At 60.6% G+C, this 905,074-nt stretch carries 866 protein-coding genes, 6 tRNA genes, 8 pseudogenes and 1 riboswitch (2 of these 881 cut by a window edge); of the genes and pseudogenes, 450 read left to right on the top strand and 430 right to left on the bottom strand.

From position 1 onward, the window contains the following. A protein-coding gene (locus tag ACYVHK_RS10880; RefSeq protein WP_460531234.1) for a carbohydrate ABC transporter permease crosses the window boundary here: on the bottom strand, positions 1 to 647 show its 5' portion. The gene continues 286 nt to the left of window position 1, outside the view; only the first 647 of its 933 coding nucleotides appear in the window; its start codon is at positions 645 to 647; the stop codon falls past the left edge of the window. A 121-nt stretch (positions 648 to 768) separates the two neighbouring features. Further along, on the bottom strand, positions 769 to 2,079 hold the full coding sequence (locus ACYVHK_RS10875) for an ABC transporter substrate-binding protein (protein WP_460531231.1): 1,311 nt from the start codon (positions 2,077 to 2,079) through the stop codon (positions 769 to 771). On the opposite strand from ACYVHK_RS10875, the gene ACYVHK_RS10870 reads away from it, so the two are divergent. Continuing rightward, positions 2,078 to 2,311 (top strand): hypothetical protein, encoded by a 234-nt coding sequence (locus ACYVHK_RS10870; protein ID WP_460531228.1) that lies wholly within the window; start codon positions 2,078 to 2,080, stop codon positions 2,309 to 2,311. The two genes, ACYVHK_RS10875 and ACYVHK_RS10870, sit on opposite strands and share 2 nt — an antisense overlap. A 182-nt stretch (positions 2,312 to 2,493) precedes the next feature. Next, positions 2,494 to 3,438, top strand: a complete 945-nt coding sequence (locus tag ACYVHK_RS10865) for a sugar-binding transcriptional regulator (RefSeq protein ID WP_460531225.1) — start codon at positions 2,494 to 2,496, stop codon at positions 3,436 to 3,438. 117 nt (positions 3,439 to 3,555) lie between these two features. Here ACYVHK_RS10865 and ACYVHK_RS10860 read toward each other — a convergent pair whose 3' ends face one another. Next, on the bottom strand, positions 3,556 to 4,173 hold the full coding sequence (locus ACYVHK_RS10860; protein WP_460531222.1) for a hypothetical protein: 618 nt from the start codon (positions 4,171 to 4,173) through the stop codon (positions 3,556 to 3,558). A gap of 352 nt (positions 4,174 to 4,525) precedes the next feature. Between ACYVHK_RS10860 and ACYVHK_RS10855 the strand changes: the two genes are divergently transcribed. The 5 genes from ACYVHK_RS10855 to ACYVHK_RS10835 all read left to right on the top strand — a co-directional run bounded on the left by ACYVHK_RS10855 (position 4,526) and on the right by ACYVHK_RS10835 (position 11,144). Further along, entirely contained in the window at positions 4,526 to 4,708 is a 183-nt protein-coding gene (locus tag ACYVHK_RS10855) for a VOC family protein (protein ID WP_460531219.1), read from the top strand. Between the two features lie 110 nt (positions 4,709 to 4,818). After that, a complete protein-coding gene (locus ACYVHK_RS10850; protein WP_460531216.1) occupies positions 4,819 to 6,930 on the top strand; it encodes a hypothetical protein in 2,112 nt (703 codons plus the stop codon). A gap of 177 nt (positions 6,931 to 7,107) precedes the next feature. After that, positions 7,108 to 9,174 carry a hypothetical protein gene (locus ACYVHK_RS10845; protein ID WP_460531213.1) on the top strand — a complete coding sequence of 689 codons (2,067 nt, stop codon included), beginning with the start codon at positions 7,108 to 7,110 and terminating at the stop codon, positions 9,172 to 9,174. Continuing rightward, positions 9,167 to 9,679 carry a hypothetical protein gene (locus ACYVHK_RS10840; protein WP_460531210.1) on the top strand — a complete coding sequence of 171 codons (513 nt, stop codon included), beginning with the start codon at positions 9,167 to 9,169 and terminating at the stop codon, positions 9,677 to 9,679. The genes ACYVHK_RS10845 and ACYVHK_RS10840 overlap by 8 nt, the downstream gene beginning before the upstream one ends. Further along, the gene (locus ACYVHK_RS10835) at positions 9,672 to 11,144 is read left to right on the top strand and encodes a tyrosine-type recombinase/integrase (protein ID WP_460531207.1); all 1,473 of its coding nucleotides are present in this window, start codon (positions 9,672 to 9,674) and stop codon (positions 11,142 to 11,144) included. The genes ACYVHK_RS10840 and ACYVHK_RS10835 overlap by 8 nt, the downstream gene beginning before the upstream one ends. Before the next feature lie 169 nt (positions 11,145 to 11,313). Here ACYVHK_RS10835 and ACYVHK_RS10830 read toward each other — a convergent pair whose 3' ends face one another. Next, complete coding sequence (locus ACYVHK_RS10830; protein WP_460531204.1) at positions 11,314 to 11,685, bottom strand: H-NS histone family protein; 372 nt, start codon at positions 11,683 to 11,685, stop codon at positions 11,314 to 11,316. 753 nt (positions 11,686 to 12,438) lie between these two features. Then, positions 12,439 to 12,765, bottom strand: a complete 327-nt coding sequence (locus ACYVHK_RS10825; RefSeq protein ID WP_460531201.1) for a hypothetical protein — start codon at positions 12,763 to 12,765, stop codon at positions 12,439 to 12,441. A gap of 350 nt (positions 12,766 to 13,115) precedes the next feature. Between ACYVHK_RS10825 and ACYVHK_RS10820 the strand changes: the two genes are divergently transcribed. Further along, the gene (locus tag ACYVHK_RS10820; RefSeq protein ID WP_460534070.1) at positions 13,116 to 13,256 is read left to right on the top strand and encodes a hypothetical protein; all 141 of its coding nucleotides are present in this window, start codon (positions 13,116 to 13,118) and stop codon (positions 13,254 to 13,256) included. A 52-nt stretch (positions 13,257 to 13,308) separates the two neighbouring features. Here ACYVHK_RS10820 and ACYVHK_RS10815 read toward each other — a convergent pair. The 4 genes and pseudogenes from ACYVHK_RS10815 to ACYVHK_RS10800 form a co-directional block, all read right to left on the bottom strand. After that, positions 13,309 to 13,512 (bottom strand): annotated as a pseudogene (locus ACYVHK_RS10815) (helix-turn-helix transcriptional regulator); the annotation flags it as partial. A gap of 38 nt (positions 13,513 to 13,550) precedes the next feature. Further along, positions 13,551 to 14,174, bottom strand: coding sequence for an HAD family hydrolase (locus ACYVHK_RS10810; protein WP_460531198.1), 624 nt, complete (start codon positions 14,172 to 14,174; stop codon positions 13,551 to 13,553). Positions 14,175 to 14,284: 110 nt separating this feature from the next. Further along, positions 14,285 to 14,749: a hypothetical protein gene (locus tag ACYVHK_RS10805; protein WP_460531195.1), complete on the bottom strand. Its 465-nt coding sequence runs from the start codon at positions 14,747 to 14,749 to the stop codon at positions 14,285 to 14,287. Positions 14,750 to 14,889: 140 nt separating this feature from the next. After that, complete coding sequence (locus tag ACYVHK_RS10800) at positions 14,890 to 15,510, bottom strand: hypothetical protein (protein ID WP_460531192.1); 621 nt, start codon at positions 15,508 to 15,510, stop codon at positions 14,890 to 14,892. Between the two features lie 327 nt (positions 15,511 to 15,837). On the opposite strand from ACYVHK_RS10800, the gene ACYVHK_RS10795 reads away from it, so the two are divergent. The 3 genes from ACYVHK_RS10795 (at position 15,838) to ACYVHK_RS10785 (ending at position 18,752) form a co-directional block, all read left to right on the top strand. Next, complete coding sequence (locus ACYVHK_RS10795) at positions 15,838 to 16,224, top strand: helix-turn-helix domain-containing protein (protein ID WP_460531189.1); 387 nt, start codon at positions 15,838 to 15,840, stop codon at positions 16,222 to 16,224. Between the two features lie 714 nt (positions 16,225 to 16,938). Then, the gene (locus tag ACYVHK_RS10790) at positions 16,939 to 17,403 is read left to right on the top strand and encodes a helix-turn-helix domain-containing protein (protein ID WP_460531186.1); all 465 of its coding nucleotides are present in this window, start codon (positions 16,939 to 16,941) and stop codon (positions 17,401 to 17,403) included. Beyond that, on the top strand, positions 17,400 to 18,752 hold the full coding sequence (locus tag ACYVHK_RS10785; RefSeq protein ID WP_460531183.1) for a HipA domain-containing protein: 1,353 nt from the start codon (positions 17,400 to 17,402) through the stop codon (positions 18,750 to 18,752). Before ACYVHK_RS10790 ends, ACYVHK_RS10785 begins: the two co-directional genes overlap by 4 nt. A 124-nt stretch (positions 18,753 to 18,876) precedes the next feature. On the opposite strand, the gene ACYVHK_RS10780 is transcribed toward ACYVHK_RS10785, so the two are convergent. After that, complete coding sequence (locus ACYVHK_RS10780; RefSeq protein ID WP_460531181.1) at positions 18,877 to 19,098, bottom strand: hypothetical protein; 222 nt, start codon at positions 19,096 to 19,098, stop codon at positions 18,877 to 18,879. 323 nt (positions 19,099 to 19,421) lie between these two features. Continuing rightward, positions 19,422 to 19,724, bottom strand: coding sequence for a helix-turn-helix transcriptional regulator (locus ACYVHK_RS10775; RefSeq protein WP_460534047.1), 303 nt, complete (start codon positions 19,722 to 19,724; stop codon positions 19,422 to 19,424). A gap of 436 nt (positions 19,725 to 20,160) precedes the next feature. Here ACYVHK_RS10775 and ACYVHK_RS10770 point away from each other — a divergent pair, with 436 nt between their 5' ends. After that, positions 20,161 to 21,339: a hypothetical protein gene (locus tag ACYVHK_RS10770; RefSeq protein ID WP_460531178.1), complete on the top strand. Its 1,179-nt coding sequence runs from the start codon at positions 20,161 to 20,163 to the stop codon at positions 21,337 to 21,339. Between the two features lie 96 nt (positions 21,340 to 21,435). Next, a complete protein-coding gene (locus tag ACYVHK_RS10765) occupies positions 21,436 to 21,873 on the top strand; it encodes a YybH family protein (RefSeq protein WP_460531175.1) in 438 nt (145 codons plus the stop codon). A 5-nt stretch (positions 21,874 to 21,878) separates the two neighbouring features. Here the strand turns inward: ACYVHK_RS10765 and ACYVHK_RS10760 are convergent, their stop codons facing one another. The 3 genes from ACYVHK_RS10760 to ACYVHK_RS10750 form a co-directional block, all read right to left on the bottom strand. Next, positions 21,879 to 24,269 carry a copper-transporting P-type ATPase gene (locus tag ACYVHK_RS10760; RefSeq protein ID WP_460531172.1) on the bottom strand — a complete coding sequence of 797 codons (2,391 nt, stop codon included), beginning with the start codon at positions 24,267 to 24,269 and terminating at the stop codon, positions 21,879 to 21,881. Between the two features lie 164 nt (positions 24,270 to 24,433). Further along, positions 24,434 to 24,952 carry a hypothetical protein gene (locus tag ACYVHK_RS10755; protein ID WP_460531169.1) on the bottom strand — a complete coding sequence of 173 codons (519 nt, stop codon included), beginning with the start codon at positions 24,950 to 24,952 and terminating at the stop codon, positions 24,434 to 24,436. Between the two features lie 300 nt (positions 24,953 to 25,252). Then, on the bottom strand, positions 25,253 to 25,780 hold the full coding sequence (locus ACYVHK_RS10750) for a hypothetical protein (protein ID WP_460531166.1): 528 nt from the start codon (positions 25,778 to 25,780) through the stop codon (positions 25,253 to 25,255). 366 nt (positions 25,781 to 26,146) lie between these two features. Between ACYVHK_RS10750 and ACYVHK_RS10745 the strand changes: the two genes are divergently transcribed. Then, positions 26,147 to 27,166 carry a porin gene (locus tag ACYVHK_RS10745; protein WP_460531163.1) on the top strand — a complete coding sequence of 340 codons (1,020 nt, stop codon included), beginning with the start codon at positions 26,147 to 26,149 and terminating at the stop codon, positions 27,164 to 27,166. A gap of 83 nt (positions 27,167 to 27,249) precedes the next feature. Here the strand turns inward: ACYVHK_RS10745 and ACYVHK_RS10740 are convergent, their stop codons facing one another. Together ACYVHK_RS10740 and ACYVHK_RS10735 are read right to left on the bottom strand one after the other, a co-directional pair. Beyond that, positions 27,250 to 28,653 (bottom strand): heavy metal sensor histidine kinase, encoded by a 1,404-nt coding sequence (locus ACYVHK_RS10740; RefSeq protein ID WP_460531160.1) that lies wholly within the window; start codon positions 28,651 to 28,653, stop codon positions 27,250 to 27,252. Continuing rightward, a complete protein-coding gene (locus tag ACYVHK_RS10735) occupies positions 28,650 to 29,321 on the bottom strand; it encodes a heavy metal response regulator transcription factor (RefSeq protein WP_460531157.1) in 672 nt (223 codons plus the stop codon). The genes ACYVHK_RS10740 and ACYVHK_RS10735 overlap by 4 nt, the downstream gene beginning before the upstream one ends. A 139-nt stretch (positions 29,322 to 29,460) precedes the next feature. Between ACYVHK_RS10735 and ACYVHK_RS10730 the strand changes: the two genes are divergently transcribed. The 10 genes from ACYVHK_RS10730 (at position 29,461) to ACYVHK_RS10685 (ending at position 37,279) form a co-directional block, all read left to right on the top strand. Next, positions 29,461 to 29,802: a hypothetical protein gene (locus ACYVHK_RS10730; protein WP_460531154.1), complete on the top strand. Its 342-nt coding sequence runs from the start codon at positions 29,461 to 29,463 to the stop codon at positions 29,800 to 29,802. Next, a complete protein-coding gene (locus ACYVHK_RS10725) occupies positions 29,799 to 31,226 on the top strand; it encodes a TolC family protein (protein ID WP_460531151.1) in 1,428 nt (475 codons plus the stop codon). The genes ACYVHK_RS10730 and ACYVHK_RS10725 overlap by 4 nt, the downstream gene beginning before the upstream one ends. A gap of 22 nt (positions 31,227 to 31,248) precedes the next feature. Beyond that, entirely contained in the window at positions 31,249 to 32,622 is a 1,374-nt protein-coding gene (locus ACYVHK_RS10720) for a multicopper oxidase family protein (RefSeq protein ID WP_460531148.1), read from the top strand. Between the two features lie 22 nt (positions 32,623 to 32,644). Beyond that, complete coding sequence (locus ACYVHK_RS10715) at positions 32,645 to 33,145, top strand: cupredoxin domain-containing protein (RefSeq protein ID WP_460531144.1); 501 nt, start codon at positions 32,645 to 32,647, stop codon at positions 33,143 to 33,145. A gap of 27 nt (positions 33,146 to 33,172) precedes the next feature. After that, positions 33,173 to 33,511 (top strand): copper-binding protein, encoded by a 339-nt coding sequence (locus ACYVHK_RS10710; protein WP_460531141.1) that lies wholly within the window; start codon positions 33,173 to 33,175, stop codon positions 33,509 to 33,511. A 957-nt stretch (positions 33,512 to 34,468) separates the two neighbouring features. Then, positions 34,469 to 34,810 (top strand): Y-family DNA polymerase, encoded by a 342-nt coding sequence (locus ACYVHK_RS10705; protein ID WP_460534045.1) that lies wholly within the window; start codon positions 34,469 to 34,471, stop codon positions 34,808 to 34,810. Further along, complete coding sequence (locus ACYVHK_RS10700) at positions 34,746 to 35,000, top strand: DUF4113 domain-containing protein (protein WP_460531138.1); 255 nt, start codon at positions 34,746 to 34,748, stop codon at positions 34,998 to 35,000. Before ACYVHK_RS10705 ends, ACYVHK_RS10700 begins: the two co-directional genes overlap by 65 nt. Positions 35,001 to 35,062: 62 nt before the next feature. Next, the gene (locus ACYVHK_RS10695; RefSeq protein ID WP_460531135.1) at positions 35,063 to 35,386 is read left to right on the top strand and encodes an H-NS histone family protein; all 324 of its coding nucleotides are present in this window, start codon (positions 35,063 to 35,065) and stop codon (positions 35,384 to 35,386) included. A 192-nt stretch (positions 35,387 to 35,578) separates the two neighbouring features. Then, on the top strand, positions 35,579 to 36,424 hold the full coding sequence (locus tag ACYVHK_RS10690) for an S-4TM family putative pore-forming effector (RefSeq protein ID WP_460531132.1): 846 nt from the start codon (positions 35,579 to 35,581) through the stop codon (positions 36,422 to 36,424). Between the two features lie 60 nt (positions 36,425 to 36,484). Beyond that, a complete protein-coding gene (locus tag ACYVHK_RS10685) occupies positions 36,485 to 37,279 on the top strand; it encodes a nickel/cobalt efflux transporter (protein ID WP_460531129.1) in 795 nt (264 codons plus the stop codon). A 48-nt stretch (positions 37,280 to 37,327) separates the two neighbouring features. Here the strand turns inward: ACYVHK_RS10685 and ACYVHK_RS10680 are convergent, their stop codons facing one another. The 3 genes and pseudogenes from ACYVHK_RS10680 to ACYVHK_RS10670 form a co-directional block, all read right to left on the bottom strand. Then, entirely contained in the window at positions 37,328 to 38,026 is a 699-nt protein-coding gene (locus ACYVHK_RS10680; RefSeq protein ID WP_460531126.1) for a Rossmann-fold NAD(P)-binding domain-containing protein, read from the bottom strand. 21 nt (positions 38,027 to 38,047) lie between these two features. Beyond that, entirely contained in the window at positions 38,048 to 38,233 is a 186-nt protein-coding gene (locus ACYVHK_RS10675) for a hypothetical protein (protein WP_460531123.1), read from the bottom strand. 386 nt (positions 38,234 to 38,619) lie between these two features. After that, positions 38,620 to 39,429: pseudogene (locus ACYVHK_RS10670) on the bottom strand (cryptochrome/photolyase family protein). Between the two features lie 72 nt (positions 39,430 to 39,501). Here ACYVHK_RS10670 and ACYVHK_RS10665 point away from each other — a divergent pair. Continuing rightward, positions 39,502 to 39,885: a VOC family protein gene (locus ACYVHK_RS10665; RefSeq protein ID WP_460531120.1), complete on the top strand. Its 384-nt coding sequence runs from the start codon at positions 39,502 to 39,504 to the stop codon at positions 39,883 to 39,885. 142 nt (positions 39,886 to 40,027) lie between these two features. Here ACYVHK_RS10665 and ACYVHK_RS10660 read toward each other — a convergent pair whose 3' ends face one another. Continuing rightward, positions 40,028 to 41,026, bottom strand: a complete 999-nt coding sequence (locus ACYVHK_RS10660; protein WP_460531117.1) for a sodium-dependent bicarbonate transport family permease — start codon at positions 41,024 to 41,026, stop codon at positions 40,028 to 40,030. Positions 41,027 to 41,120: 94 nt separating this feature from the next. Here ACYVHK_RS10660 and ACYVHK_RS10655 point away from each other — a divergent pair, with 94 nt between their 5' ends. Then, positions 41,121 to 42,104: a LysR family transcriptional regulator gene (locus ACYVHK_RS10655; RefSeq protein WP_460531114.1), complete on the top strand. Its 984-nt coding sequence runs from the start codon at positions 41,121 to 41,123 to the stop codon at positions 42,102 to 42,104. A 254-nt stretch (positions 42,105 to 42,358) separates the two neighbouring features. Here ACYVHK_RS10655 and ACYVHK_RS10650 read toward each other — a convergent pair whose 3' ends face one another. Further along, positions 42,359 to 43,030, bottom strand: a complete 672-nt coding sequence (locus ACYVHK_RS10650) for a TetR/AcrR family transcriptional regulator (RefSeq protein ID WP_460531111.1) — start codon at positions 43,028 to 43,030, stop codon at positions 42,359 to 42,361. 105 nt (positions 43,031 to 43,135) lie between these two features. Here ACYVHK_RS10650 and ACYVHK_RS10645 point away from each other — a divergent pair, with 105 nt between their 5' ends. Continuing rightward, positions 43,136 to 44,266 (top strand): FAD-dependent oxidoreductase, encoded by a 1,131-nt coding sequence (locus ACYVHK_RS10645; RefSeq protein ID WP_460531108.1) that lies wholly within the window; start codon positions 43,136 to 43,138, stop codon positions 44,264 to 44,266. A 42-nt stretch (positions 44,267 to 44,308) separates the two neighbouring features. Here the strand turns inward: ACYVHK_RS10645 and ACYVHK_RS10640 are convergent, their stop codons facing one another. The 3 genes from ACYVHK_RS10640 to ACYVHK_RS10630 form a co-directional block, all read right to left on the bottom strand. Continuing rightward, complete coding sequence (locus tag ACYVHK_RS10640; protein WP_460531105.1) at positions 44,309 to 44,875, bottom strand: phospholipase D family nuclease; 567 nt, start codon at positions 44,873 to 44,875, stop codon at positions 44,309 to 44,311. 80 nt (positions 44,876 to 44,955) lie between these two features. Beyond that, positions 44,956 to 45,720, bottom strand: coding sequence for a hypothetical protein (locus ACYVHK_RS10635; protein WP_460531102.1), 765 nt, complete (start codon positions 45,718 to 45,720; stop codon positions 44,956 to 44,958). A gap of 189 nt (positions 45,721 to 45,909) precedes the next feature. Continuing rightward, positions 45,910 to 46,788 (bottom strand): LysR family transcriptional regulator, encoded by an 879-nt coding sequence (locus tag ACYVHK_RS10630; protein WP_460531099.1) that lies wholly within the window; start codon positions 46,786 to 46,788, stop codon positions 45,910 to 45,912. Positions 46,789 to 46,903: 115 nt separating this feature from the next. Between ACYVHK_RS10630 and ACYVHK_RS10625 the strand changes: the two genes are divergently transcribed. Further along, entirely contained in the window at positions 46,904 to 47,836 is a 933-nt protein-coding gene (locus ACYVHK_RS10625; protein WP_460531096.1) for an NADP-dependent oxidoreductase, read from the top strand. Positions 47,837 to 47,877: 41 nt separating this feature from the next. Further along, positions 47,878 to 48,747 carry an SDR family oxidoreductase gene (locus ACYVHK_RS10620; protein ID WP_460531093.1) on the top strand — a complete coding sequence of 290 codons (870 nt, stop codon included), beginning with the start codon at positions 47,878 to 47,880 and terminating at the stop codon, positions 48,745 to 48,747. Between the two features lie 470 nt (positions 48,748 to 49,217). Here ACYVHK_RS10620 and ACYVHK_RS10615 read toward each other — a convergent pair whose 3' ends face one another. Continuing rightward, positions 49,218 to 49,850: a TetR family transcriptional regulator gene (locus tag ACYVHK_RS10615; RefSeq protein ID WP_460531090.1), complete on the bottom strand. Its 633-nt coding sequence runs from the start codon at positions 49,848 to 49,850 to the stop codon at positions 49,218 to 49,220. A gap of 78 nt (positions 49,851 to 49,928) precedes the next feature. Between ACYVHK_RS10615 and ACYVHK_RS10610 the strand changes: the two genes are divergently transcribed. The 3 genes from ACYVHK_RS10610 to ACYVHK_RS10600 all read left to right on the top strand — a co-directional run bounded on the left by ACYVHK_RS10610 (position 49,929) and on the right by ACYVHK_RS10600 (position 53,775). Then, on the top strand, positions 49,929 to 50,594 hold the full coding sequence (locus tag ACYVHK_RS10610) for an O-methyltransferase (RefSeq protein ID WP_460531087.1): 666 nt from the start codon (positions 49,929 to 49,931) through the stop codon (positions 50,592 to 50,594). 103 nt (positions 50,595 to 50,697) lie between these two features. Continuing rightward, positions 50,698 to 51,570, top strand: coding sequence for an SDR family oxidoreductase (locus tag ACYVHK_RS10605; protein WP_460531084.1), 873 nt, complete (start codon positions 50,698 to 50,700; stop codon positions 51,568 to 51,570). Positions 51,571 to 51,753: 183 nt separating this feature from the next. After that, positions 51,754 to 53,775, top strand: coding sequence for a HEAT repeat domain-containing protein (locus tag ACYVHK_RS10600; protein WP_460531081.1), 2,022 nt, complete (start codon positions 51,754 to 51,756; stop codon positions 53,773 to 53,775). A gap of 56 nt (positions 53,776 to 53,831) precedes the next feature. Here ACYVHK_RS10600 and ACYVHK_RS10595 read toward each other — a convergent pair whose 3' ends face one another. Beyond that, positions 53,832 to 54,362, bottom strand: a complete 531-nt coding sequence (locus tag ACYVHK_RS10595) for a GNAT family N-acetyltransferase (RefSeq protein ID WP_460531078.1) — start codon at positions 54,360 to 54,362, stop codon at positions 53,832 to 53,834. Between the two features lie 301 nt (positions 54,363 to 54,663). Further along, the gene (locus ACYVHK_RS10590) at positions 54,664 to 55,467 is read right to left on the bottom strand and encodes a carboxymuconolactone decarboxylase family protein (RefSeq protein WP_460531075.1); all 804 of its coding nucleotides are present in this window, start codon (positions 55,465 to 55,467) and stop codon (positions 54,664 to 54,666) included. Between the two features lie 118 nt (positions 55,468 to 55,585). Here ACYVHK_RS10590 and ACYVHK_RS10585 point away from each other — a divergent pair, with 118 nt between their 5' ends. Further along, a complete protein-coding gene (locus ACYVHK_RS10585; RefSeq protein ID WP_460531072.1) occupies positions 55,586 to 56,509 on the top strand; it encodes a LysR family transcriptional regulator in 924 nt (307 codons plus the stop codon). Positions 56,510 to 56,698: 189 nt separating this feature from the next. On the opposite strand, the gene ACYVHK_RS10580 is transcribed toward ACYVHK_RS10585, so the two are convergent. Together ACYVHK_RS10580 and ACYVHK_RS10575 are read right to left on the bottom strand one after the other, a co-directional pair. Then, positions 56,699 to 57,463 (bottom strand): SDR family oxidoreductase, encoded by a 765-nt coding sequence (locus tag ACYVHK_RS10580; RefSeq protein WP_460531069.1) that lies wholly within the window; start codon positions 57,461 to 57,463, stop codon positions 56,699 to 56,701. A gap of 32 nt (positions 57,464 to 57,495) precedes the next feature. Then, positions 57,496 to 58,293 carry an SDR family NAD(P)-dependent oxidoreductase gene (locus tag ACYVHK_RS10575; protein WP_460531065.1) on the bottom strand — a complete coding sequence of 266 codons (798 nt, stop codon included), beginning with the start codon at positions 58,291 to 58,293 and terminating at the stop codon, positions 57,496 to 57,498. Positions 58,294 to 58,411: 118 nt separating this feature from the next. Here ACYVHK_RS10575 and ACYVHK_RS10570 point away from each other — a divergent pair, with 118 nt between their 5' ends. Further along, the gene (locus tag ACYVHK_RS10570) at positions 58,412 to 59,350 is read left to right on the top strand and encodes a GlxA family transcriptional regulator (protein WP_460531062.1); all 939 of its coding nucleotides are present in this window, start codon (positions 58,412 to 58,414) and stop codon (positions 59,348 to 59,350) included. 107 nt (positions 59,351 to 59,457) lie between these two features. On the opposite strand, the gene ACYVHK_RS10565 is transcribed toward ACYVHK_RS10570, so the two are convergent. Both ACYVHK_RS10565 and ACYVHK_RS10560 read right to left on the bottom strand, forming a co-directional pair. Beyond that, positions 59,458 to 62,550, bottom strand: a complete 3,093-nt coding sequence (locus ACYVHK_RS10565; protein ID WP_460531059.1) for a sensor histidine kinase — start codon at positions 62,548 to 62,550, stop codon at positions 59,458 to 59,460. Positions 62,551 to 62,848: 298 nt separating this feature from the next. Further along, complete coding sequence (locus ACYVHK_RS10560) at positions 62,849 to 63,484, bottom strand: cysteine hydrolase family protein (protein ID WP_460531056.1); 636 nt, start codon at positions 63,482 to 63,484, stop codon at positions 62,849 to 62,851. A gap of 395 nt (positions 63,485 to 63,879) precedes the next feature. Here ACYVHK_RS10560 and ACYVHK_RS10555 point away from each other — a divergent pair, with 395 nt between their 5' ends. Next, on the top strand, positions 63,880 to 64,596 hold the full coding sequence (locus tag ACYVHK_RS10555; RefSeq protein WP_460531053.1) for a substrate-binding periplasmic protein: 717 nt from the start codon (positions 63,880 to 63,882) through the stop codon (positions 64,594 to 64,596). Between the two features lie 225 nt (positions 64,597 to 64,821). After that, on the top strand, positions 64,822 to 65,361 hold the full coding sequence (locus ACYVHK_RS10550; RefSeq protein ID WP_460531050.1) for a GNAT family N-acetyltransferase: 540 nt from the start codon (positions 64,822 to 64,824) through the stop codon (positions 65,359 to 65,361). A gap of 106 nt (positions 65,362 to 65,467) precedes the next feature. On the opposite strand, the gene ACYVHK_RS10545 is transcribed toward ACYVHK_RS10550, so the two are convergent. Next, positions 65,468 to 66,202, bottom strand: a complete 735-nt coding sequence (locus tag ACYVHK_RS10545) for a hypothetical protein (RefSeq protein WP_460531047.1) — start codon at positions 66,200 to 66,202, stop codon at positions 65,468 to 65,470. A 283-nt stretch (positions 66,203 to 66,485) separates the two neighbouring features. Here ACYVHK_RS10545 and ACYVHK_RS10540 point away from each other — a divergent pair, with 283 nt between their 5' ends. Both ACYVHK_RS10540 and ACYVHK_RS10535 read left to right on the top strand, forming a co-directional pair. After that, complete coding sequence (locus ACYVHK_RS10540; protein WP_460534043.1) at positions 66,486 to 67,625, top strand: serine hydrolase domain-containing protein; 1,140 nt, start codon at positions 66,486 to 66,488, stop codon at positions 67,623 to 67,625. Positions 67,626 to 67,681: 56 nt separating this feature from the next. Further along, positions 67,682 to 68,182, top strand: coding sequence for a cupin domain-containing protein (locus ACYVHK_RS10535; RefSeq protein ID WP_460531044.1), 501 nt, complete (start codon positions 67,682 to 67,684; stop codon positions 68,180 to 68,182). On the opposite strand, the gene ACYVHK_RS10530 is transcribed toward ACYVHK_RS10535, so the two are convergent. The 5 genes from ACYVHK_RS10530 to ACYVHK_RS10510 form a co-directional block, all read right to left on the bottom strand. Then, complete coding sequence (locus tag ACYVHK_RS10530) at positions 68,152 to 69,507, bottom strand: sensor histidine kinase (RefSeq protein ID WP_460531041.1); 1,356 nt, start codon at positions 69,505 to 69,507, stop codon at positions 68,152 to 68,154. The two genes, ACYVHK_RS10535 and ACYVHK_RS10530, sit on opposite strands and share 31 nt — an antisense overlap. After that, positions 69,497 to 70,879 carry a sigma-54-dependent transcriptional regulator gene (locus ACYVHK_RS10525; protein ID WP_460531038.1) on the bottom strand — a complete coding sequence of 461 codons (1,383 nt, stop codon included), beginning with the start codon at positions 70,877 to 70,879 and terminating at the stop codon, positions 69,497 to 69,499. The genes ACYVHK_RS10530 and ACYVHK_RS10525 overlap by 11 nt, the downstream gene beginning before the upstream one ends. A gap of 116 nt (positions 70,880 to 70,995) precedes the next feature. Continuing rightward, positions 70,996 to 73,416, bottom strand: coding sequence for an ADOP family protein (locus ACYVHK_RS10520; RefSeq protein ID WP_460531035.1), 2,421 nt, complete (start codon positions 73,414 to 73,416; stop codon positions 70,996 to 70,998). Next, entirely contained in the window at positions 73,416 to 74,150 is a 735-nt protein-coding gene (locus ACYVHK_RS10515) for an ABC transporter ATP-binding protein (protein ID WP_460531032.1), read from the bottom strand. The genes ACYVHK_RS10520 and ACYVHK_RS10515 overlap by 1 nt, the downstream gene beginning before the upstream one ends. A 121-nt stretch (positions 74,151 to 74,271) precedes the next feature. After that, a complete protein-coding gene (locus ACYVHK_RS10510) occupies positions 74,272 to 75,522 on the bottom strand; it encodes an efflux RND transporter periplasmic adaptor subunit (protein ID WP_460531029.1) in 1,251 nt (416 codons plus the stop codon). Positions 75,523 to 75,901: 379 nt separating this feature from the next. Between ACYVHK_RS10510 and yjjJ the strand changes: the two genes are divergently transcribed. Then, positions 75,902 to 77,263: a type II toxin-antitoxin system HipA family toxin YjjJ gene (gene yjjJ, locus ACYVHK_RS10505; RefSeq protein ID WP_460531026.1), complete on the top strand. Its 1,362-nt coding sequence runs from the start codon at positions 75,902 to 75,904 to the stop codon at positions 77,261 to 77,263. Between the two features lie 36 nt (positions 77,264 to 77,299). On the opposite strand, the gene ACYVHK_RS10500 is transcribed toward yjjJ, so the two are convergent. The 3 genes from ACYVHK_RS10500 to ACYVHK_RS10490 all read right to left on the bottom strand — a co-directional run bounded on the left by ACYVHK_RS10500 (position 77,300) and on the right by ACYVHK_RS10490 (position 78,964). Continuing rightward, on the bottom strand, positions 77,300 to 77,776 hold the full coding sequence (locus tag ACYVHK_RS10500) for a hypothetical protein (protein ID WP_460531023.1): 477 nt from the start codon (positions 77,774 to 77,776) through the stop codon (positions 77,300 to 77,302). Positions 77,777 to 77,882: 106 nt separating this feature from the next. Continuing rightward, positions 77,883 to 78,740 carry a polyphosphate kinase 2 gene (gene ppk2, locus ACYVHK_RS10495; protein WP_460531020.1) on the bottom strand — a complete coding sequence of 286 codons (858 nt, stop codon included), beginning with the start codon at positions 78,738 to 78,740 and terminating at the stop codon, positions 77,883 to 77,885. Further along, entirely contained in the window at positions 78,737 to 78,964 is a 228-nt protein-coding gene (locus ACYVHK_RS10490; protein ID WP_460531017.1) for a hypothetical protein, read from the bottom strand. The genes ppk2 and ACYVHK_RS10490 overlap by 4 nt, the downstream gene beginning before the upstream one ends. 279 nt (positions 78,965 to 79,243) lie before the next feature. Here ACYVHK_RS10490 and ACYVHK_RS10485 point away from each other — a divergent pair, with 279 nt between their 5' ends. Further along, the gene (locus tag ACYVHK_RS10485; RefSeq protein WP_460531014.1) at positions 79,244 to 79,897 is read left to right on the top strand and encodes a BON domain-containing protein; all 654 of its coding nucleotides are present in this window, start codon (positions 79,244 to 79,246) and stop codon (positions 79,895 to 79,897) included. Between the two features lie 140 nt (positions 79,898 to 80,037). Here the strand turns inward: ACYVHK_RS10485 and ACYVHK_RS10480 are convergent, their stop codons facing one another. The 9 genes from ACYVHK_RS10480 to ACYVHK_RS10440 all read right to left on the bottom strand — a co-directional run bounded on the left by ACYVHK_RS10480 (position 80,038) and on the right by ACYVHK_RS10440 (position 85,032). After that, positions 80,038 to 80,196, bottom strand: coding sequence for a DUF3309 family protein (locus tag ACYVHK_RS10480; protein WP_460531011.1), 159 nt, complete (start codon positions 80,194 to 80,196; stop codon positions 80,038 to 80,040). A gap of 26 nt (positions 80,197 to 80,222) precedes the next feature. Beyond that, positions 80,223 to 80,468, bottom strand: a complete 246-nt coding sequence (locus tag ACYVHK_RS10475; protein WP_460531008.1) for a hypothetical protein — start codon at positions 80,466 to 80,468, stop codon at positions 80,223 to 80,225. Positions 80,469 to 80,666: 198 nt separating this feature from the next. Then, a complete protein-coding gene (locus ACYVHK_RS10470; RefSeq protein WP_460531005.1) occupies positions 80,667 to 81,050 on the bottom strand; it encodes a PRC-barrel domain-containing protein in 384 nt (127 codons plus the stop codon). A gap of 212 nt (positions 81,051 to 81,262) precedes the next feature. Beyond that, a complete protein-coding gene (locus ACYVHK_RS10465; RefSeq protein ID WP_460531002.1) occupies positions 81,263 to 81,571 on the bottom strand; it encodes a CsbD family protein in 309 nt (102 codons plus the stop codon). A gap of 144 nt (positions 81,572 to 81,715) precedes the next feature. Next, the gene (locus tag ACYVHK_RS10460; protein ID WP_460530999.1) at positions 81,716 to 82,177 is read right to left on the bottom strand and encodes an outer membrane lipoprotein; all 462 of its coding nucleotides are present in this window, start codon (positions 82,175 to 82,177) and stop codon (positions 81,716 to 81,718) included. A gap of 229 nt (positions 82,178 to 82,406) precedes the next feature. Then, positions 82,407 to 83,735, bottom strand: a complete 1,329-nt coding sequence (locus tag ACYVHK_RS10455; protein WP_460530996.1) for a PQQ-dependent sugar dehydrogenase — start codon at positions 83,733 to 83,735, stop codon at positions 82,407 to 82,409. Beyond that, complete coding sequence (locus ACYVHK_RS10450) at positions 83,732 to 83,890, bottom strand: DUF3309 domain-containing protein (protein WP_460530993.1); 159 nt, start codon at positions 83,888 to 83,890, stop codon at positions 83,732 to 83,734. The genes ACYVHK_RS10455 and ACYVHK_RS10450 overlap by 4 nt, the downstream gene beginning before the upstream one ends. A gap of 32 nt (positions 83,891 to 83,922) precedes the next feature. Beyond that, positions 83,923 to 84,210, bottom strand: coding sequence for a hypothetical protein (locus tag ACYVHK_RS10445; RefSeq protein WP_460530990.1), 288 nt, complete (start codon positions 84,208 to 84,210; stop codon positions 83,923 to 83,925). A gap of 12 nt (positions 84,211 to 84,222) precedes the next feature. Continuing rightward, positions 84,223 to 85,032, bottom strand: coding sequence for a sterol desaturase family protein (locus ACYVHK_RS10440; protein ID WP_460530987.1), 810 nt, complete (start codon positions 85,030 to 85,032; stop codon positions 84,223 to 84,225). Positions 85,033 to 85,280: 248 nt separating this feature from the next. Here ACYVHK_RS10440 and ACYVHK_RS10435 point away from each other — a divergent pair, with 248 nt between their 5' ends. The 3 genes from ACYVHK_RS10435 (at position 85,281) to ACYVHK_RS10425 (ending at position 87,941) form a co-directional block, all read left to right on the top strand. Beyond that, a complete protein-coding gene (locus ACYVHK_RS10435; protein WP_460530983.1) occupies positions 85,281 to 86,000 on the top strand; it encodes a Crp/Fnr family transcriptional regulator in 720 nt (239 codons plus the stop codon). Positions 86,001 to 86,259: 259 nt separating this feature from the next. Further along, positions 86,260 to 86,805, top strand: coding sequence for a hypothetical protein (locus ACYVHK_RS10430; protein WP_460530980.1), 546 nt, complete (start codon positions 86,260 to 86,262; stop codon positions 86,803 to 86,805). 68 nt (positions 86,806 to 86,873) lie between these two features. Continuing rightward, on the top strand, positions 86,874 to 87,941 hold the full coding sequence (locus ACYVHK_RS10425; protein ID WP_460530977.1) for an OmpA family protein: 1,068 nt from the start codon (positions 86,874 to 86,876) through the stop codon (positions 87,939 to 87,941). Positions 87,942 to 88,010: 69 nt separating this feature from the next. Here the strand turns inward: ACYVHK_RS10425 and ACYVHK_RS10420 are convergent, their stop codons facing one another. From ACYVHK_RS10420 to ACYVHK_RS10375, 10 genes are all read right to left on the bottom strand, one after another. Beyond that, positions 88,011 to 88,844, bottom strand: a complete 834-nt coding sequence (locus tag ACYVHK_RS10420; RefSeq protein ID WP_460530974.1) for a BON domain-containing protein — start codon at positions 88,842 to 88,844, stop codon at positions 88,011 to 88,013. A gap of 109 nt (positions 88,845 to 88,953) precedes the next feature. Next, on the bottom strand, positions 88,954 to 89,466 hold the full coding sequence (locus ACYVHK_RS10415; RefSeq protein ID WP_460530971.1) for a CsbD family protein: 513 nt from the start codon (positions 89,464 to 89,466) through the stop codon (positions 88,954 to 88,956). A 171-nt stretch (positions 89,467 to 89,637) separates the two neighbouring features. Next, positions 89,638 to 90,792, bottom strand: coding sequence for a CE1 family esterase (locus ACYVHK_RS10410; protein ID WP_460530968.1), 1,155 nt, complete (start codon positions 90,790 to 90,792; stop codon positions 89,638 to 89,640). Between the two features lie 60 nt (positions 90,793 to 90,852). Next, positions 90,853 to 91,251 (bottom strand): hypothetical protein, encoded by a 399-nt coding sequence (locus ACYVHK_RS10405; protein ID WP_460530965.1) that lies wholly within the window; start codon positions 91,249 to 91,251, stop codon positions 90,853 to 90,855. A gap of 346 nt (positions 91,252 to 91,597) precedes the next feature. Further along, positions 91,598 to 92,527: a hypothetical protein gene (locus ACYVHK_RS10400; RefSeq protein ID WP_460530962.1), complete on the bottom strand. Its 930-nt coding sequence runs from the start codon at positions 92,525 to 92,527 to the stop codon at positions 91,598 to 91,600. A 350-nt stretch (positions 92,528 to 92,877) separates the two neighbouring features. Further along, on the bottom strand, positions 92,878 to 93,285 hold the full coding sequence (locus ACYVHK_RS10395; RefSeq protein WP_460530959.1) for a hypothetical protein: 408 nt from the start codon (positions 93,283 to 93,285) through the stop codon (positions 92,878 to 92,880). A 202-nt stretch (positions 93,286 to 93,487) separates the two neighbouring features. Beyond that, entirely contained in the window at positions 93,488 to 93,802 is a 315-nt protein-coding gene (locus ACYVHK_RS10390) for a BON domain-containing protein (RefSeq protein WP_460530956.1), read from the bottom strand. 72 nt (positions 93,803 to 93,874) lie between these two features. Next, positions 93,875 to 94,129 (bottom strand): GlsB/YeaQ/YmgE family stress response membrane protein, encoded by a 255-nt coding sequence (locus tag ACYVHK_RS10385; RefSeq protein ID WP_460530953.1) that lies wholly within the window; start codon positions 94,127 to 94,129, stop codon positions 93,875 to 93,877. Positions 94,130 to 94,178: 49 nt separating this feature from the next. Next, positions 94,179 to 94,403, bottom strand: a complete 225-nt coding sequence (locus ACYVHK_RS10380) for a CsbD family protein (protein WP_460530950.1) — start codon at positions 94,401 to 94,403, stop codon at positions 94,179 to 94,181. 211 nt (positions 94,404 to 94,614) lie between these two features. Then, positions 94,615 to 95,325: a Crp/Fnr family transcriptional regulator gene (locus ACYVHK_RS10375; protein ID WP_460530947.1), complete on the bottom strand. Its 711-nt coding sequence runs from the start codon at positions 95,323 to 95,325 to the stop codon at positions 94,615 to 94,617. Between the two features lie 249 nt (positions 95,326 to 95,574). Between ACYVHK_RS10375 and ACYVHK_RS10370 the strand changes: the two genes are divergently transcribed. From ACYVHK_RS10370 to ACYVHK_RS10330, 9 genes are all read left to right on the top strand, one after another. After that, positions 95,575 to 95,952 carry a DUF4398 domain-containing protein gene (locus ACYVHK_RS10370; RefSeq protein WP_460530944.1) on the top strand — a complete coding sequence of 126 codons (378 nt, stop codon included), beginning with the start codon at positions 95,575 to 95,577 and terminating at the stop codon, positions 95,950 to 95,952. Between the two features lie 86 nt (positions 95,953 to 96,038). Then, on the top strand, positions 96,039 to 96,971 hold the full coding sequence (locus tag ACYVHK_RS10365; RefSeq protein WP_460530941.1) for an OmpA family protein: 933 nt from the start codon (positions 96,039 to 96,041) through the stop codon (positions 96,969 to 96,971). 32 nt (positions 96,972 to 97,003) lie between these two features. Next, positions 97,004 to 97,540, top strand: coding sequence for a ferritin-like domain-containing protein (locus tag ACYVHK_RS10360; RefSeq protein ID WP_460530938.1), 537 nt, complete (start codon positions 97,004 to 97,006; stop codon positions 97,538 to 97,540). Positions 97,541 to 97,609: 69 nt separating this feature from the next. Further along, positions 97,610 to 97,912: an ElaB/YgaM/YqjD family protein gene (locus tag ACYVHK_RS10355; protein WP_460530935.1), complete on the top strand. Its 303-nt coding sequence runs from the start codon at positions 97,610 to 97,612 to the stop codon at positions 97,910 to 97,912. A gap of 20 nt (positions 97,913 to 97,932) precedes the next feature. Further along, positions 97,933 to 98,316, top strand: coding sequence for a phage holin family protein (locus tag ACYVHK_RS10350; RefSeq protein WP_460530932.1), 384 nt, complete (start codon positions 97,933 to 97,935; stop codon positions 98,314 to 98,316). Positions 98,317 to 98,361: 45 nt separating this feature from the next. Continuing rightward, positions 98,362 to 98,697, top strand: a complete 336-nt coding sequence (locus ACYVHK_RS10345) for a hypothetical protein (RefSeq protein WP_460530929.1) — start codon at positions 98,362 to 98,364, stop codon at positions 98,695 to 98,697. Positions 98,698 to 98,797: 100 nt separating this feature from the next. After that, positions 98,798 to 99,193: a DUF2946 domain-containing protein gene (locus tag ACYVHK_RS10340; protein WP_460530926.1), complete on the top strand. Its 396-nt coding sequence runs from the start codon at positions 98,798 to 98,800 to the stop codon at positions 99,191 to 99,193. A gap of 118 nt (positions 99,194 to 99,311) precedes the next feature. After that, positions 99,312 to 101,588: a TonB-dependent receptor gene (locus ACYVHK_RS10335; protein WP_460530923.1), complete on the top strand. Its 2,277-nt coding sequence runs from the start codon at positions 99,312 to 99,314 to the stop codon at positions 101,586 to 101,588. 61 nt (positions 101,589 to 101,649) lie between these two features. Then, positions 101,650 to 102,129 (top strand): copper chaperone PCu(A)C, encoded by a 480-nt coding sequence (locus ACYVHK_RS10330; protein WP_460530920.1) that lies wholly within the window; start codon positions 101,650 to 101,652, stop codon positions 102,127 to 102,129. Positions 102,130 to 102,439: 310 nt separating this feature from the next. On the opposite strand, the gene ACYVHK_RS10325 is transcribed toward ACYVHK_RS10330, so the two are convergent. From ACYVHK_RS10325 to ACYVHK_RS10315, 3 genes are all read right to left on the bottom strand, one after another. Then, entirely contained in the window at positions 102,440 to 103,783 is a 1,344-nt protein-coding gene (locus ACYVHK_RS10325; protein ID WP_460530917.1) for a pectate lyase family protein, read from the bottom strand. Positions 103,784 to 104,446: 663 nt separating this feature from the next. Beyond that, complete coding sequence (locus tag ACYVHK_RS10320) at positions 104,447 to 105,436, bottom strand: alpha/beta fold hydrolase (protein WP_460530914.1); 990 nt, start codon at positions 105,434 to 105,436, stop codon at positions 104,447 to 104,449. An 86-nt stretch (positions 105,437 to 105,522) separates the two neighbouring features. Further along, positions 105,523 to 106,233: a dienelactone hydrolase family protein gene (locus tag ACYVHK_RS10315; protein ID WP_460530911.1), complete on the bottom strand. Its 711-nt coding sequence runs from the start codon at positions 106,231 to 106,233 to the stop codon at positions 105,523 to 105,525. A 563-nt stretch (positions 106,234 to 106,796) separates the two neighbouring features. On the opposite strand from ACYVHK_RS10315, the gene ACYVHK_RS10310 reads away from it, so the two are divergent. The 4 genes from ACYVHK_RS10310 to ACYVHK_RS10295 all read left to right on the top strand — a co-directional run bounded on the left by ACYVHK_RS10310 (position 106,797) and on the right by ACYVHK_RS10295 (position 108,350). After that, positions 106,797 to 107,015: a hypothetical protein gene (locus ACYVHK_RS10310; RefSeq protein ID WP_460530908.1), complete on the top strand. Its 219-nt coding sequence runs from the start codon at positions 106,797 to 106,799 to the stop codon at positions 107,013 to 107,015. Further along, entirely contained in the window at positions 107,012 to 107,380 is a 369-nt protein-coding gene (locus ACYVHK_RS10305) for an HNH endonuclease signature motif containing protein (RefSeq protein ID WP_460530905.1), read from the top strand. The genes ACYVHK_RS10310 and ACYVHK_RS10305 overlap by 4 nt, the downstream gene beginning before the upstream one ends. Beyond that, positions 107,328 to 107,783, top strand: a complete 456-nt coding sequence (locus ACYVHK_RS10300; protein ID WP_460530902.1) for a YrhA family protein — start codon at positions 107,328 to 107,330, stop codon at positions 107,781 to 107,783. Before ACYVHK_RS10305 ends, ACYVHK_RS10300 begins: the two co-directional genes overlap by 53 nt. Before the next feature lie 201 nt (positions 107,784 to 107,984). Next, on the top strand, positions 107,985 to 108,350 hold the full coding sequence (locus ACYVHK_RS10295; protein WP_460530899.1) for a hypothetical protein: 366 nt from the start codon (positions 107,985 to 107,987) through the stop codon (positions 108,348 to 108,350). Here the strand turns inward: ACYVHK_RS10295 and ACYVHK_RS10290 are convergent. From ACYVHK_RS10290 to ACYVHK_RS10245, 10 genes are all read right to left on the bottom strand, one after another. Then, positions 108,347 to 108,562, bottom strand: coding sequence for a hypothetical protein (locus ACYVHK_RS10290; RefSeq protein WP_460530896.1), 216 nt, complete (start codon positions 108,560 to 108,562; stop codon positions 108,347 to 108,349). The genes ACYVHK_RS10295 and ACYVHK_RS10290 overlap by 4 nt on opposite strands. Then, positions 108,559 to 108,942 (bottom strand): hypothetical protein, encoded by a 384-nt coding sequence (locus ACYVHK_RS10285; RefSeq protein WP_460530893.1) that lies wholly within the window; start codon positions 108,940 to 108,942, stop codon positions 108,559 to 108,561. The genes ACYVHK_RS10290 and ACYVHK_RS10285 overlap by 4 nt, the downstream gene beginning before the upstream one ends. Before the next feature lie 53 nt (positions 108,943 to 108,995). Beyond that, complete coding sequence (locus ACYVHK_RS10280; RefSeq protein WP_460530890.1) at positions 108,996 to 109,880, bottom strand: HNH endonuclease family protein; 885 nt, start codon at positions 109,878 to 109,880, stop codon at positions 108,996 to 108,998. Positions 109,881 to 109,953: 73 nt separating this feature from the next. Beyond that, a complete protein-coding gene (locus tag ACYVHK_RS10275; RefSeq protein ID WP_460530887.1) occupies positions 109,954 to 111,279 on the bottom strand; it encodes an AMP-binding protein in 1,326 nt (441 codons plus the stop codon). Positions 111,280 to 111,441: 162 nt separating this feature from the next. Continuing rightward, a complete protein-coding gene (locus ACYVHK_RS10270; protein ID WP_460530884.1) occupies positions 111,442 to 112,641 on the bottom strand; it encodes an MBOAT family O-acyltransferase in 1,200 nt (399 codons plus the stop codon). Beyond that, positions 112,638 to 113,759 (bottom strand): hypothetical protein, encoded by a 1,122-nt coding sequence (locus ACYVHK_RS10265; protein ID WP_460530881.1) that lies wholly within the window; start codon positions 113,757 to 113,759, stop codon positions 112,638 to 112,640. Before ACYVHK_RS10265 ends, ACYVHK_RS10270 begins: the two co-directional genes overlap by 4 nt. Continuing rightward, positions 113,737 to 113,982 (bottom strand): acyl carrier protein, encoded by a 246-nt coding sequence (locus ACYVHK_RS10260; RefSeq protein WP_460530878.1) that lies wholly within the window; start codon positions 113,980 to 113,982, stop codon positions 113,737 to 113,739. The genes ACYVHK_RS10265 and ACYVHK_RS10260 overlap by 23 nt, the downstream gene beginning before the upstream one ends. A 131-nt stretch (positions 113,983 to 114,113) precedes the next feature. Beyond that, positions 114,114 to 115,697 carry a methyl-accepting chemotaxis protein gene (locus tag ACYVHK_RS10255; RefSeq protein ID WP_460530875.1) on the bottom strand — a complete coding sequence of 528 codons (1,584 nt, stop codon included), beginning with the start codon at positions 115,695 to 115,697 and terminating at the stop codon, positions 114,114 to 114,116. Positions 115,698 to 116,026: 329 nt separating this feature from the next. Continuing rightward, positions 116,027 to 116,533 (bottom strand): WD40/YVTN/BNR-like repeat-containing protein, encoded by a 507-nt coding sequence (locus ACYVHK_RS10250; protein ID WP_460530872.1) that lies wholly within the window; start codon positions 116,531 to 116,533, stop codon positions 116,027 to 116,029. 87 nt (positions 116,534 to 116,620) lie between these two features. Continuing rightward, the gene (locus ACYVHK_RS10245; RefSeq protein WP_460530870.1) at positions 116,621 to 118,429 is read right to left on the bottom strand and encodes a DUF885 domain-containing protein; all 1,809 of its coding nucleotides are present in this window, start codon (positions 118,427 to 118,429) and stop codon (positions 116,621 to 116,623) included. Positions 118,430 to 118,720: 291 nt separating this feature from the next. On the opposite strand from ACYVHK_RS10245, the gene ACYVHK_RS10240 reads away from it, so the two are divergent. The 6 genes from ACYVHK_RS10240 to ACYVHK_RS10215 all read left to right on the top strand — a co-directional run bounded on the left by ACYVHK_RS10240 (position 118,721) and on the right by ACYVHK_RS10215 (position 122,650). Beyond that, positions 118,721 to 119,299, top strand: a complete 579-nt coding sequence (locus ACYVHK_RS10240) for a YceI family protein (RefSeq protein ID WP_460530866.1) — start codon at positions 118,721 to 118,723, stop codon at positions 119,297 to 119,299. Between the two features lie 145 nt (positions 119,300 to 119,444). Beyond that, a complete protein-coding gene (locus ACYVHK_RS10235; protein WP_460530862.1) occupies positions 119,445 to 119,858 on the top strand; it encodes a VOC family protein in 414 nt (137 codons plus the stop codon). A gap of 202 nt (positions 119,859 to 120,060) precedes the next feature. Then, positions 120,061 to 120,954, top strand: a complete 894-nt coding sequence (locus ACYVHK_RS10230) for an alpha/beta hydrolase (protein ID WP_460530859.1) — start codon at positions 120,061 to 120,063, stop codon at positions 120,952 to 120,954. Continuing rightward, entirely contained in the window at positions 120,951 to 121,409 is a 459-nt protein-coding gene (locus ACYVHK_RS10225; RefSeq protein ID WP_460530856.1) for a GNAT family N-acetyltransferase, read from the top strand. The genes ACYVHK_RS10230 and ACYVHK_RS10225 overlap by 4 nt, the downstream gene beginning before the upstream one ends. Next, complete coding sequence (locus ACYVHK_RS10220) at positions 121,396 to 121,920, top strand: DinB family protein (protein WP_460530853.1); 525 nt, start codon at positions 121,396 to 121,398, stop codon at positions 121,918 to 121,920. The genes ACYVHK_RS10225 and ACYVHK_RS10220 overlap by 14 nt, the downstream gene beginning before the upstream one ends. A 49-nt stretch (positions 121,921 to 121,969) precedes the next feature. Further along, positions 121,970 to 122,650 (top strand): DUF4253 domain-containing protein, encoded by a 681-nt coding sequence (locus tag ACYVHK_RS10215; protein WP_460530850.1) that lies wholly within the window; start codon positions 121,970 to 121,972, stop codon positions 122,648 to 122,650. Between the two features lie 110 nt (positions 122,651 to 122,760). On the opposite strand, the gene ACYVHK_RS10210 is transcribed toward ACYVHK_RS10215, so the two are convergent. Continuing rightward, on the bottom strand, positions 122,761 to 123,183 hold the full coding sequence (locus ACYVHK_RS10210; RefSeq protein ID WP_460530846.1) for a hypothetical protein: 423 nt from the start codon (positions 123,181 to 123,183) through the stop codon (positions 122,761 to 122,763). Between the two features lie 94 nt (positions 123,184 to 123,277). Here ACYVHK_RS10210 and ACYVHK_RS10205 point away from each other — a divergent pair, with 94 nt between their 5' ends. From ACYVHK_RS10205 to ACYVHK_RS10190, 4 genes are all read left to right on the top strand, one after another. After that, positions 123,278 to 123,781, top strand: a complete 504-nt coding sequence (locus ACYVHK_RS10205) for a GNAT family N-acetyltransferase (protein ID WP_460530843.1) — start codon at positions 123,278 to 123,280, stop codon at positions 123,779 to 123,781. A gap of 44 nt (positions 123,782 to 123,825) precedes the next feature. Continuing rightward, positions 123,826 to 125,001, top strand: coding sequence for an acyltransferase family protein (locus tag ACYVHK_RS10200; protein ID WP_460530840.1), 1,176 nt, complete (start codon positions 123,826 to 123,828; stop codon positions 124,999 to 125,001). A 69-nt stretch (positions 125,002 to 125,070) separates the two neighbouring features. Continuing rightward, a complete protein-coding gene (locus ACYVHK_RS10195; protein ID WP_460530837.1) occupies positions 125,071 to 125,703 on the top strand; it encodes a DUF2238 domain-containing protein in 633 nt (210 codons plus the stop codon). 150 nt (positions 125,704 to 125,853) lie between these two features. After that, positions 125,854 to 126,333 carry a GNAT family N-acetyltransferase gene (locus tag ACYVHK_RS10190; protein WP_460530834.1) on the top strand — a complete coding sequence of 160 codons (480 nt, stop codon included), beginning with the start codon at positions 125,854 to 125,856 and terminating at the stop codon, positions 126,331 to 126,333. Positions 126,334 to 126,344: 11 nt separating this feature from the next. On the opposite strand, the gene ACYVHK_RS10185 is transcribed toward ACYVHK_RS10190, so the two are convergent. Next, the gene (locus ACYVHK_RS10185) at positions 126,345 to 128,150 is read right to left on the bottom strand and encodes a sigma-54-dependent Fis family transcriptional regulator (RefSeq protein ID WP_460530831.1); all 1,806 of its coding nucleotides are present in this window, start codon (positions 128,148 to 128,150) and stop codon (positions 126,345 to 126,347) included. Between the two features lie 262 nt (positions 128,151 to 128,412). Between ACYVHK_RS10185 and adh the strand changes: the two genes are divergently transcribed. Further along, complete coding sequence (gene adh, locus ACYVHK_RS10180; protein ID WP_460530828.1) at positions 128,413 to 129,930, top strand: aldehyde dehydrogenase family protein; 1,518 nt, start codon at positions 128,413 to 128,415, stop codon at positions 129,928 to 129,930. A gap of 115 nt (positions 129,931 to 130,045) precedes the next feature. After that, on the top strand, positions 130,046 to 130,486 hold the full coding sequence (locus ACYVHK_RS10175; RefSeq protein WP_460530825.1) for a potassium channel family protein: 441 nt from the start codon (positions 130,046 to 130,048) through the stop codon (positions 130,484 to 130,486). 44 nt (positions 130,487 to 130,530) lie between these two features. Here ACYVHK_RS10175 and ACYVHK_RS10170 read toward each other — a convergent pair whose 3' ends face one another. Continuing rightward, a complete protein-coding gene (locus ACYVHK_RS10170; protein WP_460530822.1) occupies positions 130,531 to 131,325 on the bottom strand; it encodes a type 2 periplasmic-binding domain-containing protein in 795 nt (264 codons plus the stop codon). A gap of 266 nt (positions 131,326 to 131,591) precedes the next feature. Here ACYVHK_RS10170 and ACYVHK_RS10165 point away from each other — a divergent pair, with 266 nt between their 5' ends. After that, entirely contained in the window at positions 131,592 to 132,053 is a 462-nt protein-coding gene (locus ACYVHK_RS10165; protein WP_460530819.1) for a GNAT family N-acetyltransferase, read from the top strand. Positions 132,054 to 132,058: 5 nt separating this feature from the next. On the opposite strand, the gene ACYVHK_RS10160 is transcribed toward ACYVHK_RS10165, so the two are convergent. From ACYVHK_RS10160 to ACYVHK_RS10150, 3 genes are all read right to left on the bottom strand, one after another. Further along, positions 132,059 to 132,496 (bottom strand): YybH family protein, encoded by a 438-nt coding sequence (locus ACYVHK_RS10160; RefSeq protein ID WP_460530816.1) that lies wholly within the window; start codon positions 132,494 to 132,496, stop codon positions 132,059 to 132,061. Between the two features lie 147 nt (positions 132,497 to 132,643). After that, complete coding sequence (locus ACYVHK_RS10155) at positions 132,644 to 132,892, bottom strand: TIGR02450 family Trp-rich protein (protein WP_460530813.1); 249 nt, start codon at positions 132,890 to 132,892, stop codon at positions 132,644 to 132,646. Then, positions 132,870 to 133,178, bottom strand: coding sequence for a high-potential iron-sulfur protein (locus ACYVHK_RS10150; RefSeq protein WP_460530810.1), 309 nt, complete (start codon positions 133,176 to 133,178; stop codon positions 132,870 to 132,872). Before ACYVHK_RS10150 ends, ACYVHK_RS10155 begins: the two co-directional genes overlap by 23 nt. A 134-nt stretch (positions 133,179 to 133,312) precedes the next feature. Here ACYVHK_RS10150 and ACYVHK_RS10145 point away from each other — a divergent pair, with 134 nt between their 5' ends. Further along, on the top strand, positions 133,313 to 134,299 hold the full coding sequence (locus ACYVHK_RS10145; RefSeq protein ID WP_460530807.1) for an NAD(P)/FAD-dependent oxidoreductase: 987 nt from the start codon (positions 133,313 to 133,315) through the stop codon (positions 134,297 to 134,299). 54 nt (positions 134,300 to 134,353) lie between these two features. Here the strand turns inward: ACYVHK_RS10145 and ACYVHK_RS10140 are convergent, their stop codons facing one another. Then, positions 134,354 to 135,478 (bottom strand): ABC transporter substrate-binding protein, encoded by a 1,125-nt coding sequence (locus ACYVHK_RS10140; protein WP_460530804.1) that lies wholly within the window; start codon positions 135,476 to 135,478, stop codon positions 134,354 to 134,356. A 309-nt stretch (positions 135,479 to 135,787) separates the two neighbouring features. Then, entirely contained in the window at positions 135,788 to 136,237 is a 450-nt protein-coding gene (locus ACYVHK_RS10135) for a ferritin family protein (RefSeq protein WP_460530801.1), read from the bottom strand. Between the two features lie 296 nt (positions 136,238 to 136,533). On the opposite strand from ACYVHK_RS10135, the gene ACYVHK_RS10130 reads away from it, so the two are divergent. After that, positions 136,534 to 137,064, top strand: coding sequence for a DUF4142 domain-containing protein (locus ACYVHK_RS10130; protein WP_460530798.1), 531 nt, complete (start codon positions 136,534 to 136,536; stop codon positions 137,062 to 137,064). A 12-nt stretch (positions 137,065 to 137,076) separates the two neighbouring features. On the opposite strand, the gene ACYVHK_RS10125 is transcribed toward ACYVHK_RS10130, so the two are convergent. After that, a complete protein-coding gene (locus tag ACYVHK_RS10125; protein ID WP_460530795.1) occupies positions 137,077 to 137,850 on the bottom strand; it encodes a substrate-binding periplasmic protein in 774 nt (257 codons plus the stop codon). Between the two features lie 125 nt (positions 137,851 to 137,975). Next, positions 137,976 to 138,500 (bottom strand): thioredoxin family protein, encoded by a 525-nt coding sequence (locus ACYVHK_RS10120; protein WP_460530792.1) that lies wholly within the window; start codon positions 138,498 to 138,500, stop codon positions 137,976 to 137,978. Positions 138,501 to 138,697: 197 nt separating this feature from the next. On the opposite strand from ACYVHK_RS10120, the gene ACYVHK_RS10115 reads away from it, so the two are divergent. Genes ACYVHK_RS10115 through ACYVHK_RS10095 form a run of 5 tightly spaced genes read left to right on the top strand, consistent with a single transcriptional unit; the run spans position 138,698 to position 142,838 of the window. Beyond that, a complete protein-coding gene (locus tag ACYVHK_RS10115) occupies positions 138,698 to 139,069 on the top strand; it encodes a GFA family protein (RefSeq protein ID WP_460530789.1) in 372 nt (123 codons plus the stop codon). Positions 139,070 to 139,120: 51 nt separating this feature from the next. Further along, positions 139,121 to 139,879, top strand: coding sequence for a response regulator transcription factor family protein (locus ACYVHK_RS10110; RefSeq protein ID WP_460530786.1), 759 nt, complete (start codon positions 139,121 to 139,123; stop codon positions 139,877 to 139,879). After that, on the top strand, positions 139,876 to 141,207 hold the full coding sequence (locus ACYVHK_RS10105; RefSeq protein ID WP_460530783.1) for a sensor histidine kinase: 1,332 nt from the start codon (positions 139,876 to 139,878) through the stop codon (positions 141,205 to 141,207). Before ACYVHK_RS10110 ends, ACYVHK_RS10105 begins: the two co-directional genes overlap by 4 nt. Positions 141,208 to 141,248: 41 nt before the next feature. Then, positions 141,249 to 141,767, top strand: a complete 519-nt coding sequence (locus ACYVHK_RS10100) for a LexA family protein (protein ID WP_460530780.1) — start codon at positions 141,249 to 141,251, stop codon at positions 141,765 to 141,767. 57 nt (positions 141,768 to 141,824) lie between these two features. After that, positions 141,825 to 142,838 (top strand): GNAT family N-acetyltransferase, encoded by a 1,014-nt coding sequence (locus ACYVHK_RS10095; RefSeq protein ID WP_460530777.1) that lies wholly within the window; start codon positions 141,825 to 141,827, stop codon positions 142,836 to 142,838. Positions 142,839 to 142,878: 40 nt separating this feature from the next. Here the strand turns inward: ACYVHK_RS10095 and ACYVHK_RS10090 are convergent, their stop codons facing one another. Further along, complete coding sequence (locus ACYVHK_RS10090; RefSeq protein ID WP_460530774.1) at positions 142,879 to 143,322, bottom strand: VOC family protein; 444 nt, start codon at positions 143,320 to 143,322, stop codon at positions 142,879 to 142,881. A gap of 115 nt (positions 143,323 to 143,437) precedes the next feature. After that, a complete protein-coding gene (locus tag ACYVHK_RS10085; RefSeq protein ID WP_460530771.1) occupies positions 143,438 to 144,076 on the bottom strand; it encodes a YdeI/OmpD-associated family protein in 639 nt (212 codons plus the stop codon). 134 nt (positions 144,077 to 144,210) lie between these two features. On the opposite strand from ACYVHK_RS10085, the gene ACYVHK_RS10080 reads away from it, so the two are divergent. Beyond that, on the top strand, positions 144,211 to 145,710 hold the full coding sequence (locus ACYVHK_RS10080) for a peptide MFS transporter (RefSeq protein ID WP_460530769.1): 1,500 nt from the start codon (positions 144,211 to 144,213) through the stop codon (positions 145,708 to 145,710). 84 nt (positions 145,711 to 145,794) lie between these two features. On the opposite strand, the gene ACYVHK_RS10075 is transcribed toward ACYVHK_RS10080, so the two are convergent. The 5 genes from ACYVHK_RS10075 to ACYVHK_RS10055 all read right to left on the bottom strand — a co-directional run bounded on the left by ACYVHK_RS10075 (position 145,795) and on the right by ACYVHK_RS10055 (position 148,765). Beyond that, a complete protein-coding gene (locus ACYVHK_RS10075) occupies positions 145,795 to 146,667 on the bottom strand; it encodes a sigma-70 family RNA polymerase sigma factor family protein (protein ID WP_460530766.1) in 873 nt (290 codons plus the stop codon). 116 nt (positions 146,668 to 146,783) lie between these two features. After that, positions 146,784 to 147,212, bottom strand: a complete 429-nt coding sequence (locus tag ACYVHK_RS10070; protein ID WP_460530763.1) for a DUF1801 domain-containing protein — start codon at positions 147,210 to 147,212, stop codon at positions 146,784 to 146,786. Beyond that, entirely contained in the window at positions 147,209 to 147,706 is a 498-nt protein-coding gene (locus ACYVHK_RS10065) for a BON domain-containing protein (protein WP_460530760.1), read from the bottom strand. Before ACYVHK_RS10065 ends, ACYVHK_RS10070 begins: the two co-directional genes overlap by 4 nt. A 32-nt stretch (positions 147,707 to 147,738) precedes the next feature. Then, positions 147,739 to 148,167, bottom strand: a complete 429-nt coding sequence (locus ACYVHK_RS10060) for a hypothetical protein (RefSeq protein WP_460530757.1) — start codon at positions 148,165 to 148,167, stop codon at positions 147,739 to 147,741. A gap of 49 nt (positions 148,168 to 148,216) precedes the next feature. Beyond that, positions 148,217 to 148,765: a hypothetical protein gene (locus ACYVHK_RS10055; protein ID WP_460530754.1), complete on the bottom strand. Its 549-nt coding sequence runs from the start codon at positions 148,763 to 148,765 to the stop codon at positions 148,217 to 148,219. A 351-nt stretch (positions 148,766 to 149,116) separates the two neighbouring features. On the opposite strand from ACYVHK_RS10055, the gene ACYVHK_RS10050 reads away from it, so the two are divergent. From ACYVHK_RS10050 to ACYVHK_RS10040, 3 genes are all read left to right on the top strand, one after another. After that, positions 149,117 to 149,611 (top strand): P-loop NTPase family protein, encoded by a 495-nt coding sequence (locus ACYVHK_RS10050; protein ID WP_460530751.1) that lies wholly within the window; start codon positions 149,117 to 149,119, stop codon positions 149,609 to 149,611. Beyond that, a complete protein-coding gene (locus ACYVHK_RS10045) occupies positions 149,608 to 149,958 on the top strand; it encodes a hypothetical protein (RefSeq protein ID WP_460530748.1) in 351 nt (116 codons plus the stop codon). The genes ACYVHK_RS10050 and ACYVHK_RS10045 overlap by 4 nt, the downstream gene beginning before the upstream one ends. Positions 149,959 to 150,185: 227 nt before the next feature. Next, the gene (locus tag ACYVHK_RS10040; RefSeq protein ID WP_460530745.1) at positions 150,186 to 152,216 is read left to right on the top strand and encodes a GYF domain-containing protein; all 2,031 of its coding nucleotides are present in this window, start codon (positions 150,186 to 150,188) and stop codon (positions 152,214 to 152,216) included. Positions 152,217 to 152,278: 62 nt separating this feature from the next. Here ACYVHK_RS10040 and ACYVHK_RS10035 read toward each other — a convergent pair whose 3' ends face one another. Genes ACYVHK_RS10035 through ACYVHK_RS10010 form a run of 6 tightly spaced genes read right to left on the bottom strand, consistent with a single transcriptional unit; the run spans position 152,279 to position 158,973 of the window. Further along, positions 152,279 to 153,583 carry a DUF58 domain-containing protein gene (locus tag ACYVHK_RS10035; protein WP_460530742.1) on the bottom strand — a complete coding sequence of 435 codons (1,305 nt, stop codon included), beginning with the start codon at positions 153,581 to 153,583 and terminating at the stop codon, positions 152,279 to 152,281. Next, complete coding sequence (locus ACYVHK_RS10030) at positions 153,580 to 154,563, bottom strand: AAA family ATPase (RefSeq protein ID WP_460530739.1); 984 nt, start codon at positions 154,561 to 154,563, stop codon at positions 153,580 to 153,582. The genes ACYVHK_RS10035 and ACYVHK_RS10030 overlap by 4 nt, the downstream gene beginning before the upstream one ends. Beyond that, positions 154,553 to 155,728, bottom strand: coding sequence for a DUF4350 domain-containing protein (locus ACYVHK_RS10025; protein ID WP_460530736.1), 1,176 nt, complete (start codon positions 155,726 to 155,728; stop codon positions 154,553 to 154,555). The genes ACYVHK_RS10030 and ACYVHK_RS10025 overlap by 11 nt, the downstream gene beginning before the upstream one ends. Beyond that, positions 155,725 to 157,341 carry a hypothetical protein gene (locus ACYVHK_RS10020; protein ID WP_460530732.1) on the bottom strand — a complete coding sequence of 539 codons (1,617 nt, stop codon included), beginning with the start codon at positions 157,339 to 157,341 and terminating at the stop codon, positions 155,725 to 155,727. The genes ACYVHK_RS10025 and ACYVHK_RS10020 overlap by 4 nt, the downstream gene beginning before the upstream one ends. Next, a complete protein-coding gene (locus ACYVHK_RS10015; RefSeq protein WP_460530729.1) occupies positions 157,328 to 158,284 on the bottom strand; it encodes a stage II sporulation protein M in 957 nt (318 codons plus the stop codon). The genes ACYVHK_RS10020 and ACYVHK_RS10015 overlap by 14 nt, the downstream gene beginning before the upstream one ends. A gap of 5 nt (positions 158,285 to 158,289) precedes the next feature. Then, positions 158,290 to 158,973, bottom strand: coding sequence for an RDD family protein (locus ACYVHK_RS10010; protein ID WP_460530726.1), 684 nt, complete (start codon positions 158,971 to 158,973; stop codon positions 158,290 to 158,292). A gap of 323 nt (positions 158,974 to 159,296) precedes the next feature. Here ACYVHK_RS10010 and ACYVHK_RS10005 point away from each other — a divergent pair, with 323 nt between their 5' ends. From ACYVHK_RS10005 to ACYVHK_RS09995, 3 genes are all read left to right on the top strand, one after another. Beyond that, positions 159,297 to 159,797 (top strand): RDD family protein, encoded by a 501-nt coding sequence (locus ACYVHK_RS10005; RefSeq protein ID WP_460530723.1) that lies wholly within the window; start codon positions 159,297 to 159,299, stop codon positions 159,795 to 159,797. Between the two features lie 183 nt (positions 159,798 to 159,980). Further along, positions 159,981 to 160,481, top strand: coding sequence for an RDD family protein (locus tag ACYVHK_RS10000; protein WP_460530720.1), 501 nt, complete (start codon positions 159,981 to 159,983; stop codon positions 160,479 to 160,481). Between the two features lie 72 nt (positions 160,482 to 160,553). Continuing rightward, entirely contained in the window at positions 160,554 to 161,075 is a 522-nt protein-coding gene (locus ACYVHK_RS09995) for an RDD family protein (RefSeq protein WP_460530717.1), read from the top strand. 125 nt (positions 161,076 to 161,200) lie between these two features. Here the strand turns inward: ACYVHK_RS09995 and ACYVHK_RS09990 are convergent, their stop codons facing one another. Next, positions 161,201 to 161,710: a hypothetical protein gene (locus tag ACYVHK_RS09990; protein WP_460530714.1), complete on the bottom strand. Its 510-nt coding sequence runs from the start codon at positions 161,708 to 161,710 to the stop codon at positions 161,201 to 161,203. 201 nt (positions 161,711 to 161,911) lie between these two features. Between ACYVHK_RS09990 and ACYVHK_RS09985 the strand changes: the two genes are divergently transcribed. Further along, positions 161,912 to 162,385 (top strand): GNAT family N-acetyltransferase, encoded by a 474-nt coding sequence (locus ACYVHK_RS09985; protein ID WP_460530711.1) that lies wholly within the window; start codon positions 161,912 to 161,914, stop codon positions 162,383 to 162,385. Positions 162,386 to 162,437: 52 nt separating this feature from the next. Here ACYVHK_RS09985 and ACYVHK_RS09980 read toward each other — a convergent pair whose 3' ends face one another. The 8 genes and pseudogenes from ACYVHK_RS09980 to ACYVHK_RS09945 form a co-directional block, all read right to left on the bottom strand. Further along, positions 162,438 to 162,752: a hypothetical protein gene (locus ACYVHK_RS09980; RefSeq protein WP_460534068.1), complete on the bottom strand. Its 315-nt coding sequence runs from the start codon at positions 162,750 to 162,752 to the stop codon at positions 162,438 to 162,440. Positions 162,753 to 162,903: 151 nt separating this feature from the next. Continuing rightward, positions 162,904 to 163,119: pseudogene (locus ACYVHK_RS09975) on the bottom strand (AAA family ATPase); the annotation flags it as partial. A 46-nt stretch (positions 163,120 to 163,165) separates the two neighbouring features. Next, a complete protein-coding gene (locus ACYVHK_RS09970) occupies positions 163,166 to 166,507 on the bottom strand; it encodes a PAS domain-containing hybrid sensor histidine kinase/response regulator (RefSeq protein WP_460530708.1) in 3,342 nt (1,113 codons plus the stop codon). 12 nt (positions 166,508 to 166,519) lie between these two features. Next, positions 166,520 to 167,626: an HD-GYP domain-containing protein gene (locus ACYVHK_RS09965; protein WP_460530705.1), complete on the bottom strand. Its 1,107-nt coding sequence runs from the start codon at positions 167,624 to 167,626 to the stop codon at positions 166,520 to 166,522. A gap of 206 nt (positions 167,627 to 167,832) precedes the next feature. After that, positions 167,833 to 167,961: pseudogene (locus tag ACYVHK_RS09960) on the bottom strand (ASCH domain-containing protein); the annotation flags it as partial. A 29-nt stretch (positions 167,962 to 167,990) separates the two neighbouring features. Then, positions 167,991 to 168,131: pseudogene (locus ACYVHK_RS09955) on the bottom strand (hypothetical protein); the annotation flags it as partial. Between the two features lie 180 nt (positions 168,132 to 168,311). Beyond that, positions 168,312 to 170,402, bottom strand: a complete 2,091-nt coding sequence (locus ACYVHK_RS09950) for a hypothetical protein (RefSeq protein ID WP_460530702.1) — start codon at positions 170,400 to 170,402, stop codon at positions 168,312 to 168,314. 172 nt (positions 170,403 to 170,574) lie between these two features. Next, complete coding sequence (locus ACYVHK_RS09945) at positions 170,575 to 171,444, bottom strand: hypothetical protein (protein WP_460530699.1); 870 nt, start codon at positions 171,442 to 171,444, stop codon at positions 170,575 to 170,577. 203 nt (positions 171,445 to 171,647) lie between these two features. Between ACYVHK_RS09945 and ACYVHK_RS09940 the strand changes: the two genes are divergently transcribed. Beyond that, a complete protein-coding gene (locus ACYVHK_RS09940) occupies positions 171,648 to 172,268 on the top strand; it encodes an esterase/lipase family protein (RefSeq protein WP_460530696.1) in 621 nt (206 codons plus the stop codon). A 245-nt stretch (positions 172,269 to 172,513) separates the two neighbouring features. Here the strand turns inward: ACYVHK_RS09940 and ACYVHK_RS09935 are convergent, their stop codons facing one another. After that, on the bottom strand, positions 172,514 to 172,663 hold the full coding sequence (locus ACYVHK_RS09935; RefSeq protein WP_460530693.1) for a hypothetical protein: 150 nt from the start codon (positions 172,661 to 172,663) through the stop codon (positions 172,514 to 172,516). Between the two features lie 333 nt (positions 172,664 to 172,996). On the opposite strand from ACYVHK_RS09935, the gene ACYVHK_RS09930 reads away from it, so the two are divergent. The 9 genes from ACYVHK_RS09930 (at position 172,997) to ACYVHK_RS09890 (ending at position 182,872) form a co-directional block, all read left to right on the top strand. After that, positions 172,997 to 173,788 carry a PEP-CTERM sorting domain-containing protein gene (locus tag ACYVHK_RS09930; RefSeq protein WP_460530691.1) on the top strand — a complete coding sequence of 264 codons (792 nt, stop codon included), beginning with the start codon at positions 172,997 to 172,999 and terminating at the stop codon, positions 173,786 to 173,788. A gap of 218 nt (positions 173,789 to 174,006) precedes the next feature. Beyond that, complete coding sequence (gene sodC, locus ACYVHK_RS09925; protein WP_460530688.1) at positions 174,007 to 174,531, top strand: superoxide dismutase family protein; 525 nt, start codon at positions 174,007 to 174,009, stop codon at positions 174,529 to 174,531. A 122-nt stretch (positions 174,532 to 174,653) separates the two neighbouring features. Then, on the top strand, positions 174,654 to 174,965 hold the full coding sequence (locus ACYVHK_RS09920) for a high-potential iron-sulfur protein (RefSeq protein WP_460530685.1): 312 nt from the start codon (positions 174,654 to 174,656) through the stop codon (positions 174,963 to 174,965). Between the two features lie 288 nt (positions 174,966 to 175,253). Continuing rightward, positions 175,254 to 176,069 carry a hypothetical protein gene (locus ACYVHK_RS09915; RefSeq protein ID WP_460530682.1) on the top strand — a complete coding sequence of 272 codons (816 nt, stop codon included), beginning with the start codon at positions 175,254 to 175,256 and terminating at the stop codon, positions 176,067 to 176,069. Between the two features lie 45 nt (positions 176,070 to 176,114). Continuing rightward, positions 176,115 to 176,912, top strand: coding sequence for a hypothetical protein (locus ACYVHK_RS09910; protein WP_460530679.1), 798 nt, complete (start codon positions 176,115 to 176,117; stop codon positions 176,910 to 176,912). Between the two features lie 75 nt (positions 176,913 to 176,987). Then, entirely contained in the window at positions 176,988 to 177,761 is a 774-nt protein-coding gene (locus ACYVHK_RS09905) for a hypothetical protein (RefSeq protein ID WP_460530676.1), read from the top strand. A 233-nt stretch (positions 177,762 to 177,994) separates the two neighbouring features. After that, entirely contained in the window at positions 177,995 to 180,004 is a 2,010-nt protein-coding gene (locus tag ACYVHK_RS09900; protein WP_460530673.1) for a M13 family metallopeptidase, read from the top strand. Between the two features lie 441 nt (positions 180,005 to 180,445). Next, entirely contained in the window at positions 180,446 to 181,618 is a 1,173-nt protein-coding gene (locus ACYVHK_RS09895; RefSeq protein WP_460530670.1) for an MFS transporter, read from the top strand. Positions 181,619 to 181,663: 45 nt separating this feature from the next. Beyond that, positions 181,664 to 182,872: an MFS transporter gene (locus tag ACYVHK_RS09890; RefSeq protein ID WP_460530667.1), complete on the top strand. Its 1,209-nt coding sequence runs from the start codon at positions 181,664 to 181,666 to the stop codon at positions 182,870 to 182,872. Between the two features lie 19 nt (positions 182,873 to 182,891). Here ACYVHK_RS09890 and ACYVHK_RS09885 read toward each other — a convergent pair whose 3' ends face one another. The 7 genes from ACYVHK_RS09885 to gcvA (ACYVHK_RS09855) form a co-directional block, all read right to left on the bottom strand. Next, complete coding sequence (locus tag ACYVHK_RS09885; protein ID WP_460530664.1) at positions 182,892 to 183,533, bottom strand: YbhB/YbcL family Raf kinase inhibitor-like protein; 642 nt, start codon at positions 183,531 to 183,533, stop codon at positions 182,892 to 182,894. Positions 183,534 to 183,615: 82 nt separating this feature from the next. Further along, positions 183,616 to 184,566, bottom strand: coding sequence for an AraC family transcriptional regulator (locus ACYVHK_RS09880; RefSeq protein ID WP_460530661.1), 951 nt, complete (start codon positions 184,564 to 184,566; stop codon positions 183,616 to 183,618). A gap of 131 nt (positions 184,567 to 184,697) precedes the next feature. Beyond that, on the bottom strand, positions 184,698 to 185,144 hold the full coding sequence (locus tag ACYVHK_RS09875; RefSeq protein ID WP_460530658.1) for a universal stress protein: 447 nt from the start codon (positions 185,142 to 185,144) through the stop codon (positions 184,698 to 184,700). An 18-nt stretch (positions 185,145 to 185,162) separates the two neighbouring features. Next, a complete protein-coding gene (locus ACYVHK_RS09870) occupies positions 185,163 to 185,612 on the bottom strand; it encodes a universal stress protein (protein WP_460530655.1) in 450 nt (149 codons plus the stop codon). A 121-nt stretch (positions 185,613 to 185,733) separates the two neighbouring features. Beyond that, entirely contained in the window at positions 185,734 to 186,669 is a 936-nt protein-coding gene (locus ACYVHK_RS09865) for a diguanylate cyclase domain-containing protein (protein WP_460530652.1), read from the bottom strand. Positions 186,670 to 186,680: 11 nt separating this feature from the next. Further along, complete coding sequence (locus ACYVHK_RS09860; RefSeq protein WP_460530649.1) at positions 186,681 to 187,724, bottom strand: NAD(P)H-dependent flavin oxidoreductase; 1,044 nt, start codon at positions 187,722 to 187,724, stop codon at positions 186,681 to 186,683. A gap of 75 nt (positions 187,725 to 187,799) precedes the next feature. Then, the gene (gcvA, locus tag ACYVHK_RS09855; RefSeq protein ID WP_460530646.1) at positions 187,800 to 188,765 is read right to left on the bottom strand and encodes a LysR family transcriptional regulator; all 966 of its coding nucleotides are present in this window, start codon (positions 188,763 to 188,765) and stop codon (positions 187,800 to 187,802) included. Between the two features lie 162 nt (positions 188,766 to 188,927). Here gcvA (ACYVHK_RS09855) and ACYVHK_RS09850 point away from each other — a divergent pair, with 162 nt between their 5' ends. Further along, the gene (locus tag ACYVHK_RS09850; RefSeq protein ID WP_460530643.1) at positions 188,928 to 189,173 is read left to right on the top strand and encodes a hypothetical protein; all 246 of its coding nucleotides are present in this window, start codon (positions 188,928 to 188,930) and stop codon (positions 189,171 to 189,173) included. Beyond that, a complete protein-coding gene (locus ACYVHK_RS09845) occupies positions 189,166 to 189,354 on the top strand; it encodes a DUF3563 family protein (RefSeq protein ID WP_460530640.1) in 189 nt (62 codons plus the stop codon). The genes ACYVHK_RS09850 and ACYVHK_RS09845 overlap by 8 nt, the downstream gene beginning before the upstream one ends. A gap of 106 nt (positions 189,355 to 189,460) precedes the next feature. Here ACYVHK_RS09845 and ACYVHK_RS09840 read toward each other — a convergent pair whose 3' ends face one another. Beyond that, positions 189,461 to 189,730: a hypothetical protein gene (locus tag ACYVHK_RS09840; RefSeq protein WP_460530637.1), complete on the bottom strand. Its 270-nt coding sequence runs from the start codon at positions 189,728 to 189,730 to the stop codon at positions 189,461 to 189,463. An 86-nt stretch (positions 189,731 to 189,816) separates the two neighbouring features. Beyond that, positions 189,817 to 190,269 (bottom strand): excalibur calcium-binding domain-containing protein, encoded by a 453-nt coding sequence (locus ACYVHK_RS09835; protein WP_460530634.1) that lies wholly within the window; start codon positions 190,267 to 190,269, stop codon positions 189,817 to 189,819. 336 nt (positions 190,270 to 190,605) lie between these two features. Here ACYVHK_RS09835 and ACYVHK_RS09830 point away from each other — a divergent pair, with 336 nt between their 5' ends. Beyond that, complete coding sequence (locus tag ACYVHK_RS09830; RefSeq protein WP_460530631.1) at positions 190,606 to 190,938, top strand: ankyrin repeat domain-containing protein; 333 nt, start codon at positions 190,606 to 190,608, stop codon at positions 190,936 to 190,938. 498 nt (positions 190,939 to 191,436) lie between these two features. Then, positions 191,437 to 192,264: an alpha/beta hydrolase gene (locus ACYVHK_RS09825; protein ID WP_460530628.1), complete on the top strand. Its 828-nt coding sequence runs from the start codon at positions 191,437 to 191,439 to the stop codon at positions 192,262 to 192,264. Between the two features lie 64 nt (positions 192,265 to 192,328). On the opposite strand, the gene ACYVHK_RS09820 is transcribed toward ACYVHK_RS09825, so the two are convergent. Together ACYVHK_RS09820 and ACYVHK_RS09815 are read right to left on the bottom strand one after the other, a co-directional pair. Next, positions 192,329 to 192,970, bottom strand: a complete 642-nt coding sequence (locus tag ACYVHK_RS09820) for a transcriptional regulator (protein WP_460530625.1) — start codon at positions 192,968 to 192,970, stop codon at positions 192,329 to 192,331. Between the two features lie 179 nt (positions 192,971 to 193,149). Next, positions 193,150 to 193,599, bottom strand: coding sequence for a hypothetical protein (locus ACYVHK_RS09815; protein ID WP_460530622.1), 450 nt, complete (start codon positions 193,597 to 193,599; stop codon positions 193,150 to 193,152). Positions 193,600 to 194,062: 463 nt separating this feature from the next. Between ACYVHK_RS09815 and ACYVHK_RS09810 the strand changes: the two genes are divergently transcribed. The 14 genes from ACYVHK_RS09810 (at position 194,063) to ACYVHK_RS09745 (ending at position 204,446) form a co-directional block, all read left to right on the top strand. Beyond that, positions 194,063 to 194,446: a hypothetical protein gene (locus ACYVHK_RS09810; RefSeq protein WP_460530619.1), complete on the top strand. Its 384-nt coding sequence runs from the start codon at positions 194,063 to 194,065 to the stop codon at positions 194,444 to 194,446. Between the two features lie 108 nt (positions 194,447 to 194,554). Continuing rightward, the gene (locus ACYVHK_RS09805) at positions 194,555 to 195,070 is read left to right on the top strand and encodes a hypothetical protein (RefSeq protein ID WP_460530616.1); all 516 of its coding nucleotides are present in this window, start codon (positions 194,555 to 194,557) and stop codon (positions 195,068 to 195,070) included. Between the two features lie 381 nt (positions 195,071 to 195,451). After that, a complete protein-coding gene (locus tag ACYVHK_RS09800; protein WP_460530613.1) occupies positions 195,452 to 196,360 on the top strand; it encodes an alpha/beta fold hydrolase in 909 nt (302 codons plus the stop codon). Positions 196,361 to 196,444: 84 nt separating this feature from the next. Then, positions 196,445 to 197,131 carry a hydrolase gene (locus ACYVHK_RS09795; RefSeq protein WP_460530610.1) on the top strand — a complete coding sequence of 229 codons (687 nt, stop codon included), beginning with the start codon at positions 196,445 to 196,447 and terminating at the stop codon, positions 197,129 to 197,131. Positions 197,132 to 197,269: 138 nt separating this feature from the next. Then, positions 197,270 to 199,237 (top strand): amidohydrolase, encoded by a 1,968-nt coding sequence (locus ACYVHK_RS09790; RefSeq protein ID WP_460530607.1) that lies wholly within the window; start codon positions 197,270 to 197,272, stop codon positions 199,235 to 199,237. A 9-nt stretch (positions 199,238 to 199,246) separates the two neighbouring features. After that, positions 199,247 to 199,474: a DUF1427 family protein gene (locus ACYVHK_RS09785; protein ID WP_460530604.1), complete on the top strand. Its 228-nt coding sequence runs from the start codon at positions 199,247 to 199,249 to the stop codon at positions 199,472 to 199,474. Continuing rightward, positions 199,471 to 199,629, top strand: a complete 159-nt coding sequence (locus ACYVHK_RS09780) for a XapX domain-containing protein (protein ID WP_460530601.1) — start codon at positions 199,471 to 199,473, stop codon at positions 199,627 to 199,629. The genes ACYVHK_RS09785 and ACYVHK_RS09780 overlap by 4 nt, the downstream gene beginning before the upstream one ends. 69 nt (positions 199,630 to 199,698) lie before the next feature. Then, on the top strand, positions 199,699 to 200,109 hold the full coding sequence (locus ACYVHK_RS09775) for a DoxX family protein (protein WP_460530598.1): 411 nt from the start codon (positions 199,699 to 199,701) through the stop codon (positions 200,107 to 200,109). A 9-nt stretch (positions 200,110 to 200,118) separates the two neighbouring features. Beyond that, a complete protein-coding gene (locus tag ACYVHK_RS09770) occupies positions 200,119 to 200,784 on the top strand; it encodes a YoaK family protein (protein ID WP_460530595.1) in 666 nt (221 codons plus the stop codon). Further along, entirely contained in the window at positions 200,781 to 201,887 is a 1,107-nt protein-coding gene (locus ACYVHK_RS09765) for a porin (RefSeq protein ID WP_460530592.1), read from the top strand. The genes ACYVHK_RS09770 and ACYVHK_RS09765 overlap by 4 nt, the downstream gene beginning before the upstream one ends. Positions 201,888 to 202,056: 169 nt before the next feature. Next, positions 202,057 to 203,016, top strand: a complete 960-nt coding sequence (locus tag ACYVHK_RS09760; RefSeq protein ID WP_460530588.1) for an MBL fold metallo-hydrolase — start codon at positions 202,057 to 202,059, stop codon at positions 203,014 to 203,016. Positions 203,017 to 203,119: 103 nt separating this feature from the next. After that, complete coding sequence (locus ACYVHK_RS09755) at positions 203,120 to 203,323, top strand: hypothetical protein (protein WP_460530584.1); 204 nt, start codon at positions 203,120 to 203,122, stop codon at positions 203,321 to 203,323. A gap of 41 nt (positions 203,324 to 203,364) precedes the next feature. Next, positions 203,365 to 203,811, top strand: coding sequence for a DoxX family protein (locus ACYVHK_RS09750; RefSeq protein ID WP_460530581.1), 447 nt, complete (start codon positions 203,365 to 203,367; stop codon positions 203,809 to 203,811). Positions 203,812 to 204,035: 224 nt separating this feature from the next. Continuing rightward, complete coding sequence (locus ACYVHK_RS09745) at positions 204,036 to 204,446, top strand: DoxX family protein (RefSeq protein ID WP_460530578.1); 411 nt, start codon at positions 204,036 to 204,038, stop codon at positions 204,444 to 204,446. Positions 204,447 to 204,538: 92 nt separating this feature from the next. On the opposite strand, the gene ACYVHK_RS09740 is transcribed toward ACYVHK_RS09745, so the two are convergent. Further along, positions 204,539 to 204,754, bottom strand: a complete 216-nt coding sequence (locus ACYVHK_RS09740) for a hypothetical protein (protein ID WP_460530575.1) — start codon at positions 204,752 to 204,754, stop codon at positions 204,539 to 204,541. A 427-nt stretch (positions 204,755 to 205,181) separates the two neighbouring features. Here ACYVHK_RS09740 and ACYVHK_RS09735 point away from each other — a divergent pair, with 427 nt between their 5' ends. Then, entirely contained in the window at positions 205,182 to 205,352 is a 171-nt protein-coding gene (locus tag ACYVHK_RS09735; RefSeq protein WP_460530572.1) for a hypothetical protein, read from the top strand. Between the two features lie 6 nt (positions 205,353 to 205,358). Here the strand turns inward: ACYVHK_RS09735 and ACYVHK_RS09730 are convergent, their stop codons facing one another. Together ACYVHK_RS09730 and ACYVHK_RS09725 are read right to left on the bottom strand one after the other, a co-directional pair. Beyond that, positions 205,359 to 205,715, bottom strand: coding sequence for a hypothetical protein (locus ACYVHK_RS09730; RefSeq protein ID WP_460530568.1), 357 nt, complete (start codon positions 205,713 to 205,715; stop codon positions 205,359 to 205,361). 212 nt (positions 205,716 to 205,927) lie between these two features. Beyond that, positions 205,928 to 207,115, bottom strand: a complete 1,188-nt coding sequence (locus tag ACYVHK_RS09725) for an MFS transporter (RefSeq protein ID WP_460530565.1) — start codon at positions 207,113 to 207,115, stop codon at positions 205,928 to 205,930. Between the two features lie 283 nt (positions 207,116 to 207,398). Here ACYVHK_RS09725 and ACYVHK_RS09720 point away from each other — a divergent pair, with 283 nt between their 5' ends. Both ACYVHK_RS09720 and ACYVHK_RS09715 read left to right on the top strand, forming a co-directional pair. Further along, a complete protein-coding gene (locus ACYVHK_RS09720) occupies positions 207,399 to 207,935 on the top strand; it encodes a cysteine hydrolase family protein (RefSeq protein WP_460530562.1) in 537 nt (178 codons plus the stop codon). A gap of 53 nt (positions 207,936 to 207,988) precedes the next feature. Then, on the top strand, positions 207,989 to 208,435 hold the full coding sequence (locus ACYVHK_RS09715; RefSeq protein WP_460530559.1) for a hypothetical protein: 447 nt from the start codon (positions 207,989 to 207,991) through the stop codon (positions 208,433 to 208,435). Between the two features lie 31 nt (positions 208,436 to 208,466). On the opposite strand, the gene ACYVHK_RS09710 is transcribed toward ACYVHK_RS09715, so the two are convergent. The 6 genes from ACYVHK_RS09710 to ACYVHK_RS09685 form a co-directional block, all read right to left on the bottom strand. Continuing rightward, entirely contained in the window at positions 208,467 to 208,973 is a 507-nt protein-coding gene (locus ACYVHK_RS09710; RefSeq protein ID WP_460530557.1) for a hypothetical protein, read from the bottom strand. A 247-nt stretch (positions 208,974 to 209,220) separates the two neighbouring features. Continuing rightward, a complete protein-coding gene (locus tag ACYVHK_RS09705; RefSeq protein ID WP_460530554.1) occupies positions 209,221 to 209,532 on the bottom strand; it encodes a hypothetical protein in 312 nt (103 codons plus the stop codon). A gap of 119 nt (positions 209,533 to 209,651) precedes the next feature. After that, the gene (locus ACYVHK_RS09700; protein ID WP_460530551.1) at positions 209,652 to 211,133 is read right to left on the bottom strand and encodes a hypothetical protein; all 1,482 of its coding nucleotides are present in this window, start codon (positions 211,131 to 211,133) and stop codon (positions 209,652 to 209,654) included. Between the two features lie 143 nt (positions 211,134 to 211,276). Then, positions 211,277 to 212,542 (bottom strand): ArnT family glycosyltransferase, encoded by a 1,266-nt coding sequence (locus ACYVHK_RS09695; RefSeq protein WP_460530549.1) that lies wholly within the window; start codon positions 212,540 to 212,542, stop codon positions 211,277 to 211,279. 1 nt (position 212,543) lies between these two features. Then, on the bottom strand, positions 212,544 to 212,909 hold the full coding sequence (locus ACYVHK_RS09690; protein ID WP_460530547.1) for a DMT family transporter: 366 nt from the start codon (positions 212,907 to 212,909) through the stop codon (positions 212,544 to 212,546). Continuing rightward, positions 212,906 to 214,414 carry a UbiA family prenyltransferase gene (locus tag ACYVHK_RS09685; RefSeq protein WP_460530545.1) on the bottom strand — a complete coding sequence of 503 codons (1,509 nt, stop codon included), beginning with the start codon at positions 214,412 to 214,414 and terminating at the stop codon, positions 212,906 to 212,908. Before ACYVHK_RS09685 ends, ACYVHK_RS09690 begins: the two co-directional genes overlap by 4 nt. A gap of 763 nt (positions 214,415 to 215,177) precedes the next feature. Between ACYVHK_RS09685 and ACYVHK_RS09680 the strand changes: the two genes are divergently transcribed. The 3 genes from ACYVHK_RS09680 (at position 215,178) to ACYVHK_RS09670 (ending at position 216,700) form a co-directional block, all read left to right on the top strand. Next, the gene (locus tag ACYVHK_RS09680) at positions 215,178 to 215,465 is read left to right on the top strand and encodes a hypothetical protein (RefSeq protein WP_460530543.1); all 288 of its coding nucleotides are present in this window, start codon (positions 215,178 to 215,180) and stop codon (positions 215,463 to 215,465) included. A gap of 86 nt (positions 215,466 to 215,551) precedes the next feature. After that, complete coding sequence (locus ACYVHK_RS09675) at positions 215,552 to 216,325, top strand: Crp/Fnr family transcriptional regulator (RefSeq protein WP_460530542.1); 774 nt, start codon at positions 215,552 to 215,554, stop codon at positions 216,323 to 216,325. Between the two features lie 123 nt (positions 216,326 to 216,448). Next, a complete protein-coding gene (locus ACYVHK_RS09670; protein WP_460530540.1) occupies positions 216,449 to 216,700 on the top strand; it encodes a hypothetical protein in 252 nt (83 codons plus the stop codon). Between the two features lie 15 nt (positions 216,701 to 216,715). Here ACYVHK_RS09670 and ACYVHK_RS09665 read toward each other — a convergent pair whose 3' ends face one another. After that, entirely contained in the window at positions 216,716 to 217,072 is a 357-nt protein-coding gene (locus ACYVHK_RS09665) for a VOC family protein (RefSeq protein WP_460530537.1), read from the bottom strand. Between the two features lie 304 nt (positions 217,073 to 217,376). Between ACYVHK_RS09665 and ACYVHK_RS09660 the strand changes: the two genes are divergently transcribed. Together ACYVHK_RS09660 and ACYVHK_RS09655 are read left to right on the top strand one after the other, a co-directional pair. Beyond that, on the top strand, positions 217,377 to 217,928 hold the full coding sequence (locus ACYVHK_RS09660) for an STAS domain-containing protein (RefSeq protein ID WP_460530534.1): 552 nt from the start codon (positions 217,377 to 217,379) through the stop codon (positions 217,926 to 217,928). Positions 217,929 to 218,024: 96 nt separating this feature from the next. Further along, on the top strand, positions 218,025 to 219,179 hold the full coding sequence (locus ACYVHK_RS09655; protein WP_460530531.1) for an acyltransferase family protein: 1,155 nt from the start codon (positions 218,025 to 218,027) through the stop codon (positions 219,177 to 219,179). On the opposite strand, the gene ACYVHK_RS09650 is transcribed toward ACYVHK_RS09655, so the two are convergent. Further along, positions 219,155 to 220,240: an alpha/beta fold hydrolase gene (locus ACYVHK_RS09650; protein ID WP_460530528.1), complete on the bottom strand. Its 1,086-nt coding sequence runs from the start codon at positions 220,238 to 220,240 to the stop codon at positions 219,155 to 219,157. The two genes, ACYVHK_RS09655 and ACYVHK_RS09650, sit on opposite strands and share 25 nt — an antisense overlap. 192 nt (positions 220,241 to 220,432) lie before the next feature. Between ACYVHK_RS09650 and ACYVHK_RS09645 the strand changes: the two genes are divergently transcribed. Further along, the gene (locus tag ACYVHK_RS09645) at positions 220,433 to 221,206 is read left to right on the top strand and encodes a substrate-binding periplasmic protein (protein WP_460530525.1); all 774 of its coding nucleotides are present in this window, start codon (positions 220,433 to 220,435) and stop codon (positions 221,204 to 221,206) included. A 46-nt stretch (positions 221,207 to 221,252) separates the two neighbouring features. Here ACYVHK_RS09645 and ACYVHK_RS09640 read toward each other — a convergent pair whose 3' ends face one another. Beyond that, entirely contained in the window at positions 221,253 to 222,164 is a 912-nt protein-coding gene (locus tag ACYVHK_RS09640) for a LysR family transcriptional regulator (protein ID WP_460530522.1), read from the bottom strand. A 150-nt stretch (positions 222,165 to 222,314) separates the two neighbouring features. Between ACYVHK_RS09640 and ACYVHK_RS09635 the strand changes: the two genes are divergently transcribed. After that, positions 222,315 to 223,061 (top strand): SDR family oxidoreductase, encoded by a 747-nt coding sequence (locus ACYVHK_RS09635; RefSeq protein WP_460530519.1) that lies wholly within the window; start codon positions 222,315 to 222,317, stop codon positions 223,059 to 223,061. A 72-nt stretch (positions 223,062 to 223,133) separates the two neighbouring features. Here the strand turns inward: ACYVHK_RS09635 and ACYVHK_RS09630 are convergent, their stop codons facing one another. Continuing rightward, positions 223,134 to 224,420, bottom strand: coding sequence for an adenylosuccinate synthetase (locus tag ACYVHK_RS09630; RefSeq protein ID WP_460530516.1), 1,287 nt, complete (start codon positions 224,418 to 224,420; stop codon positions 223,134 to 223,136). 175 nt (positions 224,421 to 224,595) lie between these two features. On the opposite strand from ACYVHK_RS09630, the gene gcvA (ACYVHK_RS09625) reads away from it, so the two are divergent. From gcvA (ACYVHK_RS09625) to ACYVHK_RS09615, 3 genes are all read left to right on the top strand, one after another. Next, entirely contained in the window at positions 224,596 to 225,507 is a 912-nt protein-coding gene (gene gcvA / locus ACYVHK_RS09625) for a transcriptional regulator GcvA (protein ID WP_460530513.1), read from the top strand. A gap of 81 nt (positions 225,508 to 225,588) precedes the next feature. Beyond that, entirely contained in the window at positions 225,589 to 226,281 is a 693-nt protein-coding gene (locus ACYVHK_RS09620; protein WP_460530510.1) for a DUF1345 domain-containing protein, read from the top strand. Between the two features lie 58 nt (positions 226,282 to 226,339). Continuing rightward, positions 226,340 to 226,681, top strand: a complete 342-nt coding sequence (locus tag ACYVHK_RS09615) for a hypothetical protein (protein WP_460530507.1) — start codon at positions 226,340 to 226,342, stop codon at positions 226,679 to 226,681. 14 nt (positions 226,682 to 226,695) lie between these two features. Here ACYVHK_RS09615 and ACYVHK_RS09610 read toward each other — a convergent pair whose 3' ends face one another. Further along, positions 226,696 to 227,163 carry an Lrp/AsnC family transcriptional regulator gene (locus tag ACYVHK_RS09610; protein WP_460530504.1) on the bottom strand — a complete coding sequence of 156 codons (468 nt, stop codon included), beginning with the start codon at positions 227,161 to 227,163 and terminating at the stop codon, positions 226,696 to 226,698. 189 nt (positions 227,164 to 227,352) lie between these two features. Here ACYVHK_RS09610 and ACYVHK_RS09605 point away from each other — a divergent pair, with 189 nt between their 5' ends. Continuing rightward, positions 227,353 to 228,267, top strand: a complete 915-nt coding sequence (locus ACYVHK_RS09605) for a periplasmic substrate-binding domain-containing protein (protein ID WP_460530501.1) — start codon at positions 227,353 to 227,355, stop codon at positions 228,265 to 228,267. Positions 228,268 to 228,276: 9 nt separating this feature from the next. Here the strand turns inward: ACYVHK_RS09605 and ACYVHK_RS09600 are convergent, their stop codons facing one another. The 3 genes from ACYVHK_RS09600 to ACYVHK_RS09590 form a co-directional block, all read right to left on the bottom strand. Continuing rightward, a complete protein-coding gene (locus tag ACYVHK_RS09600; RefSeq protein WP_460530498.1) occupies positions 228,277 to 230,409 on the bottom strand; it encodes a DUF6351 family protein in 2,133 nt (710 codons plus the stop codon). 305 nt (positions 230,410 to 230,714) lie between these two features. Then, a complete protein-coding gene (locus tag ACYVHK_RS09595) occupies positions 230,715 to 231,149 on the bottom strand; it encodes a DUF6210 family protein (protein WP_460530495.1) in 435 nt (144 codons plus the stop codon). 23 nt (positions 231,150 to 231,172) lie between these two features. Next, positions 231,173 to 231,922, bottom strand: coding sequence for a class I SAM-dependent methyltransferase (locus ACYVHK_RS09590; protein WP_460530492.1), 750 nt, complete (start codon positions 231,920 to 231,922; stop codon positions 231,173 to 231,175). 240 nt (positions 231,923 to 232,162) lie between these two features. Between ACYVHK_RS09590 and ACYVHK_RS09585 the strand changes: the two genes are divergently transcribed. The 6 genes from ACYVHK_RS09585 (at position 232,163) to ACYVHK_RS09560 (ending at position 235,682) form a co-directional block, all read left to right on the top strand. Beyond that, positions 232,163 to 232,321: a hypothetical protein gene (locus ACYVHK_RS09585; RefSeq protein ID WP_460530489.1), complete on the top strand. Its 159-nt coding sequence runs from the start codon at positions 232,163 to 232,165 to the stop codon at positions 232,319 to 232,321. Positions 232,322 to 232,364: 43 nt separating this feature from the next. Then, positions 232,365 to 232,895 (top strand): DUF4337 domain-containing protein, encoded by a 531-nt coding sequence (locus ACYVHK_RS09580; RefSeq protein WP_460530486.1) that lies wholly within the window; start codon positions 232,365 to 232,367, stop codon positions 232,893 to 232,895. 150 nt (positions 232,896 to 233,045) lie between these two features. Next, on the top strand, positions 233,046 to 233,435 hold the full coding sequence (locus ACYVHK_RS09575) for a hypothetical protein (RefSeq protein WP_460530483.1): 390 nt from the start codon (positions 233,046 to 233,048) through the stop codon (positions 233,433 to 233,435). A gap of 40 nt (positions 233,436 to 233,475) precedes the next feature. Beyond that, positions 233,476 to 234,414 carry a LysR family transcriptional regulator gene (locus ACYVHK_RS09570; protein WP_460530480.1) on the top strand — a complete coding sequence of 313 codons (939 nt, stop codon included), beginning with the start codon at positions 233,476 to 233,478 and terminating at the stop codon, positions 234,412 to 234,414. Between the two features lie 118 nt (positions 234,415 to 234,532). Beyond that, entirely contained in the window at positions 234,533 to 235,306 is a 774-nt protein-coding gene (locus tag ACYVHK_RS09565) for an SDR family oxidoreductase (protein WP_460530476.1), read from the top strand. A gap of 223 nt (positions 235,307 to 235,529) precedes the next feature. After that, positions 235,530 to 235,682, top strand: a complete 153-nt coding sequence (locus ACYVHK_RS09560; RefSeq protein WP_460530473.1) for a hypothetical protein — start codon at positions 235,530 to 235,532, stop codon at positions 235,680 to 235,682. Between the two features lie 103 nt (positions 235,683 to 235,785). Here the strand turns inward: ACYVHK_RS09560 and ACYVHK_RS09555 are convergent, their stop codons facing one another. Then, the gene (locus ACYVHK_RS09555) at positions 235,786 to 236,793 is read right to left on the bottom strand and encodes a sensor domain-containing diguanylate cyclase (RefSeq protein ID WP_460530470.1); all 1,008 of its coding nucleotides are present in this window, start codon (positions 236,791 to 236,793) and stop codon (positions 235,786 to 235,788) included. 277 nt (positions 236,794 to 237,070) lie between these two features. Between ACYVHK_RS09555 and ACYVHK_RS09550 the strand changes: the two genes are divergently transcribed. Then, positions 237,071 to 237,223, top strand: a complete 153-nt coding sequence (locus ACYVHK_RS09550) for a hypothetical protein (RefSeq protein ID WP_460530467.1) — start codon at positions 237,071 to 237,073, stop codon at positions 237,221 to 237,223. A gap of 94 nt (positions 237,224 to 237,317) precedes the next feature. Here the strand turns inward: ACYVHK_RS09550 and ACYVHK_RS09545 are convergent, their stop codons facing one another. The 4 genes from ACYVHK_RS09545 to ACYVHK_RS09530 all read right to left on the bottom strand — a co-directional run bounded on the left by ACYVHK_RS09545 (position 237,318) and on the right by ACYVHK_RS09530 (position 239,275). Next, positions 237,318 to 237,725 carry a GFA family protein gene (locus tag ACYVHK_RS09545; protein WP_460530464.1) on the bottom strand — a complete coding sequence of 136 codons (408 nt, stop codon included), beginning with the start codon at positions 237,723 to 237,725 and terminating at the stop codon, positions 237,318 to 237,320. Between the two features lie 50 nt (positions 237,726 to 237,775). Continuing rightward, the gene (locus ACYVHK_RS09540) at positions 237,776 to 237,979 is read right to left on the bottom strand and encodes a hypothetical protein (protein WP_460530461.1); all 204 of its coding nucleotides are present in this window, start codon (positions 237,977 to 237,979) and stop codon (positions 237,776 to 237,778) included. A 306-nt stretch (positions 237,980 to 238,285) separates the two neighbouring features. Continuing rightward, entirely contained in the window at positions 238,286 to 238,804 is a 519-nt protein-coding gene (locus ACYVHK_RS09535) for a carboxymuconolactone decarboxylase family protein (RefSeq protein ID WP_460530458.1), read from the bottom strand. 117 nt (positions 238,805 to 238,921) lie between these two features. Continuing rightward, on the bottom strand, positions 238,922 to 239,275 hold the full coding sequence (locus tag ACYVHK_RS09530) for a hypothetical protein (protein ID WP_460530455.1): 354 nt from the start codon (positions 239,273 to 239,275) through the stop codon (positions 238,922 to 238,924). 188 nt (positions 239,276 to 239,463) lie between these two features. Here ACYVHK_RS09530 and ACYVHK_RS09525 point away from each other — a divergent pair, with 188 nt between their 5' ends. The 3 genes from ACYVHK_RS09525 (at position 239,464) to ACYVHK_RS09515 (ending at position 242,977) form a co-directional block, all read left to right on the top strand. Beyond that, positions 239,464 to 240,903 carry an aminotransferase-like domain-containing protein gene (locus ACYVHK_RS09525; protein WP_460530452.1) on the top strand — a complete coding sequence of 480 codons (1,440 nt, stop codon included), beginning with the start codon at positions 239,464 to 239,466 and terminating at the stop codon, positions 240,901 to 240,903. A 60-nt stretch (positions 240,904 to 240,963) separates the two neighbouring features. Beyond that, a complete protein-coding gene (locus ACYVHK_RS09520; RefSeq protein WP_460530448.1) occupies positions 240,964 to 241,170 on the top strand; it encodes a hypothetical protein in 207 nt (68 codons plus the stop codon). Positions 241,171 to 241,561: 391 nt separating this feature from the next. Continuing rightward, positions 241,562 to 242,977: an OmpP1/FadL family transporter gene (locus tag ACYVHK_RS09515; RefSeq protein WP_460530445.1), complete on the top strand. Its 1,416-nt coding sequence runs from the start codon at positions 241,562 to 241,564 to the stop codon at positions 242,975 to 242,977. 634 nt (positions 242,978 to 243,611) lie between these two features. Here the strand turns inward: ACYVHK_RS09515 and ACYVHK_RS09510 are convergent. Then, positions 243,612 to 244,991, bottom strand: coding sequence for an MFS transporter (locus ACYVHK_RS09510; protein ID WP_460530442.1), 1,380 nt, complete (start codon positions 244,989 to 244,991; stop codon positions 243,612 to 243,614). Between the two features lie 215 nt (positions 244,992 to 245,206). Here ACYVHK_RS09510 and ACYVHK_RS09505 point away from each other — a divergent pair, with 215 nt between their 5' ends. After that, positions 245,207 to 246,859: an acyl-CoA synthetase family protein gene (locus tag ACYVHK_RS09505; RefSeq protein ID WP_460530439.1), complete on the top strand. Its 1,653-nt coding sequence runs from the start codon at positions 245,207 to 245,209 to the stop codon at positions 246,857 to 246,859. Between the two features lie 17 nt (positions 246,860 to 246,876). On the opposite strand, the gene ACYVHK_RS09500 is transcribed toward ACYVHK_RS09505, so the two are convergent. After that, positions 246,877 to 247,155: a hypothetical protein gene (locus ACYVHK_RS09500; protein WP_460530436.1), complete on the bottom strand. Its 279-nt coding sequence runs from the start codon at positions 247,153 to 247,155 to the stop codon at positions 246,877 to 246,879. A 101-nt stretch (positions 247,156 to 247,256) separates the two neighbouring features. Then, positions 247,257 to 248,525: a DUF418 domain-containing protein gene (locus tag ACYVHK_RS09495; RefSeq protein ID WP_460530433.1), complete on the bottom strand. Its 1,269-nt coding sequence runs from the start codon at positions 248,523 to 248,525 to the stop codon at positions 247,257 to 247,259. 428 nt (positions 248,526 to 248,953) lie between these two features. On the opposite strand from ACYVHK_RS09495, the gene ACYVHK_RS09490 reads away from it, so the two are divergent. From ACYVHK_RS09490 to phnF, 8 genes are all read left to right on the top strand, one after another. Next, on the top strand, positions 248,954 to 249,976 hold the full coding sequence (locus tag ACYVHK_RS09490; protein WP_460530430.1) for a type 2 periplasmic-binding domain-containing protein: 1,023 nt from the start codon (positions 248,954 to 248,956) through the stop codon (positions 249,974 to 249,976). Positions 249,977 to 250,037: 61 nt separating this feature from the next. Then, a complete protein-coding gene (locus ACYVHK_RS09485) occupies positions 250,038 to 250,583 on the top strand; it encodes an HD domain-containing protein (protein ID WP_460530428.1) in 546 nt (181 codons plus the stop codon). A 6-nt stretch (positions 250,584 to 250,589) separates the two neighbouring features. Next, positions 250,590 to 251,705 (top strand): P-loop NTPase family protein, encoded by a 1,116-nt coding sequence (locus tag ACYVHK_RS09480; protein ID WP_460530425.1) that lies wholly within the window; start codon positions 250,590 to 250,592, stop codon positions 251,703 to 251,705. After that, entirely contained in the window at positions 251,702 to 253,408 is a 1,707-nt protein-coding gene (locus ACYVHK_RS09475; RefSeq protein WP_460530422.1) for an ABC transporter permease family protein, read from the top strand. The genes ACYVHK_RS09480 and ACYVHK_RS09475 overlap by 4 nt, the downstream gene beginning before the upstream one ends. A 40-nt stretch (positions 253,409 to 253,448) precedes the next feature. Then, positions 253,449 to 254,546: a 2-aminoethylphosphonate--pyruvate transaminase gene (locus ACYVHK_RS09470; protein WP_460530418.1), complete on the top strand. Its 1,098-nt coding sequence runs from the start codon at positions 253,449 to 253,451 to the stop codon at positions 254,544 to 254,546. Positions 254,547 to 254,572: 26 nt separating this feature from the next. Further along, on the top strand, positions 254,573 to 255,415 hold the full coding sequence (phnX, locus tag ACYVHK_RS09465; RefSeq protein ID WP_460530415.1) for a phosphonoacetaldehyde hydrolase: 843 nt from the start codon (positions 254,573 to 254,575) through the stop codon (positions 255,413 to 255,415). Then, positions 255,412 to 256,518, top strand: a complete 1,107-nt coding sequence (locus tag ACYVHK_RS09460; RefSeq protein WP_460530412.1) for a TIGR03364 family FAD-dependent oxidoreductase — start codon at positions 255,412 to 255,414, stop codon at positions 256,516 to 256,518. The genes phnX and ACYVHK_RS09460 overlap by 4 nt, the downstream gene beginning before the upstream one ends. Before the next feature lie 13 nt (positions 256,519 to 256,531). Continuing rightward, positions 256,532 to 257,257 carry a phosphonate metabolism transcriptional regulator PhnF gene (gene phnF, locus ACYVHK_RS09455; RefSeq protein WP_460530409.1) on the top strand — a complete coding sequence of 242 codons (726 nt, stop codon included), beginning with the start codon at positions 256,532 to 256,534 and terminating at the stop codon, positions 257,255 to 257,257. A 7-nt stretch (positions 257,258 to 257,264) separates the two neighbouring features. On the opposite strand, the gene ACYVHK_RS09450 is transcribed toward phnF, so the two are convergent. Then, positions 257,265 to 258,284, bottom strand: coding sequence for a type 2 periplasmic-binding domain-containing protein (locus ACYVHK_RS09450; protein ID WP_460530406.1), 1,020 nt, complete (start codon positions 258,282 to 258,284; stop codon positions 257,265 to 257,267). 148 nt (positions 258,285 to 258,432) lie between these two features. After that, positions 258,433 to 258,660, bottom strand: coding sequence for a hypothetical protein (locus tag ACYVHK_RS09445; protein WP_460530404.1), 228 nt, complete (start codon positions 258,658 to 258,660; stop codon positions 258,433 to 258,435). A 277-nt stretch (positions 258,661 to 258,937) separates the two neighbouring features. On the opposite strand from ACYVHK_RS09445, the gene ACYVHK_RS09440 reads away from it, so the two are divergent. From ACYVHK_RS09440 to ACYVHK_RS09425, 4 genes are all read left to right on the top strand, one after another. Further along, on the top strand, positions 258,938 to 259,504 hold the full coding sequence (locus ACYVHK_RS09440) for a diguanylate cyclase domain-containing protein (protein WP_460530401.1): 567 nt from the start codon (positions 258,938 to 258,940) through the stop codon (positions 259,502 to 259,504). 27 nt (positions 259,505 to 259,531) lie between these two features. Then, on the top strand, positions 259,532 to 259,948 hold the full coding sequence (locus ACYVHK_RS09435) for a hypothetical protein (protein ID WP_460530398.1): 417 nt from the start codon (positions 259,532 to 259,534) through the stop codon (positions 259,946 to 259,948). A gap of 36 nt (positions 259,949 to 259,984) precedes the next feature. Continuing rightward, positions 259,985 to 260,161 (top strand): hypothetical protein, encoded by a 177-nt coding sequence (locus tag ACYVHK_RS09430; RefSeq protein ID WP_460530395.1) that lies wholly within the window; start codon positions 259,985 to 259,987, stop codon positions 260,159 to 260,161. A gap of 301 nt (positions 260,162 to 260,462) precedes the next feature. Further along, positions 260,463 to 262,850, top strand: coding sequence for a DUF1631 family protein (locus ACYVHK_RS09425; protein WP_460530392.1), 2,388 nt, complete (start codon positions 260,463 to 260,465; stop codon positions 262,848 to 262,850). A 7-nt stretch (positions 262,851 to 262,857) separates the two neighbouring features. Here ACYVHK_RS09425 and ACYVHK_RS09420 read toward each other — a convergent pair whose 3' ends face one another. From ACYVHK_RS09420 to ACYVHK_RS09410, 3 genes are read right to left on the bottom strand one after another with little or no spacing between them, the layout of a single operon-like run. After that, the gene (locus ACYVHK_RS09420; RefSeq protein ID WP_460530389.1) at positions 262,858 to 263,937 is read right to left on the bottom strand and encodes a lipocalin-like domain-containing protein; all 1,080 of its coding nucleotides are present in this window, start codon (positions 263,935 to 263,937) and stop codon (positions 262,858 to 262,860) included. Beyond that, complete coding sequence (locus ACYVHK_RS09415) at positions 263,937 to 266,474, bottom strand: ABC transporter permease (protein WP_460530386.1); 2,538 nt, start codon at positions 266,472 to 266,474, stop codon at positions 263,937 to 263,939. Before ACYVHK_RS09415 ends, ACYVHK_RS09420 begins: the two co-directional genes overlap by 1 nt. Further along, positions 266,471 to 267,142, bottom strand: a complete 672-nt coding sequence (locus ACYVHK_RS09410; protein ID WP_460530383.1) for an ABC transporter ATP-binding protein — start codon at positions 267,140 to 267,142, stop codon at positions 266,471 to 266,473. The genes ACYVHK_RS09415 and ACYVHK_RS09410 overlap by 4 nt, the downstream gene beginning before the upstream one ends. Positions 267,143 to 267,317: 175 nt before the next feature. On the opposite strand from ACYVHK_RS09410, the gene ACYVHK_RS09405 reads away from it, so the two are divergent. Beyond that, a complete protein-coding gene (locus ACYVHK_RS09405; protein ID WP_460530380.1) occupies positions 267,318 to 268,304 on the top strand; it encodes a hypothetical protein in 987 nt (328 codons plus the stop codon). Here ACYVHK_RS09405 and ACYVHK_RS09400 read toward each other — a convergent pair. Further along, positions 268,301 to 269,203 carry a hypothetical protein gene (locus tag ACYVHK_RS09400; protein WP_460530377.1) on the bottom strand — a complete coding sequence of 301 codons (903 nt, stop codon included), beginning with the start codon at positions 269,201 to 269,203 and terminating at the stop codon, positions 268,301 to 268,303. The genes ACYVHK_RS09405 and ACYVHK_RS09400 overlap by 4 nt on opposite strands. A 1,126-nt stretch (positions 269,204 to 270,329) precedes the next feature. Here ACYVHK_RS09400 and ACYVHK_RS09395 point away from each other — a divergent pair. Then, positions 270,330 to 271,082 (top strand): alpha/beta fold hydrolase, encoded by a 753-nt coding sequence (locus tag ACYVHK_RS09395; RefSeq protein ID WP_460530375.1) that lies wholly within the window; start codon positions 270,330 to 270,332, stop codon positions 271,080 to 271,082. A gap of 30 nt (positions 271,083 to 271,112) precedes the next feature. Here ACYVHK_RS09395 and ACYVHK_RS09390 read toward each other — a convergent pair whose 3' ends face one another. After that, the gene (locus tag ACYVHK_RS09390) at positions 271,113 to 273,092 is read right to left on the bottom strand and encodes a methyl-accepting chemotaxis protein (protein WP_460530372.1); all 1,980 of its coding nucleotides are present in this window, start codon (positions 273,090 to 273,092) and stop codon (positions 271,113 to 271,115) included. A 210-nt stretch (positions 273,093 to 273,302) separates the two neighbouring features. Here ACYVHK_RS09390 and ACYVHK_RS09385 point away from each other — a divergent pair, with 210 nt between their 5' ends. Next, complete coding sequence (locus tag ACYVHK_RS09385) at positions 273,303 to 274,556, top strand: AGE family epimerase/isomerase (RefSeq protein ID WP_460530369.1); 1,254 nt, start codon at positions 273,303 to 273,305, stop codon at positions 274,554 to 274,556. Here the strand turns inward: ACYVHK_RS09385 and ACYVHK_RS09380 are convergent. Further along, the gene (locus tag ACYVHK_RS09380; RefSeq protein ID WP_460530365.1) at positions 274,553 to 275,578 is read right to left on the bottom strand and encodes a sensor domain-containing diguanylate cyclase; all 1,026 of its coding nucleotides are present in this window, start codon (positions 275,576 to 275,578) and stop codon (positions 274,553 to 274,555) included. The genes ACYVHK_RS09385 and ACYVHK_RS09380 overlap by 4 nt on opposite strands. A 221-nt stretch (positions 275,579 to 275,799) precedes the next feature. Here ACYVHK_RS09380 and ACYVHK_RS09375 point away from each other — a divergent pair, with 221 nt between their 5' ends. The 7 genes from ACYVHK_RS09375 to ACYVHK_RS09345 all read left to right on the top strand — a co-directional run bounded on the left by ACYVHK_RS09375 (position 275,800) and on the right by ACYVHK_RS09345 (position 284,918). Beyond that, positions 275,800 to 277,434, top strand: coding sequence for a methyl-accepting chemotaxis protein (locus ACYVHK_RS09375; protein ID WP_460530363.1), 1,635 nt, complete (start codon positions 275,800 to 275,802; stop codon positions 277,432 to 277,434). 323 nt (positions 277,435 to 277,757) lie between these two features. Beyond that, positions 277,758 to 279,764 (top strand): S9 family peptidase, encoded by a 2,007-nt coding sequence (locus ACYVHK_RS09370; protein ID WP_460530360.1) that lies wholly within the window; start codon positions 277,758 to 277,760, stop codon positions 279,762 to 279,764. A gap of 91 nt (positions 279,765 to 279,855) precedes the next feature. After that, complete coding sequence (locus ACYVHK_RS09365; RefSeq protein ID WP_460530357.1) at positions 279,856 to 281,862, top strand: alpha/beta hydrolase family protein; 2,007 nt, start codon at positions 279,856 to 279,858, stop codon at positions 281,860 to 281,862. 166 nt (positions 281,863 to 282,028) lie between these two features. Continuing rightward, positions 282,029 to 282,574, top strand: coding sequence for an ester cyclase (locus tag ACYVHK_RS09360; protein WP_460530354.1), 546 nt, complete (start codon positions 282,029 to 282,031; stop codon positions 282,572 to 282,574). A 27-nt stretch (positions 282,575 to 282,601) separates the two neighbouring features. Continuing rightward, entirely contained in the window at positions 282,602 to 283,306 is a 705-nt protein-coding gene (locus tag ACYVHK_RS09355; RefSeq protein WP_460530351.1) for an SDR family oxidoreductase, read from the top strand. Continuing rightward, complete coding sequence (locus ACYVHK_RS09350) at positions 283,303 to 283,734, top strand: VOC family protein (RefSeq protein ID WP_460530348.1); 432 nt, start codon at positions 283,303 to 283,305, stop codon at positions 283,732 to 283,734. Before ACYVHK_RS09355 ends, ACYVHK_RS09350 begins: the two co-directional genes overlap by 4 nt. A 77-nt stretch (positions 283,735 to 283,811) precedes the next feature. Then, complete coding sequence (locus tag ACYVHK_RS09345; RefSeq protein ID WP_460530345.1) at positions 283,812 to 284,918, top strand: alkene reductase; 1,107 nt, start codon at positions 283,812 to 283,814, stop codon at positions 284,916 to 284,918. On the opposite strand, the gene ACYVHK_RS09340 is transcribed toward ACYVHK_RS09345, so the two are convergent. Further along, positions 284,915 to 285,832 carry a LysR family transcriptional regulator gene (locus tag ACYVHK_RS09340; RefSeq protein WP_460530342.1) on the bottom strand — a complete coding sequence of 306 codons (918 nt, stop codon included), beginning with the start codon at positions 285,830 to 285,832 and terminating at the stop codon, positions 284,915 to 284,917. The two genes, ACYVHK_RS09345 and ACYVHK_RS09340, sit on opposite strands and share 4 nt — an antisense overlap. A gap of 181 nt (positions 285,833 to 286,013) precedes the next feature. Between ACYVHK_RS09340 and ACYVHK_RS09335 the strand changes: the two genes are divergently transcribed. After that, positions 286,014 to 287,192 carry an MFS transporter gene (locus tag ACYVHK_RS09335; protein ID WP_460530339.1) on the top strand — a complete coding sequence of 393 codons (1,179 nt, stop codon included), beginning with the start codon at positions 286,014 to 286,016 and terminating at the stop codon, positions 287,190 to 287,192. Between the two features lie 10 nt (positions 287,193 to 287,202). Here the strand turns inward: ACYVHK_RS09335 and ACYVHK_RS09330 are convergent, their stop codons facing one another. Then, the gene (locus ACYVHK_RS09330) at positions 287,203 to 288,651 is read right to left on the bottom strand and encodes an HD domain-containing phosphohydrolase (RefSeq protein ID WP_460530335.1); all 1,449 of its coding nucleotides are present in this window, start codon (positions 288,649 to 288,651) and stop codon (positions 287,203 to 287,205) included. A gap of 170 nt (positions 288,652 to 288,821) precedes the next feature. On the opposite strand from ACYVHK_RS09330, the gene ACYVHK_RS09325 reads away from it, so the two are divergent. Further along, entirely contained in the window at positions 288,822 to 289,595 is a 774-nt protein-coding gene (locus tag ACYVHK_RS09325) for an alpha/beta fold hydrolase (RefSeq protein WP_460530332.1), read from the top strand. Between the two features lie 207 nt (positions 289,596 to 289,802). Here ACYVHK_RS09325 and ACYVHK_RS09320 read toward each other — a convergent pair whose 3' ends face one another. Together ACYVHK_RS09320 and ACYVHK_RS09315 are read right to left on the bottom strand one after the other, a co-directional pair. Then, positions 289,803 to 291,080 (bottom strand): helix-hairpin-helix domain-containing protein, encoded by a 1,278-nt coding sequence (locus tag ACYVHK_RS09320; RefSeq protein WP_460530329.1) that lies wholly within the window; start codon positions 291,078 to 291,080, stop codon positions 289,803 to 289,805. A gap of 159 nt (positions 291,081 to 291,239) precedes the next feature. Continuing rightward, positions 291,240 to 292,208, bottom strand: coding sequence for a LysR family transcriptional regulator (locus tag ACYVHK_RS09315; RefSeq protein WP_460530326.1), 969 nt, complete (start codon positions 292,206 to 292,208; stop codon positions 291,240 to 291,242). 107 nt (positions 292,209 to 292,315) lie between these two features. On the opposite strand from ACYVHK_RS09315, the gene ACYVHK_RS09310 reads away from it, so the two are divergent. Further along, a complete protein-coding gene (locus ACYVHK_RS09310) occupies positions 292,316 to 292,885 on the top strand; it encodes a flavodoxin family protein (RefSeq protein ID WP_460530323.1) in 570 nt (189 codons plus the stop codon). Positions 292,886 to 292,926: 41 nt separating this feature from the next. Here ACYVHK_RS09310 and ACYVHK_RS09305 read toward each other — a convergent pair whose 3' ends face one another. Further along, complete coding sequence (locus ACYVHK_RS09305; RefSeq protein ID WP_460530320.1) at positions 292,927 to 294,558, bottom strand: methyl-accepting chemotaxis protein; 1,632 nt, start codon at positions 294,556 to 294,558, stop codon at positions 292,927 to 292,929. A gap of 352 nt (positions 294,559 to 294,910) precedes the next feature. Here ACYVHK_RS09305 and ACYVHK_RS09300 point away from each other — a divergent pair, with 352 nt between their 5' ends. The 6 genes from ACYVHK_RS09300 to ACYVHK_RS09275 all read left to right on the top strand — a co-directional run bounded on the left by ACYVHK_RS09300 (position 294,911) and on the right by ACYVHK_RS09275 (position 301,913). Then, entirely contained in the window at positions 294,911 to 296,632 is a 1,722-nt protein-coding gene (locus tag ACYVHK_RS09300) for a diguanylate cyclase domain-containing protein (protein WP_460530317.1), read from the top strand. 21 nt (positions 296,633 to 296,653) lie between these two features. Continuing rightward, a complete protein-coding gene (locus tag ACYVHK_RS09295) occupies positions 296,654 to 298,687 on the top strand; it encodes a putative bifunctional diguanylate cyclase/phosphodiesterase (protein WP_460530314.1) in 2,034 nt (677 codons plus the stop codon). 16 nt (positions 298,688 to 298,703) lie between these two features. Further along, positions 298,704 to 299,483, top strand: coding sequence for a substrate-binding periplasmic protein (locus tag ACYVHK_RS09290; RefSeq protein ID WP_460530311.1), 780 nt, complete (start codon positions 298,704 to 298,706; stop codon positions 299,481 to 299,483). Positions 299,484 to 299,729: 246 nt separating this feature from the next. Next, the gene (locus tag ACYVHK_RS09285; protein ID WP_460530308.1) at positions 299,730 to 299,906 is read left to right on the top strand and encodes a hypothetical protein; all 177 of its coding nucleotides are present in this window, start codon (positions 299,730 to 299,732) and stop codon (positions 299,904 to 299,906) included. A 155-nt stretch (positions 299,907 to 300,061) separates the two neighbouring features. Next, positions 300,062 to 301,363, top strand: coding sequence for an N-acyl amino acid synthase FeeM domain-containing protein (locus tag ACYVHK_RS09280; RefSeq protein WP_460530305.1), 1,302 nt, complete (start codon positions 300,062 to 300,064; stop codon positions 301,361 to 301,363). Positions 301,364 to 301,394: 31 nt separating this feature from the next. Continuing rightward, positions 301,395 to 301,913: a hypothetical protein gene (locus ACYVHK_RS09275; RefSeq protein WP_460530303.1), complete on the top strand. Its 519-nt coding sequence runs from the start codon at positions 301,395 to 301,397 to the stop codon at positions 301,911 to 301,913. A 23-nt stretch (positions 301,914 to 301,936) separates the two neighbouring features. Here the strand turns inward: ACYVHK_RS09275 and ACYVHK_RS09270 are convergent, their stop codons facing one another. Further along, the gene (locus tag ACYVHK_RS09270; RefSeq protein WP_460530300.1) at positions 301,937 to 303,610 is read right to left on the bottom strand and encodes a SulP family inorganic anion transporter; all 1,674 of its coding nucleotides are present in this window, start codon (positions 303,608 to 303,610) and stop codon (positions 301,937 to 301,939) included. Between the two features lie 86 nt (positions 303,611 to 303,696). Here ACYVHK_RS09270 and ACYVHK_RS09265 point away from each other — a divergent pair, with 86 nt between their 5' ends. The 5 genes and pseudogenes from ACYVHK_RS09265 to ACYVHK_RS09245 all read left to right on the top strand — a co-directional run bounded on the left by ACYVHK_RS09265 (position 303,697) and on the right by ACYVHK_RS09245 (position 306,128). Beyond that, a complete protein-coding gene (locus ACYVHK_RS09265; protein WP_460530297.1) occupies positions 303,697 to 303,900 on the top strand; it encodes a hypothetical protein in 204 nt (67 codons plus the stop codon). Positions 303,901 to 303,970: 70 nt separating this feature from the next. Beyond that, a complete protein-coding gene (locus ACYVHK_RS09260) occupies positions 303,971 to 304,759 on the top strand; it encodes a class I SAM-dependent methyltransferase (RefSeq protein ID WP_460530294.1) in 789 nt (262 codons plus the stop codon). A gap of 34 nt (positions 304,760 to 304,793) precedes the next feature. Further along, positions 304,794 to 305,525 (top strand): annotated as a pseudogene (locus tag ACYVHK_RS09255) (YoaK family protein); the annotation flags it as partial. 43 nt (positions 305,526 to 305,568) lie between these two features. After that, entirely contained in the window at positions 305,569 to 305,772 is a 204-nt protein-coding gene (locus ACYVHK_RS09250; RefSeq protein WP_460530291.1) for a DUF2970 domain-containing protein, read from the top strand. Between the two features lie 2 nt (positions 305,773 to 305,774). Beyond that, positions 305,775 to 306,128 (top strand): YkgJ family cysteine cluster protein, encoded by a 354-nt coding sequence (locus ACYVHK_RS09245; RefSeq protein ID WP_460530288.1) that lies wholly within the window; start codon positions 305,775 to 305,777, stop codon positions 306,126 to 306,128. A 77-nt stretch (positions 306,129 to 306,205) separates the two neighbouring features. Here the strand turns inward: ACYVHK_RS09245 and ACYVHK_RS09240 are convergent, their stop codons facing one another. Continuing rightward, on the bottom strand, positions 306,206 to 307,198 hold the full coding sequence (locus tag ACYVHK_RS09240; protein WP_460530285.1) for a zinc-dependent alcohol dehydrogenase family protein: 993 nt from the start codon (positions 307,196 to 307,198) through the stop codon (positions 306,206 to 306,208). Positions 307,199 to 307,353: 155 nt separating this feature from the next. Between ACYVHK_RS09240 and ACYVHK_RS09235 the strand changes: the two genes are divergently transcribed. Together ACYVHK_RS09235 and ACYVHK_RS09230 are read left to right on the top strand one after the other, a co-directional pair. Beyond that, positions 307,354 to 308,262 carry a LysR family transcriptional regulator gene (locus ACYVHK_RS09235; protein ID WP_460530282.1) on the top strand — a complete coding sequence of 303 codons (909 nt, stop codon included), beginning with the start codon at positions 307,354 to 307,356 and terminating at the stop codon, positions 308,260 to 308,262. A 77-nt stretch (positions 308,263 to 308,339) separates the two neighbouring features. Further along, entirely contained in the window at positions 308,340 to 309,497 is a 1,158-nt protein-coding gene (locus ACYVHK_RS09230; RefSeq protein ID WP_460530279.1) for a hypothetical protein, read from the top strand. On the opposite strand, the gene ACYVHK_RS09225 is transcribed toward ACYVHK_RS09230, so the two are convergent. The 5 genes from ACYVHK_RS09225 to ACYVHK_RS09205 form a co-directional block, all read right to left on the bottom strand. Then, positions 309,481 to 310,338 carry an AraC family transcriptional regulator gene (locus ACYVHK_RS09225; protein WP_460530276.1) on the bottom strand — a complete coding sequence of 286 codons (858 nt, stop codon included), beginning with the start codon at positions 310,336 to 310,338 and terminating at the stop codon, positions 309,481 to 309,483. The two genes, ACYVHK_RS09230 and ACYVHK_RS09225, sit on opposite strands and share 17 nt — an antisense overlap. An 18-nt stretch (positions 310,339 to 310,356) precedes the next feature. Continuing rightward, entirely contained in the window at positions 310,357 to 311,049 is a 693-nt protein-coding gene (locus ACYVHK_RS09220; RefSeq protein ID WP_460530272.1) for a substrate-binding periplasmic protein, read from the bottom strand. Between the two features lie 245 nt (positions 311,050 to 311,294). After that, positions 311,295 to 311,852 (bottom strand): TetR/AcrR family transcriptional regulator, encoded by a 558-nt coding sequence (locus tag ACYVHK_RS09215; RefSeq protein WP_460530269.1) that lies wholly within the window; start codon positions 311,850 to 311,852, stop codon positions 311,295 to 311,297. Between the two features lie 4 nt (positions 311,853 to 311,856). After that, entirely contained in the window at positions 311,857 to 312,279 is a 423-nt protein-coding gene (locus ACYVHK_RS09210) for a DUF695 domain-containing protein (RefSeq protein ID WP_460530266.1), read from the bottom strand. 192 nt (positions 312,280 to 312,471) lie between these two features. Next, positions 312,472 to 313,371, bottom strand: a complete 900-nt coding sequence (locus ACYVHK_RS09205) for a LysR family transcriptional regulator (protein ID WP_460530263.1) — start codon at positions 313,369 to 313,371, stop codon at positions 312,472 to 312,474. A gap of 122 nt (positions 313,372 to 313,493) precedes the next feature. Here ACYVHK_RS09205 and ACYVHK_RS09200 point away from each other — a divergent pair, with 122 nt between their 5' ends. Continuing rightward, complete coding sequence (locus tag ACYVHK_RS09200) at positions 313,494 to 313,967, top strand: nuclear transport factor 2 family protein (protein WP_460530260.1); 474 nt, start codon at positions 313,494 to 313,496, stop codon at positions 313,965 to 313,967. Between the two features lie 170 nt (positions 313,968 to 314,137). On the opposite strand, the gene ACYVHK_RS09195 is transcribed toward ACYVHK_RS09200, so the two are convergent. After that, positions 314,138 to 314,575, bottom strand: coding sequence for a CBS domain-containing protein (locus ACYVHK_RS09195; protein ID WP_460530257.1), 438 nt, complete (start codon positions 314,573 to 314,575; stop codon positions 314,138 to 314,140). A 146-nt stretch (positions 314,576 to 314,721) separates the two neighbouring features. Continuing rightward, positions 314,722 to 318,687, bottom strand: a complete 3,966-nt coding sequence (locus ACYVHK_RS09190) for a PAS domain S-box protein (protein ID WP_460530254.1) — start codon at positions 318,685 to 318,687, stop codon at positions 314,722 to 314,724. Between the two features lie 352 nt (positions 318,688 to 319,039). Between ACYVHK_RS09190 and ACYVHK_RS09185 the strand changes: the two genes are divergently transcribed. The 4 genes from ACYVHK_RS09185 (at position 319,040) to galU (ending at position 326,477) form a co-directional block, all read left to right on the top strand. After that, on the top strand, positions 319,040 to 321,493 hold the full coding sequence (locus ACYVHK_RS09185; protein WP_460530251.1) for a two-component system response regulator: 2,454 nt from the start codon (positions 319,040 to 319,042) through the stop codon (positions 321,491 to 321,493). 183 nt (positions 321,494 to 321,676) lie between these two features. Next, on the top strand, positions 321,677 to 323,011 hold the full coding sequence (gene adiC / locus ACYVHK_RS09180; protein WP_460530248.1) for an arginine/agmatine antiporter: 1,335 nt from the start codon (positions 321,677 to 321,679) through the stop codon (positions 323,009 to 323,011). Positions 323,012 to 323,023: 12 nt separating this feature from the next. Further along, positions 323,024 to 325,330 (top strand): Orn/Lys/Arg family decarboxylase, encoded by a 2,307-nt coding sequence (locus ACYVHK_RS09175; RefSeq protein ID WP_460530244.1) that lies wholly within the window; start codon positions 323,024 to 323,026, stop codon positions 325,328 to 325,330. 283 nt (positions 325,331 to 325,613) lie between these two features. Continuing rightward, positions 325,614 to 326,477 carry a UTP--glucose-1-phosphate uridylyltransferase gene (gene galU / locus ACYVHK_RS09170; protein WP_460530241.1) on the top strand — a complete coding sequence of 288 codons (864 nt, stop codon included), beginning with the start codon at positions 325,614 to 325,616 and terminating at the stop codon, positions 326,475 to 326,477. Positions 326,478 to 326,506: 29 nt separating this feature from the next. On the opposite strand, the gene ACYVHK_RS09165 is transcribed toward galU, so the two are convergent. From ACYVHK_RS09165 to ACYVHK_RS09120, 10 genes are all read right to left on the bottom strand, one after another. Beyond that, on the bottom strand, positions 326,507 to 335,149 hold the full coding sequence (locus ACYVHK_RS09165) for a GH36-type glycosyl hydrolase domain-containing protein (RefSeq protein ID WP_460530238.1): 8,643 nt from the start codon (positions 335,147 to 335,149) through the stop codon (positions 326,507 to 326,509). Between the two features lie 511 nt (positions 335,150 to 335,660). Beyond that, complete coding sequence (locus ACYVHK_RS09160) at positions 335,661 to 336,128, bottom strand: EVE domain-containing protein (RefSeq protein ID WP_460530234.1); 468 nt, start codon at positions 336,126 to 336,128, stop codon at positions 335,661 to 335,663. Positions 336,129 to 336,139: 11 nt separating this feature from the next. Next, entirely contained in the window at positions 336,140 to 336,508 is a 369-nt protein-coding gene (locus tag ACYVHK_RS09155) for a VOC family protein (protein WP_460530231.1), read from the bottom strand. Between the two features lie 143 nt (positions 336,509 to 336,651). Continuing rightward, entirely contained in the window at positions 336,652 to 337,344 is a 693-nt protein-coding gene (locus ACYVHK_RS09150) for a helix-turn-helix transcriptional regulator (RefSeq protein ID WP_460530228.1), read from the bottom strand. A 62-nt stretch (positions 337,345 to 337,406) separates the two neighbouring features. Beyond that, positions 337,407 to 338,564 carry an FIST signal transduction protein gene (locus ACYVHK_RS09145; protein WP_460530225.1) on the bottom strand — a complete coding sequence of 386 codons (1,158 nt, stop codon included), beginning with the start codon at positions 338,562 to 338,564 and terminating at the stop codon, positions 337,407 to 337,409. Beyond that, positions 338,561 to 339,604, bottom strand: a complete 1,044-nt coding sequence (locus ACYVHK_RS09140) for an HD domain-containing phosphohydrolase (protein ID WP_460530222.1) — start codon at positions 339,602 to 339,604, stop codon at positions 338,561 to 338,563. The genes ACYVHK_RS09145 and ACYVHK_RS09140 overlap by 4 nt, the downstream gene beginning before the upstream one ends. After that, on the bottom strand, positions 339,601 to 342,714 hold the full coding sequence (locus tag ACYVHK_RS09135; protein ID WP_460530219.1) for an ATP-binding protein: 3,114 nt from the start codon (positions 342,712 to 342,714) through the stop codon (positions 339,601 to 339,603). Before ACYVHK_RS09135 ends, ACYVHK_RS09140 begins: the two co-directional genes overlap by 4 nt. Next, positions 342,707 to 343,096 carry a response regulator gene (locus ACYVHK_RS09130; protein ID WP_460530217.1) on the bottom strand — a complete coding sequence of 130 codons (390 nt, stop codon included), beginning with the start codon at positions 343,094 to 343,096 and terminating at the stop codon, positions 342,707 to 342,709. Before ACYVHK_RS09130 ends, ACYVHK_RS09135 begins: the two co-directional genes overlap by 8 nt. Continuing rightward, complete coding sequence (locus ACYVHK_RS09125) at positions 343,093 to 343,482, bottom strand: Hpt domain-containing protein (protein WP_460530214.1); 390 nt, start codon at positions 343,480 to 343,482, stop codon at positions 343,093 to 343,095. The genes ACYVHK_RS09130 and ACYVHK_RS09125 overlap by 4 nt, the downstream gene beginning before the upstream one ends. A 92-nt stretch (positions 343,483 to 343,574) precedes the next feature. Next, positions 343,575 to 344,348 carry a response regulator gene (locus ACYVHK_RS09120; protein WP_460530211.1) on the bottom strand — a complete coding sequence of 258 codons (774 nt, stop codon included), beginning with the start codon at positions 344,346 to 344,348 and terminating at the stop codon, positions 343,575 to 343,577. A gap of 96 nt (positions 344,349 to 344,444) precedes the next feature. Between ACYVHK_RS09120 and ACYVHK_RS09115 the strand changes: the two genes are divergently transcribed. Beyond that, a complete protein-coding gene (locus ACYVHK_RS09115; protein WP_460530208.1) occupies positions 344,445 to 345,134 on the top strand; it encodes a response regulator in 690 nt (229 codons plus the stop codon). Between the two features lie 228 nt (positions 345,135 to 345,362). Beyond that, positions 345,363 to 347,399 (top strand): methyl-accepting chemotaxis protein, encoded by a 2,037-nt coding sequence (locus tag ACYVHK_RS09110; protein ID WP_460530205.1) that lies wholly within the window; start codon positions 345,363 to 345,365, stop codon positions 347,397 to 347,399. A gap of 77 nt (positions 347,400 to 347,476) precedes the next feature. On the opposite strand, the gene crcB is transcribed toward ACYVHK_RS09110, so the two are convergent. Then, entirely contained in the window at positions 347,477 to 347,860 is a 384-nt protein-coding gene (gene crcB, locus ACYVHK_RS09105) for a fluoride efflux transporter CrcB (RefSeq protein WP_460530202.1), read from the bottom strand. Between the two features lie 177 nt (positions 347,861 to 348,037). Continuing rightward, positions 348,038 to 348,101: riboswitch (Fluoride riboswitch) on the bottom strand. Positions 348,102 to 348,248: 147 nt separating this feature from the next. After that, entirely contained in the window at positions 348,249 to 348,446 is a 198-nt protein-coding gene (locus tag ACYVHK_RS09100; RefSeq protein ID WP_460530199.1) for a hypothetical protein, read from the bottom strand. Positions 348,447 to 348,848: 402 nt separating this feature from the next. On the opposite strand from ACYVHK_RS09100, the gene ACYVHK_RS09095 reads away from it, so the two are divergent. The 6 genes from ACYVHK_RS09095 (at position 348,849) to ACYVHK_RS09070 (ending at position 353,114) form a co-directional block, all read left to right on the top strand. Further along, positions 348,849 to 349,010: a hypothetical protein gene (locus ACYVHK_RS09095; protein ID WP_460530196.1), complete on the top strand. Its 162-nt coding sequence runs from the start codon at positions 348,849 to 348,851 to the stop codon at positions 349,008 to 349,010. Between the two features lie 299 nt (positions 349,011 to 349,309). Next, positions 349,310 to 349,474: a hypothetical protein gene (locus ACYVHK_RS09090; RefSeq protein WP_460530193.1), complete on the top strand. Its 165-nt coding sequence runs from the start codon at positions 349,310 to 349,312 to the stop codon at positions 349,472 to 349,474. A 184-nt stretch (positions 349,475 to 349,658) separates the two neighbouring features. After that, positions 349,659 to 349,859 (top strand): heavy-metal-associated domain-containing protein, encoded by a 201-nt coding sequence (locus ACYVHK_RS09085; RefSeq protein ID WP_460530190.1) that lies wholly within the window; start codon positions 349,659 to 349,661, stop codon positions 349,857 to 349,859. A 93-nt stretch (positions 349,860 to 349,952) separates the two neighbouring features. Continuing rightward, positions 349,953 to 352,358 (top strand): heavy metal translocating P-type ATPase, encoded by a 2,406-nt coding sequence (locus ACYVHK_RS09080; RefSeq protein ID WP_460530187.1) that lies wholly within the window; start codon positions 349,953 to 349,955, stop codon positions 352,356 to 352,358. A gap of 19 nt (positions 352,359 to 352,377) precedes the next feature. Beyond that, positions 352,378 to 352,785 carry a Cu(I)-responsive transcriptional regulator gene (gene cueR / locus ACYVHK_RS09075; RefSeq protein ID WP_460530184.1) on the top strand — a complete coding sequence of 136 codons (408 nt, stop codon included), beginning with the start codon at positions 352,378 to 352,380 and terminating at the stop codon, positions 352,783 to 352,785. Between the two features lie 173 nt (positions 352,786 to 352,958). Then, on the top strand, positions 352,959 to 353,114 hold the full coding sequence (locus ACYVHK_RS09070; RefSeq protein WP_460530180.1) for a hypothetical protein: 156 nt from the start codon (positions 352,959 to 352,961) through the stop codon (positions 353,112 to 353,114). Positions 353,115 to 353,196: 82 nt separating this feature from the next. Here the strand turns inward: ACYVHK_RS09070 and ACYVHK_RS09065 are convergent, their stop codons facing one another. Then, positions 353,197 to 353,694 (bottom strand): DUF3291 domain-containing protein, encoded by a 498-nt coding sequence (locus ACYVHK_RS09065; protein ID WP_460530177.1) that lies wholly within the window; start codon positions 353,692 to 353,694, stop codon positions 353,197 to 353,199. A gap of 239 nt (positions 353,695 to 353,933) precedes the next feature. Here ACYVHK_RS09065 and ACYVHK_RS09060 point away from each other — a divergent pair, with 239 nt between their 5' ends. Then, the gene (locus tag ACYVHK_RS09060) at positions 353,934 to 354,086 is read left to right on the top strand and encodes a hypothetical protein (protein WP_460530174.1); all 153 of its coding nucleotides are present in this window, start codon (positions 353,934 to 353,936) and stop codon (positions 354,084 to 354,086) included. A 106-nt stretch (positions 354,087 to 354,192) separates the two neighbouring features. Here the strand turns inward: ACYVHK_RS09060 and ACYVHK_RS09055 are convergent, their stop codons facing one another. Then, positions 354,193 to 355,236, bottom strand: a complete 1,044-nt coding sequence (locus ACYVHK_RS09055) for a dienelactone hydrolase family protein (protein ID WP_460530171.1) — start codon at positions 355,234 to 355,236, stop codon at positions 354,193 to 354,195. Between the two features lie 324 nt (positions 355,237 to 355,560). Between ACYVHK_RS09055 and ACYVHK_RS09050 the strand changes: the two genes are divergently transcribed. Continuing rightward, positions 355,561 to 355,716, top strand: coding sequence for a hypothetical protein (locus tag ACYVHK_RS09050; protein ID WP_460530168.1), 156 nt, complete (start codon positions 355,561 to 355,563; stop codon positions 355,714 to 355,716). A gap of 105 nt (positions 355,717 to 355,821) precedes the next feature. Here the strand turns inward: ACYVHK_RS09050 and lepB (ACYVHK_RS09045) are convergent, their stop codons facing one another. Then, complete coding sequence (lepB, locus tag ACYVHK_RS09045) at positions 355,822 to 356,478, bottom strand: signal peptidase I (protein ID WP_460530165.1); 657 nt, start codon at positions 356,476 to 356,478, stop codon at positions 355,822 to 355,824. 257 nt (positions 356,479 to 356,735) lie between these two features. Between lepB (ACYVHK_RS09045) and ACYVHK_RS09040 the strand changes: the two genes are divergently transcribed. Then, positions 356,736 to 356,891, top strand: a complete 156-nt coding sequence (locus ACYVHK_RS09040; RefSeq protein WP_460530162.1) for a hypothetical protein — start codon at positions 356,736 to 356,738, stop codon at positions 356,889 to 356,891. A 73-nt stretch (positions 356,892 to 356,964) separates the two neighbouring features. On the opposite strand, the gene ACYVHK_RS09035 is transcribed toward ACYVHK_RS09040, so the two are convergent. Next, the gene (locus ACYVHK_RS09035) at positions 356,965 to 358,284 is read right to left on the bottom strand and encodes an MFS transporter (protein WP_460530159.1); all 1,320 of its coding nucleotides are present in this window, start codon (positions 358,282 to 358,284) and stop codon (positions 356,965 to 356,967) included. Positions 358,285 to 358,491: 207 nt separating this feature from the next. On the opposite strand from ACYVHK_RS09035, the gene ACYVHK_RS09030 reads away from it, so the two are divergent. Next, a complete protein-coding gene (locus ACYVHK_RS09030; protein WP_460530156.1) occupies positions 358,492 to 358,827 on the top strand; it encodes a hypothetical protein in 336 nt (111 codons plus the stop codon). Between the two features lie 6 nt (positions 358,828 to 358,833). On the opposite strand, the gene ACYVHK_RS09025 is transcribed toward ACYVHK_RS09030, so the two are convergent. Next, positions 358,834 to 359,709, bottom strand: coding sequence for a LysR family transcription regulator (locus ACYVHK_RS09025; protein ID WP_460530153.1), 876 nt, complete (start codon positions 359,707 to 359,709; stop codon positions 358,834 to 358,836). A gap of 125 nt (positions 359,710 to 359,834) precedes the next feature. On the opposite strand from ACYVHK_RS09025, the gene ACYVHK_RS09020 reads away from it, so the two are divergent. Together ACYVHK_RS09020 and ACYVHK_RS09015 are read left to right on the top strand one after the other, a co-directional pair. After that, the gene (locus ACYVHK_RS09020; protein ID WP_460530150.1) at positions 359,835 to 360,848 is read left to right on the top strand and encodes a zinc-binding alcohol dehydrogenase family protein; all 1,014 of its coding nucleotides are present in this window, start codon (positions 359,835 to 359,837) and stop codon (positions 360,846 to 360,848) included. An 82-nt stretch (positions 360,849 to 360,930) separates the two neighbouring features. Next, the gene (locus ACYVHK_RS09015; RefSeq protein ID WP_460530147.1) at positions 360,931 to 361,239 is read left to right on the top strand and encodes a putative quinol monooxygenase; all 309 of its coding nucleotides are present in this window, start codon (positions 360,931 to 360,933) and stop codon (positions 361,237 to 361,239) included. Positions 361,240 to 361,367: 128 nt separating this feature from the next. Here ACYVHK_RS09015 and ACYVHK_RS09010 read toward each other — a convergent pair whose 3' ends face one another. Continuing rightward, a complete protein-coding gene (locus ACYVHK_RS09010; RefSeq protein WP_460530144.1) occupies positions 361,368 to 362,714 on the bottom strand; it encodes a chloride channel protein in 1,347 nt (448 codons plus the stop codon). Between the two features lie 129 nt (positions 362,715 to 362,843). On the opposite strand from ACYVHK_RS09010, the gene ACYVHK_RS09005 reads away from it, so the two are divergent. Both ACYVHK_RS09005 and ACYVHK_RS09000 read left to right on the top strand, forming a co-directional pair. Next, positions 362,844 to 363,494, top strand: a complete 651-nt coding sequence (locus tag ACYVHK_RS09005) for an SNARE-associated domain-containing protein (protein WP_460530141.1) — start codon at positions 362,844 to 362,846, stop codon at positions 363,492 to 363,494. Positions 363,495 to 363,575: 81 nt separating this feature from the next. Beyond that, positions 363,576 to 363,893: a hypothetical protein gene (locus ACYVHK_RS09000; RefSeq protein ID WP_460530138.1), complete on the top strand. Its 318-nt coding sequence runs from the start codon at positions 363,576 to 363,578 to the stop codon at positions 363,891 to 363,893. Here ACYVHK_RS09000 and ACYVHK_RS08995 read toward each other — a convergent pair. After that, positions 363,890 to 364,849, bottom strand: coding sequence for a GlxA family transcriptional regulator (locus ACYVHK_RS08995; protein WP_460530135.1), 960 nt, complete (start codon positions 364,847 to 364,849; stop codon positions 363,890 to 363,892). The two genes, ACYVHK_RS09000 and ACYVHK_RS08995, sit on opposite strands and share 4 nt — an antisense overlap. A gap of 125 nt (positions 364,850 to 364,974) precedes the next feature. Between ACYVHK_RS08995 and ACYVHK_RS08990 the strand changes: the two genes are divergently transcribed. The 3 genes from ACYVHK_RS08990 to ACYVHK_RS08980 are packed head-to-tail and all read left to right on the top strand — an operon-like array spanning position 364,975 to position 367,062. Next, positions 364,975 to 365,283 carry a putative quinol monooxygenase gene (locus ACYVHK_RS08990; protein ID WP_460530132.1) on the top strand — a complete coding sequence of 103 codons (309 nt, stop codon included), beginning with the start codon at positions 364,975 to 364,977 and terminating at the stop codon, positions 365,281 to 365,283. 35 nt (positions 365,284 to 365,318) lie between these two features. Further along, on the top strand, positions 365,319 to 366,224 hold the full coding sequence (locus ACYVHK_RS08985) for a MipA/OmpV family protein (protein WP_460530129.1): 906 nt from the start codon (positions 365,319 to 365,321) through the stop codon (positions 366,222 to 366,224). Positions 366,225 to 366,282: 58 nt separating this feature from the next. Beyond that, on the top strand, positions 366,283 to 367,062 hold the full coding sequence (locus ACYVHK_RS08980; RefSeq protein WP_460530126.1) for a hypothetical protein: 780 nt from the start codon (positions 366,283 to 366,285) through the stop codon (positions 367,060 to 367,062). Positions 367,063 to 367,098: 36 nt separating this feature from the next. On the opposite strand, the gene ACYVHK_RS08975 is transcribed toward ACYVHK_RS08980, so the two are convergent. From ACYVHK_RS08975 to ACYVHK_RS08965, 3 genes are all read right to left on the bottom strand, one after another. After that, positions 367,099 to 367,431: a putative periplasmic lipoprotein gene (locus ACYVHK_RS08975; RefSeq protein WP_460530123.1), complete on the bottom strand. Its 333-nt coding sequence runs from the start codon at positions 367,429 to 367,431 to the stop codon at positions 367,099 to 367,101. A gap of 61 nt (positions 367,432 to 367,492) precedes the next feature. Then, positions 367,493 to 367,759, bottom strand: a complete 267-nt coding sequence (locus ACYVHK_RS08970; RefSeq protein ID WP_460530120.1) for a hypothetical protein — start codon at positions 367,757 to 367,759, stop codon at positions 367,493 to 367,495. A gap of 37 nt (positions 367,760 to 367,796) precedes the next feature. After that, positions 367,797 to 368,021: a hypothetical protein gene (locus tag ACYVHK_RS08965; protein ID WP_460530116.1), complete on the bottom strand. Its 225-nt coding sequence runs from the start codon at positions 368,019 to 368,021 to the stop codon at positions 367,797 to 367,799. Between the two features lie 132 nt (positions 368,022 to 368,153). On the opposite strand from ACYVHK_RS08965, the gene ACYVHK_RS08960 reads away from it, so the two are divergent. The 3 genes from ACYVHK_RS08960 (at position 368,154) to ACYVHK_RS08950 (ending at position 371,462) form a co-directional block, all read left to right on the top strand. Beyond that, positions 368,154 to 369,047, top strand: coding sequence for an HTH-type transcriptional regulator ArgP (locus ACYVHK_RS08960; RefSeq protein ID WP_460530113.1), 894 nt, complete (start codon positions 368,154 to 368,156; stop codon positions 369,045 to 369,047). A 212-nt stretch (positions 369,048 to 369,259) separates the two neighbouring features. Then, the gene (locus tag ACYVHK_RS08955) at positions 369,260 to 370,156 is read left to right on the top strand and encodes a hypothetical protein (protein WP_460530111.1); all 897 of its coding nucleotides are present in this window, start codon (positions 369,260 to 369,262) and stop codon (positions 370,154 to 370,156) included. Positions 370,157 to 370,322: 166 nt separating this feature from the next. Further along, positions 370,323 to 371,462 (top strand): CE1 family esterase, encoded by a 1,140-nt coding sequence (locus ACYVHK_RS08950; RefSeq protein WP_460530108.1) that lies wholly within the window; start codon positions 370,323 to 370,325, stop codon positions 371,460 to 371,462. A gap of 19 nt (positions 371,463 to 371,481) precedes the next feature. Here the strand turns inward: ACYVHK_RS08950 and ACYVHK_RS08945 are convergent, their stop codons facing one another. The 4 genes from ACYVHK_RS08945 to ACYVHK_RS08930 form a co-directional block, all read right to left on the bottom strand. Continuing rightward, positions 371,482 to 372,645 (bottom strand): AI-2E family transporter, encoded by a 1,164-nt coding sequence (locus ACYVHK_RS08945; RefSeq protein ID WP_460530105.1) that lies wholly within the window; start codon positions 372,643 to 372,645, stop codon positions 371,482 to 371,484. Positions 372,646 to 372,768: 123 nt separating this feature from the next. Then, on the bottom strand, positions 372,769 to 373,827 hold the full coding sequence (locus tag ACYVHK_RS08940; protein ID WP_460530102.1) for a DNA topoisomerase IB: 1,059 nt from the start codon (positions 373,825 to 373,827) through the stop codon (positions 372,769 to 372,771). Next, positions 373,814 to 373,942 (bottom strand): hypothetical protein, encoded by a 129-nt coding sequence (locus ACYVHK_RS08935; protein ID WP_460530100.1) that lies wholly within the window; start codon positions 373,940 to 373,942, stop codon positions 373,814 to 373,816. Before ACYVHK_RS08935 ends, ACYVHK_RS08940 begins: the two co-directional genes overlap by 14 nt. Before the next feature lie 155 nt (positions 373,943 to 374,097). After that, complete coding sequence (locus ACYVHK_RS08930; RefSeq protein WP_460530097.1) at positions 374,098 to 374,877, bottom strand: TOBE domain-containing protein; 780 nt, start codon at positions 374,875 to 374,877, stop codon at positions 374,098 to 374,100. A 238-nt stretch (positions 374,878 to 375,115) separates the two neighbouring features. Here ACYVHK_RS08930 and modA point away from each other — a divergent pair, with 238 nt between their 5' ends. The 5 genes from modA (at position 375,116) to fabI (ending at position 378,965) form a co-directional block, all read left to right on the top strand. Continuing rightward, positions 375,116 to 375,871: a molybdate ABC transporter substrate-binding protein gene (gene modA / locus ACYVHK_RS08925; protein WP_460530094.1), complete on the top strand. Its 756-nt coding sequence runs from the start codon at positions 375,116 to 375,118 to the stop codon at positions 375,869 to 375,871. 5 nt (positions 375,872 to 375,876) lie between these two features. Further along, positions 375,877 to 376,554 carry a molybdate ABC transporter permease subunit gene (modB, locus tag ACYVHK_RS08920; RefSeq protein WP_460530090.1) on the top strand — a complete coding sequence of 226 codons (678 nt, stop codon included), beginning with the start codon at positions 375,877 to 375,879 and terminating at the stop codon, positions 376,552 to 376,554. After that, on the top strand, positions 376,551 to 377,624 hold the full coding sequence (gene modC, locus ACYVHK_RS08915) for a molybdenum ABC transporter ATP-binding protein (protein ID WP_460530087.1): 1,074 nt from the start codon (positions 376,551 to 376,553) through the stop codon (positions 377,622 to 377,624). The genes modB and modC overlap by 4 nt, the downstream gene beginning before the upstream one ends. Before the next feature lie 72 nt (positions 377,625 to 377,696). After that, positions 377,697 to 378,152 carry a GNAT family N-acetyltransferase gene (locus ACYVHK_RS08910; protein WP_460530084.1) on the top strand — a complete coding sequence of 152 codons (456 nt, stop codon included), beginning with the start codon at positions 377,697 to 377,699 and terminating at the stop codon, positions 378,150 to 378,152. Between the two features lie 39 nt (positions 378,153 to 378,191). Next, a complete protein-coding gene (gene fabI / locus ACYVHK_RS08905) occupies positions 378,192 to 378,965 on the top strand; it encodes an enoyl-ACP reductase (protein WP_460530081.1) in 774 nt (257 codons plus the stop codon). Between the two features lie 40 nt (positions 378,966 to 379,005). On the opposite strand, the gene ACYVHK_RS08900 is transcribed toward fabI, so the two are convergent. Continuing rightward, positions 379,006 to 380,571, bottom strand: coding sequence for an AlkA N-terminal domain-containing protein (locus ACYVHK_RS08900; RefSeq protein ID WP_460530078.1), 1,566 nt, complete (start codon positions 380,569 to 380,571; stop codon positions 379,006 to 379,008). Between the two features lie 76 nt (positions 380,572 to 380,647). Between ACYVHK_RS08900 and ACYVHK_RS08895 the strand changes: the two genes are divergently transcribed. Next, entirely contained in the window at positions 380,648 to 381,508 is an 861-nt protein-coding gene (locus ACYVHK_RS08895; RefSeq protein WP_460530075.1) for an isocitrate lyase/PEP mutase family protein, read from the top strand. A gap of 116 nt (positions 381,509 to 381,624) precedes the next feature. Continuing rightward, the gene (locus ACYVHK_RS08890; RefSeq protein ID WP_460530072.1) at positions 381,625 to 382,104 is read left to right on the top strand and encodes a hypothetical protein; all 480 of its coding nucleotides are present in this window, start codon (positions 381,625 to 381,627) and stop codon (positions 382,102 to 382,104) included. A 4-nt stretch (positions 382,105 to 382,108) separates the two neighbouring features. On the opposite strand, the gene ACYVHK_RS08885 is transcribed toward ACYVHK_RS08890, so the two are convergent. Next, a complete protein-coding gene (locus tag ACYVHK_RS08885; protein WP_460530069.1) occupies positions 382,109 to 382,732 on the bottom strand; it encodes a cation diffusion facilitator family transporter in 624 nt (207 codons plus the stop codon). Between the two features lie 231 nt (positions 382,733 to 382,963). Between ACYVHK_RS08885 and ACYVHK_RS08880 the strand changes: the two genes are divergently transcribed. Continuing rightward, positions 382,964 to 383,896 (top strand): substrate-binding domain-containing protein, encoded by a 933-nt coding sequence (locus ACYVHK_RS08880; protein ID WP_460530066.1) that lies wholly within the window; start codon positions 382,964 to 382,966, stop codon positions 383,894 to 383,896. Continuing rightward, positions 383,893 to 384,684 (top strand): hypothetical protein, encoded by a 792-nt coding sequence (locus tag ACYVHK_RS08875; RefSeq protein ID WP_460530063.1) that lies wholly within the window; start codon positions 383,893 to 383,895, stop codon positions 384,682 to 384,684. Before ACYVHK_RS08880 ends, ACYVHK_RS08875 begins: the two co-directional genes overlap by 4 nt. A gap of 20 nt (positions 384,685 to 384,704) precedes the next feature. On the opposite strand, the gene ACYVHK_RS08870 is transcribed toward ACYVHK_RS08875, so the two are convergent. Genes ACYVHK_RS08870 through ACYVHK_RS08850 form a run of 5 tightly spaced genes read right to left on the bottom strand, consistent with a single transcriptional unit; the run spans position 384,705 to position 388,663 of the window. Next, positions 384,705 to 385,025, bottom strand: coding sequence for a copper-binding protein (locus ACYVHK_RS08870; RefSeq protein ID WP_460530060.1), 321 nt, complete (start codon positions 385,023 to 385,025; stop codon positions 384,705 to 384,707). A gap of 42 nt (positions 385,026 to 385,067) precedes the next feature. Next, on the bottom strand, positions 385,068 to 385,568 hold the full coding sequence (locus ACYVHK_RS08865) for a cupredoxin domain-containing protein (RefSeq protein WP_460530057.1): 501 nt from the start codon (positions 385,566 to 385,568) through the stop codon (positions 385,068 to 385,070). A gap of 11 nt (positions 385,569 to 385,579) precedes the next feature. Beyond that, positions 385,580 to 386,950: a multicopper oxidase family protein gene (locus ACYVHK_RS08860; protein WP_460530054.1), complete on the bottom strand. Its 1,371-nt coding sequence runs from the start codon at positions 386,948 to 386,950 to the stop codon at positions 385,580 to 385,582. Positions 386,951 to 386,960: 10 nt separating this feature from the next. Next, entirely contained in the window at positions 386,961 to 388,373 is a 1,413-nt protein-coding gene (locus ACYVHK_RS08855; RefSeq protein ID WP_460530051.1) for a TolC family protein, read from the bottom strand. Next, the gene (locus tag ACYVHK_RS08850; protein WP_460530048.1) at positions 388,370 to 388,663 is read right to left on the bottom strand and encodes a hypothetical protein; all 294 of its coding nucleotides are present in this window, start codon (positions 388,661 to 388,663) and stop codon (positions 388,370 to 388,372) included. The genes ACYVHK_RS08855 and ACYVHK_RS08850 overlap by 4 nt, the downstream gene beginning before the upstream one ends. A 158-nt stretch (positions 388,664 to 388,821) precedes the next feature. On the opposite strand from ACYVHK_RS08850, the gene ACYVHK_RS08845 reads away from it, so the two are divergent. From ACYVHK_RS08845 to ACYVHK_RS08820, 6 genes are all read left to right on the top strand, one after another. Then, positions 388,822 to 389,493, top strand: a complete 672-nt coding sequence (locus ACYVHK_RS08845) for a response regulator transcription factor (protein WP_460530045.1) — start codon at positions 388,822 to 388,824, stop codon at positions 389,491 to 389,493. Next, positions 389,490 to 390,899 carry a sensor histidine kinase gene (locus tag ACYVHK_RS08840; RefSeq protein ID WP_460530042.1) on the top strand — a complete coding sequence of 470 codons (1,410 nt, stop codon included), beginning with the start codon at positions 389,490 to 389,492 and terminating at the stop codon, positions 390,897 to 390,899. The genes ACYVHK_RS08845 and ACYVHK_RS08840 overlap by 4 nt, the downstream gene beginning before the upstream one ends. Positions 390,900 to 391,014: 115 nt before the next feature. Next, positions 391,015 to 393,000, top strand: a complete 1,986-nt coding sequence (locus tag ACYVHK_RS08835; RefSeq protein WP_460530039.1) for a diguanylate cyclase domain-containing protein — start codon at positions 391,015 to 391,017, stop codon at positions 392,998 to 393,000. Between the two features lie 132 nt (positions 393,001 to 393,132). Continuing rightward, positions 393,133 to 395,202 carry a bifunctional 2',3'-cyclic-nucleotide 2'-phosphodiesterase/3'-nucleotidase gene (locus ACYVHK_RS08830; RefSeq protein WP_460530036.1) on the top strand — a complete coding sequence of 690 codons (2,070 nt, stop codon included), beginning with the start codon at positions 393,133 to 393,135 and terminating at the stop codon, positions 395,200 to 395,202. Positions 395,203 to 395,264: 62 nt separating this feature from the next. Further along, a complete protein-coding gene (locus ACYVHK_RS08825) occupies positions 395,265 to 396,002 on the top strand; it encodes a tetratricopeptide repeat protein (protein WP_460530033.1) in 738 nt (245 codons plus the stop codon). Between the two features lie 112 nt (positions 396,003 to 396,114). Then, positions 396,115 to 397,191, top strand: coding sequence for a calcium:cation antiporter (locus ACYVHK_RS08820; RefSeq protein WP_460530030.1), 1,077 nt, complete (start codon positions 396,115 to 396,117; stop codon positions 397,189 to 397,191). 77 nt (positions 397,192 to 397,268) lie between these two features. Here the strand turns inward: ACYVHK_RS08820 and ACYVHK_RS08815 are convergent, their stop codons facing one another. From ACYVHK_RS08815 to ACYVHK_RS08780, 8 genes are all read right to left on the bottom strand, one after another. Beyond that, the gene (locus tag ACYVHK_RS08815) at positions 397,269 to 397,973 is read right to left on the bottom strand and encodes an anti-sigma factor (protein ID WP_460530027.1); all 705 of its coding nucleotides are present in this window, start codon (positions 397,971 to 397,973) and stop codon (positions 397,269 to 397,271) included. Then, complete coding sequence (locus ACYVHK_RS08810; RefSeq protein ID WP_460530026.1) at positions 397,970 to 398,521, bottom strand: RNA polymerase sigma factor; 552 nt, start codon at positions 398,519 to 398,521, stop codon at positions 397,970 to 397,972. Before ACYVHK_RS08810 ends, ACYVHK_RS08815 begins: the two co-directional genes overlap by 4 nt. A gap of 123 nt (positions 398,522 to 398,644) precedes the next feature. Further along, a complete protein-coding gene (locus ACYVHK_RS08805) occupies positions 398,645 to 399,772 on the bottom strand; it encodes a HupE/UreJ family protein (protein ID WP_460530023.1) in 1,128 nt (375 codons plus the stop codon). Next, a complete protein-coding gene (locus ACYVHK_RS08800; protein WP_460530020.1) occupies positions 399,769 to 400,947 on the bottom strand; it encodes a tetratricopeptide repeat protein in 1,179 nt (392 codons plus the stop codon). Before ACYVHK_RS08800 ends, ACYVHK_RS08805 begins: the two co-directional genes overlap by 4 nt. 90 nt (positions 400,948 to 401,037) lie before the next feature. Continuing rightward, the gene (locus ACYVHK_RS08795; RefSeq protein ID WP_460530017.1) at positions 401,038 to 401,286 is read right to left on the bottom strand and encodes a hypothetical protein; all 249 of its coding nucleotides are present in this window, start codon (positions 401,284 to 401,286) and stop codon (positions 401,038 to 401,040) included. Between the two features lie 10 nt (positions 401,287 to 401,296). Further along, the gene (locus tag ACYVHK_RS08790; RefSeq protein WP_460530014.1) at positions 401,297 to 402,781 is read right to left on the bottom strand and encodes a DUF4331 domain-containing protein; all 1,485 of its coding nucleotides are present in this window, start codon (positions 402,779 to 402,781) and stop codon (positions 401,297 to 401,299) included. A 158-nt stretch (positions 402,782 to 402,939) separates the two neighbouring features. After that, complete coding sequence (locus ACYVHK_RS08785) at positions 402,940 to 403,356, bottom strand: hypothetical protein (protein ID WP_460530010.1); 417 nt, start codon at positions 403,354 to 403,356, stop codon at positions 402,940 to 402,942. Positions 403,357 to 403,397: 41 nt separating this feature from the next. Next, positions 403,398 to 403,892 carry a GNAT family N-acetyltransferase gene (locus ACYVHK_RS08780; protein WP_460530007.1) on the bottom strand — a complete coding sequence of 165 codons (495 nt, stop codon included), beginning with the start codon at positions 403,890 to 403,892 and terminating at the stop codon, positions 403,398 to 403,400. A gap of 124 nt (positions 403,893 to 404,016) precedes the next feature. Here ACYVHK_RS08780 and ACYVHK_RS08775 point away from each other — a divergent pair, with 124 nt between their 5' ends. Next, complete coding sequence (locus ACYVHK_RS08775; RefSeq protein WP_460530004.1) at positions 404,017 to 404,781, top strand: 2-keto-4-pentenoate hydratase; 765 nt, start codon at positions 404,017 to 404,019, stop codon at positions 404,779 to 404,781. Positions 404,782 to 404,856: 75 nt separating this feature from the next. Further along, positions 404,857 to 405,375: a hypothetical protein gene (locus ACYVHK_RS08770; protein ID WP_460530001.1), complete on the top strand. Its 519-nt coding sequence runs from the start codon at positions 404,857 to 404,859 to the stop codon at positions 405,373 to 405,375. 350 nt (positions 405,376 to 405,725) lie between these two features. Here the strand turns inward: ACYVHK_RS08770 and ACYVHK_RS08765 are convergent, their stop codons facing one another. The 3 genes from ACYVHK_RS08765 to ACYVHK_RS08755 all read right to left on the bottom strand — a co-directional run bounded on the left by ACYVHK_RS08765 (position 405,726) and on the right by ACYVHK_RS08755 (position 408,581). Continuing rightward, a complete protein-coding gene (locus ACYVHK_RS08765) occupies positions 405,726 to 407,219 on the bottom strand; it encodes an AMP nucleosidase (RefSeq protein WP_460529998.1) in 1,494 nt (497 codons plus the stop codon). Positions 407,220 to 407,368: 149 nt separating this feature from the next. After that, a complete protein-coding gene (locus ACYVHK_RS08760) occupies positions 407,369 to 407,626 on the bottom strand; it encodes a hypothetical protein (protein WP_460529995.1) in 258 nt (85 codons plus the stop codon). Between the two features lie 70 nt (positions 407,627 to 407,696). Beyond that, positions 407,697 to 408,581: a LysR family transcriptional regulator gene (locus tag ACYVHK_RS08755; protein ID WP_460529992.1), complete on the bottom strand. Its 885-nt coding sequence runs from the start codon at positions 408,579 to 408,581 to the stop codon at positions 407,697 to 407,699. Between the two features lie 108 nt (positions 408,582 to 408,689). Between ACYVHK_RS08755 and ACYVHK_RS08750 the strand changes: the two genes are divergently transcribed. Continuing rightward, a complete protein-coding gene (locus tag ACYVHK_RS08750; protein ID WP_460529989.1) occupies positions 408,690 to 409,694 on the top strand; it encodes a zinc-dependent alcohol dehydrogenase family protein in 1,005 nt (334 codons plus the stop codon). 298 nt (positions 409,695 to 409,992) lie between these two features. Here ACYVHK_RS08750 and ACYVHK_RS08745 read toward each other — a convergent pair whose 3' ends face one another. Further along, positions 409,993 to 410,703: an ArsR/SmtB family transcription factor gene (locus tag ACYVHK_RS08745; RefSeq protein ID WP_460529986.1), complete on the bottom strand. Its 711-nt coding sequence runs from the start codon at positions 410,701 to 410,703 to the stop codon at positions 409,993 to 409,995. Between the two features lie 73 nt (positions 410,704 to 410,776). On the opposite strand from ACYVHK_RS08745, the gene ACYVHK_RS08740 reads away from it, so the two are divergent. Together ACYVHK_RS08740 and ACYVHK_RS08735 are read left to right on the top strand one after the other, a co-directional pair. Further along, positions 410,777 to 411,130, top strand: a complete 354-nt coding sequence (locus ACYVHK_RS08740; RefSeq protein WP_460529983.1) for an NIPSNAP family protein — start codon at positions 410,777 to 410,779, stop codon at positions 411,128 to 411,130. After that, entirely contained in the window at positions 411,127 to 411,471 is a 345-nt protein-coding gene (locus ACYVHK_RS08735; protein ID WP_460529980.1) for an antibiotic biosynthesis monooxygenase family protein, read from the top strand. Before ACYVHK_RS08740 ends, ACYVHK_RS08735 begins: the two co-directional genes overlap by 4 nt. A gap of 210 nt (positions 411,472 to 411,681) precedes the next feature. On the opposite strand, the gene ACYVHK_RS08730 is transcribed toward ACYVHK_RS08735, so the two are convergent. The 8 genes from ACYVHK_RS08730 to ACYVHK_RS08695 all read right to left on the bottom strand — a co-directional run bounded on the left by ACYVHK_RS08730 (position 411,682) and on the right by ACYVHK_RS08695 (position 418,109). Further along, entirely contained in the window at positions 411,682 to 411,966 is a 285-nt protein-coding gene (locus ACYVHK_RS08730) for a DUF3144 domain-containing protein (RefSeq protein ID WP_460529973.1), read from the bottom strand. A gap of 74 nt (positions 411,967 to 412,040) precedes the next feature. Then, positions 412,041 to 412,544, bottom strand: coding sequence for a heme-degrading domain-containing protein (locus ACYVHK_RS08725; protein ID WP_460529970.1), 504 nt, complete (start codon positions 412,542 to 412,544; stop codon positions 412,041 to 412,043). Positions 412,545 to 412,673: 129 nt separating this feature from the next. Continuing rightward, positions 412,674 to 413,810, bottom strand: a complete 1,137-nt coding sequence (locus tag ACYVHK_RS08720) for an ABC transporter permease (protein ID WP_460529968.1) — start codon at positions 413,808 to 413,810, stop codon at positions 412,674 to 412,676. Then, on the bottom strand, positions 413,807 to 415,063 hold the full coding sequence (locus ACYVHK_RS08715) for a glycosyltransferase (protein ID WP_460529965.1): 1,257 nt from the start codon (positions 415,061 to 415,063) through the stop codon (positions 413,807 to 413,809). Before ACYVHK_RS08715 ends, ACYVHK_RS08720 begins: the two co-directional genes overlap by 4 nt. Further along, a complete protein-coding gene (locus ACYVHK_RS08710) occupies positions 415,063 to 415,992 on the bottom strand; it encodes an ABC transporter ATP-binding protein (RefSeq protein ID WP_460529962.1) in 930 nt (309 codons plus the stop codon). Before ACYVHK_RS08710 ends, ACYVHK_RS08715 begins: the two co-directional genes overlap by 1 nt. Continuing rightward, positions 415,989 to 416,945, bottom strand: coding sequence for an HlyD family secretion protein (locus ACYVHK_RS08705; RefSeq protein ID WP_460529959.1), 957 nt, complete (start codon positions 416,943 to 416,945; stop codon positions 415,989 to 415,991). Before ACYVHK_RS08705 ends, ACYVHK_RS08710 begins: the two co-directional genes overlap by 4 nt. Further along, positions 416,935 to 417,606 (bottom strand): CerR family C-terminal domain-containing protein, encoded by a 672-nt coding sequence (locus tag ACYVHK_RS08700; protein ID WP_460529956.1) that lies wholly within the window; start codon positions 417,604 to 417,606, stop codon positions 416,935 to 416,937. Before ACYVHK_RS08700 ends, ACYVHK_RS08705 begins: the two co-directional genes overlap by 11 nt. Before the next feature lie 125 nt (positions 417,607 to 417,731). Beyond that, a complete protein-coding gene (locus tag ACYVHK_RS08695; protein ID WP_460529953.1) occupies positions 417,732 to 418,109 on the bottom strand; it encodes a hypothetical protein in 378 nt (125 codons plus the stop codon). Between the two features lie 154 nt (positions 418,110 to 418,263). On the opposite strand from ACYVHK_RS08695, the gene ACYVHK_RS08690 reads away from it, so the two are divergent. Further along, on the top strand, positions 418,264 to 418,851 hold the full coding sequence (locus ACYVHK_RS08690; RefSeq protein WP_460529950.1) for a TetR/AcrR family transcriptional regulator: 588 nt from the start codon (positions 418,264 to 418,266) through the stop codon (positions 418,849 to 418,851). 25 nt (positions 418,852 to 418,876) lie between these two features. Here ACYVHK_RS08690 and fghA read toward each other — a convergent pair whose 3' ends face one another. Then, positions 418,877 to 419,731 (bottom strand): alpha/beta hydrolase family protein, encoded by an 855-nt coding sequence (fghA, locus tag ACYVHK_RS08685; RefSeq protein WP_460529947.1) that lies wholly within the window; start codon positions 419,729 to 419,731, stop codon positions 418,877 to 418,879. A gap of 139 nt (positions 419,732 to 419,870) precedes the next feature. Then, positions 419,871 to 421,319 carry an AGE family epimerase/isomerase gene (locus tag ACYVHK_RS08680; RefSeq protein ID WP_460529944.1) on the bottom strand — a complete coding sequence of 483 codons (1,449 nt, stop codon included), beginning with the start codon at positions 421,317 to 421,319 and terminating at the stop codon, positions 419,871 to 419,873. A 148-nt stretch (positions 421,320 to 421,467) separates the two neighbouring features. Between ACYVHK_RS08680 and ACYVHK_RS08675 the strand changes: the two genes are divergently transcribed. After that, a complete protein-coding gene (locus ACYVHK_RS08675; protein WP_460529941.1) occupies positions 421,468 to 422,250 on the top strand; it encodes an MOSC domain-containing protein in 783 nt (260 codons plus the stop codon). Between the two features lie 19 nt (positions 422,251 to 422,269). On the opposite strand, the gene ACYVHK_RS08670 is transcribed toward ACYVHK_RS08675, so the two are convergent. From ACYVHK_RS08670 to dapC, 6 genes are all read right to left on the bottom strand, one after another. Beyond that, positions 422,270 to 422,491 (bottom strand): hypothetical protein, encoded by a 222-nt coding sequence (locus ACYVHK_RS08670; protein WP_460529938.1) that lies wholly within the window; start codon positions 422,489 to 422,491, stop codon positions 422,270 to 422,272. Positions 422,492 to 422,518: 27 nt separating this feature from the next. After that, positions 422,519 to 424,126, bottom strand: a complete 1,608-nt coding sequence (locus ACYVHK_RS08665) for a GGDEF domain-containing response regulator (RefSeq protein ID WP_460529935.1) — start codon at positions 424,124 to 424,126, stop codon at positions 422,519 to 422,521. Positions 424,127 to 424,332: 206 nt separating this feature from the next. Then, the gene (locus tag ACYVHK_RS08660) at positions 424,333 to 426,918 is read right to left on the bottom strand and encodes a TonB-dependent receptor (RefSeq protein ID WP_460529931.1); all 2,586 of its coding nucleotides are present in this window, start codon (positions 426,916 to 426,918) and stop codon (positions 424,333 to 424,335) included. A gap of 235 nt (positions 426,919 to 427,153) precedes the next feature. Continuing rightward, a complete protein-coding gene (gene dapD / locus ACYVHK_RS08655) occupies positions 427,154 to 427,981 on the bottom strand; it encodes a 2,3,4,5-tetrahydropyridine-2,6-dicarboxylate N-succinyltransferase (protein ID WP_460529928.1) in 828 nt (275 codons plus the stop codon). Between the two features lie 63 nt (positions 427,982 to 428,044). Further along, positions 428,045 to 428,371 carry an antibiotic biosynthesis monooxygenase gene (locus tag ACYVHK_RS08650; protein ID WP_460529925.1) on the bottom strand — a complete coding sequence of 109 codons (327 nt, stop codon included), beginning with the start codon at positions 428,369 to 428,371 and terminating at the stop codon, positions 428,045 to 428,047. Positions 428,372 to 428,385: 14 nt separating this feature from the next. Next, a complete protein-coding gene (gene dapC, locus ACYVHK_RS08645; protein ID WP_460529923.1) occupies positions 428,386 to 429,582 on the bottom strand; it encodes a pyridoxal phosphate-dependent aminotransferase in 1,197 nt (398 codons plus the stop codon). Positions 429,583 to 429,758: 176 nt separating this feature from the next. On the opposite strand from dapC, the gene ACYVHK_RS08640 reads away from it, so the two are divergent. From ACYVHK_RS08640 to ACYVHK_RS08565, 16 genes are all read left to right on the top strand, one after another. Beyond that, positions 429,759 to 430,127, top strand: a complete 369-nt coding sequence (locus tag ACYVHK_RS08640) for a hypothetical protein (protein WP_460529921.1) — start codon at positions 429,759 to 429,761, stop codon at positions 430,125 to 430,127. Between the two features lie 81 nt (positions 430,128 to 430,208). Further along, complete coding sequence (locus ACYVHK_RS08635) at positions 430,209 to 430,400, top strand: YjfB family protein (RefSeq protein WP_460529918.1); 192 nt, start codon at positions 430,209 to 430,211, stop codon at positions 430,398 to 430,400. 156 nt (positions 430,401 to 430,556) lie between these two features. Next, complete coding sequence (locus tag ACYVHK_RS08630; protein ID WP_460529915.1) at positions 430,557 to 432,581, top strand: ATP-dependent DNA helicase; 2,025 nt, start codon at positions 430,557 to 430,559, stop codon at positions 432,579 to 432,581. A 33-nt stretch (positions 432,582 to 432,614) separates the two neighbouring features. Next, positions 432,615 to 433,652 (top strand): endolytic transglycosylase MltG, encoded by a 1,038-nt coding sequence (gene mltG, locus ACYVHK_RS08625; RefSeq protein ID WP_460529912.1) that lies wholly within the window; start codon positions 432,615 to 432,617, stop codon positions 433,650 to 433,652. A 144-nt stretch (positions 433,653 to 433,796) separates the two neighbouring features. After that, entirely contained in the window at positions 433,797 to 434,435 is a 639-nt protein-coding gene (gene tmk, locus ACYVHK_RS08620) for a dTMP kinase (RefSeq protein ID WP_460529909.1), read from the top strand. Then, complete coding sequence (holB, locus tag ACYVHK_RS08615) at positions 434,435 to 435,442, top strand: DNA polymerase III subunit delta' (protein WP_460529906.1); 1,008 nt, start codon at positions 434,435 to 434,437, stop codon at positions 435,440 to 435,442. The genes tmk and holB overlap by 1 nt, the downstream gene beginning before the upstream one ends. Positions 435,443 to 435,451: 9 nt before the next feature. Continuing rightward, positions 435,452 to 435,829, top strand: a complete 378-nt coding sequence (locus ACYVHK_RS08610) for a PilZ domain-containing protein (protein ID WP_460529903.1) — start codon at positions 435,452 to 435,454, stop codon at positions 435,827 to 435,829. 184 nt (positions 435,830 to 436,013) lie between these two features. Continuing rightward, entirely contained in the window at positions 436,014 to 438,413 is a 2,400-nt protein-coding gene (locus ACYVHK_RS08605; protein ID WP_460529900.1) for a penicillin acylase family protein, read from the top strand. Positions 438,414 to 438,499: 86 nt separating this feature from the next. Then, positions 438,500 to 439,276, top strand: a complete 777-nt coding sequence (locus ACYVHK_RS08600; protein WP_460529897.1) for a TatD family hydrolase — start codon at positions 438,500 to 438,502, stop codon at positions 439,274 to 439,276. Then, a complete protein-coding gene (locus ACYVHK_RS08595; RefSeq protein WP_460529894.1) occupies positions 439,273 to 440,037 on the top strand; it encodes an MBL fold metallo-hydrolase in 765 nt (254 codons plus the stop codon). The genes ACYVHK_RS08600 and ACYVHK_RS08595 overlap by 4 nt, the downstream gene beginning before the upstream one ends. Before the next feature lie 122 nt (positions 440,038 to 440,159). After that, a complete protein-coding gene (locus ACYVHK_RS08590) occupies positions 440,160 to 441,479 on the top strand; it encodes an NAD(P)/FAD-dependent oxidoreductase (protein ID WP_460529891.1) in 1,320 nt (439 codons plus the stop codon). 218 nt (positions 441,480 to 441,697) lie between these two features. Continuing rightward, positions 441,698 to 442,069 carry a 30S ribosomal protein S6 gene (gene rpsF, locus ACYVHK_RS08585; RefSeq protein ID WP_460529888.1) on the top strand — a complete coding sequence of 124 codons (372 nt, stop codon included), beginning with the start codon at positions 441,698 to 441,700 and terminating at the stop codon, positions 442,067 to 442,069. A 13-nt stretch (positions 442,070 to 442,082) separates the two neighbouring features. Beyond that, a complete protein-coding gene (gene priB / locus ACYVHK_RS08580) occupies positions 442,083 to 442,385 on the top strand; it encodes a primosomal replication protein N (protein WP_460529885.1) in 303 nt (100 codons plus the stop codon). Positions 442,386 to 442,423: 38 nt separating this feature from the next. Next, entirely contained in the window at positions 442,424 to 442,651 is a 228-nt protein-coding gene (gene rpsR, locus ACYVHK_RS08575; protein ID WP_284196645.1) for a 30S ribosomal protein S18, read from the top strand. Positions 442,652 to 442,666: 15 nt separating this feature from the next. Further along, positions 442,667 to 443,113: a bL9 family ribosomal protein gene (gene rplI, locus ACYVHK_RS08570; protein WP_460529880.1), complete on the top strand. Its 447-nt coding sequence runs from the start codon at positions 442,667 to 442,669 to the stop codon at positions 443,111 to 443,113. Positions 443,114 to 443,308: 195 nt separating this feature from the next. Next, the gene (locus ACYVHK_RS08565) at positions 443,309 to 445,147 is read left to right on the top strand and encodes a GGDEF domain-containing protein (RefSeq protein ID WP_460529877.1); all 1,839 of its coding nucleotides are present in this window, start codon (positions 443,309 to 443,311) and stop codon (positions 445,145 to 445,147) included. A gap of 60 nt (positions 445,148 to 445,207) precedes the next feature. Here ACYVHK_RS08565 and ACYVHK_RS08560 read toward each other — a convergent pair whose 3' ends face one another. The 4 genes from ACYVHK_RS08560 to ACYVHK_RS08545 all read right to left on the bottom strand — a co-directional run bounded on the left by ACYVHK_RS08560 (position 445,208) and on the right by ACYVHK_RS08545 (position 448,048). Next, on the bottom strand, positions 445,208 to 445,675 hold the full coding sequence (locus tag ACYVHK_RS08560; RefSeq protein ID WP_460529874.1) for a tRNA (cytidine(34)-2'-O)-methyltransferase: 468 nt from the start codon (positions 445,673 to 445,675) through the stop codon (positions 445,208 to 445,210). A 126-nt stretch (positions 445,676 to 445,801) separates the two neighbouring features. Beyond that, entirely contained in the window at positions 445,802 to 446,302 is a 501-nt protein-coding gene (locus tag ACYVHK_RS08555; RefSeq protein ID WP_460529871.1) for a cupin domain-containing protein, read from the bottom strand. Between the two features lie 44 nt (positions 446,303 to 446,346). After that, on the bottom strand, positions 446,347 to 447,033 hold the full coding sequence (locus ACYVHK_RS08550) for a ComF family protein (protein ID WP_460529868.1): 687 nt from the start codon (positions 447,031 to 447,033) through the stop codon (positions 446,347 to 446,349). A gap of 112 nt (positions 447,034 to 447,145) precedes the next feature. After that, positions 447,146 to 448,048 carry a LysR family transcriptional regulator gene (locus ACYVHK_RS08545; RefSeq protein ID WP_460529865.1) on the bottom strand — a complete coding sequence of 301 codons (903 nt, stop codon included), beginning with the start codon at positions 448,046 to 448,048 and terminating at the stop codon, positions 447,146 to 447,148. A 132-nt stretch (positions 448,049 to 448,180) separates the two neighbouring features. Between ACYVHK_RS08545 and ACYVHK_RS08540 the strand changes: the two genes are divergently transcribed. From ACYVHK_RS08540 to ACYVHK_RS08515, 6 genes are all read left to right on the top strand, one after another. Then, entirely contained in the window at positions 448,181 to 449,176 is a 996-nt protein-coding gene (locus ACYVHK_RS08540) for an NADPH:quinone reductase (protein ID WP_460529862.1), read from the top strand. Between the two features lie 250 nt (positions 449,177 to 449,426). Continuing rightward, positions 449,427 to 449,807: a DUF4398 domain-containing protein gene (locus ACYVHK_RS08535; RefSeq protein ID WP_460529859.1), complete on the top strand. Its 381-nt coding sequence runs from the start codon at positions 449,427 to 449,429 to the stop codon at positions 449,805 to 449,807. An 18-nt stretch (positions 449,808 to 449,825) separates the two neighbouring features. Further along, a complete protein-coding gene (locus ACYVHK_RS08530) occupies positions 449,826 to 450,716 on the top strand; it encodes an OmpA family protein (protein WP_460529856.1) in 891 nt (296 codons plus the stop codon). Positions 450,717 to 450,821: 105 nt separating this feature from the next. Beyond that, positions 450,822 to 451,133 (top strand): hypothetical protein, encoded by a 312-nt coding sequence (locus tag ACYVHK_RS08525; protein ID WP_460529853.1) that lies wholly within the window; start codon positions 450,822 to 450,824, stop codon positions 451,131 to 451,133. Positions 451,134 to 451,150: 17 nt separating this feature from the next. Then, positions 451,151 to 451,723: a nucleotidyltransferase family protein gene (locus ACYVHK_RS08520; protein WP_460529850.1), complete on the top strand. Its 573-nt coding sequence runs from the start codon at positions 451,151 to 451,153 to the stop codon at positions 451,721 to 451,723. A gap of 234 nt (positions 451,724 to 451,957) precedes the next feature. Continuing rightward, the gene (locus ACYVHK_RS08515) at positions 451,958 to 452,665 is read left to right on the top strand and encodes a hypothetical protein (protein ID WP_460529847.1); all 708 of its coding nucleotides are present in this window, start codon (positions 451,958 to 451,960) and stop codon (positions 452,663 to 452,665) included. 96 nt (positions 452,666 to 452,761) lie between these two features. On the opposite strand, the gene pepA is transcribed toward ACYVHK_RS08515, so the two are convergent. Together pepA and ACYVHK_RS08505 are read right to left on the bottom strand one after the other, a co-directional pair. Further along, positions 452,762 to 453,586 (bottom strand): flocculation-associated PEP-CTERM protein PepA, encoded by an 825-nt coding sequence (gene pepA / locus ACYVHK_RS08510; RefSeq protein ID WP_460529844.1) that lies wholly within the window; start codon positions 453,584 to 453,586, stop codon positions 452,762 to 452,764. A 388-nt stretch (positions 453,587 to 453,974) separates the two neighbouring features. Beyond that, the gene (locus ACYVHK_RS08505; protein ID WP_460529841.1) at positions 453,975 to 455,792 is read right to left on the bottom strand and encodes a DUF3857 domain-containing protein; all 1,818 of its coding nucleotides are present in this window, start codon (positions 455,790 to 455,792) and stop codon (positions 453,975 to 453,977) included. Between the two features lie 446 nt (positions 455,793 to 456,238). Here ACYVHK_RS08505 and bioB point away from each other — a divergent pair, with 446 nt between their 5' ends. Both bioB and ACYVHK_RS08495 read left to right on the top strand, forming a co-directional pair. Then, positions 456,239 to 457,234 carry a biotin synthase BioB gene (gene bioB, locus ACYVHK_RS08500; protein ID WP_460529838.1) on the top strand — a complete coding sequence of 332 codons (996 nt, stop codon included), beginning with the start codon at positions 456,239 to 456,241 and terminating at the stop codon, positions 457,232 to 457,234. A gap of 307 nt (positions 457,235 to 457,541) precedes the next feature. After that, complete coding sequence (locus tag ACYVHK_RS08495; protein ID WP_460529835.1) at positions 457,542 to 461,135, top strand: alpha-1,6-glucosidase domain-containing protein; 3,594 nt, start codon at positions 457,542 to 457,544, stop codon at positions 461,133 to 461,135. Between the two features lie 225 nt (positions 461,136 to 461,360). Here the strand turns inward: ACYVHK_RS08495 and ACYVHK_RS08490 are convergent, their stop codons facing one another. Beyond that, positions 461,361 to 462,566 carry an MFS transporter gene (locus ACYVHK_RS08490; protein WP_460529832.1) on the bottom strand — a complete coding sequence of 402 codons (1,206 nt, stop codon included), beginning with the start codon at positions 462,564 to 462,566 and terminating at the stop codon, positions 461,361 to 461,363. 195 nt (positions 462,567 to 462,761) lie between these two features. Between ACYVHK_RS08490 and ACYVHK_RS08485 the strand changes: the two genes are divergently transcribed. Then, on the top strand, positions 462,762 to 463,205 hold the full coding sequence (locus ACYVHK_RS08485) for a hypothetical protein (protein WP_460529829.1): 444 nt from the start codon (positions 462,762 to 462,764) through the stop codon (positions 463,203 to 463,205). A gap of 54 nt (positions 463,206 to 463,259) precedes the next feature. Here ACYVHK_RS08485 and ACYVHK_RS08480 read toward each other — a convergent pair whose 3' ends face one another. Continuing rightward, positions 463,260 to 465,335, bottom strand: coding sequence for a S9 family peptidase (locus ACYVHK_RS08480; protein WP_460529826.1), 2,076 nt, complete (start codon positions 465,333 to 465,335; stop codon positions 463,260 to 463,262). Between the two features lie 556 nt (positions 465,336 to 465,891). On the opposite strand from ACYVHK_RS08480, the gene ACYVHK_RS08475 reads away from it, so the two are divergent. The 3 genes from ACYVHK_RS08475 to ACYVHK_RS08465 all read left to right on the top strand — a co-directional run bounded on the left by ACYVHK_RS08475 (position 465,892) and on the right by ACYVHK_RS08465 (position 468,221). Next, entirely contained in the window at positions 465,892 to 466,668 is a 777-nt protein-coding gene (locus ACYVHK_RS08475) for a 3-hydroxybutyrate dehydrogenase (protein WP_460529823.1), read from the top strand. Between the two features lie 171 nt (positions 466,669 to 466,839). Further along, the gene (locus ACYVHK_RS08470) at positions 466,840 to 467,547 is read left to right on the top strand and encodes a CoA transferase subunit A (protein ID WP_460529820.1); all 708 of its coding nucleotides are present in this window, start codon (positions 466,840 to 466,842) and stop codon (positions 467,545 to 467,547) included. An 11-nt stretch (positions 467,548 to 467,558) separates the two neighbouring features. After that, complete coding sequence (locus ACYVHK_RS08465; protein ID WP_460529817.1) at positions 467,559 to 468,221, top strand: sugar phosphate isomerase family; 663 nt, start codon at positions 467,559 to 467,561, stop codon at positions 468,219 to 468,221. Positions 468,222 to 468,323: 102 nt separating this feature from the next. On the opposite strand, the gene ACYVHK_RS08460 is transcribed toward ACYVHK_RS08465, so the two are convergent. From ACYVHK_RS08460 to ACYVHK_RS08420, 9 genes are all read right to left on the bottom strand, one after another. Next, the gene (locus ACYVHK_RS08460; protein WP_460529814.1) at positions 468,324 to 469,184 is read right to left on the bottom strand and encodes a DMT family transporter; all 861 of its coding nucleotides are present in this window, start codon (positions 469,182 to 469,184) and stop codon (positions 468,324 to 468,326) included. Between the two features lie 75 nt (positions 469,185 to 469,259). Beyond that, positions 469,260 to 470,324, bottom strand: a complete 1,065-nt coding sequence (locus ACYVHK_RS08455) for an MBL fold metallo-hydrolase (protein ID WP_460529811.1) — start codon at positions 470,322 to 470,324, stop codon at positions 469,260 to 469,262. Between the two features lie 28 nt (positions 470,325 to 470,352). Continuing rightward, on the bottom strand, positions 470,353 to 470,730 hold the full coding sequence (locus ACYVHK_RS08450) for an EF-hand domain-containing protein (protein WP_460529808.1): 378 nt from the start codon (positions 470,728 to 470,730) through the stop codon (positions 470,353 to 470,355). Positions 470,731 to 470,745: 15 nt separating this feature from the next. Next, complete coding sequence (locus ACYVHK_RS08445) at positions 470,746 to 472,290, bottom strand: S10 family peptidase (protein ID WP_460529805.1); 1,545 nt, start codon at positions 472,288 to 472,290, stop codon at positions 470,746 to 470,748. Positions 472,291 to 472,324: 34 nt separating this feature from the next. Further along, positions 472,325 to 472,945 (bottom strand): DUF5655 domain-containing protein, encoded by a 621-nt coding sequence (locus ACYVHK_RS08440; RefSeq protein ID WP_460529802.1) that lies wholly within the window; start codon positions 472,943 to 472,945, stop codon positions 472,325 to 472,327. A 59-nt stretch (positions 472,946 to 473,004) separates the two neighbouring features. Next, on the bottom strand, positions 473,005 to 473,475 hold the full coding sequence (locus ACYVHK_RS08435) for a GNAT family N-acetyltransferase (protein ID WP_460529799.1): 471 nt from the start codon (positions 473,473 to 473,475) through the stop codon (positions 473,005 to 473,007). Further along, complete coding sequence (locus ACYVHK_RS08430) at positions 473,472 to 473,837, bottom strand: DUF1294 domain-containing protein (RefSeq protein ID WP_460529796.1); 366 nt, start codon at positions 473,835 to 473,837, stop codon at positions 473,472 to 473,474. The genes ACYVHK_RS08435 and ACYVHK_RS08430 overlap by 4 nt, the downstream gene beginning before the upstream one ends. Positions 473,838 to 473,844: 7 nt before the next feature. Beyond that, a complete protein-coding gene (ggt, locus tag ACYVHK_RS08425) occupies positions 473,845 to 475,554 on the bottom strand; it encodes a gamma-glutamyltransferase family protein (RefSeq protein WP_460529793.1) in 1,710 nt (569 codons plus the stop codon). A 130-nt stretch (positions 475,555 to 475,684) separates the two neighbouring features. Then, complete coding sequence (locus tag ACYVHK_RS08420) at positions 475,685 to 476,686, bottom strand: recombination-associated protein RdgC (protein ID WP_460529790.1); 1,002 nt, start codon at positions 476,684 to 476,686, stop codon at positions 475,685 to 475,687. A gap of 162 nt (positions 476,687 to 476,848) precedes the next feature. On the opposite strand from ACYVHK_RS08420, the gene ACYVHK_RS08415 reads away from it, so the two are divergent. The 3 genes from ACYVHK_RS08415 (at position 476,849) to ACYVHK_RS08405 (ending at position 480,600) form a co-directional block, all read left to right on the top strand. Then, positions 476,849 to 477,841: a Fe(3+) ABC transporter substrate-binding protein gene (locus tag ACYVHK_RS08415; RefSeq protein WP_460529787.1), complete on the top strand. Its 993-nt coding sequence runs from the start codon at positions 476,849 to 476,851 to the stop codon at positions 477,839 to 477,841. A gap of 84 nt (positions 477,842 to 477,925) precedes the next feature. Beyond that, entirely contained in the window at positions 477,926 to 479,560 is a 1,635-nt protein-coding gene (locus tag ACYVHK_RS08410; RefSeq protein WP_460529784.1) for an ABC transporter permease, read from the top strand. After that, the gene (locus ACYVHK_RS08405) at positions 479,557 to 480,600 is read left to right on the top strand and encodes an ABC transporter ATP-binding protein (protein WP_460529781.1); all 1,044 of its coding nucleotides are present in this window, start codon (positions 479,557 to 479,559) and stop codon (positions 480,598 to 480,600) included. Before ACYVHK_RS08410 ends, ACYVHK_RS08405 begins: the two co-directional genes overlap by 4 nt. 582 nt (positions 480,601 to 481,182) lie before the next feature. Here the strand turns inward: ACYVHK_RS08405 and bfr are convergent. The 3 genes from bfr to ACYVHK_RS08390 form a co-directional block, all read right to left on the bottom strand. Continuing rightward, positions 481,183 to 481,662, bottom strand: a complete 480-nt coding sequence (bfr, locus tag ACYVHK_RS08400) for a ferritin-like domain-containing protein (protein WP_460529778.1) — start codon at positions 481,660 to 481,662, stop codon at positions 481,183 to 481,185. Between the two features lie 106 nt (positions 481,663 to 481,768). Continuing rightward, entirely contained in the window at positions 481,769 to 481,981 is a 213-nt protein-coding gene (locus ACYVHK_RS08395) for a bacterioferritin-associated ferredoxin (protein ID WP_460529775.1), read from the bottom strand. 145 nt (positions 481,982 to 482,126) lie between these two features. Then, the gene (locus tag ACYVHK_RS08390) at positions 482,127 to 483,185 is read right to left on the bottom strand and encodes a D-alanyl-D-alanine carboxypeptidase family protein (RefSeq protein ID WP_460529772.1); all 1,059 of its coding nucleotides are present in this window, start codon (positions 483,183 to 483,185) and stop codon (positions 482,127 to 482,129) included. 337 nt (positions 483,186 to 483,522) lie between these two features. Here ACYVHK_RS08390 and ACYVHK_RS08385 point away from each other — a divergent pair, with 337 nt between their 5' ends. The 3 genes from ACYVHK_RS08385 (at position 483,523) to ACYVHK_RS08375 (ending at position 487,763) form a co-directional block, all read left to right on the top strand. After that, the gene (locus tag ACYVHK_RS08385) at positions 483,523 to 485,286 is read left to right on the top strand and encodes a PHA/PHB synthase family protein (RefSeq protein WP_460529769.1); all 1,764 of its coding nucleotides are present in this window, start codon (positions 483,523 to 483,525) and stop codon (positions 485,284 to 485,286) included. Positions 485,287 to 485,426: 140 nt separating this feature from the next. Beyond that, positions 485,427 to 486,608, top strand: coding sequence for an acetyl-CoA C-acetyltransferase (locus tag ACYVHK_RS08380; protein ID WP_460529766.1), 1,182 nt, complete (start codon positions 485,427 to 485,429; stop codon positions 486,606 to 486,608). Between the two features lie 237 nt (positions 486,609 to 486,845). Then, complete coding sequence (locus ACYVHK_RS08375) at positions 486,846 to 487,763, top strand: LysR family transcriptional regulator (protein ID WP_460529763.1); 918 nt, start codon at positions 486,846 to 486,848, stop codon at positions 487,761 to 487,763. A 37-nt stretch (positions 487,764 to 487,800) separates the two neighbouring features. Here ACYVHK_RS08375 and ACYVHK_RS08370 read toward each other — a convergent pair whose 3' ends face one another. The 16 genes from ACYVHK_RS08370 to ACYVHK_RS08295 all read right to left on the bottom strand — a co-directional run bounded on the left by ACYVHK_RS08370 (position 487,801) and on the right by ACYVHK_RS08295 (position 506,055). After that, complete coding sequence (locus tag ACYVHK_RS08370) at positions 487,801 to 488,268, bottom strand: hypothetical protein (protein WP_460529760.1); 468 nt, start codon at positions 488,266 to 488,268, stop codon at positions 487,801 to 487,803. Continuing rightward, the gene (locus ACYVHK_RS08365; protein WP_460529757.1) at positions 488,255 to 488,644 is read right to left on the bottom strand and encodes a type II secretion system protein; all 390 of its coding nucleotides are present in this window, start codon (positions 488,642 to 488,644) and stop codon (positions 488,255 to 488,257) included. The genes ACYVHK_RS08370 and ACYVHK_RS08365 overlap by 14 nt, the downstream gene beginning before the upstream one ends. Further along, entirely contained in the window at positions 488,638 to 489,120 is a 483-nt protein-coding gene (locus ACYVHK_RS08360) for a type II secretion system protein (protein ID WP_460529754.1), read from the bottom strand. Before ACYVHK_RS08360 ends, ACYVHK_RS08365 begins: the two co-directional genes overlap by 7 nt. After that, positions 489,117 to 490,994 carry a secretin N-terminal domain-containing protein gene (locus ACYVHK_RS08355; RefSeq protein WP_460529751.1) on the bottom strand — a complete coding sequence of 626 codons (1,878 nt, stop codon included), beginning with the start codon at positions 490,992 to 490,994 and terminating at the stop codon, positions 489,117 to 489,119. The genes ACYVHK_RS08360 and ACYVHK_RS08355 overlap by 4 nt, the downstream gene beginning before the upstream one ends. Then, positions 490,991 to 491,536 (bottom strand): hypothetical protein, encoded by a 546-nt coding sequence (locus tag ACYVHK_RS08350; protein ID WP_460529748.1) that lies wholly within the window; start codon positions 491,534 to 491,536, stop codon positions 490,991 to 490,993. Before ACYVHK_RS08350 ends, ACYVHK_RS08355 begins: the two co-directional genes overlap by 4 nt. After that, the gene (locus ACYVHK_RS08345; RefSeq protein WP_460529745.1) at positions 491,533 to 492,069 is read right to left on the bottom strand and encodes a hypothetical protein; all 537 of its coding nucleotides are present in this window, start codon (positions 492,067 to 492,069) and stop codon (positions 491,533 to 491,535) included. Before ACYVHK_RS08345 ends, ACYVHK_RS08350 begins: the two co-directional genes overlap by 4 nt. Continuing rightward, positions 492,066 to 492,587, bottom strand: a complete 522-nt coding sequence (locus tag ACYVHK_RS08340) for a hypothetical protein (RefSeq protein ID WP_460529742.1) — start codon at positions 492,585 to 492,587, stop codon at positions 492,066 to 492,068. The genes ACYVHK_RS08345 and ACYVHK_RS08340 overlap by 4 nt, the downstream gene beginning before the upstream one ends. A 1-nt stretch (position 492,588) precedes the next feature. Then, positions 492,589 to 493,392, bottom strand: coding sequence for a hypothetical protein (locus ACYVHK_RS08335; RefSeq protein ID WP_460529739.1), 804 nt, complete (start codon positions 493,390 to 493,392; stop codon positions 492,589 to 492,591). Beyond that, the gene (locus tag ACYVHK_RS08330; RefSeq protein ID WP_460529736.1) at positions 493,373 to 495,064 is read right to left on the bottom strand and encodes a GspE/PulE family protein; all 1,692 of its coding nucleotides are present in this window, start codon (positions 495,062 to 495,064) and stop codon (positions 493,373 to 493,375) included. Before ACYVHK_RS08330 ends, ACYVHK_RS08335 begins: the two co-directional genes overlap by 20 nt. Then, the gene (locus ACYVHK_RS08325; protein ID WP_460529733.1) at positions 495,061 to 496,254 is read right to left on the bottom strand and encodes a type II secretion system F family protein; all 1,194 of its coding nucleotides are present in this window, start codon (positions 496,252 to 496,254) and stop codon (positions 495,061 to 495,063) included. The genes ACYVHK_RS08330 and ACYVHK_RS08325 overlap by 4 nt, the downstream gene beginning before the upstream one ends. Before the next feature lie 13 nt (positions 496,255 to 496,267). Next, complete coding sequence (gspG, locus tag ACYVHK_RS08320; RefSeq protein WP_460529730.1) at positions 496,268 to 496,684, bottom strand: type II secretion system major pseudopilin GspG; 417 nt, start codon at positions 496,682 to 496,684, stop codon at positions 496,268 to 496,270. A gap of 105 nt (positions 496,685 to 496,789) precedes the next feature. Then, positions 496,790 to 497,308, bottom strand: a complete 519-nt coding sequence (locus ACYVHK_RS08315) for a hypothetical protein (protein ID WP_460529727.1) — start codon at positions 497,306 to 497,308, stop codon at positions 496,790 to 496,792. 104 nt (positions 497,309 to 497,412) lie between these two features. Next, on the bottom strand, positions 497,413 to 499,293 hold the full coding sequence (locus ACYVHK_RS08310; protein WP_460529724.1) for a M12 family metallopeptidase: 1,881 nt from the start codon (positions 499,291 to 499,293) through the stop codon (positions 497,413 to 497,415). A 31-nt stretch (positions 499,294 to 499,324) separates the two neighbouring features. Next, positions 499,325 to 501,757 carry a M9 family metallopeptidase gene (locus ACYVHK_RS08305; protein WP_460529721.1) on the bottom strand — a complete coding sequence of 811 codons (2,433 nt, stop codon included), beginning with the start codon at positions 501,755 to 501,757 and terminating at the stop codon, positions 499,325 to 499,327. Positions 501,758 to 502,274: 517 nt separating this feature from the next. Beyond that, entirely contained in the window at positions 502,275 to 504,167 is a 1,893-nt protein-coding gene (locus tag ACYVHK_RS08300; RefSeq protein ID WP_460529718.1) for a M12 family metallopeptidase, read from the bottom strand. A 34-nt stretch (positions 504,168 to 504,201) separates the two neighbouring features. Next, positions 504,202 to 506,055: a M4 family metallopeptidase gene (locus tag ACYVHK_RS08295; protein WP_460529715.1), complete on the bottom strand. Its 1,854-nt coding sequence runs from the start codon at positions 506,053 to 506,055 to the stop codon at positions 504,202 to 504,204. A gap of 349 nt (positions 506,056 to 506,404) precedes the next feature. Here ACYVHK_RS08295 and ACYVHK_RS08290 point away from each other — a divergent pair, with 349 nt between their 5' ends. Then, complete coding sequence (locus ACYVHK_RS08290; RefSeq protein WP_460529712.1) at positions 506,405 to 506,608, top strand: DUF3460 family protein; 204 nt, start codon at positions 506,405 to 506,407, stop codon at positions 506,606 to 506,608. Positions 506,609 to 506,669: 61 nt separating this feature from the next. On the opposite strand, the gene serS is transcribed toward ACYVHK_RS08290, so the two are convergent. From serS to ACYVHK_RS08270, 4 genes are all read right to left on the bottom strand, one after another. Further along, entirely contained in the window at positions 506,670 to 507,950 is a 1,281-nt protein-coding gene (gene serS / locus ACYVHK_RS08285; protein ID WP_460529709.1) for a serine--tRNA ligase, read from the bottom strand. Positions 507,951 to 508,096: 146 nt separating this feature from the next. Continuing rightward, positions 508,097 to 509,425 (bottom strand): replication-associated recombination protein A, encoded by a 1,329-nt coding sequence (locus ACYVHK_RS08280; RefSeq protein WP_460529706.1) that lies wholly within the window; start codon positions 509,423 to 509,425, stop codon positions 508,097 to 508,099. Positions 509,426 to 509,646: 221 nt separating this feature from the next. Further along, entirely contained in the window at positions 509,647 to 510,246 is a 600-nt protein-coding gene (gene lolA, locus ACYVHK_RS08275; RefSeq protein WP_460529703.1) for an outer membrane lipoprotein carrier protein LolA, read from the bottom strand. 228 nt (positions 510,247 to 510,474) lie between these two features. Then, complete coding sequence (locus ACYVHK_RS08270; RefSeq protein ID WP_460529700.1) at positions 510,475 to 511,155, bottom strand: OmpA family protein; 681 nt, start codon at positions 511,153 to 511,155, stop codon at positions 510,475 to 510,477. Positions 511,156 to 511,343: 188 nt separating this feature from the next. On the opposite strand from ACYVHK_RS08270, the gene gyrA reads away from it, so the two are divergent. From gyrA to ACYVHK_RS08215, 11 genes are all read left to right on the top strand, one after another. Then, positions 511,344 to 514,004 (top strand): DNA gyrase subunit A, encoded by a 2,661-nt coding sequence (gene gyrA, locus ACYVHK_RS08265; RefSeq protein WP_460529697.1) that lies wholly within the window; start codon positions 511,344 to 511,346, stop codon positions 514,002 to 514,004. 371 nt (positions 514,005 to 514,375) lie between these two features. Next, entirely contained in the window at positions 514,376 to 514,855 is a 480-nt protein-coding gene (locus ACYVHK_RS08260; protein WP_460529694.1) for a PaaI family thioesterase, read from the top strand. A 2-nt stretch (positions 514,856 to 514,857) separates the two neighbouring features. Continuing rightward, the gene (locus ACYVHK_RS08255; RefSeq protein ID WP_460529691.1) at positions 514,858 to 515,289 is read left to right on the top strand and encodes a PaaI family thioesterase; all 432 of its coding nucleotides are present in this window, start codon (positions 514,858 to 514,860) and stop codon (positions 515,287 to 515,289) included. A gap of 154 nt (positions 515,290 to 515,443) precedes the next feature. Then, positions 515,444 to 516,532, top strand: coding sequence for a 3-phosphoserine/phosphohydroxythreonine transaminase (gene serC / locus ACYVHK_RS08250; protein WP_460529688.1), 1,089 nt, complete (start codon positions 515,444 to 515,446; stop codon positions 516,530 to 516,532). Between the two features lie 145 nt (positions 516,533 to 516,677). Beyond that, positions 516,678 to 517,877: an MFS transporter gene (locus ACYVHK_RS08245; protein WP_460529685.1), complete on the top strand. Its 1,200-nt coding sequence runs from the start codon at positions 516,678 to 516,680 to the stop codon at positions 517,875 to 517,877. Positions 517,878 to 518,154: 277 nt separating this feature from the next. Continuing rightward, positions 518,155 to 519,228: a bifunctional chorismate mutase/prephenate dehydratase gene (pheA, locus tag ACYVHK_RS08240; RefSeq protein WP_460529682.1), complete on the top strand. Its 1,074-nt coding sequence runs from the start codon at positions 518,155 to 518,157 to the stop codon at positions 519,226 to 519,228. Then, positions 519,228 to 519,617, top strand: a complete 390-nt coding sequence (locus tag ACYVHK_RS08235; RefSeq protein ID WP_460529679.1) for a nuclear transport factor 2 family protein — start codon at positions 519,228 to 519,230, stop codon at positions 519,615 to 519,617. The genes pheA and ACYVHK_RS08235 overlap by 1 nt, the downstream gene beginning before the upstream one ends. A 68-nt stretch (positions 519,618 to 519,685) precedes the next feature. Then, on the top strand, positions 519,686 to 520,273 hold the full coding sequence (locus ACYVHK_RS08230) for an LOG family protein (RefSeq protein WP_460529676.1): 588 nt from the start codon (positions 519,686 to 519,688) through the stop codon (positions 520,271 to 520,273). A 1-nt stretch (position 520,274) separates the two neighbouring features. Then, positions 520,275 to 520,856: a nucleotidyltransferase family protein gene (locus ACYVHK_RS08225; protein WP_460529673.1), complete on the top strand. Its 582-nt coding sequence runs from the start codon at positions 520,275 to 520,277 to the stop codon at positions 520,854 to 520,856. A gap of 24 nt (positions 520,857 to 520,880) precedes the next feature. Further along, entirely contained in the window at positions 520,881 to 521,981 is a 1,101-nt protein-coding gene (gene hisC / locus ACYVHK_RS08220; RefSeq protein WP_460529669.1) for a pyridoxal phosphate-dependent aminotransferase, read from the top strand. 28 nt (positions 521,982 to 522,009) lie between these two features. Beyond that, entirely contained in the window at positions 522,010 to 522,267 is a 258-nt protein-coding gene (locus tag ACYVHK_RS08215; protein ID WP_460529664.1) for a hypothetical protein, read from the top strand. Between the two features lie 27 nt (positions 522,268 to 522,294). Here the strand turns inward: ACYVHK_RS08215 and ACYVHK_RS08210 are convergent, their stop codons facing one another. Both ACYVHK_RS08210 and rimI read right to left on the bottom strand, forming a co-directional pair. Beyond that, on the bottom strand, positions 522,295 to 523,218 hold the full coding sequence (locus tag ACYVHK_RS08210) for a uracil-DNA glycosylase (RefSeq protein WP_460529661.1): 924 nt from the start codon (positions 523,216 to 523,218) through the stop codon (positions 522,295 to 522,297). Positions 523,219 to 523,220: 2 nt separating this feature from the next. Next, on the bottom strand, positions 523,221 to 523,691 hold the full coding sequence (rimI, locus tag ACYVHK_RS08205) for a GNAT family protein (protein WP_460529658.1): 471 nt from the start codon (positions 523,689 to 523,691) through the stop codon (positions 523,221 to 523,223). Between the two features lie 108 nt (positions 523,692 to 523,799). Between rimI and ACYVHK_RS08200 the strand changes: the two genes are divergently transcribed. Further along, positions 523,800 to 524,135, top strand: a complete 336-nt coding sequence (locus ACYVHK_RS08200; protein ID WP_460529655.1) for a hypothetical protein — start codon at positions 523,800 to 523,802, stop codon at positions 524,133 to 524,135. Positions 524,136 to 524,142: 7 nt separating this feature from the next. Here ACYVHK_RS08200 and tsaB read toward each other — a convergent pair whose 3' ends face one another. After that, positions 524,143 to 524,823 (bottom strand): tRNA (adenosine(37)-N6)-threonylcarbamoyltransferase complex dimerization subunit type 1 TsaB, encoded by a 681-nt coding sequence (tsaB, locus tag ACYVHK_RS08195; protein ID WP_460529653.1) that lies wholly within the window; start codon positions 524,821 to 524,823, stop codon positions 524,143 to 524,145. Positions 524,824 to 525,096: 273 nt separating this feature from the next. Here tsaB and ACYVHK_RS08190 point away from each other — a divergent pair, with 273 nt between their 5' ends. From ACYVHK_RS08190 to ACYVHK_RS08170, 5 genes are all read left to right on the top strand, one after another. Next, positions 525,097 to 527,724 carry a DUF1631 family protein gene (locus tag ACYVHK_RS08190; protein ID WP_460529650.1) on the top strand — a complete coding sequence of 876 codons (2,628 nt, stop codon included), beginning with the start codon at positions 525,097 to 525,099 and terminating at the stop codon, positions 527,722 to 527,724. A gap of 176 nt (positions 527,725 to 527,900) precedes the next feature. After that, positions 527,901 to 528,761 (top strand): pirin family protein, encoded by an 861-nt coding sequence (locus tag ACYVHK_RS08185; protein ID WP_460529647.1) that lies wholly within the window; start codon positions 527,901 to 527,903, stop codon positions 528,759 to 528,761. A 196-nt stretch (positions 528,762 to 528,957) separates the two neighbouring features. Continuing rightward, the gene (locus ACYVHK_RS08180) at positions 528,958 to 529,830 is read left to right on the top strand and encodes a pirin family protein (RefSeq protein WP_460529644.1); all 873 of its coding nucleotides are present in this window, start codon (positions 528,958 to 528,960) and stop codon (positions 529,828 to 529,830) included. Positions 529,831 to 529,842: 12 nt separating this feature from the next. After that, positions 529,843 to 530,031: a hypothetical protein gene (locus tag ACYVHK_RS08175; protein ID WP_460529641.1), complete on the top strand. Its 189-nt coding sequence runs from the start codon at positions 529,843 to 529,845 to the stop codon at positions 530,029 to 530,031. A 159-nt stretch (positions 530,032 to 530,190) separates the two neighbouring features. Further along, entirely contained in the window at positions 530,191 to 530,844 is a 654-nt protein-coding gene (locus tag ACYVHK_RS08170) for a bactofilin family protein (protein WP_460529638.1), read from the top strand. 124 nt (positions 530,845 to 530,968) lie between these two features. On the opposite strand, the gene ACYVHK_RS08165 is transcribed toward ACYVHK_RS08170, so the two are convergent. From ACYVHK_RS08165 to ACYVHK_RS08155, 3 genes are all read right to left on the bottom strand, one after another. Next, the gene (locus tag ACYVHK_RS08165; RefSeq protein ID WP_460529634.1) at positions 530,969 to 531,757 is read right to left on the bottom strand and encodes a LytR/AlgR family response regulator transcription factor; all 789 of its coding nucleotides are present in this window, start codon (positions 531,755 to 531,757) and stop codon (positions 530,969 to 530,971) included. A 51-nt stretch (positions 531,758 to 531,808) separates the two neighbouring features. Beyond that, positions 531,809 to 532,834 carry a sensor histidine kinase gene (locus ACYVHK_RS08160; protein WP_460529631.1) on the bottom strand — a complete coding sequence of 342 codons (1,026 nt, stop codon included), beginning with the start codon at positions 532,832 to 532,834 and terminating at the stop codon, positions 531,809 to 531,811. Between the two features lie 394 nt (positions 532,835 to 533,228). Further along, a complete protein-coding gene (locus tag ACYVHK_RS08155) occupies positions 533,229 to 535,700 on the bottom strand; it encodes a DNA translocase FtsK (RefSeq protein WP_460529628.1) in 2,472 nt (823 codons plus the stop codon). 276 nt (positions 535,701 to 535,976) lie between these two features. On the opposite strand from ACYVHK_RS08155, the gene ACYVHK_RS08150 reads away from it, so the two are divergent. Together ACYVHK_RS08150 and ACYVHK_RS08145 are read left to right on the top strand one after the other, a co-directional pair. Beyond that, on the top strand, positions 535,977 to 536,810 hold the full coding sequence (locus tag ACYVHK_RS08150; protein WP_460529625.1) for an ABC transporter ATP-binding protein: 834 nt from the start codon (positions 535,977 to 535,979) through the stop codon (positions 536,808 to 536,810). A gap of 5 nt (positions 536,811 to 536,815) precedes the next feature. Beyond that, complete coding sequence (locus ACYVHK_RS08145; RefSeq protein WP_460529622.1) at positions 536,816 to 538,021, top strand: ABC transporter permease; 1,206 nt, start codon at positions 536,816 to 536,818, stop codon at positions 538,019 to 538,021. Positions 538,022 to 538,095: 74 nt separating this feature from the next. Here the strand turns inward: ACYVHK_RS08145 and ACYVHK_RS08140 are convergent, their stop codons facing one another. From ACYVHK_RS08140 to flhA, 7 genes are all read right to left on the bottom strand, one after another. Beyond that, positions 538,096 to 539,022 carry an isoaspartyl peptidase/L-asparaginase family protein gene (locus ACYVHK_RS08140; RefSeq protein WP_460529619.1) on the bottom strand — a complete coding sequence of 309 codons (927 nt, stop codon included), beginning with the start codon at positions 539,020 to 539,022 and terminating at the stop codon, positions 538,096 to 538,098. Positions 539,023 to 539,031: 9 nt separating this feature from the next. After that, positions 539,032 to 539,775, bottom strand: coding sequence for a lysophospholipid acyltransferase family protein (locus tag ACYVHK_RS08135; RefSeq protein WP_460529616.1), 744 nt, complete (start codon positions 539,773 to 539,775; stop codon positions 539,032 to 539,034). Positions 539,776 to 539,788: 13 nt separating this feature from the next. Next, positions 539,789 to 540,529: a MotA/TolQ/ExbB proton channel family protein gene (locus tag ACYVHK_RS08130; RefSeq protein ID WP_460529613.1), complete on the bottom strand. Its 741-nt coding sequence runs from the start codon at positions 540,527 to 540,529 to the stop codon at positions 539,789 to 539,791. Between the two features lie 66 nt (positions 540,530 to 540,595). Continuing rightward, entirely contained in the window at positions 540,596 to 541,342 is a 747-nt protein-coding gene (locus tag ACYVHK_RS08125) for an RNA polymerase sigma factor FliA (protein WP_460529610.1), read from the bottom strand. Positions 541,343 to 541,459: 117 nt separating this feature from the next. Beyond that, positions 541,460 to 542,350: a MinD/ParA family ATP-binding protein gene (locus ACYVHK_RS08120; protein WP_460529607.1), complete on the bottom strand. Its 891-nt coding sequence runs from the start codon at positions 542,348 to 542,350 to the stop codon at positions 541,460 to 541,462. An 8-nt stretch (positions 542,351 to 542,358) separates the two neighbouring features. After that, positions 542,359 to 544,026, bottom strand: coding sequence for a flagellar biosynthesis protein FlhF (flhF, locus tag ACYVHK_RS08115; RefSeq protein ID WP_460529603.1), 1,668 nt, complete (start codon positions 544,024 to 544,026; stop codon positions 542,359 to 542,361). Between the two features lie 86 nt (positions 544,027 to 544,112). Further along, complete coding sequence (gene flhA / locus ACYVHK_RS08110) at positions 544,113 to 546,191, bottom strand: flagellar biosynthesis protein FlhA (RefSeq protein WP_460529600.1); 2,079 nt, start codon at positions 546,189 to 546,191, stop codon at positions 544,113 to 544,115. A 395-nt stretch (positions 546,192 to 546,586) separates the two neighbouring features. Between flhA and ACYVHK_RS08105 the strand changes: the two genes are divergently transcribed. The 6 genes from ACYVHK_RS08105 to ACYVHK_RS08080 all read left to right on the top strand — a co-directional run bounded on the left by ACYVHK_RS08105 (position 546,587) and on the right by ACYVHK_RS08080 (position 556,195). Beyond that, positions 546,587 to 547,255, top strand: a complete 669-nt coding sequence (locus ACYVHK_RS08105; protein WP_460529597.1) for a TetR/AcrR family transcriptional regulator — start codon at positions 546,587 to 546,589, stop codon at positions 547,253 to 547,255. A 20-nt stretch (positions 547,256 to 547,275) separates the two neighbouring features. Further along, positions 547,276 to 549,726, top strand: a complete 2,451-nt coding sequence (locus ACYVHK_RS08100; protein WP_460529594.1) for an acyl-CoA dehydrogenase — start codon at positions 547,276 to 547,278, stop codon at positions 549,724 to 549,726. Positions 549,727 to 549,983: 257 nt separating this feature from the next. Then, complete coding sequence (locus tag ACYVHK_RS08095; protein WP_460529591.1) at positions 549,984 to 551,450, top strand: OmpP1/FadL family transporter; 1,467 nt, start codon at positions 549,984 to 549,986, stop codon at positions 551,448 to 551,450. A 335-nt stretch (positions 551,451 to 551,785) separates the two neighbouring features. Continuing rightward, positions 551,786 to 554,155 (top strand): 3-hydroxyacyl-CoA dehydrogenase/enoyl-CoA hydratase family protein, encoded by a 2,370-nt coding sequence (locus ACYVHK_RS08090; protein ID WP_460529588.1) that lies wholly within the window; start codon positions 551,786 to 551,788, stop codon positions 554,153 to 554,155. A 143-nt stretch (positions 554,156 to 554,298) separates the two neighbouring features. After that, the gene (locus ACYVHK_RS08085) at positions 554,299 to 555,504 is read left to right on the top strand and encodes an acetyl-CoA C-acetyltransferase (protein ID WP_460529585.1); all 1,206 of its coding nucleotides are present in this window, start codon (positions 554,299 to 554,301) and stop codon (positions 555,502 to 555,504) included. A 124-nt stretch (positions 555,505 to 555,628) separates the two neighbouring features. Further along, entirely contained in the window at positions 555,629 to 556,195 is a 567-nt protein-coding gene (locus tag ACYVHK_RS08080; protein WP_460529583.1) for a chalcone isomerase family protein, read from the top strand. A 66-nt stretch (positions 556,196 to 556,261) separates the two neighbouring features. Here ACYVHK_RS08080 and ACYVHK_RS08075 read toward each other — a convergent pair whose 3' ends face one another. Continuing rightward, positions 556,262 to 556,927, bottom strand: coding sequence for a DUF4124 domain-containing protein (locus tag ACYVHK_RS08075; RefSeq protein WP_460529580.1), 666 nt, complete (start codon positions 556,925 to 556,927; stop codon positions 556,262 to 556,264). A 237-nt stretch (positions 556,928 to 557,164) separates the two neighbouring features. On the opposite strand from ACYVHK_RS08075, the gene ACYVHK_RS08070 reads away from it, so the two are divergent. From ACYVHK_RS08070 to ACYVHK_RS08060, 3 genes are all read left to right on the top strand, one after another. Continuing rightward, on the top strand, positions 557,165 to 557,641 hold the full coding sequence (locus tag ACYVHK_RS08070; RefSeq protein WP_460534041.1) for a low molecular weight protein-tyrosine-phosphatase: 477 nt from the start codon (positions 557,165 to 557,167) through the stop codon (positions 557,639 to 557,641). Positions 557,642 to 557,761: 120 nt separating this feature from the next. Further along, positions 557,762 to 559,051 (top strand): NCS2 family permease, encoded by a 1,290-nt coding sequence (locus tag ACYVHK_RS08065; RefSeq protein ID WP_460529577.1) that lies wholly within the window; start codon positions 557,762 to 557,764, stop codon positions 559,049 to 559,051. Between the two features lie 91 nt (positions 559,052 to 559,142). After that, on the top strand, positions 559,143 to 559,685 hold the full coding sequence (locus ACYVHK_RS08060) for a purine phosphoribosyltransferase family protein (RefSeq protein WP_460529574.1): 543 nt from the start codon (positions 559,143 to 559,145) through the stop codon (positions 559,683 to 559,685). 69 nt (positions 559,686 to 559,754) lie between these two features. Here ACYVHK_RS08060 and ACYVHK_RS08055 read toward each other — a convergent pair whose 3' ends face one another. After that, positions 559,755 to 560,279, bottom strand: coding sequence for a cysteine hydrolase family protein (locus ACYVHK_RS08055; protein ID WP_460529571.1), 525 nt, complete (start codon positions 560,277 to 560,279; stop codon positions 559,755 to 559,757). Positions 560,280 to 560,484: 205 nt separating this feature from the next. Between ACYVHK_RS08055 and ACYVHK_RS08050 the strand changes: the two genes are divergently transcribed. Continuing rightward, a complete protein-coding gene (locus ACYVHK_RS08050) occupies positions 560,485 to 561,090 on the top strand; it encodes a TetR/AcrR family transcriptional regulator (protein ID WP_460529568.1) in 606 nt (201 codons plus the stop codon). Positions 561,091 to 561,157: 67 nt separating this feature from the next. On the opposite strand, the gene prmB is transcribed toward ACYVHK_RS08050, so the two are convergent. Then, positions 561,158 to 562,063, bottom strand: a complete 906-nt coding sequence (prmB, locus tag ACYVHK_RS08045) for a ribosomal protein L3 N(5)-glutamine methyltransferase (RefSeq protein WP_460529565.1) — start codon at positions 562,061 to 562,063, stop codon at positions 561,158 to 561,160. A 370-nt stretch (positions 562,064 to 562,433) separates the two neighbouring features. Here prmB and ACYVHK_RS08040 point away from each other — a divergent pair, with 370 nt between their 5' ends. The 3 genes from ACYVHK_RS08040 to ACYVHK_RS08030 all read left to right on the top strand — a co-directional run bounded on the left by ACYVHK_RS08040 (position 562,434) and on the right by ACYVHK_RS08030 (position 565,415). Beyond that, entirely contained in the window at positions 562,434 to 563,843 is a 1,410-nt protein-coding gene (locus ACYVHK_RS08040; protein WP_460529562.1) for a DEAD/DEAH box helicase, read from the top strand. Positions 563,844 to 563,993: 150 nt separating this feature from the next. After that, positions 563,994 to 564,440: a YiiD C-terminal domain-containing protein gene (locus ACYVHK_RS08035; protein WP_460529559.1), complete on the top strand. Its 447-nt coding sequence runs from the start codon at positions 563,994 to 563,996 to the stop codon at positions 564,438 to 564,440. Between the two features lie 63 nt (positions 564,441 to 564,503). Beyond that, on the top strand, positions 564,504 to 565,415 hold the full coding sequence (locus ACYVHK_RS08030) for a hypothetical protein (RefSeq protein ID WP_460529556.1): 912 nt from the start codon (positions 564,504 to 564,506) through the stop codon (positions 565,413 to 565,415). Between the two features lie 2 nt (positions 565,416 to 565,417). Here the strand turns inward: ACYVHK_RS08030 and ACYVHK_RS08025 are convergent, their stop codons facing one another. Further along, positions 565,418 to 566,587 (bottom strand): HD-GYP domain-containing protein, encoded by a 1,170-nt coding sequence (locus ACYVHK_RS08025; RefSeq protein ID WP_460529553.1) that lies wholly within the window; start codon positions 566,585 to 566,587, stop codon positions 565,418 to 565,420. Positions 566,588 to 566,730: 143 nt separating this feature from the next. Between ACYVHK_RS08025 and ACYVHK_RS08020 the strand changes: the two genes are divergently transcribed. Together ACYVHK_RS08020 and ccoS are read left to right on the top strand one after the other, a co-directional pair. Then, entirely contained in the window at positions 566,731 to 569,187 is a 2,457-nt protein-coding gene (locus ACYVHK_RS08020) for a heavy metal translocating P-type ATPase (protein ID WP_460529550.1), read from the top strand. Positions 569,188 to 569,191: 4 nt separating this feature from the next. Then, positions 569,192 to 569,353, top strand: coding sequence for a cbb3-type cytochrome oxidase assembly protein CcoS (ccoS, locus tag ACYVHK_RS08015; RefSeq protein WP_460529547.1), 162 nt, complete (start codon positions 569,192 to 569,194; stop codon positions 569,351 to 569,353). Between the two features lies 1 nt (position 569,354). Here the strand turns inward: ccoS and ACYVHK_RS08010 are convergent, their stop codons facing one another. Both ACYVHK_RS08010 and ACYVHK_RS08005 read right to left on the bottom strand, forming a co-directional pair. Beyond that, positions 569,355 to 569,519 carry a DUF3149 domain-containing protein gene (locus ACYVHK_RS08010; RefSeq protein WP_460529544.1) on the bottom strand — a complete coding sequence of 55 codons (165 nt, stop codon included), beginning with the start codon at positions 569,517 to 569,519 and terminating at the stop codon, positions 569,355 to 569,357. Between the two features lie 91 nt (positions 569,520 to 569,610). After that, entirely contained in the window at positions 569,611 to 571,044 is a 1,434-nt protein-coding gene (locus ACYVHK_RS08005; protein ID WP_460529542.1) for an aminotransferase-like domain-containing protein, read from the bottom strand. A 199-nt stretch (positions 571,045 to 571,243) separates the two neighbouring features. On the opposite strand from ACYVHK_RS08005, the gene ACYVHK_RS08000 reads away from it, so the two are divergent. Further along, positions 571,244 to 571,423, top strand: a complete 180-nt coding sequence (locus tag ACYVHK_RS08000) for a hypothetical protein (protein ID WP_460529539.1) — start codon at positions 571,244 to 571,246, stop codon at positions 571,421 to 571,423. A 159-nt stretch (positions 571,424 to 571,582) separates the two neighbouring features. On the opposite strand, the gene ACYVHK_RS07995 is transcribed toward ACYVHK_RS08000, so the two are convergent. The 4 genes from ACYVHK_RS07995 to ACYVHK_RS07980 form a co-directional block, all read right to left on the bottom strand. Continuing rightward, on the bottom strand, positions 571,583 to 572,332 hold the full coding sequence (locus ACYVHK_RS07995; protein ID WP_460529536.1) for an SDR family oxidoreductase: 750 nt from the start codon (positions 572,330 to 572,332) through the stop codon (positions 571,583 to 571,585). A gap of 214 nt (positions 572,333 to 572,546) precedes the next feature. After that, positions 572,547 to 572,978: a VOC family protein gene (locus ACYVHK_RS07990; RefSeq protein WP_460529533.1), complete on the bottom strand. Its 432-nt coding sequence runs from the start codon at positions 572,976 to 572,978 to the stop codon at positions 572,547 to 572,549. A gap of 69 nt (positions 572,979 to 573,047) precedes the next feature. Then, on the bottom strand, positions 573,048 to 573,716 hold the full coding sequence (locus ACYVHK_RS07985; protein ID WP_460529530.1) for a glutathione S-transferase family protein: 669 nt from the start codon (positions 573,714 to 573,716) through the stop codon (positions 573,048 to 573,050). 76 nt (positions 573,717 to 573,792) lie between these two features. Beyond that, positions 573,793 to 574,782: a glutathione S-transferase family protein gene (locus ACYVHK_RS07980; RefSeq protein WP_460529527.1), complete on the bottom strand. Its 990-nt coding sequence runs from the start codon at positions 574,780 to 574,782 to the stop codon at positions 573,793 to 573,795. 185 nt (positions 574,783 to 574,967) lie between these two features. Between ACYVHK_RS07980 and ACYVHK_RS07975 the strand changes: the two genes are divergently transcribed. Then, complete coding sequence (locus ACYVHK_RS07975; protein WP_460529524.1) at positions 574,968 to 575,885, top strand: LysR family transcriptional regulator; 918 nt, start codon at positions 574,968 to 574,970, stop codon at positions 575,883 to 575,885. Here ACYVHK_RS07975 and ACYVHK_RS07970 read toward each other — a convergent pair. The 7 genes from ACYVHK_RS07970 to ACYVHK_RS07940 all read right to left on the bottom strand — a co-directional run bounded on the left by ACYVHK_RS07970 (position 575,869) and on the right by ACYVHK_RS07940 (position 581,875). Then, entirely contained in the window at positions 575,869 to 576,369 is a 501-nt protein-coding gene (locus tag ACYVHK_RS07970; protein ID WP_460529521.1) for a uracil-DNA glycosylase family protein, read from the bottom strand. The genes ACYVHK_RS07975 and ACYVHK_RS07970 overlap by 17 nt on opposite strands. Next, entirely contained in the window at positions 576,366 to 577,463 is a 1,098-nt protein-coding gene (gene dinB, locus ACYVHK_RS07965) for a DNA polymerase IV (protein ID WP_460529518.1), read from the bottom strand. The genes ACYVHK_RS07970 and dinB overlap by 4 nt, the downstream gene beginning before the upstream one ends. Before the next feature lie 2 nt (positions 577,464 to 577,465). After that, a complete protein-coding gene (locus tag ACYVHK_RS07960) occupies positions 577,466 to 578,194 on the bottom strand; it encodes a substrate-binding periplasmic protein (RefSeq protein WP_460529515.1) in 729 nt (242 codons plus the stop codon). Continuing rightward, complete coding sequence (locus tag ACYVHK_RS07955) at positions 578,187 to 579,038, bottom strand: AAA family ATPase (protein ID WP_460529512.1); 852 nt, start codon at positions 579,036 to 579,038, stop codon at positions 578,187 to 578,189. Before ACYVHK_RS07955 ends, ACYVHK_RS07960 begins: the two co-directional genes overlap by 8 nt. Positions 579,039 to 579,123: 85 nt before the next feature. Then, a complete protein-coding gene (locus ACYVHK_RS07950; protein ID WP_460529509.1) occupies positions 579,124 to 580,926 on the bottom strand; it encodes a methyl-accepting chemotaxis protein in 1,803 nt (600 codons plus the stop codon). Positions 580,927 to 581,012: 86 nt separating this feature from the next. Then, positions 581,013 to 581,429 carry a tellurite resistance TerB family protein gene (locus tag ACYVHK_RS07945; RefSeq protein WP_460529506.1) on the bottom strand — a complete coding sequence of 139 codons (417 nt, stop codon included), beginning with the start codon at positions 581,427 to 581,429 and terminating at the stop codon, positions 581,013 to 581,015. Then, the gene (locus ACYVHK_RS07940) at positions 581,426 to 581,875 is read right to left on the bottom strand and encodes an acyl-CoA thioesterase (RefSeq protein ID WP_460529503.1); all 450 of its coding nucleotides are present in this window, start codon (positions 581,873 to 581,875) and stop codon (positions 581,426 to 581,428) included. Before ACYVHK_RS07940 ends, ACYVHK_RS07945 begins: the two co-directional genes overlap by 4 nt. A gap of 120 nt (positions 581,876 to 581,995) precedes the next feature. Here ACYVHK_RS07940 and ACYVHK_RS07935 point away from each other — a divergent pair, with 120 nt between their 5' ends. Together ACYVHK_RS07935 and ACYVHK_RS07930 are read left to right on the top strand one after the other, a co-directional pair. Then, positions 581,996 to 582,448 (top strand): universal stress protein, encoded by a 453-nt coding sequence (locus ACYVHK_RS07935; RefSeq protein ID WP_460529500.1) that lies wholly within the window; start codon positions 581,996 to 581,998, stop codon positions 582,446 to 582,448. Further along, positions 582,448 to 583,320, top strand: a complete 873-nt coding sequence (locus ACYVHK_RS07930; RefSeq protein ID WP_460529497.1) for a radical SAM protein — start codon at positions 582,448 to 582,450, stop codon at positions 583,318 to 583,320. The genes ACYVHK_RS07935 and ACYVHK_RS07930 overlap by 1 nt, the downstream gene beginning before the upstream one ends. 89 nt (positions 583,321 to 583,409) lie before the next feature. Here the strand turns inward: ACYVHK_RS07930 and ACYVHK_RS07925 are convergent, their stop codons facing one another. Continuing rightward, positions 583,410 to 583,730, bottom strand: a complete 321-nt coding sequence (locus ACYVHK_RS07925) for a helix-turn-helix domain-containing protein (protein ID WP_460529494.1) — start codon at positions 583,728 to 583,730, stop codon at positions 583,410 to 583,412. Positions 583,731 to 583,927: 197 nt separating this feature from the next. Here ACYVHK_RS07925 and ACYVHK_RS07920 point away from each other — a divergent pair, with 197 nt between their 5' ends. Together ACYVHK_RS07920 and ACYVHK_RS07915 are read left to right on the top strand one after the other, a co-directional pair. Beyond that, a complete protein-coding gene (locus tag ACYVHK_RS07920) occupies positions 583,928 to 584,128 on the top strand; it encodes a hypothetical protein (RefSeq protein ID WP_460529491.1) in 201 nt (66 codons plus the stop codon). A gap of 132 nt (positions 584,129 to 584,260) precedes the next feature. After that, positions 584,261 to 584,893: a GntR family transcriptional regulator gene (locus ACYVHK_RS07915; RefSeq protein ID WP_460529488.1), complete on the top strand. Its 633-nt coding sequence runs from the start codon at positions 584,261 to 584,263 to the stop codon at positions 584,891 to 584,893. A gap of 73 nt (positions 584,894 to 584,966) precedes the next feature. Here ACYVHK_RS07915 and ACYVHK_RS07910 read toward each other — a convergent pair whose 3' ends face one another. Next, a complete protein-coding gene (locus ACYVHK_RS07910; protein ID WP_460529485.1) occupies positions 584,967 to 586,205 on the bottom strand; it encodes a patatin-like phospholipase family protein in 1,239 nt (412 codons plus the stop codon). Positions 586,206 to 586,356: 151 nt separating this feature from the next. Then, positions 586,357 to 586,869 (bottom strand): phasin family protein, encoded by a 513-nt coding sequence (locus ACYVHK_RS07905; protein ID WP_460529482.1) that lies wholly within the window; start codon positions 586,867 to 586,869, stop codon positions 586,357 to 586,359. Positions 586,870 to 587,240: 371 nt separating this feature from the next. On the opposite strand from ACYVHK_RS07905, the gene ACYVHK_RS07900 reads away from it, so the two are divergent. Both ACYVHK_RS07900 and ACYVHK_RS07895 read left to right on the top strand, forming a co-directional pair. Next, complete coding sequence (locus tag ACYVHK_RS07900) at positions 587,241 to 587,912, top strand: FFLEELY motif protein (protein WP_460529479.1); 672 nt, start codon at positions 587,241 to 587,243, stop codon at positions 587,910 to 587,912. Between the two features lie 97 nt (positions 587,913 to 588,009). After that, positions 588,010 to 588,282, top strand: coding sequence for a polyhydroxyalkanoic acid system family protein (locus ACYVHK_RS07895; RefSeq protein ID WP_460529476.1), 273 nt, complete (start codon positions 588,010 to 588,012; stop codon positions 588,280 to 588,282). An 82-nt stretch (positions 588,283 to 588,364) separates the two neighbouring features. On the opposite strand, the gene ACYVHK_RS07890 is transcribed toward ACYVHK_RS07895, so the two are convergent. Next, entirely contained in the window at positions 588,365 to 590,356 is a 1,992-nt protein-coding gene (locus tag ACYVHK_RS07890) for an SDR family oxidoreductase (protein WP_460529473.1), read from the bottom strand. Positions 590,357 to 590,570: 214 nt separating this feature from the next. Between ACYVHK_RS07890 and ACYVHK_RS07885 the strand changes: the two genes are divergently transcribed. Both ACYVHK_RS07885 and ACYVHK_RS07880 read left to right on the top strand, forming a co-directional pair. After that, complete coding sequence (locus ACYVHK_RS07885) at positions 590,571 to 592,031, top strand: WS/DGAT/MGAT family O-acyltransferase (protein ID WP_460529470.1); 1,461 nt, start codon at positions 590,571 to 590,573, stop codon at positions 592,029 to 592,031. Positions 592,032 to 592,134: 103 nt separating this feature from the next. Beyond that, positions 592,135 to 593,280 carry an aminotransferase-like domain-containing protein gene (locus ACYVHK_RS07880; protein WP_460529467.1) on the top strand — a complete coding sequence of 382 codons (1,146 nt, stop codon included), beginning with the start codon at positions 592,135 to 592,137 and terminating at the stop codon, positions 593,278 to 593,280. Positions 593,281 to 593,380: 100 nt separating this feature from the next. Here the strand turns inward: ACYVHK_RS07880 and ACYVHK_RS07875 are convergent, their stop codons facing one another. The 10 genes from ACYVHK_RS07875 to ACYVHK_RS07830 form a co-directional block, all read right to left on the bottom strand. Continuing rightward, a complete protein-coding gene (locus ACYVHK_RS07875) occupies positions 593,381 to 594,163 on the bottom strand; it encodes a tetratricopeptide repeat protein (protein ID WP_460529464.1) in 783 nt (260 codons plus the stop codon). Between the two features lie 203 nt (positions 594,164 to 594,366). Next, a complete protein-coding gene (locus ACYVHK_RS07870; protein ID WP_460529461.1) occupies positions 594,367 to 596,298 on the bottom strand; it encodes a methyl-accepting chemotaxis protein in 1,932 nt (643 codons plus the stop codon). 294 nt (positions 596,299 to 596,592) lie between these two features. Then, positions 596,593 to 598,392 carry an ABC transporter ATP-binding protein gene (locus tag ACYVHK_RS07865; RefSeq protein WP_460529458.1) on the bottom strand — a complete coding sequence of 600 codons (1,800 nt, stop codon included), beginning with the start codon at positions 598,390 to 598,392 and terminating at the stop codon, positions 596,593 to 596,595. A gap of 106 nt (positions 598,393 to 598,498) precedes the next feature. Beyond that, positions 598,499 to 599,692, bottom strand: a complete 1,194-nt coding sequence (gene bamC, locus ACYVHK_RS07860; RefSeq protein WP_460529455.1) for an outer membrane protein assembly factor BamC — start codon at positions 599,690 to 599,692, stop codon at positions 598,499 to 598,501. A gap of 13 nt (positions 599,693 to 599,705) precedes the next feature. Next, positions 599,706 to 600,584, bottom strand: coding sequence for a 4-hydroxy-tetrahydrodipicolinate synthase family protein (gene dapA / locus ACYVHK_RS07855; protein WP_460529452.1), 879 nt, complete (start codon positions 600,582 to 600,584; stop codon positions 599,706 to 599,708). A 213-nt stretch (positions 600,585 to 600,797) separates the two neighbouring features. Continuing rightward, positions 600,798 to 601,454, bottom strand: coding sequence for a glycerophosphodiester phosphodiesterase (locus ACYVHK_RS07850; RefSeq protein WP_460529449.1), 657 nt, complete (start codon positions 601,452 to 601,454; stop codon positions 600,798 to 600,800). Positions 601,455 to 601,583: 129 nt separating this feature from the next. Further along, on the bottom strand, positions 601,584 to 602,228 hold the full coding sequence (locus tag ACYVHK_RS07845; RefSeq protein WP_460529447.1) for a glutathione S-transferase family protein: 645 nt from the start codon (positions 602,226 to 602,228) through the stop codon (positions 601,584 to 601,586). 103 nt (positions 602,229 to 602,331) lie between these two features. Beyond that, the gene (locus ACYVHK_RS07840; protein WP_460529444.1) at positions 602,332 to 602,721 is read right to left on the bottom strand and encodes a rhodanese-like domain-containing protein; all 390 of its coding nucleotides are present in this window, start codon (positions 602,719 to 602,721) and stop codon (positions 602,332 to 602,334) included. Between the two features lie 95 nt (positions 602,722 to 602,816). After that, a complete protein-coding gene (locus tag ACYVHK_RS07835; RefSeq protein WP_460529441.1) occupies positions 602,817 to 603,017 on the bottom strand; it encodes a hypothetical protein in 201 nt (66 codons plus the stop codon). A gap of 25 nt (positions 603,018 to 603,042) precedes the next feature. Further along, on the bottom strand, positions 603,043 to 603,438 hold the full coding sequence (locus ACYVHK_RS07830) for a DUF2917 domain-containing protein (protein ID WP_460529438.1): 396 nt from the start codon (positions 603,436 to 603,438) through the stop codon (positions 603,043 to 603,045). A gap of 111 nt (positions 603,439 to 603,549) precedes the next feature. On the opposite strand from ACYVHK_RS07830, the gene gcvA (ACYVHK_RS07825) reads away from it, so the two are divergent. Then, on the top strand, positions 603,550 to 604,458 hold the full coding sequence (gene gcvA / locus ACYVHK_RS07825; protein ID WP_460529435.1) for a transcriptional regulator GcvA: 909 nt from the start codon (positions 603,550 to 603,552) through the stop codon (positions 604,456 to 604,458). 35 nt (positions 604,459 to 604,493) lie between these two features. Then, a complete protein-coding gene (locus ACYVHK_RS07820) occupies positions 604,494 to 606,680 on the top strand; it encodes a patatin-like phospholipase family protein (protein WP_460529432.1) in 2,187 nt (728 codons plus the stop codon). A gap of 23 nt (positions 606,681 to 606,703) precedes the next feature. On the opposite strand, the gene ACYVHK_RS07815 is transcribed toward ACYVHK_RS07820, so the two are convergent. Continuing rightward, a complete protein-coding gene (locus ACYVHK_RS07815; protein ID WP_460529429.1) occupies positions 606,704 to 607,663 on the bottom strand; it encodes a LysR family transcriptional regulator in 960 nt (319 codons plus the stop codon). 165 nt (positions 607,664 to 607,828) lie between these two features. Here ACYVHK_RS07815 and ACYVHK_RS07810 point away from each other — a divergent pair, with 165 nt between their 5' ends. After that, positions 607,829 to 608,320 carry a porin family protein gene (locus ACYVHK_RS07810; RefSeq protein ID WP_460529426.1) on the top strand — a complete coding sequence of 164 codons (492 nt, stop codon included), beginning with the start codon at positions 607,829 to 607,831 and terminating at the stop codon, positions 608,318 to 608,320. Positions 608,321 to 608,428: 108 nt separating this feature from the next. Here the strand turns inward: ACYVHK_RS07810 and mmsB are convergent, their stop codons facing one another. Continuing rightward, a complete protein-coding gene (gene mmsB, locus ACYVHK_RS07805; RefSeq protein ID WP_460529423.1) occupies positions 608,429 to 609,343 on the bottom strand; it encodes an HIBADH family dehydrogenase in 915 nt (304 codons plus the stop codon). An 11-nt stretch (positions 609,344 to 609,354) separates the two neighbouring features. Beyond that, positions 609,355 to 610,851 (bottom strand): CoA-acylating methylmalonate-semialdehyde dehydrogenase, encoded by a 1,497-nt coding sequence (locus tag ACYVHK_RS07800; protein ID WP_460529420.1) that lies wholly within the window; start codon positions 610,849 to 610,851, stop codon positions 609,355 to 609,357. 201 nt (positions 610,852 to 611,052) lie between these two features. On the opposite strand from ACYVHK_RS07800, the gene ACYVHK_RS07795 reads away from it, so the two are divergent. From ACYVHK_RS07795 to ACYVHK_RS07780, 4 genes and pseudogenes are all read left to right on the top strand, one after another. Then, positions 611,053 to 611,847, top strand: a complete 795-nt coding sequence (locus ACYVHK_RS07795; RefSeq protein WP_460529417.1) for an SDR family oxidoreductase — start codon at positions 611,053 to 611,055, stop codon at positions 611,845 to 611,847. Continuing rightward, positions 611,847 to 612,014, top strand: coding sequence for an SDR family NAD(P)-dependent oxidoreductase (locus tag ACYVHK_RS07790; RefSeq protein ID WP_460529414.1), 168 nt, complete (start codon positions 611,847 to 611,849; stop codon positions 612,012 to 612,014). The genes ACYVHK_RS07795 and ACYVHK_RS07790 overlap by 1 nt, the downstream gene beginning before the upstream one ends. Next, positions 611,977 to 612,648: pseudogene (locus tag ACYVHK_RS07785) on the top strand (SDR family NAD(P)-dependent oxidoreductase); the annotation flags it as partial. The gene ACYVHK_RS07790 and the pseudogene ACYVHK_RS07785, both read left to right, overlap by 38 nt. 11 nt (positions 612,649 to 612,659) lie before the next feature. Continuing rightward, the gene (locus ACYVHK_RS07780; protein ID WP_460529411.1) at positions 612,660 to 613,610 is read left to right on the top strand and encodes an alpha/beta hydrolase family protein; all 951 of its coding nucleotides are present in this window, start codon (positions 612,660 to 612,662) and stop codon (positions 613,608 to 613,610) included. 4 nt (positions 613,611 to 613,614) lie between these two features. Here ACYVHK_RS07780 and ACYVHK_RS07775 read toward each other — a convergent pair whose 3' ends face one another. Further along, the gene (locus ACYVHK_RS07775) at positions 613,615 to 614,835 is read right to left on the bottom strand and encodes a hypothetical protein (RefSeq protein ID WP_460529408.1); all 1,221 of its coding nucleotides are present in this window, start codon (positions 614,833 to 614,835) and stop codon (positions 613,615 to 613,617) included. A gap of 154 nt (positions 614,836 to 614,989) precedes the next feature. On the opposite strand from ACYVHK_RS07775, the gene ACYVHK_RS07770 reads away from it, so the two are divergent. After that, complete coding sequence (locus ACYVHK_RS07770) at positions 614,990 to 615,766, top strand: FIG domain-containing protein (RefSeq protein WP_460529405.1); 777 nt, start codon at positions 614,990 to 614,992, stop codon at positions 615,764 to 615,766. A gap of 36 nt (positions 615,767 to 615,802) precedes the next feature. Here the strand turns inward: ACYVHK_RS07770 and hrpA are convergent, their stop codons facing one another. Both hrpA and ACYVHK_RS07760 read right to left on the bottom strand, forming a co-directional pair. Further along, the gene (gene hrpA / locus ACYVHK_RS07765) at positions 615,803 to 619,843 is read right to left on the bottom strand and encodes an ATP-dependent RNA helicase HrpA (protein WP_460534039.1); all 4,041 of its coding nucleotides are present in this window, start codon (positions 619,841 to 619,843) and stop codon (positions 615,803 to 615,805) included. 103 nt (positions 619,844 to 619,946) lie between these two features. Beyond that, positions 619,947 to 624,452, bottom strand: coding sequence for a two-component regulator propeller domain-containing protein (locus ACYVHK_RS07760; protein WP_460534038.1), 4,506 nt, complete (start codon positions 624,450 to 624,452; stop codon positions 619,947 to 619,949). Between the two features lie 204 nt (positions 624,453 to 624,656). On the opposite strand from ACYVHK_RS07760, the gene ACYVHK_RS07755 reads away from it, so the two are divergent. The 4 genes from ACYVHK_RS07755 (at position 624,657) to ACYVHK_RS07740 (ending at position 628,673) form a co-directional block, all read left to right on the top strand. Continuing rightward, complete coding sequence (locus ACYVHK_RS07755; RefSeq protein ID WP_460529402.1) at positions 624,657 to 625,262, top strand: hypothetical protein; 606 nt, start codon at positions 624,657 to 624,659, stop codon at positions 625,260 to 625,262. A gap of 9 nt (positions 625,263 to 625,271) precedes the next feature. Further along, entirely contained in the window at positions 625,272 to 626,288 is a 1,017-nt protein-coding gene (locus tag ACYVHK_RS07750) for a radical SAM protein (RefSeq protein WP_460529399.1), read from the top strand. A gap of 210 nt (positions 626,289 to 626,498) precedes the next feature. Continuing rightward, the gene (locus ACYVHK_RS07745) at positions 626,499 to 626,879 is read left to right on the top strand and encodes a 2OG-Fe(II) oxygenase (protein WP_460534036.1); all 381 of its coding nucleotides are present in this window, start codon (positions 626,499 to 626,501) and stop codon (positions 626,877 to 626,879) included. Between the two features lie 405 nt (positions 626,880 to 627,284). Continuing rightward, complete coding sequence (locus ACYVHK_RS07740) at positions 627,285 to 628,673, top strand: toll/interleukin-1 receptor domain-containing protein (protein ID WP_460529396.1); 1,389 nt, start codon at positions 627,285 to 627,287, stop codon at positions 628,671 to 628,673. A gap of 80 nt (positions 628,674 to 628,753) precedes the next feature. Here ACYVHK_RS07740 and ACYVHK_RS07735 read toward each other — a convergent pair. From ACYVHK_RS07735 to ACYVHK_RS07725, 3 genes are all read right to left on the bottom strand, one after another. Next, positions 628,754 to 628,830, bottom strand: a tRNA-Asp gene (locus ACYVHK_RS07735). Between the two features lie 35 nt (positions 628,831 to 628,865). Then, positions 628,866 to 628,940: transfer RNA gene (locus ACYVHK_RS07730), tRNA-Val, on the bottom strand. 119 nt (positions 628,941 to 629,059) lie between these two features. Continuing rightward, positions 629,060 to 629,136, bottom strand: a tRNA-Asp gene (locus ACYVHK_RS07725). A gap of 530 nt (positions 629,137 to 629,666) precedes the next feature. Here ACYVHK_RS07725 and ACYVHK_RS07720 point away from each other — a divergent pair. Genes ACYVHK_RS07720 through gspE form a run of 3 tightly spaced genes read left to right on the top strand, consistent with a single transcriptional unit; the run spans position 629,667 to position 634,113 of the window. Continuing rightward, the gene (locus ACYVHK_RS07720; RefSeq protein WP_460529393.1) at positions 629,667 to 630,548 is read left to right on the top strand and encodes a type II secretion system protein N; all 882 of its coding nucleotides are present in this window, start codon (positions 629,667 to 629,669) and stop codon (positions 630,546 to 630,548) included. Next, positions 630,545 to 632,644, top strand: coding sequence for a type II secretion system protein D (gspD, locus tag ACYVHK_RS07715; protein ID WP_460529390.1), 2,100 nt, complete (start codon positions 630,545 to 630,547; stop codon positions 632,642 to 632,644). Before ACYVHK_RS07720 ends, gspD begins: the two co-directional genes overlap by 4 nt. Further along, positions 632,641 to 634,113: a GspE/PulE family protein gene (gene gspE, locus ACYVHK_RS07710; RefSeq protein WP_460529387.1), complete on the top strand. Its 1,473-nt coding sequence runs from the start codon at positions 632,641 to 632,643 to the stop codon at positions 634,111 to 634,113. Before gspD ends, gspE begins: the two co-directional genes overlap by 4 nt. 71 nt (positions 634,114 to 634,184) lie before the next feature. On the opposite strand, the gene ACYVHK_RS07705 is transcribed toward gspE, so the two are convergent. Then, positions 634,185 to 635,660 (bottom strand): inorganic phosphate transporter, encoded by a 1,476-nt coding sequence (locus ACYVHK_RS07705; protein ID WP_460529384.1) that lies wholly within the window; start codon positions 635,658 to 635,660, stop codon positions 634,185 to 634,187. A gap of 394 nt (positions 635,661 to 636,054) precedes the next feature. Here ACYVHK_RS07705 and ACYVHK_RS07700 point away from each other — a divergent pair, with 394 nt between their 5' ends. The 3 genes from ACYVHK_RS07700 to ACYVHK_RS07690 all read left to right on the top strand — a co-directional run bounded on the left by ACYVHK_RS07700 (position 636,055) and on the right by ACYVHK_RS07690 (position 637,235). After that, positions 636,055 to 636,387, top strand: coding sequence for a hypothetical protein (locus tag ACYVHK_RS07700; protein WP_460529381.1), 333 nt, complete (start codon positions 636,055 to 636,057; stop codon positions 636,385 to 636,387). A 124-nt stretch (positions 636,388 to 636,511) separates the two neighbouring features. After that, positions 636,512 to 636,832 (top strand): Dabb family protein, encoded by a 321-nt coding sequence (locus tag ACYVHK_RS07695; RefSeq protein WP_460529378.1) that lies wholly within the window; start codon positions 636,512 to 636,514, stop codon positions 636,830 to 636,832. A gap of 73 nt (positions 636,833 to 636,905) precedes the next feature. Further along, positions 636,906 to 637,235 (top strand): DUF2185 domain-containing protein, encoded by a 330-nt coding sequence (locus ACYVHK_RS07690; protein WP_460529375.1) that lies wholly within the window; start codon positions 636,906 to 636,908, stop codon positions 637,233 to 637,235. 61 nt (positions 637,236 to 637,296) lie between these two features. Here ACYVHK_RS07690 and ACYVHK_RS07685 read toward each other — a convergent pair whose 3' ends face one another. The 4 genes from ACYVHK_RS07685 to ACYVHK_RS07670 all read right to left on the bottom strand — a co-directional run bounded on the left by ACYVHK_RS07685 (position 637,297) and on the right by ACYVHK_RS07670 (position 641,323). After that, positions 637,297 to 637,725 carry a BLUF domain-containing protein gene (locus ACYVHK_RS07685; RefSeq protein ID WP_460529372.1) on the bottom strand — a complete coding sequence of 143 codons (429 nt, stop codon included), beginning with the start codon at positions 637,723 to 637,725 and terminating at the stop codon, positions 637,297 to 637,299. Positions 637,726 to 637,738: 13 nt separating this feature from the next. Then, positions 637,739 to 638,464 (bottom strand): GTP cyclohydrolase I, encoded by a 726-nt coding sequence (gene folE / locus ACYVHK_RS07680; protein WP_460529369.1) that lies wholly within the window; start codon positions 638,462 to 638,464, stop codon positions 637,739 to 637,741. A gap of 123 nt (positions 638,465 to 638,587) precedes the next feature. Beyond that, positions 638,588 to 639,232 carry a YceH family protein gene (locus ACYVHK_RS07675; protein ID WP_460529366.1) on the bottom strand — a complete coding sequence of 215 codons (645 nt, stop codon included), beginning with the start codon at positions 639,230 to 639,232 and terminating at the stop codon, positions 638,588 to 638,590. A gap of 111 nt (positions 639,233 to 639,343) precedes the next feature. Further along, positions 639,344 to 641,323 carry an Ig-like domain-containing protein gene (locus ACYVHK_RS07670; protein ID WP_460529363.1) on the bottom strand — a complete coding sequence of 660 codons (1,980 nt, stop codon included), beginning with the start codon at positions 641,321 to 641,323 and terminating at the stop codon, positions 639,344 to 639,346. 271 nt (positions 641,324 to 641,594) lie between these two features. Between ACYVHK_RS07670 and ACYVHK_RS07665 the strand changes: the two genes are divergently transcribed. After that, positions 641,595 to 641,960 carry a hypothetical protein gene (locus ACYVHK_RS07665; protein ID WP_460529360.1) on the top strand — a complete coding sequence of 122 codons (366 nt, stop codon included), beginning with the start codon at positions 641,595 to 641,597 and terminating at the stop codon, positions 641,958 to 641,960. Positions 641,961 to 642,055: 95 nt separating this feature from the next. Here the strand turns inward: ACYVHK_RS07665 and ACYVHK_RS07660 are convergent, their stop codons facing one another. Together ACYVHK_RS07660 and ACYVHK_RS07655 are read right to left on the bottom strand one after the other, a co-directional pair. Beyond that, a complete protein-coding gene (locus tag ACYVHK_RS07660; RefSeq protein ID WP_460529357.1) occupies positions 642,056 to 642,628 on the bottom strand; it encodes a flavodoxin family protein in 573 nt (190 codons plus the stop codon). Between the two features lie 185 nt (positions 642,629 to 642,813). Beyond that, complete coding sequence (locus ACYVHK_RS07655) at positions 642,814 to 644,097, bottom strand: HD-GYP domain-containing protein (protein ID WP_460529354.1); 1,284 nt, start codon at positions 644,095 to 644,097, stop codon at positions 642,814 to 642,816. Positions 644,098 to 644,156: 59 nt separating this feature from the next. On the opposite strand from ACYVHK_RS07655, the gene ACYVHK_RS07650 reads away from it, so the two are divergent. Both ACYVHK_RS07650 and ACYVHK_RS07645 read left to right on the top strand, forming a co-directional pair. Further along, positions 644,157 to 644,717: a DUF1415 domain-containing protein gene (locus ACYVHK_RS07650; RefSeq protein ID WP_460529351.1), complete on the top strand. Its 561-nt coding sequence runs from the start codon at positions 644,157 to 644,159 to the stop codon at positions 644,715 to 644,717. Positions 644,718 to 644,939: 222 nt separating this feature from the next. Next, positions 644,940 to 645,143 carry a cold-shock protein gene (locus tag ACYVHK_RS07645; RefSeq protein WP_331988447.1) on the top strand — a complete coding sequence of 68 codons (204 nt, stop codon included), beginning with the start codon at positions 644,940 to 644,942 and terminating at the stop codon, positions 645,141 to 645,143. 143 nt (positions 645,144 to 645,286) lie between these two features. Here the strand turns inward: ACYVHK_RS07645 and ACYVHK_RS07640 are convergent, their stop codons facing one another. From ACYVHK_RS07640 to ACYVHK_RS07630, 3 genes are all read right to left on the bottom strand, one after another. Next, positions 645,287 to 645,448, bottom strand: coding sequence for a hypothetical protein (locus tag ACYVHK_RS07640; RefSeq protein WP_460529348.1), 162 nt, complete (start codon positions 645,446 to 645,448; stop codon positions 645,287 to 645,289). Positions 645,449 to 645,460: 12 nt separating this feature from the next. Next, positions 645,461 to 646,843 carry a DEAD/DEAH box helicase gene (locus tag ACYVHK_RS07635; RefSeq protein ID WP_460529345.1) on the bottom strand — a complete coding sequence of 461 codons (1,383 nt, stop codon included), beginning with the start codon at positions 646,841 to 646,843 and terminating at the stop codon, positions 645,461 to 645,463. Between the two features lie 593 nt (positions 646,844 to 647,436). Further along, positions 647,437 to 647,922 carry an SRPBCC family protein gene (locus tag ACYVHK_RS07630; RefSeq protein WP_460529342.1) on the bottom strand — a complete coding sequence of 162 codons (486 nt, stop codon included), beginning with the start codon at positions 647,920 to 647,922 and terminating at the stop codon, positions 647,437 to 647,439. A 105-nt stretch (positions 647,923 to 648,027) separates the two neighbouring features. Between ACYVHK_RS07630 and ACYVHK_RS07625 the strand changes: the two genes are divergently transcribed. Then, positions 648,028 to 648,873 (top strand): substrate-binding periplasmic protein, encoded by an 846-nt coding sequence (locus ACYVHK_RS07625; protein WP_460529339.1) that lies wholly within the window; start codon positions 648,028 to 648,030, stop codon positions 648,871 to 648,873. Positions 648,874 to 648,881: 8 nt separating this feature from the next. Here the strand turns inward: ACYVHK_RS07625 and rarD are convergent, their stop codons facing one another. Beyond that, positions 648,882 to 649,766, bottom strand: a complete 885-nt coding sequence (gene rarD, locus ACYVHK_RS07620; RefSeq protein ID WP_460529336.1) for an EamA family transporter RarD — start codon at positions 649,764 to 649,766, stop codon at positions 648,882 to 648,884. 203 nt (positions 649,767 to 649,969) lie between these two features. On the opposite strand from rarD, the gene ACYVHK_RS07615 reads away from it, so the two are divergent. From ACYVHK_RS07615 to ACYVHK_RS07605, 3 genes are all read left to right on the top strand, one after another. Further along, complete coding sequence (locus tag ACYVHK_RS07615; protein ID WP_460529333.1) at positions 649,970 to 651,079, top strand: NADH:flavin oxidoreductase/NADH oxidase; 1,110 nt, start codon at positions 649,970 to 649,972, stop codon at positions 651,077 to 651,079. Positions 651,080 to 651,173: 94 nt separating this feature from the next. After that, complete coding sequence (locus ACYVHK_RS07610) at positions 651,174 to 652,028, top strand: alpha/beta fold hydrolase (RefSeq protein WP_460529331.1); 855 nt, start codon at positions 651,174 to 651,176, stop codon at positions 652,026 to 652,028. A 51-nt stretch (positions 652,029 to 652,079) separates the two neighbouring features. Then, positions 652,080 to 653,546, top strand: coding sequence for a hypothetical protein (locus ACYVHK_RS07605; RefSeq protein WP_460529328.1), 1,467 nt, complete (start codon positions 652,080 to 652,082; stop codon positions 653,544 to 653,546). An 8-nt stretch (positions 653,547 to 653,554) separates the two neighbouring features. Here the strand turns inward: ACYVHK_RS07605 and ACYVHK_RS07600 are convergent, their stop codons facing one another. The 4 genes from ACYVHK_RS07600 to ACYVHK_RS07585 all read right to left on the bottom strand — a co-directional run bounded on the left by ACYVHK_RS07600 (position 653,555) and on the right by ACYVHK_RS07585 (position 659,347). After that, a complete protein-coding gene (locus ACYVHK_RS07600) occupies positions 653,555 to 654,172 on the bottom strand; it encodes a tetratricopeptide repeat protein (RefSeq protein WP_460529325.1) in 618 nt (205 codons plus the stop codon). Positions 654,173 to 654,225: 53 nt separating this feature from the next. Then, complete coding sequence (locus tag ACYVHK_RS07595) at positions 654,226 to 655,752, bottom strand: methyl-accepting chemotaxis protein (protein ID WP_460529322.1); 1,527 nt, start codon at positions 655,750 to 655,752, stop codon at positions 654,226 to 654,228. Between the two features lie 7 nt (positions 655,753 to 655,759). Then, positions 655,760 to 657,373: a methyl-accepting chemotaxis protein gene (locus tag ACYVHK_RS07590; RefSeq protein WP_460529319.1), complete on the bottom strand. Its 1,614-nt coding sequence runs from the start codon at positions 657,371 to 657,373 to the stop codon at positions 655,760 to 655,762. Between the two features lie 198 nt (positions 657,374 to 657,571). Further along, entirely contained in the window at positions 657,572 to 659,347 is a 1,776-nt protein-coding gene (locus ACYVHK_RS07585; RefSeq protein ID WP_460529316.1) for a DEAD/DEAH box helicase, read from the bottom strand. 453 nt (positions 659,348 to 659,800) lie between these two features. On the opposite strand from ACYVHK_RS07585, the gene typA reads away from it, so the two are divergent. Further along, positions 659,801 to 661,618, top strand: a complete 1,818-nt coding sequence (typA, locus tag ACYVHK_RS07580) for a GTP-binding protein TypA/BipA (protein ID WP_460529313.1) — start codon at positions 659,801 to 659,803, stop codon at positions 661,616 to 661,618. A 147-nt stretch (positions 661,619 to 661,765) separates the two neighbouring features. After that, positions 661,766 to 662,827 carry an acyltransferase family protein gene (locus tag ACYVHK_RS07575; RefSeq protein ID WP_460529311.1) on the top strand — a complete coding sequence of 354 codons (1,062 nt, stop codon included), beginning with the start codon at positions 661,766 to 661,768 and terminating at the stop codon, positions 662,825 to 662,827. Between the two features lie 24 nt (positions 662,828 to 662,851). On the opposite strand, the gene flhB is transcribed toward ACYVHK_RS07575, so the two are convergent. The 4 genes from flhB to ACYVHK_RS07555 all read right to left on the bottom strand — a co-directional run bounded on the left by flhB (position 662,852) and on the right by ACYVHK_RS07555 (position 668,171). Further along, entirely contained in the window at positions 662,852 to 663,988 is a 1,137-nt protein-coding gene (flhB, locus tag ACYVHK_RS07570) for a flagellar type III secretion system protein FlhB (RefSeq protein ID WP_460529308.1), read from the bottom strand. 62 nt (positions 663,989 to 664,050) lie between these two features. Continuing rightward, positions 664,051 to 665,079, bottom strand: a complete 1,029-nt coding sequence (locus ACYVHK_RS07565; protein WP_460529305.1) for a hypothetical protein — start codon at positions 665,077 to 665,079, stop codon at positions 664,051 to 664,053. A gap of 243 nt (positions 665,080 to 665,322) precedes the next feature. Next, positions 665,323 to 666,615, bottom strand: a complete 1,293-nt coding sequence (locus ACYVHK_RS07560) for a GGDEF domain-containing protein (RefSeq protein ID WP_460529302.1) — start codon at positions 666,613 to 666,615, stop codon at positions 665,323 to 665,325. A gap of 59 nt (positions 666,616 to 666,674) precedes the next feature. Beyond that, a complete protein-coding gene (locus ACYVHK_RS07555; protein WP_460529299.1) occupies positions 666,675 to 668,171 on the bottom strand; it encodes a glycoside hydrolase family 13 protein in 1,497 nt (498 codons plus the stop codon). Between the two features lie 73 nt (positions 668,172 to 668,244). Between ACYVHK_RS07555 and ACYVHK_RS07550 the strand changes: the two genes are divergently transcribed. Together ACYVHK_RS07550 and ACYVHK_RS07545 are read left to right on the top strand one after the other, a co-directional pair. Further along, positions 668,245 to 668,730, top strand: coding sequence for a YajQ family nucleotide-binding protein (locus tag ACYVHK_RS07550; RefSeq protein ID WP_460529296.1), 486 nt, complete (start codon positions 668,245 to 668,247; stop codon positions 668,728 to 668,730). A 155-nt stretch (positions 668,731 to 668,885) separates the two neighbouring features. Beyond that, positions 668,886 to 671,102, top strand: coding sequence for a carbohydrate binding family 9 domain-containing protein (locus ACYVHK_RS07545; RefSeq protein ID WP_460529293.1), 2,217 nt, complete (start codon positions 668,886 to 668,888; stop codon positions 671,100 to 671,102). Between the two features lie 66 nt (positions 671,103 to 671,168). Here the strand turns inward: ACYVHK_RS07545 and waaF are convergent, their stop codons facing one another. The 3 genes from waaF to ACYVHK_RS07530 all read right to left on the bottom strand — a co-directional run bounded on the left by waaF (position 671,169) and on the right by ACYVHK_RS07530 (position 673,432). After that, positions 671,169 to 672,233, bottom strand: coding sequence for a glycosyltransferase family protein (gene waaF / locus ACYVHK_RS07540; RefSeq protein ID WP_460529290.1), 1,065 nt, complete (start codon positions 672,231 to 672,233; stop codon positions 671,169 to 671,171). A 2-nt stretch (positions 672,234 to 672,235) separates the two neighbouring features. Further along, on the bottom strand, positions 672,236 to 672,439 hold the full coding sequence (locus ACYVHK_RS07535; protein ID WP_331988406.1) for a zinc-finger domain-containing protein: 204 nt from the start codon (positions 672,437 to 672,439) through the stop codon (positions 672,236 to 672,238). A 72-nt stretch (positions 672,440 to 672,511) separates the two neighbouring features. Further along, positions 672,512 to 673,432: a branched-chain amino acid aminotransferase gene (locus ACYVHK_RS07530; protein WP_460529286.1), complete on the bottom strand. Its 921-nt coding sequence runs from the start codon at positions 673,430 to 673,432 to the stop codon at positions 672,512 to 672,514. Between the two features lie 158 nt (positions 673,433 to 673,590). Between ACYVHK_RS07530 and ACYVHK_RS07525 the strand changes: the two genes are divergently transcribed. Continuing rightward, positions 673,591 to 673,995, top strand: a complete 405-nt coding sequence (locus ACYVHK_RS07525; protein WP_460529283.1) for an MAPEG family protein — start codon at positions 673,591 to 673,593, stop codon at positions 673,993 to 673,995. Positions 673,996 to 674,015: 20 nt separating this feature from the next. Here the strand turns inward: ACYVHK_RS07525 and ACYVHK_RS07520 are convergent, their stop codons facing one another. From ACYVHK_RS07520 to ACYVHK_RS07510, 3 genes are all read right to left on the bottom strand, one after another. Continuing rightward, complete coding sequence (locus ACYVHK_RS07520; RefSeq protein WP_460529280.1) at positions 674,016 to 675,245, bottom strand: diguanylate cyclase domain-containing protein; 1,230 nt, start codon at positions 675,243 to 675,245, stop codon at positions 674,016 to 674,018. An 83-nt stretch (positions 675,246 to 675,328) separates the two neighbouring features. Beyond that, positions 675,329 to 675,805, bottom strand: coding sequence for a dihydrofolate reductase (locus tag ACYVHK_RS07515; RefSeq protein WP_460529277.1), 477 nt, complete (start codon positions 675,803 to 675,805; stop codon positions 675,329 to 675,331). A gap of 72 nt (positions 675,806 to 675,877) precedes the next feature. Beyond that, entirely contained in the window at positions 675,878 to 676,672 is a 795-nt protein-coding gene (locus ACYVHK_RS07510) for a thymidylate synthase (RefSeq protein WP_460529274.1), read from the bottom strand. Between the two features lie 233 nt (positions 676,673 to 676,905). Between ACYVHK_RS07510 and ACYVHK_RS07505 the strand changes: the two genes are divergently transcribed. Next, the gene (locus ACYVHK_RS07505) at positions 676,906 to 678,006 is read left to right on the top strand and encodes a type 2 periplasmic-binding domain-containing protein (protein WP_460529271.1); all 1,101 of its coding nucleotides are present in this window, start codon (positions 676,906 to 676,908) and stop codon (positions 678,004 to 678,006) included. Between the two features lie 70 nt (positions 678,007 to 678,076). On the opposite strand, the gene argS is transcribed toward ACYVHK_RS07505, so the two are convergent. Beyond that, positions 678,077 to 679,792, bottom strand: coding sequence for an arginine--tRNA ligase (gene argS, locus ACYVHK_RS07500; protein WP_460529268.1), 1,716 nt, complete (start codon positions 679,790 to 679,792; stop codon positions 678,077 to 678,079). 119 nt (positions 679,793 to 679,911) lie between these two features. Continuing rightward, positions 679,912 to 681,222 carry a 3-phosphoshikimate 1-carboxyvinyltransferase gene (aroA, locus tag ACYVHK_RS07495; protein ID WP_460529265.1) on the bottom strand — a complete coding sequence of 437 codons (1,311 nt, stop codon included), beginning with the start codon at positions 681,220 to 681,222 and terminating at the stop codon, positions 679,912 to 679,914. A 177-nt stretch (positions 681,223 to 681,399) separates the two neighbouring features. Here aroA and cmk point away from each other — a divergent pair, with 177 nt between their 5' ends. From cmk to rfaE1, 8 genes are all read left to right on the top strand, one after another. Further along, entirely contained in the window at positions 681,400 to 682,065 is a 666-nt protein-coding gene (gene cmk / locus ACYVHK_RS07490) for a (d)CMP kinase (protein WP_460529262.1), read from the top strand. A 127-nt stretch (positions 682,066 to 682,192) separates the two neighbouring features. After that, a complete protein-coding gene (gene rpsA, locus ACYVHK_RS07485) occupies positions 682,193 to 683,896 on the top strand; it encodes a 30S ribosomal protein S1 (RefSeq protein ID WP_460529259.1) in 1,704 nt (567 codons plus the stop codon). Positions 683,897 to 683,920: 24 nt separating this feature from the next. Beyond that, positions 683,921 to 684,208: an integration host factor subunit beta gene (locus ACYVHK_RS07480; protein WP_331988384.1), complete on the top strand. Its 288-nt coding sequence runs from the start codon at positions 683,921 to 683,923 to the stop codon at positions 684,206 to 684,208. Between the two features lie 128 nt (positions 684,209 to 684,336). After that, a complete protein-coding gene (locus ACYVHK_RS07475; RefSeq protein WP_460529256.1) occupies positions 684,337 to 684,651 on the top strand; it encodes a LapA family protein in 315 nt (104 codons plus the stop codon). Positions 684,652 to 684,833: 182 nt separating this feature from the next. Further along, positions 684,834 to 685,997: a lipopolysaccharide assembly protein LapB gene (gene lapB, locus ACYVHK_RS07470; RefSeq protein WP_460529254.1), complete on the top strand. Its 1,164-nt coding sequence runs from the start codon at positions 684,834 to 684,836 to the stop codon at positions 685,995 to 685,997. A gap of 76 nt (positions 685,998 to 686,073) precedes the next feature. After that, positions 686,074 to 686,772 (top strand): orotidine 5'-phosphate decarboxylase, encoded by a 699-nt coding sequence (gene pyrF / locus ACYVHK_RS07465; RefSeq protein WP_460529251.1) that lies wholly within the window; start codon positions 686,074 to 686,076, stop codon positions 686,770 to 686,772. Between the two features lie 142 nt (positions 686,773 to 686,914). Continuing rightward, complete coding sequence (locus ACYVHK_RS07460) at positions 686,915 to 688,228, top strand: UDP-glucose dehydrogenase family protein (RefSeq protein ID WP_460529248.1); 1,314 nt, start codon at positions 686,915 to 686,917, stop codon at positions 688,226 to 688,228. A gap of 86 nt (positions 688,229 to 688,314) precedes the next feature. Continuing rightward, positions 688,315 to 689,253, top strand: a complete 939-nt coding sequence (gene rfaE1 / locus ACYVHK_RS07455) for a bifunctional heptose 7-phosphate kinase/heptose 1-phosphate adenyltransferase (protein WP_460529245.1) — start codon at positions 688,315 to 688,317, stop codon at positions 689,251 to 689,253. 27 nt (positions 689,254 to 689,280) lie between these two features. Here the strand turns inward: rfaE1 and ACYVHK_RS07450 are convergent, their stop codons facing one another. The 11 genes from ACYVHK_RS07450 to ACYVHK_RS07400 all read right to left on the bottom strand — a co-directional run bounded on the left by ACYVHK_RS07450 (position 689,281) and on the right by ACYVHK_RS07400 (position 699,655). Continuing rightward, complete coding sequence (locus tag ACYVHK_RS07450; RefSeq protein WP_460529242.1) at positions 689,281 to 690,003, bottom strand: substrate-binding periplasmic protein; 723 nt, start codon at positions 690,001 to 690,003, stop codon at positions 689,281 to 689,283. Between the two features lie 97 nt (positions 690,004 to 690,100). Continuing rightward, on the bottom strand, positions 690,101 to 691,402 hold the full coding sequence (gene hpnE, locus ACYVHK_RS07445) for a hydroxysqualene dehydroxylase HpnE (RefSeq protein WP_460529239.1): 1,302 nt from the start codon (positions 691,400 to 691,402) through the stop codon (positions 690,101 to 690,103). Next, positions 691,389 to 691,838 (bottom strand): hypothetical protein, encoded by a 450-nt coding sequence (locus tag ACYVHK_RS07440; RefSeq protein WP_460529236.1) that lies wholly within the window; start codon positions 691,836 to 691,838, stop codon positions 691,389 to 691,391. Before ACYVHK_RS07440 ends, hpnE begins: the two co-directional genes overlap by 14 nt. 85 nt (positions 691,839 to 691,923) lie before the next feature. Beyond that, entirely contained in the window at positions 691,924 to 692,760 is an 837-nt protein-coding gene (gene hpnD, locus ACYVHK_RS07435; protein ID WP_460529233.1) for a phytoene/squalene synthase family protein, read from the bottom strand. A gap of 106 nt (positions 692,761 to 692,866) precedes the next feature. Further along, positions 692,867 to 693,778, bottom strand: coding sequence for a DMT family transporter (locus tag ACYVHK_RS07430; protein ID WP_460529230.1), 912 nt, complete (start codon positions 693,776 to 693,778; stop codon positions 692,867 to 692,869). After that, entirely contained in the window at positions 693,778 to 694,758 is a 981-nt protein-coding gene (locus tag ACYVHK_RS07425; RefSeq protein WP_460529227.1) for an L-threonylcarbamoyladenylate synthase, read from the bottom strand. Before ACYVHK_RS07425 ends, ACYVHK_RS07430 begins: the two co-directional genes overlap by 1 nt. A gap of 62 nt (positions 694,759 to 694,820) precedes the next feature. Next, a complete protein-coding gene (locus ACYVHK_RS07420) occupies positions 694,821 to 696,410 on the bottom strand; it encodes an efflux MFS transporter permease (RefSeq protein WP_460529224.1) in 1,590 nt (529 codons plus the stop codon). Positions 696,411 to 696,462: 52 nt separating this feature from the next. Next, positions 696,463 to 697,101, bottom strand: coding sequence for a LysE family translocator (locus ACYVHK_RS07415; protein WP_460529221.1), 639 nt, complete (start codon positions 697,099 to 697,101; stop codon positions 696,463 to 696,465). Between the two features lie 31 nt (positions 697,102 to 697,132). Further along, positions 697,133 to 697,891 carry a metallophosphoesterase family protein gene (locus ACYVHK_RS07410; RefSeq protein ID WP_460529218.1) on the bottom strand — a complete coding sequence of 253 codons (759 nt, stop codon included), beginning with the start codon at positions 697,889 to 697,891 and terminating at the stop codon, positions 697,133 to 697,135. A gap of 15 nt (positions 697,892 to 697,906) precedes the next feature. After that, positions 697,907 to 698,965, bottom strand: coding sequence for an HlyD family secretion protein (locus tag ACYVHK_RS07405; protein ID WP_460529215.1), 1,059 nt, complete (start codon positions 698,963 to 698,965; stop codon positions 697,907 to 697,909). Positions 698,966 to 699,031: 66 nt separating this feature from the next. Continuing rightward, on the bottom strand, positions 699,032 to 699,655 hold the full coding sequence (locus ACYVHK_RS07400) for a TetR/AcrR family transcriptional regulator (protein ID WP_460529212.1): 624 nt from the start codon (positions 699,653 to 699,655) through the stop codon (positions 699,032 to 699,034). A gap of 144 nt (positions 699,656 to 699,799) precedes the next feature. On the opposite strand from ACYVHK_RS07400, the gene ACYVHK_RS07395 reads away from it, so the two are divergent. Both ACYVHK_RS07395 and ACYVHK_RS07390 read left to right on the top strand, forming a co-directional pair. Then, positions 699,800 to 700,606, top strand: a complete 807-nt coding sequence (locus tag ACYVHK_RS07395) for an alpha/beta hydrolase (RefSeq protein WP_460529209.1) — start codon at positions 699,800 to 699,802, stop codon at positions 700,604 to 700,606. Further along, complete coding sequence (locus ACYVHK_RS07390) at positions 700,603 to 701,181, top strand: C40 family peptidase (protein WP_460529206.1); 579 nt, start codon at positions 700,603 to 700,605, stop codon at positions 701,179 to 701,181. The genes ACYVHK_RS07395 and ACYVHK_RS07390 overlap by 4 nt, the downstream gene beginning before the upstream one ends. A gap of 88 nt (positions 701,182 to 701,269) precedes the next feature. On the opposite strand, the gene ACYVHK_RS07385 is transcribed toward ACYVHK_RS07390, so the two are convergent. After that, on the bottom strand, positions 701,270 to 704,326 hold the full coding sequence (locus tag ACYVHK_RS07385) for an Rne/Rng family ribonuclease (protein ID WP_460529203.1): 3,057 nt from the start codon (positions 704,324 to 704,326) through the stop codon (positions 701,270 to 701,272). A gap of 566 nt (positions 704,327 to 704,892) precedes the next feature. On the opposite strand from ACYVHK_RS07385, the gene ACYVHK_RS07380 reads away from it, so the two are divergent. The 5 genes from ACYVHK_RS07380 (at position 704,893) to motD (ending at position 708,724) form a co-directional block, all read left to right on the top strand. Further along, positions 704,893 to 705,846, top strand: coding sequence for an RluA family pseudouridine synthase (locus ACYVHK_RS07380; protein ID WP_460534034.1), 954 nt, complete (start codon positions 704,893 to 704,895; stop codon positions 705,844 to 705,846). Beyond that, positions 705,839 to 706,495: an HAD family hydrolase gene (locus ACYVHK_RS07375; RefSeq protein WP_460529200.1), complete on the top strand. Its 657-nt coding sequence runs from the start codon at positions 705,839 to 705,841 to the stop codon at positions 706,493 to 706,495. The genes ACYVHK_RS07380 and ACYVHK_RS07375 overlap by 8 nt, the downstream gene beginning before the upstream one ends. Further along, complete coding sequence (locus tag ACYVHK_RS07370; protein ID WP_460529198.1) at positions 706,488 to 706,859, top strand: Rieske (2Fe-2S) protein; 372 nt, start codon at positions 706,488 to 706,490, stop codon at positions 706,857 to 706,859. Before ACYVHK_RS07375 ends, ACYVHK_RS07370 begins: the two co-directional genes overlap by 8 nt. A 33-nt stretch (positions 706,860 to 706,892) precedes the next feature. Then, a complete protein-coding gene (locus ACYVHK_RS07365; protein ID WP_460529195.1) occupies positions 706,893 to 707,846 on the top strand; it encodes a S49 family peptidase in 954 nt (317 codons plus the stop codon). Between the two features lie 83 nt (positions 707,847 to 707,929). Continuing rightward, positions 707,930 to 708,724, top strand: a complete 795-nt coding sequence (gene motD / locus ACYVHK_RS07360; RefSeq protein ID WP_460529192.1) for a flagellar motor protein MotD — start codon at positions 707,930 to 707,932, stop codon at positions 708,722 to 708,724. Positions 708,725 to 708,782: 58 nt separating this feature from the next. Here motD and sugE read toward each other — a convergent pair whose 3' ends face one another. The 3 genes from sugE to flgM form a co-directional block, all read right to left on the bottom strand. Then, complete coding sequence (gene sugE, locus ACYVHK_RS07355; RefSeq protein ID WP_460529189.1) at positions 708,783 to 709,106, bottom strand: DMT family transporter; 324 nt, start codon at positions 709,104 to 709,106, stop codon at positions 708,783 to 708,785. An 86-nt stretch (positions 709,107 to 709,192) separates the two neighbouring features. Then, a complete protein-coding gene (locus ACYVHK_RS07350) occupies positions 709,193 to 709,675 on the bottom strand; it encodes a flagella synthesis protein FlgN (protein WP_460529186.1) in 483 nt (160 codons plus the stop codon). Positions 709,676 to 709,774: 99 nt separating this feature from the next. After that, the gene (flgM, locus tag ACYVHK_RS07345) at positions 709,775 to 710,080 is read right to left on the bottom strand and encodes a flagellar biosynthesis anti-sigma factor FlgM (RefSeq protein WP_460529183.1); all 306 of its coding nucleotides are present in this window, start codon (positions 710,078 to 710,080) and stop codon (positions 709,775 to 709,777) included. A gap of 204 nt (positions 710,081 to 710,284) precedes the next feature. On the opposite strand from flgM, the gene fliW reads away from it, so the two are divergent. The 7 genes and pseudogenes from fliW to ACYVHK_RS07310 all read left to right on the top strand — a co-directional run bounded on the left by fliW (position 710,285) and on the right by ACYVHK_RS07310 (position 717,743). Continuing rightward, positions 710,285 to 710,701: a flagellar assembly protein FliW gene (gene fliW / locus ACYVHK_RS07340; RefSeq protein ID WP_460529180.1), complete on the top strand. Its 417-nt coding sequence runs from the start codon at positions 710,285 to 710,287 to the stop codon at positions 710,699 to 710,701. Between the two features lie 147 nt (positions 710,702 to 710,848). Continuing rightward, entirely contained in the window at positions 710,849 to 711,817 is a 969-nt protein-coding gene (locus ACYVHK_RS07335; RefSeq protein ID WP_460529177.1) for an acetyl-CoA carboxylase carboxyltransferase subunit alpha, read from the top strand. Continuing rightward, entirely contained in the window at positions 711,786 to 713,132 is a 1,347-nt protein-coding gene (tilS, locus tag ACYVHK_RS07330) for a tRNA lysidine(34) synthetase TilS (RefSeq protein WP_460529174.1), read from the top strand. Before ACYVHK_RS07335 ends, tilS begins: the two co-directional genes overlap by 32 nt. Before the next feature lie 202 nt (positions 713,133 to 713,334). Then, positions 713,335 to 715,113, top strand: a complete 1,779-nt coding sequence (locus ACYVHK_RS07325; RefSeq protein WP_460529172.1) for a zinc ribbon domain-containing protein — start codon at positions 713,335 to 713,337, stop codon at positions 715,111 to 715,113. Between the two features lie 45 nt (positions 715,114 to 715,158). Then, positions 715,159 to 715,434 (top strand): annotated as a pseudogene (locus ACYVHK_RS07320) (zinc ribbon domain-containing protein); the annotation flags it as partial. A gap of 678 nt (positions 715,435 to 716,112) precedes the next feature. Next, complete coding sequence (locus ACYVHK_RS07315) at positions 716,113 to 716,511, top strand: hypothetical protein (RefSeq protein WP_460534066.1); 399 nt, start codon at positions 716,113 to 716,115, stop codon at positions 716,509 to 716,511. Positions 716,512 to 716,561: 50 nt separating this feature from the next. After that, positions 716,562 to 717,743 carry a hypothetical protein gene (locus tag ACYVHK_RS07310; RefSeq protein ID WP_460529169.1) on the top strand — a complete coding sequence of 394 codons (1,182 nt, stop codon included), beginning with the start codon at positions 716,562 to 716,564 and terminating at the stop codon, positions 717,741 to 717,743. 53 nt (positions 717,744 to 717,796) lie between these two features. Here the strand turns inward: ACYVHK_RS07310 and ACYVHK_RS07305 are convergent, their stop codons facing one another. After that, positions 717,797 to 718,744 (bottom strand): SPOR domain-containing protein, encoded by a 948-nt coding sequence (locus ACYVHK_RS07305; protein WP_460529166.1) that lies wholly within the window; start codon positions 718,742 to 718,744, stop codon positions 717,797 to 717,799. Positions 718,745 to 718,943: 199 nt separating this feature from the next. On the opposite strand from ACYVHK_RS07305, the gene ndk reads away from it, so the two are divergent. The 18 genes from ndk to ACYVHK_RS07215 all read left to right on the top strand — a co-directional run bounded on the left by ndk (position 718,944) and on the right by ACYVHK_RS07215 (position 735,551). Then, entirely contained in the window at positions 718,944 to 719,369 is a 426-nt protein-coding gene (gene ndk / locus ACYVHK_RS07300) for a nucleoside-diphosphate kinase (protein ID WP_460529163.1), read from the top strand. Positions 719,370 to 719,385: 16 nt separating this feature from the next. Continuing rightward, positions 719,386 to 720,498 (top strand): 23S rRNA (adenine(2503)-C(2))-methyltransferase RlmN, encoded by a 1,113-nt coding sequence (gene rlmN / locus ACYVHK_RS07295; RefSeq protein ID WP_460529160.1) that lies wholly within the window; start codon positions 719,386 to 719,388, stop codon positions 720,496 to 720,498. A 15-nt stretch (positions 720,499 to 720,513) separates the two neighbouring features. Beyond that, positions 720,514 to 721,248, top strand: coding sequence for a type IV pilus biogenesis/stability protein PilW (pilW, locus tag ACYVHK_RS07290; RefSeq protein ID WP_460529157.1), 735 nt, complete (start codon positions 720,514 to 720,516; stop codon positions 721,246 to 721,248). Then, positions 721,241 to 722,323: a RodZ domain-containing protein gene (locus tag ACYVHK_RS07285; RefSeq protein ID WP_460529154.1), complete on the top strand. Its 1,083-nt coding sequence runs from the start codon at positions 721,241 to 721,243 to the stop codon at positions 722,321 to 722,323. Before pilW ends, ACYVHK_RS07285 begins: the two co-directional genes overlap by 8 nt. Next, positions 722,323 to 723,594, top strand: a complete 1,272-nt coding sequence (gene ispG, locus ACYVHK_RS07280; RefSeq protein WP_460529151.1) for a flavodoxin/ferredoxin-dependent (E)-4-hydroxy-3-methylbut-2-enyl-diphosphate synthase — start codon at positions 722,323 to 722,325, stop codon at positions 723,592 to 723,594. Before ACYVHK_RS07285 ends, ispG begins: the two co-directional genes overlap by 1 nt. After that, positions 723,595 to 724,851: a histidine--tRNA ligase gene (gene hisS / locus ACYVHK_RS07275; RefSeq protein WP_460529148.1), complete on the top strand. Its 1,257-nt coding sequence runs from the start codon at positions 723,595 to 723,597 to the stop codon at positions 724,849 to 724,851. A 4-nt stretch (positions 724,852 to 724,855) separates the two neighbouring features. Then, entirely contained in the window at positions 724,856 to 725,089 is a 234-nt protein-coding gene (locus ACYVHK_RS07270; RefSeq protein ID WP_460529145.1) for a hypothetical protein, read from the top strand. Between the two features lie 36 nt (positions 725,090 to 725,125). After that, complete coding sequence (locus ACYVHK_RS07265) at positions 725,126 to 725,758, top strand: YfgM family protein (protein WP_460529142.1); 633 nt, start codon at positions 725,126 to 725,128, stop codon at positions 725,756 to 725,758. Further along, on the top strand, positions 725,755 to 726,906 hold the full coding sequence (gene bamB / locus ACYVHK_RS07260; protein ID WP_460529139.1) for a PQQ-binding-like beta-propeller repeat protein: 1,152 nt from the start codon (positions 725,755 to 725,757) through the stop codon (positions 726,904 to 726,906). The genes ACYVHK_RS07265 and bamB overlap by 4 nt, the downstream gene beginning before the upstream one ends. A 12-nt stretch (positions 726,907 to 726,918) precedes the next feature. Beyond that, positions 726,919 to 728,316: a ribosome biogenesis GTPase Der gene (gene der, locus ACYVHK_RS07255; RefSeq protein WP_460529136.1), complete on the top strand. Its 1,398-nt coding sequence runs from the start codon at positions 726,919 to 726,921 to the stop codon at positions 728,314 to 728,316. Between the two features lie 128 nt (positions 728,317 to 728,444). After that, positions 728,445 to 728,699 (top strand): RNA chaperone Hfq, encoded by a 255-nt coding sequence (gene hfq, locus ACYVHK_RS07250; protein WP_460529133.1) that lies wholly within the window; start codon positions 728,445 to 728,447, stop codon positions 728,697 to 728,699. An 83-nt stretch (positions 728,700 to 728,782) separates the two neighbouring features. Next, positions 728,783 to 729,937 carry an HflX GTPase family protein gene (gene hflX / locus ACYVHK_RS07245; protein ID WP_460529130.1) on the top strand — a complete coding sequence of 385 codons (1,155 nt, stop codon included), beginning with the start codon at positions 728,783 to 728,785 and terminating at the stop codon, positions 729,935 to 729,937. A gap of 9 nt (positions 729,938 to 729,946) precedes the next feature. Beyond that, entirely contained in the window at positions 729,947 to 731,134 is a 1,188-nt protein-coding gene (gene hflK, locus ACYVHK_RS07240) for a protease modulator HflK (protein ID WP_460529127.1), read from the top strand. Position 731,135: 1 nt separating this feature from the next. Then, positions 731,136 to 732,005, top strand: coding sequence for a protease modulator HflC (gene hflC / locus ACYVHK_RS07235; protein WP_460529124.1), 870 nt, complete (start codon positions 731,136 to 731,138; stop codon positions 732,003 to 732,005). Continuing rightward, a complete protein-coding gene (locus ACYVHK_RS07230) occupies positions 732,002 to 732,190 on the top strand; it encodes a DUF2065 domain-containing protein (protein WP_460529121.1) in 189 nt (62 codons plus the stop codon). Before hflC ends, ACYVHK_RS07230 begins: the two co-directional genes overlap by 4 nt. A gap of 19 nt (positions 732,191 to 732,209) precedes the next feature. Further along, complete coding sequence (locus tag ACYVHK_RS07225) at positions 732,210 to 733,361, top strand: ATP phosphoribosyltransferase regulatory subunit (protein ID WP_460529118.1); 1,152 nt, start codon at positions 732,210 to 732,212, stop codon at positions 733,359 to 733,361. 85 nt (positions 733,362 to 733,446) lie between these two features. Next, positions 733,447 to 734,742 (top strand): adenylosuccinate synthetase, encoded by a 1,296-nt coding sequence (locus ACYVHK_RS07220; protein ID WP_460529115.1) that lies wholly within the window; start codon positions 733,447 to 733,449, stop codon positions 734,740 to 734,742. A 50-nt stretch (positions 734,743 to 734,792) separates the two neighbouring features. Continuing rightward, a complete protein-coding gene (locus tag ACYVHK_RS07215) occupies positions 734,793 to 735,551 on the top strand; it encodes a pyridoxine 5'-phosphate synthase (RefSeq protein ID WP_460529112.1) in 759 nt (252 codons plus the stop codon). A gap of 133 nt (positions 735,552 to 735,684) precedes the next feature. On the opposite strand, the gene ACYVHK_RS07210 is transcribed toward ACYVHK_RS07215, so the two are convergent. The 3 genes from ACYVHK_RS07210 to ACYVHK_RS07200 form a co-directional block, all read right to left on the bottom strand. Beyond that, positions 735,685 to 735,771: transfer RNA gene (locus tag ACYVHK_RS07210), tRNA-Leu, on the bottom strand. 249 nt (positions 735,772 to 736,020) lie between these two features. Continuing rightward, a tRNA-Leu gene (locus ACYVHK_RS07205) sits at positions 736,021 to 736,107 on the bottom strand. A gap of 246 nt (positions 736,108 to 736,353) precedes the next feature. Beyond that, a tRNA-Leu gene (locus ACYVHK_RS07200) sits at positions 736,354 to 736,440 on the bottom strand. Between the two features lie 75 nt (positions 736,441 to 736,515). On the opposite strand from ACYVHK_RS07200, the gene rnr reads away from it, so the two are divergent. Continuing rightward, positions 736,516 to 739,311, top strand: a complete 2,796-nt coding sequence (gene rnr, locus ACYVHK_RS07195) for a ribonuclease R family protein (protein ID WP_460529109.1) — start codon at positions 736,516 to 736,518, stop codon at positions 739,309 to 739,311. An 11-nt stretch (positions 739,312 to 739,322) separates the two neighbouring features. Then, a complete protein-coding gene (locus ACYVHK_RS07190) occupies positions 739,323 to 741,917 on the top strand; it encodes an ATP-binding protein (protein WP_460529106.1) in 2,595 nt (864 codons plus the stop codon). Here ACYVHK_RS07190 and ACYVHK_RS07185 read toward each other — a convergent pair. Next, positions 741,914 to 742,258, bottom strand: a complete 345-nt coding sequence (locus ACYVHK_RS07185; RefSeq protein ID WP_460529103.1) for a hypothetical protein — start codon at positions 742,256 to 742,258, stop codon at positions 741,914 to 741,916. The two genes, ACYVHK_RS07190 and ACYVHK_RS07185, sit on opposite strands and share 4 nt — an antisense overlap. Before the next feature lie 116 nt (positions 742,259 to 742,374). Between ACYVHK_RS07185 and ACYVHK_RS07180 the strand changes: the two genes are divergently transcribed. From ACYVHK_RS07180 to ACYVHK_RS07170, 3 genes are all read left to right on the top strand, one after another. Then, positions 742,375 to 742,737 (top strand): hypothetical protein, encoded by a 363-nt coding sequence (locus tag ACYVHK_RS07180; protein ID WP_460529100.1) that lies wholly within the window; start codon positions 742,375 to 742,377, stop codon positions 742,735 to 742,737. Between the two features lie 74 nt (positions 742,738 to 742,811). Further along, complete coding sequence (locus ACYVHK_RS07175; RefSeq protein ID WP_460529098.1) at positions 742,812 to 743,504, top strand: SIMPL domain-containing protein; 693 nt, start codon at positions 742,812 to 742,814, stop codon at positions 743,502 to 743,504. Positions 743,505 to 743,564: 60 nt separating this feature from the next. Beyond that, entirely contained in the window at positions 743,565 to 744,014 is a 450-nt protein-coding gene (locus ACYVHK_RS07170; RefSeq protein ID WP_460529095.1) for a protein YgfX, read from the top strand. Between the two features lie 6 nt (positions 744,015 to 744,020). Here the strand turns inward: ACYVHK_RS07170 and nadB are convergent, their stop codons facing one another. After that, positions 744,021 to 745,604, bottom strand: coding sequence for an L-aspartate oxidase (gene nadB / locus ACYVHK_RS07165; RefSeq protein WP_460529092.1), 1,584 nt, complete (start codon positions 745,602 to 745,604; stop codon positions 744,021 to 744,023). Between the two features lie 319 nt (positions 745,605 to 745,923). On the opposite strand from nadB, the gene rpoE reads away from it, so the two are divergent. From rpoE to ACYVHK_RS07090, 15 genes are all read left to right on the top strand, one after another. Then, positions 745,924 to 746,529 (top strand): RNA polymerase sigma factor RpoE, encoded by a 606-nt coding sequence (rpoE, locus tag ACYVHK_RS07160; RefSeq protein WP_331986313.1) that lies wholly within the window; start codon positions 745,924 to 745,926, stop codon positions 746,527 to 746,529. A gap of 29 nt (positions 746,530 to 746,558) precedes the next feature. After that, positions 746,559 to 747,086, top strand: a complete 528-nt coding sequence (locus ACYVHK_RS07155; RefSeq protein WP_460529089.1) for a sigma-E factor negative regulatory protein — start codon at positions 746,559 to 746,561, stop codon at positions 747,084 to 747,086. Between the two features lie 45 nt (positions 747,087 to 747,131). Then, positions 747,132 to 748,109: a MucB/RseB C-terminal domain-containing protein gene (locus tag ACYVHK_RS07150; protein ID WP_460529087.1), complete on the top strand. Its 978-nt coding sequence runs from the start codon at positions 747,132 to 747,134 to the stop codon at positions 748,107 to 748,109. A 168-nt stretch (positions 748,110 to 748,277) separates the two neighbouring features. Further along, complete coding sequence (locus tag ACYVHK_RS07145) at positions 748,278 to 749,783, top strand: DegQ family serine endoprotease (protein WP_460529085.1); 1,506 nt, start codon at positions 748,278 to 748,280, stop codon at positions 749,781 to 749,783. Then, positions 749,776 to 750,030 (top strand): glutaredoxin family protein, encoded by a 255-nt coding sequence (locus ACYVHK_RS07140; RefSeq protein ID WP_460529083.1) that lies wholly within the window; start codon positions 749,776 to 749,778, stop codon positions 750,028 to 750,030. Before ACYVHK_RS07145 ends, ACYVHK_RS07140 begins: the two co-directional genes overlap by 8 nt. Before the next feature lie 124 nt (positions 750,031 to 750,154). After that, the gene (lepA, locus tag ACYVHK_RS07135; RefSeq protein ID WP_460529081.1) at positions 750,155 to 751,948 is read left to right on the top strand and encodes an elongation factor 4; all 1,794 of its coding nucleotides are present in this window, start codon (positions 750,155 to 750,157) and stop codon (positions 751,946 to 751,948) included. Positions 751,949 to 752,031: 83 nt separating this feature from the next. Further along, entirely contained in the window at positions 752,032 to 753,027 is a 996-nt protein-coding gene (gene lepB / locus ACYVHK_RS07130) for a S26 family signal peptidase (protein ID WP_460529079.1), read from the top strand. A gap of 89 nt (positions 753,028 to 753,116) precedes the next feature. Then, positions 753,117 to 753,479, top strand: coding sequence for a DUF4845 domain-containing protein (locus tag ACYVHK_RS07125; protein WP_460529077.1), 363 nt, complete (start codon positions 753,117 to 753,119; stop codon positions 753,477 to 753,479). Next, entirely contained in the window at positions 753,476 to 754,174 is a 699-nt protein-coding gene (gene rnc, locus ACYVHK_RS07120) for a ribonuclease III (protein ID WP_460534032.1), read from the top strand. Before ACYVHK_RS07125 ends, rnc begins: the two co-directional genes overlap by 4 nt. Continuing rightward, positions 754,171 to 755,061, top strand: coding sequence for a GTPase Era (era, locus tag ACYVHK_RS07115; protein WP_460529075.1), 891 nt, complete (start codon positions 754,171 to 754,173; stop codon positions 755,059 to 755,061). The genes rnc and era overlap by 4 nt, the downstream gene beginning before the upstream one ends. A 61-nt stretch (positions 755,062 to 755,122) precedes the next feature. Next, entirely contained in the window at positions 755,123 to 755,863 is a 741-nt protein-coding gene (recO, locus tag ACYVHK_RS07110) for a DNA repair protein RecO (RefSeq protein ID WP_460529073.1), read from the top strand. Positions 755,864 to 755,878: 15 nt separating this feature from the next. Then, the gene (acpS, locus tag ACYVHK_RS07105) at positions 755,879 to 756,259 is read left to right on the top strand and encodes a holo-ACP synthase (protein ID WP_460529071.1); all 381 of its coding nucleotides are present in this window, start codon (positions 755,879 to 755,881) and stop codon (positions 756,257 to 756,259) included. A 133-nt stretch (positions 756,260 to 756,392) separates the two neighbouring features. Further along, positions 756,393 to 757,379, top strand: coding sequence for a S26 family signal peptidase (gene lepB, locus ACYVHK_RS07100; RefSeq protein WP_460529069.1), 987 nt, complete (start codon positions 756,393 to 756,395; stop codon positions 757,377 to 757,379). 280 nt (positions 757,380 to 757,659) lie between these two features. Further along, positions 757,660 to 758,022 (top strand): SpoIIAA family protein, encoded by a 363-nt coding sequence (locus ACYVHK_RS07095; RefSeq protein WP_460529067.1) that lies wholly within the window; start codon positions 757,660 to 757,662, stop codon positions 758,020 to 758,022. Next, a complete protein-coding gene (locus tag ACYVHK_RS07090) occupies positions 758,022 to 759,740 on the top strand; it encodes a hypothetical protein (protein ID WP_460529065.1) in 1,719 nt (572 codons plus the stop codon). The genes ACYVHK_RS07095 and ACYVHK_RS07090 overlap by 1 nt, the downstream gene beginning before the upstream one ends. A 55-nt stretch (positions 759,741 to 759,795) precedes the next feature. Here the strand turns inward: ACYVHK_RS07090 and ACYVHK_RS07085 are convergent, their stop codons facing one another. From ACYVHK_RS07085 to yjgA, 9 genes are all read right to left on the bottom strand, one after another. Beyond that, complete coding sequence (locus ACYVHK_RS07085; RefSeq protein ID WP_460529063.1) at positions 759,796 to 760,470, bottom strand: alpha/beta hydrolase; 675 nt, start codon at positions 760,468 to 760,470, stop codon at positions 759,796 to 759,798. Further along, complete coding sequence (locus tag ACYVHK_RS07080) at positions 760,470 to 761,051, bottom strand: DNA-3-methyladenine glycosylase I (protein ID WP_460529061.1); 582 nt, start codon at positions 761,049 to 761,051, stop codon at positions 760,470 to 760,472. The genes ACYVHK_RS07085 and ACYVHK_RS07080 overlap by 1 nt, the downstream gene beginning before the upstream one ends. A 90-nt stretch (positions 761,052 to 761,141) precedes the next feature. Beyond that, positions 761,142 to 764,432 carry a S41 family peptidase gene (locus ACYVHK_RS07075; RefSeq protein ID WP_460529059.1) on the bottom strand — a complete coding sequence of 1,097 codons (3,291 nt, stop codon included), beginning with the start codon at positions 764,430 to 764,432 and terminating at the stop codon, positions 761,142 to 761,144. Positions 764,433 to 764,600: 168 nt separating this feature from the next. Next, entirely contained in the window at positions 764,601 to 765,266 is a 666-nt protein-coding gene (locus ACYVHK_RS07070; RefSeq protein ID WP_460529057.1) for a DUF799 domain-containing protein, read from the bottom strand. Beyond that, positions 765,266 to 765,646, bottom strand: coding sequence for a DUF4810 domain-containing protein (locus tag ACYVHK_RS07065; RefSeq protein WP_460529055.1), 381 nt, complete (start codon positions 765,644 to 765,646; stop codon positions 765,266 to 765,268). The genes ACYVHK_RS07070 and ACYVHK_RS07065 overlap by 1 nt, the downstream gene beginning before the upstream one ends. A 21-nt stretch (positions 765,647 to 765,667) precedes the next feature. After that, positions 765,668 to 766,330 carry a CsgG/HfaB family protein gene (locus ACYVHK_RS07060; RefSeq protein ID WP_460529053.1) on the bottom strand — a complete coding sequence of 221 codons (663 nt, stop codon included), beginning with the start codon at positions 766,328 to 766,330 and terminating at the stop codon, positions 765,668 to 765,670. A 236-nt stretch (positions 766,331 to 766,566) separates the two neighbouring features. Next, positions 766,567 to 768,183, bottom strand: a complete 1,617-nt coding sequence (locus ACYVHK_RS07055; RefSeq protein ID WP_460529051.1) for an acyl-CoA synthetase — start codon at positions 768,181 to 768,183, stop codon at positions 766,567 to 766,569. A gap of 107 nt (positions 768,184 to 768,290) precedes the next feature. After that, positions 768,291 to 768,860 carry a molybdopterin adenylyltransferase gene (gene mog / locus ACYVHK_RS07050; RefSeq protein ID WP_460529049.1) on the bottom strand — a complete coding sequence of 190 codons (570 nt, stop codon included), beginning with the start codon at positions 768,858 to 768,860 and terminating at the stop codon, positions 768,291 to 768,293. Then, positions 768,853 to 769,437: a ribosome biogenesis factor YjgA gene (gene yjgA / locus ACYVHK_RS07045; protein ID WP_460529047.1), complete on the bottom strand. Its 585-nt coding sequence runs from the start codon at positions 769,435 to 769,437 to the stop codon at positions 768,853 to 768,855. The genes mog and yjgA overlap by 8 nt, the downstream gene beginning before the upstream one ends. A 133-nt stretch (positions 769,438 to 769,570) precedes the next feature. Here yjgA and pmbA point away from each other — a divergent pair, with 133 nt between their 5' ends. The 3 genes from pmbA to ACYVHK_RS07030 all read left to right on the top strand — a co-directional run bounded on the left by pmbA (position 769,571) and on the right by ACYVHK_RS07030 (position 774,084). After that, positions 769,571 to 770,920: a metalloprotease PmbA/TldD family protein gene (pmbA, locus tag ACYVHK_RS07040; protein ID WP_460529045.1), complete on the top strand. Its 1,350-nt coding sequence runs from the start codon at positions 769,571 to 769,573 to the stop codon at positions 770,918 to 770,920. 166 nt (positions 770,921 to 771,086) lie between these two features. Further along, a complete protein-coding gene (locus ACYVHK_RS07035; protein ID WP_460529043.1) occupies positions 771,087 to 772,739 on the top strand; it encodes a DUF1800 domain-containing protein in 1,653 nt (550 codons plus the stop codon). Between the two features lie 10 nt (positions 772,740 to 772,749). Next, positions 772,750 to 774,084 carry a DUF1501 domain-containing protein gene (locus tag ACYVHK_RS07030; RefSeq protein WP_460529041.1) on the top strand — a complete coding sequence of 445 codons (1,335 nt, stop codon included), beginning with the start codon at positions 772,750 to 772,752 and terminating at the stop codon, positions 774,082 to 774,084. A gap of 96 nt (positions 774,085 to 774,180) precedes the next feature. On the opposite strand, the gene ACYVHK_RS07025 is transcribed toward ACYVHK_RS07030, so the two are convergent. The 3 genes from ACYVHK_RS07025 to ACYVHK_RS07015 are packed head-to-tail and all read right to left on the bottom strand — an operon-like array spanning position 774,181 to position 779,996. After that, the gene (locus ACYVHK_RS07025) at positions 774,181 to 775,593 is read right to left on the bottom strand and encodes an outer membrane factor lipoprotein domain-containing protein (RefSeq protein ID WP_460529039.1); all 1,413 of its coding nucleotides are present in this window, start codon (positions 775,591 to 775,593) and stop codon (positions 774,181 to 774,183) included. Next, the gene (locus ACYVHK_RS07020; RefSeq protein WP_460529037.1) at positions 775,583 to 778,753 is read right to left on the bottom strand and encodes an efflux RND transporter permease subunit; all 3,171 of its coding nucleotides are present in this window, start codon (positions 778,751 to 778,753) and stop codon (positions 775,583 to 775,585) included. The genes ACYVHK_RS07025 and ACYVHK_RS07020 overlap by 11 nt, the downstream gene beginning before the upstream one ends. Before the next feature lie 13 nt (positions 778,754 to 778,766). Continuing rightward, positions 778,767 to 779,996: an efflux RND transporter periplasmic adaptor subunit gene (locus tag ACYVHK_RS07015; RefSeq protein WP_460529035.1), complete on the bottom strand. Its 1,230-nt coding sequence runs from the start codon at positions 779,994 to 779,996 to the stop codon at positions 778,767 to 778,769. A 266-nt stretch (positions 779,997 to 780,262) separates the two neighbouring features. On the opposite strand from ACYVHK_RS07015, the gene ACYVHK_RS07010 reads away from it, so the two are divergent. Beyond that, entirely contained in the window at positions 780,263 to 780,943 is a 681-nt protein-coding gene (locus ACYVHK_RS07010) for a TetR family transcriptional regulator (RefSeq protein ID WP_460529033.1), read from the top strand. 8 nt (positions 780,944 to 780,951) lie between these two features. Here the strand turns inward: ACYVHK_RS07010 and ACYVHK_RS07005 are convergent, their stop codons facing one another. The 7 genes from ACYVHK_RS07005 to ACYVHK_RS06975 all read right to left on the bottom strand — a co-directional run bounded on the left by ACYVHK_RS07005 (position 780,952) and on the right by ACYVHK_RS06975 (position 787,292). Next, positions 780,952 to 781,899 (bottom strand): D-2-hydroxyacid dehydrogenase, encoded by a 948-nt coding sequence (locus ACYVHK_RS07005; RefSeq protein WP_460534030.1) that lies wholly within the window; start codon positions 781,897 to 781,899, stop codon positions 780,952 to 780,954. 135 nt (positions 781,900 to 782,034) lie between these two features. Then, positions 782,035 to 782,808, bottom strand: a complete 774-nt coding sequence (locus ACYVHK_RS07000; protein ID WP_460529031.1) for a DUF2189 domain-containing protein — start codon at positions 782,806 to 782,808, stop codon at positions 782,035 to 782,037. 81 nt (positions 782,809 to 782,889) lie between these two features. Further along, positions 782,890 to 783,219 carry an FKBP-type peptidyl-prolyl cis-trans isomerase gene (locus ACYVHK_RS06995; RefSeq protein ID WP_460529029.1) on the bottom strand — a complete coding sequence of 110 codons (330 nt, stop codon included), beginning with the start codon at positions 783,217 to 783,219 and terminating at the stop codon, positions 782,890 to 782,892. A gap of 178 nt (positions 783,220 to 783,397) precedes the next feature. After that, complete coding sequence (locus ACYVHK_RS06990; RefSeq protein WP_460529027.1) at positions 783,398 to 785,338, bottom strand: PhoX family protein; 1,941 nt, start codon at positions 785,336 to 785,338, stop codon at positions 783,398 to 783,400. A 361-nt stretch (positions 785,339 to 785,699) separates the two neighbouring features. Continuing rightward, a complete protein-coding gene (locus ACYVHK_RS06985) occupies positions 785,700 to 785,867 on the bottom strand; it encodes a hypothetical protein (protein WP_460529025.1) in 168 nt (55 codons plus the stop codon). A 257-nt stretch (positions 785,868 to 786,124) separates the two neighbouring features. Beyond that, a complete protein-coding gene (locus tag ACYVHK_RS06980) occupies positions 786,125 to 786,805 on the bottom strand; it encodes a DUF4197 domain-containing protein (protein WP_460529023.1) in 681 nt (226 codons plus the stop codon). A 25-nt stretch (positions 786,806 to 786,830) separates the two neighbouring features. Continuing rightward, positions 786,831 to 787,292: a methylglyoxal synthase gene (locus tag ACYVHK_RS06975; protein ID WP_460529021.1), complete on the bottom strand. Its 462-nt coding sequence runs from the start codon at positions 787,290 to 787,292 to the stop codon at positions 786,831 to 786,833. 173 nt (positions 787,293 to 787,465) lie between these two features. On the opposite strand from ACYVHK_RS06975, the gene corA reads away from it, so the two are divergent. Then, positions 787,466 to 788,437: a magnesium and cobalt transport protein CorA gene (corA, locus tag ACYVHK_RS06970; RefSeq protein WP_460529019.1), complete on the top strand. Its 972-nt coding sequence runs from the start codon at positions 787,466 to 787,468 to the stop codon at positions 788,435 to 788,437. 52 nt (positions 788,438 to 788,489) lie between these two features. Here corA and alaS read toward each other — a convergent pair whose 3' ends face one another. The 7 genes from alaS to msrB form a co-directional block, all read right to left on the bottom strand. Further along, entirely contained in the window at positions 788,490 to 791,111 is a 2,622-nt protein-coding gene (gene alaS / locus ACYVHK_RS06965) for an alanine--tRNA ligase (protein ID WP_460529017.1), read from the bottom strand. A gap of 97 nt (positions 791,112 to 791,208) precedes the next feature. Then, complete coding sequence (locus ACYVHK_RS06960) at positions 791,209 to 793,329, bottom strand: response regulator (RefSeq protein ID WP_460529015.1); 2,121 nt, start codon at positions 793,327 to 793,329, stop codon at positions 791,209 to 791,211. 328 nt (positions 793,330 to 793,657) lie between these two features. Continuing rightward, on the bottom strand, positions 793,658 to 795,754 hold the full coding sequence (locus tag ACYVHK_RS06955; protein ID WP_460529013.1) for a prolyl oligopeptidase family serine peptidase: 2,097 nt from the start codon (positions 795,752 to 795,754) through the stop codon (positions 793,658 to 793,660). Positions 795,755 to 795,894: 140 nt separating this feature from the next. Beyond that, positions 795,895 to 796,272: a VanZ family protein gene (locus ACYVHK_RS06950; RefSeq protein ID WP_460529011.1), complete on the bottom strand. Its 378-nt coding sequence runs from the start codon at positions 796,270 to 796,272 to the stop codon at positions 795,895 to 795,897. Continuing rightward, on the bottom strand, positions 796,265 to 796,711 hold the full coding sequence (gene recX, locus ACYVHK_RS06945; protein WP_460529009.1) for a regulatory protein RecX: 447 nt from the start codon (positions 796,709 to 796,711) through the stop codon (positions 796,265 to 796,267). Before recX ends, ACYVHK_RS06950 begins: the two co-directional genes overlap by 8 nt. Then, positions 796,711 to 797,706, bottom strand: a complete 996-nt coding sequence (gene rfaD, locus ACYVHK_RS06940) for an ADP-glyceromanno-heptose 6-epimerase (protein WP_460529007.1) — start codon at positions 797,704 to 797,706, stop codon at positions 796,711 to 796,713. The genes recX and rfaD overlap by 1 nt, the downstream gene beginning before the upstream one ends. A gap of 185 nt (positions 797,707 to 797,891) precedes the next feature. Continuing rightward, the gene (msrB, locus tag ACYVHK_RS06935) at positions 797,892 to 798,281 is read right to left on the bottom strand and encodes a peptide-methionine (R)-S-oxide reductase (RefSeq protein WP_460529005.1); all 390 of its coding nucleotides are present in this window, start codon (positions 798,279 to 798,281) and stop codon (positions 797,892 to 797,894) included. Between the two features lie 137 nt (positions 798,282 to 798,418). Between msrB and ACYVHK_RS06930 the strand changes: the two genes are divergently transcribed. Both ACYVHK_RS06930 and ACYVHK_RS06925 read left to right on the top strand, forming a co-directional pair. Further along, positions 798,419 to 799,201 carry a Rossmann-fold NAD(P)-binding domain-containing protein gene (locus tag ACYVHK_RS06930; protein WP_460529003.1) on the top strand — a complete coding sequence of 261 codons (783 nt, stop codon included), beginning with the start codon at positions 798,419 to 798,421 and terminating at the stop codon, positions 799,199 to 799,201. A gap of 22 nt (positions 799,202 to 799,223) precedes the next feature. Next, complete coding sequence (locus ACYVHK_RS06925; RefSeq protein ID WP_460529001.1) at positions 799,224 to 799,634, top strand: RNA-binding S4 domain-containing protein; 411 nt, start codon at positions 799,224 to 799,226, stop codon at positions 799,632 to 799,634. 47 nt (positions 799,635 to 799,681) lie between these two features. Here the strand turns inward: ACYVHK_RS06925 and ACYVHK_RS06920 are convergent, their stop codons facing one another. Beyond that, the gene (locus ACYVHK_RS06920; protein ID WP_460528999.1) at positions 799,682 to 800,086 is read right to left on the bottom strand and encodes a DUF3718 domain-containing protein; all 405 of its coding nucleotides are present in this window, start codon (positions 800,084 to 800,086) and stop codon (positions 799,682 to 799,684) included. 99 nt (positions 800,087 to 800,185) lie between these two features. Beyond that, the gene (locus ACYVHK_RS06915; protein ID WP_460528997.1) at positions 800,186 to 802,168 is read right to left on the bottom strand and encodes a methyl-accepting chemotaxis protein; all 1,983 of its coding nucleotides are present in this window, start codon (positions 802,166 to 802,168) and stop codon (positions 800,186 to 800,188) included. A 341-nt stretch (positions 802,169 to 802,509) separates the two neighbouring features. Here ACYVHK_RS06915 and ACYVHK_RS06910 point away from each other — a divergent pair, with 341 nt between their 5' ends. Beyond that, the gene (locus tag ACYVHK_RS06910; protein ID WP_460528995.1) at positions 802,510 to 805,029 is read left to right on the top strand and encodes an alkaline phosphatase D family protein; all 2,520 of its coding nucleotides are present in this window, start codon (positions 802,510 to 802,512) and stop codon (positions 805,027 to 805,029) included. A 66-nt stretch (positions 805,030 to 805,095) separates the two neighbouring features. On the opposite strand, the gene ACYVHK_RS06905 is transcribed toward ACYVHK_RS06910, so the two are convergent. Then, entirely contained in the window at positions 805,096 to 806,001 is a 906-nt protein-coding gene (locus ACYVHK_RS06905) for a DMT family transporter (protein WP_460528993.1), read from the bottom strand. A 92-nt stretch (positions 806,002 to 806,093) separates the two neighbouring features. Here ACYVHK_RS06905 and ACYVHK_RS06900 point away from each other — a divergent pair, with 92 nt between their 5' ends. From ACYVHK_RS06900 to zigA, 12 genes are all read left to right on the top strand, one after another. After that, positions 806,094 to 806,879, top strand: coding sequence for an AraC family transcriptional regulator (locus ACYVHK_RS06900; RefSeq protein ID WP_460528991.1), 786 nt, complete (start codon positions 806,094 to 806,096; stop codon positions 806,877 to 806,879). A 224-nt stretch (positions 806,880 to 807,103) separates the two neighbouring features. Then, positions 807,104 to 807,202, top strand: a complete 99-nt coding sequence (kdpF, locus tag ACYVHK_RS06895; protein WP_460528989.1) for a K(+)-transporting ATPase subunit F — start codon at positions 807,104 to 807,106, stop codon at positions 807,200 to 807,202. Further along, positions 807,199 to 808,986 (top strand): potassium-transporting ATPase subunit KdpA, encoded by a 1,788-nt coding sequence (kdpA, locus tag ACYVHK_RS06890; RefSeq protein WP_460528987.1) that lies wholly within the window; start codon positions 807,199 to 807,201, stop codon positions 808,984 to 808,986. Before kdpF ends, kdpA begins: the two co-directional genes overlap by 4 nt. Before the next feature lie 9 nt (positions 808,987 to 808,995). Beyond that, entirely contained in the window at positions 808,996 to 811,146 is a 2,151-nt protein-coding gene (kdpB, locus tag ACYVHK_RS06885; protein ID WP_460528985.1) for a potassium-transporting ATPase subunit KdpB, read from the top strand. Positions 811,147 to 811,212: 66 nt separating this feature from the next. Continuing rightward, the gene (kdpC, locus tag ACYVHK_RS06880; protein ID WP_460528983.1) at positions 811,213 to 811,791 is read left to right on the top strand and encodes a potassium-transporting ATPase subunit C; all 579 of its coding nucleotides are present in this window, start codon (positions 811,213 to 811,215) and stop codon (positions 811,789 to 811,791) included. Between the two features lie 189 nt (positions 811,792 to 811,980). Continuing rightward, positions 811,981 to 812,979, top strand: a complete 999-nt coding sequence (locus tag ACYVHK_RS06875; protein ID WP_460528981.1) for a hypothetical protein — start codon at positions 811,981 to 811,983, stop codon at positions 812,977 to 812,979. A 78-nt stretch (positions 812,980 to 813,057) separates the two neighbouring features. Then, on the top strand, positions 813,058 to 815,742 hold the full coding sequence (locus ACYVHK_RS06870; protein WP_460528979.1) for a DUF4118 domain-containing protein: 2,685 nt from the start codon (positions 813,058 to 813,060) through the stop codon (positions 815,740 to 815,742). Between the two features lie 57 nt (positions 815,743 to 815,799). Further along, the gene (kdpE, locus tag ACYVHK_RS06865) at positions 815,800 to 816,495 is read left to right on the top strand and encodes a response regulator transcription factor KdpE (RefSeq protein ID WP_460528977.1); all 696 of its coding nucleotides are present in this window, start codon (positions 815,800 to 815,802) and stop codon (positions 816,493 to 816,495) included. Between the two features lie 203 nt (positions 816,496 to 816,698). Beyond that, entirely contained in the window at positions 816,699 to 817,157 is a 459-nt protein-coding gene (locus ACYVHK_RS06860; protein ID WP_460528975.1) for a PTS sugar transporter subunit IIA, read from the top strand. Then, positions 817,154 to 818,137 carry an amino acid kinase family protein gene (locus tag ACYVHK_RS06855; RefSeq protein ID WP_460528973.1) on the top strand — a complete coding sequence of 328 codons (984 nt, stop codon included), beginning with the start codon at positions 817,154 to 817,156 and terminating at the stop codon, positions 818,135 to 818,137. Before ACYVHK_RS06860 ends, ACYVHK_RS06855 begins: the two co-directional genes overlap by 4 nt. A gap of 13 nt (positions 818,138 to 818,150) precedes the next feature. After that, complete coding sequence (locus ACYVHK_RS06850) at positions 818,151 to 818,678, top strand: GNAT family N-acetyltransferase (RefSeq protein WP_460528971.1); 528 nt, start codon at positions 818,151 to 818,153, stop codon at positions 818,676 to 818,678. A gap of 109 nt (positions 818,679 to 818,787) precedes the next feature. Further along, positions 818,788 to 819,996, top strand: coding sequence for a GTP-binding protein (zigA, locus tag ACYVHK_RS06845; RefSeq protein WP_460528969.1), 1,209 nt, complete (start codon positions 818,788 to 818,790; stop codon positions 819,994 to 819,996). Here zigA and ACYVHK_RS06840 read toward each other — a convergent pair. Then, on the bottom strand, positions 819,993 to 820,607 hold the full coding sequence (locus tag ACYVHK_RS06840) for a LysE family translocator (RefSeq protein ID WP_460528967.1): 615 nt from the start codon (positions 820,605 to 820,607) through the stop codon (positions 819,993 to 819,995). The two genes, zigA and ACYVHK_RS06840, sit on opposite strands and share 4 nt — an antisense overlap. Positions 820,608 to 820,954: 347 nt before the next feature. On the opposite strand from ACYVHK_RS06840, the gene ACYVHK_RS06835 reads away from it, so the two are divergent. Both ACYVHK_RS06835 and ACYVHK_RS06830 read left to right on the top strand, forming a co-directional pair. Next, a complete protein-coding gene (locus ACYVHK_RS06835; protein WP_460528965.1) occupies positions 820,955 to 821,434 on the top strand; it encodes an Lrp/AsnC family transcriptional regulator in 480 nt (159 codons plus the stop codon). A gap of 153 nt (positions 821,435 to 821,587) precedes the next feature. Continuing rightward, positions 821,588 to 823,408, top strand: coding sequence for a M61 family metallopeptidase (locus ACYVHK_RS06830; RefSeq protein ID WP_460528963.1), 1,821 nt, complete (start codon positions 821,588 to 821,590; stop codon positions 823,406 to 823,408). A 73-nt stretch (positions 823,409 to 823,481) separates the two neighbouring features. Here the strand turns inward: ACYVHK_RS06830 and ACYVHK_RS06825 are convergent, their stop codons facing one another. Then, positions 823,482 to 824,729: a D-amino acid dehydrogenase gene (locus ACYVHK_RS06825; protein ID WP_460534028.1), complete on the bottom strand. Its 1,248-nt coding sequence runs from the start codon at positions 824,727 to 824,729 to the stop codon at positions 823,482 to 823,484. 143 nt (positions 824,730 to 824,872) lie between these two features. Here ACYVHK_RS06825 and ACYVHK_RS06820 point away from each other — a divergent pair, with 143 nt between their 5' ends. The 3 genes from ACYVHK_RS06820 (at position 824,873) to ACYVHK_RS06810 (ending at position 829,130) form a co-directional block, all read left to right on the top strand. Continuing rightward, positions 824,873 to 826,723 (top strand): sensor histidine kinase, encoded by a 1,851-nt coding sequence (locus ACYVHK_RS06820; protein ID WP_460528961.1) that lies wholly within the window; start codon positions 824,873 to 824,875, stop codon positions 826,721 to 826,723. A gap of 364 nt (positions 826,724 to 827,087) precedes the next feature. Next, complete coding sequence (locus ACYVHK_RS06815; RefSeq protein WP_460528959.1) at positions 827,088 to 828,170, top strand: helix-turn-helix transcriptional regulator; 1,083 nt, start codon at positions 827,088 to 827,090, stop codon at positions 828,168 to 828,170. A gap of 102 nt (positions 828,171 to 828,272) precedes the next feature. After that, positions 828,273 to 829,130 carry a DMT family transporter gene (locus tag ACYVHK_RS06810; protein ID WP_460528957.1) on the top strand — a complete coding sequence of 286 codons (858 nt, stop codon included), beginning with the start codon at positions 828,273 to 828,275 and terminating at the stop codon, positions 829,128 to 829,130. Positions 829,131 to 829,140: 10 nt separating this feature from the next. On the opposite strand, the gene hpnC is transcribed toward ACYVHK_RS06810, so the two are convergent. Continuing rightward, the gene (gene hpnC, locus ACYVHK_RS06805) at positions 829,141 to 829,980 is read right to left on the bottom strand and encodes a phytoene/squalene synthase family protein (RefSeq protein ID WP_460528955.1); all 840 of its coding nucleotides are present in this window, start codon (positions 829,978 to 829,980) and stop codon (positions 829,141 to 829,143) included. Between the two features lie 201 nt (positions 829,981 to 830,181). On the opposite strand from hpnC, the gene ACYVHK_RS06800 reads away from it, so the two are divergent. Beyond that, positions 830,182 to 830,649, top strand: coding sequence for a thioredoxin family protein (locus tag ACYVHK_RS06800; protein WP_460528953.1), 468 nt, complete (start codon positions 830,182 to 830,184; stop codon positions 830,647 to 830,649). Positions 830,650 to 830,677: 28 nt separating this feature from the next. Further along, complete coding sequence (locus ACYVHK_RS06795; RefSeq protein WP_460528951.1) at positions 830,678 to 831,019, top strand: HNH endonuclease family protein; 342 nt, start codon at positions 830,678 to 830,680, stop codon at positions 831,017 to 831,019. On the opposite strand, the gene ACYVHK_RS06790 is transcribed toward ACYVHK_RS06795, so the two are convergent. Beyond that, a complete protein-coding gene (locus tag ACYVHK_RS06790) occupies positions 831,016 to 833,004 on the bottom strand; it encodes an O-linked N-acetylglucosamine transferase, SPINDLY family protein (RefSeq protein ID WP_460528949.1) in 1,989 nt (662 codons plus the stop codon). The genes ACYVHK_RS06795 and ACYVHK_RS06790 overlap by 4 nt on opposite strands. Before the next feature lie 120 nt (positions 833,005 to 833,124). Next, a complete protein-coding gene (gene guaB / locus ACYVHK_RS06785; protein WP_460528947.1) occupies positions 833,125 to 834,588 on the bottom strand; it encodes an IMP dehydrogenase in 1,464 nt (487 codons plus the stop codon). Positions 834,589 to 834,841: 253 nt separating this feature from the next. Here guaB and ACYVHK_RS06780 point away from each other — a divergent pair, with 253 nt between their 5' ends. Genes ACYVHK_RS06780 through ACYVHK_RS06765 form a run of 4 tightly spaced genes read left to right on the top strand, consistent with a single transcriptional unit; the run spans position 834,842 to position 837,642 of the window. Further along, on the top strand, positions 834,842 to 836,017 hold the full coding sequence (locus ACYVHK_RS06780) for a patatin-like phospholipase family protein (RefSeq protein WP_460528945.1): 1,176 nt from the start codon (positions 834,842 to 834,844) through the stop codon (positions 836,015 to 836,017). Positions 836,018 to 836,021: 4 nt separating this feature from the next. Then, positions 836,022 to 836,594: a hypothetical protein gene (locus tag ACYVHK_RS06775; RefSeq protein ID WP_460528943.1), complete on the top strand. Its 573-nt coding sequence runs from the start codon at positions 836,022 to 836,024 to the stop codon at positions 836,592 to 836,594. Continuing rightward, a complete protein-coding gene (locus ACYVHK_RS06770) occupies positions 836,594 to 837,115 on the top strand; it encodes a FlgO family outer membrane protein (protein WP_460528941.1) in 522 nt (173 codons plus the stop codon). The genes ACYVHK_RS06775 and ACYVHK_RS06770 overlap by 1 nt, the downstream gene beginning before the upstream one ends. A gap of 29 nt (positions 837,116 to 837,144) precedes the next feature. Further along, positions 837,145 to 837,642 (top strand): disulfide bond formation protein B, encoded by a 498-nt coding sequence (locus ACYVHK_RS06765; protein WP_460528939.1) that lies wholly within the window; start codon positions 837,145 to 837,147, stop codon positions 837,640 to 837,642. Between the two features lie 67 nt (positions 837,643 to 837,709). Here ACYVHK_RS06765 and ACYVHK_RS06760 read toward each other — a convergent pair whose 3' ends face one another. Together ACYVHK_RS06760 and ACYVHK_RS06755 are read right to left on the bottom strand one after the other, a co-directional pair. Beyond that, the gene (locus ACYVHK_RS06760) at positions 837,710 to 838,411 is read right to left on the bottom strand and encodes a hypothetical protein (RefSeq protein WP_460528937.1); all 702 of its coding nucleotides are present in this window, start codon (positions 838,409 to 838,411) and stop codon (positions 837,710 to 837,712) included. A gap of 18 nt (positions 838,412 to 838,429) precedes the next feature. Next, positions 838,430 to 839,107 carry a hypothetical protein gene (locus ACYVHK_RS06755; protein WP_460528935.1) on the bottom strand — a complete coding sequence of 226 codons (678 nt, stop codon included), beginning with the start codon at positions 839,105 to 839,107 and terminating at the stop codon, positions 838,430 to 838,432. Positions 839,108 to 839,191: 84 nt separating this feature from the next. On the opposite strand from ACYVHK_RS06755, the gene ACYVHK_RS06750 reads away from it, so the two are divergent. Then, positions 839,192 to 841,105 carry an ATP-binding cassette domain-containing protein gene (locus ACYVHK_RS06750; RefSeq protein ID WP_460528933.1) on the top strand — a complete coding sequence of 638 codons (1,914 nt, stop codon included), beginning with the start codon at positions 839,192 to 839,194 and terminating at the stop codon, positions 841,103 to 841,105. Between the two features lie 7 nt (positions 841,106 to 841,112). Further along, a complete protein-coding gene (locus tag ACYVHK_RS06745) occupies positions 841,113 to 842,276 on the top strand; it encodes an MFS transporter (protein WP_460528931.1) in 1,164 nt (387 codons plus the stop codon). An 83-nt stretch (positions 842,277 to 842,359) separates the two neighbouring features. Here ACYVHK_RS06745 and ACYVHK_RS06740 read toward each other — a convergent pair whose 3' ends face one another. The 8 genes from ACYVHK_RS06740 to ACYVHK_RS06705 form a co-directional block, all read right to left on the bottom strand. Further along, on the bottom strand, positions 842,360 to 844,300 hold the full coding sequence (locus tag ACYVHK_RS06740; RefSeq protein WP_460528929.1) for a S9 family peptidase: 1,941 nt from the start codon (positions 844,298 to 844,300) through the stop codon (positions 842,360 to 842,362). 60 nt (positions 844,301 to 844,360) lie between these two features. Then, entirely contained in the window at positions 844,361 to 845,584 is a 1,224-nt protein-coding gene (locus ACYVHK_RS06735) for an ABC transporter permease (RefSeq protein WP_460528927.1), read from the bottom strand. After that, positions 845,572 to 846,267: an ABC transporter ATP-binding protein gene (locus ACYVHK_RS06730; protein ID WP_460528925.1), complete on the bottom strand. Its 696-nt coding sequence runs from the start codon at positions 846,265 to 846,267 to the stop codon at positions 845,572 to 845,574. The genes ACYVHK_RS06735 and ACYVHK_RS06730 overlap by 13 nt, the downstream gene beginning before the upstream one ends. Next, positions 846,264 to 847,469: an efflux RND transporter periplasmic adaptor subunit gene (locus ACYVHK_RS06725; protein WP_460528923.1), complete on the bottom strand. Its 1,206-nt coding sequence runs from the start codon at positions 847,467 to 847,469 to the stop codon at positions 846,264 to 846,266. The genes ACYVHK_RS06730 and ACYVHK_RS06725 overlap by 4 nt, the downstream gene beginning before the upstream one ends. Before the next feature lie 55 nt (positions 847,470 to 847,524). Beyond that, positions 847,525 to 848,196: a YIP1 family protein gene (locus ACYVHK_RS06720; protein ID WP_460528921.1), complete on the bottom strand. Its 672-nt coding sequence runs from the start codon at positions 848,194 to 848,196 to the stop codon at positions 847,525 to 847,527. 142 nt (positions 848,197 to 848,338) lie between these two features. Next, positions 848,339 to 851,644 (bottom strand): efflux RND transporter permease subunit, encoded by a 3,306-nt coding sequence (locus ACYVHK_RS06715; RefSeq protein WP_460528919.1) that lies wholly within the window; start codon positions 851,642 to 851,644, stop codon positions 848,339 to 848,341. A gap of 148 nt (positions 851,645 to 851,792) precedes the next feature. After that, entirely contained in the window at positions 851,793 to 852,953 is a 1,161-nt protein-coding gene (locus ACYVHK_RS06710; RefSeq protein WP_460528917.1) for an efflux RND transporter periplasmic adaptor subunit, read from the bottom strand. 4 nt (positions 852,954 to 852,957) lie between these two features. Further along, positions 852,958 to 853,785, bottom strand: a complete 828-nt coding sequence (locus ACYVHK_RS06705; RefSeq protein WP_460528915.1) for a TetR/AcrR family transcriptional regulator — start codon at positions 853,783 to 853,785, stop codon at positions 852,958 to 852,960. Positions 853,786 to 853,946: 161 nt separating this feature from the next. On the opposite strand from ACYVHK_RS06705, the gene ACYVHK_RS06700 reads away from it, so the two are divergent. Next, positions 853,947 to 857,963, top strand: a complete 4,017-nt coding sequence (locus ACYVHK_RS06700; protein WP_460528913.1) for a PAS domain S-box protein — start codon at positions 853,947 to 853,949, stop codon at positions 857,961 to 857,963. 77 nt (positions 857,964 to 858,040) lie between these two features. After that, entirely contained in the window at positions 858,041 to 859,222 is a 1,182-nt protein-coding gene (locus ACYVHK_RS06695; protein WP_460528911.1) for a glycosyltransferase family protein, read from the top strand. Between the two features lie 8 nt (positions 859,223 to 859,230). Here the strand turns inward: ACYVHK_RS06695 and ACYVHK_RS06690 are convergent, their stop codons facing one another. The 7 genes from ACYVHK_RS06690 to prpB all read right to left on the bottom strand — a co-directional run bounded on the left by ACYVHK_RS06690 (position 859,231) and on the right by prpB (position 865,385). Continuing rightward, on the bottom strand, positions 859,231 to 860,187 hold the full coding sequence (locus tag ACYVHK_RS06690; RefSeq protein WP_460528909.1) for a GlxA family transcriptional regulator: 957 nt from the start codon (positions 860,185 to 860,187) through the stop codon (positions 859,231 to 859,233). After that, positions 860,177 to 860,416 carry a DUF1272 domain-containing protein gene (locus tag ACYVHK_RS06685; RefSeq protein WP_460534026.1) on the bottom strand — a complete coding sequence of 80 codons (240 nt, stop codon included), beginning with the start codon at positions 860,414 to 860,416 and terminating at the stop codon, positions 860,177 to 860,179. The genes ACYVHK_RS06690 and ACYVHK_RS06685 overlap by 11 nt, the downstream gene beginning before the upstream one ends. A 25-nt stretch (positions 860,417 to 860,441) precedes the next feature. Beyond that, positions 860,442 to 860,996, bottom strand: a complete 555-nt coding sequence (locus ACYVHK_RS06680) for a cysteine hydrolase family protein (RefSeq protein WP_460528907.1) — start codon at positions 860,994 to 860,996, stop codon at positions 860,442 to 860,444. Between the two features lie 178 nt (positions 860,997 to 861,174). Then, the gene (locus ACYVHK_RS06675; RefSeq protein WP_460528905.1) at positions 861,175 to 862,626 is read right to left on the bottom strand and encodes a bifunctional 2-methylcitrate dehydratase/aconitate hydratase; all 1,452 of its coding nucleotides are present in this window, start codon (positions 862,624 to 862,626) and stop codon (positions 861,175 to 861,177) included. Positions 862,627 to 862,704: 78 nt separating this feature from the next. Then, the gene (gene prpC / locus ACYVHK_RS06670; protein WP_460528903.1) at positions 862,705 to 863,859 is read right to left on the bottom strand and encodes a 2-methylcitrate synthase; all 1,155 of its coding nucleotides are present in this window, start codon (positions 863,857 to 863,859) and stop codon (positions 862,705 to 862,707) included. A 61-nt stretch (positions 863,860 to 863,920) separates the two neighbouring features. Further along, positions 863,921 to 864,496 carry a GNAT family N-acetyltransferase gene (locus ACYVHK_RS06665; RefSeq protein ID WP_460528901.1) on the bottom strand — a complete coding sequence of 192 codons (576 nt, stop codon included), beginning with the start codon at positions 864,494 to 864,496 and terminating at the stop codon, positions 863,921 to 863,923. A 1-nt stretch (position 864,497) separates the two neighbouring features. Continuing rightward, positions 864,498 to 865,385, bottom strand: coding sequence for a methylisocitrate lyase (gene prpB / locus ACYVHK_RS06660; RefSeq protein ID WP_460528899.1), 888 nt, complete (start codon positions 865,383 to 865,385; stop codon positions 864,498 to 864,500). A 218-nt stretch (positions 865,386 to 865,603) separates the two neighbouring features. Between prpB and prpR the strand changes: the two genes are divergently transcribed. Further along, positions 865,604 to 867,508 carry a propionate catabolism operon regulatory protein PrpR gene (gene prpR / locus ACYVHK_RS06655; protein ID WP_460528897.1) on the top strand — a complete coding sequence of 635 codons (1,905 nt, stop codon included), beginning with the start codon at positions 865,604 to 865,606 and terminating at the stop codon, positions 867,506 to 867,508. Between the two features lie 81 nt (positions 867,509 to 867,589). Here the strand turns inward: prpR and ACYVHK_RS06650 are convergent, their stop codons facing one another. Both ACYVHK_RS06650 and fdxA read right to left on the bottom strand, forming a co-directional pair. Next, positions 867,590 to 870,415: a M16 family metallopeptidase gene (locus ACYVHK_RS06650; RefSeq protein WP_460528895.1), complete on the bottom strand. Its 2,826-nt coding sequence runs from the start codon at positions 870,413 to 870,415 to the stop codon at positions 867,590 to 867,592. Between the two features lie 156 nt (positions 870,416 to 870,571). Beyond that, on the bottom strand, positions 870,572 to 870,910 hold the full coding sequence (gene fdxA / locus ACYVHK_RS06645; protein WP_460528893.1) for a ferredoxin family protein: 339 nt from the start codon (positions 870,908 to 870,910) through the stop codon (positions 870,572 to 870,574). A gap of 202 nt (positions 870,911 to 871,112) precedes the next feature. Between fdxA and gluQRS the strand changes: the two genes are divergently transcribed. The 11 genes from gluQRS to purF all read left to right on the top strand — a co-directional run bounded on the left by gluQRS (position 871,113) and on the right by purF (position 883,863). Beyond that, positions 871,113 to 872,039, top strand: coding sequence for a glutamyl-Q tRNA(Asp) synthetase (gluQRS, locus tag ACYVHK_RS06640; protein WP_460528891.1), 927 nt, complete (start codon positions 871,113 to 871,115; stop codon positions 872,037 to 872,039). Positions 872,040 to 872,215: 176 nt separating this feature from the next. Continuing rightward, positions 872,216 to 874,972, top strand: coding sequence for a FimV/HubP family polar landmark protein (locus ACYVHK_RS06635; RefSeq protein WP_460528890.1), 2,757 nt, complete (start codon positions 872,216 to 872,218; stop codon positions 874,970 to 874,972). 77 nt (positions 874,973 to 875,049) lie between these two features. Next, a complete protein-coding gene (gene truA, locus ACYVHK_RS06630) occupies positions 875,050 to 875,832 on the top strand; it encodes a tRNA pseudouridine synthase A (protein WP_460528888.1) in 783 nt (260 codons plus the stop codon). Between the two features lie 160 nt (positions 875,833 to 875,992). Further along, positions 875,993 to 876,613: a phosphoribosylanthranilate isomerase gene (locus ACYVHK_RS06625; protein ID WP_460534024.1), complete on the top strand. Its 621-nt coding sequence runs from the start codon at positions 875,993 to 875,995 to the stop codon at positions 876,611 to 876,613. A gap of 25 nt (positions 876,614 to 876,638) precedes the next feature. After that, complete coding sequence (gene trpB / locus ACYVHK_RS06620) at positions 876,639 to 877,862, top strand: tryptophan synthase subunit beta (RefSeq protein ID WP_460528886.1); 1,224 nt, start codon at positions 876,639 to 876,641, stop codon at positions 877,860 to 877,862. A 51-nt stretch (positions 877,863 to 877,913) separates the two neighbouring features. Then, positions 877,914 to 878,717 (top strand): tryptophan synthase subunit alpha, encoded by an 804-nt coding sequence (gene trpA, locus ACYVHK_RS06615; protein WP_460528884.1) that lies wholly within the window; start codon positions 877,914 to 877,916, stop codon positions 878,715 to 878,717. 78 nt (positions 878,718 to 878,795) lie between these two features. Beyond that, entirely contained in the window at positions 878,796 to 879,665 is an 870-nt protein-coding gene (accD, locus tag ACYVHK_RS06610) for an acetyl-CoA carboxylase carboxyltransferase subunit beta (RefSeq protein WP_460528882.1), read from the top strand. Positions 879,666 to 879,738: 73 nt separating this feature from the next. Next, entirely contained in the window at positions 879,739 to 881,007 is a 1,269-nt protein-coding gene (gene folC, locus ACYVHK_RS06605; protein ID WP_460528880.1) for a bifunctional folylpolyglutamate synthase/dihydrofolate synthase, read from the top strand. 8 nt (positions 881,008 to 881,015) lie between these two features. Further along, on the top strand, positions 881,016 to 881,762 hold the full coding sequence (locus ACYVHK_RS06600) for an SPOR domain-containing protein (protein ID WP_460528878.1): 747 nt from the start codon (positions 881,016 to 881,018) through the stop codon (positions 881,760 to 881,762). After that, a complete protein-coding gene (locus ACYVHK_RS06595; protein WP_460528876.1) occupies positions 881,759 to 882,250 on the top strand; it encodes a CvpA family protein in 492 nt (163 codons plus the stop codon). The genes ACYVHK_RS06600 and ACYVHK_RS06595 overlap by 4 nt, the downstream gene beginning before the upstream one ends. 74 nt (positions 882,251 to 882,324) lie before the next feature. After that, complete coding sequence (gene purF, locus ACYVHK_RS06590; RefSeq protein WP_460528874.1) at positions 882,325 to 883,863, top strand: amidophosphoribosyltransferase; 1,539 nt, start codon at positions 882,325 to 882,327, stop codon at positions 883,861 to 883,863. A gap of 115 nt (positions 883,864 to 883,978) precedes the next feature. Here purF and recA read toward each other — a convergent pair whose 3' ends face one another. The 3 genes from recA to earP form a co-directional block, all read right to left on the bottom strand. Beyond that, positions 883,979 to 885,028 carry a recombinase RecA gene (gene recA, locus ACYVHK_RS06585; protein WP_460528872.1) on the bottom strand — a complete coding sequence of 350 codons (1,050 nt, stop codon included), beginning with the start codon at positions 885,026 to 885,028 and terminating at the stop codon, positions 883,979 to 883,981. Between the two features lie 175 nt (positions 885,029 to 885,203). After that, positions 885,204 to 885,767, bottom strand: a complete 564-nt coding sequence (gene efp / locus ACYVHK_RS06580; protein ID WP_460528870.1) for an elongation factor P — start codon at positions 885,765 to 885,767, stop codon at positions 885,204 to 885,206. Positions 885,768 to 885,852: 85 nt separating this feature from the next. Then, a complete protein-coding gene (earP, locus tag ACYVHK_RS06575; protein ID WP_460528868.1) occupies positions 885,853 to 887,007 on the bottom strand; it encodes an elongation factor P maturation arginine rhamnosyltransferase EarP in 1,155 nt (384 codons plus the stop codon). 114 nt (positions 887,008 to 887,121) lie between these two features. Here earP and ACYVHK_RS06570 point away from each other — a divergent pair, with 114 nt between their 5' ends. From ACYVHK_RS06570 to ACYVHK_RS06530, 9 genes are read left to right on the top strand one after another with little or no spacing between them, the layout of a single operon-like run. Beyond that, positions 887,122 to 888,420: an NAD(P)/FAD-dependent oxidoreductase gene (locus ACYVHK_RS06570; RefSeq protein WP_460528866.1), complete on the top strand. Its 1,299-nt coding sequence runs from the start codon at positions 887,122 to 887,124 to the stop codon at positions 888,418 to 888,420. Beyond that, on the top strand, positions 888,413 to 889,231 hold the full coding sequence (locus ACYVHK_RS06565; protein ID WP_460528864.1) for a DUF1365 domain-containing protein: 819 nt from the start codon (positions 888,413 to 888,415) through the stop codon (positions 889,229 to 889,231). The genes ACYVHK_RS06570 and ACYVHK_RS06565 overlap by 8 nt, the downstream gene beginning before the upstream one ends. Further along, positions 889,228 to 890,439 (top strand): class I SAM-dependent methyltransferase, encoded by a 1,212-nt coding sequence (locus tag ACYVHK_RS06560; RefSeq protein WP_460528862.1) that lies wholly within the window; start codon positions 889,228 to 889,230, stop codon positions 890,437 to 890,439. The genes ACYVHK_RS06565 and ACYVHK_RS06560 overlap by 4 nt, the downstream gene beginning before the upstream one ends. Continuing rightward, positions 890,424 to 890,936 carry a chalcone isomerase family protein gene (locus ACYVHK_RS06555; RefSeq protein WP_460528860.1) on the top strand — a complete coding sequence of 171 codons (513 nt, stop codon included), beginning with the start codon at positions 890,424 to 890,426 and terminating at the stop codon, positions 890,934 to 890,936. The genes ACYVHK_RS06560 and ACYVHK_RS06555 overlap by 16 nt, the downstream gene beginning before the upstream one ends. Beyond that, positions 890,933 to 892,210, top strand: coding sequence for an MFS transporter (locus ACYVHK_RS06550; RefSeq protein ID WP_460528858.1), 1,278 nt, complete (start codon positions 890,933 to 890,935; stop codon positions 892,208 to 892,210). Before ACYVHK_RS06555 ends, ACYVHK_RS06550 begins: the two co-directional genes overlap by 4 nt. Continuing rightward, positions 892,207 to 892,737 carry a DUF3833 domain-containing protein gene (locus tag ACYVHK_RS06545; RefSeq protein WP_460528856.1) on the top strand — a complete coding sequence of 177 codons (531 nt, stop codon included), beginning with the start codon at positions 892,207 to 892,209 and terminating at the stop codon, positions 892,735 to 892,737. The genes ACYVHK_RS06550 and ACYVHK_RS06545 overlap by 4 nt, the downstream gene beginning before the upstream one ends. A gap of 5 nt (positions 892,738 to 892,742) precedes the next feature. Then, on the top strand, positions 892,743 to 893,510 hold the full coding sequence (locus ACYVHK_RS06540; protein WP_460528854.1) for an SDR family NAD(P)-dependent oxidoreductase: 768 nt from the start codon (positions 892,743 to 892,745) through the stop codon (positions 893,508 to 893,510). Further along, entirely contained in the window at positions 893,507 to 893,941 is a 435-nt protein-coding gene (locus tag ACYVHK_RS06535) for a nuclear transport factor 2 family protein (RefSeq protein WP_460528852.1), read from the top strand. Before ACYVHK_RS06540 ends, ACYVHK_RS06535 begins: the two co-directional genes overlap by 4 nt. Next, complete coding sequence (locus ACYVHK_RS06530; RefSeq protein WP_460528851.1) at positions 893,938 to 894,864, top strand: MerR family transcriptional regulator; 927 nt, start codon at positions 893,938 to 893,940, stop codon at positions 894,862 to 894,864. Before ACYVHK_RS06535 ends, ACYVHK_RS06530 begins: the two co-directional genes overlap by 4 nt. On the opposite strand, the gene mltA is transcribed toward ACYVHK_RS06530, so the two are convergent. The 9 genes from mltA to ACYVHK_RS06485 form a co-directional block, all read right to left on the bottom strand. Beyond that, the gene (gene mltA / locus ACYVHK_RS06525) at positions 894,817 to 896,007 is read right to left on the bottom strand and encodes a murein transglycosylase A (protein ID WP_460528849.1); all 1,191 of its coding nucleotides are present in this window, start codon (positions 896,005 to 896,007) and stop codon (positions 894,817 to 894,819) included. The two genes, ACYVHK_RS06530 and mltA, sit on opposite strands and share 48 nt — an antisense overlap. A gap of 170 nt (positions 896,008 to 896,177) precedes the next feature. After that, entirely contained in the window at positions 896,178 to 897,245 is a 1,068-nt protein-coding gene (locus ACYVHK_RS06520; protein ID WP_460528847.1) for a porin, read from the bottom strand. 219 nt (positions 897,246 to 897,464) lie between these two features. Continuing rightward, positions 897,465 to 898,544: a porin gene (locus ACYVHK_RS06515; RefSeq protein ID WP_460528845.1), complete on the bottom strand. Its 1,080-nt coding sequence runs from the start codon at positions 898,542 to 898,544 to the stop codon at positions 897,465 to 897,467. A gap of 262 nt (positions 898,545 to 898,806) precedes the next feature. Continuing rightward, entirely contained in the window at positions 898,807 to 899,595 is a 789-nt protein-coding gene (trpC, locus tag ACYVHK_RS06510; protein WP_460528843.1) for an indole-3-glycerol phosphate synthase TrpC, read from the bottom strand. A gap of 3 nt (positions 899,596 to 899,598) precedes the next feature. Continuing rightward, positions 899,599 to 900,627 (bottom strand): anthranilate phosphoribosyltransferase, encoded by a 1,029-nt coding sequence (trpD, locus tag ACYVHK_RS06505; protein ID WP_460528841.1) that lies wholly within the window; start codon positions 900,625 to 900,627, stop codon positions 899,599 to 899,601. Between the two features lie 243 nt (positions 900,628 to 900,870). Further along, positions 900,871 to 902,556: a 2-isopropylmalate synthase gene (leuA, locus tag ACYVHK_RS06500; protein ID WP_460528839.1), complete on the bottom strand. Its 1,686-nt coding sequence runs from the start codon at positions 902,554 to 902,556 to the stop codon at positions 900,871 to 900,873. Positions 902,557 to 902,953: 397 nt separating this feature from the next. Then, positions 902,954 to 904,252, bottom strand: a complete 1,299-nt coding sequence (locus tag ACYVHK_RS06495; RefSeq protein ID WP_460528837.1) for an NAD(P)/FAD-dependent oxidoreductase — start codon at positions 904,250 to 904,252, stop codon at positions 902,954 to 902,956. 20 nt (positions 904,253 to 904,272) lie between these two features. Then, positions 904,273 to 904,689, bottom strand: a complete 417-nt coding sequence (locus tag ACYVHK_RS06490; protein WP_460528835.1) for a GFA family protein — start codon at positions 904,687 to 904,689, stop codon at positions 904,273 to 904,275. A gap of 40 nt (positions 904,690 to 904,729) precedes the next feature. Then, positions 904,730 to 905,074, bottom strand: partial view of an aminodeoxychorismate/anthranilate synthase component II gene (locus ACYVHK_RS06485; protein ID WP_460528833.1) — the 3' portion only. The gene runs 225 nt beyond the window's last position; only the last 345 of its 570 coding nucleotides appear in the window; its start codon lies beyond the right edge, outside the window; it ends in the stop codon at positions 904,730 to 904,732.

Genomic DNA, 905,074 nt, shown 5'->3' with positions numbered 1-905,074 from the left:
AAAATGCGGATCGGGCCGGCACCGTCGAGCTGGGCTGCCTCGCGCTGGTCCTGGTCGAGCGATTGCAGCGCGGTGAGCAGGATCAGGAAGGCAAACGGTATCCACTGCCAGGCCACGATCACGATGATGGACCACAGCGGGTATTCGGCCAGCCAGTCGATGGGCGTCGCGCCAAAGAACTGGAAGATATGCGCCCACAGGCCATAGACCGGATGCAGGATCATGTTCTTCCAGATCAGCGCGCTCACGGTGGGCATGACAAAGAACGGCGCAATCACGAGCAGCCGTGCCACGCCCCGACCGGGGAATTTCTGGTCGAACAGCACCCCCAGCAACACGCCGGCAATGACCGAGATCAGCAGCACCGAGCCGATCAGCACCACGGTGTGACCGATGGCGGGCCAGAAGGCCGGGTCTTCCAGCAGGTATTGGTAGTTCTCTATGCCCACAAAACCCGTCTGGTCCGGGTTCAGCAGGTTGTAGCGGATGACCGAGAAATAGAGCGTCATCGCCAGCGGCACGATCATCCACAGGCCCAGCAGGGCGACCGATGGGCTGAGCAGCAGCTTGGCGGTGATGGAGGGGCGATCCGGCACGGCGGGCGGACAGTCTTCCCCCGCTGTGACTTCAAGAGCCTGATTGGTCATGGTGTAGCCATCCTGTGCGCACCTGGCAGATGGCCAGGGCTAGACAGTGAGAGGTGGGGCGCCCGGATGAGCGCCCCCGGTCTTGCTTGCGATGACATGAAGCGAGCTTGAGATACGGCGCTTACTTCAGGTAGCCACCTTGCTTCATAGCCCGCTCTGCCTGCGCCTGTGATGTTTTCAAGGCGGCATCAATCGTCGTCTTGCCCGTCAGCGCACCCGCCATGGCCTGGCCAACCACAGTACCGATGGACTGGAACTCCGGAATGGTGGCGAACTGCACGCCGATATACGGCACCTTCTTTACCGTCGCATCGGTCGGGTTGGCGGTTTCGATGGACTGCAGCACAAAGCTCGCGAACGGCGCGGCCTTCTGGTACTCCGGCGAGGCGTAGGTGGACTTGCGCGTACCCGGCGGGACCGAGGCCCAGCCCTTGTCCTTGGCGACCAGCTGGATGTATTCCTTGCTGGTGGCCCAGGCGGCGAACTTCTTGGCGGCATCCTGCGACTTGGACGACTTGGGGATCGCCAGCGACCACATCCACAGCCAATGCGCGCCCTTGGGCGAGGTGGCGATCGGGGCCGGGGCAAACGCTACCTTGTCCGATACCTTGGATTCCGCGCCGTTGTAGAGCATGCCGGCCGCGACGGTCGCGTCGATCCACATACCGCATTTGCCGCTGGCAAACAGCACCAGGTTCTCATTAAAGCCGTTGCCGCTGGCGCCTGGAGGGCCGTACTTGTTCAGGATGTTCACGTACTGGGTGACGGCGGCCTTCCACTCGGGCGTATCGATGGTGGGCTTCCAGTTCTCGTCAAACCAGCGGCCGCCATTGCTGTTCACCATGGTGCCCAGCAGGGCCATGTTCTCGCCCCAGCCGGCGCGGCCGCGCAGGCAGATGCCGTACTGGCCCTTACCGGGGTCATGCAGCTTGGCGGCAAAGCCTTCCAGGTCCTTCCAGGTTGGTTCCGCCGGCATTTTCAGGCCCTTGGCCTCGAACAGGTCCTTGCGGTAGTAGGTCATCGAGCTTTCGGCATAGAAGGGCACGGCGTACAGCTTGCCGTTGTAGGACAGCCCGTCGCGTACGGTCTTGATCACGTCGTCCACATCGTAGCTCGCCGGCATGTCCAGCCCGGCTAGCCAGCCACGCTTGGCCCAGATCGGGGCCTCGTAGGCGCCGATGGTCATCAGGTCGAACTGGCCGCTATTGGTGGCGATATCGGTGGTCACGCGCTGGCGCAGCACGCTTTCTTCCAGCACCACCCACTTGAGGGTGATGTCCGGGTTGGCGCTCTCGAACTGCTTGGAGAGCTTCTGCAGTTCGATCATGTCGGGGTTGTTGATGGTGGCGATCGTCACCGTGGCGGCGCTGGCCAGGCCGCTTGCGCCCATGAGCGCGGTGGTGAGGGTGGCCAGCAGGTGCTTTCTGTTCATGTTGTCTCGTCTCCGGAAGGTGTTGTGCTGCCGCACCGAGCTGGTGCGAGCCGACCTTGCGGCCGGCCGGGTTCGCCTGCTTGTTGTAGACCCGGCCTGCCTGCACGATCTGGCCGGGAAAAGCTGCCTTCTTGTCTCGTTCGTGATCGAAAGTTCATCAAAATCGGCCAATTTCTGCATTGTTTACAGATCATTGGCTTTTGTTGATTTCGATCATATGCTCATCGAGTGAGCAAATATTTGATCCTTGAGATGATGAAGTCAAGCTTTTGCTCTAGGATTGAGCAAGTGTTTTGTTGTGCGTTGCACTAGCCTGGTGCGCAGGAAAAACGCAGGACCATGCCGCCATGCGGCTAAGATCACGCTGCTGCAGCGCAGCATGGCAAGCAGGAAAATGTTCGGGGATAAGTGGGTATGTCGCGACAACAAGAAAAACTGGACCAGGCGGCGAGGGCGGCCTGGCTGTATTACGTAGCCGGCAAGACGCAGCACGAGATTGCCGAGCACCTGGGCATCTCGCGCCAGATCGTGCAACGGCTGGTGGCCTTTGCCAGCGAACAGGGCCTGGTACGGGTGAGGATCGAGCACCCCATCTCGGATTGCCTGACCCTGGCCCAGGACGTTGCCAAGCGTTACGGCCTGAGCCACTGCCATGTGGTCCCCACCGATGGTCACGACCCGGAAGCCCTGCAGCGCATGCTGGCCGTGGCCGGTGCCGAGATCACCGAGCAATACCTGGCGTCCGAAGCCCCCCTGGTCATGAACGTCGGCTCCGGCCGTACCCTCAAGGCGGTGATCGACGAACTACCGCATATCGAACGCCCACAGCACCGCATCGTCTCCATGGTCGGCGCCATTGCTGCAGACGGTGCCTCCAACCGCTACGACGTCGCCCTGCGTGCGGCGGACAAGACCGCCAGCAAATACTTCATGCTGCCTGCCCCGCTGATCGCCGACAGCGCCGACGACCGCCGCCAATGGGCCGGTAATCGCGTCTATCGGGTGGTCAGCGAACTCTCGGCGAATGCCGACCTCACCTTGGTCGGCATCGGCTCGGTTGGCCTCGGCTGCCCGCTGCATGAGGATGGCTTCCTGAACACCGAGGAAATCCAGCAACTGGTCGCCGAAGGTGCCGCCGGCGAAATGATCGGCCACGTCCTGGACGGCCAGGGTCGTCCGCTGACATCACCCATCTGCCAACGCGTGACCAGCCTGCAACTCCCCAAGCCCGCGCAACGCACGGTCATCGCCTTTGCCGGCGGGCCGGGCAAGCACAAGGCGATACAGGCGGTGCTCAATGGAGGCTGGCTGTCAGGGCTGGTGACGGATGAGGCGACGGCGCGGGTGGTGTTGGGTTAGGTGCTCCGGGGGCGAAGGTTGCTCTCTGCATAATCACTTCTTAGATTGTGCGAGTGCCTACCATTTCAGGCTTTAGATAAGCTGATCTTTTGGGTCAAGGTCGGTTCTACTCTATTGCTACGTCATCCATTGGGAAGCATCTAGAGTTACCTGTGGCGTGGGATCAGTTGCAGCAATGGCATCAAAGTCTGCATAGCGTCCCCACCATTCATTGATATAAAGCTTTTCGGTGGTTCCAAATGTAAGGTAGTACCCAACTGGAACATGCTGATCCTGATTAGCTGGCGACATGACGGCAACCGCAAGTAAGCCGAATATGATTCGATCACTGAGCCGTACAGTTCCTTTTGTTATCTCGATTCTGGTGAGTCTTGGTGGACCATTTGCATCGCGGAACAACTCGAAACCTTCAGGTAACGCTTGCCCGTGACCGTGGCTGCATCGATGTATGCCATAGATGATATCTGCAATATCCGGCTTTCCCCCTGGCGCCTTGGGGCGTTCGACGTTTACTGGAAAGCGCGTCTCAATCAAGTTCAATCCTGGCGCTCCCATAGGGCCAAGAATTGGGTAGTGCTCTCGGAGTAGTCTGGTAAATCTGGCATTGCTTCCTTCCTTTGGGTATAGCTTTTTCGCAGTACCGTCTATCGCATTGCATGCATGCAGCATGGCAGAGTCAAGATCGCCGCCACCCCAGTCCTCAATTGACTTGCGTACCGAATTGCCAACGTTCATGTTCGATCCCTCCAGTAGCCAATAGAGTCTAGATAGGGCCTATTGTAGAGGGCTGTTAGCCATCGCAACTCATGCTATCTAGTGCGTAGGGCGCCCTACCACGGCAGCAGTTGTCTTGGCCTTTGTACCTGTAGTCGCCACGCTGGGCCGACCGTCAGACTCCATGGAACTTCCCTTGCCATTCCTCTGACTGAACTGGGGCGTCAATCGGCGCGGCTTACACTACGATTCATGGCGGAGCCTTCGCGCCATAGGGCTGCGCCCGACCATTTCCCAACGGTGCGACGCTCCCATAACGCAGGGCAGGCATTCGGCTTGCTCCACGACTTCCATCCCCCTAGGAGTGATCAACATGGCCAAGAACACGATCTGCCTGTGGTACGAACACGATGCGGAAGCGGCCGCACGCTTCTATGCCGATACTTTTCCCGATAGCAGTGTGGGCGCTGTCCACCGTGCGCCATCCGACTACCCCAACGGCAAGGTGGGGGATGCGCTGACGGTTGAATTTACCGTTGCGGGCATTTTTTCCTAGCTTGGTAAATTGTCAAAACACAGACCGTGGATCCGCTATAACGTAGTACCTACGGGCTTTTCTGACGTAAAAGGTGCTTCTTTGCCCGGGGGTGTTATGACAAGACATGCGTGACAACCTTTGGCGAGAGACTCATGGGGTTAAGCGTTCGACAATTTCATGGCCAGCTGCTTGTGTCTGGTCATGACGAGCTTGGTACGGGGTTCACTACCACTATTTCGGGATTGCTCGTTCTTGGTGAGGACTTAGAGAGATTTCTCAACCCAATCATTGAGGGCATTCGCCTCAAGCGCACATCAACGGCCAGGTCTAACCTCCGTCATTTAAGTACGCTGGGCGAAGCCATGAGTGCGCTACACGTAACTTCTTTACCCGTCAGTGAGTTTGGTTGGCAAGAACTGATCCGAAGCATTCACTATTTCATAATTACCCGGCCTGGTTCAACTGCCACGTTAAAAACTCGTATCTCTTGCGTCTGGCTGGCAATAAGAGGATTCTTGAATAATTTAGTAGAGGCGGGAGTAATTCCGGTTTCAGTATATATGCCACCTGTAAGGGAGGCTTTAGAATGCTTAGATATTTCTTCTTACCAAGAAATGTTGATTGGTCAAAAGTCATCTACCAAAGTAAAAGCAACTGAAAAAATTGAAAAGCTATTATGTTCTGTTTCATTGGCGCGAACGGATGCTGAGTACCTTGATGAAATTCGTGACACGCTTGCTGCTCGCAGACATCTCCTATTCGAAACACTGGTAGGTTATTGGCGACAGATAAAAGCCAATTTCGAGTTTGGGCGAATGCTACGTGAGTCTGTAGTCTGGTGTGACCTAAAGCCACTAGTCGAAAATTATCCCTTAGGTGGACCTAAAAATCATCCAGCTAACCCTGCAATTAGTATCAGAGGCTTGGCGAACTACTTGTCAGTAATTCAAAATGAATATGATGGCTGTCCGCCGTCGGACGATGATTTACGAAAATTCAAACGGAATTTTGAGTGCCTACCTCGTTTATCCAATATCCCCTCAATTTCTACTTGGGCTATTAATCATGACGCACCAGGTGCTCCATACGGTCGCCAAGGCTGGTCTGAAAGAAATGTATTGTGGTGGTGGCAGGGAAGAATTAGTCATTTCGATGTAAGTATAGTAAGTGCACTTTTAATAATGTTACATCCATCTTGGACACCGTCATCAATAATGTTGGCGAGGGTTGAAAATCGTAGGGGAAAGCTTTATCTCGATCTCTCCGACAAGGGGCATGTATATGAAGTAGAGAAGCCTAGAGCGAAAGAGATGAAAGCGGAAGCGCTGACTCCATTGGCCTTCGAGATCATAAATACTCTAGTCCGAGAAGGGGAAGAGCTTCGGCAAACACTCCGAGATAATGGGGACCCTAAATCCTCACTGTTGTTCTTGCCGTACGGAAAAACAAAAGTCGCAGCTCCCTTACCGTCAGGCGCCGCCGCTTTCTTGAGTGGTTCGGTAGCGGCAAGGAGTGATCTTTGCCATGTTTGGATCGGCTCGATTAATCCAGAACTGGTTTCTGGCGGCTTAGATATTGGCACAATCAGCTTTGCAAAGATTCGTAACACCGAAGGCGTCCTAGAGTGGTTTCGAACAAAGAGCTTAAAATCCGTAGCCAGAAAGTTAGGTAACTCAGAAAAGGTAGTTCTACAGCACTACATTCCCAAGCCGATTCTCGATGCTTGGAACACGCGCATGATTAGGCGATTCCAGAATCTATGGATTTCAGTGGCTGCGGCCAATGAGCAGTTCTTATTGGAAGTTACAGACTTTTCAAGCTTGATGGATCTTCATGCTTTCTTAAAAGATATTCTCCAGCTGCACGCACCCACAGATTCTCCCTTGGCAGAAATGCTTCATCAGCGGTTCGATATACAGGTAAATGTTGAGTCTAGTGAAATTAAAAAAGTGGATTGCGACAATGCATTACTTCATGTTGCCATAAGCAGGAGCACGCTTTCTGCGCTGTATTCTTATCAAGCAACAGTGCTGCATCTTGGTTTGTCGGATGCTGTTCTCGATAAGCCAGACTTATTGACGGGACTATCTCCTAGGCAATTCATAACGCTGACTGATCTCTTGCAGTCCCAGTTACCAAAAGATAAAAACCCAGAATACGTAGCTTGCCACGAGGAAGCACTCCGGGTATCAGCTGAGCTATCAAACCGAATTACCTGGCGACAATTATTTATAGTTTGACTTATGCAAAAATTTCCCATGTCATTTTCAACTTTAGAGCGGTGCCAAGCTCTGGCGCTGATCGATGAGGTTCGATCAGCCACCGTTATATATGAGGGAAATTTTACTTCGCCTTGGCTATTGTCCCCACTCCATGATCCAGTTTGGCGGATAAGCAAGGGGGAGGAGACAAGAATTGTGGATGGTAAACTCATTAATTACTATGAGCATAATTGGGCTGCCATGCTTTATGGCGGAACAAATATTATTGATTCAGATAATAGGCAATTGTTGTATGGAATACAGCGATTGGCATTTCTTGCTAGAGAGCTGCCGGGAGGGCCCAAAACCCTAACAACATTTAAAAATTTTCTATGGAGTTTAAATCTCCTTGTTCGTTGGGCTTTTCTAAATGGGGAAGTACTCAATCCCAGGCAGTACATACTAACGAAGTTAACATTGCAGAATTTTGTAGATTTCTTCTCGGGTCTTGGCAATGGAGGCACAGTATTCGCGCTTAGGTATCCGGAACGAATTTTGGGGGCGATCTTCCCAATGGCACTCGGACGAGCACCTTCGATCGAAGAGTTAGAAAACCCACTATGCCTTAATAGGGAGGACTGCGTTGAGGTTGCGAAATGGTTGGAAGAGCAAGGTGCCCTTGTTAGGGTGAAAAGATCCAGTGATGGCAATGTGTTTGTCAAGCGTGGCTTTCTAGCGAAAATGATTGGTGTGGATGCCAATACTCTACGCGGAGGGCCACGCTGGGGCGCCTTCCTCGGGCAGTTTTCGCTGTTTCATGTGCCATTTGAACAGATATTCAACAAAATTGAAGCCCGCGGTCGGCGGGAATATCCATCTCAAAAAGCCATGTCTATGGCTGATGCCAGTGTTGCTGGTGTTTCGGAAAAAACGCTGTCCAAGTATTTTGAAGATATTCGAATTATTGCTTCTTTACATAGACATCTTCCAGACGTGTGTCCCGACCCGGTTCAATTTAGACCAGCATACCTTCGTAAGGTAATTGTTGAAGTTAGCAGCGTATCAAACCATACCCCCTGGATCCCACTTCCGATTGCTATAAATTATACAACCGAGGCGCTCCGGTGGGTCCATGTTTATGGAGATGACCTAGTATCACTCTTCCTTACAACCTATGAGAATTTATACGGCCGGGGTCTTCTTGTGTCGGCTCCAATTCCGAATATGGAAAATCCGACCGCATCTGATTACATCGCTGCACACAGAGCGCTCTCCAAAGCCCGCGAGCAATACGTCTCATTGCTTTCCATTCCCGATTCCTTGATACCACTCGACCTCACTGGTTGGGGGCCCTATATTCACTTGGATGGAAAAAAGGGAGTTGTGAAGCTACAAAAGGCGCCGTCGTACAATGATGCTCTCATGGTTCTTATTGGCGCTATATCAATAGTGATCGCAATGGTAAAGCCGATGCGTGAGTCTGAGCTTCGAGCACTGAAAACTGATTGCCTTACTTTTGTGAGTGGAGATGGCTACTGGCTCTCTCAGGATTTACGAAAGAGGAATATCGGTGATATTCGCCCAATTGACGCACGTCCTATACCTACCGTTGCCGCGAAGGCCATTCAATTACTCAGACGCCTGACGGATGGGCTAAAGAGAATTACTAAAGTTACAGATCCATGGCTGCTAAATAGCCTAATGACATTTCCAAGTTTTGGACGGTACGAAGCCAAGATTGCAGAGGTTATATCCCCTGGCCAGTTTAATGCACTACTCGATGCCTTCTGTGACTATGTGGCTTTACCGCCGGACCATGCGGGACGTCGTTGGTATCTCCGTATTCATGAGATGCGGAAAAGTTTTTTGATCACTTTTTTTTGGACATTTCGATTCGCTAGTCTCGATGCGGCTAGATGGATGGCAGGCCATGCGGACGCATCGCAGGTTTATGCATACATCCAGGCCAATTTCCCTGGAGAGGAACTACCAGGTCTGGAGGCGGACTATGCTGCGCAGGTATTGAGGGACTACGAGCAGAGTGGAACCACGCAGGGGGTAAATCATGTTGCTGAACTTTACCAAGCGGTTTGCGACCATTTCTCTGTCCGTGACGTGTCTTGGATCGATGAAGTTTTGCTCAAGGAGTGGCTCGAGTTGCAATTTGAAGTTAAGGAATTTCAAATCATTCCTTATTCAATTAAAAGTCACGATGGAGGCGTTGTTACGGAAATCGCTTTTAGAGTGACATCGTTAACAGATATGGAAAAAAATCATGAATAATCGAGATAATGTTTATGCTCGCTTTTTAATTTTGAAGAAGGGGTTGCTTGGACAGGAAGCGGTTTCAACCGTACTGCTGAAAGCTTGTAAATCGCAAGGGGCTTTCGCCAAGCTAAATTGGCCAGAGAAAGGAATTGTTCCGATTGCGCTCAATACACTGAAGTCCAAAGCAGATGAGGCGGTAGAAGATGGCGGTTGGCGTAAGCTCGATGAAATGAGAAAGGCGTATCTAGTTGTGGGGCAGGGCAAGGTTTTTCGGAAATCTAATACTAGGAGCCGTATTGCCGAATGGAGATCCCAACTCAGAATCGTGGAGAGCGCTCTCGAGATGGAGCGTCGTTACCGCATACGACTGCAAGTTGCTTATGAGGCGTTGCTTGGCAGAGTGAGAGTTTTGGCGACAGATGATCCGGACTTGGCCCACTTTGTAAATCGACACGTCGAAGGCTTCTCTTTCAAGCGACTGTCAGTTGTATCTACGGTGGACACCAAGACAAATGACTAAGAAACTTTTCCATTTAATGAACAATGTAGATATTAGTCATGATGCTCTTTACAATTCGATTGGGAATGTCTATTCGGTCCGTCGAGAGTTGGTACTTGCCACTTTCGCGGTTAGCTGGCCAGATGGTACTCCGTGTAGTCTAGTTGAGATATATTTGATTTCTCGATTTCGCAGTGGTGCAACTGTTAGAGAAGATGGTGGTAGTTTGAGGGCTATCGTCTCGAAATTGACTCATCTTATTCGTTATTGCTGGGATGCTAAGAGAGATTTTTGGGAATTAGATGATGGTCATATCTACCAATTTGTGGTTAATCTCATGGAGGAGGTAAGGCCTGCGGAGCCCATGATTAGAGTGCGTGACAATAATACTGTCCGTAACATTGTCGCTGCTGCTGTTGAGTTCCTATTGTGGCTTCAGATTGAAATGCTTCCTGGTGTTAATTTGATAGGTGTTGGTTCGAGTTATAGGATCAAGCTCGTAGAACGTAGGGTTTTAAATGCTAGAAATAATAAATACAACATTTCATTGGTGTATCCTCGATTGCCACCCAGGGATACAAAAGAGCCAAAGCATCCTATAAGCAATGAGAGGAGAAATTTACTCTGGCAGGCCGTTGGAAAACTTGCCGGCACAAATTTGGTGATGCCTGGTTGGTCAAAAGGCGTTGATAATTCTAGACTGTTGCTGAGATATTTAAAAGAGCGACGGGAGTTATTGCTTGAGTTGCTTGAGGCGACTGGGGCTAGACCTGGAGAGCTGTCTAGATTGAGCGTTTCAGATAATGAGGATTGCTACAAAAATCAGGAATTAGTTCTTACAACCTTGAAACGACGTAGAGATGTAAAGCGCGTGATTAAGCTGCAATCTGGTGTTGCTATGCGCCTAACCGTTTTCATAAATAAAAATCGGGCAGATCTTCTGGGTGAAATAAAAAAAAGAACAAAAAATTTAGATTCCAAAGATTTCGTTTTTTTAAGCATTTCTGGATCGCCGATGTCAGAGAGGTCGATGGTTTCTGAATTCTGCCGAATTTCAAAACTTGCGGGTTTTTCGGAATACCAAAGTTGCATGTCTATGTTTAGGCATAGGTATATTACTAAGCAGGTGGCTATTCATCTTGGAATATATCTAGGTGAGAATAATAAAGTTAAAGAGTTGATGTCCGATGGTGATTATCGATCTATTTTGAAAAGGGTTGCTGCTACTACCGGACACGGATCCGAATTGAGTTTGTTGAATTATCTGGACTTGGCTTGGGATGAATTGGGGGCCTTAGGTCAGGTAAGCAGTGCGGTTGCAATTGATGCTTCTATTCGGAGCGCAGTTACTCAAGTTATTTCTTTAACGGAGAGTTTGAATGTGCTAGCGGACAAAAAAAGTGGCGATCATGCCATGGAAACATTGGAGGTTTTGAGAAGATTGCAGCTAGAAATTCAATCTGCGCTGAATGAATCAAGGGGCTAGAAATTTAGTCAGTCGGATATTATTCGAGATCGAAGTTATTTATTATGCGTCGATCGATAACATCGAGAATGCTATATAGGTGAAAGTCAACCTAAATTAAAAATTAGGTGCTGGTGACCGTGTTTATGCAGCTTGCTGTACATTCGTTTGTTTTGAAGAGAGATTGCTCTTACTCAAAAACTACACCCTGACGGTTATAGATGTCTGGATGCATGCACGGAGTGGCTAAATCGTTGATGTCACCACCTTGTTCCAGGTGTGCAGCAATCCAAAGTGGCTTGCGGCCACGACCGGACCATGTTGCGCTGCCATCCTTAGAGCGATATTTTCCGGCTACTGGCTGACCCGCTCTGGACCCCTTTAGGGTTGCGTCGGCACCGAGTAGATCTTTGAGATCAAATCCTCGCTCTGCTACCAGGCGCTTCAGAGCTTCAAGGGCCTGGTACTTTTCGGAAGATTGACGCTTGGGTATTTCGGATACAACCTTTTTTGACAGATCGTAGAGTTGCGGAAGAGAAAGTTGAGCCAGGTCGATTGTCATTACGTTCTCTCGGAAATTTTGGACATTTGTTTGTAGCAAGAGATCGGTTGCGTGCCTACGAGTAGCTCTCCATGTGTGACCGAACACCCACTCCCTCGCCCATGGGAACTCCAGGATGTAATCCTTGGGGCATACTAAGTCGCTGACTGACTTCCGAGTGGTCCCCTCCAATACGCAGGTTAGGCTTGATGCGGCCGAAAGAGGCGGTGTAGCGCGCCTTGTTTGGGCATAAAATCCACTCCTTATTCGCCTAAGTGAATCCATCAATAATCAGTCTAGAATTGCTGAATCGCCGAAATGCGAGGGCTCTACGGTGCTGTCTTTGTCAGGTAAGTCGCATATTGAAGTTGGAGTAGGTTATGACGTCGGGAGTGACGTGCTCCGCACAGAGGATCAAGCGGTTCGACCTGCTGAGACAGCTGGTAAGACTTCTTTTAGTTACTTGCATCCGCGGATGTTCCTGTGGATATTTAGCCTGACCTTAATCCAATTAAGCAGGAGGTTGGTCGTTTCGCTCTAGATAACAACCAGAACTCAAATACCTTGATCATCAGCAACGCTCAACGGAGAAGACCAACTCTTTAAATAGCGCCGTGTCCTGCATGGCTGGTTTCGCTGCGACCCGCTTCTGTTCTTGAATGTGAAGAAGCTACGACAGTCGTCTGGCCGCGTTCTGCACTCTGATGGGGAATGGCCGAACTTCCGATCTTTCTCAAAAGTACCAAATCTGCGTTTCGGAGCCAAGCCGTACAATTAGCGTGATCCTTGCGACGCTCCCTTACTCAACAAGGGGGCAGTGAAGTGTTGTAATTCCCACGGCGGGCAGCCCCACTTACGCCATTGATTGCTCAGCCGCTCCTGCCGATAGCTCTCGAAGTCATGTCGATAAGCGCTGAGGCCCCCTTTGCCGGAAGTGGCTTGCACACTCGGCCTAGTGGCCATGTACAACCAGGCGTCGAACTCCGCCCGAAAAGGTTGCGGTAGTTCCTGCAGATAGACATGTGGCCGTTTGCCATCGCTGTCTACATCGAAGCTATCAAAGTCGCGCAAGGGCGTCATATCGATGTTTGCGTAGTCCATATCGGCGTTCTCTTCTCTCGTTATCTAAAATACTTTAGCGTTGAATAAATATGCAGTCGCCGAAAGTCGCCTTGTTGGTCTTATTCATCTTCTAGTTACTTCACGTGATAATGCCCCGAATTTTTCCAATAATTAGCTTGATCTGCGTGGAGGAGACGACAGGTAAACGCGAGAGGCTCGGCTTTTCTACTGCCTGGTGTTGTATTGCGTCTTCCGGCAAAACGGGGTCGTGCAGTCGTGGTACTCCTCGAGCCAGGCTACGCGAGCCTCTCCTCCTGCGGATTTCCCGAATTGCCCCGCATTCTCTAGTTACCTTACGTGCCTCAAACCGAGGCCCACCAGGAGGTGCCATGAACAAGCAGCAGCTCTACGCAATTGAATTTAAGAAAAGCCGCTCTAAGTTTCATCTTTTCGCTTGGAGCCGCGCGCCCTATAGACCTTCTTACGAGCATTTAGTAGCCGTTGATCGCGCCAAATTTGCATTGGACTGATCGTTGCCTGTGGGCTCAAGCGAAAGAGCCAGTCTTCCTGCTTAAGTGCACGTAGCACCTTGATTAAGGTCGACAAGGTGGAGCCTCTACCTGCCTCCAAGCCCTTCACAGCACCTCTGCTTACCGCTGCAAGTTCTGCTAGCTGAACTTGGTCTAGCCCCACCTGAAATCGCAATCGCCGAATTTGTTCGCCGACTTCGCGCTCATAGTCACCAACCGACCTGGCGATTGCCGGTAGAGTCAGATTGTTGGCCATTGTGTAGCTTTTCCTGTTCTAGGGTCAGAAATCTGGCCTTACTGAGATTTCAGCAATGGCAGCAACGCCGTCAGCGAATCTATTTGCTGCGTAGAGCACTGTTGTTCGATTGATCGCGCAATTTGTATCGCATGAAGGCCCGCTTTACTCGGGCCAGTGACGTCAGCTTCTAGAGTGTCGCCAACAAAGAGCACTTCAGAAGCAGCGAGTTGGAGGCGCTCCAGCAGCCATTGATAGACCTTGGGCTCAGGCTTTGCTGCGCCAATCTCAAACGACCAACCGTACAAATCCAGCGCGGGCAACAATGCTCGTATCGGAATGGCATAGGGTGCCGCGAGGTTTGAGCAAAGTCCGACGATCAATCCCATATGTTTCAGTTGCTGGATGACAGGGAGCGCATCTTGATAGAGTTGGATCGAAGTTAGTTCTTCCCAGAGCGACTGTTCCCACTCCGCAAGTAGTTCGGTCGGCGGGCGCATCCCGAATAATTGGGCGGCTCCAGCGATGCCAACTGCGTGCGTAAGTAACTGGAGCGCATCATCAGGTTTCGGGCGACGCCCCTGGGCTCTCATCCATCGCATCAAGCCCAGGTAGGGGGATCTTTGTTCTGAGATTTTGGCTACGGTACCAAATACGTCAAAGATTACGGCTTTAATTGGCAAGATTATTTTATGCCCGTTCGTGATTTCGGACGGCCATGATGCTTCGGCATGAGCATGAGCATGAGCATGAGCATGAGCATGAGCATGAGCATGAGTAGATGTACTGAAACCTACACCATAAATTCTTCTGGTACCTGCCAAATCGCATAACTGGGTTGTTTCGTCAAAAGCTGCAGATAGTCTGTAATGTCGCTATCCGACGGCAGATTCGATGTTGAATAACGTGTGCCGTTATCTAGTTCATAGATTAATTCTGATGTAGTGCTGTAAAAATCATAGGCATAAATGGCCTTTAAGGGGCTGATGCTCCAGTCTTGAGTTAAGTTCAGGTTTGGCGGCGAAAGCAGTTCAATCTTATCTACTTTATATTCCCCCTCCGATTCTCCCTCTATCAAGCGACGTATTTGTGAATAGTGGTTGTACATTCGCTGAGTATATTGATGCTCTGCATCCACCAACCATGTTAGCGTCACAAGGTAGATAGGAAAGTCTGAATCAAAATTAACCCAGTTCCAGCCAGTACCGACTCCTGGCTCGAATGGCGTTGCAATACTGCATACTTCAGTTACAAACATCGGCTTCTTTCAACTTCCTAAAACATTCTTTGTTGGTTGCTTCAGCAACCCTGTTCTTAATATCGGACTGTGTCAGTGCGACTGTGTTTTCCAACGCCCGATTACAAGCAGAAAAAGGAGCTTGGAATTTCGACGGGGCGTCATCCCTCGACTAAGGCTTGCATCCTTGCCACCCACGTTTCGCCTACAGCTCGGTTTGGTAAGACGGCGCCATAACGGGGGGTTTCTGGATTGCGGACATGAAATATCAGTGCGTGCCCCGTTTCATGTTTGCTCACTCTTGCATTGTTATTGATCGGGGTTCTCGTAACGGTAGTTTCATTCTTCCAACGAATCTGGCAACCCGTTACATCAGACAGGTCATATAGATCAACGTAATCATCTTGCAGGTTGAAGAAAGCTATCTTTCTGATTCTGCTATCTACCAAGACGCCAAACAATGCGTAATCCGCCTGGAAGCCCTTCAGTGCCAGGCAAGCTCTGGCTGCTGCATCGCGCTTGGCAAGGCGCTTGTTCTGGTCCACAGAGGCGTAGAAGGCCCCGATGAAGGCGCCGACGACAAATGCTGCGCCGCCATCAAACCCTAGCATCAGGCCAACGACACCCGCTACGGATCCGAGTACCAGGCCATAAATGACAATTTGCACCATCGCCGGCCACCGGCTGGGTACCAGGAAGTTGGGCAAACCAGCGGCAGGTGATAGTTCCATCACGCGGACACCATCCGCAGTTTCATCAAGGTAGACCCGTTGTAGCGCCATGTTCTGATCTCTTTAGCCGTGGTTCGTGATGAGGCATTCACTACTCGCCAGTGGTTGAGTAGTACGAATGTCTTTGCTCGATCGGGATTCACTCCCTTTGACCTTCTTGGGCTACATACCGACGCATTTACCTAAGTACAGCTCACTGTTCTTAGGCCTTCTCTTGAGCACGACTTAGGGCTGCAACGTGCTGATGTCACACCGATTAAGCCGCATTGGGAATGCAAGGGTACGTAATGCGACTACATGATAGTCGTATTGCGACCTCGTGTGAATGCGGTATACCGGCAAAAGTTACGTCTGGCGACTACAACGGGCACGTAAAGCGTGACACGCAAGACGGAATCAGATGATCCGACCAAGGATCGATCGCACGCACTCGCGCTTAAAGTAGGTCGGGCCATCGCTGCTCGACGCACAGCGTTGGGGCCGGGATATAGCCAAGAATGGCTGGGCGAGCGGGTTGGCCTAAGTAAGCAGACGATCAGCCGCATTGAGAGCGGACGGATTCCTTCCACCATCTACCGCATCAGCCAGATCTGTGATGTGCTTGGTTGTAGCTTGGGCGAGCTCTTGGATGACGCCCGACGCGTAGAGGGGGCGGAGGCCTTGGAAGTTCTGGCTCTGTTCAGCAAGCTAGATGGCAAGCAACGAGCAGCGGCACTTCGCATTGTTCGAGAGTTCGTGCGGGCGGCTAGCGATGTTGACGATTGAAGTGACTAACACCACAAAAGTCGGCTATTGATCGATCATTGCTACTGACCAAGGCCAAGCAGGGCTTGCTTCCATCGCTTCAATACGGGCTTCTCGGGGGCCACTACATGGCCCATGATGTTCTGACTTTTAGAAGAGCTCTCGCGTCTCATCTATTCCATCCTCCTTGTCGATCAGGAAGTCTTGAGGCACCTCGGTCCTCTTCAGCATTTCAAAGAACTCGGACCAATCACCAACGTTGTTGCACCGGCCAAGTTCAAGTTGACTTGAATTTTCGGCGAGCGTGGAATCAGCCACACTTAACACAATTTGAGTGTGGCCCGTCGGTGTAGTGGGTTTGTCTGAGTGGAGATGGTGTGGTGGCTTAGGCATTGAGGCACTCTAGAGCTCCTCTACTCATTGTGCCAGCTCACCCGGACGTAGGTGTCGCTACCAAGCAGGAGCGCAGTGGTCCCGCTCTTCGTTGCTTGATGTACTTCCTTCGCAACGTGCACTGGCAGGAACCCACACATCCGGAGATCAGGCGCACCAATTTAGGTGAGAATTTAGATACATCGAACCAACAGCGTTCGCAATATTGCAATATTGCAATCTTGTACCACATGAACGATACTTTGCTTAACAAAGTGGCATTTTTGCAATCTTCATCTAGTTGATTGCTGGGAATTCAATAAATATTGCATTAGTGCAATATTGTTGGTCGGGCTAGCGAGCATGGAAAGGGAGTCAATGGAGCAGATCACTACCGCTGAGGCCATCGGGAGGATGATCCGTCTGACCCGTGACGCTCAGGGTATCACTCAAGAGGACCTTGCCCTCGATCTCGACATAGCCCCAAGTACCTTGGTACGGATAGAAGCGGGTAAGCTCGCCCAGCCCATCCATACTCTACTAAAGGCCATGGACCAGCTAGGAATCAGACTCTACCTGGAGTCCCCATCCGAACTGAGCGAGGGTAAGAGCAACGTCCGTTCCAGAGCAAGAAAGTCAGCGCTTGGGAATTCAGGGCTGCTCCTGGCAATGATCTCCGGACGGCCCAAACCCTCTTCCGCCCAGCTGAAGGCGATGCAGAATGCAGATTCGATGAGTGCTAAGGCTGCAGAGGCCAAGAAACCAAGAGCAGCAAAGAAGGAGGCTCCGCCACCTGTAGCAACTCGGCCAGCAAAGGATAGGCGATGACTGCTGAAGTTGATCATGGAGTGCCCGCCAGGGTACTGGAGGTTTCCGGCGACGAGGGATTAATTGGATATCTGATCGAGCAGAACAACCTGTGGGCTTTCCGGTACACGGAACAATGGTCCGCAAGCGGACACTACGACTTAGCGCCGACGATCCCCCGATCGGTGATTGAACACCGGGATGGTGTAAACGAACGGCCAGTCCAGTTCTTTTTCGACAATCTTTTGCCGGAAGGTGAGGCTCGCACCTACTGGGCGAATAAGGTAGATGTAGCGGACGCTAATACTTTTGGGCTGCTAGCCGCCTATGGTAAAGAGTCGATCGGTGCACTTACTCTACTCAAGCCTGGCGAACAAATTGAGGCGCCCGACGTCCGACCGCTCACCGATGAAATGCTCGCGAGGCGCATAGCTGCACTCCCATCGATGCCTGAGGATGATGCAGCGCCTAAACGAATGTCGATACCGGGGGCGCAGTTTAAGTTTGCCGCCACGATGATCGAGGGCCGCCTATATGACCCAATTGGTAGTTGGCCCTCGACACACATCCTCAAACCCAACATTAAGGGCGACTTTTACGAAAATTCTGCCATCAACGAATGGGCGGTGATGTTGATGGGACTTGGGGCTCTGCAAGGAGTTGCCATGGTCGAATTTAGGCCAGACCCTAGCCCTTACTTGTTGGTAACTCGATTTGATCGGGACTATAGACCACCTGATTTTTCGGACCGTGAGCCTTGTCTTCGTCGGCATGTCGTCGATGGCTGCCAGATGTTAGGCATCGACCGAGAATACAAATACAAGCAGGCTACCATAGAGACGCTCAAGAAGCTAATTTCGCTGTGCCCTAAGAAGTCCGAAACGAGGAATCGTCTCTTCGATTGGCTGGTTTTCAATGCCCTTGTTGGCAATGGGGACAATCACCTTAAGAACATTTCCTTCTTCCCCGCTAAAGGCGGGTACGAGTTGACCCCGTGGTATGACCTAATCTCTACCGGGGTGTATCAGATCACAAAGCCTGGCGCCAATGACATCAACGCAAGGGACTGGAGAGAGAAGGAGGAGTTGGTTTTCCCTATAGGGAAGGCGAAGTACTTTAGAGATGTGACCTTTGAGGACTTCATGCTACTCGCCGACGAAATGGGTATCCCTGCGCGATATGCAGCCAGGCGCCTTGAGATACATTTGGATATGGTTGTCAGGGTTGGAAATATAGTGCTCACATCTGTCGAAAATCAGGAAGGCCCAAAAGTGAACCGCGAGGAGCTGAAGCTGCTAAAGCGGCTTGTAAACCTCGTAGTCAAGCGGATGGTCGACCAGCTTTTGAACAGCAAGCCCACACTTGAGTAAAGAGTGTTTGTCGCTACTTGCGCAACTTGGTGCCCTAACCGCACTTGCAGCCTCATCCAAGGCTAACCCTCAATGAGTTGAGAGCGGCTCATCATATGATAGAGCGAGAATGCTTGGCACTCGCCTACCACTCGGCCTTGCGATAGTGAATTTTGGCTTTCCGTGCGATGCTTGGGTCAAAAAGGCACTGGTCCTCGAACGTCTCCAGGCCCAGCATTACTTTCATACGTGCCGCTGTCTGCGAAAGGCGCTTCTGTGTGATCAGCGTCGAGCGCAAGGCCCCATCCCGCACAATTTGATCGCGCATTGCAGCCTGTAAGCGGAAAACAAGACGGACTTTTGCCATCGCTCTTTCTCTACCAGGGAGATTTATGGCCGCGATAGAGGCTCAGATTGTTGGTGACGTCAGCGACGGTTTGGGTCTCGTACCCTGAGGCGGGTGCGTCAAATACCTCAAGTCCCCAGGTGGGTCTCCCTATTTACGCCAGCGATTGCTCAGCCGCTCCTGAAGATAGCCTTCGAAGTCATGCCGATGGGCTTCGGAGACTTGCACTAGCGGTCGTGTGGCCATGTGCAACCGTTACCAATTTGCTGGAAACGGGCCCCTGCAGATATTTATGTTAAATACGCTTCGGCAGTATGCATGGTCACGCCGTAATCGGGAAATTTTTAGAAGTACTCGTCGTCAAACTCACCTAGTTTGGAACGGACGCGCTGGGGCCCACCCTCAAGATCTATCAAGCTGTCATCTGGGATCGGTACTAGAACCCCGAGCAAATCCAACACCTGGAACGTCACTAGGTAAGTCGCAATCCTTACAGTCGGGTCTCCAAGCTCTAGTCGACCGATCGTCTGATGCGTCACGCCGACGCGCGCAGCAAGTTCGGCTTGGGATAAGCGCATCTGACGTCGGCGCTTAGTAACCGCCTTACCCCAGGCGTCAAGGCGATTGAGTACCTTAGGAGCGATCATATCTGCAGTTAGACTCCGCTTCGACATGATGATATGTGCGTATTTACATGCCTTAATGTAATCCATATCATCTGCGGCAGCAATCTGATCGGTTACCCGTTAGAACTTGCAGGTCCTGTATCGCGATCACATCACCTGAGTCAGTAGCAAGCACGTGCATTTTTATAAGGCCTTTCAGGGGTGGATCGGGCCGCGCACTGAAAGCACTGCAACCGTGTGATCGCCGAGTACAGCGTATATTGTGTTTATGGCGAACGATCATTCTCATTGGTCGCCGGTTATCAACCTAGAGACGGCTTGCTGCTAACCCTTAAGTGTCACTTCATGTGAGTAACCTGCGGCCAATTCAATCGGCTCCCGCCCGAACCACCGGTAACTCGTGTTATCTCTATCCTTAAAAACTCCCCATTTCTTTGGCTCTTTTAAAAGGAAAAAAATGACAGTCATTGCCTATCTTGAAGACTTAGGGTTGGTTTTTACCGACGTGATGCTTTCTAACGACAAGCCTGGTACGCATTTTGTACTACCAACAACAGGCAGCACTGAAAACATACCGCAAAACTTAGCGTTATCACCTACCCGGCTGGTTAGAAAATACTTTCGCCAGCGCATTAATGGCAGGGAGGGAATATTTTTTGTGGCCGGAGCTCTAAGCCATATTAAAAAACTGATTGCATGTATAAAGTACGTATGCGCTGCTCCGGGTTCGCTGCATGCCGAATACAAACGCCAGCTAAATTCGGAAGATCCCATTAGCATTCTTGCAGTCGCGTGTCTAAAAAATGAAGATGATGGTTTCTCCGATTTTGAAATAATTGGATTTATTGATTCCCGGGCTTTTGTTCGGAATTATGCAACTTATAAAGTCGGGGGGGATCTCCCATATTACGGAAAAATACATATAGCGGGTAGTGGTGGGCAGGACCTCTACAATTGGTTGGCAATTAGAGCAGAATCGTATGAAAAACTTCCCCTGATCGACGAATCCGTTCGAGACAAAGTTAATAGAACAATGAACACTGTCCCAATGATTTTACTTGAAGAGGATGGCTCCACCCGAGCAAAGACCATTATTAATGGCGTTGGTGGTTATTATGAAACTTTCGTCTTTGAGAGAAATGGCCTTGAAGGATTGGACTCTGTCTTAACCTTACAAGCTACAGTTCAAGGAAAAGGAAAAAACACCTTCATTAACATCGAGCGCCTATATTTCCACAAATATGTAGAGAACTGGTTGGTTGTTGTCTCATTGTTCGGCGTGCCTAGGGCGATTCATCTTGGCGAACAACTTACTATTTCAATGGCAGATCTTCATATCTTCAAAATCCCCCCGGTCTTTGAATCAAATAGACTCCCGAATTGGACGTCCTCCAAAATGGCGAGCATGATGGCTTCGGCAGAGCATTTTCGCCTGACTCTTCGTCGGGGTAATTCTAAATCATTGATTATTAAGAGATTTAGTGAGGGTGCGCGCCCCTGCCGTCGACTGCTTAAAACGGAAGTTAGAAAAAGCCATTTAATTGTTTGTCTGGATGAAGATTCGTTTCGGCATTATTTAAATAGGTTCCCGGCATCCTTGGCCTTGAACGAACAGCCATTGGATATCGCGGATTGACTTGGCTATTTCAATCTGACTTGCCCGGCATGGAGCAATAGAAATTATTTACGGATGGTGCTATCCTGGTTTCTCATTCAACAGAGGCGCCGGGTCATGAAGATTATTGTAAACGTGCTTTTTCTCGCTGCATCGGTATTTGCTCTTGCGGAACATTCGGCTTCGCCTGCCCAGGTGGTCGCTGACTTTCATTCGGCTATGCAAAGTGGTCGTCAGGCGGACGTAGAGGCTCTTATGAATCCGGAGGCGCTGATCTATGAATCCGGATATATTGAACGGACGCGTTCTGATTATGCAGAGCACCATCTGCCGGGTGATATTGCATATGCCAAGAAAATTAAAACCAAATTACTCAAACAGGCCGCAATAGAAGCGGAGAACTTGGCAGTGATCACCAGTGAAACAGAAACTATTGATCAATCTGCCAAGGAGCCTATTAACTACGCTGGGACCGAGACCATGGTTCTAAGGCGGGTCAATGGGGAGTGGCGCATTGCACATATTCATTGGTCTTCGCGCAAGTTAAAGAAATAACGTGGTTAGCGGCTGCTCCGCAGCCGCAGTGCATTGCCCACAACTGAAGCGGAACTTAGACTCATTGCTAATGCTGCGAGCATTGGCGAGAGTAACCAGCCAGTAAATGGGTAAAGAATACCAGCGGCAAGCGGTACGCCTAATGCGTTGTAAATCAAAGCAAACATTAGGTTCTGCCGCATATTTGTCACTGTTGTGGCGGAGATGGCGCGTGCTAAAGCGATGCCTCGCAGATCTCCCTTTACCAAGGTAAGTTGCGCACTGTTCATTGCAACATCGGTACCAGTACCCATTGCTATACCGACATCAGCTTTGGCCAAGGCTGGGGCATCATTGATTCCGTCGCCAACCATCGCTACAACTGCCCCGTCACGCTGCAAGCTCTCTACCAGCGCCAATTTCTCTGCTGGTTTGACCTCCCCGTGCACTTCGTCGATGCCGAGCTTCAAGGCAACTGCTTTGGCGGTAGTAGCGCCGTCACCCGTTGCCATGATGACGCGGATTCCTGCTTCTTTAAGGCTATACAACGCTTCTGGCGTGCTTTTTTTCACGGGGTCAGACACAGCCAAGATACCTGCTAAGCGACCATTTATTGCTAACTGCATAACGCTCGCCCCCCGCCGCCGCAATGCCTCCGACTCGTCACTGAGGGCATCTAGTTTGACATCTGACTGTGCCATGAGCGCACGATTACCCAACATCAAGACATGGCCGTTGACCGTGCCACGAACACCAATCCCACTAGTTGATTCAAAGTCATCAACCTGCAAAAGTTCGATGCCCTTTTCTCTTGTTGCCTTGACGATGGCTTCTGCAAGTGGGTGCTCGCTTCCTTGATCCAGACTCGCCGCTAGCTGCAGGATCGTTTGTTCGCTGAAGCCAGGTACAGCAATAACACGTTCGAAGGTGGGTCTTCCTTCGGTGAGGGTGCCAGTCTTATCGACAACCAAAGTATCAACTGTTCGAAGGCGTTCAATGGCCGCAGCATCTCGATACAAAATACCTTGGCTAGCAGCTCGTCCGGTGGCGACCATGATGGACATCGGGGTGGCGAGGCCTAGAGCGCAGGGGCATGCGATAATCAATACTGCGACTGCGTTTAGAATGCCATAGACCCAACTTGGTTGCGGCCCAAGGAGACCCCAAGCCAGCAACGTGATGATGGCAACGGACACAACAGCAAGGACAAACCAACCTGCTACTTTGTCTGCCATGCGCTGCATGGGCGCTTTGGATCGTTGAGCTGTCGCCACCATCTGGACGATTTGGGCGAGCATGGTCTGACCCCCCACTTGTTCTGCGCGCATGGTGAGCGCGCCGCTGCTATTCAGTGTTGCTCCGATCAGTTTGTCACCGGGTCCCTTGGCTGCAGGCAGTGGCTCACCGGTCAACATGGATTCGTCCACGGCGCTTTTCCCCTCCAGGACCACGCCATCGACAGGTACTTTTTCGCCAGGGCGCACCCTTAGCATGTCGCCGACCTGCACATCCGCCAGGGGTACATCTTCGTCAGTGCCATCGTCGTTCAGCCGCCTCGCAGTTTTTGGGGACAGGCCAAGCAGTGCCTTGATGGCAGAGGAAGTCTGTGAGCGTGCCTTGAGCTCTAACATTTGACCCAGCAAGGTCAGCGAAATGATGACGTCAGCTGCTTCAAAGTAGACGCCTACTCTGCCCATGCTCATAAACGAAGACGGGAAGAGTTGCGGTACGAGTGCAGCAGCGAGGCTGTAAAAGAAAGCTGCTGCCGTGCCCAAGCTGATTAGTGTCCACATATTAGGGCTGCGCAGGATGACCGATTGCCAGCCACGCAGAAAGAATGGCAGTCCTGCCCAGGTTACAACGGGTATAGATAGAACAAGTTCAATCCAGGTTTGGGTTTGCATAGAAACCAAACCAATTTGGTGACCAAGCATCGCAAGTGTCGTTACGACAAAGGTGAACGGCAAGGTCCACCAGAAACGCTGCGTGAAGTCCCGTAATTCCTGGTTTTCGCTCTCATCTACCGTGGGTAGGATCGACTCTAAGGCCATACCGCATTTGGGGCACAGGCCGGGGTGTTCCAGCCGGATCTCTGGATGCATCGGGCAGGTATAGGTCGCCCGCCCACTGTGCTCGGTGACCGCACTGGTAGGCTTGTGCTGCTCGTGATGAGCGTGGTGCTTCTTCTGGAGAGAGGATGCGCTGGCCTCCTTTTCCAGTGACATTCCACATTGAGGACAATTTCCTGGAGCATCGGACTGCACCGCCGGGTGCATTGGACAGGTATAGCGCGCCTCACGTGAATCGAAAGCTAGCTTGCCCAAAGATTCATTGTGGTTCTCTAAATTGTCCATTGATCTTTCCAGGTTTTCTAGTAAATAGGGATAACTAGAGTGTCGGATGAGTACTGTCGCCATTCAATTTATTGGCGAAGCAATGCGAGATTTAACGCACACTTACACATAACCGATTTATCCGGCATTGACGCTGATCAATAACCGGCTTAGAAAATTCATAAACTTGCGTGGCATAGCGATTCCGGCAAGTCCCCCATTGGAAATCTTGCCGGATCGCTCAACATTTACCGGTCACGCACGGGTGTTACGGTAATTCGCATCATTTTGTCCGTATAGCTGCCATCACGAGTGACGTATGCGGCATAGACCGTGTTGGTGGAGAAGGTATCGAACTTCCAGCCAAATTTTTGCTTTTGGCCAGGTGCAAGCACAACTGCGTGGAAGTCATCCTTCAGATTGTTCGGGTCTTCCTTATACAGCGACGCCATCTCTTTGATCGTGTGTTTGTCGCCGATTACGAAGACGGCTTCTTGGCTGGCGTCGTTGGCCAAATCAAAGCTAACCTGGTCACGAATTTCTACGCCAAAGCTGGATCGATTAACGGCGCCGCCGGAGTTCAGCGTGAACGAGACTTTGCGGTTTGCGCTGCGTACGTCCGCGGGATTACCAAAATCCACATCGGTATTCTTCAGGGCCTCTGCGCTACCTTTATGCGAGTGTTCGTACTTGTGATCCTGGGCCTGGGCGGCACCAATAGTGAGAATGCTCAGAGCAACAGCAGTAAAGATCATCGAGGACTTCATGGGAGACTCCTATTCTGGTCGGGTAAGTGACAAGCGCTTTTCCTTACGCGTTGTCTGGTTCCCATTCTGAAGAAGTGACCCCGTCAACAAGCTGACACACCCATGACAGTTTTGCACGTTTATTGTCAGGATTTTGTAATCCTGCACCAATCTTGCTCGTCTATATCCGACCAGGAACGGCGTGCCTAAGTCTACATGCCAAGCGCTTGCTCTTATTGTCTGTATGGCTCAGCACCAGACGGGTACTGCCAAGCAGCGTACATTTGCCTGCATTGGCAGCACCTTAAGTGTTGGCTGTAATCAGCGCTTTCCTCTCAGCGGCAAGAAGTTGAACTGAACAATTTTCCCAGCATAGGTGCCGTCAACACCCACAAAGGCGGCAAACATGCGGGGATTGCCAAAGGTATCAAACTTCCACGCAAAGGATTGAGTGAGGCCTGGCTTCATGACTATCCCATGGAAGTCAGTCATCGCGGACGACGGTGAGTCGCGATACAGGTCCGCATATTCTTGAACAGCCTGCGCGTCCCCGACTACAAACGCCACCGGCGCTTGACTGTCGTTCTTCAACGCAAACTGCAGGCGCTCATTCCTCCTAACTAAGACGGCCCGTTGAGTAAGGTCTCCACTACTGGTGATGGCTAACGTGACTGTCCGGTCAACATCCGTCCCGCTGCCCGGGCTTCCAAAATTGACATCCTGATTGGTCAACTCAGACTGGGTAGTGTGATGTGAATGCTTGTATCGGGTACTGTCTGCTTGCGCCGGCGTCAGGGTCAGGACAGCAATGCTGACCACTAAAGATGGGATGTTCTTTAAGTGCTTCATCGCATTTCTCCTACACAGGTGGATGCTGCCTACGTAAATGGAGCCGGTTCGTGCTCATGGGAGCGTGAGTCATTTTCAGCCGCAAAGCCTGTCAAAGTGCTGACCACCTGGTGACATTTCTGTATGTTTTATGTCAGTTTTTTGTCGGAAATCTTGCTTAGACTACTGCCCTAGGTCGGCGTAACGCCTGCTGCTACGTACAACGCCGTCTTCCTTGCAAATTTGTAATCTGCCAGTCGGCTTCCTGTTATCTTCGAAAATCTACTGTGGTGCTAGACGCCTTTGGGGTGTTTTAGGCGTTGCGCGCTAAGTAATCGTAAGTCGCGCGCGATGCCTATTCGAAGTAGACGTGACAAGGGGAAAAAAATGAAACAAGCACAATGGGTGATCGGGCTGTTATTGGGATCAACCGTTTTTGCAGATGATGGTGTTCATTTGTATGGACGGGCGATTGCTGGCTTTCAAACGTTAAATGCTCCAGCTAGGGCAGAGCGCGCATATTACCCGGGAGATACAAACTCTTCGGGCCAAAGTATGGAAATTAATGACTTGTATAGTCGCTGGGGAATCAAGGGCGAAGAAACCCTGCCAAACGGCGCAAAGGCAATCTTCCTTATTGAATCTGCCATTGCCTTGGATAATACGGATACTCGCTTCTATGTTGGCAGAAATGCATTTGCCTCACGGGAAGGATGGGTCGGTCTCCAAGGGGATTTTGGTACAATTAAACTGGGCCGTGGTAAAACGCCCTATACCCTTGCAGTAGAGTATTACGACAACTTCATCGCAACCCACACGTTCTCGTCCGCCAACTTTGGTACTGGCTATTATGGTCTAGGCTCGAATTACCGTAGCGATAATACTGTCTGGTACAGCACGCCTCTCATGTCGGGTGTGCAAGCCGATGTGACTTATTTTTCTGGCGAGAATAAATCTTCCTCGGGCTTGAACTCCAGGGGTTATTCCGCGCAAGTGCTAGGCACTTTGGGTAATTTCGATGCTCGCTTTGCATGGCAAAAAGCCCGCGACTACGAGGCGGTAAAGGGAACCGATTTGGATCAGTACGCCCTGGGTGGGTCTTACACCTTGGGGTCTATCAATCTTGGCCTGATGCATACGCAAAATAGCTTGCGTACTGGCGGATCAACTGAGAAGGTCAAAGCTAGCAGTCTGTTCGGAACCTATGCTTTTGACGACAGGGGAACCGCGCTGCGGTTCGGCTATGTTCATCAGAGAGCACCCACCCAAACGGCAGATATCTTCAACGTTGGCGGCCAATACAATCTGTCAAAGCGCACTTATGGTCTGGCTGAGGTGTACTGGAAACGGATTAAGGATGGCAACAAGCTCTCGGTTGCAACGATTGGTGTCGGTCACGACTTCTAATTTGTAATCAGGTAACGGCCACGATGACCCCATCGCTGTCTTGATGGGGTCAATCTATTTGTGACGACGTGAAAACCAGGTTGCTAGTCGGTATGCGGGAACAGAAGGCTGAAACATACAAGTTCACCACGGTTCTCTACCGACACACTCCCACCATGCAGTTTCACGATCGAGTCAACAATTGCCAGGCCCAGGCCAACGCCGTCTGTGTCTCGGCTCGTCGCATTTTCGCCCCGTGCAAATCGACGGAATAGTTGCTCAAGCTCCTCTTTGGGGATCGGTCCTCCGGCGTTACAGACGGTTATTTGGTCGGCCGCCCCTTGCTCGGCTATTTCGATTGAGATGGCGGACCCGGGCGGTGCATAGCGAACCGCGTTCGTCAGTAGGTTCGTAATGGCCCGACGGATCATCGGTAGATCCCCCTGAATCGCAGTACTGGCTGAGCCGTGGACAGCAATGCTTTGCCCCTTCTCTGATGCTGCCAATTCATAGAACTCAACTACGCTATCTACTTCTTGGCGTAGGTCGACGGGCAACTTGGCAATGGTCTGGATGCCGTGGTCAATGCGCGCCAGGAACAACATATCTGAGACCATTCGCTGCATGCGTTCCAGTTCCTGATGATTGGAGTGCAATGCCTCCTCGTATGCAGCGGCATCACGCGGACGGCTCAGTGTCACCCCTGTTTGAAGCAGAAGGTTGTTTAGTGGGGTTCTCAACTCATGTGCGATGTCGGCAGAGAACTGTTCCAGGCGACGAAAGCTGGTACTCAAGCCTGCAAGCATTTGATTCAGGCTTTCGACGACGCCCCTTACCTCACTAGGGGCATGCTCAACATTGAGCGGTGCACCCAGATGGTCGGCTGTAAGGCGTTCCGCCTGCTGCCCAAGCTGTCTTAAGGGAGCCAGACTGCGCCGAGAGACGCCATAGGCAAGCAAGGCACTCATGAGCGCACCAATTGCCCCAACCAGGATCGCGACATGCTGATGATGTCTCAGTATGTTCTGCGAGTCGGTCACTTCAACGGCGACATAAACGCTTATTGTCCTTCCCGCGCTGTTCGACCAGCTATGCTCAATGCGTCGCACCCACCATGTTTCGTCATCAGTCTGTATGGTGCTCACTCGCTCCCGAGGAAGACTTCTTGGCAGTGCTTCGATTCTTGCTTTGACTGACTGCCTGGGCGGAAGCAGCCACTGACCTTGGTCTTCAACGCCAATGCTGAGATGAGGATGCCCGACTGAAATCTCTCCGATTCCCGGCAAATGTGCAGGTAGTGAATCCGGGTCGGGTACGTTTGCTAGCTGATGTTTGACTACCTCAGTTTTTCCATTGATCTCTGCCAAATCGCGGGCGTTCAGCTGGGTCCCCAGTGCGTGGTATAGCGTGTAGCCAACGCCTGCGATAATGACGATAGAGCCGGCGGTAAACAGCACGACCAAGCGCAAAGCAAGGCTTGTATGGGCTCCCCAAATCGGCAGCCTCACTCCCGCTCCTCCATCACGTAGCCGAAGCCTCGTACGGTGTGAATTAGGTGCTTATCAAACGGCTCGTCGATTTTTGCTCTCAGACGCCTGACTGCTACTTCGACCACATTCGTATCACTGTCAAAGTTCATATCCCACACCTGTTCTGCAATCAGGGTGCGTGAGAGCACCTCTCCACGGCGGCGCATGAACAGTAGGAGCAATGCATATTCTTTCGCGGTGAGGTCGAGTCGTTTCGTGCCGCGTTCCACACGCCGTCGCAGAAGATGCACCTCAAGATCCGCCATGGTCATGATGTCGAGTTCTTGCTGCTTCCCTCTGCGGAGCAAGACCCTGACCCTGGCCAGCAGTTCGGAGAAAGCGAAGGGTTTTACCAAGTAGTCATCTGCACCGAGCTCAAGCCCTCGAACACGATCTTCTACACGGTCCCGCGCGGTCAAAAACAGCACTGGCAAATTGTCCTTGCGGCGGATGCGCTTCAGCACTTCCCAGCCGTCCATGCCTGGTAGACCCACATCCAGGATGACCGCAGCGTATTCCACCGTTTCCACTTGATGCAGAACATCAAGGCCGTTTCGAACCCAATCTATGACCAGCCCGTTCTCGCTCAGGCCGCGGACCAAGTATTCACCAGCATGAGACTCATCTTCTGCCAATAGAACTCGCATCGCATTTACCTCCACTTTCTCGCATCCTAATCGGGTAGGCGCTCAAAAACCGTAGATTACAAATTTGTAATCTCGCGGTCAGCTTCATGACGAGCTTGCGCTTATAAAGTGGCTTCGAACTCAAAAGGAGGTACTCGTTGTGAGGATCACAAGCATTCAATTTGTATTGGTGGCCACCGGTGCGCTGCTGGCTTCCGCACAGGAAAACAGCGCAGCACCGTCGCAGGCACCCACCTATCGCTCTGCTTTCGCTGGTTACAAGGCATGGGAGGCAGATTTGGCCGCTCCCCAATGGCTAGCCGCAAACAAGGAGATGCAAGAACTAGGTGGTCACGTCGGACAGATGAAAGACGAAGTACCTCCAAGCATGAAGAGTGACAAACCACAGCCAAAGGCGGCAGAGCCAGCAACCAAGGCGCCTGAAACCGGAATGAAGGCCATGGACCATGGGATGAAGCATGGCAAGGGGGACAAGCAATGACGCTAACAAGCCGCCTTTATGCACACAAAGTGCGCTACCTCACCCTTTTGGTTGGCGCAGCCTTCTTGACTGGTTGTGCCAGTGTCTCGCCTGAGGGAGCGATCGCTGATGTCCGTCAACTTGTCGGCAGCGAACGTGCCGCAGGCTTGAAGTCGGTGGTGAGTGACGAGGACGAGCGTACTCGTACCGCTGAAGCGGACCGCCTTTTGACCAAACCGCTGGGAATGAATGATGCGGTTCAGCTGGCAATGATCAACAACCGCTCTGTACAAATCAGCTTGGGAGAGCTGGGTGTATCCCAAGCGGAGCTGGCACAGGCAAGTCGAATCGAGAACCCACGTTTCACTTTCAGCAAAAAGAAAGATGGCGAGGTTTCTGAGTACGAGCGCAGCTACCAGATCGACATCCTGGGTGTCTTCCTGATCCCTTGGCGGATGCAAATCGAATCGCGTCAGATGGAGCAGCAAAAGTTGCGGGTCGCTAGCGATATTACGAGGACAGCGTTGGAGGCCCGCAAGGCCTGGGTAAATGCCGTCGCAGCCAGCCAATCAGCCAAATACATGACTGACGTGAACGAGGCTGCTGAGGCGAGCGCGACGCTGGCGAAGCGGATGGCTGCTGTCGGTAACTTCTCCAAGCTGACCTATGCACGCGAGCAGGCTTTCTACGCAGAGTCGACGGCTCAACTCGCCAGGGCTCAGCAAGCTGCCGTGGAGTCGAAAGAGACCCTGGTTCGCATTCTGGGGCTGTCAGGTAGAGATGTAGAACGTCTTGTTCTACCGGATCGCTTGCCCGAACTGCCTAAGGCGCCACGCGAATTTGATGCTGCTGCGGCCAATGCAGTGGCCAACCGATTCGATATCCAGATGGCCAAACAGGATTTTGAGGCCACGGCGAGATCGTTGGGTCTGACAAGGACCACTCGGTTCGTGAACGCGATCGAGACCTCCTACCTCAGGAACTCTGATAATCAAGGCGGTCGCCCACGCGGTTACGAGCTGTCGCTCGAACTTCCGTTATTTGATTGGGGTGGAGCAAAGGTTGCGCGCGCTGAGTCGACCTATCGGATTGCGATGAACAGGGCGGCTCAGGTTGGCATCAATGCGGAGTCAGAAGTCCGTGCTAGCTACCTCGGCTACCGCAGCGCTTACGACCTGGCTAGGCACTACCGTGACGAGATCGTTCCGCTGCGGAAGGCGATCTCTGACGAAAACCAATTGCGCTACAACGGCATGCTTATCGGTGTGTTCGAGCTCCTGGCCGACGCACGCGAGCAGGTGGCAAGCGTCAATGAATACATGGACGCACTGCGGGCCTACTGGGAGGCCGATGCCAACCTAGAAATGGCGACTACCGCTGGCAGCCCCATGGAGTCTGGCGCATCCAAATTTGAGATGGCAGCTGGCAGCAGCGGCGGTCACTAAACAACACATCAAGGATCTATCAATGAGCAACCGTAGACAGTTCCTGCAGCAAGCGGCCATAGGCGTTATGGGGGCTGCAGCCGTAACCCGTGCTGGGGCCGCATCACTTCCTGAAGCGGCCAGCCAGGAAAGTGCTGCTACCCAGCCACCACTGCTGCCGGCTAACGGAAGACCGTATAACCCGGTGGTGACCCTGAACGGTTGGACCCTGCCTTGGCGTATGAACAAAGGGTGGAAGGAGTTCCACCTGGTAGCCGAGCCGGTTGTGCGAGAAATCGCCCCTGGCATGAAGGCCAACCTGTGGGGGTACAACGGTCAGAGCCCAGGTCCAACAATCGAGTGCGTCGAAGGGGACAAGATTCGGATTTTTGTGACGAATCGCTTGCCTGAGCATACGACGGTTCACTGGCATGGGATCTTGCTGCCCAACGGTATGGATGGTGTGGGTGGCCTGAACCAGCCCCAGATCAAGCCGGGCAAGACGTTTGTCTATGAGTTCGAAATGATCAAGTCGGGCACCTTCATGTATCACCCGCATGCCGATGAGATGACTCAAATGGCGATGGGGATGATGGGGTTCCTCGTTGTTCATCCCAAGAACCCGAATTTCATGCGTGTCGACCGCGACTACGTGTTCTTGCTTAACGCGTACGACATAGACCCGGGTAGCTACACCCCCAAGGTCAACACCATGACCGACTTCAATCTGTGGACTTGGAACAGCCGTGCGTTCCCGGGCATTGATCCTCTGGTTGCCCGCACAGGTGAGCGGGTGCGAATTCGGGCCGGCAACTTAACCATGACGAACCACCCCTTGCATCTTCATGGGGTCGACTTCGAGGTCACGGGTACCGACGGTGGCTGGGTTCCCAAGTCTGCACGTTGGCCGGAGGTGACTACCGACGTCGCAGTTGGCCAGATGCGTGCCATCGAGTTCGATGCCATACGGCCAGGTGACTGGGCATTCCATTGCCACAAGTCGCATCACACGATGAATGCGATGGGCCATGAAGTGCCAACCATGATTGGTGCTGACCATCGCGGCATAGCAAACAAGATCAAGAAGTTGGTCCCTGATTACATGGTGATGGGGGAACGAGGAATGGCCGATATGGGCGAAATGGAAATGCCTATCCCGGACAACACGCTGCCGATGATGACCGGGCAAGGACAGTTTGGTCCCGTCGAAATGGGCGGCATGTTCACGGTCTTTAAGGTGCGGGATGACCTGAAAGCTGGGGACTATAAGGACCCTGGAAATTACAAATACCCGGCAGGAACCGTCGCATATGAATGGACCGGCGATCTCGCCGAGCCGACTCGGGCGAAGGCTCCGCCTGCTGATGACAATACCTTGAAAGTAGTTAAACCCAAAGGCCATGGTGGCCACGAGTAATTTAACCCTGTAGGAGTAATTGATGATGAAGAAACTGCTTTCTCTGTCCGCACTACTGGTTACGATGTTGTCGATGAACCAGGCTTGGGCTCACGGCGACGAAGAGCATGAGGAAAAGGGCAAACACGTTATTTCGACCGATCAAGAAGAGTTTGGTCGCGAGGGTGATCCCAAGAAGGTGACCCGCACGATCAAGGTTGATATGGCCGACACGATGCGTTTCACGCCGGCAGATCTGACGATCAAGCAAGGTGAAGTCGTCCGCATCGTCCTGACCAACAAGGGCAAGATCAACCATGAAATGGTGATGGGTTCGGAGAAGGGCCTTAAGGAACACTCCGAGGCCATGAAGAAATTTCCCGGCATGGAACACAGCGCCCCCTACATGGTGCACGTTGGTGTCGGCAAGTCCAAAGAAGTGGTCTGGGAGTTCAACAAGCCCGGTACTTTCCTTTTCGGTTGCCTGATGCCTGGTCACTATGAAGCAGGTATGGTTGGCCGCATCAAAGTGGCCGCAAAGTAACATCTATTAACCCAAACGGAGGTCCCCATGGTACCTACTTTGAAGCAGACATTGGCCTGCACCTTGCTGTCTCTGGCCGTTCTTGCACCATCCGTGGTGCGGGCTGAGAGCAACACTGCAGCCACCTCTACTGTCGCCGCCGACGCTGTCACCGAAGGTGAAGTGAAGAAGGTCGACAAGGAGCAGAAGAAGATCACCATCAAGCACGGTGAGATCAAGAATCTGGGCATGCCTCCCATGACCATGATCTTCAAGGTCAAAGATCCGGCGATGCTTGATGCGGTCAAGTCCGGCGACAAGGTGAATTTCGTCGTCGAGAAACTGGCCGAGGGCTTGACGGTGGTGATGTTGAAAACGGCGCAATAGGCGGCATCAATACGCTACCTCGCGTGCACAAAGTCCTGGCCTCTTTGCCAGGACTTTGTTTTTAGGCCTAAGGCCGTACCCATGTTTGCGTCCTACCAGGCCTGCCGACAACTGTGAACCTTACAAAAATGTAATCGGATAGTCAGCAATTTGTTCGGTATGCCTCACTATACTGGGTTCCGAGTTTGCGGCCAGATGTATTGAGCAGAGATCGATAAGGCAGTAAAAATCGATCGGGCTAGTGAGTTTTAATATGACTGTTAATGTCTGCGGTGAGTCAAGGTCATCGCAACAAACTTTGCTCTGTGCTTCACTTTGGCGAATTTTGTGACAACAACATACTAATGGCTCATTGCCGCGTCACTCGATATGGGGCTGAGTTATGACCAGCTTCAGTAAGCACATATTGTGGAAACTAATCCCAGCTGAGGGGCTGGGATTTTTTTATTTCCAAATCAGCTAGGGAATAAGTTCCAGCCGAATCCACCGGTGGAGGGAGGCTTGGTGAAAATCCGGCCGCCAAAAAGTCTTCTCTTCCGTTGGCTCCGCGAAGTCAACACGCCTTTTCGCGATCATCCGCATCATCAGGTCAATCGGTCTCTGCCGTCGTTACGGCCTCAGAGCATACCTCCAGCCCCCTCTTGGATCAGGGTGCGCTGGCTTCGGCATAGCGACTCTTCGTCGAAGTTCTTGCCCCCGGGTTCCCGCCGACGTACAGGACATCATCTCTTTTCTCCTGGCGGTCTCCTCTTTGCGGCGCAACAACCGGCCGCCGATTGTCAGCAAGATGACAATTTAGGTGAACGATCGTTCTCTTTGATCTGGAATCCTGGCCATGAAGACCTCTACCGAAGCTCTCTTGGACTTTGCCACGCAGCGTGGGCGAATGCTGTTCCTGCCGCCAGAGGCGGGACCTATCTACGCGCTGGATTTGAGTACCGGGACGCCGGTAGCCAAGTGGCAAAAGACGCAGGCATCACCATGGGTGCCCCCTGGCATCAGTTGCAGGAGATCGCAACCAAGTACCGGGTGCTGTCGTTCTCTTCGAACTACGCCCTTTACGGCGACATCTCGGCCCGCATGATGTCTGTGATCGGCCAGTTCTCGCCTGATCAGGAAATCTATTCGATCGACGAGTGTTTCCTGGATCTCTCAGGGTTCCAGCACTTGAACCTGGTTTCGTATGGTGGACAGATTCGGCAACGCGTCCGCCGATGGGTAGGGATATGCTTTCATGAAGGCAGGCGTTATGTTGATGGACTTGTGCCCACGCACCATGAGGCAAACCACGCTTTTTGAAGTCGAGGCAGAACTCTCCAGGAGAACCCGACTGATGGCCACCGTGGATTCAATAAATCAGGAGTTTGGCCGCGGCACGATACGCTTAGCCAGTAGCGGTACCGGCGAGGCCTGGAAGATGCGGCAAAGTAGAAAGAGTCCTTCTTGGACGACGAATTGGCGGGAATTGCCGCAAGCTAAGGTACTGTAGGTAACAGTGTCAGCTAGGCATCCTTTGATGAATGTAATGAACAACAATAGAAGGGCAAGAAAATGACCATCGATCTCTGCAAACTGTCTCTCCCTGAACTGCAGGCGCTTCAGATACAGGTGTCGAAAGAGATTCCCGCACGCCAGTCCGCCGACAAACAGAGCGCGTTGGAAGAACTGAGGCGCCTGGCGGCAGAGCGCGGCTTCGACCTGGGTGACTTGCTGGGCGGCGGTAAGGTAAAGGGGGCCATCAAGACCACCAAACCGGTTGCCGCCAAGTACCGTTCCCAGGATGGGGCCGAGACATGGTCTGGCCGAGGACGCAAACCGAGTTGGGTCAATGCTCACTTGGCGCAGGGCGGTCAGCTAAGCGATTTGGAGATTTAAGCAAAGGGCACTCTGGTGCCCTTTCCCTTTTCCGGCGTCACTTGGCTTTTATGAATCGACGCCTAGTAGAGACATGCTCTGGCCAGCAAAAACACTAGCTCCCTCCCATTGTATGTGTCCCCAATAGCCCCAATGTCTAGTAGTTGATCATCGTGAAAATAACGCGAAATCGACTTAAGGCAGGGAGGCCACTTGAATACACTTGAGAACGATATTCCGGCGCGGCAGACGCTGGGAGAGAAAAAACGCTTGCTGCGAGCACGAGGCCGGAATTATCAGGCGGCCAAGATGACGCAGGGTATTTTGGTCATTCTCTCAATTCTCTTACCCCTTGGAGGGGTTCTTGTCGGGCCACACGTACCGGAAGTACGTCCCTACATCGCCCTCTCTGGTTTGATACTGCTGCTTCTAGAAACCGCACTGCTCGACCGTATCCAAAAGGATCGACTTAAGCGTGGTGCCAAGTTGCAGGAGCAGTTTGACACCGAGGTGTTTGATCTTCCTTGGAACCGCTTCGTGACCGGCGCCTATGTCGAGCCAGAGGACGTGCGCTCCTTGTCGGCCAAGCCGCTGTCCAAGACTCGGGAAAAACACTTTGATGCCTGGTACGAACCTTGTGTCGGTCGCGCACCGATGCACTTGGCTCGTTTGGTCTGCCAGCGCACAAACATCAGCTATGACGCCCGGTTGAGGCGCAAATACGGCAGTCACCTTCTGGTTTGGACAGTTATTTTCGGGGTCATTCTGTTATTCACTGGCATGGCCTCTGGACTAATGTTCCCTGAGCTCATCATGAGCTTGTTGGTGCCCTTTATGCCATTGCTGACCTGGGCGTTGAAGGAACGTCTGCAACATGCCAACGCCGCTGCTTCGCTGACCAATCTTGGTGCCGAATGGGAAAAAATCTGGACGAGGGCGCTGAGTGGCGAAGCCCCAGATAAAGTTACGCATGACTCACGGGCGCTTCAGGATGCGATCTACCAGCACCGTGAACGCAGCGCTGCCAGCAAACTGATGATGATCGCTGTACTTCGATAGCGTTTGATCGTAAGTCGGGAGCCCTACCTGCAACTACTATCCGCCGCTCTGATCATTGGGGTGGCCGTCTGGATGATCTGGCGGACCTGGAGAGAACAGCACGGCAGGCAGGGCCATGATCATGGCCACGATGAGTCCAAACTCATCGATACCGGCCATGGTGTTGTTAAGCTCGAAGTGTTCGAAGACGGGGTACCTCCTCGTTTTCGCCTTTATCGAGAGGGCAAATCTGGCCATGCCTGGACGCAAGATCAGGTAAGGATAGAGACTGAGCGAGCGGACGGCAGCCGTCAGACGTTTTCATTCGTACAGCGAGAGGGGTTCGTTGAGTCAGTCGATGAGATCCCTGAGCCGCATGCGTTTATTGCCCGCTTGCGTTTGGGTGATGAGCACCATAGCCACGCCTATGACGTAGAGTTTTTAGAGCACAATCACTATGACGGCAAAGGCGATCAGCTGGACTTAGGGGCGCCGGGCTACCAAGACCCCCATGAATTGGCACATGCCAACGATATTCGACGTCGCTTCGCTAATAGAAAAGTAACCACCGGCCAGATCATCCTATTCGGCCTGACGGGCGGGTTAATCCCGTGCCCCGCATCGATCACAGTGCTGCTGTTGTGTCTGCAGCTGAAGAAGATCGCATTGGGCGCCACGCTAGTCTTGAGCTTCAGTATTGGCTTGGCACTAACCATGGTGGCTTCGGGTGCGCTGGCAGCACTGAGCGTAAAGCACGTATCCACGCGCTGGGGAGGATTTGGTGAGTTTGCACGTAAGGCACCCTATTTCTCAGGCGTATTGATCGTGCTCGTCGGCCTATATGTTGGCTATCAAGGTCTGCACGCTTTGATCTAAAAATCCCTGAGGTTGAATCCCTGAGGTTGCTATAGCACGCGGCGTACCTTACCAAGGCAGCCGTTGCCCGTCATAAGACCAAAATCTCCCGCTCTCCTCCGTGGGCAACTGATCCAATACCTTTAGCAAGTAAGTGGCTGCTTGTGTCGCCGAGCGCTTGCTGTACTCGGTATGAAACGGGGCAGACAAAGGGGAATCCACCGTGCCGGGGTGGAGCGATGCCACGACTGCCTGCGGGTGTGTGCGCGCCAGTTCGATCGACGCCGTTTTCACCAACATGTTTAGTGCCGCTTTGGCGGTGCGGTAGCTGTACCAACCACCCAGACGGTTGTCGGCTATGCTGCCGACCTTGGCAGACAGTACGGCAAAGAGACCGCGTTCATGCCGTGCCTGCAGCGGAGTAAAGTGCGCCATCACAGCGGCAGGACCGAATGTGTTGATGGAGAAGCTGGTCATCATATGATCGTAGTTGAGCTGGCTCAGACGTTTTTCTGGCCGTCCGCTTGGACCGTGCAGCATGCCGGTAGCCACGATCAGCAAGTGCAATGGCCCCCGGTCGCGTAAGTGCTCTGCTGCCAGCGCGATAGATGATTCCTTGGTGAAATCTATACTCGGATTACTGCGCCGGCTTAAGGCCAATACTTGCCCGCAACGCGGGTCGGACTGTAATTGGCTAACCATGGCCGCACCGATCGCGCCAGAGCCGCCTATGACAAGGGCGCGATAACCTTGGGGTAGAGATTGCATGGTCGTGCTCCTGGCGGATGCTCACAGCGTTTCAATACGGGCACGGCTTTCGGTGGCTTTGGCACGTAGGGCGACAAGTTGGGGGCCTTGCATTTTTTGCAGTTGCCGGAACACCATGCCCAGACGAATATTGCTGCCCAATAACGTCGAGTGTTGTGCAAAAAAATCCCAATACAAGGCGTTGAAGGGACAGGCTTGTTCACCCATTTTTGCTTGGGGTCGTAGCGGCATCCTCGGCAGTAGTCACTCATGCGGTGGATATAAGCGCCGCTGCTCACGTAGGGTTTCGTGGCTATGAGGCCACCATCTGCCCACTGGCTCATGCCTAACGTATTTGGCAGCTCTACCCACTCAAAGGCATCGATGTAGACGCCCAGGTATCATCGGTGCAATGCCTGCGGGTCCAATCCGACCAGAAGCGAAAAATTGCCAATCACCATGAGGCGCTGGATATGGTGCGCATGGGCTGTCTGTAGCGACCGGCCAATGGATTGCTGCATGCAGCGCATGCGGGTTTCGCCTGTCCAAAACCAGCTTGGCAATGGGTAGCTGTGATTGAGTACATTGCGCTCGTCATACTCCGGCATTTGTGATCAGTAGATGCCACGTACGTATTCGCGCCAACCCACAATCTGTCGAATGTATCCTTCCGCAGCTGCCAGCGGCACATCACCACGTTGATAGGCCGCTTCGACACGCTGCACCACTTCTAGTGGATGGAGCATCTTCACGTTCAGCGCGAATGAGAGTAATGAGTGGAACAAGCGTTGACTCTTGCCGCTCATGGCGTCTTCAAAATCGCCAAAATGTGGCAGCGCAGTTCGAATAAAGGCTTCCAGACAAATTAAAGCTTCATTGCGGTTTAACGGACATCGCTCATTTGCTGCTTGCGGATCGCCAAAACTTTTCACACCGTTGGTCTGCAGCAAATCCCAAAGAGCGCGATGGTCGTGTACGGGGCGCACATCCGTTGGCTCAGGCGGATTGCCGGGCCAGGGCTTGCGGTTGTCATGGTCGAAGTTCCGCTGGCCTCCTTCAGGTTTACCTTGTGCGTCCATTAGTAACCCGAACCGGCGGCGCATTTGGCGGTAGAAATGATCCATCAGCTACTGTTTTCGCCCGGAAAACAGGTGGGCCATTTTATCCCGGGCTGTGAGGAAGTGTTCGCTTTCAACCTCTGCCGTCGCCCATTGCTGCTGTTTTGCCCAGTTGCGCAGCTGTACGTCGAGGTGCCATTCGTCCGGCGATTGCCACTCTATGCGCTCAGCAGAATAGTGCTGCGCCAACGCCTCCAGGTTCCCAGGGATGGACTGTCGGTTGCTTGGGGCGTCCAGCGTTACGTACCTTACCCGGTGGTTGGCCGAGCGTAGATGGCTGGCGAAATCTCGCATAGCAGCAAAGATGGCGAGTATTTTCTATCCGTGATGCAGCACGTTGTCGGTTTCTTGCCTCACCTCCATTAGTAAATAAACCACTTGGGTGGTCGACAGTTCGAAACCAGTTATGTTTGGGGCTCTTCCCGCTTGACAACATTTTATGTTGAAGTTGGAAAAGGCATACCTTGCATCGGCCTCAATGGTGGCCCGATGTTCAAGCATAGCGAAGCGTTTTCCTTCCAGATCGCGACGGATGATCAGGCTGAGACTGACCGGTACTGGAATGCCATCGTCGGCAATGGCGGGCAGGAGAGCCAGTGTGGTTGGTGCAAGGACAAGTGGGGCATCAACTGGCAGATCACACCACGGGTCTTGACCGATGCGATGGCCAAGGGTGGTGCACCGGCCAAGCGTGCGTTTGAGGCGATGATGTCGATGCGGAAGATCGACGTTGCCGTTATCGAAGCGGCGGTGAGAGGCTGATTCAGCGCACGGAGTTTCTGACCGCTTACCTAAGCGATGGCCCTCGCCAAAGGGGTTTCAGTGACTTTGGCGAGTGGTATCCGCTGTCTTTTGCCATGTTCAATGCTGAGGCGTGATCGTATCGCCTTGCAGCTGCCTTTTACTATCCCAGGAGCCAGTGAGATACCTTCACATACAGGGGTATACCGAGCAGGATATTGAACGGGAAGGTAATGCCCAGCGACATTCCGAAGTAGAGCGAGGGTCTGGCTTCCGGAATGGCGAAGCGCAATGCGGCTGGGACGGCAATGTAGGATGCGCTGGCGGCGAGAACCATGAGCAAGGCGGCATTTCCCGCTTGTACGCCCATCATCAAGCAGACAAGCAGCGCAAAGCTGGCATGGGCAAGGGGGGCGAATACGGCATAGGCCAACAGCCAGGCTGAGCTACCACGCAGTTGGGGTAACTGCCTTGCAGCATTCAGGCCCATGTCGAGCAGGAAAAACGCGAGCATGCCCTTGAACAGGTCGCCCGAGAATGGCTGCATGGCGGCTTTGCCGGCGTCACCGGTCGCTAGTCCAACCAGCATTGCACCGATCAGCAGTAGTTGTGCTCCATCGGTCAAAGACTCATGTACTACCTTGCCAATAGATAGGCCGGCGGTAGCGGGCGGCGCAATTGCGCCAACGCTATTTCCTGATACAACCACGCCAGCGGTTTGCCGTAGCTGGTTGGCGAGCAGGACGGCCAGGATGATCGCTGGCGATTCCATCAAGGCCATGGCTGCTGCCATGTGCCCTCCAAAGCCGTAGCCTCGGCTCTCCAGATACTGTGTTGCGGTGATAAAGGTGACGGCGCTGACCGAGCCATAGGTTGCTGCGATCGCAGCAGCATCGAAGCCGCCCACGACGCGGCGCAGGATCGTATAGCCAAATAAGGGGACCAGTACGGCCAGGCCAACCGCAATGGTGAGGGTAATGGCTACCTCTCCGGTCAGGCCTGAATGCGCCAAGGCAAAGCCGCCTTTGAGCCCCAGTGCCATAAGGAGGTATAGGGAGAGAAAGCGGGAGATAGCCGGTGGAATTTCAAGATTGGACTTGAGCAACCCGGCGGCGATGCCGAAAACAAAAAACAGAATGGCGGGATCTAGCAGACTTTGCACGTGACCTGTCCTCAGAAGAATGGGTCGCATGGTAGAGGGGGTAGATAAATACTGTAAAATCGATAATTAGTATTGTTTGTATAGATAAAAATCTATGAATGCTACTTTTCGACAATTGCAGCTTTTTCTTGCTCTGGCCGAGCAGGGCAGCATCAGCGCTGCTGCAAGAGCGTGCCATGTCACCCAGCCGACCGTCTCGATGCAGTTGCGAGAGCTGGCAGAGAGTGTGGGCTTGCCACTCTATGAGGTGATCGGTAAGCGGGTATTCCTGACTGAGGCCGGCCGATTGCTCCAGCAGTCTGCGCAAGCCATGCAGCAGCAATGGGAAGCCTTTGGTCAGCGTATCGATGAAATTCAGGGACTAAAGCGTGGGCGCTTGCGTGTTGCCGTTGTCAGCACTGCAAAGTACTTCGTGCCCAATCTGCTGGGTGGGTACTGCCATCGGTATCCGGGTGTCGACGTGAGCCTCTCCGTGCTTAATCGAGACGGTGTACTGCAACGACTTCGCTCGAACGAGGACGACCTCTACATCATGTCCAGCCCACCCGAAGATATGGATGTCACTACAGAAGCCTTCCTGCCTAACCCCCTGGTTGTGGTGGCACCCATCCATCACCCGCTTGCTTTGCAGCAGCAAATTCCACTGACCACCTTGTTGAGTGAACGGTTCATCTTGAGAGAGCCGGGGTCAGGTACACGCCGTGCGTGTGACCGTCACTTCGCGGCACTGGATACGCAACTGGCCATCCGTATGGAGCTGGGGAGTAACGAAGCGATCAAGCATTCGGTCGCGGCCGACCTTGGCGTCTCGGTGTTATCCCGCCATACCTTGCATGCTGATCCGGCTATTGATGGCCTGGTCATATTGGATGTGGTGGGGTTCCCGATCGAGTCAAACTGGTACATCGTCCAGCCAAGGGGCAAATTGTTGCCGCCGGTGGCGTCCGCATTCCTGGCGCATCTACGTGACTATCTTGGGTCGGTACAGCCAATGTCGGTTGTGGCGGGTAGGAAAACCAGTGCGGCAAGTACAAGGACAAAGGGAGCATCTGCTGGCAGATCACCGCGGAGGTCTTGATTGATACGATATTCAAGAGTGGCGAGCCGGCCAAGCGTGCGTTCCAGACCATGATGTCGATGCGGAAGATCGATGTTGCCGCTATCGAGGCAGCAGTACGAGGGTGACCGTACGGATTGTCCGTAGGGCGCAATCCCCGTAGGGCATTGCGCCGCATGATGGTGCTGCACTCTCTGGTGAGTGAGCGAGAGTCTAAGCGGTATATTGCGTGTTTGCAGTGGATTTAACCGGATGACGCCCCTGAAGGTATGCGACTAAGGTGACCCCAGCCCTTTGAGGATGAGGTCGATCCCTGCCAGAAAATCGCCACGATCATCATGGTCGGGAAACTGTCCGGCCATGCTGTGGGTGAACGGATATTCATTCGGGTCGAGCTGGGACCAGGCCGCCGCGATCGCGGTCAGGAACTGCGATCTATCGGTATCGCGAGCCTGCGCAAGCTGCGAGTTCGCCGCGTTCTGTCCACCCACCCCAAGAATGTAATGCAGCAGGGCAGACGTGCTTGCCCACTGTGCTTCCGCCGGCACACCCAAGGCGCGTACCTGCTGGCCAATGCGCTCAAGCACCCGCACAGTCGGCAACTGCCCGGCGGAATGGATGAGGGCCGATCCTATCCAGGGGTGTGCGTCCATGGCGTCGAACATGCCCAGCGCAAAGGCTCGGAGGTTTTCTCTGGGGGATGCATCGTCTCTGGTCGCATCCAGGGTGTGGGTCACAATCGCATCGCAGGCGGCGGTGAGCAGATCGCTCTTGTTGGCGACGTGCCAATAGATGGCGCCTGCGCCGGTAGCGAGGTGTTCCGACAAGGCGCGGAACGTCAGGCCGGCTTCTCCGCTGCTGTCCAGTAGCGCGATCGATGCGTCGACAATGCGCTCCCGTGAGAGCGACTCATCCCGTCTTTGGGTGCTGGGTTCTTTCTTGACCATGCCGCATCTTGACACATATGGAACGCCGTTCCAAGATAATGGAACGTTGTTCCATTGCTGCCGGCTGCGTGATGCCCGACAGTCTCAGTCAAGAAAGAAGCAGGTATGAACACTTCCATCGCCATCATCGGCGCCGGCCTGGGCGGGCTTGTGCTGGCGCGCATCCTCCATGTGCACGGCATTGCCGCCACGGTTTACGAGGCCGATGCATCGGCCGACGCACGCAAGCAGGGTGGCATGCTCGATATCCACGAGCAGGACGGCCAGCAGGCGCTCAGGGCGGCGGGTCTCCATGCGGCATTCCAGCAGATCATCCATGCCGGTGGGCAGGCCACGCGCATGCTCGACCAGCACGGCCAGTTGCTGCTCGACGAGCCTGACGACGGCACCGGTGGCAGGCCCGAAGTGCGCCGGGGTGACCTGCGCCAGATCCTGCTTGATGCATTGCCCGAAGGTACCGTTCGCTGGGGGCACAAGCTTCAGGCGGTCACGCCGCTTGGCGAAGGGCGGCACCGCCTGGACTTTGCCGATGGCACCGCAGTGGAGGCGGGTCTTCTGGTCGGTGCGGATGGTGCCTGGTCGCGGGTGCGCCCGCTGCTCTCGGCGGCGAAGCCGGCCTATACCGGCATCCTGTTTGTCGAGACCTACCTGCTGGATAGCGATGTTCGCCATAAAGCGAGCGCGGACATGGTGGGTGGCGGTGCGCTCTATGCCACGGCGCCGGGCAAAGGCATCGTCGCGCACCGCGAGCCGGATGGCGTGCTGCACACCTATGTGGCGCTGAACAAGCCGGCCGATTGGGTGGCCGAGCTGGAGCTTGCCAACCCGGCAGCCGCCTTGGCCCGCGTGGCGGCCGAATTCACCGGCTGGGTACCCGCGCTGACCGCGCTGATTACCGATGGCGAGACCACCCCGGTACTGCGGCCCATCCATGCACTGCCGGTCGATCACCGCTGGGCGCGCGTACCAGGGGTGACGCTACTGGGCGATGCCGCACACCTGACGGCACCGTCAGGGGAGGGAGCCAACCTGGCGATGTTCGACGGTGCCGAACTCGCAGCGGCCCTTATCACCCATCCGGGCGATACCGAGGCTGCACTCCATCACTACGAACAGGCGCTCTTCTGCCGCAGCGCGGTGGCGGCAGCAGAGGCCGGTGAGCTGCTGGAACTGTGCTTTGGTGCCAACGCGCCACATGGCTTGCTCGATCTGCTGAGTGGTCATCTGGCGCGCTAGCTGGTCGCCGGCTGCGGCCTGGTCGACGTAGGGCGGTCGGGCTTATTGGGCTGGGATCGCGTAGTCCACACCCTTGCGCCAGCGGTCTTCCCAATGCTGCAGAAAGGCCTGTGCCAGATCCGGGTGTTGCCAGTGCACGATCACGTTCTCGCTATTGAGATGGGCCGCGGTCTGGGTGTAGTTGTAGCTGCCATTCTGCACGGTGCGGTCATCGACGACGATGTACTTGTCGTGGTGCATGGCATAGATCGCGACCGTCCGGGTAGGGATGCCCGCCTTCACGAGCTGGCTCAGCGCCTTGACGCTGGGCTTGCCCAGGTTGCGCTTGTAGTCCGCAATCACCCGCACATCCACCCCGCGTTGCTTGGCCTTGATCAAGGCCTGCGCCATGACGGGCGAGGTAAAGGAATACGCCGCGAGCCGGATCTTCTTGTTGGCACTATCGATCACCTTCAGCACCAGCGCCTCGCCACCGGCATCGGGTGAGAAGGCGCTCTCTATGCGAGGCGATGTCTCCGCTGTTTGAGCGTTCGCAGCATTGTCACCTTCCGGTGCTGCCTGCGTGAGTGGCGATGCCGCCAATGCTAAAGCAAGGATGAGGTTTTTCATGCGCGTGACGACTCCGTGATATCAAGGAAGGCGGGTCAAGGAGGCGCTTGGATGACTGCTTGCATCCAGAGGTGCAAACCTTACATCGCCGGCTCAAGCTCCATGCGCTGCTTCTCTTGCTCCCACCACGTTTTAATCATCCCGGGCACTGGGCGATTCTCGATCATCGAGAAAACCAATCGACAGTATTCTCGTTGCTCACTCTCCGGCAGGCCAGGGGTGCGGACGTGTCGGAGAACCAGGCCGAAATATTCTGTGACCGAAGGTTGCCATTCCTTTTGAACGATTCTTTCACAAAACTCGTCAGACAGCGCGGCATACCAGAACTCGTGGCTGTATAGGCTGAAGTTATACGGATTGACGTATTCATCGCCTCTGAGCCAGCCGATCAGGTCGAGGTAGTAGGGGATATTGAATACTTGCGGGTGAATGATCCGCCGGCCTTCAAAGCTGATGAACTGGCCTGTTGAGCTATCGACACCGAGAAACTCAAACATCCTTCTTTCCAGGCCGCCCATAAAGCCGAGTGGGTAGCCTTCCTTGCCGCAATATTTGGAGCTGCTCAATTCGTCCCGGATGACTTTGTCCGTTTCGTCCAGGCTCAGGTGGGTCTGCCAGGGATGATAGGAAAAAACCTCGTCGACGATTTTGCGCCAGGCCTCGTCACTTTGGTCCGGGCTGAACCAGAGCCGGTAGATGAGTGGAATAGGATCTGCGCCAATTCGGTCTACGTACGGGTCTTTGCCTTTCAGGAAAAAGCGCTCAAAAATCTTGAGATCTTTTTTGGTATGGCGGGATGAACTGATCAGGCGCTGCTGTATGTCTTCCCATTGCGCTGAACGCATTTGGTTTCTACTCCTAGGTTCGAATCGGTGGACTACCCCGCCGGTACTTCGACTTCACACTGTTTTTTTTATCGCTCCGCCCACGCTTGCGCAAGAGTTGGGGGAGCATGGAACGCAACCGTAGCTGCGCTTCCGCCAACAACACGGTCTCTTGTTGGTTGCTTGCCGGTGGACGCCAGCGCTCACATGCTAACCCGGAAGCACCAGCGAGCCATCGGGATAGCGCGAGCACATGAATTCGACAAAGGCCTTTACCTTGGGGCTGGCCAGTCGCCGCGAGAGATGGAGTACCCATAGCTCTACCTCCTTGCCGCCCACCGCACCCCACTGCACCAATTCACCCCGCGTGAGCTGTTGCCAGACGATGGACTGAGGCAGCAGCGCGACCCCCGCCCCGGCCATGGCGGCATCCCTGAGCATGAGCATGGAGGACAGCCGCAGGACGGGGATGGGTTCGATCGTCAGGCTGCCACCGTCAATCACCCAGGTCTCACCGTCCCGGAACGCGCTCACGATGGCGGGTACGCTTACCGGCTGCTCGCCGGATTTGGGCATGGCGATGGCCGGTGCGGCGACGACCACCAGCCTGTCCTTGGCAAAGCAGCGTCCGACCAGCGCTGTGTCCGGTCTCGGGTTGGGGCGTATGGCCACGTCGAAGTGCTCATCCACCAGGTTGACGACCCGGTCCTCGGAGACGACTTCGATCACGACGTCCGGGTACTGCACCCGGAACTCCGCGCACAGCCGCCCCATGGCAAGCTGCGAGAACAGGATAGGGGCGGCGATACGCAAGCGACCGCTGACCTTGCCTGTCCCTTCGCGAGCCGAGGCGAGGGCATCGGTCATCTCGTGCATGGGCCCCTCGGTGCGGCTCAAGAGCAGTTGGCCTGCCTCGGTCAGCTCCAGTCCTTTTCCGCCTCGTTCGATCAGCCGCACGCCAAGCTGTTCTTCCAGCTCGGCCACGCGGCGTGACAAGGTGGCTTTGGAGCGTCGGCTGGCCCGGCTGGCCCGGCCAAAGCCGCCATGCAGTGCTACCAGGTTGAAGTCTGCCAAGGCATTCAGGTCCACGGGCTTTATGTTCCATATTTGAGACGATATGTCTTGATTTTGGCATCTGTGTTTATGAGTTGCAACGGCTTATCGTTCGTCTACCCAATGCAACCCAACCCGAAAGGAACACAGCATGAAAACCATCCGCGCATTGACCCTCGATAGCTACGGCGATGTAAACGCCACCCGTATTGCCACTGTGAACGCACCTGTCGCTGGCCCTGGCCAGGTACTGGTGAGCGTGCGCGCCGCCGGCATCAACGGCCTGGACTGGAAAATCCGCGAGGGCTATGTCCGTGATGCCTTCCCCATCGCCTTGCCAACGGTCCTCGGCATTGAGCTTGCCGGCGTGGTGGAGTCCGTCGGATCTGGCGCCAACCGCTTCAAGCCCGGTGATCGCGTCATGGGCCCCTTGGGCGGCCTCGGTGCCTATGCCGATCTGGTTGCCGTCAACGAGGCGAACCTGGCACCCATACCTGCCGGGCTCGATCACTTCACCGCGGCGGCCTTGCCGGTTGCGGCACTCGCGGCTTGGCAAAGCCTGCACATGGCCGGTCCGGTCCTGCGGGGTCAGCGGGTGCTGGTGCATGGCGCGGCAGGCGGCCTCGGTGCCTTTGCGGTGCAGTTTGCCAAGCAGCAAGGGGCCTTCGTGGTTGCCACGGCCGCCGGTAAGGATATCGACGCAGTCCGCGCCCTGGGTGCCGATCAGGTCATCGACTATCAGACCCAACACTTCGAGACCGAGGTGAAGGAGATCGATCTGGTGCTCGACTACGTCGGCGGTGAGGTGCTCGACCGCAGCTGGCAGGTGCTGTCGCCAACCGGCGTTGTCGTCGGTACCTCGTCGCCAGACATCCTCGCCCGTACCCCGGCGGGCCGCCGAGGGCTGTGGTTCATGATGAAACCGGACGCCGCCTTGCTTGAGCAACTGGCCCAGCAGGTGGCGCAGGGCGAGCTACAGGCCCGCGTGGGTAGCGTCGTGCCGCTATCCGACTTGCCCGCCGCCATCGAGCGCAACCGTTCCGGCGCGGGTCGCGGCAAGGCCGTCGTCGACTTCTCTCTCTGATCCCTCTCTGACCCATTCACCATTTAATCAGGAGCATTACCATGAGCATTCTTGTTACCGGTGCCACAGGCACCATCGGGTCCCTCGTTGTCCAGGGTTTGGCCAAGCAGGGCGCCACCGTCAAAGCCCTGGTCCGCCAGGCGGGCAAGGCAAACCTGCCGGCAGGTGCCAGCGAAGTGGTAGGCGATCTCACCGACGTTGCCGCTATGCGCGTCGCGTTGGGCGGGGTCCGCACGCTCTTCCTGCTCAACGCCGTGACACCGGATGAAGTGACGCAGGCGCTCCTGGCGCTGAGCCTGGCACGTGAGGCGGGTGTCGAACGCATTGTCTACCTCTCAGTCATCCATGCGGACCAATACACCGACGTGCCCCACTTCACCGGCAAGCACACCGTGGAGCGGATGATCCAGAGTCTGGACCTGCCGGCAACCGTGCTGCGGCCTGCGTACTTCATGCAGAACGATAAAACGGTCCAGGCGGTGATCGAAGGTTATGGCGTCTACCCCATGCCCATTGGCACAGCCGGTGTGGCCATGGTGGATACGCGTGACATTGCCGATGTCGCCGTCGCCGAGTTGCTGCGTCGCGACCGGGCTCCGACGCCGCTACCCCAGTTGACCCTGGACGTGGTGGGGCCTGATTCCCTGACCGGCGCGGCGGTGGCTGCCATCTGGAGCAAGGCGCTCAAGCGGGATATTCATTACGGTGGTGATGACCTGCAGGCTTTCGAGATGCAACTGGCCCAGGCCATGCCAAGCTGGATGGCCTACGACATGCGCCTGATGATGGGGCGTATCCAGCAACTCGGTATGAAGCCGGCACCCGGCGCCGTGCAGCACCTGGAACTGCTGCTGGGCCGGCCGCTGCGACGCTATGAGGCGCTGGTCGAGGAGTTGGTGCAGCCAGTTTGACTTGAAGTGCAGTCTAGGGCGGTATCCCTTTTTGGGATAGCGCCCTACATGTTGAGCGGCAGCGGCGGGTTTGCGCGCGCAGGGGTTAAGTGAAAGTGGTGGATAACGCCTTCGGCTCATCCACCCTGCAAGCGCAAAGTTGATCGCTTGGGTAGGTTAGGTTGAGCGTAGCGAAGCCCAACGCGCCGGTGCGGTGAGCCGTCTGTTGGGCTTCACTACGCTCAACCCAACCTACAGGTGAGTTGTCCGCTATTGGCGATGCCTGAAATGGACGAGGGAATTGGTAGTTAGTACGTAGGGCGCAATCCCCGAAGGGCATTGCGCCGCATTCGTGGTTCAGCTTCGGTAAGGCTAGGTTGCGAAAGCAAAGGGTAGGGCCGAATGAGGGGCGTGCATCTGTCTATGTGCGAACAATATGGCGCAATGCCCTACGGGGATTGCGCCCTACATTTTGATGGCACTACCTTAGCTCAACCCTGATTCAAGCTGGTCAGATAAGCACAAAACATATCCGCCATTGCGTCCGAATACGCCTTGATCGCCTTCACCGTACGCGGGTTTTCCGAGAACTGCTTGCCTACGGCGCTGAGCGTGTCCTTGATCAGTTCGCCTGCCAGGGCGCGCTGGGCTTCGCTGGCGTGGGGGAGTGCCTCGGCCATGAAGTTGGCGATGATATGTTCACCCTCGCGCTTGGCCTCGATGGCCTCGGGTGCGTCGCGGTAGAGCGGTGCGGCATCGCTCAGGGCTACGCGCATTTCGGCTTCATCGCATTCGGACCGCACAAAGGCATGGACCAAGGTGCGCAGTCGCTCCTGCGGCGGTTTTTTTCCGTCCGCGAGAATGCCGCTCAGCATGTCCAGGGTCTGCTGCCACTCATCACTCTGCAGCCGGAACAGGATTGCCGCCTTGTTCGGGAAGTACTGGTAGACCGACCCGATGCTCACGCCGGCGCGCTCAGCCACCCGCGCCGTGGTGAATCGTTGGGCACCTTCCTTCGCCAAAACCTGAGTAGCTGCTTGCAGGATGGTCGCGACCAGCTCGGTCGAGCGGGCCTGCTGGGGCTGCTTGCGCGAGGAAATCTGGGCTTTTTGGCGGTCAGTCATGGGGGCGCTCGGAATGCGAATACGAAATGTGAATGATTCGTCGCATTATAGCGCTGTCATTTCAACACGGAGAATTCCATGACAACCCTGACCACCAACCATCTTTCGGCCTTGCTGGGCCGCCTGTTTCAGGAGGCTGCAGAATCCGCCCCCCGGATAGGCCGTGCGGTGGCCGACCTGTCCGACGACGAACAGAACCAGCTGATGCGTAGCAAGACCGATTACCTTGATCTGTATGGACGCCTGAAGGACATCGCACTGCCGGTCTCGGAAGAAACGGGCACCTTGCTCTACATGCTGGCACGCAGCAACCGTGCGCAGAACATTGTCGAGTTCGGCACCTCCTTCGGTATCTCGACCCTGCACCTTGCCGCCGCCCTGCGCGACAACGGCGGTGGCCGGTTGATCACCAGTGAGTTCGAGCCTTCCAAGGTAGCAAGAGCCCGCGACAACCTGGCTGCTGGCGGCCTGCTTGATCTGGTCGAACTACGCGAAGGGGATGCCCTGCAAACCCTTCGTCACGACCTGCCGGACACCATCGATCTCCTGCTGCTCGACGGTGCCAAATCACTGTACTCGGACATTCTGGACCTGCTGGAAAGCCGCTTGCGGCCCGGTGCTTTCGTGATTGCCGACAACACCGACTATTGCCCCGACTATCTGGCACGGGTGCGTTCGCCTGCTGTCGGTTATCTATCCATCCCGCTTGGCGAGGACGTGGAATTGTCCATGCGGCTGGGGTGAAGCAAACCGCACCTGCCGACCTGCAGGTGTACCAACTGATTACCTACATCGATCGCCTGGCCACTCGAACGGGGTGGCAGGCGGACGATAAGGAGAAGCGTAAATGCAAGTATTCGTAACTGGTGCAACCGGCTGGGTTGGCTCTGCCGTCGTTCAGGAACTGATCAACGCGGGCCATCAGGTAGCCGGCCTGGCGCGCACGGATGACAAGGCCGCGTCGCTCGCCGCCAAGGGCGTGCAGGTCATCCGTGCCGACCTGGATGATATGGACGTACTGCGCAATGCAGCCTCGGCGGCAGACGCGGTCATCCACACTGCGTTCAACCATGATTTTTCCCGCTTTGCGCAGAGTGCCGAGCAGGATCGGCGCACCATTGAGACGCTGGGTGAGGTGCTGGTGGGTTCGTCGCGCCCGCTGCTCGTCACTTCGGGCCTTGCCCGGCTGGCATCCGGCCGCGCCGCGACCGAGGCCGATCTGCCCAGCCCGGATTTTCTCCGCAAGTCGGAAGCCGCAGTGCAAGCAGTCGCCAAGCTCGGCGTGCGGGCTGGCGTGGTGCGGCTTGCGCCGTCGGTCCATGGTCAGGGTGACTATGGTTTTGTCCCCATGCTGATTCGTATCGCGCGTGAGAAAGGTGTATCGGCTTATATGGGCGATGGTACGCATCGCTGGGCCGGCGTCTACCGGTCAGACGCCGCACGGGTCTACCGGCTTGCGCTGGAGCAAGGCGTGACCGAACCGGTCTACCACGCGGTGGGCGAGGAGGGCGTGCCCTTCAAGGAGATCGCCGAAGTCATCGGCCGCCGTCTGGGCCTGCCGGTCGAGCAGCGCGATGCGGAGCACTTTGGCTGGTTGGCGCACTTCGCCGGTCTGGATATGTCGGCCAGCAGTGAGCACACCCGCTCGGTACTGGATTGGCAGCCCAAGGGACCGGGCCTGCTCGCCGATATCGACCAGGCCGGGTACTACCAGGCATAGCAAGGAAAGCAGTGGCAGACCGCGATCTCAAGCGAGGTTGCGGCTTGCGACCGTTTGCTTGCGTAAATAAGGCGGCCCGCTTGTGATCGTGGCATGACGAAAGACAATATAGCTGGGTGTCTTTGCCTGGAAAATCCCTTGTGTTGTAATCCCCCGGTTCTCAATCAAGGGATGTAATCGCACATGGATGACCTGAGCCAGACGCTTGCAGCGCAATTGCCGGCCGCCCAGCATGATGTTGATGTGCTCCTCGCGCTTGAAGCGCTATCCCGAGCTAACCCGGAGCTGGCCTGCCACGCCATTCTCGGGTTCATCAGTTCGGCCTCAGTGCTCCAGATACACCTGGCCAGGAAAGCGCTTGTCTCGCTTGCCGAGCAGGTGCCTGCGATCCTGGTTGCCGCCACACTGGATGATCAGCCAGCTGTTGCAGATGCCGCCAAGCATGCGCTCGTCAGCCGTCCGTCAAATGGTGCATTGCCGTTCCTCTTGCGTCTCGGTAAATCCAAGAGCGCAGAGGAGGTCGCAACCGCGGTGAGGCTGATGGGCAGGGTATCGTCACCGGATGTGCGTGCGCCGCTGTTCAAGGCACTGGGCCATCGTAGCGTGACCGTTCGGATTGACGCGGCTGATTCCATTCGCAAGCATGCAGATAGCAGCTGGCTGCCCGAATTGATGGAAGCGATTCGTACACTGCGACTGGAAGAGTTCGAGAAGAAAAAGGACTTCTCGGAGATCATCAACTCGCTTTGCAGCACTTTTGTCGCCAAGGCGAGTACGGCGAACGCCGAACTGCTGCTAACTGCCCTGCAAGACAGCGATGCCGTTGTGCGCAAAGCCTGCATCAATGCCTTGGGAGGCATGAACGAAGCAGCCGCCGTGCTGCCGCTGATTGCACTACTCGAACAGCCAAATCGTGGCGTGCGCTTCAAGACAGGCGATCCTTCGGTACTGAGTCTGCGGCTCGATATCGTCACTGCGTTGGGGCGACTGGGCGATGCCCGTGCGATTGGACCGCTGTTGCAAACCGGTGTGAAGGTCTCGGCACCCGCCCTGGCACAGTTGAATGCCCAGGAGGCGGTGCCCGCGCTGATTGCCGCCCTGGAGGAGGCTACGGTCCCGAGAGATGCCAGCGACCTTGCCGAGGTATTGCGCCAACTGGCCGGGCCCGGTGAGCAGCAATGGCCACGCGTCGCACTGCAATCGGCGTCGCTAACCGTGCGTCGGGCAGCCGCCCTGGCGCTGTATGACACTGCGCCTGCTGAGGCCGCGGAACATCTGCTGGATATTCTCCCGCAACTGGAATCAGGGGCAGCCATTGGCGTTGCGAAAGCACTGGCACAGCTCGGCCTTGCGGAAGGGCTTCAAGGTCTGGCTCGTACACTTGAGGACGATCCTCTCCATTGGAACGCCTCGGCGGTTGCTGCCGCTTGCGAAAGCCTTAGCGGGCCGGAGGTCCGGGCCTTGCTGCTGGGCCTGTTGCCGGGCATCCGGAATGAGTACGTACACGTTGTCTGTAATGCGCTGGTAGCGCAGGGGACGGAGGTGTTGCCTGCACTGATCAGCGCCGCACAGGATGCCAATAGCGACATCCAGCATCGTTATATCCTGGCACTCTCGATGTTTCACGATCCTGACTGTGCCGAGTTTCTGGCTCCCCTGTTGCTAGGTAATAAACCGCTAGGAGATGCCGCCATGCTCGCCCTTGGCCGCACACCCAGTGCTCAAGCCAGCGTGGCATTGGGCGCCGCGCTACAGCGTGCAGACACCCCGAAGGACGAGCGTTGCATTGCCGAGGTCCTGGCGCTAGTGGCCACCCGAGAGGCTATCCCGGATCTCCTGCGCACATTGGCGAGCGGCTACGCGGTGGAGGAAACGCTGGAGGCCCTGGGCCGTATTGCTGATCCTTCGGCAGTGCCTGTGCTGATCGAGCAACTGGGTAACGCCAAGCCTCAGCGGCGCAAAGCCGCGGCCGCTGCACTGGCGCAGATCGGCGACCAGGGGGCGACCCAGGCCCTGCTTGAACTCTTGCTGAAGGAGACAGATCTGGATGTCGTCCTGGTTGCGCTACCGGCTTTGCTGCAGGTGAGCCGCGCGCAAGATGCATGGGTCCGTGACGGGCTGGCTGCGCCTGGCACTCGTACCTACTGGCTGGCGAGCGCCAAGCAACTAGATGAAGCGCATCGAAACACAACGTCCGTTGAGTGACGTCGAGCCTCCGCGGTAGGACGCAATCCCCGCCGGGTATGGCGACCTATCTCTGCTCAAGTACTTGCTGTTCCAACTATCTCGCGCGGATGCGGCAGATGGTAGAGAAAGCGCTCGTTGCCGTCCGGGAACATCTGCCGTCCCACGGTAGTACCACCCAGCCGCTGCACCAGGCCGCGAGCGGGCAGGTTGTCGTCTTTCGTATAGGTCTGCACCGCATCCCAGCCGAACACATCGTAAGCATGGGCAATGGCGGCGCGTGATGCTTCCTGCGCAATGCCGGTTCCCCGTACTTCAGGTAGCAGCCACCAGGTCAGTTCGCGCGGCCATCCCTTGCCCTGCCAGAAGCCACAGGTCCCGACGATATCGCCTTCGGCACGCCGCTGTACCATCCAGATGCCAAAGCCCTGCAGATGCCAGTTACCCAGGTCCGATGCCAACCGCGCCCAGGTCTGCGCTGGCGTGAGCGGGCCGCCATAGAACTGCGATGCTTCCGGATCGGTGTAGAAGCGCTGGTAGGCGTCGTCACCTTCGCCAGCAGGCGGAAGAAGCAGCAGGCGATCAGTATGCAGGGTAGGGATATGCATGGGCGTTTGAGGTTGGCTCGATGTATCGGAGCGTAGCGCAAAGCTGCACCCTGATGGTACCCGTGTGTTCCTCACCCTACCGCAGCCAACTGGCATTTGCTCAGCGGCTTCCGCACTTCAAGTCCCCAACTCCTGCAAGATCAATGCCGCCAGATATCCACACGGCAACTGCCCCGCCTGCTCGCCACGGCCCAGCACCATCTGCAGGTCTTCCATCGCTGCGCTTCGGCAGCAGGCACGCATGCTGGCCGGCCTAGATCGTGGAGATGGTTGTGCAAGCCTTGCGCTCGACCATTCGGGTTCATTGGGAGATGTGTTCACCCCGCTCAGCGAGCACCGCTTGCGCTGCGAGCATGGCATTGATCGCCGCCGGAAAGCCGGCATAGGGGGCGGTGTGGAGGATGGTTTCTACCAATATTTCCTGGGTGCCGCCCACATTGAGCAGGCCGTGTACATGCACCTTGAGCTGCGTCGTGGCCGTACCCATGGCGGCGAGCGCTGCAACGGTCACGATTTCCCGGCTGAGCAGGTCCAGCCCGGGGCGGGTGTAGATATCGCCGAAGGCAAATTCGATCACCAGGCGCCCCAGGTCGGGGGCGATATGGCCCAGGCTTTCAATGACACGCAGTCCTGCGTCGCCATCGATCTCACCCAGGGCAGCCCATCCCTCGCGGTAGCGCTGCCCACTATCCAGAGGTGCTGCCGTCGTGGTGGTATAGGAAGCGGGCGATAGCTGCCGTTCTTCAAAGACTTCCTTCGCCGCGAAGATGCCATTGAGCCCGGCCGGTATGCCAGCGTAGACCACGATATGCATCAGGGTCTCGACCACTTCCGCCGGCGTGCAGCCTACGTTGAGTGCGCCATGAATATGGAACTTGAGCTGGGGCCGTGCATTGCCTAGTGCCGCGAGCATGGCGATGGTGGCCAGTTGCCGATGACGTGGGGCCAGGCCGGGACGTGCATAGACATCGCCATAGCCAAACTCGATAGCCAGCCGGGCGAGGTCCGGCGCAATATCGGCGAGTGCAGACAGGATGCCGGGATGTTCATTGCCTTCTACCTGCTGCAGTTGCGCCAGGCCGCGTGCGTAGCGGGTGTCATTCATGGTGTGGCTCCTTGGTCGGGCGCGTGTACTCGGGGTGAGCACAGCGGTGTTCGTCCGATGCAATCTACGGCGGCACAAGCGTTTGCTACCAATGCCATTTTGCTGATACCTTTTTTGTATGAACCGCCCCCTCAAGCACAAGCAACTGGCGTGTTTTATCGCCGTGGCAGAAGAACTGAACTTCCGGCTCGCGGCGGAACGGCTGCACATGACGCAGCCACCCCTGAGCCGCCAGATCCAGCAATTGGAAGCGGTGCTGGGCGTGGCCCTGTTCGAGCGTAGCCGGCAAGGTGTACGCATTACCGAGGCCGGTGAGCGGTTTCTGCCGGATGCCCGCGCGCTGCTTGAGCAAGCGGACGCCATGCTGGAAAAAGCGCGCGACTATGCGACGGCACCTGGGCAGGCATTGAATATCGGCATCACCACGGTAGTAGATGCCCAGGCGCTACCGGACCTGGCATCCCTGTTCCAGTCGCAGCACCCAGGCATCAAGCTGAACGTCGTACCACAACGCTCGCTAGGCCTGATCAAGGCATTGAAGCGGGGGGAGTTGGATGTCGCCCTGATCGGTCTGCCCTCATTGACCGAAGACCTGCAGGTCGAGCGACTGTTTGACGACCCACTGGTCGTGGCAGTGCCTGCCAGACATCCACTGGCCCGTAAACGGCAGCTTGCGTTAGCAGACCTGCAGGCCGAGACCGTGTTCTGGTTCAGGCGGGCACTCAATCCCGCCTATTACGACCATTGCATGGGCCGCTTCAAGGCGTTCAACTTCTCGCCAGATTTCATCCCGGAGCCAGCCGATCACCATGTGCTGCTCGGCATGATCGCAAACGGCCAGGGTATCGCGCTCATCCCCGGCTCGCTCAAGGCCATCAAGCGCCAGGGTGTGGTCTACAAGCGGCTGCTGGAGGGGGAGCGGCTATCGATCGGTATTGGGGTGGCACTGCGACCGGATGAGGCGTCGGCGCTAGTTCGCGCGTTTGTGGAGAGCGTGCGAGGGTATTACGCACGCCGAAGCGAAGGCACACGCTTACCGTAGTATCGCTATCAGTCAAATTGGCATCAGCTTGCATGCATACCGGTTACGCCAAACGGTGGAAATTGAGCGCTACTACTGAGCCAGGCGCGGGCAGCTCGCAGCCCTGTAATCCGGCACCCACGCAGCATGACGCAAAGAGCAACGACCCGGTCACTGCAAGGGTGACCGGGTTGGCAAACTATCAGGCTATCAAGCTACGGGGATCGGGTTGTCGATCAGTGAGAGATTGAATTGCTCAATCAGTGTGTATTCACCACTGCCGGGGTTGTTCCTCAGGTCGCTGATGCGGTCGACGAAAGCTTCCGGGTTGTTGGTCGCGAGCTTGTCCATGGTCTCGTCAATGAAATCATTGAGTGGCATGGCGCGTGGGTCACCGCTCTTGTAGATCAGGTCGGTATCGACCCAGGGCGGGGCGATTTCCAGGACCTGGACCGTGCTATCGCGCAGGGCAAAGCGCTGCGACAGGGTGTAGGAGTGGATCGCTGCCTTCGTGGCTGAATACAGCGCGGTATTGGCCAATGGCAGGAAAGCCAGGACTGAGCTGTTATTGATCAGGTAGGCCTCCGGCTGCAATTTGAGGTGCTCCACAAAGGCGGCACTGACTCGCACTGGACCGAGTACATTGGTTTCCAGCAACTGCACGGCTTGCGCATCGTCGTGATTGCCGGTTCCTATTTCGTCGAACGGCATGATGCCGGCGTTGTTGATCACCACGTTAAGTGCCGGGTAACGGCTGGTCAGCTGTTCGGCGACGGCCTTGATCTGCGCCGCGTCGCTCACGTCCAGCTCAATCGAATCCATGCCCGGATTGGCGCGTGTCACCTCGTCCAGCAGCGCCTTGCGCCTGCCGGCGATGATCACTTTGTTGCCGCGTTGATGGAAGGCTTCAGCCAGACCACGACCAATGCCCGATGTGCCGCCAGTGATGAAAATAGTATTGCCGCTGAGTTTCATGATGAGGATGCCTCGTGGTGTTGGTCGGCGGATCAGGCTGCGAGATAGCGCGGTGCTGGCGTATTACTGGAGAGCTGGGTAGAGAGGGCGCGGCGTGCGGCCTCGTAGGCGTCCCAGTCTTCGAGCTTGTGCAGGGAGGGGATGGTGATCAGCTCACCACGGTCAAAGCCCACGAGGGCGGCGTCTACCATGTTCTCTGCCGTCATCACGATGGCTTGGTCCAGGTGTTCCACCGGCAGGCCGCCTGTGGCCCAGAAGTCGGTCGCGGTGGCGCCGGGCAGTACGGCCTGTACACGTATGCCTTTGCCGGCCAACTCATGGTGCAGGGAGAGGCTGAAGGCATGGACGTAGGCCTTGCTGCCCCCGTACACGCCGTTGAGGATCTCCGGCGCGATGCTCACGATGGACGAGATATTGATGACCGCCCCCTTGCCGCGTGCCACAAAGCCGGGGATGGCCGCGTAGGTCAGGCGGGTCAGCGCGGTGACGTTCAGGTCGATCATGGCGTGCATCTTGTCGATATCGCTATCGAGCAGCGGGGTGTGGGTGCCGATGCCGGCGTTGTTCACCAGCAGGGTGATGCTGGCGTCTTCCCTTAGTTTGGCTTCTACCGTGGCGAGGTCGGCCTTGTCGTTGAGATCCGCATCCAGGACTTCCACGCTCCGCTGGGTGGCACTGGTGATGCGCTGTGCCAGCTCGGTGAGACGAGCCCGGTTGCGGGCCACCAGGATCAGGTCATAGCCGCGGCGAGCAAGTCGTTCGGCGTAGATGGCGCCAATGCCGCTGGATGCGCCGGTGACCAATGCAGTGCCTTGATGTGCTTGGGACATGGTGTTTCTCCTTGCTGAAAGGTTGTCGGTTGGTGCTTGACGACATCCTAAGGGTCTTGAGTTTGTCTTGAATGACGTTTATGGTCATGATTCAGGACATACGACAAGGCGCAAGGTCATGCATCACATCGGCTATCTGCTGGCAGAAAACTTCCAGGTCATGGCCCTGGCCACGCAGACCGTGTTTGAGTACGCCAACATGGTGGCGGGCGAACCCTTCTACGTTGTGGGCAACTATTCATTGAACGGTGGGGAACTCAGATCGTCACTCGGCATGCATATCGGCACGCTGCCGCTGGCAACCAGTGGGCAGGTCGATACCTGGGTAGTCACTGGTGTGAATGATCCGATTGCGGTCCCGGCGCAGCCGGGCGTGCTTGCTTTTCTGAGCAAGGAGGGGCTGCGAGCACGTCGCATCGCGGCGATCTGTACGGGCGGCTTTGTGCTGGCAGAGGCCGGCTTGCTGGCGGGGCATCGCGCCACCACGCACTGGGCGTTTGCGCAAGCGCTGAAGCGTCGGCACCCGGATATCGTGGTGGAGGAAGACCGTATCTACATTGTTGACGGGCCGATCTGGACATCGGCCGGCATGACGGCAGGCCTCGATCTGGCGCTTGCCATGGTGGAGAAAGACCTGGGTAGCGAAATTGCGCGTTCGGTCGCCCGCAAGCTGGTCATGCACCAGCACCGTGCTGGAGGGCAATCACAGCACTCGGAAATGCTGAACCTCGCACCCAAGACAGACCGTATCCAGAATGTGCTCAACTATGCCCGCCAGAACCTGGCCTCCGCGCTGACGGTGGAAGATCTGGCCGATGCCGCCAACCTGAGTCCCCGACAATTCACCCGCGTTTTTACGGCTGAGACGGGCCAGTCGCCCGCCAAGGCCATAGAAGGGCTGCGCCTGGAGGCTGCCCGTCTGATGATCGAGCAAAGCCGCCATACGCTGGAGGTCATTGCCCGGGAGACCGGCTTCCGGGATCGTCGCCATATGCGGGAGGTGTTTATCCGTGGCTTTGGCATTGCGCCGCAGGCCTTGCGTCGTAGTCCTGATTGATGACTGATGGACCGGCGTTGTCGGTCGCTAGTCGGATGATCAACCCACTTGCTTCAAGGGGCGTGGGTGGGTTGAAAGCGTTAAGGGTCCGTCCCTTTGCAACTGGTTCAGTGTCTTAGCCAAAGTAGCAAGCGGTCCCGCCACCTTCTGCGTCCCCGATCACGGTAGGCGAGCTTACCGGGAACGGTGAGAGTGACTTCGGTGCCGCGCTCCGCTAGTGGATTGATGCGCAGCCGGGCACCGATGCGGTCGGCCCGCTCGCGCATGCCGCTCAGGCCCCAGTGGCCTAGTCGCTGGCCGGCTGTCAGGATCTCGGTATCCATCCCCTTGCCGTCGTCCTGGATATGGATCGCCAGCTGTTCCGGATCAAAGACCAGAAGCAGATGGATATGACTGGCCTGTGCATGGCGGAAGGCATTGCTCAGCGCTTCGCGGGCGACGCTGTAGGCCTCGTCATGGATGGCAGGTTTGAGCGGTATGGGCTCTCCATCCGTCCGCATGGTGAAGGTCGCAGGGTGGTCTGCTGCCATGCAGGCCCCGGCCTCGGCCAAGGCTGATCGCAGATCGCCATGCAGATCGTGGGAGAGGCGCAGCTCCATGACCTGGTCGCGGCCCTCGATCAACATGGCGTCGGCCTGGGCCAGTATCTGCTCTGCCCGCGCTTGTTCGTTCTCGTCCAGTGAGAGTCGGTTCGTCATGTTCTGAAAACGCAGGATTGTCGCCTGCATGCCTTGCAGCAGCGTGTCGTGTAGTGCTCGGGCAATGCGCTCCCGCTCCGTCAGCTTGATACGGGCCTGGCTGGTGAGCTGGCGTATGCGCCATTGGTAAAGCCCGTAACCAGCCAGCAGGATCAGGCAAAGGCACAGGGCCAGGAACAGGTGCGACTGCACAAAGGTGGGCGCGATGCTGAAGTTCAGGCTGTCGCCTACGGTGTTCCAGACACCATCCTCATTGCTGGCGACTACGCGGAAGTGATAATCGCCCGGTGCCAGGTTGGTATAGAAGGCGGCACGTCGCGTTCCTGCATCCTGCCAATCCTTGTCCACGCCTTCGAGCCGGTATTTGAAACGCACACGCTCCGGCATGGTGTAGCCCAGTGCGGTGTAGTCGATACGCAGGCTGCTGCTGCCGGCAGGGAGCTCGATGGGAACCCCGGCCGGGTAGTCCTGCTGGTCTGTATGGACACCAAGCACGTAGACCGGGGGGCTGAGTGGATTGCGGTGCAACCTGCCGGGGTTCAACCAGGCAATGCCGGCGTTGCCAACCACCCACAGCTTTCCGTCGGTGTTGAGCAAGGCAGACGCCATGCGCATCAGGTTCTGTGCGCGGCCAGGATAGCCGTCGAGGGTGTTGAACAATTCATGGCGCAGCATCTGGTCCGGGTTGGCCATGGCCGCCTGCCAATCCCGGGCGGTGACATGCACCAGGCCCTTGGCGCCATTGAGCCACACGTCGCCATCGGGTGTCGTTACGGCACCTGAGACATTCACCAGCAGCTCCGGGTCATCGGTCTTCAGCGTGACAAAGCGCTCGCCCTTGAGGACCACCGAACCGTTGTCACCCGATACCAGCAGGTCTTTGCCCGAATGAATATAGGAGGCCGCGCCGGTGTTCAGGCCATCCTTGGCAGTAAACCGGCGCTGTTTGCCATGCTCATAGCGGATAAGCTCGTTGTTGCGATAGCCCAGCCAGACAACGCCGGCCTCACTACTGGCAAGAAAGACCGGTGACTTGGGTAACCCGAGCGCTTCCGCACTCTCCCAGCGGCCATCGGTATAGCGATAGAGCCCGCGGCTCATGACGATGGTCCAGAGGCTGTGACCATCTTCCACCATGGTCATCACACCCCGGGCGAAATTCGATGACTGCCCTGGGGGAACGGCGCCATCAGGCAACGGTATGCGCTCGCTAACGTCACCGCGCTGCCGCTCGATCGCAGTATCGCTGCCCATCAGTACAGAACCGTGCATTCCGGCGGCGATACGAACGTACGTCGGGTTGGGGGCGGCGATCGGAGGGTGATTCTCCTGCAGCAGCCACCGCTGTCCTTTTTTATTGAGGGACGAAGCCCAAAGGCGGCCATCGGCATCTGCAGCGAGTTCGGTCAGACCAGCCAGCTCAGGCAAAGGGTAGGTGATCAGTTTGTTATGCCGGAATCGCTCCAGCCCCGCCCAGGTCGCTACCCAGATGTTGCCTTCCCGATCCTCCAGCATCGCCACCGTATTGATGCTGCTCAACTGCCAATGCTTATCGAGGCGGTCGGTCGCGTCGGTCTCTGGCTGCAATACTTGTTGGCTATGTAGGGCTGGTCCGGCAATGCGACAGATGCCGTTTGGACAGTTCACCGACCAGTAGCTGCCCTCCCGGTCGAACAGGCCGTAACGGGAGGTGGATTGGTTGATCCAGTCCGGGCGTGCCTGTGACGACGGGACGAGCGGCGCGGGTAAGCGTTGCACTCGCCGCACATCGGTGACCCAGATGCTGCCGTCGGGCGCCGCATCAAAGCTGCCGTTGCTCAGGCTGATGCCGGTGGGCGAAAAGCGCTCTGTCGTGCGGTCAAAGCGAAAAACCGCCTGGCCGTTGGCGGTCCAGAGCTCTCCATGGTGGTCCAGAAAGATGTTCTCGATCCGTGTACCCGGCAGCCCGCTTGCGGCACCCAGTTGCTGCCATTTTCCCTGTCTCAGGCGGTGCAGGCCGTTGTTGCTGGCAACCCAGGGCGTGCCGTCCGTATCGACAGTGATCTCGTAAGGCACGCCGAGAGGGGTTTGCTGCCGCGAGTGGTGCTGTAAACGTCCCTGATGCAGGCGGCTTACGCCACCCGTGATATAGCCGATCCACAAATCACCGTCGGGCGCGGCATAGAGCGTACCAATACGCCTGCCCAGCAGTTGTTCTCCCGGGTAGGGTTTGAAGGGTTCGAAGCGAACCCCGTCAGAGCGGTAGAGGCCGTTGTCGGTTGCCAGCCATAGCCAGCCATCCCGGGTCTGTGCCATGCCGGTAATCCCGCTGGGTGCACCTTGCTTGCTGGACCAGGTCTCGTGGTGGTAGTCCTCAAGGCGCAGGGTATCGTCCAGCGCTCGCGCGGGCAGGCATGCGACGATAAGTAACAGGATCAGGCTGCCGAGGATGCGGGCAAGGCGGGTAGCGCATGCTGGAGTTGTCGGAGTTGTCTCCAGAAAATCATGGGCGTATAGGATCAAGACATTGAATCTCAGGCTGTTATCAAGCAGGTGGTCTGGCGCGCAATACGCACTGAACCCGTTTGATCTCCTCCAGCCATTTTTTATTGGGGCTCGTGCGGGCATCCTACTGTAGTCGGGTATCGGAGCGCTACGGGGTTCGGCGCTTTTATTGCTTCAGTATGACGCAGCGTCAACTTGAACCCGGATTTCATGATCCGTACAAGCCCGGGGCCCTCAAGCGATCGAGTGCATTGACGCTTGATCGGCAACTGGCCAGCCTGCGGAGCGACCGGCCAGCCTGTCTCAATAGGGGGAACTAAGCCTTACGTGCCGCTACCGCACGCTGGTTGGAGGCATAGATGTTGTCGCGCTCCGCCGCCTTGCCGGTGGCGAGATTGTCTATCCACTCCGCCGTGGCCATCACCGCGGCGTAGGCCGACTGCATGACGACGATCACCGCCTTGTGTATCTCTTCTGCCGTCGCGCTACCCGCCTTGTTCGCATAGGGCAGGGAGCCTGATGCATCGTGCAGCAGCTCCACCGCGTACCCCTCGTGCATGGCCTGGCGTATGGTCGAGTCGTTACAGTTGTGGGTCATGTAACCGACGATGGTCAGCGTGTCGATATGGTTATCCCGCAACCAGGCGCCGAAGTCGGTCCCGGCAAAGGTACTGGGCAGGGTCTTTGTGACCAGATGGGCATGTGGGCGCGATGCGATCTCCGGGTGTAGTGCAACCCCGTGGCTTCCCTTGGCAAAGATGGGTGCGGCTTCCGGCAGAACATGCTGAACCAGCACCACCGGTACTGCGTGTGCCTGGGCCGCATCCATTGCCTTGAGGATATTGGGCAGGGAGACGCTCACAGGAGGGTATTCGATCAGGAAATTGCCCGAGATGTACTCGTTCTGGACATCGATGACGATCAGGGCACGGCGGGGCTCGGCGTGGGACATAAGGCTTCCTCTCGGTTTTGCAGACGCCCGGTTGGTGGCTTTGGGGCGATGTTGATCCCCGTCAGGCCGGTAGCCAGGGAGATGAGCGAAAGCGTAGGCCAGCTGAACGTGTTGCGAATCACGTCTATCAGGTATGCGTACCTAACTCCTATGGGGTAGGCGAGCCGCGAATTGCTTTGCAGACGCCGAGGAAGGCGCGCGGAGGCAGGTAAATCAGCGTGTTGTGATCAGATAGCCTCAGGAAACATATGGATGCCAAGGCTTGCTGGGCACTCCCCCATGAGCACGCTAATATACGCGCCAAATCAAGAACCAAGGCGACAGGTATGCGTGTTTCTGGGAGGGTGACAACTTGGGCGACAAGTCTTGCATTGGCGATGGCTTGCGTGCCTGCCATGGCACAACCCTTGTTGCTCAGGACGACGGATGTCGATAACAACCTGTTCCTGTTCAATCGCGGCGATCAGCAACTGCCGGGTGTCTGTGTCGACGTCATGCAGGCGATCGAGCAGGCCGACCCAGCCATCCGTTTCACGACCGAGAGTGCACCGCTCCCACTGGTCCGCCTGCAGATCTATGTCCAGAAGGGTTCGCTCGATGTCCTGTGCGGGCTGCTGAAGACCAGCGACCGTAAAGCCAACTTTATCTTTCCCGCCACCGCCTTGTTCCAGGCCCGTCACCGCCTTGCCGTGCGGGTAGACGAAGATGCGGCGGTCCATGGTTTTGACGACCTGCGTAAGCTCGGCCCCAAGGCGCCCATCATGACCACCCAGGGCAGCGCCTTTGCCAGCTACCTGCGCGAGCAGGAGCTGCTGTGGGTAGACCCGAACAACAAGGACAGCAGCATCATGCTGCGTCGTCTGGCAGAGGGGTATGGGCGGTTCTTCTACGGTGGCGAGGCTGCCATCCGCACCTATATCCGGCGCGAAGGATTGCAGGACAAGCTCAAGCTCCTGCCGACCGTATTTCGCGAAGAACCGGTCTATTTCGTGTTCGGCAAGCATCTACCCGCACAGGATGTGAAGCGGCTGGAGGCTGTCCTGGCCCAGTTGGGCAAACAGGGCGTCCTCAAGCGTATCTACCAGCGCTATACCGACGAGGAAGGCCATTGATTCCCCGGTAGCGCATCGCTACATACCCTGTTAACCGGATTGGCTGGTTTGTTACCAAGTTAACGATTGGCTAACACTTTCTGCGTGGACAGGCGTGCTGGCGCAATCGCACACTTTCAGTACTGCGATCTGTGCGTATCTCCCGCTGTGCCCAGCCTGTCTTCCAGGCCGATACGCCGCGTGATCGCAAAAGCCGATCACCCTACGCGAGCGATTGATGCCAGCATGACGATTGCCCTGAGCTACCCGGTGGAAGCCGTCGTCATCCGTCCGTTGGTACGAGAAGATGCCGAGTCTTTCATGCTGCTGCGACTGGCCCTGGCCGCGGAATCCGAACTGGCCATGGGCTGCACGCTGGAAGAAGAAGTTGCCCGGCCGATGGAGCGCTTCTACGACAACCTCTCCGCCGGCCCGCTCGCCACCATCTTCGGCGCTTTTGTCCATGACCGGCTCGTGGGTACGGCTGCCGTGATGGTGGGCGGGGAGCTGGTTTCCTACGCGCACAAATACCTGCTCTGGGGCGTGATCGTCTCGCCTGCCTACCGCCGCCGCGCTATCGCCCGCCGCTTGATCGAGACCGCGATCGACCATGCGCGTGCACAAGGCGCGTTGCATCTCAATCTATGCGTGTTCGAGCCCAACTATCCTGCTCGCCAGCTCTACGACGCTTTAGGCTTTCAGCCCTATGGCCGGGAACCGGGCGCGCTGTGCCTGCATGGGCAGTACTACGATGCCTGCCTGATGAATCTGAGACTGGCGGCTTGACGGGGTCGATCAAGAAAGGTTGCCCTGCAGGGTGGTAAAGCTGCAGAAGTGGCGATCTGAACAACCGGCCGGCCGTAGCCGTGCCGGTTGCAATGTACCGGGCTTGTTACTGGGCTGCTGGCGCATCCGGAGCAAAGTACAGCACGATGTTATCGATCAAGACGCGACGCTGCGGTGTACCCAGGTCGACAACCGCATAGTTGAAGGACTGCGTGAAGGTTGTGCCCGTCTTCTTCACCACCGCGTTGACGGTATCCACCTTGCCTGCCACAACGGGGCAGGCCGGGTCTTCCACATTGCCGGTGCTGAGCTGGTTGGTGATTTCCGTCGCCTGATCAAGACTGCTGCCACTGTACAAGCGCGGTGCCAGTGCGGCCGCGCAGTAGCTGCTGCTGCGGTTGTAGAGCGTGGCACCGAGCGCCACCAGCGGGCGCTTGCTTTCGATGATCAGGTAGCGCTGTTCATTGCGGCTGTCGCCCTGGCGAAGCAGAAATTGGCCGAACAGAGTGTCACGGGCCGGGGCTACGCCCTGGCGCCAGGGTACAAAGGCGAAATGTGCGTTGGGGCGATAGGTGAGCGGTTCGTTGCTGAAACCGACACGCAGGGCGCCGCGTGGTAATACGGCCTGATCATTCAGCCAAGTATGGCCCGGTGCCCATTGCTCGAAATTGACGGTGGTGGTCTCCAGCGTTTGACCACTGCTGCCGGTAATCAACGACAGCAGCATCTGGGTCAGATCCCAGCGTGCTGAGGCATCCTCGTAATACAGTTGGGCATCAGCGTGGCTCAGGCAACTTGCGGACAGCAGCAGGCCGGCCAATAAGGTTTTGGCTTTTTTCATGCTTGGTTTTCCTCCAGCGGGTTGAGAATTTGTCTTGTTTTAGCTACCGTATATGACATTCAGATATCCGCCAAGTGGCTGGTTGGATTATATTTTTCGTGTTTTTGGCAATCGAATATCAGTATTTCTGCATGGTTACGACAGTCTTGAGACGACAATGAGACAGCCTGAGCCGGACGGGTCGATACCATGCCGTTGGTATTGCCAAGCCTTGCTAAGCTGGCGCCGCTCTGGGTTTGTCCAGGGCCATGTGAGATCGGCTGTGGAGCAACAAGTGGTTGAGATGGTGCTGAGAAAGTCAGGCTGGAACGCGTTTCTTGTCGGCATGGGCTGCATGCTGGCCTGCCAGGTCTACGCTGCCGCGCCGTGCGATGCACCGGCAACCCTGAACGATGGCTGGGCAATCGCGCCGGCAGGGCAGACGGGCTTCGATACTGCGGGCCTGTGCGAAGTGCTCAAGGATTTCGCCGCCAGCCCGGCCAATTTCCACAGCCTAGTCGTGGAACGGCATGGCCAACTGGTGGCCGAGGTCTATCGGACCGGTAAGGACAAATCCATCGCGGATTTCTTCACCCACACCATCACCTTCGATGCCGGTCAGCGCCACGACGTGCGCTCGATCAGTAAATCGGTCGTGAGCCTCTTGTGGGGCATTGCCCAGGCCCAGGGCAAGACACCGCCGCTCGACACGCCGGTTGTCGATCTGCTGCCAGAACTGGCGCCGCTCAAGGGCGAAGGCCGCAGCGCGGTCACGCTGGCCCACCTGCTGACCATGAGCAGTGGCCTCGAGTGGCGCGAATCCGGCAACTACGGTGCGCTCAGCAATGATGAATTCGGCCTCTATTGGCGTTCTTCCCAGGCCCATTACCTGTTCGACCGCCCCATGGCGGCCACGCCGGGCACGCGCTTCAACTACAACGGTGGCGGTACTGCCGTGCTGGCCCAGATACTCAGCGAGCGGGTCGGCATGAGCCTGCCGGAATTCGCCCGCCGCTACCTGTTCGAGCCACTGGGCATTACCGACTGGCGCTGGCTCAGCGACTATCGCGGCCGTCCGCTGGCCTTTGCCGGCCTGCGCCTCAAGCCGCGCGATATCGCCCGCCTGGGCCGTCTGGTGCTGGCACAGGGTGTCTGGCAGGGCAGGCAGGTGGTACCTGCCGCCTGGCTGGCAGAATCGACCCGTGGCCAGATCACGACGGGTGACGGCCTGCGCTATGGCTACCAATGGTGGTCTGGCACCATTGAGGTACAGGACAAGACCCGTGGCTGGATAGGCGGGATCGGCAATGGTGGCCAGCGTCTCTATATGGTGCCGGAGCTGGACATGGTCATGGTGCTGACCGCCGGCGAGTACGATCAGCCGGAGATTGGCCATCTGGGCTACCAGTTCTTCAAGCGCGTGGCCGCAACGGTCACGGAGTAGGCGTCGCCGCCGGCCCGCCGTATGATCAGGTCATCTCACTGACCCGAGTGCTTCCCATGAGCCAACGCACCAACTCCGCCAACGTCGCCGGCGTGTTCGAGCCGTTTCATATCAGCGAAGTACCCTGGCAGCATTTCTCGCGAGGGGAGCGCTTCGGCCTGAGCTTCCAGCACCTCAGTGCATTTGGCGGTGGCACGCAGATCAGCGTGGCCATGGAGATGCTGCCGCCGGGCAAGCAGGCCAACCAGAGTCACTACCACCTGCTGGAAGAAGAGCACGTACTGATACTTGAAGGGAGCTTGACCCTGCAATTGGGTGACGAGCGCCACCTGCTGACGGTAGGTCACTACGTCTGCTTCCCCGCCGGGCAGCGCGTTGGCCACGCCATGGTGAACCACACGGCCGAACCCTGTCGCTACCTGGTCCTCGGCAATCCCAACCCGCATGATGTCGCGGTCCACCCGGAGACGGGCAGGGTAAGCGTCAAGATGATGGGGGAGGGTTATGACCTGTCGGCCAAAAAGGCTTACTGGGACGGCGTGGACGACGGCTCGTAGGCGGAGGGGGCGAGGGAAGGGGCAAACCTCACCACCGCCACGCACCCCACTCCATCTTCCCGATTCTGCAGTGCCAATGTCCCGTGATGCGCCTCCACGATCTGTCGGCACAGGACCAGACCAATACCCGATCCTTCCGGCTTGGTGGTGTAGAAAGGGACAAACAGATTGGTTGGGTTGGCGATGCCGCTGCCGCTGTCCAGTACGCTGATCTGCAGCGGCTGCGCCTGCCAGCGTATGGTGACGGGCGTGCCGCCTGCTTCGACACCGTTCTTGATCAGGTTGATCAGCAGTTGTTCGATCTGGCCCCGGTCGCCGTAGAAGGGGGCGGGTATTGTCGGGCCGTCGATCTGTAGCTGGGCTTCGGGCTGCAGGGCCGGCAGGCTCTGCAGCAGCGCGCCGAGGTCGAACACCTGTTTGTGCGGCTCTGGCAGGCGCGCCAGGGCGGCGTAGCGGCGGATGAATTCACCTAGCCGCTGCGCGCGTTCTTCGATGATCTCCAGTCCGTGCTGCAGGTCCTCGCTGCAATCCTCGGGCAGCGGGTCGGCCTGGGTCAGCTTGCGCAAGGTGGCGCTGACGCTGGCAATGGGGCCGAGCGAGTTGTTTACCTCGTGGCTCAAGACCCGGATCAGTTGCCGCCAGGCCTTGAGCTCTTCGCTGCGCAGTACCTGCTTCAGATCATTCACGAACAGCAAGGTGTGTTGGCGGCCTTCCGCACGGTAGCCACGTCGCCGCAATTGCCACAGCCCGGCGCCACCGGGGAAAACCCGCTCGGTAATCGCCTGCGGGTCCGCTGCCAGCAGATCGCTCAGGCCCATGCTGGCCGCTGGCTGGCCGAGCAACTGTTCGCTGCTTTGTTGCAGCAACTGGCAGGCTGCCGGGTTGGCCAGCCGTAGCAGGCCGTCTTCGTCCACGGCAAAGATGGCAACCTCGATGCCCTCCACCACGCTATCGACCAGGCGCAGGGCTTCTTCGGATTTGAGGCGTTGCTGGTGCAGGCTGCTGGCAAGCTGGTTGATCTCGCTCGCCAGTTCTGCCAGGGCATCATCCGGGCGGTGGCGCAGGCGCATGCTGTAGTCGCCCACACGGATCGCCGCGACCAGATTGCTGATGGTACGGCGCTGGTTCAGCGTCTGGCGGTGAACCGCCGTCACGCTGGCAATGACCGCAATACCGGTCAGGCACAGCAGCAGTATCTTGGGATAGATCAGCCAACCCAGCTGCCACACCAGCACGGCCTGCACCAGCCAGGCGGGCAGGCTGCCGGCCAGCAGAATGGCCAGCAGGCGCCGGTCGTGGCCTGCCGGTGCTGGCTTAGAGCTCATACTTTTGCAGACGACGGTAGAAGGCCGATCGGCTCAGGCCCAGTGCTTCTGCCGCAGCGTTGGCATTGCCGTTGTGACGGCGCAGTGCCGTGCGGATTAGCAGCTTCTCGGCTTCGTCGAGCGAGAGGGTATCGAGGTCGATGGTCGACGCACCTGCGGCTGCTGCGCTGGTCGTGTTGTGCGCCAGGCCCAGGTCATCGGCGGCGATCTCCTTGCCCGTCGCAAGCAGCGTTGCCCGCTCCATGGTGTGGGTCAGCTCCCGCACATTGCCTGGCCAGGGGTAGTTCTGCAGGGCAATGATGGCAGCGGCCGACAATGCCTTCTGTGGCCGGTTATAGCGCGTGGCGTAGCGGGCCAGGCCCTGTTGCGCCAGCGCGAAGATATCGTCCTTCCGTTCGCGCAAGGGCGGCAGGTGGATCTCCACGCTATTGAGGCGGTACAGCAGGTCGCGCCGGAACTGGCCTTGCGCGACCATATCCAGCAGGTTCGCGTTGGTTGCGGCGATCAAGCGCACATCGCTGTGCTGCCGGTGGCTGGAGCCCAGCCGTTCGAACTGGCCGGTTTCGATCACCTGCAAGAGTTTGGCTTGCTGGTTGAGCGGGATGTTGCCCACTTCATCCAGAAACAGCGTGCCCTGGTCGGCCAGTTCGAAGCGGCCGATGCGCGCCTCGCGGGCATCGGTGAACGCACCTTTCTGGTGGCCGAACATCTCGCTCTCGAACAGGCTGTCCGGTATCGCCCCCATATTGACGGTGATCAGGCTGCCTTCGGCCCGCGATGACTGCCGGTGTATCCACTCCGCCAACTGGCTCTTGCCGGTGCCGTTCTCACCGGTGATCAGGATGTTCACATCCGTCCCGGCCACCGACTGTACCTTGCTCATTACCGCCTGCATGGCGAGCGAGCCGCAGACCCAGTCCCGGTCCGGCGCGCCGGCTTTCAGCAGCCTGTTCTCCGCCGCCAGCCGGGCGCTCTGCTGCCGGCTTTGCCGCAGGGTGAGCAGGGTACGCACGATGCTGGCCAGCCGGGCGTTGTCCCAGGGCTTTTCGATAAAATCATTGGCGCCCTGGCGCATGGCATCGACCGCGATGCTCACCGCGCTCCAGGCGGTCATGGCGACCATGGGCAGGTCAGGGTATTGCGCACGGACGGCGGCGATCAGGTCCACGCCCTCCTGGCCGGAGGTCGTGTCGCGGCTGTAGTTGAGATCCAGCAACAGCAGGGCGTAGTCGGTCTCGCGCAGGGCGCTCAGGGCTTCGTCGGGGGAGGCGACGACATCGCAGGGCCAGCCTTCGCTCTTGAAGAAGAGCCGCAGGGCAGCGCGGATGGCGACGTCGTCGTCGCAGACCAGTATCGGCGGTTGGACAGGCACGGGGGTTTTCATGGGTAGCACGGCAGCAGGATACAAAGAAAACGGCCGATGGGCACGGCAAGGTGAAATTGTCGTGCCCATCGGCCTGGTGGGGGCGTCGCTTTGTTGTTTAACGCCTACTCATAGCGCAGCGCCGCGCTCGGAATCATTCGGATCGCCCGCCGGGCGGGGATGAGCGTCGCGATCAGGATCACCGTGATGATGACCGCACTGACCAGCACCATCGCTACGGGAACAGCCAGCCCTGCCTGGTAGAGGAACTCGGACATGGCGATGGTGACGCCCCAGCCCAGCAGCAGGCCCAACGGCAGGCCGATCAGCAATTGCCGTATGCCCCGGCGTAGCAGCAGACGCAGCACCGCCGCATCACTTGCCCCTACGGCACGGCGCACCCCCACTTCATGGGTACGCAGTGCTACCCCTCGGGCGGTGATGCCATAGATGCCGCTCACGGCCAGCAAAAGGCTGATCAGGCCCAGGGCCACACACCAGGCGCCGATCAGATCCAGGCCGCCAGTATTGTCCGCGTGCAATTGGTCAAAACTGTACAGTTCGACCGCCGCCAGGTTGGCATCAGCCCGGCTCACCGCCTGCCGGATCTGATCCAGCGTGGTGGCCATGTTCCCTGATCCAACCAGGGCAATGCGCAGCGACTTGGGCACAGACTGGTACTGGGTGATAGGTACGTAGATATTGGGGTTGGCAGCATCGACATCGCCACTCGGGCTGCCCTGCATGACCGGGCGGCTTACACCGACGATGGTATACCAGGCGGCTTTCGCATCCGGTGCGTCCAGCTTGATACGCTTGCCCAGGACCGACTGGCCACGCCAGAACGCCTGCACGAATGTACTGTCGACCACCGCGACCTTCAGGCTGTCTGCCCTGTCCTGGTCATTCAGCGCTCGGCCACTCAGCATCGGCACCTCCAGCGCCGAGAAATAGCCGTTGTTTACGGCGTAGATGCCCGCGACGGGATAGCGCTTGTCCGTAATCTGCATGCCTTCCGGTTGTATTTCGGTGGCCTCCTGCGTGCCATCACCGGGTAGCGCGGTGGTCAGGGCAAAGCGGGGCTGGCCGGGCAAGCTGCGCAAGGCCGTATCCAGTCGTTGCCAGAGTTGTGCACGACTATTTTCGTCCATCTCCGCGCGGCTGATGAGTTTGGCCGTCCCCACATCCTGCGTCCGACAACCATAGTCCGCCTGCAGGGTCTGGTGCATGGCGTAGGTCAGCACCACCGCTGCAATCAGCAACATGCTGCTGACAGCAATCTGTATGACCACCAGCGCACCGCTGAAGCGACCTGCAGCCCGGCCCTGGCCATGACGCGTGCCATCGCGCAGCACCATCATCAGGTCGGTCTTGGCATTGCGCCAGGCGGGCAGGAGGCCAATGACCAGTGTGGAAACCAGCGTCAGCACCACGGCGGTGATCACCACCGGCGTCGAGATATCGAAATGGATCCAGAACGGGGCTTCGGCTGCGCTGGGCAAGGAAGTAAAGATCTGATTGGTGGCCTCCAATGCCCAGGCCGCAAAGAACAAGCCGAGTACGCAGGCGCTGCTGGACAAGATCAGGCCTTCTGCCAGCATGTGGCGCAGCAGCCGGTGGCGAGGCGCGCCCAGTGCGGAGCGGATGGCCGTCTCCTGTTGTCGCTCGCTGGCCCGCGCCAGCAGCAGATTGCCGGCGTTGATCCAGACTAGCAGCAACAAAAGACCGGCCGCGCTGCCCAGTACCGTGTACATGCCCCGCACGCCCTGCACGCTACCTTGCACAAACGGTACGACCTTGGTGCCTATCACCTTGTTGGTCTTGGGCCAACTGGTTGCCAGCCGCTGGGAGATCAGGCTGATCTCGCCTGTGGCCTGGTCCATGCTCACACCCCGCTTGAGCCAGCCAAGAACGGTGACGCGGTTATCATCACCGGGGGCGTACTTTGCCGGTGGGGTGAAGGGCAGCCACAATTGCTCGCCGACCGGAAAACGAAAGCCGCTGGGCATCACACCCACGATCGTGGTCATGATTCCGTCGATCTTGACCTGGCTACCGACGATGTTGGGCTCGTTGTTAAAGTGTCTACGCCACATGTCGGCGCCGATGACGGCGACCGGTGCCGCACCGGCTGCTTCGTCCGTGGCATCGAGCTTGCGCCCCATCAGCGGTGCGGTGCCATGCAGCCCCCAGCTACCCGCCGAAACGCGCGCTGCCGTAAAGTTCTCCGGGTAGCGTTTGCCACCGACGGCCACCTTGCGCTGCTGGACGACATTGAGTGTCTGGAAGCTGGTCTGGGTCTTGCTGATTTCCAGAAAATCGCTGTAGCGGATGCGCGATCCATTTTCCCTGCCGCTGAATGTTTCCTTGATCACCGCCAGTTGCGAGAAGTTGGGCCAAGGCAGGCTGACAAAACCGATGGTATGGATCGCTGCCGCCATATAGATGGCAAAGGCGAGACCCGATGCCAGCGTCAGCAGCGTCAACAATGAAAAACCGGGCGCCTTCAGCAAGAGGCGCATGGCATAGCGCAGATCGGTCCACATCAGCGTGCTCCCAGTGTCATCGCGCCACGTTGGATCGCCTGGGCTGTATTCGCATGGTCTTCCACCACCCGGCCGTCAAACAACGACACGGTCCGCTTGGCGAGCGACGCCGAGCGCGGATCGTGCGTCACCATGCAGAGCGTGGCGCCGTCGGCATGGATCTGCGCCAGCAGGTTCATCACCAGCTCGGCATTGCGGGAGTCGAGGTTGCCTGTTGGCTCGTCAGCGAGGATCAGCGCCGGCTTGCCCACCAAAGCACGCGCCACGGCTACCCGCTGCTGCTGGCCGCCGGAGAGCTGGGCAGGGAAGTGACGGGCGCGGTGCCCCATGTCCACCCGTGCCAGTGCTTCCTTCACCAGCTCCTGGCAATCGCGCTTGCTCAGGTCCTGGCGATACTGCAGGGGCAGGCCCACGTTCTCTTCCACATTCAGGTCGGAGATCAGGTTGAAAGCCTGGAACACGAAGCCGATCTCGCGGTTACGCAACTGCGCACGGGCCTTGTTGTCCAGCGTCTCGACCGATTTTCCGGCCAGTTCGTACTGGCCGCCACTGGCGGTATCGAGCAGGCCGAGGATACCCAGTAGTGTCGATTTGCCGCAGCCCGATGGGCCGCTGATGGAGACGAACTCGCCGCGCTGTATCTGCAGATGGACGTCATCCAACGCGCGGGTTTCGATCTCGTCGGTCAAGAACGATTTGCTGATGCCTTGCAACTTGATTACGGTCTCTGACATGGTGTCTTCCTCTGGGCTGTCGTTGTTGCGTTCGCCTGATGGGGCAGGATGCTACTCGATTGTCGGGGTCGTGCCGGTTCGGGGCTGAATGGCCGCGCGCAGCCCAGGGCCAGGAGGCCCATCATTTGATCTTCACCCGGTCATGGGTGCGCCAACTGGTGGTGTCGGACACCACGATGGTGTCACCCGCGGCCAGACCCTTGCGGATCACGATGCGGTTGACGGACGCGGTGCCGAATTCCACGCTCAGCCGCTGTGCCACGCCGTCGCTGTCCACGCGGTAGACATTGGCCGGGCTATCGGGCTGGCTGAACACCGGGCGGGTGACCTGCAGTGCGTCGGCCAGGCGGGCGACCTCCACCGTGCCATCCACGCTCAGGTCTGGTCGCGCGCCGCGCGGCAGGGCGCCCTTGAGTCGCAGGTCAACCTTGACCGTGCCATTGCTCACATTGGGTGCCACACGCATGACTTCCGCCGGGATGACCGCAGTGCGGGCATCGATCTGGCCCGGCTGGCCGATGGCCAGGTCGCGCGCCTGGGATTCCTGTATCTGCAGTTCGGCGTACAACTCACCGGGCCGGGCGAGCTTGGCGAGACTTGCCCCCATGGCCACCGCCTGGCCGGGCTGCAGGGTGAGTTCCTGTACCGTGCCGTCCATGGGCGCTCGTACGCTGAGTGCGGCCACCTGGTCCTGGGCGCGCTGCAGGGTCTTGCGCAGGCGGGCGACGATCGCTTCCTTCGCCGCCAACTGCGCGCGGATATTCGATTGCCCCTTCTTGAGCCGTTCGCGCTCCAGCGTCAGTGTCTCGTTCAACTGCTTGAGATTCAGTTCGCTGCGCTGATAGGTCAGCTTGGAGACAATGCCTTCCTTCACGAGGCCGGTCTCCGCTGCCAGCTGCAGGCGTGCGCTCTCCGCGGCGAACTCGGCCTTGGCCACGGTGGCATGCTGGTTGAGCTGCTCGCTATCGAGCTGGGTGCGCAAGGCATTCATTTCCGCCTCGGCCTGCTCCAGGCTCCAGCGGGTTTCCTCCGCCAACTGGTTGAGGGCAGGGTTGATCAGCTGCACCAGCACGGCCCCGGCCTGTACCTGGGTGCCCGGCTGCACCAGCACCCGCTCCACGCGGGCATCGCTCTGTGCGGCAATCAGCCGGATATCCAGCGCCCGCAGTACGCCGCTGCCCTGTACTGTCACCAGCAGCGGGCCGCGCTGTACCACGCCGGTGCTCACGCCCATCGCTTCCACCTTCATGCCGGCCGGCTTGGACTGCCAGGCAGCCAACACCACGCCGGTCGCGAGCAGCGCGGCAAGGCCGATCCAGACCGGGCGACGGCGCCAGAAGGCGGGTGGGGTAAGGGCGCGCTGTATGTCCATGACACTTCCGTTTTGCGATGGGATGACAAAACGGTAAGAGCAGCTTCAGTGCCAGCAGGGAAGGGTGTTGATTGTTAAGGGATTTGTTGCGGATACCAGCACATGGCGCGGCAGGGGAGTCCCAGCGTTGGGACTGACCAGTCCCAAAAGCGGGATGGCTTATTGGTGGATATCGCCTGACGGCCCATGGGCGGAGGTCGGCGATGTCATCGCCAAGTCATGATCCAATTATTCTTCTCATCTTTCCCCGACTCATAGTCAAACGTCCTACAATGTTTATTCATTAAGGTATTGACGTATAAAGATATTTTTGGGTTCTGTGTGCACTTGATGTAAGATATTATCTAGAAATTATTCTTCTAATTTTTCTAGAAAAACCATGACCAAGGCACTGCAGATTGCGGATCAGTTGACACTCGCCCTCCAGGGTGGCGCCCTGAGTGCCGAAGCCTTGGTCGGGCAACTCAACGTCAGCTATCCCACCCTGGTCAAGGCCATACAGTTGCGCGGGGAACAGATACGCGCCGTCGGGAAGACGAAGGGCAGGCGGTTCGCGCTGGTTGACCCTATCCCCGGCGTCGAGGTGGATGTGCCGGTCTTTCGGGTCGATCAACAAGGGCATCCGGTCATGATCGCCCACCTGACGCCACTGGCTGCGGCACAGTTTCTCTGGCGGCCGGCGGATGGCGCGGCAGAGACGATCAGCGATGGTCTACCGTATCAACTCTACGATTTTCGCCCACAAGGCTTTCTTGGCCGGGCATGGACCCGGGCGCATGCCGAGATCGGGCTGAATGCCGATGTATCGAGCTGGACAGATCGCGATGTCATTTTTGCTGCGGCAAAGCGTGGCGAGGATCTGCCCGGACACTACATCATTGGCAGTACGACCAGTATGCGACTGGCGCTGCTCAACCAGCGTCGGCTGCGGCATGCGATTCCCGCTGTCGCAAGGCTGGCGCGATATGGCGAGATGGCCGAGCAGGCGCTGGAATCGGACGAAGCACCGGGCTCCTCGGTGGGGGGAGAACAGCCAAAGTTCACGGCGCATGTTGACGATGGCGCGGGTTCGTACAGCGTGATCGTCAAATTCAGTGGCCGTCTTGATAATCCCGTATCCCAACGGTGGTCAGACCTGTTGCGTGCCGAGCATCACGCGCTTGAGACCTTGGGCCGGTCGGGTTTTCCGGCAGCGAAGACGTCTGTCCTGAATGACGGGAATCGTACCTACCTGGAAGTCAGGCGGTTTGACCGTGTTGGGCGGCTGGGGCGGGTGGGTCTCGTGTCGCTCAAAAGCTTTACGGAGCCTGCCGGCATGGTCCCGATGAGCTGGGAGCAGGCGGTGCCGGCCCTGATTGCGCAGAAGGTACTTCGGCCCGATACCCGGCAGGCCACCGCCTTGCTGGTCGCGTTCAGCATCCTGATCGGGAATGGCGATCGCCACCATGGCAACCTTTCCATTGTCGAAGAAGGGGCGATGCCATGGGAGCTTGCCCCCGCCTATGACATATTGCCCATGCACTACGCACCGCGTGCCAGCGGTGAGATCCGGTCGGAAGGCCTTGTCCTGCTGCCGCCGGATGCATCGGGTGTCGCGGCGCGCCGCCAGATGATGGCCCCCGCACTGGCGTTCTGGGAGGCGGTACGGGCCGATACCGAGATCACCGCACCGTTTCGCACCCTGGCCGAAATCAATCTCGATGCCGTACGTGCACACCAACGACTACTGGGTGCTGCCTAGAGATGGCACGCCGGTAGTGGTACTTGCTGCGATCGCTCATGCCCCCAGCAGATCGATCGCCGAATCGATCAGCATCATCCGCAGGGACTGACCTACATAGGTCACACGGTGCTTGATGTGATGGGTTTGCTGGTCGATGTGCTCGATGGTTACGAGGCCGGCCGCAGCGAGGTTCTGCGCCAGTGAGTTGAGCTGATCCTGGCTCAGCGTCGTGGTATAGGTAAAGCCACCCTCGCTGGAGTAGGACATCATCAGGAAGTAGTTGATCTCGTCGGCCGTCAGCTTGGCCAGTGCGCTCAGTTGCTCGGCGCTCAGACCCTGCTTGCGCAGCCCCTCGGCAAAGCGGAACTCCAGCGAGCCGGATTTCAGAAAACGCAGGCTGCGTAGCAGGGAAATGAGCGGTTCGCGGAACAGATAGAGTGCGATCAGTGCCGCAATGGGCCAGGAGGCATGGGTGATCGCGGTGTTGACCCAGGTGCTGGTGCAGTCGGCCGAGCCTAGCCAGTCAGACATGGTGTATCTCCTTGTCCCTGTACGATGGGCGATTGCCCCGCGCTAGCTGAGTGATAGCCCGCCCTATGCGGGTGGGCAATGCGTTACGAAGAACGGTAAATCGGGCTTAGCGTGCAAGTTGCGTGGTGGCGGTAAATACAAAGGCAATGCGGGGGTCCGGCTGCACCAGCTCTGTTTGCTTGCCGGTGTAGTGCAAACGGGAAAGGATGTCGCGCATCAGGTTCAGCCGCGCCAGGCGCTTGTTGTCAGCCTGGATGATGTGCCAGGGCGCTTTGGCGGTGTGGGTGTGCTGCAGCATTTCGTCACGCGCCATCGAATACGCTTTCCAGCGCTTGACGGCGACGGCATCGATCGGGCTGCGCTTCCACTGCTTGCGTGGGTCGCGTTCCCGCGCGGCAAGGCGCCGCTTTTGTTCGGGTTTGCTGATATCCAGGTAGTACTTCAGGAGCTTGATACCCGCGTTCACCAGCATGGCCTCGAAGCGGGGAACGGACTGCAGGAAGTCGCTATGTTCCCGTTTGGAGCAAAATCCCATGACCTTCTCCACGCCCGCCCGGTTGTACCAACTCCGATTGAACAAGACGAGTTCTTCGGCAGAAGGTAAATGCGCGACATAGCGCTGGAAGTACCAGTTGTGCCGCTCCCGGTTGGACGGTTTGCCCAGTGCCACCACCCGCGTATCGCGTGGGCTCAGGTACGCGATAATGCGCTTGATACTGCCATCCTTGCCGGCTGCGTCCCGCCCCTCCAGCAATACCAGCACACGCTGCCCGCGGCGGATCAGATGCCGCTGCAGTTTGACCAGTTCCACCTGCAGGATATGCAACTGCGCCTCGTAGTCTTCCCGCGATATCGACGCCGCGGTCTTGCCGTCACCAACGATCCCCGGATTGCCCGAGCCACCTTGCCCGGTGGGCGCCTTGCGTGTCGGCCCCTGTTTTTCCGGGCCGCGCTGCTTGCTCATGACCGCCACCACCCGGTGTCCTCGCGGGCGAGTTCCAGCGCGCAGCCATATTGCGCCATCGCCAGGCCCAGCCGTTCAAACAGGTCGTAGGGCGATTCCGCCGTGGCGAGGCCCGGGCAGCGCAAGGTGGCGATAGCGCTTGTAGCGGGGGGCGATATTGACGTGTCGTCGGCGACGTCATCGTCGCCACTCATGCTCCGTATGGTGATGCGGGGAGAGAACATGATGGGTCTTCCTCATCGAATGGCTGGCAGGCCTTGCCTGCCAGCGGGTCTGGCTAGCCATCTATGTATCGGATGGCACATAAGCAGACTAGGCCCATACCGGGGCGTGATCAGTTCGCTAGCGAACAGTGCTGTCCTTCTCCGGTCGCTCAAGACAAGGGCGTGGAAAGCTTGACCCATCGCGCGCAAAGCCCAGCCGGCTAAGTGTCTTGCCGCACAGACCGCCAGGGGCTTAGGGGAGAAACTCGGCGCTCTTTCAATCGAGCCGGAAAGTGCAGCATGAAAACCGACGCGCAATTGCAAGCGGATGTGATGGCGGAACTGCAGCGAGAGCCGTGGATTGCCGGCTCGCAGATCAAGGTGCTGGTCGAGTACGGCATCGTTACCTTGCGGGGCCAGTTGGCCAGCCATGCGGATAGGTGGGATGCCGAGCGGGCTGTCCAGCGGGTTGAGGGCGTGCGTTCCCTGGTGATCGAGCTGCAAGTCACCCTCGCGGCGTCGAGTGTGCAGGGCGATGGCGACATCCTGCTCGCGGCCGAGCGGACCCTCAGGCAGCTGACCTATCTACCCATGAACGGGGTCACTGTAGAAGTGCAGGGCGGCTGGATTACGCTATCTGGCGAAGTAGCCTGGGAGTATCAGCGCAAGGCCGCTGCGAAGGCGGTGCGCTATCTGCAAGGGGTGTGTGGCGTGAGCGACCATATCGCGATCAAGCCGCATTCACGCGTGAGTACGGTGGGCACCGATATCGAGGCCGCATTGCGGCGCCGGATCAAGACCGATGCCCCCAAGCTGCAGGTCGAGCTGGTCGGCACCAAGGTCACGCTTACCGGCACTGTCCGAAGCTGGTACGAAAGAGAGCTGGCTCGACACAGTGCCTGGGGTACCCCCGGCGTGCTGAGCGTGGTGGACAAGATCATCGTCATACGCTGACGGTCGCTGAGCAGATATACCTGTAAAAGCCCCCCGAAATCGGGGGCTTTTGCATACTGGCGGGCTCAGCGTTCCCATCGGAACGCTGAGCCTTAGCGCTGGTCGGTCCGCTGCTCGTCCCTTGTCCGGCGTTGCCGGACTCAGAGGCGCCCCATCAGTACCAGTACGATCAGGATGACGACGACCAGACCCAGGCCACCACTCGGGCCATAGCCCCAACTGCGACTATGCGGCCAGGTGGGAAGGGCGCCGACCAGTATCAGTATCAATACGATCAACAGTATGGTTCCCAAGCTCATGACATTCTCCTTGTAGCGGGGTGGGTTCAATTACCGATCGGTGGTTTGGTCGGCATTTCGGGTTCGTATTCGGGCGGCGGTGGCGCAGGTGGCGGTGGCGCCGCTTCCTTGCTCTCACCTGGCTTGTCTGGCACTACCTTGCTGTTGTCGCTATCGGTGCCGGGGCTGGTTTTCGATTCGGCCGGTACCGGTTGTTGAACAACGACGGTCCGTTCGCAAGCGGCCAGGATCAGTAACCCGAAAAGTGAGCCTATCAATGTGATGTGTCGCATAAGGACCTCCTGCAACAGCATGGCAAATGCCGTGCCACACCCTGAGGTTAAGCGCTGGTCAGCGATTGTTCTGTTCGATTGCGCACATAGTCATCCGGGAGGGCGGCGCGGGTACCGGGGGCTCATTGAAAAGCCCCCGGTGAAGGGGGCTTTCTCAATCAGCGGCCGGCAAAGGCAGGGCGGTTTTCCCCTGGCCGTTTATTGCATACCGGTCGACTCCCAATAGGGCGGACGATCATAGTGCCGGTAGACGTCGCGGTTCCATTTTTCATCGGCCATCGATGGCCATTTATCATCGTCGAAGCCCGGTGCCGATTCCAGACGTTCCTTGGACGCATCCAGCAGGTACTCGTTCTTGCTGACATCGTATTTGAGTGCGCTGAACGGCACGGCGAACAGCTTCTCTCCCATGCCCAGAAAACCACCGAATGAGACCACCGCGTAGGCGACCTTACCGCCGTGTGGATCAATGACGATCTCCTTGATGTCGCCCAGCTTGTCATCCTGCAGGTTGACTACGTCGGTGCCGATGACGCTCGATGCCTTGACGGGTGAGTTGGAAAATGCGGGTAACTGGTTCATTTGCTATTCCTCTGTCTTGTAGGTTGATAACGGCAAGGGTGACGGGAAGGCTCAGCATCGGGTGGCTGGTTCGGGGCAAGCCCCTTGCAACAACCGTTTGCGTCCTTCCCGCGGATACGCCAGATCGGTTAACTCAGCGGGGGCGTGCGATTGCGGCTCCCTCGGTGCTTCTTTTTCAGTGAAGCGACCTCTGAGGCGGTCTGGTAATCCGATCAGGCAGGGTGCTTCTGCAAGAAAGCCTTCACCTGTTTGTTCGCCTCATCGTGACTGAGGGCGTAACGCTCCTTCACCAAGCCGGACAGCTTTTGTTCCTGGCCTTCGGACTTGATCAACTCCGTTTCCGTCAGCTTGTTCCAGGCAACCTTGGCTGCGCTGATCTGTAGCTCCCACCTGCCGGCAATCGGCTTGGGGTCGGATTTGGCCTGGTTATTTGGGCCTTGCTGGCCGCTGGGTTTGGGTACGACCGGGGCGGCGCTCGTGGTACCGCTCTTGCTGGGTGTCGGTGCGTTGGGTTTGTTCATGGAAGACCTCTCGGTATATCCCCTGGCCCGCAGATTGCGGGGTGCGGGGAGGGTCGGACAGTCATACCTTGATCCTTACTGAACAGGCGGTCGGTACGGTAGCGAGCTTATGATCGCGAATAATCTGCTTGGCAGGCATTGCGCTCAAATGTCATCGTGATAAAGCTGTCCATCCTGAATCCTGACCTTGTCACCCACCTGCAGATTGTCGATCCGTTCATAGTCGAATCGCAGGTTGCGGCCATCCTCCGTGCGTACGCTCACGCGATAGATGGCCCGGTCGCTATCATGGCGCTTCTCCATGCTGTTACCGATCACAGCACCGCCCACCAGACCCACGCCAGTTGCCACACTACGGCCGCTACCGCTGCCAATCTGGTGTCCGATGACAGCACCTACGATGGCGCCTAGCGCTGCACCGCCACCGGTGTTGCGGCTGTCTATGGGAACGGATTCGATATTGCTCACCCGTCCATACTGGATGTGACGCTGTTCCAGACTGACATGGCTGGCATAGCGGTCTTCCCTGCGCGTATTGGCGGCGCACGAAGTCACCAGGGCGAGGGAGAGGAAGAAAAGGAGTTGAGTGAGCTTCTGGATAGTCATGGCGCGGCCTCATGGTCTGGCGGTAACACATCGCGCCGGGTCGAGGTTCATCCGCTCAGGCGCCCTGATGCGGCACCGTGCACTACGCCTAACCGGGCCGCCATGTCCTGTCAGGGACATGACCGCAGCTTGGGCTGGTGTAGGCTGGATGTCGGTACGTTTTCGAACACTGTGGCAATCGTCGTGAGTTCAGGCCGCCCATCCCACCAGACCTGGGCGACCGCCCGATTCAATGACTGGCCGTCACCCGCCAGACCACGTTACCCACGTCGTCGGCCACCAGCAGCGCCCCTTGCTTGTCGAGTGCGACGCCGACGGGTCGGCCATAGGCCTTGCCATCCGGACTGAGAAAACCGGTCAGCACATCGACTGGCGACGCGCCTGTTGGTTTGCCCTGCGCAAACGGGACAAAGACGACCTTGTAGCCGCTGTGCGGCCGCCGGTTCCAGGAGCCATGCTGCCCAACGAACATGCCCTCGGCAAAGGCGGAGGGCAAGGAATTCCCTGCAGCGGCCACCAGCCCCAACGAAGCGGTATGCGGGCCCAGTGCGTAGTCTGGCGCAATGGCACTCGCCACCAGCGCAGGTTGCTGCGGCTTGACCCTTTCATCGACATGCTGGCCGTAGTAGCTATAGGGCCAGCCGTAGAAGGCACCGTCCTTTACCGACGTCATATAGTCCGGCACCAGATCGCTGCCGATCTCATCGCGCTCGTTCACCACGGTCCACAACGCACCGCTACTGGGCTCCCAAGCCAAACCGTTCGGGTTGCGCAGGCCAGAGGCGAAGATACGATGCGCACCACTGGCAATATCCACCTCCCAGATCGCCGCGCGCCCGGCTTCCTCTGCCATGCCACGTTCCGCCACATTGCTGTTGGAGCCGACAGTGACATAGAGCTTGAGGCCATCCTGGCTGAGGATCAGGTTCTTGGTCCAGTGATGGTTGATGTTACCGGCGGGTAGCGCGACTACCACGCCGCCCACGCTGTCGATGCGTGTGTCGCCGGGCGAGTAGGGGAATCGCATAACGGCATCAGAATTAGCGATATAGAGATCATGGCCGATCAGCGCCATGCCAAACGGCGAATTCAATCCAGCCAGCAGCACCGAACGTTGATCGGCAATTCCGTCCCCATCGGTATCGCGCAGCAGCATGATGCGATTGGCGCTGGGTACCCCTGCACCCGCGCTTTTCATGAACAAGCCCATCACCCAGCCCTTGAGGCCATTGCCGTCGTCGGGTTTGGGGGGCGCGTTGGTTTCTGCTACCAGTACATCGCCATTGGGTAGCACATACAGCCAGCGTGGGTGGTCCAGACCGCTGGCGAAGAGGGTGACCTGGGTACCCACTGTCCCGTTGGGTATTGCGCCATTGGCCCAGCCTCGGGCCGGCGCAATATTGATCGTGGGGATCAGCGTTGGGTTCGGTGGTGGAAGGACAGGCTGGGGGCCTGTCCCATCGGCCAGCGGTAAGGTGGCGGTCTCTCCACAGGCCGTGAGCAGCCAGGCGGCCAGCAGCGCTACTGGCGCGGCAAGCGGGCGCGCTGCGGTGTTCACAGCCTGCCCGTCAGCATCAATACGGCCAGCACAATCACAACCAAACCCAATCCGCCACTGGGCCCGTAGCCCCAGCCACGGCTATGGGGCCAGCTTGGCAGCACGCTAACCAGTACCAGGACTAGCAATAGCAACAACAGGGTTCCCAAACTCATGATTTTCTCCTTGGCGTCCTGTCAGGGCGCCTTTAATTGGGCGTGGTCGGCTTAGGCGACATTTCCGGCTCATGCTCGGGCGGTGGCGCAGGTGGGGTGACGATCACCGTGGTGGTGTCCACTCCCGGCTTGCCTTTGTCACCCTGGTTGCCGTCGTTTCCTTGATTGCCCTGTGCGCCCTGGCTCCCCGCAACACCTTGTGCGCCGGCCGGGCCTGGGACGGCGACCGGGGTGGGTTGGGTGGTGACGATGACCGGTCGTTCGCAGCCGGTAAGCGCCAGCGTGGACAGAAAGCCGCCAAGTAGTAGGTACTGGGTCATGGTTGATTCCCTTTATGGATGAGTGATGGGGTGGGGTACCGGCAGGGTTCGTTTCGCCGAACGCACGCGGTGGGTGGAAGAGGGTAAGACAGCGCAGGTCGCGTTCCTGGTTGCCTGGCGCCGCGATAGGTAAAGCAGCAGCAAGCCACTGAGTACCGCTGCCAGGCACCACCAGCGGGAAATGAACCACGCCAGGTAGAGGCCATACGCCACGATCAGGGCGAGACAAGCCGCGACGGCGAGATCCCAGGTCGAGCGCTGGTGGGAATGGGGCTGGCCGATATAAGTCCCCAGTAGTTGGTCCCAATAGGTGGTGGTGACGCCGTAGCTGCCCGCTTTGCCGCTACGGTTGTGGTGCACCGCATGCCAATAGCGGCGCCGCACCAGCCAGGGATGGTGGGCGCGCCAGTGGTGGGTGGCGTGATGGGTGATCGCATAGAACAGATAGCCACCCAGCACCCCGAGTGTCAATGCGGCGGCGTGCCACGCCGTACCCAGCAGCAGGGTTGGGAGGAACACCAGCGTGCCGATCAGACTGGCGCTCAACACTGTCGGGGCGCAGATCAATGCATTCGGGCGCTGGTGATGGGCGGTATGCCAGCGACGAAACGGCTCCAGCCCATGCAGCACAAAGCGGTGCAAGGCGTATTCGATTGCGCTCCAGCTCAAGAGGCCCAGCAGCGTCAGCAATTGCAGCTCGGCATGCCATGCAGCCGGGCTGGCAAGCAGCAGATAGCCTGCCAGCAGTAGAACGCTCGCACCATAGGCGGCAAAGTCGGCGTGATAAGCCGCCTTGCTGTGTTCTAGCGCAAACAGGGGCATGGGAATTCTCCGTGGCAGGATCGGGTAGCGGAAGGACTGTGCGGCTGAAGCTAGGCGTGTGGCGACATGCGGTCTGTACGCCAGCGCACAGGCGGCCGAATATCGGAGAAGCGGCAGTCCTCGCGCGTGGGACGGCGCTTATGTGCGGTAGCGTACATAAGCGCTGTCGTTGTCCGCGTAAGCTGCTGAGGTCAAACGACTCCCGGCCAATGTCGCCGGGAGCTTCAATCTGACCAGGGAGGGGCGTAATGAATCTGGTATTTGACCCGAAGAAGAATCGTTTACTGGCGATGTTGCCGCCAGCGGAATGGGAGCGCTGGCGCACGCAGCTCGAACCCGTCGATCTCGCGCTCGGTGATGTGCTGTACGAATCGGGCGGCAAGATGAGCCATGTGTATTTCCCGACCAGCGCGATCGTCTCCCTGCTTTATGTCATGGAGAACGGTGCCTCGGCCGAGATCGCGGTCGTTGGCAATGAAGGGATAGTCGGTATCTCGCTGTTCATGGGCGGCGGCTCCACGCCGAGCCGAGCCGTGGTGCAAAGTGCCGGCAAAGGATTCAGGCTGGGTGCCCATGCCTTGAAGGATGAGTTCAACCGTTCCGGCCCCACCATGCATCTGTTGCTGCGCTACACCCAGGCCTTGATCACGCAGATGGCACAAACGGCCGTCTGTAACCGTCATCATTCGCTGGACCAACAGCTATGCCGTTGGCTGCTCCTGAGCCTGGACCGTCTGCAAGGCAACGAATTGCTGATGACCCAGGAATTGATCGCCAACATGCTGGGTGTTCGCCGAGAGGGAGTGACCGAAGCTGCATTGAAGTTGCAGGCGGTGGGCTTGATCCGATACTCGCGTGGGCATATCTCGATACTTGACCGTCGAGGACTGGAAAAGCGCAGCTGCGAGTGCTACGCGGTGGTCAAGAAAGAATACGACCGTCTGCTGCCAGAAATCCTGGCCTCCTAGCACGCTCATTTCAGCTTCCTCCGGGGGCATCGCCCCAGTCGTGACGCCCACCATGCCGCGCATTCCCGCCCCTTGCAGATACGGCAGCGAGGGCGACGTCGCCCTGACTATCCCATCCTATCCATGTGCGATAACGCACAGACGCTCTCCTGGCACACGTCCACCGTGCTGGCAGGCGTCTGATCATGACCCATGCCCAGCGATGGGCCTGGTATTCATGTTTGCCTCGCTCCCGTCACCTACCAAGAGGAATCACATCATGAATACCCATCAACACGGCAAACTGGCCATGACCGTTGCCGCCTTGTTCGTCGTCTCCAGCGTCTATGCCGCCACCATGAACAAGACCGACTACGGTACCGCCAAGGACCGCATCAGCGCCGATTACAAGCGCGACAAGGCCGCCTGCAGCAGCGATAGCGGCAATGCGAAGGACATTTGCAAGGAGCAAGTCAGCGGTAAGGAAAAGATTGCCAAGGCCGAGCTGGAATATCGCTATTCGAGCAAGCCCGGCGATGGCATCAAGCTCTCTGTCGCCAAGGCCGATGCGACCTTTGCGGTTGCCAAGGAAATGTGCGACGAAAAGGCTGGCAATGCCAAGGACGTCTGCCGGACTGAGGCCAAGGCAGTACACACCAAGGCACTGGCCGACAGCAAGCTGACCGAGAAAGTCGGCGCGGCAGCGAAGGAATCAATCGCTGACAAAAAGGATGCCGACTACAAGGTCGCTGCCGAGAAGTGCGACAGCATGGCAGGCGATGCCAAGAGCGCCTGCGTCAGCATGGCCAAGGCGAAATACCAGTAAGCATGTGACTGGTGCCAATGCGGATTGCATGGGCATCTTCTCCAGGCCGGCCGCCATGGGAGCTTGAAATGAACCAGATCAAAACCAGCCACCGTGCCGTGGCAAGTGCGGTGCTGCTCGGGAGCATTGCCTTATCCTGTAGCTCAGCACACGCCGCTTATGATGGCAATGCATTGCGGGACGACTACAACCCCTCCTGGTACCTGATGCCCAGCATCAATGGTATTGACCCGGATAACCGATTCGGGACCGATCGTCGTGGCGAAGGGGTGGGTATACGCCTGGGCAAGCCGGTTGCCCCGTCATGGGATATCCAGTTCGGCCCCACGTTTTCAAGGGTGCGAGATGGTGAGGGTCGCTATCGGCAGAACACCTTCGGTATTGATGCGCTCTACCTGTTTTCACGTGGGCGCTTCGGCCCCTTCATACTGGTCGGGGCTGGTGCAGAAATGGACAAGGTCAGCCAGTCCGGCGTCCAGGTCGACCGTACTTCGCCGTATGTGAATGCCGGTGTTGGCATGCAGTATGCATTTGGCCATCAATGGGGCATGCAGGCCGATGTCCGCCGTGCGCACAGCTATCTGCGTGGCGATGAATTCAACTTCAACCGTGCCAACACGACGGTGCTGACCGTGGGCCTGACCTATGCCTTCGACAAGGCCGTCCGCCGTACACCGGTGGCGCGTACCGAATATCTACCCGCACCGGCCATACCATCCCCGGTTGCCGTGGTCATACCGCCCCCTGCACCGCGCTTTGAGCGCTACACCCTGTCGTCTACCGAGTTGTTCGGGTTCGATAGCTCGGCACTGAACCTGCCGCAGGCCAAGCTCGATGAGATTGCCGATGTATTGATCCGCAACCCGCAGCTCGGGCCTATCACCATCTCCGGTTACACCGACCGCTTGGGATCGGACAACTACAACCAGAAATTGTCCCAGCAAAGGGCCGATGCGGTGAAGACCTATTTGACCAATAAAGGGGTCGATCCGGCGCGCTTGCTGACCGTGGCCATGGGCGAGCAGCATCCGGAGGTGGATTGTACCGATACCAATCGGGCCGACCTGATCCGCTGCCTGGAACCCAATCGCCGGGTTGAGAGCGAACAGATGGTGATCGAAAGGTTGGTCAGGTAGGGCGCATCGTATACAACAGAACGCCAGGCAGATTGCCTGGCGTTTTACATGGCGTGGAATGGCCCAGGATCAAAATATCAGCCCCGAGGACCGCACCCGCTTTACGCCCCGTACATTCTTGGCCAGCTCCACTGCCAATGCACGTTCTGCGCCGCTATTGAGCTTGCCAGTCAGTGTGACGATGCCACCGTGTGTGTTGACGGTGATGTTGTTCCCGGCAACCTCGTTCGAATACAAAAAGGTGGATTTGACCTTGGTGGTGATCCAGCTGTCGGTAATGCCCATGCCTGCTTCGCTCGCGGCCTGCTGAGCAGTCTCTCCCACCGTCGAGGTGGGTGGTACGATAATCAACTGGTTGTCGACATACTGCACGCCACGGGTATTCTGCGCCAACCGGCTTGCCAGCTCCTTGGCGGCGGCGCTATCGGCCTTGCCTTGCAAAGTGACTTTGCCGCGCCGGGTTTCCACTTCGGTGCTCAGGCCATTGGCGTACTTGCTCCAGAGCAGCTTGGACTTCACGGCCGCCGTAATGGTCGCATCTTCGATCGATTCACCATAGCTGCGGTTGCTGGTTGTCGTCGGTGGCCGGTAGTCCGGCTGTACCTCGATCTGATTGTCGACCTCCTTGATGCCGGCCACACCGAGGGCGATCTGCTTGGCCAGTTCCTTGGTCACGCCTTCCTCTACCTTGCCAGTCAATGTGGCCTTGCCATCCAGTACGGTTACCTTGAGTTCGTTCGCGCGCAGGTGAGGGTTGAGCGCAAAGGTCGTCCAGATCTGGGTCTCCTGCCGCGCATCGATCACATCCTGCGAGGCCAGGGGGGCGGCAAGCGGGGTAGCGCCACCAATGGTTGTGAGGACGAGCCCAAAGGCAAGCCAGGTGTTCTGTGAACGTTGTTGCATGATGATGTCTCCGGTACGGCAGACCTGGGCCGGCCTGGGATTCAGCTACCCGAACCACCAACTTGCCCCTTGGCACTGAGTTTCATTTGCGGGAGGGTAATGGTTTACTTTAGTAGCGCTGCGTAGTCAGAAATGCTCGAACCTGCTGGTTGGCGGCCTCACTGGAGATGCCGTAGCACTGCCGTACCAGGCTGGAAAGACGTTGCTCATGTCCCTCGGTTTTCAGCAGCTCGTCTTCCGACAGCTCCGTCCAGATACTGCGGGCCGCGTCAATTCGGTCCTCCCAGTCGGGCTTGATGCCGCCATCGCTCTTCACGGTACCCATGGTGCTGGGGTCGAATCGCGCGGTATTGAACGCTTGGCGCGGCCTCTCAGAGTCAGAGCCGTCGTTATCCGTATGCATGCCCAACTCGTTGGGTGCGCCCACGGGATCGGCATCCTCGTCTTCGAAGAAGGTCCCGTCTTCCTGCGCCTGTTCCGAAGAGGCCTGTTGCTCGAATACGGCGTCGGCAAGATCCTCCGGGTCGGTAGGCAGGTTGACAAGCCCCTGCTGCTGCATCTGGGGTGGGTAGGCGATCTGTTCGCTCCCCTTGATGTAGACCGGTTCCTTGGCTTTGTTCATGGTGGCCTCTCGGTGTGTCCCACGGCTCGCGGATTGCGGGGTGGTTGGCCCTTGAACTTTGCCTTGGCAGGTGCCTGGTGTCGGTGCGCTACCGATCATTAGCAGGGAGCGATGTAGTACGTCCCCGCCTGGGAATCAACAACGCGATGGCTGCGCCTGGAGTGCGAACCGCTACCCATGCCGCCTGGTCTGTGCCAGAAAGAAACGCAGCATCTCCGCGCTGGCATCCGGTCCCTTGGGGTCGGTATAGCTACCTCGTCGGTTCCCACCGGACCAGGCGTGGCCGGCGCCATGCACCAGCCAGTGCTCCATCACTGCTTGCTGGCGGGCATCGTGGTAACTGGAAACCGTATAGCGATGCCCGGCCGGGACCTGACCTCGCCGGATGTGATCGGGCCTGGAGGGCTGGGCTGCGCCACCGATGTCCGCGGAGGCTGGCCTTGCCTGCGCCACGACGCGGTCGCCGTTGGCCGGGTGGACGGTGGTATCCCGGTCACCATGAAAAACAATGGTCGGCAGTGTGTTCACTCGGGCCGGTTCGGTCTTCTGCAGGCCTGCCATCGCCGCCAGACCCTGCATCGCGGCCAGTGCGGAGGGCAGGTCCTTGGCGGCGGCATAGGGCAGGCCGGAATGCACGCCGACCGCCGCATAGATATCCGGATAGGTCGCACCCATGATCATCGCCATCGCGCCACCGGCCGACAGCCCGGCCACATAGACGCGAGCCGAGTCGATGGCATAACGTGCCAGCATGTCCTGCGTCATGCCGGCGAGGATGGCCGGCTCGCCCTGCCCGCGTTGCTGATCGCTGTCCTTGAACCAGTTCCAGCAGGCGGAGCTGTTGGCCTGGCTGGTCTGCGCCGGGTAGAGTACATAGCAGCGCTGCGCGTCGGCCAAGGCGTTCATTTGCGTGCCGACGGCAAAGTCATCCGGGTTCTGGGTGCAACCATGCAGCATCACGATCAGTGGCAGGGGCTGGTCAAGCGGACCCGACGGTATATAGAGCTTATAGTTGCGGCTACCTGCTGTGCCACTGAAGCGGCCGGCGAGAAAGCGCCCCTCGCCAGTCTTCCCTGCTGGTTCGGTCCGTGGCACGGCATCGGCCATCCTTTCTTTGTCGGGATTGCCGTGTTGTCTTGGCGCGGGCTCGACCACGGTATAGCTGCCGTCCAATGGTGGGCGACTATCCGCCTCTGTAGAGAAGGTTGCAGGCACCGATCCCTTGGCTTGCAGCTTGCGCTGTATCAGTTCGGTCGCATCCATCAGCCTGCCCGCCGTGGTGAGGCGCGTGGCTTCTCGCAGCAGACTTTCCATATTCATGGTCATGACTAGCCTTTCCGGTTGGGCGGCTGCCGGGGACCGGGATGGTCACCAGCGTTGCCCCGTTCAATGTATCCGTTCGCCCAGTGCCCTCCGGACGGCTTCCCCTGCCTGCAATACGCCCAGTACGTAGATGGAAGCGATCGTGGCCAAGGCAAGTTCGGGTGGCACGTCGTCACCTATGCTCGCCAAGCCCACCACATGTATTTGCAGTTGCTCGCCGCGCTGCCGGACTGCTTCCAGCGCCTTCCGGTCGTAGTGCTGCAGACCCAGCACCAGCGTCTTGCGGGCGATGGTCTGCCGGACGACTTCGGCATGCGTGGCCAGCAGGTTGCGGGTGGCCGTCCGCAGAAAATCCGTCCGGTTGGAATAGAACCCTTCCTGCACCAGCAGATCGATCTGCCCGAGGTCGACGACGCCCAGGTTGATCGTCATCTTCTCCGTCTCACCCGCTTTTGCTCGCAAACCAGTCTCTCCTTGGTATTGAAGTTTTACGCCTACGGATTCCATATTCCATCCAAATACCATCCATATGGATGGTGATAATAGGCCGATGCGGGACGGGGTCAAGCGAAATCCTGAGCGGTAGTGGATTGATTTCATTGCCTGTCGGCGACCCAGGAGGCGGCTGGGCGAGGATAGGCGTGCCGAATCCAGGCCAGCCGAGGGTTGTGAGGCGGCAGGAGGAAATTCATTCCTGCTTGATTAGTGCAGGAACATGGCGATCAGGACAAATACGGGAATGGGTACGCCCAGTACATAGAGAAAGACCGCACGCATGTCAGCCGCGTCGGGACGATGAAAGGAGCGATCAGTGATCACGGTGTTGTCCTCCCCAGATAGCCGCCACACAGGCGACAAATGCGCCCATCAGTACCGCGATGAATAGCCATAGCATGGAGTTGGCTGTGTTTTTCTGGTCGCGCTTCAATGCTTCCTGCAAGGTAACGGTCTGCATATTTAGTTTGGCCTGGATGGTCTCGAAGCTATCTTTCACCCGTTGTTCTGCTACCGCTTGCGGCAAGCCGGTATACGGCGCGATCACTTGGCCCACGTAGCGGATATCTCCTTCTGGCAGGCCGTGGCTATCGAGGGCGTTCAGCAGAATGCGAGTGACCTCTGCCGACAAATGGGGAGAGGGGACCTCAGCTGGATACTTCAACGGACCTTGTGGGTAAGCGCGAGTCACGGTGGTGTTTCGGCGAAATAGCAAGTCCACCTCGTAAGCCATGTCCCGGCCGGTGTCTGGCAGGGCATCGGCCGGGATATCCGGCTTGGCCTGCACTGCAGCCGGAGAGCCAGCACGCCCTGCGGGGGTAAGCAGCGATTCGATACTGGGAGTCAGCAGGACTGCCGTGATCAACGCGGCCAATGACCAGGCCAGCAGGCCATGTGCGCTGTCCCGGAAATAGATCTCATCGTCATCCTCGCCGCGCCAGCGACAACAGAGACGGGCTGTGATATAGCCGCCGCAGGCAGCCGCGAACATATGGGAGGTCATGAGCCAGAGAATGGTTGACCAGGCGATGGTGCGGGTCCCGATACTGCTGCGTACCCAGGGAGACATCGTGGAGAGATCCAGCCCCATGCCCAATAGCAGCAACATAAGCGACAGCGCTGCCGCGACCACGGCACCCGCAATGATGGCAGCCCAGGAGACCGCGCTGGTTAACGGCGCGGGGACTGAAGCGGCTTCGCGCTCGCTGGTGGTATAGGTGGTCAGTTCGGTAGCAATATTCATGGCAACCCTCAGCGGGCTGTCCACCGCTAACGTGGCAGGTCTGCACGATGGATAGCCTGCGGGCATGATCACGCAAGGTCGGATAGCATGTCTGTTCGCTAGCGATCATAGGGATGTTGTGCTACGTACAGGACGACGGTTGCTCGCCTGCATCGGCTGCCGTGTGTACTCACGCGCGATCACATGCACGGTGCCCGGTTGCCCATTTGCCTTCTTCAGGCCGCAATAGGGGACAAAAGCCCGTTTCCGGCTACCAATGACGCACCGCCCCGCTCGGTGAGCGGGGCGGTGCAGGTGATACCTGGCTTGCCCGTCCGGAGAGGGGAGCACCAGCGGGCGAATTTTCCAGGTTATTCGTTTGGCTTTCTGGCTAGCGCGAGCCGATAGCTATTAGTACTGGCCTGCCATTCATCCAGCTGCTTTTCCAGTTGTTCCATGGCCGGGGCGCGCAGGGCGGCGAAGAAGCTTTCCAGCGCGGTGAAGTATTGCACCGTGTGGTGTTCCATCATCTCGAAGTACTGCTGTATGCCCCGGCTGAGCGCGGTGCTGTAGGCGAAGGGGTTCGGCAGTTCCACTCCGCCCTGTTCATCCGTCACGCGAGCACCGTGCAAGCCATCCTTGCCTGCGGTATAGGTCACGGACGCCCTGGTCGTATCCTTGGCGCCAGCCTTGTCATCAAGTTCTGTCGTGGCCAGTTTCTGGTCGTGCTCGGCCTTGTTGTTACCGTGGGGTGTGTGCAGTTCTGTGGGTTTGTTCATGGTGACCTCGGGTTGTATCCGCCTTGCTCGCGGTATTGCGCCAGGACGGGGGGAAGGAAGGCGAACGATGCCGGGTCCGGGTTTCTGTGTCCGTGCGCAGGGACGCATAGTGGGCCCCACGTACCTGCAGCCGTCAAAAAAAGAGGCTCGCTACCTAGCAGGTAGCGAGCCCTCATGCCAACAACGTCGTACCGATAAAAGCCTATTTCACCCGCATGTCGTCCTTGACTGATTTCACGCCACCGACCTTGCGGGTGACTTCCACCGCCTTGCTGGCGGCCGCTTGAGAGCTGACAAAGCCGCTGAGCTGTACCACGCCCTTGAAGGTTTCAACATTGATCTCGGCGACCTTCAGCGAGGGTTCATTCAGGACAGCAGCCTTGACCTTGGTAGTGATCAGGCTGTCATCCACATACTCGCCCGTGCCTTCATGCCGGGGTGAGGAGGCGCAGCCGACGACGGATAGCAATGCGGTGGATAGGAAGAGGACGGAAAGCAGTTTGCCAGGGTGTTTCATGAGCTGTACTCCAGTAAGAGATGAGGCGGGATGGATGGCATGTCGCCACCAGTTTGTTCAATGGCCTCGGCACTACTCGCTGCTGCGGGCGATGCCGTGATAGATCATCAGCAGGACTGCGGCGCCGATCACGGCGACCAGCAAGCTGTAGAGATTGAAGCCGGTCACACCTGCCATGCCGAAGCTGGTGAACATCCAGCCGCCAAACACGGCACCGATGACGCCCAGTACGAAATCCAGGACCAGGCCTTGCCCTGAGTGGTTGACGAGTTTGCTGGCGATGAACCCGGCCACAAGGCCGAGGATGATCCAGGCGAGTAGGGACATGATGTACTCCTGTGGGGTGGGTGTTGGCGAGGTTTGCGCCGTACCTGCGTTAATTGATGTTCCTGGGCCAGTTCGCGAGGTTGATTTCTTCGAAGTGACGGATCTCGCGCTCGGCCTCGGCATAGGAGATGCAGTAGGCTTCCTGCAGGCGACGACCGAGTGCTGTCCGTCTGCCGGCGATACTGTCCAGGGCTTCCTCTGTGAGATGCCGCCATTGCGCTCTTACCTTGGGCTTGTAGGATTGCCAGTTGCCTTCCACCATTTCCCAGTCCATCGACCTGCTCCTGGTTGAACTTGCTTGCCATACATGGATCGGGACGGGTCGGCGCTTACGCCATGTTGTGGATATCTGCCCGATGATGGGCAGAGCCTAGGCGCAGGAAATGGCGCAGTCGGTACGCTGGAGCACATAGGGAGAAGTGCGCCGTACTCCGTGGTACGGGACCGGAAAGCTGGCGCCTTGTCAGCGAGCCTGTGCCGACCGTTCACAGGGCAACCATGCCCTCGTAGGCGGTCTCGTCCGCCTCATAGCAGCCACACGCGGCCTGCTCCAGTCCGGAGCGGTCCAGTATCGTGATGTCGCCACGGCTGTAACGGATCAGATGCTGATCCTGCAATGAACTGGCTGCGCGGGTGACGCCGACCCGTCGTACGCCCAGCATGTGCGCCAGGAACTCGTGCGTGACATGAAAATCGTCCGAGTGGGTTTTGTCCTGTGTCATCAGCAGCCAGCGCGCCAGGCGCTCCACCACTACATGAAAGCGGTTGCAGGCCACGGCCTGGGCCTGCTGTCCCATCACCACATAGAGATAGCGTCTCAAGCCACGCTGCAAGGCGGGGCTCTGTTCCAGCTCGCGGCTGAACAGGCTCCGCTCCATTCGTAGTGCGGACCCACTATTCTGGACCAGTGCATGCCATTGTGAGACGGCGACACCCAGCACCAGGGGCAGACCCAGCATGCCTTCGTTCCCGATCAGGCCCAGACCCAGGCTGGTTCTGCCTTCGGCAGGGCTGGCCAGCGAGATCACGCTGCGTGTTGGGAAATAGACCTTGCGTATCCGTTCGCCTGGCTCGGCCAGGACCTCGGCAAAGCGCAGCTCGACCGGCTCGCAGGCGGCCAGCAGGTGGTGCCTGTCCCGTCGGGGCAGGGCGGTGAGCAGACGGTTGGCGACAGGGGCGGACACGATGGGCAGCATGCAGGGTCTCCTCGATGGGTGGATGCCGGTGGTCCGGCTTGTGCGAGAGGAGCCTGAGAGCATTGAATAGGCTTGTCTGCGCGCTAGCGTACAAATGCGCTGGCTCCGCTGGCTGCCGGTGTACGCCACTCCCTGTAAAGAAAGCGCCTGTTATGTGCGCCAACGTACCGAAGCCCGGCCTTGAACGCGTCTATAACTGCTGCCATTGAGGCAATCCCGCATTCAAGTTCTATTTACCGGGGCAAGATCATGAGCAGTAATTCAACACGTTGGTTAAATGTTGTCTGTGGTGGCGCGGTGGTATTGATCGTCGGCTGCGCCAGTCAGAAAGCACCTGCAACGGCTGAGGTAGCAGTTTCCGCCGCCGCGGTGGAAAACGCTGCCGGGGCTGGGGGCACGCAGTACGCCCCGGTCGAGATGAGCCTGGCGCGCGAGAAGATGCAGCGCGCCCAGAAGGCCATGCTGGACAAGGACTACAAGCTTGCGGGGGATCTCGCCAACCAGGCGCAGGCCGATGCCAAGCTTGCGCAGAGCAAGGCGACCTCCGCCAAGGCGCAGATTGCGGCCGATGCCCTGCAGGACGATATCCGCGTACTGCGCGAAGAACTGGACCGTAGCAGCAAGTAAGGCCAGCCAGCTTTTTTCCGGCAACGCGACGCCCATGGCATGTGCCATGCGGAGAGGGGCGGGGCCGTACTTTCAAGGATCAGATCATGAAACGTTTTCCCTTCAAGCCCACTTTATTGTTGACGGCTGTGTTGCTGGCCGCCTGCGGCAGTATGCCCAGGACCACCAGTCTGCTTGATCAGACCCGGACTGACTATGTGATGGCACAGAACAACCCACAGGTTGCAACCTATGCCCAGCTGGAGCTGAAGCAGGCCGGCGACGCCCTGGCAGAGGCCAACGATGCTGCCGACAAGGATCGTGGCACGGAGCGGATAGACAAGCTGGCCTATGTGGCCAAGCAGAAGATCGCCATGACCCAGGAAGTCGCCAAGCGGCGCGCAGCGGAGGCCCTGGTAGCCAGCGCCGGCAAGGAGCGTGACCAGATGCGGCTGGATCAGCGTACCCAGGAGGCTGACCAGGCCAAGTTGAGCGCGGTGCAATCGAAGGCGAATGCGGATCAAGCCCGCGCCAGCGCCGATCAGGCCAATCTGAACGCCCAGCTCGCCATGGGTGAAACCGCCGAGGCACAGCGCAAGGCGCAGGATGCCCAGGCTCGTGGCGTCATGCTGGAGATGCAACTGGCCGAGCTGCAAGCCAGAAAGACCGAGCGTGGCATCGTGATCACGCTGGGTGACGTACTGTTCGGTACCGATGTGGCAAGCCTGAATTCAGATGGTATGCGTACCACTCAGAAACTGGCAGACCTGTTGCAGCAGAACCCCCAGCGCACCGTGCTGGTGGAGGGATATACCGACAGTACCGGTAGCGACGCCCACAATCAGGAGTTGTCGGAGCGTCGTGCGGGCTCGGTACGCAATACGCTGCAATCGATGGGGATTGCGGGAGCCCGAATCACGAGTCGAGGCTATGGCGAGTCCAACCCGGTCGCGGGTAACGACACCAGTGCCAGCCGCCAGTTGAACCGGCGGGTCGAGATCGTTCTGTCGGATGATAACGGCAAGGTCAGCCAGCGTTGAACCCGTCCAATACCAGGCATAAGGAAATCACCATGCAAGCGGTACAGAGAGAGTTGAGCGTCGGCCTGGATACCGGTGCCATTCGTGCTGCAGCCAACGACATTGGCGACGGTGCCGTGACAGTGGGCTACCGGGCCAATTGCGAAGCCGTGGTTACCATGCTCAATGCTGCATTGGCGACCGAACTGGTCTGCATACTGCGTTACAAGCGGCACTACTTTACGGTGACCGGCCTGCAGAACGGGCCGATCAAGTCGGAGTTTCTGCAGCATGCGCTGGATGAACAGGCGCATGCAGATCTGCTGGCCGAACGCATCGTGCAGCTCAATGGCCAGCCGGATTTCAATCCAGCCACCTTGATGCTGCGTAGCCACGCCGAGTACGACGATTCATCCACCATCCAGGCCATGATCAAGGCCAACCTGATCGCCGAGCGCATCGCCATCGAGGCCTATCGCCAGATGATCGAGGCCATTGGTGAGACTGACCCGACCACCCGACACATGCTGGTCGGCATCATGGCCATGGAGGAGGAGCACGCCGACGACATGCGCGACCTGCTGGCCTGATGCATTGAGAACCGTCTGCACTGATGCAGGCGACAAGACATTCGATAACCCTTCCTGAGGATAGCTACCATGACCGAAACCAACACCGTCGCACCCAATGGCGACATGAAATCCCTGGTGACTGATGCCCAGACACTGTTCCATGGTGCTACCGCACTGGCCGGCGAAAAGGCGGTTGAAGTGCGCGACAACGGCATGCACCTGCTTGACACAGCCATCAGCAGCCTGAACGAAGTGCAGCAAGGCGCTGAAACACGGGGTAAGGCCATCGCGGTATCCGCCGACAGCTACGTCAAGGAGAACCCATGGCGCATCATCGCCGCCGCTGCGGGCATCGGGCTGGTAGTCGGTGTGCTGATCGCGCGCAAATAGACGACGAGGCCGAGGTGGATATGGACAAGTCACCGGTCAGACCGGCAGCCGGCCTGAGCGCCGGTTTTGCGGCCCTGGTCAGCAATGGCCTGGGTTTGCTGCTGTCCCGGCTGGAACTGGCCGCGCTGGAATTGGCTGAGGTGCGCAACCAGTTACTGCGTCTGGTCGTCGTATTGGGCCTCGCGCTGATGGCGATCTGGTTCACCATTGCCTACGGCTCGGTCCTGCTCATGTACCTGGCCTGGGAGCGCCTGGGTTGGAAGATATTGCCCATCATCACGCTGCTTTTTGCAGGTATCGCGGTGGGCTTGCTCCACTACGCCCGCAACATGGTCAATCAGGGGTGTTTCTCCTTACCCGCCACCATGGGCGAATTACGCGCAGATCGCGATAGCCTGCTCTAGGCCACGTCGGTCTTGACCACAAGATCGGTAAACAGGAGATCCACCATGACCGACATTGCCCTGCCCACGCCCCTGATTGCTGACCGCAAGGCACAGTTGCTGCGCGAAGGTGCGACCTACCGGCAAGGTATGGTGCTGGCCAAGATCACCGTTGGTGAAAGTCTGCACAAGGCAACGTTACTGCAGCGCACCGTGGGTCAACTGGCAGCGATGGCGGTTAGCGCGCCCGTCGGCGTGGTACTGCCTCTGGCGGGGCGTTGGTTACCGCTGGCGATCAAGACGAGCCTGTTCCTGGCCCGCAAACGGTGGCTATTCCCCCTACTGGGTATAGGCGTCGTTACCGTGGCGACAGTCACCTGGCTACGGCAGCGCCCGGCATAGTTGCGATCCGGACAGGCCAAGTTCCCCTGTCGGCCCTGATACCCTGCGACCAATTGCCGCACTTGGTATGGCCGCAAGCCATGGCTGGTAGAATTTTCGAATGACCCATTCCCGGCCTCGCTATCGCCTCTGCCTCTGGATCGCCGCCTTGGCGATCCTGGCGAGCGCCGTGATGCCGGCACTGGGCCAGATGCGGACTACCGGCAAGTTCGATGCCCTGGTCTGGGCGGAGCTGTGCAGCTCGACGGGTAACAAGCGCGTTGTCGTGTCCGGTGTGCTCCCCACCACGCCCATGGACGACGGTGGGTTGCTGCATACCAAGCACTGCCCCTATTGTCTGGTGCCGGCTGCTACCACGGCCTTGCCGCCGGCCAGCCCGCTCATTCTGCCGCTGGTGCTTGGCGGTGCCGTACGCCCACCCCAGTTTTATGCCGCCCCGCGTCCGCTGTTTGCCTGGGCAGCCGCGCAGCCACGCGGTCCTCCCATCGTTTCCTGACTCACTCGACCGCCGTACGAACCTGCCCTGCCTGATCCTCGTGCATCAAGGCTGTCACCGGTTCGGTTTCGCTGCGCGGGTGATGCCCGCCAGCTTGTGATGTCTTCAGGAATTCGACATGCCGTTCCGTACCACCCCGCTCGCCGCTGCCCTGCTGGCAGCCTTCTGCTGCCACGCCCTTGCCGATGACGATGCCCCGGTCAGGGACTTCGGCTCCATCGCCGTGACCGGCCAACGCGTCAGCTCCTTGCCTACCCAGATACCCACCACCATCGAAGGGATATCCGGCAAGCAGATCGAAGCCACGATCAATGCGACCGACGCCGAAGATGCGCTCAAATACCTGCCCAGCCTGAACGTGCGCAAACGCTATATCGGCGACTACGATCACGCCGTACTGGCCAGCCGGGCCTCCGGTACCGGCAACAGTGCCCGCTCGCTGGTCTACGCCGACGGCATCCTGCTCTCCAACCTGCTGGGTAATGGCGCCACCTATACCCCGCGCTGGGGCCTGGTCTCGCCCGAGGAGATCGAACGCGTGGACGTGCTGTACGGGCCATTCTCGGCCGCCTATCCCGGCAACTCGGTCGGTGCGGTGGTGGACTACGTCACCCGCATGCCCAAGGCTTTCGAGGCCCACGTCAAAGTCGGTGGTTTTCAGCAGGGCTACAAACAGTACGGGACTGACACGCGCTATGCCGGTAGCCAGGGCAGCGCTGCCATCGGCAACCGCAATGGCGCCTGGAGCTGGTGGCTGGATGTCAGCCGGCTCGATAGCGACGGCCAGCCCATCGCCTTCGCCAACCGGCTGGTCGGCGGCACCGTGGTCACCAATGGCAAGCCGGTGACTGGCGCGATCGCTGATCGCAATCCCAAGAATCAGGACTGGTGGATACTGGGTGCCACCAATCAGGTGCATACCGTGCAGGACCATGCCAAGGCCAAGCTGGCCTACGATGTGTCGCCCGGCTTGCGCTTGAACTACACGCTGGGCTGGTGGCAGAACGATGCGGACCGCACGGTCGACAGCTACCTGCGCGACGCGGCGGGTAATCCGGTGTACGGCGGCAATGTGGTCATCGGCGGTCGCCAGTACGCGCTGACTGCGGCCGACTTCGCGCCCAGTAAGGGGAGCCTGACCCACCTGATGCAGGGCCTCTCGCTCAAGCAGAGCACGCGTGGCGTGTTCGATTGGGAGATCGCCGCCAGCCAGTACGACTACCGCAAGGACCTGGTCCGTACGCCCACCGCGCTGCAAGCCAGCGCTAACGGTAGCCTGCCCGGACAGATCACCGATATGGGGGGCACTGGCTGGACCACGCTGGCACTCAAGGGAACCTGGCGACCACATGGGACGGAGGGCGGCCATGTGCTGGACTTTGGCTACCAGGCAGATCGCTACAAGCTGCGCACGCTGGTATCGAACACCGGTGACTGGCTAATCGGCACGGCTGGCGCCCGTGCCTCCGCCTTCAACGGCAATACCACGCTCGATAGTTTCTATCTGCAGGATACCTGGCGCATGGCGCCGGATTGGCGCAGCACCTTGGGTGGTCGTTGGGAGCAATGGCACGGCTATGGCGGTGAGGTGGGTAACGCCACCAATATCGTCCCGCTGGGGGAGCGCAAGGCGCGCTATTTCTCGCCCAAGGCTGCACTGGCGTGGCAGGCGCTGCCGGACTGGACGCTCAAGGCGTCGCTTGGCCGGGCCGTGCGCATGCCTACTGTCGCCGAGCTATACCAGGGCGCGGCAGTCGGTAACGATGTACCCGCCAACGACCCCAATCTCAAGCCGGAACGGTCCTGGACCAGTGAGCTGACGGCGGAACGTACGCTGGAGAACGGCACCTTGCGCGCCACGCTGTTCCATGAGGACACGCGCGACGCACTGTATTCGCAGACCAACGTGACCAACGGCAGCAACATCACCAATATCCAGAACGTGGACCGGATACGCACCCGCGGACTGGAACTGGCTTACCAGGCTGGTGACGTCGGCCTGCATGGGCTGGATCTATCCAGCAGCCTGACCTACGCTCATTCCGAAATTGTCCGTAACGACAAGTTCCCCACCAGCGTAGGCCACTGGCAGCCACGCGTGCCGCAATGGCGCGCCAACTTTGTCGCGAGCTACCGTCTGGACGAGCAATGGACCACCACCCTGGGCCTGCGATACAGCGGCAAGCAATATGGCACGCTGGATAACACCGACCCGAATGGCGAAACCTATACCGGCGTCAGCGATTTCCTCGTTGCCGATATCCGCGCCCGCTATCGCCACGACAAGCACTGGAGCGCCTCAATCGGCGTGGATAACTTCAACAACGCCAGGTATTGGGCCTTCCATCCCTATACCCAGCGCACGGTGTTTGCCGAACTGAAGTACGATTTGTAGGAAACCGGTGCAGCCGAGGCAATACTTGGCTGCGCCTTATAAAACCAATTGGAGTCAGACAATGCACCGTATTACCAAGACCCTCATCGCCCTGGCGGGCTTGACCCTGTTTGCCAGCGCCCATGCCCATGAATTCAAGGCAGGCAATCTGGAAATCCACCACCCCTGGGCGCGCGCCACCCCCGCAGGTAGCACCGCTGGCGCGGTGTATTTCAAGATCAACAATAGCGGTGCGGAAGCCGACGCCCTGGTCAGCGCAACGGCTCCAGACGTCGCCGCCAAGGCTGAATTGCACAACCATGTGAACGACAACGGCGTCATGCGCATGCGCCCAGTCCCCAAGTTGGACATCCCCGCCAAGGGTAGCGCTCTGCTGGAACCTGGCGGCTATCATCTCATGCTGCTCAATCTGAAAAAGCCACTGACCGAAGGCGAGAAGCTGCCGCTGACCTTGCGATTCAAGAAGGCCGGTGAAGTGAAGGTCGAGATCAAGGTGGAAGCCCTGACTGCAGATGCAACGCACATGCATGAGGGGCATTAGGTCTTACACATACAGTGCCCAATATGGGCCGCCACGCACCGGATATAATCCCGAGCCCGATATGGGTCCAGGCTGACGCTGTACGTAGTGGTTCACCAAAAGGTAACTGAACGGCTGCCCTGGTCCCATGTAGGGTGGGTTCGGAGCAACGCGACAACCCACCAATCCGCCCGTCAGGGCTAAAAACAGATCGGGGCCAAAGCCTGCCAGCGAATATAGCCATACCCGCACACAGACTCTGACCCCAATCCTTCAAGCTAGCTTGATGTGATGGACAGAATCAGCCATCACCACCTTATCGCCTGAATACTTACTTACACGACAACACGGCAAGCGACTTGCTGGCACCAGCCACCAAGGGCAGCTTGTCCTTGATGCATTGCAGCGGGTCCAGCGTGTACTTGTAGGAGATACCCACGGGGAAGGTGGCCGTGGTTTTCCATTCGGTCGCATCGCGGGCAGACTTGTCGCCACTCGCTACCCAGTTGATCTTGTAGGTACTGAAATCAGCCGGCGACTTGATGTTGTTGTTACGCAGGTCCCAGTAGCCGATGGTATCGCTGTCGCGCGAGGTGACGGGGTTCTGGGCGTTCTCGAAGTAGTTGCCTTCGATCAGGGCATAGCCACCCATGCGCACGTTGATGCCGGATACCTTCACATCGCTGTACAGGTTGTTGTACATGTGGGTGTAGCCACCGCGCTGCAGCGGCAGTCGGGAACCCAGGTTCTTGTAGTAGTTGTGGTGGAAGGTGATGAAACGATCACTCGAATCACTGTCGCTCGAACCAATCAGCCCCACCTTGTGGTGATCATGCAGGTAGTTGTAGGAGTAGGTGATGTGGTGGGCACCGGCCTTGTTGTCGATCAGTCCGTCAAACTCCAGGTCACCCGCACCCGAGCATTCGGCCAGGGAGCTGTAAAGCGTGTTGTGGTCGACCCAGATATAGCCCGGTGCCTTGCCGCCCTGGCCTTCGATGCCGATGGCGTCGATCGAGCCGGGCAGGAGGCCGATGGTCATGTTGCGGATGATGACGTTGCTGACGTCGCCCTTGATCGCAATGCCGAAGTTGGCGGAAGAGCCATCTACACCTTGAATGGTGATGTCCTTCTTTTCCTTGATCGACACGATGGTGCCGGCAGGCTTCTTCCACTGGTCGCAGGTGTCCTTGATCGAGGTGAAGTCAAACTTGCCGTTGTAGTTGATGACCAGCCCACCGGTGCCCTTGTAGGCGTCGATGGCGCTTTGCATTGCTGCTGCAGTCGACACGGTGATGGGCGTCACGCTGCCGCCACCCTTGACCTGACCGGCAAATCCACCGCTCAGATCACCGGAGGGCGCTGGTGTCGGAGTGGGGGTCGGTGTTGGAGTGGGTGTCGGAGTAGGCGTGGGGGTTGGTGTCGGCGTTGGCGTAACCGGTGGCCAGGTCGCAACGACAGGGCCGATCGCGCACTTGTCCTTCAGGGTGGGGTTCGGGTCGGTACCGAAGGTGGCTGCCGAGCAAACGATATTGCCGATCACGTCCTTCTTGACCCACTTGTCCTTGAGGCCGTAGGACACCGTGTGCGCCTCGGCGCCGACCTTGCAGGTCTCGCCGTCGTCGGCGCATTTGGAGTAGCCGGACGGCCAGTCCGCCGCCATGGCGGTAGCACTCATGCCAAGCGCCAATGCGATGGCGGATGGGTAAAACTTCAGCTTCTTGGTTTTCACTCTATGCCCTTTGATTTTTTGATCGTTCTGGAACAGATATGTAGAAAGCCCACCCACCCGAGTGCCATGTAACAGTCCTTGGTGAACCGCAGGTAAGCTTTGCGTAAGCAATTATGCCATTGGTCTATGCTGAGCATGTATAAGACAATTTGAATGTTGTATATATGACATTGAGCTATCTACTGGAACGAATGTGTGCTGGTGACGGGAGCTGAGGACGGGTAACTGCCCGGGCAGGGTAATCGAGGCTTGTTGCAGGCAGGCCCAGCGATGGCAGATATCGTCTGAAATTATGCGGGGAGAGCCGGTAGGTGGGGGGCTTCTTCGCTCTCCATGATCCGCTTGAGCCCAGTGCCAAGCGCCTTGCCTGACCGCAACATGGTGAGCAGGCTTTGTACTCCACATATCCTTGCTCTGACATCGGGCTATTTTCTTAAAGAGCGTTGTGCGGGTGATAGGCGTCAGGGAGGGTGCTGGTAGCGTCGCGAGCTGATCGTCATCCGTCGAAGACATCGTAAGAACGACAAAGGGAGCCACCGGGATGGTGACTCCCTTTGAAGCCGATGATCAGCGGAGAGCGCCAGTCATCAGGCTCTCAGTCGAGGCAAATCAGGCCTTGATGAACTCCAGCAAGTCGGCGTTGACCTTGTCCTTGTGGGTATCGGTCAGGCCGTGCGGTGCGCCCGGGTAAACGATCAGCTTGGCGTGCTTCACCAGCTTGGCCGATGCACGACCGGCTGCGTCGATCGGGACGATCTGGTCGTCGTCACCGTGGATGATCAGGGTGGGGATGGTGAACTTCTTCAGGTCTTCGGTGAAGTCGGTTTCCGAGAAGGCCTTGATGCTGTCGTAGGTGTTCTTGTGGCCGCCCATCATGCCCTGCATCCACCACGAGTCGATCAGGCCCTGCGATACCTTGGCGCCTGGACGGTTGAAGCCAAAGAACGGACCGGTCGGGATGTCCTTGTACAGTTGCGAGCGGTTGGCGATCTGGCCGGCGCGGATACCGTTGAACACTTCGATCGGCAGGCCGCCAGGGTTGGCGGCGGTCTTGAGCATCAGCGGCGGAACGGCCGAGACGAGAACCGCTTTGGCAACGCGCTTGGTGCCGTGGCGACCGATATAGCGGGCGACTTCGCCGCCGCCGGTGGAGAAGCCGATCAGCACGACGTTCTTCACGTCCAGATGCGAAAGGACAGCTTCCAGGTCGTCGGAGTAGGTGTCCATCTCGTTACCGTTCCAGGGCTGGCTGGAGCGGCCGTGGCCACGGCGGTCATGGGCGATGCAGCGGTAGCCCTTATCGGCCAGGAAGATCATCTGCGATTCCCAGCTGTCCGAGTTCAGCGGCCAGCCGTGGCAGAAGACGATGGCTTGGCCGCTCTTGGGGCCCCAGTCCTTGAAATAGATCTGGGTGCCGTCCTTGGTGGTAACGTAGTTGCTCATGGCGTTGTTTCCTTTGTGGTGGTCCTTGGTAGCAGGCTTGGCGTCTGCTGCAATGGCGGCGGTCGGCAGGCTGGCTGCGGCGACCAGGCCGGCTGCGCCGGTCAGGAGATTGCGGCGCGTGGTACTGACTTCGTTTTCGGTTTTGTCGGCTGACATGGTTGTTGCTCCTTCTAGGCGTGAGTCATGAACGAATGAAAAAGTCGCAGGCGGTCGCTATGCGGTGCCGCCTGAGGGAGTGGGAGTTATTTGAATTGCCCGGAGAGCGCGAGCGAAAGGAACTGCAACGTCCTCCCATGAGCCAGGGCGGAGGCCTGCTGGTTGTACATGGGCCGCTCCCAGCAGTTGAAGCCATGCTCGACACCGGGGTAGTCATCGATCTGGGTCTGCTTGCGGCCCTCGAACGCGGCTTTGGTGGCGGCGATAGCAGCTTGCGGGATGTATTCATCGGCACCGGCGAAGTGGATCAGGATGGGGCAGGGGATCTTGGGGATCTGATCCAGCTTGCTGTCGATGCTGCCGGGGTAGTAGCAGACCGATGCATCGACGCCGGCATTGGCAGCAGTGAAGTAGGATAAGAGGCCGCCCAGGCAGTAGCCGAGTGAGGCGATCTTGCCGTTGCACTCGCTACGGGCGCGCAGCGTGGCGGTGGCCGTGGTGAGGTCCTTGACCGCCAACCCGAAGTCCATCTTGTTCATCAGGTCAAAGGCAGTCTGCCATTCTTCCTCCCGGTAGCTGAGGCTTACACCGGGCTTGATGCGCCAGAACAGATCGGGTGCAAGCACCACATAACCATCCAGCGCGTATTGGTCAGCCACGGCCTGGATGTGATGGTTTACCCCGAATATCTCCTGGATCAGGATGATGCCCGGGCCGGTTCCGGTGGGTGGCAGCGAGAGATAGCCTTTGAAGTCCGGGCCTTCCTCGGCCTTGATCTGTATCCATTGAGATGCCATGACGCCGCTCCTTTACATGGTATGGGATGGCCACGGTGGCCGGGTCACAAGCCTCGGCGGCTGTATCCCCGCGTATTTGGCCAGTGGATATAGATTAGACGTGCACAGCGGCGCATCACACCCCAGTTCGGGTCATATCCGTTCACCCTAAAGGGTTAGCGCGGCCTTGCTATCAGAGGTGGTGCGGGGGGCAGGAAATTTTTTGCAGGGCTGTTGCAATCGATAGGTGAAGCAAGGTAGTATTCGTTTTGCTACTTTCAATAAGTGCGACTAAGCCCTGCGATGCGGGGCTTTTGCTTTTGGGCTTCGCCCTGTCTATCCAGGCCCTACCGGTTTTGCCGGTGGGGCCTTGTTTTTTCCAGCCCCCGCCCGTGTCGATGCACGGCGGGGGCTTTTTGCTTTTGGGCACTTCCCGAAACCGCCCTTTTGTCGTGGTGCTAGCGTTGCTAGAGAAGTATTTCTCCTTACGTATCAAATAGATGCCGGGTAGGGGTTCTTCACTTGCGTTTTGCTTCACTTGGAAAAGCGGTTTCTGGAAGCACCCATTTCGGGGAGTGCGATTGATGGATCAACGCGCGCAGGATGTGGCCACCGAAGTGGCCAAGGCGGCGCCACCGGTCTCGGTAGGTGCCTTGACGCTGGCCGGCATACCCTTGAGCGACTGGGTACTGCTGCTGACATGTACCTATACCTTTATTCAGCTTTATATCCTTTGGCGAGACAAGCTCGGCGGTGCTGCCTGGCTGCACCGGTTGCGGACCTGGCTGGGTGGTGGGCAATGAGCCCTTTGGCCCACACGCTACGCATGCGTTTGCTGGCAGTGGGCGCATCCGGGACCGTTCTGGCAACTGCGCTGTTGATCGCCCCGCTGGAAGGCGAAGTCCGGCAGACCTATAACGTGCATCATAAATTGCCACTTGATGATGGAGGGACCAACGAATTTGAAAATCTTGTCCTGATCAGGAACCCACCTGAGCACTATGCAATTACCAATCATCAAAAAGCTGTAACGCATAATGTCGCTGTTGGGGAGACGGTTGTTGTTGATTTTCCAGTCCCCACCACATCTATTTTTCCACTGAAAGGTAATGGGAATGTCTCTAAAAACCGTGTTCAATCGAATAAAAAAGGCCATAAAGGCCGATGATGGCATCCTCGAGCCGGGTGCGACCTCGACGGAAATCGAGGCGTTCCAGAAGTCGGTGAAGGAGGAGTTCGATGCCGTCTTGCCGGAGGACTACCTGGAGTTCCTGAAGCTGGTTGACGGTGTCGAGCACAACGGCTTGATCATCTATGGTACCAAGAGCTCAGTGAGCAGTGATGAGGGCTCTGAGCTGGACCTGGTGGAGATGAACTATGTGCACCGTGAGAGCGAGCGGGAAGAGCTGGAAACCTGCATTGTTCTGGCGGAAGACAGCAGCTTGCTATTTACCTACAACGTGGGAACGGGGCAGTTTGAAACCCGCGACATGATCGGGCTGGATGTTGAAGACACTTACGCCAGCTTCGTGGAATTGCTGGAAGAGCCGTTAGAGTACACGTTGGATTAAGTGAGTATATCTATTAAATAGCTTGTTGGAATAATGTTGAGATAAGGCTGCCGGCACCTAAGTGCCGGCAGCCTTTTTCTTTGGCGTGCCGGATTCGGCAGGGTGATAGGTAGTCAAAATAGGCAAGGTCTATATGCCACACGTATTTTTCTTTAAAGACGCCGAAATTTTTTTTGGGATTGAATATGTCGAGATCATTTTATGACAGGGCTTGTTGCCGAAATGCTGGCAAGCCGGGAACGGGAAAACAACCGTTACGGTATACCCTCGGACGATATATTGGCGCAAATGTCATGGGATGCTTTGCTGGAATTAAGAAAGCAATATGACGGTGACAAGGAGGCGCAGAATCGGCTTGCACCTTTCGAGCACCGTGCTTATGCACGGGAAGCCGTCATGGCTGAGCCGATCCGGGCAGGTATTGGGCAGTCAATCATGATACCGCTCTATACCCTGGCAAAAGCCGCGGGTATTCAGTCTGGCCGCTCCGATCCATCCCTGAAAGAGATCATCCAGGGTTATGCCGGAGTAGGTGACGGATTGATATCTTTGGGACCTAAACCTTAACCGGCGATGTCGTCCCAATTGGCGGGCTTGGTAACGCGCTGGCCATCCGGGCATGTCCAGGTCCGCTGGTCAACGCTTGTGCAATGTTTGGCCTTCATCCATTTGTGCCACTTGTCATCGCTTTGGGCGGGGATGGCCACCCAGGTTACAAACAACAGCAGCAGGGCGACGGCACCAAGTCCTGCGAAGGCGTAGCCGAAGAGCTCCTTCATGCATGTACCTCCCGGATCGCCTGGTAAAGCTCGGCCAGGTTGCCGCGCCACAGCCATAGGCAACCGCAAAGCAGATACAGGCATAAGGAGGTGGGCCACTGCGCGGACCTCAGCATGGCTTCACTGTTGTCCAGGTGATAAAGCGTATAGACGCCGTCGACCGAGAACCAGCTATAGAACAAGGCCTCAGGAAGACGCAGCCAGTTGCGGGTGAGCAGGATGCGGACCGAGACCGGGGCGGTGAGATAGGTACAGGTGGCCATCAGCACACTGACGCCGACATCCCAGTCGCTGAGCTGGTAGTGGTAGGCGCCCCAGATCAGCCAGGCCAGGCCGGCGATGAGTGTGGCCAATTTCCAGGGGCGTAGGAGTTCGCGCATCAAGCTGGTGTGGTCAGGTTCAGGGAGAGAGGCTTGCCAAGTCGTTATAGCCTTCAGCTACACTTTGCCACGAGTTTTTCCGGTGCAGTGACATAGGGGTTGCCTTCTCCCTGCAAGCGCGCGATGCGCTTGTCCCGTTCACGCTCCCAGGCATCGACCGGATAGGTCTTGGACCAGGCACACATCAGTTGCTTGTCCTGCTTGCTGATCGCCAGCTGATAGCGGTCATGCATGTAGAAATAGACGCGGGCTACCCGACCGCGTACCTCCTCGCGCGGCTGGGCGCGTTTGAGCTTGAAGTCCACGACGGTCTTGCATTGGCCGTAGATGGGTTCCGGATTGCGCTCCCAGGCGCTATAGGGGAAGTTACTGCGATCGCCGTTCACTTCACCGATCGAGGGCACCAGATTGTTCAGGTCTCCCTCTGCCACCTGGTAGACCGGGTCGTTGCGCGAGCAGTTGTCGCGGCCGCCTTTTTGCCAGCATTGGCGCTGATGCCCGATCACCCAGGCTGGCACGACATGTTCCCATTCGATCCGGCTTGCGCGTTCGGCGTTCTTGCGCGGTTCGTAGCCGCAGGAGGCCAGATCGACCTTCTTGCCGCTGTAGTCGCAACCACAGTAGAACTCCTCCTGCAAGGTGCCGGTAAAGATGCCGGGTAGAACCTGCTTGGCACCGTTGAAGTCCCGGTGGCCCACTGCCCGTTTCCCCTGTACCAGCGGACGAGCACCTGCCGTGTTGTCATCAGCAGGTGAGGATGTTGACTCGCCATCGTCCTGATTGGCTTGCCCCTTGGCATTGGGTTGCTTGAGCAGCTTCTCCCCCAGTTTGGCCAATTCCTTGACGCCCTGGCTGTGGGCAAAATGTTCGAGGTCGCGGGCATCCTTGTCGGAGCAGGCAGTGAGGAAAAGGACGGATAGCAGCAGGAGGCGATACATGGGCAGCGAGAAAGGGAGAGGCAGCCCGCTTTGTACCAGTGCCGCGGCGTAAAGGGAATCCGTGATGGCTATCTCAGGCGCGAATTGCCGGCCAGAGCTGCTCGAGGCTACCCGCCGCCATCGCCGTGCGCAGCGCGGGGGCATCCGTCTTCTGGTTGCCGGTAAAGTGCCACTGTCGTGCCAGATGGATGGTTTGCGGCAACAAGGGTCGTGGCAGCAATTGGCGCAGGGCTGGCAGCAGTATCGCCAGTGCGGGTGGCGCATCGAACTGGGCGATCACATGGACGGCCTCGGGCAGGGTGTCGGTGCTCAACCAGACCAGCGTATTGCGAGCACCGAGCTGGCCGAAAGCATGCTCCACCTCGATCAGGCTCAGGCGTTCGCCACCGATTTTCACCACCTGATCGTGCCGGCCCAGAACATGGAGACCTTCTACATCCAGACGGCCCATGTCGCCGCTGCCGATCCAGGCGTCAAATGGACTAAGTTGCCCGTCTGCCTGCAGGGTTCCCAAGGCTGTCGAGCTGCCGTGGAACTGGATCTGCCCACTGGCATCGGTTGCGTCGCCCACGATCCGCAAGGTGATATCGCCTACCGGTTGTCCCACCAGGGTGATGGGTTCGCCGGATGCCTTCACTTCACGGCAGCAAAGGCGTGGCATGGCTTCGGCACAACCATAGTTGTTGTAGAAGCGGGCATTGGGAAACAGGGTGGTCAGCGCGTCGAACTGGGCCATCGGAAATGGCGCGCCTGCGAAATTCACTACCTGTACCATGGGCAATGGCGGCAGGCTATGGGCATGCTGGGTCAGCAGACGGGCTTGGTGACCGACCAGGCAAAGCTTGCTGGCTCCCCACTCCCTCAGGCGAGCGAGGCCCGGCGCCAGATCTGCAACCGGCCCCGGCAGTAGCAGCTCCCGTTGCATGAGTACGGCCCAGAACAGCTGGTTGACGCAGGCAAAGGAGTAGGCGAGCGGCAGCATGACCCCGCTTGATTTGACCGTGTCCAGCGATTGGGCCTGGTGGATCGCCCTGACGCCGGCGGTCAATCGTTCTGCACTGGTAACGATGGCCTTGGGTTCGCCGGTAGAACCGCTGGTCAGCAGGCCGAAGTAGGCCGTCGCCTCCGCCTTGGCAGGCTGGGCCGGCCACTCGATCTCCTGCCCATTGTAAAGCCCAAAGCCCGCATAGCGATTGCGCAGCACGGCCAACCTGGCCGGTGGTATCTGCGGCGGCAGCAGCAAGGGTAGGATACCCCGGTTCAGCGCATGGAGCAGGTTGGTGATGCTGGTGGCCCGGTTTTCCATCGGCCACAGGGCAATGCCACGTTCCGGTCCTTCGACGGTGGCGGTGAGTGGTAGCGTGGTCGACGCGGTGGCATCCGCTTCGCGCAGCTGCATGCCGTTTCCGGCCAATGCGGCCTGTATTGAACCTGGCAAGGTATCAGTAGCCCTGGTAGACAAAGCGTACGACCTCCCCCTGGGTCAGCAGAAGCAGGACAAGGCTGAGCACCAAAAGCAGGATACGGCCCCAGATGGGTGGTTTGCCCGGTGGCGGCGTCATCAGAACATTCCCAGGCTGACGATACGAAGATAAAGGCGCGGCGCGGAAATCCAACCTTCAGGATAGACGGTCAGGGCATAGCCCAAGCCGACATACAGCCAGGTTGCCAAGGTTGCACCGAAACGCCAACTGAGCTGGCGTCGCAGCTGCTGCAAGCCGGGACGGCGTTGCGCCCATTGCTGGTAACGGCTCAGCAGGACCAGGCCTATGCCGTGATGCAGGCCCCACAATACCCAGCCGGCGTTACCGCTGTGCCAGAGACCAATAGACAACATGGTCAGCAGCAAGGCCAAGGCGGGTTTGCGCCATCGACCCAGTGCGGGCAGGTAGACATAGTCGCGGGCAAAGCTCGACAGGCTGATATGCCAGGCGCGCCAGAACTCGGCCAGATTGGGCTTGAGCAGGGGGTAGCGGAAGTTCTCCATCAGACGGATGCCAAACAGGCGGGCAGTGCCGATGGCCATGTCCGAATAGCCGGAAAAATCCAGATAGGTCTGCAGGAAGCGCATGAGACAGCCGAGCAGCAGCAGGTACCAGGGCAGTGCCAGCGCCTGCTCCAGATTGAGCGAGGCCGGGGATAGCGCAAGGCTGCGGAACAGCATGTCGGAGAGCAGCAGCTTCTTGAAGCAACCGATCAGTATGCGTTCCATACCGCGCGAGAGATCGGACGACGACCATTGCAAGGAATCGAATTGCGGGACGAAGCTGCCAAAGCGTTCGATAGGGCCGGCGGCGTACATCGGGAAGAAGCAGATATAGGCGAGGTATTCTCGCCAGGCAGCATCGGCGAACTTTCCCCGGCTTGATTCGATGATGAAATGGATGTGCTTGAACGTGTAGTAGCTGATGCCCAGTGGTATCGCCCACGCCGCCCAACCCTGGTCGCGCAGCAGCGGTGCCAGGTATTTGAAGCCTGCCAGCGGTAGCAGTGTCAAGGCGATGGCGCCCCACATGCCGGGTCGGCTGGGCTTGCGCCGCAGGCGCACACTCCAGAGAAAGACCAGCAGCGTCAATAGCAGCATGCCCAGTACATAGGCCAGGGCGATTCTTGGAGAACTGCTGGTTGCAGCCAGCCAGAGCAGCCAGCCCAGGCTGGCCGTGCCGAGCCAGAGACTACGGGTCTGACCGCTGCTGCACCACCAGTAGATCAGTAGCGTCAACAGCAGGAAGGGCAGATAGGCCCCGGCCTGGTAGATCATGCAGGCTGCTCCGCCGCGATCTGCTGACGCAACCAGGTGGCCAGCGCCTTGGACCATCGCTCCCTGGCGGCAGGCGCCAGGTGCAGCTTGTCGGTGAAGTCATTGGCGGACAGCGCCACCTGGCCGTTGAGATCGATATAGCGATAACCCTGGGTCAGGGCGGACTGGCGCTGGATTTCGAGGTAGCGAGGCCACCAGGGGCCATACAGCACATTGACGTCGCCTCTGGCATGGGGTGTCTCCAGTACGTTCAGGCGTGCGCCTGCCTGACGGCAATGCTCGGCAAGCAGGCGTAGCAAATGTGGCAGGCGAGCGAGATTGTCACCCGCATGCTGTTGCATCTGCTGGCTGATCTGCTGCGCCTGCAGCGATTGTCGTTTGGCGTCACCTGGCGACACGCCATCGTAGTAGTAGCGCAAGGGCTTGATCGGCGGCGCACCGTACAGAACCTGCTGCAGGTGAGCGGGCAGGGCGACACGCAGCAAGCGGGTTGCCAGCTTGCGGCTGCCATCGATACGCAGCCAGGCGCGGGATGTGGCGTGCTGCCAAGTTGGTGGCTTCACCATGTCATCCGACAAGGCGTCGGCAAAGGGCAGGGGGTCGACCAGGAAGTCCCCGTCGTTCAGCCGGGCGGCAAAGTCGGCCTGGCCCAACTGTGACGGGCCGATGAATACCAGCACCCGTTGTCCTGGCCTTATCGGGGCCTGCGCCAGCAGGAACAGGCTCTCCAGTGGATTCTGCCCGCTGCTGGTCATATCCAGCACGGTAACGTGATCAAGCAGATCGCTCAGGGCAAGAGGAGGGAGTAGTGACTCCCGGGCGGCGGAGCTGCCCAGCATCAGTATCCGGGCGTCCTGGCGCTCTGCGCTGCGCGCCTTGTACAAGGCATGGGGGCTTGAATCGCGGGGGTCCAGCATATAGCGGGGCAGCGGTGTAAAGCGGCCGGGGTCGAACCACAGCCAGCCCTGTGCCAAGGGCCAGGCCAGCAGCAGGATTCCCGTAAAGCACCATGCCAGCACGATCTGCCAGTGGCGCCACGTCAGGGCGGGTTGCGCCGCTTCCTGCGGTCCCGCGCCCTTCGGCACGCCGGCTGGCTTAGCCGGTGCGGCGAGCGACATAGCCCACGATACGATCGACGGAGTCCCAGTACTCGAGCGTCAGGTCTTCGGCCGGTACCCGGATGCCGCATTGCTTTTCCACAAACATCACCAACTGGATCAGGTTCAGCGAGTCGATGATGCCGGCACTGAAGAGGGCGGTGTCGGACGATAGCTCGCCCGGTGCCAGGTAGGCCAAGGTTTCGATTTCCTGGCCGATCACCTTGCTGAGGGTAGTGTCCACGTCCCGCCTCTCCCGTCTTCCTGAAATGACATAGCCATTTACTACACCATAGCCGTGGCCTTGTATTGACAGAATATCCTTGCCAACCTTCGTTCTGTTGCAGCGAGGCCACGGTCTTACGGTCTGCTACGCTACAGCGAACGTTCGAACTGATGCAGGAGCTTGTGCAGGTCTTCGGCAACGACGGCCAATTCCTGCGCGCTGGCAGCCACCTGATCGATGCTTGCACCGTTCTGCTCGGTCAAGGCGGACATCCGTTCCATGCTGCCCGCCACCTCATGCGATGCCTGGGATTGCTGGTTCAATACCGATGCCACCTCATGCGCTGCCTGCGCCACCCCGGCTGTTGCCTGATCGATCTCACCCAGGCTATCGCGCGTTCCCGCTATGCGTGATTTGCCTTCCTCAACCGCCGTGGCGGCGTCATCCATCGACCGGAGTGCCGCCACGGTGCGGACTTGCACGTCACTGATCGTGCCCGAGATGGTGCGGGTACTCTCTGCCGTCCGCTCGGATAGCTTGCGGACCTCATCGGCCACTACGGCAAACCCTCTCCCTTGTTCTCCGGCCCGCGCGGCCTCGATGGCCGCATTCAAGGCGAGCAGATTGGTCTGCTCGGCAATGTCCTTGATGGTCTGGGTGACGGCACCGATCTGCGACACGGCCTGCTCCAGTTCCCCTATGGTATTGCGCGCGCCTTGCACCACCTCGAAAACCCGATCTGTTGCCCGTTGTGCTTCATCCATCTGCGCCACGCCCCGGCGCGTCACACTGCGCGCGGCATCCGCATGGGAAGCACCGCGATCGGTTGCGTCCGAAATCTCCCCGACGGCAACCGCCAGTTGTTCTAGGGCCGAGGCAACCGAAGCCACGCCATCCGCCTGCTGGTGCGAACGCTCAGTCAGGCCGGCAGTCTGCTTGCCCAGATCCTGCGCCTGCTTGCCAACCTGATCGGCGGCAGAGACCGCATCTGCCATGATTGCCCGCAAGTTCACGCGCATGGATTCAAGCCCAGTCAGCAGGTGATTGAATTCACGCAATCCCTGCGTGTTGACGTGTTGCTTGAAATTGCCTTCCGAGAGGTGCTGGATGGCCTCCAATGCCTGGGCGATGGGGCGTGCGGTTGCCTGCAGCGTGGCATAGTAAAGTGCGGCGGCGACCATCAGCAGCACCGGTGCGGTCAACCAGAGCGTGACGCTGAAGGCGTTCAAGGCCAGGGCCAGGATGACGGGCAGCGCCACGGCAGCAGCCAGCAGCCAGCCAAAACGCCAACGTGGTGGCGCTGGCGTAGCCGGGAAGGGCGACGTACCCGCATTGATCTGCTGGTAGAGCCGTTCGGCCTCGGCGACCTGGGCGGCGGTGGGTGCGCTCCGGACCGACATGTATCCGACCCGATGGCCATTCTCCGTAATCGGGGTGGCATAGGCCTCGACCCAGTAATGCCCACCGTCCTTGCAGCGGTTCTTGACCACAGCCTGCCAGGGGCGACCCGACTGGATGGTTTGCCACATATCGGCAAAGGCAGCCGATGGCATGCTGGGATGCCGGACAATGTTGTGCGGCTGCCCGATCAGCTCCTGTGCGGTAAAACCGCTGATCTCCACAAAAGCCGGATTGGCGTAGGTGATGTGGCTTTTCAGATCGGTCTTGGTGACAACCGGGCGCTTGGGATCAAGATGCCGCTGCGTATCGGTAATGGGCTGGTTGTTGCGCATGCTGGTTTCCTCCTGGCTGGCAATGTATTGCAGATCTGCATATCAGGTAGTTGCAGTCAAAGTGCCATGCACAGGCAGCACCAAGGTACACCGCTGCGTTGGCGGTGAAGTCTCGATGGTGCTGGTCTGGGTAGGCTTATCATGCCCCCGGATGCTTGTGCCCGGGGATCAATGCCCATCGGGTGGTGGAGCTGCCACCCGATGGGCACATAGAAGAGGTATAGCCGAGGTTGTTGGAAAGTCAGCAGTGATCAGGGAGGTTTTTGATCTGAAACAGACTTTTGCGCTGGATCTGCGTCTTGACGTGGGTGCGTTTCCTCAACGGCATATCAGTCGCCACCCGATGCCGTACGCAGCGAGCCGGAATCCCCAACCACCCAGGCAGTCAGGATATCGACCTGTGAAATGGCTGTCTGATGCATGCCGTCCATGCTGCGTTGCTCGTACCAGGAGAGGCCGCGGTCACGTGAACGATAAATGCCGTTTCCGACTATCCAGCGGTTATTGGCATCTGCAATCGACACACCTTTGAACGAACTGTAGGGGCGCAGTGGGGACGTGGACTGCCAACTGGCTTCGCCATTGGTGGTGCGAAGCAGGGTACCGGTCTCGCGCACAACCCAGATCAGGTTGCGATCCAGTGCGGTAATGCCGCTCAGGTTTGCCCGGGTTGCGACCCCTTGCTGTACCCAGCTTTGACCGCCATCGATGGTCTTGAGTAAGGTGCCATTGTCGCCAGTGATGAATGCCCTATGCCGGTCAATGGCAAGTGCACGCTTTAGATCAGCGGTTGTACCAGCCATCTGCCATAGGTAGTTAACACCACTGTCGATCATGTTGCTTGCGCCACTTGATACTCAGGTGTTGATGCTTAGACCTTTGCGGGCGGTAGCGTGGACGCTCTCTGAGGAGCGGGGGTGAGATCATGCCGGTGTAGTGTTGGTGATCCATCGCTTGATTTTGCCATCCAGCAGGTCCAGCGGCAGTGCGCCGCTGTTGAGGACCTGGTCGTGGAAGTCCGCCAGCGAGAAGCGTTCGCCCAGCTTGTTGCGGGCTTCGTCGCGCAGGGATTCGATCTTCATGCGGCCGACGGCGTAGCCCAGTGCCTGGCCGGGCCAGACCATATAGCGCTCGATCTGGGCGCGGGTGTCGTCCTCGGTGTCGCCGGTCTGGGCCATCCAGTACTCGATGGCCTGTTCGCGTGTCCAGCCCTTGGCGTGCATGCCGGTATCGACGACCAATCTCACTGCCCGCCACATGGCGGCCAGCAGGTGCCCCAGGTGGGCGTCGAGATCCTCGTACAACCCCATCTGGTAACCCAGCGTCTCGGCGTACAGGGCCCAGCCTTCCACATAGGCGTTGTAGCCTAGGTAGTAGCGCTGCAGGCGGCTGAGCGGTGCTTCCATCGTCAGCGCGATCTGGAAGTGGTGACCGGGCTGTCCTTCGTGCAGGAACAGCGACGTCATCTCTGTGGTCGGGTAGTCCTTGGCCGATTGAATCACAGCAAAGAACACGCCCGGTGTACCGGCCCCCTTGGGGCTCTGGTAGTGATCGCTGGCGGTTGCGCGGGTCAGCTCCGGTTCCGGACGGATCTCCAGTGGCGCCTTGGGCAGATGCTTGAACAAGGCCGGTAGTTGTGGCGCGATCTTGCGGTTGAGATCGGCGAAGGCCGCCAGTACGTCCTGTTCGGTCTTGAACGGTTTGATCGCCGCTTTTTGCTTATGCGCCACCACATAGGCCTGCAGGCTGCCGGTATGGCCCTCCTGCTGCTGCAGCCTGGCGATCTCACCCCGCAGCCTGGCCACCTCGCGCAGGCCGACGGCATGGATGTCTGCGGGCTTGAGCCGGGTGGTGGTCTGCAGCGCCACTTTGCTGGCGTACCAGGCCTGTCCGCCGGGGAGCGCACCGTAGCCGGTACTCTTGCGGCAGCGAGGCAGGTAATGGCGGGTGACGTAGTCGCTGAGCGCCAGCAGGGCGGGGCGGAGTTCCTGCTCGATCACCGCCCGGTACTGGGTGGTGAGCGCCGCCTTCTGGTCGGCGGGCCAGCCTGCCGGTAGGCGCAGGATCGGCTTGTAGTAGGGGTTATGGTCCAGGTCGGCCGTGGTCAGTTGCGCCAGCATGGGTTGCAGCCGCTCCATGATGATGGCGGGCTGGACGATGCCGCGTTTCACCCCTTCGCGCATATTGACGATGGCCTGCCTGCACCACGCCGGCAGTCGCTTGAGACGCGTCAGGTGACGGGTGTAGTCCTCGGCTGTCGCGAAGGGTGAGAGACCGTTGTCGGTCGCCAGCGCCAGGGTGAAGATGGGTTCATCGCCCATGTGTGCCAGCGGCAGCAGATGATCGGGAAAGCGGCTGTCCGCCAGTTCCTGCTCCAACGTGAACCGCAATTGCGCATGGCTGATCTGCTCGGCGTCGGTCAGATCCCTGGTATCGATGGTCTGCAGGGCACGATAGGTGGCTTGCCGGATGGCCTGTACCGCCCGGCGCTCGGCCGGGCCGATACTGATGACCAGGCTGGCTGCCTGATCTGGCGTGGCAATACCGAGGTAGCTGGCCCAGGTGGGGTTGGCGTCCATCATGGCGTCGAAATAGCGATCGCCAAGGTCGGCGAGCGCCTTGCCCGCTGTTGAGGACGCGGGTGCGGCATGCAGCGCTGGTGCGACGAGGGTGGCGGCGAGACCCGCCAGGAATTGGCGGCGATTCAGCGCGGCCTGCAAAAGATGGTTCATGGCGAGGGTACCCCGTTGCGTGGCTCGGTATGGCCACGGTCAGGGCGCCGAGCTTAGTCATGCCCTGTACTGCCGACAATCGTCCAAATGGGTGAAAGTGCCTATTTAAGCAAAGAGTGTTGGTTATCTGCCGCAGTAGCGAGGAGGGCGACGGCACGACGGCTGGCAAACCGGGAAGGCCGCTGCGAGCGGACGGATGATCACCTTGTCCCGGGCAAGCTGGAGTGCCATCCTGATCCGGCGGCTTGCCGCAGGATGAAACCCATTGATGCCCCCACGAGGACAGACCGGATGAAGACAAGGCACTTACTTTCCCTTTCGTTCCTGATGGCCGCCGGTGCCGCTTTCTCGGCTCCCGTCGTCTACGAGATAGACCCCGCCCATACCTACCCCAGTTTCGAGGCCGACCATATGGGGATATCGGTCTGGCGCGGCAAGTTCAACGGCAGTCGCGGCAAGGTGGTGCTGGACAAGGCGGCGGGCAGCGGGACGGTCGATATCCAGATCGATCCTGCCAGCGTGGACTTTGGTCACGAACAGATGAACAAGGTGGCAAAGGAAGCGGAGCTGCTCGACGTGGCCAAGTACCCGGAGGCCCGCTATCAGGGCAAGCTGGCGGGCTTTGCCAATGGCGCACCGACGCGTGTCGAGGGCGAGCTCACCCTGCATGGCGTCACCCGACCGGTGAACCTCACGATCCACCAATTCAAGTGCATCCCGCACCCCATGCTCAAGCGCGAGCTGTGCGGTGCCGATGCGACGGCGGTTTTCCAGCGTGACCAGTTTGGCATTGAGGCCGGCAAGCCCTATGGCTTCAAGATGGATGTGAACCTACGCATACAGGTGGAAGCGGTCGCTGCGGCAAATTGATGCGGACGAACGGCGGTGGCGCGAGGGGAACATCCGCCGCCGTCACGTTCTCTGAGCAGTTCCTTGACATCGCCCAGGGACCCGGGCGGCGATGGTCTTGTTCATAGCCATAACCATAATCCCCCCCCAGCCAAAGGAGAAAACCGTGATCCAGCCTTATTTGTTTTTCAGTGGCCGCTGTGAAGAGGCCATTGAGTTCTACCGCAAGGCCCTGAATGCCGACGTGCAGATGATGATGCGAATGGAGGAGAGCCCTGATGGCCCGCCGCCCAATATGCCGCCGGACTCGGGCAAGAAGATCATGCATGCCAGTTTGCTGGTCGGCGGCAGCGTGATCATGTTGTCGGACGGCATGTGTACCGGCGAGCCGGACTTCCAGGGCTTTTCGCTCTCCATCGCGCCTGCCGATGCTGCCGAGGCCAACCGCTACTTCAATGCCCTGACTGAGGGTGGCAAGGTCACCATGCCCTTGGGCGCAACCTTCTGGTCGCCATGCTTTGGCATGTTGACCGATCGTTTTGGTGTGTCCTGGATGGTGAATGTGCCGGGGCCGATGTAATCCGCTTTAAGCAGGTTGCGACGACCGGTTGCTGATGCTGACTCGTGGCTGCAACCGGGCGCACGCGACCCGCTGTGTCACCTGCTGGAACGGCGCACCGTTCCGCCTGGTTGCCTTGCCCTGACCGGGACTGATACACATACTGATCCATATGGTCATCGATACGGGGTGTATTGCCTCTCCGTTGGCCTTTGGAGCCACCATGCAGACCCTCCACCTTCTATCCCGACGGCGCGCTATCTGGCTGCGCCTGATCTCCCTGTTTGTCGCTAGCCTGGCTGCCGCTCAGGCCGCTGACCCGACTCCCGCTGCCAAGCCGGCCGTTCAGCGGGCCGAACTCTGGGGGACTGAGCAATTCGTCCTGCCCTCCAAGGCACTGGGGCGGGACATGCTGATCCAGGTGGCGAGGGCGGCCGCGCCGGACGCCAAACGGGTGCCGGTGGTGTACTTGCTCGACGGCAATATGGCGTTCGGCATTGCGGCCGATGCGGCCCTGATCACCTCTTTCAGCAGCGATACCGGCCCGGCCTATATCGTGGGTATCGGCTACCCGTCCCAGTTGGCCAAGGACTGGTTGATCAAGCGCAGCATGGACCTGGTGCACGTGGTCACGACGCACCCGGAGGCGGGCGGCATGCCGACCGGTGGTGGGGCGCTGTTCGAGCGCTTCCTGCGTGAGGAGCTCAAACCGGCGATCGAGGCCCGCTACCCGGTGGACCCGGCCAATGCCACGCTATTTGGCCACGCCTATGGTGGCCTGTTCGCGGCGCATATCCTGCTCAATGCACCCGCCAGTTTTCGCAACTACGTGATTGGCAGCCCCGCGCTCTGGGCCGAGCCTGCCTTGCTGGCTCAGGCGGGGCGTTTCAAGGGGAGTGGCAAGACCGCCGTGTTCCTGGCAGTGGGCGGGGCCGAGGATGCCGAGATGCTCAAGGATGCCAAGTCCCTGCTGACGGCCCTGACCCGGAAGGAGGCCGGCCTGAAAGTCGAATCCTTGATCATCAAGGGAGAAGGGCAAATGACCATGCTGCCGAGCTTCATTGGCAGGGCCTTACGCTGGGCGGTGCCGCCCGAGGCGGGCAAGGACGCACCGTGACGCTATTACGTATGGCCCAGGTGGCCGATATTCCGGCCATCTTTGATGTCCGCTACGCCGTGACTGAAAATACCCTGCAGCCCGGCCGTATTGACGACGCCGAGGTGGCGGATGCCATCACCCGCACGGGCCGTGGCTGGGTCGTGGAGGTAGACGGGCGTATCGTGGGTTTCTCGATCGGCAATGCGCAGACTGGCAGTATCTGGGCGCTGTTTGTCCATCCCGAGCATGCTGGGCGTGGTTATGGCCGCCAGTTGCATGAAGTGATGATCGAATGGTTATGGGCACAGGGGCTGGAGGCACTTTCGCTGTCGACAGGACCAGGTACGCGTGCCCAGGCCTTTTACGAACAGGCGGGTTGGCGGCAGAATGGGCTGACAGACAGCGGTGAAATACGGTTTGAACTCACCGCCCACCGCTGGTCCTGCCGGAGAAGCTCCTATGAATCTGCATGATCCCCTTGCACTGAACCCGACCACCTTGAGTGCCCTGGCTGCTTTCCCGCAGCAACTGGAGGCGCATTTCGCGGCCATTCCCGTGGCCTACCGTAACTGGGCGCCGGAGAGCTGGGAGGGGGTGCCGAGCGAGCCGTTCACGGCCATCGAGCAGGTCTGCCATGTTCGGGATATTGAGATCGAGGGCTACCATATACGTTTTGCCCGTACCCTCAACGAGGACAGGCCCTTGCTGGTCTCCATCGACAGCGTTGCCGTGACCCGGGAACGGGATTATCCGGCTGCCGACCTGGCGGCGGTCTTTAGCTCGTTCCGCCGTGCCCGTGCCGAGACGGTTACCTTGCTTGCCAGCCTGACACCGGCCCAATTGGCACGACCAGCCGCGTTCGAAGGCTACGGTGCACTGACACTGCGTAGCCTGGCGCACTATCTGTGCAGCCATGACCAGCAGCACCTGGCTGGCTTGCAATGGCTGCTGGGCAAGATCGAAGCGGCGCGAGGCGGGGTTTGAGCACGAATCGAGGTTTTCCCTTACTTTATTTGGGGGATGCGTTAGTCTGATGAATCAGGCAACCTGCGTTCCCGCCATTCCGTTTGCTCGCCATCGTCGTGTCGCAATGAAGCTGTTTTCGCTGCTATTCATGTCGCTCCCGCTCTCCCTTGCCGCCAAAGCGCCGGACGAGGTTCAGAACGGCCGCCTGCTCGAGGCGACGCAAATCCTGGCCAGCGTTACCCGGCAGCCGGTCCGGCCTTACGCCACCCATGATTTTGGCCGGGCTCGCAATCCCCAGGCACGTTCCGTCCTGCTTGCTACCGGCCAGGTGGTGCCCATGCTCAAGGCAGTTCGGGCGCGGCTGCCTGATGGTCTGATCGCCTTTGCCGGAACCAGCAACAGCCTCGCCCAGCCTTCGGTCAACGGTGTGGAACTGGTGGTGGCGGAAGGCAAGGATCAGTTTGACAGCCTGCGCATCGCCAGGACGTCCGCGCCCAACTACGACCAGAGTACCGAGGCGCTGATTGCCCAGCTACGGCATTGGCATGCGAGCTATGGCATAGATATCTGGCATGTGGAAAGCGATACGATCCAGCTCACCTTGCGCGCCTTACCCAAGGATGTGCCGGCCTTTGCCCGTGCGGTGTATGCCTTCTGCCCGGATACGGTGGACCAGGGGGTAGGGTCGGTCGATGCCTTGGCTACTTCTATCCGCCAGACGCGCGCGCTTTACCTTTGGTGGGATTGATTGTCCTGCCGCAGCAAGGGTAGCGGCTCGCCTTTGCGTTTGCAGATGATCAGCAAGGTTGCGACCAGCGCTGAGATATACGCGGTGAAAAACCTCGCATCCCTGCGAGCTCAATGCTGCACATAGGCAAATCGAACCCCCGCCAGCCCCAAGGTGAACCAGAAGGCGGTCCAGGCATGAACCGACGGCGAGATGAATGGATTCGCATCGCGACGGTGTTCCGCAATTGCCTGGGCCAATGCTGCCGACAATAGCGGGGCTACCAGCAGGTTGGCCACGCGCAGCCAGGGCTGGTGCAACAGGGTGCCAGGGAAGAAATACAGGCTGACGCCACCGGCCAAACCCCCGATGAACAGGAACACCATATAGCGCAGCCAGGAGCCTTCTTCCGGCCTGTCCTTACGGCCTTTGCTGAATTCAAACGGCAGTTCGATCAGTACCTGGGCGACGACTTCGATCAGGAACTGGGCGATCAGGATGAGGATTTCTTCCACTTGGGGTGACCGGACAGGCAGACCCACAGAGTGTGCCATGCCGGCCGGTTGCTTGCTGAGCAGGACGCTGACAATTGCGGATGACTGGCGGTATGCTCCTCCCCCATACCAAGAACGAATAGAGAGGAAACGCATGTCCCTCACACCCGTCGACGCCGACCGTGTGGTCGTCCGCCGCGCGAACCTGGACGACCTGACGGCGATCTGCATACTGGCCGATGAGATCAGCGAGCTGCACCACACCCATGCCCCGACGGTGTTTGCCGGCGGCAGCGGCCAGCAGCGCGACCGTGGGTTCTGGCAGGATGCCATCACCAACGAGACGGGCATCGTCCTGTTGGCAGAGACCGGTAGCCAGTTGCAGGGCTTTGTCACCGCCACGCTGAGCGAGAATCACGCGATTCCCTTTATCCTGCCGCGCCGGCTGTGCCGTATTGGCACCATCGTGGTGGCGCGGAGCGCGCAAAGGCAGGGCATAGGCGCGCAGTTGTTCAGCGAGGTGGAGGCCTGGTCCCGCGCCAGGGAGGCGGTCGAGATACGGTTGGAGGTATTCGACTTCAATCAGTCGGCCATCCGCTTCTACCAGGGGCAGCAGTTCGGGTTCCAGTCCCACATCATGTCCAAGCCGCTGGCCTAGTACGCGGCTGGCGGGCGGCAAAAACAAAAAAATACCGGAGGCCCATGCGGCACGAATCCCCCCTTCATACGTCGGCCCGACATGGCCTGATCGATGTGTTGCGCGGCTGGGCGGTCATCGCCGTGGTGCTGCTGCATCTGAATATCCGCGTCCCGTTCAAGGAGGCCGAGATCGCTGCCGGCCTCTCTCGCCGCGCGCTGAATTTTCTGTTCTCCAGCGGCTATCAGGGCGTGATCGTGTTCTTCGTGATCTCGGGCTTTCTAATCACCACGGTATCGCTGCAGCGCTGGGGTAGTCTGGATCGTATCTCGCGCTTTGACTTCTACCTGTTCCGCGTTGCTCGTCTTGCACCCTGCCTGTTGCTGTTCATCGTCGTGCAATCTGTCCTGCAAGGGATGGGTGTGCCGGCATTTTCGGCCGAGCAGGGCGATGGGCACCTGCTGCTGGCGATCGCCTCAGCGCTGACCTTTTGGCTCAACTGGGCCGAGGCGCTAGTGGGTTATCTGCCGGGTGCCTGGGATGTGCTGTGGTCGCTTTCGGTCGAGGAGGCCTTCTACCTGGGCTTTCCGCTCCTCTGCCTGCTGTTGCGCGGCCCCAAGCGGCTGATTGCCGGCTTGCTGGTGTTTGTGGTGCTGGGCCCATTCTCGCGCACGGTATTCAGCAGCAACGAGATCTGGATGGACCATGCCTATCTCTCGGGTATGGGCGAGATTGCCATGGGCTGCATCACGGCGGTGCTGGTCCACCGCTATGGCTATTGTGGCCGGCATGCCGGTTACCTGCTGGCAGTGGGGGCGGCCTTGATGGCCCTGGTGCTGTATTTCCGCGGCTGGGTATTCCAGCTGGGCCTGACCAAGGTGGGGCTCGACGTCACCACGCTGGCGTTGGGTACCGCGCTGGTGCTGGCGGCCTGTTATGGCCGGCCCGGCTGGAGCCGCTACGCCGCCTGGCCGGGGCCGAACCTGCTGCAATGGTTTGGCCGCCATAGCTATGAGATCTACTTGAGCCACATGTTTGTCGTCCTGCTGACTGTCCCTGTCTACCAGCAGGCCCAGTTACCCACGACCTGGCTGCTGCCGTTCTACCTTGCCAATGTGGCTGTCTGTGGCTTGCTGGGTCATGCGCTGGCGCGGTATTTCTCGACCCCGCTCAACCACTGGCTGCGGCAGTGCGTCCCGGCCTGGCGGCGGGGATGGACGCTCACTACTCAAGTGAGATAGAACCTGGACGGATTGAGTGCTACCGAGCACTTGCGATATGTTTGCAAGCCACCCCCAAGGACGCTACGCATGCTGAACAAGACCTTGCTGATGACTGCCGGCCTGCTGTTGTGCCTGGCGCTGCTGTATAGCGGGCTCGCCACGACAGATCGGGCAACCTGGCTGATGGAAGTCGCCCCGGTGCTGGTGGCGCTGCCACTGCTGGCGGCAACCCACCGCCGCTATCCGCTGACCCCCTTGCTGTATGCGCTGATCTTTATCCATGCGCTCATCCTCATCCTGGGCGGGCTCTATACCTATGCCAAGGTGCCGTTGGGCTTCTGGATGCAGGAGTACTTCGACCTGAGCCGCAACCCCTACGACAAGATCGGCCATTTTGCGCAGGGCTTTGTGCCAGCCCTGATCGCCCGCGAGATATTGCTGCACGGCGGGCATGTGGCCGGGCGGCGGATGGCGGGTTTTCTGTCGTTGTGCGTTGCCATGGCGATTAGTGCCTGGTACGAGCTGATCGAATGGGGGGCGGCGATCACGCTGGGGCAGGGTGCGGATGAATTTCTCGGCACCCAGGGCGACCCGTGGGATACCCAATCGGACATGGGCATGGCCATGCTGGGCGCGACGGTCGCGATCATCCTGTTTGCACGCTGGCAGGATAGCCAGATCGAGCGCTTGCCTTTGGCCCATCCGCCGTCGGGGAGATAGCGGACTTCCGGAGGTGTCGACGGGTGATCGCGCTGTACGCGCTGCCGGGCATTGTGCAATATGGCCTGAGGTAAACGGCCTGCGGATAGCGGCTGCCTGCAGGATGCAACCCTCACGCGGTAACGGGTCCCACCAGACTAGAAGAAAACCATGCAGATACGCTCCACCACCGAACAAGACTGGCAAGCCCTCAAGACCATACGCCTCGCCTCCTTGCAGGACGCGCCCCTCGCCTTTGGCATGAGCTACGAGGAGACGCTGCAGTTCAGCGATGCGCTCTGGCGTGAACGCGCGTCGCCACTTACCCAGCCCAACTTCTGGCTCGCCTGGGATGGTGACGAGGCCGTGGGCATTGTTGGTGGTGTCGAGACCCAAGGCGAATACCAGCTTATTTCCCTCTGGGTGGCACCTATGGCCCGCGGCAAGCGCGTGGCCGAACAACTGGTGCAAGCCGTGGCCGACAAGGCCCGTGCGTTGCGGCACCCGGAAGTGGTGTTGTCCGTTGCGCCGGAGAATGTCTCCGCGTGCAAGCTCTATACCCGCTTGGGGTTCCGTTTTCTGGACCATACCGAGGTGCTGGATAGCCACCCGGAGGTAACGGTGCAGAAGATGGTGTTGGTGCTGGTGTAACGTTGCGTTTGCTAGTTCTGGTCACGCCTCGCTAAATGGCGGTAGAGCGTGCTGCGATGGATCCCCAGTTGCTTTGCCGCACTGCTTACACACCCCTCGCAATCATTCAGTGCTGCGTCCATGGCGTCCTGGGTCAGGGTGGCCAGTGGCGCGGTCTGCGTGTCGCGGGCCTGCATCGCCGGTGGCAGGTCGCCCGCCGCTATCGTGGTACCGGGCTCGGCCAGTGCGATCAGGGTGCGCAGGGTGCTGACCAGCTCCCGTACATTACCGGGCCAACCGTAGTGCAGTAGTGCTTGCCGGGTAGTGGGTGCCAGTTGCAGGCGGGTGGCCGTGCCGCCGAGTTCGGCGAACAGGCGGTCGAGCAGGGTGGCCTTGTCTTCGCGGTGACGCAGGGGCGGGAGGATGACTTCGAACTCTCGCAGGCGAAACAGCAGATCGGCGCGGAACTGGCCGGTGGTGACGAGTTCGTTCAGGTCGCAATGGCTGGCACAGATCAGGTCGAAATCTACCTTCACCGTCTTGCCGCCGCCGAGCGGGGTGACGGTCTTGTCCTGTAGCACGCGCAGGAGGCGGGCTTGCAGACCCAGCGGCATGTCGCCGATCTCATCGAGGAACAACACGCCACCGGCCGCTTCTCGTACCCGGCCGGGCATGCCGCGTTTGCGTGCGCCGCTGAAGGCGCCTTCCTCGTAGCCGAACAGTTCGGATTCGATCAGGTTTTCCGGTAGTGCGGCGCAGTTCACCGCCACGAAGGGGCCATCCTGGCGTCGGCTGGCGCTGTGCAGGCGACGGGCGAAGACTTCCTTGCCGACGCCGGTCTCGCCGTGCAGCAGTACACCCAAGCCGGCGTTCAGGACGCGGATGGCCCTGGCCAGCAGCGGTGCCAGGGCGTCGCCCTCATTGGTCTGGCGTTGGGGTGGTGTCTGGCTGGACTGGAGGTTGCCCCAGCGGCCCACCAGCGGCAGGCCGGCGCGTTCGCTGAACGGTAGCAGGGTCTCGCCGCTGCGACGGGCGGGCAGGCTGTCGAACCAGTCTTCCAGCGCCGACCCGATCAGCCGCTCCCGGCTGATGCCCAGCAGGCGAAGGGCGTTGTCGTTGGCGCCGACGATACGGTCCTGATCGACGATCAGTACGGCCTCCCGATGGCTGCCCAGCATGGCGGCCTGGCGATGGAAGTGCAGGCGGGGCAGGGGGCCGGCGCTATCGAGCAGCAGGCGATGTTCGACCAGGGCCGCGGCAAGGCGGACCAGTGCCAGGGATTCGGCCGGGAGGCGGCCGGCCTCGCCCGATACATCGAGCACGCCAGCCAGGCTGCCATCCGGCCCGGTCAACGGGGTGGCGGCGCAACTGATGATGCGATTGTCAGCCAGATAGTGCTCGGCGCCGAACACGGCCACGGCACTACGTTCTGCCAGCGCGGTGCCGATGGCATTGGTGCCGCGGCCGGCTTCGGACCAGCTGCTGCCGGGCTTGAGTGCGAGTCGTTCGGCGCGGCTCAGAAAGGCGAGGTCGCCGGCGGCATCCAGGATCAGGCCGTCCGGGTCGGTCAGGATCACCATGCCACCCAGGCTGCGCATTTCCTCGGCCAGCGACTCCAGCGCGGGCTGGGCGGCGCGGCGTAGCTGCAGGTGTTGCTCGTGTCGTTCGCGCAACTGGTGCGGGGTGATGGCCTGTGCCATGTCGAGGTCGGGCTGCAGCACACGGCTGCGCTGCCAGGAGCGCAGGATCAGCTCGGGCACGACATCGGTCGGCAGGTCGCCCTGTTCGAAAAAGCGTTGGCGAGCCAGCGCCAGCAACTCGGTAGTGGCTTGGGGCACAACTGTCTCCTTTGTCCGCAGTGTCGCCCGCGAACCCGGCGCGACAAGGCTGTGTCGCAAACTGCGACAGCCCGGTCTGTTTATGTGGGTTCATTATGCGACTGCCAGCCGTGCCCAACGCAAGCGGAATATCGAAAGGTGGTGGATTTCCCAGCGGGATCAACGGTTTGGGTGGTCTTCGGTGGGTCGCCAGGGTGGGTGGCACGCTTGCTGCGATGGTGGGGTGGCGCATCCCCGCGCGCACCATAACCAGGAGACCATCATGCACATGGAGCCAGGCAAGTTTGGCCAGGACAATCTGTTCAAGGCGCGCTACGGCAACTACATCAACGGCCAGTGGGTGGAGCCCCTGAGCGGGCAGTATTTCGAGAACGTCACGCCCATTACCGGCAAGCCCTTCTGCGAGATTCCTCGCTCGAACGAGGCGGACATTGAACGCGCACTGGATGCGGCCCATGCCGCCAAGCGCGCCTGGGGCAAGACCTCGACCACCGAGCGCTCGGGCATCCTGCTGAAGATTGCCGATCGCATGGAGGCCAACCTGGAAAAGCTGGCCACGGCGGAGACCTGGGACAACGGCAAGCCGATCCGCGAGACGCTCGCGGCGGATATCCCCCTGGCCATTGACCACTTCCGCTACTTTGCCGGCTGTGTGCGGGCGGAGGAGGGCAGTATCGGCGAGATCGACCACACTACCTACGCCTATCACTACCGTGAGCCGCTGGGTGTGGTCGGGCAGATCATTCCCTGGAATTTCCCCATCCTGATGGCTGCCTGGAAGCTGGCGCCGGCGCTGGCCGCCGGCAATTGCGTGGTATTGAAGCCGGCCGAGCAGACGCCGGCCTCCATCCTGGTGCTGCTGGAACTGATCGGTGACCTGCTGCCGCCGGGCGTGCTCAATGTCGTCAATGGCTTTGGCCTCGAGGCGGGCAAGCCGCTGGCATCCAGCAAGCGCATCGCCAAGATCGCCTTTACCGGCGAGACCAGTACCGGTCGCCTGATCATGCAGTACGCCAGCCAGAACATCATTCCGGTCTCGCTGGAGCTGGGTGGGAAGTCACCCAATATCTTCTTTGGCGATGTCTGTGCCAAGGATGACCGCTACCTCGACAAGGCGATCGAGGGCTTCGTGATGTTTGCGCTCAACCAGGGTGAAGTCTGTACCTGTCCCTCGCGCTCGCTGGTGCATGAGTCCATCTATGACCAGTTCCTGGAAAAGGCCCTCAAGCGGGTGGCCGCGATCAAGCAGGGCAACCCGCTCGAGCGCGACACCATGATTGGCGCGCAGGCCTCGCAGGAGCAATTGGACAAGATCCTGGGCTATATGGATATCGGCAAGGCCGAAGGCGCGGAATGCCTAATTGGTGGGGGGCGGCAGATGCTGCCCGGGCCGCTGGAGGGTGGCTACTACGTGAAGCCCACGGTCTTCGCCGGTCACAACAAGATGCGTATTTTCCAGGAGGAGATTTTCGGGCCGGTGCTGTCGGTGACCAAGTTCCGCAATGAAGAGGAAGCCATCGCCATCGCCAACGATACCAACTTCGGCCTGGGGGCCGGCCTGTGGACCCGCGACATGAATACGGCTTTCCGGGTGGGGCGTGCGGTCGAAGCCGGCCGGGTCTGGACCAATTGCTACCACGCCTATCCGGCCCATGCGGCCTTCGGGGGCTACAAGCAATCGGGCATCGGGCGCGAGAATCACAAGATGATGCTGGATCACTACCAGCAGACCAAGAACCTGCTGGTCAGCTATAGCGATGATCCGCTCGGGTTCTTCTGATCGTCTCTCTGCATGAGGTTGTCTACGTCATTGCCCCGCTTCAGCGGGGCTTTTTTATGGCTGCACCGGCTATCCGCGCGGGCGAACTTCGGCCCCGGGTGGCAGTCCGTGGGAGATGCTCTCCGTCCTCCTTGCCTGCCTGTTGCTGGTCGCGCTGACCACGGTGTTCCACTACGAGATACTGCGCGCGCTGAGCGCAGGCTTGCCGCGCTTGCCCATCCCGAGCCGCAGCAAGTTGCTGGTGGTGTTCTTTGCGGCGTTTGGAGCGCATGCGCTGGAGATGGCGCTGTATGGCACCGCCCTGTTCGGGCTGGTGCACTACGCGGGGGCTGGCATGCTCAATGGCCCGGCGGGGTTCTCGCTGACCAGTTGCCTGTATTTCTCGGCAGAGACCTACACATCCCTGGGCTTTGGCGATCTCACGCCGTCTGGTCCGGTGCGGTTGCTGGCAGGCGCAGAGGCCTTGAACGGCCTGCTGCTGATCGGCTGGTCGGCGTCTTACATCTATATCGCGATGGAGCGGTTCTGGCGCATGGACGGCGCAGACAACCCTTGAGGAAGGAACGCCCTGCCAACGCAGGCTGACAGGGCGGACAGGGCTTAGTAGACGATCTTGAAGGAGCGGACCAACTGGACTGCCGAGCTTGGGCCAAAAGCGTTATTGAAGATACGCACGGCTTCACCGGTGCTCTCGGCATCGACCAGGGCGTCGTTCACGGCTTTCTGCAGGCGCTTTTCACCTTTGCGCATACCCACGGCCAGGACTTCCGAGGCGATGGGGACATCGGCTACTTCATACTCGCCACGAGCCTTGAGCTTGGCGAGGTTGCCCAGCATGGTGGCTTCGGGGCCGGATGCACCATCGCACTTGCCGCCGGTGAGGCCGGCGAGGGTGTCGTCATAGTCATCCATGTTCAGGATGGTGACCTTGGAGGAGACGCCCTGCAGCAGCTTGGCATTGGTGGTGCCCTTGGGTACGCAGATGGTCATGGTGTCGAGCTGGTTCAGGTTCTGGAACTTGCCCTTCTTGGCCAGCATCTTCTGGGTGGAGATGAAGTAGCCGACGCTGAAGTCGATTTCCTTCTCGCGCTCGCTGGTCTTGCTGAGCGAGGCGAACACGAGGTCGACACGGCCGTCCTTGATGGAGGGCAGGCGATCAGCGGGTTCGAGAGTCTTGAAGACCGGCTTGACGCCGAGTTTCTTGGCGACGTAATTGGCAAATTCGATATCGTAGCCAAACACCACGCCACGCTTTTTGTCGAAGTAGCCGAATGGTGGGGAGTTCTCGCGAACGCCGATCACGACCTCGCCTTTTGCCTTGATCTTGTCCAGGTCATCGGCCAGGGCAGGCAGGGCTGCGACGCCGAGCAGGCCAATCAGTAGTAGTCGTTGCATGGGTGGTCCTTTGTAGGATTTATAGGTTTTGGGAGGGTTTGCATTCGATCATAGTCAATCATCGCGGAAACGACGGGTTTTGGTGCCTGACCATGATTGGTATTTCATTGATTGCTTATTGGCGATGCTTATAAGCAGATTTGCTATTTTAATCAATAGCCTGTTGCAGCTTGATGGCTCGGTTCCCCGCCTGGAAATGAACGATCATTTTCTTTGCCGTGCCAGTGCTCCTCCGGTTTTTACTCGCATCTACAGGAGTGCCCAACTTGCCTGCCACCTTGCTGATTCGTCCGGTACAACTCGCCGATCATGCCGCGTGGCTGCCGCTATGGGAGGGTTACAACGCCTTCTATGGCCGCTCCGGTCCGACTGCGCTGGCGGAGGAAGTCACCCGTACCACCTGGAGGCGGTTCTTTGAGGCTACGGAGCCGGTGCATGCGCTGGTGGCGGAGCAGGATGGGATGCTGCTGGGGCTGGCGCACTACCTGTTCCATCGCAGTACCACGGCGCTGCAGATGTCCTGCTATCTGCAGGATCTCTATACGGTGGAGACCGCCCGTGGCGGTGGTATCGGCAGAGCGCTGATCGAGGCGATCTATGCCTGCGCTCGGGAGGCCGGATCACCACGCGTCTATTGGCAGACGCACGAGACCAACCAGACGGCGATGCGGCTATATGACCAGGTGGCCGAGCGATCGGGCTTTCTGGTCTATCGCAAGCTGTTCTGAATGCGTTATGGGCCTTTGCGCTTGTGCGATGACCAGTGCACATGGGCAATGCGCCATTCGCCATTCAGCCGCTTGAGCACGATGGTCTCGGTCCCCGCGTGCTGGGTCGGGGTCTTGCCCCGCGCATCGAGGGTTTCGGTCTCGGCGGTGACAAGGGCCAGGTCGCCTGTCTCCATCATGTTGCGTTTGAGTACGTGAGTTGGGCTGATTTTGGCGTAGGCTATGTCCTCGGGCAGGTGATGGCTGGCGTATTCCTTACGGGATCGCTCTACATAGCCAGATTCGTAGATCAATACATCCGGTAGTAGCAAGGCCTCGACCTCCGCCTGCTTGCCGGCGGCCATGCTGGCATGGAAGGTTTCGACGACTTCCATCGGGCTGAGCGGCGCCGCCAGGGTAAATAGCGGTATGGCGCACAGAAGCAAGCGGATCGTATTCGTCATGGTCTACGGCCTTCAATCGGTAAGTGGGTGCCAGTATCCACGCCTGGCGTGGGGTGTGGCTACCCGGGCAGCCAAAAGATATGAGCGGCGCCCGGACGATGTACCGGATGCCGCTCATGAACAGTGGGATTGTCTGTTGGCCTACAACTACTTCCAACCGGGAACCCAGTGACTGGCGTCACCCAGTTCCCGCCAGGGCAGCCTATAACTGCGGCGGGTGAGTATGGCTTCCAGATGCAGCCATATCACGGCGCCGCCCGGCACGTCTGGTTCTTCTACCTCGGTGACCAGGAAGTGCTTCTCGCGGTGCTGTGGGGTGACGGCGGTCCACTTGCTCAGCAGCAGCTTCTTGGGGTGGACCGCATTGCGTCGATCAGGCTTTCTTGACCCAGGCACTGCACCATCCTTTGCTGGCTACGAGTTTATTGCCCAAGGCCGGGCAGGGTCCCCAGGCGTCACCCGCCTTGCCCTGGAACAGCATGCAGTTACCGCAGTCCTGGTTGGCAGCGTGCTTGGGGTACTTGGCCTTGTCGACCTTGCTGGTATCCATCTTGTAACCGAGGCTGGCGGCGGTAGGGTCAGTTTCGCTGGCTTTCTCCGGGGCGGCTAGTACGCCAGGGGAGAGAGCAATGACGCCGGCAGCGGGGACGAGTTGAAACATAAAGCGACGACGTGGGTTCATGACGTGCTCCTGGTTGCGATCGGGGTTTACGAGTAAACTTTATTTGTATTGTACAAATAGTGTACAAGTATTTTGGCACTTGTTGCGATCCGATTCCTCAAACGGATTCGTACCAAGTTGCAACCGAGGTATAGATGAAGAACTCACGCAAAGTTGCCGTGATTGGCGCCGGAATGGCCGGTTTGTCTTGTGGTACCGCGCTGCAGGCCGCTGGCTGGGACGTGCTTGTGCTGGACAAGAGTCGTGCTACCGGTGGTCGGATGAGTACCCGGCGTGGCGATGATTGGCAGTGTGATCATGGCGCGCAGTATTTTACCGCCCGCGATCCGGCATTCCATGCCGAAGTGGCGCGCTGGCAAACGGCCGGTGCGGCCGGTATATGGCGGCCCCGCTTGATCGCTATCGATGCGGAGGCGCGTCGGCCCGTAGAGGGGCAGGTGACGCGGTTTGTCGGTACGCCGCGTATGACCGCCCCAGCCCGCTTGCTGGCTGCCGGGCTGGATATTGCTACTTTCCAGACGATTCAGCGCATCGCGCCGGTCGCGCGGGGGTGGCAGTTGTACAGCAAGGAGGCGGGGTTGCTGGATGAAGTCTTCGATGCCGTGCTGCTGTCAGTACCCGCGCCGCAAGCAGTTCCCCTGCTGGTTGGCATTGCCCCAGACTTGGCAGATGTCGCCGGCAAGGTCCGCATGCAACCAAGCTGGGCTATGGCCTTGCAGTTTGAGGCTCCGCTGGGCTTGAGCTTCGACGCGGCTTTCGTCAATCAGGGGCCTTTGCGTTGGCTGGCGCGGGATAGCAGCAAACCGGGAAGGGAAGGGCGCGAGACCTGGTTGCTGCATGCGACTGCCGAGTGGAGCGAAGCCCATATCGAGGAGAGCGGCGACACGGTTGCGGCTGCCCTGCTGGCGGCCTTTGTCGAGCTGGGCGGTACTGCGCCGGCAAGCTGGTCTATCCACCGCTGGCGCTACGCGGATACAGACCCACTACCGCCGATCGGGTCAATCTGGAATCCGGCCTTGGGGCTCGGCCTCTGTGGAGACTGGCTCCATGGTGGCAAGGTGGAGGGAGCATGGTTGAGTGGCCAGGCATTGGCCAGGCAGATGACGGTCCAGACCCTGTAGAAACAACAACGCCCGGTCGGACCGGGCGTTGCGTGACCGACGGTGCGGTGAGACTTAGCTGCGGATCTTGCCGCTGCTGTCCAGTACCGTCATGTCGATGAACTGCGAACCGTTGTGATTGCTGGCCGAGTAACGGACGCGGAAGCCGCCCATGTCGTAGTCGCCCATGCTTTCCAGTGCGTTGATCAGCTTGTCGCGGGTCAGGTCACGACCGGCGCGCTTGAGGCCTTCCACCAGGATACGGGCGCCGAGGTAGCCTTCCATGCTGGGGTAATCCACGCTGGCGACGTCTGTGGCTTTCAGCATCTTCTGGTATTCCATCGATACCGGCTTGACGGCGCTATAGGGCGACGGGGTGACTTGCGACACCATGACGCCGCTGCCGTCTTGCTTCAGCTCGCCAACCAGCGCTTCGGTGCCGACAAAGCTCACGTTGTAATACGGGCCCATGAAGTTGCGCGAACGGGCGGAGGCAATGAAGGCGGCGCTCGACTTGTAGGCGGCAACCATGAACACGGCGTTGGCCGGCTTCTTCATGACCAGCTCTTCCACGGCCTTGTTGACGTCCACGCTGTTGCGCTGAACGGTGGCGGTGGCGTTGATGGTGATCTTGTACTTGGCGGCCGCATCCTGCATGGCCTTGAGGCCGGAAGCACCGAAGGCATCGTTCTGGTAGAACACATTGATGCTGCTCATGCCGAGCTTGGCCATGGAGCTGGCGATTTCCTCGGCCTCGTCACGGTAGCTCGCCCGCACGTTGAACACATAGCGGTTGAACGGAGCGCGCAGGCTGTCTGCACCGGTGTACGGCGCAATGAAGGGGATGCGTGCCTGGTTGATCTGCGGCAGGGAGGCGTTCGAGGTCGGGGTACCGACGTAGCCGAACAGGGCGAACGCGTTTTCCGATTCGATCAGCTTCTTGGTGTTGGCGGCAGCACGCTCGGGCTCGTAGCCGTCGTCCAGGGTGACCAGACGGATCTTGCGACCGTTGATGCCACCCTTCTTGTTGATCTGTTCGAAGTAGGCCTTGGCACCGCGTGCCACGCCCTTGCCCAGCTCAGCTGCCGGGCCGGAGGTGGCGGCCGATTGGCCGATGATGATTTCGCTATCGGTAACGCCGGTTTCTGCTTGGGCAAACAGAGAGGTTGCGAGCAGGCTGCTCAGCATGATTGCTTTCATTTTTCTATTCCCTACGTATCAAAATTCGGCCGCATTGCGGTTTGTGGCAATGTCGGAATTCGGCGAGGCAAAGTACAAATGCCACCTGGCTGGAAGCTAGGCGGCGATCGACTGTGGTTAAATCCGAATGTGCTAATTTTCCATGATGAGGGCATAGCCGCGTAAGTGGGGTTAACCACATGCGGGCGGCTAAGTAGTTTCATCAGTGCTACAGGCGATTGAAAATACAGGGAATATTGGCAATATTGCCGTCATGTCGTTGTGCTACAGGAGCCGCCGGTTTGCGCAAATGGTCTTGTCAGCGATACCTCAAGCGGCGCGCCGCATATTGCGCAGGGACTTGATGTGGTCGTGATTGGCGATCACGCCTTCATACTGCCGTATCACCACTTCACGCACCCAGGTCGGTAGTTCCAGGCCCAGTGCCTTGCCGTACTCGGTTTCGGCTCTGTCCTCGCCTCGCTCGCATTCTTCGAGCATCGCCAGGTCGTCATCGCTGCTCAGGCCGCTGCGTACCGTGACCCAGCCACGGTGAACTGCGCCGATCAAGCTGCCGCCTTCCTCCGCCACCCCGCCATGCTGGCGCACCAGTGCCTGCAGCTCATCTGCCGCCAACTGGCATTCGCCTGCACGCTTCAGAAAGATGCTCTTGATCGCATTGGTGCCGGTGTGACGTGCGCATTCGTTGAAGCCGTACTCGCCGTCCTTGCAGACTTCGATCAGGCCATTGAGCGCATCGATGATTTGTTCGCTGTTCATTGTGTGCTCCATTCGCCAAAGAGGAGAGTAAGCGTCCTGCAGCAAACCCTATTCCTGCCGGGATGGCAGTGCTTGTAGTTTGATACGCGTTCGATTGCCCCTCGCTGCCAGATGTAACTATCGCCTTGTCCGATGTAAGTCTTGCATGGGCGATGAGCGGTGAATGGCGGCGTGATGAGGCGGGCATCCGACTTGAGGCGTCTTGCAGTGGATCTGCCGGCAGGCACAGCGTGTGCGGAGTAAGCGGTGTCATCGGTAACTTGTGATGACAGCGAATTCCGCAGAAGGAGCACGTCATGCGTATTCCCCACAGCAGTACCGTGGCCATCCTGGCACTTTCTCTCAGTGTCTTTGCCATCGACGGCACACCCGATGTGCAATCCAATGTCGCGGCGGTGGACCGGGACTTTGTCAGTGCCGCTGCCGTAGCCGGTGCGACCGAGATCGAGGCGAGCAAGCTGGCCTTGCAGCGATCGCGGGACAAGGATGTCCGGCAGTTCGCCAAGCATATGCTTGTCGAGCATCGCCGCATCCAGGCTGGCCTGGTGAAAGTGGTCAGGCAGGTCGGCATGATGATGCCGCCCACCAAGCCGGACGAGGAGGTCATGGCCGACCTCAAGCAGGCTTCAGCCGATACCTTCAACCATCAGTATCTCGATAGCGTTGCGGTTAAGGCCCATATGAAGGCGGTCGAGCTGTTCAGCCATCAGGCCGAGCGGGGGCAGACCCTGATGGTGCGTAAGTGGGCGGCCAGCACCCTGCCGGCGATCCAGCAGCATTTCGAGATGGGCAGGGCACTGGCGGCCAGCAAGCAGATTGCGCAATAAATGGGGCGCGCGCTATTTGGATTCGTAGTCACCGCGATCGGCTGCATCCAGCATGCGCTTTATCGTTCCATCCTGATGCAGCTTGGCCAGGCCGCGGTTGAACGAGGCCATGAGTGCTGTGGCTCCTGGCAGGGCCTTGCCAATGGCGAGCCGTGATTGCTTCTCGGACAGGTATTGGCGTGAATCGACCAGCCTGGCGCGCTCCACCGGGCTGAACTTGCTGGCCAGCAGGTGGTAGCCCACACCACGGTTCAGTGCCACGGCGTCGAGCCGACCGGCAAGCAGCTTGCGAAGGTTGGTTTCGTCATTGCTGGCACTCTCGGTGCTGAGGCTGCCATCTGCTACGGTTTTGTCGAAAGCGTCCCCGTAGGAATAACCCAGCGTAATGCCGATGACCTTGCCCTTCAGATCGGCCAGCGTATTGAACTCGACCGGTTTCTCCTTGCGGAAGAACAATACCTCGCGGGACAGGATGACTGGATCGCTGAACAGCAGCGTCTGGGCGCGCTCGTCGGTCATGACCCAACCGGGCGAACCATCGATCTTGCCATGTTCGGCCAGCAGCAGCGCGCGCTTCCAGGGGTAGAAGTCATACCGGACCGATAGTCCTTCGCGAGCGAAGGCCATTGTGACGATATGCGCAAAGACGCCATTCTCTTTGAGTGCGGCAGAAAAATACGGCGGCCATTCCCCGATACCCAGGACCAGGGCCTTGTCCGCGGCATAAGACGGCAATGGCGCCAGGCAAAGCAGGATAGGCAACAGGAGGAGATGAACAGTTCGCATGGGCTTGCCTGGGTCTCTACTGGGTATTGGCCCGATCTCTGCCTGGTCTGGTTGGCCGGGCAGAGAGCAGATGCATGTCAGCATAGCAGCACAAACGTGCCGAGACGCTGAGGGGCGAGACCTGCTCAGGCAGGCTGTGCGAGCAGGCGGCGGATGGTCGCCTCGGTCTCGGCATAGGCGCCTTCCCCGAAGTGGCGATAGACCACTCGCCCGCCCTTGTCGATCAGGTAGACCGCCGGCCAGAAGCGGTTGTTGTAGGCATCCCAGGTAGCGTACTCGTTGTCCTGGGCGACCGGGTAACGGATGTCGAAGCGCTTTAGCGCATCCTGCACGTTGGCGGTGGAGCGCTCGGCCGGGAATTCCGGCGTATGCACGCCAATCACCACAAGACCCTGGCTCTTGTACTTGTCATGCCATTGCTTCACATAAGGCAGGGTATGAACGCAATTGATGCAGGTGTAGGTCCAGAAGTCGACGAGTACGACCTTGCCGCGCAGTTGCTTGACGGTGAGGGGCGGCGAATTCAACCAGCTGCCGAGGCCGGTGAATTCCGGCGCGGGGGTAGGGTTGCTCAGCGGGGCGGCTTGCGCACCGATCGCAACGGTGGCCAGGGTGGCGGAGACCAGCAGGGTCTTGAGCAGAGAGATCATGGCAACATCCTTGTGAGGGTCGACGAACCGGCAGGCCGGGTATGGGGTGCATTCAAACGCGCCCATGTATCCGGCATGTGTTGCAGACGCTGCCCGGGTGCAATGTTTTGTATCCCCGTCGAGGGCAGATACATAGTGATACACAGTGGGATTCGGCCGGGGCTATAAAGCGGGCATTGCCAACTCTGGAGCCCATCATGTCCCAGCAGCTGTACACCGGTTCTTGCCACTGTGGTGCGGTACGGTTTGAAGTCAGCACCGCCATCACCCCGGCCATGCGTTGCAACTGCAGTCTTTGTCGGCGCAAGGGCGCTTTGATGTCGCCGTCGTTTCCCGCCGCGGACCTGCTTATCGTCAGTGGCGAGGATGCCCTGACCCTCTACCAGTTCAATACCCGCGTAGCCCGGCATTACTTCTGCAAGCATTGCGGTATCTATCCTTTCCACCAGACCCGTACCAACCCCTTGTTGTGGCGCGTCAATCTGGGCTGCCTGGACGAGGTGGATGTCTATGCGCTGGAGACCGGCGTGGGCGATGGTGCCAGCCTGTCGGTGGTGGAGGATGCCTGATGGCCTGGGCACCCTGGATGAGGCCCCGTACGGTACTGGGGGGAGGGCGACGTGAGCTATGATATGGCCATGGATGCCAAGGACCATGTACTGATAGTCGACGACGACCGGGAGATACGGACGTTGCTTGCCGCCTACCTGGAGAAGCACGGGATGCAGGCGTCGCCAGCCGCCAGCGGCCGCCAGATGCGGGCGGTGCTGGAGCAAGGTCCGGTGGACCTGATCATCCTTGATCGCATGCTGCCCGGTGAAGATGGCCTCGCCCTATGCCGAGAGCTGCGTGCGGGCAAATGGCGCACGATACCGGTGCTGATGCTGACCGCCCTGGGGGACGAGACCGAACGGGTGCTCGGGCTGGAGATGGGGGCGGACGACTATATGGCTAAGCCCTTCGCGATCCGCGAGCTGCTGGCCCGTATCCGTGCCGTACTGCGACGGACGCGCATGCTGCCGCCTAACCTGCAGGTCACCGAGGCGGTGCAGTTGCTGGGCTTCGGTGATTGGCAGCTCGATACCACGGCCCGGCATCTGCTCGACGCCGACGGCATGATGGTGGCGCTCAGCGGGGCCGAGTACCGCCTGTTGCGGGTCTTCCTCGATCATCCGCAACGGGTGCTGACCCGTGATCAGTTGCTGAACCTGACCCAGGGGCGCGATGCCGATCCCTTCGATCGCTCGATCGACCTGCTGGTCAGCCGGTTGCGGCAGCGTCTGCGCGACGATGCTCGTGAGCCGCGCTATATCAAGACGCTGCGCAACGAGGGTTATGTGTTCTCGTCCAAGGTGGAGATGCACGAGGCGCAGCCATGACACCAGCCACCTTGCGCTGGTGGCCGCAGACCCTGTTTGCGCGTTTGACGGTGATCCTGGTTGTAGGGCTGGTGCTGGCCCATGCGCTGTCCTTCTACCTGGTCGTGTACGAGCGTAGCCAGGCCAGTTCTACCATGATGCTCGGCTACCTTGAGCAGGACATCGCGAGCTCGGTCGCCTTGCTGGAGCGCTTGCCCAGTGCCGAGCGTGCCGACTGGTTGCCACGGCTGGCACGCAGCAACTATCACTTTCTGCTGGAGCCTGGTCAGACCGGTGCGGCACCGGATACCGCACGGACAAAGCGGGTGTCGGCATCCATCAGCCGTGCGCTGGGACAGCCGTACGCGGTCAGCAGCAATCTGCTGCCAGGGAGTGATGACCGCCTGCAGATGCATCTGCAATTGCGGGACGGCACGCCCCTGACCCTTGAGCTGCGCTTGAACCGCATGATGCTGTCGCCCTGGCTGCTGGCGGTACTGGCCGCGCAGTTGCTGCTGATCTGCGCCTGTACCTGGCTGGCGGTGCGATTGGCGACCCGCCCCCTCGCGCAACTGGCCACGGCTGCCGATACGCTGGGGCTTGATCTGAAGGCCGCGCGCCTGTCCGAGGACGGCCCGACCGAGGTGGCTCGCGCTGCAACGGCGTTCAATGCCATGCAGGATCGCATCGCCGCGTCGGTCAGCGAGCGCATGCAGATCCTGGCGGCGATCTCGCACGATCTGCAGACGCCGATCACCCGCATGCGGTTGCGGGTGGACATGATGGACCCGGATACCCAGAGCACCGCCTTGCAGCGTGACTTGAAGGAAATGGAAGGCCTGGTACGGGAGGGCTTGACCTATGCGCGCACCTTGCACGCCACGGCGGAAGTGCCACTCAGGCTGGACCCGGATGCTTTTCTCGACAGCCTGGTGCTGGACTATCTGGATGCCGGCAAGTCCGTGACCCTGCAGGGCAAGGTCGGTGGCCCGCTGGTGGGGCGGCCGCAAGCCTTGCATCGCATACTCAGCAACCTGGTCGACAACGCGCTGAAGTTCAGCGGCGCGGCAGAGCTGTTTGTGGAGGTGCAGCCTGACGGGCAGGTCTGCATCGCGGTCTGTGACCGGGGCGAGGGCATTCCGGCCGACCAGTTGGAGGCGGTGTTCCAGCCGTTCTACCGGTTGGAGGCTTCGCGTAATCGCGATAGTGGTGGGACGGGGCTGGGACTGGCCATAGCCCGTCAGCTGGCGTTGGCGATGAATGCGACGCTCACCTTGCATCACCGCGATGGCGGCGGCCTGGCGGCGCGGCTGATCCTGCCTGTACGGTCAGTGCAACAGTCCGAATAAAATCTGGTGAACGTTCGTTCTCTTTGGGCTAGACTGCCCGTATGGAAAACTTCACCATCCCCGCCAATACCGTGGTCCACAGCGCCTGGCTCGCTGTGGCAGGCAAACCGCTTCCGCAGACGCTGGGCAAGATCTGCCGGGTCGCCATTCCGGAGCATCCGGTCCAGTTGGGCCTGTTTGACCTGGGCGCTCCTGCGCCAGCGGCAACGGCGGCAGAACGTTCTGAGGTCGATCTTTCCAGCTTGCAGGACATGCTGATCGAAAACCCGGAAGCCGCATTCGTGCTGTTCGTTCGCTCCGGTTGCCTGCCGGAATTGCGGGTCAGCGACAACGATATGCTGCTGATCGACCGGGCCCTGCAGCCATTGAATGAATGCTCGGTACTGGTCAGCCTGGATGGCGTGATGATGGTCAAGAAGCTATTGATCGCCGACGATCAGGTTCACCTGCTGCCGCTGGATGACGAAGGCCCCAAGGTTGCGGTACCCGGTGGACATGAGCTGAAGATCTGGGGCGTGGTGACCAGTGTGATACGCCGACCGGTGCGTGGCTTTGATTGAGGCCAGTTGTCTGGCTGTGGCCCGGCTTGCCTTGATATTCCTGACTTAAGACTTTCTATGCGGCACGCCATTACTTTGATTGCCTGGCAGGATCTGGATGCGTACCAACGCGCCGCTGTCGCGGGCTTGCAGATCAGTACGGTGCAGATTGAGTACGCCGGTAGCGTGGAGCGGGCGATACAGGCTTGTGAATCGGATACCAAGGGCGAGGTGCTGGGCGTCGCCATTCTGTGTGACCAGCACATTGCGGGTTTTCTGACTTGCAAGCGGGGTAGTAGCGCTCCGGGTTGGGTGCCGGCCGATGCGGTGGTGATCAGCGGCTTGCGGATCGACCAAGCTTGGCAAGGTCGCGGCATGGGGGTGAAGGCGCTGCGCTTGTTGCCCGTCTGGTTGCAGCGGCAGTGGCCGGATGCAATGCAGATCGTGCTATCGGTTGATGAGGAAAACGTCGCCGGGATTCGTGCTTATGAAAAAGCAGGCTGGGTGGATACCGGCGTGCGCCTGCAGGGGCGTATTGGTTGGGTCAGGCAGATGCGCCATGTCGGCGTGCAGGCGTCTGCACCTGAAACCCGCGCCGTGATACTCCAGGACTACCAGCCGGATTGGCCGGAGCGCTTTGCGGCGTACCGTAGCCAGTTGGCCGGGATATTCGCGGGGGCTGAGGTGGCGATAGAGCACATCGGCAGTACCTCGGTTCCTGGTCTTGCCGCCAAGCCGATTATCGACATCCTGCTGGGTAGCGACGGGCTGGCGGTTTATGAATCCCGTATTCCGGGTTTGGCCAAAGCGGGCTTTGAATATGTCGACAAATATGAAGACCAGCTTCCGGAGCGACGCTACTTTGTACTCCGGAAGGGGAGTGAGCCGCTTTGCCACGTCCATGCCGTGGTGCTGGGTTCTGCTTTCTGGCGGGAACACCTGGCTTTTCGCGATGCCTTGCGCAGCAGGCCGACCGTGCAGCAGGCCTATCTGGACCTCAAACGTGATCTGGCGCAGATGCATGCGCATGATCGACAAGCCTACGCGGCGGCCAAGTCGCCCTTTATCCGCAGCGTGATTGATGCCTGCTGATCTTCGGTGGGTCTGAGGGCCGACGGGCGTGGGCGGAGTCTCAGCCCGGCCTGAGCAGTTTCCCGCCCCAGCTGGCCGGGTCGATATCGGCGATGGATTGAGAGAAGGTCCAGCAATGTCCACCCGGGTCTTCCACCGAGTATTGACGTTCTCCGTAGGGATAGTCGGCCGGCGCCGAGAGTATGCGTGCTTCGGCGCGCTGGGCTTGCGCATAGTGGCTGGCGACATCCGCTACCCGAACCATCACCGAGTGCCCCGGCCCGCCGGCGGCGCTCATCGGCCCGGCAAGGCGGACCGTCACCACGATGGCCGCGTCGCCCAGGCTGAGCTGGGCGCGATGGTCGCCTATCTGTAACCGTTCCTCGAACCCGAAGGCCTTGCTGAGCCACTGCACGGCATCGCGCACATTGGGGTAGGCGAGGACCGGGGTGATGGTGCTGGTCACCATGGACCGGTTGGGCGGAAGTGGGGAATGCGCGGACATGAGTGAGCTTTCCGGATGGGCCAGGTCTCAATCTAGAACATCGTGAACGCGGCTGCGCGCGGTGCCATGCGCCGTGGATTGCTCCAAGGAAGGCTTGCAGAACGGCTGTTGCCGGCTAGGGATGGATCTTCTCGTGATTTTCCAGCATCGCCACGAACTGCGCGATCTTCCTGGCACGCGTTTCGGCTTTCTTGACGGTCTGTATCCGGTACAGCATCGCGTAGCGGTTGGCACCATCCAGTGTCGTGAAGAACGCCTTGGCGGCGTCGTTGGCATCCAGTGCCGCCTGGAAATCGGCCGGCACGGTCGCCTTGCTGGGCGAGTCGTAGGCAGCATCCCAACGGCCATCCTGCCTGGCTCGTTCGACCTCCGCGAGGCCGGCGGGCTGCATCCGGCCATTGTCGATAAGGGCAGTCGCCTTGTCTCGGTTGATCTTGGACCAGGGGCTCCTGGGCGCACGCCGCGTGAACTTCTGCAGCCAGAATTCTGCATTGTCGGGTTTCTTGTGACCATCTATCCAGCCATGGCATAGGGCGATCTCTACGGCCTCGGCATAGGAAACTGTTGGGGTATTACAACCCTTTTTGGCCAGCCGCAGCCAGATCCCGGCGGCGTCTGCCTGATGCTCGATCAGCCAGGATTCAAAGGCCGTGGCGTCCGCGAACTGGATCACGGGCTGTTCGGCGGGGGCGGGGCGTGTGGCTGGCATGAGGGTATAGGGATGTTCCAGGCGATCGTCGGCACAGCATGCCATGTCCTTCCGGCATAGAATACGGCCCCATGCCAAACCGGCTATGACCACCTGGCCTGACCATGCCCGCTTCTCCGGTACACGATGCCGGACGTAACCGGATGGATACAGGTTGATTCCTCAACTCGGAGAGTGCCTTGTCATCTCTAAAAAACAAACTGCCGGCCATCCCTGATGGCGCTGGCGCGCTGTTCTTCATCCAGACCTTTGCTACCCTCGGCTTTGCCGTGCTGTATTCGACCCTGGTCCTGTATGTGACCCAGCATCTGGGCTTCGCTGCCAAGGATGCCACGGCCATCATGGGCGTGTTCGGCGCCTTCAACTACGGTCTGCACCTGTTTGGTGGTTATCTCGGCGGGCGCTTCCTGAGCAACCGCAATCTGTTCGTGGGTGGGATGGTGCTGCAGGTTATCGGCTGCGCCATCATTGCCGGGGGCACGGCTGCGCTCATGTACTGGGGGCTGGCCCTGTTCCTGACGGGTAGCGGCTTGAACGTGACCTGCCTGAACATGATGCTGACCCAGCGTTTCGCCCCGGAAGACACCCGTCGTGAAGGTGCCTTCCTGTGGAACTATGCGGGCATGAATATCGGCTTCTTCGTCGGCTTCACCGTCGCGGGACACTACCAGCTGACGCAGAGCTACCCCAGCCTGTTCATCTTCGCTACCCTGGGCAACATCGCCGCCATCATCCTGTCCATCCTTAACTGGAAGACACTGGCCGACCGCAATACGCCGCTGCTGGACGCCACGCCCAGCCAGTTCCGTGCCCGTTTCGCCATCGGCATGGCCATCCTGGTAGGCCTCGTGCCCATCATCTGGATCATGCTGCGCAATACCGGCTCGACCGAGACCATGCTCAAGGCTGTGGCGGCCGTGGTTGCACTGTCGTTGATCTACCTGACGATGAAGCATCGTGATCGTCGGGAAAAGAACAACATGTGGGCCTACCTGATTCTGACCTTCGGCTCGCTGGTGTTCTGGTCGCTGTACCAGATGGCACCGAACGGCCTGCAGCTGTTTGCCGTCCACAATGTGGACCGTATGGTTTGGGGCTTTGAAGTGGCACCGCAATGGATCCAGAACATCAATGCGGGCGTGATCGTCATCGGTGGTCCGTTGATGGCGTACCTGTTCAGCCGCTTGCGTAACCGCGGCTGGAATATCGACGTGCCCAAGCAGTTCGCCGTTTCGCTGATCCTCATGGGACTGGGCTTCCTGGCCTTGCCGCTGGGCATCTCGTTGGCGGACAGCAAGGGCATGGTCGCATTCGAATGGCTGTTCCTCAGCTATGTGCTGCAAAGCGTGGGTGAACTGCTGATCTCGCCGGTTGGCTACGCAATGATCGGCAAGCTGGCCCCGCGTCAGTACCAGGGCGTCATGATGGGTAGCTGGATGCTGGTGACCGGTGTGGCTTCGCTGTTTGCGGGTGATTTCTCTGGCATGATCCCCGAGCCGACGGGCACGACGGCGGTCGCCACCAACCCGGTCTATGCCAAGCTGTTTGCCGAACTGGGCTGGGGTAGCGTGATCGTCGGTGTGGTGCTGGTCGTACTGATCCCCTTCCTGCGCAAGCTGATCAAGGACAAGGACGTTGCCGTGGAAGCGCAGCTTCAGCCGGCCGTCGCTGGCGCCTGATTTCCGCAAGGTTGCCTGCCAGGCAAAGGACGGCCACCGGGGTAAGCCCAGTGGCCGTTTTTTTGTTTAATCAGGCATGGTCAGTCAGATATGGGTGGGGATGCCGACCAGTTTGTCAGGGTTGCGCACGGCGTACATCTCAGTGATGTGCTCGCCGTCGGTGACCACCGACAGGGCCATCTCGAGCTGGCCGTTCACATAGCGAAGCAGGCCGGGCTCGCCGTTGATCTGCACCATCTGGTACACCACGCCGTCCTCGTATTTCTTCCAGGCCGCCCAGAACAGGTTGGCGATCCGCTCGGCACCGCGGACGATCCCCATGAAGGAGGTGACCTTGCCACCGCCGTCGCCCACGATCGCGACGTTCTCGTCCAGCAGGGCCTTCACCGCATCGCGCTGGCCACTCTGTGCCGCCAGCATGAACTTCTCCAGGATGCGACGATGTGCATCCAGCGGCACCGTAAAGCGCGGCCGCTCCTGCTGCACCCGCTCGGTTGCCCGGTGCACCATCTGTCGGCAGGCTGCCTCGCTCTTGCCCAGTAGCGTGGCGACTTCGTCATAGTCGTGATCGAACACCTGCCGCAGCAGGTAGGCTGCCCGTTCTTCGGGTGTCAGGCGCTCCAGCACCCACATCAGTGCGACGGAGAGGTCACTGGCGAGTTCGACAGCGGTTTCCGGTGTGTGCTCGTCCATCTCCACCAAGGGCTCCGGTAGCCACCAGCCGACGTAGGATTCCCGCTCGGTCTTGGCCGCGCGCAGTCGGTCTATGGCGATGCGCGTCACGACCGTGACGAGCCAGGCTTCGGCCGATTGCAGTGCCGCCTGATCGGCGCTGTGCCAGCGCAGCCAGGCATCCTGCAGCACATCCTCGGCATCGGCCCGGGTACCCAGCATGCGGTAGGCGATGGCAAAGAGGCGGGGTCGCAGGGTGGCGAAAAGGCTGGCATCGGTGGTCATGGTTCGCTCGATGGGTGAGTAACAATACGGATAAGACGCAGCAGAGCGCCTGTTTGTGACAGACCGGCAAAGAAAAGTGTCTTGCCTTTCGAGTTCCAGGCCAGTCTGGCCCGCCGCTACTGACGCCTCACACTCGCAGATGGTTGGATATGGTAGGTCAGTGCCGCCGCAATGCAGAATCTGAGCGCATCCAAGGAGACGGTATCCTGGTCACCAAAGCGTAGGGCGCGATTGCCTTCGAAGCGGAAGTCCTTGGGGAACAGCGTTCGGAAGGTTTCGACCAGGCGGGTCTGGCAATGAAAGTAGATGGCGTACTCGCTTGGGGCCGATAGCTTCCATCCGAGGCGGATGGTGCTGCCGCTATGCGTCTCCGGGGTGAGGTAGGCCGGTTCACCCCATTTCAGCGTCTCTTCTATCCTGTCGACCTCCGTCTTTGCCTGAGCCGTATCGAATATCAGCTCGCGCAAGGTCAGCAACTGCTGCCGTATGGCAGGAGGATAGGCGGCGAAGACCTGTTCAACGGCGGCCTGATGAAAGGGCGTCATGGGTCGAGGGCCTTTGTGGGCGGCAAGACGCCATAGCCAGGCTTGCCGTAGACACCCGGCATCGTATTGATGCTGACCAGCTCCACATCGGGCGTGCGTTTCACGAATGCTTCGAGCCCACGCAGGGATTGTCTATCCGCCGTGCATCCTTCCACATAGACGAAGTGCCGCTGGACGGTGACCCAGAGCGTGGCATGGCGGAACTGCTTGCTGGCGGCAAAGCGCTGCTTCAGGTCCGCGGCGATCTCCGCATCGTAAAGGTAGGCATTGGCCCGCTTGCACTTGCCGGCGAGCCAGCAACTGGTGCCGCGCTCCGTGCGCCAATGGGCCTGTTGTTTCATCTCGGCCTCGGTCGTGTAGGGGCCTGCGGGAACGGGACATGCTGGCAGTGCGTTGCGAATCTGGAAGTAGGGATCGTTGTACCAGTTCCGCAATGTCGTCTCCGCCTGTGTTGTCAGGCCGATCAGAAGCAACAGGGCTGCGGGTCCGTTCACTTGCTTTCCCTGCGGGCAGTTCGTGCCGGTGCTTATTCCCGTTCGGCTGAGACCCGCTTTACATACACCGGAGTAGGCGTACCGGTGACCAGCGCCACCATCAGGTAGTGCTTTTCGTCCGGGCTGGCCTTGAAGCGATAGCTGCAGAAGGCGAAGGCGTCATTATGCAGACAGGTGGGGTCGATCTGCTGCAAGGTTTTGGCCGGGAAGAAGCGCTGGATATCGGTATCGACCGACTCACGCAGCGCACAGTCCTTTTCGCAGGTGATGTCTTCCCAGCTGCCATCTTCCTTCTTCTGTTCCAGCTTCCATTTGCCCTCAGCCGTCGAGACATGGAAGCGCATTGTCGTTTCGGTCTGGTCGCGCCGCATGACCACATAGGTGCCGGCGTCGGCGGTATCGAATGCCTGGGCCAGCGGAGCCAGCAGGACACAAAACGTAAGAAGGAGAGAGCGCAGCATGGTCTTGTAAGGCGAGAAGCGCAGCCGACGGTGTTCGGCTGCATAAGGATCAAGGATTACGCTTGAGACGAATTGTCTCTATGGCGAGGGCGGCTTGCTGCAACCCCTCGGCCGGGACGCGCTTGAGGTCCTGGGTTTGCAGCAGGAACAGGTTTTGTCCGGAGAGTACCGTATACAGCGTGCCGGTGACTTCCTTGCCTTGCAGTTTGCCGGTCCAGGTGCCACGGGCGGCCGGCAGGCCACTGATCTTCAGCCGCTCGGGTGGCGCCGCCATGAAGCTATCCCGATGCCGCGACATATCAGCCATGTTCTCTGCCAGGTGGCGATTGGCGACCTTGATCAGGTCTTCGTCGCCCATGGTGGCCGGCTTCTTGTCCAGTTTGGTGACGGTGACCTGCAGGACGGTCTTGGTGGGGTCGTCGGGATAGCTTTTGCTGAAGATCAGCGTGTAGCGCTGTTCGTTCTGCTTGCGTACCAGTGGGCCGCTGAAGCCGGCAGGTAGATCAATGCTGATATCGGTGTTCTCGTAGGGAGCGGACATGGCGGGGAGGGCGAGCAGGCTACACAAAAAACCGATCAAGAAACGACGTCGCAACATAGGGCGCATCCTTCAATGGAGTGGGTAAGCCAGTCCGCAGGGGCCGGCCGCTACCTGAGTAGGGGTGATCTTGCCACAGGCTGCCGCTGGCTGGTGTCATGCACTACCTCGCTTGCTTGTTCCGGAACCTATTTGCCGGGTGCGATGGTCGGGCCGTGCGCCGGCGCCAGTGGCTGAGAATACAATAGCAGCTCCATCATGCGCGGGCCTGGGCCTGTGCGACCGGACTGCCGACACTCTAGCGACCCGGTCCGGGAAAAGCATCCTCCATATGGGGGAATGGCGGACGGGAACGACCCGGGCTACCTCGGCTTACCATCCGTCCTTGCTGACAGAATGACAATACCTACGATGCGTATCGCCCTGCTTGGTAACGCCGGGTCCGGAAAATCCACCCTTGCCGGACAACTGGCCGATCGGTACCGGATTCCCGTGCTGGATCTCGATACCCTGGTCTGGGAACCCGGCCAGATCGCCGTGCCGCGTGACGCCGGGTTGGTTCGAGGGGATGTGTTGCGCTACTGCCAAGGGCATGCGGACTGGATCATCGAAGGGTGCTATGCCGATCTGGTGGCCATCGTGCTGGTCCACCAGCCGGAGCTTCTGCTGCTGGACCCCGGCGAGGCTGCCTGCCTGCAACACTGCCGGGCCAGACCCTGGGAGCCACACAAGTATGCAAGCCGCGCCGAGCAGGATGCCAAGCTGGACTTTCTACTGGCGTGGGTGCGCGACTACTATGTACGGGATGGAGATATGTCGCTGGCTGGGCATCTCGCACTCTACCGGGCGTATTCCGGCCCCAAGCGGCATATCACGATGGCTGACAACCAGAACCTGTTCGCATGACGCGCAAACTTCATCACCTCATCTGCTTGCTGCCATGCCTGTTGCTGGCCCCGGTAAGCCAGACCGGTTGTGCCAACCTGGCCATGGCCGACGCCACCGAACGGGTCAAGCTCAGCTATGTCTGCAGCGGCGAGGATCGTGACCGCTGCAACTACCTGCTGTTCAGCGAAGGCCGTCGCGTCAGCCTGATTCTCCGTCTGCGCCAGGGACAGACCCGTACACTGTCGGACCAGCCTGTCACGACCCGCTTTTGCATGTCGGCCAATGAAGAGCCCATCCCCGATCCCCGCACTTGCAGGCAGTTCTATTTCAACGGCAAGCCGGTACCAGAGCACATCACCATCTGAGGCAGCAGGACACTGTGGCTTTCTGCCGACAGCCTGGCGGGATGACATTTGAGGCTGGGCGCGGACAGCCGCTCGTTGTGATGTTGTCGGCTACTGTTGCACCTGTCCTTGCGGTATAAGGCAGGGCGGCTTGCTGCCGTACTAAAACAGATTATGAGAAAGGCATAAAATGCCTGCTGTATGGGAATAGCGGAGAAACAGATGGACCAGCATGAAAAGGCGCCGGCATGAGCGCTGTAGACGCGGACGCCGATTTTTACCTGGCCCGGGGCGATGTGACGCGCGGGCCGTTCACCCGTGCCCAGATCAGGGCTGCGGCGGCGACGGGCAAACTGCTGCCGGATGACCTGATCTGGCGAGGCAAGGACGGCCAGCGCAGTCGGGCCGAGGATATACCCGGCCTGCTGCCGACCGTCGGTACCGCGCCCCCGTCGATGATGTCGCCTACACCCGCACCGGCGCCTGTGGCTAAGCCGGCCCCTACGGAGCCGGCACCCTATCGGCCCGCCTATATGTTGCCGCCGGTCGAACCGGTGGCTGCGCCAGCTCCCCCTCCCGCGCCACGGCCGCCTGTTCCGGCGCCTGCGGTTGCTGCGTCGGGTCAACCATCCCCCCTCGACATCATGTCGCGCACCGTTGACCAAGGGCCGGCCGAAGCCGCACCCAAGCGCAAGCGCGGCTTCTTTGTGTTCCGGCATTGGCGCGGTGAGTTGAGCCTGGTCGCCTCGTTCTGGGGAATCGGCCTGTTCTGCACCTTGCTGGTCTACCCCGGCATCACCACGACGCTGCAACTGGTCGCATCTAACGAAGCGGATATGCGCACCCAGGGGGCCGCGGTGATTACCGCCTTCGTGCTGAGCTTGCTGGTGGCTATCTGGCAATGGGTCGGGGTGTGGCGTTCGGGTAGCAACTACACCCGGCAAGGCAAAGGCACGCACTGGGGACGCGTGGCCCAGGGCATGGTGGTGTTTTCGGTGCTGGCCCGGGTCGGGGTGGGGGTCACCAGCGAGGTGCCCCATCTGCAAGAGGCGGTGGACTGGATGCAGGGTATCGAGAAGGTACCGCAGCCCGAATTCAACCTGTTGCGAGGCGGCACCGAGCTGGAGTTGGCTGGTGGCATCGCCTTCGGTACGGCCAACAAGTTTCGCGCCTACCTGCAGGAGCACCCCGAGATCGCGCTGGTCCACCTTAACAGTTCCGGTGGGCGTATCAGCGAGGCTGTCAGCATCAGCCGCCTGATCCGGGAGCGGCGGATCAATACGTATACCTCCAACACCTGCGTCAGCGCTTGTGCGCTGGCCTTCCTGGGCGGGAACCAGCGCTATATCGGCGCCAAGGGACGCCTGGGCTTTCACAGTGCCTATACCAACCTGAGTAATCCGGTTGCGACCTATGCCGGCAATCTGGAGCAGCAGGAACAGATGCAGCAGGTCGGGGCGTCGGCCGAGTTCATCCGCCATGCCATCAGCACGCCGCCAGCGGAGATGTGGTACCCGACGCGCGAAGAACTGCTGAGCAGCAATGTGATCACCGAAGAAGTCAGTGGCAACCAGTTCGCCATGAGCGGCATGGGCGCCGAGGATCGCAGCGAAGCGTCCATCGAGAAGGAACTGCGTTCGGTACCGTATGCCGATGCGCTGGCTCAGTATTACCCGGAAGACTACGCGCGCTTCCGGGCGATGATGGTGGATGGCATCAAGGGCGGGAAGTCGCTGTCCGAGATCATCCAGAAAACCAGCCCGCTGCTGGCCAAGGAAATACTGCCGCGTGCGCTCAAGCAGGCATCGGATACCGCAGTGGCGAGCTTTTGGCGTGTCCATCTGGCCAAGCTGCAAGCCTTGCAGAAGGTCAGCCCGGAAGCCTGCGTGATGGCGGAATTTCCGAACGTGGAAGTCCGCCGTCCTGCCGGTAACGTGCAGTTGCCAACGCCGAGCAAGGAAGATACGGAACGGGAGCTGGCCGCCTTTGCCGATGTGATCCGTTCGAGCGCGACGGAAGCGACGGATGCCAAGCCGCCTTTTGGCACGGCGCAGCAGGACCTGACCATGGTTATCCGTGATATCTACGACGAGAACCGTGCCCGTGGCGATGCTTTGCGCAAACCCACGCTCTACGCCCGTGAACCGGTGATCCTCTGCGCCAGCGCGGTGGAGCTCTACCGGAACATCTTGGGCCTGGGCGATAAGCGTGCTGCCAACGTGATGCGGCTGATCGGCAACGACGCCAAGGGTAGCGACGGCAAGCCATTGGCCAAGTAGTGCATGTCCGGGCGCCAGGCGGCGCCCGGACATTTCCAGGGTAGATCCCGGCGGCTAGCGTCTTACAGCTGCCCGCTTTCCTTGATTTCCAGATAGCGATCCACCAGTGATGCCGCCAGCCGTTGTGGCGTGACGTCGATCAGTGTGCCGGGGCGCAGACCCAGGTGGCGGATGGCGGTCTGCCGTTCCTGCAGGTAATGCTCGGTGGCGGCCAGGCGCAAGGCGTCCGCAAAACGGCCCACCGGGGCGGCCTGTACGGCATCCAGCGCCGCTTCGCGCAGGCTGGCGCAGAGCACCATGTGCTTGCCGGAGAGCAGGCGATAGGCCTCGCGCATGGCGGTACTGTCTTCGTCACGCAGGTTGGTGATCAGCACGATGAAGGCGCGTTTGCGCAGGTGCTTGAGCAGTGTCTCGGCGGCCAGCACATAGTCGGGTGCGACTTCGGCCGGTTGCAGGTCATAGACCCCAGACAGCAGACGATCCAGCCCGACGCGCCCCTTCTGGGGGGCGAGCCAGCGGGTTTCTCCGGCAAAACTCATCACGCCGACGGCGTCCCCCTGTTTTTGAGCGACCCAGGCAAGGCTCAACATGGCGTTGAGCGCATGGTCGAAGTGCGAGGTGTCGTCGTCGCGCGCCAGCATGCGGCGACCGGCGTCGAGCAGGAACACCACCTGCTGGTCGCGCTCCTCCTGGTATTCCCGGCTGATGGGCTTGAGCTGACGGGCTGTGGCCTTCCAGTCGATGGCGCGCAGGCTGTCGCCCTGCCGGTACTCCCGCAACTGGCGGAAATCCGTTCCCTCGCCACGACGGCGCTTGCGTAGCATGCCCAGCCGCGGCACCCGTTGGTCGGTCGCGGTCAGGGTGTGGCCAAGTAGCTTGGAAAAATCGGGGAACACGCGCACCTGGCTGGGTTCACCCAGGCGCAGCGGTCGCTGCCACAGGCCCAACGGCGAATACAGGCGCAGGTGGGCGGGACCGAATGCATAGTCGCCGCGCTCGATCGGCAACAGCCGGTAGCCGATGCGGACAAACTCGCCCGGCTTGATCCGCGTGCTGGCGGGGAGCCCCACCAGTTCCCACGCGGTCGGATAGTCGTCAAAGATATCCAGCCGCAGCGGACGCCTGGCATCCAGATGCAGCGTCAGGCTGACTTCACTCCAGCACGCTACCGGCCAGACGCCCGCCAGATGCCGCTCCAGGCGCAAGCCGGGTGAGCGGCGTACCAGGACACCATCGACCAGGGTGGCAAGCAGCAGCAGGCCGCCCAGCAGCCACCAGGGTGTCAGCAGCAGGGGCAGGGCGCTGGCGACAAAGCCGAGTGCGGCCCAGATCGCCACCAGTACCAGCAGGGGACGCGCCGGGATCATGCGCGCGGGGCAGCCGTCTGTTCCAGCAGTTCGGCCAGCAACTGGTCGGCCGTAAGGCCTTCCAGCTCGCTTTCCGGTGCCAGGGCGATGCGATGTCGCAGCACGGGCAGCGCAGCGGCCTTGATGTCGTCCGGCGTCACATAGCTGCGGCCGGCCAACAAGGCCGTGGCGCGCGCCATCCGTACCAGGGCGATGCTACCGCGTGGGCCGGCGCCGATGGCGATGCCTGGCCAGTCGCGGCTGCTGCGGACCAGGCGTACCGCGTACTCCGCGACGGCGCCATCGACCGTGACCTGGGCCACCAGTTGCTGCAGGGCGACCACCGTGTCGGGCTTGATCAGGGTGGTCACGCTGCCAATGTCCAGGCTGTCGCCCAGGCGGCCTTCGGTCACCATCTGCAACAGCGCCACTTCTTCTTCGGCGCTCGGATAGTCGATCAGGACCTTGATCAGGAAGCGGTCCAGTTGGGCTTCCGGCAGTGGATAGGTGCCTTCCTGTTCCAGCGGGTTCTGGGTGGCAAGCACCATGAAGGGGGCGCTGAGCTGATGGGACTCACCCTCAATCGTTACCTGCTTTTCCTGCATGACTTCCAGCAGGGACGACTGGGTCTTGGCAGGTGCGCGGTTGATTTCATCGGCTAGCAGCAGGTTGGTGAACACCGGCCCGCGCCGGATGCTGAAGCTCTGGTTCTTGAGATCGAACACCGCATGGCCCATCACGTCGGCCGGCATGAGGTCCGGAGTGAACTGGATGCGCGAGAAATCGCCGGCGAAGGTCTTGGCCAGGGCCCGCACCAGCAGGGTCTTGCCGAGACCGGGCACGCCCTCCAGCAGCACGTGGCCGCCAGCCAGGAAGCTGGCCAGCACCTGGTCGATGATGGCTTGCTGGCCAACCACGGCACGACCGATCTCCTCGCGCAGTCGGCGGACGATTTCGATGGCCTGGTTCAGTCGCTCAGGGGCGATCATGTTATCGCTCATGGTGTTTTCTCAAGGTTTGCAGGGTGTGGATCTGAAGGGTGAAGGCAACTGGCTGGCTGGCAGCCGGCGCATGCAGCGCCTGCTCCAGTTCGGCGGCATCCAGCCGGTAGGTACTGGCCAGCGTCTGTACACGCTCGGCTGGTGTCTTGCGCAATAGCGAGGGCGAGCGGCGCAGCATGCCGGCCAGGACGCTGGCGCGCAGGGCATCGAGCAATTGCTGACGACCCTTGGGGGTGCGCCACAACCAGCGGGACGCTGCATCGATATGTTCGAGCACTGCCCGGCGGGAAGGGGCGAGGTCTGGCAGTCGAGGACCAAAGCGCGGCACGGCTGCCCAGAGCAGCAGTAACAGCACCAGTGGCAGCGCGGCAATGCCATGGCCGAATCGCGCCCACAGCAACTGGTACCAGCGGTGTGTTTCCAGCCGGTCCACGATCAGCATCGAACGCTGGTCGCTGCGTAGCTGGACCAGCCTGAGCAGCAGCTCGGCATGGTCCAGCTCCATCAGTTCCGTGTTGTCGAAGCGATCCCAGGCCAGCAGCACGACCTTGCCCTTGCCGTGTTCATACACACGAACGGCCTTGCCCGCATTGTCGGCCCAGAGTGGTTTGGGTGCGCCCGGAAAGGCGTGCATATCCGTGCCGGCATCTGCCAGCTTGAGTGGATAGGGGCTACCCGGCGGCGTGACTTCAATGTTTTCACGCGCGCGCTTGTTGTAGATCTGGGCGACCTGGAACCGCTCGAAGATCGGGTCGAAATTGAGTGGCTCCGATGGCTCGCTGCTTTTCTTGTCCTCGTCCTCTTCGCTATCGGGTACGTAGCGGCGACCTGCGGTGCTGATCAGTACTCCGCCATCGTGTACCCAGCTCAGCAGTGTTTCGCCTTGTTCCTGGGTTGTCAGGCCGTGGTAGTCGCCAAGCAGCAGCACACCGGCGTCGATCTGGTCTGCCTGTGCCAGGCTCAGGTTGTCGCGCTTTATTACCTCGATACCCTGGCTGCGCAGAAATTGCGCCGCACCCAGGTGTGAATCGGCCAGCGCTTCCTTGGATATGTCGGGTGTCGCGGTCGGGACCCGGACCATATTGACCGACCACCACCAGGCGGCAAGGGCGATCAGTCCGCAGCAGAGAAGGGTGAGGATAATGCTCACTGCCTTGCGCATCATGCCGCTCCCTTGCCGAAGGCGTGTTGCCATTGCTGGCAGGCGCCATCGAGCGTGAGGTCATTCGGCCATTGCCGGGCATAGGCGGCAGCGAGCCAGAGGCCGGTGACCTGCTGCAAGGCAACCAGCACGGTCTGGTCCAGTTGCCCGCGCTGCTCGGCCTGCTGGGCGCTACGCAGGCAGTCTCCTTCGGTCGCACCACGGTTCAGCACCAGGTCATGGCGATGTGCCAGTTGCGACAGGGTGGCACGATAGAGCAGGGCGAGTGCGGCCCGGCGCTGGCCCTGGGTCCACAAGGCGCGCACGGCAGCCGGTACGTCATCCGGCAGGCTCTCCGGCCGGATATCCAATCCTGCGATTTCGGTGGGGGCCGACGGGCGCCGTGGTGCGGGCTGCAGTATTTGCATCAGCCGGTCGCGGTAGCGGTACAGCAGCCAGGCCAGCAGCGCCACGGCGATGGCAATCAAGGCAATCTTGATACTCGTCGTGGTGGTTTCCGGCAGCTTGCCGGTCTTTTGGCCCTGGAACAGCTTCAGCAGCCATTTCAGGAAGTCGCTTTCCCCGCCGGCTTCTTCCTTGGCGGCCTCGCGTGGCTGCCATTGCATCTCGCAGTGGTAGCGGCGCAGATCGGGTTGGGCGTAGACGGTTTCGAGCTGTTGCCGCAACCGGGCCTGGTCGGCATTGTGCGGCGTGCCGCGCTTATCCCGTTGTTCGGTGACCTCCTTGGGGGGCGTGCAGTCCTCGGCCTGCGCCGGCTCGGGGTGCAGCAGGGCAAGACCGAGTGCCAGCGGCAGCAGGCAGGCCGACAGCTTGCCGCGGCCGCTGCCTGTCTTGCCGGTGGGGGCGCCGGCATGGGCCTGCCTGGGTTTGAGCTGGCGAAGGATCAATTCAATATCCCAGGCTTCCAGCTCTGCGCGGCGATTCAGGTAAAGCGTAAAGCAACAGGCAGTGTAGATCGGGCCGATGATGCCCCCCGCCAGCGCATAGGTCAGATAGCTGGCAGCCAGGATCAGGTTGGAGTGCTCCTTCTCGCCTTCGATAAGCAGCAGGAAGGGGTTGACGGCATCAGCCTCGACAAAGAACAGACCCAGCAGGGCCAGCACACCAAATTGCAGCACGACTTCAAAATGCGCGCAGACCAGGCCGAACCAGTAGGCGGTGCTGCCGGCGTTGTCACGGCCGATCACCCGCCGCCGCTCGGAGGCAAACTTGCCACGGGCGTTTTCCAGCTGCCAGATGGGCTGATACAGGCCACGGCCGGGCATGAAAGGCCGCCATAGTGTCAGCAGCCTGATCCAGCCGCCCCCGAGCTGCCGGGGCCAGGCACGCAGGGCGGAACGCCAGCTCACCTGTTCGCCGAACACCGAACGCGAGAGTACATAGATCACGACCCGTTCCAGCAGGGGGCGCAGCCACCAGCTCAGCAGTATCCAGAGGAAGCCCGCTTCGCCGCTCAGCAGGGTCAGTACGTAGCAGCAGGCAACCAGCGGCAGCCACAGGCAGAGCCAGGCTGCGTAGGTGGTGCCGGCCGAGAGGCGCAGCAGCGAGAAGCCAAGGTCGATGGCCTGCCAGCCGGAGCGCGGGTACAGGTCGAGCTGGAGCTTATCGATCCGCATGATGACCTCGTCCGGCAAAGACAAAGAAGCCGATGACGGCCGCCCAGCAGATGCCACCCACGGTGAATTTCAGCGAAGGCGGGACGCTGGCACTGGCGGACCAGAACGCTTCGAAGAAGGCGGCGAGGAAGGTCAGCAAGGCGGCGCCGACCAGCACCGGGTACATGCGCTGGCTGGCGGCCATGAGTGACTGCCGGCGGCTCAGCCGGCCCGGATGGATCAGGGCCAGGCCAAGTCGCAGCCCGGCCAGGCCGGACAGGATGAGCCCGGTTATCTCGAAGCTGCTATGCGTGACGACGAAGGACCAGAAGTTGATCCGGGTACCGTCACTCTGGCTGAGCCAGCTACCGATCACCCCGGCGTGCATGCCGTTGAACACCAGGCTGATCAGGGCGGGTATGCCCAGGAACAGCCCCCCCGCGAAGGTGCGGAAGCAGATCGAGACGTTGTTCCAGATATAAAAGCCGAACATGGCGATATCGTCCGCGCTGCCCTGTCGGCCCAGGCTGGCCTTGTTCGAGTACATCTGCTGGAACTTGTTGAGTTCGGGCGCGGTGGACCAGCTGTAGGCGGATTGCGGGTCCAGCCAGATCTGCAGGCCGACGGCGAGGCCGACGCCCCAGAATGCCAGCAGGGCCAGCAGCAACAGGCGCCATTCCTGCCTGACCCGTTGCGGCAGCTCGCGGCCCAGCCAGTGGCGCAGGGTGAGCGGGCGCTCGGCCGGTACGCCGTAGAGCTGCCGGTGTGCGGCGAGCACGAGGCTGTGCAGGTAGTCGGTCAACGAGGGCGAGTAGCCGCGCTGGCGCGCCAACGCCAGGGATTGGCAAAGCTGCCGGTATTGGGCTGGGAAGCGTGCCGGGTCGGATTCGCCCTTGGCTGCCAGTTGGGCGGTGATCTGTTCCCAGAGCGGGCCGTATTGGGTTTCGAACTGTTTCTGTTTCATGGCGGCTATCGGGTCAGGCCCGCCGCAAAGGCGCGCAGGCGAGCCAGCGAAGCTTCGCCGCGCAAGCCGGTGAGGGGTTCGGCCAGGTCTGCCAGCTCGTTCAGACGCTGTGGCGAGAGACGGTCAGCACGCTCGATCAGGTCGAGCAAGGCACGCTGCTCGCGCGGGCTCAGGGGCCAGGGTAGGGGCTGGGGGACTACGTCGCTCGCGGCGCGGCGCCGTTTGGGTTGGGCGTGGTAGATCACCAGGGTGCCGGCCACCAGATCGCCCAGGCGGCGGAACTGACGGTCACTGATCATGCAGATCAGGCCGGTCGCATACAGCGCCGGCAGGAAGTCGGCCACCATCAGGAGGTTACGCAGGACGGATTCACGCCAGCCGACCGGCAGGCCATCCGCCCGTACCACTTCGAGCCCCATCCAGCGCTTGCCGAGCGTACGGCCACGGGCATAGACCTCGCACAGCACGGGGTAACCCCAGTAGGTAATGAACAGGCCGGCCAGGAACAGGCCCTTGCCGCTGTGGTCGGCGCCGACCAGCAGGCGTATCACGATGCTCAGCAGCAGGACCGCGAGCGACCAGACAGCCAGATCAATTGCCCAGGCGATGGCGCGGCGCCCAGGACCAGCTAGCGTAAGCGAAAGGCTGATGCCTTCCGGCGTGAGAAGGGCGACGCGTCCGTCCTGCATCAGCAGAACCGAACCGAGGTGGGGCAGGCCTCGGCAAGCCAAGGCTGCCGCAAGGCCGCGGGCGCAATGCCGGCGGGGGCGGATGGGTGGGGCACGTTCTTCCTCGAAAGCTGCTTGTTAGTTTTGTGTTGCTGCGTCGCTATGCGCGCTCTCATTCTAATCGGGCTTTGCTCCGACTGCACAGCCGCGCCTGTGGGCCTTGCGTGGTTTGAATGCCGTGACTATTCACGCCGGGGATAGTCAGCCGTCTTCGCTCGCGGCATAGTCCAGTCTGCCCGACCAGTGGGCCGGGCAAGATACATGCACAGGAGAGGGGTAATACCATGTCAGAAAACCATAACCCTTACGCTGCCAGCGAAGGCGTCGCGCTGGATGTCTCGGATAGCGCAGGAGAGCTCGCCAGCCGTGGCGCACGTCTCGGCGCGGCGATCATCGACGGCATCATCCTCAGCGTGCTGATCTGGCCGGTGTTGTTCTTCATCTTCAACTTGACCCCAACCATCATGGCTACCCTTGGTTTTGGCGCCAAGCTGCTGATTTCCTTGGGCGGGGCCGCGCTCTACATCGCGGTGAACGGGTATTTTCTGCAGCAGGGTGGCCAGACCGTCGGCAAGAAGCTGGTTGGTATCCGTGTCGTACGCAGTGATGGCAGCAAGGCCGACCTGGTCCATTTGATCGTCCGCCGCTTCCTGCCGCCACACCTTGCCAACCTGATCCCGATCGTGGGTTCCTTCGCCGCGCTGATCGACGTCCTGTTCATCTTCCGGCAGAACCGGCTGTGCCTGCATGACCAGATCGCCGACACCAAGGTTGTAAACGCCTGATATAGCAATGCCCGCTCTGTTGCTACCCCTGCGCGACCTGCGGGCGGATGCCAAGGGTCGTGCCGGTGCAGGGGCGGTGACTATGCACGCCAGGGATAGCCAGCCGTTGCTGCTCGCGGCATAGTCGAGCCTGCCCGGCTAGTGAGCCGGGCAAAAATACATGTACAGGAGAGAGGTAAGACCATGACGGAAAACCAGAACCCTTATGCCGCCAGTAAAGGTATCGCGCTGGATGTATCGGATAATGCCGGTGAGCTTGCCGGCCGAGGCGCGCGCCTCGGGGCCGCGATGATCGACGGTATCATCCTGCTGGTCCTTATCTGGACCTTCGTTTTCGTCGTTCTTGGTATCTCGCCAACCAATACCGAGGGCATCACGTTTGGCATCACGCTGATCATTACCGCGGTCAATTTCGGTGCATTCTTTTTGGTGAACGGCTATCTGCTGAGCCAGAGTGGCCAGACCGTGGGCAAGAAACTCGTCGGCCTGCGTATAGTCCGTACCGATGGCAGCGCCCCGGAATTCCTGCATCTGGTGGTTCGACGCTATTTGCCGTTCTATCTCGTCGGCCTGATTCCGTTTGTGGGCAGTCTGGCCGGACTGGTGAACGTCTTGTTCGTTTTCCGCGAGAATCGTCGTTGCGTGCATGACCTGATCGCCGACACCAAGGTCGTCATCGCCTGATCTGGCTCATCTCGCTCTGTCGCTACCGGCATGGCTTGCGACAGAGCCATCCCTTTCCCACGCTGGCACGCCATGGAAACCGATACCGACACAGCCTTCAACCCCTACTCGGCCAGCCTTGCCGCTGCGCCGGCCGAGCAGGCCGCGGGCAATGAGTTGGCAAACCGCTGGGTAAGGCTCGGCGCCGCCGTAATCGATGGCGTTATCCTGATGGCGGCCTCCTGGCTGGTGCTGGGGGGCGCGATGTTTGTCCTGATCGCGTACTTCTCTGCGCTACAAGACTATGTCGTACTGTTGGGCATACTGATCCTGCTGACTGGCTGGGGCATGTATCTGGCGATCAACGGCTACCTCCTGCACACACGGGGGCAGACCGTAGGCAAGCGTTTGGTGGGCATACGGGTGGTCAGGAGCAATGGCGAGAGGGCCTCGCTGGCCAACCTGATATTGCGCCGCTACCTGCCGTTCTATCTGCTGGGTCTGCTTCCTTTTCTCGGGATGCTGATCATCCTGGTCGATGTGCTATTCATCTTCGGCAAGGATCAACGCTGTCTGCACGACATGCTGGCCGATACCAAGGTGGTCATGGTCTGACCACTGCCGGAAAGGCGCCGTGTTCGGCGTCTTCTTTCAGCACAACGCCAGCCCTCGGGCTGGCGTTGTGCTTTTGCGTGTGGCCTGCGCGACGCGTGTGGCCGCGCGGGTTTTCAGTCCTGGACCTAGCGCGGTGGTGTATCCGCTTGGGGTGTCGTGGGCGTGCGGCGGCGGTACAGGAAGAAGACGAAGGGCAGGCTGTAGAACACCAGCCAATGGCCGGAGGCACTGCGAATCTCGTTGGCCCGGTAGTGGCGATACTCGGTGGCGGTCATTTCCTTCTCCTCGCCATGGTTGCCCTGCAGCGTGTAGCCGCCACTCGACACGATGAGGGTTCCGTTGGGCGAGCGGGCCTCGCAGATCAGGAAGTTGATGAAGGCGTAGGCCACGATGCAGGCCATGCCCAGCCGTGCTCGCAGGGGGCAGTGTGCCAGCGGGTGGGCGGCCAGGGTGTTGGTGCCGGCGGAGGCCGTCGTCGCCTCGATCAGCGGGACGAATACCGCGAAGATCCCGAATTTCAGTAGCCAGACAAAAGGCAGCTGTGCCGAGATATCGATTCCGCACAGTGCGAGGATATGAACCAGCAGCGCCAGCAGGAAAGCACCCAGCGCGCAGCCTGCGATCAGGCGGTCCATGGCAAACTCCCACTCAGCCAGCAGGGGCGTACCCGGCGAGCCTCGGATAATGCTATTAGCCCTGTTTGCTTTAACCGTAGTCTGTCATGGCACAAAGTGCGAGCGGCTTGATACTTGGGTCAGCTTTTTCAGTCGATCATTTCGACTTACGCCTGCGGGGAGTACCTGTGGATTTGCGGAAAAACCGAGTTGATCCGAATGATGCAAATGCGACCCGCGGTGGCGGCTGATGCAACGGCCATCAGCCAACTGATACGCAGCTTGTCTCCTCTGCTGACGCTGACACCGGATGGTGCCGGGGCCGAGGGATTCTTTGCCACCATCAGCACCGAAGCCATCGCGGGCTATATCGCTGCGCCGAACTTCAGCTACTGGCTGGCGGAAGAGGCGGGCGTGCTGGCCGGCGTCGTTGCCATACGGGACCAGCGTCATCTGTATCACCTGTTTGTCGCGCCGGCCTTCCAGGGCAAGGGACTAGGCCGGCAGATGTGGGAAGCAGCAAGCCATGCGGCCTTGCTGGCTGGCAATCCGGGTGGATTTACGGTCAACGCCAGTCTCAATGCCGTCCCGGTCTACGAACGATTCGGCTTTCGGGTCAACGGCCCCAAGGTTGAAACGCATGGGGTCGCCTTTGTACCCATGCTCCGGATGTTGGAGATAGCCGGATTGGACTAGCCTGCCGACTGGATAATGTCAGCGAGAGTTACGCGGCCTGTTTGTACGGGCGCTAGGCCGCGCCATCGTCTGCAAGCATTTGCGCCAGCCGCCGCGGATAATGATTGAGAAAATCGCGAGTGATGGCGAAGTGCTCGGTGTCTTCGTACTGTACTTCGGATATCCCGTACCCGTGGAACTGCAGGATTTTGGCATTCGGGTAGGCCAGCAGGATGGGAGAGTGGGTCGCGATGATAAATTGCGATTCGTCCTGCACCAGCGCGTGTATCGCCCCTAATGCCGCGAGCTGCCGGCTGGGAGAGAGCGCGGCCTCGGGCTCGTCCAGCAGGTAGAGGCCCTTGCCACGGAACTTGGTCGTCAGGGTCACCAATCTGATCGGTGTCGGTGGTGACGTTGAAGAAGCTTTCCGCGCGCAGTAAGTAGCCATCCGGCGTCTTGCGAAAACTGCGTGCAAGGCACAGGTCCTGATGCAAGGCGGAGACGGTGTCGGCCGTGTTCAGCCGGACGTTGCGCGTGCCGCCCTCCTGGCTGTAACCCAATGCCATGGTTATGGCTTCCAGCACGGTAGATTTGCCCATACTGTTTTCACCGACCAGAAAAGTCACGTCCGGATGAAAACTGAGCTGCCCCAGCTTCCGTACTGCCGGAATGTTGCAGTGATAGCGGTAGAGGTCGATCGCCAAATGTAGCCGGATTGAGACACCATGTAAATAGTGACAGGATGTAATTGCCATCGTTGGCGGATTCGAGAGGTACCTTATCTAATGACTCGGTTATTTTTTACTGTTTGTTTTGAAAATTTTTCAAACTTAGGAATGCTTTCTCGAACTCGAACTGGTCAATCTGACTGGCCATCGTCGACCAAATTGCGCCTAATGTAGCTCGTAAGCCAGAATCATATTGCCTCGCTAAAGCAATGCAGGCAGTGTCATTTTTAGCTAAGAGACGCTCTAGCTCCGCTAATTGACGATTTGTTTCGGATGGAGTTAACGTAGCCAGTTGCTCTTCGGGTAACGATACTGTCAAGTTGTCCATGAGCACACTCAGGGATAAGAGCTGACTGTTTATAGACTCGATGTCTGATTCCATCTCACCACAGAGTGAGGGGTGGAGGATTTGTTGATGCAGGTAGTTTTCCACATTGTGCGCATGTACAGACAATCCCACTACTCCAAGCGCGGCAGCCGAGCCTCGCAATTGGTGTGCAAGATGTCTGGCGGATTCGAAATTCTTTTGCGTAATATGCATAGTAAGCAGCTGCGTATCACCGAGATGAGTTTTTACAAAACGTTTGAGCATCGTCAAGTACTGATTTACATCGCCGTGCATAGCCTTCAGGCTTTTGTCGACTTCCACACCCCGGGAGACAAGTTGATCCAGTAGCAAGGCATACTTTTCTTTACCTTCCCTTAATGATTTTTGGTTTTGACCCCATGCACCATTCACTAAATCGTACACCGAACTTGAGGGTGCCTGGTTTTGCAGCCATACGAGCAGTACTCGATAGAGTTCGTTAATATCCACGGGCTTAGTAACGAAATCGTTCATACCTGCGGCAATGCAGGCCGATTTATCCTGATCGAAAGCGAGTGCAGTCATCGCGATGATCGGGATCGTTTGCCAGCCCGGTAACTGGCGAATTATCCGCGCAGCATTCGTACCGTCCATGTTTGGCATCTGGACGTCCATGAGTACCAATTCAAAATGTCCTTGCTCTGCTGCGACCACAGCTTCAAGACCGTCTTTGGCAACGTCGACAGAAAAATCAATAGCATGAAGCATATGGAGTGCGACTTCTCGGTTAACCGGGCTATCGTCCACCAGCAACACCCTTGTGCCTGCATGGTATTCACGTAGCACGGTCTCAGCTTTACTGGGCGTAAAAATAGCGGTTGAAGCGATTGGCTCGCCTCGTTTCATGCGCACGGTAAACCAGAAGACACTTCCCTTTGGCTTATTGCTGTATGCCCCGGTAGCTCCCCCCATCATGTTCACCAGTCGCCGCGTGATTGCTAGCCCGAGTCCGGTTCCTCCGTACTTTCGGGTCGTTGAGTCATCTGCCTGTTCAAAGGCTTCAAATAGGCGTGTTATGTCTATATTGTCTATGCCTACCCCAGTGTCCTCCACCTCGACGCGGAGCTCTACATGATCATCGCTTGATTCAAACTGTGAGACGCGAATAGTGACGGCTCCCGTCTCGGTATACTTCACTGCATTGCCTGCGTAATTGAGCAATGCTTGCTTCAGGCGTGTAGGGTCTCCACATAGCCAAATAGGTATTCCGGCACAATCGATACTTAGTCTCAGTCCTTTTGCCTCCGCTGCATCACCGATGATCGAATGGACGTTCTCGAGTAGTCCGCCAAGTTCAAAATTTGTGTATTCCAGCTGTAACCGCCCGGCCTCGATTTTGGACAAGTCGAGTATGTCGTTAATTAGTGTCATAAGGTGTCGACCGGCGGTGTCAATCTTGTCGAGCTGCTCTGCCTGTAGAAGGGTGGGCTGATTTCGTCGCAGTATGTGGGTCAAGCCTAGTATTGCGTTCATCGGTGTGCGTATTTCGTGGCTCATGTTGGCAAGAAAAGCACTTTTTGCATGATTGGCAGCTTCCGCTTGTTGCCTTGCCGTTGCCAGTTGTGAAGTACGTTGTACAACTAGTTCTTCTAGATGATGACGATGCTGGTCCAACTCCTCTCTAATGCGTTTACGATCAGTGATATCTTCCTGGACCGCGACATAATGGCTGATCTGGCCGTCGGGCTGGCGTAACGGAGTGATGATCGCAAAGTCGGTGTATTCGCTCCCGTCCTTGCGCTTGTTCTGTATTTCACCCCGCCAAATTTCACCTTTACTGAGCGTATCCCATATAGCAGCAAATCGTTCAGGAGGGTTTCCACCGTAGTTCAGCAGTCCAGGAGTCTTGCCTATGACTTCTCCTCGGTCGTAGCCTGTATTACGGATAAATGCTTCATTCACATACTCCACGTGGGCATCCACGTCGGTGATCAATATACTTACCGGGCTTTGTTCCAGCGCAAGTGAGAGCTTTTGCAGTTCACTCTCTGCGTTCTTTCGGCTGGTAATGTCAATATGAACAACTACCGCACCTCGCAAATCATTCCCGAGAGGCGTCACGTTCATGCTTAACCACCTTTTCCGATCAGTGGAATCATCCGTAAATTCGGTATTAAAACTATTCTCGGCACCACTGAGAACAGCGTTTATTCCGTGACGAACCTTAAGTGATAGCTCCAATCCGAGATCTACCTTTGGGAGGTAAGCCTCCAGATAACTACTACCGACATCGACTCCGAAATGATTATTCGTTGGGGCGCTTCTCGCAGTAAAACGACGCCACGGTTCATTAACGGCAATTATGATGCCGGATTGGTCCAGTACGGCTATTTCAGCACTGACGGAGTCTAGTACTGCGCGCGTAAAAATTTCGCGTTCGCGTAGTGCATGACTCATCTGTTCTCGTTCAGTAATGTCACGTGAGACACCAAACAAGCCAATGATTTGCCCGAATTCGTTACGAAGTGGCCCTTTGGTAGCCAAGTAGATACGATCTCCATCGACCGTGGAGACACGTTCCTCATAGGTATGGACGCGATCTTCTGTAACAACGCGCAGATCATTGTCACGAACAATTTGCGCTTGTGCAGGTGGAAACAAGGCATTGTCGTCACTGCCTAGCGCGTCTTCCGCCTTTTTGCCAAAGACGCGTGCAGTCTCTCGATTGAAGACGATATAACGACCAGCCAGATCTTTGGCGAAGATCGCATCAGTGGAGTGATCTACGATCGACGCGAGCAATTGCAATGCCTGAGCTTTTTCGGTCTGTGCCTTCAATTCACGTTGCGTCAGTGCGATCGTCTGTGTCAGGCTGCGTCTTACTAAGCCGAAGAGCATGAAGGAAGTGATTAGTACAAAGAACCATCCTTTGAGTGTACTAATCCAGTGAATGCTCTCCGGGTCACGCCAAACGCTAGCGACGAGCGCATCTGAGAACAATATCCACAGGCTGGCAAATGCGGCGTAGATTAAGGCTAGTCGCCGTGCTGCTATGCCCGTTTGATGCTGCTCCTGCATGATTCGGCTGCCTGGATGGATGGAGTGCATTGATACTCCTGCTCAAAGGGTGAGAACTGTTGTGTCCCGATGATGCTCCGCTATGCTGGTAAATTCTTCGAATCCGGACAGAAAGGCATCCACGATGTCTGGATCGAAATGTTTCCCTCGACCGGCTGAAATGATCTCCCGGGCTTCCGCATAAGACATAGGAGGCTTGTAGACTCGCTCTGAAATGAGCGCATCAAACACGTCTGCGAGCGCCATAAGTCGCGCAGAAAGGGGAATGGCATCTTGGGCCAGTCCGTCAGGATAGCCGCTGCCGTCCCAACGCTCGTGATGCCAGTGGGCGATTTCTTTCGCAACTGATAGAAAGGGGAGAGGCCTTTCTATATCTTGCTCTGCTTGCTCTATCGCGTCGCTACCCAGTTTGGCGTGCGTTTTCATTATTGCCCACTCCTCTCGCGTCAGTTTGCCTGGCTTGAGAAGGACATGGTCGGGGATACCGACTTTGCCGATATCGTGCAGAGGCGCAGAGAGTGCCAACAACTCGATGTAACGAGCGGTCAGCTTTTGCGCGAATCGTGGATGATCACACAGTCTGTTGGCTAGGCACTGTACGTATCCCTGAGTGCGTAGTATGTGATTACCGGTTTCGGGGTCTCGCGTCTCTGCAAGATGTGCAAGAGCACGAATTGAGACACGCTGAGTGAGATCATTTTCTCGCATGCGCCTGGACACCTCTCGTTCCAATGCATTTTTCTGATCCCGCATCCAGTCTCGAGCAAGCTTGGCTTGCAGTTGGGTGCTGACCCTGGCAAGCACAATGGCCCCTCTTATGGGCTTGGTGATGTAATCGGCGCCGCCTAATGCAAGACCGCGCTCTTCACTTCCCTCATCTGCAAGGGCAGTGAGGAAAATCACTGGGATTTCTTTTGTCTCTGGATTTGCCTGTAGTTGCCTCAGCACTTCATAGCCATCCATGCCAGGCATCATGATATCCAGCAGAATCAAATCTGGTTTTGGTTTGCTGGCGGCAATTCTAAGTCCGCTTTCTCCCGACAAGGCGGCCAATACTCGATGTTTTGGTGAAAGTAGCTCTGTCAAGACCGTCAGGTTTTCGATCGAATCATCAACGACCAGCAAGGTTGATCCACTGTCTGTGCTCATACAAGTCCCCGTACTATTTCCATTGCTTCCTCGCAGTCGTTAGGACGAACGGTTAGGCTTAGATGGGAATATTAGGCTACCAACGCAGCGCTGGATGATCGATTAGATCAAAGGGCTGCTAGAGACTGTTCGCGCATGTCGACGTCAGGGGCGAGGCACTGACCCTTTGTTTCTCGCGGTTTGACCGGGAGAATCGCTACACGATTTCAGTGACGTTCCTGAATCAGCTCGAAGCTCTCGCAGACTACCGGCATCTGCTCGTCGGGCTCTCGCCCCAGGCGCTGACACTCCCTGCCGAGAAAGGCCCAGTGTTCCGTACGCCAGTAGGCGAGTGAGCCGTTGCCTTCCCTCTACGCGCTGCGAATTCGGCGGTGACTCTGACAAAGGGGGCAACGGTTACCTCAGTCACGCGAGTGATCAAGCGAGGCTGCTGCCGAAAATCCAGCACGATGGCGATATCGCCCGGCCTGAGCAGGGCTTCGCCCTCGGCCTCGTAGGTCCACAGCAGGGCGGCGCCGCCGCGTTTCTGCCGCTGATGATCAAGGCCAGCAATTATTCGGACATGGCCGCCGAATCACCAAAGGCATCCAGTCGGATTACCCCCTCGGGCAGGGCGATCTGCCGCTGCTGCTAGTCGGCGATGACACTGTGCAAGGTGGGGGGGCGTGCTCATGCGGATGGATTCCTATTGCAGGGTAATCGCCAGGTCACGGCCGTTGACGGCCACATTGCCGGAATAGTCCCTGGCGGTGATCCGTACGGTGTAATCCCCCGCAGGGAGGCCCTGTGTCTGCCAGTAGCCGGTTGCCAGCTTGCCATCCCGTACCGTATTGGTTGCGACGTAGCGGAAATGGGTTTCCTTGCTGCCGTGCACGGTAATGCCGCTGTCGGCCGCGTAGGCGATCTTTACGGCTTCATCATCGGCCGGCATGCGATTGAATTCGATCTGCGTTTGCGGCTGCTCATAGCCAGGCACCGGCGCGCCATTAGCAGCCAGTATCTGGTAGCCCAGGGAGTACAGGCCCAGTCGTCGACGAGCCAGGTTGTCATCGACCTGGTCCCAGGCATCGACCACGATCTGTACGCCTTGTGCATCGCGCGGAACCAGCAGGCGGCCGGCCAGCTTCTGGGTCAGCCGTTGTTCCTGCGCAGTGAAGATCTGGACCGCATCGATATGCGGGGGCTGGTGATCGGCATAACCCTTGAAGCCCAGCGAGATTGCATTGCGCTCGTAGCCGCTGGCGCCCACGCTCAGATGCACGTGAGCCATGCTGTTGGTGGTGCCCAGCACATCACCGGCCTTGAAGCGGGTGCCACGCAATACGCGTATGCGCTCGGGCTTGCCGGCATCGTCGTGCAGCAACTGGAAGCGCGCGGGGTCGATCAGCTTGCCCTGTGCGGTGCGGCCGACGCGCATGTGAATGTAGCTCAGGCTATCGAGCCCCAGACCTTCACCCTGATCGCCGTAGCCCCAGGTCGGATTGGGACTGCTGACCTTGCCATCAGCAATGGCCAGGACTTCGGCGCCCACATCGTTGCGGATATCCAGCCCGCTGTGCAGGTGGTCTCGGCTCTTGCCCTGGTAGTTGCCACGTACTTCGCCCAGCGTACCGACGACCTCATGCCAGCCATCCTGCGGCTTGACCGGCCAACGCCCTTCAGTCTTCGGTAGCGGGGTGTTGCCGGAGGGGCCGACGATGCTGGCCACTGCGGCGCTCAGGCCCTGGGCCAAGGGGGCGATGCGATGGATGCGATAGCTGGTGGCATCGCTCACCAGTAGCTCGCCCTGCTTGTCGACGGCCAGGCCGGCCGGGCGTGCCAGATGATCCTGCAGGGTGTTCCCGGTCAGCACGTGCATCTGTCCGGTGGGCGAAAACTGCAACACGCTGCCGTGGGCCATCTCACCCACGTACAGGTAGTCGTCATGCGTGACCGCGATGCTGATCGGCCGGCGCAGTTGGGCATCGTAGTCTTTAGGCTCGCTGCGTAGCAGGGTGCTGACCGTCCCGTCCGGCGCAAGCTTGCGGATGGCGTTGTTGCGGGTATCGGCTACCCAGATATTGCCGGCACGGTCGAGTGCGAGAGCCGATGGTGTATCGAAGCGGGCGAGAGTGCCCGGGCCGTCGGCGTAGCCAGGCAATTGGCCACCGGCCAGGGTCGCGACCTGGCCGTCCGGCGTGATCATCCGGATACGGTCGTTGTAGGTATCGGCCACGTAGACCTTGCCGGTCTTGTCCACCGCCACGCCGATCGGGCCATTGAATTGCGCCTGTGCAGCCGGGCCATCCTGAAAACCCGCAATACCCGTCCCCGCCAGGGTGCTGACCAGGCCATCGGGCGTGACCTTGCGGATGGCGTGGTTGCCGGTATCGGCCACATAGAGGTTGCCGGCGACATCGATCGCCAGGCCCGACGGCGTATTGAACGCAGCGGCGCGGCCTGCACCATTCACGAAGCCTTCGTGGCTACCGGCCAATGTGCTGGTGACGCCATCGCGGCCTATCTTGCGTATCAGGTTGTTGTTGCCGGCATCCGCCACATAGAGGTTGCCGCTGGCGTCGACCGCCACGCCGTAGGGGTCGGCGAAGCGCGCCTGCCCAGGTTGGCCATCCTGCATGCCATCGACACCGTCGCCGGCGACCAGGCTCAGTTGGGCTGTCCAGCCAAACGGTGTTGCCGTGTCACGCTTGATCAGGCCGCGGACCAGGTTGCCTGCGGGCGGTTGGAGCAGGAAATAGCTGGCAGCGGCGGCGACGCCGGCGATGATGAGGAGCAAGATCAGGATGCGGCGTATCACGGGAGGAGGGGCTTGTGTCTGAAGGAGGTTGGCATGGTAAAGGCTGGCTCGTGTTCCAGGCGAACCAAATTCAGCGCCATGATCAACCCTGGAGATGACTTGCCCGCGGGGTAGTTGCCCGGATGTTTGCTGGCATCGAAAATGGCAGGGTCTAGCGCGCCACCTGCCACCGGCCACCCACGATATCCAGTGTCACCACCGCCTTGCCCAGGCTCTGCAACCCCAGCACGCCGATCAGTTTTACCGGCGGCTGAAAGGCGAGGTCCGGGATATAGGTGATGCGTAATTTGCCCAGCGGCATCGTGCCGGCCTGCCAGGGGGAGTCGATCTCGGCGGCGGAGGCATCGAGCTGCTTGCCCCAGCTGGGGACCGTGAAGTGCCGGACCTTCGCACGCCGGCGACCGGTGTGGCTGGCCAGTGCCTGTTGCCAGTCTGCCTTGTTGAGCAGGCTGAGGCCGATGGCGGCGCTGCCGGTATCGAACAGCGCCAGGCCAAGCAGCTTGTCGCCCTGTCGGATCTCGACCAGGGGAAAGCCACCCCAGCCGCCTGCACTGGCATAGGTCAGGGGTTGGGTATCGGCGACCTTGCCCAGTTGCGATCCCGCCTCATAGCCCAGCCTGTCCTGCGCCATGTCTACTGTCAGGGTGCCGAGCCCGAAGAAGCCGGTGCCGATATTGCCCATCTTGCCGCCGGTGCTGCAGCCTTCCGGTCCGCGCAGGCGGGCCAGGGTAGCAGGCGAGACCGCGATGCCCCAGCTTGCACCGGCGACCGCCACGTTGATCTGCTCGGTCTGTGCTTCGCCCTGATCCGGGTGCTGCCAATCCACGGCGCCGTTCATGCCAGTATCGAGCTGCATCTGGCAGCGCATCTCACCGACTTCCGCTTCCACGGACATCATCAGCCTTTGTGTACGCCAGACCGACAGATCACCGTGGGTCCAGTACAGCCGAGTCCAGTTGGGCGCGGCAGACACCGGAACGGCCAACAGGCCACAGAACAGGCAGAGCAGGGGTCGAAGCATGGCGCGGAGGTGCAGGGTCTTGAAAGGGGCGGCAGTGTGGCAGAAGGGCTGTGGTCGTGCACCTGCAGCGTGGTGGAAGGGAAAAGGCTGCTATGTGAGGCCCGGTGGCGCCATTCCCTTGCAGAGCCGATACCTGATCACTCCCGTCATCGGCTGTTCTGCTTGCCGGTGACGGCTGTCGGGCGCTGGTGTAGCGTACCGCCATGCATATCCTTTTTGTCCATGGCATGGGGCGATCGCCCCTTTCGGCCTGGCCCAATCTGCGGCATTTGCGTCGGCACGGCCACCTTACCCACACCTTTGGCTATGTGGCCGCGTTGCAGTCCTTCCCCAGTATTTGTCGGCGGTTGCGACAGCGCATCATGGTGTTGGCCGCACAAGGTGAATACGCGGTGATGGGCCACTCGCTGGGCGGCGTGCTGTTGCGTGCCGTACTGGCGGACCTGCCGGCCGGTACCCGCTTGCCATCGCGACTTTTTCTGCTGGCCTCGCCAGTGACAACATCCTGCCTCGCCATGCGCATGCGGCAGCGCTGGCTGTTCCGTCTGGGTTCGGGCGATTGCGGCCAGATGCTGGCCGACGCCGCCCGCATGGCCGCGATACCGCCGAGCGTGGTTCCCTGCACGGCGATCATCGGGATCGGCGGGCCGCAAGGGCGGTTCAGTGTCTTTCCGGGCGAACCGAACGATGGCGTAGTGTCTGAGCGGGAGGTCAGTGCGGCCTGGCAAGAGGAGCAGATCATGCTGCCGCTCATGCACACCTTGATGCCGGCAAGGCGCGTCGTGGCTGAATTGGTGTTGGCGCGCCTGCCGCTGTCAAGTTGATGTTTACCCCGCCGGGCTGCCCGCTTTTTGAGCAGGCTAAGAGAGTTCCAGACAAATCCGGGACTAAGCGCAGCCATACACAGCTATTCACATAGTTATTCACAGAAGCTGTGGGTAGCTGCCGTTGCTAAGTCCTTGTTTGGAGCAAATGCACCAGCTTTCGGGGGGCAATCGCACGGTCCTGGCGCTTTCCGGAAAGCGACCGCTTGGGCTGGTTCGTTCTGTCTGCCTGCCGCTTGCCGGGATCAGGAATTGGCGACCAGCATGCGGCCCTGAGCGGCGCAATGTGGCACGGCGGCCGCTTGCGACAGACTGGCTTGCTGCATGGCGATGGCCGCAACCGTGGCGCCGAGTCCAGTAGTCAGGAGGGCGAGGGTCAGGGGGAGAGTGCGCATGGCGAGAGTCCTTATGGCGATGCGGGTGCATGTCCTGCCTTGATTCACAGGTATCGATGCCCCGCTTATTGCTGTGTAGATAAGGGCGTCAGGCGGTTTTCTCAAGCAGGGTTGATGCGCCTGGTGCATGGAAATTGCGAATGCCGGACAGGGCTAGGGGCGGCGGAAAGCAGGCGTCGAATTGCTGTCGGCTTTTTTTACAGCATATACCTCATATGGATGATGTTTTACTTTTAAGTGTTTGTATATAAATGATAATTAACTTCTGGCATTGTGCTTGCTTTATGGGTGTCGTGCAGTAGGACTAAAGCCAACAACCAGGGATACACAGTCATGAAAAAATATCTAGCCTCCGCCGCGCTCGTCGTTGCTTGCTTTGCACCGGCAATCGCCGCACCTGCCACTTACAATAATGCCCTCAACGCCGGCAAGACCGCGTTTGACGCTACTGTGACTGGTACTGGTGCAACGGTTTCGACCGTGCAACTGAACGTAGGCCAATCTGCCTACAACTACATCGACAAGGATGGCAACAACGCCACCGTGACCGTCACCCGTAGCAATGGCGACCCCATCGCTTGGGATAGCGGCTACACCTCGGGTACCACCAGCCTGACCGGTGCCGTTGTGAACATCAACCCGTCTGCTTCGGGTTCTGATCCGGTCCCCGGCTATGGTTCGGGTCTGACCTTCACCTTCAGCTCGGGCGTGAATGCCTTCGGCTTCGAAATCGGTGACTGGGCAACTTGCTGCCAGAACAATACCCGTCCGGCCAACATCGTATCGACCTACGGCGTACCTGCTGGTGGTACCGGCCTGTGGATCGGCTTCGACGGCGGTGCACTGCGCCTGATCGCCAACTCCACCGATCCTAATGGTCTGGACAACCCGGGCTGGGCCCAAACCCAGAGCTTCACCAACTTCATCGGTTCGATTGATGACACCGGCTTCTTCACCAGCGTGACCTTCTTCGGTGACGGCTTCGGTGAGTTCCTGGTTGCTGGTGGCACCCTGCGCTTCGCCTCCGTACCGCGTGGTTCGGTCTCGGTACCGGAACCTGCTTCGGTTGCACTGATCGGCCTGGGCCTGGTGGCACTGGTTGCTCGTCGCCGCCGCGCAGTCTAAGCGGTCTAGCGATAGTCAGACGCTACGTAATAGTCAGTATCGGAACGGCGGCCTCAGGGCCGCCGTTTTGCTTTTCAAGTCATTGATATTCAATAAGTAAATGCCTTTCCCTCCTCCGTATGGAGGATGCGCGAAAAGGCCCGTTCCGGCATGCTGTGAAGGTTGCCGTATTACCCGTCTTGAGCCGGGTCCTGGCTCTATCTCGCAAGGAGTACACAATGCAAGGTATCGCCTGCGTTATCGCCATCTCGCTCACTGTCGTGCCCTGCCTGGCTCAGGCGGACCGCTTGATCACCATGCATCTGGTCGATGAAAAAGGCCTGGGCGCTGAGGTCGGACAGGTCAGTATCGTCGAGTCGCCCTACGGTCTTGTCTTCACCCCCTCACTCAAGGGCCTGCCGCCTGGCTTGCATGGCTTCCACCTGCACCAGAACCCGAGCTGCCTGCCGGCCGACAAGGATGGCAAGCCGGTTGCTGCGCTGGCAGCCGGTGGCCACTATGACCCCACGCAATCCAACCGGCACGGTACCCCCTGGGGGGATGGTCATCTGGGTGATCTGCCGCCGCTGTATGTGGATGCCACCGGTGGTGCCAGCCAAGCGGTACTGGCACCACGGCTGAAGCTTGCAGACCTCAAGGGGCGGGCGCTCATGATCCATGCCGGCGGCGATAACCACGCCGATCACCCTGCGCCCTTGGGTGGTGGTGGGGCGCGGCTGGTATGCGGGGTCTGGCCAGCCTGAGGCAGTTCCAGCGCTGCAGGCCGGCGTGTCTGCCGAATATCATCCGGCCCGGACTGTATGTCCGGATCGTCATCCTGAATCACCGTTCAAGCCAGCCAAGCGCAAGCCAGATCGGAACCGCCATGCCTACACGTCGTACTTTTGTTTTGCAGCAATTGCCTGCGCTTGCGCTGGTCTGCCTTGTCCCCGCTGTGCTGGCGGCAGAAGAGACCGGCCTGAGCGAGGCCGATCCCGCCGCCAAGGCACTCAACTACCGTGCAGATGCCAGCAAGCTCAAGCCGGGTGAATTGCCCGGTTACCAGGAAGGCCAGACCTGCGGTAACTGTCTGTATTTCAAGCCCAAGGTGGGCAGCAAGCTCGGGCCTTGCTCGGCATTGGCTGAGAAGCTAGTGCATGAAGCCGGTTGGTGTGCTGCCTACGCCATGGCGATCTAAGCAGGGCTCAAGCCTGCGACTGCTTGGTTGTGCTGGCCAAAATATATCCTGCTTTTCTCTCAAGTTTTGTTTTCCCGGGGCCGAAATCGGAGTGTGCGCTTACATTTGCTTACACTTTGATGGCGGCTGCACGCCGGCAGGGACGCCCTGCCACCGTACCTAAAAACATAATCAAGGGTATTCCGGGATGCTGTTCCGAGCCGTCGTCCGTCTAAGGGACGAGGTTTGTCGTCTGCTGCCATGTGGCGGATGAGGTTTGCCCGGCGTTGCCCATAGGAAGAGGAAACCATGGTCATCTCCGTGCAAGCGAACTCCTTGTTCCTGCAATTACCCGTCATGCGCCCGCCTGTCGTGGGGGATACAGGCAAGCAGACCCCGGCGGCCGATAAAACCGGCGCCGTCACTACCGATGCCAAGGGCACGGTGCATGTCGATCTCAAGCAGGTCGTCCAGACCGCCGCGCAGCGTAGCGAGACCTTCAACCGTTTTGTCCGGCAGCCCGGCATCCAGGGCGACCTGGCGCTCTCCTCGCTGGCAGACCATCTTGATCAGCTCCAGAACAGCATTGCCGAGGATAGGCCGGATATCGACCCCAATGCCTGGGACTTCACCATGCAGAACGGCCGGCTGACTGTCATCAGCACCAGGTTGAGCGCCCAGGACAAGGATTGGCTTGAGTCGCGGCTCAATATGGACCAGCAACTGGTGGAGTCCGCCCGGACATACAACCAGGCGGCGATCTCCTACTACCAGGCGACGGATGAGAACCCCAACCTGCGCTCGAGCAAGACCGAGGATGAAAAGGGCCGCCGTGATCCGGCGACGGGCCAGTTTGTGGAGGACGAGCCCACGACCGCGTTTGCCGACGCCAAGGAACAGATCAGCGGCGGGGCCATTCCTTTCAAGGCTCTGCTGCGGGTGGCAGCAGCCCGCACCGAGCAGGGACTGGAGGGCATAGGCGGCATGCTGCTGAGCCGGGAGGATGGTGAGCAGGAATCCAGTATGCGTACTGCGGACGGAAATCCCCCGCGCTTCCTGCGCGGTATGGCCATAGGCAGCGCCATCGTCTTCCTGGTGCGTGACCATATCGATACCTACGCCTGACCGACACGGGCCTTGCCACCCGATACCAGAAGAAAAGAGGACAGGATGTCCATTACACCCATCAACACCACGATACCCGGCTTACTGCCCAATACCACCCGGGTGGGGCTGAACCCCGCCGTAGCGGCAACGGAGAACAAGGATGAGCCATCTCCCTGGCTGACTGCCGCGGATGAGGTCACGCTCGCGCCTCAGCCCGATCCGGAGGCGGTTGCCAAGCTGGAGCGGCAATGGGCGATGGATGCGGCCAACACCTACAAGCCCAGGGAGCGGGCTGGCGACGCGCTGGACCACATGCTGGTGGAGGTGAATCGTGTCCAGAAGGATCTGGGGGCGTTGAGGCCGGATATCGATGCTGCCAGTTGGGATTTCAGCATGAAGAACGGCAAGCTCGTGGTGCAAAGCACCTTGCTGCGCAAGCAGGATGTGGATTGGCTATCCAGCCAGCTGAATGCCGATTCGATCATGGTGGCGGCCGCCAGGCAGTTCAATGCGGCCGCCGCAACCTACTACCAGAAGACCGAGGATCACCCTGAGCTGACCGGCATCGCGGCGGGCACGCGGACCATGTCGGCGTATGAAACGGGGGCGGAACAGGTCAATGGCGGCGCGGTCCCGTTCAAGAAGCTGATGCACAAATGGCTGGATGCCGTGCGGGTCGGCACCAACTATGGCCGGGGCATGGTCTGCAACAAGAAGCAGATCACGTTTCTCGATTCCATGGGGGCGGTCAACATGGAAGGGGAGAAGCTGGCCTACAAGAAGCGTCCGGCGATGGACTATGCGAACCGGTTTACCGGCGAGCTCTTGCTGAGCCTGGGGCGTGCCTTCATGCGCACCTGAGCGGTCTCTGCCCTGGTGATTGACATTGCCGGGGTGGCCCCGCCGTGATGTCCATCCCACCGGAAAGGAATCGAGATGGCCCTGAACGCGATCAACTCTGTCCCGGGTGTGCCCGCACCGATCACGACACCTTTACGGATCGGCGATACCTTGACGACCCTACGCGACGAAACCCAGCCGACGGAAGCACCGATGCTGGATGCACCACAGCCCCGCATCGTCGACCCGATGGAGCGCCAGGCCAAGGCCTTGCTGGAAAAGACGCGCTATGTGAAGCACGCCGCCATTCCCCGCAAGCAGGTAGACCGGGCCATCGAGACGCTGTTCGATGATTTCCAGGGCATCCAGCAGCAGATCGCGGCCATACGGCCCGATATTGATGCGGCTAGCTGGGACTTCAGCTACCGGGATGGGCGGCTGGTGGTGCAGGGCGCAACGCTACGCAAACAGGACAAGGCGTGGATAGAGCAGCAGCTGAATGACAATACTTCGCTGGTAGAGGCCGCCCGTAATTTCAACGAGATGGCGACGCTCTATTTTCAGGAAACACCCGACAACAAGCTGCTGCGTGGTGAGACATCCAATGACGTCACGATCCGACGCTCATTGGGCTGTTTTCATTTTGAGACCACGATCCCTGGCCCCAAGCCGGCGGCGTTTGCTGGGGTGACGCGGCAGATCGAGGATGGCGCCATACCCTTCAAGGCGCTGATCCATCGCGGCCTCGACAAGGTACGCAGACGGAGCGAGGGTGGGATCGGTATTCCCCTGACGGCCGAGCAGGTCGACTTTCTGCAATCCGGGGTGCACACCCGGCTGGAGAAGCAGCGTCGCCATCCTGAGTTGTAGCGGCCTGGTATCCCGGTCTTTGATGGCGGCCTGTCGATGGATATTGCCAAGGAATTCCTGTATCCCACCGGTCTTTCCGAGCAGGTCTGATCGTCGCCATTCGCCCTGGCATTGGCACCGTTCATACACCCCCAGCGCAGTTCGTCGCGTCGGTTTTGCTTACCGTTCCATCCTCTGGCATAAGCCACGCTTCGCCGCCGGTGATCCTGGCGACTTCAGACAGAGGATGATTCATGCAATTCAAGCATCTGGCCCTGGCCATTGCCCTGGCTTTGCCGTTTCCGGCGCTGGCCATTACCTCCGGCATCGACAAGAGTCATTTTGACCCGAGCGTGCGTTTTCAGGACAACCTTTACCTGGCGGTGAACGGTGCCTGGGTGAAGACGGCCGAGATTCCGGCTGATCGCACCTGGTCAGGCGCTTTCTCCGACCTGCGCGATTTGTCCGAAGCCCGCGTGCGCGAGATCATCGAGCAGGCTGCCGGCAAGGCGGCGACCGATCCGGAAGCGCGCCGCATTGCGGATTTTTACCAGAGCTTCATGGACGAAGCTGCCGTCGAGCAGGCCGGCCTTGCTCCGCTGCAGGCCAAGCTTGATCAGCTGGCCAAGATCGCCGATGCTGCGGCCCTGACCGTCGAGCTCGGCAAGCTGCAACGCCTGGGCGTGAGTCTGCCGTTCAATATTGCGGTCAGCGTCGACGCCAAGGATTCGAGCCGCTATCTGCTGGATGTTGGTCAGAATGGCCTGGGCCTGCCCAACCGTGACTACTACCTGCAAAAGGATGCGCGTATGGTCAAGGCCCGCGCAGCCTATGTGGACTATCTGGTCACCCTCTACAAGCTTGCCGGCAACGATGCCGCCGCCGCCAAGAAGAAGGCCGCCGCCGTGATGGCGCTGGAAACCAAGCTGGCCAAGGTGCAGTGGAGCGCGGTACAGAACCGTGACCCCGAAAAGACCTACAACAAGCTCGATATCGCCGGCCTCAACAAGACGGCTGACAAGTTCGACTGGCAGGCCTTCCTGACAGCGACCGAGTCGGGTGCGACCGAGGTCAACCTCAACCAGCCCAGCTACGCCACCGGCGCCGCCAAGCTGATCGCTGCCGAGCCGGTAGCCGTCTGGCGTGATTACCTTGCCGCCCGTACGCTCGACCGCTATGCCCCGGTGTTGCCCAAGGCTTTTGTCGAGGCACACTTCCGTTTCCATGAGCAGGCCATCAGCGGTGCCAAGGAAATCAAGCCCCGCTGGAAGCGCGGCGTGGCGTTGATCGAGAGCAACCTCGGTGAAGATGTGGGCAAGCAGTACGTCGCCCGTTATTTCCCGGCCGAAGCCAAGGCCAAGATGGATACGCTGGTTGGCAACCTGATCAAGGCCTACGCGCAGAGCATCGACAAGCTGGCCTGGATGAGCCCGGCCACCAAGACCCAGGCGCAAGACAAGCTCGCCAAGTACGCCGTGAAGATCGGCTACCCGACCCAGTGGCGCGACTACAGTGGCCTGGAAGTGAAGGCGGGGGATCTGATCGGTAACTTCGGTCGTGGCGCCGAGTTCGCGTATCGTTTCGACATTGGTCACCTTGGCAAGCCGGTGGATCGCAGCGAGTGGGGCATGACGCCACAAACAGTGAATGCCTACTACAACCCGAGCATGAACGAGATCGTGTTCCCGGCCGCGATCCTGCAGCCCCCGTTCTTTGATGCTAACGCCGACGACGCAGTCAACTACGGCGGCATTGGCGCCGTGATTGGCCACGAAATCAGCCATGGCTTTGATGACCAAGGCAGCCGCTTCGACGGCAATGGCAATATGCGCGAATGGTGGCAAGACCCGGATCGCAAGGCCTTCAGCGGCCTGACGGCCCGCCTGGTCAGCCAGTACAACGGCTACTCGCCGATCCAGGGGCGCTTTGTGAACGGCCAGCTCACGCTGGGCGAGAACATTGCTGACCTGTCCGGTCTGCAGATTGCCTACAAGGCCTATCATTTGTCGCTGGAGGGCAAGGATGCCCCGACGCTGGATGGCTTCAGCGGTGATCAGCGCTTCTTCATCGGCTTTGCGCAGGTCTGGCGCGAGAAGGTTCGCGAGCAGGCTCGCCTGCAGTGGCTGGTGGTGGATCCGCACTCGCCGTCCAATTTCCGTGCCGTCGGCGCGGCGGTGAACAGCGATGCCTTCCATGCTGCCTTCGGCACCAAGCAGGGCGACGGCATGTTCAAGCCGGAATCGGAACGGATTCGTATCTGGTAAGGCGGCTGCCTGCTGCAAGGCAGGCTGGTAGGAAGAACGGCGTACTCCTTCGGGGGGCGCCGTTTTCTTTGTGCTGCGATTTTGCCATATAGGCCGGTCACTACCTTGGCTTTGGCCGCCCATGTCCACATGCTGGTCTGACGTCCGGAGGGTAAGCCGTTGTCACCCTTATGGGGGGAGGCGGTCGAGAGAAAATTGGCTACTGTGGATCGCGTAGCCGGAGCGGGTGGACAGCGGTGGGTACGTCGGTCTTCCACTCGGGTAGCGGGTGAGGTTGCCAGGCCTTCAAGGCGGTAAGGCCGCGCTGATGTAGGGAACATGTTCGATCGTTTCGAACGTGTACGCCGCACTCGTGGCACGGCAAACCTGATGCCGTCCCTCACTATGCCCTTGCTTTGAACCGATACACCCGCTTAATGCGGGCTGCCAAGGAGAATGATCATGCCGCTTGCCCTGCTTGCACTTGCCGTGGCGACGTTTGCCATTGGTACTACTGAATTTGTCATCGTGGGTTTGATCCCCGAGATAGGCCGTAGCCTTTCCGTCAGTGTCCCGACTGCCGGCCTGCTGGTCAGCCTGTATGCGCTGGCCATCACCGTCGGCACCCCCATCTTCAGCGCGCTGACTGCCAAGCTGCCACGCCGTGGTTTGATCCTGGGGCTGATGGCGGTGTTCACGCTCAGCAATCTGGCTGCAGCGCTGTCGCCCAATTATCTGAGCCTGCTGGCCTCTCGCCTGATCATGGGTGTTTCGCACGGCGTGTTCTTCGGCATTGCGGCTACCGTGGCAACCCAGCTGGTACCCAAGGCGCGTGCCGGCGGTGCCGTGGCTGTGGTCATGGGTGGCTTGACGCTGGCCATGGTGGTGGGTGTGCCGTTTGGTAGCTGGATCGGTCAACTTTATAGCTGGCGCATTCCTTTCCTCGCCGTTACGGCAATGGGTACGGTCGCGCTGCTGGCCTTGCTGTGGCAGTTGCCCAAGCAGATTGAGCACACCGCGCCTGCGAGCTTTCTGTCGCAGTTGGGCTTGCTGGGCAACCGTCGGCTGGTAGGCATGTATCTGGTGACCGCCCTGGGCTTTGGTAGCACCTTTGTGGTGTTTACCTTCCTTGCGCCGCTGCTCACGGACGTTACCGGCCTGAGCGAAGCGGGGGTGAGTACGGCCTTGATGCTGTTTGGCCTGGCGACGGTGGCTGGTAATCTGGCTGGTGGCCGCCTGGCCGACCGCTCGGGTGCCCGCAATGCGATGGTGATCATCCTGTTGGGGTTAATCGTTACCCTGGCGACCATCCCGCTCACGGTGCATGCACAGTATGCAATGCTGGCCAATGTGCTGGTCTGGGGCGCCTTTGCCTTTGCGATTCCGCCGGTCATGCTGTCGGCTGTCGTGGGGGTGGCGCAGGATGAAGCGCCCGAGGCGGTAGGCACGGCGTCGGGGCTGGCAATTGCCGCTTTCAACCTGGGTATTTCTGGTGGCTCCTTCCTGGGTGGGCGATTGCTGGCCAGCTTCGGGATACTGAGCACGCCTTACGCTGCTATTGTGATGGCGCTGTTTGCCCTCATATTGGTGGGCAGCCTCATGCAGGTGCGCCATGCCGTACCGCAGCCTGCATAAACCTATCTGCGCCGCCCGGTTCCTGGCGCAAACCGGGAGTTTTGTATGACCAGCCCAACCCAAACAGCCAACGCCACGCAAGCTCATATCGGCGGTGCTGCCTGGGTCACGCCTTTGCTTGCCGCCGCCTGCGGCATGATCGTCGCAAATCTGTACTACGCCCAGCCGCTGGTGGGGCCGATCAGCCATGCGCTCGGGCTGAGCCCGGCTGCTGCCGGCATCATTGTCACGCTGATCCAGGTCGGCTACGGCACCGGCCTGTTATTGCTGGTGCCGCTGGCCGATATCGTCGAGAACCGCCGCCTGGTGGTGATGCTGCTGGCGGGCAATACCCTGGCGCTGACTGCAGCGGCCATGGCCACGCATGCCGGTGTTTTTCTGCTGGCTGCGGTCTGCCTTGGGCTAGGGTCAGTGGCGACCCAGGTGCTGGTTCCCTATGCTGCGCATCTTGCCCCCGAGCATGCACGTGGCCGGGTGGTGGGTAATGTCACCAGCGGCCTGCTGCTCGGCATCATGCTGGCGCGACCGGTGGCCAGCCTCGTGGCGGATATCGGTGGCTGGCATGCGATCTTTGCGATCTCTGCCGGCTTGATGGCGATACTGGCCGTGGTGCTGTTCCGGCTGCTGCCCCCAAGGCAGCCGCAGCCCGGCGTGCACTACGGGCAGGTGCTGGCATCGATGTGGACGCTATTGATCGAACAGCCGGTATTGCGGCGTCGTGCTGTGTACCAGGCGGCGCTGTTCGGGGTATTCAGCCTGTTCTGGACGGCTACGCCGCTGTTCCTGGCGGGGCCTGCTTTCCAGATGAGCCAGAAGGGTATTGCCCTGTTTGCGCTGGCGGGTGTGGCGGGTGCGCTTGCCGCGCCCATTGCCGGCCGCCTGGCGGACCGGGGGCATAGTCAGTTCGTGACCCGCATCGCGCTTGCCCTGGCCGCGGCGTCCTTCCTCCTGAGCCGCGTAGGTGCCGAGGGTTCGCTGCTCTCGCTGGCCGCATTGACCGCGTCGGCCATCCTGCTCGACATGGGGGTATCGGCCAATCTGGTGATCGGCCAGCGTGCCATCTTCGCCATCAGCCCGGCACACCGTGGCCGGCTCAACGGCCTGTACATGTCCATCTTCTTTGCCGGTGGTGCTACCGGTTCCGCGCTGGCGGCCTGGTCCTATACCCATGGCGGCTGGCCATTGGCGGCATGGATAGGCTTTGCCTTGCCGGCTGCAGCCCTGGCCTATGCCTTTACGGAGGCCAGGCACTGAGTTTCACCCTGTCCGTGGTTCATGCTGCCAGGCGCTGGTTCAGCGTGTAGTGGCCCGTCAGCGTCGCCTGGTCCAGGACATGGCCTTCCAGCGCTTGCCATACTGCGGGGCCGTTCAGCTTGTCATCCACGGCCAGGCTCGGTACGTCGAGCGCGTAGATCGTAAACACATAGCGGTGGACGATGCTGTCGTTCCAGGGCGGGCAGGGGCCGTCGTAGCCGTAGTAGTCGCCTGCCATGTCTTTGTCTCCGGCAAACCAGCCGGTGTAGTCGTTCTTGCCCTGGCGCAGCACACCGCTTTCATCGCCCGCAACTTCTGGTCCCGGTTTGCCGCGTGCAGTGACGCCGTTGCTGTAGCTGCCGGCAGCAATTTCCCGGAGGTCGGCTGGCAGATTGATCAGGGTCCAGTGGAAGAAGTCCACCCGCGGCAGGGTTTCCGGTACCTCCCGTCCTTCCTGGTTGACGTCGTCACCCTGGCTCGGCACGTCCACGTCGTGACAGATGATCGCAAAGGACTGTGTGCCTGTCGGCACATCGTGCCAGGCGAGGTGCGGATTGCGGTTGGTGGATAGTTTGACGTGGCTCGCCGGATCAATCACGGCGAACGCGAACTCGCCGGGGATGCGGCTGCCGTCGGCAAAGCTCTGGCTGGTCAGCTTCATGGGAATGCTCCTTGTCAGTGCGACTGACTATGATCAGTTGGATCTGATTCCGGTCGACGCAGAAAGTGCCAGCTACGCCAGGCTAGTGTGCGGTCACGAACCGCGCCAGATTTTCCGCCGGCATCTGTACCAGCGTCTGTTTCAAGTACTGGCTCTCTGCCTGCGGGCTGCGGCCAAACAGTCGCTTGAACTCGCGGCTGAACTGGGACGGGCTCTCATAGCCGACACGGCCGCTGGCGGTAGCGGCGCTGAGGCCATCCTGGATCATCAGCAGCCTTGCCTTGTGCAGCCGGGTGGTCTTGAGATACTGGATGGGCGAGGTGAGGGTTACCGCCTTGAAGTGGGCATGAAAGGCTGCCACGCTCATGCCGGCATCGTGCGCCAGGGTCTCGACGTCCAGGTCGCCATTGTATTCGGCATGGATACGACGCAGCGCCTTGCCGATCTTGCCGAATTGCGCCTTTTGGACCAAGGCTGCACGTATGGCGCCGCCTTGTTCGCTACCGAGTGCGCGGTAATAGATCTCGCGCAGGAGGCCGGGACCCAGTATCTGCGCATCTAGCGGCGAGGTGAGTGCTTCCAGCAAGCGCAGTACGGCGTCGCCCAGTTTGTCATCCAGCGGGGTGGAGCAGATGCCCTGCGGTGCTGTGCCCAGGCCGCGCCCACCCTCGTCCAGTTCCATGACCAGCTCGGCGGCCAGTTGCAGGTTCAGACGGATGGCTATGGCCAGCATGGGTTCGTCGGGGCTGGCGATGGTTTCGCACTCGAACGGCAGCGGGACGGACAGGACCAGGAACTGCTGGGCGTTGTAGGGGTAGACCTTGTCGCCCAGGTAGCCGATCTTGCGACCCTGGCACACCACCACGATGCTGGGCTCGTAGAGTACCGGTATGCGTGGGATGGCCCGGTTGGAGCGCAGCAGCTTGATCTCCTCCATGGCGCAGAGGGTAAAGCCTTCGTGCGGCGCGAGCTGACCGATCAGTTCGATCATGCGTGCCTGGCGCAGCAGGGCAGAAGCCGGGGGCGGGTTCATCGAGCGGGCCTATGGCGAAGAGGAGCAGGCTATCATTTGGCCCGATATTCTCCCGCGCCGCCAGATGCCAATAGGATCAGGCAAGAAATCAAGTGTATCCGGCATGCCCGCCCTTGGCGGTCTGAGTGAGATCAGGCCGGGCGACGTATCAGCAGCACGGGGACCGGGCTGGTACGCAAGACCGTTTCGGCCTCGCTGCCCATCAGCAGGTGGCTCAGTCCCTGGCGACCATGGGTGCCCATGACGATCAGGTCGGCCGGCCAGCTGGCCACTTCCTGCAGGATGCTGTTGGCGACTGTGATGTTGACGGCCTCGGCCAGCCGGACATGGGCCTTGGCTTCCATGCGGGTGGCTTGCTCGACGGCGCTGGCCAGGATGGCTTCACCGCCTTCGCGCAGTGTCTGCATCACGTCGGCGACATTGCCAAAGCCGGAGAAGTCGGCCTGGAACACTCGGTTGTCGATGACGTAGAGGATGCGGATTTCGGCATTCAGCGCCCGGGCGAGCTTGCAGGCTTCGGCCAGGCCCTGGCTGGCCGTCGCGCTGCCATCGGTCGGAACGAGGATACGTTGATACATGGTGTCTCCTTGGTGGGCTTAGCGCGGGTGCCTTACCAGCAAGACAGGTACCTTAGCCTGGTGCAGCACGGTTTCAGCGTCACTGCCCATGGTCAGGTGCGCTAGCCCGCGGCGACCATGCGTGCCCATGACGATCAGTGCGGCGGGCCACGCGTTGGCCTCGGACAGGATGATGTCTCCGACCGAGCTGGCCGGCGCTTCCACCGTCTTAGCCCAGGCCGTAACACCGATCTTGGCAGCGTAGGCTTTCGCATCCTCGAGAATCGCCTCGCCGGCCTCGCATAGTGCCTTGACCACATCGCTGCAGTAGGTGGCGCCGGTAAAGTCGGCATAGACGAGGCGCGTGTCCACGATATAGATGAACTGGATCTCGGCCTTGAGTTCGTGGGCGAGCTGGCAGGCTTCCACCATGCCCTGGCGTGCGGTGGCGCTGCCGTCGGTAGGAACGAGTATGCGCGGATACATCATGGTGTCTGCCCCTGTCAGTCCAGGCCACCTGTTGGCCCAGCTTGAAGGGTAGTATCGGCGTGCTGTGGTGGGCGTAGCTTGATATAACGCAAGCTGCCAGCGGATTACCGGTCCTGTGGCGTCAGGTGCATTCGCTGTACTGGCGGGCACAGCCGCGACCGGCGGACTTGGCGGCATACATGGCCATGTCGGCCCGCTGCATCAACAGGGCGGCCTCGTCGCCATCGTCGGGGTAGAAAGCAATGCCGATACTGGCGCCCACATGGATCTCGTGGCCGGCCAGCATGAAAGGCTGTGTCAGCGAGGTGATCAGTTGCTCCGCCAACGGGCGTGCCTTACTCGTGTCGCTCAGGTCGCCTGCCAGGACCAGAAACTCATCTCCGCCCAACCGGGCGACGATATCGCTGGTGCGGATCGCCGCGGTCAGCCGGTGCGCGGCGGCGACCAGCAGCAGGTCGCCGATATGATGACCGAAGGTATCATTGACAGCCTTGAAGCGGTCGAGATCCAGGAACATGAGCGCAAAGCTGGTTTTGCTGGCGGCGTGGCGAGCGATCGCCTGCGTAAGCAGTTCATCCACCTGGTTGCGGTTGGGTAGCTGGGTCAGTGCGTCGTTGAAGGCCAGGTAGCGCTGCCGGGTCTGCTCAAGCTGGCGTGGTGCCAGATCGATCTGCAGCGCCACGTAGTACTCCACCTTGCCGTTCGCATCCAGTAAGGGGGTGATGATTTCCTCGGCGGTGTAGTGGCTGCCGTCCCGGCGGCGGTTGACCACCTCACCGCGCCATGACTCGCCCGCCAGGATGGTGGACCAGAGCTTGGTATAGAACACCTTGTCCTGTTCACCGGAGTGCAGCAGCGCGGGCGTCTGCCCGATCAGCGTCTCCTGATCGTAGCCCGTCAGGTCGCAGAAGGCGGGATTCACCCAGCGGATGTGACCGGAGGGGTCCACCAGGAAGATCGCGCAGGCGAGTTTGTTGAGCATTTGCGCGAACAGGCTGTGCTGATGCCCGTTCAGGGCATCGATTGCCGATTCAGGTTTGCTGTATTGCGTTGACACCTGTGGCTCCTTCAGGCCCAGCCGGCCGCCAGTTCACGGGTCAGTTCCCCTGCCGGAACGGCTTTGCAGCCACCGGCATTCTGGCCTGCCCATAAGGGAGAAAATTCGCCACTGCCCAGGCTTTCTGCCTTGGCGCGCAGCGGTGCAATGGCGCTGGTGGCCAGCGGGAAGGCCGGCACCACGGTGTTCAATGGTCCCATTTCGCGCATCAACCGGTTGACCACACCGCGGGCCGGCCTGCCGGTGAACAGATTGGTCAAGGCGGTATGGCGGGTGGCGTCGCTTTGCAGAATAGCTCGGTGCACCGGGCTGGTGGTGGCCTCGGGGCAGAGCAGGTAGGCCGTGCCGACCTGCACGCCTGCGGCACCGAGGGCCTTCATGGCTGCCACGCCACTGGCGGTCGCTATCCCGCCTGCCGCAATGATGGGCAGCCTTACCGCCGCGGTCAGTTGCGGTACGAGCGCGAGGGTACTGATCTGGGTGCTCAGGTCATCGTTGAGGAAGATTGCGCGATGACCACCGGCTTCCAGGCCCTGCGCGATGATGGCGTCCACGCCATGCGCTTCCAGCCAGCGTGCTTCGTCCACCGTGGTCGCCGAACTGATGACCTTGGCTCCCCAGCTGCGTACTTGTGCCAGCAGCTCGGGCGAGGGCAGGCCGAAATGGAAGCTCACTACCGGTGGTTTGAATTCGCTCAGCAGGTCTGCCATCTCGGCACTGAATGACGGCCGGCCCGGGCCGGTGGCAATGCTGCGCGGGTCGATACCCAGCTCCCGGTAATAGGGGCCGAGCGCATGGCGCCATTGTTCTTCCCGTTCGACACTGGGTTCGGGCGAGACGTGACAGAAGAAATTGACGTTATAAGGCTTGCTGGTCTGCGCCTTGATAGCGCTCAGTTCGCTGCGCATGCCGTCCAAGGTAAGCATGGCGCAGGGCAATGAGCCCAGCCCGCCAGCGTTGCTGACTGCGATCGTCAGTGCACTGCCTTGTACGCCCGCCATGGGCGCCTGAATAAACGGTAGGTCGGTACCCAGCAAGGTGGTGAGCGAAGGCATGGCGGCAGGTCCGTGTTCGGGGCAGGGTTTAGTATTGTAGAGCGTGTCCTGCTGCTTGCACGCGCAAGTCCTGGTTCAGGCCGGCAGCGCGACCGGTTCATGCTCGACTTCGTCGAGCAGCCAGTCATAGAAGGCCACGACCGCGGGGCGCTGCGCGATCTTGTCCGGGCTGACCAGGTAGTAGGCAAAGTGCAGGGGGATAGCCAGTTCGAACGGCAATACAAGGCGGCCCGCTGCCACGTCCTGCATGATCAAGGGCTTGAGTGCCAGAACCACGCCCAGGCCATCCATGGCGGCCTGAAGGGCAAGCCCGCCGTCGGCAAAGCGCGGACCGCGCGTGCCGTCGATCTTGCTCTCGCCGGCTTCTCGCAGCCAGTCTTCCCAGCTTGGGCGCTCGGCGGCGTCGGGGATCGTGTCGTCGTGGATCAGTGTGTAGTGCCGCAGGTCGGCCGGGGTGCGCAGCGGCTTGGGGCCCTTGAGCAGGGCGGGCTGGCAGGCGGGTAGATAGGTCGGGGTGAAGACGTGGGCTACCCGGCAGCCTGGGTAGCGACCCAGCCCGCAGCGTATGGCCACGTCGGCCGTGCCGCCGTCCGCATTGTCCAGCCAGTCGCTGCCGTAGGCGTTGCTCTCGCCGGTATCGATCAGGTTGAGGCCGCTGGAGAGACGCAGTTCGATATCAGGGTGCCGTGCCGTGAAGCGCTGTAGCCGCGGCATCAACCAGCGGGCGGCGAAGGAGGGGGGGGCGCTGACAGTCAGGGTATGGGATTCGGGTTGCGGCTGGGTCAGCGCGACGGCTTCCTGCAAACAGTCGAAAGCCTCCTGCACCTTGGGCAGCATCTGCCGCCCCGCCTCGGTCAGGGCCAGCGAGCGCGTGAGCCGCACGAACAGTTCCAGGCCGAGCTGTTCCTCCAGCGCCTTGATCTGGTGGCTGATGGCGGCAGGGGTCACGTTCAGCTCGGAGGCCGCCTTCTTGAAGCTCAGATGGCGGGCCGCCGCCTCGAAGGCGCGGAAGGTTCCCAGGGCAGGTAATCGGTAGCTCATAAGCCCACCTATCTTATCCGAGTTTAGTTTTTCTAATGCATCGGGCTAGATATATTCGTTTGTTGCACTGCAACAATAACACTACATTACGGCCTGTGAAGTGCGCTAAAGGATTTTCTGTGTAGGCGGCTTCGCACATCGTGACTTTTAGGGGGAATTACCATGGACATGATCTCTGCCGCCCTGGCCACCGGGCTGATCCGTGCGCACTACGCCGGGGATGCTCTGGCACAACACGAAGCGCTCAAGACCGAACAGGAACTCGACCTGGAGGCTGCCGTTGCTCGTGGCCCGCAGGAAGACGCATTTGCACCGCTGAGCCGTGCCGCCCGCAAGTGGCTCAGCAAGCTGGAAGCCTTGCCTGAAGCGCTTGCCGGTACTAACAAGGCTGGAGGCCGACATGCTTAAGTTCATCAATTGGGTACATCAACTGCTCAGCGATTTCGAAACCTATGAAGAACGCCGCCGCGAGGCCTACCTCGCTGAATCGGCCGATATCTATGAACTGGAATATCGCATGCGCAAGCTCGACAAGGCATCCAGCGGTTCGCCGTTCCATGCCAGCCAGACTGCCTATCAGGATTACTGACCCCGGGCCGTACTCGCCTGCCAAAAAAAGCCGATGCTACCCGTGTCGGCTTTTTTTATGCACTCAGTATGGTGCACTGCGGCAAAATTACCAAAAACTGCCAGGTTCAAACCAGGAACGGAAATACCTTACCGACCACGCCCATGTAGATCAGGGCGGCGACGCAGATCACCATGCCTAGCCAAGCCAGCGGCCTGGCCAGCTTATCCACCTTGCCGCTGTTATAGCGGTACAGGCCAAAGCAGCCGATCCCGAACCCGATGAGGGCCAGCATCCATTGCTGATCCGCGAACGCATGCCGCGGCCCATCCAGGCTGCCGTAGGTCGAGATAACGCAGACCAGACCAATCACCACCGAGACAAGCGCCGATAGCATGGGCTTCTCCTTCGCCCGCGGGGGTAGAGCGGGTACGGTCAGTCTAGCCGCTGGCCATGCTGCTTGCTGCAGGCCCGTCGGATGGCCTAGCTACATTGGGTCTTGGCGGGTACCTTGGTGCCGTCGGGCTTGGTGTAGGCCTTGATGGTCGTGCACTTGCCACCGGGCTTGGCCGGCGTCGCATCGTCCAGCTCCTTGGCCTTGTCCGGCCACTCGCAGGGGCGGCCGTCACCGTCCCGATCCAGGTAGGTATGGCCTTGTACGTACAGGCTGCGAGCCTGCTGGATGCTGATCTTGAAGCAGCTGTACTTTGCGCTGGGGCTGGTTGCGGTTGCTTCCGGCTTGCTGGTGGCGGGGGGCGGGGCGGGTGTCGCCGGGACAGGCGCCACCGGAGCGGCAGGTGCCGGGGTACTGGGCGCGGGTGCCGGTTTGGCCGCCTCGCGAGGCGCAGGCTTCTTGGCCGGTGGTGCAGGACGCTGCGTATTGGCGCATGCGGCCAGCGCAAGGATAAGGGTACTGCCAAGCAACAACTTCATCATGATTCTGGACCTGTGACATCGGGTTCGGGGAACTGCCGGAGGCCTGCCTTTCATCGGAAAACCGATGAAGCGTGCAACCCTTTTGTTATGCGTCAGTCCCTCTTCTGCAGCCGATTGTAGGGGCTGATCCTGCCATGCCAAAGCATTGGCATGGTGGGATACCAGCTGCGGCCTGTGCACAACTCTGCCGACGATAGGTGTGGATTAATATATTCCGTTGGCTATGCTCATTGTTAGTTGGCTGTCGCGGCAGAATCAAAGCAGACATGTAAATCTACATGTCATATTAGCCGAGCATTATGCGCGGTATATATTTTTGATGGCAGGTGGTCCAGCATGCATATCGAACTCGATGACGACACGACAGATATCCGGCTTCCCGCCCAGAACCGGTCTGCCCGGTTGGAAAAGCTGGGTAGTGATGCGGATGGCAATGCAGCGCGGCTGCATCGGGCTGTACTGGATGGCGAGTACGCATTGTTGCCGGTACTGCTGAGGGTCTGCCGCGATCTCGATGCCCGAACACCCGATGGCGATACCGCCCTGCATCTGGCTGCCCGGGTCGGTTCCAAGATCAGCTATCGATTGCTGCTGCAAGCAGGGGCCAATCCCGAGCTACGCAATGCGCATGGCGAGACGCCGGACGACATCATGAACCTGGAGCATTGATCCGCTCCGCTTTACCATGTCAAACCGACACCGTCGTTATCTCACGCCCTGGTTCCAGGGCGTTTTCATTGGGTGCACCCACCCTGAAGCCTGTCTGCCTGCAGGTGCCGTTTAACCCGAAAGAGTGAGCCATATTCCACCGTATAGGTGATGTACGCTGGGCCTGGCGGTGCGAAGCTATGCCTCACGAAAGCGTACGACGCTTCGTACTGGGGCACTCGGGCCGGCTAGCCGCCGGACCAGGTAGACGCCGTGTTGCCACAGGGCATCCCCATGGAACCCGGCTAGTCTGCGTAGCCAGACAACTGCGCAGATTGGTTTGGTCAGGTGGACCACGCACCTGCTTGTCTTCTCCATTTGTCTGCACTGTTGCCGGATGGCGCGCCAAGGCCTGCAGCCATCCGGCCTTTTTTGACAGTGGTAGATGACGGGAACTCATATCGGCAAGGCGAATCGACCGACAGGTCACCATTGGCAAACATCGGCCAGGAAGCCACCATGTCCAGGACCATCATGCTTATCCACGGTAGCTGGCTCACCCCGGCTTCCTTCAATGCTTTCTGTAGCCGCTATGAAGCGAGGGGCTATCATTGCATTGCACCTGCCTGGCCGCACATGGGACGGCCACTGTCCGAGTTGCGCAATGCGCCGCACCCCCAACTGTCGCAGCTGACGCTTGGCCGCATTGTCGATCGCTACCAGCAGCTGGTACTGGCCCTGCGCGAACCACCTATCCTGATCGGGCATTCGCTTGGCGGCCTGATCGTCCAGTTGCTGCTGGATCGCGGCCTGGGGGCGGCAGGCGTGGCCATCGCCCCGGCGCCACCCAAGGGGGTGCTGTCCGGCCCGCGCGCCATGCTCAGTACTTTGCCCTTGCTGGGCCGCTGGCGCGGCTGGAGCCGGATCGCCCAACTGTCGCCGCAGGCATTTGCCCGGCGCTACGCCCACACATTATCGCCACAAGAACAGCAGCGTGCCTTCCTGCAGCACGTGGTGCCGGCTCCAGGTCGTCTGTTCTACCAGGTGGCATTGGGCTTGGGGACCGAGTTGGATTTTCGTAATCCAGACCGGGCGCCCTTGTTGATGATCGCCGGCGAACTGGATCGCATTGCCGCGCCACGCTCGGTCAGGGCAGCGTACCAACGGCACTGTCGATCGCCAGCGCTGACCGCCTACCATGCCTTCCCGGATCGTACGCATTGGCTGATTGCCGCACCGGGCTGGGCGGAGGTGGCGGACTATGCCCTGGGCTGGGCTGCTCATCACGCGCTGACCAATACCAAGCGCCATGCAATAGGGCGGGTGCCGTTCAATAGTGCGGCCTGATGTGGGCTTGGCCTGCGCAGATTGAAGTGAACTTCAGATGGTCGGAAACGGCGGCCGCAAAGGCTCATACCTCGATGATGCCGCGCTTGAGCGCGATGGTGACGGCGTGGGTGCGATCGTTGGCAACCAGCTTCGCGAGTATGCTCTTCATGTGTGCTTTAACCGTCTCTTCCGAGATATTGAGCTGGGCACCGATGCGCTTGTTGGAACTGCCGGTGGCGGCCAGGCGCAGGACTTCGACTTCCCGCTCGCTCAGGGCGTCGTCGGCCACATGCTCCGCCAGTTCGACAGCAATCTCGGCCGGAATGCGCCGGCGACCGGAATGGACCACGCGGATGGTTTCGAGCAATTCCTTGCGTAGCATGCTCTTGAGCAGGTAACCGGCAGCCCCCGCTTTGATCGCGCGCAGGGCTTGTACGTCACCCTGATAGGTCGTCAGCACGACGATGCGAGCAGAGGGGAACTCCTCGCGGATGGCGATCATCGCCTCTATGCCGTTCATTTCCGGCATCTGGATATCCATCAGGGTGACATCCGGCCGATGCTCGCGATAGCGTGCGACGGCCTCCTTGCCGTTGGTGGCTTCGGCCACCAGCTGCATATCGGGCTGTCCTTCGATCACGCCGGCAATGCCTTCTCGCAGCAGTGGATGGTCATCCACGGCCAGGATCGTGATCGGTCGGGTCGTCGTGCCCGTATCATCCATTGCAGAACCTCTTTCTATTCAGATCTTTTTATCTTGCGGCATGCCATTATCATGCAAAGTAACAACAAGCAGGCAGCGGCGCTGCACCGCGCTGCTGCCCATGTCCCTACGCTTGCTTGTCGCCGACCTGCGGGCGCCTCCCTCCTACCCATCCCGCAGCGATCGGGAAGGCGGGTGCCTTACCAGTCCTTGCTGAGGTACGCGCTGATGACGGCGTCGATGCGCTTGGTCTGGATAGGCTGACCGAGCAGACCCAGGCGCCAGCCATTGCCCAGATCATTGCTGCGGGCCAACAGGCCTGCCCTGATATTGCCACCACCATGGTTGTTGTAATTGCTGGCGTAACCTGCAAATGCCCCGAAATTATCCGTAAACATATAGGTATACGCGCCGTATACGGACCATCGGTAGTAGGAGTTACGGTAGGTTCCCAGCGTGAGGCCGTTGTCGAAACGGTAGGCGAATCCTGGGTTGACGCTGTTGTAACGCCGCTCGACCACCCGTTCGCCCTGCTGCTCCTCGTAGTGCCTTTTTCCGTGGTAGGTAAAGCCGTGTATCAGGATGCCATCGGCAAGTGTCAGCTGTGCGATCAGGACTGCCGCGCCGTAAGCCAGCCAGCGAGTTTTCATGCGTTTTCCCGTTTGTTATTCGTATGAAGTCACATTGGAACCACGCAACACTTTCCGCCGAGAACAGGTTGGTGGTTCGCTTGGGTACAGCACTGCAAAACAGGTGGGACAGCTACCCACGAAATCAACGACCACTTCTGGTAATCCGGAATGCCTGGCCTTCATGGCGGCCTTGTCTGCTCCAGATTCATGCCCAACAACGATAAGCGTTCAGATCGATTTGCCCAACCCCTGTTCGGTAGGTTGGGTGGCTACCCGATAGAGGGATAGCCAAACGGCCTGCAATCAGGCAGGCAAGCCATACTCTACCTGCTTCGCTGCGCTTTGCTCAGCCTTCGGTGCAATCATTTCCCGCAGCGCGTCCGGGTGTACCTCTCGCGCAGGGAAATAACTCCTTGGAGTGATGCTCATTGCCCCGCGCTGGGGGATTTCCTGCCGCACGGCGGGGGGTAGTCTTGGCGGCATGCAACGACTTTTCTGGATGTTTCCGACCGGTGCGCCCGGCATTGCCTTGATCCTGCTGCGTCTCTCCGCTGCGACGGCCTTGCTGGCTCATGCAGGCGGCCAGAGTACGGCCATGATGCCGCCGTGTTTGTTGCTGGGGCTGTCATTGCTGGCGGTATTCCTGTGCCTGGGCTTGCTGACGCCCATCGTGATCCTGCCTTGCGCACTGCTGGAGCTGGTCAGCCTGCTGCGGGGTCATGCGCAGGCCCGTCCGCTCGATATCCTGCTCTTGCTGAATGCGGTCGCGCTGGCGCTGCTCGGGCCTGGGGCTTATTCGGTCGACGCCCGTTTTTTTGGCCGGCGCCTGATCGTATTGCCACCGAGCCAAGCGGGTAAACCTTGATTGCCAGACCGCTTGCCGCCATGGATGCTGATGCTGTCATATACGCTGGATAGCCTGTGGAGACGATGAGCATGGCGAGGCCTCGGGCTTCGGCTTACGATTATTGATATGTATTTGCATTCAAATAGCCGCTTTCAGAAACAGGACGACGGTGCCGGTAAGCTCTGCCCGTCGCTTCGTCATGAGTGGGGCAGGGCGAGCAGGTCCAAACCCGTGCTGCTGGGGCTGCTGCTGACGGTGCTTGCCCTTGGTCTGGGTCTTGCGCATTGGCAGTATCGGCAGTCTCCCTGGTATCTGCAGGAGCGTGCCATTCTTGGCGCACTGGATGACCCCCCGACGGCGGAGTTCCGCCGTGTCCATCAATCGCCGCACGATGCCGCCATCTACTGTGGTGAGGTCAATCCTGGCGATGCCGGCGTTGGCGCCACAGGCTTTGTCCGCTATCTGGTGCGCATCGTGCCGGGTGTTCCCGCTGGCCGATTTGCCGATCCTGATTTTCTGGCCCAGATGCGCCGTAGTCATGCGCTGCGTATCGAGACACCTTTCGACGCTGAAGGCGATGTCGCGGCTTTCGAGCGCACTTGGCGGCAATCCTGCATGCTCAACGCGTCCGTGGCGTCCTGATCCTTCTCCGGACCGCTGTCCTTATGGGCCCGGCAATCGCCTGGTCCGATCACACCTCCCCCAAGGCACCGCTATCAGACCCGCGACCTGGCGGGCTGTGCCGTGCCCGTCCCGCCCCGTATGCCTTTACGCCTTTGGGTTGATCACCCTTTCGGGTAGTCGCCGGAACCGTCTATGTGGGGATTTGCGTCGAGCCCGAAGCGCCTACAGTACAGCCATGTCTCGACAGGGGGCGCGCCAGACCTTGAGTTACCGCGTTACCGGCGTGGAGCACGGGCTCCTATCAACGATCTCGGCAGTCAGTTGTCCCGCATTCGCTTTTTGCTTTCCCGTTGGGTGGCCTTGCGTCATCCCCTCTGTCTTGAATCAGGAGAACTTGTGATGCTGAAATTACTAGGTGCCTTGTTGCTGGCGTCCGCCACGCTGCTGCCGGCCTATGCCGGCGTACTGCCTTATCCGGCCGGATTCCGGGTGCAGAAGATCCAAACTGAAGGCGCCACCCTGCATGTCCGTATCGGCGGTACGGGTCCCGCCGTGGTGCTGATCCACGGCTTTGGCGACACCGGTGACATGTGGGCACCGCTCGCCGCGGTTCTGGCCAAGGACCACACCGTGATCGTGCCGGACCTGCGCGGCATGGGGCTGTCCTCGCAGCCTGAAGCCGGCTACGACAAGCGAACCCAGGCGGCCGATATCCGCGCCATCCTGACCAAGCTCAATATCGATCAGTCGGACATCGTGGGCCACGACATCGGCACCATGGTGGCCTATGCCTACGCGGCACGCTATCCGGACAAGACCACGCGTCTGGTGGTGATGGATGCACCGGTGCCGGGCGTACCGCCCTGGGATCAGATCGTCCGCCTGCCGGCGCTGTGGCATTTCAACTTCGGCGGGCCGGATGCGCTCCGCCTGGTGAAGGGACGGGAACGGATCTACCTCGACCGTTTCTGGAATGAATTTGCCGGCGATCCGAGCAAGGTTGATGAAGCGACCCGCGTCCACTACACCAAGCTTTACGCCCGGCCGGGCGCCATGAAGGCCGCTTTTGCCCAGTTCCTGTCCATCAACAAGGATGCCGAGGACAACCTCAAGACGCTGGAACCCAAGCTGGCTATGCCGGTGCTGGCCATCGGCGGGGAGAAATCCTTCGGTGCCAACGAGGCTGCCGTCATGCGCAACGCCGCCAGCAACGTCACTGAGCTGGTCGTCCCTCATGCCGGTCACTGGCTGATGGAAGAGGCACCCGAGCCCACGGTACGCGCCATCGTGCAGTTCCTCGCCCAATAGGCCTGACCGCGGCGTGACCGCAGACGCATTCATTTCCTCTGGCGGGGTTCGCCTCGCCGTTCCATCCAACTCAAGGAGATCATCATGACCAATCCGAAGCTCGAAGTCCTGACCCCGCAGAACAGCCAACTGATCATCATCGACCATCAGCCGCAGATGGCGTTCGGCGTACAGTCGATGGATCGCCAGGCGCTGAAGAACAACACCGTGGGTCTGGCCAAGGCCGCCAAGATCTTCAATATCCCGACCACTATCACCACGGTGGAGACCCATGGCTTCTCCGGCTTCACTTATCCGGAACTGCTGGATGTGTTCCCGGACGCACCCTTGCTGGAACGTACCTCGATGAACTCCTGGGATGACCAGAAGGTACGCGATGCCCTGGCTGCCAATGGTCGCAAGAAGGTGATCGTCGCCGGACTGTGGACGGAGGTGTGCAACAACTCCTTCGCCTTGTGCGCCATGCTCGAGGGCGGCTATGAAATCTACATGGTGGCCGATGCCTCGGGCGGCACTTCCAAGGAAGCCCACGACTACGCCATGCAGCGCATGATCCAGGCCGGTGTGGTGCCGGTGACCTGGCAACAGGTATTGCTGGAGTGGCAACGTGACTGGGCTCGCAAGGATAGCTACGACGCCGTGATGAAGCTGGTGAAGGAACACTCCGGCGCCTACGGCATGGGCGTGGACTACGCTTACACCATGGTGCACAAGGCGCCACAACGTACTGCCAACCAGCACGAGATCCTGCCGGCCGTGCCTGCTCGCTAAGCAGCCAGAGGGTCAGGTCACCACGACCTGACCCTTGCCTGCACAGGGCTGCCGGCGCCCGGTGCAACCGGGATATGCACCGGGTTCCAGGCAACCCCTCCGGCCTCTTTGTTCCTTGCCTTCAGGCGGAGACGACTCATGAAGCGACGTACTTTTCTCAATACCCTCAGCGGTGCGATTGTCGGTGCGGCGGCCGCGCCGGTGATCGCTGCCACGGGCAAGCACACTCAACACAAAGGCAGAGCCATGTCCGCAGATATGATCCTCATCAACGGCCATTTCCATACCGTGGACCGCAGCCTGCCGCAGGCCAGCGCGGTTGCGATCAAGGACGGCAAGTTCCTGGCCGTGGGTGAGAAGACCGAGGTGATGGCCCACCATGGTGACGCCACCCAGGTGATCGACCTCAAGGGTCGCACCGTCATCCCCGGTCTGAACGACTCCCACCTGCATCTGATCCGCGGTGGTCTGAACTACAACCTGGAACTGCGCTGGGAAGGCGTGCCTTCGCTGGCTGATGCCTTGCGCATGCTCAAGGACCAGGCCGACCGCACGCCCAGCCCGCAGTGGGTGCGCGTCGTGGGGGGCTGGACAGAGTTCCAGTTTGCCGAGAAGCGCTTGCCGACCCTGGCAGAAATCAATGCCGCAGCACCTGATACGCCGGTGTTTATCCTGCACCTCTATGACCGCGCGTTGCTCAACCGCGCTGCGCTCAAGGCCGTGGGCTACACCAAGGACACACCCAACCCGCCGGGTGGCGAGATCCAGCGCGATGCCGCCGGCAACCCGACCGGCATGCTGATCGCCAAACCCAATGCAATGATCCTGTACGCGACGCTGGCCAAGGGGCCGAAGCTGCCGCTGGACATGCAGGTCAATTCCACGCGCCAATTCATGCGTGAGCTGAACCGACTCGGGGTGACCAGCGCGATCGATGCCGGTGGTGGCTTCCAGAACTACCCCGAGGACTACCAGATCATCGAGCAACTGGCGAAGGAGCAGCAGCTCACCATCCGCATCGCCTACAACCTGTTCACCCAGCGCAAGGGCCAGGAGCTGGAGGATTTCCAGCAGTGGACCGATATGGTCAAGCCAGGACAGGGCGATGATTTCTTCCGCCACAACGGCGCCGGCGAAATGCTGGTGTTCTCGGCGGCCGACTTCGAGGATTTCCTTGAGCCCCGGCCTGACCTTGCCGCCGGCATGGAGGGCGAGCTGGAGAAGGTGGTCCGCCATCTGGTCAGCAACCGCTGGCCGTTCCGTCTGCATGCCACCTACGACGAATCCATCAGCCGCATGCTGGACGTGTTCGAGAAGGTCAACCGCGATATTCCTTTCGACGGCCTGCACTGGCTGTTCGACCATGCCGAGACGATCACCCCGCGCAATATCGATCGGGTCAAGGCCTTGGGTGGCGGCATTGCCATCCAGCATCGCATGGCGTTCCAGGGCGAGTATTTTGTCGACCGTTATGGCATGGATGCGGCCAAGCACACCCCGCCGATCAAACGCATGCTGGAAGCAGGCATCCCGGTCGGCGGCGGCACCGATGCCACGCGTGTCGCCAGCTACAACCCCTGGACCGCGCTGTACTGGCTTTCATCCGGCCGTACCGTGGGCGGGCTGCGTCTGTACGACGCCGGCAGCAAGCTCTCGCGTGAGACCGCATTGCAACTGTGGACCCAGGGCAGTGCCTGGTTCTCCAGCGAGCAGGGTAAGAAGGGCCAGATCAAGGTAGGGCAGTTGGCCGACCTGGCAGCCCTCTCGGCCAACTTCTTCAGTGTGGATGAAGAGGCGATCAAGTCCATCGAATCGGTCCTGACCATCGTGGGCGGCAAGATTGTCTACGGCGCGAACGACTTCAGCCCGTTAGCACCGCCACCGCTGCCGGTCGTGCCGGAATGGTCGCCGGTGACCAAGGTGCCGGGCCACTACCGTAAGTCCGCCACCGCCAAGCAACAGGCCCATGCCGCGATTCCGCACCAGTGCAGCGGACCGTGCGGTGTGCACGCCCATGCCCATGATGCGGCGCGCCGCTCAGACGTGCCGGTATCCGATTACAACGGCTTCTGGGGTGCGTTGGGTTGTTCCTGCTTTGCCTTCTAAGAGAGAACCATGTTGAACCTGAAAGTATTGATGGGCCTGGTGCTCTCCTTCGTGGTCGGTGTGGGCTGCCAGCTGGCCCATATCCCTGTGCCCTCGCCACCCGTGCTGAGCGGCGCGTTGCTGGTCTTCATGATGAGCCTGGGCTACTGGCTGGTGGACCGCTATCTGGCGAGGAAGCCGGCCGAGCAAAAGCGCAACTGTGGCGGCCATGACCTGGGCAAGGGAGCGCAGCCATGATCTCGCTGTTGATCGGCGCCGTGCTGGGGACGGCGGTAGGGGCCTTGTGCCGCTGGCTGGATATCCCGTCGCCGGCACCACCTTCGCCTATCGGTGCATTGCTGGTGGTCGCGATGAGCGCCGGCTTTGTGCTGGCCGGGCACATCGCCCTGTAAGCACCTGCAACACGCAGCGCGCTGGCATTGCCGCCGGCGCGCCTCTCTCTCTGCCAGGAAAGTCTACTCGTGAAAAAACTGCTCGCCACGCTCGTGCCCAAGGCCGACTTCGGCCTCTTGTTCCTGCGGCTGACGGCTGCGCTGCTATTGTTCTATGCACATGGCTTGCCCAAGCTGCAGCATTTCGACAATGAGCTGCAGCATATCGACGATCCCCTGAATGTCGGCCGTGGCCTGACCCTGGGTCTGGCCCTGTTTGCCGAGGTGCTGTGTCCGGTAGCGATTGCTCTGGGTCTGCTGACCCGGCTGGCGACCGTGCCGGTGCTGGTGCTGCTGATCGTCTCCATCCTGCTGGTGCACCCGGAGTGGAGCATTGCGGAGGGGCAGTTTGCATGGTTGCTGATCATCGTCTTTGGCAGCATCGCGCTGGCTGGTCCCGGCCGTTACTCGGTCGATGCCCGTCTTGCTGCCAGAGGGTAGGAGATGACCGTGAATCGAAACACCTTGATGGGCAGCCTGCTCGGCTTTACCGCAGGCTATGTCGATACCGTTGGCTTCGTGGCGATGTTCGGGCTGTTCACCGCCCATGTCACCGGCAACTTCGTGCTGATCGGCGCCGAGCTTGCTCAACCGGGGCGCGGCGTGCTGCTCAAGTTGCTGGCTTTTCCGGCCTTTATCGTGGCTGTCGCCATCACCCGGCTGCTGACCCTCTCGCTGGCGCGTCGCGGCAAACCGATGATGCGGCCGGTGCTGGCGCTGCAGATCGTGTTCCTGACCGGCTTCATGGTGCTGGGCCTGATGGCCTTGCCGATCAAGGATAGCGCGGCGCCACTGGTGCTCCTGGCGGGTGTGCTGGGCGCCGCCGGCATGGGGGTGCAGAACGCTGCCAGCAAGCTGGTGTTCAGCGAGCTGACCCCCACCACGGTCATGACCGGCAATGTCACGCAACTGGTGATTGATCTGGTCGACCTGGTCCGCGGCTCGGCAGATGCAGCGGTGCGCGCGCGGGCCAGCAAGTTCTTCTGGCCCATCCTGGCGTTTGGCTTGGGCGCCATCGGTGGCGCCTTCGCCTATGTCTATCTCTCGTTCTGGGCCATGTTGTTGCCACTGGGTCTCCTGCTGGTCCAGCTGATCGCCTCGTCCGGTGAAGCATGAGTCAACGCAGCCATTATCCGGGTCCGCTGCCAGGCGCGTCCCTGGTCGCCGTTTTGCTGTTCGGTATGGCGCAGGCCGATGACAGCGTGACGATCTACGGCCGTCTCAATCTCGTGGCCGAAGCGATACGCGTGCAGGGTGCGGCAGCCAGCGTCAGCCAGGGGCGGGTCAGCAACAATCGTTCGGTGATCGGCTTGCGGGGTGAGGAGGCGCTGGGGGAGGGGCTGAAACTGGTCTGGCAGATCGAGAATGCCGTTGCGCCGGATGCCGCCGACAGCGCCGGCTTTGCAACCCGCGATAGCCGCCTGGGTTTGAGCGGCAGCCTGGGGACGGCATTCGCGGGTAACTGGACACTCCCCTATACGTTGGCGACGCAAGCCTTCGATCCCTTCTATCCGACCACCGCCGGCTATATGAGCCTGATGGGTAACGGTGCAGCGCCGACCGCGAGCAACACCAGCAATACCGTCGCTTTCGACCGGCGGCAGCAAAATGTGCTGCAGTACTGGACGCCGGCCTGGCAGGGCTGGTCCGGCAAGCTGGCGCATGGCGTGGGAGAGGAAAAGCAGCACAAGCCGGGTAGCGACCCCCGGCTCTGGTCGGCCACGATCAGCTACGAGGACGGTGATCTGGCGCTGGTCCTGGCTCATGAGCGGCACATCGATTATCAATTCGCGGATAGTCACGATATGGCCAGCAAGGCAGGTGTCAGCTATCGCCTCGGGAATACGCGCATCGCGGGTGTGGTGGAACGCCTGCGTTACGAGACCGCCACGGGTTCCCTGGCGAGGAATGCCTGGTATGCCTCGGCGACCCACCAATGGGGGCCGTGGTCTCTGCGCTTTGCCTATACCCGTGCGGGTGAAGGGGAGGGGGAGGCCAAGGGGGCTGTCGGCGGTTTGCGGAGCGGGCCGGATACCGGTGGCAGGCAGATTAGTTTTGGGGCTGAGTATGGCTTGTCCCGGCGTACCTTCTTGCAGGCCTACTATAGCCAGCTGCAGAACGATGCCCGGGCAAGCTACGACATGGCCATCAACCGGCCGGGGGCGTCGCCCGGAAGCCGAACCAGCTTGCTGGCGGCAGGATTGCGACACAATTTCTGACCTCGCCAGTACCTGCTGGATTACGGATTTTGCCTGACTACACTTCATGGAGACTTGGGTTCGTCCCCCTCCGGCTGCATATAGGACCCAGCCAGGTCTTGGCCAACTCGTGGCCAAGACCTGCTGTACACCCTGAATCAATCCAACAACGATCCATCAGGAGAGCGTAATGGCTTTTTCACGACCACTGACCCGCACCCTGGCTGCCGCTGTTCTCGGCGCTTTCATGGCTGGTGCGCACGCCGCAGCCCCCCAGGTCCAGACCCAGGCGCCTGGCTACTACCGCATGGCGCTGGGTGACTTTGAAGTCACCGCCTTGTCCGATGGCACGGTAGAGCTGCCGGTAGACAAGCTGCTGACCAATACGACCACCAGCAAGATCCAGAAGGCACTGGCCTACTACTACCTCAAGACCCCGCTGATGACCTCGGTCAACGGCTACCTGATCAATACCGGCAGCAAGCTGGTACTGATCGATAGCGGTGCCGGCAGCCTGTTTGGCCCCACGCTTGGCAAGCTGGTGACCAGCCTGAAGGCGGCCGGTTATACGCCGGAACAGGTCGACGAAATCTACATTACCCACCTGCACCCGGACCATGTGGGTGGCCTTGCCGCCAATGGTCAACGTGTGTTTCCGAATGCGCTGGTCCGGGCAGAGCAGCAGGATGCCGATTTCTGGCTGAGCCAGGCCAACCTCGACAAGGCGCCCGCCGATAGCAAGGGTTTCTTCCAGGGGGCGATTGCGTCGGTCAAACCCTACCAGGACGCGGGCAAGTTCCAGCCCTTTACCGGGGATGTCGAACTGCAACCCGGCATTCATTCCCTGGTGACGCGCGCCCACACACCGGGCCACAGTACCTATGTGGTGGAGAGCAAGGGACAGAAGCTGGTGTTGTGGGGGGACTTGATCCACGTCGCCTCGGTCCAGATGGCGCAGCCCAAGGTGGCGATCCAGTTCGACAGCGACCCGAAGAACGCCGTCGTGCAGCGCAAGAAGGCGTTCGATGCGGCGGCCAAGGATGGCTACTGGGCGGCCGGTGCACACCTGGCCTTCCCAGGTATCGGCCATCTGCGTACCGAAGGTGCCGGGTACGACTGGCTGCCGGTGAACTACCAGAACGACCGCTGATCAGGCCGGCGGCTGCCAGGTCTGCCGCTTGCAGGCAGACCTGGCAGATTCATTGCCATGCTCGCTGCCGGCACCAGGCAGTCACCCAAGTCCGGGAGGGATCATGAAGCAGCTTGTCGGTGTTTACGGCGTGTTCATCCTGGGGGTGGTGCTGGGGCAACTGCACCTGGATGTCGAGCTGCTGGTACAGCCCCCGGTGCCCGCCGTTGAAGTTGCCAAATCCCGCCAACTCATGCCCGTGCCTGTTGCAGCCGCTGTCTGCGCAAGCGAACGACCAAGCTGCTGGGCGGGCCGCCGGCAGGTTTGACCGGGTCGCCCTCCTTACCCTTTAGCCCATCTTTCACCATCATGCCGACCACGCCCCTCATTGCTCGCTGGCCTAACCTCACACCGCTGAACATCGGCCTGCTGTTCCTGCGCGTGAAGGCGTCGGCGCTGCTATTGGTCGTGCATGGCTTGCCCAAGCTCACGAATTTCCATGCTGAGCTGCAGCGTATCGACGACCCACTGGGCATCGGTCGCGGCCTGACGCTCTGCCTCGCCATCCTGGCCGAGGTCGTCTGCCCCCTCCTGATCATCGCCGGGGGATTCACTCGTCTGGCCTGCCTGCCCATCATCATCCTGTTGCTGGTATCCATGCTGCTGGTTCACCCGCAGTGGTCGCTGCTCGAAGGGCAGTTCGGCTGGCTGCTGCTGATCATCTTCATCGCCCTGGCATTGACGGGCCCCGGCCTGTTGTCGCTGGATGGCCAGGTCATCCATCCCTTGCGCCGCCGTAGCAGCGACAAGACCTGAAGCACCTTCCCACCGATTCCTGCCCGGCTTGGCCGGGCAGGGCAGGGCTCATTGCCGGCTAATTGCTTACATATATGGAGGAATGAAATCCTATTTGGATGGCTAATAAAAGTAATTGCGCCCGCGTAGACTGGTTTCCATGGCAGCACGCATTACCCCGCGACGCCAACGGGTCAATCCGGGCAGCGTCACCAACCGATTTTCAATTCGAATGGAGTTTCATCATGTCGCAATCCCAAGTTCTGAATGGCCCAAGCCGTTTTGCTCCGCTGATTGGCCGTATCCTGATGGCCGCCATCTTCCTGCTCAGCGGCGTCAGCAAGATCGCCGGTCCGGCTGCCACCAAGGGCTATATCGCCTCGGCCGGCCTGCCGTTCCCTGATCTTGCTTACCTGGTTGCCGTGGTCGTGGAAATCGTCGGTGGCATCCTGCTGCTGGTCGGCTACCGTACTCGTATCGTCTCCCTGGTGCTGGCCGCCTTCACCGTGGCAGCGGCATTTGGCTTCCATAGCAACCTGGCCGACCAGAACCAGATGATCCACTTTCTCAAGAACCTGGCCATGGCCGGTGGTCTGCTGCAAGTGGTGGCTTTCGGTGCCGGCTATTTCAGCCTCGATAACCGCAAGCCAGCCTGATCCGGCAAGCCTGGTAGTAAAAGAAAAGCCCCGCCTGGCGCGGGGCTTTTGCATTGGAACGGGCCTGGTCTTCGATCAGGCCCAGTTTTCGATCATGCCATCTGGCGCTTGAATATCCAGTTGCGATTGGCGCTCTGGTCTGGCGCCTGCATCAGCTCCCAACCCTGGGCGCCGAGCTTGTTCAATTCCTTCACCACCACCTCGGAATAGGCCTGTAGCCGCTCTTTCTCCCGGCCACCAAAGCTGCGGGCGACGTTCTCGGCCTCGACGTGAAAGGTGGTACAGACCATGTACTCAAAACGTTGCATAAAACGGTGCTCCAAGGCGTTGCGCCTGATGCTGGGTGTACGACAGGATAGTCGTACACCATGGTCAATCGCGGCATCACGCTGCCAGCTTAGAGTCCATTCGAGGCCCTGGATCAGGCATGGGCTCGAGCCCATCATAGGCGCATGGCCGCTGAAGTCACGCTAATACGCGGCGGCCTGCTAGCCGGCGGGTCGTATCGCTATGTCATCCGCATGGCTGCTGCTTTGTGGTGCGAGATAGGGGCTTGTTGCCATGTGCTGGTGCGGGAGTGTCGGCGATGCTGAAGTGGAACATCCCTGCAACAGGTAGAAAGTTTTCAAATGAAAACAAGGGAGTGGGAAAAAGTTCCGTATGTCGTGCGAACAAGGCCCAAGGATTGCTTAGAGAGGCATGAGTCCGTTCCCTGCAAGTTGAAGTCGAGTCCCCATGCATCCAGCAATGCCCACCGGTTTCTATCTTAGCCGCCTGAACCAGCCCACCCAGAACCCGGCCTGCCGTACTGCGCCATCGGTGACTGAGCGCCTACCGGGTGGCGGCCTGCCGCCCAGCCCGGAACGCACACAACTCGCACGGCGGGCCGTGCTGTTCGCCCGCTGATCCTGCTCAGCTCCGCACTGTGGCCCCCAGCCAGGTTCCGAGCTTCGCTGCCATGATCGACGCATCCACTTCGTCTATCGTCCTGCCCAGGTTCAGCGTACCGCGCCGGCCGGTGATGATTGCGACCGTGTAGGTATCGGGCCAGCCATGGCGTTGCGCATGGCGCCGTATCTGCACCGCCTGTACATCGTTGAACAGGGCCAGCAGCTTGTCGATGCCCGAGATGGTCCGTTTGCGTTTGTCGATGATCAGCACACGGTTGCTGCCGCGCACGATGAGCTCATGCTCGCTCTCGCGCACGACTTCCATATCGCCTTCGTCATCGTCGAATATCGTGAATTCGGCATAGCTCTCGCTCGGCACAGAATCGACCTCCGTCGCCTTGAAGCAGAAGTAGGCGATGGCAAAAGGCAGATCAGCGCGCCGATCCAGGAGTAGAAGGCGACAATCAGCGCCATCGCCACAAAGAAGCTGGCAGCAAGGTAGTTCATGGACAGATCACTTATCAAAAGGCCATAGGCCGCGGTCAACGCCGCGCATGATAGCGTTTGTGATCGTGTCGTGCTGCCCTTGGATCAGAGGGGGTCGTCGCGCTTCGATTGCCGATAGAGGCTCAAGCTCAGGCTTGCACCGGTTGCTGCCGCCAGGGCTGCGATCAGGTAGATCGGGGCGTAGCCCGCGTGGTGTGCCACCAGGCCTGCGACAGGCCCGGTCAGACCTAAAGCGAGGTCGAGGAATAAGGAGTAGGCACCGAGCGCCGAGCCACGATTGGCAACCGGTACGCGCTTGACTGCTTCCATCCCCAACGAGGGGAAGACCAGCGAGAAGCCCAATCCGGTGATGGCCGCACCGGCCAGCGCTTGGGCGGCAGAACCTGCGGTCCAAAGCAGACCCAGACCTAGTACCTCAATGGCGAAGGACGCGATCGCCACCTTATAGCCGCCAAAGCGATTGATGCTATCGGCAAATATCACGCGGGTGAGGATAAAGCAGGCGCCCAGCAGGGTCAGGGCCAAGGCAGGGTTGGCCCAATGCTCGTTGGCAAAATACAGCGTGACGAAGGCGGTGATGGAGCCAAAGCCCATGGAGCCGAGACCAAGGCAGAGGCCGAACGGCAGTACCCGGCTCATGACCTGCGTAAACGGCAGCCGCTTGCCATGCTCGGGCGTGACCGGCAGTTTGCGCCAGACCAGCAGCAAGCTGATGGCGCTCATCGCCAGGGTCAGTACACCCAGTGAGACAAACCCTGCCTGGCCGTTCAGCAAGACGCCCAGCGGTGCGCCCAGCGCAATCGCGCCATAGCTGGTGATGCCGTTCCAGGAAATGACCTTGCCGGTGTGCGCCGCACCGACCCGGCCGATGCCCCAGGTGATCGTTCCTGTCGTCACCAGGCTCTCGCCTGCGCCCAGCAGCAGGCGGCTGGCCAGCAGGAGAACCAGGCTTGGCGCCGGCTGTGCCGGGAACAGCGCGGCAACGATGCCCAGGGCGCCGCTGGCAGCACAGAAACCCAGACCCACGGTTACCGAGCGCTTGGGGCCGTGTACATCGCACAGGCGACCGGCGTGGGGCCGGCTGAGCAGTGTGGCCAGGTACTGCACGCTGATGGCCGCACCCGCCAGTACGGTGCCGTAGCCCAGCTCGTTATGGACATAGCCCGGTACGACGGCCAGCGGCAGACCCACCGCCAGGTAGGCGATGAAGTTGAAGAAGATGATGCCGATAATCGGCCAGGTGATGGATTCCGGCCGGTTGGACTGGCTCATGGGTGGCAGCTCGCTGGTGCTTGTCGCCGGACACTATCCGGGTAACAAGACAGCCTGATGAGGGTGGGGCAGGGCATTGCGGAGTCTGTTCGGCAAGGTGGGGCTGGCAACCGTGATTGTAGGCGGTTTGGCAGGCGGATGAACTTGGGGTATCCCTTGATCCATCGGGTCATTAGCAAGTAGATCTGCCGATGGGTCCCGTGCGGTGCCGGATATCACGCCACTGCCTTGCGCGTCTTCTGCTAACTTCCTATTTCCACATCCGTGCGAGCATCCCCAGACCATGAAATCCGCATTCCTGATCATTGATGTCCAGCAAGCCCTGTGTGCCGGTCCGTACGCCATGTTCGATATCGACCAGGTTGTCGACAGGATCAATGCAGCCGCCGTCCGCGCCAGGCAGGCGGGTATTCCGCTGGTGTATATCCAGCATGAAGAAGCCGATGGCCCCGTGGCGTTTGGTTCCGAGGGCTGGCAGCTTTACTCGCGTCTCGATGTGCGGCCGGAAGACCGGATCGTCCGCAAGACCACCCCCGATTCGTTTTTCCGCACCGAACTCCATGCCTGGCTGCAATCGCAAGGCGTAGAGCACCTCGTCGCCTGCGGACTGCAGAGCGATTACTGCGTGGACTCCACCGTTCGCGGTGCCCTGGGCCATGGTTACTCGGTCACGCTGCTTTCGGATGCGCATTCCACCCTGGACAACGAAGTCCTTACCGCCGCTCAGATATCGGCACATCACAACGCCACCCTGGTGAATATCGGTGGCTATGCGGGGCAGGTCAAAGCCGTCAAGGCGGCGGAATGGCAGATCGCGTGAGGCACTACCGGCAGATGGGCAAGGACCGGGGCGCGGCAGGTACGCACTGAGCCATGGACCCACGCAGGATCGCCCCCCTGAAGCGCAATGCCCTGGCGGCGACGGTGGCCCTTGTCGCTGGCCTGGGCGCGGTTGTCTGGCTGAAATCCGCCCACCGTCCTGCCGAGGCAATCGAGGTGGCGGAATCTTTCCTGGCCCATATCGAGGCCCGGCAATTCCCGCAGGCCTACGCACTGACCCTGCAACGCGGCCCCGTGGGCGCGACGCTCCCGGCGTTTGAAGTGACTTCCCTCAGGGAGACCTGCGGCCCGGTCAGGCTTGTCAGTACTTCGCCTTACCAGTCCAAGGGCAACCGGCTGCGCAGAGGGTTGTCAGGCGCGACGGTCGAAATGCCTGAAGTGCGGGTGGAATTCGAAGGGGCTTGCCTACTGGGCGTGACCGTCAGCCATACCGAGGACTACGGGTGGCGTGTGGCCAAGTTTGCGCGGCATGCGGGGTGACAGGATCACCCCGCTTTGCGCGGTTTATATGTCAATCGTAGAACTTCTCATAAGGCACGGTCTTCACCACCGGCTTCTTGTTGCCGCCCTTGATCACCAACCGGGTCACCACCTGGCCGTTCGTGGCCTGGCAGCCAGTCTCGAAGCTGCGGGGCTCGGATATCACCCTGGCGCCCTGGCTGATCTTGCTCCAGGCGGTCATCCAGTCGCCGCAGCGGGCCTTCTTGTCATAGTTGCCCGGTTCCGGCCCGACGACCACCTGGTAGAGGCCATCGCTCAGCCTGCATTGCCGCTCGACCGTCTGCAGGTCGCCGATATGGGTATTGTCTTTTGCCGTGACCAAAGACCAGGGGTCCCAGGCGCCTTCCGAAGGATTGCCGGTGTCGGCCTTCGGTGGGTCGGGCGAGAGGTAGTAGCTCAGCACCAGTTCGTCCAGGGCGCGGTCGCACTTGTAGCCGACCAGCTTGTACGGTGTGGCGGCTTGGGCGCTGGTGCAGGCCAATAGCAGCGAAAAGGCGATCAGGAAATACAGACGCATGCTGCCCTCGTTTCGGTTCTGTCGCGCAAGGCGCCTGGCACCGCCAACACCTGCGCTTGTCCGTGGTGTTGCGGTGCAGCATATCGCTAGTTGTCGCTGTTTCAGTAACTTACGTGAACGGCAGTCGCAGAAATGTCCAAGCTTTGTTGCGCGGCTTACACAGCGCAATGGTTTGTGCAGGTCCGGTTCGATATGCCTGGACGGCATGGGGTGAGCGAGCGCTTGCCTTGTCGGGGAGGGCGGCGGGCTATGGTGCGGGTGCGGCCTTGGTAAACCCGCTAGGGCGACGTCGGGTGCAGGTCACCTGGTAGTTCTCCTTGCTGCCGGCATTGCTGATGTTCACGTCGCAATCGAAGTCTGCGCCACCATTGGCTGCCTTTGCATCGCGCATGATCTGCATTACGCGCGCCTGTGCCTTGGCGCGGGCGGCTTCCCGTTCTGCCGGGGTATGGCCTTCGACTGTCCAGGATTCGTTCACCACCTGGTTCGATTGCGGCTCGGCAGCAGATACCGGCAGGCAAAGCAGGGCGGGTAGGGCGAGCGCGATAAGACGGCGCATTGAGTCTCCTTCTGGCGGCAGCGGCGGCGGGTCGCCTTGGCCATGTCGTGTGTGTGGGGCGCCGCGCGGAGCCGGATTGTTCGTCATTCGGGCGGGCGCTGGCAACAGCGCCGCCCGCATTATTTCGTTTGTCGGCTCATGGCAGAGACGGTCGCTTCAAATTCGGCAAAGCGCGCATCCAGGCGCTTCAGTTGGGCGGCCTTGTCTGCCGCACTCAGGAATGACAGCCGGATGCTGTTGTAGACCACTTGCTTGAGCACCGGGTAGCTGGGTTTGTAGCGGCTGGCAAACATCAGGTATTCGTTGCTGATGGTGCTGCGCGCCACGCCGGCGTCATCGGTGGAGATCACCACCGGGACCCCCTGCTGCAGGTAGAGGTTCACCGGGTGAGCCTGGTTCAGGATGCCCAGTATCATGGCATTGCTGCTGAGGTTCACCTCCACCGCGATCTGCTTTTGCTTCAGTGTGCGCAGCAGTGCGTACGGCTGGTCCTCGTGGCTGATGTCCACGCCGTGGCCGATGCGCTGGGCGCCGGCTATCACGACCGCCGTGCGGATGTGATCGCGCAGTCCTTCGGGCGGCACCATGCCCAGTGCCAGTTCACCGGCATGCAGCGAGAGGCGGGTGTCTGGATACTTCTGCTTGAGATAACGCAGCATGCGCATATGCAGGCTGTAATCACGCATCGCCACCACGCCGTTTTCGGGGCCGAGGAGATTGACGCCCACAATCAATGGATTGTCCTGCGCCGCGACGAAGGCGCTGTACAGGCCGGAGAAGACCGTGGCCGGCGGGTTGCCCCGGTTGGTATAGCTTTGCAGCCGCAATACGAAATCGGCGTCGTCGATGCCCGCTACATTGGCAACCTGCTCTGCCTTGTAGGTGGCAATCTTCTTCTGGAAGCCCTCATTCTGGCTGAGATAGGCGTAATACTCGTCCAGCACCTTGCCCAGGGTGGCGTCGTCTACGTTCGGGGGCAGGGTATTGAGCTGGTCGATGACCGCGGCTTTGGCGCTCTTGTCGATCTTGGGTGCGCTGGCCAGCATGCTCTCGATGTACTGCAGGTTCTCCGCCTTGGCACGCTGCTTGAGCTGTTGCAAGCCTTGCTGGTAGGCATTGCCCACCCCGCCGAAGTATTCGAAGGTATTGAAGAATTGCAGGTCGGGTGGCGGCTGATCGTGGCTGTGGTTGTCGTAGTCCTTGGTGGACCAGCGCGTCAGCAACTGCCGATAGAAGGGTGTGTCGTTGCGCACCGCGGCGATGCTCAGGCACTCCTTGTCCTTGGGTGCGGATGCCGGGCGTGTCTCGACCAGGAAATCTGCCCGGTAGATGCAATAGCCTTGTTGTTCGGCCCAGTCGAGATAGGTCTCGGCATACACGGCGCCGACGTAGTGGTGGTGCAGGTCGCCGCCCTTGGGCAAGAGGGTCATCAGCAGGTTCAGCTCAGCCAGCTTTGCGCCGGGCCCTGCCAGCAGGCTCTGATAGTAGGCGCGGGTGGCCTGGTAGTTGTGTGTGGCCGTGCCGCGGTTGTCGGCATGTGCCGTTCCCAGCATGCCAACCAGGCATAGCGCCATGCCGAATTGTCGTGCGAGCTTGCTCATAGCTTCCCCGTTTTGTTCTGTCCCTGTCCTGGGCGCGAGAAGACGAGACTACCCGCGCCGGCTGCAAGCGCAGTGTAAGCAAGTTGTCGTGACGTGGGGATGAATAATGGGGATATCTGCTGCTGGATAGGGCCGATGCGGACTCAGGCAGGGGCAGCTTGCTGCCCGGGCTGTTGTCGCCAGCGCAGGGCGAATTGTTCGATCGCCACGCCGGCCAGCACACAGGCCAGGGGCATGATGGGTTCGCGATAGCGGAATATCACGTAGAACAGCATATGCACGGCGGTGTAGCTGGCGATGGCGATCCAGAGCAATGTGATATTGCGGCCATTCGGTACCCCCTGTTCCGCCTTGTGCCGACGCAGGCCGAGGCTGGGGAGACTGCCGATGGCTGCCAGCAGGATCAGCAGGTATTGCGCCAGCCATGCGCCGCGTACCAGCGTCTCGGCGCGCCCGCCGGGCTCGGTACCCTGGTGCCAGGGTGGGGTCCAGAAGTAGGCCGCCTTGCGTACTGCCAGGCTCAGGAAGCGGACAGGATCGGCGGCTATCCAGTCCAGCGCGTCCTGCCGCAACGTGGCCGATGCCTGGACTTCGCCCTGCTGGCGCAGTGCCGCCCAGCTTGTACCGCGCGGTGTATCGGCGATGGACACGAACATGCCGGTCGCTGCCGGATTGTTGCCCAGGTAGAGGTTGAAGCCGCCGTTGGTATTGAGCAACGGCGTACCGAGTACCTCGGCATTGCGCAGCCACCACGGCGTGATCACCAATAGCGCAGCCAGCAGCGCTGTCGCCGCGATACGCAGTGTGTGGCCCAGGCGGGCGGGGGTCAGGATGATGGCGATGCCTGCTGCGCCTGCCAGGGCGAGCCCGGCATTGCCGGTCAGGGCGATGAGGCCGAACAGCAGACCACAGAGGAACGCCCGCGGGTAGCTCGCGCGCCGCCCCAGTTGCAGGGCCAACCAGAGGCCGCCCAGCATCAGGGGCGTGAGCAGGTTTTCCTTTTGCAGGTAGACCACATGGACGGCGGCGGGCAGGTAGAGCGCCCATAGCCCGGCGGCCAGCAAGCGGCCGAGGCGATTGGCACCGGCTTCCCGTGCGATGCCGTAGCAAAGCAGGATGCTGATGCCGCCGAGTGCGACATGCGCAAGGCGGACCCAGAGCAGGTTCTCACCCAGCAGGCCAAACAGTGGCGCCAGGATGAACGCGGGATAGCCCATGTTGTACATGGCCCGGTTGCCCATATGGTCGACCAGGCCTTGGCCATGCACGAGATTGCTGGCCATGCTCTGGTAGGCGATCTCGTCGCCTTCCGGCACGTGGTCATAGGCCAGCATGGCCGCCAGGCGCAGCAGCAGGCCCGTCGCGAGGATCAGCCACAGCCAGTGCTGCTCACGCAGACGATGCAGCATGTCAGCTACGCCCCACCAGCAGGACACCCAGGCTGATCAGGAACACACCGATGGTTCGTGTTGAATTCACATTCTCTCCAGCCGCAAGGCCGATCAGAACGGTCAGCACAAAGCCCAGGCCCACCAGCGGGTAGGCTTTGCTGACATCCCATTTGGACAAGACGCCCAGCCATACGATGGCACCAATACCGTAGAGCATAAAGCCGCTCAGTACAAAGGGATTGGAGAGCACTGTCAGTGCTGTCCGCAGGGTGTAGGGTGCCGCCATCACTTCCCTGACCGCAACGCTGCTCATGCCGGCCTTGAGTGCAAACTGGGCGGCGACTGACAGCGCAATACTCATTAAGGCGACAAATACGGTGCTCACGTCAGCATCCCCAATGCAACAAAATGGGCCAGCAAGGTTGTCAGGACCAATGAGCAGACGGTGATCCGGCTGCCGCGATCCTTCATGGCAAACAGGACCGGGTCATCATGCATTTCCCCGCGGGCGGTCTTGATCCAGAGGCGGCCCAGCCAGTAGACCAGGCCGAAAGCGACCAACCATAGCAGTTGGGGGCTGGCATAGCGCGCCTGTGTTTCCGGCGCGCTGATGAACAGACCGAATACCACCACGGAGGACAGGGCGGCACCGACACCCAGCGGCCACAGTACGGTCAGGTCCGTCACCCGATAGTCACGTCCTTGCGTGGCGTGCTTGCCTCGCTGCTCCAGCAGTACCAGCTCCGAGCAGCGCTTGACCAGTGCCAGGCTCAGGAAGATGAAAGCCGAGAAGGCGAGCAGCCAGGAGCTGGTCGCGATCCCCAGCGCTACCGCTCCGGCCACGATGCGTAGGGTATAGAGCAAGGCCAGCATCAGGACATCCATCAGGACGTATTCCTTCAGCACCCAGGTATAGGTGCTGGTGAGCACCAGGTAGAGCAGCAGCATCGCCACAAAGCCTGGCGATACGGTGGTGGCGAGTACGAACGCGGTGGTCAGTGCCAGCCCGGCGACCGCGACTCCTTGAGGTATCGGAATCGCGCCGCTGGCAAATGGTCGTTGTCGCTTGCGGGGGTGGGCCCGGTCGTTTTCCAGGTCCCACAGATCGTTGGCGATATAGGTGGCTGAAGCCGCCAGCGAGAAAGCCAGGAAGGCCGTTGCCATCGCCACGAGTTTGCCGGGCTGCAGGAAGGAGAACGCGGTCAGCATGGGGACGAACAGCAGCAGGTTCTTTATCCATTGATGTACCCGTAGCGCACGCAGCCACAGGCTGGCGCCCGCCACTTCGCGGGGGAATTCCCGCTCGATATAGGTGTTGTCCTCTCTGACCGACCGCGCCACGCCACGCGAAACGCCCACCAGGATGGCGCCATGCGCCGCCTTCCAGATCGGCAGATCGGCCGCGCTGTCGCCGACATAGATGAAATCATCCCCCACCAGCTCGCGGATGGCATCGAGCTTGGCCGCGCCCTTGAGGTTGCGGTGCTCGTCGCTGCTGATGACATAGTCGAACAGGCCCAGGTGCTGGGCCGCGAGGTCGGCAATATCGTGATGTGCCGCGGTTGCCAGGACGATACGACGGCCCTTGGCTTTTTCCTCCTGCAGATATTCGATCAAGGCCGCTCGCCAGGGGAGGTCGATCACCGGCAGGTGGGTATGGGACGCAATGATCTGCTTGAAGCCGGCTCGGCCCAACATGAGCCACAGTGGCAGGCGGAACAGATCGAGCGGGTGCTGCTTGAGCAGGAGAATGACCGACTCCACCAGGGTGTCGGTCGGTGTCAAAGTACCATCCAGATCAACCACCAGGGTGGTCGGGTTTGCAGGATGGGTTACGGGGCTCGATATCATGCCCTGAGGCGGTTCCACCACCAGCGTATCGACGTCCATGCTTGCGCTCCATCAGGATTGCGGCAACCGCCGCAATCGGCACCCGAACCTCGCACCGGTTAGCGGCCGGCAAGGTTGCAGGTAGTCGAAATGACCATGGCACGAGGATCGACGTGTGTTTTGTCAGATCACCGGCACATCCGGCAGCAAGATTGCTGCCCCCTGGATACGAGCTTGAACCCGTTTTGATTTGACGCCCGGTTGGAGAGACGGGCCTGTTACGCGGAGAATATATACTCTGTTGCGTTACAGCATAGCGCGTTGCCTGCAAGCCGGCATCCTCCATATGGGGGATGGTTTTGCCTTTGGTCGAGAAAATGCGGATTCGCCTCGTCATTGCGAGGGGGGAGGGGCGTGATCGCTGCGTCATCGGCCCCCGTCTTGGCGCTGACGGCGTATCGAGGCTGCTTAAGGCGGGTCATTCGCCCCCTCATTATTTGTGCGCTGCCGCAATAAACCATCAGTGTTGATCACGTTTATTCATGGCCTGCCTGCTCATGGCATCACGGCTCTGGATGCTGGGTCGAGGGTGTTTTGTTTTTCTGGGGCCAGATCATCCCTATGTGGGCCAGCGCACAGACAGCGCCTTGACGGCGGCCGCACTGTGTTTTCTCGCATGGCCGCCGCAGTGGTGGAGCTTACCGCTACGGCCAGCGGAGTTCAGGGTGGCGTGATCGCCATCGATCCTGGAAATCCGTGCCATGTCCTGCGGTCGGCATCTTGGTGCCGGTCGTGTCATGCACTATCCAACTCGAGACCCGTGATGAAAATCAAACCCCACGACAGCACCACGATTGTGACCCGCATGGATGGACCGTCTGAGCCGTCGGTACAGATCGCCAATGGTGTAGAGAAGCTTGTGCCGCAGACCCTGCCGGATCAACCTGTCGTGGCAGAACCTGAGCTAAACGCTCCCGCTGCCGTCACGACGCCATTCAGCCCCTTGGTCGATAATGCGGCCAGCCGCGCCAAGGCAGCCAGTGCCAAGAGTTGGGGTAATCGTTACCTGAAGGGTAGCTACGGTAACGGCGTACCGCATAAGGCTCGCTGATTCAGCCCGTATCCGCCGTCCATGTTCCCGGTATGGGACCGGTCGGCGGCGAGGGTGCACCGTATGTCTGCCAACGTTCGGAAGGAATGGCCTTCAACGTACTCTCTAAGACCTTTCTTCGCTATGGGCTCGCCATGCACGGTACGCCCCATCCCCGCCAGAACCATGTACTGGCCGCTTTGACTGCAGAGGAATACGAGCGACTGCTACCCCACCTTACGCTGGTGGCCCTGACGCTGGGCGAGGCTTTGAGTGAGTCGGGTGGGCATATGCAGTATCTGTATTTTCCGCTCGATACCATCGTCTCCCTGCTGTATGTCATGGAGGATGGTGCTACCGCGGAGATTGCCGTCGTTGGCAACGAAGGGGTGCTCGGTATCTCGCTGTTCATGGGTGGGGAGACTGCCACCAGCCGGGCTGTTGTACAAAGTACCGGTCATGCCTACCGTATCGCCACCCAGCCCTTGATGCAGGAGTTCAACCGGGCTTCCACCTTGCAGCGCTTGCTGTTGCGCTACACCCAGGCCCTGATCGCCCAGATGTCGCAGACGGCAGTCTGCAATCGTCACCACTCGGTGGATCAGCAACTGTGTCGCTGGCTCTTGCTGAGCCTGGATCGCCTCCATACCGACGAACTGGACATGACTCAGGAACTGATCTCCAACATGCTGGGTGTACGCCGGGAGGGTGTGACAGAGGCCGCGGGTAAGTTGCAAGGCGCTGGCTTGATCCAGTACAGCCGTGGACACATCAAGGTGTTGGACCGGGCAGGGCTGGAGGCCAGATCCTGCGAGTGCTACCAGGTGGTCAAAACCGAATATGACCGTTTGTTGCCGGTTGTCATTCCTCAATGGGTGTGAAAGGTTCGTCGGCTATGTGCGGCAGCGCACAGACGAGGCTTGTCGGCACCAACCACCATGCATCGCGATGCCCCGTTGCCCTGCCTCGCAGGTTATCAGGGGGACCACCTACCGGAGCGGACCATGAAGCTGAATGGCATTGAATATCGCAGGATGAAGTTCCAGGCGAAGCTGCGCGAAAGCTGGGTGCGGGTCAGTCGCCGCAAGCTCGATTTCCTGGCGGCCCGCCGTGCGATGCTTGGTGCGCGGGTTCGTGGGTTGCTGATGTCCATCAGTACCGGTGCCTTTCGCGAAGTCAGGGCTTCTTATGGCCCTTCCGTGATACGTGCCAAGCCACCAGGTAGGAATAAACCCACCGGGCACCAACCCGACTGACTCATTATGACGAATTCAAGACCCTGCCTGCATGATCCCGAAGGACATGCCGGTGGGGTCTTTGACTATGGCAACCACCTCGCCGCCCGGCAGGGTCTGCGGTGGAAACAGGATGCTGCCCCCTAGTTCCACGGCCTGGGTCACGTACATCGCGCAGTCCTCTACCTCGATGAACAGCTGCACGAAACTGGGCGCCGCAGGCGGCGCGGGCCAGATGCTGCCCTGTATGCCTTGTTCGCTACCCGTGCCGATGGCATGGAAGGCTTGCGGAGCATGAGGCTCGGCCTGCCAGCCGAACAGGCTGCAATAGAACTGGCTGCTTGCCTCGGGCTGGGGGCTGATGATCTGCCAGCGCATGACGGGATTGGGCATGTCGGTCCACTCCTGTGGTCCTGGATGGGTGTAGCGTTGTTACGCGATCTTAAGCCGTGTTACCAAAAGACTTCAGCCGCACAAAAGTGTCGCTTCATGCATACAACATAATGACCAGACGGCAACTGGTGACAATCAGGATTCCGTTATGTTGTAGCATTCTCAGGCTTTGGAAATTGCTGGCTTATCCCTGCCAGCCATGAGTCAACCATCACAGGCTCTAGGTCATCATGCGGTGGCATTGGGTTCACACGATCTTGCCATCGATAATTTGTGCTTCAAGTACATGAAGGTGGAATATTCCATGGATGCGACGCTGCACATAGAAGGTACGCACGCTCATGTGAGCATCGTAGGTAATTTCGACTTCGCCCTGCACCGAACCTTCCGTGATGTTGCCTCCCAGATCACCAGTCACGCCCAGATTCGCACTGCCGAGATCGACTTCAGCCGCGTAACCCGCATCGACAGTTCCGCCCTCGGCATGATGTTGCTGCTGCGTGAACGGCTCGCTGCCCGCCGCGCCACGCTGACGCTTGTCAACATGTCGCAGCCCATCCGTTCACTGCTGGTTGCCAGCCAGTTCCACCGCCTGTTCAACATGCCGCTGCCCGAGCCCGGCCCCTGGCACGACAGCAATGCCCATACCGCGCTGGAGCGGGCAATCCATGAGCTGGAACAGGCTCGCTCGAAGGGTCTTTCCCGTGCAGCGGCGGAGCTGGTGATCGAGAATATCGCCTGCTCGTTCGGCCCTGGCGGCAGCTCCCCGGCGGCCAAGGATGCGATCCACGCCTTGCTCAACGCCACGCACGCCCGCTTCCCTGCGGATCACACTACCGATAGCTGTACAGCCTGATACCGGTACAGGCGTGACACCCGCCTCTGGCTTCCAAGCACTGCCACTCGCAGTTATGCTGCCGGTCCGAGATTCAAGTCCAGGGCCGGTTTGACGATGCAATCCCTCCGTAATGCCTACATAGACAGCCTGCGTGGCGTTGCCATCCTGCTGGTGCTGTTACTGCACTTCACCCTGGCTTTCGGCCTCAAGAACAGTCCGCTTGGCGATGTCATTCCGGCCGAGTGGTTATCGGCCGTGCTGCTGAACGGCAACTATGGCGTGACCATCTTTTTCGTCATCTCCGGCTTCCTGATCACGGGCAATGCCCTGGGCCGGTTCGGTCATCTGTCCCGTATCGACCTGCGTACCTTTTATAGCCAGCGCTTTGCGCGCCTCCTGCCGTGCCTGCTGCTTGCGCTCGCCATCATCGTGCCGCTGGGTTGCCTGGAAGTGCCGTTCTTCGACAATGCGGACGATGGCAAGCAACTGCCGATCAGCTATTTCCTGGTGGCGGTGGGGTCGATCCTGACCTTCTGGCACAACGTGCTCATGCAATCGGCCGGCTACTTCAACTACTGCCTGAACGTGTACTGGTCGCTATCGGTAGAGATGCTGTTCTACCTGGTCTTCCCGCTGGCCTGCCTGCTGCTGCGCCGGCACGCGCTGTTGGCCTTGCTGGGTCTGGGATTGATTGCGTATGCGCCGTATTACCGCGCCCAGCATGTGGATAACGAGATCTTCTTCATGTATGGCTACCAGGCTTGCTTTGACGCGATCGCACTGGGCTGCCTGAGCGCTATTCTGCTGCAACGCTGGCAGCCTGGTGCCCGGCTTGCCGCCGTCGTCCGTCCGCTGGCGGCACTGGCACTGGCGGTATGCTACCTGCGCGGCATCCATGGCAACGAAGTCTGGGGATTTACGCTGATCGGACTATGCACGGCCGCACTGCTGATCACCACACCCGCGCAGGCGGCGGGCCGCTGGTTGCAGCTGGCCCCCATGCGGGGTCTGCGCTGGTTGGGCGAGCATAGCTATGAGCTCTATCTCTTCCATGTGATCGTCCTGGCCGTCATGCGCAATATCACCGACAGGGCCCACCTCAGCTACACCGCGCGGCTGCCCTGGTTGCTGCTGTTCCTTGTGGCCGCCGTCGCGGTGGCGGGTCTGGTTGCCCGTTACATGGGCAACCCGGCCAACCGCTTCCTGCTACAGCGCCTGGGCGTTGCGCGGGGTGCGCCGCTGGGTCAGCGTTTGCCCGCTGGCGCCTGATCCGCCGCTGCCCCGTTGAGGGCAAACTGGGCTGGCGCGGGTGGCATTAGCAAGCCGGCCAGCAGGGCCTGGTGGAAGGCTGCCGGATCTTGCATCTGCGGTGCGTGGCCCAGTTCGGGGAACTCCACCAGCGTGGCATTCGGGATCGCACCGGCGGCAAAGCGCCCCAGTGCCTTGTAGTTGCCAAGTCTGGCCCGAAGTTCGGCTGGCGCCAGATCCTTGCCGATTGCCGTCGTGTCCTTGTGGCCGATCATCAATAGCGTCGGCACCTTGATGGCGCCAAGTTCGTACACCACCGGCTGGGTGTAGATCATGTCGTAGAGCAGGGCCGAGTTCCAGGCAACCTGTGCCTTGCCCGGCCCGCGATACATGCCGGCCAGCATCTGTACCCAGCGTTCGTATTCCGGCGTCCATTTGCCGGCGTAGTAGGTCGCCTGCTCATAGCTGCGGATGCGCTCGGCGCTGGTCTTGCTCTCGCGCTCGTACCAGTCGTCCACACTCAGCGGCGGCACGCCCTTGGCCTTCCAGTCCTCCAGCCCGATGGGCGCGACCAGGACCAACTGTTCGGTATCCTGCGGATACATCAGTGCATAGCGCATGCCCAGCATGCCGCCGGTCGAATGGCCGATGACAGTGGCTTTCCGTATATCCAGCGACGCCAGTAAAGCATGCGTATTGCGCGCCAATTGCTGGAAGCTGTACTGATAGTGTGTCGGCTTGCTGGATTTGCAGAACCCGATCTGGTCCGGCGCAATCACGCGGTAGCCGGCTTCACTCAGGGCCTTGATCGTTCCCTCCCAGGTGGCGGCACAGAAGTTCTTGCCGTGCAGCAGTACGGCTGTGCGGCCATTGGGCTTGGTGGGCGTAACGTCCATATAGGCCATCTGCAGTGCCTCCCCTTGCGAGTTGAAGGCATACCGCTTAATGGGTGAGGGATAGTCGAAGCCTTCCAGCTCCGCGCCATATGCAGGTTCGTCGGTGCTGCTCGCCAGGCTGGCGGGTGGTGCCAGCAAGGTGGTGCCGGCCAGGGCCAGGGCGGAAAACTGTTTGAGCGTGATCATGACGGGGTTGATCCAGGAATAGGGCGGGCAAATGCGCTTGGAGCGGGTAGGGCGGGCTTTGGTTGCAGTGCGTTGAGGTGTCGGTCTTGCATGGTCATTCGCTTTTCCTCCTGAGCAGCTATGATCAAATCACCTCAATCGGTAGCATCAGGCATGAAGGACATCCCCCCAAAGCACCGCTCAGGAATCGGGTTGCTTACCCGCAGCCTGCCCGGCTTGATCTTGCTGCTCGCCGTGTGCCGCGTGATGGCAAGCGAGCCGCTGGTGCTGCATACCGCCGGTCAGATCAGCACTGCACCCAAGTATGTGCTGCAGGACGGCAAGGTCAAGGGCATCTGCCCATCCTTGCTGGCCGCGATACAGGGGCGGGACGGCAAACTGGATATCCGCGGCGCGGATACGCTGTTGTCCACGCCGCTGATCGAGAAGGGGCTTGAGAGTGGCCGGCTGGACCTGTTTTGCGGTCTGCTCAAGAACCAGTTACGGGAAGCACAGATGCGGTTCCTCAACCCGCCGCTCTATACCATCCAGTTCCGGGTCGTGGTACGTCGCGAAGGCATTGTGCCCGTAAAGGACATGGATGATCTACGCCGGAAAAGCCTGCTGATGCCGGTCATTGCGACCGCAGGCCTGGCCAGTACCCGCGCCCTGCTGGAGCAGGGCGTTCGGGTGGATGCCAGCAGCAGCGACAACCTCAGCAGCTTGCGTCGTTTGCAGGCTGGTCGTGGCATGTACTATTTCAGCAGCGATGAGATCCTGCTGGCGCTGATGGAAAGTGAACATGCCAACGGCTGGGCGACGATGTTGCCCGCGGTGTTCGGCGAGGAACCGATGTATCTGGTGGTCAGCCGCCAGCTTCCCGCCCCCACGCTCAAACGTATCCAGAGCGCGCTGGAGCAACTGGCCGCCGCGGGTGAACTCAAGCAGATCGTGGCCGACGGCAAGAAACAATTCGGCGCCCAGTAGTCTCCCGAGCACATCCCCCTCGTATTGCGTTGCGTGGTGCGCCTTATCAGGCCGCTACCATGTCCGGTATGCCTGAGATCGTCTCTACCAGGTGGTCGAACACCAGCCGGGTCCGTGCCGGCACCGGGCTGCGCTGTGGCCGGTACACATAGAGCCCCCAGGGGGCGGGGGCGTACTCGTCCAGCACGGTGAGCAAGCGGCCGTTCTGCAGATAGGGCAGCAGCGTGGGCGTTGCCACCTGCCCAAAAGCCAGCCCGCCCAGTACCGCCCCCATTTCTGCCTCGGAATCGTCAGTCATGAAGGTGGCTTCGCGTGGCGACCACTGCTGTTCATTGCGGAAATACCAATGCCAGGGGCGCCCGCTCTTGCGGTCCGCCAGGCCGGTCACGGGCAGGTGTTCGAGGTCCTGTATCCGTTTGGGCCTGCCCACGCGTGCGATCAGTTCTGGTGTGGCGACGACCAGCAGGCGGATCTGCCCTGCGCGGCGAGCCACGAAGCGGCTGTCCCGGAAAAAGCCGATCCGTACACCTACGTCGATCTGTTCGTCGACCACGTCCACCACCTGATCACTGAGGCGCAGGTCCAGCCTCAGGCCGGGGTGGGCCACGCCCAGTGCGGCCAGGGCCGGCATCAGGTGGCTGCGGCCGATGGCGCTGGGCGCGGTAATGCGCACGGTGCCAGCCAGCTCGGTGTCCGCAGCCTTGCGTGGCTGCAGGAACAAGGCATCCATGTCCCTGACCGCCATCCTGCTGCGCTCGGCCAACTGTTCACCAAACTCGGTAATGTGATTGCGGCGGGTATTGCGGTGAAATAATAGCTCGCCGGTCAGTTCTTCCAGTTCCCGCACGGCGCGCGTGACCGCCTGGGGTGAGATGCCCAGCCTGGCGGCCGCCTCCTTGAAGCTGGCAGCTTCTGCCGCAGCGCAATAGATGCGCAGCATTTCCAGTCGATTCAGCATGGGCGCTCCGCCAAAGTGGGTTTTTATGATTCCATAAAATGGAATACTGAAATCATATCATTTCCATTTTCTGTGTAAGTCCATATGGCGATACTGGCCTCCATCACAGGTGACCACCTGTCAGATCAACCAGTCAAAAAGGGTTTCGCCATGAGCAATAACATCGCAAACAAAGTTGTCGTCATCACCGGTGCCAGCAGCGGCCTGGGTGAATCCACCGCCCGCCATCTGGTCAGCCTGGGCGCCAAGGTGGTGCTGGGTGCACGTCGCAAGGACAAGCTCGAAGCGCTGGTGGGCGAGCTGCGCAATGCCGGTGGTGAAGCCGAGTTCGTCGTGACCGACGTTACCCGCAAGGCCGATGTAGAGGCCTTGGTGCAGAAGGCGGTCAGCCGTTATGGTCGGGTAGATGTAATCGTGAACAACGCGGGTCTGATGGCGATCGCACCGATCAGCGAGGGCCGTACCGAGGAATGGGACGCCATGATCGACATCAACATCAAGGGCGTGCTGTATGGCATTGCTGCTGCCATGCCAGTGTTCCAGAAGCAGGCCAGCGGCCACTTCATCAATATCGCCTCGGTGGCCGGTATCAAGGTGTTCAGCCCGGGCGGTTCGGTCTATAGCGGCACCAAGTTCGCCGTTCGTGCCATCAGCGAGGGGCTGCGTCATGAGGTGGGTGGTGCCATTCGCACCACCACTATCCTGCCCGGTGCCGTGGATTCTGAGCTGAAGTTCGGCAGCGGTCATGCCGAGAGCGCGGCCTTCGTACAAGGCTTCTATGAACAGAACGCCATCCCGGCGGATTCGGTTGCGCGGGCGATTGCCTATGCCATCGAGCAGCCGGCCGATGTGGACATCAACGAGATCGTACTGCGCCCTACGGTGCAGGAATTCTGATCGCTGATTGGTACCACGGGTACTGAAATGCAAACAGGCTGGCTTATGCCGGCCTGTTTGTCTTGCTACCTGTCAGGCGGCAAATGGGTCGCGCAGGACGATGGTGTCGCTGCGTTCCGGGCCGGTCGTCACGACGGCAACCGGCACACCGGCCAGGGATTCGATGCGCAGGATCAGTGCGGCGGCCTCCGCCGGCAAGGCGGCCAGCGTGCGTATGCCGCGTGTGCTGCCCTGCCAGCCGGGCAATACTTCGAATACCGGCTCCAGCAATGCCTGCTGCGCAGGGCTGGTCGGCAGGTAGTCTATTCGCTCGCCATTGAGCAGGTAGCCGGTACAGAGGCGGATCTCAGCCTGGCCATCAAGGACATCCAACTTGGTCAACGCCAGGGTATTGATACCTGCCACCGTAATGCTCTGTTTCAGTTGCACCAGGTCCAGCCAGCCGCAGCGGCGAGGGCGGCCAGTGTTGACGCCATACTCGCCACCGCGTTCGCGCAACTGTTCGCCGGCAGTGCCGTCGAGTTCAGACGGGAAGGGGCCTTCACCGACGCGAGTCGCATACACCTTGCTGACACCGAGCACCGTCCCCAGCAGGGCCGGTGACACGCCCGTGCCGCTGGCGGCATTGGCGGCGATGGTGTTGGAAGAGGTGACATAGGGGTAGGTCCCCCAGTCGATATCCAGCATCACCGCTTGTGCGCCTTCGAACAGGATGCGTTCGCCCTGCGTACGGGCGGCCTCCAGCCGGCGCCAGACCGGGCCGGCGTAGGCGAGCACCTGCGGAGCCAGCGCCAGCAGCTTGGCGAGTTCGGTCGCGGTATCGAAGGTCGGCTCGCCTATCGCTTGCAGCCAGACATTGTGATGGGCCAGCAGGTCGGCCAACTTGCGCTCGAGGCTGGCAGGATCGGCCAGGTCGCAGATGCGCAGGGCGCGGCGCCCCACCTTGTCTTCGTAGGCCGGGCCGATGCCGCGCAGCGTGGTACCGATAGGTGCGCCACGGCGCGCCTCCTGGGCACGATCGAGTGCACGATGAACTGGCAGCACCAGGATGGCGGTCTCGGCAATCATCAGCGAGGTAGGGGAGATGGTCACGCCCTGTGCCTGCAAGCGGGCGATCTCGGCCAGCAGGTGCTCGGGGTCTACCGCCACGCCGTTGCCGATCACGCCGAACTTGCCGCGTACGAGGCCCGATGGCAGCAGGGCGAGCTTGTAGACCTGCTCGTCCACCACCAGGGTGTGGCCGGCATTGTGACCACCGTTGTAGCGGGCGACGATATCAGCGCGCTCGCTGAGCCAATCCACCAGCCGGCCCTTACCCTCGTCACCCCACTGCGCACCCACCACCACGATATTGCCCATAACTGCCTCTCGAATGAGTTTTCCTGAAGAATCCCGGTTCGAAGGCAGCACTGTCCCTGGGGGTATATCGCCTTCAGCCGGAATTTAGGCTAAGGCTTCGGGGCTGACAAACCATTTAAACTGGTATTGAATATCAGGAAAACTCACACGAAATTGTTATCGAAAGGCTGGGTCTGTGCGCCGACGACTTCCCCCGTTGAACTCCCTGCGCGCCTTCGAGGCGGCTGCCCGCCATGGCAGCTTCAGCTATGCGGCAGATGAACTGGCGGTGACGCACGGTGCGATCAGTCGTCATGTGCAGCAGTTGGAAGGTTGGTTGGGGCAGGCATTGTTCGAGCGCCATAATCGCAAGGTCGTGCTGACCGAGGCTGGTCGTAACTACGTGGGGGAGATCACTGCTGCGCTGGATCGTATCGCCCTGGCGACGGCTCAGCAGCTTGAGCGTGGGCAGCAGCGCGTGCTGCGGGTCAATGCTCCAGCTACCTTCACCCTGCGCTGGTTGCTGCCACGGCTGTCGGCGTTCCAGTTACGGCACCCGAGTATCGAGGTCCGCCTCAATGCCTCCAACGATGCCGTGGCCGATCTGGTCACGCCGCACGATGTCGTGATACGGGGTGGCCCGCAGCAGATTGCCGGCTACGTGGCGCAGGAATTCCTGTGTGAGCAGCGCCTGCCAGTCTGCTCACCGGCCTTGCTCGACAAGCACCCACTGCGTAAACCCGGAGACCTTGAGCAACACACCCTGTTGCATGCCGCGACCTATCCCACCATGTGGTCGGAATGGCTGACCGCGGCCGGCGTGCCGGATCTGCAACCACGACAGTCGCTGACGCTGGAGCACTTCTACCTGACCTTGCAGGCCGCGCTCGATGGTCTGGGGGTGGCGATGGGGCCGGCGGCCCTGGTCGCGCAGGATGTCGCTGACGGCCGTCTGGTGCATCCCTTCCGGCAGGCTGCGCTGACACCCTGGCGCTATTACACCTACGTCCCGGAGAATCGCGCCGAGGATGGCGCGGTCGTGGCTTTTTGCGACTGGCTGCTGGCGACCGGCGCGGAGGCTGAGGTGTCCCTGGACAAAGCCGTGTAGTGCGCTGGCAATGGGTTAGCTTCCCTGTGCGGTGGCGCATCACCTAAGATAGGCCATCGGCCCTTACTGCAAAGACCCCGCATGCCATCCAGCCCGGCCCAACCTTCCCGCCGCCATCCCTACCTGGTACGGGTTGCCATCGGCCGGCCTCGGCTGTTCACCTCGCTGGGCTTCAGCGTCGTGCTGGGCATCCTGTTACCGCACCTGTTTGCCTCGCATGGCATCACCCAGCTCATCATCAGCTGGAATGCGGGTGCCTGGTTGTACCTGCTGCTGGCTACGCACATGATGTTCTCCTCCAGCCATGACAGCATGCGCAAGCGTGCGCAGGTGGAAGATGAGGGCAGTGCCATGGTGCTTACCCTGGTAGTGCTGGCCGCCGTCGTATCGCTCGGCGCCATCGTCGCGGAGCTCGGGGCCGCGCACGATCTGTCGGGCGTGGATCGCTATATCCACATGGGCCTCGCCATCCTTACCATCCTGTCGACCTGGTTCTTTACCCAGGTCATGTTCGCGCTGCACTACGCCCATGACTACTACGTCAATATCGTCGGGGGCAAACCCGGCGGGCTTGATTTTCCTGGCACCCAGCAGCCGGGTTATAGCGACTTCCTGTATTTCTCCTTCATCATCGGCACCTCCGCCCAGACGGCCGATGTCAGCATCACCAGCACATCCTTGCGCCGGACCAACCTGGTCCATTGCGTATTGGCATTTTTCTTCAATACCACGCTGGTGGCGTTGACCATCAATATTGCGTCGGGGTTAATCTGAACTTGAAGTTGATGCTGGAAAGCACATTGAAGATGCGGTCCAAACTGGAGACGATACGATGAAGCTACCTATCCTGATGTTTACCTTTCTGGCCTCGTTGGCCGCGGGTTTCGTACAGGCGGCAGATGCCAATGCCTGGGTGCAGGGAACCTGGCAGTTGGCGGAGGACAAGAAGAATCCCGGCGCTACGGATGACTTCATGGATTTCGCTGCTGACGGAACGGTCAAGCTGCGGGACAGCAAGGCGGTGTATGCCATTTGTACCTATGCGCCATCGGCGCAGGCGGTATTGCTGACCTGTATCGTGCGCGGCAAGGAGAAGCCGCTGCTGTTGAAGGCCTCGGCGGACAAGAAGGCCTTGATTAATCCGCAAGGGGATGTCTACCGGAAGGCGCGCTGATACTCAGGTAGCGCTTACATGGGGATCGGCACCTGCAGGCCTACCTTCACGGACTCCATCACCACGGTAGTGTGGAATTTCTGGATGTTGGGGTTCTCGAAGAACAGCCGGTGCGTCAGTCGCTCGTAATCGGCCATGTCCTCGGCAGTGACGATCACCACGAAATCATGCTCGCCGGTCACGTAGTAGCACTGCTGTACCTCGGGCATGGCCCGCATCTGCTGTTTGAAATCCGCCACGATATCGGCGCGGCCTCGTGTCAGTGTGACCTGGATGACCAGGCTGAGTTTGCGGCCCAGCGCCGCCGGCGCCACGATGGCCTGTTCCGCCTGGATGATGCCGGTCTCGCGCAGCCGCTTGATGCGGCGTTGTACGGCAGTGGCCGACAAGGCGACCACGGTGGCAATCTGCTCGGTACTCTGACGGCAATCGCGCTGCAGCTCGCGCAGGATGGCCCGGTCGTAAGGATCTATTGCATTCATGGCGGTAGTTTATCTGCGTTTTCGTCGTGATCTCGCAGAAAGGCGGCGCCGGTTGTGCCCATGATGCAGAAAACAGCATCGCATCCCCCTCTATCATTTCCTGCCCTGTGTCGAACTATCGCTTGCTTGCAACCCTGTTGGGCACAGTCGGGTCTCGCTGTTGTTCTCCAATGTTCTGATGAGGTATGCATGCTCGACTTTGGTATCGTCGTGGGCTCTTCCGGCCCTGGCAGGGAGGTGTCAGACCTGGCGCCACTATGGGAGGGACACCTCGATCCTGCCCTGTATTCCCGCTTTCGCTTTACCCACTACGATAGTCAGGACGAACTCGAACAGGCTTTCCTGACGGGTGAGGTACAGGCGATGATCGCTGATAGGAATCGCCATTTTCCTGCGCCGGCCGGTACGCGGGCCAAGGCCTTGAAGGAGCGTTGGACCGGCATGCTGGTGCTCAACGGCGCCAGCCCCCTGTTTGCCGATCCGGCGTTGCGACGCGAGTTTGGCCTGATGGTGCAGACCTTGGCGCAATCGTTGTTCCCGCGCCGCTTTGCCTCCTGGACCTGCGCGCGTACCTACTACACGCCGTGCTTTCTACCTGATGGCCTGCTACCCGCCAGCTACTACCGCCGCAACGACATGAGCGTGCTGCCTGCCCGTTTTGCCGCCCGCTGGCGCGAGCAGTTCGCCGCGCATCCGCTGCGGTTGCTCCATACCCCGGCGCGGGGTGCCTTGACCCTGTTGCTGGACCATCTGATCCAGGCGCTGCAACAGGAAGACCTCGCACTGGAGATCATCCCGACCACCGGCGCTGCCGATGTCTACGCGCGGGTCGCGACGGGTGAGTTCGATGTGGTTCCGCGTGGCTGGGCTGAACATGACGATCTGCCAGACGGCTATCTCGGCGCCTTCGAGAAACAGGCACCCGGCGCCGTGGCCAACCAGCCCTATCAGGCGTTCCAGCAGACCATAGACCGTATCAACGATCGCCGCGATGCCTTGCATGGCGCGCGCTATGCCGCTGCACTGCGTGAGCTTGAGGACACCTGGCTGTTCGTCCCGTTCTGTCAGGATCGGACCCGATTGATCCTGCGCAGCGAGCCGTAGGCGCGGGACTCAAAACCCGGCTGGCCTAGTGGCATCCGGCAGGCGGTAATCGCAGACGCCGTCTGGAAATATCGTGCGCAGGCGCTGCAGATGGGGCCGCATGTCGACGGGGTAGTACAGTCCTTGCGTCATGGCGGTCGCTACCGGCTGCAATTGGCATTTGAACACGTCGCCGGTGATGGGGCCGCCGGCAACCCGGCGACTATCGCTATGGATGGGATAGCGCTGCATGCAGCGTCCCTGCGGATGACCGTTCCAGTCGCCATCCCAGACGGTGTCACCGGTTGCGATCAGTTGTCCGTCTGCATCGAAGCAGCGGTCTTCCGCCTGGGCGGGGCGGTTATCGCCCACGCTGCGCTCGGGATGGGCGCGCATGGCGGCCAGCCAGCGATCCATGGCTGCGAAGGCAAGCGGCGTCGGGTCATCCGGCTTGTGCCCCATCCAGATCACCTGATTGCGGGTATCGCCACCCGCTGCCGCTATTCTCGCCCTGCTGGAGAAGGAGGCCGAGGCGTGGTGCATGTCCAGCTCCCTGTCCAGGTAATGGCGCAGGTCGATGACTGGCATCGTCAGTTTGCCGGTGAATACCATGCCGGCTTGATAGGCGGCTGCCATGGCCGCCGTGTCGCCCGCATAGCGCGGTGCCGGTACGGTATCGGACCCCTGCACGATGTTCTGCGCGCTCCAGGGCGAGAAATCCCGCAAGGCGCTATCGCCATTGCCGGACAGATGCCAGAACTGCTCCTGGCGCATCGCGGCCGGCTTGGCCCAGCTGCCGACACGTGCGTTCAGATCGAGAAACTGCGCGATGCTGATCCGCCCTTGCCTGAGCGCCTGCAAGCCATACTGCACCCCGACATTGTCCCACGGGACCCGGGCGAAACCTTGCGCATCGGTGCCGTAGACCACGTTTACGTCGTCGTAATGACTCCAGTGGACCCGCTCCGTGACGGCAGGGGAGAGCTTGGCGGCGAAAGACACAAAGCGCGGGTTGAGCACCTGCGGCGTGAGGCCTCGCCAACTGGCCGTACATTCTGTCTGGCCGTTCGCCAGCTGAGGCCATTCGATACGGGCGGCGTTGGCCAGTCGCCGTACCATGCGGTAGCGGTCGCTCGCCTGGTTGTTGGCACTATGCCCCTCGATAAGGGCCCGGTTCTCCGCGTCTCGCCACAGCGTGTCCTGTTGTGCGGTCACGTCAAAGTAGTACTCAAGCAGCTCGCAATCGAAGATCGGTATGGTCTGGGTCACCATGTCCGGGTAAGCGTACTGGGCGATGCCGGCGTCGAGCAGGCCTGGATGGTTCTGCCCCAGCAGGTACTGCTGCAGCCCACCCCCCGAACCACCAACCCCCACGGTGTAAAGCGGCACGCCATAGCGCGCAACGAATTGCCGCTTTACCCGCAAGGCGGTGTCCTCGGCGAGCCAGATGTTGTAATGGTTGGTCGTGGCATTGCCGGTGGAGTAGGCCACCGCATAACCCAGCGCCAGCTCCTTGGCTCTTTCCTTCAGCAAGCGGCCCGGGCTGACTTCACCCTGCTTGTGGCCGATGCCCACACCGCCCTGGAACTGGTAGATCAACCGCCGGTTCCACCGGTCAGGGGTCGGTTCGGCGATAGTCTCCTGCTCGCCGCGTAGCGCAGCCAGGATGTAGATGAAGCGGTTAATGGTCCCCATCTCGACCCGCACAATGAAGGGCAGGGTGCGCCCTTTGATGACGATACTATCTACATCGTCGGCATCGCGATACCAGGGAACGAACTCGTCCTCATCCACCGGCTTGTAGAAATAGCTCACGCGGGTCCTGGCCAGGCAATCCTTGCTGTAGCCACGCAATACCCTCTCGCCATCCTGGAGGGCATAGACGGCCGTGCCGATGCCCTCCTGATTATCGACCTCGGGCGGCCCTAGCTGGGATTTCTCCGTACCGCAGATGAAGGGATACTGCCTTGGTCCGGCGAACAGCGGCTCGGCGGGGCCGATTTCGCCAATGGCAATGGGAAAGTGCGCGGTGTCGTCGGGCCGGCTGAGGGTGGACGGATGCGGGCCGTCATAAGGCGGCATATCGGACCAGGGTTCGCCATCTGCGGGAACACCGACGACGGGGCCGGGCGCCAGCAAGCGTGCTTGTGCCTGTTCTGGCACGTTGTCTGGCCCTGGGCTGGCTCCGCCTAGAAGTGCCAGCGCGGCTGCACCCAAAACCCATACCTGACGCCTGCCCATATTGGCCTCCAAGGCCTGGGAGCCGACCACCGATTGTGGTTGCTTCAAGTATAGGAAGTCTGGTTTCGGGTGGTGCTCAGTTGGGAGTTTTCACGGCTGGAAACCGGTGCATTAGAGGTTTAACCCGACACACGGTGGAAGTACTCCACTTTATCCCCATCAAGTAGACCGCCATCGCTTGAAGCTGGAGGCGATAGCACGCCTCGACTCCTACATGGAGGGATGTATCAGTCGCGATTGCTCCAGGTCAATATCGCCGGGGTGAGGGAAGGGGAGGTTGTGCATTCTTGAAAGTCTACCGGTATCAGGACATGGACCCAAGCCTCAAGCGATTCATCCGCCCTGTCACTGTTCACACGTATTCCCTTGGTAAAACCGCTGTCGTCCAATACGCCCTGCATTTCTTCCAACAGGTCCTTGCTTAGGGTTCTATGGCCACCTCCCTCAGCAAAGAGACTCATCAGTCTTGCTTCAAGCGATGTTGACGGAGCTGATAAGGCGTTGTCGTTACTGATGGGAATGAGATACCCCTCCTGTTGGGGTTGCAGGCATCCAGTCCCACCTGCTTGCTGCTGGTAAATGATCCCAGTTGGTGCGGGCACGATCAGAGCGCATTGAGTCAGGTCATACAGATGAATAACAGGCATGGCTAAGTGAGACATATTAATGGTCGTGACCCTATATCTCACATCGCCTTGGTCCCCACCAGCACGGGTTGGTAGAAGGCGTCGTCCAGCCGCCTTACTTCCAGAAAACCCGCCTCCTGCATCAGCTCACACAAACGCTGGGTTGATACCGCGTAGTAGCGCGAGCGCATGGCGTGGGTCCGGACTTCGCGGGTCGCCATGTCCTCCTCGACCACGAAGAACGTCAGCGTGTAATGCTCGCCTTCAAAGTCCCAGACCTGCGACAGCAGGTAGCGCTTGTTGCCTTCCATGCGTACGCCGTAGGGCTTGTGCAGGTTGCGGCCGCGCTCCTCCTGCGCATAGTCCCGTACCGTGATCAGGCAGCCACCGCCGTCGGCCAGGCAGTCATGCATATTGCGCAGGGCGTGCAGCAGGTCGCGGTCGTTCAGCAGATGCGGCAGGGAATTGTCGGCACTGATGACCACATCAAAACCGGAGCCGTGATGGGCGTGCGCCTCACGCACATTGCAGACGGAGAAGGGGATATCGACACCCCAGTTGACGGATTCCAGGCAGGCCCGCTCGACCGCCTTGCCGGACAAGTCTGAGCCGATGACCGAATAGCCTTTTTCCGCCAGTGCGATCGCCTGCGTGCCGATGCCGCAGGAGACATCCAGTACGCAGGCACTGCCTGGCCAGGTGGATTCGATGACCGCTGACAATTGTTCGCCCTGGCGGCGCACGCTGGCGGGCCAGTCCTGATAGATCAGATGGTAGTAGGGGGCGAGGTTGTCGTAGAAATCTGCCATGCCGTGCCTCGGGTAGCAATCATCGGTAGACCGAGTCTCGCAGACCATGACGCGGACCGTCATCCTCCAGATGAGGGACAAGGGGCCGCTTTATGACCCGTCTCTCGACGAATGGTTGGCCATATTGGCATGCGGCAATCCCCGCTTGACCGGTGGGACCGCCGCAAAGATCATCCCGTCCCCGACTTGGTACGGTGTTGCTCAGCCTGCTTTAAGCTGAGCCCGCCACAATCCCGCCCCATGCAGAACGACCCAACAAAGAACGGCAACCCGCCGCCCCGCTACCAGTCCGCCGACGATGACGACTATCCCCGATTTGGCCGGTTGCTGTTCATCCTGCTGCTGGTGATGCTGGCCGTTGGCGTCTGCACCTGGGCGGCCATGCGCTACCTCGGCTGACCTTCATCCTTCCCAATCACTGATAACAAACGAGACCACAACGATGGCCGACGACAAGAAAGAACCCTGGCTCAACCACCTGGCCCTGATGACCGTCATCCTGGCAGTCTGCGCGACATTGTCGACCTTCAAGGGCGGTGGTTATTCCACCCGCAGCGTCATTACCCAGTCGCAGGCATCCGACCAGTGGGCCTACTACCAGGCCAAGAGCACCAAGCAGAACCTGTACGAAGTGGAGCTCAGCCAGTTGCAGCTGCAAAGCCTGAGCCTGCCGAACGATCCAGAGATCAAGGCGGCCTACGCCAAAAAGGTGGCCGACTACCAGGCCAAGGTGGCCCGTTACGAGAGCGAGCGCAAGACGATCGAAGCCGAGGCCCGCAAGCTGGAGGAGCAGCGTGACGATGCCCAGAAGCATGGCAAGCCATTCGGCATGGCGGTGATCTTCCTGCAGGTCGCCATCCTGCTCAACTCCATCGCCGGCCTGATGAAGGTCCAGCGTATCTGGCATCTCTCCATCCCGGTCGGCCTGGCGGGGGTGGCGTTCTTCGCCAACGGTTTCTTCCTGTTCTTCTGATCTCCGCGCCGGGGCGCCACGGCGAGGTATCGCTGTGGTTGCCCACAGTGCCTTGGGACGTGATATGCGATCTAGAATGGTCTGGCGGGTGATCGTCCAGATAGCCAGAGACCGGCCAACCTGCAGCAGGCTCAATCCCCAGGAGTCGCCATGCCCTATCTGCAACTGGATGTGAACGGCCATTACCCGATTGGTGTGAAGCAGCGCCTGGCTGGGCAGATGGCGGAGACCTACGCTGCGATGATGAGCGTGGATATCCGCCGCATCAGCATCGCTATCCGCGAGCTGGGGGAGGGCAGCGTCTGGCGTGTGATCGATGGCGAACCCCAGGCGGTCTCTGTCCTGATGTGCGATATCCGTCGTGGCCGCAGTCCGGAATTGCGCATGGAAGTCGCCAAGGCCTTGTGTGGTCTTTGTGTGCAGATACTAGGCCTGAACGAGGATCGCCTGAACGTTGAGTTCACCCAGCATGCCGGCGACGAGATGTACCATCCGGCCTTGGGCGGTTACAGTCCCGAGTGGAGTGAAAACGAGGCCTGATCGTGGGCCGCCCCTTGTACCTTGCCAGGTGGACCAATGAATGGATGAACTGCGTGCCATTTCGATCTTTGTGAAGGCTACCGAACTGGGCAGTTTCAACAAGGTGGCAGAGGTTCAGAACACCACGCCGCAGGCCGTCAGCAAGACCATACGCCAGTTGGAGCAGCATCTGGGCTTGCGGCTGTTCCATCGCACCACGCGCAAGAGTTCGCTGACCGACGAGGGGCTGAGCTTTCTGGAGGCAGTCAGGCCCAGTCTGGAAGGGCTGGTGACCGCAGTCACGCGGGCACGCAGTGCGGTGCAGGATGAAATGGGGCTGGTACGTGTCACCGCCGGTGGTGCAGTGGGGCGCAAGGTGCTGGTGCCCATGCTGGCCGAGTTCCAGGAAAACTATCCCCAGATCCAGCTCGATCTGCTGCTGGAAGACCGTTTCAGCGATATGGTCGGCGAGCGTCTGGATGTCGGGTTTCGTGCCGGCAATGTACCGGATGCGCAAGTCGTGAGCCGGCATCTCTTCCCTATACAGCAGATCGTCTGCGCCGCTCCCGCCTACCTGCAGCGCCACGGTGTGCCGCGGAATATGCAGGAACTGCAGGCTCATCGTTGCACGGGCTACCGCCAGCCGGGTACGGGGCGTCCCATGCCCTGGGAGTTCCAGATCGATGGCAGTACGGTCTACCAGTCCATCCCCGCCGTACTCTGCAGCAACGACCCCGAGGCGGAGATGCACCTGGTGCTGGCCGGTATGGGTATCGGACAGATCGACAGCATCAACGCGGCGGCTGCCATACGGGATGGCCGCCTTGTGCCGCTGCTGGTCGATAGCATCAGCAGCCGGATGGGGCTGTATGTCTACTATCCACAGCGCGCGGACATGCCGGGTCGTGTTCGCCGATTTATCGATTTCTCCGTCGAGCGCCTGCGCAACAGCCCGCTTTTCTCGCTGACGGAGGCCGAGCTGCGAACCAAATCCCCTTGATGGATTGGCAACTTTTCGTTGCTACTGATACGGTTGATTATGGCTTTTTCCGTTGATGACGGATCCATATAGTTTGCTTGTCGCCACTTCTGGCCAACCCAAGACAAGGAAACGCATCATGAACAAGCCACTTTCTAACCAACTCTCCGGCCGTGTTGCGGTCATTACCGGCGCGTCCAGCGGTATCGGCCATGCCACCGCCAAGTTGCTCGCCGCCCAAGGTGCAAAGGTTGCTGTGCTGGCCCGCCGCAAGGGCGCGCTGGATCAACTGGTTGCCGAGATCGAAAGCGCCGGGGGTGCCGCGCTCGCCCTGGCTGCCGACGTGACCGACCAGGCTTCGATCGACGCCGCGGCAGCCGCCGTGCTGGCGGCCTACGGCCCCGCCAACCTGCTCTTCAATAATGCCGGCCTGATGCTGCCCGCCGCCGTTGACGAGGACAAGCTCAAGGGCTGGGAGCCGCAGATCGATGTGAATGTGACAGGCGCCATGCGCGTCATCGATGCCTTCGTGCCGCAACTGAACCAGTCGGCAGCGGCAGGCGGGGTCGTGGATCTGATCAATACCTCCTCCATCGCTGCGCAGAACATCTATCCCTACTTTGCCGCCTACAGCGCGACCAAGGCCTATGTCAGCCATCTGACCCGCCACATGCGTGTCGAGCTGGGCCCCAAGAACATCCGGGTGTCGATGATCGAGCCGGGTATCGTGGCGACGGAACTGCAAAGCCATTGGACGCTCCAGGGCGCCAAGGACTGGATAGCCGAAGCGGCAAAGAACATCGACTTCCTGCAGCCCGGTGATGTCGCCGAGGTGGTGGGCTTTCTGGCCAGCCAGCCCAAGCATGTCAACCTGCAGCAAGTGGTGATCATGCCAACCAAGCAGGGCATCTGACCTGCATACAGGCCCCGGTGTGGTATCGGGGCCTGTTTTTTGCCTGCGGGGGTAGATGGGCCGAGGCCCCTGGCCAGAGTTTCGTCGGCCTCCCCTGCATTTCGCACCGCGTTTCCTGCAATCAGTCTCAAGCCACTCTCATTGCCGGGGCGGGTATTGCATGATGACCTCACTGCAAGCGACAACGGATGTCGCAACCAACTGAAATCAGAGAGGAAATATCATGACCCGCATCAATGAACTGTTCGAAGCCACCCTGGTTGTCGGTCTGGCCGCCTTCTTCGCTGTTGCCCTGATTGGCGAGGTCCAGCCCAAGGCCGAGACTACCCAGGTAGCCGCTCAACTGGCCCAGGTCGATGGTGCCCGCCATGGCTAAATCCGGCAGCAGTACAACAGAATGCGACACGGCGCCCGAGGGCGCCGTGTTTGATTTGGTGCGTACGTGTTGCCAGCCTTCGGTAGGCCGACAGAGCGGGGACTCAGTGCCGCTGTTTGCGTGCCCGCTTGACCTCGTACATCTGCGCATCCGCCAGGCGGACCGCTTCATCGGCATTGCTACCTTCCGGGTCGACCGCAACGGCACCCACGCTGGCCCCGGTATAGTCGAGTACCTGCTCGCCAAGCGAGAATCGTCCCACGGTCGCGGCTGCAATACGCTCCTGTAATATCTGGGCCGCACCCAGTGCCTCGTCATTGCTGGGACCCGGAGCGATCAGGATGAATTCGTCGCCACCCATTCGGCCCAGCATGTCGGATGACCGCAAAGTACTGGACAGCCGACGCGACATTTCCTGCAGGAAACGATCACCGATCTGATGGCCGAGCGTGTCATTGATGCGTTTGAATCCATCCAGGTCGATGACCGCCACCAGCACGCTGGCGTGTTCGCGTCTGGCCTGGGCCAGCATGCGCTGCAGCTCGCCAAACAGGGCGCGACGGTTGGGCAGGCCGGTCAGCGCATCGGTCATCGCGTAAGTTAATAACTGTGCATTGCTGGCCTGCAATTGCTCGACCAGTTTTTCGCGCTCGATAAAGGTGCCGACCAGACTGGAAAAGAGACGGAGTATTGCCTCCGCGCCGGGCGCAAGACCATGTTGTTCGGAGCTTGCCGCGCACAGGGTGCCGAGCAGATTGCCTTCGCCACCCCGTACCGGTGTGCTGACGTAAGTCTGGATGCCCAACAGCCGGGCGGCATCCGAGTCTCCCCAGCAGGAAGCTACATCGTCGGTGAACATCCTGCCTTCATCGAGTGCGCGCTTGCACAGTGTGTCGCCCCACGGCACCGACAAGCCCTCTGGAATGGTCATGCTGCCTGTGTTGCGGGCATAGCGCACATGCTGGACGTCATGCTCAAGGTCGATGACGGTGAGGTAGGTCGATTCCAGGCCGGTGATCCGACCCAGCATTTCCAGTAAGGGGCGGGTCAGTTGTTCCAGGGAATGGGCAGCCGGAACGGCGGAGGAAAGCTGGGCGAGAATAGGGTCCACGGGTGTACCTGAAGGCTAAGGCAGTCGCTGACGACGTTGCAGTGTCGTTAGATGCTTATATTGGCCTAACCGTTCCCTGCTGGGAAGTCACGCATGCGAAAAGCATAAGTCGCCGTAGCACATGCCCTTGCATTTCGTCACCGCTCGCTGCATTTCATGCCTTCCTGCCTGCAAGCCGTCTCAAGTCGCTCTCCTTGTATGAGCGGGTATTGCATGATGACCTCACTGCAAGCGACAAAGAATGTCGCAACTAACTGAAATCAGAGAGGAAATAATCATGACCCGCATCAATGAACTGTTCGAAGCCACCCTGGTTGTTGGTCTGGCCGCTTTTTTCGCCGTTGCCCTGATCGGCGAAGTCCAGCCCAAGGCCGGGACCGCCCAGGTTGCCGCCCAACTGGCTCAAGCTGATGGTGCTCACCATGGCTAAGCGATCAGCGGTAGTGGAAGAAAGCGACACGGCGCCTGAGGGCGCCGTGTTTTGTTATGAGTGCCTGGATGCGTAAGGACGTATCCGTGTTTGATCAGGACGGATCTTTATCAAACGCGATGTTGCCAGGCGGTAACTGGACCCAGGGATGCCGGCGGCAGTCGTAGACCGAAACTTGGGGTGGGGGGAACGCAGGGTCGGCGAAGGCGCCGACCGCGACAGCCACGGAGTCGGCTTCATGGCCCTCTTCCGTATGAAACACCGTGGTGCCACAGATGGGACAGAACCGGAATCTGAAGCGGGAACCCTGGTCGCCGGTGCGGACATATTCGGTTACCGTGCCACTTACCTGATACGGCGGGGAGAAGCTGGCGAGGGTGGCGAAAACACTGCCCGTTCTTTGCTGGCAGGCCAGGCAGTTGCAGATACCGACGCAACGTGGCTCGCCCTGGACTTCAATGCGCAATTGCCCGCAGCTGCAGGCGGCTATTCTGGATGTCATCAGGCAGTGCCTCCATCAACGGGAAGGGGCAGGGCCGGCGATCGCTGGAACTAGGGCAGCAGGCTGAACAGTGCACCTTCCAGGTCATCCGCCAGTTCGATGGCGGTCATGGGATGGTGCAGCAGGTGCATGCCATAGCGGAAATCGATCAGGTCGGCCATCAACAGCGCCTCGAACAGCGCCTTGCTGGCACGGATCACGCTGGGTGGTTGGGGGTGGTATTGCGCGATGGCGAGTTGAAGGTCGGGAATCATCGGGGAAGTGTTCGTTAGTTGCACAAGCGTACTATATATTACATCAAGGCTGCCGGTGCATGTCCACTTTAAGACAACCTTGCCGTTTAGCAAGCCGGGGATATTGCCGGACGGCCTGTAGAAAACGGGTTGACGATGTAGCAACTGGTACGGAAGAGCGGCTTGCTGCAATGAATAGCAGGCTGCTCGGCATCTCGGTCATCTCTGACTGGGGGCGAGCAAAAAAGTGTTTGTGATTAATCACATTGGGGGCTTTCCCCCCGCAGCGCTGATTCGCTGCGGGCGGCTGTTCCCTCTGCTTGGTGATCAGACCGTGATGACCGGAAAGTCGATTTCGGTCTCGGCCACGTGGTTCAGGTAGTTGGTCAGCGTATTGAGCGCGACGGCACCGATCACTTCCACGATCTGCGCGTCACTCAGGCCATTGCTACGTGCCTGGGCCAGTTCGCTATCGCTGATCCGTCCATGACTGCCGACGATCTGCTTGGCCAGTAGCGCTACCGGATTGTCCTCACCCTCCCTCGCCGCCTGGATCTGCGCGGCACTGAGCCCGGCAGCCTTGCCAGCCAACGTGTGGGCAGATAGGCAATATGAACATTCGTTGCTCTGGCCGGTGGCGAGCGCGATGCTTTCACGTTCCGCGGCGCTCAGGCTGCCGGCCGACAGGGCTGCGGAGAGCTGCAGGTAGCCGTTGAGAACGGCTGGGGCATTGGCCAGTGTGCGCATGGCGTTTGGCACCTTGCCCATCTTGGCTTTGACGGCGGCAAGGAGTGGCTGGGCGGCGGCGGGTGCTTGTTCGTTGGTGAGGGCAGGGATGCGGGGCATGATGAGGACTCCGGTAGTGGGTTCGGTGCTTCGGTGCACGGAAGCCATACTAAGGAGTGGAGCGAGTTGATTGGCTGCAAATCGTCTCTTGTTTGCAACTGAACGTCTCGCCTGGTCTTACCCGCTTGTGCGTGCTCGTGTGGTTCGGCGGACACCTTGTCGCAATTGCATCCAGATGACGTGCAAGCCCCGCAGGGTGCGGAAAAGGGGCGAGGGAGGGGTGACGATGGTCAAGCGGACCGGGAAGACCGCGTAGACCACGACCCAGCCACTGCGGCTCAGCCTGTGCGTGCCGCCATTGAGCAGGCGCTGCGGTTCCTCGATACATCGTTCTGCCAGCCATTCCGGTGGTTCGGTGACATAGGCGCGGCCTCCGTCGATATGCAGGCTGCTGCCGCTGCGTCCCCAGATATGCAGGCTTTGACCAGCGGCTACGGCATGCCGGGAGGTAAAGGCTGTGTCGGTGTTCATGCTGTGCTCCTCAAGCCCGTCGTGGGCCATGGCAGGTAGCACAGAGCTTAGGATTCATGTGCACCTGCGGGTAGTCACAGCGACGCCCAAGCAGGAACAGAACAGTGAAGGTATTTTCCGGTTGTTACGGAACAGTTGCGCTCTATCTGTATCTGTTGCGGTTCCTTTTCCGCGCGCAATATCGCGCCATGGAAACCCAGACCCTCTACCGCAAACTGGCCAGCCATTATCTGCATGCGATCGAGGCCGGTACGCTCACGCCCGGTGCACGCATGCCTTCGGTGCGGGTCCTGATGGCGCGCCATGCCGTCAGCCTTTCCACCGCCTTGCAGCTGTGCCGCTATCTGGAAAGTCAGGGCGTGCTGGAAGCGCGACCGCGCTCCGGTTATTTTGTCCTGCCCAAGCGTGCGCCGGCCCTGGCCCTGGCGAATGAGCCGGCCAGTACCTTGCCGGACCCGGCCCGCTATGTCGGGGTCAACCAGAAGGTCTCGAGCTTTCTGGAATTGGGCCAGCAGGCCAAGATCAGCGTCAACCTGTGTGGTGCCTGGGCGGCACCGGAACTGTATCCGAACGAGGCGCTACGGGTGGCGATCAACCGCACCTTGCGCGAGCGACCACTACTGTTGGGGGAGCCGGCACCGCACAACGGCGATCTGCATTTTCGCAGCGTGCTGGCCCGCAACGCGCTGGCATCGGGCATGACCTTGTCGGCCGATGCCATCATCGTCACCCATGGCTGCATCGAGGCACTCAATCTTGCCTTGCGCGCCACGACCCAGCCGGGCGACGTGGTGGCAGTCGAATCGCCGACCTTCTTCGGGCTATTGCAGATACTGGAAAGCCTGGGGCTACAGGCGCTGGAGATTCCGACCAGCCCGCATACCGGCATCTCGCTCGATGCTCTGGATCTGGCGGCACAGGCCTACCCGAATATCAAGGCCGTGGTAGTGGTACCCAATCTGCAAAACCCGCTGGGCAGCGTGATGCCGGACGCCAACAAGGAGCGGCTGGTGGCCTGGTGCGAGGCACAGCAGATTGCCTTGATCGAGGACGACACCTACGCCGCCCTGAGTGATGCCGAGGCGCCGCTGACCGCACTGAAAGCGTGGGACCGCACTGGTAACGTGATCCACTGCGCTTCGCTGCACAAGACCCTCTCGCCCGGCCTGCGTCTGGGCTGGCTTTCGCCGGGGCGGTGGCAGGCGAGGGTGGAGATGCTCAAGTACGCCCAGTCGCGTCCGAGCCCCGCTTTACCACAGGTCGCGGTGGCGGATTTCCTTGCCTCACCAGCCTATGGCCGCCATCTACGCAGGCTAAGGGGCCAGTTGCGGGAGCAACGCCGGCTGGTCGCGACCGCCGTCGCGCGGCATTTTCCTGCCGGCACCCGGCTGAGCTTGCCGAATGGCGGCCTGGCGCTCTGGGTCGAAATGCCGGGTAATCGCTCCTCATCCGCCTTGTTCCATGCGGCGCTCCGGCAAGGTATCCGCCTGGCGCCGGGTGCGCAGTTCTCCAATTCCGGGCGCTTCGAGCACTTTGTGCGGATCAGCTGCGGTGCGCCTTATACCGCCGAGCTGGACCAAGCCTTGCAGACGGTAGGGCAACTGGTGCGGGACCTGCCGAGCAGTTAGAGACTGTCTGGCAAGGGGGCCAGAAGCTACACTGTGCAGCAAATCCCGTCTGTGCCGCTCATGAGTCAACCACCTTCCAGCCACACCCGGTCGCGCGCGCCCAATTGCATGCAGTGCGTGCACCACTATGTCACCTGGGACACCCGTTTCCCCTACGGTTGCCGGGCGCTGGGTTTCAAGAGCCTGCGGCAGCCCAGTTTGGAGGTCTTTGCCTCGTCCGGGCAGCACTGCCTGCAGTTCCAGCCGCGCCCCAAAGTGCAGGGTTAGCCGCGGCCACGACCTCGGCCCAAAGCCAGGCGTCGCCTTGGCTGGCGGTAGCGGGATGCTGTATGCATTTGGCTTATTTAATCTTTTAATAATCGGGTCATTAAATAACTAACCCGGTCAGTTATTTTTAACTGACCGGGTTAGTTATTTTTACGCCGGTATTAAGTGCGGGGGAAAACCCCAATAAGACACACAATTTAACAAGTTATACAGCGTCATCTGCCTATCAACTGCTTGACTGCTGCTGACTTTCTATTCAGTATCCGCGGCTTCTGGGGTAAAGACTCTATTTCATTGAATGCATGGAGTATTTATTCCAAATCCTAGGGGTTTGGAATAAATGTCTATTTATCTCAGGCATTTACGCAATTCATATAAAGCGAGACACCGCGTGAAGTACAAATACCTCCCCCTACTGGTTAGTGCCGCCCTGGGCCTGATGGCCGTTCAAACTCAAGCTGCAGGTTATCGATTCGGTTCGCAAAGCGTCGCCGGTCAAGGCAATGCCGATGCAAACGGTGCCCAGGCCGATGATGCCTCCGCCGTGTTTTATAACCCGGCCGGTCTGTCGCGCCTCAAGGGTACCCAGTTCTCCGCTGGCGCCACCCTGGTACTGCCGGAGTCGAGCTACACCGATAACGGCTCCAAGCGTTTCACCGGTACCCAGACCGGTGGCGGTGCACCAAAAGAGGATTACGTCCCGCATGACGTGACCGCGCCGTCGATGTACTTCAGCACCCCGATCAACGACCAGCTCACCTTTGGTGTCGGCATGTTCGTGCCCTATGGCACCAAGCTGAACTACGGCAATAACTGGGCCGGCCGCTATGCCTTGAGCGACATCAAGCTCGAGTCGGTCGATATCAATCCGTCGATGGCCTTCAAGCTCGATGAGCATCACTCCTTCGGTTTCGGTGTCACCGCCGAGTTCATGAAGGCCTCGCTCGGTCAGGCCGTGGATGTGCCCGGCTCGGTCATGGCGCTGAACGGCACCCCGACCAGCGCCGCGCTGATCAAGCAAATTGTCGCCCTCGGAGGTAATCCGGCTGCGCTGGCCAATGTCCATGACGGTCATGGCGAGAACAACGGCAAGGATTGGGGCTACGGCTTCAACCTGGGCTATATGTACCAGCTGGACAAGGACACCCGTTTTGGCCTGGCCTACCGCTCGGCGATCTCGCACAAGCTCAAGGGCGATACCGTGTGGGACTTCTCCAGCGTGACCTCCGACCAAGTCGTCAACAAGGTGCTGGCCGCCGCATCGCACAAGGTCAACTCGGGCGCGCAGGTGGACCTCAAGACGCCGGAAACTCTGTCTGCCAACGCCTACCATCAGATCAATGATCAGTGGGCTGCCATGGCCGACATCACCTGGACCCGTAACTCGCGCCTGCAGGACCTGCACATCCAGTTCCCAGGCACGACCGAGGGCGACGAAGTGATCCGCCAGCAATGGAAGAACACCTACCGTGTCTCGCTGGGCGCCAACTATCGCTTCAGCGACAGCCTGCTGCTGCGTAGCGGTCTCTCCTTCGACCAGTCGCCAGTGCGTGGCCCTGAGCTGACCCATCCCGCGCTGCCGGATAGCGATCGCGTGTGGTACTCCATCGGTGCCAACTACAAGATCAATGCCCAGTCGTCGGTGGATGTGGCCTATAGCTATGTCGACTTCAAGGACGCCAACATCAGCTACACCAACCAGTGCAACCCGCTGGCTACGACGTGTACCGGTAACGGTGAAACCACCAATGGTACTTACAAGACGCACATCCAGTTCCTGGGTGTGTCTTATAACTACCTGTTTTGAGGATGAGATTCGGCCTTCGGTGAAGGTCTGATGCAGCAACTGAGCGCCCGGCATAGCCGGGCGTTTTGCTTTCAGCGATGTTCGAACGGACTTTCGCTTTTATATCACCTACTCCCTCCGCCCTCGCCGCCGCGAGGGAGCCTCGCTGACGCTCGTTGGGGATGAGGCTCGGCCTTCGGTGAAGGTCTGATGCAGTAATTGAGCGCCCGGCATTCCCCGCAAGGGGGAGGCCGAAGTAGTAAGCCACCTGACGGTGGCAACGACTTCGCTCAGCCGGGCGTTTGTGTTTCAGCGATGCTCTGGCGGACTTTTGCTTTTATATCGTCCTATCCCCCCGCCCTTGCCGCCGCAGGGAGCCTCGCTGACGCTCGTTGGGGATGAGGCTCGGCTTTCAGTAAAGGTCTGCTGCAGCAACTGAGTGTCCGGCATTCCCCGCAAAGGGGAGACCGAAGTCGTAAGCCACCTGATGGTGGCAACGACTTCGCTCCGCCGGGCGTTTTGCTTTCAGCGATGTTCGAGCGGACTTTTGCTTCTAAATCTCCCACACTTCCCGCCCAGCGCTGCACGCACAGGTGCTAGTGAGAGGCCCGCGGGTTCGATTCCCGGCGGGGGGGGGCCGTGCCCGTTTGCTTTTTCAGCCTTGCGCCATTGCCTTGCCTGCGTCGTGCGGCAGTTTGCGGGTGAGGGGGATGGAGGCGATGGAGAAGAGGCCGATGAGGATGAAGACGGGCCAGAAGTCCGAGGCGGTCAGGTGGGGGTGGCCTTGGACGTGGCTGGAGAATTGCAGCGCCATGCCAGCGACGATCACGCCCATGCCCAATGACAGTTGCTGGACCACGCTGGCGAGGCTGGTGGCGCGGCCGGCGTCTTCGTGGCTGATGTCGGCGTAGACGATGGAGTTGAGTGCGGTGAACTGCAGGGAGGGGAAGAAGCCGCCCAGTGCGACGATTGCGACCATCAGCCAGATGGACATGCCGGTGGTGAACAGGCCGTAGGCCATCAGGGCGAGGCCGGCGAACAGGGCGTTGATGATCAGGACCCGGCGGAAGCCCCAGCGCTTGAGCGCGCGCGGGGCGATGGTCTTCATGAAGATGGCGCCGAAAGCGGAGGCGCAGGTGATCGCCCCGGAATGGAAGGGGCTCATGCCCAGGCCCTCCTGCAAGGCCAGCGGCAGGATAAAGGGCGTGGCGCCGAGCCCGATTCGGAACAGGGCGCCGCCGACCACGCTGGCGTGGAAGGTGGGGATACGCAGGAAGCGCAGGTCCAGCAGTGGCTTCTCGCTACCGCGGGCGTAGCTGAAGTAGACCAGTAGCAAGGCAATGCCGCCCAGGCCCATGCCGGCGGCGACCCAGTGCGAGACCAGCGGGCTGCCCAGCATGGCAAAGCCCAGCATGGCGAGCGAGCTGCCAGTCGCGGACAGGATGAAGCCCGGCAGATCCAGCGGGCTGGCGGTGGCTTCGCGCTCGTTGCCGATGTACTTGCGGGCGAGATAGAAGCCCAGCAAGCTGATCGGGATGTTGACCTGGAAGATCCAGCGCCAATGGAAGTAGGTGGTGATAAAGCCGCCAAGCGGCGGGCCGATGATGGGGCCGAGCAGGGCGGGCAGGGTGAGGTAGCCGACCGCCTTCACCAACTCCTCTCGCGGGACGGCGCGGAAAATGATGATGCGCCCCACCGGTACCATCATGGCGCCGCCTATGCCTTGCAGGAAGCGCGCCGCGACGAAGGCGGTGAGCGAGGTTGCGGCCGCACAGAGTAGGGAGCCGGCGATGAACACGCCGATGGCGCTGCAAAATACGCTGCGTGAACCAAAGCGGTCCGCCATCCAGCCGCAGATGGGGATGAAAACACCGAGGCCGACCACATAGGCGGTCAGCGCCAGCTTCAGGGTAATGGGGCTTTGCCCCAGATCACGCGCCATGACGGGCAGCGAGGTGGCAATCACGGTGGCGTCCATGTTCTCCATGAACAGGGCACAGGCCACGATAAGCGGGATGATCAGGGTACGAGGCATGGGTACATCGTGGTAGCGGTACGACAACTGCGAGCAGGAGGGACGGTAGCAAGACCTGAGACTGGCATGATAGACCAGCCGGCACTGCCACCAAACGACTGTCAGGCATATATTCTGGGCAGTGATGGTGGTCGCCGACTTGTGCGCGCGGCCCGGCTGGTCGATAACTCAGCAGGAAGGGTGCACCGATAACGCGCCCTCAACAGGGAGGCTTCATGCAAGCTGGATTGCCGGATGCAGCACCGTTGGACCTGGATCGTTACCCCTCCTTACCCGCCATGCTTGCTGAGAGCTTCCAGCAGCATGCGCTGGAACCGGCATTCAGTTGCATGGGGGCGGAGCTGACCTATGCCGATGTCGATGCCCTGTCTCGTGACTTTGCTGCCTGGTTGCAGGCGCAAGGGGTGGTGCGTGGAACACGCATCGCCGTGATGCTGCCCAACCTGCTGGCATTCCCTGTGGTGTTGGCCGGCATCCTGCGGGCCGGTTGCGTGCAGGTCAGCATCAATCCACTCTACACGCCGCGAGAACTTGCCTATCAGTTGACCGATAGCGGTGCCGAGATGATCGTGGTGCTGGAGAAGTTCGCTACGACGGTCGAGCAGGTGCTGGCGGAAACCGCCATTCGCCAGGTCGTGGTGGTCAGCCTGGGCGATCTGCTGGGCCTGCGTGGCGCGGTGGTCAATTTCGTCGCCCGCAAGGTCAAGAAGCTCATCCCGCCCTATGCACTGCCTCAGGCCAAATGGTTTGCCCAGGTGCTTGCCGAGGGGAGGGCGCTGCATTTCCAGCCAGTCGGCATCGGCCCGGATGACGTCGCCCTGCTGCAGTACAGCGGCGGGACGACCGGCGTGCCCAAGGGGGCGGTGCTGCTGCATCGCAACCTGGTTGCCAATACCTTGCAGGTCGCCACCCGGATTGCGCCGATCTGGGCGCGTATTCCGGCTAGCGAACAACCTGTCGTCATCACCGCCTTACCGCTGTACCACATCACGGCGCTGGTCAGTTGTCTCGTCAATCTCCGCAACGGGGACCTGGGCGTACTGATACCCAACCCGCGCGAGGTGGCTGCGCTGGTACGCCTGCTTGGCAAAACCCGCTTTCATGTACTGCCCGGCATCAATACCTTGTTCAACGCACTGCTGAACCAGCCGGGCTTCGATCAGCTGGATTTCTCCCACCTGCAGCTTTGCCCCAGTGGCGGCATGGCGGTCCAGGATGCCGTCGCGACCCGCTGGTTGGCCACCACGGGTTGCGCGGTGACCGAGGGCTATGGCATGTCCGAGGTCTGTATCGTCAGCCTCAACAACCCGCTCAACCAGACGCACACGCTGACCGCCGGCCCTGCTTTGCCGATGACGGATATCGCCATTCGCGACGATGAGGGCAACGATCTGCCCGCTGGGGCGCTGGGCGAGGTATGCCTGCGTGGCCCGCAGGTTTGCGACGGTTACTGGAAAAAGCCGGAAGAGAGCCGACTGGCCGTCTTCGCCGATGGTTTTTTTCGCTCGGGTGATATCGGCCGAATGACACCGGAGGGCTGCTTGCAGATTGTCGACCGCAAGAAGGACATGATCCTGGTGTCGGGCTTCAATGTATTCCCGAACGAGATAGAGGCTGTGGTTAGTGCGCATCCCGGCGTGTTGGAGTGCGCCGTGGTCGGCGTGCCCGATGCGCATTCCGGCGAGGCGGTTCGCCTGCATGTGGTTCGCAAGGATGCGGCGCTGAGCGAAGCCATGCTGCGAGAGCATTGCCGCACGCAACTGACAGGCTACAAGCAACCCAAGTACATCGTGTTCGAGGAAGCCCTGCCCAAGAGCAATGTGGGCAAGATACTGCGCCGGGAGCTACGTGAACGCCTGCCGGTGTGAGGCCAAGCTGCTGCCCGCTAGCCTTCGATCAGAAAGGGATGGCTGGTGCTCAGTTCGTCACCGGCCAGCAGGATGCGGACCGCGGTGCCCTTGACGAATGCCTCGTAGCCGAGCGAGCGGTTGTGCTCGATCAGGTCGGCATCGATCATGGCTTCGAACAGTTTGGCGGATACCTGGACCGACTTGGCGCCAGGATGGGTGGCGAGGGCTTGTTTCAGTGCATTGATCATGAATGACGGAGCAGCAACCGGGGAGTGGAACGCCCGGCGCAGGACGGCAGGCAAAGTGGGCGCCATGATATGACAGCCCTGTTTCGTCCCGCATCGCCCATATGGGGGATGGCGATCTCAATCGGTTCGCCGTATTGCATAGCTTTGTTGCGCAAACGCTTTGGAGGCTAGCTACCCAGCGAATGCGCGCCGGCCTGCTTGTGTTTCTGTACGGCAGCCTCGGTCGGGCGTCGGCCATAGGTCAGTACCCGCCATACATACTCCAGCGGCCCGTAGGGATAGCGCTTCAGCCACCAAAGGCTCAAGGGTATCTGTACCCCGAAGAACAGCGCGATGGCGAGCAGGGTTTCCAATAGTGGATCAGCCTGCCCCCAGTAGCCCAGACCCCAGCCATAGAAGATGAAGGTTCCCATCAGCGTCTGCAGCAGGTAGTTGCTCAGCGGCATGCGGCCGGCGATGGCCAGCGGAGCCAGCCTGGCCTGCCAGCTTGGCAGTTGCAGCAACCTGATCAGGCTCAGTACGTAGAACAGCATCAGGCCCAGGCGACTCCAGCCATAGAACAGGCTGGCTGCCAGCTTGGGAATGGACGACAACACGCCGTCGGCCCATTGCATGCTGACACCCATGATCAGCGAACACGCCAGTCCGATGCCCAGAGCCAGCCATTGCAGCCGTTTGATCTGGGGCATCAGCTCGGGAATGCGTTGCAGCCAGCCTCTCCGGCCGGCCAGATAACCCAGCAGCATGGTGCTGAACAGCTGCACGCTGTAGTTCGACAGGCCACGCAGGCTGTACTGGTTGCCATGGTTATAGGCAAACATTCGCAGTGTCTCTTCGGTCGCCGCGACAAAACCGCCGTGGCCCAGATTCTGGTTGTTGCTGTTTACCCAGGCGCGGGACTCGCCCTCCAGGAAGTTCGCTACCTCGGGGGTAATGAGCCGGAAGCGCAGCAAGCCGTAGGCGATGGGGAACAACAGGCAGGCGACGATCAGGCCGATCAGCACCTTGTCCGGTGCGCGCTGCAGCAGTAGCAGCAACAGACCGAGCAAGGCATAGATGTGCAGTACGTCGCCGTTCCAGAGCAGGGCGCCGTGCACGAGGCCGATCACGAACAGCACGATCAAGCGGCGCAGATAGATTCCGTTGGCCTGGCCCGGGTCGCCCGATTGCAGCCTGCCAAGCTGCAGGGCAAACCCCAGCCCGAACAGCATGCTGAACATGCTGTTGAATTTGCCGGCAAACAGCATCTCCCGCAGCGTATCGACAATCCGGCTGGGCAGGGCATAAGCGATATGCGTGCCATTGGCCTGGGCGTACATCGAGTGCGTGAAATCCGGCATGTTCATGATGAAGATGCCCAGCAGAGCGACGCCCCGTATCACATCCAGTGTGTACAGGCGTTCCTCAGCGCGTACAGGCTGGCTGCGCGTTGACATGCATATACCCCATGATGACCTTGCTGACCGGCAGCGCTAGTTACCGCCGGATGATCGTGGCCGCTCGGTGCGGCCTTTCTGTTTTGCCGTGGTGCGGGAATTGCCAGGGTGACGCTTTGCTACGTAGCGGGTTACTTGCCCACTACAGACTGATTGCAGCTTAGCCATTCTTTATGCTGTCGGCATCGCCCATATGGAGGATGCCATACTCAATTGAATATCAATTGTCCATAGTAAAAAACTTAGGTCTGCCAAGTCGCTTGCGTGGTGATCCTGCGACAGTGGGGTCGCGTTCCCACCTGGTCACCAATCAACGTCAGGGCATTTTCCATGGGTCATCTAGACGTCACGATGCCGTAATGAAAGCGCCCTAGAGTGCGCAGGCCGGTCGCTCAGTGACCCGCCTATCCCACCTACGAGGAGTTTTCATGCAAGTCCGCACCTTCCTGAAGCCGCTTGCCGCGCTCGTCGCCCTGCTGGCTGGTGTCGCCCACGCCGAAACGACCCTGACCGTCTACACCGCGCTGGAAGCAGACCAGCTCAAGGCCTACCAGACCCAGTTCGAGAGCGAATACCCCGATGTGAAGCTGAAGTGGGTGCGTGACTCCACCGGCATCATCACCGCCAAGCTGCTGGCCGAGAAAGCCGCGCCGCAAGCCGACGTCGTGATGGGCGTGGCCGCGAGCTCGCTACTGGTGCTGGAGAAGGAAGGCATGTTGCAGGGCTATGCGCCCAGGGGTGTGGAAAAGCTCAGCAAGGGCTATGTGGATGCTGCCAATCCGCCGGCCTGGGTCGGCATGGATGTCTGGGGAGCGACGCTGTGCTTCAACACCGTGGAAGCCGCCAAGCAGGGCATCAAGAAGCCCGAGAGCTGGCGTGATCTGCTCAAGCCTGAGTACAAGGGCAAGATCGTGATGCCGAATCCGGCCTCCAGCGGTACCGGTTACTTCGACGTGACCGCCTGGATCACGCTGTTCGGCGAGAAGGAAGGCTGGGCCTACATGGACAAGCTCCATGACAACATTGCCCAGTACACCCACTCGGGTTCCAAGCCCTGCAAGCAGGCTGCCGCCGGCGAGTTCCCCATCGGCATCGCCTTCGAATACCGTGGCGCCAAGCTCAAGGAAAGCGGCGCTCCGATCGACCTGATCTTCCCCAAGGAAGGCCTGGGTTGGGATGTGGAAGCCACGGCCATCATGAAGGGCACCAAGAACCTGGAAGCTGCCCGCAAGCTGGCGGACTGGTCTGCCTCCAAGCCGGCCAACGAGCTGTACGAGAAGAACTTCGCCATCGTCGCCTACCCGGGCGTCGCCAAGCCGAACAACTTCATTCCGGCCAACTATGAGCAACTGCTGGTCAAGCAGGACCTGAAGTGGTCGGCCGCCAACCGCGACCGCATCCTGGCTGAGTGGACCCGCCGCTACGACGGCAAGTCCGAGCCCCGCAAGTAAGTCGTGCACGGCCCGGCCAGCGTGCCGGGCCATTCTTCCGCTCATCCGGGGCCTGTACTTCATGTCACTGACGCTGTCCGATATCCCGTATCTGTTCAACGCCGGCGGTAGCCGCCTGTACGGTGGCGAGGCCATCAGCCAGCGCGAGCACGCTTTGCAGGCTGCCTGGCTGTCGGAACAGGCCGGTGAGGACGATGCCCTGGTGATCGCCTGCCTGCTGCACGATCTCGGTCATCTGCTGTTCGAGCAGGCTGACGATGATCTGGACAAGGGCATCGACGACCTGCACCAGTTCAAGGTGCTGCCCTTCCTGCGGCATCTGTTGCCGGACGCGGTGGTGACCCCCATCGGTCTGCATGTGGATGCCAAGCGCTACCTTTGCCATGCCGAACCCGGGTACTTCGCTGCCTTGTCCTCCGCCTCCCGTACCAGTCTTGCACTGCAAGGCGGCGTGATGGATGACGTTACCGCGATCGCCTTTGCCCATCAGCCGCATGCACAGCGTGCCATCAAGCTCCGTCGCTACGACGACGCGGCCAAGGTGGTGGGCATGCGCACGCCCGATCTTGATCATTTCCTGCCGCGCCTCACCGCGCTGGCCAAGTGAGCCACCATGAAACGCCAGGACCTGCCTAATATCGCCAGCACGGGTAACCAGGATGCCGGCTGGCTGCGCTTTGCCGGCATCCGTAAGCAGTTCGGCAGCTTCAGCGCGCTCGATGGCATTGACCTCAGCATCCGCAAAGGGGAGTTCCTGTGCCTGCTTGGGCCATCCGGCTGTGGCAAGACCACCTTGCTGCGCATACTCGCCGGCCTGGAGCAGCAGGATGCCGGCAGTCTGCACATGGGCGGGCGCGATATCGGCCGTCTGCCACCCGCGCAGCGCGACTACGGCATCGTGTTCCAGTCCTACGCCCTGTTCCCCAACCTGACGGTCAGCGCCAATATCGGCTATGGCCTGCGTACCGGCAGGGCGGAGAAGGCCCGCCGGGTCGAGGAACTGCTCGATCTGGTCGGCCTGCCGGGCTCCGGCCACAAGTACCCGGCCCAGCTCTCGGGTGGCCAGCAACAGCGCGTTGCCCTGGCACGTGCGCTGGCCACCTCGCCCAGCCTGTTGCTGCTGGATGAACCCCTGTCCGCGCTGGATGCGCAGGTAAGGGAACATCTGCGGCGTGAGCTGCGTACCTTGCAGCAGAAACTGGGCGTGACCACCATCATGGTGACCCACGACCAGGAGGAAGCCCTGGCGTTGGCCGATACGATCGCGGTGATGCGGCATGGCCGCATCGAGCAGGTTGGAACGCCGGAACGGGTCTACCGTGCGCCCGAGAGCCGCTTTGTCGCGGAGTTCGTGGGGCGTGCCAACTGGCTGCCTGTCAGCGTGGACGGGCAGGGCGCGTTCAGGCTGGCGGGTGTCGCGCTGGCCTGTGGCAAGGAGAGCGAAGCCGATCTTTCTGCGGGCGCCACCCTGTTCTGCCGGCCGGAAGACGTACGCGTCGAACCGCACTGGCAGCCCGGTGGCAATACGCTGATGGCGCTGGTGGAACGGGTGGATTTTCACGGTGGGCTACGCCGCGCGGCGCTGTCGCTCTGTGCTGCGCACGATGTCACGCTGTTGGCTGACGTCAGCCCCAATGACGCCGGCTACCATACCCTGGTGCCAGGCCAGCGCGTGCCGGTCACGCTGCCTGCGGATCGTCTGCGGCTCTTTGCCGGAGTATCCGCGTGAGCGCCCTGGCACTGCGCCTGTTTGGCCAGAGTCGATCCGCCTCGCTACGCAGCGGGGATGAACGATGGGCCGGTGCGCTCGTCTGGCTCATGGCTGCGGTGCTGCTACTGTTTTTGGGCTGGCCGCTGCTTAGCATCCTGTTCAAGGCCTTGCAGGCGCGCGACGGCAGCTTTGTCGGCCTCGCCAATCTGTGGGAACTGGCGGCCGAGCCCCGTTTGCGTACGGCAGTCTGGAACAGTGTCTATCTCGCTGTCCTGACCCTGACACTTGTGTTGCCGCTCGCGCTGGCCTTTGCCTTTGCGCTGACGCGTAGCCGGATGTGGGGCCGGCCGGTGTTCCGCCTGATCGCGCTGGTGCCCTTGCTGGCGCCGTCGCTGATGCCGGCCATCTCGCTGGTCTATCTGTTCGGCAACCAGGGCCTGCTCAAGAGCTGGCTGGGGGACGCCTCCATCTACGGCCCGCTGGGCATTGTGCTGGGGGAGGCCTTCTATACCTTCCCGCATGCATTGCTGATCCTGGCGACGGCCTTGTCGGTGGCTGATGCGCGTCTCTATGAAGCCGCCGAGACACTGGGCGCCAGCAAGTTGCGACGCTTCCTGACCGTGACCCTGCCCAATGCGCGCTATGGGCTCATCTCCGCGGCCATGGTGGTATTCACCCTGGTGGTGACGGATTTCGGCGTGCCCAAGGTCATCGGCGGCCAGACCAATGTGCTGGCGCTGGAGGCCTACAAGCAGGTCATCGGGCAGCAGAATTTTGGCAAGGGGGCGGTGGTGGGCTTGCTCCTGCTGCTGCCTGCGGTGCTCAGCTTTGTAGTGGAGCGCTGGCTCGCGCGCGGTCATGGTGCCGCCATGAGTGGCCGCTCGGTCGCCTACCGGCCGCGCCGCAATCGGCTGCGTGACGGTGCCCTGTGGCTGCTCTGCACGGGGGTATCGGGCTTTCTGCTGGCCTTGCTGGGTGTCGCGGTCGCTGCGGCGCTGATGAAGCTCTGGCCTTACAACCTCAACTTTACGCTGGCCCATTTCGACTTCGACCAGGTCGATGGCGGTGGTTGGCTGGCCTTCTACAACAGCCTCAAGCTCGCAGCGCTGACAGCGGGCTTTGGTGTCGTGGTCGTATTCGGCACTGCCTACCTGATCGACAAGACGCCTGCGCCGCGGCTGCCTTCGGCCCTGATCCGCAGCCTGGTGCTGTTGCCCATGGCAGTACCGGGGCTGGTGCTGGGGCTGGGCTATATCTTTTGCTTCAATAATCCCGCCAATCCTTTGCATGGCCTCTACGGTGGCATGGCGATCCTGGTGGCGGCCACCATCACCCACTTCTACACCACCGCACATCTGACGTTGGCGACCTCACTACGACAGATCGACCCGGAGATCGAAGCCGTGGCTCGCAGCCTCAAGCGGCCATGGTGGACCAGTTGCCTGCGGGTCACGCTGCCCATCAGCCTGCCTGCGCTGCTGGATGTCGGCCGCTACCTGTTCGTCTCCAGCATGACCACGGTGAGCTGCGTGATCTTTCTCTACACCCCGGACACGGTACTGGCCTCCGTCGCCGTACTGAACATGGACGACGCGGGCGACACCGCTGCCGCGGCCGCCATGGCCACCCTTATCGTTGCCAGCTCCTTCCTGGCCACCTTGCTGATGAATGCGCTGGGCTGGTGGCTGAACCGCCGGGCCCAGGCCTGGCGTGCTGCCTGAGCGGCCGACAACCGATCAATTCGAACAAACTGGACTTCCCATGCGTGATCCCATTCTGCTCACCCCCGGCCCCCTGACCACCACCCTCGCGACCAAGACCGCCATGCTGAATGACTGGGGTTCCTGGGACAGCAGCTTCAACGCGCTGACTGCCGACATCTGCAAGCGGCTGGTCGCACTGGTCGATGGTGGCGAAGACTTTGTCTGTGTGCCCTTGCAAGGTTCCGGCACCTTTGCCGTGGAAGCCGCCATCGGTACCTTGCTGCCGCGTGATGGCAAATTGCTGGTGCTGGTCAATGGCGCCTACGGCAAGCGCATGGCCAAACTGACCGAGGTCATGGGTCGTGCGGTATCGGTGCTGGACTTTGGCGAGACCGCACCGGTCGATCCCGCCCAGGTGGCGGCCCGCCTGGCGGCAGATCCCGCCATCAGTCATGTGGGTGTCATCTACTGCGAGACCAGTACCGGCATCCTCAACCCGCTGGCCGAGATCGCCGATGTCGTCGTGCGCGCCGGCAAGCGGCTGATCATCGACGCGATGAGCGCCCTGGGTGCGTTGCCCCTGTCGGCCGCCGATATCCGCTTCGACGCCGTTATCGCCAGCAGCAACAAATGCCTCGAGGGCGTACCCGGCATGGGCTTCGTGCTGGCGCGCCAGAGCAGCCTGGCGCAGTCCCAGGGCAATGCCCACTCGCTGTCGCTGGACCTGCATGACCAGTGGCGCTACCTGCAACAGACAGGCCAATGGCGCTACACCCCACCGACCCATGTGGTGGCCGCCTTCGCCGCCGCGCTGGAACAGTTCGATGCCGAAGGTGGTCGCCCGGCCCGTTACGCCCGCTATAGCGGCAACTGTACCGCCTTGATCGACGGCCTGCGCAGCCTGGGCCTGGAGCCTTTCCTGCCTGCCAGCATCCAGGCGCCCATCATCATAACCGTCCATGCGCCCAAGCACGCCAACTGGCAGTTCGGCGAGTTCTACCAGCGCGTGAAGGCTCGCGGCATTGTCCTGTACCCCGGCAAGCTGACCGAGGTCGAGACTTTCCGCGTCGGCTGCATCGGGGCCATTGGCAAGGCCGAGATGCAGATGGCCATCGATGCCATCGCTCGCGCCCTCACCGAAATGCGTATTCGCTAATTCGCCAGACTCTCAGGAACCCCATCATGTCGCAAACGTTGTACCGTCACACCCGCCACTATCAGGGTCCCGTGCAGGCCATCATCTTCGATTGGGCCGGCACCCTGGTCGACTTCGGCTCCTTTGCGCCGACTCAGGTCCTGATTGATGCCTTTGCCGGTTTCGGCATCGAGATTTCGCTGGCTGAAGCGCGGCTGCCCATGGGCCTGGCCAAGTGGGACCATATCCATGCCCTCGGCCAGCAGCCGGGGGTGGATGCCCGCTGGCAGGCGAAGTTTGGCCGCAGCATGAGTACCGACGATGTCGACGCACTGTACGCCGCTTTCATGCCCTTGCAGATCGAGCGTGTCGCCCACTATTCGGACGCGATCCCCGGTGCGGTGGCGGTGCTCACTGCGTTGCGTGAGCGCAAGATCAAGCTGGGTTCCTGCTCGGGTTATCCGCGCGTGGTCATGGACAGGCTGCTGCCCCATGCCGCGAGCCAGGGCTTGCATCTCGACCATGCGGTTGCGACCGATGATCTCAAGCCGGGTGGCCGTCCCGGCCCCTGGATGGCGCTGGCCAATGTGATCGAATTGGGGGTGGGGGAACTCGCCGCCTGCATCAAGGTGGACGATACCGTGCCGGGCATCGAGGAAGGCTTGGCCGCCGGCATGTGGACGGTGGGTCTCTCCTTGTCTGGTAACGAAGTAGGCCTGAGCCAGAGCGAGTTGGCCGCCTTGAGCCCGGCTGCCTTGCAACAACGTCGCCAGAAGGCGGGTAACAAGCTGGCCCAGGCCGGTGCCCACTACGTCATCGACAGCGTGGCGGATCTGCCAGCGGTTGTGGCGGCGGTTGAAGCCCGCCTCTTGCGAGGCGAGCGCCCATGAACAAGCCCCGGCTGGCCATCGTCGGCGCGGGGATTGTCGGTCTCGCCCATGCACTTGCTGCCGCAAAGCGCGGCTACGCCGTAACGGTGTTCGAGCGGGATGCCGAGGCCATCGGCGCGTCGGTACGCAATTTCGGGCTGGGCCTGTCGCTGGGCCAGCCTGAGGGAGAAATGCTGACACTGGCACAGCGTACCCGCGAACTATGGCTGGATCTGCTACCGGCCACCGACAGTTGGTACAAGGCGCAAGGCAGCCTCACCGTTGCCCGTAATGCGGCGGAAATGGCGGTGCTGGAAGCATTCCAGTCCGAGCACGGTGCGGCTTACGCTACCCGCTTGCTAAGCGCAGCCCGGGTGGCGGAACACCATGCTATCGGCCTCGGCGGGCTTTATAGTCCCAGCGAAATCGCGCTTGAGGCTCGACGGGTGATTCCAGCCCTGGCCAAGTGGCTGGCCAAGGCCTACGACGTGGTTTTTCACTATGGCACGCAGGTCAATGCGATCGAGCTGCCGCAGATCCATACCAGCCGAGGGGTCTATCCGGCGGAGCGGGCCATTGTCTGCTCCGGGCATGATTTCCAGACGCTTTATCCCGAGGCCTACGCTCCGCTCGGGCTGCGGCGTTGTGCCTTGCAGATGCTGCGGGTCGCCAATCCCGGCATTCACCTTGGGCCGGCCCTGATGACCGGGCTCTCCACCTTGCACTATGCCTCTTTTACCCAAAGCCCGGCGCTGACGGCGCCGCTGACGGCACTGCGCGAGCAGGTACTGCGCAACCGTCCTGCGGTGCTGGAACACGGTGTGCACCTGATCGTCCAGCAAGTGGGGGAGAGTGGCGAACTGATCATCGGGGATTCGCACCACTATGGCGAGACGGTTTCTCCCTTCAAGCCGGCCGAGATCGAAGATCTGCTACTGGGGTTGGCGGAAGGTCTGCTCAATCGTCCCTTGCAGGTGCTGGAGCGCTGGCAGGGCGTCTATGCCAGCGGTCCCCGTGCGTACGAAGTCCAGCAGGCCGCCGAAGGCGTGCAGGCGGTGACGATCACCGCCGGCGTGGGGATGAGTATTGCGCTGGGCCTCGCCGAGCGGGTGATGGGCCATTAAGATGATGCCGACCATGACCACCCAACCCATCGTACGCCGCGCTGGCACCACCGTCTGGCGCCAGATCGAAGAAGCCCTTGCGGCCGATATCCTGGCCGGCAGGCTCAAGGGCCGCCTGCCCAACGAGACCGAGCTGGCGGAGGGCTTTGGGGTCAACCGGCATACGGTACGGCAGGCCGCAAAGGCCTTGGCCGAACGGGGCCTGGTGGAGGTGGTGCACGGCCGGGGTACGTTTGTGCGGGAAGAGGTGATCGACTACGACCTGGGTCGTCGCAGCCGCTTTGCCCACAGCGTGGCCAAGGCTCGACGTGTGGGCAAGAGCCTGGTGCTACGCGCGGCTGAGGTCGCCCCCAAGGCCGAAGTCGCCAAGCTGCTTGATCTGGCATCCGGGAGCACGGTCCTGCAGGTCGATTCGCACGATGTGCTCGATGGCAAGATCATCGGCGTCTGTACCCAGTATTTCCCCTTGCCGCGCTTTCAGGGGTTCGATGCCATTTACGCCGAGACGGGAAAGACTCATGCGGCGCTGGCACATTACCAGGTACATGAGTTCTCGCGCCGCCTGAGCCGTATCACGGCCCGGCTGCCGAGCAAGGAAGTTGCCCTGCAGCTCGGCCAGCCTGCTGCCATGCCCATCCTGTATGTCGAGACCGTCTACGTCGATGGCGATGACCAGCCTATCGAGTACGGCATCTCGCGTTTCAGCAGCACTGCGGTTCAACTGGTGATTGAGCCTTAGCGCGGACTCAGTACATGCCGCGCCGGGCGCCGGACAGGATGCGCGCCCAGTATTGGTTGCGCAGCTGGGTGTTCTCGACAGGTTGCAACCAGTAGAGCTTGTCCTGTTTGCGCAGGTTGGCCGGCGCTTCCAGCGTATTGGGCAGGTTCTGGCGACGTGCCAGAACCTGGCCAACTTCTGGTGTCAGCATGTAGTTGATCCAGGAGCGGGCAAGGGCGGCGCTGCCGGCGTGCTTCATCACCACCCAGCAATCGAGCCAGGCCAGGGCGCCTTCCTTGGGAATCACATAGCCGACGTCGAAGCCGGCTTTCTGCAACAGGCTGACCTGCTGGCTGCCGTAATTGCCAAACATCAGCGCGATTTCGTGTTCCTGGAAGAGGGCGACTGCTTGCTCCGGCGTACCGTAGAAGTAGGGGCGGTTGCTACGCAGGGCCACCAGCCGGCCCACGGCTTCCTTGAACTGTTCGTTGTCGAGATTGAACGGGTCCGTTGCACCCATTGCCAGGGCGGTGATGCTGAAGTTATGGCTGCTGCCCTCATACAGTGCGATCTTGCCGCGTTGCTTGCGTTCCCAAAGGGCGGTGATGGAGGTCGGTGGGGTCGGGATCAGCCGCTTGTTGTAGATCAGTCCCATGGCCGAATAGGTGTAGGGCACGGCGTAGCGCTTGCCGTTCCGCATGATGCCGGCCGCATTCTGAAAGCGCGCGTGCTGTAGCTTCAGATTGGGAATGTCGGCCGAGGAGATCGCCTGCACCAACTTGTTGTCGATCAGTCGCTGCAGTTCCGCCGTATTGATCGCAAGTACGTCGAAGTCCCGTCCTTCGTTGGCACTGAGCATCTCCCACATTGCGTCGTCCGTGTCGACGATGGTCACCGTGACCTTGGCACCGGTCTTCTGCTCGAAGGAGGCAACGATGTCACTGTCGGCGTAACCCGGCCAGGCCAGCACACGTAGTGTCTCCGCACCCAGAACCCAGGTGGCGCAGCAGCAGAGCAGCAGGGTTTGGACTACTCGGTTGATTAGCATGCACTCAGTTTAGGGGATACGCCGGTTGCTTTATAGATTGTATATTTTCCTAGAGCGGCGCTTGTGCATTTGACCCATATCAGCCTTAACCGCTGGACCATCTCTCTTGTCCGCTCGTCCCGATGGCATGCCCCACCACGCCGATTGCTCAACTGATCACCTTGACGATCGCGATGTGATAACCCTGATCGCCAATATCCGCGATCGCCTGGCTGACATCCACGCCCATCACCCCGGTGTCTTCTTCCAGGACGGTATTACGCACCTCCGGTCTATCCCCTGCCAGCGCTCGTACGCTTTCGGGCAGGGACGAAAACTCCACGTCCTTGGGCAGGAATATTTTGTGACTACTGCCCTGGTATACCTTGACCAGCATGGTGTGACCTTTCTCTTTTGCCACCTCAAGAGTGGCGGTCGATGGTTCTTTATAGCTCCGGCATGGTTATAGCAGGAAGCCTTGCCAGGGGCGCCGGCAAACTGTTGCGGAAGTCACAGCCAGTCTTGCAATGTGCGTCAACACACAGACGAAATGATATTGCAGCAGTAGGTTAACAGACGCAGATAGCGCATACGCCCAGCTTAAGCAAGCAATGGCGGTATGTCATGTATTGCAATATTGATCCCATGGGCAATCAGGGGGGGGGGGGCGATTGATGGAGTCCTGCGAAGAAGTCCTGCTACGTTTGCGCAGGCGGCTTGTCCGCCTGGCCTTCATGGTCAGGAATGCTCGCTACGAGGCTGGCCACGATGTGCTTACTGACCTTCCCAATCGGCGTCTCTTGTTTGACCGCATGCAGCAGGCCATGTCCATCAGCTCTCGCCAGCACCGGCAGTTGGCCGTGCTGGTACTCGATATCGATAATTTCAAGATGGTCAACGATACGCTCGGCCATTCCGCAGGAGATCAGCTTCTACAGCAGGTTGCGTTCCGGTTGATGGGATGCATCCGGGATAGCGACACTGCTTGTCGCTATGGCGGCGATGAGTTCGTGGTGCTCTTGCCGGAAGTGGTGGGGCCGGTTTCGGTCGATGTGGTGATCGGCCGTATCCGGGCGCAGCTTTCTGCGCCCTATGATCTACCAAGTGGGCGCTTGCATGTGAGTACCAGTATGGGCGATGCCATGTATAGCGGTGAGCAGCAATCGCCATCCCAATTGCTGGAAGCTGCCGATCACAAACTCTACAACAACAAGGCGCGTTATCGACTGGTGACGCATTGAGCGTGCGATGTCTAACGGGAGGTTGGCATGAAAACCCTTTTGCCGGATGACAAGACCTTGACGCCGCCCGTTGCAGGCGCCCGCTCGTTGCAGGGTCAGGAGTCGGCACGCCTTGATCAGGCGGCCGCGATGATCCAGAACCTGTTCAATCCACGCAGGCAGGTTGCGAAAGTGACCCGGCTGGTGCTGGTACCTTTTGTATTGCCCTGGCCGACAGGCCCGTTGCCTGCCGGAAAATACCGCCGGCTGATGACCGGCCGGCCCAGGGCAGGTAGTACCCGTGACACCTTAGGGCGGTTACAGGCTCAATACTGGCGAAGAATATGTCTCACCCGGCTCGACCGCTTGCTTTATCCGGAGCTGGCCGTGCCGTCGCCAGGTTCGCCTTCCGGCGAATCGTTGCACCCCATCGCGGCCTTGCTGCAAGCACCAAGGGTGCGTTGAATCGAACAGGCAGCGAGCTGCCCGGAGTAAGTCACCATGCCCAGAAACAAGCGTATCAACGTCTTATCAGCCGCAGAGTCCTCCCGCCAGTTGATGCGAGCCCCGGCCAGTACCAATCTGCAGTATCTCAATGAAATGCGTCGTCGTCGGGATGTACGTCGCAAGGTTGAAGATCTGCTGGAGGATGCGCTTGAGGCCAAGGAATCCTGGTAGTTCGTATGTACTCGCTATCGGCCTGATCTCTGGTGGGAGGCCGACCATCCTGCGGGCGCAGGAAGCCCGCGTCTGTGCGCTATCGAGCTCTGTCAGTCGCGGTTCCAAGTACTATCAGCTTAGAATGTATGACCTTGGCATTCCTTGGCGTGCCCGCCAGATTGCTCTGCTTTGATTGCTACCCCTATCTGCTTGTGAATGCAGTGATGGAGGTCGAAGTTTCTGAAAGTCCCCTTCTATACTGGGAACAATGCATTTCGTAGAACCCACAGAAGCCGTGTCCACATCGGCCGCTACGCTCATGGAATCCGCACCGCTGCTTGCCGAGATCAGAGCCCATTTCGAGGAAGCCTTCAACGGCAGCCAGGAAGCGCTTTTCCAGCGCGCCGGCACCCAATTGCTCGCCTTGGCCGACAAGGCATCCTCGACGGTGCAGATGGGGCAACTTTTTGATGCCCGTACCGCGCTGTTGACGGGGGGCCAGGAGCTGAAGGCGGAAGTCGCACGGCAATTGTCCCGCCTGCTGGATCGCAGCCTGCAGACGGCCTACAACCGGGAGCGTCCCTCCGGTGGGCTTAGCCTGCCACCCTTGAATCTCAGTCTGCTCGATACATCGGTCATCGAAGCCAAGCTTGCGCTTGAAGGTCTTACAACCCAGTTGCGTAACGCTGCCGAGGAAGACCTGCGCGATTTCAATCTGCGCATTGCCTTCCTGTACCAGCAATCCGTGGTAACCGAACGGGAGAATCCGTTCCGTCCCTATGTGCTGGCCTGCAGCTATATCTCGGCGGTAGCTGCCCGTGGGCTGACCCAGGAGTTGTGTGTCGTCCTGGCGCGTGAACTGGTCAAGGCTCTGTGCGCGGACGTGCCCGCCATTTACCAGGGGCTCAACGGCCTGCTGGCAGATCGGCAGATATCCGCAGAGTTGCCCAAGCTGCGCCGGCCGGTCGCCGGCGAGCCGGCCCTGTCGCCGGCGATACCTGCGGTGATTGCTGAACAGGCCCGGGCCAGGCTGGCGATGGGCGAGGCGCGAGTGCCGCGCAATGACCTGCTGATGCGCTGGGTGAAGATGAAGACCCGGCCCGAGGCCTATGCCAGGGACCGTAGCGATGCTGCGAGTGGTCAGGAAATCGATCGGGACCATGGCGCGGCGACCTGGCTGAACGAGGTACCCAATGCGGGTGTCCTGCTGCGTGATCTGTTTGGCCAGGCCCGGCCTGGCCAGGAGGGGGGGGCGCATGAGTTCCTGTCCACCTACAGTGGCAGTACGATCCTGGCCGACGCGATTGGCCAACTGGAGCATGAGTCTGCCTCGCACGGTGTGGAGCGTGAAGGCTGGGACGGCTCCTTGCGTAACCATGTCTACGAGAACCGCGCCCGTCTTTGCAGCATGACCAGTTCGCCGGCCGAGCAGATGACGGTGGATGTTGTCGCCATGCTCTATGAGTTCATCCTGCGTGATGGGCAGATACCCACCGGCGTGCGGGCCGACCTAGGCCGTACCCAGTTTCTTTTGCTCAAGCACGGTTTGTCCGACCCTGGTCTGTTTTCCCAGCCGGATCATCCTGCCCGCAAATTGCTGAACCGTATCGGGTCCGTCTCGCTGGGTTTCTCACCGGCAGATCCGGTCACGCTGGCAATACGTGCCGAGATCGGCAGTGCGATTGATCAACTAACCCAGGCGCCAGCTGGCAATGCCGCGATTTTTGGTGAGCTGCTTGAGCGTTTTGAAGGCTTTGTCGACAACACCTTGAAAGGTGGCGACGAAACGGTGGGCAAGGCCGTGGCCGTGCTGGAGCATGCCGAGCGACGTGCGCACGATTACGCCCTGGCCAGCGTCGAAATTGCCGAGCTGATCGCTCCCTATCAGGTCGATGCCTATCTGGTGAGTTTCCTGGTTGATGCCTGGGCGCTAGTTGTCGAACGCGTGGATCGGGAGGACCCAGCCAGGGCGACCGAATACCGCCGCGCCGTGCCCAGGCTGATCTGGAGTGCGCAGGCCAAGAGCAGCAATGAGGATCGCGTGCAGATGCTCAAGCTGCTGCCTGATCTGGTCAGCATACTGCATGGCGGTCTGGCCATTACGCGCTGGACGGAGCCGCAGCGGCAGGACTTTCTTGACTGGCTCGTCAATGCCCATGTGCTGGCCATACGCGATACGCCCGGCGTCAACGTTCCCAGCCTGCTGGAGCTTGAAAACCGCTTTGCCGAATTCATCGCCGGTACGCATGCCGAAGGGGCGGCCCTGCCGGTGCGGCAGGGCTTCGATAGCCAGTTTGTCTCCGAAGTCGCGCATGAACTCGATACCGTACTTGAACTGCTTGACCAGCAGTTGGATCGCAGCGTCGACGATCTGGATCAGACCATCTTGCCGGAACGCCTGGATGATCAGTATCGGGCCAGTGTTCTCACGCGTTTGCGCACCGGCATCATGATCGAATTCTCCCTGGCGGACTTGCCGCGCCGGGCGCGCTTGAACTGGGTCAGCCCCAAGGTATCGAGCATTCTGCTGACGGTCGAGGAAATGCCGGCTCCCGCCGCCATCAGCGTCGGCCTGTTCCGCCGCCTGCTGGCGAGCGGGCATATCCGCTTCATGGAGAGCGAGCCGATGTTCGAGCGTGCCGTGGCCCTGTTGCTACGCACTGCCGATGAAATGGAAGGCTGGCTGGGCGCCCAGTCCAATAGCTGAGACCGCGCTACAGCTTGAGCTTCTGCCCGTAGCCCGTCAGCTCCAGATAACCCAAACCCGCCGGCTTGCCGTCACGCAAGGCGCGGACAGCTCCTTCCCAGTAGATCGTACCCGTGCTCTGCCGGCTGTCCAGTTCCTGATCCGGCAACAAGGGCTGGAGTTGCCAGTGTTCCTTCACCGGGCCTTGCAAGGTCAAGGTCATGCCGACCGGATAGCGGATATGGGTTCGCGGTGAGGTCCAGTACTGCTCGGCCTTGAACGTCACGTCCTGATGGCCCAGCGTGATCAGGCCGCCCTTGGCGTCGCGTCGGCTACCGCCGGTCCAGTACGTATTGCCGGCGGCATCCCGCAGCCGGAACGCCATCAAGGCGCCGCCGTCATCGAGATTGACCCCGGCCCAATCCCAGCCGACCGAGTTGGCGTCGAGCACCTGATTCGACCATTCGTGATCCAGCCAGGCCACGCCTGTCACCGCTTGGGATTTACCTTCCCGTAGCAGGCCGCCGCTGACTTGCAGCTGGGGCTCGCTGTAATAGTAGCTGGCCTGGGCGGCATCGGGACCTTTACGGCTGTAACCCGCCTCTCCCTGTAAGATCAGGGACTGCTTGGGTGTCAGCGTCAGACGGTACTGGAATTCCCTGGCTGGTATGAGCGCCTCGTAGCGGCCATCGGCCAGCCGTTTGAGCGACCAGCCGTCGATCTGGACGGCGGTATCGCCGATCTTCGCTTCCGCGAGGCCTAGGCCCGCGCGGGCGATCTTCTGGTCATGCAGCAGGCGGCCCTGGGCGGGTGTGCTCAGCGCGGCGTGGGCGAACAGCAGTTGCGTCGGCGCAAAGCGGCTGGGGTTGTCGGCGGCGAGACCGGTCGCGCTACGGAAGAAGGTCAACTGGAAGCCGGCCTGCTTGCCATCCGGCAGCCGCAACCAGCCGGTCACATACCACCATTCGGTACGGAAAGCGGGATGCGCGCCGTAATCCTGGGGGAAGCGCAATGTCACGCCTGGTCTTACCTCAGCGCGATCGGCCGGCCAGGCGAAGAGACTGCCGAATAGCAGCAAAAGGGTAGCCAGGCTACGGGTGAGCTTCATCACCAATCCTCCTTGACTGCGCGTACCGCGCCGACCTTCAGCGCACGCCTGCCGGCCAGGACGGCCGTCAGGGCCGAGAGCGCAATCAGGGCGGTGGAGACGGCCAGCAGCATGCCTGCAGGCAGGCTGGTCTGCATGGTCCAGTGAAATGATTGCGGGTTCACGACATCGATCAGGATGCGGCTGATCAACCAGCCCACGCCCAATCCGGCCAGCACACCCAGGCTCGCGAGCAGGGCGCCTTCCACGGCCAGCAAACGGTCTATGTCCCGTTGCCGGTAGCCGATATGCCGCAGCATGCCGAACTCCCGCAAACGGGCCAGCGCCTGGCCGCCAAAACTGACGCCAATACCCATGAGGCCCACCAGGATGGCGACCGCTTCGAGCAGGTAGGTAATGGCAAAGCTGCGATCGAATATCTGCAGGCTCATCTTGCGGATATCGCCGGGTGCGGCAAACTCCAGCCGCTCGCCATGGGGCAGCCGCTGGCGCAAGGCGGCCTGCACCGTGTCCATATTGCCATCCAGCCATAGGGCCGCGTTGTTGACTTGCGGGTCGCCGGTGACTTGCTGGTAGTCCGCCAGTGTCATGACCACCGAACCATGCTGGGTCGCGTAATCGCGCCAGATGCCTGCCACCCAGGTGGATACTTGTTTGCCCCGTATTGGCAACATCAAGGTATTGCCGGGCTTCACGCCATAAATATCGACGACCGCTTCGCTGATCCAGACAGGTATCGCCCCTGGCGGTGGTGTCAGCGATAGCCCCAGCAAGGGCAGCTTGCCGGCCGCTTCGCTACGGGTCATCTCGCGTGCCTGCAGTAGCACGCCGGGCCGTGCCGGATTGAGGCTGATGACCTGCAGGCGCTGGAAGGCACTGCGGCTTATGCCGGGCGTGTTGCGAATCAGCGATTGCTCTGCCGGGGAGAGAAAGACGGTATCGCCACTGGCGGCGGGGCGCAGGTACAGGTCCGCCGGCAGTACCTGACCCAGCCAGTCGGTCACCGAATCCCGAAAGCTCGCCACCATGATGGCCATGGCGACCATGAGGCTGAAGCTCGCCAGGATGCCGGCGAGGCCGATACCGGCGTAGCCCGGTGCTTCCTTGAGCTGGGTCAGCGCCAGCCCCGCGACGGGGCTCTGCCGCCAGCGGTCGGGCAGGGCGCTGAGCACGGCGCCGGTAAACCAGGGCATTAGCCAGATGGCGCCGATCAGCAGGCAGGCGATGGCCAGGTAGCCGGGGATGGGTAGCTCGCCGATGGGTCCTGCCAGGAGCAGCAAGCCGGCAGCCAGGCAAAGGCTGAGCCCGGGCCAGGGTGAGCGGCCACGAGCCAGGGCGGTTTCTTCATCGCCGGCCTTGAGTGCCCTCGCTGGTGCCGCTCTGGCAGCTTCGATCGCCGGCAACAGGCTGCCTGCCCAGGTGGCGGCCACGCCAAGCACAAAGAAACCTGCCATGGCCCAGCCCGATACATGCAGGCTGGGGGTGACGCCATCGAATACCCCGCTGCCCAGGTCCGCCCCCATGAGCTTGAGTGCTGCCGCTGCGACGCCCAGGCCGGCAAGTATGCCCAGTGCGGCACCCAGCACACCGAGCACGGAGGCTTCCAGCAGGATCACCGCCACCAGTTCCCGCCGCCGGAGACCCAGCACCCGCAGCAGCGCCAGTTGGCTGCGGCGCCGCAGCAGGGACAGTACCTGCGTGGAGAACACCAGGAAGCTGCCGGTGAACAAGGCCACCAGACCCAGTACCGCCAGGTTGACGCGGTAGGCACGGGAGATCGTGGTACTGCGTTGGCCCGTGGTGGCCGGCGTATCGAAGCGGGCCCCCGCCGGTATCTGCGCTAGCCAGCGCTGCTGGAATGCTGCCATGTCGCTACCTGCGCGCAGCTTGAGATCCACCCGGTTCAATTCACCCAGTCGTCCCAGGCGCCATTGCGCGGCAGCGATGTCGACCACGCCCAGCCGTTGCCCGGCCCCGGCGGCAGGCACACTGCCCGCCACGGTAAAGCGGATGTCCTGCATGCCAACCTGCACGGTCAATGCGTCGCCCGCCTTGAGTTTGAGCCAGGCCATGGCGGCTGGGGACAGGAACACGGTATCGGGTTGCAGAAAGGCCAGGCCGACAGGCCCCGCAGCCAGATAGGCTGCATCGGGCTGGCCGAGCAGGCGTGGCACCACGGCACCCACACGCAGGGCATCGAGGCCTAGCAGCAACAAGGCCTCGGACTGCCCTGGCAGTCGCGCCCTGACTTCGAGCGCCGGGCTGGCGGCTGCGACATCCGGATCGCGGGCCAGCTCGGCATAGAGTGCGTCGTTGAGACTGCCCTTGAGGCTAAGGTCTGCGTCGCCGCTCAATGAGGTGGAGGCACGGATGAATTCGTTGACAGCGGAATCGTTGATCAGGTGGATGGCGTAGCCTAGTGCGACGCCGACCAGGATGGCCAACAGGCAAGCCAGGCTGCGACCGGGCTGGACGACCAGGCCTGACCAGGCCAGTCCGGGGATCAAGCGCCAGTCCATGGCTCGTCGCGGGCTCATGCCTGCACCGGCACCAGGCCGTCCGTGGTCAGGCGCAATATACGGTCGGCACTGGCAGCCGCGACCAGGGAATGGGTGACCAGGATACCGGCGGCGCCGGTCGCCCGGAGTTGCTGGCGCAGCAGGTCAAGTATGGTGGTCGCGGTGTTCGGGTCCAGATTGCCGGTCGGCTCATCTGCCAGCAGCAGGGCGGGGCGGTGGACCAGGGCACGGGCGATGGAGACACGCTGCATCTCCCCGCCAGAAAGCTCTCGCGGCTTGCGCTGCGCCTTGTCGGCCAGACCTACCGCTTCCAGCATTGGCATGACGGCGGCTTCATTCAGGCCGTTCAAGGCCAGGGGCAGCCGCACGTTCTGATAGACCGTCAACTGCGGCAAGACATGGAAGGCCTGGAACACAAAGCCGATATGCCGCCGCCGCAATAATGTGGCCTCGTCATCACTGAGTTGCGACAGGCGCTGACCACCGATGCGGACTTCGCCGCTGTCCGGCTGATCCAGCCCGGCTAGCAGGTTGAGCAGGGTGGATTTGCCGACGCCCGACTCGCCGATCACTGCGACGTATTCTCCCTCGGCCAATTGCAGATCCAGTCCCCGCAATACTTGCTGGCGTTGCGCACCGGGGTAGGTCTTGGTGACCGATTGCAGGGAGAGTACGGCTTGGGACATGAAGACTCACGCGATGGTGTTCAAGGTGGGCGCAGCCTAGGGGGCGGGTAGGGGGCTGTCAAATGGGCCAGGATGAATTGCGGCTTGCGCTGGACGAACTACGATCAGGAAGGTTCACGTCACTGCAACGCGCATGCTGCAGAATGAATACCCGCTTCTTGCCTGGACGTTCGCCATGCCATTGCGCCCCTTCATTGCCACCCTGCTGCTTGCCGCAGCTGCTCAGGCAGAAACGTTCAGCTTTGGCCTGTGGGGCGACATGCCCTACGCCAAGTCGGGTGACGAGCCCAGGATGCAAGCCCTGGTCGATAGCATGAACCGCAGCGATATTGCCTTCTCGATCTACGACGGCGATATTAAGGATGGCAGTTCGCTCTGCACCGACGAGATGTTCGACAAGGCGTTGAACCTGTTCAACCAGTTCAGGAAGCCGGTCATCTATGTACCGGGTGACAATGAGTGGACCGATTGTCACCGCAGCAACAACGGTGGTTACGACAACCTGGAGCGACTCGCCCGCCTGCGCAAACTGATGTACCCGACGCTCACCAGCCTGGGCAGGACCACGCTCGCATTGGAGCACCAGGGCAAGTTGGGTGAACCCTATGTGGAGAATGTCCGCTTCATCCACAAGGGCGTGCTGTTCGTCGGGCTCAATATCCCTGGCAGTAACAACAACCTGGTCCCGGACAGCAAGGAATGCAGCCACAAGAGCGCCCGCACGCCCAACCAGTGCGAGGCGGACAACGCCGAATACCGCGAGCGCGATGCGGCCAATGCCAGCTGGCTGCAATCGGCTTTCCAGCTCGCCCGGGACCGCAAGCTCAAGGGCCTGGTTGTCGTGATGCAGGCAGATCCGGGTTTTGACCTGCCGGAGACCGAGGACGTGGACGAAAGCCAGCTGCCCCAATACCAGGGCTACAAGGCTTTCATCAGCCAGTTGGTGGCGCAGACCGAGCAGTATGCCGGGCAGGTGCTGCTGGTCCACGGCGATACCCACTATTTCAAGGTCGACAAACCGCTGTACTCACCGCAAAAGACCTTGCCGAATTTCACCCGCGTCGAGACGTTTGGCAGCCCGCTGATTCATTGGGTCAAGGTGAAGGTTGATACGCGCGACGAGGCGGTGTTTACAATACGGCCGGGCATGGTGCAACACTAGGGCGGTGTTGCTTCGGACTTGGCCCGTGCATATTCCTTGCGCTTCATGGCCAGGTATTCCTCCTGCTCCATCTCGTGTAACTGGCGCGGGAACTGCTCGACCGCTTTGAACCAGGCCCGCAGGTTCTGCTCCATCCTCTGCGCTGGTGGCGCCGCCAGCGCGGCCAGTGAGGTCTCAATCGCCAGGAAGTAGCGCATGGTGTTGCGCTCCACCAGACCCCGTGCACCGTTGACCAGTACCGGCTGGCCATCTTCCTGCTTGCCCGTGGTGCTGAAGCCCACCTTGCCGCGCCCGATGGTATTGAGATAGGTCGTCATGGCGAACTTGCCGACCAAGCCATAACCGTAGGAATACGAGAGGTGGATGAAGCTCTGATAGTCATCGAGCGGAATGGCCTCGAACAGAATCTGATAATCGCGGGTACTGAATGGCCCACTGTCCGCATTGAGGTGCAACTGCAGGTATTCAGGCGTGCTGCTCTCGACATGCCAGGCGAAATCCAGCCGGTAGGCGTCTTCCAGCGGCTGGTCATACTTCTTGCCAACACCTAGTTGCAATCGATTGGGCTGCTGTTCGGTCGAGGCGCGGCAGTATTTGGTGTTGAGGTGCAGCAGGAGTACCTCACACCAGTACGCCGGCTTGGTCAGCGCGCCTTGCAGTGTGCCAAAGGGGTGGCGTACCAGCGCATAGACTTCGCCATCCACCTGGCGATCAGCCTCGTGGGACTCCATATAGACCGGTCTATGAAAGACATTGTCGACCAGTTGAGTGCGCAACGCAGCGTAGCGGGCGCGTAGCTGGGCAGCCGAGTGTGGCTCGTTATTGTCTGCCAGCGCAGTTCCGCTCATACCCAAGAGCGTGAGCAGTATTGCGAATAGTGCGATACCTCTGCGTAACATCCCGCTACCTCCTGATTGCTTCCGGCATTGCCGTTTTCTGTTTATACCGGGCCTTGGTGGCGGCCAGGATGCGCATGATGCCCGTGTAAACAGGCATTACAAAACGCTCATATCCTGACAGACCGATCCTGATTGCCGCCGTTAGGCACCGTTCCTGGTAATTTACGGCCTGGCGCGCTAACACTTGCTTATCAGCACTTAGCGTGCCCACACTCTGACAAACAAAACCAGAACAACAGTGATCCGTCGCATGAATCCATCCATTTCAGGCAGATATGCCGCTGCACGGTACTGCTGTCCACGTTGTCACGGCGTCGTGGATCGCATCCGCCGTCGTTTTGTTGACCGGCTACTCAGTAATTTTGTCGCGGTGCATCGCTATCGTTGCCATTCGCTGGTGTGCGGCTGGGAGGGCAATCTCCGCGCCAAACCGTCGTTTTCCTCTCCATCCGCGGGCGAGGGCGGTCAGGAAGGCGCCGGCAGATCCGACGCCCGGCATTAGGTACGACGCTTTCCTGAGACAACCGGTATTGCAACACGGCAGCTATGAGTCATGTGCCCGGCGCATCCCGAACTTGGCCCCGCCAGGCAAAACACGCCCGGATCCATCCTGCCTGAATCGGCGCCTCTTTCACTTGCCCGGGTGCCGGCAAGGCCACCCTACAGATCTGTGCGCTAGCGCACCGATGAGATCACGGATCCAGTGGATAGTGTGGCTTGGTATGTCGCGCGGCCATTCAGCGTCAATGCCGATTCCACCGATTTGGTTATCACTGGCGTTTCCTGAAAGGGACCATCCATGGGTTGCTTCAATCGCAATATCCTGCCCACTTTCAGGCTTCAGCCCCGCGCATGAGTACCCATAATGGGGGTGGGTATGTCCGGTACCAGCACCGCTGCCCTGATTGCGGTGGGCCTGTTGATCGTATCCATCGGCGTTTTGTCGACATGCTGATCAGCAATTTTGTACTGGTACACCGCTACCGTTGCCTCTCCGGCTGGTGTGATTGGGAGGGTAATCGGCGTGTAAGGCGCCATGCCCTGCTGACCAGCGGCAATGATGATCGTGAGGGCCCACGTAATTCTTGGCTTTAACCACCGCAAGCTAGTAAGCAAAGGCTACAGCATGTCAGCTACACGAGATTTACATCTCTTTCTGCTACCTGGTTTGTTGAACGATGCCCGTCTATGGCAGCATCAGGTTGCCGGGCTGGCAGATATCGCACACGTATCGGTTGCCGATCTGACCGGCGCGGATACGATCTCGGCACTGGCGAGCGCCGCGCTGAGCCAGGCACCATCTCGTCGGTTCGCCCTGGGTGGCCTGTCGATGGGCGGCTATGTAGCGCTGGAGATGATGCGTCAGGCACCTGAGCGCGTGCTGGCGCTGGCCTTGCTCGATACGACGGCTCGCCCGGATACCCCCGAGGCGACCGATAGCCGGCGCAAGCTCATGCAATTGGCCAGCAGGGATTTTCCTGCGGTGACGGAGAGTTTGCTGCCAAAGTTGCTGCACCCCTCGCAACTGAACGACGCAGGGCTGGTCAAGCTGATTGGCGCCATGGCCCAAGGGGTCGGTATCGATGCTTTTCTACGTCAGCAGCGGGCCATCATGGGCCGGATCGATAGCCGACCCTTCCTGCGCGATATACATTGCCCAACGCTGGTGCTCTGCGGTCGTGATGATGTAATCACGCCAGTCGCATGGCACGAAGAAATAGCAGACGGCATTGATGGTGCCTACCTGTCGCTGATCGAGGACTGTGGCCATCTGTCCGCGCTGGGACAACCGCAGCGGGTTACGGAGGTCCTCAGACAGTGGCTGACCACACTTTCTGTGCCGACTCACTTGCGACAGTCAGAGGTCACTTCCCGCTAGTATCTTGCCAAGGGCGTCGCGTAGCATAGCCTAGCCTAGGTGAAAGCGCCCCACGATCACGGAAAGCTGACCCGACAACTGATTCAGATCCTGCGCCAGCAAGGCGGTCTGCTGAACGGATCGACTGTTTTCTTCGGTCATCTGGGCAATGCGCTCTATCTGTTGCGCGACCAGCTCACTGGCCTGTTTCTGCTCCCCCATGGCCAACGCGATGTCTCGTGCCGCCCCCATGGCACCCGCTGTGCCTGCATGGATTTGCCCCAATGCGTCCGCGGCTTCGCGGACCAGTGCGACACCTTGCTCGGTACGACGATTTGATATGCGCATCGCGTTGCTGGCAGCCTCGGTGTCCGAGCGGATCGAACTGACCAGTTTGCTGATGTCCAGCGTTGCGTGGTTGGTTCGTTCCGCCAATTTGCGTACTTCGTCGGCCACGACAGCAAACCCCCGGCCCTGCTCACCGGCTCGCGCCGCCTCGATGGCGGCATTGAGCGCCAGCAAGTTAGTCTGGTCAGCGATATCGTGAATGGTGCCGACGATGCTCTGGATAGTGCCGGATCGCTCCGACAGCTGATTGATCGTGCCAACCGCCTCGTTCACCGCACCATCCACCTGAGTCATCTGCTCAGCCGCAGCGTGAGCGATCTCCTGGCCTCGCGCCGATTTGACCTGTGCATCCTGGGCCTTGGCTTCACTCTCCTGGCTGGATGCCGCCATGGTGGCAATGCTCACCGTCACTTGTTCTACAGAGGCTGCGATGCCGTTGACGGAATCGGCCTGGTGCTGGGTCGCTGTCGACACCTGTTCTGCTGTGTCTGCGAGGGCATTTGACGCACTCGCGACGGCCGTTGCGCATTGATCAACTTCTTTGACGGTCTGGTTGATCGTATCGACCAGGGCATTGAAAGACCGGCCGATCCGCGCGATTTCATCGGAGCCGGCTATTTGGGCGTGCAGAGTCAGGTCCAGCGAGTCACGCAGTTGCCCCATCAGGCGGTCAATTTGCGCAACCGGGCGTGCGATGGCCAGACCGATCCGCCAAGCCAGCAAGGCGGTGATGGCCAGTATCAGCAGAGAAGCTAGCAGGCTGCCCCACCAGACCAGGCGCGCATTGCGCAGATCATCCTCTGCATGTGCGCTTATCAAGGCGAGTTGGCCATCGCGCACACTGCGTAGACCCTCTAGACGCGCGCTCGCCGTCGTGAACCAATGCTTGGCGTCCACCCCGAAATCCGCCGTAGCCGCTTTCTCTACCGCCAACTGCCGCAAACGGACGGTTTCCACCGAGGCTGGGCTTTGATTTTTTTGCCGATAGTCTTCCTGGGTAGCCCCGTCTGCCAATGCAAGGAACTGCTGTTCACAACTTGCCTGCAGGGCGGTAGCGGCCGTTAGCCGTACTTGTGCCGCGGGCGCAAATTGGCCGGCCGTGAACACTGCGTTCAGGATGCCGCGCTCGCGTGCAGCGTGTTCGGTGAGGCAGAGCAGGGAGGTCAGCGACATGGCTTGGCGCAGGATGTCTGGCTGGCTCGTATTACGAACGACCGTAGTCGCGATACCGCTGACCCTGCTCACCCAATTGCTGTATTCATCGAAGGCCTTGGCTGGGGGAGTGCCCTTGACATCCACGGATCGTCGCAAAGTATTCAGGTTCGCCCAATCTGACGACAAGCGGGTCAGCTCATCATTGATTGTTTTTGGCAATGCCTCGCTGGAGAGAAACGTAAGCAATGCCTGGTAGGTCTCGTCTGACTTGGTGCGAGCTGCTGCGAGGGGCGAGGCATCGCCTCCCGCGAGCACGCCCGCTGTATTACCTCGTTCAGCCTGCAGCGAAGCGGCGAGATTGCCCGCATGCCCCAACAATATCGTCAATGTTTTGGTATCCAGCATGGCTTGCGCATGCTGCATGCCGTTTCGGACGATCAGCCCCGCGGCACATATGAGTGCCAGCAGTGGGACGGCCACCAGAATGGCCAGTTTGGCGCGCACGCTGATTGATGACAATGCAAACATAAGATGCTCCTCCCGCCAGGAACCACTGGAACGCCCGTCGACATGCAGTCTTCACTTGCATCGTCCGGGCCGCCGCCGTTCAGTACGCCGTCTGTGCGTCGTTTCTCGAACCTCTTTACTATGGACTATCGTGTCATCTGTTGCGATCAGGCCGATCAACGTAGGCGCAGAGGGCTGTATCGCTGGCGTAAGCTGATTTCGGGAGTCGTAATGGGGGTAATCCTAGTCCGGCCAACGGGTCTGTATCGATACCTGACGTTCTTGTTGTTCCTGGCCGTCACGGCCTGTAGCCAGACCTGGAACCGCCAACACCGGATCGACGGTGCCTGGTTTCGCGATAACCTGCAGCAAGCCCATCTGGTGCACTGGCTGGCGGCAGCGGATACCACCTCCGGCTTTTACAACAGTGCCCGTGATCGGCACTGGCAGGCCTTGCCTGCCCAGCCGGGCGATCTGGTCGCCCAGGCCAGGCTAATCTATGTGCTGGCCGCCGGCTACGACCAGACCCAGGATGCGGCCTATCTGCGGCGCCTCAAGCTGGGCGCGGATTTCCTGCTGTCGGCCTATCAGGACAAGACCTACGGTGGGTTTTACGATGCTGTCTCGCCACAAGGCCTGCCCACCAACGATGCCAAGCGGCTCTACAGTCAGGCGTTCGCCATCCTGGCGCTATCGCATGCGTATCGGGTGAGCCGTGATCAGCGCTATGCCACCGCGGCGCTGGCGGCGTGGCGCGTAGTAGATGAACGTTTCCGTGACGCCGACGGAGGCTACCGTACTGCCATGGATCGGGGCTATACCGGTGGCGGTGGCAATGGTCAGAACGGCATCATGCACCTGTTCGAGGCCCTGATAGCCCTGCATGAGGCTACCAAGTCGGACGAGGCGCAGCGCGGCGCCAAACAGGTAGGCAATTTCGTGGTCTACAAGCTCATGCAGGGAGAGGGCGATGGCAGTGCCCATATTCCGGAGTTCTTTGCCCCGGGTTGGCTGATGCTGACGCCGGAGCAGGGCGGTTACACGGATATCGGCCACCAGTTCGAATGGGCCTGGCTGCTCAGCGCCGCGGCAGCGCAGGGGATCAATCCGGTCTACGCCGGTGTGGCGGACCGGTTGCTGGCATTTGCCGTACGGCGCGGTATCGATCCCTCGGACGGCAGCATCTACAGCACGGTGACCAGCAAGGGCCTGCTCGATGGCAGCAAGGGTTACTGGCAGCAGGCGGAGGCGCTGCGCGCGATGATGCGCTTTGCGGTCTGGCACGAACGGGACGATCTCTGGGGGCGGATCAGTCAATTGACGGAGTATATCCGCAGCGAGTTCGTGGATGCCGACAATGGCGGCTGGTACGCACATCCTGCCTCACAGTGCCGCAAGACCCCGGCTTGCCTAACCCAGCAGCCGGATGGCTACCATATGGTTGCACTGCACCGTGAGGCGATCCGCCTGACCGAATCCAACTAGTCGGTCACGACCACCTGGTCACGGCCATTGGCCTTGGCCTGGTAGAGGGCGGTATCGGCCTTCCTCAGTAACTCATTGGCGTCCGGTGCGCCGGCATAGCCGGTGGAGATGCCAAAGCTGGCGGTGACGCGGGTATTGTAGTCGTTGTCCTCGAAATGCGTCGCTGCGATGGTGCCACGCAGCGCCTCCGCCAGACGAGCAGCGCCCGCAGAATCCGTATTAGGCAGTATCAGGCAGAACTCCTCGCCGCCATACCGGCCGGCAATATCCGTCATCCGTATCTGCTCACGCAGTATCTTGCCCACGCCACGTATCACCGCATCACCCATGGCGTGGCCCAGCGTGTCATTCACCCGCTTGAAGTGGTCCAGATCGACCATGACCACCGACAGGGGGGAGTTGAAGCGGCCGCTGCGTTGCTGTTCCTGATCCAGCAGTTCCAGCAAGGTCCGGCGGTTGAGTAGGCCCGACAAGGCGTCTTCCCTTGCCAGCCGTTGGCTGACCAGCAGGGCGGCTTCCAGCTCCTTGTCGCGCTTGCGCAACTCCATCAGCGATACCACCTGGTGCGCCAGCCGGATCAACAACGCTTGCTGCCGTTCGGACAGGCCGCGTGGCTTGGTATCGAGCACGCACAGGGTGCCGACCCGGAATCCATCGTTGCTGATCAGGTTGGCACCGCTATACATGCGAAATTCCGGCGAGCCCACGGTCGCAGAGATGGATGCGGTCCTTGCGTCCTGGCTCAGGTCGGGCACATGCAGTATCTGATCCTCCAGTACCGCCCAGGAGCAATAGCTGTCGTCCCTTGGGGATTGCGTCATGTCCAGGCCGTGGGCGGCCTTGTACCAGACCCGTTCCTCATCCACGAGCGAGATAAAGGCAAAGGGCGCACCACAGAGTTCGGCAGCCAGCTCGGCCAGCAGATCGAACTCGGCTTCCTCGGCAGTATCCAGCAGCGGATAGCTGTGCAGGGCATCGAGCCGCTGCAGCTCATTGGCGGGCCGGGGAATGGGAAAGGGCATCTTGGCTTCCATACCGATTGCTCTCAAGTTGGGCCAGCTTCCAGTCTAGAAGACAGCACCGCACCTTGCTGGCCCTGCGCGCATTGCCGTTTGTGCTTTTTCGGTTAAATGTCACCTGACTTGCTATACCGACAGAACGGTCGGCTTTTGCTGTGGGTTGACTCCATTAAATTAAGAAAATCAATAAGTTGTTATTTGTATCCCTTGTGGAGGAACGGAACATGAACAAGCTTACTATCGTCAAGAAGCTTTACCTCGGCTTTGGCCTGATCGTGGCCGTCATGCTGGGACTCACGGTGCTGACAGGCGCCAATCTGGGGCGGCTCAATGCATCGAGCGAGCAGCGCCTGCATAGTCTCAGGCTGGTTGCGCAGGGCAATGCGGTCTATGCCGATCTGGCCCAGGCAGCAGCCTCGCTGCGCAATTACGGCTTTACGGGTGACAAGAAGATGCTGGACAACTACCAGCACTCGATCGACAGCCTGATCAAGGAATCCCTACCCAAGGTGCAGGCGGAAGCGGCGGCCGACAGCGCGCAGGCGGCCCGCATGCAGAAGCTGGAAGGCATGGTGAAGGCTTGGCTCAGCGATTTTGCCAGTCCCTTCATCGCCAAGCGGGCCGATATCAATGCCAAGACAGCGGAACTGGCCGCGTTGACGGAACTCTCCATTTCCCTGGGCGAGAAAGCCAAGATCAGTCCCATGGCCGCGGTGATCAAGGAGTTGACGGCGGAGGCCAATGAGCTCAATCGCGTCAGCAAGCAGCAGAACGAGTCCATCCGGCAGCAGACCATACTCTATCTCTGGCTTGGTACAGCCATTGGCGCCGTGATCGCCTTCGTGGTGTCGGTCGTTGTCGGCCGCAATATTGCCCATCGCCTTGCCCGCGCCGTGCGTACTGCCGATGCGGTGGCGAGCGGCGACCTGAGCCAGCGGATAGAAAGCCAGGACGGTGACGAAGTCAGCGTGCTATTGCGGTCCCTGTCCAGCATGCAGAGCAGATTGGTCGAGATTATTGCCAGCATCCAGCACAATGCTGGCGATGTGACCGAATCGGCCGATCAGATCGCGGCCAGCGCCCACCAGCTTTCGGTTGCGTCGCACGAGCAGAGCAATGCCTCGTCGGCCATGGCGGCGGCCGTGGAAGAGCTGACGGTCAGCATCAGCCATGTCTCCAACAACGCCAACGATGCCCACGGGCTGTCGCGTACCTCGGGCGAGCTGTCCGAACAAGGAGGGGCGGTCATCCTCAGCACCGTCTCGGAAATCCAGGAGATCGCCCAGAGTGTGAAGCTCGCTGCCACACGCATGACGGAGCTGGGTAATCATGCCCAGCAGATATCGTCCATCGTGGATGTGATCAAGGATATCGCCGAACAGACCAACCTGCTGGCGCTCAACGCCGCGATCGAAGCGGCCCGCGCGGGCGAGCAGGGCCGTGGTTTTGCAGTGGTGGCGGACGAAGTGCGCAAATTGGCAGAACGCACCAGCGAGTCGACGCGTGAGATCACCGCTATGATCGGCCAGATACAGACTGGAAGTCGCGAGACATTGGCGGTCATGAACCAGAGTGTCAGTAAGGTCGAGCGTGGGGTGGATACCGCGCACCAGGCGGGAGAGGCCATCGCGCAGATTCATGGCTCGGCCGAACGGGTTGTCGATGTCGTGACCGATATCTCCAGTGCCTTGCGTGAGCAATCTACCGTCAGCAACCAGGTTGCTTGCAATGTCGAGAAGATCGCCCAGATGTCCGAAGAGAATGACCGCGCCGTTACCGAGACATCTGAAGCGGCGCTCAGACTGAAAAACCTGGCGGAATCGCTCAAGCATTCTGTTGCGTTCTTCCGGGTCGCCTGATCTACTGAAATCCTGATTGCGGGCTCCCCTGGCGGGAGCCCGCCGCATTTCACGCCCGCTTTTCCTCCGTTTGTAATTTTCCAACATCCTCCATATGGAGGATGGTCCGTATCTTGTCTTTCAAGGTAAGTTGCGCGCCGTACTCGTTGTAAGTGCCTTGCAGGCATAGGGACGATTGTGGGTCTGGCGCTCAGCTTGCATCGCACTGCACCGGCGTTGATGCGGACAGGGAGGGGCTGGAACGGTAAGGCCCATATTGGCAAATACGACCTGCCGGCAGAGTGAATCGCGCGGGTTGGCTCAACAATAATCAAACATTAAACATGAAAAAGACAATCATTCAGGGGGCGCTTGCGCTGACGGTGCTATTGAGCCCGATGGTCTGGGCGCAGGCCGATTTGCCCCGCGTTGAAAGCTTCTTCCAGAATCCAAGCCTTCAGTCCGTCGTACTCTCACCCAGTGGCAAGTACATTGCCATGCTGACGCTAGGTGCCGAAGGCCGACAGATGCTGGCTGTGGCACCGACGGAAGATGTAAGCCAGGCAATACCGGTGTCTGGTTCCCGGAGTATCGACGTCGTCAGAGTGGAGTGGATCAACGACAATCGATTGTTTCTACAGATTGCCGACCTTCAGCATGAGGGAGCGAGTGCCGATTGGAACAGTTATGCCGTCAACAGGGATGGCTCTCAGTTCACTCAACTGACCTCGGGTAATTGGGAGTTCAATCAGGAAAATACCGGTTCGAACATCAAGAAACGAACCCTGCCCGCCGACTATCGCTTCTACAGTACGCTCAGCGACGGGTCGGATGATGTGATTGTCTCCAAGTACACCTATAACAACGTCGATTATCGCGCCGAGAGCCAGCGACTGTATCGACTCAATACGATTACTCGTAATCTGAAAGACATGCTCGACGGTACACAGCCGGCGAAAGTGCTGGGATGGGTACTGGACCGGCAAGACCAACCGCGCCTCGCTATCTCCTATGACAAGGGGCGTCGTCGGGTTCATATGCGAGACCGGCAGACCAATGGTTGGACAGAATTGGGTAATTTCGATGCTGCCGCTGGGGAAGGCTGGTCACCACAGTTTTTTGACTTCAACGACAACTTCTATGTCAGGGTCAGCCACGGCGGTGGGACCTCTTCGCTCTATCGCTACGATCTCGAGAAGAAACATCTGGCTGATGAGCCGACGATCAGCGTGGAAGGTTTTGATTTCTCTGGTGAGCCTGAGGTGGATACTAAGGCAAAGAAACTGCTTGGTATTCATTTCAAGTCAGATGCACTGGGTACGGCCTGGATAGACCCTCAATTTGCTGAAATACAGAAGATGCTGGATGCCGCGCTACCAGGCGCTGTAAATACCATCACTTGCGGTTTTTGTACCTCGTCGCCCACCTTGCTCGTCAAATCCGAGTCGGATCGACAACCTTCACAATACTTCCTCTACAAGATTGCCGAAAAGCGGCTGCTTCAGTTGGGCTCCAGTCATCCCGATATTCGTCCCGAGCAGATGGGAGCGCGGGACTTTGTGCATTACACCGCTCGCGATGGCCTCAAGATACCTGCGTATATTACGACGCCCCCCGGTAAATCGAGCGGTCCATGGCCGACTGTGGTGCTGGTGCACGGCGGGCCTTATGTGCGTGGCAGTTCATGGGAGTGGGATGACGAAGCCCAATTCCTCGCTTCTCGCGGGTATCTGGTTATCCAGCCTGAGTTCCGTGGTAGTACCGGATTCGGTTTCAAGCATTTCCATGCGGGCTGGAAACAATGGGGCATGGCCATGCAGGACGACCTTGCCGACGCCGCAAAATGGGCCATCGCCAAAGGTATGGCGGATCCCAAGCGTATCGCCATTGCGGGTGCCAGCTATGGTGGCTATGCGGCTTTGATGGGCTTGGCAAAGAACCCAGAGCTGTTCCGTGCAGGTTTCGAGTGGGTTGGTGTAACCGATATCAACCTGATGTTTTCGGTCGACAATACCCAGATGTCTGATGCATCGCTGGAATGGTTGCGTTATGGTGCAAAGACCTTGATCGGTGACCCGGTGAAAGACGCCGAACTCTTTAAAGCCAACTCACCTCTCGAGATGGCTGACCGCATCACCCAGCCGCTGTTGATGGCGTACGGTGGCAAGGATATGCGCGTACCTATCATCCATGGCACGACGTTCCGGAACGCGGTGAGCAAAACCAACAAACAGGTAGAGTGGATCACCTATGGCGAAGAAGGCCATGGCTGGAAACTTGAGAAAAACCGCGTCGATTTCTGGAAACGTGTCGAAGTGTTCTTGGAAAAGAACCTGAAGTCACCGGGCTGAGCTGCATTTGGTACTGTGCTATCGAGCCGCAGCACACCTGTGTTGTTCCAAAGTATTGCAAGATATACATAAATAAAAAATCAGGGAAAGTATGTTCAGATTGAATGGTTTTTTCTCGCTCTGCCTAATAGGCGTATTGCTGGGTGTTTCTTCAACGGTATTTGCTGCAGCGGAAAAGCCGGCCATTGAAAGCTTCTTCAAGAACCCCATGGTGAAGGGGGCAGCACTCTCCCCCAGTGGCAATCAGCTTGCGACCATCATGCGTGCGCCTAATGGTCGTTACGTGTTGGCGGTTGCGCCGACCAATGCCTTGCAGCAGATGAAGGTTGCGGCCAATTTCGCCGACGCGGATATCATCGGTTTCAACTGGATCAACGAGAGTCGTCTTTACTTGATGGTCGGAGATGACAAGGCGATTGGTTCACGCTTCTCTGGTAGCGAATATGCAGTCAATGTTGATGGCAGCGTATTGTTGCAATTGACGACCGGTGACTGGGAACACACGCAAGAGAACACCGGCACCAGCATCAAGAACAAGATACTTCCCTGGGACTACAGCGTAGTCAGCTTTCCCCAGGACGGTTCCGATGATGTGATCGTGAACCATGAAACCTACAACAAGACTGATTTCTCCGTCACAAGCTCACGGCTGTTTCGATTGAACACCAAGACCCGTCAGCTCCGGGATACGCTCAGTGGCGCGCAGCCAGAGAAAATTACGGGCTGGTTGCTCGATACCAAAAATGAACCCCGTATTGGCGTCACCTATGACAAGGGGCGCGTGATCTATCACTTGCGTGAATTTGAAACGGGGCAGTGGTCCGAAATCGGCAATTTCGCCTACAACGGATCAGAAGGTTTCCGTCCACGGTTCTTTGATGCCGACAACACGCTCTACGTGAGCGCCGAGATCAACGGTGGCGGCGAAGCACTATTCAGGTACAACCTCAAAACGAAGAAGCGGGACGATACGCCGTTTGTCAGCGTCGTCGGATTCGATTTCAACGGCTCCCCAGTGCGGGATTCAAGCACTGGCAAGATGCTGGGGTTGCATTACGTCAATGATGCCCGCGGTACCGTCTGGTTGGACCCGCGCTTCAAGGAATACCAGAAGCGGATCGATGGGGCGCTGCAGGGCACGATCAATACCATCACGTGCGGTAATTGTTCAACGTCGCCTGTACTGCTGGTGCGCTCGTCGTCTGATCAGCAACCAACCAAATACGCACTTTACGATGTCGCGACCGACAAGCTGCTTACGTTTGCCAAGAGCCGGCCTGAGATTATTGCCAGCCAGATGGGCGAGCGGGATTTTGTGCATTTCCCGGCGCGTGATGGCATGAGCATTCCCGCCTATATCACGACGCCGCCCGGCGGCCTGAAGGGACCTTTCCCAACAGTGGTGTTGGTCCATGGTGGTCCGTTTGTACGTGGTGCCTCCTGGGAGTGGGAGCAGCAAGCCCAGTTTCTCGCCAGCCGTGGTTACCTGGTGATTCAGCCTGAATTTCGCGGCAGCACAGGCTTCGGTTTTGGTCACTTCAAGGCCGGCTGGAAGCAGTGGGGGCTGACCATGCAGGATGATCTGGCCGACGCAGCGAAGTGGGCTATCTCCAAAGGTATGGCGGATCCCAAGCGGATCGCCATCGCGGGTGGCAGTTACGGGGGGTATGCCGCCTTGATGGGGTTGGTCAAGGAGCCAGAGCTGTTCCGCTGTGGCATATCGTGGGCAGGCGTGACGGATCTCGGTTTGTTATTCAGCCTTGCAACGAGCGATGCGACCAAGGAATCACTGCAATATGGCGCCAGGGAACTGATTGGCGACCCGCAGGTGGATGCTGAAAAGTTCAAGGCCAGCTCACCGCTGGTGAATGCCGCCCGGATTACGCAACCAGTTCTACTGGCCTATGGTGGTGCGGACCGCCGAGTGCCAATAGCGCACGGTACGGACTTCCGTAGTGCAGTCAGCAAGACCAATAAGCAGGTGGAATGGCTGGTCTACCCGGAGGAGGGGCATGGCTGGGCGCTGGAGAAAAATCGTTATGATTTCTGGCAGCGGGTTGAAGCCTTCCTGGACAAGAACCTGAAGTCACCGAATTGATCAGCGAGAAAAAAGGACAGGGCGACCTGTCCTTTTTTTTGCCATTTTCATGATTTTCAAACAGGACAGTAAAATCATTCAATATCCAGCCTAATTATCAATTCTTCTTGGCCTGTCCAGAATGCGTTCCGTGTCTCCACACCACGCAAGCTAACAGGACAAGACCATGCGATTTCCTCTCCAAGCGGCCCTGGCCGCTGCGCTAGTACCAGCAGCCGTGTACGTGACGGCAGCAGCACCCGCTACCGATATCGACAACCTGCCAGCCGCCAGGCATCTCGCCTTTGATGGCAGTGAAGCCCAAGCCAAGCCGCTGGTACTGGCCGCATTGCGCTATGCCGCCTTTTGGCATACGGGCGATGAGCGCTACGCCAGGCTTGCCCTCGCGCCGGACTTTACCGACCGGACCTTGCCCAAAGGTCGCCCGCAGGGATTGGAAGGCCCTCTGCAGGCTTCCAAGGGTTTCCGCAAGGCCGTTCCAGACCTGACTGCCGAGGTCGACGATCTGGTCGTCGCCGGTGACCGTGTCGCTGTCCATCTGCACTTTCGCGGTCACTTCAGTGGCCAATTCGGTGAGGTACAGGGCAAGGGACAGGTAGTCGACTTCCAGGCTTTTGACCTCTATCGGATCAAGGATGGCCAGATCGCGGACAACTGGCATCTGGAAGACAACCTCACGCTCATGCAGCAACTCGGCCTTGTGCAACCCTGACCGTCAACCTGGCAAAGGAGTAATCCCATGTCTCTTCAGCATGCATTGCAATCAAAGCGCGTCGTTGTGATCGGCGGTACTTCCGGCATTGGTCGGGCTGTGGCCCTGGCGGCCCGCGAACAGGGCGCGGAAGTCATCGTGCTCGGCCGTTCTGCCCAAGCGGGGAAGGGTCTACTCGGCGTTGTCGCAGACATCGCCGATCCGGCAAGGCTCAAGGCCGCTTTTGCGGAAATAGGGCAGGTCGACCATCTGGTGATCACGGCGGGGGCGCGAGTGGGTTCGCCCAAGTTGCCTGAGCTGACGACCATGGAGTTGACGCTGGCTTACGAGGTCAAGCTTTTCGGTGCGCTGTACGCCATCCAGGCAGCCTTGCCCTATCTGGCCCCCCAGGCCTCCATCACGCTGACTTCCGGCCTCCTGTCGCGCAAGTTCGGCGCGGGTGGCCTGCTCAAGAGTCCGCTGAATGCCGCGGTGGAAGCTACCGGTAAGAGCCTCGCCAAAGAGCTGGCACCGCGTCGCGTCAATGTCGTCAGCCCTGGCGTGGTCGATACCGAACTCTGGGGTGAAGTCGGGGCAGAAAATCGCACCGCTGCCATGGCGCGTATCGGTGCGGGCCTGCCCGTGGGTCGGGTAGGACAACCGGAGGACGTCGCCCAGGTTTATCTCCTCGCCATGCAGAACGGCTTCATGACTGGCGCCGTGCTGGATGTGGAGGGCGGGGGGCTGCTGTGAGCTGGACGTTCGATCACCTCAATCTCCAGGTGAGCGGGGAGGCGACGCTGAGCCGCTTCTTCACCGGGGTGATGGGATGGCAGCCAGGCTATCGGCCCGCCTTTCCCTTCCCCGGCACCTGGCTCTATCAGGACGAGCAGGCGGTTCTGCACCTCTTGCCTGGGCCTGGTGACCAACCCGACGTGCAGCTTGCCCACATTGCCTTTCGGACCGAGCAGGGGGCGGCGCAGGTACTGGGGAGTGTCCGGGCCAGTGGTTTGCCATTCCAGGTCCGCGCTCATCCCGAAAAGCCGGTCGCCCAGATCTTTGTCGGCCTGCCTGGTGGTCTGGTCTTTGAGCTGGAGGCCCCGCTGGATGGCGAGCTTCCAGCGCTGCAAGCCTTTGACGCTGACCCTCGTCTGATGTTGGGTACCCGTGGCAAGCCTTAGGCATGTGGACCTGACCGTTGCCTGGCCGAATCTTTCTTCAATCGCTGTAGATGCATTACCTCAAACTGGAGTCTCCAATGAGCAAGCCATCACTGCTGTTTACCCCTACCACGCTGGCCGGCCAAACGGTGCCACATCGCGTGGTCATGGCCCCCATGACGCGGGCACGTAGCACCCAGCCGGGCGACGTACCGAATGCGATGAACGCACGCCACTACGCGCAGCGTGCCTCCGCTGCCCTGATCGTGACCGAGGCCACGCAGATATCGCCGCAAGGCAAGGGTTACTCCTTCACACCGGGCATCTATAGCGCGGAACAGATCGCGGGATGGCGGCTGGTGACGGATGCCGTCCATGCAGCTGGGGGGCGCATCTTTCTGCAGCTCTGGCATGTGGGTCGCATGTCCCATCCGGATTTTCACAACGGTGCGCTGCCGGTTGCGCCGTCGGCTGTCCCTTTCGAAGGACAGATCTGGAAGGTCGACCCGGCTACCGGCAAGGGTGAGATGGTGGATTGCCCCACACCCAGGGCGTTGAGCCGCGACGAGATCCACGCCATCGTTGCCGATTTCCGCCAAGGGGCCCGCAATGCGATCGCAGCAGGCTTCGACGGGGTAGAGATCCATGGCGCCAACGGCTACATCGTCGACCAATTCCTGCGCACCACCTCCAATATCCGGACCGATGAGTACGGCGGCTCGCGCGAGAACCGTTTGCGCTTCCTGAAGGAAGTGGTGGGAGCCGTTGCTGCCGAAGTTGGTGCCGAACGGACCGCGATCCGTCTTGCGCCTTTTCTCACCGCCCGAGGCATGGCCTGTCCGGATATCCTGCCAACCATCCTGGAAGCGACCGAATTCCTGCAGGCGACCGGCATCGCCTACCTGCATCTGGTCGAAGCCGACTGGGAGGATGCACCGCAATTTACCGAAGCCTTCCGCAAGGATATCCGTGCGCGCTTCAGCCGGCCGATCATCGTTGCCGGCAAGTACGATCAGCCGCGGGCGGATTGGGTGCTGGACAAGGGGTACGCCGATCTGGTCGCCTTTGGCCGGCAGTTCGTGGCGAACCCTGATCTTCCCCGCCGGCTGGCGGAAGACCTGCCGCTGGCCGAGTTCGATGGTAGTACGCTGTTCGGCGGTGACGAGCGCGGTTACATCGACTATCCGGCCTGGCAGGGTAGCTAAGCCCTGGTCAGGGTGGCGGTCAGCTCGCTAAAGCGTGTTTGCAGAAACTCGATCAGCAGCCGCACCCGCGGCGGCTGGAAGCGACTGCGATGGTAGAGGGCGTTGAGCGGTGTGCTCTCGGTGAAGTAGTCATCGAGTACGGTTTCCAGCCGCCCTTCGCCCAGGTCGTCCGCGACGTCGAGCAGGGATTTATAGGCATAGCCATAGCCCTGTATGGCCCACTTGCGGATGATCTCTCCGTCGTTGCTCTCCTGGTAGCGACTGAGCCGCACACTTCTGGCGGTGCCGTCCTGGCGGTACCGCCATTCGTTCATCGGCCCGGCAGCGGTGATCAGCGCAACGCAAGGAAGTTGCGCCAGATCCGCCGGGGTGGCGGGCCGGCCCACCTGATCGGCCAGCTGTGGTGCCACGCACACCACACGCCGGTTCGGCGCCAGCAGGCGGGCCACCATGCTGCTGTCCGGCGGCTGGCCATAACGGATGGCGAGATCGACATCGTCGTTCACCAGGTTGGCGGTACTGTCGCTCAGATGCAGCGCGAAACGTACCTCCGGGTAGTGCTGCCGAAACTCGTCGAGATAACGCATCAGCAAGTTGCGGCCGAGATCGGACGGCGCGGAGATGCGGACCGTGCCATGCACCCGCTGCTGGCCGGCCTGCAGGGCCTGTTCGGCTTCGGCCAGCAATTCCAGCGCCTGCTGGCTGTATTCACGGTAGAGCTGGCCTTCCTCGGTCAAGCGTAGCTTTCGGGTCGTACGTTCGAACAAGCGTACCCCCAGCGCGGCCTCCAGCCGTTGTATGCAGGCGCTGGCCGCCGCAGGGGAGAGGCCCTGCTTGCGTCCCGCCGCGGAAAAGCTCCCCAGCGCAGCCGCATCCGCAAACAGCCGCATATCCCCCAGCCTATCCATCGCCATGGCATCTCCGATTCATTCTATTGATGATCTGAATAATACCGGGATAGAAAGAACCATTCTCTTGCTTGATGAGAGTGTATGTGGGATCAAGGCTAGCAAATTCACCACACTGCCGGTCGTCAGGCGAGCAGCGCCGCATGTCATCGCCCATACTCATGGTCACGCCAACCGGTCTATTGCCATGCAGCCCGCCCGTGCCATCCCTAACCCGCTGCTGATCGCCTTCTTCCTGTCCCTGGGGCCTGCGTTATCGCTGGGCCTTGCACGCTTTGCCTACGCCTTGTTGCTGCCGGCCATGCGTGCCGATCTCCAACTGAGCTTTGCCAGCGCGGGCGCGCTCAATACCGCCAATGCCGCCGGATACCTGATCGGTGCCGTCGCCAGTGTTGGCTGGGCATCCCGGCTTGGCGCCCGTTCGGTATTCCTGTGGGGTTGCGCGCTGACCGTCGCCAGTCTGGCGCTCTGCGGCCTGACCCGTAGTTATCCGCTTCTGCTGGTGCTGCGACTCGCAGCCGGTGTGAGCAGTGCCATGGTGTTCAGCATTGGTGGTCTGCTTGCCAGCAAGCTCGCCAGCCAGCATGCCGAGCGGGCGGGGCTGGTGCTTGGCTATTACTACAGCGGTACCGGTCTGGGCATCGTCCTGTCGGCCTGGCTTATGCCTGCCCTGCTGGACGGTGGCAGCAGCCATTGGCAAGGCGCCTGGCTTGCCTTGGCGGTGCTCGGCATGCTCGCAACGCTTCTAGTCTGGCGGCCGAGCGCTTGCGTCGTAACACAGACCAGCGCGGCGCAGGCCAGGCATCCCTGGCCCATCAAGGCCTTCCTGCCCGCCCTGTCGGGTTATTTCTGTTTCGGGGTGGGCTATATCGGCTACATGACCTTCAACATCGCCTTGCTTAAGCAGCACGGGGCGAGCGGCCCACAGATCACGCTGTTCTTTAGTCTGCTGGGTCTCGCGGTCTGTCTCTCATCCTGGTTATGGGCTGGCCTTCTGGATCGTTATCGGGATGGCAAGCCACTCGCCGTCCTCAACTTGCTGGTCGGCATCGCGACCGTGCTACCCACCCTGTCCGACGGCTTCGTACTCGCCTTGGTCTCCGGCACCCTGTTTGGCGCCTGCTTCCTCTCGGTCGTCGCCTCCACCACGGCACTGGTGCGCCACAATCTGCCGCACGATCACTGGCCAGCCGGTATCGCACTGTTTACCTCGACCTTCGCACTGGGACAGATCGTTGGGCCTACAGCCGTGGGTTGGTTATCCGATGGTGCCGGCCTTGGTAAGGGGCTGCTATGTTCGGGCGTTGTGCTGATGCTAGGGGCGGCACTGGCCTGGCGGCAGCGCCCACTCGTTGCGGCAGGCTGAACAGTGCGGCTCAGAGCACGCCCAAGGTAAATGCTTTCAGCGTGGCCGCTGCACGGGTCGAGCAGTCCAGTTTGCGGAAGATGCTTTCCACATGGGTGCGTACGGTGCTGGGGCTGATGGCGAGGATACGTGCGACTTCCTTGTTGCTTTCCCCGAGGCTGATGCGGCGTAGCACATCGGTTTCCCGTTCCGACAGGATGCTGCCGGCCTTGCTGGGGGCGCGTAGCGGTTGCCCCTGGGCAATGGCGATCACCACATCGGCAATCGCCGGGTCCAGTTTGCCTTTGAGTGCTTCCTGTTGAAGCAGGGTAGCGGCTTGATCGGCCGGGTAGGCTTCTCGCCAGGGGCGTTTCGCACAGAGCGCGGCCCAGGCCGCGGTGACCGCCAGTACGCGCCGTTCGGCCGGGATAGCGGCAGCATCCAGGCTGCGGAAATAGCCGGACCCGTCCAGCCGCTCATACGCATGCGAAGCAATCTCGGCTTCGCTCGAGAGGCTGGGCGTATGTTGGGCGGCACGCTTGGTCCAGTAGGGCATCAATCGCACCTTTTCCCAGTCTGCGGACGACAATGGGCCTGGTGTATTCCAGAGCGCGTTGGGCAGGGCGGCACGGCCTATGCCGTGGATCAGCCCGGCGCGGTAGAGCCGTTGCTGTGCTTCGCCATCCAGGCCCAGCTGCGCAGCCGTTGCCTGGGCCAGTCCTGCTACCTGACGTGAATAGCCGGCCATCCAGGGCAGCTTGAGGTCGATCACGTCGGCAATCAGCTCCAGCGCCACCTGCCGCTGCAATCTTTCGTTATCCGGTGGCTGAATGTTCTGCTGGGCATCGAGTTCCGCCAAGGTGGCCAACCAGCTGGCTGCCTGCTCATGGCAAAGCGTGGTCAGTGTGGCGGGGTAGATCTTGTCGGCCCGGCTGGCGATCAGCTGCTGGGCCTTCTCCAGGCCATGGGCGCGGCTCAGTATCTCCAGGTCGCTTGCCAGGGCGGCGATATAGACCGTGGCGGGTACCTCGGCATCGCGCAGCCCGCCGGGCTGCCCACTGCCGTCGTAGTGCTCGAAGATATGCCGCAGCGCGTCTTCCACCGGTGCGCCCAGGCCGAGGGTCCGGGCGATGTCGCCCGCTACCTCGCAGTGAATCTGCGCCATTTCCGGCATCTGCAGCTTCGCCTCAGGGCTCAGCGCCGGCAGGGTCAGCGCCATCAGCGCCTCGCGACCACCTACATCATCACCCAGGATGGCCCCGATGCCAGCCGCGTTGGCGGTACAGCCTGACCAGCGCAACAGGGAGACATAGTGGGCGGCCATGGCCGCTGCGGTATCTCCTCCGCTTGCGCGAGCGAGCTGCGCCGCGAGCCAGCCGGTGCGTAGCGACTGATCGGTGGCCCGGCCCATGCTGAGGTCACCAATGAAGGCCAGCGCCAGGATGGCGTCGTGAACCGGAACGGTAGAAGCAGTTTGCATCGTCGACATGGGCAGCGTTGTGGAGGTGAGGATCGGAGAGGGTGACAGATCGGCATGACCGATAGGGATGAGCGAGCATCGGTCATCCGACCGATATTCGCAAGCAGACCGCTTGACCATACTCCGTCCTGCCAAGTTTCACCGCACCCAACCCTAACGGAGATTCCATCATGCGTACCCGCACCCTGCTTTCCGCCGCCATCGGCGCCTTTGGTCTTGTTGCCGGCTTTGCCCACGCTGCCGAGGCCCCCAAGAGCAATACCCCTTCGGTCGTGATCGTTCACGGCGCTTTTGCCGATGGTTCCGACTGGGCCAAGGTCATCCCTTTCCTGCAAGCCAAGGGTGTGAAAGTGACCGCCGTGCAGAACAGCCTGGATTCGCTCGCTAGCGACGTTGTCACTACCAAGCGCGTTATCGCCAGCCAGAGCGGCCGCGTTGTGCTGGTCGGCCATTCCTGGGGTGGCACGGTGATTACCGAAGCCGGTACCGACGACAAGGTCGCGGCCCTGGTCTATGTCGCAGCCTTCGCCCCGAGCGTGGGCGAGGCAACTGGCGAGCTGGGCAAGGAATATCCGAAACCGGAAGGCCTCAACCACCTGGTGCCGGATCAGGCGGGCTACCTGTCGCTGAGCGAAGAGGGCATGAGCAAGTACTTCGCCCAGGATCTGCCGAAGTCCCAGACCGCCATCATGACCGCTACCCAGGGCCCGATCCAGGCCAAGGCGTTTGGCGACAAGGTCACGACTACCGCCTGGAGCAGCAAGCCGTCCTGGTACATCGTGGCCGACAAGGACCAGATGATCCAGCCAGCCCTGCAGCGTGATTTCGCCAAGAAGATCAACGCCAAGACCTCCAGCCTGCCGACCAGCCACGTGCCGCAGCAATCACGTCCGGCCGACGTGGCCAAGGTGATCCTGGATGCAGTTCAAGCCAGCACCAAGTAAGCACTGGTAGAACCCGGCGCGTTCGTGAATGCGCCGGGGTAGTCGACAGTTACGGCGCCATGCCAGACGGGATGGCGCCGTAACTGTTTCTGAGGTTGATCCATTCCGGATGCCTGCGGCTTGGGTTGCGCGTAGCGAAGCCCAGGACCGGTCGTACTTTGGGCGGTTTCCGCATGAACGGATCTACGCGAGCTGGCTGTCGACCACCTAGTTTCCCGTGGTCACCAGATGACGTAGCGCACTGATGGTCCCGGCTTTGATCTTCTGGATCTTCGACAGATCGTCCACGCTCTGGAATGGCCCGTTGTCGTTGCGATACTGGACGATGGCTGCCGCCCGCACGTGGCCGATCATTGGCAGCTTGATCAGTTCGTCCACGGTCGCGGTATTGAGATTCAGCAGCGCCGGTCCGTGCACTTCATCGAATGGCCGCCAGCGGCCGTCGGTATCGGCCTCGAGTATCACCGTACCGTCCCAGCCTGTGCCATAGATCGCGCGGGTCAGCTTGAAAGGGACGAAGGTCTTGACCTTGCTGGCCACGCTGACATTGGTTTCCGGCCGGCTGGCGGCTACCAGTCTTTGCAGGCGTTCGACCGCATCCTTGCGTGGGTGACCATAGGCCCAAGCGGTCCAGGGCCTTTGCCGCTCCGGCGACCCCATCTCGATTACCGCATAGTCTGGTGTCGTCGCGCGCAGCCAGGCATCGGTCGTGCCATTGTGCGAGCCGTGGTGGTTGACGGTCATTACGTCCACATCGAGCAGCTTGCTGCCCTGATAGTGGGCGATCATGCTCGGCATGGCGGTGTCTTCCAGATCACCTGCGATCAACAGGGAGGCCTTGCCGAAGTCGACCCGTATCGCCACCGAGTGATTGTTGCCGTTACCGAGCTGCTTGGTGGTCCAATCCAGGCTATGGTCGACCTGGCCCCAGAGCGCGGTGATCCTGGGGTCGATGTCGGTACAGCTTATCGGGTCTATCACTGCGTTGGTGAGGCCGGTGTCCTTGGGTATATCCCGCTGCCAGATGGCCTGGTAGCCGATATCGTCATCCGGCGTGGGTGTTTCTTCCGCCTCGGCCACCTTGCGCTGCAATGCGATCTGCCCCAGTCGGCCGGAGCCGGTCTCCAGCCCGTTGGTCAGCGCATTCAACACCTTGTATTTGCTGATGACCGCCTGCACGCCCTGAGTGTGGTCGCTATGTGGGTGGGTCAGGACCAGGGAGTGCAAGGTATTGTGCAGGTCGGGTCGCAAGGCGAAGAAGGTATCCAGGTAGTGCATGAGTTCGTCGGTGCCGTTGAACTCCGGGTTCCGCTCGCCGCCGGTATCGATCAGCATCGCTGCGCAAGGGAACTCCACCAGCGTTGCTGCGCCTTGTCCCACATCAATAAAGTGCACCCGCATGGTCTGCCCGGCGGACTGTGCCGACAAGCCCACCATAGCGAGCACGGCAAGGCAGAGTGCTCTGACCGTGCGTGTCATGTTCATGATTTCCCCTCGTAAACGTAGTAGCAGATGCCAGACAACGGGCCTTACCTTATCGCGGGCATGGGTCCCGCTGCACTGTAGTTGCTCAGTGTCGATTTGCCATCATTCGTTTGGGGGAAGATGGACGAGGATTGGGTCGTGATTGAGGGGCATCACCGCCTAGGCGACGCCAGCCTTGATCTCTGACTGCACCCAGTCGGCAAACGCCCTGATCTTGGCAAGCTCCGCCTGCTCCTTACGGCATAGCAGCCAATGCGAGCGTGCGTCGGGTACGGCCAGGCTGCCCATGCGCACCAGCCGGCCGGCGGCCAGATCGTCTGCCACCAGGATCTGCGGTGCCAGGGCGATCCCGCGTCCGGCGATGGCGGCCTCGATGGCCAGGTGAGACACGCTGTAGAGCGGACCGTCGTCTGCCGCGGCCAGCAATACCGGATTGTCGAGCCCGGTTGCGGCGAGCCATTGGGTCCATACATTACTGGGACGTGCGCGTGACGGCGGCTCGGCAGAGGGGGCAAGCGCAACGCGCAGCAGGGTGACAGGGGTCTTGGTGCCCAGTAAAGATAGTTCTGCCGGCAAGCCGGCTTGCAATGACGGGCTGCAGACAGGTACCAGCAGGTCATCTGTCCACAGTTGCTCGGCATGGAGTTCGGTAAAGGGGCCTAGCCCGTAGCGCAGGGCGATGTCGACGCCAGTATCGTTGACGAGATCGACCACCACGTCGGACGACGCGAGGTGCAGGTCGATGTCGGGGTACGCGTCGTGGAAGCGATGCAGCCGGGGGGCCAGCCAGCGGGAAGCCAGCGTGGGCACGGCACTGATGACCAGGGTGTTGCGCTGGCGTCTCGCCCTAGGTGCTGCAGCGGTCAGCGCGGTGTCGATCTGCGCGAAAGCCGCGGAGACAGCCTGTGCCAATTCGCAACCGCTGGCGGTCAACCGCACGGCACGATTGAGTCGCTGGAACAGGACGGTACCCAGATACCCCTCCAGTGCCTGGATCTGGTGGCTGATCGCCGCCGGGGTGACGAACAATTCGGCGGCCGCCGCCTTGAAGCTACCGAGCCTTGCGGCAGCTTCGAAAGCGCGCAGGGCACCGAGCGGGACATTGTTGATGGAAACGGTGCTGGGCATGGTGTCAGTTTAGCCAGGCTAATCTGAATCGCACAACTTCTCGTTTGTCGGGGTAGGGCGGTTTTCTTAAGCTGCGCTCACCCTTCAGCCACGAACAGGACCTCACCATGACCAGCCATGAATCGTTTCTTTTCCTTCTCAGTAGCGCCCGCCGTGATGGCAACACCGAGCAACTGGCGCGTCACGCGGCTGCCAGCCTGCCGGCGACGGTAAAGCAAAGCTGGCTCTATCTGCCGGATCACCAATTGGCGCCGTTCAGCGATATTCGCCATGCCGAGGGGCAAAGTTACGGTGCCCCAACGGGCAATGAAGCTCTGCTGATGGCAGAGACCCTGGCGGCCTCCCACCTGGTGTTCGTGGTGCCACTATACTGGTACAGCCTACCGGCTGATGCCAAGCGCTATCTCGACTACTGGAGCGCCTGGATGCGTGTACCGGATGTGGACTTCAAGGCTCGCATGGCCGGCAAGCTTCTGTCGGTGATCACTGCGGTAAGCGACGAGGACCTGGCCGTTGCGGAACCTTTGCTGCAGTCGCTGCGCCTTACCGCAGACTATATGAGCATGCAGTTTTACCAAGCGGTGGTGGGCTACGGCAACCGACCGGAGGATGTGCTGTCAGATAGCAGGGCGCTCCAGGAAGCCGCCGCGCTTTTTGAAGTCACTGCCCTGGCCTGATGCTTTGTGGTAGCAATGGCATTGGCGCACCACCGGTAAAATCAAGCCAGCTTGAAGAACTGTACCGACTGCTTTAGTGCCATTGCCAGTTGCCCAAGCTGACGGGCCGAGTGGTTGGACGCCTCCGCGGCCAGACTGTTTTCGACGGTCATCTGGGCAATGCGTTGAACGCTGCTGGAGGCATCGCTGCTTGCGACCGATTGTTCGCTCAGGGAAGACGATATATCCGTTACCGCCTCCTGGACCTTGTCGCTACCCGCACGTATGGCAACGATGGTCGCACTCGCGGCATTGGCCTTGGCCACGCCCTGTTCCACCTTGCGCACGCTCTCGCGCATACGGCCCTGCACATGGTGTGAGCCGGCCAATATCTGTTCGATAAGTCGGGATATCTGCTGGGTGGAATGGGTGGTCTTATCGGCCAGCCTGCGCACTTCGTCTGCCACCACCACAAAGCCACGTCCGTTTTCTCCCGCGCGCGCGGCTTCGATGGTTGCATTGAGTGCGAGTAGATTGGTCTGATCGGCAATCTCCTTGATCACACTGATCATGTTGGCGATTTCGACAGTCTGTCGCCCAAGCTGTTCCATATCGTCCGAGGCGGTCAGTACCGAGTCGGCTATCTCACCGATATTGCCCATGGCCTCGCGTATCACCTCTGCTCCCTCGCTCGACAGATGGCCTGCCTCTCGGGAAAGCGCGTGGGCGGTGCCAGCACTGTTAGCGATGTCGCCGATGCTGGTCGTCAGTTGTTTGACTGCCGTCGCCATGGCTTGCGCCGAGCTGCTTTGATCACGGGCACCGGCATAGATCTGGTCGGCATTCACGACGATCTGCCTGGCAGAGTCGCCCACTTCGTCAGCGCTTTCCAGAATTTCCCGTACGGTGGTCAACAGTTTCTCCTGCATACGGCAGATCGCATGCAACAAGACACTGATCTCGTCATTGCCATCGACAGGAATACGCTTGCTCAAATCCCCCTGAGAGACGGCATCCGCCGCGATGATGGCCTGTTCCAGTCGTTGGGCGATAGTGCGTGCAATAGTGAGGGAGGTCACAAGTGCGATCAGCGTCCCCAAGACGGCACCGATGACCAGTATGCGCAAGGTAACGCTCCGCAGGGCCTCGTCCTGCACCTTCAATGCCTGATTGGCAGCGGTGACCTCACGGACGATCAGATCAAGCTGGGTACTCAAGGGCTGGATGGTGGCGTCTTGCACATGATCCATTGTCCATTGTGATAGTGCGCTGCGATCTTGCCGGCCAGCATCCACGGCCTGCCGCAATTGCGTCAGCGGTTCGGCATAGTGCTTTACCCATTGATCGATGAGCCGTTGTGCCTCTGCCAGCGGCTGGCGGATCGCAGCATTGCCGTTGTTCCCCAAATGTGTCTGTTGGAGTAAGGCTTGTTCTTCCTGGCTGGCCTGCTGGTAACGCTGCAGGGACGTGATGTCTCCGGTTAGAGCGTACTGCCGGATATGCGCAGCCATCAATGCCAAACCTGCGTACAACTTGTCGGCATGGTCCAGTGTGCGCAGGTTCTGCAGCCGAGTCTCCGTCGTATGGTTGAACTTTTCCAGGCTGGTGCCGGTGGACACTGCCAGGGCGATCATCAGGGCAATGATGATGCCAAAGCCGAGAAGCAGTTTGTGTGTGATGCTGAGCTTATTCATTGTGTTGGCTCCTGATCAGGGCGTATCGGCCAGCAACTCGGGATGGCCGGCTTGCTGCAGATTGAATGCCCTGTCGGAGCGAAACACAAATTCATTGACCTTATTGATTGATGCGCAATGGTTATAAATGGTGGCGCGTGCCGGGCCTTGCTCCGCTGCACCTGCTCGGTAGCAAGCGGTCGCTATTTAATTACAAATGATAATGAGTTGATAAGGTCGATGAATTTGTCTTCTGAATTGGGTTGGGATTGAATACCGCCCAGGACATAGCCAGCAAACCCTGCTGGCGTATCCAGGCTGGCTGACCTGCGGATAGAGGGGACGGCCTACGGTATGGAAAGGGATCCCGCTCATGAAATTGTCTCGAAGACTTTCTCTGCTGGTCGGTAGCGCCGCACTGGGCGTCATGGTGGTGGCCGCCCTTGCTTTGCAGGCTTTGCACGAAGAGATGATCAAGGACCGGCAGCATGAAATCGCCACGGTGCTGAGCCTTGCGCGCAAGGAAGTGGATCAATACCGGCAGCAGGAGCTGTCGGGCAGCCTTAGCCGGGAGTTGGCGCAAAACAAGGCTTTGGCGGGCCTTTCTGCTATCCAGAATGATAAGAACTACCTGTGGGTGCGACAGAAGGATGGCCTGACGTTGTTGCACCCCGATGCCGACCTGCTCGGGAAGCGTGATACATCGTTGCATCAGCCCCAAGGGCGGCCACGCATGGCGGCCTATGCTCAGGCGCTCGAGAAGCAGCAATCAGGCTTTTTTGTCGACGAGGTTGAAAAGCCCGACACGGATGTTCCGACCCGCAAGATCAACGGGGTCACCTTGGTCAAAGGGTGGAATTGGTTGGTGGGCTATGGCATGTTCGTGGATGACATCAATCGTGCCTACTGGCACCTTGCGCTCAACTTCATCCTGATCGGTTTGATGGTCCTACTGGTGGTGACCGTACTGGCTTTCACTATCTCCCGCAGTATCTATCGCCGTCTGGGTGGGGAGCCGGACTACGCGACCGAGATTACGCGTGCCATCGCTGCTGGCGATCTCAGCCAGCAGGTACAGGGTGTGATGGACTCCGACAGTCTGCTTGGTGCCGTGGCCAATCTGCAGCAAATCATCAAGGGCATCCACGAAACCGCCGGCAGCCCGGACAAGTCGGCGGCTGAACTTGATCTCAAGCTCCGGGAATCCTTGCTGCGAGCGCTTACCGATGCCATTCCCACCAAGATGGCCTTTGTCGGACTGGATCAGCGACTGCGTCATTGCAATCGTGCCTGTCTTGAGTTCTTTGGGCTCGCTGCAGCCGCGGTGGAGGGCAAACATTTGTCGGTACTGATGGGCGAGGCACTCTACACCGCCTCGCGGGCGCAGATCGACAAGGCCTTGCAGGGGGAGACTGCGTTGTTTGAGCTGCCTCTACCTGGTCGGCAGGCCGGGAGTCATGCCGAGATTCATCTTATCCCGCAATGCCAGACGGACGGCACGATCTATGGCTTTCACATCATCGTCTGGGATGTCACCCAGTCTCGCCAACGAGAAATAAGGCTCAAACATGCCGCCTCGATAGATGGGCTGACGGGCCTCTACAACCGCTCTGCCATGCTGGAGATCATGTGCCGACATATCCGGCTACATGCAATGTCATCGCAAGGGCTTGCGGTGCTTTACCTGGATGTGGATCGCTTCAAGCAAGTCAACGACACCCTGGGGCACGCCGCGGGCGATGCACTGCTGGTGTTGTTTGCCCAACGTCTCCAACAGAGTGTCCGCGCCAGCGACTATGTCGCCCGGCTGGGGGGCGATGAATTTGCGATCTTGCTGACCCAAGTGGAGTCACGCGATGTGGCGATCACCATTGCCCAGAAGGTATTGGAGAACGTGCGCCAGCCCGTACTGCTGGCCGGCGTTGCACGCAGCATCTCGACCAGCATCGGCATCACCTTTTCGGCGGATGTGCATGCCACTGCCGACGGCCTGTTGGCCGCTGCAGACCGGGCGCTCTACCAAGCCAAATCCAAGGGCCGCAATACCTATCAATTCACACCATTTGGTCAGGCCATACGCTGGCTGGCTAGTTGAATCCGGACAGGAGAAATACCCATGAATACGGTACTGTCATTGCCATTGCCCAAGACGCCACAACTCAAGCTGCCAACAATGGGCAAGCATGTCCGCCTAGGCGTGATTCTGCTGTTTGGCTTGATCATTGTCGCTGGTGCCTGGTTGTCCATCCGCATCGCGCAGGTGGAAGCACGCGTCAGCATTAGCGCCAAGCCACTGGTCACATCGGCTATTCCCAAAGAAGATGAGATCGCGCATCTGCAAGGCGTCCTGTTTCTCTACCAGGCCGCCATCAGCCAATATCAGGGCGGTGTGATCGGTCGCGATGAGTTCGTGTCGTCCACGGGCTCTTTGATAGCCCGGATTGACCGGCGCTTTCGAAATCTGCAGGGGAGTGGTATCAGTCCGGCAGAGATGCAAAGCCTCAATCGGAGCTATGCCGAATTTACCGCTGCCGGACGGCAACTGGTGGCACTGCTGTCGCGCTCCGGCAATAGCCGGGCCAGCGCCAGCAAGTTATTTGAAGATTTGACCCGTTCTTCGGTCGAGATGCGCGGCGTATTGCGGAGAATACTGGAAGAAAGTCATCAGTCCATCCAGATGAGTAGTGCGGACATTGCTGGTGACATCAGCGAGATCCGCATGCTGGTCCATATCTTTGTCTCGCTGATTGCGGCCATCGTCGTGTTTGCCGGCTACCATCTTTACGCTCGCATGAAGTCGGACAAACAACTGCACTATCGGGCCTGGCATGACGTGATGACCGGCCTGAAGAACCGGCATGCCTTCGAGCAGGCCCTGCATGAACTGCAAGGCAAGCGCATTCTGGTCACACTGATCTCGCTTGATCGGTTCGAGCGCATTACCAATAGCCTGGGCTACGGTGCCGGAGATCTGCTGCTCAAGGCCATCGGCGCCGAACTGAGCAAAGTGGCAGTACGTCGTAATGCGCAGGTGTTCCGCCTCGATGGTGCCAACTTCGCCGCAGTCTACGACCTTGGTCTGACCGTGCTGGATCTGCCCGGTCTGTTTGCCTGCCTGCAGGAATCATTGCAGCACGCATTTGCTATCGGCAAGTATGAGGTATTTGCCCGCTTCCATATTGGTGCGGATGAAAGCCACCGCCATAGTACGGACGTGTTCGAGGTGCTACGCAATGCGGAAACGGCGCTGCTGGCTGCACGCCGCACGGCGAGTGACACGCCGGTGAGCTACTCGCTGGACCTGGACAGCCAGGCGCTGGAACGGCTGACCCTGGAAGCTGACCTGGCCCATGCGCTGGATCGCCAGGAACTGGTGCCGTACTTCCAGCCCCAATTGGACCTGCATAGTGGGAAATTACTGGGCTTCGAAACCTTGATCCGCTGGCAGCACGCCGGTCGTTTCATCTCGCCGGCATCGTTCATTCCGCTGGCGGAGGAGTCCGGCCTAATCATACCGATCGGAGCCTGGATACTTGATGCTGCCTGCCGGCAGGCCAGGGACTGGAACGCCAACCGCGAGGAACCCCTTACCGTGGCGGTCAATATCTCGGTCAAGCAGTTCCAGTATCCCGGCTTTCTGGCCTTGCTCAATCGCGTCGTGGCGGAAACGAAGGTAGATCCGGCATGGATTGAACTTGAGATTACCGAGGGGGTGGCGTTGCAGGACGTTGAACACACGCTGCAGCAGCTCGATAGCATCCATCAATTGGGTTTCAAGCTGTCGATCGATGACTTCGGCACGGGCTATTCCAACCTGTCCTACCTCAGCCGCTTTCCGCTGGACAGGTTGAAGATTGACCAGTCCTTTGTTCGCAACCTGCAAGCCGAATCCAAGGAGGCTGGCATCGTACGGGCGGTGATCGAGCTGGGCCACTCTCTTGGTCTCAATGTCATTGCCGAAGGTGTAGAGACCCGCGAGCACGTGCAACTGCTGCAAGGCTGGGGGTGCGATGAGTTACAGGGCTACTTCTACGGTCGCCCCTTGCCCCAAGCGGAGGCATCGGCATTCATCGCCAATGCGGCGGCAAGGGAAGAGTGCCCGTCTCCTTCGGTAGCGCAGCAGGTGTTGGCGTCTTCGGTGGAAGGCTAGGCCGGCGGTGACGACGATGATAACGGGCAAATACCTCTGGTTGTTCATCTGCATGCTGGCGGCGCTGGCCGGGCGAGCGGAGCCGCTGCGGTTCGTGACTGCGATCCCTGCAGATCGACCGGTCTGGGGGGCGGTGGATCAGGCATTGCAGCGTATCTTCCACCGTGGTGGGCTGGAGTACACGGTCGAGCATTACCCGGCCGAGCGGGCGATGCAACTGCTGCTCAAACATCGCGTCGATGGTGATGTTGCGCGTACTGGGGCCTTTGGCGTGCTCGCCCCACAGCTACTGCGCGTCACCCCACCTTTTTACAGTTCCTATCTGCTCTCGCTGAGCCACGATGCGCGGATCAGGCCACGGTCCGCCAGTGATTTGCAGCATTTGCGGGTGGCGTATATCCGCGGGTTCAAGTTTGCGGAACAGGTTGCCGCGGCTGGACGATCGCGGCAGGCGGTGGATTCAATCGAGTCCTGTCTAAGGCTGGTACGCGCCGGTCGGGATGATGTCTGTATTGCCAATCGCTACCTGGTCGCCAAGGCTTTGATGCAACTGGGGAATGACGATGTCTTCTATCTGGATCGCGTCGCCCGTGTGGATACCTATCTCTATCTGGATAGACGGCACTGGGCCAAGGCGGGGGAACTGCATCGGCTGCTCGCCGCCATGCAACGCTCCGGGGAACTCAGGCAACTCAATCAGGCCATCAACCGCGCCGTTGATCAGGAGTTGGGCCATTACGCCGAGTCTGGCCGCAACCCGCCTAGCCGGCAGGTAACGGTGCTGCCTCGGGCATGAAAGGACACGACCAGTCTCTTCTCCTGGCTGTCGGAAAATTTTACGTTTTCTCGACCATCACTTGAACAACCCCTCGCATTCCCTTGATATTGCTGGCTTTGTAACTTTGGCACAGCAACTGCTTGATAGATGAAAACCGCTTCAAACAGAGCGCCACCGCTAATGGCGCGGTACGTGAAGTAGACCAGTACCCAGTGCGACGGGAAAGCAGCGGATCACACGGGTACCTCTCGGGGAGTCGTCAGCATGCGTGCCTACATAGTTATCGCCCCGGCGGCGGCCTTGTGCCTGCCCGCCGTATTTGCCGTCGGTCCTGATGGCGTACCGTCCATACCGGTTGTCCGTCCATTGGGCGGCAAGGCGCTGGCCGGCGGTTTCACAGCAGGGGCGCTGTACTATGCTTGTCAGCATGGTGCGCAGTGAACCGGGTAAGGAGAATGTCGAGCCCGGTCAAGCAATCAGGGCGTCTGGATCCGCGAGGCAAAGACCACACGCGGGCCGTGGCGGCCATGAGGCAGGAGGAATGGAACCGGTCCGCGGCGCCGAGGCGCAAGGGGCGGGTTTCCCAAGGGGTTGCGATGGCCAGTAGGTACTGGGGCAAGATTCGCAAGGTCATACACCAGACGGCACGCCGGCTGTTCAATTTCCTGCCGCGCAGCCAGAAGTTTGCGGTCTACCGCTCCTTTGTCGTGTGTGACCCGGCGCCATCCGAGCGCCTTCAGCTCAAGATCGCGGAGACGCAGGAAGAACTGGAAGCCTGCTTCGCCCTGCTGCATGACGCGTACGTCGGCAGCGGCTTCATGAAACCCGATCCGAGCGGGATGCGGGTCACCATCTATCACGCGCTGCCCACCACCACCACGCTCTGTGCCAAGTGGGACGGCAAGGTGGTCGGCACGCTGTCGCTGATACGCGATAGCGCGCTGGGCTTTCCTCTGCAGAGCATCTTCGACCTGACCGATGTGATCCGGCAGGAAGGGGCTATCGCCGAGGTCTCCGCCCTGGCCATCCATCGGGATTTTCGCAAGACCGGCGGCAGCATCCTGTTCCCGCTGATGAAGTTCATGTACGAGTACTGCACCGCATTCTTCGATACCCGACATTTGGTGATCGCCGTCAATCCCAGCCATATCGAGATGTACGAATCGTTACTGTTCTTCCGTCGGCTCACAGCCAATCCGGTGGCTAACTACGATTTCGTCAACGGCGCGCCGGCCATTGGTGCGACGCTGGACTTGCGCTCGGCGCCGGTCATCTTTCGGGATGCCTATAGCAAGAAGCCGCCAAGCCGCAACCTGTTTGCCTACTTCACCAAGGTGCGGCTCAAGAATATCCAGCTACCGCACCGTCGCTTTCATATCACCAACGATCCGGTGCTCACGCCCGAGATCATCAATACCTTGTTCAACGTCAAGACCAAGGTATTCGCCTCCCTGACTGAGCGGCAGAAAGCCATACTGCATGCCATCTACAACCTGAAGCAGTACAAGGAAGTGTTGCCGGTCATCAGCGAGGACAGCGATCACATCGCCCTGCGGCAACATGATCGTTTTTCCATCCGCTGCCCGGGCAAGCTGGCCTATCGTGACGAACGTGACGTCAAGCATGTGATCGAGCTGGAAGTCGCCCAGGTATCGGCTCAGGGTTTCCAGGCCAAGACCAAGGACAAGGTGCCTTTGAATGTCTGGATGACGGCGGCGATCAACCTCGGCATCAACGAGGTATCGCGGATCAAGGTCATGGCGCTGCACGATCTGGGCAAGACGGGTTACGGTTTCAAGATCGACCAGCCTGATCGTACCTGGCGGGTGTTCGTGGCCGCGCTTTATCACGGCAGCACCCATGGCGATATGGACGAGGCGAGCCGCTTCCTGCTCTGACGTTTCTCAAGACAGGCACCGGGAGACATGTATGAAACGTCGTACCTTCTTGTCCTTCGGGGTGGGCTGTTTGGCGCTGCCAGCATGGGCATTGTATGACCCCCAGCCGGATGAGGTCTTGCTGGCGACGCAAGGAGAGTGGCGAGGGGAGTTGAGCTATCGGGATTACAGCGCTCCGGACAGGATGGTCACGCTACCGACGCGCCTGTTCCTGAGCTTGCTGGGTCCCAGTTCGCTTGCCCTTAATTTCATCTACGACGATGGTCCGGGCAAGATCGTTTATTCCTACGAGCAGATGCGCTTTGATTTTGCGCGCAATGAGCTGCGCTGGCTGACAGGCGCAGACAAGCCGATGGCCTCCCTGTTGCGTATCGTGCTCGATACCCGCTCGTCTGATGGGCGGCGCCTAGTGCTGGAGCGCAAGGAAAAAGATCATCTGGCACGCTTTACGCTGGATCTGGGTGCACGTGCCCTCGCCTTGCAGAAAGAAGAAATCCGCGGCGCGCAGCCAGCACTACTGCGTAATCGTTATACCTTCAATCGGCCCTGAATGCGGACGCTTGTGCCGCTGTTTCATACGTCGTTATCTTGGCCATGTAGCGTCGCGACGATGGTGGCGGCGAGCGGTAAAAGGCTGGCAAAGTCGGACGCGTAGTCTGGCTTGGCAATGGTCGCGAGTATCCCCGCCTTATCAAGCTTGGCATGGACACGCGGGTTGGCCTCGCACAGCATCACCCGTATCCCGCGCCGGGCGAGTTTGCCGATGACTTCCTCCAGGGTCTGCATGCCGGTGATATCCATGAAGGGTACCCGCCGCAAGCGCAAGATCAGGATGGTCGGATCGGTATGGGTCTGCAGTAGGGCGCGTTCGAAATTCTCGACCGCACCGAAGAAGAATGGGCCGTTGATCTCATAGACCAATACCCCTTTGGGTAGCGCGGTGAGGCCCTGAGCGGTCAATTCGGTCTTGAGTGCAGGGTCGTCAAGCTGCTGTACCTCCACGGTCTCCGCCATGCGGCGCAGAAAGTGCAGGATGGCGAGGATGACGCCGATATTGACCGCCACGACCAGATCTACCAGCACCGTCATGCAGAAGGTGATCAGCAGGATGACCACGTCGGCCCGCGGTGCGCGCTTGACGATATGGGCGAAGTGCTTGAGCTCGCTCATGTTGTAGGCAACGACAAACAGGATGGCTGCCAGCGCGCAGAGCGGAATATGCGATGCCAGGGGCGCCAGGACCAGTAAGACCAGGATGAGGGTCAGGGCATGGGTCATGCCGGCGAGCGGACTGGTGCCGCCATTTCGGATATTGGTAGCGGTGCGGGCAATGGCGCCGGTTGCCGCAAAGCCGCCGAATAGCGGCACAGCCATATTGGCAATACCCTGGCCGATCAACTCCTGGTTGGCGTCATGCCGGGTGCCTGCCATGCCGTCGGCCACAACGGCGGACAGTAGCGATTCAATCGCGCCCAGCATCGCAATCGTGAATGCGGGGCCGATCAGTTCGATCACCCTCGCTGCCGTTACGGTTGGCAGGGCAAAGCTGGGCAGACCCTGCGGAATGCCGCCAAACGCGCTGCCGATGGTGGCAATGCCCTCGAAGTGGAAGACTGCCTGCAAGCCAGTAGCAAACACCATGGCAATCAGTGGCCCGGGAATCCGTCGCAGTCCTTTGACTTTCTGACCATAGAGGACCAGCAGCACGCTTAGTGCTGCAAGAATGGTGGTAGGCAGGTGTAGCAGGGGAAGGGCGGCGATGAGGTGCAGCACCTTCTCGTGAAAATGTGTGCCGCTGATAGCAGGCAAGCCAAAAAAGTCCCGCCATTGACCGACCCAGATGATAACGCCGATGCCGGTTGTAAACCCGACGATCACCGGCGAGGGAATGAACTTGATCACGGCACCCATCCTGGCGATACCCATGGCCAACAACATGATCCCCGCCATCAGGGTGGCGATCTGCAAGCCGTCGATACCGTGTTTGGCGGTGATGCCAGACAGAATGACGATAAAGGCACCGGTCGGGCCGGCGATCTGCAAACGGCTACCACCAAGCGTTGAGACCAGGAAGCCGCCGATGATGGCGGTGTACAGACCCTGTTCAGGTCGCGCACCGGAGGCGATGGCGAAGGCCATGGCCAGCGGCAAGGCGACGATGCCGACGATCAGGCCTGCCACCAGGTTGGGCAGCCATTTATCCCGTGCGAACAAGCCTGCCCTATGAGCTTCGACCAGTGCAATCACCGTGATTTCATCCTGTCTTATCGATGCACCCTGCCATCAGGGGGGGCGAAAAGTCACATTTTATTATCATGCTATGATAATCAAATATGAAGACCATTCCCGAAAGCCGTACCGCCCGCTTGACCGTACTGGTCGATCCCGCCAAGAAGGCGGCCTTTGAGCGCCTGTGTGAATCGCAGGACCTCACCCCCTCGCAGGTCGTGCGGGGGCTGATCCGTGGCTATCTGGAGCAGCACCTGGGCCAGGATTGGCAAAAGCAGGTCTATCCGGCGGACAAGGAGTCAGCATGAGCCCCTCATCCTTGCGGGTTCTTAACCTGGATCAAGATTGGTATGAAGCTTGCGCGATAGGTTTCTTGTCGTGAGCAAGGCCCGACGGCTGGATACGCTGGATGAACTGCTGGACCCGACCCTCATGCAGGGCAAACCCTTTGTCTACACCCACGAGGGCAAGCGTTTCCTGCATTTTGATATTGGGACCGTGCAGAGCCAGATGAGCGAAGACGCACCGCATACGCTGGAACTGGGCTACACCCGCAGCATGATGGCCTTTCTGCTGTTCCAACCCGCACCTGCTCATATCGGCATGATAGGCCTGGGTGGAGGATCACTCCCCAAGTACTGCCGCCATACCATGCCGCAATGCCGTATCACGGTGGTGGAAATCAATCCGGACGTCATCGCCCTGCGCGATGATTTCCTGATACCGCCCGACGATGATCGCCTGCAGATACTGTGCGAGGACGGCGCGCATTGGGTCGGCCGACAGATAGGCGAGCTGGATGTACTGCTGGTGGACGGGTTTGATACCGGCGGGCAGGTAGCGCAGCTCTGTACGCAGCACTTCTACGACGAGTGCCATGCCGCGCTGACCGATGACGGCGTGATGGTGGTCAATCTCTCCGCCACGGATTATTTTTCCGGGACCTACCTTGCGCGTATGCGCCAAAGCTTTGGCCGGAACGTCGCCGTTGTCACTGCCGACGGGAGTAATAACCGGATCGCCATTGCCATCAAGGGTCGTGCTAAGTCGGATGGGCAGATACGTCGTAGCCTTCCCGGATTGCTTGCCGTGCACGGTTTGCCCCTTGCAACGATTGCCGAGGATCTGCTTGCCTACCGCAATACGCCGGATGGGGCAGGAATCTGACGGCGTAGACTTGTAGACCATCAGACGGGCAAGGATGCCACTAACCTATCTCCGCAACCTCAGCGGGCATCAACGCGATCAGCGTAGCGACCGGCATCTGGGCATCGTACTGGCCTTTGTTGCCGGTGCCATCAACGCCGGTGGGTTCCTGGCCGTCGGGCAGTACACCTCGCATATGAGCGGCATTGTCTCTGGCATGGCCGATTCGCTTGCGCTGGGGCAATGGTGGGCGGTATGGCCGGCGCTGGCTGCGGTGTTGTCCTTTCTGCTGGGTGCCGCGACGACGGCGATACTGATCAACTGGGCTGCTCGCCGACAATTGCGCAGTCGTTATGCGCTGAATCTTTTACTGGAAGCGTTACTGCTACTGGTGTTTGGCCTGGCCGGTACTCACCTGGCAGAGATCGGTGAGTTGCTGGTACCCGCTACCGTGCTGCTGCTCTGCTACATCATGGGTCTGCAGAACGCCATGATCACCAAGGTATCGGGCGCCGTCATACGGACCACGCATGTGACGGGGCTGACTACGGATATCGGTATTGAACTGGGTAAGTTGTGCTACTTGAACCGAGGGGATCCCTCACTGCCCGCTGTCCGTGCCAATCGCGTCAAGCTAATGCTCCACACCGCCTTGCTGATGAGTTTTCTTGTTGGCGGTATTGTCGGGGCTCTGGGATTCAAGCATCTGGGTTTTATTGCTACCTTGCCACTCGCTGCCGGATTGGCGGTGATGGCTTGGTTGCCGATACTCGACGATCTGCGCCTTGAGGCGCATGCTAATTGAACGCCGCTAGGCGAGAGGAGTCCTTATGTCCGAACCTGTCAGCAAACCACCGGGCTTGTTTGCCGGTGTCAAAACCGTCCTGTTTGCCTTCACCGGTATACGTCGTGCAGCGGATCATGAGTCCGCCGTGCAAGGACTTACGTTCAAACACTTCATTGTCGCCGGTGTACTGTGCGCGCTGCTGCTGATCGTGTGCCTGGTGAGTCTGGTGCGGCTGATCGCGAGCTGAGCATGACTGACCACCGGCAGACCATACGCTTTCTGCGCAACCACATACCGAGCTTCGAGTGTGTGCCCGGTTGCCATGATTGCTGTGGTCCGGTCACGACCTCCAGTGAGGAAATGTCGCGCCTGCCGCGCAAGACGGCGGCGGAGCAAGAGGCGGCGCTGCGCAATCTTTCCTGCCCCCATCTGGGGGAGTGCGGTTGCCAAGTCTATGCCGAGCGCCCCCTGATCTGCCGGCTGTTCGGCACCACGCCGCGACTGGCCTGCCCACATGGGCGAGGCCCGGCGCAGGCGGTGGATACGGAGATCGAACAGGCGGTGTACCACTTCTTCCGGCAGACCCGGCAGGTACTGGTCTAGGCGGCGCGATCTGCTCGCTTGAGAATGAAAAGGAGCCGCTGACCGCGGCTCCTTTTCATTTCTGGTGGCGTGCAGATTTACTGCCGGGGGACGATCATGATCTTGCCATCACGTTGCCCCACTGCGGCTGCGGCGACGGCTTCCTTGATCTCGGAAACATCGTAGCTGGCCTGGATGGGCGCACTGAGCTTGCCGGTGGCGATCAGGCCGGCCAGCTCCGTCAGCAGGGCGATTTGTTGCGCGGGCGGCGTGGTACGGAACCAGCGGGCAAGCCAAAAACCCTTCAGTGATACGTCACGAAACACCAGCTCGCGCGGGGAAACCTGGCACGCTTCACCACTCAGCGCGCCGTAGTTCACTACGGTTGCACCCTCGGCGAGGCACGCTGCCAGCCGCATGGTCGCCGCACCGCCTACTGCGTCGATCCCCAACTTGATCGCTGCGCCGCCGGTGGCCGCCTTGACCCGCTCGGCCAGGTCGTCACCATCCACCAGTACCACGTCGCCTCCCTGGGCCAGGACGCCCGCCACGGCCGATTCGCGCCGTACGATGTTGACAGTCTTGTAGCCACGTAGCTTCGCCAGTTGTACCAGGTAGCCGCCGACGCCTGAGTTGGCGCTGCTCTGTATCACCCAGTCACCGGCTTGCAGGGTCACGAAGTCGCTGAGCAGTAGGGCAGCGGTTGGCGGGTTGACGGTCAGCATGGCCAGTTGCTTCGGGTCTGCCTCGTTGGGCAATGGCAGCAGCCGGGCGGCCGGCGCCACGATATGGCTGGCCCAGGTGCCACTACCGGCCGGCAGCAGCACGGTCTGCCCGATGGCGGGGCCCTGCGTGTCCGGGCCCAGCTCCACGACCCGACCCACACCTTCGCTACCGCCCACGGCTGGCAACGGTGGCAGCATGCCGTACTGACCCGTCAGCGTCAGGACGTCTGACGGATTGATCGGCGCAGCCAGCACGGAAACCAGTGCCTCTCCCTGAACCAGGGCAGGGCGCTCGAAGGCGACAGGTGCGATCGATGCTTGCGGGATGGGGCCGCGTTCAGTGTATTGGGCTTTGAGCAGCGTCATGGGTATGTCCTTTGAGGTTGGGGCGCTGGGTGTGTGTCACCGATGACTGCATGGTAGGGCAGACGAAATGTTTGGAGAATCCGTCTGAATTGCTAAATTCTTTTGTCTTTATGGCAATAATGGCGCTATCAAGCTGATAAACGAGACTCCCGTCCATGGACAAGTTGCGTGCCCTGCATTACCTCCTCAAGGTAGCCGATACCCTGAGCTTTTCCCGCGCTGCCAAGGCCTTCGGCGTACCGGCGTCATCGATCTCGCGCCGGATTGCCGATCTGGAATCCGAGCTGGGTGTGGAATTGCTGCATCGGACCACCCGTACCGTGCGGCTGACCGAGATTGGCGCGCTGTATCTTGAGCAGGTCCGCGCCGGGCTGCTACAGCTCAAGGATGCCGACGAACTGGTCGATCAGCGCAGCCATACGCCGAGCGGTACCCTGCGCATCAGCGCCATGGCAAGCTATGGCCAGTCCCTGCTGATGCCGGCCCTGGAAGTATTCAGCAATCAATACCCCGATATCGTGCTCGACGTGCACTTCAGTGACACGCTGGTCGATCTGGGGCGGGACCAGTTTGATATTGCCATCCGTGCCGGCCGTCAGCCGCAGCAGCGCGTGGTGGCCCGCAAGCTGGACCCCAACCGCTTCATCCTGGTGGCGAGCCCCATCTATCTGGCCCAAGCTGGCACGCCGCGTACGCTGGATGAGTTGCAGCATCACAAGACCCTGATGTATCGCGGCCCCAATGCGCTGATCAAATGGCATGGGCTGGATGGGGATGGCTGGCGCGAACTGAACAACCCGCCGGCCTTCATCTGCAACGACGGTGTGAGCCTGGTGAGCATGACCCGCCAGCACAAAGGCATCGCCCTGCTACCGGAGTGGGGTGTCGTACCCTACCTGCAAAGTGGGGAACTGGTCAGGCTGGACCTGGCCCAGCCTGTATCGGTCAGCCGTGGTGCCGAGAGCGGTATCTACCTGCTCTACCTGCAAACCCGATACCAGATACCCAAAGTCAGAATCGCAGTGGAATTCCTGCTGGCCCGTCTGCATGAACCGGTTGATTAGCCTTCCCTGCTACTCGTACCTTGCCACGCCGAATCTGCAACAATAGCGACCCATCGCCGGATTGATCGCCTATCGCCATGAAGTTGCCCCGTCTTTCCAGCCTGCTCCTCCTCGTTACCGCCAGTCTGGCCCAGGCTGACGAGCCAGTGCTCGAACTGAGTGGTCAAGTCGGCAAGGCGCAGATCGTGATGGAACTGACCGTCCAGCAGGACGGCGCCGTCGATGGTCGCTACTTCTATCGGCAGCATCACGTGGATATTCCCTTGGCGGGCCAGCGGCGCGAGGACGGCAGCATCCTGCTGTGCGAGGGTGAGCTGAACGATGCTGCGCTCGGCGAGCACGGTTGTGACGGGTTCGAGATCAAGCCCGCGGGCCAGGGGCAGTGGCAAGGTAACTGGCACGGACCCAAGCTGGCCAAACCCTTGCCGGTGCAACTGCTGCCGCTGGATATTTCCCTGCTCGACGGCAAGCGTCCGGCACCGGTCCGTACTGCATCGGGTAGCAGTGGTCGTTATGAGCTGGCACGGCGGGCGGACATGAGCTTCAAGCGCGGTCGTACCGAACGGATACAAGGCCACGCCCTGCAATGGTGGGACGAGCCGGTGTCCGGCGTCAGCCTGTTCCGCGTACTGGATGGTTATCCGGCTGATGCCCTGACGCGTATCAACCAGGTGCTGACCGAACGCCATTGGCAGGAGGTCGGCGCTGCGCTTAGTTGCCTGGTTCGCCAGGGGCAGCGTGGCGACTACGAGGTACAGGCCAAGCCCAGGCTGCTCTCACCCAAGCTCTTCAGCGCCAGCGTGATGGTGAGCTACGACTGTGGCGGCGCACACCCGGACTTTGGCGATGCGCCGATCAACCTGGATGTCGAGAGCGGACGGAGTTTGCTGCTGGAAGATCTGCTCTGGCTGGGTCGTGGCAAGCCCTATCTGGCTCGCAATGCCAACGGGGATCGCTCGAACTTCGACTACGAGGACAACCTGCTGGCACCCTGGATCAGCAAGACCATGGCGCAGCGCTACCCCAGGCAGGTCAAGCCCCAGCGCGGTGACGAATGCGATTATCGCGACAAGGCGGTATGGCGCTTTCCCAGCTGGTATCTCACCCCCAAGGGTCTGTACCTTGGACCCTCGTTCCCGCGTGCCCTGCGGGCTTGCGAGTATCCGGACTGGGCCGTACTACCGTGGTCGGTGCTACGCCAGCATCCGGGGGCCGGTTTCAGTCGCCTGCCTTGACATGTACGGGTGCCGGCCCGGCCTGCTGTGCCCGTAACCAATCACGCGGGCTGCTGCCGGTCTGGCGGCGAAAGACCCGTGCCAGGGCTGACGCACTGTCATAGCCTACAGCCCCGGCCACCAGTGAGATCGGCTGTCCCTCACGCAGCAACTGCTGGGCGAGGCTGATACGCCATCCCAGCAGATAGTCGCCCGGCGTCTGGCCGATGGTGGCGTGAAAGTGGGCGGAAAAGCGCGCGCGCGACATGCCGGCAGTCTGCGCCAGCGTCTCGAGTCGCCAGCCGTGTTCGGGGCGAGCGTGCAGGGCGTGCAGGGCACGTGCCAGGCGAGGATCGGCAAGGCCGGCCAGCATGCCACGCTGGATGCTGCGGCTATCGAGTAGATGCCGTAGCAATTCGATGACCAGCAGCTCGAATAGGCGGTTCATGACCGCTACCCGGCCACAGCGCTCACCAAAGGCTTCGGTGAACAACCAGTCCAGGACCGGGGCCAGCATGGGCACCGCATCCAGCGGCAGGAGCAGGTAGTCGGGCAGGGCTGTCGCCAGCGGATTGCCGCTACCACCGTCGAAGGTGAGCGATGCGCACACCAGTTCGGTCTGGTCCGTCTCGGTCGCCAGCAGGCGATGCCGGTAGGGACGGGGGCAGAAGAACAGCGAGGGCCGCTCCAGTTTCACCTCTCGGCCATCACCCAGCAGCATCAGCATCTGGCCTGCGCGTAGCAGATGCAGGTGGCCAGAAGTCTGCTTGCCATCGAAGGCGGTGATGCCGCAGAAACTGCCGCTGTGAAATACCCCGGCATGCACGCTGAACCGTGCCAGCAGATCAGATAGTCTATCCACCGTGATGTGCCGCTTTGGTCAATTTCCCAACCCTTGGGCGACGACACCCTGCAGCGCCCAGGTCGGGTAGCGTTTGCGGTAGAGACGCCAGAACTCACCGTCGCGTATACCCGCCTTGAGCGCGCTGGCCAACCACCAGCGATCCGTATCGGAAAGTCGGCTGTTCGAGAGATAGAAGCCGGATACCACGGCGGGTATGGTTTCGATGGGCTGAAGTTGTAGCTTGTCACCCAAACCCTGCTGAGGTGCCACATCCGCCATCACTACGCCGAGTGTGATGGTGCCATCTGCCCGACCTACTGCCAGTTTCTTGGCCACGGTTTCTGGGCTGTCCACTTCCTCCAGCCGGCCTTGGCTGCGTAGGGTCTGGAGTAGTTGCTGGTAGGCCGGGCCGTAGTCATGGCCACGTACGACGTTGATCATCAGCTTACCCTGTGCCAGCAGCGGCAGTGCCATGCTGGCTGGCACGCGGTTCGATAGCGTAATCAGCACGATGGGGGCGCGCAGTGTTGGCAGGAATTGTCCGAGCTGGTCCCGTTCGCTGGTGCGGATGGCGGAGGCGACGACATCGACCTTGCCTTGCCGCATTTCCGGGAAGGAGCGCACCCGAGGCATGATCAGGTAGTCGAAACGGCAACCGCTTTCGGCGCTGACACGGTCGAGGAAGTCGGCAATGACGCCGCTCACGCGGTGACTGCTGTCGATCAGCATGCTAAAGCCGATGGGGCTCGCCGCGACTTGAATGGGTCGCGAGCAAGACGCGGTCTGTCCTGAGACTGTTACTGGCAGCAGTAGTGTACCCAGCAGCAAGGCTGCTATCGGGCGGCGATTGAGACGCCGACGTGCGCGGGCAATCCAGAATGAAGGAAGCATAAGAATGCTATTCTAGAGCGTGCAATCGGATCTACAGAAATAAGTCGATGATCTGCCTGCCAGATAGCGGCCGTACGGCTGGCTCAGCGGGGGAGTTGAGCTTGCAGTTGCGCCATCGCCGCGTCGAAGTCCGCAATCTCACCACTCATGCGGGCGGTCAGCAAGGCACCCTGGCAGACCGTGAAGATATAGGCAGCAAGCACGGCCGTCGTGTTGCCGTGCTTGGGGTCCAGGCCGGTCAGCACCGCCTGGAGCCAGTCGACTTGTACCTGCCGCAAGCTGCAAGCTGCCTGTCGGAGGTCATCGTTGATGCAATCCCAGCCCGCTGCCAGCGCTCCGGCCGGGCACACGCGCGAACCCGCGTGGAGGGCGTTGCGGTAGACCAGGAAATAGGCTTGCAGTTTGTCCCGAGGTAACACCGGCGTGGTATCGAACCACGCAAGGAACTGTGCTGTCGATTGCTGCAGGACCTCGATGCCCAGACTCTCCTTGGTGGGAAAGTGATGGTACAGGCTGGCCTTGCGGATACCGACCCGATCCGCCACATCCTGAAAGCTGAAGCCCAGGTAGGAACGGGTCTGTATCAGCTCCCGCGCGACGCCGACTATCTGCTCGCGGGTGGTGTTGGTGGCGGTCTTCATGGGCTTATTTTAGCGCCAGCAAGAACTTGCGGTAGGCCGCCCAGGTTGGGTCAGTCTTGGCCTGGTGTTCGACCCGATATCCGGGGTGCGCGGTGCGCAGCTCGGCCACCACGTCCGCCAGGGTGGTTTCGTCACGCGAATAGAAATAGAACTCGGCAATACCGTAGGACAGCACGCGCACCCCGTACACGGCCCAACCATTGGCATGCCGCTCTGCTGTCTCGATCAAGGCCCGCTCGAGCTCGGCGAAGTCGGCGACTTCATCGGGATGCAGCAGGGTGTCTTCGGTCGGCGTCTGTTTGAACCAGACCCCAAACCAGTTGAGGCAGGCCAGTTCTTCCAGCGGGGCGGTATCGGCAAAGCGGCTGTCGACCATGATATGGCTGGGGCCATTTTTGAGGGTAAGGCGGGACTGTAACCAGGACATTGCGAAGTGGAACCTGCGAATAGGACGAGAGAAAGGGCAAAACAAAGACGGTCGGCACCCATGCCGACCGTTCCATCAGGGGACGAGCTTAGCGATTCTTGCGGGCTACCTCAATTGCCGTTTACCTGTCGGGGCGAAGGTGGCTGCCACGGCGAACGACATGCCGAACAAATGGAGGTAGTCAGGCATCCATCATCGTAGCGCCGGATTGGCGCGCAGGCGTTCGACCGCCAGGTCGATGAAGCTTCTGACCTTCTGTACCGCATGCCGTCCTTCACGGTGTACCACGTGTACGGGAATCAGCGTGGATTCGAAATCCGCCAGTACCCGCACCAGGCTGCCATTCTGCAGCTGCTCGGCCACCTGATAGGAAAGCAGGCTGGTCAGGCCGAAGCCGGTGAGCGCGGCAGCCAGCGCGGCATCGTTGGTGGTCGTTGTCAGTCGTGGGTCGAACTTGAAATTGCGAACACTGCCTCCGATCAGGAAAGGCCACTCCGGCGTGGGAGAGACACCGCCGGCAAAGATCAGCGTATGGCGCTTGAGTTCCTCCGGCGTCTGCGGTGTGCCGTGCTCGGCCAGATAGGCGGGCGAGGCACAGATCAGTCGTCGCACGTTGCCGACCGGGATGGCCTGCAGGGAGGAGTCGGGCAGGGTGCCGATACGGACGGCGACATCAATCCCTTCCTCCACCATCTGCACGATCCGATCCAGGAACCAGCAATTGACGTTCATGCCAGGATAGAGCCGCAGGTAGTCCGTCACGATATGGGTGACATGCAGGCGCCCGAACAGGACCGGTGCCGTCAACATCAGCCGGCCTCGCGGCGTGCCGTGCTGGCCGGTGGCGGCCTCGTCGGCTTCGTCGGCGGCCGCCAGGATGCGGCGGCAGTCTTCCACATACCGCGCGCCGATCTCGGTCACCCGGACTGTCCTGGTCGTACGCGTCAGCAAGCGGGCGCCCAGCCGGGCCTCCAGTTCTGCCACGGCGCGGGTCACCGCAGGTGGTGAGGAGCCGAGCTTGCGGGCTGCTGCAGCAAAGCCGCCGCTATCCACGACGGCGACCAACACCTGCATCAGGTGCATCCGGTCCATATTGTTCCTTTGATCGGAATGATGAATTGCAGCCGACGGTGATTCTAGGGCCGAAGTGTTCTGCTCACAATGCGGACACATCGCATCGCACGGATGCCAATCCACCGCCAGGAGCACCCATCATGAGCCAAGCCGCCCGCCCACCCCTACCACCATTCACGCATGAGACCGCCGCCCAGAAAGCCCGCCTCGCTGAGGACGCCTGGAACAGCCGTGATCCGGAACGGGTTTCCCTGGCCTACACCGAAGACAGCCGCTGGCGTAACCGTGCCGAATTCCTCACCGGCCGCGCCGGGATTGTCGCGCTGCTCCAGCGCAAATGGGCTCGGGAGCTGGACTATCGCCTGATCAAGGAACTGTGGGCCCACGACGGTAACCGTATCGCCGTCCGTTTTGCCTACGAGTGGCACGACGATGCGGGCAACTGGTACCGCTCTTATGGCAACGAGAACTGGGAATTCGACGAGTACGGCCTAATGCGCGCCCGCCACGCCAGCATCAACGACCTGCCGATCAAGGAAAGCGACCGCAAGTTCTTCTGGCCGCTGGGCCGCAGGCCAGACGATCACCCTAGCCTCAGTGAACTGGGCCTCTGATTGAGTTCAGAAGCCAGGTAGCCGTCATGCGGCTAGTTATGGAACTCCCTCGCCAGATAAGGCGCTGGAGATCGCCGTGAGCTCAGCGCTTGTCCGGGGAGCATTGGATTTTGCTCTCCGGCCACCGGGCGCGCGGAAATGCGGATGGGTGGCGAATGCCGCAACGATAGCTAACGAATATCGTGGATGTAATGTTCCAGTTGCTCGATGACGAACCGCTGGTCCGCAATCTGCTCCCTGACCAACTCCGAAATCGACAACACCCCCATCACCGTATGGCTCTCCATGACCGGCAGATGCCGTACCCGGTTGCCAGCCATCAGCGCCATGCATTGTTCCAGCGTATGGCTGGGCGCCGCATAGGCCACCTTGCGAGTCATGACACCTTCCACCGGCGTTCCGGCCGAGGACTTGCCCTCCAGAACGATCTTGCGGGCATAGTCCCGCTCCGAGAAGATACCAACCAGCGCTTCTCCCTCCATGACCAGTACCGCCCCGATATCAGCATCGGCCATCAGTTGCAGCGCCTGGTACACCGTGGTGCTGGGCGTGACGGCATAGAGTGCCGGATCGGATTTTTCCTTCAGGAACTGCCGGGCGGTTTTCACGATGTGTCCTCCTGTGAGGATGGTGGGTGCCTAACCCACCGGGATGCAGGGTTCTCCGCACTTTGCATCCGTATTTCAACTTTAGACTGTCAGGTGGACGGAAGTTTTCTTCTCGACCAGCGTATGGATGGGGCTTGATGCGATGTTCAAGAAGATTGAACGGCGAGCCGTTCCCTTAATCCTTCACATACACTCAGCGCCGACTTGAAGTCGAGCCGGTTGATGCTATGCGCCAATTGTTCGCATTCCAACGGCCACTGGGCGTTAAGACTCGGCTGGATATCGGCGAAATGATTGATCGCGCTAAGGTTGGTGGTTTCGAGTTGCATGGACAGTTGCGTCAGGTGCTCACGCAAATCGTCGAACTGGAGTAAGCCACTGTCTGGTTCAAGGTATGAAGAAGTCGATGACGAGGCGACGTTCAGCATCTCAACCGTTTGCTGCAATTGAAATAGTGCTTTTTGGGTCTGGACAATTGCATCGCGATGCGAATCACAGGATTGAGCGAGCCGGATATGTTGTTCAAGCTGTTTGATCTGGCTGGAGAGATGTTCTGCGCCTATCGTCGCCGTCAGGCCCTTCAGGCTATGTAAGGTGCGACATACGTCGTCTATCTGGTTGATGGTCACATGCTGGTCTAACTGCATGGTCAGCATGTCAGCTTCTGCCAGATAGTTGCGCAGGGCATTGCGGTAGATATGTAGATGGCCGCCAAACCGATCCAAGGCCACCTTGACATTCAATCCTCCCTGGCTTGCTTGCAGCAGCACCGATTCTGCATAGCTTTCCATCGATGTTTCGGGCCTTACCGGGGCTTGCTCAGGCAGTTGGGCGTGGCGAAGGATGACTTCGACCAACTGGTTAATGTCAAAAGGTTTGCCGACGTGTTCGTTCATGCCGGCGGCCAGGCAGGCTTCCCGATCAGACGCCATGGCATTGGCCGTCATGGCGATAATGGGTAGCTTCTGCAATCCTAGTTCTTCCCGAATGAAGCGGGTCGCAGCATAGCCATCCATATCCGGCATCTGGATATCCATCAGTACGCCGTCAAACGGGAAAACGGCGTTTCGTATCGCATCGATGCCTGCTTGCCCGCCGCTGGCAACGGCAACCTGCGCGCCTTCGTTACTTAGCAGTTCCCTGGCTACTTGCTGGTTGGTGAGATTGTCCTCGACAACCAGCAAGTGCATACCCAGCAAGCGTTGCTGGCTGATGGCTTTTTTGCGTGGTGGGGGAGGCAGTTTGCCATGGCTGGCCTTGGCGTCGATGACGGCGTCAAATAGCATGGAAGCCGTGATGGGCTTAACCAGGAATCCGTCAAGCAGCGCCTGCTCCTCGGCCATTCTCTGCGCCAACATTTCCTTACCCTGCACGGTCACCATGACGATCAAGGGCGGGACGCCGTTGCGTGCCATCTGACGGATACGCAAGCTCGTCTCCCAGCCATCCATATCGGGCATCCGCCAGTCGATGAAGATGATCTCAAAAGGCTCTACGCTGGGATGATCCTGAAGCAATCGCAGTGCTTCTGCGCCGCTGTTGACCAGTGTTGGCTGCCAGCCCAGGCTCAGTACGATGCTGGCAATGACATCCCGTGCACTGGCATTGTCGTCGACGATCAGGACACGGATATCGCGTAGCGAAGCACTGTCTCTGTCGTCGGTTGGTGGGGGCTCATCGCTCAGTTGCAAGGGTAGGGTGAAGTAGAACGTGCTGCCAACGCCCAGCGTGCTATCTAGTGACAGTTGGCCGCCCATCATACTGACGAGGCGTTGGCTGATGGCCAGTCCAAGCCCGGTACCGCCAAAGCGTCGTGTGGTAGAAGCCTCTGCTTGAGAAAAGCCCTCAAAAATATGGGAACTATGTTCGGGGGCGATACCAATGCCGGTATCACGGACGCTGAAATGTAGGGTCAATACATCGTTATCTTGGCTGAGCAGGCGTATCGCGAGGACGATTTCACCACGTTCGGTGAACTTGATGGCATTGCCGCCCAGATTGATTAGTATTTGTTGCAACCTCAACGCGTCACCGCGCAGCATGCGAGGAATCCTGGCGTCAATATCAAACAGAATCTCGATGTCTTTTTTGCCGACATTGGCTGACAGGATGATGCCTATGCTACGCATCATCTTATCGACGTCAAACCCGTGCGAATCGAGCACAAGCTTGCCGGCCTCTATCTTGGAGAAATCGAGGATGTCGTCAAGGATGCCCAAGAGTGCTCGCGCCGCTGAATCAGTCTTGTCGACATAGTCGGCTTGCCGATAGGTCATTTCCGTCTGTTGCAGCAACTGCACCATGCCGAGAATGGCATTCATCGGCGTGCGTATCTCATGGCTCATATTGGCCACGAACTCGCTCTTGGATCGGCTCGCCGCCTCTGCGACAGACTTTGCCTCCTCCAAAGCGGTTTGATGGCGACGCCGTTCCGACACGTCCAGTACAAAGGCAATTGCGCCGCGCTTTCCCTCCACCAGGATGGGGCCAATGGCTACCTCCGCTGGGAATTGACTACCATCATACCGTCTCGCGGCAAAATCCCGATTGGGGCTCATGAATCTTGGCCGCGCTGAGTCGTCGGAAATGAAGTCGGTGCGCTTGGCAATGTGGTTGCGGCGTTCACCTTCAGGTATCAGCGCCTCGATCAGTTCGCCGTGCAGCGTGCCTTTGTCATACTGGAACATTTCGTGGGCCGATTCATTGGCCCTGACGATACGGCCATCCTGGTCCACGACCAGCAGTGCACCTGGTGCCAAGGTAAACATGGCATCAATCTCGTTTCTTCTTTGCTCTGAGAGGGCCACCTCCCGTGCCAGTCGGTCGTTGAGTTCCGACATGGCATTGGCCGTGCGCTTTGCCTCGCTGATGTCTTGTGTCTGAGAGACAAAATGTACCGGTTGCCCGGCATCGTTGCGAACGATGGATCGGCTGAGCAAGACCCAGACCACGTGGCCATTTTTATGGATATAGCGTTTCTCGATCTGGTAGGTATTGAGCTTGCCATCCAGTAGCTGCTGTACGCAGGCCATCTCGGTCGCCAGATCATCGGGATGTGTGAGTGCCTGAAAATGGGTATTGAGCAATTCTTCTTCGTCGTAACCGATGATTCCGCACAGTGCGCGATTGACCATAAGCCACTTGCCACTAAGGGACACGAGGCCGATTCCGTTCGCTGCGGTCTGGAAGGCGCTGCGAAACTGGTTCTCACTCAATTTCATCGCCTGTTCATGATCCCGGCTTTGCTGGGTAATGGCCCCTAGTATCAAGGGTGGAATCACCGTGAGTAGCAGGGGGATATAGATCAGCAGAATGGACCAGGCAGTGCCTTGGTTCGGTGGTACAAAGTAGCCAAACGCGATCATGGTGCCGCAGGTCAGTGCGCTGGCGAGCACGGGTAATGCGGCTCCGGCCGTTCCGTAGAGGGCAGCTGCGAGGGTGATCGAAATTGTCACGTAGATGAACGGGTAGGGTAGCCAGCGCAGGGCAATGACATCGAGCAAAACGGTGAGTAACACCAGGCCGAGTGATGCCGTGCCAAATAGGGTACGGATTGAATTCCGATCCTGGGACACCAGGAGAGCCAGCGGCAGGATGCTGCAGGTACCTATGGCCGAGCCGGCAAACCATCGCGGCCAAACCATGTCGAAGTCGGCAAATCCATGTAGCGCGATGGTGCTTGCCCCAAGGCAGGCACCCAGCGCGGCAGGAAGGACACCCCCAAGCAGCAATAGCCTCAGCATCTCCCTGGGTGAATGAGCGAACTGCTGCCATTGCCCGACACGGTTCAGCAGTGTGGCTGCAAACAAGGATTCGAGCAGGTTTGCAGGGAGGAAGGATGCAGACTGCGACAGTGCGTCGCCCATTACCAGGTTGGCTGTGAGATTGCCGGCTGCAGCTGCGGCCAGCATACCTGGCCAACGACGAAGAGGGTTAAGTAGCAGACATACCGTCAACCAGGCATTGGCAAACCAGAGTGTGGCGATGTTGTCATGCTGGCGGGCCAGATAAACACATAGCAGCGCCAGCAGGGCATAAATGCCACCGCAAAGCAGATAACGCTGTCCAGCCCTGCTGGAAAGCCAGGACCGCGCTTGTTCCTCCGATTGCATCAGGCTTCCCCTACCTCATCAACCCGTATCGGGTGGTCTGCCTGGATATTGATTTTGGCGCGCAGTCTTATCAGGAGTGGCAATTCAGCCGACGCTGGCATGACTACGAGAGGTAGCCCTCAGGCTGGTTCTACCCTCACTCCAAGGTAGACCAAGACAGCCTTGCATCAAAGCCGATTCGCCGATATTTCTTATAACGATAAGTAGTAGGCGATAGGGGTGTTGCACGACGATCATCATGTTTTTCATGGTGAAAAGCGCATTCCAGTGCTATCAAGCAGTTAGAACAAATGAAAAGCACGTAGTGCCTGCCGGCTCTCGGGTCGGGGTTACTTTGGAGCGAGGAAGCGCCTTGTTTATCAATCTCCCGGAATCTAGGCGGCCGGTGATATTGATCGTTGACGACGTGGTCGCCAACATCAAGCTCATGGGTAGCGCGCTGGAAGGCATGGGCGTACTCCTGTTCGCCACCAGCGGCGCTGATGCCTTGCAGGTCGCCCGCAAGGAACACCCCGACCTGGTGTTGCTCGATATCGAAATGCCCGGCATGGACGGTTACGAGGTCTTCCGTTCGCTCAGGGCGCTGCCTAGTACGCAGGATTGCTCCGTCATCTTTGTCACAGCGCATGAAGACGAGGCCTATGAGTCACAGTCATTGGCACTAGGTGGAAGCGACTTTCTCTCCAAGCCGATCAATCGATCAATCTGCCGCCTGCGGGTTCAGAATCAACTTACGCTCAAATCCCAGCGGGATGCGCTGGCCAAGGCCCAGCATGATCTTCGCGAACTGGTCCATTACCTTCCTGCGTTCGTCGCATTCTGGGGGGGGGACATGGAAAACCGTTTCTGCAATGACGAGGAAGGCTATTGGTTTGGCATCCCTGCCTCCCACATGGTGGGTCTGCCCTTGGCTGCGATTGTTGGCGGGCTGGCTTTTCAGCAACTACGCAGCCATGTCGAACAAGCTGTCGCTGGTGAAGAAAGCACACTCGAGCTTGAATTACCGCCGCGTAACGGACAGCCAAGCTACGCCCAGGTGTCGCTGGTGCCACATGCCATTGAAGGTACGGGCCGTGGCTTCTTGACGCTGATGACCGACATCAGTGACCGCAAGCTGGCTGAGATGGCGTTGAGCGACGAAAAGGAGCGTATGCGGGTCACGCTCAATTCGATCGGCGACGCGGTCATTGCGACGGATACCGAGGGCATCGTGACCTTTATGAACCCGATTGCAGAGCAGATGACGGGCTGGCGTGCCCGTGAAGCGGTCGGCCAGCCGATTGAACAGATCATGCGCTTACGAGATGCAACGAGCCATTCGGTACTGCGCAATCCGGTCATGTTGGCGCTCAAGGAGCAGCGCATCGTTGGTCTTGCACTGGACAGCAACCTACTGGCTCAGTCCGGTAGAGAGCATGCGGTTGAAAATTCCGCAGCGCCCATACGGAATCATCAGGGTGAGATCAGTGGCGCGATCACGGTCTTTCGTGACGCCAGTGTTTCAAGAGCGCTGGCGGTCAAGATGAGTCATCTTGCCCATCATGATCCACTAACCGATCTACCCAACCGGGTGCTGTTGCAGGACCGTATCGCCCAGTCCTTCCAGGTAGCCGACTGGGGCCATACCCATGTGGCCATGTTGTTGCTGGACCTTGATCACTTCAAGTTCATCAACGAGACCATCGGCCACGCTGCGGGTGATGAGCTATTGCAGCAGGTGGCACAACGTTTCAAAGCGGTGCTGCGTGCCAACGATACGCTGAGCCGATTGGGGGGGGACGAGTTTGCGGTACTGATGCCTGAGCTGATTGCCATCGACGATGCGGGTACTACTGCGGGCAAGTTGCTGAGCGCGATGGAGGAGCCGTTTGATGTCGATGGCAGCCGGTTCAATCTTGGTTTGAGCCTGGGCATCAGTGTTTATCCCGATGACAGCCGCGACCAGGAAACCTTGATGCGACATGCCGATGTCGCCATGTATCGCGCCAAGCAGGAGGGACGTAACCGCTATCGCTTCTTTTCGGCCGAGCTCGAAGACATGGTGCAGAGCCGGCACCTGCTGGATCAGCATCTGCGCAAGGCGCTGGAAGAGCGTCGGTTTGACGTCTTCTATCAGGGTAAGGTGCAGGCGAGCGACGGCAAACTGGTTGGCATGGAAGCTTTGGTTCGGATGTACAACGACGAGGGCAAGCTGGTGTCGCCCGCGCAGTTCATCCCGCTGGCGGAAGAGACCGGCTTGATCGTGCCGCTAGGCAAGATGGTTTTGCAGGCAGCTTGCCATCAGGCTGCAGCCTGGCATCTGTCAGGACATTCGCTCAAGACCTCGGTCAATATCGCTGCAGCGCAATTTGCCGCCGGCAATTTCCCTGATCTGGTGTCTGCGACACTGACCGACAGCGGCCTGCCGGCCCATTTACTCGAACTGGAGATTACCGAAGGCACGCTGATGCTGGATGCGGATCTGGCTCGTGAGACACTGACGGCGCTCAAGGCATTAGGTGTGTCCATCTCCATCGACGACTTTGGCACCGGGTATTCCAGTCTTGCCTATCTCAAGCGATTCCCGCTCGATACGCTCAAGATCGACCAGTCGTTTGTACGAGACATGCTGGAGGATACGAGTGACTTGACCATCATCAAAACCATCATTGCCCTTGGGCAGGCGCTCGGTATGGAGCTGGTGGCCGAGGGGGTAGAGACCCAGGCCCAGTCAGATTGCCTTCGCGAATTGGGTTGCGAGATCATGCAGGGTTATCTCTACAGCCGACCTCAACCGGCCTCCGCCTGGCAGTTACCATCACTTTAAAGGGAATTGTATAGGGCAAGCGTCAAGGCTGATGGATTTGCCGAAGATCAATATAACTGGATATCCCAGGCCTGAAGGATAGGCATGCTGGCAAGGTTCGCCAATAATGAGCAAGGCGTGGCGGGCCGGCTGTACAGAACAATCCCGCCCTTGGTAATGCAATCGACGAGCGGAGGGCAGGTTATGAGCGAGAGTGCAAACGGGCACAAGGTCGGACTGATCCCCGTCATGCTGATGGTGGCGGGCAATATCATGGGGTCGGGCGTATTCATGCTGCCGGCCAATCTCGCCGCCACGGGTGGTATTGCCATCTACGGCTGGCTGGTGACGATCGCCGGTGCGGTGGCACTCTCCCTGGTCTACGCGAAGATTTCCGCGATCGACCCGAGTCCCGGCGGTTCCTACGCCTATGCCCGGCGTGCTTTCGGTCCTTTTGCCGGTTACCAGACCAATCTCATCTACTGGCTCTCTGCCTGGATAGGCAATATCGCCATGGTCGTTGTAGGGGTGGGCTACCTTGCCTACTTCTTCCCCATCCTGCACCAACCGCTGGTGCTGACGGCAACCTGTATTGCGGTGCTGTGGTTGTTTGTCTTCCTCAATATCCTGGGGCCACGCATGATCACCAAGGTGCAATCGGTGACCACGGTGCTGGCGCTGATACCCATTCTCGGCGTGGCGATATTTGGCTGGTTCTGGTTCAAGGAGTCCACCTATATGGCCGCCTGGAACGTCAGCGGCCTGAGTGATTTCGGCGCCGTACAGAGCACGCTCAACGTGACGCTGTGGTCCTTTATCGGCGTGGAGACCGCCTCAGTCGCGGCGGCGGTGGTCGAGAACCCCAAGCGCAACGTGCCTATCGCTACCATCGGCGGCGTGCTGATCGCGGCGGTGTCCTATGTGCTGTCCACCACGGCCATCATGGGGATGATCCCCAATGCTGCCCTCAAGGTATCGGCCTCGCCGTTCGGCGATGCCGCGCGCCTCGCACTCGGGGATATCGGTGGTGCAATAGTGGTGTTCTGCGCTGCAGCGGGCTGCCTGGGTTCGCTCGGTGGCTGGACCCTGGTTGCTGGGCAGACCGCCAAGGCGGCGGCCGATGACGGGCTGTTTCCACCCATATTCGGCAAGGCCGACAAGCGGGGTACGCCGGTTGCAGGGCTGATCATCGTCGGGCTGCTGATGACAGCCTTCCAACTCACTACCATCTCCCCCAATGCCAGCAAGCAGTTCGGCATTGTGTCCTCGGTCACCGTCATCTTCACCTTGGTGCCTTATATCTACACCTGTGCGGCACTGATGCTCATGGGCCATGGTCATCTTGGTGAGCAGCGGCGCTTCTACCATTTCATCACCGTGGTCGCCTTTGCTTATTCGCTGTGGGCCATCGTCGGCTCCGATCCGACCCAGGTCACGTGGTCTTTCGCCGTGGTGCTGGCGACGGCGGTGATGTATGCGATCAACTACAACCGGACCCATCAGGCGGCTTTCCCGCTACCGGTTGCCGATACCAAGTAAGAGGATGCACCCATGCTGGAACGCAACAACAAGTCCATGAAGCGCAAGGTGCTGATCGTTGACGACGACGTCGCCACTGGCACCACCACTGATTGCCGGGCGATCCGTGATCTGTTGATCGAACTGAACGAGCGCGGCTATGACGTGATCCAGGCTGCCACCTTCGAGGACGGCTATGCCGCGGTGGTGTCCGACGCAGCTATTCACTGCGTGTTTCTCGACTGGACACTGGGCGACAACAATCGCGCCTCGCACGAACAGGCCATGGGGCTGCTGCGCGAGATCCGCCGCCGCAATGCGCGCCTGCCGGTATTTTTGATGGCCGAGCATGCCGCGCAGCATTCGCTGACGGTGGAGGCCATGGAGCTGGCCAATGAGTTTGTCTGGATGCAGGAGGACACGGCCTCGTTTGTCGGCGGTCGGGCCGAGGTGGCGATCCGTCGCTACCTCGACGAGCTGATGCCCCCGTTCACCAAGGCGATGATCGACTACGCCCGTAATACCCGCGAATACTCCTGGGCGGCCCCTGGCCACCAGGGCGGGGTCGCCTTTACCAAGACGGCAGTCGGCCGCGAGTTCTTCGATTTCTTCGGCGAAAACCTGTTCCGGGTGGATTCCGGCATCGAGCGTGCCTCGCTCGGCTCGCTGCTCGATCATAGTGGCCCGATCGGCGAGGCAGAGCGCTACGCCGCTCAGGTGTTCGGTGCGCACCAGAGCTATTCGGTGCTCAATGGCACCTCCGGGTCCAACCGCACCATCATGGCGGCTACGGTGGGGGAGGGGGAGTTTGCGTTATGTGATCGCAACTGCCACAAATCCATCGAGCAAGGCCTGGTCATGACCGGTGGTGTCCCGGTGTTTTTCACCCCCACCCGCAACCGCTACGGCATCATCGGCCCTATTCCGCCTGCCCAGTTCAGCCCCGCTGCCATTCGCGACAAGATCAGCAGCCATCCCTTGAAGTCCCTGGCCAAGCATGACAAACCGGTCTATGCGGTGGTCACCAACTGTACCTATGACGGCATGTGCATCGATGCCGAGCATGCCCAGGATCTCCTCGCGCAGAGCGTGGACATGATCCACTTCGACGAGGCCTGGTACGGCTACGCGCGCTTCAATCCGATGTACCGGAAGCGCTATGCAATGCGTGGTGATCCGGCCAGCCACCCGGCCGATGGGCCGACGGTGTTCTCGACCCAGTCCACCCACAAGCTGCTCGCCGCCTTGTCGCAGGCTTCGTATATCCATATCCGCAACGGCAAGCATCCGATCGAGCATAGCCGGTTCAATGAGTCCTACATGCTGCAGGCCTCGACTTCGCCGCTGTACGCCATCATTGCCTCGAACGAGGTCGGCGCTGCCATGATGGATGGTCCGCGCGGCGAGACCCTGACCCAGGAAGTCATCGACGAAGCCGTGGACTTCCGCCAGGCCCTGGCGCGGGCGCATCGTGACCTGGCTGCGCGTGGAGAATGGTTCTTCTCGCCCTGGAATACGCCCGAGGTGACCGACCCGGCCACCGGCAACCGCGTACCGTTTGCCGATGCCCCACGCGAGCTGCTGGCGCGCGACCCGGATTGCTGGGTGCTCAAGCCCGGCGAAGCCTGGCATGGCTTTGGCGACATCGAACCCGGCTGGTGCCTGCTGGACCCGATCAAGGCGGGCATCGTATGTCCCGGCATGGGCATGGATGGCGAGCTGGAGGCACAGGGTGTCCCGGCGGCGGTGCTGTCCGCCTTCCTTTATCGCCACGGCATCATCCCCTCGCGCACGACGGATTTCATGGTGCTGTGCCTGTTCTCCATGGGCATCACCAAGGGCAAGTGGGCGACGCTGATCAACGTGCTGCTGGAGTTCAAGCGCCAGTACGATCGCAACGTGCCGCTGAACCAGGCCTTGCCTGACCTGGTCGCGACGGCGCCAACCCAGTACGGCAAGCTGGGCCTGCGTGACCTTTCCGAGCGTATGTTCGCGGCGATGAAGCAGAACCATATGGATAAATGGCAGGCACATGCCTTCAGCAGCCTGCCCGAGCCCCGAGTGCTGCCGCGGCTGGCTTTCCAGAAACTGATGGCGGGCGATGTTGAACTGCTGCCGCTGGACCAGTTGGCCAATCGCATTTCGGCAGTGGGGGTCATTCCCTACCCGCCGGGCATTCCTATCGTCATGCCGGGCGAGAGCTTTGGCAGCCAGGCCGAACCCTGGTTGAGCTATATGCGGGCCATGCAGGAGTGGGGCAGATTGTTCCCCGGCTTCGAGAAGGAAGTTGAGGGTTCGGTGGTCAAGGATGGCGTGTATCACGTCTGGTGTCTGAAGTAGCGCTGGCAAGCGAAAACAACGCCGCGACCCATGGTTGGGATCGCGGCGTTGTGCTTTCTGCCGCGTCGATGTACGGGCTTGGAGACCCTGCGTCTGATAGATGTATCCGGTACTTCAAAGCGGTGTACCTTGGGTCAGGTATCCGTGGGTAGACCTGCATGTTGTGAACCGCCGCAAGGGTCAACCGAATCGATCGTCGGAAAGGTAAAGCGGAGTAGAAACAGGATGAAACGAAGTAGGTAAATGCATACAAAGTGCCGGTCGCGGCCTGGAGCGGGAAAAAATGAAAATCTCAAAAGCGGTGTTCCCGGTTGCCGGGTTCGGCAGTCGTTTTCTGCCTGCTACCAAGGCCAGTCCGAAGGAAATGATGCCGGTGGTGGACAAGCCGCTGATCCAGTACGCGGTCGAGGAGGCCGTTGCTGCCGGCATTACCGATATGGTCTTTATTACAGGCCGCAACAAGCGCGCGATCGAAGACCATTTCGATACGGCTTATGAAGTGGAAGCGGAGCTGACTGTCCGTGGCAAGCTTGAGTTGCTGCGAGCGGTGCAGGATGTCATACCGAAGTCGGTGAATTGCATTTACATCCGGCAGTCTGAGGCTTTGGGTTTGGGTCATGCGGTACTTTGCGCCCAGCCTGTGGTGCAAGATGACCCCTTTGCCGTCATTCTGGCGGATGACCTGATCGACGGCTCCCCGGGTGCCATCAAGCAGATGGTGGATGTGTTCAACGACTATGAGTCCTCCGTCCTTGGGGTGCAGGATGTGCCACGTGACCAGACGGACCGCTATGGCATCGTCAGTAGCAGCCCATTGGCGGCGAATGTCGAACGGGTCAACGGTATCATCGAAAAGCCCAGCCCACAGGAGGCCGTGTCCACCTTGGCTGTGGTTGGCCGTTACATCCTTACCCCCAGGATCTTTCATCATCTGGCACAAGTTCGCGCTGGCGCTGGCGGTGAAATACAACTGACCGATGGTATTGCGGCGTTGATGCAGGAAGAAAGACTGTTGGCATGTCGCGTCAGGGGCAAGCGCTATGACTGTGGCTCCAAACTCGGTTATCTGATGGCACAGGTCGCCCTTGGGCTCAAGCACGCGGACTTGCGTGATGACTTTGCCGAGTATCTGGCCAGCTTGCGCTAAGGGGGCAGAAACCACCCCCCTATGCGTCATCAGGTTAAACTTGAATCCAGGTTTAGATAAGCGATCACTACGACGTAGTGATCGACCTTGTCATCCCGCAATGCCACTACCTGATCGTCCTGCGTCGCACCGTCCACGGTCAGTCGTTGCATCCCATTTGGGTGCGTCGTGTCGGTCACGTCTTGCAGCACGGTGATGTGATACAACGTATCGCGGTAGCGATAATGCAGCTTGAATGAAGGCCAGTTTCGATTGGGGCATGGCGCAAAGGTCAGTGTCTCCCCAGTTCGCCGCAGGCCTAGCAGCGACTCCACCATCAAGCGATACATCCAGCCCGCGGAGCCCGTGTACCAGCTCCACCCCCCTCGTCCCACATGCGGTGCCAAGGCATAGACATCGGCAGCCATCACGTAGGGCTCCACCTTGTAGATAGCAGCACTCTCGGCCGTGGCCGTGCGGTTCAGCGGGTTGATGATGGCGAGCAGCTCCCAGGCCCGCTCCTGATCACCCAGCGCGGCATAGGCCATGGCTGCCCAGATCGCACCGTGGGTATATTGACCGCCGTTTTCTCGCACGCCCGGCACGTAACCTCGAATATAACCAGGATCAAGATCCGAGGTGTTGAACGGCGGTGTGAGCAACTGTACCAGGCCATCCTGCGGACGAACCAGATGCAGGTACACCGCATCCATGCCCTCCCGCGCGCGCGCTGCATCACCCGCGCCGGACATTACCGCCCAGCTTTGCGATATCGAATCAATCCGGCATTCGGTATTGCCCACTGAACCAAGCGGCCGTCCATCATCGAAGTAGGCCCGGCGATACCAGGCGCCATCCCAACCGTGCTGTTCGATGTTCTGGCCGAGCCGGATGGCTTCCGTTTCGCATAGCGCGGCAAAGTCAGGATCTCCCCGTTGTGTGGCCAAGGCGCCAAATTGGCGCAGGACGTTGTAGAGGAAGAATCCCAGCCAGATGCTTTCTCCGCGGCCGTCAATGCCGACCAGATTCATGCCATCGTTCCAGTCACCGGAGCCCATCAGCGGCAGGCCATGTTGGCCCATATTCAAACCATGCCGTATTGCCCGCACGCAATGTTCATACAGGCTGGCTATCTCGGTCGAATGGCCGGGCAGATCGTAGTAGGAGTCATCACCAGGATTGACCGGACGCCCTTCGAGAAAGCCCACGGGCTCATCGAGTACACCGGTATCGCCCGTAGTCGTCACATAGCGGCAGACGACGAGGGGTAGCCAGAGGTAGTCATCCGAGCAATGTGTACGTACACCTCGGCCTGCGGGTGGGTGCCACCAGTGCTGGACATCGCCTTCCAGGAACTGACGGCCTGCACAACGCAGCAGATGATCGCGTGCAAGGCCTGGTGCCGTATGGACGAGCGCGGCGACATCCTGCAGCTGATCCCGAAAGCCAAAAGCGCCGCCAGACTGATAGTAGCCACTGCGTGCCCATAGGCGACAAGCCAGTGTCTGATAAGGCAGCCAGCCATTGACCAGTACATCGAAAGCCGGTTCGGGCGTTTCCACCTGCACCGCACCCAGCGTCTCCCGCCAGTGCTGCCAGACTTTCTCCAGCGCAGTCCGTGCCGCAAATACGCCACGAAAGCGTTGCACCAGCGCTCCGGCATCGGCCAGATTGCTGGCCATGCCCAACCGGAAAACGATCTCGCGCGCTTGCCCCTCGGCCAGTTCGATCTGCACCTGCATGGCGCCGCATGGGTCCAGTCCTGCGCCGACTTTGCCGGACAGACGTGTCCGGCGTAGACCCGCCGGATTACGCATCGTACCGTTGCGACCCAGGAATTCCACACGATCGCCGCTGACGCTTCGGCTGGGATCGTCGACGTCAAGAAAGCCGATCCGATCCGCGAATTCTGTACTGTAAGGATTGCGCGCATAGAGCGCGCCATTCTGAATGGCCACTTCGGTGCACAGATGCATGGCCGTCCTGGCGCGAAGATCCCCCAGCAGCCATTCAACATAGGTCGTCGCGGAGAGCTTGCGTGGCCGGCCTGATTCGTTGCGCAGCTTCAATACTGAGAACTTGACCGCTGCATCCATTGCGACATACACCCACAGCTCGCTTCGTATACCGCCCACCTGCGTCTCGAAGACGCTGTAGCCGAAACCATGGCGAACCACATAGGACGTGCCGGCATGCGCCGGCAGAGGCGTCGGGCTCCATACCTGGCCGGTTTCTTCGTCCCGCAGGTAGATCGCCTCACCGCATCCATCGCTGACAGGGTCGTTGTGCCACGGTGTCAGGCGGAACTCGTGGGCATTTTCTCCCCAGGTATAGGCCGCGCCGCTTTCTGAAATGACCGTACCAAATTGCGGGTTGGCAAGCACGTTCACCCATGGCGCGGGCGTTACCTGATCAGGTGCCAGCGTCATCACGTATTCGCGCCCATCGGTTGTGAACCCACCCAAGCCGTTGCGCAGGATCAACTCGCGATGGGGGGGCGCTTCCTCATTGGCCTTCTCTACCTTGATGCTACGACTGGGAAGCAACAAAGGCGGGCGCTGTTCCGCCAGGTTGCGATGGTCCAGCTGCTCCAGCAACGTGCCGCGTGTATCAGATATCACGATACGTGCTACGGCCTGGAACAGGATTCTGTCCTCGCCAGAAATCTGTTCGGCCGGCCGCACGAATATCCCGCCCGGCCTATCGATGACATTGGCCTCAATGCCTGAGGCAATCATGCCGATGATCTGTTCCTGCAAGCGTTGCCGGTAGGCCGCGTGGTCTTCGTTCCAGATCACCAGATCAACCGCCAGCCCCTTCAGACGCCAATAGGCGTGTGCCTGGACCAGTTGCCGCACGAGTTCGATGTTGGCGGCGTCAGTGATCTGTAACAGTACGATGGGCAGATCGCCCGAGATGGCGTAGCCCCACAAGCCGGATTGGCCGCGTCGGTTCTGGATCAATATCGTCGGGTCGGCCCGTAAAGAAGCATTGGCATAGATCACCGAGCTGGCGAGACGGGCATGCAACTGGGCGTCGGTCTCGCTGGCATTGATCTGCTGCAGCACGACCTGACTATGCGTCCAGGCGAGGTCAAACACCCGGTCCGCAAGGTGCCGATCCTGGTACTTGTCGATCAGACCCATGGCCAGTTCGCGTGTCTCGGCCATGCCGGATACAACATCCAGGGTGACGGATTGGTCCGGGTCAAGTGTGACCATACAACGTATGGCTACGATCGGGTCCAGCACCGAACCCGCGCTCCCTGACAGCGACGTCTTGTCCCGCATGGCGGCCGGTGCAACCCCTGTCCGGTTCCTGCCGATAAAGCGTGATCTGTCGGTCTCGTAGGAAACGGCATCTGTGTCTACACCGTGTACCGCCATCAGGTGCAGCATCCAGGGGGCCTGTTCGCTCAGGGAGCGCGACCGACGTGTACACAGGATGGCGTGCCGCTCAGGAATGATCTCGGTCTGCACGAACAGGTTACTGAAGGCCTGGTGCAGGGCATCTGCGGCGGCGGGGGCAATCACCACTTCGGCATAGCTGGTGATGTCGATTTGCCTGCGCATGTCCGTTCGATTGGTGATCTTGGTCCTCCGCAGTTCGACATCATCCTCGGGGGAGACCACGATCTCGGTATAGGTTTCGAGCTGGGCATCGCTGCTGCCGACCGAATCGCGACGCCGGAACTCCGCACGTCGCTCGGAGAAGATTGCCTCGAACTGCTGCGGCCTGACCAGCGTGGGCTGGTGAGAGGTGGACCAGTAGCTACCACTGGTGATATCGCGGATATAGCAAAAGGTGCCCCAGTTATCGCAGGTACCGTCCTCACGCCAACGTGTTACCGCGAGGTCCTTCCAGCGGCTATAGCCGCCACCCGAATTACTGACCATGACGTGATAACGGCCGTTGGAGAGCAACTGGACTTCAGGCGCCGAGGTGTCGGGATTGTGAAACAGGCGGATAGGCGTTTCCGCCGCGACGGCAGTAAAGCGACCATCAAAACTGTGTGACCGATGTGATAACAACGCCGTCGGTCTCGGTACTTTTTCCTGAAGCAGCAGCATAACGGCCTGCAGCTCCGGATCGGCCTCGAATCGCCGTTGCATGGGCCTGTTCAGCAACTCATACGCGAGCGATAGCAAAACCATGCCCTGATGGTGTGCAAGGTAGGAGCGTACCAGGGCGCGAGATTCGCCACGCCGTTGTCGGGCGGGTGTGTAGTCGATGGCTTCAAAGCAGCCGAACTTGCCAATATAGCCCTCGGCAGATAGTCGCTGCAGGTTCAGACACGCGGCTTCCGGTGCCACCATTAGTGCCAGGGCTGACGCATAGGGGGCGATAACGAGATCTTCAGCCAGCCCACGTTTGAGGCCGAGGCCCGGGACGCCAAAGGCGCGGTACTGGTAGTTGAAGTAGCCGTCGACGGTGTTGTAGCCGGATTCCGAAATACCCCACGGCACATTGCATTGCCGACCATATTCGATCTGCCGTGTTACGGCAGCCTTGTAGGTCTGGTCGAGCAAAGTATGGTCGTAGGTTGGCATCACCAGGAGCGGCATCAGGTACTCGAACATGGAGCCGCTCCAGGACATCAGCACCGGCTCCCCCCCGGCCGAGGTAGCGAGCAGGCGCCCCAGCGCGAACCAGTTTTCCTGTGGTATCTGGCTTTGTGCGATCGCGACGAAACTGCCCAGTCTTGCTTCCGAAGCCAGTAGATCGTAATAGCTTGCATCCATCCGATGCTCGGCCACGTTGTAACCGATTGATAGCAGCTGATTGCGCTTGTCGAACAGGAACTCGTAGTCCATGCGGGCCAGTTTTGCTGCCGTCGAAGCGAGCGCTGTAAGCGTCGCCAGCCTTTCACGCGCTCGTTGACTGCCTTGTACAACGGCGCGCTGGAAATCGGCCAACCAGGCATGCAGGGTTTGCGAGGCGACCGGGGCTTGCCACTGCACCATGCGGCTATCCAGCTCGGCATCGAGCTGCGCCAGTTGATGAAGGTTGGTCATCTTGTCGCAGCCGATCAAAGTACGCAGTTCCTCCGGCGCCGACGGCAGCAGCAGCCAGGGTGCAAGAAATGTCAGGTCGTCGAGCTCCTCATGGCATTGCGTAATCAGTGTTTGCGCCCATGCGGAGGCTTCCAGCTGCTTTGCGGCATGGCTCGCCGCTGATGTACCGTTGCCCTCGGCGTGTTGAGCAATCTGTAGCGACAGATCGTTGGCGCAGCGACAAAGCTGTATCAAGGCCAGGTGGAGGTCCGCTAGCGAGTTAAAAGGCATGGCAGCTGCGGACGCCAGCCCTTGTCGGAATGCATCCAGCGCTTCCGCACTAAAGCGTTTTGCTGGTTCGGCCAGTAGCGAATACGTATCGCTGAGGCCATCAAATGTCTGCGCCGACAATATCGGTTCGCTGGTCAAGGCCAGCAAGCCTGAGCGCAATGTCAGCAGGTGGCCCGCAAGATTGCCGCTATCCACTGTGGAGATGTAAAGCGGTGGCAAGGGTTGCAGGGTTTGCGTGTCGTACCAGTTATAGAAGTGGTTGCGGTATTGCTCCATGCCGCTCATGGTCCGAAGTGTGTTGTCGGTCCGCTCAAGCAGTTTGCGACAGGTCAGGTAGCCAAAATCGTAGGCGGTCAGGTTGGCCAGTAAGGCCAGTCCGATATTGGTGGGCGAGGTCCGATGGGCCACCGCGGAGGTACGATATTCCTGGTAGTTATCTGGTGGCAGCCAATGGTCCGCTGGGCCGACGAAGGTGTCGAAGAACGCCCAGGTGCGGCGTGCCAGTACACGCAGGAATTGGCGCTGCGCTGCGGTCAGATTGGCAATGCGACGAATCAAGGGATGGCTGATCCACCAGGCCATGGCGGGCGAGGCCAGCCAGAGCAGCAATAGGGGTAATGCAAAGGGCAGGGCCATCGGATTGAAGGTGAGGACGTAGACGGCGATACCCACCGCCATAGCGGGGCCGATCGCCATCAGTCGGAAGCTCGCGGTCAGGGTATTGCGTTTGGATGAGGCGGCCTCTCGGTCTGTTTCGCTTGAAGGATTCCACTCCAGCAGGCGCCGATGTGAGAACGCAGTGCGCCAGAGCGTGCGAAGGATGGCATCCAGGCTGTAGTAGGCCTGGTAAGGGAGACAGGCGAGTTCAAACAACACTTGCAGCACATGCCGAGCGGCCGCCTGATAGATGATCGACAGCTGTTGCCTGAGCAGAACTTCATCCGGCCTGCGGAACAGATCGACCAGACCAGAAAGGAGGGTAGGCGCAAGCAGCATCCCGACCGCAACCATGGTCCAAAGGCCTGCTGACGGTAGCGTCCATCCCACGAGGAGGAACAGTAGCAGTGCAATGGGAACCAGGCTGCGGCGCAGGTTGTCGAGCAGCTTCCATTGTGACAACGCAGAAAGCGGGCTCCCCCTGCGGTTTGTGCCAGTGCCCGCAGTCGGGACCTGGCGCCAGAGCCAGCCAGCCAATTGCCAATCACCGCGTATCCAGCGATGGCGGCGGCTCACATCCGCGTGATAGCTCGCAGGGTAGTCCTCGTAGAGCGACACATCACTTAGCAGACCGGAGCGTGCATAGCAGCCCTCCAGCAGGTCATGGCTGAGCAGGCGGTTGTCGGGAAAACTACCCGACAGGGTTTGCTCCAGCGCGTCGACATCGTAAATGCCCTTGCCAATAAACGAGCCTTCGCCAAATACGTCCTGATAGACGTCGGAAACCGTACGGGTATAGGGGTCAATACCGGGCTCGCCACCGTACAGGCGCGCAAAGCGGGAGCGGTTGGTCCCTGGTAGGCTTATCGCCACACTGGGCTGCAGGATGCCGTAGCCTGCGGTGATGCAACGCCTTTGCGGATCGTAATGCGGATGATTCAAGGGGTGCGCCATGGCACCTATGAATTGCCGGGCCGCATCGCGTGGTAATTGCGTATCGGTATCCAGCGTGATGACATATTTGACGGAGGTCAGGATCGTAATGTCGCCAACCAGCAGGGAGAAATGCGCTTTGGCCTTGCCCTGTGTATCGCGCAAGAGGGCATTCAGATCCTCCAGCTTGCCGCGTTTGCGTTCTCGTCCCATCCATGTTTGTTCTTGTGGGTTCCAAAGGCGGGGCCGATGAAGCAGAAAGAAGATATCGCTACGCGGTGGTACCTGGTCTCCGCCATATTTTTCGTTCAACGCCACGATGCGCATTTGCGCGAGCTCGAGCAAGGGGGCGTCTTCGGCCAGCGTTTCTCGGGCGGCGTCGAGAAAGTCGGTCAATAGGCCAAAATGCAAATGGGTATCTCGATTGGCCAGGAATCGGACTTCCAGTGCTTCCACCAACTCCTCGACATTGGCCGCGCTGGTGAGCAGGGTCGGAACCACGACCAGCGTGCGCGCTCGCGGTGGGATTCCATGGTCGTAGTCCATCCTGGGCAGGGGCTTTGGTTCCACCAGCAAGCTGGACAGCCAGTTCACCAGGGTGATGACCAATTGGCTGCTTACCAGCAGGGTGATCAGGCCTAGCGGACCGAGCAACCAGGCAGGCGCGCCGGTGGCATACCATTGCACGACCAACGTCGCACTGAGCAGCAAGCTGATCAGCAGGATGCTCCCCAGGTAAGGTAGGAGGGGATGCCTCCCAGCCACCCTGCCGATAGACCGGACGATGCCCGGCGGTGCCTGAGCCTTGGACTCCAGTGCCGGCAAGCCTTGATCCACCAGGTAGTAGCCGACGTGCTGGCTGTACCGCGTGGTGTCGCTACCCTGGTTGGCATCGTTTCGTGCCATAGCAATCGCCAGACGCGCCAGACCTCCCTCGGAAAGCTTGCCCTGCTTGGCGATTGTTTCGATGGCATGCCGATAGCGGTCACGGGTCATGAAATCCATCGCGCCATAAATGCCCGCTGGGTCCAGAAGCAGCGCCTGTTCCACCACACTCATCGATTCGACAAAGGTTCGCCAATCGGTCGTGCCCAGGACGCGAAGGCTACCGATGCTATTGCTGACGGATACCTGATTTGCTGCCTGCTGCTGGTTCTCTGACTGCACCAGGTGTTCGATGGTCTGGCCCGATTCGGAAAGCCGCTGTTCTATCCACGTCAATGGCAGTGCCAGCGCCGGACCACGACCCTGCAGGCGGCGTGCGAGTTCGGCGACGAAGGCGCTACCCATGACCGGGTCGGAACGGGCCATGTCCGCAATGACGAGGATCAGACTCTTAGGGTCCTTCTCGGCGATTTCGGTCATTTGATCGGCCCAGCTGTCGGCAAGATTTCTCTCTGCCCGACCTGCTGCTATGCGCATGCCGACGCGACGCAGGTTCTCGATCACGGCCAGACGCAGCATGATGGGGATGGCCCAGAGCTCGCCGAGCTTGAGCTCGTTCACGCTTTGATAGGCGACCATAAAGCGGCCAAGCGTTTCCATATCGACCCGGCCGTCACCATGCGAAATGATCTCCAGGGCAATGTCGTAGACGCGTGGACGCCCCGCAGATGGTCCGTTGGCCAGGCGTGGGAGCTCCCGGCTGTAACCTTTCGGAAGATGCCGTTTCGCCGTGCGGATCTGTTCTTCGATCAGATAGAAGTTGTCCAGCAACCAGCCACCTGCAGGGGTAATCTGGCGCTTCGCCGTGACCACGCTCACCAATAGCTTGCAGACATTGATCAGCTTAGCCTCGTTGTCGGCGAGCCTGGTCAATAGCTGATCCGGTGCCCACCCTGTGGCCAGTACATGGGATACAGCGAGCGTTTTTCCGTGCTGCGCCATCTGATCGGCGCTGAAGAGCTCTGATCGGATTGGCGAGTCCTCAATACCCGTCGGGCGCTCATCGCTTTGGCTCATCCTCCGCCAACGCCAGCCGAATAAGTCAGTGAGGTAGTGGGTGGCGGTGGACAATTCAGTAGGCCCTTCTCGTCGGATAGGCCTTGAATAGGCCACGCGTCCCTCTTCACGGTCGTGTGGTGAGGGAAAAGAACAGGCGGCCACAACGATGGACCGATTTATCGGTCCAGCGATGCCTATTCGGTAGCAAGTCCTGACAAGACACTGATCCGGTAGATATCAACAGGCGCTGCCGACACGCCGCTATGCATCACGATGGCCGCTGCTATGCCACATCTTCTGACTAGCCAGACGTCATGGTCTGTTCGCTGGCGTACACAGTGGGAAGGTGGGCTGGCTCCTCCTTCCACGCCGCCGCGATCCGGTCTCATTCGAGCCCCGGTAGCATCGGCATCCGTATTTCAGCGGCCGGAAGAGCTACGCCCATGCTATGGGCGATCAAGGTCACATCCGCTTCGTTGATGGCCAGCAAGCCAAAGCGCAGGGCGTAACCCCAGTTACGCTGGCCGGCACTGAAGCTCAGTCGGTCAAGTAGTGGCGCAATGGCGATCTGGCGGCCGGATAGCCAGCCTACGTTCCTTCGGCTAGGGCAAAAGCCATTCCCCATGTCGAAGGGGTAGGGAGTGCCCGGCTGGACGATGCCAATGGCTGTCAGCGACTGCAGCTTGTCCTTGCCACCAAAGGCCGTACTGGGCGAGTAGTACACCACCCGATCCCCGGGCTGGATGCGTCGCAGGGGGGCGGCCTTGCCGTGACAGACCTGCATGAAGCCGCCAGCGAGTCCGCGGCGGACATGATCCGCCGAGGCGACGGCCAACCAGTTCCGGGTGTTCATGGCGGTTCTCCTCAGAGGCTGGGTGCAAAGACACGCAAGCGATGCTGATCGGGGTCCAGCGCGACAAAGGTATAGCCGAAGTCCATCTCTAACGGCGCCTGCAGGATGCGCAGACCGCGTCCTTGCCAGTCGGCATGGAGTCGATCCACCTCATCGCGGCCTGTGACCGGAAAGCCGATCTCGCCACCACCCCCCAAGGTTGTGGCAGCGGGCTCCACCGTATGGCGCGACCACAGGCCGAGCTTGAGTCCGTTGGCTTGGACGAACAGTGCAAAGGTGGGGGAGGTCTCGACGGGCGCGCGGCCCAGCAGATCGGCGTAGAAACCGGCGCTGGTCGATGGGTCGTTGACGTACAGCAGGAGGTAGTTGGCTTGGGTCATGGTGTGTTCCTTCGTGCGGTCCAGTGGTTGGGATGACTGGATCGTACGACCCACTACTGACAGTTTCTGTCAGTAGTGGGCGACCTGTTGACCTGCTGAATTGGAGAGCGCCAGGTCGTTAGGAACCGTCTGGGCGAGGCTCCCTAGCGCGGCTCCGGCACGCCTTCGTGCTCGCGCCAGCGCTTCAGCAAAGCTTGGCGACGTTGCGGATATCGGGTTTCTAGCGCCTGCAACGCCGTAATGCGGTCGGTCCGGAAATGGCGCAAGGCCTCGCGCGTCTCGCACCAGGCGATCACGATGCGGACCTTGTCGAAGAAGCCCAGGCCGATTGGCCAGATGGTGCGTTCACTGGTCTGGCCCTTCAGGTCCAGATACTGGATATGCAGCTTGTGCTCGGCCCGTATTGCCTGACGGATCCTACTCAACTGCTGGTCCCCGGCCGATATCGCCTCTCCCGGCCCCACCAGCAGGGTGCTGGTGTCGAGCTCATGTCGCAGCTCCGGTGGCAGCACGGCCGATATCTTGGCCAGCGCATTGCGCGCTGCCTGGCCGAGCTTGTCGTCACCGCGTCGCGCCACCCAGCGCGAACCCAGTACCAAGGCTTCGATTTCTTCTTCGGAGAACATCATCGGTGGTAGCAGGAAGCCGGGCCGGAGCACATAACCAACACCCGGCTCCCCGTCGATGCGCGCGCCTTGCGCCTGCAAGGAAGCGATGTCCCGATACAGCGTGCGCAGGCTGATGCCCAGTTCGTCAGCCAGTGCCGCACCGCTCACCGGATAGCGATGGCGGCGCAGACATTGCGTCAGTTCCAGCAGACGTTCGGCGCGAGACAAGATGGAAACTTTCCAGGAGTGGTCAGCTTGGCATACAGCAATGCTGCCACAATTTGGCAGTATCAGTCTTTACCTTCGTAGATATGCGAAATCGTCATGGTCTGGTTATGCAAGGCGCTGTAGTAGGCGTCCGCACCACCTGGACCAATCTCTCCGTAGGAGTAAAAGCCCGCAAATGTAGGGTTGCCGCCGAGTTCGTCGCGAACCGCCTCCCATTCCTCCTCGCATCGATGGCCCATGACCAGCTTGCGACCCACGCAACTGACCATCAGCACCAACTCGTCCCCTTGGCCTCTCCGTGGTGCTGATGGCAGACGACGGGCGGCAACTTGTGCGCCATCAACCAAAGCATCAGTTGTCGCGTGCATCATCTGCAGGGTGTCTCCTTCCTTGACCTCACCCGCCAGTACCAGGCTGTCATCGTCTTCGTTGATACTCAATATGGTACGGATAATCGCGGGGCGGCCCTCGTGACCCAGCACCGCCAGTGGAAAGAGCAGGGCAGAGGCAGGCAGATCCTTCGCGTAGTCACCAAGATAATGCTTGTACATGGAAAGTGCGGGCTTGCCATCCAGCGTGTGCAGGATGTTCTCGTTAGCGCTCGTGACCAAACGGACCGGCCCTAAGGGCGTCCAGCCGCCTTCGCTGGCAGATTCGAGATGAAATTGCTTACCTCGAAAGCCTACTGCAATGATGTGGTCACGAGTAATCTCGCCATTCAGCAACTGCTGTGTTTCCTTGAATGCTGCGCCATCGCCCGCCAGGCCACCAAAGAGCTTGGCAGGTACAGGCAAGGAGTCAGATAGACCCCGTATCAGCGCACTGCCATTGATGCCTAGCCCGGTTGCCAGCAACAAAATGGCGTCGGGCTCAAAGTCCATCAACTGCTTGGCAAGTTGATGGCCTGCTTCCGCCGTTTGCGACATGGCGCTCAAGGGAGCACTTACAGCCTTGATGCAGGTCGAATCGAGTTGGATCGCGGTGACGACAATGCTGCCTTCTTCCAGGCCCATGTTGCTGATTTCTCCCGCCGTGGAGCAACCTGCAATAGTGGTTCCTTTTCGCCATTCCGTTTGATTGACGCCATCCAGACTGCCATTGTGAAAAGCTGCGGAACCTGCAAATACCAGCACAAGGTGCGGCTCCATGATACGAAGTGTTTCCAGCTCGCTAGGGGTACAGGCCTGTCCTGCCTGGAATACGCATTGCTGGATTTTCATATGAGTACTTCGTCCTGATAGCGCTCATGGATTTGCATGGCCTCGTCCAGGCAATCCAGAAAAGCGTCCACACAACGCGGATCAAAGTGCTTGCCGCGCTGGTCTTTCAGAAGCTGCAACGTCGCATCCAGTGTCCAGGCACGCTTATAGGGCCGATCAGACATCAAAGCATCGAATACATCGGCGACCGCAACGATACGCCCACACTCTGGTATGGACTCACCGGCAAGCTTATTGGGGTACCCCGTTCCATCGAACTTTTCATGATGGCTCAACGCAATTTGCGCTGCGAGCTGCAGCAGGGGCGCGTCGCTGGCAGCCAGCAGCTGATGGCCAATGCTGGGGTGGGTCTGCATCAGTATCAGTTCACCTTCATTGAGCCGACCCGGTTTGAGCAATACGGCGTCGGGTATGCCTACCTTGCCGATGTCGTGCATTGGCGCGGCCGTCAGCATCAGTTCCTGCTCGCTACTGCTCCACCCCAACTCGCGAGCGATGATTGCCGCATAGTTGGCCATGCGCATCAGGTGGGCGCCAGTCTCCGGGTCGCGCAGCTCGGCGGCGCGAGATAGGCGGACGATCATTTCCTTCTCCCGCTCGCGGATACTCGCCGTGGCCTTGGCGACCTCTTCTTCCAGCCAGCTTGCACGTTGCGCCATCGCCAATTGGCTGGCACGAAGTGACAGCATATTGCGGATACGGGCAACGAACTCATGGTTATCGATGGGTTTGGTCAGGAAGTCCGTTACACCAGCTTCCAGCGCCCGATATCGGACATCGGTTTCCTGGTTGGCCGTTACCATCACGATAGGGACTTCTCGCTGGTGAGGTTGTGCCCGCAGCATCTGCGTAAAGGTCAGCCCGTCGGGCTCCGGCATCATGTAGTCCACCACGACCAGGTCGGGACTGTTGGCGATGCACCATTTCAGCCCCTCGCTGGAAGCCTGGAACAAATGCGCCTCAATATCGGGCAAGCGTTTGAGGAGATGCTGGATCAGCAGCAAATTGGTTTGCGTATCGTCAATGACGGCGACTTTCATTGCACCACCCCTGTTTCCTCGAGTGCCGCACGGACGGCGGATATGAGCTCTGTGAGTGAATCATGAAGCTGCTCAGCTTGCAGCCAAGACGATGCTGGATCGTTGTCTTGCTGAAGCTGCTTTACCAGTGCCTGTGCGCGTGGACTCCAGTCTGGCGCGAAGTGGGCCACAATGCCCGCCAGCGTACTGAGGACCCTTGCCAGTTGCGCTTTGTCGTGCGTTGTCAGTGCTTGCTGAAAAAGGGCGGACAGCTTGCCTGCTTCGCCCACAAACGCCGCACTCAATGCCTGCCACAGTGCCGGGTCATTGCCGTACACCGATCGAGATACTGCGAGTTGCTCGGTGACGGATGCTTCGGTCCGACTTGCTACGGGCAGGTATTTGTCCAGGGCATCTGCCAGGGCTTGCCATTCAATGGGCTTGCTCAGATAGTCGTTCATGCCGGCAGCAAGGCAAGCTGCTTTGTCATCCATCATCGCGCGCGCTGTCATGGCAACAATGACGGGTTGCTTGGGGATCGCCATCTGGCGGATTTCTGCGGTTGCCTCCAGGCCACTCATATCGGGCATCTGGATGTCCATCAGGATCAGGTCGTAATCAGTCATCCGCACTTGTTCCAGTGCTTCTTCGCCGGAGCATGCGATGTCGAGGTGGGTGCAGCCGAGCTTCGTCAGCAAGCGTAAGGCAAGCTGCCGGTTGACGGCATTGTCTTCCACAAGTAACAGGCGGCCTGGGCGGGTCTTTCGTGTTTCACCGGCATGCAGGCGATGAGGCGGGATGACACTCTGTACATGGCCGAATAGCACCTGCAAGGCGTCGTCCAGTTCATGCTCAGACAGGGGCTTGTTCAATGAAGTCGTGTCTGCCAGCAAATAGGGCGCTGACGTATCCTTGATCGCACCCGGTTCTCTCAGCACCACGAGGTGGTTCTGAGCGATGCCATGATGGTTCATTGACTCATGAAGTCTTTGAGCCGCATCGGTGCTGCCATCGGGCGACAGCATGATCAGGTCGATCCGCTCATTGCGCCTGCCTGCTGTTTGAATGTGGGTACAGAGATCGTCGGTAGATGATGCGACATGGCAGGTGATGCCGCGTCGCTCCAGTCTCGCCTGCAGGTTCGCCCTCAGGCCCGGGTGTGATTCTTGCAGGAGCGCGACCTTGCCTGGGTGGACTATCGGCATTGCCACGGCAGCCAGGGGTACCGTTCCATAGGGCAAGGTGATGATGAAGTTACTACCCTGCCCAAGGACACTGCTCAAGCGTATCGTCCCGCCCATCTGTTCAACGATGCGGCGGCAAATCGTGAGCCCCAGCCCCGTGCCGCCGTAGCGACGAGTGGTTGAGCTATCCGCCTGTTCAAAGGCGCCAAACACCGAGGCCAACTTGTCCTCGGCGATCCCGATGCCTGAATCCTGGACCTGCAGCATGAACGCCGCCTTGCCCCCGAGCGTAGTGCTCGTCAGGCTGACGAGTACGGTGCCTTGCTCCGTGAACTTGATGGCGTTACCGATCAGGTTGGTCATGATCTGACGGAGCCGGACCGGGTCGGTGAGCAGTTGCGACGGCAGTGTCGGGTCTATATCCGCATAGATCACCAATCCCTTCTCCTGCGCGCGGTGGGCGATGGCCTTGAGGCAGTCATGGATCAGGTCGTCCGGCTGGACGACATCGGGGTGAATATCGAGATGGCCGGCTTCAATCTTGGAGAAATCGAGGATCTCGTTGATCACCGATAGCAAGCCTTCGGCTGACGAACGCGCGATGCGCAGAAACTCACGCTGCTCGTCGTCCAGTTCCGTATCCAATGCCAATTGGATCATGCCCAGTACGCCATTCATCGGCGTGCGAATTTCATGGCTCATATTGGCCAGAAAGTCCGACTTGGAACGGTTGGCGTTCTCCGCGGCTTCCTTCGCACGCGCAAGTTCCTGTGCATGCTGGTGGCTGGCCGTAATGTCGGTATGTTGGATAATCGTGCCGCCGTCACTGGTACGATGGTGATTGATCTGTATATGTCGCTCGCCTAGCTGGCGCTGGAAGGCGAACGCGGGCAATCGAATCTGCTCAAGACGTAAGGCAAGGTAGTCAGCCTCGCTGTACTGCGCACGCAGTGTGGCGTCATGCTGGTAGAAGGCTCGGAGAATATCCTCCATCGGCGTCCCCGGGGCGAGTGGTATGCCGAGGTGCTGATACTGGCTGCGCAGCTCTTGGTTTGTGATGCGTACCCGTCCATGTTCGTCGAGCATCAGCACCCCTGCATCCAGATTGTCGATAGCATCGAACAGACGAGTATGGGATGCCTTCAGGGCTCGCTCGGCTTCTCGCGTTTCGGTTACATCGTTCAGCGTGCCTGCTGTACCCAGCACATTGCCGTCATCGTCGAGTATCAGGCGGGCAAAGACATCGATCCAGCGATAGTCGCCCGCTTTGGTCAGGTAGCGTGCCGTAATATTGCAAGAATCCGCCCGCCGCTCGACGAGGGGAATGAACTCATCAAGGTAACGCTTGCGATCCTCCGGATGGACAAACTCCAGAAAGCTTCGACCTAGCGATTCATCAACCGAAAAGCCCGTTATCGCGTGCCAGGCTGGATTAAGAAACAACCATATGCCCTGCCAATCTGTCTTGAAGACGACTTCTTTCAGGCTGTTCACAACCCGCCTGTAGCGCTGCTCGCTTTCCTGCAGCTGCTTGCGGGTGACGGCGTTCTCATTGACCAGTTGACCTATCATGTTGGCGAAAAACTGCAGGTCGTCGCTCTGGTTGGGAATGGCTAGTAAATGCTGATCTTCAGTAAGGACATTGACCGCCTGCCGCAATTTATCCATGGCTTGCCGGTGCGCTGCAGCCTCGGCGCGTAGTTCAGCATTGCTTGCCATCAATTCGGCAGAAGACAGTTCCAAGCTACGAGTGCGAAGCGAGATGTCCCGCTCGAAATGCTCATAGCTCTCTCGAACCATCTGGACGAATGATTCCAACTGCGTCGCGTCGATGCCGGTTTCTTTGTTTGCATTGGCCTTGAAAGTAGCCAACAGTTGTCGCCAATCCGGATTGGCTGTGAGTGAAAAAGCTCGCCGTAGCTGCCTGGCCAGCAATGCATCAGACATGTGCCGGACCCTCGGTCCATTTCAATGCGCAAGCCAAAAGCGCTTCCTTGGATATTGGCTTGGTCAGCAGATCATCAAAACCCGTCGATAGCAGGACGGCCTTGTCTTCATCCAGGACATGTGCGGTGTAGGCGACCAATATGGGGCGAGGATCTGAAAAGAGTTCATGAATACGCTGGCAGACGTCCAGCCCTCCCATACCTGGCATGCTTAAGTCCAGCAATACCATCGCGAAGGGTTGGTTTGCGAGCAGTTCAAGCGCTTCCCGGCCACTGGCGGCTTCACTGACCCAGTAGCCTGCACGCTGCAACAGGAGTCGTGCTACGCGCCGATTGGTGTCGTCGTCATCCACAATCAGGACACAAGGTGGAATGGCGGTCATGCATCGCCCCCCTTCGGCGTAGGCGTGCTCTGTCGATTTTGCGCCACAAATCGCCGTAGATCGCACCCCAGGCCCACCATCTCACAGACCAAGGCATGCCAGGTGTCTTCAGGCGGCATCTCACCCGCGTCCAGTGCCTGCATGATCCATCGTTCGAGCTCCTGCCCCCGGCTTGCCTCAAACATGCCGAACGTCGTTCGTAACTGGTGCAGAACGCTACGGGCGGATTTGATGTCGCTGGCCACTGCGTCCGGTGCCAGCTTGGCAATTTGCGGGCCCAACTCCTTGAGGTAAGCATCCACCAGGGCGCTCGCGATGGCGGTATCCCCATCCAGCTTCTGCATGACCGCCGCGGGATTGAAGTACTGAAATGGGTCGAAAGCCATTATTGGCGTCCCAATTTACTGGTTGAGTAGGATGGTGGCCATGCTAGGCCGTTGGCTGCCTAGACACTACTGGGTCGCTACCTAGGTAGGCCCTAGTAGCACTCCTTGCTGCTCAGCTTTACGCGTAAGGCAGGGATAGCTAGTTGGAAGGCAGAAACCACCGCCGCGATAACCGCGTCTATGCTGCCTGCTGGACTCTGCGGATCCACGCTCAGTCCTTCCAGCAGACGTAGTCGATGTTGCAGGGCAAGCAGGCCGAACTGGCCACTCAAGCCGCCTACGGTATGGGCCATTCTGGCCAGCAGTTTGCGGTCAGCGGTATGCCATGCGCCCCGGAGTTGCTCCGGGAGCGTCCCCCACTCGGCAAGAAAGCTGTCCGCCAGCTCCGCCATCAGCTCCGCATCGTCGCCCAGTCGATGCAGGGCACTCTCGTAATCGAGCACCGGGACCAGGAACGTCGTGGGGGGGGCCGAGGCGGCATTCGGTTCGACTGGCTCGGAGACTCGGTTGATCACCTCGATCAGTTGGGCGAGCGCCAGCGGTTTGACCAATATGTCATCGAAACCCGCTGCACGTAGCGCCTGGATATGGTCCTCGTCGTCCGGCACGGTGCAGGCAATCCAGCGCCCCGGCTGATTTACGCGCTGGTCCTGATGGAGCGATAGGCCACTGCCATCTGGTAATTGGAGATCAATGATCAGGTGCGTTGGTTGATACTGAGTCAGCAGTTGGCGCGCCTCTGCGAGGTTGGTTGCCAGCAAGACCTGAGCGCCAATGTCGCCGAGCCAATACTGCAACAGGGTGCGATTGACGAGCGAGTCTTCCACCACCAGCACCTGCAACGGCGTGGTTATATTGACTGACATCAGTTTTCCTCCAGAACAGCGCGCATTCCCTTGTCTTAAGGTTTATGCTGATTCTCAACAGTTATTGTCTTATTCAATAGGTAGATAAATCGCTCCATGAATTTGCCTGAACCGATTTCCGTTCTTATTGCGGATGATCACTATCTAGTCAGAATAGGTGTCAGAGCGCTGTTGGAAAAGCTGCCCCGCTATGCGGTGGTTGGGGAAGCCGCCAATGCTGCCGAAGCCATGGCGTCCACGGCAACATTGAATCCCAGCGTGGTGCTGCTGGATATCGACATGCCTGATCAGTCTGGCTTGGAGGTCGCTGCGCGACTGCAGACCCTGCCAGTCGTACCCAAGGTCATCATCCTGTCGGCGCTGGATACGGCCGACGCCGTGCTGGGGGCACTCAAAGCAGGTAGTCGTGGCTATCTGGTCAAGGACTTGTTGCTCAACGAGCTGGAGCTGGCGCTGGATTCCGTTAGCCGAGGGGATATCTATATCAGTCCTCGCGTATCCCATCATGTGATAGCCGCGACGCTTTCAAGCCAGGCTGCTCTGGTTGACAGTGACGTGTCTGTACCTGATGGAGCGGCCCCACCCATCCTGACGGAACGTCAATCCGTTGTATTGACAGCGATCGCACGTGGCTTGAGCACCAAGCAGATTGCTCGTGAAATGGATATCAGTCCCAAGACGGTCGAATTTCATCGCTCACAGATCATAGAACGGCTTGGCGTGCGGGACGTCGCCAGCCTGGTACGCCGGGCGGCCAAGCTCGGTCTCGTCAATCTGGACGAATAGCGCTTGCCATAAGAGTGTGCGATCTCACTTCATGAGCCATATGACTGTAACCGGGAAGGCTGCGGTCTTTCCAAACGAGTCGGCGCTCTACGGCTAGGCACAGTCCTAGTACCAACCTAGGGGCCGACCTAGTTGTTACGCTTTCCATGAACATCAAGAATGTCGCCATCTCGAAGCTCGGCTGCGGTCGTTGCGGCCCAGTCCTTCGGCGCTATGGAGAACGTCATCATGTTAGACCGCCTTGTTCGGCCAGCCCGTGTGCTGTCCCGTTCACTGAACTTCAGACAGAAATTCCTGTTGGTGTTTCTGGTTTCTGTGCTTCCTGGCCTGGTGCTGCTTGTTATCGGTGCGCTTAATAACTTCGCCGAAATTCGTCGTGACAAGGTGGAAATTGCGGGAGCCCGATACCTCGAGGCGGTATCGCCGGTCGCCAAGGCATTTCGTGCACACCGTGCGGCGACTACCCGCATCATGACTGGTGACTCCTCTGCAGACGAGGCCTTGCAAGCATCGGCTTCTGATGCCGATCAGGCGTTAGCCAAGCTTCTGGTGTTACCAGCCGAAATAGAGTCAGCTCCCCAGTTACGCGGAAAAGTTGAGAGCTTGCAGAGTCGGTGGCGTGAGCTGAACACAGGTTGGCGCAAGTTGGGCGCAACAGAGAGCTTCAATGCACACAGCGCTTTGATTGGTGAAATCAACGAGTATCGGCACCACGTCGCGGGCGATACGGGCTTGCTGTTGGATCCTGAAAGCTCTGCGTATTACCAGATGGTGATTTTGACCGATGATTTGCCCGCATTACGTGAAGGGCTGGGCAAGGTTAGAGGCATGCTCACCGGACTCAAAGCAGAAAGTGCCGACCTAGCGTCCCGCCTTGGCAGGGTCGATTTGCTGATCAATGATGTGGTAATGCGTTCTGCCGAACGGGTGGACAACAATCTTGAATTGCTCGGTGACCAATCACCGCAGGACTTGAAGGCCGTGGCCAGTGGTTGGACCACGGCCAAGCAGGAAATTGACAATCTTCGATCTGAGATCAATTCGCAATTGCTACAGCGGCAGGTCGCGCCTGCCGACGGCAAATACTTCTATGATCGGATCACGCTGGCTCTGGATCATCTGAGCCAATTTGATAAGTCCATGCTCAAGCGCCTGACCGAGGAAACCTTGGTTGGCCGTCTAAAGGTGGAGCAACAGGCGTTGATGTTGCGTGTGGTCGTTGGCTTGTCGGTAATGGCATTGGTTGGTTGGTTGATCATCGGGTTTGCCCGCGATATTGCCACGCGTGCCGATATCCTGAAGCAGGGTATGAAGTTGATTGCTGATGGTGACTTCACCCATAGCATTGACCTTGCCGGTCGCGACGAGCTTTGCCAGGTTGGCCATAGCGCCAATGAGCTGATGGCCAAACTCAGTATCAGCATGCGGAATATTCAACAGGGCTCTGCTGAACTGATGGATGCCGCGTCCAGTATTGCCAGTGCCAGTGGCCAGGTCGCCAATACCACGCACGAGCAAAGTAACGCTGCGGCGGCCATGGCCGCTGCGGTGGAGCAATTGACGGTGAGTATCGGCCTGATGGCTGAAAGTGCTGGCGAGGCGCATTCCTTATCTGACGATTCTGGTCGGACTTCGTCCGAGGGTGGCTTGGTCATCAACCAGACTGTTGAGAGTATCGAACTGATCGCACAAAGCGTGCGGGAAGCATCGGGCAGTGTATCCGCACTGGGGCGCGATGCGGCGGAGATTTCCGGCATCGTCATGATCATCAAGGATATTGCCGGACAGACCAATCTGCTGGCGCTGAATGCGGCCATCGAAGCAGCAAGGGCTGGCGATGAGGGACGGGGCTTTGCTGTGGTGGCGGATGAAGTACGCAAGCTGGCGGAACGCACTGCCAGCTGCACACAACAGATTGCGCAGATGATCGACCGAATACAAGCGGGTACCAATGGCGTGGTCGGCGGTATGGAAACTGGCGTTGGACACGTGGAACGCGGTGTGGAATTGGCTGGCCAGGCTGGCCTTGCCATTGAGCGGATTCGCGAAGGGTCAACGGAAGTGATCGGGGCAGTATCCGAGATCACCAATGCGCTCAAGGAACAGTCTGCCGCTGCCCACCAAGTTGCCACCAAGGTCGAGGCCATCGCCTTGATGTCGGAACAGAACAGTCAGGCTGCGGAGTCGTCGGCCGCAACGGCCGAGCAATTGCGCGCGCTGGCGCAATCACTCGAACGCCAGGTCAATATCTTTAAATTTGCCTAATTCAGCGATAGTCAGCGACTGGCTATCTTAAGACTCTGGCTGCTGGATCGGCAGACCAGGGTCCTTCTAGCTGGTGTTCAGTGCGCCTTGAGCGCTGACACAGTTGCCAAGCCCAGCATGGTCATCAGCAGCGACCCCGCTACATGTAAGCTGATGGCCGTCATGGCAGGCAATAGGCGGTCCTGCTGGATCAGGGTCACCACTTCTGCTGAGAAGGTCGAGAAGGTCGTGAGCCCACCAAGGAAGCCGGTGACGATCAGCAGTCGCCACTCGGGCGAGAGATCGGGGTGATTGGCAAAGTAGCCGACGGAAACGCCGATCAGGTAGCCGCCTATCATGTTGGCGAGCCAGGTGCCCGGCGGGATGGCCGGATAGAGATGGTTGAAGCGGGTGCCCAGCACCCACCTCAATATGGCCCCGAGCGAAGCTCCGATGCTGATGGCGAGTAGGGCGCGAATCATGGCTTGACCCTGATGTGGGGCTGCTGCCAGTCGGTACAAGGATGGGGCTGTTGTTTCGCCATGGGCCAGATGCAGGGTCGGATGGTGGTCATGCTTGTCTCAGAGAGAGGGGTCGAGCAAACCCGGACAAGCAGGGAGGGCAGTACAAACACCTACACCTCCCTGGCCTGGCCAGGAAATCGTGTAGGCATCATCAGCCCGGAAGGGCGGTTCAAGGAGGCATGCCATCTCCTGAAATCATTCTCGCACAGCAGCAGGCAAAAAGCAGCCGAGCCCCGGTCTTGCCCGGAGGCTTGTTGCGAGAGGACTCCAGGACCGGTCTCGTCAGTTAACCATGCTGCCGTGCACGTCACCTTGCTTGCGCAAGGTGTCGTGCGCTGACAAAAGCTCAGCGTGCGTAAGGCGAGATCAGGGTAATGACCTGTTGTGCAGCATCCTGTGCCGCCTGTTCGGTGCCAAACGTGCTCAGCAGCACCTGGCTCAACGTATCAGTGCGGCCATCCACCTGCCGCTTGTGCAGCACGATCGCCTGGTAAACACCGTCGTGCAGAGGCCTGGCCTGGGCCTGGTAGCTAGTCTCTATCATCTTTCAGTCTCCGAAGCAGGTGCCGGACGGCACCTGGGTATCGCGGTGGGTGCATCGAGCAGCCGGGGAGGGGATCCACGGCTCGCAGACGACAAGATGATCTTAGAAGGTGACAAACAGGTGACAAGTCACTTTGTGCCCCGTCTGGCGGGTATGGGGCATTTCCGCTTCTCGGCGGCACGAATAGTCGGCCTCCAGGCTGGGCTTGCCGGCACTTTGCCGTTTGTCGGGGGCAAGACGGTGGCGAGCCGCCCCGCTGCCTTGCATTTCATCCGGTACTTTGCCGTCTCCATCGGAAAGAAAAGCGCTTTGTCGCTCTTCGCTGTCGTGGGGGGCTGCCCTTCTTGCATGATGGCTTCACTGCAAAACGCAGCCCAATGTCAGACAGAGAGGACAGCCATCATGAAGACCCGCATCGGCAGCTTTTTCGAGAGCACCCTGGTATTCAGCCTTGCCGCCCTGTTTGGCGTGGCACTGATTAGTGAAGTGCAGGCCAGCCCCACGCAGACTGCCTGTTCGGCACCGCAGTTGGTCAAGACCAGCGGTACATCGCACCATGCGTGAGGCACATCACGGTAGCGATCAACACGGCGCCTGAAGGCGCCGTCTTTCATTGCGTCGCCAGCATTGGGAGGCGAGGAATGAATGCCATATTTATTAGCCTATCCTGATTCTAAAATAAGCCTAAGCTGCTGTTATTGAATGAATATTTTCACTCGCTGCTTGCATTTCATCGCCGCCGGCAGTCATTCGTCCAATGGTCTGTGCGTTTGATCGCAATGCGCTCCACTCCTTGCCCTGCAACACGCATGATGCGATCACTGCAAAACGCAGCAACCCTTGAGGAAGAGTGAGAAAACATCATGAAGAGCCGCATCAATGAACTGTTCGAAAGCGCCCTGATATTTGGTCTGGCCGGCTTGTTCGCCACGGCCCTGATTGCCGAACTGCGCGCCACGCCACCAGTACCCGATGCCGGCCAGCAAACCCAGCTGGCTCAGGCAGCGGGGGGGCGGAACAATGGCTGATATCTCTGCAGAGAATGATCGAAAGAAACACGGCGCCTGATGGCGCCGTGTTTCGTTTCAGGCGGCGTTGATCCATTGCTTGCCGTTGCCCTGATCGGCTTCGGAGGCTTGACCTTCCCACGGTGGTAAGCCTGAGCATGCCCCCCTACAGTCGTGTTGACTGGTAATCGTCGGGAGCGGAACCATGCAGGTATTCAAGGTAAACGGGATGGGGTGCGGCAGTTGCGTGAGCAAGATCACGCGTGCCTTGCTGCAGGATGATGGTCAGGCCCAGGTGGCTGTCGATCTGGCTACAGGGACGGTCACGGTGGAGAGCAGCCTGACGGCCGCCGAAATCCGCGAGCAGATCGAAGGGCTGGGCTTTGAGGTGGCACCGCAAGCCTGATCCGGGCCTCGTTGCTACTTAACGCTAAAATGCTTGACCTTCCTATGATGGGAAGGATCAAACTGTCCACTTCGTTGAATCAGGAATGTCGCCATGGCCACGCAGCTCGAGACCCAGCCGCTCAACCGCCTCTCCGTCGGCGTTGAGGGCATGACCTGCGCCAGTTGCGTGGGCCGGGTCGAAAAAGTCCTGAAGAAACTGCCGGGTGTCGTCAATGCCTCGGTCAACCTGGCGACTGAATCGGCAACGGTGGAGTCGGCCGACAAGCTGAGCATCAGCCAGGTACGGCAGGCGATCGAGAAGGCCGGCTATACCGTGCCGGAGGAGGAGGTCAGCCTTGATATCGAAGGCATGACCTGCGCGAGCTGCGTGGCACGGGTGGAGAAGGTGCTGGGCAAGGTCGTCGGGGTCGAACAGGTCAGCGTCAACCTCGCGACCGAGCGTGCCAGCCTGCGCGTCACACGCGGTACCGCCACGGCGGCCTTGATCACGGCGGTCGAGAAGGCCGGCTATGTCGCCCACCTGCATGGTGCCGACCAGCCTGTCGTTGCCGGTATCCGTCCTGTTCTTCCTGTCTGGTGGCCAGTTGCGCTGGCCACGCTGCTGTCCCTGCCGCTTGTCCTGCCCATGCTGCTGGCTGTGTTCGGGGTGCGCTGGATGCTACCGGGCTGGTGGCAACTGGCGTTGGCTACGCCTGTCCAGTTCTGGCTCGGTGCACGTTTTTACAAGGCAGGCTGGAAGGCTGTACTGGCGGGCAGCGGCAATATGGACCTGCTGGTTGCCGTAGGTACCAGCGCCGGTTTTGGCTTGAGTCTGTACCTGCTGCTGGTCCATGGCGCGCATGGCATGCCCCACTTGTACTTCGAGGCCTCGGCGGTGGTGATCACGCTGGTGCTGCTCGGCAAGTGGCTGGAAGCCCGCGCCAAGCGCCAGACGACCGAGGCCATCCGTGCCTTGCAGTCCCTGCGGCCGGCTACGGCACGGGTGCGGCGTGATGGCGAGGATCATGATATCCCCGTCGATGAGGTCAGGCTCGACGACGTGGTGGTTGTCCGTCCCGGCGAACGCGTGCCGGTCGATGGCGAGATCGTCGAGGGCAGCAGCCAGCTCGATGAGTCGCTGCTGACAGGCGAGAGCCTGCCGCTGGCCAAGCACCCTGGCGATACGGTCACCGGCGGCGCCATCAATGCCGAAGGCCTGCTGCTAGTACGCACCACGGCCATCGGTACCGAGACCACCTTGGCCCGCATCATCCGCCTGGTCGAAGATGCGCAGGCCGGCAAGGCGCCGATCCAGCGGCTGGTGGACCAGGTCAGTGCCGTATTCGTGCCGGTCGTCTTGCTGCTTGCACTCCTTACCCTGCTGGGCTGGTGGCTGGTGAGCGGCAATATGGAAGTCGCCATTCTCAACGCGGTGGCCGTGCTGGTGATCGCCTGCCCGTGTGCCTTGGGGTTGGCGACGCCCACCGCCATCATGGCGGGAACCGGCGTAGCTGCCCGCTACGGCATCCTGATCAAGGATGCCGAGGCGCTGGAAGTCGCGCACAAGGTGAGTGCCGTCGCCTTCGACAAGACAGGCACCCTGACCGAGGGCAAGCCGCGGCTGCTTGCCCTTCATGCTGCTGTAGGCGGCGATGATGACTTGCTCGCATTGGCGGCCAGTCTGCAGGCCGGCAGTGAGCATCCGCTGGCTCGGGCGGTGATCGAGGCTGCGCAGGCCAGCCATCTCGCCGCGATGCCGGCCAGCCAGGTACATGCGCTGGCGGGCCGAGGCCTGCAAGGCGAGATAGCCGGCGAGCGCTATCTCCTTGGCAATCTGCGCCTCATGCAGGAGCAAGGTATGGTGCCGGGCCTGCTGGAAGCCCGCGCTATCGCGCTTGAAGCCGAAGGGCGCACCGTCTCCTGGCTTGCCAATGTCGAAACGCGACAGGTCCTGGGCCTGCTGGCTTTTGGCGACCAGATCAAGCCGGCTGCGGTTGCGGCGATTACCCGGCTCAAGGCGCTGGGTATCAAGGCCTGCATGATCACGGGCGACAATCGGGGCGCTGCCGGCATGGTGGCGGCGGAGCTGGGTATCGAGCAGTTCTGGGCCAACGTCCTGCCGGCCGAGAAGGCGCTGCGTCTGTCGGAACTGAAGGCGGATGGTCATGTGGTGGCGATGGTAGGGGACGGGATCAACGATGCCCCGGCCTTGGCGGCTGCTGACGTGGGCATCGCCATGAGTACGGGGACTGACGTGGCGATGCACGCCGCCGGCATCACGCTGATGCGCGGCGACCCGGCCCTGGTTGCCGATGCCATCGCAATCTCCCGCCGGACCTATAGCAAGATCCGCCAGAACCTGTTCTGGGCTTTCATCTACAACCTGGTCGGCATCCCGCTGGCGGCCTTTGGGCTGCTCAATCCGGTGATCGCCGGTGCGGCGATGGCCTTCTCCAGTGTCAGCGTGGTGTCCAACGCCTTGTTGCTGCGCCGCTGGCGGCCGGCAGGCGAACCGTAGGCCAGGGGAGAGGACGGCGATGAATATCGGCGAATTGGCCAAGGCGAGCGGCGTGTCCGCCAAGATGGTGCGGCACTATGAAAGTATCGGCCTGCTGGCGCAAAGCCAACGTACCCATGCTGGCTATCGGCAATACCAGGAGCGGGATGTCCACCTGCTGCGCTTTATCCGGCGATCTCGTGACCTGGGCTTTGCGCTCGACCAGATCCGGGTGCTGCTCTCCCTGTGGGAAGACAAACATCGCGCCAGCGCCGATGTAAAGCAGATGGCGGAGCAGCATGTGGCGGAACTCGATACCCGTATTCAGGCGCTGACCGAGATGCGTAATACCCTCGTCAACCTGGCCCATCATTGCCACGGTGACGACCGGCCGGACTGTCCCATCCTGGATGGGCTTGCGGAAGGCAAGGGCTGCCACGTGCCCTGATATGGCGCATGTGTCATGGGTGTCGCGTTGTCCGTCGCCCGGAATCGCATTTCACGCCATGACTTTGACGATCTGTCTCAACCTCCTCTCTTGTACAGCGGGCTTATTGCATAGTGACCTCACTGCAAGCGACAACGGTGTCGCAGCCAACTGAAAGCCAAGAGGAAAACATCATGAGCCGCATCAACGAACTGTTCGAAAGCACCCTGGTCATCGGTCTGGCCGCTTTCTTCGCCATCGCCCTGATCAGCGAATCGCAACCCACCCAGACCCAGACAGTGCAGACCGCCGCCCAACTGGCCCAAGCCGATGGTGCACGCCATGGCTAAGCGATCAGATACGACGGAAGAAAGCGACACGGCGCCCGAGGGCGCCGTGTTTCATTTTGGATAGTGGTCGCGAGCGCGGTGCTCAGTCCGCCGGGCAGGCTTCGCTCTCATCCCTGGCTTGCTGCGGTGTTGGGGCATCGGGGGTCGGATAGGCGTCCTTGAAGCTGAAGGCGTAAGGGCTGGCGCCATGCCGTTTCAGGTGTTCTAGCCTTTCCTTGGCCTCCGTCGCCGTCGGGATATGGCCCGCGGGTATCCACCACAGCACGGCATAGGCTTCTGCCATGCGATCGAACCATTCGCGTCGCCGGCGCATGATCTCTACATGGGCGGATTTGAACGCATAGTTGGACAGGGCGGCGACATCGGTCCAGACCGACATGTTGACGATGATGTCTTCCTCGAAAGGGCGCAGCGCGGTGGCGTCCCCACTCTCATCCTTGAGTCGCCAGACAAAACCCGGCGACTGCTCTGCCAGCGTGTTGATACGGTCAAGGTTGGCCACGAAATCCGCCATGAAGGGCGAGTCCATGGGGGCCTTGAGCTGGGCAATGTTCAACTGGGCGAGCTGGTATTGGGACATGGGACATCCTTATCGGGAAAAAGGACCTGCACCTAGGGCATGAATATAAGGGCAGCGAGCCAGCCTGCAAGACCCTGATGATAAAGGGGTCTGCAAATCATCCTCATACGACGTCATTCATCCCTTGCATTGCGCAGTTGGTCTCAAGTCGCTCTCATTGCCGGGTCGGGTATTGCATGATGACCTCACTGCAAGCGACAACGGATGTCGCAACCCACTGAAATCAGAGAGGAAATATCATGACCCGCATCAACGAACTGTTCGAAGCCACCCTGGTTGTCGGTTTGGCCGCTTTCTTCGCCGTTGCCCTGATCGGCGAGGTCCCGCCCAAGGCAGAGACCACCCAGGTAGCCGCCCAACTGGCGCAGGCCGATGGTGCCCGCCATGGCTAAATCCGGCAGCAGTACCGAAGAATGCGACACGGCGCCCGAGGGCGCCGTGTTTCATTGCCGTGCTGCTTGTTGCCCGTTGCGATGCCGACGAGCTGCTCGGTCGGGCTCAGTGTCCGCCTAGCAAGAAGATCTCGCGAACCAGCGCCTGTACATCGCGGCGCGATTGCAGATAGGCCTGTTCGTTACGGCCGACATGAGCTCCTAGCTTGACGCAACCCTTGAAAAACTGGTCCAGCTTGGCTGGGTCGAGCAGACTGGCGGTACGTTCGGCAGTGATCTTCCAGCTCTCAATATCCCAACGTACGGTCCCACACGGTGTGTCGGTAGTGGCATTGGGCAGATAGTGCACCGGATAGGTGCCATCCCAAGAGTGGTTGGCGTTTGCATAGCGGATAGTGCGTATATTGGCGCCCGCGCTGGCGTAGCGCCGCGCCAGCTGCTCGCAAGCGGCGGCCGTCGTATAGTCGTCTGCTTCGCCTACCAGATTGATGATCGACGCCTTGCTGACCTGAGGCGACCAGTAGACCTGGTTACAGCCGGAATAGACCGGAATGTGCAGGGCAAATTTCAACTCGGACTTCAGAACGGCTTTGCGCAAGGGCTCAATCGCTGTCCGGAAGGCAACCGTCCCACCGCGTGAGAAACCCATGATGCCGATCCGCTTGGCATCGATACCGGGATGGGTCGAAAGCACTTGCAGCGCCAGCAAGCCATCCATCAGGGTGGCGGCCGGTGGCACCAGGCTCTGGTCCTCGACGGTCCGCGTCACGCCACGCGGCTCGAAACTGCTCACCACGAACGTCGCGATACCCATCTCGTTAAAGGTGGCAACCCATTGCGCCATGCTGTCTTCAATACCGGCGCTGCCATGCATGAGGACCATGGCGGGCACGGGCTGGTGGGCGTCCTTGGGCAGGCTCAGGTAGGCCCAGACCGGTTGCGGCGCCCAGTTCTCCCGCCGCTCCCGCGCCAGGTCATACATGGTCTTGGGCGTGAAGCTGGCATAGTCGATCCGGCCTTGGGTATCGGCCTGCAGCGTCTGCGCCCATAGCGACGGGAACAGCGTCAGGCCAAATACCAGCAGCACATTACGCAGCAGCGTCTGGAGCCATCGATGTAGCTTGGGATATACGGTGGGTTCGGTAGGCATGTTTTCCTCGTGGTCTCGCATTTGTGATTATGTTTTGCCCTTGGCGCACGCGCCCTTGGGCGACCCCAGCCTAGATGGCAGTTATCCGATAGGCAAACTCCATAATTGATCAACGATGGAGCAGGAAAGAGATGGCTGCCTGCCTCGTGGCAGGCCCATGCAACCGATACTGGCTGTGCTGCCCATCGGCCGCGGTGGCGATTCACCCCCCGATCCCGGCAATTGGTCTCAACCCTCTCTCTTGTGCCGCGGGCTTATTGCATAGTGACCTCACTGCAAGCGACAACGGTGTCGCAGCCAACTGAAAACCAAGAGGAAAACATCATGAGCCGCATCAACGAACTGTTCGAAGCCACCCTGGTTGTCGGTCTGGCTGCCTTCTTCGCGGTTGCGCTGATTGGTGAAACCCAAGCCGCCCGGACCCAGGCTAACCAGCAAACCACCCAACTGGCCCAAGCCGATGGTGCACGCCGTGGCTAAGCGATCAGATACGACGGAAGAAAGCGACACGGCGCCTGAGGGCGCCGTGTTTCGTTTGGGGCAGAGAGATCGAGAAAGCCGCATTTGCATGCGGCTAGTCCGATATCAAAGGCTGACTTTTCCAATCAGATACGTAGCGGGCACATAGCCCCAGTATCGGCTGTCATTGCTGTTGTCGCGGTTATCGCCCAGGACGAAGTAGTGCTGCGCGGGCACCGTGCAATCAAAACCGTCCTCTCGGTACTGGCAGGTATCCGAGTGGGGAAATTGTTCGACGACCGACAGATTCACGACCGGTGAATCCACCTGGATGTTGATCTGATAGTTATTCTTTCCAAGCGCTTCCCTCACCTTCAGCAATGCCGAGGGAGCCGGGGCTGACTGGTCCAGTCGGGTGGCAGGCTTGCCATTGATCGTCAGGATCTTGTTCTTGTAGCTCAGTTTGTCGCCAGGTAGTCCGACCACGCGTTTTACATAGTTTACGCTCGTATCTTTAGGGAAATAGAACACGACCATGTCTCCGGCGGAGACGGGTGGTTGCTGGTTTTCCAGGATGGGGAACTTGCCCAGTAGGCGGTAGTTATAAAAGCCCCATTTATTGATCGTCATGATGGTGCCCCGTTTGATGGTGGGCTCCATGGATGAAGAAGGCATGGACATCTTTTCCACGCCGAGCGTGCTGAAAGCGGTTGTACAAGCGATGGCGAGAACGCAGGCCAATGCAATGATGATGGTTCTGATAATCGTTGATCGATCCCGCATGAAACCCGTCTCTTTAAAAGTTATATGAACCCAGGTGCCTTGAGTAGCAAGTGCCTGGGGTGCTTATCCTAACTGAAGTTGGCACGAAGCCCGTCTTGCGCCACGTAGGTGTGTTTTATCGGCGCAAGGTACATTTCATGCCCCTGTTCCTGCAATTGGTCTCAACCCTCTCTTTTGTGCCGCGGGCTTATTGCATAGTGACCTCACTGCAAGCGACAACGGTGTCGCAGCCAACTGAGAACCAAGAGGAAAACATCATGAGCCGCCTCAACGAACTGTTCGAAGCCACCCTGGTTGTCGGTCTGGCTGCCTTCTTCGCTGTTGCGCTGATTGGTGAAACCCAAGCCGCCCGGACCGAGGCTACCCAGCAAACCACCCAACTGGCCCAGGCCGATGGTGCCCGCCATGGCTAAGCGATCAGATACGACGGAAGAAAGCGACACGGCGCCCGAGGGTGCCGTGTTTCGTTTTGGGTGGGACTTGCGTTCAGGCTTCCTGAGCCCTGCTTGACGAAGCGGGCTTCGGCTCCTGGAATACCGTCGGATATTGCCGCCCGTACCAGTTCTTTACCCCCTCATGGTCCAGCGACATGAAGTGCTTGAAGCCCGGCACCAGGATCAGGGCGCTGGCCGTAAAGGCCGACATGACGCCAAAACTCAGATAGACCGTCTCCAACTGCCAGTGCAGCAGGGCGATGCCGGCCAGCGCGGGTCCCAGGCTACCGGCGACCTGGCCGGCGGTAATGCTGGCGGCTGTCATGCGGGCGCGAAAGGCTTCCGGTCGCGCCAGCATGCGATGGGTCATGCCGACCAGGACCAGGGCCGAGTTGGCGGCACCGACCAGCCAGAACGCGACCACGATCAGCAGGGGCGTATCGATATAGCCGGCGATGGCCAGCGCCAATCCTTGCACGACAGCCGCACCGATACGGGTGCGATAGCGGCCATACCGTTCTATCAGCCAGTTGGACAGGCCGAATGCACCGATCAGCATGCCGAGCGATATGGCAGCTTCGCAGCAGCCCAGCCACCAGCCCGACAGGCCGAGCGACTTGATCTTCAGCGGCACCAGCATGCCCACGGCCGGGCCGGTAAACAGCCAGTTCGCAAAGTTGGCCATGGTCCAGACCCGCTCGATGGGGATGGCCCAGTTGGCGGCGACGCCCGCACGCAGTTCTCGCCACCAGCGTGCCAGGCCGCCCCCACCGCTACCTGCAACAGGCAGGCGGGGCAGGTAAAAAGCGAGCAATGTGGCAGCGGCCAGCAGGGCAACATGCAGCCACAGTGCCGCGGTGATGCTGAATGCCGCCAGCGTCAGGCCGCGGAGGGCGGGGCCGATCAGCCGGCCGAGTGACTGAGCGCTCTTCTGCAGGCTCATCGCGGTCGAGAGCTTGCTGGCGGACACCAGTTCCAGTGCGATGCTGGTGGTGGTTGGCCCGATCAGGGCGTTGGCCATGACCGCCAGTGAGCCCAGGCCGATCAGCCCGCCGATGTGATAGATGCCCAGGCTGCTCAGTATTGCCACCGCAATGCCCTCAAGCACCAGCACACCCAGGCCGAGGGCGATCAGCAGGCGTTTCTCGTAGCGATCGCCAAAGGGGGAGAGCAAGGGCGTGGCGATGACGGCGACGATGCCCATGACCACGCCATAGCGGGCCAGATCATGGGCGCCAGCAGCGTGCGCTATCCACCACGGCAGGGCGACGTAGCCCACCATGGTCGCGGTCTGCATCAGGACATCACTGATCATCAACTGGATAAAGGGCCGGCCGACCTCGGCCAGCCGGCTGCGTAAACTGAACAACATGCCTTACCTGTTCCTTGCGGTAACTGCGGGCAGCGCCCGGAGCGCGCCTGCCAAGCGGACCCGTACGATACCCGAGCGCCGGCATGCGCAGTGGGGGGGCAAGCCGGGATTTTCTGGCCGGTGTTCAGCCGCCGTTGGGTTGCGCCGCGCTAGCCTGCTTGCGCTGTCTACCGATTCGGGCGATATCGCCCATGCCGAGGATGCGCCATGCCCCACCTGTCGTCATTTATCCGCGCTGCCACCTTGCTGCCGCTCTGGCTGGCGGGTATGCACGCCTATGCCTCCAGTAGCCAGTCCTGGTCCGACCATAACCGGCAAGTCGTGGCGGGTTGCGTGAAGGCCAGTGGCTTCAAGCAGGCCAGAGTTGTCAGCCAGCCTGTCGAGTTCGATGACCGGGTAGGGTACAGCGCCTTGCTGATCGAGGGCACCTATCCTCAAGCCCACATGAAGGGTCGGCGCGGTCAGGCGCTCTGCCTGTTCGACAAGCTGAGCCACGATGTGTATGTGTCGGAACTGACACCGCACCAGGGCAAGGCACGCTAGCTGATCCTAGTGTACCGCCAGCCGCGAGGATGACAGGCTCTCGGTCAGGAATCCCAGCAATGGCTTGGTCAGGTGGGGACGAGCCCGATCCTCGCCCAGCAGGACGATCTCGGTCGTGGGCAAGGTCGGCCAGCCGTCGTGCGGGTCCAGTACCCGCAAGCCATCCTGGACGAAGGAGCGGCCCAGGAGGGTGACGCCCAGTCCGCCGGCGACGGCCGCCTGTACACCCATCAGGCTGCTGGCCGTACAGGCGATCACGCTTTGCCGTTCCACGCTGGCCAGTGCATCCAGTGCTATGCCGCGATAGCTGCAGGGGGCAGGCAGCAGCACCAGCGGTACCGGTTGGCCGGGGTCCAGGTCGGTGCCTTCGGCGGCAATCCACACCAGCGGCTCCTGCCAGATCACCCGGCCGCGTTGCTGTTCGCCATCGCGCTTGGCAATGGCGAGATCCAGCAGGTCGTCATCGAGCTTGCCCATCAGGTCACAGCTCATGCCGGTGGTCAGCTCCAGGCGAATATGCGGGTAATTGCGGGCAAAGCGCGCCAGCAGCCGGGGCAACTGGTGCGGGATGAAGTCCTCCGCCACCCCCAGCCGCAAGGTACCGGCTGCGGGTGGGTCCACAAACTGCCGGACGGTTTCGTCATTGAATTCCAGCATGCGTCGCGCAGCGACCAGCAGGCGCTCACCGTCGCCGGTCAGGCTCAGGCTACGGCCGGCGCGATCAAGCAGCCGCCGGCCTACAATCTCTTCAAGCCGCAGCATTTTCTGGCTGACGGCTGATTGGGTACGGCCAATCAAGGCGGCGCCTGCAGTCATGCTGCCGCTTTCGGCAACGGCGACAAAGGCACGCAGGAGGTCGAGTTCCAGGTCAGGAATGGGCATCTTGCTTATCCAGTAGAATTTTTGCTGATTGCTATTAAAACTATTCGTTTTTCTTTTGGATGGCAAGTCCGTATTGTGCGATCCAAGGTTGCAGCAAGGTGCTGCATATATCTCGGAGCCATACCATGAAAGCGATTGCCTACTACACCCCGCAAGCCATTACCGCAGCCGAGTCGCTGCTGGATATCGATCTGCCGGCGCCAGTCCCTGGTGCACACGACCTGTTGGTCAAGGTGGAGGCGGTCTCCATCAACCCGGTCGACTACAAGATACGCGGCGGGGTCACGCCGCCAGCCGGACAGGCCAAGGTACTGGGCTGGGACGCCGCGGGTGTGGTGCAGGCCGTGGGTTCGGCCGTGACTGAGTTCAAGGTCGGTGATGAGGTCTACTATGCCGGCGCGCTGGATCGTCCGGGCGCGAATAGTGAGCTGCATGTGGTGGATGAGCGCCTGGTGGGGCGCAAGCCTGCTTCCTTGTCGTTTGCCGAGGCAGCGGCTTTGCCGTTGACGTCCATCACCGCCTGGGAGCTGCTGTTCGAGCGGCTGGGCGTACCTTATGGCGACAAGAACCATAAAGGGAGCCTGCTGGTCATCAATGGTGCTGGCGGCGTGGGCTCCATCCTGATCCAGCTGGCCCGCCGGCTGACCGGCCTCACGGTCATCGCCACCGCCTCCCGGCCGGCGAGCGTCGAATGGGTCAAGTCCATGGGCGCCCACCACGTGATCGACCACCGCCAGTCCATGCCGGAAGCCTTGCGTGCGCTGGGCATTCCGCAGGTCGAGTACGTCGCCAGCCTGACCGCCACCGACCAGCATCTGCCGGCCATCCTTGAGCTGATTGCACCGCAAGGCCATCTGGCCCTGATCGATGATCCTGCAACGCTCGATATCGTGCCCTTCAAGCGCAAGAGTGTGACGGTTGCCTGGGAACTGATGTTCACCCGCTCGCTCTACCAGACGGCGGATCAGATCGCCCAGCATCATTTGCTCAATAGCGTGGCTGACCTGGTCGATGCCGGCGTACTGCGCACGACCCTGACCGAACTGGCCAGTCCGATCAATGCCGCCAACCTCAAGCGCCTGCATGCGCTGGCCGAGAGTGGCACGGCCATCGGCAAGCATGTGTTGTCGGGCTTCTGAGGTCTGATCCGGATCGCGCTTCGGCTGTTACAGGCTGAAGCCGACGTCCACTTTTCTGCCAACTGACCGGGAATGTCCTGTGATGACCCAAGCCCCAGATACCCACGTTCGTCTTACCGCTGTACTGCGTGCCCGCGCCGGGCAGGAATCCGCCTTGCGCGATGTGCTGCTTGCCCTGGTGCAACAGGTTGTGGAGGAGCCGGGCTGCATCCAGTACAGCCTGCATGCCAATCCCGGCCGTCCAGGGGAGTTCGTGTTCTATGAGGTCTGGGCCGATCAGGCGGCGCTGGATGTGCATGCGCAAGCCCCGGCCCTGAGAGCCGCCGGCCCCCGGTTTGCCGATCTGCTGGCGGAGCCGCCTGTCCTGACGCCGCTGGTACTGCTTCGTTGATCGGTGCCGTTGGCAGCAGCGGGCGTCGCAGCTGGATAAGCGCTCATTAATACATTTGTTTAAATGTATAGCCAGGTGTAAGGTAGTTGACGTGAACGGTGGCTCTGCCACCAGCGATCAGAGCAATTTCAAGCAGCGTCCGAGGACGCTGCTTTTTTTCGTGCCGACTCGGCCGCCAAGGCCTGTTCCAGTTGCCTGTGTGCCAGCGTGTGGTAGAGCGCGGGGCTGAACAGTTTGGCGATCAGTGATCCGATTAGGGTGACGGCCATCAGGCTCAGGACCATCTCGTGGCCATCGATCATCTCCATCACGATAATGCAGGCGGTGATGGGTGATTGCGTCACCGCGGCCAGGAAACCCGCCATGCAGAGTGCGTAGATACTGGCAGCCGCCACATCGTTGCCGATCAGGGGCAGCAGGTCATGGGCGATGCCAGCACCCACCGCAAGGCTGGGTGCAAAGATCCCGCCAGGAACGCCGCTGAAATAGGAGAGCAGGGTAGCCAGCAACTTGGCGGGCGCATAGATGACTGAGACCCCGGCTGGATCCTGCAACATGGCCTGCGTCGTGCTATAGCCCGAACCGTGTACGGCGCCATGTGTAAGCAGGCCCAGCAGCGCTACCAGCAAGCCGCACAGTCCGGCAAAGCGGATGGGATAGGTTTGTCGCCATCGCCCTAACCAGCCCAGGCTCTGGCTGCTCCATAGCAATGCTCGGCTGAACAGACCGCCAGCAATCCCGCAGATCAGGGCGCAGAAGAGGACTGGCAGGATGATGCGATGGTCAATAGCCGGCACCGTGAAGTGCCCAAAGTACAGGTAGTTGCCCTGCAGGGAGATGGACATCATGCCGGCCAGCACGATGGCCGTCAGCAGGATGCCATTGGTACCCTGCTCGTAACGGCGCGAGAGTTCCTCGATCGCGAATACGATACCCGCCAAAGGCGTATTGAAGGCGCCGGCGATACCAGCCGCACCGCCGGCGACCAGTAGATGCCGATATTCGATCACTGAACTCTGTGGCAGCAATCCTCGTACCGCATACATCAGACTGGCTCCGACCTGGACAGATGGACCTTCCCGGCCGGTCGAGAAGCCGGCACCGACCGCCATGATGCCAAGCCCGACTTTGCCCAATGCGATGCGCAGGGAGACGAAGCGCCCTGTCAGCGCCTCGTCGCCACCGGCCTGCAAGGCAGCGATGGTCTGTGGGATGCCGCTTCCTTCTGCTCCTTGAAAGCCCCATCGCAGCAGGCCTAACACCAGCATGCCGCCCAAAGGGGTCAGTAACAGGGGAGCCCAGTACCACTGGGCCTGCAAGGCATTGAAGCTATTCCCTGCCCATTCACTTAACCGTGCGAACAGCACCACCACAAGCCCCACGCCGGCTGCAGCGCTCCAGACAACCAGCCGCTCCAACCAGGAAGCGGGATCATGCAGACGATGGCGGCGTATGGCTTCGTAGATATCCTGCATGCTGGCAAGCTCGATTATTGCATTTGAACAAATGTAATAATATACGCCCATGCGATCTGCTTACCAGTAAACCGTCTTGGTACAAATGCGCCTACACTGTGGATTCTGGCAATCAGCGCGGAGCTGGCCGTGGACTGGGCACCGATCTGGCAATTGATACTGCACGCTGATCAAGGCGTGGGCGCTGCTGTTGCCCAGTACGGCACATTGGTCTATCTGCTGCTGTTTGCCATCGTCTACTGCGAGATCGGTCTGCCACCGCTGTTTTTCCTGCCGGGCGACCCACTGTTGTTCATCTGTGGGGCCTTCTGCGCGACCCATCTCATCCAGCTATGGCTGCTGTTCCCCTTGCTGCTGTTGGCAGCCTGGCTGGGTAGCATGACCAGCTACGGTCTTGGCCGATGGTTAGGCAGGAAATTGCATGAACGTAATTATCGTTGGCTGGACCCGCATGCCCTGTCCCAGGCCCAGCGTTTCTATGCCCGCTACGGTGGGCTCACCTTCCTGTTTTCGCTCTATGTGGCCGTTGTCCGCACTTTCGCGCCACTGTTGGGCGGTGCCGCCGGCATGCCTTTTAGGCACTTTGCTCTGTCCAGCCTGCTGGGATCGGCACTGTGGGTAGGGGGGCTTCTGCTCGCAGGCTTCTATCTGGGCAATATCCCCTTCGTGCACGCACATCTGCAATTGCTGGTATTGCTGGGGCTGGCACTAGGGCTGGGTGGTCTGTCCCTGAATGCGGCGTTACGGGCTCTCAAGGGCCGGCGGACGAGCGGGTTGTAATGCGACATTTTCTACGAAGGCACTGTAAGACGCCGCCGAATGGCTCGACCAAGTAGCACAACTCAGGTCAAGGGGCTTTTCATGAGCAGCATCAGTGCAGCCAGTGCTTCTTTTTCCACCCTGGCGGGCCTCGCCAGCAGCGGCGGAGGTCAACAGTCCGCCATTGAACGACGGGTGGGCATACTCCAGCAGCAATGCGCCGACGTGGCAGGGTGCACGACGACACCAACCACCGAAAAACTCAAGCAGCAGAGCGAGCTCAACCAACAGATTTCCGGTCTGCGCAGCCAGCTCTCCAGCCTGGAACAAACGAATGGTCTGACCGATGGCGTGACGGCGAGTACGCAAGGATCGGCACCGATTGGCGGCCTGCGTAATCTGGTGGATATCCGCGTCTAGCTGTCGGCCCGGATGCTGCGTACGCCCTGGCCCAGTTTGCGGCGCAGCAGTGCCCGCAGGCTGACACCGTCGGCATAGCCGACGGCGGTGGCGATCTGCTCCACGCTGTCGTTGCTGGTCTTCAGCAGGTGCACGGCCCGTTCAACCTGCAGGTCCTGGAAGTAGGCCATCGGTGTCTTGCCCAGCACCTCGTGCAGCCGTCGTGCCAGCGTCCGCTTGCTGGTCGCCAGTTCACGGGCGGCGTCCTCCAGTGAAAACCCCGCCGAGAGCCGGCTCCGTGCCCACTGCTCGAATCGTTCGACCATCGGGTCGGCGTGGGCCAGATGGTCATTGATCACATAGGACGATTGCGCGGGACGGTTGTCGACGATCAGATAGCGCGCTGTCATCGCGGCGAGCTCCGGGCTGGCTTGCCTGATCAGCCACAAGGCCATGTCGATATGGCTGAGCGCCGCCCCGGCGGTGACCAACTGGCCCGAATGCACCAGCATGCGGGATTCATTGAGCTGCACGGAAGGGTAGCGTTGCCGGAACAGCGGGGCCAGCCACCAGGTCGTGGTGGCGACCTGGCCATCGAGCAAGCCGGATTCCGCCAGGATAAAGGTCCCGATACACGCCGCGGCGGTCTTGCCACCGCGCCGCCCACGTTCGCGCAACAGGGCAGCGGCATCGCACACATCGGGCCTTATCAGCGCGGCCTGCAGGGGGCCAGGCATCTTGGTGCCGATGGCCGGCACGATCAACCAGTCTGCTTGTTTTTCTCCTGCCGGCTCGGCGGTAATGCCCCAGCCCTGCGCGCTACGCACCCGCTTGCGTACGCCAACGACCGAAACCTCGAAACGCAGCGAGGTCACTCCCAGGGCTTCTGCCAGTTCATTGGCCGTGCCAAAGGCATCGAGCACGGTGGCGAGGCCGGTATCGAATACACCGTCGAGGGCAAGCACCTGGATATGCATGGCAATTTTGATATCAAAGATGTCAATGTTGCCAATATCTGCGCAAACGGTGTCGCCGTAAAGTGCCGCCATCACCCGATCGGCGGTGAAGACCACCATCCACGATGTAGCCCAGGAGACACACCATGATCAAATTTGCCCTGTTCGCCCGCTTTGAAGCCAAGCCCGGCAAGGAAGCCGAAGTCGCCGGCTTTCTGGAGCTTGGCCTTGCGCTTGCCAATCAGGAGGCCGGCACACCCATCTGGTTTGCGCTACGCCTTGGGCCCAGCGTATTTGGCGTATTCGATGCCTTTCGCGACGAAGCCGGCCGCGAGGCGCATCTTGCCGGGCCTATCGCCCAGGCCCTGATGGCCAAGGCACCGGAACTGTTCACCGGACCACCAACGATAGATCGCATCGATGTGCTGGGGCTGAAAAACAACGGGTCAGCCTGATGTCCGCCCGGTAGCAGGGGTGGCAGGGTGGGGCTATGATGCTCGGGAATATGCGGGCTGGCGCCGGTTCAGTCGGATGCTGGCCCGATCTATCCACTCCCGGTATCCACATCATGTCCCAGCCACTTTGCCCGCCGCGCTCCATTTCCCTTGGTCTCCAGGGGCGGCGGAGACTGCGATCCTTCTGCCTGCTCGCGGCCTGCTGTTCCGCGTTGTGTTCACCACTCTGGGCGGCAGATGTTGTCACGCAGGACGACTGGTCCGTCAGTGTCGGCCCCGCGCTCTACCAGACCCCAAAGTACCCGGGTTCCCGCAGCACATCGACCATGCCCTGGGTATACCAGGACATCAGCTACCAGAAGCGCTGGTTCTCCACCGGCTTCGATGTGCTCGGCGGCTATCTGCGTAATGACGATACCTGGCAGCTCGGGCTGGATCTGCAACTGGACCCGACCGAGCGCCGCAGCAAGGACGATGCACGCCTGCTGGGGCTGGGCGACGTACATGCCACGGCCCGGGCCCGCGCTTTCGCGCAGTATTCCTGGTCCTTCCTCACCGTGCTGACGGACGTGACCCAGGATATCGGCGGTGAGCGCCAGGGGCTGCTCTCCAATACCGATGTGTATTTCAGCCTGCCGCTCGGGGACTGGCTATTCAGTGCCGGCCCGGGCCTGACCTGGGGGAATGGCCGCTATATGCGGACCTTCTTCGGTGTCGATGCTGCGCAGCATGCGCAGTCTGGCCTGCCGGTCCACGAGGTGGGGAGTGGCTTGCGGGAGTACCGGGCCAACCTGATCGTGAACTATACCTTCGACCCCGACTGGTCAGTCACCGGCAGCCTGACCCATGCCCGCCTGCGCGGTGATGCCGCGGCCAGCCCGATCACCCAGCAACGCGGCCAGACCACGGGCATGGCGACCATCAGCTATCGTTTCCCTTGATGGCGGCCAAGCTGCCATTTCAAGTTCCCTTCAGCTATCACCGGTACGGAGTCATTGCGTGAGCGAACCCTGGATCTATCGGCTGGATGCCGGTGTGCTTTGCCTGTTGCTGGGATTGGCCATGATGCTGGCTGCGGTGGCTGCTGGCCTGCTCGCGAAGTCCCGCCCACTGCTGGCGGAAAGTCGGTTGGGGCCGATCGAGGCCAGCCTGTTTGGCTTGTTGGCCCTGTTGCTGGCGTTTTCCTTCTCCGGTGCGGCATCCCGTTACGATGCTCGGGCCGGCCTGATGGTGGATGCCGCTAATGCAATGCAGGGGGCGATCCTGCGTGCCGATCTTTACCCCGAGCCGGTTCGCACGGCGATGCGGACGGATCTGCGTGAGTATCTCGAAGCGCAGATCAGCTTCTATGAAACAGAAGGGGATGACGGGAAGCGCGACGCGGCGATTGCCCGCAGCAATGCGATCCAGCAAAGACTATGGGCCAGGGTGAGTAGCCTGGCGCATGACCCTGCCTTGGGTCTGCCCTCGGTGCAGAACGTGGGGGCACTGGACAAGCTGTTCACGCTGACGGCGAGTCGCCAGATTGCCGCCCGTACCCATACCCCGGTGGCCATTTTGCTACTGCTGTTCGTTATATCGGTCGCGACGGCCTATACCAGCGCCTATGCAGCAGGTTCGACCGGAAAGTTCAGTTGGCCCGGCTATGTGGGTTACTCCCTGCTCACGGCGCTGGTCATCTATATCACGCTGGATCTGGATCAACCCGGCAGGGGGCTTATCCGGCGGGACGTACAGGAGCAGGCTTTCCTGGCACTGCGGGTCCTGCTGGCCGGTTGAGGCTGCAATGCCGCGCCTGCCGACGGCGTGCCGGGACTATCGGGGCTGAGCCGGCAAGCGACCCAGGATAAAGTCCACTTCATGGTGGTGGCCGGGGTAGCGGGCCTCTACCTGCCGGGTGAACTGATCCTGTGTGATCCGGTGACGGTAGAGGTCATGCAGCTCACCGACGAAGGTATTGGCCTGCTCTGTCGTATCGAGCGGGATGCGCTGGTAGCTGGGCTCCGCCTTGACCTCGTCCGCCAACTGGATATACCAGTCCAGGAATCCCTGATCCTCTACTGCCGCGCCGACCAGCGGGTTGCTCGCACAGGCACTCATGCCCAGGCCCAGCAGGGCCACCATGCACAATGTGATCAGCTTTTTCATTTTCCTGCTCCTTCCAACGTTGTGATTGCGAGTTGTGGTTGCCCGAATGCCTGGCTGCCCTTCAGACGGGCTCGCTCTGGCGGCAGCGGGGTCGTTGTTGCATGGCCGGTTGTTGGCAGGACCAGAGATGCCGTGTACCTGGCGTCAGTAGCTGGGGGCGGGCCATTTGCTCCAGGGCCTGCTGGCTCGGCGTGCCGGGGGCCTCGATGACGTGGCCGAGGTAGGCACCGCCCACCAGTGCCAGCGCGCCGATACCGGCAAGGCAAAGCCACAAGCGGTAGAGCACCGAGCGAAAGCCATTTTTGAGCGGGTGTTGATAGCGGGTCATGATGCGGTCTCCTTGTCCGGTCTGTTGCTAGCGAGGTTTATTCATGCGGCAGCATGGCTAGCAATTGCGGTAGCGGCGGCATGTCGGCGATGTTGTGTTGCTCGCTTCCGTCCAGCGACATCAGTGTCGCCAGCTGCGTGGCATAGGATGGTGCTGCGGTCTGAACAACAGGCTGGGCGTGATGCGCCGCGAGGGCCAAGCCGCCGCAGACGGCGATGCTGGCAAGCAGGGTGGCGATGGTCAGTTTGTGCAGGGTCTTCATGATCTTGGCTCCTGTGAAAGCAGTGCGGTGTCTTGCTGGAATGACTGCATTGTGGGCGGCGACCGCATGGGGATAAACAAAACTCAGTATTTCGCAGCTATGCTTAGTAAAACTCAATGAAAGGCGTGGCCAGTGAACCTGGATAACAAGCAGACCGAAGCCTTTCTGGCGGTGATCGATACCGGTAGCTTCGAGCAGGCGGCCAGCCGGCTCTACATCACGCCGTCGGCGGTATCGCTACGGGTCCGTGCGCTGGAGAGCCGGCTCGGCAGCCCGCTGGTCGTGCGTGCCCGGCCTTGCCACGCAACCCGCGTGGGGCAGCGGCTGATGCAGTACCTGCGCCGTGCCACCATGCTGGAGGACGATCTGCTCAGCGAGCTGGCAGGGCATTCGGATGCGCCCATGCCCGTGGTGGTCGCCGTCAATGGCGACACCCTGGCCACCTGGTTCTTCGAGGCGCTGGCGGGCGTGATGATCAAGGAACGGGTGCTGCTGGACATGATGGTGGACGACCAGGACCACACCTACTCCTTGCTGGAAAGCGGCAGGGTGGTGGGCTGTATCGGGACGGAAGCCAAGCCCATGCGCGGCTGTCTGGCGGAGAAGCTGGGCGAGATGCGCTACCGGCTGGTCGCATCGCCGACGTTTTGCGACGACTGGTTTCCCGACGGGCTTACCCGCCAGGCGGCACGACAGGCACCCGTCATGGCGTTCAGTCACAAGGACACCTTGCAGTCGCGTTTCTTGAAGCAACGCTTCGGTCTGGCGGCCGATGCCTATCCCTGCCACTACGTCGCCGTACCTGGGCCGAGGCTCGATGCCATTAGCCGGGGCATGGGCTACGGCATGGTGCCTGAGCTGCAACTGGGGGATGCGCTGAAACAAGGACGACTGCGCGACCTCGCACCGGACTTTCCTACCGACGTCGCGCTCTACTGGCACACCTGGCAGGTTCAGTCGCCCCGCATGGAATATCTCTCGACACGGATCATCGACAGCGGACGGGCCGCCCTGCAATTTGCCTGAAAGGCGGCCACCGTTACCCGTACCGGCTTGCCATGCTGCGTGGCGAGCCGCTTCACGCATGCCATTTCCACTTCCATCCGTCGCGTCGGCTTCTCCCGCCCGGAGGCCGGCACGCAGCTTGCCATGCTTCTTGGGGGACAGAACCCCCGGCCCGGCAGCGAGGCCATGGCTAAAGGTTGCTGCCGGTTTCCTCGTTAACCATGGAGAATCCCATGCAAGCTCAATCCTTGGGGCCGATGACGCAGTCGGTCGATGAACTGACCCGGGCGGATCTCAACGTCTCCGGTGTTTCCTGGGGCGCTGTGCTGGCAGGCGCGGCCGCCGCTGCGGCTTTATCGCTGATCCTGCTTATCCTCGGGTTTGGCCTGGGCTTGTCGGCCGTGTCGCCCTGGTCCTACAGCGCGACGGCAATCGGTGCCTCCACCATCGTCTGGCTGGCCTTTACCCAGCTTGCCGCCTCTGGCATCGGTGGCTACCTGGCCGGGCGTCTGCGGGTCAAATGGGCGGCCTTGCATGGCGATGAAGTTTTCTTCCGCGACACGGCACATGGCCTACTGGCATGGGCGGTCGCCTCGCTCTTTACTGCGGCCGTGCTGGCCGGCGCAGTCCGGGTATTGCTAGGTGGTGCCGTGGAAGTAGGCGTGGGCGCGATGGAGACGCAGCCCGCGCCAGCGCTGTTCAGCCATGGTGCAAGCAATACGCAGCCGGGCAATCAGTTGACCGACTATTACAGCGATATGCTGCTGCGGGCCGAGGCCGGTACACCCGATGCAAGCGCCGGCGCCTTGCGCACTGAGGTAGGCCGGATCCTGCTCAGTGCGCAGGGCACGGGCAAGCTCGCACCGGATGACCGCGACTACCTCTCGAAGCAGATCGCGCAGCGCACCGGCCTTGCGCCGGCTGAAGCGCAGCAGCGGGCCGATACCGTCTATGCGCGTTACGTCCAGGCCCGCTCCGATGCCGAAGCGACGCTCAAGCAGGCGGCTGATCGGGCACGCAAGACTGCCGCCCATTCGGCCCTCTGGATGTTTGTTGCCCTACTGACCGGCGCCTTCGTGGCGAGCCTGTCCGCCACGTTCGGCGGTCGTCTGCGCGACAAGCACCACTGACCCCCCGTTTTCGTCGGATATTGATCCGCTTTCCAGGAGATTGCCGTGCGCTCGATACTGCTCTATCTGCTAGGTGTACCCATCCCCATCATCATCCTGATCGCCTTGTTCGTGCGGTAGTCATGCCTGCGTCTGGCCTATACCGGATCGGCTTGGGGAAATCGGCGTGTTGAAGAAGCTGAGCCGCATCTGGTTATCTGGCTTGAAGCAGGCCGGCAAGGCGGGACAGCGGCAGCAGCGCGCGCTGATCAAGGAGCTATTGCAACCACTGACCCCGACGGCGGCGCGTAAGAAGGCCAGTACACCCAAGCGTCCCAAGAAGGCGGCTGCGCCACCCGGTCGGGTCCAGGCGGCCCGGCGAACAGCCCGACCCAGGCCGTCGCCCGCCGGACACTGGCGGGCTTACTGTCATACCCTGGCCGGGAGCGACCCGCGCCAACCACCCCGCCGCATGAACTACTGGGTCTATCTGCCCGCCGGGCGACCCAGCCAGGGTTTGCCCTTGCTGGTCATGCTGCACGGTTGCGACCAGACTGCCCTGGCCTTTGCGCAGGGCACCCGCATGAACCAGCTGGCGGACCAGAAGGGCTTTGCGGTGGTCTATCCGCAGCAGTCCTTGCGGGGGCATCCACAACGTTGCTGGCCATGGTACGAGCGTACGGTCCAGCAAGGTGGCGGCGAGATCGAATCCATCATCGGCATCGTAGCCAGGACATTGCGCCAGCATGCACTCGACCCTTGTCGTGTCTATGCCGCCGGCTTGTCTGCCGGTGCCGGCATGGCACATATCCTGGCGATCCGTTATCCCCACCTGATTGCCGCGGTGGGTCTGCACTCGGGCCCGGTCTTTGGCTTTGGCCATCATCCGATGGCTGCATATGGCGTAATGCAGCATGGTGCGCTGAAGGACAGCGGCAGTGCCATCCAGGCCGCTTACGGTGGTACGGGGATATTCCCGACCATGCCGGCGATCCTGTTCCAGGGCAGTGCCGACAAAGTGGTACGCCCCGTCAACCAGGCCCAGTTGATGCAGCAATTCCGCCTGCAGAACCAACTGGGGCCGGAACATGCGAGCCTGATCCAATATAAGCCGGCGGGCCGCAGCAAGCGAAACGCGGCCCATGCCTACCGGCTGCAGGACTACTACCTGGGTCGCAAGCTGCAGCTACGGGTTTGTGAGGTCGCCCAGCTCGAACATGCTTGGAGTGGCGGTGAAAGGGCAGTGCCCTATCACAGTGGCGTGGGGCCTAGCGCAAGCCAGATGATGTGGGCGTTCTTTGTCCGTCATCGACGCCCGGCCACCTAGCAGCAGGGGCGATGCAGGGTCATCGGGTTTCCGGACCCGGGTTGACGACGGGGACGGGTTTTTCCAGCAGGCCGCTCAAGGTAGGCGGAACCTTGCCATTGGGACTGAGCAGGGCGCATAGCAGCCGATGCTGGTGCCGACGTAGCAGGCAGCGGATGCCGATCAGGATGGGGACCGCCAGGAAGGCGCCGCTCACACCCCACATCCAGCCCCAGACCAGGACCGAGAAGAAGATGGCCAGTTGGCTCAACTGCAGGCGCCGGCCGATGATCCAGGGGCTGAGCCAGTTGCTTTCGAGCACGATGATGACGACGAAGCAGCTGGCCGGCGCCATCATCTCCGCGAATTCGTTGAAGGTGCTCATGCCGGTAACGGTGAGGAGCAGGGTGGTGACCAGCGGGCCGAAATAGGGGATGAAATTCAGTACCCCCGCCACCACGCCCCATAGCGCGGGGTTGGGGACGCCGATCAGGGCCATGGCGATGCCGGTGGCAACCCCTAGCCCGGTGTTGATCATGGTCATGGTGACAAAGTAATGGCTGATTTCGCGCTGGGCTTCCCGCAGGCCGATCAGTAGCGAGGCGCGTTTGCGTCGGGTAGGCAGGGCAGCGATGACATGGTTGATCAGCCAGCGTTCGGAGATCAGCAGCAGATAGCTCAGGATCAGCGTGGCGGCGGCGGTCAGGACCAATGAGCCGGCATGGCGCAGCACCACCCCGGTAAACGCCACGCCTTCGCTGGTCAGCCGGTCCTTCAGCGGGTCGGCCGGCGGCACGGTGTTCTGGCGGGCGCGTCCTATCGGTGCCTTGGGCGGTGCGATCAGGGGGACGGAAGCTCGCAGGCGATCGAATGATTCCGCCCACTGCTGCAGGTTGTTGGGGGTCGTTTCCCACCAGTCTATGGCCGGACGTGTCAGTAGCACGGCCGTGGTGCTGATGGTGCCCAGCAAGGCGGCCAGTACCAGCGCGGCACCCAGATGGCGGGCGATGCCCCTGTCGTGCAGCCATCGCACCAGGGGCGACAGCGTGAAGGCCATCACGCAGGCGACGACGATGGGAACCAGTATGGTCTTGGCTGCCTGCAGCAGAAAGATCGCTGCAATGGCGACCAGCATCTTGCCCGCCCAGTTGGGCCTGCGGCTGATCGCCCGGGCGAGACGATTTGCTGCTGTGTTCAACTCCATGCCGGTGGCTCCCCTTGTTGGTTGTCCGACGATGCGTCGCATGCGTGCTGGCGGGCGACGCGAACCGGCTGCGGACAGGTACGCCACCGGGTAAACGCAACAGCCGTGCCAAGCTTGGTGGGTCTACGTTGTAGGCACTGTGGCGGCAGGAGCGTGGCATGCGAGTATCAACAACATCTCGCGTTCTTCCCGGCTCAGGCCGGTACGCCGTGGTGGCGTGCCACGCCTGGTGAGCGCGGCGTCGCTGAGTTCGCCTTGCTCATGTGCGGCCAGCAGGGCGGGATGGACATAGCTGCGTCGGCATACGGCGGGGGTGTTGCCCAACTGCGCGGCGACCTGCTCCATGGCCCGCTTTTGCTGCTGCCTGGCCGACAGTCCGGCATCAGCCTGCCTTAGGGCATGAAAGGCCAGCAGGGTGCCATGCCAGGTCCGTAGGTCCTTGGCCGAGAAGTCCGCGCCACAGGCCTTCTGCAGGTAGGCATTGACGGCATGCGCCGTGATGTTTCGGATCTGGCCATCCTCGTCCCGGCACTGAAACATCATGCTGCCCGGCAAGGTCTTGCAGCGGGCCAACAAGCGAGCCATGGCGGCGTCCTTCACGGCGATACGATGCTGCTGGCCCGACTTGCCGCGAAAACGCAGGGCAACGGTACGCCCCTCGATAACCACGTGCCGATTACGTAAGGTGGTCAGGCCATAGGAGCGGTTGTCGCGCGCGTAGGTCTCGTTGCCGATGCGGATATGGGTGGTTTCCAGCAACTGCACGATGCCGGCCAGCACCTTGTTGCGTACCATCCCGGCTTGGCCGAGGTCCTTGCGCACCCGTGCCCTGAGCTTGGGAAGGGCACTGCCCAGCGCGATCAGCCGATCATACTTGCGTGCGCTACGCCAGGCTTGCCAGTGCGGGTGATAGAGATATTGCTTGCGCTGTCGGGCATCGCGCGCGGTGACCTGGATATGGCCGAGCGGATCAGCATTGATCCATACTTCCCGCCAGGCAGGCGGGATCGCCAAGGCCCGGATACGGGCGAGTACCTGGGGATCACGTACCGGGCGACCTTGTCGGTCGAGATAACGAAAGCCGCGCCCATGCCGATAACGCGAGATGCCTCGCTCATCATCGTGAGCGTAATGCAGGCCGGCACGGCGGGCTGCGCGACGGTTATCGCTAGGGTGAGGCAATGACGGAGGTCAGGCCAGGTGCGCCGGCACGCTGCTCTGTCTGGTGGCCGGCACAGGCCCAGGCGGGCAATAGCACCAGGGCGCTCATCATCAAGGCTTGCAGAAAATGTTTCATCAACGTTATCCATCCGGAATATCCGCGTAGGCCATTGCAGCTTTCGTGCCGGGATCAACCGCCAACCACCATGTCGGGATTCTGATCCCGGATGGGACGGGCGGCGGGCGCGGCGGTAAATCTTGCACGCGGGACACGTAAAGCTTGCATTGCGCTCAGTGCGCCACCCCCAGGATGACGTTGGCAGCCTCAACCTGTGCCGTGACGGCTTGTCCCGTCCACCATTGGCCTGCTTCCTCTACCGCTGCAACGATCAGCACGCCACTGGGGAGCTGCACCACCACCTCGCCGTGGCCAGGGCCGCCGATAGTGCTATCAACCAAACCGGGCAGGCTGCTGTAGCCCGGCATTGCCTGCGCTTCATGTCCCGCCTTCAGCTTGACCCACGGCGCCTTGATCAAGGCGACGACCGGACTGCCGACTTGCAGCTCCAACAGCTCGGTGCTTTCCCTGGTGATGATGGCGCTGACCACTTCACCACCGGCGAGGGCGAGCACGATTTCATCGTTGCTGGTGCCCGCGTGTATCTCGCGCACCAGCCCATGCAGCTGATTACGTGCGCTGGTCTTCAGCATCATCTTGCGTAGCATGTCCAGGCTCAGTGCGGCGTCATCCAGCGGCGCCAACTCCCGGAGCAGCTTGCGCTGCAACTGCTCCATGGCGCGGTAGACCGTCACGAGATTGCGCCCGGCTTGGGTCAGTTGTGCGCCACCGCCACCCTTGCCACCGACGACGGTGGTCACGAGCGGCGTGCGGCTCAAGGCATTGAGTTCATCGAGCGCAGTCCAGGCCGAGCGATAGCTCATGCCGGCCGCCTTGGCTGCCTGGCCGATGGCACCGCTCTCAGCGATGCCTTCCAGCAACAGGATCCGGTTTGACGGGACGGGTGGTCCACCATCGGTACCGGGGACGGGGATCAGTGAGTAAGCGGGCATATCAAAAGTCGATGTGATTCAAGGTGATCAACACAAGGCCGGCATTGACCGGCAGAAGCGAGCATGCCAGTCTATGTTCGTTATGCAATCTACTGCATAACGGGTCGGAGCGTGCGGATATTGGAATGGCTGCTGAGTCTATCCACTGCCGAGTCTGGTCGATTTGCCATCGCGCTGGTGAGGGAGTTGGTTGCAGTTTCATCTTTCGGACTTTTATGGCGCTTCCCTGGGAGCAGGTATGTTGATCAACAAGCGTGGCCTGGCGCTGCTGGGTATGGGACTGTTCCTGGCATTGCCAGCCCGTGCAGCCGAGGTGCAGGTGGCCGTGGCGGCGAATTTCACGCCGGCCATGCAGAAGATTGCAGCGGCCTTCGAGCAGCGCAGCGGCCACAAGGCCTTGCTGGCGTCCGGTGCGACCGGCAAGTTCTATGCGCAGATCCGTGCCGGCGCCCCCTTCGAGATCCTGCTGTCGGCCGACGACGAGACCCCAGCCAAGCTGGAACAGGAAGGGTTGGTCGTGCCCGGCAGTCGCTATACCTATGCCATTGGCCAATTGGTGCTGTGGAGCCCGAAGGCCGGCGTCGTCGACGAAAAGGGCGAGGTCCTGCGGCAGGGGGCATTCACGCACCTGGCGGTTGCCAACCCCAAGCTAGCCCCCTATGGGCTCGCTGCGCAGGAAACCCTGAAGACCCTTGGTCTCTATGACAGCTTGAGTGCCAAGTTTGTCCAGGGTGAGAACATTGCGCAGACCCTGCAGTTTGTTGCCACCGGCAATGCTGAACTTGGCTTCGTGGCCTTGTCGCAGGTATACGAAGACGGAAAGCTCAAGTCGGGTTCAGCCTGGATTGTCCCGGTCAAGTTCCATACGCCGATCCGTCAGGATGCTGCCCTGTTGGGCAAGGGCAAGGCGAACCCTGCGGCGGAGGCTTTGCTGAAGTTTCTCAAAGGCGAGGAAGCCCGTGCCATTATCACGAGCTATGGCTATAGCTTCTGACCCCCATGCTGCTCGCGCCTGACGACTGGTCTGCCATCTGGCTGACGCTTAAGCTCGCTACCGTCACCACCTTGCTACTGCTGGTGCTGGGCACCCCGCTGGCCTGGTGGTTAGCGCGTTCCCGTAGCTGGCCCAGCCAGGTGGTGGGGGCGCTGGTCACCATGCCGCTCGTGCTGCCACCCACGGTACTGGGCTTCTACATGCTGGTGGCGATGGGGCGGAACGGCCCGATCGGACACCTGACCGAGGACCTGGGCTGGGGGCTCCTGCCCTTTACCTTTGTCGGCCTCGTACTGGGCTCCATTGTCTATTCCCTACCGTTTGCCGTGCAGCCCTTGCAACAGGCATTCCGTGCCGTGGGCGAGCGTCCGCTGGAAGTCGCGGCCACGCTGCGCGCTTCGCCCATCGATACCTTCTTCAGTGTTGTCCTGCCCTTGGCACGCCCCGGCTTCATCACCGCTACCGTCATGAGCTTTGCCCATACCGTGGGCGAGTTCGGCGTGGTGCTGATGATAGGCGGCAATATCCCGGACAAGACACGCGTGATCTCGGTGCAAATCTACGACCATGTCGAAGCGCTCGAATACACGCAGGCGCACTGGCTCTCCGGCGGCATGTTGCTGTTCAGCTTCCTGGTGCTGTTCGCGCTGCACAGGCTCAATAGCCGTGAGGAGCGCGCATGAGCGTGCTGGCCAATCTGCGATTGAAGCAGGGTGATTTCCTGCTCAATGTCGCCTTGCAATTGCCGGCTGGCGGCGTATCGGTGCTGTTCGGTCCGTCGGGCTCCGGCAAGACCAGCCTGCTGCGCTGCATGGCGGGCCTGGAAAGCGGCGTATCGGGGCAGCTCCTTGTCAACGGCGAGACCTGGCAGGACACGGCCCGTGGCCTGTTCCTGCCACCGCATCGGCGCGAGATCGGCATGGTGTTCCAGGAGGCCAGCCTGTTCCCGCATCTGGATGTCCATCGCAACCTCGAGTTTGGCCTGCATCGCACGCAGTCGAACCGACGCAAGGTAGGCTGGGAACAAGCGGTAGCGCTGCTGGGCATCGAGCCCTTGCTGCAGCGCCGGCCTGAAGGTTTGTCCGGTGGCGAGCGGCAACGGGTCGCCATTGCCCGGGCCTTGCTGACCTCGCCGCGGCTGCTGCTAATGGACGAGCCGCTGTCGGCGCTGGACCAGCAACGCAAGCAGGAGATACTGCCTTACCTCGAACGCCTGCACCGGGATCTCGACATTCCCATCGTCTACGTCACCCATGCGATCGACGAAGTCAGCCGTCTCGCCGATCACCTCGTCCTGCTGGAGGCCGGTCAGGTGGTGGCGCAAGGCCCCTTGTCCGAAACCTTGTCCCGGCTGGATCTACCCGCCAGCTTCGATAGCGAGATCAGCGTGGTGCTGGAGACGCGCGTTGCTGCTATCGATCCTCGCTACCAGTTGGCCCGACTGACCTTTGCCGGTGGCGAGCTGCTGGTGCCAGTGAGCCACCATCCTGTCGGCGAGACCTGCCGGATCCGCATCAATGCCCGCGATGTCAGTCTCAGCCTCGCGCCGGAATCAGATAGCAGCATCTTGAACCGGCTACCGGCGACCATCCGTACCATTGCCCCCGCCATCCATCCCGCCCACGCACTGGTCCGGCTCGATCTTGCCGGGGTGGAGCTGGTCGCAAGGATCACCCGCCTGTCGCTCGATAGCCTCAAACTGCAGCCGGGCGTGCAGGTCTGGGCGCAGATCAAGTCGGTCGCCTTGCTGTAATGTACCGGCTTGGTTGTCGTCGTCGGCGCGGCCTGCTAGCTTTGTGCCTTCTACCCCATCCGATGCCTGATCATGAGTATCCACATCCGCAAGATCGAAGCGCGTGACGAAGCCGCCTGGCGGGTGCTGTGGGACGGTTACTGTGCCTTCTATCAGGTGGTTGTGCCGGCTGCAGTGACCGACAGCACCTGGGCACGCATCATGAACCCGGCGTCTACCGTCAACGCCATCGTGGCGGAACATGCAGGCGATGGCGTGATCGGCATGGCGACCTACGTGCTGCATGAGAACACCTGGAACGAGACACCTGGCTGCTACCTCGAAGACCTGTTTGTCGATACGGCCCACCGGGCCGACGGCGTAGGGCGAGCACTGATCGACTGGCTTGCGCAGCAAATGAAGGAACAGAACTGGTCGCGACTCTACTGGCACACGCAGGAGAACAACTACCGTGCCCGGGGTCTTTACGACAAGTACACGCAGCATAGCGGCGCGGTGCGCTACCTGATCCGCAATCCCAATCTTTGATCAGCCGGCCACCAAGGCTGGCCTGCGGAGGAACGCACCATGAGTGGTTCACAGAGCCTGGCGGGCAAGCGTGGCCTGGTAGTCGGTATCGCCAACGACCAGTCGATTGCCTACGGCTGCGCCCAGGCGTTTCGCGATGCGGGTGCCGAGATTGCCATCACTTACCTCAACGACAAGGCTTTGCCGCATGTCCGGCCCTTGGCGATCGCACTGGATGCAGCGTTGACATTGCCTTGCGACGTACGTGAGCCGGGACAGCTTGAATCGGTCTTCGCGACGATTGCCGAACATTGGGGCAAGCTCGATTTCGTACTGCACTCCATCGCCTATGCGCCGCGTGACGATCTGCACGGTCGGGTGGTCGATTGCAGTGCCGAAGGCTTTGCACTCGCCATGGATGTCTCCTGCCATTCCTTCATCCGCATGGCCAAGCTGGCAGAACCACTGATGACCAAGGGCGGTTGTCTGCAGACGGTCAGTTTCTACGGTGCGGAAAAGGCGATACGTCACTACAACCTGATGGGGCCGGTGAAGGCCGCACTGGAGGCGACGGTGCGCTACCTCGCCGTGGAGCTGGGCGGGCAGGGCATACGCGTGCATGCCATCTCGGCCGGTGCGCTGAAGACCCGTGCAGCCAGTGGCCTGGACCGGTTTGACGAGATGCTGGAAAAGGTGGCGGCAGCCACCCCTACACACCAGCTTGTGACCATCGAGCAGATTGGTGCCGTGGCGGCCTTCCTGGCCAGCGATGCCGCCCGCGGGCAAACCGGTGGGGTCAGTTATGTGGATGGTGGTTTCAACATCGTAGGGTGATTCAAGCGATGCAATCGCTTAACGCCGCTATCGAAGCTCGTTAATCACCACGCCCTAGCGAGGTCCACAGATGCTGTGCCGCATAGGCACGCCATGGTCGCCAGGACTGCGCCCGCGCAAGCAGTTGTTTTGCATTCGGCCGCTCTCCTTCGTGCTGGGCGATCGCCTGCATCAAACCCACATCACCGGACGGAAAGGCATCGGTCTCGCGCATCTGCCGGATGGCGATGTACTGAGCGGTCCAGTCGCCGATGCCGGGCAGCGCACACAGGACATTGATGGCATCTTCCAGGCTGGCTCGGGTATCGAATAGCTGGGGCTGATGTTGCAAAGCGCTGGCGATGCCGGACAGGGTCGCGGCCCTTGCCTTGGGCATGCCCAGCGTGGCGAGATCCGCTTGGGCAAGCGCGGCAGCGTCTGGGAACACATGCGTGAGTCCGGCACGGTCTGGTGACAGGTACTGCAGCGGCTCGCCGTATTGCGCCACCAGCTTGCCGGCGAGCTTGACCGCCCCGGCCACCGTGATTTGCTGGCCCAATACGGCCCGCATTGCCAACTCGAACCCATCCCAGGCGCCAGGGACGCGCAAGCCCGGCCGCGCCTGGGTCAGCTTTGCCATCAAGGGGTCAGCCGACAGGTGCTGGTTGATGATCTCCGGGTCCGCGGCGAGGTCGAAGACCTTGCGCAGGCGGGCGATGATGGCCGGCAGTGCCACCAGCCGGGGAAAGCGGATAGTGGCCCGTAGCGCGTGACCTTCTCCCTGGCCGATCGCCACCGTACCCTGTACCCCCTCTAGGCTGATCGTACGGTAGTACACGCCGGCTTCCACGCGCTCCATGCCGGCGATGGCACGGGCAGCAAAGAAATCCAGCATGGCCGGCCAGTCGTAAGGTGGGCGATAGCGCAGCAGCAGCGTTACCTCACCCTGTACGCCGGAGGATTGCTCCGCCTGGTTGCCGTGCCTCAGGGCGCTGGGCGGGCGCTGGAACAGGTCCTGGAAGACCTCATTGAAACGGCGGATGCTGCCGAAGCCGGCGGCGAACGCGACCTCGGTGATTGGCAGCCGTGTCTCGTGCAGTAGCTGCTTGGCCAGCAGCACGCGGCGCGTCTGCGCCACGGCATTGGGCGAGGCCCCGACGTGCTGGGCAAACAGGCGCCGCAATTGCCGCTCGCCCACACCCAGCCGGTCCGATAGCGCATCCACGCCAGCCTCATCCAGCGCGCCTGTCTCAATTAGCGCCAGCGCACGCGACACCGTATTGGACACGCCGGTGTTCGATACACCGCGCCAGGCGCCGGAATCCGGCGCGGCTTCTGGCCGGCAGCGCAGGCAGGGCCGAAAACCGATCTCCTGCGCAGCGGCAGCGGTGGGGACGAACAGTACATTTTCCGACTTGGCCGTGCGGGCAGGGCAGATGGGACGACAGTAGATACGGGTCGTCTTCACCGCGACAAAAAAGCGCCCGTCAAAGCGTGCATCGCGGCTGGCCAGCGCCCGGTAACAGGTGTCGTGATCGAGTTCCATGGCGGGATGTTGGTATTGCGGGGCGACGCTGTCTAGCGGAATTCGGACATGGGCATCCGGAGGCCGGAGAGTGGATGGCAAGGTCCGGATTCCGCCAGTCGACATACCGTCGACACGGCATCGTTCCCGCTCTTACCAAGACAAGCTGGAGACTGCCGTGCAGCAGCAACGCGAACTCGCCCGCCAATTCCGCCAACTCAACCAGCAAGGTAATCTGCTATTGGCCAATGCCTGGGATTGCGCCAGCGCACGTATCTTTGAAGCAGAGGGATTCGCCGCTATCGGCACGACTAGCGGTGGTATTGCCTATGCGCGCGGCTTGCAGGATGCCGAGCGCTTAGGCCGCGACGCGATGCTGCGAGAGATCGCCGCCATCGCATCGGCGGTCCGGGTACCGGTCTCGGCAGATATCGAGGCAGGCTATGGCGCGCTGCCCGCCGATGTGGCGCTGACTGTGCAGGGCGTCATCCAGGCCGGCGCCGTCGGCATCAATCTGGAAGACAATACCCACGGTACGGCGGCAACGCCCTTGTTTGGCGTGGTCGAGCAGACCACGCGCATTGCCGCAGCCCGGCAGGTGGCAGATAACCTGGACATACCGCTCTGGATCAATGCCCGGACCGATCCCTACTTGTTGCGCCTGGGCGTGGATGCCGAGTCGCGTTTTGCCATGACGGTGGGGCGCGCCAATGCCTATCTCGCCGCCGGTGCGGATATGGTGTTTGTACCGGTCTTGACCGATCTCGACATCGTCAGGCGGTTGACCGCTGCCGTGCAGGGGCCGATCAGCCTGATGGCCATGCCCGGAGCACCGAGGGCGAAGGAACTGTTCGACGCAGGGGCTCGCCGCGTCAGCCTGGGCGTGTGTCCCATGCTGGCGGTGATGGGGACGATACGCGATATCGCCATCGAGGCCCGCGAGCAGGGGGACTGGCAGACCATGGCACGTAGCTTCTATGGGTTTGCCGAGGCCGAGGCATTGTTCGCGACGCCCGATGGCAGGCTGGGCGGCCGGTAGTACACCGAAATAAGGATGGCTGGTGCATTCAGCGGCAGTTAAGTCGGGGGCGGTGAATATGGCATCAACATAGTGCTGGTGCTACCAGCCTGTTGCTACCCCAAGGAGTATCCGCCATGAAACGCTTCCCCTTGTTCGCCGCCCTGGCCCTGCTGGCCACCCCGCTGGTTCCCGCACTGGCGGCAGACGTTGGCGTCTCCATCAGTGTCGGCGACCCCCGTTTCTACGGTCAGATCGATATCGGTGACTACCCCCGTCCACGCGTGTTGTACGAGCGCCCGGTCATCATCGAACGACCGGCTATCCGTGTGGTCGAGCGCCCCTTGTATCTGCGCGTTCCACCTGGCCATGCCCGCGACTGGCGCCATAACTGTTACCGCTATGGCGCCTGCGGTCGCCAGGTCTATTTCGTGCAGGACACCTGGTATCGCGATGTCTACGTACCGCGCTATCGTGAACGCCACGGCGACCGTGGGCGCGATTGGGACGATCGCCGGGACCATCGTGATGACTGGCGCCACGACAAGCACGATAAGCATGACAAGCATGACAAGCATCACGACAATGGCCACGGTCGTGGCCATGGCCGGGATTGATCGCTCAGGCCTGGACCAGCTCGCCGCGCGCCTGGCGTAGGACCTGCCAGGCCGCGTGCAGTGCCAGGCTGGCCATGATCAGCGCAACGATCAGGTCAGGCCAGGCGCTGCCGGTACCGAACACACCCAATGCCGCGAGCAATACCGCCAGGTTGCCCAGCGCATCGTTGCGCGTACAGAGCCAGACGCTACGCATATTGCTGTCACCTTCCCGGTAAGCGTAGAGCAGGGCGGCGACCAGCAGGTTGGCAAGCAGCGCCAGCGTACCGATCAAGCCCATCGTCGGCGCGTCCGGCGCCAGGCCATTAACGGCATGCCACGCCGCACTTGCCAATACCCAGACCCCAAAGCCCGCCATCGATGCCGCCTTGAGCAGCGATGCCTTCGCCCGGGTGGCCAGGCTCATGCCCAGTACCCACAGGCTGATCCCGTAGTTGGCGGCGTCCCCGAGGAAATCGAGCGAGTCGGCCAGCAGCGATACTGATCCGGCGCTGATCCCTGCTGCAATCTCTACGACAAACATCGCCGCATTGACCGCCAGTGCAATCCACAGCACCTTGCGGTAGGCCCCCGGTTTGCCTTGCTTCGGTGAAGGTTCCTGATCGTGATGGCAGCAATGCGCGCCCATGGGTACTCCCTGCTTAGATTGCGATGCGTACATGCTGAACCCCGTAGTCACTACAGGGTCAAGCGATTCAATGGCGAGAATGATGCCGATCAGGCAAGCTCCCGCGCTGGCTTGGCAAGGCGGTGCATCGTTGTGCGCGACTTGTCCTAGGATTCCTGGCTGGTGCGCGTATGCTGAAAGCAAACATCAAACAATCTGGCAGGAGGCAACCGTAAAGTGCGGGGGTCTATCATGAACAGACGCCAATGGCTGCAGGGCGCGCTGGTATTGTCGGTATCGCTGGCGTGGGGCGCCGGAAAACGTCCGGTTATCGCTGTCCTGCTCAAATCATTACGTAATGAATTCTTCCGGGTGATGGCCGAGGGTGCAAAGGCACACCAGGCCCGTCATGCTGCGGACTACGAGCTGATCCTGCAGGGCGTGCAGGAGGAAACCGACGTCAAGGGCCAGCAGGCCATGATTGAGCAACTGCTGGCACGTCGCATCGACGCCTTGATCATTGTCCCGGCCGATTCGGTCACCATGCTGCCGATCCTGCAAAAGGCCCTGGCGGCAGGGGTGTTGGTGGTCAATATGGATAACAAGCTGGATGACAGGGCGTTGGCGACCGCGCAGGTCAATATCCCTTTTGTCGGCCCCAGCAACTTCAATGGCGCCCGGGCCGTGGGCGAATATGTCGCTCGCCTGTTGCCGCCTGCGAGCAAGGTGGGCTTGATTGAAGGGCCATCTGGTTCCATCAATGCCAAGGCGCGTAGCGATGGCTATCGTGAGGCGATGCGGCGGGCAAATATGGAGATCGCCGGTATCCGCTCCGGTTCATGGGAGATTACTGGTGGTGAGCGGGCTGCGCTGGAGCTGCTGGAGGCGGAGCCTGCCATCAAGGCGCTGCTGTGCGGCAACGACAACATGGCCATCGGTGCTGCCAAGGCGATAGAGACCAAGGGTCTGCGGGGCCAGGTGCGAATCGCCGGTTACGACCATATCCCGGCGATCCGTCCGCTGATTACCGATGGCCGGGTCGTCGCCAGTGCCGACCAGTATCCCGCCAAGCAGGCCGAATATGCGATAGACCTGGTGCTGAAGGCACTGGCCAGTGCGACGGCCCAGGCGGATTTGCCCGGCATCGTGCAGACGCCGGTGCAACTGATCAAAAGTCCGAAATGAGATTGACGTTAACGTTCCTGCCAGTCGGCCTGTCTGTCCTCGCGTTTTCGGTCTACGCGGTTGCCGCACCGCCGGTCGTGCTGGATGTGTATGGCGAAGCCTATCCTCCCTTCCTCTCAGAGCGGGATGGCGGCCTGGGCGGCCCTTATGCCGATGCCTTTGCCAGCCTGGCCAGACAGCAGGGCATCACCGTCCAGTACAAGGCCATGCCGGTCAAACGGTTGCTGCAGGTCGTGGAGCGTCAGCCCAATAGCTGTGGACTGGCGGTGAATTTTGCACCGGGCGAAGCAGAAACCTTGCGCTACGTGGGCAGGATTGCACCCATTACGCTGACGGTCTTTGCCCGCAAAGGCGGTGCGGCCCGTATCAACAATATCGAGGACCTGCGCAAGCATCGCATCGGCGCCATCGATATTGCCGAGGTCCGTGACCTGCTCGACACCGCCAATATCCGCTATGAACCGCTGGCCATGGCCAACCGCGGGGTTGCCATGCTGCAGGCCAAGCGCTTTGACCTATTGATCAGCGACGCGCGCCCGGAACTGGTGACCAGCTATGCCGATGGTGTGGAGCGGGTCTTTACTCTGGCGCAGGTGGAGCGCTGGGTGGCCTGCAATCCCGCGATCGCCCCTGGCATCGTCGCCAAGCTGCGTAAGGCCCTTGCCGAAGGCGTATTTGCGGGTTCGGTGCGGGGTGAATGGCTACGCTACGACATGGGCCCGTATTTCGACCAGGTCCGTCGAGACTGGGATGCCATCCCCAGGCAACCTGCCAAGACCAGCCGCTAAGCGGGGACGTCGGGTCAGGTTCAGGGACGGACTTCCAGGCGGGTGATGGTCATGCCCTCCTGCTGCATCTCGACCCAGAACGCTACTTTGTCGCCAGGCTTGAGCGCAGAAAGCAGGGCGCTGTCCTTTACCCGGAACACCATGGTCATCGGCGGCATGTCGAGGTGCTTGATTTCGCCATGCTTGATGGTGACCTTCTTCTGCGCGAGGTCGATCTTCCTGATCTCCCCCTCGGTCAGGGTCTCCTGGCTGGCTGCCGTTGTCGCGTGAGTTGTGGCATGGACCGTTACGGTGCTGCCGAGGCACCCGAGTACGGCCAATTGGATCAATGTCTTGTGCATGGTGCTTTCCTGAAGGATTAACGGCGAACGTGGCGTGCTGGCTTACTGGGCTGGCGCCACCTTGATACGGCCCATCATGCCAGCCTCGAAATGGCCGGGGACCAGACAGCCGAACAGGAACTCACCCGGTTTGTTGAACTCCCAGACCAGCTCGCCGCGCTTGCCTGCCGGTACATGCAGCATGAAGGGGTCACTGTGTTCCATGTTCGGGAATTTCTGCATCAGCGCTGCGTGGCTTTTGAGTTCCTTTTCGGTACCCATGACCAGCTCGTGAAGTGTCTTGCCCTTGTTCGTGATCACTAGCCGTAGCACTTCACCCTGTTTGACGATGATCTGGTCCGGCGTATAGCGCATGGCGTCGCTCATGCTGATCTGCACGGTACGCACTACCTTCTTCGGGTCGCCCTGACGGCCAAATTCCTCCTGCTCGGTAGAGATACCCGTTGGCGCCTTGCTCGTGTGTTCCATATCGCTGTGTGCCCAGGCAGGCGCGCTACCGAGTGCGAGCAAGAGGCTGGCACGTGCGATCCATTGTTTCGACATTGAATGCTCCTTCAGGCGTGTGAGCCGTGGTGGGCAGGTTTGACGACCTGCAGGGTTTGTTCGTCGGCAGCCGGGCCGTGTGCCCGTGTGGGTTCGGCCAGCTCACCGGTCCATTCGTAGGCGACCGATCCTGCGGGATAGCGGTAGTTGCCAGGATCACGGTAGTCGCCGGGTTTCAGGTCGTCCCGTACCTTGAATACGGTAAACATGCCACCCATCTCGATAGGGCCGAACTGGCCCCGGCCGGTCATCATGGGCAGGGTGTTGTCGGGGATGGGCATTTCCATCTCACCCATATCCGCCATGCCGCGCTCGCCCATGACCATATAGTCCGGTACCAGCTTGTTGATCTTGCCTACCAGGCCACGGTGATCGACGCCGATCATGGTCGGTACGTCATGGCCCATCGCATTCATCGTATGGTGCGACTTATGGCAATGGAAGGCCCAGTCGCCCGGCCGCTCGGCCTTGAACTCGATGGCACGCATCTGGCCGACGGCGACGTCGGTCGTCACCTCCGGCCAGCGGGCCGACTTGGGCACCCAGCCGCCATCGGTGCAGGTCACCTCGAAGTCCACTCCGTGGATATGGATAGGGTGGTTGGTCATGGTCAGGTTGCCCACCCGTATCCGTACCCGCTCGTTGGTCCTCGCAACCAGTGGATCTATGCCGGGAAAGGCCCGGCTGTTCCAGGTCCACAGGTTGAAATCGGTCATGGTATTGACCTTCGGCGTCGCGCTGCCGGGCTCGATATCATAGGCGTTAAGCAGGAACACATAGTCCCTGTCCACCCGCATGAAGTTCGGGTTCTTGGGGTGGACCACCAGAAAGCCCATCATGCCCATGGCCATCTGGGTCATTTCGTCGGCATGAGGGTGGTACATGAAGGTGCCGGACTTCAGCATCTCGAACTCGTAGACAAAGGTCTTGCCGGGTTTGATCTGCGGCTGGTTCAAGCCACCCACGCCGTCCATGCCGTTGGGCAGCAGTACGCCGTGCCAGTGCATGGTGGTGTGCTCGGGCAGCGTGTTGGTGACAAAGATCCGTACCCGGTCGCCTTCTACGCACTCGATGGTCGGACCAGGGCTCTGACCGTTATAGCCCCAGAGGTTGGCCTTCATGCCGGGGGCGATCTCACGCACGACCGGCTCGGCGATCAGGTGGAATTCCTTCACGCCGTTTTTCATCCGCCAGGGCAGGGTCCAGCCGTTCAGGGTGACCACCGGGTTGTAGGGGCGGCCGCTATGGGGGTGCAGGGGGCCTTGGGTAGCAGCGCTCGCTTGCAGCGGCGCCTCGGGCAGGCCGGCGGCAGAAACGCCAGGAACGGCGCTGGCGCCCAATAGGCCGGCGGCGGCTTGCAGGAATTGTCTTCGATTGCTCATACGGTCTTTCCTAGTGGCCGCCGGCTTCAGCCGCGCCCGCGTTGCTATTACTCATGCGGCTGGCAGGCGGACTGCCGGCGGTCATGGCCATTTCCAGGTTCGCATCGGCCAGCCAGAAGCCGCGCTGGGCATCAATGGCCGCCATCACGCTGCCGGCCTGCTCGCGGCTGTCGGCCATCAGCTCGAACACCGAGATCAGCATGCCGTTGTAGCGCAGTTGGGCTTCGTCCAGCATCGCCTTGCGTAGCGGGACGATCTCGTCGCGATAGTGGCGGGCCAGTTCGTACTGGCTGCGATAGGCGGCGTGACTCTCGCGCAGTTCGGATTCGGCATTGATGCCCACCTCGGCCGCCCGGTTCAGCGCCTCCCGGTACAGCGCCTCGGCCCTGGCGACCTTGGCGCCACCCCAGTCGAACAAGGGCAGCTCCAGCGATAGCTCGTAACCACGCTGCCTGGGCCCACCGTCGTTGACGCTGTTATTGAGGTATGAGGTTTCCAGCACATTGATAAAGCGGGTGGTGCGGGTCAGCCCCAACGATCTGGCCAAGCCGGCAACCTCGCGCCGGGTCATCTCCAGATCGAGCCGCTTGTCGGCAGCGTCAGGTGATATCTCGCGCAGATTACGGGCCGATTTGGGCAGATCGGGCAGCCGGTCCGGCAGCTTCAGTTCACCGGCTTTGGGGCCGTTCAGTGCCAGCAGTCGTATCAGGGCTTCCCGCGCCGCCAGTGCGGCCTGCTGGGCCTGCGCCTGTTGAGCGGTGGCCTCGGCGTAACGGAGCTGCGCCCGCTGATAGGCGAGCTGGTTGTAATTGCCAACCGCTGACATACGCCGCGCCAGTTCCGCGCTGGCTCCGGCGGATTCGACGACATCGGCCTGGTAGCGGGCGATCTGTCCGCTGGCCACGGCATCAACCCAGGCGCGTCGGGTGGCGAGCGCCAGCCGGATGATGTCGCCCGCCACGCGCAGCTTGACCTGTTCGGCACTGCGCGACTCGATCTCGCTGCGCCAGGGGATGGCGATCACGCCGAGGATATCGATGCCGTAGCTGCGCTCGTACTCGATCTCGTCGCCACGCCGCTTGCGGGCAAAGCTGAAGGTAGGGTTGCTGATACGGCTGGCCTGCGCCAGTTCCGCCTGTGCCACGCCCAACTGGGCCAGGCTGGCCTGGACCGAACGGTTGTTGATCATGGCCAGCTTCACCGCGGCGTCGGCATCCAGCGCCTGGGCCAGGAGCGCATTCACTGCTTCCTGGCGCTGGCGTTCGTCGGCCTCGCTGCTGACAACCTGCAACGCGCGACCGCCTTCGCCACCGACCCGTTGCCGCACGTCGGCTTCCATCTGGTTGCTGCTGACCGAGGCGCAGCCGCCCAGGGCCAACAGGGTCAGCAACAGCAATCCGCGTAGTGGGTAGGCAGGGCTCATGGCTGCTGGCTCCCCTCATGCTTGCCGTGGTGATGGGCATGCGGGTCAGGCTGGGGCGCGACGGACGGCTTTACGGGCTGGGTCGCCGTTGGTGCCTTGCTATGGCCCGCATGCCCTGCCAGTGCGGTCACGCGGGCGTTGGCTTCGCGCCAGTCTGCCGCTTGCGGCACAGGTTGCCAGGCCTGGTATTGGGTGAAGGCCGATGGCGCGGGCGGGGTAGGGCTGGCCGCCACTGCCATGGCGCAGGCAAGGGTGGGGATCATCCATAGAAGGTGGTGGGGTTTGGGCATGGCCGGTTTCCGGTAGCAATGCCCTGCACGATACGTGGGGCGGCCTTTCCTCAAACTGACGGGCGCATTACAAATTTGTCAGTTTTCTCCACGCCCGCCGCCGATTCGCTACGATCCGCCCTCAGGGGCATCTGCGGATGTCCAAGAGGAGGTTATACATGCATCTACTACTGGCCGAGGATGAACAGGCCGCTGGCGATTATCTGGTCAAGGGCCTGAACGAGAGCGGCTTTGTGGTGGACTGGGTACGCAATGGTACCGATGCCCTGCATCAAGCCCAGAGCATCGATTACGACGTGATCGTGCTCGATGTCGGCTTGCCTGGGCTGGATGGCTGGGAGGTACTCAAGCGCCTTCGCCAGACCCGTCTGACCCCTGTGCTGTTCCTGACTGCCCGGGACAGGGTGGAGGACCGCGTACACGGCCTGGAGCTGGGCGCCGACGACTATCTGGTCAAACCCTATGCATTCTCCGAGCTGCTGGCGCGGGTACGGGTACTGCTGCGACGTGGCAAGCAACAGGAAATGGACCTGCTGTCGCTGGCCGACCTGGAAGTCCACCTGCTGCGTCGTCGGGTGGAGCGGGCCGGGCAGCGTATCGACCTGACCGCCAAGGAGTACGCGCTGTTGCTGCTTCTGTTGCGTCGTCGCGGGGAAGTGCTGTCGCGCACGCTGATCGCCGAGCAGGTCTGGGACATGAATTTCGATAGCGATACCAACGTCGTCGAGGTCGCCATCCGCCGCTTGCGGGCCAAGATCGACGAGCCCTTTGCGATGCCCCTTATCCATACGGTGCGCGGCTTCGGCTATGTCATGGAGGAGCGGGCATGAGTGTCTGGCGATGGCCGGATCGCGCCTCGCTTGCCGCCCGTCTGGTGGCCCTGTTCACGCTGGGTACCGTGATCCTGATGAGCGGCGTCGGCTATTGGCTCTACCATGCGCTCAAGATGCAACTGGACGAGCGCAATCTGGCGGAGATGCGTGGCAAGACCGAGGTGATCCAGCATCTGTTGGCGGAAATCCCCAGCTCGGCTGATCTAGGGCCGCAACTGACGCGATTCCGCGATATTTCGGTCGGCCATCCGCATATCACTACCGGCATCGCCAGCGATGGTGACTGGCTGTTGCGGCCCAAGGGCGTGGTACGAACGGCCATCGAAGCTCAGGGCGGGCTACCGGCCGACCGCGTGACAGCGCTTACCCTGGACGGTGCCCAATGGTGGATCAGTCGCATTCCCCATCATTGGCCGCAGGCCGGCTCCCCCAGCATCGATGTCTACCTGGCGGTGGATATCAGCGAATCGCAGACCATCCTGCATGAGCATGGCATTACCGCCTTGCTGGCGGTCATGCTGGGTAGTCTCGCCAGCGGGCTATGGGCCTTCTTTGTCGCCCGCCGCGGGCTGGCCCCGCTACACGCCATCGCTGCCGAGGCCGAACGCATGACCAGCGAACGGCTGGGAACGGCCATCGACATCCTGCATGCCCCTGGCGAGATACGCGGGCTGGTGGCCAGCCTCAATCGCATGCTGGAGCGGCTGGCGGAGAGTTTCCGTAGCCTGGAACAGTTCTCGGCCGATATCGCCCATGAACTGCGTACGCCGCTCAACAACCTCATGCTGCAGACCCAGGTGACGCTGGGGCGGCCGCGGGACACCGCCGAGTATCAGGAAACGCTGCTACGCAACCTGGAGGAACTCGAGCGCTTGCAGCGCATGGTGTCCGACATGCTGTTCCTGGCCCGGGCTGATCGCGGCATGCTGAGCCTGAATCGGGAACCGGTCGATCTGAGGGCTGAATCCGACAGCCTGGCCGAGTTCTTTGAAATCGCAGCCTCGGAGCGGCAGCAGCAGATTGTGGTGCAGGGGGACGGTAGCGTGCAGGGGGACAGGTTAATGGTTCGACGGGCCATCACCAACCTGTTGTCCAATGCCGTGCGTTACGCACCGGCTGCGGCGTGTATCGCGCTACGGATTGAGGCTGGGCCTGGGGGCGTGACGCTCTCTGTCAGCAATCCCGGCGAGCCCATCGCCGCGGATACCCTGACCCGGCTATTTACCCGCTTCGCCCGCCAGGAGGCGAAGGGCAGCCGGGATACCGACGGTATCGGCCTGGGGCTGGCGATTGTCGATTCCATCATGCGCCTGCATGGCGGCCGTCTTGACGCACTTTCCCAGGACGGGCAGATTCACTTTATGCTCCACTTTACCGGGGCCGCGGCGCGACAGCCCGTCTGATTGCGCTATATGGTGTTGAGTAAATCCTGATCCGGGAATATATACTTGTCATGACAACCATCGCGGCATTTGGCCAATCCAGGGCTTTGGTCAAGCTGCTGCCTGAAGGCAGGTTATGAGCTTTCCCGAACACGATGCCGCTTCCCGCCGCACACCGCCTGTGCCAGGAAAACCCTCCGGTCGTACGTCCGATGAGCAGCAATCCTTGTTGCAGGAGCGTGCCGCACTCGTCGACAAGGTCAATGAACACCTGTTGAGCGAAATTGCGCTAAGGCATGAAACCAACACCCGGCTGGAGCGCACCGCAGAGCGCCTCAGCCAGATCATTGATATCCAGCGACAGCTAACCGAAGCCGAATTGGACCTTCCGCGATTCATGCGGCTGGTGGTTGAGCGCATGCAGGACTTGACGCCGGCCAGCGGTGCCGTGATTGAGCTCGTCGAGGATGACGAAATGGTCTACCGCGCTGCGAGCGGCAGCATTACGCCGCATATCGGCTTGCGGCTCAAGCGCAGCGGCAGCCTGTCCGGCCTCTGCGTAGCCGAAGGGCGTGTGCTGCTGTGCGAAGATACGACCACCGATCCTCGCGTGGATCATGCCGCCTGCGTACTTGTGGGCGCCGGCTCCATGGTCGTCGCTCCCTTGCAGATGCAGGGCAGGACGGTCGGCGTACTCAAGATCATGGCGCCCGAGCCCCGCGCCTTCTCCCAGACCGACGTCCAGACCCTGCAATTGATGGCAGGTCTGCTGGGCTCTGCGCTTGCGCACCGGGTGGACTTCGAGGAAAAAGAGCGGCTGTTGCTCGAGGCGGAAAAAGCACGCCAGGAAACCGAGATCGCCGCGCAGAATTTCCAGAGCGCAGCCGAGGCGAACATGGATGCCTTCTTCTTCATGGAGAGTGTTCGCGACGCAACGGGGCAGATTCGTGATTTTCGCATTACCTACCTGAATGACCAGGCCGAGAGAATGGTCAGCCAGCCCAGGCATGAAGTCATTGGCCAGTTGCTGTGCGAATGGATGCCCATCAACCGTACTGGCGGATTTTTCGAAAAATACGTCAGGGTGGTGGAGACGGGTGAGGCGCTGGAAGAGGAGTTCACTATCGATGTCGATAATCTCAAGGCGGAGTGGTTACGCCATGAGGTGATCAAGACGGGCGATGGCATCTGCGTCAGCACCCGGGATGTGACCCGGCAAAAGCGTTCGGAACTGAATCTCATATTGCGGGAAGCCATGCTGCGCACGCTGGCTGACGCGATCCCGGCGCAGATTTCCTTTGTGGGCCGGGATGAGTGCTATCGCTACTGCAATGAGGCCTACCACCATTTTTATGGCATCCCCACCGATCAGATAGTCGGCCGGCATATCAGCGAGTTTCTGGGGGATGAGGGCTACAAGGTGATCAAGCCCTATGTGGACCAGGCGCTCAGCGGGCAAAGCGTCACCTTCGAGCGGGGCATGGTGGCGCACGGTGAGCAACGCTATGTCGAGGTGCACTATATCCCGCAGCAAAATAGCGATGGTGAGGTATCCGGCTTTTACGTCATGGTCTGGGATATCACCCAGGCCCACCAGCGCGAATTGCAGCTCAAGAACCGTGCGTCGGTCGATACGCTGACCGGCCTGTTGAACCGCGCTGCCTTCATGGAGAATCTGGAGCAGGAGATCCATCATCACTTCCTGCGCCAGCAAGGTCTGGCCTTGCTGTTCCTTGATGTGGACCGGTTCAAGGAAGTAAACGACACCCTGGGCCATGCGGCCGGCGACGAACTGCTCAGAGCCTTTGCCGAACGCCTGCACGAAGCGGTACGGGTCAGCGACCATGTCGCCCGTCTTGGCGGTGACGAGTTCGTGATCCTGCTGACCGGGCTGGATTCGGTCCGTACCCCCACCCAGGTCGCCGACAAGCTCCTGCAGGCAGTCCGTACTCCGGTCGATCTGGGTCGTTGCCAACATGCAATCTCAACCAGTATCGGCATCGCCTATGCCATGAACACCGCAGTGACGCCGGAGCAACTGCTGGTCGCAGCCGACGGTGCGCTCTATCAGGCCAAAGCCGCCGGTCGCAATACCTGGCAGCTCATCACGCTGGAAGAATGACCGTGCTGCAAGAGACGTGTGTCAGCGGGTCTCCGATGCCTTCCTGACAGCGTGTCGCATCAGATAGACGACACGCTGCTGTCATCTGCCGTGGGCATAGTGCGGCCACCCCACACTACACGGCATACCACCATGAGAACCAACCTGCTCCTGGCGAGCGCCATCGGCCTCGCCCTGGCTGGCTGCAGCAATTCCGATGACGAAGTCCAGCCGCTGATCCCCGAGGGCACGACCCTCAAGGTCGCCCTGCTGGAAACGACCGATTTGCACGCCAACGTAATGAGCTACGACTACTTTGGCGTGAAGGAAGACACCAGCCTGGGCATGGAGCGTACCGCCACGCTGATCAAGAGTGCGCGGGCCGAGAATGCCAACACCGTCCTGCTGGACGATGGCGACACCATCCAGGGCACGCTGCTATCGGACTACCAGGCGCTGGCCAATCCGGTGACCTGTAGTGCCCCGCTGGCGGTCCACAAGGTCATGAATGCCTTGCAATACGACGCCGGCGGCATAGGCAACCATGAATTCAACTATGGCCTGGGCTACCTGAGCCAGGTCATGAACAAGGACTTTGGCATCGCAGGCGTGACCAAGCCTGGCAATTGCGGTGCGCCGAGTTTCCCGGTGGTGCTGAGCAATGTGAACGGCGTATCCAGTCAGGCACCGATCTTCGCCCCTTACGCCATCGTCCCCAAGACCTTCAAGGCTACCAAGCCGGATGGCAGCAGCCTGGATGTGAAGTTCAACGTCGGCGTGCTGAGCTTTGTACCGCCGCAGGTGATGGATTGGGACAAGAAGAACCTCGACGGCAAGGTGTTCGTCACCGGGGTGAAGGAAAGCGCGACCAAGTACGTGCCGGAAGCGCGCAGCAAGGGCGCCGACATCGTGGTTGCGCTCTCGCACGGCGGCCTGGATGCCAGCGAATACAGTCCCAAGATGGAGAACGGCAGTTACCATCTCACCACGGTGCCGGGCATCGACGCGCTGATGGTGGGCCACTCGCACCTGATCTTCCCCAAGGCCCGTGAGAAGAACGGCCCCGCACTGGACGCCTCCCTGCTTGCCCTGCCCAAGGACACGGTCGATAGCGACAAGGGGCTGGTCAATGGTGTACCGACCGTCATGGCGCAAAGCTGGGGACGTCGTCTCGGCATCATCCAGCTCAGCCTGGCCTGGCAAGGCGGCAAGTGGGTCGTGCAGAAGGACAAGACCAATGTCGAATCCCGCGGCTTCAAGTACACCGACGGCGTGACCAACGTCGCTGCCGATGCGAGTGTCGCACCGCTGGTCGACACTGAGCACAAGGGTACCGTGGCCTACGCCCAGCAATCGCTCGGCGTGACGACCGACTTCGAGATGTCCGCCTTCTTCGCCCTGGTCGGGGATGTGAGCGCCATCCAGATCGTCAACCAGGCGCAGATCGACTATGTGAAGGACTTTGTCGCCGCCAGCCTGCCGCAGTACGCCGGCATCCCGGTGATCTCGACCAGTGCGCCGTTCAAGGCGGGCCGCAACGGTGCCAATGACTTTACCGATGTCGCGCCGACCGCCACGACGGCCACGCCGTTCACACTGCAGGTACGCAACCCGGGTGACCTCTACCTGTACAGTAACAACAACGTCCAGGCGGTGAAGATCAAGGGTAGCGATCTCAAGAACTGGCTGGAAACATCGGCCAAGCAGTATGGCCAGATCGACCCGAGCAAGACCACCGAGCAGGATCTGGTGCCGTCCTACTCGACGATCTACAACTACGACGTGTTCTATGCGGAGGGCAATACGCTGGTCTACCAGATCGACGTGACCAAGCCGGCAGGCAGCCGTATCGTCAACCTGAGCTACAAGGGCAAGGCGATTGCCGATGGAGATGACTTCATCGTCGCCACCAACGACTACCGCGCAGGCGGCGGTGGCAGTTTCCCCGGCATTGATGGCAGCAAGACCATCATCAAGTCGCCCGACGCCAACCAGACCGTGGTCAGCAACTACCTGAAGAAGATCGGCAAGATCAGCTATGCCAGCAATGGCAATGGCCGTAGCTGGAGCTTCGTGAAGGTGGCCACCAGCGGCCCGGTGATCCTGCGCTCGCAACCCGGCAAGCTGGCTGTTGCCAAGACGCTGGGCCTGGGTCAGGTCACCGCAGAGGGTGGACTGGATGCCAGCGGTTACGCCAAGTACTCGATCGACCTGAGCAAGTAAGACCAGGTGTTGAACCCGCCCTCCCTGTCACAGGGGAGGGCGTTGCTGTTTGAGAGATGACCATGCAAGACCTGCGTTACATTACCGCCACCCTGCTGGCCATCGGCCTTGTGGCCGCCTGTGCCCGCGAGCCCGTTCAACCTCCCACTAAAGCCGAGATCGAATCCACCGGCCTGCTGGCGACCAACGGCCGACAGGCCAAGGCACAGGCCCAGTTGCTGGCATGGGCCGAACAAGGCTACGCCGTGGCGCAACGCGAACTGGCGCTGGGCTATGCACGAGACCCCAAGGGCTACGCCATGGCGCTGGTCTGGTTTGAGAAAGCCGGCCATGCGGGCGATGCCGAAGCCGCCTTCCAGTTGGGAGAGGCCTACCGGCTACCCGCACTGGGCGCCAGCCAAAGCCTGAAGACCGCCTGGGACTGGTACCGCCTCGCAGCCGAGCACAAGCACCCGCTGGCGGCCTTGTCGCTGGCCCGCATGGCGCGCAATGGCGATGGGGTGCCCAAGGATGTGCAACTGGGCGCCCGCTGGCTCAATACCGCGAGCGAGCTCGGCAACCCGCAGGCCATGTTCCTGCTCTCCAACGCTTATCTGGAAGGCGAGGGCGTACCCCGAAACCCGCTGATGGCCCGCCGCCTGCTGGAACTATCTGCCGAACGCCACTATCCGGCGGCGTTGCACGCCCTGGCCATGGCGGTGGAAGGTGGCGACATGCTGATGCTGAAAGACCAGGAACGTGCGGGCTGGCTGCGTAAGGAAGCGGCAGAGGAAGCGCGCAACCGCTGGAATACCTATTGATGCACAGGCTGGCAGCGCTGCGGTTTAGGCCACAGCCTGCGCAGGCAATGCGGGGAATCATGCCGGGAATCGCTAAACTGACGGTTCTTTCTCATAACCTTGTATCAAATTCATGCTTGCCCTACTCAAACAAGAAAAAAACCTGCTGATCGCCATCGTGATGGCACTGATCGCCTTTCCGCTGGAGCACACCGTGCTCGCGGCCGGGCAGTTGCCTTCCCTGATCGTCGCGCTGGTGCTGGTCGGCACCATCATCCTGGCCTCCCTGCGGGTGGCACACCACGCGGAAATCCTGGCCGAGAAGGTGGGTGAGCCCTACGGCACCATGATCCTCACGCTGGCCGCCGTGCTGGTGGAAGTGGTGATCCTGGCCATCATGGTCAGCCATACCAGCTCTACCACGCTGGTGCGCGACACCATCTACTCCGCCGTGATGCTGGATATCAACGGCATCCTGGGCCTTGCCGCCATCCTGGGTGGCCTGCGGCATGGCGAACAGCCTTACAACGTGGATTCGGGCAACAGCTATATCGTCATGATCATGACGGCCATGGGCGTCTCCATGATCGTGCCGGAATTCATTCCCGATACGCACTGGAAGCTCTATTCGGTCTTCACCATCGTCACCATGATCCTGCTGTACGCCATGTTCCTGCGCCTGCAGACCAAGCAGCACAGCTATTTCTTCAGCTACACCTATGCCGAAACGGGCGATGCCTCGCACCACCATGGTGGTAGCACCAAACAATCCGTCATCCTGCTGATCGTCGGCGTCACGCTGATCGGCCTCCTAGCCGAAGTCATGTCCAAGACCATGGATGCCGGCCTGGCCGGCACGGGTGTGCCGCCCATCGTGGCCGCGCTGCTGGTTGCAGCCATCTCCGCCAGCCCGGAGATATTGACCGCCGTGCGGGCGGCCCTCGCCAACCGCATGCAACCGGTCGTCAACATCGCGCTCGGGGCCTCGCTCTCCACCGTGATCCTGACTGTACCGGTGATCGAGACCCTGGCCCTGATCACCGACAAGCCGATCCAGATGGCGCTGACGCCGCTGCAGACCGCGATGACCCTGATCACGCTGATTGTAGCCGCCATCAACCTGCACGATGGCGAGACGAACGCGATCGAAGGGGTGACTCACTTCGTGCTGTTCGCTACTTTCCTGATGCTGGCGGGCATGGGCGTCTAAGCGCCGCAGCAGGTTGCCAGTTAGACAAACAGCCGCCCTTGGGCGGCTGTTTGTTTTTTTGGCCGACGGCTGCAATATCAACTCAAGCGCAACTTACCGGTCAGCAGTACTGGCCCGGTAGGTGCGCCGGTTGGCGAACCGCCGCTGGGCTCGAGACTGACGGCCAATGCGCCACTGCGCTGAAGCTCTGCCAGGCGACGGGCATCGAGCACCAGTTCGACCTCGCCTTGCTGGCTCATCACCCCTAGCGATACAGGGGCGCCACCTTCTGGTAAGGCCCAAAGCTCATGGTCCTTGCCGGCAGGTGCCTTGAAGCTGCCAACGCTCGCCAGACGAAGCCGTCCGCTGCCGTCATCGAGACGGGCCAGCAGGACAGGCTCTGCCTGGGCATTACTAAGCACGGCCACCAGCTTGCCGGGTTCGATTTGTGGTGCTGGGCGCTCGATCACCACCAGTATGGCCAGCACGATGGCGGCTACGGTGCTGAACAGGCTGCTCAGTCGCCAGAACGACAGGCTCTGCCACCGATTGGTAGAGGGTGGCGCGGTTTGCGGTAAGCGTAAAGAGGACGCAATGCCTTGCCACACCCTGGCAGGGGGACGGATGGGTGTCAGGCCCATGGATAGCGGGTCCAGGTGTTGCTGCCAAAACCTTACCTGGCGGCGGATCATGTCGTGTTCTTTCTGCAGGCGCTCAAAGCGGCGTCGGGCCAGCCCCTGCAGGGTGCCCAGTACGTATTCGGCCGCGAGACGCGTGATCAGGTCGGGTCGCAGGTAGTTCATAGTGACAGGCATCCTCTCAGTTGCATCAGCCCACGGCGTACCCAACTCTTGACGGAGCCAAGCGGCAGGCTCAAGCGCTGGGCTAGCTCGCTATGGCTCAGACCCTGGAAATAAGCCATCAGGATCAGTTCACGTGGTCTGACCTCCAGCGCCTCCAGGCAGTGCTTGAGCGACTGGGCTTCGTCCGCCTGCAAGAGTTGCTGCAGCGGACCGGCGCGCTGGTCCGGGTGTTGCTCGAAGGCTTGCTGGCCTTCATCTTCGGCGCTGTCCTCCATCGCCGGGCGTCGTAGCCAATCCAGGCAGCGGTTGCGTACGATCTGGATCAGCCAGGTATAGGGCTGGCTCTGTTCCTGGGCGTAGCTCGCTGCGGCATGCCAGATCTTCACATAGCACTCTTGCAGGATGTCCTCGGCCCAATCGGCCCGCCTTACCATGCGCAAGGCCACGGCGTAGAGCCGTGGCGAGGTTGCCTGGTAGAAGGTCTCGAACGCTTGGGCGTCCCCTAGCCCGATACGGGCGAGCAGGGCGATCAACGGGTCTGGTGCCACGGTGTGTCCTTTAGGCGTTGTACGAGCAGCATAGCCGCCTGGTGGACCGGCGCACACCGGTCCTACTTCATCATGCCAATCCCGTGCGCGATCTTGTTCCATCGTGGGTACTCTCCTTGTAAATCAGAACGGCATTAGTTTCAGATCGAGTACCCGCTCGGTCAGCCAGCCGGCGGCGATCACGGCGATCACGCAGGAGCCTGTCTGCAGTGCCAGCCGGCGATAGAGCTGTTGATCTCGCAGCCAGAATGCCAAGGGCAGAAAACCGAGCAGGATGGCCAACTGGCCCAGTTCCACACCGAGGTTGAAGCCCAGCAGTGAGACCAGCAGCGAACCCCGGCCCAGATCAAGCTCCGCCAGGGCGCTGGCAAAGCCAAAGCCGTGGATCAGACCGAAGGCGAAGGTCACCAACCAGCGGCGGCGGTGGATGATCGGGTAGAGATTGTTGAGCGCAGCCAGCAGGACCGATACCGCAATGACTGACTCCACCAACCGTGACGGCAATCGAACCACGTCAAGCGCCGCAAGGCAGAGTGTGATCGAGTGTGCGAGGGTGAACGCCGTCACCACACCGATGGCATCCTTGAGCACCGGGCGCAGCTCGCTGGCCGGCTGCCAGCCTCCCCGGGGTTGTTTGAAGACCATGACGGCAGGTAGTAGCAGCGAAATCAGGAACAGGATGTGGTCGTAGCCGATCCAGATATGCCACACGCCCTCCTTGATGAAGTCAGCAAACTGAGCGATTACGCCTTGGCGTCCTGGTACCAGTAGTACAGAGGGATGGTCGGCTGAGGCAATGGCTGTCTGGGTATGACCATTGCGGTGAAGGGTCACGATGCCCTTGTGCAGCCGGTCCAGATCGAACAGAAAGTGGTAGCCGACCTGATAGCTGGCCGCGATAGGGCAGGCGAGTTCGGCATCCAGCACCGCATAAGTGCCGTCCACATGCCGGTCTACCCGCATGCCCCGATAAACGAGCGGGCAGGCCGTCTTGTCCGCACTGATCGTGAGCCGCGAGAAGGCGTACTGTTGCAGGCGTGGTTCGGCTGCCTGCAGTTCTCTCCAGTTCACCTTGCCGTCCTGATCGGCATCGAGCCCCAGCGCGACATCCAGGTCGCGCAGGGCGATGTCCCATTGCAGTTGTGGCCGTGTAGGGGTCTCGGTCAGGGTGAGGTAGCTGTCGCTGGGTTTGTGGGCCAGGGCGAGACCGCTACTTAGCGCGAGGAGCGCCGCGATCAGGTATTTTTTCATGCCGCTTCTCCTTGTCGCACGAGCAGAAGCTGCAGCGCGACATCCTGCAAGCGGTTGGCCTTGGCCCAGGCGCTGGCCTGACGGGCGACCTCGCGGTTGCCGGCCCGCAAGGCGGATTCGAGCAGCAAGCGCAGGTCCGCCGGTTCGCGCTGTACCTGCCAGTTGGCTTGTGCCAACGCGAGTGCGCCGCTGCGATCCCGTAAGAGGCTCAGACGGAAACGGGCCTCCTCTCGCAGGTGGACGCGGTCGCCGCGTAGTCTGGCGGCCACAAAGCGGGCCTGCAGCGTAGCGATGTGACCGGATGCCTGCGGGGCGCCCAGCGCTTGTTCCGCCAAGGCGAGCCGCAGCAGGGCATTGTCATTGCGGGTTTCCTCGGCCAGCAGCGGCAGTACTTCACTGGCGCGATTCTGACTCAGCAGCCAGTCGGCATAGACCACGCGGGTCTCGGGACCGGTGCCCGGCAATTGGAGCAAGGCCTTGAACTTCATTTCTGCCTGCGCCTGGTCGCCCAGGCGCTGGGCGATGTCTGCCTGGCTGAGCCAGAGCCATTCCTGTAATGCAGGCGTCAACCTGCTCCCCTGGCCGCGGTCGAGTTTTTTCAGCAGGGCGAGCGCGGCGGGCGCATTGCCATTCAGGCTGTCGAGCTGCGCGCGGCAGACGGCGCCCAGTAGCAGCGTGTCTACGCCGAGCAGGGCATTGCAGTCCTTGCGGGCGGCGGCGTAATCGGCCCGCACCTGCTGGATTGTGGCGCGGGTGAGCAGCGCTTCGGTATTGTTAGGCTCCGCCTTCAATACCAGGGCGAGATCCGCCAGGGCTGGACCGAAGGCATGGTTGCGCTGCGCCAGGATTGCGCGCATCAGCCGCACCTGGGTCGGCATCCGTGTCTGGGTGGTCCAGCGCGAGATGGCGGCCTCGGCATAGCCCAGATAGTGGGGATCGCCACTGGCGCGGGCCAGTTGCAGGTACTGGCGGGCCAGGCTGACAGCAGCGCCCACATCCAGTGACTGGTTGCCGAGCTGGCTGCGCAGCGCAGCAGCGTCAGGTCCTGTCGCGAGACGCGTAGGCAGGACTTCCAGCACCTCGTTCGGGTCCGTGGGACGCCACGGTGCGGCACTCGTGCCCAGCGAGACCAGCATGGCCAACCAAGGTAGTTGATGTCGCCATTTCTTCAGCATGTTCCGTTCCTCCCTCGATTTCCTGCGCAATGCGACGTGCCCCTGCACGCCCAAGACCCGGCCTGATTGACAAGCCGGGTCTTGGCGCAGCTACGGTGTGACAGCCACGGGTTCACCCGTGTCGTTCTCTATGACCGCAATTTGGCCGATATCCTTCGGTTCGCTATCTTCCGGCTGACTGCTTGCCAGGCCGGCTGTCTGCGTCGTAAAGGCATCGGCCGAGGGGGGCGGGGGCGGCGCAGGGGGTGTTGGCGTATCGTCGCCACCACCACAGGCGCTCAATAGGCCGCAGAACAGGAACAACAACAGGTAGGCCCATCCATCTCGAAACGCTCTCATGGCCATCTCCTTAGTTGCTTGCGCCGGCGACCGGAGTCTTCAGGTACGGGAAACTGGCATCGAAGGCGCTGTCATCGAGATAGGCACCGTCGGTGAAGTCGATCTTGCCGCTGGGTGCCTGCTCCGGCGTGCAGCCGAGGTTGAGGGTGCAGAGCCGGCCCATCACCACGCGCAGGGCGACGTCGACCACGTCATCACCCGGACGACGGCCGTTCGGGAAACCGCTGTTGTCGCCACCAATCACGCCCAGGCGTTTCTGTGCACCCTTGGGGACGGCCGGCACGGCCGTGTTGAGTCTCAGCATTTCGGAGGCCACCACGTTCTTGGGCTGGTTAAGTCCATTCACGCCGGTGAGGAAGGCGGCGACCAGATCGTTACGCGGGAAATTGGTGGGGGCCTTGACGCCAGCCGAGCCAAACAGGATCTCCAGCAAGGCCGGCAGGGTGGGGTTGGTCACATACTCGGCAAATTGGCCGTCGTCCTTGGGCTTGCTGGCGTTGAACTTGTCCTTGTCCTTGAGGCCGATCACCACCTCGTTCACCAGCGGCATACCCAGCCGGGATACCTGCGCCCAGGCGCCGCCCTCCTTGGACGCCGTGGTATTACCGCTGGCAGGTGCCGGGTTGATCAACCGGGCCTGCCGCAGACTAGCGGTGGTCCAGCCGCCGATCACCGTGTCGCCCATCACCAGGCAGGCGGTGGGGATTTCCATCTCGATGGCGGTGACATTCTTGTACTTGAGGGTATCGAGGCCTTTGTCCTCGGCGCCAGGATCGAAGGCCGTGGCCGGTGCCTTGATGTTCACCAGGTCGAACGTCTCGCCCAGGTTCACCGCGAACGGGTCCTTGCGCTGGCCGACGAATACCTTGCCCGGGCTAGCGCAGCCAGGGATGTTCACGCTGTAGATATGCTTGGCGGCGTAGCTGGCGTAATCCGGCAGGGATTTGGTGCCGATATAGTCCACCGGCTTGTCGAAACTGGTGCCACCCCCACTGGCATTGGTCACCATGGCGCGTGTACCGGTACGACGATCTCCCTTGATCAGGGTGATGCTGTAGCTCTCCTGTACATTCAGGTTGGCGGCCTTTGGCTCGGTGATACCGCCGATATTGATCAGTGGCACAGCCACGCTCTTGCCACCTACCGGTACCGCCAGGTTCTGCAGATTGTTCTTGAAGCGGAACTGGAAAGTCAGGTCTTCCTTGGCATCGCCATTGTTGTCGATATGGATTTCATAAAGCGCGTCTGGATCGAGTGAGAAATAGTTCGGGCCGCCGTAAGCATCCTGCAAAGGCTGATAGTTGGCGATCACCGTCACATAGGCGGCACGACCGGCCTCATAGCTGTTGAACAGGTAGAAATCCGTCGCGTCTACCTTGGGCTGGCGGGCAATGAACGGGGCTTCGCGGTGGCTGGACGCCTGGACGGGCTGGGTGGTGAAAACGGCAGCCAGCGCGATGGGCAGGCAAGCCAGGGCATGATGGTACGGTTTCATCTGCTCTCTCCTTCAGGATGGAGGAGCCACCTGTGATGGCTCCAGAGGGGACGTTGTGTCGTCCTTCCGATTCCTGATACGAGCGAGTGCGGCAGATGGATGCAGCGGATGAAAAATAAATACCGTTGGCACGCCCACGACCCGGCGTGCGCAACGGACTAGGCGGCAGTTTTGCGCGAGCGGGCCATCACACCACCGCCCACAGCCGCGCAGATGGATAGCAACATGGCGATGACCACCCAGCTATTGGACATGCTGTTGTCGATCAATCCGAGCACGGACGCCAGGTTCAGCAAGGTGCTGGCCCCGGACGAGTAGGCGGCGTGCAACAGGGGGCGGTTGTTGGTTCGCATGCCTGCCACATAGCCACCCAGAGCACTGCATAACAGGCCGGTCGCGCCCGAGAGAAATATGAATACCGGTGTCGCATCGAGCTGGCGCAGCGCATCGGCCGTGTTGGTGGCGTCGTCCACCAGCGCATAGCTCGCCAGCAGAATGACCAGGATGCCCAGCAGCGTAGAGCTGGCAATATCGACGATGGCGCCGAGCATGATAGCGGGCCAATTCAGCGCCATGATGTGGATGGATTCCGTAGGGTGGTCATGGTGAGGGGGCGTTACTTAGCAGCATAGGCGAGGACGCGATTCTCGTGCTGCTCGCCCTCCATCTCGAACCAGGTCGCGCCGATGTCTGTAAAACCGAAGGCGCGATAGAAGCCGATGGCCTGTGTGTTATGTACCCACGTTGTCAGCCATAGCTTGGGGCCGAGCTCGGCCAGCGCCGTGCGCAGCAACTGGCTGCCGATGGACTGGCCCTTGAAGTGCACGTGCACATAGAGTGTTTCTACCTCCAGGCCCGCATTGGCATCTACCGGGCAGCTAGCCGCCAGGTCGACACTGATAAAGCCCAGCAGATGGTACCCACTGGTCTTTACATACAGCCGGTAGCGCGGGGAGGCGATGCGCTGGGCGAAATAGTCCGGCGTAAAGGTCGTCAACGCATAGCGGGAAATTTCGTCCCGCATGCCTTCCATTGCGTAGGTATGCAGCCAGACCTGCAGGGACAGGGCGGCAAGATTGAGGCAGTCTTTTTGTTCGGCTGGACGTATCAAGCTAGGCTCCGTTGCTGGCACCTGTCGCGCAGGCTGCGGCAAGATCATGCGATGTGTTCGCCGAAATCCATCGGCTGCCGCATCATATCGGCCTCGCATGCTACACATTCGTCTAGAGACTGTTATGACTATCGATATTCAGGCCGCCGCCCGCATCCTCGCCCAGCGTCGCCAGCAAGGCATACAGGGCGCTTGCCTGCCAGCCGATTGCCGGCCGACGGATCTTGAGACGGCCCTGGCCATCCAGGCGGCCGTTGCCGAGCAGATGGGCCAGCCCATAGCCGGCTGGAAGTGCGCGCTGCCGTCCGCAGGGAAGCTGGTAGTCGCCCCCATCTATGCAGACACCATCTACAGCACCAGCCCCTGCAAGGTGTGGGAGCGCAACGGCAAGACCCGGATCGAACCCGAGGTTGCTTTTCGCCTGGGCAAGGACCTGCCTGCCCGACCCGAGCCCTATACCCCGGCGGAAGTCGACGCCGCCATCGCCGCGAGTCACCTGGTACTGGAACTGATCGACAGCCGCTATCTGCCCGATGCCGGCAATGTCTTTCCCGACAACCTGGCCGATGGCCTGGTGAACCAGGGCCTCTACATCGGCCCGGAACTGGATACTGATCTGGCCGCTTCCGCCAGCGAGTTTGCGCTGACGCTCACATCAAAGAACCTAGCCGAACAACGCGCCGCCCGCCACCCGGACGGCCTGCCCCGCAAGCCCCTCTACTGGCTCGCCGAGTGGCTGCGTAGCCGTGGTCAGGGGTTGAAGGCTGGGCAGTGGGTGACGACGGGGTCATATGCAGGTGTGATTACGGTGCCGCTTGCAGAGCCAATGCAAGTGAGTTTTGAGGGCTTGGGTGAGTTTGTCGTGCTACTTGAGAAACGCTCAGACTGACGCTTCAAGCTAGGGAAAATCGACCAGGGCCTGCAGCGTCTCTTGGTCTGACAGTCGCAACAGCCGGTGGACCGCATGGATTTCGTTCAGAAAATAGCGCAGTTATTTGGCTCGGCAATCAATTCTCCTGAGATCGCGGACTTTCTGGCCACCTTGCCTACGCACCGTATTCAGGAACAGCGCGACGGTTGCCAATATCTTGTTTCCAAGGAAGGGGGCTTCGATCTGCTGTTTGAAGAAACCCCTGACGCACCGCGTCGCCTGCCGCAATATCGGGTTCTGGTTGCCGCCTTTTTGTATTCGGACGGAGCCGACCAGCACAAAGCATTTTTCGATCAACTGCCTCTGGATTTTTCATTTCAAGACAGCCGGCAGGATCTGCATGCAAAGCGTGCGCCGGATATGACCTGGGTGATTGGCCGTGGAAGAGTTCAGGCCAGTTACCCGGATCCAAGCAGCGACGCCTGGCAAACAACGGAATTCAATCTGCACGCTCGTTTCCGTGATGACAAGCGGGTGTATTCATTCCAGATACTGCCGCCCAGGCCGTTACCGCAGAAATGGCACCACCCACCTGGCAGGAACTGGCCTTGATGCCCGGCCAAAAACTGGCGGCTATCAAGCTCTACCAGGCCGAGAACAAAACCAACGTGGTGCAGGCCAAACAGGCGGTGGAGGACTATCTCGCCAGCCACGATCAATGATTCGGCTTTGGTAGAAAGGGCTGGGATAAGGGTTGAATCAGCCTACCGTCGTAGTAGGCGCACCTTCCGCCAGTAGGCATCCTACGATGCCGCAGTGCCCAGTGGACTCCCGGCCTTTCTGTTCGATCGCCACAAGCGTGGCGACCATGGCGTTTTACCGGACGCGTGGATCGTATCGCCAAATGGCGCCGACATTCCAACCTGACCGGTAAGTCCCGGTGTTCCTCGTAGCCGACAGCTTTACTGAAACGCCACCTCCGCAAAACTCCGCAGCTTGCGGCTGTGCAACTGACCTATCCCCTGGTCACGCAGCAGCTCCATCGCGCGGATGCCGATCCGCAGATGCTGGTCCACCCGTTCACGATAGAAGTGGTTGGCCATGCCCGGTAGCTTGATCTCGCCATGCAGCGGCTTGTCGCTCACGCATAGCAAGGTGCCGTAGGGCACGCGGAAGCGGAAGCCGTTGGCGGCGATGGTGGCGCTTTCCATGTCCAGTGCTACGGCGCGGCTTTGGCTGAAACGGCGCTGCGGGCCGTTGTCGGGCAGCAGCTCCCAGTTGCGGTTGTCGGTACTTGCCACCGTGCCGGTGCGCATGATGCGCTTGAGTTCATTGCCTTCGACCTGGGTGATGTCCGAGACAGCCTCCTGCAGGGCGAGCTGGATTTCGGCCAGCGCGGGGATCGGTACCCAGAGTGGGAGTTCTTCATCCAGCACATGGTCTTCGCGCACGTAGCCGTGGGCGAGCACATAGTCGCCGAGTTGCTGACTGGTGCGCAGGCCGGCGCAGTGGCCGAGCATGATCCAGGCGTGCGGGCGCAGTACGGCGATATGGTCGGTGATGGTCTTGGCGTTGGCGGGGCCGACGCCGATATTGACCATGCTGATACCGCAGCCATCCGCCCGCACCATGTGGTAGCCCGGCATCTGTGGCAGGCGGGGCGGGGCCTTGCCCAATTCATCACCTGCACCGGCAGGGATACCCACGCGACGGGTGATCAGGTTGCCGGGTTCGATAAAGGCGATGTATTCGCTGGCCGGGTCGTTCATGGCCTCATGGCCCAGCCGTACGAACTCGTCGATATAGAACTGGTAGTTGGTGAACAACACGAAGTTCTGGAAATGCTCGGGCGCGGTGCCGGTGTAGTGGCGCAGGCGGTGCAGCGAATAATCCACGCGCGGCGCGGTGAACAGGGATAGTGGCTGTGGCTCGCCGGGTGCGGGCTGGAAGGTGCCGTTGGCGATGCCATCGTCCATGGCGGCAAGATTGGGCAGGTCGAACACATCGCGCATCAGTTGCCGGCGCTCCTGGCTCAGGCTGCCTTCGATATGGTCATGCTCGGCAAAGGAGAAGTGCACCGGTATCGGCTGGGCGCTGGTGCCGATTTCCAGCTCGGTATTGTGGTTCTCCAGCAGCAGCTTGAATTGCTCGAGGTAGTAACTGGAGAACAGGTCGGGCCGCGTCAGCGTTGTCTCGAAACGGCCGGGGCCGGCGACAAAACCGTAGGCGAGGCCGGCATTGCCACCGGAGTTGCAGCGCGCGACGGTGTTGGTCTGCACGCGGATAAAGGGGTAGCAGGCCCTGACATGGCCGGGCAGGGTCTCGCCGGCGACAAAGCGCTGCATGGCGTCGCGCAGGTGGGCCAGGCTGTGTTCGTAGATCAGCCTTGCCTGCGCCAGTGCAGCAGCAGGGTCCTTGTAGCGGGTGGGGGCGATATAGCTGGGCAGGTGGGGCATGGTGCGTTGTTCCGTGAGCCGTTTGGCATGAGAGGGCGTGCAGATGGCCTATGGTGCGGCAAATTGGCGACGACCAAAAGGCGTGCATGACGAACAGGGCAAGCTTGCGGGGAAATTGCCGCAGCTTGCTATCGGCGAGGTGGCGATGTTCAACGCCGCTGCGCTGAGCGATAGGGGGTTGGGTGGACGGGCAGGCGCTTGGCGTTGCGCGGTGGGCCGTGATGCACAGGCTTGCTGCGTGGTGCCTTGCTGGCGCGCGGTGCGTTGAGCGTGTGCTGTATGCGGGGTTTGCTGAGATGCGGCCGGACCGATTTGCTCCTGGGGTGGCTCAGGCCGGTGCTCTTACGGGCGGCCTGCGCAGGTGCCAGCAGGGCGAGGGTGGCAAACAAGACGATCAAATACTTCACTAGCGCTCCGTAAGGGGACAGGTCGTGAATGGGAAGTGCCCGCAAGGCGGCTTCCCGTTTGGCTTTGAGCTTAACCGCTGGCCTCGGGGGCCACAATCGCCTGTTTGGGGGATAGCACGTCAGTAGTCGCGTCGATCAGCGCACGCAATCTTGCCAGGCGTCGCAAGTCGCGGTGGTAACCCATCCATACGTCACGGCCCGGCGGTGCCTCGCCCATCTCCACTCGACGGATGCCGGACGTGGCATCGCCCAAAGGCGTGGGCAATACAGCCAGGCCAACGCCTGCGGCGCAGAGCCGGGCCTGGGCTTCCCGGCTATTGCTGCCAAAGGCCAGTTGCGCGCGCGGTAGTAACCGGCGCAGCCAGACGGCATCGGGCAGCTCGGCAAAGCCGCTGTCCATGGTGACCAGTCGGCTGCCTGCGCCGTCGCCTGCCACCGGCATCGCCATGCCGTCTGCGGCGTATAGCGCATAGGGCATGTGCATGAGTTTGCGTTGCACGATGTCGGGCTCGTCAAAGGGGTGGATGCGGAATACCAGGTCGGCCTCGCGCCGGGCCAGGTTCAGCAAGCGGGCATCGGTAAGCAGTTCGATGCTGACCTTGGGATGGGCCTTGGCAAAATCGGCCAGGATGGGCGTGAGCAGGCAGATACCGAACCAGTCGGACGACGATATCCGCAACGGCCCCTCCAGCGATTGATCCTGTCCCGCCAGGGTGCGGCTGATGCCGCTTGCTTCTTCTTCCATCCGCTCGGCATAGGCCAGCACGGCATGGCCTTCGTCCGTCAGTACAAAGCCATCACGCGTGCGCTGGAACAGCGTTTGACCCAAAGCCTGCTCCAGGGCCCGTAGACGGCGGCCCATGGTGGGCTGGGTCTGACCCGCGAGCCGCGCGGCACCACCCAGGGTACCGGCCCGGGCAATGACCAGGAAAATACGCAGGTCACTCCATTCCATGGTTCATGCATTTATGTATGAGGTGTGTGCAGTATCGTTGATTTACGTGCGAATTTGCATGGAAAAGAATGACGCATCAACAACGCACCCTGAATGAGGAACTCCATCATGTCTGCTACCGCCACCATGCAAGCCCTGGTACTTGAACAGCACGCCGCCCCTTTGCAACTGCGCACCATCGCGCGCCCGACGCCCGGCAGGGGTGAAGTGCTGGTTCGTATCCACGCCAGCGGCATCAACCCGCTCGATACCAAGATCCGCGCCGGCAAGGCAGACCATGCCCAGCAGCCTTTGCAATCGGTACTGGGCATTGATCTGGCAGGCGTGGTGGATACGGTCGGTGAGGGTGTAGTTGGCTTTCAGCCTGGTGATGCGGTCTACGGCATGACCGGTGGCGTAGCCGGCTTGCAGGGCTCGCTGGCCGATTATGCGGCGGTGGACGCCCAACTGCTGGCTCATAAGCCGGCCAACTTCACCATGCGGGAAGCGGCGGCCTTGCCCCTGGTCTTCATCACGGCCTGGGAAGGCCTGGTCGATCGTGCCAACGTGCATGCCGGACAGAAGGTGCTGATACACGGCGGTACCGGCGGCATTGGCCATGTTGCGGTCCAGTTGGCCAAGGCACGAGGCGCGGAAGTCTATGCGACGGTATCGCCCGGACAGATGGAGACAGTGAGGGCACTCGGTGCAACGCCGATCGACTACACCAGCACGACGGTGGCTGACTATGTGGCGCAGCATACCGACGGTGAGGGCTTCGATATCGTGTTCGATACCGTCGGCGGCGCGACGCTGGATGACTCATTTGTCGCTGCCCGCACCTATGGCGGTCACGTATTGAGTGCGCTGGGTTGGGGCACCCACAAGTTGGCCCCACTGTCGTTCCGGGCGGCGACGTATTCGGGCGTGTTCACCCTGCGGCCCATGCTGACCGGCAAGGGCCGCGCCAACCATGGACATATCCTGCGGGAGGCAACGAAGCTGGCCGAGGCCGGTAAATTGAGACTGCTGCTGGACCCGCGCCGCTTCAGCCTGGACACGGCGATGGAAGCGCATGCGCTGATCGAGACGGGGAAGGCGCAGGGAAAACTGGTGGTGGAGATCGTGACCTGACCGCCTGCCATCAACGGGGCGCTGCATGGGGGGCGGCCCAAAAACGAAACGGGGCTGCCGAGAAGGCGCCCCGTTTGTCTATTACATTCCTCCAACCTACACCCTGGTCGTCATTATGTATTCCACAACTACCTAAATAAATTATCCCAGATAGCTTTTTGTAGTGCCCGGCGGGCCGGTTTACAGCCTCGCCGGGTTTTCCTCCTACTCTTTTCTGGGATGAACTGTAGCGGGTCTGGAAAATTCGCACATCACCCATATGGATGAGAGAACCCTAATATTTTCCATTTTTTTGCATTTATTTCGCAGATTCCGGCTGAACGGCCTGCTCTCCAGTCAAACAGGCCTGAAAAGCCCGCTCTCCGGCAGCGCTGAAATGCACGATGCGCGAACCGGTCTGGCGCTTTGCCCATCCCAGTTGCTCGATACGGGTGAGCAGGGCACTGCCGAGTGAACCGGCCAGATGGTGGCGCCGCTCTCCCCAATCCAGACAAGGCCGGCAGAAGTGTCGGCGCTGGGTTGTCAGCGCGCCGGCATCGATGCCCAGCTCACCAAACCAGCGCAGGCCGCGCTCGCTCACATTCAGCTTGTTGCCCTCATCCAGCAGCAGTCCTTGCTGCAGCATGGCTTCATACGCCATCACCCCCAGTTCGCCAGCGAGATGGTCGTAGCAGACCCGGGCCCTGCGCAGGGCCGGCTCGCGCGGGCTGGAGCGCAGGCGGACCGACCCGGTACGGAACGCGACGCCCATCAGGGCCTCCAGCAACTGGGCGATGTCCGGTCCGGCCAGCCGGAAATAGCGGTGCCGCCCTTGTTGGGCGACGACGATCATCTGCGCGTCCAGGAGCTTGGTCAGGTGGGCACTGACGGTCTGCTTGGTCACGCCGGCAATGTCGGCCAGCTCGGTAGCGGTCAGCGCGCGGTCCGCCATCAGGGCGGTGAGCATCTCGGCGCGGGCGGGATCGCCGATCAAGGCGGCGATGCGGGCGATATTGGGTCCGTCGGTCATGGTTCGATCCTAGACGAACCATTGGCCGGGGGTAAAGCGCTACTGTGTGCTCATCGCAACCAGGGAGCCACCCATGCAAGTCACCTGTTTTATCCGCTACCAGATCGACTCGTTCCAGCGCGAGGCTTTCCGCCAATACGCCGAGAACTGGGGCCGTATCATCCCGCGCTGTGGCGGTCAGTTGCTGGGCTACTTCCTGCCGCTGGAAGGCACCAACGATATTGCCTGGGCATTGATCGGCTTTGAGAGCCTGGCAGCATACGAGGCCTATCGCCAGCGCCTGCGCACGGACTCGGCCGGGCGTGAGAACTTTGCGATGGCGCAGTCGATGCGCTTCATCCTGCGAGAGGAGCGTACTTTTCTGGAGGGAGTGGTCGGCACGCTGGGTAAACCGGCGCCGGTATCGGTATCCGGAGCGACGGCATGATCGCGGTGATCTTCGAAGTCCATCCGACCGATGGTCAGTCGCAGGCCTATCTGGATGCGGCAGCGAGCTTGCGGCCGCTATTGGCCCAGATCGATGGATTCCATTCCATCGAACGTTTTCAGAGCCTGAGCGAGCCGGGCAAGCTATTGTCGCTATCGTTCTGGCGGGATGAGGCCGCGGTGGCGCAATGGCGCAATCTGGAGGCGCACCGTGTGGTGCAGGCCAGGGGGCGGGACGGGATATTCGACGACTATCGGCTACGCGTGGCTGCCGTGGTGCGTGACTACGGCATGCAAGCCAGGGAACAAGCGCCAGGCGACTCTCGTTCCTTGCACGGCTAATACTTAAGATGGCCCTGCTCGCGGATGATCGAGCCTTAGCGAGGCTCCACCCGCAAGGAAGATGCTGTGGTTGTATGCCCCTACGGGGCGACAACCACCTAGTCGCGGCGGCGCGGAGAGGGGGAATAAATCAACGAGGAGTCGTCGATATCCTGCCGCCGCTTAGCGCCCGGCTTTGCCGGGCGATGAGCTGCAGTTTTAATTTTCTGCTTAGTCCTTCATGTATTCATCGAAACCATCGGCGTAGTCCTCGAAGTTCTCTTCGAGCATGGCCTTGTACTGATCAAGGAAGTAGGCAATTGCCTTGTCCTTGCCCTTGGCCATTTCCTCACCCGAGTTCACGCCGCGGGCATGGACCCAGGTATTGAAGCGGGCGGCGGCGTACATGAAGGCGGCGGTCACATCGGCGAGGTTTTCGTCGGTGCAATTTTCGTTGGCCAGTTGCAGGAAGGCATCGGCCCGGTCGAAGAATTGCTGTTCAGTCTCTGCGCTCATGGTGTGGCCTTTGGGTGGTATTCGAATGGGGGGCTGCGGTGGCTTGGCAGGCCCGATAGCGCCGGATTAAACCGCTATTGTGGCAAAGCAGGCAAGGCCAACTCGGCCAGTGGCTGATCCAGGATCTCTGCCAGTACCTCGACCACCATGCCGTGGTCTTCCCGCTGCGGCAGGCCGGATACGGTGATGCTACCTATGCAGTCGCTGCCCACCAAGCGGATCGGGAAGCAGCCGCCGTGGGTGGCATAGTCCCGCAGGGGCAGGCCCTGCTGCTCCAGCAGGTCACCACCCTTATGCTTCAGTTGCAGGCCTACGGCATAGGAGCTACGGCGGAACCGTTGCAGCACATTGCGCTTGCGGCGTATCCAGTCCGCATGGTCAGGCGTGGTGCCGGGCATATAGCTGCTAAATACCGTCAAGCCGGAGAGCTCAATCTCGATCGCCACATTCACCGAGCGTTCCAGTGCGAGTTCCCGCAGGCGGCTGCCGACCTGCCAGGCGGTGTCGGCATCAAAACTGGGGAAACACAGTTGTCGCTCCTGGCGGGCGATCAGTTCGATATCGTCTTCTAAGGACATGGCTTGCCTACCTGAGTATGGAAACACACCGCCTGTATCGGCGGTTGCTGGCAGTGTAGGGGCATCGCCATGACATCGCCACCGACGGATGCTTAGGTTACTCGGTAGGGAGTCCCGGCAACCGCCGCCCTAATCCAGCGTCTTGCGGAACCGCTTCAATCCCACTGCCATCACCACGCAGATAAACAGCAGCAGCGGCCAGACGCTGGGCCAGAGTTCGGTCAGATGGCTGCCCTTGAGCATCACGCCGCGTATCAGCCGCAGGAAATGCGTCAACGGCAATACCTCGCCGATGGCCTGGGCCCAGGCCGGCATGCCGCGGAACGGGAACATGAAGCCCGATAGCAGCATGGAGGGCAGGAAAAAGAAGAAGGTCATCTGCATGGCCTGCGTCTGGTTGCGAGCCACGCTGGAGATCGTGATGCCGACGGTAAGGTTGGCGGCGATGAACAGCAGGATGCAACCAAGCAGTAGCAACAGGCTGCCGACAAAGGGCACGGCAAAGATGAACTTCGCAGCCAGGAGGATGACGCTGACCTGCACATAGCCGATCAGGATATACGGCGCGATCTTGCCGACCATGACCTCCAGCGGCCGGACAGGCGTGGCCAGCAGGTTTTCCATGGTGCCGCGCTCCACCTCGCGGGTGACGCCGAGCGCGGTCATCATGATCATGGTCATCGTGAGGATCACGCCCATCAGCCCCGGCACGATGTTGTACTGGGTAACCCCTTCCGGGTTGTAGCGGCGCTGGATGCGAACCTCGAACGGTGGGGCGCCGGGGGCGAGTCCCGCTAGCGGCCCGCGCAGGTCGTGGGCCAGCGCCGTCGTACTGAGTTGTTGTACGGCAGCGATGGCATTGCCCGTGGCGCTAGGGTCGGTCGCGTCGGCCTCCAGAAGGAGCGCCGGACGTTCACCGCGGATCAGCTTGCGCTCGAACCCGGCCGGAATGGTGAAGGCAAACTGCACCTCGCCGCGGGCCAGCATCTCGCTCGCTTCCGCGGCGCTGACTTCCGAGCGGGTGAGCTTGAAGTAACCGGATTGCGTCAGTGCGGCGACCAGCGAGCGGCTGGTCGTGCTGTGTTCCTCGGCCACCACCACGGTGGGCAGGGCTTTCGGGTCGCCATTGATGGCAAAGCCAAATAGCGTGAGCTGGATCAGCGGGATGCCGATCATCATGGCAAACGTCAGCCTGTCGCGGCGGAGCTGGATGAACTCCTTGAGCATGACCGCATAGAGGCGACCCAGGCTGAAACCGGCTGTCATGGTTGGGTACCTACCGGACGAAGTGTTTCGATCTGCTCGGCGATCCTGACCGCGGCCGGCACGTCGCCATGGCTTTGCAGTGCCCAGCGATGGCAGGCATCGGCAATGTCTTCGTTGCCGACCAGGCCATGCAGGGCCTTGATCCATTTGCCGGTGCTGGCTAGCGGCGCAATGCTGCGGCCGGCGCCCAATTTCTCCAGCCGGGCGGCATTGTCGAACTGGTCATGGGCGAAGGGGGTGATCAGTTGCGGCACGCCCGCCGCCAGGCTCTGCGCGAGGGTGCCGATGCCACCGTGGTGGACGAAGGCGGCCAGCTTGGGCAGCAGCAGGTCGAACGGCACATAGTTCACATGGCGGGCGAAGGCTGGCAGCTTTTCCGGCAACTGGTCGCGGTAAGGGGTGATCAGCACGGCGCGTAAACCCAGCGCATCGCAGGCGGCGAGGGCGCGTTCGAACACTGGCCGGCCGTGGGCCATGGCCGAGCCTGGCGTAATGCCTACCGGCGGTGGGCCCGATTGCAAAAAGCGCGCAAGCATGGGGTCGAGCACCGCACCGGTACTGGCATTCCAGCGAGGGAAGTCGGTAGTGATCGTATTGGCGGGCCAGTCGGGCTGCAGTGCGGCGAACCAGTCGGGGAAGGCGCAGATCACCTTCTGTGGCGAGTTGGCCCAATGGCTCATGACGCGCCGTGTGGGCGGCAGACCCAGCTCGGCGCGGAGCGCATTGAGGCCCGGCAGCACGACCGGGTCCATCCCCACGCGCTCGATAAGGCTCTGCAAGGGGCGCACCAGTCCGGTTGGCAGGCTGCGCAGCCAGCCCAGTCCGGGCCAGATGGCCGGATCGTGGGCCGAGAATAGGCAGCTGGGCGAAAGATGGACTGTTACACCGGGCAGGCCGAGCTTCTCCTGCGCCATGCGGCTGCTCCAGGCCAGCGTGCTGCCCACCAGGACGGTATCGCTGCGCGCATGGTCCAGCACTTGCTGGTAGGCCGCACGCAGGTGGACCCGCATGTGTTGCCAGACGATGGAGAAACTGCGGCGCGGATGCCAGAGGTCGGTATCGGCCACGGCGCGGTGGTAGTCTTCCAGCGTACCGACCTGGATATAGCCGAGGCCGGCCGCCTCGATACGCTGCTGAAAATAGGGGGAGGCAAGCAGCGAGACCTCATGGCCGCGTTGCCGCAATGCCTGGCCGATGGCCAGAAAAGGATAGACGTCGCCAGCGCTGCCGAAGCAGGAAATCAGGATATGCATCAGTGTGGAGAATAGTTGTCAGCGGATTGCCGCATCAGGTGAATGAATACGTCTTCCAGCGCAGGGTCGCCTTGCTGGATTGTCAGATCGGGGCGCCCCTGGTAGGGGGCGACGGTGGCCGCCAATGCGGCGGTATCGCTGCCGCTGACATGCAGTGCATTGCCAAAGCGGGTCACCATTTCCACGCCGGGGGCGGATTCCAGCGTGGTGACCAGGTCGCCAGCCGTGGGGCCGCTGATGGTCCAGGTCGTCAGTGCGGAGTCACGTACCAGTTCGGCCGGCGTGCCCATGGCCAGCAGCTTGCCGTAAGCGATATAGCCCAGCCGGTGACAGCGCTCGGCCTCGTCCATGTAGTGGGTGGAAACCAGCACGGTGATGCCCTCGTGCGCCAGCTTGTGGATCTCGTCCCAGAAGTCACGCCGTGCCTTGGGATCAACCCCGGCCGTGGGCTCGTCCAGCAGAAGCAGGCGAGGCTCGTGCAGCATGCAGGCAGCCAGCGCCATACGTTGCTTCCAGCCGCCGGAGAGGCTGCCGGCCATCTGGTGTTGACGGCCTTCCAGGCCTAGCCGTGCCAGCGCTTGGGAGACGCGCTCGGCCCGTTTGTCCATGCTGTAGACGCGAGCGACGAAATCGAGGTTCTCGCGGATGCTCAGGTCCTCGTACAGGCCGAAACGCTGGGTCATGTAGCCGACTTCGCGCTTGATCGCCGCAGCCTGCTTGACCACGTCGTAGCCCAGTGTGTGGCCCTGGCCAGCGTCGGGCGTGAGCAGGCCGCACATCATGCGGATGGAGGTCGTTTTGCCCGAACCGTTTGGGCCAAGAAAGCCGTAGATTTCTCCTCGCCTTACCTGCATGGAGAGATTGTCGACCACGGTCTTGTTACCGTAGCGCTTGGTCAGCCCACTGACATCAATGACGTGCTCGCTCATGGTGTCGCTCGGCTGATATCGATGGGCAGGCCGGGCCGCAAGCGTGCGGCGTCCTCGGGCTTGTCGAGCGTGGCTTCGGCCAGGAAAACCAGTTTGGCGCGGTTCTCCCGGCTGTAGATCACCGGTGGCGTGAATTCGGCTTCCCGCGCCACGAAGCGGACCGTCGCCGGCAGGCTAGCCTGGCAACCGTCGCAGGTGAGCCGTACCTTGCTGCCTACGGGCAGTCCGGCGATCAGCGGTTCCGGCACCCAGAAGCGGGCCTTGATCGCACCGGGTGCCAGCAGGCTGATCACGGGTGCGCCGGCCGGCACCCATTCCCCCGGGCGGTAGTAACGGTCTTCCACCCGTGCGGCAGCGGGGGCGTTGACGGATTTTTGCGTCAGCGTCCATTGGCGCTGGGCCAGTTGTGCGTTCGCAGCTGCGGAACCCGCCTGCGCGGCAAGGCGGCTATTGTCGCGGGCGGCCAGCTTGCCCGCACGCAGCTGGGCCTGCATCTCCTGTACCTGGGCGACGTCGGCATCGCGACGGGCCTTGAGTGCATCCAGGCTCGCGCCGGAGATGAAGCCCTGCTTGGCCAGCGCGCTCTGGCGCTGCAGGTCGCTCTCGGATTGCCGTTGTGCAGCCTGGGCCGCCTTGAGGCCAGCCTCGAGTACCGCCAGTTCATCAGGCCGTTTGCCGGATTCCAGATCGGCCGCCTGCGCCTCGGCTTGCGCCAGCTTGGCTTGGGCTTCGTCAACCGCTGCGCGTTCGCTGTCCTGCTCGAGCGTGAACAGTGCCTGGCCGGCTTGCACGGCATCGCCGCGGTCGACATTCAGCTGCGCCAGCCTGCCTCCTACCGGAGAGGCGACACGTATGGGCTCCGCTTCCACATAGCCGTGCAGGCTGCCGGCAGTCCGCTGCTCGCAGGCGGCCGAACCCAGACAGGCCAGCAGATACCATCCCTTACTTTGCATGATTGCTCCCTTGTGCCAGCGCCTGTAGGCCGGCCCATGAAAAAACCGCGATATGTTCGGCCAGCTCCTCGACGGCGCCCTGGCGCTGGTAGAAGTCGGGCCGCAGCAAGGTGACCAGCGGCCGCATGCCGACGTAGACCATGCTCTGGCCGACGATGCTCAGCCCGGCCCGGGCGACCTGGTCCTCGCTCACGTTCGGTCCGAGGATCTCCTTGAGCATGCCGAACAGTACGGCCGACTGGGGCTTGGTGAAGTACTCGAACATCACCTGCAAGGCCGGTGTCGGACTGGCGGCTTCCCGGACCATCAGGCTGGCAATGCGCGACGGGTTGGCCGGGTCCAGCATGCGTAGCACCAGGGCACGGACGAAGCCGGTAAAACGGGTTTGCAGCGGCATGTCGGTGGTGGCGGAGGGCAAGGGGGCATACATCATGGCGAGCCGGGCATGATGCTCGAGCACCGCCAGGTAGAGGCCTTCCTTGCCGCCGAAGTGATAGTTGATGGCGGACAGCCGTACCCCCGCGAGATCGGCAATATCCTTGACCCGTGCCGCCTTGAAGCCTTCAGCAAGGAAGACCTGGGTCGCGGCGTCGATCAGAAGCTGGCGGGTTTCATCGCCGACAACATGCTTGGCAGGGGGATTGGAGCGTTGGGTAAACATGGCATTTGGAAAAAGATTTCCAAATATTATCTAGAAAAAGATTTCCAAATAAAAGAGGCGCTGCAGCCTGGCCGACGATCGGTCGCCGTACCAGCTTGTGAGGAGTGGGTCTGAGGGGGGGGCGGCTAAGGCGCGGGGAGCGGTGGTTCCGTGTCCAGCGACTGCAGCAGGCGTTCGCACTCTTCCAGCATCTGCAGCGCGAGTGGAGAGTGATAGTTCGGGTCCAGCGCCTCGTTCATTTCATGCGCGGTATAGAGCCCGGCCTCGCGCGACAGGCTGGCGGCGATCTGCCGGGTAAAGCCATCGCTGAGCTCCGCCAGTTGTTTGCGCTCGGTCTGCGAAAGCTGGAGCTTATGGCGGGCGAGCCAATCGCCCAACTGGGCAACGCCCTGCGCCTCGTTCATCCATATGCCATGCTCGTAGAACAACACCAGCCGCTGGGCGCTCAGTGCGAACAGCAGGGCCTTGCGGGTAGAGAAGTCGAGCAAGGGAGCGGGTTTCATGATCTGGCGCGCTGGGCTGAATGGTACGAAGGGCCGCAGCCTACCATGGCTATCGCCATGGCGGTGCCCAGCAACGGATGAATGGTCCTGTACCGCAATTATCCATGATGATGGTAATGTATAATTGCTGTATCAGAGGATCAGGAGCATCGCCATGCGCGTCAGCCGGGAGCAAGCTGCAGAGAGCCGGGAGCGGATACTGGATACCGCCGCAAGAGTATTTCGCGAGAAGGGCTTTGATGGCATTGGCCTCGCAGATCTGATGAAGCAGGCGGGACTGACCCACGGCGCCTTCTACGGCCATTTTTCCTCCAAGGAAGACCTCATGGCTCAGGCCTCGGCGCGTGCCGGCACGGCAGCGGTGGCGGAGATGCGGCATATGGTGGAACGGTCACCGGATGAAAAGCCACTGACGGCTATCGCGCGGAGCTACCTGTCGGAGCGGCATCGTGCCAACCCGGGAGCAGGCTGCGTCATTGCTGCTCTGGGTGGCGATGTGGCGAGACAAGGGGAGTCCGTGCGCCAGGGCGCGCGTGCCGGGGTCGAGGCCAATATCGACTTCCTGGCCAGTGTCGCACCCGGCCGTAATGTGGCGAGCCGCCGAGAGAAGGCCATCAACCAGTACGCCACCATGGTGGGGGCCCTGGTGCTGGCACGGGTGGCGGAAGGGACCGAGCTGTCCGACGAAATCTTGCAGACGGTGATCGCTTCGCTCAGCGGCACGTCAGCAGCAAGCAAGTGAAGGGGCCGGCCAGCGCCCCCGCCCTTTAACCTGCCAGTATCTTCGCGTGGTGGGCCAGATGGTCGGCCATGAAGGTACTGATAAAGTAATAACCATGATCATAGCCAGCGTGCCGGCGCAGCGTCAGCGGCTGGTTGGCTACCTGGCAGGCGGCTTCGAACCGCTCGGGGTAGAGCTGCGTGGTCAGGAATTGGTCCGCCAGACCTTGGTCGATCAGGATGCCTTCCGGGTAAGGGGTGTTGGCCTGGGTCATCAGCACACTGGCGTCATGTGCCAGCCAGGCTGCCTTGTCGTTACCCAGATAACCGCCGAATGCCTTTTCGCCCCATGGGCACTCGCTCGGCGCGGCGATCGGTGCGAAAGCCGACAGGGAGCGGAATACACCGGGATGCCGCAAAGCCAGCGTCAAGGCGCCGTGCCCACCCATGGAGTGGCCAAAGATGCCCAGCCGTTTGCCATCGATCGGCAGCGTCGCCTGCAATAGCGGGAGTAGTTCGTCGATCAGATAGCTCTCCATCCGGTAGTGCTGGGACCACGGTGCTTCGGTGGCATCCAGGTAAAAGCCGGCGCCTGCCCCAAAATCCCAGCTGTCGGTCTCCCCGGCAACGCCCGCACCACGTGGGCTGGTGTCCGGCGCGATCAGGGCCAGGCCCAGTTCGGCCGCCAGACGCTGGGCGCCAGCCTTGATCATGAAGGTCTCTTCGGTACAGGTCAGCCCCGCAAGATAGAGCAGGGCAGGGACCGGGCCGGACTGTGCTGCGGGCGGCAGGTAGACCGAAAAACGCATCGGCAGGCCGATCACGCGCGACGCATGGCGGTAGAAATGCTGCACACCGCCAAAGCAGGCGTGCTGGTTCAGGGTTTCAAGCGTGGCGGACATCAGCGCACCGCTACCGAGTAGATGGAAACTCCGGATTTCATCAGGTCAAAGCCTTTGTCGATATACCCCGGGCGGGGCAGGTTTTCTTCATAGGCGGCCTGGCCTGCTTCGGCAAGCCAGCGCCGGTTCTTGATACTGGCTAGTGCCGGTCGATCTGGATACTGACGCGCTGCACACGTACGCCATCCTGCTGCAGCTTGTCGATCCGCTGCACCTTGCCATCAAAGGTATAGGGCTTGAAGTTGGCCGCGGTGCGGTTGCCAGGCAGGGCATAGTAGAGCGTAGCCGGCTTGCCGCTGAGTGCCTGCGCGGCCAGGTAGTTCACCACGCTGTGCTCGAGCGAGTGAAAACCGTTCTTCCACAGGTGCTGTTTGATCTGCCCGGGGTTGGCCACGCCATCCGCCGGCAGGCCACCCCAGACTTCGCCGTGCTCCTTGTCGACAAAGTGTTCCAGCCACCAGTTGCTGGCCGATTGCCAGCGCGCCGGGTCGTCGCCCTCCATCACGGCGAGCGTTGCGGCGGCCTGGTCGAGTTCGGCATAGATCCACCAGCTCTTGCCGGGTTTGGTGCTGCCGTCTTCGGCCAGTTTCTCGCCCCAACTGCTGCTTTGTGCAACCCAGGCTTGGTCCAGCGTCTTGCGCATGCCATCACGGGCAAAAGCCGCCAGTTGGGTGTCGTGGTTCTGCCGTGCGCCGAGATAGAGCATCCAGTAGGCCTTCACCGTATGGCCAAAGTCATTGTGGCGGCCATCGGCAGATTCGCTGTCCGGCAAACCCTGGGTACCCCAGAAGCGTCCGCTGGCGGGATCATGGAAGTGCTTGACCATTGCCTTGGAGAGCGCGGCGATATCCGCACGCCATTGCTGCTTGAGCGGTCCCTCGGGCAAGACCGGGGTGACCAGGATCAGGTAGGCATTGAGCTGGTCCAGGGTTGCCACCAGCTCCTCGCGCTTTGCGTCACCGGAACCGTTGTCCTTGATCACCCAGCGGATCAGGCCGGTCTTCTTGTCGAGATAGCTGGTGAGGATGTGTTGCTTGAGCTTGATCAGGTCCGACAGTACCAGCGGGTCGCGGGTCAGGTAGTAGTAAGCCGCGAGGCCCAGGCCGGCGTAGGCGAGGTCCTGCGAAGGGCGCTGGCCGACGGCCGGCAGTGGCTTGCCGTTCTCGTAATAGCTGGCGGCGCTGCCGGTCTTGCGGTCCAGTGCCCGGTTGCGCAGGTCGCTCACGCCGGCCTGTGCCAACTTCAGCAGCTTCACATCCCCGGTCAGGTGAAAGCCCATGGCATAGGCGTAGATCTGGCGTGACTGCATGCGCACGTATTCGCGATTCAGCTCCGGCTTGATCCAGGCGGGTGGATTGGCGAACTCCGGGCAAGGATTGCTGGCCACATACAGGCTGCCGTCATTGCAGCGGAAGGTGGGGAAGCGACCGACCGGTTCACCTTGGGCGGCTGGTTGGGTCCACCAGGGCAGCAGGTCCTTCTGGGCATGGTCCAGCCAGGTTTGCCCCTGGGTCACATCAGCGGCCTGCCCGAACAGGGCGGCGCCAGCCAGCAGGGTGGCGAGCAAGGTAGCGGAAAAAGTAGTCATGCACGCTCCGACAGAGAGGGAGGGCAGGAGTTTAATCGCCAGCCGCGATATATACCCACTGCGTTGCAGCACTTGTCTCGTCGATAGTCTCATTGCAGACTACTCTTCTTCCCTGACGTCGGTCACAACGATAAGCGCTGGAGCCACCATGCATCTTTCCGAAATCTACCTGCACCCCCTCAAGTCCTGCCGCGGAAACCTCGTGGAATCGGCCATCGTCGAATCCATGGGCTTGCAGCACGACCGCCGCTGGATGCTGGTGGATGACAAGGATGGCTTCCTTACCGGGCGAGCCTATCCGCGCATGGTGCTGATCGAAGTGGAGGCCGACGAGACCGGGGCGACCTTCCGGGCGCCTGGGCTTGATCCCTTGCGGGTGGAAAGCGCAGACCTGCGGGACCGGCAGGAAGTGCCGGTATGGCGCAGCCGGTTCGAGGCGCGTATCGGCCATGACGAGGCCGACTTCTGGTTTTCCGACTATCTGGGGGTGAATTGTCGCCTGGTCCATATCGGCCCGGAAACCCAGCGCCGCACCAATGCCGATCCGAGCGTGCCGGTCGGCTTTGCCGATGGTTACCCCTTGCTGCTGATCGGTTCTGCATCCTTGGCGGAACTCAACGGTCGACTGGACCAGCCCGTCAGCATCCGGCAGTTCCGGCCCAATCTGGTGATCGAAACCAGCGTGCCGTTCATTGAAGACAGCTGGACGCAGATACGGATTGGCGAGGTCACTTTCGAGAACATGAAACTGTGCTCGCGCTGCATCTTCACGACGGTCGACCCCGATACCGCAACCCTGCACGGACAGCAGCAGCCGCTGGAGACGCTCAACGGCTATCGGCGCCAGGAGGATGGCACTATGTTCGGTATCAATCTGGTGGCGCGCAGCCTGGGCCTGCTCAAGCAGGGCGACAAGCTGACGGTGCTTTGAGGATATGGCGCCGCAGGCTTTATTGATCGTCGTGCGAGCGCGGCGGATTGCGGCGCCGGTTATGCATGATCCAGCCGATGAGCAGGATAGGTATAAGTAGGCAGACGGAGCGGAAGATCAGCGCGTCGTGCTTGTCCAGGTGTCCGATCCAGGTCAGGAAGGGGCGCGCCAGCGAGCCGGCGGCCCACAGCGACAGCCCGGTCAACAGGGCTGCGATCAAAAGTGCAGCGAGTTTGGACATGTATGAAGTGTAGAACGCGAACGGGGACTAATCGCGGCTGACAACCCGGTCACGGCCCGCGCGCTTGGCCTCGTACAAGGCTTCGTCCGCGTCTTTGATCAGGGCCTCGCCGCTGCTGATACGGGGGAAGTTGGCAACACCGCTGGAGAAGGTGGTGTTGAACCAGGTCTCGTTGAACGGATGCTTGATCTGGCTGAAGTCACGACGGATACGATCCAGCACCTGGAACGCCTGCTGACCGTTGGCACCCGGCAAAGCAACCATGAACTCTTCTCCGCCATAGCGGCCGATGATGTCCGTCTTGCGCAGGCGCTGCTTCAGCAACCAGGCCAGGCTGCGGATGATCTGGTCACCGACCGGATGGCCGTAGCTATCGTTCACCTTCTTGAAATGGTCGATATCGATCATAGCGACCGCCAGCGGTTCGTCTTCTACCGCGGCGCTGTTGACCGCCGCATCCAGCCGTTGCTTGGAACTGGTGTGGTTCAGTAGGCCGGTCAGGCTGTCATGGAACATCGAACGGCGTAGTGAACGGTACCGCTCGATCTTGCTGTTGACGATGGCATTGAGAATGACCGGGTTGAATGGCTTGGTCAGGAAATGGTCGCCACCCAGGCGCAAGGCATCGATCTGCAGCGCGACATCGGTCTCGCCAGAGAGATACACAATGGGGATGGACAGGAATTCGGCATGCTGGCGGATGACCCGGGCGGCTTCCACGCCGGTACAGCCCGGCATGTACATGTCCATCAGGATCAGGTCAGGCTGGTAGCGCTTGAGGGCGGTCAACACCTCGCGCGGCTGGGCAATCGCAAAGCTCTCGATGCCACTCTCGCGCAGGGTGCGTTGGATCAGCTTGCTGGCAGTCAGGGAGTCCTCGACGACCAGCACCCGGTAGGGGGCTTCTTCCTCGCTGCCGCTAAGCTCCATGATCTTGCCCATGATGGCGGGCTGCGGCGTGCCACGGGCAAAGCAGAAGTTGCAGCCTGCGCCCAAGGCGGACTGCAGGTTGATGAAATCACCTTCGATATTGAGCCCGACGATGCGGCTGGCCGAGAAATGGCTACGCAGGATACGGATGCGCTGGCCGATTTCTTCCATCGCCAACCCCATCGTGTCGATCAGCAGGATCGCGGGTTCTTCCTGGTTACGCGGGATGTTCTGCCAGCCAAAGACCTCGACATGGATGCCGTAGTAGCCCAGTTGGGTGGTGAGATCGCGCCAGGGGACCATGCTGCTGCCAACAAACCAGACACGACGGTTGGGCGGGATGTCGACACTGACGGCTTCCCGCTCGTGGCCCGTCCGCCGGTCTTCTACCGGGCGGTTGCTGTTTTCGATAAAACTGGCAATGCGCGCGGCCAGCCCTTCGGCCCGGCTATCAAGCTCCTTGAGCGAGTCGGGCGGAACAGGGTGGCTGTTTTCGTCCCCGAACAGGGCCAGGGCCTGCTGTTCAAGGTCACGTGCTATCTGGTTGAGGCCGGACAAGCCCTTGCCATGCAGGAACTCTGCAAAGCTCGACAAGGTCACGGCGAACTCGACGAACTGCTCGAACCGGGGTGCTGCCTTGTAGGCGTGCCAAGTCGCCGTCAGCGCTTGGGATTTCTTTTCCAGTTCAGCGGGGGGGCAGGACATTCGTCGATCAACGAAAAAGGGGTGGGCGAGGCATGATTCTAATACGCCGCAGGCGGTCTGCGCCTGAAATGTCTTCTTGTTCTCATGCTATTTCGGCGTGAATTGTGGTCTACAAGGCATAAAAAGCCGGGCGGAGCCCGGCTTTCAAGTGCTGCTGCCATCGGAACCTGCTTGCAGCTGCAGGTCCCGATGATAGTTTGCTGCGATTACTTGAACTTGTAGTTCACCGAGCCGTAGAAGAAGCGGCCGCGGATATCGTGAACCTGAGCGAAGCCCAGAGTACGCGTATCGTTGTTGGCGAACGGCGGTTCGGTATCGAACAGGTTCTTCACGCCAGCCGACAGGGTCAGATCCTTGAAGCCTTTGTAGCTGCTGGCCAGATCGACAGTGGTGAACGAGGCGATCATTCTGTCGGTTGCAGTTGCTTCCTTTGATGCAGTGGCTTGCGGCTTGTCCAGCATGTGCGGCAAGTGTGTAACGACGATACGGGTATTGGTCGCACCTAGGTCCATGGAACCGTTGAAGGTGACCTTGTAGCGAGGCAGGTTCAATAGACCCAGGCGACCGTACTGGGGCGTGCCCGGCAGGTCGGAATAGTCATACTGCTCGTAGTAGGTCACGTCGGTGCCCAATGACAGGGCAGCACCACCGGCCTTGAAGCGCACGGTGTTGGTGAAGTCGAAGCCCTTGATGTTGCGGGTGCCGAGGTTGGCTTGGCCGCTCTGGATGCTGACCACGGTACCGCCAGTGTCACGCTTCACGCCCAGCAGCGGGCTGCCTGGCAGGGAAGAGAAGGTGCCGGCTGCGTACGGCGAGTTGTCGAGCACATACTGGGTCGGAACCAGGCCGATTTCGTCCGTCTTCTCAATGATGAAGTAGTCGAGACCAACGGTCAGGTTGCGGTTGGGCTCGAACACGATGCCGAAGTTCATGCTCTTCGACTGTTCCGGCTTGAGCAGCGCGTTACCGCCCGAGAAACGGTCGTACTGCAGACGCGAACACTTGGAGCGATCAATGCCGCGGACCACGCAGCCAGGGAAGTCCTGGACCGAGTCGGCGCTCTGGTTCTGGCCACCAAACAGGTCGCGCAGCGACGGCATCTTGAAGCCTTCCGAGTAGGAGCCGCGGAACAGCAGCGACTGAACTGGCTGGAAGCGCAGGGCAACCTTAGGCGTCGTCGAGTTGGTACCACCTTCGTAGCTGTCGTAGCGCAGTGCGAACTGGGCTTCCAAGTTCTTCAGGATAGGCACGGCCAGTTCGGTGTAGACAGCCTTGGAATCACGCGAACCGACTGCAGCCGATTGCGCGATGGAGCCGAAGATGTTACCGGCGATCTGATCCCCGTTCGGCTGGTCCTTCAGCTTCTCTTTGGCTGCAACGACGCCAACGGCGAAGCCCATGGGGCCGGCGGGAAGGTCGACCAGTTCACCAGACAGCTTGCCTTCCACGAATTCGTAAGTGGTTTCACCACGACGCACGGCGTGTGCGTTCAGGGAGTCCATCACGGCTTGGCTGTTGTTGGTCGCAAACGGGTTGAACGTGCCGTTAGCAATCGCGGTGAACAGCTTGTCGCTCAGGAAGTAGCCACCGTCGGTGTTGACCGACTTGTTCTTGGCTTGGCCAACAGCAACGTTGTAGTCATAGGCGCCGAGGGAGCCGTCAACACCGACCACAAAGCGGGTAGCCTTGGATTCGTTATCTGTGGTGCGTGGACCGGCTTGCAGCGGACGGCCACGCACCGAAACGGCTTGACCGTACTTGTTGCTCGGATGGTTGGCCGGCACGGTGAAGATGGCTGGTGCAGGCGCAGCGGTCAGGGAAGTGTCGTTCTCGCTGTACAGTACTTCGGCGAACAGGCGGGCGTTGTCGGCCAGCTTGAAACTGCTCGAGACGAACGCGCTCTTACGCTCCGTTGGGCTGTAGGTCGGACGGTACGGCGCGAAGTCGAATACGCAGCTGGTGCCGTTGCCCAAGGGCGACGGTGTGACCAACAATTCGGGTGATGGGCAAGGGGCGTACGGTTCCCATTGATTGGTCTTGGGGTTCAGTACGTTGCCACTAGGTGCATAGGTGGACAACTGGTTGCCGGTGGGGCCGATGAAACGGCTGTAATCGCCGGTGCGAGTACGTTCACGGTCCAGGTTCGTGATGATGCCGCGCTTGTACCAGTTGACGTTGGCCAAGACGTTAAAGCCTTGGTTGTTGTAGTCCCCATAACCGCCAGTCACGGAGGCGCTGCGCTCAGCGCCATCTCCGCGCTCGGTGATGCCATAGCCAGCGGTTGCTTCGGCGCCTTGGTAGTCCTTGCGGGTGATGAAGTTGATGACACCCCCGATAGCGTCGGCGCCATAAATAGCGGAGGCGCCGTCCTTCAGCACCTCAACGCGCTCGATCGCGCCAATGGGAATGGTATTCAGGTCGGCAAACTGGCCGTCGAAGCCATAATTGGCAATGCGGCGGCCGTTCAGCAGAACGACGGTCTGGTCGCCGGCCAGGCCACGGAAACTCGCAACAGCGGTGCCCGAGGTGTTGGGGCTGTTGGAAGTCAAATCATCGTTGAAGCTGGACATGTAGGCCAGCGAGCGCAGCAGCTCGTTGGTCGAGGTAATGCCCTTTTGCTGGATTTCTTCTTTTTTGATCACGGCGACAGGCAACGGGCCTTCGGCATTGATCCGCTTGATGTTACTGCCAGTGATCGAAATTTTTTCAACCGCTTCATCTGCGGCGTGAGCGAAGCCGATGGCGGCGAAGCCGATCAGGCTGAGGGCGTAAGCGATACGCTTGACTTGCATTGATGTGTACTCCCGAGAGGTCATTTCATGGCAAATACCGCCTTGTTGACGGTATTTCCAAGCTCGGGTGGGATCACCACCCGCACCAGATTGGTGCGTGGCACCAATCAAGCAGCGGGCGATGCTAATCAAGCAGTCACTAATTAACAAAAAAATGTAAAAGTTACGTCTAAGTGTTACAAGTTATGTTTCTATTTGGCAACACTTTGGCGTTTTGCTGCGGGTTCGCCCGTGCTTAGACGCCGCGGAGCAGGTCATTGATGCTGGTTTTTGCCCGTGTTTTTGCATCTACCTTCTTCACGATCACGGCGCAATAAAGGCTGTACTTGCCATCGGCGCTAGGCAGGTTGCCGCTTACCACGACGGAGCCAGCAGGTACACGACCGTACGTCACTTCGCCGGTTTCGCGGTCATAGATCTTGGTGCTTTGGCCGATGTAGACACCCATCGAGATGACCGAGCCTTCTTCCACGATCACGCCTTCCACGATCTCGGAACGGGCGCCGATGAAGCAGTTGTCTTCGATGATGGTGGGGCTGGCCTGTAGGGGCTCCAGTACGCCGCCGATGCCCACACCGCCGCTCAGGTGCACGTTCTTGCCGATCTGGGCGCAGGAGCCGACGGTGGCCCAGGTATCGACCATGGTGCCTTCATCGACATAGGCGCCGATGTTCACATACGAGGGCATCAGCACCACGTTCTTGCCGATAAAGCTGCCGCGGCGCGCCATGGCTGGCGGTACCACGCGGAAGCCGCCGGCGCGGAAGTCGGCTTCGCTATAGCTGGCGAACTTGCTGTCGACCTTGTCGAAGAAATTGGTTTCGCCGCCGTGCATCAGCTTGTTGTCGTTGGCGCGGAAGGACAGCAGGACGGCCTTCTTGGCCCATTCGTTCACGATCCACTGGCCGTCGTGCTTCTCGGCGACGCGCAGGGTGCCGCGATCCAGCTCCAGGATCACCTGGTCGATGGCGCCACGCAGTTCCGGCGAGATATTGCTTGGGCTGATTTCGGCGCGGTTCTCGAAAGCGGTTTCGATCACGGATTGCAATGGGTGCTGGCTCATGGTGCTTCCTTCTGGAATGTGGCGAAGTCGAAAGGTTTGGAAACGAATGTGTAAGTGTTCATGTCAGGCGGCCAGCCGGCTGGCAGGGTGGGCGATGCTGCCATCGCCGTAGCTGCGCAAAACCTGCGAAATGATCACCTGGTAGCCTTGCAGCCATTCGCCGTAACGGCGCTTGGCTTCGATGTGCCGCGGGTCTGCCATCAGCTCGCGCAAGCCGGCTTCGTCTGACCAGTAGTAGACGTTCGCAATGCGACCGGTCTTTGGGTCCTCCCAGGCGTCTTCGCCCAGGTAACCGGTACTGGCACGTGCGGCGGCGGCTATCTGGCCGTCGAGCGCGTGGAAGGCCTCGTCAAACTGCCTGGTGTCAAAGATGAAGGTGGCGGAGTACATGCTGGGGCTCCGGGCTACTGGCCGGCAAACTCGGCCAGGCGTCGCGCGCCTTCGACGCAATCGGCCAGTGGCGCCACCAGGGCAATGCGTATCCGGCCCGCGCCGGCATTGACGCCATGCGCTTCTCTTGCCAGATAGCTGCCGGGCAGGATGGTGACATGGCACTGCTCGAACACGGCCCGGGTGAATGCGGCATCGTCACCGCCAAAGCGGGCTGGTACCTTTGCCCAGAGATAGAAGGCAGCATCCGGCCACTGCGCCGCCATGGGACTGGCCAGCAAGGGCACGACGGCCTCGAACTTGGCGCGGTATTCGGCCCGATTGGCTTCAACATGGGCTTCGTCGCGCCAGGCGGCTGCGCTGGCGGCCTGCACGGTGGCTGACATGGCTGAGCCATGGTAGGTGCGGTACAGCAGGAAGCCCGCCAGGATGTCGGCGTCGCCCGCCACAAAACCGGAGCGCAGGCCGGGCGCGTTCGATCGCTTGGACAGGCTGGAAAACACCACTAGGCGACGGTAGTCCCGGCCTAGCTGCTGCGCGGCCTGCAGGCCGCCCAGCGGAGGCTGGTCGAACCAGATTTCGGAATAGCACTCGTCGCTGGCTATCACGAAGCCATATTGGTCCGACAAGGCAAACAGCTGGGACCAGTCGTCCAGCGACATCACGGCGCCGGTCGGGTTGCCGGGGGAGCAGACAAATACGATCTGGGTCCGTTGCCAGACGGCCTCGGGCACGCTTTGCCAGTCCGGCTGGAACGCGCGGTCCGCCAGGCAGTTCAGGTAATACGGCGTTGCGCCGGCCAGCAGCGTTGCACCCTCATAGATCTGGTAGAAGGGGTTGGGTGAAATGATGATCGGCTGCTTGTCGCCGCTCGCGTCCACTACTGCCTGGACAAAGCTGAACAGGGCTTCGCGGCTGCCGTTGACCGGCAGTACCTCGCGCGCCGGATCGGGCCGCGAAATGCCGTAGCGCCCGGCCAGCCAGTCTGCAATGGCGCTGCGCAGATCCGCGGAGCCCAGGGTGGCGGGGTACTGGGCCAAGCCACCGAGGTTGGCCGTTAAGGCTTCGGTAAGCAATGCTGGTGTAGGGTGCTTGGGTTCGCCGATAGACAGGTCGATATGCCGCAGTGCCGGATTGGGCTGGGCATCGGCCAGCAGGCCCTTGAGACGCTGGAACGGATAGGGCTGAAGTCGGTCTAGCAGCGGATTCACGATGGATGACCTGTTCTGGCGGCGGGCAAGTTGCGCGCGATGACTGGAAAGCCGTCGATTATAAATCAGAGCGACCGGGCTGCTGTGGCCTGTTGCAAACAAAGCCTGCGGCGGCGCAAAGCTGCCGCTACACTACGCGCCTTCCTTGCGCCCGAATGCTTTTGGAGTCTTTACGAATGATGTCGAACTCGCTTGTGTCTTTTGCCGCTGGTCGTGCGCTGGTGGCGGGTCTGCTGGCTGCGGCGATGGTGGTGCCTGCTGTGGCCGATACGGCACCGGTCGTTCCGTCTGCACCCCTGCAGGCAGATGCGCCACTGCCGGGTGATACGCCGGCGGCCGCCGTACCCATCAGCAAACCCAAGCGCGTCGTGGCGACATCCAGTCGTGCTGGCAGCAAGTCCGGCAAGGCGATTGCCGGGGGCTCCCGCAAGGGTAGCAAGGCTACGGCGACCAAGGGCGGCAGCAAGAAGGTGCTCAGCGCCAAGACCAAGGGCGGCGCCGGTAAAACAAAATCTGCGGTGCCGCTAAAGAAACGCAAAAAGTAGCCGATAGCTGCTTACAGGCTTGTGTTTTGACGGCCGCCCAACGCTGCAGAGTTGGCCCCTTGGGGGTCTGAGAGGATGAAAATGGATATTTCCAGCATGGCAAGCGCGATTTCCGACCAGGCGGCTGCCAACACGGCATCGACTGCGGCTATCCTTACGCTGCGCAAGGCGATGGATATTCAAGCCCAGAACGCGGCCACACTGCTCGAGGCGCTGCCGCAGCCCCCCAGCAACCCGGCGCACCTGGGTAACTCGGTGGATGTGCGCGCCTGATCCTTCTGGCGCGGTCCGCAGTGAAAAAACGCCGCTCCTGTAGCGGCGTTTTGCATGGTTGTCGTGACGAAACGGATGTCTTTGGCGGGCTACGCGGGGAGGGCGGTGGCGGCATGCTAGAATCGCCGCGCTTTTCCTACTCGTATCTACCCATCCGTGACCACGCTCGACGACGTATTTTCTGAAGATGGCTTGTTCAGCCAAGCCATGCCAGGCTATCGACCACGCCCGCAGCAGGTGGAGATGGCGCAGGCGGTCGAGCGTGCCATCAAGGAGAAGAAGCCGCTGATCGCTGAGGCCGGCACCGGTACCGGCAAGACCTACGCCTATCTGGTACCTGCGCTGCTATCCGGTGGCAAGGTCATCGTCTCGACGGGTACCAAGACCCTGCAGGACCAGCTGTTCCACCGTGATTTACCCAAGGTGCGAGCGGTACTCAAGGTGCCCGTGACTACGGCGCTGCTCAAGGGGCGTGCCAACTACGTCTGTACCTATCATCTGCAGCGTGCGCTGGCGGATGGGCGCTTCGCCCGCAAGGAGGACGTTACCCATCTGCAGGCTATCGCCCGTTTTGCCGCTACGACCAAGGATGGTGACAAGTCGGGCTGCAACACCGTGCCGGAATCCTCGCCGGCCTGGCAGCACGCCATTTCGACCCGTGACAATTGCCTGGGCTCGGATTGCCCGAATTTCCAGGACTGCTTTGTCATGCAGGCCCGGCGCCAGGCGCTGGATGCCGATGTCGTCGTCGTGAATCACCATCTGTTCTTTGCCGACGTGTGGCTGAAGGATGAAGGCGCGGGTGAATTGTTGCCGCGCTGCAATACGGTGATCTTTGACGAAGCGCACCAGTTGCCGGAGGTCGCCAGCCTGTTCTTTGGCGAGACGGTTGCGTCGGGCGCCCTGCTGGAGCTGGCGCGTGACAGCCGTGCCGAGGCGCTGGCTGCTGCCAAGGATTTTGTCCATCTGCCTGCCGCCGCATTGGCACTCGATAAATCCACCCGTGACCTGCGGTTGGTGTTCGGCCCCGAAAGCAACCTGCGCGCACCGCAACACCAGTTGGCTGAGAATCTGGAGCTGCATGCAGCACTGTTCGATTTGGAAGAAAAACTCACCGCACTGGTGAATCTGCTGATCGACCAGGCCGAGCGCTCGGAAGGGCTGGAGAACTGCCGCCGCCGTGCGGCTGAACAGCTTGGTGTGCTGCGCAACTGGCGCACCGCCAGTGGCGGGAGTGCCGACGCGCCGGTCACCATTCCGCCCGCTGGCAGCGAGGCTGCCAAGAAGCAGGCCAATTCGCTCGATGCGGTTTACTGGCTTGAAGTCAGCCCGCACGGCTTCCAGCTCAATATCACGCCGCTGGATATTGCCCGACTGTTTGCCAAGCAGATGAACGAAGAGCGCGCCTGGGTGTTCACCAGCGCAACGCTGGCCATGAACGGCAACTTCAAGCACTACACCCATGAAATGGGTTTGTGGGATGCCGAACAAGCGGCGTGGGAATCCCCCTTCAATTACAAGCAGCAGGCCTTGCTCTATGTACCGCAGGGCTTGCCGGACCCGAACAGCCGGGATTACACGGCGGCCGTGGTCAATGCCGCCTTGCCATTGATCAAGCTCTCGGAAGGCCATGCCTTCCTGCTGTTCACCAGCCTGCGGGCCATGCGTGAAGCCTACGATCTATTGAACGCGCAGCTACCGTCTTTCGGTTTGAAATACCCCTTGCTGCTGCAAGGCGAGGGGACCCGTACCGAATTGCTGGAGCGTTTCCGTACGCAGCCGAATGCGATCCTGGTTGCCAGCCAGACTTTCTGGGAAGGTATTGACGTCAAGGGCGAGCAGTTACGACTGGTCGTGATCGACAAGTTGCCATTTGCCTCGCCGGACGATCCGGTGCTGGCGGCTCGCATCGACAAGATCAACAAGGCCGGCCGCAACGCCTTTATTGAGTACCAGTTACCGCGGGCCGCCATTACCCTCAAGCAGGGGGCAGGACGTTTGATACGTGATGAGACGGACCAGGGTGTGCTGATGATCTGTGACCCACGGCTGGTCGATAAGCCCTACGGCAAGCAGATATGGAAAGCCTTGCCGCCGATGCTGCGAACCCGCGAGCTGAACGTGGTGGAGCGTTTCTTCGCCCGGATGAAGGGCCAGGCTTCAGCGCCTGTGCAGGAATGATGACGATGGCGATGCCGGTTCAGGGAGATCAAGTTGGCACGTAAACGCGCCCAGAAGAAAAAAGCATCCGGCTTTGGCCGCCTGCTGGCCATGCTGTTCTTGCTGACACTGCTTGCTGCCGTAGCAACGGGGGCGTATGTGTGGCGTTACGCCAATACACCCATGCCGCTTGAGCAGGCGCCGCGGGATTTCGTGCTCGAGCGTGGTACGACCATGCGCATGGCGGCCAATCAACTGGCAGCGGAAGGCCTGGTTACCGAGCCTTGGCTGCTGACCCAGCTTGCCCGCCTGACGGGCACTGCCAGCCGTATCAAGGCGGGCAGCTACGAAATTGCACAGCCTATTACCCCCTTGCAACTGCTGGCCAAGCTCAGCGATGGCGACGTGACGAGCGCTACGCTGACGATCGTGGAGGGCTGGAACTGGCGACAGGTCAAGGCGGCGCTTGCCAAGAACCCCGATCTGCGGCACGACCTCGTCAATATGGATGACGCGGCCGTACTGGCTGCGCTGGGAGCCCAGGTCAGCCATCCTGAGGGCTTGTTCTTTCCCGATACCTATCACTTTGCCAAGCAAAGCTCGGATGTACAGGTTCTCAAGCGCGCCTACGAGGCGATGCAGAAGCAACTGTCGGTGGCCTGGGAGTCGCGCACGGCCAACGTGCAGCTGAAATCGCCGTACGACGCCCTGATACTGGCTTCCATCATCGAGAAGGAAACCGGCACGGCCAAGGACCGGCCGATGATCGCGTCGGTATTCCATAACCGGATGGCCATCGGTATGCGTTTGCAAACGGACCCGACGGTCATTTATGGTTTGGGTGAGGCGTTTGACGGCAATCTCAAGCGTATCCACCTGGAAACCGATACGCCATATAACAGTTACACGCGCGGCGGCTTGCCACCTACGCCGATTGCCATGCCAGGCATGGCCGCATTGCTGGCGGCGACCAATCCGGCCCAATCCAAGGCCTTGTATTTTGTCGCCAAGGGTGATGGCAGCTCGTATTTCTCCAGCAATCTCGCCGAGCATAATCAGGCCGTGCGCCGCTATCAGTTGGGCGGGCGTTGATGCCCGAACCGTAGCCCCGTGATGCCGGCCGTACAATGTATACAATCCGATATGATCAGTTGCGACAGGTTTTTGTTCGCGCATTCTATTCATTTGGCATAATCCGCCCCCGTCACTGACCGGTACTGTCTGGAACCCGATTTCATGTCCCCTACGTCCCGTGGACGCTTTATCTCCCTCGAAGGCCTGGATGGCGCGGGGAAGAGTACGCACCTGAGCTGGCTGACCGCCAGGCTGAGCGAGAGTGGCATCGACCATGTCGTGACCCGAGAACCCGGCGGTACGCCATTGGGCGAGAAGCTGCGTGAATTGCTGCTGCATGAAGCCATGCACCTCGAGACCGAGGCGCTGCTGATGTTCGCCGTACGCCGCGAGCATCTGGCCCAGGTGATCGAGCCTGCCCTGGCGGCGGGCCGCTGGGTGGTATGTGATCGTTTCACCGATGCGACCTATGCCTATCAGGTTGGGGGGCGCGGGCTGGCGCTCGACAAGTTCGGTGCACTCGAACAATGGGTGCAGGGCAGGGGCGACAGCTTGCTGGAGCCCGATCTCACGCTGCTGTTCGATGTGCCGCTCGAAGTCAGCCGTGCACGCCTGGCCAATGGCCGGGATCTGGATCGTTTTGAGCGTGAGCAGGATGCCTTCTTCGAGCGGGTACGCTCGGCCTACCATGCGCGCGCCGCTGGCTCCCAAGGGCGGCTACGTGTACTCGATGCCAGCCAGTCGGTGGCGGAAGTACAGGCAGATCTGGTCAAGGTTCTTGCCGGTCTGGGGGTGGGCTGATGCTTTTCCCCTGGCAGCACGCAGATTATGAAGCCCTGATTGTTCAGGGTGAACGGTTGCCCCACGCCTTGTTGCTGACCGGCGAGCCGGGCATCGGCAAGCTTGCGTTTGGTCGCCACCTGGCGCAGGCCCTGCTGTGCGAGTCGCCCTCCGCCGTAAAGCCATGCGGTGCATGCGATGCCTGCCGTTGGTTCCTGGCGGGTAACCATCCGGACTTCCGGGAGCTTGCGCCGGCGGCTGAGGAAGAAGGTGACGAAGACGGCAAGGGCAAGAAGAAGGCCTCGGCCTGGATCTCGGTCGATCAGGTCCGCGAGCTGAATGACTTTGTCCATTTGAGCGCCCACCGGGCTGGTCGCCGCGTCACGCTGGTCCAGCCGGCGGAAGCGCTGAATCTCGCTTCGGCCAATGCCTTGCTGAAAACGCTGGAGGAGCCACCTGCAGGTGCGATGTTCATCCTGGTCAGCCATCAATGGCGCCGGCTGCTGCCCACCATACGTAGTCGCTGTCGACGCCTTGCCTTGCCGGTGCCTGCACGTGACGCTGCGCTCGCCTGGCTGGCAGAGCAGGGCTTGGCCGATGCCGAGGCTTATCTGGCTGAAGCGGGCGGTGCACCGCTGGCTGCCATGGAACGTGCCGATGCAAGTGTGCTGGCTGCGCGCCGGGCTTTTCTGACCGAGCTGGCCGAGCCGCGAAAACTCGATCCGCTGGCGCTGGCGGAACGGCTGGACAAGCAGAAAGTGGAGGTCACACGGGTTACCGACTGGCTATCGCGCTGGTTGCATGATCTGGCGCGCTTGGGGATGGCACAGTCTGTCCGCTATTATCCCGACGAAGCTAGTCGTCTTGCGCCATTGGCCCAATCCCTGGACCCGATCCGTTTGATGCGCTATCACGATACCGTGCTGGAGGCCAAGAAGTTCGCCAGCCACCCGCTCAATGCACGTCTCGTCTACGAGCAGCTATTGTTCGGTTACCAACAGGCCGTCAGAGCCGTGAACAGAGGGTAAAAGAAACTTATGTCCGAAGCGCCAAAACCAGCCGCCCCCGCCGCACCCCGTACTGGCGGCGTGCTGTCGCTGAGTATCAAAGAAAAGGCTGGCTTGTTCGCCGCCTATATGCCCTTTGTCAAGGGCGGTGGCATCTTCATTCCCACCGCCAAGGCATACAATATTGGCGACGAAGTCTTCATGCTATTGCAACTAATGGAAGATCCCGCCCGTATCGCGGTTTCCGGCAAGGTCGCCTGGATCACCCCGGGCGGTGCCCACGGCAACCGCACGCAGGGCGTGGGTGTGCAGTTTTCCGATAATGAAGCAGGGCAGCAGGCGCGTATCAAGATCGAGGGCTTGCTGGGCGGTGCCTTGCAGTCCAACCGCACCACGCACACTATGTAATAATGTTGTACAGAAGTACCACAAAGGCCCGGCATTGCCCGGGCTTTTTGCTGGCACCATCAGGGAGAGCTGGACACCTTGTCCTTAAAACAAAGCGTCAATGATACGCTGCGCTACTTTGGCTCGCTTCTTGCCTGTGTAGTGATAAGGATGTCCGGCCTGTAAAAACAAACAGGGTGCAGTCATGCAATACAGCAGGGGGCGGCGCTGGGCGCTGCGATTTGTACTGGGTCTTTTGTTGCTCTGCCTGATGGCAGTGCTGGCGCTATGGCTGTTCCTGCGCGGCAGCCTTGCTACGCTGGATGGCGAGGTCAAGGGGCAGGGCCTGCACGCGGTAGTGACCGTTACGCGCGATGGCTTGGGTATCCCCACAATCATGGGACAGGACCGTGATGATGTGGCCTACGCCACTGGGTATCTGCATGCACAGGATCGTTTCTTCCAGATGGATCTGATGCGCAGGGTTGCGGCCGGCGAACTGGCCGAACTGATTGGCGCGCCTGCGCTCGATGTGGATAGGGAGCATCGCTTTCATCGTTTCCGTGCCCGGGCCGAGGCCGCACTCAAGACCCTGTCGGCAGATGACCTGCGACTGCTGGATCGCTATACACGTGGGGTGAACGATGGTCTGGCGGCATTGACTGCCAGGCCGTTCGAGTACGGCCTGCTGCGCACCCAGCCCCAAGCCTGGCAATCGGCCGATACCCTGCTGGTGGTCTGGGCCATGTATTTCGAGCTGCAAGGCAACCTCGAAAAGCGCGAATTGGCCCGCGGCTGGTTACGCGAGCACAGCACCCCCGAGCAACTGGCCTATCTGCTGCCCGAAGGCTCGGTCCATGATGCGCCGCTGGATGCCCTTGGGCTTAGCGTGCCGCAGCTGCCAGCACCGGCCAGTGCGCCGGATTGGTTTGGCAAGCCGATAGAGGGCAAGCGCGCCGCACTGGATTTTCGCAGTTCCGTGGGCAGCAATAACTGGGCAGTTGCCGGTAGTCGTAGCGAGCATGGTGGCGCCATCGTGGCGGATGACATGCATCTCGGGATACGCCTGCCGCATATCTGGTACCGCGCGGTGTTGCAGTACCCCGAGGTGGCCGGCAAGACGCGCCGCATCATGGGCGTGACGCTGCCGGGTGCGCCGTTGGTGGTGGTGGGCAGCAATGGCCAGGTTGCCTGGGGCTTTACCAATAGCTATGGGGATTACCTGGACCTGATCGAGGTCGACCGCGACCCGGCCCAGCCTTTGCGCTTCCAGTTGCCGGCAGGCTGGGAAGAGGTCAAGGCCCGGCATGAGTCGCTGCTGGTCAAGGGGGCGCCTGCTGCCGAAATGACGGTGCTGGAAAGCTCGCTGGGCCCGATCCGCGAGGTCAATGGGCGCTATTATGTCGTGCACTGGGTGGCTCACGAGCCTGGGGCCGTCAACCTCAAGCTACGCGGGCTCGAGCAAGCCACGGATCTGGCGCAGGCCCAGGCGGTCGCCAAGGTGACAGGCATGCCGGCCCAGAATATGACGGCCGGGGACAGTGCGGGTCATATTGGTTGGACCATCGCCGGTCCGCTGCCGGCCCGCGACGCGACGTCTGCGGTGACCTATCCCTACCGGGCTGATGACATAGGCCTGGGCTGGCAAGGGTTGCGCCCGGCCAGCGACTACCCGCAAGTGAATGATCCGGTGGGTGGTCAGCTCTGGACCGCCAACAACCGCCAGCTGGCGGGTGCAGACTATCGCAAGCTGGGGGATGGCGGGGCCGATATGGGCGCCCGTGCCCAGCAGGTGAGAGATGACCTGAGCGCCCTGGGCCGGACCAGCGAGAAAGGTGTCTACGAGGTGGGTCTCGATGACCGCGCACTGTTCCTGTTCCAATGGCGCGAGCGGGCAATCAAGGTGCTGACCGACTCCGCCGTGGCGAGCCGACCGCAGCGGGCGGAATTCCGTCGCCTGTTGCAGGAAACCTGGACTGGCAGGGCAAGTGTTGATTCGGTGGGCTATCGCCTGACCCGAGGCTTTATGCACGCGCTTTACGATGAGCTGTTCAGTGGCGTCGACCAGCAGATGGGTGCCGTGTTCGAAGGCGCAGACTACGCCCGGGCCAATCCGCGCTGGGCCGCTGTCATCGCCCGGATGATTGATGAGCGCCCCAAAGGCTGGCTCGCGGATGGCCGTAGCTGGCAATCCTTGGAGCTGGCCGCCATAGACAGGGTGATTGCTGACCTCACCACCAATGGCCGGCAGCTGTCGGAGGCAAGTTGGGGTACCCGCAATACGGCAAAGATTGCCCACCCCTTTGTGCGCTTTATGCCGGCGCTCAAGACCTGGTTGTCGGCGCCCGAGGACGAGCTACCGGGTGACGAGAACATGCCCCGTGTTGCCGGCCCGAATTTCGGACAGTCACAACGCATGGCCGTGTCGCCAGGCAAGGAAGAGCTGGGCATATTCAATATGCCGGGCGGCCAGAGCGGGCACCCGCTCAGCCCCTATTTCCTGGCGGGGCACGAGGCCTGGGTAAAGGGGGAGGCGACCCCCTTCCTGCCGGGGCCGGCAGCACATACGCTAAGCCTGGTTCCCCAAGGGGCCTCAAGCCAGTAGGCCCCACCTCAAGGAACGCGATAAACTCGGCGGGTGTGCGGCTGTTCCAGGCTGCACACCCGCATTCACTTATCTGCTGAAACCTGATGTTCATCGACTCTCATTGCCATATCGACTTTCCTGAACTCGCCGAGCGTGCCGACGAGCTGATGGCCGCCATGCGCGACAACCGGGTGAGCCATGCCCTATGCGTATCGGTCAACCTGCCGCACTGGCCCAATGTGATCGCCATGGCGGAGCGTTATGCGCATGTCTATGCCTCGGTCGGCGTGCATCCCGACTATGAGGACGAGGTTGAGCCCACGGTGGAGCAACTGGTCGAGCTGGCTCGGCACCCCAAGGTCATCGCTATTGGCGAGACCGGGCTGGATTACTACCGCTTGCAGGGCGATCTGGAATGGCAGCGCGAGCGTTTTCGGGTCCATATCCGGGCTGCGCGGGCCACTGGCAAGCCGCTGATCATCCATACCCGCAGCGCATCGGAAGACACGCTGCGCATCATGCAGGAAGAGCGTGCCAGCGAGGCCAGCGGCGTCATGCACTGCTTTACAGAATCGCAAGCCGTGGCGGATGCCGCCATTGCTCAGAATTTCTATATCTCCTTTTCCGGCATCGTCACCTTCAAGAAGGCGGAAGAGCTGAAGGAGGTAGCACGCACCATTCCGCTCGAGCGCATGTTGATCGAGACCGACTCTCCCTATCTGGCGCCCGTGCCATTTCGCGGCAAGCAGAACCACCCGGCACTGGTGAAGCATGTTGCAGAGCACATCGCCGATCTGCGGGGGATTTCGGTCGAGGAGGTCGCGGCGGCCACCACGGCCAACTTTGCCCGCCTGTTCAAGCTGGAGGGTAGTCTGGCGTGAGCACCGATCTGCTGATTCTTGGTTGTGGTTCCAGTGCCGGCACGCCGGCCATTGGCTGCCGTTGCGCGACCTGTACGTCGTCCGACCCCAGGAACCGGCGTACTCGTGCCTCCAGCATCATCACCACCCAGGGGCTTAGCTTCCTGATCGATACCGGCCCGGACCTGCGCACCCAGGCCTTGCGCGAGGGACTGACCAAGGTCGATGCGGTGCTCTACACCCATCAGCACGCCGATCACATGAATGGTATCGATGACCTGCGTGCCTTTTGCTATGTGAACAAGGCGGCATTGCCGGTGTTTGGTAGCGACTACACGATGGCGGATATCCATGCCCGCTTTCACTACACCACGCTCCCACCCGGCCCCTGGTGGGAGCTGCCGTCCTTGCAGACCACGCCCGTGCATGGGCCTTTCTGCCACCGTGGTGTCGAGATCACGCCGATTCCACTGTTGCACGGTCGCTGGCCGGTCTACGGCTATCGCATCGGTAAGGTTGCCTACCTGACCGACGTATCGGAAATCCCTGAAGCCAGTTTCGACTATCTGCACGGGTTGGACCTGCTTCTGCTCGATTGCCTACGTGAACAGCCTCACCATACCCATTTCGGTGTAGCGCAATCCTTGGCCGCAGCCGATCGTATCGGCGCCAAGCGTACCGTGCTGATCCACATGACCCACGAGCTGGAGTATCACGCGCTCTCGGCCCGCATGCCGGACGGCATCGAGGTCGGTTACGACGGCATGCGTCTTTCGGTGTAATCGTCCATCGCCGACACCATCGGTATATGTCGGACATAAGCAACCACGCCATCCGTACTTGGGCCAGGGCATACGCCGCAGGGTAGAATGGCGCTCGTCCAATATATTCAACGGAGTGGTGTATGGCGGATGACAGGCGATGTCCACGGATCGTGATCGTCGGCGGTGGTGCCGGCGGTCTGGAGCTGGCAAGCCGGCTGGGTGACCGTTTAGGTAAGAAGGGCAGGGCGGAAGTCGTCCTGGTCGATGCCAACCGTACCCATATCTGGAAGCCCCTCCTGCATCAGTTGGCTGCCGGTAGCTACGACAGCCATGCCGAAGAGATCGAATACCTGGCGCAAGCTCGCTGGCATCACTTCCGGTTCCGCCAGGGCCGCCTTGCCGACCTGGATCGAGAAGCGCGCGAGATACTGATCGCGCCACTCCTGGATAGCGAAGGGCGGGAGATCATTGCTGCCCAGCGCCTGGCCTACGATTATCTCGTACTGGCCGTTGGCAGCCAGACCAATGACTTTGGCACGCCGGGCGTGGCAGAGCACGCGATCCGCCTTGATAGCCCCGAAGCCGCCCGGCATTTCCACGAACGCCTGATTGACGCTTGCCTGCGCGCGCACAATCTCCCCAAGGAGGCTGGCCGCGGCCGCATGACGGTGGCCATTATCGGTGCCGGTGCCACGGGTGTGGAGCTGGCCGCGGAATTACACGCGGCGGCTCAGGTGTTGGTCAGCTTCGGCCTGGATCATATCGACCCCGACAGCGACCTGAAGATTGTCCTGGTCGAGGCCAGCCAGCGCATCCTTGCCGCGCTACCGGAGCGCTTGTCGCAGGCAGCGGCAGTCGAGCTACGCAAGCTTTCCATCGAAATACACAGCAATGAACGGGTGGTCGAGGTCAGCGAGGCCGGCGTCCGCATGGCCAGTGGCACGTTCATACCCAGCACCCTCACGGTCTGGGCTGCCGGTATCAAGGCCGAGGATTTCCTCAAGGAGATAGGCGGTCTGGAGAGTAATCGCATCAACCAGCTGGTGGTCGAGCCCACGCTGCAGACTACCCGCGACGAGCGCATCTTCGCCTTCGGCGATTGTGCGGCCTGCCCCAATGGCGCTGGCGGCTGGGTGCCAGCACGCGCCCAGGCGGCACATCAGCAGGCGGATCTGCTGGCGAAGAACATCGAACGGGCGCTGGCGGGCAAGCCACTCAAGGCCTTCACCTTCCAGGACTACGGCTCGCTGGTGTCGCTCGCCAGTTATTCCTCGGTTGGGTCCTTGATGGGCAGCCTGGCCAAGGGCAGCCTGTTCGTAGAGGGTCAGCTTGCCAAGCTGATGTACTGGGGCCTGCACAAGCAGCATCAGGTTGCCTTGTCGGGTTGGACCCGGACGGTGCTGATTACCCTGTCGGAATGGCTGGATCGGGTACATCGGCCGAAAATCAAACTCCATTAGGCAGAGGCTTGGGGCGTGAAGTTTGCGCCCCCGCCCCGCCCACATTGGGGGCGACTGACCAGGTTGCCGGACCAAATTGGCGCCGAAACCAAGCAGTCAGCAGCTAAACACCTGATTTCCTTGCTCTGTGCGGATATTGCAGGCTAGAATGCCCGGCTTTCCACCCTTGCCTGACCGTTACCGCATGACGGCAGGCTGATAATCCGCAAGGAGATCACATGCGACACTACGAAATCGTGTTCATCGTGCATCCCGATCAAAGCGAGCAAGTGCCCGCCATGATCGAGCGATACAAGACGATGATTACCAACGACGGCGGCAAGATCCATCGCCTCGAAGACTGGGGCCGTCGCCAGATGGCTTACCCGATCCAGAAGATGCACAAGGCACACTACGTGCTGATGAACATCGAGATCGGTCAAGGCACCCTGGACGAACTCGAACACGCGTTCAAGTTCAACGACGCCGTGCTGCGCCACCTCACCCTCAAAACCGAGCAGGCTGTTACCGAGCCTTCGCCGATGATGAAGGAAGAGAAGTCCAAGTCGCTGTCCACGGCTCCTGAAGCCAAGGAAGCGGCAGCAGCCTGATTAGGTCCGAGGCTTGAGCGCGCGTAACCAGGTCGTGGCACACGGCCAGGTACTTGACCTCCAGCCCTTGCGTTACACCCCGGCCGGCATTCCGGCGGTCGAATTCAGGCTCATGCATGAATCGACCCAGGCGGAAGCCGGGACCGAACGGAAAGTACAGTGCGAAATGCCCTGTGTCTGCCTGGGTGACAAAGCAAAGGGTCTGGCGAGTCTGTCGGACGGTGTGGAAATCCTGGTAAAGGGTTTTCTGGCCGGACGAAGCCAACGCTACAAGCACAGCCTGGTTCTGCACATTACCGACTGGAAGCGCGCCTGAGCGCAGCTCCCGCAGTTTTCTGAATTCAAGAGGTCATCATGTCCCGTCATCTGTTCAAGCGCCGCAAGTTTTGCCGCTTCACCGCCGAAGGCATCAAGGAAGTTGATTACAAAGACGTCAACTTGCTGAAGGATTTCATCAACGAGAACGGCAAGATCATCCCGGCTCGTATCACCGGTACCAAGGCTCGTTATCAGCGTCAGCTGTCCGACGCTATCAAGCGCGCTCGTTTCCTGGCGCTGATGCCTTACACCGACAAGCACTAAGCCGGAGCCGCCAACATGCAAATCATTCTGCTCGAAAAAGTCGCTAACCTCGGCACCCTGGGCGATATCGTCAAGGTCAAGGATGGCTACGCCCGTAACTTCCTGATCCCGCAAGGCAAGGCCAAGCGCGCAACCGACGCTAACCTGAAGGCTTTCGAAGCCCGCCGCGCCGATTTGGAAAAGCAACAAGCCGAAATCCTGGTCGCTGCCCAGGCTCGCGCTGAAAAGCTGACCGACTTCGCAGTCACCATCGCCCAGAAGGCCGGTGTTGATGGTCGTCTGTTCGGCTCCGTCACCAACCACGACATCGCCGAAGCCGTTACCGCTGCTGGTGTGCCCGTGGTGAAGATGGAAGTTCGTCTGCCGGAAGGCCCGCTGAAGGCTATCGGTGAGTACGAAGTTGCTCTGGCTCTGCATCACGACGTCGTCGTGAACGTGAAGATTGTCGTCGTCGGCGCCTAAGCCCACTACGCTGCTTCATGAAGAAGGGGATCCGGCTTTGCCGGGTCCCCTTTTTGTTTTATGGTCGGCTATCGGTTAGGCCCTACATGCTCCATAATTCTGGCGGCATGGGCTGCGTGTAGCACGGATGCGCCTTTGGCGGGCGAACCGGCTCGCCTTGACCCAGTTGCTAACAGATTCATCTCAAGCGAATAAATGAGCAATCCGCTGACTAATCCTACCGATATTGCGCGCGAGACCCTCAGGCAGCTCGCGCTGCGCCGTATTGCCCCGACGCCGGAGCATTACGAAGAGCTTTATCACGAAATGTCGGACGGGAAACCCCGGCAGCGTAGCAATGGCAACGGTAACGGCAACGGCCATCCGCTAGTGACGGAGCTCACGGCGGTACTGCGCCAGTTCCCCAAGCAGACGCCGGAGCTGCAGCGTGATGCAGCCCTGATTGAAAAAGCCGCCGGCAAGGGAGAGTGGGTCAATATTCCACCTATCCTGCTTGCCGCCATCGAATCCCAGAATGGCCAGGCGGCATTGACCCGTGCCTGGTCCGAGCTGATCCGCGAGCTGATTACCCAATGGGACCTGCGCAGCCCCCATTTCAGCCACTCCCGCAAGCAAGAGTCGCTGGCCAAGGTGCTGCTCAATTTTGGCAACTACCCCAATCTCTTGAACGAAAAGCTCGCAGCGCTGGTGCGGAGCTGGTCGGATGGTTCGGGTGGCAGTGGTGATATCGATGTACTCGAGACCGCAGATGCACCGGAGGCCGCCGCTGTGGCGACGCTGGCGGATACGGCCAGCGCAGCCGATGCCAGGGTAGGCAAACTGGGTGACTGGGAGCTTTGGCGCGACCTGCTGGCCAAAACCCTGCGCATGGGCTTGGCCGAACGCCTGCCTGATCATCCGGATCTGGCCGAAGAGGCTAGTAGCCTCGCGCTGGCTGCCGAGACGGTCGCGAGCGAGCAGGGTCTCAATTTCCTGGCTCAGCGCTTGAAGAAGTTCTGGATTCAGCTCGAACTCAAGAGCGAGCGTGAGGGCCGTATTACCAATGGCCTGGTCAATCTCCTGATGCTCCTGAGCGACAACCTGGTGGCGCTGTCGGGCGAGGACAGCTGGGTGCAGGGCCAGCTGGAGGTAGTGCGCGACATCCTCTCCAAGCCGCTCAGCATGAGCCGCCTGTACGACGCCGAAGTCGGTTTCAAGGAAGTGGTCTATAAGCAGGGCATGCTGCGGCACAGCCTGGAAGAAACCCAGGAAACGCTCAAGGGCATGATCTCGCTGTTCATCGACCGCCTGGGCGGCATGGCGGATTCGACTACCGGCTACCACGACAAGATCACCGCGTATGCAGAGCGGATCGAAGGCTCGCAGAACATTGTCGACCTCAAGCACCTGCTGGACGAGTTGATGCAGGACACCCGCTCCATGCAGCTCGACATGGCGCGGTCGCGCGAGGACCTGATCACCGCACGTACTGCAGCGGAGGCTGCGGACAGCAAGGTCAAGGAGCTCGAAGCCGAATTGCGCGCCGTCAGCGAGAAGGTGCGGGAGGACCAATTGACCGGTGCCTTGAACCGCCGCGGGTTTGACGAAGCGTTTGCGACCGAGATCGCCCGTGTCTCCCGTAGCGGCAAGCCCTTGTGTCTGGCGCTGCTGGATATCGACAATTTCAAGAAGCTCAACGACCAGCGTGGCCACCAGGCAGGTGACGATGCGCTGGTGCATTTGGTGACCGTCATCAAGGATGTGCTGCGTCCCACCGACGTGGTGGCGCGTTATGGCGGCGAGGAGTTCGTGGTGTTGATGCCGGAGTCGGTGTTGAGCGAATCCGCCAATGTGATGCGGCGCGTGCAGCGCGAGCTGACCCGGCGTTTCTTCCTGCATAACAACGAGCGGGTGTTGATCACGTTTTCCGCCGGGGTCACCCGCTACATCGACGGTGAGCATCCGGAGGCGGCGACCGAGCGGGCCGACCAGGCCATGTATGAGGCGAAGAAGTCCGGCAAGAACCAGGTCATCATCGCCGAGCCCCCGCCCTGAAGGGGCACAACACAAAGGGCCGCAATGCGGCCCTTTGTTGATTGCGGTGTCATCCGTGCGCTAGATCAGTCCGCCAGCGAAATCGTGCTGGCGCCACGCCTCGAAGACTGTGATCGCTACCGCGTTGGAGAGGTTGAGGCTGCGGTTATCCGGCCGCATGGGCAGCTTGATCCGGCGGTCGGCGGCAAAGCCGTCGCGCAATTCAGCCGGTAGGCCGGCTGATTCCTTACCGAACAGAAAGGCATCGCCCGGTAGATAGTCGATCCGGTCATAACGGGTCGATCCCTTGGTGGTCATGGCAAAGATTCGGCGGCCGGCAAAGTGTGCCGCGCATTCCGTCCAGTTCTCATGCACCCGCATTGCGGCGTACTCATGGTAGTCGAGCCCAGCTCGTCGCAGTTTGGCGTCCTCGAGTGGAAAGCCCAGCGGCTTGACCAGGTGCAGCTCGCAACCGGCGTTGGCGCAAAGGCGTATCACATTGCCGGTATTGGGCGGGATTTCGGGTTCAAAGAGTATGACGGCAAACATGGTGGCAACGGCTCGACAAGCCGGTGTGACCGACAAGCCACACCGTGATTAGACAAAGCCGATAGTGTATTGCAGCCGCGGCCTGGCCGGGCGTTTCAACGGCGATTCTGTGTGGCTGGGCATGCGTTAGCGCTCTTCCTCGCCATCCGGTAGGCCGTTATGCGGGCCGAGGATCCGCGCTGGCATATCGGCCCAGAGCATGTCGCCGACCTCGGCATTGCGCTTGGGGTGCAGGGGGTAGCGGATCCGGTTGTCTGCCCGGTTGGTATCGCCCACCACGAGCAGTCGTACCGGCTCGGCGGTATTGTTGATGAAGGTATGGGCCAAACCATCGCCCGGCTTGAAACCGACGGCATCTCCGGGCTGCAGGCGGTACAGCACGCTATCCAGCCAGACATCGGGCGTACCTTCGATCACATAGGCAAATTCTTCCTCGGTACTCTCCGCATGCGGCCAAGAGGTGCGGCGACCCGGCAGCAATAGTTCATGGTGTATGCCCAGGCGTTGAAAGCCAAAGGTGCGGCCGAAGGGTGAGCCGATCGACAGCAACTCCGTGCTGCCCGGGTAATGGCGATCATCGGCGCCCTGGATTTCACTGTAGTGGCGTATGCATTCGGGACGCTTCATGGGTCTTCCTTCGTGGGATTTATCGAACTACCTGATAGACAGGGCTACGGTGTCCGCGCCAGCACCCAGCAATCCACCTGACGGGCCCCGGCTGCCTTCAACGTCTTGGCCAGCTCGTTGAGGCTGGCACCGCTGGTCATCACGTCATCGACGAGCGCAAGGTGTCGTCCAGTCACATCAGCTTGGACCTGGAATACTCCGCGTATGGCCTTGTGTCGCTCATCCAGCGGCAGACTGGCCTGTGGAGGCGTCAGCCTGGTACGTACAACCGCATCGGACAGCAGCGGCAGATCCAGAGCCCGTGATAGCTGCCGTGCCAACTCGTGTGACTGATTGAAGCCCCGCTCCCGCAAGCGGGTAGGGTGCAGCGGCATGGCGAGCAGGGCATCCGGCCGGACTGCCGCCTTTGCCTTGGCGATCAGGCCGGCAGCGAGGGGCTTGGTAAGCACCAACTGCCCGGCATACTTGTAGGCGGGGATCAGCCTGTCCACCGGCCAGGCGTAGAGCCAAGCGGCCGACGTACTGTCGAAGGATGGCGGCGACTGCATGCATGCGCCGCACAGATTGCCTTGTGGCGTGGGAATGGCGCAGCGGGGGCAGCTGGCGTGCATCGCCCAGGGCAATTCCTGCTGGCAGGGTTCGCATATCCCCGCATCGCCACTATCGGCCAGGCAAAGTACGCAGCTTTGGGGTAATAGCCATGCCAGCTTGCCTTGCGGGGTTATCTGCATCGTTTGCCTGGAGTGGGAGTGGTCGTTGCCGAGCGTATCGGCATCCGCCTTTTCTTCGGTAGTCGGCAGTGTAGATGGCTCCTTCGCACTTTGTCTGCGGCACTGCGAGCGGCTAGCCAGCCGGGTGTCTTTCCGCATCCAGTGGCAAGGCCTTCTCCATTTCGCGACGCAGCCATTTCACAAAACGGACTGTCGGCTCATGCTCCGGTGCGCCTGGTGCCAGTGCCAGGTAATAGGCGCCTCTGGCCGGGACCCAGCGCTTTACCAGGCATGCCAGTTTGTCCCGCTGCAAGGCATCCGCGACCAGCAAGCGGCGCCCAAGCGCAATGCCGTGGCCATCCTCGCAGACCTGCAGCAGCATGGCGGAGTCGGTGATGGTAATGGCCGGGGTGGCGAGGGCGCTCGTCGGGACGGCGGCGGTTTCCTCCGTGTCTGTCCAACGGTCCCATCCATCAAAATCGTCCATCAGTAGCCGGGCTGACTCACCCGGATGCTTGTGCCCATAGCCCGGCTGGGCGACAGGTGACAGCCATTCTTGCGCCAGCAGATAAGGCGTGGCGTATTCCGACTCGGGCCGGCAGTAGCGGATGGCCAGATGAAAGCCTTCCGCCACCAGATCCAGCACTCGCTTGTCAGCATGCAATAGCAGGGCGATGTCGGGATGGTCGTTGCTGAACGAAGCCACGCGCGGGAGCAACCAGCGCGTCAGGAGCGACGGTGGTGCGGTGACGTGCAAGGTGTGGGTGGCGGTTGCGCGCAGCTTTCCAACGGCGGCGGAAAGTCTCGCCAGGATTTGCTCTGCCTCGGGCCGGAAAACCAGGCCTTCCGGGGTGAGCTGCACCTGCTGCCGTCCTTTGCGTGCCAGAAGACGTACGCCCAGCACTTGCTCCAGCTTGGCCAGTTGCTGGGAGACAGCGCTATGGGTAATGCCCAGTTCATCGGCCGCTGCGGAGAAGCTCAGGTGCCTCGCTACCGCCACGAAGACGCCGAGGGATTGCGTGCTGGGAAGTCTCATGGTTCCAATTTAGTCAGTTTTGCTAACAGAACAAGTCCTTTTGCTAACCCTATTCTGAACGTTCCTCTCCTATCATCGCTTCGACCATGCCGGCGTTGCCTTGCCGGTTGAACCCATGATTACGGAGTCCCCATGCCCGCCACCATGCAAGCGATTGTCTATCGTACCAAGGGTCCTGCTGCCGCCGTGCTTGGCATTGAAACACTTGCAGTCCAGCCGCCGGGGGCGGGCGAAGTCATGGTCAGGATGGCCTACTCCGGGGTCAATCCCTCCGATACCAAAGGGCGTGCAGGTATAGCCGGTGCAATCATGGAGTACCCGCTGATCGTGCCGCATAGCGATGGTGCGGGTGTCGTGGTGGCGGTGGGCAAGGGCGTATCCGGGCAACTCGTCGGGCAGCGGGTCTGGGTGTTTCTGGCGGCCTGGCAGCGTGCAATGGGCACGGCGGCAGAGTATGTCACCTTGCCACAGCAACAGATTGCACCGCTGCCGGAGCAGGTGAGCCTGGTGGAAGGGGCTACTATCGGTATCCCGTTGATGACGGCGCAGCAGCTTGTTGCGATGGCCGGCGATCTGTCAGGCAAGCATGTCCTGGTCACCGGTGGCGCTGGCAGCGTGGCCATCTACGCAATACAACTGGCGCGCGCAGCAGGGGCCCGGGTCGCAACGACGGTCAGCAACCCTGAGAAGGCTGTGGTTGCCATGAGCGCAGGCGCGGAGCTGGCGGCCAACTATCGCGAAGCACATCTGGCGTCTTTACTGAGTTTTACGGCTGGGCAGGGTTTTGATCTCATCATCGAGGTCGATGCCGCAAGCAATGCTCGTCAATACGGTGATCTGCTGGCCTTCGGTGGTACCGTTTCCGTCTATGGCTCCAGCGAGCCGGAAATCCTGGCGCAATTTCGTCCCCTGATGGTCAGGTTCGCCAGCTTGCGTTTCTTTGTCGTCTATCTCTTGTCGCCATCGCAAAGACAAGACAGCGTGCAGCAGATCACCCACTTGCTGGCATCCCGCTCGCTGATCCATCCGGTACCGGCCATCTTCAATATGGATGAAGCGGCGTGTGCGCATGAATATGTGGAGCAAGGCAGGGGGAAGGCACTGTTGCGGGTCGCCACGCTGGAGTAGACCGTTGCCGGGCCGGCGGCAAGTGGTAAAAGGTGCGCTAGTCTGTCAGAGGATCGTGTCCGTGAGAGTCCGCCATTCGAGGGTGGCGCCTGCTGCAGGTCCGCCAGCATGTAAAACTTTCATGGCGATGCCCCCGCTTTGCCACTGACTGTCGGTTCCCGTTTGCGCAAAGCCAGCCAGCAAGCCATTTCAGACCACGGCATGAAAGCTGCTGAGACAGGTCACCGTACCTGACATCAGGAGCTGAGCCATGAATTCCTACTTGATGAAGACCATCCTGGCCGGTGTGTTTGGGCTGGGGCTTGTTGCTTGCGCATCGACGTCTGCCGAGCCGCGAGAGCAGATGGCGGCGGGCAAGGCCGCCATCGAAAGTGCCGAGAATGCCGGTGCCGGTAATTACGCGGCTTCCGAGTTGGCGCAGGCGCGTGACAAGCTGGCCAAGGCCAATAATGCGGCGCAAGCCAAGCAGTACATCGAAGCCAAACGCTGGGCCGAAGAGGCGCAGGTCGATGCGCAATACGCCCAGGCAAGGGCAACTGCCCAGAAGTCCACGACGGCCGTCGAGGAAGTGGACAAGGGCAATCAGGTGTTGCGCCAGGAGATCAACCGCGCAACGACGACCCCGCAATAAGGCAAAGAGGTGACAGCGATGAATACCCTTAACCGTTGCTTATCCCTTGATGTAATCGGCCTGGCATTTGCCGGTTGCCAGACTACACCCCCCAAGAATGCGGCACTTGAGAATGCTCGCCTGGCGTATCTGAGGGCGAGTGCCGACCCGCAGGTTGCCCAGCACGGAGCGCTGGAACTGGAGCGCGCCAAGCAATCGCTGGAAAAAGCCGATGCCCAATGGGCCAAGGACAGGAACGGCACGGAAACTCGCCACCAGGCCTATCTGGTCGAGCAGCGTGTCCGCACGGCACAGGCGGCGGCGACCGGGCGGCAGGCAGATACGGATGTGCGGCAGGCCGGTAGTGAGCGGCAGCAACTGATTGCCGATGCACGCAGCAAGGAGGCCAATCAGGCCAAGGTGCAGGCCGCCATGGCCGAAATGAAGGCCAACCAGGCCCAGCAGCAAGCCGACATTTCGCAGCAGCAGGCCATGGGCGAAGCGCAGCGTGCCAGCATGTTGCAAAGCGCACTGGAATCGCTGGCGGCACAGCATACGAACAGGGGGACTGTCGTCACGCTGGGGGATGTCCTGTTCGACGTCGGGCAGGCGACGCTGAGGCCAAGTGGCAACGCCAGCGTCAGCAAGCTGGCGACCGTGCTCCGCGACTATCCCGAGCGCCGGGTGCTGATCGAGGGGCATACCGATAGCACCGGCTCCGCCAGCTTCAATCAGTCCTTGTCCGAGCGTCGTGCGCTGTCGGTCAAGCGTGCCCTGGTGGCCCAAGGTGTTGCCGACAACCGGGTGGAGACATTTGGCTACGGCAAGGACAATCCAGTTGCCGATAACAGCTCCACCAGCGGTCGGCAGCAGAACCGCAGGGTGGAGATCATCATCTCGGATGCCAACGGTAAAGTGAGCCAGCGCTAAGCGCTGGTGACAGCGCGGCCTTCGCCTTTCACCGGGGCGAAGGCCGCGTTTATGCCAGGTACCATACCGGTGCCAAGCGTGATGGATCTGCAGTAGCATGCCGACATGGACATCCTGTCGAGTGAGATCATGAATGCTCCGGCCCAATCGGCCGGCTGGTATGTGCTTGATCTTGGCGATGGCCAGCTGGCGCAGGCACCGCTGGCTGCCCTCGAAGCCAGGTTGACCGGTCTGTATGCCGCATCACCTGACAGCCCGGCTGCCGTGTTCGTACGGCATGAGTCGGAAGGGCGGCTGCATTGTTCGGTCGTCGTCTATTTTTCGCCGGCTTCAAGCGTACTTGCGGTGGCGTTTGATGCATCGCCCTGCCAGGCTCCGTCAACCCTTGATACCCTGGAGCAACTTGGGCGCAGATAGTGCTGCCTGGGATAACCATGATCGCAGGTCTGATACTCGCTGCAGGCAAGGCCGCCCGCTTCGGCTCCGACAAGCGCCAGGCGCTCACCGCCGACGGCGAATCTCTGCTGGCGGCGGTACTGCGTCGCTACACGGCGGCCTATGATCAGCTTGCCGTGGTGGTAAAGCCGGACGATGCATTCGGGGTGGCAACCTGTGCCCAGTTTGGCGCAACCGTGGTCGAGAATGCGCTTTGCGAGCAGGGCTTGGGCACCTCGGTGGCTGCCGGTATTCGTTGGGCGCAGCAAGCCAATGCCGAGGCAGTGATGATTGGTCTTGCCGATATGCCTTTTGTGCAAAGCGCGACGCTGGTGCAGCTCGGTGAGCGATTGCTGCAAACCCGTGAGCTGGTCGTGCCTGTTCACCTGGGCGAGCCAGGCCACCCCCGGGGCATACCTTGCCAATACTTCGAGCGGCTGCAAGACCTCGATGGTGAGCGCGGTGCCGGCGCGGTGCTGGATTGGTCCACCGCCATCCGCCTACCGACGAGCGATGAAGGCACTGTGCTCGATATCGATACGCCGGCCATGCTGGCTAGGGCGTCACGCTAGTTCTCTGCCGGGCCATGCTCGGATTTCCCGTTCTCGCTGCAAGCGAACACACGTATCGGCCTGCGGCTGAAGCACAGCGCTGCCCATCTGTTGTGTTTTTTACAAAGCTTGCCGGGAGAAGGCCCGATTTTTCTGCCTTGAAATGACGTATGCATATCTTGTTGGCATAATGCCAAAGGCATAATTAATGAGCGGGTCTGACTGTGATCAGACCGGGCTTGATACAAGGAAAATATGAATACCCCTGTGGGTACGATCACATTGCTGATGTCACTGGTCTTGAGTTCCTCGCTGGCTTTGGCTGGTGCCGGGCCATCGGGCCAGGCCCAATGCGCCTACGAGGGGGAGGTCTGCGATATGGGCGTGGCACAGGGCAAGGAACGAGTGGCCCAGTCGATCTATGCGGTGAATGCCACTGGACCAGAACTGGGCACGAAGCGTATGCAGCCGCACCTTATCAAGGTTTTTGGGTGGAATGACACGACATGGTCTGGCGATGAGCGTCTGTACAACGACCTACCGGAACAGATGGTCCACCATGGTTACCCGCTACCGAGTAGTGGCGTGTTGATCGGTGCCGGGGAGCGTGTTCAGGTCCGCAACGGGCGTATCGTCATCGAGCGCATGGCAGATGCCACTACGCGCAGTATGGTTGCCATAAACCCCTGTGCGCTTGCGCTGGCAGGCGGTGCCGACGAGGGCGCGGCGGATAATTGGCCCGTTGGGCATGGGCGTCTGCTAGTGTCATTACCGAGCCGCTCCTGGATGAAGCGAGATGCCTTTCTCGACCTCTCCCGCGTTGATGTATTTCCCGCCATGGCAAACGACAAGCCCCAGGCCTGTCGCAATGGCGCATCAGATGACGTACAGTCGGGGTGGGCGAGGTCGCCATCGCCCAGCATCTGTCCGGATTGCACGAAAGCGGCGAACTGGTGGGTCTAGCCGGATTGCCGGCTTGGGATAGGTCCGTCCCGGCAACAGGCTATTGGGTGAGGAATAGCCCGGCAGCAGGTGCGCCACCAGGCTAAGCCTGCTTGCTCAGCCCAGGCGGGTTTGCCGCTTGCGCCTTACCATCAATCCGGCCAGGCCGATGCCGGTCAGCAGCAGGATGCCAGGCTCCGGTACAAAGAAGGCATTCGCGGAGTTGTTCATCAACTGGATGCTGCTACCGCTGACGGGCATGAAGTTCTGGAAGTTACCGTTCAGGTCGATCACCAGATAGAAGGGGTTGGGCGTCACAAAATAACCGCTGCCCGCCTTCGTCAACGACCAGTTCCCGAAGATCATTTCGAAGTTACCGTTGGCCAACCCCGCCACGCCTGCACCTTCTCCGGCCAGCAACACGCTGGCACTACCCAGCAGGATGTCGTCGGTGTCGGACCCTGCGCCGGAGGCGAGGTCGAGGTTGTTCACACTGCCGATGGCACTGGTTTTGACGCGGTAGTCGGTGTTCTGGTCCGGATCAACCCACAGCTCCAGATAGGCGTTCCCGCCGGTAAAGGTGAAACCATTGGGGTTGTTGAGATAGGTGCCTGCCGAGGAGAATTTCGCGTACAGCCCATAACCGAAGCTGAACTGGTTCTGGCCGAGCTGTTGCGGGGCATTCAGTTGCGTGGGAACAACGCCGCCATTTTTGAACCAGCTGCCCGCCTTGAATACAGCCTCCGTAAAGAAGTTGCTGGTACTGGTAGCAGTGAATACCTCATCGTACTGGCCGCTGAGCTGATCCACCCCTTTGGTCGAATTCATGGCACCCGGGATGCCACTTTCACTGATGACGACCGGAGAGCCGACGGGTGCTGCCAAGGTAGTCGCCGTCAGCAGTGTAAACAACAAGATTGAAGTGCCGGTATGCTTGCGCATGGTAATAACCTCCTGGATTGTTTATATGTGCGGCGGTGCCGCCTTGGCAATTCAGCAGGTTTTATGCTAATGAATAAATTCAAATAAAAACAATGACTTGAATTTAATTTAAAAAATTATTTATTTTGCTTTGTAAGCAAATTCGACAGGTAAATTATTGATTATTGACGTGTAAATTTACATGTTAATAATTGATTATTTGGTGGCTTGTTTTCTGTTGGTATCAATCTTATTAATATGTTTGGACGCCGATGTTGATATTGTCCAGAGCGCTTTTAATGAAATGAATAACACCTGCGCCATCCTTTCACGAGGTGGCCAACTTAAGCCGCGGGGGAGCTATTTGAGTTGCCGGCCGGTAACGGTGGCCTACCCGTCACCGCTTGAGTCATGTGCGTCGCCGGAGCGGGATGCGCTGGCCGACATCACGCTGCATGGCCTCGATGGTGGGCCGCATGATGTCGAAATCCTGGGGCATGCAGACCTGGCTTTCTGCCTTGTATCGCCGTAGGTGCCGCTCGATGGTCAGCGCCTGGCCTTCGCGCCGATAGCTCGTGTGGTAACTGATGAAGGCATCGGCGATATGCACATCTTCCGGGATAGCGGCGTATTCCAGATCGTCAGGCAGGATATAGGTTTCGGTTTCCTGAATGTCCTGATCGTTGCATACAAACGGTTTGCTTCGCTTCTGCTCAATACCGTAGGCGGCTACCGTGTGTGCGATCTCGTTCATCAATGAACTGCTCGCCGCCAGGGTGGGCGGGTCGATGGCTGGCAGGAAGGATGCAAGGTGCCCGACGGACTCGAAGTGATAGTCCACGGACTGCTCGCCCGCCTCCTTGGGCTCGCTGAAATCCGTGCTGGTTGGCACCTGCGGCAGCGACAGGCGGGTGACGAAATTTTCGACGGTCTTCCCAAGCCAGTACTTCGCGGCTTTGCCATAGTCATCTGCCTTTTCGCCGGCGAAATAGCCGTCGGCATTGAGGGAGAAACGAGTTCGGGCCGAGCCGTCCTGGCCGATCCGGACCTCGGACCGGTATACCTTGCGCCCGGGCTGATGAATCGGCGTGTGGCCTATCGTGCCGCTTTTGACCAACAGGGTCGGCTTATCCAGCTCGCTGGCTGCCAGATACTCGCCAACCGTAAACTTGGTCGCTGCATCCAGATAGAGATGCTGGGACGGTATATAGGTGATGACATGGTCGAAGGATTCCGGTGTTGGCACCTCTGGCAGGCTGAATATATCCGCACTCAGGTTGACCATCGCCGGCGTGCTGTCCACCCCCACCGCCGCCAGCATCGTTTCCAGCAGAACAGCGTGATCCTTGCAGTCACCCTGGCGCCGCTGCAACGTCTGCCAGGCAGGGTGGGGGAGCCACGGTTCATAGGCCTTGTAGAGCGCGCGGTACTTCACATTCGCCTGGACCCATCGATAGATCGCGAGCGTCTTTGCGCGCGAATCCTGCAGCCCTTCCACCAGGGAGGTCGCCAATGCAGATAGCGCCTTATCCGCCTGCACCATGGGCCGGTATTGCGAGTCATAGGCCCGCGCCAGGGCGGCATAGTCGTCGAAGTCTGACAGGCGGACCATCCGGGCAGAGGCCGATCTGTCGGCTTGTTCGAATTCGAGCCGATCATTGCGAGCCGCCTCGGCACGCCACTGATATCGCATCATGTCGTTGACGAGGCTGGGGCCTGGCGTCACAAAGCCGCGCGCTACTGATCGTATCGGCATGGAGGCCGGCGCATCGACGGTGATCTCCATGGCCTTGCTGGCGAACCCGATCGGTAATTCATGCGTTGCGTAGAAATGGTTGCCAAAGGCATCCGGCCTGATGGCGGCCGTGTCGAACTTCACGCGTACGCTATCCCCGATGACGAGCCAGGGCAGCGAAACCTGCAGCGCCTTGATGTCGAGCATGTCGGTTTTCAGTCCGGCCTCTGCTCCGGTAACGATACGAATATTTGCCGGCGGGACTGCATGCCATCGACCATCACGCCCTTTATGCCGCACTTCGCGTACCGTCAGTTTCTGCTGGTGACTGTTGAATCCGAAGTTCAAAACCTGATTGTCCTGGACCCCCTGGGCGCTATTGACGCGAAATTGCAAGGCGCGCGCCAGCGAGGCATGGCCATCGGGCTGCACCCGATAGTGATAGCTGTCCTGGCTGACGGTAATCGGGTCGACGGTTACGTTTGCGCGCACAAAGCAAGCCATCAGGGTGACGAGATGGTAAAGCCCGCGGGGTGCGAACTTGAATAGGGAGGAGCCGCTCACATTGTCGCTTTCATCACACGAATTGGCGTGAGGCGCAAGCCGGCTTGTATCTGGATACGCTTATGATTCTTATGGATATAGGGCATGTAAAGGCATCATTTAACGGTATGGCGTGCGTGGGCAATGCGCCCTGGCTGCCCCTGTCTTGAACGGCAAAGCGCCTTATACACGGGATACGTGCTCCCGGCGAACCGGCTGGATTTCTCGGGCAGCCACAGGGCTGGCATCAGCAAACATCAGCCCCACAGCATGAGCGCTTGCTTGGTGTGTAATTTTTGTGCAGCAGTCAAATTCCCGGCTGTGCGGATTTGACAAGATCGTGACCAGACCCAAAAATTAGGGTCTAGACCAACAAGATTGCTTCCCCCAAGCCAATGAATCAAGCTACAGCCCCGCAACACCTGGCATTCCACAAGAAGCCTGTTCCGCATGCCGAAGTTCAGAACTGGACGGTGGAAGACGTCGCCGCCCTGTTTGCGCTGCCATTCAATGACCTGCTGTTCCGTGCACAGACGGTGCACCGCGAGCATTTCGATGCCAGCAAGGTGCAATTGTCCACGCTGTTGTCGATCAAGACCGGCGGCTGCCCGGAGGATTGCGGCTATTGCCCGCAGTCTGTCCGCTACGACACGGGTGTGACCAGCCAGGATCTGCTGCCATTGGACGACGTCCTGGCCGCCGCGACGGCAGCCAAGCAAGCCGGTGCCTCGCGCTTTTGCATGGGCGCGGCCTGGCGTGGCCCCAAGCAGCGCGATCTGGAAGAAGTGAAGCAGATGATTGCGGGGGTGAAGGCGCTGGGGCTCGAAACTTGCGCCACCTTGGGCATGCTCAAGGAAGGTATGGCGGGTGAGCTCAAGGATGCCGGTCTCGACTATTACAACCACAACCTCGATACCGCTCCCGAGAAGTACGACGATATCGTTGGCACCCGTGGCTACGATGATCGACTCGATACCCTGCGCCAGGTGCGCGAATCGGGCATGAACGTCTGCTGTGGCGGCATTGTTGGCATGGGTGAGACGCGTGAAGAGCGCGCGGGGCTGCTGGCGCAACTGGCCAACCTCGACCCTCAGCCCGAGTCGGTGCCGATCAACAATCTGGTCAAGGTCGAAGGTACGCCGCTGGCGGACCAGGAGGGCATTGACTGGAGCGAGTTCGTACGCACCATCGCCGTGGCCCGTATTGTGGTACCCAAGAGCTTTGTGCGCCTCTCGGCGGGCCGCCAGCAGATGTCGGAATCCGTCCAGGCCCTGTGCTTCCTGGCCGGTGCCAACTCCATCTTCTACGGCGACAAGCTTCTGACCACCGGCAACCCCGAGGCAGATGGCGACCGCAAACTGTTCGAAAAGCTGGATCTGCAACCCCTGTAATTTGTTGCAGTCCCGCAGGACATAAGTACCTGCGGATAAGCCGATTACACAAAACGCCAAGGCTCGGTCCTTGGCGTTTTGCATTTGGCGATATACGGCCTGATATCGCTATCCCCGCTACAGCGGGACGTATCACCACCAGACCATACCGGTATGCATGCCAGGCTTGACCGGCTGGGTCCACTCCGTCACAAATGAGTTGGTGTGGTGAAAATCCTTGTAGTTTCAATGATTTGTTACGGGTCTTTTCGCTGCGCCGCACAATAAACCAGCCCTCGAAGAGGGCGATATAACGGAGTGACGACCCATGCAATCCAAACGCGACCCAGGGCGCTGGGCCCGGCTGCGCATTTTCTGCGCCTGCCTGGCTAGTAGCCTGCTCCTCGCCGCTTGCGGCGGGGGTGACGATAGCAACCCCGGCGGCGGTACCACCAACCCGCCAGCCAGCGGGGATATCGCCTACTGCGATAGCACCGACTTCCAGAAAGTCCTGTTTGCCATCCCCGCAGCCGGTGGTTCCGGCGGTGGCACGCCGGCGGCAGGCAGTGTCCGTATCCACTACAACCGGCCCGACGGCAACTACAGCGGCTGGCAGACCTACGTCTACAACGCGCCGGGCGAGGCGTTGGGAGGCTGGCCTGGCAAGAGCCCGACGGGCAACGACAGCTATGGCGCCTATTGGGATGTACCGGTGACGGCAGATGCCTTCAATTTCATCCTCCATAACGGTGACAGCAACCGTGAGCCCTCCGGCTGGAGCGGCAAGACCGGGACTGACGAACAGCAGTACTGGAAGGTGGCGGATGGCAAGGAAATCTGGAAGGTGGCCGGTGATAAGGTCAACTACACCAGCAACCCGTTGTCCGGCGCCGCCAAGGACATCGCCACGGTACGGGTGCACTACAAGCGCTTCGATGCCCAATACGGTGGCTGGGGCCTGCACCTGTGGTCCAGCAACGGCATGGATGCCAGCCGGCTGCCTGCCGGCGTGGTGATCGAGAACTGGAACAGCCCGGTGCCGTTCGCAAAGATGCCAGGCTATAGCCTTGGCAGCAGCGAGGTCGTGTTCGACATTCCCGTACTGAATCCCAAGCAGGATGCCACCCGCAAGAGCCTGGAGTTCATCATCCACGGCCTGGGAGGCGCAGGGCAGCCGGGCAATGACGACAAGGATGGCCGCAACGACAATGTCAAGGTCAACTTTGCTGCACTCAACGTCGTCAATCAGGTCGGTGAAGTGTGGCTGCTACAGCAGGATGCCACCGTCTATGCCGCCGCACCGGATACCCGTTCGGTGTCTAGTGTCGATGCCCAGGCCTACTGGCTCAGCAAGCAATTGCTGCAATGGCCCAAGGTGGATACCGGGGGTGTATTCAAGCTCTACTACAGCGCGAATGGCCAGATCAAGGTCAGCAAGGACGTCGCTGCAAGCGGTGCGGATGGTTCAATCACGCTTGAGCTTGGTGGCAGCGTGCCGTCGGATGTCGCCACGCGCTTCAAGTTCGTGGCGCCGGGTGTCGTGCTCAAGGTCAAGGATGCGGACCTCGCCAGACTGGCTGACCTGCATGTCAACCAACTGGTCCTGGTGCAGGAAAGTGCCGACGGCAAGGTACAGAATGCGACCACTGCCCAACTGGCAGGTGCGCTGGATGACCAGTTCAGTGCGGCCAGGGCCGTGGCCGATCTGGGTGCCAGCGTGGCAGGGGGAAGCAGCAACCTCAAGCTGTGGGCGCCTACCGCGCAGAAGGTCCAGGCCTGCGTATATGACACGGGCAGTGGCAAAGCCAGCAGCATCGAGGCCATGACGCGCGATGCTGCCAGCGGCGTCTGGCGCCTGGCCAAGTCGGGTGATCTGTCCGGCAAGTACTACACCTATCTGGTGGATGTATTCGTGCGTGGTGTGGGGGTCGTACGCAACCGGGTGACCGATCCGTATTCGATCAGTCTGACAACGGACTCCAAGCGCAGCTATCTGGCCAATCTCGATGCTGCCAGCCTCAAGCCCAGTGGATGGGATGCCAGCAACGGACCCAATCTGGCCGCGCAGGAGGACATGTCCATCTATGAGCTGCATGTGCGTGATTTCTCGGTCAACGACAGCACGGTCAGTCCCGCCAATCGCGGCAAGTACCTGGCGTTTACCGAGGAGGGGGCCAACGGCATGAAACACCTCAAGGCCCTTGCGGCTGCCGGCCTGACCGACATCCATCTGTTGCCGGTGTTCGACCTGGCCACGGTACCGGAGTCCGGCTGCAAGAATCCGACGATCCCCAATGCCGCAGCCGATGCCGAAGACCAGCAAGCCGCGGTGGCGGCGGTGAAGGACGAGGATTGCTTCAATTGGGGCTACGACCCTTACCACTACACGGCACCAGAGGGTAGCTATGCCTCGGATGCCGCCGATGGGGCCAAGCGCGTCGTCGAGTTCCGGCAGATGGTCATGGCGCTGCACAAGGCTGGACTACGGGTAGGGATGGACGTGGTGTACAACCACACCAGTGCCTCGGGCCAGGATGCCAAGTCGGTGCTTGATCGCATAGTGCCGGGCTACTACCAGCGGCTCAACGGCACCGGCGGAGTAGAGACCTCGACCTGCTGCGCCAATACGGCAACCGAGAACCTGATGATGGGCAAGCTGATGATCGACTCGGTCAAGACCTGGGTTACCCAGTACAAGATCGACTCATTCCGCTTCGACCTGATGGCGCATCAGCCCCGCAAGGTCATGGAAGACCTCAAGGTTGCCGTCAACGCCGCGGCTGGTCGCGATGTGTTGCTGGTGGGCGAGGGCTGGAACTTTGGCGAAGTCGCCAATGGCGCACGCTTTGAGCAGGCTTCGCAGCTGTCGCTCAATGGCTCCGGCATCGGTACCTTCAGTGATCGGGCGCGGGATGCCGTTCGCGGTGGCGGACCATTTGATGGCGGCAATGATCTGGTCCGCAACCAGGGCTACATCAGCGGCCTGTTCTACGACGACAACGGTTCCGGCGCGGGCAAGACCCGTAACGATCTGCTGGCGGCAGGGGACATGGTCAAGGTAGGTCTGGCGGGATCCCTGCGCGACTATCCACTCAACACCTATCAGGACACCGTGCGCAAGTTGTCAGAGATCGACTACGGCGGCCAGCCGGCGGGTTACGTGTCCGACCCGCAGGAAGTGGTCAACTATGTCGAAAACCACGACAACCAGACCCTGTTCGATATCAACGCTTACAAGCTGCCGCTGGCGACCAGCAAGGCGGAGCGGGCCAGGGTGCAGATGCTTGGTGCGGCGATCAACAGCTTCAGCCAGGGTGTGGCGTATTTCCATGCCGGTATCGACACCCTGCGTTCCAAGTCCATGGACCGGAACAGCTACAACTCGGGTGACTGGTTCAACCGCCTGGACTGGAGCTATGCCGACAACTACTTCGGTACAGGGGCGCCCAACAAGACGGATAACGGCGACAACTACAGCGTGCTCAAGCCTTTGCTGGCTAATACGGGCATCAAGCCTGGCGGTAGTGAGATTGCCTACGCGCGCGATGCTTTCCGTGACCTGCTCGCCATCCGCAAGAGTTCCACCCTGTTCCGGTTACGTGCTGCGAGTGACGTGAAGCAAAGGCTGGTGTTCTACAACACCGGTTCCGCCCAGGTTGCCAGCGTGATCGCCGGCCATCTGGATGGCCAGGGTTACGGTGGTGCCGGCTTTAGTGATGTGCTGTATTTCGTCAACGTCGACAAGGTCGACCAGACCATCACGATCGCCGCCGAAGCGGGCAAACCCTATGTGCTGCACCCGGTCCAGTCATCCGCCTCGGCGGCCGACCCAAGGGTGCGTGCTGCGGCTGCGACGGTTTGCGGTAGTAGCGGCAGTTTCAAGATTCCGGCCCGCTCGGCCGTGGTTTGCATCGTGCCGTGAGGGGGCTTCCAGAATCCTCGGTTTCTAAGCGACGCAAGGCGCGAGTGAAAAAATTTCACGCGGCATATGTTTGATATGTAAGGGGGAATTTTTCACGAGCAACGCCGCATCGCGACGAGAGTGGGGTTTCTGGAGGTGCCCTCGAGTCCAGGGGCGCGCCGGGCGCTCTGCGTAGTGGCATGACTTTGCGCCCCCTTTAGCGGGGCGCTTTTTTTTGGGTCGTGTCTAGTCCGACTGGCGCACGGTGGTGGATGCCACCAGCAGGATCAGGCAGCAAAACGTCAGGCCCAAGCCGCCCACCATGGCGAGGTTGTCCAGCGATAGCCCGGCCGAGAGCAATCCTGAAGAGAGCGCATAGGAGATGGGGGTGAGCCCCAGCGACGCCGTGCTGTTGAGGCTCATGACCCGGCCGATGCGATCAGGCGGCGTGTATTGCTGCAGCAGGGCCAGCATGGGGATGTTGTTGCAGGCAACGCAGAAACCGATGGCAAACTGGACCAGCGTGGCGGCGTTGGCGCCCAGTTGCGGCAGTGCCGCCAGCAACAGGCCCTCCACGGCAATCAGGCAGCAGATCAGCCGCAGGCGCCGATGCCTAGGCGGACGCATGGCCAGCAGCACGCCGCCAGCGAGCATGCCGGCGGCAAAGGCGCTCTGCAGCTGCGCCAGCATGCCGGCACTGGCGCCGGGCAGGCTGGCAGCCAGCAGCGGTGGGGCAAACCCCATTGGCCCCATGAACAGCAGGTTGGCGATCGCATAGATCGCGAGCAGAGTCAGCAGGACAGGTGTGTCGCGTACGCTGGCGAAACCTTCCTTGAGGGCTGCCCAGACCGGCAGGTGCACGCGGGCTTCTTGCTTGGGTTCCTGTATGCCGCCGCAAGCCAAGGCGCCGAGCAACATCACCGCGGCGGTGATGGCGAAGACGGTCTCGAACGGCAGGGCAGCAAGCAGGATGCCGCCGAGTACCGGGCCGAACACGAGGCCCAGTTGATTGGTGGACAGCAGCCAGGCGTTGGCACGGGTCAACAGGTTGCCGCTCAGCAGCGCCGGGAGGATGGCATCGCGTGCCGGCCAGAACAGCGCATCCAGCGCGCCGTAGACTGCCGCCATGAGGATCAGCAAGGCCAGGTTCATCTGCCCGGCGTGGATGGCCCAGGCGACGCCACCCATCAGCACGCCCCGGCAGACAAAGCTGGCAGCCATGATGCGGCCTCGCGGGAAACGATCTGCCAGCACGCCGCCCAGTGCCATGAGTGCGATGCGCGGCAAGGTGCCCGCCAGCATCACATAGCCCAGCTCAGCCTTGAGGTGCAGAACGTTGACGGCGTACCAAGTCTCGGCCAGAAGTGCGATGGCGAGTCCGAAGCTCGAAGCAACGCTGCCGAGCCACAACAGCAGAAAGGGGCGGTGACGATAGAGGGGAAGGTCGGCCATAGGCCGGCGATTGTAGTGCGGGCAAAGACCGGAAAGACGATTTGATACCGGTATGCATGTCTTGTTTCAGGCGGCCTCCAGCGTGAATATGGCCATCCGGAGCGCGACAGGCTGCAGAGCGGCAGGCGGTGTCATATAGTGCTGGAACGCAGCAGGTGCCGCGCTCAATTCAAACAAGATAGAGGAAGCAAACAAATGTCAGATACGCAAGCGATGGGAATGATGGCGGGCTTCGGCATCATCGGGCTGGTTATTTTCCTGGTCATGCTGGTCCCGGTGATTTTCTACTTCATCACCCTGCAAGGGACCATGAACAAGCTGAGTCCGGCCAACAAGCCGTTTGAAGGCGCCCTGATCTGGCTGGCCTTCATTCCGCTGATCGGTGGCATCTGGTATCTCGTCTACGTCTGCCTGCTCTCCAAGGCCATCGAGAAGGACTATGCCTCTGTGGGTCAACAGAACGACGGCGCCATGCCCTTGGCCATCGGCCTTGTGGTGTCGACCGTTGCCTGCATGATCCCTTTCATCAACCTGATCGCATGGATTGCAGTGCTGGTTGTCTGGATCATGTACTGGATCCGCATGGCTGCCTACCGCAAGGCGTTGCCGGTGACAGGTTCGACCGCCGCTGTGGTTTGATCGGCGCGTAGCAAAAAAAGCCGGCGATTGCCGGCTTTTTTATTTTCGAACGGCTTAGTCCGCCAGGCCAAGCTGGCTGAGGACAAAGGCGTAGTCGAAGGCGATTTCCTTGATCCGATCGAAGCGGCCGCTCGCACCGCCGTGACCCGCGCCCATATTGGTCACGAGCAGCAGCGGGTTGTTGTCCGTCTTCAGCGTACGCAGCTTGGCGACATACTTGGCGGGTTCCCAGTACATCACCTGGCTGTCATTCAAGGAAGTCTTCACCAGGATGGTCGGGTAGGGCTGAGCCTTGAGGTTGTCGTAGGGCGAGTAGGCCCGCATCCAGCCGTACTCGGCCTTCTTGTTGGGGTTGCCCCACTCCTCGTACTCGCCCACCGTCAGCGGCAGGCTGGCGTCCAGCATGGTGGTCAGCACGTCCACGAAGGGGACTTCCGATACGACCAGGCGGAACAGGTCCGGCCGCATATTGCTGACCGCACCCATCAGCAGGCCACCGGCGCTACCACCTTCGATCACCAATTGGTCGGCACGGGTGTAGCCGAGCTGTATCAAGCCCTCGGCACAGTCGATGAAATCCTGGAAGCTGTTGAGCTTGCTGGCCATCTTGCCGGCATCGTGCCACTTCTCGCCCAGGTCACCGCCGCCCCGAATATGCGCCACGGCATAGATCATGCCGCGGTCCAGCAGGCTCAGACGGTTGCCGGAGAAGTACACATCGTTCGGTATGCCGTAAGCGCCGTAGCCTTCCAGCCAGAGTGGCGCACCGTCCTGCTTGCGGCTGCCCTTGCGGTAGACCAGGGATACGGGCACCTGTACGCCATCTCGCGCCGTCACCCAGACCCGTTCGGTCTGGTAGCGGGTGGAGTCGAAGTCCCCCAGCACCGGCCGGCGCTTCATCACCACCTGCTTGCGCGTGGCCATGTCGTAGTCGTAGACCGTGTCCGGCGTGGTCATGGATTCATAACCGTAGCGGTACACCTGGGCATCCCACTCGGCGTTGGCTTCGGTACCGAGGCTATAGGCTGGCTCGTCGAAGGCGATCGCATGGCTCTGCTGCTTGCGCAGGTCGGTGATGACCAGTTTGTTCAGGCCGTTCTCCCGCTCGTGCACCACCATGTAGTGCTTGAACAGGTCGATGCCCTCAAGCATGACATCGGTCCGTTCCGCGAGCAGTTCCTGCCAGTTGGCCTTGGCCGGATCGGCGACCGGTACCTTGACCAATCGATAGTTCCGGCCTGTATCGTTGATGCGTATATAGAAGTCATCGTCACGATGATCGAGGCTGTACTGCACGTCCGCCTTGCGACGTGCCAGGACCTTCCAGCGACCTGTAGGCTGGTCCGCCTTGAGGTAGCGGATCTCCGAGGTGATGTGGCTGCTGATCTGCTGGACCAGGTAGCCTTCACTGCGGGTCAGGAATACATCCGTACCGAAGCGCTCGTCCTTTTCCTCGTGAATCAGCCTGTCCTCCGTCGCGCCCAGCCTATGCCGCCAGAGCTGGTTGGAGCGCTTGGTCTGCTTGTCCTCGGTGGTATAGAACAAGGTGGCATTATCGAGCGCCCAGGCGACGGAGGTGACGCGCTCCCGCTTGAATGGCAGCAGCTTGCCGGTCTCCAGGTTCTTGATCTGCAGCCGGTACTGCCGGAAGCCGGTGGAGTCGGTGGAGTAAGCCAGCAGCTTGCCGTCCGGGCTGACCTCGAATTCTCCCACCGCCATGAAGCTTTTGCCCTTGGCCAGTGCGTTGATATCGAGCAGCAATTGCTCCGGGCTCTCTGCCCAGCTGCCATCGGCGGCAATGACCTTGCGGCAGAGTAGGGGATACTGGCGGCCGATCTCGAAGCGCGAGTAATAGTAATAGCCCGCCAGGCGATAAGGCACCGAGCTGTCGTCTTCCTTGATGCGGGCCTTCATCTCCTCGAACAGCTTGTTCTCGAACGGCTTGCTCGCCTGCGTCAGCGACTCCGCATACGCGTTTTCGGCCTGCAGGTAGGCGATGGTGGCCGGGTCTTCCTTGTTGCGCAGCCAGAAGTAGTCGTCGATGCGTGTTTCTCCATGCTGGCGCAAGGACTGTGGCTGCCTGGTGGCGACAGGGGCGAGTACCGGGGACGGCTTGGTGGCTTTGGCCATGGCGTCTGCTGTGGTGGGCTAAAAACAGCAGGATAACCAAGCTGGCGCAGATGCGCTTGCTCCCATGCACATGGCGAGGCGGATGGCATCCTCTCAAGCGCGCTGCCGGGTGCACGGCACGGCGGGCAGGTTTGGCGCCGAGTCTGAAATTTTGGACAGTGCCTGGCCGCCCAATCCCGGTCGGGTGTCTGCCGTACTGGACAAGCCACTGTGCACCGCCGCCGTCCGCAGCGATCAGTTGGTCTCTTCCATCCGGCAAATAGTTGTTTTTAAAGTAAAAGCTTTAAATCGGGCGGTCATGGCATGGATGCTGCTGTGCGGTTCCGGTCCGTAGCTTGTGCCTTCAGGTGCGGGGATGCGGCGACGGTCGCCAGCTGAATGTGTGACCGATAAGACGTAATGGAGACAAGCGATATTTCAGCGGGGCCCGATGTCACGGCTTGATCTGCGGCCCGCCGGTGCCTCAAGCCATGTCCGACTATGATCCTTGGTAACGGCTGCAACGCAGCCCTGCCTTTCTATCTCTCGCTGCCCGCCCGCAGCGGATGGAGTACCCATGCAACTACTCAATGGCAAGACGGCCCTGATTACGGGATCGACCAGTGGTATAGGCCTCGGTATGGCGCTGGAGCTTGCCAGGCAGGGGGCGAATATCGTCCTCAACGGCTTTGGCGATGCCGAGCCAGCACGCCGCCAGATCAGCGAGCTGGGTGTGGTCGTGCACTACCATCCGGCGGACATGAGCAAGCCGGCCGAGATTGCCGACATGATGACCTACGCTGGCAAGGAGGCCGGTGGTGTGGACATCCTGGTCAACAATGCCGGCATCCAGCATGTGGCCAGCATCGAGGATTTCCCGCCCGAGCGCTGGGATGCTGTACTGGCCATTAACCTCAGTTCGTCCTTCCACACCATCCGGCTGGCGGTTCCCGGCATGCGGGCCCGCAACTGGGGGCGTATCATCAATATCGCCTCGGTCCATGGCCTGGTGGGATCGGTCCAGAAATCCGCCTACGTAGCGGCCAAGCATGGCCTGGTTGGCCTGACCAAGGTGGTGGCGCTCGAACTGGCGCAGACGGGTATCACCTGCAATGCAATCTGCCCGGGCTGGGTGCGTACCCCACTAGTGGAAAAGCAGATCGAGGCACGCGCTCAGGCCGGCAACCTCACACTGCAGGCGGCACAAGCCGATCTGCTGTCGGAGAAGCAGCCCTCACAGGAATTCGTCACGCCGGAACAGTTGGGTCAACTGGCGGTCTTTCTATCGAGCCCGGCCGGTTCCCAGATACGTGGGGCCGCCTGGAATGTTGATGGCGGCTGGACCGCACAGTAGCCGTGATTCAGGCCGGAAAAGTCGCCCCCGCTTGTACTTTACTTGTATAGGGAAGCGCCCCTTTGTACAGTGATGGCTGCCTGGCGGCCATCCTGACCAGACAAATGACGGCGGCAAGCAGCTGCGCACCGTATCCGTCTACCGATCTACTAACCGCAGTAGGAAACATCCATGAATAAAATCTACCCCAGCGCAGATGCAGCGCTCGCCGGACTGGTGCAGGACGGCCAGACCATCGCCGTCGGCGGGTTCGGCCTGTGTGGCATCCCTGAAGCCCTGATTGCCGCCCTGCGTGACAGCGGCAAGCGCAACCTGACGGCCATCTCCAACAACGCCGGTGTCGATGGCTTTGGCCTGGGGCAACTGCTGGAGACCCGGCAGATCCGCAAGATGGTTTCCTCCTACGTGGGTGAGAACAAGGAGTTCGAACGCCAGTACCTGGCCGGCGAGCTGGAGCTCGAGTTCACCCCGCAAGGTACGCTCGCCGAGAAGCTGCGCGCCGGTGGTAGCGGCATCCCCGCCTTCTATACCGCAACCGGCTACGGCACCCTGGTGGCCGAGGGCAAGGAAACGCGCGAGATCGACGGCAAGATGTATGTGCTGGAGCACGCACTGACGGCGGATATCTCGCTGGTCAAGGCCTGGAAGGCCGACAAGGCCGGTAACCTGATCTACCGTCGCACCGCCCGCAACTTCAATCCCAATGTCGCCATGGCCGGCAAGATCACCATTGTCGAGGTCGAAGAAATTGTCGAGACCGGCAGCTTCGATCCGGATGCCATCCACACCCCCGGCATCTTCGTGCATCGCATCGTGCTGAACGCCACGCCCGAGAAGCGCATCGAGAAACGTACCACCCGCGAAAACCCGAACGGTTAAGGAGGCCCGAAATGGCATGGAACCGCGATGAAATGGCCGCCCGCGCTGCGAAGGAATTGCAGGACGGATTTTACGTCAACCTGGGTATAGGCCTGCCTACCCTGGTTGCCAATCATGTGCCGACCGGCATGGAAGTCTGGCTGCAGTCCGAAAACGGCCTGCTGGGCATCGGCCCCTTTCCGTCCGAGGCGGAAGTCGACGCCGATGTCATCAATGCCGGCAAGCAAACCATCACCACCTTGCCCGGCTCGGCCATCTTCAGCTCAAGCGACAGCTTCGGCATGATCCGTGGCGGCAAGATCAATCTCGCCATCCTCGGCGCAATGCAGGTCAGCGAACATGGTGACCTGGCCAACTGGATGATCCCCGGCAAGATGGTCAAGGGCATGGGCGGCGCGATGGACCTGGTCGCCGGCGTGGGCCGCGTGATCGTACTGATGGAACACGTTGCCAAGAAAAAGGACGGCACCGAAGAGGCCAAGATCCTGCCCAAATGCAATCTGCCGCTGACCGGCGTGGGTGTGGTCGACATGATCATCACTGACCTGGGTGTCATGCACGTCGGCCCCAAGGGTATCTCGGTACACGAACTGGCCCCCGGCGTGACCGAGGCCGAGTTTGCCGAAAAGACCGCCGTACCGCTCGACTTCTCGCCGCTCAAGGCTACCGCCTGATCGTCTGAAGCGATCGCAAGAAAGCCGGCAATTGCCGGCTTTTTTCATGGTTTTCCGAGATGAGGGTTTACGGGGTGACTGCGTCCCTGCGCCTGTACTTGATCAAGCCGGCTGTGGCTTTTCCGCCGGCTTCAACTCACTCAATATGACCGCCACGACCACCAGTCCACCGCCGATGCCGGCCTGCATGGTCAGCGATTCGCTCAGCAGCAGCCAACCGAACAGGGCGGCGAATACCGGTTCCAGTGCGTAGATCACGGCGGCCTTGTCGGCCGAGACATTGCGTTGCGCACGTGCCTGCAGTACCAGCATGCCGGCCGTCGCGATCAGGCCGAGATAGAGCAGGGTGGGGCCGTGCTCGAGCACGCGCGCGGGCAGCGTTGCGGCTTTCGGATCGCCAATGCTGGCGATGCCTACCCAGAGTGATGCGGAGACGGCCATGAAGATGATCTGCGTGGCCGCCAGATGACGTGCCTCATGTCGGCCACTGCGCTGCGACAGGAAGATCGTATAGAGCGCATAGGCGAGAGCGCAGATCAACGTGGCACCATCCCCCTGCCAGTTGCCACCTCCCTCCCAGGACATCAAACCGATGCCCAGGCAGGCCATGGTCGATGCCAGGAGTACCGGCCAGGCAAGACGCCCGCCGAACATCAGACCCAGGAAGGGCACCATCAGCACGTTCAGGCTGGTCAGAAAGGCGCTGCGATTGGAGGAAATATGCTCCAAGCCATAAGCCTGCGCCACGTAGGAGGTGAGCGCGAAGACTCCCAGCAATGCCCCGTCCCGCCACGCCTTGGCCGGTGCCTTAATCGCGAAGGGCAGCATGCAGACCGAGGCGATCAGGAAGCGCGCAGCGGATATCTCCACGCCTGAGAGCGAGCTGGAGGCTGACTTCAGCAAGGGGAAGGTGGTACCCCAAACCAGGGTGACGAAGAGTAGCAGGATGACGCTGAGATTCATGACGACGGAGTGCTCGGTAGGGAGCCGGAATTCTACCCTCGAAAGCTGCCGGGCACGCCGGATGGCGAAAAATGCTCAATCACCTTGCAGGTCCTCGTAGGCGCTGGTGACGGCCGGGCCGATCACGTACTGGGAGAACAGGACATTGCGTACCGGACTCTCCGCGGCAAATCGCTGTTGCAGGTCGTCGAGCCTGACCACCTTGCGCACCTGCGCCAATGAGGCACCACCCTGCATGGCCTTCCGCGTGCGATCCGTTACCGCCTGCATCAGGTCCGCCACCGTTTGCACATAGCGGGCATCGTGCAGCACCGGTCCGTGCCCAGGCACAATCTGATCGGCTTTCAGCCGTTGCAGCTTGGCCAGCGTCGCAGACCAGTCCGCGACATGGGACTGGTCACCCCCCACCAGCGGGATAGGCCAGACCACCAGGTCACCTGCGCACACGATGCCTTCTTGTGGCAGGTAGACCACCAGGTCGCCTGAAGTATGGCCGCGTCCCAGATAGCGTATCTCGATACTGCGCTTGCCCCGATGCAAGATGAGGGAGTCATCCACCGTGATGCCAGGCAAGGGGGGCTGGAAATCCGGCGGTACGGTGGCGTAGCCCGCCGCCAGGGCCAGATCGCTCTGATAGCTCAGGCGTTCCTCCTCGCTGATCGGCTTGCCGCCCAGCGTCTTGCCCTGCTTGAGGGACTCGCGGAGCATGGCGGAGAACTGCGGGATGTCGTCGCGATGGAAGCGTTCTCTGGCCTTGAGGCCGGCATCCTGCAGATAGTGGCGGGCCTTGGCGTGGCCAATGAATTCCACGCCTGGGTACTGCTCCTGATAGATGGCATTGCCGACGATATGGTCGTCATGCCAGTGCGTATTCACCACGTAGCGCACAGGCTTGTCGGTAAGCGTACGCAAGGCCGCGACCACCTCGCGCGTCGCTGCCAGGTTGGATTGCGCGTCGACGACCACCACATCCTGCTCGTTGATGATGAAGACACTGTTTGATTCCACCGCAAAGCCGGGCAGCTCCTTGCGCGCGGTGGCGTATACCCCGTCTGTCAGCTTGACCAGGTCAAAATGCTCGGAAGCCATCAGCCAGAGCGGGCAGAGTGCCAGTAGCAGCAAGTGGAACAGACGGGTCATCGGCAGGATTTCCGCGGGTACCTGGGGGTCAGAGATTGGCGCCGCGTTCGCGCATGTAGAGGCGCAGGTCATCGAAACTGATGCGTCCCCGCTGCTGCACATCGATCCGCTTGAAATGCTCGGCCACAAATCCCAGGCCGGCCTGTCTGGCCTGTTCTTCCGTCAGCGTGCCGCTGTGGCTGATATCGGCCGCCTCGAACCGACGCCGTAACTTCTCCACGGCGATAGCCTGCAAAGCCGCTCCCGATGGCGGCGTGGCCTGGCTGGGCTGGCGAGCGGCCGGTGGCAGGTAGGGGTCACCAACCTGTGCCATGTTTGCCCGCGCGGCAGCAGAACCGCCGGCTTGCTCGGCGGCCTGCACCAGCCCACCGAGCAGGCATCCAATGAGGTAGTAGGACTTGTTCATGCTGACGCTCCTTGCCTAGGGGGCCGCAGCGGCGCGGTAGAAGCTTGCCAGGTCGGCCTTGCCCAGGCGTCTGCTGCCGTCATCCAGATAGGTCATATGGCCGCCCGGGTAGTTCCTGATCTGTACCCTGGCCGTAGGGCCGAGCCGGGCCAGATCGAGCTCCGTCTGGTAGAAGGGCGTGGCCAGGTCGTGATAGCCATTGAGCGACAGGATACGCAGGGCAGGGTTCTGCAGTAGTGCCGCGGCGAGGTCCGGTATGGCGTCTGGCAGCGCCTGCGCATCATGCTGCCAGTTCCAGCTGTCGATGGCATTCACAAACAGGTTGTAGGTCGAGCTATTGCTGTACTTCAGCGTGGTGGGCAGGTAACTGCGTATGGTGCTGGCGAAGGATGGCGAAATGAAGGTCGAGGACGGGTCTCCCTCGCTAGCGAGCTGGCTGCCAAGCGGGGCGGTCACACGCGCATCGTAGCGGCCGATCAGCGTGGGTGGCTGCAGGCCGTACTGGAAGCTCGTCGGGTCCAGGCTCAGATTGGTCTGCCAGAGCCCGGCAGGCGCGCCCGTCGCATTCACCAGTTGTGCCACCAGGCCATTGGGCGTGACGCGATTGACTATCCACTGGTCAACAGCCGGCGCATAGCTACCCGCACTGAAACTGCGCAGCGTGGTGGCATAGGCCGCAGGGTCACCCTGGGCCGGCTGGGTCAGGTTGAAGTAGGCACCAATCACGCCGTAGCTGGGCAGGTAGCCTGCGCAATTGACCGTGCCGGGGTTGAATACCGCGCAATTGCTGTTGTAGTTCATGATCGACGATTGCAGGATCACCCCGCTCAGGCGGGTGCCGGCGGATTCGAGCAGGTCGGCGAGCAGGGCGCTGCGCAGCGTGCCGTAGGACTCCCCGAACAGATACTTGGGCGAGGCGGTACGCTGGTTGACTGTCAGGTAGCGGGTCACGAAATCGCGGAAAACCGCGGCATCGGCATCCACACCCCAGAATTGCTGGTTGGTATTGGGCGCAATGGCCTGCGTATAGCCAGTGCCGACCGCATCGACAAACACCAGGTCGCTGACGTCCAGCAGGCTCTCGGCATTGTCGACCAGTTGGAACGGTGTGGGCACGTTGGTCGCCGGTGCACCGGTTGCCAGCCGTTTGGGGCCATAAGCACCAAGGTGTAGCCAGACCGATGCCGAACCAGGCCCGCCGTTATAGAAAAAGGTGACCGGACGTTGCCCCGGGGCCTGGCCGTCCAGCGTGTAAGCCACATAGAAGAACGAAGCTTCGGCCGCATTGGTTTGTGGATGGCTGGCGGTCAGGTGGCCGGTCGTCGCGGTGTAGGCCAGGGCCAGGCCATTCAGGCTCAGGGTGTGGTGAGTGATGGCAGCCCGTTCCTGAGCGGATGGGAGCGATGCGCCTGGTGCGCCCGAATAGCTGACTGGATCATTCAGGGCGATATCACCATTGCCCGGCGGCGGCGTCGTGGTGCCACTGTCGCCACCCCCCCCGCCACCGCAGGCAGCCAGCAACACGGCAAGGTAGGTGGCAAGCGGCGGGGCGTATCGCATGGCTGCTCCCTGGGGAGAGGGCGTATGAACCGTTCTAGGCCTTATCCCGCTCATAAGCCAGTTTGAGCCAATGCCGTACCTCGTCGTCGATTTCCGCGATGGACGTGATGGCGATGCGATGCGTGATCCTGTCCTTCTTGGCGAAACCGCCGGTATCGATCAGGCGATCGGGCACCGGCATATCGCCGAGCGCGAGGCCCAGGTCCAGGCGGGTACGGGTGCTGGGCTTGAGCTGCGCAAATACATGGCGCCGATAGAACGGTACGATGGTCTTGGCCGGGCAGGCCTTGACGTCGCTACCCAGGGCAAGGCCTGCCTCCAGCAAGGCTTCGTAGACAGGCAGCAGGCCCGCCTTGCCGTCCGCAAACATGGCTTGCACATAGCGCTCCGCATGGACCAGATAGGCCTCGGGCGAGTCCTCGTCCATGCCTTTGCCATCGGCCCGCTCCGCCAGCCAGGTGGCCGCCCGGCTGCCCAGCTTGTGGGTTTGCTGGAGCCACTCGCGTCGCGCCGTCTCGTCGCCCGGACCATCCTCGCGTATCAGGTCGAGCCATTCATCCAGGCTGTGCCCGGTTTTTTCGGACAGGGTATCGATCCATTGGCGGATCATGCCGACGCTGGGAGGGATGCCGTAGCGGGATAGGGAGTTGGCCATTGGGGCGGTATGTGATGGGTCTGCCGATACGATAGCTTGTCCAGGCTGCACCAGCTACGTCAAACAGCCTTCCGCCCCGCAACCCGTTGCAGCAGGGCTAGTTCAGACGGTGAGGCGGTGAATTCCAGCGCTTTGTCGTTCTCGCGAGTGACATTGAACCCCAGTTTGCGATGAAAGCGTAGCGATGCCGGATTGTTGCGATAGACATGCGACACCACCTTTTGCACGCCGTGCTCGACAAACAACGCCAATGAACGCTGCGCAATCTCGGCCGTAACAGCGGCGTTGCGGTGGGCGGGGTGGATATTGAGCATGAGTACGAACCACTGCTTGTCGGTTCGTACCGTGTAGTTGGCGTAGGCCACTACCTTGCCATCGCGTTCTACCAGCAGGAAATGGTCGCCAGCGGCAGCCGAAGCGCGCAGCTGCGCCAGCCGGGTGGCGTGGTCCAACAGGTCACCGGCGGCCTGGGTATGAGTGCTAAGGGTCAGGACATCCAGTGCAGCGAGCTGATCAAAGGGCAGGGTCATGGTGGGCTGGGGAAGGGCGTGTAAAGGACCGGACGGACGAGTACCAGCAGTAGGGCAGCCAGGTTGAGCGCCACGCTCAACCAGAAGCGCCACTGAAAGCTGGCCTTGCCCGTCTTGTGGTGAACCAGACGTTGCGCCAGTAAGGCGCCTGGCCAGCCTCCCAATAGCCCGACGAGCAGAAGGCTGCGCTCGGGGATGCGTGACGCTTGTCGCTGTGCCGCCTGTTTGTCCCAGGCATAGGCAACAAGCGCCAGCAAGCTTTGAGCGGTATAGAGGCCAACCAGGCTTTGCCAGGGCGGCTGGCGCCAGAGCATGTCCAGCAGTGCGCCGGCGAGCAGCAGGCCGGATAGCAAGGCGGTCATCGTGTGCTCAGTAACCTGCTGCCTGGCCGTCCTTGCGCGATTCACTCGCACCGGCCAAGGCGCCGTTTGGCAGCCGCATGATGGCCTGGTAGCCGCCATAACCGCCCAGGTCGTAGGTGATTTTGTGACGCTTCTGCAGCAACTGCTGGATGGTGGCATAGGGATAGCCGGTTTCCAGGCTCACCGTGCCGCCATCGGTCATGGTGCCGCCGGTGGGTTGCTGCGGCGTATCCCAATAGATCCGCGGCGCATCGCCGGCTTCCTGCAGGTTCATGCCGAAGTCCACCAGGTTCATCACGATCTGCGTGTGCCCCTGTGGCTGCATGTCGCCGCCCATCACGCCATAGCTCACCCAGGGCTGGCCATCCTTGGTGATAAAGCCCGGGATGATGGTCTGGAAGGGACGCTTGCCGGGGGCGTAGACATTGGCGTGACCGGGGTCAAGCGCAAACAGCTGGCCACGGTCCTGGAAGATGAAACCCAGACCCTCCGGCGCCATGCCGCTCCCCATGCCACGGTAGTTGCTCTGGATCAGCGAGACCATATTGCCTTCGGCATCGGCCGTGGTCAGGTAGATCGTATCGCTGGTTTTGAGCGCCACGTTGCCGGCCTCCACCTTCTGCAGCGCGCGCTCTTCACCGATCAGCTTGCGACGTTCCTGCGCATAGGGCTTGCTGATCAGTTGCTGGACCGGGGCTTTCACGAAATCCGGATCGGTGTAGTACTTGGCCCGGTCGGCGAAGGCGAGCTTGGTTGCTTCCACGAACCAGTGCACATGCTGCACGCTGCCGAAGCCGGCAGATTTCAGGTCATAGCCTTCCAGGATATTGAGCGCCTGTAGTGCGGCAATGCCCTGGCTGTTCGGTGGTAGCTCCCAGACATCGTAGCCACGGTAGTTGGTCGAGACCGGCTCCACCCACTCGCTCTTGTGGCTGGCGAGGTCTTCATAGCTCAGGTAACCGCCGTTGCGGGCGAAATAGGCCGCGATCTGCCGGGCGATGTCACCCTTGTAGAAGGCGTCGCGTCCGCCCTGGGCGATCTTGTCGTAGGTGTTGGCGAGGTTGGGATTGGTCCACAGCTGACCCTTGGCCGGGCCGACGCCATCCTTGGTGAACTGCTCACGGATGCCGGGGAACTTGATCAAGGACTGAACATTCCGGCGCCAGTAGTAGCTGATTACGTCCGTGACCGGAAAACCCTCGCGGGCATAGCGGGTTGCTGGGGCCAGGATGGCCGGCATGCCTAGCTTGCCGAACTTTTTGTGCAGCTCGAACCAGCCATCGACCGCACCGGGCACGCTGACCGGCAGTGGGCCGAACGGTGGCAGCTCCTTCAAGCCCTGCTTGTCGAGTTCCTGCTTGAGCTTGTCGTAGCTCAACGACTTCGGCGATCGGCCGCTGGCATTGAGGCCGTAGAGCTTCTTGGTCTTGGCATCCCAAACGATGGCGAACAGATCCCCGCCGACGCCGGCACCGGTAGGCTCCATCAGGCCCAGGGCGGCATTGGCTGCGATGGCCGCGTCGATGGCGTTGCCGCCCTGCTTCATCACATCCAGTGCAATCTGCGTGGCCAGCGGCTGGCTGGTCGCAGCGATGGCATGGGGGGCAATGACTTCAGAACGGGTGGCGAAGGGGGCGTCGCTGATACGGTCGGCCGCGTGCCCAACGGTGATCAGGCTGAGTGCGAGCAGGGTGGGGCGCAACAAGGGCTGCAACATGATGGCGGCTTCCGCAGAGGGGACCGCGCGAGTGTAGCGAGCAGCGTATCGCTTGCGCTTTATATCTTGGTGGGCTGCGCTACTTGCAACACAGCCCGGCCGTTGCCGCCGGGCTGTGCCATGCCTTAACTTACCAAGGCACGTCTACCTTGCCATCGGCCTGGGCTGGTGCGGCTTGTGACGCGACTTGTGGGGCCGGTGCCGGTGCAGCGATAGGGCCGGACGACATCTCAGTCAGTTCGTCACCCAGTGCTTCGATCACGGCGGCAACCAGGCCACGGCCTTCCTGCGCGAGCAGGGTCAGCGTGGTGTCGAACATTGCGGCGGCGTCTTCGGCATCGGCTTCCTTGATCTTGTCTTCCAGCATGTCCAGGAAGGTCAGGCGCTTGATCTGCAGCTTCTCGGTCAGTACGAAGGCGATACGCTCGTCCCAGCTCAGGGCCAGCTGGGTGACCAGCTTGCCGGTCTTCAGATGCTGCTTCACTTCATCCGAACTCAGGTCGTGGCGGCGGCAGGTGACCTGTGCGCCACCTTCGCCTGGCGCCTTAAGCACGCAATCGGCGTCGAGCGTGAAGTTGCTCGGCGCATCATGATCCAGCCAGGTGCTCATGGCGGTGACCGGGTCGAGCTGGGTTTGCGGCAGCTTGGTCGGCAGGGTGCCCAGCGTTTCGCGCAGCAACTGGATCAGCAGCTCGGCCTTGGCCGGCGTCGCGGTGTCGACCCAAATCCAGCCGTCCTGGAAATCGATCAGCGCGCGTAACACGCGCGAACGGGTAAAGGCGCGCGGCAACAGTTCCTCGGCGATCCGCTCACGGATTTCCTTGGTTTCCTTCTTGCCAACCTTGCGCAGCTCCTTGGCTTCGATATCGGCGATGCGCTCATCGGCGGCATCCTTCACCACGCTCGACGGCAGCAGCTTCTCCTCGGTCTTGAGGGCGATCAGCATGGCGCCGGAATTGGCGTAGGCAAAGATGTCCGGCGCGTGGCTGGCCGGGGAAATCCAGCCTGCAGCCAGCTTGTCGGTACTGCCCACCGGCACAAAGGCGCGCTTTTTCAGCTCGGCATCGAGTTGGTCGGCGTTGAGTTTGCTGAGATCGGTGATGCGATAGAGCTGCAGATTCTTGAACCACATGGCGGGATTTCCAACGACATAAAACGGAGGCGGATTGTAGTCGATTACGGCCCTGAATCGGAGAGGGAACTGAGTTTGTTCGGGAGCTCATTTTGATAAGCATTCTCATCCGTGCGACAATTCCTCCATCTGCAACGCTTTGTGACATCTGGAGCCTCAAGCATGACGTTTCGCCCCCTGCTGATCGCCGCCGCGCTGGCCGCTGCCGCCCCTGCCTTTGCTGAAGAAGTGACGGTCTATTCCGCCCGTATCGAGGCGCTGATCAAGCCCATGTTTGATGCGTTTACCAAGGAAACTGGCGTGCAGGTGCGCTTTGTTACCGGCCAGGAAGGCCCCTTGATGGAGCGGCTGAAAGCGGAAGGTGCCAACACCCCGGCGGATATCCTGTTGACGGTTGATGCTGGCAATCTCTGGCAAGCTGAGCAGCAAGGTCTGCTCCGCCCGGTCAAGTCCGCCGTGCTTGAAGCGAATGTCCCGGCCCACCTTCGCGACCCAGCCGGTGCCTGGTACGGCATGTCGATCCGTGCCCGGACCATCTTCTTCAACACCAAGAAGGTCAAGCCTGCTGATCTTTCCAGCTACGAAGACCTGGCCAGCCCCAAATGGAAGAATCGTCTTTGCCTGCGTTCTGCCAAGAAGGTCTACAACCAGTCCCTGGTCGGCACCATGATCGTCCGCCTGGGTGAGCAAAAGACCGAAAGCATCGTTCGCGGCTGGGTGGCCAACCTCGCGGCGGACCCGTTCTCGGATGACGAATCCATGCTCAAGGCCATTGGTGCCGGGCTGTGTGATGTCGGCATCGCCAATACTTACTACTACGGCCGCGTGATGCAGCGCGATCCCAAGCAACCCATTGGTATTTTCTGGGCCAACCAGCAGTCCAGCGGTACCCACGTCAATATCTCCGGTATGGGCGTCACCCGCTACGCCAAGAACGAGAAGGGCGCCATCCGTCTGATGGAATGGCTGTCGAGCGAAAAAGCCCAGAACCTCTATGCTGACCAGAACATGGAGTTCCCGGTCAACCCCAAGGTGAAGCCTGACCCGCGTGTTGCGGCCTGGGGGGACTTCAAGCACGACTACATCAACGTGGCCAAGGCAGGCGAGCTGCAAGCCACCGCCGTCAAGCTGATGGACCGCGCCGGTTACCGCTGATACTGCTGTTAGCATCGCAAGGCCAGCCCCCGTCATGGAGGTTGGCCTTGGCCTATTTTGAGTGCTCCCATCAAAACTGTTGCCTTGCCCCTTCTTTCTTTTGACAGCCCGCCCCGGCGCTGGCTCGATGAGCGCATCGTTGCCTGGCTGATTGCCGTCATTACCTTGCTGCCGCTTGCCGTGGTCGTGGCCAGTCTGTTGCGCCCGCAGGCCGATATCTGGTCGCACCTGAGTGAATTTGTCCTACCCCAGCTGCTCTCCAACACCTTCTGGCTGGTGCTGGGGGTGGCGATTGGCACCTTGCTGCTGGGGGTGTCACTGGCCTGGCTGACGGCGGTCTACGACTTCCCGTTCCGCAAGCATTTCGCCTGGGCGCTGGCATTGCCGCTGGCCATGCCGGCCTATGTGCTGGCCTTTGTGCAGATCGGCTTGTACGACTATGCCGGGCCGCTGCAAAGCCTGCTGCGCGAGTTCATGGACGACACCCGCTGGATACCTGGCATCCGCTCGCGCTGGGGCGTGATACTCACACTCACGCTGGGGCTCTATCCTTATGTCTACCTGTTGGCCCGCAATGCCTTCCTGACCCAGGGGCGCCGCGCGCTGGAGGCGGCCGCATCGCTGGGGCTGAGCCGCCGCCAGGGCTTCTGGCGCGTGGCGTTGCCCATGGCGCGACCCTGGGTGATCGGCGGCCTGACGCTGGCCCTGATGGAATGCCTGGCTGACTTCGGCACCGTCGCCACCTTTAACTATGACACCTTCACGACGGCCATCTACAAGGCCTGGTTTGCGCTGTTCAACCTCAACGCGGCCTCGCAGCTGGCGTCCCTGCTGGTATTCGCGGTATTGGTGCTGGTGCTGGTCGAACAGAAGGTCCGCGGCGACAAGCGCTATACGGCCGGCAGGGCAGGCGCTGCTCATCCAGACAAGCTCCGTGGCTGGCGGGCCTGGTCGGTGGTCGCCTATTGCCTGCTGGTACTGTCCATCGCCTTTCTGATTCCCATGGTGCAGTTGCTGCGCTGGGCCTGGTCGGTAGCCGGCGATCAGCTCGACCTGCGCTATTTCGGCTTTGTCGGCCGCTCGCTGTTGCTGTCTGCCGGTTCCGCCATTGGCATCGTGTTGCTTGCGCTGATACTGGCCTATGTCGTTCGTCGCCGAGCCGATCTGTCCAGCCGCCTCTCGGCCCGGCTGGCCACGCTGGGCTACGCGGTGCCGGGCACGGTGCTGGCGGTCGGCATTTTCGTGCCGGTGTCCTGGCTGGAGAACGGCCTGATCAACAGCGTCAAGGCGCTGGGTCTGGGTCAGCCCACCCAGATACTGCAGGGCACGCTGCTGGTCATGCTGCTGGCCTTTGCCGCCCGTTTCCTGGCCGTTGCTTATGAACCCACTCAAGCCGCCATGCAGCGCATCACCCAGAGCCAGGAGGAGGCAGCCGCCTCCATGGGTTTGGGGCGACGCGCCGTACTGTGGCGCATCCACTTGCCCATCCTGCGCGGCGGCCTGCTGACGGCTGCGCTGATGGTGTTCGTGGACGTAATGAAGGAAATGCCCATCACCCTCATGACCCGGCCATTTGGTTGGGACACCCTGTCGGTGCGGGTATTCGAGATGACCAGCGAAGGGCAGTGGGAAATGGCTGCCCTGCCTTCGGTCGCCATCGTGCTGGCAGGCCTGATCCCGGTGATCCTGCTGGCGCGCGAGACGGAGAAGCAATCGTGAGTGAAACCCTGCTGACCCTGGATCAGGTGGGCGTTGCCTATGGCGACAAGACCGTACTGGCCGGCCTGTCCTTCACCCTGGCAGAAGGCGAAATCGGCTGCCTGTTGGGTCCGTCCGGTTGCGGCAAGACCACCGCGCTGCGTGCCATCGCCGGCTTCGAGCCTATCCGCGCCGGCCGCATCCGTCTCAATGGCGACGTCATCGCCACTGCCGAACAACAATGGCCGCCGCAGCAACGTGGTATCGGCATGGTGTTCCAGGACTACGCACTGTTCCCGCATCTCACCGTCGCTGGCAATGTGGCCTTCGGCCTGGGCGCCCTGAAGCGCGAGGAGCAGCAGGCGCGCACCATGGAATTGCTGGAGGTGGTCGGCCTTGCCGGTCATGCCAACGACTACACCCACGCGCTGTCAGGAGGCCAGCAGCAACGCGTCGCCCTGGCCCGCGCACTCGCGCCGGCACCACGCCTGCTGCTGCTGGACGAACCGTTTTCCAATCTCGATGTGGAACTGCGCGAGCGGCTGTCGCAGGAGGTGCGCGATATCCTCAAAGCTCGCGGCACCACTGCACTGCTGGTCACCCACGATCAGCACGAGGCCTTTGCCCTCGCGGATCGTATCGGCGTCATGGAGCAGGGCCGCCTGAAGCAGTGGGACAGTGCCTACGCGCTCTATCACGAGCCGGCTGATCGCTTCGTGGCGGATTTCGTCGGCGAAGGCGCCTTTCTGCCGGGGCAGGTGATGGAAGGGGGTAAGCTGGATTTCGAACTTGGCTCCAGTCTGTTGCATGCCGGTCATGATTTCACGCTTGGTCAGAAGGTGCAGGTGCTGCTTCGCCCGGACGACGTGCTGCACGACGATGCCAGCGGCCTCAAGGCCCGCGTGGTCAAGAAGGCATTCCGCGGTGCTCAGTTCCTCTACACCTTGGCTTTGCCCTCGGGGGCGACGGTATTGAGCCTGGTGCCTAGCCATCACGATCACGCTATCGGCGAGGCGATCGGCATTCGGCTTGAGATTGATCACGTTATTGCGTTTAGTTGACTTTGTGGCGGCGCGTTGCTTAGCTGACGTAGAGCCAAGCCACTAAACGTGCATTGAAAAATTGCGGCATTGCCAATTAGATTTGTGATTCATTCCCTGCTAGATTTGGTCGAGGTTTTAGATAATTGAGTTGCCTCTTCTATCTGCGTTGGGAATTAAATTAATGTAGGAGGTGTAATGCGTCTTACGTTCAGATTGATTGTCATGTGCTGCGCTGTTTTATTGGCAGTATCTTGTGCTACGGGTGAAAAGATCTCGGGTGTCCGTGACGGGATGTCCAAGGCTCAGGTGGAGGCCATCTTAGGTAGGCCTGATGGATATAAAAAATAGAAGCGCTGGAAGGCTATCAATACACCAACCGCTTAATTAGCGGTTGGTCATGGGACAGAACTGACTACACAGTTATCTTTAAAGATGGACTGGTAGTAGAGTTTGGTCCAGGCCAAGTTAGGCAAGCAAGTAACGGCAGGGAGACTCTGGTTATTGTGCCTTTACGCTAAGAAATTAACTGTACTTCGCACTCGGGCATGTAAATAAAAAAGCCATGGCGATTGCCGTGGCTTTTTGTATGGTGCGAGCCGCTCAGGAATCCGCCGATCCCATCTGCGACTGCAGGTAGTTCTGGTAGCCCACTGTCTCGATCAGGCCGAGGTTGGTCTCCAGCCAGTCGATATGCTCTTCCTCGCTGGCGAGGATGTGCTTGAACAGGTCGCGGGTGACGTAGTCATGTACCTTCTCGCAGTGGCCGATCGCCTCCTTGAGTACCGGACAGGCTTCCAGTTCTAGCTTCAGGTCGCACTGCAGCGCTTCCTTCACATCCTCGCCGATGTAGATCTTGCCCATTTCCTGCAGATTAGGCAGGCCTTCCAGAAACAGGATGCGCTCGATCAGGGCATCGGCGTGCTTCATCTCGTCGATGGACTCGTGATACTCGTGTTCGTTGAGTTCCTTGAAGCCCCAGTTCTTGAACATGCGGGCGTGCAGGAAGTACTGGTTGATCGCGGTCAGCTCGTTCTTGAGCGCGGCGTTCAGATAGCCGATGACCTTTTTGTCGCCTTTCATGATGGCCTCCTTGCAATGCAAACGCAGAAAGCGGCACAGCCGCCTGTTCAACTATCCAGCGTAGCCAGAGAGTGACGAGGCGGCAAGTGAAAAGCCAAAAATTCGGTCAGGCGGGTACGAGCGTAATGGTGACTCCACGGCTATTGCCTGCCATTTCGCGCTTGCTGTCGAGCAGCAGGGCGCGCGCATCCGGTGCGCATTTGCCACAGCAACCGGCGACCCCCAGCTCCATGCGCAAGTCACGCATGCTGTCGCAGCCGTCATGGACGGCACGGCGGATTTGCTTGTCGGTTACGGCATTGCAGATGCAGACGTACATGGCGACCAGTTAATGAGAATTTAGATGAAATGATAGGGATTCTCATTTTGTTATGCAACTGCCGTTTGTCGTCTGGCTGGAGCTGGAATGACAAAGCCCGCCTGAGGGGCGGGCTTGTCTCTACAGCAGCTACGGGCCGGCTTGATCAGCCGGCGTGCAGCATGGCGCTCGGGCTGGTCTCCAGCCACTTTTTGATGCGCTGGGCATCACCGACGCGGGTGAGGCGGCCGGCGGAATCCAGCAGTACGATCACGACAGGCGTGTCGTTGATCGTAGCCTGCATGACCAGGCATTTGCCGGCCTCCGAGATATAGCCGGTCTTGGAGACGCCGATCTCCCAGGCCACATTCTTCACCAGCGGGTTGGTGTTGTGGAAGGTATAGCCACGACCGTTCACGTTAGAGATGAAGGCGTACTCGTCACTAGTCGAGTAAGCGCGGATCTCTGGGTAGTGGTGGGCTGCCTGTACCAGGCGGATCAGGTCGTTGGCGGTGGAGACGTTGGCGCTGGTGAGGCCGGTCGGGTCCTCAAAGCGGCTGTTCTGCATGCCCAGCGATTGCGCGGTACGGTTCATGCGGGCGACGAACGCAGCCTTGCCGCCTGGAGCGGTGCGGGCCAGTGCGTGGGCGGCACGGTTTTCCGAGGACATCAGGGCCAGATGCATGATCTCGCCACGGCTCAGGGTGGTGCCAACCAGGAGGCGGGAGCTGGAATTCTTCAGCGTATCCACATCCTCTTCGGTGATGGTGATCGGTTCTTCGAGCGGCAGGTGCATGTCCAGCGTCACGATGGCCGTCATCAGCTTGGTGATGGAAGCGATCGGGGCCTGGACCTGGCTGTTCTTCTCGTAGATGCGTTCGCCCGATACGGCGTTCACGACCAGGGCGGCACTGGAATACAGGGCCGGGGTGCCAAAGGCGCTGCTCAAGGTGGAGGGCAGGGCGGATACGCGGGTCACACGGCCACCTTGCGGCGCACGTTTGACGAGCACGACCTTGCTGGCCTTGGCCTTGCGGGACGGCTTGGCGCTGACCTTGGTTGCCTTGGCCGTACTGGCCTTGATCTTGCTCGATTTTACTTTGGTGGTAGCACTGCTGCGACTGACAGCGTGCTTCTTGGAAGTCTGGGCGGCTTCGGCCGAGAACGGGATAGCCATCAGCCCAAAGCTGAGAATGCCTGCGACTAGCGCGGAGAGGCGAGACATGGTACGGCGTCCCCGAATTACGTGAAGATGGATGAGCCGATAATACATAAGCGATGCCTGAAAATCCATGAAAATCAGGGGGTAACGCCACTTTGGTCAGGTTGTTTGTTAAAACTGCTTATTAAATAAGCACTTGCCTGTGTGGGTGGTTTGCAAATATTACCAAAATCTTGCATCCGAACGGTCGCTCTCTCGGCGCAAAATGTTGCGAATACAAGGTACTACGCGGCCCTTGTCGAGCGAGCGGCCGCACGCCTACAATGCGCTAGCATTTTATTTGCTGCGTTGCAGCAAGTGCTAACCCAAAGCCGGGCAAACAGACCTGGGAGACAACGTCTTGAGCCAGTCCAGTTCCGAACGCAACCTCGGTGGCGATGCAACGAGCTACCAGGCTTTCCTGCAGTCCTTGACGGACACCAACCGCAAGCTGTTCGACAGTTTTGTCAGTGGCATGCAGCCCCAGGATCCGGCCGCGAAGTCGGCCGCCATGGAGACTTTCATCCAGGGTCTGGTGGGCAACACCCAGCAACTGATGGGCTTGCAGAGCAGCTACTACCGCAAGCAGATGGATTTGTGGACCGGCCTGTTTGCCGCTGGTGACAAATCCGCCGCACCGGCTACCCGGGGCGACCGCCGCTTTGCCGCGCCGGAATGGGCGGAATACCCTTTCTTCGATTACCTCAAGCAGAACTACCTGCTCAGTGCCAAGTGGCTCAATGAGCTGGTGGACGGCGTGCCGATGGATGAGGCGACCCGCTACAAGCTGGGTTTCTATACCCAGCAGTTCATTGATGCGATGTCCCCCTCCAACTTTGCGCTGACCAACCCCGAGGTCATCAAGCTGGCCATCGATACCCAGGGCGAGAGTCTCGCCGAGGGCATGCGCAAGCTATCGGAAGACATGGCCAAAGGTCATATCTCCATGACCGACGAATCCAAGTTCGTGGTGGGGGAGAACCTAGCGATCACACCGGGTACCGTGGTGTTCCAGAGCCCGCTGTTCCAGTTGATCCAGTACACCCCGACCACCGCGCAGGTCTACGAGCGCCCGGTGCTGTTCGTGCCGCCGGCGGTCAACAAGTACTACCTCATGGATCTCCAGCCTGAGAACTCCATGGTCCGTCATTTCGTCGCCCAGGGCTACACGGTGTTCATGGTGTCCTGGCGCAATATCACGCCGGACATGGGCAAGCTGACCTGGGACAGCTATGTCGAGGATGGCGTGATCAAGGCCACCGAGGTCGTGCGCGAGATCAGCAAGCAGGACAAGATCAATGTCCTGGGCTTCTGCATCGGCGGCGTCATACTCAGCACCGCCTTGGCGGTGATGAAGGCCCGCAAGCTCGACTGGTTCGAGAGCGTCACCTTCATGACCTCCCTGATCGACCATACCGAGCCGGGCGACATCAAGCAGTTTGTCGACGAAGACCTGGTCAAGAGCCGTGAGGCCAAGCTGGCCGAGGGCGGTGTGATCAGCGGCAAGGAGCTAGCCCGTGCCTTCGCCATGCTGCGTGCCAACGACCTGATCTGGAACTACGTCGTCAACAACTACCTCAAAGGCAAGACGCCGCCACCGTTTGATCTCCTGTACTGGAACAACGATTCGGCCAATCTGCCCTTGCCTATGCACACGTTCTTCCTGCGCAATATGTACCTGGAGAACAACCTGGCCAAGAAGGGCAAGATGAAGGTCTGCGGCGTGCCGGTGGATGTCGGCCAGTATGACTGGCCTATCTATATCTTTGCCGCGCGCGAGGATCACATCGTGCCCTGGACCTCGGCCTACCGGGGTACCCAATTGCTGGGCAGCAAGGAATTGCGCTTCGTGCTCGGTGCCTCGGGCCATATTGCCGGTTCTATCAATCCGGTGGGACCCAACAAGCGCAATTACTGGGTGGCGAACGAGTATCCCAAGGATGCCGAAAGCTGGCTGGCCTCGGCCGAAAGCAAGCCCGGCAGCTGGTGGCAGGACTGGGATAACTGGATTGCGCCACGCTCCGGCAAACAGGTCGTCGCACCCAAGAAGCCTGGCAATACCAAGTACAAGGCCATCGAGCCGGCGCCCGGTTCCTACGTCAAGGCCAAAGTGGCCGAGGCTTGAGAGCCCGACGTCTGGTTCATTTTTAAAACTCGGCTGCCCCGAAACGTGAGGGGCGCAATAAAGCGAATCGCGCAGCCTGCCTGGTGTCTGGAAGGCGGGCCAGCGTGATCCTCATCATTCTCCCACGTAGGAGTTACACCATGTCAGAAGTCGTTATCGTCGCCGCCCTGCGTACCGCCGTCGGTTCCTTTGGCGGCAGTCTCGCCAAGGTGGCTGCGCCGGATCTTGGCGCTACCGTTATCAAGGCCCTGCTTGCCCAGACCGGCGTGAGCGGTGAGCAAGTCAGCGAAGTGATACTCGGCAATGTGCTGACTGCCGGCCTGGGTCAGAACCCTGCCCGCCAGGCCGTCATCAAGGCTGGACTGCCGGTATCGGTGCCTGCGCTCACCATCAATCAGGTATGTGGTTCGGGCCTCAAGGCTACCCACCTCGCCATCCAGTCCATTCTGTCGGGTGACAACGAGATCGTCATCGCCGGCGGCCAGGAAAACATGTCGGCTGCGCCGCATCTGCTGCCCAATAGCCGCGATGGCATCCGCATGGGGCCGGCAACGCTGGTGGACAGCATGATGTACGACGGCCTGACCGACGTGTACAACCAATACCCGATGGGCATCACCGCCGAGAACATCGCCCAGAAGTACAACATCAGCCGCCAGGAGCAGGATGAGCTGGCGCTGGCATCGCAGAACAAGGCGGAAGCCGCCCAGAAGGCCGGCAAGTTCGCCGACGAAATCACCCCGGTACTGGTGCCGCAGCGCAAGGGCGATCCGCTGAGCTTTTCCACCGACGAGTACATCAAGCACGGCACCACCATGGATGCGCTGACCAAGCTGCGCCCGGCCTTCACCAAGGAAGGTTCGGTCACGGCGGGTAATGCTTCCGGCATCAATGATGGCGCTGCCGCTGTCATGCTGATGACGGCCGACAAGGCCGCCGCCCTGGGCCTCAAGCCGCTCGCGCGCGTCGTGGGCTATGCCTCTGCCGGCGTGGATCCGACCATCATGGGCATGGGTCCGGTGCCGGCAACCCAGCGCGCGCTGGCTCGTGCCGGCTGGACGCTGGATCAGGTCGACCTGATCGAAGCCAACGAAGCTTTTGCCGCCCAGGCCTTGGGTGTGGCCCGCGAACTGAAGTGGGACTGGAACAAGGTCAACGTCAATGGTGGCGCCATTGCACTGGGCCACCCCATTGGTGCTTCCGGTGCCCGCGTGCTGGTCACCCTGCTGCACGAACTGGCCCGTCGCGATGCCAAGCGTGGCCTGGCCACGCTTTGTATTGGCGGTGGCATGGGCGTTGCGCTGTGTGTCGAGCGGGTTTGATACCTGCGCTAGCTGATATCCCGGCTAAAAGCCCCCGTCTAGCGACGGGGGCTTTTTTATTGGCCTGACTTGTCTAGACACATGCCCCGTAAAAATTCACATACCCGGTAATAAGTTGTATATTCATTTATGACGAAGTGATATTATATATAAAAATGCAACTAACTGATAAATAACAATAATAGCTAATATTGTCAGTGGATTGCCACGGCGTGTTTTGCGTTTGTTTGTGATGGCATGAAAGACTATAGCGAGCTTCAATCTATCCATTTCTTTGTAGCCATTGCCGAGGCCGGTAGCTTCTCGGGGGCGGCCAAGCTGCTGGATTTCAGTACTGCGGCCTTGTCGCAGCGGCTCAAGCAACTGGAAACCCGGCTGGGTGTTCGTCTGCTGGATCGCAATGCACGTGGTATCACCCTGACCGAGGAAGGCAACAAGCTATTGGCGCGTGGCCAATTGCTGTTGCGCGAGTTCGATAGTGTTGTCGAAGAGATGCGCGGCAGTACAGGCCGGATTGCAGGCTCTTTGCGGATTCACGGGCCATTGGGTTTTGGCCGTAGCTACCTGGCACCGTTGACTGCCGAATTCCATGCGTTGCATCCCGACCTGGATATTTCCCTGACGTTGAGCGATAGATTCTCGGCCAACCGGGGTGAGCGCTTCGACATCGTGCTGCACATTGGCGAGCTATTGGATTCAGACTGGGTGGCTTACCCTATCGCGCCCAATCGCCGCGTGTTGTGTGCCTCACCTGGCTATCTGGCTGACCAAGCCGCTATTGACCACCCTACCGCCCTGCATCAGCAGCGCTGCCTTGTGCTGCGCGAGAACGACGAGGACACCACGCTCTGGACTTTCCAGCGCAACGCAGAAAAGGTCAGTGTGCGGGTTGCCCAAGCCATGAGCGTGAATGATGGCGATGTGCTCAAGCAGTGGGCGCTTGCCGGCAAGGGGGTCATTCTGCGCTCTGAATGGCATGTGGCCGATGATCTGAAAGCAGGGCGCCTGCAGCAATTGCTACCGGATTGGCAGGTGGCCGATGCCGACGTGGTGGCACTGGTGCCGCACCGCAACGGCATGCCTTTACGGCAGCGTACTTTCCTCAATTTCCTGCAAGACAAGTTCCGCCCAATACCACCGTGGCGCCAGGGTTAGGCGCCTGGCTTTACCGACCCGGACATATCTTCCGGATTCAAGGCGTTTTGCTATCGGCGCGGGTATAGATGAATTGCCAGTCCGCCAGTCTCTCGGCCTTCTCGAACTGCTGATAGCGGGCAGGAAAATCCCGCTGCTTGTGCGGCGCGCGCGTCGAGGCGCTATATACCCCGGCAATGCCTTGCTGCTCATCACGTATCAGCTCCAGCTCGCCACCGGTTTCCGGATCGCGGTACAACTGTCGCAGGTGATGCACGGGCTGAACGAAGCGTGGGTCCAGCAGCAGGTCGGTCAACTGCTGCGGCAATCGGCCGTCGGCTCCTGGCGCTTGCACATAGCTGCTAATAGCACGGCGATAGGCATCGCCTACCTGCATTAGCTGTACTTCCCGCTGCCGCTCTGCGCGCGTGCTGGCCAGGTCTACCGCCTTACCCAGCATCACACCGACTACGACGAGTACGCCCAATAGCCACAGGTAGACCGAACCACGTTCACCAGTTGGCATAGTCGCTTCCATCGCTGGCTTTGCCGTTGGCGCCGCTGTGCACATCGCCTACCGTACCGGTCATGCCACTGGGTGGCGGGGTAGTGCGCCAGCTATCGGCCCGTTCTGTCAGCGGGTCAACCGGGATGGCATGCAGATAGCGCATGGTGACCAGCTCATCCAGCGAATTGGGAAAACGGCCGCGGTCGGCCCGGAACTGGTCGATGACCTTGCGAAAGGTATGTAGATCATCCCGCAGCACCGATTCCTTGGCCCTGTCCACGCTGCCCAGGTAGCGGGGCGCCGCAATGCTGAGCAGGGTCGCGATGATGGCCATGGCGATCATCAGTTCCAGCAAGGTAAAGCCGGTTAGCCGGCGCCGGCAGCGGGTCACCATGTGCGGTAGGCCTGGCCATCCAGGCCCTGCGCCGGGTTGAGGCTGAACACGTCATAAACATCGTCGCCGGCTCGTGGTGCATCCGCCGGTGACGCATAGCTGCGCAAGCCCCATGTCTGTTCGGCCGGTGCATGGCTATCGGGGAAAAATGGATCGCGCGGGATACGGCGCAGGAAGTACAGCCGTTGACTGTTGGCTGAGGATTGATCGGCAACCCCCTCCACCAGCACCCGCAACTGAGGCGGGTAGCCACTGTTACCCACGGATTTCTGGATACGCCCCTCGTCGCTGGCCCGCTTGTAGGCGTCGATGGCATTGCGTATCTCCCACAAGGCGGATCGCAAGGCCTGTTCCTTGTCGCGCTGTGACTGTAACTGCGCAAGGGGTAGCGCAGCACCGGCCAGGATGGCGAGCAGGCTGAGCGTGACCAGCAGCTCGATCAGCGTAAAGCCGGCGACGAGTCCGCTTTGCCTCATGGTCGTGCCACGCTGGCGATGGGCGGGCTGCTGGGTGGCGGCGGTGGTTCAATTTGCAGCTGGGCCGGGGCGTCCGCTGGTGGCACGCGTACCTGGCTGGTCTGCTTGGGCAGCTTTAGCTGATCGCTGCCCACGTTGTCTTCCGTACCGCTCTGGAATTCGGTCTGGCTGGCATCTGGCAGAGCCAGGCTGCGCAGGATGCGGGGGGTGATCAGCAGCACCAGTTCAGATTTGCTGCGCTGGTGTTTTTCGGATGAAAACAGCTTGCCCAGCATAGGCAACTGGCCCAACCCCGGCAGGCGCGACGCAGATTCGATCTCCTCCTGCTTGATCAAACCAGCCAGCACTTGCGTCTCGCCATCGCGCAGCCGCAGCGCAGTACTGGTAGTGCGAGTACCGATCTGATAAGTCAGCAAGCCCGATTTGCTCGGTACCTCCTTCACGATATTGCTGACCTCAAGGTTCAGGCGTATGCCCACCTCGTCGTCCTGATAAACCTGCGGTTCCACATCCAGCTTCAGGCCGACATCCAGATAGCTGACCGATTCGGCCACCGAACCCGAAGTGGGGTTCGTGGTGGTGGTGATCACCGGTACCCGGTCGCCAATGTGGATCTTGGCCTTCTCGCGGTTCTTGACCCGGATGCGCGGGTTCGCCAGGGTTTCGCTGGTGCCATCGGTGCGCCGCAGGTTCAGGGCCAGCGCCGGGTCGCCCGTATTGAGCTTGAGCCCATCGCGGCCCAGGCCGCGCAGCTCACCAATGCTCAAGCTGCTGCCGTCGAAGCTCTTGGGGAGCGATACCGAAACCTGGTCCGGGAACTGCACGCCCAGTTGCGCCAATTTCTCGCTACCGATTTCCATCACTTCCACTTCCAGCATCACTTCCGGCTCGGCCAGGTCGTGGGCCGCCACCAGCTTTTCGGCTACCGCAATGGCCTCCGGGGTATCGCGCATCACCAGCAGGTTGAGCTTGTCGTCGGTGTAGATGTCGCGGGATTTGACGATGGTCTTGATCAGGCTGGCCGCGGCTTTGGCTTCGATATTGCTAAGGTAGAAGGTCTTGACGTTCAGCGACTCAAAATCCTTCTGCCGGGCCGGGGTGGCAGGGTAGATCAGTACGGATTTGTCGTTCAGTATCCGGCGGGCCAGATGTTGGCTGCCGAGCAGCACGTTCAGCGCATCACCCAGAGGGGTATCGCGGGCCAGAATGGTGGCCTGGCCGTCCAGTTTGACCTCCCGGTCAAAGACGAAATTGACGCCGGTGCTCTGACTGAGCATATCGAATATGCTCATCAGCGGGACATTGCGAAACTCCACCGTCACCGGTAGTAGCAAGGGCGAATCGGCAGACAGTGGTGATAGCTCGGCCCGATTGCGACTGGTATCCAGTTCGGCCATTAGCTTGCGGGCACGCACATGGCGCGGTGCTTCGGTCAGCACTTGCTTGAGCAGGGCGCGGGCTTGCTCCGGTTGGCCGGATCGTCTGGCGGTCATGGCTTGTTCGATCAGCTCGGCGTGGCTGATATCACGGTCCAACTGCTTGAGCATGTCCTGGGCGCGGGCCATGCCGGGCTGGATGCGCAGCATGGTCTCCAGTCTGTCCTGGGCTTCGCTGTAGCGCTGGTTGCTGCGCAACATTTCAGCTTCGCGTAGCAATCTGTCCAGTACCGCATCGCGCTGGCGCAGCCAGTTGCGGCGATATTCACCGTTGCTGGGGTCGGACTTGGCCGATTGCTCAAGCAACAGCAGACCTTCTTCACTACGGCCTTGGGCCAACAGTTGCTGAGCTTGGTCGACATTGCGTTGCCCCGGGCTGGCGCAGGCGGCCAGCAGGGCCACGCTTAGCCAGAGTGAGGCGGATCGGAGGGTCATCATGGTTGTATTGCTACCGTATGCTGCTCGCCAGTGGCGAGGTAGGTGAAGCCGAGCTGGCCTGCATTGAGCTGATCTAGCCGCCAGCCTTCATTCAAGCTGTCCCCCACATGGGCGATGAGCGGGCTGCCGTGGTAATCGAGGTAAATATCCAGCTTGCCAGCGCGTTCCAACTTACCGAGGTAGCGGAACGGCGGGGCGAGCGGCGGTGCAGGGGGCGGCGCAGGTGCGGCGATCGGCAATGCCGGGGCAGCCGCTTCTGCTGCGCCCTTGCTGCTGGCAGTACGCGGCTTCGCCGACTGGAACGGATCACCTGCTGCGGGCTGCCCGGGCAGATCGCGTCTTAACGCCAACTGCCAGCCATCGTTCTCTGTGGCGGGACCATTGGCCGGGATGGCCGCAATAGGCCGTACTGCTGCGCCGCTTGCGGAGTCGGTCTTGGCCAGCAAGCCGTCCTCCGCTGGCGCCAGGCTGCTTGACCAGATAGCCAGCCCGCCGACCACCGCCAGTGCCAACAACCACCAGTGCTGGGAGCGCAAAGTCATTGACGTGCCCCCGCTGTTGCTTCGGCTTGGTAATGGAAGCTGAAGCGCAGTCGTGCCGTGACCACGTCGCTACGCTCGTCACGCTCGAAGCGCACCTCATCCAGGACGGCGTTGGGGGCGTCGTTCAGTACCCGGTTCAGAAAGCTGCGCAACGAGGGGTAATCGCCCTCGATCGGCAAGTCCACCTGGTAGCGCTGCAAGGCCAGGCCGCTTACCGGTTGTAACTGATAGCGCGATTCGTTGATCGCCATGTCGGCCGATTCCGCCGCCGCATCCAGCGCAGCCAATTGGTCAGGTAGCGTGGCCAGCTTGGGGAAGTGACCGTAGAAATCGGCAATGCGGCGGGCGGTGCCAGGTTGCTGGTGGGCCTGCTGCTGGGTGGCTTGCGCGAGTTTGCTGCGCAGATCGTCGTTGGCCTGCTCGGCCGAACGGACCTTAACTGCCCATAGCACCACCGCTCCCAGCAGGAGCCAGATCCCAAGCCGTCCCAATGCGCCTATGCGCTGCCAACCATAATGCAACCAGATGTTCATGGCGTAGGCTCCGGATCAGCACCGGCTTGCCAGCGGGCCTGGGCCACAAACCGGATGGTTTCGCTCTCGGCGTCCCAGCGCTGTTGCAGGAGATACACCTCGCGCAGGCCGCCTTCGCTGCGCAATTGGCGCAGATAGGCATACAGCGATTCGGCATCCTCTGCTTCTCCGCCCAGTTGCACACTGGCCTTGTCCCCCGCTTGCGGCAGGATCTGGCCCAGGCGCACGCCCTTGCCCTTGATTTGCTCCAGTTGCTGGAACAGCGGTACCCAAGGGCGACGAATCTGGGTGGTGAGTTTGTCGGCGGCGGCGAGCGCCAATGTGTCGGCGTCGCTCGCCGGCGTAGCGGGTGCCTGCAAGCGCCACAAGCGCCCCTCCAGCAACTCGCGTTCGGCATCCAGGCTGCTCAGTTGCCAACTGAGCGCGCTGATCGCTGCCAGGCCCAGGATCAGCAACACCGCACCGGGTAGCGAGAGTACAAGGCGGGGGCGAACAAAATCGAGCGTGATCGGCCGCATCTCAGCAACCCACGCAAAAAGCCCAGTCGCGATCGCGACGGGGGTCAAAGCCGGGCTTGGCCGGCAGGCGCAACCAGGTGGCGGCAAGGCCGCTGAGGTCGCCGCGCTCGAACAGCGGCGCAGCAATATAGAGCGGCGTGGCCTGGCTGTTGAGGGTGGCGCTGGCCTGGGTGATCAGGCTGGGCAACCGGCGTTCCCATGGTTCAGGCAGCACGCGGTTATACAGTTGTTGCCACTGGCCTGACTCGATTTGCAGCAATACCAGACGCCGCGGTTCAACGATGGCCAGGAGGGCGTCATCGGGCAGTTTGTCGGCCAACCGGTTGTAGATGGCGGCCAGCAGGGGCTGCACCGATACGAGCTTGTAATTGTGCTGCTGTGCCAAGCCATGAAGGGCGGTATACCAACGCTCGTCGATGGCACTGGCGATGCGTGCCTGAAAAGGTTGCAGGGGGGAGAGGGCAATCTGCCAGCCGGCACTGGCCTCGCCGTACTGTTCGCCAAACAGGCTTTGGGCCATCGCCAAAGCCAGCTTTTCATCGACCAGTTCGGATTGCCAGGGCAGCACGACAAAGCGCACCCAGGCGCTGGATAGCCGTACGCTAAGCCGACGGGAACGTCGCTCGGCCAACCAGCCGGCCAGGCCGTCGAACTGTGGGATGCCATCCTGGACTTTGAGTGGCAGGCGAATTTCAGCCACACGACGGCGCCGCCAGCCTTGCAGTTCGACCGCGCTGACGCCGTCGGCACCGATGGCCAGTACCAATTCGCCGGCCAGTGCGCTGCTAGCGAACAAAGGTGACACGGTTAATCTCCTGCAAGGTGGTATCGCCGCGCGCCACGGCCGCCAGGGCGATCTCGCGCAGTGGGCGGCTGCCGGCACGGCGGGCGGCGGCTTTGATCTCGCGCATCGGCGCTTGGCGCAAAATCAGTTCGCGCAGGGTGTCGTTCAATTGCAGTACTTCGGCAATCGCGATACGCCCCTGATAGCCGGACTGCCGGCACTGATTGCAGCCTCTGCCAATACGGAAGCGGAACTGTTTGATCCAGGCGGGCTGGATGCCAGAGGCAATCAACAGATCGGCCGGCGGCCGATAGGGCTCGGCACAGTGCGGACAAACGCGCCGTACCAGGCGCTGGCCCAGCACACCATTGAGCGCCGAGACCAGGCTGTAGGCATCGACCTCCATGTGCAGAAACCGGCTGATGACGTCGAACACGCTGTTGGCGTGCACGGTGGACAGGACCAGATGGCCGGTGAGGGCCGCCTGAACAGCAATTTGAGCGGTTTCACCATCGCGGATCTCGCCGACCATGATGCGGTCCGGATCGTGACGCAGGATCGAGCGCAGACCTCGGGCAAAGGTCAGCCCTTTCTTCTCGTTGACCGGAATCTGCAACACGCCGGCCAATTGGTACTCGACCGGGTCTTCGATGGTGATCAGTTTTTCTTCAGTACTATTGACCTCGGCCAAGGCGGCGTAGAGCGTGGTGGTCTTGCCAGAACCGGTCGGGCCGGTCACCAGCAACATGCCGTAGGGCTCGCTGGCCAAGGCACGGATGGTGGCGCGGGTGGCGGCGTCCAAGCCCAGGCTTGCCAGGGTCAGGCCTTCCATCTGGCTGGTAACGGCCTGCTTATCCAGCACCCGCAGCACCGCGTCTTCGCCATGGATACTGGGCATGATCGATACCCGGAAATCCACCTCGCGTTCCAGGATGAACGCCTTGAAACGACCGTCCTGCGGGACGCGCCGCTCGGCAATATCCAACTCGCTCATGATCTTGAGCCGAGAGATGGCCTGCTCGGCCAGATCGACACCCGCTACTTTGCTGGCAGGGTGCAGCACACCGTCGATGCGGTACTTCACGCACAGGCCGTTCGGTTCGCTCTCGATGTGAATATCGCTGGCCCCGCTTTTCAGGGCATCGTACAAGGTGGAATTGACCAGCTTGACCGCGGCGCCACTCTCTTCGGCGATGCTGGCCAGGCTGATGACCTCGATCGCTTCACCGCGGCGGCGGCCCTCGGCCTGCGGCAACAGGCCATCAATGGCGCGGCGACCTTCTTCCAATGCGGCCAGGCGTTGCTGCAGGGTTTCATCGTCGCATAGCGCAAGCTGGTAAGCCCCATCCAGTTTGCGTTCCAGCCAGTGCATCAGGCCGGCTTGCAACGGGTCGGCAACGATAGCGATCGTGCGGTCTTTGTGTCGCACTGGCAGGCATAGGCGGGCCACTGCCTCACCAAATGGCAGGCGTGAGAAATCCGGGCTGAGATCCGCCAGCTTTTGCGCCGGTACCAGCGGGATGCGCAGCGTGCGGGACAGCGCGGTCAGTACGGCGTCCTTGCTCGTCTGCGAATCGGCGGCCAAGGCCGACAGCAGCGACAAGCCACCGGTCTCGGCCGTGACACGGGCGCGTGCCAGTTGTTCGGCGCTGAGCCTGCGGCCCAAGGTATCGACAGCGGGGCCGGCGCTCATTGCAGGCTCCCGGCCAGATCGAAAATCGGTAGGTACATCAGCAACACGATCAAGCCGATGAAACCACCCATCAGCATCATCAGGATGGGCTCGACCAGCTTTGCGGCTGCGTCGATAAAACGCCCCAGTTCTTCATCGTGAAACGCAGCGGTCCGTTCCATCATCTCGCCCAACTGCCCTGTGCGCTCTCCTACTCGCAGCAATCGCAAGGCAACCGGGGTGGTGAGGCCTGCCTGGGCCATGGTGTCGGCCAAGGGTTTGCCCTGACGCAAGGCAGCAATGGCCTGCTGCAACGGGGTGCGCAGGCCAGGGTGCAAGAGTTCGGTGACACGCTCAAACGCCGTCACCAGGGGTATGCCACCTTGCTGCAGCATCCCGGCGGCACGGTAGAAACGGGCCAGCTGGAATAGCCGCAACCGTTGACCCAAGCCGGGGCTGCGCCAGGCCCAGTTGGCAATACGGGCTCGGACTGCGGGTTGACGCAGGGTAAGCACCAAGGTGGCGATGGTGCCGACAATCATGCCTAGCGCCAGACCACGGTGTTGTTCGACGGCGCCACCCAGCATCAGCAGCAGCCGCGACATCAGCGGCAGGTCGCCGTGCATGCCCTCGTAAATGCGCGAGAACTTCGGTACCAGATAACCCAGCAGAAACAGGCAGACGCCGCCGCCAGCAAGCAGCAGCATGGCCGGATACATGGCCGCGCTGATCAGGCGCTTGCGCAAGCTGTCGATCTGCTCCTGGTAGGCGATAAAACGGCCGAGGGCCCGATCCAGATCACCGGTGGTCTCGCTGGCGCGAACGCTGGCTACCAGTAGTTCGGGGAAGATCGCCGGCCGGGCGGCCAGGGCTTGCGACAGTGCCTGGCCCTGGAATAGTGCATCGCGCAGTTCGGTCAGGATCTGCTTGATTGGCGGCCGGATTTCTTTATCGGCCAAGGTGTCGATCGCTTCGCTCAGTGCGAGGCCGGCCGACAAAAGCGTGGCCAGTTCCTGCGCGAACAGCAGCAGATCGAACTTTGGGGTGCCGGTGGCGCTGGGTAGCTGAAAGCCCGTGGCCTGCAGGGTCAGTACCTTCAGCCCACGCGCCTGCGCCAAGGCACGCGCCTCCGATTCGGAGGCGGCGCTGAGGCGCAAGGTGGCGATGCGCCGCTCGCTGTCGAGCGCGCTGATCTGATAGGTACGGGACACGGGGCAGGCGGGCTTAGTTGCTCAGATCCGCGTCGTCACCTGTGCCGCCAGGGCGACTGTCACGACCTAACGAGGAGACCTCGAAATCACGGCCGTTGGCACCTGGTACGCGATACTGGTAAGGCTGGCCCCAGGGGTCAGGCGGGGCAACTTTCTTTAGATACGGGCCGCGCCAGTTGGCCTCGCCCGCCGGCGCCTGGCTCAGAGCGGCAAAGCCTTGTTCATTGCGAGGAAAGTGACCGGTATCGAGCCGATATTGCTCAATGGCTTTGGATAAGGCGTCGATCTGCGAGCGAGCCGTGGTGACCTCGGACTTGCCAAGGTTTTTGAACAAATTGGGGCCGACGACACCGACCAGGAGGCCGATGATGACGAGGGCAATAAGGAGCTCCAGCAAGGTAAAGCCGGGCTGACGACGATGGTGGCGCATGTTCTGCTTAAGGACTTGGATTGATTATATTATGCCATCTAAATATGTCGGGGGCATTTACAAAAAACAGAGGTCAGCCTTCGTGATTGGTTAAAGGTGACAAATTCACGGTAGGGCCAGGTCGAGTTGCAGGTTGAGCGGCGTATCCATCCGTTTCTCCTCGCGGCAGAAACCCTTGATGTCGTCGGTTTTGCAATCCGGTCCGGGCTTGCCCTCGGTTTGCAAGCGATAGCGACGGGCGCTGACACGACCTTGCAGACGGCCGGCCGGGGAGGGCATGAACTCGATATTCGCTTCCCCGTTTTCGCTGGTATCGATATGGATGGCGATCGTGCCTTGGGCGGTGGTCAGGTAGATATCGCCAAAGCGGAAATGCTGCTTGAGTTTGGCCTTGTCGTAAGGCGGCTTCAGGTCCGGCCCAAAGGACAGGTAGATCTCCTGGCCACTGTCGTGGCTTAGCAAGGCGCGGTAGTCTGGTTTGCCATCGCAGGGCTGGCCGGGCGGGCACTCCCAGCGGGTGCTGTCACTGCGTACGGTAAGCGGCTTGGTCGAAGCCGGTAGCTGTTGGCAGGCCGTGGCCAGGAAGACGCCAATCGCCAGCAAGGAAATCCGTGATTTGGTCATGCGTTGCTACCTCATCATGTAAAAAAAGGGCCGCCGTAGCGGCCCTAAGCTCCCCCAAAGGGAACGGGGGGCCGGCCTGTACGCTGTAGGCCCGGCCCGAATGCTTACAACGGTGACAGCAGCCAGTTGAAACCGGCGTTGGACAACACCACTTTGCCACCGTCTACTTCGCTGGCAGCGCCAAGCGGCAAGCTGCTGTTACGGCTGATCAGGCGGTAACCGGTAGCGCTTTGCTTGGGACAGAACTGCTGGTTCTGACCACCGTGCTGCGGCCACATGATCAGTTCAGTACCGGCTTGCTGGGCGCCGCCGGATACATCCAGTGCCAGGCCGCTTACCGGACTGATCAGGCTGTAATAGCCCTCGCTATTGCGGCTCAGCTTCCAGCGCTGTTGGCCGGCATCGGGCCACAGGATGGCTGGTGCGTTCTGCACATCACCGGCAGGCACCAGCGATTTGCGCAGACCCGCCGTGCTGATCACATACTGCTTCTGGGTATCCAGTACCGTGTCGCACAGCAGCTTGGTCTGGCCGCCACCGTTACCGCCGGTATCGCCCACTTCCGCCCAGGAGATCTTCAGCCAGCCACCGTAGTTGAAGGGGGCTTCAGCCGTACAACGCACCGGCTCGCAATAGCTGCCCCATACCCAGTAGGTAGGCGATACAGCACCTTGCACCAGCACGCTGATGACATAGGTCTTGCCGTTGAGGGTCGCCTGGTCGCCATTTACATACTTTGCGCTGCGGTTAAAAGGCTTGGCGCTACCGGTGTTGCCGCCAGTTTGATCCTTGTTGACGGTCACGCTGACGTTGATGCTGGCTTGCTTGCCCGAAGCCGCAATCGCGCGGATGTTGATATTGGCCGTGCCCGATGCCTTGGCGACCGGCGTGATCACGACTTGACGCTGGGTGCCGGTGCCGGCTTGTACCACCACACCGCTGGTAGCAATCAGGCTGGTATTGTCGCTCTGGATCGTAAAGCGCAGGGATTTGATATCTGCATCGCTACCGCTCAGCGTCAGGCTGAGTTGACCCGTCTTGTCCTGATTGAATTGCAGTTGGCTGGCACTGGCCGACAGCTTCAAGTCCACATTGCTGGGTGCGGCTGGGTAGAACTTGTTGATGGCGGCAATATCACCCGCGCTGATCTGGCTGCGCTGACCCATACGGTTCGGATCAACCTTGGGGTCGACCGGCACGATGGTGGGTTGGCCGTTCTTGGAGAACGCCCAGTTCGGGTAGTGCATGACCGAATCCAGGTCGTAGCCGCCGACCGGGTCGACCTGATTGGCTTGCAGCTTGGTGAACTGGCTTTCCATGCCGCTCTGGATGTTTTCAGTCAGCACTCGCACATAGTTGTCGCGGTCCGGACGCATCTGCTCGTGCATCCAGCCCAGCGCGTGGATGACTTCATGCGCCACAATGCCGGGGTATTCGCAACCATCGCCGATCGAGATCGGCTGTTCGCCACCGGACATACCCACGTACGACCAGCAGCCGCCATCGGAAACGAACTTGGCGTAGTTGGATTCGTTGGTCCGTTGCACGAAGCGCACTGCGGTCTTGTCACTGATCAGCTTCATGCCGGCCAGAATGGCATCGCGCTTGGTTTTGTTCAGCGCGGGATCAATGGTGTAGACCAGCGTGTTATTGGTCCAGACCGTAGCGCCCACATAGTGGTTGTCCTGCGCGACGATGGGGCCGCCGGCCTTGAGCGCGCTCATGCTGGGCCTGCTGCTCAGAATCGGCAGTTGTACGCCGTTGCGTTGCACTTCATCGTGGCGACCCAGGGCGATGTCGCCAAGCATGGCACGGCCGTTCACGACCATATAGGTGAGCGACTGATCACTGCCCCGAATCTTGGCGGTAGCGGTTTCTACCCGGCGGGCAGTGTTGAGTTCAGGGTTGCTGCCGGTATTGGCGGCCAAGGCGCTATGACCGATGGCGGCCAGGGCAAGGCCCAGTGTGGCGATTTGTGGTTTCATGGATTGGATATTCCAGACGAATTCAATGGGATCAACGTGCGAGGACGTACAGCGACAAGCCGGTAACGGCGGCCTTGGCGTCGATCAGCAGATAGGTTTTGCCGGCACGGGGCGACTTGATCAGGATGGTCTCGACATTGCCGCCACCGACCGAGGACGCATCGAAATTGGTGCTGGTCGGCATGGCGCCCTGCTTGACGTACAGATTGGCGTCGCCGCTGCCGTTGCCCAGCCGAACGGTCAAGAAGCCGGCATTGGCCGGGACATCCAGCACGAACGTCAATTGGCCCTTGGCATTGGCTGTCAGCGCGGTCACGGTGTTGCCGTTGACCAGGGCCACGGGCGTGACGGTCGTGCCGCCATCGGCCATCAGCTTGATCTTGAAGCTGGCCTGGCTGCTCAGGACGCCGTCCGAAACCGTGACGGTGATGCTGGTCTCGCCCGTCTTGTCGGCCGCCGGGGTGATACGCAGCGTGCGCTGGGCATCGGTGCCGGACAGGACTAACCCTGCCGCGGGGATCAGGCTGCTGTCGGCGGCTACGGCGCTGACGGTGAGCCGGCCTGCGGCGGTTTCCTTGTCGCTCACGGTAAAGCTGATGGCGGGGATGGTTTGGCGAACCTGGGCGACGATGTCGGTCAGATTGCTCAGTTGCGGGGCGGTGTTGCCGCCTGCCTGGCCTGCGGGTTTCCCACCGGCAAATTCGCCGCTATTGCTGACACTGTTGAGCCATTGGGCAAATTCACCATCCAGACGGGTACCCAAGGCTGCCAACTGGCTGTTGTAGCTGGCATAGTCCCCTTTGCGGCTAGCCGCCATCAGATTTTCCAGGCTCGGGCGTTGGCGCTCGTACATAAAGCGCACGGCCAGATAGCCCCAGCGATAGGCGCGATTGGTGTAATCGGCCATGCTGTAGTTGTTGCCGAAGATCGTGCTGAGCTTGTAAGTGCCTTTGCGCGCCTCGGTTACGGCTTCGTTGTAATCATTCTGGTGCGAGAGATACTCGGCAACGCCTTCACCCCACCAGGTGGTGTTGTACTTGTTGGATTTGCCGAAGTCGCCTTCCAGGTTGTAGCGCGCGTCGAGATAGTGAATGTATTCGTGTTGCAGGTTCCACACTTCGAATACCGGACGCTTCCAGGAGGCTTCGTGGGCAATAAAGCGAGCCTGGTTGCCGGGCTTGGAAGGATCTCCCTCCAGGAACATGCCGCCGTTATTGGTATCGATGCCGAAGATCGGGCCGGCATAGGTGTTGTAGTTGCTGTAATCATCAAACACGACAACTTCCAGGCTGGTGTTGTTGTCGTTTGCTACGGGCTTGCTGGTCAGCGGATCGGTATTGCCGAAAGTGCCGTAGTGGAACAGCTTTTCTTCCTTGGCCAGCACCGCGCACGAGTCTGCCAGCTGCTGGCCGTTCATCTCCTGCGCCCGGATTGTCAGGGTAGGGCCGCACTTGTAGGCGATGGGCAGTACCGCAGCCTTCAGGGTTTCCTTGTAATTGCAGGTCCCGTAGAAGTTGCAGTTGCTTTTGTCGTAGTAGTCAGCGCCGTCCACCGCCGCGATCCAGATGCTGGAGCCTGCGCCGGTCATCTTGTTTTCGCTGATCATCTGGCGCAGCAGTGGCTGCACGCTGGCCTTGCGTTCCGGGTACTGCAGGAAGCGAGCCAGCTCGTGTGCCGCGTTGGCCAGCACGAATTCACTGGAGGTGCCGCGCAGCTTGAGGTTCTTGCGGTAGAAATCCGACAAGACGGTGACGTAGCTGCCGTCCGCCTTTACCAAGGCCTTGAAGTCGTCGTTGTAGTGTCCGCGGAAATACACGGTAAACACGCTGTTGTAAGCATTGAGCACCGAGCTGACATTTGCCTGGGCATCACCAAAGTTGGTGAGCATCTGCTTCATGACGGGCAGGAAACGGGCATTCTCCCCGGCGCTGTCAATCATGATGACGGCTTCACCCAGAATCTCGCCGTTTTCCCTGGTCAGGGCCCAGATGGCCTTGTTGCTGAAGAAGGTGCTCAGGGCGCGCTGCTGGGCAGCCTTGACCGCCGGGCCGTAGCTGCCTACATCGGTCTTGTTGTAGTACTGCACGTAATAGCCGGCACGCAGGAAAGTGACGATCTGTTGAATGCTGTCGCGATTGGTGCCGTCATAGCGGGTGCTCAGGCGGGCGAACTCGTCCAGGGCAGAAACCATCTGGCTTTCCTGGAACACCGCGCGGGCGTCGCTGCCGGTAACGCTGTACAACTGGTTCACACACTGATTGGTGGACGATTTGATCAGGCTGATCAAAGCCGCACCCTGACTGCTGGCAAAGGCAGACACATTGCAATTGGCATCGGCCATCATCGGCGGGCGTGGCGCGCGATCGTTGGCACGCGAGCTCTGCAGTGGCGGAGGATCGGAGCGGTTGGCAGTGCCCACCACGGATTCCAGCGGTTCGAACGGTTGGTTAGGGCTAGCCGCCATCACAGGAGCGGTCCGAGCGTGAACAAAACTACTGGCTAACGCGAGCGTCACAAGGGCGAGCGTCGGCTTGGCTTTTATAAGTGCCATTTATCTAGTTCTTCCTTCGTACTGGTTTGGATAGACGCAAGGGCACAGCGCATCATGTGCGCGGGTTCGATGACGTCCTGATTTCGCCTGCCTTTGGGGGTGTGCAAGCTAGTCATTAATCCTGTTGGCGCGCCGGCTGTACTGTCCGGGCTGCCACTGTCTCCAGGCAAAGACAGTGGTGATCAGGCGATTAACGTGGCACCGTAACTGCGTGCTCTTTTATGACATCGGAGTATTGTCCGTTGCTCAATATATAATGTCAACGTCATCAGTTGCTTGCGGCTTCAGGCCATCCATTCCAGGCAACGAAGTCTGCGAAATAAACCACGTGGTCATCACCAAAAAAATGGCTGCCGAGGCAGCCAGAATCGTACGAAGCAAGCGGTACTGCCAGGCTGACCGGTGCCTGCCGGTCAGCCTGGGTGATGCCTTACAACGGGGCGAGCAACCAGTTCGCGCCGGTGGCTGCCTGGGTGATGGCGCTACCGTCGGTTTCGTTCGCTGCGCCGATACTCAGACCGCTGTGACGTGCCACCAACTGGTAGGCTGCGCCACTGGCGCGGGGGCAGAACTGCTGGCTTGGGCTGCCGGTGGAGGTGGCCATGATCAGCTCGGCACCGGTGCTCTTGCTGGCGCCGGCGACATCCAGCGCCAGCTTGGAGCCGGTACTGATCAGGCTGTAGTAGCCCTCGGCATTGCGCTGTAGCTGCCATTGCTGGGCCGCGCCGTCTTGCCACAGGATGAGTGGTGCACCTTGTACATCGGCAACCGGTACCAGGGCCTTGCGTTGACCTGCGGTGTTGACCAGGTAGTTGCGCCGGGTATCCAGCGTGGCATCGCAAACCGGCTTGGGTTGGCCACCGCCGGTATCACCCAGAGCGGTCCAGTAGAAGGTCAGGCCGCCATAGTTGCCGGGCTTGCTCGGCGAACAGCTGCCAGGCAGGCAAAGGTAACCAAAGATGAAGTAGTTGGTGACTTTCTGGCCTTTAACGATGACCGTCAGCTCATAAGTCTTGCCATCCAGCGTGACTTGGTCGCCACCTTTGTATTTGGCTGCCTTATCGAATGGTTTGCCGTTGCCGCCGGTATTGCCACCGTTACCGCCGCCATTGCCGCCACCATTTGGATCCTTGGCGACGCTGACCTTGAAGCTCACCGTCGCCTCGTGGCCGTTGCTGGCCAGGGCACGCACGGTGATATTGGCTACGCCGTAAGCCTTGGCGACCGGGCTGATCTTGAGTACGCGCTGATTGCCCTGGGCACTGACGAAGCTCACGCCGCTGCTGGCGACAACGGCTTCGTTATCCGACTTGGCGTCCAGCTTCAGGCCCTTGAGGTCCGCTTCGCTGCCGGCGATGTCCAGGGTCAATTGGCCGCTCTTGTCCTGATCTATCTGCAGCTCGCGGGCAGACAGCGCAAGTTTCAGCTCAACCGAGCCAACGTCCCCCGGATAGAAGTGCTGTAGCGAGGCGACATCACCGGGGCTCAAGTCATTACGTTGGCCCAGGCGCTTGGGATCAACATTCGGATCCTTCGGGGTAATGGTTGGTTTCTGGTTCTTGCTGAAGGCCCAGGTCGGGTAGTGCATGACCGAATCCAGATCATAGCTACCGACCGGATCGACCTGTTCCGAGCGCAACTTGGTGAACTGGCCCTTCAGGGTGTCGGAGATATTGTCCTCGTTCACCGTGATGTAATTGTCGCGATCCGGGCGCATATGCTCGTGCATCCAGCCCAGGGTATGGATCATTTCGTGGGCGGCTACGCCGGCCTTCTCACAGCCGTCACCGATCGAGATCGGCTGCTCGCCACCCTGCATGCCTGCGTAGGCCCAGCAGCCGCCAGACGAGATGAACTTGGCGTAGTTGGGCTGGTTCGTGCGTGGCACAAAGCGGATGGCGGTCTTGTCGGCAATCAGCTTCATGCCCGCCATGATGGCGTCACGCTTCTTCTGCGAAAGGTCGGCGTCGAAGGTGTAGTAGAGCGTGTTGTTGGGCCAGCGAGTAGCGCTCTTGAAGTGGTTGTCCTGCGCGACCAGACGATTCTGGGCCGAGACCGGCTGGGTCCAGTTCCCCACGAACAGCGGCGGGATGCCGGTGCGCTGGATATCTTCATGCCGGCCAAGCGCAATATCGCCCAACAAGGCCATACCGTTGATCACGGTGTAGCTGAGGCGTGTGCTGGTGCCCTGGATGGGGGCCGTGGCGGTCTCGACCTTGCGGGGCAATTGCAACTCGGGATTGTCGCCGGCAGCTGCCAGTGCGGCTGTGCTCAGCATGGCGGCTGCCACCGAAGCGGCGAGGATGGTGTAGCGGATTGTCATGATGGAAAATTTCCGTTCACAAATGTTGGGTAGGTCAGCGCGTGGTGGCGATCAGTGACAGGCCGTTTGTCGCGACCGGCGCATCAAGCAGCAGGTAGTAGCGGCCAGGCTTGGGCTGCTTGATCAGCAGGGCCTCGGCATTGGTGGCGCCTTCCGACTTGGCGTCGCTGCTGGCCTTGCTTGGTTCGCTACCGAGCTTGGCGTACAGATTGGCGTTGCCACTGCCGGCACCGGCGCGTACAGCCAGGAAGCTGGCGTTGGCCGGAACATCCAGGGTGTAGATCTGCTTGCCGCCTGCGGCGAGGGTGAGGCCGGTCAGCGCCACGCCGCTTTGCAGCGCGCGGGTGCCATTGCCCGGACCTGGGCCTGGTGGCACGGTGCCCTCACACTTCACGCCTACCTTGTCGAAGGCAGCGATCACGTCGTCGGCCTTGTAACCCTTGTCTTGCGCGGCTTGCACGACACCGCAGGCGCCCTCGTTAAATGTGCTGTTGGGTTTCCAGTAGAGCTGGTTGGCTACCAGGAACACATCAAACGCCTTGTGTGCATCCCAGCCTGCCGTCGTGCCCAGCAATGCAAAGGCCTTGTTGTAGACCCCGCTGGAGTAATGGACGTTGAGCTTGTCGCTGTACTTGCTGGCGTGTCCGATGGACTTGCCATCTTTTTCCGGGTCCAGCATGTAACGCAGCGCACGGTCGGCACCGCCCTTGACGATCTCGCCACCGATCAGCCAGCTTGGCTTGCCGAACATGTACTGCTCAGCGGTCATGGCGGCCATATCGGAGAAGGCTTCGTTCATCCCGCCGGACATGCCGCGATAGATCAGGCCGGAGTTCTGTTGGGTCACGCCATGGCTGACTTCATGCGCCATCACGCCCAGCGACACCAGCGGATACATGCCGCCGCCGCCATCGCCAAAGGTCATGCGCTTGCCATCCCAGAAGGCATTGGAATAGTTGCTGCCGTAATGCACGCGTACGACCAGCTTTTGCTGGATTGGACGAGTGTTGAACCAGTCCTTGTACATGTTGAACACGACACCACCATAGAAATGGCCGTCGTTCAGTGGCGAGTAGGCGCCGTTTGCGGGGCGGTTCTCGTTGACCGGGGTGCCGGTTGCCGGGCAGTTGGCAATCTTGAACAGGGTGTCGATCGCGGCAGTGCCGTTGGCCATGTCGATGGTGCTGACATTGTCGTTATCGAACACGCAATCCTGGGTCACGTTGAGTGGCTTGAAGTCCTTGCCATACAGGTACTTGCCCATTTTCTCGTTGCCGCCGGGACCGGTGGCATCGCGGTGTGCCAGGCTGTCCCAGCTCATCAGTACGGCGCCGGTATTGGCATCCAGCATGAAGCTCGGGCTGCTGGGGTTGTCGCCCGGTAGATGCAGCGAGGCGATATAGACGAGCTGAGCGCGGTTCTTTTCGTCGAGACGTACCAGCAGTTCGGCTTCTTCAAGCTCGGCGTTGGCGGTAGGCAAGCCTTGGCGACTTACCAGGTTGCGCACCAGTCGAGTAATGTCGCTCCTGCTCAAGCGCGGCTTGGCACTGGGGAGATCGGCGGCAATGCCGTCCACCACGACGCCAGTGCGAAAGACGGGGGCATCGCTCAGCGCACCGCTACCCGGCTTGCCAAGCTGTGCGACCGGCGCGGCCTCGCCCCAGACGCGTACACCCTGATAGAACTGCTGATACTTCACTTTGCGACCGCCATCCGCGGTTGCGACGGCCGTGGTGGTGGCCCGCAGGTCTGCCGCAGCCAAGGCAGTGTCACGCTGTACGTTCTGGCTCAGATCGATCCGGCTGGCGGCATGGCCATGCAGAGCACCGGCCACGGCCAGTGTCAGCAGAGCAAGCCGTGGTCCGCTCACACGCTTGTTGTATGTCATGAAAGTTCCCCTCGTTGGTTGATGACATTTGAATAATGCGGAGCGCACTTAATCATCATGCGAATGGCATGTCATCGCCCCGAGGGCTTAAGCCAGCTTCAAGCAGATCTTAAAGCTGACAATTTATCTTTTAAGCTGTTGTTTTAATTGTGTATTTATTTGACTTGTCGAGACGGGAAGGGCCGGTGGGCCGCGTGCTGAAAACAAATGAACCGTAGATTGGGCGTTTGATTGTCGAGCGATTGGGTCGTCATCACGCTGCCGAGGCAGGACAGATTGCGCGTGATTCGCCTGGAAAGTCCGAGTGGTCGTATAATGCCGCCTGGGCATCTAGCAAGAGAGAACCACCATGGCATTGCTGTTCAAAGACACCACTTACGTTTCTGAAGCTACCCAGTTCCTGCGTGACTTCCTCGACAAAAACCCTGAGGTTGCCAAGGGTCAGATTGAGGGGCGGGCGTTGCTGTGGGATAAGCAAATCGATCGTAGCTTTGAAAAGGCGGCCGAGGCTGCTGAAGTGAAGCAGAAGGCCTACGTATACCAGCCCGATTGAGCACTGAGCGGACATTAAAAAAGCGACCCATCGGGTCGCTTTTTTTATTGCAGGCGCGGAATTAGCCGAGTTTCGCCAGGCCGCCCATATAAGGCCGCAGGACTTCCGGCACGGTCACGCTACCGTCGGCATTCTGGTAGTTCTCCAGTACCGCCACCAGCGTACGGCCCACGGCCAGACCCGAACCATTGAGGGTATGCACCAGCTCGTTCTTGCCAGCCTCGTTCTTGACGCGGGTCTGCATGCGACGTGCCTGGAAGGCCTCGCAGTTCGAAACCGAGCTGATCTCACGGTAGGTGTTCTGCGCCGGCAGCCAGACTTCCAGGTCGTAGGTCTTGACCGCGGTGAAGCCCATGTCGCCGGTGCACAAGGTCACCACGCGGTACGGCAGTTCCAGCTTCTGCAACACGTTCTCAGCATGCTGGCGCATTTCCTCCAGCGCGTCGAAGCTCTTTTCCGGGGCGACGATCTGCACCATCTCCACCTTGTCGAACTGATGCTGACGGATCATGCCGCGGGTGTCGCGACCGTAGCTGCCAGCTTCCGAACGGAAGCAGGGCGAGTGCGCGGTCAGCTTGATCGGCAGTTCTTCCGCCTTGAGTACGCTGTCACGCACGGTGTTGGTCAGCGAAATCTCCGAGGTCGAGATCAGGTATTGGGTCTGGCCGTCTTCGCCACCACGCTCGACACGGAACATGTCCTCGCCAAACTTGGGCAACTGGCCGGTGCCAAACAGCACCTCGGGGTTCACGATGTACGGGGTGTAGCACTCGGTGTAGCCATGCTCGATGGTCTGGGTATCGATCATGAACTGCGCCAGGGCGCGGTGCAGGCGGGCGATATGGCCCTTGAGCACGGTGAAGCGCGCGCCCGAAAGCTTGGCGCCGGTCTCGAAATCGAGGCCCAGCGGGGTGCCGACGTCCACATGGTCTTTCACGTCGAAGTCGAAGGTGCGCGGCGTGCCCCAGCGGTGCAGTTCCACATTGCCGCTCTCGTCCTTGCCTTCCGGCACCGAGGCGTGCGGCAGGTTGGGGACGCGCAGCAGCATGTCGTTGAGTTTTTCCTGCAAGGCGGCGAGGTTGTGCTCGCAGGCCTTCAGCTCGTCACCCAGGTTGGCCACGCTGGCCATGATGGGGGCGACATCCTCGCCCTTGGCCTTGGCCTGGCCGATGGCCTTCGACTTCGCGTTACGTTCGGCCTGCAGATCCTGGGTGCGGGTTTGCAGCGCCTTGCGTTCATGCTCCAGGGCGGCAAAGGCGGCGGTGTCGAGGGCAAAGCCGCGGGTCAGGAGACGTGCGGCAACGCCATCGAGGTCGTTACGGAGTTGTTGTATGTCTAGCATGGCGAACCTGTTCTTCTCAGAGGTATGCAGTAATAGCGATAAATAGCGGGTCGGGGCGGATTCTAACCGGCCAGAGGAATGACGGACAGCGCGAGCGGTAAGGCGAGGGCGCCACAATGCGGCGATGAAACAGACGACAGCCCTGGCTAGGCGCTGTCCTTGCTAGATCGTTGGCTGGACCGCACCGCCTGGTCGAGCTCGCGCAGATGGGAAAGTTTTTCCGCAATCTTCGCTTCGAGGCCTCGAGCAACCGGTTGGTACCAGTCGGGTTCGGCCATGCCGTCCGGCAGGTAACGCTCGCCAGCGGCGTAGCCATCGGCCTCGTCATGCGCATAGCGGTATTGCGCACCGAAGCCCAGATCCTTCATTAGCTTGGTGGGGGCATTGCGCAGATGCTCGGGCACCGGCTGCGATTTGTCCTTGGCCACGAAGGCCCGGGCGGCGTTGTAGGCCTTGTAGCCGGCATTGCTCTTGGGGGCGACAGCCAGGTAGATTACGGCCTGTGCCAGTGCGAGCTCACCCTCGGGCGAACCAAGTCGCTCGTAGGTGTCTGCTGCCTGCAGGGTGATCTGTGCTGCGCGTGGATCGGCCAAACCGATATCCTCCCAAGCCATGCGTACGATCCTGCGGGCCAGGTAACGCGGGTCGGCGCCGCCATCCAGCATGCGGCAGAACCAGTACAAGGCCCCATCGGGGTTCGATCCCCGCACCGATTTGTGCAGTGCGGATATCTGATCGTAAAAAGCATCGCCGCCTTTGTCAAAGCGCCGTGCGTTGAGGCTCAGGGCGTTCTGCAGGAAGTCGCCGGTGACGGTCTGCACGCCGGCGGTGTTGGCGGCCGTATCGGTCTGCTCCAGCAGGTTCAGCAGGCGGCGCGCATCGCCATCGGCATAACCCACCAGTGTGGCGATGGCGGCTTCGTCAAAATTCAGATGGGGTAAGGATTTTTCGCGGGCGCGCTCGACCAGCAGGCGTAGCTCGGTCTCGTTCAGTGCCTTCAGTACATAGACCTGGGCACGTGACAGCAACGCCGAATTGACTTCAAACGACGGGTTCTCCGTCGTGGCACCGATAAAGGTGATGAGTCCGGATTCCACAAAAGGCAGGAAGGCATCCTGCTGGCTCTTGTTGAAACGATGGACTTCATCGACGAACAGGATGGTAGGCCGGCCGCGCTGCAGATAGCGCTCGGCTTCGTCCATCGCCGCGCGGATGTCCTTCACGCCGGAGAAGACCGCCGAGAGCGGGATGAATTCTGTATCGAAACCCTTGGCCATCAGCCGGGCCAGCGTGGTCTTGCCCACGCCGGGAGGCCCCCAAAGGATCATGGAGTGCGGCTTGCCGGCGTCGAACGCCAGGCGCAAGGGTTTGCCAGGCCCCAGCAGGTGGGTCTGGCCGATCACTTCATCGAGTGCCGCCGGACGGAGTGCCTCGGCGAGTGGGGGGCGTGGGGCTTGGGTAAACAGGTCGGACATGATGGCCAGCGTAGTGTGCGGGGCCTGCTACCAGCAGAGGCTAGTCGGTAGCAGGCGCTGGCCCGTAGTTTAACGAATTGCCGCGCGGGCACGCAGCTTTGTCGGTCTTGGGGTCGCTAACAAAACCGCCGAAACGTTGCTGACCAGGCGTGCAAACGAAGACAGTACGAAGTAGCACGGCAAGTTTGCACGACAACGCCAGAAGGGTTTGCTAGCGGCGCTTAGTCAGCCCTGACGACATCCGCACCCTTGGGTGGGGTGAAGCTGAAGCGTTCGCCGTTAAGCTTGGGGTTGCGAATGATATTGGCGAAGCGAATCACCGTGTTCTGGCCGTAGTTGTCCGCCAGCTCCATGGCCATGGGTTGCGCATCCTTGAAGCCGATGCGGACCCTTTCAAAGCCATTGTCACGGTTGTTGGGGGTGGCCTCTATCCATTCCAGGCCATCGCGCACACCCAGATCAGCCAGCTTGTAAGATTTTTCCAGGTCATTGCTGCCGGCCAGCAGGGCGGCGGGGCTATCGCCCAGAGCCTTGTCCAGGCGCTTGGCCGTTACCTGGTTGAGGTCGGGATCGTAGATCCAGACCTGTTTGCCATCGCTGACGACGCGTTGTTCATAGGGCTTGGTGTAGACCCAGTCGAACTTGCCCGGTCGGAGGATGGCCATGGTGCCGCTGGCCTGCTGCTGCTTGCCACCCTTGGAGGTGACGGTCTGCTGGAAACTGGCTGTAAAGGCCTGGGTCTGGCCCAGAAAGCCCTTGAGCTGGTCTAGCCCACCGGCAAAAGCGGGGAGGGTAAGCAATAGAAGAAGTAGGGGACGCATAGCGGTTGCCACGGTTGGATTACGAATCCCGAGTCTAGCATGGGTGCCTGAACCGGCCTTGAACCAGCCTGCAGACTGGGTGGCAGCAAATCGCCGAGGATTTTTTCCCTAACTGTTGTTGCAGTGCCACATAAATGGTCGAAAAACGGCTGCGGGCGGGAACTTTCGCTGCGGCTGAAAAGAAAAAACCCCGCACAAGGCGGGGTTTTCTAACACGACGAGAGGGTCTTACTTCTCGACGGTTGCGTAGATTTGCACTTCCACGCGGCGATCCGGTGCGTAGCATTCGATCAGTTTCTTACGGTTCTTCAGCACCTTCTTGCAATCGTCAGGCTGGGTGATGGGGTCAGCCATGCCCTTGCCTTCCGAAGTGATCATGCCTTCCGGCAGGCCCTTGGCGATCAGTTGACCGCGAGCAGCAGCAGCACGTTCGGCCGACAGCTTCTCGTTGTAGTCAGCCTTGCCGATACGGTCGGTGTAGCCAACAACGGCGATCTTGGTCTTGCTGGTGTCGAACTTGCGCTCGAGCAGCACGCCAGCAACGGCGTCCAGGGCTTGCTTGCCTTCATCCTTCAGCGTGGCCTTGTTGAAATCGAACAGGGCGGCGGCGTTCAGGGTCAGGGTTTCAGTCTTCACCAGTACGGGTGCGACAGCAGCCTTGGGTGCTTCCACGGCCGGTGCGACAGGTGCAGCAGGAGCAGCCACTTCCTTCTTGGGGATCAGGTCGGCATCGCATTCCTCGATAGCCTTGTCCTTGCTCCAAGAACTGGTGCGCCAGCATTCGTTGTAGTTATTGCGAACGACTGCACCGGCGGTGCCGTCGGTCAGGTATCCGTCCTTACCGGCAAACGCCGATACGGCAATCGTGCTCAGGGCGAGGGCGACCAGAGTGCGCTTCATCTTCTGCATAGTTATTCTCCATTGAGTCAGGATGGAATTTAGCGACGGTCAATTACCGAACCGACGTCGGAGCCGAGTTTACTTGACGCTGCAAGCGCGCCGCAATCAAGAGAATATGACAATTGACGCTAAATTGGAGCGTGATAGCTGCGCGTGGTAAAATTTTTCCTTAATTTGCCCGCACAGACGCCATAAAAATGACCGATTTGCAACAATTTGCCAAAGAAACAATCCCGGTAAGTCTCGAAGAGGAAATGCGTCGCTCCTATCTCGATTACGCCATGAGCGTGATCGTAGGCCGTGCGCTGCCCGATGTGCGTGACGGCCTCAAGCCGGTACACCGCCGCGTGCTGTATGCGATGCAGGAGGTAAACAACGTCTGGAACCGGCCTTATGTGAAGTGTGCCCGTATCGTCGGTGACGTCATGGGTAAGTACCACCCGCACGGTGATGCTTCCATCTACGACACCCTGGTCCGTATGGCCCAGGACTTCTCCATGCGCTACACCCTGGTCGACGGCCAGGGCAACTTCGGCTCCATCGACGGTGACCTGGCGGCTGCCATGCGTTACACCGAGTGTCGGATGGAGAAGATCTCCACCGAACTGATGGCGGATATCGACAAGGAAACCGTCGACTTCATCCCCAACTACGACGGCAAGGAGCGAGAGCCCTCGGTTCTGCCGACCCGTCTGCCCAACCTGCTGGTCAATGGCGCCACCGGTATTGCGGTGGGCATGGCCACCAACATCCCGCCGCACAACCTTGGTGAAGTCATCAACGGCGCGTTGGCGTTGCTCGCCAATAGCGAGATGACCATCGACGAACTGATCGACCTGATCCCGGCGCCGGACTTCCCCACCGCCGGCATCATCTACGGCATCGCCGGCGTGCGTGAAGGCTACCGTACCGGCCGTGGCCGCGTGATCATGCGTGCGCGTACACATATAGAAGAAGTCAGTCGCGACAAGCAGGCGATCATCGTCGACGAGATTCCGTATCAGGTGAACAAGAAGACCCTGATCGAGAAGATTGCCGATCTGGTACGCAACAAGCAGATCGAGGGTATTTCCGACCTGCGCGACGAGTCCGACAAGTCGGGCATGCGTATCTATATCGAACTCAAGCGTGGCGAGATGCCGGAAGTGGTGCTGAACCACCTCTATAAGCAGACCGAGTTGCAATCGAGTTTCGGCATGAACATGGTGGCCCTGGTCGATGGTCAGCCTCGACTCCTGAACCTCAAGCAGATTCTCGAAGCCTTCCTGCGCCATCGCCGTGAAGTGGTGACCCGCCGCACGGTGTTCGAACTGCGCAAGGCGCGCGAGCGTGCCCATACCCTGGAAGGCCTGGCTGTTGCGCTATCCAACGTCGATGAAGTCATCGCGCTGATCAAGGCCGCTGCCACGCCGCCGGAAGCCAAGGTGGCCCTGATGGGCCGCGAATGGCGCTCCACCCTGGTGGAAGAAATGCTGTCCCGCGTGGCCAGCGACGAAGCCCGTCCGGAATGGCTGCTGCCGGAATTCGGCCTCAAGGCCAGCGGCTATCGCCTGTCCGACGCGCAGGCCCAGGCTATTCTGGACATGCGCCTGCAACGCCTGACCGGCCTTGAGCAGGACAAGCTCGAAGCCGAATATCGCGAGATCATGGACAAGATCGTCGACCTGCTCGACATCCTGGCCAAGCCGGTACGTATTACCGAGATCATCGCCACCGAACTGACCGAAGTGAAGACCCAATTCGGCGATGGCCGTAAGTCCGAGATCGTACCGTTCGGTGAAGACATCAGCCTGGAAGACCTGATCACCCCGCAAGAGATGGTGGTGACGCTCTCGCATACGGGTTACATGAAGGCCCAGCCGCTGGACGAATACCGTGCCCAGAAGCGCGGCGGTCGTGGCAAGCAGGCTACGGCAACCAAGGACGACGATTTCATCGACAACCTGTTTGTCGCCAATACCCACGACTACGTGCTGTGCTTCTCTTCGCTGGGCCGTGTGTACTGGCTCAAGGTCTATGAAGTACCGCAGGGTGGCCGCGCCTCGCGCGGTCGTCCTATCGTCAACCTGCTGCCTTTGCAGGACGGCGAGAAGATCAACGCCATCCTGCCGGTCAAAGCCTTTGACGACGAGCATTTCGTGTTCATGGCCACCCAGCGCGGTACGGTCAAGAAGACCCCGCTGTCGGCTTTCTCTAACCCGCGCAAGCTCGGCATCATCGCGGTTGCGCTGGACGAGGGCGACCAGCTGGTCGGCGTCGCCATTACTTCCGGCAAGCACCAGGTCATGCTGTTCTCGTCCGGCGGCAAGGCCGTGCGCTTCGACGAAGATGACGTCCGTCCGATGGGGCGCGATACCCGCGGCGTCCGCGGCATGTCGCTGGCCGACGGCCAGAGCGTGATCTCGCTGCTGGTGGCGGATTCGGAAGACTGGCAAGTCCTGACCGCCAGCGATGGCGGTTACGGCAAGCGGACCGATATTGCCGAGTTCCGTCATACCAGCCGTGGTACCCAGGGTGTGATCGCCATGGACCTGACCGAGAAGACCGGCTTTAGCCTGGTAGCGGCCAGTCTGGTTTGCGAGCGTGAAGGCCTGATGCTGATCACCACCGGTGGCGTGCTGATCCGTACCTCGGTGGCGGAAGTGCGTGAAACCGGTCGTAGCGCCCAGGGCGTGCGACTGATCAACCTCGATGCGGGCGAAAAGCTTTCCGGCGTGGTCAAGATCATCGAAGCCGAAGGCGATGGCGACGATGACGGCGACCTTGAAGGTGGCGAGCTGGAAGACGGCGATGTGGCGGACGGTGAACAGCCGGCTGCAGATGTTGCCGGTGATGACGTAACAGGCGACGAGGCCTGAGTCTCTAAGGGCTGCCAAGAGTCAGACATGAGCTTGAGTCGTTGATTGAAGGAGGGGGAGTGCAGGCGCCAAGGTGACCCTGGCGCTACGCAGCGTAGAGGGCTGATGCAGCAGGCTCTTTCCTGTTTGATCCACACCCCTCCCGCAGCTTTGCATGCACAGGTTCTCGGCGCTAAGCGCCAAGAACTCTGGCAGCCGCCGCGGGGAACCTCGCTGACGCTTGTCATCGCGTTGAATTGGCGTCCGCTTTTCAACTGCTGAAGTTCATAACACGCTCTAAGCTGTAATCAGTACAGCGAGGCGGCCCGTTTTGCCTTAAACGTCGCAGCAACAGACGAGGTGGTGTACCTGCCTCGAAGAAAGACCTAGCAATGCAGAATCTGCCCCTGCCGGTGCTTAATCCGGCGCTGTTTGACGATGTGGCCCGCTGGTTCTGCCAGATTCCCCATTCGGCCACGCTGGGCTTGCAGTTCGTCAACGGCGAACGTAGCCGCGCCACGCTGCGCCTCCCCTACAACACCGCCCTGGTGGGCAATCCACGTACTGGTGTACTGCACGGTGGGGTGATGACCTCATTGATCGATACCACCAGCGCGCTGGCCGTGTTTTCCATGCTGGCCGAGCGCGAAGCGATTGCCACGCTGGACCTGCGCATTGACTACCTGCGCGGCGCAACCCCGGGACAGATCGTGTATTGCACCGCCGAGTGTTATCGCCTGGGTAAGCAGATCGCCTTTACCCGCGCCACGGTCTACCAGGAAGGCAACGACCAGCCGATCGCACACGGTGTCGCCACCTTCATGCGTGAATCCAGCCAGGCCCAGTTGGGCAGCAAGAAAGAAGGAGCCTGATCATGGTGCAACTGGAATTCCTGCAGGCGGCCAAGGAGTCGGGCAACTACGCCAGCATCATCGAGCAGATTCCCTATGCCAAGCTGCTGGGCGTGGTGATGCGCGAAGAAAACGGCCAGCCCTTGTTCGAGCTGCCGTTCAGCGACCACAACATCGGAAATGTGCATCTGCCTGCCCTGCATGGCGGGGCCATTGGCGGCTTTCTGGAAAACGCCGCCTTGCTGCAACTGGTATGGGCGCGCGAGTCGGCAGAAGTGCCGCGCACGATCGACTTCTCGCTGGATTTCCTGCGTTCGGGCAAGGCCCAGAGCCTGTACGCGCGCTGCGACATCACCAAGCAGGGCAAGCGCGTCGCCAACGTACGTATGACCGCCTGGCAGGAAGACGAAGCCAAGCCGGTTGCCGTGGCCCGCGCGCATTTCCTGCTGTCGTGAGGCCGTCATTGCCTTGTTGATTTTGCCGGCGCGGTACGCCACGGTGCGTGCCAGTCGGGAGCGTGAATATTGGCTGGCTCAGACCCCAAACTCGCCAGTAGTCTTGTAGTCTGAGTTGAGCATCGTCACCCATTCGTAGCCACCAGGAGCCCCCATGTCCCCTGTCTTCAATTTCAGCGCCGGCCCCGCCGTCTTGCCTCGTGAAGTCCTGCTTGAAGTACAGAAGGAACTGCTCGATTGGCACGGTAGTGGCATGTCGGTGATGGAAATGAGCCATCGCGGCAAGGAGTTCATGCAGATCGCCGCCGAGGCGGAAGAAGACCTGCGCGCAGTCATGGGTATTCCGAAGAACTACAAGGTCTTGTTCTTGCAGGGCGGGGCGACCACCCAGTTCGCCATGGTGCCGATGAACCTGATCCGTGGCCGCAGCAGCATCGATTTTGTCGATACCGGCCACTGGTCCAAGCTGGCGATGAAGGAAGCGCGCAAGTTCGGCGTCGCCACCCACGTGGTCGCCAGCGCCGAGGATCGCAACTACACCTATGTGCCGGCCGAGGCCGATTGGCAGCGTGACGCCAATGCCGCCTATCTGCACTACACCTCGAACGAGACGCTGGGCGGCGTGGAGTTTCCGTTTATCCCGAGCACCGGGGATACGCCGCTGGTTTGCGACATGTCGTCCAACTTCCTGTCGCGCCCGGTCGATGTCAGCAAGTTCGGGCTGATCTACGGTGGTGCCCAGAAGAATATCGGCCCGGCTGGCCTGACCATCGTCATCGTCCGCGACGACCTGCTGGGCCAGGTCCTGCCCGGCACGCCGACCATGTTCGACTACAAGATCCAGGCCGAAGGGGACTCGATGTACAACACCCCGCCGACCTTCGCCATCTACGTGGCGGGCCTCGTCTTCAAGTGGATGCAGCGCCAGGGCGGCCTCAAGGCCATCGAACAGCGCAATATCGAGAAAGCCGCGCTGCTGTACGAGACCATCGAGACCTCGGGCGGTTTCTACCATTGCCCGGTCGACAAACCATTCCGCTCGCGCATGAATGTGCCGTTCAAACTGGCGGATGCCAACCTGGACGAGGCCTTCATCAAGGAGGCCAAGGCGCGCAACCTGTTACAGCTCAAGGGCCACCGCGTAACTGGCGGCATGCGCGCCAGTATCTACAACGCGATGCCGCTGGAAGGCGTCAAGGCCCTGACCGGCTTCATGCAGGACTTTGCCCGGCATAACGGTTGATCCTTGCAATGACTGCAGATACAGCGCCGCCTTCGGGCGGCGTTTTGCTTGGTACGCTGTCACGGTCCTTCGTGTCGGGACTGTACCTTGGCGGCGTGTGCAGATAGCGGCACATTGGCGGTCAGAATAACAAGGAGGCTCCCCCATGCTTACTCCCGCCATCCGCCGCGTCCTGATCTGTGCGGGCCTCGTCGTCTCCCTCTCGATGGGGATACGGCACGGCTTCGGGTTCTTTCTGAACCCCATGAGTGCAGACTTCGGCTGGAACCGGGAAGTCTTCGCTTTTGCGCTGGGTTTGCAGAACCTGGTGTGGGGCTTGGCCCAGCCGTTTACCGGCGCCTTGGCAGACCGTTTCGGCGCCTTCCGCGTGCTGGCTGTCGGCGCGCTGCTCTACGCCGCCGGCCTCGCCATGATGACGATCTCCAGTACCGGCCTGCTGTTTGACACGTCGGCCGGCCTGCTACTTGGCCTGGCCCTGTCCGGAACGACCTACAGCATCGTGTTCGGTGTCATCGGCCGGCAGGTGCCGGAGTCGCACCGCTCGCAGGCCATGGGTATCGCCTCGGCAGCCGGCAGTTTCGGGCAGTTCCTGATGGTGCCGGTGGAGCAGCAACTGATAGCCGGGGTAGGGTGGGTGCATGCCTTGCTGATCCTCTCGGCCATGTCGCTGCTGATCATCCCCGCCGCGCGCGGCTTGCGGGAATCCTTGCCGACCCAGGTCCTCCATGCCGGCCAGAGCGTGCTGGCGGCGGCGCGGGAAGCCTTCGCCTATCCGAGCTTCCAGATGTTGATGGCGGGCTACTTTGTCTGCGGTTTCCAGGTCGTGTTCATCGGCGTGCATTTGCCGGCCTATCTGGCCGACAAGGGCTTGCGCGGCGATACGGCGGCCATCGCGCTGGCGCTGATCGGTCTCTTCAATGTGTTCGGCACCTATACGGCAGGCCAGTTGGGCGCCCGGCTGAGCAAGAAGTACCTGCTGTCCTTCATCTACTTGGCGCGTGCGCTGGCGATCACCGCTTTCATCACCTTGCCGCTGTCGGCTGTCAGCGTCTGGATCTTCGCCGCGGTGATGGGCTTCCTGTGGCTGTCGACCGTGCCGCTGACCAATGGCGTGATCGCGACCATCTTCGGCGTGAAGCACCTCGGCATGCTGTCCGGCTTCGTCTTCTTCTCGCACCAGATCGGCAGCTTCCTTGGCGTCTGGCTGGGCGGCTGGTTGTACGACCACAGCGGCAGCTACGACATCGTCTGGTACCTCTCCATCGGCTTGGGTATCGCGGCCGCCCTGATCAACTGGCCGATCCGCGAAGCCGCCATTGACCGGCCGCTGGTGGCGGCAGCGTGAACCGGTGGCAATGGCTCTGGCGGCTTCTCGCGCTACTGGTCTTGGCACTGGTGTTCGCCGCCTATCTCAACCCGGCTTCGCAGCTTGTCCTGGCGAACATCTGGGCCATGTGCGGATTTTGAGACGCCAGGGTGGCGGATGGCGGGGCATGCCGCGCGAGCGATAGGGCGTATAGCGCCAGCAGGCATAAAGCGCGCAAGGCAAGCCATGCTATCCTCACCGCTCGCCTCGCCGGGTATCGGCAGGCAAGCCCTTTTTCCAGTCAACAGAGCCGCATATGTCTGACGAACAACTCAAGTCCCACCGCGATGCCATCGACGCGCTCGACGCGCAGATACTGCAACTCCTGAACGAACGTGCCGGCCACGCCCGCTCCATCGGCGAGCTCAAGGGTGGCGGGCTGGTCTACCGCCCCGAGCGCGAAGCGCAGGTGCTGGCCCGTATCAAGAGCAGCAATCCCGGCCCCTTGCCGGATGAGTCAGTCGCCAAGCTGTTCCGCGAGATCATGTCGGCCTGCCTGAGCATCGAGCGGCCGCTGACCATTGCCTACCTCGGACCGGAGGGGACGTTCAGCCAGTCCGCCGCCATCAAGCATTTTGGCCACGCTGCCGTCACGCAGGCCTGCGTCAGCATCGACGAGGCATTCCGCGTGGTAGAGGCGGGCGGGGCTGACTATGTGGTCGCACCAGTGGAAAACTCCACCGAGGGCGCCGTCGGTCGTACCCTGGACCTGATGGTCAGCACCCCGCTGCAAGTCTGCGGCGAGGTCGTACTGCGTATCCACCATCACCTGCTGCGCCGTGAGTCGGGCATGGAGGGGATACGCCGTGTCTATTCGCACGCACAGAGCCTGGCGCAGTGCCATGAATGGCTGAACAAGAACCTGCCCCCGGAAGTGGAACGCCTGTCGGTGTCGTCCAATGCCGAAGCGGCCCGCCTGGCCAGCCTGGACCCGACTTGCGCCGCGATTGCCGGTGATGCCGCCGCCGAGCGCTTCAGCATGCTCAAGCTGGCGGAGAATATCGAGGACGAACCGAACAACACCACGCGCTTCCTGGTGCTTGGTTATCACCAGACCACGCCGTCGGGTCGCGACAAGACCAGCCTCGTCATGTCCGCCCAGAACCGTGCCGGTGCGGTGCATCAGTTGCTTAGCCCGTTGGCCGAGCACGGTGTCTCCATGACCAAGTTCGAGTCGCGTCCTTCGCGCGCAGGGCTGTGGGAGTATGTCTTCTTCGTGGATATCGAAGGCCACGCCCATGCGCCGCAAGTGGCGCAGATGCTGGATGCCCTGCGTGACCGCGCCGCCTTCGTGAAGGTGCTGGGGGCCTATCCGGTGGCGGTGCTCTGATGAGCACGCCTGCCGCCGTTGCGGTGGTGGCGGAGTACTGGCGGCGTATGCAGAGCAATGACTTTGCCTACGCCGCGACCATCCTGGCGGAAGACTATTGCCTGGAGTGGCCACAATCGAAGGAGCGTCTGCGCGGCCGGGAGAATTTCACCCGCATGAACAGCGAGTACCCGGCCCATGGCCGCTGGACGTTCACCATCCACCGTATCGTCGGCGATGAGCATGAAGCCGTCAGCGATGTCTCGGTCACCGATGGCGTGCAGCGGGCGAGGGCGATCACCTTCAGCAAGGTGGCAGCAGGCTTGATCGTCAGCCAGACCGAATTCTGGCCGGAAGACTACCCGGCGCCGGACAACCGCCGCCATCTGGTCGAGCCTATCGAGGCCTGAGCCCTCGTTCTCCCGGTTCGTTATTGAACTGGACGGCAAAGCGTCCAGGCGAGCAAGAAAGCACAAACATGAAATCAATCTGCGTATTTTGCGGCGCGGCCATGGGCAAGCGCGATATCTACAAGGACGCGGCCTCCGAGCTGGGCCATACCCTGGCGGAACAAGGGCTGGGCTTGGTCTGGGGCGGCGGCAAGGTTGGCCTGATGGGCGTGGTGGCCGATGCGGTTCTCGCCAAAGGTGGCGAGACCCTGGGTGTCATTCCCGGCTTCATGGTCGAAAAGGAGCTGGCGCATCCGGATTCCACCGAGATGATCGAGGTGGACAGCATGCATACGCGCAAGGCGCTGATGGCTGAACGTGCCGATGGCTTTATTGCCCTGCCCGGCGGCTTCGGCACGCTGGATGAGTTGTTCGAGATCCTGACCTGGGCGCAGCTGCATATCCACAGCAAGCCGGTGGGTCTGCTGAATGTGGCGGGTTACTTCGATCCCTTGCTGAACTGGGTACGCCATGCCGAGCAGGAAGGCTTCATTCGTGCTGGCCACCTGGACCTGTTCCGCGTCGCAGATACCCCCGCAGCCTTGCTGGATGCCATGCGCAGCCACAAAGCACCGGAAGGCGACTGGATCAGCAAGGTCTCGTTCCGCCAGGCCTGATATGGATGAAGCGGCGCTGCAGGAGAAGCTCGAAGGTCTGGTGCGAGACACCGGCTGGCTGATGCAGGCGCTGCGGGAAGTCCGGGCACTGGGTCTGGCGAACTGGTGCATCGGCGCCGGAACCCTCCGCAATCTGGTTTGGGATGCGGCCCATGGCTATCCGCGCCTGCCGTTGGGCGGCTCGGATGTCGATGTTGCCTGGTTTGATGCCGACCCAGCGAGCTTTGATCGCGATGCCGGATTGCAGGCGGCGTTGGCTGCAAGCTTGCCTGAGCTGGATTGGGACGTCACCAACCAGGCGGCGGTACATACCTGGTTTGCAAGCGTGTTTGGGCATGAGGTCCTGCCGTTGCCCGATCTCCATGCCGCGATCGCCAGCTGGCCGGAAACCGCGACCGCCGTTGCGGTCTGGCTGGACGAGCAGGACGCCTTGCATCTGATCGCCCCGTTTGGCCTGGCAGACCTGTTCAATCTGGTCGTGCGGCGGAACCCGGCCCGGGTCAGCGTTGCAACCTACCTGCAACGCATCGTGAGCAAGCGCTATACCGAACGATGGCCCGACGTGCGCGTGCTGGCCCCCTGAGTTCCTCTTTCTGTGAGACACCACATGTCCCTCGCTCATCTTGCTCCCGACTATATTCGCGCCATCGCCCCCTATCAGGCCGGCAAGCCCATCTCGGAACTGGCGCGTGAGATGCATCTCGATGAGGCGAGCATCGTCAAGCTGGCGTCCAACGAGAATCCGCTGGGGCTCAGCCCCAAGGCGCGTGAGGCCATGCTGGCGGTGATTGATGATCTGGCCCGCTACCCCGATGGCAACGGCTTCGCCTTGAAGCAAGCCATTGCCGACAAGTTTGCGGTGGCGCACAGCCAGGTCGTGCTGGGTAACGGCTCTAACGACATTCTGGAGCTGGCCGCACGGACCTTTTTGTCCCCGGGCGATACGGTGGTCTATTCGCAGTATTCCTTTGCCGTCTATCCCCTGGCGACCCAGGCCGTCGGCGCTACCGGCATCGAGGTCAAGGCGGTCGAGTACGGCCACGATCTGGAGGCGATGCTCGCCGCCATCCTGCCGTCGACCAAGCTGGTATTCATTGCTAACCCCAACAACCCCACCGGTACCCTGTGCCGGCCGGGCGACCTGCTGGAGTTCATGGAGCGTTGCCCGCAGCAGGTACTGGTCGTGCTCGACGAGGCCTATACCGAATACCTGACGAAGGAGAAACAGGTCGACTCACTCGGCCTGTTGCGACGCTTTCCCAATCTCATCGTCAGCCGCACGCTGTCCAAGGCCTATGGCCTGGCAGGGCTGCGCATCGGATTTGCGCTCGCGTCGCCAGAGTTGGCCGACTTGATGAACCGAGTCCGGCAGCCATTCAACGTCAATAGCCTTGCCCAGGCCGCTGCGGTTGCTGCGTTGGGGGATCTGGCTTTCCTGCGCGAGACGGTGAGGATCAATAGCGAGGGTATGCAGCAGATCACTGCCGCCTTCGTGCGGCTGGGCATCCCCTTTATCCCCAGCTATGGCAACTTCGTGACCTTCCACGTCGGCGACGGTGTCGCGCTCAACCGCTTAATGCTGGAACGCGGGGTCATCATTCGGCCGCTGGCGAGCTATGGTATGAGAGACAGCTTGCGCGTCTCCATTGGTTTGCCTGAGGAGAACGCGCGCTTTATCGCCGTGCTCGAAGAAGCGCTCGAGGGTTGAGAAACCCGCAGGGCGCAAGGGATGATCGATGATCTATGCGCTCTGTTTCGATACCAATACCGTGCATTGCTTTCGCAGCGAGCGGGAAGCGAGCGAATACTGCAAGGCCCATGCCGGTGACTGGCAGCTATGCGATGGTGCCGGCAAACCGGTTTACCCGCCGGGCTTTGCCCCACGCATGCACGCCGGACTACTTGCCGCACACCTGTGGCTGGCCGATGCCCACGACGGCGAATGGCTCGCACAGCATGGCTATGATCTGCAGCCGGGCCTGCTTCATCCCTGACCCGGTCGCAGCAATGAAGGGCCTTGCTCAGGCGTCGGTTTGTTGTTGCCGTGCAGCCAGGGTGTTGCGGGTCAGCAGCAGGTCCTGCCAGGCTTTCAGCTTGTCCGGCATATTGCGCAGCAGATAGGCGGGGTGATAGCTCACCACCACCGGCAGGCCGCGATAATCATGCAAGCGGCCACGAAGGCTGGCGATACTGGCTTCACGACCCAGCAGACTCTGTACCGCAAAGCGGCCGACGGCGAACACCACCTTGGGCTTGATCAGCTCGACTTGTCGATGCAGGTAGGGCGCGCACAGGGACAGTTCTTCCGGTGTCGGATTACGGTTCTGTGGCGGGCGACATTTCAAGGTGTTGAGGATGTAGACGTTCTCGCTGCGCGATCTGTCTACCGATGCCAGCATGCTGTCCAGCAAGTTGCCGGCTTGCCCCACAAAGGGCTCACCCTGACGGTCCTCATCGGCGCCAGGCGCTTCCCCCACGACCAGCCAGTCGGCCTCGGCATTGCCAACCCCAAATACGGTGCGATTGCGCGATTTGCACAAGCTGCACGCGGTGCAACTGGCCACGCTGGCCTGCAGGGTTTCCCAATCCATCTGGGCAATATCGGCAGCGCGGCGGGCCAGCGTCGGGTCGTTCGCCGCGACATCGGCCTCCGCGGCACGAGGACGGGCCGGTGCGGCGGTCTGGGCAAGCACTGCCTGGCCAGGTGTAGTCCGGGTAGGCGGAGTGTCGACCTCGATCTGCGGCGTGTGTGCACGGGCCGGTGCAGTCTCGATAGCCGGCTCGGCACGGGCGGGCAAGGCGGCCTCTACCGGCGGTGCCGACGGTACGGCGTTGACGACCTCGGCCTGTGCGACAGGCTCGGCCGCGATCTGCGCCAGGACCTCGCGCCGTACCCACTGGGGTTGCAGGCCCAGTTCGTCCAGTATCAGTTCGCGTCGGCCCATCGTCATCGTCCACCTTCGTCCAGGATCAGCGCCATCAGTATCGCATCCTCACGGCCTTCCTCGGCACGGTAATAACCTTTGCGCAGGCCCGTCTCCACAAAGCCCAGCCGGCGGTAGAGCGAGCGGGCAGGGGCGTTACCCTTGCGTACTTCCAGCATCAGCACTGTGGCACCGACTTCGCTGGCGGTATCGACAAGATGGTTGATCAGCTGCCGGGCAATGCCCTGGCGTTGCCAGTCCTGCCGCACACCCAGGGTTAGGAGCGACAATTCGTCCAGTACCTGGCTGGTCACGGCAAAACCGACGATCTCGCCGCCGTGATCCGCCACCCAGCCCCGGTGTCCGTCCGCATAGGATTCGATGAACTGCAAAGCCGTCCAGGGAAAGGCCTGGAGCTGCGCCTCAATGGCGGCCATGGCCGGCAGGTCGGCTTCGATAAGCGGTCGGATTTGAGGCTTGAGCGGTAAGGTCACGTTTACTTTGTAAAAAAATAACAATGTGTTAATGGAAAATAAGCGCCTGGCATAGCACTTGGTATCCATAATTCACGGCACAACAATTCTGAGTGCACGCTCTCTGCCATGTCTACCAGCTCGTCGCGTACCGCCATCGTGGTCAATCTCGATTACCTTACCTTGCCATACGACGTATGCCGCATGCTATGGGTGCTGGTTGAGCGTGCCATGGTCGATGCAGGCTTCGTGCTCGATGGTCGCAACTTCGTGAGCCAGAATGATCCTGCTGCGGCGGAGCGTGCCCGCGGGGTACTGAAATCGCTGGAACCCACCTTTGAATCCCTGGGGGTGAGCCAGTTCGACGCCGTGCGGGAATTCTACTGCTTTGATCTCGCCTCCCGGATCGACCTGCACATGGTCGAGGCCAATGAGGTGGTCGAACTGGTTGAATTACCAGCCTGAGCGATGCTCAGGCCTTCTGGCGCTCACTGGTCTTGAGCGCCACCTTGTCTCTTATATACAGCAACTGCAGTTGATCGGCCGGCAAGGCACGGCCCGACAGAAACTCATGCGTGGCGAGCCTGAGCACGCCACGCGCATGCGGAAAGCGCGCAGACTCGCTGGCTGCCAGTTGGGCGCCATACTTCGCCTGCAGTGCTTCACCCTGTACCGCAAATCCACTGCCCACGCCGTGCCAGACACCCGTCGGCAGATCGGGTAGGGCCGCAGGCCCACAGACCGTGGTGGCAACCACTTCCTTCCAGCTTCCCGCTTCTTGCACATAGGCGGCGAGATACAGCTCGCCCATCCGGGCATCCAGTACCGTCAGCACCTGCTCCGCATCACAGTCCGCAGCCAGGGCGGCCAGCGTATTGATGCCTACCGTGGGGATGCCCAGGCCGAAGGCCAGCCCCTGCGCAATGCCACAGCCGATCCGTAGGCCGGTGAACGAACCCGGGCCGATCGCAAGGGCTATGCCATCCAGCTCGCTGAGGCTCGCGCCCATGTCGGCCGCCAGGCTCTGCACCATGGGCAGGGTCAGTTCGGCGTGGCGCTGCTGGGCATGCCACTCGCGGGCGAGTGTTTCACCCTTGTAGCAGAGAGCCAGCGAGAGGTATTCGGTGGAGGTATCGAGGGCGAGCAGATTCATGGCAGGTGCCGGAAAGATAGCGGCCGATTCTATCACGCAGGGCAGATCCCATTTGGCCATAGCCCAGGTCTTTGCTATGACGTAAGAAGTCTATTCCAAATGAATTTATTATTTATTTGTCATGAAAAACAATGTTAAAACAAATGCTTACGCGGTGTTTGCGCTCAGCAAGAGTCCCAAAGAGTCGCTAAACTACGGGCTGCAGCAATCCGTGCGATATCGCAAACAAAAAAATACCAAAACAAACTAATTCCGTATGGGGGATTGCTAAGTATGGACCGCAACGATCTCTTGACCTCCACCCGGGTCGAGTTCCTGCGTGCGTTTTCCGTAGCGCTGAACGAACTTGTTCCGATCAGCGTACAACGCTTGTATGACCTCGCTGACCACGCGCAATCGTCGCGTGATCAACGCCGTTTTTTCGAGGCCCGCACCGTCCTGATGAACCGGGCTGTCGGTGTGATCCAGCATGCTGCCAGTAGCATGGAAAACCTGTTGAACCGTGGTTTTCGCACGGCCTACAGCACCTTCCGCCCTACCTTCCCCAGTTCATTCGGTACCGCCAGCCTCTCCCTGGTCGATTCGTCGGCCTTCGAGGGCGAATTGCGCATGGATCAGTTGACCGAGCGCTACCGAAATGCGTCGGATGAGCAGCTGCGAGACTTGAATATCCGCGTGGCGCTGCTGTTCGATCAGGAAAACATCAAGGAGCGCGAGAATCCCTTCCGCCCCTATCTGTTCTCTCGCTCCATCGTCAGCGCCGTCGAGCAGCTGGAGCTGGAACCCGAGCTGACCGACACCCTGATCGAGGAGCTGACCGAGAGCCTTGTGACCCGGGTCTCCGGCATCTACCAGCGTCTGAATGAGCTGCTGGCGGACCATGGCATCGCCGTGCAGCTCAAGCCGCGGGTGAATCAGGATGTACCGCCCCCGCGTAGCGGGCAGAGCGGCTACGAAGAAGCCGATGAGCTTGAGGACGAGGCGGATGCTGCCTATCTGGCCGCCGAGCGTGGCCCATCCAGTATCGGTGGTGGGCGCCTGCCGCAAGGCGCACCGGCGCCCATGGGTGGCCATGCACGGTTTGGCCCACAAGCAGCGCCGGCCGCTCCGGCGCAGCCGGGCCGGATAGATCGCCTGATGCAACTGGTGCGTGGGCGACCTGACCCCTTGCTGAGCGAGCAGGGGCCGGCGAGCGGTTTTCCTGGCCAGACAGGGAGTGTTGCACCGGATGCTTACGAGGGGGGGGCGGAGTCCTATGCGCAAGATGGCCACGGTCAACAGGCTCCGCAGACGCCCCGTGCTCGCGGGTTGGCGGAGATTGCCAAAGCTGGCTGGCTGGCGGGGACCGAGGTGGTTGGCAGTGCCATGCGCAAGTTCTTCAGTACCGGTAGCGCACCCGGTATGCCGACAACCCCCCTGGGTGGCGACACCATGGCGCGGCGCGTGCTGACCACCTCCGTTTCCAATATGCAGCGTGAACATACGCCTGCCGTGGATGCCATGTATGACGACGAGGGACAGGTCCGCAACCTGATCCTCGAGCAGCACACCGCCCTGACCGAGATGGCGCCAGGCGTGAACGAGCAGATGACGATCGATATCGTCGCCATGCTGTTCGAGTTCATCCTGCGTGATGACCAGGTCCCTGCCGAAGTGCGGGCACAGCTGGGGCGGCTACAGTTCCTGGTGCTCAAGGTGGCCTTGCTGGACCCGGCACTCTTTACTCAGAAACACCATCCGGCTAGGGTGCTGGTCAACCGTATCGGCTCGATCTCGGTCGGGCTGGAGAAGGCGGGCGCCAATACCGAGGCGATGATTGCCGAAATCCGGCAGATCATCGAGCGTCTGCTGAGCGACGAGCATGAGAATGTCGGCCTGTTCTCGCGCATGCTCGATGAGTTCGATACCTTCATTGCCCGCCAGCTGCGTGCTGCCGACGAAAAGGTCGAGCGTGCGGTCCAGGTGCTGGAGAAGGCCGAGAACCGTACCCTGCAGTTTGCCCGTACGACCGCCATGATTGCGGAGGCACTGGAAGGCCTGACGCTGGACCCGTTCCTGCAGGATTTCCTGCTCAATGGCTGGGCCCATGCGATCGAGCGGGCTGCGCGGGATGATGCGCCGCGTGCGGAGCGTTACCGTATGCTGATTCCCGACCTGATCTGGAGCATTGCCCCCAAGATCACCAAGCAGGACCGCGATCAGTTGCTGGTACAGATCCCGACCATGTTGCGCACCTTGCGCGAGGGGTTTGACCTGATCGGTTGGGACGCCATCCAGCAGCAAGCGCTCCATACCTGGTTGATCGAGGCACATACCCATGCCCTGCGTGCCGGTAACACGGCCTTCCAGATTCCACCGCTTGCCTTGATGCGTGAACGCTTCAAACCTATCCCATCGGCTGATATGGAGACTTCTGTGACCCCGAAAATCAATCGTGGGCCGCTCAACAGGCAAGTACTCAACGATACGATCAAGGAGCTGGAAGTCGAGCTCAACCTGCTCGATCGGGTACTCGGCCCGTCTGAAGGTACAGCACCAGAGAAAAATCATCTGGAAGCCGCGGGCGCGCGTGGTAATGAAGCGCCAGGTAGCGAATTGCAGCCGGAAGGCGAGGTACTGGAGCGTCTGCGCAGCGGGGTATCGGTAGAAATCAATCTTGATGGCAAGCCCAGCCGCGCTCGCCTGAATTGGATCAGCCCCAATGAATCGAGCCTGGTGCTCAGCATTGATGGTGACCACAAGCCAGCGATCGTCAGCGTTCGGTTATTCCTACGCTTGCTAACCAATGGCCGTGCCCGCTTTATCGAGGTTGCGCCACTGTTCGAGAGAGCCGTGCAGTCCTTGCTGCAGTCGGCCGATCAGGTCGACAAGACCAGCCACGGCGCCTTGGCACCCGCCTAGTGTCCCTTCTTTTCAGCCACATTGATTGCACCTTGCAGTCGGTGTGGCTGAAAACATATTCAGAATTTCAGAACGATAAGAGCAAGGTATTTCGCTATCTGGCACCTCTGCATAGGCGCAGAATGCCATCCAAGGATCAGATGAGCTGATCAAACGTTTTGGAAAGGATGGCGACAATGAACACCGTGCTGCAACAACCCCGTGAAGTCGAACGTCTGGTCAACGGCATGCCCACCTCGGATGGTGCCGGTGTCAAGCTGCTGCGGGTACTGACCCAGGACCTGCAGCGTCGTCTCGACCCCTTCCTGATGCTGGACTACTTCCATAGCGATGACCCGAGCGACTATCTGGCGGGCTTTCCCGACCATCCGCATCGTGGCTTCGAGACGGTCACCTATATGCTGGCAGGTCGCATGCGGCACCGGGACAATGCCGGTAACGAGGGCTTGCTTGGCCCGGGAGGCGTGCAGTGGATGACGGCTGCCCGCGGCCTCGTGCATAGCGAGTTGCCCGAGCAGGAGGATGGCCTGATGCAAGGCTTCCAGCTCTGGGTCAACCTGCCCGGCAAGAACAAGCTGATGGACCCGAGCTATCGCGACATCCCGGCCGCCGACATTCCGGTTGTCAGCCGCGAGGATGGTGTGACGGTGAAGGTGATTGCCGGCCAGGCGCAAGGCGTCACCGGTGCCGTCGAGCGGCCGGATACCGAACCGCTGTATCTCGACGTACATCTGCCCGCCGGTGCCACGTTCGAGCAGGATCTGCCCGCTGGCTACAATGCCTTTGTCTATGTCTACGAGGGCACCGCGCTGGTAGGTGGTCGTGGTCAGGCAGTCAAGACGCGCCAGATGGGCGTGCTGGAAACCCGCCCGGCCAACGATGGCGCCCGTATCGCGGCCGGCGATGCACCTGTCAAGGCCTTGCTGATAGCCGGCAAGCCGCTGCATGAAGAGATCGCTCAGTGGGGGCCGTTCGTGATGAACACTCGCGAAGAGGTCTTGCAGGCCGTGGAAGATTTTCGCAATGGCAAGATCTAGGTCCTGAGCGCAGGAACTAGCATTACCCGCTTTTTCGGGCAATCCCTCGCATGGGGGAAGCAGGGAAGCCGGAAATCCGCCAGCCTTGTGGCGATCCGGCTTCCTCTTGCTGGCAGGCCGTCGTGCCCCGCATGAACCCGAGGCTGTCACCTGCCAAGCCTGTGAGCCTACTAACCCGATATTTGGAGATACCCGCATGCCCAGCATTCAGCATCTGCTCAAACCGCATGAGCGTGATCTCGGCGGCTTCTCGGTCAAACGTCTGCTGCCTAGCTTGCCCAAGCAGGCGGTTGGCCCGTTCATCTTCTTCGACCATATGGGACCGTCCGAACAGGCGCCCGGCGAAGGCATGGACGTCAGGCCCCATCCGCATATCGGCCTCGCCACCGTGACCTATCTGTACGAGGGCGAAATCACGCATCGGGACAGCCTGGGCTATGTACAGGTGATACGCCCGGGTGATGTGAACTGGATGACCGCGGGTTCCGGTGTGGTGCATTCCGAACGCACGCCGGACGAAGCGCGTGCTCATGGCCAGACACTGCACGGCATCCAGACCTGGTTTGCCTTGCCGCTGGACCACGAGGACACCGAGCCCGTTTTCTGGCACCACCCAGCCAGCACCTTGCCGCTGATCGAGGCGCCCGGCCTGAGTCTGCGGGTGATTCTGGGCAGTGCCTATGGCCATACCTCCCCGGTACACACCTATGGCGACACCCTGTATGTCGCCGGCGAGCTGGCGGCCGGCGCGAGCTTCGAGATCCCTGCCGAGCACCTCGAGCGCGGCGTCTACCTCGCTCGCGGCGCCATCGATATCGACGGCGAGGTGATGGAGCCGGGCCAGTTGGCGGTGCTGACACCCGGTGTGACGGTCAAGCTGACGGCCACTGCCGATACCCGCCTGCTGGTACTGGGCGGTGAGCCGCTCGATGGACCGCGCTTTATCTGGTGGAACTTCGTCGCATCGACCCGTGAGCGAATCGAGGAAGCCAAGTTGCGCTGGGAGGAGGATCGTTTTCCCAAGGTACCGGGTGAGACGGAGCGTATTCCCCTGCCGCAAAAGAAGTAACGAGGTCTGCCTATGGAAAAACCGCCCACGCTGGGCGGTTTTTCTTTGGCCCTGTCGTGCTTCACCGACAGGTGGTTCGAATTAAAAATCAATGACTTGGTGTTGCTGCTTGGCTGTGCTGTCGCTGAGGGCCGACAGCGGGTGGGTGCTGCGGCCGCCGCGCCGGCGCTGCGGTGGCGTATTTCCCTTGCAAATCAATGACCAAACGATGCTGGCACGGACCTTGTATTAGGTCTTCCCGTTCCGGGTTGTTACTGGAGCCTGTTCTGAGCTATTTCGGCAGGTGGTTGGGTCGAAATGGTTCAGAACAGGCTCATCGCCGGTGCAACCGTTCGTCCACCGCTTCTCATGTGAGGAACCATGTTCAACAAATCGCCTAGCACCCCAAGCCGGACTCCCCTCAGCAGCAGCGATCGCGAGAGCCGTTTCAATTCCCTCAATGAGGCCAAGCCGACTGCGACGGCAACGCCCGCCACGACACCGACCCCCAGCAGCGCCGAGACGCAAAAGGCGCTGGCCAATATGCTGCCGGCCAATCACGCCCCCGCCGCTAATGCGGCGGTCGATACCGAAACCGTGACGGGTGCACGCCTGATCGTCGGCCCCAACGTCAAGCTCAAGGGCGCGGACATCCACGACTGCGACACGCTGGTCGTGGAGGGCAGGGTAGAGGCCACGATGGACAGCAGGGTGTTGCGGATCGCCGAGAAGGGTGCGTTCTCGGGTAAGGTCAGCATCGACGTGGCCGAGATCCATGGACACTTCGATGGCGAGTTGACCGTGCGTGAGCAACTGATCGTGCATGCCACCGGCCGCGTGCATGGGCATATCCGCTACGGCAAGATGCTGGTCGAAGCTGGCGGCGAGTTGTCCGGCGACATTCGCTCGCTGTCCATGGATGGCGTCAAGATAGAGATGGGGCAGGGCGCCAACGCCGCACCGATCACCCCCCGTGCGGAGCTGGCACGGGTACTGACCGGCGGCGCACAAGCCCTGAACGGCACGACAGGCTGAACCAGCCGCCTGCCTCGCTCACGGCATAATACAAGAGCAGGAGGAAAACAGGGCCGACCATCATGGGATGGCCGGCCCTGCGTACATGAGCGGGTGATATCTCACCGGCCTGCCTGCTGGTGCGTTACATATGCTTGAACAGGTGATTGAAGCTGCGGCTGACTTCCAGCTTCTCGTCATTGCCCTTCATCTGCACGATCTGCTGGCCACGGAAGTCCCGCGTGACCTGGTCAATGGCATCGACCTTCACCAGGATGGCGCGATGGATCTGCCAGAACTCTTCCGGGTCGATCTCGTCCACCAGCTCCTTGATCGGCTTGCGTATCAGGCCCTCGAAGCTCGCAGTCTGGACGCGGGTGTACTTGTCCTCGGCGCGAAAGAACAGGATATCGTCGGTCGGGATCATGCGTATGGCGTTGCCGACACTGACCTGTATCCAGCGCAGGTATTCCTTGGGCTTGCTGTCGACGATGGCGGCTGCGCCACCGCCCAACCGCTGGGCCAACTGGTCGAGCAGCGCGTCCATGCCTTCCGGTTTCTTGTCGAGGCGGGCCTTTAGCCGTTCAACCGTCAATTTCAGTCGTTCCGGGTCGGCAGGCTTGAGCAGGTAGTCGACTGCGCCCTGTTGAAAGGCCTCGATCGCATACTGGTCGTAAGCGGTCACGAAAACTACATGGCACTGGTCGGCCAGCGCGCGAGCTGCCTCCACGCCCGTCATCTCGGGCATGCGAATATCGAGGAAGACAATGTCCGGCTCCTGGCTGCGCACCATCGCAACCGCCTCCCGCCCGTTGGTGGCCTCTCCGACAATGACCAGTTCAGGCCAGGCTTCCTTGAGCCGGCTGACGATCTGCTCGCGCATCAGGCGCTCGTCGTCGGCGATCACGGCAGTGGGGGCGGGCTTGCGATTCACGTTGTCTCCTTTTGTTATGAGAAGGGGCCGGTTAGCCGGCCCCTTGGGTAATCAGTTGCCCTCGGTCGCCTGGGGCTTGGGGGCGACTTCATAAGGTACCCGTATGGTGGCACGAGTGCCGCCCTCGGTGGGAATCATGATCTGCAATTCTGCACGGCCGCTGTACAACACCTTGAGGCGTTCACGGATGTTGGCAAGGCCGACACCACCACCGCTGCTACTTCCCTTGGGGGCGAAGCCCATGCCGGTATCGGTCACGCTGACTTCCAGCATGCCGTCACGTATCTCGGCAGCGATATCCAGCCTGCCACCCTCCGCCTTGGGCTCCAGCCCGTGTTTGATGGCATTCTCCACCAGTGTTTGCAGCATCATCGACGGAAACACGGCCGATTTCAAACCATCCGGTACATTGACCGAGGGCTGCAGGCGTTCATCCATGCGCACCTGCATGATCTCCAGGTAAGCCGTCGACAGTGAGGCCTGCTGACCCAGTGTCGGTCGTCCCCCTTCGCGCATCTGTGGCATGGCCGAGCGCAGGTAGCGGATCAGCGACTGCTGCATCTTGGAGGCGCGTGGCGGGTCCGACTGGATCAATTGATCCACCGAGGCCAGGGTGTTGAACAGGAAGTGCGGCTCGATCTGGGCTTGCAAGGCCTCCATGCGGGCTTCCAGCACCGTGCGCTCCAGCTGTTCCGTATCCGCCCGCTCGGTTGCTTCCTCTGCCCGGACTTCCGCCTTCAGCTTGCCGGTGGCAATCACCTTGATGATCAGCGAGGTGAGGATCAACATCACCGCAACATCCTCGACCCGGAGGATATTGCCGAAGATGATCACCAGCACGCACACGATGATCAGGGTTTTCCAGGGCACCACGGCCAGCCAGTCGAAGAACTGCCACCACAGCTTGGTCAAAAGCTCCTTCAGCTGGCGCAGGACTTCCTTCTGGTCATTCTTGCGGCGGGAATTGTCGAACGAACTTTCAATGCCGTCATGGATGGTCTCGCGTACCCGTTCCTTGAAAGCCTGTCGTCTGGCGCGTCGTTCTTCGCCGCGGATTTCGTCGTCTGCTTCTCGCATGATTATCTCCAGTTCCGGCTCCAGATGCCGGTATGTCGCCGTATTGCGGGGGGAGCCATTTGCGCCCCCTCGATGCCATGCTTGCAGAATAAGGAAGCCTGCCGGATACCGCGACCACGGGAAGATGCACAGCGGTATGGGAGGAGTGCAATGCGTTTTGGGCGGATGATCTGCAGATCGTGTGGATGAACGGCGGCAGGCAAGGCAGGGTTTTTGCGTAGCGAATGAGCGTCGAGCACCCGCTGACCGGACGAGCCCGAGACTTGCAGCGTGAAGGGCAGGGGGCGCTTTCTACGGCGAGAATACGTGTGACGCGAAGACGATCCGCTTGGGGCAGCGCTTGTCGCTGCCCGCCGGGTAAACCGGATCCATGCGTCCGTCAGTAGCACCGTGGCTATTCTTCGCGCGCTGGTACCAGCACGGTGCGATTGCCATTGGTTTCCATTGGGCTGACGAGGCCCGCCTGCTCCATCTGCTCGATCAGGCGTGCTGCGCGGTTGTAGCCAATGCGCAGCTGGCGCTGGACGGAGGAGATCGAAGCCTTGCGGCTCTTGAGCACAAAGCTCACGGCCTGGTCGTACATATCGTCGCCCTCGCCATCGCCACCACCGGTCAGGCCGAACTCGCCACCACCACCGCCTGGTGCTTCCATGCCTTCCACCGTGCCGCTGAGGATACCCTCGATATAGTTGGGTTCACCCTGGGTCTTGAGGAACTCCACCACGGCATGGACTTCCTCGTCCGCCACGAAGGCGCCGTGGATACGCTGCGGATAGCCGCTACCCGGCGGCAGGAACAGGCCGTCACCCTGGCCTAGCAGGCTTTCGGCGCCCATCTGGTCAAGAATGGTCCGGCTGTCGATCTTGCTCGATACCTGGAAGGCGCAACGGGTCGGAATATTAGCCTTGATCAGACCGGTGATCACGTCCACCGACGGACGCTGCGTGGCCAGGATCAAATGAATACCCGCTGCCCGGGCCTTTTGTGCCAGCCGGGCGATCAACTGCTCAATCTGCTTGCCGGCGACCATCATCAGGTCGGCCAGTTCGTCGATCAGGACCACGATCATGGGCAGGGATTCGAGCGGCTCCGGGCTGTCCGGGGTCAGGCTGAACGGGTTGGTCAGCTTCTCGCCACGCTTCTCGGCTTCTTTCAGCTTCTGGTTGTAGCCTGCGAGGTTACGCACGCCCATGGCGCTCATCAGACGGTAGCGCTTTTCCATCTCCGCCACGCACCAGTTGAGCGCGTTGGCGGCATGCTTCATGTCGGTCACCACGGGCGCCAACAGGTGCGGGATACCTTCGTAGACGCTGAGTTCCAGCATCTTCGGGTCGACCATGATCAGGCGGACTTCCTCTGGCGTTGCCTTGTAGAGGAAGGACAGGATGATGGCGTTCATAGCCACCGACTTACCGGAGCCGGTCGTACCGGCCACCAGCATGTGCGGCGCCTTGGCGAGATCGGTCACCACCGGCTTGCCGGAGATATCCTTGCCCATGGCCATGGTCAGCAGGGAGCCGGCGTCATGGTAAACCTGCGAACCCAGGATCTCGGACAGGCGCACGATCTGCCGCTTGGGGTTGGGCAGCTCGAGGCCCATATAGGTCTTGCCGGGGATGGTTTCCACCACCCGGATACTGACAAGCGACAGCGCGCGCGCCAGATCCTTCATCAGGTTGACGATCTGGGAGCCCTTGACCCCGGTCGCGGGTTCGATCTCGTAGCGGGTAATGACCGGGCCGGGATAGGCCGCGATCACTTTCACTTCCACGCCGAACTCGGCCAGCTTGCGCTCGATCAGGCGCGAGGTGTATTCGATGGTTTCGTGGCTGACGACTTCCTGCATGGCGGCAGGGGCTGACAACAGTGCCAGGCTGGGTAGCTCGGCGTTGTTGTTGCTGATCAGCGCCGGTGCTTTCTTGGTGACCGTCTTGGCCTTGGGGGGCGGTGCCGCCGGGTTGCCGGCCGCAACGACGGGTTCGTCCCAGGGCGGCAGGTCTTCCTCGGCAAACAGCGAAGGCTGGGCTTCGGCTTGCTTGGCCTTTTCCTGAGCCTTCTGCTCCTGCTCGATCTCCTTGAGCATGGCCTTGGACGGGACGATATCGAGTATCGGTTCTTCGATACGCAGGGCCGGCGCATCTTCAAAGCGCTGTTTTTCGACCGTCACGCGGGCTTCGCGGGCAATCGCGGCTTCCTCGCCGATCTTGCGATCCTGCCGTGCCTGCCAGACGTTGACCACACGCAGCACATGATCTTCGATCCAGCCGCCCAGCCGCTCCATCAAGTCCAGCCAGGATACGCCCATGAAAAGCGATACCCCGATGCCGAAGCTGGCAAGCAGGATCAGGGTGGCGCCACTGAAGCCCAGTGCGTGGAACAGCCAGCCACCGAGTGCAAGACCCAGCATGCCGCCGGGCTGGTAAGGCAGGTCGATATGCCAGCTGTTGAGACGGAGGGCTTCCAGGCTGCAACTGGAGAGGATCAGCAGCAGGTAGCCACTGATGGCAACGATGGCCAGCCTGTGGTTGTGCTCGACCTTTTCAAGTCGCCGATAGCCCCACAGGATGGCGGCCAGGCAGAAGACCACCCACCACCAGGCAGAAAAGCCGAACAGGTAAAGCAGCACGTCGGCCAGCCAGGCACCGAAGGCACCGCCCTTGTTGCGGATGGCAACCTGGGTCGCGGCGTGGGACCAGCCGGGATCAGCCGCGCTGTAACTAGCGAGGATGATGACCAGATAGATGCCGGCGACGACCGCTGCCAGCCACCAGCTCTCTCGTAGCACGGCAGCAAATTGTGGCGGTAGCGGGGTGCTATCGCGCTTGGTCGAATTCGGGGCGTTCTTGGGACGGCGTGAAAACAGCATGGACGGCGCACTTGTAAGGATCGGACGATTATAGCGGCAAGCATTTGGATGCTGTTGGCGTAAGTGCATGCCAGGCAGCCCACCTGTGGAAATAGCAAGCATTGCGCCAGGCCACTGGCACGGCATTGTCGTATTTCGGGTAGCGAAAACCTTGTTCCGTCGCAAGTCAGGCCCTGCTTGGGGCCTCGGGCGCTAGGATGCACGTCGACTGTTGCGACAAATCATCGGCAGTCAAAAACAACATCGGCCAGCAAGCCCGATCTAGAGGAGCATGACGTGATCGAAGTCAGTCAGTTACAGAAACGTTTCAGTTTGCCCAAGCGCAAGCACAAGCCTACCGGTGATACGCGCGAACATGACGGCTATTTTCATGCTGTCCGCGATGTGTCCTTCCGGGTCGAGCCTGGTGAGGTACTGGGCTTGCTGGGCCCCAATGGCGCCGGCAAGACCACCACCCTGCGCATGCTCTCGACGGCGATCGCGCCGACGGCGGGGGGTGTACGGGTGGATGGCGTGGATCTGGTCGCCGACCCGCTTGCCGCGAGGGGCCGGATAGGCTTCCTGTCTGGCAGTACAGGCCTGTATGGCAGGCTGACGGTGCGAGAGAACATCCGCTACTTCGGCCAGGCATACGGCCTGCCTGGTGATGCCCTGGAGCGCCGCATCGATGGCCTGCTGCAGCGCCTCGACATGGAAAGCTACGCCGACCGGCGTGTCGACGCACTGTCGGCCGGCATGAAGCAGCGTGCCGCCATTGCCCGCACGGTGGTCCACGAACCCAGGGTATTGATCCTGGACGAGCCGACGACCGGCCTCGATATCCTGGGTGCCCAGGTGGTGCTCGATTTCATGCGCGAATGCCGCGAAGAGGGCGTGGCGCTGGTTTTCTCTACCCATCATCTGCACGAAGTGCAGGCGCTATGCCAGCGCATCTGCATTATCAACCAGGGCGTGAGCTGCCATCAAGGCAGCGTGGATGCGCTGCGCAGCACCGGGAATGGCGATCTGGCGGCGGGCTATCTCTCGCAGTTGGGCATGCCGCAGCGTCCGGTTGCGCTGGTTGATGAACCCGTACCCGCCACTACGCTTGCACTCGAACATCAAGGATAACGGCCATGTGGACTGTATTGCGGAAAGAACTGACCGAGCTGGTGCGTGATCGGCGCACCATGATTTTCATGCTGCTGATGCCGGCCCTGATCATGCCGCTGCTGATGGGGGGCTTCGCTACGCTGGCAAGCTACAAGGCCAGGCAAGAGGCGACACGCGTGCTGAAGTACGCGGTGTTCGGCAGCGAGCAGGCGCCGGAACTCAATCAGCGACTTTCGGCTTTGCCGCGGCTGGAGCGGGTCACGCTGGGCTCACCGGACGACATACGCCAAGCCATCAAGGATGAGCGCATTCGTTTTGCGCTGGTCATTCCCAATGGCTTCGAGCAGCAATTGCATGCCGGCAAGGCCATGCGCCTGGAACTGCACTACAACGACGCCGTGACGGTGGATACCGTGGCGAAACGCATGAAGGCACTGAGCACCGGCTACGGTGACGAGCTGCGGCAGGCCTACATGACGCGGCAAGGACTGGATGCGGATACCCAGCGCTTTGTCAGCCAACCCATACTGCTGGATGTGCGTAGCACCGCCAACGAGCGTGAACGCATCGGCGAACTGATCGGCGCTTTTCTGCCCTACCTGTTGCTGATGATCGGCCTGTCAGCCAGCATGGCGGCCGCCATCGATATGGGAGCTGGTGAGAAGGAGCGTGGCACGCTGGAATCCCTGCTGTTGCTACCCCTGCCACGCAGCCGGCTGGTCTTGGCGAAGTTTGCCGCCATCGCGCTGGTCGGCATCATTGCGGGTACCGTCGCCGTGATCTCGATGGGTTTTTGGGGCATGGGCCTGCTCAAGGGCAACGCAGCAGCAGGTGCGGCCATGTCGCAGGTACTGGCCGGCATAGGCTGGCGTGAGTTTGCCCTGGTGGGCTTGCTGATCCTGCCTGCCAATGCCATCACCGCGGCCCTGCTGCTCGCCATCTCCCTGTATGCCCGCAGCTACAAGGAGGCCGGTGGCTACGCCAGCCAACTGATGATCCTGCTGATCATGCCCATTCTCCTGGCCTTGCTGCCGAACATGAGCCTCAGCAGCGGCTGGGCCTGGATGCCGATCACCAATATCGCGCTGGCAGTGAAGGAGATCGTCAAGGGGACCTTGTTGCCCTCGGATCTCGCGGTGGTACTGAGCTCGACGGTTCTAGTAGCGGGAGGGCTGCTATTCGCCTGTACCCGCTGGTGTCGGCGCGAAGAGGTCTTGTTCCGTGCCTGAGTGAGCGGGAACGGCAAGCGTAGCGAAAAAGGGCCTGAGGGTCCTTTTTCGTCTTGTTCGCGGAAGGGTTTGTGTCAGCGATAGATGGCGACGATGCGCTCACCCCAGGCATTGACTGCGGCGCGATACATGCCCTCGCTATTGAAGGGCATCGCGACATGGCCCTCCCAGTCGACGGCGATCAGGCCGCCAGAGCCGCCTATCTCTACCAGTTGACCAAAGACGATCTCGTCGCAGGCATCGGCCAGGGGCTGGCCGATATAGCGCACCCGGCTGGCGACCTCATGGGCTGCAGCACAGCGGATGAAACTCTCGCCATGACCGGTGCCGGATACCGCTACCAGATCATCGGCCCAGGTGCCCGCGCCGATTACCGGCGTATCGCCTATCCGACCCGCCATCTTGGCGGTGCGGCCACCGGTCGAGGTGGCGGCCGCCATGCGGCCGCAGATATCCAGCGCGACGGCGCCGACCGTGCCGTGTTTGACCTGCTCCGATACGTCCTTGTCCGACCCACCTGCCGCCATGCGGGACAGTTCCGACTGCAGGGCATCCCAGCGTGGTTGGGTAAAGAAATAAGCGGCATCCGCCAACGGCAAGCCTTGCTGCTCGGCAAAGGCGTCGGCAGCGGCAAAGCCCAATGTCACATGCGGGGTTTGTTCCATCACCCGTCGCGCCAGCTGCACCGGATTTCTGGCGCGCCTCACCCCGGTTACCGAGCCTGCCAGCCGCTGGCTGCCTTCCATGACGGCTGCCTCAAGCTCGATATCACCGTCAGCATTGAATACCGCTCCGCGGCCGGCATTGAAGAGCGGGTTGTCCTCCAGAGCGCTGACTGCCGCGGTGACTGCATCAAGGGCGCTGCCTCCTTGCTGCAGCAAGGCGAGCCCCGTATCCAGCGCCTGGTTCAGGCCAGCCAGCAACAGGGATTCCTGCTCGGGACTGATGTCCTGCTTACGCAGCGTGCCGGCACCGCCGTGAATGGCAATGGCGTAGGGCAAAGTGTTCTCCTAGTCCAGGAAGCGACGCTGCCAGGCAAGGTAGAGGCCGTGAGCATGGTCCTTCATGGCTTCTGCCGAGGTGAAGTTGGCAGGATCAATGGGCTCGAATACATGGTAGTCCGCAGCGGGGTTACGTGCGGAAGCGATTTGCCAGAGTTTCAGCAAAAGGTGCTGCTCCGCCCATTCGAAGGTCTCCTGCGCCTGATAGTGCAGGAAGACCGGCAGCAAAGGTACGCCGCTCTCGAAGCTGGCAATGAAGGCGCCATTGAAGAAGCGGCTACCTACTCGCCGACCCTTGCAGCCCCCCTCTGGGTAGAGCGCCAGCCGGTCACCCTGCTTGGCGGCATCGATCAACGCCTGGGTAGCCGCCTTGCGAGAGGCGGAAGACTCCCGGTTGACGAACAGAGTGCGTGCCGCCACGGCGACCCGCCCCAATATCCACCAGTTGGCGACCTCGGCCTTGGCGAGCGAGCGCACCGGAAAGAGGGCGGGAATGCCGATATCCTCGAACAAGGAGGGATGGTTCGCGATCAGCACGTAGCGCTCAGGCAGCGTACCGCAATAGTGCTGGTGCAATCGTAGCCGGACGCCCAGTGCACGGACAAAACAGCGGCACCAGGCATGGAACAGGAGGGGGAAGACCCCTGCTACCGCCCGTCGTGGTAAACAGGACAGCAGTAGCAGGAGCAGGGTGAGCAGCAGGAAATCGATGATGGCCAGGAGGCGCCACAGCAGGCGTAGCAGGGCAGTCATCGCGCCGCGCTACCTAGACGATGAAGCCGCGTAACTTGCTTTCGATGATGCGCGGGTTCTCACCATGGGCGATGGCAACCAGGCCCTCGGCCAACAGTTCACGCCGTTTGACCTCGGTCGCAATGATCTGCTTGAGCTTGTTGCCGATAGGCAGGAAGAACAGGTTGGCGGAGCCCACGCCGTAGATGGTAGCCACAAAGGCGACGGCGATGCCCGAACCCAGCTTGGAAGGGTCGGTCAGGTTTTCCATGACGTGGATCAAGCCCATCACCGCACCCAGAATGCCGATGGTCGGCGCGTAGCCGCCAGCGGATTCCCATATCTTGGCGGCAGCACGATGCTTTTCCTCGTACGCGCCGATTTCAAGGTCCATGGTATGGCGGATGGCTTCTGGTTCGGCACCGTCGACCAGCATTTGCAGGGCACGTTTGACGAAGGGATCCTTCTCGCCCATCAGCGGGGTTTCCAGCGCAAGCAGGCCGCCACGCCGGGCCGTATTGCTCCAGCTGATCAACGATTTCACCCAGGGATCGAGCGCGGCGGTGGGGGGGATCAGTACCCAGCGCACCATCTTTACACCCAGCACGAAGTTGCTGGTACTGCTTTGAAGCAGTACGGCACCGATGGTGCCGCCCATGACGATCAGGAAGGCGGTCAGTTGCAGCAAGGAACTGATATTGCCGCCTTCAAGCAGTTGGCCGCCGACAATTGCGACAAGGCCAAGGAGAATGCCGATCAGGCTCAGTCTATCCATATGGATGAGGGGTTTTCTTGTTGGCGGGTACGCTGCCGTTTATAGCAGATTTGATCGACCGGACGGTCATTTCTGCGTCCAGTCATGCAGTTTGGTACGCAAGCGTGCCACAGCCTGGCTGTGCAGCTGGCAAACGCGGGATTCCGAGACGTTGAGCACGGCGCCGATTTCCTTGAGGTTCAGCTCCTGCTCGTAGTACAGGGCCATTACCATCTTCTCGCGCTCGGGCAATGTCTTGATGCCGTCGAGCAGTACCCGCTTGAAGTCGGCATCATCGAGCCCGTTGATCGGGTCCGCAGTATGGTCGGCCGCCATATTGTCGAGCGCATTACGGCCGTCGTCGTCGCTGTCGTAGTCGTCGTAATAGATCAACTGGTGACCGCGGCAATCAGCCAGCAGCTCCTGGTACTCGGCCAGTGGCAAATCCATGGACTTGGCAATCTCGGCTTCGGTGGGGGCGCGCCCCAGCTTGTGCTCGAGTTTGCTCATGGCCGCTTCGATATCCCGCATCGAACGTCGCAATTGCCGTGGCAGCCAATCGGCACCGCGCAATTCATCGAGCATGGCACCGCGTATGCGTTGCGTTGCATAGGTCTCGAACTGCACTTCGGCCGCCGGATCAAAATTGCGGCAGGCATCCATCAGGCCAATCAGACCTGCTTGGATCAGGTCGTCCACTTCCACGCTGGCTGGCAGGCGGGCCACCATGTGGTAGGCCAGCTTCTTGACCAGCGGTGCATACGTGTTGACACGCGCTTCGATCGAATCTGCAGCGTGTTGTTTGTAAGCACCAATGGCGCGGGACGTGGTCATGCGGGACATGTATCGGGGAGGATGACTTCTTTATGCGCCACGTCGACGGGTTTGCCAACGGGCCGGACGAAGATTAGCAATCACTGCTATGGCTGACAATGAGGTAAACCGCGGCTTTCAGCGGATTGAGGCCAGTCTGCGACTGACATCAAGGGCACGATACAGCAGGTTGGCACGGTCTGCGCTCCCGGTCTTTCGGGGCCAGCGACGCATCGCCACCGCCAGTTGGGCAAATGCCACGCTCGCCTCACTCTGCGGAAACACATGTGCCACCGGTTGCGCCAGCTTGTCGGCACGGGCAAGTTGCTCGTCTTCCGGCACGAAGCCGACTAGCTTCATCTTGACGTCCAGGTAGCGGCTAGCCACTTCCTTGACGCGCTGGAACAGCGCCATTGCGGTATCCAGCGTACGGACCCGGTTGGCAAGCAGGCGAAAGTCGCGGCGGCCGTATTCCGTATGCAGACGCTTGATGGCGGCGTAGGCCGCGGTGATGGAGTCGCCCGATGGCGTAATCACCACGATCACCTCGTCGGCCGACAGGGCCAGGCCGGGGGCATTGTCGTCCGCCACGGGGCGGGCATCGACCAACACCCAATCAATGCGGGCGATCAGCGAATCGTATTCGTCGGCCAACTGGTTGGCGCGTCCCGGCGGCAGGTGTCTGGCCAGCGTTGCGGAAAGCTTGACCGGCATGAGCTCAAAGCCGGGGGCGGCGAGCAACAGTTCGTCCAGCCGCACTTCGCGGCCTGCTACGTGTTCGAAATTGAAACGTTGCCGAAGTTGCAACCGATTGATCGCGTTGTGACGACTATCGTCTTCATCCAGCAACAGCACGCGCTGGTCCATGGCCGCGATGGCGGCGGCGAGGTTCAGCGACAGCGTAGTGACCCCCGTGCCGGTGCCACCGGTCAGCGCGACAGCCCGACCGCCGGGCCCGCCCACCAGCTTGCGCAGGCTGGAAGCCTGGTCGAGGGCGACCGTGGTGACGAGATTGTTGAGCCTGTCCATGACCATGCTCAGGCTGCGGCCTCACGCCAGGAAAAGTCCAGCGATGGCTGCTGGGCTCCCAGGAACAAGGGATATTCCTCGTTCTTCAGACGGTACGCCGGTGCTTCCGGCGGAGTCTTGAATACCCTGTCGACCAGGTACAGCCCGCTGGCGACATGCAGGTCTTCCGGCACCCGCTGGCCATTAGTGATGTAGTAGAGCGGCAGCTTGTAGCGCACGATGACATCCAGCCCGCTCCCGAGCGAGAACGCTTCGTCGGTCTTGGTAAAGATGCAGCCGGACAGCCCCTCGCCGTGATAGCGCTTGACCACGTCGTCCAGGGTCGTGCCCTGGGCGTTGGCGCTCAACAGCAGCAGCCGCTTGACCGGGGTGGTCTGGCCGGCCAGCAGGGCGATCTGCTCCACCACACGCTGGTCGCGCTGCCCCATGCCGACGGTGTCGATCAGTACGAGGTGCCGGTTGCGCAGATCGGCCAGGGTCTGCGCCAGGTCGGTTTCATCCGTTACCGCATAGACCGGCACACCCAGTATCTTGCCGTAGATGCGCAGCTGGTCTTGTGCACCGATCCGGTATCCGTCGGTGGTGATCAGCGCCACCTTGGCGGCACCATGCTTGAGCGTGGCACGGGCAGCCAGCTTGGCAACGGTCGTGGTCTTGCCCACGCCGGTCGGGCCGACAAGGGCATAGACCCCGCCAGCTTCGACGATATCCGCGCCGGGCCCCACCGTCGGCAGGTTGTGCTGCAAGGCGGTGCGTGCCCACTTCATGCCGCGCTCGGTGCTGTAGCCGCTAGGCATGTGCTCGACGATCTGTCTGCTCAGTGCCGGGCTGAAGCCCACGCTCAGCAGGCGGCGCAGCACTTCCAGCCGCTCTGGAGCGTGCCGTTTCAGTTCGTTCCAGGCAAGGCCCGCCAACTGACCTTCCAGCAGGTTGCGCAGCATCTTGATCTCGCTGGAGATGTCCTCCACCTCGTGCCCGATCGTTTCGATGCGACGCCCATGCTCGCCCATGTCCAGGCTGGACGGCGGGGATTCCTTGATCGGCGCAGGGGCCAGGGCTGGCGCGACGGGCTCCGGCGCCGGGTTCGCCGGTGGCATGACAGCCAGGGGAGGCAGCTCTCGGGTATTCAGCGTCGGCTCCTGACGAGGCTGGCTGAGTACCGGCTCCATCAGGTCCATCTCGGGGGGCTCATAGCGGTAGCGTGGTGTGAAATTGCCGCCGCTCGCTGCGGGATGGTCGTCCGGCACCACATCGCCACCCAATTTGGCCGACGTCATCATGGTGGGGATCGTCGGGGCAGGGCGCAGGGACGGGCGGATGTCGTCGAGACTGGGCTCGTCGTCATCGTCCAGCTCCGGCGGCAGGGCATAGGTACGCTGTATCGCACGGTTGGCGGATGCCGGTGGCCGTGGCGGCACCACGGTCGGCCGGGTTATGGGCGCTGCGGTCGTGGGTCGGCTGTCACCCAGGCGGGGTTCCGCAGGTTTGACAGGCGGCTTGGCGCCGAGGCCGTCGCTGCTTAGATGGGCGACCTCCGTGTCGGCTACCGCCATGATTTCAATATGCCCGTCCGGCAGTTGCCGATTCGAGAGGATGAGCGCATCCGGCCCCAGTTCGTCGCGTACCTGCTTCAGCACCTCTCGGGTGCTGGCACCATGGAATTTCTTGACGACCATGATCCTGTCCTTTGCTGGTCGATGAGTTATGCCGGTCAAGGCCCGCTTATGTCGCGGTTTTTCCTACTGATTCCTGCTACTGACGATCAGGCGGGAGCATGCCCGCCCAATACGCCAACAATACGTATGGTCTTGCTGTCCGGTATCTCGCTGTGCGCCAGTACCCGGAACTGCGGTATGGAGCGGCGCAGGAACCGACTCAGCAGGGGGCGCAACTGCGATGGCGTAATCAATACGCTGTTGAGTCCCTGATTTTCCATCTGCTCGGTCAACTGGCTGGCTTGCTGCAGCAAGGTCTCGGCCAGGCCGGGCTCCAGGCCGCCTCCGCGGCCCTGGCTGGCTTGCAGCAGTACCTGCTCGAGGCTTGGGTCGAGTGCGATGACCTGCAGCTCGTTCTCGCCCGGGAACAACTGGTGAACGATGGCCCGCCCGAGCGCCACGCGTACGGCAGAGGTCAGTTCGTCGATATCCGCCGTCTTGGTTACATGTTCGGCCAGAGTCTCCAGGATGGTGCGCATATCGCGGATATGCATGCTTTCGTCCAGCAGATTCTGCAGCACCTTCTGCAGGACGTTGAGCGGCACCACCTTGGGTACGATGTCCTCCACCAGCTTGGGGGATTCCTTGGCCAGATGGTCCAGCAATTGCTGTACCTCTTCCCGGCCCAGCAACTCGGGTGCATGGCTTTGCAGCAAATTGGAGATATGGGTAGCCACGACCGTGCTGGCATCCACGACCGTGTAGCCGAGCGACTGGGCCTGCTCCTTGAGATGGGCATCGATCCAGATCGCCGGCAGGCCGAAGGTCGGGTCGGTCGTCGGCGTTCCTGGCAGCGGACCCATGACCCGGCCTGGATTGATCGCCAGGAACTGGCCCGGCCAGGCTTCTCCCGCGCCAATATCGACCCCCTTGAGCTGGATGCGGTAGGCGTTGGGCTTGAGTTCAAGGTTGTCGCGAATATGGATGGGCGGCACCAGGAAGCCGAGATCCTGGGCAATCTTCTTGCGTATGCCGCGGATGCGCCTGAGCAGTTCGCCGTCCTGGTTGCGATCGACCAGCGGAATGATGCGATAACCGACCTCCAGCCCGACCGGATCGACCGCCGAGACGTCGTGCCAACCTACTTCCTGTGTCTGTTGTTCCTGGGCCTGCTGCGCCTGCTGGACGGCGGCGGCCTCCTGTATGGGGGCCTGCGCTTCCTTGGTCTTGGCGCGTTGCTCCAGGAAGTACGCAAGGCCCGCCATGCCGCTGGCCATCAGCAGGAAGGCAAAGTGCGGCATGTTGGGGATCAGGCCGAAAACACCGATCACCGCCGCAGTGATGTAAAGCGTGGTCGGGCGGGAGAACAACTGCCCCAGCAACTGCTCGGACAGATCCTGCCCATCGCCCACACGGGATACAACCAGACCGGCGGCGGTCGAGATGATCAGGCCGGGGATCTGCGCAACCAAGCCGTCGCCGATCGACAGCAGGATGTAGGTCTTGCCGGCCTGGGCAAATGGCATGTCGTGCGAAATCATGCCGACGATCATGCCTGCGACGAGGTTGATGACAATGATCAGGATGCCGGCGACGGCATCGCCGCGGACGAACTTGGAGGCACCATCCATGGAGCCGAAGAAGTCAGCCTCGTTGGCGATGATCTTGCGACGCCTGCGCGCATCCTCTTCGCCAATCAGGCCGGCGTTGAGGTCGGCATCGATGGCCATCTGCTTGCCGGGCATGGCGTCCAGGGTGAAGCGGGCGCTCACTTCGGCGATACGGCCGGCACCCTTGGTGATCACCACGAAGTTGATGATGGTCAGGATGACGAACACCACGATACCGACGGCGATGTTGCCACCGATCAGGAAGTGACCAAAGGCCTCGATCACCTTGCCGGCGGCGTCCTCGCCCTTCTGGCCCTCGGTCAGGATCACGCGGGTGGAGGCCACGTTCAGCGCCAGCCGCAGCAAGGTGGTCATTAGCAGCACGACCGGGAAGGCCGAGAAGTCCAATGGCTCCTTGGTATTGATCGATACCATCAGCACGATGATGGCGACCGCGATATTGAAGGTGAAGAACAGGTCGAGTACCCAAGCCGGTAGCGGCAGGATAAATAGCGTCAGCACCATCAGGACGAGGATGGGGCCTGCCAGCGATGAGATATTTAGCCGGGAAAACATGCGGTTGCTTTGTGTAGGCGCCTGTTGAATCTTGATAAAGCGGTTGCACAAACCGCGCTTCTTCTTTGAATTATCTCATTTTTTCTGATTTGTCACCTACAGAATGTGGAACGGGGGCTGCTGTGGAGAAAAGCGCAGCGCCGGGTCTGCCCTTGCCGCTTGCTTAACTAAACGGGTTGTTTGTCGGTGCCGGATTGATTGGTACTGGCAGAGAGGTGGTGCGTGGCTGCATCAGTCAGCCCCGCAAACCGTTGCACAATCGAGCGCTTGCTTGACTTTCTGCTCTATGAGACGTATGTTTCAAACAACCGTTTGATCGAATGCGCTATGCTAATTGTAACCACTACTGGTATGCATAGCCGTTCAACACGGCACCCACCCAAGCGGCAAGGTAAATGAGCGATCTTCTCGAAGCACGACAACTTGATACGGCAACGCGCATCCTGGATGCGGCTGAGGTGCTGTTTGTCGAGCATGGTTTCGAGGCGACCTCCATGCGCATGATCACCCAGAAGGCGGAAGTCAATCTGGCGGCGGTCAATTACCACTTTGGCAGCAAGGATGCATTGTTCCAGGGGGTATTCACCCGCCGTCTGACGCCGCTGACCAAGCTTGCGGTGCAGAACCTGGACAAGCTCGAATCCGATGCCGCTGGTGTGCCGCTGTCGGTGACGGCCATCATGCAAGCCTTCATGGATGCAGCGCTCGATATCGCGCATGACCCCAAGCGCGGCGGCGTGATCTTTGTCCGCCTGCTCAGCCGGACCTTTATCGAATCCCATCCGGCGCTGCGCGAAAGCCTGCCACGCCACTATGAAGAGCTGGTTGCCCGCTACGCGCAGGCAACGGCCAAGGCTTTGCCGCAAATAGACGAGAACGAGCTGCAATGGCGGCTCAACTTTGCCTTCTCCGCCATCTTCAATGCATTCGCAGGTAACAACATCCTGCGGCTGTTTGTCAGTGACCCGGTGGTCAACGCGCGTGACCCGCGCCTGATTGCCACTTACCTCGTGCCCTTCGTCGTGGCTGGCTTGACTGCGCCTGCCACCGCAAAGGGCACTTAACCCCTGCTAAGGAAGATCTCATGGCACTCACCATACTGATCGTCGTCCTGGCCATCCTGGCGCTTGGTTATTTCCGTGCGCCTCTGATTGCCTGGACTGTCGCGGCTCTGGCCGGCATTGCCTACGGCGTGTTTGGCCACGGCTGCCACATCGCCTGGTTGATCGGCGCTGGCGTGATCGCGCTGGTATTCAATCTGACTCCGCTGCGTCGCGCCCTGATCACTGGTCCCATCTTCGGCATTTTCAAGAAGATCACGCCGGCCATGTCGCAGACCGAGCAGGAGGCCATCAATGCCGGTACGGTGTGGTGGGATGCCGAACTGTTCTCGGGCAAGCCTGACTACAGCAAGCTGCACGCTTATGCCGCGCCCACGCTGTCGGCTGAGGAACAGGCTTTCCTCGATGGTCCGACCGAAGAGCTGTGCGGCATGATCGACGACTGGAAGATCACCCATGAGCTGAAGGATCTGCCGCCTGAAGTGTGGCAGTTCATCAAGGACAATGGCTTCCTGGGCATGATCATCAAGAAGAAGTACGGTGGTGTGGAGTTCTCCAACTACGCGCATGCCCGTATCGTGACCAAGATTGCTACCCGTGGTGGCTCCGCTGCCGTGACGGTCATGGTGCCGAACTCGCTCGGACCGGGCGAGCTGCTGCAGCATTACGGTACCGAAGCGCAGAAGGATTACTACCTGCCGCGTCTGGCCAAGGGCCTGGAAATTCCGTGTTTCGCCCTGACCAGCCCCTATGCGGGTTCCGATGCCGGCGCGATCCCTGACTTCGGCGTTGTTACGCGTGGTTCCTATACCGATCCGCGTACCGGCGAGCGTCACGAGAACGTCGTGGGTATCCGCCTGAGCTGGGAAAAGCGCTGGATCACGCTGGCGCCGGTTGCCACCATCCTCGGCATGGCGTTCAAGCTGTATGACCCGGAACACATTCTGGGCGACAAGGAAGACATCGGTATCACCTGTGCGCTGATTCCAACCGAGCACGAAGGCGTGCAGATCGGTCGCCGTCACTGCCCACCGGGTTCGGTGTTCATGAACGGCCCGACCATGGGCAAGGATGTATTCATTCCGCTGGAGTGGATCATCGGTGGCAAGGATTACGCAGGGCAGGGCTGGCGCATGTTGGTCGAGTGCCTGTCGGTCGGTCGTGCCATCTCGCTGCCCGCCATGTCGGTCGCATCCGGCAAGTTCGCCAGCTTCGTGACCGGTGCCTACGCCCGTATCCGCGAGCAGTTCGGCCTGTCGATCGGCAAGTTCGAGGGTGTGGATGAAGCGCTGGCCCGTATCGGCGGCTACACCTACCAGATGGATTCGGCCCAGCGCCTGGCGCTGGCTGGTCTCGATAGCGGCGAGAAGCCTTCGGTGATCTCCGCCATCCTGAAGTATCACAACACCGAGCGCATGCGTAAGGTGCTGAATGACGCCATGGATATCCACGGTGGCAAGGCTGTGGTGCTTGGCCCGCGCAACTACCTGGGCAATGCCTACCAGACCATTCCGGTCGGCATTACCGTGGAAGGCGCCAACATCCTGACCCGTTCCATGATCATCTACGGTCAGGGCGCTATCCGTTGCCATCCCTTCGTGCTGCGTGAAATGAAGGCGGCAATGGCCAATGACGGCGCCGAATTCGACAAGGCCTTCTCCGGTCATATCGGCTTCGTGTTCGACAACGCCATCCGTAGCTTCGTGCTGGGTCTGACGGGTTCCAAGATTGCCTCGTCCCCGGTCGGTGGCGATATCGCCCAGTACTACAAGGATGTGGAGCGTCTGTCGGCCGCGTTTGCGCTGGCTTCCGACATGGCCATGTTCAGCATGGGGGGCTCGCTCAAGTTCCGCGAGAAGATCTCGGCTCGTCTGGGTGATGTCCTGTCCAACCTGTACATCGCTACCGCTGCGTTGAAGCGCTTTGCGGATGATGGCAGCCCGAAAGAAGACCTGCCGCTGCTGAAGTGGTCGGTACTGCAGGCGCTGCATGATGCGCAAGAAGCCATGACCGGCTTCCTGGCCAACCTGCCGAACCGTCCGCTGGCTTTCGTGCTGAACTGGATCATCTTTCCGCTGGGTCGTCACTTCACCACCCCGCGCGATCGCCTCGGTACCAAGATTGCTCGCCTCCTGATGCAGCCGGGCGCCTCGCGTGACCGTCTGACTCGCGACGTGTTCATTCCGCAGTCCGAGACCGATGCGGTGGGTGTACTGAACCACGCCCTGAACGCGCATATCGAAGCGGAAAGCACGGAAGGCAAGCTGCGTCGTGCCCAGCGCGACGGCAAGCTGAAGGCGCTCAATGCCAAGGGCCGTCTGGATGAGGCGCTGGCTGGTGGTCTGATCACCGACGCCGAATTCAACGCCGTGACCCGTGCTCGTCGTCTGAAGCGCGAAGTCATCATGGTCGACGACTTCGACATGATGCTGGACAAGCACGACACTGAAATCAGCCTGCGTGAGCCTGTATAAAGCGTTGCTGTTGTAGGGCAAGACAAAAATCCCCGGCCTGGCCGGGGATTTTTTTGTGTTGGGGGTGCAACACTGTGACAAAAATGTCGTCAAGCTGCGGAAAGAGAGAATGGTCTGGCGGTTTTCGACTGATTACTCTAAAAGCCTGTGATATTCTGGGTTCGTCGGCCAAGCGCTTGATTATGGTCAGAAATAGAGCACGCTTTTAATACCCCCAAAAATGGAGAGATAAATCAATGAGGATGCACGCACTCCGCATGTCCGCGCTGCTGGTTGGCGCCGTTTTTGCCCAGCAGGCGTATGCCTCGGGCTATCACTTCGGTACGCAATCGGTCAGCGCCCAAGGTACGGCAAATGCCTCCGGTGCGGCAGCTGAAGATGCCTCGACCATTTTCTACAACCCGGCCGGTCTGACCAATGTGAAGGGCACCACCTTTTCGGGTGTGATCGACCTCGTCTTGCCACACGGGAAGTTTACCGACCAGGGCAGCCATACCGTTGGCGTGCAAAGCCCCGCCACTGGTCAGACCGTGATTCCGGGCCGCGCTACCGGCGGCAGCGATGGCGGTGATTTTGTCGAACCGACCGTCGTGCCGCACGCCTACTTCTCGCATCAGCTCAATGACCGCGCCACCGTGGGCTTTGGTGTGTTCGTGCCGTTCGGCTCCAAGACCGAATACAATGAAGACTGGGTTGGTCGCTACAACATTATCAAGACCGAACTGAAGACCGTTGCCCTGAACCCGTCGTTTGCCTTCAAGGCATCTGACATGGTCAGCGTCGGTGGTGGCATCACCGCTCAGTACATCGAAGGCAAGCTGATCAAGGGTGCCGATTTCGGTACTGGTGGTGTAGGCCTGTTGCTGCAGTCCGGCGCGATCAGCGCTGCGACCGCCAATGCCCTGTTGAACGTCGTCGGCGTTGCCGGTAATCCGAAGTATTCGGGCCAGGTCAACATCAAGGGTGACGACTGGGGCTTCGGCTGGAACCTGGGTGTGATGCTCAATATCGATCCGGGTACCCGTATCGGTATGGCTTATCGTTCCAAGATCAAGCACGAACTGCAGGGCGATGCCGTCTGGACCGTGCCTCAATCGTTCTCCGCTGCCGGCACCCCCTTCGGTGCGGCTGGGGCGATCGTGCAGGCTGGCCTGAACGCCCGCTACAGCAACAGCGCCGCCACCCTGAAGGTGGATACGCCGGAATCGCTGTCGATTTCGGGCTTCAAGCAAGTCAATGAGAAGCTGGCGCTGATGGCCGATATCACCCGCACCCGTCACTCGCGTTTCGAGGAACTGCGTGTCGACTTCGCCAACGGTCTGGCTGACTCCAATACGCCGGAAAAGTGGACCGACACCACCAAGGTCTCCTTCGGCGGCGCTTATCAGCTGAACGATACGATCAAGCTGCGCGGTGGTCTGGCTTACGACGAATCGCCGGTGGATGACAGCAACCGTACTGCTTCGATCCCGGATTCGAACCGCAAGTGGATCTCGCTGGGCGCCAACTGGGCCGTGTCGAAGGAAAGCTCGTTCGATTTCGCCTACTCCTTCGTGCAAGTCGGCAAGCCTAAGGTCAACGCGTTCGACAACGGTGGTCAGCTGGCTGCCAACGGTGCGCCGGTCTGTAACCAGACCAACAACACCTCCAGCTGCGCTACGCTGGTTGGTGAATACAAGGTGTACTCGCACATCCTGGGTGTGCAGTACAACCATCGCTTCTGATTCGGGCGATACCCTGAAAACGGCGCGGGCCTTTGGCTCGCGCCGTTTTTTCTTGTAAATTCCCGTTGGCACCTGTTGTGCATAACCGACGTTGAAACAGACGGCTGGGAAAATCCCATCGCTTGATGTACTCTATCAACCAAGCAAGCGCTAGGCTGAAACAAACGTTTGCATTAATGGTCTACGCTTAGGCCTGACATGAGCCACCCACTCCCGCGCCCCGCTAGGCGCACAGTTGAGGGGAGGGTGCTTCATGCAAGGCCCTGGAAGACCAAAGCACGCAATGGCGGTTGAATTTTGCGAGCCCCCGATTGACATCCCCATCGAGGAATACCATGTCCCAATCCAAATTCATCGTACGCAAGGTGGCCGTTCTCGGCGCCGGCGTGATGGGCGCACAGATTGCCGCCCACCTCGCCAATGCCAATGTAGAAGCCATCCTGTTTGACCTGCCGGCCAAGGAAGGCCCCAAGAGCGCCATCGCGCTTAAGGCTATCGAGGCACTGAAGAAGCAGAACCCGGCTCCGCTGGCCTCCAAGGGCCGCGCCGACTTCATCACGCCGGCCAATTACGATGAGCACCTGCACCTGCTCAAGGATTGCGACCTGGTTATCGAAGCCATCGCCGAGCGCATGGACTGGAAGCTGGGCCTGTACGAAAAGGTGGCCCCGCACCTGGGCGCCAACACCATTTTCGCGACCAACACCTCCGGTCTCAGCATCAACAAGCTGGCCGAGGGTTGCCCCGCCTCGATGCGTGCCCGTTTCTGCGGCATCCACTTCTTTAATCCGCCGCGCTACATGCACCTGGTGGAAATCATCCCGTGCGTGACTTCGGACCCCAGCACCCTGGATCAGCTGGAAGGCTTCCTCGCCACCACGCTGGGCAAGGGCGTCATCCGCGCCAAGGACACCCCGAACTTCGTGGCCAACCGCATCGGCGTCTACTCGATGCTGGCTGCCATCCACAATGCCGAGAAGTTCGGCATCCGCTTTGACATCGTTGACGACCTGACCGGCCCGCGCCTCGGTCGTCCGAAGTCGGCGACTTTCCGCACCGCCGACGTGGTGGGTCTGGATACTTTCGCCCACGTCGTCAAGACCATGCAGGACACCCTGCCGAACGACCCGTGGCACGCCTTGTTCCAGTCGCCGGTCTGGCTGCAGAAGCTGATCGAAGCTGGCGCCCTGGGTGCCAAGAGCAAGGTCGGTATCTACAAGCGTGAAGGCAAGACCAAGCTGGTGCTTGATCCTGCTGCCGGCCAGTACGTCGAAGCCAACAAGAAAGGTGACGACGCGGTCAAGGAACTGATGAAGATCAAGGATCCGGGCAAGCGTCTGCTGAAGCTCAAGGAATCCGCCAATCCGGAAGCCCAGTTCCTGTGGGCCTGCTTCCGTGACGTGTTCCACTACATCGCCGTGCATCTCGATACCGTTGCCGACAATGCTCGCGACGTTGACCTGGCCATCCGCTGGGGCTTCGGCTGGAACGAAGGCCCGTTCGAGACCTGGCAGGCCGCAGGCTGGAAGCAGGTTGCAGAATGGGTGAAGGCCGATATCGACGCAGGCAAGGCCATCGTCAATACGCCGCTGCCCGCCTGGGTGTTCGAGCGTGACGGCGTGCACGAAGCTGCCGGTTCCTACAGCGCCAGCAAGAATGCCCTGGTGCCGCGTTCGACCCTCGACATCTACCAGCGTCAGCTGTTCCCGGCTCAACTGGTCGGCGAAGCTGCACCGGTATACGGCGAGACCATATTCGAAAACGAAGGCGTGCGCGCCTGGACCAATGGCGATGGCGTGCTGGTAGTCAGCTTCCTGTCCAAGGCCCACGCCATTGGCCCGGCTGTGCTCGAAGGCATCAACAAGTCGATCGACATCGCTGAAGCCCAGTTCAAGGGCCTGGTGATCTGGCATCCGGAAGAGCCGTTCTCGGTCGGTGCCGACCTGTCGTCCATGCTGCCTGCTTTCATGGCGGGTGACTGGGTTGCCATCGAGAAGATGCTGGCTGACTTCCAGTCCATGACCATGCGTCTGCGCTACAGCCAGATTCCGGTCGTGTCGGCTACCCGCGGCTACGTGTTCGGCGGCGGCTGTGAAGTCTGTCTGCATTCGGACCGTGTCGTGGCGCATCTGGAGAGCTATGTCGGTCTGGTGGAAGTCGGCGTGGGCCTGTTGCCAGGCGCCGGTGGCACCAAGGAATTCGCCCTGCGTGCCTCGCAAGAAGCCCGTGGCGACGTTTTCGCCGCGCTCAAGGACCGCTACATGTCCATCGCCACCGCCAACGTGGCCAAGAGCGCCGAGGAAGCCAAGGAAATCGGCTTCTTCCGTGACTCGGACGTGATCGTGTTCAACCAGTACGAACTCCTGTACGTGGCCAAGCAGCAAGCGCTGGCCCTGGCAGAGTCCGGCTACCGCGCTCCCCTGAAGATCAAGGGCTTCCCGGTTGCTGGTCGCGCTGGTGCGGCTTCCATCAAGGGCCAACTGGTCAACATGAAGGAGGGCGGCTTCATCTCCCAGCATGACTACCATATTGGTGCGCTGATCGCCGACATCATCACCGGCGGCGATGTCGAGGCCGGTACGCTGGTGGACGAACAGTGGATTCTCGATCTGGAGCGCAAGGGCTTCCTGTCGCTGCTCAAGAACGAGAAGACCCAGGAACGTATCGCCTACATGCTGCAGAACAACAAGCCGCTGCGTAACTAACAGAACCCTCTCACCTTTCAGGAATCCGGTGCGGATCGACCTTTGGGTCGATCCCCGGTCCGGTAAAGGGGGAGGGTGGCTGCCAAGGCTTGGCCAGGCAGCCCTCTCTCCAGAGAAATCCTCAGGAATTTGGAGATTTTGAAATGACCAAACAAGTTCAAGAAGCCTACATCGTCGCCGCTACGCGTACGCCGGTCGGCAAAGCCCCGCGCGGCATGATGCGTTTCGTGCGCCCGGACGACATGCTGGCCCACACCATCCGTGAAGCCATGGCCCAGGTGCCAACCCTGGACCCGGCCCTGGTGGAAGACGTGATCGCCGGCTGCGCCTTCCCGGAAGCCGAGCAAGGCCTCAACATGGCCCGTATCTCGGCCCTGCTGGCTGGCCTGCCGCACACGACCGGTGGTCTGACCATCAACCGTTACTGCTCCTCGGGTATCAACGCAGTGCAGATCGCTGCTGACCGCATCCGCACCGGCGAAGCCGATGTCGTGATTGCCGGCGGTGCCGAGTCGATGTCGCTGGTGCCGATGATGGGCAACAAGGTTTCGCTTAACCCCGAGATCTTCAGCAAGGATGAGAATGTCGGTATCGCCTACGGCATGGGTCTGACCGCAGAGAAGGTAGCCGAGCAGTGGAAGGTGTCCCGCGATGATCAGGATGCGTTCGCTGTCGAATCGCATCGTCGCGCCCTGGCTGCGATCGAATCCGGCGAATTCAAGCAGGAAATCAGCCCGATCGAAGCGATCTACCGTAACCCCAACCTGAGCACCGGTGAAGTCGAGATCATCAAGAAGGTGCTGGGCACCGACGAAGGTCCGCGCGCTGGTACCACGCTGGAAGGTCTGGCCAAGCTCAAGACGGTATTCGCCGCCAAGGGTTCGGTCACTGCTGGTAACTCCTCGCAGATGTCCGATGGCGCTGCCGCCGTGGTGATCGTCTCCGAGAAGATTCTCAAGCAGTTCAACTTGGTGCCGCTGGCCCGCTACGTCGGCTTTGCCGTCAAAGGCGTGCCGCCGGAAATCATGGGCATCGGCCCCAAGGAAGCCATCCCGGCCGCGTTGAAGGTTGCCGGCCTGACCCTGGATGACATCGCCTGGATGGAGTTGAACGAAGCCTTCGCCGCACAGGCCCTGGCCGTGATCCGTGATCTGGGTCTGGATACCAGCAAGGTCAACCCGCTGGGCGGCGCCATTGCCCTGGGTCACCCGCTGGGTGCTACCGGTGCGATCCGTACTGCTACCTTGGTCCACGGCATGCGTCGTCATGGCCAGCAAGGCAAGTACGGCATGGTGACCATGTGTATCGGTACCGGTATGGGTGCCGCTGGCATCATTCAGGCGCTGTAAAGCAAGCCTGTGTCAGCTTGAGGGCCGGTCGGCAGGATTGCCACCGGCCTTTACCATTAGCAGGGGACCTTGCCGCCGCGTCCGGCAGGCAAGTTTGCAAACATCAGGAAGGACGGAGACAACAATGAAGAAAACCATCGTAATGATGCTGGCCGCAGGTAGCCTGTTCGCCGGTGCGGCCGAGATCGGTGGCGTCCGGGTGGACGACGCAGTCAAGGTGGCCGGGCAGGATCTCAGCCTCAATGGTGGCGGCATTCGCTACAAGTGGGGCGTGGCCAAGGTCTACGTGGGTGCGCTCTACACCGCCCAGAAGGCCAACAATGGCGATGCAGTGATCGCGGACGCCAAGCCGCGCCGTATCTCCCTGACCCTGCTGCGCAATGTGCCGACGGACAAGCTGCACGACTCCCTGATCGATGGCCTGGAAGCCAACTGCAGCGAGGCCGAACTCGCTGCCTTGCAGCCGCGTATCAAGGAACTGAACACCATCTTCCAGTCGGTTCAGGAAGTGAAGCAGGGCGATGTGATTGCCCTGGACTTCCTGCCAGGCAAGGGCACGCAGATCACCATGCGCGGCCAGATCAAGGATGTGATCGCCGGTGATGAATTTGCACGCGCCTTGCTGAAGGTGTGGTTGGGCAAGAACCCGGCCAGCGATAGCCTCAAGAGCAATCTGCTGGGCAGCAAGTAAGCCACTTTCGACGTGCATGAAAAAGGCCGCCTTTCGGGGCGGCCTTTTTCATGCACGTAACGGGCTCTACTTGAGACTGTTCATTTCTTCGCGCAAGCGATCGACCTCTGCCCGATTGGATTTCATCCGGTTATCGTAGTTGACCGTGACAGCCTGCATCTCGGCCGTGATGCTTTGCTCCCAGGTGGCGCCGTTGGCCACATTGGTATCAGGCTTCTTGTTGCGGAGTGCGTCGATTTCCTTGTGCATCCGGTCGCCCATGCGGTCGTAATCACGGTCCAATTGCTCGATGCGCTCGCGCAGAATGCGCTTTTGCTTGGTGGCCTCCGCAGCCTGCGCCTCATCCAGCATACGTTCGTAGGCATTCTTGGGTTTGGGCGGCGGGGGCGGGGGCGGCGTTTCTGCGGGCGCAGCGCCAGCGCCCTTGGCCGGGGGTGTCGCTGGCGCTGCGGTATTGGCGGCGCCTGCCGGCGCCGGCGCAGCGGGCTTGCTGGCGGCCGCTGGCGAGGGTGCTGCAGGCGCAGCCGCCGGTGCTGGAGCGGTCTTGGGGGCGGTGTCGACTGCGGCCTGGCCACCGCTGGGGCGGACCTTGATGGCCGTTGCCTTCTGAGTGTTGGGGCAGGGCATGTCGGAGAATGTCACGCTGCCCGAGGCATCGGTACATTTGTTGATGGCCATTGCCGGCGTTGTCAGGCCCAGCGTGGCAATGACCAGCAGCGCGTGTTGCTTCATGCTTCCTCCGTAAGTAGATCGACAAAGGGAGCCAATGCAATAGGCTCTCACCCCATGTCGCAGGCATAATTCTATCCGGATTGTGGCCTGCTGTTGTATCGCTGGAGGCGGTGATGCAAGGGCTGTGGTGAGATGATTGCAGTACCCTGGCAACAGCTGGAGTAAGTGTTTGATTCATTTGGCGCCAAATGGTACATTTCGCGCCTTTTTCGTGGCGTCATTCCTGTTTGTAAGGTTATGAATAATAAGGAAATTAAGTCCGTATTGATGGTCTGTACCGGGAACATCTGCCGCTCTCCAACGGCGGAAGGGGTACTGCGCGTGCGTGCGCAGGCCGCCGGACTGGATCTGGACATTGATTCCTGCGGCACTCAGGATTTCCACGCCGGCGAGCAACCGGACCGTCGCTCGCAGCAGCATGCGCTTCGCCGTGGCTATGATTTGTCGCGTCAGCGCGCGCGCAAGGTCACCGCGGCGGACTACCATCGCTTCGATCTGATACTTGCGATGGATCGCAGCCACCTTGCTCATCTGAGGGCGGAGTGTCCCTTGCCGCAGCGCCACAAGCTCATGTTGTTTCTCGATTTCAGCCGCTTGCAGCAGGGTGGCGATGTGCCGGATCCCTACTATGGTGGGGAGGCCGGGTTTGAACGTGTCCTGGATCTGATCGAGGATGCGTCCGACGGATTGGTCCGGCACCTGCGCAGTACCTAGATAGCAATAGACAAGAAACGTTGTCGGGTGCTTGCCTGCAATGCGGCAGGCAGTCCCGAGCAACGTCTGTAACGACCCGCAAACTGCAATAACCAAATCAACTGACCAGGGGAATATTTGATGCTCGAAACGCTGTTCAAGCTGCGTGAGCACGGCACCGATGTTAAGACTGAGGTGCTGGCCGGCTTCACCACCTTCCTGACGATGGCCTACATCATCTTTGTCAATCCGGCCATCCTGTCGGAAACCGGCATGGATTTCAAAGCCGTCTTTGTTGCGACCTGCATTGCCGCTGCGCTGGGTTCGGCCGTCATGGGCCTTGTTGCCAACTACCCGATCGCCCTGGCACCGGGCATGGGCCTCAATGCCTATTTCACCTTCTCGGTGGTCAAGGGCATGGGCGTGAGCTGGCAGGTGGCACTGGGCGCCGTGTTCCTGTCGGGCATCATCTTCCTGGTGATCAGCCTGTTCAAGGTACGGGAGGCCATCGTCAACGCCATTCCGCACTCGCTCAAGCTGTCCATTTCGGCGGGTGTCGGCCTGTTCCTTGCCATCATTGCGCTCAAGAATGCTGGCATCGTGGTGGGGCACCCCGCGACCCTCGTCACGCTGGGCAATGTGCATGATCCCAAGGCACTGCTGGCCATCTTCGGCTTCCTGCTGATCCTGGCGCTGGAATACCGCAAGATCACCGGTGGCGTGATCATCGGCATCCTGGTGGTTACCGTGCTTGCCATCCTGTTGGGATACCAGCAGTTCAGTGGTGTGTTCGCCATGCCGCCAAGTGTCGCCCCGACCTTCATGCAGATGGATCTGCAAGGCGCGCTGACTGCGGGCTTGTTGGGCGTGGTGTTCGTGTTCTTCTTTGTCGACCTGTTCGATACCACCGGGACCCTGATCGGCGTCTCGCACCGTGCCGGCCTCCTGGATAGCCAGGGTCGCCTGCCGCGCCTCAAGCGCGCACTGATGGCCGATTCGACGGCCATCGTCGCCGGCGCCGCACTGGGTACGTCGAGCTGCACCGCCTACGTGGAGTCCGCTGCCGGCACCGCCGTGGGCGGCCGCACCGGTTTGACCGCCGTGGTCGTCGCCATCCTGTTCCTGGCGGCCTTGTTCCTGTCGCCGCTGGCGGGTGCCGTACCTGCCTACGCCACCGCCCCAGCCTTGTGCTATGTCGCGGTGTTGATGGCGCGCGGCCTGGCCGAGATCAACTGGGATGACCTGACCGAGTCAGCGCCTGCAGTGATTACCGCGCTGGCCATGCCGTTCACCTTCTCGATCGCCGATGGCATCGCGTTCGGTTTCATCAGCTATGCTGGCCTGAAGCTGCTGTCCGGCCGCTACAAGGATCTGTCCCCGGCCGTGGTGATCATCGCCATCCTGTGGATCGTGAAGTTCGCGCTGTTCTGATTCTGGCCCTTGGTGCCACTGCGCAGTGCTGGTTGGGCCGATCCGGGCCCAGCCAGCGCCGCCAAGCTGTACATTTTCTAGAGACACAAAGATGCTGATAGACCCAAGCTATATCCGTGACCGTATCCGTACCGTGCCGGATTGGCCGCAGGCTGGCGTGCAGTTCCGCGACATCACGCCGCTGCTGCAAGATCCCAAGACTTTCCGGGTGCTGGTGGATTGCTTTGTGCACCGCTACATGGATATGCAGGTGGATGTCGTGGCCGGCGTGGATGCCCGTGGCTTCATCCTCGGTTCCGTCATTGCCTACGAACTCAATCGTGGTTTTGTGCCGGTACGCAAGAAAGGCAAGCTGCCTTTTCATACCGTGGCCGAGGAATATGAGCTGGAGTATGGCTCCGCAACGGTCGAGCTGCATTCCGATGCGATCCGGCCGGGTCAGCGCGTACTGCTGATCGACGACCTGGTTGCAACCGGCGGCACCATGATTGCGGCGTCACGCCTGATCCGCAAACTGGGTGGGGAAGTATTCGAAGCTGCGGCGATTGTTGACTTGCCGGAACTGGGCGGCTCGAAACTGGTACGGGAGCAGGGCATTTCCCTGTTTACCGTCTGTGATTTCAGCGGCCATTGATCGGTCGGCATCGTCAATGAAAAAGGGACCTTCGGGTCCCTTTTTTCACGTCGGCGGGTGGTGCTGGCGCTAGTGCGCCATGGCTAGCGGCAGGGCAGGTTCATCTCGCAGGATGGCCAGCAATTCGTCACTAGGCAATACCTCTATGACGCGCCCCGGGCTGATCCAGTCGGCCATGATCTGGTTGTAGTGCTCGATGATCTGCTCGGCCCGGATCAGGTCGCGGTCTGCTGCGAGATGCGCATCACTGGCCATGATCAGATCGAAACCGTGCGCCAGCGTGCGCCTGGCCGTCGCCATAACGGTGCCGTCGGTACAGTTGCCGCAGAGTACGACGCTGCTGATGCCGGCGTTGCGCAGATGGCGAGCCAGTCCGGAGCCGGCGAACGCATCCGCGCCGTAACGCAACAGGCATTGCGCGCGCCCGTCATCCTGGGGCGGCCGATAGCTGTCCAACGCATTGCCGACACGATAGACCCGCTCACCGGATTGGCTGAAACCGGTAAACAGTGCGGCGATGCGTTCGTTAATGCCATTCGCCAGCGGCGTATCCGGTACTTCCTGACTTTCGACGACAACCAATGCCCAGGCCATGGCGCTACTCCCTGACGGCTCTTGCTATGAATGACGGGTCGCAATGCGGCCGAGTAGTTTTAATTTGAACTGAATAGTATCAATGTGAGACTAGTTAGTCGCAATTGAACTGTCAAGTTTCAAATGGCATCACTTGCGGCTAGAATGGGTAGCAGGAACAGCCCGGTGCAGGGCGTGATGCCGAGACAGCAAGGCGATACCCGATATGGAAGTGACGACCTTTCGTCAGAAGATGCAGCTGGCCCGTGAGGACGCGATCCTGACGGCCGTGAATACCTTGCTCGCCAGCAAGGGTTTCGAACTGATGACCGTGGATGAAGTGGCGCTGGAGGCGGGCATTGCCAAGGCCAGCCTGTACCGGCATTTTCCGTCCAAGGAAGACTTGGCCGCAGCGGCCATGATCCGGGTATTGGACGAAGCACTGGCGGTGTGCGCTGCGTTGCCTGACAAAGAGCTGCCGCAGCTCAAGCTCAAGGCGGTGGCGCAATGGGCCATGCTGGCGGTACTGGAGGCCAGAATGCCTTCGCTGCCCCATGCCAACTCGTCCCTGGTGACCGCGCTGTCGCGTAACGAGGCGTATCTGGAACGGGTGTTCCGGCTCAGCGACGTACTGGGCGAGTGGATTGTGGAGGCGCAGGCATCAGGCGCCCTGAATGCAACGCTGCCCCCCCAGTTGATTCTGTACAACCTCTACGCCCGGGCCTGCGACCCGGTATTGCAGGTCATGAAGGCATCGGCCATCTATGACGATGCACAGATCGTCGCACTGCAACTGCAGGCCTGTATGGAAGGTTGGGCAGGGAAGGGTTGACTGACCTGATCACTTTGCCATGCAAAACGCCGCCCGGGAGGCGGCGTTTTTGCGTGCTGTGGCGGGTCTAGTAGCCTGCTTCGATCAGCATTTCGCGGGTCAGCAGGAAAACAAAGCCGTCGCCGCTGCTGGTATCGAGCCAAGTGAATTCCAGCTCCGGATATTGGGGCTCGAGCACTTCGCGGTTGTGGCCGATCTCAACTACCAGTACGCCATGCGGATTCAGGAAGCGGCTGGCGCTTTCGATGATGGCACGGGTGGCATCCAGGCCATCCTCGCCACTGCCAAGCGCCAGTTCCGGCTCATGCAGGTATTCCTGCGGCAGGGCGGCGACCGAAGGCGCATCGACATAGGGCGGGTTTGAGATGATCAGGTCATAGGTTTCGCCTTCGACCGCCGCAAACAGGTCGGACTCCAGCAACTGTACCCGGTCCGCCAGGCCGTAATCGCCCACGTTGATGGCGGCGACTTCCAATGCCTCGGGCGAGAGATCGACGGCATCGACCTCGGCGTCGGGATAATGTTCGGCCAGCAGGATGGCGAGGCAGCCGGAGCCGGTGCACAGGTCCAGCGCGCGATGCACCAGTTCCGGGTACTCGATCCAGGGCGTCAATGCGTCCGGCATCAGTTCGGCGATAAAAGAGCGCGGCACGATAACCCGCTCGTCAACATAGAACCGGTACACGCCCAGCCAGGCCTCATGCGTCAGGTAGGCGGCAGGCTTCCGGGTGGTGACGCGTGCCTCGATCAGTTGCAGTGCGGCGTCGAGTTCGTCCGGCAGCAGCCGCGCTTCCAGAAAGGGGTCCAGCTTGTCGAGTGGCAGCTTGAGGCTGTGCAGGACGAGGTAGGCGGCTTCATCCCAGGCGGTCTGGCTGCCGTGGCCAAAGAACAGCTCGGCTTCATTGAAGCGCGAGATGGCAAAGCGCAGCAGGTCGCGCACGGTGAGCAAATGTTGGCGGGCAATGTTGTACATGAGTGGCGACGACGTAGTGGATCGGTGTATTGGCGCAATCTGCCGGCAAGTCCGCAGGCTCGTGATCCAAGCAAGGGGCCGGCTAGAAACGGAATAAGGATGGCCGCCGGGAAAGTCTGACTTGAAGGCTAGCGCACGGCAAAGCCGAATGCCCGGGTGACGGGGGCTCCGCGGTGTTGCCGGCAGGTCTATAAGCAGGTTCTAACGGCCTTGCAAAAGTGGCATTCTACCGGAGCCTGTGGCTGCTGCTGCTTAAAACCCGGATTTTCCTTTGGAATTCGTGGCTTAGGCGTTTCAATCATTGCGCGAGACGCGTATAGTGGCGACCTCACGGGCGTTTGGCCCGTTTTTGTCTTGGAGATTCACCCGCATGTCATTTGACAGCCTCGGCTTGCATGCCGAGATTCTGCGTGCCGTTCTGGATTCCGGCTATACCGAGCCGACTCCGGTACAAGCGCGCGCCATTCCCGTGGTGTTGGCCGGCCGCGATGTAATGGGCGGTGCCCAGACCGGCACCGGCAAGACAGCGGCCTTTACGCTGCCCATGCTGCACAAGCTGCAGCCTTATGCCAATACCAGTGCCTCTCCGGCTCGCCATCCCGTCCGTGCGCTGATCCTGACGCCGACTCGCGAGCTATGCGACCAGGTGTTCGCCAGCGTCACTACCTACAGCAAGTACCTGCCATTGCGTGCGACGGCCGTATTCGGCGGGGTCGACATGAAGCCCCAGACCGAGTCGCTGCGTCGTGGTTCGGAAATTGTGGTGGCAACACCCGGCCGGCTGCTGGATCATGTCCAGGGCAAGTCCATCGACCTGTCGCAAGTCGAGATTCTGGTACTGGATGAAGCCGACCGTATGCTGGACATGGGTTTCATCCTCGATATCCGTCGTATCCTGAGCCTCCTGCCGGCCCATCGGCAGACCCTGCTGTTCTCGGCGACGTTCGCGCCCGAGATCAAAAAGCTGTCCGAAGATTTCATGCGCAACCCGGAGCTGATCGAAGTCGCGCGGCGCAATGCCACCAACGAGTCGGTTACCCAGTACCTGCACGCGGCAGAGCCTGCCAACAAGCGTCGCGTCCTGGCTCACCTGATTCGCCATCACGATATGCAGCAGGCTATTGTCTTTACCCGCACCAAGCTGATGGCGGAGCGCCTGTCGCGTGAACTCAAGCGTGACGGTTTCAATTGCGAAGCCATCCATGGCGACCGTACCCAGCAATCCCGGCTGGAAACGCTGGCGGCCTTCAAGGAAGGTACACTGCGCATCCTGGTGGCGACAGATGTTGCCGCACGTGGTCTGGATGTGAGCGAGTTGCCCTTCGTGGTCAACTTCGAATTGCCGACCAATGCCGAAGACTATGTGCACCGGATCGGCCGTACCGGTCGCGCTGGTGCCACCGGCATAGCGATCTCGCTGGTCGGACCCGACGAGGACAAGTCGCTGGGCCTGATCCGCAAGCTGACGAACAAACCCCTGGAAATCACCGCCGTACCGGGTGAAGTGCAGCAACGCTCCGGTGGTGAGCGTCCGCAGCGCGAATACCGCGAGAGCCGTGAACCGCGTGCCGAACGCGAGCCGCGTACGCCGCGTGAAGGTGGCCGCCGCAGTGATATCCATCAGGTGGAGACACCGTTGGTGGAAGGTCGTCGCGGCAACCATTCCGCGGTGCTGGGCGGCCGTGTGGCCGGGGCGATCAACCACTTCCACTATGCGCGTGACGTTGCGCGGGAGTTGCCGGCCCTGTTGTTGCCACCGCGTTATACGGTGTCCAAGTAAGTCCTCAGGGCGCACTTTCCAGTGCGCCCTTTGTTTTTCCGCAACGGGTTTGTCGCTTGCGACGCGGTCGACATAGCCCGCACCGCGGTTTGCATCGATACGGCGCTGCACTTAAAGTGATCGCCCCAAGCACCCGGAGTGAACCCCATCATGTCTCGCGACTGGCAAAACCTGCTCCGCAGCAGCATGCCATTGGCCGATGCCATGGGCGTCGAGGTGGCGTTGCAGCACGATGGTCGTATCGGCCTAAGTGTGCCGCTTGGGCCCAATGTGAACGACAAGGGAACCGGCTTTGGCGGCAGCGTGGCCGCCCTGGCAACTCTGGCCGGCTGGGTAGAGATGCAGCGACAGCTGGATCTGGCGACGATGGGGTCAAACGTGGAGATCGTCGTGCAGCGCGGTGAGACACGTTATCTCCGACCCATACGCGACACCTTCCTGGCTATTGCCGAGCCGCCCTCGGCCGAAGCGGTGCAGAAGTTTCTGCGTCTGTACGAGCGCAAGGGCCTGGCGCGCCTGAGCATCGAAGTGATCGTTTATTGTGCCGGTGAGCGTGTCGCCGGCTATGGTGGCGACTATGTGGCCAGCCGAGTCTGACGGGTGCTTGTCATCTGCTCACGCTATGCTGATAGCAATGGTGTATCGCTGAACTCCGGGCCCATGTTGCTGCGCTTTCTTTTTCTGCTTTCATTGCAGCTGTCCGGGTCTGCCTGGGCCGCCGAACCGCTGCAACTCAGTTACCTGGCGGGCCAGAATCTGGCCGACAAGCGCTACGAATACTATTGGGGCTTGATGGAAGCTGCGTTGAAGGTCAACGCGGCCCAATATGGTCCTTATAGCCTGGTCGCCAGCAGCCAGGCCATGAGTCCTGCCAGGGCAGTGCTCGAGGTGGAAAGTGGTGGTCAGATCAACATCATCGCCAGGACGACATCTCCTGAGCTGGAGAAACAGCTGCGGCCGATTCGGATACCACTGGACAAGGGGCTCACGGGCTACCGCCTGTTTCTGATCCGGTCAGAGTCACAGGCTAGATTGCAGGATGTCACCAGATTGGCGGATCTCGCCCCGTTCCGCGTCGGTCAAGGCAGGGGCTGGGTGGATGTGCAGATACTGCGCGACGCCGGCTTGCAGGTGGTAGAGGGGGAGGTCTACACCGGGCTGTTCCAGATGCTGCGCGCAGGCAGGTTTGATCTGTTCTCCCGCGGGGTGAACGAGATCAGCGAGGAGCTGGCGACGGCCCGCCAGCAGCATGATGATCTCGCCATCGAGAAACACATCCTGCTCTATTACCCGTTGCCTCGTTATTTCTTCGTGGCCAGGACGCCGGAAGGGGAGCGCATCGCCAACCGGATCGAGAATGGATTGCGGCGCCTGATGCAGAACGGCGAGTTTGATCGTCGCTACAAGGCTTACAAGAAGCTGGCCTTGTCTGGCCTGTCCTTGTCCGGCCGGCAGTTGATCCGGTTACCCAACAACACCTTGTCAGCGGAAACGCCGCTCGGCAACCCGGTCTACTGGGACGATCTCGCTGCCGAACTGGCAGAGCATCGCCCCAGCAGGGTGGGTCGCTAGCATCAGCCGCGATACGCGGCGCTGCTGCCCCAGATGGCTTCCATGTTGACATAGGCCGAGAGCTGCTTGGGGTCGACCGTCTCCTTGATGGCGAACTGGTCGATACCGGTATCGCGCGCGACAGCCAGGCCCAGTTTGTTCCCCTCTGCGCTCAGTATGCTTTTGACCTGGGGCGTATTGACTTTGCCCCCGGCTCGCGTCACCACGCCGATCTCGCCATTGGCGAGCCGGACCAGCATGCCCGGCGGGAAGATTCCGAGTGTCTTGATGAAGTGCGAGGCGATGGTCTGGTCCAGCGATTTGCCGCGCTCCAGCAAGATGCCCTTGAGCGCGACGTTGGAGGCCACGGCGGAGCGATAGGAACGGGGGGTCACCCGGGCGCAGAACAGGTCTGCCAGCGCGATGATGCGGGCGCCTTGTGACACCTGTTCTTCCCACAGACCACCCGGGTAGCCGCTCCCGTCTATGCATTCATGATGCTGTTCGACGGCGGCCAGCCAGATGGGATCATTGACGCCAGCTTCGCGCAGCATGTCGGCCCCGACCATGGGATGGCGTTCCAGCCTGGCGCGCTGTGAAGCGGTCAGCGGCGTGGTCTGTTCCTTCAACTGGTCCTGGAATTCGATCATGCCGATATTCATGGTCAGCGCCGCCGCCACGATGGAGCGGGCATCCGCGTTTGTCTTCTCCAGCGATCGGCAGACCAGGGCCGTGACGATGGCCACGTTAACCATATGCCGCACGGCGTACTTGCCTTCCTGGCGCAGCAGGATCATGGCGATGGCGACATCGCCGTCGACATCGCAAGCCTGGATTACCTCATCGGCCATCTCGCCGGCTTTCTCGCTGAGCCAGCGCCCGTGAATGCTGCGGTCGAGCTGGGTGACCATAGCTTCCAGCTTGCGACGCGCAGCCATCAGTACACCGACGGTGGACGGCGGCTTGTTGGTGGCTTGGATGGCGCGCACCTTGGCAGCGCGCCATTCTTCCCGGCTCTTGAGCAATTCCTCGCGGTTCGCATACAGGCCCATGGCAATGAGCCGCGCAAGCAAGGTTTCATTGCCGATGATCTTGCCCTTGGGGATCAGCAGCTTGCCTGCCTCGTCATACATGTTCCAGAGCGTCCGGTCGCCTGCCACCAGATCGTTTGTCCCTACCTGTTCGAATTCCATCCAGACTTCCTGTCCCTGGCGCTGATCCAGTTGCCGGTCAGCGTATTCCGCCGCATTTTTGGTTTGTATTGATGCACGCCACGCTGTGCGGCATTCCCTAATGATAGGCGGAGTCACCCCGTCGCCGGGTAGAATTCGGTCTTATGCAATCCGTCTCCTGTTTCCACTGTGGCGAAGTCGTCGCAGACGGCGATCTCAACCCGATCCGCTATCCCGTCACCTACCGGCAAATCGAGCGCGCTACCTGCTGCACCGGTTGCCAGGCCGTGGCCGAGACCATCGTGGCGGCGGGGCTGGACAGCTACTACGAGCAGCGCGAGCAACCGGCCGACCGTGCCCAGCCGCTGCCCGACGAGCTGCAGGCCCAACTGCGGCTTTACGATGCACCTGAAGTGCAGGCCAGCTTCGTCAAGCAGGAGGAAGGCGAGGTGCGCGAGGCCGCACTGATCCTGGAAGGCATCACCTGCGCCGCCTGCATCTGGCTCAACGAGCGGCAGATCATGCGTCTGCCCGGCGTACTGGAAGCCAGCGTCAACTACACCAATCATCGTGCACGCGTGCGCTGGAATGCCCAGCAGGTACGGCTGTCCGACATACTCGCAGCCGTCGCGGCGATCGGCTATCGCGCCCACCCCTATGATCCCGGTCGGCAGGATGTATTGCGGCAGAAGGAGCGCAAGGCGGCAATCTCCCGTTTATGGATAGCCGGCCTCAGCATGATGCAGGTCATGATGTACGCAGTCCCGGTCTATCTGGCACCGGTTGGCGATATATCGGCCTCCATGCTCAACCTGATGCAATGGGCCAGCCTGGTCCTGACCCTGCCGGTCGTGCTCTATGCCTGCAAACCATTCCATCAGGGTGCGTGGCGTGATGCCCGGCGGGGCAGGGTGGGCATGGATACGCCCGTGGTGATCGGCGTGTGGGCGGCCTTCCTGGCGAGCTGCCACGCCACAATCACCGGGCAAGGCGAGGTGTACTTTGACTCGGTCTCCATGTTTGTCTTCTTACTGCTGGGGGGGCGTTACCTGGAGGGCATGGCCCGCCGACGTGCTGGCGAAGCGGCCGAGTCACTGATCAAGCTGATTCCCGCCATCGCCAGCAGGCTGGATGGCTGGCCCCAGGATCGCGCCGCGGTTCCGACCCCGGTTTCCAGATTGGTACTGGGCGACGTATTGCTGGTGAAGCCCGGCGAGCACTATCCAGCTGATGGTCTGGTCGTGGAAGGTCGCGGCCATGCCGATGAAGCGTTGCTGACGGGCGAATCGCGCCCGGTGGTCAAGGCCGAAGGCGACGCAGTGATCGGCGGCGCAGTCAATCTCGATGCGCCCGTCCTGATCAAGGTCAGCCACATTGGCCAGGAAACACAGTTGGCGGGCATCGTTCGGCTGCTCGACCGCGCCCTGGCGGACAAGCCGCAGTTGGCGCAACTGGCTGATCGCGTGGCCGGCTGGTTCGTGGCCGCACTATTGCTGGTCGCCGCCGCCGGCTGGTTATGGTGGCACTTGCATGATCCACTGCATGCCTTGCCCATCACGGTGGCGGTGCTGGTGATTTCCTGCCCCTGCGCGCTATCGCTCGCCACACCGGCTGCGCTGACGGCGGCTACCGGACGGCTGGCCCAGGCCGGCCTGCTGGTCACCCGCGGTCACGCGCTGGAGGCGCTGGCTGGCGCAACGGACTTGGTCATGGACAAGACGGGTACGCTGACGTATGGCCGGCCGATCCTGAAAGCCCTGTCACTGCAGGCGGAGAGTGGTCTGGATGAATTCGCCGTACGCCAGCTTGCCGCCACCCTGGAGGCCGCCTCCGAGCACCCCATCGCGCATGCGTTGCGCCAGGGTGTGGAGAGCGGTGGATTGCAGGCGACGGACTACGCCAACCATCCCGGCGGCGGGGTAGAGGCGACCATCGCAGGACGTCGCTATCGTCTGGGTCGGCCGGACTTCGTGCGCGCCTTCTGTCAGGCAGATGCACCGGTAGACATGGCCAACTGGCACCAGGAGGACACAGTGGTGTGGCTGGCTAGCGAGCAGTCGTGGCTGGCCGGCTTTGCACTTGGTGACGCGATCAAGCCTGAGGCCGCGGCATTCCTTGCCGGCTACCGCGGCTTGAAACTGCATGTACTGAGCGGCGATGCCGCCGGTCCGGTGGCACGGGTGGCATCGCAACTGGGTATCGAGCAGCAGCGTGCCGGCGCCTTGCCGGCAGACAAGCTGGCTTATGTACAGGCTCTGCAGGCGCAGGGCCGACGGGTAATCATGGTGGGCGATGGCGTCAACGATGCGCCCGTGCTGGCGGCGGCTGATGTCTCGGTCGCCGTTGGTGGCGGGGCAGAGGCTGCCCAGGCGGCAGGGGATCTGGTCTTGGTTGGCCCATTGACCGCACTCGCCGAGGGGCTGCAGGTCGCACGAAAGACCCGGGCTGTCATCCGCCAGAATCTCTGGTGGGCGCTGGGCTACAACCTGGTGGCATTGCCGGTGGCGCTGGCGGGCTGGGTAACGCCCTGGCTGGCCAGCCTGGGCATGGCCGCCAGCTCGCTGCTGGTGGTGGTGAATGCGATCAGACTGGCGGCACCTGCCAGGAAAGCGGGACAATAGCGCGATGGAAAGTCTCTATCTGCTTGTCCCGCTCTCTGTACTGGTCGCCGTTGGCGGTGGACTCTTGTTCTGGTGGGCCACCCGAGGTGGCCAGTTCGACGATCTCGAAGGTCCGGCGCACCGCATCCTGCAGGACGACGACAGCACCAAGACCGACGATCGCTGACTCAGCGCTGCCTGCTAGTGCGTTCTGCCTCTGCCGCCTCGGCGGCCAGTACGTGCTTGCGTACGAACAGGAAGATATAGGTGGCCATCCCGATGATGAAGCCGATGGTCAGCAGGCTCAGTATGCCGATGTCGGTAGTAAACAGGTCGGTCAGTGCGACGTTCATGGTGCAGCCCCTTTTTTGCAAGTGTCTTGGGGGTATTGCACTCCTATCGCTCCCAAAGGGTGTTGACGGAAGTCAAGCCGGGTGGCGGATATCAAACCGCCTGCATGGTTTCGGCCTGGACGGCATGCGCCAGTTGACCAATCACCCGCAAGCCCTGTTCGATCTCCGGCGTCAGTGGGTGACCGGCATTAATACGCAGGCAGTTGCCAAAGCTGTCACCCTGGCTGAACAGCGCGCCTGGCGCGAAGACGTAGCCGGCGCAATGGCTGCGTCGCTGCAGCTCGGCCACGTCCGTTCCATTTGGCAACTCCAGCCATAGCAACATGCCGCCCGCCGCGCAGGCGACCCGTGTGCCTCGGGGGAAGTAACGGAACACGGCAGCACGGTAGGCCGCCATCTGGCTGGCAAGCTGGGTACGGAGTCGCCGCAGGTGCGGCTCGTATTGTCCGCTGGCCATGAAGCTGGCCAGGGTTTGCTGGATGAGCCCGGATACCGGTTCTCCGTGGACTTTGCGGCAGGCCTGCAGCGTCAGTCTGTGGCGGCCCGCCGCAATGTATCCGACGCGAAATCCCGGGCTGATCACGTAGCCGAAGTCGCCGCAGTAGAGGATGTTGTCATGCCGGTCGAAGGTCTTGACCGGCTTGGGGCGGCGCGGCCCGTGCCCCAGATCGCCAAAGGTGTCGATCTCGATGACCGGCACACCATGACGTGCCGTCAGCTCTGCCAACCTGGCTTTCTCGACATCGGGCATCAGGCTGCTGGTCGGACTGGGGAAATTCACATTGGCGATGACGGCTGCGATCTTGTGGTGGCGCAACGCAAATTCCAATGCGTCTATCGATAGACCATCGCAGGGATGGGCGGGGATTTCCAGCGCCTGCAGTCGTTGGCCCTCCAGCAGCTCCAGGATGCGTAAAGGGCCGGGGGTGGCAATCGCGACGACCTCGCCAGGTTGGGTCAGGAGGCGCAGGCAAAGATCCAGTGCCTCGGTCGCGCCATGGGTGACCACAATCTCTTCCGGATGGAAGTCACAGTCGAGCAGGAGCGAACGGCGGGCAATCTGCTCCCGCAGCGCGACATCGCCGATATAGGACGCATCGTTCAGGATGTTCTCGTTGCGATGCAGATGCTGCACCAGCAACTTTTTCAGGGCCTTGGTCGGGAACAGGCGGTCGTCAATGGCCGACATGCCCAGGACATGCTGGCCACAGGCCTGCGCAAACTCCATCACCAGCTTGCGGTGGCCTTCCAGCGCGATGGGTTGGGGTCGGCCTGGCATTGCGCACTGGCTGGGTGGCGCAAAGGCCTGCTGCCGGACGAAGAAACCTTGCCGGGACCGCGCTTCGATCAGGCCAAGGTCTTCCAGGATGTGGAGGGCATGAGTCACCGTGGCGGGGCTGACCTCATGCAGTGCACACAACTGCCGCACCGACGGGACGCGGTCACCGGCATGGAGTACGCCGGTGCGGATGCGCTGGGACAAATCATCGGCAAGCTGCTGGTAGCGGGGTATCGGCGTTGTCATGGCAGGCAAGGGCGGGTTAGTGGCACATGATAGGCAGAAGCGGCCTGTACTGTATCAGCACAGCGAACTGCATTCTTGATCGGCACAGGCGCAAGAATACCTGCTCTGTGCCGATCAAGATTCCTGGTTCATGCGTCTAATCAGCACAGGTCCCGCTTTTTAGAATGGATGCGTCTCTCGTCACCATCAGGAGCGCATCATGCTGAAACAGCTTTTCCAACTTATCGGCGTACAACGGTTCGTATCGGCCCAGGAACAGGCCATGATCTTTCATGGTCAAGCCTGCAAGTGGCAGTCTGCGGTGGTGGACGATGAAACCACCCGACAGCGACAGCGCGTCCAGGATCGTCGGGCTGAATACATGCTGAGTGGTTTCTGAGCCAGCCTGATCAGGGAGCGCTAGCGACCCAGGCGGTTGTATCAGATGCCGGCTGCCACGACTGGATCGCATAACGCGCGTCCGACGCCGCGATGAGGAGCACACAAACGACAACGCCGGGCGATAGGCCCGGCGTTGCGTGTGGTAGTCAGGACGGGTTCAGAGCTGGCTCATCCCACCATCGACTATGATCTCGGTACCCACGATAAAGGCCGATTCACTGGCGGACAGATGCAGCACCGTTGAGGCGACCTCCTCGGGGGTGCCGAAGCGGCCTAGCGGCACCTGGCTCTGGATTTCGGCGGCGACCGTTTGCAGGGTCGCGGCATCCATGCCCAGCTTGCCATAGAGCGGCGTGCTGGTCGGGCCGGGGCTGACGACATTGACCCGGACGCCGCGTGGCAGCAGCTCGGCCGACAGGGTCTTGGCCAGGGAGATCAGTGCTGCCTTGCTCGCGGCATAGACCGCCGAGTTGGGCATGCCGATGTGTGCGTTGATCGAACCGTTCAGGACGATGGAAGCACCGCGGTTGTAGAGCGGCAGCAGGGCCTGGATCTGGAAGAAGGCGCCTTTCACATTGACGTTGAAGGTCTGGTCCCAGAAGTCCGGTGTCACATCCTGCAATGCGGCGAATTTGGCGGTGCCGGCATTGATGAAGAGGGCGTCGAGCTTGAGCTGACGGGCTGCGAGTGCACTGGCTAGTTCGGCGGCACCTTCTGCGTTGCTGGCATCGTTGCGTATGGCAATGGCTTGATCGCCGATTTCGGCCGCAGCCTTGTCCAGCGAGGCGGTGTCACGACCGGTGATCACGACACGGGCACCTTCCGCGGCATAAGCCTTGGCGGCAGCGAAGCCGATGCCGGTGCTGCCACCAGTAACCAGAACTGTCTTGTTTGCGAAGCGTTGCATGATGTGTCTCCTTGAGTGAGTGTTGCGTTGAAGTGAGGTCATCATGCGCCGGGCCCGGAGCGATGCCGTACCATCTTCATAATGAATTCGTGCGATATCTTCGAACGTGTTGATGAAGGATGTTCTGTTGCATAGTGGGCGGTACAAAAGCAAGGCGCCACCCCCATTAGAGGGGGCGGCGCCTAACCGGTATTGGCTGGTGAGCAGCGAGCAATCAGCGGCGTGGACCGAAGATATGGATCAGATTGCCTTCGGGATCACGCAGCATGGTGGAGTGGCGATCGGCCGATATGGCCTGGTCGGCCCACAGCACTTCCACGCCATGCTGGCGCAATTGCTGATTGACCGGCTCCAGGCTATCGGTTTCAAGCACCAGAGCCTTCCAGCCCAGGATGCCCAGATGGCCAGGTGGGGCTGTGCGATCGACCGGCCTGGGCTTGGCCGTGGGGCGAGATACCAGCTCCAAGCGTACACCCGCGCCGTCCAGCATGGCGTAGTCCGCGCCAACGGCATCGAACCGGCCGGTTTCTGTCAGGGCGAAGCCCAGGACGCCCTGGTACCAGCGAACCATGGCATCGAGGTTGCCAACGGCCAGTGCCAGATTGTTGAGCCGTAGCAGGCCGGCGAGCGATGCAGCTTGGGACATGATGTACTCCTTCAGGCAGAGAGGGGGGCGCCCCCCGCTGGCACGTTGGCCTGCCGGGGAATGCCAGGATCAGGCGTTTTGCGGGAACAGGGCGCGACGGGTTTCTTCGTCGAACTCTGCTTTCAGCGTCAGCTTTTCCTTGAGCTGGCCGGCGCGGACTGCCGCTGGACGGGCCGCGATTTCGGTGACCAGGCGTTGCACGTTCGGATAGTCGCTCAGACCCTTTTCACCCAGGATGTAGCCAGCAAAATTGGCCCAACCCCATAGCGCCATGTCAGCGATGGTGTAGGTCTCGCCCGCCAGGTAGCGCGATGTGGCCAGGCGCTCGTTCAATACGGCGTAGTGGCGCTCCACTTCCTTGAGGTAGCGGTTGCGTGCATAGGGCAGGGCTTCCGGCGCATGGTGCAGGAAGTGCACGGCCTGGCCCGAGAACGGAGAAAGGCCGGTGGCGATGAAGAACAGCCATGACAGCATCTCGCCGCGCTGCGCTGCGGGCGCAAGAAAGCGCCCCTGTTGTTCCGCCAACTGCAGCAGGATGGCGTGCGAGTCAAAGGTGTGGCTGCCGTCCTGGCTGATCGCAGGCACCTTGCCGTTGGGGTTGATCTGGCGGAAAACCGGCAGATGCTGGTCGCCCTTGAAGGTATCGACGGCGATCAGTTCGAACGGCATCTGCAGCTCTTCCAGCAGCAGGGCCACCTTCATGGGGTTGGGGGAGGGGTGGAAATAGAACTTCAGCATGGTCATGCTCCAGGTTAAAGGCGTGGGAAAGCGACGACCTTGCGCACAGGCATGGTCGTGTAGGGTAGGGACAGGGTCAGTTAGCTGGGCTCAGATCCGCACGGCCATGTGCCGTCTCGAAGTCCAGCAGCGGGCCGAGCGGCACGATGCCGGTCGGATTGATGCTGCGATGGCTCTCGTAGTAGTGGCGCTTGATGTGCTGCATATCCACCGTGGCTGCGATGCCCGGCAGTTGGTAGATATCCCGCATATAGGCCGACAGATTGGGATAGTCCGCGATGCGGCGCAGATTGCACTTGAAGTGGCCAACGTAGACCGCATCGAACCGTACCAGGGTGGTAAACAGGCGGATATCGGCTTCGGTCAGTTGGGTGCCGGCCAGATAGCGTTGGGTACACAGGCGCTCCTCCAGCCAGTCCAGGGTGCTGAACAGAGGCTTGAGTGCTTCCTCGTAAGCGGCGGGCGTGGTGGCAAAGCCGGCCTTGTACACACCGTTGTTGACGGTGTCGTAGACCAGCGCGTTGATGGCGTCGATCTCGCTGCGCAATGGCGCCGGGTAATAGTCACCGGGCAGGGCGCCAATCTTGTCGAAAGCCGAGTTCAGCATACGGATGATCTCGGACGACTCGTTGCTGACTATGGTGCCGCGCTGCTTGTCCCACAGGATGGGCACGGTGACTCGGCCGGTATAGCGCGGCTCAGCCGCGGTGTAGACCTGGTGCAATACCTGAGCGTGATTGACGGTGTCGGCCACCACACCAGGGCCTTCGGCAAAGGTCCAGCCCTGGTCCAGCATCAGCCAGTGCACGACCGATACCGAGATCATGTCTTCCAGGCCTTTGAGCGCACGCAGTATCAATGTGCGGTGTGCCCAGGGACAGGCCAGGCTGACATACAGGTGGTAGCGGCCAGCCTCCGCCTTGAAGCCGCCGATGCCGCTGGGGCCGGGCGAGCCATCGCTCGTTACCCAGTTGCGGAAGGCGGCGTCCTTGCGGATGAATCGCCCTCCATTCGAGGCCGTCTCGTACCAGACATCACGCCATTGACCTTCGACCAGCAGTCCCATCTTGTTGCCTCTTTGTCTTGCATGCGGCTCACGGTGTAATCGGGAGCTACGGTGCAGGTTGGACGTCGCACCAGTTCATCCGGTGCTGCCCTGGCATCATTGCCTTGGGCCACGGCGTCATATTGGCGGCCCGACGCTGCTTTGCCGTACCATGTTCGCGGCGAACTCATGCGAAAGGCTCGAACATGTTGTCCGAAGATGAACTGGCGCTACTGGAGGCCATCCGCGAGGCCGGTAGTCTTTCCCGCGCCGCAGCTAAGCTCGGCAAGGCACCCTCCACGATCTCGCACGCGGCTCGCCAGCTGGAATCCCGCTTTGATGCGCTCCTGTTTGATCGTCGTCGCTACCGGTTGCAACTGACCCCTGCCGGACACCTGCTGGCGCAGGAAGCCGCCAGGCTGATCGTGGATGTCTCACGGCTAACCCAGCGGGTACGGCAAGTGGCCAGCGGCTGGGAAGACCGGCTGCGTATCGTCACGGATGAGATACTTGAGTTCGAGACCTTCCTGCCGGTAATCAGGGATTTCGATGCCCTGCAGTCGGGCGTTACTCTGCGCCTGACTCACGAAGTGCTGGGTGGCACCTGGGAGGCATTGCGCGACGGCCGGGCAGACCTTGTCATCGGCGCGACCAATGAACCGCCGGCGATTCCCAACCTGCGCTGGGCTGAGCTGGGTGTCATGGATTGGGTATTCGCGATCTCGCCGCGCCATCCGCTCGCAAAGGCAGAAGGGCCGTTGTCGCGTGCCGAGGTCACCCAGCACCGTTCGGTGGTCGTAGCGGATTCCTCACGCAAGAATGAAGGCCGGGCCTACGGGGTACTGGGTGGGCAGGCTGTCCTGGCCGTGCCGACCATGCGGGCAAAGATACTGGCCCAGCGTGATGGCCTGGGCGTAGGCTGGCTGCCGCGACAGCGAGTACAGGCTTTGCTGGAGCAAGGCGCGTTGATAGAGAAGCCGATGGCCGACCCGCGTGAACCCAACATTCTGTACCTGGGCTGGAACGGGGAGCACGAGGGGCGGGCGCTGACCTGGTGGCTGGAACAGCTTAAGAAGCCGACGCTGGCGAGGCGACTGGTCGAGGGAATCAGCCTGACAGGCTAGCCTTCAGCTGCTGCCATCGCTGCAGCTTCTGCTCGAAAGCCTGGGTGTGGGCTGGACTGCTTGAGGGCAAGGCAATCAAGCGGTAGGTGGCAGCCTGCGTCGAGAGCTGGCGCGTACCCAGTCTTGCCGAGGTATTGCCATTGAATCCGATGGTGACCAGATGAGGCAGGTTGGCAACCAAGGCCTGCAGGTCATTGCCGACAGCCTGCTTGATCTGGCTATCCAGGCTGCCCTGACGCTCGGCTTCGGCGACAACATCCCATAACCCCACACCATGCTGCAGCAAGGTTTGCAGCCGCGAGTCGTAGTCCATCGCAGGCAAGGGTTCGTCGAGAACGGCTCCCATCAGCCGCCAGAACTGATTCTGCGGGTAGGCATAGTATTGCGCCTTGGCCAGGGAGACTTCACCGGGCAGGCTGCCGAGTATCAGTAGCCGGGTCTGGTCGTTGACCACTGGCGGGAAGCTGCGCTTGCGCTCGCTCATGCGCCGTCTTCCTGCTCGGTGCTGAACAGGGCCAGCTGTTTGCCGATGGCCTTTTCCTCTTCTTCGTAGCGAAAGCCCACCCCCAGTAGGCGTACCGGCTTGCCCTTGCGTTGCCAGCCTTCGCTGAGCAGGCGCGCCCAGACATGGCTGTCGTCGGGAAGGTAGCTGCACTCCGCGGTGGTGTGGGTAAAGTCGTCGAAGCGGATCTTGATGAAGGCCTTGTGGGGACGGATGTCTTCGGCGCTGCGTTTCTGACGCGCAAACAGGTCTTCGATCAGCGGGAGCAGCTCGCGTTGGCAGCTGTCCAGGTCCATCAGGTCGTGGACATAGGTCGTTTCCACTGACAGCGAGCGGCGTGGCTGGTCATTGCTGACCGGCCGTTTGTCGATGCCGCGGCAGAGCTCGTGCAAACGCAAACCGAAGCGCCCGAAATGCCGGGTCAGCTTGGCGAGGGGCCATTCCCGCAGGTCGGCGCAGGTCTGTGCCCCCAACTCATTGAGCTTCGCGGCCGTGACCTTGCCAACGCCAAACAGTTTGCCTACGGGGAGTGCGGCGACAAAGGCATCGACCTCGGCAGGCCGCACCACGAACTGGCCATTGGGCTTGTTCCAGTCACTCGCGATCTTGGCGACAAACTTGTTCGGTGCGATGCCGGCGGAGGCGGTAATGCCGACCTCAGCCTGGATGCGCTCGCGTATCGCCTGTGCCATCAAGGTGGCGCTGCCGCGATAAAGGTTAACCTCACTGACATCCAGATAGGCTTCGTCGAGCGACAGCGGTTCGATCAAGGGGGTGAAGTCGGCGTAGATGCCATGTATCTGCCGCGAGGCGGCCCGATAGACATCGAATCTGGCGGGGAGCAGGATCAGCTCTGGACAGCGGCGCATGGCCTGGCTCGACGCCATGGCAGAATGAATCCCGTACTTGCGGGCTTCATAGTTGCAGGTGGCGATCACCCCGCGTGACTCAGGTTTGCCGCCCACAGCCACCGGCTTGCCAACCAGGCGAGGATCATCCCGCATCTCGATGGAGGCGTAGAAACAGTCGCAGTCGACATGGATGATCTTGCGGCCCGGCAAGCTGTCGTCCGGCATGGCTAGAAACCATAGCGCAGCTGCAGCGCTTCGACGGCCTGACGTTCGGTTTTCAGGAAATGGTTGAACCTGACAATCAGTTCCGGATGGCGGGCACTGGACAGGAAGTATTGGCTATCCCGCGTGGGCATGAGGGCGGTATCGGATAGCAGGGCATTGTCCTTGCCCATCTGGCGCAAATGAAACCGGCTCACTTGCACCGCCATGTTGACGCCGTCGACACGGCCGAGCATGGCCATCTGCAGCAGGTTGCGGGGGCCGGGCGCGGACTCCACCTTGATCCGGCCTGACTTGATCTCGTCCTGGAACTTCCACGGCGTGAAGCCACGCACCATGCCCAGGCTGCGCAACGGTTGGCCCAGCCGTTCGGGCTTGACCAGTATCGCGTCCTGGAACGTCAGGGTAGGGGCCGAGTAACTGATGCTCACGCCGCGCTTGTCCTCCGTGTTCCAGCGCGGGTTGTCCGGGTAGATCAGGTCGAATTTACCTTGCTGGTTGTAGAGCGCGATGCGCTTGACCGGCAGGGGAAGGTAGCTCAGCGAGATGCCTTCGTGCTGGGCAAACAGGTCAAGCAGATCACGGGCGTAGCCATGGTAGGTACCGCCCGCCGTGCTGTAGATGGGGAAGTAGTCCACATCCTCTACTCCGACCACGTAGCTGCTTGCGTTGGCAGGCAGCCATATCGCCAGAAGCCCGGCATAAAGCCAGGCCCGCCAGTGCCTGCTAGGCATTGCTACGGGCTCGGAGCATCTTCACTAGTCTCTCCATCAGGCCCATGTCCTGCTCGTTCTTCAACAGCGCGCCCGCCATGGGCGGCAAGCCTTCGCTGACTTTCAGGGCGGCGGGCGACACCTGATCGGCTAGCAGGAGCTTCAGCCAGTCGATCAGTTCCGATGTCGAGGGTTTCTTTTTCAGGCCGGGCAGGTCGCGAACGGCGTAGAACAGCTCCAGTGCTTCCGCCAGCAGGGCTTCATGCAGGTCGGGATAGTGCACGTCCACGATCTGCCGCATGGTGTCCTTGTCCGGGAAGCGGATGTAATGGAAGAAACAGCGGCGCAGGAAGGCGTCCGGGAGTTCTTTCTCATTGTTGCTGGTGATCACGATGATGGGACGATGGCGTGCACTGACGGTCTGGCGGGTCTCGTAGACGTCGAACGCCATGCGGTCGAGCTCGCGGAGCAGGTCATTCGGAAACTCGATGTCCGCCTTGTCGATCTCGTCGATCAGCAACACGGCCTGCTGCTCGCTCTCGAATGCCTCCCAGAGCTTGCCGCGGACGATGTAGTTGGCGATGTCGCTGACGCGCGGGTCGCCCAGCTGGCCGTCACGCAGGCGCGATACCGCGTCGTACTCGTAGAGGCCTTGCTGGGCTTTGGTGGTGGACTTGATGTGCCAGCTGATCAGCGGGGCGCCCAGGCCACGGGCGATCTCCTCGGCCAGCAAAGTCTTGCCGGTGCCGGGTTCGCCCTTGATCAGCAAGGGGCGCTGCAGCGTGATGGCAGCGTTGACTGCCAGCATCAGGTCGGGCGTGGCGATGTAGTTGTCGGTACCGGTAAAGCGACTCGTTTGACTCATGGGGCATCCTTGGCGAATGCCGCAATTGTAGGGAGTATTGTCGCCGTGCGGCACTAGGGAACGTCGGGAGCAGGGCGGCGAGCGCCTACTTGCCGTCCTTCAGCAGGGTTGCGGCATCGAAACCCAGCCGCAGGCCGCCCCAGTGGCGACCATTGACCAGGATGGGCAGGTCGAGTTCGGTCATGATCTCACCGGTGTCACGCACATAAGTCTGCAGCAGGAATCGCTGCTTGTTGCGGGCAGCCCTGAGGCCTGCCGGATCATTGAACAGGCGCTTATCGCGGCTGTTGACCAGATCGGTTGCCCTGTCGCCGGTCGGCGGCTTGGAGTACCAGCTGTTGTGGCTTGGGCCATAACCCTGGCTATCGACCAGCAGACTGAACTTGCCGCCCGGCGTGGCTTTGACCAGGGCATCGTAGCCGGACTGGAATTCCCGCGCGAAACGCTCGGTATAGGTGGTCAGGAATTTCTGCGGGTCCGTTCCGGCGACTGGCTGGTAGCGCTGGTCAAATACATCCAGGCCTTCCTTGGCGAGGGCTGCGATACGTGCCTGCATCTGGTCCCGTACCGCAATGGTGCGGCTGATCACCGCATCCAGCGGGCCATGGCCAAGCACGAATCGCCCGGTCAGCTCCTGCACCGTATCGGCAACCAGGGTAAGGTCACGGGTGGCTGCTGCGGAGCGCTGCATGCGTTCATTGATGGCCAGGCTATCGGCATGGATATGCTCGACGCGCTGATTGATCTCGCTATTGGTATGGGCAAAGTCGTCAACGTGGCTGGCGATCTCGGCCAGGCTGCGGCTGGTGGTTTCGAAGTCGCTGACCAGGGTTTCGAAGTGGCTGGATGCCCGCTCAACGATGGTGCGGGTGCTGCCGGCGCTCTCATTGATGGCCAGCGTTTGCGCGTGAGTGGCGGCGACCTCGCCCAGCATGGCGTCGATATTGCCCGATATGTCCTCGGTCGCGCCGCGTACCTTCTCGGCCAGCTTACGGACTTCGTCGGCGACCACCGCGAACCCTCGCCCGGCCTCGCCGGCGCGTGCAGCCTCGATGGCGGCATTGAGCGCCAGCAGATTGGTCTGCTCGGCGATCTCCCGTATCAGGTCGGCTACCCGCTTGATACTTGCCGAGCGGTTGTTCAGCCCCGCCACGACGGCGCTGAATGCGCCGATCTCATCGCTGATCTGCTTGATCTTGCCGGTAACCTCCAGCAGCTCGGTGTAACTGTCGCGCGCAAGGTTGAGGTTTTGCGCCGTGGTGGCTGCAATATGCTGGGTTTCGGTCGATACCTCGCCTATCCTGCCCGTCGCCGCCTGGCTGGCCGCCATCACCTGCTCGGCAAAGCTGGCCTGATGCTGAGTGCTGGTGGTGGAGTCGGTAATGTTCTTCAGTGATTTCGCAGATTCCACCGCGATCTGTACCGTCAGGCCCTGCACGCTGGCAATCACTTCGCGCTGCCGGCCCAGAAAGCGGTTGTAAGCCGTGGCCAGGTCACGAATCTCGTCGTGAGTGGTGGCGGGCAAATCGCGGGAGAGATCGCCTTCATTGCCGGATAGCTCATTGAGCGAGGCAATCATGCGCTGGATAGGCAGCACGATCAGGTGCCGGTAGTACCAGACCATGAAGCCCAGGAAGGCTGCGCTGGCGAGCGCCAGCCACCAGACCGCAAGAATGAGGGCGTTGATCTTGTCCGCCACCGCGTCAAATGCGCTACCACTGACGCCGGCGGTCTTCAGCGCGGTCAGAGCGGCGTCACCGCTGCTGTAGATGGGGATCAGCAAGGCCAGCTCGATCAGCACCAGTACGAACAAGCCGGCAAACTTGCGGGTAAGCGTATTGAAGGCCAGCCTTTCCAGGCTGGCATAGGCGGCGTGTAGCCCATTCATCTGCTTGTCTCCTGATGCGCTCTATGGCGTTTTATTCGATGCAGATACAGGTTTTACCGCTGCGCCGTGCATGAGCACGACGAGCCTTAGCGGGCGTAGGCGTCTTCGATATCGTCGAGCGTCAGGTGCCAGCGTTCCAGCATATGACTGTAGACCGCGAGTTCAGGCTCGGAAATCACCCTGTCGGCCTTGGCCATGTCGAGGGCCAGCGTCGCCACCAGCAACTGCTTCTTGGGTTCGGTCACGGTGTCGAGCAGATCGTCGATCCGTTGCCGGTCGACCAGCTTGATGCGTCCCAGCTCGTCGGCTTCGTCGCTCAGGTCGTTGCAATAGGCATGCAGTACTTCAATGAAGCCTTGCCGGCTGATATCCAGCGCTTCATAGATGTGCAAGGTCTCCAGGCTATCGATCTCACGCGGGTCCAGATTGCCGTCGCTCATCATCAGCACTACCAGTAACCGTGCCATGGCTTCGGGGCTGTTGGCGGTGTATCGCTTCATCATGCTGGGTTCTCCTGTACATCGAGTGCTTTGAGCGCATCGAGGAATACTGCGGGGATAGCGGCAGGCTTGTTGCTGCCATAATCGAAAAATACCATACCGGTCTTGGCGTGCAGTACATCACGGCCGGAAGTTTGCTGCCGGAACCGGTAGTACAAGTCACAACCGTACTTGTTGAAGTCCGCGGCTGCAACCTCTGCTTGCAAGGTTTCTCCCCAGAAGGCTTGTGATTTGTAGACCACGACCGCATCGCTCTGGATCAAACCCAAGCCGCCAATGTCCAATTCAGTCAGCCCCATGGATCGCAGAAAGCGCAAGCGTGCTTCATGTACCAGGGTCAGCGCGGAATCATTGCCGAGATGACCGCCATAGTTGATCTGGCCTATACCGATCTCGATGGCGGTGGAGTAAGGGAAATGAGCCGGTAGTTCGAGTTTGACGCGTGCCATGTGTAGAGCAATCCTTGTATGTGGCCGAGTGTAAGCCGCCCGGCGGCTGAGGGGCAACCGGAAGGCTATAGTGGCAATAGTGGCATCCCTTGATCACATGCAGGCAGAAAGGAAATCACCATGTACCAGCGCATACTCGTACCCGTGGATGATAGCGATACCTCGCGCCAGGCCTTGATCGAGGCAACGCGTTTTTGCTGTGACCAGCACGGTAAGACCCGGCTGATCCACGTGATTGACCTGGCCCAGTTCACCTGGGGTGGGGCGGAGTTCGTCGATGTCGGCGAATTGCAGACCAATCTGCGCGATAGCGGGCGCAAGGTGCTCGAGGCGGCGCAGCAACTGATGCTGGAAAACGATATACAGGCGGAAACCGCCTTGATCGAAATGTGGGGCGGCTCGATCTCGGCCGCCATCATTGAAGATGCTAAAAGCTGGCCGGCTGATATCATCACCATGGGCTCCCATGGCTGGACCGGACTCGATCACCTGCTACTGGGCAGTGTCGCGGAAGGTGTGGTCCGGCATGCACCGGTTCCGGTGCTCATCATTCCAATCAAGCGCAAGAAATAGTGTCTGAAAGTACGCTCAAGCCTGTCATCCCGCTGGCCGTTACGGATCACCGCCGGGATATCCTGGGCTTCAAATATATCTATCCGGTGGTGTCGCGTCGTGCGGGCGGTGTTTCCGTCGGGGTCAATCTGAACCCCAACAATGCCTGCAATTGGCGCTGCGTGTACTGCCAGGTGCCGGATCTGACGCGCGGCAACGCGCCGGTGCTGGATCTTGTAGTGCTTGAGGCAGAGCTCGCCAGCATGCTTGACGATATCGTCAACGGCGATTTCATGCAGCGCAACGTGCCAGAAGAAGTCCGGCGCCTGAATGACGTGGCGCTGTCTGGCAATGGCGAGCCGACATCCAGCCGGCAGTTCGCCGCGGTCATTCAGATACTGCACCGTCAGTTGGCGCAATTTGGCTTGCTGGGCAAGATCAAGCTGGTACTGATCACCAATGGCAGCCAGTTGTACAAGTCGGCAGTGCAGGATGCCCTGGCGCAGATGCAGCAAATGAATGGCGAAGTCTGGTTCAAGTTTGACCGTGCGCCGGTAGATGGCATGAGCGAGGTCAACCAGATCGCCCTGACACCCGCACAGGTCAAGCGCCATCTCAAGGCTGCGACCGATAACTGCAGTACCTGGATACAGACCTGCATGTTCGCCATTGATGGGCAGGCGCCGACGGAGACTGAGCAACTGGCCTGGTTGGGACTCTTGCAGGAGGCCATGGAGCAGGGTGCACAGCCTGCCGGTGTGTTGCTGTACGGCCTGGCCCGAGCCTCCACTCAACCTGAAGCACCACGCCTGTCCGCCCTGCCGGAAGACTGGATGCGTGGCTTTGCTGCTCGCATAGAGCGGCTCGGCTTACCCGTCAAACTGAGCGTCTGATTTGTAGGGGCGGTATGTCGGGCTGGACATACGAAAAACGCGCATCGATCGATGCGCGTTTTGCTGTCCACGCGGCAGGCAGGTAGGCCTTAGCTGGCAGACTCTTCGCCCGTGGCGTCATTTTCCTGACGCTGCTTCACGGCCTTTTGCAGGCTCTTGTACAGGTCTGGATGGTGTTCCTTGAGATAATCGATGATCTCGAAGTCTTCCTTGCGCACACGCGACAGGTCGACTTGCTCGACATGCACAAGGCGTAGCAGTTCGCGAACCGGCTTGGGCATGTTGCGGCCGCTTTCATAGCGCGAACCACCGCTTTGCGTCACACCGATCTTGGTCCAGAACTCCTGCTGGTTCATGCCCAGTTTGCGACGCACGTCGCGTGGGTTAAAGATCTTGTCGAATAATTTCATGGTTGCTTCCCGCCGGATTGCCCTGTGTTATCGGTCTGTCATGTTTGGCGTCCAGGGCAGATATGTCGAATGCCCCGGCGCACCTTAGCTATTGATTTGATACCCGATTTATACCCAAGTTCGCTTGCTCGCCACTACAGCGTAATAAATAGTCAGTGCGACCTTATCATACTGCGCCCGCGCGTTATGCGCGAGGCATGTTGCGACGCAATTTTACTTATGCGTTGGCATATATTGTGTTTTTTTGCCGCAAGGTGATGATTATCAAGGAAAAATCGGGGTTTCGTCCTGGGGCGTGGCAGAACGAGCGCGATAGCTTACCTGAAGCTGAGCCAGTTTGCCCAAGTGAGTTGATGGAACTTTCTGCGGCTGCCGCAGTCGCCACGATAGTTTATTAACATTACCTTAAATAACTTTGAAAATAAGGGTAAACCCCTACTTTTAGGGGGGTAAAAATACCAGATGGTTTGTTACACTCGAACGCTTTCAATCAGCAGCAATGAGCCCTTAACCGGCTCGGTCCCTCCGCGATGAGTACATTGGTCGACAAGATTGTCCAGGCAATTCGGGAAGATGTTTTCCGCGGTGTGCTGGCGCCCGGTGAGCCGCTTAAGCAGGTAGAGCTGGCAAATCGCTATGGTGTAAGCCCCATTCCGCTGCGGGAAGCGCTGCAGCGCCTGCATGTGGAAGGCATGGTCGAGTATTTTGCCTATCGTGGCGCTATCGTCGCGCGGCTGAAAAAGGGCGAGGCAGCGGATATTGCTGACATTCGCAACTCGCTGGAGGCTCTGGCTTTCCGTATTGCCATGCCGTTGCTGGATGAAGAGCAGATCGCCAAACTGGTCGATCTCACCGACGACATGGAGTCACCGCGGGCGGCGGATGCCAGCCTGATGATGGAAAAGCTCAACGAGTACTACGCTGTACTGTTGTCCAAGGCAAACCGTCCCTTGCTGTTGGACATGATCCAGACCAACCTCAAGCGCGCCATTCGTTACTACGCCGAGGTCATGCGTATCAGCAATGGGCGTTTGACCAATGCCCCTTCCCGTAGGACCTATATCGAGGCCTTGAAGGCGCGCGATATGGCCAAGCTGGAGGAGCAGATGCAGATTCTGCATGCGGCCTATGTGAGTTACATCGAGGCGCATTTCGAGGACTGAGGTTCAGGTTCTCCATGAAAAAAGCTGGCGGATATGCCGGTTTTTTCATGGAGTCGTCGAGCAATGCAGGTACTCAGTTGCCTGCCTTCAGGTAACGATCCAGCTCATCCAGCGTGTGATAGAGCTTGTCGATGGCCGTATCTGGTTGCCGGCCATCAAACTTGCGCCAGTAGCGGCCATGCGCCTGCCGCGATAGCCAGCGGTCTTCCTCCAGGCATTCCCGGTTGAGGCCGATGCCGTGCCGGGCAAGTATCGGCTCCAGCTCGTCCGCCCTGCGTCGCAAGTCTTCACGCGTGTGCTGATAGGCGTGCTCGCACATATTCTCCCGGTCCGAGTAGCTGAACACATTGGAGAAGAAGATCTCCTCGTCACCATGGCTAGGTTCGAACAGGATGATGTCGGCGCCTTCATAACTTTGCGCATAGCGTTGCATACCCACGCGCATCCGGGAGTGGATGATGGAGCGGAAGGTCTGCGACAGTACGGCAGGCAGACCGCCGCGGATCAGGCGATCACGGTTGTTCGGGTGGCCATGGCCCTTGGGTGCCTGCCGGGCATCGAACGGTACGATGGGGTTGATGCAGATGACCAGTTGCGCGTCCTCATCCAGACTGATCGAGGTGTGCAGGGTTTTCTTGAGCGCGCCGTCCACATAGTGGTCGCCTTCGATCTCGACCGGCGGAAACAGGCCGGGCAGGGCGGCGGAGGCCTGTACTGCCTTGGAGATCGGCACATGGTCGTGTCCCTTGCTGCCAAACTTGACCGAATGTCCGGTGTCGAGATCGGTCGCGACGATGTACAGCTTGCTTTTCAGCTTTCGGAAATCATTGGTCCGCCCACCGCTGGTGAAGACACGGTTGAGAAAGCGATCGATCTCGCTGTTGTCAAAGAGCCCGGTCGGGATGGCGTTGGCCAGTTGCATGAAGGCGCCGGTCAGGCCGACCTGACGGGGGCTGGTCACGAATTCCCAGAAGGCATCGAAGACGAGTTCGGGTACGGCCAGCGCGCGCTGGAAATACTCGCGGTAGGCTGGGCGCAGGAACTGATCGGGCTTGAAGGGGATGTCGCGCGAGGTGTTGGTGATGAAAATGCGGTACATCTGGGTCGGCGTGATGCCGTTGGCCAGTGCCGCCGAGATAAAACCACCGGCGCTGACGCCGACGTAGACATCAAGGTCGTTGAAATCCAGTCCGACCAGGGCTTCATCCAGCGCGCACAGTGCTCCCACCTCATAGATGGCACCCAGGGGGCCACCGGCCGCCAGGTTGATGCCAATGGAAGGTTTAGCGGGAGGGGGCTGACGGCGAGGCATGAGAGACAACTCCAGAGGACAGGGTGAGGATTGTAGAGCAATTGCTTGATTGGCAGGCATGCCAACCATCACCCCACTTGCGATCGCCATGAGAACGGGGCGGGCGTTGCACGCACCGCCCCGTTTTTCAGGCAGACCGGATCAGCAATGATCAGGCTTTGGGAGCCGGCTTGCTCTCGGCGGGCTTGACTTCTGCAACCTTGGCAGCCGGTTTGGCGGCGGGCTTGGCAGCAGCGGTCTTGGCAACGGCCGGCTTCACGGTCTCGGCCTTGGCGGCGACCGGCTTGGCGGTTTGCTTTTTCAGGAGTTCATTGACGCTCTTGTTCAGTTCGTCGATGCGCTTGTTCAGGTCGGCCAGATCCTTGTTGCTCGGTACGCCCAGGGCGTTCAGCGCACGGGCTACGCGGTCCTGGAATACTTGTTCCAGTTTGTCCCAGGTCTCGGTTGCTTTGCTGGTTACGGCCACGACTTTCTCCTCAGCCGATTTGCGGCTCTTTTCTTCAACTTGCTTGCCGGCCTCAACCAGGCCGTCGAATGCTTTCACGCCTTCGCCTTGTGCCTTGGCAAAGGCGCCCAGGCCGGCCAGCCAGATCTGGTTGGCGGATTCGAGGATGACGTGGGCGTACTGTTTTTCTTCAGAGGCTTTCTTGAGGGACTTGGCCATGGTGTGCTCCTGTTAAAGTGAAAATGATGAATCCTGAAAAACGGGGGGAACCCAGTTCCGAATTACTTGCTCCCAAGTGCTGCTCATGCTGGCAGCTCTCTATAATCGGCGCGGTGCTCAGCTAGGGATTCAAGCCCCGACTGGCGCATTCAGCAGCTCGTCTTGGAGTGGATTATCGGAATGGAGTTGCGCTAAGTGCCAGTTTTTTATTGTCTTTCCCAATGTCAATTGGGTGTCTTAACCACACTGTTGTGTCGGTGCAACGTTGCGTCCATGCCCTGATTCGGTGCAAATGCCCGCCAATACGGGGCATGCTCCTTGGTATCTGCGCCACGCTGTCCGATTTACACCCATCACTTTTTTGCCACAGCATGACCACACCTCTTGACGATGCCATTGCCCAAAGTGGCTTATCCCGCCCCCGATACCTGTTGGCGCGCTGGCAAGCGGCACGCTTGACGACGACTTATGCGGACCTGCTGGCCAGTGACCGTTACGGCAAGGCTGCCGAATTCTTCCTGACCGACCTGTATGGTCCCAGGGACTTTTCCAAGCGAGACGAAGACGGTGAACGCATTGTTTCGCGGATGCGTGCGCTATTGCCAAAGCGGGCCATGCAGGCCATACAGAGTGCTCTGCATCTCAATCGCCTGAGCCACCAGCTCGATGAGCAGATGGCACAGATGCTGTTCAACGAGATGCAACTGGACGACGTGGATGCCGATAGCTATGCAGAGGCCTACCGCCGCTGCAGGAACGAAGCCGAGCGGCGTGAACAGATTGCGCTGGTGGATGTACTTGGCCGGGAACTGGACGTGGTGGTGCAGAAACCACTGGTACAGATGGCGCTCAAGCTTGCCCACAAACCGGCACACCTCGCAGGTTTGGGCGAGCTGCAGGATTTCCTGGAGCGTGGCGTTGCCGCTTTCCTGAAGATGCAGGGGGCCGATGATTTCCTTGATCTGATTCGGAATCGCGAGACCTGGATACTGGAAAACATCCTGAGCCGGGACCCGTATCCTTTCGATATCGCCATCGCCTGATCGGTCGGCGACTGAACAAGGGCTGGCAGCCAGGCCATTTGGCGCTAAGCTATCTGCATGCAGCAGCCTGACCGATCATTCTTTTTCTGGAGTCTCCATGTCCATCCATATCCAGTACCCCCACAACAAGCCCCACGATGAAGCACGCCAACTGGCGCAACAGGTTGCCGAGGAAATGAAGAAGGAATTCTCCATGGACTATCGCTGGGACGGCGATGTCCTGCATTTCCAGCGTTCGGGCGTAGCGGGGCAGTTGACGGTGGCGCCGGCCGAGGTAGTGGTCGTGGCCAAGCTCGGCTTTCTGCTCAGCGCGCTTCAGCCACGCATCGAAGCCGAGGTACGCAAGTTCCTGGGCCAGCATTTCGGCTGAGAGTCTGCATCCGTCCGGACGGATGGACGCAAAAAAACGCAGGCATGATGCCTGCGTTTTTTATTGGGGACTGCTGGGCGGATCAGAGGTGTATACCCTTCATGATCTGCATGAAGGCCAACTGATCGGCTGTCAGTTCCTGGCCATTGCCATCCTTCTTGCCTTGGGAGGCAGTCGAATCCGGGAACATACGGTAGGCGGTGTTCATGATGATCTGTGCGACACGTGGTGCGAGCGCATGGATCATCTGGCCGAAGATGCCCAGCCCGGATGCGACCCGGACCGGTTTGTAGATGACGGCCTGGGCCACCATGTCAGCCGCATCTTCCGGCCCGATGATGAAGGGCATGTTCTTGTAGATGTCGGTCGGCGCGATCATCGGGGTCCGTACCAGCGGCATGTTGATCGTGGTGAAGTAGATGCCACGATCGGAGTATTCGCTCGCCGCACAGCGAGTGAAGGCATCGAGTGCCGCCTTGGAGGCCACGTAGGCCGAGAAGCGTGGTGAGTTGGTCAGTACCCCGATGCTGGAGATATTGATGATCTGACCCGACTTGCGCAGGCTCATGCTGGGCAGCAAGGCGAGCGTCAGCCGCAGGCTGCCGAAATAATTGAGCTGCATAGTGCGCTCGAAATCATGGAAGCGGTCGTAGCTGTTTTCCACCGCACGACGGATCGAGCGGCCGGCATTGTTGATCAGCACATCCACGTGGCCATGGTCCTTCAGGACCTTGGCGGCCAGTTCGTCAATGGCTTCCAGGCTGGAAAGGTCGCAGGAATAGATTGAGCACTTGCCGCCGCAGGCTTCGATATCCTTCTTGGTGGCTTCCAGTTTCTCCATGTCCCGCGCGACGATGATCACGTGGGCGCCGGCGCCGGCAAGCTTGATCGCACTGGCCTGGCCGATGCCGGACGAACCGCCGGTGATCAGGATGTTCTTGCCGCGCGACACGCCACCCAGGGTGTGGTCGATAAACAGGTCCGGGTCGAGATGGCGTTCCCAGTAGTCCCACAGTTTCCAGGCGTAGTCTTCCAGGGCCGGGATCTTGATGTCGCTGCCTGCGAGCAACTTCTGGGTCTGGCGACTATCGAAGCGGGTCGGGTAGGACACGAAATTCATGATGTCCGGTGGCAAGCCCAGGTCGCGCATGACGGCGTCGCGCACCCGTCGTACCGGCGTGAGGGATGCAATCGCCTGGCGGAACATGCTCGGGATAAAGCCGAAGATGGACGGATTGATCCGTACCGTCAGCTTGGGGGCGTGCGCGGCTTCGGCAAAGATGGCCAGCACCTCGCCCACGCGCTTGGCGTCCGGGTCGGTCAGGTGGAAGCACTCGCCATTGTGGCCGTTCAGGTGGGCGATGTGATCCATGGCGGCAACTACGTAATCGACCGGAACAATATTGATACGCCCACCGTCGATGCCGATCGCCGGCATCCATGGCGGCATGATGCGGCGCATCTTCTGCAGCACCTTGAAGAAGTAGTATGGGCCGTCGATCTTGTCGATCTCGCCGGTCTCCGAGCTACCTACCACGATGCCGGGGCGATATACGCGCCAATTGCGCTTGCACTCGCGGCGGACGATGGCTTCTGAGTCGTGCTTGGTGCGGAAGTAGGGGTGGTTCAGCTTGCCGGCTTCCTCGAACATGTCTTCCGAGAACACGCCCTCATAGAGGCCCGCGGCAGCAATGGAACTGGTATGGTGGAAGATGCCGGCCTCGACTGCCTCGGCAAACTGCACGGCGTGGCGGGTCCCGTTGACGTTGGCTTCGAGCTGCTCCTCGGCCGTTGCCTTCAGGTCGTACAGGGCAGCGAGATGGAAGAAATGCTTGATCTTGCCCTTGAGTTCCGCGATGTCCTTGGCCGATACGCCAAGCTTCGTCTTGCCAAGCTCACCGACGACCGGCACCACGCGGTCGGCATCCTTGCCCCATCGCGCCTTGACCTTGTCGAACTTATCCAGCGACTCCTTGCGCACCAGTGCATAGATTTTTCCCTTGCGCTTCTTCAGCAGGGTCTGCACCAGATTGCTGCCAATAAAACCGGTGGCGCCGGTCACGAAATAGGTCATGGGGGCGTGCTCCTCGCTTTTGTATGCTTGTGTGTTCAGATGCAGTAAGGTCACTGTAAGTCCCGCCACAGCTGGCGGGCAGCGCCAAGCTGTGTTCTATAATCCTCCGGCAAGGCAGTCAAGCGAGCGGCCGTTTGGCTCGCCTACAACAACCAGAATCCATACACAGTGGGGAAATATGTTGTTGAATCTATTCGGTACGGGGCGGGAGGCGATGTCCGCGGTTGACACTGCCTGGTTGCGCATGGACAGGCCGACCAACCTGATGGTCATCACCGGCATCATGTTCTTTGAGGGCGATATCGACTACGAGCGCCTGCGTGTGGTGATGGAGCAACGCTTGCTCAAGCACAATCGCTTCAAGCAGCGGGTGGTACGCACTGGCACCAACGCCGCCTGGGAGGCGGACCCGGATTTCGACATCACCAACCATCTGCATCGGGTGGCCTTGCCCGGCCTCGCCGACAAGGCCGAGCTGGAAACCAAGGTCAATGAGCTGATATCCATACCCATGGATTTCTCCAAGCCGCTCTGGCAGTTCTATGTCGTCGAGAACTACCAGGGAGGCAGCGTGCTCGTCGCGCGCATCCACCATTGCATTGCCGATGGCATCGCGCTGATTCAGGTCCTGCTAGGCCTGACCGACAAGGAAGAGCAGGGCGCGAGTACCGCCGAGGCGAAAAAGCCGCGCTTTCTTGCCGACGAGCGAGAGCCCGATGATCCTTTCATGCGGCTCTACAAGCCGGTCGCCAAGGTCTACGCCGGCATGCTGAAAAGCTATGCCAAGGTGCTGGGTACCGGTTACGGGCTGATGAGTAATCCCGGCAAGCTGGCGGAATACACCCAGACCGGCATCGGCCTCGGCCAGGGACTGGCGCGACTCGCTGCCATGCCGGCCGACCCTCGCACCAAGTTCAAGGGCAAGCTGTCGACGACCAAGCGCATTGCCTGGTCGGAGTCCTTGCCCCTGCCGGAGGTCAAGCATGTCGGCAAGGCCTTGGGCTGCTCCATCAACGACGTACTGCTGTCCTGCGTGGCGGGTGCCTTGCGTGCCTATCTGCTGGAACGCGGCCAGAAGGTAGATGGCCTGACCATTCGCGCCTCGGTGCCGGTCAACCTGCGGCCTGAGAGCAAGCTCGACAAGCTCGGCAACTACTTTGGCCTGGTGTTCCTGCCCCTTCCGATCGGCGTGGCGAACCCTATCGAACGGGTCTACGAGGTCAAGCGGCGGATGGAGGAGATCAAGGGCGGCTACGATGCCATCATCACCCTGGGGCTCCTGAGCGTGGTCGGCTCGCTACCCAATATGATCGAACAGCCGGCGATCGAGTTCTTCAGCACCAAGTCCACTGCGGTGATGACCAATGTGCCGGGGCCGAAGGAGCCTATCTACATGGCGGGGGCCAAGGTACATGACCTGCAGTTCTGGGTGCCGCAATCTGGCGAGATCGGCATGGGGGTTTCTATTCTCTCGTACAACGATCGCGTCAATTTCGGGGTCATGACCGACAAGAAGCTGGTACCGGACCCGGCCCGTATCATCGAGGGCTTTGCCGCCGAATTTGAAAAGCTGGTCCTGGCAACACTGTTGAGCGTGCTTGATTGCCCACCGGACCCTGATCTGGCCGAATTGCACCTCGGCGTACTGCGCATGCAGGGGCAGGGAACACGCTGATACCGGTACGGTTATGGATCTCCAGGCGCGCGCTGTCCCTTGTGGCGGCGCGCGTTTTCATTCAGGGTGTCAGGGTTACGACCTCCCCAAAGAAATCCCCATAATGTTTTCTGAACGTATCAATCGTCTGCAAGGCTCCCTGGTACGCGAGATTCTCGCCGTTGCCAACCAGCCCGACATGATCTCCTTCGCCGGTGGCCTGCCTGCCCCGGAAGCGATGCCCAAGCTCGATTTCAACGGTTTGCCCGACAACTTGAGCCAATATGGCCCGAGCGAAGGCGAGAAGTGGCTGCGGGAAGCCGTCGCTGCCGAGATGAGCAAGAACGGCGTGTCAGTCACTGCCGACCAGATACTGGTCTTGACCGGCTCGCAACAAGGTCTCGACTTGTCGGCCAAGTTGTTTGTTGATGAAAACACCCCGGTCCTGGTTGAGGCGCCGACCTTCTTGGCTGCTGTGCAGTGTTTCAGCCTGTACGGTGCCCGCTTCATCGAAGTAGGTCTCACCCCGCAAGGTCCGGATCTGGAGCAGCTGGAACGCAAGCTGCGAGAAGAGCGTCCGCGCTTCGCCTACCTGATCCCCACCTTCCAGAATCCGTCGGGTGTCTGCTACGACGAAGCTACCCGCCAGCGCGTGGCGGACCTGTTCGACGAGTACAACGTTACCCTGCTGGAAGACGAACCCTACCGTGAACTGGTCTACGACGATTGCGATCGCGCGCCGATCTGCTCCCGTCTGAAGAAGGCCAAGTGGGTCCACTTCGGTACCTTCTCCAAGACCGCCATCCCCGGCCTGCGTGTGGCCTACCTGGCGTGTCACCCCGACCTGATGCCGCATTTCTACAAGCTCAAGCAAGCCGCCGACCTGCACACCAACCGTGCCGGTCAGTGGGCCATGCACAAGCTGCTGACCTCGGCCGAGTATCCTGAGCATATCGCTCGTCTGCGTGGTTTCTACCATCAGAAGCGCGACATCATGGCAGCCGCCCTGGACAAACATTTCCACGACATCGCCGACTGGACAGTGCCGCCTGGCGGCCTGTTCTTCTGGGTCAAGCTCAAGGCCAATATCGACAGCTACGGGCTCTTGCAGCCGGCGCTGGACCGCAAGGTCGCCTTCATGCCCGGCAAGCCCTTCTATGCCCAGGAGCGCGTGTCGAACGAGCTGCGGCTGAATTTCAGCCACGCCTCGCCGGAAAAGATCGAAGAAGGTGTCAAGACGCTGGCCGATGTGATTCGCGCTCATCTTTAAGCGCTGAGGCAGGGCTACAAGATAAAAGCCGCTCCAAGAGGAGCGGCTTTTATTTTTTCCGGGCAGGCATCGCGGTCTGACGCCTGCCGTGGCTTGAAGGTCAGTCGTCCGTCAGCTCCGACTTGGCAAATTCCACATCCAGCTTTTCCATGGCGTCCAGCGGTGTACTTTCCGCCGCATCCTCATAAAGCTTGGTGGCATCCTTGACCTTCTTGTTGCCGAACAGCGTCAGCAGGCCGTTGCCGTATTCGATATGGGCAATGGCCGAATGCGGGATCAACTCCAGCGCCTTCTGGTAGTGCGCTTCCGAGGCATCCTTGGAAACGCCATAAGTCAGCGATCCCACCATGCTGCCGACCTTGCCGATGATCTCGGCGTGGTAGGCGCCCAGCGCGATATGGGCCTCGGCGTGTTCGGGCGCCAGCGACAGGGTCTTGTCGAGGCTGGCCTTGCACTTGCCGGCAATGCCTTGGGCCAGCGCCTTGGCGATCGATATCGCCTGGCTGTAGCGGCCCAATGCATAGGCGTGCTGGTAGTGGGCATTGATATTGTGCGGATTCTCCTTGGCGGCGATCTCTGCGCGATCAGCGACCTCTTCGAACAGTTCCTTTTTTTCATCCTCGTCGTCCACCAGATAGGTGGCGTAGATCGACTGGGCCTTGTTCGCGGCATTCATGCCGGATGCCGTTTCGGCTTTCAGACCCAGCGCAACCGCATTCTGGAAGTCCCCGCGGTGATAGGCGCGCCAGGCTTCCTGGCTGGCTTCGTCTTCGGGCCAAGGCTCCTGGTCGCCGCCGTGCAGGCGCTCCCAGTGCTTCCAGAGTTTGTCGCCGGTGTAGTCGAAGGCTTTTGCGTCGTGAGGAAAGGCCGTCCAGTTGCTCATCGTTGTCTCCGCATGATTTGAGAACCTGCTTTTACGGTGTACGGCTACCGGTACAGGTTTGGGGCTTGCGGATCCATTATAGACAGGGGCTTGCCCGAGCCGGGCGATGGTGGTGAGGACGGTGGTCTGGCGTGGCAGAACAGCCACGGCGCTGCAGGAGAAAGCCCCCCGATCCGCCGTGACAGACTGCTTGTGCCATGCGTTTAAAGCCGGAAGCGACGCAGGGTTTCGTTGAGGTTCATGGCAACCTGATGCATTTCTTCCGCTTCCTTGGCGGCTTCGCGCGAGGCTTCCTCGTTCTGGCTGATCATCTGCGTGACGCGCTCGACGTTGATGGCAATCTCATTGCTGGCCTGGCTCTGTTCGCGCAAGGCGGTATTGATTTCGCTGCTGACACGCAGCACTTCGCCGGAGGCCGTCTCGATATGCTTGATCGCTTCACCGGCCTGATGGGCCAGTTCCACACCCTGGCTGACACGCGCCTGAGTCTGTTGCACGGTATGCGAGGTATTGTTGGCGCTGGCCTGGATCGCATCAATGGTTCGGGTGATCTCCTGGGTGGAGCTGGCAGTGCGCTCGGCTAGCTTGCGTACTTCATCGGCAACGACCGCAAAGCCACGGCCCTGCTCGCCGGCGCGCGCGGCCTCGATGGCGGCATTCAGGGCGAGCAGATTGGTCTGCTCGGCGACTTCCTTGATGACCTGAACCACGCTGAAGATCTGCCCGGTCTGCGAAGACAGTTCGGCGATCACGGTAGCGGTGTTGTCCACCTGGCCGGCAATGCCACGTATTTCTTCCACGGTCTGGTCGATGACACGCTCGCCTTCCTGCGACAGCTTGGCGCTCTGTTCGGTCGCCTGCAGTGCCGCCTGGGCGTTGCCGGTGATATGGCTGATGCTGACACTCAGTTCCTCCAGCGCAGCGGCCATGGTGGTAGTGGCATCGCTCTGTCGCGCGGAGCCGTCGGCAATCTGTTTCGAGGTGGCCGAGAAACGCTCCGCGATCTCGTTGACCTGGCCGGCTTCGCGCTGGATCTCGCTGACCATGTCGCGCAGCGAGGATTGCATGCGGGCCATCGCGGCCATCATGCTGCCTTGCGGTGCGTCATGCGCGTTCAATTGCGAGGACAGGTCGCCATCGGCAATCGCGCGGGCAGCCTTGACTGCAGCTTCCGGCTCACCTCCGATCGGCTTCAATACCAGCTTGCGCAGCAAGGCCAGCATGACCAGCAGCAGGATGACGGCCAGGGCGACGCCGCCGGCGAAGATCAACCATGCCCGCTGCCGTGCTGCGCCGTCGGCTTCGGCCGCCGGATACATGGCCACTACCTTGAAGTTCCAGGCGGGGAAATCCTGCTCGAATCGTACCCAGTCGGCCGGCTTGCCGGTCGCCAGTTCCTGTGCGGCCTTGTCGTCCTGACCTTCGGAGTGGAAGCGGACTTTGTCTTTGTCGTCCACTACCGCAATAAAGCCGCTTTGCATCAGCTTGGCGCGGCCCAGGGTTGCCTGCAGTGGCTGCAGGTCCACCTTGTAGCCGACATACCAGATGCCGGTCGTATTGCCGTCGGTGGCCTTGATCGGCTCGTAGCCGGTGATGTAAGGATTGCCAAGGATGTCCACCTGGCCGTAGAAGGGCTGGCCCTGCTTGATCGCTCCAATAGCGCGGCCCTTGGGGTCCAGTACGGTACCAATGGCGCGATTGCCATCCTTCTTGACCGTCGTGGAGATACGGACGAAGTCATCACCGGAGCGCGAGAAGAGGGTGGCGGTACCATCCATGATTTCGACCACACCATCGACCAGGCCAAACTGGTTGGCTTGCGCCTGGCTGCCCAACATCAAATCCGGCGTGCTCTTGTCCTTCACCGTCACGGCAGGGCCGGCAGTGGCCGGGCCGATTGCTTCACCGCGGTTCTTCAGCAGTTTCATCGAGGCTTTGACGCGAGCCTGCATCTGCTGGTCGATGATGCCGAGCTGGTCGACCAGGTTACCGATCTGTACCTGGGCTTGGGCTTTCGCCTGCTCATGGATCCAGCGACTTTCGGTACTGGCGAAGATCAAGGCGCTGCCCAGGATGACCGGCAGCAGCGTAAAGGAAATGGCCGCGATGACGCGGCCTTGCAGTGTGGCGAACATATTCGACCCTTATATACTCTATATCGTTCTTTGTAGCCGACTTAGGCTGCATGTCCCGATTCTTTGTAGAGCGGGGTCGGCTGCATTAGCAAACCATGAATTATGATCTATATCAACGTGTTGGATGAAATTTTCGTGTAAGTAAAAACCCTTGTTAACGCCTGTGGATATCCCCTACGTAGTCCTGTCGCCAGGAAGGGGGTACGGCTTAAGTCGGGTGCTGATCCACTTTGGATGCAGCTCGTTGAAGCAGCGATGGATCCTTGATCAGGATCCATACGGCCAATATCGGTTTCAGTGCACTTCCTCGTTTACCGGCGCATTCGCGCGCTCACCTGTTTGCAGTCGCCACAGTGCGGTGTAGCCGCCATTCATTGCAAGTAGCTCTTCATGGGTACCTGCTTCAATAATCTTGCCCCCTTCCATCAGGTAGATGCAATCAGCCTGCCGTATGGTGGAAAGGCGATGCGCGATCACGATGGTGGTGCGGTCACGGCTAACCACATCCAGGCTGCGCTGGATTGCCGCTTCGGTCTCGTTGTCCACGGCGCTGGTGGCCTCATCCAGAATCAGGATGGGCGGGTTCTTCAGAATGGCCCGGGCGAGGGCCAGTCGCTGGCGCTGTCCGCCGGATAGTTTCTGGCCGCGCTCTCCGACACGCGTCGCAAAGCCGAGCGCCAGCTTGTTGATGAACTCGGTGGATTCGGAGGCTTGCGCTGCCGCAGCGATCGCTTCATCACTGGCACCGCTCACGCCGTAGGCGATATTGTCGGCCACGGTGCCATCCGTCAGGAAGGTATCCTGTGCGACATAGCCGACGGCGCGTCGCAAATCCTGCAGGTTCAACTCGTCGATGGGCTGGCCATCCAGCAGGATGCTACCTTGCTGGGCGGAGTAGAAGCGCAGCAGCAGCTTGACCAGGGTGCTCTTGCCGGAACCGGTGCTGCCCACGAAGGCGACTGTCTTGCCGGCGGGAATCACGAGCTCAATGTTCTGCAGGGTGGGGCTGTCGCCATAGGAGAAGCCAACACGCTCGAACCGAAGCTCGCCCTTGACCTGGTCGACCGGAAAATGGCGACCCTCGTAGGGGATCTTGATCTCCGTATCGAGTAGCTTCATGCCACGATCGATGGCGGCAACCGAGCGCTGGTACATATCGGCGACTTCCGCCAGCCCGGTCAGCGGCCACAGCAAACGTTGGGTAAGGAAGACCAGTACGGAATAGGCTCCGACGGCCAGTTGGCCGTGCAGGGTGAGCCATCCACCGTATAGCAAGGTGGAGGTAAAGCCGGTCAGGATTGCCATGCGGATGACCGGCGTGATGGCGGAGCTGACGCGGATGGCGCGGGCGTTGGCCTGCCGATAGCCATTGCTGGCTTCTTCGATATGGGCAGCTTCGAAGTGTTCGGTAGCAAAGGCCTTGATGGTAGCCAGCCCCAACAGGTTGTTGTTGAGCCGGGCGCTGACATCACCTGCCGCTTCGCGCACCTCGGTATAGCGCGGCGCAAGCCGGTTCTGGAACCAGAAGGCGCCAAACAGGATGGCTGGTACCGGTAGCAGCGAGATCAGGGCGATGCTGGGTTGCAGGGCGAAGAACACTGCGCTGACCATGATGCTGGAGCAGAAGACCTGAATGATCTGGTTGGCGCCACCGTTGAGGAAGCGTTCCATCTGGTTGATGTCGTCGTTGAGGATGGACATCAGGTTGCCGGTGCGCTGGTTCTCGAAATAGGCCATTTCCAGCTTTTGCACGTGACGGTAGGCGTCCAGCCGCAAGTCATGCTGGATATCCTGCGCCAGCTGCCGCCATTTGACTTCGTACAGATACTGGAACAGCGATTCACCTCCCCAGATCACGACATTCAATACACCCAGCGCCAGCAGTTGCTGCCAGGTGTCGGTAATGCCCAGGCCGCCCAGTATGCGGGTGGCGAGAAAGCTCTGGTCGCCCTTAACGACCACGTCGACGGCCACCCCGATCAGCACTTCAGGCAGGATGTCGAAGAACTTGTTCAGTACCGAATAGGCGGTAGCGAGCCGGAAGTCGGCCTTGTAGGCCTGTGCATAGGCGTAAAGTCTTTTTATGGGGTGCATGGTCTGCGTTCTTGTGAGTATGGGGCGGCTTGGGTCGGTACGATTGAGCGGCTAAAACGAAACAGCCGCCGGATTGCTCGGGCGGCTGTTTGATGCAGGTACTGGCTTAACGCAGCTCGACCAGCAGTGGGTCGAGTACGGCATTGACGTTGGCATCCGGCAGCGCCGTGCCGTCCTTACCGCCAACCCGCACCATGGTGCGAGTGTCCTTGCCAGACAGAATGACCAGATACTCCGGTCCCTTCTGCTCTTCAGTCTTCTTGTCGGCGTCGCTCTTCCAGAATGCCAGCTTGCTCCAGAAGCTGCCGCCTTCTTCCTTGGCCTTCTGCATCACGCCGGGGCGGATATAGAAGATGCCGAGGGAGCGGTCGCGGTCGTTGATACTGTAGCCGGCACGTTCGAGGCCCAGGCCCACGCGACGCCATGCACGATCAAAGCTCTCTTCCAGCTGGATGGCGCGCTTGCCGTCGACCATCGTGGTCATGGTGGCGCGGCTGCTGCCAGCGGCACTGCTGGTCGGTGCATCCACATTGTCCGAGGGCTTGGCGGCGGCGGTTACGACCTTGCCGGCGACATCTGCGCTGATACCCAGGCGCACCAGCAGCTTCTTCAGCTGTTCAGCTTCGCGTTCCGGATCGGCCGGACTGACAGTCCAGCGCGTGTCTTCCTTGGCTGCGCCGACGAAGTTCTCTTCCATCGCCTTGTGGCTGATATAGATCTCGGTGCTGCCTTCTTCGGTCGCGCTGCGTTCGATGCGCATGCGGTACTGATCGACTTTGCCGGTGGAGTACAGCGTACCCAGGCCACGCTGGATGGCAGCACGGATGCCGCCGATCGGCAGGTCCGGACGCTCTTCCATCCAGTTGGTTTCCAGGATGCCGGCAGTCGGGCTGTCCACGGTCAGCGAGAAGCCTTGATCCAGCCAGAACTGGCGGGCTTGCGGCCAGACGGTCTCGGCCGGTGCGCTGACGACCAGCCAGCGCTGACCACCGGCGCTCTCCAGGCGGACGCGCTCAAGCTTGGGCAATACGGCACCGGTTTCCAGTGCCTTCTGGCCAGCAGCATTGAGGGTGATATTGCTAAGGCCGGGGATCACGTAGGCCAAGTTGCCTTCAGGTGCGGTCAGGTCCGGGGGTATTTCCAGCGGACGATTCTGGATAGCCTTGCGGGCCTGCGCGTATTCCGGGGTCTTGGGCTTGTCATCGTCGCCGAGAAAAGGCACTTTGAACGTGGTATTGGCGCAACCGGCAGCCAGCAACGCAACCGAGATGGCTGCCGCAGTACGGGTGGAACGAATCATGTCTGGGTAACCCTTAGATTTCGATACCGGCTTGCCGCATTGCGGCGCGCACCGGGGCTTCACTTGCAGGGGACAACGGGGTAAGCGGCAAGCGAATACCGTTGGGCATGAGGCCCATCTTGCTGACCGCCCATTTTGCGGGGATAGGGTTGGCTTCCACAAACAGATGCTTGTGCAGGCCTTGCAACTTGTCGTTGGCGGCACGTGCTGCGGCGATATCGCCACGCAACGCTGCGGCACACATCTCGCTCATCAACTTCGGCGCGACGTTGGCGGTGACCGAAATGACGCCATGGCCACCCATCAGCATAAAGGCCAAGGCGGTCGCATCGTCACCCGAATACAGGGCAAAGTCTTTTGGCGCGCGCAGGGCAAGGTCGGCCGCACGGCCGATATCACCGGTTGCTTCCTTCACGCCGACGATATTAGGGATGGAGGCAAGGCGCAGGATGGTGTCGTTGCTCATGTCCGCAACGGTACGACCGGGGACGTTGTACAGGATCATCGGGATCGCAACGGCTTCGGCAATCGCCTTGTAATGCTGGTACATGCCTTCCTGGGTCGGCTTGTTGTAGTAAGGCACAACCGACAGGGTCATGTCGGCACCGGCATCCTTGGCCTGTCGCGATAGTTCGATCGCTTCACGGGTGGAGTTCGCCCCGGTGCCTGCAATCACTTTCAGGCGGCCGCGCGCAGCAGCCACCGTGGCCTTGATCACGGCCACATGCTCTTCCACATCCACCGTGGCGGATTCGCCCGTGGTGCCAACGGCGACAATGCCAGCAGTACCTGCGGCAATATGAAACTCGACCAGCTTTTCGAGGCTGGCGAAATCGAGGCTGCCGTCCTCGAACATCGGGGTCACGATTGCGACCAGACTGCCGTTCAACATGATGAATATCCGTGGTGGGCGGAGAGAGATTAAAGAGCGGCGATTCTAACTGAATCGCCGGAGCCGATGTAGGGACTGCGACAGGCTATTTGAGTTCCTTGATGTACGGCAAGCGGATAAGCGCCCGACAGGCCCATCGCCCTGGCTGATGGCCGTGATCCGCTGTTGCAGCAAGGTTGCCGCAGGAAACTGGCCGCCCGCAGACTAAACCCGTCAGATCAGCCCTACATGACGGGGGTGGTCGGTAATGATGGCCTGGATGCCGAATTCACGCAGCAGGGCGTGCTCATAGGCCGTCTTGGCGCCATAGACCGCGTTGCGAAAGCCCAGCGCGTTCGCTTGGTGCAGGATATCTGGGTCGACGATTTCGCAATCCCATACCAGGGTGCGAAGGTTCTGATGGGGCAGGGCGGCATGCAGCAGGCTGTTGATGGCTGCGGGGCGATGTGCGCTCAGAAAGCCACACTCCACGTTCAGGAGTTCGGCCGCCGTCAGCACAATTTCGTGGCGAAACGAGGTAACCAGCAGATTGTGCGTGTCCTCGTAGTGACTCAATAGTGGCAGCGCCAGGCTGGCGGCTGCGGGCGTCTTGATCTCGATGTTCCAGTAGGTATGCGGAAAAGCGTTCAGGGCCTCGGTCAGTGTCGGCACCGTATAGCCGCAGACGTCCGACAGCTGCTTGCGGGTGAGGGCGGCAACCGGTTCGCCGTTCTTGGCGACCCGGTCATGAAACAGCACCGGCTCCTGGTCGGCGCTGACGCGTACGTCGGTTTCTATGCCCTCGAAGCCCAGCTTGAGCGCCGCCGCGAAGGCGTCGAGCGTGTTCTCGGGGTGATCGGCATGATGGCCGCGATGGGCGAGCAGATGCATGAAGTGCTCCGGCAAGTATTTTCGATAGTTTATGCAAACTGTCGTCGTTTGACTTGCCGGCTTGTCGGCAAATGGCGCGCCGCTCTGTTACCAGCCGTTTCCGTCATTGCGGTCCGGAAACATTCGGTACTAGACCCAGGGCTGTTGCAGGTCTTCTCTGGCAAATACCCGTTGTACGGCAGGGCGGGCGAGTACGCGTTGCAGCCAGGGGCCAAGGTGGGGGTAGTCGCGCGCCTTGTGGCCCTCGAAGTTGCGGGTCCAGCGGCACAGCATCATGGCGTAGGGGTCCAGCAGGCTGTAGCTCGATCCCTGCAGCCAGTCCTGACCATGGCTGGCGAGTTGCTGGTCCAGTTGCTCCAGCAGAAACAGTGTCTTGCTCTGGGCATGACGCTTGACCTGGGCGATGGCGTCGGGGCTTTCCGCCCAGCGGTGCGGGTAGAAGTAGACAACCAGGGCCTGCTGCAAGGTGGTGGACAGCCAGCTTAGCCACTTGTGGAAATGAGCCCGCTCGTCGCTGCCCAGGCTGGGTGCAAGCCCGGCGCCCGGATGCGTATCGACAAGATGCAGGCAGATGGCGGCGGTCTCGTACAGCACCAGTTCATCCTGCTCCAGCACCGGGATCAAACCGTTGGGATTGAGCTTGCGGTAGGCGGGTGAATCAAGCTCGCCGCCCTGAATGTCGATCTTGCGCAGCTCGAATGGCGTGCCTAGCTCCTCGAGCAGAATATGGGGGGCCATGCTGGCAGTGCTGGGCGAGTAGTGGAGTCGGATCATCGGTGTTTTCGAGCCTCTGGCTAAGGTCGGCATGGCCATGCTGCCAGCGCGTTGTGGATATGAAAAGGGCAGGCCGGCAGCCTGCCCTCGTTCTGGTGTGGCATCAACAACCGCAGGCGATGGCCTCTGGCTGTGTGCCGCGCAGGCCGGCAGTTGCCAGTCCGTCGCGCTTCCACCAGTCGAGCCCGCCCATAAGCTCCTTGACGGTAAAACCGAGCTGGGCGAGTTTCAGCGCGCCCTTGGTCGAAGCATTGCAGCCTATGCCATCGCAGTAGCTGACATAAAGCGCGGTGCGATCCAGGTGGGCGGTACTGACGCTGTCCATGGTGCGGTGTGGCAGGTTGATGGCACCGGGTAGGTGTTCCAGGGTGTAGGCCTCTGCGCTGCGGGCATCGATCACGACGACGCGGTCGCCGGCATCCAGCGCGACCTTCAGATCGGCCGCATCGATCTCATAGGCAAGCTTGGCGGCATAGTGGCTGATTTGATCCATGGCAATTCCTGAGAGGGCGAAAAGAGTGGCACACCCGGTCTTGTGGACCGGGCCTGGCCGGCAAGGTGGCGCTGCGCCACCGGGCGTGCTGGGAGTCAGGCCGGATTGGGCCTTGCCGCACTGGTCGGTGCGGCCGTGTTCGCTTGTTGTAGTGCTGGCTCTGCGGCACCGGAAAACAGGTCGGTGATCAGGCCAAGCACCAGCAACAGGGCGATGACGGCAAGCAGGACGGGTTCCAGTATGTCGTCGTAGTGGTGTGATGCGTCGGGATGCTGCTCTTCATAGGGGTGATCCATGATGACGCTCCTTGTATCGCCGCGCTCAGGCGCATTCGCATGGTGCTCCCGGGCTTGCCTTGCCGCGATGGCTTTGCGACCGATGTGCCGATGGCTTGACCAGCTGCGGCAGAACGCGATGGACTGCGACGTTGATCTGTCGTGCCAGGAGGGCAGCGTGCTTGCGCCACGCCATTGTGATCCCGGCGGCTTCCCTGGGCAGATATTGCAGCCGAGCGGCCTCGAGCGATTCGATCAGCAGGTGTCCATTGCTCCGGACCCGATGCTTCTCTCCCGCTGTCAGAAAAACATCAGGGCCACCTTCTTCCGTCAGCCAGAGATCGCCTTGTTCGCAGACCACCAGGTCGCCGCTTGTGCTGCGTACGCTCAGTACCTGATTTTGTGTCAGGCGATGTTCATATTCGATAAACTCATACAACATTTTGTGCTCCTTCCGCTGGTTGCCCGTAGGCTGGAATAGCCTGTTGCTGAGTTGAATTTTCAGGGCTTGGGCGAAACCGCACAATCGATGCTTTCTCATTGGAGTGTTGAATTGAATTCACTATTCGAGACGCCAGGAAAACTTCCCTCCTTGCCGGCATTACGGTCTTTCGAAGCGGTTGCCCGTACTGGCAGCGTGGCAAGGGCGGCAGCCGAGTTGTTTGTCACGCCTGGCGCGGTCAGTCATCAGGTCAAGGGGCTGGAGGAGCAACTGGGCTATGCCCTGTTTGTCCGGCAGGGGCGCGGACTGGCACTCACGGTGGAAGGGCGGCGGCTTGCTTCGACACTCAACCGCTTGCTGGTGGCAGTCAGCAACGAGCTGGACGCTATCCGCCGTGAGCGGGAGCGCCCCAAGCTCACGGTGACGGTATTGCCCTCATTCACCGCACGCTGGCTGACACCCAGGCTGGGCCGTTATATCGAGGCGAACCCGGAGGTCGAACTATGGGTGCAGTCCTCGAGGCAGGTTGAGTCGCTGGCCGAAGGCGGGATTGATCTCGCCATCCGGGTAGGGGCGGGCAACTGGCGCGGCGTGCATGCCGAACCTTTTTTCCAGGAGTACTTCCTGGTCGTCGCGAGCCCGAAGCTGGCTGGCGGATTACCACATCACCCTGCGGACTTGCTGGGGCGTCCCTTGCTGCGAGGCGAGGGCGAGCCCTGGAGGCCCTGGTTTGAACTGGTCGGGCTCGATTGGCCCGAGCCTAGCCAAGGGCTGGTGTTCAATGACTCCGGCGTGCTGGCGCAGGCGGCGGTCGAGGGGCAGGGGATTGCACTGGTCCGGCGCTCACTGGTGCGTGACGACCTGGCTGCGGGGCGCCTGGTACAGCTGTTCGAGACCACGCTTCCCTTCAACTGGTCGTACTGGCTGGTCACCCCGCAGCCGCCACCTCATCGACCGGTTTTGCAGACTTTCATACAGTGGCTGCAGGAGGAAATGCGCCTTTCACTGACAGACGGCTAGAATTGGCGCCTGTTTACCCAATTAGAAGCCAGTTCATGCGCCGCCTGCTACGTCCTGCTGCCTTGTCATTGTTACTGTTCTCTTCCGTGCTGCAGGCCGCCGAGCGTCCCCATGTGGCCTTGGTACTGGGGGGCGGTGGCGCTCGCGGGCTGGCCCATATTGGTGTGCTGAAGGTGCTGGAAGAAGCGCATATTCCGGTCGACTGCGTGGTGGGTACCAGCATGGGTGCGTTGGTCGGTGGCATCTATGCCAGTGGGCAATCGGCCAAGCAGGTCGAAGACAATGTCCGCGCAATCAACTGGGATGATGTGCTCAACGATGCGCCAGCCCGTCAGCAACGCAGTTACTCCGACAAGCAGGATGACTGGCTGAACCTGATGAACCTGGGGCTGGGGCTGTCCGATGATGGTCAGTTGCTCTTCCCCAAAGGTGCCATTGGTACCCAAAAGGTCGACCTGCTGATACACCAGTTGGTCAACAACGCCAGCCTGCCCAGTTTTGATGGCCTGCCCCTCCCGTACCGGGCGGTGGCAGCTGATCTGGAGACGGGTGACATGGTGGTACTGTCTCGCGGCGACCTTGCTGCCGCCATGCGTGCCAGCATGGCGGTACCCGGTGTATTCCCGCCGGTAGAACGGGATACCCGGGTATTGGTGGACGGCGGCATTGCCCGTAACTTGCCGGTCGACGTTGCCCGCGGATTGTGCGGTGACGTGGTGATTGCCGTCGACGTCAGCTCACCGTTGCTCACGCGCAAGCAAACCACCGATGCCTTGTCGATCTCTGACCAGACCGTGCGCGCCTTGATGCAGCGCAATGTGGACCAGCAGATTGCGCAACTGGGCAAGCGCGACATTCTGATTCGGCCGGAGCTGGGTACCTTGTCGCCGACCGCTTTCAATGCCGGGAGCAAGGCGGTAGAGGCGGGCGAACAGGCTGCCCTTGCCGTATTGCCGCAGTTGCAGGCGCTACGGGTGGATGAACCGACCTTTGCCAAGTGGCGTACCCAACTGGCGAGCCGTGAGTTCAAGCCAGGGCCGGTAAAGGCCGTGCTGGTGGAACCGACCCGCTTTGTGAATGCCGAGGTCGTCAAGGAAGTGCTGGATATCAAGCTTAACCAGCCGCTGGATTTGAAAGCCTTCAACCAGAAACTTGCCGCCGTTTACGCTCGTGGGGATTTTGACCAGATCGACTATCGGCTGCAGCCCGACCCACAAGGCGATACCTTGTTGCTGATCCCGCGCGAGAAACCGTGGGGGCCGGGCTATCTGGATCTGGGCCTGGGATTGAGAACCGATTTTGTCGATGACGCGGCCTTCTTGCTGACGGCGCAATATCGACGTAGTTGGCTCAATTCACTGGGTGGGGAATGGAAGACGCGTGCCTATCTTGGCAAGGCTCATGGCCTCACCAGCAGCTTTTACCAACCCCTGGTCCGTAATGGTGAGCTATTTGTGGCGGCAGACGTGGGTATCAGCAACGACGCTTTCCCGCTCTACCTGGATGGTGACCGGGTGGCGGATTACCGCCTGAGCAAGCGCACCGTTCGCTTTGATATCGGTTCCCTGTGGGGGCAATGGGGTGAAATGCGGGCAGGGGTGGAGCGTTCGCGCAGCAGGCTGAGCCGCGTCACTGGCGACCCGCGATTGCCGCAGGGCGCAGCAAACGACGGTGGCGTGACTTTCAGCTTGTCGTATGACCAACTCGATAGCGCCCGCTACCCTCGCGACGGTAGCTATGCTCGCTTCAACCTGTACCGCAACCTGTCGTCCTTCGGCGCGGAGGATGAATACACCACTGCCAAGCTGGACCTTAAACAGGCGGTCAAGGTGGGGGACTGGGCTGGCTTGCTCGGCCTAGTTTACGACTTCAGCAAGAACGCCACGATCAACGCCCAGCCCACCGCGGGTGGCTTGTTCAGGCTGTCGAGCTATGGGGCCAACGAGATAAGGGCCGATCGCATTGTTCGCGGCCAGTTCCGTCTCTCCAAGGATGTCACCAAGCTCGTTCCGCTATTTGGCACGGCCGGTTTTTGGGGGCTCTCGCTGGAGGCCGCGAAGTTATGGAACCCCGTGGATCCCACGCTGGACCGAGACGGTCTGCGCTATTCGGGGACCGTATTCGTGGGTAGCGATACCCGTCTTGGCCCCGCCTACTTTGGCATCGCCTATGGCGACAACCGCACTGGCCGGGTCTACCTCAGTATCAATGGGGACTTCTAGCACTGCTTGGCGGCGTTCGTTTATCAGAATGCCGGCACCGCGGCGATCGGAGCCATGGCCGAGGCTGCCAGCCAAGGGTCCTGGGTGGCTTCGCCCGAGAACTCGCGAAATCGGGCCAGGATGAAGTCGGCAGCCCCTCTGACCTTGGCCGACAGGAAACGTCGGCTGGGAAAGACCAAGCAGAGATCCAGCCTGCCGGCCCGCCACTCCGGCAATACACGGACCAGCTCACCCAGCCGCAGGGATTCGCTGGCGACATAGGAGGGCAGTATGGCTATGCCCATGCCGGCCACGGCACTGCTGCGCAGCACATCCTGGGTATTGCAGGAAAGTGCTGGCGCCGGCCAAGCGACCACCTCGACTTCATCCCGACCACGATAGAGCTTGTTGTCCAGCCAGTTACTGCTGGCCAGCAATTGATGGTGGGATAGATCGGTGACCTCCTTGGGCGCGGGTGTCCTGGCAAGGTAGCCGGGAGAGGCGCAAAGAATCAGGTCGGAGTAGGCGAGGCGGCGTGCAACCAGGCTGCTGGCGAGGCCCTGCTGCTCGAACAGCAAGGCCAGGTCGAAGCCTTCCTCGACCATGTCGACCGGGCGCGCTCCCAGGACCAGATCCACCTGCACTTCCGGGAACGCTGCCCGATAGGCAGGCAGGACCGGCACGATGTGGTGCTGGGCAAAGCTCAATGGCGCATAGGCGCGCAAGATGCCACGGGCCTCGGTCTGCCGGGCCGTCAGCATGGCGTCGGCTTCATGCACGGCTTCCAGTATGTCCTGGCAACGGGCGAGGTAGACCTTGCCGGCCTCGGTCAGTGACAGCTTGCGGGTCGTCCGCTGCATCAGCCGGGCGCCCAGCTCCGTTTCCAGTTCCGACACGATGATGGAGACCGAGGCCTTGGACAGGCCCATGGCTTCTGCCGCCCGGACAAAGCTGCCGGTCTCTGCGACCCGGACAAAGGTTTGCATGGCACGAAAACGATCCATGGCAAAAGTTCCTGGTTATTGTTTAGGAATTACAAACTATCTATTGAGATATTGAATATTTATCGCTGATTGGTCAAACGGCAGAATGCAAACCGTGGCAAGACAAGCAGTCGCCACAGCCGGCCGGAAGCCGGCCCTTTTGCAAACTCTACAGGAGTAAGAATGATGTCCATGACCAAACAGACCATTGCCCTGAGCGCCTTGATCGCCGGCCTGAGCGCTGTCCCGGCCATGGCCGACGATAGCGGTACCTATGTGTTCGGCCAGGCCACCCATGCCCGTGAACAAAAGGGCAATGAAAACATCAGCAATGGTATCGGCGCTGGCGTTGGCTACAAGTTCAACCAGAATTTTGCAGTGGAAGGTGGCTACACCGGCCTGAAGGACCATCACAATGGTTCGGCCGATGAAGCGGCCAATGTGCGTGCCGTCGGCATCCTGCCGGTGACGGACAAGGTGGATGTGTTCGGCAAGGCAGGCTTTGCCCGCACCGGCACCACCCTGGGTAGCGATGCCAAGGATGGCTTCACCTACGGCGTGGGTGCCAGCTACAAGCTGGACAAGAACTGGGCCCTGCGTGCCGACTACGATCGTCTGAAAGACAACGGTGAGCAGCGCATCAACGCTTACTCGGCAGGTGTGCAGTACAGCTTCTGATTACCTGGCTGAGATTGACGCAATTCATCGTAGTACCCTCTCCCTAAGCAGTAACTTGAAGCGCGCCTGACGGCGCGCTTTTTTTATGGCTCAAGTCGCTGGACGGGATTACATCCCTTCAAGACGCAGATGCGGTTCGTCTCCGGTCAGCAGGCGCTGGATGCTGGAGAAGTCGAGCTTGCCGTTACCTTGGCCGCTATGCAGCGCATACAGGTTGCGTGCCACGCCGCCCAGCAAGGCGTTGGACCTGCTGGCCAGGGCGGCCTCCATGGCCAGTCCCAGGTCCTTGAGCATCAGGTCCACGCCAAAGCCGCCTTCATAACCCCGGCTGGCGGGCACGCCTTCCATGACACCCGGCCAGGGGTTGTACTTTTCCAGACTCCAGTTGCCACCGGAGCTGACCCGCATGATGTCGCTCAATACCTTGGGGTCCAATCCATTGGCCACCCCCAGGCTCAGTGCCTCGGCGGTGCCGATCATATGGATGGCCAGCAGCATGTTGTTGCAGATCTTGGCAACCTGCCCGGCACCAGCATCCCCCGCGTGAAACAGGTGCTTGCCCATCTTCTCGAGTATGGGACGGGCGCGTTCGAGGTGAGTGGCATCGCCGCCGAGGATGAAGGTCAGCGTACCCGCGCTGGCGCCGGCTGTCCCGCCCGAGACCGGTGCGTCGAGCATGGCAATATCACGCGCCTTCGCCGCTGCATGTACCTTGCGGGCGGTGGCCGGTGCAATGGTGGAACACTCGAGCACCAGCGCCCCCGGCTTGATGGCGTTGATCAGCCGGCCTTCGCCCAGATACAGCGACTCCACATGCTGGCTGGCCGGCAGCATGCTGATGACGATGTCCGCTTCGGTCACCGCATGGATGGCATTGGGCGCCGCCGTCGCGCCCAGGGAAACGGCGGCTTCGACGGCCGCGGGAACCAGATCGAATACCTTGAGCTGATGACCCGCCTTGAGCAGGTTGGCTGCCATGGGGCCGCCCATATGGCCCAGGCCGATAAAGGCAATGTGCGACATGACAGTTCTCCCTAGCGCAAGGCGATGGTGGTATTGACGGGACCGGCGGTGGCTTCGTCATCAAACCAGCGAGCCGTGACGGTCTTGGTCTGGGTATAGAAGCGTACGACTTCCTTGCCGTAAGGCCCAAGGTCGCCCAGCTTGGAACCGCGTGAACCGGTAAAACTGAAGAAGGGAACGGGCACCGGGATGGGGACGTTGATGCCGACCTGGCCCACGTCGATATCGTGCTGGAAGGTGCGGGCTGCCGCACCACTCTGAGTAAAGATCGCGGTACCGTTGCCGTAGGGGTTGGCATTCACGAAAGCAATGGCGTCGGCGAGTGTCTCGACTTCGACCAGGCATAGCACCGGTCCGAAGATCTCCTCCTGGTAGATATGCATGTCGGCGGTGACGCCGGAGAAGATGGTCGGCCCGACAAAGTTGCCCTGCTCATAGCCAGGGACGACCGGCTTGCGGCCATCCAGCTCCAGCTTTGCGCCTTCCTCCTGACCGCGGCTGATCAAGCGCTCCACCCGGCCGAGTGCCTGGCGATTGATCAAGGGGCCGAGGTCGGCACCGGCTTCATGGCCGGCATTGACCTTCAGGGTACGGGCCTTGGCCACGATATCCGGTATCCATTCCTTGGCCTTGCCGACCAGCACCGCGACCGAGATGGCCATGCAACGCTGGCCTGCTGCGCCGAAAGCGGCCCCGACCAGGGCATTGAGAGTCTGTTCCTTGTTGGCATCGGGCAGGAACACCGCGTGGTTCTTGGCGCCCAGCATGGCTTGTACCCGCTTGCCATGCTCGCTACCGCGACGGTAGACATGGGTGCCGACCGCAACCGAACCGACAAAGGAGATCGCCTTGATATCCGGGTGGTCGCAGATGGCGTTGACGGCCTCGACGCCACCATGGACGACATTCAGTACGCCGGGGGGCAGGCCGGCCCGTTGAGCCAGTTCTGCCAGCAGCATGGGCGTCATCGGGTCCTGCTCGCTCGGTTTCAGGACAAAGGTATTGCCGGTGACACAGGCCATGGGGAACATCCACAAGGGAATCATGGCCGGGAAATTGAAAGGGGTGATGCCGGCACACACGCCCAGCGGCTGCCGGATCGCGTAGGTATCGACCCCGCCGGCGACGTTCTCGGCAAACTCGCCCATCTGCAGGCTGCCGACCGAGCAGGCGTGCTCGACCACTTCCAGCCCGCGGAATACATCACCCTTGGCATCGGCCAGGGTCTTGCCCTGCTCATGGGTCAGGGTGGTCGCCAGCATGTCCATATGCTCGCGGATCAGGGCCTGCAGACGCAGGAACACCCGTGCCCGTTCGGCAATCGACGTAGCGCGCCAGGCAGGGAAGGCCGCCTTGGCCGCAGCGACGGCCTGGTCGACCTCGGTTGTACCGCACATCGGTACACGGGCCAGCACCTCTTGGGTTGCCGGGTTGCTGACGTCTTGCCATTGCGCTGTGCTGGCCTCGATAAACCGGCCATTGATCAGCAGTTTCACGGTGGGGGTCATGTCTCGCTCCATATTGTGTTTTGCGGCAAGGACCTGCCCGGCGTGCTGAGCAGGTCATCACCGTTGTCGGCTTTTTAGCTGCTAATTGACGTTAACGTCAATGTAAATTGATGGCTGAAGTAACCGTAACGTTCAAGCCGCTACTGTCTTCGACTCGCTACTATGCGCGGTGTTGCAGCCATAACAAGACGGAGTGGACGAATGGATTACCAAGGCAAGGTAGTGTGGGTCACCGGTGCGACCAGTGGCATAGGTGAGGCCCTGGCGCTGGCTTTTGCAGCTCGTGGTGCCAAGCTGGTTTTATCGGCGCGTCGTGCTGACGAACTGGCCAGGGTAAAGGCGGCCTGCCAAAACCCTGAGCGGCATCTGATCGTGACATTGGACCTTGCCGATCCGGGCACCTTCGCGGCCAAGGTGGCCGAGGTTGAAGCGCACTTCGGCCACATCGACGTCCTCGTCAACAATGCTGGCCTGAGCCAGCGTTCCCTGGCCCGCGATACCCTGCTGTCGGTCGACCGGCATCTGATGGATGTGAACTACCTGGGGACGGTGGCCTTGAGCAAGGCGGTTCTGCCCGGCATGCTGGCTCGCCGCGATGGTCACTTGGTCACCATTACCAGCCTGGTTGGCAAGTTCGGCACGCCCATGCGCTCCAGCTACGCGGCCTCCAAGCATGCCTTGCATGGCTTCTTTGATTCCTTGCGTGCCGAGCTGTGGCGCGATGGGATACGGGTCAGCCTGGTGTGTCCAGGCTTCATTCGTACCAATATCACTTACAACGCCCTGGTCGGTGACGGCAGCCCCCAAGGCAAGATGGATCAGGCCCAGGCCCAGGGCATTGCACCGGCCGATTGCGCTCGCCGTATTCTGGCCGGGCTGGATCGCGGCCGCGATGAAATCTATGTCGCGCAATTGCGTGAACGGGTCGGCGTCTATCTCAAGCGCTTCCTGCCCGGGCTGTTTGCCCGTGTCGTGCGCAAGGCCAGGGTAACCTGATGGCGGCCGTGCCTTATCAGGACCAGGTGATCTGGATTACCGGCGCGTCCAGCGGGATTGGCGAGGCCCTGGCAAAGGCCATGGCCCGGCGCGGTGCCAGGCTCATCCTGACAGCTCCGCAACGAGCAGGCGCTGGAAAGGGTCAGGCAGTCTTGCCGGGGACCTGATCGCCATCTGGTGCTGCCGTTCGATGTAACCGATCACCGCGCCATGGCCGACGCGCTCACCAAGGCTGAGGCATGGTCAGGCGGATTGGACATGCTGGTGCTGAATGCCGGTGTGGCGCAACGCAGCGAGGCGAGGCACACCCCACTGGCCGTGGACCGTGCCTTGCTGGAGGTCAACTACCTGGCACCGGTGGCGTTGAGCAAGCTGGTGCTGCCGGGCATGCTGGCTCGTGGCGAGGGACAGCTGGTCGTCGTCAGCAGTGTCATGGGCAAGGTCGGTACGCCGCGCCGGACGGGCTACGCCGCTGCCAAGCATGCACTGCATGGTTACTTTGATTCGCTACGCGCTGAACTGTGGCCCGGGCCGATACGCATTACGCTGGTATGCCCCGGCTTTATCCAGACCGGTTTGCCGACAGCGGCCTTGCAGGCGGATGGTACGCCGCAGGGAAGGATGGATGCCTGGAACCGGCAGGGTTATCCAGTAGACCAATGTGCAGAAGATATCCTTCGCGGCCTGGAGCGCGGCCGTGACGAGTTCTGTGTCGGCGGTATGGAAACCTTGGCGGCCTGGTTGGGGCGGTGGATGCCAGGCCTGTACCGTCGCGTATTACGCAAAATACAAGTGAGCTGAGGAGAAGCGGCATGTTGCGTTGCCTGATGTTGTTGCTGGTATGCCTGAGCCTGCCGGTGAGTGCGGGAGAGTACCCGGCCGGTACCGCAGGCAAGGTCGACATCACGCTGGACAGTTGGCACGACCCCGCCCGGGATCGCGACATCCCGGTCAAGATCTATCGCCCTGAAGGCCCGGGTCCATTCCCCGTCGTGTTGTTCTCGCACGGCCTGGGTGGCTCGCGGGAAGGCGGCCGCTTGTGGGGTGCCTATTGGGCAGCGCACGGCTTGCTGGCCATCCATATGCAGCATCCTGGCAGTGACAAGGCCGTCTGGGAGAATGTTGCCGGTAGTCGGCTTGCTGCGCTGAAGGGGGCCGCGAATGCCCGCCAGTTGAAAGCCAGGACCGAGGACGTGCGCTTTGTGCTGGATGAACTGACCCGACGCCAGGTACGAGGCGATGCACTGGCAAGCGCGGCTGACCTGCGCCATATCGGGATGAGTGGGCACTCCTTTGGCGCGGTGACGACCCAGGCCGTAGCGGGTGAGCATTTTCCCTTGATCGGCACTCGCCTGAGCGAGCCGCGCATCACGGCATTCTGGGCATTCAGTCCCAGCGCACGGCGTGATCCAACGGAGAGTTTCGGCGATATCCAGCGGCCGTTCTTTTCAGCCACGGGGACCGAGGATGCCGATCAGCTCGGTACCGGACTGGTACCGACCGATCGGCAAAAGCCCTATGGGGGCATGCCGGCCGGCGATAAATACCTGCTGGTGCTGGAGGGGCGCAATCACATGTTTTTCAGTGGTGATCACCTTGCCGCCACCGATACGGTGGAAGCGCGGCAACAGGCACTGCTGATGCAGGCCAGCCTTGCGTTCTGGCGCATGACCTTGCTAGGTGACAAGCCGTCCCGGGCCTGGCTGAACGATATGGCCGGTCAGGAGGCCGCTGCCGCCCGCGCCACCTTGCAGAACAAGTAGGGGGTCAGGAGCCTGCCAGACCAGCTTCCAGTATTGCCTTGAGCTGTGCGGTAATGGCGCGGAGGCGGGCAGGGTCGTAGCCTTCGATCTTGGGCGTGTGGATGTGACCGATCGGCAGGCTCTGGAGTCCCAACTCGTCTCGCAACCGTACGGCCCGGTAGGAAATCTCGTTGCTGAGATAGCCACCACCACCGCCTTCGACCGCGGTCTTGCCGAACAAGGCGGCCATGCCGCCAGCGGCCAGGCGGGTGTCGGGCACGACCCTTACCCAGCGATTGTCGTTGACCTTGTACGGCCCTCGCACGCTTTGCATGGCCTGGACCGGCAAGGAAAACTCCACGAATTCTGGCCCGGCGATAGGCTGACCCTGCAGCAGGGGAGCGACCGGCTTGATGCGGGTGCCGCCGCTAAGAATGCCGAGATTGTCGGGCGCCGTTGCAGAGCGACGCCGTCCCGGAAAACGCTCCAGATCAAAATCGCTACGGCCCATGCTCACGGTTACCACCATATCGACCTGAGCTTCGCCTTTGCCGGTGATCGATGGTTGGCGCTGCTGTCGTGCTGCCTCCAGCCAGTCCTCGCTGATGGCGGTCGGCCTGGTCAGCCAGGGCGTAAGAAAGTGCTCGACCATGCCAGCGTCGAAGTCGGCATAGCGGACCGGAAACATCGCAGTCTCGATCCTTGCCCGCTGTCCCTTGACCTCGATCTCCATGCCGTCCAGCCAGAGTGCGCTCACGCCGGAGGGGTTGCTCTGGTCGAGATTCAGATCAAGGCGGAACGGGTCGAAACCCGTCAGCAGAATGCGCTTGATACGTCGATCCGGGTCGAATTGCACATCGTCCATGCCACGGCTGGCTTGCTCCAGCAAGGTAAGTGCGGCATCGCGATCGACAGGGAAGATGGGAAAGCCGGGCTTGCTGTCACGCACGGTCCGGCTCATGGCCAGCCGCGCCCAGTAGAGCGGCCGGTCATCCAGATCGGCGTTCTGCCGCAACTGTGCTTTGGCGCCAAGCCAGAGCCGGCGTCCGTATTCCCGTGCGATGCGCGCGGCGTCCCTGGCATCCTGGCTCTGTGCCCAGTCGTGGGCAAAATCAGCTTGCAGACCTTGGAAGGCCGCCGTGACTGTCGGCATTTTTGCGGCAGCTTGCGGCAAGCGTGCTTCCTCGGGTGTTTCGGCATGCACACAGATGGCAAGCAGCAGCGACAGCAGGGTAGGGCGAAGCACGGGTGAATTCTCCTTGAGCAGGGGCGCATTGTCGCCGTGCCGCATCTCGCGAGGCAAATTTCTGCCGCGACCCGATGCCAAGGTGATCTAGATGTGTATCACGCCGGTGTCATTCGCTTCGGCTAAGATGGCGTCCTTCATGCAAGGAGCCTCTATGACCCAAGCCGCCGATTTCCTGCCCATCGCCCTGCGTCTGGCCGACGCTGCCCGGGCTGCCATCCTGCCTTTCTATCGTTCGAAGCTGGAGATCGATGACAAACAGGACGCAAGCCCGGTTACCCTGGCTGATCGCGGTGCCGAACTGGCCATGCGTGCGATTCTGGAGGCGGAGCTGCCCGGGCACGGCATCATCGGCGAGGAATTCGGCCAGGTCAGGTCCGAGGCGGAATGGGTATGGGTGCTGGACCCGTTGGATGGTACGAAGAGCTTTATCGTCGGTCGCCCTACCTTCTGTACGCTGATCGGTCTGTTGCACCATGGCAAGCCGGTGCTCGGCATCATCGATCAACCGGTGCTGGCGGAGCGTTGGGTGGGTGGCGTCGGCCTGGGTACCACGCTGAATGACCAACCGGTCAGCGTGTCCGGCATTGCCGAACTGGCACTGGCGCGATTGGGCTCCACCGGGCCGCAATATCTGCCGGATGCGAGCGGTGCGGCATTCTCCGCGCTGCAGGCACGTTGCCGCTTTACCGTGTGGGGGGGCGATGCCTACCTGTATGCCTTGCTGGCCACCGGTGGTTACGACCTGGTCGTCGAGAGCGGGCTCAAGCTGCACGACTTTGCTGCCCTGGTGCCCGTGGTGCAGGGAGCCGGCGGCGTGATGACGGACTGGCAGGGCGGGGAGTTGAACCAGCACTCGCCTGGTCAGGTTCTGGTGGCCGCCAGCGCCAGCCTGCATGAGCAGGCTCGGCGGATACTGCAGGGCAACTAGATGACAAACAAAGGGGCGCCGGAAGCGCCCCTTTGCTTACTGCCGTATCAGCTCGGCCCAGATTTTCTCCAGCCGTTTGACCGAGACGGGATACGGTGTACGCAGCTCCTGTGCAAATAGACCCACCCGCAGTTCTTCCAGCATCCAGCGGAAAGGCGCCAGCGGTGCCGGGTCCCGTCCTTGTTTGCGCCATTTCTCCTGCTCCGCCTCCCAGCGGGTCCAGAGCGCAGCGACGTCATCGCCGCGCTGGGCATCCCGTGCCTGATTGTCGTTGTACTTTTCCAGCCGTTGCTTCATGGCTTTGATGTAGCGACCCAGGTGCGGGAGCTGCTCCCATGGCGTGGCATTGAGGAAGCCCTTGTAGACCAGTCTGCCCAGTTGCTGCTTCAGCTCGCTTTGCAGGCGTACAGGCTTGGCGAGCATTGTCATGAGCTGCTGCTGTTCCGTGGCGACTTCCTGCAGTACCCGATAGGCCGCATCGCGCACGGCGGGCAGGCGGGTCTTGGCACGTTGCTTCTGGTTGTCGAAATCCTTCTTGCTGCGAGGCAAGGCGTCCTCCCCCACGAATGCCCGATCGCAGACGCAGGCAACCAGGTCGTCCATCAGGCTGTCGGAATCCGCCACGCTACGTAGCAAAAGGGCTGTCTGGGTAAAGTTGGCGAAGCACTTTGGCAACTGTTTGACCTGTTCCTTGAGCTCGAACTGCATCAGCCGCACCACGCCCTGGCGATGCGCGGCCTCGGCCGCTGCTTCGGTGTCGTACAAGCGAATGGCGCAGGCACCTTCATGCGGTACCAGGGCCGGATAACCGGTCAGTTTCGTGCCATGCCGTTCAAAGGTCAGTTTGGCCGGCAGGTCGCCAAAGTCCCAGGCGCTGATACCTTCCTTCTCGATGGCCGGTCCGCTCGACGGCGTGCTTACCTTGAGGGGCTCACCCGCTTTCCCCTTGGCCGATTTGTCCCTGGCTGGGAGCGAGGCCGGTGCCGCGGCGACTTCACGGAACGTCATCTGTGCCGCCTCACCCAACTGGCTGCGCAGCAGCACAAGATCCCGGCCGCTGGCCAGTTCCTGCCCGGCGTCGTCCACCACCCGGATATTCATGCGCAGGTGGGCCGGCAGATCATTGGCGTCAAACTCATCCACGCTGACGGGTTGACCTATGCCACGGCCGACGGCCTGAGCCAGTTGCGGCAGCAAGGGGGCGTATCGATCCGCCTTGTCGAGGCCCTGCATCATCTTGGTGACGAACTCAGGGACCGGCACGCACATCCGGCGGGTGCTCTTGGGCAAGGATTTGACCAGCAGCGTGATCTTCTCCCGTATCAGCCCCGGCACCAGCCAGTCGAAAGCCGCGCCGTTGACCTTGTTGAGCAGGTGCAGCGGCAATTGCACGTTGACGCCGTCCAGTACGTGGCCGGGCTCGAAGCGATAGGCCAGCGGCAGGTCCAGGCCGTCGAGACGCAGGGTAGGGGGGAACTGCTGTTCGGTGATGGATTCGCCGGCATGCCGCATCAGATCGTCACGGCTCAGAAACAGCAACTGCGGTTGCTCCTTCTCTGCCTGCTTGCGCCAATGGTCGAATCCCTGGCCGTTGACGATATCGGCCGGTATGCGCTGGCTATAGAACTCGAACAGGACCTCCTCGTCCACCAGTACATCCTGGCGACGGGCCTTGTGTTCCAGCTCCTCGATCTCGCTGATCAATTTCTCATTGTGCTGCCAGAAGGCGGCACGGGTATTGAAGCGTCGGCCCGCCAGGCCTTCGCGGATCATGATCTCGCGCGCGTGGGCCGGGTTGACCCCGCCGTAGTGGATCTTGCGGCGCGCAACCACCGGCAGGCCATAGAGCGTGACCCGCTCACTGGCGACGACCTGGGCGACGCCTTCTTCCCAATGCGGTTCGAAGTAATCCCGGTTGACCAGATGGTCCGCCATCTTCTCAAGCCACTCCGGCTGAATGGCGGCCACGCAGCGCGCATAGAGCTTGGTGGTTTCCACCAGCTCGGCGCTGACGACCCATTTGGGTCGGGCTTTCTTCAAACCACTGCCGGGGAAGATGCTGAACTTGATGCCACGGGCGCCGAGGTATTCATCGTCGTCCGGCTGCTTCATGCCGATCTGGCCCAGCAGGCCGGCGCACAAGGCACGATGCAGCGCATCGTGATGGTTCTGTGCAGCTTGCTGGCGCTCCTTCTCGGCTTTCTTGGGTAGCGGCGGCACATCCGCTTTCGCGGCAGGTGCTTCAGCCGGCATGGTGGCCGGTAGCTTCCAGCCCATGTCTTCGACGATGTCTGCCAACTGCTTGTGCAGTTCGCGCCATTCGCGCATGCGCAGGTAGCTCAGGAAATTGGCGTGACACTCCTGTACCAGCAAGCGATTCGATTGCTTGTTCTTCAGCGCCTGGTCAAAAAAGTGCCAGAGGTTGAGCAGGCTGACGAAGTCGGACTTGTCATCCGCGAACTTTGCCTGTGCGCGGTCCGCGGCATCGCGGGCTTCGAACGGGCGCTCACGCGGGTCCTGGATGCTCAGTGCCGAGGCGATGATCAACAATTCAGGGAGGCAGCCTTCGTCGCGACCCGCCAGCAGCATACGACCGATCTTGGGGTCCACGGGCAGCCGCGCCATCTCGTTGCCGAGGCGGGTCAGGGTGCCTTGCTCGTCCACCGCGCCCAGCTCGTGCAGCAGGGCGTAACCATCGGCAATCAGGCGGCCGGATGGTGCTTCCAGGAAGGGGAAGTCCTCTACCTTGCCCAGTCGCAATGCCTGCATGCGCAGGATGACCGCGGCGAGTGAGGAACGGAGGATTTCAGGGTCGGTAAAGGCCGGGCGGGCGTTGAAATCCTTTTCCGAATAGAGCCGTATACAGACACCCGCAGCAACCCGGCCGCAACGACCGGCGCGCTGGCGCGCGCTGGCCTGCGAGATTTTCTCGACTTGCAATTGCTCGACCTTGGCGCGCGGCGAATAGCGGTTCACACGGGCCAGGCCGGAGTCGATGACGTAGCGGATACCCGGCACTGTCAACGAGGTTTCGGCCACGTTGGTGGACAGCACGACGCGTCGGCCGTTGGACGTACGAAATACCTTCTGCTGATCCTCGACCGATAAGCGGGCGAACAGCGGGACGATCTCGGCCCCCATGATCTTGGCACGTCGCAGCTCCTCCGCGGTCTCGCGGATTTCCCGCTCGCCGGGCAGAAAGACCAGCACGTCACCCAGACCGTCGTGGCGCCAGACATCCTGCACGGCGTCGACGATCGCTTCTTCCATCTCAAGGTCGGCGTCGTCCTCATCTTTGGAGCGTAGCTCCTTGTAGCGAACCTCTACCGGATAGGTCCGGCCCGATACCTCAATGACCGGTGCGCCGTTGAAATGCTGGCTGAAGCGATCTGCATCGATAGTGGCCGAGGTGACGATGATCTTGAGGTCCGGCCGCTTGGGCAGCAACTGCTTCAGGAAGCCCAGCAGGAAGTCGATATTGAGCGACCGCTCGTGTGCCTCGTCGACGATGATGGTGTCGTACTGGCTCAGGAACCGGTCGGTCTGGGTCTCGGCCAACAGGATGCCGTCCGTCATCAGCTTGACCAGGCTGAGCTCGGAGGACTTGTCGGTAAAGCGAACCTTGTAGCCGACGGTATCGCCGATCTCGGTCTTCAACTCCTGCGCGATGCGGGTGGCAACGGTACGTGCTGCCAGCCTGCGCGGCTGGGTATGGCCGATCAGCCCCGCGACGCCACGCCCCAACTGCAGGCAAAGCTTGGGTAGCTGGGTCGTCTTGCCCGACCCCGTTTCACCGCAGACGATCACTACCTGGTGTTGGGCAATGGCGGTGAGTAGTTCATCCCGTCGCTGATTGACGGGCAGGGCCTCATCGAACTGCGGTTTCGGTAGTTTTGCCAGGCGAGCCTGATAACGGCCTTGTGATTGGGTAATGGCCTGCGCCAACTCCGAGCTGGCCTTGTCGGCCGGCTGCTGCTGTTTGAGCCGTTCGCGCAGTGTGCGCCATTTCTGCCGCAGCGGGTGATGGTCGCGGAGCAGGCAGGTTTCAAGGGCAAGATCGAACTGGGCGGGCAGCATGTGGGCAATGGCAGAATCAGGCAAGGCGCGATTCTAACGTCGCAATCGCGCCAGGGCACGATGCTTTGGCAGATTGCGCGCATCGTGCACCCGGCATGACGTGTCAGAGCGTGCTTGCTTCAAGCTCGGCCAGGAGTGGCACCAGCACCCGGTTCAGTTCGGCCAACAACGGGGCATGGTCCAGTTCGTAAGGTGGTGGACCTTGCCGCAAAGCGGTATCCAGCGCGTGCTCCAGCGCGGCGGCGGCCGTGATGATCTGGCCGGCTCCCATATTGCCGGCAAGGCCCTTGAGCGTATGAGCAAGCCGATGGGCCTCCTCGTATTGGCCCTGCTCGAGCAGCGCCGCCATCTTTTCCGGCGTATCGGCGTAGCCACTGCGGAAGCGCTCCAGCAGACGCAGGTAGAGCTTTCGACTGCCGTTCATGTAGCGCAGCCCCTGGTCGATATCGACGTCGCTGAGTACGGGCAGACCATCTGGTCGGGTAGCAACCGCACCGGCTGCTTCATCGGCGACGGCTTCTGGCGCTACAGCCAGCCAGCGCGTCATCAGTTGGGCCAACTGGTCCGGCTCGATCGGTTTGGTCAGGTAGTCCTGCATACCCTCGCTCATGCAGCGATCACGTATCTCAGCAATCGCGTGGGCGGTGAGGGCGATGATGGGCAGCGATGCCAGCTCGGTATGCTGGCGGATGGCCAGCGTGGCACTGTGGCCATCCATCAGCGGCATCTCCAGATCCATCAGGACCATGGCGTAATGGCCAGGCGCGGAGGCGAGAACCTTCTCTACAGCCTCCTGGCCGTTCTCGGCTATGTCTACCGTGATGCCCATCATGCCCAGCAGTTCGGTGGCGATCTGCTGATTGATGCTATTGTCTTCTGCCAGCAGTACATGCTGCCCAGCCAGGACCCGGCCGGGTTGCCATTGTTCGGAGGTCGGCAGCGGGATCTGCTTGGCCAATTGCTGTACATCAGCCTCCGCCGGAAGGTCGAAGCGCAGCGCGAAGTGGAAGCGCGATCCTTGTCCGAATTCGCTGACAACATCGATGTCACCGCCCATTAGTTCCACGAGGCGTCGTGAGATCGACAGCCCCAGACCCGTGCCGCCGTACTTGCGGGTGGTGGAACCATCTGCCTGAGTAAACGGCTGGAACAGATTGCGCTGCTGTTCCTGCGTCATGCCTATGCCGGTATCGCTGACGGAAAATTCCAGCTTGGCGAAATCGGGCCCGGATTCCAGCACGTGCACGGCCAGGGCGATCTCACCGTTCTCTGGCGTGAACTTGATGGCATTGTTGACGAGATTGATCAGTACCTGCGTCAGGCGCAACTGATCGCCCAGCAGTTGGCGGGGAACATCCGGTGCGACATCAAGCCGGAACTGGATGTGCTTGTCGGAAGCCTTCTGGCTGGTAATGGTGGCGAGGTTCATCGTCACGTCATCGAGCATGAACGGGACGATCTCGGCCTCCAGCTTACCTGCCTCGATCTTGGAGAAGTCCAGGATGTCGTTGATGATGGCGAGCAGGGACTGGCCGGCACGATGGATCTTGCCGACGTAGTCACGCTGCTGTGGCGTCAGATGGGTCTGCAATGCAAGATGGGCCAGGCCGATGACGGCGTTCATCGGCGTACGTATTTCATGGCTCATATTGGCCAGGAAGTCAGATTTCGCGCGAGTCGCAACCTCTGCCTTGTCCTTGGCCACCATCAGGGCCTGCTCGGCCTCACGGCGGGCCGTCACATCCTGCATCACCCAGACCAGGCCTTCATCCGGGTTGGCAGGGTTGACCAGCTTCGCGTGCGATACGCACCACACCTGCGAGCCATCCTTGCACAGATAGCGCACGTCACCGTACAGCGCCCCCTGGACGGTGTAGCGGGTCGCATTGGGTTGGGTCATGGCTGCGTAGTCGGCGTCGTCTCCGAACAGGGGACCGGCCGGCTTGCCGATCAGTTCTCCCGCACCATAGCCCAGCAACTGTTCAAAACTCGTGTTGCAACGGATGATCAAGCCGTCACGCAGGAATGCGATGCCGGTCAGCGCGTTGGCCAGAATGGCCTGCTGCTCGTGGACGGCCAGGTTCAGCTCGGCAGTGCGATCTGCCACGCGTTGTTCGAGCACGACATTGCGCTGGGTCAAGCTGCGGATGCGGGCGCGATAGATGAGGATGGCGGTCAGTAGCAGGAAGGCCAGTACCAGGGTACGGAACCACCAGGTTGCCCAGAAGGGTGGGGTGATGACGATATCGAGTGCTGCACCACTGGTATTCCATACCCCGTCCTTGTTGGCGGCGATGACGCGGAAGACATAGTGTCCCGGGTCCAGGTGGGTATAGGTGGCAAAGCGCTTCTTGGCATCCGTATACAGCCAGCTCCGGTCGAACCCCTCCATTTTATAGGCGTAGCGGTTTTGCTCCGGCGCGGAGAAGTTCAGACCGACAAACTCGATGGTGAAGACCGAATCCTCATAGGACAAAGTCACCGACTTTGCCGCCTCGATGGCACCCTGCAAGTGAATACGGCGGGCAATCCGCTCATCGCTGACCGACTGGTTGAAAAGCTGGAAATTGGTGATCACCACGGGTGGCGGCATGGTGTCGGGCACTATCTTGTCAGGGTAGAAGGCAGTCAGGCCGTTGTTACTCCCAAAATAGAGGCGTCCATCGCGACTGCGTAGCGATACCATGCTATTTGTGTAGCCGCCTTTGAGAAGGCCATCACTAGGCAGGTAGCGCTTGATGGTTCCTGATCTTGGGTCGAGCCGGGATATGCCACTCAAGGTCCCAAACCAGATATAGCCTTGCTCGTCTTGCAGTGCGGTATTCGCGATCTTGCCGTAGGGGTTGTCCTCGTCGACATAACGGCGAAAATGGATGGAGCCATCTTCACTGCGCTGCATCAGATTCAGCCCCATGTCGGTTGATACCCAGAGCCGCCCACTGTTATCTACAAGCAGGCTTGAGACATTTTCGCTGTTAGGTTCTTCGGCTTTGGAGGCCTTGTTGCGCTCGCCGTGAAAGTGAGTGAACTTCCCGTGACCTTGCTCATCATCCAGACGGTCAAGACCGCCACCCCAGGTGCCTACCCAGATCTTTCCTTGCTTGTCTTCTGCGACCGAGGTAACCGCGTCCGCTGCCAGGCTACTGGGATTAGCTGACTCGTGCCGGAAGGTATGGCTTTGCCCCGTCGATGGGTCGAACTTATGCAGACCGGCGTTGCTGCCCATCCAGAGCTTGCCGTGGCTGTCGATCATGAACCCTTGTATCTCGTTGGCTTCCTTATCGCCCTTGGATACGAGGTATTGCCGGAAACGTTTGGTCGCAGGATCAAAGCTATGTAGGCCGCTGAGACTGCCCAGCCAAAGCATGCCGCGCTGATCCACGGCAACGCCAGTTAGCCGATCATCGCGTAGGGTATCCGTGGCCCCCTTGACCTGTCGATAGACCGCGACGTTACCGGTACGTATATCGAGCCGATTCAGCCCGCCGCCATAAGTCGATACCCATATCTGCCCCTGCTTGTCCTCGGTGACACCCGTAACCTTGCCACTGCTCAAACCGCCAGATGTGGAACGAGTAGATATATAGCGTGAAAATCCGCCTCGGGTGTTCGGAAGGCGATTCAGGCCTTCGGCATAGTGGCCTATCCAGATTGCGCCTGATCGGTCTTGCGCCAGGGAAAATACGTCATCGCTGGCGAGGCTGCCGGGGTCTTCAGGCTGGTTGACATAGCTTTGGAATTGCCGGCTGCCCGGCCCGTATTTGAACAGGCCGTCTGTTCCTGTGCCGAGCCATATACTGCCCTCGCTGTCTTCCAATAATGAATAGACCGCCATGTCCAGGGGCCTGCCGTTGGCTTCATAGCGCTGCCAGCGTCGTTGCTTGTCCGACAGAGGGGTGGATATCAGGCCGGACAAACCGCCAACCCAAAGATTGTCGTGGCGATCGATCAGCATCGCCCGGATATCCTCACGCTTATCGCCATTCATTTCGCTCAAGACCGGTACGCGCGTAAATTGATGTGTGTCTACAGCGAACTGGTACAGGCCCGCCTTGGTGCCAAGCCAAAGCCCCCCGCTTTTGTCGCGCTTAATGCTATTGACCCAAATTTCGCCAAGTGCGGCTGGGCTGCGTAATGGTGGCAACCAGTGCTGAAATTGCCCCGTTGCTGGCAGAAAATGTTGCAAGCCACTCTTGGTCCCCAGCCAGAGGCCGTCCTTGCCATCACCGGCGATCGCCAGGATCACTTTGGATTGCTTATTGGCCCCCGAAGAATTGGCCGCCGAAAATCGTTTGAACTTCCCGGTGCTTGGGTCGTATTGATGCAAGCCATCGGAGGTACCAATCCATAACACACCTTGGGCGTCTTCATGCAAGGCATTAATGGTTTGATCCAGCAGACTGCCATCGTCCTTGGCATTGCTACGGAATACCTTCATCTCGTGACCGTCGTATCGATTCAACCCGGCCTGGGTCCCGAACCAGATAAAACCTTGTCTGTCTTGCAGGATGCAGCGGACTTCTTCATGCGATAAGCCCTGATCCACGCCCAGTGCTTCGAAGCGGGGCTGACCGGCGCCTTGTGCAAAGCACAAGCTACCCAGTATCACCAGTTTCAAAAGGACTAGCTGGGGACGTAGTAAGCAAAAAAAGGACAATTTCCGGTGCATGAGAGTTGCAGTTTTGGTTCAATTTATCGGGCGATTGAATAATCACCACGTTCAATGGCTTGACAGTCTAGCGTGGCAATATACGCTGAGAAGCTGAATCTAAGAGAGTCGTTTGTAATCTGTGCTGAGTTAAAGGAGACAACCATGGCAAAAGCGGATATTCAAAAGGAAGTCCTGCAACTGCAGGCCAAGCTCGAAAAAAATAGCCGTTTGCGGCTTGAGTTTCTCGGGCAACTGTCCACCTTGCTGCGCCATCATGGCGTGACGGTGTCGGACGAAGCGTTGGGTAGCCTGACGTTGAGCGTTGCCGGTTTGGCCGCCGCAGATACGATGGGCGGCCCACCAATGCATAACGCACCTGCGGACGCGCCTGCGCAGAAGCCTGCGCCAAAGCCGACGCCCAAGCCGGCAAACAAGCCCGCTGCGAAAGCCGCGACCAAAGCTGCAGCCAAGCCTGCAGCGAAGCCTGCAGCGAAGCCTGCCACCAAGGTTGCCGTGAAGCCCGCAGCTAAACCTGTGGCCAAGCCCGCTGCGAAACCGGTGGTCAAAGCAGCGGCTAAACCCGCAGCGAAGCCCGCAGCCAAATCAGCCAAGCCTGCTGCCAAGCCGGTCGTCAAGGCCGAGGCTGTAGTTGCTGCACCTGCGGCTGCAGCCAAGCCGGAAGACACCAAGGCAGCTGTCAAGCCAGCGGCAAAACCTGCTGCGCCGAAGGCACCTGCCAAGGCGCCCGCGGGCGCCAAGAAGAAGTAAGGTTGTTTGATGGGTATGCGCCAGCTAACGCTGCAATTGACATGGGCCTGCGATATTCGCTGCGCTCATTGCAGTCAGGCCCATGTGCGTACCCATCTGGACATGACCATTGCGAAGCGGGCCATTCGTGGCTTGCTTCGCCGAGGGCAGATCGACAGGTTAAGTTTTACCGGTGGCGAACCATTCCTGCGATACGACAATATGCTCGCGTTGGCGAGTTACGGCGCCAAGCATGGATTGAATTTCGGTGTGGTGACCAATGGTCGTTGGGCCGTCAGTGAAGTCGTCATCGAGAATAAACTCGATGCCTTGATTCAGCAGGGCCTGGACCTGCTGGTGATCAGCTATGATCGATACCATCAGGCTTTTGTACCGGATGAACGCATTGCCCTGTTGCTCAGGGTTGCTGCCGGATTGAATCTGGCTGTGCATCTCTATGTCTCCAGGGACGATGCAACCCCTATCCCGACGCTCAAGCAACAGTTGATGGATAAATTCTCCCTGGCATTGCATGAGGTCTCCGTGCGGGATGTCGTGCCGCTAGGGCATGGTGCGGCCTTGCCGATCTCCATGGCGGCGATGTCCTATTTCGACCTGGATACGGAATGCCCGGCACGCAACGAATACAATCTCTGGCCAGATGGTGAGTTATTGCCCTGCTGTTCGGCTGGTACGCATGCTGGCCTCAGTCTCGGTAATCTTCATCGCGAGAGTATTGATTCGCTGATCGCCAAACGGCGCGCCTCCCGCTTGATGGGCATGCTACATCGGCATGATCTTGCCGAACTGGTTGTTCGTCTGCCTGAGCCCATGCAGGTTCGTCTCGCTAGTGCAGCCTATGTATCGGCGTGTCATCTTTGTCACGCGATCCTGAGTGAGCCGGATATCCATTCCGTGGTGGAGGAAATTGATCCGGACAGAATCGGGTTGGTAGACAAGTTGCTGCATACCCCTTCCCGGCAGGCCAGGCTTGCCGAGTCAATCCGCAAGCAATGGTCGGGGCCGCCGATCATCGCCATTCGCTAGCGTATCCATGTAATGGTGAAGTCACCGGCTCTGCCTGCAGGCGTACAGCGGGACCGATTGTTTGGTCTTGATACAGCAAAGCGTTGGCGTGATGCCCTGGAGGCAGACCCCACTTGGTACAACGCACGCATAAGCGCGAGCGCGAAGCAGCCGGGGCGCGCGGTGCTGCGACCAGCACTCCGAACGGCGGAGTGCAACGCCTTGCTGACCATGCCAGACTTGCTTGAGCGATTTACCCACCAGGTCCAGGCAAAGGTTTTGCCGCGGGTACGTGCGGAATACCGTGCAAATATAGAGGCGTTGGCTGATTTCAACGCGATTCGATATTCTGAAGGTGGGCATTTTGCGGTTCACCGTGACAATACTGCGGGCTTTGAGCGGCGACTGTTTACCGTGGTCTGTTATCTCAATGACGATATCCGTGGTGGCGAAACCCGCTTTCCCGACCTGAACCTTGCTGTACGTCCCCAGGCTGGTGTGGCCATTACTTTTCCTTCCGAATATCGCCATGCGTCGTTACCGGTAATTGCAGGCGTCAAGTACGTACTTGTTTGCTGGCTGGTGGGGCCGCCGCCGCCAAAGTGGATATAAGTTACCGACCAAAAATCGGGTTTGGCATGAATGGGACGAGTCGAATCGAATCTCGCAATGGAATAAATGACATGTGAATATTGCAGCCTGCCTGGAGCGTCTCATCTTGCTTTACTGGTTTGGTATTATGCGTTTGTACTGAAGATGTCGTCGTTTTAGCTTGCTTACACCCCCTCCGCGGAGGGAGTATTTTCGATGGACGGTATTCTGTAGGTAACTTCGAGTGAATATCTAAGCATGTAGGCATGCTTGGTACTGCTGTGGGGTATGCTTTTGGCATTTTTTGTGATTGCTTGGAAACGATAGGCAAGTTGAAGACGGGCGGTTGTTGAACAATTCGAACCTGCGCTCTATATACGAGCATCAGCGCCCCATTTAGAGAGGTGCAAGGTATCGGAGGAAATCATGATTGCTGACGCCCATTCAGGAACAACCCTATTTATTAGTCATATATCTGAAGAAGCCGAGTTGGTGGGTTTGCTCAAGCGAATGTTGAGTAGGGCTTTTAGTGACCTCCAGATATTCACGTCTTCAGACATCAGTAGCGTCAAAGGTGGCTCACTTTGGCTTGATGCCATAGGAAAAAGCATCAAGAGATCAGATGCCGTGCTGATTTTATGCAGCAATGTCTCTACTGAAAAACCCTGGGTTCAATTCGAAATGGGCGCTGCCTGGGCGCTCAATAAGCAGATCGTTCCTGTATGTCACTCTGGGCTCACGCTGGGTGATTTGGGTATGCCTCTGTTGCAATGGCAGGGATTGGAGCTAGGCGGGGAGATGGGCTTGCGGCGGCTGTATAAGACAATCTCGGATCTGTTGCCCACTGCTGATGCTTCGCCATTCGATATCCCCGCCGAGTTGGAGCGTATCCGCGCGATGGAGAGGAAATTTGTCCAGCGAGGTGTGCGGCAGTACGAACGCTATATCGACGTAGTGTTGCCTGCTGGGATGAATTTGGGGGATGAAAAGATACCCCCCGACGCCCCTGTTTTTGCCAACCGTGAGTCGTGGGAAATCTTTGGCTTGGCACCTTTGCAATTTGATCAGCGAACATGGGCGGATATCGAATCCTTTGCGGAAGCAACAGCGGACAAGCGCTGGTTGGCTGAAATTCAGAAGAGTGTTTGTCTGGCAAGTAAGGGGAAGCTGTTCCGTCCTATTCAGGCGGTCTTTCATGGTGCTGAAAAGTCCTATCAACCACAGCTGGCCAAGTGGGAAGTAATGGATGACGGGCAATCAAAATTCCATATTCACATGGTTGAGACGGTGGTGGCGCCGCTGCGGGATGTTCCGAGCGACGTCGGGTTGCTTGCAACACTCCTGCGTTTGGGTATGCGTTTTCGATTCGAGGTGATTGAATTGGGGCTTCGTTTCCTTAGACGCCCTCAGTATTCAACTTCGGATGAGCTTGATTGCCTCGTGACCAAATTGCGGACGGAGATCGAGATCATCGAGCGCGACGCCAAATCCAGGGGAAGTGAAAAGGCCTTGGAGCGAGAGGATACGCTCCAGCTTTTCATGAATCAGGAGCAAAAAGAGATCGAGGAGATACTTGATGCCTGGGTGCTCTGGCGTGGCAAGCTGTTTGCAGAGTCGGTAAGTTCTCGTGCCGATGTGTCGCAGATTGTTGAGGGCATGCGGGACCTCAACTATCGATTCATGTGGATGGGAACCAAGCGCTACCACGAAATGGTAGGTGCGAGATGGTATCCAGAGGGGGAGGCGCCGATACCGGCGTGGGGAGCGGGGAGGGCTCAGGACGGCTACAGGGGGATTGACCGTCGGGCTCATTAGACGGGCCGAGCGGAGCGGACGGTCTATGTTAGGGCAGAAAAGCAAAACGGACCCAAGGGGTCCGTTTTGCTTTACGTTGTTGGCGGAGTGGACGGGACTCGAACCCGCGACCCCCGGCGTGACAGGCCGGTATTCTAACCAACTGAACTACCACTCCTAATGCAGTCCGTCATACTGACTTTCCACATGACTTGGTGGGCGATACTGGGATCGAACCAGTGACCCCTGCCGTGTGAAGGCAGTGCTCTACCCCTGAGCTAACCGCCCGAAATCTATGTTTCCGATTTCGGAAAGGCGCGCATTGAATCATGCGCTACCAAACTGCGTCAAGTCTTTCGCTGTTTGGCCGATCGCTGCGAATTGCGTGCAACGATCAATCTTGTACTTGGCGGAGTGGACGGGACTCGAACCCGCGACCCCCGGCGTGACAGGCCGGTATTCTAACCAACTGAACTACCACTCCGCGTTGGCTCGTTGCGACTCAGCGTCGTTTCGAGGGGGCGGATTAAAGCATGCCGTTCCGAACTGTGTCAACGCAGCTGCAACAAGAAAACAGTAAAAAAATCTTCGGCAGGGCCGCTTCCCTCATTGGGCTCCGAGGCAAGGCAGCGCTTGGCATCCACGGCTGCGGCAGCGGCTGGTCACGGTGCTCGCTGCTAAGGTTCGGTTTATAAAGGAATACTCCGACGGACGGTCAGCCGTGGTGCGTGACCTGCATGTATCCAATGCGGCTCGTCGCCATGGAGCAGGGAGGCAAACTATTTTTGAGACTCAGTGAGAAAGGTGTCGGGAAACGATTCGAAACGCGTAGACAAACAATTGCAGGATGGCGGCATAACAGGCTTGCTGTTATAAATGCCGCCTTGTGTATGGTCATCGAGAATTGACTGTCGCTAGATGCAACCAAGCACCGGTGCCGACGTCTATAAGCAGCGACCCGTGAATGCCAGATGTTGCTTGTATTAATCCAGAACAGATAATTCCCCAGACCGGATGATTGTTTCCCTGCCCGTTACGCCTTGGTTCTACCGCTGCCTGAACGCGGTCCTGCTGCTGATCGTGGCTTGGCTGGCTGCCGGTTTGATCTGGCAGGTGTTTGCCCCGCGCGCAGCCGCACCGGTTGCGGCCCCCGCGGTTGCCTCGCAGCGTCCTGTCACGCAGGATATGTCGCCGCTCAATGCCTTGTTCAGTGAGCAGGCCGGTGGTGACACGCAGCCATCCAGCCTTAGCGCCAAGTTGCGGGGCGTCATTGCCAGCGAGACACCGGCCGCTGCCGTATTCGAGCGGCCAGGGCAGTCCTCTGTGGCAGTCCGTACGGGTGAGGAGCTGGAGCCCGGCGTGCGCTTGCTGGAAGTCGCAGCCGATTACGTCGTACTCGACAACCGCGGTCGCCGTGAGCGGCTGGAGCTTGATGCCAAGGCAGCCGCGGCAGGGGTCATGCCGGCCGATACCGCCCCGCCCCCACCCAGCTCACCATTGATCACTCCCGCTGCCGTGCCGGCACCCATGGCACAGCGCCCTCCAATGCCGCCTCCGCAAGCCGGACGTGGTGGCGATGAGCGCAGCTTGAGCCGGCAGGCGCTGGTCGCAGGCATGCAAGGCCTGAACGTTGCCGACTGGTCTCGTGGGCTTGCTGATGCGCCTGGTGGCGGCATCGCGGTGGAGAGCGCTGCCTCGCAGCCGCTTTCCGGCCCGCTGGGTTTGCAGAGCGGCGACGTACTCAAATCAGTCAACGGTGCCACGCTGGCCCGCAAGGGCGATATTTCCGCTTTATATGGCGCCTTCAGTAGCGCGCCCGCCATCCATATTGAAATCCTGCGCAATGGCACGCCCATGAGTCTGCGCTATCGCATCGAGAGTCACCCCACGCCATGAATAAAATCAAGACGATCGTCCTTGCGCTCATGCTGGCCGGCCAGGTAATGGCTGCGGATGACAAGGTGATGCTCAACTTCGTCAATTCGGACATCGATTCCACGGTGAAAGCGGTCGGCCTGATCAGCGGTCGTAATTTCGTGCTGGATCCGCGCGTCAAGGGGACGGTCAACATCGTTTCTTCCAGTCCGGTGCGCAAGCAGGATGTGTACGAAATCCTGCTATCGGCCCTGCGCTTGCAGGGTTATGCCGTGGTGGAAACGCCGGGCGCGGTTCGTATCGTCCCGGAGGCCGACGCCAAGCAGAACTATGGTGTGACAGTTGGCAGCAAGCTCAACGCCGGCGGCGATCGCATCGTCACCCAGGTGTATCCGCTAAAGCATGAGTCCGCCTCGCAGCTGGTGCCTATCCTGCGCCCGCTGATCACGCCGAACAATACGATCTCGCCCTATGTGGCCGGCAACATGCTGGTGATCACCGACTACGCCGACAACATCAAGCGTATCAACCAGATCATCGCCAATATCGACCAGCCGAGCGGCGCGGACCTGATTACCTTGCCGCTCAAGTATGCCTCGGCGGTGGAAGTTGCACAGATGCTGGGCCGGTTGATGCCAGAAGTTGCGGTTGCTGGCGGTAACGCGTCTATCGTGCCGAGCGCCAATATGGATGGCATCAAGAAGACCACCGTGGTTGCCGATTCGCGTGCCAATACCCTGATCATCCGTGGTGAGAACCCGGTACATCTGGGACAGATCAAGAAGATCGTCGATAGCCTCGACCGAGAAGGTGCAGCCGGCGGCAATATCCATGTGATCTATCTGCGTAACGCCGATGCCAGCAAGCTCGCAGCAACCCTCAAGGCCATCCTGACCGGGACCGATGTTCCCCAGGCTGCCGCCAGCACCTTCACGAGCGTCAGTGGCAGTACCGGTAGCAACACAGGCGGCAATACCGTTGCTTCACAGATTCCGTCGGCGCCAAGCAGCAGTGGAGGCGGCAGTTCTGGTGGCCAGATTGCCAACGGTGTTGCCATCCAGGCGGACCCGACGACCAACGCACTGATCGTTACGGCGCCGGACAACATCTACAACAATATCCGCGCGGTGATCGACAAGCTCGACGCGCGTCGTGCCCAGGTCTATGTCGAGGCCATGATTGCCGAAGTCTCCGTCACCAAGGGCGGAGAATTCGGTATCCAGTGGTTGCTCGGTGGTGGCAACAACAGCGTCAATGCGATTGGCCTCAGCAATATCGGTACCACCGGTAGCAGCCTCAGCAGCATTGCCGCGGGGGTCGCTACCGGCGACTACTCTAAGCTGCCCGCCGGCCTGACGCTCGGTGTCATCAACGGCAGCCTGAACGGCAATGGCAAGACACCGACCCTGGGCGTGATCGCCACTGCGATCGAGGCCAATGGTGATGGCAATGTGCTGTCCATGCCCAATCTGCTGACGCTGGACAATGAAGAAGCCAAGATACTGGTGGGTCAGAACATTCCTATCGTGACGGGTACGCAGTCGTCGACCGGTGCCAACCAGAATCCGTTTACGACGGTCGAGCGCAAGGACGTAGGTATCTCGCTCAAGATCAAGCCGCAGGTATCCGAAGGCGGCGCCATCACGATGCAGGTCTCGCAGGAGGTATCCAGCGTCGACACGACGGTGGCGACTTCGGGTACCGGCATTGCCACCAAGAAGCGCACCATTGACTCCAAGGTGCTGGTGGATGATGGCCAGATCATCGTGCTGGGCGGCCTGATCGAAAACAAGGTCAACGAAACCAATAACAAGGTCCCGTTGCTGGGTGACATTCCGATTCTCGGCAATCTGTTCCGCTACGAGAGCCGCTCCACCTCGCGTACCAATCTGATGGTATTCCTGCGCCCGGTCATCTTGCGTGATGGCAAGAGTGCTGCTGCGCTGAGCGGTGATCGCTACCAGCAGTTGCAGGCAGCTCAGGCTGGTTACCAGCCCGAGGTTCGCTGGATGCTGCCTGACCTGCCCAATGTCACGCTGCCGACCTACGATTTGCGCCAGCCGCAAGCTGCGGTTGATGCGACGGCTCCGGCACCGACCATTACGCCCAAGCCATGAGCTATGTTCGCCTGGCCAGCTATGGCTTTGCCCGCACTCGTGGCGTCGTGGATATCGCCGAGCAGGATGGCTCGGTCGACGTCTTGCTGCGCAAAGGGGCCGACCTTTCCGGCCTGATGGAATTGCGCCGCCTTCTGGGGCGGCCCGTCAATGTCGAGATGCTTGAGAGCCAGGTCTACGATGGCCGGCTGGCGCAGCTGTTCTCGCGGCAGGACAGTCACTCGGCCGATGTGGCCGAGGATGTGGCGGCCGACCTGGATCTGGGCCGACTGGCCCAGGAGCTCCCCGCTATCGAAGACCTGCTGGAAGCGGAGGACGATGCGCCTATCATTCGGCTGATCAATGCCTTACTGACCGAATCCTTGCGCGAGGGGGCATCCGATATCCATATTGAACCCTTTGAGACACGCTCGGTGGTGCGCTTCCGTATCGACGGCAAGCTGCGTGATGTGATCGAACCCAAGCGCCAGTTGCATGCGGCGATCGTGTCCCGTATCAAGGTCATGGCCAATCTCGATATTTCCGAGAAGCGCCTGCCGCAGGACGGTCGCATTACCTTGCGTATTGCCGGTCGTCCGGTGGACGTCCGGGTGTCGACGCTGCCAACGGGGCATGGCGAACGAGCCGTGCTGCGTTTGCTGGACAAATCGGCCGGGCGGCTGGATCTTGCCCGGCTCGGCATGGGCGGCCATACCCTGGCGACCATGCTCAAGCTGATTGCGGAGCCGCACGGCATCGTCCTTGTGACGGGGCCGACCGGTTCAGGCAAGACGACGACCCTGTATGCCGCCCTGGCGGCGATGGATGCCTCGACCACTAATATCATGACGGTGGAAGACCCGATCGAATACGATCTCGACGGGGTAGGGCAGACCCAGGTCAATGCTCGTATCGAGATGACCTTTGCCCGAGCCCTGCGCGCCATTCTGCGGCAGGACCCGGACGTGATCATGATCGGTGAAATCCGCGATCTGGAAACCGCACAGATCGCGGTCCAGGCCTCGCTGACCGGCCACCTGGTGCTTGCCACGGTCCATACCAACGACGCGCCCGGCGCGATCACCCGCCTGGTCGACATGGGGATCGAACCTTTCCTGCTGGCGTCCAGCGTGATCGGCGTGCTGGCCCAACGGCTCTATCGCCAGCTATGCCCCGCCTGCAAGACGACCTATATGCCGGACGAGGTCGAGCAGGCTGCCTTGGGCCTGAGTACACCCCAGCCGCTCTATCGCGCCGTAGGATGTGCACAGTGCAACCAGCTTGGCTACAAGGGGCGGGCCGGTATATATGAGCTGCTGACGGTGGACGACGAGATCCGTCGTCTGGTTCACGATGGGGCCAGCGAGGCGCGGATTCGTGAGCATGGCCAGACCAAGGGTATGCGCAGCCTGCGTGCCGACGGCGTTGCCCAGGTGTTGGCAGGCTCGACGACGCTGGAAGAAGTCCTGCGGGTAACACGCGAAGGTTGATCGCCCCTGGTGCTCAGACGTGAAAAAGGCCATCCTCGGGATGGCCTTTTTTATTGCATGCAACCCGCAGGTCACACGAACAGCTTGGTTGCCAGCCAGAACAGGCCGCCAGCCAGTGCAATGGTTGCCGGCAGGGTCAATACCCAGGCGATCACGATATTGCGTACGGTGCTGCCTTGCAAGCCAATGCGATTGGCCACCATGGTCCCCGCGACGCCAGACGATAGAACATGGGTGGTGGACACAGGCAGGCTGAAGACATTGGCGGCGCCAATGGCACCCATGGCGATGATTTGTGCGCTCATGCCCTGGGCGTAGGTCATGCCCTGGCGACCGATTTTCTCGCCTACCGTTTCGACAACCCGCTTCCAACCCACCATGGTGCCGATGCCGAGTGCCAGTGCGACGGCAATGATGACCCAGATAGGGGCGTATTCGGTCGTGGCGGTCAGGTCCTTGCGCAGTTTCTCCAGGTCGGCCTTGTCTCGGCTCGACAGGTCGGGCAGCTTGCCGATCTTCTTGGCGGTATCGTCAAGGCACAGCAGGGAGCGACGCACCTGTGCACGGGTATCCGGCGCCAGGTCGTGATAGTCGCGGACATTGTTGATGACCAGCAGCAGATCGCCGATCGTCTTCTGGGTCTCGGTCGGTTCGCACTTGAACTTGGCAGGCATCTCGCTGCCATTGCCGTTGTGTGTGCTGCGCAATTGCTGGGCCAGGCGGGATTCATTGGCCTGGTAGAAATGCTGCAGGTAGACGGCGGCATCGCGAGTGCGTTCGATCTGGTAGGTCGTGCTGCCGACATCCAGCGCAAAATGGGTGGGGACGATGCCGATCAGTACCAGCATGATCAGCCCGATGCCCTTCTGGCCGTCGTTGGAGCCGTGGACGAAGCTGACACCCATGGCAGACAGGACCAGGGTCAGGCGGTTCCAGAACGGTGGGTGCTTCTTGCCGTCGATGGCACGCCGGGTCTCCGGTGTCTTGTGCATCTTGGAGAGCGGCAGGAAGCGCAAGAAGGCCAGGAGCAGGGCGCCAGCCAGCAGAAAGCCAAATAGCGGCGACAGCACCAGCGAGAAGGCGATATCAACCGCTTTCTTCCAGTTGATGCCTTCGGCCAGCGGAATGCCCGATATCAGCGCATTGGCCATGCCGACACCGAGGATGGAGCCGATCAGCGTGTGCGAGCTGGATGCGGGAATGCCGAAGTACCAGGTGCCGAGGTTCCAGATGATCGCGGCAGCCAGCAATGAAAACACCATTGCCAGGCCGTGGCCGGTGTTGACGTTGATCAGCAGATCGACCGGCAACAGATGGACGATGGCGTAGGCGACACCCACACCGCCGAGCAGCACGCCCAGGAAGTTGAAGATACCCGACAGCACGACGGCCTGCCGTGGTGGCATCGCCTTGGTGTAGATGACGGTCGCGACTGCGTTGGCGGTATCGTGAAAACCATTGATGAACTCAAAGGCAAGCACGAAACCAAAGGCGAGAACCAGACTGGTGCCGACCCAGAAGTCCAGCCCGCTGAAAAAATCAAACATGAAAGTTTTGTGGTGTTTTGATGACGGGGCGGATTATCGCAGCAACTGGCCTTCATCGCCCTGAATTACTGGGAAAATTTCAGTGTCAGCCGCTGGAAGGGCACCTTGAACGGCCTCCCAGAGTGGAAGTCGATGAAATCCATCCCGGTTTTCTGCATCCTGCTCCTTCGATTCTGCAATATATCGTCCCCCGCTCGTACCTCGCCAGGCCCGGTCCTAGGATGCAGTCATCGAAACGGCCAGCCCAACTTGGGTGGCAAAGCGCCAGGGGAGGCGAATCATGACCAATAGCGAATACCTCAGTACTGCAGCGGAGCTGGAATCTGATCGTGAACTTGATCGTGAACCTGTTCGGTCCTCGCGATCCTCTCGGCCTCGTCGGCGGCGGACCTGGATGGGCAGGGCCATATTCTGGTTGCTCGTGCTGGCCGTGCTGTCTGCCTTTGGCCTGGCGATCGGCGTCGGTGATGGTCAGGTTAATCTGGACATCAATGGTGCACCGCTGAATGGCGCCCAGGCTTTCGTGGTCGTATTGACCGGGCTGGTCCTGGCGGCTGCGGGTATCGCCCTTGGCGTCGTGTTGGCCATGCTGGCGGTGGCCGGCGTGTCGATCCTGCTGTTGTTCATCATGGTCCTGGTAATCGGCTCGCTGGTCCTTGCGCTGGCCCCGGTCTGGCTGCCGGTTTTCCTGGTGGTGGGTGTCTTGCTGTGGCTGGTAAGGCGTTGATGTACCCGATGAATCCGGCCGGAACCCACCGAAAGGCGGGTTTTTGCCTTGCAAGCGTAGCCAGTCTATCTTCTGCGTGCCCTGCAGTGCGAGAATGGGTCTTTGATCAGGAAGCATCCCGAAAATGACCGCGCCTACCTTGCCATTCACTCCGCTGCGCCATCTCGTGCTGTTTGCATTTGCAGACGCGGCTCCCGTCGAGTCGCTGCTGGCGGCCTTCGCTGCGCTGCCTGGGCAGATCGAGGAGGTTAAGTCCTATGAGCAGGGAACGGACATCAGTCCCGAGAATCTGGCGCAGGGTTACACTCATGCCTTTTTGCTGAGCTTTGCCGACGCCGCGGCGCGTGACCGATACTTGGCCCATCCCGCGCATGTCGAATTTGTCAGCCTGGTCCAGCCCTGGATCAGCAAGGTGCTGGTGTTCGATTACCTGGCCCAGGCCTGATATTGCGAGGAATGCTAGCCCTGGCCCGGCATCCTTCAGTATCCTGATGCTTCGACCGCAGGAGGCGAACACCATGAAATACTACAAACTCGACCAATCCCAGATAAAGCCGCTCGCGCTCGGTCACGGCCTGTGCATGGCCACCGACATGATTACGGTGGAAGGGTATCCGGTCAGCTATATGTACCGCGACGAGCCCGAGGACGACGACGATAGCGGCTGGCGCTTCTTCGCCGGCAACGAGAGCGATGCCTATATCGACAACCCCAAGAACTTCAGTCTCCTGGATGTAAACGTGATTGCCAATTACGACCAGACCATCATCCCCTTGCTGGATTCACCGATCGGGGCGGCATTCGACAAGGGCGGAGAGGGTGATACCTTCTACGACGTCAGCGAATAGCGGGTATGAACCCATGTAAAAGACCCCGGTGATTGACCGGGGTCTTTTCATTTCTGCCTGCTCAGCAGGACCGGCCAACGATGGCCGCAGTGGCAATCAGCTCTTCAAGCAATGCCATGGAGACCCGGCCGCCCAGCGTAAAGGGATCGATGCCTGGCTTCTCTGAATACTTCAGCAGGGTAGAGGGGTTCACTTTCGCCAGGTTGACCTGACCCATGGTCCAGCTGGAGAAATGCCGCTCCGAAATTTCCTCGAAATGCAGTAGTTCCACGTCCCGGTGCCGCTTGTCGCAAGCGATGGTTTGGTACAAGGTCGACACCTCGCGCCGACCACCCTCCAATACCTGCATGAAGATATCGCCGCTATAGCACAGGATGCCGGTGATGCCGCTGTCCGGGTTGTGGTTGCGGGACTGGGCCAGTATGGATTCCAGCAACTCATGGCTGGTGGGTTGGGCGACCCGGCTGGCATAAAGCAGGCGGACAAGCATGGCTGCATCTCCCTCAGGAACGTTTGTTGTTGAGCAAGGCCAGGAATTCGCGGCGCAGGTTTGCGTCCTTGAGGAAGGAGCCGCGCATCACGCTGTTGATCATCTTGGAGTCCATGTCCTTGACGCCACGCCAGGTCATGCAGAAGTGGTCGGCTTCCATGACGATGGCGAGGCCATCCGGGTTCATCTTGTCCTGCAGCAGATCGGCGATCTGGGTCACGGCTTCTTCCTGGATCTGCGGGCGTGACATGATCCATTCCGCCAGGCGGGCATACTTGGAGAGGCCAATCAGATTGGAATGCTGGTTAGGCATGATCCCGATCCACAACTTGCCCATGATGGGGCAGAAGTGGTGGGAGCAGGCGCTCCGCACGGTAATCGGGCCGACGATCATCAATTCGTTCAGATGCTCGACATTGGGAAACTCGGTGACCGGTGGCTCGGCGACGTAACGGCCCTTGAAGACTTCGTTCAGGTACATCTTGGCGACCCGGCGTGCCGTATCCTGGGTGTTATGGTCGCTGTCGGTATCGATGACCAGGCTTTCCAGTACGCCCATCATCTTGCCCTGCACTTCGTCCAGCAGGGCTTCCATCTCACCGGGTTCGATGAAGGCCGCGATATTGTCGTTGGCATGGAAGCGATACTTGGCGGCCTGGATGCGTGCGCGAATCTTCTCCGAGACAGGCTTCAGGGCCGGGAGTGAGGGGGCGTTGTCTTGTGGGGCGTCGTTACTCACGCGTGTTGTCCTGTGTTAGTGCTACTCATCATGGCACTCTGTGCCGTTTGTTTTAATTTGTACCATACAAACAAGAAGTGTTGCTTGGATTGTATGGCCGATCAGAGTCAGTGCACTGTCAGGTTAGGCCGATCTTTCTGATTGTAGTAGCGCCACTACAGCACGCAATTGGGCAACTTCCGCTTCGAGGCTGGCCACGCGCGACTCCAACTGCTCCTGGCGGCTGCCACTATTGAGCGTAGCGGGGGGCGAGAGCAGCTCGAGATCGATATCGCCAGAAAGCAGGTGAGCCCAGCGGTTCTCGCGTGCACCGGGTTGGCGGGGCAGCTCTTGCACCAGCGCACCGGCGCTGCGCTCCGCCAGCTCCTGCAGGAATGCTTCCACCGTCGAAATATCGGCAAACTTGTGCAGCCTGTCGCAGTTGATGCGCAATTCGCCCGCAGTCTGCGGGCCTCGCAGCATCAATACCGTCAGGATGGCGGTGGACTGGCTCGGGACTGCCAGCACACGCTCAAAATTGTGCGCATAACGCGTTACCCGTCCCCCACTGCTTTCCATCACCAGGGTTTGCGACTTGAGGCTGGCGATGGCTTCCGCTACCTCGGCTTCGGAGGCGTCCATGACCGGATCGCGGCTGGTTTTCTGGTTGCAGCCGGCGGTTAAGGCATTGAGCGACAGCGGATAGGTATCCGGAACGGTGCGCTGCTTTTCGATCAGTACGCCAAGTACGCGGGTCTCGAGCAGGGAAAGCGGGCTAAAGGAAGGCATGGTCGGTTCTGAAAGCCGGAGAGAACGCCATTATGCCCCGAGCTTTGCAGAAAGCCGAACGGCCCGACCCGGCAAGATGCCGGATCGGGCCGTTCAGGGGGCAAAACCGTATCAGGGGTTGATCGGATCGATCAGCCTGACGTAGGCCTTGGATTCGCCGCCACGGCCGTCGTTGATGGTGTAGCTGAAGCCATCCAGCGCGAACGGTTGCGAAGGCGTGAACAGGATCTGGCTGCCGACCACCTTGACCGTACCATTGTTGGGCTGGGTCACCGAAACAATGGTCAGCGGGTCGCTGTCCGGGTCAACATCGTTGGTCAGTACCGGCAAGGTAGTGGGTACAAAGCCGCTCACCACGTAGACATCATCTTCAGCCGTTGGGGTATGGTTCGGTGCGGCAACGTTTACCACGACGCTGGCCTGGGTGCTGAGGCCGTGGCTATCCTGAACCGTGTAGCTGAACGTATCCTGGCCATTGAAGTTGGCCGGCGCGATATAGCGTAGCTGATCGCCTTCGATCTGCACCTGGCCACGTGCGGCGGCGGTAACCGATACGAGTTTCAGTGTATCGCCACCATCAGGGTCGCGGTCGTTGGCGAGCACTGGCAGGGCGGTGCTGCTACCGGCTGCGACGCTGTAGCTATCGCTTTGCGCTACTGGTGCACGATTGACCCATTCGCGCTGGCTGGTTTGTGTCTGGGTCTTCTCTTCGGTGCGGTAGACATCCACGGTGCGCTTGTGCACGGCCGGGTTGCGCAGCGCCCTGCGCAGCCATGCCGGCTCCTGGGCGATATCTTCGCGGTGATAGGTAATCGGTGCTGTCGCGCCGGGGATGGTCTGGGCCGGCACTTCGACCAGCTCTTCCTTCTCTACGCTGCTGACGAATTCCAGATCCACGCGGCGGTTCTTGTCGCGCGTGGCGGCCTTGGCGGGGAACTTGGGCGCGGTCTTGCCCTTGCCCTCGACCACGGCGGTATCGATGGACAGCACGCCTGCCTGGATCAGGTAGTCACGGACTACCTCGGCACGTTCCAGCGACAGCTTGTTGTTCACGATGTCCGAACCCAGGTCACAGGTATGGCCGACAATGCGGACATTGCCCTCGTGCCCGCCGGTCTTCAGTGTGGCGACGACCTTGTCCAGCTCGCTGCGTGCCGCATCGGTCAGCTTGGCGCTACCAATCAGGAAGAAGGCATCGCCATTCATGCTTGCCGTCGTCTTGACCAGCTTGCGCTCGGTATGCGCCGGAATGATGGTCGGCTCGGCCGGGGTACGGGCATCTTCCACCATGCGGAACAGGCGCTCGGGCTGTGCGCTGGTGGCCTTGCCGAAGCTGTAGCGATAGCTGAGCACGGCACGGTTGTCGCTGCGCTTGGTGTCGACGCTGCCGGCCTTCTGATAATGATCCAGCTGCAGGGCAATGCTATGGGGTGTGCCGACGAAAAACTTCTCGCCCATCAGCGAAAGATTCGTCTGCCGCGCGCTGTGCTTGCCCCATTCGTAATCCAGGCCGCCTGTCAGGCGCAGGGCATTGTTGTCGAAATTTCGCCCCAGGCGTACGCCCACGCCGTAGTCGTAGGCCCGCTCGAACAGTCGGGTCGTGGTGGTCGTCGTCAGTGTGTCTACGTAAGGACGGCCGGCGTCGGTGCCATTGACCAGGCTCACCTGGGTATCTATACCCTGGCCGACCTGGCGGCGCGCAGTCAGTCCGTGGCTGAGATAAGCGTTCCCAAACCAGTCAGCCTGCTCGAGGCCGTAGCCAATGCTTAGCTTGCGATCGCGCGACTCGTTCTGGTCCAAGGCCAGGAAATACTTGGCGACGTAGTCGTCGATCGCCTGGTGGTAGCTCAGCTGCAGCCCGCCCGCCGAGCGGGAGATCCAGCCCTCACCCAGCCAGGCGCTGTCTGCGGTCTCGCTCAGCACCCCTTGCAGTTCGCCTTGCACATGGCCACCGTCGACATAGCCGATTGAGATGCGACCGGTACTGCCGGTGTACTGCAGCGCGCCTTCGGGCTGTGGCGTGGCGGTATCGGCCAAGGCCGAGAAAGGCGCAAGCAGGGTCAGGAGCAGTAGGGGAAGAGGGCGACGCATGGCGTAGGTACTTTGAAATGGGTAGCGGGTTGGGTGGGCTGGCGGCAAGCACGGATTGCGGCCAAAAGGCCGCGCATACTACCAGCAACGAGGTGTCCATCACATGAACGACGTTCATTTCCCCCCGTGCGTGTTGGATATATGACGCAGTCATTGCGAGTGCGGGGGAGGACTCTCGGCTGGATGCTTTCCGCCGAACGGCCATGCAAAAGCGCGGAGCGTGAGCCATTTTTGTAGTGCGGATCTACACAAGAACAGAGGAGCTCGTCCCATGACACCCCATGCCGTGTCCACCGCCGAGACCGAGTCGCTGAGCTGGCTTATCTACCTCTATTTCTGGCCATTCTGGATGTTCAAGGACGTCAATCAGGGCAATCTGCTGGAGCAGGCTGCGGCCTATCGCTACAACCGCGAGAAGCGCATCTACCTGCCTAGCTATATCGTCAAATGGGCAGTGATCTTTTTTGTACTGCTGGGTGTGATTTTCCTGTTCGAAGCCCTGGGGCATGCCGGGGTGATGCTGCCGGTCGCCTCCAGCCTACTCGCCGGCGCCACCGGCATGTTCGCCAGCGGCGCTTTCGTGGTGACAATACAGATCACGGTGGCCTACTTGTTTTTGTGCCATTGGCGCTATTGAGGTCAGGAAGGTCATCACCGGTGACGATCATCAAAAGGAAAGGACGAGCCCTGGCTCGTCCTTTCTTTTTTCCGAAGCGGTGGGGTAAGCGCGCCTTAGCCTTTCACTTTGCCAGCGTAGGTGGCGACCCGGGCGCCAAATTGCCGAGCTGTTTCCAGGTCGCCCGGTAGTGGGCCCTCATCCGGGCTCGCATCGGAGGGGGACTGGGTCATCAGCCCACCAAACGAGCCGACATAGTTGAGGTCATTGCGCTGCGCCGCCTTGCTATTGGAAGGCATAAGGCCGGTGCCGACCCAGACCATGCTGTGCTGCATGGCAAGGGTCATGAGGTAGTGAAGGGTGGAGTGCTTGTCACCGTTCATGGTCGCCGAGTTGGTAAAACCGGCCGCAATCTTGTCTTTCCACTTCTGCGTAAACCAGGGCTTGGAGCTGGCGTCGGCGAATTTCTTAAACTGCCAGGACACGCTGCCCATATAGGTCGGGGAACCAAAAATGATGGCATCGGCGGCTTCCAGTGCCTCCCAGGCGCCATCCGGCAGGTTTCCTTCGGCATCGATGGCGTACAAGGTACTGCTGGCGCCGCTGCCCGATGCACCGGCGTGTACTGCTTCGGCGGCCTTCTTCGTGTGTCCGTAACCACTGTGATAGACGATGGCGATCTTGGCCATGACGAACTCCTTGGGTGGATGAAGCTGGGATAGGGTGGGCGGTTGCTGTCTGGGCTTGCCTGAACAGTATGGTTCGGCTTTGCCTGCGCTGAGCCACTATCTTTCGCGCCAATTCAATTTCTCCGACGCCCTTGCCATGCAGCGCCTGCATGGAGGGTGCGGCTGCCGGGTGCGCGTCGCGCTGCTCAGCCCGGCTGTGACGGCGTATTCACGGTGTCGCTGTAATAGGTCATGCGTTTGCGCGGATTCAGGTAGGCGAAGACCGGCTGTGGCAGCAGGCCCGGCCGTATGCTCTTGATGATATTGAGGTCCGCCTCGCTCTCCAGATCCAGGATGATCGCTTCGTGCTTGGGCACGCTGGGGTCATAGATCAATACCGTCGGTTTGAGCGGCTTGCTCGCATTCACCGCCATGACCAGTCCCAGCGCATTGTTGGAAAGCTGGACCAGTGTGCCAGGCGGGTAGACGCCCATGCAGCGTATGAAAATACCCAGCGCCTGCGGCTCAAAGCGTGCGCGCTGCTGGCTGAACATGTGCGCCAGCGCCTCGTAGGGGGTCAGCGAGTCCCGCGGGTTGGGCTTGTTGCACAGGTTGTCATACTCATTGACGATGGCGACCAGCCGCGACAGCGGCAGGATTTCTTCGCCTCGCAGTGCATGGGGGTAGCCACTACCATCCATGTATTCATGATGCTGGAACACGATAGCCAGCGCCTCCGGTGTCAGATTCAGCTTTTTGCCGATATCCAGCCCGAAGTTGGTATGCCGCATCATCAGGTCTTGCTCGCTGGGGCTCAGCGCCTCAGCCTTCTGCAGCAGTTGGCTGGGTAGTTCCACCTTGCCGATGTCGTGGAACAGCGCGCCCATGCCCAGTTCGGTCAGTTGCTCGCGGCTCATGTTCAGCTGCTTGCCCAGCATCATCGCCAGTACGGCAACATTAAGCTGATGGAAGTACACCTCCTCGCCACCGAGCTTGTCATTCATCAGATGAATGGCGATGTCCCGGTCCGTGAGCATGGAGTCCACCAGCCCCTCGATCAGCGCGGCAGCTTCCGCCATTGACTCGCCTGGTCGGGCGAACAAGTTGCGCGTGATGGTCTTGAGGGCGCGCGCCGCGCCCTGGAACTTGCGTTCGCACTCATTGAGTGCGGCGCGGTGCTGGGTCAGGCGTTCAACCCGGACGCGCTTGGCGACAATCGCTGCATCGAGGTTGGCTTTGGGCGCTGACGGCGTTGCTGCATCCGGCTCCGCAGGGGCGGGCAGGGGTTTGGCGGCGCTCCGCTTGGTATCAATGCGGATGCGATCCAGCCCCAGCGAGCGCAAGGTGTCGATCTGTTCCTGCTTGGTTATCTTGAACTGATTGAAGGTGAACGGGTGCGCGAGCCAGTCAAGCTCCAGGCGCACGTACAAACCCACGCAAAGCTGCGATGGGTGGATATAGGTGGGTTGATTTGAGTTGGGTGTAGTCATGAGGGTCTACGGCAGCTTAGGCGATAGAATAGCAAGCCTGACCTTCTTTATCTTGCGCCATGAGCAATCCACACGACACCATAATCGCTGCAACCCAGGACTGGCTTGAAAAAGCCGTCATCGGGCTGAACCTCTGCCCCTTCGCCAAGGCGGTCTATATCAAGAACCAGGTACGCTTTGTGGTGAGCGAGGCCCGAAATCTGGATCATCTGCTGGAGGATCTTGATCGGGAGCTGGTGCTCCTGGCAGAGACGGACCCGGAGTCGGTCGATACCACGCTGCTGATCCATCCCTGGATCTTGAATGACTTCCTCGACTACAACGAGTTCCTCGATGTTGCCGATGGCGTGGTGGCCGAGCATGACCTTGAAGGGCTGATCCAGATTGCCAGCTTCCACCCTGACTATCAGTTTGAGGATGCCGAGGCTGACGATATCAGCAACTTTAGTAATCGCTCGCCGTACCCAACGCTGCACCTGCTGCGTGAAGCCAGTATTGATAAGGCGGTCGCCGCCTTTCCCGACGCCGCCGCCATATTCGAGAAAAACATTGCGATGCTGCGGGAGCTGGGGCGCGAGGGCTGGGATGCGCTCGGCCTGCAGAAGCCTGATGCAGGCTAGTTTTCCGGCCGTTCATGCTTGTTAGGGTATGACCTAATATCAGGGACTTGCCGCCGCATTGCAGAAATGCTTTGCAATGTGCCGGGTAATAGCGTACAAAGCGCGCTGCAGGCAGTTCAAGTAGTAGGTCACAGGCAGTTCTCGTACCCTTGCGGTATCCCGATTCGCCCCCCTTTGTTTGACGTCCGCATTTTTTACTTTATTTCCAACAAGGAAAGCATCATGGCAACCGGTACCGTTAAGTGGTTCAACGACTCCAAGGGCTTCGGCTTCATCACTCCTGACGAAGGCGGCGACGATCTGTTCGCGCACTTCTCGCAAATCCAATCGAACGGCTTCAAGTCCCTGCAAGAAAACCAGAAGGTCGAGTTCGACGTGACCACTGGCCCTAAGGGCAAGCAAGCCTCCAACATCAAGCCCGTCTAATTTAGACCGCTTGTCGTTGTAGAAAGAACCCGGCTCCGGCCGGGTTTTTTATTGCCTGACTCCGGGGCGGTTCGCCCGGAACGGCAGGTAAGAAAAAAGGCCGGTGCGCATCGCACCGGCCTTTTTCATGATTGCCTGGCTTGTTACTTGGGGGCTTTCTTGAGCAGCGCGCCGATCAGGCCCTTGGGCTGTTCATTTGCGGCCTGGCCGGTAGAGGCCTTGCCGAAACGATCAGGCACGCCGGACTTGGCAAGCTTCTCGTTGATCTTCAGGCCACGCAGCTTTTCCAGATCAGTCTTCTTCATCGTGTGCTTTCCTTAGTGGTGACGGCCAGTTGGGCGGCGACCGACGCCGGGGCCGCGGCTATTGTGATTGCCGGCCTGTGCTACCGGCTGGCGTGCCTGGCCATTGCCTTGGGCTTTGGGGGCTTGCTCGCGACGGTTGCCGCCGGCGTTGCTGTTGCCATTGCCACCCGGGCGAGGGGCGCCACGGCCTTGACCCTGACGACCGCCGCCACCGCTCGAGCGTTGCTGGATGGGTTCGGGCTTGATGCTGGGATCAGGCTCGAAGCCAGGAATCACCACCTTGGGCAGTTCGCGCTTGATCACGCGTTCAATATCGGCCAGCAGCTTCTTTTCGTCTACACAGACCAGCGATACGGCTTCACCTTCGGCGCCGGCGCGACCGGTGCGGCCGATACGGTGCACGTAGTCCTCGGGAACGTTGGGCAGCTCGTAGTTCACCACGTGTGGCAACTGGTCAATGTCGATGCCGCGGGCGGCGATATCAGTCGCCACGAGGACCTGCAGGCTGCCATCCTTGAACTCGCTCAAGGCGCGGGTGCGGGCGCCCTGGCTCTTGTTGCCGTGGATCGCCATGGCGCTGATGCCATCTTTTTCCAGCTGCTCCGCCAGGCGGTTGGCACCGTGCTTGGTCCGGGTGAACACCAGGACCTGGAACCAGTTGTGCTCCTTGATCAGGTGGGCGAGCAATTGGCGTTTGCGATCACGGTCGACGGGATGAATCGTCTGGGCGATGGTATCGGCCGTCGCATTGCGGCGGGCGACCTCAATCAGCTCCGGCGTCTTCAGCAGGCCGTCGGCCAGGGCCTTGATCTCGTCAGAGAAGGTGGCCGAGAACAGCAGGTTTTGCCGGTCACGCGGCAGCAGGGCCAGGATTTTCTTGATGTCGCGGATGAAGCCCATGTCCAGCATGCGGTCGGCTTCGTCCAGTACCAGGATCTCGACCCGGCTCAGGTCCAGCGTACCTTGCTGGACATGATCGAGCAGGCGGCCAGGCGTGGCGACCAGGATGTCGACCCGGCTGCGCAGTTGCTTGATCTGCGGGTTGATGCTGACACCGCCGAACATGGTCATCGAGGTGAGCTTCAGATACTTGCCGTAGTTCTGGACCGATTCCTCGACCTGGGCGGCCAACTCACGGGTTGGCGTGAGGATCAGGGCGCGGACGGGTGGGCGGCCTTCCGACGGACCCTTGCTGGCGCGGTTGGCCAGACGATGCAGTATGGGCAGGGTAAAGCCGGCGGTCTTGCCGGTACCGGTCTGGGCACCTGCCAGCAGGTCGCGGCCGGTCAGTACGGCGGGAATGGCCTGAGCCTGGATGGGGGTGGGCTCGGTGTAGCCGAGTTCGGTCACGGCGCGAACGATATCGTCCGACAGGCCGAGCGAAGCAAAAGACATGTGGAACTCCTAGTGATCGGCGCAGGCGCTACGCGGCAGGAACGCAAACAACGAGCGTGCCGGGCACTGTCTGAACCAGATCGGGTGTATGTCGGCCCTGCCAATGATAGGCAGCAGTCTTAGGCGTGTGACAAACGGGATGTGTGGGTTGAGCGTGGGCGCGAAGACTGGTGCACGCCCTCAACACCGCATTGTAGCAGGATGTTACGTCCCCATGTTTCGGGTGGTACTTCCATGTTTGGTAACATTCCTGTAAAATCAGTAGATTACGCTGATAAGGCGTGAAAAGCGCGGCGCCAATGGGGTGCCGTGGGCCGGAGCAGGCGAGGTACACATTGGCTGTGTGCCTGTGGCCGGTGGTTGTCGTTGAAATAAGGCAAGGGTTGCAACCGCCCGCGTACAGCTACCGTTCTGGCCTCATCGCTAGTAACGGGACGCCGAAAGTGAAAGGAGCGTTCAAAATGGGTTGGCTAGTCTACCTGTTCCGACGTTAAGTCGTTTTCCTGCGTCAGCAGGGGTCCCGACGAAAAGCCGCGAGTGCCTAGGGCCCGCGGCTTTTTTTATGCCTATCCTGCTGCGCAGGCAGGACGTCGCTATGCTTCCAGTTCGCCGGTTTCCTGCAGTTCCCGTATCCAGCGTACGGCATCCACATCGGTATCCCGATAGGCCGACTTGATGAAGTCGGCGTAGTAGGCGTCGCCAGCCTCGCTATCCATGGCGCCGGATTCCGGCAGCGAGGTGGTATAGCCAAAGCGGACAAACAGGTCGCCAGGATTGGGTTCTTCGATCGTCATGGTGAAACTGCCACCCTGGTGTTGATCGCTGGGGGCGGTCTGAAAATGGATCCGGTGCTCATGCTCCAGCGTGATGTGGTCCTGCACGCGCAGCGTGCCCAGCATTATTTCCCGCTTCAGCCAGCCATCGCCGCGTGCCAGGATGGTGACCTGTTCCACATTGACCAGAAACTCCTGAGGTTGCTCCACCCGGCGCATCAGGCCGCGCCACAGCTGGCTGCGGCTCATGGGCGACAGCAGCGGCTCGTTGGGATCGTTGATCTGTATCAGATGTTCATAATGCATGGTGGGATGCCTGAATTCGAGAATGCTCAATTATAGGGCGGCTTGGCTTCGCTATAGTGAGTGAAGCGGAACGGGGTCTGGGTAGCTACGGCAGAAAGGGAGTGGATGCGTATCGTGCTTTGGGGTCTGTGCTGGTGGCTAAGCGCTCTAGTTGGTGCCGTACCGCTGATATATCAACGGCACCAGGCCAACGATGATCCGCAACTGGCCTATATGCTGGCTGTGCTGGAGCTGGCGGTCCAGGAAAGCGGTACGGATTACCAGCCTCAACCGAGCAGGCTGGTGATGGTGCAAAGCCGCGCCCTGGACGAAATCCGCCGTAATAGCGGGCAGGTCGATCTGATCTGGACCATGACCAATGTGGAACGCGAGCGGGACCTGCTGCCTATCCGGATTCCACTGGATCGTGGTCTCATCGGCTGGCGCCTGGCTTTGCTCAAGCAATCCCGCCTGCCGGAATTTGCACGCGTAAATAGCCTGGCCGGCCTCAGAAAGTACCGGGCAGGTCAGATGCATGACTGGCCGGATACGGCGATCCTGCGCAGCAATGGCCTGCGAGTGGAGGCGACTGACCAGTACGAAGGGCTGTTCAAGATGCTGGCAGCCGATCGCTTCGACTACTTCCCGCGCTCCCTGATCGAGATCAAGGGGGAGTGGCTGGCTCACAGCCAGATGGGCCTGGCGGTCGAACCACATTTGTTAATCCGCTACCCCGCCGCCTTCTACTTCTTTGTCAGCAAGGAGCGCGCGCAGCTCGCCAGGGATTTGGAGCGGGGACTGGAAAAGGCCATACGCGACGGCAAGCTGCAGGCGCTCTTCAACACCCACTTCGGTGCCGTGCTGAAAGACCTCAATATTGCCGGACGGACCGTCATCGAGCTGCGCAACCCGCAGTTACCGCCCTTGACGCCGCTGAAGCGACAGGAGCTGTGGTACCGGCCCGGCGAATAGGGCGTACCTCAGGCTGCGACGAGCTTTTTCCGGCGGCTCACCACGAAACCTTCCAGCGTGTAGAGCGCCAGTGCTGACCAGATCAGGGCGAAGCCGACCAACTTGCCCTGGTTGAAAGGTTCATGCCAGACGAACACGCCCAGTGCCATCTGTAGCGTCGGGCCGATGTACTGCAGCAGGCCGAGCAAAGACATCGGTATCCGCCGTGCGCCCGCGGCAAACAGCAGGAGCGGAATCGCGGTTATGGGGCCGGCGGCGATCAGCAGCCAATGGGTCTGCATATCGCCATTCACAAAGCCGCTGTTACCGTGCGCTGCCAACCAGCCGATATACAGGGCCGCAAAGGGTGTCAGCAGCAGCGTCTCAAGCGACAGCCCCTCCAGGGCGCCCAGGGGGGCCGTCTTGCGTAGGAGGCCGTAGGTGCCGAAGCTGGCCGCAAGGGCCAGGCCGATCCAGGGCAGTTGCCCTGCCAGCACGGTCAGCCAGATCACACCAAGGGCTGCCACGGCGATGGCTGCCCATTGGGTACGCCGCAACCGCTCATGCAGCAGGAAGTAGCCGAACATGACATTGACCAGCGGGTTGATGAAATAGCCCAGGCTGGCATCCACCACGCGCCCATCGTTGACAGCCCAGATATAGATGAACCAGTTGATGGAGAGCACCGCGGCGCTGGCGACAAACCGGCCCACGACCTTGATGTCCGTCAGGGCCGGCTTGAGCCAGCTCCAGTGCTTACGCACGTAGAGCACGCCGACCAGGAAGACCAGCGACCAGACCATGCGATGCATCAGTATCTCCAGGGCCGGTACGTGCTTCATGGCCTTGAGATAGAGTGGCAGCAGGCCCCAGATGAAATAGGCGGCTGCTGCGTAAAGTATGCCGGTGCGCATGGCGTTGCCTTTGGGTCCGAGTCTAAGGGGCGAGGAGGGGAGGCTGGCATCATCGCTCACCCGCACGCATGGCGCACGATACACGGTCCTGTGCACCTCGCTGACTGTCACGGTCATTTTGCCCGGCCAATTGTCGGCCCGGACTTGGAACTGGCCCACGCTGCCCCCAACTAAGCAGCTAGTGAAATTGCATTGGAGTCACCATGTCCCGCCTGTTCCAGCCCTTGACCTTGCGCCAGCTTACGCTGCCTAATCGCATTGCCGTCTCCCCCATGTGCCAGTACTCCGCTCGTGACGGCATAGCCAACGACTGGCATCTGGTCCACCTGGGTGGTTATGCGATCGGCGGTGCGGGGTTGGTGATTTCAGAGGCCACCGCCGTGACCGCTGACGGCCGCATTAGCCCGCAGGACCTGGGTATCTGGTCAGACGAGCATATCGAGCCGTTGGCACGTATCACACGTTTCATTCGCTCCCAGGGCGCCGTCGCCGGCATACAGTTGGCCCATGCCGGTCGCAAGGCCAGCTGCCACCGTCCCTGGTCGGGTAGTGGCGCTGTCAGCGTAGAGGAGGGCGGCTGGGTGCCGGTTGCACCTTCGGCGATCCCGTTTGCAGATCACTACCCCAAGCCGGTGGCGCTGGATGCGGCGGGCCTGGTGGCGATCAGGCAGGCGTTTGCCGATGCCGCTGAGCGCGCGCTACGTGCGGGCTTCCAGGTGATTGAAATCCATGCGGCACATGGCTACCTGCTGCACCAGTTCCTCTCGCCCCTGAGCAATCAGCGTACCGATCAATACGGTGGCAGCTTTGAGAACCGCATCCGCTTGCTGCTGGAGACCGTGACAGCGGTTCAGGCTGTGTGGCCCAGGGAGCTGCCGCTACTGGTGCGCGTCTCCGCGACCGACTGGGTGGAAGGTGGCTGGACGGCGGACGAGACCGTGCTCCTTGCCGAGCGATTGAAAGCGATCGGTGTCGACCTGATCGACGTATCGTCGGGCGGTAGCGCTGCCCACGCGAAGATTCCCGTTGGGCCGGGTTATCAGGTGGATTTCGCCGCGCGTATCCGGCGAGAGACCGGCGCGGCAACCGGGGCTGTAGGGATGATCACGACCTCGGAGCAGGCCGAGCGCATCGTGCAGGATGGCCAGGCGGATCTGATCCTGCTGGGGCGGGAGTTGCTGCGCGACCCGCAATGGCCCTTGCGTGCGGCGGCGGAACTTGAGGCAACCGCCTACTGGCCGCCGCAGTATCTTCGCGCCGCACCTGCCGGTAGTCTGCAGCGCGACACGTTTGACTATGCCAATGGCGCCTAACCGGGCATCCTGATGTTGGGAGCGCTGCTGCTTCCGCAGCCAGCGAGTTGCATGAGGGCTATAAAGGAATTTTCCAACTGACTGGAGTTTGCCGATGTCCGCACCCCGTCTCTCCCATGTACTTGTTGGCCGCGAAAGCGGCATCTATAAGATGGCTTATCGCGAATGGGGTGATGCGGCCAACCCGAGGGTGCTGGTATGCGCACATGGCTTGACGCGCAACGGCCGGGACTTCGAGTATCTCGCTGCCGCGCTGGCCGCAGATTTTCGGGTCGTGGCTCCGGATGTCGTGGGGCGAGGCGACAGTGACTGGTTGCGTGATCCGATGGGTTATCAGATCCCGCTCTATGTCCAGGACATGCTGGTATTGATCGCTCGCCTGAACGTTCCTACCGTGCATTGGATGGGAACGTCGATGGGGGGCTTGATCGGCATGGTTCTGGCGGCCATGCCGGGCAGCCCGGTCCAGCGCATGGTGCTCAATGATGTGGGACCACTGCTGGCCGCCAGCGCGCTCGCGCGTATTGGCGAATATCTGGGCAAGGCCCCGCTCATGCCGACAAGAGAAGCTGCCGAGGCCTATATACGCGCGGTGTCGGCGCCTTTCGGCCCTCACGATGACGCGCAATGGCGCTTTTTGACCGATGTGATGCTGAAACCTGACAACGGTGGTTGGCGTTTGAATTATGATCCTGGCATAGCTGCGCCATTTCATGCCGGAGCCAACGGGTCGGATGTCGATCTCTGGCCCTTGTATGAGAGTATCCGTTGCCCGGTATTGCTGACGCGCGGTGCGCTGTCCGACCTGTTGTCGGCAGAGACCGCCAAGGCGATGAGCGAACGTGGACCACGGGCAACGCTGACGGAGTTTGCCGGTGTGGGGCATGCTCCCACCTTTTTGCATGCCGACCAGATTTCAGTGGCCGCAGACTTTCTGCGGGGTAACTAGCTTGTGAGCGCGCCACGCTCATGCAATATGTGCTGATGGTTCGCCAAATTCATGTTTGAACGCATTTTCCCCACTTTTCAGCCCAGCGCACCCAGCAAGACCCTGCGCAACGTGCTGGATCAGCTGCCGGGTCAGCCCATGATCAACGCACTGGATGCGTTGTACGTGGCATTGCGGGAAAGCCTTGCCATTTCACCGAGCGGGCCCGCGGCCCGCAAACTCATCGACGCCATTGCGCCCACGGCCTGGGAGTGGGCGGAGCGCGCGATGGCCGAATTGGCCAAGGATGAGGACAAGCCGGTCAGGCGGGATCTGATCGGCAAGCGGCTGGCCTTGCTGGCCGACCAGTTGGCCAATGCCTGCTATGTCGAGGCGGTGCGCGAATCGGCCCAATTGCAAAAAGGCAGTGGACGTGTCGGCGAGCTGAGCGATTGGGCGGCCAGTCATTTTCGCTGGCTGGGTCTGGCGCATACCGCCAGGGCGTTGCTGGACCCGCGTCGGGCCCATCTGCAATGGGATGGGCTGGTCAGTCTTTTCCTGGCGCTGGTACGGCACGGTGCTATACCCAGCAGTGAACAGCTTGCCGATGCCGAGCCCGCCTTGTCACTGTCCTACCTCTTACTGAGCCACGATGCCTTCATGGTGGTGGACGCGGCGGAAGTGGCGGTGACCGCAAGGGCCTGCTGGCAACTGGCACCGATACTGCGGCTGGCGGCCGATTTCCACCGGGCCACGCCGCTGGTGATGGATGTCGAAGCCGATGAGTCGAGTCGTCTGGTCGGATGGGGCGGCCCGAGCCCGGAAATCCCGGCGCTTTGCTATGGCTTGGCGGATGTTGCGAAACAAGCTGCAGCCTTGCAGGCCGAGTGGCGGGATGGCAAGCCCATCCCCTGGCTGGTACCGACTGGCCTGCCAACCGATTTGCTGGAGCGCCTGGCGCAATCCTGGACCGGGCGGCGCGGACGTTGCCCCAACCCGGCCGCGGCCAGCCATGGCGAAGCGCGTGTGGCGCTCGATTTCATGCGGATACGCGGGCTGCTGGGCCAGAAAGGCGACAGGCTGCCCAGCAATGATCCCTATTTGTTCACCGGCCGGATCGAAGATGTCGACGAATCGGGTATCAGCCTGATCCTGCCGGCTGAAGTTGGCCCCTTGCTGGCTCAGGGCGTCATGGCCTTGAATATCGGCAACCGTGGCTGGTGGCTGGCTCGGCCTGCCAGGGCGGAAAAGGAACTCAACGGCGACCTTTTCCTGGCCGCCCGCTGGCTTGGGCAGGATGCCGAGTCCATACGCCTGACCCCGGCCAAGCGATCGGGCATACGTGCCCTCTATGTCAAACCCGGATCGTCTAATGGCTACGTGCCATGCGTGGTGGTGGACTATGGAAATCTGACCGGCGTGCCTTGCCTGGCTGATCTGACCGTCGGCCCCACCTTGCTGCTGCTCGGGGAGGCGGACTCACTGGGGACGGCACTCTGGCGGTATACCTGCAAGCCGGTCAGCGTCCCTTCAAGCTGAGCATCGGTCTAGCGGCGGGCAAGCGCTTCCGCTTTCAACTTTGCCGTAATGTCTCCCTGCCGTGCCGCTGCGCCGTACCACATCAGGGCCTGGCCCCGGTCTATGGCAACGCCGTCGCCTGACTCGTACAGGGAGGCGATCAGGTATTGCGCTGCCATATCGCCACCCTCTGCTGCTTTTTCATACCAGTGTGCAGCCTGGGCCATGTCTCGTGTCGTGCCGCGGCCGAGAAAATACTGAGTGCCCACGCTGAGTTGGGCTGCGGTGTGGCCGGATCGGGCGGCCTTGAGGAACCAGCGCGTCGCGTCAGGCTGGGATCGCACTACGCCTTCGCCATTCTCGTAGGCGATGCCCAGCACATAGGCTGCTTCAGGTAGGCCGGCGGTGGCCGCCTTGCTCAACCAGTCCTGCCAGTTATCCTTTGTCGTGCCGCCTTCCCCACGTTTGAGCATCATGGCGTAGTTGAACTGGGCCAGTGCGTTGCCATGTTCGGCCAACTGCCGGTAGCGACGTAGGGCCGTGGCATGGTCCTGCCTGGCATAGGCTTGCTCGGCATCGTTGATTGGCGTCGCGGATACGGGCCAGGCGATCAGGGCGAAGGGAAGGGACCAGATACAAAAGCGCATAGTGATGTCCGCGTAGCTGCGATGGGGACTTGGTCGGGCAGGGCTGGTTCTTCTTACTCGTGGCCGGGGCGCAACTGGAAGTACGCTACCTGGCGCCGCAGAGCCTCCGCCAGCATGCTCATTTCCTCGGCCGTCTTGGCCAATTCCTCTGCCGTTGCGCTATCGCTTTCCGAGGCCCGGGCGAAGCGGGTGACCGCATCGCTGATATGTTGGGTGCCGCTGTCTTGCAGCTCGGTTGCCTGAGCGACCTCGCTCGCCCTCAAGGCGGCGTCACCCATCACCTTGTGCAGTTCGTCGAACTCCCCCGCGGCCTGTTCGGCCATCGCCGCGATACTGCGGGTGAGTGAATCGACTTCCGCTGCTGCCGCTTGGCTGCGCTGCGCCAGCTTGCGCACTTCGCTGGCCACGACAGCAAATCCCCGGCCATGCTGGCCCGCCCGGGCGGCCTCGATCGTGGCGTTGAGTGAGAGCATATTGGTCTGGTAGGCGATGTCCTCGACCAGACCCAGCAACTGGCTGATACGTTGCATCTCCTGGCTGGCCCCCAGCGCGAGGTCTATTCCATGGCGAGTGCGTGTCGTCGCCCGCTGGGTCAGTTGGGAGCTGGCGGTAGCGCTTTCCCGAGCATGCCGCACGCCAAAGCAAATCTGCCGCAAGGCTGATTGGGTCTCTGCGAGGCTGCTGGCCAGTTGCGTGCTCTGTTCCCGCAGCAGTTCCGTATTCCCGGCAATCTCTGCGGCGTGATTCTCGAGCGCCAGGCTACCTTGGCGTATCTCTCCCATCACGCTACACAGTTGGGTACGCATGGCAGCAACGGTGGCCAGCAGGCTATGTTGATCCCCCTGCTTCAGCACGGGCGTGGTCATCAGGTTGCCGGCGGCAAGTTCACGCAAAAGTTGCTGGACGACGGCCGGTTCGCCACCAAGCTGGGTATGGAGACGGCGCCAGGCCAGCCAGCCGGCCAATACGAGGAGCAGTGGCCCACCAGCGGCGAGCAGGGCGATCTCCTGCTGGCCTTGCGACATGGCCTGCTCTGCCTCCCGCTCGCGCTGTTGCTGGTAGGCTGTCGCATGTTCGACCAGTACCGCGACCCCACGTTGATGCTGGGCAAACAGCTGGTTGAGTTCGTCACGTATCGTTGCGGCTGCTTCCGTATCATTTTGTGCCAGGGCGGGTAGGTAGCGTTGCTCCAGCACGTCCAGATAGCGCTGTGCGGCAGGGGTCGCCTGTTCGTTCAGCGCGGCAAGCAAGGCGGGGGGTAGGCTGTCGGCTTGCCAATGCTGCAGGCGGACACGGTAGCGCCTTATTCCTTCGCGCAGTTGTTCTATCCGGGCAGGGTCGGGTGCGGACTGCAGCTCATAGCTGGTCAGCTGGGTTTCAACCAGGTAGAGCGGCGGGGGCAGCACATCGGCCACCAGGTCCTTGGCGACGACGATGTCCCGGTAAAGCGGACCGCCGACACTGAGGCGACTGGTTTCCAGGCAGACCACCGTGCCCAGCAGTACCTGAACGGCTATCAGTACGGCAAAGAATAGCCACAGGCTACGTTTCAGGCTGGGCAGGCGGCGGGCTGAGGTCATCGGGTGCCTAGTTGTAGCGGAAGTGATGGACTTCGTCCTGCAGTCGGTGGGTCAATCCCCCCAAGGTGGCTGCCGTCCTGCTCATGGTAGCAACCGCGGCGGTATTTTCCTCGCTGAGCTGGGCCACCCGTTCCACCTGCTGCGCAATCTGCTGGGTACCCGCCTTGTGCTCATGCAAGGCCTCGGCAATGCTGGCGATGGCCTCTTCGCTACGCCCTATGCCCTGCGAGATGGCCGCAATGGATTCGCCGGCCTCCACGGCCAGACCCGCGCACTCATGCGCCCGCTCCACGGTCAGCGACATGGCGGCGACGGCCTCCTGGCTGTTGTGGCCGATCTGTACCACCATGCGCTGGATATCAACGGTCGCACCTGCGGTGCGTTCTGCCAGCTTGCGTACTTCATCCGCCACCACGGCAAAGCCCCGGCCCTGCTCTCCGGCCCGGGCCGCCTCGATGGCTGCGTTGAGGGCCAGCAGATTGGTCTGGTCGGCCACGTCCTTGATGACGCTGACGATGGAGGTGATGCTCATCGCATCGTTACCCAATGTCGTTACCTTGTCCGAGGCGGAGGCCACGGCGCTGTCGATCTCGCTGATGTGACTCACAGTCGACATGATGCGTGCAGAGCCTTGCTCGGCCTGCTGGCGCGTGGATTCTCCCAGTACATGCGCTTCTTGGGCATTGTCTGCGACATGGGCAATGCTGACGGTCACCTGCTCCACCGCGGCGGCCATGGAACTGGTGGCTTCGGAGCCCATGCTGGAGGCATCGGCGACCTGTTCGGTCGTGATCGCCAGTTGCTCCGCTTCCTGGTTCACCGTGTCTACCGCCTCTGCCACCGTCCGCACCAGCCCCTGCATATTGTCGACCAGGGTGTTGTAGGCCCGGGCGATGCTGTCGATTTCGTCATCTCCGGCGACCGTGGCCCGTAGTGTCAGGTCATTCTTGTCGCGTGCGTTGCGCAAGGTATTGCGCAGGTCGGCAATCTTGCCGTTCATGCCAATCAGCAACCAGGCGGACACACTGCTTGCCAGCAGCAGCGCGCCGATCAGGATGCCGATGGTGAGCGTACGGGTATGGGCGTAGTCGGCCTGGGCAACTTCGTAGCTGTTCTTTGCTTCCCGCAATTGCAGGTCGACCAAGTCGGATATCGCCCCGGTCAGGGGGTCTATCGTTGCGTAGAGCGACTGCCGGGCCAGCGCGTCGATGCCCGCGGCATCCTGTGCGTTGACCAACTGATCGAGCTGGGTTGCCAGGGCATCGGCCTTTTTCATGCCGGCTTCGGCTTTCGCAACCAACTGCTTCTCCTCATCGGTCAGCTCTGTTGCCACGTAAGCCTTCCACTGCTCGGCGATTTTTGCCCTTGCCTGGGCGTATTTCTGCTTGGCTGCGGCCCAATCAAGCTGTTTGTGGTTCAGCTTGTGCGTGGTATCGACAATGTTGACCGCATACATGTCCGATACGATCTTGAGCTGATTGAGCGGGACCACTCGGTCGTTATAGGTGCTGGCAAAGTGCTGATTGGTATTGGCCAGCTTCATCAGATTGTTGATGCCCATCAACAGCATCAATGCGAGCAATCCCCCGACCAGCAGGATCAATTTTGTGCGCAAGGTCATGATATGCCGCTCCACTCATTGTTATTTTCCCACCTCCATCAGGTCTGTTCTTGTGTACGGCAGGATGCCTCGGCATCCACTTCCTTATGAATATATAGCTCATCTGCGGCATGGCTTGGCGGCCAGGGTTGCAGCCTGTCGCAGAAATGAAAAAAGCCACCTCGATCGAGGTGGCTTTTGAGCGGAGTACGTCTTGGCTTAATCGAAATCGCGATTGCCGAAGGACGGACGACCACCAGGGCGCTTGGCGCCGCCGTTGCCGCCGCCATTGCCACGGTTGTCACCGCCGCCGCTGCGACCGAAACGCTGGCCGCCGTTGCCATTGCCGCCACCTTGCGGACGGCTGCTATTGCCAGCACCCTTGCGGTTGCCGTTTTCGAACGGGCTGTGCAGGGTCAGGCGGGGTTGCTCGGCGTAGACGGTCGAGTCCGATTCCAGGCCCTTGAAGCTGGCGCGGTTACCGCGGTTGTCACGGTCGGCAAAGTTGCCACGGTTGTCGCGATCACCACCGAACGGCTTGCGATCACCAAAGCTGCGGCCTTCGCCAGCCGGCTTGCGGCTGTTGAAACCGTCGCGGTTACCGAAATTGTCGCGGTTGCCCGCGTTGTCGCGGTCGCCAGTGTGGGCAGGGCGGTCGCCAAACGACTTGCGCTCGCCGAAGGACTTCTCACCGAACGGCTTGCGGTCGCCAAAAGACTTCTCACCAAACGGCTTGCGCTCGTCAAAGCGCTTGCCGCCGTCACGCGGACGATCACCGAACTTGCGCTCACCGCCACGCTTGTTGTCGCCAAAGCGACCGGCACCACCACTGCTTGGACGCGGTTCGAAACGCGCTTCCAGGCCTTCCAGTTGGTACGGGTTCAGCTTGCGGCCAACGAACTTCTCGATGCGACGCAGTGCAGGGACTTCATGCTTGGCGGCGAAGGAGATGGCGATACCATCGCGACCGGCGCGGCCGGTACGGCCGATACGGTGGACGTAGTCTTCTGCGAACTTGGGCAGGTCGAAGTTCACCACGTGGGTGATGCCGGCAACGTCAATACCGCGAGCGGCAACGTCGGTGGCAACCAGTACGTCGATCTCGCCCTTCTTCAGGCGGGCCAGGGTACGGGTACGTTCGCGTTGCGGCATGTCGCCGTGCAGCGCTGCGGCCTTCTTGCCTTGACCCAGCAGGCGGTCGGACAGATCGGCAGCGTCGAGCTTGGTGGCGATGAAGATGATGGCCTGGCCGACAGCTTCGTCTTCCAGGATGCGATCCAGCAGCTTGGCCTTGTGGGTGATGTCGTCAGCGTAGTGCAGCTTTTCAACAATCTGTTCCTGGCGCTTGGGCGGCGGAGCGATTTCGATGCGTTCCGGATTGTTCAGCAGCGACTGGGCGATCGTGGCGATATCACCGTCCAGCGTGGCCGAGAACAGCGCAGTGACGCGTTCCTTCGGCAGCTTGGTGGCAATATGGGCGATGTCGTCGCGGAAGCCCAGATCCAGCATGCGGTCGGCTTCGTCCAGGACCAGCATTTCAAGGCGGCCCAGGTCGATACGGCCACGGTCCATCAGGTCGATCAGGCGGCCAGGGGTGGCGACCAGGATTTCAACCGGGCTGGACAGCAGTTTGATTTGCAGCGGATAAGGCATACCACCAACCACGCTCACAACTTTGGCGTGACGGATCTGCTTGCCGTAGGTTTCAGCAGCTGCCTTGATCTGGGCTGCCAGTTCACGGGTAGGGGACAGAACCAGGATGCGGGGGCCGCGACCCGGCTTCTCAGTCTTCTCGGTCAGGAAGTTCAGTGCCGGCAGCATGAAGGCTGCGGTCTTGCCAGTACCGGTAGCGGCAGAGGCCATCACGTCGCGGCGTTGCAGCAACATGGGAATGGCGGCGGCTTGTACGGGGGTCGGTTCGGTGTAACCCGAGGTGATCAGGGTTTCAAGAATAGGCTGGGCAAGGCCGAGGTCGGCAAAAGAAACTTGAGTCAAAGCGTTTTCCTAGGTGGATGCTTCCGCTGCCTGTTCAAAGGCAAACGGGATAGCGCACGAACCCGAGCATACCGCCATGACCTTTTGGAGAGCCCCGTATGACTGGGCTGACAGGCAAACCTGTCCAGCAAGGCGAGCGCGGAGATTCGTAATTTAAAGCCCGTCTAAAAACGGGCGAACAAAGCTGAGATCGGCAGGGCCGGAGATACAGGCTGATATGCGGATCGGCAGCGCCAACATCGACGCTAACCGAAAGAAGCGCCAAAACGTTACTACTGCGGCGGCGCGGAGGTCAGGTATCGATGAACATTGCAGCATGTTCTGATGCAACGGCGCGCATTATGCTGAAAACAAACGGAAAACACAAAGACTTTCTGAAGAGATTGTGCAGTGCAGTAGTGGCAACGTGTTAAGATTCCGGGTTTCCAGAATCGAACTAGACAGGTTTCTACTATGAGCCGCGCACTACGCAACATCGCCATCATCGCCCACGTTGACCACGGTAAGACTACGCTTGTGGACCAACTGCTGCGCCAATCCGGTACTTTCCGCGACAACCAGCAAGTGGACGAACGCGTGATGGATAGCAACGATCTTGAAAAAGAGCGCGGCATCACGATTCTGGCCAAGAACACTGCCATCGATTACGAAGGCACCCATATCAATATCGTCGACACCCCGGGCCACGCCGACTTCGGCGGCGAAGTGGAACGCGTTCTGGGTATGGTTGACGGCGTGCTGCTACTGGTGGATGCAGTTGAAGGTCCGATGCCGCAAACCCGTTTCGTGACCAAGAAGGCCCTGGCCCTCGGCCTGCGCCCCATTGTCGTGATCAACAAGGTTGACCGTCCGGGTGCGCGCCCCGACTGGGTTGTGGACCAGACGTTCGACCTGTTCGACAAGCTCGGCGCCACCGACGAGCAGCTCGACTTCCCCATCATCTACGCATCGGGCCTGAACGGCTTTGCCAAGATGGAACTGGCGCACGAGTCCGACAATATGCGTCCGCTGTTCGAGACCGTGCTCAAGCACGTTCCGACCCCTCCGGGTAACCCGGATGCACCGCTGCAGCTGCAACTGGCTGCGCTAGACTACTCGACCTACACTGGCCGCCTTGGCGTTGGTCGCGTGCTGAACGGCCGTATCAAGCCAGGTCAGCAAGTTGTCGTGATGAACCATGAAAAGCAGGTCGCCAGCGGCCGTATCAACCAGGTGCTGGGCTTCCAGGGTCTGGATCGCGTGCCGGTGGAAGGCGCCGAAGCAGGCGACATCATTATCATCTCCGGCCTGGACGATATCGGTATCGGCGTCACCATCTGTGACAAGGAAACCCCGGTTGGCCTGCCGATGCTGATGGTGGACGAGCCGACGCTGACCATGGACTTCATGGTGAACTCCTCCCCGCTGGCCGGTACCGAAGGCAAGTTCGTGACCTCGCGCCAGATTCGCGACCGCCTGACCAAGGAACTGCTGACCAACGTGGCCCTGCGTGTTGAAGATACCGGCGACGCCGACATCTTCCGCGTGTCCGGCCGTGGCGAACTTCACCTGACCATCCTGCTGGAAAGCATGCGTCGCGAAGGCTTTGAAATGGCTGTCGCCAAGCCGCGCGTCGTCTACAAGGAAATCAACGGCGAGAAGTGCGAGCCGTACGAAAACCTGACCATCGACCTGGAAGACGAACACCAGGGCGGCATCATGGAAGAAATCGGTCGTCGCCGTGGCGAACTGACCAATATGGAATCGGACGGCCAGGGTCGTACCCGCCTGGAATATCGTATTCCTGCCCGTGGCCTGATCGGCTTCCAGTCCGACTTCATGACCATGACCCGTGGTACCGGCCTGATGAGCCACGTGTTCGACGACTACGGTCCGGTCAAGGCTGACCTGCCGGGTCGTCATAACGGCGTGCTGATCTCGCAAGAGAACGGTGAAGCCGTGGCCTACGCCCTGTGGAACCTGGAAGATCGTGGCCGCATGTTTGTCAGCCCTGGCGACAAGCTGTACGAAGGCATGATCATCGGTATCCACAGCCGTGATAACGACCTGATCGTGAACCCGATCAAGGGCAAGAAGCTGACCAACGTCCGTGCCTCCGGTACCGATGAAGCCGTTCGCCTGACCCCGCCGATCAAGCTGACCCTGGAGTCGGCTGTGGAATTCATCGATGACGACGAACTGGTGGAAATCACCCCCGTCAGCATCCGTATCCGCAAGCGTCACCTGAACGAACACGACCGCAAGCGCGCTACCCGCACTTCGGAAGGCTGATTGTTCAGTCAGCTCAGCACCACGGAAACGGCAGCCCGCTTGGGCTGCCGTTTTTTGTTTGGGGTATGCTGGCGGCCGTGCTGACGGGCAGATCTGTCGTACACCGTACTAAATAAGAACACACCAAAATATAGAGGGGATGGGGTAGTGCAGCTGAGCAACTGGTGGCGTAGCAAACCTGGGGGCCATAATCGTGCCGTGGGTGGCCCGGATCACTTTGATTACTTTGATGGCTGGCGCGGGCTTGCCATCACCTTGCTGCTGATCGGGCATTTCCTGCCTGTCCCCGGCCTCAATCTCGGCGCAGTCGGCGTGAGCCTGTTCTTTGTACTCTCCGGTTATTTCATGGCCCAGTTGCTGTTCGTCAAGCAGACCGGTCTGCCCACATTCTATCGACGCCGTATCTCCCGCATTCTTCCGGCTCACCTGTTCTTTATCGTTGCCGTGTCCGTCTTCTACGGTGCCACGGGACGGACCGTCGACTGGGGTGAAACGCTGGCAGCGCTGTTCTTCCTCAACAATTACTTTCCGGGCGAGCCGGGCAACGCCAGCATGCCTTTTGGCAATATCTGGTCATTGGCTGTGGAGGAGCATAGCTACCTGCTGCTGTCCGTCGTGGCACTCTTGGTGCGACAGCGCGGACTCAGCGCCAAATGGATGATCAGCATCCTGGCTGTCTGCTTCTCGGCCATGGGTTTCTGGTACTGGGCGCACTATGACGGCCGCACGCTGGATTTTGGCAAATGGCTGCATACCGAAGTATCGGCCTATGGGATCTTCGCTTCGGCAGCCATCCTGCTGTGGCTGGGGGGGAGGCGACCGGCCATGTCGGTAGCGGTCTTCCTGCTGTTGATGTCGGCGGGGCTGCTATTGCACTGGTGGTCGGTACCCGGTCCTGTGCGAACGACAGTGGGGGTAGGAATGTTTGCCCTGGCGGTGAATCTGCTGCCGAATGCAGCCAGCCCCATCAAGTACCTGCTTGCGATCAGGCCGCTCAGGTATATGGGTCTTTGGTCGTTTTCCCTCTACCTTTGGCAGCAGCCTTTCTATCTGGCCACCCATCACGGCTTGATCCCGCTCTATTGGGCGATCCCGTTGGCGCTCGCCTGCGGCATTGCGTCCTACTACCTGCTCGAAAACCCGCTGCGCCTCTACCTCAACCGGGTGTGGGGTGCGCCAAGGGCCCGCCACCTGGGGTTGCAGGGCTAATACATTGAGCGCCGAGACGGGGCGTCAGGCTTCGCCGCCAGGGTCCAGATCATCCGGTACCGGCAGCTTGTCGGCCAGGGTGGGTTCGTGACCGCCGTAGCGCTTGTATTGCTGCAACTGCATGATGTAGGCCAGCACTTCGGCGACGGCGGAATACAGCGCACTGGGAATATCGGCACCCAGGTCGGCATGGTGGTAGAGCGCACGGGCCAGGGGGGGGGTGCGCAGGATGGGAACCTTGTTTTCCTTGCCCAGCTCGATGATACGTTCAGCCAGCAGGAACGAGCCCTTGGCGATCACCTGCGGTGCCTTCATCTTCTCGTCATAGCGCAAGGCCACCGCGTAGTGGGTGGGGTTGGTGACGATCACATTGGCCTTGGGTATCTCCGTCATCATGCGCTGTCGGGCCGCCTGCATCTGCAGCTGGCGGATCTTGGCCTTGACCTGCGGATCACCGTCCGATTCCTTGTTTTCCTGCTTTACCTCTTCCTTGGTCATGCGCAGGTTGCGCTTGTAGTCCCAGAGTTGATACGGTACATCGATGAGCACCAGGACCGCCATGGAGCCCACGACCATCAGCATGGTGAATTTGATCAGTTCGAAAAGGTAGGCCAGGCTCTCGAAAGGCGACATGGCGACGAGGTGGACCACCTCCGCCTTCTCCGACCAGATGGTGGCAACGGCAACCCCGCCGATCAGACCGGATTTCAGGATGGCTTTGACCATCTCGACAATGCTGCGCACCGAAAAAATGCGTCCAATGCCGGTCATAGGGTTGAGCTTGCTGAACTTGGGGGCGATGGCGTCCCAGGTAAAGAGCCAGCCGGAAAGTATGATGGAAGCCAGGATGGCGGCGATGGCAATGGCGCCTGCAAAGGGCAGGACAGCCATCAGGGCATCGAACGAAGCTTGCGAGAAATGTGCGAGTAACTGGTCGATATCATCCAGCGTGGCACGATCAAAGGTCAGGTTGTTGACCATCACGCGCTTGAGCGAGTCAAACATGGCGCCGCCCATGCTGATCATGGCGACGACAGCCGTCATGAGCACCGAGAAGGTGACCAGCTCCTGCGAGCGCGCGATCTGACCCTTGGCCCGGGCATCCTCCAGTCTTCGGGGACTGGGGTCCTCTGTCCGTTCCTGGTCGCTATCTTCTGCCATGTGGGCGACTCATCTGCGGTTGATATGACAAGGCCGCCTTGCGGCGGCCTCGTTTCCTGGCCTTACTTGGCCCGGACGATCAGGTTGGCAATCGCAACCTGACTGACCCGAACCAGGTCGCTGGGCTTCTGCCGGATCATGTCGGCGTAGCTCGCATTCTGCTTGACGAAGCTCTCGACGACCAGCCAGCCCGCGTAGCGGGCGAGGGCGATGTTCTCACCAGAATAGGACGAGAGCACGCTGCTGTCAGCCAGCTTGTCGATCATGTTCTTCAGATCGGTCTTGCGGGCATCCTTGGCCTTGGCCAACTGCTCGGTCGTGAGGCCCAGGTAGACTTCCAGCGGCTTGCCGGGGACGACGGCTTGCAGCGCGTGGGCATAGGCACCCTCTGCAATCAGGAGTTCTGCCAGGTTGCGCGGCTGGGCACCGAAGGCGGCGCTCTTGTCCAGCATCAGCCGGCCCATGATCTTTGCCAGCGGCAGTGCGCGCGTTGCGGCGTCGACTTCCAGCGGTACATAGATATTGGTGCGATCCGTATCCGGTTCGCTCCACACCTTGCCATCGAACAGGCCAACGTAGGTGATGTAGCGAATCGACAGTGGCTTGTCGAGGCCGAATTGCGCCGCCATGTTCTGGCTCATCTCGGACAGCTCGGTCGCCACGCCGTCAAAGCCGGTCTTGATCTGGGGGGCGACGGCAGCGTAGCGTGGCCAGGCATTGTTCAGCAGCGGACGCGTTGCATCGTTGCCGGTCAGCGGGGCAAAGTCATAGCCCAGCTTGTAGAAACGCCAGCGGCGATCTTCTTCGGTTTCCATCGGGACGGGCGGCGCGGGCGGCGTAGCCGGGGCCGCAGCTTGCTTGCCATCGGCGCTTGGTGCGGGCGTGGGTGCCGGTGGCGGGACGGGCATGGGGCGGCTTGCCGCCTCGTAGAAGTCCATGAAGCGGCCGGAAAAATCACGGACCTTCACGTCAATGACGGCGGGTGCCTTCTGAGCGGCGGGGGCGGCAGTCTTGCCGGGCTTGGTGGCGGCGGCTGCGTAGCTCGTGCTGCCGATGGCAGCCAGCGTGGCGGCCAGAATCAGGTGACGCATGGAATCTCCACTACGAATGGGTGTGCTGCTCGCCACGGCCGGGCGAGGTCGGCGGCATTCTACCCGCCGTTGCCATTGCGCGCACCGCTTCGATGGCATCCATTCGTCGCATGGGCGAAGGACGCGGTCGGATGCCTGATAGGCCGGAGGGGCATGCTTGGCGGATTGGCGGTAGCGAGGGTCGCCGTTGGGCCGAACCGGCCCTGATCGGTTCATTGATACGGGCCGGTGCAGGGAAGGGGGCTAGGCGACAATACGATTCCTGCCGGATTGCTTAGCCTCGTACAGCTGGGCGTCCGCATGCAGGAACAATTCGTTCTCGGTCTTGAACTCGGGATAGGCGGCCAGGCCGCCACTGAACGCAAACTGCCGGTTATTGCCCGGCGCGACGGCAAACACGATCTCGCCAAATGCCTTGCGCATCTGGTCCACGCGTTCAAGGCTCTGCGCCAGCGGGCAGTCCCAGAACAGCATGACAAATTCCTCACCACCAAAACGGCTCAGCAGGTCCTGCGGCCGCATATGGCTGCCCAGCAGGAGCGAGAGCCGCTTGATGACGATATCGCCGAAATAATGACCCCAGGTGTCATTGATGGTCTTGAACTTGTCGATATCGATCACGGCCAGGCTCATCGGGACGCCCGCGAGGGCGGCGCGCTTGATTTGTTCCTGCGCCCGGAACTGGAAGCCGATCTTGTTCAGGAGGCCCGTCGCCCTGTCTTTGCTGATCAGATCCTTGTTGACCCTGATCTTGCTCACCCGATTGAGCAACTGGTGGGTCAGAACGTCCACATCCTTGAACAGCATGATTTCATCGAAGCCACCCTCGATCGCGCGCCGGGCGAGGGCGGGGTCGGGTTTGTTCTGCAACATGATGATCTCCAGGCTGGGATCGACTTCCATATTGCGCTTCAGTACCCGTACGATCACTTCAGTACGCAGATAGTGCTTGTCTTCGATGATCACCACGGCAGGCTGTGTCTGCTTGACCAGCAGGTGCAGCGTCTGGACATCCGGGTGATGCATCAGCTCGACATGGTGTGTCTTGAGCAGGGTGGTATCGAAGGCGATCTGATCACCCAGGTACAGCACCCGGCTGGTTTCGTCCTGCTTACGCTGGGCGAACAGGTTGAACAGCTTGTCGACCAGCACGTCGTTGGCGATCGGCTTGTCGGCATAGGCCAGGCAGCGATGTTCGACCAGCATCTTCTGCAACAGGAAGCGACCGCTCTGCTTTTCGGTCTGCAGGTAGACATAGTGATGCTGTGCCGGCAGGCCTTGGAGCAGGTCGCCCAGGAACATGGTGCGATTGCTGTCGAACTGCATGTTGTACAGCACGTCCAGATCGACGACGAACAGGTCTTCCTGACCGGACTGCATGGCAGCCTCGACAAACTCCGCCATCTGGTCGAAGAAGCGAATGTCGAAGTCATATTTGTGCGCGCAAAGGAGCAACTCTCCCTGGTTGTCCTTGATAAAGAACTTTTGCGCCAGGAAAAGCACTTTTCGCTTGTAGAGTGATGCGGTGTCCGCCACGCCGACATGCCCTTCTTCACTGCGGTCCCGTCCAGGACCGCCTTGCTCCTCAGTCTAGCTCACGCGCGATTGCGTGGTTTAAAGAAGGTGTAGTTTTTGTAGGGTTCTGTGGCTTGGTACACCACACCGCTATGGGGCGGGACATCGAGCAACACGCTGCCAGCCTGGACCCTGACCTCTTTGGCATTGCCGAGCGCATCTTGCAGGGGAACGCCGTCATACCAGTGGGAGTAGGGCAGCAGCAGTCGCGTCTGCAAGGGGGTATCTCCCAGGTTGACGATGACCAGCGCGGCTTCGCCCGGCACCTCGGTGTGGCGCAGGAATACCAGTGCGTTGCCAGCCAGGCGGTCCCCCAGGACGGCGACCTCGCCATATTGCAGCGCGGGATTGGACTGGCGGATGGTGATGAGCTTCTGTACCCAGTCACGCTGGTTGATGTTCCATTCGGCTTCATTCCAGCGCATGGGGCGGCGGCAATCCGGGTCTGCGCCGCCTTCCATGCCGATTTCCTCGCCGTAATAGATCAAGGGGACGCCCGGCATGGTCAGTTGCATCAGGAGTGCCAGCTTGGCCTTTTCCACGCTGCCCACGGTCGTGATCAGGCGCGGTGTGTCGTGGCTGGAGAGCATGTTCCAGGAGCAGAGCAGGCCTTTGAGGCCATAGCCGCTGCGCGCGTCCTGGAGGGCCTTGTTCATCTGTAAGCCGTCGATCTCGCCGGCAAGCCAGGCCAGGGTAGCGGTGCGGTACCAGTAGTTCATCATGCCGTGAAAACCACCGCCTGCCTGGAACCAGGATGCCGAATAGCCATTGAGCTCGCCGAGCAACACCGCATCCGGATAGTGCCGTCCCACGCTGGCGGCCATCTCTTGTGCCACCGCTATCCCGACATCCTGCGCCACGTCAAAACGCCAGTTGTCGATACCTTGTGCCAGCCAGTGTTGCACCAGGCTGCGCGGTTGGCGGTAGAGCACATCACGTACAGCCGGGTTGTCCAGGTTAAGCTCCGGCATCAGGCCGTAGTCCTGCCAGCACAGGTAGCTGCCATCCTCGCGGAATGTAAACCAGTCGCGCTTTTCGGCATCGCCTGCCTGTGCGGCCAGGAACCACGGGTGCTGGTCGGAGACATGATTGAGCACGGCATCCAGCGTCAGGGTCATGCCGCGGGCATGCAGGGCGTCGGTCAGGCGTTTGAGCGCAGCTTCACCGCCGAACATCGGGTCGATGCTGAAAAAATTGGTGGCGTCATACTTATGGTTGCTGGGGGCGCTGAAGACCGGGGTCAGGTAGACGCCGGTAATGCCCAGCTCCGTCAGGTAGTCGAGCTTGTCCGCAATGCCATCGAGATCCCCGCCGTAGAACTGCTGGCCCCACGGCTGGTTCAGCGTGCTCTCATCCCAGCCACGCTTGACCGCACCGGGAATGTCGTAGGCCGCCTGCGCCAGCTTGGCTTCGCTGCTGAGCCCGCCACCGATGGCAAAACGCTCGGGGAAAATCTGGTAAACCACCTGACTGGCGGTTTTACGGGTGAAATCATCAAGCTGAGTAGGCAGGTTCATGGCGGGCTCGGGTAAAATCGTGTTTTATTTGGTTTGGCCGGTCGGCTCGATCGGCCCTTAGGAGAGCAAGATTATGCCGTCTTTCGATATCGTGTCCGAAGTCAACGAAGTAGAAGTGAAGAACGCCGTCGAGCAGGCCAACAAGGAAGTCGGCACCCGCTTTGACTTCAAGGGCTCGGATGCTCGCATCGAACAGGCCGAGAAGGTCCTGACGGTCTTTGCCGACAATGATTTCCAGCTTGAGCAGGTCAAGGAAATCCTGCTGGGCAAGTTCGCCAAGCGCGGGGTGGATACCCGTTGTCTGGACGAAGCCAAGACTGAGAAGGTCAGCGGCAACAAGGTCAAGCAGGTCATTACCGTCAAGGTAGGCATCGAGACCGAGCTGGCCAAGAAGATCGTGCGCGTGATCAAGGATTCCAAGCTCAAGGTCCAGGCCAGCATCCAGGGCGATGCCGTGCGCGTGAGTGGCGCCAAGCGCGACCTGTTGCAGGACACGATCGCCCTGGTCCGCAAGTCGATCGAGGAATTCCCGCTCCAGTACCAGAACTTCCGCGACTGATCGGTCGGGGCGCCAAGCCAGTCCTGGCTTGCCTACCCTGCAGGATCGCCATTCATCGCCGCCGTTTGCGCTTCGTCGCAACGGCGGCGAATCTTTTATATTCATTCGATATAGTGCGCAGCTTTTACAACTAATAACAATTTGAGGGAGCCGCCATGAAGAAGCTGGCCTTCATCCTGGCCCTGACCTTTGCCTTGCCTGCCACGGCTGCGGTCAATGCCTATCACCTGACCGGTGATGAAAAAATCCTGCTGGACGGCAAGCTGGACGATGCCGCCTGGCAAAAGGCGCCGCGTAACGCCGAGTTCTATGAACATACGCCCAATGACCTACGTCCTGCTGTGCAAGGCACGGCCATGCGCATTGCCTACGATGAGCAGTATCTCTACGTGGCACTGGAGGCAATGGACCCGGACCCCAGCGAAATTCGCGAGCCCTTTGCGCGTCGTGACAAGGTGCTGGGTGATCAGGACTTCTTCGTCTTCTATCTGGACCCCGCCGGGGACAGCAAGTCTGCCCAGTTCTTTCGCGTCAATCCGCGCGGCGCGATCGGCGATGGCATGTTCACCGATACGGGCGGCGAGGATTTCTCGCCCGACTATGAGTTTGAGACCAAGACCGGCCGTACCGAGCAAGGCTGGGTAGCCGAGCTACGCATCCCGTTCTCTGCGCTGGCCTACAACGGCGGCGGCAAGGAATGGCGAGTCATGGTACTGCGCAGCATGACGCGAGGTGACCGCTACCGTCTGACCAGTGCGCCCATCCCACGGGATACCCGGTGTTTCCTCTGCTACAGCAGTCCGCTGCAGGGCATGACGCCACCCGAGCAGGGACTCAACTGGACAGTGACACCGCAGATACTGGCGCGTCGTGCCGAGAAGACCGAAGTGGATGGTCAAAAGACGACGGAGCAGAAAGTCGCTGTCTCGCTGGATATGAAGGTCCGGCCGCGCTCGGACTGGGTGTTGGACCTGACGGTCAATCCCGATTTCTCCCAGGTGGAGCTCGATACGCCGGCGCTGGCGGGTAACAGCCGTTTCGCCGTGTTCTTCCCGGAAAAACGGCCGTTCTTCCTGGAGGGAGCTGACCTGCTGCAGGCGCCGGACCCGGAGCAGGGCATGCTGCAGGTGATCCATAGCCGTGCGATCACCGATCCGGCCTGGGGCGCCCGCGCCACCTGGCGGGGCGAAACAGCCGATGCGACGGTGTTGACCACCCGTGACGATGGTGGCGGGCTGATGGTATTGCCGGGTGCCTATGGCAATGGCTTTGCTTCGCAGGAGTTCAAGTCGCAGGCGACAATCGCGCACAGCAGCGTACGTCGGGGCGACTGGCAGTTTGGCGGGCTGTTTACCGACCGTACCCTGACGGAAGGCCGTGGCTACAACCGCGTACTGGGCGGGGATGCCGCCTGGCAGGTGGATGACAAGACTCGTCTGCGCAGCCAGCTGCTGTGGAGCGAAAGCACCGCTCAACTGCAGCCCGATGGTCGTGTCGCGCGCGGAGAGGGGACGGACGGGCATGCGCTGTATCTGGATGGTTCCAGGCAGACGGACCACTGGACATTCTTCGGGCGTTACAAGGATATCGGCCGGGATTTTCGGGCTGACAACGGCTTTATCACCCAGACAGGCATACGCAGCGTCCACGCCGAACTCAATCGCAAGTTTGCCCACGAAGGCAATTGGCGCGAAACCAATCCCTATCTGAATGCCGAATATGTGGCGGATCGGGACGGGCGGACCGTGTCGCGACATCTCGTACCGGGGCTGTTTCTTGCCGGACCCTATGACAGCTTCTACAACCTGGAGTGGCATGGTAACGAGCGCGTCAGGCTGGAAGCGCCCGGCCCCCTGCTGAAGCGGGATTATGTGCATCTGCAGGCCGATGGCGCACCGTCCAAGCTGCTCAATCGCCTCACGGTCACGCTGGAGCTGGGTGATCAGGTCGATTATGAGAACGGCCGGATCGGTAAGGGTGGGCTGCTGTCGGTCTTCACCCGTATGCGCCTGCATGAGCGGTTTGAGCTGGAGCAGAATCTGGACCGCGTCTGGGTGGATGGCGGAATGCAGACGGGAAACCGTGCCTACACCGAGACGGCCTATCAATGGAACTCCATCTGGCACTTTACTGCCAACGATACGGCACGACTGATCTGGCAGCAGGGCCTGATCGAGCGTAACCAGACTGCCTACGCCAATACCGTCAGCCATGGCGACAAGCGCAATACCTGGTCGCTGGTCTATGCGCACAAGCAAGGCCTCAGCAAGGCCATCTACGTCGGGGCAACGATCGCCAATGCCCGCGAGCTGGATGCTTACGGTAGGCAGAAGCAGAACGAGGTGTTCATCAAGGGATCGTGGACGCTCTAACCGGTCACATAGGCATCACCAACAAAAAGCGCCCATCAGGGCGCTTTTTGTTGGTCACCAGACCGGTCAGGCCTGTGCAATCGGGATATAGGGGCTGGCTGGCGTGCCAGGCGGCTTGGTCAGGGTACGGGCGATGGCGGCCTCGACCAGATCGCTGTCCAGCTTCTCCATGCAATCGAAGTGCTTCAGTGGACAATTGCGCTCGAAGCAGGGACTGCACTCCAGATCGAGGCTGACGATCTCCGCCCGTTCGCTCAAGGGCGGCGTGAATTCCGGGCTGCTGGAACCGTAGAGCGCCACGACGGGTCGTTGCAAGGCGGCAGCTACGTGCATCAGGCCGGAGTCATTGGTCACCACGAGATGCGCCAGCGACAGGAGGTCGATGGCTTGCGCCAGCGACGTCCGGCCTGCAAGGTCTACCAGCGGAACGCCGGCCATCTGGGCGATGGCTTCGGTGTCCGGCCTGTCCTTGGCGGAACCGAACAGCCAGACCGCAAACCCTTGCGAGGTCAGGCGCCGCGCCAGCTCGGCAAAGTGCCGCGATGGCCAACGCTTGGCCGGGCCAAACTCGGCACCGGGGCAGAAAGCCACGACGGGACGTTCGGCACTGAGCCCCAGGTCACGCAAGGCGGCTTGCTGGGATTCCGGCTGGACTGTCAGGCGAGGGGCCGGCACCGGGCGCGGCAATGGCTTGCCTTCCGGCTCGGCCAGGATGGCGAAGCGTTCCACCATCTGGGGCAGCGCCTTCGGGTCCAGCGTGCGGGCGTCGTTGAGCAGACCGTAGCGGGACTCCCCGACAAAGCCGGTGCGTAGCGGCGTCTTGGAGAACCAGGGGACGAGCGCCGACTTCAAGGAGTTCGGCAGCACGATCACTTGGTCGAACTGTCCTCGCAAGCTGCGACCCAGCTTCCAGCGGCTGCCCAGCTTCAAGGCGCCATGACCGAAAGGGTTGCGCATCGTCGCGTTCACTTCCGGCATGCGGTCCAGCAGCGGCAAGGTCCAGTCGGGTGCCATCACGGTCAGGTGCGCGTCTGGCCGATACTGCTTCAACCGCTGGTACAGCGGTTGGGCCATGACGCTGTCGCCGACCCAGGCCGGCGCAATGGCGAGAATGCGGTAAGGCTGGGTCAAGTTTAGTGTCCGTGGCCGGCCGGGCCGCCCTTGAGCACATACTTGGTGCCGCAATAGGGGCAGAGCGCCTCGCCGGTATTACCCACCGGGATCACCACGCGCGGGTGGGCGTTCCATTTCAGCATATCCGGCATCGGGCAGTACAAGGGCAGGTCCTTGGCTTCCACTTCGATATGGGTCTGGGTATTTTCTTTGAGTTGGCTCATGACGATTCCTGTTGCTCGGCAGGCCCGGTCGGGCCCCGCCTATGGGTAATGATTCTGCTATTCCGCCGCGGATCAGACGACGGTTAGCCAGTTGGCATGCTGCGCCGATTCGCCCTTGACCGCGGCAAAGTAGGCTGCCTGCAGCTGCGCGGTGATCGGGCCGCGGGTGCCTTCGCCGATAGGACGGCCATCCAGTTCGCGGATGGGGGTGACTTCGGCGGCAGTGCCGGTGAAGAAGGCTTCGTCGGCGATGTACAGCTCGTCGCGGGTGATGCGTTTTTCGATGACCTGGTAGCCGGCTTCGGCTGCCAGTTGGAAGATGGTGTCGCGTGTGATGCCTGCCAGGCAGCTGGTCAGGTCCGGCGTGTAGATCTTGCCCTTGCGGATGACGAAGATGTTCTCGCCCGAGCCTTCGGCCACATAACCGTCCACATCCAGTAGCAGCGCTTCTTCATAGCCATCGCGGACTGCCTCGGTGTTGGCGAGGATCGAGTTCATGTAGTTGCCGTTGGCCTTGGCCTTGCACATGGTGACATTCACATGGTGCCGGGTGAAGGAGGACGTCTTGACCCGTATGCCTTTTTCCAGGCCATCAGTACCCAGGTAAGCACCCCATGGCCAGGCCGCCACGATGACATGCACATCGTCCACCGGCGGGGCAATGCCCAGCTTGCCGGAGCCATAGAAGGCCATCGGGCGGAAATAGCAGGACTTCAGCTTGTTCTCACGCACTACCTGCTTGTGGGCTTCGTTGATCTCGGCCTTGGTGTAGGGCAGCTTCATGCCCAGTATCTTGGCGGAGTTGAACAGACGCTCGGTATGATCGTCGAGGCGGAAGATGGCCGGGCCCTTGCTGGTTTCATAGGCGCGCACCCCTTCGAACACACCCAGGCCGTAGTGCAGGGTATGGGTCAGCACATGGGTATTGGCTTCGCGCCAGTCAACGAGCTTACCGTTGTACCAGATAAAGCCATCACGGTCGGCCATGGACATGCTGTTCTCCTCGGTTGTAAGTCCGCAAGGGGTGTCGGAAGCAGAAAATGCTTCGCCGACGAACCCTGAAACCGCCATTTTAGCGTTTTCGGGCGCCACGCTCTACGCGGCGTGACGTCTTGGGCTAACATCCCGGCAAACCTCTTACGGAGACACCCATGGCGATTGCCTATAGCTGCATGCTGATCGTGATTCTCTTGCCCTATATCTGGGTCTATTTCGGCAAGTTCGGCAAGGCGCCGGATGGCAGCAAACGTCGCTACAACAACTACACGCCGCGTTTGCAGCAGGCCAAGCTCGAAGGCTTTCCGGCCCGTGCCGTCTGGGCGCAGAACAACTCGTTCGAGTCCCATCCGGCTTTTCTGGCGGCGGTGCTGGTGGCGATCCAGACGGGTGTTACTGCGGATCAGGTCAATATCGCCGCGGTGATCTACACCATTACTCGTGTCCTGCACGGCGTGTTCTATATGGCGAACTGGGCTTCGCTGCGTTCGACCGCCTGGGCTGCCGGCTTGCTGGCTGTCGTCTATCTGTTCATCCAGGCCATTCTCAAAGTGGCGTAAGTCACGCCTCGGTTCGACACCTAGTCCTCGGTCGCCGCCACGTCGTAGACCGCATAGCGGTGCTTGCCGCCAAACTTGGCCTGGTACATGGCTATATCGGCATTGCGCCGCAGTTGGGCCATGCTTTCACCGTGTTCCGGACACAGTGCGATACCGATGCTGGCCCGGACCGTGACCTCTTCCTCACCGAGCAAGACCGGGGCGGCGAGCGAAGCCAGCATCTTTTCCGCCACCTGCGCAGCATCCCGGGCATTGCCCAGATTGGCCAGCAAGACCATGAATTCGTCGCCCCCCTGGCGGGAGACGGTATCGGTGTTGCGCACACAGGCCATCAGCCGTTTCGCCACCACCTTCAGTAGCTCGTCGCCGGCATCGTGCCCCAGCGTATCGTTGACCTGCTTGAAGTCGTCCAGATCGACAAACATCAGGGCCAGGTGGCGGTCCGTGCGTACCCGCTGCCGTAGCGCCTGCTCAACATGCTCGGCAAACAGGAAGCGATTGGGCAGGGCGGTCAGCGTGTCGTAGAAGGCGAGGTAGAGCACGCGCTCTTCGCTGAGCTTGCGGGCCGTGATGTCGCTGACCAGGGCGAAGACCGAGGTGACCCGCCCATCCTGGTCGGAAATGGCCGATACGCTGACCTCGACCGTGATCTTCTCGCCATTGGCGCGACGCATGCCGAGCTCAAGCTTGTGATTGCTGGCGCTGCCCCAGCGGTCCAGCGGCGTTTTCAGCTTGCTGGCGCTGTCTTCGGTCACGATCTGCTCGGGGCGCAGCTGCAGGAGCTCATCCCTCGGGTAGAGCAACAGTTCGCACAAGGCAGGATTGACGTCGAGCAATTCGCCCGAGCGGGCATCGAACAGGGCGTAGCCCTCGTTGGCGGTCTCCAGTACCCGGCGATGGCGCAGCTCGCTCTCGCGCAGGGCCTCTTCCACTAGCCGCCGCTCATGGATATCGGTCAGATTGACGATCAGTGCGGACTTGCCCTCCAGCTCAACCAGCCTGGCTGACAACAGCACCCAGACCCGCTGCCCACCAGCGAGCCGCATGCGCGCCTCGAACTGGCGGATGAAACCGTTGTTGCGGGCGATGAGCAGGAACTGCCGGGCCAGGCTGGGATTGTCGAACAGATCGCGTAGCGCCGGTTCCTTGCTGCCGAGCCCGAGCGTATCGCGGGCCAACTGATTGAGTGCCAGCACGGCCCCAGTCTCGGCGTCGACGGCCAGCATCGGGAGGGGCGAAAGTTTCGCCATCTCGGCGAACAAAGATGCGTGCGGGTCTGTACTCATGTAGTCGCGGCCCCGCTGCCTGCCCGGGTCTGGCAGTGTTGAGGGAGTTAGGTTTGACGTTCGTAGACCACAAAACTATAGGCAAATTCCGGGCCTTGGCGTTTTTCTCGCTGCAGTTCACGAAAATTGGCCCGTGACCAGGCCGGGAAAAAGGCATCACCCTCTATATCGGCCTCGATCTCGGTCAGGTATAGCCGGTCGGCAAAGGGGAGGGCTTCGGCGTACAGCGTCGCCCCGCCGATCAGGAATACCTCGTCGACCTCGCCGGCAGCTTTGATGGCATCGGCAATGGAATGCACCACGGTGACTCCCTCCGCCTGCCAGCGGGTATCGCGCGTCACCACGATATTATGCCGGTTGGGCAGGGGGCGGCCGATCGAGTCATAGGTCTTGCGGCCCATGATGATGGGGTGGCCACTGGTCGTGGCCTTGAAGTATTTCAGGTCGTCCGGCAGATGCCAGGGCAGCGTGTTGTTGATGCCCACGGTGTGGTTACGGGCGAGGGCGGCGATCAGAGAAAGCATGGAGTGGCGCTTAGGCTATTGGACGGCATGAAATACACTGGCCGCCTTGAGGCGGCCAGGGGGTAGGGGGGCTTAGATGGCTACCGGCGCCTTGATCGCCGCATGCGACTCGTAGCCTTCCAGGGTGAAGTCCTCGAACTTGAAGGCAAAGATATCCTTCACGTCCGGATTCAGCTTCATAGTCGGCAAGGGCAGCGGTTGGCGGCTCAGTTGCAACTGCACCTGGTCCATATGGTTGGAATAGATATGGCAGTCGCCACCAGTCCAGACGAAGTCGCCGGGCTGTAGATCGCAAGCCTGCGCCACCATGAGTACCAGCAAGGCGTAGGAGGCGATATTGAACGGCACGCCCAGGAACAGGTCCGCCGAGCGCTGGTAGAGCTGGCAACTGAGCTTGCCGTCCGCCACATAGAACTGGAAGAAGGCGTGGCAAGGCGGCAGGGCCATGTTCTCGATCTCGCCCACGTTCCAGGCCGAAACGATCAGGCGGCGCGAATCCGGATTGCGCTTGATCTGGTCGATCAGCTGCGAAATCTGGTCGATATGCCGGCCGTCTGCCGTGGGCCAGCTGCGCCACTGCACGCCGTACACCGGGCCCAGATTGCCGTTTTCGTCGGCCCACTCGTCCCAGATGCTGACGCCGTTTTCCTTCAGGTAGGCGATATTGCTGTCGCCCTTCAGGAACCACAGCAGCTCGTGGATGATGGACTTGAGATGGACCTTCTTGGTCGTGACCAGCGGGAAGCCCTGGCTCAGGTCAAAGCGCATCTGGTGGCCAAAGACCGACTTGGTGCCGGTGCCGGTGCGGTCGGTCTTTTCGGTGCCGTGATCGAGTACGTGCTGGAGCAGGTCGAGGTAGGTGCGCATTGGTAGGGCTTTCTTGAGTCTTGCCGCTATCTTACCAGCCACCGTCAGGAGGCGCTGTGGCGGCGGCGCGACAGCTCCTGCTAGATGATGTTGCCGTGCTTGTAACAGCGCGAAATATTTCCCATTCTCGGAAATCTGCATGGTGTAATACTGCGCGCCGAAATCCGCTTCGGCTAAGGGTTTGGCGGGAATTCCCGTCTTTTTCACTGCCTAGTTCTCGGAGTCCCCCCCTCATGGCTAATTTCCGCTTTGCGCCCACGCTCATCGGCGCCGCCGTTGCCTACGCTGTCAGCCTTGGTGCGCAAGCTGCCGGTACCGTCAACGTCTACAACTGGAACGACTACATCGCCGACGACACCATCGCCAATTTCGAGAAGGCGACGGGCGTCAAGACCAAGTACGACCTGTTCGACAGCATTGAAGTGCTGCAGTCGAAGTTGCTGACCGGCAAGTCCGGCTATGACGTGGTCTATCCCTCCGCCGACTACGCCGGCAAGTGGATCGGCGCCAACGTGTTCCTGCCTATCGACAAGAGCAAGCTACCCAACCTGGGCAACCTGAATCCAGAATTCCTGAAGAAGCTCGAGACCGTCGACCCGGGCAACAAGTACCTGGTGCCCTATATGTGGGGCACGATGGCCTTCGGCATCAATGTCGACAAGGTCAAGAAGGCCCTGGGTAGCGAGCCGATGCCGGCCGACCAGTGGGAACTGGTGTTCAACCCCAAGTACACCAGCAAGCTCAAGAGCTGCGGTATCTCCTTCATCACCATGACCAAGAATCTGTTCGCCATGGTGAACGTGTACAACGGCAAGCCGGCCAATGATTTCTCCAAGGCCAACCTGGATGCCGCACTGACCACGCTGAAGGCCGTTCGCAAGGACGTGCGCGTTTTCAATGACAGCCCGATCGACCTGCTGGCCAACGGTGACGTCTGCGTGGGCATGGCCTACAACGGCGACGTGTACCAGGCCAAGGACCGTGCTGCCGCTGCCAAGAAGCCACAAAACCTGGAATACATCGTGCCGAGCAAGGGCACGATCATGTGGATCGACGTGCTGGCCATCCCGAAGGATGCCAAGAACGTGGACAACGGCTACAAGTGGATCAACAACGTGCTGGACCCGAAGGTCGTGGCCGGTATCTCCAACAAGGTCAGCTATGCCAACCCGAACGCCAAGGCAACCGCCCTGGTCGACAAGAAGCTGACTGGCGACCCCAAGGTCTACCTGAGCGATGCTGCCCTCAAGACCCTGCAGCCGCTGGCCGTGATCGACCTGCCGACGCAATCGTCCCTGACGAAGGCGTTCAACCAGTTCAAGACCGCCAAGTAAGGTCTGCACTGTACGTAAAAACGGCCGGGGAAACCCGGCCGTTTTGTTTTGCTGCAGGCAGTCGCTGCGCTTACATCGCTTCCAGTACCTGGATGCCCAGCAGGCCCAGACCGGTGGACAGGGTCTTGGCGGCAAGGTCGCACAGCCGGATGCGGCTGGCGTTGACTTCGCCGTCCTGAATGACCGGGCAGGCCTCGTAGAAGCGCGAGAACGCCGTGGCCACGTTGTACAGGTAGGCGCACAGGAAGTGCGGCTGGCTGTCTCGGGCTACCTGGTGCACCACGTCGGCAAAACGCGCCAGTTCCAGTGCCAGCGCATGCTCCGCCGGTTGGGTCAGCGCTACCTTGGCGTTCCGGTCCCAGTTGTCGACCTTGCGGAAGATGCTCTTGACCCGCGTATAGGCGTACTGGAGATAGGGCGCGGTATTACCTTCGAAGGACAGCATGGCGTCCCAGTCGAAGATGTAGTCGGTATTGCGGTTCTTGGAGAGATCGGCGTACTTGAGTGCGCCGATACCGACCGCGGCGGCGATGTCGCGGCGGGCAGCTTCGTCCTGGTCCGGATTCTTCTCGGTCACCAGCTTGTAGGCACGCTCGATGGCTTCATCGAGCAGGTCGCCCAGCTTGACCGTGTCGCCCGAGCGGGTTTTCAGCGGCTTGCCATCCGGACCCATGATGGTGCCGTGGGCAATATGCTCCAGCAGCATGCTGGCAGGTGCGAATCCTGCCTTGCGAGCCGTGGTGAACAATTGCTGGAAATGCAGGCCTTGGCGGGCATCCACCACGTACAGGCAGCGGTCGATCTTTAGCGTGCGGGCACGGTAGCGGACTGCACCCAGGTCGGTCGTGGCGTAGAGATAGCCGCCCCCCTGCTTTTGCACGATATAGGCGGCTGGCTCGCCTTCCTTGTTCTTGAACTCGTCCAGGAACACCACCTGGGCACCCTGGTCTTCGGTCAGCAGGCCTTGCTCGCGCAATTCGCCTACCAGCACCGGCAGGTCGTCGTTATAGAAGCTCTCGCCGCGCACGTCGTCGTTGGTCAGCAGCAGGCCCAGCTTGCGGTAGATGGTATTGCAATGTTCGAGCGAGATTTCGACGAACTGCTTCCACAGCGCCAGGACTTCCGTGTCACCGCCTTGCAGCTTTACTACGTATTCACGCGCGGTGTCGGCAAAGGCCGGATCTTCGTCGAAGCGCACCTTGGACTTCTTGTAGAAGCTGTCGAGGTCGGTCAGCTCGAAGGCGTCGCCTCCGGTCTTGCGTATCTCGACCATGTAGGCGACCAGCATGCCGAACTGGGTACCCCAGTCGCCCACGTGGTTCTGGCGGATGACCTCCTGGCCGACAAAATCCTGGATACGGGCCAGCGAGTCACCAATAATGCCGCCGCGCAGGTGGCCGATATGCATTTCCTTGGCCAGGTTGACGGAGGAATACTCCACCATCACCTTCTGGCGGGGCAGGGCGGTCACGCCCAGCTTGGGCGCCTCGGCTGCGGTCTCGACATGCTGGGCCAGAAAGCCGTCATCAAGCTTGATATTGATGAAGCCCGGGCCGGCGATTTCCAGTTGCTGGGCGATGCCAGCCAGGTCCACGGCATCGATGACCTTCTGGGCCAGTTCGCGCGGGTTGAGCTTCAGCGCCTTGGCGGCCCCCATGACGCCGTTCATCTGGTAGTCGCCAAACTCTGGGCGGCCCGCGGTCTGCACCAGCGGCTGGGCGTCGGGTGCGCCGACTTGGGCGAGGGCGGCAGCAAAGCGCCCATTCAACAGGGGGAGTAATGACATGATTTTTATAGGTCCTGAAATGACAAGCCCCTCCGCAGAGGGGTTTGTAGATATGCGTTGTCCCGATTTTACGGGGCGCGCAGGCCGCTGGGCAAATTCCTGCCCGGCTTGTGCTCAGCTCACCGGGCTACCGTCGACAAGACGTCGAAGTATTCCGGGAAGGTTTTGCCCACGCATTTGGGGTCGTTGATACGGATCGGCGTGCCACCCACGGCCACCAGCGAGAAGCACATGGCCATGCGATGGTCGTCATAGGTGTCGATCACCGCGTTCGGCGTCAACCGCGCCGGCGGGGTGATGCGCAGGTAGTCCGCGCCTTCTTCGACGGTGGCGCCGACCTTGCGCAGCTCGGTCGCCATGGCGGCCAGGCGGTCGGTTTCCTTCACACGCCAGCTGGCAACATTGCGGATGGTCGTCGTGCCGTCGGCAAACAGGGCCAGGACTGCGATGGTCATGGCGGCATCGGGGATATGGTTCAGGTCGGCATCGATGGCCTTGAGCTTGCCGCCACGGGCCGCGACCGGGCCGGTGGCTTCGATCCAGTCCTCGCCCAAGGCAATCAATGCGCCCATCTGGGCCAGGGTGTCGGCGAACTTCACGTCACCCTGGATGGAGTCGGCGCCCACGCCTTCCACCCTTACCGGGCCGCCGCCCAGTGCACCGGCCGCCAGGAAGTAAGACGCCGAGCTGGCATCGCCCTCCACGTGGATGGTTCTGGGGCTCTGGTAATGCTGACCAGCCGGCAGATGGAACTCGTTCCAGCCGCGTCGTTCGACCTGCAGGCCAAAGCGGCGCATCAGGTTCAGCGTGATTTCGATATAAGGCTTGGAGATCAGCTCGCCGATCACTTCGATCCGTACGTCTTCTCCGCTCAGCGGCAGGGCCATCAGCAAGGCGGTCAGGAACTGGCTCGACACATCGCCGCGGACACGGGTACGCAGGCCGGGCTTTTCGTTGCGCTGGTTCTGCCAGGGCTTGATAGCCAGCGGCGGATAGTCGTCGTTGCCGAGGTATTCAATCTGTGCGCCCAGTTCCCGCAAGGCATCCACCAGATCGCCGATCGGGCGCTCATGCATGCGGGGGACGCCACTGAGCTTGTATTCGCCATCCATCAGCGCCAGTGCGGCTGTCAGCGGCCGGAACGCCGTTCCTGCATTGCCGAGAAACAGGTCTGCCTGCTTGACGGGAAACTGCCCGGCCACGCCGTTGACCCGGTAGTCGCGCTCCCCGGTCTGTTGCCAATTCACACCCAGGGCGGTCAGTGCCTCCAGCATGCGGCGGGTGTCGTCCGAATCCAGCAGTCCCTTGACCTCGGTACTGCCTTCGCTCAGCGCGGCCAGTAGCAAGGTACGGTTGGAGATGCTCTTGGAACCGGGCAGGCGAACGGTGCCGGCGGTGGCGGTGCTGGGGGAGAGATCGAGATATTCCATATGGGGACCGGGATTGAAATGTTGCAGTGCGATGGCAGGTGGCCCAGTGTAGCCGCAGCGCGCAAGGCAGGGGAAGTTGACGCGCACGGCAATCGTTTGCGGCGCGGGTCGACTTTGTGCGGACAAGCGCGCAGAATCCGGCCCGTTTTGGAAATACGCCTCAGGGATGGATAGCGCATGAAGACCGTTTCGGTAATCGCCATTGATGGCCCGTCGGCCTCCGGCAAGGGTACGGTTGCAGCCCGTGTTGCAGCCGCGCTGGGCTGGCACTACCTGGATTCCGGCGCCTTATATCGGTTGACTGCGCTGGCCGCGCAGATGCGGGGACTTTCGCTGGACGACGAACGGGCGATCTGCGCCGTGGCGGCCGGGCTGGACGTCGCTTTCCTGGAAGGCATGATCCTGCTGGACGGCGAAGACGCGACCGAGCTGATTCGCGCTGAATCGGTTGGTGAAGGCGCTTCCCGCGTGGCAGTGCTTCCCTCCGTGCGGGATGCCTTGCTGCAGCGCCAGCGTGATTTTGCCCGCGCTCCGGGGCTTGTCGCCGACGGTCGCGACATGGGCTCCGTGGTCTTCCCGGCGGCGCCGCTCAAGGTGTTTTTGACCGCCAGCGCGGAAGAACGCGCCAATCGACGCTATAAGCAGTTGATTGCAAAAGGGGAATCGGTTATGATCGCGCAGATTTTGCAGGACATTGAGCAGCGTGATGCGCGTGACCGCGCCCGCACAGTGGCGCCATTGCAGCAACTGCCGGACGCCCGACTGCTTGATACGACTGCGCTTACCGTCGAGCAGGCAGTACGTACCGTGCTCGATTGGTGGAAAGAAGTTTCGCCCAGATGACTGGGCAAACTACGGTGTCGATGCCAGATCGACGCCGTAGCGGAGCCAGACCCTGCGCAACGCGGGGCTGGCGTTTTTAAACTTGACCCCACAGGCAGTACACGTGGGCTATCTGGATAAATCTGAAATGACTACCGCTGTTTCTTCCATGGAAAGTTTTGCCGCCCTCTTCGAGGAAAGCCTCGCGCGCCAAGAGATGCGCTCGGGTGAAGTGATCACTGCTGAAGTGGTTGCTGTCGAAGACAAGGTGGTGATCGTCAACGCCGGCCTGAAGTCCGAGTCGCTGATCGACATCAATGAATTCAAGAACGACCAAGGTGTGGTCGACGTCAAGGTGGGTGACTTCGTTCAAGTCGCCATCGACAGCGTTGAAAACGGCTTTGGCGAGACCAAGCTGTCGCGCGACAAGGCCAAGCGCCTCGCCGCCTGGATTGACCTGGAAGAAGCGCTGGAACAGGGCATCATCAAGACTGGTCTGATCTCCGGCAAGGTCAAGGGCGGTCTGACCGTCATGATCAACGGCATCCGCGCATTCCTGCCGGGTTCGCTGGTCGACATCCGCCCGATCAAGGACACCACTCCGTTCGAAGGCAAGGACATCGAGTTCAAGGTTATCAAGCTCGATCGCAAGCGCAACAACGTGGTTGTCTCGCGTCGCGCCGTGCTGGAAGAAACCATGGGTGAAGAGCGCGAAAAGCTGCTGTCCACCTTGTCCGAAGGCGCTACCGTCAAGGGTATCGTCAAGAACATCACCGACTACGGTGCGTTCGTGGACCTGGGCGGTATCGATGGTCTGCTGCACATCACCGACCTGGCATGGCGTCGTGTGAAGCACCCGTCCGAAGTGCTGACCGTTGGCGACGAAGTGACCGCCAAGGTACTGAAGTTCGACCAAGAGAAGAACCGCGTTTCCCTGGGCCTCAAGCAGCTCGGCGAAGATCCGTGGGTGGGCCTGGGTCGTCGTTACCCGCAAAACACCCGCCTGTTCGGCAAGGTCACGAACATCACCGACTACGGTGCATTCGTTGAAATCGAACAAGGTATCGAAGGTCTGGTCCACGTGTCCGAAATGGACTGGACCAACAAGAACATCCACCCGACCAAGGTCGTTCAACTGGGCGATGAAGTCGAAGTCATGATTCTTGAGATCGACGAAGACCGTCGTCGTATCAGCCTGGGCATGAAGCAGTGCATGTCCAATCCTTGGGACGATTTCCAAGCCACCTACAAGAAGGGTGACAAGATCAAGGGCGCGATCAAGTCGATTACCGACTTCGGCGTGTTCATTGGTCTGCCAGGCGGCATCGATGGCCTGGTTCACCTGTCGGACCTGTCCTGGAACCTGCCAGGCGAAGAAGCGGTTCGCAACTTCAAGAAGGGCGACGAAGTTGAAGCCCTGGTGCTGTCCATTGATGTTGAGCGTGAGCGCATCTCCATGGGCATCAAGCAAATGGAAGGTGATCCGTTCAACAACTACGTGTCGACCTACGACAAGGGCGCTATCGTCAAGGGTACCGTCAAGTCGATGGACGCCAAGGGTGCTGTCATTGCCCTGAGCGAAGAAGTTGAAGGCTACCTGCGCGCTACCGAAGTCTCGCGTGATCGCGTCGAGAACATCGCTACCGTGCTGAAGGACGGCGAAGAAGTCGAAGCCATGATCATCAACGTTGATCGCAAGAACCGTTCGATCAACCTGTCGATCAAGGCCAAGGACAGCGCCGACGACTCCAGCGCCATCACCAAGCTGGCTTCCACTGAGTCTGCTGGCAATGCCGGTACGACCAGCCTGGGCGCTCTGCTGAAGGCCAAGCTCTCGGGCAACCAAGAGTAAGCCGCGATGTCGTCCGGTAGCCCCATGACCAAGTCCGAGCTGATCGCCAAGCTCGCGGAGCGGTACCCGCAGCTTGTGGCGAAGGATGCCGAACTGGCCGTGAAGACGATCCTCGATGCCATGGCGACCAGTCTCGCCAGTGGCCAGCGGATCGAAATTCGGGGGTTCGGTAGCTTTGACCTGAATTACCGCCCGCCGCGTGTGGGGCGCAATCCGAAATCCGGGACGAAAGTCGCGGTGCCGGAGAAGTATGTGCCTCACTTCAAGGCTGGTAAGGAGCTGCGCGAGCGAGTGGATAGCCAGGACGCCTAGTCCAGACTATCTACCGGTCTAGCATCAAGAAAAACGCGGCGTCGCAAGACGTCGCGTTTTTCTTTGGGTGCTCGGGTTAAAATGCAGCCCTCGTTCATGTCCGCCCATGCGTGACTAGGGGACTATCCGTGCGCTACCTTGCCTGGTTCATCAAGATTGTTGTCTTCCTGATCCTGTTTGCCTTTGCCGTCAAAAACACCCATCGGGTCGTGCTGTATGGCCTGCTTGATACCAGTTGGCAGGCTTCGCTGATCGTCTACCTGCTGTTGTTCTTCACGCTGGGCGCCATCGCCGGCGTACTGACCCTGCTGTTGCCGCTCACCCGTCTGCGGCGCGAGCTGCAGGCGACTCGCCAGCAGCTGGCAGAAGCGACCGCCAGCGAGCCGGTTGCCGCCGCGATACGCCGCATCGAGCCGGCGCAGCCGCTGGATGCCGTGATCTGATCCGTTAGGGCGCTTTCAGGAATCTCAGTTTCTAAGCGAGGCAAGGCGCGACTGGAAAATTTCGACGCAGCATACGTTTGATATGTAAGGAGAAATTTTTCACGAGCAACGCCGCATCGCGACGAAAATGAGGTTTCTGGAAGCGTCCGTCAGCCAAACTCATAACAACAAGGAAACACCCTGTGGAATTCGAAGCCTGGTGGCTGATACTTTTCCCCCTTTGCTTTGGCCTCGGCTGGCTGGCTGCGCGTGTTGACATCCGCCATATCCTGTCCGATTCCAAGCTCCTGCCCAGGCAGTATTTCGAAGGGCTGAACCATCTGCTCAATGACCGTACCGACAAGGCGGTCGAGGTGTTTGTCGATCTCGCTCGCAACCATAGCGAAACCATCGAGCTGCAATTCGCCCTGGGCCATCTGTTCCGCCGCAAGGGTGAGATCGAACGGGCCGTCCGCATGCACCAGAAGCTGCTGGATCGGCCTGAGCTCAAGCCATTCGAGAAGCAGACCGCCCAGTTCGAGCTGGCGCTGGACTTCATGAAGGCCGGCTTGTTCGACCGTGCCGAGGAGCTGTTCGGCAAGCTCGACGACACCGAATTCGCCCGTTCTGCCCGCCGCCACCTGCTGGATATCTACCAGCAGGAAAAAGAGTGGAACAAGGCCATCGAGACCGCCCAGCAACTGCGCGATACCAGTCATACCTACCAACATGAAATCGCTGAGTTCTATTGCGAGCTGGCGACGGGTGCGATGACCCGTTCGCAGCCCGCCGAGGCACGGCAATTCCTGCAGCAGGCACTGGCCGAGCATCGCAAGTGCGTACGGGCCAACCTGCTGCTGGGCGATCTTGCCGCCAATGAAGGCAACTATTCGGCGGCCATCGAGGCCTGGCTGCGCATCGAGTCGCAGGACCACCGCTTCCTGCCGTTCGCTGCCCGCAAGCTGCTGGACGCCTACGACAAGCTCGGCAAGCCGGAAGAGGGTACCGCACTGCTGAAAGGCTTTCTTGCCACCTACCATGAGCTCGACATGCTGGATGTGGTGGTCGAGCGCCTGGCCGCAACCGAATCCGAGCAGGCCTCTTACGACTGGCTGCGCGAGGAGTTGCGGCGCAACCCCAATATGGCCGGACTGCTCAAGCTGCTGGAAGCGCAGGCCAAGGCCGCGCCGCCGGAGCGACAGGCCGAGCTCGATACCATGCTGCGCCTCACCCAGGAGGCTACGCGCGGCCTGAGCATGTATCACTGTGCCTCGTGTGGCTTCAAGGCACGCCAGTACTTCTGGCGTTGCCCGGCCTGTAACGACTGGGAGAGCTTTCTCCCCAGCCGTGGCCAGATAAAAGCCTGATCCCGCCGGGTGCCGCCAAGGGTGCGGTACCCCTCACCAGCCCGGCTGGCCATGCGGCCATGAACTAGGAGCCATCATGTCGAACGACCCCCGCATCATCGTCCCGCTAGACTATCCCGACGCCGCCCAGGCGCTGGCCTTCGCTGATCGTGTCAGCCCTGCACTTTGCCGGCTGAAGGTCGGCAAGGAACTCTTCACCGTTGCCGGTCCGCAACTGGTCGAGGCCCTGGTAGCCAAGGGTTTCGAGATATTCCTCGATCTGAAATTCCACGATATTCCCAACACCGTCGCCCAGGCCGTCAAGGCATCTGCCAGGCTGGGAGTATGGATGGTCAACGTGCACGCCTCCGGTGGCCGCAAGATGATGCTGGCGGCCCGTGAGGCGCTTGATGCCGAGCGTCACCGGCCGCTCTTGATCGCGGTGACCGTGCTGACCAGCATGGATGGCGCCGACCTGGCCGAGATCGGTCTGCCGGAGCCGGCCGTACAGGTACCGCTACTGGCGAGGCTGACGCTGGATTGCGGCCTCGACGGCGTGGTCTGTTCCGCCCAGGAGGCTTCCGTACTGAAAAAACTCTGCGGTGCCGACTTCAAGCTGGTCACCCCGGGCATACGCCTGGCCAGCAGCGTTGCGGATGACCAGCGTCGCATCATGACGCCGGAGGCTGCTGTTGCCGCCGGTGCCGACTACCTGGTCATCGGCCGGCCCATCACGCAGAGCGCCGATCCGCTGGCCACCCTGCAAGCCATCAACGACAGCCTGGCCCTGGGCTGATCCGTTCCGCCACACCCGCCGACCGGACGCTTCCGGCCCGGCGGGTGTAGGCCACCCTTCCTACACAGACTGTCACCTCGCTGTCGCCAGACTGAAATCCGTCATCGCTACGCTTGTCGCCATTCGGGACAGGAGGCAGCGCATGAAACTCACCATCATTGGCACGGGTTATGTGGGTCTGGTTAGCGGGGCATGCCTCGCCGATGTCGGCAACGAGGTGATGTGCCTCGATCTGGATGCCACCAAGATTGCGCTGTTGCGGGAGGGCGGTGTTCCGCTCTATGAACCGGGGCTGGAGGCCATGGTCAGGCGCAACGTGACGGCCGGCCGCCTGCGCTTTACGACGAACGTGGATGAAGCCGTAGCCTACGGCGAGTTGCAGATGATCGCAGTGGGCACACCGCCGGGCGAGGATGGTTCGGCCGACCTGCAACATGTGGTTGCCGCGGCACGCAGCATCGGCGAGCGCATGGACGGCTATAAGGTGATCGTAAATAAATCCACCGTGCCAGTGGGAACGGCCGACCGGGTAAAGGCGGTCATCGGCGAGGCGTTGCGCGAGCGTGGCCGGACATTGCCCTATGCTGTGGTCTCCAACCCGGAGTTCCTGAAAGAAGGCGCGGCGGTCGAAGACTTCATGCGGCCGGACCGGATCGTGATCGGCAGCGACGATGAACAGGCCACCCAGCTGTTGCGCATCCTGTATCAGCCATTCCAGCGCAATCATGAGCGCTTGGTGAGCATGGACGTACGCTCGGCGGAGCTGACCAAGTACGCCGCCAATGCCATGCTGGCCACCCGTATTTCCTTCATGAACGAGCTGGCCAACCTGGCGGAAGCGCTGGGTGCCGATATCGAGCTGGTACGCCGGGGGATCGGCGCCGATCCGCGCATCGGCTATCACTTCCTGTATCCGGGCCTGGGGTACGGCGGTTCCTGCTTTCCCAAGGACATCAAGGCCTTGCGTCGTACTGCGGCCGAGCATGAGGTGAACTTGCATGTGCTGAGCGCCGTTGAACGCGCCAACGAGGCCCAGAAGCAGCGGCTCGTGGACAAGTTGGTGCAGCATCTGGGCCCGGACCTGCGTGGGCGCCGGATCGCCCTGTGGGGCCTGGCATTCAAGCCCAATACCGACGACATGCGTGAAGCACCCAGTCTGGCGGTCATCGAAGGCCTGCTGCAACGCGGCGCCAGCGTGATCGCGTATGATCCCGCCGCGAGCCAGGAAGCGCGCCGACGATTGGGTGAACGCATACGCTATGCGAGCGGTCCCATGGCGGCGCTGGACGGGGCGGACGCCTTGCTGATCGCGACCGAATGGAAGGAATTTCGCAGTCCGGATTTCACCGCGATCAAACAAAGCCTCAAACAGGCACTGATCATCGATGGCCGCAATCTGTATGATCCGCAGTGGATGCGCGAGCTTGGTTTTACCTATGATGCGATCGGCCGCTGAGAAGTCTCGGCCGTGACAGCATGATGCGGGTGTTGCCAGGCTTGCCAGTGCTAGAGAACACCTTGTAGAGAAGGGCAATTCCCCGCATGAAGTACGAAGATATCCGCCAGTCGCTGGCCCAGACACGCGTGTTGGTGGTTGGTGACGTGATGCTTGATCGTTACTGGTTTGGCGATGTGGAGCGTATCTCGCCCGAGGCCCCCGTGCCGGTAGCCAAGATCAGCCGGGTTGAAGAGCGCGCAGGCGGCGCCGCCAACGTGGCGCGCAATATCGCCGCTATCGGTGGCCGAGCAACCCTGCTGTCGGTGGTGGGTGACGACGAAGCCGGCAACGCACTGCAACGACTGCTGCACGACCATGGCGTGGCGACCAGCCTGCACCGTGATCCCAGCATCACCACTACGGTCAAGCTGCGGGTGGTGGCGCGTCAGCAGCAACTGATCCGGCTGGATTTCGAATACAGCCCCAGCCATGAGGTCCTGGCCGCCAAGCTGGACGATTTCCGCCTGGCTTTGCATGAACATGATGTGGTCGTCCTGTCTGACTACGGCAAGGGTGGCCTGACCCATGTGCGCGCCATGATCGAAGCGGCGCGGGCCGCCGGCAAGCTGGTACTGGTCGACCCCAAGGGGGACGACTACGCCCGCTACGCCGGTGCCACCTTGCTGACCCCGAACCGGGCTGAACTGCGTGAAGTCACCGGCCGCTGGGCGGACGACGCCGAGCTGGCCCGCAAGGCCCAGCAACTGCGGCTTGATCTGCGGCTGGATGCACTGCTGGTGACCCGTTCGGAAGAAGGCATGAGCCTGTTCGAAGCCAGCGGCGTGACCAACGAGCCGACACTGGCCCAGGAGGTGTTCGACGTCTCCGGCGCCGGCGACACCGTGATTGCCACCCTGGCCGCCATGCTGGCTGCGGGGCAGTCCTTGCCGGAAGCCATGCGCTGGTCCAATCGCGCAGCAGGTATCGTGGTAGGCAAGCTTGGCACGGCGGTCGCAACTGCGGACGAGTTGTTCGCCGCCTGATCCTGCGGCCTGCCGAGGCTGGCAGGCCTATTCGCCGTATTTCCGATCGATGGCCGCCAGGCTGCCGCTGGCTTGCAGCTGCTGGTAGGCCTGTCGCATCCGCTTGAGCAATTGCGCGTCCAACGTGGGATTACACGCCAGGTAGAGTTCGAGGTTGATCACCGGAAAGGCCGGCACGATCTTGCCGTTCAGGCCCAGCCGCTGGATCATGGCCGCCGCGGTATGACGATTGGTCAGCCAGAAGTCGAGCCGGCCAGCCAGCAGGTTCTTGATCGAAATCTCGTGGTTGGCGGACATGATCACGTTGTAGCCGCGCTTGCTCAGGTAGATGGCACTGGCGGAGCTGTGATAACCGCCGATGCGCGCCCCCATTGCAGCCTCCATGCTGGTTGCAACCAGTGGCTTGTCCGCCAGGCTGTAGAGAATGCCTTCATTCAGGGCCAGTGGGCCTATCCAACTGAACCAGGTCTCCCGCTCCGGCGTACGGGCGGTGGAATAGACGCAGGTATTGGGCTGATTGCGCGCCAAGGTCAGTGCGCGCGCCCAGGGCGTCATGATCACCTGGTAGCTGAAACCGGCCTGCCGGCTCAGGAGTTCGATCTTTTCCGTGACGCTTCCACTGATCTGCCCATCGGCCTTCTGCAGGCTGAACGGGGGGAGATCCTCGGTGTAGAACGTCAAGGCAGGCTCGGCGGCCAGGCAGGACGAAATGATCAATCCTGGCAGGAGAATGAAACGAAGGTGGGGCATGGCTCTGTTGCTGGGAAGAACAGCTTCACTATATGTGGCCGGCCGCCCGTCAATGCCGTAGGGCCCATGTTCGGAGCGGCCTGGCCGATGAACGGTGCTATTTGTGGGCCAGTTGCTGCGCAGCCGCCACGCCGCTGCGCACTGCGCCCTCCAGCGTGGCCGGGTAGTCACCGGCTGTATAGTCCCCTGCTAAGACCAGGCTCTGTTGTGCAGTTGCATGGCCGGGGCGCGCAAGCCGGGGTACGCAGGCAAAGGTGGCCCGCTTTTCGGCGATGACCTTTTGCCAGACAGCTTGGGGCAGTTGCGGAAAGCTCCGGGCAATCTCCGCCCCGACCCGCTCTGCCAGCACCTCCTGCGTCCAGCCCTGGTGTGGTCCCTCCGCACTGACCACGGCCGCCAGCAGGCCGTCCTGGCCGCACAACTGGCCACGATCGAACAGCCATTGGGCAATGGTGCCGACCAGGCCCATCATGGGCTTGGGCAATCGGGTGCCCGGCGGGTATTTCAGGTAGACCGTATAGATCGGCTGCCATTGCCACTCGGCGAGCATGGCCTGGCTGGCCGCGAGCGCGCCGCTGCTGTCCTCCAGCATGGCAAGGCGATGGGGCGGCAAGGCCACGACCACCTGCTCGTAGGGCTGGTCATGCTTGTCCAGATACCAGCCACCGTCACGCCGCTGCAACTGCTTGATCATTGCGCCGGTCTGGATGACGCCCCCCCGTGCTTCGACATAGCGTGCCGCTCCCTCGGGGAATAGGGCGGACAGATCGGTCCGTGGAATCAGGAAATCGCTGGCGGCGCGTTCCGCTGCCAGGCTGTCGCGCAGCACATTGAGCAGTATCTGGGCAGAGGCTGCGGCTATGGGCGTATTCAATGCTGCCAGCGTCAGCGGCTCCCACAGGCAGCGCACCAATTGCGCCGATTGACCCTGCTGCTGCAGCCATGCCGCCACGCTCATGTCTTCTTGCAGCCGCCAGCCCTTGAGCCGGGCGATGCTCATGGCCCGGATCGCGGCGCCGCGTTCCGCCCAGCTCAGGCCCTCGGCCCGTAGCAGACCCGCCAGGGTGTGCCAGGGTGCCGGCAGACGTGGGCAGGCCAGGCGCATGGCGCGTTGCGGACCATCGTAGACATCCAGCTCCATAGGCAGGCGTGCAAATACGTCGGCCTCCTGGAGGCCGGCGTCGTTCATCAGCCCCAGCAGGGTGCCGTAGGCCCCGACGGCCATGTGCTGGCCATTGTCGAGTACCAGGCCGTCCATCTCGACCTTACGGGCGCGGCCACCCAGTACCGGGCCGGCTTCGAATACCGTAACGGCACGGCCCAGCTTGGCCAGGGTCATGGCTGCCGCCATGCCGGCGTAGCCACCGCCGATGACGGCAGTACGATCAGATGTCTTCACGGAATATGTCGCGGTACAGGTCCGGGTAGCGTGCCAGCACCTGGCGGGCACGGTCCGGTTTGATGGGGTGGATGGTCTGGATAAAGTGCAGATTGCCCTCGGGCTCGATGGCGACGAGTTCCAGGATGAAAAAAAGCCGCCGCTCGGGCATGAAATACAGCCAGGAAGCAGAGCCCTGGCCGTACCTGGCAATCTGGTTGCTCAATTCCAGCAGACGCTTGGAATTGTCGGCGCTATAGAGGAACAGCTCGGGCGTGCCATCCTCGCGCTGGTAGGTGCGGGAGACACGGAACCCTTCAACGGCTTCCCGTATCTTGCGGCGGCGGATGGCCACCCTGTCTGCCTGGCGCATCTCCAGCCAGCCCGCTACCAGGATGGCGATGATGACCAGCGCAGCGAAGAACAGATACCAGGGCGAGAAGGGCAGTTTGTCCATTTACACGCTCATGGCTGGGTTCAAGGGGCAGTCCGTATTTGTTCAGATCCGTTATCACTGTGGTGCAGGGTACACCCAGCGTCGCTCAGGCGAACCACCATGTCTTCCAGGCCAGCCAGAGCTTGCGTAGTGGTGTCAGGCTCAGGCGCTGGTTCAGTACCTTGCCGGCACCATCTTGCTTGATCTCTTCCAGCGTGGCGCGGTAGATCGCCGCCATGACCAGCCCGGCCCGCTGGTTCTTGCGGTCGGCTGCCGGCAAGGCCTCCATGGCCTCACGGTAGTAGCCCTCGGCGCGTTCGATCTGGAACGTCATCAAGGCCCGGAAATTGTCGCTCTCACGATAATTGAGGATGTCGGCTGCCGGCACATCAAACCGTTGCAGCTCTTCCACCGGCAGGTAGATGCGACCACGGCGGGCATCCTCGCCTACATCGCGGATGATATTGGTCAACTGGAACGCCAGTCCGAGCCGTTCCGCGTACACATAGGTCTTTTCGTCCGACACGCCAAAGACGCGGGCGGACAGCAACCCCACGACCGAAGCGACCAGGTAGCAGTATTCGCGCAGATCCTTGAACGAGTTGTACCGGGCCTGGGTCAGGTCCATCTCCATGCCGTCGATGATCTGCAGCAACTGCTCCTTGGGGAGCGCCAGGCGCGCAACATGGGGCTGCAAGGCGCGGGTCACCGGATGCTGCGGTGAGCCGGCATACAGGTTGCCCACCTCGGAGCGCCACCAGTTGAGCGTAGTACGTGCGACGTTCTCGTCGTGGGTTTCGTCCACGACGTCATCCACTTCTCGGCAGAAGGCATAAAGCGCCGTAATGGCACGGCGCGTCTCCAGCGGCAGGAAACGGAAACTGTAATAGAAGCTGGATCCGCTCTGGGCGGCCTTGTCTTCGCAGTATTGATCTGGCGTCACGCGTTATCTCGGTTTGTTTCTGGTGGGACGGCGCGATTGTAACGGCTCTCGGTGCTTTGTTCCGCCTGCACAGCGGCTTGAGCAGCAAAAAAGCAGCAATCGGGCTTCAAGCGGTCTTGGCCTTGCTTATCCAACTGACACCGGCCAGTACCAGGCCCAGTCCCAGCATCTGCATCAGCGAGAACGGCTCGCTGAGAATGATCCAGCCGAACACGATGGTCAGCACCGGGCCGATGGTGCCCATGGCTGCTGCACGGCCGGCACCCAGCCGCTCCACTGCGCGGGCGGCCAGCCAGATCGGCAAGACGGTGGAGACCAGCGCCATCGCCAGTGCCCAGCCCCAGACTCCGGCGGCCTGGTCCAGCAAGGAGGCCACTGGCCGCGTCAAGGCGAAATGGCTCAGGACGAAGCCGCAGGCGACGGCGCCGGCAAGCCCGGACAGCCGGCTTGCGCCCAGACGCTTCACATAGCGCCCGGTACCCAGGTAGTAGGCTGAAAAGGTGAGGGCAGAAAGGAATACCCAGCCCGCCCCCAGCAACACGCGGCCACTGGCTTCGGTGTTCCGCAGGTCGTGCCAGAAGGCAGCCAGCAAGCCCAGGTAGCACAGCCCCATCGCCGCCCATACCCGCCCGCTGATCGGCTTGCGGCGCCAGCCTGCCTCCATCAGCAGTACCAGGGTGGGATAGGTAAACAGGATCAGCCGCTCCAGGCCGGCGGTGATGTACTGCAGACCAAGGAAATCAAACAGGCTGGAAAGGTAGTAGCCGACCATACCAAGGATCACCATGCCCAGCTTGTCGGCACGGGACAGGGGTTCTCCACCTGACTGGCGTATCAGCCAGACGAAGGCGGGCAGCGCGAGTGCCATGCGCATGGCAAGCAGGGTAATGGCATCGACCGGTCCGGCCGCATAGGCCAGCTTGACGAAGATCGCCTTGAGCGAGAAGCCGGCGGCAGACAGCAGCGCCAAGGTGCGGCCGTCGTGCCACCAGTGCAGCTTGACCGGCGCGTCGGTCATCAATCAAGCCGGCGGGTAGTCGCCCGCTTCACCCGATCGTTGACGGCCAGCCAGTCGGCCTGCTGCGGTGGTGATTCAAGCAGCAAGGCATCGAAGCCGCCAAGATCGAACTGCCGCAGGGTGGCGTAAAGCGTATGCGCGTAGGGTTCGGCGTCAGCAGGCATGGCCTGTGTCTCCACGCCGCAGATCGTGTTGCCGAGCGGCGTGTAGTGGAGCAGGGCCACTTTCTCACCCGCCTCAAAGCGTCGATAGGCTTCGTTTTCCAATGTCGACAGGCTGCCGACCAGCAAGGGAGTCCGCGGTGCGTAATGAGAGTCGAGCAGGCCGGATACGCGGATCTGCGCGGTAGACGGCTTCTCGTGGTGTACCAGCTTGATCCCCAGTACCGACTCGATCGCCGCTGCGGGCACGCCACCGGGGCGTAACAGGGTGGGGTGCTCGCCGGTCAATCCGACAATGGTGGACTCGACCCCAACCTTGCACGGACCGCCGTCCAGGATCAAGGGCAGCCGGGCGCCAAACTCGTTATAGACGTGCTGGGCCGTCGTCGGGCTGACATGGCCAAACTGGTTGGCCGAGGGCGCAGCCAGTCCACCGCCAAAGCGCTGTAGCAGCTCATGGGTCAGCGGGTGGGCGGGGGCCCGCAAGCCAACCGTGTCCTGGCCACCAGTCACGGCGTCGGGGACATGGTCCTTGCGCTTGAGGATCAGCGTCAGCGACCCCGGCCAGAACGCATCGGCAAGCTTCCAGGCGGCGTCGGGAATATCCTGCGCCCAGTCGGCCAGCTGTGCCTTGCCGGCGATATGGATGATCACCGGATGGTCGGCCGGCCGGCCCTTCAGGGCAAAGATCTTGGCGACGGCCTCGGGCTTGGAAGCGTCTGCCGCCAGGCCGTAGACGGTCTCGGTCGGAATGCCGACCAGTTCACCGGCTTGCAGCAGTGCCAGAGCCTGGTCGAGGTTGGTGGAGATCGTATTCATGGTGCCGATTTTACCCGGCCAGCGCTGGCGCCGGCCTGTTCATTTGCCGATTTAGCAGGTCTTCAGTGTGCAGCGTCCGTGGGCTGGGCCATGCGGGGTGGTTTGTTCATCCACAGCAACAACGGCAGCAGCAGGCAGATGGCCACGCCGAACATCAGGAACAGGTCGCTGAAGGCCAGCATCATCGCCTGCTTGTTGACCTGCATGTCGATCAGGGCATAGGCCTTCTGCGTCGCATTGATGGCGGCATGCCCCTTTTGCTCGAACATCTGGGTAAACAGGCTCAGCCGATCGCCCATGGCGTCATTGTCGCTGGATAGGTGGCTGACCAGACCCGCCCGCTTGCTGTTCTCGAACTTGACCAGCAGGGTGGCGGACAAGGCGATGCCCACGCTACCGCCCAGTTGCCGGGTCAGGTTGTAGATGCCGGTAGCGTCCGGTATCTCGCGTGGCGATACCGCGGCCAGCGTCAGGTTGTTCAGCGGCATGAACACCAGGCCCAGGCCAAAGCCACGCAGCAGCAGCGGCCAGAAGAAATCCTGCTGACCGGATTCGGTCGTGAACAGATGGTGGCCCCACATTGCATACATGAACACGATGGCGCCAATGCTGATGACCAGCCGCGCGGGTACGCCTCGCGCCAGCAGCTTGGCCGCCACCGGCATGGTGAACGCCGCAGCCAAGGCCGAGGGCAGGATGATCATGCCGGTCTGGAAGGCATCGAAGCCGATCAGCGTCTGCGCATAGACCGGGAACAGGAATACCGTCGAGAACAAGGCCGCGCCGAGGAAGAACGTGAAGATCAGGCCGACCGAGTACTGGCGGTCATGCAGGATGCGCAGGTTGACGATAGGATGGTCGATTTCCAGCTGCCGGATGACAAAGGCGAACAGGCTGACGAAACTCAGGATCGTGTAGGTAATGATCTCGGCCGATTCGAACCAGTCCTGCTTCTCGCCACGCTCCAGCATCAGTTGCAGCGTGCCTACGCCAATGGCCAGCAGGATCAGACCCAGGTAGTCGACCGAGTCGGCGATCTTGCGATGCGCCGAGTCAGGTACGTAGACCAGGACCAGAAACAGGGCTGCGGCGCCCAGCGGCAAGTTGATATAGAAGATCCATGGCCAGGAGTAGGTATCGGTCAGCCAGCCACCTACGGTCGGGCCGAGGGACGGCCCAAACATGATGCCGATACCAAAGATGGCCATCGAGGTGGCGATTTCCTTGGGTGGGAAGACCTCGAACATCGTCGCCTGCGCTGTCGCGATCAGGCCGCCACCGCCAAGGCCCTGGACTATGCGCCAGAACACCAGCTCACCGAGCGAGTGGGCATTGCCGCAAGCCCAGGACGATACGGTGAACACCAGAATGGACATCGCAAGGTAGTTACGGCGGCCGAACTGGTTGGCCAGGAAGCCGGAAATCGGCAGGACGATCACGTTGGCGACAACATAGCCGATCGATACCCAGGTGATTTCATCCAGCGTCGCGCCGAGTGTCCCCATCATATGCGGTACGGCGACGTTGACGATGCTGGTGTCGAGCAATTCCAGCACGCAGGCCAGCGTCACGATCATCGCGATGATGAAGCGGTTGCGATGGATGCTGACAGCGTCGGTACTGCGTAGCAGGCCGGGAAGAATAGGCTTCATGATTGCGTCTTGTTGGTTGGCGCGATGTATCGATGGCGGGTGGTGACGGGCTTCATCCTTGACGGGTGAATGCAAGCCGCACACCGAGCAGGATGAAAAGGGCGCCAATGCTGCGGTTGAGCCAGGCAGTCACGCGTGCACTGGTCTTGATGCGGCGGCTGGCAGTCGCGGCCGTATAGGCCAGGAAGTGGCACCACAGCATGCCGTTGAAATTGAATACCGCCCCAAGAAAGACAAAGGCCAGTGCCTTGCTCGGTGCTGCCGGCTCGATGAACTGCGGCACGAAGGCGAGGAAGAACAGGGCAACCTTGGGGTTCAATACATTGGTCCAGAAGCCTTGCCAGTAGATGCTGCGCAGGCCGGCCGGCGGCACGCTGACGGTTACCTCGTCCCCGGTGTCACGCAAACGGCTTCGTAGCATCTGCAGGCCTACCCACACCAGGTAGGCGGCCCCCAGCAGCTTGACCACGGTAAAGGCCAGTGCCGAGGTGGCCAGCAAGGCAGACATGCCCAGTGCTGCCGCGACAATATGCACGAAGGTCCCGCTGCCTATCCCCAGTGCAGCAGCGGAACCGGCCCGAAAGCCCTGGCTGGCCGCCCGGCTGGCGATGTACAGGGAATCGGGCCCCGGCGTGATATTCAGCAGCAGGCCCGACATGATGAACAAGGCAAGATCGTGGGTGCCTAGCACGCAGGGCTCCTGCTTATCTGGTGTAACGACATCAGGCGCTCCTGCCCGGCCGTAAGGCATAGCCGGTTCGCAAGGCATACGCCCAGTCCGGGCGCTGGTTGCGCTCGGCCTGCACTGCGGCCGCCTCGGCATCGTAGGGCAGGGTGATCAATGCCGCACGCCAGCCGGATAAGGTCTTCTCGACGATGGCATAGCGCGCATCCGGGCTGCCATTTTCGATGAAGTGCAGATAGGGATGATCGTCGTCGTAGGCCTGCAGGCCCACGCTGCCCGGATTGACCAGCAAGCTGCCATTGGCAGCCCGCATGGCACGCGGTACATGCGTGTGACCACAGGCGATCAGGCCATGTCGGGCCGTGCCTTGCCGCATCGCAATTTCCTCGGCATCGGCCAGGCGTACGCCGGATGGCGTCACGGACTCCATGAAGTAGACCAGGTCACTGTCCGGCGTGCCATGGCAGAGCAGGGCATCATCCAGCGCCAGAGGTAGGCTGGCGGGCAAGCTTGCCAGCCAGGCCATGGCTTCCGTACCCAGTTGACCATGGGCATAGCGATCGCTCTCGCCCATGCGCGCAGGCTCCTGGGTCAGCAACTGCCGCTCGTGGTTGCCCGCAAGCTGCGACCAGGGCTGCTGCATCAGCAAGGCGGCGGTTTCCGCGGGCCACAGCGGGCCGCTCAGGCTGTCTCCGAGATTGGCAATATGGTCGACACTTCGCTTGGCGATATCCGCCAGCACGGCTTTCAGTGCCGGCAGGTTGCCGTGGATGTCGGAGAGTAGCGCGAGCCGCATGATGCAAGACCTCGATTAACGGATGCGGATACTGGCGACCACGCTCATACCGGGACGCAGTGGCGTGGCGTTGGCATCGAAACTGTCCAGCTTTACCTTGACCGGTACACGTTGCACGACCTTGGTGAAGTTGCCGCTGGCATTGTCCGGTGGCAGCAGGGCGAACTTCGCCCCCGTTGCCGGGCTGAACGAATCGACCTTGCCGGTGAAGGTCTTGCCGGGATAGGCATCGACTTCCACCTCGACCGTCTGGCCGACCCGTACGTCACCCACTTCGGTTTCCTTCAGATTGGCAGTCACCCAGACATCATTGAGCGGGACGAGGTACAGCAGGGTCTGGCCAGGCTGCACCAACTGACCCACTTCGACCGACTTCTTGCTGGTCACGCCGGCCATCGGCGCCAGCACCTGGGTATCCTTGTACTGGATCGCAGCCAGGTCCCGCTGGGCGCGTACCGAATCCACCTTGGCCTGAGCCGACTTGAGGCCGGCGCCGGCTACGCCCACCTGCTGCGTGGCGGCGCTGGCGGTATCGCGCGAGGTCTTCAGTTGGGATTCTGCTGCGCGTTCGGCATTCAGGGCAGCATCCAGCTGCGCGGAGGTAGCCATGCCCTTGGTGGCGAGCGACCTTGTACGGAGGAGGTCATTGCGGGCGCGTTCGGCGTTGGCCTCGGCCATGGCGATGGTCGCCGTTGCCGCTGCGGCGCTGGCCTGGGCGTAGCCGATCTGGGCTTCTGCCTGGCCGGTACTGCCCTTGCTGCCGGCGGCCGCGATGGCAATATTCAGGTCCGCCGTCGCCTGGGCAAGCCGGGCGCCATAGTCGCGATCATCGATCTTCACCAGTTGGCTACCTGCAGCCACGCTCTGGTTGTCGGTAACGTTGACGGCTTGTACATAGCCGGAGACCCGCGCGGCGATAGGCACGATATGACCTTCGACCTGCGCATTGTCGGTATCGACGAAGGTCCGGCCATGCCACCAGTGGTAGGCGATCCAGCCGCCGATGCCTAGCAGGGCAACAATCAGGACTAAACGGGCTTTGGTTTGTTTTTGTGCTTGAGGCGCGTCGCTCATAGGGCTTCCAGTAAAAGACTACGACATCCGCACGGGATGTTCACTCGAGTGGGGAGACAAGGACGATCAGCGCTTCATGCCGCTCATCATCAATTCAAAATGAAACCGGGCGAAGGTCTTGAGGTCGATGACCTCCGGGTCGCACAGTGCAAAGCTCTGGGTCCACACCTTGGTCATCATCAGCGGGGCCGTGGTGGCCCGTGTCGCGAGGGCAATATCGACCGGACGGAACTCGCCGGAAGCCACGCCGCGCTCGATCACCGCCGCAAACAGCTTGCGGCTACGCAACACCACCTCATCCATATAGAAGCGAGCCAGTTCCGGAAAATTGCTGGCTTCCGCAATCATCAGCTTGGCAATGCCGGTCGTGGGGGATTCGGTCATGCGATCTGCCCAGCGCTCCAGCAAGGTCCAGAGCAACTCCTCGCTGCTGCCCCGGTACTCGGCAACCACGTTTTCGGCGAACTCCAGGTTGGGTAGCACGGTTTCCCGGACGACGGCCTTGAACAATTCTTCCTTATTGTCGAAGTACAGATACACCGTGCCCTTGGTCACGCCGGCCAGTTTGGCAACGTCATCGAGACGGGTAGAAGCGAAACCCTTGTCGACGAACAAGGTCAGCGCGGCTTCGATGATCTCGGCCGGACGCGCTTCCTTGCGACGCTTCCAGCGTGGCGGGATGGTATCCATGATGATTCCTATGCTAATGACTTCTTGGTAATTTATTACTTAATGAACCCAAGGTCAACAAATGCGGGGCGCTGATTGTCTCGAATCGATGAATGGCGTAAGGTGCCGGCAATGCTCAAGCTGTTTCATAAGAAATAAATACAAGTGACTGAAAATTATCTGGAAATTGTCGATTGCCAGCCGCCGGCCGCCTCGGCCAAGCCGCCTTTGCTGTTCTTGCATGGTGCGTACGCCGGAGCCTGGTGTTGGCAGCCGAATTTCCTGCCTTACTTTGCAGGGCGAGGCTATCGCAGCTATGCATTAAGCCTGCGCGGACACGGTGGCAGCGAGGGGCGTCAATACCTGTCGGTCACGGCCGTTGCCGACTATGTGGCCGATGTTGCCCTGGCTGTCCGGCAGATCGAGGCAAGCTGCGGGCAGCTCCCTGTCTTGATTGGCCACTCCATGGGCGGCTTCCTCGCGCTTGCCTATGCCCGGGAAAGGGCCGTACCCGGCCTGGTCTTGCTGGCAAGTGTGCCGCCTGAAGGATTGATGGGATCGGCGCTGAACATGTTCTGGCAGCATCCGCAACTCTTGTGGGAGTTGAACCTGCTGCAACACGGCGGCGCTGCGCCCCACCTGAAGAAGTTGCGCGAATTGCTGTTCTCGCCCGATATGGACGAACAACAGTTGCTTGGGTACGCCGGGCATTTCCAGCATGAGTCCGATCGGGCCCTGGTGGAGATGACGATGCCGCAATTCGATCTGCGCCCACCCGTCGGCATGCCACCCGCACTGGTCCTTGGCAGCGAGGGCGATAAATTGATGCGACCCCATCTGGTGCATAGCGCAGCCCGCCATCTGGGGGTAGAGGCCGTGCTGCTGCCGGAAGTGGGGCATATGTTGATGTTGGATACGGCATGGCGCTCCGCCGCCGATGCCATTGCACCCTGGTTGGAGACCTTGCCATGAATGTTGTCACCCCTTCTTTGACCGGCATGCCCAATCGCCGGCGCTGCGCCGGTCTGATCCTGCTTGGATTGCTGCTGGCAGGCTGCGCCAGCAGCCCGCCCAAACCGGTGGCCAGCAATCGCCCGGCGCAGGGCAAGGCGGTGACCAAGGCCGAGCCTCGGCCGGATGTGAGCACCAGCCGTATTGTCGCCAGCGATTCCGGACGCGAAATCGTCATGTACGCGCTGGGCTTGATCGACGTGGGTTATCAGTTCGGCGGCAAGAACCCGGAGGCGGGGCTGGATTGCTCAGGTATGGTCAGCTTCATCTACCGCAATGCCGTCGGTATGGACCTGAAGGGTAGTGCGGCGGACATTGCCCGACGCGGCCGTAGCGTTCGGCGCGAAGAGCTGCAGGCGGGGGATCTGGTGTTCTTCAATACCATGAATCGTCCGTTCTCCCATGTCGGTATCTATATTGGCGACGAGAAGTTCATCCATGCGCCGAGTACCAATGGCCGGGTGCGGATAGAGAGCTTGAAGACCAAGTATTTCGCCACCCGATTTGAAGCTGCCCGTTCGGTACTGCCGACATAAGCACTAAATGGACGAGGTGATGCCTTGTCCACCAAGTAAAACAGGGGAGCCCGTGGGCTCCCCTGTTTCATTGGAACATTGCCGCTGATCAGGCAGTCTGTTCCGGCTTGTTTCCGTTTGCCGCGGCCTGGCTGGTTTCCACCATGACCAGTTCTTCCTGCACCGGTGCAGCCTTTTGCTCAGGCTTCACCTCGCTGCGACGACGGCGGGTCGGCGCGGCAACGGTGGGCAGTTCCATCGGCTCGAAGGACTTCAGCTGGGTGGCCACCTGAACGAGGCCCACATCTTCCGGTCGGCCGATTTCCGGCAGAGCAGGGGTAGCAGGCTTGGTTTCGCTGACTTGCGGTGCGGCAGCCAGTACTTCGGCGGCCTTTACCACGGCTTCGATCAGGTTGGCCTGAACAGGTGCAGTGACTTCCTGAGCCGGTTCGGCAACTTCAGCGGTCGGAGCTGGTGTTTCGATGACCGGTGCTTCGATCTTGGCGATCTCGGCGACCGGGGTGATCACTTCAGCGGCTTCGACAACTGCGGCTTCTACCTTGGCTTCAACAGGCGCAGCTTCAACGGCAACACGCTCTTCACGAGCAGCGACTGCCGGAGTGCTGGGTTCAGCCGCCGCTACCGGTGCAACATCTGCAACGGTGGCTGGTGCGCTTGCTACATCGGCCGGCGCTGCGACGTTGACATGCTCCTGCTCGGTCGGTGCGGCACCTTCGTCCTGCGTGTTGCCACCTTCTTCGCCTGCCAGTGCCTGGTTGGCCTCGACATTGCGCTCACCGCGACCACCGCGACGGCCACGACGACGACGACCGCGGCCTTCGTTACCTTCGGTGGCTTCGCCTTGCTGACTATCGATAGGCAGCAGTTCCTGCTGGCTCGGCTCTTCACCGGCCTCGGTTTGCGGCTTGGGTTCGGCTTGCGGGCGTGGCTGGCGTTCCTGACGCGGTTCGCGTTCGGCACGTGGCTCACGTGGTTCGCGCGGTTCACGTTCCGGACGTGGCTCGCGCTCCGCGCGCGGCTCACGTGGCTGGCGGGGTTCACGCTGCTCGCGTGGCTCACGCGGTTCGCGCTCGGCACGTGCCTCGTTGTTTTCCCTGCCTTGACGCGGTTCGCGCGGCTCACGGGGTTCGCGACCCTCGGTAGGGCGCTCGTTACGACCTTCGGCCTGACGATCATTCTGACGCTCGGCGCGGCCTTCGCCACCTTGGCGCTCATTACGACCTTCTCCGCGATCACGACGCTCGCCACGTGGCGGACGCGGTTGCTCGTCCTCCTCGATACGCGGCTTTCCGCCGGCACGGCGCTCTTCGTTGTTGCCGTTGCGCTTGCCTTCGTTGCGTTGCTCGTTGCGATTGCGGTTGCCCTCGCCGCGGCCTTCGCCACGACGGTTGCCACGGTCTCGGCCACCCTTGCTCGCCGGCACCGGCTGTTTCACTTCCTCGACTTCTTCACCCTTGAAGAAGCGGATGATGCGATCGAACAGCGATGGCTTGGCGACAACAGGGGCTGGCTTTTCAACAGCGATCGGGGCCGGCTGCGTCGGGGTTATGCCCTTGACGGCGGCTTCCTGGCGCGGCTTGGCCGGCTCGTTGTCCTTGCCCTTGCCGTTGCCTTGCTCTTCTTCGGTTGGGGCTTCCATCATCTTGTACGACGGCAGGACTTCCTCGATGTGGTTGAGGTCGTCGTGGCGCAGGCGGGTGATGGTGTAGTTCGGGGTTTCGAGGTGGATGTTCGGGATCAACACCACGCCAACCTTGAGGCGGGACTCCACCGAGAAGATCTCGGCGCGTTTTTCGTTCAGCAGGAAGGTGGCAACATCCACCGGCACCTGTGCGTGTACCGCACCGGTGTTTTCCTTCATGGCCTCTTCCTGAATGATGCGCAGGATGTGCAGGGCCGAGGATTCGGTACCACGGATGAAGCCAGTGCCGTGGCAGCGCGGGCATGGCTGATGGGCGGTCTCGCCCAGCGACGGTTGCAGGCGCTGGCGGCTCAGTTCCATCAGGCCGAAGCGCGAAATCTTGCCGGTCTGGACGCGGGCACGGTCATGGCGCAGGGCATCGCGCAGGCGGTTTTCCACCTCACGCTGGTTGCCGGCCTTTTCCATGTCAATGAAGTCGACCACGATCAGGCCGCCCAAGTCACGCAGGCGCAACTGACGAGCGATTTCGTCGGCGGCTTCCAGGTTGGTACGGGTCGCGGTTTCCTCGATATCGCCGCCCTTGGTGGCACGGGCCGAGTTCACGTCGACCGACACCAGTGCTTCGGTATGGTCGATCACGATGGCGCCGCCCGAGGGCAGTGCTACGTCACGGGAGAATGCGGTTTCGATCTGGTGTTCGATCTGGAAGCGCGAGAACAGCGGGACATCGTCCTTGTACATCTTCACGCGGTTCACGAAGCCAGGCATCACATGGCTCATGAACTGGCGGGCCTGCTCGTACACGAATTCGGTATCAATCAGGATTTCGCCAATGTCGGGCTGGTAATAGTCGCGAATCGCGCGGATGACCAGGCTGCCTTCCTGATAGATCAGGAACGGGCCGTTTTGCGAGCCGGCGGCGTTCTCGATGGCGCGCCACAGTTGCAGCAGGTAGTTCAGGTCCCACTGCAGCTCTTCGGCGCTACGGCCGATGCCGGCGGTGCGGGCGATGATGGACATGCCAGCCGGCACGTCCAGTTGGTCCATGGTGGCACGCAGTTCCTGACGCTCTTCACCCTCGATACGGCGCGATACACCGCCGCCACGAGGATTGTTCGGCATCAGGACCAGATAGCGGCCAGCCAGGGAGATGAAGGTGGTCAGGGCGGCGCCCTTGTTGCCGCGCTCGTCCTTTTCAACCTGGACGATCAGCTCCATGCCTTCCTTCAGCGCGTCCTGAATACGCGAACGGCCATCGGCGCCTTCCTTGAAATAGGCGCGGGCAACTTCCTTGAAGGGGAGGAAACCGTGACGATCGGTGCCGTAGTCAACGAAGCAGGCTTCGAGAGACGGCTCGATGCGGGTGATGACGGCCTTGTAGATATTGCTCTTGCGTTGTTCCTTGCCGACGGTCTCGATATCCAGATCGATGAGCTTCTGACCGTCAACGATGGCGACACGAAGCTCTTCGGCTTGTGTCGCATTGAACAGCATGCGTTTCATGTTTTGTTCTCCCGCCGCCGGACAGGCAGGGGCGAACACACCGACGGTGGATGACCGTCGAGGGAAGACTCAGGCGAAGTGGCGTTGCGTATGGTTAGGCAAGGCAAGAATTCCTGGGGTTCCTGTACTGTCGTCGCGGCCGAGAGGTCGTTGCCGCGCACGGGTGTGTTCTTGGTGCCGACTGATAGCCAGGGTAGGGGCATCAGCCTGCGTATGTCCGGTCGTGCGTTTTGTCACTTTGTACCGTCGTTGCTTGGCGGTGAACGACGTTAACCGCACCGGCTTCTGGCCTGGTCCGTGTTTCCCCTGTTTTTGCGCATCGAGCGCTTGCGTCTGCCTTGCGCGCTAGGTGCCGAAAATGATCAGTCGGCACGGCAAGAGAGAAAAAGACGCGGGGGAAAGAGCGGGAAAGGCCGCGCGAGCCGGTCGCGCGTGAGATAATCCGTCGCTTTAACAGACCGCATCGGCGACTGAGTGGCCGGAACGGTGGAACGGATGGTCTTGTTTCCGGTGGTACCGGTAAGACCGGCCTGAGCGGTTGGCAAGACCGCATGAGTATATGTCAGATGCACAACCCGAGCAAAGTTTCCTACCTCACTGTCGATGCTGAAGAAGCCGGCCAGCGGTTGGACAATTATTTAATGAAGTGTCTCAAGGGCGCGCCCAAGTCGCTGATCTACCGGATCGTCCGTTCCGGGGAGGTTCGCGTGAACAAGGGGCGGGCCGATGTGACCTACCGTATCCTGGAGGGCGATCACATCCGGATTCCGCCCATCCGGCTTGCGGAGCCTGGCGAAAAGCCCGATCACTCGGTCGCGGCTGGCCGTGGCCCGGCGCTGCCCATCCTGTTCGAGGACGAGGCGCTGCTGGTCATCGACAAGCCGGCCGGCATTGCCGTGCATGGCGGCAGCGGCATCAGCTTTGGCGTGATCGAGCAATTGCGCGCACAACGGCCGCAGGCCAAGTTCCTGGAGCTGGTGCACCGGCTGGACCGGGAAACCTCCGGCATCCTGCTGGTTGCCAAGAAGCGCAGTGCGCTGGTCGCGCTGCACGAGATGCTGCGTAGCGACCGCGGCATGGACAAGCGTTACCTGGCGCTGGTCAAGGGTGTATTTCCCGATGCGCGCCGCCATGTGAAGTTCAAGCTGCAGAAGTATGTGACGGCAGATGGCGAGCGACGCGTCAGCGTCAACCCGGACGGGCAAGATTCCCATACGATACTGAATCGTCGCGCGGCCTTTACCGAGGCCACCTTGCTGGAGTGCGAGCTGAAGACCGGCCGTACCCATCAGATTCGCGTGCATTGCGCCCAGTCGGGTTTCCCCATCCTCGGGGACGACAAGTACGGTGATTTTGCGCTCAACAAGGCCTTGCCGCGGCAGGGGCTCAAGCGCATGTTTCTGCACGCCTGGCGGTTGAACCTGAACCACCCCCTGGCGGGCACCCCGTTGCAACTGGAAGCGCCGCTGCCCCAGGAACTGCAAACCTATATGAATACACTGGACAAGATCGATGGCTGAACGCTTTGACCTGCTGATCTTCGACTGGGATGGCACGCTGGCCGACTCGACCGCCCTGATTACCCATTCCATTCAGCAAGCCTTCGCCGATGCCGGCCTGCCGGTGCCGAATCGCAAGCAGGCCAGCTTCGTGATCGGCTATGGCCTCAATGAGGCGATGCAATACCTTGCGCCGGCTGCAGGCCAGGAGGAGGTGGCACGGGTGGTGGAAGCCTACAAGCACCACTATCTGGCCCGTGATGGCGAGATCGCCCTGTTCGAGGGTGTGGCTGACGCGCTAGCGCACTACAAGGCTGCGGGCTATCACCTCGCCGTGGCGACCGGGAAATCACGGCGCGGGCTGGATCGGGTGCTGGAGCAGACCGGTCTTGGCGTGTATTTCGACGCCACCCGCTGCGCTGACGAGTGCCACTCCAAGCCGCATCCGCAGATGATCCTGGAGCTGGTCGAATACCTCGACGTGCCGGTTGCCCGCAGTGTCATGATCGGTGACACCACGCATGACCTGCAGATGGCCAGCAATGCCGGTGCTGCCGGCTTGGGTGTGGCCTATGGCGCACACCCCAAGGACGAGCTGCTGGCCTTGCAGCCCTTGGGCCTGTTCGACAGCTTCACCGAACTCGATGGATGGCTGAGGCAGCATGGCTGATTTCGAACCTGGTGCGCGCAAGTGGCGTGTCTGCGCCAGTGATGAACTGCCTGACGGCGGCCTGGGCAAGCGCTTCCAGGCGGAGTGGGCGGGCACGCCGGCGCCGGCTTTCGTCGTACGTTGGGGCGGCAGGGTGCATGGCTATCTCAACGAGTGTGCGCATATTCCGGTCGAGCTCGATTTCAACGAAGGTGACTTCTTTGATCTGAGCCGGTCCTATTTGATCTGCGCGACGCACGGCGCTTACTATAGGCCCGATACCGGCTTGTGCCTGGGCGGCCCCTGCAAGGGCGCCCGCCTGACCAAGCTGGCGGTAGTGGAAGAGGGTGGTGAGGTGTTCTTCCTGCCTGATGCCCATATATAAAAGATGACTGTCTGATAGAGATCGAGGGAAAGCATGAGCGAGCAGCAAGATCCGAACTGGGAACGTCAGGTGCTGGAAAAACTGGTAGTGACCGCCCTGAAGGAGCAGCGCAAGGGTCGTAACTGGAGCATTTTCTTCAAGTTTGCCGGTTTCGCCTGGCTGTTCCTGTTCCTGGCCGTGATTGTCACCTGGCGGCATGGCGATGCCGGTGAGGGTGGCAGCCGCACCATGGGGCCGCATACAGCACTGGTGGATCTCACGGGCGTCATTTCCGCCGGTGACAATGCCAATGCAGACAATATCAATGAAGGCCTGCGCAATGCCTTCAAGGACAAGAACACCAAGGGCGTGATCCTGCGCATCAACAGCCCAGGCGGCAGTCCGGTACAGGCGGGCCAGATCAATGACGAGATCAAGCGCCAGCGCAAACTCCATCCCGCCATTCCGCTCTATGTGGTGGTGGATGACATCTGTGCCTCCGGTGGTTATTACGTCGCAGTCGCTGCCGACAAGATCTTTGTCGACAAGGCTAGCCTGGTGGGTTCGATCGGTGTGCTGATGGATGGCTTCGGCTTTACCGGTGCAATGGAAAAACTGGGTGTCGAACGACGTCTGCTGACGGCTGGCGCCAACAAGGGCTTCCTGGATCCGTTCTCGCCGCAATCGGCAACCCAGGTGGACTACGCCAAGCAGATGCTGGGCCAGGTGCATCAACAGTTCATCGATGTGGTCAAGCAGGGGCGTGGCAAGCGTCTGAAGGAGACGCCGGACATGTTCTCGGGCCTGGTCTGGAGTGGCGAGAAGAGCATCGAGCTCGGTCTGGCCGATGCCTATGGTTCCGCCGATAGCGTTGCCCGTGATGTGATCAAGGCCGAGGAAATTGTCGATTTCACCCCGCGTGAGGACTGGGCGCAACGCTTCGCCCGTTCCATCGGTGCCTCGGCAGGTGCCAAGCTAGGCAGTTATTTCGAGTTCAAACTAAAGTAAATGGCATAAGGGGCGATGTCGGCGTTGCCGTCATCGTCCACTTTCAAGACCAAAGTCGAATCTAGAGGGAGCTGGGGAGGGGTATGGCGCGCAAGCACAAGCCGGAAGAGCACGAAAACCATGAGCGCTGGCTGGTCTCCTACGCCGACTTCATCACGCTGCTGTTTGCCTTCTTTGTGGTGATGTATGCCATCTCCCAGGTGAACGAAGGCAAGTACAAGGTGCTGTCCAATTCGCTGACCGTGGCATTCAATAAGCCCGACTCCTCGACCGATGCGTTGATCAAGAATGACCCGAACGGCAATAACCAGAGCCTGATCGCCTTGCCCTATAAGCAGCGCCGTGAGGTGGCCCAGGCCCAGCAACTGGTGCAGGAGCGGGCCCAGCAAGCCGCTGCCATGAAGGATATGGCGGTGGAGATGAAGCAGGATCTGGCTAAGCTGATTGACCAGGGTCAGGTCAGGGTGACGGAAAGCAAGCGTGGTATCGCCATCGAGGTCAATGCCAGCCTGCTGTTTCCGGTCGGCTCCGCGACCCTGGATGCCAAGTCATCCGAGTCGCTTTCCAGTATCGCCAAGAAGCTGGCTGGTAGCGAGAATCTGATCCAGATCGAGGGCCACACCGATAACGTGCCTATCGCTTCGCCGCAATTTCCCTCCAACTGGGAATTGTCGGCCGCCCGCGCAGGTACGGTGGTACGCCTGTTCGAAGCCAATGGCGTGGCGGCCAAGCGTCTTGTTGCGTTGGGCTACGCCGAGAACCGGCCGATGGAGCCAAACGACAGTGCTACCGGTCGGGCGCGTAATCGAAGGGTGACGATCCAGATTCTTGCAGATAACAAGGATGAGGTAGCAACGCTGCCGATGCCGGGCCAATAAAGGTCGGTGCATCGGGGTTGCAATGGAAAGCCCGCCGGTATGGCGGGCTTTTTTGCGCCTAGCTTGGCTGACCCACGAGCTTGAGCCCGACGATACCGGTCACGATCAGGCCCACGCAGAGCAGGCGTGCCAGGCTGGCGGATTCGTCAAACAGAAATATCCCCAGGATGACCGTGCCAACGGCGCCTATGCCTGTCCATGCGGCGTAGGCGGTGCCGAGCGGCAGGGTGCGTACTGCCAGCCCCAGCAGGCTGACGCTGGCCACCATGGCTAGCAGGGTGGCAACGCTGGGCCAGAAGCGAGTAAAGCCTTCGGTGTATTTGAGACCCACCGCCCAGCCGATTTCCAGCAGACCTGCCAAGGTAAGAATGATCCAGGCCATGGTACGGCCCTCCTGATTGCTTGGGGCCGTCCCCATGTTTCAGAAAACTGGAGCGGGTCGTCCCGCAATCCGGTCAGGTGCTTGAATCAGGCTTTGCCCAAGGAGCCGGTGGAGCGCGACAGGCGCGGTTGGCCGTAGGCGTCGTAGGATAGATTCGAATTCTGACTGCTCTGCAGCAGGCTCATCAATTGCTGGTTCTGCTGCTGGCGCGTGTGGATCAACTGACCGTTGGTCGTGTTGAGTGCGCTGGCGTGTCGCGCCGCCTGGATAAGCTTGTCCCAGGTGGCCGCCAGTTCGGGCAGCAAATCCGCAGGCAGGTTGCGGGCCTGTGTCAGCGAGTGGGGAGGGTGTGGCGACAGTTCCACGCCGTTGATCTCGAACAGCCGCTTTCGCTCCTTGGCCAATTGCTCCAATGCCATGGCATGTCCCGCCTTCTGCTTGGACAGGGTTTCCAGTTCGGCCAGGGTATTGTCGATCAGCGCCTGCTGCTCCAGCTCCAGCGTCCCGATGAAGTTCTGGATGTGGGTAAGCTCGTTCTCAAGTGCGGTCTGGAGCAGAGGGGTGGACATGGCAGCTTTCCAGTCATAGGGCCTATACAAAAAACAACCGGCCTACCGAGCGGGTCGGTGGCCGGTGTAGGGCTAGTATGCCTTGTTCGACGAACGGCGTCAGGTCTTGCCGGACAGCAGTTCCTTGACGCTGGCGATCAACTTGTCGGCGATGGCGTCGGCCTGGATCGTGAAGCGCCCATCCTTGATGGCCTGGCGTATTTCGGCCACCTTGCTTTCATCAATCACGGGCTGGGAGGCGAGGTTCGACTCCAGCGACGCCAATCGGGCGCTGAAAGCCTTGATATCCACGCTGTCGCCGCGCGATTCCGCGCTCGCGACCTCTCCGCCGCCTGTCTTGGCGGCAGCTTTCGCCTCGCCGCGAGACGGCGCCGTGATCGGCTTGCCTGAGTTATCGATCTTCATAACGATCCTCTTCCCGGCTACATTGGCCGAGTCCTGTCTATGGTCTACGCACCATATCGACAGGATATTGAAAAACTTTAGCCCGATGTGAATAAAATCTGTAAACAAGCATAAACATTCGTATCTGCCGCACATCAGGTCTTGGCGCTCATGCCTTATTTCGGCTAGATTTCGTGCAACTTGAAGGCTGGGAGCCATAAATCCATGCAAGTCGTTACCCCCCGCTTCGGCGTGATAGATATCGATGAGAACACCGTCATCAACTTTCCCGACGGACTACCCGGGTTTGAAGATTGCACGCGTTTCAAGTTGTTGCACGAGGATGTGCCCGAGCCCAAGGTAATGTGGCTGCAATCGCTCGATGATCCGGCGGTTGTTTTCAGCGTTATTGATACCCGCCGCATGGGCTTGCACTACCAATTGACCCTCAGCGACGAAGAAGCCGCACTGATTCAGCTCACAGATAGCGAAAATCTTGCGCTACTTCTCACCCTGACACGTGACGGTACCGGGGCTGGAATCAAGGCCAATACACAGTCCCCGATTCTGCTGAATGTCGCTAGCCGCCTGGCTTTCCAGAAGGGTGGTGTACGTGCGGAAATCGTCTTTACCAACGAGTGAGTGGGTGCCGAAATTGCCGGACGGCTGCTTGAACGGCCGTCATGTCAATCTTGCGGGGCGGCTGAGTTTCGCCATAATGGCGCGATTTCGCCGAACGTCCGGCACTACCGGAGCGCGTACGCTTAAGCGACGTGGCCTGCAGCAAGTATGAAAACCACATTCCTCGACTTCGAACAACCCATTGCCGAGCTCGAAAGCAAGATCGAAGAGCTACGCTTTGTGCAGGATGATTCGGCGGTCGATATCTCGGTCGAGATCGATCACCTGCAGAAAAAGAGCCAGGAGCTCACCAAGGCGATCTACAGCAAGCTGTCGCCCTGGCAAATTTCGCAGGTTGCCCGTCATCCGCAGCGCCCTTATGCGCTGGACTACATCCGCGAAATCTTCACCGATTTCGAAGAACTCCACGGTGATCGTAGCTATTCCGACGATCCAGCCATCGTCGGTGGCCTGGCTCGGCTCAATGGCCAGTCCGTCATGGTGATCGGCCATCAGAAGGGCCGCGATACCAAGGAAAAGATCTATCGCAACTTCGGCATGCCGCGCCCCGAGGGCTATCGCAAAGCCCTGCGGCTGATGCGCCTGGCAGAAAAATTCAATCTGCCGGTCGTTACCTTCGTCGATACCCCCGGCGCCTATCCAGGCATTGGTGCGGAAGAGCGGGGTCAGTCCGAGGCCATCGGGCGCAATTTGTTCGAGATGAGCAAGCTGCGCGTACCGGTGGTCGTCACCGTGATCGGTGAAGGCGGATCGGGTGGAGCCTTGGCCATTGCGATTGGTGACGTGGTGCAGATGCTGCAATACGCTACCTATTCGGTGATCTCGCCGGAAGGTTGTGCTTCCATTCTCTGGAAGAGTGCGGAAAAGGCACCGGAAGCCGCAGAAACTCTGGGGATCACCGCCAGCCGTCTGAAAACCCTCGGTCTGGTGGACAAAGTGGTGGCAGAGCCTACCGGTGGCGCGCATCGCGATACCCAGGCCATGATGCTGACCCTGCGCAAGAGCCTGCAGGATGCCCTCAAGAGCCTGCAAGACAAGCCCGTCGACAAGCTGCTGGAGACCCGTTTCGAGCGGCTGATGAGCTATGGCAAGTACAAGGAAGTTACCTCGGCCTGATCAGGCCGAGTCTCTCTACCAGCGTTTTCGCCAACTGGCTGCCCGGCATATCCTGCCGGGTGCCAGCGTGGCGGTCGCCTATTCGGGCGGACTCGATTCCTCGGTATTGCTCGCACTGTTCCTGCGCCTGCGCACGGAACAGCCTCTGCAGCTGCAAGCTTTTCACCTGCATCATGGTCTTAGTCCGTCAGCGGATGACTGGTTGGCGCATTGCGCCGACTATTGCCTGCGGCACGGTATTGCGTTTTCTCATGAAAAAGCCGGCCTGGATGCCAGTGCGCCGGACAGCCTCGAGGCGCGGGCTCGCAGCGCACGCTATGCGGCATTTGCCCGGCTGGATGCCGAACTGGTGGCCCTGGCCCATCATCGTGACGATCAGGCTGAAACGGTGCTCTACCGTCTAGCGCGTGGGACGGGGGTGCATGGCGCTGCCGGCATGCCGTCGGCCCGGCCGCTGGCTGAGGGCAAGCGGATATGGCGGCCGCTGCTGGCAGAGTCGCGCGAACAGCTTCACAACTATGCCCTGGTGCAGGGCTTGCAATGGGTCGAGGACGAGAGCAATGCCTCGATCGAGTACGACCGCAATTATCTGCGACAGCAGGTCATCCCGGCGCTGCTGACGCGTTTTCCGTCTGCGCAAAGCGCCATTGCCCGTGCAGCAAGGCACTTTGCCGAGACCGCCAGCCTGCTCGACGCCATCGCGGAGCAGGATGCGGGAGTCTGGACGCCCCGCCTTTCGCTGGCACGCCTGCGCGATCTGGCCGGGCCGCGCCAGCGGAACCTGTTGCGCTGGTTTCTGGCCGGTCACGACATGCGCCCCGATGAGCGACAACTGGTCCTGCTGCTCGAGCAGTTGCTGACTGCACGGGAAGACGCCAATCCCTGTCTGAGATTGGGTGAGCGGGCGGTCCACCGATACAGGGACGAGATCTGGCTTGCGCACTGGGTTGCCGAGCCTCCGGATCGGCCAGTTGCCGGTGAGGGTAGGCTGACGCTGCCTGGCTGGCAGGGCGAGTTGGTCTGGATGTCCCGGCCCGGCGGCCTGGTGGCTGAGGCGCTGACCGGCCTCTGGGCCAGGCCGAGACGCGGCGGCGAATCCCTGCGACCACGGCAGGGCGGTCCCAATCGTCCGGTCAAGCTGCTTTTGCAGGAGGCGGGGATCCCCCCCTGGTTGCGTACCCGCTGGCCCTTGCTGTGGCAAGGCGAGAACCTGGTGGCCGTTGCCGGTATTGCGACGGCGGCGGAATTCCAGGCCAAGGACGAGGGCAGTTGGCCCGCCTGGCGACCGCAGGACTGGCCGGATTTCCAGGGCTGACATCCGAAAGGGCGGGTGACGCCCGTCGCCCTTCCTCCCCGCTACGCTGATTGTCCTGTCATCTGCGCAGGCGATTCCTTTCGTTGCACGCTATACCTGATTGGGGATGGCGGCGATGCACGGTCAGCATGCAGCTGCGTAAGGGGAGATGGGTCAAATCATCAGGATTGACCCAGGCTGCCTCGTGTTCAGGGGAATGCCGGTGAGCTACGACTTCAATAACCAGAGCCAGTTACAGCTGCCCAACCCCTTGCGGGTACAAAACCTGTTCCTTGGATTGTCTGCGCTGGTCTACCTGCTGGCCGGCGTGGCCATCCTGCTACTGGTTCGGGGACATGCGCAAGGTAACGCGGGGCCTGCCCGTTATCTGGGCATCGTGCTGGCGCTGGGTGCCTTGCTGGCGGGTGGTCGCTATGCCGCGCGTTGCTTTTCGCAACTGCGCTTCTTTTTTGGCCGGGGGCGCCCCAGCAACCTGGCGGCGGAGCTGAAGCCCGGGCAGGCAGCGGAGAATCCCAGCGGCCGCCAGGTGGCAGAGATGATGCGGCACCAGGCCCTGACCATACCGGAGCCCAATGGCCCGCTGGACGGCCTGCTGTACTCGACCCTGCCGAACCTGATCTACGCCCCCTTGCAGGTACAGGGACTGGCGCGCCGCCAGTTCATGAAATTGCTCAGCATGGGCGCCTTGCTCGCCTCGCTGGTGGTGGCTTTGCTGTTCGGCGGCCTGGGCGCGGGTGAGGCCGCCAGCAAGGTCACGGCCTGGATGGGGCTGGTGTACCTGTTCTTTGCGCTGCAGAACCTTCTCGGTGAAGTCAGTGCGGCCAGCGTGGATGATGGCCGGACGGTCCTGACCGTCAAGGGGCTCGCCATCCTGGTGGTCTTTTCCCTGGTCGGGCCGGTGCTGCTGATGATGTTTGCCGACAAATTGCCGAGCCTCCGTGCCGTCTCACCGTTTCCTTATGTCTTCGTGGTGATGGTGGCGGGTCTGGTGGCGTATGGCCTGTTCTTCCGGGCCTTGATGCTGCAACTGCGGGCGCCGCCACAGACAACGGTCGCCAGCAAGACCGATGTCTGGAACATCAACTGCCACCCGGGGCAGGTCATGGAGGAATTGGATCGGGTGATGCAGGATGGCTGGACCGAAAAAATCCCGAATCGTCGCTACCTGCGGCAGGAGCCGCAGATTGACCTAGACGCAAAGACAGGCCAATTCAGGGCCGAAATGCTGGAGGAGACCCAGCCCATGCCGGCGATGGGTGCATCGCCTACCCTGGCAAGCACCCTGGCCGAGCCGCGCATGCTGCCGGTGCTGCTGTTGGCCCTGCTGGGGGCGTTGTCACATCTGGTTGCGGCAATCGCGCTGGTAGCTTTGAGCCTGACATTGCGTGACGGATTCCAGTGGAGTGCAGCCCACCAGTGGGTGATCCTCGGCCTGACGTTCTGGGCGCTGGGGGAGTACAGCCTGGCGGCAAGCCAGTCCTTGTGGATGCGCTTCGATTTCCGCTCGCGTCTGTTCTGGCTGGAAATGGCTGGACGTTACGTCAGTGCAAGCCTCAAACACGGGAATATGCTGCAGGATGCCATCCAGACCAGCAGTTCCGTCGTGAAGATCGAAGCCATGACTTTTCGCCTGTGGGCTGCCGAGATCCACACCGTGACCTTCGACAAGGATGGTGCCCGGACTGTGATCGGCATGGCGGCGCTACCCGAGGTCGTCAAGGCGCTGGCCGAGCGGCTGCAGCAGTTCATCAACAACCAGTCGATCATCCTGGCCCCGGCGGGCAACGCCGATATGGCCCGGCACGCCCATCTTGCGCAACTGAACCAGGCCAGCCGGTCGCCAGATGCAGCCAAATCCATGCTGGAGAACAATCCGGCAGGCGCTGGTGGATTGGCGGCGCTGCTGAGTTGCCCCGCCTGTCAGGCCATCGTTGCGCCAGACGATACATTTTGTGGCAGTTGCGGCGCCAGGTTGGAGTGAATCCGGCTATTGCCGGCAGATGGCAGTGTTGAGAAGGGGTATCGCATGCAATGTACGGCCTGTCAGGCAGAGAACAAGCCCGGTGCAAAATTCTGCAAGGCATGTGGCGGGCCCTTGTCGGCATCCTCCGACATCAGTCCACCTGCGACGTGCAGCCGGTGCGCGGCCCCCTTGGCGGCAGGGGCAAAGTTCTGTCGGGCCTGCGGTACGCCAACGGTAAGGCCTGCCGAGCCGGCAGCGAGGAATGAGGAAATCCGGGAGCGGGATGGTGATCGCAATGCCGCTGTATCGGCATGCCCTGCCTGTGCGGCGCCCTGCGCTGCGGATGCACGCTTTTGCCGCAAGTGTGGCCATCGCTTTGGCGAGCCGCTGCCCGGGGTGGCGCCGGTGATTCCCGCTGCACCGGCAAAGAAGGAGGCTTCCCCGATATCGCCGCCTGTTGCGCCGATATCGCCTCCGCCGGAGGTGGCGACACCCACAGTGTCAAATCCGCCTGTCGAGCTGGTTATAGAACTGGCAGATGAGCCCGCGCCGCCATTGTCTGAGCCGCCCATGATATCGGTACCGGTTCGTGGTCCTGACCAGTCTGTACCGGCGGTGGTAGCGCCAGCCCATATCACGCCGGACCCATGGAAGCACGCCCGGCAGCCTGTACCGCCATCTGCGCAGGAGGTTGGTCCCGGCTCGAGCAGGGTGCCATTGATCCTGGGTGGGGTATTGCTGTTGGCGGCCTTGATCGCCGTGGCTTGGTGGCGACTATCTGCAGGCCAGCCGTCCACCCCGGCGCCGTTACCGGCAGAAGCGACACCCGTCTTGCCTGAGCCCGCACTCGCACCAAAGCCAGAAACGGCGCCGGCATCTCCGTCGGCGTCGATGCCGGCCGCCACTGCGCCTGAAAAACCGGTCGAGACGGTGCCTGATACCCCGGTGTTGGCAGATAGCCCGCCATCCGCGCCAGAACCGGCGCCTGCCGCGACCAAGCCCCCGGATACCAGGCAGATGCTGGCGGTGGCCAAGGCACTCCGCCCTCAGCCGGCCAATTGCGAGGACGGCGCACGCTGGTTGGGTGAGCAGTTTGGCTTGTCAGCCAAGGCGGCTCAGAAGCTCGCAGGACGGGCGTTCGTCACCCAGTGCCAACCCAAGCCGGCGGAAAAACCTGCTGCGGTCATCGCGGAACCGGTGCTGAGCGCAAAACCGCAGGAAAGCGCTCCCCCAGCGCTGAGCATTGACGAGCAATACAACCAGCGTGTTGCCGCGGAGTGCGCGCGCGGGCTGTTTGGTGTGGTGTGCCGGGACAAAGTGAAAAACGAGCTATGCAAGGGGCGAATGAGCGAGAAGCCCGGGCCGGGCGAGTCACGCTGCAAGCAGGCGCTCCAGCAGGATACGCGAGACCATTGACCCGCAGCTGGTACAGCATGGGACTCACACTGTTTTCTCCGGGAGAGAACATGGAAACGACCACCGTACAGGTGCAGGGCATCATGCGGTCGACCGAAGCGGTCAGCAACTGGCGGGCGCTCGCCATGGCTGGGCTGGCCGGGATCGCTTACGCGCTGATGTTCATGCTGAGTGGTTTCATCATGGCGAGGCTGGGCGCCTGGACCGGCATCGTCATGCTGCCGGCTACCTTGTTGGTACTGCTGATCGGCTACTCCGCCGTGGGCTTTCTGCTGATGCGACAGGTGCAGGGAGAATCCATCAGCATCGGGGACGCCCTGTTGCAGGCGACGTTCACCGTGCATCGCCTGGTGGGCGTGGCGCTTTGCCTGCTGCTTATTCTGCTGGTGGGCATCATCGTGGCGGCAATCGTCTTGCTGCTTTGCCGCATTCCGGTGCTTGGTCCCATCCTGTTCACCGTTGCCTTGCCCGTGCTATCGCTTGCGCTGGGCTTGTTGCTGGTTGGCCTGTTCTATGTGGGGTTGCCTCTGGCGGCGCCAGCCATCTGGGAGGGGAATACCACCATGCAGGCCCTGGCCAAGCTGCTGGGGATCATCAGGCAGCGGCTGGTCAGCGTACTGGTCGCCTATGTGCTGCTGACACTGTTGCTGATGTTGATCGGCCTGCTGGTGGGTTCGGTACTGGGAACAGGATATGGCCTGGTCCTGGGCCTGTCGGGAATGGTCGGCGTGCCGGTAGGCGGGGGCCTCATGCCGCAACTGATGGGGCATATGTCTTATGGCGGGGGCCCTGCGGAGTTTGCCGGTCCGGGCTACGACGGCATGCATAGCGGCGGGCACCTGGTGGCTTTGGGCCTGGGGTTGGGGATGCTTTTCCTGCTTGGCATGCTGGTGCCGGCCGTCATTTTCATTCGTGGCGTCTGCCTGATCTATCTGCAGGCGATACAGGGGCTGGATTTCTCGGGGGCAGAGGCGCAATTGCAGCAGGCACTGCTGGAAGCCAGGCGCAAGGCCGAGGCAGCTCGGCAGCGCGCCGGAGAAAAGATCGATGAGGTAAGGGCCAAAACGGAGGCGCAACGCGCCGCGGCCGCGAAGCCTGATGCCGCATCTGAACCTTCCGGTGGCTTGCCCTCGGGGCCGGTGATCCAGCCAAGGCACTGCAGCCAGTGCCAGGCGCTATTGGCGGAGGACGATATTTTTTGTGGTGAGTGCGGTACCCGCAATCCGCGCTGAGGAGCGACCTGCCAGACCGTCGGTCCCGCGACGGTCGGAGATATCCGCCGACATCAGGAGGCCGGGGTTTGCAGGATTGGTGTCATGCCGAGTTCACGCATGCGGCGCATGATCAGCTCCGCTTCGTCCTTGTTCTTGAACGGACCGACCTGAACCCGGGTCTCCAGCCGGGCAGGGATGCCGGCCGCATTGAGGCGATCGATCAATTTGCCGGCATTATCGCTGCTTTGAAAGACCCCGGCCTGGACGGTGAAGCCGCGGCTACCTGGTGGCAGGACGCCCGCCGCCAGAGACGTAATGGTTTGCTCTGGTGTTGGCGCGGCAGGAGCGGCAGCCTTGGGCGGCGGTGCAAGTACCAGTGACGGTTGCCGCGCCGGTGCCGGCGCTGGCGCAGGAGTGGCCGCTTGGGCGGCGGGCTTGGGAATTGTCGGCGCACTGGGTATGACGACGCTGGCAACCGGCTTGGGTGGTGCCACCGGTTTGCTGGCCACGGACGGCGCATCGTCTGGTTCGCTGATAATCTTGCCGCCAGCCGGTTTCGAGGTGGCGTTTGTCTTGACGGGTGGGGCTGCAGATGCGCTGGCTTGTGGGGGGGAGGCGGCATTGCTGCCGGCGGTGGCTGGCGCAGGCTCTATGGGCGTGATGGGTGTTGTGGCGGATGGTGCGCTGGCGGTCTGTGCCGGCGCCGGGGCGGGTTCTGGCGCCGCAATGGCAGGCTCGATAACGGGCGGTTTTTCCGCCGTCACCACGGCCGGCGTCTCGTGCCGGGGCGGCGCTTCGGCTTGCAGGGGATTGATGCTGGGTCCTTCCACCTCCACCTTGGGGTCACCCTCCAGTCGATTGAGCAGGGTGATGGCGATCGCGACGCCGATGATCAGGCAGATGGCTATGGCAAGCCGCTGCATCAGGCGCTGGCGGATTTCACTTTGCTCATCGGCTTCTTCGTTGGCGGTATGGGCTGCCGGGCGGTTCGGGCTGGGACGGATCGCGCTCAATTGCATGTTCGCCGCTACGCGGCGCTCCCTGTTTTGAATGTTTCGACGCAGCTGGTATGGCTTTTGCGCGTCACGGCAGCAAAGCTGTTAGAATATTCGGTCATTTTTACGCCGACAAGCTACGTGGACGCGATGCGAGCGGGCTTGCAGCTTAAAACTTTTTTGTTCCTTACTTTGTCTACTTTACGATTTTTGGAGTGTACCCATGGCAATTGAACGCACCCTGTCCATCATCAAGCCCGACGCCGTTGCCAAGAACGTCATCGGCCAGATTTATACCCGTTTCGAAACCGCAGGTCTGAAGATTGTCGCTGCCAAGATGAAGCACCTGTCGCGCGCTGAGGCCGAAGGCTTCTACGCTGTACACAAGGAACGTCCTTTCTTCAAGGATCTGGTTGACTTCATGGTCTCCGGCCCGGTGATCATCCAGGCTCTGGAAGGCGAAGGCGCCGTTGCCAAGCACCGCGACCTGATGGGCGCTACCGATCCGAAGAAAGCCGACAAGGGCACCATCCGCGCTGACTTCGCCGATTCGATCGATGCCAACGCCGTTCACGGTTCCGACAGCGCCGAAAACGCCGCTATCGAGATCGCCTACTTCTTCGCGGCCTCCGAAGTTTACGGCCGTTAATTGTTGAGCCTAGGCCATGTCCGTTAATCTGCTTGATTTTGATGCGCAACGCTTTGCCACCTTCCTCGCGGAGCGTGGCGAGAAGCCGTTTCGTGCCAAACAGCTGATGCGCTGGATTCACCATTTCGGCGAGTCAGATTTCAATGCCATGACGGACATCGCCAAGGTGACGCGAGAAAAGCTGGCGGCGGAGGCAGTCATCATGCCGCCCAGCTTGATGCTGGAACAAAAGTCCGACGACGGCACCCGCAAGTGGCTGCTGGACGTTGGCACCGGCAACGGTGTCGAGGCGGTGTTCATTCCCGAGGACGACCGCGGTACGTTGTGCGTCTCCAGCCAGGTTGGCTGTGCCCTGGAATGCACTTTCTGCTCCACCGGGCGGCAAGGCTTCAATCGCAACCTCAGCACGGCCGAGATCATCGGCCAGCTCTGGTGGGCCAACAAGGCGCTGGGACGTGATCCCAAAGGGGATCGCATCGTCTCCAATGTGGTGATGATGGGGATGGGCGAGCCGCTGGCAAACTTCGACAATGTCGTTGCCGCCATGCGCCTGATGCTGGATGACAACGCCTACGGCCTGAGCCGCCGTCGCGTGACGCTTTCCACCTCGGGCCTGGTGCCGCAGATGGATAGACTGCGCGAAGCTTGTCCCGTTGCACTGGCTGTGTCGCTGCATGCGCCGAACGACGCGCTGCGCGACGAGATCGTGCCGATCAACAAGAAGTATCCGCTCAAGGAACTGATGGCGGCCTGCCTGCGTTACCTTGAAAAAGCCCCGCGGGACTTCATCACCTTCGAATATGTGATGCTGGATGGTGTAAATGACACTTTCGAGCATGCAAAGCAACTTGTGGCGCTCGTCAAGGATGTGCCTTGCAAGTTCAATCTGATACCTTTCAACCCTTTTCCGAATTCAGGCTACGGGCGATCCAAGGCGGATGCGATCCGTCGCTTCCGGGATCACCTGATCCAGGCCGGCTATGTAGTGACGGTCCGCAAGACGCGCGGTGACGATATCGACGCCGCCTGTGGCCAGTTGGCCGGCCAGGTCAAGGATAAGACCAAGCGTACGCTCCGGCTTGCCGCTGAGGGCAAGACGACGACAACCATTCAACTGGTAAGGGAGTAGGGCATGAGGCAGGGGATGTTTGCTGTTTTGCTGTTCGTATTGTCGCTTGGCATGGTGCGGGCGGAAGAGCAGGATCCTCGCCTGAAAGTTGCCAGTCTGCGTACCCAGCTGGCGGCCAGCTACTATAGTCGCGGCCAGTACGGCGTTGCCCTGGAAGAACTGAAAAGCGCTTTGCTGGCCAAGCCTGACTATGCACTGGCCTACAACGTGCAAGGCTTGGTTTACACCGACCTGAATGAGCTGGATACCGCCGACAAGAGTTTCCGGCGGGCGCTGGATATCGATAGCCGGGATCCGGACATTAATCACAATTTCGGCTGGTTCCTGTGCAACAAGCGGAACTTGGCGGCTGAGTCCCTGCGCTATTTTGCGAACGCGCTCAAGAACCCGCTCTATGACCGTCCGGAGAAATCCCTGCAACAAGCCGGGCTTTGCTCCATCAAGGCCGGTGAATTGAGGCAGGCCGAGGATTTCCTGCGTAAAGCCGATCGCGCGCAGGCGGATAATCCTGGTACCTTGCTGGGCCTCGCGCAATTGGCCTTTGCCCGAGCCGAGTATGATAGCACCCGGGTACTGCTCGCCCGTCAGGCGCGCCTGGGTACGCCGGCTGCAGAAGCGCTCTGGCTGAATGTCCGTAACGAACGTCGCCTTGGCAACAGCGAGGCTGAAGCCGGCTATGCCAAGGAATTGAAGAGTCGTTTCCCGAATAGCGAAGAAGCACGTCGATTGGCCAACGGCCAGTATGACTAGTTCCACCCTTACCAGAGAGCCGCCCGGCATGCCGCCCGAGATGAGCCAAGAATCAACATCTGATCAGCCCACCCCTGTTGTTGTCACTGCCACGCCGACGCCCGGTGCCATCCTCGCCGCTCACCGGCGGGAGGCTGGGTTGTCCGTCGCCGATGTATCCAACAAGCTGAAGCTGTCCAAGCGTCAGGTCGAGGCGCTGGAAGCCGATGAATACAGCGCTTTGCCGGGCAATACCTTTGTTCGGGGCTTTGTTCGAAACTATGCCCGCCTGCTGGAACTCGATGCCCAGCCCTTGATCCAGTTCCTCGATAGTCACCTGCCCAAGGAAGCCGCCCAGGCTGCGCTACCGCGCTTGCGCGACGAGGCCTTGCCGGTGTTGCGCCCAGGCGGCAATGCCGCACGTGTGCTCTCGGTGCCGGCTCTGGTTGTCGGCCTCCTGGTTGCGCTGGGTGGCGCCGGAAGCTACTGGTGGTTTTACGTTCAGCGCGGCGCCTTTGAGCCGGAGCTGATGCTCAAGGATGGCGCGTCTGCTCAGCCGGTTGCGCCGACTACGGTCGTAGCGCCAGAGGCACCAGCTACATCGACTACACCAGAAGCCGCGTTGACCACTACGCCCGAGCAGGCTGCTGCTGCCGGCGTACCCCTCGCCGATACGGCTTCCGCGTCGGCATCGACGACCGATGTCGCCCCGGCGATGCCAACGGTCGCCCCGGCTCCAGCCGTGGTAGCGCCACCGGTTGTCGCTACTGCGACGGCGCCGGCTAGTGCGCCGGTGCCACCTGCCGTTACCACTCCCGCGCCGGTTGCTGTCGTCGCGCCCGCGGCCTTGCCCGTGACAAGCGGCGATTTGCGCCTGGTCGCCAAGAAGGATAGCTGGGTACAGATTACCGATTCGACCGGCCGGCGCCTGATCAACCAGGTCCTGTCCGCTGGCGAAACCCGTAGCGTCGGCGGCACCCCCCCTTACAAGATCCGTATCGGCAATGGTCATCAGACCGAGCTGTACTACAAGGGTAAACCTACCGATCTGACGCCTTATATCAAGGTCGATGTTGCCAATCTCGAGTTGAACTGATGAGTCTGCTTCCCCGTCGCTCTTCCCGGCGCGTCATGGTCGGCCATGTGCCGGTCGGTGGCGATGCGCCTGTCGTTGTCCAATCCATGACTAATACCGACACCGCCGATGCGGCCGGCACTGCTCAGCAGGTATTCGAACTGTGGCAGGCTGGCTCGGAGGTGGTGCGGATCACAGTCAACTCGCCGGAGGCCGCGGCCCAGGTGGGTGAAATCCGCCGCCGGCTAGATGAGATGGGTTGCAACGTGCCGCTGGTGGGAGACTTCCATTTCAATGGGCACAAGCTGCTGACCCAATATCCGGACTGCGCCCGTGCGTTGGCAAAATACCGTATCAACCCGGGTAATGTGGGCAAGGGCTCCAAGCGGGACGAGCAGTTTGCGGCGATGATCGCCATGGCGATCGAGTACGACAAGCCGGTACGCATCGGCGTGAACTGGGGCAGCCTGGACCAGGCCAAGATGGCGCGGATGATGGACGAGAACGCGCAGTTGCCGCAGCCGCTGAGTGCCGACGCACTGATGCGCGAGGCACTGATCCAGTCGGCACTCGAGAGCGCCGCCCAGGCAGAGGCGCTTGGGCTGGGCGCGGACAAGATCATCATCTCTTGCAAGGTCAGCGCGGTGCAGGACCTGATCAAGGTCTACCGTGATCTGGGCAGTCGTTGCGACTACCCGCTGCACCTGGGCCTGACCGAGGCCGGCATGGGCTCCAAGGGCATCGTGGCGTCCACGGCTGCCTTGTCCGTGCTGCTGCAGGAAGGCATTGGCGATACCATCCGCGTTTCCCTGACGCCCGAGCCAGGCGAGCCGCGTACCAAGGAGGTCGTGGTGGCGCAGGAGATCCTGCAGACCATGGGCATCCGCTCTTTTACTCCGCTGGTGACGGCTTGCCCGGGGTGTGGCCGCACCACCTCTACGTTCTTTCAGGAACTGGCGCAGAAGATCCAGCGCTATCTGCGCGAGCAGATGCCGGTCTGGCGCGCGGAGTTTCCCGGCGTCGAGACCCTGAACGTCGCCGTGATGGGCTGCGTGGTGAATGGTCCCGGGGAGTCCAAGCTGGCCAATATCGGCATCAGCCTTCCTGGTACGGGCGAAGTACCGGTCGCGCCGGTGTTCGTAGATGGCGTCAAGACCGTCACCCTGAAGGGCGATGCGATTGCCGAGGATTTCCAGACCATCGTCGACGACTATGTGCGCCTCAATTATGCGGAAGGCGGCAAGCTGCGCCGTGCTGGCGCCGCTAAGATCATCCCCGTGAAAGCGCTGTAAATGGCTGACAAGTTTCAAAGCATCAAAGGTTTCTACGACATCCTGCCGGGCAACACCGCGCTCTGGCAGAAGCTGGAAGACACGGCCCGGCGTGTGCTGGCCCAATATGGCTACCGGAATATCCGTCTACCTATCGTCGAGCCGACTGGCCTGTTCGTGCGGGGTGTCGGCGAGCATACTGACATCGTCGAGAAGGAAATGTACGCCTGGACCGACGCCCTCAATGGCGACAAGCTGGCCTTGCGGCCCGAGGGTACGGCGGGTTGTGTCCGCGCCGTGGTCGAGCACAGCCTGACCTACAACGGTCCGCAACGGCTCTGGTACATGGGTCCCATGTTCCGCCATGAGAACGTGCAGAAGGGTCGTCAGCGCCAGTTCCATCAGATCGGCGCGGAAGCCTTTGGTTACGATGGTCCCGACGTGGATGCCGAGCAGATGATCATGCTGGCGCGCTTGTGGCGTGAGCTGGGCATCGCCGATGTCGAGCTTCAGATCAATACCATCGGTGACGCAGCCGAGCGTGCCGCCTATCGCCAGACCTTGATCGCCTATTTCGAACAGCATGCCGAATTGCTGGACGAGGATGCCAAACGCCGTCTGCATGCCAATCCGCTACGCATACTCGATAGCAAGAACCCGCGCATGCAGGACATGATCAACGCGGCACCCAAGCTATTTGATGTGCTGGGCGACGAAAGCCGCAGCCACTACGAGCGACTCTGCCGCCTGCTCGACGATGCCGGCGTCGCCTACACACTCAATACCCGCCTGGTCCGCGGCCTCGATTACTACAACCGTACGGTATTCGAGTGGGTGACAACCCGGCTCGGCGCCCAGGGCACGATCGCCGGTGGTGGCCGCTATGACACGTTGGTAGAAACGCTAGGCGGCAAGGCGACGCCGGCCTGCGGTTTTGGCATGGGCATGGAGCGCGTATTCCTGTTGATGCAGGAGTATGGCGTCACTGCGAGCGACGCGCCGGATGTGTATCTCGTCAATGCTGGCGAGGCTGCCGAGCTGGTTGCGCCTGGTCTGGCCGAGCAATTACGCAATGGTGGCCTGAGCGTGGCAATGCACGCCGGCGGTGGCAGTTTCAAGTCGCAGATGAAGAAGGCGGATGCATCCGGTGCGGCCTTCGCGTTGATCATCGGCGACAATGAAGCCGCCGACGGTACCGTGGTGATCAAGCCACTGCGCGATGGTGGCGAACAGCGCAGCGTCACCCGGACAGATGTACTTTCCGCACTGCGGAGCTGATGGCATGGAACCGGGGCGCAAACTCAAGGTCTCGCTCAAGCTGTTTGTACTGAACGTGCTGGGCGCTTTGCTGGCAGCCCTGGGGCTGTCGGCGCTGGTGGGCCGGGGGACGAACTTGCATCCCTTGTTGTCGGCATGGTGGGTTGGTCTGGTTTTGCTGCTCGTTGGCCTCGTGCTGATGGGTTGGTTTATGGTGGATATTTTCAAACGGATACGCGCCCAGCAGTCGGCGCGCTAACACGCAACTTGTTAACGAAGACGGAAACGCACTCAGATGGCCGCTTTTGATTTGCAGGAACAGGAACAGATCGCTGAACTGAAGGCCTGGTGGGCGCAGTGGGGCAAGCTGGTAATCGCCGCGCTGGTCGCGGTGCTCGTTGGCTATTTCGGCAGTATGGGCTGGAAAGCCTGGCAGAAGTCGCAGGGCGAATCGGCCGCAAACGCCTTCATGGCGGTTGAAACCGCTTTTGCCGCCAAGGATGTCGCAAAGACTCGCGCTGCGGCAGATGACATGGCCAAGAACCAGTCGGGCCATGCCATGACCGCGCGCGCCATGCTGCTGGCGGCCAAGGTCGCTTTCGATGCCAATGACCTCGACAAGGCCAAGTCGGCACTGGAGTGGGTTGTCAGCAACGCCAAGGAAGACGCCGTCGGCGATATCGCCCGCCTGCGCCTGGCGGCTGTCCTTGCCGACCAGAAGCAATACGATGCAGCCTTGAAGCTGGTTGATGCGCCGAAGGCCGAAGGTTTTATCGCCAATTTTGCCGAAGCCCGTGGCGACGTCCTCGCACTGAAGGGTGATGCTGCCGGTGCAAAGAAGGCCTATGAGCAAGGCCTGCTGAAGATGGAAAAGGATGCGCCAAACCGCAACATACTGGAAACCAAGCTGTCGGCGCTGGGGGCATGATGAACAAGCTCGCCATCGTTGGTTTGACCGCATTGCTGGCAGCCTGCGCCGGTACTGACAACAGCCCGCAGCCGACGCCGCTCAAGGACATGAAGAATAGCGTCAACCTGCAGTCCAGCTGGAACATGTCGTTCTCCTCCAGCGGCCTGTTTGGCTGGTTCGGTTCGGACGTGTCCGGCCTGTTCCGCTTTGCCCCCGATGTGACCGGCAATGCCGTTTACATGGCTGGCGTTAACGGCGTTGCCGGCTTCGCATTGGCTGACGGTCGCAAGGTTGGCGAGGTTCGCAGCGACAAGCCCCTGGCCGGCGGCATCGGTGCCGCGAGCGGCCTGGTGGTGGCTGGTACGCTCAAGGGCGATGTCTACGGCTGGGAAGCGGATGGCAAGCAGCGCTGGGTGACACGTGTTTCCAGCGAAATGGTCTCCCCGCCGGCCGTTTCCGAAGGCGTGGCCGTGGTGCGCACTGTCGATGGCAAGGTCTGGGGGCTGAATGCGACTGACGGCAAGGTACGCTGGCAGTTCCAGCGCAGTCAGCCTTCGCTGATTCTGCGTAATTACGCACCGGTCACCATCGCCGATGGCGCAGTCTATGTAGGCCTGGCTTCCGGTCGCATGGCCTCCCTGTCGCTTGCCGACGGCCGCGTATTGTGGGAGTCCGTGGTGGCTCAGCCCAAGGGGGCTACCGAGCTGGAACGTATCAGTGACGTGACTTCGGCACCTGTCGTGGACCGTGGCACCGTTTGCGCCGTTGCCTTCCAGGGCAAGGTCGCCTGTTTTGCGATCAGCAATGGCAGCATGTTGTGGTCGCGTGACGTGTCGAGCTATTCCGGCCTCGCCATGGATGGCGACAAAGTCTATGTCAGCGACGAAACCGGCAATGTGCAGGCGTTCGAGCGTTCCGGTGGCCGCAGTCTCTGGAAGCAGACTGGCCTGTATGGTCGCCGTGTCAGCGGTCCGGCAGTCTATGCTGGTCATGTGGCAGTCGGCGACTTTGAAGGTTATGTCCACCTGCTCTCGCCGGTGGATGGAAATATCGTGGCACGCCTGCAGACGGACAAGAGCCGTGTGCTGGTCGCACCACGCGTGATCAACGACAAGTTGATCGTGCAGACGGAGAGTGGCGGCTTGCACGCCCTCGTAGTGAAGTAATCAAGGAACACAATGAAACCCACCATCGCCCTTGTTGGCCGACCCAATGTAGGTAAATCCACGCTGTTCAATCGGCTGACCAAGAGCCGTGACGCGCTGGTTGCCGACATGCCGGGCCTGACCCGTGACCGCCACTATGGTCACGGCAAGGTGGGGGGCAAGCCATACCTTTGTGTCGATACCGGCGGTTTCGAGCCGGTGGCAGACGATGGCATCCTGCACGAAATGGCACGCCAGACCCTGCAGGCCATCGATGAGGCCGACGCAGTCATCTTCATCGTTGATGCCCGTATTGGTCTTACCCCGCAGGACAAGTTGATCGCCAACCGGCTGCGCCAGCTGAATCGGCCCGTGCGTTTGGCCGTGAACAAGGCGGAAGGCCTGAACTATTCGGTCGTTTCCGCCGAGTTCTACGAACTGGCGCTGGGCGAGCCCTGGCCCATCTCCGCCAGTCATGGCGAAGGCGTGCGGGGGTTGCTGGACGACGTACTGAGCGGTTTTGAGGTAGAAGCCGAGGAAGAGCTGCCGGAGCACCCCAAATTCGCCATCATCGGCCGTCCCAATGTGGGCAAGTCGACGCTGGTGAACGCCATTCTGGGTGAAGAGCGCGTCATTGCCTTCGACCAGCCTGGTACCACGCGCGACTCCATCCATATCGACTTCGAGCGCAACGAACAGCAATACACCATCATCGACACCGCCGGCGTACGCAAGCGGGGCAAGGTCAACGAAGTGATCGAGAAATTCTCGGTTGTGAAGACCATGCAGGCAATTGAAGACGCGAACGTCGTGGTCCTGGTGCTCGATGCTCGCCAGGATGTGGCCGAGCAGGATGCCCATATCGCCGGTTTTGCGCTGGAGGCCGGGCGCGCCATGGTCGTGGCGGTCAACAAGTGGGAGGGTCTGGACGAATATCGCCGCGACCAGGTCAAGCGCGATATCGCCCGCAAGCTGGGCTTCCTGGCCTTTGCCCGTTTCCACTATATCTCGGCCCTGGAAGGGCAGGGGGTAGGTGACCTCTTTGCCAGCATCAATGCCGCCTACAAGGCCGCCATGGCCAAGTTGCCGACGCCGCGCCTGACCCGAGCCCTGCAATTGGCCGTGGAAAAGCAGCAACCGCCACGGGCCGGCATGGTTCGGCCGAAGCTGAAGTATGCTCACCAGGGTGGTATGAACCCGCCGGTGGTGATCGTCCACGGTACTGCGCTGGAACAGATTCCAGACAGTTATTGGCGCTATATGGAACATTCCTTCCTGAAGATGTTCAAACTGCAGGGCACACCTCTGCGTGTACAGTTCAAGAAGGGCGAGAACCCCTACGATACCAAGCCTGGTGAATACAAGCCCGATCGCAAGGGTGCCATGCGTGGAGAAAAGAAGCCTGAGCGCAAGACGCTGAGGAAGGGCTAGGTACTTGCTTGCTGCAATCCCGGTTTGTGCTTGACGGAAAAGCTGCTAAAAGTGATTACTGGTACTGAGCTTCGCAGGAACTTGACGGACAACGTCGTTTTTTAATTTTCAATAGTGGAGAACTACAAATGAGCGCAAAAGGGCAAATGCTACAAGACCCGTTTCTGAATATCCTGCGCAAGGAGCACGTACCTGTTTCTATCTATCTGGTAAACGGCATCAAGCTGCAAGGCCAGATCGAATCGTTTGATCAGTATGTTGTGCTGCTGCGCAACACCGTGACCCAAATGGTTTACAAGCACGCCATTTCGACCGTCGTACCGGCCCGTCCGGTCACTATTCCTTACGACAAGGACCAGGCTGCTGCGCCAGCAGATGCGTGATCAATCTGCGCCACATGGCAAACAGGGGCGCTACGGCGCCCCGTTTGTTGTGCCGACTCTAAGTATTAACCTGGAAAAACTGCGTGTTTGAACGTCATCAGGGTGGGGATCATGCCGTTCTTGTCTGTCTGGACTTCGGTGAGCCGGACTATCTCGAGAACATAGAAGAATTCAAACTGCTGGCCACCGGTAATGGCTACAAGGTCACTGCCATCATTCAGGGCAAGCGGCAAAGGCCAGATCCCAAGCTGTTTGCCGGCAGTGGCAAGGTGGATGAAATTGCCGCTGCCGTGCAGGCGACCAATGCCCATACGGTGCTGTTCAACCACGCGCTCAGCGGTGCTCAGGAACGTAACCTGGAGCGCTCGCTCGAGTGTCGTGTATCAGACAGAGTCCGGCTTATCCTGGATATCTTCGGCCAGCGTGCTCGCTCCAACGAAGGCAAGCTGCAGGTTGAGCTGGCGCAGCTACAGTACATGTCCACCCGCCTGGTACGGGGCTGGACTCACTTGGAGCGGCAGGGGGGCGGTGTCGGCGCGCGTGGCGGTCCCGGGGAAACGCAGCTCGAGATGGACAAGCGCATGATCACCGAGCGGGTGAAGCGTTTGAAGGACAAGCTCAAGGACCTGCAGCGCCAGCGTGATACACAACGCCGCTCGCGCGAGCGCGGCAAGCAGTTCTCGGTGTCGCTGGTCGGCTATACCAACGCCGGCAAATCCACCTTGTTCAACGCGTTGACCCATGCCAAGGCTTATGCAGCCGACCAACTGTTTGCTACGCTGGATACGACGAGCCGCAAATTGTTCCTGGATGTGGATCATTCCATCGTGTTGTCCGATACCGTGGGTTTCATCCGCGACCTGCCGCACGGCCTGGTAGCGGCTTTCACGGCCACGCTGGAAGAAACCGTCCGGGCTGATTTGTTGCTGCATGTCGTCGACAGTGCCAGTGATACGCGCGATGCGCAGATCGCTGCAGTGGATTCGGTGCTCAAGGAAATTTCGGCGGACGACATCCAGCAGATCGTGGTGTTCAACAAGATCGATCTGAGGGCGGGTGAGCCGGTAATCGAGCGGGACGAGTATGGTAGGATTCGCGCGGTTCGTATTAGCGCGAAAAACGCGCTGGGCCTGGATCTATTGCGTCAGGCGCTGGTCGAAGCTGTCGACGGCCAGGCGCAAGAGTCTGGTCGCGGCGTAACGGCTGCAACTGTTTACGACCCAACAAAAACGGAATAAAGACCTTATATGTCTCAAGACCCGCAATGGGGCCGCCGCGGTAAGGATGGCCCGCCTGATCTGGACGAAATCATCCGGCAGTTCACCAACAAGCTGAAGCAGTTCTTCGGTGGACGACCCAGCCGACCTAGCGAACCTGGCCCTGGTGGCGCCAATGATGGCAAGGCCTTGTTGGGCGGTGTCGGCGTGGTGGCTGGCGTGGTAATCGTACTTTGGGTTGCCAGCGGCTTCTACGTGGTCGATGCGCGCGAAGAATCCGTCGTGCTGCGTTTTGGCCGCTATGTGCAGACAACGGATTCCGGTCTGCACTGGCGCATGCCTTGGCCTATCGAGCAGAACGAGATCGTCAAGCTGTCGGAAAACCGCTCGGTGGAAGTCGGCTTCCAGGGAAGCACCAAGAACCGCGTAGCCAGCGAATCGCTGATGTTGACGCAGGACCAGAACATTCTGGATATGCAGCTTGAGGTCCAGTACGACATCAAGGATGCCAAGGATTTCGTATTCAACAACGCCAGCGCTGACAGTGATGGCCGCGATATCGTCAAGCAGGTTGCCGAGACCTCGATCCGTGAGATCGTCGGTCGCAACAAGGTCGATTTCGTGCTGAACGAAGGTCGTTCGCAGATCGCCGCCGATTCCACGCGCCTGATCCAGAACCTGCTTGATGCCTATGGTTCGGGCATCCGCGTGATTCGCGTCAACATCAATGACGTGCAGCCGCCGGAAGAAGTGCAGGCTGCCTTTGCGGACGCGGTCAAGGCCGGCCAGGACAAGGTCAAACAGACCAATGAAGGTATTGCCTACGCCAACGATGTCATCCCGAAGGCGCGAGGCACCGCAGCACGCCTGCTTCAAGAGGCCGACGGCTACAAGCAGCGGGTGATTGCTGAAGCCGAAGGTAATGCTGCCCGCTTCAAGCAGGTCGCGACCGAATACGCCAAGGCGCCGCAGGTCACCCGTGACCGGATGTATCTCGACACCATGCAGCAGATCCTGAGCAACACCAGCAAGGTGCTGGTGGACCAGAAGTCTGGCAGCGGCAATCTGCTTTACCTGCCGCTGGACAAGCTGATGCAGATGTCGGCGCCGCAAAGTGCGCCGGTAGCCGAGACACCGGCACCGGCCGCGCCGGTTGAACTGCCTGCAGTGCGCTCGTCCAGGCTGGACGGACTGCGTGGCGAGAGGGAGGGCCGATAACATGAGCCGTATCATTCCTGCAGTCATCATCGTTTTGCTGGCCCTGTTGGTCGTCAGCATGAGCGTGTTTTCGGTCGATCAGCGCCAGGCGGCGATGGTCTTCCAGTTGGGTGAGGTGGTGCGTGTGGTCAAGGAGCCGGGCATCAAGTTCAAGGTGCCCCTGTTGCAGTCGGTGCGCTACTTTGATCGCCGTATCCTGACCATGGATGCCGAAACCCCCGAGCGTTTCAATACGATCGAAAAGAAGAACGTGCTGGTCGACAGCTATGTGAAATGGCAAGTGATCGACGTCGAGCAGTACTACAAGAGCGTGGGCGGCAACGAACGCACAGCCTCCGCCCGCCTGCGCAAGACCGTCAATGACGTGTTGCGCGCCGAGTTCGGCAAGCGCACGGTCCAGGACGTGATCTCGGGCAAGCGTGACGAAGTCATGGCCGATGTCAGCCAGGTTGCCGATGCCGATGCCCGCAAGATCGGCATCCGTATCGTCGATGTCCGTCTCAAGCGCGTCGACTTCCCCGACGACATCAGCAATGCCGTATTCGACCGGATGATCTCGGAGCGCAAGACCGTCGCCAACCAGCTGCGCTCGGAAGGCTCGGCGGATGCCGAAAAGATCAAGGCCGATGCGGATCGCCAGCGCGAGATCATTGTTGCCAACGCCTACAACCAGGCCCAGCAGATGATGGGTGAGGGGGACGGCAAGGCCGCTGCGATCTACGGTTCGGCATTCGGGCAAAACCCCGAGTTCTATACGTTCTACAAGAGCCTGGATGCCTACAAGAAGACATTCAAGTCCAAGTCCGACGTCATGGTGCTCGACCCCAGCTCCTCCTTCTTCAAGTATATGAAGGACCCGCGAGCGAAGTGACGAGCTTGTGGGATAATGCGGTGTATGCCCTGGCCCTCGTGCTTATCGCCGAGGGCCTGTTGCCGTTTTTGTCTCCTCAAGGTTGGCGTCGTTTCGTTGCCCAGCTGAGCGCCTTGCGAGACGGGCAGCTCCGTTTCATGGGCTTGTTGCTACTGTTGATTGGATTACTACTGCTGGCGCTGTAACGGCGACGGTCTGCTCCCTATGCGTAACTGGATACTCCCCGAGAATATTGCCGATCTGTTGCCGCCCGAAGCGCGTCGGGTCGAGACCTTGCGCCGTGCCTCGCTCGACCTGATCGCCGGGTTTGGCTACGAGCTGGTGCAGCCGCCGCTGATCGAATACGTCGACTCGCTGTTGACCCGCCAGGATGCGGCACTGGACCTGAAGACGTTCAAGCTGACCGACCAGCTCAGCGGTCGCCAACTGGGTCTGCGTGCCGACATTACGCCCCAGGTGGCCCGTATCGACGCCCATCTGCTGAACCGCCAGGGCGTGGCGCGCCTGTGCTATGCCGGCCCGGTCGTACATACCCAGCCCGATGGCATCATGGCTGCGCGCGAACCCCTGCAGTTGGGCGCCGAGATCTACGGTTATGCCGGTGTCGCCGCCGACGTCGAGGTGGTCGAGCTGATGCGTGAGTGCCTCAAGCTCGCCGGCATCGAGCACGTTCATCTGGATATCGGCCACATCGGCCTGTTCCTGGCCCTGGCTGATGAAGCCGGCCTTGCGGATGAAGCGCGTGAGTCGGTCTTCCACGCCATCCAGCAGAAGGACGTGCCTACGCTGACCGGCCTGGTATCGAACCTGCCCGCCGGCTTGCGTGATGGTCTTGTTGCCTTGCCCGGCCTGTATGGCGATGTTTCCATCCTGGCTGCGGCTGAGCGGCAATTGCCGGCCATCGCCGGCGTGAAGATCGCGCTGCAGGCCTTGCGTGAGTTGTCGGAAGCCCTGACGGCGCGCGGCATACAGGTAAGCTTTGACCTGGCTGAGCTGCGTTCCGGTTACTACCATACCGGGCTGGTGTTTGCCGCCTACGCCGAGGGCTGGGCCAATGCCATTGCCCGTGGTGGTCGCTATGACCATGTCGGTGCGCAGTTTGGCCGGCCCCGTCCCGCCACCGGCTTCAGCTTGGACCTGAAAGAGCTCGCCTGGCAGTTGCCGGTCGCGGCCGCTCGTCCCGCCATCCTGGCGCCCAATGTGCTGGATGCGAAGCTGGCTGGTGCCATTCGCGACCTGCGGGCTGCCGGCGAGACGGTTGTCGTCAAGCTGGGCGATATCGTCGATGTCGAAGAGCTGCATGCCGATCGCGAGCTGGTCGATCAGGGCGGCGAATGGCAAGTCCAGTCGCTCTGAGAAAAGCGGCCAACAAGGTCTATTCTGTTTCTATCCCGTCGCGCTTGCGCGGCGATCAAGCAATCTGAGTAATGAAGGAAGTTCCATGAGCCGTAACGTCGTGGTGATTGGCACCCAATGGGGTGACGAAGGCAAGGGCAAGATCGTTGATTGGCTGACAGACCATGCTGAAGGCGTGGTGCGTTTCCAGGGCGGTCACAATGCAGGCCATACCCTGGTCATTGGTGGCAAGAAAACCGTTCTGCGCCTGATTCCGTCGGGGATCTTGCACGCGGGTAAGGCCTGTTTCATCGGTAACGGCGTGGTGATCTCGCCTGAGGCGCTGCTCAAGGAGATCGACGAGCTCAAGACCGCCGGCATCGATGTCGAGAGCCGGCTGAAGATTTCCGAAGCCTGTCCGCTGATCCTGCCGTACCACATTGCGCTCGACCAGGCTCGCGAAGCCGCCAAGGGTGACAAGAAGATCGGTACAACCGGTCGTGGCATCGGCCCCGCTTACGAGGACAAGGTGGCACGCCGCGCTATCCGCGTGCAGGACCTCTTCTTCCCGGATCGCCTGGCGGCCAAGCTGGGCGAGAATCTGGCCTACTACAACTTCCTGCTCAAGGAATACTTCAAGACCGATACGGTGGATTTCCAGAAAACGCTGGAAGACACCCTGCGCCTGGCCGAGCGCATCAAGCCCATGGTGGGCGATGTCTCGCGCACGCTGCACGATCTGAACAAGGCCGGCAAGCCACTGCTGTTCGAAGGTGCCCAAGGAACCTTGCTGGATATCGATCACGGCACCTACCCGTACGTGACCTCCAGCAACTGCGTGGCGGGTGCTGCTGCACCAGGCGCCGGTGTCGCGCCGCAGATGCTGCAATACGTGCTGGGTATTGTGAAGGCCTACACCACCCGCGTAGGCTCGGGCCCATTCCCGACCGAGCTGTTCGACGACGTTGGTGCAGGCCTGGCCAAGCGTGGCAACGAGTTTGGCTCGGTTACCGGTCGCCCGCGTCGCTGTGGCTGGTTCGACGCTGCTGCACTCAAGCGCTCGATCCAGATCAATGGCGTAACCGGCCTGTGCGTCACCAAGATGGACGTGATGGATGGCATCGACGTGATCAAGCTGTGCACGGGTTATCGTGTCAACGGCGAAGTCATGGACATCCTGCCGGTTGGTGCCGAAGAGCTGTCTGGCTGTGCACCGATCTATGAGGAGCTGCCAGGCTGGAGCGAGTCCACGTTCGGCGTAAAGCGCTACGAAGATCTGCCGCTCAATGCCCGTAATTACCTGAAGCGTATTGCGGAAGTGACCGGTGCACCGATCGACATCATCTCGACCGGTCCGGATCGCGAAGAAACCATCGTGCTGCGGCATCCCTTCCAGCACTAAGTTCTGTCAGCGCCCGGCATGTGTCGGGCGTTTTCATTTGAGAAAGCTGCATGACCGTACTATCCGTCAATATCAACAAGATCGCCATCCTGCGCAATTCGCGGGGGGGCGGGCTACCAAGTGTTACCCAGGCCGCGCAAGCCTGCCTGGAGGCCGGCTGCGGGGGCATTACGGTGCATCCCCGGCCTGACCTGCGCCACATCCGCCCTGATGACGTTCTGGCGCTTGCAGGCATGCTGCAAGGCTGCGAGGCCGAGTTCAATGTCGAAGGCAATCCCTTTGCGCCCGCACGTGAGGCCTATCCGGGCCTGGTTGCGCTGTGCGCCGAGGCGCGGCCAGCCCAGGCAACGCTGGTGCCGGACAGCGACGGGCAGATTACGTCCGATCATGGTTTTGACCTGCGACGCGATGGTGAGCGCCTCAAGCCGCTGATTGCCGAGTTCAAGGCCATGGGCTGTCGCGTCAGCCTTTTCATGGATGCGGATTCGGCCGACATCGAGCGGGCGGCGGAGGTGGGTGCCGACCGGATCGAACTCTATACCGGTCCTTATGCAGAGGCGTTTGAAGCGGGCGACTATGGACTTGCGCTGGAGCATTGCGTCCGGGCTGCAGAGCGGGCTGCAAGGGCGGGGCTGGGGGTGAATGCCGGGCATGACCTGAACCAGGCCAACCTGGGTGTATTCCTGCGCCACATACCGCAGATTGCCGAGGTATCGATCGGCCACGCATTGATTGGTGAGGCGGTCTATGATGGGCTGGTGCCGACCGTTCGTAACTACCTGGCCGTGATTGCGGCTGCACGGATGTGATGCAGCAGCGACAGGCCTGCCTTCAGCGTACTCACAAGGCCGTGACCATGGTGACGGCCGGTGAGGGGGGGCTATGTCGCGAGCGAGCAGAAAACAATAAAGCCGATGCAAGTGCATCGGCTTTATTGAGGATTGGTGCCCAAGAGAAGACTCGAACTTCCACGGTGTTGCCACCGCTAGGACCTGAACCTAGTGCGTCTACCAATTCCGCCACCTGGGCTTCGAACTTCACCGCGTTGTCCGCAGTGCATCGAGAGGACAGCATTTTAGACTTTCCAGATTTCCTGTCAATCCCGTTGACTGAGAAAAACGCGATTTCCCGCAGTATTTTTTGTCGTGCCGATGTTGCGATGGACGAGGGTAGGGTTGTATCGCCGAGTGCGGCGCAGGACCGCCTTGGGGATGTCGGTGGCGATGCTGGCGCAGAAAACGATAAAGCCGATGCATATGCATCGGCTTTATCGAGGATTGGTGCCCAAGAGAAGACTCGAACTTCCACGGTGTTGCCACCGCTAGGACCTGAACCTAGTGCGTCTACCAATTCCGCCACCTGGGCTTCGAGCATCGCGGCGTTAGCTGCGTTGCGTCGAGAGGGGCGCATTATGGGCGAACAGAATTTCCTGTCAATCCCATTTGCAATAAAAAAACGGCTTTTCCTGGAAGTCCTTGATTTCTCTTATGCCAAGCCGCAGGCGGCTTGTGGCTTATCAGGGCGTGCTCGCCATGCAGGCCTGCAGAAGAGAGGAGTCGGGAAAGCAGAAAACGATAAAGCCGATGCATATGCATCGGCTTTATCGAGGATTGGTGCCCAAGAGAAGACTCGAACTTCCACGGTGTTGCCACCGCTAGGACCTGAACCTAGTGCGTCTACCAATTCCGCCACCTGGGCTTCGAGCAGTGCTGCATCAGCTGCATTGCGTCGAGAGAGATGCGCATTTTAGAGAGACAAATCTCCGTGTCAATTATGAAAACGAAAAAAAACGAAAATACCGCCAAGCTGCCTCGCGCTGCCCTGAAGCTGCGCCAGGCGGATCCTTTTTACGAACAAGAACTTACCAAGTATGAGCTGCCGCTACCGAGCCGCAGCTACATGCTGACAATTTTGACGGAACGTGGTGCGCCAATGTTCCCGGAGGAACTGGTCGCCCTGTTTGCGATCCAGCCCAGTGAGGCCGAATTCTTCGCGCGTCGCCTCAATGCCATGGCGCGAGAAGGCGAAGTCGTCATCAACCGCAAGGGCGCCATCTGCATTCCCGACAAGCTGGACCTGATCAAGGGGCGAGTGCAGGGGCATCCGGATGGCTTCGGCTTTGTCGTGCCGGATGACGGTACTTCCGACATCTTTCTTGGCCCGCGTGAGATGCACAAGGTCCTGCATCGGGATCGGGTCATGGTGCGCGAGATCGGTGTTGATCGACGTGGCCGGCGCGAAGGCAAGATCGTGGAGGTGCTTGAGCACGTCAACGCCCGCCTGGTCGGTCGCTTGTTTGCCGAGCGTGGCGTGCGCTTTATCCGGGCAGAGGAAAAGCGAATTACCCAGGAAATCCTGGTCAGCCCTGAAGGGAGTCTGGATGCCGAGCCGGGCCAGGTGGTCTCGGTCGAGCTGGTGACCCAGCCCAGCAACTACAGCCAACCGATAGGTCGTATCGTCGAGGTGCTGGGCAACTATGCCGATCCCGGCATGGAGATCGAGATCGCATTGCGCAAGCACGATCTGCCACATGTGTTCTCGCCCGAGGCTGAAAGCCAGGCCCGCAAGACGCCGCAAAAGGTCCAGAAGAAAGACTGGAAGACCCCGGAAGGCCTCGATCGGCTTGACCTGCGCGATATGCCGCTGGTGACCATCGATGGTGAAACCGCACGCGACTTCGATGACGCCGTATACGCCGAGAAGGATGGCAAGGGCTGGCGGCTTGTCGTGGCCATTGCCGATGTCAGCCACTATGTCAGGCCGGGCGATGCGCTCGACAAGACTGGCTACGAGCGCGGTAATTCGGTCTATTTCCCGCGCCGCGTCATCCCGATGCTGCCGGAAGAACTGTCCAATGGCGTGTGTTCGCTGAACCCCGACGTAGAGCGTTGTTGCATGGTCTGCGACATGCGTATCGATGCACAGGGGGCGGTGAAGAAGTACCAGTTCTACCCGGCAGTCATGCTCTCCAAGGCCCGCTTCACCTATACCGAGGTATGGGAAATACTGCAGGCGCCCAAGGGAAAGGCGGCCAAGGCACGCAAAGGGCTGGTTTCTCACCTCGAAGACCTCTACACCCTGTTCCATGTACTGCTCAAGGCGCGCGGAGAACGGGGGGCGATTGATTTCGAGACGACCGAGACCCAGATGGTCTTCAATGATGCCGGCAAGATCGAGCGCATTGAACCGGTGACCCGTAACGATGCGCACCGTCTGATCGAAGAGTGCATGCTGGCGGCCAACGTCTGTGCCGCCGACTACCTGGGCGAGCACAAGCACACCTCCTTGTACCGGATCCATGAGGGCCCGACTGAACGCAAGCTGGAAAACCTGCGACGCTTCCTCAACGAGCGCGGCCTGAGCCTGGAGGGCGGTGATGATCCGCATGCCAAGGACTACGCCAAGCTGATGGAACAGATCAAGCCACGACCAGATGCCGGCCTGCTACAGACCATGCTGCTGCGTTCCATGCAGCAGGCCGTCTACAGTCCGGAACGGGCAGGGCACTTTGGCCTGGCTTATGAGGCCTACACCCATTTCACCTCGCCTATCCGTCGCTATCCGGATTTGCTGGTTCATCGTTCCATCAAGGCAGTACTCAAGGGGGAGCAGTACAAGCCCGGCAAATGGGAAGAGATCGGCGCCCACTGCTCCCAGACCGAGCGCCGTGCCGACGAAGCCACCCGCGATGTACAGAACTGGTTGAAGTGCTACTTCATGCGCGACCGGATAGGTGAAGTATTCGATGGCGTCGTCTCCGCGGTCACCAGCTTTGGCTTGTTCGTCCTGCTGGATGGGCTGTTTGTCGAAGGTCTGGTCCATATCTCCGAGCTGGGTACGGATTATTTCAAATATGACGAGTCGAGCCATACCTTGCGCGGTGAGCACTCCGGCAAGGTATATGGACTGACGGACAAGCTCACCATCCGGGTCGGCCGCGTGGATCTGGAGACCAGCAAGATCGATTTTGCGCTGGTGGACAAGCCCAAGCCGGTACAGCGCGCCCCACGCAGCCAGGTGCCGGCAGGGAGCGCCTCGCCCAAGGAGGTCGTCGCACCGGCCCCCAAGCCCCGGCAACGCAAGCGTGGCGAGGTTGAGGCAGCACCCGTAGCGCCTGCCGTGCCGGCAACGGCGGCACCGACGGGCCGCCAGAAAGCCAAGCCTGCTGTCGAGATGCCCGCAGCTACGCCACTACCCGCAGGCCGCAAGAAACATGACCCTGTAACGGCGAAGCCGGTAGCTGGGCCTGCCGCCCCTGAGGCGCGTGGTAGCGTCGCGAAATCGATCGCCAAGGCCGCAGAGTCCAAGCTCGCATCGGCAGCGGCCCTGGCCGAAAGTCTTGAGGCCTCGGCTAGCAAACCGGGCAAGCGTAAACCGCAGGTCGCGGCCTTGTTCCTGCCCAAGGTTGAGAAAGCCGCGTCGCCAGAGCAGGCAAGGGTAGACACCTTGCCAGCAGAGCCCGCGGCCAAGGCGGCCGAGGTCAAACCCAAAAAGAAGACCAAAACCAGCGATGGCAATAAGACGGCCGCAGCGCCCAAGCGCAAGCCCGCCAGGAAAGCGAGCGAATAAGGAGGCGAGTTGTGCAAAGCCTGAGCTGGGCTGATCGTGAGCACTATGCTTGGCTATCCGTGCCGGTATGGGTCTGTGAAGCAGACACCGGCCGCTTGCGCTGGAGCAACGCCGCAGCGCAAGCGCTATGGGAGTTTGGGGTTGCTGCGCAGCATGTAGCCGACCTGATCGAGATCGAGAATGGCTACCGGGCCATGGTGCAACAGGTCATCGCATCGGGATCCGTCGCTTGCTCCTGCTTGGTACGGCGGGGGGAGGTCAATCAGGAGGCCGCATTGCGCGTGGTGGGCATGGCGCTGCCCGGAGGGGAGATGGGCCTATGTCTCCAGCTTGAACCAGGGATCGAGACGAAAGTCGACCCGGTTGCCTTGCGAGGGGTGGAGGCGGTACTCCACTTCTCGTTGACGGTGGTGATGTTTGACATGCAGGGCCGGGTCTTGATGCAAAATCCCGCGGCGTTGCGCGCCTTTCCGCAATTGGCGCAGATAGACACGGGACGCTTTGTCGATTTACTGGAAAACAAGGCGGAGGCGGAGCAGATATGGCGCGCTGCCCTTGAGTTTGGTGCCGACCAGGGTGAGCGCCAGTTCGGTATGCGGCCCAAGCCGCGTTGGTATGCCTATAGCTTGCACCGGGTCCTGGATCCGGTAACGGACGGCATTGCCATGCTGTTGACCGCCCAGGACATCAGTGAGCGGGTGCAGTCCGAACAGAAATTCCGCGTCCTGTTCGAGCAGGCTGCCAATCCGCTGCTGCTTTACGACCTGGCCCTGGGCCATGTGGTCGATTGCAACCGGGCGGTCGCACAGGCCCTGCGACTGCCTAGCCGCAAGCAACTGATCGATACGGACCCGGCCCGTTTCTATCCCCTCCGGCAACCTGACGGTAGCGAATCCAGGCAGCAGGCAGCCTTGCTCTACGAGCAGGCCATGCGGCGAGGTTGGCATCGTTTCGAATGGCTTTTTCTCCGCGCTGACGAGAGTGAATTGCTCGTCGAGATCACGGTTTCACCGGTCACCATCGGTGAGCGGAAACTATTGCTGGTCGCCTGGTATGACCTGTCGTTTCGTCGTCTGATAGAACGGCAGTTGCGAGAGGCCAAAGAGGAAGCCGAGGCCGCCAATCAAGCCAAGAGCCAGTTCCTGGCCAATATGAGTCACGAAATCCGTACCCCGCTCAATGCCATCGTCGGCATGACTGGCCTGCTGCTGGGTGCGGAATCACTGGCCGGCGCGCAGCGGCGGCAGCTGGAGATTGTCCATTTTTCCTCGGAAGGTATGGTCCAGCTGGTAGATGACATTCTTGATTTTTCCCGTATTGAGGCAGGTAAGCTGGCGCTGGAGTCCACGCCATTTGATCTTCATGCTCTGCTCTCGCGCACGGTGGAATTGCTGCGTTTCGGCGCCGAGGAAAAAGGCCTGTCCTTGTCTCTGGAACTCGCAGCGGGCTTGCCGCGACATATCGAGGCAGATGAGCGACGTTTGCGTCAGGTTCTGCTCAATCTGGTCGGGAATGCGATCAAATTCACGCGTTATGGTGCCGTGTCCATCAGTGCCAGCCTGGCTGACGGCAAGCTGCTGGATGTCCTGGTCAGCGATACCGGCATTGGTATCGAGCCGCACCAGTTGTCATCCATCTTTGCCCCGTTTGCCCAGGGCGACGACAGTATCAGTCGCCGCTACGGTGGCTCTGGTCTGGGGTTGACCATCTCCAGGCGGCTGGTCGAGGCCATGCAGGGGGAGCTACTGGTCCAGAGTACGCCCGGCATAGGCAGCCGGTTTCGTTTCCGTATCCCTGTGCGTGCCGCTACCGAGATCCAGCAGGCATCGCAACCGGTCGTAGGCCCCGGTAGACCGCTCCGTATACTGTTGGCGGAGGATAACGCCATGAATCAGGCGCTGGCGCTGGCCTTGCTGGAGCAGGATGGCCATCAGGTCGTACCGGCATGGAATGGACTGGAGGCCGTGACGCAAGCACGGGCGCAATGCTTCGACGTGATCCTGATGGATATGCAGATGCCGGAGATGGATGGCCTCGCCGCGACTAAGGCCATACGCGCCATGGAGGAGGGGCGGCGTATCCCCATCGTCGCCATGACGGCCAACGTGCTGCCCGAGGACAGGGCCCGATGTCATGCTGCCGGGATGGATGATTTCCTGGGAAAGCCGATCGCGCTGGACAAGCTGCGAACCAGCTTGCAGCAGATAGCGTCCGCCATGCCGGCTTTGGGGCATGCACGGGGTGTGCCTGGCTCTGCCGTGCTGTTCGACCCCGATCTTGCCTTGGAGGTCTGTGGCGGCAATGAGCGCTTGCTACAGGAAATCCTGGCGCTCTTTATGGAAGAGTGGCCGCATCGACGCGCCGGCCTGCAAGCGGCTTGGCAAGGCCAGGACCTGACGACGCTGGCCCAGTGGGCGCATACCCTCAAGGGGAGCCTGGGTGCGATTGCCTCCTCTCAAGGCGTACAGCTTGCGCAGGAGGTGGAGGCGAGTGCCCGGCTCGGCCGGGTTGAGTCACAGCAATACACAGCGTTCATGCAATTGCTGGAAGCCTGTGTGGCAAGGGTGGGTGACTACCTGGGCCAGGCTGCAATCAGCCGGACCTAGCCCATACCGCGTAACAGGGCATCCATCTTGGTACGGTAGTCATTGCTGACGTTGGTCAGCTTCATGCCGGTACGGAACTCACCCATCGACCCTACCAGCGAGGAATAGATCGGTTTGCCTTCGACCTCGACGTAGGAGACGCTGATGTGCATGGCATCCGGAATCTGCAGGATGATGCGATAGGTGATATGGGGGAATAGCTGCTCGGTGCAGAACAGTGAAATCCCCTTTTGTGCCACTTCCGTCGCGCTGCTCTGAATGATGCGATCAGGTTGATTGAGGGGGATGACTGCAGCTTTCCAGCGAACCAGCCGGCGGCCCGAGGTACGTTGGTCGAACATGCGGAATCCCTGTCTTCATATGAGTATGACTTTGATTCTATGCGATGGCGCCTGCGCTTCATAGCTGGCTGATGCAGCCATGCTATGCTCGTCGGGCCGTTATTATGGAGAGCACTATGTATTTTGTTGATCGTTCGATCGCCGTGATCAAACCCAAGAAGCCATTTCTGGATTGGCTCAATAGCCTCCCCGACAACGAGGTCACGCTGAGCCTGGACGATATACGCAGCGACTGCACCGTGCTGATGATTCCGGAAGTGAACGAACAGGAAGATGGCATCGCCTATATCGACGACATGGCCGACAAGGTGTTCGAGATGGAACTGGCGTCCTGGGCGCAAGATAGCAAGCTCTGGCCCAAGAGCCGTAATCTGAAAACCTTTTGGGACTGGTTCGAGGTCGAAATCCATACCGTATTGATGGACAGTGTCGATCAGGATATTCACAACAGCCCGACGACGGATCACGGCCTGCATTGATCGCGCTGATGATTCACTTGGGGTTCAGGCCAGCACCGTAAGACTGGCGCCATTCCAACCCAGAGAGGAAACCCATGAACAAGCTTACCCGTCTCTCCCTGCTCGCAATCCTTGCGGGCAGCGCTTTCGCCGCCGAGGCGCCACAGTACAACGTGATCAGCCTGCAGGCAGAAGCCCGGCGTGATGTGCCGAATGATCTTGCGCAGGCCACCTTGTATGTCGAGTTCAGCGATGCCAGTGCGGCAACGCTATCCGACAAGTTGAACCGCGCCGCTACGGATGCCTTGAAGATTGCAAAAGCCTATCCAGGCGTGAAGGCGTCTTCCGGCAACAACAATGTCTATCCGGTGTACAACAACAAAAACAAGGCGGATGGATGGCGCGGCCGGGCTGATATTCGCCTGGAATCAACGGACTTCAAGGCAGTCGCCGAGTTGATCGGCAAGTTGCAAAACAATATGCAGCTTGATGGCATGAGTTTTGGCGTTGCACCGGCCACCCGGGAAAAGGTAGAGACGGAACTGATCGATGAAGCCGTCAAGGCCTTCCGCGGTCGGGCCGATGTGGTCAAGAAAAGCGTGGGCGGTAAAGGCTACAAGCTGGTCAACATCAGCGTGAATACCAGCGGCAGTTATCCGCAGCCCATGGCCCGTCCCCGCATGTACGCGGCCAAGGCCATGATGTCGGCAGAAGTCGCAGCACCGCCGATGGAAGGTGGCGATAGCCAGGTCGTGGTTGGGGTGGCCGGTAGCATTCAGGTCGAATAGCCCTTTCGGGACGAACGGGCAGGGGCGATCCAGATCGCCTCTGTTTTTTATCCATTGCCAATGAAAACCCCACCACCGTTACAGCTGCAGCTACGTGCCTCCCGATGGGAGCGTGCCGGCGTAGTTGTGCTCTACCTGATGGCGCTACCTATGCCATGGCTGGCCAATCTGCCGCTGTGGAGCAAGGTAGGCCTCAGCCTGGCCTTGTGTGGCTTGCTGGGGCACTATCTGCGTCATGCTGAGCGTGCGGAAATTCGCCAGCTCAGGCTGCTGCCCGACGGCCGCTGGTGGCTGAGTGAAGGAGAGACGGGCAGGGAGTATGCGCAGGAGTCGGGTATCTATTGCACGCCCTGGCTAACGGTACTTCCACTGCGGAGCGAGGACGCCCAGTTTGTGCGTTTGCGGCTCTGGCCCGACAGCGCCAGCCGCGACGATCTGCGTCGCTTGCGTGTATGGCTACGCTGGGGGACAGGCAGCGAAGAGCAGGGCGGGCCACTGGCCGCGCCCTGAGCCGCCTTAATTGTCGCTACGCGCGGGTAGTGTCGTGGGCAGGGCTTGCGGCAGCGTGTCCGGATAGTCTCGACTGAAGTGCAAACCGCGGCTCTCCTTGCGCTGCTGGGCCGAGCGTACGATCAACGCTGCGGTATCCACCAGATTACGTAGTTCTATCAAGTCATTGCTGACCTTGAAGTTGCGGTAAAACTCGTCAATTTCCCGTTTGAGCAGGGCGATGCGGTTGGCCGCTCGTTCCAGGCGCTTATCGGTACGTACGATGCCCACATAGTCCCACATGAAGCGCCGCAGCTCGTCCCAGTTGTGCGCGATCACGACTTCCTCATCGGCATCGACCACGCGGCTTTCATCCCAGACCGGCACGTCAAGACGCTTTGCGGGTGGCGCCGCAATAATGGCTTCCGCCGCAGTCCTGCCCAGTACCAGCGCCTCCAGCAGTGAGTTGCTAGCCAGACGATTGGCGCCGTGCAGGCCGGTGCAGGCGGTTTCACCGATCGCAAAGAGGTTGGCAACATCAGTTCTGCCTGCCAGGTCGGTGACCAGACCGCCACAGGTGTAGTGCGCAGCCGGGACTACGGGGATCGGTTGGCGGGTGATATCGATGCCAAGCTCAAGGCAGCGCTGGTGGATTGTCGGAAAGTGCTCCCGGATGAACGCTGCAGGCTGGTGGCTGATATCAAGGTAGACGCAATCGAGGCCGTATTTCTTCATCTCGAAGTCAATAGCGCGGGCCGTAATGTCCCGTGGCGCAAGCTCTGCGCGTTCATCATGCTCCGGCATGAAGCGGGTGCCATCAGGCAGCTTGAGCAATCCCCCTTCACCGCGCACCGCCTCCGAAATCAGGAAGCTCATCGCATGGGGGTGATAGAGGCAGGTTGGATGGAACTGGATGAACTCCATGTTCTCCACCCGGCAACCCGCACGCCAGCCCATGGCGATACCATCGCCGGTCGCGGTGTCGGGATTGGTCGTGTACAGGTAGACCTTGCCTGCGCCGCCGGTGGCCAGCACAGTGTGGTCTGCCAGCAGGGTCTGGACATGATCGGTGGCCTTGTTCAACACATAGGCCCCCAGGCAGCCTACATCCGGCTGGCCAAGCTTCTTGCCCACAATCAGGTCTAGGCCGATGTGCTCTTCCAGGATGGTGATGTTCGGGTGTGTCTTGATCCTGGCGGCGAGCGTGGCGACCACGGCGGCACCGGTGGCATCTGCGGCGTGAATGATGCGCCGATGGGAATGCCCGCCTTCCCGGGTAAGGTGAAAGCCGGTTTCGTGGCCGGCATCCGGGGTAAAGGGAACGCCCATCTCGATCAGCCATTCGATGGCTTCGCGAGCATGATCAAGGATGAATCGCGTCGCGGTTTCGTCACACAATCCCGCGCCTGCGATCTGCGTATCTTCGACATGCTCGGCGATGCTATCGGTCTGATCCAGTACGGCGGCGATACCGCCCTGGGCCCACTGGCTGGCGCCATCGGTAAGCTGGCGTTTGGTGACCAGTGCCACACGGCGCTGGTCGGCCAGTTGCAGTGCCAGCGTCATGCCGGCAAGGCCGCTGCCCAGGATCAATACATCGTAGTGTTGCATTCTGGTTACTCTTGTTACGTGTGCCGCCACTATACCAAAGCGCCCGACGCAAATTCAGATGTGAAATAGTTGGAACTTATTCCAAACAGGACAGGTCTCTGCTGTGTGCCCGCAAGGGAGGGATAGCGGAAAGGCCCCATTCAAGATGGAAACCATTACACTTCAGCCCGCAAACCTGCTTGATGCCTGGGGGATCGAGCCCAAGACGACGCGTAAATCTGCGCGTAAGCTTGAAAATGACGAGACTAGCTCGCATGTTTCCCCGGTAGAGACGGCAAAGCCGCAGGCCGCGACCGTCAGCGAGGGGAAAACAGCAACTATGTCGAGTGAGCGGGATATCGACCAGGAATTGGTACTGCGCGTACAGCGCGGTGACAAGAAAGCTTTCGAGCTGCTTGTTACCAAGTACCATCGCAAGATCGGCCGTTTGCTCAGCCGGATGATTCGCGATCAGGCCGAAATCGAGGACGTGACGCAGGAGGCCTTTATCAAGGCTTACCGTGCGCTGCCTGCTTTCCGCGGCGAAAGCGCTTTTTATACCTGGCTGTATCGCATTGCGATCAATACGGCCAAGAACTACCTGGCTTCGCTAGGCCGTCGACCGGTGCTGTCGACGGAATACGAAGACGAAGATGGCGATACGCTGGACACCGCCTCCCAGTTGCCGGACATGAATACGCCGGAGACCGAATTGATGAACCGTCAGATCGTGACAACGGTGAATCAGGCGGTGGAAGCCCTGCCGGAGGAATTGCGTACAGCAATTACCTTGCGTGAAATGGAAGGGCTGTCGTATGAAGATATTGCAGCAGTAATGAATTGCCCGATAGGTACGGTACGGTCGCGGATATTCCGCGCACGCGAGGCGATTGCCACGCGGCTCCGTCCGATGATCGAGTCAGCTGGCAAAGACCGGCGTTGGTAATAAACCTCCAGGGTAGACAGGTGCAGAAAATGCAGGAAAAACTCTCAGCCTTGATGGATGGCGAGTGGGATGACCACGAGCTGGAAAAACTGATCGCAGCGATGGATCAGGATGAAGCATCCTCCTCTTGGCGTGACTATCATCTGATCGGTGATGCCATGAATCAGCGGGCAGTCCTGTCCGATGACTTCATGGCCAATTTTTCGGCACGTCTTGATGCCGAGCCCGCCATCCTGGCGCCCAATGCCTTGCGACGACGTGGCTTTGTGCCGGGTAAGCGTTGGGTTGCCATGTCCATGGCGGCATCAGTCGTCCTGGTCAGCGCCACCGCGTGGTATGTTGCCGGCAGTATGCCGGGCTCCAGCGTCGTGACGCCGTCCCAGCTGGCGACTGCCAGCAGTCTGCCTGTAGCGGCAAATCAGGCCGCTCAACCGGTTGCGGATGATCTCAATCCGTATCTGGTGGCGCACCAGACCATGTTGGGCAACCCCGGCTTTAACCATCGGGCTGTCATACTGACTGGTGCAGAGGCAGAGCGTGCCGTTGTTCGCCGTTAACCCATCCGAATCGCAGCGACCATTTTGCAATATTCGAAGCCTGTCATGACACTGCGCTTTGGTCTGTGCGGCCTGCTGCTTGCTGTTTCTGCGCAAGCAGCAGAGTTGCTTACGACCACCGAATCCGCCAATCTGCTCAAGAAAATGGGGGCGGCGGCCCGGGTCCTCAACTACAGCGGCGTCTATCTCTATCAGCACACTGACTTGATGGAGACCTTCCGGCTGGTGCACGTTTTTGATGCTGCTGGAGAGCAGGAGCGCCGCGAGTCACTCGATGGCGTGCCGCGCGAATTCGTTCGCAACAATGATCAGATCATTGGCTACATGCCCAGCGTCAAGCCCATGGCGCTCGACCGGCGGGCAGCCAACAAGTTCTTCCCCGGCGTGATTCCCGACCAGATCGTTGATGTGCTGGGCAATTACAGCTTCAAACGCCTCAGCACCGAGCGTGTGGCCGGCTATGATTGTCAGTCGGTATTGCTGGAGCCCAAGGACAAGCTGCGTAACCCGCATAAGCTTTGTGTAGAGCCCAACTCCGGCCTGATGCTCAAGAGCACCATGTATAGCCCTGATGGGGGCGGGCAGTTGGAGCAGTTCTCCTTTACCCAGCTGGAGATAGGTGGACAGATCGACAAGCGGGCATTGAAGTCCGTATTGGCCAGCAAGGCACTGCCGGCTGATACGCCTGCCCGCAGTACGCCGCCTTCACCATCGGCGAGCAGCGATCTCGCCCAGTTTGATACCAGCAACCTGCCCAACGGTTTCAGGCTGGTCAAGGAAACCCGCAGCCAGTTGCCGGGCAAGCGCTTGCCGGTGCTGCACTATCTCTACAGTGATGGCATGGTCACGGTCTCGATCTTTATTGAACCCGCCGGCAATGGACCGGTTACTCTGCCTTTGGCGCAAGGCTCATCGAACATCAGTTTCTTCTCACGGCAAGCTGATGGGTGGCGGATTACCGCCTTGGGCGAGGTACCCCTGCGTACCGTTCAATTGTTCACCCAATCGTTCTCTCCGCGCTGAATATTCATTTCCGCGGTCATGTATCGGCTGAAACAAATGGAAATAAACGCGATGGAACTCGGCTCCGGCTGCGCCATCGAAGTCCCTGTTGTTTGAAAATGGCCGGTCAGGCCTTATCTTCGAATCAAATCCCGTTCCAGACTGTCAACGACAAAAAGGATAGCTCGTATGAAACATAGCCTGTTGACCGCTTTGTTGTTTGCCGGCGGCTTGACCGCCTGCACCGAAGCCGCCAATGCCGAGGCCTCCGCCAAGCCGGTGGCCGTCGTTCCCGCTGTTGCTGCTACGGCCGCTCCACTGGTGGCCGGCTTGCCGGATTTCAGCGCACTGGTTGAGCGCGAAGGGCGTGCGGTGGTGAATATCAGCACCACGCAGACCATCAAGGCCAATCGCAATCAAGCTCCGGATTTTGGCGAAGACGATCCATTCGAATTCTTCCGTCGTTTCGGTCTGCCTGTACCGCGTGGCCAGCAGCCTAGTCAGCCACGGGAAGAAAAAGCCCAGTCGCTGGGTTCCGGATTCATCATTGATGCCGATGGCTATGTCCTGACCAATGCCCACGTCGTTGCCGATGCGGATGAAATCACGGTCAAGTTGATCGACAAGCGTGAGTTCAAGGCCAAGATTATCGGCGCGGATGCCCGTACCGATGTGGCGTTGTTGAAGATCGAAGCAAAGGGTTTGCCTACGGTAGACCTGGGTTCCAGCGAGAAACTGAAGGTCGGCGAATGGGTCGTCGCGATCGGCTCGCCGTTTGGCCTCGATAACAGCGTTACTGCCGGCATCGTCAGCGCCAAGGGGCGCAACCTGCCGGATGAAAACTTCGTGCCGTTCATCCAGACGGACGCAGCGGTGAACCCTGGCAACTCCGGCGGCCCGCTGTTTAATGTCCGTGGCGAGGTGGTCGGCATCAATTCGCAGATATTTAGTCGCTCTGGTGGCTATATGGGCCTGTCTTTTGCGATCCCGATCGACACCGCGATCCAGATATCGGAACAGCTCAAGAGCAAGGGCAAGGTGGTGCGTGGTCGCATTGGCGTCGGCATCCAGGGGTTGAACGATGACCTCACCCGTGACTTCGGCCTGAAATCCAAGAAGGGTGCGCTGGTGAGCAACGTGGAAGCCGATGCGCCAGCGGCCAAGGCGGGCCTGCGTGCGGGCGATGTGATCCTGAAATTCAACGGCACCGAGGTGGGTGAGTCTTCCGATCTGCCGCGCATTGTCGGCGGCACCAAGCCCGGCAGCAGTGTTCCGGTGGAAATCTGGCGCGACAAGGCAGTGAAGACCTTGAATATCACCGTGGCCGAACTCGATCAGGCTGCCGATGGTCGCTCAGCCCAGCGTGAGCTCAAACGTGACCAGAAGATCGAGACCGGCGTCAACAAGTCAGGTCTGACGGTTCGCGAGCTGGATGCGCGAGCACTCAAGCAACTGGGTATCAAGTTTGGTCTGCAGGTTGCCCGAGCACAAGGCGCGGCCGCCGGTGCAGGTATCCAGCAGGGCGATGTTATCGTCGGCATTGGCGGTGAGGACATCAAGTCCTTTGCCCAGCTGGATGAGGCTCTGGTCAAGGCCAAGCCAGGTACGTCGGTGCCCTTGCGTATCCGTCGTGGCGAGGCATCCTTGTTCATCAGCTTGAAGCTGCCGGAAAAGGGCGACAAGTCGGATGAGTGAACGGGTACTGCTGACGCTCTATGGTCGAGAGTATTGCAGCCTTTGCCAGCAGATGCGGGAGGAGTTGCGTCTGCTGGCGCCGGACCTCAACCTTGACGTGATCTGGCTCGATATCGACGATGATGACGTCATCGAGCGCAAATACAATGAAATGGTGCCAGTGCTGGCGGGGGATGGCGATGAGATCATCTGCTTCTACCATCTCAATCGCCGCGCGCTGGATGCTTATCTGGCCCGAATCCGGTAAAATCCCGGGAAATCCCTGTGGGACGCGCCGTCGCCAGCTAAGGTCTGGCTGTCTGGTAGCAACGTGGGCACGCAGCAACGTGCCCATTTTTCATGCAGTTTTCCGGTAGTCTGCCCCGAAGTCTATGAATCACATTCGCAATTTCTCGATCATCGCCCACATTGACCATGGTAAATCCACCCTGGCCGACCGGTTCATCCAGTACTGCGGAGGCTTGGAGCTGCGCGAAATGAGCGAGCAGGTCCTGGACTCCATGGACATCGAGAAGGAGCGGGGCATCACGATCAAGGCGCAAACCGCCGCCCTGCATTACAAGGCGCGAGATGGTCAAGTCTATAACCTGAACCTGATCGATACGCCCGGTCACGTCGACTTCAGCTACGAAGTCAGCCGAAGCCTGGCCGCCTGTGAGGGTGCCTTGCTGGTCGTCGATGCGTCCCAAGGCGTGGAGGCCCAAACGGTCGCCAACTGCTACACCGCGCTGGAACAAGGCGTCGAGGTCGTGGCAGTACTCAACAAGATTGACCTGCCAGCGGCGGAGCCAGAGCGCGTCATCGAAGAAATTGAAGATATCGTTGGTATCGAAGCCACCGATGCAGTCCGTGCTTCTGCGAAGAATGGCATCGGCATCGAGGATATCCTCGAGGCGGTCGTTGCCAAGATTCCTGCGCCGGGCGGCAATCCGACCGGTCCGCTGAAGGCGCTGATCATCGACTCCTGGTTCGACAACTATGTCGGCGTTGTCATGCTGGTGCGCGTCGTTGACGGCGAGGTCAAGCCCAAGGACAAGTTGTTGTTCATGTCCACCAAGGCACAGCATCTTTGCGAGCAGGTCGGCGTATTTACACCCAAATCCGTCCAGCGCGACGTGTTGCGTGCTGGAGAAGTGGGCTTTGTGATTGCAGGTATCAAGGAATTGGCCAGTGCCAAGGTGGGTGACACCATCACCTTGGTCAAGCCTGCCGCGGAACAGCCGCTTCCAGGCTTCAAGGAGGTCAAATCGCAGGTGTTTGCCGGTCTGTATCCGGTGGAAAGCCATGATTACGACTCCCTTCGCGATAGCCTCGAGAAGCTGAAGCTCAACGATGCCTCGCTGCATTTCGAGCCGGAAGTGTCGCAAGCGCTGGGATTTGGTTTCCGTTGTGGCTTCCTCGGTTTGCTGCATCTCGAGATCGTCCAGGAGCGCCTGGAGCGCGAATTCGACATGGATCTCATCACCACTGCGCCGACAGTGGTCTATCAGATCCTGATGAAGGATGGTGAGGTGATCGAGATCGAGAACCCTTCGCGCCTGCCCGAACTTTCGAAGATCGAAGAGATTCGCGAGCCCATCATTACTGCGACGATCCTGATGCCTCAGGAGTACGTCGGTTCAGTCATGACGCTCTGTAACCAGAAGCGTGGCGTACAAAAGAACATGCAGTACATGGGCCGGCAGGTCATGTTGACCTATGAAATGCCCATGGCGGAAGTCGTGATGGATTTCTTTGATCGTCTGAAGTCGGTTTCGCGCGGCTATGCCTCGCTGGATTACGATTTCAAGGAATTCCGTGCCGATGACCTGGTGAAGCTGGACGTACTGGTGAATAGCGAAAAGGTCGATGCCCTGAGCCTGATCGTGCACCGTGCCACCAGCGTTTATCGTGGCCGCGAACTGGTCAGCAAGATGCGTGAACTGATTCCGCGCCAGATGTTCGATATCGCCATCCAGGCCGCGATCGGCGCTCATATCATTGCCCGTGAAACCGTCAAGGCGATGCGCAAGGACGTGCTGGCAAAGTGTTACGGTGGCGATATTTCCCGTAAGCGCAAGCTGCTGGACAAGCAGAAGGCCGGCAAGAAGCGCATGAAACAAGTGGGTAACGTCGAGATTCCACAAGAGGCATTCCTTGCCATCCTGCAGGTAAGCGACAAGTAAGCCCAGGGCTATGGCGGCGGATCCCGCCATGGCCTGTTTGATTGACATCCTATACCTAAAACCAAACAGCCAAGAAAGCCCGCATGAACTGGACTCTGCTTGCCTTCGCCGCCCTGATTGCAGGGCCATTCCTGATATGGCGGGCACATCGCACCGCCCAACCGGTCTACGATGCCGAGCAGATGAGCGAAGGCGCTTTGTGGGGCTACTTCCTGGTACTGGTTGGTGCTTGGGGTGTACTGTCCATGTACGCCAACCCGAGCGATCTGTTCTTCGTGGTGATGATGGCGGCAGCGGTATTGGCGCTGATCGCCAAGTTGCGCGGCTACAAGTCCAAGGGCAATGAGCGTCCTCTGCCGAGCTGGGCGGCGTTCGGGTTCTCGAATGCTTTGGTCCTGGCGCTGATTGGCCTGGGCAAGACTTTCGTAATCGAGCCTATGCAAATCCCTTCCAGCTCGATGCGCCCCGGACTGATCGTCGGTGACTTCATCCTCATCAACAAATCCGCCTACGGCATTCGTATTCCATTCCTCAACGAGCCGGTTATTCCTATCGGCAAGCCGGAACGGGGCGACGTGATCGTGTTCCGCTTCCCCAAGGACACCAAGATCAACTACATCAAGCGGGTAATCGGCCTGCCGGGTGACAAGGTTGAATACCGTAACAAGCTGTTGACGATCAACGGTCTGCGTATCGATAGCAAGCTGATCGGTGACTATAGCTATCGTGATCGTGAATCGCAGGGCGGTGATACGGTGGCGGTAGTCATGCAAGAGTCCTTTGCCGGCAAGGTGCATAAGACCTTGAATGTATCTGGTGTACCGACGCTCAATGTGGCTAACGTGGACAGCTTCCCGTATGCCGATAACTGCAAGTACGATGACAGTGGTTTTGTCTGCGATGTGCCGCAAGGCCAGTACCTGATGCTGGGTGATAATCGCGACAACAGCAATGATGGTCGTTACTGGGGCTTCGTCCCGGACAACCACCTGGCGGGCAAGGCCTTCATGATCTGGATGAGCTGGCCGGGCTGGGGCCATTGGCCAGAGTTTGGCCGGATTGGTACACGTATTGAATAAGGCGGGCAGGGCTTGCAATGCGCGCCCGCACACCTAGAATGGCGCGAGCGAGCTAAGCTTGCGTGTACAACGCGATAAAAGGGGAAAGCATGCAAAAACAACGTGGCGTTAGCCTGATCAATATGTTGGCCTGGGCCATCCTCCTCGGCATGGGCTTGATTCTCGGCTTGAAGTTGGTACCCGTTTACACTGAGTACTTTGGTGTGAAGGGTGTGCTCAAGGCGCTAGTGCGAGATCAGGCTGGAGCACCGGTTTCGGATATTCGCGAAGCGTTCGTCAAGCGGGCAGATATCGAGAATATCCACTCTGTTACTGCGGGTGACCTCGATATCATCCAGGATCAATCTGGCACGAGAATCTCGGCCAGCTATCAGGCTGTGGTTCCCTTGGTGGGCAATGCCAGTTTGGTGTTCGATTTCCATGCGGAAGAACGTCGCGGCGGCGGTAAATAGTGGCTGGCGATGCATCTTTGCTTGAAGCCGCCTTGGCTTATCCGTTTCGCAATCCGGGGCTGCTCAAGCAGGCATTGACCCATCGCAGCTACGGTGTACCGCATAACGAGCGCCTTGAATTTTTGGGGGACAGCATCCTCAACGCCTCGGTGGCGAGATTGCTGTTTGACGCTTTTCCGGACCGTAGCGAGGGCGAGCTGTCACGTCTGCGTGCCAGCCTGGTTAAGAAAGAGACGCTGGCCGAGCTTGCTCAAAGCCTGCGCCTGAGTGATTACCTGTTTCTGGGTGAGGGCGAAGCGCGCAGCGGTGGCTATCAGCGCCCCTCTATATTGGCTGATACGCTTGAGGCGATCTTTGCAGCCGTTTGTCTCGATGCAGATTTCGTTGCGGCAAGCCGTACTGTCGAGCGGCTGATCGCACCCAAGATCGCAGCGATTGATCCGGAGACTCATGGCAAGGACAGCAAGACCAAGCTTCAGGAGTGGTTGCAGGCTCGCCGCCTGGGCTTGCCGCAATACAGAATCGTGAGCCAGCAGGGTGAGGCCCATGATCAACATTTTGTCGTGGAGTGCCGCGTGGCCGAGCTCGACCTGGCAACCCAGGGTGCCGGTGCAAGCCGGCGAGCTGCCGAGCAGAATGCCGCCACCAGTGCCCTGGATGCACTGCCGACTATCAAGAAAGCGAACAAGCCATGACTGAAGCAAGTTTCCGCACTGGCTTTATCGCCATCGTAGGCCGTCCCAACGTCGGCAAGTCGACCTTGCTCAACCGCCTTATCGGCCAGAAGATCAGCATTGTCTCCCGCAAGGCTCAGACAACCCGGCATCGCATCACCGGTATCCGGACCGATGCGGATGCCCAGTTCATCTTTGTGGACACCCCGGGCTTTCAGACCAAGTACAAGAGTGCGTTGAATGAGGCAATGAACCGTGGTGTGACCACGACCTTGTCCGACGTCGACGTAGTGCTCTTCGTCATTGAAGCCAGCAAATTCGATGACCGGGATCTGCAGGTCATCAAGCTCCTACCGAAGCATCGCCCGGTGATTCTGGTACTGAACAAGGCCGATCTGCTCAAGGACAAGAACCAGCTGCTGCCCTTTATCCAGCGCATGGCGGCGCAATTCCCTTTCCACGCCATCGTGCCGGTGTCCGCCAAGAAGATCATGAAGGTGGATGTCCTGATCGATGCGGTGAAGCCTTTGTTGCCTGAAGGTGAGCCGATGTATGAAGAAGATCAGGTCACGGACCGCAGCGAGCGTTTCCTGGCGTCTGAATTGATCCGCGAGAAGATTTTCCGCCTGGTGGGCGATGAGTTGCCTTACTCCACCACGGTAGAGATCGAGAAATACGAGGAAGAGGGCAATCTGCGCCGTATTTTCGCTTCCATCCTGGTGGATCGCGATGCACAGAAGGCCATCATCATTGGTCACGAAGGCGAGAAGCTCAAGGAAATCTCCACCCAAGCCCGCACGGATATGGAGAAGATGTTCGACTGCCGCGTGTACCTTGAGGTCTTCGTCAAGGTGAAGAGCGGCTGGGCGGACGATACTCGCCTGGTCAGACAATTCGGCTACGAATGATGCCGGGTCTTCGGTGCCTTAGCCGCGCACCCCGTCGTTTGCGCTAAAGGCGGCCTCACCCATGGTCGCGACTTTTGCGCGCAGCAAGCAGCGTGTTGAAGCAGCACCTGCCTGGTTGCTGCATAGCTACCCCTACAAGGAAACCAGCCTCATTATCGAGGTGCTCAGCCGGGGCCAGGGCAGGCAGGCCCTGGTTGCCCGCGGCGCGCGCAGGCCCACGTCCAGCCTGCGGGGTAACTTGCTGGCATTCCAGCCTTTGACCCTGTCCTGGTTTGGTTCCGGTGATCTCAAGACCCTGCATGCGGCCGAATGGCAGGGTGGGGTGCCCCAGTTGGCGGGCTTACCATTGATCTGCGGTTTCTACCTGAACGAACTGCTGCTCAAGCTATTGCCACGAGAAGATCCGGTGCCGGGTTTGTTCGATGCTTATGGCCGTGCAATGCGGGCTTTGTCGGCCAAGCCGGTAGAAGTCGAACCCATACTGCGTAGCTTCGAGCTGTCGCTGCTGATGGAGCTCGGGTACGGTTTCGCGCTTGAAAAGGATGCGCAGGGACGGGCGGTGACAGCGGAGGGGGAATATTGCTATTTCCACGGTCGCGGTATCCTGCCTAGCTCCGGAAGCCCTCAGGAGCAAGGTGTCAAGCTCAGTGGCCGCAGCCTCCTCGGCATGGCGGTTTCGGATTACAGCCAGGCCCAGACATGTCTGCAGGCCAAGCAATTGATGCGCATCCTGCTCGCAGGCCTGCTGGGTGACACGCCCTTGCATACCCGCAAGATATTGCGCGACCTGCACAAGCTCTGAATCGGCTACTTCAACATGATCTTTGGTATTGGCACCGATCTGATCGACATTCCCCGGATGGCCGAAGCCTATCAGCGGCATGGCCAGCGCTTCCTCTTGCGTCTGCTGTCCGTCCAGGAGCTACCTGAGTTTGCAGCTACCAGCGATCCGGCCCGCTTTCTCGCCAAGCGCTGGGCGGCAAAGGAAGCCTTTTCCAAAGCCTTGGGTACCGGCATCCGTCCTCCGGTCACACTGGCAGGCATGAGCATTACCCACGATGCGGCAGGCCGTCCTGGCCTGGTCTTCAATGCCCAGATCAGCGCGCTGCTGGAGCAGCATGGCATCGTGGGGGTGCATCTGTCCCTGAGCGATGAGCGCAGTTCGGTGGTCGCTTTCGTCGTTCTTGAGCGACTGTAGTTTCTCTGGCTTTCCCGCTGCTTATCGTCCTTTATCCCACCCACATCGTCGCTGATCGCACACTGAGCGCCGGCTCGTCGCCATCTCCGTAACCTCCCATTGATCGATCTCCCGATCTTTGAGGAAGTGACACATGAATTGGACCGTACTTGCTTTCGTCGCCCTGGTTGGCGGCCCTATCCTCATCTGGCATGCGAGGCGAACCACTGCAGCGAGTTTCGACGTAGATGGAATCGGCGAGAAGGCGCTTTGGGGTTACTTCCTGATATTGATTGGCACTTGGGGCGTTCTGTCGTCGGTGATGAATCCCAGCGATGTGTTTCTCCCCGTCATGCTTGCTCCGGCATGTCTGGTATTCGTGGCAAAGCTGCGAGGCTACCGTGCAAAGGGTAACAAGCGGCCGCTACCGGCCTGGGCTGCCTTTGCCTATGGCAATGCACTGCTGCTGGCGCTGATTGGCTTGGGCAAGACCTTTTTGGTCGAGCCCATGCAGATACCCTCAAGCTCCATGCGACCTGGTCTCGTGGTCGGCGACTTCATCCTGGTCAACAAGCTGGCGTATGGCTTGCGACTGCCTTTCCTTCACCTACCCGTTTTGGGCACCGGCAAGCCGCAGCGAGGCGATGTCGTGGTATTCCGGCATCCTCAGGATACGAAGACCACCCTCATCAAGCGCATGATCGGCCTGCCTGGCGATAAGGTGATCTATCGCGACAAGCAACTGATCATCAATGGTCAGTTGGTCACGCGCGCGGCTGCAGGCACCTATCGCTATCGGCGGGAGCAGGGAGCTGACGGCATCGCGAGGCAATGGCAGGAGCATCTGGCTGGCAAGTCCTATCTGACGCTGGACGAGCCGGATAAGCCCGCACTGGACCCCGCTCTGCTTGATCCTGCATTGCAAGACAGCTTTCCTTTCCGGCAGCACTGCCAGTACGAGCCTGCCGGCTTCCAATGCACGATACCAGCCGGCCGCTATCTGGTGATGGGGGACAACCGCGATGGCAGCAGTGACAGCCGTTACTGGGGCTTCGTGCCGGACGATCACCTGGCGGGGCGTGCCTTTGTTGTCTGGATGAGTTGGCCGGCATTGGGAAGGGTGGGTACCTTGATCCGGTAGCTCCCTGTCGCCCGGCATGCGATACAACGAGACGGGTTGTTGCCTGAACATGCCCCTTTTAGGCCGCAACTGGCACGTACAGGCTGCGATGTGGTATTAATCTTCGCCATTCGTCGCTTGGCTGGATGCGTATATCGGCACTCGCCCGAGGAATTCTGGAATGCGACCGAACGGCTTGGCTATAACAAAGTCATAGCGACTGCCTATATGCGCGCGATGCCGTTTCGGCGTCAGGGCCCGTTGGCCCAAAAGCATGCACCGCAACAAGAGGGATGCTGTGATGATAGCGATTGAACACAAGGCGCATTGCGTACTTGCCACGGTAGCTGGCGAGTTCACCTTGGCGGATTATCGAGAGTTCGAAGAGAACGTCCTTTATGAGCTGAAGTTTCATGGGCGACCGAACCTGATGCTCGATCTGACCGAGATGTTGAGTTACACGCTCGATGTCGTCTGGGAGGAAATACGTTTCTCCCGCGAGCATGCGGCTGACTTTGGCCGTATCGCCGTTGTGACGACGGATCAATGGACAACCTGGGCCACATGGTTGGCCCGCCTGTTTGTCGATAGCGATGTACAGGTCTTCGAAGATGGTCAGCAGGCCGAGGGCTGGCTGCTGACGACAATACCGGTGGCGAGCTGATGCGTAGTCTGTTTGGATCCCTGACGGGCATGGTCAAGCGGGATGTCGACCCGCTGGCAGATGCCAAAGCCGCTGCGCAATGGATGCGCGAAGTCAAGCAGGAGGATATTGCCGGTCAACTGGCAGTCGTCCACGAGTTGGCGATCAAATCCCTGGAGCGCAGGCCGTTGAGCCTTTCTACGCTGCAGGCGCTGTTTGTTATCGACGAGAAGATACAGTCCACCTTCGATCAGGTACGGCAGCAGTACATCCAGAATCCTCGCGCTGGCAAGGCGATCGAGGAAAAGCTCTGGAATGACATTGTCGGCTTCGCCAGAGCCATGCTGGCGGCCTACCATCCCTTTGTCCGGCTGGAAGACCCCAAGCCGGAAGAAGAGGCCGGTTTCCAGCAGGCAACGGCGTTGATGCTGGCCCGCGCTACCCACTATGTTGGCATCCAGGTCAAATGGCACTATTTCCGCTTCCAGAACCCGCCTGCCACCTTGTGGGCGGCGGCCAACCAGCTCTATCGGCTGGCGGAAGTCAGCGGCATCGATAGTCAGGCTTTCCCGCTCTATGCCGAACTCGATCCGCAGCCTACTTCCTGTGCCGATGAGTTCATCCGTATCCAGATGCTGGCCACGCTCAACAATGGCAACTTTAACCTGCGCCAGTATGACTGGGCGGACCGATGGCTGATCGGTTGGTCTCGTCAGGTCCAGATTGAACGTAAATATCGCGACGGCATACACCAGTTTTGCGTCAACCTGGCCGAACCAACTGGACCCAACAAGATTCATGAAGCCGTGGAAGGCGACATGATGCGCTTCTGGGGCGTAGGTGACCTGCTGGCCGAGATGGGCAGGATCATCAGCCAGCTTGAGGCTGGCGATACCCCGGCGCGTCTTGGCCTGGGCGACGACGCCCGTATGCCGGCCTGCCTGGACTTCCTGCGTCAGCTGGAAATCCTGTGGTCCAGGGAGCGCAATCAGCAATCCAGCCGTAGCGAGCGGACCAAAGTCAGCAAGCTGATCCAGATTACTTCCAGCCTGACTGCCATCTTTTCGGCCGTGCGCTTTGATGACGAACGGGCGATGCTGCGCGCCTCCGCTCGTACGGCACCCGACAATGATGAAGTCATGGACATGAAGCTCTATGGCTATGTGACAGATCGAACCAAGCACAAGCTTGCCCAGGCTCAGGCACGTAACCATGCCTATGCCAACAAGGCCAAGACCATCGAGCACGATGAATGGGTAGTGGAGAACCAGTCGGCTGGCGGCTTTGGCGCGGTACTGCCGGTGGAGGGACACGATTGGGTCCGGTTGGGTGTGTTGCTGGCCTTGCGCAACCAGGAGTCGGAAAACTGGCAGATTGCTGTCATTCGCCGGCTCAATCGCATCAATGCCGATCAGCTATACGCCGGCGTTCAGATACTGACCAGTACGCCTGTGGCTGCCAGCATGAAATCGCTGGAGGAAGATCGCCACGCTCCCATGGCGGTGGAGGGCGTGGACACCATTGGCCTCGTGATGCGCAAGAATGGCCTCTACATTCCCTATTTCGGGGAAGGCCGTCGCGCCAACAGCCTGCTGCTCCACTCGGCGGACTATGCACCAGGTCGTCTGTACCAGGTGCTGGCGCGAGACAAGTCGTTCATGGTACGGATAGGTGAAACGCTGGAGAAGGGGCCTGACTGGATCTGGACGATCGTAGAGCTGCTGCGCCGCGATGGCTAAAACATAAAAGCCGACGTCGATCGTCGGCTTTTTTATGCTGCTCGTAACGACTGGCTCAGGCGCCGATGCGCTCCTTGATCCAGAGCCCGATGGCCTCGATTTCCTCCATGCAGACTGAATGGGGCATGCGGTAGCTTTGCCACAGCAGAGGGTGACCATGCTCGCTTGCCCATTTGGCAGCCGCCTCTCCGAGCGCATAAGGGACGACGGGGTCCTGAATGCCATGTGCAGCGAATATCGGTGTGCTGGCGTTGGCGGCGCTGGCTTCGGCTTCAATCAGGGCCTGCGAGGGCAGATAGGTAGACAGGGCAATGATGCCCCCGAGCTTGTCAGGATGGGTCAGGCCGGCGCTGTAGGCCATGGCGCCTCCTTGTGAAAACCCGGCCAGGATGATGCGCTCACCAGGAATGCCCCGGTCGTTCTCGCGCGCGATGAAAGCCTGGATAGCGGTTCTATTCAGCCGGATACCGGCCTCGTCAACACGCCGGTTGATACTGCCGATTTCCAGGATGTCGTACCAGGCCCGCATGACATAACCATTGTTGCAGGTCACTGGAATCATCGGCGCGTGCGGGAAGATGAAGCGGACGCCAGGAACGTTGCCCAGGCCCAGCTCTGGTACGACGGGCACGAAGTCATTACCGTCAGCCCCAAGGCCGTGCATCCAGATGACGGTCCACTCGGGTTGCGGCTTGGTTTCGACTTCAATGTGTTCGAGCAGGGTGCTCATCAGCTTAGTTCCTTCACGATGTCATGGCGAAAGCAGTCCACCGCATGGTCATTGACCAGGCCGGCGGCCTGCATATAGGCGTAGATGATGGTTGAACCGACAAACTTGAAGCCAAGCTTGCCAAGATCCTTGGAGATGCGGTCGGACAGCACCGTCTTGGCGACAGCAGGTTGAGTACCGGCGCGGGCGTTTTGAAGCGGCTTGCCGTCAACATAAGCCCATAGCAGCGCATCCAGTGTCTGCCCGGCATCTCGCAGGCGCAGATAGGCTTGCGCATTGCTGATGGTCGCAGCGACCTTCAGCCGGTTGCGGACGATGCCCGGGTCGGCAAGCAGGCTGGCTGTCTTGTTGGCATCGTAGCGTGCGATCTTCTCGACATCCCAATCGTCGAACGCGACCCGATACGACTCCCGCTTGTTGAGTATGGTTTCCCAGCTCAGGCCCGCCTGGGCGCCTTCCAGGTTCAGCATTTCAAACAAAGCGGCATCATCATGACAGGGGACGCCCCATTCTTCATCGTGATAGGCCAGATAGCGGGGGTTTCTGGGGTTCGCCCAGCTGCAACGGCAAGGTTCAGTCATGGTGGCTTCCCGGTACATGCAAAGGCGACATGATAAAACGCCACCGCCGTTTCAGGCGGCGGTGGCGTCAGTCTTTTGGTCGATATTCGACTATTTCAGGGGTGGGATCGCACCAGGCTTCAGAGGGGATACCGGTTCGGTCGCCAGTTTCTGTTGCAGCCAGTCAATGGCCGTTTCCAGTTGCTTGTCCTGCCCCAGGAAGGTGGCATGCGGCGGATTGTCTACTTCGATATCCGGTACCACCCCAACCCCTTCGATCAACCAGCTGCCATTGACGCCAAACTGAGGGTTCTCGGCCACCCGTGCCCGGCCATCGTCGACCAGGTTGTTACGGTCCGACAGCCAGACGCCCGCACCAGCGGTACGGTTGCCGATCACCGGCCCCAGCTTGAGTGCCTTGATGCCGGCGGCGAAGGTTTCACCGTCCGAGTAGGTCAGGGCGTCCGTCAGTACGACCAGATGGCCACGGAAGGTTTGCTGCATATTCGCATAGGGGTTACCCGACGGTGGTCCCCAGAAAGCCCACACGCGACGCAGCAGCTTCTCGATGATCCAGCTGTCGATATTGCCGCCATTATTGCGGCGTACGTCGATGATCAGGCCATCGCGATCATATTGGCCATAGAACTCACGCACGAAGCTCGCCATATCGTTGCCGCCCATGGCACGCAGGTGCAGGTAGCCGAGGCGACCCTTACCCGCTTTCTCTACGGCCTCTTTCCGGCTCTGCTCCCAGTCGGTATATCGCAACGCGGCTTGCTGCTGGGCATTGACAGGAACGACTACGACGCGCCGAACCGGCGCATCGCCGCGCTTCACTTCCAGCAGGGTTTGCTGGCCGGCCTGGTTTGCCAGCAGGTCGGAGATATCGCGCGCTTCCAGCGTACTACGACCATTGACCGCCGTGATGACATCACCTTCCCGCACATCGACGCCCGGCGCCTGCAGAGGAGGGCGCTCGTTGGGCAGTTCGCGCTCCGTGCGATAGACCTGTACCACTTTCCAGCCCGCAGCAACACGTTGCAACTCTGCGCCAAGGCCCGCGGCCATGACGCTGTCACCAGCGCGACGTATATCGCCAGCCGCGATCTGGGAGTGCAGCGAACCCACTTCCGCCACCATCTGGCCCAGCACATCGTCCAGCTCGTGGCGATCGGTCACGCGCTCTACCAGTGGTGCGTAGTGCTGACGTACGGCCTTCCAGTCCACGCCACGCATATTGCGGTCGTAGAGCGAGTCGCGATGCATGCGCCAGGCATCGACAAACATCTGCCGCCACTCCTCCCGCGGCGATACGCGCAGATTCCAGTCGCCAATCCGTACCGCGGCTTTGGAAAGATCGTTCGGGGCCTTGGCGCCGGCCTCCACGATCAGCATCTCGCCACCGTTGCTGCCTGCCTTGCGATAGAACAGCTTCTTGCCATCTTGCGACAGGGCGAACTGATTGACATCGCTGGCGAACAGTTCGAGCTTGGGCGTCGTGTTCTCGATGGCCAGCGTCTTCAGATCATTCTTGCCGCCTTCGCGTTCCAGCAGGTAAAGACGCTTGCCGTCGCTGTCGAGGTCACGGAAGCTACCCGCGATACCCGGTACTTCGAACAAGCGGTCGGCCAGACCATCGAGGACAATGGCGGGAAGCTTGGCCTTCTTGTCGTCTTTCTTTTCTTCCTTCTTGTCGCCCTTCTTCTCCTCAGACTTTGCCTCGGGCTTGTCATCACCAGATTTGACGGCCTGCAGCTCGTCAGCCGGCTGGAAAGGGAAGCGGCTGCCGGGCTGCAAGGCCAGCGCGTATACCTTGCTACGACGTTCAAATTGGGCGCCGGTATTGCGGTCACCCCACGGGCCACCGGTGGGGGCCTGGAAATTACGCTCGGACAGGAACCACAACCACTTGCCATCCGGGCTGAAAGCCGGCGAGCTGGATTGATACTTGTCGCTGGTGAGCCAAGCCGTGCGTTTGCTGTCGAGTGAGTAAAGCCCGATCTGTGCGAGTTGCCTGGCGCTGGCTTGCCTGACCAGGGCAATCGCCCGGCTGTCGGGAGACCAGGTCAGTGCATCGTATTCCTCGCTGCCCGCCGGTCCGCCATCGTCTATCACCTCATTGCGACCTGTAGCCAGCTCAAGCAACCACAAGCGACCGCGTTTGTCGCTGTGCGCCAGCCACTTGCCATCGGGCGAGGGCAGCACACTCCAGCGCTGGGTATTGCCGTCGTGAGTCAGGGCCTTGCCGCCTTCGCTCCCGTCCGCAGGGAAACGCCAGATTTCCTGCTCGCCAGTGGCGTCGCAGATCGCGTAGACCCATTTTCCGTCCGTGCTCACGGTCGCTGAGCGCAAGCGGCTTCCTGCCGGCTGGGCAATGTCAATGCGACGGATGGGCCCTACGCCAGCCAGCGTTACCTGCCCGCGCGCGGTAATGGCAACGCGCTCGCCGTTGGCTGAGAACTGGCTGCTGCTCAAGTAGCGCAAGGGCTTGTCCAGCCAGCGCACACGCTGCTGGTCAAAGTCGGATGTCAGGCTGATATCCAGCGTCTTGTCGTTCTGCGTAGACAGGTCCAGGACATGCAGGTCTGCGCCAAGCTGGTAGGCGACCTTGCCCTGGCTCAAGCTGGCGGAGCGGATATCGAAGCCGGTCTGGCGGGTGAGTTGCCGGGCATCGCTGCCATCGGGCTTGAGGCTCCATAGATTATCCCGCCCGTCCGCGTCGCTGATCACGATCAGACGACCATTCCACCACATGGGGCGTCGCAGATTGGCGTCCTTGGGACCGATACGTTCGGCTTCGGCCCCGGACTTCAGCTTATATCGCCACAACTGGGCGAGTGCCCCGCCCCGGTAGTGCCTGGCGTTGTCGTTGGTGGTGGCAAGCCCAAAGCGGATGAAATAGAGATTCTCGCCGCGCTCGTCGAGTACGGCATCGTTGGCATCGGCCAGCGGAAAGACGCGCTTGGCCAAGGTGGCCGGATCGACCGCAGCGACCATGCGCAGCGAGTTGGGGCCGCTGCTGTGCTGCGCACTGAACAGAACTTCACCCTGCGGGGTCCAACCGAGCGCAAATGCACGGGTATTCTCAAAGCTGACCCGCTTGGGCAGGCCGCCGGCCAGGGGCATGACGTAGACTTCGGTTGCACCTTCGTAGTTGGCCGAGAAGGCCACCCACTTGCCGTCGGGCGAGATTGCCGGGCGGGTTTCTTCTGCCTGATGGGAGGTCAGGCGCCGAGCCGTACCACCATTGGTGCCGCTAACCCAAAGATCGCCTTCGGCAGTGAACACCACTGTATCGTCATGCAGGGCGGGAAAGCGAAAGTAGCCGTTGCTGTCGGCAGAGACCGAATGGACTGCGAGCAGACCCGCCAAGGCAATGGCGATGCGGGACAGATTCATTGAAAACCCCTGGGTCGGAAAAACCGGAATCTTACTCAGTTCGATCAGTGCCGGGGATTTGCTTGCGACGGTCTGTCGCCAGCCGGGATGAGTGGAAAGACAATGATAAAAAAACGCCACAAGGCAATGCTTGTGGCGTTTTTTGGTTCGAACCAGCTTGGATGGAACTCAGTCCTTGCCGTAGTTCGGCGAGCGTGGGCCGTACAGAAGGCGCCCGTTGCCACCACCCGCCGTCAGCAGGCGTTGGCTGGCGATGCCGGCATAATTGTGAGACTTGTCGGAGAGGTTGCTGGCAATCTGATTGATCAAAGCGCTGATCAGCATGCCGGCGATACCGTTGTTGTTATTGTTGTTCTCTTCGCTGGATGCACGTGCACTGCCGGTCCAGAGCGTCTGGCCTGTCTTCAGATCGACCAGTTTGGCTTCCGCCACCACCAGGGTTTCGCTGCTGATGATCTTGTAACTGGTGCCGTACTGCTTCACTTCCACGTAGAGCGCAGAATCCGCCCCGAAGATTTCCTGCAGCTTGTTGGTGGAAACCGCGTGGATATCGGCCGCGTTGCTCAGGCCGTTTTCCTTGAATGCCGCATCAACCAAAGCGACAGGCAGCACGTAGTAACCCGACTCCGCGAGTGGGTAGCTGACCTGGGCCAGCATGCTGTAGCTTGCTTTTACATCCGGTGAGCTATTGAGCGGTGGCAGTACCACGATGGACTTGGGACGGCTTTGCTTGAAAGCCGAATAGTCATAAGACTTGGGTGCGGTCGCGCAACCGGTGGCCAGCACGGCCAGAAAGATGGCCGCAACCAGCCCTTTGAATGCCGAGAAGTTCATCAGCTTGCTCCCTTGTTCTTCTTGGTTTTGCTAAGCAGGAAGTCCATGAAGGTCGTGGATTCCGGAAACAGCGCCTTTTCTTCTGCCAGATGCTGCTGCATCTCGGCGTCGCGGCCCAGTTCACCGTAGAGCAGAGCCAGGTGGGCGTGGTAGCCAGGCGGTATGGCCTGACCCTTGGCACGCATGGTCTGCATATCCTGCTCCAGGGCGGCGAGCTGGTCTTGTGGGCCTTTGCCGTCACCCTTGAAGTGTTCATACACCTGCTGCTGGTAGCTACCCCAGCCATACATGTTCTTGTTTGGCGCTGCGCAAGCGCTTAACAGCACGGCAGCAGCCAGCGCACTGGCGGTGAGCCAGCGTGGCGAGATACGTTGTTGCATAAAATGTTCTGTCTCGAAAAATTACTGGGCAGGGCGCCAAGCGCCCGATTCAACACCGGCAGTCAGGTTGTTGACCGCCTCGCGGATTGCCAGATCCAGCACCTTGCCATTCAGCGTGGCATCGTAGCTGGCCGTGCCGCCAAAACCGATCACTTCGCGGTTCGACAGGCTGTACTCACCCGCGCCCTGGGCAGAGAACACCACTTCAGAGGTCTGTACGTTGACGACGTTGAGGCTGACCTTGGCATAAGCGACCTGCGACTTGCCGCGGCCCAGGATGCCGAACAGTTGCTGATCGCCCACTTCCTTGCGGCCGAATTCGGTCACATCACCGGTAATGACATAGTCGGCACCCTTGATGGCCTGTGCCTTGCGCGATAACGCAGCTTCCTGCGCCATCTCGCTCATGTTTTCGCGGTCAAGCACGCTGAACCGACCGGTCTGCTGCAGGTGAGTCACCAGGATGGTCTTGGCTTGGCCACCGAGGCGGTCCACACCATCGGAGAAGATGCCGCGCATGAAGCTGGAGCGGTTGTCGAACTTGCCGACGGAGATCGGGCTACGAACGCCCTTGTAGGGCACGGCTGCCGCGGACACCTTGGCGACTTCCAGCGTGCGGGATTGTTCGGTGGCACAACCCGTGAGGGCGGCCAGCAAGGCGATGGACAATAGCGATTTATGCATTCCTGCTCCTGTTGCTATGTAGTTGATTTTGATCGATTGCGTAGACTGCAAGGGGGCGCATGGTACCGCAAGCCATGGTGATCGGTAGCCGGGTTTACGGCATGATCAAGCCTGAGGTCGGCGCGATGGGGCAGGTAAAAATACCGGTGCGGTTTTTCGGGGTATCTCGACAGGCCAAAGGTGAGTGACCAGGGGATCACCCCCTGGTTGTCATTCAGATCAACCGGGCGGGCCGGCTAGCTATCACCGGCGCGTTTACGCAGCTCGTACTTCTGGATCTTGCCGGTTGCGGTCTTGGGCAGCTCACCGAAGACAACATGACGCGGCACCTTGAAGCCCGCCATATGCGCCTTGCAGTGCGCAATGATCTCGTCCGCTGTCACCTGGCTGCCGGCCTTCAGTTCCAGAAAGGCGCAGGGCGTTTCACCCCATTTCTCATCCGCCTTGGCAACCACGGCCGCCGCCAGTACCGCAGGGTGCCGATAGAGCACATCCTCGACCTCCACGCTGGAGATGTTCTCACCACCGGAGATGATGATGTCCTTGCTGCGGTCCTTCATCTTGATGTATCCGTCCGGGTCCACCACCGCCAGGTCGCCGGTGTGGAACCAGCCGCCGGCAAAGCTTTCCCGCGTGGCTTTCTCGTTCTTGAGATAACCCTTCATGCAGATATTGCCGCGAAACATGATCTCGCCCATGGTTTGCCCATCTTGGGGCACTGGTTGCATGGTGTCGGGATTGAGAACGGTGATGCCATCCTCCAGATGATAGCGCACCCCTTGTCGAGCGTTGAGACGAGCCCGCTCGCCGATATCCAGACTATCCCACTCAGCCTGCTTGGCACAGACGGAGGCCGGACCGTAGACCTCGGTCAGGCCGTAGACATGCGTCAGGTCAAACCCCATCTGCTCCATGCTCTCTATCATCGCAGCCGGCGGTGCGGCGCCAGCGACCATGGCATGCACCACATGGCTGATGCCGGTCTTGAGGTCAGCCGGTGCGTTGCACAGCAAGTTGTGCACGATGGGGGCACCACAGTAGTGGGTGACACATTCGGTGCGTATCAGGTCGAAAATCTGCTTCGCATCCACCTTGCGCAGGCAGACATTGACGCCGGCCCGCGCTGCGACGGTCCAGGCAAAGCACCAGCCATTGCAATGGAACAGGGGCAGGGTCCAGAGGTAGACCGCGTGCTTGGGCATATCCCATTCCAGGATATTGCTGACTGCGTTGCTGTAGGCGCCGCGGTGATGGTAGACCACGCCCTTGGGGTTGCCGGTCGTGCCTGAGGTGTAATTCAGGCAGATGGCATCCCATTCATCTGCGGGCGGCTGCCAGAGGTACTCAGGATCACCTGTATCCAGGAAAGCCTGGTATTCCAGTTGGCCAATGGGCTGGTTGCCGCCCGTGTATTCGGCGTCATCGACATCGATGACCAGCGGCTGCACCTTGGTGCGCGCCAAAGCGAGTCTCACGATAGGGGCAAACTCCCGGTCAACCAGGATGGCGCGGGCCTCGCCGTGATCCAGCATGAAGGCGATGGCCTCGGCATCCAGCCGGGTATTGAGAGTGTTGAGCACGGCGCCCGACATGGGAACCCCGAAATGGGCCTCCACCATGGGCGGCGTGTTGGGCAGCATGACGGCTACCGTATCTCCTTTGCCTATCCCGGCTCTGGCGAGCGCCGAGGCCAGCCGGCGGCAGCGTGCATAGGTATCGCGCCAGCTCTGGCGCAATGGGCCATGCACGATGGCGACTCGGTCAGGGTAGACCTGCGCTGTCCGCTCAATGAAGCCGAGCGGACTCAGCGGCGCATAGTTCGCCGGGTTCTTGTCCAGACCTGTTTCGTACACCTTGAATCTCCTCGATCGTGGGCGGAGGACAAACTGGCTTCCCGGCTGGCAGCGTGCATGGGGACAGGTAACCACCGGATGGGGCAGGGTGGTATCCGGTCCCGGGTTTATTTTTTGGGACGGAAAGCCTTCACTCTTGCTTCATGCGTCTCGATATAAGCCGCACCAATCAAATCCAGGCAATACGGTACTGCCGCAAAAATGCCTGGCACCAGCACCTTGCCGTCAGCATCACGCAGCCCTTCCAGGGTCTCCTTGATAGCCTTGGGCTGGCCTGGCAGGTTGAGTATCAAGGCCTGTTTGCGTATCACGCCAACCTGGCGGGACAGGATGGCTGTCGGCACGAATTTCAGGCTGATCTGTCGCATCTGCTCACCAAACCCCGGCATCTCGCGGTCCGCGATGGCCAACGTGGCATCGGGCGTGACATCGCGTGGGGCGGGACCTGTGCCGCCCGTCGTCAACACCAACCCGCACTGCTCATCGTCCACCAGGGACTTGAGGGTGGCTTCGATCAAATCCTGCTCGTCGGGTATGAGCCGGGTCACCGTCAGGAAAGGCGTGCTGATGGTGGCACCGAGCCACTCCTGCAGCGATGGTAGGCCCTTGTCTTCATACACACCCGCGCTGGCCCGATCACTGATCGAAACCAGGCCGATCAGCAGGGGCTTACTCATCGTCCTCTTCCTCGTCCTCCACGGCACCGGGTACCAGGGCAGGCGCCGGGTAGATCTCTTTCAGGAACTGGAACAGGCTACGGTAGTGCTTGGGCGGTTTCTGCGCGGCGCGCTCGGCTCGGGCATTACGTATCATTTGTCGCAGCTGCTGGATATCGACCTCGGGATGTTCGCTGATCAAGGCGGCGACGGCCTTGTCATCGGTCAATAGTTCTTCACGTGTGCGCTCGATCTGATGCAGCCAGGCAGTTTGCTGGTCATTGTCACCACGCAGGCTGTCGAGCAGGGCGCGGATGGGGGCGGGATCAACCTCGCGCATCAGCTTGCCGATGTACTGTCGCTGCCGCTTGATGGCGCCATTGGCGGTGATCTTCTGCGCATCCTTGATCGCAACCAGCAAGGCTTCCGGCAGATCCAGCTTCTTCAGCTGCATCTTCGAGAGGGCAATCAACTGCACGCCCAGATCCTGCAGCGCCTCCACGTCGCGCTTCATTTGCGACTTGCTGACGTATTCAATCTCGTCGTCGCCGTCAAAATCGGCGGCGGAATCGGGTTCGGTATAGGGCGTGCGGGACATGGCAACAGGCTTGATATGTAGTACGGGCTGATATGATACCGGACGCTTGCCCTGCTCAAGCAAGCAACTTCCGTGCGGCGGATTTATCCTGCAAGCTGAGCCGCCAGATATTCACCTTTTCATCGAGATGCCCGTGAGCCAATCCGTCGATTCCGGTTTTTCCTATAGCCAGGCCGCCTTGCGCGAGCTGGTCGAGAATGTTCTTGCCGATGCCAAGCGCCAAGGGGCCAGCAGTTGTGACGTCGATGTCTCTGAAGGCGTTGGACAAAATGTCAGCGTGCGCCTCGGTGAAGTGGAGACCATCGAATACAACCGGGACAAGGGCGTCGGCATTACGGTCTACTTGGGTCAGCGCAAAGGGCACGCCAGTACCTCTGACTTTTCTGCTGCGGCGCTAAGCCAGACAGTCAGCGCAGCGCTCGCCATTGCCCGCTATACCGCAGAGGATGAGGCCGCGGGTCTGGCCGACCCGGAGCGCCTTGCCACCCAGTTTCCTGACCTGGACCTCTATCACCCCTGGGCATTGCCCGTCGAGGTGGCAATTGCGCTGGCGCAGCGCTGCGAAGGGGCTGCCCGTGCAGTTGACAGCCGTATCAGCAACTCCGAAGGCGCGACGGTATCGAGCCACATCGGCCAGTCTGTCTACGGCAACTCGCATGGCTTCATCGGCCCGAGCGTCAGTTCCCGGCATTCCCTGTCTGCCTCCATCATCGCCCAGCAGGGCGAGGCCATGCAGCGCGACTATTGGTACAGCGTGGCCCGTGCCTCGAACGACCTGGAGGATGCCGAGTCGATCGGCCGAAAGGCCGGTGAGCGTGCCATCGCCAGATTGGGGGCACGACGTATCAAGACTGGCGACTATCGTGTGCTATACGACCCCAGCCTTGCGACGGGCCTGATCGGTCACATGGTCGCAGCCGTATCGGGTGGCAGCCTGTATCGCAAGGCCAGCTTCCTGCTCGACTCCCTTGGCAAGCCCGTATTCTCGCCCATCGTGCAGATTGTCGAGGATCCCTTCCTGCCCCGCGGCATGGCGAGTTCCGCCTTCGATGCCGAAGGCGTGGCCTGCGTAAAACGGGATCTGGTCACCGACGGCGTATTGAACGGCTGGTTCCTGGGCAGCTACTCGGCACGCAAGCTGGGTATGCAAAGCACCGGCAACGCCGGTGGTAGTCATAACCTCCTGGTTGCCCCGACCGCCGGCGGCTTTGATGACATGTTGCGGCAACTGGGTACCGGCCTCTATGTCACCGAACTCCTGGGGCAGGGTATCAACGGTGTGACCGGTGACTACTCCCGTGGTGCAGCAGGCTTCTGGGTTGAAAATGGCCAGATTGTCCACCCGGTGGAAGAGATCACCATCGCCGGCAATCTCAAGGATATTTTCATGTCTATCGTTGCTATCGGTTCGGATGTCGAACTGCGGGGCAGCAAGCGTGTGGGCTCCATACTAATCGAGCGCATGACCGTCGCTGGCATATAAGCGATTGATTTTTCATAGGTAAATCGCTGCCTTGCCTACACAATTTGTGTCAATTTTGTGTATTTTTATGTCTTTGTCATTGTATTTTCTGCGCGCCTAGGTAACCTAGCAGGATCATTAGGACCGGAAGGTGGGCAGGGCGATGCGAGGGCTGGGACTATCGAGCATGCTGATAGCGCTATTGGCGCTATCCGCTTGTGGCGGCGGCTCGGGCGACAGTGGTGGCAGTACGCCGACAACACCACCGCCCGTACCACCTCCTGGTGCGAGCATGACGGAGCCGGATGCTCTGCGCCTGCTGGAGCAAGCCAGTTTCGGCCCGACGGATACCAGCCTGGCCGAGTTAAAGCAGCTTGGTGCCGCGGCCTATCTCGATAGCCAATTCGCGCAAGCCGCCAGCAACTACCAAGGTTTCGTTTTCTTCGATTCCAACTCGAACATAGGCTGTCCGACCGGCGCCCCCAGCACCTGCTTCCGCGACAATTACAGCCTGTTCTATCTGCAGCAGCGCTTCTTCCAGAATGCGATCAGTGGCAAGGACCAGTTGCGGCAGCGGGTCGCATTCGCGCTGTCGCAGGTACTGGTCACGTCCGGCTTCGATATCCGCCAGCCCTATGCCATGGCGGCCTATCAGAACATCCTGCTGAACAACGCCTTCGGCAATTTCCGCGACGTCTTATATGAGGTGACGCTCAACCCGGCCATGGGCGACTACCTGGACATGGTCAATAACGACAAGCCCAATCCGGCTCGCGGCACGGAGCCCAATGAGAACTACGCTCGCGAAGTCATGCAGCTCTTCTCCATAGGGGTCTGGAAGCTCAATCCGGATGGTAGCCAGCAACTGGACAGCAAGGGGCAAGCGATACCGAGCTACGACCAGGACGTGGTCGAGGGATACGCCCATGCCTTTACGGGCTGGACCTATCCGCCCAGACCCGGTGCCAATTCAAAATGGACCAATCCGCGCAACTACGAGGGGCGCATGGTGGCATTTGCGGATCACCATGATGCCGCAGCCAAGATACTGCTTGACGGTCGCCAGTTGCCGGCCGGGCAGGGGCCTGAACGGGATTTGAACGATGCGATCGATAGCCTGTTCAATCATCCCAATGTCGGTCCATTCATCGGCCGCCAGCTGATTCAGCAACTGGTGACCAGCAATCCGAGCCCCGCCTACATAGCCCGGGTCAGCGCCGCCTTCGCCAACAACGGCCAGGGTGTCCGCGGTGATATGAAAGCGGTGCTGCGGGCCATCTTGCTGGATATCGAAGCCCGAGGAGACCGGCATGATGAGCCTTCCTACGGCAAGCTGCGCGAGCCGGCCTTGTTTGCCAGCAACCTGCTGCGCAGCCTCGGCGGTAGTTCCGATGGTGTCTACTTGCGGTCGCAGAGCGCAGCCATGGCGCAGGATGTCTACAGCCCGCCCTCGGTGTTCAACTACTACCCGCCGGACTACCCCTTGCCGGCAAGCAGCTTGCAAGGACCGCCGTTCGGCATCTACGACGCAACGACCGCCTTTGCCCGTGCCAATTTCGTCAATGCGGTGCTGGCCCAGAATGGCATTGCGGCCGACAGCTCCGTCGTTGGCAGCTACGGCACGCGCATCGACTGGGCGCCCTGGATCGCGCTGGCGGGTGACAGCAACAAGCTGCTGGATCGGGTCAACCTGCTGCTGTTCCACGGTGCAATGCGCGACGACGTGCGCGCGACGATCAAGCAGGCAGTGGATAGCGTAGCCGCAACGGATGGTTATGGCCGCGCACGGGCCGCCATCTATCTCGCGGTAACGTCACCGCAATTCCTGATCCAGCGCTGAGGTGACCACCATGACAATGACCCGCAGGCAACTGCTGAAAAGCACCGCCGCCCTGGCCATGTTGCAACAGATGAGCCGCCTGGAAGCGCTCGCGGCCCCCTTGGCCGGCAGTGACTATCGTGCGCTGGTATGTATCTTCCTGTTTGGCGGCAACGACAGTAATAACACCATCATCCCGACCGACGCCGCAGGCTATGCGGCTTACCAGAAAGCGCGCGGTGACGCCGCCAATGGCGGGCTCAGCCTGGCGCAATCGAGCCTGGTTGGTCTGCCCGGCGTCAATTTCGGCTTGCATCCCAGCCTGGCGCCGCTCCTGCCCATATGGAATGCAGGCCATCTCGCGCTGCAGTTCAATGTTGGAACGCTCAATCGCCCAACGAGCAAGGCTGACTATGCGAATGCAGCCAATCGCCCGCAGAATCTTTTTTCGCATTCCGATCAACAGGCGCAATGGCAATCGTCCATCAGCAACGCCCCTACCCGCAGCGGCTGGGGCGGCCGGATTGCCGATCTGGCAGGCAGCAACGGCACCTTGCCCTTGATCATTTCAACCGGTGGCAATGCGCTCTTTGCGGTGGGCAACAATACGACGCCATTGGCCATTCCGGCCAACGGTACGATAGGGCTCAATGGTTTTGGCAGCAACCCTCTGGGTAATCCACTCTACACCGCCATGACCCAACTACGTGGCATGGATGGCGGGAATGGCCAGGTGCAGGCGGCCGCAGGAACGATGAACCGTGCGGTGGCGGCCAGCTCCGCCTTGTCGTCCACCCTGACGGGGACATCGCCGGTTGCCAGCTTGTTCGCCGGCCAGAACAACAGCGTCGCACAACAGTTGCACCAGGTCGCCCGGCTGATCGCAGCCCGGCAGACACTAGGGGCGAGCCGGCAGATATTCTTTGTCTCGCATGGTGGCTACGACACCCATTCCGATCAGCTCAATCGTCAGGCCAGTCTGTTCGCCCAACTCGGACCGGCGCTGAAATCCTTTTACGACGCATTGGGTCAGCTTGGCGCACTCAACCAGGTGACAACCTTCACCCAGGCCGACTTTGCTCGTACCTTGAAGCCGGCTTCGGGCGGTGGCAGCGACCACGCCTGGGGCGCACACCATCTGGTCATCGGCGGATCGGTCAAGGGCGGCACCTATGGCACCTTCCCCAGTTTGCTATTGGGCGGTCCGGACGATGTCACCAACGAGGGGCGCTGGCTGCCAAGCACCTCGGTCCATCAGTACGGTGCGACGCTGGCCAGTTGGCTGGGCGTGGAGGCGGCGGATTTGCCGGCCGTCTTCCCGGGCTTGGGTGCTTTTGCCAAGACCAATATGGGGTTCATGCGCTAACTCCCCCGTCGCTGGCGGGCTTCCAAGGCCGGACACCAAAGTAAAAAGGCCGTTTGCTCTATGGGGCAAACGGCCTTTTCTGCACTTGCTACCGGCTTACTCGGATTGCGCCAGCGTCTGCGCGCTCCAGCCACCACCCAACGCCTGGTAGACCGTCACCAGGGCATCAAGACGTTCCTGCAAGGCGCTGACACGGTCACGCTCTGCTGCCAGGCGGTCACGTTCGGCATTCAGCAGGTCGAGATAGCTGTTTACGCCAGCCTGATAACGTTTCTCTGTCAGTTCCTTGACCCGGTTCTGACCGTCAGCACGCACCTGGGTCGCCACCAGGGCTTCCCGGGCAGCACGGTGGCCAGCCAGGGCAGCGCGAGCATCTCCGTAGGCGGAGCGAGCTGCCTGTGCGTAGGCGATCTCAGCCTGGTCACGACTGGCCTTGGCGCTATCCACCTGCGCACCGACCTTGGCAAGCCCGACCAGCGGTTGCAGCAAGGCGCCACCCAGGTTCCAGGTCTTGGCTGGTGAATCCAGCAACGAACCCAGCGACGTGCTCTCGCCACCCAGGAAACCGGTCAACGAGAAGCTCGGGAAGTAGCGACGCTTGGTCTCGGCGAGACTGGCTTCAGCAACAGCCAGCTGCGCCTCGGCGCGGCGTACATCCGGGCGACGGGTCAGCAAGTCCGCTGGCAGACCGGCCGGAATCTCCGGCGCGTTGACCAGCTGTGCCAGACCATTGCCACGCACCACACGACCTTCGACGACTTCCTTGGGCGTGCGTCCGAGCAGCACGGACAAAGCGGTTTCCGCTTGCTCACGGGCGGCGACCGTACGGGGCAGGGCGGCAGCGACGCTGGCCTGTTCCACTTCAGCCAGTTTCAGCTCGTAGTCTCCCGAGGCACCCACCGCATAGCGCTTCTTCTGCAGGCCAAGCGCCTCGTTACGGGTCGCCAGGGTTTGCGTCAGCAAGGCTTCGTTGGCATCCAGCGCCAAGAGCGCAAAGTAGCTCTTGGCGGTTTGGGCGGCAACGGCTGCTCGCGTGGTCTCACGAGCATACTGGCTGGCCAGCACGCTGGCCAGTGCCGCGTCCTTTGCCTTCCAGACACGTCCCCACAAGTCCACTTCGTAGGACATGCTCAGGCCGCCATTGTAGACAGTGCTGGTCCCGCCCTGGCCAGGTTGGCTGGTCACGTCGCTTGGATTGCGACGTGTGGCATTGAGACCCACGTTCACGTCAGGCAGCAGGGCAACCTTGGCTTGCGTCAATACCGACTTGGACTGATTCACGCTCTGCAACGCGGTCATGATGTCCGAGTTGTGGGCGAGGGCTTCCTCCACCAACGCCGTCAGCGTCGGGTCGTCGAAGCGCTTCCACCAGTCGGCCAGTTCCGCCGGGGCGGTCTCGGCCTGGTGGGTCGGCAGCTCAAACGTCGGCGGCGGCGTCGTTGCGCAACCAGCCAGGCCTGCCGCCACCAGCAGGACCAGCAGCGTCGGCTTCATCAACTTACTTTTCATCGTGATGGACTCCTTCAACGATGCCATATTCGCTCTCAGACTTCGGCGGCGTCAGTTCTTCCGGCGTGGTCGACAGTTTGAGGGCGGTAATCAGCTTGTAGAACAGCGGCACAAAGAAGATGGCCAGGAAGGTCGCCGCCAGCATGCCGCCAACCACACCCGTACCCACCGATGTACGCGCACCAGCACCTGCACCGTGGCTGATAGCCAGTGGCAATACACCCAGGATGAAGGCCATCGACGTCATGATGATAGGGCGGAACCGCAGGCGAGCAGCCTCAATGGCGGCAGCCGCGACCGGGTAGCCCTCGTGATGCTTCATCACCGCGAACTCCACGATCAGGATGGCGTTCTTGGCCGCAAGGCCTAAGAGCGTCACCAGGCCGATCTGGAAGTACACGTCATTGGTGTAGCCACGCAGCTTCACGGCCAGCAGGGCGCCGAAGATGCCGAACGGCATGGCCAGCAACACCGAGAAGGGCAGGGACCACTTCTCATACTGTGCCGCCAGGATCAGGAACACCATGACTGCAGCCAAGGCCAGGGCAATGATGGAGGCGCTCGATACCTTCTTTTCCTGGAAGGCCGAACCGGTCCACTCGTAGTCCACGTCCTTGGGCAGCATCTTCGCCAAACCTTCGAAGGCGGTGATGGCCTGGCCGGACGAGTAGCCCGGACCGGCATTGCCTAGCAGCTTCACCGCGGGCAGGTTGTTGTAACGATCAACCGTATCCGGACCCGCGGTGTATTCCACCTTGGCAAAGGCCGACAGCGGCACCATGGCGCCACGCTGGCTCTTCACGTACAGATTGCCGATATCCTCAGGGCGCTTGCGGAACGGTGCCTCCGCGCTCATCAGCACCTGCCAGGCACGACCATACTTGTTGAAGTCGTTCACATAGTAGGTACCCAGCGTGCCAGCCAAGGTGTTGAAGGCATCATTCAGCGGTACGCCCAGGGCCTTGGCACGGTCGCGGTCCACGTTTACATACAGCTGCGGCGCGTTCGGCTTCCACAAGGTCTGCAGACCACCGCCACCGGCCAGTACCGGGTCGGCATGTGACGCACCAACCAGCGGTCCCATGGCTTCCGCGAGCTTGCGAGCCCCGCCTTCACCACGGTTTTGCAGGTACACCTCGAAACCACCGGTGTTGCCCAGGCCGAAGATGGCTGGCGGGTTGAAGGCCAGAACCAGGGCTTCCTTGATACCCATGGTCTTACCAAACAGCTCACCGACCAGCTGCTGGGTCGTGACCGTGCGTTCATCCCAGTGCTTTTGCGTTACAAAGATCGTTGCGGCGTTGTTCTTGAAGCCACCACCGATGAAGTCCATGCCCGAGAAGGCAAGCACGTGTTCGTTGGCAGGGTTCGACTGAATGGCCTTGATAACCTCGGAGACGACCTTGTCGGTACGCTGCAACGAAGCACCGTCCGGCAAGAAGATCGCGCTGATGTAGTAACCCTGGTCTTCATCCGGCACCAGCGAGGTCGGCGTGATCTTGAACAGGCCTGCCGTCAGCGCCACCATGCCGAGGAACAGGAAGATACCCAGCAGCGAACGCTTCATGAAGAAGGTCACGCCACTGATGTAGTGCCCGGTCATGCGGTGGAACCAGTCGTTGAACCACAGGAAGAACTTGGCCGTCTGCTTGTGTTCGCGCTTGAGCATCAGCACGCACAGGGCAGGGGTCATGGTCAGCGCGACAATACCGGATAGCACCACGGCGATCGAGATCGTCACCGCAAACTGGCGATACAGCTCACCGGTCAGGCCGCCCAGGAAGGCGATAGGTACGAACACCGCGCACAGCACCAGCACGATGGCGATCACCGGGCCAGTCACTTCCTTCATGGCCAACAAGGCAGCTTCACGGGCCGGCAGATGCTGCTCGTGCATGATCCGCTCGACGTTCTCGAGCACCACGATCGCATCATCCACCACGATACCGATGGCGAGCACCATGCCGAACAAGGTCAGGGTGTTGATCGAGTAACCCAGCAGATGCAGACCCGCGAAGGTACCGATCAGCGAGACCGGCACTGCCAGAGTCGGGATCAGCGTCGCACGCCAGTTCTGCAAAAACAGGAACACCACGATGAACACCAGGACCATGGCTTCGCCCAAGGTCTTCACCACTTCGTGGATGGATACCTTCACGAAACGCGTGGTGTCGTAGGCGACCGAATAGGTCATGCCCGGCGGGAAGCGCTCGGACAGCCGCTTGATCTCGGCCTTTACCGCGTCGCCCACGTCCAGCGCATTCGAACCCGGCTGCAGGAACACACCCATCAGCACGGCAGGCTTGCCGTTGTAGGTACCGTTGAAGTCATTGTCCTTGGAACCGAGTTCCACGCGAGCAATGTCCTTCAGGCGCAACTGGCTGCCATCGGCGTTCGAACGGATGATGATGTCCTCGAACTCCTTTTCGCTTGCCAGACGACCCTTGGCGGTCACGGTGTAGACCATCTCCTGACCACCGCCATTCGGCGTCTGGCCAATCTTGCCGGCAGCGAACTGAGCGTTCTGCTCAGCCAGTGCGGCAGCCACTTCCGGTACGGTCACCTTCAGTTGCGTCATGCGGTCCGGTCTGATCCAGATGCGCATGGCGTAGTCCTTGGCACCAAAGATCTGCACGTTGGTCGTGCCGGGGATCTTCTTGATGTTGTCGAGGACGTTGAGGGTGATGTAGTTGGAGGTGTACAGGTCAGTGTACCGGCCATCAGGCGAGTAGAAGGCCGTCACTGTCAGGAAGGCGGAAGAACCCTTCTCGACGGAAACGCCCTGGCGGCGTACCTCTTCAGGCAGGCGGGCATCCGCCTGCTTGACCCGGTTGTTGATATTGACCGCAGCTTGGTCCGGGTTGGTACCGATCTCGAAGGTGGCCGTGATTTCCACCGCGCCGTTCGAGGTCGACGTGGAAGACATATACATCATGCCTTCCACGCCGGTGATCGCATTCTCCAGCGGAGCCGCGACTGTTTCGGCAATGGTTTCTGCCGAGGCGCCGGGATAGAAAGCCCGGACCGTCACCACGGGTGGTGCGATTTCAGGATACTGCGCGATTGGCAGGGCACGCATCGCCGCCAGACCCGCGAGCACCATGAAAATGGAGATCACGAAGGCGAAGATCGGCCTGTCTATAAAGAAACGGGAGAACATCTAGCTATGCTCCTTACTTGCCGGCCGGTGCGCCCTGGGGGGCGGCTGCGGCCTTGGCGGCTTCCTCGGGGGTCATCGGCACGATGGGCGCGAAGGGGAAGAAGATACGTGCGGTACCATCGACAATGACCTTGTCGCCAGCGACGAGGCCCTGCTTGATCACCCAGCCGTTCTGATCCTGACCATCCAGCTTGACCCATTCACCGGGTACAACAGGCTTGGGCACGGCCACGGCCTTGCCATCCTTGTTGCCGACGACGTAGACGAACTTGCTGTCCGCATTGCTCAACACCGCACGTTGCGGCACCGCGATGCTATTCGGCCGCACCGCACCGGTCAGGATCACGCGCACGAACATACCCGGCGTCAGGTCACCCTTGGCGTTGGAGAACAAGGCACGGCTGGCGTAGGCACCGGTATTGGCATCGGCCTTGTAGTCACCGAAGTTCAGCTTGCCGGATTCCTTGATCAGTTCACCGGCGCTGGTCTTTAGCTTCACGGTGTAGCCACCTTCCGGCAGCTTCAGCGTACCGGCGGCCACATCGCTCTGGACACGGGCACGGTCCGCTTCCGACAGGGCAAAGTTCACCTCCATCGGATCGGTCTGTGCCATCGTGGCTAGCAGGCTATCGCCTTGGGCGTTGGCCAAGCTGCCTTCAACCTTCAATGCACGGCCGACCATACCGCTGATCGGGGCACGCACATCGGTGTAGCCCAGATCGATATTGGCGGTCTTGGCCTGAGCCTGAGCTGCCTTCAAGGCTGCCTTGGCAACATCATAGGCGGATGCCGCGTTGTCGAATTCCTGCTGACTGACTGCCTTGGCCTCAATCAATGGCTTGAGGCGGTTGAAGTCCCGCTCGGCCTGTTTGAGACGTGCCTCGGCCGTGGTGACATTGGCGTCCGCGGCAGCTGCTGCAGCAGCAAAGGGGGCCGGATCGATACGGAACAGCGTCTGGCCTGCCTTGATATGGCTGCCTTCTTCATACAGGCGCTTGTCGATGATGCCGGTGACGCGGGCGCGGATTTCGACCTCGCGCGAGCCGTTGGTTTGGCCCGGATATTCAAAATCAACATGCACATCGCCAGGCGTAACCGTGGCGTACGTCACTTGAGCGGGCGGCATTCCGCCGCCGCCGTGTTGTTGTCCCTGGCCACAGGCGGCCAACAGACTGGTGAGAATAATGGCCGGAGCCAGGCGCAAGGCATGGGTACGGTTCAAGGTAAGGCGTGAGGCGGGCATGGATAAGTCCTCGCGATGCAGAAAAATATGGGGCGTGTGGCCCGGCAGGATCGATGCGTATCACCCGGGCAGACTGCAAGCATAGAAAGCCTTGCGATGCATCGCCAGTTTGTGATTTGTATGTGACAGGTGCTGCGTTTGCCCCAAACGACGCCGGCCGGATTTGACGTTGAGGCGAATTTTAGATACATACACGTATGTTTGTAAACACTGCTGACGCAGGGGTTATTAAACCCGCACTGCCCAGGACAACGTAAAATCGAAAAATGGTACGCAGAACCAAGGAACAGGCAGCAGAAACCCGCGAACAATTGCTCGATGCAGCGGAGCGGGTTTTTTGCAGCAAGGGTGTGGCACAGACCACACTGGACGATATCGCACGCGAAGCGGGGTTGACCCGTGGCGCGCTCTATTGGCATTTCAAAAACAAGACCGATCTGTTCTCCGCCATGTGTGATCGGGTTTCCCTGCCCATGCAGGCCATGCTCGATGCCAGTGTCGCCGAGCCGCATAACGACCCGCTAGGCCGCCTCAGTCGCGACGGCGCAAAGATATTGCGCCAGGTCTCCGAGGACCCTCGCACCATGCGCGTCTTCGAGATCCTGATGTTCAGGGTGGAATTGAACGATGTGGTGCAGAATGTATTGGCGGCAGAGAAGGAGCGGGGCCAGCATTGCCGGGCACAACTGACCGAGATACTTCGCTCGGCCCAGGCCTTGGGGCAGATCCCTGCCCATGTTGACTGCCAATTGGGCGCCTATGCCCTTAATAGCTATATGGTGGGCTGCATCCATGAATGGCTGGAGTATCGCGAGTTCAACCTCGCTGATCGCGCCGAATGGCTGATGGATACCTTCATGGCCGGCCTCAAGCATGCGCCACCCATGCCAGCAGGCATGAATGCGCTCCCAGCCTGTCCGGGTCTGGCGCCGCTATCCGCCAAATAAGGGCAGGATCACGCCACCTGGTTGCGAGGCTGGCCGGCGGCCCAAGCTTCTATATTGTCGATCAGCTGCGATGCCAAGCCGCTCATGGCCTCGTGACTGGCCCACCCTACATGCGGCGTCACGATCAAATTGTCGAGCTGGGCATTGAGTAGCGGAGAATCCGCTTTAGGCGGCTCTTCCTTCAGCACATCCATCCCTGCACCACCCAGCTGGCCCACCTTCAAGGCAGCAAGCAAGGCCGCTTCATCGACTATGCCGCCGCGCGCGGTGTTGACCAGTACGGTGCCCGGCTTCATCAAGGCCAGCTCTGCGGCACCGATCAGTCCTCGTGTCTCATCATTCAAGGGGCAATGCAGGCTGATCACATCAGCCTGCTGCAAGCCGGTCTCAAAGCCAACGTAGCCCGGTCGAACCTCCTTGCTTGAACGTCGCTCGGCAAACAGCACCTGCATGCCAAACGCCCGGGCCAGCGATGCTGTCCGTTGCCCTAGTGAGCCAGCACCGATAATCAGTAGCGTACGGCCATTCAGATCGCGAATCGGCGCACCGAAAAGGCAGAAATAGGGCGAGTTCTGCCAGGCGCCGCTAGCGACATCGCGCCGATAGGCCGGCAGGCTGCGCATCAGAGCGAGTATCAGCATCATGGCGTGCTCGGGCACGGCACTGTCGGCATAGCCGCGGATATTGCTGACCAGAATGGCGCGCGCGCTGGCGGCATGCAGATCAATATTGTTCACACCGGTCGCCGCTACCGCGATGAAACGTAATTTCGGCAGTGCGGCAATCGTCGTGGCATCAAGCACCACCTTGTTGCTGATTACCACGTCAGCATCCTGACAGCGTGCAAGCACCTCTGCCGGCTCCGTGGCATCGTATTCCAGCCAGTGGTGAGCCAGGGCAGGGCGACGGACAGCGACAGGCAGGCTGGCCCTGTCCAGGAAGACGATATTGAGCATGGTGGATTCGCGAGTGATGACGATGAGCGACCGAGAGCGGTCCACACTGATTATCCGGCAAGGCCCGCGGGCTGTCTGCACGCAAGGGGAAGGGACAAACGACCCGTCCCTGCCCCAGGCGTGGATGCGCAACCGCTATTCGATCAAAGCTCGATAGGCATGCCAGGTGGCATGGCCTACCAGCGGCGCGGTCACGATGATGCCAAGCCCCCATGTTGCAAACCCCAGCAACACCAGGCTGACGATCAGCAGGCTCCATACCGCCATGCAGACCGGATTGGCGAGCACGACACGTACGCTGGCAAAAATCGCGGTGAACGTATCGGTATCGCGATCAAGCATCAGGGGGATGGAAACCACGGATAGTGAAAACGCCAAACCGGCAAAGGCCGCACCAGACCCGAGCCAGATCACCAAAAAAGTCAGGTTTTCCTCGGTCATGAAACGTGGCGAGAGGATGAGGTCGAGGCTGGGCAGGTTCTCGGTAAAGAACAGCGCAAAGATCACGACCGATACCCGCATCCAGCCCGCGACCAGCAAGGTCAACAGCAGAGCAAACAGACCTATGCCGCCGATGTTGTGCCGGAAGGCGGTGAAGGTTGGCAGCAGGCGTACCCGCTCAACGGTTTCATGTAGCTTGCTGATTTCATACAGTCCCAGGCAAGCAAAAGGCCCAGCCAGCAAAAAGGCCGTGATGAGCGTGATGGTTTCTTCGGGAGAATGGGCAAACAGCAGCTTGATGGCCCAGCCCATCGCCACAAAAGCCACGCCATAGAACAGACTGCCGTGCGGCATGGCGCGCATGTCGTTCCAGCCCAGCTTCAGCCACGACAAGGGGGTATGCCAGGGAAGGTCGCGGACACGGGGGTTGAGCGGCATCGGGGCCGACTCGTCGAGCAATTCCGCCATAAGGTGTCTCCTCGTTATTGTGGGCGGTGATTGAATCGAACATAAAACAATGGCGATCCGAAGATCGCCATTGCTGGGGGCTTATTCCAGGCCAAGCAGCTCCACTTCGAAGACCAGAACGGCATTCGGAGGAATTACGCCACCGGCACCGCGGGCACCATAGCCCATGGCTGGTGGGATGGTCAGCTTGCGTACGCCGCCAACCTTCATGCCTTGTACGCCTTGGTCCCAGCCTTTGATGACGTGGCCAGCGCCCAGCGGAAAGGAGAACGGAATGCCGCGATCCTTGCTGGAGTCGAACTTGGTGCCATCGGTCAGCCAGCCGGTGTAATGCACGGTGGCTTCCTGGCCCGCCTGCGCTTCGGCGCCTTCGCCAGCCTGGATGTCTTCGATGATGAGGGTGTCTGTCACAATCAGTTCCTTGCTTATGGGGTTTGACCTGTCAAATCTACCTCATTAAGCGGGTACGAAGCGATAGCAACGTCGCTGCCAGTGTCCGATATCCCCGCCTTGGCAGGTCAACACACAAACGAAAGGCCCCCAGCCGGCGACGGCATGGGGGCCAGAGACTTCAGTAGACGCAGGGGACTTACTTGGCCGCGTTGATCGGCAAGCCGGTCAGATAACCGACAGAAGCACCGAAACGATCCTTGTAGTTGGCCCGTACCAGCGAATCCAGCGTGGGCTTGACCTTGTCATGCAGCGGGGACTCCCAGTCACCCGGGTGCTGGAAGTTGCTCATGATGTAGGTCCAGCCGTTGATCTCATCCACTGCGTGCAGACCCGTCGACTCTGCACCGGATGGTACCGACAGGATGCGCGACAACACCTTGGTATCGACGTTGTAGGCCCACAAGAAGTTGTTCACATGGCGACCACTGTCTTCACCAATGAACAGGGTGCGCAGCTTCTCCGAGAACTTAATGTTGTCCGGGTTGGCGAGCTTGTCCGGATTGGACAGGTTACCCAGCACATCGGCCGTTTTCAGGTCTTCACCGATCAGTGCGGCGGGTGCGGCCATATCGACCGGTACCCATTCGCTGTTGATGGCATTGCCAGCCAGATCCTTCTGCGCACCCTTCATATTGAGGGCATACACAGCGCCGGATGTCGGACCTTCTACCTTGATGCCACCCGAGCCATCAAGCATGCTGCTGGTGATGGAGGCCATTGCCGAGTAAGCAACCTTGTCCTTGGCGTTGACCGTCGTGCCTTCCATCTTGGTGAAGCCCATGCTCCCACCCATCAGGGCAGCGTAGCGATGGGTTTCCAGGAAGGCAGCAGCCTTCTCCATGCCAGGCTTGACGCGCACCCAGTTGAATTTGCCGGAGAACGGGATCTTGGTGTAGCTGGCATCGGCCGGATCACTGGTCTTGATGTCCATGATGTCGGCAGCCTTGAGCGTGTCGGCCAGGGCCTTGATCTCCGCGCTGGTGGCGCTGCCGAGCTTGATCCAGCTCAGGTTGCCGGCGCCAGGGCCGGTACCGGAAGTCTGCGTCCACTTGGCGACATACAAGGTACCGGAAGAGAGATCGGTTTCCTTGTCCGCAACGAACATGAACAGGCCGCCATTGGTTGCGTCGTCACCCATCAGCGCGGTGCGCTTGTCCGGCATGACCTGCACCAGCTCGTGCGAGATACGGCCCATGCAGTAATGCTTCTTGATTGAGCCCGTACCATCCGGATTCACCGTCACTTCCGGCATGTGGCCGTAGTGGTAGGGATTGGCCTTGGTAGCGTCGCCGTACAGGTTCTTGCTGAAATTGATGAACTGGGTGTTGCTGGCAATCGTGCTGGCGTCTGGCTCGTACTCTTCGCTCGAGAGGTGGGTACCCCAGGGCGAGAGGCTGGCGCCACAGGTAATCCACAGGCCGTTTACCGAAGTCGTATCGACATTATGGTACTGCACCAGGGTGAGCTTGCCGGTGGTCTGGTCCTGATCCAGCGTCAGGATGGCAATCGGGGAGGGCAGTTGGCCATAGGTCGAGGCCAGGCTCTGGTCACGGGTTGTGTATTCGAACTGCACCACGGCAAACACGGCCTTGCCCTTGATGCCAGTAACGGTCGTGGTCGGCAAGGACAGGAGCGAGGAACCATCGGGCGCGTCCGAGAAGAACTGACGCTCTTTGCCTACGACCGACTTGTCGATGATGGGCTGACCCTTGATATCGTAGTAACCGCCGGCCAGGATAGTCCCACCCTTGCCATTGGGGACCATGTCACCGGTCTGGAAGAAAGGTTCGTACTTGAGTGCGAAAGTCTGCTTGCTGCCGTCGCTGTAGGTGGCCAGCAGGCTGGAGTTGACCGTGGTCGTGGCCATCGCGGCGGCATTGTCGAGGCCAGGGGCGGCCATGGACGAAAAACTGACCGAGGTAATCGAAGGCTGGACCGGGGCAACGACAACATCGTCACCACCGCTACAGGCGGCCAGCAGGGCCGAAGCACCGCCGTAGGTGGCCAAAGGCAGCAGGGGCGCACCGGACATCAGCTTCAGCAGGCGGCGGCGGGATTCATCGGGGAAATGGGTCATTGATGCGGGCTCCATGATTGCGATCGGAAAAGAGTTGTTTATTTTTCGCCGCGCCATCCTAGTAGCCACATGTGAAAGCTTCGTGATACCTCCTTTACAGTTTGACGTGCGCAACCCATGCCTGACGCCGTCAGCCAGGTTGCAGTCCGGTTTGGGGCTCGCCCATCCTGTACGGTATGTGGATACCAACGGGACCTGACGGCAGGCTGGGGTGGATTGATACCAGCCCTGAGCGGAGCCCGGGCAATAAGATGTGCACACCCATCGATGGCAAGCAAAAGAGGCCACCATTGGTGGCCTCTTCTGAGGATATATCGCTGACCAATCCTGGCCCGGTTTGCCCGCAGAGCAGGCGCAGGGGCTAGCCTTGGCGTGAGACCGGCTCTTGTGGTGCGGAAGCCTGGACCTGACTCTTCTCCGCCTGGAACTCGGTTAGTGCCTCATGCAATTCTTCGGTCAGGAGCTCGATGCGCTCACGACGATCGACGGGAGTTTCTGACTGAAGTTGCTTGGAAGTAGTAGTGGTCATAAATCAGTGCACGCAATCAGCGCATAGGTATACGGTATTCCGTCATCGGGGAGCGCGTAGTCACGCGCCACTATTGGCAACGATGAAATTAACCGGTTGAAACAAAACAACGTCACTAGCTTGCAGCATCCAGGCGCGATTGCTACCTGACACAGGCTTGGATCAACAATATGACCACGTGCTAGTTTAGTATTGACTTATGTATAGTAGCAGAGTTACACAAGTCCTGCACGAGCGTCCGCTTGGTTTTTAACGCCTTACAGCGCACCAAAAACCTTCTGCAGCAGCTTGCTAGCCTGACCCAGCGGGTCCTTGCGAATGGCTTTTTCTTCCTCGGCAATCATCAGGTACAGACCATCCAGCGCCTTGCGGGTGACGTAGTCGTCGATATTCGCATCCTGCGCCTTGACCAGCCCCAGCTTGGCACCCTGGCCGGCATAGGCGTTGTACTTCTCCGCCAGTTTCACCTTCTGGGTCGCCTTCTGCACGATAGGCCGGAAACGGGCACCGATGGCTTCGCTGGTGGTGCGGCGGAAGTACTCGGTCGCAGCGGTATCTCCGCCAGTCAGAATGCCCTTGGCGTCCTGCAGGCTCATCTTCTTGACGGAATCAACCAGAATAGGCCTGGCTTCCTGCACCGCACTCTCGGCGGCCCGGTTCATGCTCACCACCAGTTCCTCCGCCTGCGGACCCAGGCCCAACCCCCGCAACAGCTTCTCTGCCTTCTTCAAGCCATCGGGCAGCGGGATCTTCACCCGGCTGTCACCCAGAAAACCATCGGCCTTGCCCAGTTGCCCCACGGCGACGCTGGCAGCCTGGGTCAAAGCTTCTTTTAAGCCCGCATTGGCATCCTTGGTCGCAAGCTGATCAATATCAGCGGCCAGGACCTGGGTCACAAGCAGGAGGGGTAAGGCGCAAAGGCTGAGTTGATGCAGCATGGAGATTCCTAGGGAAAGAGGGGAATCAGACCGGAACAGGCCGGGTCTGATGCGACTGGTAATCAGGAACCCGCCGCTCATAGGGTTTGTCCATCAACGAAGAGGAAATCAGGAAATCTGCCGAGGCGCGATTGCAGGCCATGGGAATATTCCAGACCACGGCCATACGCAGCAAGGCCTTGACGTCCGGGTCGTGCGGCTGGGGTTCCAGCGGGTCCCAGAAGAAGATCAGGAAGTCGATGTCCTGCTCGGCAATCGCCGCGCCGATCTGCTGGTCGCCGCCCAACGGGCCGCTATGATAGCGCGAGACCTTGATGCCCAGTTCGCGCTCCAGCAGGTTACCCGTGGTGCCGGTAGCAAACAGTTGGTGCTTGGCCAGCGAACCGCGATTGTACTTAGCCCAATCGAGCAGATTGGCCTTCATATTGTCGTGTGCGACCAGCGCGATCTTCTTGCTGGGCTGCATGAAGATATGGGTGTAATTCATGGCATTTGTCCCGGTCTTTACCGCCCTGTGTTGCAGGACTGGCTTGGTTTCGAAGATATTACCCGCCTGGCGCCCAGGTAGGGTGCTTTACTGCACTACATTGCGACACGAGACAACGGCGAGCATGGCCGGACCGACCATGCCTGGCCCAATGAAAATAATGGAGACTGACCATGTTGATTAACTGCGCCGCGTATCAGGCGGGCAAGAAGATCACCGACCTGCCCGTAGAGGCGATCAGCGATTACGTCAGCCATCCCGATTGCTTTGTCTGGGTCGCCCTCAAGGACGCGACGCCGGAAGAGCTCAATGAAATGCAGCAGGAGTTCGGCCTGCATGAGCTGGCGGTGGAGGATGCCCGCAAGGGCCACCAGCGCCCCAAGGTGGAGGAGTACGGCAACATGCTGTTCTGTGTCCTGCATGCGCTGGACATGGACGAGGCCGGAGAGCTGGAGGTGGGCGAGATTGCAATCTTCGTCGGCAGCAACTTTGTCCTGTCGGTACGCAATCACTCCCGTATCGGTTTCCTGAACGTACGCGCCCGTTGCGAGGCCGAGCCACATCTGCTGCAGCATGGCTCAGGCTTCGTCCTGTATGCGCTGATGGACGCCGTGGTGGATCGCTACTTCGAGATCATCCATCGCCTGGAGGGCGAGCTGGAAGGGATAGAGGAACGCCTGTTCTCCGCCAACAACAACGCCCGCCTCAATATCGAGGAGTTGTACGACCTCAAGCGCAAGCTGGTTACCGTCAGCCACGCTGCCGTGCCACTACTCGAGGCGATCGCCCATCTCTACGGTGGGCGCGTTCCCGGCGTATGCGTGGGCATGCAGGAATACTACCGTGACGTCTATGACCATCTGGAGCGTATCGTCAAATCGGTCGAGTCCGTGCGTGAAATGCTCAGCGCCGCCATCCAGGTCAGCCTGGCCATGATCTCGCTGGATGAATCGGCCGTGAGCAAGAAGCTTGCTGCCTATGCCGCCCTGTTTGCGGTTCCAACCATGATCGCCGGCGTCTACGGCATGAATTTCGAGCACATGCCCGAACTCAAGTTCATCTTTGGCTACCCGGTCGCGCTCGGCGCCATGGTGTTGCTGGATGTCATGCTCTGGTGGAAATTCAAGCGGGTAGGGTGGCTCTAGCAAGCACGCCCGCATAAAAGAAAAAGCCGACTTTCCAGTCGGCTTTTCTCGTTTACAGCTTGCCCTTCACCCAGTCCGCAACACCTGCCAGCGCCGCTGGCAGGCCCGAAGGGTCCGTGCCGCCAGCCATGGCCATGTCCGGACGGCCACCACCCTTGCCGCCCACCTGCTGGGCAACAAAGTTGACGAGTTCACCGGCCTTTACCTTGCCGACCAGATTCGCTGTCACGCCGGCAGCGAGCGCCACCTTGCCATCGTTGACCGAGGCCAACACGATGGCGGCGTTGCCCAGCTTGTCCTTGAGCTTGTCCAGCATCTCGCGCAAGGCATTGGCATCAGCGCCTTCCACGGTCGCGGCAAGCACCTTGGTACCCGCAATATCGACGGCCTGGTCACTCAAGCTGTCACCGGCACTGGCGGCCAGCTTACCCCTGAGCTTGGCCAGCTCCTTCTCCAGTGCCTTCTGCTCGGCATGCAGCTTTTCCAGCTTGCCGACCAGGTCACCCGGCTGGGCCTGCACCAGATGCGTCGCGGTCTTCAGCTCATGCTCCAGCCCTTGCACATAACTCAGCGCGCCTTCGCCGGTCACTGCCTCGACCCGACGGATGCCGGCAGCAACGCCACCTTCGGCAACAATCTTGAAGAAGCCGATGTCGCCGGTGCGCTGCACATGCGTACCACCGCAAAGTTCGGTCGAGAACTCACCCATCTTCAGGACGCGGACTTCGTCACCGTACTTCTCGCCAAACAGGGCCATGGCACCGGCTTTCAGGGCCTCGTCCTGCTTCATGATGCTGGCCGTTACCGCCGTATTGGCAAAGATCTCGCGATTGACCAGATGCTCGATGCGCGAGATTTCCTCGGCCGTGACAGCCTGTGTGTGGGCAAAGTCAAAGCGCGTGCGTTCGCTGTTCACGAGCGAACCCTTCTGCTGCACGTGGGTGCCCAGCACGCTACGCAGCGCGGCATGCAGCAGGTGGGTTGCCGAGTGGTTACGGGCGGTTGCAGCACGCTTGCTGGTGTCAATGCTGGCCTTGACCGCATCACCCACCGTCAACTTGCCGCTGCTGAGTTTGCCCTGGTGGCCAAACACTGCCGCCTTCACCTTCTGAGTGTCGGTCACCTCGAAGACTGCGGCAGCATTGCCGATCTGGCCGGTATCGCCGACCTGGCCGCCACCTTCGGCATAGAAGGCGGTGTTGTCGAGCACGACCACGCCTTCGTCACCCGCGGAGAGCACATTCACTGCTTCACCGTTCTTGTAGAGTGCCAGCACCTTGGCTTCGGTACCCGCCTTGTCGTAGCCCTCGAAGGTCGTATCAGCACCGCTGTATTCGACGTTGGCGGCAGCATTGAACTTGCCGGCAGCGCGGCCGCGTTCCTGCTCTTCGCCCAGTTCGCGCTCATAACCGGCGGTGTCCAGTTCCACATCGCGTTCGCGGCAGATATCGGCCGTCAGGTCGATCGGAAAGCCGTAGGTGCTGTGCAGGGCAAATGCCGTCTTGCCATCAAGCTGCTTCTTGCCGCCTTCCAGCGACTTCTCCAGCAAGGCCATGCCGTTGTCCAGCGTACGGGCGAACTGCTCTTCTTCCGAGCGCAGCGCCGCCATGATGCGGGCTTCGCCTTCCACCAGCTGCGGATAGGCTTCGCCCATCACACGGGCCAGATCGGGCACCAGCTTGTGGAAGAACAGGCCTTTCTGGCCCAGCTTGTAGCCGTGACGAACCGCACGACGCACGATACGGCGCAACACGTAGCCGCGGCCTTCGTTGGACGGCAGCACGCCATCGGCAACCAGGAAAGCACAGGCACGGATATGGTCGGCAATCACCTTCAGCGACGGGGTCTCCTGGTTGTAGGGGACGCCGGTCTCGCGAGCGGTTGCCTTCAGGAGTTCGACGAAGATGTCGGTTTCGTAGTTGGTGTGGACATGCTGCAAGACGGCCGACAGGCGTTCGAGGCCCATGCCGGTATCGACCGAGGGCTTGGGTAGCGGGTGCAGGGTACCGGTTTCGTCCCGGTTGAACTGCATGAACACATTGTTCCAGATCTCGATGTAGCGATCGCCATCCTCATCGGGCGAGCCCGGGGGGCCACCAGCGATATCGGCACCGTGGTCATAGAAGATTTCGGTACAGGGGCCGCAGGGACCAGTGTCGCCCATGGTCCAGAAGTTGTCGCTGGCGTAAGGGGCGCCCTTGTTATCGCCAATACGCACGATCTTGTCGGCCGGCACGCCGACTTCCTCGTTCCAGATCTTGAAGGCCTCGTCATCGCTGGCGTAGACCGTCACCATCAGCTTTTCCTTGGGCAGACCGAGCCACTGCGGGCTGGTCAGGAATTCCCAGGCGTAAGTGATGGCATCGCGCTTGAAATAGTCGCCAAAGCTGAAATTGCCCAGCATCTCGAAGAACGTGTGATGGCGCGCGGTATAGCCCACATTCTCGAGATCGTTGTGCTTGCCGCCGGCGCGGAGGCACTTCTGGCTGGTCGTGGCTCGGGTATAAGCGCGCTTCTCGTTACCGAGGAATACGTCCTTGAACTGCACCATGCCCGCCACGGTAAACATGATGGTCGGGTCGTTACCCGGCACCAGCGGGCTGGAAGCAACGATCTGGTGACCCTTGCTCTCGAAGAAGCTAAGGAATTTCTGGCGTATTTCAGCAGTGCGCATGACGAGGTTGATCCGTGCGGGAAGTCGGGAAATAGCCATCAATTATGCCCGAAACCGACGCACGGCGAATATCGCTGGCGAACTTGCGCGATGGTATTTACTGCCGCGCCAGTTCCGTCGGGGCGTAGGCAGGTACCCAGCGCGCCAGCATCTCGAACAACTGCTCCGGCTCGATCGGCTTACTGAGGTGGTCACTGACGCCAGCGGCAAGACAGCGCTCACGATCACCCGCCATGGCATTGGCTGTCAGAGCCACGATGGGCAAGCTGGCCAGTCCAGGCTGGGCGCGGATCAATCGCGTGGCGGTCAAGCCATCCATGACCGGCATCTGCATATCCATCAGCACGATGTCGTAACGATCGTGTGCGAGCATTTGCAGGGCAATCTCGCCGTCGCAGGCAATGCTGACCTCCATGCCGGCACGCCGTAGCAGGTGCGTGGTGATTTCCTGGTTGATCTCGTTATCCTCGACCAGCAGGGCACGCTTGCCCACGATGCCGCTGAAATCAGTGGGTCGATCGGACGGGGTGCTCTGCCTGGACTTCATGGCACCCAGGCCCAGCCGTGCGGTGAACCAGAAGGTACTGCCCTGACCCAAGGCACTCTCCACTCCCACCTCGCCGCCCATCAGCGCCGCCAGCTCCTTGGAGATGGCAAGGCCCAGTCCCGTGCCGCCGTACTTGCGTGTTGTCGTGGCATCGGCCTGCTGGAAGGACTGGAACAACAGTGTCTGCTGCTCCGGGCTCATGCCGATGCCGCTGTCCACCACTTCAAAGTGCACCAGCACCTCGCCGGCCAACTGCTCACGCAAGCTGGCGCGTACGTGAATGCCGCCCGATTCGGTGAACTTGACCGCGTTGTTGGCAAAGTTGATCAATATCTGCCCCAGGCGCATCGGGTCCCCCAGCAAGTGGGCCGGGAGGGCCGGGTCGACCTCGAAACTCAGGCGCAGGCCTTTGCTGGCGCAAGGCTCGGCTACCAGGCTGGCAATATTGTCGAGCACGCTTTGCAACGGAAACTCGGCTCGCTCCAGGCTCAGCTTGCCAGCCTCAACCTTGGAGAAGTCCAGGATGTCGTTGATGATGCCCAGGAGATGCTTGCCCGAGCGCTGGATCTTTTCGACATAGTCGCGCTGCTTGGCATTGAGTTCCGTCAGCATTGCCAGATGTGACATACCGATGATGGCATTCATCGGGGTGCGGATCTCATGGCTCATATTGGCCAGGAACAAAGACTTCATCTGCGACGCCTGCTCGGCCTGAGCCCGGGCATTTTCCAGTTCGATCTCATGGGCGAGCAAAGCACGGTTCGCCTCTGCCAGCTCCTGTGTCCGCTCTCGCACCCTTGCTTCGAGCACGGCTTCGTTGCGTTCCAGCTCGGCCAGCAGGTGGTTCTTCTCGCTGTCGCGTTCATCAATAGCTTGGCTCATTGCATTGATAGCCATCGCCAGCTTGGCCAGTTCATCCTTGCCCTGCACATTGACGCGGGTTTGGTAGTCACCCTGTGCGACCAGGTCTACCGCCTGCGCCAGCCGGGTCAGCGGTGCCGATAGCATACGGGCCAGCCAGAAAGAGCCAGCAACGCCGATCAGGAAGATCACCAGACCGATACCCAGGGACTGCTGCAGCGCCTTGTTCAGTTCGGCCTGTACATAGCTAATATCGACATCGGCCCCCACCACCACCCGGCTACCATCTGGCCGGCTGATGGCCTGGAACACCGAGCGGAAATAGCCAAACCGGTCGCGATACTCGGCGATATTGGTCCGGCCGTTATGCAAAGTGTCCAGGATGGCGGGGTGCGGAGCGATCTCGTAAAGCTGGTAATAGTGGCCGTAGTTGTTGACCTTGATTTCTTTTTCGTCGGCGGTATCCGCCAGATAGACCAGCTTGCCGTCAACTTCCGCAAACATGTACACATAACGCACGCCGGTACGCTGGCAATAGTCGTTCAACAGACGGACCAGGGCGAGGTAGCGGGCGGGATCAATGGCGTCGGAATGGGTAGCGGCCTGCAGGTAGTCCTGGCCCACCATTTTCGGTGCGGCGCTGACGCCGGCAATCAGCCGGGCATCGATGGCCTCGCGCACACTGGTCGACTTCAGATCCCAGACGTAGAGGGTATAAGCCGCTGTCGCCAGCAGGTTGATTGCCAGAAAGACCCACAGGATCTTGGTTCGTGCCGTTTGCGGCGTTAACAGGTCAAGCAATCGTTTCAAGATATGTGCCCTAAATCATCGCCACGCCTCTGGATAAAAGGCGGGTTTGATGCTGGCTGCGCTATCCCGGAATTTCCCGGTGGCGGGGCCAGATAAAAATATCCGGCGGATTATGCACCAAACCGGTGAGGCATATAGCTGCATGACAATGTGCTTATATGTCATTGTCTTAATTGGTGATTTCTCATGTTAGGCCGACATCGCCTGAAGCGGGTTCCGGCGGCGCTTGGCGGCACTTCCGTTCACTCACCATTGCAACTTGCTACCACTTCGTAAAAAACAACAATGCCCGCAAAAGCAGGCATTGTTGTTCATCAGTAACGCAGCATCAGGACTTGCCCGGCTTGAGCATCTTCCAGAGGAAGCTGTACTCGAGTGCCGTCATGTCGGCCTTTTGCCGGTTGTCGGCAGCACCAGCGTGGCCGCCTTCGATATTCTCGTAGTACCAGACATTCTTGACGCCTTCACCCTGCATCTTGGCCATCATCTTGCGCGCATGGCCCGGATGGACGCGATCATCACGGGTGGAGGTGGTGAACAGGATGTTCGGATAGTGCACACCCTTCTTCACGTTCTGGTAAGGCGAGTACTTGCGGATGAAGGCCCATTCCTTGGGATCATCCGGGTTACCGTATTCACCAACCCAGGATGCACCGGCCAGCAGCTTGTTGTAGCGCTGCATGTCCAGCAGCGGCACCTGGCAGACCACGGCGCCAAACAGATCCGGCCGCTCCGTCATCATCACGCCCATCAGCAGGCCACCGTTGCTGCCACCCATGATGCCCAACTGCTTGGGGCGGGTGACCTTGCGCTTGATCAGGTCTTCGGCCACCGAGATAAAGTCGTCATAAGCCTTCTGACGGTTCTCCTTCAATGCAGCCTGGTGCCAGCGCGGGCCAAACTCACCGCCACCGCGGATGTTGGCGATCACATAGACGCCACCCTTTTCCAGCCAGGCCTTGCCCACACCCGGGGAGTAGCGGGGCGTCATGCTGACCTGGAAGCCACCGTAGCCATAGAGCAGGGTAGGGTTCATGCCATCCAGCTTGAGGCCCTTGGGCGTGATGATGAAATAGGGCACCTTGGTGCCGTCCTTGGAGATGGATTCCCGTTGGGCAATATCAAATCCGCTGGCGTCAAAAAAGGCAGGGCGCTGCTTGAGCAGGGTGCGATTGTCACTACCGGCCTGGCCCAGGTATAGCGAGTCGGGGGTCAGGAAGTCGACGTGCGACAGGAAGTAGTCGTCCGACTCATCAGCATCGACACCGCTGACACCGAGGCTGCCAAAGGCGGGCGTAACCGCGTCACGACGGGTCCAGCTACCCTGGTCGAAGCGCCACTCGATAATCCGGCCCTTGACGTTATCCAGCACGCTCAGCACCAGGTAGTTCTTGGTGGCGGTAATGCCGCCGCGCTCCATGGCCGTCGTGGCGGTCGGTGCGAACAAGACGGTGAAGTCCCGCTTGCCTGCCTGGAAGGCCTCGAAATCGATCGCAATCAGGCTGCCCTCTGGCCACGTCTTGCCGCCGGTTTCCCAAGGCTTGCGTAGGGTGACCAATAGCTGAGGGCCGAAGAAGTTGACGTCGGCGTCTTCCGGCACGGCGATCCGGTTCAACTTGTCGCCTTCAATCAGATAGGTCTCATTGGTATAGAAGGTCACGCCACGACGGACGATCTCACGTCGGAAACCAGGGCGCTCGGAGACTGCGGCCGATACCGAAATATCGCTCTGCTTGCCTTCGTAGATGGTCTTGGCGGCAGTGAGCGGCGTACCGCGTTGCCACAGTTTGACGATACGGGCGTAGCCGGAATCGGTTTGCGAACCGGCGCCGAAATCGGTGGCGACGAAGATGGCGTCCTTGCCCTGCCAGCTCACTTCGGTCTTGGCTTCGCTCAGTGTAAAGCCATCCTTGAGGAAGGACTTGCTGGCGATATCGAACTCACGCACGACGACGGCATCGGCACCGCCGCGGGACAGTTCCAGCAGGCAACGGTCGTAGCTGGGGTAGCGGCATTCGGCGCCCTTGAACACCCAGTTCTCGCCTTCGGTCTTGGCCAGCGCATCCAGGTCCAGCACGGTTTCCCATTGCGGCTCTGCGGTCTTGAAACTGTCGAGGCTGGTCCGGCGCCATACCCCGCGCTGGTGTTCGCCATCTCGCCAGAAGTTGTAGTAGTAAGCCCCCATCTTGTTGACATAGGGAATGCGGGCCTTCGAATTCAGTATGTCCAGCACCTCGGTACGCAGCCCGTCGAACCCGGGTTGCTTCTCCAGCATGGCGCGGCTGGTGGCATTTTGTGCCTTGACCCAGTCCAGCGATTTCTGCCCGCCAACATCTTCCAGCCACTGGTAGGGATCGGCCGTCGTGGTGGCGTGCGACATCAAGCTTGCGCCAGCCAGCGCAAGCGAAAACATCAAGCTCTTCATGTTGTTCCTTGTGAGGGTAGGAAGGGCGACGGTAAGACGTCGCCAAAGCTGCGCGAGGATAATCACCCGCCCTTGGCCGGGCGAGTTTTATGCGATGGACTGTAGTATTTGCGGATAAACCGATATGACTGGCGCGCGTTTCAGCCGGTTTTGCGACTCAGCCGGGATCGTCCCCAGGCGCCCGCGGCATGGGCTGCGCCTACCCCCAACGAGGCGCCAAGCGCATTGGCAGCCATATCCAGTACGTCGAAGCTACGGTAGCTGGTCATCCCCTGCAGGTATTCGATCAGCACGCCATAAGCGGCAGCGGCCAGCAAGACCGCCAGCCACCGCTTGGGCAGCACGATTGCCCACCAGCCTGCCAGCAGCGCATAACCCGCCAGATGCTGCCACTTGTCGCCGTTATCCACATCCAGTGAGGGCGGGTTGGGCATCAGGGAGCCGTAAGCAATCACCAGGATGATGCCGATACCGACGACTACACCCCAAGGGCGAGGAACCGGGAACAGGCTAGTCATCGATGGCACCTCCCAGCACTTTCCGGATGACGTCATAGGCGAAGCCGCGCGATTGCATGAATCGCGCCTGCTTGGCGCGCTCGGCAGCATCGACGGGGAGGGCGCGGAATTTCTTTTGCCACACTTCACGCGCACGGCTCAGTTCATCGCCCTCGCTCGGCAACTGTGCCAGCGCCTCACGGATTGCCTGATCCGCCACGCCACGCTCCCTTAGCTCGTTCTCAAGCCGAAAGCGACCGAACCGTGCGGCATTGGCATCGACATACGCAACCGCAAAGCGGGCGTCGGACAGCCAGTTCCGCTCCACCAGATCATCCAGCAGGGCTTCGATCTCCTCACGGGAACTGTCTTCCGTACCGGCCAACTTGCGCCGCAGTTCGACACGGCTATGTTCGCGCTGCGAGAGCAGTTTCAGCGCCTTGTTGCGCAGGTCTGCCATCAGGCTTGCCGGTACAGCCAGTCGATATAACGGCTGATACCTTCCTCGACGCTGTAGAAGGTCTCTTCATAGCCCGCCTCGCGCAGGCGGCCGATATCGGCCTCGGTGTAGCTCTGATACTTGCCGATCAGCGCTTCAGGGAAGGGGATGTATTCGATGATGCCTTCGCTCACCAGTTGCGCCAGCGGCAGGGCAGGCTTGCCTTCATGGCGGCGGCAGGCATTGACGTTGGCGGCGGCCAGCTCATTGAAGCTCTGCGCCCGCCCCGTACCCAGGTTGAAAATGCCGGATTGTTTAGGATTGTCTAGGAAATGCAGGTTGACCCGAACCACGTCCTCAACCGAGACAAAGTCACGGCGCTGATCGCCATCGGCATAACCGTCACAGCCGGCGAACAGTTTGACCTTGCCATGCTCGCGGTACTGATGGAAGTGGTGCCAGGCCACGGAAGCCATGCGCGCCTTATGGTTCTCGCGCGGTCCGTAGACATTGAAATAACGCAGGCCGACCACCTGGGCCGTCATGTCTTCCCAGCGCCGTCTAACGATCTGGTCAAACAGGAACTTCGAGTAGCCGTAGACGTTGAGCGGGCCTTCGAACTCGCGCGCTTCCTTGAAGACCTTGCCGGCGCCGTAGACCGAGGCGCTTGAGGCATAGATAAACGGAATTTCCTCGATCTGGCAGTAATCGAGCAGGGCCAGCGAATACTGGTAGTTGTTGTCCATCATGTACTGGCCGTCCTGCTCCATCGTGTCGGAGCAGGCACCCTGGTGCAGGATCGCCTGGATATCGCCATCGAAGTCACCGGCGTCCAGCTGCTCGATGAAGTCCTCCTTGTCGATGTAGTGCGCAATCTCGCAATCGACCAGGTTCTTGAACTTATCGCCTTTCTTCAGGCTGTCGACCGCAATGATCTCGCTGATACCGCGTTCGTTCAGGGCGCGGACGATATTGGAGCCGATAAAGCCGGCTGCGCCAGTGACGACGATATACATGGTGGAATCTTTCAAATGGGATTAGCCGGATTCTAGCAAGCCTATGGCCTGCTTTTGCTCAATAGCGGCCAGCAAGTATCGAATATTTTGCCGGCTGGCTTTATCCGACCAAGGCGGCCCCGGGCCTCGCTGCAAGCGACAACGGCGGCACGAGGCCGCCGCAGTGCGATGGATGCCAGAGGCGCCTACTTGGCGTCGAGATCAATCGATGCCGAGTTCACGCAATAGCGCAGGCCGTCCGGGCCAGGACCGTCAGGGAACACATGGCCCAGGTGGGCATCGCAAACCGCGCAAAGTATCTCGGTCCGTATCATGCCGTGGCTGGTATCGCGACGCTCGTTGACCACACCTGGCAGGGCTTTCCAGAAACTGGGCCAGCCACAGCCTGCATCGAACTTGGTATCGGACACGAACAGCGGCGTGCCGCAGCCTATGCATTTGTAGGTGCCATCGGTCGTCGTATCCCAGTAGATGCCGCTGAAGGGGGGCTCGGTATGACCATGCCGGGTGACCTTGTACTGGGTCTCGGTCAGCTGGCTACGCCACTCGTCGTCGCTCTTGATGATTTTTGCCATGGGTAACTCCGCTCTATTATGGTGTTGAAGGTGGAGGAAGGATGGCCGAATTGCAAGTGCCATGCGCTAGCGCAAAGGCGATGCCAACCGGCATGCTAGACTCGCGCCCTTTGTCGAACGTCCGTCGAGAAACTGACATGCATCCCTGGCAAGACTTCCAAGCTCCCGCTGATTATCTGAAAGATCGCGTCATCCTGCTTACCGGTGCCGGGCAAGGCCTGGGTGAGTCCGCTGCCATCGCCTTTGCAGCCCATGGCGCGACGGTCGTGCTGGTGGGCCGCAACGAGAAGAAGCTGGCCAAGGTCTACGACGCGATCGAAGCGGCGGGCGGTGCTAAGCCAGCCGCCATTCCGGTCGACCTCTCGGCCATGAGCGATCAGGACTGCGTGAACCTGGCCAACCTGCTGTGGAAGGAGTTCGACCGGCTGGATGGTATTGTCCATTGCGCCAACGGGTTCAACCACCTTTCACCGCTGGTCAACCAGAAACTGGAAGAGTGGATCAGTATGTACCGCGTCAACGTCGCAGCTCCGTTTGCGATAAGCCGCGCCTGCCTGCCACTGCTCAAGCGCGCGGAAGACCCGAGCATCGTGTTTGTCGGCGAACAGCACGCTTTTGATCCCAAAGCCTACTGGGGTGGTTTTGCCACTACCCGTGCTGCGCAGGCCGCATTGGCGACGATCGCTGCAGACGAATGGGATAAGCCGCCGATGCCGCGCGTCAACCTGCTGGTGCCGGGCCCAGTCCGCAGTCCGTTCCGTACCAAGACCCATCCGGGCGAGGACATGGACGCTCTGCCGCTGCCAGTTGAGCTTCAGGCCGCCTTCCTGTGGTTGATCGGCTCGGCCAGTCGCGAGGTACGTGGCCAGACACTGCGCTTCAATCCGGCGGAAACCGGCGGATGGCCCAAATCTCAATGATGGGCATGCCTGGCACCTGCGCATGAACGCAAAGGGCACCGCAGACGACATCATCCGCCTGGACAAATGGCTATGGGCCGCCCGTTTCTTCAAGACCCGGACCCTGGCTGGCGAAGCCATTGGCGGCGGGCACGTGGAAGTGAATGGCGAACGTGCCAAGGCAGCCCGACACCCGCGAATCGGCGACGTATTGCGCATCCGGACGGCGGGTGACGAGTTTGAAGTGCAGGTCCTCGGCCTGAGCGATCGGCGCGGACCAGCCAGCGAGGCGCAGCAGCTCTACAGCGAGACCGAGGCCAGCACGGCCGCGCGTTTGTTGCGCAAGGAGAACCGTGCATTGGCGCCGGTATTCGACCACCCCGACGTGCAGGGACGCCCCACCAAGAAATGGCGGCGACAACTGCATTACTTCGAACGCAAGAACCAGGAATAAAAAAGGCCGCTCCCAGAGAGCGGCCTTTGCACGACAGACGTCGCGTTTTACATCTTCGATTGCATCAGGTCGACCACCGCCTTGATCTTGGGCTTGAGGGCAGCGTCAGCGCTGTCACCCTTCTTCTGTGCCCACTGCAGTGCGGTCATGCCATCCTTCTCGGTATCGGTAATCGCGCGCTTGCCCGCCTTGCTGATGATGAAGGTAGCGGCTTCGATCGCGCCGTTACCGGCGGCGACGCGTAGCAGGCTGCCATCGGCGCCACATCGGATGTCACCATAGGTACGACGCAGGTCCAGTTCGGCTTCATCCAGCTTGCGGCGCAGACTGCTGCGGTCGTCCACCTTCGTGTATTCGCAAAGACGGGCGACAACGCGATCCAGATCTTCTTCAGCCTGAGCCGCACCGATCAGTGCCAGTGCAAACAGCCATTGCCATGTACGTGATTTCATTTTCTTGCTCCCTGCTAAGTCGGTATTGAAAGCCCCGCCTGTCTATCGAGCTACTTCACCGATAGCCAGGCGGTCGGTTCTGGTGGATGGGGTAGGGGACTAGACCTGGAACTGCGCGACCTGCCGCTGCAATCGCTCGGCCAGCATCGACAATTCGCGGCTGGAGGAGGCCGTCTGGTTGGCGCCATGGGCGGTCTGCTCGGCGATCTCGCTGATCCCCATGACACCCTGGTGCAACTGCTGGGTCGCGTGGTTCTGCACATCGGCAGCACGGGCGATTTCGCCGCTCATGCCATCGACCTGGCGCATGCTGGACAGGATGGCGCTCAGCGCACGACCCGCCTCGCTGGCCTGGTTGACGCTGGCCGCGGTACCGGTGCGGCTTTGGCCCATGGCTTTCACGGCATCACGCACGCCATCCTGCAGGCTGGTGATGACCGAGCGGATTTCACCGGTGGATTCACGCGTACGGCTGGCCAGGGTACGGACCTCGTCGGCAACCACCGCGAAACCGCGGCCTTGCTCACCTGCACGCGCTGCTTCGATCGCTGCATTCAATGCCAGCAGGTTGGTCTGCTCGGCAATCTCGCCGATCACGGTCAGAATGCGGCCGATATCCTTGCTGTAGCCGTCGAGGCGGGTGATGACGTTGGCTGCGGATTCAATATTGTTGGCCAGGCCTTCGATGGTCTGGATATTGGCCTCCACCACCCCTTGGCCGCGCTCAGCCATTTCGCGGGCGCTACGCACTTCGCTCAGCGTACGGTCTGCGCCTTCGGCAACGGCACGCACGCTGTCGCTCATGGCGCCCATCTCGCGAACCATTTCATTGGTCTGACGCTTCTGGGTCTCGATGCCGGCGCTGGTCTGGGCGGTGATCGTGGCGCTTTGCTCGCTGGCTTCGGCCAGGCGGACCGCATCGTTTGAAATATCGACCAGCATGACACGCAGGCGATCGGTCAGCTCGTTGGTGGAGCGGGCCAGATCACCAAATTCGTCATGGCTTTGCACCGCCACGCGTTGCGTCATGTCGCCATTGGCCAGGCGCTTGAGCTGGGCCACGACGCTAGCCAGGGGGCGGCGGATGCTGTTGGTCACCCACAGTGCGACAAAGATCGCCACGGCGAGGGCGGCAAGACTCATGATCACGATGGCAGACATCGCCACGCTGCTGGTACCGCTGGCATCTTTGGTCGCCGCAGCCACACGCTCACCAGCCAGCTTGCCGGCTTCTTCCAGCTTCTTGCGGGTGCTGTCGATATGCTGGTTCAGCGAGGCCAATGCCTTGTTCGATTCCGCATCCTGCTCCAGCGAACGGATATAGGTCGGCAGCAGTGCGTCACCACCCGTCAGTACCGCCAGGTATTCGCCAAGCCGTTCATGCACATCGGCTACGGCCTTGCCATCACCCAACTGCTCAAAGCCGGCCTTGATGTCTTCGGCTTGCGGAACGATGTCCTTGGCGGCGATCTTGGCCGATTCCAGCTTGTTCTGCTGCAGGGCGGCCGTCGCGGTCAGCACCGACGACTTCACCTGCTTGCGCAGCTTGGCCAGCAAGGGCTTGTTGCTGGCTCCACCATCCAGGGCATCGGCAATCAGGCCGTCGAGTTCATCGGCGGTGTCTTCGAGCTTGCTGCGACCTTTCTTCAAGGCCGGCAGCAGTTCTGCATAGCGTTTGTGCGAGCTGAACAAGGCTTCGGCGGCCGTTTGCACGGTGGCGATATCGCTACCGAACTGCTTGGCGGTGTTTTCAAGTTCAGCATCGTTCTTGCCCAGGCCCAGCAGTTCTTCACGCAATTGCTGAATACGCTTGGACGTCGTGGCGTAGCTGGCTTCGATGCCGGCGAGCTCGGTTTGCTCGCGGATGCCATGGTAGGAATCGGCTTGGCGGCCTATTTCCAGCAGGGCGACCAATACGGACTGGCTGGTACTGCGTAGCTGGGTGGCATCGCTGACATTCGTCATGCTGCCATTGACACTGGCTTGCCCAAACAGGCCAGTCAGACCGACCGCGAGCAATAGGCCGGTTACAACAAAAAATCCAGCGGAGATCCGCTGGACGACGGTGAGTCGCGCGAACATCTGTTTCTCCCTAAAACCCAGATGTGTACTGAGGGTGCAAAACGACGAGGGCCAAGCCGCCGGGATCGCCAGCTGATGCCTAGTCGGATTACTGTGTATTAGCAATTTACGATTTAACCATGAAGGTTCTATTCCATGGTCATGAGTGCGGCATATGTCGCTTGTGCGCGACGACCGCAAGAAAAATGCAACGCTCGGCTGATAAATTGAGCACTTGATAGGTACTGTGCAGGGGTTGGCCGAAAGCTGCCCCGACGGGTCCACGACAAGTCGCAAGGGAAGCCGGGATGCCGGCGCGTCACGCCCGTGACGTCCCCAATAAATGGAGCTAAGAGACGAAGATGGATAGAAGACAGTTTTTGAAAGTGGGTGGTTTTGTTACCGCTTCAGTCGCGACCCTGGGTCTGCCCGGCTGTGGCGGCGGCGATAGCACCACGCCGAGCCAGTACGATATCCCGCCCACTACCGGTACTGGTTGGAAATTTCCACAAAGTGTTGCGTCCGGTGATCCGCAATCGGACTCCATCATGCTGTGGACCCGAGTTATCCCCAAGGCCGCAGACGATGTCGCGTCCGCGACCGGTGCCGGCAACTTCATGGTTCGCATCGTCGTGAGCGATGGCGACAACGCCGCCAAGCTGGGCAGCAACGCTGCACTGGTCGGTACGACCGTGGTGGACGCCACCCTGCCGGTCTATGGCGACTATGACCACACCATCCGCCACAAGGTCAGCGGCCTTGCTGCCGGCAAGACCTACTACTACCAGTTCATCGCGGGTGATGTCCGCTCCAATGTCGGCCGTTTCAAGACTGCGCCGGCCAAGGACGCCGACGTGGGCCAGCTCAAGTTCGCGATGCTGACCTGCCAGGACTGGAGCATCAACCACTGGGGTGCGTACAGTGATCTGGCGACGCAGGACCTCGATTTCCTGGTCCACCTTGGCGACTATGTGTACGAAACCGTCGGCGAAGCATTCCAGGTCGGTGCCGTGGAAACACGTCATGGCGCATTGACCCTGCCGGATGGCACCTACAAGAGCGGCAATAGTGGCGCCAAATACGCCACCACGCTGGCCGACTACCGCTATCTGTACAAGACCTATCGAACCGATGCCCGCCTGCAGGCCGTCCACGAGCGCTTCGCCATCGTCGCGATCTGGGACGATCATGAATTCTCGGACGACTGCTGGGGCGACGCCGAAACCTACGACAACGGTACGTACAGCAGCATTGGTGGCGACAACACCCACCAACCCGTCCGCCGTCGCAGTGCCAACCAGGCCTGGTTCGAGTACATGCCGGCCGACATCTATTTCACCACTTCGGTCACCGCCGGCATCGAGAATATCCGCATCTACCGCGACCTGCAGTTCGGCAAGCTGGCGCACCTGATCATGACCGATGAGCGCCTGTACCGCGCCGACCACATGGTGCCGGAAGCCGCTATCAACCCGGCTACGGGCCAGCAGCTTGGCAGCGTAGGTAGCCGCTACATGGTGCCGGAGACCACACTCTACGGTGCCGAGGCCCTCAAGCTCGCCGGCGCGCAGACCATCGCTTCCCCCGATCCGCTGGTATTCGTGTCCATGCTGGGCACGACGCAGCGCGCCTGGTGGAAGGACAAGATGAAGAATTCGACGGCCACCTGGAAGCTCTGGGGCAACGAAGTCTCGCTGCTGCGCATGGGCGTGGATGGCAGCAATGCCATCGCCACCTTGCTGGCGCTGCAGGCGGTGCCGACCCTGGCCACCAGCATCCAGGGTGCTTTGGCCCTGACTGGCGGCAATGTTCCGGTTGCCGGCGCCATCGTCGCAGCAGTTACCGCCGGTGCCGCGCAAGCCACCGCGGGTGCCGCCGCCACAGCCATCGCCACGGCGGCTGCAACCGGTGGCGACAAGGGCGCCGCTGCCGTTGCAGCCGGCTTGACTGCGACCCAGGCCGGCATTGCCGTGGCGACGTTCAACGCCGCCCTGGCTGCGGCCGCAGCGGGTGCAGCCACCCAGGTGGCGGCAGCGGCACAGACCATCGCCTTTGGCTATATCAAGGCCGATGTCGCCGCCAACAAGCAGAATTCACGGTTTGTGATCGCAGCCGGGCAACAGGCCGCACTGGCACCGTTCTTCACCAAGTTCCTGCTCAATGCCGACCAGTGGGATGGCTACAACGCCGAGCGCAAGGACTTGATGAAGCATCTCAAGGACAACAGCGTCAAAAACGTGGTCGCCGTGACCGGTGATATCCACTCCTTCTTTGCCGGCACGGTCAGCGACGACTACACCGCTGCCAACGGCGGCACCCCCGTCATGGTGGACCTGGTTAGCGCCGGCATCAGCTCCGACTCCTTCTTCAGCTACCTGAAGGCCGCCGTGGGGAGCTTGTCGCAGAGCCTTGCGGTGCTGGTCTTCCAGAGCATCAACGTGCCTGTGCCTGGTCTGGGGAGCATCAGCCTCAACGTCAACCTGCTCGATTACACCATGGGCAAGGCCGCACCGAGCGCCGCCACCCTGGCAGAGAGCCTGCGCGTGCAATTGCGCGGTGCGCTGGCCAAGGCCGGTTTGCCGGAGAGCCAGCTGGATGTCACGACTACCGCCGTCCTGACCGGCCTGCAGGCTGATGCGAGCTTTACCGGTCAGTTGCTGCCCTTGGCGCAACAACTGGCCAGCCTTAACAGCAACCCTTGGCTCAAGTTCATCAATACCGATGCCCAAGGTTATGCCGTGGTGACCGTGACGCCTGCCGCGTTGAGCTGCGAATTCCGTCAGGTCAACAAGCTGGTTGGTAGTGGTGCGCCGGCCACCGTGGTGGCAAAGACCACGACGGCCAAGGTGCAGAAGGATGTCGTTGCCGTCACCATCAGTTGATCCACCGACAGGCCAAAACAACAAAGCCCCGCTCAGGCGGGGCTTTGTCTTTTGCTACGGCGGGTATCAGCCGGGCTGCTTGGCACTGACCCGCCGCGGCAGGAGCAGGGCAGTCTTCCAGCGCTCGCTCAGCAAGACGCCCCCCAGCGTGAGCAGACCACCAACCAGGTGAAAGCCAGCCAGTTGCTCGTGCAATATCCAGGCAGCAATCACCGCGGTGAAAACCGGCAGCAGGTTGAAAAAGATGGCGGTCCGGCTTGGGCCAAGCTTCGCCACGCCATGCATCCAGGCGAGGGCAGCAACCATGGACGCAAGAATGCCGGCAAACAGCACGTAGGGCACGTTGGTCATGGTCAAGCCTGCCTTGGGCGAGGCGAGGTAGAGCGGCAGCAATGCCACGATGGCGACCAGTATCTGCACATACAGCATCTGCACCGCTGGCAACTTGATCTGCCACTTCTTGAGCAGCACGCTGTACAGCGCATAGGCCAGGTTGGCGATCAGCATCAGCGCGTCGCCGGTGCCGATGCCGTGGGAGAGCAGGGCGCCGAAGCTGCCGCCGGATACCACGATCAGCACCCCGGCGAACGAGACCAGGGCGCCGACCAGCGCCCCCGCCGTCAGTTGCTGACCCAGCAGCGTAATCGAGAGGGCCAGCGCCATCATGGGCATCAGCGACAGGATGATGCCCATATTGGTGGCGGTGGTCAGGTGGGCGGCGTAGTAGGCCAGGCTCTGATAGGTCGCCATGCCCAGAATGCCGAGGATGGCCAGCCGGCCCAGTTGCGGCTTGATCGCCGCCCAATTGGCCAGGACGGGCCGCAGCAGGATGGGCGTGAACAGCACGCCTGCGAGCAACCAGCGATAAAAGCCGATCTCGGCAGGGAAGATCGCGCCGGCAGCCAACTTGCTGACAATGGTATTGGCGGCCCAGATCAGGACCGCCAGCAGGGGAAACAGATATTGCGACATGACCATCTCCGATTCGATGTCGCCATTGTCTCGCTGTCTGTGAGGATTGATATAATGAATTTCGGACAATCGATCCGTGATTCCAGACGAGCATGCGCCGCAACTACCTGCAGATACCCGAATTCACCGAGCTACCGGCACCGGTGTATTTCCGCCATGACGAGTTCGGTGCCGATACCCATTCGGTCTCGCATCGACATGCCTGGGGACAGCTCAACTACGTCGCGCACGGCGTCATGCAACTCGAGATTGCCGGCCGGCGCTTCCTCTCGCCACCCCAGTACGCCGTCTGGATTCCCCCGCATGCCGAGCACAGCTGCTACAACCGTTACGCGGTGGTATACCGCTCGGTCTATCTGGCACTGGAATATTGCGATGCCCTGCCTACCGAACCCTGCACGCTGATATTGAGCCCCATCCTCAAGGCCATACTCAACGACTTTGCCGATCGCGATGTCAAAGTGCCACAGAGCGAACCGGACCGGCGTCTGGCGCAGGTACTACGCGATCAACTGGCCTTGTCGCCCATCGAGCAGCGTTACCTGCCGTTTGCAGAAACCCCGCTACTGGTCAGCGTGCTTGACGCCATGCAGGCGGCGCCAGGCGACAATCGCTCCCTGGCCGAGTGGGCCGCACAGGTCCACGCCACCGAACGGACACTGGCCCGCCACTGCCAGCGTGAACTCGGCATGAGCCTCGGCGAGTGGCGGCAGCGGCTGCGCTTTCTCAAGGCTATCGACGCGTTGGAGTCTGGCGCCTCGATCCAGACCATCGCCTTCGACCTCGGCTACAGCACGGCATCTGCATTCATTGCCATGTTCCAGCGCCTGTCGGGCACCACGCCCGAGCAATACCGCCGTCTCGCCACGCATCCTTGAAGGGCGGCTACCCGCCGGGTAGCGATCTTTACGCCATCTTTACACCCCGCCTTCCAATCGCGACACCGTCTTTGTGTCGTGCTCCCTAGCATTCAGGCTGTCTTCATCCACGTCTAAAAAAGGGAGTCCACCCGTGGAAATGCTGGTTCTGATCCTGATGCTGGTCTTCACCCTCGCCATGCTGGCGCTGGTGAGCGGCTGCCGCAAGTTGGAGGGCAAACCTCATGAACGCTGAGCTGCTTTATTGGCTGACCGGGGCCGTGACCGTTGGCCTCTTCGTCTATCTGTTCTATGCACTGATCAAGGCGGAGGACGTCGCATGAACACCTCTCCCTATATCCAGATGGGTCTTTTCCTGATCGTCCTGTTCGCTCTGGCCTGGCCGCTGGGGCGCTACCTGACGGCGGTCATGGATGGGCGGCTCAGCAAGCGTTTCGGTTTGCTCGCCGGTCTTGAGCGCGGCATCTGCAAGCTGATGGGCGTCAAGGAAGACGAAGACATGGCCTGGTGGTGCTATGCGCTGGGTCTGATCCTGTTCAATGTCATCGGTCTGCTGGCGGTCTATGCCGTGCAGCGCCTGCAGGGCAGCCTTCCGCTCAACCCCGCCGGCATGGCCAATGTCGAAGCCGGTTCAGCCTTCAATACCGCCATCTCCTTCGTGACCAATACCAACTGGCAAGGTTACGTGGGTGAGGCGACCATGAGCTACCTCACCCAGATGACGGTGCTGGCGGTGCAGAACTTCCTGTCCGCCGCGACCGGCATTGCCGTGGTCACCGCGCTGATCCGGGGTTTCTCGCGCCGCTCGGCTGCTGGTGTCGGCAACGCCTGGCTGGATATTGGTCGCGCTACCGGCTACGTGTTGTTGCCGCTGTCGTTCTTCTTTGCGCTGTTTCTGGTCGGCCAGGGCGTGATCCAGAACTTCAACGCATATACCGACGTGAAACTGGTCGAGCCGGTCTCCTACCAGATCGCCAAGAATGATGCTGCAGGCCAGCCGATACTCGACGCCGCGGGCAAGCCGGTCATGGAGGATGTCCGGTCTGACACCCAGACATTGCCCATGGGACCGGTTGCTTCGCAGGAAGCCATCAAGATGCTGGGCACCAATGGCGGTGGTTTCTTCAACGTCAATTCGGCCCACCCCTATGAGAACCCGACCGGGCTCAGCAACTTTGCCCAGATGCTGAGCATCTTCCTGATTCCGACCGCACTGTGCTTCATGCTTGGCGCCATGGTCGGCGACATGCGGCAAGGGGTTGCCGTATTGGGCGCGATGACCGTGATCTTCGTCATCATGTTCGCCGCCGTGCAGTGGTCCGAAGCACAAGCCAACCCCTTGATCACCCAACTGGGTGTGGATGGCATGGCCGGCAACCTCGAGGGCAAGGAAACCCGCTTCGGCATCGTCGCCTCGACCCTGTTCGTCACCATCACGACAGCCGCGAGCTGCGGTGCGGTTAATACTATGCACGACAGCCTGCTGCCACTTGGCGGCCTGGTACCGACCTGGCTGATGCAGCTCGGTGAAGTGGTATTCGGCGGCGTGGGCTCAGGCCTCTACGGCATGCTCGTCTTCGCCATCCTGGCGGTCTTCCTGGCCGGCCTGATGATCGGTCGCACGCCGGAATACCTGGGCAAGAAGATCGAGAGCTTCGAGATGAAGATGGTGTCCATCGCCATCCTGATCACGCCCTTGCTGGTACTGGGTGGTACGGCGGTTGGGGTACTGCATCCCGCAGCGCTCTCCAGCCTCTACAACCCGGGTGCCCACGGATTCACCGAAGCCTTGTACGCCTTCAGTTCGGCGGCCAACAACAATGGCTCGGCCTTCGCCGGTATCTCCGCCAATACGCCGTTCTACAACATCGCACTGGCCATCGCCATGTGGCTCGGACGCTTCGTACCGATGATCGCCGTACTGGCCATCGCCGGCAGCCTGGCCCGCAAGCCGCGCCTCTCGGTATCGGCCGGCACCATGCCTACCCACGGTCCCCTGTTCGTCATCCTGCTGATCGGCACGGTGATGATCGTCGGTGCCTTGACCTACATCCCCGCGCTGGCGCTGGGCCCCGTGGTCGAGCATTTGCAACTGTTTTCCCGCTGAGGAACCGTCATGAACGATTTGTACAAACCCTCTGCCCAGCACCTCAATCCGCCGCATATCAACGAAAGTCGGCAGATTCGCGCACTGCCCTTGTTCGACCCGTCCCTGGTCAAGCCGGCCATCGCGGAGTCTTTCCGGAAGCTGTCGCCGCGCGCGCAATTTCGCAACCCGGTGATGTTCGTGGTGTGGGTCGGCAGCCTGCTTACGACGGTACTCGGCATCCAGGCGCTGTTCGGCCAGGGCGAGGCCCCCGCAGGCTTCATCCTGGGTATCTCCGCCTGGCTGTGGTTCACCGTCCTGTTCGCCAACTTCGCCGAGGCTTTGGCCGAAGGGCGGGGCAAGGCACAGGCAGCCGCATTGCGTGGCAGCCGCAAGAACGTGGTCGCCAAGAAGCTGGCGACAGCCAGCCGCGATGCCAAGGTCACGGTGCAGGATTCCGCCAGCCTGCGCCGCGGTGATCTGATCCTGATCGAAGCGGGCGATACCGTGCCCGCCGACGCCGAGGTGATCGAAGGCGTTGCCTCGGTCGATGAATCCGCCATCACCGGCGAGTCCGCGCCGGTGATCCGCGAATCGGGCGGCGACTTCTCCGCCATCACCGGTGGCACCCGTGTCTTGAGCGACTGGTTGATTGCGCGGGTGACCGCCAACCCTGGCGAGGCGTTTCTCGACCGCATGATCGCCATGGTGGAAGGCGCCAAGCGCAAGAAGACGCCGAACGAGATCGCACTGACCATCCTGCTGGTTGCCTTGACCCTGGTGTTCCTGATGGCGACGGTCACGCTGCTGCCGTTCTCGATCTACAGCGTCAACGCTGCCGGTGCCGGTGCGCCGGTCGGCATCACCGTGCTGGTCGCACTGCTGGTCTGCCTGATTCCGACCACCATCGGCGGCTTGCTGAGCGCGATCGGCGTCGCCGGCATGAGCCGCATGATGCAGGCCAACGTGATCGCCACCTCCGGTCGTGCCGTGGAAGCCGCTGGCGACGTCGACGTGCTACTGCTCGACAAGACCGGCACCATCACCCTGGGTAATCGGCAAGCCAGCGCCTTCCTGCCCGCACCCGGCGTGACGGTCGAGGAACTGGCCGATGTGGCGCAAATGGCCTCCCTGTCGGACGAGACTCCGGAAGGCCGCTCCATCGTGGTATTGGCCAAGGACAAGTACGGCCTGCGCGGCCGTGACCTGCAGGACGCCCATTTCATCCCGTTTACCGCCCAGACCCGCATGTCCGGCGTGGACATGAAGGACAGCACAGGCGGTGAGCGCCGTATCCGCAAAGGCTCGGCCGATGCCGTCAAGGCCAGTATCGAAGCGCACGGCGGCCATTGGGTGTCGGCAGTGACGGAGCTGGTTGAGCAGGTTGCCCGCCGTGGCGGCACGCCGCTGGTGGTGGCCGAGTACGACAGCCACGGCCGTAGCCAGGTCATGGGCGTGGTTGAGCTCAAGGACATCGTGAAGGGCGGCATCAAGGAGCGCTTTGCCGAACTGCGCGCCATGGGCATCAAGACCATCATGATCACCGGTGACAATCGCCTGACGGCGGCAGCCATTGCCGCCGAGGCCGGCGTGGATGACTTCCTGGCCGAGGCCAAGCCGGAGGACAAGCTCAAGCTAATCCGCGACACCCAGGCGGAAGGCAAGCTCGTCGCCATGACCGGCGACGGCACCAACGACGCACCGGCCCTGGCGCAGGCCGATGTCGCGGTCGCCATGAACAGCGGCACGCAAGCCGCCAAGGAGGCCGGCAACATGGTCGACCTCGACAGCAATCCGACCAAGCTGATCGAGATCGTCGAGACCGGCAAGCAGATGCTGATGACCCGCGGCGCACTGACGACGTTCAGTGTGGCGAACGATGTGGCCAAGTATTTCGCCATCATTCCCGCCGCCTTCGCCGTCACCTACCCGCAGCTCAAGGTGCTCGACATCATGCACCTGAACAGCCCCGGCTCGGCCATCCTCTCCGCTGTGATCTTCAACGCATTGATCATCATCGCGCTGATCCCGCTGGCCTTGCGTGGCGTGAAGTATCGCGCCCTGGGCGCCGGCCTGCTGTTGCGCCGCAACCTGCTGGTCTACGGCCTGGGTGGCCTGCTTGTGCCCTTTGTCGGCATCAAGTTGATCGACATGTTGCTGGGTGCGCTCGGCCTGGCCTGATCTGTAGCAAGCAACATTTGGATACCCCGCTGCCCGCAGGCGGCGGGACCTGATAGGAGCAAGACCATGAAGAACCTGATACGTCCCGCCGTGACCCTGTTCGTACTTCTGAGCGTGGCCACCGGCCTGATCTACCCGGCAACCGTCACGGCCGCCGCCAAGCTGATATTCCCGCACGAGGCCGCCGGGAGCCTCATCAAGCACGGCAACGATGTCGTCGGCAGTGAGCTGATCGGCCAATCGTTCGGCGGTCCGCGCTATTTCTGGAGCCGTCCGTCCGCTACCGGTCCCATGCCCAACAACGCCCTGGCATCCAGCGGTGCCAATCTGGGGCCGACCAACCCGGCCTTGCTCGATGCCGTCAAGGGCAGGGTGGCGGTGATCCGGGCTGCGCACCCGGACCAGACCGGCCCCATCCCGCAGGATCTTGTCACGGCATCCGCATCGGGACTGGACCCGCACATCTCTCCCGAAGCCGCCTACTTCCAGGTCAACCGGGTCGCCAAGGCCCGGGGCCTGGCCGCTGTGCAGTTGAAGCGCCTGGTTGACGCGCAGGTTGAATACCCCAGCTGGCGGATCTTTGGCGATCGTACGGTGAACGTGCTCAAGCTGAATCTGGCGCTGGATCGCTTGACCAGCGCCTGAGACGAGGCGGCAGTTGGTCCGTGACGTACAGCGGGAGGGGGTCATGCCCCTCCCGGCACCGGTCTATTGAGAGGAATGGTGATGTTTGCACCGCATACCCCGGCACGCCGAGCCGACAAACGGTTCCCTAAAGCACTCAAGTTGCGTAGTGTTCGTGCCGATAAGGTAAATAGATACCGGGAGTGCCAAATGAACATCCCATCACTCAGTTCTCTGCTTTCCTCGTTGCCCAGCCTGTCGAACAAGACGGGTAATCAGGCGGCGCCCAAACAGTCCGATGCCAAGGCCAGCGACAAGACCAGCGGCAATGACCTCCTGTCCCAGGCCGGTAGCGCGCTCAGTCGCATGGGGGACGCGCTCAGCAAGCGTGTATCGCAATTGAACGATGCGATCTCGGGCATGGCCAACCAGTTGGTACAGGGCTTTGCCAAGTCGCTGTTTGGCGATGCGGCCGATGGCGCCACGATCAGCTTCGATCAGACCAGCCTCGCCAGCAGTTCCAGCTTCGCCGCGGCTGCCATGCAAAGCCAGAGTGCGAACGGCACGCAGAGCGCAGCCGGCTTCAGCCTGGAAGACAGCAGCGAATTCAAGGGACATGGCGTCATTACCACCAAGGATGGTCGCAGCTTCGAGTTCGAAGTCGAGATCAGCTACAGCAGTTCCTTGCAGGCCGTTGCTGCCGAAAGTACCTCGACCGATCTCCAGGATGGACAAGGGCAGGGCGCAGATCAGGTTCGCGGCCACGGCGGTCACCATGGGCGCCGTCACGGCGGCAGCAACCGCACCGACGATAGCCAGCCGTCCCAAGCCGCAACGACCCCGTCGGCGACAGCCTCAACGCCCTTGCTTGCCAACTTCCCCGGCAATGCCGCCGACCTGCTTGATCGGCTGACCAGCGAACCGGTGCGTCTCCCTTTCAGCCTGAACCTGCCCGCAACGCCTGCAGCACCTGCGGCGCCGGGCGCGAGTACCGGTTCGGGTTCGACCGCAACGGTACCGGCGACCACCAATGCCCAAAGTGGTGGACAGACCCAGCCGGGTACACAATCACCTTCGCAGCTGCAGCCCTTGCTGGGCAGCATGCTGCTGAGACTGCTCAATCTGGCCGACGGCCCGCGCTATCTCGATCTGCTGCCGCAAGCCACCGACAGTACTACTCCCGCAGGCCGCGTGGACGCGCGCGCCTGATCGCTCTCCCTTTTCAACGACGTGGCATTGAGTAGCCTTACACTCCCTGCCACGTTCGCCTGTGTGCTCTCCGCCTAGATGACAGACCAACGACCTGATCCTGACCGGTTGCTCGATGCAATCCGACAGGAGGAAACGGCTGCCCAACGTGGCAAGCTGAAGATCTTTTTCGGCGCCTGTGCCGGCGTCGGTAAGACCTACGCCATGCTGCAGGCTGCTCGCCAACGCCTGGCCGAAGGCGGTAACGTCCTGATCGGCATCGTGGAGACCCATGGCCGAAGCGAAACGGCGGCACTGCTGGATGGTCTCCCCATGCTGCCATCCCGCAAGGTGCAGTACCGGGACCGGATACTGGCCGAATTCGACCTGGATGCTGCGCTGGCATTCAAACCCGAGCTGATCATTGTCGATGAGCTGGCGCACAGCAACGTCGAAGGCAGCCGGCACCAAAAGCGCTGGCAGGATGTAGAAGAGCTGCTGGCCAACGGCATCGATGTCTACACTGCGATCAACGTCCAGCACATCGATAGTCTGAACGACGTGGTGGGCAGCATTACCGGCGTCAGGGTGCGGGAGACGGTGCCCGATCGGGTGTTCGATCTGGCCGATGAAGTCACCCTGGTGGATCTCCCGCCTGATGAACTGCTGGCCCGGCTTGCTGCCGGCAAGGTCTATCTGGCCGATGCCGCCGAGCGCGCCGCCCGGAATTTCTTCCGCAAAGGCAACCTGATCGCACTGCGTGAACTGGCACTGCGCCGCACCGCCGACCGGGTGGACGCGCAGATGCGCGCTTATCGCGCCGATCGTGCCATCGCCAATGTGTGGCAGGCCAAGGAGCGTTTGCTGGTGTGCGTGGGGCCTAGCGGCGGTGGCGAGAAGCTGGTTCGAGCGGCGGCACGGCTTGCCAGCAAGCTCCAGGCAGACTGGATCGCCGTCTATGTGGAAACCCCATCGCTGCAACGCCTGCCCAATGAGCGACGAGCTCTGGTACTGGGCACGCTGCGCCTGGCGGAAGAGCTGGGAGCCGAGACCACCACCCTGGCCGGCACCGACCCCGCCGACACGCTGGCGGCCTATGCGCGCAGCCGCAACGTCGGAAAGCTGGTCATTGGTCACCGGCAGCAGCCCGGCTGGCAGCGCAAGCTGCTGCCTGGCCTCGCAGACAAACTGGCCGAGCGCTCGGCCGAGCTGGACCTGTACCTGGTCGGCGTCGATGACCAGGCGGCACCACCGGGTAGAGGACGCAACCTGGTACTCACGCCGCAGCGCTGGCGTGGCCACATCGCTGCCGCCCTGGCCGTGGCGGTGACGACCATGGCGGCATCCGCCTTGCTCACCGTGTTCGACCTGGCCAACGTCGTCATGCTGTTCCTGCTGGCGGTTGTCCTGGTCGCCATCCGCTATGGCCGTGGGCCAGGGGCGACCGCCGCCTGCCTGGCGGTGGCCTGCCTGGATTTCTTCTTCGTTCCGCCCAGGTTGACCTTCTCGGTCAACGATACCCAGTACCTGTTCACCTTTGCCCTGATGCTGGCAGTAGCGCTGATCATCGGCCAGTTGGCGGCCCGCTTGCGCTTCGAGGCCGACGTGGCACGACAACGGGAAAAACGCGCCCATGAACTGGGCCGTCTTGCGCAGGAGCTGTCGGCCGCGCTCACCACCGAGCAGATCATTGGTATCGCCGGTGAGCGGGTACAGGCTATTTTCCAGGCCAGCAGTACGATATTGCTGCCGGACAGCCATGAACGCGTGAGGGAACCGTATGAAGACGACGCCCCCCACCGCCTGACCGGTAGCGACAGCAGCGTCGCTCAATGGGTCTACGACCATCACCAGTCCGCTGGACAAGGTACCGCGACGCTGCCAGCCAGCCCGGCTCGCTACCTGCCGCTCAAGGCACCGATGCGTACACGCGGGGTGCTGGCCATTCTGCCGCAAGACCTGGGCCTGTTCGACGAGCCGGAGGACATGCGCCTGCTGGAGGCCTGTGCGGCCCAGATCGCGCTGGCACTGGAGCGGGTGCATTTTGTTGAAGTCGCGCAGGATGCCCTCGTCAACATGGAAGGAGAGCGCTTGCGCAACGGCCTGCTTGCCGCAGTCTCGCACGATCTGCGTACGCCTTTGACCGCGCTGGTTGGCCTGGCGGATACGCTGGCCGACAGCCAGTTGGCAGAAGCGACTCGCCAGGAACTGACCCAGGTAATCCGCGACAAGGCCAAGGGCACGGCCGAGCTGGTCGGCAAGCTGCTCGACATGGCCAGACTACAGGCCGGCGCCATCCAGCTAAGACGAGACTGGCAATCCATGGAGGAAGTGCTGGGCTCGGCGCGACGGCAACTGGATGGGGTGCTCGCGGCTCACAAGGTCATCAGCCATCTGCCGCCCGATCTGCCCCTTTGCGAGTTCGATCCGGTCCTGCTGGAGCGCGTCCTGGTGAATCTGCTGGAGAATGCGGCCAAGTACACCCCGCCAGGGAGTGAAGTCGCCGTTTCGGCTGTGGCGCGTGGTGGGCTGCTGCGGGTGACCGTCGACGACAACGGCCCCGGCTTGCCGGCCGGGCGGGAGGAAAAGCTGTTCGGCAAGTTCGAACGTGGCGAGAGCGAGTCCGCCTTGCCTGGGGTCGGTTTGGGGCTCGCCATCAGCCGTGCGATCATTGAAGCCCATGGTGGCCGCATGCACGCCGAGAACCGACCGGAAGGTGGCGCCCGCTTCGTTTTCACGCTGCCGCAAGGTACTCCGCCGGCGATGTCGGAAGACGAAGCCTGAATACGCGCCGCCACGTCTTGCGGACCGCAGCCACCCCATCACCAGACTGACCTCATCTTGACTACCCAACGCCTCCTGATCATTGAAGACGATGCCCATATCCGCCGCTTTCTGCGTAGTGCGCTGGAAGCGGAAGGCTTTGCCGTATTCGAAGCCGAAACCGGCCAGCGCGGCCTGATCGAGGCCGGTACACGTCAACCTGCGCTGCTGATTGTCGATCTGGGCCTGCCCGACATGGATGGGCGGGATCTGATCCGTGACGTCAGGAGCTGGTCCGCGGTGCCCATCGTGGTGTTATCGGCCCGCGAGCGGGAAGAAGACAAAGTCGCGGCACTCGACGCCGGCGCCGATGACTATCTGGTCAAGCCTTTTGGTGTACCGGAGCTGCTGGCACGGGTCCGCGCACAGTTGCGGCGTGGTGCACTCAACGTCGCAGGTGAAACAGAGCCCTTGGTCCGGTTTGGACAGATAAGCGTCGACCTCGCCAAGCGCGAAGTCAGGCGGGCAGGAGAGGCCGTACACCTGACCCCCACTGAGTACCGCTTGCTGACCACCCTGATCAAGGGCCATGGCCGCGTATTGACCCATCGCCAACTACTGCTGGATGTCTGGGGGCCCGGCTATGTGGAGCGCGGCCACTATCTGCGTATTTTCATGGGCAATCTGCGGCAAAAGTTGGAGGCCGACCCCGCCGAACCGGCGCACTTCCTGACTGAACTGGGTGTCGGTTACCGCTTGTTCGGCCTGGATTGATGGCCGGCCTGCTGGCGTTGTGTATGCTTGCAGCATCTTTAGCCGGCAGGGGGTGGTCTTTACGCCGTCTTTACACGGCGCTCCCTAAAGTAGCGGTACGACATCAGCCATTGTCCTTGCCGCTCAAGTAAGACAAGTACCGATGTCGTCCCGTCATCGGCCCTGGCGCGGGACCCAGCCATGGCCAACAGGATGAGCATCCCATGCATACCCTAGCCCGACTATGCCCGACCGAGGACATACTGCTTGATGCCAAGGTACAGAACCGGCAGCAGTTGTTTGATCACGTGGCCCATCACCTGCAAGGACGTTATGGACTGCCCGGCGACAAGATCGCCGAGCGCCTGATGGAGCGGGAAAAGATGGGCTCCACAGGACTGGGCAGGGGAGTGGCCATTCCGCACGCCCGACTGCCAGGTTTGCACATCCCGCTGGCGGTCTTCATCCGCCCTGAGCGACCTATTCCCTTTGATGCCCCTGACGGCAAGCCCGTTGGGGAGCTCTTCCTTCTGCTGGTACCGGAGCACGCCAATCAGGACCATCTTCAACTACTCGCAGACGCCGCCCGGCTATTCTGCACCCAGCCCTTCCGCGCGACCTTGCGCACCGCCAGCAAACCAGAAGACGTTCGTCGCCTATTGCTGGAGGAGCAGTTCTCATGAGCCACACCAATCCCCGTCACCCTAGTCCGATATCGGCGATCCCGTCTGGGCAGGCGTCGCAGGCAACGTCTGCCAGCCAGGGAAAGCAACTGGCCTCATCACTACCCTATGTACAAGCGTTGCACGGTCAGCGCGTCATGGTGGTCTACGCCGGCCAAGCGGTGTTTGAGCCAACAAGCCGAGCCGCCTTTGCCCAGGATATCGCGATGTTGAGCCTGCTCGGTGCACAGCCCATGTTGGTCCACGGTGGCGCACCGTCCTGGCAACCCGGTAGTCCGGCGGGGCGCGGTCACCTGGCTGAAGCGCTTGCCCTCCCAGTCAAGCGGGCAGCCCTGGCCGAAATCAACCGGGATCTGGTGCAACTGATCAGCCGCCAGGGACCCAAGACATTGGGCCTGGCAGGGCAGGACGGCCATTGCCTGCAAGCCGCAGCACATGGGGCAGCCGGGGTGACCGGGGTGGCCGGCACCATTGCTACGCTCGACATGCAATTACCTGAGTTGTTACTGCAAAACGGCATGCTGCCAGTCCTGATGCCGGTCGCCCCAGATGCCGACGGACAGGACCACCTGCTTGCACCGGAGACACTGGGTGCCACCTTGGCCCAGCAACTGGCTGCCAGCACGCTGGTGATCCTCACGGACAGTACCGCCATGCATGAGCTGGCGCATGCCAACGGCCCCAACAACCGCGCGGAATGGGATCTCTGGCTACAGGATCATCCTGCATCGATGGCCGCTGCAGCCATCCGCGCCGGGCTGGAAGCGCTGGCGCATGGCATCAAGGCTGTTCATATCCTGGATGCCGGGGAACCGAGCGCGCTGCTGACGGCATTGCTGACCGAAGAAGGTTGCGGCCTGTTGCTATGCCGCCATAGCGGTGCGCAATGGCTGGCCGACAGCAGCCGCTACTTTCACGATAGCGATAGCGTACTGCGCGCCGGCTTTGCCGTGGAACGCAAACGCGTGGTCCGGTTCTAGGAGGCGGATCATCATGCCAGATCGACATTGGGCCACCCCGGTCCATCTGCGTCCCTGGCGGCCGGAGGATTCGGCCGCGATGCTGACCGGCGTCTTGCACCGGGCCTTTGCGCCGCTGGCCGGCATGGGTCTGCATTGCGCCAGCGCCCATCAGGATGCAAATGCAACCGCAAGCCGGCTGAACAAGGGTCAGGCCTTTGTCGCCATCGCTGACCGGCAACTGGTGGGAACGCTGACCATCTATCAACCTCAGGAAGATAGCGAGGCGTTCCACTACCGGCAACCGGGTGTAGCCAGCATCCATCAATTTGCCGTCGAGCCGGCCTGGCAGGGCAAGGGCGTAGGGGATGCCTTACTCAAGCTGGCCGAGCGCTGGGCCCGTTCACATGATTGCCATCGGCTGGCACTGGATACCCCGCAACCCGCCCGCCACTTGCTGGCCTTCTACCTGCGCAAGGGTTTTGAACTCGTGGAGTCCCTGCATTTCAGCGGTCGCGGCTATCACAGCGTGGTCTTGAGCAAACCGCTGGTAGCGACTTAGCCATACGTTAGCGGACACGTCATGGCGGTGAGAAGCAAGGAACATTTGCCTCCCCGACAATCAAATGATACGTTATAACATCCGTTTTATTTAATAGCAGGACACCCCCATGCAAAAACTTCCCGTTACCGTACTGTCGGGCTTTCTCGGCGCAGGTAAAACCACCTTGCTCAACCACATCCTGAACAACCGCGATGGTCGCAAGGTCGCGGTAATCGTCAACGATATGTCCGAGGTGAACATCGATGCCCGACTCGTCCAGGAGGGGGGCGCACAGCTATCCCGTGCTGACGAACGCCTGGTCGAGATGAGCAACGGCTGCATCTGTTGCACCCTGCGCGAGGACCTGCTGATCGAGATCGGCAAATTGGCGCGGGAAGGGCGCTTCGACTATCTGCTGATCGAATCGACCGGTATCTCCGAGCCCTTGCCGGTCGCCGAGACGTTCACCTTTCGCGACGAAACAGGGGCCAGTCTTGCCGATATAGCCCGCCTGGATACCATGGTGACGGTCGTCGATGCGCTCAACTTCCTGCGTGACTACAGCTCGCGCGCCCAGCTCTCATCCTTGGGAGAGGCCGCGGGAGACCAGGACGACCGGACCATCGTCGATCTATTGATCGAACAGGTGGAGTTCTGCGACGTGATCGTGCTCAACAAGACCGACCTGGCCAGTCCGGCACAACTGGCGCAGCTGCGCGCCATCCTGGGCGGCATCAACCCTCGCGCCCATATCGTCCAGAGCCAGTTTGGCCAGGTTGCGTTGGAGGAAGTGCTTGATACTGGTCGATTCGACTTTGAGGCCGCCGCTGAAGCACCCGCCTGGCTTGCAGAGCTGCGTGGCGAGCATGTACCAGAGAGCGAGGAGTACGGCGTACGCAGCTTTGTCTACCGCGCCTGGCGCCCCTTCCACCCACAGCGGTTCTGGGCCTGGGCGCACAGCGAGTGGCCCAATGTGATCCGTTCCAAGGGCTACTTCTGGTTGGCGAGCCGGCATCGGATCGCGGGTAGCTGGTCACAGGCTGGCGCGGTATCACGCCATGGGCCCGCCGGGCTATGGTGGGCTGCAGTCGATCGCCGTGACTGGCCCCAGGATTCGGCGGGGCGAGCCATGATCACCGCGCGCTGGCACGAGCCCTATGGTGACCGATTCCAGGAGCTGGTCCTGATCGGCGTACAGCTCGACGAAGCGGCGTTGCGGCAGGCGTTCGACGCCTGCTTGCTGACCGACGCGGAATGGGCGATCGGTCCGAATCACTGGCAGGCGTTCGACGATCCATTCCCGGCCTGGCATTTGGCGCAGGATCAAGCGGCCTAGCGCAGGACGGCCAGCATGGCTCCCATGCCCAGCAGCAGGCTGGCCATCAGGCGATTGAATAGTCGCCAGCGGCGTGGGCGATGCAAAAGGGCACGAAACTGTTCAGAAAACAGGGCATTCAGCGCTACGCCGGTGAAGAACAGCAGCAGGAAACTACCCGCCAGAAGCAGGTATTGCCATGAGCCGCTCCAGCTAGCGTCGGTGCGGATGAATTGCGGGAAGAAGGAGGGAAAGAACAGCAGCGTCTTCGGGTTGAGCCCGGAGGTGGCGAAGCCGCGCCAGAACAGCCGGGCGCTATCGGTATCCTCCTCGGCATCGGCAGCGGGTTGCGATGCCCGCCACTGCTGCCAGCCCAGATAGACCAGGTAAGCGGCGCCCAGCCAGCGCAATACCTCCAGCGCACGCCCATCGAGCATCAGTGCCGATCCAAGGCAGAGACCCGTCAACACCAATTGCAATAGCACGGCCAGGCTGGCCCCCCAGATACAGGGCAGGGCACTACGCCAACCCGTCGTGAGCGACAGGCTTATGGCCAGGATATTGACGGGGCCTGGCGAGAAGATCAGTACCAGGGTTGCCAGTAGAAAAGACAGGTAAAGCTCAAAAGACATGGGGGCTCGCTTGCCGGTGCGTACCGCCATGCGGCTTGTGGCCCCATGCGGCCGCTCTGGCGGCTGATTGATCGGCGCTGTCATGCCCGCTGAGCGCTACCCGGACACCGGTCGTGCGGATGATCGCTCACGCTGGCCGTGGCTACGGCCGGCCTGCAAGGTCCTGCTGGTTCACAGCCCAACGACCATCTGTTCAATCTTGTGGATCGAGCACGCTGCGCAGACATGAAAGCGTGAGGAAAATATACCCAGCCAATCACGGAATGAGCTTCCTGATTTCATTGCAAAATAACCATATCAAGGAATATTCTTCACGCTAATGTGAATATTGAGGAAGCTGTGACCAAATGAGCGTCAATCCCAAGCAGCACCTGCTGGATGCTCACGATCGCAAGATCCTTCGCTCCCTGCAAAAGAACGCCCGCTTGAGCAATGCGGACTTGGCCGAGCAGGTGGGCCTGTCCGCCACGGCCTGTTGGAACCGCACTCGCCAGCTTGAAAATGAAGGCTATATCCGTGGCTATGTCGCGCTGCTGGACCAGCAGAAGATGGGCCTGGCCGATACCGTGCTGCTGGAAGTCACCCTGGACCGGCATGAGGACGATGCGCTAGCCCGCTTCGGCGAGGAGTTGGCTGCCTTGCCAGAAGTATTGGAGGCTTATCTGGTCTCTGGAGAGTACGACTACCTGGTCAAGGTCGCTGTCGATGGCACGGCCGGCTATGAGCGCTTCCTGCGGGAGAAGCTCTATCGTATCGCCGGCATACGGCATAGCCGTTCCATGTTCGCCTTGCGCTGCATGAAAAGCGTTCCCTCGGTACAGATATAGGGGAAACAGGGAAACGCCGACCATCCCGGACATTCACCGCCTGGGCAAGATTTTTGCGGCCAGCCGGGGCCGCATGCGAAAGGCGTCCATTTTGCTTTGTCTTGCAAGGGCGTAAACTGCGCGCCTTTCCTGCTTGCACAAAGACTGGCCACCATGAAGCCCGCTATCCGCTATCAGATCGTCCCCTCCGCCCCTGAAGCCCATCTGTTCGATGTCACGCTGGTCATCGACCAGCCTGCCGCAGAGGGCCAGCAACTGAGTCTGCCGGTCTGGATTCCCGGCTCCTACCTGGTACGTGAGTTCGCCAAGAACATCGTCACCATCAGCGCAACGGACGAAAACGGTGCCGTCGCCATCGAAAAGCTCGACAAGCGCAGCTGGCGAGTTGGCAAGGCCAAGGGCGCCCTGACGGTACGCTACACCGTCTACGGCTTCGACCTGTCGGTACGAACCGCCTACCTCGACCAGACCCGGGCCTTCTTCAATGGCACCAGTCTCTGCCTGAGCGTAGAAGGACAACTGGACGCCCCGGTAGCGGTGGAGCTCGTCGCTCCCAGCGGCAAGGACTACCGCGACTGGCGTGTCGCCACCAGCCTCAAGCCGCTGAAGGCCAAGCCCTATGCCTTCGGCACCTACTTCGCCGCCAACTACGACGAACTGATCGACCATCCGGTCGAACTCGGTGATTTCACCTTGATCCAATTCAAGGCCTGCGGTGTACCGCACGATTTCGTCCTGTCCGGCCGTCTGCCCAAGATCGACTCCAAGCGTCTGGCCCGTGACGTCAAAGCCATCTGCGAATACCAGATCAAGCTCTTTGGCGAGCCAGCCCCGTTTGATCGCTATGTATTCATGACCTTCGTCAGCGGCGACGGTTACGGTGGGCTGGAGCATCGTGCCTCGACGGCCCTGATGGCAAGCCGTGACAGTTTGCCGCAGCCGGGCGAGACCGGCATGAAGTCCAGCTACCGCCAGTACCTGGGCCTGATCAGCCACGAGTATTTCCATACCTGGAACGTGAAGCGCATCAAGCCGGCAGCCTATGCGCCTTATCCGTCGGATGGCGAAGCCTACTCGCGCCTTTTGTGGGCGTTCGAAGGCCTGACCAGCTACTACGACGACCTGACGCTGGTACGTACCGGCCTGATCGACGTCGACAGCTACCTGGAGCTGTTATCGCACACCATCACCGGTGTATTGCGTACCCCGGGTCGTCTGGTGCAATCCCTGGCCGATTCCAGCTTCGATACCTGGATCAAATATTATCGCCCCGACGAAAACGCCCCAAACAGCATGGTGAGCTACTACACCAAGGGGGCGCTCGCGGGTCTGTGCCTGGATCTGCATATCCGCAAGGAGAGCCGCGGCAAGCACAGTCTGGATGACGTCATGCTGGCGCTGTGGCAGCGCTACGGTCGGGACTTCTATGAAGGCAAGCCGGTCGGCGTGCCGGAGGAGGGCTGGGAAGCCGTGGCCGAGGAGGTGACGGGTCTCAAACTCAAGCCGCTGTTCGATCGCTTCCTGCGCAGTACCGAGGACCTGCCGCTGGAGGCCGCCCTGACCGAGGTCGGCGTGCAATGGCAGGCGCGTGGCCAGGTAAGTGCTGGTGACAAGGGCGGTTGGCTGGAAAAGAGCAAGCCGACCGGAGTCTGGCTGGGGGCGCGTACCGCGAGTGATAATGGTCTCGTCAAGCTGACCCATCTGTTCAGCGATGGCCCGGCCATGCAGGCCGGCCTGTCGGCAAACGACGTGCTCGTCGCCATCGATGGCCTCAAGGCCAACCAGGCGAATGTGGATGCCTCCCTGGCCAGCGCCAAGGCAGGGGACAAGCTGGAGCTGCTTGCTTTCCGCCGTGATGAGCTGATGAAGTTCAAACTCAAGCTGGAAGCCGCGCCGGCCTCCACCGTGGGCCTGAAGGCGAGCGATGTAGAAAAGACCGCCGTGACCAAACGCAAGGCCTGGCTTGGCGCCTGAGCATGATCGCTGCGCTGCAAACGGAAAACGGGGCATACGCCCCGTTTTTTATCCTATCCAGCTTGCCAGGCCGTCAGGTGCCCACAAAACTGAATTCAAGCTCGGGTTTGCGACCGGCAATGATCTCGGCAATGGCGCGGCCGGAGCCAGGACCTTCGGTCCAGCCCAGCGTGCCGTGACCGGTATTGAAATAAAGATTGCTCATCCTTGACCGACCAATGATGGGTACGTTGGATGGCGTGGAAGGCCGCAGGCCGGTCCAGTACTGGACCGAGTTCGGGTCGGCCGAATTGGGGAACAGCGAGAAATAGCGCCGTATCAACGCTTCGCAGCGGACATCGTTGAGTTCGGTGTTGTAGCCGTCGAGTTCTGCCGTACCTGCAATGCGGATACGGTTACCCAGGCGGGTATAGACCATCTTCATCGCGTCGTCGGTAATGCTGACCGTAGGCGCGCCGTCAAAACCATCGGTCACCATCGTGGCCGAATAGCCCTTGGTCGGATAGACCGGCAGGTTGACCCCCAGAGGGGCCAGCAACTGCGGGCTGTAGCTACCCAGACAGATCAGGTAGGCATCACCCCGGATGGTGTCGGAACTGCCGTCGCTATTGCAGGCACGTACACCGGTGATCTTGCCACCCTCGGCTTCCAGCGCACGGATGCAGGTATTGAAACGGAACTCCACCCCCCGCTCGGCCGCCAGGTTGGCAAGCTGCTGGGTAAACAGGCGGGCGTCACCGGATTCATCATCCTCGGCCCAGATGGCACCGGTCAGCCGGCTGCCGAGCACGGCCAATGCTGGCTCCAGTTCTACCGCACGCTCCCTGGGTACGGCCTCGCGATGACAGTTGTAACGGCGCATCAGGGCAGATGCTTCGGCCGCTGCGTCAAAACTCTGCTGATCGAAGAAAATCTGCAGGATGCCGCGGCTCAGTTGGTCGTACTGGATGCCGGTGCTCTCGCGCAGCGCCTTGAGCGTACTGCGGCTATAAAGTCCGAGATTCACCAACTGGATGATGTTGTGTTCGGTGCGGCCAGGCAGGCATTCCAGCAGGAAACGCATGCCCCATGCCCACTGCTTGGCATCGAGACGAGGCCGGAACAACAGGGGAGAATCCTCATGCCACAACCATTTGAGCACTTTCAGCGGCGCGTCGGGATTGGCCCAGGGCTCGGATTGCGAGACGGAAATCTGTCCGCCGTTGGCGAAGCTGGTCTCCAGCGCGGCCTCGGGTTGACGATCGATAACCGTCACGTCAAAGCCTGCTTCGCGCAGGAACCACGCCGAACTTACACCGGTAATACCGGCCCCCAGGATCACGACTTTCAACGCTGTCTCCTCAATTACCACTACTTGCAGGTTCGCTTTGTGGCATGCGATGTTTGCATCGCCACTCCGGCGAGCCTAATAATACCTGTGTAGTTCACAGAATAATTATCTAACAAAAGCCAGGGAGTCGTTCAATGAGCCTCACGCTGCGTCGCGCGCTAGTACTCGCGATTCTGGCAGGCCTGCTGGTTCCGGGATTGTTCATCAGCTATCTGACCCTGCAAAGGCAAGAGGATTCGCTGATCAAGCGCCTTACGGAGGATCATAACCGCATCACCGAGATCCTGGTGCTGGGCATGCAGGAACCGCTCTGGAATCTGTCACCGGACACCGGCGAGCCCTTGCTCGCCTCGGTGATGAGTGACGAACGTATCGTCCGGGTCATCGTTCAGGATGCGACGCTGGGTACCTTCCTGGAAAAAAACAGTCCGGAGCGCCGCCAGGGCAAGCTCAAGACGCAGTCTCAAAGCGTGACCAAGCAGGGCAACATCATCGGGAAAGTTACGGTGGAGATGGACGATGGCACCGCACTCGCCTCCATCCACCAATACCAGCGCTATTACTTCGTGACGGCGGCCATCCAGCTCGCGGCCAGCTTGGGCTTCATCCTTTACCTGCTGCAGATCAGGGTGCTCAATCCCTTGCAGCGCCTGATGTCGGAATCCATCCGCCTGGCCCGTCGTGACCTGTCCACGCCGTTCGAATGGCGCCGCCATGATGAAATCGGCAAGCTGGGGCAGAGCCTGGAAATTACCCGCCAGTCCTTGCACAGCCTGTTTGCCGAACTGGAAAGCAAGAACAAGGAGCTGGAGGCGGATATCCAGCAGCGCAAGCAGATCGAGCACGCCCTGCGCGCCAGCGAGGATCGCTACCGCCGGCTGGTGGAATCCACCAATGTCGTTCCCTGGGAAGCCAACCCGGCCGAATGGCGCTTCACCTATGTCGGCCCTCAGGCAGAAACACTATTGGGGTACCCCCTGCATATCTGGTACAGCGAAGGCTTTTTGACCAGCTACCTTCACCAGGACGACCGGCACCTGGCCTACAAGTTGTTTACCGAGACGCAGGACAAGGACAACACCATCGAGTTCGAGTGCCGCATGCTCGGCGCCAATGGCAAGGCCGTCTGGGTCATGCTGGTGGCAACGATACTGCCTGACGAGGCCGGCGAGCGACATCTGCAGGGCTATCTGATCGACATCTCCGCGCGTAAATCGACCGAGATCGAACTCAATCACTACCGCAACCATCTGGAAGAACTGGTCGAACAGCGTACCAAGGCGCTGGCAGCGGCCAACAAAGAGCTGGAAGCCTTCTCCTACTCTGTATCCCACGATCTGCGGGCGCCGCTGCGCAGCGTGGACGGTTTCTCGCAGGTATTGCTGGAAGACTACTCGGACAAGCTGGACGACGCGGGTCGCCAATACCTGGGGCGCATCCGTCGCGCGACCCAGAACATGTCCAACCTGATCGACGATCTGCTCAATCTGTCCAAGCTGACTCGCAGCGAAGTCAATACGCAGCCAGTCAACCTGTCCGAAGTGGCGAGCGAGATCGTGCAGGAGCTACGCCAAGTTGAACCCGAGCGGGAAGTGGCAGTCAATGTGATGCCCAACCTGATCACCGATGCCGATCCGAAGCTCGTACGCGTCGCGTTGCAGAACCTGCTGGCCAATGCCTGGAAGTTCACGGCGCGCAGCAAGGACGCAGAGATCAAGTTTGGTGCAACCCATATCGACGGCCAGAATGCCTTCTACGTCTCGGACAACGGTGCCGGCTTCGATATGGCTTACGCGGACAAGCTGTTCGGTGCCTTCCAGCGCCTGCACAGCCCGCAGGAATTCGAGGGAAATGGTGTCGGCCTGGCGATCGTACAACGCATCATTCACCGCCATAACGGGCGGGTGTGGGCCAAGGGCGCGCCAGGGCAGGGGGCAACGTTCTACTTCACGCTGCCGCGCCAGTCAGATCGCGCGGTCAGCTAGCCCACGCTGGAAAAGGTGCGGGCGACCCGTGGGTCGCCCGCTTTTTTGTTGATCACCTGTCGTCTGCCGGTCGGTTACTTTTGACCAACCGGTCAACAGGACAATCGTACTAGCCATCGTCTTTGCGCTGGCCGGGAGGGATTCCTCCTCCCCCCGAGATTTCCTCCTCCTCGGGCGGATGGTTGAAATGTAATTACCTTGAACGCTGCCGTCATCACCCAAATGGAGGATAGCGTTCAAATAGTTTCTATATATCTTGTTTATCAGGGAGGGCTTGTACAGAATGCTGTACAGAACAAAACAAGCCTGTCCGCCGAGAGAGTGGCCTTGAATGGCAGAGAATAAATTGCCTCAATATGATTTGTTGGTCACATCCATACATGCTGTCGTACTTGAACCCAGCAAATGGGATGCCCTGTTACGCCGGATAGGCGACGCCATCAAGGCGAGCTCAGGCACATTCCAGTTGCGCGACAAGGTCAGCGGCAATGCCTTGCAATGGCATAGCTACGGTCATGATGAAAAAGTAGTCGCGGCCTATGCCAAGCAATTCATCAGCCAGGATCCCTGGACAGGGGTCATAGACAGAACGCCCGTCGGCAAATGGGTCGCCGAGCATCAATACTTCGACGACGGCTTTGTGTCGCGCAATGATTTCTTCCAGAAATTCATGCTGCCCAACGGCTTGCGCCGCATCATCGGCACGCGCGCGTTCGACGATGGCCGGCACGAGGCACTGATCAGCTTCCAGCGCGGCACCGATGGCTCGCCCTTCAATGGTTCCGAGGCCGAACTGCTGAGCCGCCTCTCGCCCCACCTTGAGCTCGCCTGCCGGCTTTCAACCGAATTTTCGCGCCTGCGCATGCAGGCGGCCGTCGCCCGCCAGGCGCTGGACCGACTGGCAGCACCATTATGGGTCGTGGATGGGGAAGGGCAGGTCCTGTTCTCCAACCAAGCCGCCGAGACCGACGGTTTGCCCGGCATGCACCTTCGTCACGGCTGCCTGGTAGCCGAGGACGCCAATGTGCACATGCGCCTGCTGTCGCTGCTGCAACAAGCCAGCTCCCGGCAGTCTCTTCGTGGCGCCTTGGCACTCGAACGCCCCGAGGGTGGTCGCCTGACCGTGCTGATTGCTCCCATGCCGGCAGACTCGCCACTGGTTGCGGATTCACGTCGGCCTCTGGTCCTGCTGATGGCGCACGACCCGAATGCCAGCGAGGCCCAGCCGCTGGAAGTACTGGCCGCCCTCTATGGCCTGTCGCCGGCAGAATGCCGGCTCGCCGCCTTGCTGCTTGAGGGCGATACCCCCGCAGAAGCCGCAGAACGGCTGCAGGTCCAGGTCTCAACCGTACGGACCCAGCTCAAGTCGATGTTCTGGAAAACCGGCACCCACCGGCAGGGCGAGCTGCTCAAGCTGCTGGCCGGCGCCTTGCTGCTCAAGTTCTGATCTGCGGCGCGCCCAGGCAGGCAAGCTGCGTGGGCGCTGTCAGACCACACTATATTCGCAGCAGCGCCAGGAAGCGGGAGGGCATACGGTAAAATACGCCACATGACTCCTCGTTCCCTGCAGCAATCCGGCCCGTTCTGGATGCTGGTCGCATCCTTCCTCTTCGCCTGCATGGGCGTATTCGTCAAGCTCGGTGCCCACTACTTCAGTACCGCAGAACTGGTTTTCTATCGCTGCCTGGTTGGTTTTCTGGTGATCGGTGGCGTGATATTCCTGCGCGGCGGATCGCTACGCTCGCCCATGCTGGGCAAGCAACTCACCCGGGCCGTCGCCGGCACCGCCTCGCTGATGATGTATTTCTATGCGATTGCCCATCTGCCGCTGGCAACCGCTGTCACGCTCAACTACACCTCGCCGCTGTTCCTCGCACTGTTCACCACCATCTGGCTGCATGAACGCCCATCGCTGGCACTGGCCGGTGGCGTGCTGCTTGGCTTTGCCGGTGTGGCCCTCTTACTCCAGCCCACGTTGGATCGGGATCAATGGCTGGCGGGCGTCATCGGACTGGCATCGGGCTTCGGCTCCGGCATTGCCTACCTGAATGTGCGCATGCTGGGCGAGGCCGGTGAGCCGGAGTGGCGCACCGTGTTCTATTTCTCCCTGTTCGCCACGCTGGCCGCAGGCTGCTGGATGGCCTTTGGTCAATTCAGCCCCCTGACGCTCGACAATATCTGGATCATTGCCGGCATGGGTGCTTGCGCCACCGCAGCGCAATTGGCCATGACCCGCGCCTACGGCACTGGCCGCACCCTGGCGGTCGCCAGCCTCGCCTATACGACCGTGCTGTGCTCCAGCCTGTTTGGCATGTTGATCTGGGGAGATGCCCACTCGAGCACCAGTTGGCTGGCCATGGGCCTGATCGTGCTCAGCGGCGTCGTCACTACGCGCCGCGCTCGCTAGACCCGACGATTCAGGAGCGGATCGCCTTCGGAAACATCGCCCGCAGCAAGAGCTCGGGCCAATCTCTGGCTTTCAGCTTGGGGCGATGGCGGAACACGTCATGCTTCGCCGCCTCGATCTTTTTCAAAATGGCATCGCCGCCCAATACGGTCAGCCGAATCTCCAGCCCTAACCGCCCCGGCAGGTAGGTGCCCAGGGGCGAGCCAGCCCGCAGCATGCGACGGGTACGGTCTATCTGGAAGGCCATCAAGGCATGCCAGTTGGCATCCATCCGGCCTTCGGCGATCTGCGCCTCGCTGACGCCAAAACGGGCCAGCTCATCCTGAGGCATATACACCCGGCCTTTCTGCCAGTCCACCGCCACATCCTGCCAGAAGTTGATCAGTTGCAAGGCTGCGCAGATGCCGTCGGACCAGGCCAGCTGCCGGGTTCCGGCATGCCCGGCGATATGGAGCACGATACGCCCGACCGGGTTGGCGGAACGCCGACAGTAGTGCATGAGCTCGCCAAAGTCGGCAAACCGTGTCTTGACCACATCCTGGGCAAACGCATCGATCAGGTCCCGGAACAACTGCAAGGGTACCTGGCAGGGCTGGATCACCTCGTCGCGCAAGCTGACGAATAACGGTGTCTCCGGCTGCAGGCCTTGCTCTATCCGGTCCAGCTCGGCTCGATAGGCATCCAGCAGCGCCAGCCGCTCCGCCGGCGCCAGATCACCTTCGTCGGCAAAGTCGTCCGCGCTGCGCGCAAAACGATAGACGATGGCAATCGGACGGCGCATCGCCTTGGGCAACAGCAAGGACGCAACCGGAAAATTCTCGTAGTGGTCTACAGCGTAGGTCTCGGACATGGCGGCGGATTATACGTGGCCCGGACGGCACCAGCGCGTGATCCTTGCCCAAGGAGGAGGAATTACCTATTGCTCCGCCGGCAATCTTCTTGCATATTAGTGCTTATGCATGTGGTCGGTTGTTTTTCGGGTTCTTATTCCGAAACAATATATAGACTGGTCGCTTCCTGTTTTTCGGTTTCCTTGAATGTCTGGTGCCCCATGAAATCAATGCTTACCACGGCTCTCCTTCTGCTCAGCACCCTGGGCATGGCGGCCGAAACTCCCTACAACGAAGCGGCCGATGCCAAGCAAGAGGTCAAGCAGGCACTGATCAGTGCCCACAAGGCCCAGAAACCGGTACTGGTGGTGTTTGGCGCCAACTGGTGCGAAGACTGCCGTGCGCTCGACAAGGCATTGAAATCCGAAAAGAACGCCAAGCTGATCAGCAAGGAGTTCGAGGTTGTGAAGGTCAATGTCGGCCGCTTCGACAAGAACCTTGATCTCGATACCGTCTACGGCAACCCGATCAAGAGGGGCATCCCCGCTGTTGTCGTGCTGGCACCGGATCAACGCGTGCTGTATGCCACCCGCGCCGGGGAGCTGGCTGATGCCCGCACCATGAACGACGAAGGCGTCTACGGTTTCTTCAAGAACATCGTCGACCAGGCTGGCAAGTCGGGCAGCTGAAACGCCATACCTGAAGCAGGGCTCCGCGATGAAACGCCGTCGCACGCAGGATGACCTCACTCCGCCGGTACCGATCCACTCGGAGCCGGCGGTTTGCCTTCTATGTGGCCGCACGCTGCTGCCAGGCCCTACGGTGGATCAGCATCACCTAATGCCACGCAGCCACGGTGGCAGGCTGACCATCCCGCTGCACAAGATCTGCCACCAGACCATCCATGCCGTGTTCAGCGAACGCGAACTGGCCGACTACTACCACACCATTCCCCGCTTGCTGACGCACCCTGATATCGCCCGCTTTGTCCGCTGGGTCAGCAAGCGGCCCGACGGGTTCTACGACAGGCCCCGCCATACCCAGCAACGGCGCAGCTAGCCAGCCAGTGGGATATCAAAGCCCGTGACGGGTTGCCCCTGCTCATGCCGTTGCCACATGCCCAGAAAGGCACGCTCCAGGCTATGCACCGTGGCATCGGTATCAAATAGGGGAAGCGTCTGTCGACTCGACACCAGATGCCGACCCAGGGCCTGCAGCCTGTCAGGATTACGGCCCAGCTCGATCGCCATCGCCAGGTAGGCCTCCGGCGTGCCGGTAATCAACTCCGGCAAACCCACCGCCGCCAGGCAGCTTGCCGCAACCCGGCTTGCAAAGCTGTCGCCACTGCAGGTCAGCAAGGGGACACCGGCCCACAAGGCATCGCTGGCGGTCGTATGGGAGTTGCAGGGCAGGGTGTCGAGCGCCAGATCGGCGAGGCTCAAGCGGGCAAGGTGCGCAGCCTGGGGCAGGGGCGGCGCAAAGACCAGCCTGTCCCCGCTCACGCCGGCGCGCTCGGCATAGGCACGCAAGCGGGCATGGCCCGCGCTGGCACCAGCCAGCAACCACAGCACACTGCCAGGTATCGCCAGCAGCAGTTGCATCCAGACCTCGAACATGGCCGGCGTCAGCTTGTAGTGCTGGTTGAAGCAGCAAAACACCAGCCCCTGCTCCGGCAGCCCCACTTCGGCACGCCCCGGGGCCGGGTCAACGGTCCGGGTGCGGTCATTGATCTGGTAGCAATGCGGCAGGCGCACGATCGCCTCAGAATAGGCCGGCTCCCGCCCTGGCGGGATAACACAGGCATCGGCAACCAGATAATCGCACCAGCCCGCACCGAGCGTGCCCGGATAGCCGAGATAATGGACCTGCACCGGCGCCAGCCGCTGCGCCAGCAATTCCGTCCTGCTATGCCGCGTCCAGCCTTTCAGGTCGATCAGGATATCAATCCCGGCCGCGCGGATATGCGCCGCCAGCGCCGCGTTATCCAGGTGGCCCACTGTTTCGAACCGGTCAACGTCGGCCATGATCTGGGCTCGAACACCCGAATCATCCCGGCGCCCATAGTCATAGGCGATAACCTCGAACCGGGTCCTGTCATGGCGCGCAAACAGCCCACGGGTCAGCCAGCTGGTGGCATGGGCAAAGAAATCCCCCCCCAGATAGCCCAGCCGTATCCGGCCTGACGACTCTGGCCGTACAGGCTGCGGGCGGGGAACCACATCGGCCGGATAAGGTGCGGCCCAGCGTTCTGCAACCTGCTTTTGCACCAGGGGATCACTACTTAACCCCAGATGGATGAATGGCGAAATCCGGGCGCCACCATCCGCCTGCATGGCCTGCGCCAGCGCCGCTTGCCGGCTTTCCAGCCCATGCCAGTCCAGCAATTGCATGCGCATATGTACCGCCCCCGCCAGGGCCTCGGCATAGCCTGGCTGGCATAGTGCGGCCCGTTCATAGGCAGTCAGCGCCTCCGCCGCATGGCCATGCTCCTGCAGCAGGCTGGCGTAGTTCTTCCAGGCCACGGCATAGGCGGGGTCCAGCTCGATGGCACGTCGATAGTGCCCGAGGGCGGCATCCACATTGCCCGCCAGCTGGAACAGAATGGCGTAGTTGTTATGCGCATGCGGCAAGCCCTCATCCAGCGCGAGTGCACGACGGTAAGCCTCGCCCGCTGCCAATGGCTCACCGCGCTCCTGCAGGCTGGTGGCCAGGTGCTGCCAGGCCAGCGCATGCTCAGGCGCCAGCTTGACCGCTCGCCTATAGGCCTGCTCCGCCTGATCAGACACATTGATCGCACGCCACAACTTGCCAAGCTGGAGCTGGAAGTCCGCCCCCCATTCATCGCTATCGGTATTTGCCTGCTGCAGCATGGCGGCAACCTGCTCCCGCGACCCTCGCGTCAGCGCCATTTCAGCTCGCAGCAGCCAGGCTGGCGAGTAGGCAGGGTGCTGTTCCAGGATCATGCCCGCAAAGTTATCCGCGGCCTGGAAATCGGCTACCTGCATACGCTGGCGGGCAATGCTCAGAAGTTCGGAGGGCGACAAAGGCGACTCATGGCGTACGAGGGGATCGGAGGTCAAATCTACACCATCGCCCCCTTGGGCTGGCAAGCAAGAAAAAGCCCCCATCCAGGGATGGGGGCTTTGTCGAACTACGACCAAGACTTAATCCTGGTGATAGTTCGGTGCTTCCTTGGTGATCTGCACGTCATGCACGTGCGATTCACGAATACCGGCTGCGGTGATTTCCACGAACTCGGCACGCTCATGCATTTCGGCAATGGTGTTGCAACCCACATAGCCCATGGACGAACGCAAGCCGCCCATCAACTGGTGGATCACGGCAGTCAGCGGGCCCTTGTAAGGTACGCGGCCCTCGATGCCTTCCGGCACGAACTTGTCCGGCTTGCTGGTGTTGTCCTGGAAGTAGCGATCGCTGGAACCTTGCTGCATGGCACCGAGCGAACCCATGCCACGGTAGCTCTTGTAGGAGCGACCCTGGAACAACTCGACCTCGCCAGGCGCTTCTTCGGTGCCGGCAAACAGGCCACCGAGCATCACGCAATGCGCGCCAGCAGCCAAAGCCTTGGAGATATCGCCCGAGAAACGGATGCCACCATCGGCAATCAGCGGCACGCCAGTCCCGGCGAGCGCTTCCGCCACATTGGCGACGGCCGAAATCTGCGGCACACCTACGCCTGCCACGATACGGGTGGTACAGATAGAGCCCGGGCCGATACCGACCTTGACGCCATCGGCACCGGCATCCACCAGCGCCAGTGCACCAGCAGCGGTAGCGATATTGCCGCCGATGAGCTGAACTTGCGGGAAGTTCTTCTTCACCCAGGTGATGCGATCCAGCACGCCTTGGCTGTGGCCGTGGGAAGTATCCACCACCAGCACATCCACGCCGGCTTCGACCAGACCTGCAACGCGCTCTTCGGTGTCGCCACCGGTACCGACCGCAGCACCCACCAGCAGGCGACCCAGGCCATCCTTGGCGGCATTCGGGTGTTCAACCGTCTTGATGATGTCCTTGACGGTGATCAGACCCTTGAGCTGGAACGCTTCGTTGATGACCAGCACCCGCTCCAGGCGGTGGGCGTGCATCAGGTCACGGGCTTCTTCGATGCTGGCGCCTTCACGTACCGTCACCAGCTTCTCGCGCGGGGTCATGATGCTCGATACCGGCGCGTCCAGGCGGCTTTCGAAACGCAGATCGCGGTTGGTCACGATACCGACGACCTGGCCATTGGCCTCGATCACCGGCAGGCCGGAAATACGATGCTGACGGGTCAGGGCGACCACATCGCGCACCAGCATGTCGGGCTTGATGGTGACCGGATCCTTCACAACGCCGGATTCGTAACGCTTTACCTTGGAAACTTCAGCCGCCTGTTGCTTGGGCGACATATTCTTGTGCACGATGCCGATGCCGCCTTCCTGGGCCATGGCGATAGCCAAGCGACCTTCGGTCACGGTATCCATGGCAGCAGAGAGCAGGGGCAGATTGATGCGCAGATTGCGGGTCAGCTGCGTGGACAGGCTGACATTGCGCGGCATGACGAGGGAGTGGGCGGGGACGAGCAGGACGTCGTCGAAGGTCAGCGCTTTTTGAATGACACGCATGGCAAAGTCCTTGGCGGCAAAAATCGATTATACCGTAAAACGTAAAATGCTCCGACAGGCGAGCGGCGATAAAAGAGGGCGCCGCTGGCGATTCCGGCCACCACCTTTGTCAGCAAATGGGGTCGACAGCCCTGGCTATCAAGTCTCTGTTGCAGCCAAGACGACATTGCGCGACGAGCCTGAATGCTTGGCCGCTGCATGCACTATGCTTGGTACATGGTCAGCAGGCTGAATGCACAACAACGAGGAGTCCATGCCTGATACTCAAGCACCCATGATCGGCCTGATCATGTCCGGCGGCGGCGCCCGTGCCGCCTATCAAGTCGGTGTATTGCGCGCCATCGCCAAGATGCTGCCGCACGATGCACCCAATCCCTTCCAGATCATCTCCGGCACTTCGGCCGGCGGCATCAATGCCGCCTCGCTGGCGTCGGGCAGCATGCATTTCAGACGAGCCGTCTGCAAACTGGAGTTCGTCTGGAAGAATCTGTCGGTCGACCAGGTCTACCGGACCGATTGCGGCACCATCCTGAAATACTTCTTTCACTGGATAGGCTCTCTGTTCACCGGCGGGTTCGGCAAGCTGAACCCGCGCTCCTTCCTCGATAACGAGCCGCTGGCCGGATTGCTGAGCCGCCTGATCGATTTCGCCGGCATCCAGAACGCCATCGACAACGGCAGCCTGCGTGCCCTCAGCATCACCGCATCGGGCTACAACTCGGGGCAATCGGTTTCCTTCTTCCAGGCGGCGGACGACATAAAAGGCTGGAACCGGGTACAGCGCCTGGGTGCCCGCGCCAAGATCGAGATCCGCCACCTGCTGGCCTCGGCGGCCATTCCCTTTGTGTTCCCGGCGGTGCAGATCAATCGGGAATGGTTCGGCGACGGCTCGGTGCGCCAAGTAGCACCGATCAGCCCGGCATTGCATCTTGGTGCAGATAAGGTGCTCGTCATCGGTGTTTCACCTACGCGCGAAGCCCCGACCGAACGCCTCTACGCCCCCAACTACCCGACGCTCGCCCAGGTTGCAGGCCATCTGATGAACAGCATCTTCATCGACGGCATGGAGGTCGATCTCGAGCGCATCAATCGCGTCAACCGCACCCTGTCTTTCGTGCCGGACGCCGTGAAAGAGCGCAAGGACGTGCAACTGCGCGAAGTCGAAATGCTGATCATTTCGCCTTCCAAACCGCTTGAGATGATCGCTTCCCGGCATACCTCCCACTTTCCCTGGACCATGCGCTTCGTATTGCGCGGCCTGGGGGCTTTGAAGCGGCAGGGGTCGGTCATGACCTCCTACCTGCTGTTTCACAAGCGCTACGCCCGCGATCTGATCGAACTGGGCTACAGCGATGCAATGCGGCGGCGCGAGGACATCCTGAAGTTTCTCGGCTATGATCCAGCCGCGCTGGCTACCAACGAGGATTGACGCCGTGTTTCGCCGCCTGCTTCTGCTTACCCTGCTGCTGTCGCTTGCCGGCTGCGCCTATCTGCAACGCATGCGTGAAAGCGCGAGCCTGACCTCGACCGCCCAAGGCACCACCCAGGTTGCGGGTGCCAAGTTGTTGCGCGCCCCGGCCGACTGGGGTGAGCTGGCTCGCGACGTCGCCCATCGCATGTCGCAGCGTGCCAGCCAGAACAAGGACATCAACGATCGTCCGCTCTATGTCGCGGAACCCGCGCAACCCACACCGTTCGCCCTGGCATTGCGGCAGTTTCTGCAAAGCAGCCTGACCGAGATGGGCATGACCGTGGCGCAGAAGCGCAGCGAGACGAGCCTGGTGCTCGAGGCCGATGTACAGTCGGTGCGGATGAGCAGCGGCATGCAGATCGTGGTGACCACCGCCCTTGGTAACGGCAGCCGGTACCTCTTTCGCGGCACCGAGGTCTACGCAGTCAATCAGGCGGATGTAAAGCTGTACGATGCATCCATGCTGCCGCCACCGCCACCGCCACCAGCGCCGCCTTCGGCTACCAAGCAAATGACCGTGACGGGAGCGTCCTGATGCGTTTGGGCTTGTATATGCTTGTTCTGGCCTTGCTATCCGGTTGTGCGCACTACCAGGCAGGGGTCAAGAACCCCCTGATACGTGCCAGTTACGATGCCGCAGATCAGCTGGCTGCGCTCAGCAGCCCGATGGTCGCCAAGGATGCGCCCCTGATCGTGGCGACCTTCGTCAATATTGACCGGCTGACCGAGAGCTCAACCCTTGGGCGCGTATTGGCCGAGCAGGTCGCAGCAAGGTTTACGCAACGCGGCTATCCCATGGTGGAACTCAAGCTGCGTGGCAACGTGTTTGTCAGGGAAGGGAAGGGTGAACTGCTGCTGTCGCGCGAGGTCAAGGACATCAGCCTTGCCCACAATGTGCAGGCTGTCGTGGTCGGCACCTATGCCGTGACGCCTGACAAGATATTCCTCAATCTCAAGATCGTCCGCCCCATGGATAATCGCGTATTGTCTGCCCACAATATTGCGCTCGATCTGGATGAAACCACTCAGGCACTTCTGCAGTCTGAGACGTCCTGACTCTTCTTTACTGGCTTATCTCCCTACCTATGAACTGGCTCCTATCCCGCCGCGCGGGCTTCTTCGCGATTGCCTTGGCCTGCGCCGGCATGATGGCATTTGCGCTTTACCTCCAATACTACAAATACCTCAACCCCTGTCCGCTCTGCATGTTTCAGCGCGTGTTCGTCATCGCGGTAGGCGTCGTCGCCTTCTTGGCCGCATTACACGGCCCCGGTGTGAAGCGCTATCGCATCTATGGCGTTATGACGGGCCTTCTGGGACTGGCTGGTTTCAGCATCGCGCTGCGCCATACCATCTTGCAGTACTGGCCGCCGGAGCACCTTCCCAGTTGCGGTGCTGGGCTGTTCCAGATGCTGGAGGAAGCCCCGTTTGGCAGCGTCGTGGCAGAAGTGCTCAAGGGAAGCGGCGAATGCGCCATCATCGACTGGACGCTGCTGGGCTTCTCCTTGCCGGGCTGGGCGACACTGGGCTTCCTGGGCCTGACAGTCGCGGCCTTTCTATTGGCACGGCGCCCCGCACGCTAAGCTGCCCTGGTGTTTTACCGCAGAATGACAAAGGGGCCAGATGGCCCCTTGTCTTTTTCCCGGGTAATTACGCCTTCAGCAAGCCTTGCAACTCTGCCGTACTGATCTGCATCTGCAGCTTGCTTCCGGCCGCAGGATCATTGGCCAGGAAGTAAAAGAACTCCCGCGCCAAGCTGACAAAGACGTGCCATCGCTCCTGCTGCGGAAAGAGCGTCAGCACCTGGTCCACGCCGCTACGATAGTTATCGGTGTTCTGCGCCACATCCCGCGTCGTATAGAGCAACAGCTTGATCAACATCAGGCGCGCCTGGATATTCGGCTCCTCCAGCCCCGCCTTTTTCAACTCTTCCTGGTATCGGACCAGGCTCTTGAGCTGATGCGTATGGCGTTCCAACTGGCCAAGGCTGGCCTGCGACCATGGGTCAGCCTGCATACGTCCCAACGCAACCTGGATAGACGCGACTTCTTCGCTTTTCGGAACCGGTGGCGTAATCGTAGCAGGGGCACTGGTACGCTCAGGCGCCTCGCCGTTCCAGTGCGGAAAAAAGTCCCGCAACAGGCCCACGAACTGATCGTCTTCCGGGAAGTTACGCAAGGTCAACCCGGCTGCCTGGCGATATCCCGCCCCGTCTTGTGGCAGATCCCGCAGCGTAGAGAGCAGATGACGCAGAAAATGGCGGGCCAGCGTCAACTGCTTGTTGGTCATACCCCGCTGTTTCAAGTCTTCCAGGTAGTTTTCGAGTGCTTGATCTGGGGAAGGGCGGCGCATGGTGGTCTTATTGTTGGATTAGGCAGCGTGAGCAAGCGGAGCAGGCTCGCCTTGATTGTAGCCATTCCAGAAATAGAAAAATTCTCGCGCCATTTCAATAAACAGGCGGCGAGTGTCTTCTTTTGAGAACAAGGTCAGCATCGCATCTACGCCAGCCCGATAGGCCATCGGGGTCGGGTCCGCATGGCGGATGATATAAAGCAGCAGGGTCAGCAAGCGTTCGCGGATATCCACCACCGCGTCTTCCGCCCCTTGTTCAGCGAGTTTGAGCAGATATTCATCGAGACAAGGCGGCTTGGTGCCTGACCAGGGGTCAGCATCCAGCCGCTGGAACATGTCCACCAGGCTGCCACGCAAGTCCACCCGGGCATGATCCAGCGACAACGCATCGGCGGCATTGAGGCGCGCGATGGTCTTGAGATCCCCGATCCAGAACGGATAGAACTCGCGCGAAGTGGTGATGATCTCCACCTGCTGGTCGACCGGGAACTTGCCGACCGTATTGTCTACCGCGCGACGGTAACCGGCGTCGTCATCCGCCTGATCATTCTCAGCCTGCGTTTCCATGCAGGAGACCAGATGGCGCAGGAAGTGCTTGCGTCGAGTGAGAATAGCCGTTGCCGCACCCTTGTTTTTCAACAAGTTGAGGTAAGCAGTCAGCGCGGTCTCGGCATGCTGTGCGTCAAAGGTGGACATGAAAATGGCTGAAATTGGAGTCTGGCTATTCTAGTCGATTTCAACCCGACGGGAACGCGGGCCGCCCTCTGGTAAAATTGCAGGATGATCCGCTTATCTTCTCTTACTCTCCGTCGCGGTACCAAGCTTTTGCTGGACCGTGTAGACCTTATCCTGCATCGCGGCCAACGCGTAGGCATCGTTGGCCCCAATGGTGCCGGCAAATCCAGTTTCTTCAGCCTGCTGCGGGGTGAACTGCACCCCGACGGTGGCGACCTCGACTATCCAGCCAACCTGGTCGTGGCCTCGGTCCGCCAGGAAACCCCAGCCCTGACCTGCAGCGCCCTGGACTATGTCCTCGACGGCGATGCAGAGCTGCGACACATCCAGCAGCAACTGGAAAATGTCGATCACGACGGTACGGTCTATGCCGAATGGCTGGGCCAGCTTGAAGCCGTCGATGGTTACACCGCGGATTCCCGTGCCAGCAAGCTGCTGGCAGGCCTGGGCTTTTCCGTCGCCGACATGGCACGTCCTGTCGCCAGCTTCTCCGGCGGCTGGCGTATGCGCCTCAACCTCGCCCAGGCGCTGATGTGCCGCTCCGACCTCTTGCTGCTCGACGAACCGACCAACCACTTGGATCTCGATGCCGTGCTATGGATGGAGAGCTGGCTCGCCAGCTATCCGGGAACCCTGCTGCTGATCTCGCACGATCGCGATTTCCTCGATGCCACCGTCAACGCCATCGCCCATTACGCCAACAGCCAGATCACGATCTACACCGGCAATTACGCCGATTTTGAGAACCAGAAGGCAGAAAAGCTAGCGCAGCAACAGCAAGCCTTTGATAAACAACAGCGTGAAGTCGCCCACCTGCAGAAGTACATCGATCGCTTCCGGGCGCAGGCCACCAAGGCCCGCCAGGCCCAATCGCGCATCAAGGCCCTGGAGCGGATGGAAATGATCGCCGCCGCCCATGTGGACTCGCCGTTCGACTTCAGCTTCCGTGACCCCGTTTCCAGCCCAACGCAGTTGCTGCGCATCGAGCATGGCGCCGCGGGCTATGGTGGCAACCGCCTGCTCGACCAGGTTGAACTGGGGATCGAATCCGGCGCGCGTATCGGCCTGCTGGGCCGCAACGGCGCCGGCAAGTCGACCTTGGTCAAGCTGCTGGCCGGTGAACTGCCACTGGTTACGGGCGAACGGGTGGAAGGTAAGGGCCTTGAAATCGGCTACTTCGCCCAACATCAGCTGGAACACCTGCGGCTCGATGAAAGCCCGCTCTGGCATCTGCAAAAACTCAGCCCCAACGTCCGCGAACAAGAACTGCTGAACTTCCTGGGTGGGTTCGACTTCCGCGGCGAGATGGCCCGTAGCCCGGTCGCGCCGTTCTCCGGCGGAGAGAAAGCCCGGTTGGCGCTCGCCATGATTGTCTGGCAGCGGCCCAACCTGCTGCTGCTCGACGAGCCCACCAACCATCTGGACCTGGAAATGCGTCATGCGCTGACCTTGGCCTTGCAGGACTACGTCGGCGCCATGGTCGTGGTTTCCCATGATCGCCATCTGCTGCGTGCGACCACCGATCGGTTCTGGCTGGTGGAAGGGGGCCGGGTCAGCCAGTTCGACGGCGATCTCGACGATTACAAACGCTATCGCGACCAGGCAGGTATCCCCGTGCCGCTGGTTGAAGCCATCGTCGAAGACGCACCCAGCAATCCGGCTGATCGCAAGGCGCAAAAACGCCTGGATGCGGAAAACCGCCAGCGCGCGGCCGCCCTGCGCAAACCGGTCGAGAAGGAGCTGGCCAAGATCGACGCACGCCTGGCCGAGCTCACCACCCGCAAGGCCGCACTGAGCGCAGAACTCGCCGATGAAGCGATCTACGCCGAGTCCGCCAAGGAGAAGCTGAAACAACTGGTCCGGACCCAGGCGGATATCGACATCGAACTGGCCGAGACCGAGGCCCGCTGGCTGGAACTGCAAGACCAGCTCGAAGCCCTGTCGGACTCGAGCGAGTAGAGCGGGCATGACGTCGACAGATCCGCAGGCCAGTACGGCGTTTGCCGGCCATATGGGGCGATTGCAGCGTGCCGCCATTCCCGCCGTCTTCTTTCTCCTCGGCGTCGTCTATGCCAGCTGGGCGGCACGCTTGCCTACCATACGGGACAGTCTCGCGCTGGATCCGGCAACACTGGGTACGGTCCTGCTCGGTAGCGGCATCGGAGCGGTATCATCCTTTCCGATTGCGGCCTGGCTGGTAGGTCATTACGGTGCACGTCAGGCTGCGCTGGTGTCCGGTGTCGCCTTGCTGCTGGTGCTACCCCTACTGGCCTTCCTGCCAAGCTGGCCCTGGCTGATGTTCGGCCTGTTCTGCATGGGCGCCAGTACCAGCAGCTTCGACGTCGCCATCAACGCACTGGGCGCCGAGATGGAGCGGGATGCAGGGCGCTCGCTGATGTCCATGCTGCACGCCTGGTTCTGCGTCGGCACCTTCGGTGGCGCCTTGCTGGGCAGCGCCGCTGCCGGGGCGGATCTGCCGCCCTGGCTGCATTTCGTCCTGGTCAGTACGGTGCTGGCCGCCATGCTGCTAACGGCTTGGCGCATCCTGCCTTGCGACGCGCCCGACCCAGAACTGGGACGCAAGCACTTTGCGCTACCGCATGGTGCGCTGATCTGGCTGGGCATGATCGCCTTCCTCGGCGCGATCGCCGAAGGATCGCTGACCAACTGGATATCGCTCTATATGAATGATCACCTGCATGCGAGCCAGGCCGTAGCACCGTTGGCCTATGCCGCCTTTGCCGGCGCGATGCTGGTCGCCCGTTGGCTGGGGGATGGACTGAAGGAGCGCTATGGGGCAGGCCGCCTGGTTGCCACCAGCAGCGTGCTGGCCGCCGTCGGCATCGCGGTAGCGATTGCAGCGCCCACGGTGCCTGTCGCCATCGTGGGTTTCGCGCTCACGGGCCTGGGTGTCGCAGCGGTCTTTCCCGTCATCTTTAGCGCGGCCGGACGAGAAGGGGCAGCCGCCCTCGCTGGCGTGGCAACCCTGGGCTATAGCGGCGCCCTGATTGGGCCACCCATCATGGGCTACATGGTGCATGGCTTCGGCCTTCAGGCGGGCCTGGGCCTATTGGCGCTGACCTGCCTGGGCGTCGCCATCGCCGCCTCTCGGTCCCGCCTGTTGCGTTGACCCGGTTGCGTTGGATGCGTTTGGGTTGGACGAAATAGAAAAAGGGAGGCCTTGGCCTCCCTTTTTCTAATGTTGCCCGACGCTTACTTGGCGCCCTTGAGGTAGCGCTCAAAGAAACGCAGGGTGTGACCGATGGTCGCCACCTGGTTCTCACGCTTCTGCGCACCGTGACCTTCATCGGCAAAGATGATCAAGTCAGACGGAATACCCTTCTTCTGCGCAGCGTCGTACATCTGGATGGCCTCGCCGACCGGTACGCGAGGGTCGCTGGCACCCTGGATGATCAGGAGCGGGTCCTTCATGCGGTCGATATAGCTGGTGGCCGACAGCTTGATCAGGGCATCGCGATCCTTGACCGGATCGCCATACTCGGCAGCACGATTCGCACGCCGGTAGGGGGCGGTATTCTCCAGGAAGGTCAGCAGGTTGGAGATGCCCACATTGGACACGCCGGCATCGTAGGCGCCCGCGAACATGGTCATGGCCACCAGGACCGAGTAGCCGCCATAGCTGCCACCCATCACACCAATCTTGGGTACAACGCCATTCTTGCCCCAGCTCTTGCGGATATAGAGCGCCGCGTCTTCGATGTCCGTCACCACATTCAGGCGCTTGGGGCCGTCATCGAGGTGCAGCCAGGTCCGGCCGTAACCGTCCGAACCACGCACATTGGGCTGTACAAAGACAAAGCCGGCATCGACATACAGCTGTGCCGTCGCAGAAAAACCTGCCACCGTCTGCGCTTCAGGACCCCCGTGGAAATTCACGACGACGGGGCAGGGTGCTGGATCGCACTTGGCCGGACGACGGACAAACATCGGAATCGGCGTACCGTCGCGTGCCGGATAGGTCTCCAGCGTGGCGACCGTGAACTTGCTGGTGTCGGTTTCCGGTGTAGAAGGCAGTACCCACTGGGTCAGCTTGCCGCTCTGCCAGTCATAGACAAAGCTTGAGCGCGGCATGGTGCCGTTCTCGACGCCAAGAATGGTTTTCTTGCCATCCAGCGTGGTCGAACCAATCACGATATGGTCCATACCCTTGAACTGGGGCAGCTTCAAAGGCTTGTATGTCCTGGCGTCCAGTGCATAGCTCTTGGAATACCCGCCTTCATTGACCGTATAGAACAGCTTCTGCTTGCGGTGATCCATGCGGAAGCCCGCCACATCCCACTTCAGCTCAGGCGTGATCGGCTCGAACTTGCCACCGACCAGCTTGTAGAGGCGGCGGAATTCACCAAGCTTATTGGTCTGGACGATCAACTCGCCGTCATGCGCGCCGTACTGCACGTCGTGTTCTTCGCGCTCGTCCTGACCGAGAATAGGCTTGAGCTTGCCATCCTTGGGATTCCATTCCCAGACTTCCGCCGCGCTGTTGCTGTTCTCCTTGCGGACCAGCAGGGTGCCGTCCGCCTTGTAGTCGGCAATGTTCCAGCTACCCTTTTCGCCAAACAGCCGCTCCTTCTTGCCGCTGGCCAGCTCGTAACGATAGAAGGTGTAGCTGTCACGGGCTTCGTCATTACTGCGGTAGTACACGTAGCGGCTATCGTCGGTGACAAACTCAAAGAGAGTCTGCACCCCGGCGATATGCTGGATCATTGTCAGCTCGCCGCCCCGGGCGGGCTGCAGATAAATGCCAGGATTCTCCTCACCCTTGCGATCGCGGCTCAGGATCAGCCATTTGCCGTCCGGCGTCATATCGGCGATGCCGGTTGAATCCTCGCCACCCGTCATCTGCACCGGGAAGGCCTGCGGGCCGTCGATACGCCAGACCTGGGGTACACCCGTTACCCGCCAGCCGAAGTACAAGGACTTGCCGTCCGGGCTCAACAAGCCGCCACCGGGGGCGCGCAGATCAAGAATGCTCTGCACCTTGCGGCTCAGGTTCGAATCAAGTGGCTTGGCGCGGAATTTTTCCAGCACCTCAGGCGTTACGCTGTCCGCACCCAGCCCCTTGTAGTTGGGCGTATCGGCTGCGTGGGCAGCAAAGCCGGCTGTGATCAGCGCAGCAATCAGGGCAGGTTTCATGGTTGTCTTCCTCTGTCTTACAGTGAACAGGTGATCAGGCCGATCTGCTTGAAAGTCGGTCTACTCATAACGCAGTGCTTCGATCGGATCGAGATTGGCGGCCTTGGAGGCGGGCATGATGCCAAAAGCGACGCCCACCAGCGCACAGAACAGTGCCGCACCCAATGCCACCCAGAAAGGGACCGAAGCCGGCGGGAAATTGGGAATCATGGCGGCAATGCCGTGGCCCAGCAGGATACCGATGGCAATGCCGATCAAGCCACCCAGCAGGGACAGCATGCCAGCCTCCATCAGGAACTGGACCAGAATGTCCCGGCGGGTAGCACCCAGCGCCTTCAGGATGCCGATCTCGCGGGTACGTTCGGTCACACTGACCAGCATCACGGTCATGATGCCGATGCCCCCCACCAGCAGGGATATCCCCACGATACCGCCCAGTACCAGCGTCGCCATGCCGGTAATCTGGCCGAACTGCTTGGCCAACTGGTCTGCCGACTCCACCTCGAAATCATCATCCTTGCCGGGGCGTATCTTGTGCGCCGCCCGGATAGCACGGTTCACCCTGGCCTTGACCTGGTCGACCTCGTCCATCGCAGCAACGGTGAAATGTGCCTCGTACATCAGGCGACGATTCTGCCCTTGCACCGCCCGGCCCACATCGAAAGGCATGATCAGGTAGTTGTCCTGGCTCATGCCAAAGATCTCGCCGCGCTTTTCCATCATGCCGATGATCTTGAACCACTCGCTGCCGACTTGAATGAACTCGCCGACCGGGTTGTCCGGCAGCTTCAGGTCATCTCGCAGCTTGGGGCCGATAACCGCAACACGGCGCCGCCCCTGATCGTCACCATCGACGATAAAGCGGCCAACCTCCGGGAAACGATGCTCCACGAAGGTGTAATCGGCCGTGGTCGCCATCACCTGCGGCGCACTGCTGCGCCCTTTGTAGCGGACGGCGCCACCGTAGGCGACTTGCATCAACGGCGCGACATGGCTGACACCCTCGACCCGGTAGCGCAGCAGATCCAAATCCGTGAGCTGCAGACGGTTGATGTTGCCACTGTTGAAATTGTCGAAATTATTGGTCGCCTTGAGCGTCAGCGCCGTTCCGCCCAGGTCGGCAAACTGAGCCTTGATGGAGTCGGAAAAGCCTTGCATCAGGGCGACCACCGCCACGACCGAGGCAGTCCCGATGACGATGCCCAGGGTCGTAAGGAAACTGCGCAGACGGTGCGCGATCAGGTTCATCCACGCCGCACGCAACGATTCGATCAGGAGGTACATGTTTTTCGCTCCTGGCTGATATCGGATTCGATATGGCCATCCACCAGCCGGATCACTCGTGCCGCATGCGCGGCAATATCGGCTTCGTGGGTGACCAGGATGACGGTCTGGCCGTCGTCATGCAGCGCATCGAACAGCGCCATGATTTCTTCCGAGGTCTTCGAATCCAGGTTGCCGGTAGGCTCATCCGCCAGCAGGATCGAGGGATTGCCAACCAGGGCCCGGGCCACAGCAACCCGCTGCCGTTGTCCACCAGAGAGTTGGTTCGGCAAATGCTTGAGCTTTTGCCCAAGGCCCACCCTTTGCAGGGCCTGGGTGGCAAGCCGCTCACGTTCCGAAGGCGGCAGCCCGCGATAGATCAAGGGCTGGGCAACGTTATTGAGCACATTGAGCCGCGGCAAAAGGTGAAAGCTCTGGAATACAAAGCCGATTTCCTTGTTGCGAATGGCAGCCAGCTCGTCGTCGTTCAGCGTGGCCACATCACGGTCATTGAGCAGATAGCGACCCTCGGTCGGCGTATCGAGACAGCCGAGGATATTCATCAGCGACGATTTGCCTGAACCGGAGGGGCCCGTCAGCGCAACATACTCGTTGCGCGCAATGTGCAGATCAATCCCGGCCAGCGCATTGAACTCCTCTTCGCCCATCCGGTAGCGTTTGACGATGCCGGTAAGCGAGATCATTCCTTGCTGTCCTTGCGCTTCTTGTCCTGCTCGTCGGCGGGTTTCTGGGTCAGCTTGTCGCCCGTCTTGATCTCGCGCAGCGTACGGCTTGGGCCGGTCACGATACTGTCACCAGCCTTCGCGCCCTTGCTGACTTCCTGCCACTTGTCATCTGACAAGCCGAGTTCAATCTCGACCTTCTCGGCCTTGCCGTCACGAGCAAGGATCAGGTAACGCTTGGTCTGCTTGCCATCCTTGTCCTCGGTGAGGATCGCCTCAACTGGTGCTGCTAAACGCTTCTTGCCGTCGCTGAGATAGATCTCAGCGCGGCAGCTCATGCCAGAACGCAATTTCAGCTCGCTGGTACCCACCAGATTTACGGTCACCTTGTAGGCGCGGGCCTGGTTTTCCACGGTGGGCGCCAGGGCGACCTTCTCGACCGTACCTTTGAGTGCCTTGTCCTGATAGGCCGCGGCATAGATATCGACCGACTGGCCGATGCCGATACGGGCAATATCGCCCTCATCCACCTTGAGCTCAGCCTTGATCGCCGAGGTATCGGCGATCGTCATCAGCTGTGCACCCGCCAGGCTCATGGTCGACGGAATCGCCGTTTCGCCAACCTTGATCGGCAAAGCTACGACACGCCCTGTCATCGGCGCCCGTACCTCGGTCTTGCTGAGTTGATCACGCGCTTCGGCCAGCACGGCACTGGCACGCTTGAGTGCCTCCTCGCTGGATTTGAGCTCGACTTCCGCCAATTCCAGCTGGTTGCGATCCTCGTCATAGCGGGAGCGATCGACCATGCCGGCCTTGAACAGCCTGTCGGTACGATCGAATTGCTTACGACGCAGTTCCAGCGAAACGCGCTGACGATCGATGCCGATGCGGTTCTGGCGCTGGCCAGCCTCTTCACGCTGGATGGCATTGCGATAACTCTCCGGATCCAGACGTAACAACACCTGGCCGGCCTTCACATCGTCGCCCTCCGCGACCAGGATTTCCCTGACCTTGGCGGTCACTTCGGCCGTCAGTGCAACTTCGGTGCGATAGGCGAGGGTGCCGGACGCCAGAATGGTTGGCCGGATGTCCTGGCTACCCAACGCAGCCATATCGACCGGTTTTCCCTGCCCGGCATTTTTCGCCTTGATAGTCAGCGGAATGACGACAACAACGATCACGGCGATGAGGCCAAGCCACTTTTTCTTGAACGGCAAGCGCATGTAGATTCCGATGAGAGAGTGGAAGACGCCACCGCCAGGCGGTGGCGCAAACAACTTAGTGGGCGAAGGCGACGATCAAAGCCCAGATGCCGTAGATCACGACGCTCGGCAAGGCTGCGACCGTAATCGCCTGGCCCCAATCTTTATCGCCCCAGGTACGCCAGCCGATTGCCGCAAGGCCAATGCTCCAGAAATTGAGGAGATCAAAGCTGCTCAACCAGCCCTTCCAGGGATGTGCCACCGGCAAACTCACGAACAAAGGGTCCAGGTGGGTCAGCATAATGTCTGCTGGCGCTGTCTGCGGCGATGCGATGAATACCTGGATCAAACCCACCAGCATGGCCAGCAAGGCCGGAATTGCCGCCCAGCTGGTAAAGCTGAGCCACGCCTTGTAGCTCTGCTCAATGCCGCACATCTTGCCCACCAGCTTGTAGTACAGCGCGCTGATCAGGTAGATCACCACCAGCACGACGGGGCCGGCGATTAAAGTAGACCATTTCAACATGTCGATGGAGAGCGCCTTGCGCATGGCCTGCTCTTTGGCAGGCGAGCCTGCCGATGCGGCCATCTGGTCGATCAGCCAAGCGCCATCGACACGCTGGTAGTACAGGAGCCAGAGCACCACCAAGGTGACAAGGGTCAGCAGCAGGGGGAGCAGGAAGTTGGGTTTCTGCTTGAGTTCGGTAAAGAGTTTGGACGGCTCGGTAAAGGCGGTGATCAGTTGCATGTGTTCCTCTATTCGTCTTGTTGCTATTGGTTTTCTTGCGCCCTGGAAAAACATGTAGAACGGCCGGCATGGTAACGAGCACCAAGCCGGCCGGGAAATGTCATGCGACGAAACACGGATTTTCGTTGCCGAACAGCGACGCTTACCGTCCCGTCCCAGGCTGCGGTGCCGCCTCCATCCCGCCGTGACCGGCCGAATCGGCGCTGGCCTTGGGCTTGAAGAAGTGGAACAGCCAGATCGCCAGGTCATCCAGGTAGGTGAACACGACCGGCACGACAACCAGGGTCAGGAGGGTAGAGGTGATCACCCCACCGATGATGGCGTGTGCCATCGGAGCCCGTGATTCCGCACCTTCACCCAGCGCCAGGGCCAGCGGCAGCATGCCGCCGATCATCGCAAACGTCGTCATCAGGATCGGACGCAGACGTACGCGACCCGCTTCCACCATGGCGTCAAAGCGATTCATGCCATCGGCCCGCAAGCGGTTCACGAAGTCGATCAGCAAGATCGCGTTCTTGGTCACCAGCCCCATCAGCATGATGATGCCGATGATGGAGAACAGGTTCAGCGTACTGCGCCAGGCCATCAGCGCCAGGAACACACCCAGCAAGCTCAGGGGCAGCGAAGTCATGATGGCGAACGGCTGCAAGACGCTACCGAACTGCGAGGCCAGCACGAGGTAGATGAACACCATGCCGATCAGCATTGCGATACCGGCATAGCCAGCCGACTCGTTCATGAACTCATTGTCACCTTCCTGCACCTGGCGATAACCCGGCGGCATCTGGATGCCTTCGAGCATCTTCTTCACATCCGGCTGCACCGAACCGCTGGGCACGCCTTCGACATCGGCCGTGATGGTCACGTTGCGATAGGAATCGCGACGCTTGATCAGGGTCGACGTACCGGTGTCCTTGACCGTGGCAACCTGGCCGAGCGGCACCATGGCAACCTGGCCGGTACGTGGGTCGATATCGTGGCTGGCGATAGGCAGGTCAGCCAGATCCTCCGCAATACGGCGGTTGGACTTGGGCAGGCGCAGGATCACATCGTAGTTCTCGCCATCCGGCGCCTTCCAGGTCGTGATCTCGTCACCCGCAATCAGGGGACGCAATGCCTGGCCGATCTGCCCCACGGAGAGACCCACCTTGCCGGCCATCTCGCGGTTCACCTCGATATCCACCGATGGTTTGGCGGCACGCAAGGTGGTCTGCACCTCGGTCACGTGCGGAATACGCTTCAGGCGCTCGGCAATGGTCTCGGCAATGCGCTTGAGCTCATCCAGGTCCTTACCCTGCACCTGGATGGCAATCGCACCGCCATCGCCACCGCCACCGCCCTGGCCGCGAACACTACGTACTTCGATACCAGCAACCTTCTCGATACGGGCACGGATCAGCTTGACCAGCTCTTCCTGGCCGAGCTTGCGCTGCTTTTTCTCAACCAGCTTGATGGTGACATTGGTGATGTGCTTGGAGTCCGCATCGACCGTCGAGTAGATCTCGTCGATTTCCTTGAACTCACGCAGTGCAGCTTCCACCTGCTTGGCCTTGACCGTGGTGTAGTCAATGGCCGTGCCGATCGGCGTACGGAAGTCGATATAGATACGACCCACATCGGATTTGGGAATGAATTCCGACCCGACCAGCCCTGCAGCGGGAATCGCCAGCGCAGCCACGAAGGACAGAATGCCGCCTAATACCACCAGAAAGCGGTGCGACCAGCTAGGGCGCCCCTTGAATCCGGAGAACACCCATTTACGCGCGCGGGGACGGGTCAGCAGGGCAATGACGGTGATCGGCAGGAACAGAATCGCGAGCACGATCACTACCCAGGTGTTCATGCTGATACGCTTTTCCTCGAGCACCCAGGCTATGGTCCGGCCATAGAAGGCCGATACGCGATCCAGCCAACGCTCGAAGCCATCCAGGATGCGGCCAAAGATGCCACCGTGCCGTGCCCCATGAATATGCGGGTCATGCCAGACCGAGCTCAGCATCGGGTCCAGGGTAAAGGACACGAACATCGAGATCAGCACCGAGGCACAGACCGCGATACCAAACTGGTAGAAGAACTTACCGAGAATGCCGCCCATGAAACCCACGGGCAAGAACACGGCCACGATGGTCAGGGTCGTCGCCAGCACGGCGAGGCCGATCTCCTGCGTGCCATCCAGCGCTGCCTGGAAGTGGCCCTTGCCCATTTCCACGTGACGAACGATGTTCTCACGCACCACGATTGCATCATCCACCAGCAGACCGATACACAGTGACAAGGCCATCAGTGTCATCACGTTGAGCGTGAAGCCAAACGCCTGAAGCACGAAGAAGGTACCGATCAAGGCGACCGGCAAGGTCAGGCCGGTGATCACGGTCGAGCGCCAGGATCCCAGGAACAGCCAGACGATCAGGATCGTCAGGGCCGCACCTTCGAACAGCGTCGCGCGCACATCGGTCAAGGATCTACGGATGCCCTTGGAGGAATCATTGACGACCGCCAGGTTCAGCCCGTTCTCGGCCATCTCCTTGTCGACCTTCTTGACCATCTCCTTGACGGCATCGGTCACCTCGATGGTGTTGGAACCATCAACCTTACGGATATCGAGGGAGATCGCACGCTTGCCGTTGACCAGCGACAAGGACTGCTGCTCATCCTCGCCGTCAAAGATCTGCGCCACCTGGCCAAGATTGATCACCTGGCCGTTGCTGCGGGTGACGATGATATGGCGGAAGTCCTCCACATCCTTGATGCGGCCCTTGACCTGGACAATCCGCTCAGTCTTGTCGAACTCGATATTGCCAACCGGCACTTCCTGGTTCTCGCTGCGCAACGCGGCAATCACCTGGTCGGCACCCACGCCCAGACCACGCATCTTCTGCGGATCGAGTTGCACCCGAACCTGCCGTTCCACACCGCCCACGATCGTGGCGCTGGCCACGCCCTTGATGGTCTGGAACTGGCGCTGGATGGTCTGGTCGGCGATCACCGTCATCTGGCGCGGTGTCAGCTTGTCGCTGGTCAACGCGACCGAGATGGTCGGCCGGTCGTCATTGCGGGCCTGGATAATCTGGGGTTCCTTGATTTCCTTGCGGAACTCGACCTTGGCCTCGTCAACCTTGACGCGCACATCGCGCTGCGCCTTCTCGGTATCCATGCTCAGTTCGAACTCGGCCACCACCACAGACTGGCCATTGTAGGAGTCGGACGAAATATGCTTGATACCCGAGAGCCCTGTGAGCTTCTCCTCGATAGGCCGCGATATCTCGTTCTCGACAATCTCAGGCGATGCGCCGGGGTAGGCGGTGACGACGACGACGAAGGGGAACTTCACGTCGGGCATTTCCTCTACTGGCAGGCGCCAGTAGGCCACCATACCGAGCACCACCAACGCCACCATGATCATGGAGGCGAAGACGGGATTCTTGATGCTGATGCGGGTGAACCACATGGTCTTTCCCTCAAGCGAAGGTTTGCTGAGACAGCCGGAGGGTCTCCCCCGACTGCCGATTCAACGAATGATTACGGGCGCACCGACCCGAGCATGCCAACCTCACGGGCTCGCACGACAGAACCGGCACAAGCCCGGACAAGCAGGTTCAGGACTTCGCGACAGCCGGCGCGGGTAGCTTCACTTGCTGACCTGCCTTGATGTTCTCGATCTTGGCGATCACCACCTTGGCTCCCACCGGCACGCCGCTCTGTACCACGGCCTGCTTGGCAAGGTCGTTCAGGATGCCGAGCTTGATCGGCCGTTGCACGGCTTTGCCGTTCTCAATGGTCAGTACATAAGGTGCTGGCGTACCCAGGTCACGTATGGCACCAAACGGCAGTGTCGCGGCGTGATCGGCACGGGCGATCGCCAGTTGCGCCTGGGCAAACATGCCGCCCTTGAGCAGACCGCCCGGGTTCTTGAGCCGCACATAGACAGGCACCATGCGCGAGGTATTGTCGGCAACCGGCGCAATGCGCTCGACCCGTCCCTTCATCTCCCGACCGGCGAAGCCTTCGATCGACAAGGTCACCTCCTGACCGGTCCTGACCGAAGCCAGGCCATTGACGGGCACGGCTGCCTCGAATTCCATCTCGTCGAGATCGACCACGCTAAAGAGGCGCTGGTTCATGGCGACCCGGCTACCTGGCTCGACCTTGCGCTCCGACACGATGCCGCTGAAAGTTGCGCGAATGGTGCTGTCGCGCATGGCCTTCTGTGCCATGGCAAGTTGGGCCTGATCAGCGCGATACTGCGCCGCGGCGACGGCCAGGCTGTTCTCGCTGGCATCGAAGCTGTTGGGCGAGATAAAGCCCTGCTTGACCAGATTGGCACTGCGATCACGATTCTTTTCGGCCAACTGCATTTCAGCGCGTGAGCGCTCGAGATTGGCCTGGCGGGTCGCCAGCAACTGGCCCAGGTCGCTGGTTTCGAAGCGGCCGAGAACCTGACCAGCCTTGACGACCTCACCCGGCCGGACCAGTACATCGGAAACCACGCCCTCGACCTCGGCGTTGATGGCAGTCTGCCGCACAGCGCTGAGCGTACCGGACAGGGCCAGCGGCTGGATCAGGCTGGCATCGGTCACCGTCACGATATCCGACGGTGCCAGTTCAAGGACGACCGCAGCCTTTTCCTTATCCTTGTCCTTCTCTTTTTCACCGGCGGCCTGGCCGGACTGGCTGATCACGACACCGCCCAGCACCAGTGCGGCACAGACACTGATCACCACGGTGCGACGGTTGAAACGGGGGAGGAGGGCTTGCATGGCTTTACTCCTTGGGGGAAGCGGGGGATTGAGGGGCCAGACCTTGCCAGAGCATGTCAACGATGCGGGGCATGAGGCTGTCGAGCTGTATGCGTTCGGGATTGATGAGCCAGGACAGGATCAGGCCATCCATCAGCGCGCTCCAGAACACGGCCAGCAATTCCGGATCGGCTGGCGGGGTCTGGCCGCGCAGTTGATGCTGATGGGTGATCAGGCCTGCGGACATGCGCCAGGAATCCTGGTAGGCCGAGGAGAGCCTGTTGCGTACTTCCGGATCGCGCGCCTGCCCCATGAACTCCAGGAACAGTCGCGGCCAATCCGGATCATGCTTGACGCGGTCGAGCACGCCGGCGAGCAATTCCTTCATGCTATCTTTCGGGTCCACATGGGCAGACTCCCGGGCTAACGCCTCCGGAAGATGCTGGTCGTACTCCTGCTGGAAGCGGCTGTCGAGCAGGGCGAAGAACAGGTCATTCTTGCTTTTGAAGTGCCAGTAGACCGCACCCTTGGTCAAGCCGGCATCCGCGGCGACTTCATCAAGCGATGCACCCTGGTAGCTTTTCTGGGCAAAAACCCGTGCAGCGGACTCCAGAATCCGATCACGGGTATCGACTGGCTGTGGCGCATCACCGTCCAGCAGGCCGGCGAAGTCCTCACGTGATCCCAGCAATCGCTTGACGGTCTGCCAAGGCAAGCCGGCCTCTGCGGCAATTTCGCCGTAGTTCACCTCGGCGGCAGCCTTACCGGCGCTGAGCAGGCGCAAAGCCTGAATGGCACGCTGGCGCGCCTCATGGATATCTAGTTCAGCGGTGTGGGTGGCAGAGCGGTTCAAAGCCGTGTACTCCAATAAGCATACTGATCGGTATTTTATTTCCCGATCACCGCAACTGTAAAGCAGGAAAACGTTTCGCACCGCCTTCTGATGCCTAAACACCTATAGTGAGGGGACACGATCCAGGTAAAACAACCAGGGCAGATAGAGCGGGACGGATCTTGAACAGAACAGTGTTATCTGCGCGCGCCGTCTGGCTGCGCCGTCTGCTGCACGCATTCCTGCCGCTGGCGTTGCTCGCGCTCTTGGCTAGCCTGTGGTTGTGGCAGACCGAGCGCAGGCAGGCATCGGCCAATCTAGTGGACCGAGCCAACATCCAGCTCATGAGCAGCCAGCAGGAAATCGGCAATGCGCTGACCGAAAGCGCCGTTGATCTGATGTTGCTGGCAAACGACACCGAGCTGCAGGCGATAGCGGCGGGGCCGGTTTCCTCTTGGACAGCTCACGCACCGCACTTCCTCACCTTGCTGAGCTACAAGCCGGTCTATGACCAGATCAGGCTGCTCGACTTGCAAGGCCAGGAAAGGCTAAGGGTCAATCTGAATCGGGGTGACCCCTATGTTGTTCCGCCCGAACAACTGCAGGATAAGCACGAGCGGGACTATTTCCATGCTGGCTTGAATCTCTCCCGCGGCCGGGTATACCTATCTGCCTGGGATATGAATATCGAGAACGGTGTAGTGGAGCGCCCACTCAAGCCGGTGATACGGCTGGTCACGCCGTTTTACGACAAGAGCGGTACCAAGCGTGGCCTGCTGGTGCTTAATTTGCTGGCCGACCAGATACTGCAGCGTTTGTCCCGGCATACAGGGCCGGAGCTTCGCCCAAGCCTGATCGGTCAGCAAGGACAATGGCTGTCATTTGGGGGGAGCGATGACTCGGCCCCATCCTCACCCAAAGGACGAAGCCTGCCCCTCGCCAAGGCCGCACTCTGGGCCCAAATGCAAACCAGGCACGACGGTGCCATGGAGGACGATAACGGCTTGTGGGTATTTCGCCAGCTGAATCCAGAATCCCCGACATCCTCGGCAGATCGTACTCGTCTCAGGCTGCCATTTGTCGTCCCACGGGGCCCTCAAGCATGGTGGCTACTCGCCCACCATGACCGTGCCGCACTCAAGCAGGCTTACGATGATGCAGCAAAGCTGGCGCTGCTGTTCGGCGGCGGCATGTTGCTGCTGGCGTTCGTTGCGGCACTTCTGCTCGCCAGCCGTGCGGTAAAAGGGGAGACCAGACTGGCGCGGGAGCAGATCTTCTTCACCCTGATAGAACAAGCCCCGCTCGGCGTGGTCATGCTCGACTCTGCGGGGGAAGGCTATTTCTTCAGCAAGAATTGGCAGGCCATGACCGGGCTGCCCGCAGAACTGGCGCGGGGCCAGGGCTGGCTGTCGTTGCTGGAACCCGTGGATCAGCGCCGTTTGCAGGACGCCATCGCAACATTTCTGACATGCGGCGAGCATCCTGCCTTGCAGATGCAACTCCGGCGACCGGATGGAAGTCGGCATTGGGTCAATTGCCTGTTCTCCTCCGGCGCAGGTGTCATGCTCAAGTCGGTGGGCTGCCTGCTCAGCTTTGCCGACATCCAGACCAGCAAGGACCATGAGGCCAGCCTGGGCAAGGCCTTGCAACTGGTGCAGGGCGTGGTGTCCGGTAGCGGCGACCCGATACTCGCCGTAGACCGCAATCTAACCGTCACCCTGGTCAACCCAGCCCTGGGGCAGGTTTTTGGTGCCATGTACCGTGACGCTCCGGCACCCGGAGACCCTCTCTCGGACTGGATGGCACGTGCACCGCTCGATCAGGCCAGCATCGTTGGTGCCTTCTCGCAGGCCCTGCAGGGTAAATCCAAGCAACTGCGGCTTGCCCTTGGCCCGACCAGACGGCTATTTGATGCGACCTTTGCCCCCATGCGCGACGAGACCGACGCGTTGACGGGCGCCATCTTGTTTGCCCAGGATGTGACCGACATGGCGCGTATACAGGCCCGCGTCGCCCGCAGCGAGGAGCTGTTCCGCGCCGTGTTCAGCGGCAGCCTGGATGCCGTCTTTGTACTTGAAGCCGTCAAGGACGACACCGGCCAGGTCGTGGATTTTCGCTACCTTGAGGCCAACCAGATGGCGCTGGCCATGGTCAACGCCAATCGAGAACAATGCCTGGGCAAGCAATTATCAGTCGTCAACCCGGCATTCCGTGAGCTGGGCTACTTTGATCGCTACCTGCATGCGATCGAATCGGGTGATCCCTTCGTGGAGGAGGTCTATCTCGACGACACCCGCGTCCAGCAGGGCTGGTACGAAAATCGCATTGTCCCCATGGGTTGGGGCGCGACGATGACCAGCCGCAACATCACCGCCCGCAAGCAGGCCGAAATGGCGCTGGCAGCCAGCGAGGCCTTGCAGCGCAACATCTTCGATTCCTCGCCATACGCGATCATCGTGATCGATAACGACGGCCTGATCACCCTGTTCAATCCGGCGGCAGAACAGATGCTCGGCTACACGGCACAGGAACTGATCGGCCGGCATACCCCCGCGTTGTTTCACGATCCATCCGAACTGGCCCGTCATGCGCAGGAATTGAGCGCCAGACAGGGCAGGGTCATCGAGCCCGACATGCGGATGTTCCTGGGCGCCATGGAAGAAAGCCCGTCGGTGCATGAATGGAGCTACATCCACAAGGATGGCCGCACCGTCCCGGCCCGCATGACACTGTCAGCCCGGCAGGACGCTGGCGGACGGGTGATCGGTGCCATGGCGATGGGCTATGACATCAGCGAGCAACGGCGGGTAGAGAACGAGCGTGATCGGCTGGAGGCCGTGGTGGAGATACTCCCGGACATCGTGCGCATGGTGGACCTGGACGGCAAGATCATCTATCTCAATGCAGCCGGACGACGACAATGGGGACTGGCGCCCGATGCGCCGCTGGATGCGCTCAAGTCCTGTGACGGCTACGCAGACTGGTCCTATCAACTGGTTGTCAACAACGGCATTCCGCAAGCCATCGCCGAGGGCAGTTGGCAGGGAGAGACCCAATGGCAGATGCCGGATGGTCGTCATGTAGACATGCGGCAACTGATCGTCGCCCCGCGCATGCACGGCCGACCTCCGAGTTTCACCGCCTCGGTCCTTCATGACCTCAGCGAAGTTCGGGCGATGGAAGCCAAGATGGTGGAGGAGGATGCTCTGCTGAACTCCATTCTGGAAAGCGTCCAGGATGCCATCGTCGTCGTCAATGACCGGGCCGAAGTCCAGGCGCTGAACCCCGCCGTGGCGGACCTGTTCGGCTATGGTCTGCACAAGGTCATGGGCCGGCCGGTCTCGATGCTGCTGCCCCCGAGCATGGCGGAGCAGCAAAAGCAGGCGTTCCAGCACTACATGGCCACGGGCGAGCACAGCGGCAGGGTGATCGGCCAGCGAGAGGAGGTCATGGGTCAGCGCCAGGATGGCAGCAGCTTTCCACTGGAGCTGACCGTAACCGAGATACACCTGGGCAAGAAGCGACTGTTTACCTGGGTCATGCGTGATATCTCCGAACGCAAGGCTTTTGAGGAGCGGCTACTGGAGAACATCGACGAGCTGCAAGCCACGCAGGAAGCCCTGAACGCCGCCAACCAGCAGTTGATGACAGCAAATAGCGAACTGGGTCGCATGGCGCAGCAGGATGGCCTGACCGGCGTAGCCAACCGCCGGGCTTTCGATCAGCGCCTGATCAGTGAATGGGGCAGGGCAGCGCGAGCCCACCATCCGCTGACCCTGCTCATGATCGATGTCGACCATTTCAAGCGATACAACGACGGCTATGGCCACCAGATGGGTGACGAATGCCTGCGACGCGTTGCCGGTATTCTGCAGGATGCCATTTCCCGCGCCAGCGACTTCGTCGCCCGCTACGGCGGTGAGGAATTTGCCATCTTGCTACCGGAAACCGAGAGCGTCGGTGGCGAGGAAATCGCCGAACATATCCGCGCCGGCCTGGCTACCGCGAACATACCGCATGCCCATTCGCCTAGCAGCAGCCATGTCACGGCCAGCGTCGGGATCGCAACCTTCGTCCCACAGGCAGGAACAAGTGGCAACAGCCTGGTGGCCGCGGCCGACCAGGCGCTCTACCAGGCCAAGGAGCAAGGCAGGAACCGGGCCGTGGTGGCGGCCGTGGATATCGCCGCCGCCAGTTGAGCGCAGGCCGTCCAGTCATCAGTTCGTCATGGCGGCTGGTTAGGCTGCAAGCCACAGATCCAGCATAGGGGCCGGGCATGCGCGTACTGATGGTGTCGGATGTGTATTTCCCTCGTGTCAACGGGGTATCAACCTCGATCCAGACCTTCCGGCAGGAGATGCCCTCGCAGGGCATACAGGTAGACCTGATCGCTCCGGCCTATCCGGGACAGGAGGAGTCCCCCGGCATCCATCGCGTCCCCTCCCGCTACCTGGCGTTCGATCCGGAAGACCGGCTGATGCGGAGGGGACCGATCCGCAACCTGCTGCCGGAGCTGGCCGGGCGTGGTTATGACCTGCTGCATATCCAGACCCCCTTCGTCGCTCACTATGCCGGACTGGAGCTGGGCCGCCGGCTGGACTTGCCGGTCGTCACCACCTATCACACCTTCTTCGAAGAATACCTGCATCACTACGCCAAACTGCTGCCTGCCGCCGCCACCCGATTGCTGGCGCGGCGCTTTTCACGCAGCCAGTGTAATGCCACCGATGGTGTCATCGCCCCCTCGCTGGCAATGCGTGACGCCTTGCGCAGCTATGGCGTCACCGTACCCATCGAGATCATTCCGACCGGCATCCCCCTGGCTCAATTCTCGGAAGGCGATGGCGTAGACTTTCGTCGCCGCCACGGCATCAGCCAGACTCGGGAAGTCGCGCTGTTCGTAGGCCGGGTCGCCCATGAGAAGAACATTGATCTGTTGCTTGATGTGGCGGCAAGGATCAGCCAGCGCCGACCTGAATTCCTGCTGGTGATCGCGGGCGAAGGTCCTGCGCAAGCACATCTGAAAGCCCGGGTAGCCAAGCTGGGCATCAGCCGGCATGTGCTATTTCTCGGCTATATGGACCGCGCCAGGGAGCTACCCAACTGTTACAGGGGAGCCGACGTTTTCGTATTCGGTTCCACCACAGAGACGCAGGGACTGGTCTTGCTGGAAGCCATGGCGATGGGCGTACCGGTCGTGGCGATTGCCGCGATGGGCGCCCGCGATATCCTGCTTCCGGAAAAAGGCTGCCTTTGCGCCTCGACGGACGTGGCGGACTTTGCCAGCAAACTGACACGGCTACTGGAAGACGCCGAGCTACGCAGCCGGCTGGCTGAGCAAGCCCGCGACTATGCCGCCGCCTGGAGCGCACCGGCAACAGCACAACGGCTGGCCGTCTTCTATCGCCATGTCCTGGCAGGACAGGCCGGCCTGCAACCGCTGGCGCAAGCGGGTTGATACGCAGGCTAGGGAATGCGGCGCAGGGCACTACCCCTATGGCGCAGCCAGACACGTCGCAGGTCTCGCGCTGATCCAAAGCCGCTTGCCTCGGCAATCCGTTCCAGCGACAGGGCAGGCTGGTGCAGCAGCTGTTCCACATGAGCAAGCTGCATTAACTGGTGGTAATCGGATGGCCCGACACCGGCATGCTGCTTGAACAGGCGGGCCAGATGGCGGGGGCTGACACAGGCAACCTGCGCCAATTCCGGAATGCTCCAGGCGCGATCCGGCGAAGCCGTAATGGCATCTTGTGCACGGTGAACTGCAGGGTGAAGATGGTTGCGATAGCTGAGGTAAGGCGAATGTTGCGACGCGTCGCCATCCCGCCTGAGCCAGACCACCATCTCACGCGCCACCTCCAGTGCAACTTGCGGCCCTGCCGCCAGGGCAATCAGCTCCAGGGTCAGGTCTATTCCCGTCGTAATCCCGGCAGAACTTGCGATATTGCGATCCAGCACGAAGATGCGGTCATCCTCGACCTTCGCATCCGGGGCCAGCTTGCGCAGGCGCGTAATCAGGGAGTGGTGGGTGGTACAGCGCCGGCCGGTCAGCAGTCCAGCCGCAGCCGCCAGCAGCGCCGCGGAGCAGATGGTGATCAGGCGGATATCCGGCCGCCAGACGCGTGACAGCCAGTCGATCGTCTTGCGGGAAGCCGGACTCTCCTCATTGGCCATGGCGCTGCTCAAGCCCGGAATGATCACCCAGGCTCCTTCCGGCAAGCGCTCAGGCAACCCCAGCAAGCCGTTCAAGGGCAGGCCGAGCGAATTGCTGGCCTGCACCTCTGGCCCGGTATAACAGACATCAAAACGTCCGCCACGCTGGTTTGCGATGCGTAGTGCTTCGGCGGGCCCGGCGAAATCCAGCAGCAGGTAGCCTGGCAGGAGGACGAAATAGACCGGAATGGTTGCGACATCACCCTGCATGTTGGCAGCCACCGGGCTTGAACACCCGCTCCGTGCTGGCAGGATTGTTGGCAAGCTTGGTCGCAGGCCGAGGCGGGCGCCCATGCAGGGCACCGCCACAGTTGGGACAAACCCGTTTCAGCGTCTCGACCGCACAACGGGCACAAAAAGTGCACTCGAAACTGCAAATGTAGGCGCCATCCTGTTCAGGTGGCAGATCTTGGTCACAACACTCACAGCCAGGACGCATGGCGAGCATGGGGCAACTCCTCGGTTCAGTGGGCGGCAAACTCGGCAGCGATCTGCGCCACCGTGCTGATGCGGGCGAAACGACCGGCGAGCACCAGCTCTGTCCGCTCCTTGATTTCGTCCGGACTATACACACGCCCCCCTGCATGCTGCATGGGGAACGTCAGCGTGGCCTCGGTCACATAATCGACCTCAAAGCCCATATCCGATGCGTTACGCGTGGTGGTTTCACAGCACTGTTCGGTCCTGATGCCGGAAACAATCAGGCGCTTGATGCCGCGCTCCGCCAGCCAGGACGGCAGATCGGTATCGATCATCGCGCTGTGTACATACTTTTCAACGCTATGATCCGCGTGGGCATCGCTACCCGCCAGTGGCACGATATAGCCCGACTCACGCGTAAAGTGCGGGTGGCCGTGCCGATCGATATGGAACACCCGCACCACGGGCAGCCCGGCAGCGCGGGCGATACCGATCAGCCGGTTCTGCTGCTGCAGGTATTCGGCCAGGTCATCCTCCTGCCAGTAGGCGGCATGGCGGAAAGACTCCTGAACATCGATCACCAAAAGTGCGGTGGACATATTGCGACTCCCAATCGGTTTGAAGAGCCTGCACTGTATTCCTTGGCAATGGGCTACACAGTGGCGGGGTGCGACCCATTCCGGACATTTTCGGACATCCTGCCCAAGCAAAACGGGAAGCACAAGGCTTCCCGTTTTCTGGCACCGGCCAGGCAAAGCCTGACCATCAGCACCTGGCTCAGATCACCATCAGGTCGACAAACTCATTGACCGGCGTGGCTTCCAGCTGTTTCTGGTCATCGCACAGGGCGTAGATGGCCAGGGCCTGCTTGAGCGGGAACTGACGAGCCAGGTTGGTCTTGAACTTGGCTTCCAGCAGCGGAATACCATCGCCACGACGACGGCGATGACCGATCGGGTATTCGCAGACGATCTCGTCCAGCACCGTGCCGTCGTTGAGTTCCACGGTCAGGCCGTTGGCGATCGAACGCTTCTCCGGATCGTGGTAGTCCTTGGTAAAGGCCGGGTCTTCCACGCAGACGATCTTGTCACGCAGCACGTCGATGCGGGCATCGCTGGCCACGTTGTCTTCATAGTCCGCAGCCGTCAGGCGACCGAAGATCAGCGGCACGGCAACCATGTATTGCACGCAATGGTCGCGGTCGGCCGGGTTGTTGAGCGGACCCTTCTTGTCGATGATGCGAATGCATGCTTCATGGGTACGGATCGTGATCTTCTTGATGTCCGCCGCCGACTTGCCTGCAGCAGCAAGCTTGCCATGCAGGGTCATCGCGCACTCCACGGCAGTCTGGCTGTGGAATTCGGCCGGGAAGCTGATCTTGAACAGCACCTGCTCCATGACATAGCTGCCATACGGACGCTGGAACTTGAACTCATTGCCCTTGAACAGCACGTCGTAGAAACCCCAGCCCTTGGCGCTCAACACGCCTGGGTAGCCCATCTCGCCCTTGAGCGTGATCAGCGCCAGACGCACGGCGCGGCTGGTTGCATCGCCGGCGGCCCAGCTCTTGCGGCTGCCGGTGTTCGGGGCGTGGCGATAGGTGCGCAGCGCCTGGCCATCGACCCAGGCTTGAGACACCGCGTTGATGATCTCTTCACGCGTGCCACCCAGCAGCTTGGTGACGACCGCAGTGGAGGCCACCTTGACCAGGACCACGTGATCCAGACCAACTCGGTTGAAGCTGTTCTCCAGCGCCAGTACGCCCTGGATCTCGTGCGCCTTGATCATGGCGGTCAACACGTCGCGCATCAGCACGGGTGCCTTGCCTGCGGCAACGCGGGTGCGGCTGAGCCAATCGGCCGCCATCAGGATGCCACCCAGGTTGTCCGACGGATGGCCCCATTCGGCGGCCAGCCAGGTATCGTTGAAATCCAGCCAGCGAATCATGGCGCCCAGGTTGAAAGCGGCCTGGATCGGATCGAGCTGGAAGGACGTACCCGGCACCTTGGCACCGTTGGGAACGACCGTACCCGGCACGACCGGGCCGAGCAGCTTGGTACAGGCAGGGTATTCCAGCGCTTCGAAGCCGCAACCAAGGGTGTCCATCAAGCACAGGCGTGCCGTGTTGTAGGCTTCGTCGGACTTGATCTCGTAGTTCCAGACGTAGTCGGCGATGTCGACCAGGACCTGGTCCGGATCAGGGCGAACGTTGGAGATATGTGCAGACATGGCGTTATCCTTGTTTTGCGAAAAGAGTCTGTTGGCAGGGGCATCGGCGGACAGATCCACCCGCCGATGAAGCCGGGATTACTTGCGTTCGACCAGCGGCACGAAGGTCAAGTCTTCCGGGCCGGTGTAGTTGGCGCTAGGGCGAATGATCTTGCCGTCTATCCGTTGCTCGATCACGTGAGCGGCCCAGCCGCTGGTGCGCGAGATCACGAACAGAGGCGTGAACATGGCGGTCGGGACACCCATCATGTGGTAGCTGACGGCAGAGAACCAGTCGAGATTGGGGAACATCTTCTTGATATCCCACATCACGCTCTCCAGGCGATCGGCAATGTCGAACATCTTGGTATTGCCGGCTTCGGTCGAGAGCTTGCGCGCGACTTCCTTGATCACGACATTGCGTGGGTCGCTCACGGTGTAGACCGGATGGCCGAAGCCGATCACGACTTCCTTGCGTTCGACCCGGGCCCGGATGTCCGCTTCGGCATCGTCCGGCGAGTCATAGCGCTTTTGAATCTCGAACGCCACTTCGTTGGCACCGCCATGCTTCGGGCCACGTAGCGCACCGATGGCACCGGTAATGGCGGAATGCATGTCCGATCCGGTACCGGCAATCACGCGCGCGGTAAAGGTCGAGGCATTGAATTCATGCTCGGCGTACAGGACCAGCGAGGTGTGCATGGCCTTCACCCAACTGTCGGATGGCTTCTCGCCATGCAGCAGATGCAGGAAATGCCCGCCGATGCTGTCATCATCGGTTTCGACCTCGATACGCTTGCCGTTATGGCTGTAGTGGTACCAGTACAGCAGCATGGAGCCCAGACTGGCCATGAGCTTGTCGGCAATATCGCGGGCTCCGGCAATATTGTGATCATCCTTTTCCGGCAACGTGCAGCCCAGCGCAGAAACCGCACTGCGCATGACATCCATGGGATGGGCACTGGCGGGCAGGCTTTCCAGCACCGACTTCACGGCATGCGGCAGGCCACGCAGGGACTTCAGCTTCTGCTTGTAACCCGTCAGCTCCGCACCATTGGGCAGCTTGCCGTGTACCAGCAGGTAGGCGATCTCTTCAAACTCGCAGGCGTCGGCCACATCAAGAATGTCGTAGCCACGATAATGCAGGTCATTGCCGGTTCGGCCGACAGTACACAGGGCGGTATTGCCCGCGGCAACACCGGAGAGTGCCACCGATTTTTTCGGCTTGGGCAGTACAGCTTGAGGTTCTGTCATGTCGTTGTCTCCTTGGTTTGGTGGTACCGACCACTGAGGGTCGTCTAACTCGCATATCAGGTCAGGATGAGGGGGATGCCGCCTGCCTGGACAGCCATTGCTGCCGCTGAATCCGGTACAGCAAGCTGCGCCGCAGCGGATGCCCCTCGGGAATTCGCGGATGATCAAAGTCGTCGGCGACATTGCGCACCATGCCGATACGTTCCATCACCGCATGCGAGGGCAGGTTGTCCATGACAGCCAGTGCGACAATCTCGTCGAGTTGCAAGGCGCCAAAACCGTAATCGAGCGCCAGCCTGGCCGCCTCGGTGGCATAGCCCTTGCCCCAGCAGGCTGGAGCCAAGCGCCAGCCTATCTCCACGCAGGGCGTGAAATGTGCCTCGAAGCTCGTGCGCAGGAGCCCGACAAAGCCGGCGAATTCTGCAACGCCCGGAATTTCAAGCGCCCAGAAGGTAAAGCCCTCGCGCTCGCCATGTGCCCTGATCCGTTCGGCTTCTCCCAGCGCCTGCGCTTCGTCAAGGACACTGGGGAAATAGCGGCGTACGGCAGGATCGGCATTCATCGCCACCCAGGCCGGCAAGTCGCTGTCCCGCCAGTCGCGCAAGATCAATCGTTGGCTCCGAAGCTCCAACGACATGTCAGGCCTTGCCTTCAGCGGCAAACAGCGCATCCAGCTTTTGTTCGTAGACGTGGTAGCCGAGATGGTCATAGAGTTCCATGCGGGTCTGCATGGTATCGAGCACGTTCTTCTGTGTACCTTCCGCCGCGATATGGCCGTACACATTCAAGGCGGCCTTGCTCATGGCACGGAAGGCCGACAGCGGGTACAGCATCAGGCTTACGCCCACGCTCGCCAGCTCATCCCGGGTGAACAGGGGCGTCTTGCCAAATTCCGTGATGTTGGCCAATACCGGCACCTTCACCGCATCGACAAACGCCTGGTACATCTCGAGGCTCTCCATCGCCTCAGGAAACACCATATCGGCGCCGGCTTCCACGCAGCGGCAAGCGCGGTCGATCGCGGCTTGCAAACCTTCTACCGCCAGCGCATCGGTACGGGCCATGATCACGAAGTCCGGGTCCGTGCGCGCATCGACGGCAGCCTTAATCCGGTCAACCATCTCGTCTGCCGTCACAATGGCCTTGCCTGGACGGTGGCCGCAACGCTTCGCCAGCACCTGGTCCTCGATATGAACGGCGGCAGCGCCCGCCCGTATCATCTCCCGGACGGTGCGGGCGATATTGAAGGCGCCCCCCCAGCCGGTATCGATATCGACCAGTACCGGCAGATCGGTTCGATCTGTAATGCGCCGTACGTCGATCAGCACGTCTTCCAGCGTGGTAATGCCCAGGTCAGGTATGCCACAGGAGCTGGCGGCCACACCGCCTCCGGATACATAGAGCGCCTTGTGACCGCTATGTTCGGCCAACAAGGCCGCATAGGCATTGATGGCACCAACAACCTGCAATGGCTTTTCTGTCTTGGCCAACTGGCGGAATCGCGAGCCGGGGGAGGATAGCGTCATGTTCTGTCTCCTGTGATCGTGGGGGCGATATTGCAAAACCCTTGCCAGGGCAGCCGGAACAGCCTCATCCCGGTCCGGTTCCCCAGGTAAATCAGTGACCTGTGCAAAAGAGGATAGACCAGCCCAGGCTTTACTCGCGTTTCAATGGTGAAATATGTTTCATTCAATCGTTTCAAATCTGAAACAATATCCAGATTGAAGATGACTGGATGCCAAACATGCTTCGCCCTTCTTTGCCGCAGATTGCGGTCGTCGCCACCCGGGCGCTGGCCGAACGTATACGCAGCCTGCTACCCAAGTATGCGGACCTGTGCGTCATCGGTCTGATCGAAAAACCCGCCGCCGACGCACTGGAGAGCCTCCGCGCCATGGCCCAGCACGGGGAGATCGATGCCGTCGTCGCAGCGGGCAGGGGGGCAGAACTGCTTCGTAACAGCTTGCCCCTGCCCGTCGCGAGCATCGCAGTCAGCGGTTTCGACATACTGTATGCGCTGGCAGAAGCCCAGCAACTCGCGCGTACCGTGGTCTTGCTGAGCCGGCAAGGCCTGAGCCAGACATTTCAGCACCTCACGCCACTGCTCAATGTGCCGGTCCAGCATCGCCGCTACCAGACCGACGAAGAAGCCCAGCAATGGTTGCGCGAACTGGCAACCTCCACGCCTACCGTCGTCATCGGCTCCAGCCAGGTTGTTCAATGGTCACGGGAGGCCGGCCTGCCAAGCGTGCTGCTGTACTCGCCCGAGGCGGTATCCCACGCACTGGACAGTGCACTGGAACTGGTCCGCATGGCTCGGCTGGAAGAAACCAAACGCGAACGCCTGGACGTCCTGGTCGAAAGCCTCAGCGAGGGCGTAGTCGCCGTCGGCAGGGACGGCCGCGTGGAAAGCATCAATCCCGCACTGGCGCGCCTGATCGGGGTAGCCCAGAGTTGGGCCCAGGGGCGGCGCTGGGCAGAGCTGGCACCCGCCCTGAGCCTCGATGCCGTCTTGAAGAATGGTGAAGCACGCCGGGATGAAGTCGTTGTGGTCGGCGGACGAACGCTCGTGACACAGCAACTTCCATTGTTGGAGGCCGGACAACAGGTCGGCGCTGTCCTGACACTGCAGGAAGCCACTGCCATCGAAAGAGCGGATCGTAAATTGCGATCCGCCGCGCAACGCAACCAGTTCCGGGCCCGGTATCGGCTATCCGATGTATTGGGTCAATCCCCGGCGATCATGGCGGCCCGCACGCTGGCCGAGCGTTACGCCGGCAGCGAAGCATCGGTACTGATACTCGGGGAGTCCGGCACCGGCAAGGAACTGTTTGCCCAGGGTATACACCGGGCATCCCGTCGGGCCAGCGGCCCCTTTGTGGCATTGAACTGCGCGGCATTTCCAGAGCAACTGCTGGAGTCGGAGCTGTTCGGTTACGAGGAAGGCGCCTTCACCGGCTCGCGGCGTGGCGGCAAGCCGGGGCTGATAGAACTGGCCGATCGCGGTACGCTCTTCCTGGATGAAATCGGTGACATGCCGCTGCCACTGCAGACACGCCTGCTTCGAGTACTGCAGGAGAGGGAAGTCATCCGCCTGGGCGGCGCGGAACCGATTCCCGTGGATGTCAGGGTGGTAGCGGCCACCCATGCCGCCCTGCGGCAAGCTGTCGCCGACCGTACCTTCCGCATGGATCTGTATTACCGGCTGGCTATCCTGACGCTGGAGCTACCCAGGCTGGCCGACAGGGGAGAGGATATTCGCCTGATCGCAGAATCGCTCGCCCAGGAAGCATTGCGCAGGGCAGCCTGCTTGCTGCCGGCCGACCAGCTCGCCCATACCTTATTGGCCGAAGCAGGTCACTACCAATGGCCCGGCAATGTGCGGGAGCTGCAGAACCTCATTGAACGCTGCGCAACCTATGCCGCCAGCGGCGACCCGCTCGGCCGCGCCGAAATACGCGCGCTGGCTCCCGAATTGGGCGAAACGGCCGTCGGCGGCGAGCCCGCCCCGATGCCGGCCTCGCATGAAGAGACCCGCCGTCAACAGGCCTGGACAGTACTGTCGGCATGCAATGGTGACCGACAGTTGGCAGCCCAACGCCTGGGCATCAGTCGGACCACCTTGTGGCGGTTGCTCAAGCGGGAATAGCAAGGGCCACGCATGAAAACGCCGACCCAGTGGTCGGCGTTTTCATTGGGTGCGACAGCCTGGCGGCTACGCGTACCGCATTCAATAGAGTTCGATCTTCTTGGGATCATCGCCGACAGGCTGGCCTTCTACCTTGGCAAAGTCCCCTGCGATGGAAACACTCAGTTTGCTGGGATCAAAGTGCTGCCTGAACGCAGCGTTGACCTCATCGACGGTCAAGCTTTCAAGATCACGAATCTCGGCCTCCACCTTGCTCAGCGGCTCGTCGTAGCGCAGGGAGTTCGCCAGCAGGCCCAATCGGGCGCTATCGAATCCCAATGTTTGCCGATAGCTACGCAGCAGGCCCTCCCGCTCACGCTCAAACTCCTCGGCAGTAAATCCGTCCTTGCGTGCACGGTCGATCTCCTCCCGGATCGCAGCCTCGATCCTGGCACGATTCACCGGCGCGAACGTCGCCGAGACCGACCAGGTCGCATACTCGTCGTAACGATCAAACGACAGGCTGCTGCCTATGCCATAAGTCAGGCCATCTTTCTCCCGGACCCGCAACCAGAGCCGCGACTGCGGTCCACGGCCTAGCAACTGGTTGGCCATGGTCAGGACCATATCGTCGTGCGGGCTGTAGGCAATGGGTATATAGGCCTGCGCCTGATAGATCGCATTCTTCTGATCCGGTGTTTCGGTCACGAAACGGGTAGGTGTGATCTCCCGGTAAGGGTCGGCAGCGCGGGCATAGGCCTTCTTGCCGGTCCACTTGCCAAAACCGTCTTCCAGCGCCTTTTGCACCACCGCTGCATCAAAGTCCCCCACCAGAACGATCTCGCCCTCGCTGCCGCCGTAATAGTCCGCATGGAAGCGACGGGTCATATCGAGCGTAGTGTCGAACACCGACTGGAAACGCTCCTTGCGCGTTGTACTGCGCAATACGCTGTCGAGCGGCAGTCCGATATCGAAATGCTGGGTAAGACGCGAGTTGGCCAGCAACTCCGGCTCCGGCGCCTTGTCGCGCCCGAGCGAATCGAGCCAGCGCCGCTTGACCAGTTCAAACTCGACGGGGTCGAACCGTGGATGCTTCACCACCTCGCTGAACAACCCCACGGCATCGACTATCTGGTCATGCCGCCCCTTGAAGCTGATCTGTACGCCACCGGCGCCAGAATTGAAGCTAGCCGAGGTATCAAGCTTGTTGAAGGCGTTTTCCAGCGCCAGCTTGTCGAGCTTTTCCGTACCCTTGTTCAGCAGGTCACCAGCAAAATCCCCCGGCATGCGATTCTGCCGACGCTGTTCGGGCGTACCAAAGCGCACCCGCATCACGCCGATGATCTCGCCCCCCTTGGTCTTCTTCGGCAACAGGGCGTACCTGAGTCCGTTCGCCAGTTGCCCACGTATCGTACGCGCCTCAACCGCCGCCGCCGTTGCCGCTATCACCTCGCCACTTTCTATCGCATCACGCTGGTAGTCCTTGACCAGCGCTGCCGTATCGGGAACCGCCGGCACCTCGACCCGATCCGGCGTGGCAACAGGGATGAAGCGGCCGACAATGCGGGCGGAGGGTTTGAAGTAGCGGGGCCCAATCTGGTTGACTTCCGGGAGACTGATCTTCTCAGCCTGATCCAGGTAATAAAGCGCATAGCGCCAATCAGTATGGTTGGCCAGCATCGTGGCGGAACCGGCCAGGGCGCTGATCTTGTTGCGCACCTGTTTAACGGCCGTGAGCGTGCCAAGCCGGATCGACTCGAAGTCGCTTTCCTGGAAAGGGGCCTTGTCCAACCCCTCGAGCTGATCGATCAGGTTACGCTCAAGCTTGGCCATGTCCCCACCCTTGGGCACCGTCGCCGCTGCAACCAGAATGCCGTCCTGCTCCATGCACTGGACCGATACGGACTGGCTGACGGCCAGCCGGTTCTCGACCAGCACTTTCTGCAGGCGACCATTGCGGCTGTTGCCCAGCAAGGCGGCCAGATTGCGTAGCGCCAATACATCGGGATGATCGCAGCCGGGTATACGGTAGGCAATGCGCACATGCTCCGCGTCCCCGGGGCGGCGCAGCTCCACCACCCGCTGTCCGTCCTGGACCGGTTCCACGCGAAGGTTACGCACCAGGGGCGTTGCAGGCCTTGGCAACGAGCCAAATTCACGGACGATCACCTGCTTCACCGCCTCGACATCAAACTTGCCGGACAGGGTCAGTGTCGCGTTGTCAGGGCGATAGAAACGGCGGTAGAAGCTGCGCAGGCGATCAATATCGACATTCTCGATATCGCTACGATAACCAATGGTGCTGTGATGATAGGGGTGGGCCGTATAGGCCGCAGCCAACATGCGCTGATTGAGCATCTGGCTGCTGTTGTTCTCGCCGCGCTCCCATTCGTTGCGCACCACCGTCATCTCCGTGGCCAAGGCATCCGCCTGCAGATTGGCAGCCATCATGCGGTCAGCTTCGTGCGCCAGCAACCATGCCAGCGTCTCGTCGTTACTAACGAAATTATTGCTGTAGACCGTGTTATCCACCGTGGTGAAGGCATTCCAGTTGATACCGCGGCGCTGATACTCCGGCCGGTCATCGCCGAAACGCTTGCTGCCCTTGAAAAGCATATGCTCCAGGATATGCGCCATGCCATATTCACCAGGCACTTCGTCTCGGCTGCCCACACCATAGGCTACCAGTACGCTGGTCGCAGGTTCCGTCTGGTCTGGCGCCAGCAGGATGCGCAGACCGTTAGGCAGACGGAATTCGCTGATACCCGCAGCACTTGGCCCTGCACTCAGGACAGCCTGGGGCGCCGCCACCTGAATGGGGGCGGGCGGCAGGGGCTTGGTGGCAGGCTTGGCCTTCGCCGCACCGCAGGTCGCCATGAGCGCCAGCGAGGTTGCGATGGCGCACGCCTTCAAACGCGGGTATTGCATGATGCGGGTTTCCTCCCGGAAGTGATTTTATGATTGTAACGCCGAGTCCGATTCGACTACCCCCGCCGTAAAAAGTGGCGAGTCAGATGAAAAAAGCGCCTGCCAACTATTGCCGGCAGGCGCTGGATCATACGGAAACACCAGTTTGAACTCGGCCTAGGCGCCGTTCTTGTCCAGGTGCTGAAGCTTGTTCTTGACGCTGGCCCACTGGTCGTGATCGGGCAGCGGATCCTTTTTTTCGACGATAGGCGTCCATTTGGCACTCTTGGACAGATCGGCATTCAGCTGGATATAGATCTGCTGATCGGCCGGCACATCATCCTCGGCATAGATTGCCTCGACCGGACACTCGGCGACGCACAGCGTGCAATCAATGCACTCATCCGGGTCAATCACCAGGAAGTTGGGGCCTTCGCGAAAGCAGTCAACCGGACAGACATCCACGCAGTCGGTATATTTGCACTTCACGCAGGCATCGGTCACCACGTAAGTCATAACGCTCAATCCTTCATCATTGCGGCACTGAAATTGTTAGCGATTGTAGCAGAACCGCTCGCGACCCCTCGCATAGCATGGTTATTTCCAAATGCGGTCAGGTTCTGAAGGGCGGACGAATATCGGTGAGCCACGACAGAATCTTTGCCGACGGCCGCCCCCCGGCCTGCCAAATAGTCATCATCCAAACTACTTTCTCCGCATGCCAGATCCCGTCGCCACACAGAACCGCTATCGCGGCCGCTTCGCCCCCAGTCCTACCGGCCCCCTGCATGCAGGCTCGCTACTCGCCGCGACAGGCAGCTATCTGGAGGCAAGAACGCGGGGGGGGCAGTGGCTGCTACGCATGGAAGATCTCGACCCGCCACGTGAAATGCCGGGTGCTGCCGATGGCATATTGCGCACTCTGGAGGCCTTCGGCTTTGAATGGGATGGGCCCGTCGTTTACCAGAGCAGGCGGCTGGCGCTTTATCAATCGGCTCTCGACACTTTGCGCGAACGTGGTCTGGCCTATGGTTGCGCATGCACACGTAAGGAAATTGCCGATTCCAGCACCAGGGGAATAGATGGCCCGGTTTATTCAGGCACCTGCCGTCACGGTCTTGCTCCGGGCAAAACACCCCGAGCGTGGCGGCTTCGGGCGGATACCGACACCCCGATCTCTTTCATCGACGCAATACAAGGGCTGCAACAGCAGGACCTGCGGCGCGATGTGGGGGATTTTGTGCTATTACGGGCGGACGGCTATTTTGCATACCAACTGGCGGTAGTGGTTGACGACGCCGAGCAGGAAATTAGCCATATTGTTCGCGGCGCCGATCTGCTTGATTCCACTCCCCGGCAAATCTATTTGCAATCCTGCCTGGGTTATCCGGCAGCTAATTACACACACCTACCGGTATTGGTGAATACCGCAGGTGAAAAGCTGAGTAAGCAGACTCATGCCGAAGCGCTAAACGCAAACGAGGCTGTCGAGGAACTGTGGGGAGTGCTGGACAGGCTGGGGCAAATGCCGCCGACGACATTATTGAGGGCCTCGTTGACCGATATATGGGCGTGGTCGATGGAGAATTGGCAGCGGGATCGGGTACCAACGCACTCGGTTGTTGTGCCGACGGCGCAGGACTGACCGAAGGCGCTTTCACGCCAATGTCATGTATCCCTTTGAAATTAAAGCGGCAAATTTTGTTCTTTTTATTTATGGATATTGCTGTCTAAACTCAGATTGCACGTTAGCTTGCGTGCCTAACCCCATGATGTTAATTTATTTGTCGGAATTTTGACTCCGCAAAAAAGGTGGGAGCCGTGCGAATCAAATCAAAACTCAAAGCCACCGTCATGGCTGTGGCCATGGCAGCGATGCCGCTAGTCGCCCATTCGGCTGGCTTGGGCCGTTTAAATGTCCTGTCCGGATTGGGGCAACCACTGCGTGCGGAAATCGATCTCGTAGCCGTCCAGGCTGCCGAAGTCGAGTCGCTCAAAGCAGCCTTGGCTGCACCCGCAGCATTTCGCGAAGCGCAGGTTGAATACCCGCCGGTTTCGCTAGGGTTGCGCTTTGATCTCGACAAGCGTGCAAACGGACAGTATTTCATCTCGATCAATTCGGCACAGTCGGTCAACGAGCCCTTCCTCGACTTTCTGGTCGAATTGAAGTGGGACGGCGGTCGGGTGTTGCGTGAATACACCGCTTTGCTCGACCCGGTAGGGTATGCACCAGGCAGCGCTGCAACGGCCCCCGTCGCAGCGAGACCTGCTGCACCCCAGCCGATCGCAGCCCAGCAGGCACCGGCCAGCAAGCCGGTTGCTCAGGCGAAACCTGAACCGGTCAAGTCACCGGAGGCCAGCGCCGCAAAAAAGCCTGAGGCCAAGCCAGCAGGGGATCAGACCTACACCGTGAAGTCTGGCGACACCCTTGCAGGCGTGGCGCACTTGAATATGGTGGAAGGTGTCAGCCTCGAACAGATGCTGGTTGGCCTCTATCGCGCCAATCAGGATGCTTTCGCTGGCAATAACATGAACCGGCTCAAGCGCGGCCAGATCCTGAGCATACCCAGCAAGGAGACGCTGACCAGCGTCGACCGTGCCGCGGCAAATCAGGAAATCAAGGTTCAGGCTGAAGACTGGCGTGCCTACCGTGCCAAGTTGGCCGACAATGTCGGAGCCTCCTCGGCCGAGACCAAGGCCGGCAGCGGCAAGATCACTGCCAAGGTCGAAGACAAGGCCAAGGCACAGGAGCCGGTAGCCAAGGACACCCTCAAGCTATCCAAGGGCGAGGATGGCAAGCTCAAAGAGCGCGTCCAGACCCTGGAAGAGGAGTCCGCTGCCCGCAAGAAGGCTTTGGCTGAGTCCAGCCAGCGCGTTGCCGACCTTGAGAAGACCAACAAGAAGCTGGAAGACTTGCTGGCACTGAAGAACAAGCAAGGCGCCGACCTGCAGAAGCAGGCCGATGCCGCCAAGGCAGCCAAGCCGGTAGAGGCACCCAAGCCCGAGCCGAAGCCGGAACCCAAGCCCGAGCCAAAACCCGAACCAGCTCCAGCTCCGGCTCCGGCGGCAGAAACCAAGCCCGCCACTGAAGCACCAGCCCCTGCCCAGGCAGAGGTGAAGGCACCAGAGACGCCGGCGGCCCCGCCACCGAAGCCCAAGAAGCGGCCACCCATCATCGCTCCGGAACCGGAACCCGAACCGTCCTTGCTCGAGAACCCCCTGGTTCTGGCCGGCGGCGCGGCAGTCCTGCTGCTCGGTGGCGGCGCCTTCTTCATGACTCGCCGTCGCAAGAAGGGCAGCTTCGAGGATAGCGTGATCACGGGTTCGGACCTCAAGTCCAACACCATGGTCGGCAATACCGGCGGTGCCGTCATCAGCACCGGCGTGACGGAAAACTCCTTTCTGACCGACTTCAGTCGGGCAGGGCTGGGGACGATCGATACCGACGAAGTCGATCCGATCGCCGAAGCCGAGGTGTACATGGCCTATGGCCGTGACGCCCAGGCAGAGGAAATCCTCAAGGATGCGCTGGCACGTGATGGTGCCCGTCAGGAAGTACGCCTGAAACTGCTGGAAATCTACAGCGGCCGCAAGAACGCCTCGGCATTCGAATCGACCGCGCAGGAACTGTATGCGGGCACGCAAGGCCAAGGGCCTCTTTGGGCGCAAGCCGCCGAAATGGGCCGGGCGCTTGATCCGCAAAACAGCCTCTACCAGCAGCAGGCCCCGGTAGACACGGGTGCGCTGGATAAAACAATGGTGATGGCAGCCGGCACCCTGGGTGCACTGGGTGACACCGCCCGTTTTGACAGCCCGTTGCTGGAAGATGCACCAGCAGATGCTGAACTTGACTTCCAGTTGGACGCCGACAAGGCCACGCCGGAAGCCGAGGGTGGCAACGCACTGGATTTTGACCTGGGCTTCGACGCCGCCCCCGAATCCAAGCCTGCCGCAGCTGAACTGGAACATGGTTCAGAGTTGGATCTGTCTGCCCCCGGCATGCCGGATGAGCCGCCGGCCCCGCTGGAAGAGAATGTGGATTTCGACCTGGGTGACTTCAACCTGGACCTGCCAGCCGCAGAAACACCGGCACCGGCAAGTACCGGCTCGGACGATGGCATCCTGTCGCTCGATATCCCGCTCGACCTGCCTTCCGATCCCGCACCTGCAGCAGCGGCGCTGGATCTGGGTGCCGATGATGACTTCAAGATTCCGGAGCTGACCCTGCCGACGGCGGACACTTCGCTGGCCGAACTGGACACCCCGGATCTGGCCTCTGATCTTGATTTCAACTTCGACGTTGCCGACAACGCAGCATCGCACTCCGCCAGCGAAACACCGCTGGACCTAGATGATGTCAGCCTGGATCTCGACATCGCACCCGAAGCAGCAAGCGGGTCCGACGTCGTGGATTTCGGTGCAGAACTGGATGACCCGGTAACCACCAAGATCGACCTTGCTCGCGCCTATATCGACATGGGCGACAAGGAAGGTGCACGGGAAATCCTGCAGGAAGCACTCAGCGAAGGTAGCGCAGAGCAGAAGTCCACCGCAGAATCATTGCTGGCACAGCTGTAAGCGTTAATCTGACGGTAAAATAGCGTGGGCCGCACAATGCGGCCCACGCTATTTTTTTGCTTAAAGGGTCTTGCTGGATGCGTATCGCAATCGGACTGGAATATGACGGCCGGGCATTTTGTGGCTGGCAGGCGCAGCCGAACGGCAAAAGCGTCCAGGATGCGCTGGAGCAGGCCATCGGCCGCATGGCAGGGCACACGGTCAGGCTGCACGCAGCCGGCCGGACGGATGCCGGTGTGCATGGCAGCCAGCAGGTTGCCCATTTCGATACGGATGCCGTACGCCCCCTCACGGCATGGGTTCGCGGCGTGAATGGCTTTCTCCCGGAAGGCATTGCCGTACTGTGGGCCAAGCAGGTCGAAGAACACTTCCATGCCCGTTTTTCGGCCACGGCGCGCCATTACCGTTATCTGCTGCTGAACCATCCCGTGCGGCCAGCCTTGCTGGCAGGCCGGATAGGCTGGCATCACGCCCCCTTGAATCTCGCACACATGCAGCAAGCCGCCATCTGTCTGCTGGGCGAGCATGACTTCTCCAGCTTTCGTTCCTCGGAATGTCAGGCCAAAAGCCCGGTCAAGACGCTGAACAAGCTTGAAATCCAGGGGGAGGGCGGCCTGATCCGGATGGACGTATCGGCCGGTGGGTTTTTACACCACATGGTGCGCAACCTGATGGGCGCGCTGATTCATATCGGCCGGGGTGCGGCAGAACCGCAGTGGATGGATGCCTTGCTGCAAGCTCGCGATCGCACCATCGCCCCACCCACCTTCATGCCCGATGGTCTCTATTTCGCAGGCGTAAGCTATCCCGCGGAGTTTGGCATTGCCAGCGAGCCAGCCTTCCGCCACTATCTGCTCTGACCCTTGGCCCTTCGCATAAGTCGGAAATTGCGTGCCAATTGCTGACAAAGACAGCACATTGCCGGATTGTTCCTGCGCCAGCCCCTGCCAGTACAGTCTGGGTGATGCCCCTGGCCTTGATTGATCCGTACCGAATTCACTTGATTCCGTGATCCTGCCCATGACCCCTCGAATCAAAATCTGTGGCTTGCGTGATGTCGCCACCGCGCGGATGACCGCGGCGCTGGGTGCCGACGCTATCGGCCTGGTCTTCTACGAAGCCAGCCCGCGAAATGTCTCGATCAATACCGCGCATGAGATCGTGGCGGCGCTGCCCCCCTTTGTCAGCACCGTTGGATTATTCGTGGATGCAGACCCGGCACTGGTCGAAGGCGTGTTGCGCACCCTGCCGCTCGACCTGCTCCAATTCCATGGCGATGAGCCGCCAGAGTATTGCCGGGCCTTTGGTCGACCCTATATCAAAGCAATAAGGGTAAAACCTGGCCTTGATTTGGTAGAATTGTCGGATCGCTACGCCGATGCGCGTGGTTTACTGTGCGACGCCTACTCGCCAACAGCTCCTGGCGGCACAGGCGAACAGTTTGACTGGGGCTTGCTGCCGAACAATCTGTCCTTGCCGTTGATACTGTCTGGCGGATTGACGCCAGGCAATGTGGGCGCAGCAATCTCGGCAGTAAAGCCGTGGGCTGTCGATGTATCCAGTGGGGTCGAGTCCAGTCGTGGCGTCAAGGACCAGGACTTGATCGCCAAGTTTATCGCTGCAGCACGGCGAGTTGCCTGAGTAACGAGTTTCAATCGGAAGATCGATGCAAATCAACGACCTACCCATTCCATCCAGCTATGACCTCCCTGACGTCCGCGGCCGCTTCGGCGACTACGGCGGGATTTTCGTCGCCGAAACCCTGATGTCGGCACTGGAGGAGCTGAAGCATGAGTATGAACGCGCCAAGGCCGACAAGGCCTTCATGGACGAGTACCGTTACGAGCTCAAGCACTTCGTAGGCCGCCCCAGCCCGATATACCACGCCAAGCGCTGGTCGGAAACGCTGGGTGGTGCACAGATCTACCTCAAGCGCGAAGACCTGAACCACACCGGTGCGCACAAGATCAACAACACCATCGGCCAGGCTCTGCTGGCTCGCCGCATGGGCAAGACCCGCGTGATTGCAGAAACCGGCGCCGGCCAGCATGGCGTGGCCTCTGCCACCGTCGCGGCGCGCTACGGCATGGAATGCGTGGTCTACATGGGCGCAGAAGACATCCAGCGCCAGGCCGCCAACGTCTACCGCATGAAACTGATGGGCGCGAGTGTCGTGCCGGTCACCTCCGGCTCGCGTACGCTAAAGGATGCACTCAACGAAGCCATGCGCGACTGGGTGACCAATGTAGACAACACCTTCTACATTCTAGGGACCGCAGCCGGCCCGCACCCGTACCCAATGCTGGTTCGTGATTTCCAGGCCGTGATCGGCGAAGAGTCCAAGGTCCAGATGCTGGACATGGCCGGCCGCCAGCCGGATGTGGTCGTCGCCTGCGTCGGTGGCGGCTCGAACGCCATCGGCATGTTCTATCCCTACATCCAGGTTCCCGGTGTTCGCATGGTGGGCGTCGAAGCCGGTGGAGAGGGCGTGGAGACCGGTCGCCATGCTGCACCACTTTCGGCAGGCACGCCGGGCGTACTGCACGGCAACCGCACCTACCTGATGCAGGATACAAACGGCCAGATCATCGAGACGCACTCGATCTCGGCGGGCCTCGATTATCCCGGCGTAGGCCCGGAGCACAGCTACCTCAAGGACATCGGTCGGGTGGAATACACCGCGGCCAATGATGACGAGGCCTTGGCGGCATTTCACGATCTTTGCCGTACTGAGGGTATCATCCCGGCCCTCGAGTCCAGCCACGCGCTCGCCTATGCCAAGCGCCTGGCACCGACCCTGCCAAAGGACCAGATTATCCTGGTCAACCTGTCAGGTCGTGGCGACAAGGATATCCCCACCGTTGCCAAGCTGTCCGGCATCGAACTCTAAGCGAACATAATGGCTGCCGAGCTAGCTCGGCGGCATGTATATCCAGGCCCTATGTCACGAATACAGACTACGTTCTCTCGCCTGAAGCAACATGGCAAACAGGCGCTGATTCCCTTCATCACCGCGGGTGACCCGCATCCGGCCGCGACTGTCGGGCTGATGCATGCCCTCGTGGCAGGTGGCGCCGATATCGTCGAGCTGGGCGTTCCTTTTTCGGACCCGATGGCCGATGGCCCGGTCATTCAGAAAGCTTCCGAGCGTGCACTGGCACACGGCGTCAGCCTGAGCCATGTGCTGGACATGGTGCGGGAATTCCGCCGCCGCGATGCCGACACCCCCGTGGTACTCATGGGCTACGCCAACCCGGTCGAAGCCATGGGCTACGAGACCTTTGCCGTTGCGGCAGCAGATGCCGGCGTAGACGGGGTCCTGACGGTGGACATGCCGCCCGAGGAGGCCGGCAAGCTATCCGACACCCTCAAGCAGCATGGCCTGGATCCGATCTTCCTGCTGGCACCGACCACGCCCGCATGGCGAGTCGACGAAGTGGCCAAGCATGCCTCCGGTTATGTGTACTACGTATCGCTCAAGGGCGTTACCGGTGCCGCCACGCTGGATATCGCCAGCGTCGCGGCCAAGCTTGATGAATTGCGCAGCCACCTGAGCCTGCCTATCGGCGTCGGATTCGGCATACGCGATGCAGCCTCGGCCCAGGCCGTGGCCCGCATCGCCGACTCCGTCATCATCGGTAGCCGACTGGTGCAGGAGGTCGAAGAACACGGTGCGGATGCCGCAGCCAGGCTGACCGCCTTCTTGCGGGAAGTGCGCGGCGCCATGGATGCCGCCCGGGAATAACCCTGACAGGGCCGCTCTCGCGGCCCTTCAATTTTTCAAGCGCTTGGTTGATGTAGCCTTGCGCGCAGGAGACAAAGCATGAGTTGGTTGCAGAAGTTGCTACCCCCCAAGATCAAGGCCAAGCCGGCCGGCCCGAGCAAGTCCGTACCGGAAGGGCTGTGGAGTAAATGTTCCGCCTGCGAGGCCGTGCTGTACCGGACCGACCTCGAGAACAATCTGGAAGTCTGCCCCAAGTGCGGCCACCACAATGCCGTTAGCGCACGCCGGCGGCTCGACCTTATGCTGGATCCGGAAGGCCGGTTTGAGATCGGTGCCGAAGTCCGCCCGACCGACTTCCTGAAGTTCAAGGACTCCAAGCGCTACCCGGAACGTCTTGAATCCGCCCGCGAGAGCAGCGGCGAGGAAGACGCACTGGTCGTCATGCAAGGCGCCATCCAGACCCTGCCGGTCGTCGTCGCGGCCTTCGAATTCAAGTTCATCGGCGGCTCCATGGGCTCCGTGGTGGGCGAGCGTTTCGTGCGCGGTGTGCAAACCGCCATCGAGAACAACTGCCCCTTCATCTGCGTTTCCGCCTCCGGTGGCGCGCGTATGCAGGAAGGCCTGACCTCGCTGATGCAGATGGCCAAGACCAGCGCCATGCTGACCAAGCTGGCAGATGCAGGCCTGCCCTTCATCTCCCTGCTGACCGACCCGACCATGGGTGGTGTCTCCGCCTCCTTCGCCTTCCTGGGCGACGTCGTCATCGCCGAGCCGGGTGCCCTGATCGGCTTTGCCGGCCCCCGGGTGATCGAGCAGACCGTACGTGAAACCCTGCCGGAAGGCTTCCAGCGCGCAGAATTCCTGCTGGAGAAGGGCGCCATCGACTTGATCATTGATCGCCGCGAATTACGGCAGCGCATCAGCGCACTGATCACCCTGTTGACCAAGCAAGCCGCCGTGGCCGCCTGAGCGGCCTTCATTCGTCAGGAAGACCAGGGCTGCGCGCCAGGGTCTTCCTGTCAGCACGAGAGTCCTTCCCTGTATGAGTTTTGATGCACCAACGCTGGATGCCTGGCTGACCCACCTGGAACTGTCCCACCCCATACAGATAGACATGGGCCTGGAGCGCGTATCGCAGGTCCGCGACGCCATGGCGCTCAAGCCGGACTTTCCGATCATTATCGTGGGCGGCACCAACGGCAAGGGCTCGACCTGCGCCATGCTTTCCGCCGCCTATCGTGCGGCAGGCTTCAAGGTCGGCACCTACACCAGCCCGCATCTGCTGCACTACAACGAACGTATCAGCATCAACCTGGTACCGGTCAGCGACGACGCCATCCTCGCCGGTTTCAGGGCTATCGAGCAGGCTCGCGGTGAAGTATCACTTAGCTATTTCGAATTCGGGACGCTGGCCGCCATGTACCATTTCATGGCGGCAGGTGTTGATGTCGCCGTGCTGGAAGTCGGCCTGGGCGGCCGCCTGGATGCGGTTAACGCCTTCGAGCCGGACGTGTCGGCCGTGGTCAGCATCGACCTGGACCATCAGAGCTATCTCGGTGACACACGCGAAGCCATTGCGTACGAGAAAGCCGGCATTTTCCGGCCCGGCAAACCTGCTTTCTGTGCCGATCCCAACCCACCCGCCTCACTGCTGGACCATGCCAGGCAGTTAGGTACAGACCTGCAATTGATAGGTCGCGATTTCAGCTACACCAACGAAACCACCCAGTGGCGCTGGCGTGGACGTAACGGCCACAAGCCCGGCATGCCGTTCCCGGCCTTGCGCGGTGCCTACCAGCTAGCCAACGCCAGCCTGGTGATCGCCATCCTCGATGCCTTGCATGATCGCCTGGCAGTAGGGATCGGCGACATCAAACGTGGCCTGCTGGAGGTTGAACTCGCCGGGCGCTATCAAGTACTACCAGGTCGGCCCTCCATCGTCCTGGACGTGGCCCACAACCCGCACGCTGCCGCCGCGCTGGCGCAAAACCTGATGAATCAGGGGTTCTTCCAAGCCACCCATGCCGTGTTTGGCATCATGGCCGACAAGGACATGGCCGGCGTCATCAACCTGCTGAAAGACCATATCGAGGTATGGCATGTTGCCGCGCCAGCCGTACCACGCGCCGCGCCGGCACAGTCGCTGGCGGAGCTGATTGTGGCCAGCGGCGCGAAGGGCAGGGTACTGGTTTATGACTCGATTGCAGAAGCTTATGCAGCAGCCCGACTGGCAGCGGGGGAAAATGATAGAATCGCGGCCTTTGGATCGTTCTATACCGTGGCCGAAGTGCTTGCACTGAAGCCGCGCTAAGCCCAGACATGGCCGACGCCCCTATCAGCGAAGAACTTACTACCCTCAAGAAACGTGCTCGCCGGCGCCTCGTTGGCGCGGTTGCACTGGTTCTGCTTGCGCTCGTCGTCCTCTGGACGGTCATGGACGACAAGCCGCCGCCTAGTCTGGTGGCGCAACCTGTGTCCATCGTCAGCTCGTCTCCCTCCCTGGCCAGTACGGTGACGCCTGCACCAGCGGCAGTGCCGCTGCCGGAGCCGGCACCACAGGCGTCGGCCGCAAGTACGCCGCCAGCAGCCGTGACGCCCCCGGCAGCACTTGCAAAACCGATCGTCGACCCCAAGTTAGCCATAGTCGACAAGCCGGTAGAGAAAGCGCCGGTCAAGCCAGACAACAAGACAGCCGCCGAAAAGAAACCCGAGGCCAAGCATGTCGAAGTGAAGAAGGACCCGGCCAAGATACTGGCTGGCATGGAGGCCGAATCCAAGGCCAAACCAGCCAGCAAGCCTGCTCCCGAAAAGGAGAAAGTGGCCAGTGAGGACAAACCGGGCAAATTCTTCCTTCAGTTAGGCGCCTTTGCCGACAAGGACAAGGTCGAAGGTTTGCTGGGCAAAGCCAAGCAGGCGGGTGTCAGCCCCCAGACCGAAACGGTCAAGACTGACAAAGGCGTTTTGACCCGCTTGCGCGCGGGCCCTTATGCCAGCCGTGAAGCCGCCGAAAAGGCGCACGCCAAATTGGCCAGTGCAGGTGTTACGAGCAGCATCGTCAGCAAATGACGGCATTTGATTACGCAGTTCTGGTGATTGTCGGGTTATCGGTGTTGCTGGCTGTCCTGCGTGGCGGTCTGTCCGAAATCCTCTCGCTGGCTGCCTGGGTACTCGGTTTCTGGCTGGCGCAGCGCTACGCCAGTGATCTGGGAGCCATGCTTCCAGCCGACGTCCCCACCACGGAACTGCGCTTGATCGCAGGGTTTGTCGGCATCCTCTTGGGTGTCTGGTTTATTTCCGCCATCGTGCGCATCACGGTGGCGCAGTTTGTCAAGGCAACGGGGCTGGCACCGCTGGATCGCCTCATAGGCGCATTGTTCGGCTTTGCTCGCGGCATCCTGATCGTACTGGCGCTGGTGATCGTTGCAGGCATGACAAGCCTGCCTCGCCAGGTCGTTTGGCGCGATGCCATGTTCAGCCCACCGTTCGAAGCCATGGCCATCGCGCTCAAGCCCTGGTTGCCAGCACAGCTGGCAGGACATATAAAATTTGATTGAGGGTCTGTCTATCGCAGCATGCAATCGCATGCGACGCTGGCAGGCCAAACTGGTTTGTAAAGCAAGGAAGCAATATGTGCGGCATTCTCGGAGTGGTGGCCAGAACACCCGTTAACCAATTGCTCTATGACGGCCTGCTCGTCCTGCAGCACCGTGGGCAAGATGCTGCGGGTATCGTGACGGCAGAGCAGAGCGGCGTAATGCATATGCATAAGGGCCAAGGCCTGGTTGCAGACGTATTCCGTACTCGCAACATGCGCTCGCTGCAAGGCAATATCGGTATCGGCCATGTCCGCTATCCGACTGCAGGCTCCGCATCCAGCCTGGCAGAAGCCCAGCCGTTCTACGTCAACAGCCCGTTCGGCATCGTGCTGGCACACAACGGCAACCTGACCAATCACAAGGAGCTGAAGGAAGCGATGTACCGCAATGACTTGCGGCATATCAATACCAATTCCGATTCCGAAGCGCTGCTCAATGTCTTTGCCTATGAGCTGCAAAAACGCGCGATCGGCTTTGCGCTCAAGCCAGAAACCATCTTTGATGCCATCGCCGCCGTACATCGTCGCGTCAAGGGCGCCTACGCCGTCGTCGCGCTGATCGCCGGCTACGGGCTCGTCGCCTTCCGCGATCCCTACGGTATCCGCCCGCTGGTGCTCGGCGAGCACGAAACACCGGACGGCACCGAGTACCTGGTCGCCAGCGAATCCGTGGCACTCGATACCATGGGCTTCAAGCTGATGCGCGACGTTGCCCCTGGCGAAGCCCTCTTCATCACCATGGACGGCCAGTTGCACAGCCGCCAGTGCGCCACGGAATCCAAGCTCGTACCGTGCATTTTCGAGCACGTCTATTTTGCCCGTCCCGATTCGGTTATGGATGGCATCTCGGTCTACCAGGCCCGCCTCAACATGGGTGACAACCTGGCGGAGAAGATTCGGCGCGAACTGCCTGAAATGGACATCGACGTCGTCATCCCCATTCCGGATACCAGTCGCGCCAGCGCTCTGCAACTGGCCAATCACCTGGGCTTGCCGTATCGCGAAGGCTTCCAGAAGAACCGCTATATCGGCCGCACCTTCATCATGCCGGGCCAGGCCACGCGCAAGAAGTCGGTCAGGCAGAAGCTGAACGCCATCGGCATCGAATTCAAGGGACGCAACGTCTTGCTGGTTGACGACTCCATCGTCCGCGGCACGACCTCCAAGGAAATCGTGCAAATGGCGCGCGAAGCAGGCGCCAACAAGGTCTACTTCGCCTCCGCTGCGCCACCGGTTCGCTTCCCGCACGTGTACGGCATCGACATGCCCACCCGTGCCGAACTGATCGCGACCGGCCGTAACGACGTCCAGATCGCCGAAGAGATCTCGGCAGACGCCGTGTTCTACCAGGACATCGATGCCCTGGTACAAGCCGTCTCCGAAGCAAGCGACGGTCGCATCACGGTCTTTGAGACCTCCTGCTTCTCCGGTGAGTACATCACTGGCGACGTAGACGCCGCCTATCTGGACGAGATGGAAAACCGTCGTGCCAGCCCATTGTCGAAGGACAATGACAGCGGTAGTCGCGCACTCGACATGAATATCGGTGTCGCTGAGCAGAACCTGATCTGACATCTCGATGTACGGGCACCTTGCAAAGGGGTGCGCCAAGCAACAAAAAGCCCGCCAATCGGCGGGCTTTTTGCTTCAGATACCGATGCAGACCGGTACCTGATAGGCCACGATATCAAGCCAGATCGAGATCAGCCTCATCCTCTTCTTCCTGCTGGGCAGCAGGCAGCGGCATGGCGATGCCGACGATCTCGCGAATCTTGCTTTCAATTTCGCGGGCAATCGCAGGATTGTCCTTGAGGTACTCGCGGGCGTTGTCCTTGCCCTGGCCAATCTTGTTGCCCTGATAGGCATACCAGGCACCGGACTTGTCGACAATCTTGTGCAGCACGCCCATCTCGATGACTTCACCCTCACGGCTGATACCTTGGCCATAGAGAATGTCGAAGTTGGCTTCGCGGAACGGAGGGGAGACCTTGTTCTTCACCACTTTCACGCGGGTCTCGTTACCCACCACTTCTTCACCCTTCTTGATCGCGCCGGTACGGCGGATATCAAGACGGACCGAGGCGTAGAACTTCAGCGCGTTACCACCGGTGGTGGTTTCCGGACTACCGAACATCACGCCGATCTTCATGCGGATCTGGTTGATGAAGATCACCAAGGTGTTGGTGCGCTTGATGTTACCGGTCAGCTTGCGCAGCGCCTGGGACATCAGTCGGGCTTGCAGGCCCACATGGCTGTCGCCCATTTCGCCTTCGATTTCAGCCTTGGGTACCAGCGCGGCCACCGAGTCCACCACGATGATGTCCACACCACCGGAACGTACCAGCATATCGGCGATTTCCAGTGCCTGCTCGCCCGTATCCGGCTGGGAGATCAGCATGTCGGCCACGTTGACGCCCAGCTTGCCGGCATAGACCGGGTCCAGGGCGTTTTCGGCATCGATATAGGCAGCAACGCCACCCAGCTTCTGGATCTCGGCCACGACCTGCAGACACAGCGTCGTCTTACCGGAGGATTCGGGACCATAGATCTCGACGACGCGACCGCGTGGCAGACCACCAACGCCCAGCGCGAGGTCCAGCCCCAACGAACCCGTGGAGACCACCTGCAGATCGTTTTCGATCTGGGCCTCACCCATTTTCATGATCGAACCCTTGCCAAACTGCTTCTCGATCTGTGCCAGTGCTGCGGCGAGGGCCCTGCTCTTGTTGTCGTCCATGGTTTTCCCTTAAGAATGCGTAGAGAACGTTCGTTCACCGATAAGATGGGCGGAATATAGCACAAGTACTCCGCCTGTAAAGGGGGCTGATTGCGAATGACCTGCATACGCCCGCACAAGGCAACAAAAAGGCAGCCAGGGTGGCTGCCTTTTTGCACATCGCTCCGAAAGCTGCTTAGGCGCGCTTCTTGAACTCGTGGGTGCGGGTGTCGATTTCGATCTTGTCACCGATTTCGATAAAGGCAGCAACCGGCAGTTCAAAGGTGGTGCCCTTGAGCTTGGCAGGCTTCATCACCTTGCCCGACGTGTCGCCACGTACGGCCGGCTCGGTGTACTCGACTTCACGAACGATCGTGGTCGGCAGTTCCACCGAAATCGCCTTGCCGTCGTAGAACACGACTTCGCACAGGTCTTCCATGCCGTCGACGATGAAGTTGACGGTATCGCCAACGTTTTCGGCTTCGACTTCATACTGGTTGAATTCGGTGTCCATGAACACGTACATCGGGTCGGCGAAGTAGGAGTAGGTGCATTCCTTCTTTTCCAGAACCACGACGTCAAACTTTTCGTCGGCCTTGTAGACAGATTCGGAGCCGGAACCGGACAGCAGGTTCTTCAGCTTCATCTTCACGACCGAGGCATTGCGGCCAGACTTGCTGTACTCAGCCTTCAACACAACCATGGGTTGGCCGTCGACCATCACGACGTTGCCAGCGCGGAGCTCTTGTGCGGTTTTCATGCGATTGCCTTGCTAAATGGGGATAAGCGGTTGAAAAAACGAAGCATTATAGCCGGGAGGTGCGAACATTTGCCACAGGGACCGCTTAGCGATGGATCCCGCTACGCTTTTCCCCGGCAAAGCGAGCCAATTGGCTCAGCAGGTCCGGTTGCGCCGAGAGCCTGTCGCACCAAGCCTCGGCGTGTTTTTGCAAGGCTGGGAGCTGTTGCCAGAGAGACCCCCAGCTTTTGCGACAAGCGGCGGAGTCCCCTTCATTCCAGGCCTCTGAGAAGGACCTCAAACTCGCAGCGGCGCCATCGGGCAGACCAGGGACATAGCGCGCCAGATAGGCATCGAGCTTGTTGCGGTGAGCCGCATCCTCCTGCGGATAGATATGCCAGCACAGCGGCCTCGCCGCCCATTGCGCCCGCACAAAGCTATCCTCTCCGCGGATGAAATTCAGATCGCAGCTCCATAGCAGGCGATCGTAGTCCGCCTGCCGAAGGAAAGGCAGCGACAACAAGGTCAAATGCCCTCGTTGCACGCATTGACCCGTTTCAAACGGCGCCCCCAACCAGGCCTCGACCAGCTTTCGTGGCTTGCCATCGGCCACCAGTAAGGTCATGGGCGCTACCGCCTGCCATGCATCCAGCAGCCCGGTCAGCACCATGTTGTCGTAGCAGAACAGCGATACGCAGGGCTGCAGCACGGCAGCCCCATCCAGTCCCAGTCCACGCAGGAAATCAGCCCGCGCAGTCGGATGCTGTTGCCAGGCACGGCGCTGAGCCAGCAGCTCACGCTCCCGCAACAGCCCGCCGGTTTGGGCAGTAAAGCCCGGGAAGAAGAAATGGTGGCTCAGCGGCAGGCGTGGATGCCGTGAGCCCAGGGCATGGCATCCCTCCACCCAGTCCTCAGCCGACAGGTACTCCAGATTGATCCAGACGGGTGGCGGCGCCTGCTGTGCCATGGCGGCCAGGAAAGGCTCCGGCGGATTGCAAGCAAACGCTTCGATCACGATCGCCGCCGGGTCAACTTCGGGGAAGGGGAGCTGCCAGAGGCGAATCTCCACCCCATGCAGGCATTGCACAGCCAACCCGGGCTGGACGGCGGGCTCCAGTACGGTGAATGCCGCCAGGTCGTCGACCCAAAGGCGCACGGCTTCATTGCGCTCGCCCGCGATCTGCCTGGCAAGGCGCCAGCACACACCGATATCGCCAAAATTATCGATAACGGCACAGAAGATATCCCAGTCATTTCTCATGGCGGCGATGGTACACCGGGCAACCGGCCCCTTGTACAGGCACGACTGAACAAAATCCATTTATGTACTGTACAAATCATTGACGCATTCAATGCAGGGACTTACAGTGAAGGAATGAGCACTCTCTACTCCCCCCTGCCTGAGCACGCACGTATTGCGGTTGTCGGTGCCGGCATCTCGGGCTTGGCCGCGGCCTGGCTGCTCGCGCGTCGGTATCAGGTCAGCCTGTTCGAGGCCAATGCCTATTTCGGCGGCCATACCAATACGGTCGACGTCACGCTGGAGGGGATGACCCACCCGGTCGATACCGGCTTCCTGGTGCACAACGACCTGACCTATCCCAACCTGGTCCAGCTGTTTGATCACCTGAAGGTGAACACCCACCCCAGCGACATGACCTTCGCCGTGTCGCTGGCCGAGCCGGATCTGGAATGGGCGGGCACCAGCCTTGCCACGGTCTTTGCGCAGAAACGCAATCTGCTGCGGCCCGCCTTCCTGAGCATGCTGTCCGACATCCTTCGTTTCAACCGGCAAGCGCCGCACCTGCTGCAGGAGGCTCGCCAGCATGGCTGGAGCCTCGCGACCATGCTGGATACCCACGGCTATGGCACGACCATGCGCAACTGGTATCTGCTGCCCATGGCAGCCGCCATATGGTCCTCTTCCGTTGCCGACATACTCGGATTTCCAGCCGAGACTTTCCTCAACTTCTGCCTCAATCACCGGCTGCTGCAGGTCTCGGACCGACCACGCTGGAAAACGGTCAAGGGAGGCGGGCGCTGCTATGTGGAAAAGCTGCTCGCAGGCATACCGGATGCCAGGGTGAACAGCCCGGTGCATGGGCTGCGAAGAGACAGCCAGGGCGTCACCCTGTCCAGTCCGCACGGCACGGAGACATTCGATGCAGTCGTTCTGGCCTGCCATGCACCCACAGCCTTGAGCCTCCTGGATGCCGACGACAGCGAGCGCGAGGTGCTGAGGCATTTTCGCTATCAACCCAACCGGGCGCTGCTGCATACCGATCCCGCCTTACTACCACGTCGGCAAGCGGTCTGGTCAGCCTGGAATTACCAGGCCGGCGCAGGTGATGATCTTGAGCGCCCGGTAGCCGTGAGCTATCTGATCAACCAACTACAGCCCCTGCCATTCAAGGCTCCCGTCGTAGTGACTCTCAATCCACATCGGGAACCTGCAGCCGAGCACCTGATCAGGACATTCGACTATGAGCACCCGGTCATGGACCAGGCTGCCATCCTTGCGCAATCGCGGCTCGCTCAACTGCAAGGACACAAGCAGACCTGGTTCTGCGGTGCATGGTCAGGCTACGGTTTCCATGAAGACGGCCTGAAGTCCGCCTTGCGGGTGGCACGTGACCTGGGCGTGACGCCGCCATGGGATGCCGTCTATGACTAGTCACAAAAATCCGGCGGGCTCGGCTGTCCAGATCTGTCGTGGCCATGTCATGCATGTGCGCCATCGGCCCGTCCGGCATCGCTTCCGTTATCCGGTTTTCTTTCTGCACCTGTGCCTCACCGCACCCGCAAGCCAGATCCGCTGCTGGGGCCTGTTTGGCTTCAATCGCCCGGGCATCATCAGCTTCCATGCAAAGGATCACGGCGACCGCGATGGCCATGATCTGCTGGCCTGGCTGGACCGGCAGCTGGCGAGGGCAGGACTCCATCGTCCTGAGGGCGAAGTCTGGCTGCAAACCTTCCCCCGCGTGCTGGGTTATGTCTTCAAGCCCGTCAGCTTCTGGTACTGCCACGACAAGCGAGGTGAGCTACGCATCCTGATCGCGGAGGTGAACAACACCTTTGGTGAACGCCATCAATATGTCCTGTGTGCACCGGACGAAGGCCCCATCATGCCCAGCACCGAACTTATCTGTCGCAAGCACTTTCATGTCTCTCCCTTTTGCGAGGTCAAAGGTAGTTATCGCTTCCGGGTACGCAATGCGGGAGCGAGAAAGATGGCGCGAATCGACTACTTCGACCATGCCTCGGAGCCCAAGCCGCTGCTGGAGACCGTGCTATGGGGCACCAGCCATCCACTGACGACAAGCCACCTGTTCCGCACCTTGCTACGCACGCCCTTGCTGACCCTGGGCATCACGTTCCGTATTCACTGGCAAGCCCTCCACCTGTGGTGGCGAGGCGTGCCGTTCTTTCGCAAACCGCAAGCGCCCGAACCCGGCTTGACTCATAACAACGAGGCATCCTTATGAACCGCTCCGACCTCGCCATGCCTTATCCGACCACGGGCCTCTCGCCTTGGAGCCGGATGTTGATCGCCATGCTGAACCGTCTGGCAAGCGGGTCCTTGACCTTCATCGACCCTGCAGGGCAAGTTGCTCACTTCGGGACGCTCGGTGCCGAGCCGCATGCGGAGCTGCACCTGCATGATTGGCGCGCTGCAAGCCAGATACTCCGGCACGGCGACATCGGCTTTGCCGAGGCCTACCGGCAGAACTGGCTGGACACCCCTGACATGCTCGCCCTGTTTGAGCTGGCGCTGAAAAACGAGGCTGCGCTGGACGCAGCCGTCAACGGGCGCTGGTGGTCGCTGCTGCTGAAGCGGCTAAGCCACCTGATCCTCCGTGATAACAATCGGCGTGGCAGCCGGCGCAATATCTCGGCGCACTACGACCTGGGCAACGCCTTCTATGCCCTGTGGCTCGACCCCTCGATGTCCTACTCATCCGCCTTATTCGACGAGCAGGCCGGACAGGACATGGAGGCAGCCCAGAGGGCCAAATATGATCGCATCCTTAATCAACTAGGTGCCACGCCAGGTCAGACCATCCTGGAAATAGGCTGCGGCTGGGGCGGCTTTGCCGAGCGGGCCGCAAGGCGTGGCTTGAACGTGCATGGCATCACGCTGTCCACCGAACAACTGAACTGGGCTCGCCAACGTATGGCGGATAACGGCCTGGATGCGCAAGTGACGCTCTCCCTGACCGACTATCGCGATCTGACCGGCCAGTACGATCACATCGTTTCCATCGAAATGATCGAGGCCGTCGGCGAACGCTGGTGGCCAAGCTACTTTGCTACCCTGAAACGCTGCCTCAAACCAGGTGGCAAAGTGGCAATCCAGGCGATCGACATTGCCGACGAGACCTACCCGAGCTACCGCCGCAGCACCGACTTCATCCAGCAATACATATTTCCCGGCGGCATGCTCCCGAGCCCGGACATACTGGCCCGGCGGGCCAGTGATGCTGGCTTTCAGGTACGTGATCGCTTCGACTTTGCAGCGGACTACGCGACCACCTTGCGTTACTGGCGCGATCGATTCGAGGCTGCCCTCGACCAGGTTCGGGCACAAGGCTATGACGAAGGCTTCATCCGGCTTTGGCGCATGTACTTCGTTTACTGCGAAGCGGGATTCAGGGCAGGGCGTACCGGGGTAAAGCAATGGATCCTGGGCTGATATCACGGCTGTGCCTGCTACTTTGCCTGGCGCTGCCTGCCCAGGCAGGCTGGCGGGATGTGCTTGCCGACGCCAAGCCGGTGGGCGCAGGCGACATGCGCTGGCTTGGGCTCAAGCTCTACCGGGCCGAGCTGTACAGCAGCAGTGGACGTTACGTGGCAGGACAGCCCTTTGCATTAGCGCTGACGTACGCCCGCAGTTTCAAGGCCTCGCGCATCATTGATGCAAGCCTGGACCAGATGCGCAGGCAAGGGGCACCAAGCGCGCGCCTGGACAGCTGGGCAGCCTCGATGCGGCAAGCCTTTGTCGATGTCAATGAAGGGGACACCCTGACCGGGGTCTACCTTCCCGGCAAGGGCGCGCGATTCTACGCCGGGGACAAGCCGACCGCAGATATCGACGACCCGGAATTTGCACACTGGTTCTTTTCCATCTGGCTCGGACAGGCAACCTCCGAGCCACGCCTGCGGCAGCAACTACTGGGTAGCGCGCCATGACGTCCAGAGGGCTGCTTGCCTACGCTGCGCTTGGCCTCCCTCTGGCCATGGCCGCCTTGCCCATCTACCTGGCCGCACCGCGTCTGTACGGTAATGAGCTTGGACTCAACCTTGCCTGGCTGGGGCTGGTGCTATTACTGACCCGCTTTGTCGATACCGTACAGGACCCCTGGCTAGGGCGACTGGTGGATGCTTGGCATGGCAGATCCCACGGTTGGCACCGGTTGATCTTGGTCGGCAGCGCCGGCTTGGGGTTGGGGTTCTACGCCCTGTTCAATCCACCGATGATGACCACCGGCTTACTCTATGCATGGCTGGCAAGCAGCCTTGCTCTCGTCTACTTCTCGCATAGTCTGGTCAATATCTGCTACCTCGCCTGGGGTGCACGCCTGACCGACAGCGTTACCGGCAGGGCCAGAGTCACCGCATGGCGCGAAGCCGCCGGTCTGCTGGGAGTCATACTCGCCGCGCTGCTGCCTGCAGTGCTTGCGATGCATTTCAGCGCTCAGGCGAGTCGCCAGCTGTTTGCCTTGCTCTTTGCTGCCATCTTGTTGGCCGCTAGCTACCTGACCCTATGCCAGGCGCCCCCCCCCTTGCCACCCGCCAAGCGCGCATTCGGCCCACACGCCTGGCGGTACGCCCTCCGGGATAGCGCACTGCGGCAGTTCTACCTCATCTACCTGCTCAATTCGTTGTCCGTGGCGATTCCGGCCACCCTGGTGCTGTTCTTTATCGACGACGTCATCGGTGCCAGTGCACGCGCCGGCCTGTTTCTGACGGGCTACTTCGTCAGCGGCGCCATTGCGCTACCGCTGTGGGTCCGCCTGTCTGACCGCATCGGCAAGTCACGGGCGTGGCTGGGCGGCATGCTACTGGCCAGTGCGGCGTTCATCGGCGCCGCGAGTCTGGGGCAGGGGGACGACACACGCTTCATGCTCATCTGCATACTGTCAGGCGTGGCGCTGGGTGCGGATCTCGCCCTGCCTGCGGCCATGCTGGCCGATGCCATCCCGGCAGCGCAGCGGGAAAGCACCGGCATGTACTTCGGTATCTGGGCACTGCTCGGCAAGCTCGCACTGGCATTGTCTGCCGGCATCGGCCTGCCTTTACTCAGCCTGCTCGGCTACCAACCGGGCATACCGGATACCGCAGGCGGGCTGGCGCTGATCTACGCTGGCCTGCCATGCCTCATCAAGCTACTGAGCGCAGGCCTGCTGCTGCGCTGGCAGCATCGCTGGCCGGCCCCGGCCCAGCCTCTGGAGCTGAAGCCATGAAGCATCTGATCACCATCCTGCTTACCTACCTGCTAGCCGCTTGCGCAGGTGTCGATCCACAGCAGTATGCGCATGAGAAGCCCGCGCTGGACCTGCCCACATTCTTCAATGGCACGCTCGATGCCTGGGGCGTCTTCCAGAAGCGTAACGGGCAAGTCACCCGCCGTTTCACCGTGGAGATTCGCACCCAGTGGCAAGGGGACAATGGCACCCTGGATGAGCGTTTTGTCTACGACGACGGAGAAAAGCAGCGACGGATATGGCATCTGAAACGGCAGGCGGATGGCAGCTGGCGAGGGACCGCAGAGGATGTCGTGGGGGAGGCGACAGGCCTGGTCGTGGGTAATACGCTGCACTGGAACTACGTGCTCAGGTTGCCGGTAGATGGCAAGGAATACGAGGTCAGCTTCGACGACTGGATGTGGCAACTTGACGGCAAAACCATGATGAACCGTTCAAGCATGTCCAAGTTCGGAATCGATCTCGGCGAGGTCACCCTGTTCTTTCGAAAGCGTGATCCCTCATGAGCCACATGAACATCCCCATCCCTAGCTGGGAAGGCAAGCGTGTTTGGGTTATCGGGGCGTCCAGCGGAATCGGCGCCGCCGTAGCCCGGTCGCTGCTGCACGAGGGGGCCAAGGTCATCCTCTCCGCCCGACGCGCTACCCAACTGGATGAGGTCGCAGCGGGGCATACGCAGGCATCCGTCGTGGCGTTCGACGTGACCGATACCTTGGCCTGGCCCTCTGCGCATCGGCAAGCCATCGACGCCTTCGGCAGCATAGACCTGGTGATCTTCCTGGCCGCGCGCTACGAACCTCAGCGAGCCTGGGCGCTTGATGCGACATCCGCGGCGCGCAGCTTCGAGCTGAATGTCCTCAGCGTCTATCGCGGTCTGGCCGAGGTAATTCCCTATTTCCAGGCGCAGGGGCATGGCGGCATGGCACTGGTCGCCAGCGTTTCCGGCTATACCGGCCTGCCCGAAGCCACCGTCTACGGGGCAACCAAGGCCGCCCTGATCAATCTTGCCGAGACGCTCTACTTTGATCTCGCGCCACGCGGCCTGTCGGTCTATCTCGTCAATCCCGGCTTTGTCGCCACCCCCATGACCGCCACGAACGACTTTGCCATGCCGGAGCTCATCAGCCCGGAGGTAGCGGCGCAAGCCTTGCTGGCAGGCATGAAGGCAGGGGACTTCGAGATACGTTTCCCCAGGCGTTTTACCGCGCTGCTGCGCCTCGTCAGCCGGCTGCCCTATCGCTGGCGTTTTCCGCTGTTGCACAAGGTGACGCATTTATGAACATTCCCTCACCCAGCCATCCCCGGGCCGACCTGCTGATAGCCTGGTTCGAGTCGCTGACACCGGACAGCCTGGAGAACATCGACAGCGTCTATTCGGCCGATATCCGGTTCAAGGACCCGTTCAATGATCTGCAGGGCCTCACCGCAGTAAAACGGCTCTATGCCCACATGTTTGCGACGTTGCTGTCGCCACGCTTTACCGTCGTGGACCGCGTCGTTCAATGGCCCGCCATGTTCCTAGTATGGCGATTCGACTTCACCGTACGGGGCCGCGCCATGTGCATCCAGGGCGGCTCCCACCTGATCATGAACGACACAGGCCGTATCTGCGTGCACCGCGACTACTGGGACGCGGCAGAAGAACTGTATGAGCAATTACCGCTGCTTGGCGGCCTGCTCAAACTGATCAAGCGGAAATTTGCATCATGAGCGACTTGCCGATTGCCGCAACGGAAATGGAAACCCGCGTCCCGCGTGAATTGCTGCGCATGTGGGAGCGTCGCTATGGCTTTCCGGCACCACGTCGGGATGAGCACGGCGATCGGCTGTACAGTCCGGAAGAAGTCGAAAAGCTCAAACTGATCCGCTACCTGATCGACCGCGGATTCCGCCCTCGGCAATTGATGCCCATGAACCTGGCGGATCTGTCCCTATTACAGCAGCAAGGTCAGCCCAAAACAGGGTCCGTCACCCACGAAGAACAGGATGCGCTATGCAGCATACTGCGCAGCCATGATGTAGCGGCGTTGCATGCCTGGCTAAGAGCGGCACTGTGCGACTACGGTCTTCAGTACCTGTTGATCGAGCACCTTCCCGGCGCGATAAGGCAGGTGGAAGCTGCCAGACAGGATGGTAGCCTCGCCATGCATGAAGCGCACTTTTTCAAGGCCCAGGTTCAGTTTGTCTTGCAGCAGGCGCTACAAGCCTATCGCTTCGTGCCACAACCCCCGCGCATCTTGCTGACCCACCTGTCAGGCGATCAGGATGCCGCGGCGTTAGCCATAACCGACATGTTGCTACGGACAGCAGGCTGCGAAGTCCTGGCATTTGGCGACATGACGGCGGCGGCACTGATACAGGCATCGGTCGACTATGAGATCGACATTGTGGTTTTCGCGCTGGGCGACCCGCACCTCCGCCAAGGCAACAGGCTACTGGCCCTGCGGGAGCAGATGAGGGGCCATACCCTCATCTGGGTCACCGGCCAGGCGCTGACCGATCCATTGCCTGCGGGAATGACGAATCAGCCCGGCTACGCGCAATTACTGGATAGCGTACGCGGCTGGCGTAGCGGGTCGACCCGCTTACAGGGTCTTCTCTCCGGGCAGGGGCAGGCCCTTGGGCCAAAGTAGCCAGACCTGACCCTGTTGCTTCATGCGGCCGGCCAATGCACCGGCTTCCGCTCCGAAGCCCCAGAAGAAATCCGCCCGGATAGGGCCGCGTATGGCACCGCCGGTATCCTGTGCCTGCAGGAGGCGATTCAGCGGCTTGCTGTCGTTAGGCCAGGTCGTCGCCAGATAGATGGGGCTGCCGAGCGGTACGAACTTCGGATCAATTGCTGCGCTGGCACCGTCCGTCAACGGGACATTGAGCGCACCGATGGGACCGCCATCCGCTTGCGGCAGGACCCGGAAAAACACGTAGCTCGGGTTGGCATCCAGCAGTTGCTTGAGCCGGCCGGGGTTGGCACGCGCCCAGGCTTGTATGCCTTGCATCGAGGCCTCGTTCGCCTTCAGCTCACCTTGCTCGATCAGCCACTTGCCGATCGACTTGTATGGCTGGCCATTCTGGTCCGCATAGCCGACTCGCAACAGGCTGCCATCTTCAAGCCTGATACGGCCTGAGCCTTGAACCTGCAGGAAGAAAGCCTCGATCGGGTCGTCCGCCCATGCCAACGCCAGACCCGGCGTCGGGGCCTTGCCGGCTTCGATATCGGCACGACTCCAGTAAGGCACGACCTTGCGGCCATCCAGCCGACCTCGCAACCGCATGCCTTTGAGGTCCGGATAGATATCGCCCAGATCAATGGTCAAGAGATCATCGGGCACACCATAGATGGCGGCGCTACCCGGCTTCTGTTCGCGGCTACCATTGAGCAGCGGCTCGTAGTAACCGGTAATGAGGCCGCTCTGCGCACCCTCACTGGTCTCGATGCGCCAGGGTTGAAAGCGGCGCTCGAAAAACGCCTGGATCGCCGCGTCATCGCGGCGTGGCAACGTCTGCGCTTCGCTGCAAATCTCCTTCCAGCCGGCTCTTGTTGCTAGACGCTTGCAGCTATTGAGCCAGGCCTGCCAGCTCGTCTGCAGCCCCTCACCCGGCCAATCCGGCATCGAAGACCAAATGGCCGGCTGATAGCGCGCAGTCACCGGGGCTGGCTTGGCAGTGACGTCGCCGCACTGGCAGTCGGCTGGCTTGCCGGTCGTGGTAGGAAGGGTAGGCGTGGCGCAGGCGGCCAACAGGCCGAGCGCAAAAGTGGCGGTGAGTAGGCGGCGCATCGCGTATCAAAGTCAGGCAGAAGGCCCGAGCATACCGGAACCCGTTGCACAAAGAAAAACGGTCCCAGGACCGAGGTGGCAAGCAGACGGAACCATGCCGCCGACAAAAGAAAACGGGCATGCAAGCATGCCCGTCTCCAACTTCAGAACAACCAGTTACAACAAGAAGCTTAGAACGAGTGCATCAGACCAAGGCTAAACACGTTCACATCGGTCTTGTCCTTGCCGGTCAAGTCCTTCTTGTAGTCGTCTGCAGTGTATTCCGAGTACACGGCGGTACGCTTGGACAGCGCGTACTTGGCACCCAGGTTCCAACGGACGAATTGGCTGTCATCCAGCGTAGTACCGTTCGACTTGACCTTGCCATTGGCGATCGCGCCAGCCTTCAGGGTCAGAGCATCGATCGTGTAGGCAACGGTAGCAACAACGCTGTCAGCCTTACGCTTGACGGCATTGGTATCAACCTTGGCGTGCTGGTAGCCCAGGCCAACCTTGAAAGCGTCCAGCTGCACGGTACCGGCCAGCAGGAAAGCCTGGTCCTTGGTGCCGTAAACAGGAGCGGTAGCCGGGATAGGCACGGAAGTGCTGCCGCCAGCCAGGTTCTTCTGGTTGTTGAACGCAGCAGCCACGGTGAACGGGCCATTGGCGTAACGGGCGCTAACCGAGAAGTTCTGGGTAGCGTTAACACCGGCCTGCTTGTTCTCGCCAGCACCGTACATCACGGCACCGGTGAAGCCCGAAGCGCTCGGGAAGTCATAGCGAACAGCGTTATCGAAACGGTTGCTGGTCACATTACCCAGTTGGCCGTGCTTGTAGATGGCCAGGTTCAGGCCGGCATCAACCGTACCGTCAAAAATGTCGGCGACATTGGTGTAAGGGGTCTTACCACGACCCAGACCGAACTTACCGAAGTCACCTTGCAGACCGATCCAGCCTTCGCGGTTGGCAAAGCCATTACCAGACGAGTAGGTAGTGTCGTCAATGTTGAAGCCGGTTTCGATCTGCCACCAAGCCTTCAGGCCATCGCCCAGTGCTTCGTCACCCTTGAAACCGATACGGGTCGGGGTGTTGATGCCGCCAGGAGCGCCGGCGTTACCAACAGCAAACTGGTTACCGGTAGTGGTCTTGGTGATTTCGACCGGGACGTTGACGAGACCGTACAGGGTGACGGTGCCATCAGCGAAGGCCGGAGCGGCGAGTGCACCCAGTACCAGGGTGGCAAGCAAAGACTTGCGCATAAGGAATTCTCCGTTGTTTGAGTCGTAGGGAGCCTGTCCGGGACTCAGGCTGAAGCGAATTTTGCGCGTGGCTGTTTCGTTTTCGCAATCGGGAATACCCGGATTTACGTGAATTAGCCGGCATTCGCTGGGCTTTACGCAACAGATTCACAAAAACGTAATGAAAAACGGGCACCAAGCGGCGCCCGTTCTCAATTTCAAGCGTATCTGATTACCAGATTAGAACGTGTGGCGAACACCCACGCCCAGGATTTTCACATCCTTGCCGGCCGCAGCGGGTGCGGAACCGGTAGCGCTGTTCTGGTTCTTGAAGCCGTAGTTACCCTTGGCTTCGTTGTTGATGGCCGAGTAGTAGGCATAGACCGCGCTACGCTTGGACAAGCTGTACTCGCCTTCGAGCGACCACATGGTGGCGCCGTTTTGGGCGTTGTCCATGTTTTCCTTGGCATCTGCGTAAGCCACCAGCACCTTGGCGCTGCCGAATTTCTGTTGCAGCGTTGCGGTCCATGCCGGACGCGACAGCTTGGGGGTGCCGGCGGCGTTGTCACGCTCCAGCTTGACATAACCCAGGCCGATCGTAGTGTCGTCAAAGGCATAGCTACCGGTCACGCGCCAGGCGTTCGAATCGTAATAGTTTGTCACGGCACCGGTCACCACCGCATTGTCATCCTTGCGGGTTTCGTAGGCGGCACCAACGTTGAAACCGCCCAAGGTGTAGTCCCCCGAGATCGAGATGCGGTTGTTGTTCTTGGAGCCCGACTTGCCGGCAACGGCATCTGCCTTGGCTTCGTCCGGCGAGAACGAGATCTTGCCGACAAAACCGGACAGGTTGGGCGTCCAGTACTGAACCACGTTGTCCTGACGGGTGTGGTAGCTCAGCTTGCTGCTCTGATCTTGATGCAGCAGGGCTTCCATCTGTTCACCCGGACCGTCGATGATGTCCAGATTCTTCTTGATGGTCTTGAAAGGCGTATCCCAACGACCCAGCAGAACGGTACCGAACTCACCCTTCAGGCCGACTGCGCTGTTACGGCTGGCAAAAGCGCCAGCGTTGGAATCATCGGTACCGATCTTGTTCTCGATCTGGAACCAGGCCTTCATGCCAGCGCCGAGGTCTTCTTCACCTTTGAAGCCGAAATAGGAGGTGTTGTCTTGCACGCGGGTGGTCTTGAGAGCGCCGTTATCGAACGACTCAAAACCCATGTTGAGCTTGCCGTACAGGGTCACGGTGTTGTCAGCAGCGAATGCCGGGGCGGCCAGTGCGCCGAGTACGGCGATTGCGAGCAGTTGCTTCTTCATGGATCGACTCCAGTTTTGTTGGGAAGTTATCGCGTGGCCCTTTTGGATTGCAGGGCCGACGGGCGCTTTATACGGAGTGGCGATGACATGGCTGTTACAAGTCAGGACAAATTGCGGCGATGCAACATTAAAGTTTACTTCTATATTCTGGGGCGATCAGCTGGGGCAGGTGGCATGGTTCGACCTGCTGGATCGACAAGGACAATGCCAATGAAAACGGGGCGCCGTCGGCGCCCCGTTGGGGGATGGGTATTGTTAGATATCAGCCAAACAGTTTGGCCAACTCGGCACCCGGCGAGGGTTGCCGCATAAAGGCCTCACCCACCAGGAAGGCATACACCTCATGTTCCAGCATAAGGCTGACATCGGCGGGGGTGATGATGCCGGACTCGGTAATCACGATCCGGTCGGAAGGAATGCTATCCAGCAAGCCAAGGGTGTTCTGCAAGCTCACCTCGAAGCTACGCAGGTCCCGATTGTTGATGCCGATCAAGGGGGTCTTCAGCGTCAGGGCCTGCTCCAGCTCACGGGCATCATGGGATTCAACCAATACCGCCATCCCCAACGACAGCGCCAGCGCCTCCAGCTCCTGCATATGGGCCGTCTCAAGCGCCCCCACGATCAGCAGGATACAGTCGGCGCCCATCGCGCGCGCCTCATAGACCTGATAAGCGTCAACGATGAAATCCTTGCGGAGTACCGGCAAGGAACACGCCGCCCTCGCAGCCTTCAGGTAGTCAACATGCCCCTGGAAATACTGCACATCGGTCAGCACGGACAAACACGCCGCACCATGAGCGGCATAGTCGGCAGCAATGGCCGCCGGCTGGAAATCGGCACGGATGACGCCCTTGGACGGGCTGGCCTTCTTGATCTCGGCGATCACCGCGGCCTCGCCCTCGGCGTACTTCCCGCGCAACGCTGATGCGAAGTCACGAATCCCGCCCAGTGCCTCGGCCTCGGCCCTGACAGACGTCAGCGGTGCCGCTACTCGCGCGACAGCAATTTCTTCGGCTTTAGTCGCCAGGATTTTCTTCAGGATATCGGACATGGTTCAAGCTTTGAAAGATTGGGTCAGCGCCACCAGGGCGTCGAGTTTGGCGCGAGCGGCACCGCTGGCCAGCGCGGCCTCTGCCGCCTTGAAACCATCGGCAAGACTGCTGGTGACGTCCGCCGTATACAGGGCGGCGCCGGCGTTCAAGATCACGATATCGCGACAAGGGCCTGCCTGGTTATCCAGCACCGCCCGTACCTTGATGCTGGATTCCGTCGGGCTGGCCGCCTTCAATGCCGCCGGGTCGCAAAAGGCGAAGCCATGCTCGCGCGGGTCGAACACATACTCCCGCACTTCACCGCTGCGTAACTCGGCCACCAGGGTGGTATCGAGCAAACTGATTTCATCCAGCCCATCGCGCCCGTGCACGATCATGACGTGGCTGCTACCAAGCTCCTTGAGCACCCGTGCCTGTATGCCAACCAGGTCAGGGTGGAACACCCCCATCAACTGATTGTCAGCTCCGGCCGGATTGGTCAATGGTCCGAGAATATTGAAGATCGTACGCACCCCAAGCTCACGGCGGATGGGCACCACGTTCTTCATGGCGCCGTGATGGTTCGGCGCGAACATGAAACCCAGACCAATCTCGTCGATACACTGTCCGACTTGAGCAGGCGTGAGTGCCAGATTCACACCCAGGTTTTCCAGTACATCGGCGGAACCGCTGGAGGATGAAACCCCACGATTGCCATGTTTGGCCACGCGCGCGCCGGCCGCAGCTGCCACAAAAGCGGCCGTCGTACTGATATTGAAAGTATGCGCACCATCACCACCGGTGCCGCAGGTGTCGATCAGATGCTGCCGCTGCTGCACGGACACCGCGCTGGCCATCTCGCGCATGACGGTCGCCGCCGCAGCGATTTCGGAAACGGTTTCCACCTTCACGCGCAGGCCGATCAGGATGGCCGCGGTCTGAACCGGCGTCATCTCGCCCGTCATGATCTGGCGCATAACGGACAGCATTTCGTCGTAGAACAATTCATTGCCGTCGATCAGACGGTTCAGTGCGGCCTGGGGCGTGATCATGAGGACATGCCTGGATTCGTGAAGCGGGGAGGAGGTGATTCTAGCCGTGCGGAACGCTACGACCAAGTAAGTGCTGGCTTGGGACTTATTCCTGCGCTGTCTAGCATCACCACGCAGCAAGGCTGCCCAACAGGAACAATCCCGGCAGAACGATACGCCGACCGGGCCACTTTTGGCGATCCGGCCGGCGCTGAGTGAGGGATGGGCAAGGCCATGAGCCCATTGCCATGCCCTCCGAGGCGCTTATATCGCCTTTGCACTCACGGCCATCGCTGCCGGCTTACGGGCAATGGCGCGGTTGGTGGCGCTGACCAGCGCCAGGATCGAAGCGGTAACGATATTGCTGTGCAGCCCGACGCCGAAGACACTGCCGTCCACGCCATCCATGGACAACTCCACGAAGGCGACCGCCCGTGCATCGGCACCATGGCCCAGGGAGCGTTCCTCGTAGGATTGCACCCGGATCGGCATACCCAGCGCATCCACCGCCGCCGCGATCGGGCCGTTGCCACTACCCTTGAGATTGGTCGACTGTCCGTCGATTTCGACGACCAGACTCACGCCCTGGGCATTGCCATCCTCATGCAGATGGTGGCCATGCAGCCGGATGGGGTTGCGGGCATCCAGGTACTCCTGGGTAAACAGGCGCCACAGCTCGTCAGCGCCGACCTCACTACCGGTTGCGTCGGTATGCGCCTGTACCACGCTGCTGAATTCGACCTGCAAGCGTCGCGGCATGACAAGGCCATAGCCGGTTTCCAGCAGGTAGGCGATGCCGCCCTTGCCAGACTGGCTGTTCACCCGGATCACCGATTCATAGCTACGGCCAAGGTCGGCCGGGTCGATAGGCAGATAGGGGACATCCCAGAACGCTCCCTCGCGCCGCGCAGCAAAACCCTTCTTGATCGCATCCTGATGCGAACCGGAGAAGGCGGTAAAGACCAGGTCCCCCACATACGGATGCCGCGGATGGATAGGCAACTGGGTACATTCCTCTACGGTACGCGCCACGGCATTGATATCGGAGAAGTCGAGCCCGGGGTCCACGCCCTGGGTATAGAGATTGAGTGCCAGCGTCACCAGATCGACATTGCCGGTACGCTCACCGTTACCGAACAGGCAACCTTCCACCCGGTCAGCACCGGCCATCACCGCCAGTTCTGCCGCCGCCACGGCGGTACCGCGGTCATTGTGCGGGTGAACACTCAGTACCACGCTATCGCGGCGGGCCAGATTGCGGTGCATCCACTCCACCTGGTCGGCATAGACATTGGGGGTGGCAGCTTCGATCGTGGCAGGAAGGTTGATGATCATCTTGGCGCCGGGTGTCGGCTCCCAGGCTTCAATCACCGCATTACAGACATCCAGTGCGAACTCGGGCTCGGTCGTACTGAAGGTTTCGGGGCTGTACTGCAGCACCCATTCGGTCTCCGGATACTGGCTGACCAGTTGCTTGACCAGTTGGACGGCCTCAACGGCCATTTGCCGGACCTCGGCCTTCTCCATGTTAAACACCTGCTCGCGCCAGGGGCGGGCGGTGGCATTGTAGACATGGACAATGGCACGCCGGGCGCCAATCAACGATTCGACAGTGCGACGTATCAGGTGTTCGCGTGCCTGGGTCAATACTTCGATGGTGACATCATCGGGAATCCGCTTCTCTTCAATGAGCTGGCGGACAAAATCGAAATCGGTCTGGGAGGCGGAGGGAAAGGCCACCTCGATTTCCTTGCAGCCGATCTGGACCAGGGTTTCGAACATGCGCATCTTGCGCTCGGCATTCATCGGTTCGAACAAGGCCTGGTTGCCATCGCGCAAATCAGTGCTCATCCAGATGGGAGCGTGCGAAATAGTCTGGCTGGGCCAGCGGCGGTCGGGCAGGGAAAGGGCAGGGAAGGGACGGTATTTGCTTTGTGCTTGCTTCAACATGATGAGCCTCGTGATCGCTTTGGATGAATGCTGGATGCGACGATCTGCTGGACGGACAACAGATGGCTGCCGGGCTGTCGCAAACTCAAGGCCGGGCAACCGTTGCGCAGTCGTAGCGAGGTCAGAAATAGCGAGATCATGGTGAAGCTCCTGTTACCGGATGTGTTTGAACGCACGGAACCCTCGCGGGATCAGCGATGCACTTCGAGACTGGGGGATGTACTAGGGGAAAATCAGGTGCGCGATGCGCGCAGTAGCAGACCCAAGCCCGAAGAGCGGGATAGGGGTAGTAGTAGCGATAGGGTCTGCTGACGGAGAGTCATGCCTTAAACGTACCGTTTCAATGCCGGGCCGGTCAACTCTTTTTTACGGGAACAGGCAGCAAAGGCGGACTTGATCAGTCGGCATGCCAGGCCGCTTCGGCCCAATCGCGCAGTTGGTACCAGCTCATTCCCAGCGTCACCAGCGAGCGGGCAAAACCGGGCAGATGGGTCGGTAGACGGTATTGCGGCAAGGCGGCAAAGCGGTCGAATCTGGCCGGTTGGCCCAACACGGCTTCAACCACCAGCTTGCCGGCCAGGCCCGTCAATGCGAGGCCGTGACCAGAAAATCCCTGCGCGAAGTAGCAGTTCTCGGCAAGCCGGCCAAAATGCGGCAACTTGTGGGGTGTGACATCCACATAACCGCCCCAGGCGTGGCTGATCTCGACATCGACCAGTTGCGGAAAGACCTCCAGCATGCGTTGGCGCGTGTCCTCCTGCCGACTCGCCGCCACACCGCTGGCACGCCCGCCGAATAGAAGTCGGTGATCCGCACCCAACCGGAAATAATTCAGCACATGCTTGCAATCGGCAACGGCTGCGCCGCTTGGCAGCAATGCTGCGGCTAAGGGAGGCGCAAGCGGCACCGTGGCCACAATAAAACTCTCTACTGGCAGGAAATAACGCGCCAGCTCCGGCGCAATCCCGCTGGCGCCGGCATTCACCGCCAGCATGAGGTATCGGCCACGGATCTGCCCCTCAGGGGTATCGACCAGCCACAGTCCATCCTGCCGTCGCCAGGATAGGGCAGGTGACTGCTCGTGAAGACTGGCCCCCGCTGTTTCTGCCGCGGCCGCAATGCCCAGGGTATAGGCCAACGGATCAAGATGGACTTCGTGGGGATCAAACAAGCCACCGACATAGCGGGGGCTGGCAAGGTGGTCCGCCAAACCGGTTCGATCCAGCAAGGTCAGGTCGGCGTAACCATATTGCGATGCTGCGGCTGCCTGCCAGGCCGCAAGATCGCGCATCTGCCCGGCATGGGTGGCTGCATAGACATAGCCATTCTGAGCCATGTCACACGCAATACCGTACCGCTGGACATTGGACTTCAACAGACCCAGCGCCTCCCGCGACATGCTCCAGATGGCTTTTGCCGCATCGAGTCCGACAGCCTTCTCGACGGTGGACATGCTGGCCGCAAGGCCTTGCAGCGCCTGCCCGCCGTTGCGGCCCGAAGCCTGCGAGCCTATGCGCCCGGCCTCCAGCAAAGTGACCGACAGGCCTTGCTCCGCGGCATACAAAGCGCTGGAGAGGCCGGTCAGGCCTCCGCCAATCACGACAATATCCACGCTCGATTCGCCCTGCAGTTTTGGGCGGAGCTCAGGAGCAGGCTGCCTATCGGCATACCAGGAAGGATTGATGGTTTGTTTCACGTCAGGAAACCACGGCAGGCTTACACAATGAGACCACCATCACTGCCATAGCGCGGCAAACCATCATTGCAGTTGGCCCAGCTGACATGACTATCGTAGTAGACATGCCCACTTGGAGGCATCACCTCACCATGGGTCAATGAGGCCCGGGTGATGTGCATTTCGTCCGCCCAGCGCTGACCATGAAAAAACAGTGTCGTCCCGCACTGCCCGCAGAATCCCCGCCTTGCCTGCGCCGAGGATTGAAACCAGCGCAGGGCATGCTCACCTTCATAGACCGAGAATGCAGGGTAGGGGACGCCGAACCAAGTGACGAAGGCGGCACCATGCGCTTGTCGGCACATGGAACAATGACAATGGGCGCACCAAATAGCATCAGCGTCGACTGCATACTTCACCGTCCCACAAAAGCATTGTCCCGTCAGACGGTTGCACATCGCCATGCTCCTTGCTACCAGGCCGCTTGGCTCACGGCCATCAGGCGTAGGTCTTTAGGAAGTTGTCCAGCATCTGGTGACCGTGCTCCGTCAGGATCGCCTCGGGATGAAACTGTACGCCCTCGATAGGCAGGCTCTTATGGCGGACACCCATGATTTCACCGTCATCCGTCCAGGCGGTGATTTCCAGGCAGTCGGGGCAGCTCTCCCGTTCAATCACCAGGGAGTGATACCGCGTGGCGGTAAAGGGGGAGGGCAGGTCCTTGAAGGTGCCGGCGTCGGTATGACTGACGGGCGACGTCTTGCCGTGCATCAACTGCTTGGCATGGATGATCTTGCCACCGAAAGCCTGACCGATGCTCTGGTGCCCCAGGCAAACGCCGAG

Source organism: Chitinimonas naiadis (assembly GCF_054780835.1).
Note: the sequence above shows the minus strand (reverse complement) of the source record. Positions and strands in the feature narration are given on the sequence as shown.

Bases quoted from the DNA above. Each gene is read 5' to 3' on its own strand.
- ACYVHK_RS10870 (WP_460531228.1), top strand. From the start codon at position 2,078: ATGTTGTCTCGTCTCCGGAAGGTGTTGTGCTGCCGCACCGAGCTGGTG.
- ACYVHK_RS10875 (WP_460531231.1), bottom strand. From the start codon at position 2,079: ATGAACAGAAAGCACCTGCTGGCCACCCTCACCACCGCGCTCATGGGC.
- ACYVHK_RS10865 (WP_460531225.1), top strand. From the start codon at position 2,494: ATGTCGCGACAACAAGAAAAACTGGACCAGGCGGCGAGGGCGGCCTGG.
- ACYVHK_RS10860 (WP_460531222.1), bottom strand. From the start codon at position 4,173: ATGAACGTTGGCAATTCGGTACGCAAGTCAATTGAGGACTGGGGTGGC.
- ACYVHK_RS10855 (WP_460531219.1), top strand. From the start codon at position 4,526: ATGGCCAAGAACACGATCTGCCTGTGGTACGAACACGATGCGGAAGCG.
- ACYVHK_RS10840 (WP_460531210.1), top strand. From the start codon at position 9,167: ATGAATAATCGAGATAATGTTTATGCTCGCTTTTTAATTTTGAAGAAG.
- ACYVHK_RS10835 (WP_460531207.1), top strand. From the start codon at position 9,672: ATGACTAAGAAACTTTTCCATTTAATGAACAATGTAGATATTAGTCAT.
- ACYVHK_RS10830 (WP_460531204.1), bottom strand. From the start codon at position 11,685: ATGACAATCGACCTGGCTCAACTTTCTCTTCCGCAACTCTACGATCTG.
- ACYVHK_RS10825 (WP_460531201.1), bottom strand. From the start codon at position 12,765: ATGGACTACGCAAACATCGATATGACGCCCTTGCGCGACTTTGATAGC.
- ACYVHK_RS10820 (WP_460534070.1), top strand. From the start codon at position 13,116: ATGAACAAGCAGCAGCTCTACGCAATTGAATTTAAGAAAAGCCGCTCT.
- ACYVHK_RS10805 (WP_460531195.1), bottom strand. From the start codon at position 14,749: ATGTTTGTAACTGAAGTATGCAGTATTGCAACGCCATTCGAGCCAGGA.
- ACYVHK_RS10800 (WP_460531192.1), bottom strand. From the start codon at position 15,510: ATGGCGCTACAACGGGTCTACCTTGATGAAACTGCGGATGGTGTCCGC.
- ACYVHK_RS10790 (WP_460531186.1), top strand. From the start codon at position 16,939: ATGGAAAGGGAGTCAATGGAGCAGATCACTACCGCTGAGGCCATCGGG.
- ACYVHK_RS10785 (WP_460531183.1), top strand. From the start codon at position 17,400: ATGACTGCTGAAGTTGATCATGGAGTGCCCGCCAGGGTACTGGAGGTT.
- ACYVHK_RS10780 (WP_460531181.1), bottom strand. From the start codon at position 19,098: ATGGCAAAAGTCCGTCTTGTTTTCCGCTTACAGGCTGCAATGCGCGAT.
- ACYVHK_RS10775 (WP_460534047.1), bottom strand. From the start codon at position 19,724: ATGATCGCTCCTAAGGTACTCAATCGCCTTGACGCCTGGGGTAAGGCG.
- ACYVHK_RS10770 (WP_460531178.1), top strand. From the start codon at position 20,161: ATGACAGTCATTGCCTATCTTGAAGACTTAGGGTTGGTTTTTACCGAC.
- ACYVHK_RS10765 (WP_460531175.1), top strand. From the start codon at position 21,436: ATGAAGATTATTGTAAACGTGCTTTTTCTCGCTGCATCGGTATTTGCT.
- ACYVHK_RS10760 (WP_460531172.1), bottom strand. From the start codon at position 24,269: ATGGCGACAGTACTCATCCGACACTCTAGTTATCCCTATTTACTAGAA.
- ACYVHK_RS10755 (WP_460531169.1), bottom strand. From the start codon at position 24,952: ATGAAGTCCTCGATGATCTTTACTGCTGTTGCTCTGAGCATTCTCACT.
- ACYVHK_RS10750 (WP_460531166.1), bottom strand. From the start codon at position 25,780: ATGAAGCACTTAAAGAACATCCCATCTTTAGTGGTCAGCATTGCTGTC.
- ACYVHK_RS10745 (WP_460531163.1), top strand. From the start codon at position 26,147: ATGAAACAAGCACAATGGGTGATCGGGCTGTTATTGGGATCAACCGTT.
- ACYVHK_RS10735 (WP_460531157.1), bottom strand. From the start codon at position 29,321: ATGCGAGTTCTATTGGCAGAAGATGAGTCTCATGCTGGTGAATACTTG.
- ACYVHK_RS10725 (WP_460531151.1), top strand. From the start codon at position 29,799: ATGACGCTAACAAGCCGCCTTTATGCACACAAAGTGCGCTACCTCACC.
- ACYVHK_RS10720 (WP_460531148.1), top strand. From the start codon at position 31,249: ATGAGCAACCGTAGACAGTTCCTGCAGCAAGCGGCCATAGGCGTTATG.
- ACYVHK_RS10715 (WP_460531144.1), top strand. From the start codon at position 32,645: ATGATGAAGAAACTGCTTTCTCTGTCCGCACTACTGGTTACGATGTTG.
- ACYVHK_RS10710 (WP_460531141.1), top strand. From the start codon at position 33,173: ATGGTACCTACTTTGAAGCAGACATTGGCCTGCACCTTGCTGTCTCTG.
- ACYVHK_RS10700 (WP_460531138.1), top strand. From the start codon at position 34,746: ATGAAGGCAGGCGTTATGTTGATGGACTTGTGCCCACGCACCATGAGG.
- ACYVHK_RS10695 (WP_460531135.1), top strand. From the start codon at position 35,063: ATGACCATCGATCTCTGCAAACTGTCTCTCCCTGAACTGCAGGCGCTT.
- ACYVHK_RS10680 (WP_460531126.1), bottom strand. From the start codon at position 38,026: ATGCAATCTCTACCCCAAGGTTATCGCGCCCTTGTCATAGGCGGCTCT.
- ACYVHK_RS10675 (WP_460531123.1), bottom strand. From the start codon at position 38,233: ATGGGTGAACAAGCCTGTCCCTTCAACGCCTTGTATTGGGATTTTTTT.
- ACYVHK_RS10655 (WP_460531114.1), top strand. From the start codon at position 41,121: ATGAATGCTACTTTTCGACAATTGCAGCTTTTTCTTGCTCTGGCCGAG.
- ACYVHK_RS10650 (WP_460531111.1), bottom strand. From the start codon at position 43,030: ATGGTCAAGAAAGAACCCAGCACCCAAAGACGGGATGAGTCGCTCTCA.
- ACYVHK_RS10645 (WP_460531108.1), top strand. From the start codon at position 43,136: ATGAACACTTCCATCGCCATCATCGGCGCCGGCCTGGGCGGGCTTGTG.
- ACYVHK_RS10640 (WP_460531105.1), bottom strand. From the start codon at position 44,875: ATGAAAAACCTCATCCTTGCTTTAGCATTGGCGGCATCGCCACTCACG.
- ACYVHK_RS10635 (WP_460531102.1), bottom strand. From the start codon at position 45,720: ATGCGTTCAGCGCAATGGGAAGACATACAGCAGCGCCTGATCAGTTCA.
- ACYVHK_RS10625 (WP_460531096.1), top strand. From the start codon at position 46,904: ATGAAAACCATCCGCGCATTGACCCTCGATAGCTACGGCGATGTAAAC.
- ACYVHK_RS10620 (WP_460531093.1), top strand. From the start codon at position 47,878: ATGAGCATTCTTGTTACCGGTGCCACAGGCACCATCGGGTCCCTCGTT.
- ACYVHK_RS10615 (WP_460531090.1), bottom strand. From the start codon at position 49,850: ATGACTGACCGCCAAAAAGCCCAGATTTCCTCGCGCAAGCAGCCCCAG.
- ACYVHK_RS10610 (WP_460531087.1), top strand. From the start codon at position 49,929: ATGACAACCCTGACCACCAACCATCTTTCGGCCTTGCTGGGCCGCCTG.
- ACYVHK_RS10605 (WP_460531084.1), top strand. From the start codon at position 50,698: ATGCAAGTATTCGTAACTGGTGCAACCGGCTGGGTTGGCTCTGCCGTC.
- ACYVHK_RS10600 (WP_460531081.1), top strand. From the start codon at position 51,754: ATGGATGACCTGAGCCAGACGCTTGCAGCGCAATTGCCGGCCGCCCAG.
- ACYVHK_RS10595 (WP_460531078.1), bottom strand. From the start codon at position 54,362: ATGCATATCCCTACCCTGCATACTGATCGCCTGCTGCTTCTTCCGCCT.
- ACYVHK_RS10590 (WP_460531075.1), bottom strand. From the start codon at position 55,467: ATGAATGACACCCGCTACGCACGCGGCCTGGCGCAACTGCAGCAGGTA.
- ACYVHK_RS10585 (WP_460531072.1), top strand. From the start codon at position 55,586: ATGAACCGCCCCCTCAAGCACAAGCAACTGGCGTGTTTTATCGCCGTG.
- ACYVHK_RS10580 (WP_460531069.1), bottom strand. From the start codon at position 57,463: ATGAAACTCAGCGGCAATACTATTTTCATCACTGGCGGCACATCGGGC.
- ACYVHK_RS10575 (WP_460531065.1), bottom strand. From the start codon at position 58,293: ATGTCCCAAGCACATCAAGGCACTGCATTGGTCACCGGCGCATCCAGC.
- ACYVHK_RS10570 (WP_460531062.1), top strand. From the start codon at position 58,412: ATGCATCACATCGGCTATCTGCTGGCAGAAAACTTCCAGGTCATGGCC.
- ACYVHK_RS10560 (WP_460531056.1), bottom strand. From the start codon at position 63,484: ATGTCCCACGCCGAGCCCCGCCGTGCCCTGATCGTCATCGATGTCCAG.
- ACYVHK_RS10555 (WP_460531053.1), top strand. From the start codon at position 63,880: ATGGCACAACCCTTGTTGCTCAGGACGACGGATGTCGATAACAACCTG.
- ACYVHK_RS10550 (WP_460531050.1), top strand. From the start codon at position 64,822: ATGACGATTGCCCTGAGCTACCCGGTGGAAGCCGTCGTCATCCGTCCG.
- ACYVHK_RS10545 (WP_460531047.1), bottom strand. From the start codon at position 66,202: ATGAAAAAAGCCAAAACCTTATTGGCCGGCCTGCTGCTGTCCGCAAGT.
- ACYVHK_RS10540 (WP_460534043.1), top strand. From the start codon at position 66,486: ATGGTGCTGAGAAAGTCAGGCTGGAACGCGTTTCTTGTCGGCATGGGC.
- ACYVHK_RS10535 (WP_460531044.1), top strand. From the start codon at position 67,682: ATGAGCCAACGCACCAACTCCGCCAACGTCGCCGGCGTGTTCGAGCCG.
- ACYVHK_RS10530 (WP_460531041.1), bottom strand. From the start codon at position 69,507: ATGAGCTCTAAGCCAGCACCGGCAGGCCACGACCGGCGCCTGCTGGCC.
- ACYVHK_RS10520 (WP_460531035.1), bottom strand. From the start codon at position 73,416: ATGTGGACCGATCTGCGCTATGCCATGCGCCTCTTGCTGAAGGCGCCC.
- ACYVHK_RS10515 (WP_460531032.1), bottom strand. From the start codon at position 74,150: ATGTCAGAGACCGTAATCAAGTTGCAAGGCATCAGCAAATCGTTCTTG.
- ACYVHK_RS10510 (WP_460531029.1), bottom strand. From the start codon at position 75,522: ATGGACATACAGCGCGCCCTTACCCCACCCGCCTTCTGGCGCCGTCGC.
- yjjJ (WP_460531026.1), top strand. From the start codon at position 75,902: ATGACCAAGGCACTGCAGATTGCGGATCAGTTGACACTCGCCCTCCAG.
- ACYVHK_RS10500 (WP_460531023.1), bottom strand. From the start codon at position 77,776: ATGTCTGACTGGCTAGGCTCGGCCGACTGCACCAGCACCTGGGTCAAC.
- ppk2 (WP_460531020.1), bottom strand. From the start codon at position 78,740: ATGAGCAAGCAGCGCGGCCCGGAAAAACAGGGGCCGACACGCAAGGCG.
- ACYVHK_RS10490 (WP_460531017.1), bottom strand. From the start codon at position 78,964: ATGTTCTCTCCCCGCATCACCATACGGAGCATGAGTGGCGACGATGAC.
- ACYVHK_RS10485 (WP_460531014.1), top strand. From the start codon at position 79,244: ATGAAAACCGACGCGCAATTGCAAGCGGATGTGATGGCGGAACTGCAG.
- ACYVHK_RS10480 (WP_460531011.1), bottom strand. From the start codon at position 80,196: ATGAGCTTGGGAACCATACTGTTGATCGTATTGATACTGATACTGGTC.
- ACYVHK_RS10475 (WP_460531008.1), bottom strand. From the start codon at position 80,468: ATGCGACACATCACATTGATAGGCTCACTTTTCGGGTTACTGATCCTG.
- ACYVHK_RS10470 (WP_460531005.1), bottom strand. From the start codon at position 81,050: ATGAACCAGTTACCCGCATTTTCCAACTCACCCGTCAAGGCATCGAGC.
- ACYVHK_RS10465 (WP_460531002.1), bottom strand. From the start codon at position 81,571: ATGAACAAACCCAACGCACCGACACCCAGCAAGAGCGGTACCACGAGC.
- ACYVHK_RS10460 (WP_460530999.1), bottom strand. From the start codon at position 82,177: ATGACTATCCAGAAGCTCACTCAACTCCTTTTCTTCCTCTCCCTCGCC.
- ACYVHK_RS10450 (WP_460530993.1), bottom strand. From the start codon at position 83,890: ATGAGTTTGGGAACCCTGTTGTTGCTATTGCTAGTCCTGGTACTGGTT.
- ACYVHK_RS10445 (WP_460530990.1), bottom strand. From the start codon at position 84,210: ATGACCCAGTACCTACTACTTGGCGGCTTTCTGTCCACGCTGGCGCTT.
- ACYVHK_RS10440 (WP_460530987.1), bottom strand. From the start codon at position 85,032: ATGCCCCTGTTTGCGCTAGAACACAGCAAGGCGGCTTATCACGCCGAC.
- ACYVHK_RS10435 (WP_460530983.1), top strand. From the start codon at position 85,281: ATGAATCTGGTATTTGACCCGAAGAAGAATCGTTTACTGGCGATGTTG.
- ACYVHK_RS10430 (WP_460530980.1), top strand. From the start codon at position 86,260: ATGAATACCCATCAACACGGCAAACTGGCCATGACCGTTGCCGCCTTG.
- ACYVHK_RS10425 (WP_460530977.1), top strand. From the start codon at position 86,874: ATGAACCAGATCAAAACCAGCCACCGTGCCGTGGCAAGTGCGGTGCTG.
- ACYVHK_RS10420 (WP_460530974.1), bottom strand. From the start codon at position 88,844: ATGCAACAACGTTCACAGAACACCTGGCTTGCCTTTGGGCTCGTCCTC.
- ACYVHK_RS10415 (WP_460530971.1), bottom strand. From the start codon at position 89,466: ATGAACAAAGCCAAGGAACCGGTCTACATCAAGGGGAGCGAACAGATC.
- ACYVHK_RS10410 (WP_460530968.1), bottom strand. From the start codon at position 90,792: ATGACCATGAATATGGAAAGTCTGCTGCGAGAAGCCACGCGCCTCACC.
- ACYVHK_RS10400 (WP_460530962.1), bottom strand. From the start codon at position 92,527: ATGAATATTGCTACCGAACTGACCACCTATACCACCAGCGAGCGCGAA.
- ACYVHK_RS10395 (WP_460530959.1), bottom strand. From the start codon at position 93,285: ATGAACAAACCCACAGAACTGCACACACCCCACGGTAACAACAAGGCC.
- ACYVHK_RS10390 (WP_460530956.1), bottom strand. From the start codon at position 93,802: ATGAAACACCCTGGCAAACTGCTTTCCGTCCTCTTCCTATCCACCGCA.
- ACYVHK_RS10385 (WP_460530953.1), bottom strand. From the start codon at position 94,129: ATGTCCCTACTCGCCTGGATCATCCTCGGCCTTGTGGCCGGGTTCATC.
- ACYVHK_RS10380 (WP_460530950.1), bottom strand. From the start codon at position 94,403: ATGGACTGGGAAATGGTGGAAGGCAACTGGCAATCCTACAAGCCCAAG.
- ACYVHK_RS10375 (WP_460530947.1), bottom strand. From the start codon at position 95,325: ATGCTGCCCATCGTGTCCGCCCCTGTCGCCAACCGTCTGCTCACCGCC.
- ACYVHK_RS10370 (WP_460530944.1), top strand. From the start codon at position 95,575: ATGAGCAGTAATTCAACACGTTGGTTAAATGTTGTCTGTGGTGGCGCG.
- ACYVHK_RS10365 (WP_460530941.1), top strand. From the start codon at position 96,039: ATGAAACGTTTTCCCTTCAAGCCCACTTTATTGTTGACGGCTGTGTTG.
- ACYVHK_RS10360 (WP_460530938.1), top strand. From the start codon at position 97,004: ATGCAAGCGGTACAGAGAGAGTTGAGCGTCGGCCTGGATACCGGTGCC.
- ACYVHK_RS10355 (WP_460530935.1), top strand. From the start codon at position 97,610: ATGACCGAAACCAACACCGTCGCACCCAATGGCGACATGAAATCCCTG.
- ACYVHK_RS10350 (WP_460530932.1), top strand. From the start codon at position 97,933: ATGGACAAGTCACCGGTCAGACCGGCAGCCGGCCTGAGCGCCGGTTTT.
- ACYVHK_RS10345 (WP_460530929.1), top strand. From the start codon at position 98,362: ATGACCGACATTGCCCTGCCCACGCCCCTGATTGCTGACCGCAAGGCA.
- ACYVHK_RS10340 (WP_460530926.1), top strand. From the start codon at position 98,798: ATGACCCATTCCCGGCCTCGCTATCGCCTCTGCCTCTGGATCGCCGCC.
- ACYVHK_RS10335 (WP_460530923.1), top strand. From the start codon at position 99,312: ATGCCGTTCCGTACCACCCCGCTCGCCGCTGCCCTGCTGGCAGCCTTC.
- ACYVHK_RS10330 (WP_460530920.1), top strand. From the start codon at position 101,650: ATGCACCGTATTACCAAGACCCTCATCGCCCTGGCGGGCTTGACCCTG.
- ACYVHK_RS10325 (WP_460530917.1), bottom strand. From the start codon at position 103,783: ATGAGTGCTACCGCCATGGCGGCGGACTGGCCGTCCGGCTACTCCAAA.
- ACYVHK_RS10320 (WP_460530914.1), bottom strand. From the start codon at position 105,436: ATGTCAGCCGACAAAACCGAAAACGAAGTCAGTACCACGCGCCGCAAT.
- ACYVHK_RS10315 (WP_460530911.1), bottom strand. From the start codon at position 106,233: ATGGCATCTCAATGGATACAGATCAAGGCCGAGGAAGGCCCGGACTTC.
- ACYVHK_RS10310 (WP_460530908.1), top strand. From the start codon at position 106,797: ATGGATCAACGCGCGCAGGATGTGGCCACCGAAGTGGCCAAGGCGGCG.
- ACYVHK_RS10305 (WP_460530905.1), top strand. From the start codon at position 107,012: ATGAGCCCTTTGGCCCACACGCTACGCATGCGTTTGCTGGCAGTGGGC.
- ACYVHK_RS10300 (WP_460530902.1), top strand. From the start codon at position 107,328: ATGTCTCTAAAAACCGTGTTCAATCGAATAAAAAAGGCCATAAAGGCC.
- ACYVHK_RS10295 (WP_460530899.1), top strand. From the start codon at position 107,985: ATGACAGGGCTTGTTGCCGAAATGCTGGCAAGCCGGGAACGGGAAAAC.
- ACYVHK_RS10290 (WP_460530896.1), bottom strand. From the start codon at position 108,562: ATGAAGGAGCTCTTCGGCTACGCCTTCGCAGGACTTGGTGCCGTCGCC.
- ACYVHK_RS10285 (WP_460530893.1), bottom strand. From the start codon at position 108,942: ATGCGCGAACTCCTACGCCCCTGGAAATTGGCCACACTCATCGCCGGC.
- ACYVHK_RS10280 (WP_460530890.1), bottom strand. From the start codon at position 109,880: ATGTATCGCCTCCTGCTGCTATCCGTCCTTTTCCTCACTGCCTGCTCC.
- ACYVHK_RS10275 (WP_460530887.1), bottom strand. From the start codon at position 111,279: ATGCAGCTGCGCGAAGCGGATGCCACCGCGTCGACCACGCTACCACTC.
- ACYVHK_RS10270 (WP_460530884.1), bottom strand. From the start codon at position 112,641: ATGATCTACCAGGCCGGGGCCTATCTGCCCTTCCTGCTGTTGACGCTA.
- ACYVHK_RS10265 (WP_460530881.1), bottom strand. From the start codon at position 113,759: ATGTCGCTCGCCGCACCGGCTAAGCCAGCCGGCGTGCCGAAGGGCGCG.
- ACYVHK_RS10255 (WP_460530875.1), bottom strand. From the start codon at position 115,697: ATGCGCAACAACCAGCCCATTACCGATACGCAGCGGCATCTTGATCCC.
- ACYVHK_RS10250 (WP_460530872.1), bottom strand. From the start codon at position 116,533: ATGATCGACAGTGGTGTTAACTACCTATGGCAGATGGCTGGTACAACC.
- ACYVHK_RS10245 (WP_460530870.1), bottom strand. From the start codon at position 118,429: ATGAACCATCTTTTGCAGGCCGCGCTGAATCGCCGCCAATTCCTGGCG.
- ACYVHK_RS10240 (WP_460530866.1), top strand. From the start codon at position 118,721: ATGAAGACAAGGCACTTACTTTCCCTTTCGTTCCTGATGGCCGCCGGT.
- ACYVHK_RS10230 (WP_460530859.1), top strand. From the start codon at position 120,061: ATGCAGACCCTCCACCTTCTATCCCGACGGCGCGCTATCTGGCTGCGC.
- ACYVHK_RS10220 (WP_460530853.1), top strand. From the start codon at position 121,396: ATGAATCTGCATGATCCCCTTGCACTGAACCCGACCACCTTGAGTGCC.
- ACYVHK_RS10215 (WP_460530850.1), top strand. From the start codon at position 121,970: ATGAATCAGGCAACCTGCGTTCCCGCCATTCCGTTTGCTCGCCATCGT.
- ACYVHK_RS10210 (WP_460530846.1), bottom strand. From the start codon at position 123,183: ATGGCACACTCTGTGGGTCTGCCTGTCCGGTCACCCCAAGTGGAAGAA.
- ACYVHK_RS10205 (WP_460530843.1), top strand. From the start codon at position 123,278: ATGTCCCTCACACCCGTCGACGCCGACCGTGTGGTCGTCCGCCGCGCG.
- ACYVHK_RS10200 (WP_460530840.1), top strand. From the start codon at position 123,826: ATGCGGCACGAATCCCCCCTTCATACGTCGGCCCGACATGGCCTGATC.
- ACYVHK_RS10195 (WP_460530837.1), top strand. From the start codon at position 125,071: ATGCTGAACAAGACCTTGCTGATGACTGCCGGCCTGCTGTTGTGCCTG.
- ACYVHK_RS10190 (WP_460530834.1), top strand. From the start codon at position 125,854: ATGCAGATACGCTCCACCACCGAACAAGACTGGCAAGCCCTCAAGACC.
- adh (WP_460530828.1), top strand. From the start codon at position 128,413: ATGCACATGGAGCCAGGCAAGTTTGGCCAGGACAATCTGTTCAAGGCG.
- ACYVHK_RS10175 (WP_460530825.1), top strand. From the start codon at position 130,046: ATGCTCTCCGTCCTCCTTGCCTGCCTGTTGCTGGTCGCGCTGACCACG.
- ACYVHK_RS10170 (WP_460530822.1), bottom strand. From the start codon at position 131,325: ATGCAACGACTACTACTGATTGGCCTGCTCGGCGTCGCAGCCCTGCCT.
- ACYVHK_RS10160 (WP_460530816.1), bottom strand. From the start codon at position 132,496: ATGACGAATACGATCCGCTTGCTTCTGTGCGCCATACCGCTATTTACC.
- ACYVHK_RS10150 (WP_460530810.1), bottom strand. From the start codon at position 133,178: ATGAACCCACGTCGTCGCTTTATGTTTCAACTCGTCCCCGCTGCCGGC.
- ACYVHK_RS10145 (WP_460530807.1), top strand. From the start codon at position 133,313: ATGAAGAACTCACGCAAAGTTGCCGTGATTGGCGCCGGAATGGCCGGT.
- ACYVHK_RS10140 (WP_460530804.1), bottom strand. From the start codon at position 135,478: ATGAAAGCAATCATGCTGAGCAGCCTGCTCGCAACCTCTCTGTTTGCC.
- ACYVHK_RS10135 (WP_460530801.1), bottom strand. From the start codon at position 136,237: ATGAACAGCGAACAAATCATCGATGCGCTCAATGGCCTGATCGAAGTC.
- ACYVHK_RS10130 (WP_460530798.1), top strand. From the start codon at position 136,534: ATGCGTATTCCCCACAGCAGTACCGTGGCCATCCTGGCACTTTCTCTC.
- ACYVHK_RS10125 (WP_460530795.1), bottom strand. From the start codon at position 137,850: ATGCGAACTGTTCATCTCCTCCTGTTGCCTATCCTGCTTTGCCTGGCG.
- ACYVHK_RS10120 (WP_460530792.1), bottom strand. From the start codon at position 138,500: ATGATCTCTCTGCTCAAGACCCTGCTGGTCTCCGCCACCCTGGCCACC.
- ACYVHK_RS10115 (WP_460530789.1), top strand. From the start codon at position 138,698: ATGTCCCAGCAGCTGTACACCGGTTCTTGCCACTGTGGTGCGGTACGG.
- ACYVHK_RS10105 (WP_460530783.1), top strand. From the start codon at position 139,876: ATGACACCAGCCACCTTGCGCTGGTGGCCGCAGACCCTGTTTGCGCGT.
- ACYVHK_RS10100 (WP_460530780.1), top strand. From the start codon at position 141,249: ATGGAAAACTTCACCATCCCCGCCAATACCGTGGTCCACAGCGCCTGG.
- ACYVHK_RS10095 (WP_460530777.1), top strand. From the start codon at position 141,825: ATGCGGCACGCCATTACTTTGATTGCCTGGCAGGATCTGGATGCGTAC.
- ACYVHK_RS10090 (WP_460530774.1), bottom strand. From the start codon at position 143,322: ATGTCCGCGCATTCCCCACTTCCGCCCAACCGGTCCATGGTGACCAGC.
- ACYVHK_RS10085 (WP_460530771.1), bottom strand. From the start codon at position 144,076: ATGGCATGCTGTGCCGACGATCGCCTGGAACATCCCTATACCCTCATG.
- ACYVHK_RS10075 (WP_460530766.1), bottom strand. From the start codon at position 146,667: ATGACCACCGATGCCAGCCTTTTCGCCACCCTGCGACCCCGCCTCTTT.
- ACYVHK_RS10070 (WP_460530763.1), bottom strand. From the start codon at position 147,212: ATGACGCCCTTTCATCAGGCCGCCGTTGAACAGGTCTTCGCCGCCTAT.
- ACYVHK_RS10060 (WP_460530757.1), bottom strand. From the start codon at position 148,167: ATGCTGCGCTCTCTCCTTCTTACGTTTTGTGTCCTGCTGGCTCCGCTG.
- ACYVHK_RS10055 (WP_460530754.1), bottom strand. From the start codon at position 148,765: ATGTTGCGACGTCGTTTCTTGATCGGTTTTTTGTGTAGCCTGCTCGCC.
- ACYVHK_RS10050 (WP_460530751.1), top strand. From the start codon at position 149,117: ATGCGTATCGCCCTGCTTGGTAACGCCGGGTCCGGAAAATCCACCCTT.
- ACYVHK_RS10045 (WP_460530748.1), top strand. From the start codon at position 149,608: ATGACGCGCAAACTTCATCACCTCATCTGCTTGCTGCCATGCCTGTTG.
- ACYVHK_RS10040 (WP_460530745.1), top strand. From the start codon at position 150,186: ATGAGCGCTGTAGACGCGGACGCCGATTTTTACCTGGCCCGGGGCGAT.
- ACYVHK_RS10035 (WP_460530742.1), bottom strand. From the start codon at position 153,583: ATGATCCCGGCGCGTCCCCTGCTGGTACTGGTGGCGATCTGGGCCGCA.
- ACYVHK_RS10030 (WP_460530739.1), bottom strand. From the start codon at position 154,563: ATGAGCGATAACATGATCGCCCCTGAGCGACTGAACCAGGCCATCGAA.
- ACYVHK_RS10025 (WP_460530736.1), bottom strand. From the start codon at position 155,728: ATGATGCGCAAGGCAGTGAGCATTATCCTCACCCTTCTCTGCTGCGGA.
- ACYVHK_RS10020 (WP_460530732.1), bottom strand. From the start codon at position 157,341: ATGCGGATCGATAAGCTCCAGCTCGACCTGTACCCGCGCTCCGGCTGG.
- ACYVHK_RS10015 (WP_460530729.1), bottom strand. From the start codon at position 158,284: ATGAAACAGAAACAGTTCGAAACCCAATACGGCCCGCTCTGGGAACAG.
- ACYVHK_RS10010 (WP_460530726.1), bottom strand. From the start codon at position 158,973: ATGCAGGACGGACGCGTCGCCCTTCTCACGCCGGAAGGCATCAGCCTT.
- ACYVHK_RS10005 (WP_460530723.1), top strand. From the start codon at position 159,297: ATGTCAGAAAACCATAACCCTTACGCTGCCAGCGAAGGCGTCGCGCTG.
- ACYVHK_RS10000 (WP_460530720.1), top strand. From the start codon at position 159,981: ATGACGGAAAACCAGAACCCTTATGCCGCCAGTAAAGGTATCGCGCTG.
- ACYVHK_RS09995 (WP_460530717.1), top strand. From the start codon at position 160,554: ATGGAAACCGATACCGACACAGCCTTCAACCCCTACTCGGCCAGCCTT.
- ACYVHK_RS09990 (WP_460530714.1), bottom strand. From the start codon at position 161,710: ATGGACCGCCTGATCGCAGGCTGCGCGCTGGGTGCTTTCCTGCTGGCG.
- ACYVHK_RS09985 (WP_460530711.1), top strand. From the start codon at position 161,912: ATGCAAATGCGACCCGCGGTGGCGGCTGATGCAACGGCCATCAGCCAA.
- ACYVHK_RS09970 (WP_460530708.1), bottom strand. From the start codon at position 166,507: ATGCACTCCATCCATCCAGGCAGCCGAATCATGCAGGAGCAGCATCAA.
- ACYVHK_RS09965 (WP_460530705.1), bottom strand. From the start codon at position 167,626: ATGAGCACAGACAGTGGATCAACCTTGCTGGTCGTTGATGATTCGATC.
- ACYVHK_RS09945 (WP_460530699.1), bottom strand. From the start codon at position 171,444: ATGCTTCGACCCCTGCTCTGCCTGTTCTGTGGCCTGTTGGCCGTTCCG.
- ACYVHK_RS09940 (WP_460530696.1), top strand. From the start codon at position 171,648: ATGCATATCCTTTTTGTCCATGGCATGGGGCGATCGCCCCTTTCGGCC.
- ACYVHK_RS09935 (WP_460530693.1), bottom strand. From the start codon at position 172,663: ATGCGCACTCTCCCCCTGACCCTCGCCCTCCTGACTACTGGACTCGGC.
- ACYVHK_RS09930 (WP_460530691.1), top strand. From the start codon at position 172,997: ATGAAAAAATATCTAGCCTCCGCCGCGCTCGTCGTTGCTTGCTTTGCA.
- sodC (WP_460530688.1), top strand. From the start codon at position 174,007: ATGCAAGGTATCGCCTGCGTTATCGCCATCTCGCTCACTGTCGTGCCC.
- ACYVHK_RS09920 (WP_460530685.1), top strand. From the start codon at position 174,654: ATGCCTACACGTCGTACTTTTGTTTTGCAGCAATTGCCTGCGCTTGCG.
- ACYVHK_RS09915 (WP_460530682.1), top strand. From the start codon at position 175,254: ATGGTCATCTCCGTGCAAGCGAACTCCTTGTTCCTGCAATTACCCGTC.
- ACYVHK_RS09910 (WP_460530679.1), top strand. From the start codon at position 176,115: ATGTCCATTACACCCATCAACACCACGATACCCGGCTTACTGCCCAAT.
- ACYVHK_RS09905 (WP_460530676.1), top strand. From the start codon at position 176,988: ATGGCCCTGAACGCGATCAACTCTGTCCCGGGTGTGCCCGCACCGATC.
- ACYVHK_RS09900 (WP_460530673.1), top strand. From the start codon at position 177,995: ATGCAATTCAAGCATCTGGCCCTGGCCATTGCCCTGGCTTTGCCGTTT.
- ACYVHK_RS09895 (WP_460530670.1), top strand. From the start codon at position 180,446: ATGCCGCTTGCCCTGCTTGCACTTGCCGTGGCGACGTTTGCCATTGGT.
- ACYVHK_RS09890 (WP_460530667.1), top strand. From the start codon at position 181,664: ATGACCAGCCCAACCCAAACAGCCAACGCCACGCAAGCTCATATCGGC.
- ACYVHK_RS09885 (WP_460530664.1), bottom strand. From the start codon at position 183,533: ATGAAGCTGACCAGCCAGAGCTTTGCCGACGGCAGCCGCATCCCCGGC.
- ACYVHK_RS09880 (WP_460530661.1), bottom strand. From the start codon at position 184,566: ATGAACCCGCCCCCGGCTTCTGCCCTGCTGCGCCAGGCACGCATGATC.
- ACYVHK_RS09875 (WP_460530658.1), bottom strand. From the start codon at position 185,144: ATGTATCAACGTATCCTCGTTCCGACCGATGGCAGCGCGACGGCCAGC.
- ACYVHK_RS09870 (WP_460530655.1), bottom strand. From the start codon at position 185,612: ATGATGTATCCGCGCATACTCGTTCCTACCGACGGCAGCGCCACCGCA.
- ACYVHK_RS09860 (WP_460530649.1), bottom strand. From the start codon at position 187,724: ATGCCTTCGCTCACCACCTTGCTGGGTACCGACCTACCGTTTATTCAG.
- gcvA (WP_460530646.1), bottom strand. From the start codon at position 188,765: ATGAGCTACCGATTACCTGCCCTGGGAACCTTCCGCGCCTTCGAGGCG.
- ACYVHK_RS09850 (WP_460530643.1), top strand. From the start codon at position 188,928: ATGGACATGATCTCTGCCGCCCTGGCCACCGGGCTGATCCGTGCGCAC.
- ACYVHK_RS09845 (WP_460530640.1), top strand. From the start codon at position 189,166: ATGCTTAAGTTCATCAATTGGGTACATCAACTGCTCAGCGATTTCGAA.
- ACYVHK_RS09840 (WP_460530637.1), bottom strand. From the start codon at position 189,730: ATGCTATCGGCGCTTGTCTCGGTGGTGATTGGTCTGGTCTGCGTTATC.
- ACYVHK_RS09835 (WP_460530634.1), bottom strand. From the start codon at position 190,269: ATGATGAAGTTGTTGCTTGGCAGTACCCTTATCCTTGCGCTGGCCGCA.
- ACYVHK_RS09830 (WP_460530631.1), top strand. From the start codon at position 190,606: ATGCATATCGAACTCGATGACGACACGACAGATATCCGGCTTCCCGCC.
- ACYVHK_RS09825 (WP_460530628.1), top strand. From the start codon at position 191,437: ATGTCCAGGACCATCATGCTTATCCACGGTAGCTGGCTCACCCCGGCT.
- ACYVHK_RS09820 (WP_460530625.1), bottom strand. From the start codon at position 192,970: ATGGATGATACGGGCACGACGACCCGACCGATCACGATCCTGGCCGTG.
- ACYVHK_RS09815 (WP_460530622.1), bottom strand. From the start codon at position 193,599: ATGAAAACTCGCTGGCTGGCTTACGGCGCGGCAGTCCTGATCGCACAG.
- ACYVHK_RS09810 (WP_460530619.1), top strand. From the start codon at position 194,063: ATGCAACGACTTTTCTGGATGTTTCCGACCGGTGCGCCCGGCATTGCC.
- ACYVHK_RS09805 (WP_460530616.1), top strand. From the start codon at position 194,555: ATGTATTTGCATTCAAATAGCCGCTTTCAGAAACAGGACGACGGTGCC.
- ACYVHK_RS09800 (WP_460530613.1), top strand. From the start codon at position 195,452: ATGCTGAAATTACTAGGTGCCTTGTTGCTGGCGTCCGCCACGCTGCTG.
- ACYVHK_RS09795 (WP_460530610.1), top strand. From the start codon at position 196,445: ATGACCAATCCGAAGCTCGAAGTCCTGACCCCGCAGAACAGCCAACTG.
- ACYVHK_RS09790 (WP_460530607.1), top strand. From the start codon at position 197,270: ATGAAGCGACGTACTTTTCTCAATACCCTCAGCGGTGCGATTGTCGGT.
- ACYVHK_RS09785 (WP_460530604.1), top strand. From the start codon at position 199,247: ATGTTGAACCTGAAAGTATTGATGGGCCTGGTGCTCTCCTTCGTGGTC.
- ACYVHK_RS09780 (WP_460530601.1), top strand. From the start codon at position 199,471: ATGATCTCGCTGTTGATCGGCGCCGTGCTGGGGACGGCGGTAGGGGCC.
- ACYVHK_RS09765 (WP_460530592.1), top strand. From the start codon at position 200,781: ATGAGTCAACGCAGCCATTATCCGGGTCCGCTGCCAGGCGCGTCCCTG.
- ACYVHK_RS09760 (WP_460530588.1), top strand. From the start codon at position 202,057: ATGGCTTTTTCACGACCACTGACCCGCACCCTGGCTGCCGCTGTTCTC.
- ACYVHK_RS09755 (WP_460530584.1), top strand. From the start codon at position 203,120: ATGAAGCAGCTTGTCGGTGTTTACGGCGTGTTCATCCTGGGGGTGGTG.
- ACYVHK_RS09750 (WP_460530581.1), top strand. From the start codon at position 203,365: ATGCCGACCACGCCCCTCATTGCTCGCTGGCCTAACCTCACACCGCTG.
- ACYVHK_RS09745 (WP_460530578.1), top strand. From the start codon at position 204,036: ATGTCGCAATCCCAAGTTCTGAATGGCCCAAGCCGTTTTGCTCCGCTG.
- ACYVHK_RS09740 (WP_460530575.1), bottom strand. From the start codon at position 204,754: ATGCAACGTTTTGAGTACATGGTCTGTACCACCTTTCACGTCGAGGCC.
- ACYVHK_RS09735 (WP_460530572.1), top strand. From the start codon at position 205,182: ATGCATCCAGCAATGCCCACCGGTTTCTATCTTAGCCGCCTGAACCAG.
- ACYVHK_RS09725 (WP_460530565.1), bottom strand. From the start codon at position 207,115: ATGAGCCAGTCCAACCGGCCGGAATCCATCACCTGGCCGATTATCGGC.
- ACYVHK_RS09720 (WP_460530562.1), top strand. From the start codon at position 207,399: ATGAAATCCGCATTCCTGATCATTGATGTCCAGCAAGCCCTGTGTGCC.
- ACYVHK_RS09715 (WP_460530559.1), top strand. From the start codon at position 207,989: ATGGACCCACGCAGGATCGCCCCCCTGAAGCGCAATGCCCTGGCGGCG.
- ACYVHK_RS09710 (WP_460530557.1), bottom strand. From the start codon at position 208,973: ATGCGTCTGTATTTCCTGATCGCCTTTTCGCTGCTATTGGCCTGCACC.
- ACYVHK_RS09705 (WP_460530554.1), bottom strand. From the start codon at position 209,532: ATGCGCCGTCTTATCGCGCTCGCCCTACCCGCCCTGCTTTGCCTGCCG.
- ACYVHK_RS09700 (WP_460530551.1), bottom strand. From the start codon at position 211,133: ATGAGCAAGCTCGCACGACAATTCGGCATGGCGCTATGCCTGGTTGGC.
- ACYVHK_RS09695 (WP_460530549.1), bottom strand. From the start codon at position 212,542: ATGCTGCATCGTCTGCGTGAGCAGCACTGGCTGTGGCTGATCCTCGCG.
- ACYVHK_RS09685 (WP_460530545.1), bottom strand. From the start codon at position 214,414: ATGGACGTCGATACGCTGGTGGTGGAACCGCCTCAGGGCATGATATCG.
- ACYVHK_RS09680 (WP_460530543.1), top strand. From the start codon at position 215,178: ATGAAAATCAAACCCCACGACAGCACCACGATTGTGACCCGCATGGAT.
- ACYVHK_RS09675 (WP_460530542.1), top strand. From the start codon at position 215,552: ATGGCCTTCAACGTACTCTCTAAGACCTTTCTTCGCTATGGGCTCGCC.
- ACYVHK_RS09670 (WP_460530540.1), top strand. From the start codon at position 216,449: ATGAAGCTGAATGGCATTGAATATCGCAGGATGAAGTTCCAGGCGAAG.
- ACYVHK_RS09665 (WP_460530537.1), bottom strand. From the start codon at position 217,072: ATGCCCAATCCCGTCATGCGCTGGCAGATCATCAGCCCCCAGCCCGAG.
- ACYVHK_RS09660 (WP_460530534.1), top strand. From the start codon at position 217,377: ATGGATGCGACGCTGCACATAGAAGGTACGCACGCTCATGTGAGCATC.
- ACYVHK_RS09655 (WP_460530531.1), top strand. From the start codon at position 218,025: ATGCAATCCCTCCGTAATGCCTACATAGACAGCCTGCGTGGCGTTGCC.
- ACYVHK_RS09650 (WP_460530528.1), bottom strand. From the start codon at position 220,240: ATGATCACGCTCAAACAGTTTTCCGCCCTGGCCCTGGCCGGCACCACC.
- ACYVHK_RS09640 (WP_460530522.1), bottom strand. From the start codon at position 222,164: ATGCTGAATCGACTGGAAATGCTGCGCATCTATTGCGCTGCGGCAGAA.
- ACYVHK_RS09635 (WP_460530519.1), top strand. From the start codon at position 222,315: ATGAGCAATAACATCGCAAACAAAGTTGTCGTCATCACCGGTGCCAGC.
- ACYVHK_RS09630 (WP_460530516.1), bottom strand. From the start codon at position 224,420: ATGGGCAATATCGTGGTGGTGGGTGCGCAGTGGGGTGACGAGGGTAAG.
- ACYVHK_RS09620 (WP_460530510.1), top strand. From the start codon at position 225,589: ATGCCATCCAGCCCGGCCCAACCTTCCCGCCGCCATCCCTACCTGGTA.
- ACYVHK_RS09615 (WP_460530507.1), top strand. From the start codon at position 226,340: ATGAAGCTACCTATCCTGATGTTTACCTTTCTGGCCTCGTTGGCCGCG.
- ACYVHK_RS09610 (WP_460530504.1), bottom strand. From the start codon at position 227,163: ATGAATGCAATAGATCCTTACGACCGGGCCATCCTGCGCGAGCTGCAG.
- ACYVHK_RS09605 (WP_460530501.1), top strand. From the start codon at position 227,353: ATGCTCGACTTTGGTATCGTCGTGGGCTCTTCCGGCCCTGGCAGGGAG.
- ACYVHK_RS09595 (WP_460530495.1), bottom strand. From the start codon at position 231,149: ATGTCTCACTTAGCCATGCCTGTTATTCATCTGTATGACCTGACTCAA.
- ACYVHK_RS09590 (WP_460530492.1), bottom strand. From the start codon at position 231,922: ATGGCAGATTTCTACGACAACCTCGCCCCCTACTACCATCTGATCTAT.
- ACYVHK_RS09585 (WP_460530489.1), top strand. From the start codon at position 232,163: ATGCAGAACGACCCAACAAAGAACGGCAACCCGCCGCCCCGCTACCAG.
- ACYVHK_RS09580 (WP_460530486.1), top strand. From the start codon at position 232,365: ATGGCCGACGACAAGAAAGAACCCTGGCTCAACCACCTGGCCCTGATG.
- ACYVHK_RS09575 (WP_460530483.1), top strand. From the start codon at position 233,046: ATGCCCTATCTGCAACTGGATGTGAACGGCCATTACCCGATTGGTGTG.
- ACYVHK_RS09570 (WP_460530480.1), top strand. From the start codon at position 233,476: ATGGATGAACTGCGTGCCATTTCGATCTTTGTGAAGGCTACCGAACTG.
- ACYVHK_RS09565 (WP_460530476.1), top strand. From the start codon at position 234,533: ATGAACAAGCCACTTTCTAACCAACTCTCCGGCCGTGTTGCGGTCATT.
- ACYVHK_RS09560 (WP_460530473.1), top strand. From the start codon at position 235,530: ATGACCCGCATCAATGAACTGTTCGAAGCCACCCTGGTTGTCGGTCTG.
- ACYVHK_RS09550 (WP_460530467.1), top strand. From the start codon at position 237,071: ATGACCCGCATCAATGAACTGTTCGAAGCCACCCTGGTTGTTGGTCTG.
- ACYVHK_RS09545 (WP_460530464.1), bottom strand. From the start codon at position 237,725: ATGACATCCAGAATAGCCGCCTGCAGCTGCGGGCAATTGCGCATTGAA.
- ACYVHK_RS09540 (WP_460530461.1), bottom strand. From the start codon at position 237,979: ATGATTCCCGACCTTCAACTCGCCATCGCGCAATACCACCCCCAACCA.
- ACYVHK_RS09535 (WP_460530458.1), bottom strand. From the start codon at position 238,804: ATGCCCCGCATCCCTGCCCTCACCAACGAACAAGCACCCGCCGCCGCC.
- ACYVHK_RS09530 (WP_460530455.1), bottom strand. From the start codon at position 239,275: ATGAACACCGACACAGCCTTTACCTCCCGGCATGCCGTAGCCGCTGGT.
- ACYVHK_RS09525 (WP_460530452.1), top strand. From the start codon at position 239,464: ATGGAAACCCAGACCCTCTACCGCAAACTGGCCAGCCATTATCTGCAT.
- ACYVHK_RS09520 (WP_460530448.1), top strand. From the start codon at position 240,964: ATGAGTCAACCACCTTCCAGCCACACCCGGTCGCGCGCGCCCAATTGC.
- ACYVHK_RS09510 (WP_460530442.1), bottom strand. From the start codon at position 244,991: ATGCCTCGTACCCTGATCATCCCGCTTATCGTGGCCTGTGCCCTGTTC.
- ACYVHK_RS09505 (WP_460530439.1), top strand. From the start codon at position 245,207: ATGCAAGCTGGATTGCCGGATGCAGCACCGTTGGACCTGGATCGTTAC.
- ACYVHK_RS09500 (WP_460530436.1), bottom strand. From the start codon at position 247,155: ATGGCGCCCACTTTGCCTGCCGTCCTGCGCCGGGCGTTCCACTCCCCG.
- ACYVHK_RS09495 (WP_460530433.1), bottom strand. From the start codon at position 248,525: ATGTCAACGCGCAGCCAGCCTGTACGCGCTGAGGAACGCCTGTACACA.
- ACYVHK_RS09490 (WP_460530430.1), top strand. From the start codon at position 248,954: ATGCAAGTCCGCACCTTCCTGAAGCCGCTTGCCGCGCTCGTCGCCCTG.
- ACYVHK_RS09485 (WP_460530428.1), top strand. From the start codon at position 250,038: ATGTCACTGACGCTGTCCGATATCCCGTATCTGTTCAACGCCGGCGGT.
- ACYVHK_RS09480 (WP_460530425.1), top strand. From the start codon at position 250,590: ATGAAACGCCAGGACCTGCCTAATATCGCCAGCACGGGTAACCAGGAT.
- ACYVHK_RS09470 (WP_460530418.1), top strand. From the start codon at position 253,449: ATGCGTGATCCCATTCTGCTCACCCCCGGCCCCCTGACCACCACCCTC.
- phnX (WP_460530415.1), top strand. From the start codon at position 254,573: ATGTCGCAAACGTTGTACCGTCACACCCGCCACTATCAGGGTCCCGTG.
- ACYVHK_RS09460 (WP_460530412.1), top strand. From the start codon at position 255,412: ATGAACAAGCCCCGGCTGGCCATCGTCGGCGCGGGGATTGTCGGTCTC.
- phnF (WP_460530409.1), top strand. From the start codon at position 256,532: ATGACCACCCAACCCATCGTACGCCGCGCTGGCACCACCGTCTGGCGC.
- ACYVHK_RS09450 (WP_460530406.1), bottom strand. From the start codon at position 258,284: ATGCTAATCAACCGAGTAGTCCAAACCCTGCTGCTCTGCTGCTGCGCC.
- ACYVHK_RS09445 (WP_460530404.1), bottom strand. From the start codon at position 258,660: ATGCTGGTCAAGGTATACCAGGGCAGTAGTCACAAAATATTCCTGCCC.
- ACYVHK_RS09440 (WP_460530401.1), top strand. From the start codon at position 258,938: ATGGAGTCCTGCGAAGAAGTCCTGCTACGTTTGCGCAGGCGGCTTGTC.
- ACYVHK_RS09435 (WP_460530398.1), top strand. From the start codon at position 259,532: ATGAAAACCCTTTTGCCGGATGACAAGACCTTGACGCCGCCCGTTGCA.
- ACYVHK_RS09430 (WP_460530395.1), top strand. From the start codon at position 259,985: ATGCCCAGAAACAAGCGTATCAACGTCTTATCAGCCGCAGAGTCCTCC.
- ACYVHK_RS09425 (WP_460530392.1), top strand. From the start codon at position 260,463: ATGGAATCCGCACCGCTGCTTGCCGAGATCAGAGCCCATTTCGAGGAA.
- ACYVHK_RS09420 (WP_460530389.1), bottom strand. From the start codon at position 263,937: ATGAAGCTCACCCGTAGCCTGGCTACCCTTTTGCTGCTATTCGGCAGT.
- ACYVHK_RS09415 (WP_460530386.1), bottom strand. From the start codon at position 266,474: ATGAGCCCGCGACGAGCCATGGACTGGCGCTTGATCCCCGGACTGGCC.
- ACYVHK_RS09410 (WP_460530383.1), bottom strand. From the start codon at position 267,142: ATGTCCCAAGCCGTACTCTCCCTGCAATCGGTCACCAAGACCTACCCC.
- ACYVHK_RS09405 (WP_460530380.1), top strand. From the start codon at position 267,318: ATGCCATTGCGCCCCTTCATTGCCACCCTGCTGCTTGCCGCAGCTGCT.
- ACYVHK_RS09400 (WP_460530377.1), bottom strand. From the start codon at position 269,203: ATGTTACGCAGAGGTATCGCACTATTCGCAATACTGCTCACGCTCTTG.
- ACYVHK_RS09395 (WP_460530375.1), top strand. From the start codon at position 270,330: ATGTCAGCTACACGAGATTTACATCTCTTTCTGCTACCTGGTTTGTTG.
- ACYVHK_RS09390 (WP_460530372.1), bottom strand. From the start codon at position 273,092: ATGTTTGCATTGTCATCAATCAGCGTGCGCGCCAAACTGGCCATTCTG.
- ACYVHK_RS09385 (WP_460530369.1), top strand. From the start codon at position 273,303: ATGGGGGTAATCCTAGTCCGGCCAACGGGTCTGTATCGATACCTGACG.
- ACYVHK_RS09380 (WP_460530365.1), bottom strand. From the start codon at position 275,578: ATGCCCTTTCCCATTCCCCGGCCCGCCAATGAGCTGCAGCGGCTCGAT.
- ACYVHK_RS09375 (WP_460530363.1), top strand. From the start codon at position 275,800: ATGAACAAGCTTACTATCGTCAAGAAGCTTTACCTCGGCTTTGGCCTG.
- ACYVHK_RS09370 (WP_460530360.1), top strand. From the start codon at position 277,758: ATGAAAAAGACAATCATTCAGGGGGCGCTTGCGCTGACGGTGCTATTG.
- ACYVHK_RS09365 (WP_460530357.1), top strand. From the start codon at position 279,856: ATGTTCAGATTGAATGGTTTTTTCTCGCTCTGCCTAATAGGCGTATTG.
- ACYVHK_RS09360 (WP_460530354.1), top strand. From the start codon at position 282,029: ATGCGATTTCCTCTCCAAGCGGCCCTGGCCGCTGCGCTAGTACCAGCA.
- ACYVHK_RS09355 (WP_460530351.1), top strand. From the start codon at position 282,602: ATGTCTCTTCAGCATGCATTGCAATCAAAGCGCGTCGTTGTGATCGGC.
- ACYVHK_RS09345 (WP_460530345.1), top strand. From the start codon at position 283,812: ATGAGCAAGCCATCACTGCTGTTTACCCCTACCACGCTGGCCGGCCAA.
- ACYVHK_RS09340 (WP_460530342.1), bottom strand. From the start codon at position 285,832: ATGGCGATGGATAGGCTGGGGGATATGCGGCTGTTTGCGGATGCGGCT.
- ACYVHK_RS09335 (WP_460530339.1), top strand. From the start codon at position 286,014: ATGCAGCCCGCCCGTGCCATCCCTAACCCGCTGCTGATCGCCTTCTTC.
- ACYVHK_RS09330 (WP_460530335.1), bottom strand. From the start codon at position 288,651: ATGCAAACTGCTTCTACCGTTCCGGTTCACGACGCCATCCTGGCGCTG.
- ACYVHK_RS09325 (WP_460530332.1), top strand. From the start codon at position 288,822: ATGCGTACCCGCACCCTGCTTTCCGCCGCCATCGGCGCCTTTGGTCTT.
- ACYVHK_RS09320 (WP_460530329.1), bottom strand. From the start codon at position 291,080: ATGAACATGACACGCACGGTCAGAGCACTCTGCCTTGCCGTGCTCGCT.
- ACYVHK_RS09315 (WP_460530326.1), bottom strand. From the start codon at position 292,208: ATGCCCAGCACCGTTTCCATCAACAATGTCCCGCTCGGTGCCCTGCGC.
- ACYVHK_RS09310 (WP_460530323.1), top strand. From the start codon at position 292,316: ATGACCAGCCATGAATCGTTTCTTTTCCTTCTCAGTAGCGCCCGCCGT.
- ACYVHK_RS09305 (WP_460530320.1), bottom strand. From the start codon at position 294,558: ATGAATAAGCTCAGCATCACACACAAACTGCTTCTCGGCTTTGGCATC.
- ACYVHK_RS09300 (WP_460530317.1), top strand. From the start codon at position 294,911: ATGAAATTGTCTCGAAGACTTTCTCTGCTGGTCGGTAGCGCCGCACTG.
- ACYVHK_RS09295 (WP_460530314.1), top strand. From the start codon at position 296,654: ATGAATACGGTACTGTCATTGCCATTGCCCAAGACGCCACAACTCAAG.
- ACYVHK_RS09290 (WP_460530311.1), top strand. From the start codon at position 298,704: ATGATAACGGGCAAATACCTCTGGTTGTTCATCTGCATGCTGGCGGCG.
- ACYVHK_RS09285 (WP_460530308.1), top strand. From the start codon at position 299,730: ATGCGTGCCTACATAGTTATCGCCCCGGCGGCGGCCTTGTGCCTGCCC.
- ACYVHK_RS09280 (WP_460530305.1), top strand. From the start codon at position 300,062: ATGGCCAGTAGGTACTGGGGCAAGATTCGCAAGGTCATACACCAGACG.
- ACYVHK_RS09275 (WP_460530303.1), top strand. From the start codon at position 301,395: ATGAAACGTCGTACCTTCTTGTCCTTCGGGGTGGGCTGTTTGGCGCTG.
- ACYVHK_RS09265 (WP_460530297.1), top strand. From the start codon at position 303,697: ATGAAGACCATTCCCGAAAGCCGTACCGCCCGCTTGACCGTACTGGTC.
- ACYVHK_RS09250 (WP_460530291.1), top strand. From the start codon at position 305,569: ATGTCCGAACCTGTCAGCAAACCACCGGGCTTGTTTGCCGGTGTCAAA.
- ACYVHK_RS09245 (WP_460530288.1), top strand. From the start codon at position 305,775: ATGACTGACCACCGGCAGACCATACGCTTTCTGCGCAACCACATACCG.
- ACYVHK_RS09240 (WP_460530285.1), bottom strand. From the start codon at position 307,198: ATGACGCTGCTCAAAGCCCAATACACTGAACGCGGCCCCATCCCGCAA.
- ACYVHK_RS09235 (WP_460530282.1), top strand. From the start codon at position 307,354: ATGGACAAGTTGCGTGCCCTGCATTACCTCCTCAAGGTAGCCGATACC.
- ACYVHK_RS09230 (WP_460530279.1), top strand. From the start codon at position 308,340: ATGAAGTTGCCCCGTCTTTCCAGCCTGCTCCTCCTCGTTACCGCCAGT.
- ACYVHK_RS09220 (WP_460530272.1), bottom strand. From the start codon at position 311,049: ATGCTGATCGACAGCAGTCACCGCGTGAGCGGCGTCATTGCCGACTTC.
- ACYVHK_RS09215 (WP_460530269.1), bottom strand. From the start codon at position 311,852: ATGAAGACCGCCACCAACACCACCCGCGAGCAGATAGTCGGCGTCGCG.
- ACYVHK_RS09210 (WP_460530266.1), bottom strand. From the start codon at position 312,279: ATGTCCTGGTTACAGTCCCGCCTTACCCTCAAAAATGGCCCCAGCCAT.
- ACYVHK_RS09205 (WP_460530263.1), bottom strand. From the start codon at position 313,371: ATGGACCGGATGCACCTGATGCAGGTGTTGGTCGCCGTCGTGGATAGC.
- ACYVHK_RS09200 (WP_460530260.1), top strand. From the start codon at position 313,494: ATGAGCCAAGCCGCCCGCCCACCCCTACCACCATTCACGCATGAGACC.
- ACYVHK_RS09190 (WP_460530254.1), bottom strand. From the start codon at position 318,687: ATGCAATCGGAGGAACAAGCGCGGTCCTGGCTTTCCAGCAGGGCTGGA.
- adiC (WP_460530248.1), top strand. From the start codon at position 321,677: ATGAGCGAGAGTGCAAACGGGCACAAGGTCGGACTGATCCCCGTCATG.
- ACYVHK_RS09175 (WP_460530244.1), top strand. From the start codon at position 323,024: ATGCTGGAACGCAACAACAAGTCCATGAAGCGCAAGGTGCTGATCGTT.
- galU (WP_460530241.1), top strand. From the start codon at position 325,614: ATGAAAATCTCAAAAGCGGTGTTCCCGGTTGCCGGGTTCGGCAGTCGT.
- ACYVHK_RS09160 (WP_460530234.1), bottom strand. From the start codon at position 336,128: ATGAACACCCGGAACTGGTTGGCCGTCGCCTCGGCGGATCATGTCCGC.
- ACYVHK_RS09155 (WP_460530231.1), bottom strand. From the start codon at position 336,508: ATGACCCAAGCCAACTACCTCCTGCTGTACGTCAACGACCCATCGACC.
- ACYVHK_RS09145 (WP_460530225.1), bottom strand. From the start codon at position 338,564: ATGAAAATCCAGCAATGCGTATTCCAGGCAGGACAGGCCTGTACCCCT.
- ACYVHK_RS09140 (WP_460530222.1), bottom strand. From the start codon at position 339,604: ATGAAAGTCGCCGTCATTGACGATACGCAAACCAATTTGCTGCTGATC.
- ACYVHK_RS09135 (WP_460530219.1), bottom strand. From the start codon at position 342,714: ATGTCTGATGCATTGCTGGCCAGGCAGCTACGGCGAGCTTTTTCACTC.
- ACYVHK_RS09130 (WP_460530217.1), bottom strand. From the start codon at position 343,096: ATGACCGCCATTCCACCTTGTGTCCTGATTGTGGATGACGACGACACC.
- ACYVHK_RS09125 (WP_460530214.1), bottom strand. From the start codon at position 343,482: ATGGCTTTCGACCCATTTCAGTACTTCAATCCCGCGGCGGTCATGCAG.
- ACYVHK_RS09120 (WP_460530211.1), bottom strand. From the start codon at position 344,348: ATGTCAGTCAATATAACCACGCCGTTGCAGGTGCTGGTGGTGGAAGAC.
- ACYVHK_RS09115 (WP_460530208.1), top strand. From the start codon at position 344,445: ATGAATTTGCCTGAACCGATTTCCGTTCTTATTGCGGATGATCACTAT.
- ACYVHK_RS09110 (WP_460530205.1), top strand. From the start codon at position 345,363: ATGTTAGACCGCCTTGTTCGGCCAGCCCGTGTGCTGTCCCGTTCACTG.
- crcB (WP_460530202.1), bottom strand. From the start codon at position 347,860: ATGATTCGCGCCCTACTCGCCATCAGCATCGGAGCTTCGCTCGGGGCC.
- ACYVHK_RS09100 (WP_460530199.1), bottom strand. From the start codon at position 348,446: ATGATAGAGACTAGCTACCAGGCCCAGGCCAGGCCTCTGCACGACGGT.
- ACYVHK_RS09095 (WP_460530196.1), top strand. From the start codon at position 348,849: ATGAAGACCCGCATCGGCAGCTTTTTCGAGAGCACCCTGGTATTCAGC.
- ACYVHK_RS09090 (WP_460530193.1), top strand. From the start codon at position 349,310: ATGAAGAGCCGCATCAATGAACTGTTCGAAAGCGCCCTGATATTTGGT.
- ACYVHK_RS09085 (WP_460530190.1), top strand. From the start codon at position 349,659: ATGCAGGTATTCAAGGTAAACGGGATGGGGTGCGGCAGTTGCGTGAGC.
- ACYVHK_RS09080 (WP_460530187.1), top strand. From the start codon at position 349,953: ATGGCCACGCAGCTCGAGACCCAGCCGCTCAACCGCCTCTCCGTCGGC.
- cueR (WP_460530184.1), top strand. From the start codon at position 352,378: ATGAATATCGGCGAATTGGCCAAGGCGAGCGGCGTGTCCGCCAAGATG.
- ACYVHK_RS09070 (WP_460530180.1), top strand. From the start codon at position 352,959: ATGAGCCGCATCAACGAACTGTTCGAAAGCACCCTGGTCATCGGTCTG.
- ACYVHK_RS09065 (WP_460530177.1), bottom strand. From the start codon at position 353,694: ATGTCCCAATACCAGCTCGCCCAGTTGAACATTGCCCAGCTCAAGGCC.
- ACYVHK_RS09060 (WP_460530174.1), top strand. From the start codon at position 353,934: ATGACCCGCATCAACGAACTGTTCGAAGCCACCCTGGTTGTCGGTTTG.
- ACYVHK_RS09055 (WP_460530171.1), bottom strand. From the start codon at position 355,236: ATGCCTACCGAACCCACCGTATATCCCAAGCTACATCGATGGCTCCAG.
- ACYVHK_RS09050 (WP_460530168.1), top strand. From the start codon at position 355,561: ATGAGCCGCATCAACGAACTGTTCGAAGCCACCCTGGTTGTCGGTCTG.
- lepB (WP_460530165.1), bottom strand. From the start codon at position 356,478: ATGCGGGATCGATCAACGATTATCAGAACCATCATCATTGCATTGGCC.
- ACYVHK_RS09040 (WP_460530162.1), top strand. From the start codon at position 356,736: ATGAGCCGCCTCAACGAACTGTTCGAAGCCACCCTGGTTGTCGGTCTG.
- ACYVHK_RS09035 (WP_460530159.1), bottom strand. From the start codon at position 358,284: ATGTTGTTCAGTTTACGCAGCCGGCTGGCCGAGGTCGGCCGGCCCTTT.
- ACYVHK_RS09030 (WP_460530156.1), top strand. From the start codon at position 358,492: ATGCCCCACCTGTCGTCATTTATCCGCGCTGCCACCTTGCTGCCGCTC.
- ACYVHK_RS09025 (WP_460530153.1), bottom strand. From the start codon at position 359,709: ATGCCCATTCCTGACCTGGAACTCGACCTCCTGCGTGCCTTTGTCGCC.
- ACYVHK_RS09020 (WP_460530150.1), top strand. From the start codon at position 359,835: ATGAAAGCGATTGCCTACTACACCCCGCAAGCCATTACCGCAGCCGAG.
- ACYVHK_RS09015 (WP_460530147.1), top strand. From the start codon at position 360,931: ATGACCCAAGCCCCAGATACCCACGTTCGTCTTACCGCTGTACTGCGT.
- ACYVHK_RS09010 (WP_460530144.1), bottom strand. From the start codon at position 362,714: ATGCAGGATATCTACGAAGCCATACGCCGCCATCGTCTGCATGATCCC.
- ACYVHK_RS09000 (WP_460530138.1), top strand. From the start codon at position 363,576: ATGAGCAGCATCAGTGCAGCCAGTGCTTCTTTTTCCACCCTGGCGGGC.
- ACYVHK_RS08995 (WP_460530135.1), bottom strand. From the start codon at position 364,849: ATGCATATCCAGGTGCTTGCCCTCGACGGTGTATTCGATACCGGCCTC.
- ACYVHK_RS08990 (WP_460530132.1), top strand. From the start codon at position 364,975: ATGATCAAATTTGCCCTGTTCGCCCGCTTTGAAGCCAAGCCCGGCAAG.
- ACYVHK_RS08985 (WP_460530129.1), top strand. From the start codon at position 365,319: ATGATGCTCGGGAATATGCGGGCTGGCGCCGGTTCAGTCGGATGCTGG.
- ACYVHK_RS08975 (WP_460530123.1), bottom strand. From the start codon at position 367,431: ATGAAAAAGCTGATCACATTGTGCATGGTGGCCCTGCTGGGCCTGGGC.
- ACYVHK_RS08970 (WP_460530120.1), bottom strand. From the start codon at position 367,759: ATGACCCGCTATCAACACCCGCTCAAAAATGGCTTTCGCTCGGTGCTC.
- ACYVHK_RS08965 (WP_460530116.1), bottom strand. From the start codon at position 368,021: ATGAAGACCCTGCACAAACTGACCATCGCCACCCTGCTTGCCAGCATC.
- ACYVHK_RS08955 (WP_460530111.1), top strand. From the start codon at position 369,260: ATGCAAGCTCAATCCTTGGGGCCGATGACGCAGTCGGTCGATGAACTG.
- ACYVHK_RS08945 (WP_460530105.1), bottom strand. From the start codon at position 372,645: ATGGAGTTGAACACAGCAGCAAATCGTCTCGCCCGGGCGATCAGCCGC.
- ACYVHK_RS08935 (WP_460530100.1), bottom strand. From the start codon at position 373,942: ATGAAACATTTTCTGCAAGCCTTGATGATGAGCGCCCTGGTGCTATTG.
- ACYVHK_RS08930 (WP_460530097.1), bottom strand. From the start codon at position 374,877: ATGCCCGCTTACTCACTGATCCCCGTCCCCGGTACCGATGGTGGACCA.
- modA (WP_460530094.1), top strand. From the start codon at position 375,116: ATGTTGATCAACAAGCGTGGCCTGGCGCTGCTGGGTATGGGACTGTTC.
- modB (WP_460530090.1), top strand. From the start codon at position 375,877: ATGCTGCTCGCGCCTGACGACTGGTCTGCCATCTGGCTGACGCTTAAG.
- modC (WP_460530087.1), top strand. From the start codon at position 376,551: ATGAGCGTGCTGGCCAATCTGCGATTGAAGCAGGGTGATTTCCTGCTC.
- ACYVHK_RS08910 (WP_460530084.1), top strand. From the start codon at position 377,697: ATGAGTATCCACATCCGCAAGATCGAAGCGCGTGACGAAGCCGCCTGG.
- fabI (WP_460530081.1), top strand. From the start codon at position 378,192: ATGAGTGGTTCACAGAGCCTGGCGGGCAAGCGTGGCCTGGTAGTCGGT.
- ACYVHK_RS08890 (WP_460530072.1), top strand. From the start codon at position 381,625: ATGAAACGCTTCCCCTTGTTCGCCGCCCTGGCCCTGCTGGCCACCCCG.
- ACYVHK_RS08885 (WP_460530069.1), bottom strand. From the start codon at position 382,732: ATGGGCGCGCATTGCTGCCATCACGATCAGGAACCTTCACCGAAGCAA.
- ACYVHK_RS08880 (WP_460530066.1), top strand. From the start codon at position 382,964: ATGAACAGACGCCAATGGCTGCAGGGCGCGCTGGTATTGTCGGTATCG.
- ACYVHK_RS08875 (WP_460530063.1), top strand. From the start codon at position 383,893: ATGAGATTGACGTTAACGTTCCTGCCAGTCGGCCTGTCTGTCCTCGCG.
- ACYVHK_RS08870 (WP_460530060.1), bottom strand. From the start codon at position 385,025: ATGCACAAGACATTGATCCAATTGGCCGTACTCGGGTGCCTCGGCAGC.
- ACYVHK_RS08865 (WP_460530057.1), bottom strand. From the start codon at position 385,568: ATGTCGAAACAATGGATCGCACGTGCCAGCCTCTTGCTCGCACTCGGT.
- ACYVHK_RS08860 (WP_460530054.1), bottom strand. From the start codon at position 386,950: ATGAGCAATCGAAGACAATTCCTGCAAGCCGCCGCCGGCCTATTGGGC.
- ACYVHK_RS08855 (WP_460530051.1), bottom strand. From the start codon at position 388,373: ATGAGCCCTGCCTACCCACTACGCGGATTGCTGTTGCTGACCCTGTTG.
- ACYVHK_RS08850 (WP_460530048.1), bottom strand. From the start codon at position 388,663: ATGCCCAAACCCCACCACCTTCTATGGATGATCCCCACCCTTGCCTGC.
- ACYVHK_RS08845 (WP_460530045.1), top strand. From the start codon at position 388,822: ATGCATCTACTACTGGCCGAGGATGAACAGGCCGCTGGCGATTATCTG.
- ACYVHK_RS08840 (WP_460530042.1), top strand. From the start codon at position 389,490: ATGAGTGTCTGGCGATGGCCGGATCGCGCCTCGCTTGCCGCCCGTCTG.
- ACYVHK_RS08835 (WP_460530039.1), top strand. From the start codon at position 391,015: ATGAGCTTTCCCGAACACGATGCCGCTTCCCGCCGCACACCGCCTGTG.
- ACYVHK_RS08830 (WP_460530036.1), top strand. From the start codon at position 393,133: ATGAGAACCAACCTGCTCCTGGCGAGCGCCATCGGCCTCGCCCTGGCT.
- ACYVHK_RS08825 (WP_460530033.1), top strand. From the start codon at position 395,265: ATGCAAGACCTGCGTTACATTACCGCCACCCTGCTGGCCATCGGCCTT.
- ACYVHK_RS08820 (WP_460530030.1), top strand. From the start codon at position 396,115: ATGCTTGCCCTACTCAAACAAGAAAAAAACCTGCTGATCGCCATCGTG.
- ACYVHK_RS08815 (WP_460530027.1), bottom strand. From the start codon at position 397,973: ATGAACTACCTGCGACCCGACCTGATCACGCGTCTCGCGGCCGAATAC.
- ACYVHK_RS08805 (WP_460530023.1), bottom strand. From the start codon at position 399,772: ATGAAAAAATACCTGATCGCGGCGCTCCTCGCGCTAAGTAGCGGTCTC.
- ACYVHK_RS08800 (WP_460530020.1), bottom strand. From the start codon at position 400,947: ATGCTGAAGAAATGGCGACATCAACTACCTTGGTTGGCCATGCTGGTC.
- ACYVHK_RS08795 (WP_460530017.1), bottom strand. From the start codon at position 401,286: ATGAGAGCGTTTCGAGATGGATGGGCCTACCTGTTGTTGTTCCTGTTC.
- ACYVHK_RS08790 (WP_460530014.1), bottom strand. From the start codon at position 402,781: ATGAAACCGTACCATCATGCCCTGGCTTGCCTGCCCATCGCGCTGGCT.
- ACYVHK_RS08785 (WP_460530010.1), bottom strand. From the start codon at position 403,356: ATGGCGCTGAATTGGCCCGCTATCATGCTCGGCGCCATCGTCGATATT.
- ACYVHK_RS08775 (WP_460530004.1), top strand. From the start codon at position 404,017: ATGACTATCGATATTCAGGCCGCCGCCCGCATCCTCGCCCAGCGTCGC.
- ACYVHK_RS08770 (WP_460530001.1), top strand. From the start codon at position 404,857: ATGGATTTCGTTCAGAAAATAGCGCAGTTATTTGGCTCGGCAATCAAT.
- ACYVHK_RS08765 (WP_460529998.1), bottom strand. From the start codon at position 407,219: ATGCCCCACCTGCCCAGCTATATCGCCCCCACCCGCTACAAGGACCCT.
- ACYVHK_RS08755 (WP_460529992.1), bottom strand. From the start codon at position 408,581: ATGGAATGGAGTGACCTGCGTATTTTCCTGGTCATTGCCCGGGCCGGT.
- ACYVHK_RS08750 (WP_460529989.1), top strand. From the start codon at position 408,690: ATGTCTGCTACCGCCACCATGCAAGCCCTGGTACTTGAACAGCACGCC.
- ACYVHK_RS08745 (WP_460529986.1), bottom strand. From the start codon at position 410,703: ATGACCGACGGACCCAATATCGCCCGCATCGCCGCCTTGATCGGCGAT.
- ACYVHK_RS08740 (WP_460529983.1), top strand. From the start codon at position 410,777: ATGCAAGTCACCTGTTTTATCCGCTACCAGATCGACTCGTTCCAGCGC.
- ACYVHK_RS08735 (WP_460529980.1), top strand. From the start codon at position 411,127: ATGATCGCGGTGATCTTCGAAGTCCATCCGACCGATGGTCAGTCGCAG.
- ACYVHK_RS08730 (WP_460529973.1), bottom strand. From the start codon at position 411,966: ATGAGCGCAGAGACTGAACAGCAATTCTTCGACCGGGCCGATGCCTTC.
- ACYVHK_RS08725 (WP_460529970.1), bottom strand. From the start codon at position 412,544: ATGTCCTTAGAAGACGATATCGAACTGATCGCCCGCCAGGAGCGACAA.
- ACYVHK_RS08720 (WP_460529968.1), bottom strand. From the start codon at position 413,810: ATGACAGCCGGTTTCAGCCTGGGTCGCCTCTATGCGGTCATGCTCAAG.
- ACYVHK_RS08715 (WP_460529965.1), bottom strand. From the start codon at position 415,063: ATGCATATCCTGATTTCCTGCTTCGGCAGCGCTGGCGACGTCTATCCT.
- ACYVHK_RS08710 (WP_460529962.1), bottom strand. From the start codon at position 415,992: ATGAGCGAGCACGTCATTGATGTCAGTGGGCTGACCAAGCGCTACGGT.
- ACYVHK_RS08705 (WP_460529959.1), bottom strand. From the start codon at position 416,945: ATGCAAAGTAAGGGATGGTATCTGCTGGCCTGTCTGGGTTCGGCCGCC.
- ACYVHK_RS08700 (WP_460529956.1), bottom strand. From the start codon at position 417,606: ATGTTTACCCAACGCTCCAATCCCCCTGCCAAGCATGTTGTCGGCGAT.
- ACYVHK_RS08695 (WP_460529953.1), bottom strand. From the start codon at position 418,109: ATGAAACCCGCTCCCTTGCTCGACTTCTCTACCCGCAAGGCCCTGCTG.
- ACYVHK_RS08690 (WP_460529950.1), top strand. From the start codon at position 418,264: ATGCGCGTCAGCCGGGAGCAAGCTGCAGAGAGCCGGGAGCGGATACTG.
- fghA (WP_460529947.1), bottom strand. From the start codon at position 419,731: ATGTCCGCCACGCTTGAAACCCTGAACCAGCACGCCTGCTTTGGCGGT.
- ACYVHK_RS08680 (WP_460529944.1), bottom strand. From the start codon at position 421,319: ATGACTACTTTTTCCGCTACCTTGCTCGCCACCCTGCTGGCTGGCGCC.
- ACYVHK_RS08675 (WP_460529941.1), top strand. From the start codon at position 421,468: ATGCATCTTTCCGAAATCTACCTGCACCCCCTCAAGTCCTGCCGCGGA.
- ACYVHK_RS08670 (WP_460529938.1), bottom strand. From the start codon at position 422,491: ATGTCCAAACTCGCTGCACTTTTGATCGCAGCCCTGTTGACCGGGCTG.
- ACYVHK_RS08665 (WP_460529935.1), bottom strand. From the start codon at position 424,126: ATGTCCTGCCCCCCCGCTGAACTGGAAAAGAAATCCCAAGCGCTGACG.
- ACYVHK_RS08660 (WP_460529931.1), bottom strand. From the start codon at position 426,918: ATGCAAGTCAAGCGTATCGCTTACGCCCTCAGCCTGATCGGCTTCGCC.
- dapD (WP_460529928.1), bottom strand. From the start codon at position 427,981: ATGAGCCAGCACCCATTGCAATCCGTGATCGAAACCGCTTTCGAGAAC.
- ACYVHK_RS08650 (WP_460529925.1), bottom strand. From the start codon at position 428,371: ATGTACTCCGCCACCTTCATCTTTGACACCAGGCAGTTTGACGAGGCC.
- ACYVHK_RS08640 (WP_460529921.1), top strand. From the start codon at position 429,759: ATGATGTCGAACTCGCTTGTGTCTTTTGCCGCTGGTCGTGCGCTGGTG.
- ACYVHK_RS08635 (WP_460529918.1), top strand. From the start codon at position 430,209: ATGGATATTTCCAGCATGGCAAGCGCGATTTCCGACCAGGCGGCTGCC.
- tmk (WP_460529909.1), top strand. From the start codon at position 433,797: ATGTCCCCTACGTCCCGTGGACGCTTTATCTCCCTCGAAGGCCTGGAT.
- holB (WP_460529906.1), top strand. From the start codon at position 434,435: ATGCTTTTCCCCTGGCAGCACGCAGATTATGAAGCCCTGATTGTTCAG.
- ACYVHK_RS08610 (WP_460529903.1), top strand. From the start codon at position 435,452: ATGTCCGAAGCGCCAAAACCAGCCGCCCCCGCCGCACCCCGTACTGGC.
- ACYVHK_RS08605 (WP_460529900.1), top strand. From the start codon at position 436,014: ATGCAATACAGCAGGGGGCGGCGCTGGGCGCTGCGATTTGTACTGGGT.
- ACYVHK_RS08600 (WP_460529897.1), top strand. From the start codon at position 438,500: ATGTTCATCGACTCTCATTGCCATATCGACTTTCCTGAACTCGCCGAG.
- ACYVHK_RS08590 (WP_460529891.1), top strand. From the start codon at position 440,160: ATGGCGGATGACAGGCGATGTCCACGGATCGTGATCGTCGGCGGTGGT.
- rpsF (WP_460529888.1), top strand. From the start codon at position 441,698: ATGCGACACTACGAAATCGTGTTCATCGTGCATCCCGATCAAAGCGAG.
- rpsR (WP_284196645.1), top strand. From the start codon at position 442,424: ATGTCCCGTCATCTGTTCAAGCGCCGCAAGTTTTGCCGCTTCACCGCC.
- rplI (WP_460529880.1), top strand. From the start codon at position 442,667: ATGCAAATCATTCTGCTCGAAAAAGTCGCTAACCTCGGCACCCTGGGC.
- ACYVHK_RS08565 (WP_460529877.1), top strand. From the start codon at position 443,309: ATGAGCAATCCGCTGACTAATCCTACCGATATTGCGCGCGAGACCCTC.
- ACYVHK_RS08560 (WP_460529874.1), bottom strand. From the start codon at position 445,675: ATGTTTGCCGTCATACTCTTTGAACCCGAAATCCCGCCCAATACCGGC.
- ACYVHK_RS08555 (WP_460529871.1), bottom strand. From the start codon at position 446,302: ATGAAGCGTCCCGAATGCATACGCCACTACAGTGAAATCCAGGGCGCC.
- ACYVHK_RS08550 (WP_460529868.1), bottom strand. From the start codon at position 447,033: ATGCAGATAACCCCGCAAGGCAAGCTGGCATGGCTATTACCCCAAAGC.
- ACYVHK_RS08545 (WP_460529865.1), bottom strand. From the start codon at position 448,048: ATGAGACTTCCCAGCACGCAATCCCTCGGCGTCTTCGTGGCGGTAGCG.
- ACYVHK_RS08540 (WP_460529862.1), top strand. From the start codon at position 448,181: ATGCCCGCCACCATGCAAGCGATTGTCTATCGTACCAAGGGTCCTGCT.
- ACYVHK_RS08535 (WP_460529859.1), top strand. From the start codon at position 449,427: ATGAATTCCTACTTGATGAAGACCATCCTGGCCGGTGTGTTTGGGCTG.
- ACYVHK_RS08530 (WP_460529856.1), top strand. From the start codon at position 449,826: ATGAATACCCTTAACCGTTGCTTATCCCTTGATGTAATCGGCCTGGCA.
- ACYVHK_RS08525 (WP_460529853.1), top strand. From the start codon at position 450,822: ATGGACATCCTGTCGAGTGAGATCATGAATGCTCCGGCCCAATCGGCC.
- ACYVHK_RS08520 (WP_460529850.1), top strand. From the start codon at position 451,151: ATGATCGCAGGTCTGATACTCGCTGCAGGCAAGGCCGCCCGCTTCGGC.
- ACYVHK_RS08515 (WP_460529847.1), top strand. From the start codon at position 451,958: ATGAATACCCCTGTGGGTACGATCACATTGCTGATGTCACTGGTCTTG.
- pepA (WP_460529844.1), bottom strand. From the start codon at position 453,586: ATGCGCAAGCATACCGGCACTTCAATCTTGTTGTTTACACTGCTGACG.
- bioB (WP_460529838.1), top strand. From the start codon at position 456,239: ATGAATCAAGCTACAGCCCCGCAACACCTGGCATTCCACAAGAAGCCT.
- ACYVHK_RS08495 (WP_460529835.1), top strand. From the start codon at position 457,542: ATGCAATCCAAACGCGACCCAGGGCGCTGGGCCCGGCTGCGCATTTTC.
- ACYVHK_RS08490 (WP_460529832.1), bottom strand. From the start codon at position 462,566: ATGGCCGACCTTCCCCTCTATCGTCACCGCCCCTTTCTGCTGTTGTGG.
- ACYVHK_RS08485 (WP_460529829.1), top strand. From the start codon at position 462,762: ATGTCAGATACGCAAGCGATGGGAATGATGGCGGGCTTCGGCATCATC.
- ACYVHK_RS08480 (WP_460529826.1), bottom strand. From the start codon at position 465,335: ATGGCCAAAGCCACCAAGCCGTCCCCGGTACTCGCCCCTGTCGCCACC.
- ACYVHK_RS08475 (WP_460529823.1), top strand. From the start codon at position 465,892: ATGCAACTACTCAATGGCAAGACGGCCCTGATTACGGGATCGACCAGT.
- ACYVHK_RS08470 (WP_460529820.1), top strand. From the start codon at position 466,840: ATGAATAAAATCTACCCCAGCGCAGATGCAGCGCTCGCCGGACTGGTG.
- ACYVHK_RS08465 (WP_460529817.1), top strand. From the start codon at position 467,559: ATGGCATGGAACCGCGATGAAATGGCCGCCCGCGCTGCGAAGGAATTG.
- ACYVHK_RS08460 (WP_460529814.1), bottom strand. From the start codon at position 469,184: ATGAATCTCAGCGTCATCCTGCTACTCTTCGTCACCCTGGTTTGGGGT.
- ACYVHK_RS08455 (WP_460529811.1), bottom strand. From the start codon at position 470,324: ATGACCCGTCTGTTCCACTTGCTGCTACTGGCACTCTGCCCGCTCTGG.
- ACYVHK_RS08450 (WP_460529808.1), bottom strand. From the start codon at position 470,730: ATGAACAAGTCCTACTACCTCATTGGATGCCTGCTCGGTGGGCTGGTG.
- ACYVHK_RS08445 (WP_460529805.1), bottom strand. From the start codon at position 472,290: ATGCGATACGCCCCGCCGCTTGCCACCTACCTTGCCGTGTTGCTGGCT.
- ACYVHK_RS08440 (WP_460529802.1), bottom strand. From the start codon at position 472,945: ATGGCCAACTCCCTATCCCGCTACGGCATCCCTCCCAGCGTCGGCATG.
- ACYVHK_RS08435 (WP_460529799.1), bottom strand. From the start codon at position 473,475: ATGACCCTGCCCTTTGATCAGCTCGCTGCACTGGATGTCCTGACCCTT.
- ACYVHK_RS08430 (WP_460529796.1), bottom strand. From the start codon at position 473,837: ATGACCGCCTTGCTATCCGGCCTGCTGCTCGCCGGCGCACTGCTGGAC.
- ggt (WP_460529793.1), bottom strand. From the start codon at position 475,554: ATGTTGCAGCCCTTGTTGCGCCCCACCCTGCTCGCACTCAGCCTGATC.
- ACYVHK_RS08420 (WP_460529790.1), bottom strand. From the start codon at position 476,686: ATGTGGTTCAAGAATCTGCAGCTCTATCGCATCACCGATCTCAGCAAA.
- ACYVHK_RS08415 (WP_460529787.1), top strand. From the start codon at position 476,849: ATGACGTTTCGCCCCCTGCTGATCGCCGCCGCGCTGGCCGCTGCCGCC.
- bfr (WP_460529778.1), bottom strand. From the start codon at position 481,662: ATGAAAGGCGACAAAAAGGTCATCGGCTATCTGAACGCCGCGCTCAAG.
- ACYVHK_RS08395 (WP_460529775.1), bottom strand. From the start codon at position 481,981: ATGTACGTCTGCATCTGCAATGCCGTAACCGACAAGCAAATCCGCCGT.
- ACYVHK_RS08390 (WP_460529772.1), bottom strand. From the start codon at position 483,185: ATGTCTCGCCTCTCCGCGCTAGTCGCAGGCATTCTCAGCTTTGGGCTG.
- ACYVHK_RS08380 (WP_460529766.1), top strand. From the start codon at position 485,427: ATGTCAGAAGTCGTTATCGTCGCCGCCCTGCGTACCGCCGTCGGTTCC.
- ACYVHK_RS08375 (WP_460529763.1), top strand. From the start codon at position 486,846: ATGAAAGACTATAGCGAGCTTCAATCTATCCATTTCTTTGTAGCCATT.
- ACYVHK_RS08370 (WP_460529760.1), bottom strand. From the start codon at position 488,268: ATGCCAACTGGTGAACGTGGTTCGGTCTACCTGTGGCTATTGGGCGTA.
- ACYVHK_RS08365 (WP_460529757.1), bottom strand. From the start codon at position 488,644: ATGGTGACCCGCTGCCGGCGCCGGCTAACCGGCTTTACCTTGCTGGAA.
- ACYVHK_RS08360 (WP_460529754.1), bottom strand. From the start codon at position 489,120: ATGAGGCAAAGCGGACTCGTCGCCGGCTTTACGCTGATCGAGCTGCTG.
- ACYVHK_RS08355 (WP_460529751.1), bottom strand. From the start codon at position 490,994: ATGATGACCCTCCGATCCGCCTCACTCTGGCTAAGCGTGGCCCTGCTG.
- ACYVHK_RS08350 (WP_460529748.1), bottom strand. From the start codon at position 491,536: ATGACTTTGCGCTCCCAGCACTGGTGGTTGTTGGCACTGGCGGTGGTC.
- ACYVHK_RS08345 (WP_460529745.1), bottom strand. From the start codon at position 492,069: ATGAACATCTGGTTGCATTATGGTTGGCAGCGCATAGGCGCATTGGGA.
- ACYVHK_RS08340 (WP_460529742.1), bottom strand. From the start codon at position 492,587: ATGCGGCCGATCACGCTCGATTTTGTTCGCCCCCGCCTTGTACTCTCG.
- ACYVHK_RS08330 (WP_460529736.1), bottom strand. From the start codon at position 495,064: ATGAGCGCCGGCCCCGCTGTCGATACCTTGGGCCGCAGGCTCAGCGCC.
- gspG (WP_460529730.1), bottom strand. From the start codon at position 496,684: ATGCGCCACCATCGTCGTCAGCCCGGCTTTACCTTGCTGGAGCTCCTT.
- ACYVHK_RS08315 (WP_460529727.1), bottom strand. From the start codon at position 497,308: ATGACCAAATCACGGATTTCCTTGCTGGCGATTGGCGTCTTCCTGGCC.
- ACYVHK_RS08310 (WP_460529724.1), bottom strand. From the start codon at position 499,293: ATGAAACCACAAATCGCCACACTGGGCCTTGCCCTGGCCGCCATCGGT.
- ACYVHK_RS08305 (WP_460529721.1), bottom strand. From the start codon at position 501,757: ATGGCGGCTAGCCCTAACCAACCGTTCGAACCGCTGGAATCCGTGGTG.
- ACYVHK_RS08300 (WP_460529718.1), bottom strand. From the start codon at position 504,167: ATGACAATCCGCTACACCATCCTCGCCGCTTCGGTGGCAGCCGCCATG.
- ACYVHK_RS08295 (WP_460529715.1), bottom strand. From the start codon at position 506,055: ATGACATACAACAAGCGTGTGAGCGGACCACGGCTTGCTCTGCTGACA.
- ACYVHK_RS08290 (WP_460529712.1), top strand. From the start codon at position 506,405: ATGGCATTGCTGTTCAAAGACACCACTTACGTTTCTGAAGCTACCCAG.
- serS (WP_460529709.1), bottom strand. From the start codon at position 507,950: ATGCTAGACATACAACAACTCCGTAACGACCTCGATGGCGTTGCCGCA.
- ACYVHK_RS08280 (WP_460529706.1), bottom strand. From the start codon at position 509,425: ATGTCCGACCTGTTTACCCAAGCCCCACGCCCCCCACTCGCCGAGGCA.
- lolA (WP_460529703.1), bottom strand. From the start codon at position 510,246: ATGCGTCCCCTACTTCTTCTATTGCTTACCCTCCCCGCTTTTGCCGGT.
- ACYVHK_RS08270 (WP_460529700.1), bottom strand. From the start codon at position 511,155: ATGCAGAAGATGAAGCGCACTCTGGTCGCCCTCGCCCTGAGCACGATT.
- gyrA (WP_460529697.1), top strand. From the start codon at position 511,344: ATGACCGATTTGCAACAATTTGCCAAAGAAACAATCCCGGTAAGTCTC.
- ACYVHK_RS08260 (WP_460529694.1), top strand. From the start codon at position 514,376: ATGCAGAATCTGCCCCTGCCGGTGCTTAATCCGGCGCTGTTTGACGAT.
- ACYVHK_RS08255 (WP_460529691.1), top strand. From the start codon at position 514,858: ATGGTGCAACTGGAATTCCTGCAGGCGGCCAAGGAGTCGGGCAACTAC.
- serC (WP_460529688.1), top strand. From the start codon at position 515,444: ATGTCCCCTGTCTTCAATTTCAGCGCCGGCCCCGCCGTCTTGCCTCGT.
- ACYVHK_RS08245 (WP_460529685.1), top strand. From the start codon at position 516,678: ATGCTTACTCCCGCCATCCGCCGCGTCCTGATCTGTGCGGGCCTCGTC.
- pheA (WP_460529682.1), top strand. From the start codon at position 518,155: ATGTCTGACGAACAACTCAAGTCCCACCGCGATGCCATCGACGCGCTC.
- ACYVHK_RS08235 (WP_460529679.1), top strand. From the start codon at position 519,228: ATGAGCACGCCTGCCGCCGTTGCGGTGGTGGCGGAGTACTGGCGGCGT.
- ACYVHK_RS08230 (WP_460529676.1), top strand. From the start codon at position 519,686: ATGAAATCAATCTGCGTATTTTGCGGCGCGGCCATGGGCAAGCGCGAT.
- ACYVHK_RS08225 (WP_460529673.1), top strand. From the start codon at position 520,275: ATGGATGAAGCGGCGCTGCAGGAGAAGCTCGAAGGTCTGGTGCGAGAC.
- hisC (WP_460529669.1), top strand. From the start codon at position 520,881: ATGTCCCTCGCTCATCTTGCTCCCGACTATATTCGCGCCATCGCCCCC.
- ACYVHK_RS08215 (WP_460529664.1), top strand. From the start codon at position 522,010: ATGATCTATGCGCTCTGTTTCGATACCAATACCGTGCATTGCTTTCGC.
- ACYVHK_RS08210 (WP_460529661.1), bottom strand. From the start codon at position 523,218: ATGGGCCGACGCGAACTGATACTGGACGAACTGGGCCTGCAACCCCAG.
- ACYVHK_RS08200 (WP_460529655.1), top strand. From the start codon at position 523,800: ATGTCTACCAGCTCGTCGCGTACCGCCATCGTGGTCAATCTCGATTAC.
- tsaB (WP_460529653.1), bottom strand. From the start codon at position 524,823: ATGAATCTGCTCGCCCTCGATACCTCCACCGAATACCTCTCGCTGGCT.
- ACYVHK_RS08190 (WP_460529650.1), top strand. From the start codon at position 525,097: ATGGACCGCAACGATCTCTTGACCTCCACCCGGGTCGAGTTCCTGCGT.
- ACYVHK_RS08185 (WP_460529647.1), top strand. From the start codon at position 527,901: ATGAACACCGTGCTGCAACAACCCCGTGAAGTCGAACGTCTGGTCAAC.
- ACYVHK_RS08180 (WP_460529644.1), top strand. From the start codon at position 528,958: ATGCCCAGCATTCAGCATCTGCTCAAACCGCATGAGCGTGATCTCGGC.
- ACYVHK_RS08175 (WP_460529641.1), top strand. From the start codon at position 529,843: ATGGAAAAACCGCCCACGCTGGGCGGTTTTTCTTTGGCCCTGTCGTGC.
- ACYVHK_RS08170 (WP_460529638.1), top strand. From the start codon at position 530,191: ATGTTCAACAAATCGCCTAGCACCCCAAGCCGGACTCCCCTCAGCAGC.
- ACYVHK_RS08160 (WP_460529631.1), bottom strand. From the start codon at position 532,834: ATGCGAGAAGCAGACGACGAAATCCGCGGCGAAGAACGACGCGCCAGA.
- ACYVHK_RS08155 (WP_460529628.1), bottom strand. From the start codon at position 535,700: ATGCTGTTTTCACGCCGTCCCAAGAACGCCCCGAATTCGACCAAGCGC.
- ACYVHK_RS08145 (WP_460529622.1), top strand. From the start codon at position 536,816: ATGTGGACTGTATTGCGGAAAGAACTGACCGAGCTGGTGCGTGATCGG.
- ACYVHK_RS08135 (WP_460529616.1), bottom strand. From the start codon at position 539,775: ATGACTGCCCTGCTACGCCTGCTGTGGCGCCTCCTGGCCATCATCGAT.
- ACYVHK_RS08130 (WP_460529613.1), bottom strand. From the start codon at position 540,529: ATGGATAGACTGAGCCTGATCGGCATTCTCCTTGGCCTTGTCGCAATT.
- ACYVHK_RS08125 (WP_460529610.1), bottom strand. From the start codon at position 541,342: ATGACCACGTCCCGCGCCATTGGTGCTTACAAACAACACGCTGCAGAT.
- ACYVHK_RS08120 (WP_460529607.1), bottom strand. From the start codon at position 542,350: ATGGACAGGCTCAACAATCTCGTCACCACGGTCGCCCTCGACCAGGCT.
- flhF (WP_460529603.1), bottom strand. From the start codon at position 544,026: ATGGTCGTCAAGAAATTCCATGGTGCCAGCACCCGAGAGGTGCTGAAG.
- flhA (WP_460529600.1), bottom strand. From the start codon at position 546,191: ATGTTTTCCCGGCTAAATATCTCATCGCTGGCAGGCCCCATCCTCGTC.
- ACYVHK_RS08105 (WP_460529597.1), top strand. From the start codon at position 546,587: ATGAGCGATCTTCTCGAAGCACGACAACTTGATACGGCAACGCGCATC.
- ACYVHK_RS08100 (WP_460529594.1), top strand. From the start codon at position 547,276: ATGGCACTCACCATACTGATCGTCGTCCTGGCCATCCTGGCGCTTGGT.
- ACYVHK_RS08095 (WP_460529591.1), top strand. From the start codon at position 549,984: ATGTCCGCGCTGCTGGTTGGCGCCGTTTTTGCCCAGCAGGCGTATGCC.
- ACYVHK_RS08090 (WP_460529588.1), top strand. From the start codon at position 551,786: ATGTCCCAATCCAAATTCATCGTACGCAAGGTGGCCGTTCTCGGCGCC.
- ACYVHK_RS08085 (WP_460529585.1), top strand. From the start codon at position 554,299: ATGACCAAACAAGTTCAAGAAGCCTACATCGTCGCCGCTACGCGTACG.
- ACYVHK_RS08080 (WP_460529583.1), top strand. From the start codon at position 555,629: ATGAAGAAAACCATCGTAATGATGCTGGCCGCAGGTAGCCTGTTCGCC.
- ACYVHK_RS08075 (WP_460529580.1), bottom strand. From the start codon at position 556,927: ATGAAGCAACACGCGCTGCTGGTCATTGCCACGCTGGGCCTGACAACG.
- ACYVHK_RS08070 (WP_460534041.1), top strand. From the start codon at position 557,165: ATGAATAATAAGGAAATTAAGTCCGTATTGATGGTCTGTACCGGGAAC.
- ACYVHK_RS08065 (WP_460529577.1), top strand. From the start codon at position 557,762: ATGCTCGAAACGCTGTTCAAGCTGCGTGAGCACGGCACCGATGTTAAG.
- ACYVHK_RS08060 (WP_460529574.1), top strand. From the start codon at position 559,143: ATGCTGATAGACCCAAGCTATATCCGTGACCGTATCCGTACCGTGCCG.
- ACYVHK_RS08055 (WP_460529571.1), bottom strand. From the start codon at position 560,279: ATGGCCTGGGCATTGGTTGTCGTCGAAAGTCAGGAAGTACCGGATACG.
- ACYVHK_RS08050 (WP_460529568.1), top strand. From the start codon at position 560,485: ATGGAAGTGACGACCTTTCGTCAGAAGATGCAGCTGGCCCGTGAGGAC.
- prmB (WP_460529565.1), bottom strand. From the start codon at position 562,063: ATGTACAACATTGCCCGCCAACATTTGCTCACCGTGCGCGACCTGCTG.
- ACYVHK_RS08040 (WP_460529562.1), top strand. From the start codon at position 562,434: ATGTCATTTGACAGCCTCGGCTTGCATGCCGAGATTCTGCGTGCCGTT.
- ACYVHK_RS08035 (WP_460529559.1), top strand. From the start codon at position 563,994: ATGTCTCGCGACTGGCAAAACCTGCTCCGCAGCAGCATGCCATTGGCC.
- ACYVHK_RS08030 (WP_460529556.1), top strand. From the start codon at position 564,504: ATGTTGCTGCGCTTTCTTTTTCTGCTTTCATTGCAGCTGTCCGGGTCT.
- ACYVHK_RS08025 (WP_460529553.1), bottom strand. From the start codon at position 566,587: ATGGAATTCGAACAGGTAGGGACAAACGATCTGGTGGCAGGCGACCGG.
- ACYVHK_RS08020 (WP_460529550.1), top strand. From the start codon at position 566,731: ATGCAATCCGTCTCCTGTTTCCACTGTGGCGAAGTCGTCGCAGACGGC.
- ccoS (WP_460529547.1), top strand. From the start codon at position 569,192: ATGGAAAGTCTCTATCTGCTTGTCCCGCTCTCTGTACTGGTCGCCGTT.
- ACYVHK_RS08010 (WP_460529544.1), bottom strand. From the start codon at position 569,519: ATGAACGTCGCACTGACCGACCTGTTTACTACCGACATCGGCATACTG.
- ACYVHK_RS08005 (WP_460529542.1), bottom strand. From the start codon at position 571,044: ATGACAACGCCGATACCCCGCTACCAGCAGCTTGCCGATGATTTGTCC.
- ACYVHK_RS08000 (WP_460529539.1), top strand. From the start codon at position 571,244: ATGCTGAAACAGCTTTTCCAACTTATCGGCGTACAACGGTTCGTATCG.
- ACYVHK_RS07995 (WP_460529536.1), bottom strand. From the start codon at position 572,332: ATGCAACGCTTCGCAAACAAGACAGTTCTGGTTACTGGTGGCAGCACC.
- ACYVHK_RS07990 (WP_460529533.1), bottom strand. From the start codon at position 572,978: ATGTCCCAAGCTGCATCGCTCGCCGGCCTGCTACGGCTCAACAATCTG.
- ACYVHK_RS07985 (WP_460529530.1), bottom strand. From the start codon at position 573,716: ATGCTGAAGTTCTATTTCCACCCCTCCCCCAACCCCATGAAGGTGGCC.
- ACYVHK_RS07980 (WP_460529527.1), bottom strand. From the start codon at position 574,782: ATGGGACTGCTGGTCGAAGGTCAATGGCGTGATGTCTGGTACGAGACG.
- ACYVHK_RS07975 (WP_460529524.1), top strand. From the start codon at position 574,968: ATGTTGTCCGAAGATGAACTGGCGCTACTGGAGGCCATCCGCGAGGCC.
- ACYVHK_RS07970 (WP_460529521.1), bottom strand. From the start codon at position 576,369: ATGAGCGAGCGCAAGCGCAGCTTCCCGCCAGTGGTCAACGACCAGACC.
- dinB (WP_460529518.1), bottom strand. From the start codon at position 577,463: ATGCCGGACGACAGCTTGCCGGGCCGCAAGATCATCCATGTCGACTGC.
- ACYVHK_RS07960 (WP_460529515.1), bottom strand. From the start codon at position 578,194: ATGCCTAGCAGGCACTGGCGGGCCTGGCTTTATGCCGGGCTTCTGGCG.
- ACYVHK_RS07955 (WP_460529512.1), bottom strand. From the start codon at position 579,038: ATGAGTCAAACGAGTCGCTTTACCGGTACCGACAACTACATCGCCACG.
- ACYVHK_RS07950 (WP_460529509.1), bottom strand. From the start codon at position 580,926: ATGAATGGGCTACACGCCGCCTATGCCAGCCTGGAAAGGCTGGCCTTC.
- ACYVHK_RS07945 (WP_460529506.1), bottom strand. From the start codon at position 581,429: ATGATGAAGCGATACACCGCCAACAGCCCCGAAGCCATGGCACGGTTA.
- ACYVHK_RS07940 (WP_460529503.1), bottom strand. From the start codon at position 581,875: ATGGCACGCGTCAAACTCGAACTACCGGCTCATTTCCCTTACTCCACC.
- ACYVHK_RS07935 (WP_460529500.1), top strand. From the start codon at position 581,996: ATGTACCAGCGCATACTCGTACCCGTGGATGATAGCGATACCTCGCGC.
- ACYVHK_RS07925 (WP_460529494.1), bottom strand. From the start codon at position 583,730: ATGAAATTATTCGACAAGATCTTTAACCCACGCGACGTGCGTCGCAAA.
- ACYVHK_RS07920 (WP_460529491.1), top strand. From the start codon at position 583,928: ATGTTGCGACGCAATTTTACTTATGCGTTGGCATATATTGTGTTTTTT.
- ACYVHK_RS07915 (WP_460529488.1), top strand. From the start codon at position 584,261: ATGAGTACATTGGTCGACAAGATTGTCCAGGCAATTCGGGAAGATGTT.
- ACYVHK_RS07910 (WP_460529485.1), bottom strand. From the start codon at position 586,205: ATGCCTCGCCGTCAGCCCCCTCCCGCTAAACCTTCCATTGGCATCAAC.
- ACYVHK_RS07905 (WP_460529482.1), bottom strand. From the start codon at position 586,869: ATGGCCAAGTCCCTCAAGAAAGCCTCTGAAGAAAAACAGTACGCCCAC.
- ACYVHK_RS07900 (WP_460529479.1), top strand. From the start codon at position 587,241: ATGACCACACCTCTTGACGATGCCATTGCCCAAAGTGGCTTATCCCGC.
- ACYVHK_RS07895 (WP_460529476.1), top strand. From the start codon at position 588,010: ATGTCCATCCATATCCAGTACCCCCACAACAAGCCCCACGATGAAGCA.
- ACYVHK_RS07890 (WP_460529473.1), bottom strand. From the start codon at position 590,356: ATGACCTATTTCGTGACCGGCGCCACCGGTTTTATTGGCAGCAATCTG.
- ACYVHK_RS07885 (WP_460529470.1), top strand. From the start codon at position 590,571: ATGTCCGCGGTTGACACTGCCTGGTTGCGCATGGACAGGCCGACCAAC.
- ACYVHK_RS07880 (WP_460529467.1), top strand. From the start codon at position 592,135: ATGTTTTCTGAACGTATCAATCGTCTGCAAGGCTCCCTGGTACGCGAG.
- ACYVHK_RS07875 (WP_460529464.1), bottom strand. From the start codon at position 594,163: ATGAGCAACTGGACGGCCTTTCCTCACGACGCAAAAGCCTTCGACTAC.
- ACYVHK_RS07870 (WP_460529461.1), bottom strand. From the start codon at position 596,298: ATGTTCGCCACACTGCAAGGCCGCGTCATCGCGGCCATTTCCTTTACG.
- ACYVHK_RS07865 (WP_460529458.1), bottom strand. From the start codon at position 598,392: ATGCACCCCATAAAAAGACTTTACGCCTATGCACAGGCCTACAAGGCC.
- bamC (WP_460529455.1), bottom strand. From the start codon at position 599,692: ATGATTCGTTCCACCCGTACTGCGGCAGCCATCTCGGTTGCGTTGCTG.
- dapA (WP_460529452.1), bottom strand. From the start codon at position 600,584: ATGTTGAACGGCAGTCTGGTCGCAATCGTGACCCCGATGTTCGAGGAC.
- ACYVHK_RS07850 (WP_460529449.1), bottom strand. From the start codon at position 601,454: ATGCATCTGCTCGCCCATCGCGGCCATCATGCCGATCACCCCGAGAAC.
- ACYVHK_RS07845 (WP_460529447.1), bottom strand. From the start codon at position 602,228: ATGATCCGACTCCACTACTCGCCCAGCACTGCCAGCATGGCCCCCCAT.
- ACYVHK_RS07840 (WP_460529444.1), bottom strand. From the start codon at position 602,721: ATGGATCAAATCAGCCACTATGCCGCCAAGCTTGCCTATGAGATCGAT.
- ACYVHK_RS07835 (WP_460529441.1), bottom strand. From the start codon at position 603,017: ATGGATCACCCCTATGAAGAGCAGCATCCCGACGCATCACACCACTAC.
- ACYVHK_RS07830 (WP_460529438.1), bottom strand. From the start codon at position 603,438: ATGTTGTATGAGTTTATCGAATATGAACATCGCCTGACACAAAATCAG.
- ACYVHK_RS07820 (WP_460529432.1), top strand. From the start codon at position 604,494: ATGCGCCGCCTGCTACGTCCTGCTGCCTTGTCATTGTTACTGTTCTCT.
- ACYVHK_RS07815 (WP_460529429.1), bottom strand. From the start codon at position 607,663: ATGGATCGTTTTCGTGCCATGCAAACCTTTGTCCGGGTCGCAGAGACC.
- ACYVHK_RS07810 (WP_460529426.1), top strand. From the start codon at position 607,829: ATGTCCATGACCAAACAGACCATTGCCCTGAGCGCCTTGATCGCCGGC.
- mmsB (WP_460529423.1), bottom strand. From the start codon at position 609,343: ATGTCGCACATTGCCTTTATCGGCCTGGGCCATATGGGCGGCCCCATG.
- ACYVHK_RS07800 (WP_460529420.1), bottom strand. From the start codon at position 610,851: ATGACCCCCACCGTGAAACTGCTGATCAATGGCCGGTTTATCGAGGCC.
- ACYVHK_RS07795 (WP_460529417.1), top strand. From the start codon at position 611,053: ATGGATTACCAAGGCAAGGTAGTGTGGGTCACCGGTGCGACCAGTGGC.
- ACYVHK_RS07790 (WP_460529414.1), top strand. From the start codon at position 611,847: ATGGCGGCCGTGCCTTATCAGGACCAGGTGATCTGGATTACCGGCGCG.
- ACYVHK_RS07780 (WP_460529411.1), top strand. From the start codon at position 612,660: ATGTTGCGTTGCCTGATGTTGTTGCTGGTATGCCTGAGCCTGCCGGTG.
- ACYVHK_RS07770 (WP_460529405.1), top strand. From the start codon at position 614,990: ATGACCCAAGCCGCCGATTTCCTGCCCATCGCCCTGCGTCTGGCCGAC.
- hrpA (WP_460534039.1), bottom strand. From the start codon at position 619,843: ATGCTGCCCGCCCAGTTCGATCTTGCCCTTGAAACCTGCCTGCTCCGC.
- ACYVHK_RS07755 (WP_460529402.1), top strand. From the start codon at position 624,657: ATGGCAAAAGCGGATATTCAAAAGGAAGTCCTGCAACTGCAGGCCAAG.
- ACYVHK_RS07750 (WP_460529399.1), top strand. From the start codon at position 625,272: ATGGGTATGCGCCAGCTAACGCTGCAATTGACATGGGCCTGCGATATT.
- ACYVHK_RS07745 (WP_460534036.1), top strand. From the start codon at position 626,499: ATGCCAGACTTGCTTGAGCGATTTACCCACCAGGTCCAGGCAAAGGTT.
- ACYVHK_RS07740 (WP_460529396.1), top strand. From the start codon at position 627,285: ATGATTGCTGACGCCCATTCAGGAACAACCCTATTTATTAGTCATATA.
- ACYVHK_RS07720 (WP_460529393.1), top strand. From the start codon at position 629,667: ATGATTGTTTCCCTGCCCGTTACGCCTTGGTTCTACCGCTGCCTGAAC.
- gspD (WP_460529390.1), top strand. From the start codon at position 630,545: ATGAATAAAATCAAGACGATCGTCCTTGCGCTCATGCTGGCCGGCCAG.
- gspE (WP_460529387.1), top strand. From the start codon at position 632,641: ATGAGCTATGTTCGCCTGGCCAGCTATGGCTTTGCCCGCACTCGTGGC.
- ACYVHK_RS07705 (WP_460529384.1), bottom strand. From the start codon at position 635,660: ATGTTTGATTTTTTCAGCGGGCTGGACTTCTGGGTCGGCACCAGTCTG.
- ACYVHK_RS07700 (WP_460529381.1), top strand. From the start codon at position 636,055: ATGGGCAGGGCCATATTCTGGTTGCTCGTGCTGGCCGTGCTGTCTGCC.
- ACYVHK_RS07695 (WP_460529378.1), top strand. From the start codon at position 636,512: ATGACCGCGCCTACCTTGCCATTCACTCCGCTGCGCCATCTCGTGCTG.
- ACYVHK_RS07690 (WP_460529375.1), top strand. From the start codon at position 636,906: ATGAAATACTACAAACTCGACCAATCCCAGATAAAGCCGCTCGCGCTC.
- ACYVHK_RS07685 (WP_460529372.1), bottom strand. From the start codon at position 637,725: ATGCTTGTCCGCCTGCTTTATGCCAGCCGGGTCGCCCAACCCACCAGC.
- ACYVHK_RS07675 (WP_460529366.1), bottom strand. From the start codon at position 639,232: ATGCCTTCCTTTAGCCCGCTTTCCCTGCTCGAGACCCGCGTACTTGGC.
- ACYVHK_RS07670 (WP_460529363.1), bottom strand. From the start codon at position 641,323: ATGCGTCGCCCTCTTCCCCTACTGCTCCTGACCCTGCTTGCGCCTTTC.
- ACYVHK_RS07665 (WP_460529360.1), top strand. From the start codon at position 641,595: ATGACACCCCATGCCGTGTCCACCGCCGAGACCGAGTCGCTGAGCTGG.
- ACYVHK_RS07660 (WP_460529357.1), bottom strand. From the start codon at position 642,628: ATGGCCAAGATCGCCATCGTCTATCACAGTGGTTACGGACACACGAAG.
- ACYVHK_RS07655 (WP_460529354.1), bottom strand. From the start codon at position 644,097: ATGACTACACCCAACTCAAATCAACCCACCTATATCCACCCATCGCAG.
- ACYVHK_RS07650 (WP_460529351.1), top strand. From the start codon at position 644,157: ATGAGCAATCCACACGACACCATAATCGCTGCAACCCAGGACTGGCTT.
- ACYVHK_RS07645 (WP_331988447.1), top strand. From the start codon at position 644,940: ATGGCAACCGGTACCGTTAAGTGGTTCAACGACTCCAAGGGCTTCGGC.
- ACYVHK_RS07640 (WP_460529348.1), bottom strand. From the start codon at position 645,448: ATGAAGAAGACTGATCTGGAAAAGCTGCGTGGCCTGAAGATCAACGAG.
- ACYVHK_RS07635 (WP_460529345.1), bottom strand. From the start codon at position 646,843: ATGTCTTTTGCTTCGCTCGGCCTGTCGGACGATATCGTTCGCGCCGTG.
- ACYVHK_RS07630 (WP_460529342.1), bottom strand. From the start codon at position 647,922: ATGCATTATGAACATCTGATACAGATCAACGATCCCAACGAGCCGCTG.
- ACYVHK_RS07625 (WP_460529339.1), top strand. From the start codon at position 648,028: ATGCGTATCGTGCTTTGGGGTCTGTGCTGGTGGCTAAGCGCTCTAGTT.
- rarD (WP_460529336.1), bottom strand. From the start codon at position 649,766: ATGCGCACCGGCATACTTTACGCAGCAGCCGCCTATTTCATCTGGGGC.
- ACYVHK_RS07615 (WP_460529333.1), top strand. From the start codon at position 649,970: ATGTCCCGCCTGTTCCAGCCCTTGACCTTGCGCCAGCTTACGCTGCCT.
- ACYVHK_RS07610 (WP_460529331.1), top strand. From the start codon at position 651,174: ATGTCCGCACCCCGTCTCTCCCATGTACTTGTTGGCCGCGAAAGCGGC.
- ACYVHK_RS07605 (WP_460529328.1), top strand. From the start codon at position 652,080: ATGTTTGAACGCATTTTCCCCACTTTTCAGCCCAGCGCACCCAGCAAG.
- ACYVHK_RS07600 (WP_460529325.1), bottom strand. From the start codon at position 654,172: ATGCGCTTTTGTATCTGGTCCCTTCCCTTCGCCCTGATCGCCTGGCCC.
- ACYVHK_RS07595 (WP_460529322.1), bottom strand. From the start codon at position 655,752: ATGACCTCAGCCCGCCGCCTGCCCAGCCTGAAACGTAGCCTGTGGCTA.
- ACYVHK_RS07590 (WP_460529319.1), bottom strand. From the start codon at position 657,373: ATGACCTTGCGCACAAAATTGATCCTGCTGGTCGGGGGATTGCTCGCA.
- typA (WP_460529313.1), top strand. From the start codon at position 659,801: ATGAGCCGCGCACTACGCAACATCGCCATCATCGCCCACGTTGACCAC.
- flhB (WP_460529308.1), bottom strand. From the start codon at position 663,988: ATGGCAGAAGATAGCGACCAGGAACGGACAGAGGACCCCAGTCCCCGA.
- ACYVHK_RS07565 (WP_460529305.1), bottom strand. From the start codon at position 665,079: ATGCGTCACCTGATTCTGGCCGCCACGCTGGCTGCCATCGGCAGCACG.
- ACYVHK_RS07555 (WP_460529299.1), bottom strand. From the start codon at position 668,171: ATGAACCTGCCTACTCAGCTTGATGATTTCACCCGTAAAACCGCCAGT.
- ACYVHK_RS07550 (WP_460529296.1), top strand. From the start codon at position 668,245: ATGCCGTCTTTCGATATCGTGTCCGAAGTCAACGAAGTAGAAGTGAAG.
- ACYVHK_RS07545 (WP_460529293.1), top strand. From the start codon at position 668,886: ATGAAGAAGCTGGCCTTCATCCTGGCCCTGACCTTTGCCTTGCCTGCC.
- ACYVHK_RS07535 (WP_331988406.1), bottom strand. From the start codon at position 672,439: ATGAGCCAACTCAAAGAAAATACCCAGACCCATATCGAAGTGGAAGCC.
- ACYVHK_RS07530 (WP_460529286.1), bottom strand. From the start codon at position 673,432: ATGTCCATGGCCGACCGTGATGGCTTTATCTGGTACAACGGTAAGCTC.
- ACYVHK_RS07525 (WP_460529283.1), top strand. From the start codon at position 673,591: ATGGCGATTGCCTATAGCTGCATGCTGATCGTGATTCTCTTGCCCTAT.
- ACYVHK_RS07520 (WP_460529280.1), bottom strand. From the start codon at position 675,245: ATGGCGAAACTTTCGCCCCTCCCGATGCTGGCCGTCGACGCCGAGACT.
- ACYVHK_RS07515 (WP_460529277.1), bottom strand. From the start codon at position 675,805: ATGCTTTCTCTGATCGCCGCCCTCGCCCGTAACCACACCGTGGGCATC.
- ACYVHK_RS07510 (WP_460529274.1), bottom strand. From the start codon at position 676,672: ATGCGCACCTACCTCGACCTGCTCCAGCACGTACTCGATCACGGCACC.
- ACYVHK_RS07505 (WP_460529271.1), top strand. From the start codon at position 676,906: ATGGCTAATTTCCGCTTTGCGCCCACGCTCATCGGCGCCGCCGTTGCC.
- argS (WP_460529268.1), bottom strand. From the start codon at position 679,792: ATGTCATTACTCCCCCTGTTGAATGGGCGCTTTGCTGCCGCCCTCGCC.
- aroA (WP_460529265.1), bottom strand. From the start codon at position 681,222: ATGGAATATCTCGATCTCTCCCCCAGCACCGCCACCGCCGGCACCGTT.
- cmk (WP_460529262.1), top strand. From the start codon at position 681,400: ATGAAGACCGTTTCGGTAATCGCCATTGATGGCCCGTCGGCCTCCGGC.
- rpsA (WP_460529259.1), top strand. From the start codon at position 682,193: ATGACTACCGCTGTTTCTTCCATGGAAAGTTTTGCCGCCCTCTTCGAG.
- ACYVHK_RS07480 (WP_331988384.1), top strand. From the start codon at position 683,921: ATGACCAAGTCCGAGCTGATCGCCAAGCTCGCGGAGCGGTACCCGCAG.
- pyrF (WP_460529251.1), top strand. From the start codon at position 686,074: ATGTCGAACGACCCCCGCATCATCGTCCCGCTAGACTATCCCGACGCC.
- ACYVHK_RS07460 (WP_460529248.1), top strand. From the start codon at position 686,915: ATGAAACTCACCATCATTGGCACGGGTTATGTGGGTCTGGTTAGCGGG.
- rfaE1 (WP_460529245.1), top strand. From the start codon at position 688,315: ATGAAGTACGAAGATATCCGCCAGTCGCTGGCCCAGACACGCGTGTTG.
- ACYVHK_RS07450 (WP_460529242.1), bottom strand. From the start codon at position 690,003: ATGCCCCACCTTCGTTTCATTCTCCTGCCAGGATTGATCATTTCGTCC.
- ACYVHK_RS07440 (WP_460529236.1), bottom strand. From the start codon at position 691,838: ATGGACAAACTGCCCTTCTCGCCCTGGTATCTGTTCTTCGCTGCGCTG.
- ACYVHK_RS07430 (WP_460529230.1), bottom strand. From the start codon at position 693,778: ATGACCGACGCGCCGGTCAAGCTGCACTGGTGGCACGACGGCCGCACC.
- ACYVHK_RS07425 (WP_460529227.1), bottom strand. From the start codon at position 694,758: ATGAATACGATCTCCACCAACCTCGACCAGGCTCTGGCACTGCTGCAA.
- ACYVHK_RS07420 (WP_460529224.1), bottom strand. From the start codon at position 696,410: ATGAAGCCTATTCTTCCCGGCCTGCTACGCAGTACCGACGCTGTCAGC.
- ACYVHK_RS07410 (WP_460529218.1), bottom strand. From the start codon at position 697,891: ATGCGGCTCGCGCTACTCTCCGACATCCACGGCAACCTGCCGGCACTG.
- ACYVHK_RS07405 (WP_460529215.1), bottom strand. From the start codon at position 698,965: ATGAGCGACGCGCCTCAAGCACAAAAACAAACCAAAGCCCGTTTAGTC.
- ACYVHK_RS07400 (WP_460529212.1), bottom strand. From the start codon at position 699,655: ATGGATACCATCCCGCCACGCTGGAAGCGTCGCAAGGAAGCGCGTCCG.
- ACYVHK_RS07390 (WP_460529206.1), top strand. From the start codon at position 700,603: ATGAATGTTGTCACCCCTTCTTTGACCGGCATGCCCAATCGCCGGCGC.
- ACYVHK_RS07385 (WP_460529203.1), bottom strand. From the start codon at position 704,326: ATGAAACGCATGCTGTTCAATGCGACACAAGCCGAAGAGCTTCGTGTC.
- ACYVHK_RS07380 (WP_460534034.1), top strand. From the start codon at position 704,893: ATGCACAACCCGAGCAAAGTTTCCTACCTCACTGTCGATGCTGAAGAA.
- ACYVHK_RS07375 (WP_460529200.1), top strand. From the start codon at position 705,839: ATGGCTGAACGCTTTGACCTGCTGATCTTCGACTGGGATGGCACGCTG.
- ACYVHK_RS07370 (WP_460529198.1), top strand. From the start codon at position 706,488: ATGGCTGATTTCGAACCTGGTGCGCGCAAGTGGCGTGTCTGCGCCAGT.
- ACYVHK_RS07365 (WP_460529195.1), top strand. From the start codon at position 706,893: ATGAGCGAGCAGCAAGATCCGAACTGGGAACGTCAGGTGCTGGAAAAA.
- motD (WP_460529192.1), top strand. From the start codon at position 707,930: ATGGCGCGCAAGCACAAGCCGGAAGAGCACGAAAACCATGAGCGCTGG.
- sugE (WP_460529189.1), bottom strand. From the start codon at position 709,106: ATGGCCTGGATCATTCTTACCTTGGCAGGTCTGCTGGAAATCGGCTGG.
- ACYVHK_RS07350 (WP_460529186.1), bottom strand. From the start codon at position 709,675: ATGTCCACCCCTCTGCTCCAGACCGCACTTGAGAACGAGCTTACCCAC.
- flgM (WP_460529183.1), bottom strand. From the start codon at position 710,080: ATGAAGATCGATAACTCAGGCAAGCCGATCACGGCGCCGTCTCGCGGC.
- fliW (WP_460529180.1), top strand. From the start codon at position 710,285: ATGCAAGTCGTTACCCCCCGCTTCGGCGTGATAGATATCGATGAGAAC.
- ACYVHK_RS07335 (WP_460529177.1), top strand. From the start codon at position 710,849: ATGAAAACCACATTCCTCGACTTCGAACAACCCATTGCCGAGCTCGAA.
- tilS (WP_460529174.1), top strand. From the start codon at position 711,786: ATGGCAAGTACAAGGAAGTTACCTCGGCCTGATCAGGCCGAGTCTCTC.
- ACYVHK_RS07315 (WP_460534066.1), top strand. From the start codon at position 716,113: ATGCTGGCGGTGGCCAAGGCACTCCGCCCTCAGCCGGCCAATTGCGAG.
- ACYVHK_RS07310 (WP_460529169.1), top strand. From the start codon at position 716,562: ATGGAAACGACCACCGTACAGGTGCAGGGCATCATGCGGTCGACCGAA.
- ACYVHK_RS07305 (WP_460529166.1), bottom strand. From the start codon at position 718,744: ATGCAATTGAGCGCGATCCGTCCCAGCCCGAACCGCCCGGCAGCCCAT.
- ndk (WP_460529163.1), top strand. From the start codon at position 718,944: ATGGCAATTGAACGCACCCTGTCCATCATCAAGCCCGACGCCGTTGCC.
- rlmN (WP_460529160.1), top strand. From the start codon at position 719,386: ATGTCCGTTAATCTGCTTGATTTTGATGCGCAACGCTTTGCCACCTTC.
- pilW (WP_460529157.1), top strand. From the start codon at position 720,514: ATGTTTGCTGTTTTGCTGTTCGTATTGTCGCTTGGCATGGTGCGGGCG.
- ACYVHK_RS07285 (WP_460529154.1), top strand. From the start codon at position 721,241: ATGACTAGTTCCACCCTTACCAGAGAGCCGCCCGGCATGCCGCCCGAG.
- ispG (WP_460529151.1), top strand. From the start codon at position 722,323: ATGAGTCTGCTTCCCCGTCGCTCTTCCCGGCGCGTCATGGTCGGCCAT.
- hisS (WP_460529148.1), top strand. From the start codon at position 723,595: ATGGCTGACAAGTTTCAAAGCATCAAAGGTTTCTACGACATCCTGCCG.
- ACYVHK_RS07270 (WP_460529145.1), top strand. From the start codon at position 724,856: ATGGAACCGGGGCGCAAACTCAAGGTCTCGCTCAAGCTGTTTGTACTG.
- ACYVHK_RS07265 (WP_460529142.1), top strand. From the start codon at position 725,126: ATGGCCGCTTTTGATTTGCAGGAACAGGAACAGATCGCTGAACTGAAG.
- bamB (WP_460529139.1), top strand. From the start codon at position 725,755: ATGATGAACAAGCTCGCCATCGTTGGTTTGACCGCATTGCTGGCAGCC.
- der (WP_460529136.1), top strand. From the start codon at position 726,919: ATGAAACCCACCATCGCCCTTGTTGGCCGACCCAATGTAGGTAAATCC.
- hfq (WP_460529133.1), top strand. From the start codon at position 728,445: ATGAGCGCAAAAGGGCAAATGCTACAAGACCCGTTTCTGAATATCCTG.
- hflK (WP_460529127.1), top strand. From the start codon at position 729,947: ATGTCTCAAGACCCGCAATGGGGCCGCCGCGGTAAGGATGGCCCGCCT.
- hflC (WP_460529124.1), top strand. From the start codon at position 731,136: ATGAGCCGTATCATTCCTGCAGTCATCATCGTTTTGCTGGCCCTGTTG.
- ACYVHK_RS07225 (WP_460529118.1), top strand. From the start codon at position 732,210: ATGCGTAACTGGATACTCCCCGAGAATATTGCCGATCTGTTGCCGCCC.
- ACYVHK_RS07220 (WP_460529115.1), top strand. From the start codon at position 733,447: ATGAGCCGTAACGTCGTGGTGATTGGCACCCAATGGGGTGACGAAGGC.
- ACYVHK_RS07215 (WP_460529112.1), top strand. From the start codon at position 734,793: ATGACCGTACTATCCGTCAATATCAACAAGATCGCCATCCTGCGCAAT.
- rnr (WP_460529109.1), top strand. From the start codon at position 736,516: ATGAAAACGAAAAAAAACGAAAATACCGCCAAGCTGCCTCGCGCTGCC.
- ACYVHK_RS07185 (WP_460529103.1), bottom strand. From the start codon at position 742,258: ATGTTCGACCAACGTACCTCGGGCCGCCGGCTGGTTCGCTGGAAAGCT.
- ACYVHK_RS07180 (WP_460529100.1), top strand. From the start codon at position 742,375: ATGTATTTTGTTGATCGTTCGATCGCCGTGATCAAACCCAAGAAGCCA.
- ACYVHK_RS07175 (WP_460529098.1), top strand. From the start codon at position 742,812: ATGAACAAGCTTACCCGTCTCTCCCTGCTCGCAATCCTTGCGGGCAGC.
- ACYVHK_RS07170 (WP_460529095.1), top strand. From the start codon at position 743,565: ATGAAAACCCCACCACCGTTACAGCTGCAGCTACGTGCCTCCCGATGG.
- nadB (WP_460529092.1), bottom strand. From the start codon at position 745,604: ATGCAACACTACGATGTATTGATCCTGGGCAGCGGCCTTGCCGGCATG.
- rpoE (WP_331986313.1), top strand. From the start codon at position 745,924: ATGTCGAGTGAGCGGGATATCGACCAGGAATTGGTACTGCGCGTACAG.
- ACYVHK_RS07155 (WP_460529089.1), top strand. From the start codon at position 746,559: ATGCAGGAAAAACTCTCAGCCTTGATGGATGGCGAGTGGGATGACCAC.
- ACYVHK_RS07150 (WP_460529087.1), top strand. From the start codon at position 747,132: ATGACACTGCGCTTTGGTCTGTGCGGCCTGCTGCTTGCTGTTTCTGCG.
- ACYVHK_RS07145 (WP_460529085.1), top strand. From the start codon at position 748,278: ATGAAACATAGCCTGTTGACCGCTTTGTTGTTTGCCGGCGGCTTGACC.
- ACYVHK_RS07140 (WP_460529083.1), top strand. From the start codon at position 749,776: ATGAGTGAACGGGTACTGCTGACGCTCTATGGTCGAGAGTATTGCAGC.
- lepA (WP_460529081.1), top strand. From the start codon at position 750,155: ATGAATCACATTCGCAATTTCTCGATCATCGCCCACATTGACCATGGT.
- lepB (WP_460529079.1), top strand. From the start codon at position 752,032: ATGAACTGGACTCTGCTTGCCTTCGCCGCCCTGATTGCAGGGCCATTC.
- ACYVHK_RS07125 (WP_460529077.1), top strand. From the start codon at position 753,117: ATGCAAAAACAACGTGGCGTTAGCCTGATCAATATGTTGGCCTGGGCC.
- era (WP_460529075.1), top strand. From the start codon at position 754,171: ATGACTGAAGCAAGTTTCCGCACTGGCTTTATCGCCATCGTAGGCCGT.
- recO (WP_460529073.1), top strand. From the start codon at position 755,123: ATGGTCGCGACTTTTGCGCGCAGCAAGCAGCGTGTTGAAGCAGCACCT.
- acpS (WP_460529071.1), top strand. From the start codon at position 755,879: ATGATCTTTGGTATTGGCACCGATCTGATCGACATTCCCCGGATGGCC.
- lepB (WP_460529069.1), top strand. From the start codon at position 756,393: ATGAATTGGACCGTACTTGCTTTCGTCGCCCTGGTTGGCGGCCCTATC.
- ACYVHK_RS07095 (WP_460529067.1), top strand. From the start codon at position 757,660: ATGATAGCGATTGAACACAAGGCGCATTGCGTACTTGCCACGGTAGCT.
- ACYVHK_RS07090 (WP_460529065.1), top strand. From the start codon at position 758,022: ATGCGTAGTCTGTTTGGATCCCTGACGGGCATGGTCAAGCGGGATGTC.
- ACYVHK_RS07085 (WP_460529063.1), bottom strand. From the start codon at position 760,470: ATGAGCACCCTGCTCGAACACATTGAAGTCGAAACCAAGCCGCAACCC.
- ACYVHK_RS07080 (WP_460529061.1), bottom strand. From the start codon at position 761,051: ATGACTGAACCTTGCCGTTGCAGCTGGGCGAACCCCAGAAACCCCCGC.
- ACYVHK_RS07075 (WP_460529059.1), bottom strand. From the start codon at position 764,432: ATGAATCTGTCCCGCATCGCCATTGCCTTGGCGGGTCTGCTCGCAGTC.
- ACYVHK_RS07070 (WP_460529057.1), bottom strand. From the start codon at position 765,266: ATGAACTTCTCGGCATTCAAAGGGCTGGTTGCGGCCATCTTTCTGGCC.
- ACYVHK_RS07065 (WP_460529055.1), bottom strand. From the start codon at position 765,646: ATGCAACAACGTATCTCGCCACGCTGGCTCACCGCCAGTGCGCTGGCT.
- ACYVHK_RS07060 (WP_460529053.1), bottom strand. From the start codon at position 766,330: ATGCATAAATCGCTATTGTCCATCGCCTTGCTGGCCGCCCTCACGGGT.
- mog (WP_460529049.1), bottom strand. From the start codon at position 768,860: ATGAGTAAGCCCCTGCTGATCGGCCTGGTTTCGATCAGTGATCGGGCC.
- yjgA (WP_460529047.1), bottom strand. From the start codon at position 769,437: ATGTCCCGCACGCCCTATACCGAACCCGATTCCGCCGCCGATTTTGAC.
- ACYVHK_RS07035 (WP_460529043.1), top strand. From the start codon at position 771,087: ATGCTGATAGCGCTATTGGCGCTATCCGCTTGTGGCGGCGGCTCGGGC.
- ACYVHK_RS07030 (WP_460529041.1), top strand. From the start codon at position 772,750: ATGACAATGACCCGCAGGCAACTGCTGAAAAGCACCGCCGCCCTGGCC.
- ACYVHK_RS07025 (WP_460529039.1), bottom strand. From the start codon at position 775,593: ATGAAAAGTAAGTTGATGAAGCCGACGCTGCTGGTCCTGCTGGTGGCG.
- ACYVHK_RS07020 (WP_460529037.1), bottom strand. From the start codon at position 778,753: ATGTTCTCCCGTTTCTTTATAGACAGGCCGATCTTCGCCTTCGTGATC.
- ACYVHK_RS07015 (WP_460529035.1), bottom strand. From the start codon at position 779,996: ATGCCCGCCTCACGCCTTACCTTGAACCGTACCCATGCCTTGCGCCTG.
- ACYVHK_RS07010 (WP_460529033.1), top strand. From the start codon at position 780,263: ATGGTACGCAGAACCAAGGAACAGGCAGCAGAAACCCGCGAACAATTG.
- ACYVHK_RS07005 (WP_460534030.1), bottom strand. From the start codon at position 781,899: ATGCTCAATATCGTCTTCCTGGACAGGGCCAGCCTGCCTGTCGCTGTC.
- ACYVHK_RS07000 (WP_460529031.1), bottom strand. From the start codon at position 782,808: ATGGCGGAATTGCTCGACGAGTCGGCCCCGATGCCGCTCAACCCCCGT.
- ACYVHK_RS06990 (WP_460529027.1), bottom strand. From the start codon at position 785,338: ATGACCCATTTCCCCGATGAATCCCGCCGCCGCCTGCTGAAGCTGATG.
- ACYVHK_RS06985 (WP_460529025.1), bottom strand. From the start codon at position 785,867: ATGACCACTACTACTTCCAAGCAACTTCAGTCAGAAACTCCCGTCGAT.
- ACYVHK_RS06980 (WP_460529023.1), bottom strand. From the start codon at position 786,805: ATGCTGCATCAACTCAGCCTTTGCGCCTTACCCCTCCTGCTTGTGACC.
- ACYVHK_RS06975 (WP_460529021.1), bottom strand. From the start codon at position 787,292: ATGAATTACACCCATATCTTCATGCAGCCCAGCAAGAAGATCGCGCTG.
- corA (WP_460529019.1), top strand. From the start codon at position 787,466: ATGTTGATTAACTGCGCCGCGTATCAGGCGGGCAAGAAGATCACCGAC.
- alaS (WP_460529017.1), bottom strand. From the start codon at position 791,111: ATGCGCACTGCTGAAATACGCCAGAAATTCCTTAGCTTCTTCGAGAGC.
- ACYVHK_RS06955 (WP_460529013.1), bottom strand. From the start codon at position 795,754: ATGAAGAGCTTGATGTTTTCGCTTGCGCTGGCTGGCGCAAGCTTGATG.
- ACYVHK_RS06950 (WP_460529011.1), bottom strand. From the start codon at position 796,272: ATGACTAGCCTGTTCCCGGTTCCTCGCCCTTGGGGTGTAGTCGTCGGT.
- recX (WP_460529009.1), bottom strand. From the start codon at position 796,711: ATGGCAGACCTGCGCAACAAGGCGCTGAAACTGCTCTCGCAGCGCGAA.
- rfaD (WP_460529007.1), bottom strand. From the start codon at position 797,706: ATGTATATCGTCGTCACTGGCGCAGCCGGCTTTATCGGCTCCAATATC.
- msrB (WP_460529005.1), bottom strand. From the start codon at position 798,281: ATGGCAAAAATCATCAAGAGCGACGACGAGTGGCGTAGCCAGCTGACC.
- ACYVHK_RS06930 (WP_460529003.1), top strand. From the start codon at position 798,419: ATGCATCCCTGGCAAGACTTCCAAGCTCCCGCTGATTATCTGAAAGAT.
- ACYVHK_RS06925 (WP_460529001.1), top strand. From the start codon at position 799,224: ATGAACGCAAAGGGCACCGCAGACGACATCATCCGCCTGGACAAATGG.
- ACYVHK_RS06920 (WP_460528999.1), bottom strand. From the start codon at position 800,086: ATGAAATCACGTACATGGCAATGGCTGTTTGCACTGGCACTGATCGGT.
- ACYVHK_RS06915 (WP_460528997.1), bottom strand. From the start codon at position 802,168: ATGTTCGCGCGACTCACCGTCGTCCAGCGGATCTCCGCTGGATTTTTT.
- ACYVHK_RS06910 (WP_460528995.1), top strand. From the start codon at position 802,510: ATGGATAGAAGACAGTTTTTGAAAGTGGGTGGTTTTGTTACCGCTTCA.
- ACYVHK_RS06905 (WP_460528993.1), bottom strand. From the start codon at position 806,001: ATGTCGCAATATCTGTTTCCCCTGCTGGCGGTCCTGATCTGGGCCGCC.
- ACYVHK_RS06900 (WP_460528991.1), top strand. From the start codon at position 806,094: ATGCGCCGCAACTACCTGCAGATACCCGAATTCACCGAGCTACCGGCA.
- kdpF (WP_460528989.1), top strand. From the start codon at position 807,104: ATGAACGCTGAGCTGCTTTATTGGCTGACCGGGGCCGTGACCGTTGGC.
- kdpA (WP_460528987.1), top strand. From the start codon at position 807,199: ATGAACACCTCTCCCTATATCCAGATGGGTCTTTTCCTGATCGTCCTG.
- kdpB (WP_460528985.1), top strand. From the start codon at position 808,996: ATGAACGATTTGTACAAACCCTCTGCCCAGCACCTCAATCCGCCGCAT.
- kdpC (WP_460528983.1), top strand. From the start codon at position 811,213: ATGAAGAACCTGATACGTCCCGCCGTGACCCTGTTCGTACTTCTGAGC.
- ACYVHK_RS06875 (WP_460528981.1), top strand. From the start codon at position 811,981: ATGAACATCCCATCACTCAGTTCTCTGCTTTCCTCGTTGCCCAGCCTG.
- ACYVHK_RS06870 (WP_460528979.1), top strand. From the start codon at position 813,058: ATGACAGACCAACGACCTGATCCTGACCGGTTGCTCGATGCAATCCGA.
- ACYVHK_RS06860 (WP_460528975.1), top strand. From the start codon at position 816,699: ATGCATACCCTAGCCCGACTATGCCCGACCGAGGACATACTGCTTGAT.
- ACYVHK_RS06855 (WP_460528973.1), top strand. From the start codon at position 817,154: ATGAGCCACACCAATCCCCGTCACCCTAGTCCGATATCGGCGATCCCG.
- ACYVHK_RS06850 (WP_460528971.1), top strand. From the start codon at position 818,151: ATGCCAGATCGACATTGGGCCACCCCGGTCCATCTGCGTCCCTGGCGG.
- zigA (WP_460528969.1), top strand. From the start codon at position 818,788: ATGCAAAAACTTCCCGTTACCGTACTGTCGGGCTTTCTCGGCGCAGGT.
- ACYVHK_RS06840 (WP_460528967.1), bottom strand. From the start codon at position 820,607: ATGTCTTTTGAGCTTTACCTGTCTTTTCTACTGGCAACCCTGGTACTG.
- ACYVHK_RS06835 (WP_460528965.1), top strand. From the start codon at position 820,955: ATGAGCGTCAATCCCAAGCAGCACCTGCTGGATGCTCACGATCGCAAG.
- ACYVHK_RS06830 (WP_460528963.1), top strand. From the start codon at position 821,588: ATGAAGCCCGCTATCCGCTATCAGATCGTCCCCTCCGCCCCTGAAGCC.
- ACYVHK_RS06820 (WP_460528961.1), top strand. From the start codon at position 824,873: ATGAGCCTCACGCTGCGTCGCGCGCTAGTACTCGCGATTCTGGCAGGC.
- ACYVHK_RS06810 (WP_460528957.1), top strand. From the start codon at position 828,273: ATGACTCCTCGTTCCCTGCAGCAATCCGGCCCGTTCTGGATGCTGGTC.
- hpnC (WP_460528955.1), bottom strand. From the start codon at position 829,980: ATGTCCGAGACCTACGCTGTAGACCACTACGAGAATTTTCCGGTTGCG.
- ACYVHK_RS06800 (WP_460528953.1), top strand. From the start codon at position 830,182: ATGAAATCAATGCTTACCACGGCTCTCCTTCTGCTCAGCACCCTGGGC.
- ACYVHK_RS06795 (WP_460528951.1), top strand. From the start codon at position 830,678: ATGAAACGCCGTCGCACGCAGGATGACCTCACTCCGCCGGTACCGATC.
- guaB (WP_460528947.1), bottom strand. From the start codon at position 834,588: ATGCGTGTCATTCAAAAAGCGCTGACCTTCGACGACGTCCTGCTCGTC.
- ACYVHK_RS06780 (WP_460528945.1), top strand. From the start codon at position 834,842: ATGCCTGATACTCAAGCACCCATGATCGGCCTGATCATGTCCGGCGGC.
- ACYVHK_RS06770 (WP_460528941.1), top strand. From the start codon at position 836,594: ATGCGTTTGGGCTTGTATATGCTTGTTCTGGCCTTGCTATCCGGTTGT.
- ACYVHK_RS06765 (WP_460528939.1), top strand. From the start codon at position 837,145: ATGAACTGGCTCCTATCCCGCCGCGCGGGCTTCTTCGCGATTGCCTTG.
- ACYVHK_RS06760 (WP_460528937.1), bottom strand. From the start codon at position 838,411: ATGCGCCGCCCTTCCCCAGATCAAGCACTCGAAAACTACCTGGAAGAC.
- ACYVHK_RS06755 (WP_460528935.1), bottom strand. From the start codon at position 839,107: ATGTCCACCTTTGACGCACAGCATGCCGAGACCGCGCTGACTGCTTAC.
- ACYVHK_RS06750 (WP_460528933.1), top strand. From the start codon at position 839,192: ATGATCCGCTTATCTTCTCTTACTCTCCGTCGCGGTACCAAGCTTTTG.
- ACYVHK_RS06745 (WP_460528931.1), top strand. From the start codon at position 841,113: ATGACGTCGACAGATCCGCAGGCCAGTACGGCGTTTGCCGGCCATATG.
- ACYVHK_RS06740 (WP_460528929.1), bottom strand. From the start codon at position 844,300: ATGAAACCTGCCCTGATTGCTGCGCTGATCACAGCCGGCTTTGCTGCC.
- ACYVHK_RS06735 (WP_460528927.1), bottom strand. From the start codon at position 845,584: ATGTACCTCCTGATCGAATCGTTGCGTGCGGCGTGGATGAACCTGATC.
- ACYVHK_RS06730 (WP_460528925.1), bottom strand. From the start codon at position 846,267: ATGATCTCGCTTACCGGCATCGTCAAACGCTACCGGATGGGCGAAGAG.
- ACYVHK_RS06725 (WP_460528923.1), bottom strand. From the start codon at position 847,469: ATGCGCTTGCCGTTCAAGAAAAAGTGGCTTGGCCTCATCGCCGTGATC.
- ACYVHK_RS06720 (WP_460528921.1), bottom strand. From the start codon at position 848,196: ATGCAACTGATCACCGCCTTTACCGAGCCGTCCAAACTCTTTACCGAA.
- ACYVHK_RS06715 (WP_460528919.1), bottom strand. From the start codon at position 851,644: ATGTGGTTCACCCGCATCAGCATCAAGAATCCCGTCTTCGCCTCCATG.
- ACYVHK_RS06710 (WP_460528917.1), bottom strand. From the start codon at position 852,953: ATGCAAGCCCTCCTCCCCCGTTTCAACCGTCGCACCGTGGTGATCAGT.
- ACYVHK_RS06695 (WP_460528911.1), top strand. From the start codon at position 858,041: ATGCGCGTACTGATGGTGTCGGATGTGTATTTCCCTCGTGTCAACGGG.
- ACYVHK_RS06690 (WP_460528909.1), bottom strand. From the start codon at position 860,187: ATGCAGGGTGATGTCGCAACCATTCCGGTCTATTTCGTCCTCCTGCCA.
- ACYVHK_RS06685 (WP_460534026.1), bottom strand. From the start codon at position 860,416: ATGCGTCCTGGCTGTGAGTGTTGTGACCAAGATCTGCCACCTGAACAG.
- ACYVHK_RS06680 (WP_460528907.1), bottom strand. From the start codon at position 860,996: ATGTCCACCGCACTTTTGGTGATCGATGTTCAGGAGTCTTTCCGCCAT.
- ACYVHK_RS06675 (WP_460528905.1), bottom strand. From the start codon at position 862,626: ATGTCTGCACATATCTCCAACGTTCGCCCTGATCCGGACCAGGTCCTG.
- prpC (WP_460528903.1), bottom strand. From the start codon at position 863,859: ATGACAGAACCTCAAGCTGTACTGCCCAAGCCGAAAAAATCGGTGGCA.
- ACYVHK_RS06665 (WP_460528901.1), bottom strand. From the start codon at position 864,496: ATGTCGTTGGAGCTTCGGAGCCAACGATTGATCTTGCGCGACTGGCGG.
- prpB (WP_460528899.1), bottom strand. From the start codon at position 865,385: ATGACGCTATCCTCCCCCGGCTCGCGATTCCGCCAGTTGGCCAAGACA.
- prpR (WP_460528897.1), top strand. From the start codon at position 865,604: ATGCTTCGCCCTTCTTTGCCGCAGATTGCGGTCGTCGCCACCCGGGCG.
- ACYVHK_RS06650 (WP_460528895.1), bottom strand. From the start codon at position 870,415: ATGCAATACCCGCGTTTGAAGGCGTGCGCCATCGCAACCTCGCTGGCG.
- fdxA (WP_460528893.1), bottom strand. From the start codon at position 870,910: ATGACTTACGTGGTGACCGATGCCTGCGTGAAGTGCAAATATACCGAC.
- gluQRS (WP_460528891.1), top strand. From the start codon at position 871,113: ATGCCAGATCCCGTCGCCACACAGAACCGCTATCGCGGCCGCTTCGCC.
- truA (WP_460528888.1), top strand. From the start codon at position 875,050: ATGCGTATCGCAATCGGACTGGAATATGACGGCCGGGCATTTTGTGGC.
- ACYVHK_RS06625 (WP_460534024.1), top strand. From the start codon at position 875,993: ATGACCCCTCGAATCAAAATCTGTGGCTTGCGTGATGTCGCCACCGCG.
- trpB (WP_460528886.1), top strand. From the start codon at position 876,639: ATGCAAATCAACGACCTACCCATTCCATCCAGCTATGACCTCCCTGAC.
- trpA (WP_460528884.1), top strand. From the start codon at position 877,914: ATGTCACGAATACAGACTACGTTCTCTCGCCTGAAGCAACATGGCAAA.
- accD (WP_460528882.1), top strand. From the start codon at position 878,796: ATGAGTTGGTTGCAGAAGTTGCTACCCCCCAAGATCAAGGCCAAGCCG.
- folC (WP_460528880.1), top strand. From the start codon at position 879,739: ATGAGTTTTGATGCACCAACGCTGGATGCCTGGCTGACCCACCTGGAA.
- ACYVHK_RS06600 (WP_460528878.1), top strand. From the start codon at position 881,016: ATGGCCGACGCCCCTATCAGCGAAGAACTTACTACCCTCAAGAAACGT.
- ACYVHK_RS06595 (WP_460528876.1), top strand. From the start codon at position 881,759: ATGACGGCATTTGATTACGCAGTTCTGGTGATTGTCGGGTTATCGGTG.
- purF (WP_460528874.1), top strand. From the start codon at position 882,325: ATGTGCGGCATTCTCGGAGTGGTGGCCAGAACACCCGTTAACCAATTG.
- recA (WP_460528872.1), bottom strand. From the start codon at position 885,028: ATGGACGACAACAAGAGCAGGGCCCTCGCCGCAGCACTGGCACAGATC.
- efp (WP_460528870.1), bottom strand. From the start codon at position 885,767: ATGAAAACCGCACAAGAGCTCCGCGCTGGCAACGTCGTGATGGTCGAC.
- earP (WP_460528868.1), bottom strand. From the start codon at position 887,007: ATGAGAAATGACTGGGATATCTTCTGTGCCGTTATCGATAATTTTGGC.
- ACYVHK_RS06570 (WP_460528866.1), top strand. From the start codon at position 887,122: ATGAGCACTCTCTACTCCCCCCTGCCTGAGCACGCACGTATTGCGGTT.
- ACYVHK_RS06565 (WP_460528864.1), top strand. From the start codon at position 888,413: ATGACTAGTCACAAAAATCCGGCGGGCTCGGCTGTCCAGATCTGTCGT.
- ACYVHK_RS06560 (WP_460528862.1), top strand. From the start codon at position 889,228: ATGAACCGCTCCGACCTCGCCATGCCTTATCCGACCACGGGCCTCTCG.
- ACYVHK_RS06555 (WP_460528860.1), top strand. From the start codon at position 890,424: ATGGATCCTGGGCTGATATCACGGCTGTGCCTGCTACTTTGCCTGGCG.
- ACYVHK_RS06550 (WP_460528858.1), top strand. From the start codon at position 890,933: ATGACGTCCAGAGGGCTGCTTGCCTACGCTGCGCTTGGCCTCCCTCTG.
- ACYVHK_RS06545 (WP_460528856.1), top strand. From the start codon at position 892,207: ATGAAGCATCTGATCACCATCCTGCTTACCTACCTGCTAGCCGCTTGC.
- ACYVHK_RS06540 (WP_460528854.1), top strand. From the start codon at position 892,743: ATGAACATCCCCATCCCTAGCTGGGAAGGCAAGCGTGTTTGGGTTATC.
- ACYVHK_RS06535 (WP_460528852.1), top strand. From the start codon at position 893,507: ATGAACATTCCCTCACCCAGCCATCCCCGGGCCGACCTGCTGATAGCC.
- ACYVHK_RS06530 (WP_460528851.1), top strand. From the start codon at position 893,938: ATGAGCGACTTGCCGATTGCCGCAACGGAAATGGAAACCCGCGTCCCG.
- mltA (WP_460528849.1), bottom strand. From the start codon at position 896,007: ATGCGCCGCCTACTCACCGCCACTTTTGCGCTCGGCCTGTTGGCCGCC.
- ACYVHK_RS06520 (WP_460528847.1), bottom strand. From the start codon at position 897,245: ATGCGCAAGTCTTTGCTTGCCACCCTGGTACTGGGTGCACTCGCCGCT.
- ACYVHK_RS06515 (WP_460528845.1), bottom strand. From the start codon at position 898,544: ATGAAGAAGCAACTGCTCGCAATCGCCGTACTCGGCGCACTGGCCGCC.
- trpC (WP_460528843.1), bottom strand. From the start codon at position 899,595: ATGTCCGATATCCTGAAGAAAATCCTGGCGACTAAAGCCGAAGAAATT.
- trpD (WP_460528841.1), bottom strand. From the start codon at position 900,627: ATGATCACGCCCCAGGCCGCACTGAACCGTCTGATCGACGGCAATGAA.
- leuA (WP_460528839.1), bottom strand. From the start codon at position 902,556: ATGTTGAAGCAAGCACAAAGCAAATACCGTCCCTTCCCTGCCCTTTCC.
- ACYVHK_RS06490 (WP_460528835.1), bottom strand. From the start codon at position 904,689: ATGTGCAACCGTCTGACGGGACAATGCTTTTGTGGGACGGTGAAGTAT.